Below are 922746 nucleotides of genomic sequence, written 5' to 3'. Positions count from 1 at the left end.
CAGTCGCGTACGGACCGGGCTGGGAGACGGTGACCGTGCCCGACCTCGGCAGCGGGGTCGTCTTCGTGGTGAGGGTGTGCGTGCCCCGGGCGAAGACCGCGACCAGGTCGAAGCTGGCGTCGACCTGCAGCGGGATTCGCGCGGAGGTCGATAGCTGGCGGCCGTTCACCCGCCACTCCTGGAACTGGTAGCCCCGGTTCGGGACGGCAGTGGCATTGACCGTTTCGCCGCTCATGTACGTGCTCTGCTGGGGCTGAAGCTGGATCTTGCCCGCGCCCGCCGGGCTCACGAGCGGGGTTACCTTGTACTGGTGCGGGACGGGGGCGAACTCGGCGACCAGCTGGCGGTCCTTCGTCATGGCCACCGCGAGCGGGGTGTGGCTGCCGATGGTCTTGCCGTCGAGCTTCCAGCCGGTGAAGGTGTAGCCGTCCGCCGGGCGGGCCGTGACACTCACCTGTGCGCCGTCGGCGTAGGGGCCTTGAGTGGCAGGGATCGCGGTGCCACCGCCACGCGGAGAGGTCTGCACGGAGAGGCTGAAGCGCTGCGCGGCCTTGGGTGGTGTGCGGTAGGCGGCCACGATGGGGGCGGTCTGACGGAGCACGGAAGCGTTGTCGTGCCGGGCGTCGCCCAGCGGCTCGCCTTCATTCTTGTTGATCGTGTTGGAGTACTGCGGGATCATGTGGCACTTCCAGTCGCACGCCGAACCGTAGGCCATGATCGTGTGGAACTTCTTGCTCGGCGTCACCCAGCCCCGGTTCGCCGGGTAGTGCGGATTCAGCGGCGCGTTCGCCTCGTTCTTGTCGTCGTGCTGCAGCGCGAGATTGTGGCCGATCTCGTGCGCCAGGGTGCCGTTGGAGGTCATCGTGGCGACGTCGGCGGCCGAGTAGATGGCTTCCGTGGTGTGCTTGGCATCGGGTGAGCCGGTGTAGCTGCCGATGCCGCCGGTGTACAGGCCGTGCGGATTGCTGGGCGAGGGCTTCGGCTTGGGCACGTCGGAAACGATCGTGACCAGGTCTGCGTACGTCTTCTCGCGTACGTCGCGGACCTGTCGTCCCAGTGCTGTGGTGCGCTGGGACATCTCCCGCCACATCGCCGCGGCGTCCTCGGAGCCGGTGAACCCCTTGGCTTCGAAGGTGTGGGCGAAGCTCACTCGGGCGTTGACGCCGCTGACCTCGAGGGCCCGGTTCATCTGTGCCTCGGCGACCGCGATGGCGGCCTTCATACCCAGTTCTCCGCCCTTCTTGGCTGCGGCGTTCGGGGTGTAGCCGACGGCGACGTCGATGTACGTCATGCCGTCCGGTTCAGCGCGGCGTCGTGTCCCGGCCGCGCGCGGGGCAGTGGTTTCCGGGTGGTCGAGGCGGTGGTGGGGCCGGTCGTCCCCCAGGTCGGGGAACGCGCGGGCGTCGATCTCCTCGACGGTGCTCACCCCGTCGGAGTCGGCGATGATCTCGTAGTCGAGGTCGCCCTGGTCCACGTGGCCCGACACATGGATGGGCCCGTCCGAGCAGACACCGGTCACTGCCAGGTCGACTCCGTGTGCGGGCGCGCCCCGGACATGCCCGGACCAGGTGAACAGGTCGGCCTTCGGGTCGTGCAGGACGTGTGAGGCGACAACGTCGACCGCCACATCGGGGAAGAGACGCAGCGTCCCCTCGTCAACGGCACCGTCGTCCTTCTCGCAGAGTTCGGCGAAGTCGTCCGCTGAGGTTTCCAAGGTGCCGGTGCGCAGTACCCAGGGCCGGTCGGGGTCGGGCCCTCTGGCACCCGCCAATACCGCTTCGGCGTCCGACAGTTCGGGTCCACCGGGCATTCCGGCAGACGCGGTTTGCGTCTGCGCAAGGCTCAGCGAGACAGCCATTGCCGTCGCCGCCGAGCAACTCGCGAGCCAGGCGCTTCGTTTCATCAGAGGGGCTCCTTGACACTGCCGCACACTCGCATGCAAGACGTTTTGTCTGTTGTGTGCGGATCGGGACAAGGATTACGCGAGACACTTGCACAGCGGCGCGGCTGCAGGGCCTGTCGCCTCAGATTCAGCCTGGCGAGCGGCGCCGGAATGGCCGTACAGGGCGGAAGCACAAGTCTGCCGCGGCCACACAACAGGGCTGGTGGCGGCCGAGCCAAGGGGGTGACTCGCGAAGGCTGAGGTGCCTTGTGCTGGGTGGGGAGCCGCTGACCTTGGCGACGACTCCGGTGGCCACGTCGCCGAGCTTCATGTTGCGGTTCTGGGAGGCGCGGCTGAGGATCTCGAAGGACCGATCGGCGGGACAGTGTTGCTGGGCCATGATGATGCCCAGGGCTTGGCCGATGACCGTGCGGGAAGCGAGGGCGGACTGCAAATCGTCGTTGAACTGGGTCTGTTCGGCGATTTTGATGGCAATGCCCAGATCACCTGCGGCGTAGCCGGCGAAAGCAGCAGCTTGGTCGCGGACTGGAATGGAGAAGCTGCCGATTTCGGGGGCGTAGAGGCTCATCACGCCGGTGGTGCGCTGGCCAGGCGGTGTCAGAGGCAAGGAGAGCGTGCTGCGTGAACCGTTCCGGGTTCGGTAGTGATCTCAGATGTCGGCTGTGATCTGGGGTTTCGTGGTTGCTTGGTAGTAGTTGGCTTCGTATTCGACGGGCGGGATGTGCCCGATCTCGCCGTGGAGTCGGCGGTGGTTGTACCAGTCGATCCATTCGGCGGTGGCGAGTTCGACGTGCGCCAGCGTCTTCCACGGCCGTTGCGACTTGATGACCTCGGTCTTGGACAGGCCGATGATCGACTCCATGAGCACATTGTCGTAGTCGTCACCGACCGAGCCGATAGACAACGCAATCTGGGCCGCGTCGAGGTGTTCGGCGAAGCGAAATGACGTGTATTGCAGCCCGGCGTTGGAGTGATGCACCAACTCGCCGGGAACGGGCGGCCGGCCATCTCGGTCGCGCTGCCACAGCCTCATGTCCGGTGCATCCAGGACGAGTTGAATCTACTTCGACATCGACGCGGACCAGCCGACGATGTGGCGCGAGAACGTATCAACAACGAAGGCGACATAGACCATGCCCGCCCAGGCGGCGACGTGCGTGAAGTCGACCACCCAGGTGCGGTTCGGCGCCGTAGCGACGAACCCGCGGTCCAGGCGGTCGGGGCCCTGGCCGCGGCCGGATCGGGCATCGTGGTGATCACCTTCTTGCCGCGGACGGCGCCGATGATGCCAATCTCGAGCATCAGGCGCTCGGTGGAGCAGCGGGCCACCTTCTGGCCCTGGCGGTTGAGCTGACTCCAGGCCTTCCTCGCACCGTAGCCACGGTAGTTGGCCTCGTAGACCTGCTTGATCTGTTCCTTGAGTTTCTCGTCCCGCACGGACCGAGGCGAGGGCGCCAACTGGCATTTCCTCAAGGCGAAGTAGGTGGCAGGGGCGATCTTGCAGCCGTGCTCGGTGAGCACGCGGCAGATTGTCGGCTCAACGCCACCGAAGCGGTCCCGGTGCTCGTCGATGAACGCTACGAGCGTGTGTGTGGCCGGTCGAACTCGGCCGTGAAGAAGCTCGCCGCGGCCTTCAAGATCTCTGACACCGACGGCCATCGCACCCTCCCCCGGTCGTCACCTACCTGGAGAGTCCCGCGATAGCCGTTCCACTCCCCACACCTCGCCCAACCAACCGTCCACAGGCAGAGAACAGGGATGAGAGCGTGTCGGCGACGCCTGAATTGTGGCTCAGTCCCTCTTTGTGTGGAGGGTGACGCTGGGTGAGTGGAGGTCAGGCCAGGAGGACTCGCTGGAGTTGAAGGCTGGCGCGTCCGTACATCTGGCGTTTGAGCATCCGGTTGTTGTGGCCTTCGACGACACCAGAGCTGTAGGGCAGGCTGAGCCCGGCGACCACGGCGTCGAGGTCCTGGCCGAGGCCGGTGATGAACGTATGCAGGGCGGGCAGATCGTCGTCTTGGACCCGGGCGATCCACTGCGGAAGGTGCTGTCCGTCTCGCTGGTTCATCAGCTCGGCGAAGGCCCGGACGTGGTGGGCGGTCCGCTCGAGGGCCGGGCAGCGGATCAGAATGGTCTTGAGATGCTCCGACTGCTCTGCCGTGAGGCTCGCGGGATGGCGAGTGATCCAGCTGGTCACGTTCCGCACTGACGGTGGCCTGCCGGGTTGTTGGTGAGGGAACGCGTCGCGCAGTCGACGGACGTACTTGCGGACAACAACGTCGCCACCTCCGAATCCTTGCTCACGGAGTTCCTCGAACAGGCGAGTACCGATGGTCTGGCCTTCGGCCCACCGCTGATGCAGGAACGGCTTGTAGGGGTCCAGGATGCTGGAGCGTCCGGTCCACTGTCCGACCAGCAGCTCATCAGGGCCAGCCGCGCGGGCGAGACGGCGCACGGTGTTGCGAGCAAGCCCCAGCCTGCGACCGATTGGACGCAGTCCCATCCCTTGGGCGAGCAGTGCGTGAACGGCAGAGTGCCACGGTGCGAAGTTCGCCTGCCCCGAACCCGCCACCTGGCCGGCCCCGGACGCCGTCCATACCTGCGCGGACGATCAGTACGGCGCGGTGACCGTTCGGCTATGGCATCGTCTGCATGCCAAGACCCAGCAGCACGACGGACACGGCAGCCGCGGCCCTCGCCCGATCATTCCCGGCACCCTGATCCAGCTCACCGTCGACCGGCTGCCTGGCCGGAGTAGGGCACCCAAGACCTTGTGGCTGTGGTGGACAGGACCCTCCGGGCACATGACCTGCGAACCAGCACTCACAGGGATAAAAGCGAAGCTGAGACCGGCCGACCTGGATGCCCTCAGCTTGAACGGTTCCGGCCAGCGCGTCCAGGCCCACTCCGGCGGGAACGTTGGTCCTCGGCATTCCGGCGTTTGCGCCCGTACCCGGGCCGGTCCCCGAGCCCGTCGGTCCTGAGTGTTGAACGGGTGGAGCCACTTGCGGACCCTCTCGTGGTGGCGGCTCAGCGCGTGCGCGATCACCGGAACGTTCCGTCCGTCCCAGGTCAGCACGATGATCCCGCCCGCAGCATCCAGTCAGTCCGCGCATGCCTCGCCCCGGCCCTCCTATGGACCTTGCCCTCCTCCGCCCCCTCCGACGTCGGACGGGCGACAGCAACCTCGGTACAGCAACTCGCCCCCGAGAAGCCTGAATCGGCGCCGGGCACCACGCCTACCACGCCAAACAGGAATCCAGCCGCAGCTTCCCTCTGCGCTAGCTGTCAAGGCCGTCACGGTCATCGCGAAGAATGGGCTCATCGGATGGTGATTCAAGGTGATAGGTAAGCGAATTCCTTGTATGGGCCCATCGGAGATGCCGGGGAATTGGTTTACGTCGGGTGGTACGGAGGGCTCAGTCGGTTGGGGTCACGAATTGGCTGTACCGGCAAATCGTGTGCGAGCGGCGGGATCTGTAGTCATCAGGTGTGGATGATCTCCAGTACGGGATCGGACATGGCTCAACTCCCTGCAGAGAGTGATGACCAGGCACATGCGTCGCCGGCAATGCGATACCCCGCGTGCAGTACGCAGCGGCGATGACTTTGACTGTGCAGTTGATTGACCTTCCCCTTGTCCGACGCTAACCCACTCGCGTAGAGCTAGATAACAGCAACTAGTGACACAAGAGAGATAAGCCGCGTGACCAGTGATAACTGTGATCATCTGTGGCCATCTGCACAACTCGCGGACCACCGCCGTCCCCAAGGAGGCCTGCCATGCACGTAAAAGAGCCAGACCGTTTCAGAGAATTGATGCGGCTGCAGAACTTCTCGCAACGCACGCTTGCTGCTCGGGCGAAGGTCTCTCAGGCCTTCATCTCTCTGCTGCTGCGAGGCAAGCGCGGTACCCGCGCCACGACCGCATGGCGCATTGCCCGCGCTCTGGGCGTACTCACCGACGAGTTGTTCGCCGGGGCGTCAGGGCCTCTGAGTGTCGTGGATTCAGGCCAGTCCGCAACCGCACCCACAGCCACGCCCTCCGTCAAGTCCTCGATGGCGTCCGCGCTGGAGACCTCCGCGTTGTCCAACCCCAGGAGACGCCGCGCCGCACCCAGAAGGGCGTCCCCCACCGCCCTTGTCGCGGCCTGACCTTGCCACCCCAGCCTCCGATAGGAGTCACCATGCCTGTCCAGCTGTCCTGCCGCGCACCGCAGCCGCGTATTGACGCCCCAGTGATGGCTCTCCATGCAGAGCGAGCAGCACATGCCGCACGAGCCTCAACCGGAACCTACGTTCTCTTCGGAACGTACAACACGGCACTGGCGAACCGAATCGTCGCGCGGGTCAAGTCGGGCGGCTACCCCGCCTTCTCTCAAGGCCTTTGGGATGCAACACGTCGCCGGGGTGAAGTCTGGATCATGTACGTCTGCTGAAGCCGACCCTGGTCCGACCTGCCCAAGACCCTGTAGGGCTTGCTGATTCGCGCCCGCAACTCTCCAAACGAAAGGCCCATTCATGAACGGCTTTCAGCCCTCTGAGCACCCTCCTAGAAGCCCTGTACCCGGCCCTGCGCACGCGCGCCGCCCCCACTGGAGCGTCCAGGTGCTGCGCATTGCCGCCGCAGCTCTGTGTGTTGTCGTTCTCTCCTTCTGCTCGGCACTGCTCGGAGCCCATTGGGACGCCCCCGAATCGGCGACCTCGGCAGGCATGGCAGGCCCTCAAGCGCTCGTACACTCCAACCGGGACTGGAGTGCCTCGATGAACACGGTCGGAAGCAATCAGGCCCAGCTGTCGAAGTTGCTGTGCAACCTTGCCCCCGAGGACGGGAACTGGACCGCGCACCTCTACAGCAACGCCCTCGCGCTTACCCGCATGCACCTCGGTGCTGGCACCTCGGAAGAGGATGCACGTCGCACCCATCGACTACTGGAAGGCGACTGTTGGTCGCGGCTTGGAGATTTCAGCCGCTTCATTTACACGCCAGATCGCACCTTTGCCGGCCCTGCCGCACGTAGTCCCGAGTCCGACACGGGGCGTCGGCCCCAGGGGGACCCCCTGCTCGGATCTGCGAACCGGGGTGACCAGAACACTTCGGATGCGCGCGGCGACGGCGTGGACCCTGGGGCGCGAAATGGTGCGAACCGTGCGACAAGAGTCCCGAGATGAAGCGCATGCTCCTCCCTGGGGGCCGAAGGCCTCAATGCGCCAGCGGGACTTCTTCAATCCCAATTCCCACTGAGCAGGAGCGTTCTTTCGAGTTCAGCGGGCTGGCGGGGCGTCAAGGACCGGTTCCGGGAGGGTGCGTCAACCATGGGTGCATCTACGGCAATGGCAGTAGGCACGGGCATTGGCCTGGGTGGCGGCTGCGCCAGCGCGACCAGGTCAGCGTGCCGACACCGCGATGCGGGGCCGACAACCGTCAGTTTGCGCCAGGTCTCCCCCACGGTGAGTGGGGCAGGCCGACGGTGTCGCTTCTGCCGCCCCCTCATTACCGTTTTCGATCGACGTGGTGACCCTGGACGCCAGGAGGCATGAGCGAGCAGCGCCAGGATGATGTGCCCGTACCAGCCCGGATAGCGCCGCACTTCGTGCTCGTCGAGGCCGAACTGGTCGTGGCCCTTGGCACTCTGGAAGCACTTCTCGATTGCCACGTGGAAACCGGCGACCGCCACCAGCTTCTCGACGGCGGTGCCGACGGCTACGTAAGTAATGGACGATATCGGTGGGCCTGACTCCGTGGTGTAAGCCGTGGGCAGTGCACGATGCGGGGAAGATCCTGCTGGATGTGGCCCTGCCGGTCGCGCTCGGCGGGGGCTGCCTGGCTGATGTGGGCATGCTGCGGCGAGCCGGCCGTGTTCGGCGCGGTGGCCTCCGATCCCATCGTCTCCCGCCTGGTCGATGCCCTCGCATCGGCCGGGCCGAGGGTCCTGGCGGCGATCCGCAGTGCACGGGCGCAAGTCCGTGAACATGTCTGGACGTTGGCCGGGATGGCGACTCCGGACGCGGGCGGGCAAGCGATCGTGGACATCGACGGCGTGCTCGTGCTAGCCCACTCCGAGAAGCAGGACGCCACCGCGACCTGGAAGAAGACCTTCGGGCACCACCCGCTGATGGCCTCGCTCGATCACGGAGCGGGCGGCAGCGACGACCCGGTCGCCACGCTGCTAGGGCCCCGGAACGCGTGCAGCGACACCGCTGCCGACCACATCACCACGACCCAACTTGCCCTGTTGGCTTTAACGCTGCCATCCGGCCCCACTTCTCCGGCTTGCGCTGGACCAGCACAAATCGGACAGGCATGGTTCCGGTCGCATTCGGACCCGCCACTCATCAGCCCTGTTGGCATCAACTGGGGCCCAGTGAAGCCGGAATCGAACGGTAGCTTGGGTCCGAGTCGGGCCGGAAGAGGTGGGGCCAACTGCACCGTTAAAGCCACCCTGTCCCAGCTGCCGAAGAAGTACCAGCGCGGACGCCAGACACTGATACGTACCGATTCCGGTGGTGGCACACACGACTTCGCGGTCTGGCTCGTTTAGCAGAGCCGGTGGCTGTCCTACTCGGTCGGGATGACCATCACCGACGCCATCCGTCAGGCCGTTCTGCGCGTTCCCGCCTCTGCTTGGACGGTGGCCGTCGAGCCGGGTCGGGAAATCTGTGACGGCGCCTGGGTCGCCGAGCTTGACTGCGACGTCCTCAAGGGCTGACCGAAGGGGATGCGGCTGATCGTCTGCAAGGAACGACCTTACTCTGGAGCCCGGTTGCGGTTTACCGACGCCGACGGACTACGCCTGGCCTGCTCCGTCACCAACACCACCGGCGAGAAGATCGAAGCCCTGGAACTGCGTCTCCGCCGACGCGCCCGTGCCGAAGACCGCATCCGAATCGCCCGCACCATCGGCCTGCGCAACCTGCCTCTCCACGACGCTGCCCAAAACCAGATCTGGCTGGAGATCATCCAGCTCGCGCTCGACCTGCTCGCCTGGATGCCCGGGAAGACCCGGCTCTGGGAGCCATGCCTACTACGGCTCCGCCTTTTCGCTGCCGCCGCCCAGCTCGTCACCACCGCCCGTCGCAGGCACCTCAGATTCGACCGGCACTGGCCCTGAACCGACGTCATCACCAGCGCCCTGGCCGAGCTGAATCCCCTCCCGACCCCCGACTGACCAACAGACCTCCGTCCCGACGAGAAGCACCGCCCCGCCGGAGCCGTGAAACCCGGCGCCCACCCAACGCGACAGCCGGGCGATCAGCGCGCCCGCACCCGGCACAACAAACAGAAACAGCTCACCAGTTGACCGACCCTGTTGGCGAAGTCCTGGCGCGTAGCGTTGTCGGCCCCCCGAGACAGGCTTCTCGGGGGCCGGTGTCGTGACAGGTTGGAGTCGACAATGTCGTTGCGGCCCAGGAGCGCGGGTGACGTGCCGTCGGAGACTGATCGAGTCGCGAAGGCTGCGTTCCCCAAGGGGAGTCTGGCGATGCGCGTCCGCGATGAGCTGGGGGATTTGTTCGCCGACGAGGAGTTCGCGGGCCTGTTCCCCATGCGAGGTCAGCCCGCCTGGTCACCGGCGAGGCTTGCTTTGGTATCGGTGCTGCAGTTCGTTGAAGGGCTGCCAGATCGCCGTGCGGCCGAGGCGGTGCGGGGGCGGATCGACTGGAAGTACGCCCTGAACCTGGAACTGACCGACCCTGGCTTCGATTTCTCGGTGTTGAGCGAGTTTCGGGCACGCCTGCTCGCCGGTGGACAGGAGGAGCGGCTGTTGCATGCCGTGATGGATGCCGCAGCTGCAGTGGGGTTGTCGCAGCACGGTGCCCAGGCTCGGACGGACTCCACTCATGTACTCGCCATGTTGCGGCTGCTCAACCGCCGGGAACTGGTGGGTGAAACACTGCGCGCGGCGCTGAACGCCTTGGCCGCGGCGGCGCCCGACTGGCTGGTGCACCGGGTTGAGGCGGAGTGGTTCGACCGTTGCTCCAAGCGCGTTGAGGAGTACCGCCTGTAGACGTCGTCCACAGAGCGTACGGCACTTGCCGAGACGATCGGTCGAGACGGGATACGGCTGTTGCGCGGTCTTCGCGCCGAAAGCTCCGGGGTGGCTGCGGCAGATCCGGGCTGTGGAGGTGCTGGGGCAAGTGTGGGTCCAGCAGTACCGCACCGACGGCAGCGGCCGCCTGCGGTGGCGGGGCCCCACGGAGCTCCCGCCGGCTGCGGTGCGGGTGGAATCGCCCTATGAGTTACAGGCACGGCGCAGCATCAAGCGCGAGACAGCGTGGCTCGGATACAACGTCCACCTCACCGAAACGTGCACGCGAACAACGCCGCACTGATCACTTAGGTGGTCACCACGCCGGCCACCGTTCAGGACATGGAGGTGACAGCAAGAATCCATGCCGACCTGGACAACCGCGGCCTCTTGCCTGCTGAACACCTCGTGGACACCGCCTGCATGGACGCCCAGCTAGTAGTCGCCGCCCGCGCGTACGGCACGGAGATGTTCGGCCCGGTTCGTACGGACACCACATGGCAGTCCGCCAACAACGGCTACACCGTTGATGACTTCAACATCGACTGGGAGCACCACCAGTTGACCTGCCCAAACGGACGCACCAGCCCACCCTGGCGGGAAACTCAACGCCGTGGTGACCCCATGATCCGCGTCCAGTTCTCCGCCCTGGACTGCATCCCATGCCCGCTTCGCTCACGGTGCACTCATTCAGCGCGCTACCGGCAGCTCACGTTGCTTCCCAAAGCCGAGCATGAGGCCCTGGGCCGCCTCCGCGAGGAACAGACCACGACCGCGCGGGAAGAACGCTACACCGTCGTTCACAACCCGTCCGGGAGTTGACCAAGGGAAGATCACCAACAGCATCCCGAATATGAGACAGGGCCGTTAAATTGACAGGCCCCGATCCGACACTCACACGGATGAAGGCCAAGCTAAAGGGTGATTCCGTGGTGGCGCAGCCAGGGAATGGGGTCGATGCCCGAGCCCAGGTATGGGGTGATGCGGATCTCGAAGTGCAGGTGCGGACCTGTGGAGTTACCGGAGTTGCCAGACAGTGCGATGGGCTGTCCGGCTGCGACGCGCTCGCCGGCTCGCGCGTGCAGCATGGACAGGTGCGCGTAGTGGGAGTAGTAGCCGTCTGCGTGTTGGATGAGCATCTGGTGGCCGAATCCGTCACCGCAGGATGCTGAGATCACGGTGCCTGCCCCCACGGCTCGTACCACCGTACCAACGGCTACTGCGAAATCCTGTCCGGTGTGTCGCCGTTTCCAATGAGGGCCAGCAGATGAATAGGGAGCGGACAGTCGATACGCAGCCACTGGTGCCACCCATGAACTCGGTGAACGACGCGCTGCGTGGGAAGGCTTCGCGTGGGCGCAGCCCTTTCCTGTGGACAGCAACGCCGCGTGGTCATCGAGCCTGGCTTGCTCGCGCTCGAGGCGGGTCAACAGTGCTTCAGCGCGTTGAAGTTGGGCCTCTACCGTACGTTTGGCGACTGCCTGACGTGTCCTAGTGGCGTTCAAGGCGTTCAGATTCCTCGCTGCGGCTAAGGGTTGTCCCGTAACGATCTTGGAGTCGGCGGAGGGCAGGGTTGGTCGCGGTGCCGCCCCTGCGCTTATCCGGCGAGGTTGAGGTTGTGCAGGCGGGCGATGCCGAGCATGGCGTGATGGACGCCGTCGCCTTTGAGACGGCAGTCGCGGAGGATCTTCCAGCTCTTCATGCGGGCGAAGGTGTGCTCGACGCGGGCGCGGACCTGTTTGTGGGCGTGGTTGTGTTCCTCTTTCCATGCAGGGAGTTCCTCGCCTTTGCGGCGGCGGTGCGGGATGACCAGTCCGGTGCCCTGGTAGCCGCCGTCGGCGATGGTCATGGTGTTGCCGACGGCGGCCTTGGCGCCGGATTCCTCCCAGCCGCGGGCGTCGTGCCGGTTGCCCGGCAGCGGCTGGCCGACCACGACGACCAGGCGGGTATCGGCGTCGATGACGACCTGATGGGCCGTGGAATAGCGATAGTTCTTCGACTGCTCGGCCACCGCATGATCGCGGGTGGGCACCAGCGTGCCGTCCACGATGAGCACGGCGTCCTTCGCGAACCGCTTCCTGGGCTGCAGCGCGAGAAGCGGGCCGAGATGGCCGATGATCCGGTCGGCCGCCGACTTCGAGACGCCGAACAGCGGGGCGAGTTGGCGCATCGTCAAGTTCGTGCGCCAGTACGCCGTCACGAGCAGCACCCGGTTCTCCAGCGTCAGGCCCCACGGCCGACCCCGCCGAACCGCGTCCGCACCCTCGCGCCGCAGCGCGGTCACCAACCTGCCGAAGCAGCGCGGGCTCAGCCCGGTGAAGGGGGTTATCCAGGACGGCTCGGACGCCGTGATCACACCAGCCACATCAAGATCATCACATCGTGACCAGGTGAAACTGGACGCGAAACCTCACTCCGTAAGGCGGAGGTCACCAGCCCAACTGTCGCAACGAACCCGGCCGGTGGCGAAGACGACCTCGAGTGCAATGCGGCCGGTCTTGGGCTCGAACTCTTCTCTCACCGCCAGGACGTCTTCCCCGAGGCGGGCGGCAAACGGCGTCCGATCACCAACCGGACCTACCTCGACGCGCCCCCAGCCGTCCATGTCGTATCCCTCGTGCGGGCTTGAGGGTTCCACGACCAGGCACCCGTCCGAGCCGGTGGTGATGTGCACGGAGCTGCCTTGGTCGTCGATCAGCCACACGTCCAGCGGATCTTCCGCTGCCTCGTCTGCGCTCCAATGCCACGCGGCGAAGACGCTCACCAGTCGCCGCCCGACCAGGGTTTCAGGACGTTCGCCGGGCCCGTGCAGCGGACACTGGGGCACCTTCTCGGACTCCACGCAACGACCGTACCGTCAGTCAACGTCCCAGCTCACATGGTTAAACGGGACAGCCCTTAGTTGCGCGGTTCGCAGTTTTGACACCTCAGCCCGCATCACGCGGTACGTGGCGAGGGCACTCCGTTCCCCGGACCGGATTAGCTGAAGGTTGTTGAGGAAGCCCTGTGGTGATGGCGCGAGCAGCAGCCGGACAGTGGGTCCGAGCACGCCGGTCTGGTACTGCTCTCTGGCCGTCGCGCCGATCCGCTGACGCAGTAGGGCGATTCGGGCGGTCCCACGAGCAGTGTCCTGGGCGAGGTGTCGGGATCTGGTGTGCTGCACGGCGGCCAGCCTGTCAGCCTTCTCGTATTGTGCAGTGGCGCGGGCTGCTGCCTCGTACAGAGCGTCGACGTCTCGTGCCGCTCGGCCGAGCCGATTGCGGGGGTCGTCTCTCTCATCCGCGAAGGCAGAGGAAGGACTGCAGAGCAGCAACGTAGCGGCGAGCGAGACCATCAGAGTGCGGGCCGACGGGCAGGACAGGAAACAAAGGGTCGCCATTCAAGCGATGATCGAGCCTGCCGCTGGTAGTTCCTCGCGGACACGCCACGTGTCGACATGATGGGATGTTTCTTCTTGAACTGGGGAAATCCCAGCTGTAGGTTTTGCCCCTATTTGTGGACATCTCTTAAGGGTCGGATCGTGGGATCCGAGTCGGAGGTGTCGTGGTGGGTGCAGTGCGGTTTTCGGAAGGGGTTAGGCGGGACGCGGTCGAACTGGTGGCCTCCACTGGCCGGTCGATCAACTCGGTGGCCAAGTACCTGAGGGGCAACACCGAGTCGCTGCGCAAGTGGGTGCGTGCGGCAGAGAGTTCCCAAGCTGATCGAAGGCGTCCGTCCCGACACCGGGAACGGAGGACCTCCTTCTTTTGCCTGCGACTGTTACCGCACCGTCCCCAACCTTGATGTCCTGAACGTCGCTCACATCATCCATGGCGCCTGGGGAGTTGAGGCACTCAACGGCTTCCTCACCGTCGTCTTCGCCGCTCGCGAACGGACCGGCGAGCCCGAGAACCGCGAGCCACGTAAGCACTCCCAGGTCCAGTGGGTCGTCGCCGACGCTATCCCCGAGGACTTCGTAGACACCACTGCCAGCGCCCTCCACCGCTACCTCAATGGTTATCTTGGGCTCCTGAATGACGTCAGGCATGTAAGGCAAGTAGGGTAGTTCTGTACTTGCCTTACTGGTATCCAAGGGGTGTTAGGCACGTTGGCTACGTCTGCTGTCTTGTACCGGCACTACCGGGCTGAGCGGGCCATATCGGGGGATGGCTCTACGCAGTGGGTCGTGGTCGACGAGTCTTTCGAGCTGCACTCCGAAGCGTGCGCGTGGTTGGCGGGACTCAAGGGTGGCGGCCGGGCCTACAACACCCAGCGCACGTACGCGGGCCGGATCGCCCTTTACCTGTCGCACTGCGCCGAGAACGGGGTCGACTGGACGCGGCCGAGCCTGGCCCAACTGATGGCGATGATGCGGTGGTTGGTAGACGAGCCGCTGCCGCCGAAGGGGCGCCGCCCGAACCTCGAGCCGCGCTTTCGTGACAAGGGCACGGCCAACAAGATCATGGGCTCGGTCGGGGAGTTCCTGACCTGGTCCGCGCTTCAGGGCTGGGTGCCGCAGACCGTGGTGAGTCAGCTCGTGCAGCCGAAGTTCCTGCACTATGCGCCATCCGGGTTCGATCCGGGCGAGGACGGCCAGCACCGCACGATCAAGGCCCGCAGGATCAAGTACCGCGTCGCGGTGCCGGGTTACGAGTGGCTGTCCGACGATCAGATCGAGAAGGTTCTCGACTGCACGACGCACGCCCGCGACCGTTTTCTGGTGGCTCTGCTGGCGGTCACCGGAATGCGCATCGGTGAGGGCCTGGGGCTGCGCCGCGAGGACATGCATTTCCTGCCCGATTCGACCTTGCTGGGCTGCCGCGTTGAGGGCCCGCATGTGCATGTGCGGCGGCGTCTGAACAGCAACAACGCGTATGCCAAGTCGCACTATCCGCGGTGGATTCCGGTGGAGGCTCAGACGGTGGAGTTGTACGCCGCCTACCGCTTTGAGCGCGATGCGGTGGAGGAGGCGGAGGGCTGCGACATGGTGTTCGTGAACCTGTTCCGTGCCCCGCTGGGCGAGCCGATGAAGTACCCGAGCACGTATGAGCTGTTCAAGCGGCTCGCAGCCCGCGCTGGCTTTCGTGCCCGGCCGCACATGCTGCGGCACTCGGCGATCACCCGGTGGCTTCGGTCAGGGGTGGACCGCGACGTGGCCCAGAACATGGCTGGGCACCAGTCGCCGTCGTCGATGGACCCCTACACACGCAACTGACCAGGACAAGCGCGACGCCGTGAAGCTGGTGGCCGCCAAGAGGAAGGAAGCCCGCACGTGACGGTGTCCGGCAATGTCGTCCCGCTCCACCAGGTACGGCGGGACGCCGGCCAGGCGGCGAGCGTTTTGCCGCCGAAGATCCTCACCGAGTGGACCGCGTGGCTGCAAGAGCGGATGGAACCGGGCTGGCGGGCGGGCGAATGGGACGGCGAGGCCCGCCTGTTCACCGGCGATGTCCATCACGCGGGCACGGCCGTCTACCGCTGCGATGTGGCTGCCTGCGACGCGCTCACCCGTATCCGGCGCGGGCTCTGCGCCAGCTGCGAGAAAGCCCACCGTGCGGGCGAGGTGGGGCTGAAGGAGTTCAAGGCCGCCCACGTACCCGACCGTAATCGGGTGATTTCCGGCGAGCGGGCCGAATGCCGTGTCGCCCGGTGCCCGCGGGATTCGCTCCTGTGGGGCCTGTGCAACGCGCACGGCTCGCTGCGGCAGAAGGATCTGCAGCGTGATTCCGGCTCCGAGCTCGAGGCATGGGTCGAGCGGCAGACGCCGTATCCGCCGTCGCCGTCCTGCCTCGTCGCGGGCTGCCGCTACGACGCTCGGGCCGCCTTCGGGCTGTGCGGCATACACCAGGGCCGCTGGAAGAAGGCCACCGCCCGAGGGCCGCGGTCCGCGCCGTCAGCTGTGTGGCTGGATCAGCAGGCGCCGTTCATGAACGTCCACCAGTTCTCCCTGGCCCCGCTGCATCCGGTGGCCCGTCTGGAGATGCTGTACGCGCTGCAGCAGCGTGACGAACGCGGCCAGAAGATCGACCCGGCAGCCGTGCGGCAGGCGGTCTCCCATCTCGCCGAGAAGACCGACTCGATCGCCACCGCGACACCTGCGCAGTTGCCGGCCGGAACGCAGGCGAACGTGGATGCCCTGATCCGCGAGACGCACCGCATCCTGCGCTTGGCATACGACCGCTTCGAGGGCGTCGACCCGACCAGCAGGGACGTGCTCGACCTGGCCGAACTCGGCGTCAAGAGCACGCGGGGAGGCACCACCCAGCGCTCGATCGGCCTGGACCTGACGAGGCTCCGCCAGCCCTGGCTGCGGCAGATCCTGGTCACCTGGATCGCCGAGACCAAGCCGAACACCACCGAGGTCCGGCGGGGCCTGCGGGTGTGCGAGGTCGTGGGCCGGGCCCTCGATCTGAGGCCCGGCGGCGGCATGGACCCGGCCAGGCTGGTGTTCGCCGACATGAACGCCGTGGTCGACACCTTCCGCGTGCTGCCCAAGCTGGACGGCAAGCCCATGTCGAGCAAGCAGCGCGGCACTCTGCTGTCGTTCTTCTTCAAGATCCTCGACTACAACCGGGCCGCGGGGCACCTGGACGGCATGTCCGCGAGCTTCGCGCGGCACTCCAGCCACGTCATCAAGGCCGAGGAGGTCGACGAGGACGATGTCGGCAAGGCCCTGCCCGAGTCCGTCATCGACCAACTCGACGACCACGCCGACCTCCTGGGTGAAGGGGTCACCCACGGGAAGATGACGCCCGCGCAGGTCCAGGCGATGTTCCGCGCGGTTTACGAGCTGCTGCGGGACACCGGACGGCGCCCGTACGAGATCGCCGAGCTGCGGACCGACTGCCTCGAATACGTCGGCGGTGAATGGCTGTTGGTCTGGGACAACCGCAAGGGCCGTCGCCTGAACCGGCGACTCGAGATCGAGCGTGACACCGTATCGACCGTCCGTACCTGGCTGGACGTGCGCGACACGCTCGACCTGCCCACGGGCAGCGAGGACTTCCTGTTCCCGCCTGCCGGGGGGAACGGCAAGCTCCGTCACCTGCTGCCCGAACAGATCTCGGCGATGATCCGCAAGTGGGCCGACAGCATCCCGGTCCTGCTGTCCGAGGAGTTCGGCCGGGACGGCAACCGGGTGCCGTTCGACCGCGGCTTGATCTACCCGTACGCGTTCCGGCACTCGTTCTGCCAGCGGTACGCGGACGCCGGGGTGCGGATCGAGGTGCTGCAGGAACTCATGGATCACAAATCGGCACAAACTACCCAGCGTTACTACCGGATCAGTCACAAGCGGAAGCGGGAGGCGGTCAACGTGATGCGCCTGCGTACCGTGGACCGCAGGGGCAGGTCCGCGCCGATGGCGTCGGCGACCGCATACGAGGCACGCTCGGTGGCGGTGCCGTTCGGCAACTGTACCGAACCGTCCAACGTCAAGGCGGGCGGGAAGGCATGCCCGATCCGCTTCCAGTGCGCCGCATGCCCCTTCTACCGGCCTGATCCGTCGTATCTGCCGGCCATCGAGGACCACGTCCGCAAGCTGAAGGCCGACAAGGAGACGGCGGTCATGATGGAAGTGGACGAGTTCGTCGTGAAGAACCTGGACGACCAGATCGCGGCGTTCAAGGGGACCGCCGCCACGATGCGCAAGCTGCTGGAGGCCATGGGCCCCGAAGAGCGCGGACAAGTCGAGGAGGCCTCGGCGGTCCTGCGCAAGGTGCGGGCCGCCCAGGGGCACGGCTCCGCCGTGCCCCTGGGCATGCCGGGCTTTCCCGGCCAACGCGACGGGAGCACGGCATGAGCAAGGAACCTCGCACCTCCGGCGACGTCCTGCGCCAGAGCCGGAAGAAGGACAGCCAGACCAAGCGAGCCAAGGTGCTGGCCACCCTGGATGCCATGAAGGCCGGGGGCGAGACAGTCAGCTTCAACTCCGTCGCCCGCACGGCCGGGGTGTCCAGGTGGCTCGTCTACGCCGAGGGCGTGCGCGAGCACGTCGAGGCCGCCATGAAGAGCCAGACCAAGTCCGAACGCCGCACCAAGCAGGCCGGCCGGGAGCCTTCCGCGGCGAGCCTGGCCACCGACCTGGCTCTGATCCGCGAGGAGAACAAGGCCCTGCGCGAGGAGCGTGACCGCCTCAAGAAGGCCATCCAGCGCTCGCTGGGCGCCCAGCTCGACCAGGCCGGGACCAAGGAGCTGACCGAGCGGGTCAACGAGCTCCTGACGGCTGTGGAACGGCTCGCTGTGGAACGCGACGAGATACGCGCCGACCGCGACGATCTCAAGGCCAGGCTCGCCGAGGCCGAGGACGATCTGGCCGCTGCCCGTGAAGCGGGCAAGCGGATGCTCAAGCAGATCAACCGCGTCTGAGGCGACGTGAAACAGAGTGCGGCCCGGTGGCATCAGCCGCCGGGCCGCAGGCACATCGTTGGCCAGGTCAACCGGACGCGGTTGAGGCCGACGTGGTGGGCGCCGATGCGGCCGGCGTCTCCACGGTCATCTCAGCGATCTGGGTCTCCAGTTCCGCGATCCGTTTCGCCAGACGCCGGTTGGTCCCCTCCGTCTGGACGACCTTCGTGCCCAGTCGCTCGACTCCGCTGATGGTCCGCATGCTGCCCTCAGCGGCCTGAGCCATCTGCCCGAAGGCTTCAGCGTCGATGCTGTTGGGATTGCTGGCCTCGAAGATGCAGGCACGGCGCATGTCGCTCATCTTGGTGACGGTCCTGCGGCAGGCAAGCAGCGCGTCCAGTGCGCCGTATTCGTCGCCCTGGCCGGACCGGTGGAAACGCGTCACCATTGCCCCGCGTCGAAGCGGGTCACGGGAGTACATGAACTGTTCCAGGCGGTCGCCGAGTTCGTGGGCGGCGATCCGGGCTTTGGGCACCGCCCGACGCAGGCGGCCGTCGGGGATGCCGGTACCTCTGGAGATGTCCGCGTAGGACAGTTCACGGCCGGGGTTGTGCTTCAGCCACAGCAGGACGTCGATGGCGTCCTGCACTCCCCGGGTGGGGGCGTCACTGTCGTGCTTGGGACTCACCGAAGCTTCTTCTCACTCTCGTCCAGGAACGCTTGCAAGGCGTCGTCGTTCAGCGCGGTATAGGGTCCGGCGGTCAGGTCACGGATGAAGGCGATGGCCGCTTCCGAGGCGGCACACAGGTCGGTGATGGCCCGGCTCCGCTCCCCGGTGAAGTGCACCTGGTGGCGCTGCAGCAGCGACAGCGCCCGCAGCGTGGCCAGGCGGACTTCGGTCATCTCGGTGAACACCTGCAGGGCCACGTCCGGCTCGGCCGCCTGCCTCGACGTGGCGAGGACCGCCCGCTGAACCGCCACGGCCTCCGCGTCCTGGGCCTGGCGGTCCGGGGATTCTTCCCCCCCGTCGTACTCGCGGTCGGCTTCCTCGGCCGCCTGTCTGGCGGCCGCATGGTCTTCGGTGTCCGCGCGTGCCTGACGCCGCTTGAACTCCGCAAGGGCTTCCTCGGCAGTGGTCCGGGCGGTTTCGTCGGCCAGGATCGCGGTCTTGAGTGCCTTCGGCTGCTGAGCCACATGGACCGCGGTAGTCGGGGAGATCCCCGCTCGTTCGGCCTCCTGCTCGATCGACTTCCGCCGCTCGCCGCTGTTCATCCGGGCTTCGTAACTGCGGTAGTAGCCATGCTCGCCGAAGAAGGGGGTCTCCTCCTCATCGGGCAGCTCTACCTCAAGCCCCGGGGTCAGCTTGTGGAACGCGGGAACGATGCCATCCGCGGTCGCACGCTTCCATGCCTCGTGGAAGGCCATGATCCGCTTGGCGGTACTTCCCGACCGGCGGGCGAATTCCCGAGCGCTGATGCGCCGGAAAGTGTTTCGGCCGAAACGCTTCGTGGACTCCTGTCCGAATCCAACCCCGTTGTTCTCGTCGGGCTCGACGCGGCGGGCGATCAGAAGGGCTCGGGCCCAGCCGCCCTTGCGGTCATGGGCGGCGAACTCCTCGATGTCAGCGTTGAGACGGTCCTCGCCGTCGTCCTCAGCCGGGTCCATCACACGCCCACCAGATCCGGGGTGGCGGCCTGCTGGCCGCCGGCGACGGTGGTCGCGTCGTCCTTGACCCTGACCCCGATCCACTTGACGAGGACTTCTGCAGTCCCGAGCGCTTGCATGCAGGCGGCCGTCTGGGCGTCGGTGAAGTCCAGGACGGTGGACGGCGGGTATCGGTGCATGAGGGCGGTGATCTGGTCGCTCAGCCGCACCAGTTCCCGGGCCAGGGCCTGGGACTTGCTCGGCTTGTCCCCATCGCGGTCGATGCGGCCCTCGCGGTCGCGGCGGCGCTTGTCGTCCATGACCCGTTTCACCGCGTCACGGAAGGCGTCGTCCTCTTCCACCAGTTCCCGCAGCACCTTGTCGCGCTCCAGGGGAGGCAACGAGCCCAGGTACTGGGCCACGTTCATGGTGCTGGCGGGGTCGGACAGATCCTGCAGCGTCGGCCCCAGACCCAGCGCACGGCGGTACGAAGCAGCGCTGATCCGGTCGGTGCCGGCCTCGCTCGCCTCCTGCAGCATCGAGCGCAGGGTGTTGTAGCCCTCGTCGTACGGCTTTCCGGAGGGAGCCAGACGGGCGCCTTCGCGAAGCGCGCTGTAGCTGACGTGGACACCGCTGTCGGCCACGACCTGCCTCACCGGAGGCGTGCACATGCGGGCGGTGTGCCGGTAGTCGCGGGCTGTGCGCGGGCTCAGGCTGATCTCGTCGCAGTACTGGTCCAAGGTGCCCTCGGGGCCGCCCGGGGCCGTGACGCCCAACAGCTTGTCGCCGATGCCGAGGCGGTTCTGGCAGCCCTCGTTCATCAGCCGCCGCCCTTCGCGCACGTCCTGGTCTGTGTAGCTCATACGGATGTCCCATCGCAGTCAGTTCGACGGCCGCGCAGTGTAATCAAATGAACGCGATGCGTTGACGCCTTAACTCGTCTTCAGTGGCGCCGAGTTGACGCATCGGGCCTTCCTGGTGCGGCTTCGCCGCACCAGGAAGGCAGGTCACTGACACCTGCACGAGGGACAGGCTTGCCCTTGTTTCCCCGCCTGGTGCCGGGCATCGGGAAGGTGGCCCGCCGGGACGCAGGCGCGTACTACCGTCGGTCCCCATGGACACTGAGCCCCCGTGCAGCGACAGCTCCGGCGACGACCGGGCTATCTACAATCATCACGGTCCGTGTGAGCGGCCAGGCGGCGCAGAGACTCCGCCGTGGCGCCGAGATCCGCAAGCGGCCCGTCGAGGAGATCGCGGCCAACTGCGTGAGCGATGAGATGCGACGGCCGGTGTACGACATGCTCTACCGCAGCGGCGACGACTACGCGGCCACTCAGGACGGGCTCGCCAAGCGCCTGGCGCTGATCGTGCGGGACCTGGGCGCCCTGCCCGCCTCGGCCGCCACCGAGGTCATCGCCCTGGCCGCGGCTGAGCAGGGCGGCCCGCTGCCCGACGAGTGGCGTGAGCGGGTGCTCGATCAGCTCGCCGAGATGTGGCAGGGCCGCACCACCGAGTTCGGCAAGCGGCCGGACGGCTCCGTCGGCCCGCTGGACGACGTCAAGGTCCACGCCCTCGTCACCCCCGCACAGTGGGACGCCCTGGGCCGCATCGGCGCCCCCGGCAGTCTCAACAGCGGAGCGCAGAAGGCCCTGGAGACGGGAATCAAGGCCCTGGACCGCTGAGGTCCCGCTACTCGGCCGTGTGGCCGGCCGGGGCGGCCGACGGTGATCTGGGAGTACGGCAGGTATCGCAACTGGCCTGCATCCAGGCCAGGTCGCCGTCAAGGCGGATGCGGCCCGGGCCGCCGCAGGTTTCGCAGGTGTGCTCGGAGGCGGTCTCGGCCGCGTCGGTCAGGGCGGTGGCCCGGTCGGCGAACTCTCCGTCGAACTCGCCGTCCTGGAAGCGGTCGCAGGCGGTGACGCGTAGGCCGCCGAACTTCGTGCCGAACGATTCGATGCGGTACTCGGCATCGAGCGCGAGCAGATCACGGTGGAGCTTTGCGAGCAGGGCCCCGCGCGTTGATGGAGTCGGCGAAGGGCGCAGACGAGACCAACACCGACTTCATCGACGGCTCGGTGGAGGTCCGAGCGAAACGCAAGAAACTGATCACGGAAGCAGGTGCCGAACTGTTCTGCCTGATGGACGAGTCGGCGCTGCGGAACGTGGTCGGCAATGCCGAGATCATGCGGGACCAGTACCGGCAGATCGCCGAGCTGGCCCGGCTCCCGAACGTGACCGTGCGGGTCATCCCCTTCTCGGCCCCCGCCTACCGGGTGACCTCGGGAGGCTTCACGGTCCTGGACTTCGACCGCAAGGACCTGCCCGGTCCGGTCGTGTCCATGAGCACCGTCTCCTCCGCGGTGCAGGTGGTGTCGAAGCCGAAGGTGGTCAAGCAGTTCGGCCGCCGTCTCGACTTCCTCGCCGGCGGGACTCTGCCCGACCACGAGACCCCGGCTCTACTGGAACGATTCGCACGAGAGGTCTGATCACCATCAACACGCACACCGACACCGGCCGCCCGTACGGCGAGTGGTTCAAGTCCTCATACAGCAGCGAGCAGGGCACCGAATGCGTTGAAACGTGCCCTCAGCCCGACACCGTCCACGTCCGCGACTCCAAGCAGAACACGGAAGGCGGCCCGCACCTCAGCTTCCCCCTGGCCGCCTGGACCTCGTTCACCAACCAGATCGCGGGCCGCCCCCGAGTTACCTTTTAGACGGCCCCGATGATCTTGGGGCTCCCGGCCTTCTGGCCCGGCATGACTATGTCCCCCTGTCGACCATGACCCGGGGGGTGTCACCGGGCCGGAAGGCGCCGGTAGATCGCTAATAGGGGCAAGAGCGCCGGTCAGCTGGCAACGCTCTTCGTAACGTGGTTGCCGAATGTCGGTGCCGTGCCTTGGCCGGGAACGCAAGACCCTCATCGGAGGAAGTACGTGATCGACACCCGCGACGTGGCCGTTTTCCTCGGCCTGGACGTCGGCAAGGGCGAACACCACGCCACCGGCCTCACCCCGGACGGCAAGAACGTGGTCGACAAGCCGCTGTCGAACAGCGAGCCGAAGATGCGGGCCATGCTCGGCAAGCTCACCAAGAAGTACGGCCGGATGCTCGTGGTGGTCGACCAGCCTGCCTCGATCGGGGCTCTGCCGCTGGCGGTTGCCCGCGATGCGGGCTGCGAGGTCGCCTATCTGCCGGGTCTGACGATGCGGCGGATTGCGGACCTCTATCCGGGCGAGGGCAAGACCGACGCCCGCGATGCGGCGATCATCGCGGACGCCGCCCGGACCATGCCGCACACGCTCCGCTCCATCGAGCTGACGGACGAGACCGTCGCGGAACTCCAGGACCGGAGCAAGGATCCTCATCGACGTCGGTGACGGAACCGCATTCCCCACCGCCGGACACCTCGCCGCCTACGCTGGGCTCGCCCCCGTCACCCGCAGATCCGGATCCTCGATCCGAGGCGAAAGCCCGTCCCGCCGAGGCAACAAGCACCTGAAACGGGCCTTCTTCCTCGCCGCGTTCGCCTCGCTCTCCGACCCGGCATCCAGGGCCTACTACGAACGGAAGAAAACCGAAGGGAAACGCCACAAGCAGGCCCTGATGTGTCTCGCCCGCCGCCGCGTCGACGTGCTCTTCGCGATGCTCCGCGACGGCACCTTCTTCCAATCCCACACCATCCCCCAAACCGCCTGAACTACGACAGAACAACCGCCCCGCCCCTTGACGAAAGAGATAGGGGCACCCCCCCCGGCGTAGGAGGGGCGCCCCGCTTCACCTTGACCCTATTCATCGCCAAACCGGCCGGGCCCAACACGGGCCCGGCCGCTTCATTTCAACCAGATGTGACCTGCAGAGCCCGTATCGCGTCCTCGAGCCGAGGGTGCCGCTCGGCGGCCGAGCCGGCCCGCCACAGCGGCCCGCCACGACTGGGCTCCGCGTAGACCATGCCGAGGAACCGGTCCCCGGCGTACGCGGCCCACGCCGGGCCATCGACATCAGCAGGTCTCACAAACTGCACTGCCTGTCCGTCGACATCTCGCGTGAACAGGTCCGCCCACCCGGTTGGCTCCGTGAGCGACACTGCCGCCCCCTCCCTGTACCCGCCTCGGACGATCGACGCCCACGGTATCGGCCGAGCTCTACGGATCGGTGATCGTGGACATCGACGGGGTGCTGGTGCTCGCGCACTCCGAGAAACAGGACGCCACCGCGACCTGGAAGAAGACCTTCGGCCATCACCCCCTGCTCGCCTTCGTCGACCACGGCCAGGACGGTTCCGGGGAGCCGGTGGCCGCCCTGTTGCGGCCGGGCAACGCGGGCTCCAACACCGCGAGCGACCACATCGAAGCCACCGGGCTCCCCTGGCCCAACTGCCCAAAGCCTCGCGGCGAGGGCGGCAGGCGCTGATCCGCACCGACTCCGCCGGCGGCACCCACGCCTTCCTTGACTGGCTCTCCAAGTCGGGCCGGTGGCTGTCGTATTCCGTTGGAATGACCATCACCGACGCCCTCCACCAGGCCGTGCTGAAGATCCCCAAGCGGGCGTGGACGCCGGCCTACGACGCGGGCGGCACCGAACGGCCCGGTGCCTGGGTCCCGGAGATCACCGACATGCCCGACCTGACCACCTGGCCCAAGGGGATGCGGCTGATCGTCCGCAAGGAACGGCCGCGCCCCGGCGCGCAGTTGCGTTTCACCGACCTCGACGGACTAGGGCTGACCTGCTTCGCCACCAACACCAAAGGCGGCCAGCTCGCCGAGTTGGAACTGCGTCACCGCCGGCGAGCCCGCTGCGAGGACCGCATCCGCAATGCCCGCGACACCGGCCTGCGCAACCTTCCCCTGCACGACACCGCGCAGAACCAGATCATCTGGCTCGAGATCGTCTCCCTCGCCCTCGACATCCTCGCCTGGATGCCGATGCTCGCCCTGACCGGCGACACCCGCCGCTGGGAACCCAAACGGCTCCGCCTGCGACTGTTCTCCGCCGCCGCGCAACTCGTGAACACCGGCCGCCGCCGCTGGCTCCGCCTGCCCACCCAATGGCCCTGGACCGACGTCATCACCCAGGCAATCGACCGGATCCAAGCCCTGCCGAACTCCGGCTGACCAGCCACTTCGATCATCCCGACAGACGCGAGAGCCGGGCCCTCAACCTGCCCCGACCCCGAAAGGACCGCACCACACAAACGCAGAGTCCCCATCAGCGAACTGACGAGGACTCATTAATGGTCAAGGCTAACACTCGCGCCCCACCCTGTCAATCTGATCGACTGGAGGGACCTTTGCCCCTGTTCAAAACAGGCCTTTTGGCCCGGGATTTTGACGCCCAAAAACCTGCATGCTTTGGACCTGCTTTGCGAAAGCTTGACCATATTTTATTGATTCAAGGGTCGGACAGAGCAGACGTGTGCCGAAATTCGAGAGCGCGCGACCCAGTAGCTACAGAAGGAGATGCCATGATCGCCATGGCTCCATATGCAAGGCGCGCAGCATTGGCGGTCCTTGCCAGCCTGATCGCAGCCGGCTCGGCTGTAAGTGAGGCCTCGGCCTTTACGGCATCGAGTTCACAGTCGTCGGCTTCACCTGCGGCAACCCAACAGGACTTCATTGGGATGCCGCTCCGAATCAAGCACAATGCGGACGGGCGAGTTCTCGACAAAATGCCTGATCGAGTCGCACTGCATGCCGGCCATGGCGGCGTCAACCAGCAGTGGACCCCTCTTGCCGCGCCTGGTGGCAGCGTGTTGCTCGAGGTCGAGGGTAGATGTCTCACTTATGACCAGGAACTAGATGGCACTGGCCGCTCGCTGCACCACGCTACTTGCGACAGTGGCGACGCCAAGCAGCAATGGAAGATCGCGAATGATAAAGACGGGAAGTTCCGCATCAAAAATGTCGCCCGGGGTGATAGCGAGTCACTAATGCTATGGAACGATGCCACCGGCCTCCTGGCGATGAGGAAAGATGCCGACTGGAAAGAGCATGTGTTTCAGTTCGATATTGATGTAACTCCCTCGCTTCCCGAGTTCGGCAAGAATCTGACGATGACGGCTATCCATAGCGGCAAGGTCGTAGATATGGCGCCGAACCCTCTCGGTGACAGCCGCAATGTAATTCAATTCGAAGCCACAGGCGGAGATAATCAGGCCTGGAAGGTAGAGCGCACCGGGAATGGAGTGCAGTTCAAGTCGAAGGAAAATGACGGCTGCATAAAGTATTTCAGTAACGCTTCTGATGTCTACGCAGGAACCTGCTCCGAATGGGGTCAATTCAAGTTGACATCCCTTGGGGGTGATACCTATACCGTGGAAAGCAACGACCAGACAGGCAGAGTGCTCACCGTTCCTGATAACAGCATGGCCAACGGAACCAAGCTCGAACTCTTGCCTAAGACCGGCGGAGCCAACCAGAAGTTCATGATCAAGGATCGCCCCACGATGTGGGAGTACTCACCCGGCGCGCGACTGGGGATCGAGGGGGCTCCGGGGGCGGATGGCACCTTTGAGTCGCTCATCTACAACGAGTCGGCCGAAACCTACGTGCGGAAGTCCTTCAATGAGAAGGAGCACGTCAATATCGACGCCCCGGACGAGATCGAGCCCGGGAAAGTCGGCATCTTGCAGGTTCGCTCCGACACACTGTTCACTGGGCCGGAGGGTTCGGTGACGTACCGGAGTAGCAGCGGCAAGGAGGTGAAGATCAACTGGAATCTTCCGACCGTGGGCTCCAACAAGTACACCGTCACGACCGCCAACGTTTCCGTCTCCGCCCGAGACCAGAACGACAACAGATTCCATGTGCCTGCAGGGCAGAGCCACTACGCCGAGGGAAGCTCCTTTGGCCCCAACAAGCATGTCTACACCGCTTTCACGATCAATGGTTCGCCGCTTGCTGGCGGCCCCAAGCCTCAACGCGGCGGTAAGTGCGAAGCCTATGCCAGCGCGGTCCACCCCGGATTCGACTGGAGCATCATCGCGGCCAACTTGAGCGACAAGCAGCGGGCCTGGCTCGAAGCACTGACCAACACAACAGACAAGATCGAGTGGGCTCCAAACGCACCCTGGTGGGCGTCCGCTGACGGACAGGCCGGCGCCGTGATCGGTGCAGCGATCGGTGGCATTATCGCTGGTTGCGACCCATGGACCTGATTTCTCTCCTGGAGCACGCACGGTCCTCGCCGGAATGCTGAGGTGCATGGCCGACGAGGGTAAGTTCGATCTTGCCGTGGTGGGGGCCGGCCCGGCCGGTGCCGTTGCCCTGCTCGCGCGCAGTGCGACAACGTTGATTCTTCCGATCGCGATCGCGCTAATTCAACTGCTCGGCTCTAAAGATCGACCCGACCTCCAGTCGGAGCTCAGCCTCGATCCACCGCGTGAATTCTGATCACGGGCATCGGGCGGGATTGGGGGTGTTTCTTCCAGGCACGGGCAGTGGTGATGGCCGGGTGGGCCGTCCGTCCGTGGTCAGTTGCAGGCGGGCCGGCCCTCGTTGTACGCGCCCCAGGCCGGCTCTTCGATGTCAGCAGGCCGGACAGATTCAGTCGGGTCCGTGAGAGCCCGGCTGCCCCTCCCCGTTCTCGCCACGACGATCGAGCACCTCCACGGTAGCCGCCGCGCAGGTCTCACTCATACATGCCTTACAGGCGCCCAACTTGCTGACCTGTGAAGACAGTTGACAGCACTACCTCAATGGTCGCGGACCAGAGGTGTCGCTCGACGGGTGGCACCGGTAAGTGCCCCTTCCCAATTCCGAGGAGGCCACTGTGAGCCACGGACTCTCCCCCGCCGCGCTGCGATGCCTGCAGGCTTTGGTCGCCGATGGCGACGGGGCCCTGTGGGTGGACGTGACCGATGTCGACCGAACAGCGACCAGCACGCAGGCGTGGGAGATACTGGAGGCGGGACCGGCCGTCTGCGGGTGCTCGTTGTATGGCGCTAATCAGCAGCCGCCGGAAGCGGAAGTAGGCGTCCCAGGCTGGACCGGGGGAGCGCGAACGGCCGTTGTCGGCGACGGCTAAGAAGTGCCCCTGGCCACACCCGTAAGGGTGTGGCCAGGGGCATCGATGGTGCTTAGTGCCTGACGGTCTTGAAGTCGTCAGGTGTGTAGATGTGCAGTGCGTCTACCCCGAAGCCGTGCCAGGCGGCGGGGTGGTGGGTGTCGGTCATCTTGACGGTGAGGGTGTGCATTCCGGCCGTGAGTTCGTGGGCTCCGAGGTTGACGGGTGCGGTGGTCACCTTGGGGCCGTAGGCGTCGAAGCGTGCGCCGACGGTCTTGCCGTCGATTGCGTAGGTGACGCCTCCGAACTCGGGCGCGCGGGTCGTGACCGCGTTGAATGAGTACGTAGCGTCCATGGGAACGGTGAAGGCGTAGTCGACCTCGTTCCCGATCTGGATGTGCCGGACTACTGACTGGTGGTCGCCGGACCAGGCGACGCCGCAGCAGTTGTACTGCATGGGGGCGTCGACGGGAGACTTGACCGCGGTGAGTTCGGACTCGTACGTGCCCAGCTCGGGCAGTACCTTGACGATGTCGACGCCGGCTTTGTGGCCGCTGGATGCGGCGTTCTTGCCGCTGATCGTGAAGGTCAGAGAGTGGGTGCCCTTGGTGAGTTCATGGACGTCCAGGGCGACAGGCTTGGTCGTGGTGACGGCGCTGTACCCGTCGAACCTCTCGCCGACCTCGGAACCGTCGAGCTTGTAGGAGACGGTGCCGTAGTCGGCGGCGACCGTCTGCTGAGTGCCCAGGGAGTACCAGCCGTCCTCGGGGACATCGAACTTGAGGGTGAAGTGGTCGCCGTTCTTGGTCGCGTCGAAGCGGGATTGGGCGCCGGCGGACCAGTGCATTCCGGGGTGGTCCTGCTGCCGGTGGACGGGTGCTGTGTGGTCGGGGGCAAGAGTCAGATGCTCGGCCTCCGGGTCTAGCTGTGGGGTGAGCTGGATGTAGTCGATGCCGGCCTGGTAGCTGGCGGAGGAGGCGTTCTTGCCCACGACCGTCATGGTCAGGCTGTGGTTGCCGGGTGCGAGGTCCAGGGCTCCGAGCTGGGTGAGGGCGCGCGGGGCGACCTTGGTGCCGTACTCGTCCAGGTTGCTGCCGACCTTCTTGCCGTCGACAGCGTACGAGACGATTCCGTAGGCGGGGGCGACAGTGTCCCGGACAGCGATGCCGTAGCGGCCGGTGGCTGGTACGTCGAAGTCCAGGGTGTACTTGCCACCCGTCGTGTGGTTGTCGAAGAGCACCTGGGCGCCGCCGGACCAGCTCACACCGCAGCAACTGTTGACCTGCTTGCGGACGGTGGCGCTGGCGTTCTTGGCGGGCAGCAGGCTCTCGGCTTCGATGTGCCGGGCCGTGTAGGAGAGCCCGGGCGCGATCTTGTTGTTGTCGAAGACGAAGCTCAGTTCCGAGACGGGCGACTGGTTCCCGGCTCCATCGATCGCGTACACCTTCAGCGTGTGCCGGAAGGTGTCCTCGAGATCGGCCGGAATGGCGACCTTCAGGGTGCCGTCGGGTTCGGCGTTGGTACGCATGGTGGGCTGGTCCTGGTCGAACCCGTAGCGGTAGGCGACGACATCCTTGTCCCCGTCCGGGGTGAACGCCATCTGGTGGAGCTTCTTGTCCTGCGTCAGTTGGGGCTTCTTCGGCGCGGTGGTGTCGACAGTGAAGTAGCAGGAGACCGTGAAGGCCGAAACGGCATGTCCGTCCTCGGCACGCACCGCCCAGCGATAGCTGCCATCCGGGATGGTCGCGGCCGGGACGTGATGGGAGGCGATCGAGCCGCTGGTCACCTCGATGGGCTGGTTGACGATGAGGACGTTGTCGCTGTTGCGGTGCATCTGGAAGCGACCCGTGACCTTGCCGCCGTCGGGATCGCTTACCTTCGCCTTCAGCGTGACCCCGGTCGCCTTGCCCAGCACGGCGTAGGGCGCCTTGGTGGTGCAGGGCATGGCCGGATCGGTGGCCATGTCCGTGGGAACGTTGGGGGGTGTGGTGTATTCGGTGCTGAAGGCCGGATTGTTGTCGAACTTCTTCCAGCCGTAGACGTCGGTCTCGCTGGTGGAGCGCATGCCGAAGGTGACGGTGTTCCACTTCTCCTTGACGACGTGGTCGCGGACAAAGTCGGTGATGTTGTATTCGATGCCACCGGCCGGACAGTCCTTGCTGCTCCAGCCCTTGGCGGTGTTGATGCTGCCGAGCTTCTGGCGCCAGGTGGGCTGCTTGTTCCAGGTGGTGGTGGAGGCAATCGCGTTGGTCCACCACAGTTCGACCGGTCGTGCGCTGCACGACCATGAGTACTTCAGGTCGATGCGGTAGGTCGACTTGATGACGGTCTTGCCGTGCAGGCCCTTGGCGTCCATCTGCCAGAAGCCGCGGCTGGTGCCTCCGGTCTCGTTCTCATGCCCAATGCGCATGATGTTCTTGAGCCCCATGGAGTCGGACTCGTTTTTGTCCCAGTACGTCGTGGTCGGGAACCGCTTGTCGACGCGGGCCCAGTGCTGTCGTCCGCCTGACCACCAGGGGTCGATGAAGACCGGGAAGTCGGTCTTCGGGGAGTGCAGCATCCCCTGATCCGGGGTGATCTCCAGGGCGTCCTCGGTGAGGCGGGTGCCCATGGTGGCGTGGGTGGCACTGTCGTCTGGGGAGAACGCCTTCGCCGATTCGACGTCGTTGGGCGATGTTGTCGGTGCGCCACCGTTCTGGGCGCGGGGGCTGTCCGGGCCGGAGGAGTCCCACATGCGGGGCGCCGGGGCGGCGAACACCTGGTTGCCTTGCGCATCGGTGATACCGAGGTTGCCCTGGGCGTCCTTGGTGACATCAAGGATGCCGGTGTCCATGGCGAATCGCAGCCGGTCGAGGGCGGGGTCCTGCGCTGCCTGCGGGGTATGCACGACCAGTACCTGGGACGCCCCGGACACGCCAGCACGGATCTTCAGGTCCACGTCCGGCAGGACATCTCGGTACGTCGCCGTGTCACCTTCGAGCTGAGGCTCGGGCAGCGGGGCCGGCCACCGAAGGGTCAGCTTTTCATCGCCTGAGCCGAGTTGCAGCACCGGTGCACTACCGCCGCCGGAAAAGGCCATGGCGCCGGGCACTGCCTTGGGGCCGACGGTGCCGTCCGCCCGCTTGGCCAGATCGGTGTCGATGGGGACCCAGCGGCCGGCCTTACGGACGCGCACCGGCAGCGAGTACTGCTCATGCGTGAAAGTGCCGGACGGGTTGGCGAACACCTGCGACGTTTCGGTCCGCTCCTTGAGCACCTCGACCCGGCGTCCGCTGGCGCGGGCCTTCGCCAGGGCCGTCGTCTCGGCGGAGACGGCCGCCTGGCCGCGGGGTTCCGGGGGGTGTGGCGTCTGATCGGCCAATGCCTCAGCGGATAGTGAGGCAACTCCGAGGCTGGCCGCGGTGGCCAGTGCGATGGCTCTCAGGAGCGGTCGGCTGTCGCGAGGGTTCGGTGGTCTGACGGTGGATGGCATAGCCGTCCCTCGGTCATGGGCGAGAGCCAGTACGCATGCGTCCGGCCGTCACCTAATCGATATCTGACGCCCTGTAGCTAACCGCTAAATGCCTCCAGAAGCTGCGATTTTCGGGCATAACGCGCACTCATTCGTTACTGAAGCCCTGTCCGGGTCGGGACCTTCGACCTCATTACTTTCCTTTTACCTTCTTTACGCTCCCTTGACGGCCCGTTTTGGGTCGACTGTTTCTGTCTGCAAACTGATAGGGAGCTGGTGTGCGTTCGTCGCCCTGGCGCCGGCAGCGGTTGTTCCGCGGCTCGAGTCCGAAAATGTCCCGCATAGCAAGGCGTCGCTGGATACGCGCTGTTGCTGTCGCGGTGTGTACGTTCTTCATGGTGGCCGCCTTTGAGCCGGTCGCGTTGGCCGCGAAGAAGGCGTTCAACCTGCGGGATACGCAGGATGAGAAGCTGGTCGACGGCAAGCCTGTCCCGACGAAGAAGTCGGATGTCAAGGACGATGTGCCGGGCAAGTCCTGGAAGCAGGCGCCGGATGTCACCTGGCCCAAGGCGGAGAAGAAGGCGGCCGAACTCGAGCAGCCCAAGACCCGCAGCGGCAAGAGCGGGGCTCAGAAGCTCACCGTCGGCGGCCTGCCCGTGACCGTCCAGCAGGTGGAGGCGCCGACTCCGGCTGCCGACCCCGCAAAGGACGGCAAGGCCAAGGACGACAAGGCCAAGGGTGCCGACGCCAAGAGTGCGGACGACGCCAAGGCCAAGGCGGAGCAGGCAGTCAAGAGCGGCGACGCCGAGGACGCAGACAGCGCTGCGAGCGACGATGCGGACGCAAAGGAAGAGGTTTCAGAGGAGCCGGCCGAGCCGGTTGCTCCGCAGCTGTCCGTAGCCGTCCAGAACCGTGACACCACCCGCAAGGCCGGTGTCGAGGGCATCCTGTTCACCGTCACCCCGGAGAAGCAGACCCGCGACGCGGGCCTGGGCAAGCTCGCGGTCGACGTGGACTACTCGGCGTTCAAGCACGCCTACGGTGGTGACTGGGCCAGCCGTCTGACCCTGGTGCAGCTCCCGGCCTGCGCGCTGAACACGCCGGACAAGGCCGAGTGCACCACCGGCACCCCGGTGGGCCAGTTCAAGCACGACGAGGTCAAGCACCGTCTGAGCGGCGAAGCGACGGCACTGGCACCCAAGGGTGCCAAGACCGCCGACGCGGACGCCTCGATGGTGTTCGCGGTGCGAGCCGGGGCATCCGGTTCAGGCGGTGACTACCAGGCGAGTTCGCTCTCCCCGTCCGGCTCGTGGACCGCGGGCGGCTCCTCCGGTGACTTCTCCTGGCAGTACCCGATCGAGACGCCCCCGACCCCCGGCGAACTCGACCCCGAACTGAACCTGGGCTACTCGGCGCAGAGCGTAGACGGCCGCACCGCCGCCACCAACAACCAGCCCGGCGCCGTTGGCGAAGGCTGGAGCCTGACCAACGGTGGCTTCATCGAGCGCGCGTACCAGAGCTGCACCGACGTGACCGGCTCGAACGCCCCCAAGAACTCCGGCGACATGTGCTACGCCAGCGAGAACGCCACGATGTCGCTAGACGGCCAGTCCACCGAGCTGGTCCGCGACGACGCGACCGGTGTGTGGAAGCCCGCCAACGACGACGGCTCCAAGATCGAGCTGCTCAAGGGCGCTGACAACGGCGACACCGACGGCAAGCACTGGAAGCTGACCACGGTCGACGGCACGCAGTACTTCTTCGGCCGCAACAAGCTGCCCGGCTACACGGACGGCAAGGAGCAGACCAACTCCACGCTGAACGTCCCGCTGTATGGCAAGGATGCCGGCAAGAAGCACGCCTGGCGCTGGCAGCTCGACCACGTCATCGACGCCAACGACAACGCGATGGTCTTCTACTACGGCAAGGAGACCAACCACTATGGCGCGCTGCTCAAGCCTGCCAAGGTCGCCTACGACCGGGCCGGCTACCTCAAGCGCATCGAGTACGGCCACCGGGCGGGCTCCGAGTACACGGCCAAGGCCCCGGCCCGCGTGAACGTCACGTCCGCCGAGCGGTGTATACCCTCCGCCGACTTCGACTGCTCCGAGTCCAAGTTCACCGAGGCCAACGCCAAGCGCTGGCCGGACGTGCCGTTCGACCAGTACTGCGCGCCCACAGCCAAGGACTGTGCGGGCAAGCACTCGCCGACCTTTTGGTCCACCAAGCGCACCGTGAAGATCGCCACCGACGTCCTGGACGCCGGCGCGTACAAGCCGGTCGACACCTGGGACTTCCGCCACGACTACCCGCACTCGGGTGACGGCACCCAGTCCGCCCTGTGGCTGTCGGGCATCACCCGCACCGGCCACACCGGTGGATCCGCCCAGAAGATGCCGGAGATCGCCTTCTCCGGCCAGCAGCTGGCCAACCGCGTCGACGGCGACGAGGGCATCGCCCCGTTCGTCCGCTACCGCATCAACGCCATCAACAACGAAACCGGCGGTGTCATCGGCATCGGCTACTCCGAGCGCATGTGCTCGGTGACCGCCAAGAAGCTGCCGACCGCGGACGACTCCAACGGGATGCGCTGCTACCCGGTGAACTGGTTCCCGTCCGGCCAGCCCGAGGGCCCCGACGGCAAGCCCAAGCCGTACAAGGACTACTTCCACAAGTACGTGGTCACCGAGGTCATCGAGAACGACCTGGTCGCCGGCAGCCCCGCCGAGATCACCAAGTACGAGTACGTCGGCGACGCGGCCTGGCACTACGACACGGCCGAGTTCACCAAGGCCAATCAGCGCACCTGGGGCAACTGGCGCGGATACGAGCGCGTGAAGACCCGCAGTGGCCAGGGCTCCGACAAGAAGTCCCTCTCCGAAGAGGTCTTCTTCCGAGGCATGCACGGCGACAAGCTCGCCAACGGCTCGACCCGCAGCGTTCAGATCGCTGACTCCGAGGGCAACAAGGTCACTGACCACGACCAGCTCGCAGGTAAGGCGCGCGAGACCAAGGAATACAACGGTGACGGTGGAGCGCTGATCGAGACCACTTCGCACACACCCTGGCACAAGGGCGCGACGGCGACCCGTAAACGACCCGGCACCACCGACCTGACCTCCTTCCAAGTCAACGAGGGAACCGAGCGCAACCGCACCCTCGGCGAGGGCGGGAAGTGGCGTGCCTCGCAGACCGAGTCCAAGTACGACGAGTACAACCTGCTGACCGAGGTCAACAAGCAGGGTGACGGAGTGCCGACGGCGTGCACGCGTACCGAGTACGCGCGTAACGGGGCCAAGCACCTGATGGACCTGACCTCCCGTCAGGAGACCGTCTCCGTGGCATGCGGTGCCTCGGTGGAGCGGCCGAAGCACGTCATCTCCGACGAGCGGACCGTCTACGACAACAAGACCTTCCGCGCGGCCCCCGACAAGGGCGATCCGACCCGTGTTGAGGAGCTCACTGGCTACTCCGGCGCCACGCCGCAGTACAAGGTCGCCGCGATCGAGAAGTTCGACTCCTTCGGCCGCACGGTCGAGAAGACCGATGGCCTGGGCGAGACCACCAAGACCGAGTACTCCCCGGCCACGGGCCAGATCCCGACCAAGGTCACCACGGTCAATCCGCTCGGCCACACCCAGACCACCGAGCACGAGCCCGGCCGTGACAACCCGGTCAAGGACACCGACGCCGACGGCAAGGTCACCGATCTGGCATACGACCCGATGGGCCGTCTGACCAAGGTGTTCCTGCCGGGTCAGGACAAGGCCAAGCCGAACACCGAGTACACCTACCTGATCCGCAAGGACGGCCCCTCGGCGGTCACGACCAAGACCTTGCAGGACGACGGCAGTTACACGGTTCTGAACGAGCTGTACGACGGCCTGCTGCGTCCGCGTCAGACCCAGGAGACCCGTGCCGACCTCGGCCAGACGAGCAGTGCCCGTGCCGGCCGTGTGGTCACCGAAACGGTGTACGACTCCCGCGGCCTGGTGGTGAAGGAGTCGGGCCCGTATCTGAACGGCACCAACCCGAACACGGAGCTGCTGGCGACCCCGGACAACCAGGTCATCCGGCAGACCGTCAACGAGTACGACGGTGCGGGGCGTGCCACGGCGCAGATCCTGTACAGCCTTGGCACAGAGGTATCCCGGTCCAAGGTGGAGCACAACGGCGATCGGACCACGGAGATCCCGCCGACTGGCGGCACCGTGAGCACCAAGATCACAGATGTGCTCGGACAGGTCGTTGAACTGCGCCAGTACAAGGGGCGAGAGGCCACCGGTGAATTCGACGCCACCAAGTACGAGTACAACGCGGGTGGCGAACTGGCCAAGGTCATCGGCCCGGATGGGGCCACGTGGACGTACGAGTACGACGAGCGCGGCCGCAAGGTGAAGGACAGCGACCCCGACCGGGGCGTCACCACCTACGCTTACGACGACAACGACCAGATCGTCGGTGTCACGGACGCGCGAGGTGAAACCCTCGCCTACGCCCACGACAAGCTCGGCCGCAAGACGGCCATGCACAAGGGATCGCTGGACGGCGAGAAGCTCGCTGAATGGAGCTACGACAGCCTCGCCAAGGGCGAACCCACCAAGTCCACCCGTTTCATCGACGGACAGGCATACACGACTGAGGTCACCGGCTACGACGACCAGGGTCGGCCCACTGGCTCGCAGATCAGCGTTCCCGGCAAGGAGGGCAAGCTCGCCGGCTCCTACGGGTTCGGTACCGAATACACCGCCACCGGTGAGCTCGCCTCACAGCAGCTCCCTGAGGCAGGTGGTTTGCCTTCTGAGAAGCTCACCTACAGCTACGGCAAGACCGGACAGCTCACGGGCCTGAAGGGCGAGACGAGCTATCTCTCGTCAATGAAGTACACCCCGTTCGGTGAACTGCAGCAGTACCAGCAGGGCACGAGCGGGCAGCGCATCGTCCGTACCAACACCTACGACGATGCCACCCGTTGGCTGAAGAAGTCCTACACGGATCGTGATGCACCGGATGGTGCCGAACCGTCGCTCAGCGCTGTCGACTACAGCCACGACCTCGCAGGCAACGTCACCAAGATCAGCGACCTGCAGGACGCCACGACGCGGGACACCCAGTGCTTCCGCCACGACTACCTGCAGCGCATGACCGATGCCTGGACCACCTCGGGCGAGGCGTGCTCGGGCCCCACGGGCGCGAGCGGTCCGCAGCCCTACTGGAAGTCGTATGCCTACGACAAGTCCGGTAGTAGGCTCAGCGAGACCGACCACCTGGCTGAAGGAGGCCCGCACACCCGCAAGTACGAGTACCCGGACGACAAGAGCAAGCACCCGCACGCTCTGACCGAAGTCTCGGCCAAGGCTGGCCAGACGGCTCCGGACACCTACGAGTACGACGCAACCGGCAACACCACTCGTCGTAACGCAGACGGCATTGACCAGAAGCTCGAGTGGGACGCCGAAGGCAACCTGACCAAGGTCACCGAGAACGGCCGCGTCACTGAGTACGTCTATGACGCCGAGGGCGAGCGCCTGCTGCGCAAGACCCCAGAAGGCACCACGCTGTACCTGGGCGGCACCGAGGTTCTGCTCGAGCAGACCACGCAGAAGCTGTCGGGCACCCGCTACTACCACCATGGTGAAAACGCGGTGGCCCAGCGTGACAGTGAAGGCGACGTCCAGTTCCTTGCAGCCGATCACCATGGCACGGCGTTCCTTGCCATCGGGGCCATTGGAGCGATGGGAGTGACTCGCCGCTCCCTCGACCCGTTCGGCGCGGATCGCAATGGGGCCTCTGTCAACTGGCCCGGCGGTAAGGGCTTCGTCGGCGGCACCATCGATGCCAGCACAGGACTGACACAACTCGGAGCCAGGGCGTACGAGGCTTCCACAGGGCGATTCCTGTCGGTGGATCCGATCATTGATCATCAGAAGCCTCAGCAACTTCACGGGTACGCCTACTCCAACAACAACCCAGCCACCTTCACCGACCCCGACGGTCTCTTCTTCAAGAAGCTCTTCAAGAAGGCCAAGAAGGCCGTAAAGAAGGTCGTCAAGAAGACCGTCAAGGTCGTCAAGAAGACGGTTAAGAAGGTAGTCAAGGAAGCCAAGAAGGTAGCCAAAAAGGTCGTCAAGGACGTCAAAAAAGCGGTCGCGGTGGCGAAGAAAGTAGTCAAAAAAGCCGTTACGAAATCCATCAAGGCCGTAGCGAAGGTGGCGAAGAAGACCGTCAAGGCGGCAAAGAACGTCGCCCGCGCGGTAGGGAAAAAGACAGGGCAAGCATTCTCAAGCGCGAAGAAGGCGGCGTCCGGTGCCAAGAACTGGGTCACTTCAGGAGACTGGAAGAAGACAGCTGCCAGCGCTGCCGGCAGCTTGGGGAAGATCAGCACTGGACTCGGCGTCGTGGCTTCGGTTGTCACCCCCTTCGCACCCCAGCTCGGGGCTGCGCTGGGAGCGGCATCTCTTGCGACGGGCGTAGCGAGCGCGGGTCTGTATGCGGCCACGGGCGATTGGAAGAGTGCTGGTACTGCCGCTGCAGGAGCTGCGCTTGCGGTAGCCGGCGGCGGCGCCGGTAAGGCGGTAGGCAGTACAATTGGAAAAATCGCCGGACCGAAGATCGGCAATGCCGTCGCCGGCGGAGTCCTCGGTGCGATGCCTGCCAAGGGTGCTGGACGTGCCTTCGTCGGCATGACTGGCAAGTCGTATTCCGCTGCATCGCAGAACATGGTTTCGGGTGCAGGGAAGATCGCGGCCGCTACCCCTGCGAATGTCTGGGGCATCACCACCACTGACTGGTGATTTCACCGGACGCCCCCGTTTGAAGCGCCGTTTCGGTGCAACCTGCGGCGCCTGATCCGAGGATCAGGCGCCGCAGGCCCCAGCCTGAGTAAGGAACAATGGATGAAGTTGGCTGAAATCCCGGTGATTTTGATGATTGCGATCACCGTGGCATGCATGGGAGGGTTTATTGCGGTATGGATGCCTCTAATGCCGAACCGCTCATACAGGCTGAAGGTGCTCATTGGATGCGGATTCGGCATACTGTTCCTGGTGGCATCATCGGCCATTAAGGACTTTAGCGTCCAAGTCGCTGCAGCGTATTACATCATGGCAATGCTGGCCCTCATTGGGGGCCCTTGGGGGAAGCGTCGCGAAATTGCCAAGATGATACGAGTGGAATCGAAGGGTGATAATTTCGATGATCCTCGGCTCGTTCGGAGAGTGGTTTTTCAAATCATTGCCGCAGGTGCAGTACCGTTCATTCTCCTCTCCGTGATCTTTACGGACTTTTAAATGAGGGGGGCCTCATGGAATGATGCAAAGGATTCCGGGAAAATGACTGATGTGCGGATGCGTAGAGAGTCCGCTATTGCTCTGGTCATGATCGTGGCCGGCGTTGGCGGCGCCATTGGGTCAGCTATCCGCGGCGATGGCGCTTTGATCCCGCTGGGCCTCTCTGCGCTGGCACTTTCGGGCTTGCTCAAATATGTGCGCCTGCGGACTTCGTGAGGGGTGCTCGCTCAGAGTCACACAAAAGCCCACCCAGTTAGGGCTTTGGGTGATTCCTGCCGGTCTACCCGGTGATCGGCAACGACCAGCCGCTCGCTGCATACCTCCTGCTGTGCGTGGAGCCATCAATGAGAATGCCCCTGAACGTGCATATCGATGTACCCAAGCGCACATGGCATGCCCCGGCGAAGCAACTCGGGCTACACGCCACAGCCGTCACTGACTTGGGGAAGATGACCCTCAGTCGAGGTCTCGCGGTCGACCCTGGGATCCAGGGTGTTGCCAACGGCTGGGAGCAGTGGACGTTCGCATCCTCCGGGAAAGTGGTGCTGGTTCTAGATGATGCCGTGATGCCCGGAGCTCCTCTGCTGAAGCGTGTGAAGCAGGGAATCCACGGCTCGGCTGACGGCGCCCCGTTCACCCTGACAGCGAAGGGCGCGATTCGTTCCAGTCAGCGCTCCGTGGAGTTCCGCTTCGCCGCGGCGGCCTTCCGCATCGGTAGCGAAGGCGGGCGTCTCACCGCGACCCGCTCGACTTCTTCGGGCCAGCTTCATGTCGCAACCCGAGCACGGGGCCTCTGGGTGACAGACAGCCTCGCCGAGACCGAAGTTGCGATGCTCGCAACCTTCGAACTCGCCGGCTTGGACCATTTCCTCGGGTCCCCACTGGTGGAGCTACTAAATCTTCGCCCTTGATCTCAGATCAGGGGGTAGCCGTGCAGCTGCTGCGGCCAAGTATGTGAGACTCACGCTCGATGCCGGCGGTGCGACCATGGGCTGGGCCGCCACCGGGGGGGGGCGTCAGATATCAGGTCCTCTCTTCAGGGAAATAAATGCGTCTGGACTCCATTCCTGTCTGGGTAATAGCGGTTGTGGCAGTCATCTGCACGGTGATTCTTCTCTCGATGTTGATCACCGCAATGCCGAACAAGGGGCAGAAGGTGCAGGTCTGCGTTGCGCCCATCCTTGCTTTCGTCTTTGCGATGGCTTCCGGATCGATGAAGGGCTGGTCCACTCAAGTGAGTCTGTCCTACTTCTCCTGCGCAATGGCCGCATTTACTTTGGGGATCGCGGGGCATCGAAAGGAGATCTACGAGAACGCCAAGGATCAGGCTGTGCATGGAGTCAGGAAGGGGAACAAGGGATCAACCTGGATTACTGTGCAGGTGATCGCTTCCCTTGCCGTTCTGTTTGGCCTGTGTTTCTACCTGTTTGAGGACTTCTGAATCCCGGGCAATCCGGTGGCTCGTTGACGTTGGACTGCATATCGGTTGCCCGGCGTCATAAAGTCCTGACCAGCTGAGGACTTTAGTCCTCTCCAGTTCGCGGTCGCTCCCTTTATGCTCGCTTTAGGTTAGACCTCGTGAGAGAGGGCTGAGGACACGATGGGTGAGCACATGCGCAGCAATGAGGAGAGCCGGGGGAGTTCCGAGGTGGCTACGCATCGGGCCGCACGGTCCTCACACCGCCGCAAGGTTTTGGTCGGCGCCGCCGCGGCATCTGCGCTCGCGCTGGCCGCCGGTGGTGCGTGGTTGCTGTTCGGCAGTGGTGAGGATGGCCCGAAGCCCAAGCCGCTGGTGCTGCCCGCAAACGTCTCGGGCACGCAGGGCACGGTTGTGACCCAGGGTAAGTTGGATGCTCAGCACACCATCCAGGTGTTCATGGACCCGCGCTGCCCGGCCTGCGCGTCCACCCAGAAGGTGCTCGGCAGGACTATCCGTGAGCTCGCCGACAAGGGCACGCACAAGGTCGAGTACCACTTTGTCGCGTTCACGGACAAGTCTCTCGGCGGCACCGGCTCCAAGCAGGCTCTCAACGCTCTGGGCGCCGCGGCCAACGAAAGTCCGGAGAAGTTCCTCGACTTCGTCACCGTGCTGTATGAGAACCAGCCGGCCGTCCCTCGTGACGACAAGTTCTCCTCGTCCGAGACCTTGTTGAGGCTCGCGGACAAGGTTGAAGGGTTGCGTACCCCGGCCTTCGAGAAGGCGGTCAATGAGCTGACGTATGAGCCGTGGGCGGAGAAGGCAACCAAGGTGTTCAAGGACGCCGGAGTCACTAGCACCCCCACGGTCCACCTGGACGGCCACCCGATTACAGTGCTCCAGCCCGGCGGCCAGCCTGTCCCGGTCAAGAACTTCACGCAGCAGGTGACCAAGAGCGCATGAGCATGCAGAAGCCTCCGACCTCTTGGACCAGATGGGCCCTGTGCTGGGCTGCTGTGCCCCTCTTTACCGTGGGCCTGGCTGCCGCGGTCCCCTTCGCATGGCTGTCCGGCCGTAGCGGCCGAGTGCAGTACGGATTGTGGGGCGGTGGCTACAGCCTGGCTGCGTTGGTACTGGCCTGGACCACGCCGGAGGGTGAGGAGCTCTACGTTCAGGACTGGTGCCTCATTGCCGTCGCGTTGGCAGCCACCGTGCACCTGGTCGCGGCCATCCTCAGGGAACCTCGCACCACCGCAGCGACTTCTGCCCCCGACTCGCCGTGGGCTGTAGAGCCCGGTGCCGCGCGACGCGTTGAGGCCAAGCGCATTCTGGCCCAACTTCCTGATGCGGCCAGGATGCTGGCGATCGGGCGCCCCGACCTCAAGGGCGTGTACGACGATGGAGGGCTGGTCGATGTGAACACTGTCAGTGCTTCCGTGCTCGTGCGCTACCTCGGATGGACGGAAGGCGAAGCCGCCCGCGTGATCGAGGCCCGTGCCGCCCAAGGCGGTTCCCTCCGCGACGCCCGCCACCTGATGACAGCGGCCAGTCTCTCGGAGGTGCGAGTGGTGCCCGTGCAGGAGCGGCTTGTTTTCTCGCCATGAATACGGCCGACGGCGATCGAGCCTGAATCTGCGGAGCCGTTCCGCGGGACTGGCCGATGCATGGGGGAAGTGGGAGGGCTGGGGAGTGGCGCGGCATCGGCTTCCTCCCGCACCATCTCGCGGTGGAGGGAAAGGATCTGGGCGCCAGACGCTTGCTGCCGTGCGGCGTTGGACGAGTAAGCCACGACGCAGGCTGGCCCCTCGGGATTTTGTGCCGAATTCGGGTCGGATGTTCTTTCCGTGCTATCTCGCCTTCATGCTCTGCGGAGGCGGCATCGGGATGCTGTTCACGCCGGGGCAGTCGTCCTGGCTGGGCGGATTGTTGGCTCTGCTCGGGGGCATCTCCTTGACGGTTGCGATCGCTCTCTATCTGCGACGTCCCGCCGGGCATGACTGACGCATTGATCAGGCGTCAGCGGCAGTCCAGTTCTCCATCGGCAAAGGCTCCATCAAGCCGGCTGCCTCAGGCGGGACTTACGTCCCCCCGTGGGGGACGTAAGTCCCTGGGGGTAGTTGATTGCACCCCTTTACGCTCGGCTTATCAGCGCGTGGTGTTCTGACAGATGCGATTACAACTGGCCGTCTCACCACGAGTGTTCGTTACTCGTTGGAGAAGAAGAGATGGATTGCCGTTCACCCCGCTGGCCGCGTCGAGGGCGCCACCGTGCCACAGGGCCGCAGAGGCAGCAGAATCTCTTGGCCCAGGCTGGAGCATCTCGTGCCCGAACCCTGGGAATCATTCGCCAGATGCTGTGCCTGGCGGTCCTGGCCGCGGCACTGACCACGGCTGGAGTGCAGGTACCCACCGCAGACGCCGAGGAGTCTGCTCCCGGACCGGGCAGTCCGCAAGCGCAGCCGCGGGGCGACGGCCGCCTCGAGCTGCCGGGGCTGACGACGGACCCGCCAGGGATGCAGGACGGCGAACTGCCCGACGGTGCGGCCGAGATACCGGGTACGGCCCTGGACGCCTACCAGGGGGCCGTGACCGCTGTGGCGGAGGCTCTGCCGGGCTGCAAGCTGCCGTGGGAGCTGGTCGCCAGCATAGGCCGGGTCGAGTCGGTGCACGCTTCGGGATATGGGCTGCGCGCCGACGGCACCACCGAGAAGCCGATTCGCGGGCCGCGCCTCGACGGCAACGGCTTCGCCCTGATCCGGGACACCGATGGCGGCAAGTGGGACGGGGACACCGAGTACGACCGGGCTGTCGGGCCCATGCAGTTCATCCCCTCCACCTGGGCCGAGTGGGGCGCCGACGGCAACGGCGACGGTGAGCGCAACCCCAACAACATCTATGACGCGGCCTTGGGCGCGGGCCTGTATCTCTGCGCCGGAGGCCGGGACTTGTCGAAGGACGAGGACCTGGACAAGGCAGTGCTTAGCTATAACCGCTCGCGGGAGTACGTCAATACGGTCCTGGGCTGGATGCGTACCTATCAAGGCGGCGTGCACGAGGTGCCCGACCCGTCGGCCACCGACGACTCCAGCAGTGAGACGCCGGCTCCCTCGCCTTCGACACAGACGGCGGGCCCGAGCGCGCCGCCCAGCTCACCGTCGAAACCGGCATCCCCGAGCAAGCCGCAAGCTCCGAACCAGCCCGGTACCCCGGATGGAACGGAGGGGGCGAACAGGCCATCGACGCCTCCCGCTGCCGTGGTCACACGGCTCGAACCGGTGGGTGACGGCTCCTTGGAGGCTGAGGCCGGAAGTACCTTCGCAGTCCGCCCTCAGGTGCGCGCATTGAAGAGCGACGGGACCGTAGTGGCGCACAAGCTAGTGATGTACGAGATAGCCGGGGCCACCGGTGCACGCTTCGACGGTGGACGCAGGCAGGTCACGGTCACTACCGACGGGCGAGGTATCGCCACTGCCCCACGCCTACGCGCGGGTGATCAGCCCGGTACGTTCACCATCCGGGCCAGCCTCGGGCAGCTCCCGGATGTGACCTTCGACGCCACCGTCCGCCCGCGCCCCACTCAGGTGGCAGACCAGCTGATACGGATCACGGACGAGCCGCTGCAAGCGCCGGCAGGCGGGTTGTTCGATGCGCCGCTGCACATCCTGGCCACTGCTGCGGGCAAGCCCGTCGCCGGCGTGCGAATCACTGCTTCCTTGGAGCCCGTCGAGGGCGGTCCGTTCTTCAAGGAAGAAGGCGCTGCGGGCCGGGCGGCGCACAGTGTCGTCCTGGACCCACCGGGTGCGGATGGCCAGGTGGCCGTTCCCGAGATTGCGGCAGGCGATCACCCCGGTACGTACACGCTCGTACTGACCACCCCGGAAGGTGTCCGGCTTGAGATCCCGCTGACCGTCACCGAAACCGTCCAGTAGGCCACATGGCACATCACAACTGCTCCGACGGCCTCCTGGGCAGTGCACCGGTGCCGCGACCGGCTGGACGCGGGCGCCACCGGCGGCCTGGACGCCCTCGCCTGCGTACGCGCCGAAGAACGAGCCGGCGTGGGAGGCCGTGGGCGTTGCTGGCACTCATTGCCACCGCATACCCGGTCACCGTGGCAGAGACCACCGGGCCGGCCATGGCCACCCCCGGCACGACCGCCGTCGCCGTCGCCGATGCCCGAACGGCCAAGGTCGGCGCGCTCTTCCGCGGCGGCCTGGAAGGCAAGCACTTCTGCACCGCCTCCGTGGTGGACAGCCCACGCCGGGACCTCATCGTCACAGCCGCACACTGCGTTGGCGATGACCATGAGGAGCTTGCCTTCGTGCCCGGCTATCACGACGGCCAAGCTCCGCATGGCATATGGGCGCTGGAAGCTGTTCATGTCAGTGGGGCGTGGTCCAAGGACAGTGATCCCGAGGCCGACCTGGCCTTCGTGCGCCTCGCGCCGCTCGAGGGCCGGGAGATCCAGGATGTCGTAGGAGCGGCGCCCCTGGGCAGGGAGGAGGACGCGGCCCCGGTGACGGTGGTCGGGTATCCCAACTCCAGGGAGGCCCCTCTCACATGTACCAACGTCATCGCAGCACATGGGGCGATGCATCGGCGTATCCACTGCCCGGCCTACTCCTCCGGCACCAGCGGCAGCCCTTGGCTCCATCCCACCGGGGCGATCGTCGGCATCCTCGGTGGCCATGAGGGCGGTGGCATCCTGCCGGACATCTCCTATGGCACGGTGCTCGACGACCGGGCCATGGAGCTCTACCAACGAGCGGTACAACAACGATGACTACTCGCGAAGTCGATGGCTATCGTCGTACGTTCGGCCCGGCGTCGGGGTGGACGTATAACGGCCCGTATAGCGTGTCGAACTACCTGTTTGCTGAGCGGACTTACTGCTCGACAGGCTGTCGCAGAGTCGTTGAACATCACCGCGGGTACCTGTGCCTCGGGCCCGGCAGTGGGCTTGAGCGCATCGACCACCGGGCCGAGCGCGCTGTACATACGCGTTGCCTCGGGCTTGTTGGGTCCCTTGAACCATGGTCGTACGCATCTCGTTCGAGATTTCGCAGGTACGCAACGAGGTCCGTTCCAGTGAGCTCGAAGGTGAAGATCTTGCCCTTTCGGCGCACCACGGTGACGTGATCGAGGTTTTCGTACGGCTTGGTAGCCTGCTAGAGGTCCTTCGTACAGATGATCCGGCACCGTGTGACGCCTGCCGCTTTCAGGAGACGCTGCTCACGCCCAGGCGGCATCTTCCCGCTGCCGCACCCGCTGAGAAGCGCGGCTCCGGCCACGGCGATCCCGACCACTGATGCCACTCTGGTGAACCTCATGCGGCGCTCAGTTCGGCCCGGCAGCGGTCGGCCTCGATCGGTGCGGCGAGCGTTTCGGCTGCGTAGCCGTTGCGAAGGGGCCGACCGAGGCCGGGACTGACCGTTCCGTTGCCCGGCCTGCTGATCCCGACTTCGCCGAGGATCCTGGTCATGAGCTTTCCGAGCTCCTGCGCGCGGATTCCGAGCGCAGCGGCGAGATCGGTGCTGTGCATCGCTCCGCCGGCCTTGACCAGTTCTCGTTGTGCGGGGAGCAGAGGGAACGGCACGCCATGCTCTGCATCAGCGTCTTGCTGGACCGGGACGCCCTGGGATTGGCCAGGCCGCGAAGGGCTTTCGGCCTCCGGCTCGTCGGTGCACAGACTGCTCTGGGGTGACGCGGTGGGGACTTTGTCAACGCGATGGAGGGTCCTCGCGGCCTGGATCATGACGAGTCGGACATAGCCCCCTGCACGAGCCAAGCGACAACTCGCGCAGCGTCGGCCTGAATCAAGCAGCCCGCCTCCAGGAGATCGCCCAGGCCGTCAGCCCAGACCGCGTGCTGACGTGCGTCAGCACGAGCCAGCTCGGTCCATGCCGTCTCACGCTGGTCCAGCCGTTGTTGGTACTCGTCCACGGAGAGGACCTTAGAGACCCCGTCGTCGTGCGCTCTCACGCCGATCGATACATCGTCTACGTCCGGAGTTGCCTGGTCAGACAGGGTGCGTGGGACCGCGTGATCCAGGCGATGACGAGGCATGGGGGTGCCATCCGCACGCGCACCGCCCCAGTGCCTGTCCGGTAGGTCGGTGAGACTCGTTGGACAGGCCCCAGGATGCAGTGCTCAGGCGGAGTGGCCCAGGAAGAAATTCGTCAGGGCTGAAGCGATGCCGGCCGGGTCCTTCTCCGGTCCGAAGTGGTCGAGTTTGGGGAAGACTGTGAGTTCGGAGTCGGGCAGGAGGTCGTGGAGGCGGGCGGCGGCGCGGCCGGGTCCGGTGGTCTTGATCTCCTTGCTTGCCATCAGCAGCACGGGCTGGGTGAGCTGGGCGTACTTGGGGAAGTCGTTGTCCCTGGCCGCGATTTCGGCGTGTTCGGGGATGGCGCCGGGCAGCAAGGTGTACTTCTGTAGCCGTTCTGGCTTCTTTGGCCAGCGGGATGATGAGGCGTAGTAGCCAGCGCGGAGCCTTGCCGCTGGTGGCGGGGTTGACGCCTTGGATGAACGTCAAGAACGCCTCGAGCGGCTTGCCAGCAGCGAGCTGGCGTCGGCACTCGTCGGCCCAGCCGATCGGGATCGAGCCGTCGATGGACACCCCGGGCTCGTAGACGGCCAGGCGCTCGAAGGGGGAACCGCCCAGCGCGGCCTCGAGGGTGGGGAAACCTCCAATGCTGTGGCCGAACACGAAGCGGGCGCCGGTGGCCGCGCGGACGGCTTCGATGTCCGCGCATTCGACGGCCGCGCCGTAGGCATCCCCCTGCGGACCGCTGGCTCCGCGCCCGCGGCGCTCGATGATGTGCACCGTGAACCGGTCGGCCAACACGGCGGCGAGCACGTCGAAGTCCGCCGCCAGTACCAGCACGCCGGGCACCACCACGAGCCCTGGCCCGGTTCCCACACTGCGGTAGCCGATGCTGGTGCCGTCGGCGGAGAGCACCTACCCGACCGCGACGTCCCGTTCCATGACACGGGTAACCATGCTGTCCCCTGCTCAAACGATCAACAGAAGAGCGAACAGTGCACGCCACCAGCGCAAACGGAATGATCTTTCCACCGTGCGGGAAGGCGGGGCACGCTGGTGAGACCCCTCCTGAGTGCCTGATCGACGCCAACTCGAAGCAGCAGGGTGGGTGTTGGCCGACCAGCGACTGACCGTGCCGTTCGTTCTACGGCCTGAGCCACAGACACAGGGCCGCCACGGTCACGGTGCCATGGAACACGTACGCCCTCTTGTCGAACCGGGTGGCCCCAGCCCGGAATCCCTACATCGCATTGTTGGTCCCACTCCGCCTCGTGCGCCGGTAGGTCTACTTGTCGAAACCCGTAGGGCGTCCACCCCTTGCTGCCGCGGCGCAGCCGGTTGCCCTTCTGGTTGGCCGGCTCCGGGATGGTGTGCTCATCTGCCGCCGGCGCAGGTAGCGCCGGTTGCGACGTGAGCTGTATGCCCGGTCGGCCCACAGCATGTCGGGCCGCGTGCGCGGGTGACCGCCGCCTGGCCCCGGAACCCGGATACATGCCAAGAGTTCGAGCAGCTGTGGCCCATCGCCCCACTGCCCTGGCGTCACCAAGACCGCGAGCGGCCGTGTGCCGCCCTCACTCGCAAGATGGATCTTCGTGGTGAACCCGCCGCGTGAGCGGCCCAGCGCCTCGTCAGCTCGGTGACGGACGGGACGAATGCGCCTGCCCTGAGTGCGCGGAGCGCGATGGCGTGCTCCTACAACGTGCTGATGAGCCCGGCAGACACTCGAGTCCGCCTCACCACGTAGGACACGGTCTTAAACAATCCAGGGGCAAACCCCAGCAATACCGCTGCCTGGTCGCTTCAGCGGGAGGATCGCCTTAGCTTGGGATCGTGAAGGATCTTCTGATCGCCTTGGCGAGTGTTACCGGCCTGATGGCGCTGATCAATTTCACCCAGATCTTTCTTGGGCATCAGCTGATCAAGCCGTCAGCCAGCCGGCGCTCCCCACCTCAGCTGCGGGCGGAATCAGCTGCTGCCGCGCTGCAGACGCCCTTTGCTGCTCTAGCATGTCTGCAGGTGCTCTGGGGACAGCTCCCTGGGCGCTTCTGCCTTCGATCGGAGCCTATTTGGCACTTCGGCGAATTCGCAAGTACTACGTGTCCCGGGGCTGGCCCCTTCACGGCTAGCTCGAATCCAATTCACATCCCCAGCGACCCAAGTACCGGATGTGGTCCAGAACTAATCCTGGCCGCCACAGACACCCTCCCGACCAACTGAAGTGTTCGACGTTTCCTTGGCGCACACGTGTCGCGATCTCAGTGCCTACTGACCGCACGAAGGGCTAACAAACTCTGCGGACCAATTCCTCCGCCTGCTGCCACGAGAATGACTCCGCCCCAGAAGCGCCCATGGCTCGGGGCCATGCTATCGCCACGGCCTGAACCAAGGGTGCACTTCGAATGGTGCACCATCGACTTCCAGTACGCCGTAGGGCAGTGGGGTCTCCACGGTCATGGAGACTGGAATGTTCCCCGGAATTTCGAAGGCGCCACTATCGTAGACGAACTCATAGATCGGCAAGGTCCCAACGCCCGCCTCGTCACGGATTTCCCACCGTCGCACATCAGAGAAGGCGAGATGGAATCGAAACCTCTCGCGCCCCTGCTGGATGAATCCGGGGACGATCAGTCTCCCTGCCTCCTCTCGAACTTCGTCTACGAGGATTCTCTGGTCGTGGAGTTCCAGCGTGAGCTGTTCCGCATCCACCTGCTTCCCAGTCATCTCCTCTTCCCTCTACCTCCGCGGAAGGGACGGTGGACATAAAAGCGTTTGCTGTGATCGGCACCCTTCCGGCCCCCGCGCATAGCCGTACGCCAGGTGCTGCACCCCGTGCAGCAACAGCGCGAGCAACGCCCCCGCAACCCCGGCACCCAACCCCACCAGCACGGTCACGACCCCGAACCGGACCGACCCCGCACCTCCGCGATCTTCAAGGTACACAGACCGCACTGTAGCCCAGAACGGGCAATTCGAACTCGGGGTCGCTCGGGAACGCTGAAGCGCCCCGCCCGGCAAAGCCGGACGGGGCGCTCGTGCGCAGGTAGACCGTGTGGGACTCGAACCCACAACCAATGGAGTGAAAGTCCTGGAGGGGGCCGTCCGGATCAGTCCGGGCGGTTCTTCTCTGTCCGGAGTTGCCTGGTCAGAGGGTGTACGCGGTACCACGTGACCTACGTCGTGACGGGGTTTGGGGCACCGTCCGCTCACGCAGCGCTCACGCATACGGTCACCCATCGACCCCATGCCGCCTGCCCGTTCACCGCACCTCGAGACCGGAATCCGTAGTTGTTTCGCTGCCGGTTCGCTACAGCGGGAGGATCGCCTTAGCTTGGGATCGTGAAGGCACTCTTGATTATCTTGGCGAGTGTTGCCGGCCTGATGGCACTGATCAATTTCATCCAGATCTTTCTTGGACATCAGCTGATCAAGCCGTCAGCCAGCCGGCGCTCCCCACCTCAGCTGCGGGCGGAATCGGCTGCTGCCGCGCTGCAGACGGCCTTCGCTGCTCTGGCGTTTCTGCAGGTGCTCTGGGGGCAGATCCCCTGGGCGCTTCTGCCTTCGACCGGGGCCTACTTGGCGCTTCGGCGAATTCGCAAGCATTACGTGTCTCGCGGCTGGTCCCCTCACGGCTAGCTCGAAACCGACTCAAGCAGGCTGAATCAGCATTGCCACCCGGCCGCCACCGACGCGCTCCCGACAGGCTGGATCCTTCGACACTTCCTTGAGCAGCGCGAATTGCGATGTCAGCGTCTACTGACCGCCCGCCAAATGAAAGGTGAAAAGCTCTGCAGACCAATTGCCCCGCCTGCCGCCATCAAGATGAGCCCACCCCAGCAGCGCCAATGACTCGGGTCCATGCTGTCGGATACCGAGGACGCTCCCAAATAGATGGTCACGATTGCAGTGAGAGCGTTCCACGGGTCCCGCTTGCGGGACTGCGCCGGCGGCTCGCTAGGCTCTCCAACCGCCCCTTCTGATGCTGCGCCTCCCAGAGGACGTGGCGTTGGCCTGCTGTGCTGGACGACAGCGGAGACACAGGCCGCCACCGTGACAACACCCGCACACAGCAGCGCCGCCTTCCACTTTCCATCGTTCATCGCTGCGGTGACGCCGGAGAGGACAGCCATCAGCGCGACGGAAGCCATGCGGGCGAGGATGGTCCTACTTTGCTGGTGGATGGAGTTCACACAACACCCTTCCTGTGGCTAGCGAACCGCTGGATTGGCCACATCAGCGTCGCCGATGTCCGGTGTGGCGGGTGTGTCCGCCGCTGTGGTGGCCCGAATAGTGGTGGCCACCGGAGTGGTGACTGATGTGCGCAGTCCCGTGATGAGAAGAGGTGTGGTGCCCAAGACCGCGCCCCCAGGACGTGTGGTGAATATATGCACGCCCCAGCTTTGAGCCCCATTTACGGATGTAGCGGATACCAGTGCTCCAGAACCTGTTTCGGGCGCTAACGAGTGACACGCCTCCGTCGCTGGTGGCGATCAGGTCGCCAGCGAGGTCCTGGAGGTGGCGGGTGACGCTCGTGTTCTTCTCGGCTCCCTTCAGGAGAATGTGAGCCCGCTTCGGCAATCAGGCTACGCATTTCAGAGTTGGGCCATTCGCTCGATCTTAGAGACATCTTCTTCTGGGGCACCGATCTCCCTCGCCCTTTCAAGCACAGCATGCAGCCGTCGCGCCGAAGCGCCATTCTCTGCCAAAAATTCCGCATAGCCGATGGGAGCCAAGACGTCCCCTGCATCCAAGGATGCCCGATAGTTCTGTTCGGCCTGTTCCTTCTCGCCTCTCAGTTCGTGATAGACGGCAAGGTTCAGATATGCGTCAGTGCAGCCATCTTCGATGGCATGGTGATATTGCTGAACCGCTTCTCCCTTGCGGCCCAATTCATTGAGATACAGCGCGTATTCCCAGTGTCCGGATGGCTCTCGATTGTCGATGGCAGCGAGGAAGCTCGATTCGGCATCCGCCTCCCTGCCCTCAAGTTCCGACAGGAAGATTCCGTACTTGACGTGCGCCTCTGGCAGGCCATCGGTGACAGCCTGGAGATAGCACTCCTCGGCAGCATCCAGCTGTTCCGATTCCTCGTAGTGAAGGGCCAGATCCAGGAGAGCGCTGACCTCGCCACTTGATACGGCACGTTGCCAGAATTGGATGGCAAGTTCACCGTTGCCGTCTTCGCTGAGGGCGCGGGCATAGTTCACCATAGCTTTCGTATCGCCAGCCTTGATTCCCTGGAGAAGGAACTTCTTCGCTTCTTCCTTTCTCCCGAGCGAGCCAAGGTGTACGGCATAGTTATTTGGAGCGTCCGGGTCATCCTGCTGGAGCGCCTTGAGGTACCAATGTTCTGCTTCCAGCCGGTATTCCAGGTGCTCTGCCAGGGTGTCGGCCAACTGGAGAGAGAACCCTGGCACGCCCAATTGCGCTTTCGGTAGCAGGATCTTCACTGCGTCCTGTGTATGTCCCATGTCCTCCAGTACGCCCGCGAGTGCCAACTCCGCACCTTCTTCTTGGTTCGCCAGAGCGGACCGGAGAACGGGTTCGGCCTCTTCGTACCGCCCCCAGGAGGCCAGGAAGGTTCCGTAGGCCCACTGGCTGCGGGGGATTTTGCGGGTGACTGCGTCGAGGAGGAGGTCCTGCGCGGCGTCGAAATCGTCCTCGTCGTTGCTCAGTCTCAAGGCCTGTTGGAGTGCAGGGTCTAGATCTTGCATGTCAGGCTCCCCAGTGGCTACTTGCGCTTGTTGCGGTTGGGCTTCCAGTCGTGTCTGCTTTGCTTTTTCCACCCTCCATGACGGTCACCCTTTTGGTGAACCTGCTTCGTCCGTCCCTTGCTTCCATTGCTGGTACTGGTGTGCTCCTTCTTTCCGTTCACGCGGCCCTGCTGTGACCAGTTCTTCTTCTTGGCGCCTCTGAGGACGATGTGGTGTGAGGCGGCGTGATGGGCGGCCGCGGACATGTGCGCGGCTTGTCGGCGGATGGCCTCTGCCATGGTGTGGGCGGAGCCGCTGAGGCCGAAGTCGTAGTGGTGGCTCGTGGTGGTGCCGGAGTCGCCGCCCCCGAGGTGGATGGGGTGATCGCGCAGGTAAGACGCGGCTGCGAAACCAGCGCCGATGGCTGCCGCCCCCAGGGCGTAGGCGGCCCAGGCTTCGCCGATGCACGCGTCCCAGAAGCACTTGCCGTCGAGGTCTGTTTCGTTGACCGGGTCCTGGTTGACGTAGTCGTAGGCGGTAGCGCTACCACCGGGGATGGGGTCCTTTTGCAGGAAGCGGCCGAGGGCGGGGTTGTAGAGGCGGGCGCCCATGAGGAGGTCGCCGGTGGGTGTCTGGGTGGAGCGTTGATAGGCGCCGAGCCAGCCGTAGCGGTGGGCGGTCTGGCCGTCGGTGGGCGCGCCGTATTCGTCATAGGTGCGCACTTGCGCCTGGTCGCCCGTGCCGAGGGTGAGAGTCGTATCTCCGTGCAGGTCGGAGAATTCGAGTTGGGTTTGCGCTCCGTCGTTGCTGGCGATCAGATCGCCGGCGAGGTCCTGGAGGTGGCGGGTGATGCTTCCTGAGGCTTGGTTGAGCGTCCAGGATGGGGCGTCGGCGTTGTCGTTGTAGTGGTTGACTTCGCTTTGGCCGTTGCCCCAGCTGTTGTTGTCCTTGGTCTGTGTCGTGGCCGTGTGGCGGCGCCCAAGGGGGTCGATGTCCCATGTGGTGCGCAGGGCGTTGGTCTGCTGCTGGCGGACGAGGTCGTTGGCGTAGAACGCGGTGGTGATGCCGGGTTGGGTTGTGGTGTTGCCGAATTCGTCGTAGGCGTAGCCCTTGTCGGCGAGCCGGTCGGCACTGTCGTAGGCGTGCTTCTGTGTAGCGCTGGGGCCTGCTGTGCAGTTGCCGTCGAGCGCGGTGTGGCTGTTCTTGGTCAGGCGGTTGCTGTTGTTGTCGAAGGTGTACTCGTGGGCGGTGCACCGTCCTACGGGATCCAGGTGTTCGCTGCGGACCAGGCGGCCGTCGGCGTCGTAGCGGTAGTGGCGAAGGCCAGTGACGTCGGATCCGTGGCTGGCCCACTGGGCGTGCGGACCGGGCAGTACGGTCTCAGCGGTGATGGTCTGCTGATCCGTCGTGCGCTGGTAACTGCGGCCTGTCGCGGTGCCGGTGGGGTCGGTGGTGTCGAGCGTAATGATGTTGCCGGGCAGTGTCTGCTCGGTCAGCGCTCCGTCGTCGTCGTAGCGTCCGGTGATGGTGCCGAACTTGTCCGCGGTCATGGAGGTGGCCAGGCCGCGGGGGTCTTTGGTGGTGTCGTAGGTGTAACTGGTGACGGAGGGCGCGCTGTTGGTGATGCGGGTGGGGCGATCGAGGCGGTCGTACTCTGTGTGCGTCACCGCTCCGTCGGCATCCGTGTAAGACACGGTGCGGCCCAGCACGTCGTATTCGGTGTGCACGCTCTTGCCGTCCGCACCGATGGCGGTGGCGCGGCCGGTGTGCGGGTCGTAGGTGAGGGTGCGTTTCCCGATCGGCGTGCCTGTATTGGCGGTGAGGGTGACGGTGTGAGGGCGTTCGGCTGCATCGTGGACGCTGACAGTGGTTCGGGTAGCGCCGTTCGCCGCTGCGACCTGCTTCACCGGGTGACCGTAGTAGTCGTACTCGCTGCTTACATCGGGCAGTTCCCGGTGGGCGCCGGCGTCTGCGGGGGCAGCGTGGCGGGTGCGGCAGGGCAAATCGGCCCATTCTGGGCGGCCGCTGCAGGATGTGGATCCGGTGGCGGTGTAATAGTCGGTGAGTGTGGTGCCGGCGTCCGTGCCGCCGGATTTGGGCATGGTCGACTGGATCGGCTTGCCCGCGGCGTCGTAGCTGGTGGTGCGGGTGATGGCCAGACCAGCGGGGTCGTGGACGGTCTTGGTGACCACACCCTTGGCCCAGTCGTAGGCCGTGGTGGCGGCGCGGGACTCGGCCATCTGCCCGGGATGGCCAGGCAGTTCCAGGCCGGAGGTCTCGGTGGTGGGCAGGTCCTTGACCGGCACTCCGGTGGTCGGTCGGCCTTGGTCGAAGGTGCGGTGCACCCAGTCGCGTGCCTCGACCACCATGTTGGCCTCGGCATAGACGCTCTTGGCGCTCTGGAAAGCGTGCGGAAGCAGCACGGCGTGCATGGGGCCGCGGCTGTCGATCTCGCGAAGTCCGTCCGCGCTGTAGGCGGAGGTGTGGGCGAGCTGGTGGGCTCGCTCGCTACTGGTGGTGGTCTTCGGGTTCAGGCCGAGTTCGATCAGGCGCTGCTGGTTGGCGGCGGAGGCACCCAGGGCCAGGGTGCGGTTGCCGGCGCTGAGTGAGTACACGGTGTTGCCGAACCGGTCGTAGCCGGTGGTGGTGAGGTGGCCTCCTGGTTCGAGGTAGTTGGTCTGACGCCCGGAGGCGTTGATGTAGGAGACGTCAGCGCGGTGGTAATCGGCCCGGCTCAGGTGGTCGCCGGCGTGGGAGGCGGGTGTCACGTCGGCCGGGAAGATTGCGGTGGCGTCAGTAGGGGCGTCGCTCTGCCCCCAGCCGCTGACCTTGGCGGGTGTCATCACCACGGGTGCGGAGGCTCCGTTGAGTGGGACGTTGTAGACGACCGAATCGACGGCGACGCCGTCGGTCTCGGTCTTCGACCCCGCCTTCAGGGCGGGCCTGGAGACCTTCAGCAGCATGCCCTCGCCGGCCGTGGAGGTTTCGGCTGCCCGTCCGTAGGTGAACGTGTAGGGCTGTTCACCCGGCGGGATGACGCCGGTGATGCGCTGTGCCGCGTCGTAGCGGTAGCCGGTCTTCAGCCGCGCGGTCAGACGCGGGTCCCAGGTGGAGTACAGCCGCTTGCTGACGCCGTAGGCGAACGCGGCAATCGCGGTGGGGGTCGATTTGGTGGCTCCGGGGGCGGTGGCCCACAGCCGGATTTGCTTCACCTGTCCGGTCATATCGCCCGTGTGCCCGGGGGTGGGGTCCGCGGTCGTGCTGGTGGCGTAGACGTACTCCAGGACGCGGCAGCCGCGCGTGGCAGGCGTCTTGGCACACACGCTCTGCTTCGCCGCTGAGGTGGGGGCGACGATGTACTTCGGGCGAGCGAGCGTGTGGTGGTTGACGATGACCGGCTCGTAGACCATCTCAGTGGTGGAGTCCTTCACCGGCCGCTCGCTGGTGGTCATCAGCCAGGTGGAAGCCTGAGGGCTGGCCTTCTTGAAGGTGGTCTTGATCCCGGCGGTGTCCGTGAGCGTGAAGGACCCCGACTCCGATCCGGTGAGAGTCAAGTCCTCCGACCCAACCTCGGGCTTCCAGCCATGGTCGGTCCTGGTGAAGTCGATTCCGTCACCGTCGGCGAACATGACCTGCACAGATGAACCGGAGGTCTTACGCACCGAGGTATAGGCGGCTCCAGTGGTTTCTGCAGCGCTGCCGGGCGCCCAGCCCGGCCCGAACACCTCTGCCAACCCGAGCTGGTTAGCCGTCACATGCCGCCGGGAAATCGCGGTGCGCTCCGCGCTCACCCCCCAGGCTGTGGCGTCGGTGGCGCTCAGCGTGTACGCGCCGGTGAGCAGGTTGACCGTGCCGGGGCCGATCTCGGACTGAGGAGCGGTGCCCGCATCCATGTCGAGCACGAGGTGATGCGGGTCGGAGAATGCTCCCTTGCCGCCGGTGAAGTGGGCCCGCACCTGAACCGATCCGTCCTCAACCAGGGTGTCGGCGACGGTCCAGGTCAGCGGCGCCGGATGCCCCTTGGCAGCCGCGATGGGCCAAGTCACCGCGCCGCCCGCAGCCGTGCGAACGTGCTTGGCCGGGATCGTCGCCCAGTGGTCCGTGGCAGCCCGCCGGTACTGGTACTCGACGTGCGTATGCTCGGCCTTGCCCTGCGCGTTCAGTGCGGCCCGGCGGGCAGTGCGCTCGCCTGCACCGGGTGAGAGCAGAGCTGCTCCGGGGCCTGCGTTGAAGACGTAGCCCACGGCCTTGGAGGGCACACCGGCCCGGTTGACGGCACGGACTTCAAGGGTGTGCTGACCGCCGGAGACGGCGATCGGCAGCTGTGAGGGCTCGTCCGGGTCGACCACGTGGGCGGTCCAGGGGCCGTCGTCGATGCGGTAGTCCACGGCGTAGGTGTCCGAAGTGACAGAGATCTTCCCCGCGTACAGGCCGTGCGCGTTGATCTTGCCGCCCCAGCCGTGGTGCGGAAAGTCCGTGGAGCTCACCTTCGGCAGCGGCGCGGCGGTGTGATAGACGTGGAAGGTGGAGCGGGCCGACCAGCCCGACCAGGCATGCCCGTCGAACGCCCGCATCCGAAAGCCGTACGTGCCGCCCTCCTTCAGCAAGCCGTGCGTGACGCTCCAGCGGGCCCGCTGTCCGGAAGCGACACCGTCCTGCTCGTGCGTGGTGAGCACCTTGTTGTTCGCATCGGCCAGTTCGAAAGCGACCTTCTGCAGCTTGCCGCCACTCCCGCTGGTCACAGTCCCCGAAACCTGCGGGGTCAGACTGCTCACCCACCGCCTTCCGATGGTGGTCCGCCCGGGCATGGCCAGCAGGTTGGTCGGCGGCTGCAACCCCGGGGTGAGAGTGACGACCAGTGTCGGCGGGTGCGCCCCATCAGCCGAGCTGAAGCGTTTCCAGCCCTTCGCGTCCGTCTCGTCCGTGGCCCGCAGCCCGATGCCCGCCGCGGCCGGCCCCTTGTTGGCCCACTGCTGCACCAGCGGTGTGACCTTCACCCCCGACCACCCACCGGGACAGTGCGCATCCCCGCCCTTGGTTTCCGTGGACGACGCGATCTTCTTGATCCACTTGGGCTGGCGCGTCCACCGTGTGTCCTCGTCCGCCAATCCGGACTCCCACACCTCCCACTCCCGTGGCTCGCACGTCCACGAGTGGTGGTTGAACAGCCGCAGCTCCGCCTCGATGATGTGCTTGCCATGGACCTGCCGAGTGGGGAACGACAGGAACGAACGTGCGATCTGCTTCGCGCCGTTGTTGCCGAGCTTCAGCTCCGGCGAGTCCGACTGGTCTTCCGTGTAGCCCTGCTCCACGAACGTGTCGAACGAAGGCCGCAGACTGATCCCAGGGTCGATGGTCACCGGGAACTTCGTACCGGGATCCTGCACATAGTCATCTGCCAGCCGGTAACCGATCTGCGCCGTGTCCCCTTCCTCATTGACTGACGACTGAACGTCCAACATGGCGGAATCCGTCGGCTCCTGGGACTGGGGATGCACCTGGGCATCCCAGCCCGTCGGCGCCCCGATCACGCCCAGCCGCCGGCTCTTCTCATCCGTCAGCAGATGCGAGCCGTCCGCCTGCTTCTCGATGCCGAGCCCATCGGCCCGCACCGTGACCCGGACCTCGTCGAGAGCCTGCGCCGCCTTACGGTCCCGGATGATCAGATAGTCCTCGAACCCGGTACGCGTCGCCTCCACCACCAGGTCCACACCCGGTCGCACCGACTTGTACGTCGCCCGCTGCCCGACAAGTTCCGGCTCCGGCAACGCACCCGGCCACTCCAGCGCGACCCTGTCGTCACCGTCCACCAGCGACGCCAGCCTGCTCGAGGTCCCCGATCCCTTGCCGGAGAGAACCAGCCCTCGAGGGTGCGCCACCGGCGCGACGGAGCCATCCGCTTGGCGACGCAGATTCAGATCCACGTCAACCCAGGCGTCACCGCGGCGAAGACGCACCGGACCAGACGCCTCCTCCACCTGCAGTCGACCATCCGGATACGCCCATACCGTGGAGGTCTCCGAACGCGCTGAAAGAGCCTCGATCCGCCGGTCCTGCAACCGAGCCGTCAACAACGCCGACGCCTCGTTCTCCGCCTCCGCAGGCCCCGACCGCTCCTGCCGTTCGGACGGCATCGAGGCTGGACGTGCCAGTGCAATCGCCCCGGACTCCCCCACAACCAGCGCCGCCTCCACCCCCATCACCAACGCCACAAACATGGCCAGGCGGGCCACCCGACGCCGCGGCCACACACGGGCACGCAACGAAAGCGACGGGAACGAAGACATGGCAGCGCCACCCTCAGCATCCATGGATCAAGGAAAGTCACATGACGCTAGAGCGATGCAGCAGTCGGTTCATATGATCAACACGCTTTCCGGTGTCGACTTCACCCATTTCGACCACGCCGGACCTGGTTCATCACCCTTCTCATGCGTGGGCTCAGCGGCCCGCACCCCCGCACGCCAAACGGCGGGCGGACCGGCCGGGACAGCCGGCGGGCCGATTCGGCAGAACCTTCGTGAGTGGGCACCGCACCAAGGTCGCAATGGGTCCTCAGCGAGCGCTGATGCCTTCGCCCCGTGCAGGCTGCGGAAGGCGAATTCCACGGCTCCTCGGTTGCGGTCCTTGGGCCGCAACCGGGGCGGAGCAACAGTGCGGCTCAGCCGCTGGCTGCGGCCAGCTCGTAGCGCACGCCCAGGGCCTTCAGCATCTGCTGCTGCTCCGCGGGTAGTTCGGCGTCCGAGACGACCAGGTCGAAGTCGGTGAGCGGGGCAAGGCGGTAGAGGGCCTGGCGGCCGAACTTGGTGTGGTCCACCAGCAGGACCTTGAAGCGCGCCGCGTCAAGCATGGCGCGCTTCACCACGATGTTCTCCTGATGCTGGAGGTAGCAGCTGCCGGCGTCCACGGCCGCCGTCGACATGAAGGCGATATCTGCACGCAGCGAACGCACGGCGTCCGCGGTCGTCGTGCCCCAGAAGGCGCTGAAGGACGGGTGGTAGACCCCGCCCAGGCCGATCACCCTGATGTCGCTGTCGTCGGCGAGGTCGTTGATGACCTGCAGCGAGTTGGTGATCACGGTGTACGCGCCACGCGAGGACAGAGCCTGGGCGAGCGGCCGTACGGTGCTGGAGTCGTCGATGATGACGGCCTGGCCCGGCTCACTGACCGAGAGCGCTGCGGCGCAGATCGCCTCCTTGGCCTCGACCATCTCGTTGCCGCGCCAGCGGGTGTTGGACTCGTAGAGGGCATTGGGCGCGGCAGTGGCACCGCCCCTCACCTTCCGGAGCCAGCCTTGCTGTTCGAGGGTGTCGAGGTCCCGGTGGACCGTCATCTGGCTGACGCCGAGGTCGCGTACGAGGTCGTCGATGCTCACCGAGCCCTCGGCGAGAACCCGGTCGGCGATCTTCTTGCGCCGGTCCTTGGGGTTGAGTTTCTCCGATTGCTCGAGCACGGCCTTGCTCCTGTTCGTCTACCGGACAAGTCTAGGCGTTGCCTTCCCCCACGCCGTGGGAAGGGGGAACGCGGGCGGCCCTTCACCCCCCACAGGGAAGAGCCGCCCGCGAGCTCATTGCTGGGGCAGCACGACCGCCTTCACCGCCGTCACGTCTCGCGCCCCCACCGTCAGCGCCTGCTCCGCCTCGGCCAGAGGGAACCTGTGCGTGACGAGTCGGTCCAGGTCGACCTGGCCGGACGCGACCAGGTCCAGTGCGGTGGGCCAGGTGTTGGCGTACCGATAGGTGCCGGTCAGCTCCAGCTCATAGCTCTGGATGCGTGCCACGGGCAACTCCATCGACCCCCCGCCCATGCCGACGAGCACCACCCGCCCGGCCCGCGCCACCTGCCTGATCGCCTCCGGCACGGCGGGCGCGTACCCGGAGCATTCAAGGAGCACATCCGGCGTGAACCCAGCGTCGGCCAGTGGCGTTCGGGCCACGTTCACGGTGTGTGTGGCCCCCAGCTCGCGGGCCAGCTCAAGGCGGAGCGCGTTGACATCGCTCACCACTACTTCCGACGCCCCGAACGCCCGCGCCACCTGCACGGACACCAAGCCGATCGGTCCTGCCCCGGTGATCAGCGCCCGGTCCCCCGGCGCGATCCGGGCCTTCTGCGCCGCCCATACGCCCACGGACAGTGGCTCGAGAAGGGCCGCGGCCTGGTCCGAGACCTGCTCGGGCACGACGTGCGCGAAGTCCTCATGCGCGAGGGCGTACTCGGCGAAGGCACCGGCGGCCTCGCCCGGGACCGCGAAGAAGTGCATCGAGAGGCACAGGTTGTAGCGGCCTTGACGGCACTCGCCGCAGCGCCCGCAGGGCGTGCCCGGCTCGATGGACACCCGCTCGCCGACGACGCGCCGTGTGACGTCCGCGCCCACCGCGACGATCACGCCGCTCGGCTCGTGGCCGAGCACCAGAGGGCCGTCGACGGTCCATTCGCCGAGCTTCCCCTCTTCGTAGAAGTGGACGTCGGAGCCGCAGGTGCCGACCGCCAGGATCTTCACCAGGAGCTGGCCCGGGCCCGGCTTGGGCACCGGCACCTCTTCGATGCGCAGCTCGCGCGGGCCGAACTGGACGGCGGCACGCATGGTGTCAGGAATATCGGTGTTGTCGTGCTTCATGAAAGTTCAGCCCTTCGTCCCGAGTGCGGTGCTGACGGAGGCGAGGAGCTCGGACCAGGCGTCCTGGAACCGTTCCACACCCTCCTTCTCCAGCTTTTGCACCACCTCGCCATAGGAGCTGCCTAGGTCGGCGAGGTCCGCGAGGTGCTGCGCGGACCTCTCGTACGCGTCGCTGACGGTGTCACCGGTGATGACCGCGTGGTCCGCGGTGGCGTCGAGGGTGGCCTCCGGCATGGTGTTGACCGTGTCGGGGGCGACGAGTCCGGTGACGTACATCGTGTCCTCGTACGCCGGGTTCTTGACGCCGGTCGAGGCCCACAGCGGCCGCTGCACATTGCCGCCCGCGGCCTGCAGCTCCATCCAGCGCTCGGTGTCGGTGGACTCCTCGTACGCCTGGTAGGCGAGCCGCGCGTTGGCCAGTCCGGCCCCTCCGCGCCGGGCCAGTGCCCCCAGCGTGCCCAGCCTTTCGAGCATGGGATCGATCTCCGCGTCGACCCGCGACACGAAGAAGGACGCCACGGATTCGATGGTGGACGTGTCGATCCCGGCGGCCAGCGCCCGCTCCAGACCTGCCTGGTAGGCGTCCAGTACGTGCCGGTAGCGGTCGAGCGAGAAGATCAGCGTGACATTGACGCAGATGCCCTTGCCGATGACTTCGGTGATCGCCGGCAGGCCCGCCTCGGTCGCCGGAATCTTGATCATCGCGTTGGGCCGGTCGACCAGCCACCACAGGTGCTCGGCTTCGGCGACCGTGGCCGCCGTGTCGTGCGCGAAGGCCGGGTCGACCTCGAGCGAGACCCGGCCGTCGCGGCCTTCGGAGGCGTCGAAGACAGGGCGCAGGACGTCGCAGGCGGCCCGCACGTCCGCCGCGGTGATCATGCGAACGGCCTCACCGGGGGTGGCACCGCGGGCGGCCAGCTGGGCCAACTCCCGTTGGTAGCCGTCCCCTTCCATGATCGCCTTGTGGAAGATCGACGGGTTCGTGGTGACCCCGGTGATGTGCTTCGTACGCATCAACTGCGCGAGGTTGCCTGACACGATCCGCGACCGGGACAGATCGTCGAGCCAGATCGAGACTCCCGCGTCTGCGAGCGCTTCCAGATTCTTCATCGCCGGGCACCCTGGAGAGCCGCGCGGGCCGCGTCGACGACGGCCTGTGCGGTGATGCCGTATTTCTCGTACAGATACCGGTAGTCGGCGGACTCTCCGTAGTGCTCCAGGCTCACCACTCTGCCTTCGCGCCCGGTGATCCGGTGCCAGCCCTGCGCGATGCCGGCCTCGACGACGACTCGCGTGGCCACGGCCTCGGGAAGGACCGACTCTTGGTAGTCAGCGGACTGCTCGTCGAACCACTCCAGGCACGGCATCGATACGACCCGGGTCGGGATGCCCTCGGCCTGCAGCACCTCCCGTGCCTGCAGGGCCAGTTGGACCTCGGAGCCGGTCCCGATCAGGATCACCCACGGCTCGCTGCTGGAGGCTTCGGCGAGTACGTAGCCGCCGCGCGCCGCGCTGCGGGTCGCTTCGGCGTCGTACACGGGAAGGTTCTGCCGCGACAGGGCGAGCCCGTGCGGGGCGTCGTGCCTGCGCAGCAGCTCCCGCCAGGCGGCGACGGTCTCGTTGGCGTCGGCCGGGCGGACTATGTTGAGCCCGGGTATCGCGCGCAGCGAGGCGAGGCGCTCGACGGGCTGGTGGGTGGCGCCGTCCTCGCCGAGGCCGATGGAGTCGTGTGTCCAGACGTAGGTCACCGGCAGCCGCATCAGGGCTGCCATCCGCACCGCCGGACGCATGTAGTCGGCGAAGACCAGGAACGTACCGCCGTGCACGCGGGTGTTGCCGTGCAGGGCGATGCCGTTCATGACGGCGCCCATGGCGTGCTCGCGGATGCCGTAGTGGAGGGTGCGGCCGTACGGGTCCGCGGTGGGCAGCGGATTGCCGGCGGGGAGGAACGAGGAGAACTCGTCGATGGTGGTGTTGGTGGACCCGGCGAGGTCGGCGGAGCCGCCCCACATCTCCGGGATCACCGGGCCGAGGGCCTTGAGCACCGCGCCCGATGCCTTGCGGGTGGCGATCTCCTGGCCCGGCTCGAAGACCGGCAGGGGCTGCTCCCAGTGCTCGGGCAGCTCACCCGCGCGGATCCGGTCGTACGCCGCCGCGCGCTCCGGGTTCACCGCACGCCAGGCGGCCAGGGCCTCGTGCCACTCGGCGTGCCGGACACGGCCGCGCTCGCCGATCCGCCGGGCGTGCGCGAGGACTTCGGGGTCGACCTGGAAAAACTGGTCGGGGTCGAAGCCCAGCAGCACCTTGGTCGCGGCCGCCTCCGCCGCGCCGAGCGGGGCGCCATGTGTGGCGGCGGTGCCCTTGGCGTGCGGGGCAGGCCAGGCGATCTCCGTGCGTACGGCCACGAGGGAGGGCCGATCGGTCTCACGGCGGGCGTCGACGAGGGCGGCGTACAGCGCCTCGATGTCGACGTTCCCGTCGGGCAGCTTGTCCACGCGGACGACATGCCAGCCGTACGCCTCGTGCCGCTTGAGCACGTCCTCACTGAAGGAGACCGCCTCGGTGTCGCCCTCGATGGTGATGCGGTTGTCGTCCCAGACCAGGACCAGGTTGCCCAGGCGCTGATGGCCCGCGAGCGAGGCGGCCTCCGCGGCGACGCCCTCCTCCAGGCAGCCGTCGCCGGTCAAGCACCAGATGGTGTGGTCGAACGGGGACTCCCCCTCCGGCGCGTCCGGGTCGAACAAGCCCCGCTCGTAACGGGCGGCCATCGCCATGCCCACCGCGTTAGCGATGCCCTGCCCGAGCGGCCCGGTGGTGGTCTCGACGCCCGGGGTGTGCCCGAGCTCCGGGTGCGCGGGGGTGCGGCTGCCCGCCTTGCGGAAGGCCTTGAGGTCGTCGATCTCCAGGCCGTAGCCCGACAGGAACAGCTGCGTGTAGAGGGTGAGGCTGGAGTGCCCCACGGACAGCACGAAGCGGTCCCGGCCCGCCCAGTCGCGATCGTTCGGGTCGTGCCGCATGAGCTTCTGCTGCAGGACGTACGCGACCGGGGCGAGGCCCATCGCGGCGCCCGGGTGGCCGTGGCCGGCGTGCTGCACGGCGTCCATGGCCAGGACGCGTGCGGTGTCGACGGCGCGGCTGTCGAGATCGGTCCAGTCGAGGACGTCGGGGGTGCTGCTCGTGGTGGTGATACTCACCCTGGATCAGGGCTCCTTCCCAGGGGCGTACGAAGAACTGACGGAGGCGTCAGAGGTGCTGTGGAAGCGTCAAGGCTGAGGAACCGCTGGACAATTGATGAACCGTCAGGCTTGAGAAATCCTCAGACAGCGTGCGGAACCGTCAGGCGGCGTGCAGGTGGCGGAACTCGACCCGCTTGATCTTCTCGACCTTGGGCGCGCTGCTGCCGCCCGCGAAGTCCGAGTCGAGCCAGTGGTCGAGGCAGACCAGGGCCATCTCGGTGCCCATGGTGCGGTTGCCGAAGCAGGCGATCTGCGCGTCATTGGACTTGCGGGCCCGCTCGGCGCTGTACGGGTCGGGGATCTGCGCGGCCCGGATGCCGGGCACCTTGTTGGCGGCGATCGCCATGCCGATGCCGGTGCCGCAGACGAGGATGCCGCGGTCGTAGCGGCCCTCGGCGACATACACGGCGACACGCTCAGCGACGTCCGGATAGTCCTCGTCCTCGCGGGCGCTCAGGTCGGCGATCTCGTGGCCGAGGCCTTCGAGGTGTGCGACCATGGCGTTCTTCATCACGATGCCGGCGTCGTCGCAGCCGATGGCGATGGTGGGCTTGGCCTTCATGTCTGTGGCTCGCGCATCCGCGGCGGTGTTCATGTCGCCTTCTCCTGCTGGATAGTTGCTATCTCTTCGATGACCTTGCGCAGGCCCGGCACGTCGTGAGCGAGGCGCCCGAGGAACAATCCGTCGACGGCGCCCGCGAGTTCGCGCCAGGTCCCGGGGCCGGCTGCACCCCCGTAGATCAGTCGACCCCGGACGGCATGGCGGCGCAGGCAGACACGGATGGCGGTGGCCATCTTCCGCACGTGCTCCGCGGGGGCGGGACGGTGGGCGCCGATGGCCCAGACGGGCTCATAGGCAATGACGACCTCGCTGTCGGGTTCGGCCCCGGCGAGCGCGGCCCGCACCTGGGTGAGGGTCTCCTCGATCGCAGTGGGCAGGTCCTCGCCCTGCCGCTCGCCCGCACAGATCACGGGGACGAGCCCGGCTCTGGTCACGGCGCGCACCTTGGCGGCGACGATCTCGTCGGTCTCGCCGAAGTGACGGCGCCGCTCGGCGTGCCCGATCTCGACGTACCGCGCGCCCAGCTCGGCGAGCATCGGCGCGGAGACCTCGCCGGTCCAGGGCCCCTGCTCGGCCCAGTGCACATCTTGGGCGCCGTACGCGATGGCGGTGGGGCCGAGCAGCTCCCGGGCATCGGCGAGGGCGGGAAAGGACGGGGCGACGAAGAGGTCGACGGGGCGCGGCAGCAGAGCGAGTTCCGCATCCAGCCCCGCCACCGCTGCGAGCCACTGCCGGGTCTCTGCGAGTCCGAAGTAGAGCTTGAGCGAGACGCCGACCAGCGGGCGGACCGCAGCCGTCGAACGCTCAGCCGACTTCTCGGAAATCACATCATTCATGATGGACAAGACGTAATCATATGAGAAGTTCTCAAGGCAAATCGTGACTTTCTCATTTCTGATGTTACGTTGACGAGGTCCCTGGAAGGGTTCCCGACAAGGTCCCACCGAGTATCAAGCGCCACGGAACAGAACTTTCGTACTCATTTCTCATGATGTGCCGCCCGTACCCTTTCTGTGATCATCACTGCGATCCGCACCATCGAGAGACCGGCCATGAAGAAGCTGATTAACACCCCCGATTTGGTCGTTCCCGACGCGCTGCGCGGCATGGCCACGGCCCATCCGGAGCTTTCTGTGGACGCCGAAGCCCAGATCGTCACGCGGGCCGGCGGAGCTGTGCCCGGAAAGGTCGGGGTCGTCTCGGGCGGCGGTGCTGGGCACGAACCGATGCAGGTCGGTTTCGTCGGTCGCGGCATGCTCGACGCGGCGGTCTCAGGACCGGTCTTCACCTCGCCGGTTCCCGACCGCATCCTGGAGGCGACCAGAGCAGGCGACAGCGGTGCGGGCGTCGTACACATCATCAGCAACTACACCGGTGATGTGCTCAACTTCCTGATGGCAGCGGAAGAGGCCGAAGACGAGGGCATCAAGAGTGCGCAGGTGATCGTCGCCGACGATGTGGCGGTCAAGGCCGACGGCACCAACGCCGGACGCCGCGGCACCGGCGCCGTCCTCCTGGTGGAGCGGCTCGCGGGCGCGCTCGCCGAGACCGGCGCCTCGCTCGCGGAGGTGGCCGCTCTTGGGCAGCGTACGAACGATATGTCCCGCTCGTACGGCGTCGCGCTCACCTCCTGCACCACCCCCGCCAAGGGCACCCCCAACTTCGAACTCGGCGCGAACGAGATCGAGCTGGGCATCGGCATCCACGGCGAGCCAGGGCGCGAGCGCCGCGCCGTCACCACCGCACGCGAGATCGTCGAGGCCATGGTCGGGGCGATCCTGGAAGACCTCCCCGAGGCAGCCGGCGCACCCGTCATCGCGCTGATCAATGGGCTCGGCGGAACCCCGCTGCAAGAGCTCTACATCATGCACGCCGAGCTCGAGTCGGCCCTTTCCCCGCGCGGCATCACCATCGCCCGCTCCCTTGTGGGCAACTACATCTCCAGCCTCGACATGGCCGGCTGCACGATCACACTGTGCCGTGCCGACGAGCAGATGCTCGCGCTGTGGGACTCCCCCATCCACACGCCCGCCCTGCGCTGGGCCTGCTGAATCCTTCCGCACGCACATACGCACGCACGCGCTTGCGCATCCTCGACGCCGGAGCCCCCATGCCCTTCGACCTGAACACCGCCTACTTCCGCCGCTGGCTGCACCGCACCGCACAGGTCGTCAACGAACAGAGCTCGCACTTCACCGACCTGGATGCCGCGATAGGTGATGCCGACCACGGTGCGAACCTGGATCGTGGCTTCACCGCTGCCGCGGCCGCAATCGCGAAGGACGAACCGGCCTGCCCCGGCGCCCTGTTGACGACCGTCGGCTCGGTGCTAACCAATACCGTGGGCGGGGCTTCGGGACCGCTGTTCGGCACGGTACTGCGCCGCATGGGCAAGAAGCTCGGCGAGGCGGAGACAGTCACCGCCGAGGCGCTGGGTGAGGCGCTGGCCGCCGCGCTCGCGAGTGTGCAGAGGCTCGGCGACGCGGTCCCCGGCGACAAGACCTTGGTGGACGCGCTGGCCCCCGCGGTGGCCGCGTATGCCACGGCGCTGGAGTCCGGCGCGAGGACCGAGGACGCGCTGAGGGCAGCCGCTGTCGCCGCACGCGAGGGCGCCGAGGCCACCGCCGCTCTCCAGGCCCGCCGCGGCCGTGCCAGCTACCTCGGCGAGCGCTCCATCGGCCATCCCGACCCGGGCGCCACCTCCACCGCGATCATCCTGACCGCACTGTACGAGGCCACCGACCGCGACGTGTGCAGCACATCCGCCCCTCAAGGCAGCGCCCGCGCCGAGGAGGCGTCTCTCGACCGGACAGCTCCGGACCGGGTGGGCATCGTCCTCGTCTCGCACAGCCGCGAAGTTGCCGCCGCCACAGCCGAGTTGGCCAAGGCCCTCACCGGCATGGACGACCCTGCGCCGATCGCCGCGGCAGGCGGGACCGAGGACGGCCGCATCGGCACCAGCGCCGAACTGGTCCGCCAGGCCCTGAAGGAGGTCGACGGCGGCAAGGGGGTCGCAGTCGTCTGCGACATGGGCAGCGCCGTGCTCACCCTGAAGGCACTCCTCGCCGAAGGCGGCCTTGCCGACGGCGTACGCATCGCCGACACCCCCTTCGTGGAAGGCGCCGTCGCGGCCCTCGTCACGGCCTCCGTCGGTGGAGACCTCGACATGGTGATCGCAGCGGCGGACGACGCCCGTGGCTACCGCAAGATGTGAGCTGCACTGACGCACCCGCACACCGGGCCCCAGCCTCTCCTTCCTGGACCGGTCACTGCCCGGCCCACAACCCCGATCATTTCCTCGCCAACAACTGGCACCCCCGGCAACGACCGTTCAGCCGTCGCTACGGTGGCCTGATGATCACTCCTGATGAGGGCGGATGACAGAACGAATCCCGCAGTCCGGGCATCCCGCCGACGCAGGCGACCCTCACATCGACGGAATGTTGGTGCGCCCGTACGTACGTGGACCGGCCGATCCCAATCCACACGTATCCGGTGCACCGGGTCCGCTGCCGATCCCGCCATCGCTGAGTCAGGAAGACACGGCGCGTGTCGCTGATCCGCTTGTCCCTGACACCTCCAGCGAGATGCGCGGACGGCGTGCGTCGCGTCCGTTGCCACGCTGGCGGGCACCTGCCCTGTGGGTGGCCGCCGCCGGGACGGCGACGACTTTCGTGCTGTGGGCACCCCCGGACAGCGATCAGCCGTCATCTGCCGTACCTCGCCCAGGGCTTGCCTCCCCCACGGAGCCGGAGCCACAGCCTCCGACCTCTGCCGATGCGTCCTCCGGAGTTCCCACTGGCCGGGCGTCGGCTCCCTCGGCCTCCCCCTCAGCCGATACACAGCGGACTCAGTCCGCCCGACCGAGCTCTACCCCTTCGCCGTCCGCGCCTCCTCCGGCCGACTCCGCGGGCATCCTGCGACCGGGGGCCAAGGGGCCTGCTGTGGCACGCCTGCAGAGCCTGCTGTACGACCAAGGCAAGACGTACCTCATCCAGGACGGCCACTATGACTCCGACACGGAACGAGCGGTTCACGAATACCAGCAGGAGAACGGGATCACCGGCGACCCTGCAGGTGCGTACGGGCCGGCCACCCAGGCCGCTCTCGATCCCACGAGCTGACCTGCCGCCCTCCGACGTGCCGATTGGGTGGTCCACTCGGGAGCTCCCAACCCGACTGTACGGATGAGCAGTTGGCGAGCCATACGAATAGATCAAGTTTCAGGCAGGCGGGTCCGCGACCAAGATCATCTGTGTCGGCCAAGCGCTCCCCGCGCTGGGTGAAGTTCCCCCTGAACACGGACAGCGGGGGTTACGCGGGGGGTGCTTCTATCTGTTCGGTCAAGGTCTGTGGACTTGGTCAGGCTGTTTGTTCGTGTCCGGGTTGATAGAGGGTGCGGTGCTTGAGCATGGCGTGCAGGACGTCGACGCGGCGGCGGGTGAGGCAGATGAGGGCTGCGTTGTGACGCTTCTTCTCGGCACGCTTCTTGTCGTAGTAGGCCCGCAATTCGGGACTGCTCAGCGAGGCGAACGAGGCGAGGAACAGGGCCCGTTTGAGCATTTTGTTGCCGCCGCGGGGTGGTCCTTCACCGCGGATGGAGGTTCCCGAGCGGTGTGTGGTGGGGGTCAGTCCTGCGTAGGAGGCCAGGCGGGCGGCGGTGGGGAACGCGCTGGCGTCGCCGACCTCGGCCAGGATGCGGGCGCCGGTCCTGACCGCGACCTCAGGCATGGAGGTCAGGACCTTCGCGAGAGGGTGGGCCTCCAGCAGGGCGGCGACGCGGGCTTCGAGCATTTCCCGGCGCTTGAGCAGCACCGCGAGGGACTCCGCCAGGCCGGAGACGATCTCGGCGGCCGAGGAGGTGCCGGGAACCTGCACGGTCTGCTCGGCCAGCATCGTGTTCGTAGAGAGCGGGCCTCACCCTCGAGCACACAACGCCTTCTCCTGAACTGGGGCTCTGTGCACCCAGCGCGCGACAAGATGTGCTCGGCCGTCTCACTCAATCCAGTCGACGCAGGGCATGTCGAGGCGAACGACCGACTTCGACGAGACGGGTAAACGGTGAGCCGTCGCAGCCGAATGTCGCTCCGTGTGCCGAATACAGTTCGCTACAGCGAGTACTTCAGACCCTACGCTGAACATCTGGTGGCCAACGCGCCCTCAACGCCCTTCACCGACCGAATGAGTAGGTGTACGGAGCGTCGGTTGCGGTGTTGATTCGAATATCCGCCGTGACGGTATGCGGCACCTCTTGGCTGGGGAAGCCGAATCGCAGCGTGACAGTCTCTCCGGGACTTACAGACACGACCTCCTGTTCCAGAGGGTCTTCGGGGCGCTCGATACGCTCAACCGGCTTCCCATCAACCTTCCATTCCACACGGGTTTCATTAACGAAGCGAGCCTTTTCCCCCGAATTGTGAATCTTCAGCTCGATTGCGTAGTTGATTCTCCCCGTGCCAGTCATGTCTGGCGTCGGCTTGAACTCCTTAGGTGCACTGGGGGTGATCTGGAGGCCATTCTCGAAAGTGACGGTATCCTTGCCGAAAGTCGCTGGATGCTGCCGCGAAACCGGGATTTGCTCGTCCCCCTGACGAATACGCGGGAGCCCAGCAGACACGTCCTCCGCCTTGTGCGACGGCCCGAGCGCGGCAATGGCCCACACGACGCCCGTAAGGACGGCTACCGCACATACGACCAGCGCCAAGTTCACTGCACTAAAGAGTCGTCGCCGCGGGGGGGTAGGGAAGACCGGGGGGTTGTTCCACTGCGGTTGCGGGCTCTCCATGAAGTAGCTCCGACGGTCGGGGGTTTGCTGTCAACTACAGGTCAGTTGTTCGTCGCACATAGAAACAGTGCATGCGGGGCCCCGCCTCTGAGGCCCCGGGCCTCAACTGTCATTTCTGAGCCATTGGAATTCCCCACCGAGATGTGAAGGTCCTACAGATGAATCCATGCGTGACGCAAACCTCCGCACGGAAGCGTTCCTCAATATCCGTCACGCGTTCTTCGGTTTCGATTCTCCCATTGTGCGAACGAATGCGGAGCTCTACGCGTTGGCGGTCCTGCCATCTGACGCTTTTGATGTCGGCGTGGAGGAAGTGGCTGACCGCGTACGAGTGGAGCTCTCTGAGCGGGCGGGGCCAGCCGTCGATAATGCTCTTGTGCCAGGGGAGCTCGTGCCATACGTGTCCAAGTGAGTGCCACTTGGGCGTATGGCTCGACGTGTGACGATGGCTCTGGGTGATGTGGTGCCCGGATCTGGTGTTGTGATGTCCGTAGCTACGAGCGGCGTGATGCGTGGCCCCGCGATGGGGCCGGAGACCGTTGAGGTCGAATTCATCGACGGGGTCTTGGTTGGAGTAGTCGTAGGCGTTGGCGGATCCCCCAGCCACCGGGTCGACTTGCAGGAAGCGACCGAGGGCGGGGTTATAGAGGCGGGCGCCCATGAGGATGTCGCCTGTGGGGGTCTGAGCGGAGCGTTGGTGAGCGCCGAGCCATCCGTAGCCCGCCGGTGACTGGCCCTCGGCGGGGATCCCGTATTCGTCAAAGGCTCGGACCTCTACGTGGCTGCCGTCGCTAACGGTGAGGGTAGTGTCACCGTGCAGGTCGGGGAGATTGAGCTGGATCTGTGTGCCGTCAACGGTGCCGATCAGCTCTCCGGAGAGATCCTCGACGTAGCGTGTGATGCCCCCAGACGTCTGATTGACAGTCCAGGCAGGACTGTCGCCATTGTTGTCGAAATGGTCCAGCTCGCTGGCGCCCTTATCCCAGGAGCCGTTCTCCTGTTTTGTCTGGGTAGTGGCCGTACGACGTCGGCTGAGGGGGTCGAGGTCCCACATGGTGCGCAGCGCGTTGGTCTGCTGCTGGTGGACGAGGTCGTCGACGAAGTAGGCGGTAGTGATCCCACCCGGCTGGGCTGTGATGTTGCCGAACTGGTCGTGGGCGAAGCCCTTGTCAGACAGTCGGTCGGCACTGTCGTAACTGTGCCTCTCGGTGCTGGTGGTGCCGCTGCCACACTTGCCGTCGAGGGCAGCATCGGTGGTCTTGGCCAGGCGATTGCTGTTGCTGTCGAACGCGTACCCATGGACCGTGCACGGGCCCGCCAGGTCGGCATATTCGCTGCGGGCGAGACGCCCGTCATTGTCGTACAGGTACCTGCGATGCCCAGTGTTACTGGAGATTTGGCTTGCCCATTGCGCGTGCGGACCGGGCAGCACGGCCTCCGAGGCGATGGTCTGCTGATCAGCGGTGCGCTGATAGCGCCGGGTGGTGGGGGTGCCGGCCGGGTCATATGTGTCAGTGGTGGTGATGCCGCCGGGGAAGGTCTGCTCGGTCAGCGCGCCATCGTCGTCATAGTGACCAGCGATGGTGCCGAACTTGTCCTCAGTTACGGAGGTGAGCAGGCCACGGGGGTCCTGATTGGTGTCGTAGGTGTAGCTGGCGGTGGAGGGAGCGCCGTTGGTAACCCGGGTGGGTCGGTCCAGTCGATCGTATTCCGTGCTGGTGACCGCGCCGTCCGCATCGGTGTACGAGACAGTGCGGCCGAGGGCGTCGTAGGCCATGTGCACGCTCTTGCCGTCCGCGCTCATGCCGGTGGGGCGGCCGGTTGCCTGGTCATAGGTGATGGTCCGAGCGCCGATAGCTGAACCCGTGCTGGCGGTCAGCGATGCCGTGCGGAGTCGCTCCGCTGCGTCGTACACGGACGTTGCGGTGCGGGTGGCGCCATTTGAGGTCGCGGTGTTCTTGACGGGGTTGCCGTAGTAGTCGTATTCACTGCGCATGTCGGGCAGTTCGCGGTTGGTGCCTGCATCCGCGGGTGCGGCATGCCTGCTGCGGCAGGGTAGGTCGGCCCATTCGGGGCGGCCGCCGCAGGAGGTCGAGTCGGCTGCGGTGTAGTAGTCCGTGAGTGTGGTGCCGGCGTCGGCACCGCCGGATTTAGGCATGGTGGACTGGATCGGTTTGCCGGCGTCGTCGTAGCTGGTGGTGTGGGTGATGGCCAGGCCGTCGGGGTCCTGGACGGTCTTGGTGATGGTGCCCTTGGTCCAGTCGTAGGCGGTGGTGCCGGTGCGGGTCTCTGCCATCTTCCCGGGATGGCCAGGCAATTCCAGGCCGGATGCCTGGGTTGTGGGCAGGTCCTTGACCTTCGCACCGGCGCTCGGCCGGCCCTCGTCGAAGGTGCGGTGGTTCCAGTCGCGGGCCTCGACCACCGTGTTGGCATCGGCGATGACGCTCTTGTCTGCGCCGTGGAAGGCGTGCGGCAGCAGGACGGCGTGGAGCGGGCCACGGGAGTCGAGTTCACGCAGGCCGTCGGCGCTGTAGGCGGAGGTGCGGGAGAGCTGCTGGGCGCGCTCGGCGCTGGTGGTGGTCTGTGGGTCCAGGCCGAGGTCGATCAGGCGTTGCTGATTGGCTGTGGAGGTGCCGAGGGCCAGGGTGCGGTTGCCGGCGCTCAGGCTGCGCACCGTGTTTCCGAAGTGGTCGTATTCGGTGGTGGTGAGGTGGCCACCGGGTTCGAGGTGGTTGGTCTGGCGTCCGGAGGCGTTGATGTAGGAGACGTCGGCGCGATGGTAGTCGGCCCGACTCAGTTGGGCGCCGTCGTGGGAAGCGGGTGATACGTCAGCGGGGAAGATCGCTGTGGCATCGGTGGGGGCGTCGCTCTGACCCCAGTTGCTGATCTTGGAGGGGGTCATCGCCACAGGTGCGGGTGGTCCGGTCAACGCGACGTTGTAGACGACCGATTCGGTCGCCGTGCCGTCGGTCTCGGTCTTCGATCCCGCCTTCAGGGCGGGCCGGGAGACCTTCAGTAGCATGCCCTCGCCTGCCGTGGAGGTTTCGGCTGCCCGTCCGTAGGTGAACGTGTAGGGCTGTTCACCCGGCGGGATGACGCCGGTGATGCGCTGTGCCGCGTCGTAGCGGTACACGGTCTTCAGCGCCGGGGTGATCCGCGGGTCCCACGCCTCGTACAGGCGCTTGCTGATGCCGTAGGCAAAGGCGGCGATGACAGTGGGGGTGGATTTGGTCGCGCCGGGGGCGGTGGCCCACAGCCGGATCTGTTTCACCTGGCCGGTCATGTCGCCGACGTGGCCGGGGGTGGGATCGGCGGTGGTGGCGGTTGCGTAGACGTACTCCAAGACCCGGCAGCCGCGGGTGGCCGGCGTCTTGGCGCAGACCTCCTCCTTGACTGCGGAGGTGGGGGCCACGATGTACTTCGGGCGAGCGAGCGTGTGGTGGTTGACGGTGACCGGTTCGTAGACCATCTCAGTGGTGGAGTTCTTCACCGGCCGTTCGCTGGTGGTCATCAGCCAGGTGGCGGCCTGAGGGCTGGCCTTCTTGAAGGTGGTCTTGATCCCGGCGGTGTCGGTGAGCGTGAAAGTGCCCGCCTCCGAGCCTGTGAGCGTCAGGTCCTCCGAGCCGACCTCGGGCTGCCAGCCGCTGTTGGTGCGGGTGAAGTGGATGCCGTCACCGTCAGCGAACATCACCTGCACCGAGGAACCGGAGGTCTTGCGTACTGAGGTGTAGGCGGCGCCGCTGGTTTCCGCGACGCTGCCGGCCGACCAGCCCGGTCCGAACACCTCCGCCAGCCCCAGATGGGCGGGGGTGACGTGGCGCCGGGAGACGGCAGTCCGCTCGGCGCTGACCCCCCAAGCTTGGGCGTCCGTCGCATTGAGGGTGTAGGCACCGGTGAGCAGATTGACCGTGCCGGGGCCGATCGCGGGCTGCGGGGCGGTGCCGGCGTCCAGGTCCAGCACCAGATGGTGCGGGTCAGAGAAGGCTTCCTTGCCGCCGGTGAAGTGGGCCCTCACCTGTACCGAGCCGTCCCCGCCCAGCGTGTCGGCCACCGTCCAGGTCAGCGCCGCCGGATGCCCCATCTTGGCCACGACCGGCCAGGTGACCGCGCCGCCGGTGGTGGTGCGCACATCCTTGGCCGGGATCGTCGTCCAGTGATCGGTCACCGCCCTCCGGTACTGGTATGCCACGTGCGTGTGCTCGTGCTTGCCCTGCGCGTTCAGAGCAGCCCGCCGGGCGGTGCGCTCGCCCGTTCCGGGGGAGATCAGTGCCGCGCCGGGGCCGGCGTAGAAGACGTAGTCGACAGCCTTGGAGGGCACACCGGCCCGGTTGACTGCGCGGATCTGCAGGGTGTGTTTTCCGCCGGAGACTGCGATGGACAGCTGCGAGGGCTCGTTGGGCGCCACCACATGTGCGGTCCATGAGCCGTCGTCGATGCGGTAGGACACCGCATAGGTATCCGCGGTGATGGAGAACTTCCCCGCGTACTGGCCGTGCGCATTGAGCTTGCCGCCCCAGCCGTTATGGGGAAAGTCGTGCGAGGCCACCTTCGGCAAAGGTGCGGGGGTGTTGTAGACATGGAAGGTGGAGCGCACCGACCAGCCCGACCAGACATGCCCGTCGAATGCTCGCATCCGGAAGCCGTAGGTGCCGCCCTCCTTCAACACGCCGTGCGTGACCGTCCAGCGGGCCTGCTGCCCGGAGGGGACGCCCTCCTGCTCGTGCGTGGTCAGCGCCTTGCTGTGTTCATCGGTCAGCTCGAAGGCGACCTTCTGCAGTTTGCCGCCGCTGCCGCTGGACACCGTCCCGGAAAGCTGCGGGGTCGCAGTGCTCACCCAGCGCCGGCCGATGGTGGTGCGGCCGGGTACCGCCAGCAGGTTCACCGGCGGCTGCAACCCCGAAGTCAGCGTGATGACCAGGGTGGGCGGGTGCGCGCCCTCGGCAGAACTGAACCGCTTCCAGCCCAGCGAATCCGCCTCGTCCGTGGCCCGCAGCCCGATACCCGCGGTTGCCGGCCCTTTGTCCGCCCACTGCTGCACCAGCGGAGTGACCTTCACACCCGCCCAGCCGCCCGGGCAGTGCGCGTCCCCACCCTTAGTCTCCGTCGAAGAGGCGATCTTCTTCAGCCACTTGGGCTGGTTGGTCCAGCGAGTGTCCTCATGGGGCACCCCCGACTCCCAGACCTCCCACTCCCGTGGTGTGCAGGACCACGAGTGGTGGTTGAACAGCCGCAGCTCCGCCTCGATGATGTGCTTGTTGCGCACCTGCTTGGTGGGGAAGGCCAGGAAGGAGCGGGCGATCTGCTTGGTGCCGTTGTTACCGAGCTTCAACTCCGGCGAATCCGACTGGTCCTGCGTGTAGCCCTGCTCCACGAAGGTGTCCAGCGACGGCCGCAGACTGATCCCCGGATCGATGGTCACCGGGAACTTCGTGTCCGTGTCCTGCACGTACGCATCCGCCAGTTGATAGCCGATCTGCGCCGTATCGCCGTCCTCGCTGACGGAGGAACGCACCTTCAACTCAGCGACATCCGTGGGGTCCTGTGACTGTGGCTGGACTTCCGCATCCCACCCCGTCGGCGTCTCAATCACGCCCAACTGCTGGTCCTTGGCATCTACGAGTACGTGCTCGCCGTCCGCCTGCTTCTTCACGTCCAAACCGTCGGCGCGGACCGTGAGCTGGACCTCGTCCAGGGCCCGGGCCGACTTGCGGTCATGGACGATCAGGAAATCCTCAAAGCCCGTACGGGTGGCCTCCACGACCAGGTCCACACCCGGCCGCACCGCCTTGTACGTCGCCCGTTGCCCCTCAAGTTCGGGCTCCGGCAACACCCCCGGCCACAACAAGGCCACCGACCCGTCGCCATCCACCAGCGACGCCAGCCTGCTCGACTTCCCGGAACCCGCACCGGACAGCACCAGACCTCGCGGATGCGCCCCCGGCGCCACGGAACCGTCCGCCTGCCGGCGCAGCGTCAAATCCACGTCCACCCAGGCATCGCCCCGACGAAAGCGCACCGGCCCAGACGCCTCCTCAAGCTGCAGCCGTCCGTCCGGATAAGCCCACTCCGTCGACGTCTCCGACCGCGCGGACAGCACCTCGATCCGCCGGTTCTGCAACCGAGCCGTCAGCTGCGCCGAAGCCTCGTTCTCCGCCTCCGCAGGACCCGTCGGCTCACTCCGCTCGGCCGCCGCCCCAGCAGGATGCGCCAGAGTAAACGCACCGGCGTCACCCACCACCAGCGCCGTCTCCAGACCCATCACCAACGCAACCGACATGGCCAGCCGGGCCACGCGACGTCGCGGCCACAAACGGGAACGCAACGACAGCGACGGAAACGAAAGCATGGCGACGCCACCCTCAAAGGAACCGGGAAGTCACAGAAAGTCACCATGAAGATACAGTCGAGCGGCGATCTATTTATCTGAGCAACGCGCGCCCCAGATCGAATCACCCATTTCGCGCACACGGGGCCACTTGCTACGGGCGCATATAGACCCGCCACCCGAGCCTCTCTCGATCCCCCGAGCTGACCAGCGCATCTCTCCAGGGCAGCTGACTCGCCTGATTCTGGGGCACCTACGACTACCTGCGGCCGCCGCAGGAGGGGACCTTGAGGCAGTGCCGCAACCACCGGCGCCCTCGAGGGAGATGGCGCTCCTCGGCCTAGTCAGCACCGTGCCCGGCGTGACCGAGACTCGCGAAGTCATCCAGATCGTGAAGCACCAGGACTCCAGCGAGCACAGCGTCGTCAACGACATCGCCCTGATCAAGCTCAAGGCGCCCATGCTCAACCTCACCGCTGTCAACCTGCCCACACAGGGTCAGAAGTTCACCGGCAAGGCAACCGTGGCCGGTTGGGGGACGCACTTCCGAGCCCACACCAAGGCCCACATTCCGCTACGGCCCGGCCGCCGGCCCGCTGCGCTACGTTTCCGTGTCGCTCGTCGCCGCCACCGACTGCAGGCGGCAGCACGGCGCCTCGATCCGGACCGGGACGACCTGCGCCGGTGACCCAAACGGCGGCAAGGACGCCTTGCATCCACCCCGACGAGATCACCTACCAGCGCCACGTGTCGGCGACGCCTGAATTGGGCCGTCGCCGACAGCCACGGTCACCTCCTGGGCGGTACTGCACAAGAAGAGCTGTGGGATGTCCAGCAACGGCAGCCACCGGGCCGTTGAGGGGCACTAGGTTCATAACAGCGCAGCCGCGCCCTCGTTTGCTGTCCGCGTCACTCGCTCTCCGGTGCGCGGCCGGTGATGAACGACAGAGGTCTGCGGTAGGTAGATCCCAGACCGGTCACCACCCCCGTGGTGGGACCGGGACCGTACTTGATCCGGCTGAAGTAGTTCTTCGGCACGAGTACGCGTTCGCCGACCCAAAGCGGCTTGTCACCTCGCCAGCGATACGCGTATCCGATGACCTCGCCCCCCACCTCCACCCCGCCACGGTAGGAGCACGACAGCACCGACCACACGCCAATCAATGTCAGTCATCTCCCTCACTGCCGCCCGCCTGACCAGGCCCGTTCCCGAGCACTGGCGCGAACCACAACCACCCATCCTCACCGCGCCGAAGTGCATCCGGCTGAGTGGACATCCCTTTCGCCTGCGGCCGCTCACCGAGACCGCCCTCTGACCCGTCCCGCTGGCAGCAACCACGAACAGCACGCCACCACCAGCCTCATGACCAGGCGCACCGGTCTCGAGCACGACACCAGACCCACCACCTGTTTTCGGCAAGGTATTTCGGAGCCGCCGGGGTATCGAGATCGGGAGCCACTTGTGCCCTTGAGAAAGACAAGTTGGATGGTCCCGCTTGGCGATTCGCCAGGAGAACGCCCCATCACCTGATCGAGTGACTCCCGGCAGTGTCCTCCGGAGTGCGCCGGGCGGCGGCCAGCACGTTCACCGGCGAGCATGTACCTATGACACTCGTCGATACGCTTGCCCGTGTGGATGTGGACCTTGCCGCTGGCCGGGTCCCCGTGGCGCGGCAGCGTTTGCAGGGCCTGGTGTCCTCCTTTCCGCGGGACCTCATGCTCAGGCGCCGTCGGGCAGAGGTCTACCGGCTGTGCGGGGACTTGGCGGAGGCCGGGCGGTGGATGTACCTCGACGCCGATCGTGACCCAGCGGAGACTGCCGCGTTCGAGGAGCGGTACAGCACGCCGCTCCGGCGGATGCGGGCGTTAGCCTGGCGCGAGCCCGAATCTCTCGCCGCCACCGCGTTCGCAACACAGCAGCTGGCAGCGGCGCGCAAGGCCGCCTCGGAGCATGCTGGCCGCCCTGTCGACTGGGACGACCTTCCCCTCGACCTCGATCACGATGACAAGCGAGAAACCAGCCGGGACACGTGGGCTGGACGCCTCGTCAGCCTCAGCATGGCCCTGATGGTGCTGGGGTTCTTCGCGGTCTGGGTGATCAGCTTCATCTCCTTCGTGCGTTGGCTCCCCTGGAAGTAGTCAAAAGGCCGCCAGCGACCCTGCCGTCACAGGCCTGAAATCACGAACCAAGAACATGCGGCCATTTGCCTCAACACCAAAAGCGACCTAACGAAGACCGGAGGCGCTTTAGGGTCCACCATCACCCCTGTCCACAGCAGGCATGACCACCACCGCGACCACTTCTGCACTCACCTGCCCGAACCTGCTCACCGCCGGCTCAGGCCCTCCCGTCCCACCTCGGCGCCCCCAGAGCCAAAACTCAGGTTCACAAGTAGCTTCTCAACACGGTGGGCGCGTCGGCGACTTAAACCTTCGACGACATCCCGAAGGACGGCAAGTACACGCTGAACATGCCCTACGGCATGCCCGGCAAGAAGATGTCCACCACGCTGTCCATCGACGGCACGGCGCAGGACCGCAAGCTGAACATGGACACCTTCGGTTACGGCCCGGAAAGCAACGGGGAAAAGGGCTGGACCAACACCAGGACCAACAGCTGGACCAACATCGTCCTCAACAAAGGCGCCAACACCATAAAGATCTCCTGCGAGCAGGGCGACAGCCGTGAAGTGAACCTCGACCAGGTGTCGTTGGTGAAGGGCTGGCGTTGAGGCACGGCTACCGCCGACGTACCGACCCGACCTACGGCAGGGTTGCGTTGCCTGCGGCGAACCCGCCGATCAGGGCGGCGGCTAGAGACAGCCACCGAAGGGGGCGCTCCGCCGCGCGGGTGTGCAGCAGAGCTGCGGCGGCCTGACCGGTCGCGGTCGGCAGTAGTACTCCAGCCAAGCCGAGGAAGAGCACCTCGAGCTCAGGCCGGGCGACCACCATGCCGCCCAGCACACCGGCCACAGCTGCCACCAGGCAACCGAACGGAAGTTGTTCGCCAAGGCGAGGCCAGGCGACGCGGTCGCGCCGCTCCTGGGCGGAGCGGCGCGACCGTGCCATGAGGTGGCCGCCAATGATGATCAGTTGCGCAAGCAGCACAAGCGTGAAGATCAGCAGATGCGTCCTCGGTTCGGTGGATGAAGAAGAGGCGTTTACAGGCTGATGACGCCCGCGACAGCTCCTCCCGCTATACACACGACCCAGCCGGCCAGCGGCCGCCACATGGTGGTGGCCGCGAGGGCTGCTTGGGCGGGGACGACCGTGCCGATAAACAGCACTGAGCTGACGGTGCCCCAGTCGGTACGCGCTCCGGTGACGGCCCATCCGATGGCTGCCGCAGCGAGGGCCACGGCGAGGTGGCTATAGCGGAAATCGGTCAGTTGGGGGTAGTCGCTGGGGCGCTCCAGGCGGCGGCGGACGATCCGATAGCGGATCATCAGGCCTATTTCTGCGAGCAGGACCGCCATCGCGATGACTTCGATGAACATCATGACGCCTCGGGGGTCAGAACTTGCAGGCGCTCTTGATCGGGCCGATGCCCAGGATCGTGGCGATCATATTGCGGAACTTGTTGGGGAGCTTGCGCTTCTTCTTCCACTGCATGATCAGCTTCGCGGTCTTCTTGAAACCGATCTTCTTCACCAGGCGAATGGCCACGGCGACCTTCGCGGACGACCCTCCAGGCGTCCACATCGCGACGAACGCCGCAACGGACGCGGCGCACTTGATGATCTTCTTGGTGGTCGACCACCAAGACGGGTCGATCACGATCGGGAACGCCGAGTTCGCATCGAATTCGACATGCTGAACGAGCTTGTTCCCTACCACCTTGTAACTGGTGGGGACATCATTGCCCTTGGCGTCCTTGGCCCACGGGGCCTCGAAGAATCCGGCGGCATCCTTGCTGTCATCGTCCGGAAGGATCGACACCGACCCGTCCTCTTCGTGGAACTTCGCGTGGAACCCTGCCGGAATCTGGATTCCGGTTTCGTAGTCGCGCGGGGCGCTGCTGTTCTTGAGGATGTTCAGCGTGCGGGAACCGCCGTCGACCGTGGGCTGCACGACCGTGTCCACCGGACCGGAGGATGTGTAGACCACATTCCCGCCGATCTGGGTGCCCTTGGTGGTGGCCTGGGGGACGGTGAGCCGGTAAGGCATGAACTCGTTCTTGATGTCCACCGGCTTGTTCTGGCCGTCCCACGGCACGCTGACCGTGTTCTCCTCTGTGGCCGCGATGGAGGCATAGGTGCCGTCCGAGGATGTGGCGGCCGTGATGTCGGCGGCCTCGGAGTACAGGTTCGCCAGCCCCAGGGCGTTTTCCGCGGCGGTCGGCTTCCACGCCGTGTCGACGTAGAACTTCACCGAGGGCGACCAGCCGGTCGCGTAGTGGGTGCCGTCGTAGGCGGTGGTGCGGAAGCTGTAGGTCTTGCCCGAGGTGAGCTTCCCGGTCGGAACCTTGATCGAGGCCGTGGTGTTGGCGTGCACGGACGGCGCGTTGATCGTGGTGACGACCTTGCCGGTGGCGTCATCGGTGATCTCGAAGGTGCCCTGAACGCTGTCGTCGGCGTTGCTGTCGGTCATCGACGCGCGCAGGGTCGGGGTGGTGGAGTTCACCTTGAAGATGCCGCCGGACGAGATGAACGGCGTGCCGGCCTGGAGGTTGGTGCCCGCACCGGGGCGGTAGTTGTGGGTGACTTCCAGCGTGGGGATCTTGCTCTGGTCCGTGGCGTTCGCGGAGTAGAACCGCTTCCAGGCGTAGGTGTCGGACTCGTTCGCCGCCTTCAGGGCCACCGAGCCGGTCTCGGCCTTCGCCGAGGACCAGGTCTGGGCGAGCTTGGTGATGTCGGCGTTCACCCAGCCCGGGTTGGTGCCGGGCTTGGTCTGGGTCGAGGTGGCCATCTTCTCCTTCATGGCCGGCTGCTTCGTCCAACGGGTGTCCTTGTTCGCGGGATCGGCCGCCCACACCTCCCAGCCGCGCGCCTCGGCGGACCATGAGTGGTAGTTCCACAGCTTCAGATTCGCCTTTGACACCAGGGCATCGGCGAACGGCGAGGTGCGGAAGGTGATGAAGGAGCGGGCGGTGCGCTTGGTGGTGCCAGCGGAGTCACCGGGCCAGCCGAGCTTCAGGTCCGTGCTGGCGGACTGATCGGTGGTGTCACCGCCCTGCACGAAGGTGTCGAACAGTACGTCCAGTACGTCGGCCGCCGGGTCGATCGTCACCGGGTACTGCGTCGAGGGGGCGCTCAGCCACGTGGTGTCAGGGGTGAGCGTGAGGGTGACGGTGTTGCCGGACTGGGCCACCTTCATGTCGACCCGGCGGCTGTTGGTGCGCTCCAGCGACTTCGGGTCCTGCTGGCTGTCCCACATGGTGGGTGCGGGCATCACCGCGGTCTTGTCGCCGGACGAGTCGGTGAAGGTGACGGACCCGTCCGGGTTCTGGGTGGCCTTGGTGCCCTCGGGGACAGTCATCGGCAGCACCATCGGTGCCCCGTCGGTCGGGGCCTTGTTCAGACGCAGGTACTGCTCGAATCCGGTGCGAGTGGCCTCCACGACCAGGTCCCCGCCGGGGACGGCACCCTTGTAGGTGGCGTGGTTCCCGTCCAGCTGCGGGGCCGGGAGGCCGCCCTTCCACTGCAGTGCGAGCTTGTCACGGCCCTGGCCGAGGGACACCAAGTCCCTTGCCTGTGAGGGGGCAGCCTTGGCGACTTCCTCGATGGACTTGGGGAGCGTCCCGCTGCCACCTGCCAGCTTCAGATGCTCCGGGTGCGCAATTGCCTCAACGCCACCGTTCTTCGCGCGCTTGAGGTCCAGGTCGATATCCACCCACTGACCGTTCTCGATCATCCGGATCGGACCGGCTGCCATCTCGGTGGTCAGGGTGCCATCGGGGTTGGCGTAGACGGTGTTGGTCTCGGTACGCATCTGCAGGACCTCGACCTTGCGGTCCTGGACCGCCGCAGCCGCCAGCGCCGCCTCGACAGATTCCGCTTCCTTGATCGGGTTGCCCGCGAAGGCCCTCAGGGCCTTCTCCAGCTCCGCCTCCTCCCGGGCTTCTTGCTCGTCGGCCGCCGTCGACTGGGTGTCCGCGACGGCAACGTGCGGGGTGGAGAGGAGGACCGCGCCGGCGGTCAGCATTGCTATGCCTGCGACCGCGATCGCGGAGGAGCGACTGGTGCTGTTCAAGTGCATAATCCCGAGGTTGTGCCACCTGACTCGACGTCAGAGTGGCGAAGGTCGAAACGGAGTGCTTCTGGCTTGAGTTACAGCATTGCCCGGTGCATGCGGCAAGGGGAGAGCGCAAGCGCCGGGCAGCAACTTTGCCAAATCTTGGCAGACGTGGCACTTGAGCGGAAGCGGCCTGTGGATACGGATTAAACTCAGGCCTTCAGTCCTGAACTAGGTCAATCACGCCTTTCCTGAGCGTTTTGACGCTTCATCGGGAAATTGTCTCGATCAGCACACTTCCCCCTCACCCTTCGGCCTCACCCCTCACGCAGCTCGAACCAGACCCGCTTGTCGACCGGCTCGGCCCCACCGATCCATGTCACGCCCCAGCGGTGGGCCAGGCCTTCGAGGAGGAGTAACCCTCTACCGCCCTCGGCGTCGGGCACAGCTGCACGGGCCCGGGTGTCAACGGCCATGTAGTTCTCCCCAGAGGCGGCCAGTAGTTCTCCCCACTGACGGCCAGTAGAAGTTCCCCAACGGCGGCCAGATATCTCCCCGCCCTCGGAGGGTGTGGGTCAGCTGAAGGGCTTCACTCCCTTTCCGGTGGTGGCCTCGGTGAACCTGAACGAGTCACCCTGAGTGACTGTGACGTGGGCATGGTGGAGTAGGCGGTCGACGGTCGCGGTGGCCAGGGTCTTGGGCATGATCTCGTCGAATCCAGACGGGTGGAGGTTGCTCGAAACCGCGATCGAGCGACGCTCATATGCGGCATCCACCAGTCGATAGAAGCCCTCGGCGGCATCCTCGGAGACGGGCAGCAGGCCGATGTCGTCGACGATGATCAGGTCTGAGCGGACGATCTTCGCGAGGGCCCGGGCGATGGAGTCGTCCGCGCGGTGCCGGCGGACCAGCATCCCCAGGTCCTCGATGGTGAACCAGGCGACGGTCAGGCCGGCTTCGACCGCGGTCTGCCCGAGAGCCTCGGTGAAGTGCGACTTTCCCGTTCCCGAGGGCCCGCAAATGCAGAAGTTCTCGCGGCGTCCGACCCATTCCAGGCTTCTCAGGGCGTCCTGAGTGGGCCTGGGTATGGAGGACTTGGACTCGTGCCAGTCGCCGAAGGTCTTGCCGGTGGGGAACCCGGCCCGCTTGCGGCGGGTGTGGAGATTGGCGCGGTCGCGACCGGCGGCTTCCTCGGCGAGAAGGACGCGGACGACCTCGGCGGGATCCCAGCGTTGCGCCTTCGCGGTGGGGATGATGTCGGTCAACGACCTGCGAATGTGCGGGAGTTTCAGCCGCTTGGTGAGCTCGATGGCCTCGGCGAGCGGGTCGCCGTTCGTGCCGAGAACGGTGCGGATCGGGGTGGCCATCAGAGGTGGTCGCTTTCGTCGTACTCGGCAAGATCAGGGGTGCTCGGTGCGGGGGCGCCGAGGGCGGACCAGGCGGAGGTGCCGGGCTGCAGCGAGTGGGTTTCGCTGCGGCGGACCGGCTCGGCCAGGCCGTGAACAGCCTGGTAGTCGAGGATCGAGAGAAGGTCCTTGTCCGCGAAGCGGGCAGTGACCGCGGCCGTGCCGAGGGCGCGGTCAACGTCCGCTATCGAGTAGAGCTTTGAGAGTGCGACGGCCTCGGCCATCTTCGCCTTGATCCGGCGAACCCCGGTCGCCCCGGCCTCGATGAGCCAGCTGGCAGCACCCGGGCCGAGCTGGAGGAACGCGGTCTCCTCGGCGGAGGTGGCCTTCGGGGTGCGGTCGCCTTCCTTGTCTTCGCGCGGCGGATAGTGGGCGTCGTCCAGGACCGGCGAGCCCGCTTGGCCGCGCGGATGCCGGGCAACCTCGCGGGCCGAGCCGTGCTCGTCGACGGCGGTGACGATCAGTTCGTCGCCGTGGAAGCGGGCCCAAACTCGGCTGTCGATCAGGTCGTGCGGGACCGAGTAGCGGACCGCTTCGACCGAGATTGTCGACTCCCAGGTGACTCGGCGGGTGGTGCCGAAGGTGGCGGTGAACGGCCGCCTGGGCAGCGGGTGAAGCCGCTGACGTTCCTCCGCGAGACGGTCGATGGGCTTGCTCCGAGTCGCGCGATGAGTGCGGGAATTGACCTCCTCGCAGAACGCTCGGCAGGCTGCTTCGAGCTCGCCGAAGGTCTTGTATTGCTCGCGCAGGTTCACGTCCTTCGGGACCAGATCGGCCTTCGCGATCTTCACCGTGGACTCGCTGCCGCCCTTGGTTTCCGGGTCCGCCGGCAGACACGTTCTGATCGTCGTGCCGTAGTGCCGGGCGACCTCGACAATCTCGGGATTGCGGACCGCGATCCCGGCAACGTGATCGGTGGTGACCGTCTTCTCGTTGTCCGTCAGAACGTAGGCCGGAACCCCGCCGAGCCTGCGGAAAGTGGCGTCCAGAGCCGCGGTGACCGTCGGCAGCGTCTTGTCCCAGATCGGAATGACCACCCGAAAACGGGACCAGGCCAGCCATGCGCAGAACAGCGTGGTCTTGCGGCCCTTGATCACCGGGCCGTCGCCGAAGTCATACTGAAGCCAGAGCCCCGGCTCGGTCACCCACGGCCGGTAGATCCGCCGCCGACCGGCCCTGAACTGGGCTTTCGCCTCGGCGACCGTGCGACGGGTGGTGCGTTCCCCGCCCGCGAAACCCATCGCGGTGATCCGCTTATGGACCACATCCGCACGGACCTTGCCCTGCGAACGGACCACCAGTTCCTCGATCTTCGGCAGATAGTCGTCGATCGCTCGCGTCCGGTGGCGGTGCTGGGCGGGGTTCTGCCCGGCGGCCCGCATCTTCACATAACGGGCCACCGTGTGGTGGTCGCACCCCGCCAACTCGGCCGCGGCGCGGTAACTCCCCGTGAGGTCGTAAGCCTCAAGGATTTCCATGATCTCCCTGCTGTTCTTCACCCGCTCGAGCGTCGCCGAGCAGGACCTGTCGGGGCGAGCGGGGAGAGAACTGGCCGTACGCGGGGAATCCCGTGGCCATCAGTGGGGCCTTAAATGGCCGCCTATGGGGACCTTTTCATGGCCGCCGTCACCCGGGGCTGGCCCCTGACGTCGGCGTCCGGGACCGCGATGAGTGTGCTCTCGGCCGCAATGTTCACTTCGAGATGGATGGCCAGGGCCGTTGTGTGTGGAGATTGACGTTCGTGACGACCTCAGAGGCCAAGAGCCGTGCTACTTCGACGAGTTCGGGATGTCCGGTCGCGTTCAGCAAGGCGGCAACCGTGTCACGGCATGCCTTCGGGCTGGTGCGGGAGTTACTGCTGGATTCCTCAAAGGCGGTGCTCGAAACGGCGTCGGAGGGTGCGTGTGGGTGGGGCTGGTCGGCCCCAGATCCAGGGTTTGGCAACGGGCGTTGAGCTGGGCGGTTGCCACGGTGGTGACCTCGGCGATGTCGTCAGGACCGCAGAAGGAGCGTCCGGCCAGCGCGGCCTTGCGGAAGATACGCCACCAGCCTTCCTGCAGGTTCAGCCAGCAGGCCCCGACCGGGATGAACGCGTGGAAGATCCTCGGATGGTCCTCGAGCCACTCGCGGGTGGACTTGCTGTCGTGGGAGGACAGGTTGTCGGTCACGATCCAGGTCGGCCCGGCCGGGTTGGCGTCCTCGATCTTCTGGAGGAACTGCTGGTAGTTGACGCTGTTGCGGGAGGAAGCGGTCGTGGTGATCTCGATGCCATCGCGCACCCGCAGCCCTCCGTAGACCCAGGTCTTCTCCGGGCCCCGGCTGTAGTCGAGCTCCGCCTTGATCCGGTGCCCGTCCGGTGACCAGCCGGGCGCGGGCGCAAAGGCGCGCGGGATGACCGGCCCCAGCTCGTCTGCGCATGTCACCGTGACGTCCGGCGGCGGCTCGGTGTAGGGGCCGACGATCCTCGTCCTTTTGGGGCGAACTCCGCATCGCGACTGCTGGTCCAGGTGCGGGTGCGGCGCCAGCGCACCCCCTCGGCCAGTAGTGTCGGCGAACCTGGGACCGCCCCACCTGGATGCCCTCGGCCCGGGCGATGGACACCAGGTGTCGGCGTCCAGGGTCCACTCCTCCGGCCCGGTCACATCGGCTGCCCACAACTCGTTGGACGGCTGGATCTCCAGTCGTCCGGGCGGGGTCAGCTTGACCAGCGCGATGATGCGGGAGCGTTCGTCCTCGGTGATCCGGCGTTCGCCTCCGCAGCCGGGCCGGTCGCCGAGTCCGTCCAGGCCCTGAGCGTTGAACCGGTTCAGCCACTTGCGGACCGTCTTGTGATGGCAGCCCAGCCGCACCGCGATCACCGGCACGCGCAGGCCATCCCAGCTCAACGCGATGATCCTCGCCCGCAGGATCCAATCGGCCGGCGCATGCCTCGCCCCAGCCAGCCTGCGGACCTTGCTCTCCTCCGCCACGTCCGAAGCCGGACGGGCCAACAACAACTTCGGCACAGCAACTCGCCCCCGAGCAGCCCGAATCAGCACCCCGCGCAACTACGCCTACCCCGCCAAAGAGGAATCCAGCACTACCTCGCCTTGGACCGCCACCGGACTTCTCTCGTTCTGACCCGGGTCCCGCCTCCGCGAGATCCGGGCGGCTTCGATCTCTGACAGATCAGTGGCTCCGATTGGCGGCACGCTGGGTGATCCGCCGCCGGGCGAACGAAGGCCGCCTGTGACGATGAGCAAGCCGACACTCCGCCGCCGTAGCTGATGGGGCATCAAAATCCGCTTGGCGGGTGATAGTTGGTTAAGCCTTCACCAAGCGCGACATATTTTCAGATCATGCGCGCCCTGCGAAATGAGTGACCACGGGGCGCTAATCACGATCTGAAAGGGCGCAATGTCCTCCACGACCGACGGGCCGACGCAAGAGCAGCAGAACCAACAAGGCGGAGCTCCGACGCACGCCCAGGTCCTGTCGGGAGGCGGGCGCCCGCGCCCGTGGAAGCCTAATCAGCTCCTCACCCCCGAGCGGCAGCGCCGCCGCACGCTCGCCGTTCGTGGCGCCCTCGCCGCCGGCGCGCTGAGTGTGGGCACGCTGGGCTGGTCGGTCGGCGAAGCGCTGACCTATCCCGGGGATGACAGCGTTGCGGCCCGGTTGGCGGGGTGGGCTCGTGAGCACCAGCTCGGTGTCGTGGTCGACGAGCTGGAGAACATGAAGTACGACCTCGACCCGCCCAAGGTCGGCGGATCCCTCTCCGGCGAGGCCCTGGCCCGGATGGGGGCCACCTCCTCCCCCGTGCCCGCGAAGAAGACGGACGTGACGCTGCGTGCGCCGATGCGGCCGCTGGTCACGCCGAAGCTGCACGGTGAAGGCGTGTGGCGGGTGCTCGCCACAGCCAAGGGCCGCCCCATCGTGCAGGGCACCTACGTGCGCCCGGACGCCGAGCACACCTCCTACCAGGCCGCGATCGCCTGGATGAGCGGCAAGCACACCCGATACCAGCTGCACCCCGGACTGCGTGAGCCGGGCGAGGAGTTCAAGACTGCGCCCACCATCGTCAAGACCAAGCGCACCCACCTGGTGGCCACCTGGAACGGCGGCTTCAAAATCACCGACGGAGGGTCCAACGGCGGCTTCCACCTCGACGGGAAGACCGTAGGCGACTTGCGCAAGGGCGCTGCCTCGGAGGTCTTCTACAAGGACGGCTCCTTCGACGTCGGCGTGTGGGGCAGGGACGCCAGGATGACCAAGGACGTGGTCGGGGTGCGTCAATGTCTGGAGCTCATGGTCGACAAAGGCAAGGTCGTCGAGGACATCGACGACGACTCCAAGTGGGGCGCCACCGACCAGAGCCGCATGTTCGTCGAACGCTCCGGCGTCGGCGTCACCGCCCAGGGCGACACCATCATGGTCGTCGGACAGGCCCTCTCGGCCCGCACCCTCGCCGAGCTCATGCAGCGCGCCGGAGCGGTGCGCGCCATGCCCCTCGACATGAACCGCGCCTGGCCCTCCTTCATGAGCTACAACGCCAAGCCCAACCCGAAGAACCCCAAGCCCACCAACATCCTCGACTTCGAGAACCCACCCACCCGCTACTACCACCAGGCCACCCGCGACTTCGTCGCCGTCTACGCCCGCTGAGAGGACCGCACACCGGCCTCCGGACACAGCCCCTCAGATAGAGCCGCCGGGGTGTGTCAGTGCCCCGGACACACCCGACGCGCCTTTCTGACCGTCCGTCATTGCCGAGCGCCGGTCTGGGTGGGCCGTATGGCCGCCACGGTCAGGCCTTCGAATTCGATCAAGATGCGGGCGTCTCGTCGCGGCCCGCGCTCTTCTCGGCGCCTGCTTCCACAACTGCGCACGCCCGGACGCGGCGACCGGTGAGGCGGCCAGCACCGCTACGCGGAGGAACTCGGCGACCTAGCCGTCGCCTACCTCCTCACACCGGACCGCCGGGACACCGCACGCACCTGAGAGAGTCCGTTCGCCACCGAGGAACTCCAAGGCCATGATCAATGCATAGTTATCACGCGGCATTGACGTGCAAATAGCAGCGGGTGTCGGCGTACTCGCCGAAGTGGCTCTGGCTAGATTTTCGTAGCCGGAGATCATCTCTGGGCGAGGGTCGCCCGGTCCGCATAGCGGGAACCACCTGACTGTGCCCTGTTGAACTGACGTCTCTGTTACCGCACTTAGCGAATGTGCTGGTGGTCTCAGTCGATTCTTCTGGCCCTGTACTGGTGGTCCTGGCCCGGACGAGGGCAGGTGCTCCGGCGGAATGTACGGGGTGCGGGACTTGGAGTGAGTGGTTCCACAGCCGCTACGAACGGCGCCTTGCTGATGCAGCTGTTGGTAGCCGCCAGGTCCGGATCGACCTGAGCGTGCGCCGTCTGTACTGCGAGAACCCAGCCTGCCCTAAAACGACCTTTGCCGAGCAGGTGCCGGGACTGACCGTCCGCTACCAGCGGCGCACGCCGCTACTGCAGCAGGTGGTCGAGGCAGTTGGGGTCCTGCTGGCGGGCCGTGGCGGGGCCCGGATGCTGCAGGTCATCCACGTCGCGCTCTCCCGGTGCACCGTGCTCGCCCAGCTGATGAGGGTGCCGCTGCCGCCGCTGGTCACGCCGCGGGTGCTCGGCGTGGACGACTTCGCGCTCTACGGCGACTCCTTCGGCACCCTCCTGGTCGATGCGACCACCCGTCTCCCGCTCACCCTCTGGGAAGGGCGGGACGCCGAACAACTCGGCCGATGGCTGCGCGAGCATCCCGGCGTCGAGGTCGCCTGCCGCGACGGCTCGCTCACCTATCGGCAGGGAATCACCTCCGGTGCTCCTCATGCTCTGCAGGTCAGCGACCGATTTCATCTCTGGCAGGGGCTGTCCCGGCAGGTCCAGAAGATCGCATCCGCCCACCACGGCTGTCTCTCCTCCGCAGTTGTGGAGCCGAAGCCGGCACCTGCTGAGGTGCCACCCGAACCTGCAGCAGACACTCCCGCCGACCGGCATGCCCAGCGGCTGTTCGAGGCCGTGCACGCACTCACCGACACAGGCCGCTCCTTCAGCAGCATGTCCCGCGAACTCGGCCTGGACCGAAAGACGGTACGCAAATACGCCCGAGCCAACACCTGGCAGGAAGTCGTGCGTCGGCCTCCCCGACGCACGACCGCCCTGGACCCGTACCTCGACTATCTGCAACAACGCTGGGACGAGGGCGAGCACAGCGCGACGATCCTCCACCAGGAACTCCTGACCAAGGGCTACTTGGGGCACTACCAGAGGGTCACAATGGCCGTCGCGCCCCTGCGCCTCGGCCTGCCGCTGGACGAGCCACGCGAACGGCCGCCCTCCCCGCGCGAAGCAACCCGCTGGATCATTACCGCCCCCGACCGACACACCCCGCACACCGCCCAGCGTCTGCACCGGCTCCTCAACCACTGCCCCGAACTCCAAGTCGCCCACCACCTGGTCCGCCAGTTCGCGGCCATGCTCGATACGCGCGACGCGGCCCTGTTGCCAGACTGGCTCGACCAGCTCACCGCCAGCGGAATTCCGCCCCTCGCGAGCATGGCGAAAGCCCTGCGCGAGGACCAGCACGCGGTCATCCAGGGGATCGCCACCCGCTACAACTCTGGCGTCAATGAAGGCCGCATCACCGACGTCAAACTCCAGAAACGCCTCATGGCGGGACGGGCCGGCGTCCCCCTCCTCCGTCACCGCGTCGTACTGATCGCCCACCTACGCCGCCGCTATGCGGACCGGGCGACCCTCGCCCAGAGATGATCTCCGGCTACGAAAATCTAGCCAGAGCCACTTCAACGAGTACGCCGACAGCGGGTCAGGGCGGGTGCGGGCAGGACCGGCGTCGCCACCACCCAAGGGTTCTTCGACCACGCCCCTCGCAGCGCCGTCTGGACCACCGCGGCGGAACAGCCGGGGACGACCCACCGCGGCCGCTCTGGCACCGTGTGCTGGAGCGCCCCCACAGCGACACGCCCGCAGAAGCCCGGGCAGCCGCGGGGGTGGTCGCGTCCGTCATAGCCTGATCGCGTACGCGCGGCGGCCAAGGCCACGGGGTCACGGGTGACGACAAAGGCAAAGCAACCTGCGGGGACCTCCCGCCGTACGGGCAGGCGCGGGTCAGCGGTGCCCCGCAGCCCGGCTCGAGGAGTCCATGGCAGACGAACGCCCTATGGATACAGACGACTGCGCCCGGGCCCTCATCCACACTTGTGAGGTCAAGGTCATAGTCGGCGAGGGCAAGGTGCTGGGTGAGCTGCTGCGGGGTGTCCACGCCGACTACTTCTCAGAGGATCCACCTCCGCTTCCCTTGGGTAAATTCGTGGATGACAGGGCCGTGAGCCTGGAGATTGCCCGCGCCCGGATGGGTCTGGAGGGGCTTAGACGGGGATCCTCCGAAGTACTGGTGACGGCGGTCCCGCAGCCTCTTCGCGATAGTGCCCCCGGGAGTGGTGTAGCCGGTACCGCGCATACTCGGAGCGGAATCGGACATCATGCCGGACGTGGAAGCCTGGGAAGACCCCGCCGAGCTACGCATCCAGCTGGATGTGGCACTGGAGGAGAACGCAGCACTGCGGGAGGAGAACCAGCGCCTGCGCGCCCTGCTGGGACCGGCCGCTCACGCGGTCCCCTGCTGGGACGATCCGTCCCGCGCGCTGCAGCTGCAGACGGCAGCGCATCCGGACACTGAGGTGGTGCCGGTGTCACCGTCCGGCCTGCCCCGCGCGGACGCACGCTCAACCGTGGAGGCGAAACTCGCCCTGTTCAAGGCTCTGTTCACGGGCCGCGCCGACGTGCACGCCCGCCGCTGGGTGTCCAGATCCGGCAACACCGGTTGGAGTCCGGCGGAGACCAAACGCCCCTGGCAACGACGTGCCGGGGAAGAGCGCGGGTTGCTGCCGCTGACCGACCGTGTCCTCATCGAGCACCTCAGCCGCCCCGAATCTGGCTCGGAAGACGTGCATATCGGGCTGTACCCGCTGCTCACTGACGACACCTGCCGGATTCTGGCCTGCGACTTCGACGACCAGGACTGGCGCGGCGACGCAGCCGCCTACCATCACGCCTGCCGAGCAGCCGGAGTCCCGGCGTACGCGGAGATCTCCCGGTCCGGCGAGGGCGCCCACGTATGGACGTTCTTCACCGAACCCGTCCCCGCCGGTCTCGCCCGGCAGTTGGGCGCCGCACTGCTGCGCGACGCCATCACGGCCCGCGAGCGGATGTCCCTGGCCAGCTTCGACCGATTCTTCCCCGCCCAGGACCTGCTGCCGACCAAGTCCTCCGGCAACGGCAGCTTCGGCAACCTGATCGCCCTGCCCCTCAACGGCACCTGCCGCGAGCGCGGCACCACCCTCTTCTGCGACCCGGCGACCTGGACGCCTTACTCCGACCAATTCGCTCACCTCTCCCAGATCCAGCGGCTGAGCAGAGGCGAGGTCGAGGCGCTGGTGGACACGCTGCAGCCGGTCGAGGTCGGCCCGCAGGCCACCCTCGAAGCGATGCCGCCGAAACCGCGACGTACCGCTCTCGGCAAGGCACCCGAGGAAGTCGAGGCTCGGCTGAGTGCCATGCTGGCCATCGCCACTCAGGGCCTGCCCGCCCCGCTCCTGGCGGCACTCAAGCACCTGGCGAGCCTGCACAACCCGGATTTCTACAAGAAGCAGAAGATGCGCTACTCGACGTTCGGAACACCCCGGTTCGTGATGTGCTTCGACGCGAGCGACCCCGACTGGCTGCGCATCCCCAGAGGACTGGCCGATCGAGCAGCCAACCTCATCACCGCGGCTGGCGGCACCCTGCGCGTCGACGACGCGCTGCCCACGCACGCGGCGATCAGTGCACGGTTCACCGGCGAGCTCACCCCGGTACAGGCCAAAGCCGTCGGCGTGATGACCGAGCACACCACCGGAGTTCTCGTGGCCCCGCCCGGACCGGCAAGACCGTGATGGCGTGCGCGCTCATCGCCCAGACCTCGCAACCGGCCGCGATCATCGTGAACAAGGCCGAGCTCCTCGCCCAGTGGCGCGAGCGCCTGGCCACTTTCCTCGACCTGGGCGAGCAGGAGGTCGGCTCGCTGGGCGGCGGCAAGGACCGCCGCGGCGCCGTGGTCGACCTGGTGATGTTGCAGTCCCTCGCCCACCGCGACGCCCCCGACCAACTGCTGGACGGATACGGCCTGGTGATCGTGGACGAGTGTCACGCGATCGGGGCGCCGGCCGCCGTGGCAGCGGTGAACAAGGCCGCCGTGCGACGCTGGGTGGGCCTGTCCGCCACGCCCTACCGCGCGGACCAGATGGACGCGCTCATCACCATGCATTGCGGCCCTATCCGCTACGAGATCGACGACCAAACCACCTTCACCAAGCACCTGATCGCCCATCCCACCGCCTTCACCACCGACGAGACCGGCGACGACGGCGTCTCTTTTCAGGCCCTGTACGGAGAACTTGCCGCCGACGAGGACCGAAACGCCCAGATCGCCGCGGACATCGCGGACGCCGTCCGCCGCGGCCGGCACAGCCTCGCCCTCAGCAACCGCATCGAACACCTCCACCGCCTCACCGACGCGCTCCACCGCCACGGCATCCACCCGATGCTCCTGCACGGACAGCTCGGCCAGGCCGAGCGCGCCGCAGTCCGTACCGCGCTCGACGCCGAAGACACCGGCCCGATTGTGCTCCTGGCCATCGACAAGGTTGCCGGCGAAGGCTTCGATGCGGCCCGCCTCGACTGCCTTTTCCTGACCAGCCCGTTCCGCTTCAAGGGTAAAAGCATCCAGCAAGTCGGCCGTGTTATGCGCGAATTGGAAACAGGGAAGACCGACGTCGAGGTCCACGACTACGTCGACGTGGACGTGTCTCGTCTGGAGAGCATGCATCATCATCGACGCCGCGTTCTGGCCCGCCGCGGCTTCACCATCCGCACCGCCACTGGGTCCTCCGCTGCCCAGGGACCGACCCCGACACCGCGCGACGGCCTCGTCCCCATCCAGAAGCCGCATCCGGGGAATCCGACCGTAGCTGAAGTCCGCTCGTGGGCCCGCGGCAACGGCCACACCGTCCCTGACCGAGGGCGCCTCCGTGCTGACATCTGGACCGCCTGGCACGCAGCCCACCCCACATGACACACCCAGAACGAACGTCACAGAACTAGCGGTGGTTTGTTAGACCGGGCGGTAGAGGTCAAGAGGTCTGCCGGTGGCGACGATGTCGAGCGGGGCCTGGAGCTCGGCGGGCGGGGGCCTGGTCGTCCAGGCTCGCCAGTAGCGTTGCAGCGTGGCCCAGGGCGTCAGCCAGCCACGGACGGCGCGGATGGCCTGGGGCCAACAGGCCGCCTGGGGCCGGTGGGGTGGCTGTGTGCCCCCTCTCTGGAGCGGGAGCCGACTCCGGTTCGCCGGCGGGTGGGTCGGGGGTGAACCAGGTGTTCCAGCAGAAGCTGAACGCGCAGTTGACCAGGGTCTGGTGGCGGCGGATGGCGATGTCGGAGCGGACCTGGAAGTCGGCCCAGCCGAGTTCGTCCTTGACCTGTTTGTAGCTCTGCTCGACCCAGTGCCGCAGCCCGTAGATCCGCACCACCTCGGTGAGATCGGCGGCCGCATGTGGGCTGTGGGCCTCACGGGGCGAGCCGGGCCTAGGCAGGTTGGTGGCCAAGTACCAGGTGGACGTCTCGGGCAGGGTGGCCGGGTCGGTGGTGGCCACCACCAGCCGGACCACGCCATTGGGTCCCCACCAGGTGGAGGTGCGTCCGTCGCGGAAGGCGCGGGTGATCGGCTGCCAGTCGCCGGGCTGGTGGGGGCTGTGCCAGGCCAGTTCACGGGCGGCGTCCACCGGCCGGAAGGCGTCCTTGTACTGCCAGGTGCCGTGGCCGCGTTTGAGGGCCATGACGAACGGCAGGTGAGCGTCCCCCAGCTCGGCGCGGAAACTATTGTGGTCGCCGTAGGCGCAGTCGGCGACGACCGCCCGGAACACCACGCCCGCCGTCTTCGCCGCGCGGGCCAGGGCGGCTCCGATCTGCAGCTTGGTACGGAAGGCCGGATCGTTCTTCCCGCCGGGGAAGTGGTGGGCGGGGGTGTAGGGCACCGCGTGCAGCGGGTAGTAGAGGCGCTCATCCGCCCAGCACGTGGTGACCGTGACCACGCCGCGGTCGATCTTCCCGACCGAGCCGAGGTACTGCTTGCCCACGTGCGCGGTCGCCTTCCCGTCCTTGCGGTCGCCCGAATCGTCGATCACCAGCACCCCGCCCGGATGCGGAGCGGTCGCCGGGCCAGCCAGCAGCAGCTGAAGCCGGCGGGCGTTGACCGCGTCCTGGTCCCAGGTCGACTCGGACAGGAAGAACTGCAGCCGCTGCACTGCCGCGTGCTGGGCTCCGATCACGGGTTCCGTACCGGCCAGGCAGGTCAGCGTCTTGTTCCGGTCCCGCGGCAGATGCAGCCCGGCCAGATACTCCCGAAAGCCCCGCCGCTGGGCCAAGGTTTCGAAGAGATCATCGAAACTCGCGGCGTACGCTTCCAGTGGACCCGGCGCAGGCGGACATGGCAGTCGCTTGGTCATCTCAAGCTCCACGGAGGCGAGTTGAAGCACTCACCTCCGGCGTACTGCCACCACGTCCCGCCGTCAACAAACCACCGCTAGCGCCATTCCCAGCGGATGCCGAAGATACCCGGCGGGTGGTCGGTGACGAGCATGTGAGCCGGCCGGCCGCGCTGGCAGATCAGCGGCATTGACGTGTTATCGGGCGCGCCGAGCCGGGGTGCGGCGAAGCTGAAGCACCGCACGGGAACGGCCTGCGGGTGGAACCGGACCCGGAGCAGATACTCCCGGGCCGGGTTACGGAACGCCCGGTAGTAGTAGTCCGGCGGCTCGCCGGTGGCCGGAAACTCGAACCGGTACTCAAGCAGGAACACGTCGCCGCGATCGAGCCGACAGTCCAGTAGCAGTTCGGCGACGGCGATCCCGGCCGCCGGGTCGGTGTGGCGCCGGCCGATTCGACAACTGTCGGCAGCAGCGATCTCGGGCACTGGCCCGTCCTCGGCGTGGAAGAATGCCACGCAGGCGTCGACTCCGTCGACCAGCGTGGTAACCACCTGGTGCACCTCGATCACCTGGTACCGGCCGGTGCCGTCGATGGTGGCCCGCTCGTGCACGCTGACCGCCCGGTACCGGTGCTCGTCGGCGTCGCGGACCTCGGCGAGGATGCCGTCCAACCGAGCGTGGTCGTCGAACAGCGCGTCGTAGCGCACCGAGCCCGGCACGTGCCCGAGCCAGCGGCCCCGGGGCCGACGCGGGCCGAGCAACCGGAGCAGCGAGTCGGCCGGCAGTTCCAGGAGCTGCTCCAGACCGCGCAGGGCCCGCAGCGAATCTGGTCGCTCGGGTCGGCTGCGCCCGGTCTGCCAGTTGCTCAAGCTCGAACCACTGATCCGCAGCCGGGCGGCGACCCGCTCCAGGCTCAGCCCGCTGTCGCGCAGCGCACACTGGACAGCCAGCTCGAACGGCCCGTCGCGCAGGATCCGGGCCAGCTCGGCGCTGCTTCGCGCCTGATCCTCGGCCATCCGCACCCCGTACGTTCCGCCACAGTTTTGCCACCCCTGCCACAGATTTGCCCGACGGCGTCCCGGCGCCGTTCCGCACTCCCGGGCCTGCCGCTTAGTGTCCACCACCCCATACGCACCCGTCGATAGGAAGCGGCATGTCCCGTCGCATCTTGCCCATCGTGCTCGCCGTCGTGCTCGGCCTGGGCTTGGCCACCCCGGCGCTGGCAAGCCCACAGACCGGCCTCGCCCCGTTGTACGCGACGGGAGCCGACGAGGTTCCCGGCCGCTACATCGTGGTCCTCAAACCAGGGACCGCGCTGGCCAGCCCGACCGCCACGGCCCGCGCCGCCGGCGGCAGAGTCCGCAAGGAATTCAACGCCGCGCTGCACGCGTTCAGCGCGGACCTGCCCGCCGCCGCCCTGGACAAGGTTCGCCGCGACCCGGCGGTGGCCTACGTGCAGGCCAACCGGATCCACCACCAGGAGGTACAGGCCGGCGGGACCCAGCCGGGCGCACCCTGGCACCTTGACCGGATCGACCAGCGCCAGCTCCCTCTGAGCGGCAGCTACACCTACCCGGACGACGCGGCCGGCGTCAACGTCTACGTACTCGATTCCGGGGTGCGGGCCACGCACACCGAGTTCGAGGGTGGCCGGGCCACCGGGGTATACACGTCGATCAACGACGGCAACGGCACCAACGACTGCGCCAACCACGGCACGTTCGTGTCCAGCCATATCGCCGGCAAGACCTACGGCGCGGCGAAGAAGGCCACCATCAAGGCCGTCCGCATCCTCCACTGCGACAACACCTCGTCCGCCGAGGAGGCTGTCGAGGGGATGAACTGGACGGCGGCCAACGCCGTGCTGCCGGCCGTGGCGAACATGAGCTACCAAAGCGACAACGGCATCACCGACCGGGTCCTGGACGACGCAGCCAAGGGCATGATCGACAAGGGCATCCTGCTGGTGCTGATAGCCGGCAACTTCAACAAGGGCGACTGCAACAACTCGCCGAAGGACCCACGGGCGATCATCATGGCCGCCTCGACGAAAACCGACGCCCGCAACACCGGCGCGAACGCGTCCAGCTACGGCTCATGCGTGACCGCGTTCGCGCCCGGCGCCGATGTGACCGGGGCCGGCAAGGACAGCGACACCGCGGCCCTGACCGGCTGGTACGGCACCTCGTTCGCGGCACCGCTCGCCTCCGCGACGGTGGCGCTCGCGGTCCAGAAGAACCCGGCGCTGACCATGGCCCAGGCCAAAGACCTCATCATCGCGAACTCCACCAAGGACGTACTGACCAACATCGGCACCGGCTCACCGAACCGGCTGCTGTTCGTCGGCTCCGGCTCCACACCGCCCGAGAGCTGCACCGGCCAGAAACTGCTCAACCCGGGCTTCGAGTCCGGCCCTGTGACGTGGACGACGACCCCCTCCGTGATCGACAACGGCACCAAGCAGCCGGCCCGCACCGGCTCCTACAAAGCCTGGCTGGACGGCTACGGCAGCACCCACACCGACACACTGTCGCAACCGGTGGCCATCCCGGCGGGCTGCAAGGCCACACTGAGCTTCTATCTGCACATCGACACCGCCGAGACCGGCACCAAGGCCTACGACAAGCTCACCGTGCAGGTCGGCTCGACGACCGTGGCGACCTACAGCAACCTGAATGCCGCCGCCGGATACACCCTGCGAAGCTTTGACGTGTCGTCCTTCGCCGGTCAGACCGTGACGGTCAAGTTCACCGGGTCGGAGGACTCATCACTGAAGTCGTCATTCGTCATCGACGACACCGCACTGACCCTCGGCTGACCGCGAACGGCCGCCGCCCCCGATGGAGACAGCGGCCGTTTCGACGGGACTAGGTCGTTTCTGATGGCTCTTGCTGGGTGGGTGGATCAGCGTTGGGGCTGGGCATGCGTGTCGTATGGTGCGACGCCATGAATTGACTGATGCGCAGTGGCGAGTGGTTGAGCCGTTGCTGCCGGTGAACGGCAGCCCTGGTGGGCAGTGGGCGAATCACCGCAGGGTGGTCAACGGAGTGCTGTACCGGGCCCGCACTGGGGTGCCGTGGCCCGATCTGCCCGAGCGATACGGGCCCTGGCAGACCGTGTATGAGCGGCATCGCCGCTGGTCGGCGGACGGAACCTGGCAGCGGATCCTGGCCGAGCTGCAGATCGAGGCCGATGCGTCCGACCCGGATGGGGCGCTGGCCCGCTCCGCGCAGAAGGGCGCTGAGTGGGCGGTGAACATCGACTCCACCTCGTGCCGGGCGCATCAGCATGCGGCGGGGGCCCGGCATCAGCCGCCGCGTGACTTCCCGCAAAAGGGGGCGGAGCGCGTGTGGAGGCAGATGGGCGTGAGGCGTTGGGGCGCTCGCGGGGCGGACTGACCTGCAAGGTCCATCTGCTGGCCGACGACCGGGCCCGCCCGCTGGTCTGGCAGACCTCGCCCGGCCAGCGGGGCGACAACCCCATGCTCGTCCCCGTGCTGGAGAGCCTGCGCATCAGGCGGAGCGGGCCGGGCCGCCCCCGCATCCGCCCAGACCGCCTGCGCGGTGACAAGGCGTACTCCAGCCGCGACACCCGCGCCTACCTGCGGCGTCGGCACATCAAGGCGACCATCGCCCAGCCCCGTGACCAGCGCGAGCGTCGCCGCCGGCAAGGCCGGGCGGGCGGCCGTCCCCCAGCCTTCGACAAGGACCAGTACCGCCACCGCAGCGCCGTCGAGCGATGCGTGAGCAAGTGGAAGCAGTTCCGTGCGGTCGCCAGCAGGTACGACAAACGCGACTACATCTTCAACGGCACCCTGACCGTCGCCGCCATCGCCATCTGGCTACACGACACCGTCCAAGAGCCATCAGAAACGGCCTAGTGCCGCATCAAGCAAGCGGACGCAGTTCCTGGAGATCTGCCGCTACCTGCGCACCCTCTACCCACCCGAGGTGCGGATCGCGATCGTGGCCGACAACTTCTCCCCGCACCTGACCACGAAGAGATGTCAGCGGGTCGGCACCTGTGCGACGAACAACGTCGAGATGGCCTACACCCCAACCAACAGCTCCTGGCTGAACCGCATCGAGGCCCAGTTCACGGCCCTGCGCTACGTCACTCTCGATGGCACGGACCACGCCGACCACAAGGAGCAGGGCAGCATGATCCGCCGCTACATCATCTAATGGCGAAACCACCATGCCGACGACCGGCGCCTACGCGCCGTCGTCGACAGGGCAAACGTTGCTTGATGCGGCACTAGATCATTCCCCGTAGAGGGTGGGCAGGTCGACGAGGAGGATGTCGTCACGGCGGTCGGCCAGGTCGATCAGGTCGGGGTAGAAGCCGTGCAGGGAGTACAGCGCCAGCGTGGCGCTGCCGGTGTCGTAGCCCTGGTCTGCGAGCAAGTCACGGATCCGCTCCAGTCGTTCGAGGTCCCCGGTTCCCCGGCGGGCGGCAGTCGCCTTGGCCTCCCCGATGAGCGCGATCTTCGCCCGAGGAGCCTGCGGGCGCTCGCCGGCGGCCAGCGCGATGACGTCGACCTCGTGCTTCGTACGGGCGGCCTGGTCGGCGACCTCGGTGGTGCCGACCGGGCCGGTCAGCCCGCCGGGCAGCAGGGTGTGGGCGTAGCGGCGGGTGAAGGTGCGGGCCAGGTCCTCGAAGTGCGGGCCGAGGATCTTGGAGTTGAAGGTCGGGGCGGCCTGCTGCCACACCTGCTCGGCGAAGCCCTGCTCCACAGCGGCGGCCTGGGGCAGGGTGATGAGCTGGTTGAAGCGGATGACGGGGTCGGCAAGCGTGATGACGGGATGGCGGGAGCGCAGGATGTCCTGCTCCCGTTGGATGTAGCCGGTGGATTCCAGCACCCCTAGGGGATGGGCGACAGCATTACGCGGCCGCTCCAGTGCCGCACCGATCTTGCTGGGGGTCGTGGCGCCCTGGGCGATCGCGGTGAGGATGTCGTAGTACAGCGTGTGCTGCGTGATCCGCGGGTCCTCGCGCAGCAGGTACTCGGTCTCGGTCCGCGAGTACACCGCGCGGCCCGGGTCGAGGAGCGTGTGGGCGAGCCAGGCGTCGAAGCCGTCGTCGGGGTGCGGACGGGCGGCCACCGGCCGGTAGCCCGGGGCACCGCCGAGCACCGCATGCACCTTCAGCGCGGTCAGCGGATCGATGATCTGCCAAAAGGCCCGGCTGTCGCGGTAGTCGAAAGCGCCGAGGCGCAGATCGACCACTGCCCGGCCCCGTAGCGGCTTCGCGCCCGACAACAGCTCGTGCATGACACTCATCGCGGAACCGCACAGCACCAACCGCGGCCCCGGGCCCGCACCGGCCCTCACGCCGCGCTGCCGCTCGTCGTACAACTGCTGGAGCAGCCCCGGGATCTCCGGCGAGTGCTGCAGCAGATACGGCAGCTCATCGATCACCAGCAGCGGGTGCGGCGAGCGGGCCGTCACATCAAGAGCGTTGGACAGCACATCACGCCAGTCCGTCAGACGCAGACTCCCCTGCCTCAAGCCGGCATGGGCGGCGACCGCATCACTGAACCTCTGGATCGCCGGCAGCCGCCCCTCTTCCCGGACGGCCGTGACATACAGGCCACCGACCTGCTCGGACAGCGCCTGCAGGAGATACGACTTCCCGTGCCGCCGACGCCCCGACACAATCCCCAGCCGCATCGCCGGATCCGGATCGGCGAGAAACTCCGCGAGCAGTACCCACTCCCGGTCCCGGTCAACTACATCCCCAGGCTTGGCCAGCAGACGATGCTCCATCACGCCTCCCACATACCAACTGCGACTGATTCCGTCTAAGTCTACTTCGACGAAATCAGTCGCACCAAGATTACCCCTGACTGCCACCGCAGCTCCATCACAGCAGGGCCTAGGAGATCAACCAGGAGACGACCCAACCGGGCAATCCCCCAAAACAACCCACCCACTGGTCGCGCAAGTCGATGGCCGACCACAGCGGCCTGTCGAAGTCCACCGTCGGCCGGATCTGGAGGAAGTTCCAGCTCAAGCCGCATCTGTCGGACACGTTCAAGCTGTCGACGGACCCGCTGTTCGTGGAGAAGGTCTACGACGACGTCGGCCTGTACTTCAACCCGCCCGAGGGCGCGGTGGTGCTCTCGGTGGACGAGAAGTCGCAGATCCAGGCCCTGGACCGGTCGCAGCCGGTGTTGCCGATAATGCCCGGTATGCCCGAGCGGCGCACGCATGACTACGTCCGCAACGGTCTGACCACCTTGTTCGCCGCATTCGACGTCGCCACCGGCGAGGTCATCAGTGCCCTGCACCGCCGACACCGGGCAGCGGAGTTCAAGAAGTTCCTGATCAGGATCGACAAGGAGGTCCCCGCACACCTGCAGGTCCACCTGATCGTGGACAACTACGGCACCCACAAGACCCCCGCGATCAGAGCATGGCCGGCCAAACACCCCCGGTTCCAGATGCACTTCACCCCGACCGGCTCCTCCTGGATCAACCAGGTCGAGCGGTGGTTCGATTTCCTGGCCGACCAGATGCTCCGCCGCGGCGCACACAAGAACGTCCAGGCCCTCGAAGCCGACATCCGGGCATGGATCAAGGACTGGAACGAAGACCCCAAGCCGTTCATCTGGACCAAGACGGCAGAAGAGATCCTCGACTCCCTCGCCCACTTCTGCCGACGGATCTCCGGCGCAGGACACTAGCGGGCTGGCCTCGATGGCCGCTCTACGCCCTCGGTGTCAGACCCGGCGACTACCTTCACTCCATGACAGACATGGATCGCCGCCGCCGGCGCCGCCGCAGGCTGCTCATCCTGGCGCTCCTCGCCACAGTAGGCGGCCTGGTGGTGCTCACCGCGCTCGACCAGCTTGGGAAGGACCGCGCGGGTATCATCGCCGCGTCCCTCAGCGTCGTGGCCGCCGCTGCCGCGTGGGAGGCAGCCGGCCGCGCGAGCGACACGGCCGAGGAAGCCCGAAGGACAGCGGAGATCATGGCTCGGATTGAGCGGGAGCGGTGGCCCGCCGAGTTCACCCCGAAGTTCGAGTTCACCCTGACCAAGGAAGGCGACCACGCCGCCAAGCTCCTCGTTCACCTCGCCCGGACGCTATCGGCCGCCTGGACTCCGCCACCGTCCGGGTCGGGAATGACGACTACGACCACACCCCGACCCAGCAGCGGCTGGGGTACACCGACCCGAACGGTCCCGCCCCGGAACAGATCGCCCGCGCAGGTCTGGGGCCATTCCGTCTCCGGCCCCGGATCAGCGCGGCCGACGAGCATGGTCGAGAGCTGACCTTTACCGATCTCCGGGTAGGTCGTGGCCAGCTTCTCGCGCTGGACCGGACGCATCCGGGGACCTGGATGCGGGGAAGGACGTACGACTCCTGGCAGCAGGAGTACGAGGGACGGCCCTTGCGTCCGCTCTTCACCTGTCGCCGGGGCAAGGAGACATGGGAGATCGCCCGGACCGTCGACAATCCGGACTGGCGCTCCGCCGGCCCCTCCGCGTCTTAGCTTTCCCCCCTCGGCGGATAGCGGCGGATTGTCGGTGCGGGACCCTACGCTTTAGCCATGCCCTCCTCCAAGCCTCTTGTCCAGCTGCGCCCCGCTGCTGCACTAATCAACGCGCGGATTCGCCGGCTCATGGAGGAGCCCGACCTCCCCATTACCGACGCACGCAGGAGTACCAGCGACTCCTGGTCGAGTGGGGCGAGGCGACACAGGCCGACCTGGTCAAGGCCGCGTGACGCACGCGCGCCCCGCCGACTGGGCGGGTCCTACTGAAGTTGAACTGGTGATGTTGGCGCCGAGTTGATCACCTTGGTGTGCCGGCCCGACCCCGCGAGTGGCACCAGCCCTCGTAGTCGCAGGACCCACGGGTACGAACCAGGGCTCGGGTGTGTGCCGTCCAGCTGCAGACCCAGGCTTCTCCGGTCGACGTTGACTCGTCGGTCAGCGCGCAGCCTCACTTCAGGCATCGTCCGGAAACGTGCGCACGGCGTTGCCCAGCTGTCAGCGCAGACAGCCGAGGAAGAACTGGCGGCGAGGGCACCACCCTTTGGCTGCCACGGTCACGAACAGCGAGACTCTGATCGCTACCCATGGCGCGCTCATCCGGGCACAGCGAGGCAGTTGCTGATGTCACGGTTGACCACCGGTTCGCTCCGGGGCCAAGGACTCAAAATCTCCAATGTCTACCCGGCCCCTCGGGCAGTCTGCGCATGCCCTCAGGTCAGCGCAGGCCATCTGTATCGTCGTACTCTTCGCCGACTGGAAGTGGCCGATGGTCATCCCTCGGGGTCTCGCTGTACATGACTGAGGAGACCGCCCCGTCGTATGCATCGTTAAGGCCGTTCCCGCTTGTGCCGAGCATGTGCTCCCAGTCAATTCCCATGCTTACGAGCCTATCTGCACTGCTCAAGGGCATCGGCGATGCGGGACACTGCGACCCTGCGGCTGAACAGCCGGGAACTACATCTGCTCGACGGATCTATGGGCCCGCGGTCAGCCGAAGGCCAACCAGGACAATGAGCTGCTCGACGCCGCAGTCACGCCATCCGAGCCGGCGCCATCGACCTGCGCTCCGCGCACGGTTCACCGGTGGGGCGCACTGGTGGCGGCCTCTACGACAGAAATGCCTGTGCGCGTCGACGGACGATCATGCGGCAGCCGTACGGGGACCAATTCGGCGCGCATGTCTCCGGCAGCGCCAGCCATACGGGGCTGATCAGCAGCGAGGACCCCGTCATACGCTCCCCGCCACGGGCGACGCACCTCATTCAAGGGACGCGCAGATCCAGAAGACCGGCGTGAGCGGCAACGCGCTGCACGCGATGCCACACAGGCGTATCGACGAGGCCCGGATAGATCTTCGGCATACGGCTTCCACAGTCTGCGAGCTGGTCATGTCACTCAGGCCAGGCGGAACGGCGCGAGCCCGACGAGACCATGCGGACCGGCCGGTGGCGGAAACCCGAGACGGTGAACGTCTACGACCGCGGGTTCAACCCGGCTGCCCGCAACAGCGTCATGCACCCGGGTCCGCGACTCCCCCGGCCGGCTTATTGCGGACACCACGCATTCGGGCGTCGAGAGCGGCCTGCGTCTCGGGCTCGAGTTCGCAGTCGCCAGCGGTTTCAGGGTTGACGTTCAGGGCGTGGGAGCGGAAGGCCTCGCGCTCGGCCGAGAGTTGCTGGATGGTCTGGGTGATCCGGTGGATCTTTTGGCGCAGCCTCTCCCATTCCTGCTCGGCGAGGACGAGCTCGGCGAGCTGATTCTGGATCTCTGCCTCGTTCTCGCGGGCGTAGTTGTCGCTGACCAGGGTGATCAATGGGACCCCGAGAGCCTCGGCAGCGGTGATCGCCTCGTCGAGCCTTACCGCGCGGGTCTGCTGCTCGATGCGCGTGATGGCGGTGGAGTCAACGTTCGTGCCGAGCAGTGCGGCCATACGGCGCGCCAGCTCCGCCTGGCTGATGCCGAGGCGTTCACGTTCTTGGCGAAGTCGGCGGGCGAAAAGGTCCCCGGGCAGTGGGTTCATGTCGTTTTGCCACTTCCTGGTCAAGATCACGATCGACGGGGTACACGAGGCTGCCGCCTCGAAATCGATCAGGCCGGCGCCGCAGCAGTGCTAGGGCCGCAGATTACACATCCCACACTGCGGATTCCACAGGAACCCACCACGGCCCTGCAACTCTGCGCAGCGATGCCGATTGACCTCGTTTCCGAGCATCTCTCGACCCTCCATTGATAGACCTTTCAATGCCTCTTCGATTCGTCATTCGAATGGGGTAGATTGACTGTGGTGGATGCACACGTATACGAGCCGACGAGAGGGGCAAGGCAGCGTGTCAGCCGATCACTCCGCCTTCTATCACTACCCGATCAGACGAGCGAGCTGCGCTTGTCGCCTTGCGACTCACTGTCATGTCACCGAATGACTCGAAAGGCGAGAGGGAAGAACCGTGACGAAGATCTACGAGTCAGCCGTCCTCACACAGGCCTCTCTGCTGAGTGCAGCCTGGGACCTGACCAGTTTTCTGCAGAACGCCAAGTTCCAGGTCCAGTTCTGGGGCGGCCTTCTGCTCATGCTGCTCGGTGCCGTCGGCCTGGTCTGGGGAGGCGTGCTCCTGATCAAGAAGCTGATGGCCAACCCGCAGTCCGCGGGGCAGCAACAGGGCTGGGGCACGATCGCGCTCCTCATTCTCGTCGGCGGAGCCCTGAGTACCGGCGGGTGGTCGCTGATCTGGACGGTCGGTTCCGGCGGACAGCAGACCATCACGGACCTCGGCGGCGGCACGGTGATCGCCCAAAGCGCCGATCCGTTCAACGGATTCCTGAGCGGTCCTCCCAAGTAGGACACAGCCGCAGAACGTGCACACGACCGGGGACAGAGGCGTCGAGCGAACCGGGTCGGTTGAGGTGCAAGACCTCCTCCGGCCCGGTTCGCCGTATCCGGGGTCCGCAGCGCGCTGCAGGCACGAAAGAGAGCAGAACATGGGGATCAAGGACAAGGCGCTGGCCTTCAGCAGGAAACTCAAACTCGACTCGCACCACGCAATCGAACGCTTCGGGGTGTTCTTCGGCGTCTTCGCGGTCACAGGCGCAATCGTGATCGGCGCATCGGCTGCGTCGGCGTACCAGGCGGGGCGTGACTCGCTGTCGCAGACGGCCCTGTACACCAGCGACTTCAAGACGTCGAAGACGAATCTCGACGGCACCGTCGACGGGATCTACACCAACGAGCGCGGCGACAAGGCGCTCGTGATGATGCACTTCAGTCCGACCGCTCAGATCTCGTACAACGCCGCGGACTACAGGGCGTTCCTGCTCGGGTCGGACACCTCACTGAACAGCGAGCCGGTCAGCACCAGCGGGATCAAGGGCTCCTTCTACGCCTTCGGTTCGACCGGCTACGTCGGGATTCTCCTCAACGCCGACCGGCCCTTCGACCGTCAGGTGCTGAACCTGACGGTCCGTGCGAATGCCGAACTCACCACGCCCGGAGCGGAGCAGGAGCACAGCAACGGCAAGCTGGCCGATGACGAGACCTTCTCCAAGTACGACCAGTGGCGGGTCTTCTTCAACCCCGGCGCATCCGAGGTGCAGAAGATCGCGGCTCTCGACGCCGCGGCCTTCGACCCTGCGCAGGCCTACTACGAGGTCGCGCTCAAGGGACGGGAGGCGGAGGCCAGGGATGCCCTGGACCGGAAGCTCGTCGAGATGCGCGCGAATCTGACGCAGATTCAGTCGTACACGTCCGACCTGCAGACGACGAAGATCGACGGCTTGTTCCTGCGTCCGCCGACCGTTCCGGTCTCGATTGCAGCCGACAAGATCACGGGTGTGCCCGCGGCCAAGGCCGAGGACGGTGTCTCGACGCTGGCGCTGCAGACCAAGCACGTCGTTCCGGGCGGCGTCGGCCTCAACTGGCGTGCGGGCAACGTCTACGACGGCTACCTCGACGCTCTGGTGCCGGCCGGTCAGAGTCACGCGCAGTTCTTCACCAAGAAGCGTGACGAGGGCTTGGATCCGACGAGCCAGCAAGTCTCGGACATGCGGTGGATCCTCTCGGACGGCAGCAGCCTCACCGAGGACTACCAATCCTCTGACGTGACGATGCGCCCTCTCATGAACATCATGAACAACCTTTCACAGGCGTATCAGAACTATTCCAGGAACAAGGCGCAGTACGAGTCTGATCTCTCGCTTGACCTGCTCCGACTGGATGTGAGTCTGCGGGACGTGCAGTCCAACAGCACCATTCGCGACGACAAGGGTTTCCTCACCACGCTCCATTGAGTGCGGCGAGGAAGTGACGCACTCCCGCTATCAGACATTGCCCCGGAAAGGAAAACGACATGGCCACCGGGAAACCGAATCGGAGTCCCAGGAAGGGGACGGCGAAGGAGCGGCCAAGCACGTCGGTGGGTCAGCGAGTGCCCCGGCAAAGTCGCGGAGCCAAGAGCCTCGGCTCCAAGGAGAGCGTCGAGAAGGAGGCGAAATGACGGGCAAGGCAGGCGTGCCCAAGCAGCTCCCTGGGCCGGGAACTGCCTCTTCCGGCGAAGCGGCCGGTGCCGCGAAGGCCGGGGCGAAGATCAAGCAGGGCATGAACGGCGTCGCCGGGAACATGGCCGGAGGTGCGGCCCAAAAGGCGGTCGGGGGAGACGGCAGCAGCGCGACCCGCCGTCACGCCGGGCGTTACGCGGGAGCTGCCGTCTCCGGTGCAGTGGCCGGCGCACAGGCCGGCGGGCTTCCGGGAGCCGCCGTCGGCGCAGCCAAGAACGTCGGCGTCGAGGGGGCCCAGGACGCGATCAAGGGCGTGTCCAAGATTACCGGGGGCGGCCCGGACGCCAAGCCGGCCGATCAGCGCGAGCTGGGTGCCGGCGGCACGGGATACAGGCACGGCGCGTCGAAGGATGACGAGGGCCTGGGCTCGAAGGCGGCCAAGGGTGCCACCGTCGGCGGTGGCGCGGCTGCTGCCCCGCCAGCCATGGGTGTGGTCATGGCCATGGCGTTGCTGAACTGGCTGAAGTCCATGTTCTTCGCGGCCATGGCGATGGCCGTCAACGCGGGGAAGCTGCTGTGGACGCTCATCGTCAACATCGTCAAGGCAGTTGGTCATGCGATCGCTGCGCCGTTCATGGCACTCGGCGGCCTCATAGCCAAGGGGGCCGGCGCGATCCTGGGTGTCACCGTCACGGCGACGATGACCCCTGTAGCGGCAGTGATATCGGGTGTGGTCGCGATGACCGCCACCGCGGCTCTGCTGGGCACCGTGGTGCCCGGCGTCCTCAACTCGACGGCGCTGACCGAGGGCGGCATCGGCGCGAACGGGACAGGGTGCGTCGTCAACGCGGGTGGTGCCGACGACGGTTCCGGGGCCGCCGTCTCTGCGGACGCGGAGAAGAACGCCAAGGAGATCTACTCGGTACTCAGCAACTGGGGGATGCCGAAGGAGAACATCGCAGGCGTCATCGGCAACTGGGCGCAGGAGTCCGGGATCGACCCGACGAGTGTGCAGAACTTCCCCACGGGGGCGTATGCCATGACCGCCAAGAAGGCCAGGGCCGCACAGAACACGAACAACGGCATCGGTCTCGGGCAGTGGACGTTCGGCCGCAACACGCTGCTGCGCCAGTACGCGAAGCGCAAGGGCGTCGACTGGTTCACGGTCAAGGCCCAGCTGGCCTTCATGGTCGATGGCGACAACCCGGGCGACGTCACGGTCTTCAAGGACATGCTCAAGGAGTCGCAGGGCTCGCCGCGTGCGGCGGCACTGCACTTCCACGAGAAGTGGGAGCGCTCCGCCGACGGGTCGGCGGGGCTCACCGCACGAGGCGACAACGCCGAGATGTGGTTCGGCAAGATGAGCGGCTGGTCGGCTGACAGCTCGTTCGTGGGCAGCGTCGAAAACATCGTCGGCGGGATCATCGAGAACGTCAGCAACGGGATCAACACAATCCTGGGCAACTGCACCTCCAGGAACGGCAGTTCCGTCACGCTGAAGGACGGCGGAATGACACAAGATCAGGCCCAGGCCCTGGTCGATCTTTTCAACAAGAAGGGCGACAAGTTCCTGGACGACCGGTACGGCCCGAACGGCGGGCCGGGCTCCTGCGACGGCAACCACGCCATGAACTGCGTGTCGTTCTCGACCTACTTCGTGAACAAGTACACGACGTTCCAGACCTACCCGTCCGGTGACGGCAAGGAGACGGCGTACTCGATCGCGAGGGAGACCGGCAAGCAGATGTCCTCGACTCCGACGGCATACTCGGTGGGCTCCGGACCGGGCTCCACCGCCGTCGGCCACACCCTCGTGGTGCTCGGCGTGCAGGGCGACAAGGTCATCGTCGGCGAGGCCGGCTACTGCGCTTACATGGGCCGGGTTCGCGTCGACAGCGCGGCACGCCTGGCGGACGAGGGCTGGAAGTTCGTGGACATGTCGGATTCGATGCTCCCCACCGACAAGGTCAAGAAGGCCTGATGCGCGGCGTCTGATCGGGGAGCGAGAAGCCGGGTGATCCGGGCACCGGCTTCTTCATGTCAAATACAGCCCCCTGCGTACCGACTCCGCTTCCCGAGCCTTTATCGAATGGATTCAGAGTCGGACTCGAATCCCTTTGCGGATAGACTTGAGTCGTTTACGAGAGCAACACGGAGTGAGGGGTGTGATCCGTGACGACAGCCCATGACGAGTCCGATATTGCGGTCCCCGGACAGGAGACCGGGCCGATGCCCGAGGCGAAGCCCGCGGCAGCGAAGACGCGCAGGAAGGTCACCGGAGCCGAGCTCGAAGAGTGCTTCGCGAGCTGGACAACGCGCCAGCGCGAACGAGTCCAGACACGCGGCCCGGAGGGCACCGCGCGCCTGGTCCGGCGCAGTCTGACGGCAGTGATGGGGGTCGGGATCCTCGCCCTGGTCGTCGCCACGGGCGTGGCAGGCGAGAGCTTCAAGGCGAGCACGGCGGACAACGAGGCTCGGATCGTCCAGCTCAAGGGGCAGCTGGACGATGCCCGGCCCACGCCTGTGAAGGAGGACGCCCGGGCACAGCTGTCCACGCTCGCCGAGGCTGCAGCCGCCGACGCGAAGAAGGTCGCGGCTGGGGAGCAGACCTTCGCCGCGCTCTACCACCAGGCCGGCGTCCAGCCCAGCCCGAACAACGGGACCCCTAACCAGGCCGCATTGGAGATCATCGAGCACCGCCGGGACATGGCAGCGCTGTTCAGCAAGGACTCCTTCCTGGTCAGCGACAAGGAGGCCTACAGCACCTCGTCACTGACGCCGTTCGATGCGACCACCGAGATCGATCCGCGCCACGCCTGGTACATCCGCTACGCCGGCCGGAGCGCAGCAGCCCCGAGCACGTACGCGTGGAAGGTCGAGACGGTGATGCCCAATCTGGGCGTGAAGGGAGGCTCGGGCGCGACGAACCAGGCGAAGGTCGTCTGGCTGTGCCGGGACACGAAGAGCGGCGAGGTGCTCACCTGGGCGAGTGCGCGCTATGTGCGCGACGGCGCGACGGGGGCCTTCGACCGCTTGATGCTCGTGGTGACCGCCGCCGGGGCTCGGCACGAGAACCCCGCGATCAAGATGCCGGCCGGGCCAGAGATCCCTGAGCTCGGCGGTGCGGGCACACAAAAGAAGGGCGGGACGCGATGACGGAGCAGACGGCAGCACCCGTGCGGCGGGGATTCTTCCGGCACAACCGCTCGGCCTTGGTGACGGCAGCGGTCCTCACGGTCGTCGCGGCGGCTTCCGGTGCGACCTGGAGCAGCCAGCATACGGCCCTGGGCAAGCAGGAAGCCCAGATCAAGGACATCGGGGAACAGGTGGCAGGTATCCGGAAGAAGAACGCCGAGCAGGTGAACGCGGACGTCATGGCGGCCCTGGGCGTCAGCCAAAGCCGGCTGAGCGCCGACGGTGAGCGCATCAAGTCGCTGCTCTCGACGGCCTTCACATGGGATTCGGGACAGAGCTACGAGGAGGCGCGCGAGAGCCTGAAAAGCCGGTTCGGCCTCACCGAGAACGAGACGTTCCTGAAGTCGTTCATGCCTGCCTCGAGGTTCAACGAGGACTCCCGTGGGCGGCGTTACTACTACATCGACACGGCCGGTCTGAACTCGGCCCTTGGCGCGGATCCGGACATCGAGGTCGTCGACGTCAAGGCGGGCATCTACAGCTACGCCGTCCTGGCCGACGTCGAGGCCACCTCCGACGCGGTGTCCCAGAACAAGGCGAGCAAAGCCAGTGTCACGGCGCACCGGCACGTGCTGCTCTTCGTCACGGTCGACGCCCAGGGCAAGGTCTCGAGACTCTCCGGCGTACCCGCGAGTGGCAATACCCGTCATTCCAAATGATACCCGCCCCCTTTTTGACTCATCCTGTCGATAGAGTCGTCCTGGTATTCGAGTGAAACGGCGAGTTGAGGGCCAATGGCATCGACACAGGCCAGCGAGTCGGGCGGTGGCGCAGTGCGCAAGACGCGCTTCGTCGCGACGTCCACACCCTCGCGAGAGGGCGCGGACACTCCTGAGCAGACCGACCCCGCTGGTGGACGGCGCAAGCGCAGCCTCGTGGCCGGGGTGAGCATGGGGGTGGGCGCACTGGTGTGCTTCGTGCTCTCCGCGGGGTTCTCCGGCGGTCACAGCGCGGTGAGCGATACGGCAGCACCGGAGATCTCCTCTCTGCAGGAGCAGATCAGGACCGCTGAGGCGAAGACGGCGGCGCTGCCGAAGGCCGACGACGCCGAGCGTGGTCTGGCCGCGGCCCTGACAGCCGCTGGTCAGGTCGCGAAGCTGCAGAACGACTACCGCTACCTGACGCCCCGTGTGGCGGCGGACGGCGGCACGCTCGACATGGCGACGCCCCAGTCGACACTGCGCAACCTCACCCCCTACTTCGCCCCCTCGGTGCACCAGCCAGACCTCGGGCCGTGGTACCTCCTCGCCAGTGACAAGGACGTGGCGGCAGGCGCCGGGATCCCGATGAGCTTCGACTCCGGCTTCAAGTGGGTCGCCCAGGTGCCCCACCTGGTCAACGACGACAGCACCATCACGGTGACCTGGCTGGCGATGGAGACCAGGACGGGTGCGGGTGAGAGGCCGGCGGTGCTGGCCTGGGCCCGCGCCGATTACGACCTGGTCCGCCGGGCGTTCGTGAACATCCAGACCGGCACGACGGCCACCGGCGAGGCCTTGAAGCAGGAGGTGAAGGCACCGTGAAGGAGGAGATCAGGGACACGCTGCGCCAGCGCGCCGGGAAGATCCTGCTCGGCGGCACCGGGGCGCTGCTCGTTCTCTCGGTGGCCACGCTCGGAGCCAGCCTGCTCAGCGACGGTCCTGCACCATCGGACACCCAGGCTGATTCGGTCGTCCAGAAGCTCGAAGGCAACCTCGCCAACGCCCAGGCCCAGCTCGCAACACGACACACCGCGCTGCTGGTTCAGCTGCCGGGCATGGACATCGAGCGGGTCAACCGTGACAGGACGACGGGCCGGTCCCTCCTGCTCAGCCTCACCGGCAGCTCGGCGTCGACCCGGACCGTCAAGGAGCAGCAGGCACTGCTCGACGCGCGCTACGGCTTCCTCGACCACCAGTCCCGGGTCCTCACCGAGTTCGTACCGCAGTGGATGACGGCAACCGGAGCCACGAAGGGCACCGGGCCGACGTACAGGCTCGCAGATCTGGACATCGATGTGAGCCGGGTGCAGGGCCAGAACTACTCCTACACGGGGATGGCCCGGCTCGACCCCGTCCACGTCGGAACGGATCAGAACAGCGCCGCCAAGAGCGAGTTCGCGGTCTTCACCTACTCCACCTCTCCCGACGGCACGGTGACGTCGCTGGACGCCTATCGGGCCTCCGACAAAACTCGCGGCACCCTCGCCGCCGCCAGCGGGGAACAGCCCTCCCCCAAGCCGGCCGGGTGAGCACAGCGCCCACCGCTTCAGCACGCATCCCACAAGACCCCGACGAGACGTAAGGACGCGAACATGCCGACCCAGACCCTGGAGAAGACCGAGACGACCGCCCCGACGAGCACGGCCGCGACAGCGAAGAAGACCACGGCGAAGCCCGTGAAGGAACACACGGATTCGAAGCTGCGCACCGGATGGCGGCGTCTGGCCCCGAAGAAGGAGACCGGCAGGTTCTCCGTCGCGCTGTGGGCGGGGTTCTTCCGGGTCATCGTCCTTCTCGCCGACTACCTGCTGGCGTTCATCACCGCCACGGTCGTCATCCCGCTGCTGGGCGCATGGCTGCACCAGCGCTCAGGTGCATCCCGGGGTGCACTCAGCGCGGACGGCACCATCGCCATGTGGCTGCTGCCGCTCCTCTTCCTGGTCGCACTGCTCGCCGCGGGCGAGTTCGTCGTGATGCGCCGCATGTGGCGCTGGGCAACGCGGATGACCGCGAAGATCCGGGACGCCCGGGGCGAGGCGACCGGGGCCGACGTCACACCGAAGTCCGCGACCAGGGCCAGCGACCGGAGCAAGACCAGCCGCAAGAGGAGCAAGTGATGCGCACCGCGGGACTGACGATGAACGACGTATGGGCCCACCGTGTCCTGCGTGAACGGGGAGTGGAGACGTACCGGCTGGAGGGGGTGGCCGCCGAGCTCGGTGTCATGGTCGAATCGCTCGACCTCAAGCACCGGGGCAAGGAGGAGAACTACCGGCCCTATCTGCACATGACGGGCGAGCTGCGCTCGGTCACCCCGGCCGCGGCCCTGCCGTTCGGTATCTCCCAGGTGACCTACTCCCCCGGCCAGGGCGAGAAGGTGGACGCCTTCTACGAGTTCGATGACCAGCAGTTGGTCGTGCTCGCCGGCAAGGGCTACTTCACGAGCGGCTTCACCGTGCCTGAGCAGATCACCGGGATCGAGTGGGAGCTGCCGGCCACCGCGGACATGCTCGTGCTCGCTCCGTCGGGAGCGCGGACGGAAGGTGATGTGCCCGTGGTCTTCACTCAGATCCACGGCATCGGGGGCCTGGAGATCGATATCGAGTCCAGCGGCTACGACCTCGCGGGCTACTTCGCCGACCACTCCAAGGACGGCGCCTCGCGGGCTGAGGCTGTGGTCGATGTGCGCGGGCTGAAGGCACGTGCGGACGCGATCAACTCGCTGTTCACCGAGGACGAGCTGGGCCTGGACACCGAGGCCCAGCAGGTCGTCGCAGTGCCCGCGCCTGATGCAGCGCCGGTTGCTGACGGTATGAGCGCGCGTCTGCGGCAGATCGAGGCGGATATCGCCGCTGAACGGGAGCAGTACCAGAGCGAGCGCGCGAGCACTGAGGGCACCACGGAGAACCTCTACAAACAACGCGTGGCACCGGCCTTGCAGACCGGCGAGGAGCAGGAGGAGCCGCTCGCTCCCCCGGTCCCGGCCCGTGAGGCGCAGCGCGACCCGTCACTGGATCTCTCGGAGCTGGAGGAGCAGGAGCAGGAGGCCCGGCCGCGTGAGGTCAAGCCCGCTCCCGATCTGGACGAACTCAAGCACCAGGTGACCCGGCGCGCAGCCGATCTGGCCTTCGGCGAGGACGGCGGACAGAGCCTGGGGTCTTGACGGACAGACCGGGCATGGCGAGCGCGGCCCCAGTTGCTGGCGAGCAGCAGCCGGGGCCGTAGTGCATCGGTACCGGGACAGGAAGGAGGGCGACGGTGGGATTGAAGCAGGACATCATCGTGGTCAACGAGTTCAGTGTGCCGCTGCCCGGCGGCAAGGGATCGCGCGGCGCGACGCCGGGCGACTACGTCACCCGGTACATGGCGCGCGAGCAGGCGACCGAGTCGCTGGCTCCGATCCAGCGCTTGCGCACTGACGACTTCATCATGCGCTACATGGCGCGAGAGTCGGCCGTCGAGCGCGCCGGTATTTCGCGGCGTGCGGCGAAGCATGAGATGCGCCAGGCCCAGGGGGCCGGTGGCGTGGCCTTCGGCTACGGCTCGGTCTCCCTCTCCGACGAGCAGCTGCGCGCGGCAGGCAAGGACATCCAGCAGCACTTCGAGAACGGCAAGACCGTCCTCAAGACGGTGCTGTCCTTCGACGAGGAGTACCTGCGCAAGCACAAGATCGTCGACGAGGACTTCCACTGTGAAGCCCGCGGCGACTACCGCGGCCACATCGACCAGATGAAGCTGCGCATGGCGGTGATGCACGGTCTGGAGCGGATGGGCTCGGGCACCAGCGGCTTCGACGACCTGCGCTACGTCGGGGTCATTCAGGTCGACACCGAGCATGTGCACTGCCACCTGGCCATGGTCGACGGCGGCCAGGGCCAGGTGACGAAGAACGGTACGCAGCGCGGCAAGCTTCTGGACCGGCACAAGTCCAGGCTCCGTCGCGGTGTTGACGCCTGGCTCGATGAGAAGCAGGCGGTGGCTCATATCTCCAGCGCCGTCGGTTACGAGCGGCGCAATGTCACCACCTTCATCAAGCGGTGGGCGCACGAGCGGATCCGCTCCGAGTCCCTGCCGCAGTTCCTGCTCGCCTGCCTGCCGGCAGAGCGCGCCTTGTGGCGCGCCGGTTCGGATGACGCCCGCATGCGCAAGGCGAACCAACTGGTGACCGAGCTCGTGATGGAGCAACTCGACCGTGCCGGGTCCCCGATGCCTCAGGCCATGGAACGCATCGTCGACTACGCCAACAAGCGCCGCGCGAAGGAGTCTTTGAGCACTAAGCAATGGCAGAAGCTGGTCGAGCAGGGGCGTACGCAGATCATGGAGCGCGCCGTCAACGGCGTCTACCAGATGCTGCGGTCCATGCCTGAGCCGGAGCTGTGGGTGCGCACGCCGATGCTCGAGGTCATGGGGATGGACTACCAGCAGATGGCGGTGCTCGCCGCGGACCGTCAGGGCGAAGACGAGAACGCCGAGGCCGACTTGGTCTCCTTCGGATTCCGGCTGCGCAGCTATGCCTCACGCCTGCGCCATCGCCGGGAGAAGGCCGCGGTCTACCGCGATCTCGTGCGCCAGTGGGAACAGGCCGAAAAGGCCGGGATCGCCGCCGAGGACTCGCGCCCCCTGTACGACTTCTACCGCTTCGAGGAGAACTACCACCGGCAGCTGATGAGCAAGTACCGGCACTTCCTGCCCTTCCTCGGGGACGCCGGCCAGTGGTACAAGCAGCAGCAGGACGTGGCGACCTACGGCCAGCGGCTGCTCTCGCTCATGGCGTTGCGCGCGGATGCCTCCCTTCAGCGGATGAAAGACCCCGAGGAAGCCGAGAACCTGGGCCGGACAATCTACGACCAGCCTGGCGGCCGGCTCCTGACTGAGGGCAAGCGTGGCCGGGCGGTGCTGGACGCGCGTATCCGGACGATGAAGCAGTCGTACGACCAGAAGGTGGACGGCCTGCGGGACGATCTCGCTTCCTTCGGCCTGGTGCTGCGCGTGGGATCGAACGCCGATGGCCAGGCCGGTACGCGGACCGACGCGGTCAGCACGGACTTCAACATCGCCACCGGTGCCGCGTTTGACTTCGACGCGGTCAAGGCCCTGGACCTGCACCACCTGGGATTCGACTTCGTCACCGACGTCGAGATCGGGCCGCAGACGCGCCAGGCCTTCGTCGAGACGGCCAGGGAACGCCGGCGGCTGCTGCTGGCGGCGATGGACTACCTGGACCAGTCCGGCCAGACCGCGGCAATTTCCGATCTGCCGGTGGACGATGTCGCGGCGATGGCACGGATCTCCCGGGAGCTGACGCCTCACCAGGCAGGCGAGGAACCCGGCACGCTCGTGCTGCGCTCCCGGATCGCGCAGCTGCGCGCCGAGCGCGAGCAGACCGAGCCGGTGCGGCGGTCCCAGGCTTCGTCGCTGGACGCCGGCCTCGCCATGCGGGTCCAGGCCCAGGTCGAGCAGGCTGTGACCACGGCGGACAACGCAACGGCATTCGACTCGCAGCCACACTCCTACTCAACTGACATACAGCGCGAGTCGAGAGACTAGTCACAAGCCTTGCCCAATACCCTATAGGAGTATTAGCGTGAAGGGCATTCGACAGGAGATCAGCATCCTGTCCGGACTATGCGACTGACGTGGCCGACTTGCCGGACGGCCGCCGGAACAAACAGAGGAAGAGACCATGGCAGTCCTCAAGGGCAAAGGCTCGATGACCGGAGTCAACCTCATCGCGAAGGTCTACAAGAACGGCGTCACCAAGGACGGCAAGTCCCAGTACGCCGACGTCCAGCTCGACGCCCGAGATCCGCGCGGCCCGGAGCAGACGAATCTGCACCTGAAGTCCGACCGGATCCAGGGCAAGGACGGCAAGGCCAGCTACAACAACGGCGCCCCATACTCCACCGGCCAGATGGAGGAGATCATCAAGGCCGCGGGCCCGAACACCGAGCCGATCCTGAACAGGGACGGCAACGAGGTCGGCACCGTCTACGGCTTCAAGGGCAACGTGATGCCCGCGACGCGCGGAACCGGCCTGGTGGTCAACACCAAGTCCGTCGAGGCCTCCGAGTTCAAGGTCGACGACAAGACACTGGACAACCAGTTCACATCCATGCGAGCCGCCCGCACGGCACGAGCAGCAACCAAGGAGACCCAGACTCCTACCCCTGAGGCTAAGCAGGAGCAGGCCGCCGAGGTCGACGAACCGGCAGTCGGCTGAGACCGAGACCGAGACAAGCCTCACCAGTAAGCGAGCCGCCAGCGACCGGAACACGGAACGAGAGGCCCCGGAATCCCATTCCGGGGCCTCTCGTGTTCCCATTTATCGACCTGTCGAATTCCATTGATGATAGGATTTTGACTGATTTTTCAGTTGAACCCTCAGTCCAGTCGAGAGGTCTTGCGCGGCATGTTTCACGAGGCACAGCTCGATGAGCGCTACCCCCTCCTGTCTAAGCTCTCGGAGCCGCTGAAGAAGGCCGAGCGCGACATCGTCGGCCGTGAGCACGAGACGATGCAGTTGCTGGCCTCCATGAGTCGGCCCGAGCTGTGCAATGCCCTCCTACTGGCCGAAGCGGGCAGCGGCAAGACGGCTCTGGTTCAGGCCACGATGCTGGTGGACGAGGACCGCCTCTACCTGGAGGTGGACCCGGCGCGCATGATCTCCGAGGCGGGCAACGCCGAGAACATGGCCGCGAAGCTCAAGGGCTTCTTCGACGAGGCCGAGGACTTCGTCAAGGACGAGAAGCACGAACTGGTGCTCTTCATCGACGAGTTCCACCAGATCATCCAGCTCTCCGACGCTGCCGTTGAGGCGATCAAGCCGGTCCTCGCGGCCTCGGGCACCCGAGGCATCAGGATCATCGCGGCGACGACCTACGAGGAGTTCCACAAGCACATCTCGCCGAACCAGCCGCTCGTCGAGCGCCTGCAGCGCATCAACCTCAACCCGCCGGACCAGGCGACGACCATCAAGATCCTGCAGGGCATGGCCGAACGGTACGGCGTGGCCGGCGAGTTCTACGACGACCACATCTTCCGGCAGATCTACGAGTACACCCAGCGCTACATGCCGGCCAGCGCCCAGCCGCGCAAGTCGATCCTCGTGCTTGACTCCATGGTCGGCTGGCACCGCCTGACGCACCGGCCGATGGACCGGGACCTCCTCTCGGACGTGCTCATGGAGTCTCTGAACGTGAACGTCGCCTTCCGGGTCGACGGCGCGAAGATCAAGCAGCAGCTGGACGCCAAGGTGTTCAGCCAGGACTGGGCGACAGGCGCGGTCGCGCGTCGCCTGCAGTTGTCGGTGGCGGACCTCAACGACAAGGGCAAGCCGATGGCGAGCCTGCTGTTCACGGGCTCGACGGGAACGGGGAAATTCTGCATCGACTCGACGCAGGTCCCTGTCTACTCGAGCGACGGCGAGACCACCTGGAAGCTGCACGGCGACCTGGTCCCGGGCGACAGAGTGTTCGGCCGCCACGGTCGCCCGGTCGAGGTGCTCGGACACTTCCCGCAGGGCATGCAGGACGTCTACCGGGTCACGCTCTGGGACGGCCGGATTCTCGACGTCGGAGGACCGCACTTGTGGACGGTCTACACAGCCAAGCAGCGGTCAAAGAAGCATGCGGGCCAGGACGTCGCGCCGATGGTCCTGAGCACGCGGGAAATGGTCGAGCGTGGGGTCGTGCGGACCTACCCCGGCGACTCCCGGGAGGATCTGAAGTTCTTCATCCCGGCGAACGGACCAGTGCATTGGCCGGAGCAGGACTTCGACGTCGATCCGTACGTCTTGGGTGTCCTCATCGGCAACGGGTGCCTCACCGAGACACAGCTGACGCTCTCGTCCGACGGGGACGACGCCGACCACACCGTGTGGACGGTGGGCGAATGGCTTGGCTCGCCGCCGAAGTCGTACGGACACAACTACAGCTGGGTCTTCCCGGTCGGCGTTGGCCCGGTGGAGGGCCGCCGCGATGCGCTGCACCAGACGAAGGACGTGCTGGCCTCGGTTCCCGGTCTGATCGGTGCGCGCTCGGCGGAGCGCCGTATCCCTAAGAAGTACAAACACGGATCGGTAGAGCAGCGGTGGGCGCTGGTGCGGGGCCTTTTCGACACTGACGGATCGATCGGCGGCTCGAACGGCCGCTTCAACGTCACGTACTCGACGTTCTCCAAGGCACTCGCAAAGGACCTCAGGGAGGTGCTGTTCTCGCTCGGCGTCTCGAACACGATCACATCGTGGATACGCACGAAGGAGGGCGGGCGCGAACGGACCGAGTACGGCGTGCACGTGAAGGCCGGCAACAAGGACAAGGCCCGGTTCTTCTCCCTCCCCCGCAAGCACGAGATCGCACTGCGGGCGGTCATCGAGACCTCGGGACGTCAGCGCGTGAAGAAGTTCGACATGGTCGGCATCGCGTCGATCCAGAAGCTGCCGGAGCAGCAGACCTCGTCGTGCATCTACGTCGACGACGAGGAACACCTCTACCAGGCCGGTCAGTTCGTGGTCACACACAACACCGAGCTCACGAAGCAATTGGCACGACTGCTGTTCGGTGACGACCAGCGCCACCTGATCCGGTTCGACATGACGGAGTACGCCGAAGACTCATCGTTCGCGGCGTTCCGTTCCGAGCTCACCAAGCGCGTGTGGGACATCTCCCACGCTGTGCTGCTTTTCGACGAGGTCGAGAAGGCCTCGCCGATGGTCACGCGCGTACTGCTGCAGGTTCTCGATGACGGCCGGCTCAACGACGACAACAACCGCGAGGTGAGCTTCCTCAACACCTACATCGTGCTGACGACGAACGCCGGCTCGGAGATCTACAAGGACATCGCGCGGTACGCGGCGGACGACACCGGGTCGGGCAAGCAACTACTGGAGTACGAGAAGCTCATCCGCCGGTCGATCTCCTCGACGACGGGCGACAACCGGTTTCCACCCGAGCTGCTGGGCCGTATCGACGCGATCGTGCCTTTCCAGCCGCTGTCGCTGTCCACGCAGCAAAAGATCGTGCGGAACAAGCTGCGCCAGATGGTGCAGGAGGTGTTCGTCAAGCACGACGTGCGGGTCGACGTCGATGCGAGGGTCCTGCAGTACCTCATCGAGGACAAGGGCGACACCGACTCTGACGCCGGCGGTGCACGTGCGGCTGTGGCGAAGCTGACCGACGAGGTCACCACCACGGTGGCGACCTTCCTCAACGAGCACCCCTCGGAACGACGGATCCGCATCGACGTCGTCGGCGACCTGGTCAGTGACGACAAGAACCTGCTGAGTTCCGACGCCCACGTCGAGATCAGCGCGGCGCGATGAGCCGCTCCAGGACGAAGGGAACCCATCGATTCACCAATCGACTCACCAGCAGGCGCCCCATTCACGCCCTATTGTTACCTATCTCGACAAGAGAGCGATAAGATACTCACATACCAGGCGAACTGTGTTCTGTTAGCGGAGGGGTCGAGCATCAATGGGCATTCTGAGTACCGCTGCGGGAAGCCATAGGAAGGAACGGAAGAAGAAGCCAGATGAGCTTCTGGCCTCCGTGGTGAGAGAGACGGCGATTCCGGCCGCGGTCGAGCTGCTGCGGTCAAACACGCGGTTCGTTTTTCCCAGCGGTACGGCCTGGGTGATGCTCGTGCTTGCAGCCGACTCGATCGGTGGCTTGAGCAAGCGGCACAGCCGGGACGAGGCGAAGGGCTCGATCATCGAGCTCATCAGCTCGGACCAGATCCGCACAGTGGCCACGGCGGAGATGCTCGAAGAGGAGGTCTTCGGCATCATCCCCACCGACGAGACTCTCGCGCGCATGGAGGAGTACTCGCTGCTCACCGGTGCCGCCTACGCCTGGGCCGTCGTGTGGCAGAAGGCCAGCGGCGACCTGCTCGTCGATCTGGTGAACGACGCGACCTTCGCGCAGGCGCGCTCTGTCTCTGCAGGTGCCACGAGCCTCGAAGAAGCCGTGGGCGAAAAGGCGTGGGAAGAGCACAGCGGCCTGGTCGCCGAGGCTGGAGCCACTGCCCCCACAGCCCACGGGCAGGACGAAGGGGACGCGATCTTCGACGAGATCCCCGGTGCCGAGAGAGCTGACGAGGACCTGTACGGCGAGCCGTTCTTCAGCGACATAGTCGGCGATGATGAAGGAGCGGACGCGCCCCTGTTCGACGAGGGCGCCGCAGGTATCGACGACGCGGGCACCGTCGCGGTCGAGTCGGAGCTGGACCACGACGGCGACGAGGTGGCGGTCTTCGAGGGTCTCGACGAGACCGACGCCGGCTACGACGTCGAGGAGGGCTATCAGGAGGCCGGCGACACGGTGCTGCTGGCCGATCAAGCGCAGGTGCGCGACGTCATCGCCCGCCGGTTCCTCTCCGAGGAGCTGGACCTGGACGTCCGGCTGGATGAGTTCAACGCGACCTTCGCCATCGGCGCGCCGGTCGTGCAGATCGCTGTGCCCGAGGGTGCGACAGAGTGGCTCGGGGACCAGGTCGGCCAGCTCAACCGGCAGGCCAACGCGGACCTGATGCAGCTCCGTTCCGCGCACGAGGATGAGCTGCGTGCGCTCTACGTCAATCTCATGTCGGCGCACACCGAGCAGGTGATCCGCGATGTGGCCACCGACCGCGCGGGCTCCCGGTACAGGCTGCTGAAGGATGCCGCCGAGGCCGAGCACCAGCAGCGGCAGGCGGAGAAGGAGGACAGGATCCGGGCCCGCCGGGCGGAGATCGCCCAGGAGTACGAGTCGCAGGCCTCCAAGGTGGCCCAGCAAGCGGCGCTCTCGGCGGAACTGCAGTACAAGGAGCGCAACCGATCGAGGATGGAGCGCGAGCAGAGCGACTCCGCCGCCGGGATCGAGCGGGGCATCGAGGACACCCACGCGCACAACCGGCAGGAGATCCTGCGGGTCCGGCGTTCGGACGCGGCGCTGAAGATGCAGACCGGGCAGACGCGGATCTTCGAGGTGCTGGCCGAGCGGCAGTCGCAGTACCTGGCGGCCGAGGAAGAGTGTCTGAACCAGTGGAAGTCCGAGATCCAGCGGATCGTCGACGACAACCGCAAGGCCGACATCGCCCAGTCCGAGACGCTGGCCGAGCACCTGCGGACCACGGACGAGGTCGGCGTCCTGCGCCGGGAGCAGCAGGACCTCCTGGAGTCGGTGCGCTCTGAGCACACCAGCCGGATCCGGCGGCTGGAGGAGGAGCTCGAATACAACCGCAAGGGCGCCATCATGCAGATGACGGCGCGGGACACCGAGTGGCAGCACAGCCTCGAACTGGAGAAGGAGCAGACCAACGCCCACATGGAGCGGGTCACCGACCTGCTCCAGCAACTGTCGACGATCGAGGGCTCCGTGGCCAGGCGGTATGAGGAGCGCCTGACGGAGATGCGGGCCAAGCAGGAATTCTTGGCCAACGAGCTGACGAAGTCCTCCGACATGCAGAAGAGCTCGGACAAGATCTTCGTCGTCATGATCGTCACGCTCTTGCTCCTGTTGGGTCTGGTCATCTTCATCGTCGGGGTGGTGGCCCGTTGAGCGGGCCGGTCATGACCGCCGGGGTGATCTGACGGCGCATGGGGTGCATTCCCCATGCGCCGTCGTCATCTGTGCAGGCAGGCGCACCGGACAGCAGGACAGCACAGCGAGCGATGCGTGGGAGTAAGGGATCACGATGACCACGAGCAGGCGGAAGGCAGCACGGCCGAAGGCGAGCAGCTGGGACAAGATCTCGGCGCGGGCGCCCAGCGAGACGCTGACGAACCGAGATGTGTACGACAACCAACAGCTGGACCGCAGCACGTTCCTGACCTTGAGGTCGACCAGACCGGGCATCATCGTTGCGGTGATCACCGGCGTGCTGGTGACCATCGTCGCCTGGGTCTTGTACTCGCTCATCGCCGCGGGGGTACTTGCGGCGGGCGCGTCCGTGGGTTCGGGCGTGCCCGGCAACGGCACCGGCAAGCCGAGCGCGTACTACGTCCAGGACACCACGACGGGTGCGGGCGGCTCGGTCGTGAAGTGCTACCGGCCCCTGGTCAAGGACGGCACCCCGGACGTGAAGGCGAAGTGCTACTCCAGTGCCGAGGCTGTTCCGGTCCCCAGCTGGTACACCGCGGCGAAGGACGCAAAGCCCGGCGCCGAGAGGCAGGCTGAGCCCAACAAGAGCGCAACGACCATCAGTGAGCAGCTGGCCGACGTCTCGGGGTTCAAGCTCTTCCTCACGCTCGGCTCGGGGCTGATGGTCGCCCTCATCATCGGCACGTGGTTCTCGCGGAGGGTCGCCGCGGCGAACCTGATGAACACCACGAGCGACATCAACCAGTACCAGAACGACCAGCACATCGCCCTGCCGGAAGAGATCCAGCAGAACTACGACTGGTTCCCCGACGCCGGCGCTCACTCGAGCGTGCAGGTCAGCTCGATGCTCAGCCACATGATGCTCAAGAAGAAGGGCCTGGGCACCGTCGAGGTCACCCAGCGCGCCGACAAGGACGTCATCGACGAGCAGGGGAACCTCGTCTACTACGCCGGCGAGGTCATGGACGACGACGAGGGTGACCCGCTGACGCAGACCCTGCCGATCATCGACGAGGACTTCGGCGACAAGCTGTTCGAGGCATCTGGTCTCCCCGATGACAAGGCCCTGCGGCAGAAGTACGACACGACGCTGATCCCGTACAACCCGGACGGCAAGAACCGGGACAAGCTCGGCTTCGGGTCGGACACGTACAAGACCGTCGCTGCCCTGATCAAGGAAGACTGGACGTTGCCGGCGTACGAGGTCCAGCGCCCGGCCGGGGCGTATGTGGTCGACACCGCACCGGTGAACACCATGGTGCTGGCCATCACCCGAGCCGGTAAGGGCCAGACGTACATCGAGCCGGTCATCGACATGTGGTCGCGGGAGAAGAAGCCCTCGAACATGGTCATCAACGACCCCAAGGGCGAGTTGCTGGTGAAGAACTACGTTCCCCTGGTCACACGCGGGTTCGAGCCGGTGCAGTTCAACCTGATCAACTCCATGAAGACCGACATCACAAACCCCCTGGGGCTGGCAGCCGACGCGGCGCGTGAGGGCAACTTCACCAAGTGCGCGCTGTACGTGGAGAACATCGCCGGGATCTTCTTTCCGCTCGACGGCGGCGAGGACCCGGTCTGGCCCAATGCCGCCAACAACGCCTTCAAGCGCGCGGCCTACGGACTCATCGACTTCTACCTGGAGGAGGAACGGGAGCTGCGCAGCGCCGCAGCCGTGCTGAACATGGACCCTGCACTGCTGGAGCAGAAGCTCGATGACCTCTGGGGCAAGGTCACGCTCTACAACTGCTACCAGCTCTTCGTGCAGATGACCTCGAAGAAGATCAAGAACCCCGAGGCCGAGCTGGAGAAGCGGGTCAAGGCCGGCGAGTTCGAGAACAACGAGGACGCCCTGGCCGAGGAACAGGAGAAGGCCGCGGCCCAGGCCTTCATGTGGGAGGGCAAGGCCGATCAGGACATGCTCAGCCTGTACTTCAACGCGAGCGAGGAACTGCCCCGCAACAACATGCGCACGCTGGTGGGCAATGCCCACAACGCGCTGCGCTCGATGGCCGGCGCGGAGAAGATGCTGGCCTCGGTGTACGGCATCGCGATCACCGCCATGTCGTTCTTCACCGACCCCACGATCTCGACGCTGACCTCGGGCAAGCCCTCGCAGAACACCGACCTGGCCGGCCTGAGCTTCCCCCGTCGCCTCGGCGTGCGCTTCGCACCGAACTACGTCAAACGCGACCACCTCGTCGGTCAGCAGGCCGTGTGGTCGGCGTACGCAGACCCGATGTTCACCGAGAACCTGGGTGAGGACTTCGAGCACGAGGAGATCGTCGGCCGCGAGGGCTGGGCCCGGTACAACTTCAAGGGCACATTCCCGAGCGACGAGGCCTGGCTCAAGCTGGAGCTGGTCAACCCGCAGACGAAGATGCTGGTGCGCACCTTCTACTTCAGCTTCACGAAGAACTACCAGGTCTCGCTCAACGGCCGGCACTACGTGGTCGAGCCGGTGACGGGCAAGAAGATTGTAAAGAACGGCGTGATACGTGAACTGAAGCCGGTACGTGAGGGTGACACCCGGGACGGGAAGATCATGTCCTTCCAGGTGGGGGACACGCTGTACCCGGACACGCGACTCGATTTCTCCGGCGGCGGCAACCCGGAGAAGGTCTCGTATCAGGCCCGGGCGTTCACGCAGACGCTGTCGCGCTACTCGGAGTCCCCCAAGGCCCTGTTCCTGGTGACTCCGCCTCACCTGATGAAGTACGCGAAGCTGATCCTGATCCTGGTCAAGCAGCTGTTCGACGTCAGCGCCGACCAGGCGTACATGACGAAGTCGGACCAGAAGCCGCTCTACCGCACGCGGTACATGCTCGACGAGCTCGGCAACCTGCAGTCGGAGGGCAAGGGCATCGACGGCTTCGAGACAATGCTCTCCATCGGCCTGGGCCAGGAGCAGCAGTTCACGCTCATCCTGCAAACCCTGCAGCAGCTGCGCGACGTCTACGGCGAGAGCGTCGACAAGATCGTGCAGGGAAACACGTCAAACATCGTCTTCTTGAAGTCCACGGACGATTCGATGATCGAGACGCTCGAGAAGATGAGCGGCAAGACGCACCGGTCGTACCGGGACAGCAAGCAGATCAGCCAGGATCTCGACAAGGTCATCGGAGGCAAGACCGAGGGCCGGGTCACCTACACGATGAGCACCAAGGAAGAGCCGCTGATCAGCTACAACGACATGGCCTTCCTCTCGCCGCGCAACTCGATCGTCTTTAGGGCCGGCGACGCGCCGATCTGGAACCGTAACCAGACGATCCTGCCGATGTCGCACCGGCTGCTGGGGAACACGATCAAGCACCCGGGGCACACGTACTCGCTGCAGACGATCCCGACGCTGTCCAGTGCCATGGACTTCGACGTACGGATGAACCAGCCGGACTTCGTGAAGATGCTGGACAAGCGCATGCGGCAGGCGGTCAAGGCCGCGGACGCCAAGGCGCAGTACAAGGAAATCTACGGCTACCAGGAGGTCGACATCGAGCGCCTGGACCCGGATGTCTACGCCGACGAGGTCATGGAGGTCATCACGACGATGACCACGGTCGACGAGGGCCAGGACCCAGGCTCTCCGGTAGTCGTCGACCCCGACGAGTACGAGGGGATGAGCATGTTCGACGAGGACCAGTTCATCGAGAACGTCGAAGTCGGGGTCGCGGTCGCCGAGCGCCAGGCGGTCAGCGCCGAGCGGCAGCGCCTGCTCTACGCCGAGGGGACGATCAGCAAGGAGATGCTGGTCAACCCCGACGGCTCGGCAAAGGTCAAGAGCCTGGACATCGAGATCGGCGAGGCCTACAAGTCGGCGCAGACCGAGCTGGAACAGGATCACGAGCACTTCGCGGTCGGCGGCGACGGCGAGCTGCGCAGCGCCGATGGGTCGCAGACGTACATCAGCCAGATCCGCTCGGACGCGTACGCCCATGCGGCTAAGCGGATCAACGGGCATGTGAACGACGCGGACTCGCGGGTGTTCGCGGAGCAGGACGTCACCGAGGAGGACTGGAAGTCGCTGGCGACGGTGAAGGTCCACTCGGCCTTCTACCAGTACCTGGCTTCGCTGCCGAGCTGGGAGGTGCTGGCCGACGGCCGGTTCGACCGGGCCATGGCCATCGAGATGAACGCGAAGTAGCCGGCGGCCACTTGGGGCCGGCGAAGATCACGACCAGTGCCGGGGCCGTCTCTCGACCAAGAGAGACTGTCCCGGCACTGGTCTTTCCGAATGAGCTCCGACCTCCTTTGAATAGGCAATGTATGCTCTATTCACACTTATGTAGCCCCGAGCTTCCACAGGAGGCTGATTAGCCATGAAGAAGGCACACGGACTGCGCAGGTACTTCTACGAGTACGTCTACTACAAGGCAGTCGAGCAGGCCCGCGATCAGACTGGACAGGTCATTCCGATCTCCCAGGCCAAGGCGATCCGCGCCCGGGTCGACGAGATCCTCGGCCAGCGGGGCACCGCGCTGGCCGATCCGCGCCTCGGCGTCACGGACTGCCTCACCGCCATCGACCGGGCATTCACGGACAAGGTGTCCGGCTACGAGCCGCAGTTCGGTGACCATTCCCCGCAGAACGAGCTCTACCAGCAGTCGCAGCAGGAGTTCACCCGCGCCACCGGCGTCGGCGCCCAGGCCGACCGAAAGTCGGCCCGGCTGCCGATCAGCCCCTACGACCCCGACTGGTCCGAACGCGCCACCGTGAAGCGCGCCGGGACCGCGCTGGTGTACCTGCCGGACGAGACGATCGCACGCGTGGCCGACGGCGAGGTGGAGACCCTGGCCGATCCCCGGCGCGGGAACATGGTGCTCTGGCGCATCGACGACGAAGGCAAGCCCTTCGAGGGCGGCCGAGCGATGACGAACGATGACGCCGCCGGGCTCACCGCCCTGATGGACAAGATGAGCCGGCAGGAGTACGACCAGGTCCGCGCGTGGGTCGTCGACGGCGGCCGGGATCCCCAGACGAACCGTGTCGACCGCAACCGCTTCATGTCCCAGCGCGCCGTGGCACGCTCGGCAGCACTACTCGAAGAGCTGAAGGCACAGGGCGTGTCCTACGCGGTGATGCGTGACCGCGAGCCCGGGCAGATCAAGGCGAAGATCGCCGGAACCGGCATGGAGATCCGGCTCACCGACACGCGCCAGGAGGAGTACGCCGGAGCCCGGATCTATGACAACGGCACCGTACTGCGCTACTCGACGAACTACCGGGTCCCCGGCGGCATGGCGATCCACTCCCCCTCGCCGGCCCAGGCCGTGTCGCTGCTGCGCTTCGCCCAGGGCCACCGCATCGAGCGCACGGATCTTGTGGGGCACGCCGTCGGCGAGACCGGCACGACGCACCAGGAGCGCGGCCGTGGCCGCACGGTGGTGGATGTACCCGACAGTTACCACGTCGACCGGGAGTCGATGTTCGTGGTCGGTGACTACGTGGCGCCCGGCGAGTCCGGTCCCCGGCCCGGGGCGAAGGTGATGCTGCGCCGGGACGCGAAGAACCGCTCCCTGCCGACCTTCTTCGTCGACGCCGAGCCCGCTGAGGCCTACGCCAAGGCCGCCGTCGAGAGCGCGCGGGAGAACCTGCAGGCCGCTCTCGGCGTCGAAGACCTGATCGCTCGCGCCGAGGCCGAGCTGGAGCGGACCGGCGGACAGCTGGATGCGATCGAGCCGCCGGAGTACTCGGCTGACTTTGAGGTCGCTGCGATCCAGCGCTCGTACTGGGACGTGCTCACCGGCGCGCACAGCGATCTGCTGCGCCCGGGGGCGACCGAGGACATGTACCGGGAACGGCTGGAGGAGATCGGCGAGTTGCAGGCCGGGGAGGTGCCCGAGATGGGCAACTTCGTCTACAGCGGCACCGCCGTCGAAAAGGTCCGCCAGCACGCTGAGGACGTCCCCTTCGAACTCATCGGAACCTGGGAGTCACAGCCCCACGACGTCGACGGCGAGTGGGTCGATCAGCGTTTCGACCCGGACCGGGTGGCGCGGTACATGACCAGCCCCACCGGGCAGTGGGCGAACCTCGACAACCTCGCCTCGGCGCTACGCCGTTGCCAGATCTCTCCCGACGAGATAATGGGCTCGACCTTCCAGACCACCCGGTTCAAGGACCGGCTCGTCCGCTTCGACGCCAAGCGCTCCGTGCCGATCGCCGATCACGAATCCGCGTTCATGCGGCGCATCGGGGCCACTGTGCGCGAGAGCATCGAGCGCAACGCGGCGACGGTCTCTGAGATCCTGCTCGACGAACAGGGCGTCATCCGCTGGAGTGGCGAGAAGGTGCGCCGTGACGGCAAGGGGGCTCCGGTCTCGGGTGAGATCGGCCAGGTCTTCGACGTCGGCGAGTACGGCGAGATCGCCACCGCCTTCGCCAGCGGGGAGAACGCTCTGGTCGTGCCGGGCTACGAGGCCACGATCACGGCCCAGACTCCGGGTGAGGCGCCGACCTCGGTTGAGGAACGCACGCGTCTGCGCGGCTACGAGCAGCTCATGCACGAGCGCATCCAGTACCAGATCGCCGGCGACCTCATCGCCGGGCGCAGCGAGGTTGGCGATCCTTCCTCGCTCAACGCGGTCTACTCGCAGCTGTACGGCACGAAGCACCCGGTCGACTTCATCGAGCGCGCCACCACGTACCGGCTCGACGAGTCCACCGGCGAGACAACCAAGCACCTGGACGAGTGGACGGCGGCGATCCTGCAGACCGAGGCGCGCCGTGTGCGCTACTCCAACGAGATCAAGGCAGGCTCGACGGTCTACGCCGAGTACCGGGCCCACCGCGACCGGACCGACCCGGCTGACGACAACCGCTTCGACGCCTGGCGGCTCACCGGCGGGCGGAACATGACGGTACTCACCGGCAAGGACCGCAACAACATCGCTGCGCCCAGCGGCTACTTCGACCCGGTGATGACCGGAGGCGCGACCAACCAGGGCATCGTGCGGTACCTGACCGCTCAGGCCCAGGTCGGCGCCGACGGCCGGATCGTGCCGGGCGACGAGAGCGTGGCCGGGCAGCGCGCGCCGCTCATGGCTCTTCCCGAGCTCGAGACTCTGCGGTACGACCCGTTCGACCGCCAGCAGATGACGGCCTCGACGATCATGCAGTCGTCTGAGGTCACCGCGCCGGCGAGGACGGCGCTGATGACCTTCGGCGGCTGGACGGCTGATGACCCGATCGTGGTGTCGAAGGAGTTCGCCGAGCGCCACCGCATCCGCGGGGCCGGCGGCCGGGAGCGCGATCTCGTGGTGGGTGACAAGATCGCGGATCTGCACGGCAACAAGGGCGTGATCTCGCTGATCGTCGACCGGGACATGCCGCAGCAGGACGCGCAGGAACAGGATGTCGTCGAAGAGGTCAACTGGTTCCGGTCCAACCCGGGCCTGGACGTGGCGATGAGCCCGTTCAGTCTGATCTCCCGGCGTAACGCGGGCTCGGCGCGCGAGCTGATGAACGGGAACGTCTTTGACCTGCGCTCCCCCAACGGAGAACTGCGGCCGGGTGCGCAGGGCGAGATGCGCTTCGTGGTCACGCATATGGCCGTCGACGAGAAGACGAAGATCTACGACGACGAGCAGGTGCGTGCCGGCAGGGGCCGTAAGGCCTCCTCGCAGCTGGCCTGGGCACTGCAGTCCCAGGACTGCCCGGCAATCATGCGCGAATTCTACGGCCACAACAGCGGGGCCGAGTCGAACCTGCGCGAGTACCTGTTGGTGACCGGTATGGACATGGAGGCTGACGGCACGCTGCGGGTGATTGGCCAGGCCGAGGACCTCGACGAGCGCCTTGAGCGCCGGTTCATCCCGATGCCCGAATTGCTGCGCACCCAGCCCCGCAAGGAGGGCCAGCTCCCGGGACTGAACACCACGGCGATGCGCAAGTCCTTCGGCGATCTCATCGGCGACCGCGGCGGCGACATGGAGATCCCGTTTCCGCTCACGTATCCGACCGGTGAGCAGACCGAGACGGTGAGCGCGAGCTCATGGAAGCTGCCGGTGATGTCCTCGCATCTGCGCAGCGGCCAGGAGTTCGAGGACGGGTCCTCCGTCACGCACGACTACACCCGCAGTTACCAGGACGTCTTCGTCGAGGCCTGCCGCTACCGCTACATGACCGAGCAGCTGGAGGGCCAGGGTCTGTCAGCGGAGAAGCGCGCCGAGGTGCGCCGCGGCATGAGCGAGTCGGTCTCGCGCGCTCAGCGTGCCTTCGAGGCGATCACGACCGACGTGCAGAACCGGGTACTCGCGGGCAAGAACAACATCTTCAAGACCGGGCTGATGGCCTCGCGGCTGACCGACTCGGCGACGATGGTGTGGACCGCGGACCCGCGCCTCGACGTCGACCAGGTGGCGCTCAGCTCGGTCAAGGCCGAGCAACTGGGGCTGGCCGAGGGCGACCACGCGCTGGTGTGGCGTGACCCGGTGCTCCGTGACGCCGGTGTGCGCTACATGCGGGTCGCGCTCGACGACCGGCTCACCGGCGCCGCGATCAACCCCGTGATGGACGCCTGCTTCGACGGCGACTTCGACGGCGACGCCGTCGCCGTGGTGAAGCTACACAGCGAGGCCGCCAAGGCGGAAGCCCTGGCGAAGCTCTCGGTGCCGGCCAACCTGCTGGACACCGGCGTGGTCAAGGGCGACGGCTCGCACCCGCTGGCCATGCAGGTCTCACTGGACACCCAGGTCGCGCTCTCCAAGGACGCCGCACTGGCCGACGAGCTGGAGAGCTCGCGCAGCGAGGCGAACCGGCTCAGACTGCAGGCGCTCACGGGCGCAGAATCGCCCGAGGACATCACGCTCGGCCAGCAGGTGGTGGCGGAGGAGCTGAGCGCGCTGTACCGCCAGGCGCAGCGCGGCGAGTTCGGCGCGGCACTGACGTTCTCGGATCGCGAGGCGCACCTGCAGAGCGTGCGCGAGGTCTGCGTCGAGACCGGCGCCAAGGGCAGCGAGAAGAAGCTCACCGACTACGCCCGGAACCTGGGCGATACGCAGGGCACGCCCGGCATCACGCAGGCCGACCAGGAAGCCTCGATGTTCGCCACCGCGATCAAGGCCCACGGCACCGGCCTGGGCGGCTCGTTCAGCCAGCGCGCCGTACGCGCACTGCGCGGTGAAGACCTCAAGGCCGTCCTGGAGGTCACCTACCCGGTGACCCAGTCGATCCTGCAGGCCAAGCACGACGCCGCCGAGGCCCGACACAAGTACGCGATGCTCCAGGGCCCCGGCCGCGAGCTCTGGAGGGGCCGCAGCATCGAGCACGTCGGACCCGGCCAGTGGCGCACGGCATTCCTCGACGGTGAGCCCGTCCAGGCCACGGCCGAGGAGTGGGAGAAGCAGTTCACCGAGTTCTACAAGTCCAAGGAGGGCTTCGGCGTCACGGTCAACCCGGACTACGTGGCACGTGTGGCCAGTTCGCTTAAGGACCCGAAAACCGGGCTCATCCGCAACCTCGAAGAGGACCCGTCGCTGGTCGGCACCGTGATGGACCGGATGGCCTACGGCGGTGACTTCGAGGCGCTCGTGCAGGCGGCCAAGAACCGCGAGAGCGTCTACGACGGCGAGAAGAACGAGCAGTTCGCGTCCTCGGGGACCCACAAGGCCCGCGCTGAGATGTCCCGGCAGCTCGATCAGCTGGGCTCCGCCCAGGCACACAGCCTGGACAACGCTGTGATTGCCGTCGATGACTCGGTGGTCAAGCGCGACGTGATCTCTCAGGACGCAGGGGCCTCCCGCACACGCGGCTCACATCGCCGCTCCGCGCATGCCGTGGGCGCGGGCGCGTCGCGCCCGCTCTACACCCCGAGCATCGAGATCGACCAGCCGCACGGCAACGACGACGACTACGGGCTGGGGCACTGAGATGGCACAGCACAAGGACCCGGGAACAGGCCCCGCGGGCCGCCGGCGCGCGACCAAGGAGCTTCCGGTGGATGACGATCGGCAGCAGGCCGACGAGCCGCAGGGCAACCCGCGCTTGGACAAGCCGATCGACGCCGAAGTGATCGACGAGCCAGGACATGAGGACGCAGACGGTTCACGCGCCTGGCGCGAACGGCTCCGGGACCGCGCCCGCGGGTTCTTCGGCGCGAAGACCCAGGAGCGGATGGCCGACCGCGAGCACGTGCACCGGATCGACGTCGACCGGGCCGAGGACCAGACCGAGAGCCTGGACCAGCGCGAGCAGCTGCTCAAACTCCGGGCGGAGACGCGGCTGGCCGGCGAGAAGTACATGGCCTCGCTGCGGGACTCGAAGCTGCTGGTGCCCGGCTTCAACGACGAGGAGCGGACGCAGGAGCTCGGCGTCATGCACCACGTCTACATGCAGATGATGATGCAGTCGTGTCTCAAGCCGCTCTCGCGCGGCGTGAATGCCAACTCGATCATCCAGGCCGCCGGCATGGTGATGACGATGCGAATGCTCGCCCCGGACTTCAAGAAGGAGATGGACAGCCACCTCCAGCCGCTCAAAGACAAGATCCAGGAGCGTATCGGCACCAGGGCCCGCGGCATGATCGCTTCTGCTGAGAGCGGCATCACGCACCGTCAGCGGATCTTCAGGGACGTACCGAGCGACGCCCGGCGCGAGCGCCTCATCGGCAGCACCGACCCGCGTGACCACCTGACGGAGAAATGGCGCAAGCGCTTCGACGCCATGCAGCACCGTGAGCGCGGCCACCGGGAAATGTTCACTCCGGATTCGGCAGCCATGACCGAAGTCGCGCTCACGGAGAACGCCTTCTGGAAGATGCGTGAGCCGGGCGTGGACGCCGGCCTGATCCGCGAGAGCTACCGAGCGATGCGTAAGCGGCTGCACGAGCAGATGCGTGAAGACGGCCTCGAGCGCCAGGATGTCGTTCAGCGCGCGCGAATGATCATCGGCGAGCGGATGGAGTACGAGCCCGAGCTGCGCACGATGTTCAACGGCGTGGCCCACGGCCGGATCGTCAAGGCCCCTGCGCACGAGGAACGGATCGCTGGCTCGGACAGAGTCCGCACGGTCTGGAGCGGGGAGTTCGACGACCAGCTGGGCCAGCGACTGCCCGAGGACGGGATGTTCACGCTGCGCCGGCCCATGGCCGCCGACGCCCACCAGATCCAGCTCGCCGAGACCATGAAGACCTCAATGCTCGACGCGATGGGCCGCGGCGACCAAGAGGGCTACGAAGGCAACATGCTTGGCTACCTGGTGGGCTTCGCGGCACAGAAGCAGGGCCTGGACACCAGCGGGCTGCCCGACATGCTCCAGCACCGCTTGGACCAGTCCGAGGTGATGATCGCGAGCATGGGCATCGACGGCCTGCCGCCCGAAGAGCAGCAGCGGGTCTACTCCAACGCCTACCTCGACGCACTGGAGGCAGTGAACGAGAAGTACCCCGATCTCGAGGCCGAGCTGAAGCGGAGCCTCGGGGAGAACTGGCAGCAGACGCTGCAGACGGCCGTCGACGACCCGGGCGCCTTCTTCGAGGAGCAGCGGCTCAGGCCACAGTCACGCTCGGCAGGGCCATCGGCCGAGCAGGAGGCAGGCCCGCAGAACGAAAGCCCGGACGCTGAGGCCGGTACAGAGGAACACCAGCCCGCCTGAGGGCGATCCGAGAACACGAACAAGGCGCAGGAGGACGGGTCATGAGCCAGGAACAGGATGAAGGACAGCAGATCAGGATCGGCTCGCGTTTCGCGCGGATGTTCGGCTATGTCACGCCGGAGGACAGGAGCCGTTGGGAGCAGCTGCGCGCGCAGAACAAACCGCACGTCAGCGCGGTCAAGCAGGCCGGGCAGGCGGCGCTGGGCTCGATGATGGAGTTCGGGGAGCGCAACATCGGCGCGAAGCTCGATGCGGCCCACCGCGTAGCGGCGCAGCGGCAGTTCGAGGAGTCCCACGACAAGGTCGTGAACCAGCACCGCGATCCAAACACGCGGAACATCATCGAGTCGGTCGACTACGAACCCAAGGACGACCGGGAGGAGATCGAGCCGGATCTGGAACTCTGACTGAATGGTTCACGACAAGCGTGGCAAGTGGCACTCAATAAGCCTTCTACTCCTTCTGCACTCGCGACTGTCTTCGATAGACTGATTCCCGAACAAAGCCGAGGCATGATGGACGACAGGACAAGGTGTGGGTATGGAGACGACGACGAATCCGCGTGTCAGTAAGCGCGAGTTCATCTCTCGGGTCGCGGCTCGCAGCGGGTTGCCGGCCCGAGTGGTGAACAACGTGTACGAGTCGCTGCTCAGTGAACTCACGGGCGCGGTCAGCTGCGGGGAGACCGTCGTGCTCACGAGCTTCGGCCGCTTCTACCGACAGGACCACAAGGGCCACAAGGTCCGCTTCGGCAAGAGCGACATCGACGACTACGTGGTGCTGAAGTTCTCTGCGTCGAGCAGTGTCAACCGTCGGCTCGGCGGCAACGAGGACGAGATGTCACCGGAGACCTACGGGATGAACAAGGATGCCGACGAGTTCGAGAATGTCATTGAGGAACGTGAGCTACGGGCCGCATCGTAGGCACTTGTGCTGTGACACCGATCTATGACCGCGTGCCATCGAGCCCGGCACTCCGCCGCTGCCGCACACCCAAGGAGCCGAGTATCAGCGACTTGTCCGCCCGCGCCGACCACAGCAGTACCCCGGACCCCCTGCGCAACGTGCACCTGCGGCTGGTCGCGGAGGAGTCGATACCCGAGGAAGCGCGAGGGCAGTTCAGCTACCTGCAACCGCTGGCCACAGACCTCATGGCGGGCATCGCCCTTGACATGCCCGACACCGTCCGTGTCCTCGATGACCGCGACGTGGCCCTCGTTGAGTGGGACACTCTCGCGGCTGCCGCACGTGCCAACTTGCTCAGCGCTCCGGTCAACTACGACACCGTCGATCTCCCCGATGGCGCAGTCCTCCACATCCTCGGGCACCCGGAGTCGGTGTTCGCGGCCAGTAAGGTGCTCGTCTTCGACGAAGCGGTGAAGGCCGCCGACGGCCCCGAGATACCGGACGAGGGCGTGCTGCTAGTCGTCCCGAACCGGCACAACTTGGTGTTCTGCCCGCTCAACGACAGACACGTGGCCGAGGCCGTCAACGCCTTGGCGCAGTTCGGGCAGGGCGCCTACGAGGATGGCCCCGGACGCCTCTCCCCCCGGGTGTTCTGGTGGCGCACCGGCACCCTGACATCGATCACGCACTTCGACCAGGAGAGTCGGACGATGAGCATCGCGCCGCCCGACGAACTCATGACGATCATGCGCCGCCTCGCCGGTGCCGCTCGCTGAGGTGTGCCCGCACACGTCGGCCGAGCGTGGGACCTGGGTGTGGTCCGCCGCGCTCTGCGCCGACGGAGTTCTGCGGTATCCATCTATTCCAGGTCGTCCAAGTCTGCGCATGTTGTCCGTCAAGGTCGATGGCCAGCAGAAAAAGAGAACCTCCGTGATGCACACAGGCATCGCGGAGGTTCTCTCTATGGCGGATGGGACGAGCCCAGCGGTGAGACTCAGCCGTCGGCGATGGCGAAGATCAGCACGAGCACGATGCCCGGGATGATGACCACGCCGGCCCCGGCAAAGAGGTGCTCCACCCCAGTGGCGAATTGTTCCAGCCCATGAAGTCGTTCCACAGGCCGGCGACGGTGCTCGCGATCGAGGTGAAGAAGCCGGTGACCCATCCGACGATGACCGCCAGACAGACGCCGCCGATCAGACCGCGGGCGATGACGGCGCGAGCGCTCTTGAACATGGCACCCCGTCCTACTTCCGCTCCTCGAAGAGTGAGTAGTACAGCCCGATGTGCGGGATGACGAGGGCAGCCAGCACAATCCACGCCCGGCGTGGGTCCTCGATCACCCAGCCGATGAAGTTCTTGACGGGCCCGACGTGGGCCAGTGCGGGAGCGAGTACTTCAGTGCGGAAGATGATGTGGTAGATGCCGTAGGCCATGCCAAGGGCCAACGCCAGTGCGATGCCGCGCCGTACGAAGAGGGCGGAACGAGAACTGATCCGCCGGCGGCGTCCCGTGGCTGCGCTGGACTGGGGTTCGGCATCAGGAGCAATCGCCTGAGTCTCTGGCTCATAGTCACGCATCGCCGCCATCCTGCAGTTATTGACTCGCCATTACCATCATTCCATGAGTAGGCAATCAATCATGAACGAGATCGCGTTCGACAGGTCAGTCAGGCTGGAGGTCGGGCTCGCTCGATGAAGGGGCGTCGAAGCCAGCAGTTGTGCGCTGCCGGGCCCGCGAAGGATCCGCGATCGGTTCGCGCTGAGCGCGCAGCTCGGCGAGGGTGAGTCCCGTGGGCCGGCCGAGGCGCTGCCCGGCGATTCGGTACACGTTGCTGTTTTGCCGAGCGCCGATAGCAACGATCTCGCGGCGGGTGATCCCGTCGGGACGGCTTGGCCGGATGTCCCGGGAGACGATCCGCAGCGGCGGCTTCTCATAGGGATCGGCTCCGACGTAGGTCGTGTCGCAGTCGGACAGGTCCGCGAAGTGGGGGTTGTGGTCGAGCGGCTTCGTAGGATGGCGACGCCCGTTCAGGCGATGCAGCATCACGATGGTCGCTTCGAGCAGCGCCTCCTCCCTTCCGTGCGGCTTCTTCAGGGCTCGCTGGTTGAGCTGCTGAAGGTCGGCGCGAGCTCCGGGACTGAGATGGACCTTGATCCGGAGGCTATTCGCCATCATCGAGCGCCTTGCGGATCAACACCTGCGCCGGCCCTCCGAGTTCGTCGCCGAGCTCGTCCAAGGTCATGCCTGGTTCACCGGAGGCGTCGGATTCCTGGATGCGGCGCCGCAGCTCGCCCTGGAATGCGCTCTCTTCGCGGATCGTGCCTGCATGGTCGTGCTTCAGCAGACGCACGAACGCCGCGAAGGGGACGATCGCGGCTTCGGGCTTGCTGTTGTCGCCGAAGAACAGCGGCTCGATCTGGCCGCGGCGAAAGAGGCTCAGCAGCGCACCGAGGTCCTCGTGCGTGATCTGATCGGTCGGGACGACATTGACGGAGAACTTCGGGAGCTCGGCATCGGGAGCGCCGTTGCGGTGACTGTTGTCATTGTTAGTCATAGATCCAGTCTAATCATTAGCGAATGACTTGTCATTGCCTCATATACGACGGTGCTCACCGAGTCGATAGAGGAGCTGAATGGAGGTTCGTACCGACCGTGAGAGACGGAACCGACGAGGAAAAGAAGGGGCCCGTGCCTCCGTTCCGCAGGGTGCGGAGCCAAGAGGCACGGGCCCGGATTGCTGGATGCGGCACAGAGGGCCCCGTCGTCGACCTGCCGGCCGACGGTGCCGCTACCCGGCGGAGGCTGAGCAGGGTCCCGGAGATGAACGGAACGCAGACGGCACCGAGCGCGAGGCCGGTGATCGCGGCTCGTTGAGGGCGAGTCGGTCCGCGGCCTCAACGGCGGCGCGCCGCGTGGCGGTTGCGGTCTGCCGATGCCCGTAGGCGGCGCCGGCGTTGCGGGTTGGGACAGCATCCGCCCCGGGTCCCGCGTTCGCATTCACCGCGGCATTCGAGCGGCCGGCGGTACGCATGGTGCGGATGCGTAGGCTGATGTCTGGCTATTTGCGCGGGGTAGCGGGCTCGGCTCTCCGGGCGGACGGGGCTCATGCGCCAGGTCCGAACAGGGTGCGGAACAGGCGGTCGCCGGCCTGTCTCATCGGCCGGTCGAGGAGGCACGGTCCGGCGACGCACAGCGGCACCGTGCACGCGGACGTCACCGGTCCCTCGGGATCGCGGCCGTGGTGAAGACGGAACGCGATCCGGTAGGCCGAGACGGTCGTCCCCTTCCAGGGGAGCACCGGGCTGCCGTGGGCAGGCCCGGTCCACAGGACGTGCCCGCCGTCGGTGAGCTGGAGCCGCTGCTGGAACGCCTCCTCCGCCGTGACGGCCGGCGCGATCTTCGTGCGGTCGTCGATGGCGGGGTTCTTGTCGAGGTACTTGCAACGGGCGCAGTATGCGGTGCCGTCCGGCTCGAACCGTCCGTGCTCGGCCCGCTCATGCCCGTACTTGCACCGGCCGGTGAGCGGGCCGGGGTGCAGCTTGGCGCGCGCTTCACGGCGGCCGGCTTCGTCGTCGTCATGTGCCGGCTCAACGCAGTGCTTGAGTCCGCATTCGGATTTGACCTGTCCGACCGGATCACGTCCGGTCCGGATCCGGAACGCGATTCCGGACGGCCTGTGACTCGTGGTGCCGATTCGCATGACGGGAGTGCCGCCCCGGCTGGCGCGCGGTCCGGTCCATTCGCGGTGGCCGCCCTCGACGGGCCGCGCGTACAACTGCCACTTCTCTTCGGCGGTGGGGTACTGCGGGACGTGGACGGGGATGCCGGACTCGTCGCGGATCCGCCGGATCCGGCCGCGGTCCGCTCGGAGTTCTGCGGCGATGGCGTTGACGGACTTGCCCTTTTGGAGGGCGGTGATGATCTGTTCGCGGGTGGCGTTCTGGTACACGGTATCCCTCCAGAGTTGTGTCCGGTGGGCGCAGGGAGGCCGGTGAGGGCTGTGACGACGGCGGCGTACACGATGACGTCCATTACGGCCGCTCACCGCCTGTAGCTCCGGCGGACCGTGCGGTCCTCGGTGCGGTGCTCGCACCGGTCGCCGTGGCGTGCCCCTCCTTGTCGAGGCTGGTGCTTCAGTCGGCTCTGCGGTGGAGAGCCGGGGAACTCGCACGCGACGGAGACCAGGCTCGCTATGTGCTGTGTTCCGTGCGGGGAGGCGAGGCAGGCCAGGCCCTTCGGACTGCACTCTCGTCGCCGTACTTGGGCCATGCCCGGGTCCAGTCGACGACGGGAGCGTGGACGAGCTGTCCGTCCTGGATGATCCAGTTGAAGCGGTCGGCCAGACTGTGCTTGCCGAACACGGCGAAATCGGCGTCGAACAGCTCATCGGGCACGGTGGGTTCAGGCATCGGTGGGCTCCTCTCGGCTGGTAGTGGGCCCCGGCAGCGCCGGGGCATCGAATGACGCGACTTCGATGGAGGACTCGGCACCCGTCAGCCGGACGACCTCCAGGACGTGGGCCTCGATGTCGGCGCGGGCCTGGGCGACGACCTGCTCGCCGGCTTTCACGAGCGAGTCGACGGTGAACTGGGCGTTGCCGCCCGCACCGGCGACGGCGTGCTCCAGTGCGTTGAGTGCCTCCTTGGTGGCCCTCACGCCCTTCTTCTCGTGGATTGCCTCGTGCAGTGCCGCCGTGGCGGCCTTGACATGGGCGTACATTCGGTCGGTGACCTCGCGGACCTCCCGCAGGTTCTCGGCGGTGCGGGGCTGATGCGGGATCTCGGGCACGAAGGTGTCGCGCTCGGTATGCCGGATGGTCACCGGCACGCCGCTGCCGAGACCCATGGAGGACACAAGCGAGCCCCACTGCGCGAGGCTCATCTCGATCTCCACGAGCTCCTGGCCTGGATGGACCCAGTCGTGGTTGAGGTCGCGTTTGCGCGTGGCCTGGCGGACGGACAGCGAGATGGTCTCGTTGTGGAGCAGGTCGGACTGGAACAGCGACCGGCCTGAACCACTTCTTCGCGTCACGACCGCGACGCCGAAGGCGGGGTGGATCTCACCACCGTGCTCCGCGTCGATCGCTGGGTCCTGGGTTGGACGGCGGCTCATGCTGGCACCGCCTCAGGGGCCTCAGCCTGCCAGGCCTGGCGCTCGCGGTAGAGCCGCACGGCCAGGTCGACGCCATAGCAGGTGAGCAGGAACTGGAAGTCGTAGCCGCGCAGGTCCCACTCCGCGGTGTCCTCGCCGAAGATCTCGCTCTGGTCTTGGAGCCGCTTGTGTGCCTCGGACTCGCTGTCGGCATCCGACTTCGCATCAGCGAGGATCTCAGCGGCGCGTTCGGCTGGGGACTTCCGCTCGATGGCGATATCGGCAAGTTCGTTCCAGTCGTGCTCCTTGGTGAGCCGATCAAACTTCCCGCCCGAAAGGTCGTCGGCGCTCCAGAGGCGGTCTATGGCAGCCGCGGCGGCGTCGCGGCACTGACGCGCGAGCGTCGTGTCGGTGCTCGGGTCGAAGTGCGTCGTTCTGGCCTCGGCCATCCAGTGTGTCCTCAGGAGCTCCAGCTGCGCTGCCTCGTCGAGCCGACGCAGGTTATGGAGCTGCTTTAGCAGCGTGAGTTGTCGCTCGTGGAATGTCTGCGCCTCGTCGCCGAGCTCCTCGTGCTCCGCCAGGTGCTCACACACCAGCTGCAGGAATACGTCAGCGTCGTACCTATTCACCTCGCGCGAACGGCCGCCGCAGAACTTCTGGGCCCAGTAGCGCACGTCGATGCTCGGCGCGCCGCCGGAATAGTGGTCGCGGTTCCGCTTGGAGATGTCGAAGAAGTCGATCATGTCTTCGAGGCGGGTGAACATGTAGCCGTCGGCGATGTCGCCAGAGGTGGTCAGGTGCCCCGGCCAGGTGGTGATGTCCCAGGACCACATGCGCGTGCCGGGCTTCTGGATCCGCAGATGGCGATAGAGATCGTCATCGTGGAGCATCATGAGCTGGTGCTCGGCGGTTTCGCGCAGGAACGCCGCATAGGCATGGGCGTAGGGGTTGGTCGGCTTGGTCATGATGAGTGTGCTGCGTTTTCTCTGACGTGTGGCGGGATGGTGGATGGCGGTACGTACGTCGGTCAGCAGCGCGCGGCGCGCAGCCAGGGGCATGGTCATGTCGAACCCTTCAAGGAAGTGGTGGGGCCGGGGCGGTGCGCCCCGGCCGAGAGGGTGGTCAAATACGGCGCAGCTCGGCGATCAGGGCCGCGTGCCGGTCCGGGTCGCGCGGTGACAGCGGGAAGGCGTGGCGCTCGCTGCGCTGGCCGGTGACGGGGTCGATCCGCACGGCGACGACCATGCCCACCGGTGCGCCGTCCAGCGGGCGGGGCTCGGTCACCTCGAACCGGTAGACCGCGCTTCCGATGAAGCGGGACCAGCCGCGTGGGGAGTTCGGCACCGGCTGCCGTCCACCGATGGGGAACAGCCCGAAGTCGACTGCGGCCAGCGTCAGGGCGTTGCGGGTGACGTACAGGGCGCGGTAGGCGACCGCCCGGCCTACAGCCGCGTCGAAGGCGTACTTCGCTGTGTACGGCAGCAGCAAGCGCAGCTCCCCGCCCCGCTTACGGTGGCGCCGCAGCGCCCGCAGGAACTCCTCCAGCAGCGTCACCCCGGCCTGGTAGGCGGCCATCCACGCCATCCGGTCGATGTCGCCCGGCATGGTGCTCTCGTGGCGGGTAATGCACCGGCCGACCATGTTGAGCAGCGCGGCGACGGCGGGATCGTCACCCGGGGGCATCTCGGTGCGTTCCACCCCCATGGCGTCCCACTCGTTCTCGAAGTCGTCGAGCACGCTGAACTCTTCACAGTCCACCGCGGCGCAGAGAGCACTGTCGGCGGCGTTCAGGGCATTGGCGCTCTGCTCCCCCAGCGCACCCATCGGGAAGTCGCACAGGGCCCGGGACAGATACAGCAACCCCTGATTGCTCATCCTCAACTCGACACCTCGAACCCGGCGTTGGGCAGCGGTGATCAGCGATCGCAGTTCGGTTCGGGTAGCAGTGGTCATGGCGGAACGTCCCTCCAGAAAGGCGGCAGATCGAACGGGGGCACGGTGCGCCCTGCGCACGGTCGTCACGAAGGCGGCCGAGGGCAGGGAGCAGCGGGCCGGCGCGGCCCCCGGGGCAGGCCTCACCCCGAGGGCCGGGCGGCGCATTACGCCTGGTTGCAGTCCGGGCAGATACCGGCGGGCTGCTCCTCGTGCTCGATGCACATGGACTGCCAGGTGTAGAACGGCTCGTCGGCCGGGGCGCCGTCCTCCTCGTTGATGCGGGCGCACTCGTTGGCGGCCGCGACCGCGCAGTTGTACGCGTCCACACACCCCTCGTCGCTGAACACCTCGACCTGTTGCGGGGAGGCGGCGAGCACGTCGGCATGACGAAGCCGGGGCCTCCGTGGAACGGAGACCCCGGCTTGTCGTACGGGGCTCAGCTGACCGGCACGCTCCACAAAGACTGTGTCATGGTCGTTGTGGTCCTAGTCCTTCAGTCGACGCGGGCGAGCCCGGCCCGGGCACTAGGCCGTTTCTGATGGCTCTTGGACGGTGTCGTGTAGCCAGATGGCGATGGCGGCGACGGTCAGGGTGCCGTTGAAGATGTAGTCGCGTTTGTCGTACCTGCTGGCGACCGCACGGAACTGCTTCCACTTGCTCACGCATCGCTCGACGGCGCTGCGGTGGCGGTACTGGTCCTTGTCGAAGGCTGGGGGACGGCCGCCCGCCCGGCCTTGCCGGCGGCGACGCTCGCGCTGGTCACGGGGCTGGGCGATGGTCGCCTTGATGTGCCGACGCCGCAGGTAGGCGCGGGTGTCGCGGCTGGAGTACGCCTTGTCACCGCGCAGGCGGTCTGGGCGGATGCGGGGGCGGCCCGGCCCGCTCCGCCTGATGCGCAGGCTCTCCAGCACGGGGACGAGCATGGGGTTGTCGCCCCGCTGGCCGGGCGAGGTCTGCCAGACCAGCGGGCGGGCCCGGTCGTCGGCCAGCAGATGGACCTTGCAGGTCAGTCCGCCCCGCGAGCGCCCCAACGCCTCACGCCCATCTGCCTCCACACGCGCTCCGCCCCCTTTTGCGGGAAGTCACGCGGCGGCTGATGCCGGGCCCCCGCCGCATGCTGATGCGCCCGGCACGAGGTGGAGTCGATGTTCACCGCCCACTCAGCGCCCTTCTGCGCGGAGCGGGCCAGCGCCCCATCCGGGTCGGACGCATCGGCCTCGATCTGCAGCTCGGCCAGGATCCGCTGCCAGGTTCCGTCCGCCGACCAGCGGCGATGCCGCTCATACACGGTCTGCCAGGGCCCGTATCGCTCGGGCAGATCGGGCCACGGCACCCCAGTGCGGGCCCGGTACAGCACTCCGTTGACCACCCTGCGGTGATTCGCCCACTGCCCACCAGGGCTGCCGTTCACCGGCAGCAACGGCTCAACCACTCGCCACTGCGCATCAGTCAATTCATGGCGTCGCACCATACGACACGCATGCCCAGCCCCAACGCTGATCCACCCACCCAGCAAGAGCCATCAGAAACGACCTAGGGGGCTTGTCAAGATCCTGGGTGCGTCACGCGGTGGCGCGATGGAGACAGCGGGCCAACTGCAGGACCTTCTTGGCACAGTCACAGCGGTCGAAGGACACGCGGCGAGCACCGGCCAATGTGCGGCCAGTACTTCGGCGACGTCCTGGCGTCGCCAGGAGCCGGCACAGAGCAGAAGGTGTGATGGTCACCATGGCGAATCCCCAGAAGAGACAGGCTTGTTCGGGCGATTCGGCATCAACTCTGCGGGCCGGTGCCCGGATTGTCGTCGGGAGGCTCCAGAACATCCGCCGCCGTGATGTCGCCCCGGATCAGCAGGAGGGTGACAGCGTGGGCCCGGTCATGCGTGCCGGTCTTCTTGTAGATGCGTTGCAGGTGGGTCTTGATCGTGTCCTCGGAGAGGCACAGGTCCGCGCCGATCTTCGCGTTGGACATGCCGCGCGCCGCGCGGACGATGACCTGTTTCTCGCGGCCGGTGAGCGGATGTGTCAGCGAGGGTGGGAGCATCCCCTGGTCGCGCAGGCATCCGAGCCTGCCCCGGTGGAAGGCCGCCTCCAGGTGGGGCATAACGGCCTTCAGGTAGGTGGCGGTGACGTTGCGCGGCGACAGCCAGGCCGCCCGCGTCTTCTCTGTGGCGTCGGCCAGTTCGTGGGTCAGTTCCTCGCACCAGGTCGGGGGGCACGTCTGGGCGGATTGGGCTGAAGGCATGTCAGCGCTCCTTGCGCTTACGGATCTTCGAGAAATGGTGGTCGCGCGTGAGCATCAGGTCGGCCTGGGCCCGACCCGCCTCGGGGCAGCGGATTGACCGCGCCGGACGCATGCGGCGGCGTTCAAGGGGTGGCGCCGTCCAGGCGGTGGACGCAGCGTTCGGGGACGACGGCGAATTCGCGGCGTCCGTCCAGGTCGAAGACACATGTGCAGCGGTTGGGCCACTGGGGGAGCGGCGGCATGAGCAGTAGGCCTTCGAAGTCGGCGTATCCGGGGGCTCCGATGATCTCGACTCGGGGGTATATGCGGTCGGTCATCGGGCGTTCTCCTGGCAGTTGTCGCAGTCGATTTCGTCGTTGAAGACGATCTGTTCGCCGGTTCCGGTGATCTCGTCTTCGGCTGTGTCGCCACAGTTGTCGCAGCGGTAGAAGGCTTGGGCATCAGTCAGTCGCATGGGCATTAGCTGGTCCACTTCGTGTGGGGGTCGAGGCGGTGGAACAGGGTGGTTGCCCAGAGGGTGAGAGTGGAGACTTCCTCTCGGGTGAGGTCGTCGTTCCAGCCGTCGAGGTTGTCGGTGCCGTTGCGGGCTATTTGGTCGCGGACCGTGGCGAGGGTTTGGGGGCCGGTGAGGTTCGGCAGCTGGCCGTCGAGGTAGTCGATGCCGGACCAGGCAAGCCACTGGATCAGTTGGCCGGGGGTCAGGTGGTGGCTGATGCGGATTTCGGTACGCACGGCGCCGTCGGGCTGACGGCGAAAGGGGAGACGCACGGGCGGCACTCCTGGTCGATGGTGTTGGCCGGGCCCCGGCAAGCCGCCAGCTCGAGAATCCGGGGCCCGGAGTGTGATGGTGTCGCCCGCCACTGAAAGTGGGCGGCGTATTCCATGTCGGCGGTGATCTGGGCGCGGGCTTCGGCGTGCGTGTACATCGGTGTCCTTATCGGACCAGATACCGATCAAGGCATGCGTGACGCCGTCCCGGACGGAGCGATGTGCGTCGGGTGGTCAGTACTTCTTGCGCCGGCGCGCGAGACGCCATCGGCAGAGGGGGCTCGGCACGCGATTGGATTTCCGTCGGTTGTGCCGGCGGCAGAGCAACTGGCCGTTCCACAGTTCAGTCGGCCCGCCACGGCTCCAGGGGTGTACGTGGTCCGCTTCGGAGCCGGGTGCCAGGCACCGGAACCAGAGGGGCGGCTTGTGCTCGCACCGGCCGTTCGCCTGGCGGATGAGCTGCTGCTTCTGGGACCAGCTGTAAACCCGGATGGGGTCCCGCCAGCGCCGTTTACGGCTGACGCCGATGGCGAGGCACAGGATGCCGAGCGCAGCGACGGCCAGGCAGGCGAGCAGCACAGTCGGATCTGGCTCCATGGCACTCAGGGCAGGTCGTTGCCGATGGAGATCAGCTCAGGCCCGGTCGGCCAGCACGGGGCCTCGGAGTCGATGACCGTGACGAGACGGGCCTTGCCGAGGCGAGAGTTGACCCCGCAGTCTGCTGCGCCGGGACCGAGATAAGAGACGATGCGGTACTTGGTCATGGTCGAAGCCTGCTTTCTGCGCAGGAACGCGTGAGCCGGACAGTGCACCGCCGAGGGGACCGGAGCGGCTCCCCGGCGGTTCGGATGGGTGTTTCCTCAGAAGTCGATGGAGTACTTCGGGGAACGGCGCAGGATCGCCGTGGCAGCACGGAGGTCCCTCTCGTCGCCGGGCGACCTGTCGTCCTCATCACGGAGGTCGGTGAGCGTGAAGGCACCATCCGGGAGCTGGTAGCCGTCCTCGGACGGGACGGCGTCGCGCATGCGGAACTGCAGCCCGGTGTCGGTGTCCCAGTCGTTGATGGTCTGCAGACTGTCGCTGTTGAACAGATCGACACGGCCATCGAAGACATCGGTGTCGCCGTTCTTCCAGGTGATGTGGGCCTCGATCCGCGAGCTGTCGTCCTCGCTGCGCTTGATGTTCAGGTCACCGATCACCTCAGCGAACGACTCGCCCAGGCGCAGCTCGAAGGCGATCGCCCGCAGGTGGTCGAAGTTGATGTCGTACTTCCGGGAGAAGTCGACGATCTCGGCCACCTGCTTCTCGGCTACTCCGGGCACCTGGTCGCGCAGGTAGGTGGCCACCGTCTCGGGCTCGGGGTAGGCAAAGCGCATGTGGTAGTGGAAGCGGCCTGGGCGGTTGAGCATGTAGTCGTTGACGTGGCGCAGTTCGTTGACCGACAGGACGTAGAGGCGCTTCGTCGTGCTCAGCCCGTCGAACAGACTCAGGAACTGATTCTGCGACCCGTCGTCCTCGTCGTTGGAGAAGATCTTCTCGAACTCGTCGAAGACGACGGCGACTTCGCCCAGTTCGTCCAGGAAGGCGGCCAGTCCCGGCGTGTTGTGCTGCACGAGCACAGTGGGCAGGTGGTGTTCCTCGCGCATCCGCTCGGCGAGCAGGCGGAGCATGAGGCTCTTGCCCATGCCCTTGTCGCCGGAGAGGATGACGCCGAGCGAACGGTCCATGGCGCAGTAGCCGGTGACGATCCGCTGTACGCGGGAGGCGTGGCTGCCGTAGACGGTCTCTTCGGTGGATGCCAGCGACTCCGTCTGGCGCAGGCTGTAGCCGGTCATCTGAGAGAAGGCGATCGTGTAGGTAGCCACGGGAAGATCAGCGAAAGTCTGCACGGAGTCCCCGTAGAGGCGGAACTCTCCGCCGGAGGCAACGATCGTGGTTGCGGGCATGAAGGCTCCTCGCTTTCGCGGGAGTTGAGTGGGTGAAGAAGGCGGCGGGGCGGCGGAGCAGCGACACTCAGCGGATCGGAAACCCGATGTTGCCCTGGGCTAATGAGGGGGTGCTCCGGGGAGTTGGGCGGCTCGGCGATGCGGCCCTGGCGGGCGCCGAGTGAGACGTCGACGAAGGTCTGGGAGCGACGGAAGAGACGGCTTCGCGTGAGGATGTGCGTTCCGCTGGAGAAGCAGCCTCTTCGGCCCGGACCTTGGCGTCGTCGTCGAGGTGTGCCGACTCTTTTCGCTGGGCCCGTTGTGGGCGTGCGGGGCGATGCTTGGCTCAGTGGGTCAGAAGCTCGTCGAGGAAGCTGTCGATGTCGACGAATTCAAACTCCCGGCCTGCGGGGACGGCCTCGAAGGTCTTGGCCAACCATGCCTCTACGGAAGCTGCCGGTCCTTCAAGGCGGGCGTATCCGTGGGTAGATTCCAGCTCGATGCTGAGGCAGCGGTCCTGGTGAGGGCCGATCGGAGTGATCTTCACGTCGCCGATACCGACGGGCTCAGAGAGGCCCTGGGCGAGCAGTTCCCGGGCGAACGTCCACTGGACCACATAGTCGGGCGTGACGTCGAAGGAGAAGTGCACCGCGTACGGGTCAGTGTTCTTGAAGTACAGCCGCACGGGGACGAATACACACGTGTCCGGGTCGACCACGAGCGTCATGCGGATCTTCAGTTCCATGCAGGGAAAGCCCATGGGCGGATTCCTGTTCTTCGGCGGAAAAGCTTGGTGGAAGCGGCGGCAACGCCCGGCGATACTCGAACATCACCGTCCCGCCGAGGCCGCTGTGCGTGTCGGACGACACTCAAGATGCCTATGTGGGCGGCGAGTTGCGGGCATGCTGTGTGCCGACAGATTCGGACACATGCCTGCAGGTTGGGAGCGTTCGTCGGCGGCGGCACTTTGCCGATGAGGAGGGCATGCGAAGGCCCTCCCGGAGATCTCTTGGCCGAGTCCGGGAGGGCCGTGACGCGCGCGGCCAGGCGCTGCTCGTCGGCGAGCACGATTTCGGGGATGCGCCCCGGCGCAGTGAAGAAGTGCTCGGCGAGCGTCTCGCCGGGGCCGTACTCGGTGATTACCGAGAAAAGCGTCTTGGGGGCCGTGCTCTTCTTCGTGGTGGCACTCGCATAGAGCTGGACGCCCCCAAGGAGGAACCAGCCGGGTACCTGGCCCAACTCGGCGTGGTAGCTGGTCCAGATCTCCCGGACGGGACGGCGGTCCAGGCTCTCGTCGAGCAGGACCACGTGCCCCGTCACCTCGATGCTGTTCCAGCGGGGCGCGGCAGCACCGTCCTGGAACCGCGTACGTGGGCGTCAAAGATTTTAGATTCCCGCGTTCTGCTTGGCGAACGCCAGTACGGCAGTGTCGTCGCCCTGGCTGCCGAGGCGGCCGGCCTTGTCGACCAGCGTGGCGGTCCAGCCGTCGATGAGGTTGCCCGCCGCGTCCCGGTTGATCTTTCCGCTGGCGATGATGTTGGCGGTTGCTCCGGCTCCGAGGGTCGGCATCAGCTCGTCGAGCAGTACGGCAGAGCCCTGGTTGCTGGCGTCGTAGACGTTGAGGGAGACGTTCTGAGCCTGGTCGAAGTTGGTTCCGAGCTTGTAGGCGAACACCGCCACTGCCCACTCGCTCACCCACGCGGGAAGGCTCGTCAGGTTGAGCGTGATCGTCTCGTCATCACCGTCGCCCTCGCCGGTCTGGTTGTCTCCGGAGTGGACCGCCGCGCCGTGCACTGGGTCCATGTTGTGGCCGATCACGATGCGCTTGGGCTCGCCGTCGCGGTAGAGGATCAGCGCCAAGTCGAGGTCAATGTCCTTCTGCCCACCGCCCAGGTTGATCTTGCCGCCGGTCTTGAGCGCGAGCTTGCGGGCGAAACCGGACTGCTTGGCGGTCTTTCGATCCCAAGCCGCGCCGAACACCAGCTTGGTCACGCCGTCGAGCGACGAGTCGACGCCCTTGCGGAAGTTGATGGTCATTGTTCGAACTCCTTCTTGAAAGTGGCCTTTTGCCGAACACGAAGGCCCCTGTTCTGATCATGACGATCTGGAACAGGGGCCTCGCTGCGTCTTTACTGCTCTTCCTCGCCGGGCGAGAATCCGTCCCTGCGGCATGGTGTGTGACGGCGGTTGGTCAGACGGCCGCGGTGACCGCGGAGCGGTCGTCGGCGCTGCCGGGAGCAGCGCTGTCGTTGTCATCCAGGAGGTCCGGATCGAGGCCGAGGGCGCGAGCGGCGTTCTTCTTGTCGCGCTCGGTCAGAGCCGTCACGATCTGCTCGTAACTGCTCTGGATCGGCGGGTTCCTCACGGTGCCGTAGCCGAGTACGTATTGGCTGTTCATGGCACGGGTGAAGGCGACGTAGAACATCCGCTTGACGTCTTGGGTCATCTTCGTGTCCTCCCTGTAGAGGACGACAGCGTTGTCGAATTCGAGACCCTTGGCGCCGTGGATCGTTGAAACGACCAGGTCGGCCTTGGACTCGAGGTTCTTCCGCTTACGTTCCTGGTTCTTCTGCTTGTTGATATTCAGCTTCTGCTGGTTCCGCTGAATCTCGAAGGAGAGCAGGTTGTCGCGCAGCCGGTCGAAGAACGCCTCACGTGTGAGCGTGCTCTGGTGGCAGAGCACGACCCAGCCGTTGATGGCCGTGCTGTTCTCGATCCACCACTCCGAGATCGTGCGCAGGATCGCCTTCTCGACGTTGGCGTTGGCAGCGTTCTTGGTCAGCTTGTCCATGTTGTCCTTGATCCCCTGGGAGACCACGAACGGGGCGCTGGCCGGTGGTGCCTGCAGGACGTCGTTCCAGAAGAGCTTGATGTACTTCGAGAAGATGTCCGTGGCGTAGACGCGATCGCTGACCAGAGAGGCGACCCGGCGATTCGGGTAGCGCTTTTCGAGTACGTCCTGGATCAAGGCCACCTCGCGGCGCGAGTAGGCCAGGAAGGCCACCTGCTCGCCTCGGTCCAGGCACTTGTCCACATAGTCGGGGATGACTGTGTTGCGTACGATCGCCTGCAGGTCCTGGGTGACGAACCCGGTGAGTCGGGCCACCTCTCGGTACTCCAGGGTGACCTTCTCCTGGAACGAGTCGGCCGTGGGCATGGCGAGCGAGTTCGCCTGCAGTTGGATGTTGGCGAACTGATTGGTCTCCAGTCCGCCAAGCACGACGTTCGCGAAATCCAGGATCTCCTGGTTGCTCCGGTAGTTCGTCGTGAGCTTGAAGGTCGCAAAGACCCCCGAGCCCTCCAGCGTATTGAGCGCGCGCGGGTTCGCCGAGCGGAACTCGTACAGCGTCTGCGAGGCGTCGCCGACGATGAACAGGGACTGAGCATGCTTGGTGATGTACTTCAGCACGTAGATGAACTCGAACACGCTATTGTCCTGCACCTCGTCGATGATGAGGTACTTCGACTGCACGTGGGCCGGCTCGGCCATGTCGTCGATCTTCTGGTAGCAGATGATGATCTGCAGCTCCAGCGACGTCTGCTCGATGCGGTCGAGCAGGGCGATCACCTCGTCGAAGTGGCCCTCAACGAAGGTGTTCAGCGCCGTGAACGCGCCGGTCCTGTTCTGGTCGACGTCCAGCAGGCGGTGGCGGAACATCGCCGCGAACTGGTTGTTCGGGTAGAAGATGTCGATCGAGTTGATGATCGTGTCAATTGCCGAGACCTTGTGCCTCGGGTGGTTCATCGAGTAGATGTCGATGATCATCTTGGCGATCGTCATCGAGCCGACAGCCGGATTCTTCTCCGTGATGTTGTCGGCGGCGGCGTTGGTGAACGAGAGCACCGTGATGTCCGAGGCGGGGACGCCGCAGGCTTCGAGGTACTTGATCCGTTCGAGGATCACCGTCGACTTGCCGGTGCCGGCTCCCGCCTGCGTCATCACCAGCGGCTCGTGCGTGGTGAGCGCGTCAAGCTGCTGCTTGGACAGGTGGGGCGGCAGATTCACCGGCGTGGCCGGGTGCGCAGGCACGATCAGCTGTGGCTTCATCTGCTCCAGATGGTCGAGCGTGTGGTTCATCAGCAGGCTGAGGTTCTGCTTCGACAGCTTCGCGGCTATCTGGCCCGCGAAGGTCGCCTCCACCTGCTTGTGGATCTGACGGTAGGCCTCCAGCGGGACGTTGTAGTTCTCCAGGTAGCGCAGCTGGACCGCGAGCATGTTCAGCTGCTTCTCCGTCGGGCTCGCGGGCATGTCCTGGATGTAGCGGCAGACCTCGTCGGCAATCGTCTCGGAGTCCCAGACCCGGGCCAGGCGCGTGATCCGCTCGTAGATCGAGTACTGGCGCATCCACTCGTCGAACTCATCGCCGAGGTTGGAGCCTGTCAGGCCGGTGGACGTGAGCACGTCCTGGACGTAGACACGGGCGTTCTCCAGCGGACTGGTGTCCCACTGCAGGAAGACGGCGGCGTTGCGGTTGCCGTAGCCCACCGAGCGCGAGACGGCAGTCGCGTACTCCTCCTCGGGCAGCCCCTTCTTGAAGAAGTACAGCTCCATCCGGTACTGGATGACGAGGTCGCGCGTGGACTTGCCGCCTGACTTGTCCTCGTACAAGACGAGAGCCTGCGGGGTCATGTCGAAGACGACATCCCAGTCGTCGAACTGGCTGGACGAAGTGTCCACAGCGAAGCGGTCGTCGGCGTGCGGGCCCGCCACGGTGAAGGACCCACCGGCGTTCAGGGCGCGGCGTGTGATCGGCGCGAGCGGGACCGGCGTCGTGGTGATGTCGTGCTGCGTCGAGCTCTGCTTGACCTCGATGTCAGTGGCCACGGCATAGGCGGTGTTGGTGGCAGTGTTGATCGGCAGCAGGGACTCGTTGAGCAGACCGATCTTCTTGCCGTTGCCGGTGAGCTTCGAGGAGAAGAACTTCGGGTCGACAGCCTTGTGGGCAACGGCAATGGCCGAGAGGTCGAGGTCATCAAGCAGAACAGGCATGTCGCTGCCCTTTCTTCAATGGGTCAGGATGCGGATTGAGAGAGAGCAAAATTCCTGTCGCCTAGCAATTGAGGCAAGGCACGGATAGCCGAATACCCGAAGGCGAACGAGAGGTGCAGCGGCAGGACTGGGGCATGGGCGCAGGTACGAACACGGGCGGGGCTCGTCAGCTGACGAGCCCCGCCCGTGTTCCTCTCAACCCACCCGTCAGGGGCCGTCAGGCCCCTGAATCCGGGGTATGTGGCGAAGCCACACCCCGGACACCGCGCGCTACCCAGGCGCGCGGTCGTTCATCAGCGGCAGCCCATCTCACTGCGAGGTCGAGTCCGAGCGCCGGTCAGAACCATCGACGGCAGCATCGCCGACATCGAGATCCCAGGGACAGGCCGCGACGAGGGATCCTTCGGAATCGACCTCGATCAGGCCGAGCATGAGGCCCAGTTCGCGGAGTTCATCGGTGCTCCGAACACGGGTGGTGAGGTTCGCTCGGGCCGCGGCGGAGAGTTCCATGGCTTGCTTTCGGTGCTCTTGGAGCAGGGGTTCGGGGAGCATGGTGGACATGGCTGTTCTCCCTTACTGGGGGGGGTGAGGACGCGGAGGGCGTAGAAGAACCGGGATTCAGCCCCGGATGCACAGCCGGGTGGAGAGGGCGCGGGCTGGTGACGCGACCGACGGCGTGACGATGCGAGGAATTGAACGCACCGTCGCTCAGGGCGAATTGGACGCCAAGCAGGTGGTCCTGAGCCGGGAGCGCTCGGCGCGGGGCTGATGACGGGGGCTGGGGCTAGGTTCGGTCGGGGATGATTCGTACGGTGCGGCGGGAGTCGGTGGCGCGGCCTCGAGGTCCGTTGGTGTGGGGCTTCACGCGGACGAGGACGGGTGTGCATTCGCCGCCCGCTTCGATGATCGCCCGGTGTTGGTGTGGGTTGGGGCAGCGGTTCTGCCATCGCTCGCCAACCTCCCAACGGAGTGTGTCCTCCTTCCACTTGGCTCCAGTGCTGTCGGTGGCGGTCGGGTGGGGCGAGGTGGCGGGAGTGTGGGCGGGCTCGTGGATGATGCGGATGGCCCGCTTGGGTGGGGTGGGGGTGGCGCCTTTGTTCTGGCGGCCGCGCGGTGGTGTGTTGTGGTCGGGGGTAGTGAGGTTGGGGACGTGCACCAGGTGCTCGCCGGCGTCGTCTGCGGTGTCCGGGGCGGGGGTGGGCGGTCGCAGGTCCCAGAAGGCGAGGAGGAGCGCCAAGACGGCTGCTGGGTCGGGGGCGCCGAACGGGGCGGGGTTGCTGTGTCTGCTGAGGATGTGTTGGTGGAGCGTGACGACGCTGTTGGGGCAGTAGAGGGTGCGGGGCAGTTTGGTGGTGGCGGCAAGGAGTGGTGGCAGGCGGGTGGGGATCAGTTGGGTGGTGGTGACGGTCTCGATGTCGAGGGTGAGGTCCCTGCCGGAGCCGGTCATGTGCCAGGCGAGGCCGTAGAGGGGGTGCAGGTCGTCAAGTTGGATGGGGGTGGGGAAGTAGACGAGTCCGTCCGGGACGAGGGCGGTGGCTTCGAGATTGGTGGCGTGGATGGGGGCGCCGGACAGGAAGGGATGGTTGATGAGGCGCTGGCCCATGCTGTGGGGGGCGACCAGGGTCTCGGGGGTGCGGTAGGCAGCGGCGTTGCGGGCGCAGAGGTTGAGGAAGTAGGGGATGCGGGCCTCGGTGAGGTCCTGGGATGAGGTCGTGTTGTACATGGTTTGCAGGAGGTCCATGCCGCGTGGCAGTTTGCGGACGGGTTTGCCCCAGATCTCGGCGAGTTGGGCGCGCATCCGTTCCGCGTGAAGTGCGCAGACTTCGTCGCTGGGTGGCGGGGCGGGTATCGGGGGCTGTGTGGTGGTGCGAGTCATCAGGGCTCCATGGGGGTTACAACCGAAGCCCCTGTGCTGGGCGGGGCCGGTGGGGTGTTGGCGGGGGTGCCGGAACCGTGGAGCACCTTGAGGTAAGGCGTGCAACAACCGGTGGGAGAGGATGGGTTGTTGCCGCGTGGGGTGGGGGGGTATGGGTACAACCCGCCCGGGTGGACGGCTCTGTGGGTGCAGCCGCCTCTGGACACCCCTACGGCCACTCAGGCAGCAGCTCTTCCTCGGGCTCTGGCTCCGCTATGCGTTTGACTTCGATTGAGAAGCACTTCGGCCTCCCGCCGCACAGGTCAATGGACGCCTCTGGTTTCAGCTCATCCACCTGCGACTCGATCCATTGTTTGACCGACTCGACGTGATGGACTCGACAGTCGCCGTGCGTACGGCAGCGCACGCTGATCGGGTCCAGCGCGCACGAGCCGGTTCCGAATTCCTCCATGCCGGAGATCACGACTCCGGGATGGTCGGTCAGGAACGAGACGACATATCCCGCGACGCCGTCCGGCCACTCGAACTCAGCCTTCTCAGCACTGAGTTGTCGGCTTGTGGCTATCCCTTTGACCGTGCGCCACTGTTCCCACGTGGTGGTGACGCTGAACATCCCAGCCTCCTTCAGGAATCGAGTAGATCGCGAAGATGCACCGGGCATGGCTCAGTGCACTCGTGATGCCGCTCTCAGCATTCGTGGCCGCTCGCGTGGCTTTTCCGAAGGCCGTCGGCGGTTTGGATGAGGGAGCTACGGCCCTCCCCCTTGACATGAAAGAAGGAGAGGGCCGCCCTCAGTCGTCCGACGGCGATGCCGAGGCTGTGCCGCCGGTCTGAGCGGCGAGCAGACAGTCCTCGATCCAGGAACGCACCGCCTTACGAGCCGGCCGCGCGCCCTGGGAGTCCACGTAGGTGGCCTCCTCGATGGCGCGCAGTTCGTCTTCGGGCATCGACACGGGCAGTGCCTGGGCCAGCCGCGGCTTGGCCTCGGTGATCCGTTCACGCTGCCGCTCGTAGTCGGCGGCCATGATCTGCCGGTAGGCCGGCCTGTCGATGGGGTTGAATCCCACGACCAGTGAGAACCGGCCCAGCAGCTCGGCGTCGAAGAACTGCTCCAGTGCCTTGTTGAGGCTCTGGTTCGAGATGGTCCTCGGGTTGTTGCCGAAGCCGATCATCTTGCCGTCGAGCGAATTACGGGCGGCGTTGGTCGTGCAGATGACCAGGGCCTTGGAGAAGTCCAGCATCCTGCCATGGGAGTCGCGGATGTAGCCTTCGTCGAACGCCGAGAGGAACAGGCGCTGCACGGCCTTGTCGGCCTTCTCGAACTCGTCGAGCAGGACAACCCGGTGAGGGTTGGACTCCAGCGTGTCGAACGGGAGCTCCTGGTTGGAGTCCGATCCGATGTAGCCGGGAGGTGCGCCGATGATCCTCGACGTCGACGATTCGCTGTGGAATTCGGTCATGTTGAGGATGATCGGCTCGGTGCCGGTCGTCTCTTCGGCGATGATCTTGACCGCTTCGGTCTTGCCCACGCCCGATGCCCCGGCGAACAGCCACGTCGTGGGTGTCTTCGTCGGGAACAAGTCGAGCTCCTCACGGGCCAGGCGGTCCGTGAGCGTGGTGAGCACGTCGTCCTGGCCCTGCAGGCGGCTGGTGAGCGTGGCGCTCAGCGCGGCGACGTCGAGGTCCTTGCGCTGGGCGTTTCCGGTCATCAGGCGCTTGGCCACATCGAGCACACGGGTGCTCGTCAGCGGCACCTGCGGGATGGACCGCAAGGTCTGCGCGAGTGCCGTGTCGCCGGCGTTCTCGGCCTGGACGATGAGCTTCTTCTGCTCCAGGACCCGGTCAGCCATCGCGCGGTCGAGCAGGGTGATGGCGTTGTCCGGCCGGTGCTGGCCGGCCCGGGAGTTTGCTTCGGCGATCTGCACCACCGAGGCCAGAACGTCGTCGGAGACCCCGATCTGGTGACGGTAGTGCGCCATCAGGCCGGGGCGGACCGTGGTCATCACGGCCAGCGTCTGTTCCTCACTCAGCTCGTCGACGATGAGCCGGGTGAAGCGGCGGGCGAAGGCCGGGTCCTCGTCGAAGGCCCGAGACTCGGTGCTGGTGGTCGCGCCGATGACGGACATGTCACCGCGGGCAAGGGCCGGCTTGAGGATCTGCGAGATCTTGCGGCCGACTGCGTCGCCATGGCTGCCGGACCCTCCGGTGATCTGGTGGATCTCGTCCATGAACAGGATGGCCTTGTTCTTGGGATCCGAGGCGAACTCGACGATCGCCTTGACCTTCTCCTCCAACGAACCGACGACGCCGGTCCCGGCGATGATGTTGGTGATGGGCAGCTCGTAGATCGTATGGTCCTTGAGCTGGTCCGGGATGAGGGCGTCACCGAGCGCGATGCGCCGCGCGATGTCCTCGACGATCTTCGTCTTGCCGACGCCGGCGGAACCGACCAACAGAGCGTTGGGCTTGGTCTTGCTGATGACCACCGAGAGGACCTGCCCGATGAGCGTGTCACGGAACATGGTCGGATCGGCGTTCTTGAACTTCTCGTTGTAGTCGACGAGGAGCTCCTTGACGTCGTCGGCGCTGCCACCGCTGGACGGCAGTCCCACGGACGGCACCTGCGGAGGGAAGCTGCCGCCACCGCCGTTGCCCTTGTCGTCGTCGGAGCCGCCGGGTGTGAAGTTGCTGAGACCCACCGGGTCCTCCTTCGGTGCGGGTCGCTCGGCGTGGTGGCGCGCTCGGTGGATGCGCCACGGTGTCCCCGAGCAGGGATATGAATGGGTGAGAGGGAAAACCAGGGGTCGTAAGGAGCGGCGCCGCGCAACCAACACCCCTGGCTGACACCGCTCTTGGCGGTTCTTGGCGGCAGCGGGATCAGACGACCATGCCGAGAAGCCTCTGCCGGATACTCGGGTCGATGTGCTTCATCGAGTCGGCGTAGCGCTTGGCCAGGTCCACCATGGTCGGCCAGTCCATGGCGGAGCACGGCGCGTAGTACAGGTTCTTCGGGTGGTCCTGACGCTTGGACGGCGGCGACCACTCGAAGTCGGTGATCATGAGGGAGAGCCTGCGCTGGCGCACCGGGCTGGCGTTGATGTACTGCCAGATCTGCATGTACTCGGTTCCGCCCGCGACTTTCGGGATCCTGCGGAACTCCTTCCAGATCTGAGCCGTCGACTTGTTCTCCGTACGCAGCATCACCTCCTGGGACAGGAGGTGGCTGAACGAGTTGAAGTACAGGTTGATGTTGAGCTTCTTGGCGATCCGGATGAGCATCATGACCGCCTCCTGGTAGTTCTCCTCGGAGATCGAACCGGAGGTGTCGATGTAGATGTGCAGGTCGGGCATGTACTGCACCGAGGTGATCCGGCCGGGCTTGTTGAAGTCGTCCGGGTTGCGGCGGTTGGCCTTGAGGAAGGTCGCCATCGTCGTGCGGAAGATATTCTGCGACTTGTTGACCTTGCCCATCCGGCGCAGCACACGGGTGATGTCCCTGAACAGGTCGAGCTTGCTCGGCGGCTGCTTGCGGAACGCCACCTGGGCGCTGCGGCTGCCAGGCTGGCCCGGTTGCTGCCTGGCTCCCAGGGCGGCGGCCCGGGCGGCGGCCCGTGGCAGCGACGTGAGCTTGGACAGCGACGTGTTCGAGACGACCTTCACCGGCGAAGCCAGCGACTGGTTGATGAGGTTCCACTCCCCCGTGATCTTCGCCGCGGTGGCTCGGGCGTGGGCCTCGACGTTGACCAGGACGAGGGCGCGCGGGCAGAACAGCTCCCCGGCCGTGAACGGCAGAACGCCGGTGTCCAGTGCGGTGTTTTGCTGGCCAGCCTGGGCCCGCCGCTGCTCGACGTAGTTCATGAGCATGTGCACGAGCACGCGGGCGAAGGAGTGCTCATCGTTGGCGTCAGCGTCGTCCTTGCGGACCAGCAGCGACTCGGTGAGGCCCTTGAGGGACAGGGCCGTGAAGTCATTGAGCAGCTTGGTGGTGGCCGCCGGCAAGGCACTGGCTATCGCCTGCGTCTGCTGGGACAGCCAGATCTTGAAGTCGTCGAAGGCGGCGGAGGACTGGAACCAGAACCCGAGAGTGTCGGGGTGGAAGGTGTAGGCGATCGAGGCGAAGAAGGCGCTCTCGTCACCGGTCCCGGCCAGCAGAGCCTTTGCGGCCGGGAGGACATCAGCCTGCGCGGTGTAGAGCACCCGCGGGGAGGGCGCGGGCATCTTGTTCTGCTGTCCGGCCTGGACGGCGAAGAGCTCGGCGACCGGCAGCGGTGTGCCCTGGTCGAAGTTGACCAGGGTCTGCCCGAGCAGCTCCTTGACGGTCTGCTCGCTGGCCGCGTTCAGCGTGTCGCCAAGGCAGCTCAGGACCAGATCCGGGATGTCCCCCGTCAGATCAGCGCCCTGGGCGTCGGTGATGCCCGCCGGGGTGTTGCGGTTCAACGGCTCCAGCAACGGGTCGATGAGGGTCTGCTGGATCGCCGGCATCGGGTCGTAATCACCGGTGCACGAGATGGTGTGCAGTGCGTCGAGTACGGCCGGCTTCTGGTTCGTGACGGTGATCGTCATGGATCGTGGTCTCCTTCTGAGGACAAGGCGTCGGCAAAGCGCCGCCGGTGGCGGGGAGTTGCAGCAAGGACTGCACTGCGGCAGTCCCCCACCACCGGTGAGCGAGCGATCAGAGGAAGGCCGAGAGGACCGGCTTGACATGGTTGACGATCGGAGTGTCGTTCCCCATGAAGGCCTCCAGGTTCTGACGGTCGATCTGCTGGCTGGTCACCATTTCGATGAGCGTGCGGGTGTGCCCCGGCTCGATCTGGGTCACGGCATGGGCCAGCTGCTCGATGAGGCGCGCGTTGTCCTGGCTCTCCTTGAGCGCGTACAGCAGCGACCCGGACTTCTCGTTGTCGGTCAGCGTCGCGACGACCGCGGCCATGTCGGTCACGGTCGCTGCGGCCTTCAGGCTCTGGTAGCAGTTCGGCTTCGGGACGTTCACGCGGTTCTGCGGTACGCCGCCGGCGTTGCTCGCCAGGTCCTGGGCGATGGTGGCCACGAGCTGCGTGGTGAACATGGTGTCGCCGACGTAGGCCTCGATGGCCTCGTTCAGCAGCGAGGTCTCGCGGTCACCGATCTGGATCGGGGTGGCCAGGTACTGCGCCAGCTGCTGCGGGTCGGCCGCGTTGAGCCACTTCGACAGGTTGTCGATGGTGCGCGGCGTGGTGAGCTGGTTCATTTCCTCGCCGCCGTCGAACAGATCGGCCATCGTGACGTTGCCGTTGTCATCGTCGTCCTGGCCGTCGGCCACGATGGCCTCAGGCGTCGACTTCTGGAAGATCAGTCCGGGGTACTGCGTGAGCACCGTCTTCACCCAGGGGTTCATGTTGTCGCCGAGGACGGACATGAGGGTGGCGGCGTCGGGCTCGACGTGGAAGATCGCGAAGCGGGACAGGCTCGCCTCGTCGAGCGAGGTGACGTTGCCCTTGTCGTTACCGGCCACGACGATACGGACGTTCTTGGGCAGCTCGACGTATCCCATGCGGCGCAGCGTGACCAGGGTCAGCGCGCCGGAGGTGACGTCGGAGGTGGTGCGGTTGATCTCGTCGAGGAAGAGGATCGGCCACTCACGCGGGTTCTTCTCGGCGTAGTCGATGCACTCCTGGATCACCTGGTGCGGGTAGAAGACCTGCTTGTAGCTCTGCGTGCCGTCGTCCTTGGTGTACGGCACCAGACGCGCGCCGGTGAGGTCGGCCTTGTCGGCGAGCTGGTTGCACGGCAGCGTGAAAGCCTGCGTGCCCATGGAGTAAGCCAGGTCCTCGACGAAACTGGACTTGCCGATGCCGGGTTCGCCCATGAGAGCGGGCGTCGCACCGACCTCGAGTGACTGCTTGATCAGGGTCGTCAGGGTGTCGTTGAACTTCATGTCGATGTCTTTCTGTCCGCGGGTGAGGAAGAGAGAAGGCGAAGGGACGCCAAAGGACGGCGCCGCGGCTCTTGGCGCCGCCGAGGCTGGATAGGCCGTGAACGGTCCTATGGCGCGGGCCGCGCCGTCAGAGCCCGGCGGAGACCCGCACTCCCGCCACGGGTGGCAATGGAGCCCCGCTGCCCATCGCCACCCGATCGCGCTCCGCGCGATCCAGCACTGCCCCCCGCCTGCTGTCGGCCCCGCCGCAGCACACATCACCCGCCCCACCCGCCGCCGGAAGCATCGGATGAACCAGGGGCAGATGCGACAGCGCACGGAGCGTCAGTTGTCCGACGAGGAACGGGCCTCTCGGTCGGCCACGAGTGCGGCCGCCCGGTCGAGGAGGAAGGGCCGGCCGTTGCGCCGTTCGCTGTGCTTGGGGCGCGCGGGGATGACGTCGAGCGCCGCCTTGTAGAGCAACCACGCGGCATCGCCCGGCGAGTACTCGACACCGAGAGCGCTGTAGGCGCGCAGTTGCGTCCGCATCCAGCCGTAGAGCGACGCGAGAAGCGAGAACTCCCAGCGGGACATGTCGTGGTTGAAGTCTCCGGGATCCCGGAGCTGACGGCGCGCACTGGCCAGGGTCTGCTCGACGATGGCCTGCGAGTACGGGATGTCGGGCATGTCCTCGGCGGTGTCGACAGCTGATGCTGAAGCGCCGGAGCTCTCGCGGGCGTTCACGGCCAGCTGCGCGTAGAGATCCTCGATGGAGGCGAAGGCCGGTGCGTCAGTTGCTGCGGTGAGGTGAGCGGCGATGCGATCGGGCACCGGCTGGCGCGTGAACGTCGACCAGTGGTCCAGGAGCAGCTCGTACCAGCCGTGTTCCTCACGCAGGACGCGCTTGCCGGCGGCCACGGGGAAGTCATGGAAGTTCTCCGGCAGCGGCATGACGAGATGAAAGCCCCGGCCGGACATCGACAGCTCCGAGTAGAGGATGCCCGGCAGCCGCAGCAGGTCCGTGGCCACAACCGGCGGGCAGTCGGCCTCAATGTCGAGGACGAGCAGACCGTCAGTCTGGGCTTGCAGATAAAAGGCGGTGTTCGCGGCGTTCGGAATCGCCACAGTGAGTTCGTCGAGGGTGAGCAGGCAAGTCTCGTCCAGAGCGAAGGCCCCGCGCAGCGGGCCGGCGTGCTGGCAACTGGAGGTGCAGCCGGCGAGCAGGTGCCGTACGTCGATCGGGGCCTTTCGCTTCTGCGGCTTGGCGGGATCGCCGGGGGCCTCTTCCCCGATCTGTCCGGAGATGGTCCACCGACAGGCACTGGCGAGAGTGCGGATCGCGCGGTTTCCGTAGAACTGTGAGAACCAGGCATGGGGGTCGGCTGGAGTCATCTTGGGACACACGCTTTCGATCAGAGGCGTCAGGAGAGGAGAGAAAGACAGGACCCCCGTACCGCACGGATGCGAGTACGGGGGTCTCATCGATGGCCAGCATGGATCAGCTTTGGTAGGTGATCCCCGCCTGCTGGGCCGAACCGGAGCCGTTCCAGGGGCCGGTGGCCATGGGAGAGCCGACGGCCGAACCGGCGTCCTTGAGAGAGGCGTTCTCGGCCTCCAGGCGCGCGAGCTTCTGCTCCAGGGGCTCCTGCTGGGCAGGATCCGGAGCAGCAGCGGCGACGGGCGCAGCCATGGCGCTCGCCGGGTCCTGAGCCTGCGCGGCCACGGCCGCAGGTGCGGATGCCGGCTGCGGGGCCGGGAAAGACAAGCCCTCCTCCACCTCGGTCGCCACCGCAACCCCGGCGGCCGGGGCAGCACTGGCAAGAGCGGCCTGAACGGGGCGCGGAGTGCCGTTCAGCACGATGCCACGCGCAGCCAGCTCAGCCTGGTCGACGCCGCCGGCGTTGTAGTAGCGCGGCGCCTCGTGAACGATTACCTGCTCGAGGGCCAGGCCGCGGTTGTTGAAGTTCTTCGGCTTGTAGGTGCGCAGCACGAGCGTGACGTCGAGGCCCTGCGCCAGCTCCCGGCCGGACTCGTCCTGGTCGTAGGTGCCGTCGCCCTTCGAAGAAGGGATCGCGATGACCGGCAGGGTGCTGCCCTTGGAGTCGATGGAGTAGTTGGACCCGGTTTCCGGCCGCTTCGGGGAGTCGTAGCAGCGCTCGGAGACGAACTTCTCTTCGAGGGTGGGGTTGTCCGGATCAGCGAACTGGACCTCGGCGTGAATGATCGTCGCAGTGGTGTGCGGCTTGCCGATGGGGTTCATGCCGTTCTGCGTCTTGCGCTGGTCACTCGCAACGAGCTCCGCGCCCTCGATGAGGCGGGCGAGGACGGCGAAGCCAAGCTTCCCGCGGATGAAGACGTTCTTGCCCTCAGTGATGTGGCTGGCGGAGACGGAGTAGTTGGCCATGGTGATGCGATTCCTTCGTTCGGTCTGACGGTCTGACTGTCGGGGGTTCGGGGGTTCGGGGGCGCATTGGCGGGCTATCGAGTGGCATTCAGACTGCGATTCGATCCCTTATATTATCAACTTAAACTCAGCTATGAGTAGAATGTCCGCGCCGTACCTGAATGGCAGTACGCGTTATTCAAAGAGGAGCTGGAGCAGGGATGACGGCTACGGTTCAGGGGAGGGCGGGGATGGCATGGAAGCCGTCGGCGCAGATGAGAGCATCTGCCGGGAGTCATGCCGGCCCGATGGGCTTCGGCAATGGACCCGTCATCACCGCTTGCGTCATGGCCGGCGGAGCGGTGCGCTTCGCCGGATGGGGCCTGGCGGAGCTCGCGACGTCCGACGGCGGCTTCATCCAGGCGCTGCAGGGCAATCACGCCCCGGTCGAGGCACCAGGGAATCCCGGCGAACAGAACGCCGGAGGCGGCAGCGCCCAGCAGCCGCGCGAGGGCGGCACGGGGAAGCTGGACAAGAGCAGGGCGAGTCAGGATCCGGCGTCCGGTCGCGGCGACGCGGACAAGACCAGCGGATCGGGTGCATCGGCCGAGGCGAAGCCCTACACCATCAAGCCAGGCGATACGCTCACCGCGATCTCGGGGACGACGGGGGTGCCGATCGGCATTCTGGCCGAGACGAACAAGATCCAGAATCCGGATCTCATCTATGCAGAGGCGTCGCTGCTCATCCCGCCGGTATGACGACCCAACAGGGCGGTACTGCCGCGTGCCGAGCCTGGTTCGATGCTCTGATCACTACGAGGCGGTCAGAGCATCGTCTTCTTTTCAGGCGTGGTCTCGCCGCAGTGGACACCGGCGCGGCCACTGCGGAACTTGACCGTGAGGTCACCATGCTCAGCGGTTGGCTCATAGTTGCCGTTCCGGGAAGTCGGTAGACGGTGTCGAGGACGAGCCGCGTGGCCTCGTAAGGTTCACCGCGAGGTGTCACCCGGGACCGGCGTGAGCCGGTCCACGACATGTCTCCCCGTACAGCACTCGGCCTGGGGCGACGCCCGGATCATCTGTGCTGATCCCCCCTGGTGGCGGAAAAGGCAGCGCAGCAACAGCGTCAGAGATCGGACGACCCCGTCGGCCAGGCTGCCGACGGGGTCGTCTGTTGTACGCGGCCGTGGTCTATCATGCCGCATCAGTGTCACCGGACTCACCCCGGCCAAACAGGAATCCGCGGACGTCACCGTTCTTCATCATGTCCTGCAGATGCGCCAGGAACACCGCGCGCTGCGTGGCCCGGCGATCGGCCAAGGGGTCGTACTCACGGAGCACATTCAGGTTGACGACCCAGCCGTTCTCACGGGAGATGGACTGCTCAAGCTGAGAGTGCGGAACGACGTCCATGTCAGTGAAGTCATGGTCGAACTCGGGCGCGATGTCGAGGTGTTGATGCGGCTCGTCGGTGTAGAGCGTGTCGACACCGACCCGCTGGCCAGCCTTGTCGAATGCCACGAGGAACACACGGTCTGCCCTGGTGGTGTTGTCGACGTGGACCGCTGCAACGTTCGCGTCACCGATGAAGCTCGTCTGCTCGAACCGTTCGTACACGCGGGCACGAGCCTCATGGCACCACATGATGCGCCTGGCTTCATTGAAACCTTTGAACTCGTCAGAGTTGGACGCTTCGGGGTGGGGGTGGATCATCGGTGCGCTCCTTCATATGCGGTGGCTCCAACCACCTTCCAGCGCCCGCCTCCTGGTGCGTGCAGCGGTTCACCGCCGCGGGCTTTGTCGGCTTCTCCGTGGGCAGTTTCGGCCTGAGCCTCAGACGAGGGTGAAGCCGACTCGTCCGGAGGCGAGAACGAGGACGTCCACCGGCGTCGCGGGTGCGCTCATCGGTCACACCGGGACTGCTCTTCATTGCATATGTGATTCACCCTCATGTTCCTCCGCGACTCAAGTGACCATAGTTTTCACTGGTGTTGGCGAGAATATCCAGCGTCCGGCAGTTCCGAACGGGTGACAGATGCACAAATGCTGACAGCAAATCTGTGACGGATGCACATCAAGGCGGATGTGTCCGTGTCCCGATGCACACCCGTGTGGCGCAGGCCCATCCCGGCAACCGCTCTCAGGCCGCACGGGACGCGGTGCGAGCGGGGCGTGCGTAGTCGGGCATGGGCAGTTCGGTGAGGATGTGCAGAGCCAAGGCGGCCTGGAATGCCCCGGTTCGGTTGCGGAACAACTGGGTCGGGATGACCTCTTCGCAGCGGCCGAGGTACTTGCGGATCGTGTTGGGGTGCAGGTCCAGGGCGCGGCTCAACGGTGGTCCGATCTTGCCGTCGGCGGCGACCCACTGTGTCAGGGTGCGCCGCAGTTCGCTGTCGAGTGGGGCGAGGAACTGTGCTGCCCAGGTACGGCAGGCTGGGGTGTCCAGCACGGCGTGCAGGGAGGGCGCGGGTCCGTCCGGTGGCGGGTCTGCCGGGAAGGTGACCAGTTCCAGCGCCAGGGCAAGGACCGCGCAGTCGCCGAGACTGCCGAGCTCGACGCCGAGGCGCGCGGCGGTGTCCCGGCGGTGGGCGATGGCCGTGTTGCGGTGGACCACGGGGCTCGCCATGCGGGCCGCCTCGCCCGGGCCGAAGGCCAGTGCGTTGCCCACCAGGCTCGCTACCGACTGGCGTTGGTCCGGCGGAAGGTCGAACAGGGGCCGCAGGAACTGCGCGGCCCACTGCCGGGCGTCGTCGGTGAGGACCTGCGTCAGCGACAGGGTGCCCGGCGCGGTGGCGGTGCGCCCGGGCAGGCTTCGGGCGGCGGCCAGGGCCCGCAGCGCCTCGCCGTACGCCCAGGCGGTGCGGGCGATGGGGACGGCGCGGGACTCGCTGAGCAGGCAGTTGCGCCACTGGGGGCTCTTGGTGAGCGTCTGCAGGGTGTGCAGGACGTGCTGCGTGTGGCCTACTTCAGGTATCGGAGCCACGATGATCAAATGGTCGACGTAGGCCGGGCACTTGATCACCAGGCACTGGTGCCCCAGCTCCCGGTGGCAGCGCGCCGCAAGCGCATCCCGGTCCCGGCGCGGCCCCTGCAGCAGGTAGATCTGCACGTGGGTGCAGGAGGCCAGTTCCTCGAGCAGGTACGCCGCGTCCTCCTGAGCGCGTTCGGTGCAGCTGTCCATCAGCTGCCGGAAGATGTTCATGCGCATGCGTTCGGCGAGCTGCTCACTGCGCCCGTGCTGTGCGTGCAGGGCGGCGAGGTGATGCTGCACACCAAGGGTGGCGGCCGCATGCTGCAGCAGCCGGGACTGGGACGCGTTGAACGCGCTGGGTCGGCGGGCGATGAGTACCGGGTGCGGCGCGGTGATGCCCGCGGCATGGAGCTGGATGTGTGCCGACTCGTCCTGGGCGCTGACCGGGCCGGGCCCCCCCGCGCGCAATCGCGCGACCAGGTCGTCGAGACCGCCGAGCCCGCTGTTGTCCGGACGGTTCCCGGCGCCGACAAGCGTGCCGTCGGGTTGGACCAGGACGGCGGTGCCCTGGACGCTGGCACCTGCGGCCGCGACGAGGTCACCGGCGGTGTCGGCGGGTCCGCTGGCGAAGTGCCGTACGGCGGTGAGCATCGCTTCGAGGTGCTCGGTGTCGACGTTCGCTTCCCGCTGGCATCGGTGACGCAACTGTTCCAGGAGCTCGATGGCTGCCTCACTGCGGGACAGGGCCAGCAGGGGCAGCCCAGCCTCGCGGGCGGCCCGCCTCAGCAGGGCCAGGACCTGAGGCTGCTTGTCGTGGTGCCCCGCGCGGGGCACCAGCAGGAGGGCTTCCGCGTCGAGCGCGGCCGCCGTGCGCAGCGCTGCAATTAGTGTGTCCGGATCGTGCATCCAGGCCGCGTCGGACGAGATGAGCAGCACGATCCCGGACAGGGACTCGCGGGTCGGGGGGTCCGGCAGAAAGAGGTCGGCCGGCCACATCCCGAGCACCTCCCTGTCCTTCTTGTCTGGGAGGTTGTGGTCGGCGAAGCACAGGGCCGGGCCTGCGAGTTGGGTCAGTGCGTCCACCGTCAGCATCACTACCCCCGTGTGATCGTGCGGTCGGGCCAGGACTGGCTGGCCACCGGGACGGCAGGCAGCAGTCCGGTGCTCGCCCGCACGGTCGGCATCCGGTGCCGATGGAAGATCGGTAGGGTCCGTGGTGGTGCGATCGGCCGGGGTTGGGTCGGCGTCCGTGCCCCTGGTGGCTGCGCACGATCCTGACGCCTACACGTTCGACTGTCAACGATCGTGAACACTCGATTCAGGATTGTGGACAGCGTCTGGCCGTGCCGCTCAATTGCGGCTAATCTCCGGGCAGTTCCTTGCCCGATCCAGGCCTGACCGAGGGAGAACCACTGGTGAGCGACGGGCGCACTCCCCTCACCATCACGCTCGAGCGCCTCGACGGGCTGCTCGGCGAGCTCGGCCTTGCCCGTGATGAGGTCCTCGACCTCGACGAACTCGCCTACAGGACCGGCGTTCACCCCCCAGACCTCACCGCCCTCCTTGAGCGTAGAGAGGTCGCCGACGAGGACGTGGGCGAGCGCGCACGCAAGCGGTTCAAGTTCCTTTACGAGACCCGCAGGACGGACAGCGGCGAGCTCTACGCCCAGGACTTCATCGCGCGGGAGATCGGCGTCAGTCGCGGCTGGATCAGCGCCCTCCTCCACCAGGGCAAGGAACCCAATATCCGGCACGCCGAGAGGCTGGAGCGCTTCTTCGACGTACCTTCCGGGTTCCTGGTGGCCCCGGCCCGCCAGGCCCTTGACCGCGAGCTGCGGCCGATTCTGGAGAACCTGATCAGCCGCCTGCCCGTGACCGGGGGACCGCTGGCCGCGGTCGCGGCCAAGCACGGCGTGCGGCACTACGCCCTGCGCCAGAAGATCGACCAGTTGCCCCCGCAGCAGATCTCGCTGCTGTCTGCGATCGTTGACACCATGCTCAAAGAGGACGGAGGCACGACGGACGGCTAGGTGGTCCAACGGAATTCGGACGCCCCTCCGTCGCTCTTGCGAATCGCCCTCAATGACCCGCTTGCCTGTGAACGCCCCTCCCTCATGTTGTTGCACATCAAAGGGCTGATCTGGCCAGTTCGGCGCCGAATGAGGGATCGTCCACTGGAGCAACGAGGAGCACACGCCGCCGCATTGTGGTCGAGAGCAGGGGGAACACTTTGATACCGCGTACGGCACTGCGAGCCTCCCGATGAGGGAGAGCGGCCTGTACATACCCGCGGCGCTGCTCACGCTGGCACTGATGATGAAGCTGCCGGCTCTCGTGAAGCGCCGCAGAGACCCCCAGTTGTGGTGGGTGTGCGTCCTGCTTCTCCTGGGGGCGAGTGTCTTCACCTTCGCTGCGCCGCCGACGATCCGCGCCGTCAACTCCGTGTCCGGTGTGTCCAATCTGGCCGCGCCGTTCGATTACTCGCTGATGACGGCCCTGAGCGCCGCGTGCTTCATTCTGCTGATCCGCTGGCACGGCGGCCCTGCACTGAGCGTGCGCCGCGCGACTGTGCTGTGCGTGTGGGTCTGTGCCGCCGTCATCACCGGCGTGTTCGTGCTGTTCTTCCTCGGCGACGCCCCGGTCGAGCAGGTGCAGGAGTTCGACACCTACTACGCGGCGGTGCCCTACCTCCGCGAAATGATCATCTTGTACCTGTTGGCCTCCGGTGCCGCGTTCTGCTGGATGGCCGCGCTCTGCCTGCGGTGGTCGAGGCAGGTGGACGGATGGCTGAAGGGTGCGCTGATCACCCTTGTCGTCGGCTACGGCATCACAACGGCGTATGCCGGGCTCAAACTGGCGGCTGTGGCTGCCCGGTGGGCCGACAGCGACTGGGACGACCTCAGCACCTATACCGCCCCCGGGGTGGCTGCGCTCGGCGGCTGTCTCGCCAGTGGCGGGTACCTGCTGCCGCTGGCCGGCCCGCGGGCCGTCGGCGCCTGGCACAGCTGGCGGACTTACCAGCTTTTGGGGCCCTTGGTGAAGGTGCTCAATTCCGCGCCCGCGCACGCTGCCCGGGCGGTCCCCCTGTCGCTGTGGGCCTCCCCCAGGTTGCGCCAGACCAGCCGCGAGACGGCGGTCCACGACGGGCTGTTGCGGGTGGGCCCGTTCCTGGACCGCGTGGTTCACGGCAAGGCCCGGGCTGCCGCACTGCGGGCAGGCCACGGCGACCGCGTCGCGGACATCATCGCCACCGCAGCAATGATCACTGCTGCGGTTCGGGCCGAGGGGTGCGCGGGGGCGGACGAGGCCGTCGCTGCCGCTGAGCCCGAGCCGGTGTTCCGCCCGAGCGACGAGGACCTGCTGGAGATCTCCCGCGCCATGAACTCAGCCATCCCGGCCGCCTATCGCACGGCAGCCGTCACAGAGAGACAACACGCATGAACATGTCCAGCCGGAACGCCAGCGGCCGTCGGGTCGTCATCATCGGTGGCGGCCTGACCGGGACGCTGGCCGCCGCGGTCCTCGCGGAGCACGCCGAGCAGGTCGTCGTCATCGAGCGGGACCCACTGCCCGAGGGACCGCTGCCCCGGCGCGGCATGCCCCAGGCGCAGCACGCCCACGTGATGTGGTCGGGGGGTGCGCGCGCCGTCGAGCGGATTTTGCCGGGCATCCTCGATGAGTGGATGGCCGCGGGTGCGCGGCGCATCCCGCTGCCGCAGGCCCTGGTCTCCATGACACCGCAGGGATGGTTCCGCCGCTGGCCCGTCGAGATGCAGTTCCTGATCTCCTGCAGCCGCGATCTGCTGGACTGGTGCATCCGCCGCCGCGTCCTGGAGTTGGGCAACGTCACGGTGCGCGAGCAGAGCACCGTGAGTGCGCTGATCGGTGATGCGGGCCAGGTGCGGGGGGTACGCCTGGCCACCGCCGGGCAGGACGCCGAGGACCTGCACGCTGATCTTGTCGTCGATGCGAGTGGGCGCGGCACCCGTGCGGTCAACTGGCTGGCGTACCTCGGGACCGGTCCGGTGCACGAGGAAGAGGTGGATTCGGGCGTCGCCTATGCGACCCGGATCTACAAGGCTCCCCCGGGCACCGACAACTACCCGCTGGTGAACGTCCAGCCCCTGGCCAACACCGGGCGGCCCGGCCAGGGCACCATCATCGCCCCCATCGAGGACGGCCGGTGGCTGGTGACGCTGTCCGGAACGCGCGGCGGCGAGCCCACCAGCAACCCCGATGAGTTCGAGGCCTTCGCCCGTGGTGCGCTGGGTGTACGGGATCCCATCGTCGGTGAGCTCATCGCGCACGCGGTGCCGGTCAGCGACCAGGTGCTGATGTCCCGCAGCACTCGTAACCGGCGCCGCTTCTACGAGAAGCTCCACACTCCGGACGGGTTCCTCGCGCTGGGCGATGCGGTGGCCACCTACAACCCGGTCTACGGGCACGGCATGTCGGTGGCAGCGCTGAGCGTGGTGGCCTTGAGTGAACAGCTGCGCGAGCACGGCCTGATGGCGCCCGGGCTGTCGCGCCGGGTGCAGCGTGCGGTGGTCGAGCCCACCGACATGGCCTGGCAGATGGCCACCGGGCAGGACGTCCTGTATCCGGGGGCCACCGGGACCCCGGCCACCGGCGCGGCCCGTGCGGTGCAGCGCTACATCGACCGTCTGACCCTGACGGCGACCGCGCGTCCGTACGCCACCGAGACGCTCCTGGAGGTGATGACGCTGTCTGCTCCGGCGACGAAGCTGTTCAACCCCACCGTGGCGTGGACGGTGCTGCGCGGACCCCGCCGTCCCTCGCTCAGCGTGCCCCCCTTGAGCCCCGCGGAAAAGGCGGCCGTTTCCGCCGGGCCGCTCGGCGACCGGCGAGGGCCGGATCGTGTTGCTTAGCGCCGTTTCTGTGGCTCTGGGAGGCCCACATTTTGCGGCAGGGGCTCAAATTGGTCTGGAGGTGATGCGTGGGATGACGCATCGTGGGGCAGTTAGGGAGGCCCGGCGCCCCAAAGAGGCGGCGCCTGGTCCGAGTTGGATCGCGACCGTGCGGAGTGAGTAGTGAGAACAGGGAAGCAGATGCGCAGTCTGCGCTCGGCACTGGTCGACAGCATCGTGCTGCCCGCCCCCGCCACCCCCAAGGCGCTGTTCGACTCTCTGTGCACGACGTTGAGTGAGCGCCGCGCCCGGCCCGTGCGCTGGCGTGCGGTGGTCTTTCCGCTGCGGACGGTGAGCGGGCTGTGGATGGGGCTGGAGGACCGTGACCTCATCGCGGTCGAGCGGAATGCGGATCCTCTCCTGCAGCTCATGATCTTCGGTCATGAGGTCTGGCACATGGAGGCCGGGCACTGCGGCGGCCATGGGGAGGGGGCGTCGATTGCCGCGCGGCTGCTCGCCGACGAGCCCGGGATGGGCGACGTGGCGGCAGCCTTGCGTGTTTCCGCCCGCACCGAGTTCGCCCGCGACGAGGAGATGGATGCCGAGATGTTCGGGCTGGAGCTGGGCACCGAACTGCGTGCCTGGCTGGCGCCCGTCGACGGACGGAGCAAGGACCTCGGCGAGCTCGCCGGCCGGATCGCCGCGTCCCTGAGCGGCCGGCGCCGGGGCTCCGGCTAGCCACGAGCGTCGTGTCTTCTTCCACCTCCGTTCCCGCGGGCTTTGGCGCCGCCCTTGCGGCGTCCTTGCCCACCGGGTCGTTTCCGGCTGCCAGCAGGCGGCCGGACCTTGACGTCAGGACCTGACATGCGCGGCCCGGACTACTACCTGCCGGCTCTGATCCTGTGGACCGGACTCGCCTTCAAAGTTCCTGCGTTGCGCCGCGATCGGCGCGAGCCGACCCTGCGCGCGGTGTGTGCCGTCCTGCTGCTGGCCGGCGCCGGGTTCGCGATCGGCGCCCCGCCCAGCATCGCCTTGATCAACAGGCTCACCGGGGTGCCGAACTTCGCCGCCCCGCTGACCTACTCGATCGTCACCGCGTACTCGGCTGCCTGCTTCATCCTGATGCTGCTGTGGCGCGGCGGTGAGGCGCCCCGGCTCCGCTCGCTGGTCCGCCGGTGGACCCTGGCCTACGCACTGGTGTGCGTGGCGCTGTGGGCGCTGTTCGCCGCCGGCCGGGCGCCCGTCGAGCAGCAGCGCAACTTCGACACGTACTACGCGCACACGCCGTTCATCCGCGAGATGATCGTGCTGTATCTGACCGCGCATGTGACCGCGGCGCTGGTCACCACCCTCCTGTGCTGGCGCTGGGCCCGACTTCTGCAGGGCTGGCAGCGCGCGGGCCTCATTGTCATCACCGCCGGCTGGCTCCTGAACCTGCTGTTCGGCGTCGTCAAGTCGACGGCGGTGGCGGCCCGTTGGGCGGACCAGGACTGGGACGCGATCAACACTTCGGTGGCTCCGATCATCGTGTCTCTGGCCGGAGCCCTGGTGGCGGCCGGTTACCTCCTGCCGGTGCTCGTGCCGACCGCGGTCGAAACGCTGCTCGGCTGGCGCACCTACCTGCAGCTCAACCCTCTCTGGCACGCACTGGCGGCCACGGAGAACTGGAGCACCTACCAGCCGCGGCTGTCGCGCCTGGCCTCGCCACGGATCCGTCTCGTCAGCCGTGAATCCTCCCTCCAGTACGGGCTGCTCCGGCTGGCCCCGTATGCCGACGAAGCCGTCCGAGAGGACGCGTACGACAGGGCCCGCGCCGCAGGTGCATCGGAGGTCGAGGCCAAGGCCGTCGGGACCGCGGCCATGGTCGTGGTGGCCGTCGACCGATTCGGTCGCGCCGTGGAGGACGAGGGCGATCCTGTTCTCGAACAACTCGCCTCGGACACCGCCCAGCTGGTGCGGATCGCGCGCGCGATCCGCACCTCTGCGGTGGTCACGCAGATCGTCAGTGAGTACATGCGTGCGCCAAGCAAACCGATCGCTGCCCCGCGCGGTGCGGCGGACTCCGGGGAACGGCTGACCTAGGTGTCGGGTGCCGCGCATCTATCGAGCAATTTCAAGTGTGCTTACGGCTGACTGAAAGTACACTTGCGATCCCGCTGGGCGACCTCATACGTTCCAGAGGTTCCCTTGCGCCCATCCAACCCCTGGGAGACCACCCGGTGAGCGACACCCGCGCCACACTCGCCGAGACCCTGCGGCAGATCAACACCCTGCTGGGCGCCTCGGCCCGGCAGCGTGAACAGGTGCTGAACGTCGCATCCTTGTCCCAGGAGACGGGCATCGCCGCCCCGACCATCCAGGCACTGCTCGACGGCCGCCGCGCACCGGACGAGGATTTCGACGAGCGGATGCGCGAACGTTTCATCAACCTGCGCACGACGCGCCTACGCGACGACGGCAAGCCGTACTCCTACGAGGAGATCGCCACCTCCTTCGGCAGAACGGGGGCAGCGCTGCGGGCCTTCGCGCGCGGCGACATCAAGTCGCTGCAGGCCGAGACGGCCGCGGGAATCGAGCAGTTCTACTTCGGCCGGGCCACCGCCTATCTCTCGAGCGACTCCGTCCAGGTCCTCGACGGCGCGCTGCAGAACGTCCTGCACCTGCTGCAACGGGAGTTGGACCCGCTGGCTGGCGTCATGGAGAAGCACGCCGTGCGCCACATGGCCCTGCGGCGCGCAGAAGGGCTGCCCGAGGCCCAGTGGAGGGTGGTCGAAGCCACCCTGAATGCGCTGCTCGACCAGGTCGAGGACGACCAGTGATCGGGCACGGCCCGGCTTGGCCCGCCCACCCTGCGACACGTATCCCGCCACACAGCGCGACGCCCCGTACCGGCTGCACCGGACGCAGGGGCGCCATATCCCAGAAAGCCGAGGAAGCACGGTGAAGCTCGACGGGAGCAAGCGGACAATGCGCCAGTTCAGCGAGAAGTTCGTCGCTGAGGTCGCCGAACTGGTGCGCCCCGTCGGCGATGCAGCGGACGACATCTTCACCGCGGTCGCCGCTGTGGCCAGCAGCCGGCGCGGTCGACCCGTGCACCTGCGCAAGGTCGCCTTCCCTCCGAGCGCGGTTAGCGGCGTGTGGCTCGACCTCGAGGACAAGGACATCATCGCCGTCCAGGAGAACACCGACCCGGAGCACCAGTGCGTCATCCTGGGCCACGAGCTGTGGCACATGTTCACCGAAGGCCACCACAAGCATGAGACCGGGACGGCGACGCGCGCACACAGCCCCGGCTCCCACCAGGTTCAGGAACTCGTCGACCTGCTGGTGACCCAGCTGCCGCGCGACGACAGCTCCCCCGGCCGCCTGCACGACGCGGTCCTGCATTACGCGACCCGCACCGACTTCGACCAGGACTGTGAACGCCAGGCAGAACGGTTCGGCCTGACGTTCGGCACCCATGTCACCGCGCTGCTCACCGAAACTGCCCTGCACGAAGCGGACGGACTGGCAGGCCGCATCGAGGCGTCCTTGGGCCACCGCGGCTTTTGGACCTGACATGCACGCAGCACCGATACGTCGCGCACCCCGTGCGCCGGCTCCTCATCTGACCGGAGAACCACCGCGTATGAGCCTGCACCAGCAGCTTCCTCACCCCCGCACCGGCCACGCCGGCACGCCATGCTGACGGACAACATCGCGTTCTACGTCGGCGCTGCGGCTCTGTTCGTCGCGTGCCTGGTCAAGGTGCCCTCGCTGCTCCGCTCTCCCCACGACGCCCTGCTGCGCTCGGCCTGCGCCCTGCTGTTCGTCGGCGGCTGCGACCTGCTCCTAGTCGCGCCGGACACGATCGCCACGATGAACCGGCTCACCGGCGTCACCAACTTCTCCGCTCCGCTGGTGTACATCATGCTCAGCGCCTTCTCCGGGGCCAGCGTGGTGCTCCTGGTGAACTGGCGTGGCGGGCAACCGGACCGGACACGGCGCACCTCCCGGACCTTCGTCACCGTCTACAGCCTCGTCATCGCGGCGATCGCCGGACTGTTCTGGGCCGGCAGCACTCCCCGCGAGGAGCTCGTCGATTTCGACACCGTCTACGCCACGACTCCCTACATCCGGGAAATGATCGTGCTGTACCTGGTGTCGCATGGTGTCGCCTCCACCATGGCGTCCTTGCTGTGCTGGCGCTGGGCCGTCGAAGTCCGCGGGACCTTCCGCGTCGGTCTGCGGATCCTCGGCACCGCCTACGTGCTGCATGTCATCTACGACGTGACGAAGATGCTCGCGGTGACCGCCCGCTGGTTCCACACCGACTGGGACGTCCTCAGCCGCGATGTGGCCCCCGTGGTGGCCGCCCCCTCGGCCGTCCTGGTCGGCACCGGATTCCTGCTGCCGCTGCTCAGCCGCCGCGTCTCCGACACCCTCGAAGCCATCCGCCACCTGCGGCTGTTGGCCCCGCTGGCCAGCGAACTGGGCACCGTCACCCACGACAGCGCCCACCACATCGCCATCTCCCGCTGGTCGCCGGCCGTCCGGCTGCGCCTGACTCAGCGCAAGACGTCCATCTCGGACGGCATCCTGCAGCTCAGCCCATACTTCGACGAAGAGATCCGCACCGCCGCGTTGAACGCCTCCCTGGCCCGCGGCGACAGCGAGGACCAGGCGCGCGCCGTCGCCGACGCCGCTGTGCTTGTCGCGGCCGCCGGCTCCCGCAGGGCTGACCCCGATGCCGCAGACGCAGCACCGCAGCCCGAGGTCCTGAGGGTGGGCGAGCGTGACCTGCTGCCCCTCGCCCAGGCCCTGTCCTCCCCCGTCGTCCACGCCATACGCCAGCGCACCCCCGCGCCTTAGCAGAGAGCAGCCGGACATGAGCAAGCTCCCTTCCACGCCCCTCGGGCACACCCGGGCGGTTGTCCTCGGCGGCGGACTGGCCGGCATGCTGGCCGCGGCCGCCCTGCGGCACGCCGTCGACCAGATCGACATCATCGAGCCACACGCCCTGCCCGACCAGGTCGCTCCCCGCACCGGCCTGCCCCAGGCGCGCCACGCCCACTCCCTCATGGAAGGCGGCGCGGAGGCCATCGATCAACTCCTGCCCGGAACCCTGGAGTTGCTGTGTGCTGCCGGCGCCAACCGGATCCCGCTGCCCACCGGCATGGTCGCCTTCTCCCCCGAGGGCTGGTACCGCCGCTGGCTCCGCGAAAGCCACTACGTCATCGCCGCCAGCCGCGACCTGATCGACCACACGGTGCGCCAACAGACCCTGAAGCACCCGGGCATCACCGTGCACACCGGACACCGCGCCGTCGCCCTGGTCGGCAGCCGCCGCAAGGTGACCGGCGTACGGGTGGAAGACCCCGCCCACCACACCCGGGTGATACCTGCGGACCTCATCATCGATGCCACCGGCCGCGCCAGCCGCACCCCGCTCTGGCTGAGCGACCTGGGCATCCCCCGCATCAAGCACGACAAGGTCGACTCAGGCCTCGCGTACGCCAGCCGCACCTTCCAGGCCCCCTCCCCCACCAAGGGCTGGCCCATCGTCACCGTGCAGGCCGACGCCCGCACCGAACCCGGCCAGGCCATCACCATCCTGCCCATCGAGAACGACCAATGGCTGGTGAGCCTGTCCGGCACCCGCAGCGGGCAGCCCACCTCCAACCCCGACGACTTCCTGCCCTTCGCCCGCGGGCTGCGCCACCCGGTGGCGGGCGAACTCCTCGCCCACGCCCGCCCGATATCCGACGTTGCCCTCACTCACAGCACCGCCAACTCCCGCTACTACTACGAGCGAGCTTCCGCCTGGCCAGACGGCCTGATCGTCCTCGGCGACGCGGTGGCCGCGTTCAACCCGGTGTATGGGCAGGGCATGTCGACGGCCGCCCTGGGGGCACTCGCCCTGCGCACCGCCGTCCAGCAGCACGGAGCACAGGCGACCGGTCTCGCCCGGCGGGTCCAACGCGCCATCGCCCGCCCGGTGAACACGGCATGGGCCCTGGCCGTGGGCCAGGACATCCACTTCCCCTGCACCACCGGCAAGACCCCCAACGCGGCCGACCGCATCGTCCAGGCCTATTCCCGCCGACTGTCCTACACCGCGACCGGCAACCTGCACGCCGCTATCGCTCTCACCGACGTCATCACCCTGCGCACATCGCCAGCCCGGCTGTTCCGCCCTGACGTGGTGTTGGCTGCGCTCCTCGGGCCCGGGCGCCCGCAGTTGACTGGGCCACAATTCAGTGCGAGTGAACGCCATGCCCTGCCGCATGCCGAGGGTGACCGCGCCGATTAGACGGGGAGGACGGCCGCTCGTGAGGTTCGCGATGTTCGCGTGGCACGTCCGTCCTCATGATCAGCGTACTGGCGACTCCGGCGACTCCGGCGCCTCCGACTCCTCATCGGCGGCGAGCGCGGCCCTGCCTGCGTCCATGGCGGCCTGAAGGTCGAGCCGGTACACCCCGTACCGCTTATCCACCGACGTGCACAGCGCGTGCCAGGTGCTGGCCGTGGCGTCGGTGAGGTTGGCAGGGATCGCCGACAGCATGTCGTCCGCCTCGGTCGCGATCGGCTTCTCAACGCCGTTCACGTTGTACGTACGCGACACGTGCCGCTCATCGTCGTTCGAGCCCTCATCGAGGCGGACCGAAGCTGCGCCGGGCCGGTACCGGGTAGTGACGTGCCCGATGTACGCGGCCGACAGCACCGCCACCGCATGCTCGTCCAGGCCCTCACACAACAACGCATCGATCACGGCGAGTTCGTCATCAGTGGACGTCTCGGCCTTCAGTGCCGCGCGCTCTTCCGCGCCCTTGCGCAGCGCTGCCGCCTCCGCCTCGGCCTTGGCCTCCGCATCGGCGGCGGCCTGCGCGGCCTCAGCTTCCCCAGGCCAGGTGTCTCCGGCGGACAGCCAGCGATACGGCCCGTTCCTCATGGCCGTGTGCTTCGTGTCGTTCTCCGGCTCAGTGACGGCGCCGATGCGTACGGCCTGAGACCACAGGCGGAATGCAGCCTCACCCTCATCGGTGAGACCGAACCCGCGCACACCAGGGGCGACGGCGTACACCTGCACGAACCCGGCCAGCCACAGACCCGCTGCACGCCTCTTGTTGATCTTCGCAGAAACGTCCGCCTTGTCAGAGGAGACGTCAAAGGCGGTGAACCCGTCGGCGGTCTCACGCACCTTGCCCTCACGCATCCAACCGAGAGCACGCCGCTGGCCCCGGCTGAAGTTCAGCGACTGGGCGGCGTCGATGTCATCGGGAGTCATGGTGTCGGCGTCCTGCGCGGCATGCCGGTCCAGGTGGAGGCGGGCCGCGTCGTCGGCCTCATCACGGGATGTGTACACGTACGCGGCGGAGATGTCGGCCACCGGGTCGCCGTACTTGTTGAGGGCCATGGAAACGGGGCCGTGCCGGTCGCACTCGGCTACCCACTTGGTCTCGCGGACGTTCAGCGCGACCGCCCGCGCGGGGGCCGGCGTGTTGTAGGCGTCTCCCGAGGCAGGGACGTCGGTAGCCCGCTCACGCCGCATACTCGCCATGTCGGTGTGTCCTTCCGTGTCGTTGTCGTGGTCCTGCTCAGTCCTGCTGTGCCCTGTTGTCGTTGTCGCCTGGAGGGAGGGCGGGGAAGTCCTCGATGCCCCGCCCTGCCAGGTCCCGGCACTCCCCGCACCGCCACTCCAGCGGCCAAACCCCCCGGCAGCACCGGCGCGGGGCGGTGCGCTCGGCTTGACGTCCTGCCTCACGGCGGGCCTCCCGGCGGTCCCGGATCCGCGCCCGCCTTATCAGGGCCTCGGTGCGCTTGCGGGTCTTCTCGGCCTCGACGGCCGCCTGCTCCGCGCCCTTGCGCGCGACGGCCCGGCGGCGGCGTTCCTCACCACCCCCGGGAAGCACCGGCAAGGCGTGCGCGTCCTGCCCGGCGTGGCTGTCCCACTGGCGGGCGCGGCGGGCCTTACGAACCGACGCCATGACGTCGGCCTCATCGCGCAGCACACCCGGCCCGGCAGCCTTGGCGAGCCTGAGTGCCTCGTGTCCGTCCTCCGTCGCTACGACCAGGCCCGAGGCGTGAAGCGCGAGGTATCCGCAGCGGGCGAGTAGCCACACCCGCTCACCCTTGACCCGCCGCCCTGTACGCCCGTCCGAGTCGACCGTGCAGAACCCGGAAGCGTCGGCTTTCAGGCCACCGGCGACGGCCAGCCGCACCGTGTCCACGAACGCGGCGCACCAGCCGAGAACGGCCATGGCCCGCGCGGCGTCGCTGTCCGGACCCTGCGAGCCAGCCGTGATCTGGGAGCCAGCTGCCAGCGCCAGCCGGGGGCGGGGGGCCGCCCCGAAGAGGGCGGCCGTCGTCTTGCTGCTCATCAGACCCTCCACCCAACGCGAGCGGAGTCTTCCCTGTTGGTCGACGTGTTGGAGCGGATCGAGCAAGGGTGGCTGCGTGCCGGGTTGGCGTAGGTATTGGGTGCCGAGGGCCTGTCCGACGATCTGGTCGAGCGACGTCGGCCGCATGCGGGCGGCCAGGGGCTGATGGGTGGTGGTTGGCACTGCTCAGCCCTCTTTCTCGGGGTTGTCGCTTTTCTTCCGGACGCGCCACTCGGCGACCCATTCGGGGGTGGCCGGCCCGGACGCGATACCAGCGCGTCCGGGCCGGTCTGCTGCGGTCACGGGGCGGACACGGAGGCGATGCTGTGGCCGGGGCACCAGATGCCGGGACGGTCGGCCCACTCGTGAGCGTCGTGATAGTCATCGTGGCCACACGGCCGCGTGCTGGTCTCGGGCTCCTCGGTCTCGGGCTCCCCGTCGGGGCCGGCGAGGTCTTTGCGGAGGACGGCGGCCTGTTCCTGGTCGAGCTCCAGCCAGTACGGCTCCCCGTCCGGCCCGGACAGCATCACGACCACGGAGTCGTCGTCGCCCCACTGGACGTCGTTGAGGCCCCAGCGGAGCGGGGTCGGGTTGTCAGCGTCGACAATGGCGGTGGGGTTTTCGGCGACGAGTCCGGCGGCGGTGGCCGACCGCAGCCAGCTGACGGCCTCGTTGGCGAGGAACTCGCGCATGCTGGTGTCGAGCTGCTCCCAGGGTTCGGCGAGGGTGGGGCCGTAGCCGTTGCGGTAGCGGGATTCGGCGAGTTGGGCGGCTCGGGAGTCGGTGGTGGTCATGTGTCTCCTCAGGTCGCGGTACGGGCGGCGATCAGCGCGGCAACGAGACGGGCGTGGGCTCGCTCACGGCGGGCGCACTGCTCGCGAAGGGTCCGACAGGCGGCGGTGAGACGGACTCGGCGCTGCTCGTTGCGGGCTGCCAGCCAGTCGTAGATAGTCGTCGAGTCGAACCGGATGACCTGTTCGGGCGTCAGGCTCAGGAGCCATGTGGTTCGGATCGCGTCCTGGTCATCCTCGTCGAGCTGCTGCTCGCGGATCGGGCTGGCCTGGTTGTGCACGGGGTCTCCTTGGTGTGCAGGCCGAACGGAACCGGATAGACGAGCGGAGAGTCACGTCAGTTGGCGGTCCAGGCCCAGTGCGGAGCGCAGCAGCTGGCGCAGCCCGCCGCGTCGGTCGTCAGCCGCTCGTCGTCGGCCATGTGGCTGACCTCGTCGAGGACGCCCTCCACCGCGGCCCGCAAGGTGTACTGCTCCCACCGCAGTCGCGCGTCTCCCCGGGCGGCGGTGAGCGTGCCCGTGCACTCGCGCTGGCGTTCGGGCGTTCCCTGCTCATAGCGAGGAGCGCAGCGTGATCGTCAACGTTCTTGGGCGGGTGGGGCCGGTGGGTGAAGGGGCTGCACGTTCCTGGGTGTCCGGCGCCGGACTTGCAGTCGAACGGGATCGGGCGGCTACGGCCCTTGCGGCAGACACGGGGGCTCATGGCGTGCGCCTACGGCAGCACGGCGCGGAGCCCGTTGGTGAGCAGGGCCACGGCCGCAGACAACTCGCGGGGCGTGGTCAGCGCGTCCATCTGAGCGGCAGCAGCCGAACGGCTCTGACCAGCAGCGGCATTGAGTGCCGCCTGAACGGCGTGGCGGACGGTTTCCGTGACGCACATCTGGACTTCGGTGTCCTCCAAGTCGGCAGCTGTGACCTGCCCGCGCCCCATGAGGCGGTTGGTCCTGGAGGCGACATCAAGGGTGGTGAGCGCGTCGTCGTCCGCCGTGGGGGCGAGAGCGGAGAGGTTCGCGCCGCCGAAGGCAGTACGGAAGCGTGACGGACAGTGGGTGTGAAGGTCCATGGCGAGCTCGGCGGCGAGGCCGCGGACGGCTACCAGACCGTAGGTGTTGGCCAGTTGCGTCATGAGTCCGAGCGCTGCGTGAAGATCCCCCTGCCTGAGGGCCATCAGGTAGGCGTCGGTGACGGTGCGTATGAGCTTCTCGGGAAGCGCGGTACTTGACACGGTGTTTTCCCTGTTCGGGTGTTCGGGTGGCTGGGCGTCGACGAACTCGCAGGTGATGGGGTTGTCCGAGTCGTGTCGGTCATGAGAGCGCTGCTCCCTTGAGCTTCATGTTGGATACGGCAGCTGGCTGGGGCCAGCAACGAAACTGCCGGTGGAGCTGGGCTGGTCGTTCCAGCACGGCCCCACCGGCAGGCGGGTGTTTCTTTGGGTCCCGAGCCGGCTGCGCCGGCCCAACGCTTGCGCTTCAAAGCGGGTCTTCGAACTACCCATCGTGGTCACTGAGGTCGATCACCACTGATTGGCCCGTCGCGGGGGCCGTCAGTAGTCCAGGAGCGGGCCGTAGTGGTGGTGGTGACCGTCGATGGCTTCCTGGATGTCGGCTTCGGTGAGGCCGCACGCCTCGGGCGAGAGCGTGCCGTCGTAGAAGTCGATGGCGATGTCCAGCAGCACGGCCAGCAGGTCCTTCAGGTCCCGGGGGGCCAGGGTCACGGTGTGGTGGGCGCTGCCGGGAAAGAGCTGCTCGGTGACGAGATGGGCCAGGCGGTGCCAGGCCGGATCCGGTCGGCCGAGGAGGTCGGCGCACAGGCGGCGGGCGATCGCGGTGGAGAGGGTGACGACCGGCGCGGCGAGCATGACGTTCGGCCGACAGCGGTAGGGGCCAACTGCGTGCTCCTTGGGTGTGGTCGGGCAGGACAGGACGTCGAGCGAGTCGAGCGCTCCTGCAGGAACTCGAATCCCGATCCCGGCTTGAACGACCAGGTGTCTTGCGTACATGGACGGCAGGAGCCAGGTCACGCCGTGTGTCAGACCTGCGTGGTGGTCCGCGTTGCCGGGGGGTTGGCACTCACGAACTGGAGGAACCAGTCGGGGATCTGCCCCAGCTCGGCGTGGTAGTGCGTCCATATCTCCCGGACGGGAAGCCGACGCAGGCGCCCGTCGGGTAGGACCATCTGACCGGTTACCTCAATGCTGTTCCAGCGGGGCGTGGCGTCGCCGTATTGAAACCAGCGGACGCGCAGCCTGACGGGCCGGACGGTCTCGCTGTCCTCGCCGTCCTCAACGGTGAAGTCCGGGCCGCACCGCCCCTGCCATACCTTTTCGTACGTCCGCTGCGGCGGCTTCGCCGTCATCGCGTCGTCGTACTGCACCACCTCGTCGAACCGCTCCACACGCAGCGAGGGTGTGAACTGGGCGAGTTCGGACGGCTGGTCGGTCGGCTGCTCCATGTGCTGCTTCCTTGTCTATGCCGAGCGGTCGGCCGCCCGGCGGGTACCGCTGGGGGGCCGGAAACGATGTCCTGGCCGTCTGGCCGACCTCCCCGTCTCCATTGCTCGCGCGTGGAGGACAGGAACGTAGGCGGTTACGTGGGTCCACCCCCGCTCCACGGCAAGGGCGGACCGGTGTGCGCCGTCGCGCAGGCCCTCGCCGGGCAGGACCACCACCGGCGGCACCTCGTGCGCGTCGGCGTCGAGCCCAGCTTCCAGGGGCGTGAACCGGTCCTCGGCGTCGTTGGCTTCCAGCTCCTCCCGCGTGTACAGGAGCCCGATCTCGTCGATCGGCACTCTCGCCCGGATCAGTTCGGTGTCGAGGTCGTCGTCCCCGTACAAGTCGAATCCGATGAGGTCGGCGGCCTCGCCGAGGGTGAGTGTCGTCCGCCAGGCTGCGCCCCACGTTGGTAGCTCAGCGGCATGGATGGTCTTCATACGTCGCCCCCTTCTGGTGTAGTGACTGCGCGGAGCATCTGCTCGGTGCGCGGTGTGGGGCCGCGCGGGTTCCCTATCCCGTCCCGGCGGGGCAGGGCCACCACTCGCGGGGAAGCGGTGAGTTGAGTGTTCCTGCGGGGATTCGAACCCCGATCTCCGGATCCGCAGTCCGGTGTTCTTTCCGTTGAGGAGCGAGCGCGCGTGTGGTGCGCGGTGGTGCGTACCCTCGGCGGGATTCACCCGCGGTCTCCCCCTTGAGAGGGGCGAGCGAGCCAACGGCGCGCCCTGCTTCATCGGCTCCCGAGGTTGCGGTCAACCCTCCTTGGGGTGTTCGTCAATCGGCTGAACGGTGTCCAGATCGACGACCTGGCCCACGCGAAGGGTGTTCAGTCCGCGCAGCATCGCGATTTCACGCTTGCGCTCCGCGATACCCGCTGGGCTCAGGGGCCGGCCGTCCTGCCTGAAGTCACCCTCTTCGAGCATCTGCTCCAGCGTGTTCTTCCACTGGTCGACCTGGTACTGCTTGATCTTCTGCGTGCGGGCCATGGGTCAGTCCCCCTAGAAGGGCGTGATGTGGCTTGGATGCTGTGCGTGATGGTGGAGTTAGGCGCGGGGGTTCAGTGCCATATGCCGGCGCAGGCTCTGCCCTGCGCCGGCGAGGACGTCAGTGACCTCCTTGGGAAACGTCACGTAGACGAAGTCGAGGGACGTCACCTTGTCGAACAGAAGCATCACGGCTTCGTGGCGCGGGATGCCACGGCTCATGAGGTAGAACAGCTCCTCTTCGTCGAGCACTGGCTGCCCTCCGAGCGAGTTGAGGGTCGCTTCGGGATCCGACGCGAGCTCCATCGGGCGGTCGGCGACGACGTACTCGTGCGGCCACAGGTGCAGGTCTCCCCAGGGCGTGGCGATGACCGCCTGCTTGGGGTACACCTTGGCGGCCTGCTTGCCGTGGCCGACGGTTATCGCGCCGGAGTTCAGCTGGTGCGGACGAGCACGCCACATCGACAGCTCGGGGACGCGGAACCTCGAGCGCAGCTCGGTCATCGGCTCCTCGACCACGATGATCCACGCGCCCTCCTCCGGGACGGCCTTGCCGTCCTGCTCGGGGAAGTACAGCGACGGCTCAGCGCCGATGGAGGCGGCGATGCTCCAGCCGTCGTCGGCGTGCTCCTCCATGGCGACGAGAGAGCGAATGTGCGGGGCGGCCTCGGTCAGAGAAGTCATGGGGTCCTGTCTGTCAACGTTCGTTGGTGCGGAGCAGCAGATCCGCGGGGAAGTCGCCGGCGCCGGGCGAGACAAGGGCGACGAGACCGTCGGTGCTGATCCTGACGATGGTGTCGGTGCGCCCGGCGATGCCATCGGTGATCGAGAGTGACCTCGCCGCGATGCGGTCCGCCGTCGCTCCTTCAGGGATCAGCACCGAGTCGCCGGCGCGCAGTGGACGGCCGAAGTAGTCGTGGACGGAGTCTGGTTCCGCGTCGGGGAGGGAGATCTTTTCGCACCCGGTGAGCTGTTCGACCACGGCCTGCGGGATGACCAGTGCTTCGCCGAAGGTCACCTGGGTCTCGTCGGTGCTGCCGACGTAGACGATCAGCGGTTCACCGTCGTCGGCGAGCCGGGTCACCCGGCCGATCGCCAGGGACGCGCAGGACTCGTAGCCCTTGCCGATGCCGGGCTCGGCGACGATGACGTAGTCACCGGGCTTGGGTCGGTCGGTGTTATGGAACATGTGTGGGCTCGATTTGGATGTGCGGGGCATCGATGCTCATGACGGGCCTCCTTCCGGATCTGCGAATTCCGTGATCCGATCGAGCAGACCACCGATGAGGCTCCAGAGCTCGTCGTCGTTCTCGTGCTCGGCCAGCCACTCGGCTGCCTGCACGAACTCGTCGTCTGCGCGGTCGCGCAAGGCGTCCGCGAGGGCCCGCGGTACTGCGTTGTCCCAGACAGCAGGCACAGCCCCGTCGACGATGTCGATGGCGCTGCGGACGTGTTGCTTGCGCTCAAGCAAGTCCGCGCGCTGGGTGCTGCGTTCCTCGAAGCGGGCGAGGTGCGCCGCGCAGCAACTGTCGAGCGGTCCGGGCTGCTCGGTGTCCCGGTAGGAGCTGAGGTACCGGTCCATCTCGGCGGATCTTTCGTACAACGCGTCGAGGAGGACGCTCTGCTGGCGTTCGGTCAGCTCGATGCTGATGGTGGGTTGAGTGGCCGTCATCGCGAAGCCTCTTTGTGGTCGGACGCCACGCCCTCGGCACAGAGCCTGACGAGCATGTCCATGCGGTGCCCGCCCCAGTGGACGGTCCGCTGACCCTCCAACTTGACGGTGATCACCGGGGTCTGCTGGTAGTCGAGCTTCTCAGTGACGTGGCGGTAGGTGTCTGGTTGGCGGCCGATGCGTGTCCCAGCTGGTGCCCTGAGGGGCCTCATCGGTGTCTTGCCCGGGGCATCGGCGATCAGCGTCGTCCTCCCGTCTGTCCGGTGGCTGCGACGCGTCATACTCGGTGCATCACCAGGACTCGGAAACGCCACTGACGAGACGTCGATGGGCAAGAAGGGAGCGGGCCGGGTGCACGAACACCCGGCCCGCTCCGGTATCGATCCCACACCCGGGTCGGCTATGCCGGCCCAGACCCCCGAGGCCGGCGCCCGTAGGGTGCGAAGCCGTGGGGGTCACGCTGTCATCCAACGGAACGTGACGCCAAGTGCTTGTTCCACCGGAGGGCGGTGATCTTCTTCATGAGGGAGTCCTCTTCTCGATCATGCATGTTCGGTGAGCGGTCGCCGCAGCGACGGCCCGGCTGTGGGATCACAACCGGGCCGTCGCTGAATGAGTGCAGGTCAGGCCCGCTCGGAGGCCCAGAGGTCGTTGAGGTCCTCGCGGATCTCTTCCTCCAGGGCGGCGAGAAGCGCCTGTTCGGCGTTGAAGTCCCCGGAGACGGCCTTGATGAGGTCGTCCTGGACCTGCTGCTTGCTGGCGAGCACCGAGGGCATCCGCTCGTCCTGCGTACCCTTGGCGATGAGCCGATGGACGGTCACCGGCTTCGTCTGGCCCGTACGGAAGAGCCGGCCGTTGGTCTGCAGGTAGTGCTCGAGCGAGAACGGCAGCGTGTACCAGATCAGCGTCGAGCCGCCGTGCTGCAGGTTCAGGCCGTGCCCCGCGGCGGCGGGGTGGAGCAGCATCACAGGGATCTGTTTGGCATTCCACCGGCGGACCATGTCGCGCGAGCCGTCGAAGGCCTGTACGTCGATGCCGGCCTTCCGGAGCCGCGTGAGCAGTTGCTCCTTGTCGGACTTGAAGTGATAGGCGATGAGCACGGGTTCGCCGCCGTTGTTCCGCACCAGGTACTCGGTCATCTCGATCTTCTTGTCGTGGATGACCTCGTACCGGCCCTTCGTGGCCGGGTCGTCAGGATCCGCGGTGTAGAGCGTGCCCGAGGCGAACTGCATCAGCTTGCTCGTCAACACCGCCTGGTTCGCGACAACGATCGATTCGACGCTCTGCGTCAGCTTCCCGTCATCAGCGGTGTAGGTCTGCACGATGTCCAGGACCAGGTCGCGCTTGAAGTCCTTGTAGGCCTGGAGCAGGTCCGGCGGGAGCGTGACATTGACGTTCTGGATGGTGAGCGCCGGGAGCTGCAGGTTCGTGTTCTGCGCGCTCATCACCAGGTGCGCGATGGCCTGATGGATCTCGGCCTCGGCGTTCGCCGTGGGGATCCACTTCGCGGGCGTCATGATGCCGGGCACCATCTTCGGCGTGAACCAGCGGTCGCGGTACGCGGTGATGTTCTGCCCCAGCGTCTGGCCCTGGTCGAGCAGGTAGACCTGGCTCCACAAGTCGTGGAGACCGTTCGGGCTGGGCGTTCCCGTGAGCTCGATGAGACGGTTCATGGCCGGCCGTACCGCCGCCAGGGCCTGGAAGCGCTGTGAGTCGTGCGACTTGAAACCCTGAGACTCGTCGATGATGACGGTCTGGAAGGGCCAGATGATGGTGTTCTGGCCGTTGATGTTCTGGACCGGCAGCTGGTCGACCAGACCGAAACGGCACTGAGCGCAGCCTGCGCCGGAACAGGTACGGCAGTCGTAGGCTTCCCACGTCACCAGGGCCGACTTGAGCAACTCCTGAACCCAGGCGCGGATTTTAGCCTTGGCGGGGACCCGCTTGTTCACGCTATTTGCTGCCAGAGCACGATACTCGTCGATCAGCTCGTCTCGGCCCAGCGGCCCCCGCGCCTGGAGCAGGCCCAGGATCGCCGTGGCCTCCGGTGAGATGGCCGGGGCAGGCACTGCGCCTGGCATCGGCGTGAGCAGCTTCGTCTCCTGGGAGGGCTGAGTCAGCAGCTCCTGGTTGATGAAGTACATCGTCGGCCGATCGGTGGCGACCTCCTGGAAGCGTTTCAGGCGCCTGGCCCTGGAGAGCTTCCTGTCGTTCTCGTCGACGATGAGCGACTTCGTCCGGATGGGGAAGCCCCACTTCTCGATCTCGTCGATCCAGGTGGAGCGGGCGATCGCCACGGGCGCGATGACGAGGATGTGGCCCATCGGGCGGACCGTCTGCAGAACACAGAGGGTCGTAAGTGTCTTGCCGGCCCCGATGTCGAGCCACGCGCCGGCGAAGGGGTGGTCAACGAGGAAGTTGTGGATCTGCTGCTGATGCGGCATCAGCGAGATCGGGGACGGAGCAGTAGCCGTAGTCATGTCGCTGGTCACCCCTTCTCTTCGAGCGAGTGGTCAGACATCTCATCTCGTTTGGTGTCAAGCGGATGCGGGTTGGGGGTGGGCGTGGTGGGCCCAGGCGGTTGCTTCGTCGTAGTGGGCAATCACGGCGGTCGTCGTGGTATGGCGCAAGCTGGTTAGACGGCGGGGCTGCTGCGGTCGGCACGGATCTCGTTGATGTGACGCGCGATGCGGTCGGGGACGGTCAGACCGAGCGCGCGGTATTCCTCGGCGCAGTAGCGGGCGAACTCGGCACCGTGAGCGTCTATGAGCCGACCGACAGCGATCTCCCCAGCGTGGTGGCGGAGCTCTTTCACGGTCGCGCCGGCTGCTGCGGCGATCTCCACATCCCGGCGCCGGTAGTCGTTCTTGCGGAACGCGTCTGCGTGGACCACAGCCCGGAGCCGACGGCATTCCTTGAGGCGTAGGTCGATCGTGTTGCGGTAGCTGACGGTTCGCTTGCGCCAGTTGTGGGCTTCGAGGCTCGTGTCGTGCTTGCGGTCCTTCAATTGCATGTTGACGTCGTCGATGAGTTGGCCAAGGTGACGCTTCCAGCGGCGCAGGTTGAGTTCGTGGCGCAGCACAGCACGGTCTGCGCGGGTGCCTTGGCTACGGAGGTCGGCGACGACGATCTCACGGAAGTCGATGTCGGGCAGGGACGCCACGTGCTCGACGTCGGCGCGGTCGGCTTCGTCTGCGGTGAGGGGTGCTTCGACGGTGTTCTTGGTGAGGTGCCACCAGGTGCAGACGCATTCGTAGGGTGCGAGTTGGAGGTTGGCGCGGATGCGGACGCGCCGGCTGGCGTTGACGGCGGCGGCTCGGGTTGCGAATCGGGACTTGGTCGGATGCGGGCAGTCGGTCATCGGTGGGACTCCTTCCGGCCGTTGAGGTCAGGCGGCGTCAGAGAAACATGTGGGGTGCGCCCACGGCGGCAGCGAGAAAGGCTCACGTTGATGCCAGGCGTTGGTGGCGGTATGGCCGTTGAAGATCAAACGCGGACGCGACCTGCCTTGCGAGCTCAAGGACGGTGCCGAAGTCGAACCGCGGGCGGCCGATGTCCTTGGTCTCGCACTGCGTCGCTGGGCCACGGCTTGGTACTTGCGTGTCATGGCGCTGCTATCTGTTGATCGGATGGAGACTTGAGGAGGTGCGCGATGAAGAGGTCGACGCTCGGCTTGTCGTCGACGACGTGAACCTCGGCCCCGTGGCGGCGAAGCTTGGCGTGCGTGAGCTGTTGCAGTTTCCGCAGCTGACCGCCGGGGCGCTTGACCTCGACGAACACGGTGCCGCCGGGGGCGACGACGACCCGGTCGGGCACTCCCCCGCGTGCCGGCGAGACGAATTTCAGGCACAGGAAACCGTGCTCCCGGCACTGGCCAAGGAGGTAGTCCTCGATGGTGCTCTCGCGCGTGCGAGCCATCAGCGCCGTGCCGTCCCGTCCGAAGAGGCCGTCGGCACGCCGTACTTCAGCTCACCGGGCTCGACGAGGCGGAAGCCCGTGGAGTGCTTGTGCATCCGGGAGACGCTGATGGTCGAGCGCCTCGTGCCGTAGTGGGCGCGGACTCGGGCCCTGCCGCTTTTGACGAACTCGATGACGACGCGGCGCTGGTTCTGCCGGGTGTCGAGGTCCTCCCAGATCTGGCCCCTGCGGACCAGGATGCCCTCGCGGGTTGTGTTCTTCTCCTGCTGGGCATGGGCGTCGCCGTCCTGGGTGGAGGTGTCGGTCGGCACGGCAACGGGCGCGAACTCCTTCAGGGACGATTCGACTTCGGCCGTCAGAAGTCGGATCTGACCGTCCTTGCCGAGTTCTGCGTACGCCATTATTTCTCCTTGTTTTTGGATCGCCAACCGGCAACCCAGTCAGGGATATGTACGGGGCACCACACGTCACCGTTTCGCTGAAAAAACCATCCAAGATTCTGGGCTCTCTGGTTGTCCCATCGACTACCCACCATGAAGAACTGTTCACATTGCTCGAATTTGCATTCCTTCTTCACGGAATAGGCGTTCATCGCCCCCCAACTCTCTTGTTTTGGCAAGCCGAACTCGCCTTCAATCTCAATTGAGACTCAAAATGTATGACTTGGGTGATGCAGGCGCTGATCAGGCGGCGTTCTTCCAGTTTTTGGTGAAGGTCTCGTCGAGCATCAGTGTGTAGATGTCGAGATCGAGCGCCCCGATGAACTGCTCGACTCGGGCGTCGGGCAGCGTGCGGAGGTCGTCGTTGACGACGATCACCGACCAGTGAGGGTCGATGCCATTGATCCGCCGGATCACGACGTCCTGGTCATCGGGCAGCAGCGTGAGGCCGTCGGAGGTGCTGGCCTCGCTGCGGTTCTTCGCCCACCCGTGGTGGCGCAGGATCTCCAGCGCGATCGGGTCACGTCGCATCCCGGCGCTGCCGGACTCGCGCCGCTTGTTCTGGCTGGCCGGGTTCACCTTCCATGCGCCGGCGTTGTGCAGGCTCACGGCACCATCGGTGCCGTCGTGGACGATGAAGACCCGGTTGACCATCTGCAGGGCCCGCGGGTTCACCAGCTGCGCATCGGCGTCCTCGTTGTCGTCACGGTCGGGCCTGGCGTTGACCGGGTCGGCAGCGAACGGGTAGGTGATCGATCCACGCGAGGCAGCGAGGACGTTCTGGAACAGCAGCAGCGTCCACACGGGATCGGCCGGGTCGATCGCCTCCTCGATCATCTTCCGGCCCAGCACGGGATCGAACGGCTCGGCGAGAGCCCCCTCTCCCCTGCTGGCGACGGTCTGCAGGTAGCGGGCCAGGGCGAAGTCGATCACGGCCGGGTGGGCCAGCGACTTCGTCGGGGTAGGACCCGCGTTGCAGGCCAATGTCCCGCCGGAGGCGGTGATGATCAGGCTGTCGGCGACGCTCCGGTTCTCACTGGGCGGCTCCAGCTCGAGCCGGTTGTTCGAGTCCTTGCTGATGAGGAACATCAGTTCCGGCTCGATGTCGATGCCGATGGCGGCCTGCTGCTCGGCGAGCACCCTGTTGTTGGTGGTCTCATCGAAGCCGTTCTCGCCGCCGACAACGGAGTAGAGGCCGTCGGTGTTCGTCGAGATGATCCGCGCGCCGGCCAGCGTCTGGGCCTGCCCGATCCGCCAGCTGAACAGCTGCCCGATGATCCGCATCGAGATGGTGCGGTTGTTCATGCGGATCGGGGTCCGGTGCGCGGCGTCAGCGGCTCCAGAGGCCGAGTTGAGGATCAGCTTCGTGCCGTTGCGCAAGGTCGTGAGCCGGGCTTTCTCTTCGGCGGAGATCCCAGGCTTCTTCATCTCGAAGCCCAGTCGCTCCTTCTCGAAGAAGATCGTCGTGTAGCGGTCCTCGCCCAGCTCAGGGTTGTAGAACGCCTTCATGTTGCGCAGCAGGTTCGGGTAGTAGCTCGTGAAGTCCTCGTGGACGACGAGCCCTGCCGAGGTCCGTGCGAACTTCGGGTGCAGTTTGGTGGACTTGTCGGCCTTCGCGGTGAACAACGCGGGTGCCTTCTTCGCCGGCTCATCGCGATAGACGGCCCTGACCGTCGAGGTGACGGCCAGGACTATCTTGCCGTCGAGCACGGTCCCGTCGGCCAGGCGCACGTGCATCGCCTCGGTGTCCGGGCGCTGAGTGGCCAGCAGCTGGGCCGGATCCGGCACTTGGGCCTGGGCACGCGCGAGTTGTCCGGCCTGGTCCGGGTCGTCCTTCTTCGGCTTGCGGTACTTCACCTTTTCCGGGTCTGAGCCCAGCAGCACGAGCCGCTTGTCGACGGCCGTTCCGTCGGGCAGTGCGAGCAGGTTGTGCTGGCGCTTGGCCTCGGCGACGAAGTCCTTCGCGTCCGGGTAGAAGTGCCTGGCGAGGCCGATCATGGCTGCCTGTTCCCGATGCTCGAAGAAGTCGGCGTCGAAGACTGCCATGTCCGCTTCCGCGCCGTGGATGCCACCTGTGCTGAACGTGACGAAGCAGGACGACGGGGAGGCGTCACGATGGAAGTAGGGCACGTTGTTCGGCGTCTTCAGCAGGTCACGCAAGGACTGGGCCGGGAGGCCGAACAGGTCGCGGTACTCCTCGGAGTCATTGAAGTTCCGCCCCTCGATCGAGCGGTAGTAGGCGACGACCTGCATGAACTGGCCGTGGGCCTTCGCCTGTTCAGGAGTCACGGCTGTGTTTCTGGCAGGGTCAGGGGCCACGTTCTCCTCGAAGAAGCGCACGCATTCGTCGAGCACGTTGACCTGGGAGATGCCCTGCTTCTCGGCCACCTCCTTGGCCGGATAGAGGAACGACACGGCCTCGATGTCGTGCAGCGAGGTGTACGGCGCGAGGATGCGGCCGACGAACTTCGCCGAGGACGAGTCGATGGTCAGGCGGTCCCGACGCACCGAGCCGTTCTTGGCGTAGACGGTCTCGGAGTACTGCGCCAGCAGGCCGGCCTTGAGGTCGAAGTTGCTGGCGTAGGCCGGGTGTTGGAAGAGCTGGGCCAGGCCGAGGCAGTCGGAAACGTTGTAGGCCAGCAGCTCGTAGAGATCCTCGATCGTGGCGATCGAGGTGCCGTGGCTGAGCTTTGCGGACTCCTTGATCTGGCGGCCGAGTATCCCTAGCAGGCGCTTGAGACTCACCTTGGTCTGCAGCTCGTTGAGACGGGCGACGTCCAGGTGCCGGCCCGAGTGCATCATGGCCCGCCGGATCTTGGCGGCCGGGCCATCCCAGCCGAGGTAGCGGGGCATGTACTCGATGTGCTCGTTGAACAGCTTGTCGTTGTGCTCGCGCATCTCGCGCGCGGTGGTCGGCTGGACGAGGCGACCGGAGTGCGGAGCCGGGAAGGTCTCCATCAGGTACAGCGCGAGCATGGTCATGTCGTAGTTCAGCGAGTTGTACCCGGCCAGGAACGGGTGCTTCAGCGGGTCGTACTCGGGATCCGTGTCGCAGACCGGGCGCAGGCTTGCCGGATAGGACGAGACCTCGCTGCGGTCGTTGACCTGGTCTGCGTTCGAGAGGCCCATCAGTTCGGCGAGGCGGAGGTTGCCCCGCTCGCCGCGCAGGTTCCACAACTGGACGCTCACCGCGGGCAGGCCCGGGTTGGAGCGCACCACGGCTTCATAGAGTGCCTGCGGGTCCACGGCATCGGAGAGCTGCTGGTCGTCGGCGAGGAAGAAGATCTCCAGGTCGTCGACGGCTTTGCCGGACCGCGGGGTGTAGGCGCACAGAGTGAAGACGTCCGCCAATGACTCGATGTCGTAGAAGGTAAAGAGCGACTTCGAGGCCGTGACGGGTTCTCGCTGTGTGGTCATGGTGGGGAATCTCCTTTCGTCGGTCCGCCGCTCACGGCCAGCACCTGGGGGGCGGGGAAGCACGCGTGTCCTCAGACGGAGTCGTTGGTGACCCGCTGCTCGCACGCGACGTCGGACATCGCCGTGGTCAGGCAGCCTTGAGCCAATTCGGGGTGCAGTTACGGCGGTTACGGGGTGCGTCGGTGACGTTGACGACGCGTCCGAGGATGGCTCGCATCACTGATCACAGTCCTCGGAAGTCATTTGTAGTGCGAGCGCACCGAATTTCACTGCGAAGTTCGCGACGGCTCGCTGCGTCAGTTCTTCAACGCTGCCGTATCCGGCCCGGCTTAGGCGCCTGAAGGTATCCAGGGTGCGCTCGTCAATCTCGATTTCGATTTTGCGCATTGCTCTCACGCTTTCGGTGGGCAGCGGCGGTTTATTCGACGGGTGCGTCAGTGGTGTCGCCCGCCGGGGCGGATGCGCCCGTCTGCCGGAGCAGTCCGCGGTAGTTGGCCTGCAGCGTCGGCTGGGACTTCTTCTTCGGGTCGCTGCCGGTGTAGCTCGGGTGCGACCACTTCTTCAGCTCGTACTCGGCGATGAGCACCTCGGGGTCGCTCATCATCCGGCCGGGCCGGATCTTGCGGTTCTTGTCCGGGCAGTGCCACAGGGCATCCGGCCGGACGATCGCCACAAGGTCAGTGATGAACTGCTTGTTGCTCACCGGCGAGCCCGACGGCGAGACGTCCGCGAACCAGGCCTTGTACAGGTCGTAGAGAAAGGTGAACGGTGCCAGGTCCCAGACCAGCCGCTCTCGGAACTCTTCCCAGAAGGCGCGCACGGGGTCGTTGACTTCCTTGTACTCGGCCAGGACCTCCTTGGTGGCCACCGGCTCGGAGAGCTGGTAGTAGTCACCTGGAGATGACGCGCCGGCGCGGTTGATCGCGTACCAGAAGACGTACTCCAGAACCTCGCGTCGCTGGAGGTAGTCGTCCTTGATGTACTTCTTCTCGGCTCCGGTGAAGCTCTTGGTGAAGGGCACGAAGAGCTGCCGGCGGTAGAACGACTCGGACTTGTCCTTCACACGCGGGAACTCGTTCAGGCACTGGACCATGAAGCCGAAGAACTGGTAGGCGATCGGCATCCGGTACTTGCGGTTGATCTGGATAACGTCGTTGGTCACGATCGCCTTCAGGTTGGCCGCCTTGTCGATGAAGGTACCGACATCGTTCTCGTCGACGATGATCGCGTTGGCGCGCACCAGCGGTTCGAGCGCGAAGTCCTTGCCGAAGTCCGAGAGCGGAATCGAGGTGTGCGCGCCGCTGCCGACGAGGTTGCGCATGAGCGCGCAGAGCGTGCCCTTACCGTTGTTGCCCTGCTCGGAGTAGAACCAGGCGGTCTTGCCCCAGCGCACGTGCGGCCGGATGATCGCGCCGATGATCTCCCAGATCAGGTCGGCGAGGCCCTCGTCACCGGGCCGGTCGAAGAGCTCTTCGATCCAGGCGACGACTTCCCAGTCCCCGTCCTTAGAGTGCGTGATGACCTGCTGCGGAGCGTCGTCCACGTAGTCGACGTCGTTCTTGGTCAGCAGCACGATGGCGGGGTCGAATGGGTACACCTGCTTGGGCTCGAAGTGGAAGTCCTTGCCGAAGATCGTGAGGTTCAGCGGCTCGGCACCGTAGAAGACGATGCCGTTGCGCGCGGCGATGAAGTCGCGGTTCGTGCTCTGGTGCCGACGCGGGCCGTCCTCCCGCAAAACGGCCAGGACCTCGGCGAACTCCTTGAGGGTCAGCTGGGTGTTGTACATGCGCGCCGTGGTGCGGATGTCGTCCTCGCTGGTGGTGTACGTCCCCCGCGCGCGGCCCGCGGCCTGGTACATCGCCAGCAGGTCGTACTCGCGGTCGGTGTCCTTGGCGTTGGGCGCGATCCGGATGACGTGGTGCAGGCGCAGGAGGATCTGCGCGACCTGCCAGTACGTCAGGTATCTCGGCAGGGGGTACTTCTCTGCGGCCGCGGCCGCCTTGAAATTCTCGGCCTTGACGACGCCGCCCACGATCGCCAGCAGCTCCTTCTCCAGTACGCGGGGCGCCGGAGGATCGGTCGGCTCGACCTGGTCGAGGTAGGCGGCGGTGACGTGGGTGACGATCTCGTTCTGCGGAGCCATGTCGTCGCGGTTCGCGAAGTACCCCATGACGCGGGCCAGGATGTCGGCGACGGGGTTGGTGCGCGGTTTGGCGTTGGAACCGGCGGCAGGTACGGACATGAGGGCATCAGGAGGCGTCATGCTGCTGCTTTCTCGATCGTGATCGAGTTCCTGCCGGCGATGTGTGGGAAGCCGGTTGGACTCGTAATCGAATGGAACGTGACCTTGACACTACGCCATTCGAATACCCTGTCGCAACGATTGAACCACTAGTCAACAAGGGAGTTGATCGAGGTCTCAAATAGCAAGCACTAGAGGACGGAAAGGTTGCCGGCAGGGACTGGAGAGAGCTCGGCCGCCACGGTCACGCCAAGCGCGTCGCGAGCCCTGCGGAGCCGCCGGCTTCTCGCACTCGACGACGCACCCGCGGGCGGCGTGAGCCGCCCGGCCCGTGGTCGGGGTCCGCGGGAGTTCTTCTGACCGGCCATGCCCGCCGCTACCAGAGCCTTGATGGACGCCCTCCAGGGGGATCCCGAGAGCCGCTCGCCCGCATACCCCCTAGAGGTCACCGAGTGCGTACCACTTGACGTGGTACACCTGTTTCCCCAGGTCAGAGCGGGAATTTCGGGAGTTCAAGAGCAAGATGTACCACGTGGCATTTTCTACGTGGTACAGGTGTTTGCCCAGGTCAGGCGGTGTTTACATACCCCCTGTACCACTTGTACCAGGAAATAGGGCCCAGTTACATGCGCGAGGGAGCAGGCTGGCGATCCGGGACCGGAGCCATCCGGATCACCCCCGAACACGTCCCCTATGTAAACGGTCAGAAAAACGCGGTACTCGTGGTACATCGACGGAAAACGCTGGCTGACCAGGCAAAACGCCGTACCACGCGGGTTATCCCACGTGGTACACCCGATACAGGAAAGAGCCTCGCGGACAGGCCTTTTCCCAGGTCAGGCAGGGTTTCAGGGGTGTACCACGTTAAGTGGTACACCCCTGGCGGCCCGGAAGCCCTCAACCCCCTGGCCGGCGACCCGGACTCCGAGGTCCGCGACTGGGCCACGACCGGGCTCGCGAGCACCCCCGCCTTGGCGACCAAGTCGAGGCGGACTTCCGCGCCGAGCCGCTGTGCAGCTCCCAGGCTGCGCGGCCGAGCCCCAGCCAGACTCTGGATGCAGCATGGAACATCCTTGGCCGCCCCAGGGCCCACAGGAGGCTCCTGGCGTGCCATCCGGTCGCGAGCCCGAACCCCGACCGAGTCGTTCACCCGTGAGATCCACTAGGGAGCGATAGACAATTGACTAGCATTCACGACCCATTGCGAGTGATGTGCGACAGCTGCTATTGTTGACGCCAGGTGATCAATGTTGCACTGGAACGTGGAACCAAAGAGGCCGGAGAGCATCCCCGTGGGAAGGGAGCTCTCCGGCCTCTTTGCATGTGCTGATGACTGCATGTGGTGGATGGCACGCATCACCCAAAAATGACCGCGCTGGGGGACTCGGAACTGCGGCTACGGGATCGCTCGTCTGATTCGACGACGTAGAGGATCTCGTAGGAAATCGTGGTGTTGAGGTTGAGTCGGTTCTTGCTCCGACTCTCCTCCATCGTGATCTTGCGGAAGCCGCGAACGGTCTCAGCGCGACCGAAGAACCGGCGCAGCCTCGAGTCCACGCGCTCGCGGGCCTGTTCGGCCGTGACGCCCATGTCGGAGACAACGAAGACATGCGTGTGACCGCGATCGAAGGAGGGCTTCTCACCAGTGTCGAGGTCCAGGCGGATCTTCGCACGGCTGATGTCGAGCGGGTCGGGACGGACGAGTTGTCCTTGTGAGTCGTACGTGCAGGTGCTGACGATGGCCATGGTGAGATCCTCTCCTTCCTGGCGAGTACGACTGAACAGCAATTTTCAGTCATACCCCCGGTGACCGGATCACCCCGGTCACCACGAGCATGCCCTCCGCCCGATGACCGGCGCCTGAAAGGCCGCCGGATCCTACGGGGAGGGCACCATCGATTTCCAGAACAGGCTGAGGGTCTCACTCATCGCATCGCGGACTCGCCTCCCCCACCCTGGACTGCGCCAGGTGCGGCCCCGCCGGCGACCCGCCGGTAGAGCCCCAAAGCACAACCAGCGAAGGCCAGATACAGGCACGCCGCGGAGACGGGGTTCGCCAAAGCGCCGAGCGCCTGCGCCGGAACGAGGGCCGCGGCGAGATTGAAGCCCAGGTGCAGGAGCACGCAGGGCCACAGCACGCGCGTGCGTTCGTAGACCAGGGCCAGGAGCACTGCCAGCGGCAGGGTCGAGGCGAACTGCACGGAGTTGCCGTGCACCAGGCCGAACATCACCGCGGTGACAAGCGTGGAGACGACGATGCTCACCCGCTTGCGCAGCAACGGGTAGATCAGCCCTCGGAACAGGGCCTCCTCCCCCACGGGGGCCGCGACCAGGGTGAGCAGCAGGGTCGCCAGGGCTCCGGCCGCGTGCCTGGTCTGGTTCGAGGCGTCGAAACCGGCGGATCCGACCGTGGCGTAGATCCACAAGGCCAGCGACTGGCCGGCAAGAAAGGCCAGGACCCCGCAGCCGAGGACAGTCCTCCCGAAGTGCGGGATTGCCGGCCTCGGCCGGAGCCCCGGCGCATGCGCGAGCCAACGGGTCCGCTGGATCCTCATCGAACCGACCAACACGACCACGAGCATGCCCAGGACGGTGGTCGCGACGGTCGGCTCCCCGACGAGGAGGACTGCGATGGCACCGAGACCGAGGTAGACCGCGACGGCGGCGAACGGCACGAGGACGCACCACCCGATGCTGAGCAGCCGCGAGGTGATCGGTGGAGTCGTCAAGGTCTCCTCCTCCGTGGGTCTCAAGCAGCCGTGGTGATCTGCTCGTTGATGACGGCCTGGACGCGGGTGTCACCGCGGAAGGTGTTCAGCTGCAGCGTCGCCGTGAAGCGCAGCGTCCCGAGCGCGGTGCGGCTGGCGCGCTGCACGAAGCCCTGAAGCATGTCGAACTTCTCCTCGGCGATGTTCCACCACAGGCAGGACAGGCCGGACCGGGTGACCAGACGCAGGTGCTGCGATTCGGATCCGATCCGGTCCACACGCAGGCCCAGAGGCTCGATAGCGATCTCGACGACCGGTGCGGTGAAGCCGTGCCCGAAGGGCTTGAGCCCCTCGGTCCGGCGCACCAGCTCGAACAACGGCTGCAGGTCTTCGAGGCCGGCGTCACAGTCGGCGTCCGGGCCGAGCACGAGGTCGCCGTTCGGGCCATCGGTACTGACGGCGAGCTGGGCGGCCTGGGTGGCTTCCCGCAGCACGGTGACGAGGTCGCCCAGCTTCTCGGCTTTCGCGACGCGGACACCGCAGGCCTGCTGGTGCCCGATGGCGCTGAGTCCGTCGTGTGGTTCCAGGCTGGTGATGATGTCGAACCAGCCCGGCGCGCGACCGGAGCCGCTGACGGAATCGCCGGGGCCGACGGGACGGTTGATGACGACGACCGGGTGCCCGTTGCTCTCCATCATCCGGTTGGCCAGCAGCCCGTACATGCCCGGGTAGGCGTCCGAGAAGTACACCCACGGGGCCAACGGCTGGTCCCCCGTGGCGATTTCTTCGATGTGTCCGATGACCAGCTGCTTGCGCAGCTCGTTGTTCTCGATCACCTGGTGGGCGGCCTTGAGCTTGACGTCAGCGCCGGCGGCCGTGAACACCGCGAAGCACGGCTCAAGCGGGGCCCCCGTACGCCGCGGGCTGTTCATCGCCGGGGCGAGGTAGAAGCCGAAGAAGCCCTCGTCGAGGTCGTCGACGTCTCGGATCTTGCCGATCTGCGCGAAGGCCTTGAGCACGATCGCGAAGCCCTCAAAGGCCCGGAGGAAGACCGGGTGGTGCGGCTCGGTGCGCAGCAGCTGCATCAGGATCGACTGCTCGATGTCGATGGCATCGGGGTCAGCGTCGAACCCACCCCAAGGATTGGGGATCGTCTTCGGCGCGGCGACGCGCAGCAGGCGGGCGATCGAGATGGCGTCGCGCACCAGCTGACGGTTCTCGTACAGCAGGGGCATGACATCGGAGACGGTGCCCAGGCCGGCGAACAGGCGCAGCAGGCGGATCTTCCAGAGCTTCTCGGGCTGGTGCACGCGGGTGTAGGCCTCGATCACCTGGTAGAGCACGTGGGCACCGCAGATCCCGGTGTGGGCGTAAGTCTCGTCGATCCGGCACGGGTCGACGGTGATGTCCGCAGTCGAGCCCGGCGCGAGCTCCTCGTGGTGATCGGTCACCAGTGTCGTCCAGCCCAGGGCGCGCGCGGCGGCGATACCGCGGCGGGAGTTCACTCCCCCGTCGCAGGTAAGCAGTACCCGGGTGTCGGGCCAGCTCGCGTGGATCTCGGCGATGTCCTCGGGCGTGAGTTCGTGGCCGCGGCGGTAGTCGGGCAGGTGCAGCTCGACGTCGAAGCCGAGCTCGGACAGGCCGGCGTAGCCGAGGACACCGGAGGAGATGCCGTCCATGTCGAAGTCGGGAGCAATGGTGATCTTCTTGCGCGTGGCCCGGGCGTCATGAAGGGCCTCGACCATCTCGGCCAGGTCCAGGAGCTCGTCGTGCTCGGCGGACTCGATCTCCTTCAGGTACTGATCCGACCACCCCCTGCGCCGGCACAGCAGCTCGAAGAGGTCAGTGCCCTCGTCGGTGAGCGAACGGTCATCGACGGTGTGGAGCATGGACATGACGGAGGCCTCTCGATCGGGGTCCTTGGCGGGTGGAAAACCGGGGTATGCAACACCCCTCCAGATTGCTGCGATTTTAGCAGCCCCATTCTCCACTTCTGCTGATTTAGCAGTCCCCCTTGGGTCTCATTCAGGCTCCCAATGGACACTTATCCCGAATGGCCGCGATAGACTTTCCAAGGTCCTTGCGCATCAGCTACTCTCGCTGGTATGGCCATTCGAAGCATTGTCGAGTCAGATCTCAGCGGTAAGCCGGATGCGGCTACCGTGACCTTCGGCTTGGGTGATACCTGGTACGAAGTCGACCTCACCGCCGAGGAGCAGAAGGACCTTGAGAAGGCGCTGAAGTCGTATCTGAAGGCCGGCCGGAAAGCCGGACAGTCGGCACCCAAGAAGCGAGTCGTGCCCGAGACGACTGCCGAGGAGCGCGAGCAGATCCGCGACTGGGCCAAGAAGAAGGGCCTCGAGTTCGCGGAACGGGGACGCATCCCGAAGAACGTCATGAAGGCCTATGACGAGGCACACGGCATCGATCGGAGCAAGTAGCGCTGACCTTGGTGTGCGCCTCCCGGTCCGCTCCTCCCCTCCGTCCCTGAAAGGCCCTGCAGCACACTGCAGGGCCTTTCGTGCGTCGTCAGAACGGCGGCAACGACGGATGGAGCACGGTGGCCGCCTCGATCCCCGCAGCTCGCGCGCGAGCTCTGCAGTGGATCGTGCCGTGCGAGAAGTGCCCCGGCGTATGCGGCATGAGCTGCTCCTGGTCTCGCTGCGGGCATCCGGACTTCCGGCAGAGGTCGAGGAAGGCCGTGCACAGTACCTGAGCCCCGGCTTCGCGGAAGACCTCGGCGGCGTCGACCATCTCCTGGTTGCGCTGGAAGCCGGCCCGCTTCCCATGAGCCGACCAGGCGGCGGGGAAGGTGCGGATCTCGAAGCCGGCGGCCCGCCACAGGCGCTCGGCCATGGCGTCGGCACCTTCGGGGCAGTGCCCGGAGAAGAGCACCGGCCGAGTGACGTTCTCGGGACCCCAGTCGCGCCAGGCGTCGTTGAACGTCTCCCGCATGCTCTTCTCGTCGTTCCAGCTGCGGGAGCCGGTGCCGAGGACGACATGCGAGAACGATTCTGGAATCATTTCAGCAATCATTCGGTCCTTCTCTCCTTGTGACTCGGCGGTGTGTCCAGCTCTGGGTCCGAGATCTGTGGGCACGATGTCCGGGACAGACATGGCGGCCTGTCGCTGACTCATGCCGACCGACTGGCACCCGGGCTCGATGACGGCCAGGTCTATTTCCCGGTGGAGCTCGACGCGGATGGTGCACATCCCGTCACCGCTGCGGAAGACGTGCACGGTGACGACCTCGCCGTTCTCGCCGGAGCACATCACCTCGGCGACGGCTTCGCTGTCCGCTTGCCACAACTTCGGCTCGTAGCGGGGCCAGTGTCGTAGGGCGAGATTTCGGGCTGGGACTGCGTCATGGCGGTGCCTCTTGGTGGGCTCGGATGCAGGTGGTGGCGAGCATCGAGTGCGGACTCGGGTGGGGTCCGCGTGATCGCGATGTTCGCCCCAGCTCCCGTGCCAGCTTTGCTGGCTGACGACTCGGAAGATCTTGCTGGCGTGATCTGCCGAATCGTCGCAACGGGTCATCGCTCCTTGTCGGCCCAGAGCCAGGCGCGCAGCGCCAGGCGATCCGCCACTGCTGCGCCCTTTGCTGCTGTCCACATCTGTGGACAACAGCAGCGGGGCAGTGGCGGGTTCTCGTCTCTCAAGCGCAGCGCTGGGCATAGCCGGAGGGAGCTCCAGCGACCGACGGACCGGCGAGCGCAGCGAGCGGTGGAACCCGTCGGCTATGCCGACTAACGCGTCCTCGGAGCGCAGCGGAGAGGGCGCGTTATCAGGTTCCCTTATGCCCTTGCTCCCTTGCCGTCCGTCTTCGCCGTTCCACGGCTGGAGCGTCAGCGGAAGCCTGGGACATCAGGCGAATCGGCTCGTACCCCTTGGACCCGTACCCCTCCCCTTCTTCCGCGCAGCGGGGGTACGGGTCGCGTCGCTTCGCCTGGTCATCGCGCCTTCTGGTGGTACGGCTGTTTTGCCGTCCGTGATACGGCCGTACCCCCGTGCTGATCCGTCCCTGTGAGGCACGAACGAGGGCGGGGGTACGGGTCTGCTCCTGGCGGGGCGCAGACCCGGTTCACCGCTCTGCTGCCGCAGGCGGCACAGCCTTCGCCGCGCAGCGGATCCGCCCTTTCGCGACGCAGTCGCTCCGGCTGTGACTGGCGCTTTACTCGACCGCTCGTTGCGGCGGCGCAGCCGTCATCGGCCTCGTCCGTCGCGTTGTGCCGGCTGCACACCTCGCTTCTCTCTGCTGCCGCGGAGCGCGCCGGCACTTCGTGCACCGCGTCCGAGGCGGGCGTTCCGTGCTGTGTCGACGACGCACGTTCCGGCCCCGGTCTGTGTCCCGTTTCGCGCTTGCGCGGCGAGCCCGGGGCAGTCCCTCGTGGACGCATCAGAAGAAGAGAGACCCGACTGCTGCGAGCAGCTGCCCCCCGGGTACAGCGAGCGGCTCCAGCGTCATCGGGTTGTTGTCCTCTTCCTCCAGGGGCTGCTTCCGCGGCATTTGCTGCGGAAGCACGTCATTCCTCGCACGCTTGAGCGTCGCCGAGCAGGACTGCCTGGGGCGAGTGGGGAGAAATCTTGGCCGTACGTGGGGCAGACCGTGGTCGGGTGGCCCGGGGGAATCGCACCCCCGGGCTCCCACAGATCCGTACGTGACAGTCTCCCGTCATACGGCTCTTGTCGCTCTGGTCACTTGACGGCCGGTTTCACCCAGATCCAGTGCGCGAAGTACCGAGGTCTCCGGGCTGCGGCTTGCGCCATCGCCCCACGGGCCTTTCGCAAGGTCCCCGATCTCCTGTACTTCTTCATGATCCACCGCAACAGATAGGTGTTGATGCGGTCGAGCACGGGCGTCAGCTCGGTGTGGTAGAAGGCCCCGTAGTAGGACATCCAGCCCCGCACGATCGGATTGATCATCCGTGCGAGGTCCGCCTCCGTGCTGTTGATGCGGCGGTGCAGTCGCCAAGACCGCACCGTCGCGCTCATCTTCTTCAGGGCGTCCCTGCTGACCGCGGGAAGGAAGGCAGTGAACACCACGCCGTCCTTCCGCTGAGCCGACCTCGGCCGGAAGGTGTACCCCAGGAACGTGAACGACACCTGCTCGAACGAGCCGCGCCGGTTGCTGTCCTTGCAGTACACGATCTTCGTCTTGTCCGGGTGCAACTCCAGCCCGACCTCGGCCATCCGCTCATGCAGTGCGGCCAGGACCTTTCGAGCCTGGGACGCGGTCGAGCAGTGCACCACCGCATCATCCGCATAGCGTTCGAAGGCGACTCCGGGGAACTCCCGGACCAGCCAGGTGTCGAACGCGTAGTGCATGAACAGGTTGGCGAGGACGGGCGAGACCGATGACCCCTGTGGGGTTCCCCGGTCTCTGGCCAGCAAGGACCCGTCGGGCAACTGCAGTTCGGCGGCCAGCCACCGCCGCACATACAGGACCACCCAGCGGGCGTCGGTGTGCGCCTCGACAGCCTTGATCACGAGGTCCCACCGCACGCTGTCGAAGAACTTCCGGATGTCCAGATCAATCACCCAGTCGTACTTCCAGCAGCGTCTGCGGCAGGATCCAACCGCGTCCAGGGCCGAACGATTGGGGCGATAGCCGTAAGAGTCAGGGTGGAACACAGGTTCCACCCGCTCCCCCAGGTGCGCGGCCACCACCGTCTGCGCGATCCGATCAGCGACAGTGGGGACCCCGAGCACACGCGTACCAGCGGCACCGTGCACCTTGGGAATCTCCACCGCCATCACCGGTGGTGGGAAGTACGTCCCGGAGGACATCCGGTTCCAGATCTTATAGAGGTTGCCCCGCAGATCCTTCTCGAACTCCTCAATGGACACCCCGTCCACCCCCGGTGCTCCCTGATTGCCCTTCACCTTGATCCAGGCGTCCCACACCTCCGACTGGGAGATGTCGAACGGCTTGCCAGATGCTTTCAGCTGGCCCATCAGGCTCCTCCCAGAGCTCTGGTTGACGAGACGAAACAGCCACGAGCGACCCGGCCCCTTCGCTCCACCCCCATTACAGGGGCTTCGGCACTACTACGAGCCGGTCCGCCGGCGCGCTCAGCCCGGTACTCGAAGTCCCTACGGGGCACTCCCGACTCGGGCACTCCCGGGTGACCGCGCTGCTGCACGCGGCCATGCCGAACACGCCTTCCCACGTTCCACACGAGAGCGGCAGACAGGTCTCACGTCACCTCTACGCCGGACGCCGCCCGGCCAGTCGACGGGCTCCCGCCGGGCTTATTCCGGGATCAAGAGCTTCATCCCGGTTTTGACGCCATCTGACTATTTTCGACGCCTCATCAGTGATCGTCTTCCCTGTCCCCACCTGACGCCATCACGGGCGCCTTTTCCCCCATCGCTCACCACGACGGTCTTCAGCCAACGCAGCATGAGGGCGGTTTGGAGCCTCCCCCCGCAGGGCGGCTCCGAAGGGCCAGACCTTCATCTCCCGTGCAGCACCACGAGATTGGTGCACTTCATCACCTACATGCCGTTCACCCTTCTCGTGTTCGTGGCACACGACCGTGGCCACAGATTGCGCTACCTGCGACCGCCTACGGGGACTTGCCAGCACCGGCCGACGGTTCACCGACGGCTGCACTGGTCTTGCTCCACCGGCGTTCCGTACAGCTGCGCCGCCGTGCATGGCGACGGGCTACGGCGTGGGGCACAGACAGGCTTTCCGACCCCATAGAACAGCAATGAAACAGCGTCTCCCTCACGCCTCCGAGATGACCCACCAGTACACGAATAAGACTCGGCGGGGACACCGATAAGACGCCGACTGATGCCAGTGTCCCCCTTGGCGTTCCGCGCGCGTCCTCACAGCGTCTCGCACGCGCCCCAACAGTGCCGCACCCGCGTCGCGTACAGAGCTTTCCGAGGACTCATCTGCGCAGGGATGCCCGGTGGCGTCCCTCAGGAGACATGATCGGGGCGCCACACGGACACCGCTCGTACTCCACTGCACTCCTTCTCGATCAGTGCCGATACCGCAGGTGTCGCGCGGGCGTCCCGGGTGAGCACTTGCCGCGTCGCAGGTGGGGCCCGTAGGCGCATGACACCGGAGGCGTGCGCGCGGCCGCCTGATGCGGGGCACTGCAGTGTCTCGCAGGCGCCCCCGTCGACACTCGACAGGGACACCACCGGCACTCGACTGGTGTATCGAATGAGGCTTGCATGGGACTCGATAGGAGCACTAGAGTGAAAGCTGATCGCGATTCACATTCGAGATGAAACGCGAAGGGCGGTGAGTCCACATGACAGAGCAAGAGACATTCGGCGAACGGCCGGATGAAGTGCAGGAGCGAGCGGCAGGGCGAGGTGAGCACAGTGGCGAATCAGCCGGGTGAGCCTCGGAAGGTCCGCTGGACTGTGCCCGCCGCCGACACCTCGGTGATCGAGTGGCTTGATCAGCAGGAGAACATCTCTCAGTCGCTGCGACTGCTCATTCGGGAGTCCATTCAGCGCGACGGATACACCGACGTCTACTACAAGCCCGTGGAGCAGTTGCCGCGTCGCGGCCGGCCGCCGCTGGAGAGCACCGAACAGCACGAGGACGACGAGGCCACAACCGATCGCCGTCCGGTTCAGCCGCAGCCCGTGGTCGCTGACCAGGCCGACACCGTCGTCGAGACCGCAGCACCAGCGCCGGTCGTCCGGCCCGGTCCGGTTCCCGCACCGGTGGAGACGGCCGAGGAGCCCAAGGTAATCGCCCCCGGCCCAGCGCCGGAGCCTCCGAAACAGGCGTCCATTGACGAAATCATGGCGAGTACTCGGAGCTGAGTGACGCGGTGAATTTCCCTTTTCCAGGCAGACGACACAGACACCGAGGGATCGAATTCATGAGCACAAGCACCACTGGCATCATCACTCTCACCGGCGGAATCGACGTCGGCAACGGCTATGTCAAGGGCGTCATCCAGAATACGAAGCTAGGCAGTTTCGACGAGATCGATCTGCCCAGCGCGGTGGTCTCGTCTTCCCGTACCTTGCCGAAGATGCCGCTCCCCGACTCGGATGCGGCCTCCGTACTGGCCGGCGACTTCTACAACCAGATCGACTGCTCGCTCACCACTCCCCTGGTGGCGGCGTCGGACCGCCGGATTTTCGGCCGGGCGGCGCTGAGTGTGCGCGGCTCGAAGTTCACCGAGTTCGAGGTACTGGGCAAGCACTCCAAGGCTGATCAGGAGCTGAGCAAGGTCTTGGTTTTGGGCGTCTTCGCCGCGAAGGCCCTGCGCGACTACGTCCTCGAGCACGGCTCGCTGCCCGATCACGAGCTGCGCGTGCAGGTGCGTGCCGGTCTGGCGCTGCCGATCTCCGAGTTCGTCGCGCGCCGTCACGCCTACGCCGCCGAGTTCATCGGTCTGCTGGGCAGCTCCGATTCCGCGGTGCATCTGGTGACGATTAAGAACTTCAGCACCCCGGTCTCGGTGCGTCTGCAGTTCGTCGACGTCCAGGTGATGGCCGAGGGTGCCTCCGCGCAGTTCGCCATCACCGACAAGGGTGAGCCGCTCGCCCAGGCGCTGCTGGACGATCTGCGCACTCGTGACGCGTCCTTGGTGGAGGGTGTCTCGGCGTCTGACCTGGTGGCGGTGCAGCACACCATCGGCGTCGACGTCGGCGAGGGCACCGTGAACTTTCCGGTGTTCACCGACGGGAGGTTCAACCCTGAGGCGGCTGCCACGCTCGACGAGGGCTACGGCACTGCGCTGATGAACGCCATGGAGCGCATGAGCGAGTCGGACGCCACGCTGCAGTTCTCCTCCCGCAAGCAGCTGGCGGACTTCCTCCACGCAGAGCCGTCCGTGCTGGTGAGGAACCGTCACCAACGTGCCGCCGGCTTCGTCGAGGACGAGGCCGGCTACCTGGTCGACGAGATCGTCTCCTCCTTCGGTGACGTCCTCTCTCAAGCCGGCGCAACGACCGAGGTCGTCTACGTCTACGGCGGTGGCTCGGGACCGATCAAGCATCTGCTGCACCCGGCGCTGCTGAAGGCCGCAGGCGACGTGCCCGTGCTCTACCTCGACTCGAGCTACTCGCGGCACCTGAACCGCGAGGGCCTGTACATCGCGGCGCGCCACGTCGAGCAGCAGTCCCTTGCCGCGAAGCCCGCGGGCAAGCGCGGCAAGGACGTGGCCTGACCCGTGAGCCGCTGGAGGACTCCTGTGGCGGACGGCATGGGCGAACAGAGCGGCAGGTGCGCGAGCCGCGATGAAGCCGATGTGCGCGAGGTCGGGTGGAAGAAGACCGCCCAGACCTATCAGAGCATCCCTGTCCGCTCCGAGCCGTAGGGAACGTCATGGTCAACCCGTTCGTCCCGCCCATCGACCTCAGCCACCTGCCGAACTACCGGCAGACCGACGTGCGTCCCCGCCGCGCGGTGTTTCTCGGCCGTGTCTCCACCAAGGACCGGCAGCTTCCCGCCTCCTCCATCCCGCGGCAGGTCGTCCTCGCCGCCGAACGCCTCGACCCGGGTGAAGAGTTCATCGCGCACTTCTGGGATGTCGAGTCCGGCATGTTGCCAACGCACTTGAGGGGCCTGGGACCACAGGAAATGTACGACGGGCTCGGCGTGCCGACGCCCCGGGACGGCGGCCTCCAGGACCTCGTGGACCGCGCCGAGCAGATGGGCGTCACGCACGTCCTGGCCGAGCGCTCCGACCGCGTGGCACGCGCCATGCTGACCAGCCTCACCGTGGAGCACGAACTGGAGCGCCTCGGGGCAGAGGTGATCTACGCCAACGAACCGACGGGCGGCACCGAGTCCGGCCGGCTGCGCACCCGCAGGTACGGGCAGGCCGAGGCGGAGATCTACCGGGCGACAATGATCGAGATGTCGATGGGCGGCCAGTACCAGCACGCGATCAACGGCTGGAACCACGGCTACCCGCCCTACCCCTATGTTGCGGTGGTCGACGAAGACGCCCCTGTGCGGGGGCAGGGCCGGTTCGGTGAGATGCGGCCGAAGAAGAAGCTCGTCCCGCACCCCGACGAGCGCCGGTTCGACGCCGCCCGGGAGCTGTGCCGCCTCCGGCGCGAGGAACACCTGAAGGGCACGGACATCGTCGCGATCCTCAAAGCAGAGCCCGACCGGTACCCGATCGAGGGCGAGTGGACCTACAACAGGGTCGAGGGTCTGGCCGCGAACCCGAAGCTGACCGGATATCAGGTGTACAACCGGCGGGCGAGCCGCACCGGCCGCGACGGCGCCTCCAAACTCAACCCCATTTCCCAGTGGGTGTGGTCGCCGAAGGCCGTGCACAAGCCGGTGGTGAGCCTGGAGGAGTGGATACAGGCCCAGGAGGTTACCGCGGGACTGCGCGCGGGCGTCGAAGGCGGACCGCTGCTGCGGATCCGTACCGCGGCCTCCCGGCTCGGGCTCACCTTCACCGCGGTCAGCAGCAACGCCACGCACACGCTGTACCGGATCGGGAAGCGGCAGATCGCCCTGCCCAACCCGGTGCCGGACACGCTCGTCCAGCAGGTCATCGAGGACATGGGGAGCGTGGAGTGAGCGAGATCATCATGGGCCATGCCCACCGGCGCGGCCGGACCTGGGTGACGTACCTCGTCGAGCACAGTGTGTACGCGCACGGGCGGACGCTGAAGGCGACGGAGGCGAACGCCGTAGAAGGGCTCGCACTCGTCGGCGTGAGGGCAGCGGTCACGCTCACCCCGGTGACACCGGAGCTGGAGATGCTCCGGGCCGCCGACGACACCCGCCAACAGGCCCTGCGTGCTGCGGTGTACTCCCTTGCCCTGCGACGTACCACGCTGCGCGATATCGCCCTGGCGACACGGGCACCGGCCTGGCTGGTGAAGCAGCTCCTCGCCGAGCAGACAGAGCAGGACGACGCACAGCCTCCTGCGGAATCAGCCACGACAGTTGAGGGCGCCGAATGACTCACGGATACCCGTACGGATTCCCGCGGCCCGCCGCTCAGGGTTCCTGGAATCTGCGCGTCTTTCCTTTACTTCCGGAGGGCCGCTGTGTCGTCCGGGCCTCAGAGGCTCCGGTCGTTGTGGTGCCGGGCGTATGAGCACCTACCGCGAGATCGTGAAGTTGCTGGCGGCGAACACCGGCGCGAAGCGGATGAGCGAAGTCTTCGACAACTTCGTCGAGATGGCGGCGCTGGCTCTGCGCAATGCCGTGGACGTCCGCAGGAGCGAGGTCTGGGAAGCACGCGAAGAGCAGTACCTCCAGATCGCCGGCAGCTATAGCCGAACAGAGCTGGGCCGCTTCGCGCGCGCCCTGGCGCTGGTGACCGGGGAGATGGAGCGCGATCCGTGCGACGTACTGGGCCGTCTTTACATGGAGTTGGAGCTCGGCAACGAGCGGCTCGGCCAGTACTACACGCCCTACGAGATCGCCCGGCTGATGGCCGAGCTGCAGATCGACTCGGTCGTCGAGCAGGTACAGCAGGACGGCTTCGCCCATGTGTACGAGCCCACCTGCGGCGCGGGCGCGTTCATCATCGCCTTGTCGGAGGCGATGCTCGATCACGGCCTGAATCCGCAGACGCAGCTGCACGTGACGGCAGAGGACATAGCACCGCAGGCCATGCACATGATCTATGTCCATCTGACGCTGCTGCACATTCCCGCGGTGGTGCGCCGTCGCGACGTCATCACGCTGGAGACGTTCGACGCGTGGCCCACTCCCGCCCATGTCCTGGGCAACTGGAGTCACCAGCTCAGGGTGGCCCGGGCGGTCGATGGATCACGGCGGATGGTCATCGCCCCGCCTCAGGAGACCGCCGGACAGCCCGCTGCCGCCCTGGAGGTGCAGCGATGACGCGATGACGATCACGCAAGAGCCAGTTTCCCTGTCGGCTCCACTTGCCGCGCCGACCGCAGCGGCGACCGGTGCTCGCCCACTGGGCGGTGCGCTTCACCCTTCCATTTTTACGCCCGGAAAGAGTTCAATATGACCTTTGGTCCCTCCAGTAACCCCTATGGTCCGCATTCTCCGCAAAGTCGCCGCGGCTATTCGCAGCAGGCGCCGCAGTACGGCTACCCGCATCAGCCGTACTGGGCGCATCCGTCAGCCGGAATACCCGGGGCGCCGGGGCCGGTGCTGCCGCCACTTGCCCATTGGGGGCAGCGCGTCGGGGCGTACCTGCTGGACATCGTGATCATCGCGGGACCGATGTATGCAGTCGGTGGCATCGGGATCGCGGTCAGCGATGACCCGGATGGTGAAGTCGTAGGAATTCTCTTCCTGATCGGGTTCCTCTACACCCTTGGAATGGCCATCTTCCAGCTCCGCCAAGAAGGAAAGACCGGCCAGACGATCGGGAAGAAGGTGCTCGGCATCAGCCTGCGCCGGGAGTTCGACGGCAGCACTCTCGGCTTCGGGATGGCCTTCGTGCGCAAGCTCGCCCACTTTCTGGACGGTCTCCCGTGCTACCTCGGCTGGTTCTGGCCTCTGTGGGACAGCAAGAGGCAGACCTTCGCCGACAAGGTGTGCAACACGGTCGTCATCAAGGTCGGCAAAGGCTGACACCCGAAAAGGCCGAACCCTGTGGTGCATCGGCGGCACGTGACCTTCCTGGTGCTCTAGGGTTGGCGCCTGCCCCGGCGCCGTTCTGGCGCCGGGTCTCGTGTTTGCTGGGCGGCTCGGTCTCGACGGCCGAAGGACCGTGCTTCGTCAGGTCTGGGTGGCTACGGTGGCCGGGTGCGGATGGATCGTGAGTACGCCGCGAATACGTTCGTCGTGATGACGATGGAGCTCTCCCGCGAGGCCAGCGGGTTCACCGTGGCCTCGGTGGCCGCGCTTGGCGTACGTGGTGACGGCTGGCAGCCCCAGTGGCGCGTCCACGCTCGGGTAGGCACCGCCCCGGAGGCTGCTTCGGGGGCGGACGCACAGATCGTCTGGGCAAGTTCGGCCGGCAGCGCCTTGGCCGCAGTCGAGCAGAAGATCACGACTGCTCCGCATGTCGCGGTGACCCGGCTCGGTGGGGGCAGCGTCGAGGCGGCCATGGTCCGGGCCGAGCGCGCATCGTGTCCGCGCTTGGCGTCGCTGACAATGTGGGACGCCCTTCGCCTGGCCCAGATTTCCTGCCCCGCGGTGACAGAGCCGTCGGAGAGCACGCTGGCGGCCGCGCTGCGCGTGCCGTATCCGAAGCGCGGGGCGCCTGTTACGCAGATGGTGTGGGCGCTGTCGCAGATGTGCCGTACGAGTATCGAGCAGGGTGTGATCGCGGGCCGGTGCTCCGGCCCAGTCCAGGAGCGCCTGTTCGACGAGTAGGACGGCTTCGGCGTGACCAGGTTTGCAGGTCGTCGGGCTGTCTCGTTTGGCTGAATGCCTGTCGTTGCCGGGCGCGCCCGAGGGGTGCGTCGGTAGGGTCCGCGAGTGCTCTCAAGTCTCAGGTTCGCACTCTTTTCTCAGCGACGTTTCCGGCTCCTGGCCTCAGCCCGATTTGTGTCGGTGCTGGGGAGTTCTTTTGGGCCGATCGCGGTCTCGTTCGGTGTCCTGCAGTTGCACGGGGGTTCGCCGGGCGCCTTGTCGCTGGTGTTGGCGTGCCAGGCCCTGCCGCAGCTGGTGTTCGTCCTGTGGGGCGGGGTCCTCGGTGACCGGGTCCGGTCCCGGTTCCGGCTGGTGGCGTGGACCGAGTCGGCGGCGGCGGTGATCTGGCTAGCCCTCGCGGTGCTGTTCGCCGTCGACGGGCCGATCGTGTGGATCGCCGTGCTGGCTGCGGCGGGCGGCGTGACGCGGGCCTTGTTCAATCCGGCGCTGGAAGGCGTGGTCGTCGATGTTGTCGAGAACAAGGCGGACCGGCAGGAGGCCAACGCGCTGCTGAAGGTCGCGGTGAACACCGCGAAGTTGCTGGGCATGATCCTGGCCGGTGTCGTGGTGAGCCTGGTGGGTCCGGCGGTGGCGCTGGCCCTGGACGCCGGTTCATTCGCCGCGTGCGCACTGCTGTTCACCGTCCTGGGCCGCAGCACGCCGGACCGGCCGGTGCGATACAAGACGTCGGCCTTCGCGGATCTGCAGGACGGGTGGCGGGAGTTCACCCGACATGAGTGGTTGTGGGTGACCACGGGTCAGTTGACCGTGGTGATGGCGGTGGTCAACTCGGTTGCCGGGCTGCTGGGTCCGATGATGGCCGTGCAGTACCTGGGCGGGGCGTGGGCATGGTCTCTGGTAGTGGTGGCGCAGGTTGTCGGGCAGATCGGCGGTGCCGGGTGGGCGGCGCGATTGCGTCCGGCGCGGCCGATGCTTTTGGCGACGGTGTGCACCGCCGGGGCGGCGCTGCCCGCGCTGCTGCTCGCCATGCGCGCTCCGCTGCCGGTGGTGCTGGCCGGGGCGCTCGCGTACGGCGTGCTGTTTGACGTGACGATGGTGATGTGGCGGACCTGCCTGCAGCAGGAGGTCCCCGACGATGCGATCTCCCGGGTCAGCTCCATCGACCTGCTGGGGTGCCTGGCCATCGCTCCCATCGGCCTGGCGGTCGTCGGCCCACTGGCCGCGGTCTTCGGGCCCGGCCATGTCGCGCTCGCTTCGGCGGTGCTGGTGGTCGCGGCGGTCGGGTGTGCGTTGCTGTCGCGCGATATCCGCACCCTGCCCGGCGGCGGGACGCCGCGCGGCACCACAGCGCAGGCGGCCGCAACCCCGGCCTGAGCATCTCGCAGCCCCTCAGCCCTGCTCGCCATGGGCGAGAAGGACGGCAACGGCGTGGCCGGTGCTGACGGGCAGCACCGAGGAGGCAAGCCATCCCGGGGCGATCACGGCGAGGCCCGGCTCGGCCTGCAGGGTCAGGGCCCGGCCCCAGGGCAGGCCCGGGACGGTTGCCAAATCGCAGCCGGCACGCGGGTCGTGGAGGCAGATCGCCCCGGAGCGGCTGTCGCCGCCTGGGCCTTCCACAGCCAGGTAGCACCAAGCCGACCATGCAGCGTTGCCGTACGTGAGCGGGATGCGGTGCCCGGCCGACCAGACCTGCACCCGCAGCCGCACGGTCCCGCGCGGGCCGGTATGGATCTGCAGGGCCAGGCCGTCGAAGACAGCGCTCGCCTGGGCGGAGTCGAGAACGGTCTCCGCCTCGAGATCCCGGCATCCACTCGCGGCCGACGTGCGCAGCTCGCGGCCGAGCAGCTGCTCGTCAAGGTCCGGGCTGATGGTGCCCAGCCACAGACGAGTTGGCCACGCTTTCTCGACCGTGTCGTTCGGCACCACGGGGGCGGGCAGCATGTCGTGGAGGGTCATCGTGCCGCCTCCATGGAGATGTTGAAGGCGATGCACAGTCGTGGTGTCTCGGAGTTGTGGGGTGCGACGCCGTGCCGCAGCCACGAGGGGAACGCGATCAGCAGTCCGGCGTGCGGGACCACGGCGTGCAGGGCGGCAACGTCAGCGGGTGCGGTCGCGGCCCGGGCGGGGCGCGGGTCGTGGAGTTCGAGCGCGCCGGTCGCTTCGGTCGCTTCGGTGGTGCGCAGGTAGTAGACGCCGGAGACGGCGCTGTCGTGGTGGGCGTGCACTTCGTGATACCCGCCAAGTTGGTAGTGGACGGCCCAGGCCTCGGCGCTCAGTCGCGTGTCGGGTCCGGCCTGGGTGACGGCGAGTGCGGCGTCACGGATCCAGCCGTTCAGGGCGGTGATGGCGGGCAGCGGCCAGGTCAGCAGATCGGAGGCGGACTTGCGGGCGTGCGCGGCACCGAGCGTGATCGAGGGATCGGCTGCCTCACGCGCCAGGATCTGATCGGCCAGGGCCTCAGTGTCCTCTCCGGTGGGGGTGGTGCGCAGGTAGATAGGGGTGGGCCACATGTCCTGGCCGGCGCCCCGGGCCTGCCAGCCTGCCTGTGTGTGCGTGGCCATCACCTGGCTCCGGTACGGGTGTAGACGGAGATGTGCTGCGTGGCTGAGGCGGTGATCGGTTGGCGGTGCCAGTCGGCGTACCGGTCAGTGAGGGTGAGACCGGCGGCGGTCGCGAGGAGGTCCAGCTCAGAGAGGTGGACATAGCGCATGACGACGGGCAGCAGCCGCATGCCCTGGGCGTCGAAGCGGAGCTCCTGGAACGTGAAGACCTGGGTGACCGGGTCGTGGGTGGTTGCCGACAGGCTGAGGTGGGTGTCGGTGAGGTCGCGGATGGCGAGCTGCTGGCGCCCGGCGAGCAGCCCGGGTGCGCGCGGGATGGTCGCCTCGATCACGAAGTGCCCGCCGGGCGCGAGGGCTTTGGCGGCCCGGGCGAGGCATTGGGCCTGGCGCTGCTGGGTCATGAGGAAGAAGAAGCTGGAGAAGGCCACGTAGATCAGCGCGAATTGCTGGTCGCCGGTGTCGAGTTCGGCCATGTCGCCGGTGTACGCCTCAATGGGGGCGTCGCCGCGGTTGGCTTCCAGTTCTTTGATCATGTCCGGGGAGGCGTCGATGCCGGTGACGGTGACCCCGTGGCGGGCCAGGGGCAGGGCGATGCGGCCGGTGCCGACGGCGAGTTCCAGCGCAGGCCCGGCGCCGGCGAGGGAGGCGAGGAAGTCGGCGGCGGGGGCGGGGTCGCGGTCGTGGTGTTCCGCGTCGTAGTGCGGCGCCCACTGGTTCCACAGCCGGGCCTGCTGGTCGAGGTACTCGTTCACGAGGAGGTCTCCCGAGTCGTCGACGGCTGCTGCCCGGTCCCAGGGGCGATCCTGGGACCGGGCAGCAGCCAGGTCCGTCAGTGGTCGGTCGCGGGGGCTTTGGTGGGGTCGAGGAAGATCTTCTGCGCGCGGATCGTCCCGGTGACTTCCTCGGTGCCGGTCAGGTCGCTGACGTTGCCTTCACCGTCGTCGATGCCGCCGCGGGTGAGCTCGATGGTGACCCTGGCGGACAGGGCCATATCTTCCTGGACAGCTCCCTCGTGCATCGCCGCGGCTCCGACGAGGCCTTTGGAGACCAGGCTCAGGACGTGCTCGATGTCGTCGTCGTTGAGTGTGATCCCGGCGATGTTCGCCCGTTCCTCGGGGGTGGTGAAGCGGGTCACTGCGGTGGGGTCCATGCCTGCCTCCCGGTCAGGGTGGGGGTGGATGGTGTGACCGTAGGCCCGGCGGGGACCACCCGCCCAGCAACAATTCCCCCTGGTACGGCGGGATATGGGGGCTTTTGACGGGCGGACGTGCAATTGCAGCGTGGCCGTCGCGTCTCCCGCTGCACGGGGCTTGCGGGGGACGCTCGGGACGTGCCCGGCGGCGGCCGGGCGGCCGACGGAACGGAAGGGCGCGCCCATGCCCGCATCGCGCACCGCACACCCGCTCATCGACACCGGCCCCGAAGCACAGCATCTGCTGGCCGCGTTTTACACCACTGCGCGCGCCGGCCACCTGGACCGGCTCGCTGGCGGCGGGGGGCCGCTCGGCTTCGACATCACCACCGCATGCCAACTCCACGTGCTGCTGTCCATGTTCGGCTGCGACGGGATCGTGGAGAGCGGCTGTCACCTCGGGGACACCACTGACTACCTGTCCCGGGCCTATCCCGCTCTGCCGGTGCGCAGCTGCGACCTGGACCCGGGCCGGGCGGCGTTCACCCGCCGCCGGCTCGCGGGACGCTCCAACGCCGAGGTCCGGTGCGGGGATTCAGCGCTCCTCCTGAAGGACTTGATGGCGGGCATGGAACGGCCGCTGGTGTTCCTGGACGCACACTGGAGTTCTGTCTGGCCGCTGCGCGCCGAACTGGGTGTGCTTGAGCAGCGTGCGGCAGTGGTGGTCGTCGACGACTTCGACATCGGGCACCCCCGGTTCGGCTTCGACTCGTACGAGGGCGTGGTGTGCGGGCCGCAGCTGGTCGCCAAGGCACTGCCCCACTTGGAGCGGATGTTTGTCGCCGACCCAGAGGCCGACTACCCGTTTCCGTGTCTGCAGACCGGGCGGCGCAGCGGAACCGGCATCCTGCTGCCCAACCTCGATGACACGCTGCTCGCCGGACACCCGTACTTCGCCGAGGTCCCGCTGCGCCCGCTCCCGGTGTTGCCGACCTGGACGTCGACGCCGTCGGCTGCGGCGGTGCGGTCATGCTGTTGAGCTCCAGCGTGCGCTCCTGCCCGGCTGCCGAGACGTACGCGCGGGCGTGGCCGGTGGCCCGCCGGCTCGGGGTGACACGGGTGACGGACGTGACGTGGCTGGACCGGATCGGCATCCCGGTGGCGGCCGCGGTCCGCCCCGAGGCCGCCCTGGTGGTGGTGACCGCAGGCAAAGGCCGTCACCGGGATGAAGCACGCACCGGCGCGCTGATGGAGGCCATCGAACAGGCCGTGGCCCAGCAGTGCGCCTCCACCACACCAGTGCGCTGGGCTTCGGCTCGCGAGGTCGCCGACGAGGGCGGCCCCCGCCTCGGTTCCTGGTGTCCGCGCCTCGAAGTTGCGATCGACGTTGATCGACCGCTGCCGTGGATCACGGTGGCGGATGCGGCCGGGGACGGGCGGGAGTTCGCCGCGCCCGCCGAACTTGTCCTCACCCCCTGCCCTACCGAGGCCACCACTGGATTGCTCGGGTCGACCACCACTGGGCTCGCCTCGGGCAACACCCGGACCGAAGCGGTACTTCACGGGCTGTGCGAGGTCCTGGAGCGCGATGTCACCTCGCTGATGAGCGTGGCCGACACCTCAGCCCTCGTCGCCCCCTCCACACTGCCCGCAGGCCCTGCCGAGCTGTACGCACGGATCCGCGCGGCCGGGCTCGGGGTGTGGCTGCGCTGGCTGCCCGCGCACGGCGGGCACTACATGGCCGCCCTGGTCGACGACCCGGACCGGGCCCATCCGCTGTACTGCAACGGCGGCTACGGGTTCCACCCGCTGCCCGAGATCGCCGCGGTGCGAGCCCTGTCGGAGGCCGCCCAGTCTCGTCTCACCTTCATCCAGGGCTCCCGGCACGACCTGCCTGAGCACTACGCCGCCTTCACCGTCATGCCGCCCCGGCAGCGCAACGACTTCCGGCGGCGGCTGCTCGACCGCTACGCCCGCCCGGCCCTAACCGCGGCCTTTCCTGCTGGTGTTGTCCGGGAGCCGGTGTCGTCGCAGGCGCTGCTCGACGGCTTGCTGGGTTCGACGGAGGCTGCGGGACTCGGGCCGGTCGGGGTTCATGACTTCCCGCCGCTGGCCGCGCCGTTGCACGTTGTGCGGGTGGTGGTCGCCGGTGCCGAGCACTTCACCCCCCATACCCGCCGGTTCGGGCCCCGCCTGGCGGCGCACGCACGGAGCACCCCATGAACCCCAACTCCCCCGGCCCGGATCCCTGTGTGGAGGTGTTCGTCGGGCCCACCGCCCACGGTCTGCCAGCTCGGCTACTCGGGCAGTGGCGTGTCCGTGTGCATCCGCCGGCCCGCCGCGGCAGCATCCACGCCCTTGTCACAGCAGGGCCGCCCGGGCGCATCGCCTTGGTCGACGGGCGGTACGACGACGTCCCGGCCGTCGGCCACCGTGAACTCCTCGACGCCCTCGCGGCCGGATGGCACGTCACGGGCCTGGGTTCGATCGGCGCGCTGCGCGCGGTCGAACTCCGCGGGTACGGGATGCACGGATACGGCCGAGCCTTCGAGTACTTGACCGCCACCGGGGCGCCCGATGACGAGGTCGCGTTGCTGCACGGCCCCGCACCCGACTACCGGCCGGTCTCCGAAGCCCTGGTTGATCTGAGGGCCTTCGCCGACCACCTGACCGTGGCCGGGGTCCTTGACGCGGACGAGGCCACCGCGGTGATCGTGGATCTGGGAGCGGTCTGGTTCGGGGAACGCACCCTGCCCGCCTTCTGCCAGTCGGTCGCCGATGTCGCCGGCTCCAGCGCGGCCGCGGCGGTCCGCGAACGGCTTCCCCTGCTGCCCCAACTGCGTATCAAGACTCGCGATCTGCGCGACTACCTCACGGAGCACCCATGGACACCACCACCGATGTCATCCCTGTCGTACCCCGGCACTGCGGCGGCTGGCCCTTCGTCGACCCCGGCCTCGACCGACAGCGCCTGCTGACGACCGTGGCGTGCCTGCGCCTGACCCGCCGCGACGGCCCACTTACTGCCCGCCCGGCACCAGCCCACCTCGCCGAAGTCCTCAACCCCGGGGAAGCGCTGCGTATCCGTGCCCTCGACCATCCCCGTTCGCTGCCCGGCGGCCCGCTAGCCCCCGAGCAGCAACAACAGGTGGACGAGGCAATGGAGTCGATCATCCGGGCTGAGCCGGGCTGGGCACCGCTCCTGTCCGCCCTTCCGGTCCGCTACGTGAGCATGCCGGCCGAGCGGCGCGGTATCAGCGCCTCCAGCTTCGCCTGGCCCCAACACGTCCTGCTCTCCGGGCGGGCCTTCGCCACCATGCCGGTCCTGGCCGAGCAGGTCCTCCACGAACACTTCCACCAGTGGCTCTACCTGTGCGAAGAGCTTGCCGCACTGCACCACGACGGCTGCACGGATCGCTTCACCCTGCCCTCGGGCACCGGGAACCGGAGCCCGGGCGAGGTCCTCGGCGCGACCCACGTGGCCACGGGGCTGCAGCGCCTGTGGCAGCACCTGGACGTCCCTCCGTCTGTCCGTACCCGACGGCTCGATGACTTGGCCGGCTATCTGAGCGGCTGCCGCGCCCTGCTGGACGAGATCCGCCCGTGCCTGACCGCGGACGGGCACGCCCTGGCCGAACGGCTGTTGGAGGCCTCCGCATGACCACGTCCGACGTACTCGACCACGCCGCCTTGTGGGAGACCCCGCTCTACACCCAGAACATCAACCCCGATCCACAGGTCAACGCTGCGCTGCGCGACCTGGTCATGGACCGCACCAGGACGGCACCCAATTCCGCGGTGGGCGTGCTGAACGCGGACAAGACCAGCTCGGATCTGCTGCGCTGGGACCACCCCGCGATCAGTCAGCTGCGCGGCTGGATCCTGGACGCCGCCGACGCCCTCAACGCGCACGCCGGCACCGGGCAGGACTCCGACGGCCAGGCGGCCGCGATGGTCGCCGAGGCCTGGGCGGTCGTCTACCGGCCTGAGGGCCTCCACATGCTCCACAGCCACCACGACGCCGCCTGGTCCGGCGTCTTCTACGTCTCCACCGGACGGATGGAGAAGGACACCGGGCTGCTGCAGTTCGTCGACCCGCGCCCCGCGGCCGCCGCCCGCGAACTCGACCGCAGCCCCCTGCACACCGTCACGCCGGTCCCCGGTCTGCTCGTCGCGTTCCCGGCCTGGCTGCGGCACTGGGTCACCCCCTATCAGGGCGACACCGAACGAATCGTGATCGCCTTCAACGTCGGCTTCCGCGATCCCGCTTGACCCGTCCGTCCCTTGCATCCGTACCGGGAGAGTCCATGCCCATCACCGGCCTGTGGCCGACCTCCGTACACATCGCCCAGCTCAACGCAGCAGGCCTGTCCCGCATCGCCGCCAACCCGGAACTCCTGCCCGACCTGCTGCCCACCGAGCATCCCGGGCACCGGCTTGGCTTCAAGAGCCACATCGAGCGGTGGGAGGGCGGATTCCATGCCGGGCTCCGCCACGGCAGCGGCACCTGGTGCACGCTCCTCGTACTTGAATCCCACCCCGAAGGCGCATCCCATCATTCGGGGGCGGTGATCGTCCATGATCCCCGGTCCGGCGCCGCCAACGTCGGTCTGCCCGGCCTCCCATGGGGTAGGCCGCTGACGCTGCCCACCCGCGTCGGGCTGCTCGCGGTGCTGCCGGGCTGGCTGGCCTGGCAGGTCGCTCCCGTCCGCGCTGACGAGCACCGGACGGTCCTCATCGCGGATTCCAGCTGACTTACCGGCCCGCCCGCCGAGCTCGCTGGTCAGGCCGCAACACGCAACGACCCACGTCCGGCGCGCTGCCAAAGCACCTCGAACTGTGCGGTGGCGCGCTCGTGGCTGTCCGGCCTCAGCCGCAGCTCACCGGAGGGGTGCTCTGCGCACGTCACGGTCATTTCGTTGTTCCCGAGGACGGCCTTAGAGAACGCGCCGAGTGCGTAGGACCGGGCCGCCTGGCGGGCGGGCAACACCCGAAGGTCTACCGCAGCTGCCTTGAGGTGGGCCCACTGCTCGCGCATCACCGAGGCGTCGCCGATCCGACCGTCATGCGCCAGCTCGCCGAGCAGAATCCGAACCGGAGCCTTCCGTGCACGGAAGAACCGCTGTTGGCGCAGGCTCAGCAGCCACAGCCGGCGGTCTGCCTCCTGCTCGCTCACCTCACCGAGTAGTTCCCGGGCGTAGCAGCGTGTGCGCAGGACGGCGGGGATGACGTGCGGGGCGTAGATGAAGGTCAGCCCGGCCGCCTCCACATCCAGGTAGTCGCGCAGCGCCGCATCGGCGACGTCCGCGAAGGAGTGATAGGTACCTCGGCCCTGCGCGGCCACAGCGCGGCTCAGCAACAACTCCCCCACATCATCGGAGGCTTCGTAGAGGTGGGCCAGTCGCTGAACGTCCTCGATGGCCGAGCGGTGGCATCCCGCCTCGATCCGGCACAGCTTGGAAACGCTGATGTACACGCGGTCCGCGACCGCCTTCTGGGTCAGGCCCCGGGACAGGCGCAGACGCTCGAGATGGGCTCCCAGCAGAAGGCGGGCGATCGTCGCGTTCGGCTGCAGTGCGCGGATCTCGGACACAGAGCCCTCCATGCCGTCGGCGGCCCCGGCCGGCCGCACGGGGGCGCTCTCGCCCGTGCGGCCTCTGGGCCTCCTTCATGACAGCGCCGCATCAAGAGCCCTGGAAAGATCTGGAAATGGGGCGTTGGTGGGACCTGCGGTGGTACTCAGGTGGTATCCAGCTGGGACCCGCCCAGCTCAGGGGGCATCGAGCAGCCTGAGAACGGTCTGATGGTAGATCGCATGGACCGTGGGGAGTTCGGCCAGGTGCGCACGCTCGTCGATGCCGTGCAGGCCCTCGTAAGGCACCCCGAAGCCGGCGGTCGTCGGGATCTCACCTTCACCGGCAAGGAGGTTGCCGATGTTCGACGGCCCGGCCACCTTGGACCGCACGGATACCCCAAGGGATGCGGCGGCCTGGATCAGGGCGGCCGCAGGCTGCTCGTCGGGCTGCAGTTGGAACGGCGGCCAGGACTCGACGATGTCGACGTCGATGTCCTGGGGCCCGGGCAGTTCCGCGTCGAGCTCGGCGATGGCCTTGCGGAGCAGGGTCTCGGCGTCCTGCGCGTCGAAGGATGGTGTCGTACGGATGTCGAGGTTGAGGTCGACACGGTCCGGGGAGACCGAGAATCCCTGTCCTCCGTGGAAGGCCGTCACCGATACCTTCGGCGGCAGCGGGAAGCCGCCCTGCTCCGGGGAGCCTGGCAGGTCGGCGGCGTCGAGGAGCTGGACCAGCCGCGCGGCCCGCGTGATGGCGCTCGTCACCTTGCGGCTGGAGCCGGAGTGGCCGGAGGGGGCATGCACCGCGATGGTCGCCCGCCACAAGCCGCGGCCGCCGACCACGACTTCGTCCATTCCGGGGTAGCCGATCATCACTCCGGCCGGATGGTGCGCTTGCGGGTCGCCGAGGTAGGCGCGAGCGCCCCCGAAGTGACCGGTGTGTTCGTCGACGTCCAGGAGGACCGCCAGCCCTCCGCGCAGGTCTGCGGCCTGCGCCTGCAGGTCGGCAGCGATGTGGCAGAACATCGAGGCAGCAAGCTTCGAGTCGGCTGACCCTCGGCCGAGCAACCAACCCTCCTGTACGTCACCGGACGTGGGCGAGAACGTCCATGCAGTGTCGTCGCCGAACGAGGCCGTATCCAAGCAGGCGTCCAAGGTCCACCAGGGCCCCGGCCGCCCTCCGGCGATCTCCACCAGGAGACCGACGAGTTGGTCGTCATCGTCGTACAGGCGCCGGTGTGGCACACCACGTCCAGCAAGCCAGTCCTCCAGCACGGTGAGCACCGGCCCGTACTCGTCGATGCCGCCACGGCTGGGCCGCCTGATCAGCTCCTGGGCCAGCTCAACCACGGATGCTGTTTGCTGGGTGGCGTGGGCCACCAGGTCTTCTGTCACGCTTCTCCTCGCCCCGGTCCACTGTGCCGAACTGGCAGTGCGCGTACGGCCTGCAGTGTCTCAACCGGCCGTGCAGAGGCAGACGCCTCCCGGCCATGCTGCACCAACCCCACCGCGGCCTCCCGCCCCAACAGCACCCCGCAGTCGAAGCCCTCGGAGCCATTCAGACTTGGCAGCGGCACGACGGCTGCGGACTCCGAGGCGACGAAGTGGCGCTCCATCGCAGCCTCCGGCTCCACGATGCCGATGTGTAAGGTCTTCACGCCGTTGCGCCGCTCGCTCGGGTCCCTTAACTCCAGCAGCCGCACCAGATGTTCGGACAGCGCCTGATGCCGAGGCGGCCCGTACAGCACACGAAAATGCAGCAGGTCCGGCTGCTGCGCCACGGCTGTCTCGATTGCAGCCAGATATGTCTTCTCCCGGCTCCGGGACCCGGTGACCACCAGATACTCGCGGGCCTCCGAGACCACGGTGAGCATCGCCTCAAGCAGGTCGGTGTACCGGGTCAGGACCCGTACCACCACCGCCGTGCCCGCCGCCTCCAGCACGCTGGCACTGTCCCGGCCGTCCTGATGCGCGAACAACACCTCGGTCGGCTCCCTGAACACCTGAGAGCAGGCACGGCGGTTCGGCAACCCGGTGCGCTTTCGGCCCGACTCCCAAGCGCTATAGAGGCTCGCATCCGCCGAGCCGCCAGCGATCTCGTTCACCGCGTCGGCAGCCTGCTTGAGCGTCCAATTGCGGGCAAGACGGGCTCGCCTGAGCCCTGAGCCCGGAGCTGCATCCCGCATCACAATTCCCCCAAGGTCAGTATGCGGCGGCCTCGGTCCGCCCAACCTTCCTGTACCCCCGAAGGATCCCTCAGCAAGCACGGCTCTATAGGCGGGAGGATGTCCTGTCCCGGCAGCATCGGCTAAAGCAGTCCCCCGCCGGGACACCTTCCAGTGTCCAACACCCGCACAGTGGCCGGCGGGACCCGGGCGCTCACGAAACGGGACCGCTGCCGAGTACGAGCACCGCCAGAAGTTGGAGAAGTAGAAGCACCGTCGGCCGCCGGCGAAAAAAAGAAGATCCCCGCGGAGCCATGCGCTCCGCGGGGATCTTCGGCGTTCAGGGTGGGTGTCAGGCACAGCGTTCGATGCGTGTGGCGCCCGAGTCGTCCTGAAACCCGGTGGCCAGGTCGTACCAGAACCCGCTGCCCAGTCGGACCAAGGTCCTTTCCTCCCGACCTCCCCAGCCGGGTATGGCGGGGACGTCGCGTCGGTCGAGGACTACGGCCGTGCAGACGGTCTTCCCGGTGTTCTCGTCGAGGCTGTTCTTGACGACGACCTTGTCGCCGACCTGAAGGTTTGCAAGATCATTCGTGTTGATGGTGCTGGTGCTCATGGCGCTGTGCTTCTTTCGGATCGGATCTGGACTGCGGTTTCAGTTCTGGGTCGCGCCCATGAGCGCCTTCTTCGCGCGGTGCTTCTCGGCAAGAGCCCGAAGGGCATGCAGGAGGATCCACCAGTACACGCCGCTGAAGGCCATGCTGATGATGATCGGCGTGTACCGACCGGTCATGACACAGAAAACTGCCGCCGGTGCGATGACGATCACGTTCGTCACGACCATGAGGGTGAGCAGGACCCGGCCGATCGTCTTGGCGGCGCGGTCGCGCCACGTCGAACCCGCGGTCCTGGTGGTGGCGTTCATGCGCTGGGTCCTTCCTCGATGATGTAGATCTTCTCTGCGACGTAGGCGTCGTTCTGCCCCTCGGCTGCGCTCTCGACTTCATGGGAGATCTGGCTGATCACGGGAATCAGCGTCAGCCGGTCGATCGGGTAGGCCGTGCGGATGGTGATCACGGCGGTGGTGACGCTGGCAGCAGACGGGAACCTCACGTCGTCGAGCTCCGCGTGTGCGCCACGGATGCTGTAGCTCGCCGCGATGGGCACCGTGTGCCGCGGCATCCCCGGCATCTGCTCTGAACGTGCGTGCAACGCGGCGCTCACTGCGCCATGAACATCAGCGAACTCGCTGGCGTGCAGGACCACCGGCGCAGCGTGCTCGTAGCCCGCCGCCACCTCGAAGGCGACCTTGGCGGCCTCGACGGCGTGCGTCGGACAGTGCGGTCCCGGGTAGACCTCGTCTCGCCCCGTCATCTCGGAGCACAGGTGGCAGTGCGCGGGCCCCAGGTCCGGAACGCAGTCGCAGCGCTTGTGCTCCGTCCGTCGGGGATCAGTGGGTTCGAGGGGCTGGCTCATGGCTGTACTCCTGGCGCTGGACGTGATCTTTCGAAGACCAGACCGGATCAGCTCCGCTGATCAGACAAAGAGAGACCCCTGCCCAGCGAGCATGATGCTCAGCAGGCGGGGGTCCTGCGGAGTTCAAGGAACCGGCGGGCGGCTGGCCGTTCGGATCGACCTGCACCAGGGGCGGGGGCGTTACGGCGCCGTCCTTGCGGCTCGGTGCACCCCGGCGTGGCGCACCGAGCTCGTCCTGCGAGAGCAGGCCAACAGCTCCGCCACCGCGGGTCGGCGCAGGCCGTGGGGGGGCTTGAACGAGGCGTGCACGTAAGTCTCCGTGCAGCAATCTGACTCAGTCCCAGTAGGCGGGGGCCAGGACCATCGCATGACGCAGGGTCAAGGGGCTAGGTTCTGCATGCTCTGGGCAGGTGCCTCCTTCAGGAATTCTCGGATCGGCATCCAGCGCGGCACATCAGGCTGCTCGCCGACAGCGTTAGGGTCGATGGGTTTGATGTGGTGATACGCCTTGCCCGGCAGCCAGAGGGCTACGCCGTCCTCGACCCCGATCAGGAGAGCCATGTAACCCATCTCCACAGCACTCTTGGAGATCCGCTCAGCGAAGGTGCTAAAACTGTCCACGAAAAGCCTGCCCTCGAGGTCACGGCCGAGCGGCTGGGGCTTCTCTCAAGGTCGAGTGGGGTCGTCCAGCCATAGCCAACCGTGTGCCCCCGGGCGCTCGCTCAGGCTGAGTACGGTGTCGACGATGTCCCAGCCGGGGAGGTCGGCGACGGTGGCGTGGCGCTCGGTCATGGAGTTCATCCTGTCCTACCGGGGTGAAAGGGAGCCAGCGAGATCAGGATGACCGCGGGCGCCCAAACTCGTCTTCATCAGCCGCATGCTTGTCCATCGCTGCAGAGGGCGCCGTGTGGTGATCAGGCTCGGCGTTCCCAGGAAAGGGAAGAGACGTTTCGAAGGCGGCCCCGCTACCCGCGCTGGCCTGCTGGAGCAGACCTTTGTTCAAGCCCCGCCGTGGGGGCGGGGTTCAGCGCAAGCCCATGCTGGCCTCGATCACGTCGCCCTCCGGCTGCTGGTCCTGCCAGCAGGGCTCGCACGGGTCGCTCTCGGAACACTCCAGGCGGGGCTGGCCGTTGGGGCACAGCTCACCGGCAGCCGCCCCTGCGGGCTGGGCGGGGGTTCCGCCGGTACGGCACTCGCACGTGTGGGCGCAGCGCTCACAGTCCTTGCAGACCTGGTGCGGACAGCAGCCGCAGGGGAGGAACCGGTTCGGCGGCAGAGTGCAGTGGTGCGAGGCCTCTGCGGCGGCGGCAGCCTCGGCGCCCTGGTTGATTGCGTCGCGGGTCTGTGCCGTCACGGCGTGGACGGTCCACGCGCTCCGGCCCACATCGGTGATCCTGTAGCCGTTCCCGTCTTCGGTGTACGCGGCGAGCCCGGACCTGACGAGGTCGCGGCAGGTGTTCAGCGTTCTGGTGCAGAATCCGCGGTAGGGCGCGCGGGCCAGGTCGCCGAGCACTGCCCATCGGTGCCTGGTCATCGGGTACCGAGTAGTGGTGGTCACGGTGATGTCAACGAACGTCTTTCCGGCGCGGTCGAGAGCAGTGGTCTGCACGGTGAATCCTCTCTTCTCTCAATGTGGATGTGTGGTACGCGTGTTGGACTCGCAGCCTGTCGCTCCGGGGCCGCGCTGCGCGGCTGTGCCGTCAGTAGCCCTTGCGGGCGGCGGCCTGCTCGGACGCTTCGGCGTCACGGGCGGGGACGGTGGCGAGGAGTTCTCCGGGGCTCGCGGCGCTGGCGAGGAACTTGGTACGGGCCTGGTCGGCGTACAGAGTCCACACGTCACCGCCCATCCGGGGTCGGTAGGAGAGCTGCCAGAACCGGCGGTTGGCATAGCAGATCCGCCAGGAGCGCGGGCTGGACGGGTGCGCGCTCACGCCGGCCGGAAGGTCCGGCAGTTCCGGCGCGGGACCGTACGCGCGGTCGATGTAGGCGCGGTGTTCGGCCGTCGCCTCGATGGCGACGCGCACCGTGTGCGGCCACCGGTGCCCTTTGGGCAGCATCGGCGCCCATTCCTTCCACTGTGCCTCACTGCTCGCGCTGTCGGTGTGCGGCGTCCAGGCCAGGCTGGGCACGTAGTTGAAGCCGAGCCGCGTCAGGTGCCACTCGGCGGCGGTCTTGAGTCCCTCTGTGTTCGCGCCGACGGTGATGGTGTCCAGGTAGATCCCTGCGGGGTCGTTCTCCCGCCCGGCCGCGCCTCTCTCCGTGAGCGGGATCATGTGGCGTTCCGCCGTGCTGCCCTCTGCGGTCATGAGCCGCAGCGTGGCGCCCCCGCCGGCGAGCGGGTACGCCATCCGGATTTCCGCGACGGTCGGCAGGGCGGCGAGTCGGCCCGCACGCATCCGCTCCAGCCGCTCGGTCATGGTTGCCAGCACCTGGGAACGCTCGCCGCCGGCGGGCGAAGGGGTGTCGAAGTTGTGGGACATGCGGGGTTCCTCCCGGAGGTTGCTGGCTGGTGGGTCTGAGTGCTCCCCGGCCCGATCAGACGGCAGCCGTCTGCGGCGGGAGCTGGTGCTCAGAACGGGGCGCCGTTGTAGGGGCGGACGAGGTAGAGGCGGTCGTCGTGTACGGCCAGGCGCTCACCCTCGCCCATCTCGAACGTGGAGACGTCGGCCCTGTGGCCGCAGCCGGTGGCGGTGCACACGTAGACCGGCCGGCCTTGGGTGTGCAGGCCGGGGACGGGTGTGTAGCCGCCCCAGCCGCATTGCGCGCACACCTGCGGGCCGAACTCCTCGGACCCGATCACCATTTCGCCGGTGTGCTTCTCGGCCGCCCGCTTTGCTTCCTTTTCTCGCCGGTCGCTGCACGTGGGGTCGCCGCACGGGCGGTGCCCGATCAGGCCGTCCGTGGACGCATGGCGGATCTCGATGAGGCCGTAGTCCTGGCACGAGCCGCACAGCGGCTCCGGGGCGTGCGGCTGTTCACCGTCCATGCACGCGGTCCTGTTGGACGAGTCGTACCAGGCACCCTGTCCGTCGGCCTCGATGTACTCGATTTCGTGGGCGCAGTGCAGACAGGTGCTGGTCTCGGCGATGGTGCTCATCTTCCGTGGTCCTCCCAGGAGTTGGGTCGCACGCCAGTCGGTCGGCCGGCGGGGGGACCTCCTGTCACGTGCCGCTGGTAGGCGTCCCAGACTTTGGCGGTGTCCAAGCTGGGGCCGGTGGTGTAGCCAGTGGGAGAGGATGCGTGCGCCCACGTGCCGTGTGCCGTGACGACTTCCCGGTATTCGGTGCGGCTGGCCGGGTGCGATGCGATGGTGACCCACTGCGCGCCGGCCAGGGACGGATAGGCCGCCAGGTGGGCGGCGACGGCCGATGCCATGGCGTCGGCGGCGGCCGTGGCGGCGATGTTGGCGGGCGTCTCGGTGAAGTCGCAGTGCACGTGACGGGTGTTGAAATCGTCGGTGATCACAGCGCTGATGCCGAACAGTCCGGCCAGTGGCACGTCGTAGCCGGACACGGCGGGGCGGTCGGTGTGGGAGTGCGCGTCGATCCACACGTTCGGCTGGCCTGGGGCGGTGGTCACTAGGGAGGCGCTGGGCAGGCAATGCCAGGGCTTGACCACGCGGAAGGTGACACCGTGCGCGGTCAGCGCGGCTTTGAGGATCGCGCCGGTGCGCTCGGCGGCGGCAGGGGATGTCTTGCTCAGGTCGTGGGGCCAGGAAGTCATGATGTACCTCTTACATCTTCAGGTCAGACGGGCTCGGAGGCCCAGGCCTGGATCGCTTCCGGGAAGAAGGCTCTGCCCTCCCAGGCGAGGTGCCAGGCTTGGCAGTAGTAGTCGAGCTTTTGGAGCTTCATCGCGGTCATCGCCGGCCGGTCGGGCTCGGCCGCAGCGTGCTTCTGCGGGAAGTACTCAGCAACGTCGAAGACGGATGTCTGAGACTGAGCGATGGTTCCGGCCTTCGTTCCGCTTCGGTCACCACCAGTGCCGGAACAGGTAGTCGCCGCGCGGCAGTTCGCCGCGGCGGATCAGATCGGCCAGGACTAGCCGTAGCGACGGCGAGAAGGCGCGATCGGCGAAGACCCGGTTCTCGAACACTACGTTTTCAAGGTCTTGCGTCGCCGGTGGGTTCGCTTCGACGGTGGCTGTGCTGATTTCGTCGGCGACGCGGATGCTCAGCCAGTAGACCAGCTCCGTCATGCCGGTCTTGAACGCGCTCTCGCCGGTGCGGGAGTCCCAGCCCAGGTAGATCTTGGCGTCGTCGAGGTCGCTGAGTGCCTGCAGGTAGTCCCCGTCGGAGGCGAGCTCGTAGAGCTTCACGCTGTCATTGCCGATGTGTTCGTCGTCCCGCTGGCATCCGCGCAGCGAGCTGTACGGCTTGCCGTAGACGCGCTCGGCGATGGCCTCGATCGCAATGTATCCGTTCCCGGCAGTCACATATTCAGCGTGTGGTTCCAGCATGTAGATGCTGCGGGGCGTGTATTCGGGCGCATCGGGCATGACGGGGCCTCCTATGTGCGGTTCGGTGATGGTTGTGGGGACGAGCCAGTGCGGCTCAGTGCTCGCCTCGCAGGAGGTCCGCCAGGGCCTGAGCATGTGCATCCCTGGCTTGTTCGACGGCGGCCTGCTCCTGGAGGGAGTGGATCGCCTCCCCCGCCTGGATGCGCTCGTCGACGGCGTCCATGGTGAGAATGACGGCAGCGAGTTCGAGCTGGGAGTCCGCCAAGCGACGCTTCAGCTCCGGGTGCCGCTCGGACATCACGCCCAGCCGGCGGACGGCGTCGATCTTCTGCTCTTCACTGACAGTGGACATACCCGAACTCGCTTTCTGTGGGGTGGCGTTCAGGGGCGTGGGGTCAGGCACAGAACGCAGCGCCACGAAGGCGAGGAGCCCCCGCACGGCGTGATCCCTGCGGGGGTGACGGTGCGGATGCGTTGCGCTCGTGGGTCAGACCTGGGCCGGCACCTCGGCGAGGTCGATCCTCTGGCCGCGGGCCAGCTCGGCGGCCGTGACGACGATGCGGTAGCCGCCGACCGGGTAGCTCGGGTGGTCGGAGAACACCACGGCGCAGGTCCAGGAGCCGGAGTGACGCTTGCGCGGCAGCGACTTCTCCTCGACGCCGTCGGGCAGGAGGTCCTCGCGGAATTCGATCGGCACCACGACGACGCGGTACGGCTGATCGGTGCGCGGCTGCTGCCAGGGCAGCTCGACGACCAGGTCCTTGGGCCAGCCTTCGATGGTCACGGGCAGGGTGGACAGGTAATGGTTGATCGAGCTCTTGGGGGCCTGGGCCAGCCGGGCCTGCTCCTGCTCTGCGGTCTCGATGAAGCCGATACGGCTGAGAAAGCTCATGGTGATCAGTACTCCTGCGTCAGTGGCTTGCGCTGGGCCCGGACCGCCGGCATGGGTTCGAAGAAGGCGAGCTCGTCGAGCTCACAGCGCACGCCGTGGATGCGTGCGGCCTCAAGGTCGGCGAGGTCCGGGTGTACGAGGTTGCCCGTCGTCAGCCAGTGGACGAACACCCCGGTGTCGTCAATGCGGTTCCGCGAATGCCCGACGATGATGCCGATGCTTCCGGGGACCGCGCCGAACTTGCACTCAAGGTAATCACTGGCCTCGGCGAGGGGCGCGTAGCTGCCGACGGCGGGCCAGACGCGTTGGCCGGGCCTGTCGCCGTGTTCCTTGGCCTTCGTTCCCCATCCGATCAGGTCCGGCAGGAGGAGCGCGAGCCCGATCGTCGCGAGGGCCGCGGCGAAGACGGTGAGGAGGATGGGTAGGCCGGGCATGGCCAGAAGCGTGTTCATCGGCGTGGTCTCCTTGGAGATGGCAGCGGAGGTGAGGAGGAAAACAGGGCGAAGAAGCCCCTGGTCAGCGCGTCTCGCTGTAGCCGCACTCGGAACACGTGTGCGTGACGTTCGCGGCCTTCTTGCTGCCGCAGATGCCGTAGTCGTTCGACTCCATGTCGATGGCGCAGTTCGGGCAGTTCATGGCTCGGCTCCTGACGTGACGAGGATGTTCTTCAACGTCAGATCCGGATCAGCTCCGCTGATCCCTTTGACCCCCGCTGCCTTCACGGGACGAGTAAGGCGAGCCATGAGGAAGAAAAAGCAGCACCCCGGCACAGCTGCTGCCCAAAGGCAGAGCGTGCACCGGGGTGCTGAGGAAGCCGGAGCCGCGGAGATCTCCAGGGAAGCGCCGCAGGGATCAGCTGCAGCACTCAGGAATTGAACCTGTTCCGTGGCCGGTCTGCACGGTGTGCCCACTGGCGCACGCCGAGGATCAGAAGGCGCACTGCGGATTCGAACCGCTCCGTACAGAAGTCCGTGGTGGGCCTGTTGGAGCAACTGCCTTACGGCTGACCGGAATTCCTCGAAGGTGACGCAACTGCTGGTGCCTGGCCTCGCAGGGTTGTTCAGGCGCCGCGCAGCGCCCCGGAGGGAGCAAGGGGCATGCCACTGATGGCGGGCACGGCCTTGGGTCCGCCGGTGAGGGCGTGCCCCTGCGGCATGGTCGTGCTGGCCTGCCAGTGCGAGACCCGCCCCTCCGTCGTGCGGGCCGGGTACACGTACCGTGCACCCTCCGCCGGCAACTTGGTGGTGTTCATGGAGTCCATTAGCGTCCCGGCGACCACCTCGCCGCACTCCGGCACGCATACGGCAGCCTCCTGCCACACACCCTTGCCGCTGTCCTCCTCCGCGGGCAGCGTCGTGTACACGAGGAGCCGCTGGCTCGGGGCCTCGGTCCACCACCGGCCGCTCAGCACGGTCCCAGCAGCCGGCTCCAGTCGGACGCCCACGATGCGGTCCGCCCGCACCCACTGGTCGCTGATCCGGACCCAGGTCGCGGCAAGTTGTGCTGACATGTCGTTACTCCTTGTGCGCGAACGTCGCCGGACGGACCCCTGGGGGACCGCCCGGCTGCGGTGAAGCGGCTGCGGCATTGTTGGCGTCGACCCGGCTCGTGGGGTGCGCTACTTGCCTCGCCTGCCGATGAGGTTGATACGGACTCGGGACTTGGGCACGCGCGGCCCTTCGTGTGGTGAGGGTGATGGGGGCCCGTTTTGTGAACTCGGCCAGGCCTGCCGGGAGGGGTGAAGTTCTACAGATCGTCAAGCGGTCGGAAAGGGCAGCTGCTCGTCCTGCACAGCACTGGCGTGCGCGACGGCCGGGGCGGCGGCTGCAACGGGAGCAGCCTGGGCCTGCAGGTTCTGGTTCTGGGCCTCGGCCTTGGTGACGCGCTCGGCCAGGCGGGCCTGGGTGGTGGCGCGGGACTCCAGGAAGGAGATGTTCTGGATCTCAAGCTTGACCTCGAAGACCTCGCCACCGGTCTTGGTGTAGCGGTTCAGGCGGGGCTCGTAGCTGAGGCCCACCAGGTCACCCTTGTGCACGTGGGCGAACGGCCCGATGCCCTGAGTCTCGGCACGGACGAAGGCCTCGAAGGGCAGCGCGTCGGAGATGCGGTTGCCCTGACGGTCGGTGTAGCCGCGGTCGACGAAGGCGGTGAGCATGACCTTCTTCGAGCCGTCCTTGTTCCCGAAGACCTTCGGGTCGTTCGCCAGGCGGCCGATGACGGATGCGGTGCTGTTCGGGTTCGACATGGCGGGTTCTCCTTGAATACAGCGCAGCGCCCGGATCGACGTCGTCGTCCGCGCGCAGTTGGGTGGGTTGTTGAGATGTTCAGTTGTCTGTCATGCCACCATCCGGATCAGCTTCGCTGATCAGATGATGTCCTCTTCCAGTGCTTCTTCCGAATCTGACGGCGGCCTCCGTAAGCTCCCCGGTGGCGGCCAAATACGGCGCATTTTGTGGCCTCGGGAATCCCCGCGTACGGCCACGGTTTCTCCCCGCTCGCCCCGAGTAGTCCCGCTCGGCGACGCTGGAGCGGGTGAAGAACAGCAGGGAGATCATGGAAATCCTTGAGGCGTACGACCTCACGGGGAGTTACCGTGCCGCGGCCGAGCTGGCCGGGTGCGACCACCACACGGTGGCCCGTTATGTGAAGATGCGGGCGGCCGGTCAGCATCCTGACCAGCGCCGTCACCGGGCGAGGGCGATCGACGACTTTCTGCCGAAGATCGAGGAACTGGTGGTCCGCTCGCAGGGCCGGATCCGCGCGGACGTGGTCCACAAGAGGATCGCCGCGATGGGCTTCACCGGCGGGGAACGCACCACCCGCCGCACGGTCGCCGAGGCAAAAGCCCAGTTCAGGGCCGGTCTTCGCAGGGTCTATCGGCCGTGGGTGACCGAGCCGGGGCTCTGGATTCAGTACGACTTCGGCGACGGGCCGGTGATCAAGGGCCGCAAGACCACACTGTTCTGCGCATGGGTGGCCTGGTCCCGTTTCCGCGTCGTCATCCCGATCTGGGACAAGACACTGCCGACGATCACAGCATGTCTGGACGCCACCTTCCGCAGGATCGGCGGGGTCCCGGCCTACGTCCTCACGGACAACGAGAAGACGGTCACGATCGACCACGTCGCCGGGATCGCGGTCCGCAACCCGGAGATCGTCGAGGTCGCGAGGCACTACGGCACGACGATTCGTACGTGCCTGCCGGCGGACCCGGAAACCAAGGGTGGCTCCGAGTCCACGGTGAAGATCGCGAAGGCCGATCTGGTGCCCCGGGACGTCAATCTGCGCGAGCAATACAAGACGTTCGGAGAGCTGGAAGCCGCCTGCCGGCAGTTCTGCGAAGAGGTCAACTCCCGCACCCACAAAGCGACTCGACGCAAACCGGTCGAGCGGCTCGCGGAGGAACAACAGCGTCTGCATCCGCTGCCGAGGCGGCCGTTCACCGCCGCGTTCGGCACCACCCGCCGGGTGACCTGGGAGTCGACGATCTCGGTCGACGCGGTCCGCTACTCGGTCCCGCACGAGCTGATCGACACCCGGGTCTGGGCCCGTTTCCACGGCGACGAGCTGATCGTCACCGCCGTCGACGAGACCGGCTCGGCCCACGAGGTCGCCCGCCACCCGCGCGGCGAGCCCGGCTCGCCGGTCCTGGAGGATGCCCACTACCCGCCGCGCGAGGACAAGGAAAGGGACCGCACTCCGAGGGCGACCTCCGCCGAGGAGGCTGCGTTCCTCCAGCTCGGGCCAGGTGCTGCGAGCTGGCTGGTCGAGGCCGGGGCGGCCGGGGTTCGCCGGATCAAGGCGAAGATGGCCGAGGCCGTCGCGCTCTCGAAGCTCTACTCGATAGCGGAAGTTGACCGGGCACTCGGCACCGCCGCGGTCACTTCCCGCTTCGCGGACAAGGACCTTTTGTCGATCCTCGACTACCAGGCCGTCCACGGGCTGACCGAGCCGGTCCGCCGCAGCGAGACCCACTCGCTGCAGCCCGGCACCTCGGCCTGGTCCGCCCTCGGCGCCACCGACCCGAGCACTCCTGATCTTTCCGAGTACGACGAAAGCGACCAGCTCTGATGGCCACCCCGATCCGCACCGTTCTAGGCACGAACGGCGACCCGCTCGCCGAGGCCATCGAGCTCACCAAGCGGCTCAAACTGCCACACATCCGCCGCTCGTTGACCGACATCATCCCCACCGCGAAGGCCCAACGCTGGGATCCCGCCGAGGTCGTCCGCGTCCTGCTGGCCGAGGAAGCAGCCGGCCGCGACCGCGCCAACCTGCACACTCGCCGCAAGCGGGCCGGGTTCCCCACCGGCAAGACCTTCGGCGACTGGCACGAGACCAAGTCGTCCATACCGCGGGCCACTCAGGATGCCCTCAAGAGTCTGGAATGGGTCGGCCGACGGGAGAATTTTTGTATCTGTGGACCGTCGGGGACGGGAAAGTCGCACTTCACCGAGGCCCTCGGGCAGACCGCGGTCGAAGCCGGCCTGACCGTCGCCTGGTTCACCATCGAGGACCTGGGAATGCTGGTCCGCCGGCACCGCGCGGACGACTCCATCGCCCGGGCCCTCGCGAAAATCGTCCGCTCAGACCTGATCATCGTCGACGACATCGGCCTGCTGCCCGTCTCCGAGGACGCCGCCGAGGGCTTCTACCGCCTGGTCGATGCCGCATATGAACGACGCTCGATCGCGGTTTCGAGCAACCTCCATCCGTCCGGATTCGACGAGATCATGCCCAAGACCCTGGCCACCGCGACCGTCGACCGGCTACTTCACCATGCTCACGTCACGGTCACTCAGGGTGATTCGTTTCGGTTCACCGAAGCCACGACCGGAAAGGGGGTGAAGCCCTTCAGCTAATCCACACCAACCGATGGCGGGGAATTTATCTGGCCGCGAGTGGGGCGATCACGCTTCCACCAGCGGGGATGCCCTGAGGCCGCCAGCGGGGACGATCGAGAGGCCATTGACACGAATCAGATGTGCTGATCGAATGCCTTGTCATTCCGAGTCCCGAATCGGCTTCGCCGATCAGACTCACGTTCTTCGCTGATCTACCGGCCACTCCCCCGACCTGGACCTCCGAGGTGATGCCCGGATGCCTCGCAGTCCGGCTTCTAACTGGCCTGTTCTGGCGGTATCAGGTCCATTGCGAAGACGATGAGAGCGCCTACGAGGAACGGCCCTGGGGCAATAAGGTGCGGGAGTCCTCACAGCGTCACCCGGTGGTCTCGCTCTTCTCTTGATGTGGATTGGGGACGCCCACGGGCGCGATCAGCTGATGCCTCCTCCGCTTTCGCATGCCCGTGGGCCTGGAGCACGAGCGATACGGCGGGTCGGCAGGTGGGGGATTCGAACCCACGAAGCGATCGCGCCCGTGGGCGAGGGGACGCTGATGCGTCTGCAGATCTGCTTCCGGATCGACTGCGTCGATCCAGTTCAGTCACTGACCGGAAGCTGTGTGCGATACAGCTCGCTGATCCGGGCAACGACCTCAGCCGGAACTCACGGCTACGCGCACATCGGTGATGTCGGCGATGTCTCGTGCGCAACAGGACTGGCCGGACACGGCAGGGCTCGTCGGCAGGTCAGGCGCCGCTGCCACGCAGCTGACCTATCCTCCGCGGTGGCGGCTTGCCCGCGAGGCGGTCCTCGGCGCCCCCGCAATACCGCTGGAGGGACACATTGAACTCGACCGCGGCTCCGTTACACCACGGTGGCCATGCACCATTCGGCCCTGCGTCGTTGATGGTGACGTCGGGTTTCTGCGCCCCTGCAGGTCCTTGCCGCTGGTGCGGACGGCCGCGGGTGAGGTTCGCTATGTACACGAGTGCGGCCGCCCGCGAACCTGAGCCTACGAGAAAGAAGGGAATGACCTGCGTCTGCGGTCCACTGGTGACGCGATGTAATGCTGATGAACCAGATTCTGCGGCACCTCCTAGAGTCGGTCCATGACGGCCAACGAGTTCATGGAGAAGCACAGCGAAGTGCTCAGCAAGACCTTGGACGGCTACCGAAGGCACCTCGTGAACGAGCCAACCAATACACGGGCTGCCACGATGCCCGACGTGCGCGACCAACTCCTGGCAGAAGCTGAGGCGATCACAGCCGCCCAGCAGGACCTCCGTCAATTCGAGCACGTTGCGCCAACGAGCTGACCCACCCGGCTCTAGACACCGAGGCGAAACGGAAGCCGTCGTACTCGACACAGGAGAAGGGGGCGAACGGGAGCCCCACAGCGCGCTCGAACCCCGCGATGACCACGGCCGTGGACTCGGTGATGTGACGCGGCCCTCTGCCTGGCGCATGCCCGGCGGTGGCCAATTCCCCTATGACGGCCATGAGTTCCGCGCGGAGGACACCCCACTCCGGGCCGCCACCGTTCTCGGTGGCGAAGAAGGCGTACGTCCACATGTCGTTGAGGCTGCGGTGCAAGTCGGACGCGGCTTCGCAGACAGGGGCGGCGGTGTAGGCGCCGAGGGTCATGCGGGCCTTGGTGGCGATGGCGTTCGGGGTGCGGGGGTAGGTGAGGCGGGGCATGGCATGTTCCTTTCTAGCGTGGTCGGTTGCTCTCCGGCCGAAGTGGAGCGGAGTGCACCGCGCGGGGTGCACCCCAGGGGTCTCAGGGCTGGGAGGGGCGCGGCTGGTGGGTCAGTGGTGGTGTTGGGGTGTGGGGTGGTGTGGTCCGAGCTCGGGTGGTGCGTTGTAGTCGACGTCGGGTTCGGGGGGTATGGGGTCGCCGTTCTCGATGTCGGTGCAGTAGCCATCGAACACTTCGGCGGGAGTAAGGGGTTCGGGGATTCCTGCGTGCAGGCGCCAGCCGTAGACGCGGTCGGGGGTGTTCGGGGTAGCGGTGCGGACGATGAGGGCTCCGGGCCGGGCGGCAAGGCCGAGAGCGAGGACGGTGGTGAATTCGAGGGCTTCGTTTTCGTCGAGCTGGACGACCCCGTGAGTCTCGGTGTCTGCCTGGAGGTCGGTGATCAGTGATTCCTGTGCTGCGCGGATGTGGCACACCAGGTGATGTTGGCCGGGGGTGGCGGTGTCGAGAATGCGGGTGAGGAGTGTCGTAGCGCGGGCGAACGCATCGCGGCCGAGGTCGGTGCCGCAGGAGGCGCAGTCGCCGAGTCGGGCCAGGAGGGTGGAGGAGTACTCCCAGGTGGCCTGGCGTGCTGCGCCGTTGATCAGGTCTGACAGGACGCCGGTCAGGGGTTCGCCATCGTAGAGGAGGGTCGGACCGATTGGGGCGGTCTCGGCGGTGAAGCGGCTGCGGCTGGCAGGGCTGTCGGGGTTGAGATGGGCCTGAGAGCAGTACGCGTCGTACTCCTGCGGGTCGAAGAGCGTGAGAGTGGTGTGCATGCCTTGGGCAGTACGGGTCTTGAGGAGGTCTTCGACGGCTGCCAGGTAGGTCGGGTAGTCGTCGAAGGCGAAGCTGGGGTAGCGCCGCATGGCGAGGAAGTCCTCCTCCTCGGCTAGGACGCCGAGGAGGCCGGGTACCTCGCGGCGCAGGATGCGTCGCAGTGATCGGGCGGGTTCGGGTGGCGCGGTGGCTGGGTTGAGTCCGTCACGAGGCTGCCTCTCCTGTCTCCTGGGTGCAAATGGTCATTGAGACTCCTCTCGGGCATAGCAAAAGCGGCCCACCCGAATCGGTGAGCCGCTGAGCTGCTGTGGTGTCCTTGGGTCTACCGCTCCTGTTGGCAGAGCCCGTTGTCGATCAGGTACTTCTTGTCGGCAGCGAGCTGCCGGATCTTCTCGGTATGGCTGGATCTGGTCCTGGCCCGTGCCGCGGCTGTGTCCGTGATGATCCTCATCGCGGACTGCCACTCTTCCGCACTGCCTTCTGTCTCGTGCGCCTGCTGTAGTCGTCCGATCAGGCGGTGGGACCGCACCAGATCCTGGGCCAAGTCGCTCGGTGCGGGAAGCGGCATGTGGTGGAGGCTGCTCCACGGCGCGGTGAGCAACTCCGCCGAGCTGACGACGACGGTCTTCACTCGCTCGTTCATCGTGGCCTCTCAGGGGAAGCAGGCTACGGACTCGTACGACTTCTCGGCCTCGACCCGAACGTTGTGTGCGAGCTGTCTATCGAACTGCACGTCCGTCAGCTTCGTCGTGCCGTCGGCTGCGGCCATGCCGACGTTCTCACTGACCTCCTCGACCGCGGTGAAGCGCTGCTCGCCGGCGTCAGGGTCCCAGCGAGAACACCGGACGGCGCCCTCCCACATCCGGATGCGGACCCACACCTTCTCGATGTTCCGAGTGGTGATCTTCTCGATGCCGACGATCCGCAGCATCTTCGCCAGGTGCTCCTGCACGTCGCTCACCGGTGCCCCTCCTGCTCGATGATCGCGGCCAGCGTCAGCTCGGCCCACTGCTTCTTGACGTTCTCTGCTCCGAGCCTGGAGTTCAGGTAGCCCTCGTGCGGGTTCGGCACGTTCTCGCGGATCGTCATGCTGCCGATACGCGAGCCGTCGCTGAGGCTGAACCGGCGGCCGTCGAACTCGGTGTACTCGCACGCCTCGGTCGACTCACAGTTGCAGACGCTCGTGATGCTGTCGGCGAAGATGCTGTTGGCCACAAACCTGTTCTCGTAGTGCTTCGTGGCGAGTTTGGCGCGGATCTCGCCGAACACCCACGGTGACGAGTTGTGTTGATCGGCGTGCTCCTCCAGGAGGACCACGTCCGTCTTGCGCTCCGCGGTCTCGTCCTGCCTCATGCCGCCGCGCGGGGCCCGGTAGTACCAGACCACTTCGACCGTTCGAGCCCTGCTCACTTCTCCTCTTCCTTCCAGCAGATACGCAAGATCTTGCCCGTGCTCACGCCGGTGCACGTGATGATGTGAACGGTCTCTCCGTTCGGCCCCTCAACGTCGAAGGTGCGGCGGAGGTAGCCGTCGTACGTGTCCTCGACGTAGGAGTTCCGGAACTGCCTCTCGGTGACGACGTGGGGGTAGCCACCCTCCGAGTACGGCTTGGCCATGAAGATCCGGCCGGCCGAAGCAAACCCTGGAATCGGCGCCCAGGTCTTGTCCCACGCTTGCCACGCCTGGTGGACGGGCTCGCCGTTCTCGTCGAGGCGTATACGGATCAGCGGGAACCCGGGCCAGCGCAGTCCGTCCACCCCGTGTTGGGCCACGCAGTCGTCGCACCAGGGGTAGCCGCCTGCGTAGACGTGGGAGGGGACGGCCAGACCGTTGCCGCACTTTGTGCAGTGGGTGTATTTCCCTGCTCGCGGTGCCTGTCCCTTGGATTTCGCGGTGCGCCGCAGTTCTACGGCGCGCGCACGGAAGTACTCGGCGTGTCTCATGGCGGGCTGCCATCCGCCAGTCGGGTTGGCTGCCAGGCGGCACTTTCGGGCCGCTGCAAGCTGCTCTCGCGCATACGCGATACACATGTTCGCGCGTTGCGCCTCGTTGTACCCCAATTCCCCTCCTCTATTGAATTCGCATAGCTGGGTGCCCCGTTCCGGGATCGGACCGGAACCGCACCCACGTTCACTGTGCGCACGGGACCACCTTCAGATTTCAGTTGTCCCCGGGGGCGGTACGAGTGGGATGTTCGTGCGGCTCGAAGCCCTCGATGATCTTGCTGTAGGGCTCGGTCCCTGTGTGGGCCTTGAGGCATGCCCACAGCCCGGTCTCCGGCGTATCTGCGCTGCCGACCGCGGAGTGCCGCACCCTCACCTCGTACCGGCCGTCGTCGCGCTGCTCGAGGTAGCCGATGCCCGCCCCAAGCCCTCGGGTGTTGAGGTCGACGAGGAAGTCTCCATCGTTGATCGGAACGAGGGAGACCAGCGCCCCGTGCTTCGGGAGCAGTTCGGGGTTGAGCGGGCGGGGCCTGTCGATGGGATTGGTGCGGTCGGACTGCTCGGGGGCCTTGAACCAGTACAGGAACTCGGCGGCCAGGCGCTCGTTGCCGAAGCCGTGCACCGCGCCCTGCCTACCGGTGAGGCCGGCGTGTTCGGCGACCCAGCCGGCCCCCTTGGTCTTGTAGGTGACGCCGAGGGCCTCGCCGGTGCTCTGCAGGGTCACGCGCAGGCGGTATTCGTTGTCGGGGTCGACCTGCTCGAATTCGAAGTGTGGTTGCATCCCTTGTTCTCCTACTCGTTGATGAGGGTCTGGAGCTTGACGCGGCTGATCGGGCCGAACGCGTCGCAGATGGCGCCGGTGGTCTCGGCCCACGGCCACAGGCCCGGGACGCGGAGGACTTCGCTGATCGCGCCCTCGGGGGTGTAGAGGATGATCAGCTCTCGGGCGGTGATGTTCGTGTGGCCGGGTGTCCAGGTGGCGAATGGTTCGGCCCCGGAGTCCGTCATCCGGCCGTGGAAGTAGAAGACGGCCTGGTCGTAGGGGTCGAGTTCAGGGTTGAGGATCTCCGGCTCGGGGCGGCCACGGTTGGGCAACTTCACCGCTCCGAACCGGCGGCCGAGCAGGTTGTGCCGTAGGCCGTACTCGCGGTCGCGGAACATGAAGTAGGCGCTGTGCTGCGCGTCGTCGGTGACCACCCGCCAGTCCTCGATGTGCATGTGGAGGTAGTCGACGGCGTAGTCCCACCAGAGGCGTGCGGATTTCGCGGCCCACACGTCGAGGGGGTCCTGGAAGGTTTCGCGCGGCTGGTGCAGCATGGTGATGAACTCCGGGCGGCCGGAGCAGCCGTTGGTCTGAAATCGGAACCACGTCGGGCTGCCGGTCGTGCCGCAGTCGAAGCACCGGGCTTCGTGGTCGGGGTCCTTGACCAGCCGGTGTCCTTCGATGATCTCGATGAACGCGCTCTCCGTCATGTGCACGTGCAGCGGCACGAGTCGGGCCTTGAGCGTGGGGCGCCGAGCAAAGGACTCGCCGCACGGCCTGCAGACGGGGTCCATGAACGGCTCTCGCGTGCCGGTCTCACCGTCGCGCATCGAGCCCAGGAGCATGTGGGTGGCCTCACCTGTACATGGGTCGTCGGCCGGAGAGATGGAGGAGGGGACGGTGGAACAGCGCATGACGCTCCTATGAGGGAAAGACCGTGGGCACGGCGGGAGTTGCGGCTGCCTCGGCGGATGCCTCGATGTCGTGCACCTCTGCGCACAGCTCACAGATGAACCCGCCAGGCACCTTGTACTTCCGGGTATTGGGAACGGGTCCTTGACCGTCGCCGAATGCGCTGGGGCATTCGCCGTTGGTGCAGTAGAAATGACTCTGAGGTTCGGGCTCGGGCCCGCCGTCCGGCCACTCGGGGCCGACGTAGACGCTGCAGGTCATGCGCCCGACTCACACCGAGGGGCGCCGATGAGGTCACCGTCGTGCCCGGTAAAGCCGCAGCGCCGGCACTTCCATACGAACGCCTTCTGCTCCTCGTCGTCGAACCAGGGAGCGGTTTCGCGGGTGTTGACCAGCCGATGGCCACGGAAGATCCTCAGACCGTCCTCGTCGCGCTTCTCGTAGGCGTCCACGCGCGGCATACGCACGCTCAAGTCGCCCGCCCGCCAGAACTCGAAATCGGCCAGCCACGCCGCGTAGGTGCCGGGATCACGCTCAGGCAGTTCGGCGGACAGCTGCTCGAAGTCGAGGCGGCGCTTCTCGGCCTCGCCCTCGGTCGTCGGCCGGAGATACTCGCCCATCGGGCCCTTGCCCTGCGGGCCGTAGTCCTTGATCGGAGCACCCGGCGTGGACTGGTATGCCGCGTGCTGGAGGTTGAGCATCAGCGTCTGCAACGTCGCGCGCATCAGTCCTCAACCTCCCCGTCCGCGAAAACCGCAATGGACAGGGCACCAATCCGCTGGAGGTGTTTGCCGAGCGATGTGGCGTGCTCCGCCAGGTGGTCGCCGGCCTCCTCCGATGCAATGTCGCCCTCGCGGACGCCGAGGAACTGGCCGTAAAAGCGGCCGTCGTAGTGCCGTTGACGCGTACGGTGCACGACCGTCCAGCCTTCGGGGCCAAGGGTGTTCTTCATGGCAGCTCCAGAACTGGGACGAGGTTGCCGACCCACACCAGGAGCGGTCTGCCGCCGGTTGCGGGTCGGCAGATGAGGTAGCCGGTGTTGTAGCCCTCGTCGCCGTATTCGTGATCGACTTGATGGAAGCCCAACACTGCGTAAATCAGGCCCCGTTGTCTGGCCAGCGCTCCCACCTGGATTCCGCATTCGGAGGTCCAGTGGTCGGCGGAGTAGTACGCCAGCCATGGGTCGCCGATATCTGCTGGCTGCATGTAGATTCCCTCGTGCCCGGGGTCTGCTACCAGGTTCGAGATGTCAGTAAGGACCTTGTCATCGGCGTCAATAATCTCGGCAATGTACGGGAACTTGACGCCTGCGCGAATTGCTGCTGCATCCTCGTCGAGGAATTCATGCAGCGGGTATGCGTCGGGCTCGTCGGGGTGCTGTATCCGGACGCGGATCCTAGGCTGCGCTGATTTCACGCGACTCCTTCGTGTCGTCAGTCTTGCCGGTCGGGTTCGGGTAATAGGACTGGAGTCTTTCGATCTTGGAGATGCGCCCCGGCCATGCCCCCACGTGTCGTAGGCAGTCGAGGTAGAGAGTGAGTGATGCCCAGCTCTCTCCTCGGTGGGCCTCCGTCATGTAGGCATTCCAGCGAGACAGGAGGTCCGAGCACTTCGTGGTAACCCAGCCGCTGTTGAAGTGAATTGTTCCACCGGGAAAGTAGACGTAGATCTTGCAGCCGCACGGAAGCAAGTACGTGCCTGTCGTTCTCTCGATGTGTTCGGCCTTGATGTGAGCCACGCGAGCTCTCCTCTCGACGTTGCGGATAACGCTGAGCACCGGGGCGGGAATCGAATCCGTCGAATACCGAATAGGGGGACGGCTTTCGCTGCTCGTCGGCCGGGCCGGCCATCAGGCCATGGGGCGGAACTTCTGCTGGCCTGTGACGGGGACCTGGTGGGTGTGGGGCACGTCCGCCGGCACATCGATGCCGCAGGTGGAGCAGGTGAACAGGTGTTTCTCCCACGGCTGTTGGCAGTAGAAGCACCAGTCGCCGTCATAGGCCGGAGTGGGCATGAGCACCGTCGACCGCCCGTTCGGGGTGAGGCGTACGGTGTCGTAGCCGTGGGGGTGCAGTGCCGCGGCCTGGCGGACGTTGTCCTCGTCGATGAACTCCGGGTGCGAGAGGCCCCATTCGCGCAGCGTCTGCGCGACGGTGCGGGCCAGGGTATGCGGCAGCTCGTACGAGTCCCGCACGTACCGGGTCAGCGCTGTATGCGTCGGAGACTTCTCCCCGAGCACCAGCCGCTTGCCGCAGTTGTCCCCGGTGCACCGCTCGTCGGAGATGCTGCCGGTCTCCCCGTCCGGAAGCTCGGTCAGCTTGGTCTCGCACTGCTGCTCCGTAACCGCCTTCGGAAAGTCGTCGGAGTCGTAGGAGCGCTCGTCATCGAAGTCAATCTTGAGGTTCTGTGCTGCGCGGCGGATCGCATCCTCGTGCGGCTTGCCGTTCTGCACCTTGATGCCGTTCGCGCGCAGCGCCTTCTTCGTGCAGCTCGGACACAGGTTCTCGGCCTGGTAGGTGTAGCCGACCACTCCACCGATCATGTTCAGCCCTCCTGCTTCTCGGTGCTGAACTTGATCCACGAGCCCTGGAAGGAGCCGAACTCCGCGCCGTCCTCGATGCGCATCAATCCGCGCGTCCCGGCGACGAGCCAGCCCACGTGCCGGGTGCCGTGCTCTTCGGTCGTCCCGACCAGGCGGTGATAGCCGATCAACTTTCCGAGCTTGGTTATCTGGGCTTCCTTCAGCAGCAGGGCCTCGTCGACCGCAGGGAAGACATCGCGTTCCAGGTGCTCTCGGATCGCCCTCAGCAGCGGGCCCATGGAGTCGTACGAGGGCTCCGGCGTCTCGAACCCGCATGCGCACATACCGGCCCAGCCCTCGTACGAGGGCAGCCTGTCGAACCGGTGAACGCCGGTCTCGGTGCCGCCCACGATCAGCTGCTTCTTGGTCTCCCGGGCGTACTGCGCACCGGGAAGGTCGTCATCCATGCCCAGCTCGGGAATTTTCGGCATTTCAGGCAGCCACCTTTTCGACGTTGTAGGTGTAGGGCTTGTTCGTGGTCGAGTCGGTGTAGATCCCGGCCTCGCCCCATGTGATCGGCGCCGAGAACTCCCGGCCGTCCTTGAAGAGCGGAGTGCCGCGTTCGAGGACCTTGGCTTCGAGGGTCTTCTCCGCGACGCGCAGGTGCATACAGACCTCAGACCAGGGCATCGTCATCTGGACTCGGTCGCCGATCTCCAGGTCGATTCGGTCCCACTCCACTGTTCCTCCCTCATAGCTGCCGAGATGCGACAGCCTTGGGCGCGACATTGCTGATGCGCTCTGGACTGTCGTTGGTTCAGCCGCCGGTTGTGATGCGCGCGCTGCCTGCATGCGTGACGAATAGCTGCCGGGAAATCAGGTCTCCACATTCACGGGCCTTCATCCGGTGGCGGGGTCGTTCTTTACGGGTTCGCGCCTTCATGTGACGCACACAGCGTTAAGCGCCGGGATCCAACTCGTCGGAGTTGAGGCGCGGTTCGAGTTCTATGTACCGGGCTGCGGTGTCGGCCCATTGGCCTGGGTGCTGGTACCGCTGGAGCGTGGGGAAGAACAACGGGCCCGCATCAGTTGTCGGGCACAACGATGCCGTCCGGATACACGGTGTGCGGTCGGCCGGCGAACCCGCTCACGTCCTGCGAGACACGGCCGCGCCACTCGAAGCCCGGCTGCTCCTTCGGCAGCCACCGCAGATACGCCACTGCGCTCGCCCTGAACGCGTACGGCCGCCCGGACCATCCGGTCGCCTGGACCTGGAACGCCGGTTTCCAGTTCTCCCACTGGCCACTTGAGCCGACGGGGCGCCGCTGCTGCTGCATGCGGAAGACGCTTTGGCCGTCGCGAGCGTCGGCCTCACCGACCTTCCAGCACACCATCCGGTCAAAGCTCTCCCCGAAGAGACCCTTCGGATTGATGCAGGCGCAGCCGGTCTGCCAGTGCTGGCCATGATCGTCAACGAGTCGGGATTCACTTCGGACATCACGCGGTCGCACACCGAGGATCAGGTAGTGCGTCGTCGACTCCGGTATGGATCCGGTCGCGGCGCGGCGGTACACCAGCTCATCGCCCTTGACCTGAATCGACATGCCCATTTCGGCCCGGCTGATAGGGCGTTTCCCATCCCATTCGTACGGAAGTCCTGGTCGACCCATGAAGTTCCCTTCTCTACGCCAGAGCGTCGGCAGACCGACACCAGTGGCGGCCCGAGCCGAAGCAAGAGCAGTCACGGCGAGCAGGCCTCCACAGAACGAGACGAAGAAGCCCACGAGCGGCCGCCCAGCAGGGGGCCACCCGTAGCCGACACGCACACGACGTGTCACAGCGCCCTCCGGATCAACTCCGTTGATCCCCGAGAGCCGAACAGTCCCGCAGGCGCCCTGTGCGCCCGAGCCCTGCCCGGTATGCCCTCAGCGACCTACTCACAGTCGACTGCCACTCAATAAGTGTTTCGATAAGATACCCTCAAAGGCCAGTCGATTCAATCAGACTAGGCGGCAACAAGAGAGGTGAAGTGAGGAGCGATGGCGACCTGGATGACGAGTAAGGCCACGCCTGCGGGTGCAGCACTGGCCGTGGCCGCGGGCGTGCTGCTCGCCGGATGCTCCAGCAGCGACGGCCGCACGACCCAGGCGCCGTCTGCGCCCAGTCCGACCACGAGCCCCGTCAGGGTCACCGACAAGGACCTCGACAAGGCCCTGGACAAGCTCGTCTTCCAGGGCGCCAGGAGTCCCAGGAAGGACGGCGGGGCTTGCCTGCTCAGCGCGGCGCGCAAGGCGGGAATGCCGCAGGAGGCGCTGGCCTACATCGTCAAGACGGACAGCGACGACACGGGTGGAGTCATCGGCGGACTGAACAAGGTGAGCGAGGACGGCGCCGTGCTCCTGGCCTCGCGGTCGCTGCGCGAGAACTTCGACGCGTGCGTCGACAAGGCTGTACTTCCGGACGGCAGCAGGGCCAAGCCTCAGCGCTATGCGCCGCCGAAGGGAGCCGCGAAACCTGCAGCTGGCAAGCCGAATCTGAGGCCGGCTTACCCAGTCCGCGCGGATCAGCCGGTCAGCTCGCCCCTCGAGCTGACCAAGGGCCTGGTCTCCATGTTCTCCTCCTACGCCCGAGACGAGGGCCAGAAGAAGACCTACACGGCAGCCGGCCAGTGCCTGTCGGCCTTAGCGTACGACGCGGGCTTCAGCCAGGAAGCGCTGCACTTCTTCGCCAGTGGCGCGCCCCTCGGCACCGGGTCGATCGTCGAGTACTTGCCGAACGACAAAGACAAGGCGATCTGGCAGTCGCCGAAGTTCGTCCAGGGCCTCGTCGACTGCACGACGAATGCGACGCCGACATCCACACCCAGCCTCTGAGTCGGCGTCCATCAGGCCAGGCGAGGGTAGCCGCATGGTCCGCAACAGGTATCCCCGACCGAAAGGAAGGGGATCGGGCAGGTCCATCTGCTCCGCGATGTCCCGCCAGGGGCACCAACTGAGCGCAACTGCGACTCTGCCGGCATTCAACCAAGCGCACAAAGACCACAGATGGGCTATCCAGTAACGCTGATAAGCCGCCTCTTCAGGCCAGTAAAGCAAGCCAAGGAGACAGCGCTCATGACCGCCATGCAGGACCTGGAGAAGACGACACAGTCCGTGCCCGGCACGAAGAAGAAGCCGCCGGGCCCGACGCAGAGCGGCAGCAGTGGGCGCCATGGCATGTTCATCCGGCTGGATCCGGACGACAAGCAGCGCGCGCAGTACTGGGCTGACAAACGCGGATTCTCCTCGGTGAACGAGTACGTGGCCGAGGCAGTGGTCGAGAAGATCCGGCGCGAGAACCTCGACTACGAACTGCCGACCCTGGAGATCGCTCGGCTCAACGAGCTTGTCGACCAGGTCGCGGCACTGGCGACGAACGCGGCGAACCTCGAACGCGTCGTCACCACAGGCTTTGACTCCCTCATCGGGCTCACCCGCGGTGACAACTACCTCCTGGATGCCGAGGACGGCGAGCTCGGATGAGCCAGGACTTCGCGGAGATGCTGGAGGCGGCCACACCCACCGCCGAGGTGATGGATGTGGACACATCCTTCCTCGACGCCTACCGGCGCGGCGGGCGCGAGGAACTCAAGCGCGTCCAGGACCAGACGGCGCAGCCTGAGCCTGCGGTGGCAACGCCCGAGCCGGAGGCGCAGCTCGATGAGGCTGGCGACGTCGACTCCCCACTCGAGGCTGAAGATCTGCAGGCCGGTCCGGGTGATGACGCCGAAGCAGATCGCCTGGACCTGGAGCCGGACCGCGAGCCCGACGCCGGCGACTCCGAGCGGGCCGGCGGATCCAGTCAGCGCGGTGGTGCCGGCGGTGGACAGAACAGCGCTGACGGGGTGCTCCCGGGCGGTGTGCCGGCGGGCCCTGCGGCTGATGTTGTTCCGGTCCCCGGGGCACAACCGGACGTCGCGGGCGCCGCTACAGCCGAAGTCACTGCCCATGACGTCGTCGCCGCACCGGATGAACCCGAGCATGTAGGGCTCGGATCGCTGCAGCTCACCGATCATCAGGACGCCGCGCAGAGTGCGGCCTCGAAGGGCGGATCAGACAGCTCAGCCGAGACCGCCGTGCTCCCCCACTCGGGCTTCCGGCTCAGCGGCGGGCAGAGCCAGCCGCACATCAAGGCGCTGCCCGAGAGCATCATGAACGCACTGCGGGAGCAGCTGCGAGCAGCCGCAGTCCGCGAGTTGGGCGTGAGCGACAGCGCCGCTCGGGAGTTCAGCCGGCGGCTGAGTCAGGGAACTCTGGTGACGGCGTTCCTGCTGGCTCAGCTCGACCTGAGCCTTGACGCCGATCCTGCCACCGAGCGCGCCGTCGAACTGTTCCGCTCCCGCGACCCGCTGCTGGGCAGCGTGGTGGCGCGCCTGGCGAACATCGAGGCCGGTGAACGCGAGCGGGACGGACTGCTGCGCAAGCTACGCGACGAGCTGGGCGAGGTTCGCCAGACCAGCGCGGTGGTCGAGCAGGCGCTGGCGTACTCCATCGCCGACCGCACGGAGAACTTCCTGCGGGGCTCGCACAACCTCCACGACGCGCCGGTCACGCACAAGGAGGCGCTCTACTTCCGGGACAAGGCCCGGGAAGCGACCAGGAAGCAGATGAAACTTGAACGCGAGCAGGAAGGACGGCCTATTCGGTGAGACACAGGTGGCCGAGCCGGACGACGAGGCGAAGGGCGTAGTCGTACTGATCTCACTGACCGTGGACATCTCCGGCACGCTGCGCGGCGGTTCGGGGCGCCCCTGTCATCGGTCGAGCAGCATGCCGCCAGCAGTTCGCTTCACGCCCGCACAACCACTCAACACCCTTTCCGTCGCCATTCAGACTCTCATTCAAGCCTCCTTTCCGAGTAGACTCACACTCGCTTTCAAGTCAACGGCAAGAGGGAGTCGGCATGGTCGCGATCGTGGTTGCAGAGAAGCCGAGCGCAGCGAGGAACATGGCCAGCGCCCTCGGCGGGACGAAGGGCAGCCACAAGGGCACGGCGTACGAAGTGGCGACCCTGCGGGGCCATCTCTATGAGTTCGCCCAGCCTCATGCGATGGTGGACTCCTCGCTCGCGGACGCCTATCAGAAGTGGGATCTGGGCAACCTGCCGTGGAACCCGCGGGATCTTTCGTGGAAGCGTGAGCCGCAGAAGAACGTCTCAGACGTCATCAAGGCTCTGCGGGCGGCGCTCGGCCGCGGCGACGAAATCGTCATCGCCACGGACCTGGATCCGTCCGGCGAGGGCGATCTGCTCTTCTGGGAGGCAATCGACGAACTCGGCTTCCACGGCAAGAAGTTCAGCCGTATGGAGTTCACCGATGAGTCGAAGGCTTCGCTCCAGAAGGCCTTCGAGCAGCGCCGGCCCGTGAAGTCCATGCAGGACGAGGGTGATTACCGCAAGGCGATGTACCGCTCGCAGTGGGACTTCCTCTCCATGCAGTTCACCCGTATCGCCACGGCGATGGGCCGCCAGTCCGGCCAGGACCTCGTGCTGCGCCAGGGACGGCTGAAGTCGGCGATGGTCTCTCTCGTCGGCGATCAGCAGAAGGCTTATGACGCGTACGTCAAGAAGCCGTTCTTCCAGAACCGCTTCCGCGACGAGAACGACGTCATGTACACGAACCCTGATGAGCCACGGTTCGACCAGAAGGGCCAGGTGCCGCAGCAGTACGGCCCCTCCCCTGCCGTCCTGGACAGCAAGGCGGGCAAGAAGACCCCGCCGCCGAAGCTGCTCGACCTCGCCTCCCTGTCTTCGATGCTCGTCGGCAAGGGCGTGAAGGCGAACCTGACGCTCTCGACGTACCAGAAGATGTACGAGGACCAGGTCGTCTCGTATCCGCGCACGGAGGACAAGACGATCACGCCGGAGCAGTTCAATGATCTCGCCCCGCTGGTCGACAAGATCGCCGCCGTGGCCGGCGTCGACGCCGGGCTTCTGACACGCCGTCAGCCCCGGTCGACGCACGTGAAGTCTCAGGGTGCGCATGGCGCGAATCGTCCGGGGCCGAAGGTGCCCTCCTCGCTGGACGAGGTCGAGCACAAGTACGGCAAGGCCGGACGGCGCATTTACGAGATGCTCGCGAAGAACTACCTGGCCATGCTCGCCGAGGACTACCTCTACGAGCAGCAGAAGGGCCACGTGGAGAAGTACCCGGACTTCATGGGCATCGCCAATGTGCCCAAGAGCCCTGGCTGGCGCGCCGTGTTCGATCCCGACGCCGGCGACGACACAGCCGAGGGCGATGAGAACGAGTCCGGCAAGGGCCTGGGCCGGGCAGCAGAGCCGTTCACCTTCGAGGGCGCGAACAAGCGCCCCGAGCATCCGACGATGAAGTGGCTGATGAAGCAGCTGGAAAAGCGCGACGTGGGCACGGGCGCGACCCGCACCTCGACGTATTCCGAGGTCACCAACAGCCGGGCGAAGTACCCGCTGCTGACGGAGAAGGGCCGGAAACTCAGGCTGGCACAGGCCGGCGAGATGAGCTGGCGGCTCCTGCCGGGCACGCGCATCGGCGACCTCACGCTCACCGAGAAGGTCTACGCCGACATGCGCGACATCGCCGCCGGGACGGCGACGGCCGAGGAGCGCCTGGCCGTCGTCGCCGACTGGGTCCGTGAGGACATCGCGACGATGACGCAGAACGCCGCGTCCATGCGCGCCGAGTTGGGCCTGAAGGAGGAGATGGTCACTGCGCGCGCCGAGGGTGTGTGGCAGGCCGCTCCGGGCGGCCCGAAGAAGGTCGCCTTCAAAAGGATCTGGTCGGGCCACGAGTTCAGTGACAGCGAGGTGGCGAAGCTGCTGGCGGGCGAGACGATCGCCTTCGGGGCCACGAACAAGGCGGGCAAGCCCTACACAGCCACCGGAGCGCTCGGTGTCGGCGACTACAAGGGCCGCAAGTTCGTCGGGTTCCAGCTGGAGGTGCCTGACAAGCCGACGAAGTGGTCCGGCCGGACGTTCACGCCAACGGAGGTCACGGCGCTCCTGGCGGGCCAGTCACTGGAGATCGACGACTTCGTCAGCGCAAGGACCGGTAAGACCTTCGGTTGCAAGGTCAGCTGGGACGCGAAGGCCAAGAAGACCGTTCCCGACTTCGGTTCCGGCGACGAGCCGCCGAGGTCCTGGTGCCAGGTGACCTTCACCGATGCGCAGCGCAAGGACCTGGCAGCCGGCAAGACCATCCAGGGCACGGGGTTCGTCTCGGCAAAGGGCAAGACCTTTGACGCGAAGGTCGCATGGAAGGAAGAGGGCGGTAAGAAGAAGATCGTGCCCTCGTTCGGCTGACGCCCAGCTAGCCCGTGCCGCAGGAGCCAAGAAGATCTTGACTAGGCGGGCCTGCCCGTCGCCACCCAGAGGCGACGTTACCCCAAGGCATGCAGTTGAAGATGACCGCGGGGCCGGTAGGCCTCTTCGAGTCATGCGCAGGCAAGCCCCGACGTGATGCTGACCCACGAGACATCGCCGGTCCCGCGGTTGCGGCGGCTCGGCGACGACCGTAACTGACAGCCCGGCGACTCGACGTGCGCACGCTCTCGCCGACCACGAACCGGCCAGATCACGTTATTCACTGGGCGCTTTGATCACACCGTACAGGCGCTTTCGGCGTTCGATCCGGCCAAGGAGATGCCGCGCATCGCCAGGCTCCGTCACTTCCGGCACTCGGAGCAGGCGGCGCGCGATGAAGTGCCCGCCCGCCAGGAGATCTTCGAGGGGGACGGTCACGAGGGGACGGCGAGGCGGTTGCGAGGGCCTGCGGCATGGCTGCTCTGCCAGCCGTTCAGACGGCACCCGATGGCCCGGAGTCGCCAGCCCAAGCCATCCAGCATCCGATTCGAGCACCTTTCGCTACGATTCGAATAGCCTATCTAAGTTAGGATGTCATCTACACGCCTCTCAGGTATGAGGACTTTTCGATAGACCAGGCAATGGCCATTGCGGTTGCAGGGGGAGATGAGAGATCCATGGCGAAACTGTCCTACAAGGTGCCGAGTTCGCTGAACAGGAGCTTCCTCGACTACGAGATCACGCTGAGCAAGGGCGGCTGGGCGGCCAGGCCCTCCCCGATCAAGCAGCTGCTCTTCTTCGGCGGCGGCATCCTCGCCCTGCTGTGGTTCAGCACGTCGACGTTCGTCGCGAGTTCGGGACCGGTGGCCATCACGTTCTTCATTCTCTGGGGACTGGCGGCGATTGCCTACTTCGGCGGACTGGTGAAGACGAAGGAGCTGCGCATCATGCGCGTCCCGGCCCTCCTGGCTTACCTGCCACGGAAGGCCCGTCACGTTCTTACGCGCCGCAGCTCGAACCCCACGGACTTCAACTCGATCGCCGGCGTCGACGGGATCGACGAGGACGGGCTGATCCGCTTCTCCGACGGCGGCAAAGGCCGGGTCTACCTGGTCGTCGGTTCGGCGAGCTATCTGCTCTTCGACGAGGACCGGGTCAGGATCCTCGACCGGGTCGACTCCTTCTGGCGCAAAGTCGAGACGGCCTGCGAGCACTGCTTCATCACGACGAAGGAGCCGCAGCGGGTCTACCACCAGGTGGCGAACCTGGAACGGCGCAACCAGGCCCTGCAGGTCCGCGACCCCGATCTGATCGAGCTGCAGAACGAGCAATACGACATTCTCGCGCAGCACGTGGGCGGGAAGTTCACCTCGATCCACCAGTACCTGCTGCTGAAGGGCAAGAACGCCGGCGCACTGCGCAAGGGGCACCAGGTCCTCCAGGCCGAGGTCGGCGGCTCGGCTCTGATGATCAAGGAAGCCGCGATGCTCGACCGCGAGGAGTCCATGCCGATGCTCAGGGTCTTCTACCAGGGCATCGACGACGAACTGCTCAAACTCGAGGCGTCGCTGAACTGACCAGCGCCAGGCCGGCCACCACGACGAGCAACGAACGAAGGACACCATGGCGCTGATGACAAAAGTCCGGGCACAGCTCGGCATTCCGGGGAAGAAGCCTGACGAGACGAACGACACCGCGGAGCCTGTGGTCAATGATCCGCGCGCGGACGGTGCTGCTCAGGATGAGGGCACACCGGACGCTGCGCCGACGGACGGCGCAGCCGATGAGTTCGCCGGGCCGAAGCAGAACTGGCGGCAGCGGCGCCGGGAGGTGAAGCACCTCCAGGGCACGTTCGACGCCTACCCTCACCTGCTCGCGCTGAAGGCGAAGGAGAAGTACCTCTTCCGCTCCGACTACTTCGAGGTCGACAGCTCGGTCGCCTGCGTCCTGGCGTACTTCCACGACGACGCCGCGCACGACAACTTCGGGGCTTTCTGGGGCATCGACCGGATCCCGGACGGCCTGGACGAGCGGGTCACCGCCGTCGTGCTCGAGCAGGTCAAGCGGATGGATGAGAAGTGGATCGACTCGTACATCAAGCAGTCGGAGAAGCTGGACCGGCTGGATGCGAGCGAGCAGGAGGAGACGGGCACGACCTCCTCCAAGCGCAAAGCCGCGAAGATCTCCGGTGACCTCGGGATCACGATCAGCGAGATCCAGGACGGTGCGGGCTACCTCTCGGTGCACAACCGGCTCTTCCTCAAGGCCCCCGATCTGGCGGCCCTGGACGACACGATCGACCGGGTCACGCGTCTGTACATCGACCGGTTCGGCACGCTGAAGGCTGCGCCCTACGCCGGCGAGCAGCGCCAGGAGCTCTCGGGCCTGTGGAAGAACAACGAGAAGAAGAAGGGCAAGGGCTTCCACTTCACCTCGACCGAGCTGGCGGGCTCATACTCGCTGGTGACCAATGGCCTCAACGACCGCGGCGGCGAGTATGTCGGCTACATGGTCGGCGACGTCAACAACAGCGCCGTGCTCATGGACGTCAACGCCTACGACCACCACGCGATCGTCGCCGATGCCACGCTCAGCGAGTACCTCGACCGCCAGCGGGTGGCCAACATGTGGTGCTCAAAGATCTCTCAGGCGGCGCTGCTGAACAACGGCCAGGTCGTCCACCTCATCCTCGACGGAGCGAACCTCGACAAGCTCGGTCCGAAGTTCGAGCGGCTCACCGCGCGCGTGGACCTGAATCAGGGCGATGTGAACATGTTCGAGATGTTCGGCGAACAGGAGGACGAACTGACTGTCTTCTCCGCCCAGATGGAGAAGCTCAAGCTGATGTTCGAGCAGCTCTACGAGACCAGCGACGGAGCGATCGGCTCGATCATCCGCAGCGCCCTCGAAGACACGGTGACCGACTTCTATGTCGAGCAGGGCATGTGGCGGCACAACGCCAAGGAGCAGCGTCACCGCCTGCGGGTGGTGAACATCCCGCACACCCAGGTGCCGCGTCTTCAGATGTTCGTCTCTTACCTGGCAACCGCGCACAAGGCGCTGCTGAACTCGAGCAAGACCGACCCGGACCAATTGCGCGCCTACAACGTGCTCAGGGGCATCGCCAACGCGATGCTGAGCACCAACGGCGACCTATTCAACAACCACACGGCCTCGGCCGTGGACGGGGTCCGTGATTCGCTGCGTGTGGTCTATGACTTCTCACGGCTCATGCGCCGCGGCAAGGGCGTGGCGATGGCACAGCTGGTGAACATCGTCGGCTTCGCCGTCGGCAAGCTAGGGCTCGGCGACACGGTGATCATCCACGGCGCCGAGCACATCGACGACCGGGTGAAGAAGTACATCAAAGACCAGTTCGACCACATGCACGAGCGCGGCGGCCGGGTGGTCTACAGCTACAACGACGTCGACAGGATGCTGGCCGACAGCGACTTCAACACGTTCGACGCCGCGGACTACACGCTCTTCGGCCCGATGCGCGACGCCGCGGTGGCGGAATACCAGAAGCAGCTACACCAGCGGATTCCACCGGATCTCGCCCAGCTCATCACGACCAAGGGCGAGAACCTCACGTACCTGCGCCGGGGCGTCTCCAACGTGGTCTTCCACCTGGACCTGGCACTGGGGATCAACCCCTACCGCGAGGCCCAGCGCAGGCAGGTCCGATTGGAGGCGGTCAGGGCCGAGCATGCGGCGCGGATGGACGCGATCATGCACGACAAGCCGGCGCCGGGCGCGAACCTCACCAGCGTCCGCAAGCACAGCGAGGGCGGCGACGGCGAGACCGAGGCAGGTCAGAGCGACGAGGGCAAGCGCCGCGACGGCAAGATGAGCCTGCGCCAGCCCAAGGACAGCGTCAGGCGTCCGACCAAGAAGCCCAAGCGGAAGAAGCTGATCAAGGCATGAGCGAGGTCGGTACTGGTACGGAGGCGAGGAGCAGGGGAACGACGATGAGCGGGATGATCACGTCGGTGGCTCGGCTGCGAGCCTGGGCCGGCCAGGGCGGTGGCGCAGCCCGCCAGGGCAGGCTCGCGCGCGGGCTCGCCCTCGTGCTCCTGACCGCGCTGTTCGTGTCGGTCCTCATCACGGCGACCTCTTCGCCTGCGTCCGCGGAAGACGGCTGGGCTGATCTCGCTGCTCAGAAGGAGCGCGACAACTACAGCCTCTACCAGCTGGCTTCGAATGCGAGCTCGTACTTCAGCGAGAAGAACTCGCCGTCGAACGACGACGGCATGCACGAGAACTGGAAGCCGGTCACGAGCAGTCCTGCTTCGGGCGGTTCCATGCTCGGCTACACCGACCCGGAGTTCAGCCTGGGCAACATCGTGGGATGGTTCTTCGCCGAGGTCTCAGGATCCTCACAGACCGTCACATACAAGACCCTGGCGGCGAAAGACGACAAGGGCAAGGCGAAGTACTCGGGCATGCTCGACTACGCGCACTTCGGGGCGGCGAACGCTGACCTCGGCCTGGACACGATGTCCTCGGGCATCGGCGGACAGATCGTGAGCGTGATCGGAGGCTCCGTCATCTGGGTCTTCTACGCCCTGGCGCTGGCGGTCGGCACGCTGTTCTACGTCATTATCCAGTTCCTAAAACTCATCAACCCCTTCACGTGGTTCTACCAGGCGGTCAGCGCGGTCAATCCGACCTTCGCCGACGGGATGACGGGAGGTGACACCGGAGGCGGCGCGCTCGCAGGCCTCCAGGACTGGATCAGCGGCTGGTACGGCCTGCTCGTCGACATCTCCTGGCAAGCGCTCGTGCCGGTCTTCATCGGCGTCCTGCTCATCGGCCTGGTCATGTTCAAGAAGATGGACCGCGGTTCGGCGATCAAGAAGCTCATCGTGCGCGTCGTCTTCATCGGCGTCGGCCTGCCGCTCGTCGGCTCGATGTACACCGGCGTGCTCGGCAAGTTCGACAACTCGGTTCTAGGCCAGCACGCGGGTCCGACGCGCGTCGTGCTGAGCACGTACGTCGACTTCGAGGCATGGATGATGAACGACCGCCTCGGGATCCCCGACCAGGCCACCGTCGCCTGGAAAGGCGACCAGGCGAGCTCCGAGGCGATGATGTCGGTGCGCACGAGCGCACTCGCGATCAACAAGCAGTCCCACGGAGCGACGTTCAACGGCATCGCCATCGGCACGAAGGCCGACGACGCCGAGTCGGCCTGGAAGGACGGCACGGTCGCCGTCGACACCGACGCGTCCGATGACTTCAAGGCGGTGTTCTCGACCTTCGGAATCATCGGCAAGTACATCGGCAGCAACGAGATCGCAGCCTCCGACTTCGAGTCGGGGATCAAGAGCTCGATCACGCAACTGAACGAGGACGCTGACACCAAGAAGAGCTGGTTCGTGGACAAGGGCAGTTACGGCGACGTAGAGAAGTTCGGAGAGGAGGACGGTCCCAAGCCGGTGGATCACCCGGTGATCTCGACCGACAGCACGGGTCTGGCTTCCTCCCGTCCCGGGAAGAACTCGACGGTCTTCACTACGACCGGGACGAAGAGCAACTGCGGCTTCACGGTGGGCAAGACGCCCTCCTCGTGCAACCTGTCTCCTCTGGCGGCGTACAACTACCTCAACACCGGGTTCGGCCCCAGCTCGCTGAACATGTACAGCTCGAACAACGCCACGTCCGGGTTCACCCGCGAGAGCCACATGGCCGTCAGCCAGGTGGGCACCGGCCCGGCGAAGTTCATGTACTGGTCCAACGCCGTAACGGTCCTGGGCTCCATCGTCCTGCTCGGCTTCTGGTACGCAGTCGGCATGCTGGCCGGCTCGGTCAAGCGGATCTTCAGCCTCGTAGCGGCCGTGCCGTTCGCGACATTGGGCGCGATGGCCGCGATCGCCAAGGTGATCGTCTACTCCATGGCGCTGATCCTGGAGGTCCTCGTCACGCTGTTCATCTACCAGTTCGTCTCGGAGTTCCTGATCTCGGTCCCGGACATCATGGCCGGGCCCTTGTCGAGCTTCATGAGCCCGGACGGCCTTTGGGGCAGCGCTGTGCTCGGCGGGACCATTGTCGTGATCCTGACGCTCATCTCGTCGCTGCTGATCATGGGCATCACCTTCGCTCTGCTGCGGGTCCGCAAGACGGTGCTGCAGGCGATGGACGAGGTGGTCACCAAGCTCGTGGACAAGTTCCTGGAGACCAACACTGCGCCGACGCCGGACAAGGGCGGGCTGATGCCTGCTCTGGCCGCAGGTGCAGGGGCCGGCGCGGGTATGGCCATGGGCAACAAGCTCGCAGGCGGGTTCAACCGCAAGATCAGCGGCCCGGCGTCTCCGAGCACGGGCAAGCCTGCGGGCAAGACGGCGTCGACGAACGCCGGCGGTACAAACGGTGACACCACGGCGCTGGCTTCTGGCAAGCAGGCGCTGGCCCTGGAGGGCGGCGACGAGGGCGGCCCGGGCGATCCGAACAGCCCGGCACTGTCCGGCGGTCCTGGTGGCGGTGGCTCCGGTGGCGGTCCTGCTGGTGCTCTGGGCACGTCCGGGCAGGGCGGCGTTCTCGGCGACAAGGGCGGTCCGCTGCAACTGACCGGCGGCGGAGCGGGCAGCTCATACTCGGACAAGCAGACGGCACAGAATCTGAGCACCCAGGGCGGCCTGTCGAATCTCGGGTACACCTCGGACGGCAACAGGGTCATCCCCGGCGAGGTTCTCGCCTCGTCCACGAAGCCGCCAAACGCTCGTGGCGGCGCTGGTTCTGTCCCGACCAGCGGACGCCATAAGGCCGTCACGGGTCAGACGGGCTCGGCGCAGTCCGGCACAAGTGCCCCGAGCCAGCAGAGTTCCTCGGGCGGAAATCAGCCGACCGCATCGCGGCACTCCAGCGGTGGAGCTCAGGCGTCGACGCCGCGGGCTCAGGCTCCCCGTCCACGTTCCCGTCCCCGTCCGCTCCGGGTTGCCGATCGAGCCCCTCAGAGCATGGAGACTCCGGAGCCGCAGCAACGGCCGGGCGGTGGTCTTCGCCGGGGCCGACGCGAGAAGCCGCAGGACTGACAGAGCGAGCGTGGAGGACTGACGCACCCGGTGAGGGCGACCATTGCGACAGTCCTCACCGGGTGCGGAGTCTTGTACACGGCAGGAGGAGGAGAGGTAAGCACATGAGGATCGGAGCGAGGCTTCGCGGCGAGTTCCCACGCGGGTGGTGGCGCTCGACGCGATGGTGGATCACCGGGACCCGCGACCTGGCACTGAGCACTGCGGCGGCCGTGGCCACCGTGGTGTTCGCCGGCGAGATGATGCGCGCTGTACGGCATCGCGACGAGCCGCGGACCCTTGCCCGCCCGTCTGGCACGTTCGAGAGATACACGGCCAGTCTCTTGATCAACAGCGCAGGCTTGGTCGCTCTGCTCATCATGACGATCGAGGACGGTCTACTCGTGGTGCTAACGGCGTTGCTGACTGGGTGGTGTCTGCTCAACATCGTCATCAGTGCCACGGTGTTGGTCGTGGTGGCCCAGTCGAGGATCCGGCAGCCGGCAGCATGGGCTAAGCTTGATTTCGTAGAGCAGCACGCACCGAGGTACGGCCGGCCGCCGGAGACGATTGAGGAGTACCGGGCGCAGCAGCTCCAGGATGTGGCATCCGGGAAGATCCGAAGTTCTCCACGGTGATGCCGGGGGACGGCCTGCTGTCCGTGCAGGCCGCCCTTCCGGGTGAGCGGGGCGAGTGCGCCTGTCACCGTCCCAGCTGCGGGGCCGTGGGCGTCCTCGAGCCATCGTTCGGGCCGCCCGCTAACCTGCCCGACTCGACCAACGCGGCCCGCTGTTCGATCAGATGCCGGGCGATCGTGAGCCTGAAGTCGACACTGCCCGACTCCTCGTAATGCACGGTGAGTTCCTCCGCTACGGTCCGGCCCACCCCACCGGCGACATAGTCTCCACGCCGTTCGTGTTCATGGGCTCGATCGCGGCAGCCTCGCTGTCCTGGAGCAGCTGCGTGCCCTTGAGCCGGCCGTCGTCAGCGGCCACGGGCCGATCACCGGCGCCGAGGTCATCAACGAGAACCTGGCGTACCTGCGCTGGGTCGACCAGCTGGCGGCCGACGGGATCGCCGCCGGACGGACCCCGCTGGAGACGGCTCAGCGCGCCGACCTCGGACCGTTCCAGGAGCTCCCAGAGACGGAACGGATTGTCGGCAACCTGCACCGGGCCTACGCCGAGCATGATGGGCAGCTCTTGGGTGTCCATCTACCGATCGGCGGGCCTCTCACCGACTTGATTGCCTTCAACAAAGGTCGGCCACTGCCCTGCACCTTGCAAGGCTTCGCATGTGGCGGACCGGCGGATGCTGTCACCAGAGAGTCTTCGGGCGTCACCAGCGGTAGGCTGCGATCACCCTTGGGTGCAGCAGTACGAGAACGGTCCGGTTCCCCCCTCATACGGCGTGGGGGGAACCGGACCGTCGTCGTCGGTGAGATCAGATGTCGAAGTTCCCTGCGCGTACGTTGCCGATGAAGGCGGCGAATGAGGCAGGGGGCAGCATGAGAGCCGGGCCGGTCGGGTGCTTCGAATCGCGGACAGCGATGCCCTCGTGCGACTCGATCACGTCGGCGACCTCGACGCATTGGCCAGCTTCACCGCCGCTGTACGACGACTTGCGCCATTTGGCTCCAGGCAGGTCTGTAGCCATGAAGGTCTTGTTCACTTGAGCTTTCCTTCCAGGTACTTGCTGATGAGATCCCGTGACTTCTTCTCGGGAAGTGCAGCGTCGGCGGACGCCTTGAAGACGCGTTCCATGAAGTGGATCTCGTCCGCTTCTTCGCTGTGCGTGCCGCCCATGGGGTTGTCCACGCTGACGACCGGTACCCAAGGGTGCCGGAACGAGAGCACAGTCATCGCCCCATTTGATCCGTGCCAGCAGTGGGCGGTGAGCGGCAGGATCTGGATAGTGATGTTGGGGAGGTCCGTGAGGTCGAGCAGCTTGCGCAGCTGCTCGCGCATGATGGCGGGGCCCGCCTCGAACTGGGCGAGGAAGGCCGACTCCGGCACGAGTGCCTGCAGTTCGACGGGGTTCTCTGTACGCGTCAGGATCTCCTGACGCGCGAGACGGACCGAGACGAACATCTCGACGGCATCCGGCTTAATCGACACAGGAGTCCTGCCGAGCAGTTCCCGCACGTAGCCCGGCGTTTGGAACAGCCCAGGGATCACCACTGGGTGATAGGTGCGGATCTTGCTCGCGCGTGCTTCGAGCTGCACGAAGTCGATGAGAGATTCGCTCACCCTGTCCTCGTAAGCCTTCCACCAGCCGTAGCCTCCGCCCGCCGGCTCCTCAGCAACTTTGGCCACCTCGTCGATGCCGTCGGGGTCATCGATGCCGAGCTTCCCGCAGAACGTTCGTACGTCGTCACCTGCGATTCGGTACAGGCCACGCTCGATCCGGCTGAGTTTCGTCGTGTCCCATCCCATCAGCTTCGCGGCGTCACCAGACCTCATATCGCCGCGCCAGCGCCGGAGTTGGGCGCCAACACGTCGTCTCATGACGGTCGGCGTCGCGCGCTTCTGAGTCATGGGCGCAGTGTCGCACGTCGTCGACGCGTCGGACCATGGGGATACCCGTTCGGTCTTTTCGCGGATTCTTACATCGCTGTTGCGATCTGACCGCCAAAAGGAGCAAGCTAATCGCGGCAGGGGATGTGACTGCGCATCAAGTCACACCCATGCCATCACTCTGTGTGGTGGCGTAACTGCTGGAACGCGGTCGGCGGCCCCGGCCGAAACGGCCCGTCCGCGTCCCGTCAGGGCGGAGCCACGAGCCCTCATCGACGGAGAAATAGATGCGCGCGAGTACCAGCCGACCGGACACCTCGTGGATGGACGCCGAGAACGAGTGGGAACGCCAGCGATGCCCCAACCCGGCCTTACGGCCAGGCCTCGGTTCTCAAGGCCTGTACCTGCAGCAGTTACGGGTGTCCTACAACCGGCACTGGCGAGACACCCTCCCGAGCCCGAACCGGCGCCAAACCCGTTACGTGGCCTACGCGTTGAACAACTCTGGTGGGGTCGCCGACGATGATCTGAGCGTCGTACGCAGGCACGTCGAATCCGTCAACGGTGTCGTCGCTTACGAACTCACCGACACCTGCGCTGCGCCCCTCAATAGACGCTCCGGGTGGGCCGAAGCGGCCCGCCTGCTCTCCCTCGGGTTCGTTGACGGGATCGCCGCCGTCGACCGCAGCGCGATCAGCCTGCACGACGTCGAGTACGAGGGTGTCGTGAACTGGATCGGCCACCGCCCCGCGCTTCTGGCACTGGCTACCCCCGAGGGCGCTACTTGAAGGGCTCCGGCCCGCCCGCGGAATCCGGCCACTGACGAGTACGCCGAGCCTGTCGTGTCCGCTCCGCACCCCTCTCCGACCCCCTCGCCGAAAGGTCCGTCGTGAATGCCGTCGAGCAGCCCGCAGGACCGGGCCCTTCGCCGCGGTCTGCCGGGCGGCCGAAGACCATTCCCTGGATGGCAGCGTGGAGCGGGGAAGCTCCCATCGAAGGACCAGTCGCCCTGCGGGCCCCGGCTCAGGGTGGCGGCATCCAGTACGAAGACGAACTCCCGTCCGACCGTGGTATGCACGGCGAACTTCTGCACCGTGGGCGCCGCCCCGCTCCCCAGGGCAAGAGGGGCAAGCCGCAGTACGGCAAGACCAACCTGAACCGGCAGCGCCGCGCCATGAGGAAGCTGCTCTGCCACATCGGCGGCGGCCCCGCAGACCGCAATGAGCTCGGCGTGCTGTGGCTCCTGGATAACACGGTGGCCAACTGTGAGGAGGGCTGGCCGGAAAACGAGATCACCGTCCACCCGCCGGTCTGCCTGCCCTGCGCGGCCAAGGCCGTGGATGAGTGTCCCGAACTTGAGAAGAACGGTGTCACCGCGGTCCGGGTCCGCGACCCGCGCTCCTACGGCGTGCACGGCAGCCTCTACGCCCTCGATGACACAGCACCCTGGTCACCGTTCCCCATCGAGCTGGAGAGCACGCTCACCGTCGCGTACGACGATCCCCGGCTCAAGTGGATGCAGGTCGGACAGTCGGCCCTCTACCTCGTCGGGTGCACCGTCGTGGACCTGCAAGCCGAGCTTCAGGCGGCCGGCCTGCGATGACCGCCTCCCGAGAACACGAAGCTGCCCCAACTCCCCATCCAAGGACCGTGATGTGCACCCACCAGCCTGCCTGTCCGACGGCAGACTCCCCCGGCCGTGACGCCGCCCACGCAATAGCGCATAAGTTCGAGCAGGGCTGGGTGCTTTTGTGCAACGGCGTCCTGTTCTTCGCGGACACCGGGGAGTTGCTGCCCAACGGGCAGGTCATCGCCCCGCGCCGCACGAGTTGGGCCGGGGCGCCGGTGTGACGGCGCTCGACGTAGTGACGTCCCTCTACCTTCGCCAGCTGCGCCAGAACCTACACATGACCCAGGACATGGCGACGACGCGTGCGATCTCCGGCCATCACGAGTCGATGCTCAGCCAGATCGAGGCCGGCACAACCCCCCTGGAACCGTCCGTCGCCCGGGCACTCCTACTCACCTACGGGCTCGGCGCGCGATCCGTGGAAGGGTTCCTGACTCTGCTTGCACGCGCGCAGGACGAGGGGCACTCGGTCTTCGACGACGGCCCTGGCGCGGGGCATCGGCTCGCCCTGTGCGTACGCCATGCCCGCGGGATGCGGATCTTCAGCGCCTTTGCCGTCCCGCAGCTGCTGCGAACCCGGGCGTACGCGCAAGCCGTACTCGCCAACCCCCTGGGCGATGACGCCTGGCCGCCCGCGGTAATGATCGCGCCGCTGTCGGCCGTGGACGGCCGCAAGATCACAGTCGTGCTGGAGGAAGCTGTTCTCCGGCGGCCGTACGGCGGGGCCGCCGCGATGGCGGACCAGCTCGCGCGCCTGCAGCACGCGGCCCGCAGTGGGATCGCCCGAATCCTGGTCGTGCCCTTCGCCGCAGGGATCGCCCCAGTCATCCACGGCACCTTGTACGAACTCGACCTGGGAGATAGGGAGTTGTTCGCCAACGAGGGCCTGTACGTGCGCTATGCCAGCGGCTCGAACCACGGCCGCACCTGCGCCCTTCACCTCGACCGCGTCGAGGCCGCGGCGCTCCCGCCCCAGCAGAGCCTTGAACTCATCGAGGCCGCACGCCGCCAGTACACAGACCACCCCGCTGATGGGGTGCACGGCCCGGAGCTGCTCGACAGGCACAGCCCCGGGACAGCGGGGAAGGGCGGCCTTCCCTCCCCGACTGCCCTTCCCCGCTGAACCACCACCAGCACGCCACCCGCCACACGCGTTCCTGACCGGAGAGTTCATGCCTCCCTTATTGCGCACACGCCACAGCTGGCAGCTGGGCTTCGGCGTCACACCCTGGCCCGAGCGACCGCCGGGCCCACTTGATTTTGTCCGAGTCCGCATCAGACTCGGCATGGCCGCGATCGAAGACATGATCGACACCAGCGACCAGGTCGGGCCGCTGCTGTGCTGCTCCCTGCACCTTTGCCTGATCGTGCCGGTGAAAGGCGGCACCGCAGACGTATGGAAAGCCGCGCACTCCGAGTGCGAGGCCGGACCCGCGCCGCGGTGCACGACACAGCACCTGGATTCGCGGTGCCCCAACCGGTTCTGGGCTACCCCGTCGGCCGAAGTCGCCAGTGACCTTACCGATGCCGCGGCGCTGCACCACCGACTCAGCCTGATGCGCACCCGGATGCGGGACGCGGACCGCCACTCACTGGGTGCACGCGCCGGAGAACTGTGCCATGACTGACCACCGCCGTCCGACGCAACTGCGCCGTCGATCCTTGGCGTCGGCACCGTTGGCCCAGGCTTCGCTGCGCGGGCTCACCCTTCGGCCGACGCTGGCGACGGGGGCTCTGGCCAGCCTCGCCTGGGCCGCACATCACGCTGCGCACGCTCCTCTCGCCGTGACCGTCTCCGGTACGGCCCTCGCGTGGTGCGGGCTTGTGTGGCACAGCGTTCGTCGTGCCGATGCCGCCTTCAGGGGCACCCGCGGGCACCTGGAGTATCTGGTGCAGGCCGTCGCGGGCCTGCGCACCTCCGTCGCGGCGGCCGTGGAGCGTGTGGAGCAGGGGGACCTGCCCGGCGCGGCAGCCCCGGCATTTGCTGGTGAACTCCCTGCTGACCCGGCCCTGGCCATCGAGCAATTGCTGTTCGTCGTACGCGGTGAGCTGGACCATGCGATCCGCCGTGCGGCGCAGGTCCAGCAGCAGAACATGCTCGGTGAGCGAGCACAGACAGAGCTGCTGCGGACCATCGCGCAGCGGCAAAGCGCCTTGGTGAGCCGGACCCTGGAGGCCCTGGACAAAGCGGAGGCCAGGATCGAGGATCCCGACACCCTCCACGACCTCTTCCGTATCGACAATCTGGTGACGCGGCTCAGGAGGTCGACTGAGAACATCGCGATCTTGGGCGGGCAGGGCGTTCCCGGTCGTCCCCGCGAGCCCTTGCTGGTCTTTACCGTGCTGCGTCGGGCGGTTGAGGAGATCGAAGGGTACGACCGCGTTCGAGTCGCGCCAGCCCCTGACAAGCTGTCCTTCCCCGGGCACGTGGGCCCCAGCGTGGTGCATCTCCTGGCCGAACTCCTCGAGAACGCGGCCCAGTTCTCCGACTCGCGCACCTTGGTGCGGCTGGCCGCGGCCGAGGAGCAAGGAGGCGGCCTGGTGATCTCCGTCCAAGACCAGGGCGTGTCGATGGAGCCCGCGCAGCTCCACCAGCTGAACCAGCAACTGGCCGCGCCGCACACCGTGGACGTCTACGCCCGCCTCAAGGCGGGCCGCATCGGCCTGGTGGTCACCGGGCAGCTCGCACAGCGGTTCGGGATCCGGGTCGAGTTGTACGCAAACACCAAAGGTCGCGGGGTGAACGCGTTCGTGCTCGTCCCCCGGACCGCCTTGCTGACCACTCCCCTGCCGGCAGAGGTTGCGCCCGCGCCGACCGCCTGGCCTCCGCACCAGGGCCGCTCCGAACTGGCAGCCCACCTCGACCACGTCCCACCGGCGCCGGCGGCCCAGGCGGCGCACCTGCTAGCGGGGGACGCTCCTGAGGGGCGCCCACACAAGGCCGAAGTTCCAACCGTGGGACGCAGCCCGCTTCCCCGGCGCCCGGCCTCTGCTGCCCCCAGTCAGGCATCAGGGCCTCCCGTGGCTGCGCCCGGATCAAGCAAGGGCCCCACGCCAGGGCTCTTTGCCGACTTCCGTGCGGGATCCCGCACGGAGCCGTCTGGCGGGGCCTAGCAGTGACGTCCCCTACTTCTCACCTGGAGATTTCCATGTCACAGCACACCACCGAGTTGAGCGTCCTGGGCCAGATGCTGGCCGACTTCGGCGAGCGTATCCCTGGGGTGACCGGCTCCGTCCTGGTGACGGCCGACGGCCTGGTCCACGAGTACGCCGGGATCGAGGAGATCGACGCGGACCGGCTGGCCGCGGGGGTCAGCGGGATCGCGGCCCTGGTGAAGGGGATCTTCCAGGGCATGCCGGGCCAGGTGCAGCAGACCGTCATGGAACACGACGGCGGCAGCCTGTTCATCATGCGGGCGGACGGGCCGGAGCAGGTCCGAAACATGGTCGGAGCAGTGCTTGCCGTGCGCACCAACCCGACGGCGGATGCATCCCTGGTCGGCTACGAGATGCTGCAGTGGATCGACCGGATGCGCACGCACCTACACAACCCTGTCCGCAGCACGGAGAGCCCCTCTGCACCCGGCGCGCCGCGGCCGGTCCAGTGACGTGGTCGGACCCCACCATGACGCTCCAGCCGTGGCGGACGGCTCGAAGCTGCGCCCCTACACGCTCACCGGCGGACGCACGCACGCCGACTACGCCCTGCAGCTGGACACACTGCTGGCCGCCCGGCCATCGCCGGCTGAGGTCGACCTCGGGCCGGAGGGCGAGCGGATCCGCCTGCTGTGCGCGACCCCACAGGCGGTCGCCGATCTCGCCGCGTGCCTGGGCCAGCCCATCCAGGTCGCCAAGATCCTCGCCAGCGACCTGCTCCACGCCCAAGCCCTCGTCATCGCCGACTACGACGTCGGCCTGCGCCCCGACCGACAACTCCTGGAGGATGTCCTTGCCGGCCTACGCAAGATCTGAGGCCACACCCCCACGCGTCCACAAGGCCAAGATCGTTGTGGCCGGTGGGTTCGGCACCGGCAAGACGACCTTGGTCGGCGCGGTCAGCGAGGTCAAGCCCCTGCTCACCGAGGCTCCGATGACGCAAGCCAGCGAAAGCGTCGACGCCTTGTCCGGGGTGGAGTCCAAGACCACTACGACCGTGGCCATGGACTTCGGAAGGATCACCCTCCCCACGCCGGGAGCCGCCCCGGACATCGTGCTGATGCTGTTCGGCACCCCAGGGCAGGACCGATTCCATCACATCTGGAACGACCTCTCCCACCGCGCAGTCGGCGCCGTTGTGCTGGTCGACACACGACGCCTGACCGACGCCTTCGGCATCGTGGCCTACTTCGAAGGCCAGCAACTGCCCTTCCTCGTCGCGGTGAACTTGTTCGACAACGCTCCCCGCTACCTGCTCGACGAAGTCCGTGAGGCCCTGCGCCTGGACGCGAGCGTGCCAGTCATCGCCTGTGATGCCCGCGACCGTCAGTCCGTCCTCAACGTCCTCACCAGCCTTGTCCGCCATGCCCTCATCCGACTGCCTGCCTCCCCGCACCCCGTCCTCGGAGTCCGCCGATGATCCCCGCCCGTGGTACCCCAGCCGCCGACGCCCGTCTCCACTTGCTGAAGCAGTTCCGTCTGGACTGCATAGACCCGCAGCTGGACGCGTTGGCAACGGAGTTGGCGATCGAGGCCGGCACTCCGTACGCGATGGTCAACGCCTTCAACCCGGCCACCGGCCGGCAAGAGTTCGTCGGACTCTCGGCACCACCAGGCAACGGGCTTCCACAGGTGGAGCGCTGGTTGCCCCCTGACTGGGGCTATTGCCCCGAGGTTGACCACTTCCCTGTTGAATTAGCGTGTTGAAGCTGATCAAGAGGGGTGTCTCGTCGGGTGAGTTGGCGTGTGTTCTGGGTGCCAAATGACGCGGTACGACGTGGTGTGCGGAAGTCCGTGCTGGAGGGGTGGGAGGACCTCCCGTCTCGCGAGGATGCGGTGGGGGTACGGGCTGGCGATCCGATTTTCTTGTCTCCGGATTTCCGGGTGGATCCGCTGCTGTCTCTGTACGTGCAGTCGCGTCCTTTCAGCGGGTACACGGTCGAGACGAAGCGGAACTACACAACGGATATCGCCCTGTTGTTGACCGCGCTGTGGTCCCGAGGGAAGACGTGGCTCGAGGCGACGTCGAAGGATCTGGAGAATTACGAGGACTGGCGCCGTTTCGCTTCGGCGAACCCGGACCGTATTGGCGGCTCGAAGTGGGACCGGGAACTGTCCGCAATCATGAGTTTGTACTCGTGGGCGAAGAAGGCGGGCTATCTCACGCGCAATCCGGTCCTCATGAAGCAGGTGCTCGGGCGGAACGGGGAGAGCCTGCTGGTCCCCGAGCAGAGGGCGGATGACGCCCGACCGAGCAACGTGCACTGGCTGACGCCGAGGACCTGGCGCCGCTGGATCGACGTCGGGCTTCGCGGCCATACCCGTGAGGGGGCGCCGGAGCCGGGCTGGGTGGGCCGGCTGGAGGACCGCAACGTGGCTTTTGCTCGGACGTTAGTCTCCTCGGGCCTGCGGCTGGGCGAGGGCAGCTCTCTGCTGACGTTCGAGGTTCCGAAACGACGGCTGGGCGGCGGCCGTTACTACCGCGGCCAAGTCGCCGCCGAGGTGACTCGGTCGAAGAAGCAACGCACGTATTACGTCTCCTCCGAGGCGATTGGGGACGTGGAGTCGTACGTCGCGTCGTCGCGGGCCTGGGCGGTGCGGAAGGCTCAGAAGGCCGGCCGTTATGACCGTCTGCCCGAGATGCGGATGCTGTTGGAGGTGACCCGGGGGCTGAAGCCGAAGGTCCGTTGGTGCGATCGGAACGGTGTGATCGGGGAACGGGAACTCAACCTGCTGACTTGGCAGGAGAGGACGCTGCTGTTCGAGGACAGGTCGAATGGTCCTGAGCCGTTATGGCTCTGGTTGAACGAGCGCGGGCTGCCGTTCGAGCCGTCGTCGTGGGAGAGCGTCTTCCGCACGGCGAACGAACGCTGCGAGCGAGTACTCACCCCGCCCGAGCACCTGCGGAAGGACCCGCACCAGGTCTTCGCGCCCTACGCGACCCCGCACGCCGCCCGGCATTCTTTTGCCCTGTTCATGCTGGTTGTTCTGAACCATCTGCTGGATCAGCGCTACGGACTGACTCCGGAGGAACGCCGGGATTTCCGTCTGCTCTACGGCGATCCGTGGTTCATGGTCCAGAATTTGCTGGGTCACGCCTCGCGGGACACGACGGTCAAGCATTACCTCGCGCCCGTCGCGGATCTGCAACTGCGGGCGATGCTGGCCACGGCCGAGGATCGCATCGAGGCGCCGATGCCCGAGCTGGATGCCGTCTTCGCCCGCATCGCCCGGGAGTCGGAGGGCATCCAGGACATCGACGACCGCATGCAGCCCGCCACAGGCGGTGCCGCATGAGCCCGCGCGGACGCCGGGCGTCCTTGCCGCCGGCCGACCACGTCCGCCCCGAGCCGCTGAGCTCCAACGGCCTGGTCGTGCACCACTACAACAGGGAACAACGCGTTAAGGAGTACGACTTCACTACTCTGCCGGTCGCCGAGCCGATGCAGCGCTCACTCGCGATGTTGTTCGCCGCACAGTGCACGCCCCATCGGTGGCGGTCGCACGGCTCGTCGAAGATGTATTGGCGCCAGCTGACGCTGTTCTCGTCGTTTCTGGCCAAGCAGGATCAACCTCCTGGTGACCTCGACGAACTCACCGGCGCCTTGGTGAACCGATGGTGGCAGAGCCTGTCGAAGACTGCCGGAGGCTGCAACACCTTCGACTACACCGCCCGCCTACTGCGCGGTGACGACCGGTTGCAGTCAGGGCCGGTGGCCGACGCCCTGGCCAGGCGGGTCCCGCGGCCGAAGAGTCAGACACAGTCATACGCCGAGGCGGAGTTCGACCAGATCAGGACGGCGGCCCGGCGGATGTTCCGGGCTGCACTGTTGCGGATCGACGAGAACGCTCGTCATCTCGACCGGTGGCACCGGGGAGATTTCCCCCGAACCAGCCAGGACTGGATGGTCGGCGAAGCCCTGGAGCACATCGCTCGCACGGCAGATGTCCCGCGATACGTCCGCGGAGGCGACAAGAAGCGGGAGCCCCTGGCCTATTACCGGAGGATCCTGGGTGGTGGCCGGGCCGAGAACACGTGGCAGCGGCTGTTTTTGTCGCGGATGGAGGCGACCGCGCTCGGCATCCTCTTGCTGGCCGAGTACGGCTGGAACCTCTCCACCATCGACCGGGCCAACGTGCCTCAGGCTCTGCCGGATCAAGGCGAGGACGGCCATCCCACCTATCGGATTCCGGTGGAAAAGCGGCGTCGTGGTGCTGGCAACTACTTCGAGACCAGGAACGTCACCGACGACGGCGCCGACTCCCGCGGGCGTCTGGTCACGCAGGCCCTTCAGGCCACCCGGTTCGCCCGCGCCGCAGTCGAGAAGCTCGCCCCCGGCACCGACCTCTTGGTCGTCTGGCGCTCGAACCGGCCCGACCGCGACCGCGAGAATAGGGACCGGCATCCCTCAATCGATGTGTTTTCCTTCGGGCTGTCTCACGACGATGCCCAGGAATGGGCCCAGCAACTGGGCTTCACGGGCTCGCCGTTCCAGCGGGGGCGGCGGACGGTTGTTGCGGTCGATCGGCGCGAGCCCACCCAACACAATCAGGACACCCATGACCGCTCATACGCGCTCGTCGACAAGCGCGTCCAGGCCGACGCGATCGAGGTCATCGCGAGCGGGGCCGAGGACGCCGCAGCTCGAGCCCGCACAGCGGTGCTGCTCGCCCAGCTGACCGACGCGCCGGACCCCGAGCACACGGAGACCGCCACGGCGGACTGCTCTGACTTCGACCACGGTCCCTACCCGGCACCGGACGGGGGCTGCGGCGCCTCCTTCCTGATGTGTCTGGGCTGCGAAAACGCGAGCGTTCACCCGGGGCATCACCCCCGCCTGACCCACCTGCACCACGCACTCGGCAACCTCCGCTCGGTTCTGCCCACTCGCACCTGGGCGAAGGACTGGGGCGATGCTCACGCTCAGCTAGATGACCTGAAGGTCAAGCTCGGCGACGGGACGTGGGAACAGGGTCTTGCCCGCGTCACGGACGCCGACCGTGACCTCATCGACCTGTTGCTGAACGGAAGCCTCGACACGTGACCACCGCACCTGAGGTTGACCCTTATTGCCTCGCCCTGCCCACGCCCGCCACGCTCGTGGTTCCCGGACACCGCGTCGTTGCTGTTCATGCTCATCTCAACAACCAGTACGCGGATCCGGTCTGGTCCTTGGCCCCGCTCACCGACAAGCCGAGCGCGACCAAGACCACGATCCTTTGGAGCAACTGCCCTCCGGTCTTCCAGGACGAGATACGACTGATCGCCTGGACCATGATCAACGGCCAGCTCAGACCCACATACGTCAAAGAACGAGGCAACCGGTTCCGCTCCCGCCTCGGCGGCGAGCGCACCGCCGAGACGGTGCGCGACTGGTCGCACTTCGCGACATGGCTGACCAAGCGGGACATCACTTCCCTCGCGTCCTGCAACACCACGGTGCTGCAGGAGTACGCCCTGCACCTGAACGAGAAGTACTCCCGCCGGGACCGCGTCGAACGCATCCTGGGCGCCTTGACGCGGCTCTGGGCCTTCGGTGAGCTCTCCGCCCGTCCCACCGGCATCGCCCGGCCGCCCTGGGACGAGTTGGGAGTGGACGATTACCTCCCGGCCGCGACCTCCACCGGCGGGGAAAACAGCGTCGAGCCCATCGCCGAACAGACCATGGGCCCTCTGCTTGTCTGGGCAATCCGCATGATCGACGACTTCTCGGCGGACATCCTTGCCGCCTGGAATGAAGTCCAGCGGCTGCGGGACATCGCCCGCACCAGCCGCGCGACACCAGAAGGGCGAGCCGCCCTGGCCGCCTTCTTGACCCCGCTGCTTGCTGCCGACGCCCCCTTGCCCAGTTCCCTGAACAATGGCCAGCCGGGCCTCGCCCGTCACTACATCGGCGGCCTCACCGGCGCTTCCAAGAACGTCATCGACCAGTTCGTCCGGAAGCACGACCTGATCGCCGCAGTCCACCGCCGACCGGGCCGCTGCCCACTGGCCACGCCCGTGACCGGCCGCATCAACGGCAGCCCTTGGCGGAAGGAGATCGACTTCAGTGAGGGCGCGAGCCTGATGCGGCACCTTGGAACAGCCGCTTTCGTGGCCCTGTCGTATTTGACTGGAATGCGGCCCGATGAAGTTCTCGGGCTGCGGGCCGGCTGCTGCCCCGACCCCGCCCCGGGCCCTGACGGGACGGTCGGTCGGCACTTGATCCGCGGCCACGAATACAAGACCGCGACTGACGAGGACGGCAATCACGCTCCCTCCGGCGCCGAACGCGAAGTGCCCTGGGTCGCGATCACTCCAGTCGTCAACGCCATCCGCGTCCTGGAGCAGATGGTCCCCGCGGGCCACCTGTTGTTTGACCACCAGGCTCACGACCTGCTCGCATCTCGCGCGGGCACCGGCTCTCTGAAGTCCGATGCCCTCCGCACCCGGATCGAGGACTTCATCGTCTGGGCAAACGAGGAGGCAACCACCCACGGCGTGATCCACGAGGTCATCCCGCCCGACCCTCACGGCAACATCGGCATGGAGCGTTTCCGGCGGTCCCTCGCCTGGCACATCGCCCGCCGACCGAACGGCCTGGTCGCTCTCGCGATTCAATATGGGCACCTGCGGACGACCTTGGTCTCAGAGGGGTACGCATCCCGCAGCCGCGGCGGCATCCACGAACTGGTCGACATGGCGACGGTCCTGGCCGTCGCCGACACCGTTGCCGAACTCCACGACGCCCTCGAAGCCGGTGAAGGCGTCTCCGGGCCTGCGGCCCGGAGGGCCATCAGAACTGCCGCTCAGGCGCCGCGATTTGCCGGAACCACAATCAACGCGATCACTGCCCGTCGTCTCCTGGAGAACGACAGCGAGATGATCCACGACAATCCGCAAGCCCTCCTGCTCTGCCACTACCGGCGCGAACAGGCCCTATGCCACCGCGATGACGTCAAGGACACCCCCAGCCTGGACCACTGTGTTCCCGGCTGCGGGAACATCGTCCGCACCGATCAGCACGTCGCCCGGATCCGCGAGCGAGCCGATGCGCTCGACAACCGTGCCGCCAGCACCCCCCAGCCAGTTGGCGACCGGCTGCGAGTCAACGCCACCAAACTCCGGGCCATCGCCGACCACCACGACCGCACCCGCGTCACACTTCAGGAAGCCTCATGACTCCCGCCCTCGATGAACGCGACCGCATCCGCGACGCCATGGAGCGCATCCTCGCCGGAACCCCGCAGGCATCCAACGGAGCCCTCACCATCGTTGCCCTTGCCCAGGAAGCCGGCGTCCCTAGAAATGCCCTCACCCAACGGCACCTCGACCTGAAGAACGAGTTCTACGAACACGTCAAAGAACGCGGAGCGACACCGGACGTCGAGGCCCGCCTTCGCCAGAAGATAGTGAAACTCAAAGAGACGATCTCCAACAAGAACAAGGAACTCGATCAACTACGAGCCGACGTCCCGGCACTCATCCGAGTCGTCAACCAGCTCACCCTGGAGAATCAAGAACTCCGCGAGACACTCATGGACTCCCGCTCGAATGTCGTCCCGATCCAGCGCAGGCAATTCCGCACGGACGAGTGACAGCGCGGCTCACAGATCTCCGGGGCGGGGCACCTCCGGCGCCCCCCCCCCGACCGCGAACAGCCGGGCCCTCCGGGCCCTGAAGATCTCAACACGCTGACTTGACAGGGATGCCCACCGCACCACGGCCCTGGTCCTGCCCACCGTGTACGTCATGCCCCGCTTCGCGGTGAATCCGGTCGTCGACAAACTCGGAATACAAACCTACGCAGGGGCTCCCCTCATCTACGAGAGCCCCGACGGACGCGGCAGCGACGTCTTCGGCACCGTCTGCTTCGTCGGGCTGGACGTCAGAGACAAGTCCACGGGCCAGGCCTCGCGGACCCTGATCAAGAAGTACCGCGACCGCGTGCTGCAGCTCGTCTGCGACCGCGCCCACCTGCGGCTCCCGTAGTCATCGCCTCGCCGACAACACCCCCGGGTGTTCCAACAGATGGGGAAATTCAGTGTCCGAGTTGTTCCTGACCGACAGCCACCTGCAGCTCCGTGACGAGGTGCGTACGTTCGCCGAGGAGGTTGTCGCACCCCAAGTCGCGGACATGGAGGCCAGCCAGGACATCGAGTACGAACTGGCCCGCCAGATCGCCCGGCGCGGCTGGGTCGGCGCCACCATCGGCAAGAAGCACGGCGGGATGGCCGCCGGCCACCTCGCCAAGACCCTCATCATCTCGGAGCTCTCCCGGGTCAGTGCCGCGATGGGCGCGATGGTGCAGGCCTCCCAGCTCGGCACGGCGAAGATTCTCCATTTCGGGAGCCACGAGCAGAAGGACACCTTGCTGCCGCGGATCGCCGCCGGAATGTGCCTGCCCACGATCGCGGTCACCGAGGAAGGATCTGGCAGCCACGTCCTCGGCATGCAGATGACCGCCGAACGCGACGGTGACTCTTACGTCCTCAACGGTTCCAAGGTGTTCGTCGGCAACAGCCACATCGGCGATTTGCACGGCGTCGTGGCCCGGACCGGCGAAGGCTCCCGAGGACTGACAGCGTTCCTGGTCGAGTCCGAGCGGCCAGGGCTCACCCTGCCCGAGCACCGCCGGACGCTAGGCTTGCACGGATTCAGCTTCGGCGAGCTGCAGTTTGCCGACTGCCGGATTCCCGCGTCCAGCCGGCTCGGTGATGAAGGCCAGGGCGTGGAGGTCGCCTACTCCTCGAGCGTCCTGTACGGGCGCGCGAACCTGACCGCCGTCGCGCTCGGTATCCATGAGGCGATCCTGGAGCAGACCACTCGCTTCACGGAAGACCGGATCCGCTACGGCCAGGCCCTGCATCAACTGCCCACCATCAAGCTGAAGGTCGGGCAGATCCAGTCACGCCTTATGACAGCCCGCCTCGCCGCGTACCACGCCGCTCACCTCCTCGACGCAGGCGAGCCCTGCGACGCCGATTTGATGAATGCCAAGCTCATCAACACGGAATCCGCCCTCGATTCCGCCCGCGCCGCCATGGAAATCCACGCGGCGGCCGGCCTGATGACCGACAGCCCGCTGGAGCGCTACCTGCGCGACGCCTTCCACATCTTCGCGCCCGCCGGCACCTCCGACATCCAACTGTTACGCCTGGCCGAGGTCGCCCTCGGCCAGGCCAAGAGCCCGTGGTCGCAACGCCTGTCCGCCGCCAAAACCCCTGCTCTCACCTGACCTTGTGGAGATCCACGTGCACGATCGCGTTCCTCCACGGCTCGGCCGTGCCCGGAAACCCATCCGTCCCCGTCCGCCGTGAAGGGGCTCAAGCCCCCGACCTGGCCGATGTCAGGGAAGCGCGGCACGCGCCGCGCTTCCCTGACATCGGCCACCCCTCAAAGTCGTTGTTGCCGGTAGATGGAGCGAACACGCTGTGCTGATGGATGTCAGGGAACACGAGGAGACCACCCGGCCGCGCACCCCGCAGTTCCGGGTCACGCTGAACTCCCGCTGTGGCAGGTTCTGCTTCTTTTGCCGTCCCTCCCGGGAGGCGGTCGCCACCACGAAGAACACCGAACTGCACCCCGTCCAGCTCCTGGCCGTCGCCCACGAGGTCCGGGCCCAGGGCGTCGACAGCATCAAGCTGACCGGCGGGGACCCAGCTCTGTACGGGCGCGATAACCGTCTTCGGCGCCGCCAACTGCCAAGTCCGCTACAGCAAACACCCGCGTACCGGATTTTCCCGCCACGTGGACGCAACCTCCAACCGCACACCGTGCAACCGCGAGGTCGTCGACTACGTGGTGGCCTGGCGTGAGGGACAAGGACACCGCGTGGTCGCCATCCGGCCCGGTGGCGGTGCCGATCTGTTCGACGGGAACTTCGTGCTGCGAGCCAGGCACCCCTGGTCCGGGGACATCCGGCTCGGCGCACCCGTTGAGATCACCCAGTTCGCTGGGCGGGACGCACAGGGTCTGGAGTCGGGTATCTCGCTGGGGCCGAGCGTCGCCGATGCCGCCGCCGGCCGCACGCGGGCCTACGACGCCTGCCTGGGCGCCTCGCCGTTCCGCGACGAGCGATTTGCCCGGACCCTGGTCGGCCTGCAGGGGAGGGAATTAGTGCTCCAGGTCCTCGACGGCGCCCCCAAGACGCAGTTCTTCCGTGGCGCCACCCCGCAAGAGACCGCCATGGCCTGTGCGGCCGCCGGATTCGACCCGGCCGGCATGTACCACCCCGACGGCGGGGCCTCGTCCAAGATTGCCTACCTCGATCGCGCCACTGCTCGGGTGGTCGGCAGCATGCACTACCTCCAGTGGCCCACCAGTAAGGCCGGGCCCTTCCGCTGGAAGGGGCTGGACGGGCGGGTCCTTCGCAGCGCCCTCGTACTGAGGGCCCACTCACACCAGGAGCGCCGGTGACATACGTACTGATTGTCGTGGCCCATCCCGACGACGCCGAGATCGCCATGGGCATGCGCATCCGTGCGTACGCCGACGCCGGGGCGCGCATCCGCGTCCACTGCCTGAGCACGGGCACACCGGGTCCAACCGGGGCGGCGGAGCGGCCTGAGGAGTGCCGGGCCGCCGCGGCTGTCCTGGGTGTCGACGCCTACACCTTCGCCGACATCCCAGACAACCAGTTCGTGGAACGCCGAGTGGAGATCAACGCCGGTCTGTTCGAGGTATTCGCCGAAGGACGGCCAGACATCGTCTACACCCACTTCCCCGACGACCAGCACCTCGACCACAGCATCACCGCACAGGAGGTCACGACGGTCGCCCTGCGCGAAGCAAACGACCTCTGCTACCTCCGCTCCCCCTACAGTGTCGGCTTCGAACCCAACAAGGTATTCGTCGGCACCAAGAAGCTGCTGCAAGCCAAGGACGCCGCCCTGAAGTGTTTCGCCTCGCAGTCCCAACTCGACATGGACGCCTTTTTGATAATGGCCGCAGTCGCCCACCGCCAGTACGTCCACCACAGGGTGGTAGAGCGCTTCCCACCAGGATCGGAATACACCGAGCTCTTCCGCACGGCGAGGCAGATCGAGTTCGCGGGCCGAGAGGACCTCCCCATCGCCCGGCAGCCCGCCGCCTGTCCGCCACGTACTCAGGAGCAGCAGCCATGATCGTCTGGTTGAACGGCGCATTCGGTGGTGGGAAGACGACGACGGCCGCCCTGCTCCGTGCACGGTGTGACGGCAGTGTCATCGCCGACCCCGAAAGCATCGGCGATCTCCTGCGCACCACTTTGAATCAGCACCCCTCACGTAGGCGGGACTACCAGGACTACCGCATGTGGCGGGTCCTGGTCGCTGCCCTGTGCCTGGAGCTCGACCGATACACGCACGGCGGCCCGGTGATCGTGCCGATGACGCTGCTGCGCCAGGACTACGCCACGGACATCTTCCAGCAGCTGGAAACGGCGGACATCGAAGTGCGCCACCTGCTGCTGCACGCCGACTCCGCGACCATCGCCGACCGCATCAGGTCCAGCATGGAGTTCCCCGGAAGCGAGGAGAAGAGCGAGCAGGTCCGCCAGTTCCGGCGCAGGAAGCTACCTGACTATGTGCAGGCCTACGGTGCCTGGCTCCATGGGGGCGCCGAGGTCATCGACACCTCGGGCCTTAACCCCGATCAAGTTAGCGCGCGGGCCCTCGACTTGCTGCGGTCTTCGTGAGCGGCGTGGAGGCCGGTGGGATAGCCCCCTCAGGTGTTTACCAGCCGCGCCTCGGCGCAGGGACCAGCAGGACTGGGGCATCCCGCGCACCCCGGCATCGGCCCCGGTCTGCCCTTCTCGACACGCCATCGAGCACGGCGTGCTACCCGCACGCGTGACACTGGACACCGAGAGGGCGTGCGCACGCTTCAACGGCCACCTGCCCACCCACAATTACCGTATTTGTAGCCCCGCAACGGGGTTGCCGGCCTTCGGAGATAGACGACGTTGGACAAGCAACGCTTGAGCGCCCGACGGGCTTCAGCCGGCGTCTTACCTTCGGCGATCTTGCGCCGGTAGTAGTCCTGGCCGCGGCCGCCGTCACGGATCTGGCAGATAGCGATGATGTGAAGTGCGCTGTTCAGAGCCCCGTTTCGTTACTGGCCACCTCGGCGGATCCGCACTCTGATGGTGCAGTTGGACGTGATGTCCACGGGGTTCTGCGCTACCTGCGTGGTGCGGCAATCAGCTGCGTTGGTTGCAGTCCTTGGCCATCAATGCCTTCGCCTGGTCGCTGTCGGCGGGGACAAGCTGAACCTGGTCGATCGAGTAGGTGAAGGTGTACCCGAGTGTGATCATGCTGTCCGACATCGAGATCGAGCCGGATCCCGGGTCAGTGCCTGTCTGGTCGGAGCCGTTGACGTCGTCCCAGAGCACACTGGTCCGGCCGTTGTTGATCGTGCCGGTCGAGAGGACCTGGTACTGGCCCTTGCCGGTCTTACCAGCCTTGACGATCGAGCCGTGCTTGATGTCGTCGAGGGCCGTCGTGGTCAACTGGCACTGCTGGTCGCCAGCGGTGACGTCGATGTACGTGATCTTGTGGCCGTCGACGGCTGCAATGCCGCCGTGGGCCCCGTCGGTGATGGAGATGTAGGCACCGTCGAAGCTGGAAGCCTGGCTGCTGCTGGGGCTCTGTGAGGAAGCAGCATCGCTGCTCCCGCCGCAGGCGGTGAGCATGAACGCGCCCCCGGCCAGGGCCGCGGTGGACACGACAATTTTGGTCCGCGTCGCAGGCGCGGTCCTGGTGGTCTTCATGGCGTTCCTCCTTCGTTCGTTCTGGATGGTCGGTCGGGTTCAGCTCTGCGGAGGTTGGGTCGGTGGCATCTGCGGGATTGCAGACGCCTGACGCGACGACAGCCGTGTTGCAGATTGCTATACCAGATGTACCGCCTAGCAACAGAAGGCCAGTCAAAGTCGCCTATGGATAGGGCCTTTGACTGGCCAGGACTCAGGCGTCAGGCCTCTTCTCGGAGATTGCTGAGCCGATGCTCAGTCAGCGCCAGCGCAACCTCGGACTGATTGAGCGCATGCTCGCCGTCCTGGATGCGCCACTGCAGGCGCTGCACAGGCGGGGCGTCAGCTTCTTGGAGCGCCAGGTCGCCGAGCTCGCGCAGCTCCGCGTACGCAGCCTGTAGCTGCTCCTCATGATGTGCCGACCGGACTCTGATGCGGGCGAGGCGTTCTTTCCACCAGTCCACCCGCGACTCGCGGTCGAGCGTGGTCTTCCCTTCGAGCCAGGCGCGGAGCTCGAACTGGTCGACGTCGCCGGGGAGACCCGTAGCAAGGGGCCCCTCAGGCTCCGGCATGTCGATGGGAATGTGCGACAGCAGCACCGCGGGGGTCGTGTCGAGCGCGTAGGCGATCGCGACGAGGTCGTCGACGGTCACGGGGCGAGCGCATCGCTCCATCTCCGCAAGGGCGTCGGCCGGGGTCGGGTGATCGAGCATCCGGAGCACATAGGCCAGCTCGTCGATGGTCAGCTCGCGCAGCTGGCGGTAGTGGGTGATGGCGTCGGACACAGCAAGGGACGTGGGAAGGGGCGACGGCATGCGTCGATCATAGGCGCGCTCGGCGCGGCCCCCAGGCGGGTTGCCACATAGTCCTGAGCCGTCGCCACATAGACGCACGGCAGATTCCGGAAGTCGTAGCCTCCGCGCCCCCTCAGGCCGAGGGCGGGTGCGGCAAGAGGCGCAGCTTGGCGAAGAGGCTCAGGTCGGTCTTGCAGTCGCAGCCAGTTCTGCACATGTCCCATGCAGCGGCACTCATTGAGTCGCAGTCAACTTCCTATTGAATAGAAGGCTGACTCATGATTCGATAGGATGGCAATAGGCGCTCGGTTCACTCTATACAAGGCGGGCAATCATGTTCGGGGACGACTCTTCCGCTGATTGCGACGCGGTCGTGACCGAGCACGCCTCCTCGCCGAATCGAGTGCGGGTCTCCACCGCCGCATCTCGCGCCGTCTCGTTTCGCCCGATTCCCATGGAGGCCATTCAGGTTGGAGCCGCTGTCGCTGCATCCATCGCCTTGCGGCGCGGCGCCACGACGACAACTCAGGCCTCGGTCGCATGCCGGAGGAAGGCCGCATAGAACCGCCGGCGTCTCGCCCCGTCACCCATGTCCCCACCCCATGAATTGAAGGGATCCCATGCGACTTCGTGCTCCCGCTCGACTTGCCACCACGGCCACGCTTGCCCTGTCGGTGACCGCCGGCGTAGTCGCGACCGCCCCCGCCGCGCACGCAGTCGGCGAGCACTCCAAGTGCACGGTGAACTGGAGCAACGGGGAATCCAGCACGGTCCGCAAGAACGGCTGGAACCTACGAAGCGGCCCCGGCACCGGATACACCAGCCGCGGGTATCTCTTCCGCGGCGACCCGGTGAAGCTCCTCTGCTCGAGGGGCAGTTGGGAATACGTACAGCTGTCGAAGACGTCGAAGAGCGGCCTGCCCCCGGGTACCAGGGGCTGGGCCCACCGCAGCGGCCTCGGCGGCCTCGCCTGAGCCCCACCCGCGTCCCGGGCGCACGACCCGCGCCACGCCAGCCCCCGGACTAAGACCGCGTCACGGCCGCCAAGTACGCGCCAGATCCCGTGCATCTGCGCCACGCGCGCCACTCGCGCGCTCTGGAGCCGCCAGCTCACAGCTGGCCGCGCACCCTTTCACCTCCACCTGAAGGAGCACCATGCTCGCCTTCAAGCGCACCGCCGCTGCCGCCCTGATCACCACCCTGGCTGTAGTGGGAGCCACATTCGTCACCACCACCACGGCCTCCGCCGCGTCCAGCTGGAAGTGCGAAGACAACTCGCATGAAATCGACGACAACAACTACGACGGCCCGTGGCCCGACAACTGGGACGTCACGGTCAACACGTGCATCAAGCGGAGTGGGTCGTATGTGTACGTGAAGTCCCACGTCTCGTGGGATGGCCCGACATACGGGCAGGTCGACGACTCGGGGATCTTCGATTCGGCGCACTTGACGCTGCGGATCCGAAACAGCAAGCGCCACAAGACCTTGACGTACTACGGCATCGAGCGGGCGTTGGAGAACTCGAACTCGAACGCGAATTACAACGGGTCGTACGACACCCGGACTTACAAGTGGAGGGCCGGCAGCTACCGGACGCATGTGGCTCCCACGCTGTACCTGAACTGGAACAACGACGGTGATGGCGACCGGGGGCAGGGCTTCGCCTGGACGAAGAAGGTCTAGCCGTCGCGGAGCGTCAGCGATGCCCGGGCCTCGCTAATGCTGCCCCGGCCGTGGCGTACTCGCCAGGCCCGTGACGGCTCCCGACGACTCCGCAACGCCGATCCCCTGCGCGCTGCGCGGCCCGCTTGCCGAGCCACCAACTGCCCCATCTCCCCTTGCCCTGACAGGAGTGCACGCTGTGCGCCTTCGTCCCGCCCTGATCCGGACCGCGCCCGTCGCGGTCGCCCTCGCTGCCGCCGCTGTCACCCTGGCTCCAACCCCGGCGCAGGCCGCAGCCCCTGAATGCAAGACAACTAAGCGCGAGCCTCCGCTGCCGAACAAGCCGGATGTCGACCTCAAGGTGCGCATCTGCGTACGCCTGGACCAGGCGAGCTCCGGCTATCGCTGGTACGAGGCGTACGTGGACCGCGTCGACTGGGACGGCACCTCCTTCTACACCGGCGGCAAGCGCTTCAACAGTTTGCGGATCAAGGTCCGCCTGGAGCACAACAACGACTCCAAGGACTCGGCCACCGAGAACGTCACCAGCGACGTCAACGGCTCCGAAGCGGACTACCGCAAGGCGTTCGCCGACAAGGCGAGCGTTCGCACCCGGTCGAAGCAGTGGACCGCGGACGGAGTCATCTCCTTCGACGCGGCCAACGACGGCCGCGGCACCCAGACACGCCAGCTGACCGGCACCAAGTCCGTCACCTGACCCGGGTCTGCGCCCCGAGCTCCGCCCCCTGCCCCGCCCTGATCGTCGTCGGCTCACGAGCCCTCGGCGCGAGTTCCTCAATGCCCTGAAACGAACCAACTCACCTGGAGATTCTGTGATCGACATCAGGAGAAAAATCGTCCAGCGCACGGCCATCGTCGCGGCCACGCTGGCCATGGGCGCCTCGGCCTCCCTCGTCTCGGCCCCCTCCGTCATGGCGTCGCCCGCGAGCGTCACGGCGATGCCGTGCAAGCCCGGGAAGTACTACCAGGTCTACCGCGGCGCCGGCGTGAACATCCGCTCCGGGCCGAGCACCAGCCATCGCAGCCTCGGCCACCTCTACAAGAACGACTGGGGTAAGAAGGTCGACAGTAAGCGCGGCTGGATCAAGCTGAAGCTCGGCAAGCGCTCCAAGTCCGGGCTGCCCAAGGGCACCACCGGTTGGGTCGCCTCGACGTACCTCTCGGACTGCGTGCCGACGCAGACCAGTTGAGCAGCCGCCGATGCCCCGTTGAGCGCGCGGCGCCGACCGGGCTCGCCGCATCTGCCACCGGTCAGCACCCGCTGATCCCCCGTCCGGACGGATCATCCCCCGCCCGGACGGTCCCGGCCCAAGGACAAGGCTTGTCGTCCCTGTGACAAGCCCGGCCGCGCTCGACCTGGTTCTCGAGCGCTTCCTTGGCCAGTGAGGAGGCGCCGCCATCCCCGGCGGCGCCTCCTCTCCCCCGCTTCCCCATCCCCCTTGCCCGGCGCCCGGGACCCGTCAGACGCCGAGACCACACCGCTGAAGGCCCGTGACCTCTCCCTGGAGCGCCTGTGTCCACCACCGTCTTGCGCGTGACCGAATCGGCCCCTGTCCCCAGAGCGCCCCGCTGGCCTCCGGCGATCTGGGCGCTGCTCGGCGGCACATTCGTGGTACGCGCCCTTGGCTACAGCTACCCCTTCATGGCCTACCACCTGGCCGAGATCCACTTCAGCACGCAGAGCATCGGCCAGATCCTGGCGACCTTCGGCGCAGGCTGGCTGGCTGGACAACTGCTGTGCGGCTGGCTGGCCGACCGGATCGGGCGTCGCTCGACGCTCGTTGCGGCCATGCTGCTGGCCGCACTCGTACTTCCCCTGCTGGCCGCGGCCCGGGCACCGATCGCCGTCTACGGCGGAGCCTTTGTCGTCGGGCTCGTCTACGACGCCCCCCGGCCAGTGGTCTCCGCCGCCATCGCAGACCTCATCACCGAGCCTGCACGACGCGCCAAGATCAACGCCGCCCGCCACTTCGTCATCAACGTAGGCGCCGCACTCACCGGTTGCGTGGGCGGCCTCCTCGTGAAGCCGGTCGGCATGACCACCCTGTTCTGGGCCAACTCGGCTGCCTGCGTGACGTTTTGCGCTATCGCCCTGCGATACCTGGATCGAGAACAGTGCCGGGAAACGGCTGCACGGGGACGTGGGTGGGGCCGGGCGGCGCTGAGGGACGGCCGGCTGTGGCTGCTGTCGCTGTCGAGCCTGGCCACCTTGACCTGCGCGGCCGCCCTCTTCTCTGCGTTGCCGATGTTGATGTCCGAGGACGGCCTGGACGCCTCGGCCTACGGGCTGACGCAAGTGGCCAACGCGCTCACGGTCGTTGTGGCCACCCCGCTGATGGCGCCCTGGTTGAGCCGACGGGCCGACACCGGAGCCCCCATGGTCCGACTGCTGGCGCTCAGCGCGGTGCTGCTCGGGGTGGGCATGGGCAGTGCCGCACTCGCCAGCACCACTCTCGAGTACAGCCTCGCGGTCATGCTCGCCGTCCCCGGCGAGATCATCTTCTTCGTTTGCGCGGACAACATCCTCAACCTCATCGCCCCCGCCAGCGCGCGCGGCATCTATCACGGCGCCTGGGGCACCACCCTGGCCGGCGCCGTGATCGTGGCCCCCGCCATGACCGCCTGGGCGCTGGGGCACGGCGGCAAGTCCCTGGCCGCCGCCTCGATCTTCACGGCGGGCCTGCTGGGCGCGGCCCTGTGCCTGCCGCTGGCCGCGTTGCTGCATCGCTGGTCGGCGCCGCCCGCACTCCCGGCGAGTCCCGCGGCCTGGAAGCCGAAGGGGGCGGACCTGTGACCACCCTGGCGGGACCAGCGCGTCCCCACGATATGGCCGGAGCCACCATCCCAGACGTCGCCCGTGCGACAGGGTCCGGGCCGGTCGCGGCTGTCCGGTACCGCGAGGTGCTGCGTGTTCCGTACGCATCCCGGCAGCTGGCCGGGACGCTCATTGGCCGCCTGCCCACCGCGATGGCTCCGCTGGCGATCCTCCTCGGCGCCGCCAAAGAGGCCGGCCACGGGTCAGCCGCCGGACTTACCGCGATCTTCCTGCTTTCCAACGCAGTTGGCGGCCCGGTGAGCGCCCGCTTCGTCGACCGCTTCGGGCAGACGGGCACGCTCGTCACCGGTGCCGCCCTCAGCGGCGTCGCCTTCATCTCACTGGCCGTCGGGCCGTGGCACATGGGGTGGGTGCTCGTGGCGGTCTCGGTCGCCGGAGCGGCCCGGCCGCCCCTGGACGCGGCGCTTCGGGCGTTGTGGGGAACGGGGCCAATGATGCCCACCCGCGGTCATCGGCGAGTGGCCCTGTCGTTGGATTCGGCGACCCAGGAACTGATCTATGTCGTCGGCCCGCTGTTGGTGGCTGCCCTCACCATGGCGGCCTCGGTTTCCGGGGCGCTGCTGGTAACCGCCGCGCTCGGCCTGGCGGGCACCGCCATGGTGGTGAGCACGCCGCCTTCCCGTTCCTGGGCGGGCAAGTCCCGCCCCACCCGAAGGGGTTGGCTCGGCCCGCTCCATTCCCCGCGCCTGCGGGTGTTGTACCTGGCCATGGTGGGAGTCGGGTTCCCTATGGGTGCACTCACACCTCTGGCAATGGAGGCGGCCGACCGCTTCGCCGCCCCGGCGCTGTCCGGAGGACTCCCGGCGGTGCTGTCCGTAGGCGCGGCCCTCGGCGGCCTCGCCTACGGCTGGCGGGTGTGGCCAGGCAGTACGGACCGGCACCTGCTCGTGCTGTCCCTCGCCTTCACCCTCGGCTGGCTCCCGCTGGCTGCAGCGGGCAGCTCCACGACCGCCTTGGCCGCGATCGTTCTGCCCGGCCTGGCCATGGCCCCACTGCTCGCCGGCGCATTCGTCGAGACCAGCTCGTACGCCCCGCCCGGACATGTCACCGAGGCGCATGCGCTGTTGGTGGCTGCCCTCGACGTGGGGTGCGCGCTGGGCGCCGCCGTCGCCGGACTCCTCCCGACCATGGCGCTGCTGCCTGCCGGCGCGACCGCGGCCTGCCTCGTCCTCGTCACCGGCGGCCGCCGGCCCGCGGCCGACGCCCCCTCCCGCCCACCGGTGGCTGAGCCCGCCCTTTCAAAGGAGCTCCTTACGTGAGCCCGTTCCAGCTGACCCGCACCTTGCCCGAGGACGCCACCGACACCGCGCTGCGCGCCGACGTCCTCAACGGACTGCCCCAGAGCCTGAAGACGCTGCCGCCCAAGTGGTTCTACGACGCCCGGGGCAGCGCGCTCTTCGAGCAGATCACCGCCCTGGACGAGTACTACCCGACGCGCGCCGAGCGGGAGATCCTGCTGGCCCGTGCCGACGAGATCGCCTCGGTCACCGGGGCGCGGACCCTGATCGAGCTGGGCTCCGGCTCATCGGACAAGACCCGCCACCTGCTGGATGAACTGCCGGACCTCGACATGTACGTGCCGGTCGACGTCAGCGAGAGCGCCCTGGTACAGGCCGGGCGGGCACTGGCCGCTGAGCGTCCGGCGCTGCGGGTGCACGGACAGATCGTCGACTTCACCACCGGGCTGCTGCTGCCCCCTACACAAGGCCCGCGGCTGGTCGCGTTCCTCGGCGGCACGCTCGGCAACCTGCTTCCTGCGGAGCGGGCGGTATTCCTCAGCTCCGTACGGGAGTTTCTGGAGCCTGGAGACGCGCTGCTGCTCGGCGTGGACCTCGTCAAGGACGAGTCGGTGCTCCTGGCGGCGTACGACGACGCGGCCGGGGTGACGGCGGAATTCAACAAGAACGTGCTGAGCGTCATCAACCGCGAACTCGGCGCGGACTTCAACACCGACGCCTTCGTGCATGTCGCCTGGTGGGATGCGACGAACGAGTGGATCGAGATGCGGCTGCGGTCCCGCAAGGCCCAGACCGTGAAGGTCCCTGTCCTCGATCTCGCGGTGGACTTCGCGGCCGGCGAGGAGATGCGCACCGAGATCTCCGCCAAGTTCCGGCCGTCCGGATTGGCAGCCGAACTAGCGGCCGTGGATCTCCAGTTGGAGCACTGGTGGACCGACTCCCTTCAGCGCTACGGCCTTGCCCTCGCAACACCGGTCACCGCGCATCCCCGTCCCTCCCGGTCCTCAGCCGCCGGCAGCGAGCTGCCATGAGCCACTCCAGCCTGCACCTCGCAACCAAGGACGGTGCCGCCATGCCTCCCGCCGCCATTACGAAAGGCACGCACATGAACAGCACCGACATGACGTCCACACGGCCCACGGCCCGGCGGACCCGACGGCTTGGAATCGCGGCCGCGACGATGGCCATGGGAGCGGCCGCCACCCTGATGGCCGCGCCGTCCGCGAGCGCGGTCGGCTCCTCGGCCTGCAATGCGGGTGGCGCCATCGGGAACTGGAAGACGATCAAAAGCAACGTCAACCTCCGCAACGGGCCGGGCACCGGCTACTACTCCAAGGGCCAGCTCGCCAAGGGCACGGTGATCAACATGAAGTGCACCTGGCTCAGCAAGGACGGCAAGAAGTACTGGTACTACGGCAAGGTCCGCACCGGCTACCACAAGGGCGCCTGGGGCTGGATCTCCTGGAAGTACGCGGCCATCGCCTGACCTCCGCCCGGCGAGCGGACCGCCCTCGGGCCCAGGGGCATCCCACGAGACCGCGCCAGCAGCGTCATTGCCCCCGGGTCGGCATGCCCGCCTCCCGCCACTTCAACAGCAGCCACCCGGCCCGCCGCCACTCCGGGCGCGCCGGGCCACGCCCCCGAGGGGCGCTCGCACGCCCCTTCCCCGACCAACGTGAACGGAAGTCTGCCCATGAACGTGCCCGGCCCCGGCCGAAGCTCCAGCAGGACGAGCCGCGACCTGCACCCTTACGGCCTCAACACACGGCAGGAGCAGCCCACTTGGACCGATGAGCCTGGGCCGCTGCTGGTGGTGCTGGGCGCCGGGAGCCGCATCTGGCGCGGCTACACCCTCGAGCACATCGCTGCACGCCACCCTGTCGCCCTGCTTGATGCCAAGCCGCCGCAGTGGGCCCGCGACCTGGCCGACACCACGCTCAGCGTCGACCTTGCCGACCGCGCCGCCGTGACCAGGGCCGTGCGCATGCTCGCCGACGGCCGAGGAGTTGCCGGAGTCCTCACCTACGCGGAGAACCACGTCGAGCTCGCCGCGCAGCTGGCCGAACAGTTCATGCTCCCCGGCAACACCCCCGCCGCCGTTGCCGCCTGCCGCGACAAATACCTCACCCGTTCCCTGCTCGCCGCCGCGGGCGTTCCCTCCGCCCGCTCGTACCTGGTGACGAGCGCAGAGACCGCCGTCGAATACGCCGTACTGCTCGACGGACCAGTCGTCATCAAGCCGCGCTCCCTGGCCGGCAGCGCCGGCGTCCACCGCGCCGACACCCCCGAGCAGGTCCGCGCCGCCTTCGAATCGGCCAAGTCAGCGGGACTGTTCGGCATCGAGCACACCGGAACCCCCGGCGTGCTGGTCGAGGAGTATCTGGACGGACCCGAGATCAGCGTCGAGTGCGTCGTCCTGGGCCACGGCACCGTCCACATCGCGGCGGTCACCCGCAAGTACCTCGTCAGCGAACCCGCGTTCCTGGAGAGCGGCCACCTCGTCGACGCCACCGACCCCCTCCTGGCCGACCCGCAGATCCGTGACGTCGCCCGGGCCGCTCTGACCGCAGTCGGCATCACCAGCGGCGTCATGCACGTCGAGATGCGCCTCACCGGGCAGGGCCCCCGCCTCATCGAGATCAACGCCCGCCTGGGCGGCGACCTCATCCCGCACCTGGTCCACCTGGCGACGGGCCTGAACCTCCCGCAGATCACCGCCGACCTCGCCATGGGCGCCGACCCCGAACTGGTCCCCAGCCAGAGCCAGTCCGCCGCCGTCGAACTCTTCTACCCGCCCGTCGCCGGCCAGATCACGACCATGACCACCCGCATGACGGCGGCCTGGCTCGACCGGTTCACCTGGACCGCAGACCCCGGCGACCACGTCACCTCCGGAGACCACGCCACCGTGCGCGACCGCATCGCCCTGGCCGTCGTCACCGGTCCCGACCCGGACACCTGCCTCCAACGCCTGCGTCAGGTCGAAGATCGCAACCGCATCCACATCCAGCCCGCCATCACCACCACCGCCTGCGTCGCCTGACTCTGAGCCCCACCCGATCACGTCCCAGGAGCATCACGCCATGGCCCTCGCCGCCCCCGCCCCCACGGCGGCCCCGCCCGCGCACCGCAGCGGGACGGCCGCCGTCATCAGCCCTGCCGGCGCCGGCGACCTGTACCTGCCCGCGCTGGCCCGGCACGGCTGGAACACCGTGGCGGTCAGCACGCCTACCGCCCGCCCGCCCGCCGACACCGACGGCTACCTCAGGCACCTCACCCACCGCGGCGGCCTGCGCCGCACCGCCGCCCGCCTCGCTCACCTTGGCGTCCAGGCCGTCATCGCCGGATCACCGGCCGGCGCCGAACTCGCCGACCGCCTCGCCGACCGCCTCCACCTGCCTGGCAACGCCCCGGAGAGCGCCTACATCCGCCGCGACACCGGCTTCACCACCGCCGCGCTCCTCGACTCGGGCATCACCGCCCCGCGCAGTATCCGCACCTCCCGCCTGGCCAACGCCCTGAAATGGGCCGCCTTCACTCAAGTGACCGGACTCGTCCTCCAGCACCCCAACCCTGACCACCCACACCCGGCGCGCTACTGCCGCACCCCCGACGACATCGCCTACGCCTGGGCCCACCTCCGGCACTCCACCAACCAGCCACTCGTGCTGCGCGAACACCTCACCGGCACCCAGTACCGCATCCACACCCTGACCGGCCCCGGCCCCGACGGCAGCCCCGAGCACTCCATCAGCGCGATCTGGTCCGAGATCCGCACCCCCGACCAACAGGTCGTCCGCACCGACCTGCTGAGCCGGCACGGGCTGCTCGCCCGTGCCCTCGCCCTCTACACGATGCGCGCGCTCACCGCCCTGGGCGTGCACTACGGCCCCGCCGACGCCACGGTCACCTTCATCCTCGACCGCGGACCAGCCCTGCTGTCCCTGCGCACCAGCCCCCACGCCGACTTCGCCTCCGACGTACTGCGCCGGGCCACCGGCCACGACCCCATCCGGGACACCGCCCTGCTGCTCACCGCCGGCCAACGCTACGAAGCCCCGCCGCAGCGACGCGCCCACGTCACGAAGGTCGCACTCCTGCCGCGACGCGACGGAGCGCTCGACCCCGCGCTCCTGCGCACCATCACCACCCTGCCGACCGTGGCCGCCACCACCGACCTCCACGCCAACACCCCAGTCCGCGCCGGCCAGATCGCCGGTCGGCTCCTCTTGGTCGCGAACGACAGCCGGGCGATCAACCAGGACCACCAGGTGATCAGGGCCTCCGAGAGCATCGGCCTCTACGGGAGCCCTCCATGACACCACCAGCCATGACGCCTCGCATCGAGCCCGCCAGCTCGAGTACCGCGGCCGCCCGCACCCCCCGTGAAGCAACCCTCAGGAGGAAACAAGTGCCCTCTCGCCGTACCCCAGTCCGCTCCGCGCAGTCCCGACGGCTGCAGCGCCTCGCGCTGGTCACCATCGCCGTGGGCACCGCGGCCGCCGTTGCCGCCTGCGGACCCGTCAACGAAGACACACAGGCCAGCGACCAGGGAAACAAGCCCAGTGCCACCGCCAGCCCTGCCCCGAAGGGAGCCGTGAGCGAGGCCCAAGCCAGCAAGATCCTCGACCGGTACGTGTCGGTCAACAACCGTGCGAACAAGGCGCGGGACGCGAAACTCCTCGGCACGGTCGAAGGCGGGCAGGTCTACGAGCAGAGCAAGGCCGACTACACCGAGCTCAAGACCGGGACGGCCGAGGAGCGTCAGAAGTATGGGAAGCCGTTCTACTACCAGCAGCGCCGCTACTACATACCCGCGGGTGCGGACTGGTTCGCCGCGCGGGCCGTCGCGAAAGGCCTCAGCAAGGGCAGCAGCCCTTCAGCGCTGCTGATATTCGACCAGGTCGACGGTTCCTGGAAGCTCGTGGCGGCGGTCCGCACCGAAGACCTCCCTCAAATCGACACGAGCCGCAGCGGCCTGGCCACAGAAGTCTCCGCCACCCACACCTCGGGGACCCTCGCCCCGGACAGCGTCCGGCACGCATTCGAGGACCTCTTCGTCACGGGCGGCAAGCAGACCGGCTCCAAGCTTTCCCACACCACGGCGGTCGCCAAGAGCGCCCTCAAGATCCACCGTGACCGCAACAGCGGGAAGAACTCCCGCTTCGCGACCACGACCTACGCCGAGATCGAGCCGCGCTTCACCCGCACGTACTCCCTGAGGCTGAAGGGCGGCGGGGCACTGACCGTGTCTCCCACCGCCCACAAGAGCACGTACGAACTCAAGCCCGAACACGCGATGGACTACGACATCAGTCCCAACACGGACGAGTCGGTCTTCAACCCCCTTCCGCGTGACGCGGTCGTCAACACCTACGAGGGCATGCTCATCGCCCGCCTGCCCGAGTCCGGCACGGCATCGGTGATCGGCCGCGAGTACCGGATGGTGGACTCGCAGTGAGCATGCGCTTCGAGATGCCCGCCCTCCCCGAGCACGAGACAGCGGCGCTGAGGGTCGAGCGAGACCGTGCACTGTGCGTCTTCCTGCACAAACGCCTGGCGGAGGTCGCGGCCCATGGCTGCGGCGCAGAGATCAAGGCTTTGGCCGGCATCGAGGACGCCCTCGCCGAGTTCGAGACCCGGCACGCGCCCCTCCGGGACCCCTCCGGCTACTTCGGCGGCCAGATGGATGCACTCGGCTGGGTCCTTCGGTGTGTGGCATTCAGCACCTTTTCCCGACACCCCGAGTTCCAGGACGGCTTCCGCCCCGACGCGACTGTCACACCACCCATCGACGTGAAGGCACACCGATGACTCAGCAGCCCTATCCCAGCTACCCGGCCGCCCAAGGCGGAGCACCCTACGGAACAAATGCCGGATACCCAGGACCGCACGCCGGCTGGCCCGCTCCCGCCCCGGGAATCGGCCCGTGGCCCCCCGCACCCGCTCTGGGGTGCACGGTGTGCGGCGCCCAGAGCTTCACGCACACCGTCGTCCGGGCCCACCAAGGCCTCCTCTTCTTCATGCGGTTCATCAAGGTGGACGAGGCGCTGTGCCGGACTTGCGGCATCGAAATGATCCGGACGGCGACGACCCAGACGCTGTGGCAGGGCTGGTGGAGCCCGCTCTCGCTGCTCCTCTTCGCGCCCTTCGCCCTCCTGTCCAACCTCGTCTCCTACCGGAAGGTCCGAGCCCTGCCTCCCCCGGAGCCGGGCTACGGACAACAGGCTCTGGACGAAGGCAGGCCGGTCCACAAGCGCCCCCTCGCATACGTCGGCGTGCTGCCCGTGCTTTGGCTCGTGTGGTTCGTCCACGGCATGGCCACCCAGTCGATCTGACCGGCGGCTCCACCGATCCGGACGACGCCCAAGGGAGACAAGCAGATGACGTATCCGCGGTACGGCCGACGCCGGCGTCCTGCTCGCAGCAGGCGGCGCACTGCTCATCTTCCACAGAGCGAGCCACGTCTGCCCATGTGTCAAGTCCGCGGCGCCGCAGCACACCGCGCCCATCCCTACGGCACCAACCCAGAACCTACCCGGCCCATCCTCAAGTAGGGGGCGCAGGCGGCCAGCTCGGTCTTCCACAGCCTTAGCCGCGCGTCGTTCGACCCGCCGGCATCTGCGGTGATCAGCAGCCGCCGAGCCTGCGGATAGGCAGAGCTCCCGACCTGGGTCCACCAGCCACGGATCGAGGCGACCGCGAATGCTCCGGTGTACGCCCCGATCCCCACGTTCACCCAGCCGGTGTTCGTCGCCAGGTCGTAGACCCCGTAGGGCGCCGCCTTGCCGAGCTCCCGATCGGGGAAGTCATGCACGGACACTTCCTCCCGGCGTCCGGCGGGGGCCTACTCGGCGCCGCCGTTGGCAAAGTTCCCGATCAGCTCCTTCTTGCAGTCCACGCTGATCGCCGGATCCCCGGCAGCGGTGAACGCCGTCATCTGCTCGTTGATGTACCTGAACTCTGCGTCCCGGTCGGGATGTTGCCTACCCTCCATGGTCTTGACGTTGCCCCGCAGCGAGTACCCCTCAGCCTTGAGCAACCCGGCCACTGTCCGCGCCGAATCCGGATGACCGCCCTCGGTCAGTGCCCCAGCCAGGTGCGCAGTCGACTTGGTCGTCCAGCACAACGGCGACATCGGATCCCCCGGGTCTCGGGATCGACCAGCTCCCGCTGGGCCGGCGTCAGCCCGGCATCGAGATCGGTCACCGCCGGGCGGCCACCACCGGGCCCGCGCATCCGGCCGTCCGGCGCCACAATCGCGACACCGGAAACACCCAGCTCAGCAGCCTCCGACCCCAACCACAACCGTCGTTGCCGCTCGTCCAGAAACGGGCGGATCCTCGTGAATCGCGAAGCGATCTCGCCCTCAGTCAGCACCCTGCGGGCTTACCACAAGTCAGCAGGGGACTTCTCGGACATCACCACGCAGTTCTCGCGCGAGCCCTAGGTCGTTTCTGATGGCTCTTGCTGGGTGGGTGGATCAGCGTTGGGGCTGGGCATGCGTGTCGTATGGTGCGACGCCATGAATTGACTGATGCGCAGTGGCGAGTGGTTGAGCCGTTGCTGCCGGTGAACGGCAGCCCTGGTGGGCAGTGGGCGAATCACCGCAGGGTGGTCAACGGAGTGCTGTACCGGGCCCGCACTGGGGTGCCGTGGCCCGATCTGCCCGAGCGATACGGGCCCTGGCAGACCGTGTATGAGCGGCATCGCCGCTGGTCGGCGGACGGAACCTGGCAGCGGATCCTGGCCGAGCTGCAGATCGAGGCCGATGCGTCCGACCCGGATGGGGCGCTGGCCCGCTCCGCGCAGAAGGGCGCTGAGTGGGCGGTGAACATCGACTCCACCTCGTGCCGGGCGCATCAGCATGCGGCGGGGGCCCGGCATCAGCCGCCGCGTGACTTCCCGCAAAAGGGGGCGGAGCGCGTGTGGAGGCAGATGGGCGTGAGGCGTTGGGGCGCTCGCGGGGCGGACTGACCTGCAAGGTCCATCTGCTGGCCGACGACCGGGCCCGCCCGCTGGTCTGGCAGACCTCGCCCGGCCAGCGGGGCGACAACCCCATGCTCGTCCCCGTGCTGGAGAGCCTGCGCATCAGGCGGAGCGGGCCGGGCCGCCCCCGCATCCGCCCAGACCGCCTGCGCGGTGACAAGGCGTACTCCAGCCGCGACACCCGCGCCTACCTGCGGCGTCGGCACATCAAGGCGACCATCGCCCAGCCCCGTGACCAGCGCGAGCGTCGCCGCCGGCAAGGCCGGGCGGGCGGCCGTCCCCCAGCCTTCGACAAGGACCAGTACCGCCACCGCAGCGCCGTCGAGCGATGCGTGAGCAAGTGGAAGCAGTTCCGTGCGGTCGCCAGCAGGTACGACAAACGCGACTACATCTTCAACGGCACCCTGACCGTCGCCGCCATCGCCATCTGGCTACACGACACCGTCCAAGAGCCATCAGAAACGGCCTAAGGCTGGGGCCGCCAGTCGGCTCCAGTTCCTGACCAACGCGCGCACAGGATGCGATCACACAGGACCCAAGGGTCTATTCCACGGTGCGGCGTGCCCACCAGCGTGCGACCGAGGCTCACGTACATGGCCAGCTACAGACATTCAGGAGCTAAGGGATTCAACAAGAGGACGATAGCGCTCGACTGCGTGATTAAGTAGCGACTTATCTCAAGCACAGGAAGACTTGATTGACGAGTTGATACGCCAGTCACTAGGCTTTCAGAGTGAGCTTCGATAGGCGAACTGGAGCGCCACCCATGAGGACTTGACACACACCAGGAACCGACTCGACATCATCGCTGCAGCACAGCGTCGGCAGTGCCGCAGCCGCAAGGCGCACTCCGCGCTGACACGCAAGGACCAGCCGTCTGCGAGTTCGTACAAGTTCCTGCGCTCGCTTCATGTCCGGGTGCCTACCAGCTGACGAAGCACCCAACCAGCCCGAGACGGAAGAGAGGTGCCATGACTAGTCCGGAGGCAAACTGCACCGGCGCCGACCGCAAGGCCATAATCGAGGCAGCCATTCAGGCCCTTGAGCAGGGCGAGGTGATGCTCACCCCACGGGAAGCGGCCCGCGCCATCGGCTGCGGCGAGAGGTGGCTTCGAGATGGGGCCAACCATCGCGGCTTCCCTCACCACCGCTTCGGCAAATTCCTGCGGTTCAGCCTCCAGGACTGCCGCGAAATCCGGGAGATTCACCGTGAGATGTCCCGGCCGTCGGCGCTGGCCAAGGCCCGCCGCCGCAAAACCACTACACGTAAGTCCACTGGCAGCGGCCCGGCTACGCCAGCCACCGTCCGGTTCAAGCCCGCCGCGTGAGGTGATCCCTAAGGGTATGCCGCGACCGGCAGCCTCACCCCGACTGGCTTCTCCCAGACGAAGGAGCGCATAGGCCGGCTCGCTCCGCCGGACCCGTGCTGACGTGAGAGAACTCCCGGACCAGGGCGGGTTTTCCCATGCCCGGCAACCTGCTCGTCACCCCAACGCGGCTTCCGTGACGCACCAAGTGATGGTGTGTCCGTTGCGGACGGTCCGAGTCATGGAGGTATCCCGGCCGTTCCACGCCAGGATCCGGGCCGCGCCCAAGGGGTGCATGCCTGATCCCCGCAGTCCCACACGCCGCAACACATCTGCCTTATTCAACTGCCGAACCCTGCCCCTACCGCCCCGAAAGAGAGACACCTGATGCCCTACATCGAGTGGCGCGGCAACTTCTGCCGCGTCCGCTGGAAGACCGGCCGCATCAAGCCGAACGGGAAGCCCGAGTACGACAGCCAGGGTGGCTTCACCGACGAGGAGGTCGCCTACGAGTACGGACTGGACCGGGAATCCGACGTTCGCAACGCGCGCTATATCAGCCGCCGCGACGGAAGCATCCTCATGTCCACCTACTGCCCCAAGTGGCTGAGGACGCAGGACGTCGGGCACCTGCGATGGCGAACGATCGACGGCATCCTGCGCAACCACATCGTGCCCTTCTGGGGCGAGACCTCCGTGGGCGACATCAAGGCCTCCGACTACCGCGCATGGAGTCTCCATTTGGACGCCCAGCCCGGTGTCGGTAACGCGTACGCCAGAGAGATTCGGCTCGTGTTCAGCATGATCATGGACGATGCGGTCGATGACAGCCTACGGGCCGAATCGCCGGTGAAGAAGAAGTCCCGACGCGGCAAGTACACGAAGAAGCCCCGGGAGAAGAAGCAGGACATGCAGATAAGGGAGGTGCACCAACTCGCCCTCAATGCACTTACCTTCTGGGGCTTCGCCGGTTATGTCTTTTTCCTGACGATGCCCTTCACGGTCATGCGGCCTGCCGAGCTCTACGCTCTGCGCCGCGAGTTCTGCCACCCGAACTGGCCGGCCTCAGACCCCGACCTTGAGCGGCGGAAAGAAGCCCTGGAGCGCTACGGGCCAACGGCACTGCCCGCGCTCCGCGTCCAGTGGCAGTTCCAACGCGAGTTCGGCAAGGGACCGGTGAAGCTCTTCCCGCCAAAGTACGAGTCCCATCGAAATCTCTCCCTCCCCGGATTCCTTGCGGAACTGCACACGGCGCTCCTCGCCAGCCATGATCACGAGTATCTGTTCCCGGCCATTGGCGGCGGGTTGCTGGCCAACGCAAACTTCAGCTACTACTACTGGCAGCCGGTCTCGCGCGGTCGACCGGCCTCCGAGGAGTTCAAGAGGGTTCGCCTGGGCCAGCCCCAGCTGGTCACCTCCCGCCGCCCCCTTCCGGAGGTCTCTGCGACCGCGTACGCCGGGAAGCGGCTGTACCTGCTTCGTCACGGCGGCAAGGAGTGGTTGGACGAAGATCGACACAGTCGCATCGCCGTTGAGACCCGCATGGGCCACGAGGTCGCCGGCGTGGAAGGTCTCTACTCGCACGTTACCCTGACCATGGAGCAGGAGATTGCCGATTCGCTGCAAACCAGGTGGCTGCGCTTCGTGGCCAGCGAGGGAGAACACTGGAAGGTGCCATCTCCCACTGCTCTCCCATTCGATCTTGAAGAGTGGTGGAAACAGCAGGTCGAAGCCGCTCAGGACCTCGACGCATGAACTGGTTCATGAAGTTCATCACGACCAAGTCGTTCATGCCGTTCGTGTACTACCGCATCCTGCTCGGCATCGTGTTGTTCGCGCTGGTGGGGACGGACGCGCTGAGCCCGCACGCGGGGGAATCGGCGGGCTGAGGGGGGCGAATCACCGGCCGCGGACAGCCCGAGCCGTCGACGCTCAGGCCGGCGGCCATGACCGACCTTCTGCGGGTACAGAACGGCGGCAGCGTGGTGGACCGGTTCCGCGTGTTTCCCACCAGCAGTCCGACCTCGTGGAGCGAAGACCACGTCCCCTTCGAGGACTTGATGGGCATCGGCGTATGTGAGGGGACGATCTCGCTGCTCGACACCCCGTACCCGGTCAAGGAGTGGCAGCTGCCCTCGCCTCTCGCGCTCCTGTCCGGCGACGGGCACTTCTGGATCGCACTGGACCACCGGATGTACGGCCCCGACCGCGAGCCCACGGTCACCTGGTTCGACACCGACGACGGCAGCGAACTCGCCCTGGCCGCAGACTTCCGCGCATTCGTCGAAGGCCTCACCGACAGCCGGCGGTTCGACGACCCGTTCGACGGCGACACCGCACCCGCCTGACAGCAATACTGTGCGCATGCTGCTCCCGCCCGCCCGCGAGAAGGCCGAACTGCTCGAAGTCGTCCGCATCACCGACCCGGCGCGGCACATCAGGTCGGCGGACCTGACGGGCGATGTCACCGCGATCTGGAACGCGGCTCAGGCCGAGCAGACCCTGGCACTGATCGGCGAGCTGCCGGAGAGCGAACTGCACCGCTGCTTCTTCCCGGGCTGGGGCGTCCGCGCGCACAGCTCCACCGATCTGCTGTTCAAGATCGCCTTCTGCTTCCGCTGCCATGGTGCCCGCCTGTGGGGAGCAGCCGTTTCCCACGGGCAGGACGGCATCCACAGCTTCGACCCGGACAGCCCTGCAGCCGTCGAACTGCTGCGCCGCTTCCGCGACTCGGCTTCGGGCCGGGAGTAGCTGCTTCCGTGTACGCCCAGGAGATCGTGTACACCCAGGAGATTGGGGAACGCGGCGGATCCGAGGTCAGCGCACCGGGAAGCCGTAGGAGTAGCCCTGCTCCTTGAGTCGGGGAAGGAGTCGGCGCAGGGCCTCGACGGTCTGGGCGCGGTCGCCGCCCGCGTCGTGGAAGAGGAGGGTCGGCCCGCCCGGGAGCTCGCGCTCGACCGTGGCGACGATGGCGTCCGCGCCCGGACGCTCGAAGTCCTTGGAGTCGACGTTCCAGCCCAGCGGGCGCATGCCCCGGGAAGCGGCGAGTTTGCGGCTGTAGGGGGTGAACGCCCCACCGGGCGCCCGGTAGTACATCGGCCGGACGCCGCCGGACGCCTTGGTGATCATGCGTTCGGCGTCGAGTATCTGCTGCGACTGGTAGCGCTGGGACTGCTTGTCCATGGCCGTGTTGTGCGACACCGAGTGGTTGCACAGTCGGTGCCCGGCCGCGACCACCTTCTTCACGAGGTCCGGGTGGGCCTGCGCCTGCGTCCCCACCATGCAGAACGTGGCCTTCACCTCGTACTCCCGCAACAGGTCGAGCACTTGAGGGGTCCACACGGGGTCGGGGCCGTCGTCAATGGTGATGTTGAGACCGCGCGCCCCCGCCTCCGAGGCGTGCGCGATGGTCGCCGCTACCGGCTTCACGCGCGGCGCCTTCGGCTTGGGGGACGCGTCGCCCCCGGTACCGGCCTGCGCGCTCCACACCGAGGCGCCGGTGGCAAGCAGCGTCACTCCGAGCGCTGCCCCGACGACCTTGCCGTACCAACCCCGCCCACCGCCGTGCCGCGCCATGTCCGCCCCATTTCACTGCAGTTCCTCGCCGATCCCCTGGCCACTTTGCGACCAACTGTCAGGACGAGACAGAGCCGCCGACGGATCCGCCTGTTACCGATCAAGGACAATTCCGGGAGAGAGCACGGACAACTCCCCGCGAGCGGCGGCCGGAACGTACCGATTCGCCCGGCCCCCGACCTCTCGGACCGTTGCTCGGCACGCCCATGACCTGCGATGATCCACGACCCGCCCACGACCACGACGGAGAGGCCAGACATGCGATCCTTGCGGCCGGGCAGGCTCGGCAGCACGTCCGGCCGGAGCAGGACACGCCGGCGCATGTCGCTGCTCGCCGCCCTGGGCATCGCTGCCATCTCCGTGACGGGGTGCGGTGGTTCGGCCGATGCGAGTGCGGGACTGCCGGTGCGGTTGGTCAACGAATCGGCAAGGGACGCTCACGTGGTCGGTTGTCCCGGGTACGGGAAAGCGCGGTGTCGTGGTCATCGGGAATGACGACACCTCGGGCGGCGGCTCCTACTTCGGGTGGGACGAGGAGCGCGCATGGCCTGTGACGTACAAGGTCGTCGTCCGGGGAGTGGAGTCGACCTGCCCGTTCATCGACCCCGAGCCGGCCAAGTCGGAAGGCCCGGACGCCATCGGCACTCGCGACATCGTCTACGTGGTGGACAAGACCGGGAAGTGCGTCGCGGGCCCACCGAGCATGGACGACCTCTGACACCTGCCGTACGCGAGTCGCCGTACGCGAAGTTCAGCGGGAGCCGGGACGCGAGGCGGCCAGGGTCTCCCGCAGGACGGAGTACGGCGGGTCGGCGATGAGGTAGAAGTGGTTGCCGGGGACGCCGACCTGCTGGACCGGCTCCGTGCTCAGCGCGCTCCACGGACGGAGGTCCGCGTCGTCGTCCTGGTCGCCGACGATGGTGGTGACCGGACACGTGAGCACCGGCTCGGGCGTCATGTCGTAGTGGTGGAACATGATGCCGTCGGCCATCAGATACGGCATGACGATCTCCTGGAAGATCGGGTCGGCCGCCATCTCCGCGTCCGTACCGCCCATCCTGACCAGGTCTTCGAGGAGTTGGTCGGGGTCCTCCTCCGGCCCGTCGAGGTCAGGCAGCGGGGCGTCCCGGGAGCCCGAGGCGAAGAGGTGGGCGAGGTGAATGCCCCGGTGTTGCAGCGCGCGCGCCGTCTCCAGGGCGATCGGAGCGCCCAGGCTGTGCCCGAAGAAGGCAAGCGGCAGATCCGCCAGCGGTTCCAGCGCGTCCGCGATGCCGGCGGCGAGCTGCACGAGGTCGTGCGGAGGTTCCTCGTCGAACCGGTCGGCGCGCCCCGGGTACTGGACGGCGTACACCTCCGCCTCCGGCAGCGACTGTCCCCAGCCCCGGTAGAAGGCGGCCGAACCCCCGGCGTGCGGGAAGCACACCAGACGGATGCGCGCGTCGGGGCGCGCGGTGTCGCACGCGAGCCAGCGTGAGGTGTCCGTGGTCACTGGCCTGCTCCTCTGCGGGCGCGCTGCTGGCGAAGTCTGGCGGTACGGGCTCTTCGGGCGGCCTCGGCGGAACCGGTCGGCCCCGCCTCCTCTCCCTGCTCACGACTGGCCCGGATGAGCGCGGCCTGCGCCGACACGGTGGTCTCCTGGAACAGGGCGACGATCGTCGGCCGCATCCCGCAGTGCCGCTCCAGTGCTTCCTGCAACTGGAACATGGCCAGCGAATGGCCCCCGAAGTCAAAGAAGTTGACGTCCAGCGGCACCGTGGCCACGCCGAGCACTTCCGCCCAGGCGGCCGCCACCTGGGCGGTGAGCGGCTCGCCCGAGACGGGCGCGGCATCGGACCGGGCGGCGGCGGCAGCCGGCTCCGCGGCGAGCGTCCGCAGCAGCGCGCGGTCGAGTTTGCCGTTGAGGTTGCGCGGCAGCTCCGGCAGCACCCGCAGTTCGCCGGGCACCATCACCGGGGGCAGCTTCTCCGCGAGGGCGCGGCGCAGTGCGAGCGGGTCCGCGTCCTGCGCGGAGGCGACGAAGCCGATCAGGCCCGTCCCCTGTGCGTCGGGCAGCACGACCGCGTCCTGGACGCCGTCGAGCAGGCACAGGGTCGACTCGACCGCACCGAGCTCCACGCGGTGGCCGCGGACCTTGATCTGGTCGTCCTTGCGGCCGATGAAGTCGAGCCGGTCCCCGTCGGTCCAGCGCACGATGTCGCCGGTCCGGTACATGCGTGCGCCCGGCTCGTCGGCGAACGGGTCGGCGAGGAAGACCGCCGCCGTGGCCTCGTGGCGGCCGAAGTAGCCGCGGGCCACCCCGGCCCCGCCGATGAACAACTCGCCCTCCACGCCCGGCTGTACGGGCCGCAGCTCGCCGTCGAGTACGTAGAGGCGGGCGCCCGGGACCGCGCCGCCGATGCTGACCGGTCCGGTGCCGGTGAAGCGGTGGAAGGCGGCCCATACGGTCGCCTCGGTGGGGCCGTACTCGTTGACCAGGTCGACCACCGAGGAGTGCACCGCGAAGTGCCGGTCGGCCAGCGTCTGCGGCAGGGCCTCGCCCGCCACGATCACCTGGCGCAGCGAGGCCAGCGGGGACGTACCGGCGCGTTCGGCGGCGTCGAGCAGCAGCCCGTACAGGGTGGGCACGCAGAGGGTGCGGTCCACGCGATGGCGGCTGACGAGGGCCACCAGCGCTTCGGCGTCGCGCAGTTCGTCCGCGGTCGCCACGACGAGGCAGCCGCCCGCGTGGAGCGTCCCCCAAATGCCGGCGACCGATGAGTCGAAGGCGAGCGGGGAGAGCAGAAGGAAGGTCGGGGTCCCCGGGTAGACCATGAGGCGTGCCCGCGTCGACGCGGCGAGGTTGCGGTGCTCGACGATGACGCCCTTGGGCTCGCCCGTACTGCCCGAGGTGTAGATGAGGTAGGCCGGGTCCGCCGGGCCGGCCGTGGCGGCGAAGGACCCGTCGCCGGGGCCGGAGTTGGCATTGTTCTCGGCTGCGACTGCGGCTGCGGCTGCGTCTTCGGAGTCGGCGTCGGTGAGCCCGGCGTTCGGTTCCTCGGCGGGGAGGTTCGCGACCGTCACGACGGGCACCTGGGATCCGGCCGTACGAGGCTGGGTGTGCGCCGTCGTCACGACGGCCTTCACCTGCGCGTCGTAGAGGATCGTGGCGAGCCGGGCGTCCGGCTGGGCCAGGTCGATGGGCACGTAGGCGGCGCCCGCGCCCAGGATGCCGAGCACGGACGCGATCATCGCGGCGGAGGGCTCGGCGAGGAGGGCGACCCGGTCTCCGACGCCGACCCCGGCTGCGGCGAGGCGGTGGGACAACTGCCGGGCCCAGGCGATCAGTTCGCCGTAGGTGACGGCGGTGTCGCCGCACCGCACGGCGACCACCTCGGGGCGGTCCAGGGCCAGTCGGGCCACCGCTTCGTGTGCGGGAACGAAGGGTATTTGTGGCAGTGGTTCACCGGCTGCCGAGGCAATCGCCAACATGAAGAAGAACTCCCAAAGCTATCAGCGGTATCCCTGCGGCCTGTTCGCAGTTTATGCGCTTCGGCGGGGCCGATTACCGCTATGCAAACGAACTCTGCTGTGTGAGTCCGTCAATTGCTCGGTCCGGATTAAGGAATGGGAATGTGCGGCCTCTGCTGTTACGCGTGGCCGCTCCCCGGCTGCGATCATAGGAGGGCGGATTAGACGATGCAATGGACTTGTACGAGGCGGTAGTTGGCCGAATCAGCTTTCGTCGCGGACTCGGCGGACCACTTCGATATGCCCGCTCAGCGTCCGGCGGGCCAGCATCTCGCGCACCGGAACACGGATCCCGAAGTCGCTGTTCACCTTGCGGATGAGCCTCGTGATGAGCAGGGAGTCGCCGCCCTGCGCGAAGAAGTCGGCGTCCGCCGGGACCTTGTCGTGGCCGAGGAGCTCCGCCCAAATCCGGGTCACCCCCTCCGCCGGGTCCGGCGGGGCGGGGCTCTCGGGTGCCGCCTGCTCGGGCGGCGCAGTGGGGGCCGGAGTGCGGCGCGGCTCCGTCGCGGGTGGGCCGAGCTCTTCCGGGGCACGCACTTCCCGGGCAAGGGCTTCCGGTGCCACCGAGGAAGGTCCGGCGAAGGGGTAGCCGGGCAGCCTGGCCCTGCGCCCGTCGCCGGTCAGGCCGTCCAGCGCGACCGGCTGGCCCAGGGTCCACAGGGCTCCGACGCCACTCAGGGCCGCGGACCCCGGGGCGTCCTTGACCTGGTCCAGGGCGATGGCGGGGATACCCGCCGCCTCCGCCATGGGTGAGAGGGGCCGCCCGGGACCGATCTCCACGGCCAGGGCGCCCGGCACATGGCCGGCCAGCGCGTCGAGGGCGTCGCCGAACAGCACCGACCGCCGGACCTGCGTGACGAACATGTCGCGCGGGAATGCGGTTCCGGCCGGGGCGACCTGTCCGGAGACGTTGAGCGCGATGGGCAGGGTCGACGGCCGGAGCGCGACCCGTGCCATCGCCTCGGTGAGCACGGGCAGCGCGGGCTCGATCAGCCGCGAGTGGCCCGCGTGGCTGTAGCGCAGCCGGCGTACGAAGAAGGTGTCGCCGAGGCGCCGCAGGTATTCGTCCACCTCGTCGACGGGGCCGCCGAGGACGCAGGAGTCCGGGCCGTTGACCGCGGCCACGTCGAGCTTGAGTCCCCACTCCTCGGCGAGGGCGAGGGCCTGCTTCACGTCCGTCCCGATGGCCAGCATCGCGCCTTCGGGGCAGTCCTGCATGGCCTTGCCGCGCGCCGTGATGAAGGCGGCCGCGTCCGCGAGGCTGAAGACTCCGGCGACGGCGGCCGCGGTGATCTCGCCGGAGCTGTGTCCGCAGACAGCGGCCGGCCGGAGCCCCAGGTCCTGGAGCGCGGTCGCCGCCGCGTGGCCGACCGCGAAGAGGGCCGGCTGCGCCAGTGCGGGCCGGTTCAGCTCGTCGGCCGGGAAGTCCGGGTCGTACAGCGCCTGCCGGATCCGCTCCGCCTGCGGGGCGGCGAAGGCCGCCAGGCACTGGTCGAGCGCCCGCCGGAACCCGGGCAGAGCGGTGAACGACTCGGCCATGCCCGGGCGTTGGGTGCCCCCGCCGGGGAAGAGGAAGACCACCGGGGCGGGGCCCGTCACCGGCGCGGCACCCCGGACCACGCCGGACCGCGCGGCGAGGCGCTCGGCGACCTCGGCACTCGTCCGGCCGGTGACCACGAGGCGTTCACCCAGGGCGAGTCGACCGCCCGCCAGGGTGCCGCAGACCTCGCCGAGGTCCGGGTCGTGGGCCTTGAGGTGGGTGGCCAGCTCGTCGGCCATGCGGTCGAGCGCCGCGGGCTCCGCCGCGGAGAGCAGGACCAGACGCTCACGCGGGGCCTGCGTCCCTTGGGCGCCGGGTTGCCGCGGGGCCTCCGATCCGGAGACGAGCGTGGCCGGCGGCCCGACGGCGAGCGTGACCGGTTCACGTACGGCCTGCGCCCCCTGAGCGCCTGGTTCACGCGGGGCCTCCGCCCCCGAGACGAGCGTGGCCGGCGATCCGGCGGCGAGCACGACTGGTTCACGTACGGACTGCGTCTCGAAGGCGGCCGGTACGCGCGGGGCCTGCGTCTTCAACGCAGCCGCCCCGCCCGGGCCCCGGGCCTCCGGAGCAGCCGACTCGCGCCCCGGCGCCTGCTCGATCACGACGTGCGCATTGGTGCCGCCGATCCCGAACGCGCTCACCCCGGCACGCCGCGGCAGCTCCCCCTGCCAGGGCGTGGCCTCGGTGGGTATGTACAGCGGCCAGTTCTCGGATTCCAACAGCGGATTGCGCTCGGCGAACCCCGCGACGGGCGGGATCATGCCGCTGCGCACCACGAGCAGTGCCCGGATCAACGCGGCGACTCCCGCGGCGGCGTCCAGGTGGCCGACGTTGGCCTTCAACGCGCCCACCGCCACGCTGCCCGGCCGGGCCCCGGCCCTGCGCAGGGCGGTGCCGGCCGCCGCCCACTCGATCGGGTCGCCGATCCGGGTGCCGGTGCCGTGGGCCTCGAGATAGCCGATGGACCCGCCGTCGACCTCGGCGGCGCTCAGCGCGGCGTCGATGACACGTTCCTGCCCGGCGGAGGACGGGGCGTAGTAACCCGCCTTCGTGTTCCCGTCGTTGTTGATCGCGGAGCCCAGGATGACCCCGTACGGCTCGGGGTCGTCCCCGGTGACGTCCGAGAGGCGGCGCAGCACCACGGCGCCCGCACCGGATCCGGCGATCACCCCGTCCGCGTCCCGGTCGAAGGCCCGGCAGGCACCCGCCGCGGACAGCACGCCGCCCGGCGTGTGCAGATAGCCCACCTGGGGATAGCCCAGCCCGGCCCCCACCACGAGGGCCTGGTCGCAGTCGCCGCTGAGCAGGGCCTGCACCGCCAGGTGGACGGCCACCAGCGAGGAGGAGCAGGCCGTCTGGACGGCGAACGCCGGTCCGTTCAGGCCGAGTTTGTACGCGACGCGGCTCGCCATGAAGTCCGGCTCGGTGCCGTGGATCACGTCGTCGAGGAGCCCGGGGTCGAGGTGTCCGCCACGGACCATGGCGCGCATGTAGCCGCTGCCCGTCATGGACGCGTAGACGCTGGTCACCGCCGTGTCCTCGCGGGGCGCGACCCCGGCGTCCGCCAGCGCGTTCCAGGCCACCTCCAGCATCCAGCGATGCTGCGGGTCCATCAGCTCGGCCTCGCGCCTGCGGATCTGGAAGAAGTCGTGGTCGAAGCGGTCCCAGTCGTCGAGATGGCCGCGTACGGGCACGTAGTCGGGGTCGGCGGCCAGCGCGGCGGGCACTCCGGCGGCGAGCAGTTCCTGCTGCGTGTACCGCTTGCTGTGCACGCTCCCCCGGAGCTGGGAATCCCACCAGGCGTCGATGTCACGAGGGCCGGGGAACCGCGCCGCCATGCCGGTGACCGCGATGTCCAAGGAACGATCCCGACTCGTCACAACGTCCCCCGTCATCCCGTGGGAAAACGGATATTCCATCCGAGTTCCCTCCGAAGTCGCGCTGATGGCGCGTGAATTGAACGGCCGTCGGTGGTTCCTCGGACCGCTCTGGGATCATTACACAACTCGCCGACCGGCGAACGAGGTGCGGTCCGTCTTCGCATTCGCGACGAAAGGCTGCTCAACTCCCTTCAGGGAAAAGAAGACTGGCAGGAATCGGTACGGCATGGCACCGTCGTAAGCTCCTGATGTGGTGCTCCAAACCCCTCATTGCTCGAAACCTCTCCAAACCTCTCCAATCCCGGATTCCGAAGGGAGTCGACGTGCTGCAGTCGAATACCGCGTGGGCCGCAGAACTTGCTGGGGATTCACCGGGAGAAGGACTGCATGACGTCTTCGCAGGACACGCCCGCGCGCACCCGCGGCACATGGCCCTGGTGGCCCCGGACGCACGGATTTCCTACGGCGAATTGGACGCCCGCGCCGAGGAATTGGCCCGCCGGCTTGCCGCCGCGGGCGTCGCGCAGGGGCACCTCGTGCCGATTCTGCTGCCGCGCTCCGTCGACATGGTCGTCACGCTCCTTGCCGTCCTCAAGCTCGGGGCCGCCTACGCGCTGCTCGACGCGGACTGGCCGCCCAGCCGCCTCCAGGCGGTGGTCGACCAGCTCCGGCCGCCGCTCGTCGTCGCCCGGCCGGGCGTGGTGGCCGAGTTGTCCGCGCCGCTGTGGACACCGGCCGACGGCATGACGGGAGCAGAACCCGCCCGCCCCTCAGGCCCCGCCCGCTCCTCAGACCTTGCACGACCCGAGGTCGCCGTACGCGGCTCCGACGCCTGCTCGGTGTTCTTCACCTCGGGCACCACGGGTCGGCCCAAGGGGGTGGTCACCCCGCACCGGGCGACGGCGCGGCTCTTCCGGGAGGGCACCTTCGCGCGTTTCGACCGGGACACGGTCATCCCCCTTGCGGCGGCGCTGCCTTGGGACGCGTTCTCCCTCGAACTCTGGGGTGCGCTGTACAACGGCGGCACCGGCGTCCTGATCGACGAGCCGTTCCTGACGGCCGAGGCCCTGCGCGCGATGGTCGCCGGCCAGGGGGCGAACACGGCGTGGCTGACCAGCAGCCTGTTCAACCTGATCGTCGATGAGGACCTGGCGGCGATGGACGGCCTGACCCAGGTCGTCATCGGCGGCGAGCGCCTGTCCGCCCGGCACGTCGCCCGCTTCGTCGACCGGTTCCCCGACACGGCCCTGCTCAACGGCTACGGCCCCGTCGAGAGCACGGTGTTCGCCACCACGCACCGCATCACCGCCGCGGACTGCACCCGGGACGGCGGCATCCCGCTGGGCCGCCCGGTGCCCGGCACCGCCGTCTTCGTCCTGCTGGGCGACCGCCCCTGCGCGCCCGGGGAGCCGGGAGAGATCTGCGTCGCGGGCGACGGCCTGGCCCACGGCTACCTCGGCGAACCTGCCCTCACCGCCGAGAAGTTCACCCATGTCGACATCGACGGCGAGCAGGTCCGGCTGTACCGCACCGGGGACCTCGGCACCCGGGACGACCAGGGCGTCATCGAGTACCGCGGGCGGATCGACCGGCAGGTGAAGATCCGCGGCAACCGCGTCGAACCGGCCGAGGTGGAGCGGCAGATCGAGCACCTGCTCCCGTACGTGGCCGACTGCCGCGTGGTGCCCCGCTGGAACGAACGTGGCAACGTCCACGAGCTGGTGGCCTTCTGCCTGCCGAGCGGGACGGACGACATGCCGCCGGGCGTACCGGCGATCGCATCACCGGGCGTACCGGCGATCACACCACCCGCCGTACCGGCGATGACGCCACCGGACGAACCCGAGATCCTGGCGATCCTCAGCCGCCATCTGCCCGCCTACCAACGCCCCGCCGCCGTCGTCTTCGTCGACTCCTTCCCGCTGACCGGCACCGGCAAGCTGGACGACCGCGCCCTGCTGGTACGCGTACCCGAGGCGCCTGCCGAGAACGAGCAGGGCCCCGTCGAAGACCCGCTCGTCCGCCTGGTCGCCGAGGAGTTCGCCGCCGTACTGGGCACCCGTTCCGTCCCACCGCACGCCTCCTTCTTCGAGCTGGGCGGCACCTCGCTGGGTGCCGCCCGGGCGTGCACACGGATCGGCAAGCGTGCGGGCCGGCCCGTACCGCTGTCGATCCTGTACGAGTACGCGTCGGCCCAACATCTCGGAGAATGGCTGCAGTTGGCGCGTACCGCGACTGCCGAGCAACCGGCGAGCGGCGAAGTCCCGCTGACCCCCATGGAGTTGGTCTTCCTCACCCGCCACCTGACGGCGCCGCACGACCGGTCCGGATACTGCCTGATGACGTGGCAGCTGGACGGGCCGCTCGACCAGGACGCCCTGGAGTCGGCCGTCGCCGCCGTGCACGAGCGGCACGAGGTGCTGCGTACGGCCTTCCAGGTGGATCCCCGGCCGCACGCCGAGGTGACCGACATCCCCGCCCCGCCCCTGGAACTCCTGGACGCCCGACCGACGGTGGACGACGCGGTCGACGCGATGCGGCAGCTCTTCGACGAGCCGCTCGAACCGCTGGACGCCGACGTGTGGCGCACCGCGCTGGTGCCGGTGTCCGACACCGGCAACTGGCTGTTCGGGCTGTTGGTGCACCACATCGCCTTCGACGGCCGGTCGGAATCCGTCCTGGCGCGTGACCTCTCCGACGCCTACGCCGGACGTGAACCGCGCCCCGCCCCGCCGACCCTGGCCGAACGGGCCCGGCTGACGACGGCGGCCACCGCCACGACGGACGCGGCAGGGCGAACGGAGGGCATACGCAGGGAACGCATACGGGACGAGCTCCAGGACGTACCCGAGATCAATTGGCCCGAACGGCCCGACCCCCGGGAATCCGGGACCGCGCACCTCGACGCGACCGTCCCCACGGCCATGACGGCGCGCCTCGACGCGCAGGCCGCGGCACTCGGCGTGAGCCGCTTCGTGGTGCTCCTGTCGGCCTGGGCGGACACCCTGGCCGAGGTCTGCGGACAGCGGGACTTCGCGGTGGGCGTGCCCGTCGCCGAACGCACGGTCCCGGAGCTTGAGCAGAGCATCGGCTGCCTGATCAACATGGTGCCGGTGCGCCTGCGCGGCAACGCGGTGGGCGGCGGCGAGGACGGCATCCGGGAGACCGGCCGGCTGGTTCACCAGGCCTTCGGCCGCAGCGACGTCCCCTTCACCGACATCGCCCGAGCCGTCGCACCGGCCACGTCCGGGCGGCCGCCGGTGTTCCAGTCCCTCTTCGCCCTCCAGGACAACCCGCCGCCCCGGCTCGACCTGCCCGGCGTCACCGCCACGCATCTGCGTCAGCCGTACGCAGCCCTTCCCCTGGAGCTGCACCTGGAGGTGTGGCCGGACGAGGACGGCGCGCTGGACGCGGTGCTCTCGTACCGGCGGGCCGCCGTCACCGCGGCCACCGCACTGACCCTGCTCAAGGGTTTCCATGACCGAATCGCCCTGATCGCAGCGGGAGTTGCGCCGTGACCGTCTCCACCTACACCCCTGCCGACCTCGTCGACCCGGACCTGCACGCCTCCGGGGAGGTGCACCGGCTCTGGCGCTGGATGCGGGAGCACGCCCCGGTCCACTGGCACGAGCCCGGCGCCCTGCCGGGCTTCTGGTCCCTCACCCGGTACGAGGACGTCCGGCACGCGTACCAGAACCCCGGCGTCTTCAGCTCGGCGCACGGCGTCCTGCTGCGGCCGACGGAGCTGGGCGAGGACCCCGGCAGCGGCCTGACCATGGCCCTGACCGATCCGCCCCGGCACCGCGCCCTGCGCGGGCAGGTGGCCGACCGGTTCACCGAGCGGTGCGCCCGTTCCCTGGCGGACGAGATGCGCGCCGAGATCCACCAAGTCGTCCTGCGTGCGGTGGAGTTGGGCACCTGTGACGTCGTTCACGACATCGGAGCCCGGCTCTCCAGCTACAACATCTCCCGACTGCTCGGCGTACCGCCCGAGGACCGCGAGCAGCTGCTGACGTGGAGCACCGAGGCGTTCGAGTCCGGCAAGCCCCTCACCAGCCACGTGCCGCTGATGCGCTACTTCATCGACATGATGTACGCGCGGATGGAGACGCCGGCCGACGACGCGATGGGCATGTTCGTCAACAACGAGGTGCAGGGTGACCTGCTGACCGAGACGGAGATCCTGCTCGGCGTCGAGAACCTCGTCGGAGCGTCGGAGAACGCGGGGCTGTCGATGGCCTCGGGAGTCCTCGCCCTCGCCGAACACCCGGAGCAATGGCAGCGGTTGGCGCGGGAGCGGGACGGCGACTTCGTCAGGACCGCGGCGGAGGAGGTGCTGCGCTGGACGAGCAGCGCCACCCACAGCATGCGAACAGCCGTACAGGACACGGTCATCGGGGATCAGCGCATCGCCGCCGGGGACCGGGTCGTGCTGTGGATTCCCTCGGCCAACCGGGACGGGTCGGTGTTCACCGAACCCGACCGCTTCGACCTCGGCCGGCAGCCCAATCGCCATCTGGCGCTGGGCACCGGCGAGCACGTCTGCATCGGGAGCACCATGGCCCGCCACCAGATGCGGATGCTCCTGGAGACACTGGCGGAGCTGGTCACCGTGGTCGAACCGGCCGGAGCCGCGGAGCCGTTGCGCTCGATCACGGTGAACGGCCCGGCACACGCCCCGGTGCGCCTGGTCGCCCGCTGAGTCAGGCCTTCGCGCTCTCCGTCGGCGCGGGCGCGACCTGCTCCGGGATCCGCTTGCTCTGCGCCCAACGTACGGCGAAGGGCGCGGCCAGGCCCGTCAGCGCGAACAGGGCGCCCAGGACGTACCAGCCGGGACGCCCCCAGGTGATGCACAGCGAGATGAGCAGCGCCGGTCCCAGCGCGTCGGCCAGCCCCGCGCCCAGGCCGAACACGCCCAGGTACTGGCCGGTGGCGTGCCGCGGGGCGAGCGCGAAGGACACCTCGAACCCCGCGGCGGAGTACCAGAGTTCACCGATCGTATGGATCACGGCAGCGGTGAGGAGCAGTGCCGCGGCGGCCCACCCCGGGACGCCCGCGGCCAGCGAAATCAACGCGCAGGACACGAAGAAGGCCACGCCCGCCCGGCGGTAGGCGCCGCCGCCGGCCGTCGGGGAGTCGATGGTGCGGCTCGCTCGCACCTGGAAGGCGATGACGATGAAGGTGCTGGTGAGGATCGTGCCCGAGATCAGCCAGTGCGGGGCGGCGGTGGCACCGACGAGCCACAGCGGGATGCCCACGGTGAGCACCTTGAACTGGACGGCCATCATGCCGTCGAGGGCGGTGAGCACCAGGTAGGGGCGGTCACGCACGGCGGTCCAGCGAGGGCCGGCGACGGCGGGGACCGGTGCGACCGAGGGCAGGAGCAACAGGATCGAGGCAGCGACCACGAAGGCCACCGCATTGCCGATGACCATGAGTTGATACGCGGTGAGCGAGCCGACCTGGACCACCCAGCCCGCAAGCACGGCACCGAGGGAGATGCCCAGGTTGGTCACCGCACGCAGATACGCCCGGAACTCCTGCGGCCGGTCCCCTCCGTAGTGCCTGATGAGCGGGGAGCGCGCGGCCACTGAGGCCGTCCTCGCCCCGGCGGCCGCGCAGACCGCGAGCACGAACGGCCAGAAGCTGTCCGCCAGTACGAACCCGGCCGTGGCCAGCGCCTGGACGGCAAGGGTCGCCGCATAGACACCGCGCGCCCCGTACCGGTCCGCCAGATGCCCGACGGTGACCCCCAGGGTCAGCGCGACGATCCCGGCCACGCCGAGCCCGAGTCCCACCTGCTTCGCCGAGAGGTGCACCGCCTGGGTGAAATACAGCACGCCGGCCGTCAGATAGAGGCCGTAGCCGATGGTGTAGACGAAGTTCACGGCCGCGAGGACCCGTTGCGGGGCGCTGTCCGGTATCAGGCGGGGCATGCAGGAAACTCCACGTCACGGGTGGGAGGCAAGTGCCGCAAGCTTGTTGTGCGCCACGTCCAATATCAAGAGCGGCGGATAGCGAGAGCGGCGGACCGCAGCAGACCTCCCACGGCCCGTCGCTACGATCATGGCCATGACGGCACCAGAACCGACCATCGTCGCGACCTCCGGCGGACACCGCCTCGGGGCTCGCACCCGGGTGCAGTTCGACTCCCTGGTGCATCACGCGGTCGACCTCTCCGGTGTGCACGGCCGACGCCCCCGGATCATGTACGTCGGTACGGCCATCGGGGACGCCGAACACTTCGCGTCGCGCATGACCGAGGCCGCGCGGGTCGCGGGGTTCGACCTGACGCCGTTGCACCTGTTCCCCATGCCCAACGTGGAGGACGTCGAGGGCGCCGTGCTGGAGCACGACGTCGTCTGGGTCATGGGCGGCTCGGTGGTCAATCTCCTCGCGGTGTGGCGGGCGCACGGCCTGGACGCCATCATGCGCCGCGCCTGGCAGGCCGGGGTCGTGCTCAGCGGGGTCAGCGCCGGATCGATCTGCTGGTTCGAGGGCGGCGCGACCGACTCGTTCGGGCCCGAGCTGCGCCCCGTCACCAACGGCCTCGGCCTCCTGCCGTACGCCAACGGCGTGCACTACGACTCGGACGCGGGCCGGCGCCCGCTGATCCACCGCCTGGTCGCGGACGGCACCGTCCCGACGGCGCACTGCACGGACGACGGAGTGGGCCTCGTCTACCGGGGCACGGAGCTGGTCGAAGCGGTCACGGAACTGCCGGGCAAGGGCGCGTACGTGGTCCGCCCCGAGGGCGACAGCGCGGTGGAAGAGCGCATCGAGCCGCGGCGCCTGCCCTCCTCCTCACCCTGATCCGGCGCACCACCGCATGAACCGCACGGACCGCGGGCGGGGTCATCACCGCCGCTCCAGCTGCAACTTCAGCCCCTCAGGCATCAGCGTGAGCCGTTCCACGACCCGCAGCCGGTAGTCCGGCTCGGGCCGCAGGTCGTACCGGCGCAGCAGCAGCCCCAGCACCAACGTCGCTTCGTGCAGGGCGAATTGGCGGCCGATGCAGGCGCGGGCGCCGGTGCCGAACGGCTTGAAGACGTGGCCGGGCCGGGCACGTACGGCCGCGGGCGCGAACCGGTCCGGGTCGAAGGTCTCGGGCCGCTCGCCCCAGGCAGCCGGGTCGCGGTGCAGCATCGCGGTGAGGACCAGCGCCCAGGCGCCGCGCCGCATCGGGTGGACGCCGCCGAGCGTGGTGTCCTGCCGGGCCTCGCGGGCGAACGCGGGGGCGGTGGGCCACAGGCGCATCGCCTCGTCCAGGATCCGGCGTACGTAGCGGAGCTTGGCGACCTGTTCGTACGCGGGCTCCGCCACGTCGCCCCAGATCTGGTCCACCTCCGCCTGGGCGCGGGCCAGGATCTCGGGGTGCTGCGCCAGGTAGTGGAGGGCGAACGACAGGGCGCCCGAGGTGGTTTCGTGGCCGGCGACCAGGAAGGTGATGACCTGGCGGCGGATGTTCTGCACGGACAGGCGCTCCCCGGTGTCGGGGTGGGCGACCTCCAGCATCCGGTCGAGCAGGTCCCCCGAGCCCGGCTCGCGCGCGCTGCGGCGGGCCGAAATCACCGCGTCCACCGTCTCGTTGAGGTACGCCGTATCGGCGGCGTTGCGCCGCTCGGCGCCGCGAAGGAGCAGCGGGGCGAGCACCGGCGGCACGACGTTGCGACGCTGGGCGTGCGAGAGCGTGCCGATCATCGCCCTGACGAAGGGGTGCGGCCGCTCCCGCTCGAAGGAGCCGAAGTCATGGCCGAAGCCGGTGCGCGAGATCGTCTCCAGGGTCAGCTTCGTCATGTCGCCCGGCACGTCCACGGCGTCGCCCGCCGCCTCCCGCGCGTCCCAGCGGCTCATCAGCTGCCCGGCCACCTCCAGCATCAGCTGGTGGTAGCCGGCCATCGCGTCCCGGCTGAACCCCGGCGCCAGAATGTCGTGCGCCAGCTGCCAGTTGGGCTCGTGGTTGTACGCCGTGAACAGTCCGTCGCCCGCGACCGGCCGCAGATTGGCCACGCCCAGACCGACGTGCTTGGCGAACCGCGCCTCGTCGGCCAGCTCGGCCGCCAGATCCGCGCCCCAGACGAAGACGATCTCCTTGCCGAATCCCTTGCGCCGGAAGATCGGGCCGAGGGTCCGGGCGATCACCATCGAATCCTGCACCGGCGTACGGACGTTGGCGCCGATCACGTCACCGATCAGCGGGATGCGGCGCGGCGGATGCGGGATGCGCCCGAGCTCCGGCCAGCCGAGCTCCGCACTGCGGAATCCGCGCGGCTGCGGCGCACCGCCCGGGCCGGCCCCCGGACTCCCCTCGCCCGCCGCACTCCCCGCCGGCTGCGTCAACTGCGCCATCCGAGCCATCTCCCTTGTGCCGCAGGGCCGTTGGGCCTTGTTGTACGTGGATTCAATAGCGCCTCCCAGTGTGCTGCCGCTATTGAATCCACGTCAAGTAAGGTGCTGCCATGGCCGCGAAGGAGCGTGAGGCGCAGGGCGGGGCGGCACACACCCGCACGCGCCGCCGGCTGAGTACCGACGAGCGCCGGGAGCAACTGCTGACGGTGGGGGCGCGGCTCTTCGCGCAGAATCCGTACGACGACGTGTGGATCGAGCAGGTCGCCGAGATCGCCGGTGTCTCCCGCGGGCTGCTCTACCACTACTACCCGACCAAGCGGGACTTCTTCACCGCCGTGATCGAGCGCGAGAGCAGACGCATGCTGCGCCTGACCGCGGCCGCCCCCGGTGTCCCGGTCCTGGAGCAACTCGGCACCGGCCTCGACACGTTCCTCGACTACGTGGCGACCCACGCCGAGGGCTTCCGGGCCTTCCACCGCGCCGAGGCCGCGGGCGACCCGACCGTGCGCCGCGTCTACAAGGAGGGCCTGGCCGCCCAGGAACGCCAGATCCTCGCCGCCCTCGCCGCCGACCCGCAGACCGCGGGCGCCACCCAGGACCTGCCCACCCTCCGCCTGGCCGTCCGCGGCTGGCTGGCCTTCCTCGTCGCGGTCTGCCTGGAGTGGCTGGAGGAACCGGGGCTCGCCCGCGAAGAAGTGCGCGACCTGTGCGCGCGGGCGCTGCTCGGGGCGATCACGGTCTGAGGAGAGCGCGGACCGAGGTTCCGCGCGTGCCGGAGAAGGCCGACACTGCCCTGGTGAACTGTGCGGCCCCGCAGGCACTTTGGAGTCATGGAACTCATGGTCTCGGTCAAGGACGGCGAAGTATGGGCGGACGACTCGGGCGGGAGCGGTCTGCCACTGGTCCTGCTGCACCCCGGAATCGGTGACTCCACCATCTGGGACAAGCTCCTGCCGCACCTCGTACAGAACCACCGGGTGATCCAGTACGACGCACGCGGCTTCGGCCGCTCCCCTGCACCCGCCGCCCCGTACTCCCAAGCCGCGGACTTGGCCGCCGTCCTCGACCACTTCGAGCTCGCCCGCGCGGTCCTGGTGGGCACCAGCATGGGTGGCGCCACCGCGCTGAGCCTGGCCGTGGGCGACCCGGGCAGGGTGGCTGGGCTCGCCCTGTTCTGTCCCGGGGTCACCGGATACGAAGGGCTGGCCGCACCGGAGTTCATGGCCCAGGTGGAGGCCTTCGCCAAGAGCGGCGACATGGACGGTCTCCTTGCGCTGTGCCTGCGCACCTGGGGCGCGGCCGGTACCGGCGACGACCCCGAGGCCGTCGCCCAGCTGCGCGGGGCACTGCCGAGCTGGTTCACCACCCACCCGCATCAGGTCCCGGACCCGCCCGCCTTCGACCGGCTCGGCGAGCTGGCGGTCCCGTGCCTGCTGGCCCTCGGCGAGCAGGACCAGCCCGAGGTGGTCCGCTGCAACGAGGAGATGGCCGCGCAGATCCCGGGCTGCCGCCTGGTGCGGATGCCGGGCTGCGACCACCTGCCGACCCTGCGCGCTCCGGAGGCGGTGGCCCAGCTGATCCTCGAGCTGTGCGAGGGCGTGCGCTGAGGTCCCGCCCGACGGCGGGCGCCGGCCGCCCGCCGTCGGCGTGGGCCGGACCGTACGCGATGATGTGCGCATGATCAGACCCGTGCGTATCGCTGTGCTGCTCGCGCTGCCGTTGGTCCTCGCCGCGTGCGGCAGCGAGGTCGCCGGCGGCTCCGGTGACTCCGGCAGCTCCGGCGGCTCGGCTGAGCAGGCCGCGGACCGTGGGGAGCTCGAAGCCCGCGCGCAGGCGATCCAGGTGGCGATCGAGAACGTGTACGTGACCGAGGTGCCCGACTTCACCGTGGCCGAGCAGTCCGTGGGCGTCATCGGGGACGACGGCTTCTCGGCCACCTACGTACGCCGGGACCCGGCCGCCCAGATCCAGCTGTCGGTCGACCGCGGCACCGTCGACGCCACGACCTGCCCGGGCTTCGGCGGCAGGGCGGCGGCCGGGCAGGCCACCTGCGAGAAGGACGGCAAGGGCTGGTACAGCAGCGGCAGCGGCCGGCACGCCTACCTGATCCCGGTGACGGGCCGCCTGCTGAGGCTGAGCGCGGACCGGGCCGCCGTCGAGCGGGACGCCCTGCGCCGAGCCGCCGAGCAGGCCCACCCGGCGAGCGACGCCGAACTCACCGACGTACTCCCTCCGTTGCCCGAGAACGCCCCGACCGCTCCGGTGGAACGCGGCGACCTGCCCCCGGAGGGCGACGGGGCACCCGACAACGGCGTGGGCGTCGGCGGCTGAGCCACCCGCCGAGCCCCCGGCCTAGGGCGTGTCCGGCGGATCTTCGTGGAAGAGCCCGCGGCGTCTGGTGCGTGCTCTCGGCGTGCGCCCGGATCGCCCTCGTACTGGACGTACTTGGGTGATTCGGGCGTGCGGCGAGCGGGGGCACCCCCGGCCGGAGGCTGGGGGCGCGTGCCAGGCGTCGTGGGCCCGCGAAGATCCGCCGGACACGCCCTAGTCCGCGCGCCCCGTCGCCGCCACGGTCACCCCGAGCCCGATCATCGCGAGCCCCCCGGCCCCGCCCACCATGCCGAGCCGCCGCGGCGACCGGGCGAACCAGCCGCGTGCCGTGGCCGCGGCCAGGCCCCACACGCTGTCGGAGGCCAGCGCGATCGCGTTGAAGACCAGGCCGAGCAGCAGCATCTGCAGCATCACGTGTCCCTGCTCACGGTCGACGAACTGGGGCAGCACCGCGGCGAAGAACACCATGGTCTTGGGGTTGGCCACGCCGACCAGGAACCCTTCCCCCAGCGTGCGCAGACCGCCCCGCGCGACCGAGTCCGGGTCGGCGAACGCGGCCTGCAGCGCACCCCGTCGGCGTACGGCCTTGACCCCGAGGTACACCAGATACGCGGCGCCGACCAGCTTCAGCAGCGTAAAGACGAGGACCGAACGCTCCACGACGGCCCCGACGCCGAGCGCCACGGCAAGGACGAGGACGTACGCCCCGAGGGTGTTCCCCACCACGGTCATCAGCGCGGCCCGGCGGCCCTGCGCCAGCGCCCGGCCGACCACGAAGATCACGCTCGGGCCGGGGATCACGATCAGGAGGAAGGACATCGCCGCGAAGGCGAGCAAGCGATCGGTGGAGATCATGAGGTGCTGCCGTCCGTAGGCTTCATGCGCCGCAGCGTATAGATCGGCCTTTCGGCCGACACCTGGTTTTCCCGTGCCCTTGTACGCTCCATGAAGTGCGGAGCGAGAACATCACCACGACCCTGAGGGCACGTACCCGGCCGCTGGTCTTCGGCGCCCTCGGGCTGCTCGGGCTCTGCCTCCTCATCTGGATCGACAGCTGGGCCGACGCGCGCCTGGCCAACTTTTTCGTCGTGCTCTGGGCATCGGGCGGCGTCGCCGTGCTGGTCGGCGGGATCATCGTGCAGTGCCAGAGCATCCGGCAGGACCGCGTCCCCCGACCAGGACGGTGACATGAGCCACGCACCCCACCCCGCCCACCTCGCCGACGACACCCGCTACGCCTCCATGCCGTACGAGCGCTGCGGCCGCAGCGGTGTGCTGCTCCCCCGGTTCGCGCTCGGGCTGTGGCACAACTTCGGCGACGGCGACCCCCTGGAGCGCCAGCGCGCCGTGCTGCGGCGGGCCTTCGATCTCGGGATCACGCACTTCGATCTGGCCAACAACTACGGCGTTCCGTACGGCAGCGCCGAGGCCAACTTCGGCCGGCACTTCCGCGCCGACTTCCGGCCGTACCGTGACGAGCTGTTCCTCGCCACCAAGGCGGGCAACGAGATGTGGCCGGGCCCGTACGGCGAGGGGGGCTCGCGCAAGCATCTCCTGGCGAGCCTGGACCAGTCGCTCGCGCGCATGGGTGTCGAGTACGTCGACGTGTACTACTCGCACCGGCCCGACCCGGACACTCCGCTCGAGGAGACGATGGGCGCGCTGGCCACGGCGGTGCGCCAGGGCAAGGCGCTGTACGCGGGGTTGTCGAACTACAGCCCCGGGCAGACCGTCGAGGCGGCCGCCCTGCTGGCCGACCTGGGTGTGCCGCTGCTGCTCAACCAGCACCCGTACTCGCTGCTGAAGCGGCAGGTCGAGGGCGGGCTGCTGGCCGCCTCCGAGCGTTCCGGGGCAGGCCTCGTCGTCTTCTCGCCGCTCGCGCAGGGGCAGCTCACCGATCGCTATCTGCACGGCATTCCGGCCGATTCCCGCATGGCCACCTCGCGGTTCCTCTCCTCCACCGCGCTCACCGACGAGCGGCTCGTGCTGCTGCGCGCCCTCGACGAACTGGCGCGTGGCCGCGGCCAGTCGCTGGCCCAGCTGGCGCTCGGCTGGCTGCTGCGCGAGCCGCGGGTGACCTCGGTGCTGGTCGGCGCGAGCAGCGTGCGCCAGCTGGAGCAGAACCTCAGCGCGCTGGACTCCCCCGCGTTCGGCGCGGACGAACTCGCGGAGATCGACCGGCTGTCGCTCGCGGCGGGCATCGAACTCCCCGGCCGCGCCTGAGGGTCCCGTTCGAGTCTGATCGCTGCACGGCTCTTGGCTGTGCGCCCACAGGCGGCAACACTGACCCGATGACACAGCGCGTGGACCTTGCGACCGTGATGGACCAGCTGGCCATCGACGCTTTGATCACCGACTACGCGGGCGCCGTGGACGACAGTGACTGGACCGCCTACCAGGCCCTGTTCAGCCCGGACGGCCGCGCCGACTACAGCTCGGCCGGCGGCATCGAGGGCGGCGCCCGCGAGGTCGCCGACTGGCTCGCCGAGACCTTGCAGATGTTCCCGATGCGCCAGCACCTGATAGTGAACCGGAAGATCCGCTTCGAGATCGTCGACGGGAACGTCGGGGACACCGCCCAGGTCCGCGCCGACTACTACAACCCCATGCGCATGGACCCCCAGGGCGCCGACCCCGACTTCGAGTGCGGCGGCAGGTACACCTTCTCCGTCCTGCGCACCCGGGTCGGCTGGCGGGTCACCCGGGTCGTGGTCCAGGAGAAGTGGCGCCGCATGAGCGGCCAGCTCGCCGGGGGCTGACCCGGGGCCGCCGCAGGAGAAGTGGCGCCGCATGAGCGGCCAGCTCGCCGGGGGCTGACCCGGGGCCGCCGCCCCGGCCCGACGCGCCCTGTCGGAGATCGCGAACGAAGCGCACACTGGCCGTGTACGGACCGAGCGTCGTCTGGGGCATGGGAGGCGCGGCATGGGCCCAACCGAAGACGACGGGGCCGAAGGGGCCGGCAAGCGGAGCCGGGCCGGGGCGCGGCTCGCCTCCCCCTGGTGGCGCGGCACGGCCGCCCTGCTCGCCGGGGCGCTGCCCGCCCTGGCCTTCCCCGAGCCGTCCTGGTGGTGGTTCGCGTACGTGGCCCTCGTGCCCTGGCTGCTGCTCGCCAGGTCGGCCCCCACCGGGCGCCGCGCGGCCCTCGACGGCTGGCTCGGCGGCCTCGGGTTCATGCTCGCGGCGCACCACTGGCTGCTGCCGAGCCTGCACGTCTTCACCGTCGTGATCGCCGCGCTGCTCGGTCTGCTCTGGGCGCCCTGGGGCTGGCTGGTCCGGCATCAGCTCGGGGAGCCGTCACGGGCCGGTGCCGCGGCCGCCCTGCTGGTGATCCCCGCCGCCTGGCTGATGGTCGAACTGGTCCGTTCCTGGGAGGGGTTGGGCGGCCCCTGGGGGCTGCTCGGATCGAGTCAGTGGCAGGTCACGCCCGCCCTGCGGGCCGCGTCGATCGGTGGTGTCTGGCTGGTCAGCCTGCTGATCGTGGCGGTGAACACGGGCCTCGCCGTACTGATCGCGATCCCTTCGGCCCGGGTCCCCGCGGCCGCCGGGGTCGTCGCCACGGCCGTCGTCACCGGGGCGATCTGGATCTGGGCCCCGACCCCGCACCGTGAGGGCCGGGCCCGTATCGCCGTCGTGCAGCCCGGCGTCGTGGACGGCATCGGCGGCGCTGACCGGCGCTTCGCCCTGCAGGAGGCGCTGACCCGCACCCTGGCCGGCCGGCACCCGGACCTCGTGGTGTGGGGCGAGTCCAGCGTCGGCGACGACCTGGCCGAGCGGCCCGAGCTCGCGCGGCGCCTGGCCCGGCTGTCCCGGGACGTGGGCGCCGAGATCCTGGTGAACGTGGACGCACGCCGCTCCGACCGGCCCGGCATCTACAAGTCGTCGGTCCTGATCGGCCCGGACGGACCGACCGGCGACCGCTACGACAAGATGCGTCTGGTCCCCTTCGGCGAGTACATTCCGGCCCGCGCCCTGCTCGGCTGGGCCACGTCCGTGGGCAAGGCGGCGGGCGAGGACCGCGTGCGCGGCACCCGGCCGGTGGTGATGCCGGTCGCGGGCGGCCTGAAGATCGGCCCGCTGGTCTGCTTCGAGTCGGCGTTCCCCGACATGAGCCGCCATCTCACCCGCGAGGGCGCCCACTTGCTGCTCGCCCAGTCCTCGACCTCGACGTTCCAGGGCAGTTGGGCCCCCGAGCAGCACGCGTCCCTCGCCGCGATCCGGGCCGCCGAGAACGGCCGCCCGATGGTGCACGCCACCCTCACCGGCGAATCCGCGGTCTTCGGGCCCGGTGGGGAACGCATCGGCGAACCCCTGCGCACCGACGAGAGCGCGGCCGCGGTCTACGACGTCCCGCTCGCCACCGGTCTGACGCCCTTCGCCCGGCTCGGCGCCTGGCCGGTGTACGGGGCGCTCGCCGTCCTCGCCGTGCTGTGCGCGGTCGAGGGCCTGCGCGCGCTCAGGCGCCCTGCCCGGCGCTCTCCAGAGCTCGCTCAAGGACCCGCTCGCACAGCTCATGGGTCGCCAGCGCGTCCCGGGCGCTGAGCACCTTGCCCGCGCGTACGGCGTCGAGGAAGGCGTGCACCACCTGCTCGATGCCGCGCTGCCTGGCCACCGAGACCCAGTCACCGCGGCGGCGCACGCTCGGCTGGCCCTTGTGGTCGACGATCTCGGCGAGGTTGCGGACCTCGCGCTTGGTGTCCTGCCCGGACACCTCGAGGATCTCCTCGGTGGAGCCGGAGAGCCGGTTCATGATGCCGAGCGCGGTGAATCCGTCCCCGCCCAGCTGCAGCACGACGTGGTGCATCAGGCCGTCCTTGATCCGCGCCCGCACCCCGATGTCGTCGATCGGCCCCGGCGCCAGGAAGCGCAGGGTGTCGACCACGTGGATGAAGTCGTCCAGGATCAGCGAGCGCGGGTCCTCAGGCAGCCCGACCCGGTTCTTCTGCAGCACGATCAGCTCGCGCGGGTGCTCGACGCACTGCGCGTAGCCGGGCGCGAACCGCCGGTTGAAGCCGACGGCGAGGCTGACGTTCCGTTCCTCGGCGAGCTCCACGAGGCGCTCGGCGTCGGCGAGTTCGTACGCGATCGGCTTGTCCACGTACGTCGCCACACCGGCCTCGACCAGCCGCGTGACGATCTCCGGATGGACGGCGGTCGGCGCGTGCACGAACGCGGCGTCGAGGCCCTGGGCGAGCAGCGCGTCGAGATCGGTGTGGCACTGCGCTTCGGGGATGTGATGCGTGGCCGCGACCTGGGCGAGGGTGGCCGGGGTGCGGGTCTGCAGATGCAGCTCGACGCCCGGGATCGTGGTGAGGACCGGCAGATAGGCCTTCTGTGCGATGTCGCCGAGCCCGATACAGCCGATCTTCACGCGCTTCTCCTTGCCTCCGGGACCCCGGCGCTCACGCCTGGCGGCCGGACCCCACCTGTCCTGTCTGTCCTGTCGTTGCAGCATACGTGGCCTGCGGGGGCCGCCAGTCGATGACGGATTCCATCGACTTGATCATGAAATTCGGACCGAGACGGGAGACGGAGGCGATGAAGGCGTTGCGGACGGCGCCGAGCGCGGCGTTGTCCAGCATCTCCAACTTGGCGGTGCGTACGGCCTGTTTGACGATCGCGCCGGTGCGCGGGAGGCGTTCCTCCGTGTACGTCGCCAGGTCGAGGTCCGCGGCCGAGCGGGCGTGATGGGCGAGGACGACGGCGTCCTCGATGGCCTGGTTGCCGCCCTGGCCGAGGGTCGGCGGCATGGCGTGCGCGGCGTCGCCGAGCAGGGCGGTGCGGCCGTGGTGGTAGGCGGGCAGCGGCTCTGCCATGTGCCGGACGTCGTTGCGCAGGATCTTCGCCGGGTCGGCGGCCTCGATGATCGCCGGGATCGGGTCGTGCCAGCCGGCGTAGAGGCGAGCGAGCTCGGCCCGCTCGTCGTCGTGGGCACGGCCGCCCTCGGGGGTGACGGCGGCGGCGTACGCGTAGATACGGCCGCCCTTGAGCGGGTGCGTGCCCCAGATGCGGCCGCGGCCCCAGCTCTCGTGCGGCTCGAAGGAGAGATCGGGGGCGTCGAGCACGATGCGCCAGGCGGTGAAGCCGGAGTAGACGGGCCCCGGGTGGTCGGGGAAGAGCACTTTGCGCACGCCCGAGTTGATGCCGTCGGCGCCGATCACGAGGTCGGCCTCGAGCTCTTCGCCACCGGTGCTGACGACGGCTCGGCGGTCGGCGCCGCCCGGGTCCACGAGACGGGCCGCGGCGGAGGTGCGCAGGCAGCCGGCCGGGAGGGCGGAGGTGAGGATGTCGACGAGTTCGGCCCGGTGGACCGCGATGAGTGAACCGCCGAACCTCGCCTGGATCGCCGCGGTGCTGGTGCGGGCCAGCCAGCGACCGCGCGCGGTGCGCATTCCGCCGTCGCCGGCCCAGCCGGCGAGGTCCCTGACCCGGTCGCCGAGGCCTATGACGTCCAGTGCGCGCTGGGAGTTGGGGGCGAGGCCGATGCCGGCGCCGACCGGTTCGAGGGAGGCGGCGCGCTCCAGGACGGTGACGCTCCAGCCCTGCTGGTGAAGTGCCACGGCCGCGGTGAGGCCGCCGATTCCGCCGCCGATGACGATTGCGTGTGACATGACTTCTCCCTCGAACTACAGGTGTAGTGGCGATGTCTCGACCGTACTACAGATGTAGTGCGGGCGGGTAGGGTGTTCCTCATGGCCGTACGCATCTCCGGCGCCGCCCGCGCCGAACTCATCGCCGACACCGCCCTGGCACTGCTCACCGAGCGCGGCATGCGAGGGCTGACGCACCGGGCCGTCGACGAGCTCGCCGAGCTGCCCCAGGGGTCCACGTCGAACCACGCGCGCACCCGGCTCGCCCTCCTGGAGGCGGCGGTGCGCCGCCAGGCGGAGCGGGAGGCGCGGGTCCTCACCCCGCAGGAGATGCCCGACCCGGCGGGCGGCCTGGAGTCGCTGGCCGAGGGGCTCGCGGTGGCGCTGCACCGGTCCGTGGCCGAGGAGCGGGACCTGGTGGTCTCGCGCTATGAACTGGCCCTGGAGGCGACGCGCAGGCCGGAGTTGCGGGCCTATTACGACCGGGCCGGCGCCCAGTTCCGGGAGCCGCTGACCGCGCTGCTGCGGGCGGCGGGCTCGAAGGACCCCGAGCGGCACACGCTGTCCCTCGTGGCCTGGTGCGACGGCCTGATGTTCTCGTGCGCGGCGGGCTCGTTCCACGCGACGACGCCGACCGTGGAGGAGCTGCGGCTGGGGCTCTTGGAGTTGTTGCGGGGGATGCTGGGGGACTAGGGCGTGTCTTCAAACTCCCGTCGTCGCCCGAAGGGCGGCCTTGCGGCGTCTGGTGCGTGCTCTCGGCGTGCCGGGTGGAAGTCCTCGTACTGGACGCACTTGGGCTTTCGCCCGGTGCGGCGAGCGTGCGCCCGCTGCGGCAGCAGCTGATGTCACTGCGGCGTCGCGGGGCAGGCGGGAGTTTGAAGACAGGCCCTAGGGCCGCTCTCCCCGCCGGGGCGGCGGCCGGGCGTCACCCGTGTGGGGCAACGTGCGCTCGTCCGCACCCCCAAAGCCCTTGTGACACAGCAGAGTTGCGCGGGTGCATCGAACGACGACCTCTGTGGCTCTGCTCATCACGGTGGCGGCCTCTGCCGCCGTCTCCGGCTGCGTCTCCGTGCGGGCGCCGGCCTCGCCGGATCACCGCGCTCCCGCGGCCGCTTCCTCGCCGAACGGCGCGCCGCGCGCCCAGCGCGAGGCGGAGCCGCAGATCGTGCAGGCCCCGGCCCGGGAGGCGCTGGAGCTGATCGAGCCGGCCGGGGACGGGCGGGTGCGGGAGGAGCAGGTGCGGGAGGAGCGCACCACGGCTTCCTCGCCCGCGAAGGGGCGCGCCCCGTACGGCGCGGGAACGCGCGGGGCCGAAGGGCGCGGCGAACACGGGGCCGGAGCGCGCGGCGACGTCACATCCAAGGGCAACAACGGGGCCGACGGCGGCAGCAGGGCCACGGGCGGCACCGGCTCGGGCCACGCAAGCCCCGGCTCCCGCCCCGCCCGACCCCCGTCGGCCGCGCCCGCCGCCGGCCCCGATGTCTGCGGCCTGGGCGAGCAGTACGGCGACTGGGACCCGAACAGCCCGCAGGCCCGCATCTGCCGTGACACCTACGGGAGTTGAGCCCACGGGAGTTGAGCCGACGGCGGCCGGCGAGGTCTCCCCGCCACGACGGCCCGTGCCCTACCCCAGCTCGCCCTCCAGCCGGGTGATCGCCGCCCTGATCCCGTCCCCGTACGCGTCGTCGCCCAGCGCCCCGATCGCGGCCCGCGCCTGCCTCAGGTGCTCCCGCCCCTCGTCCCTGCGGTCCAGCTTCACGTAGTCCGCCGCGAGGTTGAGGTGCAGTGACGGGTAGAAGCCGCGGACCGCGAGCGACTGGTGGTGTTCCTCCACCCGCTCGTCGGTCAGCACCTCCGCCGCGGTCAGCGCCCGCAGGTCCCAGGCCAGTTCGTCCGCGGGATCGTCCTGTGCGTCCGCCATGAAGTGCGCCAGCGTGCAGCGGTGCAGCGGGTCCCCGGTCTCGCCGATCTCCGCCCACAGGTCGAGGTAGCGGTCCCTGGCCTCTTCCCGGTCGCCGGCGTGGAGCAGCATGGTGACCTGCCCGATCCTGGTCATGACCGCGTCCCCCGCCGCCTGTTCCTGCTGCTCCGCCACTGCGTCCTCCATGTCGGTCGACCACGCCCGTCGGGCTGTTCCGTCAACCAGGTTCGTCAGACCATCGCCGATCACTGATGACGCTAGCTGGCAGCACTGACAATCGCGGGCAGGCGCGGGCCCACACCCGGGGCCCGCCCGGCCGTTCGGCCCCTGGGGCGCGTGTCGGAAGTCCCTCCTGCCCCGCGACGCCCGGCACGCCCCCACTGCCTCAAGAGCGTGGGAGGTGCCCCCGCTCGCCGCACCGGCCGAAAGCCCCAGTACGTCCGGTCCATCGACGGGGCCTTCCGGCCGGCACGCCGAGAGCACGCACCGCGGACACCAGCTTCCCCCAAGCGCTCGGCTTCGCTCGAGCAGGGAGGTGCCCCCCTCGCAGCGGGCGCAAGGCCCGCCCTCCGGGCGGACGACGGGACTTCCGACTCACGCCCTAGGCGTCGGTCTCGGCCAGATTCGGGATCCGCCAGTCGATCGCCAGGTGCCCTTGCGCGGCGACCGCCTCATTGATCTGGGTGAAGGGCTGCGAGCCGAACCACTTCTTCGCGGACAGCGGCGAGGGGTGCGCGCCCTTCACCACCGCGTGCCGCTCGGCGTCGATCAGCGGGAGCTTCTTCTGCGCGTAGTTGCCCCACAGCACGAACACCGCCGGGTCCGGGCGCTCGGCCACCGCGCGGATCACCGCGTCCGTGAACTTCTCCCAGCCCTTGCCCTTGTGCGAGTTGGCCTCGCCGGAGCGGACCGTGAGCACCGCGTTGAGCAGCAGGACGCCCTGCCGGGCCCAGGGCATCAGATAGCCGTTGTCCGGGATCGGGGTACCGAGCTCGGCCTGCATCTCCTTGTAGATGTTCCGCAGCGACGGCGGGGTCTTCACGCCCGGCTGCACGGAGAAGCACAGACCGTGTCCCTGGCCCTCGCCGTGGTACGGGTCCTGCCCGAGGACCAGCACCTTCACCTGGTCGAACGGCGTGGCGTCGAGCGCGGCGAAGACCTCTTCGCGGGGCGGGAAGACGGGCCCGTTCGCGCGCTCCTGCTCGACGAACTCGGTGAGCTCCTTGAAGTAGGGCTTGTCCAGTTCCTCGCCGAGCACCTCGCGCCAGGACTCGGGGATCAGCGCTGAGTAGGTCGGGTCCGTCACGTCAACAACCTCCGGTGTGCGGTCACTTCTCGACCACAGAACTTACCTTCGGCCACTGACAGCGCCGCGCCCGGCCGGGGTCGTGCAACCCCGGCCGAAGCCGCGTACTACCAGCTGGTCTTCCGTTGCAGCTCCCACATCATCATGATCGTCGACGGGTCGAGGGCCCGCTCACCGCCCGCGATCTCCTCGCTGGCCGCCACGTACTGCTTGCCCTGCCACAGCGGCAGCAGCCGCGCGTCCTTCACGAGGATCTCCTGGGCCTGCCTGAACGCCGGGATGACGTTGGCCCGCTTGGCCTCCTGCCTGGACTGGGGCAGCAGCTCGTTGACGATCTTCGGGAGGTTGTACGGCGTGCCGAGCACGTTGTGCTCGCCGACGAAGGGCGCGATGAAGTTGTCCGGGTCCGGGAAGTCGGGGAACCAGCCACGGCCGAACACCGGGTACTCGCCCTTGGCGTACTCGCCCTGGTACACCTTCCACGTGGAGCGGCTCTTCAGCGTGATGTCGAAGAGCTTGGACTTCTCGAGCTGGCGCTTGATCTCCTCGAACTCCGGGCGCGTGACCGAGCCGTACCGGTCGGTCGTGTACCAGAGCGTCAGCGGCACCTTCTGGTTGATGCCCGCCTCAGTAAGGATCTTCTTGGCCTTGGCCGCGTTCGGCTTGCCGAAGGTGTCGAAGAAGCCGGTGGTGTGGCTGGCGACGCCCGCCGGGACCATCGAGTACAGCGGCTCGACGGTGTCCTTGTAGACGTTGTGCGCGATCGCCCCGCGGTCGACGACCTGCGCGACGGCCTTGCGGACGGCCGGGTTCTTCGTCCAGGTGTCCTCGGGGTTGAACACGAGATACCGGATCTCCATGCCCGCGCCCTCGACCAGTTGCAGCCCGGCCTCGGGGTCGTGGGTCCTGAGATCGACGATGTCCTGGGCGCCGAGACCACGGAACGTCACATCGATCTGCTTCGCCTTCAGGGCGTCGACCATGCCGGCCGAGTCCTGGAAGTAGCGGATCGTGACGGCGCTGTTCTTGCGGTCGGCGGGCCCCTTGTAGTTCTCGTTCTTGACGAGCACGGCCTCGAGCGGGCGGGCGTCCTTGTCGTCGGACACCTTGTAGTCGTCGAGGGCGTAAGGCCCGGAACCGGTGAGCTCCGTGCCCGTACGCAGCTTGTCGGCCGGGTACTCGGCCGGATCGACGATCGACATGGCGGGTGTCGCGAGCACGAACGGGAAGGTCGCGTCCGCCTTCGTGAGGTGGAAGGTCACCTCACGGTCGCCCTTCACCTCGACGTTCTCGAGGTTGGAGATCATCGTCCCCGGCAGGCCGGGAGGCGCGTCCGGAGCATTGGCGATCTTCTTGGTCCGGTCGAAGGTGTGCTTGACGGCCTTGGCGTCGAGCGCGTCGCCGTCCGAGAAGGTCAGACCGTCACGGATCTTGCACGTGTACGTCTTGTTGGTGTTGTCCTCGAACCGGCAGCTCTCCGCCGCCTCGGGCTCCGGCATGGTGCTGCCGGTCGGGAAGCTCATCAGGGTCTGGAAGACGTTCCGGTACAGCTCCCAGGAGCCGTCCCAGGCCCCGGCGGGGTCGAGCGTGCTCGGCGCACTGGTGGTCCCGACGACGATGACGTCCTCGCCGTCGGCCCCACCGGAGGGCAGCAGTCCGCATCCAGCAAGGAGGGATACGGACGCAAGTGCCGCAGCGGCCCGCAGACATCGGGTCCGGTTGAACACGCGCACGCTCCTCGATCGGCCTTGCCAAGGGGTTGGCAGACCTTACCGCAGTGCCCCGCCGGTCCAACCCCTAGGATCGGCAGGGCACTTGATGTGCGGGAACGTCTCCTACGGGAGACTTGCGCGGGGTTCGTCACCGACGCCCGTATTGGTCCTGCGGCGCGCAGCGGATCAGCCGACGCCCGCGTTCAGGAAGATGCCGCCGTCCACGACGAGCGTCTGCCCCGTGATCCAGTCGGACTGCGCGGAGGTCAGGAACGCGGCCGCGCCCCCGATGTCCTCCGGCACGCCGAGCCGGCCCAGCGGGTACGCCGCTGCCGCCTCCTCCTCGCGGCCCTCGTACAGCGCAGCCGCGAACTTGGTCTTGACGACCGCGGGCGCGATGGAGTTGACCCGCACCTTCGGCGCGAACTCGTGGGCGAGCTGCACGGTGAGGTTGATCATCGCCGCCTTGCTCATGCCGTAGGCGCCGATGAACGGCGAGGGCGAGACGCCCGCGACCGAGGCGATGTTGACGATCGCGCCGCCGTTCTCGGACTGCCAGGCCCGCCAGGTCTGCTGGGCGAAGCCGAGCGCCGAGATCACATTGGTCTCGTACACCTTGCGCGCCACATTGAGGTCGAGGTCGGCCATCGGCCCGAACACCGGGTTCGTACCGGCGTTGTTGACCAGGAAGTCGACCCGTCCGAAGGCCTCCATCGCGCGCTCCACGGCGACGGCCTGGTGTGCCTCGTCGTGCGCCTTGCCGGCCACGCCGATGACCCGGTCGGCGCCGAGCTTCTCGACGGCCTCCTTGAGCGCGTCCTCGTTGCGGCCGGTGATGCACACCCGGTCGCCGCGGGCCACCAGGGCCTCGGCGATGCCGTATCCGATGCCGCGGCTCGCGCCCGTGACGAGCGCGGCCTTCCCGCTGTCCTGCACCGTCATGTCCCTTGTCCTTAGCGTTCGTTGAGGGGTGGTCGTCGGGGCGTCAGTTGAGCGGGCCGCCGGCGACGTACATGACCTGCCCGGAGACGAAGCCCGCCGCGTCGCCGGTGAAGAAGGCGATGGCGTTGGCGATGTCCTCCGGCCGGCCGACGCGCTGCACCGGGATCTGGGAGGCGGCCGCGACCTGGAAGTCCTCGAAGCCCATGCCGACGCGTTCGGCGGTGGCCTTGGTCATCTCGGTGACGATGAAGCCGGGGGCGACCGAGTTGGCGGTGACGCCGAACTTGCCGAGCTCCTTGGCGAGGGTCTTGGTGAAGCCCTGCAGACCGGCCTTGGCGGCGGCGTAGTTGACCTGGCCGCGGTTGCCGAGCGCGGAGGACGAGGAGAGGTTGACGATGCGGCCGAAGCCCGCGTCGACCATGTGCTTCTGGCAGGCCTTGGACATCAGGAAGGCGCCGCGCAGGTGCACGTTCATGACCGTGTCCCAGTCCAGGGCGCTCATCTTGAACAGCAGGTTGTCGCGGAGCACGCCCGCATTGTTGACGAGGATCGTGGGCGCGCCGAGCTCGGCGGCGATGCGCGCGACGGCCGCCTCGACCTGCGCCTCGTCGGACACGTCGCAACCCACCGCGAGGGCCTTGCCGCCGGCCGCGGTGATGGTCTCGACGGTGTCCTTGCAGGCGGCCTCGTCGAGGTCGATGACGGCCACGGCGCGGCCCTCGGCGGCCAGGCGTACGGCGGTCGCGGCGCCGATGCCTCGTGCGGCGCCCGTCACGACGGCTACCCGCTGCTCGGTGGTGGACATGCTGGTTCTCCTCGCCCTTTGGATTGCGGCCCCGGCGGTACGCCCTCAGGTGAGCGACCGCTTAGTACCCTCAGCAGACGAGACGCTAGAAGCCCTGGCACCCGGTGTCAACGGCCCACCGGATCCCAGGGCTTCCACAAGCCTTCAGCAGCGCCTGTTCAGCGCACAAGCAGGTCGAGCAGCCGCTCGACCTCGGCCTCCGGATCCAGGGTGAGCCCGGTGTGCACCGGGCCGGGCTGGACCACGGTCGAGCGGGGTGCGATCAGCCATCTGAAGCGCCGCCCGGCGTCGTCCCGGGCCGCCTGCCCGGCCGCCTCGCCGCCGTGGCAGACGCCCTCGACGGCCCGCAGCGCGGCGCGTACGCCCACGACGTCCGCGTCCGGGTCCAGGGCGCGGAGCTTGCCCTCGTCCAGGTGCGTACGGGCGGCCACGAAGGTCTTGTTGCGGCAGTAGACCAGCACGCCGGCGTTGAACATTTCCCCGCGCTCCACGCGCGGGACGACGCGCAGCACCGCGTACTCGAAGACGTCGCGCTCAGTCACTGGCCGTCCTCGCTGTGCGTGCGGTCGTTCTTGGTGGGGTGCGGCCAGGCGGGGAGGTGGTCGGTGAGCCAGCCGGGCGCCTTCTGCGGCTTGCGCTCGGTAAGGGGCGCCAGGCTGATCCGCTCGACGAGACCCTGCACGCGCGCGTGCAGCACATCGACGTACGCGCGGCGCAGCTCGTCGGGGTGCTCGAAGCCGGGCTCGTCGACCAGCCACTCGTCGGGCACGTCGGCGGCGACCGAGGCGAGCAGTTCCTCGGTGACCTGGGGCGCGAGCGCGTCGTGGGCGGCTGCGACGTCCGGGGCGAACCGCGCGAGCACGTGGTCGGAGGCGTCGTAGGGCTTGGCCGCCGAGGCCCCGGCCGTCTTCCAGTTGTGGTGCCAGATCATGCTGGCGCCGTGGTCGATGAGCCAGGGCTCGCCGTGCCAGACCAGCATGTTGGGGTTTCGCCAGGACCGGTCGACGTTGTTGATCAGCGCGTCGAACCACACGACCTGCCCGGCCTCACCCGCCGCCACCTCGTAGGCGAGGGGGTCGAAGCCGATCGACCCCGGCAGGTAGTCCATCCCGAGGTTCAGCCCGCCGCTCGCCTTGAGCAGTTCCTGCACCTCCTCGTCGGGCTCCGAGAGCCCGATCACGGGGTCCAGCTGGATCTGCACGAGTTCGGGAACGCGCAGACCGAGCCGGCGCCCGAGCTGCCCGCAGATGACCTCGGCGACCAGGGTCTTGCGGCCCTGTCCGGCTCCGGTGAACTTCATGACGTACGTGCCCAAGTCGGACGCCTCGACCAAACCGGGCAAAGATCCACCCTCTCGCAGGGGTGTGACATAGCGGGTAGCAGTTACTTCCGTGAGCATTTTCCCAGGCTATACGGCCGACAGAGCCCGGTAACCCGAGGTACGCCCCGGGAGTTGCCAGCCACCTCACAAGTGGCCAGGCGTTGACACTGGGGAGTATCTGGGGAGTTTCGCCACCAGAACCACGAGTTCCGCCTGCGCGGCGAGGTCCAGACGCCGCTGGAGGTGATCCGCTCGGCAACGTCGACCGCGGCGGAGTTGCTGAACCTGACCGGGGAGATCGGGACATTGGCCGTGGGCGCGCACGCGGACCTACTGGTGGTGGACGGAGATCCGTTGGCGGACCTCGGGGTTCTGGCGGAGCCGAAACACTTCCGCCACATCATCCAGGGCGGTGCGGTGGTTTCCGGGACCTGACGCCGGAGGAAACCGGGCACCCCCCTTCACCCGGCGCTGCCCTCGACCGGTCCGCCCTGCGGCTGCTGGGGCAGGCCCGCCCCGACTCGCACGGCGATCTCACGCAGCCAGATGTGCGCGGCGTCGTGCGTATGCACGGGATGCCACCACATCGCTTCCTGCAGGGGCACGGCCTCGTAGGGAGGTTCCACGACGCGGACGGGGGCGATCGGTGCGAGCAGGCGGGCGAGCCGTGCCTGGACCATGGCGATCCGCCGGGTGCCGGCCACGAGCAGCGGCAGCAGCTGGAAACTGTCGACGGACACCTCCACACGCGGCTCCACCCCGAGCATCCCGAGCTGGCGGACGGCCGGTGCGTCGTACGTCCGCTGGTAGGTGACCCACGGCAGGTCCGCCAGGTCCTCCCTGGTGAGCCGGTCCGCGACGGACGGGTGGTCATCAGCGATCACGAAGACCCACCGGTCGTCGTAAAGGTCGGTGGCGGGGAAGTCGCTGATCACGCCGTGCGGCATGAGCAGTCCATCGACGGTGCTGAGCAGGGTCGTGGTGTCGTCGACCACGGTGGGCGGTGTCTGGGTGAAGCGCAGCCGGACGCCGGGGGCCACTTCGTGGACGACGCGGGCGAGTTCGGCGCCGAAGACGGCGACGGCGTAGTCGGAGGCCACCAGCTTGAACTCCCGGCTCTCATGTGCCGGGTCGAACGTGGCCTGGCTGGCGAAGAGCCTCTCGATGACGTCGTAGGCGGTGGAGGTGCGTTCGAGCAGGACCTGCCCGAGCGCGGTGCGTTCGTAGTGGCCGCCGACCCGGGAGAGCAGGTCGTCGTCGAAGTGCCGGCGCAGCCGGGACAGCGCGGCGCTCATGGCGGGCTGGCTCAGTCCGACGCGCTGCCCGGCACGGGTGACGTTGCGCTCCTCCAGCAGGGCCCGCAACGCGACGACAAGGTTGAGGTCCAGACGGGCCAGATTCACGGGCTTTCCCTTGCTGTACGGCGTCGGACAGCGCTGACCAGCAAACATCTGGCAGATGGATGGACGCTATCCATACAATCGATTTCCCTGATCCTCGGTGGCGGGTCCAGATTAGTCCCACCGCAATCAGGAGGACATGCCCGTGAAACCCGCTCCCCCATCCGCGCCCTTCGCCGGCCCCTTCGCCCTCGCGACGCTCTCGGCCCCGGACGGCCCGACGTTCCCCGCCCTGGTCACGGCCGACGAGCACGTCGTCGACCTGCGCGACGCCCTCGGCGAGGAGCAGTTGACCGTCCGCCGCCTCCTGGAGGACTGGCCGGCGGTACTGCCCCGACTGCGGGCCCTGGCCGACGACGGTTCCGTAGAACGCAGGCCGCTGGCGCAGTTCCGGGCGCACGCGCCGGTCGAACCGCGGCAGGTGTTCCAATCGGGTGCCAACTACCGGCAGCACGTGATCGATCTGCACGTCGCCCACCGCGCGCCCGGTGACGACCGGCCGGAGGACGAGCGGCGCGCGGAGGCCGCCGAGATCATGGACCGGCGGGCGAAGGAAGATCTGCCGTACGTGTTCATCGGTCTGCCGAGCGCGATCACCGGCCCGTACGACGACGTCGTACTCCCCGGGTGGGCCGAAAAGCCGGACTGGGAGCTGGAGTTGGCGGCGGTGATCGGCCGCCCGGCGCACCGGATCTCCGTCGACGAGGCGCTGGAGTACGTCTCCGGGTACACGATCGCCAACGATCTGACCGACCGCGCGACCGTCTTCCGACGCGACATGCCGCAGATCGGCACCGACTGGCTGCGCAGCAAGAACGCGCCCGGTTTCACCCCACTCGGCCCGTGGATCGTGCCCACCGAGTCGATCGCCGACCCCGACGACCTGCGCCTGGTCCTGAAACTGAACGGCGAGACCATGCAGGACGAGTCCACCAAGGACATGATCTTCAACGTGGCGCGCATGGTGTCGTACGCGTCGCAGAGCGCCCGACTCCTACCGGGCGACGTGGTGTTGACCGGATCCCCCGCCGGCAACGGTATGCACTGGGGCCGGCTGCTGCGCGACGGCGACGTGATGGACGGCTCCATCACCGGGCTCGGCGCCCAGCGCACCCGCTGCGTAGCAGAGGTGGCGTCGTGACAGCTCCCGACCGGACCGACCCGGAGGGTGCGATCGCCGGGGCCGCCAAGGCGTACTCGAACTGGGGGCGTTGGGGCGAGGACGACCGGCTCGGCACCCTCAACTTCCTCGACGAGGCCAAGCGACGCGAAGGCGCCGCGCTGGTACGGCGGGGCGTCAGTTTCTCCCTCTCGCAGAGCTTCGACATGGACGGGCCGCAGAAGGGCTGGCGCCGCCGTACCAACCCCGTACACACGATGCTCGACACGGGCACCGACGCGGCCCTCGGCAACCAGGGCTTCCCGCACGGCCTGGGCGGCGCGGACGACGTGATCGCGATGCCGCTGCAGTGCTCCACGCAGTGGGACGGGCTCGGCCACATCTTCGACCACGGCAAGGCGTGGAACGGACGCCCGGCGGAGCAGGTCGTCACCTCCGACGGCGACCTCGTCACCGGCATAGAACACATGGCCCCGTACGTCGCCGGGCGCGGCGTCCTTCTCGACGTGGGCCAAGTGGTGGGCCTGGACGGCGAGTTGCCGGACGGTTTCGCGATCACCGAGGAGCATCTGACCGCGACCGCCGAGGCGCACGGCATACCAGTCGGCCGCGGCGACATCATCCTCGTGCGCACGGGACGGCTCGCGCGGGCCCGGCGCGAGGGCTGGGGCGAGTACGCGGGCGGCCCCGCACCCGGCCTCTCCTTCACCACCGCTGGCTGGCTGCACCGCACCGAGATCGCCGCGATCGCCACCGACACCTGGGGCTTCGAGGTCCGCCCGAACGAGTTCGAGCACGCCTTCCAGCCACTGCACCAGGTCGCCATCCCCAACATGGGCCTGCTCATCGGCGAGATGTGGGACCTGGACGCGCTGGCCGCCGACTGCGCGGCCGACGGCCAGTTCGACTTCTGGCTGACCGCCGCTCCGCTGCCGATCACCGGTGCGGTCGGTTCGCCCGTCAGCCCCATCGCCGTCAAGTAGTACTCGGCCTCCCTGAGGGACAAAGGAGTTCCCCGTATGAGCACAGCCCGCACGGTTCTCGTCATCGGCGGTGGCGCGGCCGGCAACGCCGCGACGATTCTGCTGCGCCGCGCCGGGATCGCGGTCGATCTGATCGAGGCCAAGGACGACTGGAACGCCACCGCCGGGTCCGGCATCACCCTCCAGGGCAACGCCCTGCGCGTGCTGCGCGAACTCGGCGTGTGGGAACAGGTGGAGAAGTCCGGGTACGGCTTCGCCGCGGTCGGCATCACCGCCCCCGACGGCACCGTCCTGCATGTCGCCGAGGACCTGCGCACCGGCGGCGACGACCTGCCCGCCACCGTCGGCATGCAGCGCCCCCAACTCCAGCGCATCCTCATCGACGCGGTCCGCACCAGCGGGGCGACCGTCCGCCTCGGTGTCCGGGCCACCTCACTGGAGCAGTCCGCCGACGGTACCGGCGTCACCGTCGCCTTCGACGACGGCAGCCAGGGCCGCTACGACCTGGTGATCGCCGCCGACGGTCTCGGCTCCGCCACCCGCGCGGCCATCGGCATCACGGACGAACCGGAACCCACCGGCATGGCCATCTGGCGGATCGCCGCACCCCGCCCGGCCGGAGTGACCCGCACTGACCTCGCCTACGGCGGCCCCGCCTACATCGCCGGCTACTGCCCGACCAGCGTGAGCACGCTCTACGCGTACGTCGTCGAGGCCAACCGCGACCGTGCCTCCATCCCCACCACGTCCTACGCCGACGAGATGCGTGCCCTGGCACAGCACTACGGCGGCCACTGGGCCGAGATCACCGCGCACATCACCGACCCGACGCAGGTCAACTACACCTGGTTCGACCGGATGCTGATCGAGGGCTCCTGGCACCGCGGCCGTGTCGTCCTCGTCGGCGATGCGGCGCACTGCTGCCCGCCCACCCTCGCCCAGGGCGCGGCCCTGTCGATGGAGGATGCCTGGGTCCTCGCCGAGATGCTGACCGCCGCCGACGCCTGGGACGACGCCCTGTTCCAGGCGTACTACGAGCGGCGGATCCACCGCGTACGTCCCGTCGTCGAAGCGTCCGTGCAGATCGGCCAGTGGCAGCTCGACGGAGTCCGCGACGCTGACATACCCGGGCTGATGGGCCGCACCATGACCATGCTGCGGGAGCTGCCGTGACGACCCCGCCCACCGTCGACGTGCACGCCCACGTCCTGCTGCCCCAGATCGAGGCACTGGTGGACGGAATGCCGGGCCACGCCGAGGCCAAGGCCCTGGAGGCCCGCCGCAACGGCCCGGACGCTCTGAAGGTCAACGGCCCGATGATCGGCGAACGCATCGCCCGGCTCACCGATCCGACCGTCCGCCTCGCAGTGATGGACGCCCAGGGTGTGGACATCCAGCTGGTCAGCCCCTCCCCTTCGCATTACCACTACTGGGCCGACGAGAAGACGGCCGAGAGGGTGTACCGGCTGGCCAACACGGCGACAGCAGCGCACTGTTCGGCCGCCCCCGACCGGCTGCTCGGACTCGGTCTCGTACCGCTGCAGCACCCCGAACAGGCGGTGCACGCGCTCGACCACGCCCTTGAGCAGGACCTGTCCGGGGTGGAGATCTCCAGCCACGCACCGGGGCGCGAACTGTCCGACCCCGCCTACGAACCGCTGTGGGCACGGGCCCAAGAGACCGGGGCGATCGTCTTCCTGCACCCCTTCGGCTGCACGCTCGATGCACGCCTCGACCGGTGGTACCTGTCCAACTCCGTCGGCCAGCCCACCGAGAACGCCGTCGCCCTGTCCCACCTGATCTTCTCCGGCGTCCTGGACCGCCACCCCGACCTGAAGATCATCGCGGCGCACGGCGGCGGCTACCTTCCCACCCACATCGGCCGCGCCGACCACGCCTGGACGACCCGCTCCGACGCCGGGTCCGGCTGCGCCCACCTGCCCAGCAGCTACCTCAAGCGTCTCTACTTCGATTCGCTGGTCCACGACCCCTACGTGCTGCGGGAGTTGGTGCGCGTCGCGGGTGCCGATCGGGTGCTGCTCGGCTCCGACTTCCCCTTCGACATGGGCACCGACGACCCGCTCGGTGCCCTGCGCACCGCCCGCCTGTCCCACGCCGACTTCGACGCGGTGCGCGGCGGCAACGCGGCCGCCCTCCTCCGGAAGGACTGATCCCCATGAACGGACGTCTGCTCACCCACCTGCGGCACGTCGACCTCGCCGTGCCCGACTACGACAAGCAGCTCGACTTCTACTCCGGCGTCTGGGGCCTGACCAAGGTCGCCGAGGACTCCGGTCTCTCCTTCCTGGCCGCCGAGGGCTCCCCCGAGCAGTACGTCGTACGGCTGCGCCAAGCCGACGAGAAGCGCCTCGACCTCGTCTCGTACGGGGCGGCCTCAGCGAAGGACGTGGACACGCTCGCGGAGCAACTCCTCGCGGGCAACGTGCAGTTGATCTCGCAGCCCGGGAAGGTCGACACCCCCGGCGGCGGCTACGGTTTCCGCTTCTTCGACGTCGACGGCCGCACCATCGAGGTCTCCGCCGACGTCGAGGTCAGGCAGCACCGCAAGATCGAGGAGAAGGAGGCCATCCCGGTCAAGCTCTCCCACGTCGTCCTCAACTCCCCCGACCTGAACCGGACCCGGGAGTGGTACGAGCGCCACCTCGGCTTCGCACTCTCCGACACACTCTCCTCACCCCACATGGGCGAGGTCATGCACTTTATGCGGATCAGCAACCAGCACCACTCGATGGCCATCGCCAAGGGCCCGCACACCGCCCTGCACCACATTTCCTTCGAGATGCGCGGCATCGACGAGTACATGCGCGGCTCGGGCCGCGTGCTGCGCGCCGGGTTCAAGAAGGTCTGGGGCCCTGGCCGGCACATGGCTGGCGACAACACCTTCACGTACTTCCTCGACCCGCACGGCAACACCGTCGAGTACACCACCGAGCTGGAATGCCTGGACGAGGACACCTGGCACCCGCACGTCTACGACTTCTCCAAGCCCGAGGTCACTGATCAGTGGGGTACGGCGAACGCGATGAACGAGATCGTCGCCAAGGAGTCCTTCAACGACCCCGACCGCGGCGTGTTCGTCGCTCCGCCGGTCTGATCCCACCCCGAGTTCCGGGGGCGCGGCGGCCGTGTCCATGCCCTGACTCACCTCCGCGCCCCGGCCCCTCCTCGCGCCAGGAGTCCTCATGCGATTCGCCACCTACGTACACCAGCACCGCACCCGCGTCGCCGTCGTCGAGGAGGACGGCACGCTCTACCCGCTGCCCGGCATCGCTTCTCTCACCGAGCTGATCCGCTCCGGCGGCGGCCTGCCCGCCCTCCTCGAAGCGGGCGCCGCCGCGCTCGACGTACCGCCGGGGCCGCATGTCTCCCAGGTGCGGCTGCTGCCCCCACTCCAGCCGTCCTCCGTACGGGACTTCGTCACCTTCGAGGAACACGTCGAAGGCGTACGCAAGGCCGTGGACGGCGTCGCCGGAGTGCCCGAGCAGTGGTACGCGGCGCCCACCTTCTACTTCACCAACCCGCACGCGACGTTCGGCCCACACGACGACGTCCCCGTGCCCCCGGGCTCCACCGCCCTCGACTACGAACTCGAAGTCGCCGCCGTCATCGGCCGCGAGGGCGGCGACCTCACGCCCGAGCAGGCCCGCGACCACATCATCGGCTACACGATCTTCAACGACTGGTCCGCGCGCGACCTCCAGTCTGCCGAGATGAAGGTCGGCCTCGGCCCCTGCAAGGGAAAAGACACCGCCACCACCCTCGGCCCCTATCTCGTCACGCCCGACGAACTGGAGCCGTACCGCGACGCCGAGGGCTTCCTGCGCCTCGCCCTCACCGCCTCCGTGAACGGGCAGGTCATCGGCAAGGACCTGCTCTCCAACATGAGCTGGACCTTCGAGGAGATGATCGCCTACGCCTCCCGCGGCACCCGCGTCGTCCCCGGCGACGTCCTGGGCTCCGGCACCTGCGGCAACGGCGGCTGCCTGGCCGAACTGTGGGGCCTGCGCGGCAAACAGACCCCACCGCCGCTGAAACCCGGCGACACCGTCACCCTCACCGTCGAAGGCATCGGCACGGTCTCCAACACCGTGGTCACCGGCGCCGCCCCGGTCGTCCTGCCCACCGGCCGGCGCCGCTCCCGGGAACGGCCGTGAGCGACCTGCGCCCCAAGCGGCTTCTCGGCAAGGTCGTGGTCGTCACCGGCGCGGCCCGCGGTCAGGGCGCCGCCGAAGCCGAGGCGCTCACCCAAGAGGGCGCCCGCGTCATCGCCACCGACGTCATCAAGGCCACGGGCATCCGCCCCCTCGACGTCACCGAAGAGGCACAGTGGGCCCAACTCGCCGCCGAGCTTAGGGAGTCCTGCGGACAGATCCACGGCCTGGTCAACAACGCGGGCATCACCTGGCGCGCCCGCCTCGACGAGGTCCGGGCCGCCGACTTCGCCCGCGTGCACGCCGTCAACGTCACCGGCCCCCTCCTCGGCATCCAGCACCTCACCCCGCTGATGCCACCCGGCGCCTCCATCGTTAACGTCGGCTCGTCCGCCGCGCTCACCGCCCACTACCCGGTCGCGTACACGTCCAGCAAATGGGCGCTGCGCGGCCTGTCGAAGGCCGCCGCGCTCGAACTCGGGCCGCGCGGCATCCGCGTCAACACCATCCACCCCGGCTTCATCGAGACGGAGATGACCGCGTCGGCCGCCCCCGCCTTCCGCGAGAGCAACCTCCGCGAGACCCCGCTCGGCCGCACCGGCACAGTCGACGAGATCACCCCGCTCGTCACGTTCCTGCTCTCCGACGACGCCTCCTTCATCACCGGCGCCGAGATCCCCGTCGACGGCGGCTACACCGCCCACGGCGGCGCCAAGTCGATCTCCGACGCCCTGCGCACGCAAGCCGGATCGTAAAGAGGGCGGATGGCGAACCCGCCCTCGTCGCCAACAAACATCGGTGAAGCCGGGGCATCGCACCATCGCCCCTGTATCGGGCAGATGAAGGAGCGCAACGCACTCCACACGGTGTAGCAGTAACAGCCTCAAAAGTAGGTCGAACATGTTCACCGGAACTACAAAAGGGCAGGTCAGATGCCCTTCCCGAATGGCTCTAGAACAGCAACACACTCAACATGCGATGCCATCGGAAGTACATGGACCCGATAGCGAACCGCCCGCTCTGCACTTCACAGTCCACGCCGATGTTCCGATCCGTAAGGGCTCCAGCCCCGCAGGTGTGGCTTGAGCTCGTCTGGCGTCGGTTCTCTCGGAGTCGGTATCTCCGGTAGCCGGTTCAAAGGGTCGATCGACTGCGTGAATTCACGTGCCCATTCAAGCCAGCGGCCGGCCGATTCCAGAGCCGACTCGTCCGCGGTGCCGCACAATTGGGCAAGGCAACGCTCGAGAGCATCACAGTAGGCACCAAGCACGGCGGCCTCCTGCCAGCGTCCGGCCTGATCGCGCAACAGCACGCCGAGTTGATCCCGGACGGCTCTCTTCTTCGCCTCCTCCATAGCCGCCTGCCACCGAGCCTCACGCGCCGCCCTTGCCTCCTTATCGTGCTCCAATCGCTGAGCCTCCTCCAGGGCTCGGGCCTCGACCTCGCCGAGAATGACCCCCAACGCGTCCTCAAGTACCCGGGCCTTCCGATCTCGCCAACGACCCGGGCGAACTGACCGACCGTGGTCAAGTTCGATGACGAGACGCTCGGAGCGCTCCGGATTGGTGGACTGCGGGAACTCCTGCCTGACGGTGACCGTGCACGTGAAGCCGTCGACAACTACCTCCACACCGCCCTCGCGCCACGAGTAGTAGGACGAAACCCGCTTCACCACATACCCTCGCCGCACCGCTTCCGCCGCCAACCCCTGCAGCATCAGGAGCGTCCGGCGGCGGAGTGCAGACGGCATCACCAGCTGATCCTTGTTGCCCCGTATCGCAGCCACGGCCGGGTGAATCGAACTCAGTCGCGTCGGGACCGGGACCATCGATGAGGTGTCTGACGGCTGCTGACTCCTTGAGTTGGGATGCGCGCCATCAGCAAGGTAGAACACCCAGCCACGCGCCCCGAGCCGGGCCTTCTCGATGCGCCTGCCTGGCGGTTCCAGACCATGCCGCTTCGCGTAATCGACGACGCGCCGCCACTCCGCGACTTCGTCATCATCAGGGTCGGCCAGGCGCACACGCCCGTCGTCAACCAGACGCTGTACCAATTCCTGCGCCTTCGCCCGCCGGGCACGAGCAATTGGACGCTCACCGTGAGGCGTCGGACCGCGTTTGCCCCGCCCACCTGCTTTCACCGATGCCGGCGGCCCAGCTGACACCTCGTGAACGTCAACCCTCTCGAACGCTGGATCCTCGGGGTGGTGGCCTTGTTGGAGGTAGAACCGGCCTGCCTCGGTGACCTCCGCGCGGCCGGACCCGCCGCCTCTGGCGAGCATCAGAAGCCCCCGATCGCGTAGGGCATAGGCCGAGCGCCAATCTCCGGGCGCCCAGGCTCCAGGTCTTTCTCCGGCCTCGACGCGTCCGAGAAGTGCGCGCTGCCGTTCATTCAGGGCCGACCACCGGTGCACGACACCCAGTATGGCCCGCCGCTGCGGGAGGGCAGGCGGGCGGCGACAATTCGGGAGCGGCGGCAGTAGATCCAAGAACTTCAGGACGCCAGGGAGAGCATGCTGGAGTGCGCCCGTCGGCTCAGCATGAGGCCGAACACCGTCAAACGCTATGCCGCGCCGACCGCCTGGTCCGCTACATCAACTCAGTCGTATCGAAGGCGACCACGCCGTCTTGTCCCGCGCGCGGTCACCCAACTGCTGACCGCCTACCCCATCCGCCTCGACGAAGCCCAGCAGGCCCTCATCGCCCAACCAACCGGCGCCTGACGCCAGATGACGGCCATCGCCACCCAGTTCGGCAGCCTCCCGGGCCTGCGCATCCCCGTCGAGGGCAATGACCTGCACCTCACCGGCTGGATCACCGAAACCCGCGCCGCCGACCTGCCATTGCCGCGCCCCTCCGTCAACGGCCTGAATTTCGCCTGGAAGAGCAAAATTCCTCGTCCTGGCCGGGAGGGAAGGCCGAGGCGGGGCCGGGGAGTTGGATCCCACCTGCGCGCGGCGGCTCCACACGGTGCGGGCCACCGAACCAGGTACTTTCCCGGCGACGGCGTGACTCGAGCCGCGAGTGGGCGGAAGCGCGGTCCGTGCAGGTTCCAGCCGATGGCCAGGCCGGCAGATGAACGCTACTGGGGGTGATTGGCCGCGAGGTCGTTGAGGGCGCCGTTGACGACATACCAGGCGACGTTGAGGGTGTCGCGGTCCGGCCTGTGGTCCTCGCGGAACTCGCGGTGGGGATGGACAAAGTTGCGATAGTCGCGCAGCGTATGGCTGAAGCTGGTGACGTCCGCGTCGATCCATCGTGCGCGCGAGCAGATGTCGATCAGCTCCCCGAGGTTGATGCGTTTGAGGTCCCGCTGACTCAGCAGTGAAGCGTCGCGTTCTTGGACGACCGTGAGGAGAACACCTTCAAGCAGTGAGCCGAGCATGATGACGGCGGCGATGTGAGCACCATTGGCGAAGCACGTCCGGGCTTCGTCCAGGCGATGTTGCAGCAGCTGTGCCATACCCCCGTCGGTGATGATGTCGGCCATCGTGGCCTTCAGTTCGACGGGGGCCTGCTCTCCCGGGTGTCCGAGCGAGGGATCGCAGACCACCAGACGGGGACGGCCGCCGGGGTTCTCCAGGCGCCGGCCCTCATGGACGAGAAAGGCGTTGACCGCTTGGAGGACCTTGGCCAGTTGGTGAGGCTCCTCGTAGTACTCGCGGGCATCGGCCAAGCGCAGGAGAACCTGCTCCATCGCGGTGCTGTCGGCACGGCGTTCGGTGAGCCGATCCAGGGTCCACTGACTGCGGGACTCGCCGTCGAAGTCGAGGACATCGAGCCAGCCCGCATTCGCGAAGAAGCGGATCAGATCGCGAACACCGCGGTAGTAGAGGTGGTCGTCGCCGCAGATGACACGGGCTAGTTCTTTGAGCGTGTTGGTATCCAGGGCAAGAGTGTCGTTGCCCGATGCAAAGGTCATGCGCTCTCCTCCAGGTCCTCTGGGCTGCCGCCTGTGTCATGGCTGGAAACATTGCTCAGCTCAATGGCGTCATCGCTGCGGTCGTCGCGTGGCGAAGCGCTGCGGGAAACGGACGATTGCTCGCCAGTGCCAGCGTGACTAACGTCGTCGCTGCCAAGCACGTCGTCCTCGGCGCTTTCCTCGATGTCGGGGAGGTTGAGGGGGTTCCACGCGGGCATGTCCTGGCGCTCCGTCGTCGCAGGCGCGTATTGGGCGGGATGTATCTCCAGGCGATTCAGTTCGTCCCACAGCCCAGCGAGTGCCTCCTCCGAGTCGAAGCGGAACTCACTTTCGGGGATGCGGTAGAACTGCCAGCCCACCCTGCGTAGTTCACGGTCGCGCTGGTGATCGCGTTCGATCTGTTCACGCGTGGTGTCGTGGAAATAGGCGCCGTCGCACTCCACGGCAAGCCGTCCGCGGGCGCCGACGACGACCAGGTCGATCTTCTTGGTGCCCGCCGGGAATTGCGGTAGGACGTGATATCCGAGGGCCTTGAGGCGCAGGTAGACCTGTTGTTCGAACAACGACTGGAACGGTGCCTGTACGACATCGGCAGACACGAACCCGATGTCGTGTACGGCAGCGAGCGCTGCAGGCGGGTTGTGCATGTAGGTGATCAGGTTCAGGCGGATGTCTTTAGGCTTGAGGCGGTCAACCGGTACCGAATGGAACAGCCACATCTGATCTTGGGCGCGGCTGGCGGCGACGTTGTAAGCCTGTTGTTCGCTGCGGGCACCGCCAGCGATCCTTTTGGGGTCGGTGACCACCATGGACAGCAGGATCACGTGGCGCTCGTCGCCCTGGAATGAGGCGGCGTTACCTACCTGGATACGGTGCCGTTGACGCACGGCCGGAGCGATCCGCTGTTCGATCAGCACCTGAATATGCTTGATTTGGCCGAACCCTTGCAGGACGATCACGCCGATCGTCTTGTCGCGGTAGATCTCGTCCTCGGTGAGGCGCTCAAGGATGTCCACGACGGCTTCTGCTTCCATCGGGTTGTGGATGCGACTCTCGTGGCCGACCGTCGCCGCATCCTCGACGTAGGTGACACGCAGAGGATCCAGCCGTTCACCCCCGTACTGGCGAAGTGGCAGCAAAGAGTGGTCGTAGAAGGTTCCCGACGACCAGTTGATGATCTCCGGGACGCAGCGGAAGTGTTCATCCAGGCGGATGACTTCAGGGAAGAACGAGGTGAGCAGGCCGTAGAGGTTGGTGTGCGGCATGTACAGCTCGCGGACACCGGAAGGCATGTCATGTAGATAGGCGGCGAGTTTGTCCCGGATGGCCTGGTGGCGGCCGAAGCCGGTGGATGGGGGTGAGCACTGCTTGTCGTCTCCAACGACGATGACGCGCGGCGCGAGCCACAGCAGGAACAGAGCATCCATGCTGGCCTGACTAGCTTCGTCGACGATGACGACATCGAAGCTGTTACGGCCGGTCTGCACCATTTCGGCGACATCCGCGATGGGCATGACCCAGGCCGGGACGGCGCCCTGAGCAACCCGCATGCGTTCCTTCGCGGCGGCGCGCAGCCGGTCGGCGCTGCGGCCTGTACCGCGGCCGAGGTTGGACATGTGAGTCTGGTACATCTGCAAAGCCGACCGCTGCTCGGGGGTCATGTTCCTCAGACAGTGCAAACGGCCCCAGGTCGCAGCGAGTTCACCGGTGATCTCCTCCAGCAGGGCTTCTTGCTCGCCGAGTTCCTTGTCCAGACGCTGCTCCAGGCCGGGCGTGCGGCGAACGGCGACGAACTGCGCGGCACGTGCCCATGCCCAGGCGCGCTCCATCTGGGCCAGCTGCACGTCCCATTGCGGGTCATGGGCTTGTTCCAGCAGGCGGGCAGCGAGCACCGGGTGGGGGGTGCGGATCTGCTCGAGCAGATGGCGACAGCGCCGTCCGCGCGCATCCCGTTGGTGAGCGGCGTGCAGGTCGTCGACGGCCTTGATGTAGGCGGCGGAGTCCTGTTCGCGTAGCGCAGCCGCGAGGGCTCGCGCCTCTGGGGCCGGCGCTTGTCCGGCCTCGGTAGCGGTCAGGTGCTGATCCCAAAAGACGAGCTGGGCAAGGGCGTCGTCAGCGGCACGCCGGTGGGCCAGTGCGCCCGCCGCGTGGGTGAGGATCTGCCAGGCGGGGCGTGTGGTCAAAGCAAACCTGACGCCCTGGCCGACGAGGAGCTGGTCGATGCTTTCCCTCGCCTGAGCAAAAGCGGAAATGTGCTGCAACTGCGTCTGACGGTGGGCCAATTCCGCGAGGAGCACCTCCAGGTCTCCCTCGGGCAGGGGCGCGTTCACCTGCTGCCAGCGCACCGCAACGACGTCCAATGCGATGTGGGCGCGCAGATATGCCAGGACGTGGATCAGATCATCAGTGGTGCGCGGACTCTGCCCGTCGATGCTGCACAGGGTCAGGAGGTCGTTGGCGTTCTTCTGTGCGCGTGAAGCGAGCGACATCATCCGCTCGCGCACCCGTGGTTGGCCCTTGGCCTGCAGATGCTCGAGGAGGTCCTGCCCGAAGGTGACCATGCGCCCGGCCAGCGGCATGTCAAGGTCGTCGGGCAGGTGTACGCGCCGCATTCCGACCGAGTCGAGTGCGTGGCGCGCTTGGGTGATGTAGTCGGCGGTGTCCTCAACGCGCTTCCACAGCTGCGTCTGGGCCCGTGCCAGACGCTGGGTCAGCGCATGGGTCTCCCACCAGGTGTCCTCCCAACGGGCCGCGTCGGCGGGAAGGCCCAGGTGGTGCAGCGCGATCGCCGCGTTGTCCAGGTGCCGTGTGATGTCATCGGTCAGCGAGCGGTCCAGGCTGGCGAGGATGTCGCGCAGCTGCACGGTCTGTTCATCCAGGCCGTCGGATATCAGGCGGCTCGCGGCGAACGTCTCTTCGACCAGATCAGAGGCCGGCACCTCCTCGACGGCGGGCAAGGCACCGCCTGTCCGGGGTTCGCCGGCGCCCTCGCGCAACAACACCAACAGTTCCTGGGCCTGCTGCGCGGACAGCGGCGGCTGTTCGGGCGCATTCTCGGCCGGGGCACCGATCCACTCCAGTGACGGCCGGTGGTCCTGGACTTGCTGCACGATCTTGGCCAGGGTGCCGTCGTAACCGGGTGCCACGCCTTGGTGGCGGTACTCCTGCTCGCGTACGGACAACAGCTGGTCGGTGAGCGTGCCGATGCGGCCCCGGATGTCGAGGCGACGCTTGGTCAAACGGTTGATCTCCGCCTGCAGAGTCTCAGCATCCGTGCTCGCCACCTGCGTGGTCAGCGCTGTCACGGTTCGCTCCAACTCGCTGATGCCGCTCTCACTGCGGGTGGAGCTGAGCAGCAGCACACACAAGTCCCGCACGGGTTTCGGAAGTTTGTCGCGCAACACAGCAAGCGGCTGGTCACGGGCGCTGGTGACCAGGACGCGCTGACCCTCCGCGAGCAGAGCCGACACCAGGTTGGCGATCGTGTGCGTCTTGCCCGTGCCCGGCGGGCCCTGCACAACCACGCCGGTGTCCTTCTGCAGCCGGCGCAGCACCCTGCGCTGCTGCTCGTTCGTCTTGCCCGGGAAGAGTGGATCATCGCGAAAGAGCGGGGCCTGGCCCACGCCGTGACCGTCCCATGCCGCGCGTTCCTCGGCGCTGAGACCGTCCAAGACCATCTGGGCCAGGCCGAGGGGTGCGTACTCCTCCGCTGCAATGGTCTCCGCGATCTTGCCGTACAAGCGGAGCAGGGCGTTCAGATTCCGCGGCCGCATCACCAATGCAGGCGCATACGTCACCCGCGACACGGGCTCGTCCGACTCAGGCGGCTGCCATCGGGCGCTGAAGGCGATCCGATGCTGATACGCGCGGTCTTGCCACTTGGACAGCAACTCGACCGTGTCCGGGTCCAGTGGGTGCACGGCACTGGCGGCGATGTCATCCCCCAGGACTGCGGACTGCTCGCGGATCCAGCCGTCCCCCGAGTCCAGGAAGTCCTGGTCCTCCAAGCGCATTGCCCCTTCCGCGGACAGCCGCACCGTCACCTCGGCAGTACCGCGGTGCACTGATGTCTCGACGCGCTGGACGAGCAGATGCCGGTGCACCACGTCCTGCCCCGGCTTGTTCCACGTCAGCAAGCCCACGGCCAGAACCAGTTCGACCCGGTCATCCTCCAGCGCAAGCCGCTGATGCCAGGCATAGACCATGTCATACAGGGCACGCAGCGACTGCTCACGGCGCTCTTTCGCCGCCCAAGCCCGCCAACGGTCCAGCCACGGTCCGTACGCGCGCAGGACCTCAACCGCCTCATCACGGGAAATGACGGCCGGCTCATCGTCCCGGGCCTGGCCTGCAGGTACCGGCAGCCTGCTGTGCGCTGGCCCCTCGTCAGCCAGCGGCGGATCATCCGCGTCGGGGTTCAGGCACACCAGCGGATCTACCCAACCCTCAAGGAGCTCCGGAAGATCCGGTGGCGGCTCCTGCGGAACGTGCTTGAGCTGCAAAAGCACGCCGTCTTCACGAGCACCGGGCTTTCGGATCTGGTCGGGCAGATCCGAAAGCCACAGCCGTTCACGGCCACGACTACGGTCATCCCGCTGGCGCTGATGACTGCTACGCACCATCTCCTGCAGAAAGTTCACCAGCCCTGTGGTCCTCGTCAGGACATCTGGATCTGCAGCATGGCGACGCAAGGCGTTCATCGTTTCCCCTCCGCGTGGTGACGAACGCTCCAGGATGAGGTAGCAGCCTGCAAATGCGCCCGAGCTTCACGCAGGATGACCGAATTTCGACTGCACGTTGTAGCCGTCCGGTCCCTAAAAGTCACCCACCCTGCCGGAGGCTTACGCGGACCGGCGATATCCAGAGGCGCACACGGAAGGGTCGCCCTGGACCCGCCGGTCGAGATCACGGGTCCGGGGCGACCGCATCAAGGAGAACCTGCAGCTCGAACAGCGAGGCTTGTCGGTACGGGCCAGCCTCCACTGCTGAGGATGGGGCCGGGGCAGGCCAGGAGTCGACGACGCGTAAGGCCCTGGCTCCCGCATACCCCCTGGCGATCACCCAGCGTGCTGACAACAGCAGGGGACTGCGCCGCCTCGCCCCTGGTAGCGGCGGCTTTCGCTGGGGAGGATCTGGGGAGTTTGCGCCCCCTCTGGGGAGCGCGTGGGGAGGATCCGCTGCATAACGCTGCACGAACATGAACCGCCCTGAAAGACGCATCCCTGCAGATCAGCCATGGCGCAGGCGGCATTTCCGCAGGTCAGCGCCCCCAGCTGGACGACTTCATGACGTACGTGCCCAAGTCGGATGCTTCGACCAAACCGGGCAAAGATCCACCCTCTCGCAGGGGTGTGACATAGCGGGTAGCAGTTACTTCCGTGAGCATTTTCCCAGGCTATACGGCCGACAGAGCCCGGTAACCCGAGGTACGCCCCGGGAATTGCCTACCGCCTCACAAGGGGACAGGCGTTGACAATGGGGAGTATCTGGGGAGTTTCAGCCGAGGTCGCCCGTGACGTCAGGGCGGCACGGGGCCCGGGCACGGAGCTGACCTCTTCGCTACACCTGACCCTCTCCCACCCCAAGAAGGTGGGACAACGGTCGGACCAGACGCCTCAGACGATCCACTCCACCTTCGAGCGAGCATTGCCCTACGCCGTGCTGTGAGTCAACGCCCGGCACTGTCTCCTGTCAACGAACCGATATCCGCCGGGAGTTCTGGACGGGCAGCCGAGGCCGTTGGGTCGAACGGAGCCTCGGCGGGGGCTTCGCTCCGCACGGTCGCTGGTAGGACCTTGTCCTCCCACCAGGACAGGCCCATCACGGTACCGAGTAGAACGAAGGGGACCAGAAGGACAAGCGCGTACATGCGTATCGCCTGCTGTCGAGAAGCGTGCGATGGGGCGGTCAGCGTGTTGCTGCCCGCACGGGGCGCATGGAGGCTGGGCCGGACGGCGTGGCGACGGCGAGGAGGCACGTGCGGGACGCGGTGGGGTTCCGGGGCCGATGCGCAGGGTGCGCTCCCGTGCGGGGCGCGATAGCTGCTCGGCGCTGCCGGGGGCCGGGGCGGCATCGTGGAGATTAGCCGCTGCCGTTTTTGCCGGACAGGTGCCAAGTGGCCATCTACGCCGGAAGGTAAGCGTTGACGTCGGACGGTATCTGGAACCTTTGGGCAGGACTACGCTGTGGAGTGAAGCCCCGGCCCCCGGCAGCGATGACCATTCCCCGAGCTCTCGCCTTCTTCCGGTTCTCGGCTTCGCCTGAGCGGAGGAGATCCCGCTGAGCAGGGACTCTCTCGCTTCGGGAGGCCCGCCGTGATCCTGTTGTTCGCCGTCGTCGTCATGATCCTGTTCGCCTTGGGCTTCCTCGATGCCCTGTGGTGGCTGGCCGCGGCCGTGCTGATCTTCGGGTACCTCTACTTCGGCCTGGGCGGCGCCGGCAGACGGCACCGTGGCGGTGATTCCGAGTACGGGCAGTACCGGGACGACCGCGATCACGAGGAACGATTCGACCGCCGCTACCGGCGCCAGCGCCGAGGTCGCTGGATGCGCCAGGACCGCCGCGACCGACAACAGCACGGATAGGCAGGCGTCATGAACCGGACGGTCAGGACACGAGAAGAGCGATGGGCGTTGAAAGCCGACGTGGTCTGGGGGCATGTGGACCTGGCGCCCGCCATCGTCATGCTCCGGGCGGAGAACGACACTCTGCGGCGAGCCCTGGCCAGCCACGTGGTGATCGACCAGGCGCGCGGCATGGTGATGGCGCTGGCTCCGTGCTCCCGCGGTGAGGCCAGGAGCCTGCTGGTTGACATGGCACGGCAGTGCGATCTCAAACTCCGCGAAGTCGCCGTCGGCCTGGTGGCCACCTCCGACGGATACCCGCTGCCCACACAGCTGGACGTGGCGCTGCGCCGTGCGCTGCGGCGTCTTCACGCGGCAGAGCGCCGATGACCCCCCGCACCGCCCGCAGGCCAAACCTCCATCGGGGCAGGTCATGATCAAGACAGCTGATGTCCGCGAGTGGCGCGACCGCAAGGTCGTGGACCGCGAAGGGCACAAGATCGGTGTTCTCGAAGCGGTCTATGTGGACACCACCACCGACGAGCCCGCCATGGCCACCGTGCGGACCGGGCTGCCGACCCGGCACCGGCTGCTCTTCGTCCCGCTCGACGAGGCGACCGCAGGCCCCGACTATCTGAAGGTTCCCTACGCCAAGTCCCTGGTGGGCAAGGCGCCTTCGATCGGCACGGACGACATCCTGCCCGCCGGGCAAGAGGCAGCGATCTTCCAGCACTACGGCCTGGCCTATCAGCCCGGCGCGGCGGGAGAGCGGCAACTTGCCCGCCGCTGAACCGTTCGGCCCGGGCCACCATGACTTGCGTTGCGAGGTACGCAGCATGCATCAGGCGATCGCACCCCATGAAGTCCAGCGGGCCTCGGCACATGTACCGGCGCCGGGGACGGCCGCCCTGCTCACGGAAGTCGTCGAACTGCGCGCCGCGAAGGATCAGTTGAGTCGGGCCCTGGCCAGCCGCTCCGTGATCGACCAGGCGCGCGGCATGGTGACGGTCCTGGCGCCGTGTTCCACTGAGCGGGCCTGGGGCCTGCTGGTGGACGTCTCGCAGCACTGCAACGTCAAACTCCGGGACGTGGCAGAGGCCCTGGTCGCCACGGCCGAGGGCGAGCCGCTCCCCGAACAGATCCGGCGCGAGCTGCGCCGGGCGCTGCGGCGCCTCCACGCGGCCGACCGGGCATGAGGGTTGACGGCTTCAAGAAGCGGCACCGGGAGCTGTTGTTCCAACTCGCCGGTGCCTTCGTCCGCCGCCGGCTGTCGAACGCCCCTGTCGGGTTGCCCGCCTCGCGGATCGCAAACCCTCACCGACGGCTGAGGAAGGGCCCGGACGGCTCGCCACCGACGATACCGGAGCCGGGGCTGTCGGCGGCCTCGCCGCGGTGGTAGTCGACAGGCATGCCGAAGATGTCTTCCGATGCCGCGGACCGTTCGTCTCCTGTGATCCGGCTGCGCCGTGCGATCCGTGATTCGCCGGCCGGGCGGGGCTGGAGGCGGAGTGGCGACGTCGAACTGGGGCCTCGGGCCCTGGGGTTCGCGGCGCTGGGATTCCTTGCTCTGGTGCCGCTGCTGATCGTTGTTTCCGCGACCGCTCCGGAGCGTGGGCGGGGGTTCGCGACGTGGCTGGGGGACGGGCTCGGTGTGTCGATCGCCGCCCGGGAACACATCCGGCAGTTGTTCTCCCGGCCCGGGCAGGTGCTGCAGACCACGACCGCGTTCGGTCTCGCCGCCCTGGCCGTCTTCGGGCTGTCCTTCGCAGCGGTGATGCAGACCGGCTACGAGAAGGTCTGGGAGCTGGCCTCGGCCCGCTGGTACGCGCGGTGGCGGCAGGTGCTGTGGCTCGCCGTACTCATCGGCTTCCTCTACCTGTCGGCCACCACCACCCTGTGGCGCCACTCGGAGGTCGGAACACTGGCCGCGATGCTGAGCACCGTCCTGTTCTTCTGGTGGTCGCAACGGATCCTCCTCGGCGGTCGGATCGCATGGCATGCCCTGCTGCCCGGCGCGGTGGCCACGGCACTCGGGCTTCTCGGCCTGCGGGTCTTCTCCCGCCTCGTGTTCTCGCCGTTGATCGCCTCCAGCGTCGTTACGTACGGCCCCTTCGGAACCGTCCTGGTGATCCAGTCCTGGCTGGTCGGCGTGGGTGTCGTCGTCTTCGGCGGGGCGCTTGCCGGTCGTGTGCTGCATGAGGAACTGCCCCGCTTGGCCCATGCCGTGCGGCAGCGGACGCAGAGACGAACCTGATGCCGGCACAACGTGGACCTCCCCGATCCGCGACTGATCCGTGGCTTTCGGGCAACTCACCTGGACATGGCCGAGAAGGCGTCCCGTACGCCGCGCGACGAGACCAAGTTGGAACAGGCCGACCGCAACTACGGTGAACCGCTCCAGGAGTTGCGGATCATCCAGACCGGGGTCCAATTCCTGTTCGCCTTCCTGCTGACCCTGGCCTTCACACCCCCGCTTCGCCACCCTCGACACCCCCCAGCGTGCCGTATACATCACCACGCTGCTGCTCGCCGTGCTCGCGGCGGACCTGTTCACCACGCCGGCCGCGCTGCACCGCACGCTGTTCCAGCGCGGGGCCAAGCCCGAGATCGTACGGACCTCCTCGCGCCTGGCCGGGGCTGGCATGAGCGTGCTGATGCTGGCCATGACCGGTTCTGTGCTGCTCGTCGTCGACGTCGTGCTCGGCCGGGTCGAGGGAGCGGTCGCGGGGAGTGCGACGGTGCTGGTGTGCGGCGGGCTGTGGGGGCTGCTGCCGCAGCTCGTCAGAAGGCACGCCGCGCGAGCCGCGGCCCGGGCAGCCTGCTCCCCGGCAGTAGACCCAGGCCGAGAAGTGCCGCGGGTCCCCTAGTGACGCCGAGCGCATCGAACTGGCGGCCAGGGGAACTCGTGGACGGCGGGCATGTACTCGCACCCACCGTTGGGGGAGGACATCGTGGCGTCATCTCAAGCACGCGGGAAGCGGCGGACCGCAGGCGCCGCAACCCGGCGCTCCGCGGAGGATCAGACGCTGTCCGCCGCAGGGCGGGCGGGGTTCGCGGCGCGCGGCGTCGTGTACGTCCTCATCGGCGCCCTGGCCGTACAGATGGCCGTGGGCACCGGCGGGAAGTCGGCAGACCGGCAGGGCGCGCTGGCGAAGATCGCCGAGCAGCCCTTCGGGAAGATCATGCTGTGGGTGCTGGCCGTGGGCTTCGGCTCCATGGCGCTGTGGCGAGCCTCCCGAGCGGTCCTGGCCAGGGGCCCGCACCGGAAGACTCCCTCGCGGCTCCTCGACGGTGGCCGGGCGCTGTTCTACGGATTCATCTGCTGGGCCACCGCCATCTACGCCGCAGGCGGCGGGCAGGGCTCCAGTGGCAACGCCAAGTCGAAGGACTGGACAGCCTCCGTGCTGAAACTCGCCTACGGCCAGGTGCTGGTCGCCGCCGGGGGATGCCTCCTGATCGGTATCGGCGTGGTGCTCGCGGCACGGGCGGCGATGCGTAAATTCCTGCGACAGCTCGACACCACCGCCATGTCCCCCCGCACGCAACAGATCGTCACCGGCCTTGGTATCGGCGGTGGTGTGGCCCGCGGCATCGTGTTCGCAGCGGCCGGCATCTTCATCCTGATCGCAGCCATCCAGTTCGACGCCGACGAGGCCAAAGGCGTCGACGCCACACTCCGCAGCTTCACCCAGACCCCGATCGGGCCGTGGCTGCTCGTCGCCGTCGCGATCGGACTGATCCTCTTCGGCGTCTTCTCCTTCGCCTCCGCGCGCTGGCGCCGCCTGTGAAAACATCCCTCAACCAGCTTGGGGTGCACAGATCCGGACCGGCTCCGTGGCCCGGCCTGTCGAAGGCACGAAGTCACTAGGGCGCCGGCAGGTACACGGTCAGCGCACGCGGCGACTTGTCGAGGATGAGAGTGCCGGCGCTTGGGCTGACTTCCCCGTCGCGGGTGTAGTCCCCCATCGGTCCCACTGCGTCGATACGCAGCCGGGTCGCGGTGGTGGCCTGGTAAACGCGGGACCGGGCGAGGGTTCCGGTGAGGAACGCGGTGATCAGCCGGGTGCGGGCGAAGGGGTGCCTGCCGTCGACGATGCGGATGTCGAGCAGTCCGTCGTCGAGGCTGCGGCGGTAGGAGGGGGCGAAACCGGCCGGTTCGTAGCGGCTGTTGCCGGCAAAGAGCAGCCATAGTCGGCGGCGTTGCCCGTCAATGTTGACTTCGTTGGGTGCGCCGTCGGCGAGGACGCGCAGGAGGCCCGTGCAGAGTGCGGGCCACTTGCCGAGGCGTGCCTCGCGGGCTTCGCGGGCCCGGACGAGTTCGGCGTAGACGCCGATGCTGAAGGTGTTGAGGAAGTACATGCCGGGGCCGTCGCCGGTGACCCGGCCGAGGTCGACGGCTCCGCCGCAGCCCGCCTCCACGGCATCCGCGGTGGACTTGAGCGTCGGCAGCCCGAGATCGGTGGCGAAGTGGTTGAGGGTGCCGCCGGGGAACACGGCCAGCGGCAGTCCGCTCTCGGCGGCCAGGACCGCCGCCGCGTTGACCGTCCCGTCGCCGCCGACCACACCGAGCGCACCACCCTCCTGGGCGAGCACGTCCTTGGCGGCCTGGCCGAGCACCAGATGCAGATCGACGCCACTGTCACAGACTCGTATCTCCGCCTGCGGCAAGAGAGTTCGCAGTTCGGCCTCTGCCGGGGTGTCGCCGCCCGCGCCGTTGTTGACGACTGCGATCAGCCCGCGTCCTGCGGGGAGCGCGGGCACGGGGACGTTCGGCCGGGCGGCGTCGGCGGGCTGGTCCACGTGCAGCGGCCACCAGCGACAGGTGGCCACCGCCATGCCGATTCCGACCGCGACGCCTTCGATGACGGCGGCCGGCGAGCGAGGGCCGATGCGGGCAGCGGCTATTGCGGCGGCGAGGGGGGTGAGAGCGGCTCCCGGCCAGGGCGACTCCAGCACCGCGGCGGTCACGAAAGCAGCGGCAGCGGCCGAGTGCCCGCAGGGGGGCGCCTTCGTGAGGTACTGCTCGGAACTCGGTCGGCCCGACATCGACCTGGCGGTGATGGCAGCGGCGGCGGAGGCCAAGGCCAGTGAGCCGGTACCGCGCAGGGCGGCGCGACGTGCACGGGGGTTGCCGGAGGCGGCCATGGCGGCCGCACCGGTCAGCCACGGTAGCCAGGGGTGGGTCGAGACTATCTGTGCGACGTGCCGTGTGCCGGGTACGCGGAGGTCTCTCATGCCCGCCGGGTACCCGCCACGACGACGAACACGCGGTCGGCCGTCCGCCTGCTGTGCTCTCGGAGGTGCTGCCGGGTGCAGGCGTCCAGCTGTCATGCGGATGCCGTACGAGACCTCCGCCGGGCCGTTCCGTTTGGTGCCGCCGGCCGCGGCTACCCGACTGTGCACAGCCCGACGTGCGGGCTCATCCACCGGAAGGCACACCATGTCCACCGGTTTCCTCATCGCCCTGCTCGTGGTGGTGGTCCTCATCGCCGGTCTGCTGGCCGTCAAGTTCCTCGTGGGCAAGGGCGCGAGCGGACTGCGCCGCCGCTTCGGCCCCGAGTACGAGCGCACCGTGGCCCAGTACGACGGCGACACCACAGCGGCCAAGAAGGACCTCGACGGCCGGATCCACCGCCACGGCAACCTGAAGATCCACCCTTTGACGGCCGAGGCATACGACCAGTACGCCGCCGAATGGTCCTACGCCCAGGAGGAGTTCGTCGACGACCCCGCCAAGGCGGCGGCCCATGCCGACGGGATCCTCAGCGGGCTCGCCCGCGAGCACGGCTTCCCAGCCGACCCGTACCGGGAGCAGCTCGCCGCTCTCTCGGTGCACCACCCGCAGCACCTGGAGAGCTACCGCCGCCTGCACGCGGCCGTCCACCGCACTGACAAAGGCCAGGCCAATACGGAGGAGCTGCGCGAACTTTTCGTGCACGCCCGCGCCTTCTACGACGACCTTGCCGGCGAGCGGCCCGGGGACCCGGACACCCATCACGACGCGGATACAGACGACAGCGACGAGCCCGAGCGGCGCCCCTGGGGGACGCTGCGGCGCCGCGACACCAGCCGAGGGAGCACACCGTGACCGAGCCCCAGCAACCCGAGCCCCCGCAGTTCGCGCGCAGGCCCGATCCTCAGGAACCCATGTCCATGTCGGAGCCCCGGCAGCCCACTCCCGCCGCGGAGCCCGGCACGGCACTCCCGCCGGGGGAGTGCGACAAGCTGCAACTGCGCCTCCATCACGCCGTCAACGGCTTCGTGGACGCACCACGGCCCGCGGTCGAGGAAGCCGACGCGCTGCTCGGTGAACTCATCGCCAAGGTCGGCCAGATCCTCGGCGAGCGCCACGCCATGATGCGCGAGTCCTGGCAAGACGCGACCGGCGATTCCGTCACCGAGGACCTGCGTACCGCACTGCGCGAATACCGCAGCCTCGCCGAACGACTCCTGCGCCTCTGATCCGGGTCCACCCCGCGTCCGAGGAGTCCACCTGGCCCGCGGAGGATATGGCGCAGCCCGTTTGAGTGCGCCACACGGGGGAACTCGCCCGTCGTGCTTCAGACCGGAGGCACGCCCGTGGGAGCAGCTGACGCTGCTCCCCAGCGCGCCGCGGTCCACACGCTCCCACGGTGAGGGACACCACCGACCGGGGAGACACGTGCCCATGACGTACACACCCGCGCAGAGCACCCGCGGCGCACGACGCACCCACCCCCACGACGACAGCCCGGACACCACCGCCGCGTTCGCCCGTATCGCCGCCCTGCCCGACGGCCCGGAGAAGTCCGCGCTGCAGCAGGAGGTGGTGTGTGTCTGGATGCCGATGGCCGTACGCCTCGCCCGCCGGTACCAGCATCGAGGCGAATCCTTCGAAGACCTCGTCCAAGTCGCCCACCTGGGCCTGGTCAAGGCGGTCTCCCGCTTCGACCCGGAGCGCGGTGCCGCATTTCCAAGCTTTGCCATACCGACGATCCTCGGCGCAATGAAACGGCACTTCCGGGACGGCCTCTGGGGGGTCCATGTGCCGCGACACGTACAGGAGTTACGCATGAAGGTCAGGGCCGCGAGCGGGGAAATGGGCTGCTCGCTCGACTCCCGAGGGCCCACGATCCAGGAGATCGCCGCGTACACGGGCCTGACCGAGGCCGAGGTGCGCCTTGGACAAGGGGCTCTGGAGAGCTTCGCCCTGCTGTCACTGGATGCGGGGCCCGTCTTCTCCGCGGATGGCCGTACCTTGGCCGACACTCTTGGTGATGTCGAGCCCGGCTTCGACTGGATCGTCAACCGTGAAGCCCTTCGGCCGCTGCTGAAGGCGCTGCCCGAACGCGAACAGAAGATCCTCTACCTGAGGTTCTTCCGCGAGATGACACAGCGCAGCATCGCCGAGCAGTTCGGCATCTCCCAGATGCACGTCTCCCGCCTGATCAGCGGCACTTGTGCGCGCCTGCGTGACCAAGTGATGGCCGAGACCGACGGGCTGCAGAAGGCTTCCTGATGTCAGCCCGAGTACGAGGGCAGGCAGGACCCGGCATCCCGGGTTCGCCACACCACGAAGACCGAGACGCTCTCCGTCGCGGGGCCAGGTTCACTGTCGGCGGCCGTCCAGGCGGCGGGGGTCGGGCCAGTGCACATCGGTGGCCCAGCCGAGTCGTTCGAAGAGGCGGATGGCGGCGGCGGTCGGGTCGAGCTGGCCGCGGTCGACGCCATGCCGGGCGCAAGTGGGCTCGGCATGGTGGAGGTTGTGCCAACTCTCGCCGAACGAGAGGAGCGCCAAGGGCCAGAGATTGGTCGCGCGGTCGTGGCGGCGGGTGCGGAAGGGGCGTTCGCCGATCATGTGGCACAGCGAGTTCACGCTCCACGTCACATGCTGGAGCAAAGCGACCCGGACAAGTCCCGCCCACAGAAGGGCGGTCAGCGCATCGTGCAGGGTGCCGCCGATGGCCCAGCCGATCGCGAACGGCAGAGCCAGGGAGATCACGCACAGGGCAGGGAATGCACGCGCGAGGGCGCGCGTGGAGCGGTCGGCGAGCAGGTCGGGCGCATAACGGTCGGCCGGGCTGGAGTCGCCGGCGAACAGCCAGCCGACGTGGGCATGGACCAGGCCGCGGAACTGACCTCGCACGCCGGTGCCGTAGCGGAACGGCGAGTGCGGGTCGCCCGGCCGGTCGGTGAAGGCATGGTGGCGGCGGTGGGTGGCCACCCAGCCGATCACATCTCCCTGAAAGCTCATGGACCCGGCCACGCCAAGCAGGAGGCGCAGCGCGGGGGCGGCGGTAAAGCTCCGGTGGGTCAACAGCCGGTGAAAGCCCACCGTGATGCCCAGACCGGTCAAGACATAGAAGACGACGGCCAGTACGACGTCGACAGGACCGAGCACATTGCCCCACAGCACCCATCCGGCCAGCACCACCGCCAGGAAGGGGAAGGCCACGATGACGGCGGTCGCCGCCAGCTGCCATCGCGCGCCCGGCGTGCGGAGCAACGGCGCCGTACGGGGAAAGGGCGATGTCCCGTCGTATGCGGGCCTCGGCGGCACCGGCCGGATCTCGGGTTCTGCGTGCAGGGACATCCTGGACTCCTCGACTCGTAGCAAAGACGACGCGGCCGAGCTCCAGGGCTGCTCACCATGACAAGGTTGCGATCACTCTGCTGCTTGGCGCGGCGACGGGGCTATGCCGTGAATGCCGGGGAGAGCGTGGTCGCCGCCGTGGAACGGGTGGAGGGCGGGGAGCTGTCGCAGTGGACGTCTCCCTCAGCGCCGGCGTCCACGGCCTCGGCCCCGGGCAGCCCATCCGGACCCGACACCGCCCGAGTGCAGCGCGAGGAGGGCAAGTCCGACGAGCATGAGACTGGTCGGACTGAAGATCGCCTCGGTCGACGTCTCGGTGACGTGAATGATGAAGGCGATGACGAAGAGCACAGCCGCTGCGAATGCGAGCATCTACCTACTCCTGCCAGGGGGGCGATGCGCCCCAACCCACTGGCGAGGTCTGCGTCGCTGTCGGCCGAGTTCCCCCGTATCAGGCAGTCATTCGGGCGCTCCCAGGTTTCAATTCGGCCATCGGGGCGAGTCGTTGGCTATGGCCAGACGCTACGGCGGAAACCCCGCGGGGACGGCTATCCTCCTCATCGCGGACATCGCAGCACTGATCCTGATCCTCTGGATCGCCCTCTTCCTCCTCGACGCGAACACCGCCAACAGCGCGGTGGACTGGATCCACGACGCGGCGAACTGGCTCTCAGGCTGGTCGCGCAACCTGTTCACCATCGAGTCCGACAACTGGCGCACCGTGGTCAACTACGGCCTGCCCGCACTCGTTTACCTCCTGATCGGCCACGCAGTCGCCGGACGCGTCAACCGGGCCTGACGCCCACTTCGTCCTCGCGCCACCGATCCCTGACACATTCGGCCAAGCGACGGTGTTCAGTCGTCCAGGCCGGCGAGGGGTTCGGAGTCGTCGATGAACGCTCGGGCCACATCGGACAGGCGCCGGTTGTGTGCCCGGGCGTAGCCGCGCAGCGCGCTGAAGGCTTGTTCCATGTCGATGTTCTGGCGTTCGGCGAGTTTGCCCTTGGCCTGCTCGATCAGTACGCGGCTGTTGAGCGCGTTCTGGAGCTGTTCGTTGAGGATGGTGCTGCGATGGGTGGAGCGTTGCTGCAGCAAGCTGATCGTGGCGACGTCGGCCAGGGCCTGGGCGATGGAAGCCTCGAGCGGGTCGAAGGGACCCGGGGCGGCGCGGAAGAGATTGAGGGCGCCGACGACCTCGTCCCGCAGGCGCATCGGCACGGCCTGGACCGCGTAGAACCCGCACAGGTCTGCTGCCTCGGTGAACCGCGGCCACCGCTCGGTCTGCGTGCTCAAGTCCGCCACGGTCACCGGCACGCCGCTGTGGAAGCACTCCAGGCAGGGGCCTTCGTTGCTTTGGATCTGGAAGAGTTCCAGGAGGCGTACCTGCTCGTCGGAGGCGGCCATGACGCGCAGTTCACCGTTGTGGTCGGCAAGCAGGACGCCGGCGGCGGTGACGTCGAGCATGCCCACGCACCGGTCGGTCAACAGGCGCAGGAAGTCGATCAGGTCGAAGTCGGCGACCAGGTTGTCGGCCAGTTCGACGAAGGTTTCGGCCAGCAGCTGCTCATTCATCGGTCACACCCTCGATCGACTCTAGTACGGCCCCCACAAGGCGGAAAGTGCAGCGCAGCGTCTTCGCCGGACCGCGCGAGGTTGTCAGCCATCGTCATCGCCCGGGTCCGTGTCATCAGTGAGGTGAAGCCTGTGGGCCACCACATCGGCGGCGACATCGGAGAGACGGAGCTCGTGGGCGAACGCGTAAGCACGCAACCGGATGAAGGCTTCCTCGATGCCGATGTCGAGCTGGACCATGAGCGCGCCGGTGGCCTGGTCGATTTCGGCCCGGTATCCGCCCAGATCCTCAGTGTCTTCGTGCGCGGTGCCCGTGGTGGGGGGTGCTCCTGTCGCGTCGATCTGCGTGCCGAGCAGGACGAGGGTGGCCGTGTCGGCGAAGGCCAGGGCATCGGCCAATTCCTCCACGTCCAGCGTGCCGGGCACGTCGGCGTACAGATCGAGGACTCCTGGGCTGATCGCACCGATCTGCAGGGGGAAGGCGAAGACCGCGCGCGCCCCGGCCTCCAGGGCCGCATTGGCAAACACCGACCAGCAGTCTTGCAGTTCAGCCGCGCGTAGATCTGGGGTCAGGACGGCGCGCTGATGGGTGAAGGCATCCACGCAGGGCCCCTCGCCGAGAGTGAGCTGTAGTTCCTCCAACTGCTCACTGATGTCGTCGGTGCTGCACAGGGGATAGCTCGCCGCACTCTTGGACATCGCGGACACCCCGGCTCCGCTGACCGGCAACGCGACCACCGCTGCCGTGCACACGTCCATCACGCCGACCCGTCCACCTCGCTGGGCCGCCTGTTCGGCGACCAGCAACTGGATCCGGACCGACCGGCCGTTGGACCTCATCCGGGCCACCGGGTCCAGGCATGGTGGGCAAGCCCCTCCAGCCTCTGGGTCGTCCGTTCCCCGACGGGCAGCACCAGCACCCGGAACACCGTGGGACCGGCAGGACGCCAGATGTCGCCGAGGTCCCGCCATCCCCAGGACCGTATGGAATCGAGAGCAGGACGATCTCCCTGAGCCACCAGGGTGACGCCCAACGACGCCTGGTGATCGGCAAGTATCCGCTCCTGTAGACGGCCGGCCACCTCCAACTCCTGTGCATGTGGGCGGACCAGGAGATGGGTGACCGCGAACACACCGCCGGACTCGGTGAGTTGCTCGACGCTGAGCGGCAGTGCGCCGTCGAAGCCAAGCCACCAGGAGCCGTCCCTGCGGACCGGATATCCGAACGCGCACCCGGCCAGGTCCACCGTCTCCGCGATCACCATGGCGAACCCCGGCCGCCGGGCATCGCCACTGAGACAGCTCAGGAATTCGAGGCGGCTGCGACTGCGGAAGGACTCGCTGGGAGGTGCCGCACAGGACTCCTCGTACAGGTCGGCGAGGTCCTCCCGCATGTCTTCTGCCAGCCAGCGGTTCACCCGACGTACACGCACTCCGCCCTTGGCGGGAGATCCCTCGCTGCCGGGCTTTCGTGACAGCCCTCGACCGGGCCGGGCCTTCACAGCACACCGCCCGAGGCGGCAGGCGCGACGGGGGCGAGGCGGCGCAGCGTCTCGAAGCACGGCACGGGCAGCGTTGCCGACATGGGTGCGGGAACGGGGTTTGGCAGGAGAGCCGTTGCCGGGGTGGGCGCAGGGCTTGAGAGGAGGAAGGTGCAGCGGGCGAGGGTGATCATCCGGGTCAGCATGGGTGGCGGGTAGTGCAGCTGGAGCGAGCCGCCGGCCGTGCTGATCTGCTGAGCCGTCTCGATGAAGGCGTTGAGGCCGGTGCAGTCGCAGAAGATGACGGGGGTGAGGTCGATGTCGAATGTGCGGATGCCGTCGCGCAGACATCGCTCCAGCGTCTCGCGCAGCAGGGGTACGGACTCCAGGTCGATCTCACCGGACAGGGTGATCAGGGCCCGGGTGTTCCGGTCGTGCCGGTAGACGTTCAATTGCGGTAACGCCATGGCGCCTCGGTTCGCAAGACCCGCCGGGCAGTTGCAGCACGACGGAGCCGGGGTTCTCGGGCACCGGGCGTGCTCTCGGCGGGGTGTAGGTACGGCGGAGGCAGGTGGAAGGCCGGTCCAGTAGAAGAGGAACCCGCCAGTCCCCCAGGGGGATGCGTCAGGTGAGGGGACGAGCAATCCGCTACCCGCAGCCATCCGTTGGAGCAACAACGAGCCGCCGGGGTCTGGGACGTCCACCGCTGAGCATAGTCCCCGTAACGTCCCGACGGGGTGGCCAGAAGTCGAGTACGCCGGGGTGCCGAAAAGGAATGTGGCGCCGTGCGCGCATATTCGGTGTCCAGCAAGGAACTTGGACCTGCAGGGCGAAACACGGCCGTCGGCGGCCACCCGGGTACGCCAGGCAGTGGAGCGCCCCAGGAGGTGGCTTCCGATGACGGAGCCGAACAGTTCCACCCTGCAGAAAGCCAAGCCTGATGAGTCCGGCACCGGCAGGGGCACGATCCTGCCGGCCGCATCTGAGCTGCAAGGCAAGACGACCATCGCGGACGGAGTCGTGGAGAAGATTGCTGGGATTGCCGCGCGGGAGGTTCCAGGAATTCACTCCCTGGGCGGCGGATTCACCCGCACCATCGGCGCGATGCGCGACCGGGTCCCCGGCGGACGCGCGAGCGTGGGACGCGGCGTCAAGGTCGAAGTCGGCGAGAAGCAGACCGCCATCGACCTTCAGGTCGTCGTGGAATACGGGATCAGCATCACCGACATCGCCGCAGAGGTCCGCGAGAACGTGATCGGCGCGGTGGAACGGATGACGGGCCTGGAAGTCGTCGAGGTGAACATCGCGGTCAACGACGTGCACCTGCCGGACGACGACGAGCCGGACGACGGCGTGAGCCGGGTCGAGTAGCTCCATTCACGCCGACGCACACGCGCGACCACTGGGCGGCGGTCGCGTGTCGCGGGCTCGTCGCTCGAGGTCGAAAAAGACGCGCTGCCGGTGGCTTCGCCCCAACCGCATGGGGACCCGCGCCCCGGAGAACCAAAGATGGCGGCGTCATATATCCGCCTGGCGATCACCCACCGTACTGACAACAGGCAGGGGTTTTCGCCTCGTCTCCGCTGGTAGCGTCGCCTTTTGCTGGGGAGGATCTGGGGAGTTTCCACCCCTCCGGGGGAGCGCGTGGGGAGAATCAGCTGCATGAACCAGCACGAACGTGAATCGCCCTGAAAGATGCATCCGCGCAGATCAGCCATGGTTTTGGCGGCATCTCCGCAGGTCAGCGCCCCCAGCTGGACGACTACATGACGTACGTTCCGAGATCGTCGGCCTCGACGATGCCGGGGAGCGAGCCGCCCTCACGCAAGGGCGTGACATAGCGCGTCGCTGTGACTTCGGTGAGCATCGCCCCAGGTTACTGCCGGGGCAGGGGGTGTTCGATCGGCCGGCGATCTGCCTACATTGCCGCGATGGAATCGTCTGCGCCCATCGATCGCTTTCCTCTTCAGTTCGCCCGCACCCGCCGGTTCTCGCTCGGCACTCCGCGTGCCTTCACGGTCTCGCCCGACGGGGAGCGGGTGCTCTTCCTGCGCAGCACCGGGGGCGAGGACCCGGTGAGCCGCCTGTGGGAGTACGACGTCGTCTCCGGCGAGGAGCGCATGCTGGCCGACCCGTCGGCGCTCGGCGGGAACGGCCCGGTCCCGGAGGCCGAGCGCATCCGGCGCGAGCGGGCGCGCGAGTTCTCCGACGGCGTGGTCGGGTATGCCGTCGACCGCCACGCGCGCGTGGTCGCGTTCGCGCTGGGCGGCGCGCTGTGGGTGCTGCCCGCGGACGGGCCGGGCCCGGTCCGGGTCCCCACCGCGGGGCCGGTGGTCGACCCCCGCCCCTCCCCGGACGGCTCGCTGGTCGCGTACGTCACGGGCGGTGCGCTGCACGTCGTACGCGTCGACGGCACGGACGACCGGCTGCTCGCGGCGCCGGAGGCGGACGACGTGACGTACGGCCTGAGCGACCACACGGCCGCCGAGTCCCTGGGCCGCCCCCGGGCCCATTGGTGGGCGCCGGACGGCAGCGCCCTGCTGGTCGCCCGCGTGGACACGTCCCCGGTGCGGCGCTGGTACCTCTCCGACCCGGCACATCCCGAGCGGGCGCCCCGCGCGATCCGCTTCCCGGCGGCCGGCACCGCCAACTCCCGTACCAGCCTGCACATCCTCGGCCTCGACGGCTCCCGCACCGACGTACGCATGCCCGAGGAGCCCGCCGCCGGGACCCACCCCGAAGGGGTCTGGACCGACCCCGCCTTCGAGTACGTCACCACCGCGGCCTGGGACGGACACGGCCCGCTGATCTCCCTGCAGACCCGCGACCAGCGCTCCGCCTGCACCTTCGCCGTCGATCCCGCCACCGGCGGCTGCGAACTCCTGCACCACCAGCGCGACTTGGCGTGGGCGGACCAGCTCCCCGGCACTCCGGCCCGCACGGCGGCGGGCGCGCTGATCGTCCCCTGGAGCGAGGGCGACTCCCGCGGGCTGCGCGTGGGCGAGGCCCGCACACCGCACGGACTGCAGGTCGGTGAGGTGCTGTCCGTCGCCGGGGACCGCGTCGTGTTCACCGCGAGCGAGGAGCCGACCGAGGTCCATTCGTGGTCGTACGCTCCCGACGAGGGCTTCGTCCGGATCAGCGAGGAGCCCGGCGTGCACTTCGCCGAGCCCGGCGGACCCACCCTCGTCCTGGACAGCCTCACCTTCGAAGGGCGGCAGGTCCGGGTCCGGCGTGACGGCAAGGCGACCGGACAGATCGCCGTACGCACCCAAGAACCTCTGGTCAAGGCCGCGCCCCTGCATCTCAGGCTCGGGGAGCGGGAGTTGCGCAGCGCCCTGTACCTGCCCACCGGGTACGCACCGGGCAGCGGGCGGCTTCCGGTGCTGCTCGATCCGTACGCCGGGCCCGGGCACCGGGTGGTGCTGCGCGGGCGGACCTGGAGCGCGACGGTGTCGCAGTGGTTCGCCGACCAGGGCTTCGCGGTCCTGGTGACCGACGGGCGGGGCACTCCCGGGCGCGGCAGGGACTGGGAAACGTCCATCCACGGCGACACGTTGGGGCCGGTCCTCGAGGACCAGGTGGACGCCCTGCACGCCGCCGCTGAGCGGTGTCCCGACCTCGACCTGGAGCGGGTCGCCATCCGCGGCTGGTCCTTCGGCGGCTTCCTCGCGGCGGGCGCGGTGCTGCACCGGCCGGACGTCTTCCACGCCGCCGTCGCGGGCGCCCCGCCCACCGACCAGCGCCTGTACGACACCTTCTGGAAGGAGCGGTTCCTCGGCCATCCCGATGTCACCCCGGAGCACTACGACCGCTGCTCGCTCGTGCCGTACGCGGACCGGCTGACCCGGCCGCTGCTCCTGATCCAAGGGCTCGCCGACGACAACGTGGTGCCGGCCCACACGTTCCGCTTCTCCGCCGCGCTGCTCGCGGCCGGGCGCCCGCACCAGGTGCTGCCGCTGGCCACGGCCACGCACGCGGCGAACGGGGAAGGTGTGGCCGATGCGCTGTTGCTGCACCAACTGGACTTCCTGAAGACTGCGTTGAACCTCTGAAAACGTTGAGGATTTGAACATCTCCGATGCGCCACCCGTACGACACAGCAGACGAAGCAAGCGCCTGAACCGTCAAGGGGAGAGCAGCATGACCGTTTCACAGGAGTCGGCACCGACGGCCGCGCAGGAACCGGCGCCGCCGGAGCGCGGGCCCCGGCCCTCCCGGCGCACCGTCGTCGCGGCGGCGGGCGCCGTCGGACTCGCGGCCGCCCTCGTGGCGTGCGGCGACTCCGAGGAACCGAAGGCCGGAACCGCGCCCACCGGCGGCGCCAAGGGCGAGCTCGCCAAGACCTCGGACATCCCGGAGGGCGGCGGCAAGGTGTTCAAGGACCAGGGCGTCGTGGTCACCCAGCCGTCCGCCGGCGAGTTCAAGGCGTTCTCCGCCGAGTGCACCCACAAGGGCTGCCCGGTCAAGGATGTCGCCGACGGCACCATCAACTGCGTCTGTCACGGCAGCAAGTACGACGTCGCCGACGGCAGCGTGAAGGACGGCCCGGCACCCCGGCCACTGCCCGCCGCCAAGATCACCGTCACCGGGGACTCCATCCAGCTCGCGTGACGCGTTGCCGGCTCGCCCGGCTCATCGCCGGCTCGCGTGATGCGTTCCGGGCCCACGCCGCGCCGGCCATGGGCTCGCGCGGCGCGCTCAGGCCCGGGCGGCCCGGCGCGGGTGCTTCCAGGCGGTGAGCACATCGTCGCTGGTCAGCACGGTGGCGACCAGCGAGAGCGTGTTCCGGACCAGCACCGGGGTGTAGTCGGCGGGCACCCCGGCGATGGCATCCGCCGGTACGACGGCCGTGTAGCCGAGATTCACCGCGTCGAACACGGCGTTGGGTACGGCCACATTGGACGAGACCCCGGTGACGATCAGGGTGCGGCAGCCGAGGTTGCGAAGGAGCGCGTCGACGTCCGTGCCGGCGATGGGCGAGACGCCGTGCAGCCGGCGCACCACGAGGTCCTCCTCCGCGACCTCGATGGGCGGCGCAATCCGTACCGCCTTGGTACCGGACAGCTGCTGCACGGGCAGCCGCGCGGCGGCCTTGAAGAGCCGCGCGTTGTGGTTGGCGCCGCGTCCGTCGGGCCGCCGCTCGGCCACCGCGTGCAGCACCTGTACGCCCGCGGTGTGCGCGGCCGCGACGAGGCGGGCGACATTGCCGAGGGCCCCCGACTCGCGGGCCACCGCGGCAAGTTCGGGGAGCGCGCTCTCCGTGCCGACGACGCCCTGCTGGCACTCGACGGTGAGCAGCACGGTGGTGGCGGGGTCGAGGAGTTCGGCGAGGGCTTCGGTCGACGGCATGGGTCCCCCTGGCGAGTAGGCGGCACGCGGACGAGTGGACGGCGCGTGGGCAACGGGTGGCACGCGAGATCCGCGCGAGGGTAACCCCCATTGCGTACCGGCGGAAGAGACCGCATTCTTTTCTGACGCACAGTCAGAACCTGGTTCGCGCCGGGCCGTCGCCGTACGTCGCCACAAGGGGAGAGCATGTCCGTCACACAGCGCAGGGGCCGCAAGATCATGATGACGCCCGACGAACTGGACGCCTTCCTCACCGAACAGCGCACCTGCCGGGTCGCCACGATCTCGGCCGACGGCGCCCCGCACGCGAGCACGCTGTGGTTCACCTGGGACGGCAGCTCGCTGTGGCTGTACTCGATCACGCGCAGCAAGCGCTGGGCCGATCTGCGCCGGGACCAGCGGATCGCGGTGGTGATCGACTCCGGCGAGGAGTACGGCGAGCTGCGCGGCGTGGAGCTCTCGGGGACGGTGGAGTTCGTGGGCGAGGCCCCGCGCACCGGGGAGCCGTGCCCCGAACTCGAGGAACCGGAGCGGGTGTTCGCGCGCAAGAACTTCGGGATGGACACCATGCCGCACGACGGCCGGCACGCCTGGGCCCGTCTGACGCCGGACTCGATCGCCTCGTGGGACTTCCGCAAGCTCACGGTGCTCCGCTAGGGCTTGGCTCACGGATCACTGCTCCGTCAGGGCTTGCCTCACGGTTCACTCCGCCGTGAGGGCTCGCCCTCACGGATCACCCCCTGGGCAGATCTCCATCCCCCACGAGTGCCCCCGCGCCCCGCAACGCGTCGACCGCCGCCCGGATCGAGGGCCGGCGGTCGGCGTCCGCGCGCCACACCACGTACACATGACGCTTCATGCTCTGCCGCACCCGCACCACGCTGACCGCCGGCGGCAGCACCCCCCGCCCGAGTCGCGGCGTGACGCAGACGCCGAGACCGGCGGCCACCAGGGCGAGTTGGGTGTGGTGCTCCTCCGCGTAGTGGCAGATGCGCGGCTCGATGTCCTTGGCCCGCAGCGTGTACATCAGCCAGCTCTGGCAGTACGCGCCCTCCGGCCAGGAAATCCAGTCGTCGTCGGCGAGTTCCTCGAGGTCGATCTCCGCGCGCCCCGCGAGCGGGTGCCCGGCGGGCAGCATCACATCCGCCGGGTCGTCGAGCAGCGAGGCCTTGGCGACGCCTTCCGACACGGGCAGCGGCTTGTCGTACCAGTCGAGCACGACGGCCAGGTCCAGATCGCCCCGGAGCACGGCCCGGACGCCGTCCTCGGGCTCCAACTCCTGGGAGCGCACGCGCAGTCCGGGATGCCCGGCACGCAGGGCGGCGAGCGCGACGGGGAACAGGCCGCGCGCCGCCGTGGGGAACGCGCCGATCCGCAGCTCGCCGACGGCCTGGCCGCGCTGCGCCTCCAGGTCGGACTGGGCCAGCTCGACCTGCGACAGGATCCGCTCCGCGTGCTCGGCGAGGAGCCGGCCCGCGTCGGTGAGCCGCACCCCGCGGCCGTTCTTGGCGAGCAGCTGCTGGCCGACTTCGCGCTCCAGCTTGGTCATCTGCTGGGACACGGCCGAGGTCGTCACGTGCAGGCCGGCGGCGGCACCGCTGACCGAGCCGTGCCGGGCCAGGGCGTCGAGGGTGCGCAGGCGCTCCAGGTTCAACATGTAAGCAATGCTAAGCGATCCCTCGTAATTAATCTCGCTTGTTCTACGAAATGGACTGCGCCATCGTTGGGGTCATGACCACGCCAGTCGCCGCCCCCGCACCCTCCTCCACGGCCTCCGCATCCACCCCGACCGCACCCCCGGCGTCGGAGCCGGCGCCGCGCCGCACCTCCCTGGACTGGCGGATCCGCTTCGCGGTCCTCTCCCTGATCTGGGGCTTCAGCTTTCTGCTCATCAAGGTCGGCACGCACGGCTTCGCACCGTTCCAAGTCACCTTCGGGCGGCTGCTGTTCGGCACGGCGGTACTGGCCGTGGCGCTCCTGGTCAAGCGGGACCGGCTGCCTCGGGGAGTGCGCACCTGGGGGCATCTGACGGTCGCGGCGTTCCTGCTGAACGCGCTGCCGTTCTCGCTGTTCGCGTACGCGGAGCTGACGATTCCGTCCGCGCTCGCCGGGATCTGCAACGCCACGTCGCCGCTGTGGGGCATGGCGCTGTCGATGGTCGCGCTGTCCGAGGACCGGCCCACCCGGCGCCGCGTCGCGGGGCTCGGGCTCGGGTTCATCGGCGTGCTGACGGTGCTCGGCGCCTGGCAGGGCTTCCACGGCCTGGACTTCGGTGGCACGGCCATGGCCCTGCTGGCCTCGCTGAGCTACCCGATCGGCTGGATCTACGTCCGCCGCACGCTGGCCGGCACCTCGAACTCCCACCTCTCCATGATGAGCGGCCAGCTGCTGGTCGCGACGGTCCAACTGGCGGTGGTGACCCCGCTGTTCACCTCGATGCCCACCCGGATCCCGGTCGTGCCCCTGCTCGCCGTGCTCGCTCTCGGCGCCCTGGGCACCGGCCTTGGACTGCTGTTGCAGTACGGCCTGGTGGCGGAGGTCGGGCCGACGACCGGCCAGATGGTCACGTACTTCATCCCGGTGATCGCCACGGCGGCGGGCGCGGCCGTGCTCGGCGAGGCGCTGACCTGGTCGATGCCGGTGGGCGCGCTGATCGTCATCGCGGGGGCCGCACTGTCCCAGTCGAAGGCGCGCTCCCGGACCTGAGAGCAAATCGACGGCACGCGCGGGTGCACAACGCACACACGCGCGTGGCTGCGGCCGCGTTGAGCTCAGCCCTCACACATACCGGCGCCCGGCCCCGGGCCCCACCGCAGCCGCGACGGCATCGGCCAGCGGCTGCATGTCGTCAACTCCCAGCAGGGACACGGTGATCCGCACCCCGGGTGGCGCGCTCATCCGGAACCGCGCCCCCGGCACCACCGCCCACCCCGCGTGCAGCAGCCGCGACACGGCCCCCGTCTCGTCGGGCACGGGCACCCACACATTGAGCCCGCTGCGTCCGTACGCCGCGATCCCGCGCTCCGCGAGCGCCCCGATCAGGGCGTCCCGGCGCTTGCCGTACTCCCCCGCGACCGCGCGCGGATCCACCGCCCCCGACGACCACAGATGCACCACCGCGTCCTGCAGCAGCCGGCTCACCCACCCCGGCCCGAGGCGCTGCCTGCCGCCCACCCGGTCGAGGGTGAGGGCGTCGCCCGTGAGCACGGCGAGCCGCAGGTCCGGCCCGTACGCCTTGGCGACCGAGCGCACGAAGGCCCAGCGGTCCCGCCCCTCGGCCAGGGGATGCAGCACCTGGTCGACGATGCCGTGCCCGTGGTCGTCCTCGATGAGCAGCACTTCCGGATGGGCGGCGAGGACGGAACGCAGGGCACGCGCCCGCGCGCCGCTCACCGCGGCCCCGGTCGGGTTCTGCGCGCGGTCGGTGACGATCAGGGCCCGCGCCCCGTCGCGCAGCACCCGCTCGACGTCGTCGGCCAGCGGCCCCTCGTCGTCGACGCCGACCGGGACGGGCCGCAGCCCGACGGCCGAGATCAGGTCGAGGAGGCTGCCGAAGCCCGGGTCCTCGACGGCGACGGCATCGCCCGGCTTGAGATGGGCGGCGAGGACGCGCTCGATGGCGTCAAGGGCCCCCGAGGTCACGGCGATCGGCCCGTCGGGGACGCCCTCCGCGTCGAAGGCGGCACGGGCGAGACGGGCCAACTCGGGGGCCACCGCGGCCTCCCCGTACTGCACGGGGCTCTCGTCGCTCCGCTCGGCCGCCGCGGTGAGCGCCGCGATCAGCGAGGGCAGCAGCGCGGGATCCGGGTTGCCCTTCGACACATCCCGCACACCTGCGGGAACGTCCACCCGGATGTGCTCCCGGGCGGTGCTGGCGGGCCGTGGCCGTACCCGGCTGCCGCGCCGTCCCGCCGTCTCGATCACCCCGCGCTCGCGCAGGGTGCGATAGGCGGCCGCGACCGTATTCGGATTGATCCCGAGCTCCGTCGCCAACTCCCGCATGGGCGGCAACAGTTGCCCGGGTTCCAGGTCTCCGCGGCCGACCGCGCCCTCGACACTGGCGGCAATCTCTGCTGCGCGCCGCCCTGCGATCCGATACTCTCCTAGCACAAAATTGAGTATGCACTAGTGCAATGGAGTTCGCAATGACCGCGGCGCAGGACACCCACGCGACCCCCGAGGGCCAGGACGCCTACCCCGTCACGGACCGGAACGTCCCGGCCCGCTACCGGGACCGCGCCACGTACGACCGCGAGTCGGTGCACGCGATTCTCGACGCGGCCTACCTCTGCCACCTCGGGTTCATACGCGACGGCGCCCCCGTGGTCCTGCCGACGCTGTACGGCCGCGTCGGAGAGCGCCTGTATGTGCACGGCTCCACGGGCTCCCGCCCGATGCGCGCGGCGGGCATGGCGGACCCCGGGCTCAAGGTGTGTCTGACCGTCACGCACATGGACGGTCTCGTGCTTGCCAGGTCCGCGTTCAACCACTCGATCAACTTCCGCTCGGTGGTGGTCCAGGGCGTCGCCCACACGGTGACGGACCGCGACGAGAAGCGCATGGCCCTGGACGCCCTGGTCGAGCACGTGGTGGCCGGCCGCTCGAAGGACTCGCGGCCCGCCAACGCCAAGGAGCTGGCCGCCACCGCCGTGCTGCGCCTGGACCTGACCGACGTTTCGGCGAAGATCCGCGACGACGACGCGGACGACGACCCGGAGGACTTGGACCTCCCGCACTGGGCGGGCGTCGTCCCGGTGACCCACGGCTACACCGCCCCGGTGCCCGCCGCGGACCTCGCCCCGGGCATCGAACTCCCGGACTACCTCAAGGCCTTGTGATGCTCATCCACCCCTGGGACGCCCCGCAGGACGACGCCGAGTGGCAGCACTGGCTCGCCGCCCACGACTTCGGCCAGCTCGCGGTGAACGGCCTGGACGGCGCACCCCCGCACGTCCAGCCGCTGCACTTCGCGTACGTCGCCGGGCACGGCGGCGCGTACGGGGAGGTGCTGACCCACCTGGCCCGCCCCAACCCGCTCTGGGCGGCAGTGGAGACGAACCCCGAGGTGCTGCTCAGCGTGGTGGACGACTACGCCTTCGTGCCGGGGCCGTGGCAGGCACCGCCGGACGGTCCGTCCGCACACGGCGTGCCGACCAGCTTCTACGCGGCGGTCCAACTGCGCTGCACCGCCCATCTCGTGGACGATCCGGCGGCCAAGGCCGAACTCCTCAACCGCCAGGTCGGCCACTTCCAGCCGGAGGGCGGCACCGCCCCGGCCGCCTTGGGCGAGGCGCCGCACGGCCGGCTGCTCGCCGGCATCCGGGGGCTGCGGCTCGAAGTCACCGACGTACGCGCGAAGTTCAAGTACGCGACGCACAAGCCGCAAGAGATCCAGGACCGGATCGCCGAGGGCCTGGCCGCCCGGGGCGGCGCACTGGACCTGGCCGCGGGGCGACAGCAGCAGCGCCACAGGGACGCGGCAAGCGCGACCTGACAGCACCCCGCGCGCGAGGCACGCGCGCGTGAAGCCACATGGGCCACTACGCGCGCGTGCAGGGCGATTGAGCAGTCGACGGGTGGCCGTCCTCAGCCGGGGACGGCCACCCGTCGCGTTCCGCGCCCTCAGCCGAGCAGGGCCCGCCGCCGTGCCGCCGCCGCGTCCCGCGTCTCGGCCACGGCGAGTCCGGCGACCGCCGCGAGCATGAGCAGCGTCCCCGCCACGGTGGCCACGGTGAGCCGCTCCCCCAGGACCGTCACGGCGATGACCGCCGCGCTCACCGGTTCGAGCAGCATGATCACGGACACGGTGGCGGACCGTACGGCCGCCGCTCCGGCGAAGTAGAGGGCGTACGCGAGGGCCGTCGGCACGGCGGCGACGTACACCAACAGCCATAGCACGAGCCCCACTTGCTCGGTGTGCGGCAGCAGCCCCTCGGCCATGCCCAGCGGCAGCAGGCAGACGGCGGCGACCCCGAAGGTCCACACGGTGGTGGCGTACGCGTCGGCGCCCGCGCCGTCACGTCCCCACCATCGGGTCAGCAGCGTCATCAGCGCATACCCGGCCGCGGAGAGCAGCGCGAGGACGACACCCGTCGGCCGCACCGACGCACCGTCGTCCCCCAGGACCAGGACGGCAAGACCGGCAAGCGCCCCGACGACCGCGGCAAGACCGCCCCGCCCCAGCCGCTCGCCCAGCGCGAGCCGCGCCCCGAGCGCGATGAGCACGGGCCCGGCGCCCAGCGTGACGACGGTGCCGACCGCGAGCCCCGTCAGCTGCACGGCGGCGAAGTAGGCGGTCTGGAAGACGGCGAGCGCGACTCCGAGGACGACGACGCGACCCACTCGTACGCGCCCGCCCACGGCCCGCCGCCGGCGCAGCGCGCCCACGGCGAGCAGCAGGGCGAGACCGCCCGCGCACCGCCAGAAGGACAGGGACAGGGGCCCGAGGTCACTGGCGCTGAACACCAGGGAGGCGGCCGCACCGGCGGTGCCCCAGGCGGCGCCGGCGACGATCAGATAGAGCAGGCCGCGCCCGACGGACAGGACGGGCAGGGCAGTTGACTCCGATGAGCCATGGCTGGACAACACATTCGACGCGTTCGACACGTGACTTCTCCGCGGATGACAGGAATGGATGACTGTCGTCTGCGGGCAGCCGGAACCCGCTCGGGTACTGCCCGAGCCCGGTCTGCGTAGGTGTGGCCGCCCGCGTTACGCGGCAGGAGGCGGAAGCACGAGTGCGTGGGAATGCATGATCACGATCCTATGCGGTGGGCCGGGCGGCGGACAACGTGTCATTCACCGCATCGCCCTCGCCCCGAAGCGCACCCTCGGCCGCCACGGTGCCATCCGGCTCCGGCCCGGAAGCGATCGGTCCTGAAGCGACCGGCTCGGAGGGCGACTTGCCCGGCGTCGCGGACTGCGCGATCAGCGCGCCCAGCAACACCAGGCCGCCGCCCACGATCTGGGGCGCCGCGAGATGTTCGCCGAGCATGATCCAGGCCAGCACGGTGGCCACGACCGCTTCGAGGCAGGACACCACCGAGGCGACCTGCGGCGAGAGCCTGCGCACGGAGAAGACGCCGGTGCCGTACGCGAGAACGGTCGCGATGAGCACGATCCAGCCGAGCAGCAGCAGCCCCGCGACCTCGGTGCCGTCCATGCTCGCGGTGCCCGTGAGCACGGACCATTCCATGCCCCAGGGCCGGGCGATGACGGTCAGGACGACGGTGCCGATGAGGAGTCCGTACGAGATGACCCCGAGCGGATTCGGCGCCTCGGCCCCCGCATCGCCGTCATGGTCGCCCAGGATGAAGTAACCGGCCTGGCAGACGGCCGCGCCGAGGCCGAGCAGCACCCCGATCGCGTCGAAGCTCAGCCCGGACCACACCTCGACCACCGAGGCGAGCCCGCCCACCGCGAGGACGACACCGACCGCGGCGGCCCCCGAGACCCTGCGTCGCTGCACGAACCGGATCCAGCCGAGCACCAGGGCGGGCCCGAAGTACTCGATGAGCAGGGCGACGCCCACCGGGATGCGGGAGATCGCGGCGAAGTAGCAAGCCTGCACACCGGCGACGGCGAAGAGCCCGAACCCGACGAGCAACGCGGGCCTGTCCACCACCAGTCGGCGATGGCGCCAGGCGAACGGCAGCATCACAAGGGCGGCACCCGCGACCCTGAGCCACACGACATGCAGCGGGTCGAGCCCCGCCTCGATCAGCGGCTTGGCCGCGACACCGGAACCACCGAAGGCGAGAGCCGACACCAGGGCAAGCCCCAGCCCGAACCCGCGCGTCGTCTTTACCGGATTCCCCTGAATCCCCTGAGCCTTGGACACCGCCACATCATGCCAGCCACCGTCATGACCGTCACCCCCGATACCCCTGACATCTCACCCCCCGAGACGCAACCCGCACCGCCTCACGAACCCAGCATCCTCAACCCGCCCGACACATCCCCTCAGCCCGTCCGGCGCTTCCCTTCAGCCCGTCCGGCGTTTGAGGACAATCTTTTGAAGCCGGCGGCAGCCTTACGGGAAGGGGCGGGGAGGGGAAAAATCAGCCCCTCCGGCCAGGAGCGGGGGCCCGGGGGCAGCGCCCCCGCGACCTCAACCACACCCGACCCACACCCTCCGAGCCCGACCTGCAGCAACCCGCAACACAGCTAGCCCGCGATCCCGCGCACAACATCCCCCGCCTCAACCCCACCCCGTCGAAGCACCTCAACCGCCCGACACTCCCCATCCCTCACAAGCGCCGCCAAAAGATCAAGCCCCGACGCCCGCACATCCCCCCGCCCCCGCGCAAGCAAAAGCGCCGCCGACATCGCGGAAGCCGCCGCAGGCGACCACCCGGCCGCCTCCCGCACGACGGGCACCGCACCGGAATCCTCGACGGTGCCCTGCCACCTCAACCCGTAGCCGATGCTGCGCTGCACGAGATACCCGAGCAACCGGGCCACTTGGTCGCCGCCGCCCACGCGACTGAAGACGTCCCGCACCGCGGGCTCGTACTCGAGAAGGGAGTGCAGCAGGTGCGCGGTGTCGATCTGCCCGTCCCCACCACGCACCGCCCGCCTGCGCGCACCGGCGACCACCGCGGCCAGCTCGGCACTGAGCTGCGCGTCAGGTTCGGGGTGGTCTTGACCGGTTCGTGCGCTCGGCCGGGTGGAACTCTGCACATCCCCCACCCCATCAGCATCCGGGGCCGGAAACATCCCCGCCGGGAAGCATTCGGGCGTCCCACGCAGGTTGGGCATTCATGTACGAGTTCTCCTCCTTACGGATGAGATCGCGCCGATCCGAACCGAGGGGCGCGCGCCGCCTTGCTTCGCTCCCCCTGCGCAACCACGACACCCATGGCGCTCGTCCCACCGGACACCCGAGCAATCCGTACGCAAGGCCCGCACCCGGGTCCAACACCCGTACCCGGACAACGCCCACACCCGGGCCCCGCACGCCGCCCGCCTGCCCGAAGGACCACGACCCATGCCGCCCGGACCGCCTCGCACCGCCCGCCCGGCGGCGCGACCTGCCCGGACTCGCGAGGAATACGACTGCTGGCTGGTCTCCCTGCCCGCCATCGACGGCAAGCAATATGTGTACCGCGTCTACGCGCCGGCCGACGCCCTGCTCGCGGACCTGTTCTGGGAGGCGTGGCACTGCCACGACGAGGCCCGGTTCCCGCGCGCCTCCGACCTCTTCGACGCGGCGGTCATACGCCGCATCGGCCCCGCACACCAACCCTGAGCCGCAGCTCCACAATTCCTGACGGGTCGTCAGTCTTGTAACTTCCGGGCCCCACGACTACGTTCCGCGACACCGTAGCTGCGCGGACGCCGCAGCGCCCGACGAGAAGGGGTGGTCGCATGGCCGAAGTGAGCGCGGAAGCACGCATCGAGGCGCCCGCCGAGAAGGTCTGGTCAAAGCTCACGGACCTCTCCCTGTACGGCGAGTGGAGCACCACCCACACCGGGTTCCCCAAGGGCGCCCCCACTTCGCTGGAAAAGGGCGGCACCTTCGAGGAGAACATGAAGCTGATGGGCTTCCCCGCGGAGGTCACCTGGACCGTGGAGGAGCTGGAGACGAACAGTACGTTCGCCATTCGTGGCAAGGGCCCGATGGGGGTCAACGTCGGCACCAAGTACACGCTGATCGCCGACGGCGAGGCGACCACGCTGCGCATCGACGGCGAGTTCACCGGCGCGGCCGTGTCCCTGATGGCAGGCAAGCTGAAGGACTCGGCGACGGCCGCCCTGAACGAGTCGCTGCGCAAGTTCAACGGCCTGATGGGCTGACGAACGACCTTTGGCCTACGCACCCACCCCGGGTCGCACATGACGACGGCGCCCCGCGTGCATCACGCGGGGCGCCGTCGCGTCCTCGTCGGTCGGCCCGGGCGCGGCCCGGCCGGCCTCAGTCCTCATCGGCGAGGATCAGATACAGCTTCTTGCGGGCGTCGTTGACGACCGTGAGCGCCTTCTGGCGCTGCTCGGTCGAGCCGGTCTTCCAGACCTGGCCGAACGCCTCCATCAGGCCGAAGCCGGCCTGCCGGATCTCGTTGGCCGTCTCCCAGTCGATGCCGCGACCGGCGTCCTCCCAGGGCGCGTCCGGGCCTTCGTCGGCCGCGGTGCGGCCGGCGTCGGTGAGTGCGAACAGCTTCTTGCCGCCCTCGCTCTCACTGGTGATCAGGCCCTCGTCCTCCAGGAGCTGCAGGGTCGGGTAGACCGATCCCGGGCTGGGCTTCCACGCCCCGCCGCTGCGCTCGGCGATCTCCTGGATCATCTCGTAGCCGTGCATCGGCCGGTCCTTCAGCAGGGCGAGGATCGACGCGCGTACGTCGCCCCGTCGCGCCCTGCCGCGACCGCCGCCGCGACCACGTCCGCCCCAGGGGCCGCCGCCGGGTCCGCCGAAGCCGGGCCCGAAGGGACCGAAGGCGCCGCGACGCCCCTCGAAGTCGCCCCGCTCGCCTCGGCCGCGCGGGCCGGGACCGCCGGGTCCACGACGTCCAAAACCATGCTCGTGTTCGTGTCCATGGGTGCGCATGGCAACCACGTCCTCTCAGTGTTGTCATTGATTGATGGAAGTTCTATCGCGGTCGATCTTTGACCGTTCGCGATGGCTCAACGATATATCGGAACTGTTCGGCTGGCAACCCCCGACCGACAGCCCGCCCCACAGCCCGCCCCGAAGAGAACCGGGCCAGATATCCGAAATTGGCCTTGGCCTGCGCCTTCGCAGTCGACCTACCGTCGGTGACATGCGGATCCGAATCGTCGACGCCTTCACCGACCGCCCCTTCGCCGGCAACCCGGCCGGGGTCGTACTCCTCGACACCTTCCCTGCGGACAGCTGGCTCCAGCAGGTGGCGACCGAGGTCAACCACGCCGAGACCGCCTTCGCCCACCCGCTCCCCGCTGGCGGCGAGGCCGACTGGGCGCTGCGCTGGTTCACCCCGGCAACCGAGGTGGACCTCTGCGGCCACGCCACGCTGGCCACCGCGCACATCCTCAGATCCACGGGCGCGGCCCGCGGCACCATCCGCTTCGCCACCCGCGCGGCCGGAATCCTCACCGCGACCGCGAACGAGGACGGCTCGATCACCCTCGACTTCCCGACCGCCCCGCTCACCGAGGTCGAGATCCCCGCAGGCGTGGCCGAGGCGCTCGGTGCCGAGCCGGTGGCGACGTACGACACGGGACCGCACTGCGGCGACCTGCTGATCGAACTCGCCGACGAGAAGACGGTCCGCGCCCTCACCCCCGACCACAAGGCCCTGGTCCAGCACTCCGAACGGGGCATCATCGCCACCGCCCGCGCCGAAGACCCCACGCGCGGCTACGACTTCGTGTCCCGGGGCTTCTTCCCCCGGGTCGGCATCGACGAGGACCCGGTCACCGGCAGCGCCCACACCGCGCTCGCCCCGTACTGGTCCCCGCGCCTGGGCAGCGACGACCTGACCGGCCTGCAGGCCTCGGCCCGCACGGGCCTCGTCGGCACGTCATTGCGCGGCGAACGCACCTTGCTCACCGGCCACGCCGTCACCACCGTCGACGGCGAGCTGCTGGCCTGACCCCTCCCGCGCGGGGCAACGGCGCAGGACAACCGCGCATGACAAAGGGGGCGTACGAGAATCCCGTACGCCCCCACAGTCGTTCCACGCCGCGGCAGCCGCCCAGCCGCCACCGCACCGCCTCACGCGGTCGGGAGCCACCCCACCTTCCCGGCAAGCAGCGCGTACCCGACGAACGCCCCGATGTCGAGCAGCGCATGGGCCACCACCAGCGGCCCGACCCGGCCCCAACGCCGGTACAGGAAGACGAAGACGACGCCCATCACCATGTTCCCGATGAACCCGCCGATGCCCTGATACAGGTGGTAAGAGCCACGCAGCACGGAGCTCCCCGCCATCGCCGCCATCGGCGACCACCCCAACTGGTCGAGCCGGCGCAGCAGATACCCGACGACGATGACTTCCTCGACCACCGAGTTCTGCACGGCAGACAGCACGAGGACAGGGAACTTCCACCACACGTCGGGCAACGCCTCCGGCACCACCGTGAGGTTGAACCCCAGCGCCCGGGCCGCCAGATAGAACGCGATCCCGGTGCTCCCGATGCCCGCCGCGATCAGCGTCCCGCGCCCCAGGTCGGGCCACGGCCGGGTCCGGTCGAAGCCGATCGAGCGCAGCCCGGCGCCCTCCCGTACGAGCAGGTGGGCCACGAGCGCGACGGGGACCAAAGCGGTCGTAATGCCGAACAATTGCCAGGCAAGATCAAGCCACGGACGGCCCGGCGCGGCCGACGCGTTGAGGGTCGCCGCCTGATCCTTCAGACCACCGGGTTTGGTGAGGGAACCGACAAAGCTGATCAGCGCGGACACCCCGCTCGCACCGAGCGAAACGGCCAGAACGAGCAGCGTCTCGTCCCGGAAGATCCGCCGTGAGAGCCGCTCACCAGAGAAAGATTCAGCCACTTGCCCGCCTTTGCCCGCACACCTGCGCTCAGTTGTTCAATCGCGCCTCATCGCCATCCTCCCCCCGCTAGGGTCTCGAATGCAGGTACGAAGATCTTGCGCGACAAGCCGAGGGGGACAGTACGCCACAAAGCGGCGTACACCCCCTTTTCCTTGTTTCTCTTGACTTGCTCATCTGGGGAGGGGCACTACCGCCATGGGACGTCACAACATGCCCGACCGGCACGCGACAGACGGGTCGCGGCCGAGCCCGCGGGCACGCCGCCGGACTGTGGCCATCGCGACGGTCCTCGTACTCGGCGTCGCGACCGGCACGGCCGTCGCCGTCCGCAGCGGCCTCCTCGCCTTCGAATCCGGCTGCGGCAAGGACGCGGTGCGCATCGACGTGGTCGCCTCGCCGGACATGGCCCCGGCGCTGAAGTCCGCCGCGGACTACACACACGACGAGGACGTCACGTCCGACGGCCGCTGTCTGGATGTACGCGTCACCGCACGCGAGGCGTTCAAGGTCGCCGACTCCCTGCGCTCGGGCGGCGGCGCGTCCGAGTACGAGGTGTGGGTGCCGGACTCCGACCTGTGGGTGGACCGCGCCGGCCTGGGCGGCGGCGACGTACCGGTCACGTCCGTCGGCAACATCGCCTCCAGCCCGGTCACGATGGGCATGATCCCCTCCGCCGCCAAGTCCCTCGGCTGGCCGGACAAGAAGTACACCTGGGCCGAGTTGACGGCCGCGGCCACCTCCAAGGACAAGCTCCGCCTGGGCGCCGCCGACCCGGCGCGCAGCGCCTCCGGCCTGCTCGCCCTGACGAGCATCGCCGCCTCCGCCGAGCAGGCCGGCGGCAAGGGCGCCGAAACCCAGGTGGCGGCGACGGCCGAGATGCTGGCGCAGCGCACCTCGGACAGCGACGCACAGGCCCTGGAGACGCTGGCCCGCGACGACTCCGGCACGGAGCAGGGCAATCCGCGCCGCAACCAGGCCCTGGTCGTGTCGGAACAGGCGGCCTTCACCCACAACGCGCAGGCAGGCAAGGACGGCAGCCTCGAGCTCTTCTACCCCAAGGACGGCGCACCGCAGCTCGACTACCCCTTCGCCCTGGTCGACGAGGTCAGGCTGAGCACGGACGAGAGCCGGGCCGCGCTGCGCTTCATGACGTTGCTCGGTGAGGATGCGGGCCAGCAGATCCTGCGCAAGCACGGCTTTCGCACCGGCAGCCACGAGCCGTCCGACCAGCTGATCTCGGCGGCCGGCGGACGTGAGCCGCAGCCCTTCGCCTCGGCGTCGGCCGAGGCTCCGTCGCCCAAACAGCTCGACGAGACCCTCGGCATGTGGACGATCACCGTGCAGAGCGCGCGGCTCTCCGTCGTCGTCGACGTCTCGGGCTCCATGGGCCAGACGGTGCCCGGACGCGGCCAGTCCCGCCTCCAAGTCACCAAGTCCTCGCTGATAGCGGCGCTCGGCCGCTTCACGGACGAGGACGAGGTGGGCCTGTGGCGGTTCTCCACCAAGCTCGACGGCAATCGCGACTACCGCGAGATGGCGCCCACCAAGCGTCTCGGCGACCGGGTGGGAGGCGAGTCCCAGCGTGCGCGCCTGACCAATGAGTTCGGCAAGCTGGAGCCGGTCGTCGGCGGGGCGACGGGCCTGTACGACACCACGCTCGCCGCGTACAAGCAGGCCCAGTCCTCCTACGTGAAGGGCAAGTTCAACTCCCTGGTCATCCTCACCGACGGCGCCAACGACGATCCGGGATCGATCTCGCGCAGCGCGCTCGTGGCCCAGCTGAAGACGCTGTCCGACCCGAACCGCCCGGTCCCGATCATCGCGATCGCGGTGGGCCCGGACTCGGACAAGGAAGAGGTCAAGCAGCTGGCCAAGGCGACCGGAGGCTCGGGCCAGCAGATCGACGACCCGGCCCAGATCCAGGCCGTCATTCTGAAGGCCATCATGGCGGCCGGCCAGAGCTGACGGCCCGTCCGGGCATGGCGGGCAGCCCGGGCAGCCCGGGCAGTGCGCTCACCTCGACTGCACGACTCCGTCCGGCACCAGCCCCACCGGCCACAGATGCACCGGTTCTCCCGTGTGCATCAGTTCGCAGTAACGCCGCGTGGTGGCCGCAAGGGCGACATCGCGCTCGAGGCCGCCGTCCAGCGCCTGGTGATAGGTCGCCACCTGCCACGAGGCCCCGTTCTTCTTGCGTCGGCACCGCCCCTCGATCACCCCGAGGAAGTGGTCACGGTCGGCGGGCTCGACACCCCAGGCGTCGAGCCCCGCCGCGGCCAGCGGCAGCAGTTCCTCGCGCACGAGATCGACCGCGGGCCTGCGCGCCGTGCCGCCGAACCGCCCCGGACGCGGCCACTCCAGCTCCGCCTCGATGCCGTACCGGCACGCCTCGTCGAAGTTGGCGGCGGCAGCGCCGAAGGGCAGCCGGGTCCACACCGGCCGGCTCTCCTCGGCGAGCGCCCGCACCAGGCCGTAGTAGAAGGCCGCGTTGGCGATCACATCGGTCACCGAGGGCCCGGCGGGCAGCACCCGGTTCTCCACGCGCAGATGCGGTACGCCGTCCGCGATGCCGTACACCGGCCGGTTCCAGCGGTAGACGGTGCCGTTGTGCAGCACCAGCTCCGCGAGGCGCGGCACCCCGCCCTCGTCGAGGACCCGCAGCGAGTCCTCGTCGTCGCAAATGGGCAGCAGCGGCGGGAAGTAGCGGAGGTTCTCCTCGAAGAGGTCGTACGCGGAAGTGATCCAGCGCTCCCCGAACCAGGTGCGCGGCCGCACCCCCTGCGCCTGCAGCTCGGGCGGGCGCGTATCGGTGGACTGCAGGAACAGCGGCGGCCGCGACTCGCGCCACAGCTCGTGCCCGAACAGGAAGGGCGCGTTGGCCCCCACCGCGATCTGCACGGCGGCCACGGCCTGCGCCGCGTTCCAGACATCGGCGAACCGGCCGGGAGTGACCTGCAGATGAAGCTGCACGGAGGTGCAGGCCGCCTCGGGCGCTATCGACGCGGAGGTGCAGATCAGCCGCTCCACACCCTCGATGTCGAGCGCGAAATCCTCGCCGCGTGCGGCCACGATCTGATCGTTGAGAAGGGTGTAGCGGTCGACTGCGGAAAGATTTCCGGAGACGAGATCCTGCCGCGCCAGGGTCGGCAGAATCCCGATCATCACGATCCCGGCGGCCACCTCGTTCGCTTTTCGATGGGCATAGTTGAGGCCGGTGCGCAGCTCCTCGGCCAGCTGATCGAAAACGCGACCGGACAGTCGGTGCGGGGCTATGTTCACTTCCAGGTTGAACATTCCGAGTTCGGTCTGGAAATCATGGCTCGCGATCCGCTCGAGAACTTCCGCATTCATCATTCTCGGCATCCCGTCCGGCCCCGCAAGATTCAGTTCTATCTCCAGCCCCATCAGATTCTTGGGCCGGTCGAACCGCTGCTCCTCCAGGAGACGCCGCAGCCCCGCCAGGCACTGCTGCAGCTTCCTGCGGTACCGCTGCCGATCGGACAGGTCGAACCCACCTGCCACGACCTTCTCCCCCATCGAAGTGTCCCTCCTCGATTGGGCAGCCCGCTTCGGCCGCTGTGTCACCGGGGATGATGCCCAGGCAATGTGATCGATAACGCCCCGCACCTGCCCACTCACGAGTACGCTCAACCCCATTGCCGCCAGGCACATTCACGCGGCATGCGGCACCCCGCAGATGCACTCGAGATGGCGACTGGTTTAAACGCCGACGAGAATCGGCCGACCCCGCCGAAAACAAAGCACGAGGTCATACGGGCTGGCCCACGGAAAATCGGGAGAAACCCCGCATCTCCAAGTCCGAATACCGCCTTGCCGGCAATATCCCGGACAGCTAGACGAAACACTGCCTGAACACACGTCGTATAAACTCCGCGAACGAGGCAGAGAGTTGGCGTTCGCGGAGTATGCCCCCGCCCCTCTGACCCCTAGAGCAGACAGCGCCGTCCGCCCTGCCCACGATCGCCCCGCTCCACCCAGCCTGTCGAAGTGAGAGGCACCCACCATGCCGCTGCATGTCCCCCCGGCTCCCGCGCCCGCCCTGCGCAGCGTCCTCGCGGCACTCGGTTCTCCCACCGCCGTGCGCGAGGCCCGCACCCCGTCCCTGCGCAACGCCCAGGGACCCGTAAGCCCCGAACTCCCGCTGCCCGTGCACGTACTGGACCGGATCACTCCACTCGACGTCCCGCCACGGACCAGGCTCGCCGGCTGGCGCTTCCTCATCCGCAGCGGCGACCGCGCGGTGGCCGCGGGCGACACGATGCTGACCCCGGACGGCTGGGCCTTCTCGCACTTCTTCGAGGGTCCGTACGTCGCCGCCACCGAACGCGCCCTGCGCCAGGCGGAGACGATCCCCAGGCACTACCAGCCCCGCCTACTCTCCGTCCCTGAGCTGTACATGCTCACCCTGTGGCTGCACGGCGACACCGGCGCCGACGGCGGCGAGGGCACCCTTCAGCCCTCGGACCTGCTGGTACCCCTCGCCCCCGCCCCGCCCGGGATCGCCGCGCACCTGCCGCACCGTGCGGCCGACCTCCTTCCGGTCCTGACCCACCGGCTGGCTCCGGTCCCCCTCCTCGGTTCACCCGCCTGAGCGCTCTACTCCCACGTGCCCCGCGGCCCGCCCCGGCCGCGGGGCACCGTGCTGCCAAGGGCCGGCCACGTACGAGTGAAGGACCATCCGGACTAGCCCCATCCGGCCACCCCGAACCACCCGTCTGGGCAGTCGAGTTGGACTGAACCGTCCGCACGGGTGACGCGTCCTTACCGGGTGAAGCGAGCTGCCGGGAAATCCCTGCGGATTGGCGCCCGTAGGGCAACACTGGGAGCGCACCGACTGATACGGGGGGCGGTCATGAACACCGCATCGAGCCGCAGGACACTCACCACAACGCAGCGAAAGAAATCATCCATGTGCCAGCACCAGCCACCATGCCCCACAGCCGACTCCGCCGACCGGGAGGCAGCGCTCCTCATCGCGCACCACCCGGAGCAGGGCTGGAGCCTTCTGTGCAACGGCGTCCTGTTCTTCGAGGACACCGGTGAGCTGCTGCCGGACGGGCAGATCATCGCCCCGCACCGGCCGCTGGGCACCGAATCGGTGGTACGCGCGGCGTAAGCCACGCCTGTACGAGAAGGGCCGGCCCGGAGAAATCTCCGAACCGGCCCTGACGTATGCCCGGGGACACGTCCCCGCAGGGCCCGTCAGTTCTCGTACGCATCCAGGGGCGGGCAGGAGCAGACCAGGTTCCGGTCGCCGTACGCCTGGTCGATGCGGCGCACCGGCGGCCAGTACTTGTCGGCCGCGACCACTCCGGCCGGGAACACGGCCTCCTGACGCGTGTAGGCGTGCTCCCACTCGCCGCCGAGCACGGCCGCGGTGTGCGGCGCGTTGCGCAGCGGGTTGTCGTCCGCGGGCCACACGCCCGAGCCGACCTTCTCGATCTCGCCGCGAATGGCGATCATCGCCTCGCAGAAGCGGTCCAGCTCGATCAGGTCCTCGCTCTCGGTCGGCTCGATCATCAGCGTCCCGGCCACCGGGAAGGACATGGTCGGCGCGTGGAAGCCGTAGTCGATGAGCCGCTTGGCGATGTCGTCGACGGTGACGCCGGTCGCCTTGGTGAGCGGCCGCAGATCGATGATGCTCTCGTGCGCGACGAGCCCGCCGGGCCCGGTGTAGAGCACCGGGTAGTGCGGCTCGAGCCGCTTGGCGATGTAGTTGGCACCGAGCACGGCGACCTGGGTGGCGCGCTTGAGCCCCTCACCACCCATGAGACGTACGTACGCCCACGAGATCGGCAGGATTCCCGCCGAGCCCCACGGAGCCGCGGAGATCGGCCCGACACCCGTCTCCGGGCCGGCGGCGGGCTGCAGCGGGTGGTTGGGCAGGTACGGCGCCAGGTGCTCGCGCACACCGACCGGACCGACACCGGGACCGCCGCCGCCGTGCGGGATGCAGAAGGTCTTGTGCAGGTTCAGATGCGAGACGTCGCCGCCGAAGTGCCCCGGCTTGGCAAGTCCCACAAGGGCGTTGAGGTTGGCGCCGTCCACGTAGACCTGACCGCCGGCCTCGTGCACCTGGGCGCAGATGTCGGCGACGTGCTCCTCGAACACACCGTGCGTCGAGGGGTACGTGATCATCAGCACGGCCAGCTCGTCGCGGTGCTTCTCGATCTTGGCGCGCAGGTCGTCGTAGGAGATCTCGCCGTCGTCGGCGGTCTTGACCACGACGACCTTCATGCCGGCCATCACGGCGCTCGCGGCGTTGGTGCCGTGCGCGGAGGACGGGATGAGGCAGATGGTGCGCTGGGTGTCGCCGTTGGCCCGGTGGTAGCCGCGTACGGCGAGCAGACCGGCGAGCTCGCCCTGCGAGCCGGCGTTGGGCTGCAGCGACACCTTGTCGTACCCGGTGACCGTCGCGAGCTGCTCCTCCAGCTCACGGATGAGCGTGAGGTAGCCCTGGGCCTGGTCGGCGGGCGCGAAGGGGTGCAGGCCGCCGAACTCGGGCCAGGTGACGGCCTCCATCTCGGTGGTGGCGTTGAGCTTCATCGTGCAGGAGCCGAGCGGGATCATGCCCCGGTCGAGCGCGTAGTCACGGTCGGAGAGGCGCCGCAGGTAGCGCAGCATCGCGGTCTCGGAGCGGTACTGGTGGAAGACCGGGTGCGTCAGGAACTCGTCGCCGCGCAGCAGGCCCTCGGGCAGCGTCTCGTCGGTGCTCGCGTCGAGCGCCTCGATGTCGGCCTCGGTCCCGAAGGCGGCCCAGACTGCGGCCAGTTGGGTACGCGTGGTGGTCTCGTCACAGGAGACAGAGACGTGGTCGGCGTCGATCAGGTGCAGGTTGACCCCGCCCTCACGGGCGGCGGCGACGACCTCGGCGGCCCGCTCCGGCACCCGGGCGGTCAGGGTGTCGAAGTAGTTGCCGTGCACGATCTCGACGCCACCGGCCTTGAGCCCCTCGGCGAGGATCGCGGCGTAACGGTGGGTGCGGCGCGCGATGTCCTTGAGGCCCTCGGGCCCGTGGTACACGGCGTACATGCCGGCCATGACGGCGAGCAGCACCTGGGCGGTACAGATGTTGCTGGTGGCCTTCTCCCGGCGGATGTGCTGCTCGCGGGTCTGCAGCGCCAGGCGGTACGCCTTGTTGCCGTCGGCGTCGACGGAGACCCCGACGAGGCGCCCCGGCAGGCTGCGCGCGAACTTCTCACGGACGGCCATGTAACCGGCGTGCGGTCCACCGAAGCCCATCGGCACACCGAAGCGCTGCGAGGTACCGACGGCGATGTCCGCGCCGAGCTCGCCGGGCGAGGTGAGCAGGGTCAGCGCGAGCAGATCGGCGGAGACGGTGACGATCGCACCGAGCTCGTGGGCCTGCTCGATGAGGGGCTTCAGATCGCGCACGGCGCCCGAGGCACCGGGGTACTGCAGCAGCACGCCGAAGACGCCGCGCTCGGCGATCTCGGTCGGAATGCCGGCGGACAGGTCCGCGACGACGACCTCGACGCCGGTCGGCTCGGCACGCGTCTCGATCACGGCGATGGTCTGCGGCAGGGCGTCGGCGTCGATCAGGAAGACACCGCCCTTGACCTTGCCGACGCGGCGGGCGAGCGCCATGGCCTCGGCGGCCGCGGTGCCCTCGTCGAGCAGCGAGGCACCCGAGGTGGGCAGCCCAGTCAGGTCGGCGACCACGGTCTGGAAGTTGAGCAGCGCCTCGAGGCGGCCCTGCGAGATCTCCGGCTGGTACGGCGTGTAGGCCGTGTACCAGGCCGGGTTCTCCATGACGTTGCGCAGGATCACCGGCGGCGTGAAGGTGCCGTAGTAACCGAGGCCGATCATCGGGGCCAGGACCTGGTTGCGGTCCGCGAACGCGCGCAGCTCGGCGAGGACTTCGGCCTCGGTGCGCTCCGCGGGCAGTCCGAGGGCCTCGGCGCTCTTGATCACATCCGGGACCGCGGCCGCGGTCAGCTCGTCGAGCGAGCCGTACCCGACCTGGGCGAGCATCTTGGCGCGCGCCTCGGCATCGGGGCCGATGTGGCGCTGCTCGAAGGGGATGCCACGCTCCAGCTGGGCGAGCGGAATGCGGTTGGCGGTCATGAGTGAGGCCTCCTGGTCGATGCGACCTGCGAGGGGTACCACGGCGCGGGTACCCGGACGGCCTCCCCCTCTGTCATCTCAACCTGAGAGTTTCGCCGGCCCGCCAGGCAAAACCAGGCATGCCGACTTGCACCGTCGGTGAGGAGGGGATTCGAACATTCCGCCCGATGCCCGCCCTGCTTTCCAGAGTGACCTCGCCCGCGCGGTACAGGGGCCTGAGAGATTCCGGGGAGGAGTTGCTCCTTCGGCGCCCCCGGTGATGGCCGGGGAACTCTCCCGCACGGGGTCAGCAGCTGCGAGCCAGCCTACCGTGTGCCCACCTACCTGCGAGGACCACCCGGACAGCGGATCAACCTTCGAGTGGCCGTCACCCAGAATGTGCTCTTTTGTAGGGGATACGGATGGTGTGACGTGTTGGAGGGACCGTGCAGACCGATATCGATCCCCGCAGCTTGATCGGACGCAAGGCGTACGACCGCAAGGGCACCAAACTCGGCACGGTCGACGAGGTCTACCTCGACGATGCCACCGGCACCCCGGAGTGGGCGGCGATACGCACGGGCCTGTTCAGCAGGGACGCCTTTGTCCCCCTGGAGCCCAGCGAACTGGTCGAGGGAACACTGCGTGTCCCGTTCGAACGCGCCCTCATCAAGGACGCCCCCGACTTCGGCGTCGGCCGCCACCTCTCCCCCGAGCAGGAACTGCAGCTCTACCACCACTACGGCCTCGACGTCGCCGCCCCCGCCGAGACCCCGCCGGACCGCGACTTCGGGCGCATCGCCGGCTCCGAGGAAGCCTGACTCCCCGCTCACACGCCCGCGAGGGGGCTGCTGGGGACTCACCCCCGCAACGCCCACCCCGGCGCCGCACGCCGTCGAAGGTCAAGCCCCGGTACGCGCCTTCTCGACCACGTCCGGCACGGCGACCAACGGCAGCGGCTCGGCCGGCTCCAGCTCAGGATCATCGGTCCTGAAGGTCCGCACCCGCCCGGGCACCGACCCCGGCGTCTCGAACCGCACCGTGACCCGCCCCAGCCCGCTTCCCTGCACCCACCCGTGCCCGAACTCGCCGTGCCGCACATCGTGCCCGGCATGCCAGCGCCGCTCCGCGGGACCCGCCTCCGGCTCAGCGGAGCCCTTCCCCACGTCGTCCCGCTGCGTGTCCTCGGCCGACGTCCCACCCCCGCGCATCCCGTTCTCCTCGTCCCCCTGGACCATGAGCCCGGACTGCACCTGAGCCTGCGCGAACAGATCCTCCTGGGTGTAGTCCGCGAGCCCGCTGACCCCGACCCCGAGCAGCCGCACCCCGCCCGTGGTGTCCACTGACTCCAGGAGCCGAGCCGCCGCCTCCCGCACCACGGCAGGGTCGTCCGTCGGCCCGCGCAGCGTCTCCGACCGGGTCAGCGTCGAGAAGTCGTACCGCCTGACCTTCAGCACCACGGTCCGCCCGGACCGCTCCGCGGCCCGCAACCGCTGCACACACCGCTCCGCGAGCCGCGCCACCTCGAGCCTGACCCGCACCCGGTCGTGGATGTCCACGTCGAAGGTGTCCTCGACCGAGACGGACTTGGTGTCCCGCTCGGCCACCACGGGCCGCTCGTCGTGCGCCAGCGCCATCGCGTACAGATGCCCGCCGTGCGCCTTCCCGAGCAGCCGTACGAGCTCGTCCTGGCCCGCCCCGGCGATCTCCTCGATCGTCGTGATCCCGGCCCGCCGCAGATGGTCCCCGGTCGCAGGACCGACGCCCGGCAGCGTACGCACCGACATCGGCCCGAGCAGTGCCCGCTCGGTGCCCGGCTCGATCAGCCGCAGCCCGTCGGGCTTGGCCTCCTCCGAAGCGATCTTCGCCAGCATCTTGGACGCGGCAAGTCCGACCGACCCGGTCAACCCCGTCACGACCCGTATGTCCGCCCGCAGCCGCTCCCCCACCGCCCGCGCCGAGGCCTCGTCCCAGGCCACGTCCCCGGCCTCCAGGTCGACGAAGGCCTCATCCAGACTCAGCGGCTCGACCAGCGGCGACAGCTCCCGCAGCAACGTCATGACCTGCTCACTGATCTCGCGGTACAGCCCGAAGCGCGGCACCAGATAGGCGGCATTCGGTGCCAGCCGCCGCGCCTGCCCCATGGGCATCGCCGAATGCACCCCGAACCGACGCGCTTCGTACGAGGCCGTCGCGACCACCCCACGCGGCCCGAGCCCACCCACGACCACGGCTTTTCCGCGCAGGCTGGGCTTGGCTGCCTGCTCCGCGGAGGCGAAGAAGGCATCCATGTCCAGATGCAGAATCGTGGGCGCCGATCTCACAAGACCGATGCTGCCCTACGCCACTGACAATGCCGCCGCTCGCGCGCTCACCCGGCGCGGTTGCGCCGCCGCGCCAGCTCGTCGGCGGGGTTGTGGCCGACCAGCGTCTCCCCGGTGTCCACACGCTCGCCATGGAGCTGCGACAGGGCCGCTTCCACGTCCCGCCACACCACGCCCACCGCGATCCCGAAGATCCCCTGACCGCCCTGGAGCAGGTCGACGACCTCGTCGGGCGAGGTGCACTCGTACACGGTCGCGCCGTCGCTCATGAGCGTCAGCCGCTCCAGGTCGGCGAATCCGCGGTCCCGGAGGTGCTGGACCGTGGTGCGGATGTTCTGGAGCGACACCCCGGTGTCCAGGAACCGCTTCACGATCTTCAGAACGACCACGTCGCGGAAGCTGTAGAGCCGCTGGCTCCCCGACCCGTACGCGGGCCGGACGCTGGGCTCCACCAATCCGGTGCGCGCCCAGTAGTCGAGCTGACGATAGGTGATCCCGGCGGCGGCGCACGCCGTCGGTCCCCGGTAACCGATCTCCTCGGACACCGCACCGTCGCTGCCCTGCACCACCGCAGGCAGCTTCGGAGCGTGACCGGCCGCATTGCCATGGAGCGGATACGGACCGCCCACCCCCAGACTCCGTCCGGGGCCCCCTGCCGTGCCGTCGCCGCTGCTTCTCACGCCGACCTCCGTCCTTGACCTGCCTTCTCGACGGTAGGCAGTACCCAGGAGCACGTCAACGAACGCCACGCTCGGCACACCGAGTGATAATCACCCTGAGAGTGGTTTCCCGTGCCCTACCGCGGGGAAAGGCTAGCCGAATGGTCCGACAGGCCCGTTTGAGCCGAGATGCTCACTGGCTGTTGGTACCGAAGTCCTCGGGCGAGATCTGGTCGAGGAACTCGCGGAATTTCTCCACCTCGTCCTCCTGCTCGTCCGGGATCGCGATGCCCGCATCGTCGAGCACCCCGTCACTGCCGTAGATGGGGGTTCCCGTGCGCAGGGCCAGCGCTATGGCGTCGGAGGGCCGGGCGCTGACCTCGACCCCGCTGGCGAAGACCAGCTCCGCGTAGAACACGCCTTCACGCAGGTCCGTGATCCGCACTTCGGTGAGCTCCTGGCCCACGGCCTCCAGCACGTCCTTGAACAGGTCGTGCGTCAGCGGCCTGGCTGGTGCCATGCCCTGCTGTGCGAAGGCGATCGCGGTCGCCTCCCCTGGTCCGATCCAGATGGGGAGGTATCGATCGCCTCCCACTTCACGCAGGAGCACGATCGGTTGGTTGGAGGGCATTTCGACCCGGACACCGACAACGTCGAGCTCATTCACACAGCAACCCTAGGACCTGCGCGGCAGGTTTGGGTAGTCGGGTACCCGCTGAGTGCCTACGGGCGTACCCTGAGCGCCGCCTGCACAAGAGCGGCATGCAGCCGTCCCGTGAGTCCGGCAAGCTCCTGGGCCCGCGCCTCGGCACGGGTCCTGGTCTGCGGATTGCGGTGCCGGCGCAGCGGCGCGAGCACCTGATCGACCAGACCCGCCTCGCGCTCGGCCGATGCCTTGATCCCACGAAGATGGCGCGGTTCGATGCCGAATCTTCCGAGCTCCGCCACGAGTTTGGCGATCTGCACGGCCTCGATGTCGTAACCGTCCTCGACCGTGGGAGCGATGAGCCCGTACGACTCCCATTCGTCGAGTGCTTCCTCGCCGACCTGGGCCGCCGCCAGGAGCTCCGCACGACCGACCCGGGCGGCGGTCCGCGCCTCGGCCTCGGCCGCCTCGCCGGAGTCATCCAGAGTCGCGCGCTGCTGTTCCGCGGGCAGCGGCGGCGCCTGCTCACCGCGCTCCAGGGCGTCGAGGTGCTCCCGGATCACCTTCAGCGGCAGATAGTGGTCACGTTGCATCCTCAGCACCTGAGCGAGCCGCTCTACGTCCTCAGGGCTGAACTTCCGGTACCCGGACGGTGTGCGTTCCGGCTCGACCAGGCCCTCGGCCTCCAGGAAGCGAATCTTGGAGATCGTGACCTCGGGGAATTCATCACGCAGCAGTGCGAGCACCGTGCCGATGCTCACCTGACGGCCGTCCGCGGTGGCGGTGCCGTTTCCGGCACCGCCCCTCGGTTCTTGAAGCATGGACCTTCCCTGGCGGGTCAGATGCCCCGCTGGCTCGCGTAGAAGACCAGCCGGTACTTGCCGATCTGGACCTCGTCACCGTTCGACAGGGCGACCGAGTCGATGCGCTCCCGGTTGACGTACGTACCGTTGAGGCTGCCCACATCGGCCACCGTGAAGTGTCCGTCCGCACCGCGGCGGAACTCCACGTGACGACGCGAAACGGTCACGTCGTCCAGGAAGATGTCACTCTGCGGATGACGCCCGGCCGTGGTCAGCTCGCCGTCCAACAGGAAGCGGCTGCCCGAGTTCGGCCCGCGACGCACCACAAGGAGCGCGGAACCCATCGGCAGCGCGTCGACGGCCGCCTGGGCCTCCGGCGACAGCGCCGGCGACTGGGTCTGCCCGGTCACCTCCGCGTCATAGGCCTCGAGGCCCGAGATGGAGATGGTCGAGGTCGTTTCCGACGGCCGCTCGGGCATGGCGCCCGCCCGCAGCGGTGCCCCACAGTTGGAACAGAACCGGCTGGCCTCGGCGTTGCGGTGCCCGCACCTCGTACACACCGGCATGGACGGATCCTCCTGCCGCGGCTGCCCCGCGGGGGCATTGGACGCGTACGGATCGGAGGGAAACTCTCCACCCGTACTTGAGGTTGATGGTTCTCCGAAACCTATGCGGCCGGAAGCGGCAGGGTCAACAGAAGACGCGCCCTGTCCGCCCGAAATGTCACCACCGGGACCGCCGACCTGGTCGCGGAAGAGCGGCCGCTCGCCACTCTGCCCCTCGGCGTCCCCATGCCGCGGAGCGCGGTGCCGGGCGGTGGCGTTGCCACCCTCCTGGCGCGCGCTCTTGCCGAACAACTTCTGAAACAACTTCACGGGCGATTCCCCTTGACCGAAACAGACCCGCCCGTGGGGCAGGACGAACCGTGACTGCACACACCGGCACACGCAGCAAACACAGACATCCTCACAACGTCCGCATCCACCGGACAGTTTCCACCACGCACCACACTTCTGATGCGCCGACCCCCCGCAACCTCTCGTCCTTGCACAACAGCCCTCATCCGCCCCCGCCTCACTGGGAAGACGACTGAGCGTAGTCAGGACGATTCGCCCGTCGCAAGGCATCTACGACGATCTTCTCACCACGCGTCACGGACACTGTGGCCTGCTCCTTCTCCAGCGTCTGCACCACCCCGCCAGGGATGTTGAGCGCCGGCTCCAGGTCCTGCGGCTTGCCGATCACCTTGAAGGTGTAGGGCGAACTGATCTTGCGTCCGTCCACCCTCACCCCACCGTCCGCGTCCTCGAGGTAGGTGTTGGCCACGACCCGGACATCATCGACCTGAATCGCCTCGGCACCGGCGGCGCGCAGCTCCTGGATCGCGTCGAGCAGCATGTCCGCCTCGACCGCTCCCTTGCCGTCGGTGATCGTCAGCGTGATCCCCGGCCCTTGGGCCGCCACCGTCCCTGCGAGCACACCGAGTTGCCGCTCCTTCTCGACCGTCTGCTTGCGCGCCTCCTCGGCCTGGTCCGAGCTGTTCTCCAACTCGGTCCGCTGGTCGTCGAGGCGCTGCTTCTCGTCTTCAAGACGCTGCGTACGGTCATCCAGTTCATCGAGGATGCGCACAAGATCTTCCTGCCGCGCGCCGCGCAGCGCACTGCTGTCGCTGTTGGAGCGCACCTGGATGGCCAGGCCGAGCCCCAGTACGAACAGCAGGAGCGCCACGATCAGTTGGGCACGCGACACCCTGGGCGGCCACAGACTCTTGAACAGCCGCTGCCGACCCGTGACCCGCTCCTCGCCCGCCTCCGACTGCTCGGCGGCCTCGGGCATCTCAGCGGCCTCGGGCGTCTGATCGTCCTGCGCCGGCGTTTCGTCGCTACTCATCGGCCTCACGCCCGGAAGACATGCCGGCGGATCGCGGCGGCGTTGGAGAAGATCCGGATGCCGAGCACCACCACCACACCCGTGGACAACTGGGCACCGACGCCCAACTTGTCTCCCAGGAACACGATGAGAGCCGCAACCACCACATTGGACAGGAACGACACCACGAAGACCTTGTCGTCGAAGATGCCGTCAAGCATCGCCCGCAAGCCTCCGAACACCGCGTCGAGTGCTGCCACGACGGCGATCGGAAGATACGGCTCGACCACCGCGGGAACCTCCGGCCGGACGAACAGTCCGACCACCACTCCCACGATGAGGCCCAGTACGGCGATCACGATGTGCCCTTCCCTGCTTTCGGCTCTGCGGTGCGAACGATCAGGCTCGGCGCGGCAGGCAACTGCATGTCGCCCTCGACGGAAATGCCCGTCCTGATCCCGAAGTTCTCCTGCAGCGCATGCAGGTACTGCCCGTCGGCGCTGTCCTGGAACGTGGTGCTCAACTTCTGACCGTCCCCCACCGCAAGGACCGTATAGGGCGGCACCAAGGGCTTGTTGTCGACCAGTATGGCGTCACCCGCCGCCCTGATCGCGGACAGCGCGGTCAGCCGCTGTCCGTTGATGGCGATGGCCTCCGCACCGGACTGCCAAAGCCCGTTGACGACTTGCTGCATGTCCCGGTCGCGCACCCGGCCGTTGTCGGAGAAGCCCGAACTCTCGCGGGGTCCACCGCCACCCGACTCGGTCTCCTTGGCGTCGTTGACCACCAGCTTCACACCGGGGCCGTGCACCTCCGTCGCTCCCGAGAGCAGTGCCACCAACTCCCCCTGGTCGCCCCCGTGCTCCTCGAGCGCCGCACGCTGGCGCCGCCCGACGTCGTCACGCAGCGCGTCGATGTCGTCCTCGAGCTTGTCGGCCGCGGCCGTCTCCCGCTCGATCCGGTCGATCAGCTCCTGGCGCTCCTTGGCAACCACCGGTGCCGATATCCGCGCCTGCGCCGCTCCCACGGTCACGACCAGCGCGGCAAGCACCAGACCGGCCGCCAGACCGAGCTTGGCCCGCAGGGTCCGCGGAAGTCCGCCCTCCCCCAGCGCATCCTTGCGTGCGGCTGCCTCGGCATAGCCGTCGTCGAGGCTGTGGTCCATCACATTGGTGAGCAGCGACATCGAAGCGTCCGGGCGCGCGGGGCGCGAGTCGGTGCTCCGTACGGGGGGCTGCTGCGGCATGCCGCACATCGTCGCACGTCGGGGGCCATACCTCCGAATGGCCGCACCGGCGTGCCGAACAGCGGGCCCCGAGGCCGCTGTCCGGCACGCCGCGAACTCAGTGTCCGGCGCTGTCCACGACCACCGACCACTCGTCCAGCAAAGCCTGCGCCGACGCATCGTCCGGCCCCTCGGCCCACAAATGCGTCACGGCCTCGGCCGGGTCCGGCAAAACCATCACCCAACGCCCATCGGCCTCGACGACCCGCACACCGTCGGTCGTGTCGACGGACCGCTCCCCGGCAGCTTCCACCACCCGCCGCATGACCAGGCCCTTCACAGCCCACGGCGTCGCCAGATCCCGACGCAGCACATGCGCCCGTGGAATCCGCGCGTCGATCTGGCTCAGCGTGAGCTGAGTCCGTGCGACCAGCCCAATGAGCCGAACAAAAGCGGCACTTCCATCGAATACGCTGCTGAACTCGGGAATGATGAACCCGCCACGCCCGTCCCCACCGAAGATGGTCGCCTCGTCACGCCCCACCCGAGTCAGATCGTCCGGCGACGTAGTCGTCCACTCCACCTGCGTACCGTGGTACGCGGCCACCTGCTCGGCAATCCGCGTCGTGGTCACCGGCAACGCCACCCGCCCACTGCGCCGCTCGGCGGCGACCAGATCGAGCAATACGAGCAGGGCCCGGTCGTCCTCGACGATCCGCCCCTTCTCATCGACCAGCGACAGCCGCTCGCCCACCGGGTCGAACCGCACCCCGAACGCCGCGCGCGCAGACGCCACGATCTCCCCGAGGCGCACCAGCCCGGACCGCCGTGTATCAGCGGTCTCCGTGGGCCTCGATTCATCCAGCCCAGGGTTGATGGTCAGCGCATCAACTCCCAGACGCCCCAGCAGACTGGGCAGCACCAGCCCCGCGCTGCCGTGCGAGGCATCCACCACCACCTTGAGCCCGGAGTCCGAGATCCCGGTGGTATCGACATTCCGCAGCAGCGACCCCGTGTAGGAGTCGTAGACGCTGGACGGAAAATGCAGATCCCCGATCTCCCCGGGGAACGCCCGCCGGTACTCCTGACGCGCATACACCCGGTCCAGCTTGCGCTGCCCGCCCTGCGAGAGATCCGCCCCACGCTCGTCGAAGAACATGATGTCGACGGAGTCGGGCACCCCCGTCGTCGTCCGGATCATGATCCCGCCGGCACTACCCCGCGCCGTCTGCTGCCGGGCCACCGGCAGCGGTACGTTCTCAAGATCGCGTACGTCGATGGCGCTGGCCTGCAACGCCGAGATCACCGCCCGCTTCAGCGCCCGCGCACCACGGGAGTGGTCACGCGCGGTGGTGACGGTGGACCCCTTCTTGAGCGTCGTCGCGTAGGCCCCCGCCAATCGCACAGCGAGCTCGGGCGTGATCTCGACGTTCAGAATGCCGGACACCCCACGCGCACCGAAGAGATGCGCCTGCCCGCGAGACTCCCAGATGACAGAGGTGTTGACGAAGGCGCCGGCCTCGATGGTCTTGAAGGGATAGACGCGTACGTTCCCTTGAACGATCGATTCTTCACCCACGAGGCACTCGTCACCGATGACGGCACCGTCCTCAATACGGGCGGCCCTCATGATGTCCGTGTTCTTGCCTACGACACACCCGCGCAGGTTGCTGTGCGGACCGATGTAGACGTTGTCGTGGACCACTGCCTTGTGTAGAAATGCCCCGCTCTTGACGACGACATTGGACCCCACGACGGTGTGCTCGCGAATCTCGACGCCGGCCTCGATCTTCGCGTAGTCACCGACGTACAACGGCCCACGCAGCACAGCATCAGGGTGCACTTCCGCACCTTCTGCAACCCACACACCGGGCGAGATCTCGAAGCCGTCGATGTCGACGTCTACCTTGCCCTCGAGCACATCGGCCTGAGCCTTCACATAGCTCTCGTGCGTGCCGACGTCTTCCCAGTAGCCCTCGGCCACATATCCATAGACCGGCTTCCCCTCTTTCATCAGCTGAGGGAACACGTCGCCCGACCAGTCGACAGGGACATCCGGCTCGACATAGTCGAACACCTCGGGCTCCATCACATAGATGCCCGTGTTGACCGTGTCCGAGAAGACCTGGCCCCAGGTCGGCTTTTCGAGGAACCGCTCGACCTTGCCCTCTTCATCGACGATGGTGATGCCGAACTCAAGAGGATTGGGCACACGCGTCAGACATACCGTGACGAGCGCACCCTTCTCCTTGTGGAAATTGATGAGCTCGGTGAGATCGAAGTCGGTCAGGGCATCACCGGAGATCACGAGGAACGCGTCGTCTTTGAGTGCTTCCTCCGCGTTCTTCACGCTGCCGGCAGTGCCGAGTGGCTTCTCCTCATTGGCATAGGTGAGTTCCATCCCGAGCTCTTCGCCGTCACCGAAATAGTTCCTCACCAACGAGGCCAGGAACTGGACGGTCACAACGGTCTCAGTAAGCCCATGCCGCTTGAGCAGCCGCAGCACATGCTCCATGATCGGCCGATTGGCCACGGGAAGGAGCGGCTTGGGCATGCTCGAGGTCATAGGGCGAAGGCGCGTGCCTTCGCCTCCGGCCATCACGACGGCCTTCATGTCGGAAGCGTCCTCCTTGAAGAGACGACTGTCTTGCCGACTTTGCCCGTCCAGACAGGCCCGCTCAGATCAGGTGCGGACCACCAGCCGCTCTACGGCCGCCGAATCGGCAGGTTCAATCGGCCTTGGCGTCCGCCTTGACGAGTCGGCGGACCTGAACCACGTAGAGGATCCCTGCCCACCAGTAGAGCGTTGTACCCCATCCGGCGAACGCCCATCCGAAAATAGCAGCGGGTGTCGAGATCCACCAAGATGCGTCACTGAGAAGGAGCAGGGGGAACGCGTACATCAGGTTGAAGGTCGCGGCTTTGCCGAGGAAGTTCACCTGCGGCGGCGGATACCCATGACGCCTGAGGATGCCCACCATCACCAGGAGCAGTAGTTCACGGGCCAGCAGTAGAGCCGTCAACCAGACAGGCAGAATCTCCCGCCAGGTCAGGCCGACCAACGTGGAGAGGATGTACAGCCGGTCCGCGGCGGGATCGAGCAGCCGGCCGAGGTTGCTGATCTGGTTCCAACGGCGGGCCAGCTTGCCGTCGAGATAGTCGCTGATCCCACTCAGCATCAGCACGAGCAGCGCCCAGCCGTCACTGTTGGCGTCGGGGCCTTCGAACACCGGCCTGAGGATCAACCACAGGAAAAGGGGCACGCCAACGAGGCGCGCCATGCTGAGGATGTTCGGGATGGTGAGGACCCGATCAGTCTGAACTCGGGTCTCCTGGACCTCCACCCGGGGGCCTCCTGTGGGAACGTGCCAACGATGCCCCATGACTTTACCCTCCGTGCCGACGTTCCGGTACACAGGGGGCGTCCAAGTGTCCAGCCCTTACCCCTAAACGCAGGAAACCCCCGCACCATAGGTGCGGGGGTTTCCCTTTCATCTAAATTTAGTTCGGCGGCGTCCTACTCTCCCACAGGGTCCCCCCTGCAGTACCATCGGCGCTGTGAGGCTTAGCTTCCGGGTTCGGAATGTAACCGGGCGTTTCCCTCACGCTATGACCACCGAAACACTTTGAAATTTTGAACCGATGCCTCAACCCCCCATGGCCTTAGGGGGGAGGCGTGTTGTTCGTTATTTCAGAACTAACACAGTGGACGCGAGCAACTGAGGACAAGCCCTCGGCCTATTAGTACCAGTCAGCTCCACCCCTTACAGGGCTTCCACATCTGGCCTATCAACCCAGTCGTCTACTGGGAGCCTTAACCAATCAAGTTGGTGGGAATACTCATCTTGAAGCAGGCTTCCCGCTTAGATGCTTTCAGCGGTTATCCTTTCCGAACGTAGCCAACCAGCCATGCCCTTGGCAGGACAACTGGCACACCAGAGGTTCGTCCGTCCCGGTCCTCTCGTACTAGGGACAGCCCTTCTCAATATTCCTACGCGCACAGCGGATAGGGACCGAACTGTCTCACGACGTTCTAAACCCAGCTCGCGTACCGCTTTAATGGGCGAACAGCCCAACCCTTGGGACCGACTCCAGCCCCAGGATGCGACGAGCCGACATCGAGGTGCCAAACCATCCCGTCGATATGGACTCTTGGGGAAGATCAGCCTGTTATCCCCGGGGTACCTTTTATCCGTTGAGCGACGGCGCTTCCACAAGCCACCGCCGGATCACTAGTCCCGACTTTCGTCCCTGCTCGACCCGTCGGTCTCACAGTCAAGCTCCCTTGTGCACTTACACTCAACACCTGATTGCCAACCAGGCTGAGGGAACCTTTGGGCGCCTCCGTTACTCTTTGGGAGGCAACCGCCCCAGTTAAACTACCCATCAGACACTGTCCCTGATCCGGATCACGGACCCAGGTTAGACATCCAGCACGACCAGAGTGGTATTTCAACGACGACTCCCCCTGAACTGGCGTCCAAGGTTCAAAGTCTCCCACCTATCCTACACAAGCCGAACCGAACACCAATATCAAACTGTAGTAAAGGTCCCGGGGTCTTTCCGTCCTGCTGCGCGAAACGAGCATCTTTACTCGTAGTGCAATTTCACCGGGCCTATGGTTGAGACAGTCGAGAAGTCGTTACGCCATTCGTGCAGGTCGGAACTTACCCGACAAGGAATTTCGCTACCTTAGGATGGTTATAGTTACCACCGCCGTTTACTGGCGCTTAAGTTCTCAGCTTCGCACACCCGAAAGTGCACTAACCGGTCCCCTTAACGTTCCAGCACCGGGCAGGCGTCAGTCCGTATACATCGCCTTACGGCTTCGCACGGACCTGTGTTTTTAGTAAACAGTCGCTTCTCGCTGGTCTCTGCGGCCACCCCCAGCTCAGGAAGCAAGTTCCTTCACCAGTGATGGCCCCCCTTCTCCCGAAGTTACGGGGGCATTTTGCCGAGTTCCTTAACCATAGTTCACCCGAACGCCTCGGTATTCTCTACCTGACCACCTGAGTCGGTTTAGGGTACGGGCCGCCATGAAACTCGCTAGAGGCTTTTCTCGACAGCATAGGATCATCCACTTCACCACAATCGGCTCGGCATCAGGTCTCACCCTTATATGTCATCCGGATTTGCCTAGATGACGGGCTACACCCTTACCCCGGGACTACCACCGCCCGGGCTGGACTACCTTCCTGCGTCACCCCATCGCTTACCTACTACAAGTCTGGTTCGTCGGCTCCACCACTTTCCTTTCCCCGAAGGGTCCGGAACGGCTTCACGGACTTAGCATCGCCTGATTCAGTATTGGGCGTTTCAAAGCGGGTACCGGAATATCAACCGGTTGTCCATCGACTACGCCTGTCGGCCTCGCCTTAGGTCCCGACTTACCCTGGGCAGATCAGCTTGACCCAGGAACCCTTAGTCAATCGGCGCACACGTTTCTCACGTGTGTATCGCTACTCATGCCTGCATTCTCACTCGTGAACCGTCCACAACTCGCTTCCGCGGCTGCTTCACCCGGCACACGACGCTCCCCTACCCATCCCAGCGGGCGTTGGCCCTATTGCTGGAATGACACGACTTCGGCGGTACGCTTGAGCCCCGCTACATTGTCGGCGCGGAATCACTAGACCAGTGAGCTATTACGCACTCTTTCAAGGGTGGCTGCTTCTAAGCCAACCTCCTGGTTGTCTCTGCGACTCCACATCCTTTCCCACTTAGCGTACGCTTAGGGGCCTTAGTCGATGCTCTGGGCTGTTTCCCTCTCGACCATGGAGCTTATCCCCCACAGTCTCACTGCCACGCTCTCACTTACCGGCATTCGGAGTTTGGCTAAGGTCAGTAACCCGGTAGGGCCCATCGCCTATCCAGTGCTCTACCTCCGGCAAGAAACACGTGACGCTGCACCTAAATGCATTTCGGGGAGAACCAGCTATCACGGAGTTTGATTGGCCTTTCACCCCTAACCACAGGTCATCCCCCAGGTTTTCAACCCTGGTGGGTTCGGTCCTCCACGACCTCTTACAGCCGCTTCAACCTGCCCATGGCTAGATCACTCCGCTTCGGGTCTAGAGCGTGCAACTCAATCGCCCTATTCGGACTCGCTTTCGCTACGGCTTCCCCACACGGGTTAACCTCGCTACACACCGCTAACTCGCAGGCTCATTCTTCAAAAGGCACGCAGTCACGACTGACAGCACAAGTGCTGCCAGCGACGCTCCCACGGCTTGTAGGCACACGGTTTCAGGTACTATTTCACTCCGCTCCCGCGGTACTTTTCACCATTCCCTCACGGTACTATCCGCTATCGGTCACCAGGGAATATTTAGGCTTAGCGGGTGGTCCCGCCAGATTCACACGGGATTTCTCGGGCCCCGTGCTACTTGGGTGTCTCTCAAACGAGCCGTTGACGTTTCGACTACGGGGGTCTTACCCTCTACGCCGGACCTTTCGCATGTCCTTCGTCTACATCAACGGTTTCTGACTCGTCTCACAGCCGGCAGACTGTGAAAGAGAGATCCCACAACCCCGCATGCGCAACCCCTGCCGGGTCTCACACGCATACGGTTTGGCCTCATCCGGTTTCGCTCGCCACTACTCCCGGAATCACGGTTGTTTTCTCTTCCTGAGGGTACTGAGATGTTTCACTTCCCCTCGTTCCCTCCACATGCCCTATGTGTTCAGGCATGGGTGACAGTCCATGACGACTGCCGGGTTTCCCCATTCGGAAACCCCCGGATCAAAGTCTGGTTGACGACTCCCCGGGGACTATCGTGGCCTCCCACGTCCTTCATCGGTTCCTGGTGCCAAGGCATCCACCGTGCGCCCTTAAAAACTTGGCCACAGATGCTCGCGTCCACTGTGTAGTTCTCAAACAACGACCAACCACCCGTCACACACCACTTACGCGGTGCTTCACCGGGGCCGGCACTGAAGACAGCCATACGGCCGTTACTTCAGATACCCAACAGCGTGCCCGACACTCCTTGCCTGTTCCTCTCGCTTTCCACGCCGAAGCAGTACTTGCGACCAGAGCAGGTCAAGTGTGCCGAATAATCAACGTTCCACCCATGAGCAACCACCGTCGAACGTGTGCCGACGTAATGGCCCTGGACCACCAAGCAAGCTTGGCGGCCTAGATGCTCCTTAGAAAGGAGGTGATCCAGCCGCACCTTCCGGTACGGCTACCTTGTTACGACTTCGTCCCAATCGCCAGTCCCACCTTCGACAGCTCCCTCCCACAAGGGGTTGGGCCACCGGCTTCGGGTGTTACCGACTTTCGTGACGTGACGGGCGGTGTGTACAAGGCCCGGGAACGTATTCACCGCAGCAATGCTGATCTGCGATTACTAGCAACTCCGACTTCATGGGGTCGAGTTGCAGACCCCAATCCGAACTGAGACCGGCTTTTTGAGATTCGCTCCACCTTGCGGTTTCGCAGCTCATTGTACCGGCCATTGTAGCACGTGTGCAGCCCAAGACATAAGGGGCATGATGACTTGACGTCGTCCCCACCTTCCTCCGAGTTGACCCCGGCGGTCTCCTGTGAGTCCCCATCACCCCGAAGGGCATGCTGGCAACACAGGACAAGGGTTGCGCTCGTTGCGGGACTTAACCCAACATCTCACGACACGAGCTGACGACAGCCATGCACCACCTGTATACCGACCACAAGGGGGGCACTATCTCTAATGCTTTCCGGTATATGTCAAGCCTTGGTAAGGTTCTTCGCGTTGCGTCGAATTAAGCCACATGCTCCGCTGCTTGTGCGGGCCCCCGTCAATTCCTTTGAGTTTTAGCCTTGCGGCCGTACTCCCCAGGCGGGGAACTTAATGCGTTAGCTGCGGCACCGACGACGTGGAATGTCGCCAACACCTAGTTCCCACCGTTTACGGCGTGGACTACCAGGGTATCTAATCCTGTTCGCTCCCCACGCTTTCGCTCCTCAGCGTCAGTAATGGCCCAGAGATCCGCCTTCGCCACCGGTGTTCCTCCTGATATCTGCGCATTTCACCGCTACACCAGGAATTCCGATCTCCCCTACCACACTCTAGCTAGCCCGTATCGAATGCAGAACCGGGGTTAAGCCCCGGTCTTTCACACCCGACGTGACAAGCCGCCTACGAGCTCTTTACGCCCAATAATTCCGGACAACGCTTGCGCCCTACGTATTACCGCGGCTGCTGGCACGTAGTTAGCCGGCGCTTCTTCTGCAGGTACCGTCACTTTCGCTTCTTCCCTGCTGAAAGAGGTTTACAACCCGAAGGCCGTCATCCCTCACGCGGCGTCGCTGCATCAGGCTTTCGCCCATTGTGCAATATTCCCCACTGCTGCCTCCCGTAGGAGTCTGGGCCGTGTCTCAGTCCCAGTGTGGCCGGTCGCCCTCTCAGGCCGGCTACCCGTCGTCGCCTTGGTGAGCCATTACCTCACCAACAAGCTGATAGGCCGCGGGCTCATCCTTCACCGCCGGAGCTTTTAACTCCCTGCCAGGAGGCAAGGAGTGTTATCCGGTATTAGACCCCGTTTCCAGGGCTTGTCCCAGAGTGAAGGGCAGATTGCCCACGTGTTACTCACCCGTTCGCCACTAATCCACCCCGAAGGGCTTCATCGTTCGACTTGCATGTGTTAAGCACGCCGCCAGCGTTCGTCCTGAGCCAGGATCAAACTCTCCGTGAATGTTTTCCCGTAATCGGGATGACACCACGAGAGCGGAACAACCAGGAGGAATAGTCCCGGTCGTTCACAGCGTCCTCGCTGTGTTTGCCTACCAACCGGTGTAGATCGGCAGGACTTTTTCAAAGGAACCTCATCCCCAGCCAAGATTGGCCGTGGACGGGGTATCAACATATCTGGCGTTGATTTTTGGCACGCTGTTGAGTTCTCAAGGAACGGACGCTTCCTTTGTACTCACCCTCTCGGGCTTTCCTCCGGGCGCTTCCCTTCGGTCTTGCCTTTCCGACTCTATCAGACGCTTTCGGGCCTGATTTCCTCGGTGCTTTTCAGGGATTCGCTTTCGCGCTTTCCCTTTCCAGCGGTGCTGACTCTATCAGGCCATTTCCGTCTCCCTGACCAAGTCTCTGCGAACATGCAGAACCCAGATCCGGAGATAGGATCGATCTGATGGATGCCGCCGAGACCTCGCGCTAGTGCGCCGTGCGGTCTCAGGCAGGAGTACGACAGTACATGCCGTGCGGAGCGGACGCAAATCGTTTGTGGTGCGTCGCTACGTCTGTCAACTGGGACCAGTTGTGCGGAACCGGGACTTCTTATGACTTACCCTTCTGAACAGTGCGTCGTCCAGGACAGGCAGTGACGGCGCTTATGACTCTCCACCCCCTGGGAGGCTCCCCATGACGACCGTGACGGCCCCACTCCCCGGACGTGCCATCGGGCTCACTGCTGTGCCCGACCCGGTGTTCTCCGGAGCGATGGTTGGTCCCGGTACGGCAATTGATCCCGCGCGTGAGCCTTCGGAAGCCGTTGCTCCCGTCGCCGGCATCGTTGTCTCGCTTCACCCGCATGCCTATGTCGTCGTAGACGACCAGGGGCACGGTGTGCTGACGCACCTTGGTATCGACACCGTTCAGCTCAACGGCGAGGGCTTCGAGCTGCTCGTCAACAAGGGTGACACCGTGCAGCGCGGCCAGGCCGTGATCCGGTGGGACCCCGCTGCCGTCGAGGCGGCCGGGAAGTCCCCGGTGTGCCCGATCGTGGCGCTCGAGGCCACGGCCGAGGCCCTGTCCGGCGTCGTCGAGGACGGCGACGTGAGGGCGGGCGACGAGCTCTTCAGCTGGCAGTGACGTCAGCGCCGCATTGGGCGGCGGCAGGTACGACTTCCATCGCGGCGGCATGGTCCGTCGCATCTATCGGAGACGGGTAAATGGAGACAACGCTGCGAGGCGTCGGCGTGAGCCACGGTGTGGCGATCGGCGAGGTTCGGCACATGGGGACGGCGGTCTTGGAGCCGCCGGCCAAGCAGATTCCCGCGGAGGAGGCTGAGCGCGAACAGGGGCGTGCTCGCCAGGCCGTGGAAGCTGTGGCGGCAGACCTGATTGCGCGCGGCAATCTGGCTGGTGGCGAGGCTCAGCACGTGCTCGAGGCCCAGGCGATGATCGCTCAGGACCCGGAGCTCATGGCTGATGTGGACCGTCGGGTCGCTGTCGGCAGCACCGCTGAGCGCGGTATCTACGACGCGTTCTCGCACTATCGCGAGCTGCTGGCCGGTGCCGGTGAGTACATGGCCGGGCGCGTTGCCGACCTCGATGACGTGCGGAACCGGATCGTGGCGCGGCTGCTCGGTGTGCCGATGCCCGGTGTGCCGGACAGCGACGAGCCGTACGTGCTGATCGCGCGGGATCTTGCCCCCGCCGACACGGCGCTGCTCGACCCCGCGCTCGTCCTCGGGTTCGTGACCGAGGAAGGCGGGCCGACCAGCCACAGCGCGATTCTCGCGCGAGCGCTGGGGGTGCCTGCTGTGGTGGCGCTGCCCGGTGCCGGTGAGATCGCCGAGGGCACCGTGGTCGCGGTGGACGGCAGTACCGGTGACATCTATGTGGACCCGAGTGCCGAGAAGCGTGCCGAGCTGGCCAAGGCCGCGGAGGAGCGCAAGGCTGCGCTCTCCGCGTCGTCCGGGCCCGGTGCGACCTCCGACGGTCACAAGGTGCCGCTGCTCGCCAACGTGGGTGGTCCCGGCGACGTGCCGGCCGCCGTCGAGGCGGGTGCCGAGGGCGTCGGTCTGTTCCGTACGGAGTTCCTCTTCCTGGACGACAGCAAGCAGGCGCCGTCTGAGGAGAAGCAGATCGAGTCGTACCGCAAGGTGCTCGAGGCCTTCCCCGAGGGCCGGGTCGTCGTGCGTGCGCTGGATGCCGGTGCCGACAAGCCGCTGGACTTCCTGACGCCCGCCGATGAGCCGAACCCGGCGCTCGGCGTGCGTGGGCTGCGCTCGCTGCTCGAGCACCCCGAGGTCATGCGTACGCAGCTGACCGCGCTGGCCAAGGCCGCCGAGGGGCTGCCGGTCTATCTCGAGGTCATGGCCCCGATGGTGGCCGACCGGATCGATGCCAAGGCGTTCGCCGATGCCTGCCGTGAGGCAGGGCTGAAGGCGAAGTTCGGCGCGATGGTGGAGATTCCGTCCGCCGCGCTGCGTGCTCGTTCGATCCTGCAGGAGGTCGAGTTCCTGTCTCTCGGGACCAACGACCTGGCCCAGTACACCTTTGCCGCCGACCGTCAGGTCGGTGCGGTGTCGCGGCTGCAGGACCCGTGGCAGCCGGCGCTGCTCGACCTGGTGGCGATGTCCGCCGACGCCGCCAAGGCCGAGGGCAAGAGCTGTGGCGTGTGCGGTGAGGCCGCGTCCGACCCGCTGCTCGCCTGTGTGCTGACCGGTCTTGGTATCACCTCCCTGTCCATGGGTGCGGCGTCGATTCCGTACGTACGGGCCACGCTGGCCAAGTACACGCTCGCCCAGTGCGAGCGTGCCGCCGCCGCGGCGCGTGCTGCGGACACCGCCGACGAGGCGCGGGCGGCCGCGCAGGCGGTGCTGTCCGGCGAGTGAGCCGAGCTGTTCCCGAGGGGCGTTCCACCCGTGTGGTGGGACGCCCCTCGGGCGTTTCAGTGCCGGTGGTCCTCCTCGTCCGGGCCGAGGTCGGGTGGGGTGCAGTACTCGACGCCGGGCTCGGGTGAGACCAGGTCGCCGGTCTGGCTGTCGGTGCAGTAGGCGTCGAAGACTTCGGCTGCCGTCAAGGCGTCCAGTCGGTCGCCGGTGAGTCGCCAGCCGTAGACCGTGTCCGGGGCGTCGGGTCGGTTCGTGCGCAGGACCATGCCGCCGGGGCGGGAGGTGGCGATGCCGGCTGCGAGGACCGTCGTGAACTCCAGGGCCTCGGTCTCGTCCAGTTGCACACGTCCCGGTGCGGAACTGTCGACGTGCAGGGCCGCGAGGAGGGCTTCGGAGTCGATGGAGATGCTGCACACGAGGTGGTGGCTGCCCTCGGCGGCGGCGTCGAGCACCCGGCTGAGCAGATGTGCGGCGCGGGCGAAGGCGGCTCTGCCGATGTCCTCGCCGCAGTCCGCGCATGCTCCGATGCCGGCGAGGAGGGTCTGGGCGTACTCCCACGTGGACTGTCGGACGGCTTCGTCGATGAGGTCGGGGACGAGGGCGCTCAGGGGTCGGCCGTCGTAGGGGACGGTCGGGCCGTCGGCCGCGAGTTGGGCGGTGTAGCGGGCGCGGACGGCCGGGGTGTCCGGGTCGAGGGCGAGGTCGGTGCAGAACTCCGCGTAGTCCTCCGGGTCGAAGAGCGCGACTGTCGTGTGGCGGCCCTCGGCGGCGAGGGATCTGAGGAGGCCTTCGACCTCGTGCAGATAGGCGGTGTGGTCGTCGAATGTGAAGGTGCGGTAGCGGCGCATCGCCGTGAAGTCCTCGGAGTCGGCCAACAGGCCGATGGTTCCGGCGACTTCACGGCGCAGGACGCGTCGCATGGTGGTCGGTTTGGTGCGCGCCATCGTTCCCCCTGTGCAGCACGGTTGATCAGTGCTCACTCAGCGTAGGGGGAGGTACTGACAACGTGACGTCAGGAGCGTTCGCGGGCGATCTCGGCGTAGAAGCGCAGCAGTTCGAGGTTGTCGACCGAGCCCGGGTTCACGGCCTTCTCCAGCGGGGTGCCCTGCAGGAGGCGCTTGACCGGGACCTCGATGCGCTTGCCGGTGAGGGTGTGCGGGACGCCGGGGGCCTCGATGATCTCGTCGGGGACGTGGCGTGGGGAGAGTTGTTCGCGGATCGCCTGCTTGATGCGGGTGCGCAGGGCGTCGTCGAGGACCGCGCCGGGGGCGAGGTGGACGAACAGGGGCATCCAGTAGCCGCCGTCGGGTTGTTCGATGCCGATGACGAGGGATTCGCGGATTTCGGGGAGGCGTTCGACGGCCTCGTAGATGTCGGCCGAGCCCATGCGCACGCCCTGGCGGTTGAGCGTGGAGTCCGAGCGTCCGTGGATGACGACGGAGCCGCGTGAGGTGAGGGTGATCCAGTCGCCGTGCCGCCAGACGCCGGGGTAGGTGTCGAAGTAGCTGTCGTGGTAGCGGGCGCCGTCGGGGTCGTTCCAGAAGTGGATCGGCATGGACGGCATGGGGTTGGTGACGACGAGCTCGCCGACCTCGTCGGTGAGGGGCTTGCCCTGGGGGTCCCAGGACTGGAGGTCGGTGCCGAGGCAGGGGGCCTGGAGTTCACCGACGTACACCGGAAGCGTCGGGACGGCTCCGGCGAAGCAGGAGCAGACGTCGGTGCCGCCGCTGACCGAGGCGATCCAGAGGTCGTCGCGGACCTCGTCGTGCAGCCAGCGGAAGCCGTCGGGCGGGAGCGGAGAGCCGGTGGTGGCCACGCACTGGATGCGGGAGAGGTCGAAGTCCCGCGCGGGGTGCACGTCGGCCTTGCGGCAGGCCATGACGTACGCGGCGGAGGTGCCGAAGAGGGTGGCGCCGGTGCGTTCGGCGATGCGCCACTGGGCGCCGGTGTCCGGGTAGCCGGGGCTGCCGTCGTACAGGATCACGGTGGTGCCCGTGAGGAGGCCGGAGACGAGGAAGTTCCACATCATCCAGCCGGTGGAGGTGTACCAGAAGAAGCGGTCCTCGGGCCCCAGGTCGCAGTGCAGGCCGAGCTGTTTGAAGTGCTCCAGGAGGATGCCGCCCTGCGACTGCACGATGGCCTTGGGCAGGCCGGTGGTGCCGGAGGAGTAGAGGACCCACAGGGGGTGGTCGAAGGGCACCTGCTCGAAGACCGGGTCGGTGGCGGAGGACGTGAGGGCGGACCACTCCAGGGCGCCTTCGGGAGCCTCCGTACCGAGGAGCGGGATGTGGACCACCGCGCGCAGGGTGGGGAGTTCGGCGCGGAGTTCGGCGACGGTGTCGCGGCGGTCGTGTTCCTTTCCGCCGTAGCGGTAGCCGTCGACGGTGAAGAGGACGACCGGCTCGACCTGCTGGAAGCGGTCCAGGACGCTGCGGGCGCCGAAGTCGGGGGCGCAGGAGGTCCAGACGGCGCCGACGGCGGCGGTGGCGAGGAGGGCGACGACGGACTGGGGGATGTTGGGGAGGTAGCCGCTGACGCGGTCGCCGGGGCGGACGCCGAGCGTGCGGAGCTCGGCGGCGAGGGAGCCGACCTGGTTGCGGAGCTCTGACCAGGTGACGGGCTGTGGCTCCTGGGACTCGTCGACGTACAGGAGGGCCGGCTCGTCGGGGCGGTCGGCCGCGGTGCGCAGGGCGTGCTCGGCGTAGTTGACGGTGGCGCCCTGGAACCATTGGGTGCCCGGCATGGAGCGGTCGCCGAGGACGTGCTCGTACGGGCTGGAGAAGCGGATGTCGAACCAGGCGACGACCGCTTCCCAGAAGGTGTCGAGCTCGGTCACGGACCAGCGGTGCAGGGCCTCGTAGCCGCCGTCGGCGGGGGCGCCGTACCGCTCGGCCGCCCAGGCCTGGAAGCGGGTGATCTGCGCGGCGGCGATGCGGGCGTCGTCGGGCTGCCACAGGGGCTGCGGTGCGGCGGTGGACACGGGGCGGCTCCCAAGCTGTACGCGGTGTGTGCGTCGCCGCGCGCACGTGCGGGGGTGTGCGCGTGACGTGGCTGGAAGGGACGATGCCACGTGATCGACTTCCGCACCAGGGTGGGCCTCACATGGTCCGGGTCGTGAAGATGTGGGCCGGGCACGGGTGAACGGCAGTTGAACGCCCTACGCGCGCGTGCCGTGCAGTGGCAGGGTGAGCTGCATGGACGGTCGTGACCTGGTGCGTTCGGTGAAGGTGGTTAAGGCCGTGAAGGCGATCGGCGTGATCGGAGCGGCTCAGGGGCTGCGGACCGTGCGTTCGGCATGGCGCAGGCGGCGGGCGGACTCGGCGGGGCTGCCCGCGCGGGGTGCCGAACGGGCCCGTGTGCCGGGGCCGGTGACGGGGGTCGAGCCGGGGCCCGGCGGTGGAGTGGTGCGCTTCGCGCAGTCCGAGCTGCGGGTGTCGGTCACCGGGGGCGGTGCGGTGTTCTGGGGCTGGGACGGGGCCGGGCCCGCGCCCTCCTACGCGCTGGTCGACCAGAGTCCCGAGCCCGATCCGCGGGCCGAGCTGGAGCCGGACAAGGACGGCGGCTGGCGGGTGGTGTCCGAGCGGGTGATGGTCGTGATCTCGCGGCACGGCGCGGTGGAGGTGTGTACGCCCGGTGGTGTGATGCTGCGGCGCGAACTGCCGCCGCGCTGGTGGGAGCCGGTCGGCGGGGGTCCCGCGAGGTGGGTGCAGCGGTCCGAAGTGGCCTCTGACGCGCGGTTCTTCGGGCTCGGTGGGCGGGCGCGGGGGCCGAGGCTGCGGGACGGCGAGTACCGGTTGTGGAACACCGATCCGGGCGGTTCCTTCGAGCCCGGGGACGACCCGCTGTACATCACCATGCCGGTGCAGCTGGTAGTGGCCGACGCGGGCACCCATCTGGTGTTCCACGACAACACCTGGGACGGGACGGTGACGCTGCGCGAGGGCGAGGAGGGTGCCGGGTCGGGGCACGACCGGGCGGGCGGCAGCGAGCTGCGGATGGACGGCGGGCCGCTGCGGTGCTGGGTCGTGGTGGGGACTCCTCCGCGCGTGCTGCAGGCCTGGACGGCGCTGACGGGGGCGCCGGCGGTGCCGCCCGCGTGGGCGCTCGGTCACCATCACGCGCGGTGGGGATTCGGCAGCGAGAAGGAGGTCCGGCGGATCGTCGCCGGCTACAAGGAGCGTGAACTGCCGCTGGATGCGGTGCATCTGGACATCGATCACTACGACGACCACCAGGTGTTCACCGTCGATCGCCAGGCCTATCCGGCGCTGCCGCGGCTGGCGGCCGATCTGGGCGAGGACGGAGTGCGCCTCGTGTCGATCGTCGATCCTGCGGTCAAGGGTGAGCAGGGCAATGCTGTGTATGACTCCGGGCGGGCGGTCGACGCGTTCGTGCGGGATGCGCGCGGGCGGCAGGTGCGGGGCGTGGTGTGGCCCGGGGAGTCCGTCTATCCGGACTTCACCGCGGCGAAGGTGCGCACGTGGTGGGGCGGGCTGTACGAGGAGCGGCTCGGGCAGGGCTTCGCCGGGTTCTGGCACGACATGAACGAGCCGGTGTCGTTCGCGGCCTTCGGGGAGCCGACGCTGCCCCGTTCCGCGCGGCACGATCTGGAAGGGCGCGGGGGTGATCATCGCGAGGCGCACAACGTGTACGGGCTGTGCATGGCGCGGGCCGGGTACGAGGGGGTGCGCCGGCTGCGCCCCGACGAGCGGCCCTTTCAGTTCTCGCGCTCCGGGTGGGCCGGGATGCAGCGCTACGGCGGGACCTGGTCCGGTGACGTGGCGACCGGCTGGCCGGGCCTGCGGGCCTCGCTGGCGCTGGTGATGGGGCTCGGGCTGTGCGGGGTGCCGTACTCGGGGCCCGATGTGGGCGGGTTCGACGGGAGTCCGTCGCCCGAGCTGTATCTGCGCTGGTTCCAACTGGGCGCCTACTTGCCGCTGTTCCGCACCCATGCCTCGCTGCGGGCCGGGCGCAGGGAGCCGTGGGAGTTCGGCCCCGAAGTGCTCGAGCACGCGCGCGTGGCGCTCGACGAGCGGCGCCGGCTGGGGCCGTATCTGATGACGCTGGCCCATCTGGCGCACCGGACCGGCGCCCCGTACGTACGTCCCCTGTGGTGGTGCGCGCCGGAGGACCGGGCGCTGCGGGACTGCGAGGACGCCTTCCTGTTGGGCGATGCGCTTCTGGTGGCCCCGGTCCTGGAGCGTGGCTCCGACCGGCGGGCGGTGCGGCTGCCTCGGGGGCGCTGGTACGACACGGTGACGGGGCAGGCGTACGAGGGTCCTGGGCAGGTCCTGTTGGATGCGCCGCTGTCCCGCATTCCGGTGCTCGCCCGCGCGGGGGCCGTACTGCCGGTGCGGGGTGCGGACGGCGGGGTCGAGCTGGAGGTGTGGGCGCCCGCGCGGGGGCGTACCGGCTCGGGGCTCGTGGTGCGGGACGGCGGGGACGGGTGGGAGGTGCCGCCCGTCGAGCGGTACACCTCGCGGTGGCACGAGGGCCGGGTCGTGGTCGAGCGGGACCAGGAAGGGGCGGAAGGCGTGGCCGTCGGGGTCGAGGTGCCGGTGGCCGTGCGCGGGCTCGGTGCGTGAAGGGCAGCGGTGCGTGAGGGGCGTTACCGCGGGCTCGGTGCGTGAGGGGCGTTGTCAGTGGGTCCGCCTAGGCTCGGCCGCATGAACAGCACCACGCCCAGCGCACTGATCGGCACGGTCATCCGGCGTGCCACGGCCGCCGACGCCGAGACCCTGACCTCCCTCATGCTCAAGTCGAGCGCATATCAGGGGCAGTACGCCTCGATCCTGGAGGGCTACGCGGTCACGGCCGAGTACATGGCCCGGCATCTGGTCTTCGTCGCGGCGGACGGTGCCGGGCGGGTGCTCGGCTTCTACTCGCTGGTGTGCGAGCCGGCGGAGCTGGACCTGGCGTTCGTGGCCGACGACGCGCAAGGGCTGGGAGTCGGGCGGCAGTTGGTGGAGCACATGCTCGGCGAGGCGCGGGCCGCCGGCCTCGACGGGGTGCGCGTGGTGTCGCATCCCCCGTCGGAGGAGTTCTACCGGCGGCTCGGCGCGCGGCGGACCGGCACGGTGCCGCCTGCTCCGCCGAAGGTCGACTGGGTGCGGCCCGAGTTGTGGTTCAGCGTCTGAGGGACGGCGTACGCACTGCGGTTCAGCGCGCGACGTTCGCGTACCGGCCTGCGAACCACTGACGTACGGCGATCGTGTGCAGGGGGAAGCCGAGCTGCCCGGGCGCGCGCAGGACGTGCCAGCCGTCGGTCTCGGCGGTCGGCGTGGGCGGGGGCAACTCCCCCGCCGTGCGCGGTGGGAGGAGGCCGAAGAGGAGCAGGTGGCCGTCGGGCGAGCTGAGGGCGTCGGCGAGGCGGACGTCGCCCATGGCGGCCTCGATGCCGGTCTCCTCGTGCAGTTCGCGGACGACCGCGCGGCGCCAGTCCTCACGGTGGTCGACGAACCCGCCGGGCAGGGCGACGGCGCCGCGGGCGGGGGCGATGGTTCGGGTGATGACGACCAGGCCGACGCCCTCCGCCGTGCCGGGGCTGTCCGCTCCGGTGCCATCCGCCCCGGAGACGTCCTTTCCGGTGCCGTACGCGACGGGCAGCAGCGCGACGGCCACCGGCAGGGGGTTGCGGTAGGCCACGTCGCCGCAGGCCTGGCAGGTGCGGGGCCAGCCGGTCGCGTCCCCGTAGGGCGCGCCGCAGGTCGAGCAGTGGGAGTGCTTGTGGTGCGCAGAGGGCGTCGCAGGCGTCAAGGACACGCGCGGACCGTATCCGATCTCCCTTCCCCGGCGGGCGGTTGACTGGTAGACCCAGCGGCCATGAGACGACTCACCGCCGCACTGCGGACCCTCGCCGTCACGGCCGCCACCCTGCTCGCCGTCGGTGTCGCGCCCGCGCCTGCCGCCCAGGCGAAGCCGGAGCCCAAAGCGCCCAAGGAGTTCGTGGCGCTCAGGGATGTGGACCCGACGATCATCCAGGAGATGCGCTACACCACGGTGCACAACTTCGTGGGCGAGACCGTCGACGGCTACCGCAAGCCGATGTGCATCCTGACCGAGCCGGCCGCGAAGGCCCTGCGCGGTGCGCAGCGCAAGCTGCTGCGGAAGGGCTATTCGCTGAAGGTGTACGACTGTTACCGGCCGCAGCGGGCCGTCGATCACTTCGTGCGCTGGGCGGAGGATCTCCAGGACGAGCGGATGAAGCAGGAGTTCTATCCCCTTGTCGACAAGTCCAGGTTGTTCGAGGACGGTTACATCGCCGCGAAGTCCGGGCACAGCCGTGGTTCGACCGTCGATCTGACCGTGGTAAAGCTGCCGGCGGCGCCCACGCGGCCGTACGTGCCGGGTGAGCCCCTGGTCCCCTGCTACGCGCCGCAGAGCGAGCGGTTCCCGGACAACTCCCTCGACATGGGTACCGGGTTCGACTGCTTCGACACGCTGTCGCACACCGACGACCCGCGGATCGGCGGCGTCCAGCGTGCCAACCGTGACCTGCTGCGCAATGCGCTGACCGAGGTCGGGTTCGTCAATCTGCCCGAGGAGTGGTGGCATTTCACGCACAAGCCCGAGCTGTTCCCCGACACCTTCTTCGACTTTCCGGTGGCGCGACGGTCCCTGACCGGGAAGTAGGGAGAGGTAGAGAAGTGACACAAGGGTGAGGGCGGCCGGGACCACCCCCGTGGGTCCCGGCCGCCCTCACCCTTACGCTGACGCAACTGGGCCGTATCCGGTTCTCCGTTGACGCATTACGGTTTCGTTCATGGAGCGGACTTTCGATTCATTCGAGGAATTCTGGCCCTACTACGTCGCGATGCACTCCAAGGCCGCGACCCGCTGGGTCCATCTCACCGGCACCCTGACCGGTCTCGCCGTCACCGTCTACGGCCTGGCGCGCGGGCGCAAGCGCTATGCCGCCGCACTGCCGTTGATCGGGTACGGCACGGCCTGGCCCGCGCACTTCTTCATCGAGAAGAACAACCCGGCGACCTTCGGGCATCCGGCCTGGTCGCTGCGCGGCGACATCCAGATGATCAAGATGATGCTGGCCGGGCGCGACAGCGAGCTGGCCGAGATCGCCGGGAAGTGGCTCGCCGAGAACCGGTGAACCCCCGGCCTGTCGACTGCGGCCCCTCCATGGCACACTTCTGACGTTCCGTCAGATCCAGTGCCGGGGAGGGGCCTTGTCGCGTAAGCGGACACCAGTGGTGGCCGATTGGTTCACCGAGGAGACGGGGGAAGGGGCCGATTTCCGGCTGCTCGGCACGCGGTGTGCCGACTGCGGGTCCGTCTTCTTCCCCCGCGAGGATACCTTCTGCCGCAACCCGGGATGCGCGGGCAGCGAGCTCGCCGAGGTCCCGCTGTCGCGCAGCGGCCGCGTCTGGTCGTACACCGACGGGCGCTATCGGCCGCCCTCGCCCTACGTCTCCGACCCGGACCAGGAGTGGGAGCCGTACGCCCTGGTCGCGGTGGAGCTCGAGGCCGAGCGCATGGTCGTGCTCGGTCAGGGAGCCCCCGGCGTCACGACGGCGGACCTCGCGGTCGGCATGGAGGTCGAGCTCGTCCCCGGTGTGCTCAACGAGGATGCCGAGACCACCTGGACGACCTGGCACTGGAAGCCGGTGAGTGAGTGATGGCCCAGAAAGTGCAGGACGTGGCGGTCCTCGGTGCGGCGATGCACCCCTGGGGCAAATGGGGGCGCAGTTTCGTCGAGTACGGCACCAAGGCGGCCCGTGCCGCGCTGGCCGACGCCGCGGTGGACTGGCGCGACGTGCAGTCGATCGTCGGGGCGGACACGGTGCGCGGCGGCTACCCGGGCTACGTCGCGGGCGCCACCTTCGCCAAGGCGCTCGGCTGGCAGGGCGCGCGGGTCACCAGCGTGTACGCGGCCTGTGCCTCCGGGGCGCAGGCCATCAACACCGCGCGTACGCAGATCCTTTCGGGACTCGCGGACGTGGTGCTCGTGGTGGGCGCGGACGCGGCGCCCAAGGGGTTCTTCCGGCCCGCGGGCGGCGATCGCGCCGACGATCCGGACTGGCTGCGCTTCCGGGTGCTCGGGGCCACCAACCCGGCGTACTTCGGGCTGTACGCGCGGCGGCGGATGGCGCTGCACGGCGACACCCTGGAGGACTTCGCGCAGGTCAAGGTGAAGAACGCGGCGGCCGGGGCGCTCAACCCCAACGCCCGCTACCGCAAGACGGTCACCCCGGACGAAGTCGCGGCCTCCGCGGTCGTGGCCGACCCGCTGCGGCTGCTCGACATCTGTGCGACCTCGGACGGCGCGGCCGCCCTGGTGCTGTCCAGCATGGACTTCGCGCGCCGGCACGGAGCGGCGGACCCGGTGCGGATCCGGGCCGTTTCGACCGTCACGCCGACCTATCCGCAGACCGTGCTCGACCTGCCGGACATCGCCACGGACTCGGCGGTCGCCGTGGAGCCTTCTGGGCGTACGTTCCGCTCGTCGATCGCGCACGCGGCGTACGAGGAGGCCGGGATCGGCCCCGAGGAGCTGTCACTTGCCGAGGTGTACGACCTGTCGACCGCGCTTGAGCTGCAGTGGTACGAGGACCTCGGGCTGTGCGGCGAGGGCGAGGGCGCCAAGCTGCTGCGCGAGGGGGCCACGGCGCTCGGCGGGCGGATCCCGGTCAACGGCAGTGGCGGGCTCGCGTCCTTCGGTGAGGCGGTGCCGGCCCAGGCCATTGCCCAAGTGTGCGAGCTGACCTGGCAGTTGCGCGGCACCGCGGGCGAACGGCAGGTGGCGGGGGCCCGGGTGGGGATCACCGCGAACCAGGGGCTGTTCGGGCACGGGTCGTCGGTCATCGCCGTACGGTGAGGGCCCACGCGGCAACGTAGAGGCGACCCCGACGTGGGAGCGTAGGGCCGAATTTCACTCGGCGTGATCGCCCGGGAAGTCTCCGTGAACAGCGCATGAACTGGGCCCCGGCGCCTGTCGCCGGGGCCATCATGCTGCCGTGCCTGCCTGGACGGACTCTCTCCGCTTCGCCTTCCAACCGGTCGTCAATCTGACGACCGGGACCGTGGCAGCGCTGGAGATACTCGCCCGTCCCGAGCACGGCGACATCCTCGCCGAGGCCCGGCGCGACCCCGAACTCGACGGCGCGCTCGCGGCGTTCGCGGTGCGGTCGGCCGCCCGGCAGGAGACGCTGCTGCCCCTGCACGTGAACGTCCACGCGGGAACTGCCGCCGATCTGGGCGGACTTGCCGCGCTGCGGGACGCGGTGAAGGAGGCGGGGCGACTGCCGTGGGAGGTGACCGTCGATCTCGGCCCGCCGTTCACCCACGTACCGCATCGAGCGCTTCTTGAAGCCGTCGAGGCGCTGCGGGGCGAGGGGTTCCGGATCTGTGCGGACGGGGTCGGGGACGGGGATCTGCCGCTCAGGCTCCTGGTGGATCTCGCGCCGGAGCTGGTCAAGCTCGATGCCTCGCTGCTGACGCGGCTGCCCGCCGTGCACGCGATGCGGGCGCTGTGCGAGCAGGCGGGGGCGCTGCTCTGCGTGGAGGGCGTGGAGACCGAGCGGGAGTGTGCGGCGGCGCGGGTGGCCGGGGCGCAGCTGGCCCAGGGGGATCTGTTCGCGCCGCCGGCGCGGCGGCCCGTGGTCGATGTGTACGTTCCCGCGTCCGATGCCGCGCGGACTTCCGCCTCCCGGTCGGGGCCCGCGGTGCGGCAGTTCGTCCGGCCGGCGGCGCTGCTCCCGGTGGGGGCCTCGGCCGGGCAGGTGCGGGATCTGCTCATGGGGCCCGCCGAGGTGTCGGGGGTGCTGCTCATCGATGCGGCGGGGGTGCCGGTGCGGGCGGTGGACCGGGACCGGTTTCTGCTGTCGCTGTCGGGGCGTTACGGGCATGCGCTGTACGCCGACCGGCCCGCGGCGAAGCTCGCCGACGGTCCGCGTACGGTCGGCGTCGATGCCACCGCGTGGGAGGTGCTCGACGTGCTGGCCGACGGGGAGCGCAGCCGTACGGGCGACGACGTGGCCGTCGTGGACCGGGACGGGCGGTGCGTGGGGGTGGTGCGGCTCGCCGATCTGGTGCGGGCGCTGGCCGAGAGCCGGGTGGAGGAGGCGGCCGGGCTCAATCCGCTGACCAGGCTGCCCGGTTCGGACGCGATCACCGGTGAGGTCGACCAATGGATCGCCGAGGGGCGGCACTTCGCGCTCAGCTGGCTGGACGTCGACCGGTTCAAGCAGGTCAACGACGTGGCGGGGTTCGCGGCCGGCGACGAGCTGATCCGGGGCGTGGGCGAGGCCCTGCGGCGGGCGGCGTCCGGGGTGACGCGGGTCGGGCACATCGGGGGCGACGACTTCCTGGTGCTCGCGGAGCCGGCGGGGCTCGATCCGCTGGCCGGGGCGGTGCTTGACGCTCCGTGGTCGGCGGGCGGGCGCCCGGTCAGTCTGTCGCTGGCCACGGTGGACTGTCCGCCGGGCAGTGTCAGTGATCACCGGCAGGCCGCGGCGTGGCTCGCGCCGCTCAAGCAGGCCGCGAAATCGCTGCCCGGGGACAGCTGGGTGCTGGGGCGCGCGGGGATGCCGGGCCACCAGATCAGGCGTGGTTCCGGGGGCGCGCCGGCCGGTGCCGGGTGTGGTGCGGCGGGGCACGGCACCGGTTAACCGGTGCCGTCCGCGACCTTGACGCTCCATCACCAGCGGTGAACACTTCCGGGTGTCAGTCGGCATCGCCGCATCTCAGCACCTCGCGGCAGCACGCCGCTCAGGGTCCCTGCCTGCGCCAGGACTTGGCAGTATTCCGGTCAGCGGGCCATCCCCCACGGGCGATTCGGCTGCGACGGCACGCTCGTCACGGACGCCGGGCGGGGTACGGGAGACCCCTGCCTCAGGCCGACGTAGCCATGGAACGCACCCTGCACGGAGGACCGGGGCGCAGAGCCTCGGGCGAGGGCCTAGGAGCCGCCATGAGCAATGGGGACATTTTCGTCGGTGAGCTGATCGGCACCGCCATTCTGATTCTGTTCGGCGCCGGCGTGTGCGCCGCCGTCACTCTCAACTTCTCGAAGGCGAAAGCCGCCGGGTGGGTCGTCATCGCCTTCGGCTGGGGCTTCGGCGTGCTGGCTGGCGCCTACACCGCCGCGCCGCTGTCCGGCGGGCACCTCAACCCGGCGGTGACGGTCGGCGTCGCCGTGGACACCGGGGAATGGAGCAAGGTACCGCTCTACATCCTGGGCCAGATGGTGGGCGCCATCCTCGGTGCCGTGCTGGCCTGGCTGGTCTACTACGCGCAGTTCCAGGCCAACAAGGACACGGAGACCGCGCTGCCCACCCTCGGCATCTTCTCCACCGGTCCGGAGATCCGGAACCCGGTGGCCAACCTGATGACCGAGGTCATCGCGACGATCGGGCTCGTCCTGCCGATCCTGGCCTTCGGCAAGAACGACGGCATCAGCATCGGCCAGATCCAGGGCCAGGACGCCGGAATCTACGGCTCCGGCATCTCCATCCTGCTGGTCTCGCTACTCGTCGTCGGCATCGGCCTCTCGCTCGGCGGACCCACGGGCTACGCCATCAACCCGGCCCGCGACCTGGGCCCGCGCATCGCCCACGCCCTGCTGCCCATCCCCAACAAGGGCGGTTCCGACTGGGGTTACGCCTATGTGCCGGTGGTCGGACCGCTCGTCGGCGGCCTCCTGGCGGGCCTCATCTTCAACGCAGCCTTCTGACGAGCCCGTTCCCGTCGCCCGCTGCCACGGCTTGCGGGCGACGCCTTCGGACGCAGCCTTCTGACAAGGGGTAGCACCATGCCGGATCAGAAATACGTCGCAGCCATCGACCAGGGCACCACCTCGAGCCGTTGCATCATCTTCAACCAGGACGGCGCGATCGTCGCCGTCGACCAGCGTGAGCACCGCCAGATCTTCCCGAAGCCGGGCTGGGTGGAGCACGACGCCACCGAGATCTGGTCCAAGGTGCAGGCCGTCGTCGCCGGCGCCCTCGCCAAGGCGGGCCTGCGCGCCGAGCAGCTCAGCGCGCTCGGCATCACCAACCAGCGGGAGACGACGGTCCTTTGGGACCGCGCCACCGGCAAGCCCGTGCACAACGCGATCGTCTGGCAGGACACCCGCACCGCCGCCCTCTGCAACGAGCTGGGCGGCACGGACGGCCAGGACCGCTTCCGCGACGCCACCGGTCTGCCGCTGGCCAGCTACTTCTCCGGGCCCAAGGCGGCCTGGCTCCTGGACAACGTGCCGGGCCTGCGCAGCCGCGCCGAGCGGGGCGAGATCGCCTTCGGCACCATCGACTCGTGGCTGATCTGGAACCTCACGGGCGGCACCCAGGGCGGCGTCCACGTCACGGACGTCACCAACGCGGGCCGCACCATGCTGATGAACCTCGAGACCCTGCAATGGGACCAGTCGATCCTGTCGGCCATGAACGTCCCCGAGGCGGTCCTGCCGGAGATCAAGTCCTCGGCCGAGGTGTACGGCAACGCGGTCGGCCAGCTCTCCGGGGTGCCGGTCGCCTCGGCGCTCGGCGACCAGCAGGCCGCGATCTTCGGGCAGGCCTGCTACGACACCGGCCAGGCGAAGAACACGTACGGCACCGGCAGCTTCCTGCTCCTCAACACCGGCAACCGTCCGGTGCCCTCGAAGAACGGGCTGCTCACCACCATGGGCTACCAGATCGGCGGCGAGGCCCCGGTCTACTGCCTGGAGGGCTCCATAGCGATCACCGGCGCTCTGGTGCAGTGGTTCCGCGACCAGCTCGGGATCATCCGCAGCGCCGACGAGATCGAGCCACTGGCGGCGAGCGTCGAGGACAACGGCGGGGCGTACATCGTCCCCGCGTTCTCCGGCCTGTTCGCGCCGTACTGGCGCTCGGACGCCCGCGGTGTCATCACCGGTCTGACGCGGTACGTCACCAAGGCGCACCTCGCCCGCGCGGTGCTGGAGGCGACCAGCTGGCAGACGCGCGAAGTCGTCGACGCCATGTACCAGGACTCGGGCGTGCACATCACGACGCTCAAGGTCGACGGCGGCATGACCAAGAACAATCTGCTGATGCAGCACCAGGCGGATGTCCTCGGCGTGCCGGTGGTCCGGCCGAAGGTGTCCGAGACGACGTGTCTGGGTGCGGCGTACGCGGCCGGGCTCGCGACCGGCGTGTGGAACGACACCGACGAGCTGAAGACCCACTGGCAGCGGGACGCCGAATGGTCGCCGCAGATGGGACAGGCGGAGCAGGAGCGCGAGTACCACAACTGGCGCAAGGCGGTGGAGAAGAGCTTCGGCTGGCAGGAGGACGGCGACTGACCTTCGTCCCGCCCGAGAGCTGCGGCCCGTACCCCGGTCGGCGGGGGTACGGGCCGTTGCCGTACCTCAGGAAGGTCAGCCGGTGGTCGCAGGCTCGCGGGCGGCCGCGGCCGTGGCCATCGCGTGCTGGACCACCGTGATGAGGACCGACTTGACGGACTCGCGCTCCCGCGCGTCGCACAGCATCACCGGCACGTCCTCGTCCAGGTCGAGCGCCTGGCGCACGGTGGCCTCGGGGTAACGGTCGGCCCCGTCGAAGCAGTTGACCGCGATCATGAAGGGGATGCCGCGCCGCTCGAAGTAGTCGACGCCTGCGAAGCAGTCCTCGAGCCGCCGGGTGTCGGCGAGGACCACGGCGCCGAGGGCGCCTTGTGCCAACTCGTCCCACAGGAACCAGAAGCGGTCCTGTCCCGGCGTGCCGAAGAGGTACAGCACCAGGTCCTCGCGCAGGGTGATCCGCCCGAAGTCCATGGCCACGGTGGTGGTGTTCTTGGCCTCGACGCCGTGGAGATCGTCGACGGGCCTCCCTGCCTCGCTGAGCGTCTCCTCGGTGCGCAGTGGCTTGATCTCGCTGACCGCGCCGACGAGCGTCGTCTTGCCGACGCCGAAGCCGCCGGCCACCAGGATCTTGAGGGTGACCGGTTCGACGGGTGCCTTACGGCGTCCAGCGCGCCCGAGGACCATGGCTCTCCACTCCTGGTTCACCGCTCTGTGGTGCGGATGTGTGTACGGAACACCTGTGTGACGTGCGGGAGTTCCGGAGAGACTCTAGCGGCGGCGAGATTCCGCTTCACTCGGGGTGGCCGATGTGGCCGGATCGGTTCCCTGGCTCCGGGACGCGCGGCCGTAGCCGCCGCCTCCGGGTGTCTCGATGACGAGTACGTCGCCGGGGCCGAGCTCCACGGAATCGCTGCCGTCGAGTCGTACGACGGTGCCGTCCGTACGCTCCACACGGTTGGCCCCGAGGGCCCCGGGCAGGCCGCCTGCCATGCCGTAGGGCGCGACCCTGCGGTGCCCGGACAGGGTCGACACGGTCATCGCCTCCAGGAAGCGGATGCGGCGCACCGCGCCGTCGCCGCCGGGCCAGCGGCCCGCTCCCCCGCTGTGGGCGCGTACCTCGAACTCCTCGAGGAGCACGGGCAGTCGCCACTCCAGGATCTCGGGGTCGGTGAGACGGGAGTTGGTCATGTGGGTCTGCACGACGGGCGCCCCGGGAAAGCCGTCGCCCGCGCCGGAGCCGGAGGCCACGGTCTCGTAGTACTGGAAGCGGTCGTTGCCGAAGGTGACGTTGTTCATCGTGCCCGAGCCCTCCGCCTGGACCTTCAGGGCGCCGTAGATCGCGCCCGTGATGGCCTGCGACGTCTCCACGTTGCCGGCGACGACGGCCGCGGGTGGTGCGGGCGCGAGCATGCACCCGCGCGGGACGACGATCTTCAGGGGGCGCAGGCAGCCGTCGTTGAGCGGGATGTCGTCGGCGACGAGGGTGCGGAAGACGTACAGGACGGCCGCGTTCACCACGGCGTAGGGGGCGTTGAAGTTGCCGGGGAGCTGCGCGGACGTGCCGGTGAAGTCGATCGTGGCGCTGCGGGTGGCGCGGTCGACCGTGACGCGGACCTTGATGGTGGCGCCCAGATCGGTCTCGTAGGCGTACTCGCCGTCGTCGAGGGCGTCGATGACGCGGCGTACCGCGTCCTCGGCGTTGTCCTGGACGTGCTTCATGTACGCCTGGACGACGTCGAGCCCGAAGTGGCCGATCATCTTGCCGACCTCCTCGACGCCCTTGGCGTTGGCGGCGATCTGGGCGCGCAGATCGGCGAGGTTGGTGGCCGGGTTGCGGGACGGGAAGGGCGCCTCCGTAAGGAGGTCGTACGTCTCCTGCTCGCGGAAGCGGCCGCCTTCGGTGAGCAGCCAGTTGTCGAAGAGGATGCCCTCCTCGTCGATGGTGCGGCTGTGCGCGGGCATGGAGCCGGGCGCGATGCCGCCGATCTCCGCGTGGTGGCCGCGGGAGGCGACGTAGAAGAGGATTCGGGTGCCGTCGGCGTCGAAGACGGGCGTGATCACGGTGACATCGGGGAGGTGGGTGCCGCCGTGGTAGGGGTCGTTGACGGCGTACGCGTCCCCTGGGCGCATGGTCGAGGCGCGGCGGTCGATGACCTCCTTGACGCTGGTGCCCATCGAGCCCAGGTGGACGGGGATGTGGGGCGCGTTGGCGACCAGGTTGCCGTCCGGGTCGAAGAGGGCGCAGGAGAAGTCGAGGCGTTCCTTGATGTTGACCGACTGGGCGGTGGACTCCAGGCGGGCGCCCATCTGTTCGGCGATCGACATGAAGAGGTTGTTGAAGACCTCCAGGAGGACCGGGTCGGCCGTCGTGTCCGCCTCGGGGCCGGTGGGGGCCTCGGTGCGGTGCATGATCAGGTGGCCCTCGTCGTTCATGGCCGCCTGCCAGCCGTCGTCGACGACCGTGGTGGCGTTCGCCTCGGTGATCACGGCAGGGCCGTCGATCCGCTCGCGCGGGGGCAGTTCCTCGCGCCGGTGCAGGGGTACGTCGTGCCAGGTGCCGCCCGTGTGCAACCGCGCGTGCTGCGATCGCTCCCCACGCGCGCGTAGTTGCCGAAGTCCGGTCAGGTCGGGCGGGTCGGTGACACCCGTCGCCTCGATGGAGAGGGCTTCGACGACGATCGGGCGGTCGAGCGCGAAGGAGTACGTGGCCCGGTGGTGCTCCTCGAACTCCTCGGCCATCGTCTTCGGGTCAGTGAGGGCCACGGTGAGGGCGGTGTCGGTGCCGTCGTAACGGAGTTGGGCGCGGCGGGCGATCTCGATGCGGTCCTCGGGCACGTCCTCGGCGAGGAGTTCGGCGCGGGCCGCCTCCTCCAGGGCGTCGGCGGTCTCCTGGACGCGGGGCATGGACGCCGGTTCCAGGGGCGCCTCGACGGACTGCTCGCGCATGGCCGTCGTATCGGCGAGACCGATGCCGAGCGCGGACAGGACGCCCGCCATGGGCGGGACGAGGACGGTACGGATGCCCAGCGAGTCGGCGACCGCGCAGGCGTGCTGGCCGCCCGCGCCGCCGAAGGTGGTGAGCGCGTAGCGGGTGACGTCGTGGCCCTTCTGGACCGAGATGCGCTTGATCGCGCCCGCGATGTTGGCCACGGCGACGCGCAGATAGCCCTCGGCGACCTGCTCGGGGGTGCGGTCGTCGCCGGTGCTCTCGCGGATCTCGGCGGCGAGGGCGGTGAAGCGGCCGCGTACGAGGGCGTCGTCCAGGGGCTGGTCGCCGTCCGGGCCGAACACCCGGGGGAAATAGGCGGGTTGGATGCGGCCGAGCATCACATTGGCGTCCGTGACGGTGAGCGGGCCGCCGCCCCGGTAGCAGGCGGGCCCGGGCGCCGCGCCCGCCGAGTCGGGGCCGACCCGGTAGCGGCTGCCGTCGAAGTGCAGGACGGAGCCGCCGCCCGCTGCGACCGTGTGGATGTCCAGCATGGGAGCGCGCAGCCGGACGCCCGCGATCTGTGTGGTGAAGACCCGTTCGTACTCTCCCGCGAAGTGCGAGACGTCCGTGGAGGTGCCGCCCATGTCGAAGCCGATGACCTTGTCGAAGCCCGCGCGCTGCGACATGCGCGCCATGCCGACGATCCCGCCGGCCGGGCCGGACAGGATGGCGTCCTTGCCGCGGAACTGGTTCGCCTCGGCCAGGCCGCCGTTGGACTGCATGAACATCAGCCGTACGCCGTGGAGTTGGCCGGCGACCTGGTGCACATAGCGGCGCAGAACGGGTGAGAGGTAGGCGTCCACGACCGCCGTGTCGCCGCGCGGGACCAGCTTCATCAGCGGGCTGACCTCGCTGGAGAGGGAGATCTGCGGGAAGCCGGTGCGGGCGGCGAGCCTGCCGATGGCCTGCTCGTGGCCGGGGTGCAGATGGCTGTGCATGCAGACCACGGCGAGGGCCCGGATCCCGTCGTCGTACACGCTCTTGAGCTCCGCGGCGAGGCTGTCGAGGTCGGGCGGGGTGAGGACCGTGCCGTCGGCGGCGAGGCGTTCGTCGACCTCGATGACGCGCTCGTAGAGGAGTTCGGGGAGGACGATCTCGCGGGCGAAGATGTGCGGGCGGTTCTGGTACGCGATGCGCAGGGCGTCCCGGAAGCCGCGGGTGATCACGAGGGCGGTGCGTTCGCCCTTGCGTTCCAGGAGGGCGTTGGTGGCGACCGTGGTGCCCATGCGGACTGCGTCGATCCGGGCGTCCTCGATCGTGCCCGGTCCGGGTGCGCCGCTCGGTCCGGGTGCGCCGCTCAGGAGTTCGCGGATGCCCGCCACGGCGGAGTCGCGGTAGCGGGAGGGGTTTTCGGACAGGAGCTTGTGGGTGACGAGGCGGCCGTCCGGGCGGCGGGCCACCACGTCCGTGAACGTACCGCCGCGGTCGATCCAGAACTGCCAGCCGGGTGTGGTCCGCGCGTCTGTCCCTGTCACGGGGATCTCCTGCTCGCAGGCGGTCGCCGGGCGGTCCGGGCGCCGCTGCTCAGAGCGCGCGCAGACCGCTGATCACATCGCGCAGGATACTCTCGTCCGGCAGTTCCGCCGGGGGGACGGGGCGGGTGACGTGCACCAGTTCGTCGGCCACGAGATCGCCGATGAGCACCCGGACGACCCCGATGGGCAGGTCGAGCTCCGAGGCCAGTTCGGCGACGGACTGCGGGGCGCTGCGGCACAGTTCGACTATGTCGACGTGCTCGGGCGCGAGGGTCTGGTCCGCCTCCGGGTCGTCGGCGTGCGTCTGGGCGACGACCACCGCGATCAGGTCGAGGCGGTGCTGGCCCGCGCTGGTCGTGCGGCCGCGCGTCATGGCGTACGGGCGCACCACCGGTCCGGCGTCGTCGTCGAACCAGTGGGCCCCGTTGCCGGATATCCCGGTCTGGCCGGCGGCATCCTCAGCAGTCATGCCATTTCACTACCCTCCGGCGGGCAGATCGGTGCGCGGAGCGGTGGCCAGATGTGCGCCGACCCGCTTGACCAGCAAGGTCATTTCGTAGGCGACCAGGCCGACGTCCGAGTCCGCGTCGGAGAGCACCGCCAGGCAGCTGCCGTCACCGGCCGCCGTGACGAACAGGAAGGCGTCGTCGAGCTCGACGACGGTCTGCCGGACCCGGCCCGCGTCGAAGTGCCGGCCGACGCCCTTGGCAAGGCTGTGGAAGCCGGAGGCCACGGCGGCCAGGTGCTCGCTGTCCTCACGGCTCAGGTTCTGCGAGAGGCCGGTGGGCAGGCCGTCGCCGGAGAGCACCACCGCCTTGCGGATGCTGGCCACGCGCGAGACCAGGTCGTCGAGCAGCCAGTTCAGCTCGCCGGTGGTGCGGCCTGCGGTTCCTGGGGTGGTGTGTGGTGCGGTCATCGACCGTCCCCCTCCGGTGTGGTGCGGTGTGGTGCTGTGATTTCTTCGGCCGGTTCGGCTGGCTCGGCTTCGTCGGCCTGTTCAGCTTCGTCGGCCTGTTCAGCTTGTGCGGCTGATTCGGCTTCCGTGGCTGATGCGGCTGCTTCGGCGTCTGCGGTTTCGGCCGGGGCGGCGCCAGGGTCGGTGGCGTCGGAATCTGCTGTGGTGGCGTCGGGAGCAGGGCTCGCGAAGGGGCCGTCGGAAGCGGGCGGGGCCTCCGGTGCGGGAGCGGCATGCGGGAGCGTGTCCGCCGGGCCCGTGTCGGCCAGGTCTGTGTCCGCCGGGCCCGTGCCCGCCAGGCTCGTGTCGGCCAGGCCCATGTCCGCCGAGGCGGTGGCCGTGTCCGTCGACGGCGAGGTCTCGCCGTTGTCCCTGCGACCGCGCTGCCAGCCGCGCTGCAGCGAGGCCATCCGGCTGCGCACCTCGTCCGCGTCACGCTCCTCGGGAGCCTGCGCGCGCACCGGCTCGCGCTCCTGCGCGTCCTTCAACTGCGGGGCCAGGCTGGCCTGGCGGACCCGGCGGGGCAGGTTCGCGGTCGGCACGTCGATGCCGCGATCCGCCGCAGCGGCCGTCCGGTCCGGCGAGTCGCCCCGCGTGAAGTCCGCCGTGGTGGCGGCCTGCGAGGTCGGTACGGGGTCCACGGCGGGCCCGGCTTCCGAGGCGGGCGAGCGGCCGGGCGCGGGCTCGCCGGGCTCGGCTGCCGGGCGGGGCCGGGTCTGCGGTACGGGCCTGCCGTGCGAGCTCACGAGCTTGGGCGTCCGGCTGCGGCGGGGCAGCGGCACCGGTCCGGAGCCGCTGCCGGCGCCGCCCGGCTCCGGCCCCGTGCCGACGGAACGTACGGGACCTCCGGGGCGCCCCAACGGCTCCAGCCGTCCGGCGCGATCCGGCCGGGCCGACTCACCCTCCGCCCCGACCGCGTCGCGGGCCTGCTGGTGCTCGCCGCGCGGTCCGGTGCCCTCGGGCATGTGCCGGCGCGGTCGGAACAGGCCGCCGCGCTCGCTGTCGGCGTCGTCGAGGTCGCCCAGATCGTCCAGTCCGGCGAGCCTGCTCACGCCGCGCCCCGTGGTGACCGGCGCCTCCAGCTCGACCGGCCCGTCCAGGACGGACGCCGCAAGCCCCGGCAGGGCGACCGGCACCTGCGACAGCTGCGCCGCCTTCTCGCCCGCCACCTCGCGCCCGCGCGGGTCGACGACGCCGTCGAGCCGCAGGCCCGCGCCGTCCGTGTCCGGGGCCTCGGTGAGCAGGGCGTCGGGGATGAAGACGACCGCGGTGGTACCGCCGTACGGCGACGGCTGCAGGGAGACCCGGACGTTCTGCCGCTGGGCCAGCCGGCTGACCACGAACAAGCCGAGCCGGTCGGTGTCGGACAGCTCGAACTCGGGCGTCTCCGCGAGCCGCAGATTGGCGTCGAGCAGCGCCTCCGCCGTCATGCCGAGGCCCCGGTCGTGGATCTCCAGGGTGAAGCCGTTGGCGACCCGCTCGCCGTGCACCTGCACCGCGGTGTGCGGGGGCGAGAACACCGTGGCGTTCTCCAGGAGTTCGGCCGCGAGGTGGGTGAGGTCGGCGACGGCGGGCCCGGTGACGGCGATGCGGGGCAGCCGGCGGACCTCGATGCGCTCGTAGTCCTCGACCTCGGCGACCGCGGCCCGTACGACGTCCATCAGCTGGACGGGCTTGCGCCACTGCCGGGACGGGGAGGCGCCGGAGAGGATCACCAGGCCCTCCGCGTGCCGCCGCATGCGGGTGGTGAGGTGGTCCAGGCGGAACAGGTCCGCGAGCTCCTCGGTGTCCTCGGTGCGGCGCTCCATGGTGTCGAGGAGCGTGAGCTGCTTGTGCAGCAGGACCTGGCTGCGCCGGGCGAGGTTGACGAAGACCTCGGAGACGCCGCGCCGCATGCCGGCCTGCTTCACGGCGGCCTCGACGGCGGCCCGTTGCAGGGTGTTGAGGGCCTGGCCGACCTGGCCCATCTCGTCCTTGTCGTACTCGAGGCGGGGTGCCTCGGTCTCGACGTCGACCTGCTCGCCGGCCGCGAGGCGGCGCATCACGCTGGGCAGCCGGACCCCGGAGACCTCGTGGGCGTCCTTGCGCAGCCGGGTCAGGTCACGGACCAGGCCGCGTCCGATGCGTACCGACAGACCCAGCGAGAAGAGCAGGGCGAACAGGCCGAGGATGCCCGCTCCGGCCGCCTTGAGGAGGACGCCGATGGCGTGCGGCTGGACCCGATCCTGATAGCGGTCGCCCGCGGCTGTGCTGAGTTCGGCGAGGTCGTCCAGGACATCGGTCGCCGCCTTGTCCCAGCGTGCCGGGGTGATGCCGCGCGGCTTGCCCGGCTCGGACTCCAGGACTCTCTCCTCGGCCTGGAGCAGCGGGGTGGTGGCGGGGCTGCGCAGATAGCGCTGGTAGCGGTCGCGCTCGTCCGTCGGCAGGACTTCGAGGCTGATGTCGACGCGGAGCTGGCGCTGGGCCACGAGGGCGGAGGCGAGCCGCAGTTGCTCGATGTCGAAGTTGTCGGACACCAGGGCGGCGCCGACCAGCGCGTCCTCGCGGGAGAGCAGCTCGCGGGCGCGGGCGAGGCCGACCAGGGCGCGGCCCTGCTTGTCCATCTCCACGTCGTCCAGGCCGTGCAGGGTCAGCAGGAAGCTGTAGCAGGGGTCGATCAGGTCGCTGTAGTGGTCCAGGGTCCGCGCGGCCGTGATCGCCTTGGGGCCCGCATCGACCGACTGGCGCAGCGAATCGACCTCGCCGAGCCCTTCGATGATCGAGTCGAGCTTGGCCGCCGAGTCACCGGTCAACTCGTCCCGGACGTCCGGGTCTTCGGCATTGGCGCGGATGTGGTCCACCAGTTCATCGGTGGCGGCGCGCTGGGTGCGGAGTTTGTCGGGTACGTCGGAGGCGCGTGGGTCGGCCAGGTAGGTGACGCTCTGGCGGCGTTCCTCCTGAATGAGCCGGACCAGGTCCTCGATCGGATAGCCGACCTCTTCGACGATGAAGGACACGTCGAGCAATTGGTCCGCCTCGCGCCAGGTGAAGGCGGTGGCAACGCCCCAAATGGCGGTCAGGGAAAGCAGCGGCACCAGGAGCAACGCCACGATCTTCCGGCGGATGGACTTCCCGCGAAAGCGCATGGCCTCCCCCAGCTCACCCCCCGTGACCGGGGGTACGTCAATAAACGGCGTGAGCCTACTACTGCCACATGAGCAACTCGAAGGCACGTCCGGTCATCTCCGGTCACTTTTCGGCCGAAGCATGCAAGGCTCGTCATGAGTTGTCCCCTCTTAATCGGAGATTGCCGCCTCGTATGTGGCACAGGCCACGGAGCGCCATCTCGCCATGCGGCGGGTCCAGTTGGCCGGAATTCGTCGATACGGGCGCACGATGTGGGAGATCAGGCCTCTTCGGGGAATCCGAAGGGGGCAATGGAGGGTGAATACAGGCCCTCTTGCGGCGAATCCGGCGAATGGGCGCGGGCCGATGCGTGCGGGCGCGCGCAGGCGTGTGCAGGTGCGTGCACGTGCGTACTTACGGCCGGAATCCCACCCGCACCCTTGGGTCGCCGGGAATCTTTCGGTCGCTCCATTCGTCCTGCCAGTACGGCAGTTGTCGGCCGGTATGGCAGTTGGGCGCAGTTGAGCGGGGAATAAACCGGCGCAAGCCGGGCAGTCACTGAGGAGTCGGGCGCGAGCGCACCGGGGGCGGTCGGCTGTGAGGCGGCGGGGAGTGACTTGGTGATGGTGTCGGCAGAGCAGCATGTGCCGTCAGTGGGGCAGCGAGGTCCCGCGGCGGAGCCACGGGACCGGGAGCGGCAGTTGTGGGTCGAGGAACCCGCTCTTCGGCGGCGGCTGCCCGACCCGGTGCGTACGGCCGCGGTCCGAGCGGTGATCATCGTGGCGCTGACCATGATCCAGGCGATGGTGGCGTTCCTGTCCACCCTGGCCGGGTCGTGGCTCGCCTTCCCCATGGTCCTCAGCAGCGTGGCCAGCACGGTCGTGGCCACCTGGGGCGTGCTCGACGTGTGGGTCACCCGGCAGGTGTGGAACCAACGGCACGGCGTGGTGTCGATGCCGAGCAGCACGGCGCGCGGGCTCCGCAAGGAGCGCCGCAGGGCCCGCCGCGCGGCCCGGGCCACGGCTCGGGCGCGGCCAGCTCCCGGCGGGCACCTTTCGCAAGCCTGATCACTGGCCCGATCACGGGCCCGATCGGGGTCCGGTCACAGGCTTGCGGCTGCCGCCTGCGACACCCCCATGTCCGCCTCCCCCGCCCGCAGTTCCCTGCGTACGCGCATGAAGGGCCGGGGCCGGTCCACCGCGAGCACCGCGGTCGTACGGCCCGCGCGCTCATAGCGGGCGAGGAGGCTGCCCTCGGCCGGGGAGCCCTCGGCGATGCGGACGCCGTCGCCGGGTCGGCGGCGGCCCGCGAACTGGATGCGGGCTCCGTACTGGTCCGACCAGAAGTACGGCACACCACGCACGGCCTCGACGGTACGGCCGGCCAGGAGGTTGCGTACGGCCACGGCGGGCTGCTCGGTGGCGCTGGTCCAGTGCTCGGCACGCTCCCCGCCGACCCTCGCCACATCGCCGACGGCGACGACGTTCGCCAGTGCGGTGACACAGCCCGCATCGCAGGCGACGCCCCGGTCCAGGTCCGGTGCGGCGAGCGGGGAGTCCTGCAGCCAGGCCGTGTTCGGCGCGGCCCCGATGCCCACGACGACCAGGTCGGCGGGCAGCCGGGCCCCGTCCGCGAGTTCCACGGAAGTGACCTCGCGCGGGCCGTGCAGCGCCGCCACGCCGGTGCCGCAGCGCAGGCGGACCCCACGCCGCTCGTGCAGCCCGGCGCAGAACTCGGCCATGTCGGGGCCCAGTTGGGGCAGCAGCGGCAGCCGCGCCGCCTCGACCACGGTCACCTCATGGCCGAGCGCGGCGCACGAGGAGGCGGTCTCGGCCCCGATGAAGCCGCCGCCGATCACCACGATCCGGCGGGCGCCTTCATGCAGTCGGTCCCGCAGGGCGCGGGCGTCGTCGAGCGTGCGCAGCAGGTGTACGCCGCCGAGGGGCGGGCCCGGCAGCGGCCGGGCACGGGCCCCGGTGGCGATGACCACGCCGTCCGTGTGGACGGTACGCCCGTCGGCCAGGACGACGTCCCGCGCGCGGGCGTCCAGACCGCGGGCGGGGACGCCGAGAAGCCACTCGGCAGCGAGGTCGGCGAGCTCCTCCGGGTCGCACAGGGCCACCTGTTCCTCGTCGGGCGGGCCCGTGAGGTAGCTCTTCGACAGCGGCGGACGGTCGTACGGCAGCCGGCCCTCCGCGCCGATCACGACGAGCCGGCCGTCGAACCCCTGCGCGCGCAGGGCCCGCACCGCGTACAGGCCCGCGAGCGAGGCGCCCACCACGGTGACCGTTCTCATGCGGCGCTGCCCTCCTCGGCGGCCGGGCGGACGCAGATCATGCCGTCGATCACGGCCACCTGGTGGGTGCGTACGGGCCGGCGGGCGGGCAGGCAGGTCGGCTGCCCCGTGCGAAGGTCGAATGAGGCGGCGTGCAGCGGGCATTCGACCTGACAGTCCTCCAGCCAGCCTTCGGACAGCGAGGCGTCCTGATGGGTGCAGGTGTCGTCGATGGCGTACAGCTCGCCGTCGGCGTTGAACACGGCGATCGGCGGTGCGGTGTCGAGGCGGACGGATTCGCCTTCGGGGAGGTCTTCAAGACGGCAGACGGGTATCACAGGCCCCCCTGTGTCAGAACGGGATGTGTCAGTACGGGATCACGACAGTGTCAGTACGGGATTCACGAAAGGACGGGATGCACGACCGTTCGGTAACATCGTGTTGCGTATGACGCGTCAACGCGCGCTGTACGCAACAGAATCCGGGCGGGAGGCGAGCCGCGTCAAGCGCTTCCCGGCAATGCGTCCCGGACCGGCCCCTGAGGCGGTGGGAACTGACCTATGACTGGCAAGAGCGACAGCAACGGCAACACCCGCAACAACGGCAGCTCCGTACAGTCCGTGGACCGCGCGGTGAGCGTCCTCGAAATCCTCGCCGAGCTGGGCGAAGCGGGCGTCACGGAGATCGCCGACGCGCTGGAGGTGCACCGCTCGACGGCGTTCCGGCTGCTCGGCGTGCTGGAGAACCGCGGCCTGGTGGGGCAGGCCCAGGATCGCGGAAAGTACTTTCTGGGCGCGGGAGTTCTGCGTCTGGCCGGGGCGGCCGCGGTGCGCCTGGACATATCCCAGGAGGGTGCCCCGGTCTGCCGGGAGCTCGCCGACGAGCTGGGCGAGACGGTGAACATCGCGGTCCTGGACGACGATGCCGCGGTCAACATCATGCAGGCGCGCGGGCCGTCCGCCGTCACCGCGCAGAACTGGCTGGGCCGGCGCACCCCGCTGCACGCCACCTCCAGCGGCAAGGTCCTGCTCGCCCATCTGCCGACCACCCTGCGCGAGGGCCTGCTCGCGCGCAGCCTGCCCCGCTTCACCGAGCACACGGTGACCGGCTCCGCGGCCCTGCGCACCGAGCTGAAGTCTGTCACGGAGCTCGGATACGCCCAGGCCAGAGAGGAGTTGGAGGTGGGCCTGACGGCCGTGGCGGCGCCGGTGCGGGCGCACGACGGCAAGGTCATCGGGGCCATCAGCGTCTCGGGGCCGGTGTACCGGCTGACCGAGGACCGGCTCGACCAGCTGTCCGAGCGGGCGGTGGTGGTCGCCGGGGACCTCTCGCGGCGGATGGGGTACGGATTCTGACGGATCGTCGAGGACGCGGGGACGCACGACGCCGGGCACGTTCCGGCGGAGCACCGGATGGACGGATTCCGGCCAGGGCGGTGCGCCTTTTACCCAGGCTTAACCCGGCGTCCCCGACGGCCTCTTGACGGCCTGGCACCGCCGTTCCCACTATGTCTCTCATCGCGCAACACGGCGTGTAGTGCGCAACACCCGATGGTTCGCAACACCCGATGGTTCGCAGCACCCGATGGTTCGCCGCACCCGTAGGTGCCCGACGGCCGTAGGCTCGCAGCGTCCGTAGGTTCGCCATTCTCGAAGGGGGTGGGCATTGTGTCGTACGAGGTCCGCGGTGTCGTAGCGGCCAAGAAGGGTGCGCCGGTCGAGGTGCAGACGATCGTCGTCCCCGACCCGGGCCCCGGCGAGGTCCTGGTGGACGTGCAGGCCTGCGGGGTCTGCCACACCGATCTGCACTACCGCGAGGGCGCGATCAACGACGAGTTCCCGTTCCTGCTCGGCCATGAGGCGGCCGGCACGATCGCGGCCGTCGGCGAGGGAGTCACCGACCTCGCACCCGGCGACTACGTGGTGCTCGCCTGGCGCGCCCCCTGCGGTCGCTGTCGTTCGTGTCGCCGCGGCCGCCCCTGGTACTGCTTCGACTCGCTCAACGCCACCCAGCCCATGACCCTCCTGGACGGCACCCCGCTCTCCCCCGCCCTCGGCATCGGCGCCTTCGCCGAGAAGACCCTGGTCGCGGCCGGCCAGGCCGTGAAGGTCGACCCGGCGGCCCGCCCCGAGGCGGCCGGCCTCATCGGCTGTGGCGTGATGGCCGGCTACGGCGCGGCGGTGAACACCGGCGGGGTCTCCCGCGGCGACACGGTCGCCGTCATCGGCTGCGGCGGCGTCGGCAACGCCGCGATCGCGGGAGCCTCCCTCGCCGGCGCCCGCCGGGTCATCGCCATCGACATCGACAACGCCAAGCTGGCGGGCGCCGAGCGCTTCGGCGCCACCCACACCGTCAACTCGCGCGGCACCGACCCGATCGAGGCGGTGCGCGAGCTGACCGGCGGCTTCGGGGTCGACGTCGCGATCGACGCGGTCGGCCGCCCGGAGACGTACAAGCAGGCCTTCTACATGCGCGACCACGCCGGGATCATGGTCCAAGTCGGCGTTCCTGACCCCGAGATGAAGATCGAGATCCCGCTGATCGACGTCTTCTCGCGCGGCGGCGCCGTCAAGTCGTCCTGGTACGGGGACTGTCTGCCGACCCGCGACTTCCCCATCCTCATCGACCAGTACCTGAGCGGCCGCCTCGACCTCGGCGGCTTCGTCTCGGAGACGATCGCGCTCGAGCAGGTGGAGCAGGCGTTCACGAAGATGCACCACGGCCAGGTGCTCCGCTCGGTGGTCGTCCTGTGACGACGGCGGGCCGGGCGCGCATCGAACGCGTCGTCACCTCGGGGACGTTCAGCCTCGACGGCGAGACTTTCGACGTCGACAACAACGTCTGGCTGATCGGTGACGACGAGGAGGTGCTGATCGTGGATGCGGCGCATGACGCGCACGCCATCCATCAGGCCGTGGGCGGCCGCGGGGTCACCGCGATCGTGTGCACGCACGGCCACGACGACCACATCGGCGCGGCGGCCGAGCTGGCCGCCCTGACCGGGGCGCCCGTCCTGCTGCACCCGCAGGATCTGCAGCTGTGGACCGCGGTCCACCCGGACCGCAAGCCGGACGGCGAACTCGCCGACGGACAACGGCTGTACGTCGCCGGGATCGAGGTCCAGGTGATCCATACGCCCGGCCACACCTGGGGCAGCTGCTCCCTCCATGTGCCCTTCCTCAACACGGTCTGCACCGGCGACACCCTGTTCCACGGCGGCCCCGGCGCCACCGGCCGCTCCTTCTCGGACCGCCCCACCCTCGTGACGTCCGTGCGCGGACGCCTCCTGACGCTGCCCGCGGACACCGTCGTCCGCACCGGGCACGGCGAGGACACCACCATCGGCGCCGAGCGCGCCAACGTGCCGACCTCGTAAGGCAAGACGCGCCAACGTGCCGACCGCATAAGGCAATACGCCTCATACACGCATACGCCACTTGCTCCCCACCAGCACGAGGAGGGGTATGTCCAGCACGCCTGAAAACACCGCAGGTCCCCGGGTGGTCGTCATCGGTGCCGGCATCGTCGGCTGCTCCCTCGCCGACGAGCTCACCGCCCGCGGCTGGACCGATGTCACGGTCCTGGAGCAGGGTCCGCTCCCGGCCCCCGGCGGTTCCACGTCCCACGCCCCCGGCCTCGTCTTCCAGACCAATCCGTCGAAGACGCTGACCGAGTTCGCCGCGTACACCGTCGAGAAGTTCGTCGGGCTCGGCGCCTTCCGGCAGGTGGGCGGCCTGGAGCTGGCCACCACCCCCGAGCGCTGGGCCGATCTGCACCGCAGGGCGGGGCTCGCCGCGTCCTGGGGCGTACGGGGCGAGCTGATCACCGCGGCGCGCTGCAAGGAGCTGTGGCCGTTGCTCGACGAGTCCCGGGTGCTCGGCGGATTCCTCACCCCGGACGACGGGCTCGCGCGAGCCGTGGAAGCCTCCCGAGCCCAGATCGAGCGGGCCAGCGGGCGGGGCGCCCGCTTCCTCGACCGGCACACCGTGACCGGCATCGAGCAGTCGGACGGCCGTGTCACCGGCGTCGTCACCGACCGCGGCACCTTCCCGGCCGACCACGTGGTCTCCGCGGCCGGATTCTGGGGCCCGGTGATCGGCCGGATGGCCGGGGTCGACGTGCCGCTGCTCCCCCTCGCCCACCAGTACGCGAAGACTTCGCCCCTGCCCCAACTCCCCGCCGGTGACGGGGAGGCGTCCCGCCCGATCCTCCGGTTCCAGGACCGCGACCTGTACTTCCGCGAGCACCACGACCGCCTCGGCATCGGCTCGTACGCCCACCGGCCCCTGCCGGTCGACCCGTTCGCCGTGCCCGCCTACGACGACGCACCGGTCATGCCGACGCGAATGCCTTCGGCGGCTCCCTTCACGCCGGAGGACTTCGCACCGAGCTGGGAAGACTGCGCCTGGCTGATGCCGGATCTCGCCCGGGCCGACGTCGACGAGGGCTTCAACGGCGTCTTCTCCTTCACTCCGGATGGCATGCCGGTCCTCGGCGAATCCCGTGACCTGCGCGGATTCTGGCTCGCGGAGGCGGTGTGGGTGACGCACTCGGCGGGCGTCGCGCGGGCCGTCGCCGAGTGGATGACCACCGGGGACCCCGGCATCGACCTCCACGAGTGCGACCTCACCCGCTTCGAGGACGCCCAGCGCTCTCCCGCCTACATCGCCGAGCGGGGCGCACAGCAGTTCATCGAGGTGTACGACGTCATCCATCCCCTGCAACCGATGGACCGGCCCCGCCCCCTGCGGGTCAGCCCCTTCCACGCGCGCCAGGCCGAGCTCGGCGCGTACAGCCTCGAAGGCGGCGGCTGGGAGCGCCCGCACTGGTTCGAGGCCAACGCCCCGCTGACCGCCGGGCTCGAACTGCCGGACCGGGACGCCTGGTCGGCCCGCCACTGGTCGCCGATCGCCGCCGCCGAGGCGAAGGCCACGCGGGAGCGGGTCGCCCTGTACGACATGACGCCGCTGCGGCGCCTGGAGGTCAGCGGGCCGGGCTCGCTCGGCTTCCTGCAGTACATGACGTCCAACAACCTGGCGAAGAAGCCGGGTTCGGTGACGTACACCCTGCTGCTCGACGAGCGCGGAGGCATACGTTCCGACCTGACCGTCGCCCGGCTCGGCAAGGACCGCTTCCAGGTGGGCGCCAACTCGCCCACCGACCTGGACCGGCTCCTGCGGCACGCGCCCGAGGACGTGCAGGTACGCGACATCACGGCGGGGACCTGCTGCGTCGGCGTATGGGGGCCGCTGGCAAGGGAGTTGGTGCAGCCGCTGACGCGCGACGACTTCTCGCACGCCGGGTTCGGGTACTTCCGGGCCAAGGAGACATACATCGGTCATGTGCCGGTCACCGCTCTGCGGCTGTCGTACGTGGGTGAGCTGGGCTGGGAGCTCTACACGAGCGCCGATCTGGGGCTGCGGCTCTGGGACACGCTGTGGCAGGCGGGGCAGGAGCTCGGGGTGGTCGCGGCCGGGCGGTCGGCGTTCAACAGTCTGCGCCTGGAGAAGGGCTATCGGGCCTGGGGCCAGGACATGACGAGTGAACACACGCCGTTCGAGGCGGGTGTCGGGTTCGCCGTGCGGAAGGACAAGGGCGACTTCCTCGGCCGGGACGCGCTCGTCGAACTGGGCGAACCGGTGCGGAAGTTGACCGCCCTGACGCTCGACGATCCGGCCGCCGTGGTGCTCGGCAAGGAGCCCGTGTACGTCGGTGGGACCCCTTCCGGATACGTCACCAGCGCCGCGTACGGCTACACGCTCGGCCGGTGCGTCGCCTACGCCTGGCTGCCCGCGCTGCCCTCCGGTACCGGCGTACACATCGAGTACTTCGGCGAGAAGGTGCCTGCGACGGTCGCCGATGAGCCGCTGTTCGACCCCAAGATGACCCGCATCCGGCGATAGGGAGGCCTCATGGCGGCGACGTATGACGTGATCGTGCTCGGGCTCGGCGGCATGGGCAGCGCGGCCGTGGACCAGCTGGCGGCCCGTGGCGTGCGGGTGCTCGGGCTGGAGAAGTTCGGGCCGGTGCACAGCCGGGGGTCCAGCCACGGCGGATCGCGGGTGACACGGCAGTCGTACTTCGAGGACCCCGCGTATGTGCCGCTGCTACTTCGGTCGTTCGAGCTGTACGAGCGGCTGCAGGAGGACACCGGACGACAGGTCGCCACGCTCTGCGGGGGCCTGATGCTCGGGCGGCCCGACAGCCGCACGGTCGCGGGCTCCCTGAAGTCGGCCACCCAGTGGGACCTGCCGCACGAGATGCTGGACGCGCGGGAGATCAGGCGGCGCTTTCCGACCCTGACCCCGGGCGACGAGGACGTGGCGCTCTTCGAGCGGCGTGCCGGGCTCGTACGTCCGGAGAGCACGGTCGCGGCGCAGCTGCAGCTCGCGACCCAGGCCGGGGCCGAGCTGCACTTCGAGGAACCGGTGACCCGGTGGGAGCCGTACCGGGACGGAGTGCGGGTGCACACGGCCGAAGACACGTACACCGCCGGGCAGTTGGTGATCTGCCCGGGAGCCTGGGCGCCGCAGCTGCTCGACGACCTCGGGGTTCCGTTCAGCATCGAGCGGCAGATCATGTACTGGTTCCAGCCGGCGGGCGGCGTCGACCCCTACCTGCCGGAGCGGCATCCCATCTACATCTGGGAGGACACCGAGGGCGTCCAGATCTACGGCTTCCCGGCCATCGACGGGCCGGACGGCGGCGCCAAGGTCGCCTTCTTCCGCAAGGGCAGCATCTGCACCCCGGAGACCATCGACCGGACCGTGTACGACCACGAGGTCGATGCCATGGCGGCCCAGTCCGCGCGGCTCCTTCCCACGCTGCCGGGCTCCTTCCTGACCGCGTCGACCTGTATGTACTCGACCACGCCCGACGAGCACTTCGTGATCGCGCGCCATCCGGCGCATCCCTCGTCGGTGACCGTGGCCTGCGGGTTCTCCGGGCACGGCTTCAAGTTCGTGCCGGTGGTCGGCGAGATCCTCGCCGATCTGGCGATCGAGGGCACCACCGCGCACCCCATCGAGCTGTTCGACCCGAGCCGGCTGAGCGCCGCGCCCGTCTGAGAGGCAGTCGCTCATGACGACCCAGCACATACCGGGGACGGCCGCACCCCTTCCGGGTACGGCTGACCCTCTTCCGGGGACCGCCGGACACACCGGGGCTCCCGCCCAGGCGCCCGACCCGAGCCTGATCGCCACACTGCCGGGGCACTTCTACACCGATCCGGGGATCTTCCGGCAGGAGCAGGACCGGATCTTCGAATCGCTCTGGTTCTGCGCCGTACGCTGCGACGACCTCGCCAAGCCGGGCGCGTTCCGGACCGTGCAGATCGGCCGTGAGTCGGTGGTCGTCACCCGCAACCGGCACGGCGAACTGCGGGCCTTCCTCAACATCTGCCGGCACCGCGGCGCCCGGCTGTGCGTCGAGGCGGCGGGCGAGGTGCGGCGCAGTCTGCAGTGCCCGTACCACGCGTGGACGTACGACCTGGACGGCAAGCTGATCGCCGCGCCCAACCTGACGAGCATGGCGGACGTGGACCGCCGCGCGTACGGGCTGCGCCCGGTCCAGCTGCGCGAATGGCTGGGCTATGCCTGGCTCTGTCTGGCCGACGAACCGCCGTCGTTCGAGGACACGGTGATCGGCGCGGCCGTGGAGCGGCTGGGCGATGTCGCGTCCCTCGACCGCTATCGCACGACGGATCTGGCGCTCGGCAAGCGCATCACGTACGACGTGAAGGCCAACTGGAAGCTGATCGTCGAGAACTTCATGGAGTGCTATCACTGCGCGACCATCCATCCCGAACTCACCGATGTGCTCCCGGAGTTCGCGGACGGCTTTGCCGCGCAGTACTTCGTGGGCCACGGCGCGGCGTTCGGCGAGGGGGTCAAGGGCTTCACCGTCGACGGCAGTGCCGGGTTCGGGCGCCTCGACGGCCTCCTCGACGAGCAGGACCGCCGCTACTACGCGATCACCGTGAAGCCGACGGTGTTCGTGAACCTGGTGCCGGACCATGTGATCCTGCACCGGATGTTCCCGCTGTCCGAGGACCGCACGGTCGTCGAGTGCGACTGGCTGTACGCCCCCGAAGTTCTGGCCTCCGGGGTCGACCTGTCGCGGTCCGTAGAGCTCTTCCACCGGGTGAACGTGCAGGACTTCGAGGCCTGCGAGCGCACCCAGCCCGCGATGAGCTCCAGGGCCTACCGGCAGGGCGGGGTGCTCGTGCCGTCCGAGCACCACATCGGCGGATTCCACCGATGGGTGACCGAACGGCTCTCGCTCACGTCGTAGCCGGCGAGGGGGCGGGGTCGGAGGCGGGTCCGGGGACGGAGGTCGCGGCGGGCCGCTTGAACATGCGGGTCGCCGTGATCTCGCCGTGCACCGTCTCGCCGTCCGGGTGCTCCTGCGGCAGTCCGGGGCGCAGGTGCTCCTCGACGCTGATGTACTTCAGGCCCGCCCTGAGGTCCGCGTCGTTCCTGAGCCGGATGACCAGCGGGAACTCGGCGAGCGCCGTGGTGTCGAACAGCCCCGTCGTGTAGAGGAGTTGGACGCCGAGGGCGTCGGCGACGGCCCGCTGGAGTTCCAGCAGATACGTGGCGTTGGCGCGCCCGATCGGGTTGTCGAGGAACAGCGTGCCCGCGTGCCGGTGCTTGTCGCGGCCCCGGTCGTTGGACCGCAGCGCCGCCATCGTGCAGTACAGGGCGATGGCAGCGGTGAGCAGCTGGCCGCCGGAGAAGACGTCGCCCATCTGCCCGACCGGGACCCGCTCGGCGCGCAGCACGGCGTCCGGCTTCAGGATCTCGACGGCGATGCCCTTGGGTTCGAGGGCGGCCTGGACTCCCCGCAACAGCAAGGACATTCCGTCCCGCTTCATGTCGGAATTCTTCTTCAGGGCCGCCTTGGTGGCCTCGTCCACGACCACGCCGAGCCGCTCGGCGAGCGTCGCCTGGTCGGGCTCCTCGAAGCGGATCCGCAGGAACTCCTGGCCCGACCACTCGCCGAGCCCCTCCGGAAGACGGGAGAGCCGCTGCGCCGACCTGAGCGTGGCGAGCGCCGATTCGACCAGGCCGCGCAGCCGGTCGACGATGCTGTCCCGGTTGCGCTCCAGCTGCTCCAACTCGTCGGTGAGCACGCGCAGTCGGGGCGCGAAGGCCTCCGCCCACTTCTTGGCGTGCTCGGGCAGCGCGGACGCGGGCAGTTCGCGGATCTGCTGGCGGGCCGGGGTGCGCACCTGCTCGTAGCGCGTGGAGTTGGCATGCCGTACGAGGACGTCACTGGCCTCGCGCACCGCCGCCTCGGCCGTGCTGAGCTCGGCGGCGCAGCCCCGCAGGGAGCGGCGGGTCTCGGCGGCGGACTGCCGGGCCTCCTCCAGGGAGCCGGGGTAGGGCTCGGGCTCCTCGGTCGCCGCTGCCTCGTCGCCGGAGTGGTGGTCCCTGAGCAGGTCGCGCAGGAGGGCCGCGGTCTCGTCGAAGCCGCCCGCGCCGTCGTCTGCGGTGCGGTGGGCGTGCAGGAGTTCGGCGTGCGCCTCGCGGGCCACACCGAGCGCCTCCGTACGGGAGTTGAGCTCGGTGGTGGCGGTGCGCAGGAGCGTCTGGGCGTGCTCGGCGTCCGTGGGCACGAGCTCCTCGGGGAGCTCGGTGTGCGCCTCGCCGTCCTCGGGGGCGTGCCGCTCGGCCTCGCCACGCAGTCGGCCGAGCTGCTCGCTGGCGGTGGACGCCCGGGTCTCCAGCATCTGCACCAGGGACTCGGCGCGGGCCGCGGCGGCCTGCCGGGACGGGCCGTCGGCGCCGTCCGGCCCTTCCAGGAGCTGGGCGGCGCGCGTGCGCACCTTGTTGCTGAGCCGGTCCAGTTCGGTGAGCGCGGCGCTGTCGTCGCTCTCGGCCCGGGCCTGCTCGGCCCGCAGGTCGGCGCCGACGCCGACCTTCTCGTAGAGCTGGGACGCGGCGCGGTAGGCCTCGCGCAGGGCGGGCAGCGGGGTCTTCTTCGGAGCGTCGGCCTCCGGGGAGTCCGGGGCCTCTTCCGGTACGTCGTCGGGGGCGCCGGCGACCTCCGCGCGTTCGGCGCGCAGGGCGCGCGACGTACGCCGGGCGTCGTCCGCGGCACGCTGGGCGGCGCGGCGGTCCTCGTCGGCGGCGCGGGCCCGGTCCAGGCAGGCGGTCGCCCTGGCCTCCGACTCGACCGCGTCGTCGGCGAGTTCGCGCAGTTTGACCTGCCAGCCGGCCCGTTCCCTGAGCCGGAAGGCGAGGCCGGCCAGGGCGTCGGCGACGCGGCGGGCGCGCTGGGCGGCGTCCTGGCGCTCGTCGCGCACGCGGGCGGCGTCGGCGGCTGCCTCGTCGGCCTCCGCGCGGGCGGTGCGGGCCTCGGTGAGCTCGGCCTCGGCCTCCTCGGCGAACTCGCGGGCCGCACCGGCGGCTCGGGCGAGTTCGGCGAGGCGCCCGGCGGGGCAGCCGGTGCGCCAGGAGCTGAGGCGGGCGGCGAGCTCGCGGTCCTTCGCGAGGCGGGCGGCGAGGGCCCGGATCTCCTCGTCGCGCCGGGTGGCGCGGGTGCGCAGGGCTTGGCGCTCCTCGTCGGCGGCGTGCTCGTCGTGCATGGCCGGGTTCGGCGGGACCAGGAACACGTCCGTGTCGCCGCCCGCTTCGGCGGCCGGGGCCGGGGCGATGAGTGCGGCGGCCGTGCCGACGGCCACGGTCGAGCGGGGCAGCAGGGCGGCGCCGGTCAGCACCTCGCGGGCGCGGGCGTGCGTGGCGGGGTCGGTGATGACGACGCCGTCGACGAGCTCGGGCCGGGCGGCGAGCACACGCGCGTGGTCGGCGGGGTCGACGGCCTGGGCGAGGTAGCGCCAGCCGGGCAGGGCGGGGATGCCGTGCTCGCCGAGGTATTCGACGGTGGCCAGGACGTCCGGGCCGGGCGGGAGCAGTCCGCCGTCGCCGAGGGCGCCGAGGATGCGGGAGTCGTCCGCTGCCGCCGTGCGCAGGTCGAACAGCTGGCGCTCGGCGGTGTTGACGCCCTGCTCCAGAACCTCCCGCAGCTCGTCCGCGAAGCGGTCCAACTCCTCGCCGGTGAGGGGGGTTTCGGAGGCGGGTCGCAGCGGCGGGGTCACGGGGCCGTCGGATTCCGAGCGGGCGGATTCCGTGCGGACGGTACGCGGCTGGGGCACGGCCCCGGCTCCCCCGTCGCCCGCCCTGTCCGCCGTGCCCGGCAGGCTGAGCAGATCCGCGAGACGCTGTTCGGCGGCAAGGGCCTCGGCGGTGCGGTTCTCCGCCGTGTAGGCGGCATCCGCGGCATCCGCGGCGTCGGCCGCGCGGGCCGCGGTGAGTTCGGCGCGGGCCTGGGTCGCGGCGGCTTCCCTGGCGCGGTCGGCCGTCGCGCGCGAGGCGTCACGGGCCGTGTCCCAGGCGGCGACCGCGGTCTTCTCGGCGTCGCTGGCGGCAAGGGCGGCGCGGGCCGGGTCGGCGTCGGGTGCGGTGTCGTCGAGCCAGCCCGCGCGGACGGCCTCGGTGGTCTCCTGCTCGACCTCGGCCAGACGCTGCTTGAGGTGGCCGACCTCGCTGCGGGCGCGCTGGGCGTCGGTGGCGGCGATGGTGGCGTCGTGGTGCGCGGCCTCGCCGACCTCCTGGAGGGCGGCGGAGCGCTCCTCCTCCTCGTTGGCGAGCCGCTCGCCGTCCTCGGCGGCCGTGTGCAGGGCGCGTACCAGGTCGGCGGCGGCCTCGGCGCGGGCGGCGAGCGCGGGGGCCGCGTCCCGCTCGGCCTCGCGGATGGCGACGGCCACGCGCGCGGAGCGGTCGGCGGCGGCACGGTGCCTGAGCACGGCCTCGGCGGCCTGCCAGGCGGAGTGCAGGGTGCGGGCGTCGGCGAGCTCGCGCTTCTGGGCGGCGGCGGCCTTCTCGGCGGCGGACAGCGCCAACGAGGCGTTGCGGTAGGCGAGTTCGGCGGCGATCAGGGCGCTGCGGCCGCGGGACTGCTCGGCCTCGGTGACGGTGTGCGCGGCGGCGGTGACCTGCTGGGCGAGATCGGCGGCGCGGCCGCGCTCCTGGACGGCGCGGGCGGACAGGCGACGGGCCAGGCCCCGGGTGCGCCGCTCGGCGGCCGCGTGCACGTCACGCGCGCGTGCCCTGGTCTCGGTGCCCTCGACGATGCGGGTGAGCAGGTCGACCGAGCCTGCGGTGAAGTCGCGTTCGGCGATCAGCTCGGCGCGTCGGCCCAGCTTGTTCCCGAAGCCGCCCACCAGGTCGGCGAGCCCGTCGGTGTCCCTGGTATCGGTGACCGCGCGAAGGAGCAGATCGGTGAAGTCGGAGTCCTTCTTGACGGCGAAGAGGCCGGCGGCCTCGCCTTCGTCGGCGTTCATCTCGCGCTGGTAACGGAAGAGTTCGGGGTCGAGGCCCAGGTCGCCGAGGTGTTCGTTCCAGCGGTCGTGGATCTCTTCCCAGTGCACTTCGAGGTGCGGGTACGCCTTGACCGCGTCGGTCAGTGCGTCCCGGAAGCCCTTCATGGTGCGGCGCCGGCCCTGCGCCCCGGAGGCGCCCTCGGCGACGGGACGTACGGCCGTGGACTCGGCGACCGGCAGGTTGTCCAGGCTCAGCCCCGGGCCGGGCTGGAAGGAGTACCAGGCCTCGGCGAACTTCCGCGGGTCGTTGGAGACCTGTCGCCCGCGCCACTCGCTGACCTTGCCGACGACGACGCACTCGCCGGTGAGGGTGTGCTGCCACTCCAGGGCCACATGCCCGCAGTCGTCCGCGAGCAGGAACTTGCGCAGCACACCGGAGCTGGCGCCACCGAGGGTGTTGCGGTGGCCCGGCAGCATCACGGAGAAGATCAGCTTGAGCAGGACGGACTTACCGCCGCCGTTCTCCAGGAAGAGGACCCCCGCAGGGGCGGGGCGGCGCGGCGGGCCGGTCGGCTCGTCCGCGAAGAACTCCGCCTGGGTGGGCGCGGGTTCGGGCACGGCGCTGCCCACTCCACGCAGGTCGAGCACGGTGTCGGCGTAGCGCGCACCGGCGGGGCCGATGGAGTAGAGGCGGATCCGGGACAGCTCGTACATGGCGGCGGACTCTCGTCGTGTGTCTGAAGTCGGCAGGAAGTCTGGGCGGGGCGGCGGGCGTTCAGGCCCGGTCGGCGGCGTCGGCGTGGAAGGGAAGTCCGGCGCCCGCGACGAGTTCCAGATCCTCCCCGTCCGTGGCGGGCACCAGGCTGGCGCTGCCGTCGCTCACCGGCACGATGCCGAGTTCGAGCAGTTCGGCCATGGCGGCGCTGCCCGCCATGTCGCGGACCTGCAGCTGGTAGCGCGCGGTGGTGCGGTACGTCCCCCCGGCGTCGTCCCCCGTGCGCTGCAGGAAACCGGAGTCGGTGAGGAAGGCGACGGCCTTGGCGACGATGCCGGTGGTCGACCCGGCGAGGCGGCGGGCGTCCTTGGTGGCGCCGGTGGAGCTGCGCCGCGCCCAGATCCGCCAGCCCGCTTCGAGGCCGGGGGCATCGCTGGCCGGGTCGGTGTTCTCGCCCTGCTCGTCGGCGCGCTCCTCCAGCCGGTGACAGGCCTGGCGCACAAAGGCATCGACGCCGTTGACGGTGACCCGCCCGATGTACCCGTCGTCGGCGAGGTCCTCGGGCCGCGGGAACGCCATGGCCGCGACCGCGAGATGGGCGAGGCCGTGCAGAAACCGGTCGGCGGAGTCGGAGGCGGCCCGCCGCGCGTAGTCGCCCATGCGGACGGCGAACACCGAGTCCTCGGCGGCGGTCACCGCCATGCCCGCACGGGGCGAGACCTCAAGCACGACCAGCCCGAGCCCGGTCGCCACGGCATCCGCGAGCCGCGCGAACGGCGGATCCTCGCGATACCGCCTGAGCAGATCGGCGTACTCGACGTCCCGCGCGGGCTGCAGTTTCGGCTGCAGCCCGAAGGCGACGAGCCGCGCGGCGTCGGCGGCGTCGGCGGGGGTGATGGCCGCGGGTGCGGAGCGGGCTTCGGGCTCACTCCACGCGGTGCCGTCTGCGTGGTGGTCACTCACGGGCGCTGCTCCTTGATCACGTTCATCTTCATGTTCGGGCCGATATCCAGCCCGTCCGGCGTTTGAGGACCCGCCCGAAGGGCGGGCGGCGTCGCAGACTTTCGGGAAGGGGCGGGGTGGGGAAGAAGAATTCTCACGCCGCCTCCGACCGATCCGCAGCCATCCCTATGGCATCCAGCAAAGCCGTCCCCACGATCAAGTCGGCCCCGCCGAACTCCGGATCATCCAGCTCAACCCCGTCATCCACGGCGAACAAGAGCTTCGACTCCCCTTGCCGGTACGCAGTGCCAACGGGCGGACTGGCCGCATGCACTGCCAACAGCGCCACCAGATAAGGAAGTTCGGGATCGAGGCGCCGAGCCTCGGCCAACAGCCCCGACAACCGCCGCGGAGCGTCATGCTCCAGATCGAGCAGCTCCATCGCGGAGGCAAGCTGCTCCTCACTGAACCGACTGTCGTCAGGCGTGGCGATCAGATCGGGCTCGGGCATCTCCACCCCCAGGTGCTCGCGCTCCATGGGCGGCGTGAGCAGCATGTCGACCAGATCCCCGACCCGCACGGACGCGGGCGTCCGAAGCCCCGTCCCGCGCGCGAAGAACGCGTCGGTGACCCGGATCCCCTGCTCCACGGGCAGCGGAAGCACGGGCGCGACGAGCTGCCCGTACAGATCGAGCCCGGCGCGCGCGGAGGGCGCGGCGAAGGCCTGCCGGTCCTGCTCGGCACGGAACAGCGGCCCCGCTTCGAGGAGTCGGGACTGCAGCTGCGTATGGCGTCGGATGCAGTCCTTCACGATGTCGACGAGCTCTGCCGCGCGCCGCTTGTGCTCGGGGTCCTCGGCCTCGTCCCGCGCCTTGCGAATGTTGGTCAGGATCGCGTTCTCGTGCCGGTACCGGTCGGCGACATGGTCCAGCGCCTCGGCGATCATGTCCGGCACGGCTTCCAGCCAGTCCACCGCGCGAACGTTGCGCCGCGTGGCGTCCAGGGCCCGGCGCAGCGTCTCCGAGTACTGCACGGTCCGGTACCGGGCCTGCTCGGCGGCGAGCTGGGCGTCGGCGAGCCGGCCGCGGCTGATCAGCACCTCGAGCTTGACCTCGGCCGCGATCTGCGCGCTGGTGACGTCGGTGTCGAGGGCGCCGACGAGCACGTTGACGGCCTCATCCGTCGTACGCAGATAGACACCGCCCCCGTAGCCGGGCACCTCTTCGATCAGCTTGAAGTCGTAGTCACGGCGCACGTAGGCCCCGTCCGGCGAGAACGTGCCGTACACCGCGCGGAAGCCGCGGTCCACGCTGCCGACGTTGATCAGGTTCTCCAGGACCCAGCGCGCCACCCGCTCGTGCTCGGCGACGGGCCGCTGCGGCGCCTGGGCCGCGATGCGCGGGATGAGCCTCGTCACTATCTGTTCGTGGTCGGCGCCCGTGTCGAAATCCATGTTCAGCGTGACGAGGTCGATGGCGGAGAGCGCGACCTCCGCCATCGCGTACACCGAGTACTCGCCCGCGAGGTTGGCCTTGCGCACGTCGAGGTCGTGCAGCGGCGCCGTGCAGGCGAGCGCGCGCAGGCGCCGGGCCAGGCCTTCGTCGGCGGCCGGGCCCGGGGCCGGAGAGGGGCCGGTTTTGGCCGGGGCAGGTGCAGTCACGACGGAAAGATTAGGCGCTCCCACTGACAACGGCCGAAACGACGCAGATCAGACGGGGCTCGGCCCAGTGCTCAGGCGCCGCTCAGGTGCTGCGCGTACGCCTCGATCACACGCTGCCTGGAGTCGTCCAGGTACTGGGCGAGGAGCCGCCCGGCCCCGGCCCGGTCGCCGGCCTGCAGGGCTTCGAGGAGCTCCTGGTTCCGGCCGAGGTAGGGCTGGTGCAGGGTGTGCGGGTCGTCGACCAGGTGGAAGGCGAGGCGCAGCTCGGCGAAGACGCTGCGCATGAGTTCGTCGGTGCGCACGCTGCCCGCGAGGGCCACCAGCTCCCGGTGGAAGTGGATGTTGGCGGTGCCGACGCCCTTCCAGTCGTGGGCGCGGGCCGCCCGCCTGCCCTCGGCGACGGCCGCCGCGAGCCGGGCGAGGTCGTACGGCGGCCTGCCGAGGCCACGGACGACGGCGCACTCGACGAGCAGTCGGGTGCGGTAGATGTCCTCGACGTCCGCCACGGCCAGCTTGCGCACGAAGACGCCGCGGTTGAGCTCGTGCACGAGGAGTCGCTCGTGCGTGAGCAGCCGGAAGGCTTCCCGCAGTGTGTTGCGCGACACCTTCAGCGCGCCCCCGATGGCGGCTTCGGAAAGCTGCTCCCCCGGTTCGAAATATCCGTCGGCGAGCCGATTGCGCAGGATGTCCGCCACGCGTTCCGCCGTGCTGGTGCGGCCGAGAAGTGCACGGTCGTCGACCAGTTCGCTCATGCCCGAATTCAAGCGCAGATACAAGAACGAAACAACAGGGGTATTGAGGGATCGTTCAACAATCCTCTACCTTGTCGAGCAACCCGCACGAACTCTCAAGCACCCTCCTCCCACTCCTGCGAGGTGCACGATGAGTACGACCCCTCCGCCCGAGTCCGAGTCGGCGGTGGCCCCGGCCCCGCCCGAACCCGCCTCCCCCGACGGCCCGTTCGCCTGGTTCCGTGCACTGGGCCCGCAGGGGCGGCGCGCCTTCGGTGGCGCGTTCGGCGGCTACGGCCTGGACTCCTACGACTACTTCACACTGCCCTTGACCATGGTGGCGATCGCCGCCTACTTCGGGCTCGACAGCGGCCAGACCGGCCTGCTCACCACGGTCACGCTGGTGGTCTCGGCCGTCGGCGGGGCGCTCGCCGGCATCCTCGCCGACCGCGTCGGCCGGGTGAAGGCTCTGATCATCACGGTGAGCACCTACGCCGTCTTCACCGTCGCGTGCGGCTTCGCACCCAACTACGAGACCCTGCTACTCTTCCGCGCCCTGCAGGGCCTCGGTTTCGGCGGCGAATGGGCGGTCGGCGCGATCCTGGTCGCCGAGTACGCCTCGGCCAAGCACCGCGGCCGCACCCTCGGCGGCGTCCAGAGCGCGTGGGCGGTCGGCTGGGGTCTCGCGGTCATCGTCTACACGCTGACCTTCGAGTTCGTCGACCCGGACACCGCCTGGCGCGTGATGTTCTGGACCGGTGCGCTGCCGGCGCTTCTCGTCATCTACGTACGCCGTCATGTCAGCGACGCCCCCGAGGCGGCCGAAGTGCGCCGCAAGAGCGCCGAGAAGGCCCCGCTCATGGGCTCGTTGGCGGCGATCTTCAAGCCCGGCACGGCCCGTGTCACGCTCTTCGCGGTGCTGCTCTCGACGGGCGTCCAGGGCGGCTACTACACGCTCGCCACCTGGGTTCCGACGTACCTCAAGACCGAGCGCGGCCTCACCGTCGTCGGCACCGGCGGCTATCTGTCCGTACTGATATCCGGCGCCTTCCTCGGCTATCTCACCGGCGGCGTGCTCACCGACCGGCTCGGCCGCAAGAACAACATCGCCCTGTTCGCCTTCCTGTCGGCGCTCTGCATCCTTGCCTTCTCACAGATACCGAAGGGCGACAACGGCCTTCTCCTCGTGGTCAGTTTCCCGCTCGGCTTCTGTATGTCGGCGATTTTCAGCGGCTTCGGCTCGTTCCTCAGCGAGCTGTATCCGACGGCGATACGCGGCACGGGGCAGGGCTTCACGTACAACACCGGCCGTGGCATCGGGGCGGTCTTCCCGACCCTGGTCGGCTTCCTCGCGGACAGCTGGGGTGTCGGCGGCGCCCTGATCTTCGGCGCCCTCGCCTACGGCATCGCCGTGATCGCCCTCTTCGGACTGCCGGAGACCCGTGGAAAGGAGCTGCTGTGAGCCGTACGCGCCTCAAGAGCGCTCCCCCGGGCCGCGCCGAGTACCGCAGCCCGGCCGAAGCCCGGGCGGCCTTCCGCGCGGGTGCCACGGGCACCACGGCGGGCCTGCTCCCCGGACACACCCAGGCCAACCTGATCGCGGTACCCGCGGACTGGGCGTACGACATGCTGCTGTTCTGCCAGCGCAACCCCAAGGCCTGCCCGGTACTTGACGTCACCGACGCCGGATCCTGGACGACACCGCTCGCCCCGGGCGCCGATCTGCGCACCGATATTCCCGGCTACCGGGTCTGGGAACACGGCGAACTCGTCGCCGAACCCACCGACACGCGCGCGTACTGGCGCGACGACCTGGTCGCCTTCCTGATCGGCTGCAGCTTCACCTTCGAGGCGGCGCTCCTCGACGCCGGGGTGCCGATGCGCCACCTGGAACAGGGCCGCAATGTCGCCATGTACGTCACCGATCGGCGCTGCCGCAGCGCGGGACGGCTGCAAGGGCAGTTGGTGGTGTCGATGCGCCCGGTGCCGCCTGACCGGCTCGCGGCCGCGATCGAGGAGTCGGCGCTGCTGCCCGCGATGCACGGCAGCCCGGTGCACTGCGGCGACCCGGCCGGGCTCGGCATCCGGGACCTCGACCGGCCGGACTTCGGCGACCGCGTGGACGCGCAGCCGGGCGACATCCCGGTGTTCTGGGCCTGCGGCGTGACCCCGCAGGCGGCGGTGATGGCGTCCGGGCCGCCGTTCGCGCTCACCCACGCGCCCGGCCAGATGCTGATCACCGATGCCCGCGACGAGCGCTATCGCGTGGCCTGACCCCGCAACGCACAGCCCACGGCCGACAGTCGACAACGGACAGCCGACAACCGGCACCCCGCAACCACAGAAGGACGCACCTACGCACATGACCCGGGTTCTGATCGATCTCAACGCCGACCTCGGCGAGGGCTTCGGCCGCTGGCAGCTGACCGACGACGAGCAGCTGCTCTCGGTCGTCACCAGCGCCAATGTGGCCTGCGGCTTCCACGCCGGGGACGCCGCGACCATGCGGCGGGTCTGCGAGATGGCCGCCGCGCGCGGGGTGCGGATCGGCGCCCAGGTCTCGTACCGGGATCTGGCCGGCTTCGGGCGGCGGGCGATGGATGTGCCCGCCGCCGAACTGACCGCCGAAGTGGCCTACCAGATCGGCGCGTTGGAGGTCTTCGCGCGAGCCGCCGGCACGCGCGTGTCGTACGTCAAGCCGCACGGCGCGCTCTACAACCGGGTGGTGCACGACGAGGAGCAGGCGGCGGCGGTGGTCGACGGCGTCCTGCTGGCAGGCGGCGACCTGCCGCTGCTCGGCCTGCCCGGCGCGCGGCTGCTCGAGGTCGCGGCGAAGGCCGGACTACCGGTCGTGGGCGAGGCGTTCGCCGACCGCGCGTACACCGACGCGGGCACGCTGGTGCCGCGCACCGAGGAGGGCTCCATGATCACGGAGCCGGACGCGGTCGTGGAGCGCTCGGTCGGCCTGGCCCGCCGGGGCCGGGTCACTTCGCACGGCGGGCGGCAGGTGGACGTGCGCGCCCGCTCGCTGTGCCTGCACGGCGACACCCCGGGCGCGGTGGACCTGGCCCGGCGGGTCCGCGCCCGCCTGGAGGCGGCCGGCGTCGGCGTGGCGGCCTTCGTATGAGCACTCAGACGGCCGCCGCGATGCGGACCCTGGAGGTCGGCTCCCGCGCGCTGCTCGTCGAGTTCGACAGCCCGACCGAGGCACAGGCCCTGCACGCGGAGCTGCTGCGCCGCCGCGCGGACGGCGAACTGCCCGCAGTACGGGAGATCGTGCCCGCGGCCCGCACAGTCCTGCTCGACGGCCTGGACGACCCGCGCGGGCTGGCCGCCCGGATGCGCTCCTGGAGGATCCCGCCGCTGTCCACGCGCGCGGGGGACGCGATCGAGATTCCGGTGCGGTACGACGGGCCGGATCTGGCGGAGGTCGCGCAGCTGTGGGGCGTCCCGGTGGGGCAGGTGCCGCGGATCCACTCCGAGGCCGAATTCCGCGTCGCCTTCTGCGGGTTCGCACCCGGCTTCGGCTATCTGACGGGGCTGGCGGAGCGGTACGCCGTGCCGCGCCGGGCTACGCCGCGCACCTCCGTACCCGCCGGATCGGTCGCCCTCGCGGGCTCCTACACGGGCGTGTACCCGCGTTCGTCCCCCGGCGGCTGGCAGCTCATCGGCACCACTCAGGCGGCGCTCTGGGACCACGCGCGCGTGCCCGCGGCTCTGCTGTCGCCGGGCAGCCGGGTGCGTTTCGTGCCGGTGGAGGGGCGATGACGGACCGGGCTCTCTGCGTCGTGCGGGCGGGCGCGCTCACCACCGTGCAGGACGAGGGCCGCCCCGGCCACGCCCTCCTGGGCGTGCCCCGCTCCGGCGCACTCGACGCGCCCGCGAGCCGCCTGGCCAACCGCCTCGTCGGCAATCCGGCCGATGCCGCGACCCTGGAGACCACCCTCAATGGCTGCGCCCTGCGGTCGCGTTGCGCCGTGACGGTGGCGGTGACCGGCGCGCCGTGCGCGGTGACGGTCGACGGTCGTCCGGCCGCTTGGGGGGCGCCGGTACGGGTGCCGGCGGGGGCGCGCCTCGAGGTGGGTCCCGCTGTTCGCGGCGTACGTTCCTACGTCGGCGTCGCGGGCGGGATCGCGGTCGAACCGGTGCTCGGCAGCCGCGCCACCGATCTGCTCTCGGGCCTCGGCCCGGCCCCGCTCACGGACGGCACCGTGCTGCCCCTGGGCGCGGAAACCGGCGTCCACGCGCGCGTGGACACGGCCCCGCAGCCGGGCCCGCCCGCCGCACTGGTGCTGCGCATCCTGCCGGGACCGCGCGCTGACTGGTTCACGCCCGCCGCCCTGCGCACGCTCAGCACGCGCGCGTACCGCGTGTCCACGGCCTCCAACCGCATCGGCCTGCGCACCGAAGGCCCCCCGCTGGAGCGCGCCGTCCCCGGCGAACTCCCCAGCGAGGGCATGGTCCTGGGCGCGGTCCAGGTACCGCCGGACGGCCGCCCCGTGGTGTTCCTGGCCGACCATCCGACGACCGGGGGCTACCCGGTGGTGGCCGTGGTCGAGGAGACCGACCTGGCATCGGCGGCCCAGGCGCCGCCCGGGACACCTCTGCGCTTCGTCCCGGTCGGACGCCGGGGGGTGAGCGGGGCGGCGGCCCGGCCCGCTCCGGGCCCGCTCGGTCGACTGTCCGCCGCCCCCGGTCAGCACAGCAACACCACCTAGCCCCCGCCACTCGAGCCCCGAATCCGGCGCCCCAACCCTCAAGCCACGTCGACCACTTGAGCCACACCCGTCGACAGCCCGGCCAGCGCCGCCGACACCGCCTGCGCCGCGCGCAGGTCCAGCCGGGCACTGGTGCCCCGGGCCAGGTGCCGCAGCTCCTGTGCCGCGAGCCCGAGCAGCTGCGGCAGCAGATCCGTGCAGCGCCGTGCCACCCAGCCGGTACCTGCCGTCGCCAGCCACAGCACACCGGCCGACCGGGTCGGGGGCGGCTGCTCCGGCGTCAACGAGGGTGGCGCGCCCAACTCGCGCCCCGTGGCGGCGAGTCCGGCATGGAAGCGGGCGGCCAGGAAGCGATGCCCCCGCTCCCCCGGATGCAGCCGGTCCGCGCTCCACATGGCCCGGTCGGCCACCCAGTCGCCCTCCGCGACATGCACATGCACCGCTCCGTAGCGCTCCGACAGCGCATGCACCACCGCGTTCACCCCGCGCTGGCGCCGGGCCAGCGGACGGCCCAGAGCGGCCGGCAGGCCGAGCATGGTGCCCGGGTCGGGCAGGCACGCGGTGAGCAGCACCGCGCCCCGCGCCGTGCAGCGCGCGTACACCTCGTCGAGGCGGGCGGCGACGGCGTGGAGGTCGAAGGTGCAGCGCAGGGTGTCGTTGACGCCGACCACCACGGACACCACATCGGGCCGGAAGGCGAGCGCGGCGGGCAGTTGACGGTCCAGCACGTCGTGCGACTGGGCCCCGCTGACCGCGAAGTTGCGGAATTCCACGGGTACTTCGCCCGGGCCGAGCCCCGCGGCGAGCAGGGCGGCCCAGCCGCGCCACGCCTCACCCACGGGATCCCCGACCCCTTCGGTGAGCGAGTCCCCGAGCGCGGCGAACCGCACCGGACGGGTCGCGCTCATGCCGCGCCCTCCCGCCTCGGCCGGGCGCTGTCGGCACGTACCGACAGACCGCCGTGCACCACCGGCGGCCCGTGCAACCCATGCACCACGGGCACCTCGTGCGCCGCCAAGAAGCCGGCCACCGCCGCTTCCCAGCCAAAACACTCCGCACGCGCGCGTGCCGCATCCCGCCGCACCCGCTCGGGCTGCGCGAGGAGCCCCTCGACCGCGTCCGCGAAGCCCGGCCCGGAGTCGCCCGCCACACCCCCGGCGGCGCCCAGAATCTCGGGCAGGGCGGAGGACCCGCTGGCCACCACCGGCGTCCCGCAGGCCAGGGCCTCCAGTGCCGCGAGCCCGAACGTCTCCGCGGGCCCCGGCGCCAGGCACACATCGGCCGTGGCCTGCAATGCGCCGAGCCGGGCTCGATCGCCCACGTGGCCGAGGAAGTTCACCGCCAACCCACGCGCGCGTGCCCGCTGTTCGAGGCGACCCCTCAGCGGCCCGTCCCCGACGACGACCAGCCGGGCCCGCACCCCGCGCTCCCGCAGCACGGCCACCACGTCCAGCGCCGTACCGGGCCGCTTCTCCACGGACAGCCGCGAACAGAGCACCAGCAAGACCTCGCCACGGCCCGCGTACCGAGCCCGCAGCCCCGCATCCCGCAAGCCCGGATGACTGCGTACGAGATCGACACCCAAGGGCGCCCGCACCACGTTGCGCGCCCCGATGCGGACGAACTCCCTGGCCGCCCACTCCGTGGTGCACAGGACACGTGAATAGGCATGGGCGGTACGGGAGTTCAGCGCGTCCGCGGCCCGGCGGGCCGCGCCCGTGGGCAGGCCCCAGGTGCGGAGCACGCCGTCCGCGGTCTCGTGGGACACCATCACGGAGGGCACCCTGGCGCGCCGCGCCCACTCGCCGGTCCAGCGCAGCGTGGTGCGGTCGGAGACCTCCAGGCGGTCGGGCGCGAGGCGCTCCAGAATTCCTGCCAGAGCCCGCCGGTCGGCCAGCACGCGGTAGCCACCGGTCCCCGGCAGCAGCGGCCCCGGCAGCGTGATCACCCGCCCCTGCCCGGTGTGCCGGTCCGATGCCCGCTCCCCCGGCACGATCAGCACCGGCTCGTGCCCCGCCGCCAGATACCCGGCACCCAGCTCCCGCAGCGCCGTACGCAGCCCGCCCGAGGCCGGGGCGACGAAGTTCGCCATGCGCACGATCCGCAGCCCGGACTTCACGAGAACACCCATGCCGCCCTCACCTCCCGCACACCGGGGACCTCGACGCAGTGCTCGACCAACAGATCCCCCACCGCCCACCGGACCCGCCCCACCTCAACGGCCCGCGGCCCGGCCCTCCCATCAGCCCTCATGCCGCCGTCACCTCCCGCGCGTCCAGAACCTCCACGCAGTACGCGATCAGCCGATCCCCCCACCGCTCGCCGATCCCCCACCGCTCGCCGGTTCCGCCCCGCCACAACTGCCGGCAGCCCGGTCGTCGCATCAGCCCTCACCACCCGCGCCGCAAGGACATCGCCGTAATGCTCAATCCGCCGACCCCTCAGCGCCGGCCAGGCCCGCCCCGCCTCAGAGACGCGCAGCCCGGACTGCACGGAAGCCCTCATGCCGCCCTCACCACCCGCGCGTCCAGAACCTCCGCATAGTGCTCGATCAGCTGATCCCCCACGGCCTCCCAGGTCCGGCCGAGCACCGCGGCCCGCCCGGCCCGCCCGTACGCGGCCCGCAGCTGCGGATCCGCCGCGAGTGCCCACACCGCATCGCGTACGGCGGCCGCATCCCCCGGTGGGACGAGCAGCCCGGTCCGGCCCGGCGCGACGAGGTCGAGCGGGCCGCCCGCGGCAGGTGCCACCACGGGCACCCCGCTGGCCATGGCCTCCTGCACGGTCTGGCAGAAGGTCTCGTAGGGCCCGGTGTGCACGAAGAGGTCGAGCGAGGCGAAGATCCGGGCGAGCTCGGAGCCGGTGCGCCGGCCGAGGAAGACCGCGCCCGGCAACTGCCCGCGCAGCGCGGCCTCGCTCGGCCCGTCGCCGACGATCACCACGCGTACGCCGTCCAACGAGCAGGCCCCGGCGAGCAGTTCGACCCGCTTCTCCGGGGCGAGCCGCCCCACGTAGCCGACGACGAGCTCGCCGTCGGGCGCGACCTCCCGGCGCAGCGCCTCATCCCGACACGAGGGCCGGAAGCGGACGGCGTCCACGCCACGGGGCCACAGGCTGAGCCGGGGCACCCCGTGCGCGGCCAGGTCGCGCAGCGCGGCCGTCGACGGAGCGAGGGTGCGATCGGCGGCCCGGTGCACGCCCCGGATGCGGCGCCAGGCGGCGGCCTCACCCGCACCCACGTACGTACGGGCGTATCCCGCGAGATCCGTCTGGTAGACGGCGACGGCCGGAATGCCGAGCCGCGCGGCAGCCGTCATGCCGCGCACGCCGAGGATGAAGGGGCTTGCCAGATGGACGAGTTCGGCCCGGTGCGCGCTCAGCGCGGCGGCCACCCGGCGGCTCGGCAGTGCCACCCGCACCTGTGGATAGCCGGGCAGCGGCAGCGAGGGGATGCGGACCACGGGACAGGGTCCGGCGGTGTGTTCCTCGGCTCCGGCGGCCATGGCCGGAGCGATGACGAGGGGGTCATGACCGCGCCTGACCAGGTGGCGGGCGGTCTGCACGGCGCAGTGCGCCACGCCGTTGACGTCGGGCGGGAAGGATTCGGTGACGATGGCAACACGCATACCCGTGTTGTCGTCGGCCGCGGCGTGGCCGCGTCAACGTCGATCTTTCCTGGCGAGGAACGTCCCATGAGCGTTCCGGGCCCCTGGCGGGCCCGGCAGCCATCGGGCGGTGGTCCGCTTCCTGAACTGCGCCCGACCAGCAGGGTCCGGCCCCTTTCCGGGGCACTTCAGCGGCTCAGGCGTCGGGCCCGATCCGGCTGCGTACCGCGGTCTGCACCTCGTCCTCCTCGGCCGGATCGGCGGCCAGGCGGCGGAGTTGGTCGACCACGCGGGCATCACCGGTCTCGGCGTGCCGTGCGGCGACCTCGCGGGTGGACTCCTCGCAGTCCCACAGGCATTCGACGGCGAAGCCTGCGGCGAACGAGGGGTCGGTGACGGCCAGGGCGCGTGCGGCGCGGCCCCGCAGGTGCGAGGAGCCGGTCTCGCGGTAGACGTGGCGCAGGACGGGCGCGGCGATGCAGATGCCGAGCCGGCCGGTGCCGTCGACCAGGGTCCACAGGGTGGGGGCGTCGGCGCCTTCGCCTCGTACCGCCTCGCGCAGTGCGGCGAGGACGAGCGTGGCGTCCTGGGCGCCGCCCCGGCAGGCGAGTACCCGGCCGGCCGCGGCGCCGAGCGCGTCGGGTCGGTGCACCCAACTCCGGGCGCGGTCCACGGCGTTGTCGCCCTGCATCCGCTCGAAGGCGTCGACGGCGGCGTCCACGACAGCCGAGGTGCCGTCCGAGACGGCCGTCTCGATCAGATCCAGTACGTCGGGATCCTCGGTGTCGGCGAGGTAGCGCAATGCCGTGCTGCGGGCGCCGTCGAGTCCGTTGCGGGCGGTCTCGATGATCTCGGGCCGGTTGCGGGGGCCGGCGACGGCGGCCAGGCAGCGGGCGGCGGGCACGTGCATCCCGGCGCCGCGCTCGACGGCCTCCTCGGCCCAGTCGAAGACCGCGCGGACGCTCCACCCGGGTCGTGGCCCGGTAGGTCGCATCTGCCGCTGCCACTGGTCGAAGGAGCCCTGCTCCTTCGCCGACCGTACGCGGGTGGCGACGGCCTCGCGCGGATCGTCGGCCCACAGCCGCCAGGGCCTGGGCTCGAAGGCGTCGCGCACGGCCGCGGCGAGCTCGGTCTCGCCCTCGGGGGTACGGGGGAATCTGGCAAGGACGGGTTCGGCGAGGGCCCGCAGGCCCGAGTCGCCGTCGCGCAGGGCGAGTTCGTCGAGGGCCCAGGCCCAGTTGCTGCCCGTGGCGGCGTACCGGCGAAGGAGCGCCAGGGCGTCACCGCGGCCGTAGGCGGCGAGGTGGCCGAGGACCGCGAGCGCGAGGCCCGTGCGTGACTCCTCGGTGTCGAGCACGTCCTCGGCGTCGAACAGGTGACGTTCGATCTCCTCGATGCCGCCGTGCAGATCGAGGTAGAGCCGTGCGTAGTACAGCGAGCGGTTCTCCACCTGCCAGTCGTGGCGGGGGTCGTTCAGCACACAGTGGTTCAGGGCGGCGAGGGCCTCGGCACGAGGCGCGGTGAGCGCGTGCAGTGTGCCGTCGCCCCGCCCCCGCTGGAGCAGGCCGAGCAGCGTGCCGCTGGGCGCTATGACGGTGTCGAACATGGAATGAGCCTCACATCAAGCTGTCGACGCAACAGGGGGGATCGCGATTACCTGCCGGCGCAACAACACGTGCGGCTGCCCGTCGTCTCTTGCTTGTTGCCACTCATCTTTCGCTGCCTCTCGTCGGGGGCCCGAGCGGGCCGTTCACGGTCCGCGTGCTGCGGCATCTGCCCAGCGGTCGTGTCCGTGAATCACGTCGTCATGATGACCCAGCCGTTCCGGCCACCGCGACCAGATTTCCGGCGCCCCCCGCGCCCGGCCTTCACCTGCCCCCCCGTGCGGCGCCTCAGTGGGCTCCGAAGAGCTCCAGGAGCTCGGCCTTCTGGAACATCCGGGCCGTGTCCACCGCCGACGGCGTTCCCGCGGCCGGGTCGGCGCCACCGGCGAGCAGGGCCTTGATCACGGCGTCCTCGCCCTTGAAGACGGCACCGGCGAGCGGGGTCTGCCCCCGGTCGTTGGCGCGGTTGGCGTCCGCGCCGCGCTCCAGGAGGGCACCGACCGCCGCGGCATGGCCGTGGTAGGCGGCGAGCATGACAAGCGTGTCGCCCTTGTCGTTGGTGAGATCCACCGGCACGCCCGCGTCGACGTACGCGGCAAGCGCCTCGGTCTCGCCCTGCCGCGCCAGATCGAAGATCTTCGTGGCGAGCTCCACGACCTCCGGATCGGGTGCTTCAGTCATCGGCAGGTCCCACCTTTCTTGGTTCTCTCGGGGCGTATGTCATGCGTACGTGCTGCTCACAGGCTTGCCGACCGGTGTCGGCCGTAAGAGTGAATCGCCAGAGTACTGCCCGCCCGAGCACATGACGGGAGACGACCGAGGCAAAGATCACCTCTGGCACGTTTTCCCCTTCGCAGATGGCTCAACCACCCTCGACCAGTCGGGCGAAACTTCCCGAAATTCACCCAGTTGCACCTTTTATCTTATGGATACATGCTGTGAGCCTGGAAGAACTCATGGTGACTGTCCCCCCGCTACCAGGAGAACCCTCATGATTCTGTCCATCTCGGGCGTCGTGCTGCTCGGAATCATCGTCTTCCTCTTCTTCCGGAAAGACGGACTCAAGGCCTCGCACGCGCTGGTCTGCGCACTGTTCGGGTTCTACCTCGCGGGCACGGCCATCGCCCCGAGCATCAAGGCGGGCGGCGCGAGCCTGGCCAGCCTCCTCGGCGGAATCAAGTTCTAGGAGAACGTGTGGCCAGGCGACCACTCCCTCGCATTCTGACCAGCGGCAGCGCATCGATCGCCCGAGGCAGGGCCTCGATCACGCGCAGCCGGGAGCTGGCGCGTACGGCCGCCGACAGCGCCACCGATGTCCTCCACCCGCTGATCACGATCACACGCGGACTGCGCCGCCTCGCCGGAGCCGGGCGGCGCAAGTGGACCGAGACCCCCAAGGACCGGCGCGGTCCACTGCTGTTCCTGGTGGCCTCGTGCGTCCTCGTCGTGGCGCTCATCCCGTACGGTCCGATCCTCGCGCTCGTCTCCCTCATGGGGGCGGCCGCGTGGAAGGGCCGTGACGTCCGCGAAGAGGAGCCGACGGGTCCCGACGAGGCGCAGACGGCACGGCTGCAGGCGCTCTACGAGGCGCTCGTGCCCTACTTCTCGGTGGCCGAGGACCCGAGCCCGCTCTACGCCCACGGCGGCGAGTGGGACAAGGCCTTCGGCGACTTCGCGTTCGACGGGAACGGCCGCATCACCAGCCTGGTGCTGCGCTACCCGGCCTACTTCACCGATGGCGAGGCCTCGTCCCGGGCCCGCATCGAGCAGCTGCTGCACGCCAAGTCGGGGCGGGGGCGCGAATACCACTTCGCGTGGGACGAGGAGGGCAACCAGCTCTCCGTCACCGTCCTGCCCCCGCTGCCCACGGACATCGCCGCCCAGCGGTTCGTGACGTCCCCCGGCGAGACCGTGCTCGGCTTCACCGACGGGACCGCCGTGCAGCGCACGCTGCCGGTGGCCGACGGCGACGACCGGCGCGATGTGCCGCCGGTGGTCTGGCGCACCGGGATCCGCTCCACCGAGCCTCATCTGCTGGTCGTGGGCCAGCCGGGCAGCGGCACCACGACTCTGATGCGCTCTATCGCCCTGCAGGCCCTGCAGCACGGCGATCTGCTGATCGTCGAGGGCAGCGGAACGGGTGAGTACGCCTGCCTGACCGGCCGCAGCGGCGTCCTCGCCGTCGAGTGCGGACTGGCCGGGGCGCTCGCCAGCCTGGAATGGGCGGCGCACGAGACCGAGCGCCGGCTGATCGCGGCCAACCGGGCCCGGCAGGCGGGCCAGGCGCCGCCGGAGGACACCCGGCGTCCGCTGTGGATCCTCCTCGACCGCCCGAGCGCGCTCGGCCACCTGGCCGCGGCGGACGGGCGCAGCGATCCGCAGGCGCTGCTGCAGGTGCCGCTGCGGCACGGCAGGGCGGCCAATGTGACCGTCGTGGTGGCCGAGCAGTTCGACAGCGTGGACGCGCTCAGCGATGCGGTACGTCAGCACACCCGCGCGCGCGTGGTGCTCGGCCCCGCCTCCCCGGCGCACGTCCAGGCCGTGCTCGGCATCGAGCCGCACACGACGCCCACGCCCGAGGTGCCGCCGGGCCGGGGCTACGCCCGCCTGGGCACGGGTCCGGCGCTCCGGCTGCAGGTCCCGGCCACGCCCGACCCGTTCGACGACGCGACCAGCGAGGCCCACCGGCAGGCGGTCCTGGAACTGCTGCCGCCGCACAGCGGGCCGGTGGCGGATGCGGAGCCCGCGGTGGTGGCCGCGGAGGGCTGAGCGAATCCGTCGGCCGGTCCGGGGTGTCCGAGGACCCCCCCGGACCGGCCGCTTCACGTCACGTCACGCCACGAACGTCCGCGGCTCGGCACCCGTCCCCGCCCCGGACACCACCAGCCGGGCAGCGGCCGCGAGCCGCGACGCCGCCTCGTCGGCCAGCGGCCCGCCCACCGTGAACGGCAGCCGCACATACCCCTCGAAGGCCCCGTCCACCCCGAACCGCGGCCCCGAGGGCACCCGCACCCCGACCCGCTCCCCCACCTCGGCAAGGCGCGACCCTGACAGCCCGCCCGCGCGCACCCACAGCGTCAGGCCGCCGCCGGGCACCTCGAACTCCCAGTCGGGCAGCTCCCGGCGCACCGCGGCGACCAGCGCGTCCCGGTTCTCCCTGGCCTGGATCCGCCGAAGGTCGACCGCGGCCTGCCAACCCCCCGTACTGAACAGCCAGTTGACCGCGAGCTGCTCCACGACGGGCGTACCCAGGTCCGCGTACGCGCGCGCCGCAACCAGCGACCGGACCACGTCGGGAGCCGCCCGCACCCAGCCGATGCGCATCCCCGCCCAGAAGGCCTTGCTCACCGAGCCGACCGTGATGACCGTGGAACCCGCCGGGTCGAAGGAACAGACGGGGCGCGGCAGTTCGAGCCCGGGATCGAGCCACATCTCGGACATCGTCTCGTCGACGATGAGCACCGTGCCCGCCCCGCGCGCCGCGTCCACGAGCTGGCGGCGCTGGTCGTCGTCCGGCAGCGCCCCGGTCGGGTTGTGGAAGTCGGCGACGACATAGGCCAGTCGGGGCGCCGCGTCCCGCAGCACCTGCCGCCAGCGGTCCAACTCCCAGCCGCTCAGCCCCTCCGCCATGGCCACGGGCACAAGGCGGGCGCCGGCCGCGCGCATGAGCTGGAGGATGTTGGCGTACGAAGGCGACTCGACGGCGATCCGCTCACCGCGCCCCGCGAACAGATGACAGATGGCGTCGATCGCGCCCATGGCCCCGGTGGTGACCATGATCTGCTCGGGCATCGTCGGAATGCCGCGCTCCGTGTACCGGTCGGCGATCATCTGGCGCAGCGCGGGCAGCCCGGCCGGGTAGTCGCCGTGCGTGTGGGCGTACGGCGGCAGCTCCTCGAGGGCGCCCTGCACGGCCCGGGTGAGCCAGGGCTCGGGGGCGGGCAGGGCGGCACAGCCGAGGTCGATCATGGAGCCGAGCGACTCGGGCGGCAGCGGTTCGAGGCCCCGCGCGGGCAGCGGATTTCCGGCCGGGACGGCGGTCCAACTCCCGGCTCCCCTGCGCGACTCCAGGAACCCCTCGCCGCGCAGCGCCTCGTACGCGGCGGCCACCGTCGTCCGGCTCACCGTGAGCGCCTGCGCGAGCTCGCGCTCGGCGGGCAGCCTCGCGGCGACCGGGACACGGCCCTCGAGGACGAGGAGCCGGATGCCGTCGGCGAGGGCCCGGTAGGCGGGCGGGCGGCGGGTGCCCGGGCCCGCGGGACGGTCTTCCTGTGACTTGATGAGTCGGGCAAGCTGGGTGGAGCCCACCGCAGAAGTCCACTGCGCCATGTCGACCAGTCCACCTTCCTCAAATTGGCCATGGTTGGCCACACATTCCAAGCCACAGAGTGGCATGGGTCGGGCCACTCACACCATCAGGGGGCACACCTTGTCCGCATCCGGGACCGCAACAGGGGCCACACCGACCCCGCCGCGCTCACGGCTCACCCGTCGTCTGCTGCAGCTGTACATCGGTCTGGCCCTGTACGGCGCGAGCTCGGCGCTGCTCGTACGTTCCGGCCTCGGCCTGGAGCCGTGGAACGTGCTGCACCAGGGGATCGCCGAGCGGACCGGGATGACCATCGGCGTTGTCTCGATCTTCGTCGGGGCTGCGGTCCTGCTCCTGTGGATTCCGCTGCGCCAGCGGCCCGGCCTCGGCACGGTCTCCAACGTCTTCGTGGTCGGCATCGCGATGGACGGCACGCTCGCGCTCGTTCCGGACGCACACGGTCTGGGGCTGCGCATCCCCCTCGTGGTCGGCGGCATCCTCCTCAACGGCGTCGCCACGGGCCTCTACATCTCCGCCCGTTTCGGCCCCGGCCCCCGGGACGGCCTGATGACCGGCCTGCACCAGGTCACCGGCCGCTCGATCCGGCTGATGCGCACCGCGATCGAGGTCGCGGTGGTGGCCACGGGCTTCGTACTCGGCGGCACCGTCGGCATCGGCACGGTCGCGTACGCGCTCGCCATCGGGCCGCTCGCCCAGCTCTTCCTACGGATGTTCGCCATCCCCTCGGCGGACGGCCGCAGCACCGTGGTCGCCGCCTCGCCACCGAAGCGGGCGATACTGCGGCGGTGAGCCCGCGCATACGCCACCCCTATCTGGACCACCCCGGACCGCTCGCCTTCGCCCATCGCGGCGGGGCGGCCGACGGCCTGGAGAACACCGCGGCCGCCTTCCGGCGCGCGGTCGACTCCGGCTACCGCTATCTGGAGACCGATGTGCACGCCACGGCCGACGGCCGGCTCGTGGCGTTCCACGACGCGACCCTCGACCGCGTGACGGACGCCGGCGGCCGCATCGCCGACCTGAAGTGGAGCGACGTGCGCCACGCGCGCGTGGCGGGCAGTGAGCCCATGCCGCTCTTCGAGGACCTCCTGGAGGCCTTCCCCGAGGCCCGCTGGAATGTCGACGTCAAGGCCGAGCCCGCCCTTCACCCCCTGCTCGACCTGATCCGCCGCACCGGCGCCTGGGACCGCGTGTGCGTCGGCTCGTTCTCCGAGGCCCGCGTCGCCCGGGCCCAGCGCCTGGCCGGTCCGCGCCTGGCGACCTCGTTCGGCACCCGGGGCGTCGTGGGCCTGCGGCTGCGCTCGTACGGCATCCCGGCCGCCCTGCGCCGCTCCGCCGTGGCCGCCCAGGTGCCGGAGAGCCAGTCGGGCATCCGCGTCGTCGACCACCGCTTCGTGAAGACCGCGCACGCCCTGGGTCTGCAGGTGCACGTCTGGACGGTCAACGACCGCGAGCGGATGGCCGCCCTCCTCGACCTCGGGGTGGATGGCATCATGACCGATCATCTCGGCACTCTGATCGAGGTGTTGAAGGAGCGCGGCGCCTGGGACTGACCCCGGTACCGGGGCGCTCGGGTCACGGGGACGGCAAGGGGACACGGGTGGGCGCGGACACCGTGGGGGCGACGGCTGAGGAAGGCGTCGCCGAACGGCGGCGGGAGCAGCGGGGCTGGTACGTCTACGACTGGGCCTGCTCGGTCTATTCGACGAGCGTGCTCACGGTGTTCCTCGGGCCCTATCTGACGTCGGTCGCCAAGGCGGCCGCCGACGCCGACGGCTTCGTGCACCCCCTGGGCATCCCGGTCCGCGCAGGCTCCTTCTTCGCGTACTCCGTGTCGGCGTCCGTGATCCTGTCGATCTTCGTGATGCCGCTGGCGGGTGCGCTCGCGGACCGCACGGGCCGCAAGAAGCCGCTGCTCGGAACGGCCGCCTACGTGGGCGCCGCCGCGACGGCCGGGATGTTCTTCCTGAGCGGCGACCGCTATCTGCTCGGCGGATTGCTGCTGATCGTCGCCAATGCCTCGCTCGCGGTCTCGATGGTGCTCTACAACTCCTTCCTGCCACAGATCGCCGAACCCGAGGAGCGCGACGCCGTCTCCTCGCGGGGCTGGGCCTTCGGCTACGCGGCCGGCGCCCTGGTCCTCGTACTGAATCTGGTGCTCTATTCGGCCCATGACAGCTTCGGCCTGTCCGAGGCGGCGGCGGTACGCATCTGTCTCGCCTCGGCCGGCGTGTGGTGGGGCGCCTTCACCCTGGTGCCGCTGCGCCGTTTGCGGGACCGCCGAGTGGCCGCGCACGAGGACGCCGCTCCGGTCGGCAGCGGGTGGCGGCAACTGATGACGACCCTGCGGGACATGCGCCGGCATCCCCTCACGCTGGCGTTCCTGCTGGCCTACCTCGTCTACAACGACGGCGTACAGACGGTGATCTCGCAGGCTTCGATCTACGGCTCGGAGGAACTGGGCCTGGAGCAGACCACGCTCATCGTCGCGGTGCTCCTCGTGCAGCTGCTCGCCGTGGCCGGGGCGCTCGGCATGGGACGACTCGCCCGGGTGTACGGCGCCAAGCGCACAATTCTCGGCTCGCTCGTGGCATGGACGCTGACGATCGGCGCGGGTTACTTCCTGCCCGCCGGGGCACCCGTGTGGTTCTTCGTCCTGGCCGCCGGGATCGGCATCGTCCTCGGCGGCACGCAGGCGCTCTCGCGCTCGCTGTTCTCGCATCTGGTGCCGCAGGGCAAGGAGGCCGAGTACTTCTCGGCGTACGAGATGAGTGACCGGGGCATGAGCTGGCTGGGCCCGTTGATCTTCGGTCTCACGTACCAGCTGACCGGCAGTTACCGGGACGCGATCGTGTCGCTTGTGGTCTTCTTCGTCCTGGGATTCCTGCTCCTGGCACGGGTCCCGGTACGGCGAGCGGTGCAGGCCGCGGGCAATCCCGTGCCGGACCGGATTTAGCCCCGGAAGGCAAAGGCCGGTAGTGTACGCCTTTGGCCTGCCAGGCGGAGCGTTACTGCACGTTAAAGAAGGCGAATCGCTGGGTGACATCTGCTTGCCAGATGTGACAAAGCGGGCGCTGGTGGGTACAACAAGGGGCGGCTACGACGGCGAGCATTACCCGTAACGGGAATCTTTCACGCCGACCGGACGTTGACCGGATGACGACGACAGCGACACCTGTCCTGTGGGCGACAAGCCCGGGAGGCACGATTCATGAGTGAGCGAGCTCTACGCGGCACGCGCCTCGTGGTGACCAGCTACGAGACCGACCGCGGCATCGACTTGGCTCCGCGCCAGGCCGTGGAGTACGCATGCGAGAAGGGCCATCGCTTTGAGATGCCCTTCTCGGTGGAGGCGGAAATCCCGCCGGAGTGGGAGTGCAAGGTCTGCGGGGCCCAGGCACTTCTCGTTGACGGCGATGGTCCCGAAGAGAAGAAGGGCAAGCCCGCGCGTACGCACTGGGACATGCTCATGGAGCGACGCACTCGCGAGGAGCTGGAGGAGGTCCTGGCCGAACGCCTGGCCGTCCTGCGCTCCGGTGCCATGAACATCGCGGTGCATCCGCGCGATACGCGCAAGAAGTCCGCGTAAGCCTGGCCGGCGACGGCGAGGTCTCAGCAACTGCCGGAGGGCGGTCCACACCTGGTGTGGGCCGCCCTCCGGCAGTTTTGCGTTCGCCTCGCGTTCGTAGTGGGGCTGGTCCCGGCGTTCGTAGTGGGGCCGGACCCGCGTCACGACACGGGGCTCCGCCCCGGCCCCCGCTCCTCAAACGCCGGAGGGGCTGATTTTTGCCGGACCTGCGGATGTGCCCCGGAAGGCGGCAGATCCAACCCAGAGGGGGAGGCGAGATTCCCGGGCGGACGGAGCCAGAGAACCAGCTTGACCGCTTACGGCGTCAGCGGCGGGCGCGGGCCCGGCTCCTGACGGGGCTGTGTGGCGTCCTCGCGGATGACCTCGCCCTGGACGACCTTGCCGTCCGGGCGGTGGATGCGCGCCTGCTGGAAGGCGTTCTCGAAGCTCCCCGGGGTCGCTGTGCTGAGCTTGCGCTCGAAGGTGCGCTGCGAGTACTTCCCGACCACCTTGCGGACCGGCGGCAGCAGGCAAAGCAGGCCGAGCGCGTCGGAGATCAGGCCCGGCAGCATCAGGAGCAGACCGCCGAGCATCGTCAGCCCGTTCCCGGTGCCCCGCTCGGGGGCCGTGGGCGGGACGCCGCTCTGTGCCTGCTGGAGCTGCTCGCTCAGGGTCTTGAAGGCCCGGCGGCCGGCCCGCTTGATGACCACGCTGCCCAGCACCACGCCCGCGAGGAGCAGCAGGAACACGGTCAGCCCGCCCGCGGCCGAGGCGACCACGGTCAGCAGCCAGATCTCCAGCACCAGCCAGGCGGCGATGCCGAGCGGCAGGAACGTACGCAGGCGGGAGCGCCGGGCCGGGCGGGCGTTCGGCGGCGGGGTTCCGGTCGTCATGACCCCAGTGTGCCGCGTAGGGCATCCGTGCGGCGTAAGGGGGTGATCATTTCGGGGGGCCGCCGGTGGGATCAGCGAGCGGGCTTCTTGTTGAGGGCGCGGCTCACGCGGCCCACGCGCTCCGTGACGCCCCAGGCGGTGACCCGCCACAGCGCCTCGACCAGGATGTCCTTGCTCATCTTGGAGTCGCCGTGCTCGCGCTCGACGAAGGTGATGGGCACCTCGACCACGTGGAAGCCGGCCTTGATCGCGCGCCGGGCCAGGTCGACCTGGAAGCAGTAGCCCTGCGAGGCGACCTGGTCGAGCCCGAGGCCCTGCAGGGTCTCCTTGCGGAACGCCCGGTAGCCGCCGGTGACGTCGCGCAGCGGGACGTCCAGGAGGGTCCGCGAGTAGAGGCTGCCGCCGCGGGAGATGAACTCGCGCGACTTGGGCCAGTTCACGACCCGTCCGCCGGGCACCCAGCGCGAGCCGAGCACCAGGTCGGCGCCCTTCAGCGCGGTGAGCAGCCGGGGCAGCTCCTCCGGCTGGTGGGAGCCGTCGGCGTCCATCTCGACGAGTACGCCGTAGCCGTTGTCGATGCCCCACTGGAAGCCCGCGAGGTAGGCGGCCCCAAGGCCCTCCTTGCCCCTGCGGTGCAACACGTGGACCTGGTCGTCCTCGGCCGCCAGCTCGTCGGCGAGCTTGCCGGTGCCGTCGGGGCTGTTGTCGTCCGCCACAAGGATGTGCGCCTCGGGCACCGCGGCCCGGACACGCCCGACGATCGGCTTGATGTTCTCCGCCTCGTTATAGGTCGGAATGATCACCAAAGCTGTGCCGAGCGGGCCGTACTGCCGCTCCCCGCCGTCCTTCACTGCTGCCCCTTAAGTCCGTACGCAGAGGGTCCACCATAGTGGGAGCGCCCTCGGGAGCAGCAGCTCCGGGGGTGGGGGTGTCGAAAGAGGCGGGCAGCCGCACGGAAATGCGCGTCGCGCGAAGTGCTGCGGATCGGGGCCCGGTGCCCTTCGGGCCGACCTGGGGCCCGCTGGCTGCGGGTCGACCGAAAGCCGTTGTCTACTGAGCGTCCGGGCCCCACCCGGGTCCCACCCGCCGGCCGGCGCGATCTGCCATGGTCCCCGAGCACGGGCGCTGGACCTGGCTCCCAGTGGTGGTGCGCCGGTGCGGCGCCCCACCCCCATGGCCCAGCGGTGTTCGACGGCTGCGTGCAGGTTCTCCGGTCGGACGTCCTGTGGTGGACCCGGCCGAACCTACCGGCCGCGGTCCGCCGTCTGTCAACAGTCGCCCGGCCTGCGGCGTTTTGCTCAATCAGCAGGTCAACGCGGAGGAAAACGCAGGTCGCGGATCAGCCCGGGACGTCAGCCCCGGGCGTCACGCCACTCTTCCGGATCACTCGTCCGGCCGTACGAAGACCGTCTGCCCGAACACCACGGTGCGCAGGCAGACCGGGAGTTGGCCGCCCGGGGTGAGGTCCGGCAGGCCCGGCGTCCCCGAGCGGGGGTCCGTGGACCAGCGGGCCACGCGGTCGTCGGGGGCCTGCACCACCAGCTCGTCCGCGCGCCACACCGCATAGTCCGCAGGCGCGCCCGGCACCAGGATGCCGGCGTCGTCACGGCCGACCACGCGCCAGCCGCCGCGCGTGTGGGCGGTGAACGCCGCGCGTACGGAGATCCGGTGCTCCGGCGTGTGGTGGAAGGCGGCCGCCCTGACGGTGCCCCACGGGTCGAGGGGGGTGACGGGGCTGTCCGAGCCGAAGGCCAGCGGAACGCCCGAACGCAGCATCACCGCAAAGGGGTTGAGGGTCCGGGCACGTTCGGCGCCGAGCCGCTCGGCGTACATGCCGTCCTCGCCGCCCCACAGGGCGTCGAAGGCCGGCTGGACGGATGCAGTGAGGCCGAGCTCCGCGAAGGCCGCGATGGTCTCGGGGGTGAGCATCTCGGCGTGCTCGACGCGGTGCCGGGCGGCGCGGACGCGGGGCAGGCTGACCTTCTCGGCGGCGGCGCGGACGCCCTCGACGACGGCGGTGACGGCCGCGTCGCCGATCGCGTGGAAGCCGGCCTGGAGGCCCGCCTCGGTGCACGCGACGACGTGCGCGGTGACCGCGTCGGCGTCGAGGTAGGCGGTGCCGGTGTGCGGCGCGTCGTCGTACGACTCGTGCAGGCACGCCGTGTGCGAGCCGAGCGCGCCGTCGACGAAGAGGTCGCCCGCCGCGCCCAGGGCGCCCAGTTCGCGGATGCGGTCGGCGTCGGCGGCGCTCGTGACCTGCTCGGCCCAGTAGCCGACGACGCGCGGGCCCGGCTCCTCGGCGGCAAGCCGGAGCAGCCCGGTGAGGTCGTCCTCGCTGGAGATGTCGGGGCCCGCGCACTCGTGCACCGAGCCGATCCCGAGGGATGCGGCGTGCCGCAGCGCGGTGCGCTGGGCGGCGTCGCGCTGGGCCCCGCTGACGGAGCCGTGGGCGGCGGCACGTACCGCGTGGTGGGCGTCCTGGGTGAGCGGTGCGTCGCCCTCCCAGCCGGCCTTGTCCGTGATGCCCGGGACCTGGTCGAGCAGGGCCGTGGTGACCACGGCGGAGTGCACGTCGATCCGGGTCAGGTAGAGCGGGCGGCCCTGGGCCGCCTCGTCCAGCTCGGCCCGCGACGGGGGCCGCCGCTCGGGCCAGCGCGCGGCGTCCCAGCCGTGGCCGAGGAGGACCTTGTCCGTCGGGTGGGCGGCGGCGTGGGCGCGTACGAGCGCAAGAGCCTCGTCGAGGGTGCGGGCGCCCGACAGGTCGAGGCCGGTGAGGGCGAGGCCGGTCGCCGTGGTGTGGACGTGGGCGTCGGTGAACGCCGGGGTGACCAGGGCCCCTTGGAGGTCGACGACCTCGTCGACGCCGTCCGAGAAGGCATCGGCGGCGCCTTCGGAGCCGACCCAGGCGACGTGGCCGCGCTCGACGACCATCGCGGTGGCGAAGGGGTCGGCCGGGCTGTGGATGTCTCCGCCGCGCAGCAGGACCGTGCGGTGGTCCGGCTCGGGAGGTGACGAAGGTGCGGAGGGGGTGACGCGCTGACTCATGGGGACCAGTCTGGCGCCTTCGCGGCACCGGTCCGTCCCTGGGGTCAGACCTGGGGCGGGCGCGCCTCGTACGGCGTGGACAGGACGACCGTCGTGCGGGTGGAGACGCCGGCCAGCGAGCGCAGCCTGGCGAGGAGGTCCTCCAGCTCCAGGGGCGTGGCGACGCGGACCTTGAGGATGTAGTTCTCGTCCCCGGCCACGCTGTGACACGCCTCGATCTCCGGCACTCCGGCGAGGCGTTCGGCGATGTCGTCGGGGGCGCTCGGGTCGAAGGGCTTCACCGAGATGAAGGCCGTCAGGGGCAGGCCGACGGCCTCGGGGTCGACGACCGCGGCATAGCCGCGGATGACGCCCCGCTGTTCGAGCCGGCGCACCCGCTGGTGCACGGCCGACGTGGACAGGCCCGTGGCCTTGCCCAGGTCGGTGTAGCTCATCCGCCCGTCCTTGACGAGCAGCTGCACGATCTGACGGTCGAGCTCCTCCATATGGCAGAACCTACAGGGCCGTGATCCCCGCGGACACCCGGGATCCGTACGGGCGAAGGTCCTTGGCGTCCCGGCGCAGCGGGGTCGAACGGCCGTTGTCCCGCTCTGGGGGTGATCGGACCATGTTGTACGGGCCCGGATCGACGGGCGGTACGGATGCCGGGAACGGCCGAACTGTGGGAACTCGAGGAAGCCGATGACCAAGCAGCGTGTGGCCCTGATCGCCATCGTCGCCCTATTCGTGGCGTGCGTGGGCTTCATCGCGTTCTGCGCGGAGCAGTACGCGGCCGTCGCCGGCGGCATCTGACCTCGGACGAGGCGCATCCGGCGGGCCCGCTCCGGGGTGGATCTTGGGTGGGTCTGTCGGCATCTGCAAGCAGCATGTGACGAACACCACAGGGCTGTTTCGGTGTGGGGCCGAACTGAGTGATTACCTCTGTGGCGTGGCGGGAAATGCTTGCTGTGGTCGAGGCCGCAGCGCCTTGTCGGCCCACCTGAGGGGGAGATCCCATGCAGAGTCTTAAGCGCCCCGGTCGCTCCGGTCGAAGTCGGCAGCACACCGCGGAGAACGCGGTCGAGCCCGAGTCGGAGGGCGTCGAACCCGGCGCATCCGCGGACGACGAGCTCGACGCGTACGACACCTTTGAGATGTACCGGGTGATCTGCCCGGACTGCGCTCAGCCCATCGCCCTTCTGGCGGACGAGGAAGTGCTGCCCGAGCACGCCAAGTGCCCCACTCCGTGGAACCCGTTCGGCCTGCAGGTGTGCTCCGGCACCGGCCGCCTCGCGGACGACGCGGAGCCCGCGGACGAGACGATGGAAGTCCAGGAGCAGGACACCGCCCTGCTGTTGACGCTCCCTCAGGGACTCGACTGGCGGACCCAGCCCTTCTCGCACGTGGGCGGTCCGGGCTCGCGCCCCATCAAGGTCACGCAGATGCGCCGCGCGGCCTGACGGCCGGCGGCGCACCCGACTGCGTACTTCAGCTCCGGCTCAACTCCAGTAGCTGCCCTGCACCATGGCCGCCAGCGAGGCGTGGTGCAGGATCAGCTTGTCCGGATCCTCCGGGACCGCGACCTCACCGAAGTGCACCTGCCGGTAGGCGACGCGCAGCATGACGACGGCGTGCCGCAGTGCGGCGTACAGCGTGTAGAAGTCCATGTCGCGCGGGGTGTGCCCGGTCAGTTCGGCATACCTGCGCTCGATGTCGTCGCGGCGCAGGAAGTCCGGCAGCCCCTCCTGGCCGAAGCTGACGGTCAAGTCCTGGAAGAAGCGGTGCAGATAGATCGTCCAGCCGAGGTCGACCTCGCGCGGGGCGAGTGCCGCCATCTCCCAGTCGAGGACGGCGGCCGGTTCGAAGCCGTCGTAGATGATGTTGCCGATCCGGGCGTCGCCCCAGTTGAGGACCGCCTCACCCTCGTCGTCGGGCCAGACCTCCTCCAGCCGGTCGAAGGCGGTCTCGATCAGAGGTGAGGCCGGGAGGTCCTTCACCACCCAGGCGTAGTAGGCCCGTTGGGCCGCGACATGACGGCGCAGCGTGCTGCCCTCACCGGGCAGGGCGAGGAAGTCGGCCTCGGTGACGGGGAATTGGTCGTGCAGCGCGGCGAGGACGCGGATGCTGGCCTCCTGCAGTCCGGCGCGTTCCTCGTCGCTCGCGGAGTGCAGCCAGTTGCCCTCGTAGGTGTACGGCATGACGTCGGGCGGCACGCGCCCGTCGACGCGCTCCATCACGAAGAAGGGCGCCCCGAGCGGGCCGGGGTCCTGCTCCAGCCAGCGCACCCGGGGCACCGGCAGGTCGGTGTGCTCGGCGACCAGGCTCATGGTGCGGTACTGCCGGTCCAGGTCGTAGACCGGGAAGATCGTGTACGCCGCCGGGTCGGCGGCGACCCGCAACGCGCAGGCCCGCAGCGGTGGTTCGGGGTGCTCGATGTCGAAGAGCAGGGTCTCGCTGGACATGCCGTTGGACTCGGGGACGGTGACTCCGGTGACCTTCGCGCCGGGCAGCCTGCCGTCGAGCCAGGCCGTGAGGCGCTGGGCGAGCTCCTCCGGGTCGCGGGTGGTGGTGCGGGGGCGGGGTGCCGTGGCCATGGTCGGACTCCTCTCAGGAACGCGGGCTCAGGGGGCGACCGAGTCGAAGCCGGTGAACCCGCTGGGGTCGTGCCGGCCGAAGCTGCCGTGCTCGAAGATGCCGTAGCCGATCCGCCCGTCGAGGGTGAACCGGGCGGCGTGGTCGATCACGCCGTACGCGGCCATCGGATGGGCCGACGGATCGGAGAGGTCGTAGCTGCGCCGGTCGCTCCAGCCGCGCCCCTTCCAGGTGCCGTGCTGCCAGTCGTCGGAGGGCGGATAGCCCGCGCCCACCGCGAGCGGGGACGAGGTGAGGACCTCGACGCCCAGCTCCAGGGGCTTGCGGTCGCGGTCGGTGAGGTGGATGACGGCGCGCTCGGGGTGGCGGCTGCCGGAGCGGTAGGCGATGTCGGCCTGGGGCCAGCCCAGTTGGACGTCGCGTTCCCCGTTGCGTACGAGCAGCGCCTCATTCAGCGTGCGGTGGCCGTCCGCGTCCTCCTGGACGATCACCATGACGAAGCGGTCGTCGAAGCGCATCGGCACCCAGAGCCAGTGGAAGCCCTCGGTCCGGTGCTCCTCAGCGCCGCGCCCGCCCTCCTCGCCGGGGATGGGCCGCACGCCCCAGCTGCGGTCGCGGGTGCCGGTCCACTCGCCGCGGGCGACGGGTATCTCCTCGCCGCCGATGCGGATGACGCCCTCGACGCTGCCGGCCTGTACGAAGCGGCGGCCTTCGAGGGTGAGGCGGTCGCCCTTGTGCTGCACGTGGTGCGGCTCCCAGGCGGCCGGGAAGTCGGCGCTCCAAGTGATGTCGTACGAGAGCGAGTCGGGCCCGTCGGCCTCGCAACTCAGGCGCAGTCGCTTGAGCGGTTCCTCGACGGTGATCTTCAGCGGGCCGACCGCGAGGTTCATGCGGTCCTCACCGAGGGCGTCCGAGGCGCGTACGGCATGGAGCGTGTCGCCCCTGCGCAAGGTGGCGTAGGCGTCGATCACCCCCATGTTGGGGTAGACCCCGAGGCCGAGGATGAGCAGGGCCCGGCCCTCGTGGTCGAAGAGGTGGAAGATGCACCGGTCGTAGGCGTTGCGGTCACCGGTGGCGACGTACTTCATCGACAGCGGGACCTGGTGGACCGGGTACTCGTCGAGCGGGACCGGGCGGTCGTCGGACACAGCAAACCCTCCCTGGACGCACAGTGGTTGGCGTCGCACGGAGGAGTACGCGGGCGTACCGGCCCCCCGGGCGGCGGAGTTGACGGTACGTCAGATCTCCGCCGGGAGGCCATACTCGTGTCACCGGTGGCTGCACACGGTCACGCGGTGAACTGATGGGCGAATCGGGCGGGCGGTGACTCGCCGCCCATACGCGGCGTTTGCCGGGCATGACCACCTTGCACGAGGCCATCGGCCGGCGCCGGCGCACCCTCTATGTCCCCACCCCCGGAGAATCGGTTCAGCAGGCGCCTGCCAGGCACGACGCGGGGCCGGACACCCGGCCCTCCGATCCGCCCATCTACCGGGATCTGCTGCACCTGTGGGCGAGCAGGGGCAAGACCCTGCCGGGGCGCCGCGACCCGGAGTGGGCCAGGCTCACGGCGCCCACCGTGCGGACGGGACAGTTCGGCTCGACCATCCCGTTCAACCTGCCGCAGGGGCAGTTCAGTGCGAGCCAGGGGCACTTCAGCGCGAGTCGGGACCCGCTAGGTGACGTGCGATGACCATGCGCTGGATCTGATTGGTGCCCTCGACGATCTGCAGCACCTTGGCCTCGCGCATGTAGCGCTCCACGGGGAAGTCCAGCGTGTAGCCGTACCCGCCGAGCACCTGGACGGCGTCGATGGTCACCTGCATCGCGAGGTCCGTGCAGAACAGCTTGGCCATCGCCGCCTGGCGGGAGAACGGGCGGCCCGCGTCGCGCAGCCGGGCCGCCGCGAGGTACAGCGCACGGCCCGCCTCGATCTGGGTGGCCATGTCGGCCAGCATGAAGCGCAGGCCCTGGAAGTCGGCGATGGGGCGGCCGAACTGCTGTCGCTCGGTGGCGTACGCCAGCGCCTCGTTCAGCGCCGCCTGGGCCACGCCGATCGCGCAGGCCGCGATGCCGAGCCGGCCCGAGTCGAGGGCGGACAGGGCGATGGCGAAGCCCTGGCCCTCCTCGCCGATGCGCCGGGCGCCCTGGACGCGGACGCCGTCGAAGTGCAGCTGGGCGGTGGGCGAGCCCTTCATGCCCATCTTCTTCTCGGGGGCCGCGGCGTTCAGCCCCTCGGCGTCGCCGGGCACGAGGAAGGCGGAGATGCCGCGGGCGCCCTCGCCGCCGGTGCGGGCCAGGACCGTGTAGAAGTCGGCCAGGCCGCCGTGCGTGATCCAGGCCTTGGTGCCGGTGATCACCCAGCTGTCGTCGTCCCGCACGGCCTTCGTGCGCAACGAGGCCGCGTCGGAGCCGGAGGCGGGCTCGGAGAGGCAGTACGCGCCGAGCAGTCCGCCGCCGAGCATCGCGGGCAGATGCTCCGCCTGCTGCTCCTTGGTGCCGTAACCGGCGAGGGCGTGGCAGGCCAGTGAGTGCACGCTGACGCCGAGGCCCACGGTGAGGCGGGCGGCGGCGAGCTCTTCGAGCACCTGGAGGTAGACCTCGTAGGGCTGGTCACCGCCGCCGAACTCGGAGTCGTACGGCAATCCGAGCAGGCCGGACTCCGAGAGCAGCGTGAAGACTTCGCGCGGGAAGTGCCCGGCGTCCTCCTCCTCGGCCGCCTTGGGCGCGATCTCGGCCTTGACGAGCTCACGCACGAGCGCGAACAGGTCTCTGGCCTCCTCGGTGGGCAGCTGACGTTCCACCGGCTGGTGCGGCGCGCGGTCTGGCATGGCGGGCGCTCTCCTCCTGTCGGGCACTGCGGCGGACGCGGAGGGGTATGGCGCCGTCGCCGTCGGACTGCTCGGCCGAGGTCGCCTTTCCGGGTCACGGAACCGGGCTGACCAGCGGCTGTGCGCTGTGAGTATGCCCGATCCAGGACCTCTCGTCACCGGTTCACGAGCGTTAACTCGATTACTTTTCGAGGTCGGCCGGACCGCCCCTCCAGACGCGCGGCCCAGGTCTTCAAATTGGTCCGAACCATTGACCGCACTGGTCTAGTCCTTCTACTGTTCCGGCCAACGCCTTACCCCGTTCATGTCAAACCCCCCACGCACGTCCTCAGCGCAAGGTCGAACAGCACTTCCCCCTCTCCCTCCCCCACGAGGAGACACGATGCTCAGACCGCACCGCCCGCGCCTCAGGGCGCTCCTGACCGCCGCGTGTTGCGCCGTGCTCGGCGCCGGACTGCTCGCCGGAGCAGGCACCGCGGGTGCCGCCGACCGGTCCCAGTCCCCCACCGCCGAGGCGGCCGCCGGCTCCAAGGTGATCGGCTACTTCACCGAATGGGGCGTCTACGACCGGAACTACCACGTCAAGAACATCGAGACGTCCGGTTCCGCAGCCAAGCTCACGCACATCAACTACGCCTTCGGCAACGTCCAGGGCGGCAAGTGCACGATGGGCGACTCCTACGCCGCGACCGACAAGGCCTATGACGCGAGCGGCAGCGTCGACGGCGCTGCCGACACCTGGGACCAGCCGCTGCGCGGCAACTTCAACCAGCTGCGCAAGCTCAAGAAGCTCCATCCGAACCTGAAGGTCCTGTGGTCCTTCGGCGGCTGGACCTGGTCGGGCGGCTTCACCGAGGCCGCCAAGGACCCGGCCGGCTTCGCCAAGTCCTGCCGCGCGCTGGTCGAGGACCCGAAGTGGGCCGATGTCTTCGACGGCATCGACATCGACTGGGAGTACCCGAACGACTGCGGGCTCTCCTGCGACACCAGCGGCAGGGACGCCTTCAAGAACGTGATGTCGGCGATGCGCACGGAGTTCGGCGGCGACCTGGTCACCGCGGCCATCACCGCCGACGCCTCGGACGGCGGCAAGATGGACTCGACGGACTACGCGGGCGCCGCCCAGTACGTCGACTGGTACAACCCGATGACGTACGACTTCTTCGGCGCGTGGGCGGCGCAGGGCCCGACGGCCCCGCACTCCCCGCTGAAGTCCTACGACGGCATCCCGCAGCAGGGCTTCAACTCCGATGCCACGATCACCAAGCTCAAGGGCCTCGGCATCCCGCCGGCGAAGCTGCTGCTCGGCATCGGCTTCTACGGCCGGGGCTGGACGGGCGTCACGCAGAAGGAGCCGGGCTCCGCCGCCACGGGTCCGGCCGCGGGCAAGTACGAGCAGGGCATCGACGACTACAAGGAACTCAAGTCGAAGTGCCCCGCGAACGGCACGGTGGCCGGGACCGCGTACGCCCACTGCGGCACCAACTGGTGGAGCTACGACACCCCGGAGACCATCGCCGGGAAGATGGGCTACAAGAACGAGCAGGGTCTCGGCGGCACGTTCTTCTGGGAGCTCAGCGGCGACACGGCGAACGGTGAGCTGATCAACGCGATCAACTGAGCGCACGGGCAGAGCACTTGGGGCGGGGAGCCGACCGGTTCCCCGCCCCTCTCGCGCGACCTCAGGCGGGCTCCGGCGAGGGGCATTCGGGGACGAACTCCTCGATGGTGTCCAGGGTCCTGCGCAGCGTGCGTACGAGCAGGTCGCGCACCGTGTCACGGTCCGGGTCGCCGTCGTGCCCCAGCCAGTCGAGCGTGATGGCCTCCACGCTGCTGAGCCAGCCGATCAGCGCGAGCCTGGCCAGACGGGGTATCCGCCGGTGGCCGTACGCACCCTCGGCGATGGCCCCGATCAGCTCCTCGCGCACCGCGTCCCGGATCGCCATGACCTGCGAGTCGAAGCCGACGCCGCCGGTCACGATGGTGCGGTACGCGGCCTGATGGTGCTCGGCGTAGCGCAGATAGCCGTCGATCGTGCGATGCACCCGCTCCGCGCGCGGCAGCTCGGTGTCGCTGCCGGCGCGGGCGACCAGCTCGGCCACCGACTCCTCGACGATCGCGAGGTAGTAGCCGCGCTTGGACTTGAAGTAGTAGTAGATCAGCCCTTTGGCCACACCTGCCTGCTTGGCGATGTCGTCCATGGACAACGCGTCATAGGAGGTGTCGGCGAACAACTTCCGGCCGATGGCGATGAGTTCGGCGCGCCGCACCTGGGAACGTTCGGTGCTTCCGCGCTGTTGACTAATATTCAAATTGCGCCCTAGTCTCCAACTGCCACGGGATTTCCGCAGTATGGCAGAACGCCCGCCACCTGCGCCGATGAGTCCCGTCGGAGCTCCACCACGCACTCCCCCTTACGCACGTGGACGACGTACGGGAGGAACCAGTGAGCGAAGCGGGACAGACGCGCGAAGCGGGAAGCACGCGCGCAGCGAAACGGCCGGCGGCCGTGGGGAGAACCAACTGGAAGAAGACCGCGGTCGTCATGATGCCCGCGGTGCTCGCGGTCGGCGCGATGGCCTCGGTGATGGCCGAGGGGGCGCTTGCCGCCTCGTTCGCGGTCTCCGGCACCAGCTTTCAGGTGTCGTCGGGGAAGCTGTCCAGCCAGGGCCTGTCGTCGTTCGTGCAGACGGACCGGTCGGTCGACGGCAAGGGCCACCCGGTGGCGCTGCTCGGGATCGGCGACGCCACCCTGTCCGACATCTGCCAGGCCGCGGAGGTCAAGACCCCGCTCGGCACAGTGGTGTTCAAGCTGACGGCGGGCGGTGAGGCGGGCAACGTGACGGCCAGCAACCTCATCATCGACGGCGAGGACCTGGTGGGCGACGCCCGCTTCGGGACCGCGCAGATCGGCCGGGACGCCTCGACGCTGGACGAGGTCGAGGGCGTCAAGGGCGAGGCCGGGAAGTTCGGGCTGCAGGCCGGGGACATCGAGGTGGCCGGCGTACGCTCCCACGCCTGGTCGGCGACCGGCGGGAACTTCCGGCTCAAGGGCATGAAGCTCGACGTCAGCCTGGACGGCAAGAAGTGCTTCTGAACTTCCGCTCCGGCGATCCCGAGGTCGGGGGCGGCTGGCTGGACCGGCGGCTGCCGGCGCCGGATCAGCGCCGGGTGCTGCGCAGATGGCGCCGGACCCGGCCGTTCTGGGGCGGGCTGCTGCTGATCCTGGGCGGGGCCGAGCTGCTGCTCATCCCGCTGTCGCCGCTGACGGTCCTGGTGAGTCTCGGGCTCGGCGGGATCGCGGCGATCGGGATCGGGCTCGCACTGATCGTGGCCGGTGTCTTCCTCTGGCTGATGCCGCAGGCCCGGCACTACGTGAGCATCAACGCCCTTATTCTGTCGGTGCTTTCGTTCGCCGCGACCAATCTGGGCGGCTTCCTGGTGGGCATGCTGCTCGGCATCGCGGGCAGTGCGATGGGGTTCGGCTGGACTCCGGTGCCCGAGGGCGAGGAGGACGCGGCGAAGCGGCCTTCGGTCCGCGACGGGCAGGGCACGCGGACGCTCGGGGTGCTGCTGCCGGTGATCCTGCTCGCGGCGGTCTTCGGGCCGGGTGTGGGACGGGCCGAGGCGGCTCCGGCCGGCTCGATCATCGCGCCCGACACCCCGCCGTCCGTGACGACCACGCTCTTCGCGCCGGAGGGCTTCTCGTTCTCCGAGGTGCGCGAAATCCCCACCTCCAAGGGCCCGTTGAAGGTCATGGTGCTGCGCATGAAGGCGGCCTCGCTGACGGACTACCGGCTCAAGACGCGGGACGGGCGCGACGAACTCGCCCTGGGCGCCGACACCTTGGAGCTCAGCGGCGATGTGACGCTCTATCTCACCAAGTTCACCGGCTGCATCGAGGGTCTGCTGTGTGTGACGTTCACGCCGGACAAGCTGCCGGTGCCGCCGGTGATCCCGCCGTTCGTCTTCATGACGGACGTCAAGGCCGAGCAGGCGCTGGTCACTTCGGATCTGATCGTGGCCGGCGGGCTGACCCTGGGGGCGTCATGAGCTCGGACCCCAGGGGCGTCATGGGCAAGGGCCGTAAGACCGGGCGGGGGCTGCTGTGATCCAGATTCAGGCCGCGCTGTTCTGGGCGTACGCCGCCGGAGCGACGTTCGCGCTGGCGGCCGGGCGGCAGCTGCAGATCTGGGAGCGGCTGAGCGTGGGCGAGGGCCCGCGCACCCGCAGCCGGGTCGCCAACCCCTACCGCACGCTGACCCTTCTGTTCGCCACCGTCCTGATGGTGCCGACCGGCATCTTCATGCTGTGGCAGAACCCTTCCTGGGCGACCATGCAGGTGGCCGACGGACCGGGCGGGATCTGGGCGGGCTGGGTGCTCTTCTACGCGGGCGGGATCCCGATCGGCGCCCTCCTCGGCTTCGAGGTGGCGCAGATGCTGGTCCTGGTCGGCGCGGGCTACTGGGCGTATCTGCAGTGCGTGGGCGGCTATTTCCTGCTGTTCGGCGCGCTGATCCACGGCTGGGACGGCAGCGGCTACGAGCGGTTCTTCTCCACCAGCGACGAGGACTTCGCCAACTGGCCCAAGGACACCATCGTCAACAACGTCCTGGACTTCCTGACCTCCGGGACCTTCCTTGCGCTGCTGCTCTTCGGCGCCGGGGTCATCGGCACGATGCTCGTCACCGAGATCGGCTGGCTGCTCGAAGGCTGGTCGCTGCCGGGCGCCGACGAGGACCGCAAGGTGCCCCGCATCGTGGCGATCGCCATCGCGGCGGCGGGCGTCTACGGACTGCCGTTCGTCGGCGCGCTCACCGCGAGCGTGCTGATGCGGCTGCTCGGCGGCTGGCTGGGCCTGCTCGTCTTCGCCGCGCTCGCCGGTTTCGTACTGCTGTCGAAACGGTCACCGGTGCGCTGGCTGTACGGCCTGGTGGGCATTCCGGACCGGCACTGGACGGCGTCCGGGGACGTGATCGAGGACGGTCAGGAAGTTACGGCAGGCCCGCCCGCGTAACGGGGGTTACAACAGGCCCGCCTGCGTAACGGGTGTCAGAGCAGACCCGCCTGCGTGACGAACATCGCGAGGACGACCACCAGGGTCCAGCCGAGCACGTGCTCCAGGATCTTCGGGCCGACGTCCTTGGGGCCGCCGGTGCGCGCCTTGGCGTACTCGGCGACTTCGGCAGGGCTCTTCGCGGTGGTGGCATGCATGGCTGTCTCGCTCACGGTGGTCCGGCAGTGGTGTCCCCCCACTGGCGTCATACCTGTTCACCATGCCAGCAAGGCCATGCCCCGGGGTAGAGACGTTGGTCACCACCCCGGGGGCCACAAGCCGAGCTCAGCGCACCCCGACGGCCGCCAGGGCCTTGCGCTGCGCGGTGTTCGGGCGGGCCGGGAAGTACAGGTAGCAGACGCCGCCTGTGCCGGAGACCACCTTGCCGGTCGCGTTGTAGCGCTTGGTGCGGAGCCAGATGTTCTCCCACTCGCGCCGCTTGTAGACCCGGCGCACCGCGTCGTTGCTGGGCGAGGCGGGGTCGTTGGCGATCACGTCGCCGTCCGCCGTGAAGCCGATCACGGTCATCAGGTGGCCCGCGGTGCCGTAGCCGGCGCCGGTGAGCTCCTCCTTCAGGAACGACTGTGACGTTATGGCCGGGATGCCGGCCGCGATCAGCCGCTCCAGGTCGGTGAGCGAGCCGAGGCGGGTGACGACGCCCTGCATGTCCTTGTACGTCGCCGCGTAGGCGGCGTTGAACGGCCAGTTGCCGCAGCCGTTGTACTGGTAGTCGAAGGTGTAGCGGGCCGCGTGGCAGACCTGCGGGTCGGCGAAGTCGGGGTTCACCCAGGCCAGGTCCTCGGCGGTGGGCTTACGGCCCCAGTACTCGATGATCATCTGCGAGGAGGTGGGGCTGCACCAGGCCTCGCCGCCGTTGTCGTACTCCGGGTACTGGCCGACGTGGACGTTCTGCGAGTAGCGCGGGACCTTCAGCTCCTTGGCCAGGTGCGGCGTGGAGGCGGGCACCGTGAAGCGGTCGGGGACGTCCGAGCCCATCGCGCCCAGGCGCCACACGGTGGGCGAGGCCTTGCTGCCCGGCTTGCGGTAGAGGGTCAGGCGCAGCTGGTACGAGACCAGGCGCAGGCCCGTCGCCGGGTCGTCGATGGCGAAGGTGTCGGTCCAGATCGTGCTCTTGTCGTCGGTCTGGTCGTCGACCGAGGTCCGCTTGATGTCGGTGTCCTTGGCCGCCCAGCGCCCCATCACGTACCAGGGGGTCCTGGTCCCGTCGCTGTACGTTCCCTGCAGTTCGACCAGGATCCAGGTGCCGTCCGGGGTGCGGGCGTTCCAGGACGCGATGACCTCGGTGGAGGGCACCGCGAGCTTGTGGGTGGGCCCGGTCCAGGTGGCGTACTCCCAGGTCGCGGTCTGCCCGGTGTGCGGGTCGGTGTAGTCGGTGCGGCCCGCGGGGGCGGCGATGGCCAGGCCGGGGCGGGCGCCGGCGACTGCCCGGGTGCCCTTGGCGGTGCCGGAGCGCCAGTCGTTGTACGAGGTCCAGAAGCGGTTGTCCACGAGTCGGCCGCTCCCGGCCGGGGCGCCGGCCGGGGCGCTGCCGGGCGCCGGTGAACTTCCGGGCGCGGCGGCTGCGGGCGACGCGGCGCCGGCTGCGGCCGCCGCGAGGGCCACGGTGAGCAGGGTTCTGCGGGACGGGCTGGGTGTGGAGCTGGTCATGGGCGGAGCCCCCAGAGGTCGTGTCCGGACGGGGCGAGCATGCGGCGAAGCGGTCCGCCGCAGGCGGCAGGTGCACGTCAGTGGGGCAACTATTGCCGGTCACGGCGGACTTCTGCCAGCACTTGGGGTCGCGTCCTCGCACCAATATTGGCGTGGACCACTGGCTTAGGCTGGCCGTGATGAACGAGGACACCCCGCGGATGGACGAGCTCACCCCGCGCCCCACCCCGCTCCCCCGTCTCGCCGCCGAGCTGCGCGCGCTGCCGCCCTCCTGCGGCCCGGTCCGGCTCGTCGCCGTCGACGGGCACGCGGGCTCCGGGAAGTCCACCTTCGCCGCCCGGCTCGCCGAGGCGTTCGACGGGGCGCCGGTGCTGCACCTGGACGACTTCGCCACCCACGACGAGCTCTTCGCCTGGACGGGGCGGCTGCACCGGCAGGTGATCGAGCCCTTCTCCCGCGGGCGGGCGGCGCGGTGTGCCGCGTACGACTGGGAGCTGCGGCGGTTCGGCGCCGAGCGCACGGTCGAGGCCGCGCCCGTCGTCCTGGTGGAAGGGGTGGGGGCCGGGCGGCGGGAGCTGCGGCCGTGGCTGGCGCGGCTGCTCTGGATGGATCTGCCGGCCGAGGCGTCCTGGGCGCGGGGCAGGCATCGGGACGGGCCCGCCCAGAGCGAGTTCTGGGACGGCTGGGAATCGGCGGAGCGTCGACACTTCGCCGAAGACCCTTCGAAGCCCTTTGCCGACTCTTTGGTGCGGCAGTGCCCGGAGGGTTTCAGGGTGCTCCCGGGACAGGATGAAACGCCGAATGGGGCGGAAGCCGTCACTCCGCGTGACGACCCGTCGGCGATGCGCTGAGACGGCGGAAAACCGCTTCCGAGAGTCCCTCAACTCGGCTTGACCCGGGGGTCGTACAGGACTTACGTTCTGAATGTGCGGTCCTTCGGGATCGCCCGCAGACGCGAAGCCCCCGATTGTTCCCCCGTGATCGGGGGCTTCGTTCTGCCCTTTGTCCGTTTTAGCGGCGCTCACCGACGCGCTTCGCTCACCCTCGGTGACGACTCAAGTCCCGTTCTCCGCTTGCCGAACCTCGATGATCCATGGCGCGGCACCCTTCGGTCGACGGCCCCCTCGCAGGTACGATGCCTCTCGGTGCGACCTTCATCACTGATTAGGGGCGGCATCGGATCAACTCCCTTCTGTGGCAAGACGGTTGGGCAGTTCGACGGATCGGCAGTTCGGCGAACGCCGCCGGCGGGCACTCGCCCGGCGGCACACCACGGGGGCACGGTTTGTGGGGGACGTGATGGACTTCGGCACGCAGGGCTCGTCGGCCCCGGCCGACCTCGCCTGGCTGCGGGGCGTCGATGCCTACACCATGGGCGCCTATCCGCAGGCCGAGGAGGAGTTCAGGGCCGCGGTGCGGATGGACCCGGGCATGGCCGACGGCTGGCTGGGGCTGCACGCGCTGCGCATCGACACGACGACGGCGCTGTTACGGATGTACCGGCACCGGGACCGCTTCGGGGAGCAGCGTGCCCGGCACCGACGCACGCTCAACTCCTGGTACTGGCTGGGCTGGTGGGTGCAGCCCGTCCTGGAGTCGCCGCGCGACCTGCTCCTCGCGCACGCCTCGCACTGGCTCGACGGACGGCACGTACCGGAGCTGGACCGGGCGCTTGCGGGGCTGCCGCCGGTGGACGCGGATCCGCAGGTGCGGTTCCTGCACGCCTGCCGCTCCTATCTGGTCAAGGACTGGGATCAGCTCGTACGGCACACCGATCCGCTGATCGACGACGCCGTGCTCGGCATCGAGGCGGGGCTCTTCGGCGGGATGGCGCGGGTGCGCCTGGAGATGTTCGGACAGGCCGAGCCGCTGCTCTCGGCCGCGCTGATGCGCTGCCGCAGCGAGCAGCCGCAGCGCAAGGAGCTTCGCTACTGGCTGGCCCGCGCGCACGAGGGCACCGGGCGCAGCGCGGCCGCGCTGCCGCTGTACCGGGCCGTGCACCGGGTCGACCCCGCCTTCATGGATACGTCGGCGCGGCTCGCGGCGATCGCCGAGTACGACGGCGCCGAGGGCTTCGACGAGGCCGCCGACCTCGCCTCCGTGTCGCTGACCGGGGTCGGCCAGGACCTGGCGGACTGCCAAGAGGCGGTCGACGGGGTGTACGGCGGCGGCGATGTGAAGCTCGGCACCGAGCCGGATCCGGCCACGGGCGCGGCGCCCGCCGAGACCGAGACCGTCCGCGAGAAGGCGATCCTCCCGGTCCAGGCGGGCCCGCCCGTGCTGCCCGCCGGGTCCGCGGATCCGGCACTGTTGCAGGAGGCGCTGTCCGAGCTGGAGCGGATGGTGGGGCTCGAGCCGGTCAAGCGGCAGGTCAAGGCGCTCTCCGCGCAGCTGCGGATGGCGCGCCTGCGGGCGGGGCAGGGGCTGCCGGTGCAGCCGCCGAAACGGCACTTCGTCTTCTCCGGGCCGTCCGGGACGGGCAAGACGACCGTGGCACGGATCCTCGGGCGGGTGTTCTACGCGCTGGGACTCTTGGGCGGGGACCATCTGGTCGAGGCCCAACGGGCCGATCTGGTCGGCGAGTTCCTCGGGCAGACCGCGGTCAAGGCGAACGAGCTGATCGACTCCGCGATCGGCGGTGTGCTGTTCGTCGACGAGGCGTACGCGCTCTCCAACTCCGGTTACAGCAAGGGCGATGCGTACGGCGACGAGGCGCTGCAGGTGTTGCTGAAGCGGGCCGAGGACAACCGGGACCACCTCGTGGTGATCCTGGCCGGCTATCCGGAGGGCATGGACCGGCTCCTCGCCGCCAACCCCGGGTTGAGCTCGCGCTTCACGACCCGGGTGGACTTTCCCTCGTACCGGCCGTTGGAGCTCACCTCGATAGGGGAGGTCCTTGCCGGGGAGAACGGGGACGTGTGGGACGAGGAGGCGCTCGACGAGCTCCGCTCGATCAGTGGGCACGTCGTCGATCAGGGGTGGATCGATGAGCTGGGGAACGGACGGTTCCTTCGTACGCTGTACGAGAAGAGCTGTGCTTACCGGGACTTGCGGTTGTCCGGGTATCCCGGGGCACCCGGGCGGGACGATCTGGCCACGCTTCGGCTGGCCGACCTGATGCAGGCCTATGGCGAGGTGCTGTCGGGGCGGGGGCCTCGGGGATCTGCTGGGCTTTAGATTTTCCCCTACCCGCCCCTTCCCGAAATTCTGCGAAGCCTTCCGCCCTTCGGGCGGTGTCCTCAAACGCCGGACGGGCTGATTCATGCCGGCGGCAGCCTTAAGGGAAGGGGCGGGGAGGGGGAAAATCTCTACCCCGCCAAAGCCTCCTCCGGCGCCTCAGTCCGAGGCTCCGCCAAGCGTGGCAAGGGGCCCGGTGAGCGGTGAGCGGGGTCGCGGACCTCGCCGACCAGGAGTTCCAGGACGTCCTCCAGGGCCACCAGGCCGAGCACCTTCCCCGAGGCGTCCGCCACCTGCGCAAGGTGCGTGGCCGCGCGGCGCATCACCGTCAGGGCGTCGTCCAGGGGGAGCTCCGCGCGCAGCGTGGCCATGGGGCGCCAGATCTGCTGGGGGACCGCGCGGTCGTCCTCCTCCAGGTCGAGGACGTCCTTGACGTGGAGGTAGCCCATGAAGGCCCCGCTGTCCGCGCACACCGGGAAGCGGGAGTAGCCGGTCCGCACCGTGAGCTCCTCGATGCGGCGCGGCGTGACCGAGGGGTCGACCGTGACCAGCGAGGCACGGGTGAGGAGGACGTCCGTGACCGGGCGGGAGCCCAGCTCCAGGGCGTCCTCCAGGCGTTCCTGCGCCTCCGGTTCGAGGAGCCCGGCCTGCCCGGAGTCCTCGACCAGGCGCCCCAGTTGGGCGCTGGTGAAGACGGCCTCGACCTCGTCCTTGGGCTCGACCCTGAAGAGCCGCAGGATCACCCGCGCGCAGGCGCCGAGGGCCACGGTCACCGGGCGGCACAGCCGGGCGAAGGCGACCAGGCCGGGGCTGAGCCACAGCGAGGTCTTCTCGGGCGCGGCCATCGCCAGGTTCTTCGGGACCATCTCGCCGATGACGAGGTGGAGGAAGACGACGGCCGCGAGGGCGATCACATAGCCGAGCGGGTGGATCAGCCCAGTCGGCACGTGTGCCGCGTGGAAGACCGGTTCGAGCAGGTGCGCCACCGTCGGTTCGGCGACCGCGCCCAGCGTCAACGAGCAGACCGTGATGCCGAATTGGGCCGCGGCCATCATCTGCGGCAGATGCTCCAGGCCGTACAGCACCCGGCGCGCGCGTGCCGACTGTGCGGCGAGCGGTTCGATCTGGCTGCGGCGCACCGAGACCAGCGCGAACTCGGCGCCCACGAAGAAGCCGTTGGCCAGGACGAGGAGGAAGGCGAAGAGGAGTTGCAGGAGGCTCATCGGACGGCCTCCACGGCCTGTCGGTCGAGGGTGGCGTCGGTCCGGGCCGGCGCGGCGGGCACGGTCCTGACGAGGCGGACCCGCTCGGCCCGGTAGTGCCCGACCTGGCGCACCGCCAGTTTCCAGCCCGGCAGTTCGGCCCGGTCGCCGGGCGCGGGGATGCGGCCGAGCAGATCGGCGACGAGCCCGGCCACGGTTTCGTACGGCCCCTCGGGGACCTCGAGCCCTATGCGCAGCAGCGTGTCCACGCGGCAGCTGCCGTCGGCCTCCCATGCGGGCCGGCCGTCCTCGGCCGGTGCGACGGCGAGCTCGGGTAGATCGTCCTTGTCGTGCTCGTCGCGCACCTCGCCGACGAGTTCCTCGACGATGTCCTCCAAGGTCACGACGCCCGCCGTGCCGCCGTACTCGTCCACGACGACGGCGATGGGCTGCTCGCTGCGCAGGAGTTCGAGCAGCGGCTGCACGGGAAGCGTCTCGGGCACCATCAGCGGGGGCAGTGCGATCCGGCCCACGGGCGTGCGGTGCCGTTCCGGTCCGCGTACCGCCAGGGCGTCCTTCAGGTGCACCATGCCGACGATTTCGTCGATGCGCTCCCGGTAGACGGGGAAGCGGGACAGGCCCGTGGCGCGGGTCAGGTTCACGACGTCCGCGGCGGTCGCCGAGGACTGCAGCGAACTGACCTTCACGCGCGGTGTCATGACGTGCTGCGCGGTGAGCTCGGCGAGGGAGAGGGTGCGGACGAAAAGGTCCGCGGTGTCCGCCTCCAGGGTGCCCGCCTGCGCCGAGTGCCGGGCCAGGGAGACCAGTTCGCCCGGGGTGCGGGCGGAGTCCATCTCCTCGGTGGGCTCGACGCCGAGGGCACGTACGAGACGGTTGGCGACGGCGTTCAGCGCGGCGATGACCGGCCGGAAGAGCCGCGAGAAGAGGTGCTGGGGGCCCGCGACGAAGCGGGCGACCTGCAACGGGTGGGAGATCGCCCAGTTCTTGGGCACGAGCTCGCCGATCACCATCTGCACCGCAGAGGCGAGCAGCATGCCGACGATCACGGCGACGCCGGAGACCGCTCCCTCGGGTATGCCGACGGCCGTGAAGGGACCGGCGAGCAGCCGCGCGAGGGCGGGCTCGGCGAGCATGCCGACCACCAGCGAGGTGATGGTGATGCCCAGCTGGGTCCCGGAGAGCTGGAAGGACAGCTCACGCAGCGACTTGACGACGGTGCGGGCCCGCTTGTCGCCCTCGGCCGCGGCGCGCTCGGCGTCCGGGCGCTCGACGGTGACGAGGCCGAACTCGGCCGCGACGAAGAAGCCGTTGGCCAGGATCAGCAGGAAGGCTGCCGCGAGGAGCAGAAGTGGAATGATCATGCCGCCGCCTCCGGTGAGGGGGCGGCGCAGGTACTACCGGACTGTCCGTCCATTGCCGGAGAGGGTCACTCCTCGGGTAGCAGGTACCCCGGGCGGGTCGGGGGCGGGCCCGAGCGGGGTCGGGCACCCCTTGGGTGCCCTCGTCTCCAGATTAATCACGAACGGGGCCGCTGTGTCAGTGCTCCCCGCCGGGTTCTGCGTCAGTGCGCGCCGCGGTCGCGCAGCACTGCGCGCCGCAGCCCGGCATCAGTGCTCGCCGCGGTGACGCATCAGTGCTCGCCGCCGCTGCCGTGTGCTTCCGCGAGCGCGCGCAGGGCGCGTGCGTCGCTGATGGCGCGCTGCTTGGCGATGCCGGGCTGGATGCCCATGGCGGCCAGGCTGGTGCCGTCGGTGAGGTTGAGGAACACCCACGGGTCGCCCGGACGGAGGTTGACCTGGACGATCTCCGCCCAGGCCAGGCGCCGCCGGCTGGTGAGGTTCACGACCGTGACGCCCGCGTCGTCGGCGACGACCTTGGGCCGGGAGAGCAGCACGAGCACGCCGAAGAGCAGCGCGCCGGTGAAGATGAAGCTGATCCGCTCCCCCGGGCTGAGCGTCTCCAGGATGAGTGCGACACCGGAGATGACGACGAACATGACGACGCCGACGGTGAGCAGGACGGCGCGCGTCCGGTTCGGCCGGAAGGTGACGGGCAGGGCAGGGAGGTCAGACATGACGTGTCCTGAATATCCGGGATCGATCGCCGGTCAGAGGCGGCAGGCGTGGATGGCCGTGGTCAGGATGGCCCGCGCGCCGAGGGCGTACAGGTCGTCCATGATCCGCTGGGCGTCCTTGGCGGGGACCATGGCGCGCACGGCGACCCAGCCCTCGTTGTGCAGCGGCGAGATGGTCGGCGACTCGAGGCCCGGGGTGAGGGCGACGGCCTGCTCCAGGTGCTCGGCACGGCAGTCGTAGTCCATCATCACGTACGTCCGCGCGACCAGGACGCCCTGCAGACGGCGCAGGAACTGCTGCACCTTCGGGTCCGCGGCGTCCCCGGCTGCCACGCCCTTGCGCCGGATGACGACGGCCTCCGACTTCATGATCGGGTCGCCGAAGACCTCCAGGCCCGCGTTGCGCAGCGAGGTGCCGGTCTCGACGACGTCCGCGATGACCTGGGCGACGCCCAGCTCGATGGCGGTCTCGACGGCGCCGTCCAGGTGCACGACGGCGGCGTCGACGCCCTGCTCGGCGAGGTGCTTGGCGACGATGCCCTCGTACGACGTGGCGATCGTCTTGCCCGCCAGGTCCTCGATGCCCTTGACGGTGCCGGGCTTCGCGGCGAAGCGGAAGGTGGAGCGGGCGAAGCCGAGCGGCAGGATCGGCTCGGCGTTGGCGCCGGAGTCGATCAGCAGGTCCTCGCCGGTGATGCCGATGTCGAGCTTGCCCGCGGACACGTAGATCGCGATGTCCTTGGGGCGGAGGTAGAAGAACTCCACCTCGTTGGCCGGGTCGACGAGGACGAGCTCCTTGGACTCCTTGCGCTGCTGGTAGCCGGCCTCATGGAGCATCGCCGACGCAGGTCCGGAGAGTGAACCCTTGTTGGGGACGGCGATGCGCAGCATGAGGTCAGCTTCCTTAGTTCGTACGTACGTTGGGGAGTCGGGCGCCTGCGGGTGTCGGCTCAGAGATGGGCGTACACGTCGTCGAGGGAGATGCCGCGGGCGACCATCATCACCTGTACGTGGTACAGGAGCTGGGAGATCTCCTCGGCGGCGGCTTCCTTGCCCTCGTACTCGGCGGCCATCCAGACCTCGGCGGCCTCTTCGACGACCTTCTTGCCGATCGCATGGACACCCTTGCCCACCAGCTCGGCGGTGCGCGAGGTGGTGGGATCGCCGTTTTCGGCCTTGTGCTGGAGCTCGGTGAAGAGCTCCTCGAACGTCTTCTTGGACATGATGCCGCTCACTCTACGCGTCGATCCGGTCCCACTCAGCGCCAGGGCTCGGAGACGGTGCGCAGGATGGTCGCGGTGGCGACGGCCGCGGTGACCGCTTCGTGGCCCTTGTCCTCGGTGGAGCCCTCGATGCCGGCGCGGTCCAGGGCCTGCTCCTCGGTGTCGCAGGTCAGCACGCCGAAGCCGATGGGGACGCCGGTGTCGACGGAGACCTGGGTGAGGCCGCCCGTCACGCCCTGGCAGACGTACTCGAAGTGCGGGGTGCCGCCGCGGATGACGACGCCGAGGGCGACGATCGCGTCGTAGCCGCGGCCCGCGAGGACCTTGGCGACGACCGGGAGCTCGAAGCTGCCGGGGACGCGCAGGACGGTCGGCTCGTCGATGCCGAGCTCGTGCAGGGCGCGCAGGGCGCCGTCGACGAGGCCGTCCATGACCTTCTCGTGCCACTGGGCCGCGATCACCGCGACCCGCAGGTCGCCGCAGTTCTTCACGCTCAGTACGGGTGCGCCCTTGCCGCTCACGTGCTCTCTCCTCAGTAGTTCTGTGAAGTGTTCTGAAGTTACGGGTTCAGGGGTGGTTCAGCTGGTGGCGTCGAGCCAGGGCAGGTCGTGCCCCATCCGGTCCCGCTTGGTGCGCAGGTACCGCAGATTGTGCTCGCCCGCCCCGGCCGGCATGGGCTCGCGGCCGTTCACCGTCAGTCCGTGTTCCACGAGGGCCTCGGACTTGTCGGGGTTGTTGGTGAGCAGTCGTACGCTGCTGACGCCGAGGTCGACGAGGATCTGGGCGCCGGCCGCGTAGTCCCGGGCGTCGGCGGGCAGGCCGAGCTCGAGGTTGGCGTCGAGGGTGTCGCGGCCGCGCTCCTGGAGCTCGTACGCGCGCAGCTTGGACAGGAGCCCGATGCCGCGTCCCTCGTGACCGCGCAGGTAGACGACGACGCCGCGACCCGCGTCCTGGATGCGTTCCATGGAGGCGGTCAGCTGAGGGCCGCAGTCGCAGCGCAGCGAGTGGAAGACGTCGCCGGTCAGGCACTCGGAGTGCATCCGGACCAGGACGTCCTCGCCGTCGCCGATCTCGCCGTGGACGAGGGCGACATGCTCGACCCCGTCAGTGGCGGAGCGGTAGCCGTACGCGGTGAACTCCCCGTAGGCGGTGGGGAGTTGGACGGCGGCTTCGCGGCGGACGGTGGGCTCGGCGGTGCGGCGGTAGGCGATCAGGTCCTCGATGGAGATGATCGTCAGGCCGTGCTTGCGGGCGAAGGGGATCAGCTCGGGCAGGCGGAGCATCTTGCCGTCCTCGCCGGCGATCTCGACGATCGCTCCGGCGGGACGGAGGCCCGCGAGGCGGGCCAGGTCGACGGCGGCCTCGGTGTGGCCGTCGCGGGCCAGGACGCCGCCGGGGCGGGCGCGCAGCGGGAAGATGTGGCCGGGGCGGACGAAGTCGGCCGGGCCGGTCTTGCCGCTCGCGAGGAGCTGCAGGGTGGTGGCGCGGTCGGCCGCCGAGATGCCGGTGGTGACGCCGTGCGCGCCGGACGCGTCGACGGAGACCGTGAAGGCGGTCTTCATGGACTCGGTGTTGTCGGCGACCATCTGCGGCAGTTCGAGCCGGTCCAGCTCGTCGCCCTCCATGGGCGCGCAGATCAGGCCGCGGCACTCGCTCATCATGAAGGCGACGATCTCGGGGGTGGCCTTCTCCGCGGCGATGACGAGGTCGCCCTCGTTCTCGCGGTTCTCGTCGTCCACGACGACGACCGGGCGGCCCGCCGCGATGTCGGAGATGGCCTGCTCGATGGGGTCGAGGGCCAGGTCCTCGGCGTTGTCGGTGCTGTACCAAACCGGGGCAGTGGTCATGCCGGGGCTCCTTCCAAAGCGGGCTGCTGTGCGGCGGCGGCGCGGGAGCGCAGCCACCAGTCGCGCATGCCCCACAGGACGAGCGCGCCGTAGATGACGTAGACGAATCCGGAGAAGGCGTAGCCGTTGGCGAAGTTCAGCGGGACGCCGACCAGGTCGACGAGGAGCCAGGCGAACCAGAACTCGACCATGCCGCGGGCCTGGGCGTACATCGCGACGATCGTGCCGACGAATATGTACGCGTCCGGCCAGGGGTCCCAGGACAGCGACGGGTAGGCCTTGAAGAGCATCGCCACGGCGACGGTGCCGGCGGCCGCGGCCGCGAGCATCAGCCCGCGCTCCTTCCAGGTGGCGAAGCGCACGGCGAGCGTGCCGTCCTGGGCCTGCTTCCTGCCGCGGGTCCAGGCGAGCCAGCCGCCGGCCGCGACGACCATGACGACGACCTGCTTGCCCGCACTGCCGGACAGGTGACCGGCAGCGAAGGCCGCGAAGAGGATCAGGCCGGAGACGAACTGGGCCGGCCAGGTCCAGATCGAGCGCTTCCAGCCCAGGGCCAGCGCGACGAGACCGATCGTGTTGCCGATCATGTCGGACCACTTGATGTGCTGGTCGAAGGCCGTGAAGGCCTCGGAGTTCAGCCAGTCGAGTGCGCTCACTTGGTGTCCCCCGGGGTGTTCGCGCCGAGCAGCCGCTCGACGTACTTGGCGATGATGTCCACTTCGAGGTTCACCGGGTCGCCGGACTGCTTGATGCCGAGCGTGGTGAGCGCGAGGGTGGTCGGGATGAGGCTGATGGTGAAGTAGTCGGCGGCCGCTTCGACCACGGTGAGGCTGACGCCGTCGACCGTGATGGAGCCCTTCTCGACGACGTACCGCGAAAGCTCCGCGGGCAGCGAGACCTTGACGATCTCCCAGTTCTCGGAGGGCGTGCGGTCGATGATGGTGCCGGTGCCGTCCACGTGCCCCTGCACGATGTGGCCGCCGAGGCGGGCGCCGAGGGCGGTGGGGCGCTCCAGGTTGACCCGGGAGCCCGCTTCGAGGGCGCCGAGGCTGGAGCGCTTGAGGGTCTCCTCCATCACGTCGGCGGTGAACCAGTCGTCGCCGTACTCGACGACGGTCAGGCAGACGCCGTTGACCGCGATGGAGTCGCCGTGCGCGGCGGCCTCGGTGACGACCTTGCCGCGCAGGCGGAAGCGACAGGAGTCACCGAGCTGCTCGACGGCGGTGACCTCACCCAGTTCTTCGACGATTCCGGTGAACACGGTCAGCTCTCCTTGTGCGCAGGGGTGTTGGGGACGGCGGTGATGCGGATGTCGGGGCCGATGCGTACGGTCTCGGTCACTTCGAGGCGCAACGCGTCGGTGATGGTGGTGATTCCGGCGTCGGCGAGGGCGGCGGGGCCCGCGCCGAGGAGTACGGGGGCGAGGTAGCCGACCACCCGGTCGACGGCTCCGGCGGCGATGAAGGCGCCGGCGAGGGTGGGGCCACCTTCGAGGAGGACGGAGCGGACGCCGTAGTGGTGCAACTCGGCCAGCAGGGCCGGGATGTTGATGCCTCGGCCGTCCTTGGCGCGCGGCAGGCTCCAGAACAGACCCGCCCCCGTCTCGGAGAAGAACTCGGGGCCCACATCTTCGGCCACGACCACCACCGTTTCGGCGGTGTCGTCAAGCACGCGCGCGCCGGGGCGCACCCAGTGGGCCTCCGTGTCGACGACCACCCGCAGCGGCTGCGCCGCGCCTTCGATCCCGCGCACGGCAAGGTGTGGATCGTCAGCACGCATCGTGCCCGAGCCGACCACGACCGCGTCCGCCTCGGCCCGCAGCCGGTGGACGTCGGCCCGCGACTCGGCCGAGGAGATCCAGCGGCTGGTGCGGTCGGCGGCGGCGATGCGGCCGTCGAGGGTGGCGGCGTACTTCCAAGTGACGTACGGGCGGCCGGTCTTGAGGGAGGTGAGCCAGGCGATGTTGCCTGCCCGCGCCTCGTCCTCCAGAAGCCCGCCTGCTACGTCGATCCCGGCCGCACCCAGTGTCTGTGCGCCGCCGGTCGCGGTGGGGTTGGGGTCGGCCACGGCGTAGACGACGCGGGCGATGCCTGCCTCGATGAGGGCCTGCGCGCAGGGGCCGGTGCGGCCGGTGTGGTTGCAGGGTTCGAGGGTGACGAGGGCGGTGCCGCCGCGGGCCTTGTCACCGGCCGCGCGCAGGGCGTGGACCTCGGCGTGCGGGCCGCCGGCGCGCTCGTGGAAGCCCTCGCCCACGACCGAGCCGTGCGCGTCGAGGATGACGCAGCCGACGACCGGGTTGGGGCTTGTACCGCCGAGACCGAGCGCTGAAAGCGCGAGCGCGCGACGCATGGCGTCGAGCTCTGCGGCTGCGGTGGGGGCCACCGGGTCCTCCTGCCTCATAGGGCACGGACTCCGGGGCCTGTCGATGACGACAGAAGTGAACGGACGTAGAGCACTCGGTGATCGGCAACGCCGGACGGCGGTCGTCCACTGATCGCGGACAAACCGTCGGCGGCGTACACGAAAATTGATCGTGCTCGTCCGCCGCGCACTGCCTCCCATCCGGACTTTCACCGTCGGTCCAGGAATTTCACCTGGTCAACCGGTCACTGGAGGTGACCGGGTCGCGGACTGTAACCGCCGGTTCGGAATTACACCGACCCCGGAGTGCGCTGCTTTTGGTACACGGTCAGTGTGCCACGCCTGATCGTCGGCCATGCGGGTGACCGTCTGTGGGCTGGCTCACAGCGGGTTCGCGTTTCACTTCACGGACCGCCGGACGGTACCTCGGCATTGGTCCATACCTATTGACGCTCTGGTCTAGTCCTTTTATGGTCTGCGTCACCTCCGAGGAGTCGGCCGTCCGGTGTGCGCACGCCGGGGGCCCTGCCCTGTTCGTCGTGCGACACCGAGCCTCCCCAGGAGGAACCGACGTGCACTCCCCCACCCGCGCCAGAGCCATGCTGCTCGGCGCCGGCGCAGCGGTCGCCGGACTGCTCCTGAGCGCCCTGACCGCGACCTCCTCGCAGGCCGCCGAGGACGATTCCTGCCGGCCCGACGGGCTGTACAAGACGCCCGGCGTGGCCGTCCCCTACTGCTCCGTCTACGACTCGGCGGGCCGCGAGAAGATGGGCGACGACCACCAGCGTCGTGTCATCGGCTATTTCACCGGCTGGCGCACCGGGAAGAACGGCGAGCCCGCCTATCTCGCCTCGGACATTCCGTGGGACAAGGTCACCCACATCAACTACGCCTTCGGTCACATCGGCTCCGACAACAAGCTCTCGGTCGGCGCGGACGGCGAGAAGAATGCCGCGACCGGCATGACCTGGCCGGGCGTAGCGGGCGCGGAAATGGACCCGGCGTTGCCGTACAAGGGTCATTTCAATCTGCTCAATAAATTCAAGAAGCAGCACCCGAACGTCAAGACCCTTATTTCGGTGGGTGGTTGGGCCGAGACCGGCGGCTACTTCGACGACGACGGCAAGCGGGTGAACTCCGGCGGCTTCTACTCGATGGCCACCAACGCGGACGGCTCGGTGAACCAAGCGGGCATCGACACGTTCGCCGACTCCGCCGTCGCGTTCATCAAGAAGTACGGCTTCAACGGCGTCGACATCGACTACGAGTACCCGACGACCATGAAGGACGCGGGCCATCCGCTCGACTGGTCGCTCGCGAACGGCCGCCGGGCCGGGCTTGTCAAGGGCTATGCGGCGCTGACGAAGTCGCTGCGCGAGAAGCTGGACAAGGCGGGTGCCGCCGACGGCAAGCACTACATGCTGACCGTGGCCGCGCCCTCTTCCGGCTATCTGCTGCGCGGCATGGAGACCTTCCAGATGCAGAAGTATCTGGACTACGTCAACATCATGTCCTACGACCTGCACGGCGCATGGAACGAATACGTCGGGCCGAATGCCTCGCTCTACGACGACGGCAAGGACTCCGAACTCGCCGCCGCGGGCGTGTATTCCACCTCGCAGTACGGCGGCATCGGGTATTTGAACACCGACTGGGCCTACCACTACTTCCGGGGCTCCATGCCCGCCGGACGTATCAACATCGGACTCCCTTATTACACAAGGGGATTCAAGAATGTGACGGGCGGTACGGACGGGCTGTGGGGCAAGGCTTCGAGCACGACGTGCCCGGCCGGGTCCGGGCTCACCAAGTGCGGTGACGGTGCCGTGGGCATCGACAACCTGTGGCACGACAAGGACGACAACGGCAAGGAATCCCCGGCCGGTTCCAACCCGATGTGGCACGCCAAGAACCTGGAGAAGGGCGTCGTCGGCGACTACGTGACGAAGTACGGCTTCCCCGCCGACACCAAGCTGACCGGCACCTACGTCAGGAAGTACGACTCGACGCTGGTCGCGCCCTGGCTGTGGAACGCCGAGAAGAAGGTGTTCCTGTCCACCGAGGACGAGCAGTCGGTCGCCGCCAAGGCCGACTACGTGGTCGACCAGGGCGTCGGCGGCGCCATGATCTGGGAGCTCGCGGGCGACTACGACTGGAACGCCGGCAAGGGCCAGTACGAGATGGGCGACACGCTCACCACGACGATGTACGACAAGTTCAAGTCGGCCTCCCCGTACGGCGCCAAGCGCTCCACGATCGATCTGCCGGGTGAGGCGCTCGACATCGACGTCAGCTTCGGTCAGTTCCCGCTCGGCGACTCCAACTACCCGATCAGCCCCAAGCTGAAGATCACCAACAACACGAAGGCGACGCTGCCGGGCGGCACGGAGTTCCAGTTCGACTACGGGACCTCGGCGCCGAACAACGCCAAGGATCAGTCGGGCTTCGGCACGACGATCATCCGCAGCGACCACACCGGCTCCAACGCCGGTGGCCTGAAGGGCACTTACCACCGGGCCTCGCTGAAGCTGCCGGCCTGGCAGACCCTGGCTCCGGGGGCCTCGGTCGAGCTGGACTTCGTGTACTACCTGCCGGTGTCCACGCCGTCCAACTGGACGGTGAGCTTCGGTGGGAAGACGTACGGGCTCGCGGGCGATCTGACCCGTGGGGCGACCGTGGTGGAGCCGGGGTCGGGCACGGGCTCGCCCTCCCCGTCGGGGTCCGCATCACCGTCCCCGTCCCCGTCGGGCGGTACGGGGGCCTGCACGGCCACGGCCTGGAGCGCGAGCTCCGAGTACGGCGGCGGGGCGCTCGTGTCGCACAAGTCGCACACCTGGAAGGCCCAGTGGTGGACGAAGGGCGAGGAGCCCGGCACCACCGGGGAGTGGGGCGTCTGGCGGGACCAGGGGGCCTGCTGACACCGCGCTCACCCTGACGACCCGGCGGCGGGATGCCCAGCCCTTGCCCCGCCGCCGGGTCTCCCTGCCCGGCCCGGCGGTCTCGCCGCCCGGCCCGGCGGTCTCGCCGCCCGGCCCGGCGGGAAACGGATTCCCGGTGGATGTCACATTTCCCGGGGCTCATCCGGTCTTCACTGGTGACAGGACTGTCGACAGGCCGGCGAACGACCCAGGAGAACAGCGATGAGCACGATTCTTGTCACCGGTGGCACCGGAACCCTCGGCAAGCCGCTGGTGCGGCGGCTGCGGGACGCGGGGCACGAGGTCCGCGTGCTGAGCCGGCACTCGGACACCCACCCCGTGGACCTGCTCACCGGCGCGGGGCTCGACCGGGCCACCGCGGGGGCCGAGGTGATCGTGCACTGCGCCAGCAGCCCCACGGGCGGGGACGACAAGGCCGTACGGAATCTGATCGAGGCCGCCCGCACGGCCGGGGTGCGGCACCTGGTGTACATCTCGATCGTCGGCGTCGACGTCGTGCCGCTCGGCTACTACAAGGCGAAGCTGCGGGTGGAGCGACGACTCGAGGAGTCGGGGCTCGGCTTCACGATCCTGCGGACGACCCAGTTCCACGATCTGGCGCTCACCTTGGCGGGGGCGCTGGCGAAGCTGCCGGTGGCGCTGGTCCCTTCGGGCGTACGTCTGCAGCCGATCGCCACCGATGAAGTGGCCGCCCGGCTGGCCGAGTTGGCGCAGGCGGAGCCCGCCGGGCGCGTGGCCGACATGGGCGGGCCCGAGGTGTTCGAGCTCCGGGACCTGGTGGCGGCGCGGCTGCGGGCCGGCGGGAAGCGCCGGCCGATCGTGAACGTACGCCTCGCGGGCAAGACGTACGCGGGGTTCCGGGCGGGCGGGAATCTGACGCCGGAACGGGCCGTGGGGAAGGGGACGTTCGGGGAGTTCCTTGCGGAGCGCGCCGGAAGCAAGGCGGGCAGCGGCGCCTGACGCGCCGGCCGGGTCAGCGCCCCGGGCCGAACAGCTCGTCCTGCGCCGAGTCCCGCGCCACGAGCAGCGCCCCGCGCAGCACCGCCGCCCCACCGAGCGTGCCCGCCCGTACGTCGGTGGCCAGCGGCGACATGGCCGCGAGGCGCGCCTCGACCCGGGCGGCGAGCGGCGCCCCGCCGGCCCGGCCGACCTCGCCCCCGAGCACCACACAGCCCGGGTCCAGGACGGCGGCAACGGACGCGGCGCCGAGGGCGAGCCGGTCGGCCAGGATGTCCAGGAAGGCGGCCCGCGCCTTCACCTCGGCCTCGTCGCGCGCACGGGCCGCACCGGCTTCGTCGCCCGCGCCCGCCTCGGCCACCTCACCGGCCTCGATGACCTCAACCGCCTCGCGTACAACAGTCGCAGCGCCCAACTCCCCCTCCTTGCCCGCCGCGAACAGCCCGTGCTCCGCCGCGAGTTCGGTGATGGCATGCGAGCCGACCAGCGAGTGGAAGCCCCCCTCGCAGCCCGTCGCCGAAGGCAGCCCCACCGTGCCCGGCACCGGCAGGAAGCCGATCTCGCCGGTGCCGCCCGAGGCGCCGCGGCGCAGGCTGCCGTCGAGGACGACCGCCGCGCCGACCCCGCTGCCGAGCCAGAGCAGGACGAAGGTCTCCCGGTCGCGGGCGGCGCCGTCGCGCTGTTCGGCGACGGCGGCGAGGTTCGTCTCGTTCTCCACCAACACCCGGGCGGGCAAGCGCTGTTGAAGGGTGCCGATGAGGCGCCGATGCCAGGCGGGCAGTCCGGAGGAGTCGCGCAGTTCGCCGGTGGCGGGGTCGATCAGGCCGGGCGCGCCGATCCCGACGCTGTGCAGCCGTACCGCCCCGGCCTCGCGCGCGGTGCGCTCCAGGAACGCCACGGCCCGCCCGTCGGCGGATTCGGCGCCGATGCCCTCCTCGACGGGCAGCCAGTCCTCCGCGAGGACCGCGCCGACCAGGTCCGTGACGACGACCCGGACCCCGTGCGTACGCACGTCGAGGGCGGCGAGGTGCGCGCGGTCCGCGACGATCCCGTACAGACGTGCGTTGGGCCCGCGCCGCTGCGCCCCCGCCTCCCCGACGACCGTGATGAGTCCCGCGTCCTGCAACCGTTCCACGAGGTCGGCGACCGAGGGCCGGGAGAGTCCGGTCAGCTCCTTGAGCCGGCCTGCCGTCAGTGCGCCCTCGCGCTGCAGCAGGCGCAGGGCGAGGCGGTCGTTGATGGCGCGCGCGGTACTCGGCGATGCGGGTGGCATACCGGGGATCCTTCCAGGCGGGCGGCGGGGCCGGGTACAGGGGCTCCGGGCCGGGCGGCGAGCCCCGGTCGCGGCAACCCACTATTTATCAGGCAGGGTTCCTGATAGTTTACGCTGCGAAGCTTGGGAACGTACCGCCGGGGAGGGCATTCGTGGGTGAAGTCATAGGCAGGACACGGGAGTTGAGGCGTGCGCGGATTGCCGTCGCCGCCGTCTTCTGTGTGCACGGGTCCGTGACCGGATCCTTCGCGACCCGGGTGCCCTGGATCCAGGACCACGCGGGGGTGAGCGCGGGCCAGCTCGGCCTCGCCCTGGCGTTCCCGGCGATCGGCGCCTCGGTCGCGATGCCGCTCGCGAGCGCGATCAGCCATCGCTTCGGGTCGCGCGGCGCCCTGCGCGGCCTGCTCGCCCTGTGGACGCTGGCGCTCACGCTGCCCTCGCTGGCCCCCAATCTCCTCACGCTGTGCGCGGTGCTCTTCGTGTACGGGGCGACCGCGGGCCCCTCCGACGTCGTCATGAACGCGATCGGGGTCGAGGTCGAGAACCGGCTCGGCCGCTCGATCATGTCCGGCCTGCACGGCATGTGGAGCGTGGGCGCCCTGATCGGCTCGGCGGGCGGCACGCTCGCCGCGCACCTGGGCTCCGATGCCCGGCTGCACCACCTCCTGGCCTCGGCCGTCCTCACGGTGCTCGGCCTGCTCGCCTGCCGGGGCGTCCTGGACATCCACAGCGAACCGGAGGCCGAACCCCCGCCGCGCTTCGCGCTGCCGCCCAAGTCGGCCCTGGTCATCGGCATGGTGGGGTTCTGTGCGGTGTTCGCCGAGGGGGCGAGCCTGGACTGGTCGGCCGTGTATCTGCGGGACATCCTCGACACCTCGCCGGGCGTCGCGGCCGCCTCCACCACGGCGTTCGCGCTGACCATGGCGGTGGCGCGGCTCGCCGGGGACAAGGTGGTCGACCGGTTCGGGTCGGTGCGGACCGTGCGGGTGGGCGGGGGCCTGGCCACGGCGGGCGGGCTGCTTGTCGTGTTCGCCGGGCATCCGGTGGTCGCGATGGCGGGGTTCGGCCTGGTCGGGCTCGGCATCGCGGTGGTGGTGCCGCTGGCCTTCGCGGCGGCGGGGCGCAGTGGGCCCAATCCCAGTCAGGCCATCGCGGGCGTCGCGACGATCACGTACACCTCGGGGCTCATCGCACCCTCGGCGATCGGCGGGATCGCGGACGCCACCTCGCTCGTGGTCTCGTTCGGCCTGGTGACCGCGCTGGCCTTCGGACTGCTGCTGTGCGCGGGGGTGCTGCGTACGGCGGGAGGCACCCGGCCGAACGAGAAGGCACCGGCCGGCCAGGCGGGGGCCCCGGCGCAGCCCTAGGGCCTGTCTTCAAACTCCCGTCTGCCTCGCGACGCCTGGCACGCTCCCCCAAGCTCTTCGAGCAGGGGGGACCCCCTCTCGCCGCACCGGGCGAAAGCCCAAGTACGTCCGGTCCGTCGACGGGGCCTTCCACCCGGCACGCCGAGAGCACGCACCAGACGCCGCAAGGCCGCCCTTCGGGCGACGACGGGAGTTTGAAGACAGGCCCTAGGGCCCTTCTGGCAGACCTCCGGCAGAAGGGCCCCGGCCCGGCCTTGACCAGGGCGGCCCTTTCAGCAACGTACGACCGCGGGTCAAGCCTTTTCGCCCGTGGCGGCCGGTGCCGCCACGGGCTTGGCCGTGCCCGCCGTGCGCGTCCGGCGGGTGGGCAGGCAGGCGATCGCGCCGATCACCACTGCGGTGAGCGGGATGGCCATCCCGGCCCGGACGGAATCCGCGTGCCCGGCCAGTGCGGCACCGGTGTCGGCCGGGTCCGGGAGCCTGCTCTGCAGGAACAGGCCGACCACGGCGACCCCGAGGACGGCCCCCAACTGTCGGACGGTGCTCAGCACTCCGGAGGCCGCGCCCGCCAGTTGGGGTCGCACCCCGCGCATCGCCACCGTAGCCATCGGGGAGATGAGCAGTCCGTTGCCGCATCCGATCACGACGAGCGGCGGCACGAAGGCCCACCAGTCGGCGCCCGTGTCCATCACCGGAAGGGCCAGGGCCATCCCCGCGGCGGTGAGGCCGAAGCCGGCGAGCAGGATGTGCTTGCCGTCGAAGCGGTCCGAGAACCGCCCGGAGAACGGGGCGAGGACGGTGGAGATCACCGCGGCCGGGGCGAGGGCGAGGCCCGCCTCCAGCGCCGAGAAGCCCAGGACGGACTGGAAGAACATGGTCAGCAGCAGCATCAGCGCGATGACGCCGAGCGAGACCGAGGCAGCGACCACGTTCATGGCCGTGTAGTCGCGGTCGCGGAACAGTGCGAACGGCACCAGGGGCTCCTGGTCCTGCCGCCGGCGCTCGTGCCGCAGGAACCAGTACGCGATCCCCGCGGACAGCATCAGCAGGGCGATGATCCAGGGCGCCCAGTCGAAGCGCTGCCCCTCCATCAGCGCGAAGGTCAGGCAGAACAGCCCGCCGAAGGCGAGGGCGATGCCTCCGACGTCGAGGCGGTGCCGTCGGCTGTTGCGGGGATCGGGCACGGCCAGCTGGGTCAGGACGAGCGCGGCGAGACCCACGGGTACGTTCACCATGAAGATCCACTGCCAGCCCCGGGCCGTCACGAGGAGACCGCCGAGCGAAGGTCCGGCGACGGCGGCGATGCCGCCGACCGCACCCCATATGCCCATCGCGGCACCGCGCCGTTCGGCCGGGAAGATCACCACGATCATGGCCATGGTCTGGGGCAGCAACAGCCCCGCGCCCAGACCCTGCAGGGCCCGGGCGGCGATCAGCTCGGCCGGGTTGCCCGCCAGGCCGCAGGCCAGGCTGAACACGGTGAACACGGCGATCCCCGCGGTGAAGAGCCGCCGGGGCCCGTACAGATCGCCCAGCCGTCCCGCGGCGATCAGCACCACCGCGACCACCAGGACGTAGGAGTTGACCGCCCAGAGCACATCGGACAGCGGCGCGTCGAAGTCCTCGACGATGTCCGGGACGGCGATGTTGACGATGGAGATGTCGAGCATCGTCAGGAAGAACCCCAGCGCGAGGACCACCAGGCTGACCCAGGGGTTGCCGCGCCATCCGCCGGGCGCCGGGGGGCCTTGCGAGGTCGCCGTGGGACCTTGCGGAGCTGTCGGGGGGCCGTGCGGACCCGTCGCGGAGCTCACTCGTCTCTCCACACCGTCGGGGGGACCTTGTTCGTGCGGTCCACTCTGTCCACCTGTCCCACGCGGCGTGCTCCGATCGCTCCGGGATAGCGGCTGTCGACCGCGGCGAGGTGGATGAACCCCGCGGTGAGGTGGGCCCGCACCGCATCGGGGTCCGCGTCACCCGCGTACTGCAGAGTCAGCGCGGACGCCGACCGCAGGGAGTCATTGCTCCGGGTCAGCACCAGCTGGGCCTCCTCGACACCCGCCAACTCCCGGGCGTGGGCGAGCACTTCGCCGACGCTGAACAGCGCGCTGCGCAGGCTGACCGAGTCGTCCGCCCGGCCGAGCACCCGCAGCGCGTCGGGGCGCCCGCAGCGGCAGGCGGCGGGGCCGATCCGGTCGCCGAGCCGGTAGCGGACCGCGGGCACGGTCCAGCCGTCGCCGCGTCTGGTCAACAGGGCGCCCTTGTCCTCCAGTTCAAGGACCTGATCGGGCATCAGATGGAGCACTTCGAAGTCGCACTCCGGTGTCGCGGTGGCCATGACGTACGTCTCCACCGAGCCGTAGTTGCCCCAGTACCCGGCATCGGGAAAGGCCTTGAGCATGGTGTGGTGCTTGGCGTCGGTCCAGGGCTCGGCCATCCAGATCACCACGTCGACCGGGAGGCTCGCCCCTGCCCGCAGCACGCCCTCGGCGAAGTCCGCGAGGGCGGTCGGGGTGCCGGCCAGGGCGTTCAGGCCGACCTCCTCGAACATCGGCAGCCAGCGCCCCACGTCCTCGGGGGCGAAGGGCCCGGACGGCATCACCGTGCAGTCGCTGCGCTCGCTCAGCGTCTGCATGTAGTAGTGGGAGGCCCACATCCGGCCGGGGTTGAAGAGGTTGAGCAGTACGTGGTCGGGGGTGAGCGGCCGCCACTCGGTCAGCAGTCGTCCGACCGCCTGGCCGTACGGCACATAGGTGAGCTTCGGCCGGCCCGTGGTGCCCCCGCTGGACATCAGTGCGGCGCCCTTGCCCCTTGCCGCGGCGCGCGTGACGGCCAGGATCTCGGCGGGGCCGGTCACCGGCAGGTCCTCGAGCCGGGCGGCACCCGGCGGCACCGGCGCACCGCCCCGGTGCTGCAGACCCTGCGCCTGGGCGAGGACGTCCGCCCAGGCCAACTGCCCGATCCTGGCTGCGACCGCGCCCATCAGGCGGCGCTTTCCCGCTGCTCGACCCACCGGGCGTGCGCGGCGACGTACGCCCGGAACCGGTCCTCGATCACCCGGCGTTGGATCTTGGCGACCTCCTCGTCCGGGGCGTAGCCGACCGCGCCGTCGGGCTCCACCTCGGACAGCCAGAACTGCGTTCCGTCCCACAGGAAGTCGGCCGCGAAGTAGGGCATGGGCAGCTGCTTCGCGAGGTAGGCGAGGGCGTCGGTCAGTTCGGGCGGCACGGGCACGTAGTCGAAGGTGCCGCCGTTGGCCGTGTTCGCGGTGAGCGCGGCGCCCTGGGGGATGCGGCGCAGCACCGTGTGCGGCTTGCCGTCGATGACGTACACCCGGAAGTCGTCGACGCCCTCGCCGAGATAGGGCTGGACGGCAAGCGCGGTGTCGGCGCCGCCGGCGAGGCCGATGAGCCCGCGCAGCTCGTGCATGCTGTGCGCAAGGCAGACGCCCGTGCCCATGCCCCAGTAGGCGGGCTTCACCAGGAGCGGGAACTCCAGGTTCGCCACGGCCGGCGCCCAGTGGCCGCTCGGGGCGTCCCGGCCGGCGCCTATCCGCACGGTCGGCACCCGGGGTACCGGGCAGTCCCGCAGGTACAGCATCGTCGCCATCTTGTCGGTGGTGATGTACGAGTACTTGGGGTGGATCGGCAGGTAGAACCCGGCCTGTTCCAGGATGGAGTAGGCGAAGAGCTGGTTGCAGACCTCCTGGACCTGGTGCGGCAGCGACCACAGGGAGGTGACGAGGATGGTGTCCTCGGGCGTGATCCGCTCGCCGTCGAGGAAGATCCTCGGCTCCCCGTCCCCGATCGCCTCGACGGTGATCGCCTCGGCCTTGTGGAGCGACATGCGCAGGCCGACGTCGGCGGCGATCCCGGTGTACTTCGTCCAGACGGCGTTGTCCTCGGCGGTCCGCTGGCGCAGCGTGCCGCGGTCGGGGTAGATCCAGCACAGCCGCTTGGCCTGGTGCCCGGCGGGGTCGGTCATGGCCGCTTTCACCTTCCGCTTCCGTCCGTGTGGTTCGGGTGGCTCGGGTGGCTCGGGTGGCTCGCATGACTCGCGTGGTTCGTGTGGTTCGCGCGGTCTTCGTGGCTCAACTGGCTTGCGGGGCTTGCTTCGAATGTCCGGATGGCGGTGGCGAACCGCTCGGGTTCCTCGAGGAAGCAGAGGTGCCCCGCCGTCTCGATGACTTCGAGGCGGGCCACCGGGAACGCCTCGGCCAGCCAGGCGCCGACCTCGGGCGGGTAGACCGCGCTCCGGCCGCCGTGCACGAGCAGGGTCGGCAGGGTGAGCGCCCCGACCCGCTCCCGCCAGTCCTGGGCGAGCGCGTCCGCGAGCAGACTGCGCAGTGCCGCCGGGTCGCAGGAGGCGCTGTGGGCGAGGAGTTCGGCGACGAGTCCGGGGGCGGGCTCACTGCCGGTGGCGAAGGAGCCGTGGATCAGGTTCGTCAGGAATCCGGCGGGATCCTGGATGGCCGAGGCCACCAGGTCCTGGCCGCCCTTGCGGTCCAGGGAACCGAAAGCCGCGTACTCCCACCCGTCTTCGTCGATCAGCCGGGGCGACTGGTCGACGGAGACCAGGCGCCGGACCCCGTCCGCGCCGAACCGCTCCAGGTAGGTCCAGGCGAGGGTGGCCCCCAACGACCAGCCCACCAGTGTGAGTTGATCGAGGCCGAGGCCATGAATCACCCCGCGCAGCTGTACGGCGGCGCTCTGCAGGGTGGGCTCTCCCCTGCCGCGCGGGGTGCGGCCGTGGCCGGGCAGGTCCACGGTGACGACGGTGTGGTCACGGCTCAGGTCGGCGACCGCCCGGTCGAAGAAGGCAGCGGTGGCCCCGAGGCCCGGAATCATCAGTACGGCGGGCCCCTCGCCGTGGCGTTCGTAGTGCATCAACGGGCCCCCGCCAGTGCGAACCGCGCGCGCAACTGCGGCTTGTCGATCTTGCCCACGGGGGTGTGCGGTATCGCGTCGACCAGGTGCATCGTCGCGTCCAGTCCGTGCTCGGCGAGTACGTCCCGGGCCGCCTTGAGGACCGTCTCCGGATCGGCTTCCGGTCCGGGGCACAGGGCGAGCACCACGCGGTTGAGGTAGGCGCCGGGCTCGACGGGCAGCGTGGCCGCCTCCGTCCCCGGGCAGGCCTCGGCGATCTCCGCGTCCACGGCCGGGGCCAACACCGGGCCCTTCGGGCCGGCGAGGGCCTCGTCGACCCGGCCGAGTATCCGGAACGCGCCGCCCGGCAGCCGCTCCGCGACATCGCCGGTCCAGAACTCCCCGTCGCGGAACGTGCGGGCCTGTGCCCCCGGGACGTGTGGATAGCCCTCGCTGGTGCAGTCGGAGCGCAGCACCAACTCGCCTGTTTCCGAGCTCTGTTCGGTCAGCGGCTCGATGCGTGCGCCGACCTCGCGCACCGCGGTCATGGCGAGGCGGGTCTGCACCTCGTCCGCCATGTTGCCCAGGGCAAGGCCGAATTCGGTGGATCCGTAGATCTGGCGGATACGGATCCCGAGGACGTCGTCCGCCTCCCGCACGGTGGCGGGGCCGAGGTAGGCGCCGCCGCACAGCGGCCGGCGCAGCGCGGAGAGATCCACCCGGCCGTGTGCGCGGGCGGTCGCGATCAGCTGGGTGTAGTGCGCGGGCAGCGCGCTCATCACGGTGACCCGCTCGGCGGCCAGCCGCGCCAGGTGTGCGGCGGGCGGCGCCTCGGGGTCGGCGAGGACCAGGCGTGCCCCGCTCAGCAGCGCGGCGAAGACATGCAGGTCCGTGGCGTGGGCGACGTCCAGGGGGTGGCGGCAGTAGTAGACGTCGGCGGCGGTCATGCCGGTGTCGGCGAGCCAGCGGCGCCGTTCGGTGACGAACTTGTCCTGGCGCCAGGCCATCATCTTGGGGAAGCCGGTGGAGCCGGAGGTCCACAACAGCCGGAAGACAGCAGTGCGTTCGCTCTCCTGCGAGGCGGAGGAGGCGGAGGCCGCCGTGCCGCTGCCGGGTGCGTCGACCGTCATGCTCCCCGGCGCATCGCCCTGCGCGAGCCGCCGCCCGGCATCCGCGCGGCATAGCTCGTCAAGGCCCACCACGGGAAGCGACCCTTCCGGTACGTGATGGGGGCGTTCCGCGACGAGCAGGACCGGCTCGGCCTGGCGCACCGCGCGGGCCGACTCCTCCTCGCTGAAGTCCCGCATCAACGGTACGTACCGCGCGCGCAGCCGGGCGACCGCGAGGATCAGCGCCACGTAGCAGGCGCTGTTGGGCAGCGCGAAGGCCACCGCGTCCCCCGCGCGCACCCCGCGGGCGTCGAGCGCGCCGGCCAGCCGGTCGGCGAGCACGATGAGCTCGCCGTAGCCGACCGGGGTGCCGTCCACGTCCTGGATCGCGCACACTTCGGACCGCTGCCGCGCAATCTCCCGTACGCCGTCGTACAGTTCGGCGCTCATGCGGCGGCCCAGGCCGCGTAGGTCCCGAACCGCCAGTCCTTGGCCAGACAGTCGACCTGGGCGAATCCGGCCTGGCGCAGCCACGCCAACTGGGCCTCCAGGTCGGCACAGATGTCGAGCTTCATCCGCTCCCGGCCCGCGGCCCATTCGTGGGCGGGGCACTCGGACCGCAGGACGTGCGCCTCGTGCAGCTGGTCGTAGATCGCCTCGACGGCGTCGTCCGGCCCGGCCAGCTGCTCGACGTTGACGAAGATCCCGCCGGGCACCAGGACTTCGCGGATGCGCCGGAACAGGTCCTGCTTCGCCACGTGTTCGAGGTGGTGGATGGCCAGGCCGGAGACCACGGCGTGGAACGGGCCCTCGGGCAGCGGGTCGAGCAGGTCGGCGACCAGCGAGGTGACCCGGTCGTTTCCGGCGAATCTCTGGTGTGCCTTCTCCAGCATCACCGGCGAGTGGTCGAGGAGGGTCAGTTCGGCCTGGGGAAGGCGGCGCAGGACCGCACCGCCGAGCAGTCCGGTGCCGGCGCCCAGGTCGAGAATGCGGGCTCGGGCGGGCACGGTGCCGACGACCGCGTGCACGGCGCTGTCGTAGATCAGGTCGAACGACGGAATCAGGTTGCGCCGCATCGCGTCGAACGTCTCGGCATTCCAGATTTCCGCTGTGCCGGCCCCAGTTGTGCCGGTCCCAGTTGTGCCGGTCCCAGTTTCGCCAGTCGCAACTGTCCCGGTCCCAGTCGCGCCGGTCTCAGGCGTGCCGGTCCCCATGGTGCTGGTCCCAGTGGTCATGTCGTGGCTCCGCATCGTCAGCTGAAAGATTCGTCACGGTCTTTCGTCCACCGACCCCGCAGCGATCCGCTCGGCCACCACCTCGGCCGGTGCGGCGGCGAACTCCCGGCCCATGACGGCGTAATGGCCGGAGCCTTCCAGCACGCGCGGGCGCCGCCACGCCCTCGATCACCTCGTCGCGCGGCACGAGCCCGGTAGATCCTGGCCAGGTCATCCGGTGCTGCGACGGCCAGGCGGAATGCCAACGGGTACCGCGCGCATGGACAATCAGAAGTCTGGCGCGCACCCCATGTGAGCCACTTGAATGTGCCTTGAACGCCCCCACTGCCTCCCCTCGGGGCGCAGGATCCTCAGCCCGAAGCGCGGACGTCGTTGTCGTACTCGCTGGTGCCGCCGTCGAGGAGGGGCGACTGATGGGTGCCGGCGGCCTTCGAGAGCCAGCGCAGGGCGTGATAGCCGGTGACCACGATCAGGGTGCCCAGGGCGATGCCGCTCAGCTCGAAGTTGTCGCTGAACTTCAGCGACACGCCACCGATGCCGATGATGACTCCCGCCGCGGCCGGAACCAGATTGAGCGGCTGGGTGAAGTCCACCTTGTTCCGGACCCAGATCTGGGCGCCGAGCAGGCCGATCATGCCGTAAAGGATCACGGTGATGCCCCCGAGCACGCCGCCGGGGATCGCCGCGACCAGTGCGCCGATCTTCGGGCACAGGCCGAACAGCAACGCGAAGCACGCCGCGGCCCAGTAGGCCGCCGTCGAGTACACACGGGTCGCCGCCATGACGCCGATGTTCTCGGCATACGTGGTGGTCGCCGGTCCGCCGACGGCGGTGGAGAGCATCGTGGCGGTTCCGTCGGCGGCGATGGCCGTGCCCATCTTGTCGTCGAGGACCTCGCCGGTCATCTCGCCCACGGCCTTCACATGGCCGGCGTTCTCCGCGATCAGCGCCACGAGCACGGGCAGCGCCACGAGGATCGCCGAGGCCGAGAAGTTCGGGGCGTGGAAGCTCGGGAAGCCGATCCAGTCGGCCTTGGCGACACCGCTGAAGTCGATGCGCCAGTGGTCCGTCACCTTGCCCGAGCCGTCAGCCGAGTGGATCTTCCCCGCCGTGCGGTCGAGGACCCACGACAGGACGTACCCGAAGACAAGACCCAGGAAGATCGCGACACGCGCCCAGAACCCGCGCAGCACCACCAGGGCAAGCCCGGTGAAGAACATCGTGGCCAGCGCCGTCCACTGGTCCTGCGGCCAGTACGTGCCCGCCGTGACAGGGGCGAGGTTGAAGCCGATCAGCATCACCACCGCGCCGGTCACCGCAGGCGGCAGTACCGCGTGGATGACCTTGCCGCCGACGATCTGGATGATGATGCCGCAGACCGCGAGGGCCGCTCCGACGACGAGCAGGGCGCCGGTCAGCGTGCCCGCGTCCCCGCCCTGACCTGCGATGACCGCCGCGACACCGACGAACGAGAGCGAGGAGCCGAGATAGCTCGGAATGCGGCCCCGCGTCATCAGCAGGAACAGGATGGTGGCGACACCCGAGGCCATGAGCGCGAGGTTCGGGTCCAGGCCCATCAGCACCGGAGCGACGAAGCACGCGCCGATCATCGAGACGACGTGCTGCGCGCCGAGGCCGGCCGTGCGCCCCCAGGTCAGCCGCTCGTCCGGCTTGACGACCTCGCCCGGCGCCAGGTGCTTGCCATCTCCGTGCAGCTTCCACCCGAAGCCGGCCATGTCCACTCTCCGATCACCCTCGCCCTGCACGCCGCAGGGCCAGGTGATTAAAGTCGATCACCACTTCGGGCACAAACCGAGCCCAGAGGGGCCGAGTGAATGAATGATTCCGGCAGGCGAGTGGGGGGCCGGGCCGCTGCCCACGCCCCTCGCGAGAGGGCTCAGCCCCCGGTCACCAAGTCATAGGCGTAGCCCGGCGTGAAAGTCCCCGGGGCGCCCTTGCAGCCGTCGGACTCGCCGGGCAGCTTCACCCACAGGTAGGCGTCGATGCGCGCCTCGCCGGTACGCAGCGTCGGCGGGCGGCCGATCTTGCGGCCGTCCGGGTCGCACCACTCGCCGGCTGCCGGGGCGCCGTTGCCGTTGCGGCTGGTGTCGATCACTGCGCCCAGGCCGGAGGGGCCGCCGAGGGCGGTGAGCACCGCGCGGGAGTACGCCACCTCGTCGCCGGTGCGGTGGAAGTTGGAGACGTTGGTGAAGATCCCGTCCGACGAACTCGCCGACGCCGCCCCGGCCTTGCGCAGCGCCGATGCCTGGGTGGCGGCCGGGTTCCAGCCCGAGTGTCCGGCGTCGTAGTACACCTTCGCCCGCGGGTTCGCGGACTTCAGGGCGCGTCCCGCGCGGGCCAGCGAGGCGAAGCGGTCGGCGCGGTCGCCGGCCGAGAGGCAGTCGGACTGGGCTATCGAGTCCGGTTCGAGGATCACGATCACCTCGCGGGAGCCGAGGCCCGCCGCGAACCTGTCGATCCAGCCGTCGTACGCCGCCAGGTCGGGCGCGCCTCCCTCGGAGGCCCCGCCGCAGTCCCGGCCGGGTATCGCGTACGCCACGAGCACGGGGACCCGCGTGCCCGCGGCCGAAGTGACCGCGCGTACCCGCGAGGTGATCGTGTCCGGTTCGTAGTCGGCGAACCACACGGCGGCGGGCCGCTCCGCGATGCGCTGCTCGATGAGCGGGCGGCGCGGATCGTCGCGGTTGGCGCGGACCCAGTCGAGCACCTGGGAGTCGGTGTGCCGGTACAGCGAGGTGCTCACCGGCGGCGCGCCCGTCTTCGTCGGCTTGCTCTCCGGCTCCTTCGAAGAGGCCTTGGGCGAGGGCGACTTGGTGGTCTGCGACGGCGAGGGTGCGGGCGAGGGGGACGCTGTGGGCACCGCGGGCAGCGGGTTCATGGTCGGCGACTGCGATTCCTTGGGCGCCGCCTCGCCGTGCTCGTTGCCGCCCTGTACGGCCGACACCATGCCGGCCGTCGTCCCCACCGCGACCACGACCGACGCGGCCGCGGCCATGGCGTGCCTGACGGCCGTCCGCCTGCGCTCGCGGCGCTCGGCGCGACGCTCGGCACGACGCTCGGCACGACGCTGCGCGCGTAAGCCTGACACGGTGCGCTTCCCCCCACGGATGCTGTCAACTGCGGTACCCCTGCCCGACCGTTCCCCCGTTTCGGGGAAGCTCCCGGCCCGGCGGACCCCGTGCAAGGCTAGGCCTGGGACGCTGCGTGCATGGCGCAGTCGGGGCAGCTCGCAGGCAGCACGGTCAGCACGTACGAGGTCGACACGGTGCTCGCGCGGATGCGCGCGCTCGGCGCGAGCTGGCCGCGGACGGATGGTGTGGCCGTCTTCAACCAGGTCTATCTGACCGTCACCGAAGAGGTCGACCGCTCCCTGGACGGCGGCGCGTTCCGGGACGTCAGAGCGGCCGCCGCGCTGGACGTCCGGTTCGCCGAGCGTTATCTGTCCGCGGTCGACGCGGCGGCGAGCGGGCGCCGGCCCGCCGCCTGCTGGCGCCCGGTGTTCCAGTACCGGCGCCATCCCGGCGTACGCCCGCTGCAGTTCGCGCTGGCGGGCATCAATGCGCACATCGGGCACGATCTCGCCCTGGCCGTCGTGGACACGTGTCGTACGCTCGGCTGCGAACCCGTCGAGCTTGAGGGCGAGTTCGACCGCGTGGGCGATCTCCTCGTTTCGCTGGAGGAGCGCATCCGCGAAGATCTGATGCCGGGCCCCGACCTGTTGCAGGTCGCCGATCCCCTGACCCATCTGCTCGGCTCGTGGAGCCTGGAGCGGGCCCGGGACGCGGCCTGGTCGGCGGCGCGGGTCCTGTGGGGGCTGCGGGAACTTCCTGAGCTCGCCGAGGAGTTCAGGGAGCGGATGGACGCGGGGGTCGGCCTGGTCGGACGGTGCCTGCTGACGCCCTGGCGCTGAGCGGAGCCCCTGGCACACCACCCGCCCCTGGCGTCGGGCGTCCGCTTCGCCTTGGCTGTAGGCCAGTTGGTGCCCGCACCCGTCCGGAACCGGACCACCCCAGGAGGCCACGTATGGCGATCAAGCTCGGACTTTCCCTCCCCCAGATGAAGCAGTACGACATCGGCCGCGACATCCCCGCGATCGCACGGGCCGCCGAGGACATCGGCTACGAAAGCGTGTGGGTCTTCGAGCGCGTGCTCTTCCCGACGCCCGCGACCCAGGGCCTGTACGGCATCGAGGGCCTGCCCTGGCCGGAGCAGTACCGCTCGGTGGCCGAGCCGCTGGTGTCCCTGACGCTGGCCGCCGCCGCGACCGAGCGGGTCCGGCTCGGCACGAGCGTGCTCGTCGCCCCGCTGCACGTCCCGTTCGAGCTGGCCCGCTCGCTGGCCACCCTGGACGCGGCGAGCCACGGGCGGGTGGTGGCGGGGCTCGGCAGCGGCTGGTCGCTCGACGAGTACGCGGCCCAGTCGCCGACGCCGTTCGCCGAGCGCGGCGCCGTCCTCGACGAGGTGCTGGACGTCTGCCAGGCGGTCTGGGGCCCGGACCCGGTCTCGTACGAAGGCAGGTTGACCACGATCGCGCCCTCCGAGGTCGGCCCCAAGCCGGCCCGCCCGATCCCGGTGCTGCTCCCCGCGAACAGCCCGCGCGCGGCCCGCCGCCTGGTGGACCGGGCGGACGGCTGGATGCCCGGGGCGATGGGCGCCGAGCAGCTCGCGCAGGGCTGGTCCGGACTGCAGCAGCTGGCCGCCGAGCGCGGTCGTACACGGCCCATCGAGGTCAGCGTACGGATCAACGCGCGGTACACCGAGAAGCCGTACGACGGCGGCGACCGCCAGCCCTTCCAGGGCAGCGCCGAGCAGCTGGCTCAGGACCTGGCGGCGCACGCCGAGCGGGTGCCGGGCGAGTACTTCTTCGATCTGCAGGGCCAGGCGCGGGACGCCCAGGAGCTGAAGGACGTCGCCGCCGCGGTGTTCTCGGCGGTGCGGGCGGCCGGGATCTGACCCCCGGCCACCCCTGACCGACGGACCGGTCAGTCCTCGGGCAGCTCCACCGGCGCGATCTCGTCGTAGACGTCGCCGGGCCCGGGGTTGGCCGCGTCGGTCGCCCCGCCGAACTGGTGCATGACGCCCCACACGGCGTTCAGCGCGGTCTGCACGGCGCCCTCGGCCCAGCCGGCCGTCCAGGAGATGTCGTCGCCCGCGAGGAAGAGCCCGCGCTTGTCCTCGGGCAGGCGGTCCTGCATGAAGTGCGTGAACAGGCGGCGCTGGTAGCGGTAGTGGCCCGGCAGGTTGGCCTTGAAGGCGCCCATGAAGTAGGGCTCGTTCTCCCAGGACACGGTGACCGGGTTGCCGATGATGTGGCGGCGGATGTCGACCTTCGGGTAGATCTCGCCGAGCGACTTGAGCATGACCTCCATACGCTCGTTCGCCGACAGGGGCAGCCACTTGAGGCTGTCGTCGCACCACGTGTAGGAGAGGCAGATGACGGCGGGCTTGTCCGGGCCGTCGTCCAGGAGGTAAGTGCCGCGCGTCATACGGTCGGTGAGGGTCATCGACATGACGTCGCGGCCGGTCTCTTCGTCCTTGTCGAGCCAGAACGGCCGGTCGACCGGGACGAAAAGCTTGCTGGACTCCATGTAGTGGGTCCGCTCCATCGCCGTCCAGTGGTCGATCGGGAAGAGCGAGTCGTCGCAGGCGATCTTGGAGAGCAGCATCCAGGACTGGGCGGTGAAGATCGCCGCCTGGTAGGTGCGGATGTCGCCGGAGGCGTCCGTGACGGTGATGCGGTTCCCGGCGGTGCGGTGCAGCCGGGTCACGGCGGGCTTGGGCTCGCCGCCCTCGTGCAGCGACTTCAGGGAGGTGCCGAGCGCCCAGTGCACGATCTTCTGCGGCTCGCGCTCCCACATCCGCAGCGGCAGCTGCTGGGAGCCGCCGACGATGCCGCGGTGGTGGTCGTCCGCCTCGGTGTAGACGACGCGCAGGATCTCCAGGATGGAGTTCGGGAAGTCGGTGTCCCAGCCGCCGGTGCCGAAGCCGACCTGGCCGAATATCTCGCGGTGCCTGAAGGACTTGAAGGCCTCGGACTCGCAGAGGAAGCCGTAGAAGGTCTGGTTGTCGAGCTTCTCGACGAGCTTCGACCAGATCTCCCGGATCTTCGGCACGTCGCGCTCGCGCAGGGCGCGATTCATGTCGGAGAAGTCGGCGCCCTCCTCCAGGCAGGCGTTCCACGCGTTCATCACGTCGCGGTAGACCTGCGGCAGGTCGTCGACGGTGGTGGCGTAGTGCGACTCGCCCTTGAGGTCGACGACCGTCGAAGGGGTGGACTCCGCAAGGGGGTTGGGGAACGGCTTGGTCTCCAGGCCCACCAGGTCGATGTAGTGCTGCAGCGCCGTGGACGAGGGCGGGAAGCGCATCGCGCCCATCTCGGCGGTCAGCTCGGGGTCGCACCCGTCGAAGCCGACCGTGCGCAGCCGGCCGCCGATCTGGTCGGCCTCGTAGACGACGGGCTTGAAGCCCATCTTCATCAGTTCGTACGCCGCCACGATGCCCGAGAGCCCGCCGCCGATGACCGCGACCTCGGTGCCGTGCTCGGTCGCGGGTATCTGACCGAGGCCCGCCGGGTTCGCCAGGAAGTCGTCGTACGCGTACGGGAAGTCCGGACCGAACATGGTGATCGGCGGCTGCGCGTCGGTGTGCGGGACGGCGGTGGGCACCGTGGACGTCATGAGGGCGGACTCCTTGCAGGTACGGCAGAAAGAGAAGGGGGAGGAAGCGGGGAGGCTCAGACGAGGGAGGAGTACAGGCCGGGCCTGCGGTCCCGCAGATACGGGTTGGTCTCGCGGGACCGGGCGAGGAACGCCGGGTCGACGTCCGCGAGGACGAGCTCTTCGTCGCGGCCGGCCCGGGCCTTCGCGATGCCGTCGGGCCCGGCCAGGGTGGACAGGCCGACGAACTCGAACTCGCCCTCGGGGCCGGTGCGGTTGACGTACGCGACGTACATCTGGTTCTCGAAGGCCCGGACCGGGATGACCGCCTCGGCGACGAACTGGAAGGGGTGCATCTGCGCGGTCGGCACCAGGAGGAGGTCGGTGCCGGCCAGGGCGTGCGCCCGTACGTTCTCCGGGAACTCCACGTCGTAGCAGATCATGATGCCGACGCTCAGGCCGCCGACCTCGACCTGCACGACGGGCTGGTCGCCGGGCGTGAACTGCTCGCGCTCGAAGCCGCCGAAGAGGTGCGTCTTGCGGTAGTTGGCGAGCGAGGTGCCGTCGGGGCCGATCAGCTGGGCCGAGTTGTAGACCTGCTCGCCGTCGCGCTCCGGGTAGCCGTAGAGCACGTGCAGGCCGTGGTGGCGGGCGGCGATCTCGCCGATGGCCCGGGCGCTCGGCCCGTCGGCGGGCTCGGCGAGGCGCTGCACGTCGTCGCCGATCGCGTACCCGGTCAGGAACATCTCGGGGCAGACGAGCACCCCGGCGCCCGCCGCGGCGGCACGGGTCGCGGCCGCGTCCAGGATCTCCAGATTCCGGGCGACGTCACCGGGTCGTCCGGAGCTCTGGAGCAGGGCGGTGCGCAGCGGGGGCATGGGCAGACCTCGACGGTACGAAAGGGGTGTGCGGGGACGCTTTGACGGTACGGGCCCGCGTGGCAGCGGGACAAGGCGCGACCGTTGCGCCTGGACGGGCGATCCATTGCGCGTCGGGGTGCGGGGGCGGCGATTCGTTGCGCGGGGGCATCGCCCCTGGTCCGGCGGGGCCCCGAGCCCTGGGGCTGACGGCGTTTCCCCCGTGCGGCGGAGGCCGTGACCGGTCCGTGGGACGACGTGCCGAAGGGGCTGTTCGCGAGACGGTGATGTCGCCCGGGAGGTCCGGGTGAACGGCCCGAACACGGAGGATTCCCGTGCGTCGTACAGCTCTCACTCGTACTCGTGTCGCTGCCCTCGGAGCCGCACTGCTGATCACCGCCGGGACCGCGGGTGCCGCCGTCGCCCACGGGGGTGGGGACGGCGGCACCCGCACCGAGGCACGGGAGGCGGCCGCGCTCACCGGGACGGCCAAGTTGTACCGGGCCACCACGGAGGATGTGACCTTCACCTTCGACGCCCACCTGGCCGCGAAGAACAACATGCGCCCGGACAAGGCGACGGGCACCTTCAGGTTCGTCCACCTCGACAAGCCCGGCGGCAAGGGCGGCTGGGCCGAGGGGCGCATCGACTGCCTGGTGACCGGCGGCAAGGTGGCGACGGCGACCGGCATCATCGAGCGGACGAGTCCGGGCCTGATGGCCGGCGCCAAGGGCGGCCGGGTCGGCTTCTCCGTGCACGACCTGGGCAAGCACGACCGGCTGGGCTACAGCTGGGCCGCAAGCGAGACCGGTGGGCCCGACGGGACGAAGAACCTGACGAAGTGCAACAGCGCCGCCCCGTTCGAGCAGGTCAAGCGCGGCACCGGCGACTTCCACGTCGTGCCGTGGAAGCTCGAGTATCCGACTGGCGACGTCAACTAGGCCGGGGCCCTCGAAACCGCGCCGGGCCCCGAAACTAGGCCGGCGCCCCCGACGAGAACCGTCGCATCAACGGCGACAGCACCAGCACCGACTTGGTGCGCTCCACGAACGGCTCCCCCGCGATGCGCTCGAGCACCCGCTCGAAGTGGCGCATGTCGGAGGCGAAGACCTGGACGATCGCGTCCGCCTCACCGGTGACGGTCGAGGCGGCCGCGACCTCCTGGTAGCGCTCGAGGCCCTTCTTGATGGCCTCGGGCGAGGTGTTGCTCCTGCAGTAGATCTCGATGAACCCCTCGGTCTCCCAGCCGAGCGCCGCCGGGTCCACCCGGACGGTGAAGCCGGTGATGGCCCCGGTGGCGCGCAGCCGGTCGACGCGGCGCTTCACCGCGGGGGCGGAGAGCCCCACCAGCTGGCCGATGTCGGCGTAGGAGCGGCGGGCGTCCTCGGCGAGGGCGTGCACGATGCGTTCGTCGAGATCGTTCAGCACTGCGGGCGGTTCACTTCTCTACTTCAGGCAGCTTCCGTGGAAGCGGGAGCTGCGACTGCCAGACGGGAGCGGCGCATGCCGTAACCGAAGTAGAACACGAGGCCGACGGCCATCCAGACACCGAAGACGATCCAGGTGATGGAGTCGAGGCTGAACATGTTGTACGCGCAGAAGCAGAAGCCGAGCACCGGGAAGAGCCAGCCCAGCGGCACCCGGAAGGTGCGCGGCATGTCCGGGCGGGTCCGGCGCAGCACGATCACGGCGATGTTGACCAGGGCGAAGGCGAAGAGCGTGCCGATGCTGGTGGCGTCGACGAGCTTGCCGAGCGGGATGACCGAGGCGAGCACACCGCAGAAGAGCGACACGATGACGGTGTTCACGCGGGGCGTGCCGGTCTTGGGGCTGACCTTGCCGAAGACCCGCGGGACCAGACCGTCGCGGGACATGGCGAACAGGACGCGCGTCTGGCCGTACAGCACGGTGAGCACGACGCTCGCGATGGAGATGACCGCACCGGCGGCGAGCAGCGTGCCCCAGAAGGACTGGCCGCTGACGTCGTTCATGATCTGGGCGAGCGGGGCCTTGGAGCCCTCGAACTTCGTCCAGTTCCAGGCGCCGACGGCGACGGCCGCGACGAGGACGTACAGCGCGGTGACGATGATCAGCGACAGCATGATCGCGCGCGGCAGGTCGCGCTGCGGGTTCTTGGCCTCCTCACCGGCGGTGGAGGCGGCGTCGAAGCCGATGTAGGAGAAGAACAGCGAGGCACCGGCGGCGCTGACGCCCGCCATGCCGAGCGGCATGAAGTCGGCGTAGTTGCCGGACTTGAAGCCCATGAAGCCGATGGCGCAGAACAGGATCAGGGCGGCCATCTTCACCACGACCATGATCGTGTTGGCGCGCGCCGACTCCTTGGCGCCGCCGAGCAGGAAGACCATGGCGAGCAGCACGACGATCAGGCCGGGCAGGTTGATGATGCCCGCGCCCTCGCCGGGCGCCGCGGAGAGCGCCTCCGGGATGGTGACGCCTATCGTCCCGTCGAGCAGTTCGTTGAGGTACTCGCCCCAGCCGACGGCCACGGCCGCGACGGACACGCCGTACTCGAGGACCAGGCACCAGCCGCAGACCCAGGCGACGAGCTCGCCCATCGTTGCGTACGCGTACGAGTACGAGGAGCCCGCGACCGGGATGGTTCCGGCCAACTCGGCGTACGAGAGCGCCGAGAAGAGGGCGGTGAGCCCGGCGAGCACGAAGGCCAGGGTCACGGCCGGACCGGCCTCGGGGACGCTGTCGCCGAGCACCACGAAGATGCCGGTGCCGAGCGTCGCACCGATGCTGATCATGGTCAGCTGCCACATGGAGAGCGAGCGGCGAAGGGACCCGCCCTCACCCTGTCCACCCTCGGCGACCAGCACGTCTACGGGCTTGCGGCGCATCAGCCGACCGACTGTGGTCGGCCGTCGAGGGGCGGTCTTCGGCGGGGCGGCGCCTTGGTCGAGCACGCGGTTGGCTCCTTCATCGCTGCGGGGCGAGGTCATCGCTGGGAGGCGAAGACGGGCACCACGGCGGCCCTTTCGGACGAGGGCGCCGAGCAGGCGGTCCCCGTCTCGAGTTGTTACAGCGCCAGACCTTACGGCGATCTTGTTCACTTGCGTAATGCAGCAACCTTGCGTCTGGCGACAAGATCGTTGCGTACCCCTTGGAAATACGGGAGTTCGTTGCGCACCACCTTTCGATCGCTGCACGAACGTGACCATTGACACATCACGGACCATGCCGCATCCTCCTCGCCGCCCATGCGGAGCACCTTTCGAAATATCGAAACCCGAGCATCAGGAGGCGGCGGATGGACCTCGACGTCCTGTACGAGATCGACGTGCCCAAGCCCTGGAACGGCCCGCACCCGCACGGCCAGCGCGCGGCCGAACAGCGCGCCTACCGCGAGGCGGTGGAGCAGATCCGGCTCGCCGACCGGGTGGGCTTCCGCACGGTGTGGGCGGTCGAGCACCACTTTCGCGAGGGCCGTTCGCACTGCCCCGCGCCGGAGGTGCTGCTCGGCCATCTCGCCGCGCTCACCGAGCGGATCAGGCTCGGCTTCGGCGTGACCCTGACCCCCTTCGGCTTCACACCGCCGCAGCGGATAGCCGAGAAGGTGGCAGCGGTGGACGTACTCTCCGGGGGCCGGGTGGAGTGGGGCACGGGCCGTTCAACTCCCATGGAACAGACGGCCTTCGGGGTCGACCGCGACCAGTCCCGCGCGGACTGGCGCGAGGCGATCGAGATCGTCACGGGCATGTGGCGCGAGGAGTACTTCGCGTACTCCTCGCCACGCTTCACGTTCCCGCGCCGGATGGTGACGCCGAAGCCGGTCCAGGACCCGCACCCGCCGGCCTGGATGGCGGCGACCTCCGCCGGATCCGCCGAGGTGGCGGGGGCGAGCGGCCTCGGGCTGCTGTCCTTCTCGATCATGCAGCCGCTGGAGAAGATGGCGCAGCAGGTCGCGGCGTACCGCGCAGCCGCCCGAACCCCTGAGCCGATCACCGACGTGGCGACGAACCGCGTCAGCGCGTACACCCTCGTCCACGCCGCCGAGAAGCCCTCGCTGCGCGTCTGGGACTCGGTCGCCTGGTGGTACAGCAACCTCGCCCAGTTCACCCTCGACTGGGAACTCCCGCACCTGTCGCCCGCCGAGCGTGAGCGGACGTTCCCCTTCCTGAACCCGATCCTCGAAGGGAACGTTCCGGTACGGGAGTTCAACGACGGGGACATGATCCTGATCGGCGACGCCGAGACGATCGTCCGCAAGGCCAAGCACTACGCGGACCTCGGCGTGGACCAGCTGATCTGCTACGTCCAGTGGGGCTATCTGGAACACCAGGAGATCCTCAGGACCATCGAGATCCTGGGCAAGGAAGTCATCCCCGAGCTGGCCGCGTACACCCCTCGGCGGCCGGCATGACCCTCGACGACACCCCCGTCCCCGACTACCCGTCCCTCTCCCGCCTCGACGGCCGCGGCTTCGTCCTGCTCGGCGCCGGCAACGGCATCGGCCGCCAGACGGCGCACGCGCTCACCGCGGCGGGCGCGCGCGTGCTCTGCGTGGACGTCGACAAGGAGCGCGCGGAGGCGGTGGCGACCGAGACAGGCTCTCTGGCGTACGTCACCGACGTCACGCGGCGAGAGTCGGTACGGTCCCTCTTCGCGGACGCCGCACGGGAGTTGGGCGCCGTGAACGGCGTGGTCGACATCGTCGGCATGGCCCGGTACGCGGGCCTGTCCGAGCTGGACGACGAGGCCTGGCACTGGCACTTCGACATCGTCCTGCGCCATGCCTGGCTCGCCGTGCAGTACGGGGCCGAGGCGGTGGCCGCGTCCGGTGGGGGCCCGCTGGCGTTCGTGGCATCGGTGTCGGGGCTGACGGGCGCGCCGCAGCACGCGGCGTACGGGGCGGCGAAGGCGGGGCTCGTGTCGCTCGTCCGGTCGGCGGCTGTGGAGTACGGCGGGCGCGGGGTGCGGGTCAACGCGGTGGCACCGGGCGTGGTCTGGACGCCGCGGGTGGCGGGCCTGCTCGGCGACGAGGGCAGGCGCCGCAATGCGGAGAACGCACCGCTCGGGCGGGTCGCCGAGACCTCCGACATCGCCTCGGCCCTGCTGTTCCTCGCCACACCGCTTTCGTCGTACGTGACCGGGCAGACGCTCGTCGTGGACGGCGGGGTCGGCGTGAAGTTCCCCTATCCGACGATCGGGGGCCCGCGATGAGCACTTCCGTGAACGAGTTGCTGCGCGGGGTCGGCTGGTGCCAGGACGGCCGGGTGCTGCGCGCGGACCCGGCGGACCGGGACCGGCTGCCGGGCGACACCTGGGAGCGGGCGACCGTACCGGCCGGGGTACGCCTGGAGTTCGTGGCACGCGGGGCACGGGCGGTGGAGATCGAGTACGCCGCCTCGGAGCCGCTGCCCGCCGATGCCTACCGCCGGCTTACGCCCGCCTTCACGTTGCTTCGGGGCTCGGAGGTGATCGCGGAGTGCGGGGCGGAGCCGACGGGGAGGCGCGTGGTGCGCCTCGAACTTCCGGCTGGGGGCGATGCGTTGGGGGTGGCGGCGGAGGGGGTGCGCCCTGCGGGCGGCGGGGCCTGTGCCCCGGGGGCCCCGGGCGGGCCGGGCCGGACGGTTGGTCCGGCTGGCCGGGACCCGGGTGGTGCTGTCCTGGGCGGCCCTGACCCCGATGGCCGCGCCCTCGGCGGCCCTGACCAAGGGGGCCGCGTCCCGGGCAGCCCAGCCCCGGGCGGTCTCGTCGCCCCGGCCGGACCCGAGGCCGTGTTCACCCTTCACCTGCCCGAGGTCCTTCGCCCCGTCCTGTACGAAGTCCGGCCCCTCGGCGGCACCTTGTCGCCCGCACCGGCCCGCCCCCGCTGGCTCGTGTACGGCGACTCCATCTCCGAGGGCTGGACGGCCTCCCGGCCCCATCTGGCCTGGCCGGCCGTCGCGGGGCGGGCGCTCGGGCTCGACACGGTCAACCTCGGGTACGCGGGCGCGGCACGCGGCGAGCTCGCATCGGCCCAGCAGGTGGCGGGGCTGCCCGGCGATCTGATCACCCTCGCCTTCGGCACCAACTGCTGGAGCCGGACGCCCTGTTCGGCACCTCTGCTGTACGAGACGACTCGCGCATTCCTCACCCTCGTACGCCAATCCCACCCGGACACCCCGCTCCTGGTCCTCTCCCCCGTCGTGCGCCCGGACGCGGAGGACAGCCCGAACGCGCTGGGCGCCACGCTGTCGGACCTCCGCGAGGCCATGGAGCGGGCGACCAACGACGCAAGGGCGGCCGACAAGCACCTGGCCCTCCTGCCCGGCGGCCCGCTCCTCGGCGCCGAGCACCTGGCGGACGGCGTCCACCCGGACGACGCCGGTCACGCACGGATGGCCGCGGCGGTCACCTCGGCCGTACGCGGCGCCTTCGGCCCGCCCGGCGGTTGATCAGCCCGTCCAGCGTTCGGCGGACAGGGGATCCAGGTCGCGCGCGCCCGGCCCCTGCCCGTCGCTCAGCCCGTCAGTTTCAGCATCGCCGCCTCGTCCGCGCTGCCCGGCTCGGCCTGGTAGACGACGAGCCGCTGGCCGCCGGAGCGGGCCAGCGGCATCACCTCGTACGTCAGGGTCATCCCGCCGACCTGCGGGTGCGCGAAGGTCTTGGTTCCCCCCTCGCGCTCACTGACGTCGTAGCGCTCCCAAATGCGGGCGAACTCCGGTGACTTGATGAGGAGTTCACCGACGAGGGCGGTCAGCTCGGCGGCGTCGGGGTCGACGCCGCTGACGGCCCGCAGATGGGCGACGGACTTGGCGACGGTCTCCTCCCAGGGCTGGTAGAGCGTGCGGCCCACCGGGTGGAGGAAGAGATAGCGGGGGATGTTGCGCTGCTCGGGCGGCCAGTCCCACAGGCCGGGGAGAAGCGCGCGGCCCGCCGGGTTGGCGGCCAGGACGTAGCTGTAGCGGCTGGCGACGTACCCGGGCATCGGGCTGACCGCGTCCAGCATGCGCAGAACGGACGGGCGGACCGTGCGGTCGTCGGCGGACCGGGGTTCGGTGAGGCGTCCCGAGGCGAGCTCGGCGAGCTCGTGGAGGCGTTCGTGGGCGTCGCCGGTCAGCCGCAGGACGCGGGCGATGGCGTCGAGGACGGCCGGGGAGGGGTTCGTTTCGCGGCCGCGCTCCAGGCGCGTGTAGTAGTCGACGCTGACGCCCGACATGGTGGCCAGCTCCTCGCGGCGCAGGCCGGGGGTGCGGCGGATGCCGCCGCCCGCGGGCAGACCGGCCTCCTGCGGGGAGACCAGGCCGCGCCTGGCCCGTAGATACCGGCCGAGTTCCGTACCGCTGCCGCTGCCACCGCCACTGCTGCTCATCGGACCAGTGTCCCCCACACGCATTTGTGCTGGGGGGCCGTGCCACACCCAGGAACGCGGCGCCCCGGTGAGCCGCGGTCTGCCGCGCTTCGCGGGGGCGGCGGACAGTGGTCACCGGATGCGGGCGGCCCGGCCGCCGCGGACCCAGGGGGCGCACGACGCCGGACCGCGGCCGCGACGACCGGGGCCGCCTGCACCTCGCTCGTCCAAGGACGTGGTGTGCCGGAGGTTCCGGCGCCGCGCCGACTGCGGGCCGCACGGCCGGACCGAGGCCGTCGGCGCGGAGCGGCGCCGTACACCACCGCGACGGACCTGCTCCCGCCTGCCCGTCCGCCGACTGCCCGGAGGTCCCACCGCCATGACGTCCACCATCAGCCCACCGCAGGTGACCACCCCGGTCCGCCCGGCCAGCCCACTGCCCACCCTCCTCGCCTCCCTCCTCGGTTTCACCGTCATCACCATCGACGTCTCCGCGGTCAACATCGCGCTCCCGTCGATCGGTTCGAGCCTGCACAGCGGCATGACCGGCCTGCAGTGGGTGGTCGACGCGTACACCCTGATGTTCGCCGCCCTGATGGTCTCGGCCGGCGCCCTCGCCGACCGGGCGGGCGCCCGCCGCGCCTACGCCTGGGGCGTCGCCCTCTTCACCCTCGCCTCCCTGCTCTGCGCCCTTGCCCCCGGCATCGGGACGCTGGTCGCGGCCCGCGTTCTGCAGGGTGCGTCCGCCGCGATCGTGATGCCGGCCTCGCTCTCCCTGATCCGCCAGGCGTACGACGACCCGCGTGCCCGCGGCCGTGCCCTCGCGATGTGGGCGGCGGGCGGTTCGGTGACTCTCGCGATCGGCCCGGTGATCGGCGGCCTGCTCACCGAGTCGTACGGCTGGCGCGCGGTCTTCCTCCTCAACCTCCCGGTCGGCCTCGCGATCCTTGCCCTGCTCCGCCGAACCCCCCGCTCCCCGCGCCGCCCCGCGCCCTTCGACGTGGGCGGACAGCTGACGGCCGTACTCGCTCTCGCGAGCCTCGCCTTCGCCGTCATCGAGGGCGGCGCGCAGGGCTGGACCAGCACCCCCGTGCTCACCGCACTCGCCGTCGCGCTCCTCTCCGGCCTGGCATTCCACCGCATGGAGTCCCGGCACCGCGCCCCGATGGTGCCGCTCGAGCTGCTCCGCTCCCGCCCGGTGGCCGCCTCCCTCGCGGTCGGCTTCACGGTCAACGCCTGCTTCTACGGCGGGATCTTCCTCCTCGGCCTGTACTGCCAGCAGCTCCTCGGCCTGTCCGCGACCGCTACCGGCCTGGTGTTCATGCCGATGGCCGTCCTGGTCACCGCCATGAACTTCCTCTCCCCCCGCCTGACCGAGCGCATCGGCCACCGTCCGGTGATCGTCGGCGGACAGCTGGTCTTCGTCCTGTCGATGCTGGCCCTGCTCCCGCTCTCCGCGACCACCCCGATCTGGCTGCTCCTCGTCCTCCTCATCCCGCTCAGCACGGGCGGCGCGATCCTCGTCCCCGCCCTGACCGGCCTGCTCATGAACAGCGTCCCGGCCGAGCGCACCGGAACCGCGTCCGGCGTGTTCAACGCCGTGCGCCAGACGGGCGGCGCGCTGGCCGTGGCCCTCTTCGGCGCGCTGATCGCCCAGGACGGGACCGACTTCTCACTGGCCGGCCTGCGGACGGGCCTGATCACGGTGGCCGCGCTGCTGCTCGTCACGGCCGCGCTGTCCCGGTGGCTGCTCCCGAAGCGGTGAGGTACGCGAATCGCCCCTCGGTGATCACCGAGGGGCGATTCGCGTACCCAGAACCGGGACTCGGCGCCCCGGCCCGCCGACAGGGGCGGCGCGCTCCTCACCCGGCCGTCCCGACCGGCGGCCGCCCGCCGCCGATCTCCTCACCCAAAACCCCCGCCACGGCGCCGAGTTGCTCCGCAAGTCCGACGAGGCGCTCCCCTGTCAGCTCGGGCAGCCCGGTCGCGGTGAGCGCGAGGGCGACCGTCCCGTGCTGGTCGAAGACGGGCGCGGAGAGGGTCGCGAGCCGGTACCGCTCGCCCGGCTCGACGGCGAGCAGCTCATAATCCTCACCGAGGGACGCCACCAACTCGGCTACCCGTGACCGCAGTTGAGAATCACGAGGCCGGTCCGACAGCCGGGCCAGCGCCTCGCCGAGCGCGGTCCGGGCGGGCGTGTCACGGTTCGCGGACCAGCCCCGGCCGCGTACCGCCGCCATGGCCGCGTCCAGATGTTCCGGCAGCACCACCCCGGCCGCCGTCCGGTCCAGCCACCGCCGGATCTCCCCCGACCCCGCCCCCGACCAGGCGAGGAACACCTGCCCCAGCGGCGGAAGCAGCGGCAGCCGCTGCCCCGCCCACACCTCGGGCGGCCGCCCCGCGGCCCGCCCCTCCACGGCAAGGACCACGATGCTGTCCCCGGCGACCGTGCTCACGACGCACGCGATCCCCGACTCGGCGGCGAGGGCCCGCAGTTCAGCGCGCGCCCGGTCGACGACACGATGCCGGGTCAGCGCCGCATGCCCCACGGCGACGAGGGACATGCCGAGCCCGTACGTCTTGCGCCGTGGATGACGTACGAGATACCCGGCATCGACGAGCGCCTGCAGAACAGACAGCAGCGACGCGAGATTGACGTCGAGCGCCTCGCTCAACTCGCTGAGCGAATACGACTGTTCGGGGTGCGCGGCGAAGTGGTCGAGCACGGCGACTGCGCGGCCTGCGGCGAGGGCTGGACGTACCACGGCCCTGATCGTACGGAGACGATCAGGGCCGTGGAAGGGATAAACCCGGCCCCTCCGGCGTTTGAGGAGCGGGGGTCCGGGGGCGGAGCCCCCGCGCCACGCGCCGGCCGACGCCCACCGTCAAGCGATCGCCGGCCAGGCACTAGCTCCAGCTGGCGTGCAGCGGCTTGCCCTCGGCGTAACCGGCGGCCGACTGGATGCCGACGACGGCCTTCTCCTCGAACTCCGCGAGGGAGCCCGCACCGGCGTAGGTGCAGGAGGAGCGGACGCCCGCGATGATCGAGTCGACCAGATCCTCGACGCCCGGACGGGCCGGGTCGAGGTACATCCGCGAGGTGGAGATGCCCTCCTCGAAGAGCGCCTTGCGGGCACGGTCGTACGAGGACTCCTCGGAGGTCCGGTTGCGGACGGCGCGCGCGGACGCCATGCCGAAGGACTCCTTGTACGCGCGCCCCTTGGCGTCCTGCTGCAGGTCGCCCGGGGACTCGTAGGTACCGGCGAACCACGAACCGATCATGACGTTCGACGCACCGGCCGCAAGCGCCATCGCGACGTCGCGCGGGTGCCGGACGCCGCCGTCGGCCCAGACGTGCTTGCCGTACTTCTTGGCCTCGGCCGCGCACTCCAGGACCGCGGAGAACTGCGGGCGGCCCACACCGGTCATCATGCGGGTGGTGCACATGGCGCCGGGGCCCACACCGACCTTGATGATGTCCGCGCCGGCCTCGATGAGGTCCTTGACGCCCTCGGCGGCGACGATGTTGCCCGCGACGATCGGAACCTGCGGGTCCAGGCCGCGGACGGCCTTGATCGCGGCGATCATCGACTCCTGGTGGCCGTGCGCGGTGTCCACCACGATGGTGTCGGCGCCGGCGTCCAGGAGCTGCTTGGCCTTGCCCGCCACGTCGCCGTTGATGCCGACAGCGGCGGCGATGCGCAGCTTGCCGTCGGCGTCGACGGCCGGGGTGTAGAGGGTCGCGCGCAGGGCGCCCTTGCGGGTCAGGATGCCGACGAGCTTGCCGTCCTTGTCGACGGCGGGGGCGACCTTGCGGTGCCCGGCGTCGAGCTTGTTGAACGCCTCGCGCGGGTCGATGTCGGCGTCGATGAGCAGGAGCTCCTTCGACATGACCTCGGAGAGCTGGGTGAAGCGGTCCACACCGGTCAGGTCGGACTCGGTGACGACGCCGACCGGCCTGCCGTCCGCGTCCACCACGACACCGGCGCCGTGCGCCCGCTTGGGCAGCAGCGACAGCGCGTCGGCGACGGTCTGGGACGGGGCCAGGATGATCGGGGTGTCCAGGACCAGGTGACGGGTCTTGACCCAGGAGATGACCTCGGTGACGACCTCGATCGGGATGTCCTGCGGGATGACCACGAGGCCACCGCGACGGGCGACGGTCTCGGCCATGCGGCGGCCGGCGATCGCGGTCATGTTCGCCACGACCAGCGGGATCGTGGTGCCCGTCCCGTCGGGGGCGGACAGGTCCACGCCCTGCCGGGAGCCGACGGCGGAGCGGCTCGGCACCATGAACACATCGTCGTACGTGAGGTCGTACGGCGGCTTGATGTCATTGAGGAAACGCACGTGCAGAACATCCAGTCGTTCGGAGGTGACCCTCGGGCAGGTCAGCCGAGGAAACGCACGTACTTCATTGTCCCATGCCGCCGGGATTGCGCCGCCCGGACGGATCGTCCAGGTGTTGCCCCTGCCCGCTCGTCCGATCCTCCAAGGGAGGGCCATCCGATCCTCCAAGGAAGGGCTAGCGGCCGCCGCCCCGCCGCACCTGGGCCGCCTTGCGCGCCTCCGCGAGCTTGCGGGCCTCGCCGGACTTGCGGGACTTGCCGCCGCCCTTGCCGCCGGTGCCGCCGCTTCCGCCACCGCTGCCGCCGGTTCCACGGGTGGCGTCCTTGCTGGTGCCCAGGCCGCGGAAGGGGAGGTTCGTGTTCTTCGGCTTGGGTGCGGCCGCGCTGTCGAGCGGCTTGCCGGACGGGGCCTTGGCCCCGGTGATCCGGCTCAGTTCCGCCTCGCCCGAACGCACCTTGGTGGTCGTCGCCTCGATGCCGGCCTCGGCCAGCACGGTCGTCATCTCACGGCGTTGCCCGGACAGCACCAGCGTGACGACGCGGCCGGACTCACCGGCCCGGGCGGTGCGGCCGGCGCGGTGCAGATAGTCCTTGGGGTCGGTGGGCGGGTCGACGTTGACCACGAGGTCGAGGTCGTCGACGTGCAGGCCGCGGGCCGCGACATTGGTCGCGACCAGAGCGGTGATCTGGCCGTTCTTGAACTGGCTGAGGGTCTTGCTGCGCTGCGGCTGGGACTTGCCGCTGTGCAGGGCCGAGGCGTGCACCCCGTGGGCGCGCAGATGCTTGGTGAGCAGGTCGACCGAGTGCTTGGTGTCCAGGAAAAGGAGTACGCGGCCGTCGCGCGCGGCGATCTCCGTGGTCACCGCGTACCGGTCGGGGCCGTGGACGACCAGGACGTGGTGTTCCATCGTCGTGACGGCGCCCGCGGACGGGTCGACCTCGTGCACGGTCGGGTCGTGCAGGTACTGGCTGACCAGGGAGTCGACGTCGCGGTCCAGGGTGGCCGAGAACAGCATGCGCTGGCCGTCGGGGTGCACCTGGTCGAGCGCCTCGGTGACCTGCGGCAGGAAGCCCATGTCGCACATCTGGTCGGCCTCGTCGAGGACCGTGATCCGCACCCGGCCAAGCTTGCAGGCCTTGCGCTCGATGAGGTCGTGCAGCCGGCCGGGCGTGGCCACGACGACCTCGGCGCCGTCGCGCAGCGCCGCGACCTGCCGGCCGATCGAGATGCCGCCGACGACCGTGGCCATCCGCAGCCGCAGGGCTTCGGCGTACGGGGTGAGCGCCTCGGTGACCTGCTGGGCCAGCTCGCGGGTGGGCACCAGGACCAGGGCGAGCGGCTGCTTGGCCTCCGCCCGCCGGCCCGCGGTGCGAGTCAGGAGTGCGAGGCCGAAGGCGAGCGTCTTGCCCGAGCCGGTGCGTCCGCGGCCCAGGACGTCGCGGCCCGCGAGGGCGCTGGGCAGGGTGGCCGCCTGGATCGGGAAGGGCTTGGTCACGCCGAGTTCGGTGAGCTTCTGCAGCACCTCGGACGGGAGGTCCAGGTCGGCGAAGGAGTCGACCGGGTTCGGGGAAGTGACCGGGGAGTTGACCGGGGGGTTGTCCATGGAGCGCCTTCCGCATGGGGAACGTAGCGAACCGGACGTGCGGAATCCCCAGCAATCACGACCGTGCAAACGTGTGAGGCTAACACGGGGGCGGGCACGGGCCCCGTTTCACCCGTCCCCCGAGCAGCAGCGCGGCGAGGCCACCTGCAGCGAGCGGCGTCAGCCCGGGCAGCCTGTGCCACCACTTCGGCAGCTTCGACGGGCTCGCGGCCGCCCTGTACACGAGGCCGAGGCGGCGAGGTTCGCGGCCGTCGTCGCGTGGCTGCGGCGCCCCGCGTCGAGGCCGGTGACGCGCCCGCGCACAAGTGGCGAATTCTTCCGGAGAGTTGATCCATTTCCGCTTCACCGGCGGCACACTGGACGCCACAGCGATCGGGGCGGCAGCGGGGAGCGGGGGCGCACGTGAGGAAGCCGTACACCGACAGCGTGGCGCTCGCCCTGGGCCTGGCCCGGCTCGAGGCACGCGCCGGGCGTGCGGACCGGGTCGAGCCCGAACACCTGCTGCTCGGCCTGGCCAAGCTGTGCCGCGACGACCTCGCCGAGGTGCTCGGCACCAGCAGCCTGAGCCCGACGCGCCGCGACGCGGTCCGGGCGAACGTCAAGGCCCTGCGGCGCCGCTTCGCCCTGGCCAAGGTGGACCCGGTGGTCTTCCGCCGCCGGCTGCGCGCCGCCCTCGCGGCCGACGGCACGCCGGCCGCACCCGCCCCGGCCGCCGTGCCGCAGCGGAGCCGGGCGGCGCGGCGGGCGTTCACCCGGGCCGAGGAGCTGGCCGCGAACGGTCCGACGGGGGCGGTCGATCTGCTGCGCGCGATCCTCGAACTGCCGCTTCCCACGGCGGCACAGGTGCTGCGCGAGCTGGGCGTCGAGGATCCCGGCGCCGCGTTCTTCCCCTCCGCTCCTCCTCAGAAGGAGCGTCCGGATCCGGGCGTACGCCCCCACGCATCGGGCGTACGTCACCACGAAGCACCCCCCTCGGAGCCGGGCCCGGCCCCACGGCAGCCCGCCGCCCCACCCGGTCCGGAGCCGCTACCGACCCCCGCCCTCGACAAGTACGGCCGCGACCTGACCCGGCTCGCCCGCGCCGGCAAGCTGCCCGAACTGGTCGGCCGCCGCGAGGAGTTGCGCACCCTGGCCCGCGTCCTGGTCCGCCGCCGCAAGGCCAACGCGGTCCTCGTCGGGCACGCCGGAGTCGGCAAGACCAACATCGTGGAGGGCCTGGCCGCGCGTCTGACCGAGCCGGGGGCACCCGCCGAGCTGGCCGGGGCCCGGGTGGTGGAGCTGTCCATGGCGGCACTGCTCGCCGGGGCGAAGTACCGGGGAGAGTTCGAGGAGCGCCTGGAGGAGGTGCTCGCCGAGGCACGCCGGGCGCCGGAGCTGATCGTGTTCATCGACGAGCTGCACACCGTGCTCGGCGCCGGCGGCAAGGGCGCCAGTGACGCCGCGAACATCCTCAAACCCGCCCTGGCCCGGGGCGACTTGAGATGCATCGGGGCGACGACACCGGGCGAGTACCGACGCGACATCGAGTCGGACCCGGCCCTGCAGCGCCGCTTCGAGGTGATCTGGGTCGACGAGCCGTCCCGGGACGAGGCGGTGGCGATCCTGGAGCGGCTGCGCGAGGCGATGGCCGCACACCACGGAGTGGAGATCGACGCGGACGTGCCGGCCGCGGCCGTCGATCTGGCCGTACGGCATCTGCCCGAACTCCGGCTGCCCGACAAGGCGATCGACATGCTCGACCAGGCGTGCGCGGCAGCCCGCATCGCGACGCTCAGCCCCGGCCCGGTGCTGCGCGCCGCCGTCCGGGTGCGGCACTCCGACATCGCCGCGGCCGTCGCCGCCCGGGCCCGGCTGCCGATCGAGCGGATCGCGGCGGGCGAGGCACAGCGACTGCTCGGCATGGAGGAGCGGCTGCGGCAGCGGGTCATCGGCCAGGACCACGCCGTGGAGGTCGTCGCCGACGCGGTGCGCACCGCGCGGAGCGGGCTCGGCGACCCGCGCCGGCCCGTCGGGGTGTTCCTGTTCGCCGGGCCGACCGGCACCGGAAAGACCGAACTGGCCAAGGCGCTCGCGGAGTTCCTCTTCGACGACGAGCGACGGCTGATCCGTATCGACATGTCCGAGTACAAGGAACGCCACTCGCTGTCCCGGCTGCTCGGCGCGCCGCCCGGCTACCTCGGGCACGACCGCGAGGGTCAGCTCAGCGGGCCGCTGCGGGACCATCCGCACAGCGTGGTGCTCTTCGACGAGGTGGAGAAGGCGCATCCGGAGGTCCTGGACCTCTTTCTGCAGATCTTCGACGAGGGGCAGTTGACCGACTCCCGGGGCCGGCGCGTCTCCTTCACCGAGTCGGTCGTCATCCTCACGTCCAACCTCGGGGCGCGGCAGGCCCCGGAGCCCGCCGGGCGGCCGGCCCCCCTCGGCTTCGCCCCACCGGACCGGGCCGGCTCCCCCAGCGCCTCCGACCCCTCGAACGCCGCCGACCGGATCCACGCCGCGCTGGCCCGGGAGCTGCGGCCCGAACTCCTGGGCCGCATCGGGCAGATCGTCGTCTTCGAGCCGCTGGACGGGGCGGCACTGCGCCGCATCCTCGACAAGCTGCTCGACGGGGTACGGGCCCGCCTCGTGGACCGCGCCCTCTCGCTGGAGCCCACCGAGGCCGCGTACGACCTGCTCCTCAGCGGCGCCGTCGGGGCCCGCTCGGGCGTCCGTGCGCTGGAGCAGGCGGTCGAGCAGCAGCTCGTCCGGCCACTGGGGCGCGCCCTGCTCGCCGGGCGGTTCGCCGACGGCACGACGGTGCGGGTCGATGCGATGGACGGCGCCCTCGACTTCTCCGGATCCGACGCCGTCAGTGCCATCCGACCCCAGCCGTGAAAGGCAGCCACCGCACCATGACGCCCCAGGCCACCGTCACCCTGTCCCTCGTCAAGGGGCGGCTCGACCCGGCGCAGTACGTGTTCGACGAGCGCACCACCTGTGTCCTCGGCCGCAGCAAGGACTGCTCGCCGCGCCTGCCCAACGACGAGCACCACGACACGGTCTCGCGCCACCACTGTCTGCTCGACATCAACCCGCCGGACATCCGCATCCGCGACTTCGGCAGCATGAACGGCACGTTCGTCAACGGCAGGAAGATCGGCCAGCGCGAGAAGGGCCAGACGCCCGAGGAGGGCGCCGCCGTCCAGTACCCCGAGCACGATCTGGCCGACGGCGACGAGATCCGGCTCGGGGACACGGTGTTGCGGGTCGGCATCCGGGCGCCCCGCACGCTGACGCTCGCCCACTGCGCGAAGTGCGGGCGCGAGGTGGGCCCCGAGATGACCGGCCGGACCGGTGAATTCCTGTGCGCCGACTGCCGGTCGGAGCCGGACGCCGTGGCCCGGCTGCTGCTCGACCTGGCTCGCAGCGGGCGCCGCCCCGAGCTGGCCCCGATAGCCGGCTACGAGGTGCTGAGGGAGCTCGGCCGGGGCGGGATGGGCGCGGTCTATCTGGCCCGGGACGGATCGAGCGGCCGGCAGGTCGCGTTGAAGGTGATGCTGCCGAAGGTCGCGGCCAACGCCGACGCACGGGCCCGCTTCCTGCGCGAGGCCGAGCTCACCGGGGCACTGCGGCACCCGAACATCGCCACTCTGTACGACTCCGGATTCGCCGACGGCACCTTCTACTTCACCACCGAGTACTGCACCGGCGGCAGCCTGGACCGCCTGCTGCAGCGCAGGCGCGGCCGGCTGGCCGAGGGCGAGGCCGTCCGGATCGCCGTACAGGTCCTCGAAGGCCTGGAACACGCCCACGGCCAGAGCGTGGTGCACCGCGATCTGACCCCCTCCAACATCCTGCTGCAGGACGACCCCGACGGCTCCACGACGGCCAAGGTCGCCGACTTCGGCATCGCCAAGGCCTTCGACCAGGCCGGTCTCAGCGGGCTGACCCGCACCGGATCGACCGCGGGCAAGCCGCACTTCATGCCCCGCCTGCAAGTCGTCAACTTCAAGAAGGCCCCGCCCGCCGTGGACGTGTGGGCCCTCGCGGCCTGTCTCTACCACGCGCTGACCGGCCACACTCCGCGCGACTTCCCGCGCAGCAAGGACCCGTGGCAGGTCGTCCTGCAGTCGCCGCCGGTGCCGATCCGCCGACGCGAGCCGGGCATCGGGCGCGAGCTGGCCGACGTCGTCGACCGGGCGCTGACCGAGCAGCCCGCGATCGGCTTCGAGAGCGCGGGCGAGCTGCGCCGCGCACTGCTGCCGTACGCGGACTGACCGAGGCGGGTCACGTGCCGGACGCACCAGACGTGGCGTACCGGACACACCGACACTTACGTACAGCACGTATCGGAAAGGGAGTTGGGCCGTGGCCGACTGGCAGATCGGTGAGGTGATCGACGGCCGGTACCGGGTCACCAAGGTGCACGAGCAGGGCGCCATGGGCCTGGTCCATCGGGTCCGGCACCTGGAGTGGGACACCGACCTGGCGGTCAAGAGCCCGCGCGCCGACGTCTTCCAGGACGCGGCCGGGCGGGCGCGGTTCGTCGCCGAGGCCGAGGCGTGGGTGTCGCTCGGGCTGCATCCGCACATCTGCGGCTGCTTCTACGTCCGCACGATGGACGACGTGCCACGGGTCTTCGCGGAGTACGTCGACGGGGGCAGCCTGCGCGACCGGATCGTGGACCGACGGCTGTACGAGGGCGGACCGCGCCCGGCCCTGGCCCGCATCCTCGACCTCGCGGTGCAGTCGGCACGCGGGCTGGAACACGCGCACCGCATGGGCCTGGTGCACCAGGACGTGAAGCCCGCCAACATCCTGGTCGGTGACGGCATCGCCAAGGTCACCGACTTCGGCCTGGCCCGGGCCGGCGCGGGCCTGCCCGGTGTGACGCTGCCCCAAGGGCCTTCCGGGGCAAGCCTGTTGGTGACGAACGGCGGCCTGACCCCGGCCTATGCGTCGCCGGAGCAGGCGATGGGGCGGCCGGTGGGGCGGCGCAGCGACCTCTACAGTCTCGCCGTGTCCGTCCTGGAGATGTTCGTCGGCGAGATCACCTGGGCCGCGGGGTCGATCGCCGGGGAGGCACTTGCCGGCCTGCGCGAGGACGGCGAGTGCGCGGTGCCGCTGCCCGGGCCCGTCGCCGACCTGCTGGCCCGCTGTCTGGCCGTGGACCCGGCCGACCGGCCGGGCTCGATGACGGAGCTCGCCACCGAACTCGCCGAGCTGTACGGGCAGTTGACCGGCACCCCCTATCCACGACAAGCCCCGGCCGCCGCCGAGCTGCGCGCCGACGAGCTCAACAACCGGGCCCTGTCCCTGCTGGACCTGGGCCGGACGGAGGAGGCCGAGGCCGCGTTCGCGCGGGCCTCGGCCGCCGATCCGCACCATCCGGCGACCGCGTACAACGCGGGGCTGCTGCGCTGGCGGCGCGGCGAACTCGTCGACGAGCAGCTGACCGCCGCCCTGGAGGCGGCACAGGCCTCCGCCCGCGACACGGTGTCCGCCCGCCACCTGCTGGCTCAGGTCCACCTGGAGCGCGGCGACCTGGACGCGGCTCGCGCGCTCCTCGACGAGGCCGGGCGGGAGCGGCCCGGCGACCCTGACATCGAGCGGGCACTGGCCACAGCTCGGGCGGACCGGGCGGACCGGGCGGGCGACGCCCGGATTCTCGGCAGCCGGGAGACTCCCTGGCAGACGTACCCGTCCTCGCGCATGACGGACCGGGACCGGCTCAGCAAGGCGATCCACCTGCGCATCGGCGCGGACGGCGCCTCGGTGCTCTCCGGCAGCTGGGACGGCACCGTACGACTGTGGGACGTGGCGACCGGGAGGTGCCTGCGCACGATCCAGGCGCACGAGAAGCCGGTGCGCTCGGTGGACCTGAGCCGGGACGGGCGGGTCGCCGTGTCCATGGGGCTCGACCATGCCCTGCGCTTCTGGGACCTGGCCGACGGCACCGCGCTGCACGAGTTCGAGGTCGCCCCCACACCGCGCGGCGGGGTCGAGCTGTCACCGGTGCGCCTGACGCCCGGCGGACGGGCCGTGCTGGGCGGGACGGCCACGGGAGACGTGGTGGGACTGCACCCGGGCGGGGCCACGCTGAAGGCCACCAACTCGTCGGGACGTACCGATGAGCCGGTGTCCGCGCTCGAAGTGAGCCCGGACGGCCGCCACGCCCTGGCCGGCGGAACCATGGGCACCCTGCAACTGGTGGACCTGGCCGCCGGCACGTCACGCCAACTGAGCGGTGGGGCACGGGAGTTCACCTGGTCCCTGTGCTTCAGCACCGACGGCCGCCGCGCGCTCAGCGGGCACAGCCGCTCGATCCAGCTGTGGGACCTGGAGTCCGGCCGGTGCCTGCGCACGCTCAACGGCGCCTTCCACGGGGCCGACTCGCTGGCGATGAGCGCGGACGGCCGCTACGCCCTGGTCGGCGGGCAGGACTTCACCGTCCGCTTCTGGGACCTGACCACGGGCCGCTGCGTGCGCACCTTCCGGGGGCATCGTGGGCCGGTGAGCGCGGTGTGGCTCTCGCCCGACGGGCGCCACGGCATCTCCGCCGCGCAGGACAACACGGTCCGGGGCTGGGAGCTGCCCGGCCGCTACGTGGCACCGCCCCAGCTCAGCCGACCGCTCCCGCCGACCGAGCTGAACGTGCTCGGCCGGCAGGTGGACACCCTGGTCGCCGAGGCCGAACAGGCCCTGGCGGACGGCGAGGTGGCGCAGGCCCTCGACCTGCTGGGCCGGGCCCGCGCGCTGCCCGGCCATGAGCGTTCGCCCCAAGTCCTGGCTTCCTGGCGGCGCCTGGACCTGCGGACCACCCGGGTGGGGCTGCGCTCGGGCTGGCTCGCCCGCGAACTGACCGGGCACACCGCCTACGTCACCCGCCTCGACCTGTCGTCCGACGGCCGGCTCGCCGCGTCCGCGAGCGCCGACCGCACGGTACGGCTCTGGGACGTCGAAAGCGGGCGCTGCACCGGCGTGCTGGAGGGCCACGACCACCTCGTGGAGGAGATCAGCCTGAGCCCGGACGGCCGGCGCCTGCTGTCCCTGGGCCGTGACCGCACGGCCCGCCTGTGGGACGTCGCCACCGCCACCTGCCTGCGGGTGCTCGACGAGGGAGCGTACGGCTCCTCGGTCCGCCTCCTCCCGGACGGCCGCCGCGCCCTGATCGGCGGCCAGGGACGCCGGCTGCGGCTGTGGGACCTGGACGAGGACCGTCAGGTCAGCTCCTTGGAGGGCTTCGACCTCTCGATCAACGCGGTGTGGACCTCCGCCGACGGCCGCCTCGCCGCCACCGGCGGGGACGACAGGACGGTCATGCTCTGGGACCTCGACAGCGGTCAGTGCCTGCGCACCTTGACCGGGCACACGCGCGCGGTGATGTCGGTGTGGCTGAGCCCGGACGGCCGCCACGTCCTGTCCGGCGGCGACCACCGTGAGCGCGCCGTCCGCCTGTGGGACACCGCGACCGGCAGCTGCCTCCAGGTCTTCGAGAGCTACACGTCCTTGGGCGCCCGGCTCACCGCGGACGGCCGCTTCGCGGTGTGCGACAAGTCGGGCGCCGTCGAGCTGTGGGACGTCACCACCGGGCGGAGTGCGCTGCACCTCGACCAGAAGGGCGGCCAGGGCCTCTCGGGCGTCGTCCCGACGCCCGACGGACGGTATGTGCTCGCCGGGGACTTCGACGGCACCGTACGGGTGTGGGAGCTCGACTGGGAGCTCGCGCTCGACGACGACCCCCGCTGAGGCCGAACGGGCCGGGGCTCACTCCAGCGAGGCGCTCTCCAGGACCAGGTCGGCCTCCGGCTGCTTCCCCTCCCGGGCCGCCATCCCGATGCCGAGCAGGAAGGCCGAGCGCTCGTCGTCCACCGAGACGAGGGTGAACCGGAGCCGAGCCGAACGGCCGTCCTGGTCCCGCACGTCGAGGGCCACGGTGTGCGCGGGGCGGCCGCTCACCTTCACCGCCCGCGACTCGTCGAGCGAGGGGCGGCTGTCCGGGAAGAAGAACTCCGCGTTCGACCGCGCCGCGCGCTCCGCCTGCAGCCGCAGCTCCGACGCGGATTCGGCCGGCGGACCGGCCTTCCCCGCGAGGACTGCGCCCTCATCTCCCTTGCCCTGCCGCGCGATCGAGGAGGTGAAGGCATCGATCAGATCGCCCTTGTCGCTGCGCTTCCAGCCCTCGGGTATCGCGTACGAGATCCCGCTCGCCCGGTCCGTGACCCGCGGCCGCCCGGCCAGGGCGGAGCCGTCCTCGTCACGGGTCAGCCACCACGCACCGGCGGCGCCCGCCGCCAGCACGAGAACGAGCGCCGACACGGCGACGACAAGGGCCTTGCGACGCCTGCGCGTCGGCGGGGGCGGAGGCGGAGGCGGAGGCGCGGGGTGGCCGAGGCCGACGGGCGGGTACGGCGGCGGACCGGGCTGCGTGGGCATCTGCGGACCGGGCTGCATGGGCGTCGTCATGTCCCCCAGCATTCCGGCGACTTGAGCCCCCGCCCTGAGCACCCCTACTCAGCCGGGTACTCAGATCACCTCCGCACCCGCCACTCCCCTAAGCCCGTCCCGGCGCTCCCACCAGATACTTGGCCAGCCGCTTCTCCAGCCCCTCCCGGCACTCCGGCCACTCCGCTGCGATCACCGAATACATCGCCGAGTCCCGCAACTGCCCCTCCTCACCCACCACTCGCGAGTCGGCCCAGTTGCGCAGTACGCCCTCGAAGCGGGCGCCCAGCTTCTCGATCGCGGCGCGGGAGCGGGCGTTGCGGGCGTCGGTCTGGAGGTCGACGCGGGCCGCGCCCCAGTTCTCGAAGGCGTTCCGGAACAGCAGCAGCTTGGACTCCGCGTTGATCCCGGTGCCCTGGGCGGAGGGAGCGAGCCAGGTGTACCCGAGCTCGACGGCACGCAGTCGAGCTCCGTCGGTCGTCGGCCGGGGGGTGCAGAAGGACGTGACCCCGACCGCCCACCCCGTGGCCCCTGCCACCTGTGCGTAGGGGGCGAGCTGCCCCTCCGCCGCACGCGCCAGATGTGCCTCGATGTACGGACCGACCTCGGCGGCCCGGGGCACGCGGGTGTAGCCGTACGAACTCCGGTTCTCCTCCGCCGCCTCGGCCAGCTCCGGCGCATGACGCGCGGCCAGGGGCTCCAGGCGTACGAGTTCGCCCTCCAGCACCGGTCCCACAAGCCTGAACCCCATGAACGGCCACTCCCACCCCTAGACGATGTCGATCACCGAACCTAGAGGCGCACGGCCACCGGTGTCACTCGGTTTCCGCCGCCCCCGAAGGGCTCGGCCCCTGGCCGAGGGCCAGCAGGACCTGCAGCTCCGTTTCGCCGCCCCGCCAGTGCGCCACCGCGTCCGCGAAAACCTCCTGCGCGATGTCCCAGTCCCGGGGTGCCGCGTCCGCATAGCCCTGCCATCCGGTCACCACGAGGAGCCGCCCGCGGGCGGGCGCCGCCCAGGAGAGATCGGTGAGGCAGTCGGCGAGCGCGTCCCAGTTCCGGCCGAAGTAGTCGGGCAGATCGAGTACGCGGGCACAACGGTCCATGAACGCGGCCTTGTCCCCGACCCCGTCGAGGTCCAGGACCACCGCGCGCCAGCCGATGGCGCGCACGGCGGCGAGTACGGGGGCGAGCGCGGTCGCCGGACCGGCCGGGCCGAGAGTCATCGCAGGACCGCCTTGAACGTCTTGTAGTGGTCGTCCGTGTAGTAGAACTCGCCGCCCTTGCCGGTCACGATGCGGCGGGCACCCCGGTCCCGCTCGCGGGGCGTGCGCACGGTGTACTCGCGGTAGTAGCCACGCTTCTGCCCGGGCAGTACGCGCTCGTAGTTGCCGAAGGTCGAGCCGTCCTTGTCGTACCGGAAGGGCCCGCCCTCGTCGATGAGCCGCAGCATCTCGCGGGCTTCGGCCGGCAGCTGGTCCTGAGCGATCGTGGCCATGCCCTTGGCCCAGCCGGGGGCGTTCGCGGCGGCGGTGGCCGAGGGGGTGCTGCCCGGCTTGTCGCTCTTGGCCGAACACCCGACGAGCAGGCCGGTGACCAGCAGCGCGACGCAGGCCAGCAGGGTGGCGGACAGGCGCAGGCACCGGCGGAACATGTGATCGATGCTGCCACAGATCCCCGCCGGCCGACGGTCGGGCACATCCAGGCACAGTCCGGGTACGCCAGGCGCGGTCGGGCAAATTCAGCGGTCGGCAAAAATCAGCCCCTCCGGCGCTTGAGGAGCGGGGTCCGGGGCGGAGCCCCGTGGCCCCCAGGTGGCAGACCAACCTTCGCATCGCCCCCTCACCCCCTGCGCCCGCACAGGCACTGCGCCACCATGAATCCATGCTTCTCGTCGACGTCGCCCGCACTTCGCAGAAGATCGCCGCCACCACGGCCCGCTCGAAGAAGACCGCCCTGCTCGCCGACCTGTTCCGCGAGATGACCCCGGCCGAGGCCCCGCTGGTCGTCAGCTACCTGTCCGGCCGCCTCCCCCAGCGCAAGATCGGCGTGGGCTGGACGGCCTTCAAGGAACCCCCGCCCCCGGCCGGCCGGGCCACCCTCACCGTGGCGGGCCTGCACGACACGTTCGACCGGATCGCGGCCGTCGCCGGCAAGGGCGCCCAGGCCGAGCGCAAGCGCCTGGTCCAGGAGCTGCTGGCCGCGGCCACCGAGGACGAGCTGCGCCTGATCTTCGGCCTGGTCGGCGGCGAGCTGCGGCAGGGCGCCCTGGACGCGCTGGCGGCCGAGGGCCTCGCGGCCGCCGTCGGGGCCGAGCCCGCCGCGGTGCGCCGGGCGGTGATGCTGGCCGGGCGCCTCGACGTCGTCGCACAGGCGCTGATGGCCGAGGGCGTGGCCGCCCTCGACGCCTTCCGGCTCGATGTCGGCCGCCCCGTCCAGCCGATGCTCGCGAAGACCGCCAAGGACGTGGACGAGGCCCTGGACCTGCTCGGCCCCTGCGTCGTCGAGGAGAAGCTGGACGGCATCCGGGTGCAGGTGCACCGGGACGGCGAGAGTGTCCGGATCTTCACCAGGACCCTGGACGAGATCACGCTACGGTTGCCCGAAGTGGTCGCCGCGGCAAAGGAGTTGGCGTCCGACCGGGTCGTACTGGACGGTGAGGTGATCGCCCTGGACACGGCGGGACGGCCGCGCCCCTTCCAGGACATCGCGGGCCGAGTGGGCTCCAAACTGGACGTCGAGGGAGCCCGGGCCGCGCTCCCTCTCTTCCCGGTCTTCTTCGACCTGCTCGCCGTGGACGGGCGCGACCTGCTCGACCTGCCCGCCCGCGACCGGCACGCCGAACTGGCCCGCATCGCGCCCGAGCCACGCAGGGTCCGCCGCCAGCTCGTCGACGACCCCGACGACGTACAACAGCGGGAATCCGCCCGGCAGTTCGCAGCCCGCACGCTGGAGCGCGGCCACGAGGGCGTCGTCGTCAAGGCCCTCGACTCGCCCTACAGCGCGGGCCGCCGGGGCGCGTCCTGGCTGAAGGTGAAGCCCGTACACACCCTCGACCTGGTCGTGCTCGCCGCGGAGTGGGGACACGGGCGGCGCACCGGAAAGCTGTCCAATCTCCACCTGGGGGCGCGCCGTTCGGACGGCACGTTCGCCATGCTGGGCAAGACCTTCAAGGGCCTCACGGACGCGGTCCTGGCCTGGCAGACCGGGAAACTCCAAGAACTGCGGACGGACGACGACGGCTGGGTGGTGCACGTACGCCCCGAACTGGTCGTGGAGATCGCCTTCGACGGCGTACAGCGCTCGCCCCGCTACCCGGAGGGCGTGACCCTGCGGTTCGCGCGCGTGGTGCGCTACCGCGAGGACAAGACGGCGGACGAGGCCGACACGGTCGAGACGGTCCTGGGCCTCCTTCCGCCGACAGCACGAGCAGGGGAGGAACCATGACCACACCCACCCATCCGCCGGAACCGGGCCGGATCGCCGAACTGAGGGCCCGGGGCGTGCACGGCGTGGCCCTGACCTGGGTCGACAACGCGGGCCTGACTCGCGTCAAGGCCGTCCCCCTCGACCGCCTCCCGGCGGCCGCCGAGCGGGGCGTCGGCATGTCCCCCGTCTTCGACATCTACCTGGTCGACGACTCCCTCACCGCGAGCCGCGACACGGGCGGCCCGGACGGCGACCTCCGCCTCGTCCCCGACCTCGGGCGCCTCACCACCCTTGCCGGGCAGCCGGGTTGGGCCTGGGCGCCGGTCGACCGCTTCGAGCAGGACGGCCGCCCCTACCCGGGCTGCCAGCGACACTTCGCACGCCGGATGACGGCGCGGGCCGCCGAGCACGGCATCGAGCTGCGCATGGGGTTCGAGACCGAGTGGGTGGTGACCCGGGACGGACGGTTCGCCTGCTCAGGACCCGCGTACGGCATGACGCGCCTGGTCGAACTGTCCGCCTACGCCGACGACTTGCTCACCGCGTTCGCCGCACAGGGCGTGACCGTCCTGCAGCTTCATCCCGAGTACGCCCCCGGACAGTTCGAGATCTCGATCGCGCCGTCCGACCCGGTCACGGCCGCCGACGAGGCGGTCCTGGTACGCGAGACGATCCGCGCGGTGTCCCTGCGGCACGGCCTGACTCCTGCCTTCGGCCCGGTCCACGACCCGGACGGCGTCGGCAACGGCCGCCATCTGCATCTGAGCCTCTGGCGGGACGGGCGCAACCTGTGCGCGGGCGGCACCGGACCGTTCGGCATGACGGCAGCGGCCGAAGCGTTCCTGGCCGGCATCCTGTCCGCGCTCCCCGAACTCCTCGCGGTCGGCGCCCCCTCGCCCGCGAGCTATCTGCGCCTCCAACCCTCCCGCTGGGCAGGCGTGTTCCAGTGCTGGGGCCTGGAGAACCGCGAGGCCCCGCTCCGCTTCATCACGGGCGCACCGGACGACCCGACGGCGGCGAACGCGGAGGTCAAGTGCTTCGACCCGGCGGCCAACCCCTACCTGCTCGTGGGCGCGGTGATCACAGCAGGCCTGACCGGCCTCACCGCCCAGCAGACCTTGCCACCACCGATCACCGGCGACCCGGCGCCCCAACACCAGCCCCGACTCCCCACCTCACTCCCCGAGTCCCTCACCCACTTCGAACGCTCGACACAGCTGCGCACCGCGATGGGCGACATGCTCTTCGAGGCATTCGCAGCGGTGCGGTCAGCCGAGGCAAAGCTGTTCGACGGCACATCACCGGAGGCCTTGGCGGCGGCCACACGGGAGCGCTACTGATGCCTTCAGCCTGTCCGCTGCCCTCCCCTTCAGCCCGTCCGCTTCCCTTCTCTTCAGCCCGTCCGCTTCCCTCATCAGCCCGTCCGGCGTTTGAGGACAGAGGCCGAAGGCCGATCCGGGGTCTAGGGGCGAAGCCCCAGTCGTCGAAGACTTACGGGAAGGGGCGGGGAGGGGAAAAATGCACCCACAAACACACCCGCACCTGATCGACCACCACTGCCACGGCATCCTCCGCACACCCCATCCCCGCCCCACCTTCGAGGCATTCCTCACGGAGTCCCACGCCCCAGCAGCCGCAGGCACCACCTTCTTCGACACCCAACTCGGCTTCGCCGTACGCCGCGTATGCCCACCCCTCCTGGACCTGGACCCACACGCCCCACCGGAGGTCTACCTGGCCCGCCGCCACGAACTGGGCCAAGACGAAACGGCCCGCCGCCTGCTCGGCGCGGCAGGAATCACCGAGTACCTGGTCGACACCGGCCTCCCCGGCAACCTGACCACACCCCAGGACCTGGCCACCCTCAGCGGCAGCCCAGCAACCGCCCGCGAGGTCGTAAGACTGGAATCCCTGGCCCAGAAAGCCGCCGACGAGGCAAAGGACGCGCAGTCCTTCCTGGCCACACTCGCCACCACGATCCAAGCGGCAGCGCACCACGCCGCCGCCTTCAAATCCATCGCCGCCTACCGCCACGGCCTACGCCTGGACCCGGACCCACCGACCGAAGCCGAAACTCACCGAGCGGCAGCCGCATGGCTGAAGGAACGAACCCACGGCGCCCGCCTGCACGACCCGACCCTGCTGCGCCACCTGCTCTGGTCGGCCGTCGCGACCGGCCTGCCGCTCCAGCTGCACACCGGCTTCGGCGACCCCGACCTGCGCCTGCGCGACGCCGACCCGCTGCTCCTGACCGACTTCATCCGCGCGGCGGCCCCCACCCCGCTGATCCTGCTGCACGGCTACCCGTACCACCGCGGCGCCGGCTACCTCGCCCACGTACATCCGCATGTGTACGCCGACTTGGGGCTCGCCCTGACCCACACCGGGGCCCGCGCCGAGGCCGTACTGGCCGAGTTCCTGGAACTCACGCCGTTCGGCAAGCTGCTGTTCTCGACGGACGCCTACGGGCTGCCCGAGCTGTACGTCGTCGGGGCGCAGCTCTACCGCGAGGCGCTGGACGCCCTGCTCACCCGCTGGGTGGATTCCGGCGCCTGGTCGGCGGCCGACGCCGAGCGGGTGGCCCACCTGATCGGCGCCGGCAATGCCCGCAGGGTCTACTCGTCCTCGGGTCCGTCGGGGTCCGCCCGCTCCAGCGCGGGACGCGGGGCCGATCCGGCGGACAGCAGATAGTCGGCCGCCGCGGTGTCGGTGACCAGGCTGGTCACCAGGCCCGAGCGGAGGACCGCGTCGATCGCGGACGCCTTGCGCCGCCCGCCCGCGATGGCCACGACCTCCGGGATCCGGCGCAGCCGGTCGGCCTCGACCGTGATGCACCGCTCTCCCAGGTCGCGCCCGACCCTGCGGCCCTCGGCGTCGAAGAGGTGCGCGGACATCTCGGCGGCGACGCCGAGCGAGGCGTAGTGCGCCCGCTCCTCGTCGCTGAGCATGTCGTGCACCGTGGAGATCCCCGGCTCCCAGGAGCCGATGGACACGGCGGCGACCGTCACCTTGTCGAAGTACTCGAAGGCGCGGGCGATCCCGGTCTGGTTGCGCAGCGCGGCGGCGGTGGCCGGGTCGGGAAGCAGCATCGGCGCGTAGATCGGGTGCGCCTCGCCGCCGGAGACCTGGGCGGCCCGCCGGACGGCCTCGACGGAGCCGCGCTCGGCGGTCCCCGCGTCGTAGACGCCGGTGAGCTGCACGACCGTGCACGGGGGCAGGCGGTCCAGGGCGGCCGCCATGTGGATGGTGGAGCGGCCCCAGGCGAGACCGAGGACATCGCCCTCGGTGACGAGCTCCCCGAGCAGGTCGGCGGCGACCTCGCCGAGGTTCTCCGGGTCGGGCGACTCGTCGGCGGACTCGGCCGCGGCCGAGGGCGACTCGACGACGACCGCGTGCCGCAGGCCGTAGCGGGCCCTGAGGCGGTCGGAGCGTTCGGCGTCCAGCTCGGCCGGGACCCGGATCTCGATGCGTACGAGATCTCGCTCGAGCGCTGTCTCCAGGACCCGCGCGACCTTGAAGCGGCTGACGCCGAACTCCTCCGCGATCTGGATCTTGGACTTGCCCTCGAGATAGAAGCGGCGGGCCATGGCCGCCGCCTGCACCAGCTCCGCGGGTCCCATCCGCAGGGCTGGCCGACCCTGCGACATGCCAGTCACGGCGATCTCCTCACTGCTGTTCACACGCTTTATCGAGGCGAGCCACTGGGCGACTCGCCGTTCATCCTCGCAGATCCGGCGGGGCTTGATCAGTCCTGCTGGGCCGGGTCATGTGCCTGGCCGCGCTGTGTTCATCTCCATGTGGCACTCAGGACGCACACGCGACTACGCAGCGCACTCGAGCCCGCTCAGTGGCGGCAGGCCCAGGCGGCGTTCCCCGTCGTGGCCTCGGCCTTCTCGCGCAAAGCGCGCACGGCGGCGGCCGGGTCGTCCTTGCCGTACACCGCGGAGCCCGCGACGAAGACGTCCGCGCCGGCCTCGGCGCAGCGCTCGATGGTCGAGTCCGCGACGCCGCCGTCGACCTGCAGCCACAGTTCAAGTCCGTGCTTGGAGATCAGCTCACGGGTCCGGCGGATCTTCGGCAGCATGATGTCCAGGAAGGCCTGCCCGCCGAAGCCCGGCTCGACCGTCATGATCAGCAGCATGTCGAGCTCGGGGAGCAGATCCTCGTACGGCTCGATCGGCGTCGCCGGCTTCAGCGCCATGGACGCCCGGGCGCCCTTGGCCCGGATCTCGCGCGCCAGACGCACGGGGGCGGCGGCGGCCTCGGCGTGGAAGGTGACGGAACCGGCCCCCGCTTCGACGTACTGCGGTGCCCACCGATCGGGGTCCTCGATCATCAGGTGGCAGTCCAGCGGCGTGTCCGTCGCCCGGCTCAGGGACTCTACGATCGGCACCCCGAGCGTCAGGTTGGGCACGAAGTGGTTGTCCATCACGTCGACATGCAGCCAGTCGGCGCCTTCGACGGCCTTGGCCTCGTCGGCCAGGCGCGCGAAGTCGGCGGACAGGATGCTGGGGTTGATCTGAACTGCCATGCCCCAAGCCTGCCATGCCCGGCGACCGTTACCCGCCACGGTGCCCGCCGAGGGCGTCCGAGGTCCGTCCCGCACGGTCCGAACGCTCCCCGGATCATGACTTGTCGTGCCATTCTGTCGACCTGCCGGGCGAAGGCACTCTGGGGGGCGTCATGCCGGACGCGCAGAAGGACGGGGCGGATCAGCGACGGGGCGTCGCGTGGCTGGTGTGCGGGCCGCGCACCAAGTGGGTGGTGCTTGCCCTGTGGATCCTGGTGATCCTGGGAGCCGCCCCGCTGGCCCAGAAGCTCACCGACGCGCAGGACAACCAGTCCTCGTCGTGGCTGCCGAGCAGCGCCGAATCGACCAAAGTCCTCAAGGAGTCCGAGGACTTCCGGCCCGAGTCGATTCCCGCGGTCGTCGTCTACGCCCGTGACAGCGGCCTCACCTCGGCCGACCGGGCCCGGATCGACGAGGACGTCGCGGCCCTCAAGAAGCTGGCGGAGCACAACGTCCTGGGCTCCAGGACCCAGGGCCCGCTCCTCGACGACAAGGCCTCCCCGAAAGCCGCCCAGCTCTTCGTGCCGATCCTGATGGACGAGAACGGCTGGAAGGAGCTCACCAAGGCCGTCGACGCCATCAGGGACGAAACGGGCGGCAGCGAGGGCGGGTTGGCGGTCCACATCACCGGACCCGGCGGCACCAGCGCCGACTTCTCCGAGGCCTTCGAGGGCCTCGACACGACGCTGCTGTTCTCCGCGCTCGGTGTGGTCGTCGTGATGCTCCTGATCACCTATCGCAGCCCCACGCTGCTGCTTGTCCCGATCATCGGCGTGGTCGGCGCGCTGACGACGGCGCAGGCGCTGATCTATCTGTTCGCCGAGCACGCCGATCTGACGGTCAACGGGCAGAGCCAGGGCATCTTGACGGTCCTCGTCTTCGGCGCGGGCACGGACTACGCCCTGCTCCTCGTCGCCCGCTACAAGGAGGAGCTCCGCCGCCACGAGGACCGGCACGAGGCCATGGCCCTCGCGCTGCACCGGGCCGGACCGGCCGTCCTGGCCAGCGGCGCCACCGTGGTGGTCAGCATGCTCGTCCTGATGGCCGCGGAGATGAACTCGACCGCGGGCCTCGGCCCGGTCGCCGCGATCGGCGTGAGCATCGCACTGCTTGCCATGCTGACGCTGTTCCCGGCCCTCCTGGTGATCCTCGGCCGCTGGATCTTCTGGCCGCTGCACCCCGACTTCGGCTCGGCCGAACCCACCGTGCAGGGATTCTGGGCCCGCATGGGGCAGCGCATCTCGCACCGTCCGCGCGCAGTGTGGGCGGCGACCGCGCTGGTCCTGGCCGCGCTGGCACTGGGCCTGACTCAGCTGCGTACGGAGGGAATCAGCAACGCGGACGCGTTCACCGAACGCCCCGACTCGATCATCGGCCAGGAGGTCCAGGCCAAGTACTTCCCGGCGGGCAGCGGCGACCCGCTGGTCATCGTCACCGATGCGGGCAGCGCGGACGCGGTCGCACGGGCCGTCGGTGCCACCCGCGGCGTCGAGCGGGGTTCCGTGGCACCGGCGCAGGGCAGCAAACCCGCCTACGAAGGCCGTGCCCTGCTCGAAGCGACCATGACCGATCCGAGCGACAGCCCGGCGGCCCGCAAGACCGTGGAGCGCGTACGGGACGCGGTGCACGACGTGCCGGACGCTGATGCGAGGGTCGGCGGCGGCACCGCCACGTTGCTCGACATGGAGACCGCGACCACGCACGACAACTTCCTGATCATCCCGCTGGTGCTGATCGTGGTCCTGCTGATCCTGATCCTGCTGCTGCGCGCCCTGGTCGCTCCGCTGCTGCTGATCGCGACGGTGGTGCTGTCGTTCGCGACGGCGCTCGGCCTGAGCGCGCTCGCCTTCCGCCATCTCTTCGACTTCGCGGGCGAGTCCACCGACTTCCCGCTGTTCGTCTTCGTGTTCCTGGTGGCGCTGGGCATCGACTACAACATCTTTCTGTCGACGCGGATCCGCGAGGAGGCGGGCCGCCAGGGCACCCGCCCCGGCGTCCTCACCGGCCTGGCCGCCACCGGCGCGGTGATCACCTCGGCGGGCCTGGTCCTCGCGGGCACCTTCGCGGTGCTCGGCACCCTGCCGATGGTCGCGTTCGCCGAGCTGGGCTTCGCGGTCGCGCTCGGCATTCTGCTCGACACCTTCGTCGTACGGTCCATCCTGGTGACCTCGCTGTTCCTGGACGTGGGCGCCAAGGTGTGGTGGCCGCACCGGCTCTCGCGGGAGGACGGCCGCGGCGCCGAGGAGCCGGCCGAGCTGCCCTGACGGTCGTGCTCAGCTGCCCTGGAGGATGGTGGTGCAGAGCAGGGTGGCACCGTCGTCGACGACCCAGGCCCAGTACCGGGTCTGATCGCCCTGCACCCGTCGGCAGAGGCTCGCGTCGGTGCCCTTGGACGTGTTGTAGACGCCGGTGATGTGCATGATCTGGTTGTACGGGACGGGCACCTTGTGGTTCCGGTCGCAGTTCGTGGCGGTCAGCGAGCCCAGCGAGATCGAGTCGCCCGACTGCTCGCCGAGCATGCAGTAGTTCGCGTGGTAGATGCGGCTGAGGCAGAGCTTGCGGGTGTCGCCGCCGGTGCTGACGGAGGTGTAGCTCCAGGAGCCCTTCCCGGTCCCGCCGGCGCAACTGCCGGCGTTGGTGCCGGTGACCTTGACGAGCGCCTGGTCGCTGCCGCAGGACACGGCGCCGGGCGGGACCTCGGTGCTCCACTCGATGACTCCGGAGCCGCCGTCGCCGGTGTCGTAGACCGTGAGGCAGTCGCCGGGCGAGACCCGCTTGAAGGCCAGCTCGGTGGCGTCCGCAGCGGGCGTCGGACTCTCCGACGGCTCCGCTTCCTCCTCGGTGGTCTCGTCGTCGGTCGTCTCGCCGGATCCCGCGTTGTCGCCGGAGGTGCCCGTCGTGCTGCCGCTGCTGCTCGAACCGCCGGAGCCACCACTGCCGGAGCTGAGCCCGGAGGTCGTGGAACCGGTGCCACCACTGCTGTACGTACCGCTCGACGAGCCGCTCTGCGAGCCCGCGGACGACCCGCCCGCCTCCTTCGCGTCCCACGGCTTCCACACGAGGAGAACGATCGCGAGCACCACGAGGACGGACCCCACGACGCCGGACGAGGCCTTGGACCCCGACGTACGGGTGGGCGTGGGCGGCGAGATGACCACGGGCGGCACCTCCCGCTCACGCCGTTCCCGCTCTTCCCGCTCGCGCCGTTCCCGCTCCCTGCGCCGCCGAAGCAGCCGCTCCTGCTCGGCCTGCTCCCGCCGCTCCGCGCCCTCGCGCTCCCGCCGTTCCCTCTCCTCCCGCTCCCGGGCCTGCGCCTGCGCCGCCTGCCGGGCCTCTTCCTCCCGGCGGGCCCGCGCACGCCGCGCCCGCTCCACGGTGTCCACGTCGGTGGGCCCGAGCCCGCGCAGCAGCGCCGTGAGCTCGTCCCCGGTCGCCGCGGGGCCGCCCTCCTGCAGGGCCCGCCCGTAGTCCGCGTACTCCTCGATCAGCCCCCGCCAGGCCGTCGGCAACCGGCGCGCCCCACGGCGCAGGGTGGTCGTCCGGCTGACGCCATCTCTCAACTGGCCCAGCACGGCGCCGAGTTCGGGCCGCTCCCCCGGCTCGGCGGCAAGGCAGCCACGGATCAGCGGTCCGAGCTCCTCGGGCAGTCCGGTCAGATCGACTTCACCGCGCTGTACGAGCGTGAGGAGGCGGATCGGCTCGTCGGCGTCGGCGTACGGCACCCGCCCGACCGCCAGATAGAAGAGCGTGGCGCCGAGCGAGTAGACGTCCGACGCCTCAGTGGACTGCTCGGCACGCGCCTGCTCGGGCGAGGTGAAGGCGACGGTGCCGAGGGTCAGCGACGTACGGGTGATGTCGTACGCGTGCGAGATGCCGAAGTCGATCAGCCGCGGCCCGTCCAGCGGCAGCAGGATGTTCTGGGGTTTGACGTCCCGGTGGACGATGCCCTCGCCGTGCAGCACCGAGAGCGCCTGCACGACGCCCGCCCCGATCCAGCACACCGCGGGCGGACCCAACTCCCCCTGGTCGCGCACGAGATCGGACAGCGCGGGCGCGGGAATGTACTCGATCGCCATCCACGGCCGCGCGGCCTCGGGGTCGGCGTCGATCACCCGTGCCGTGCGCGGCGACTGCACCCGCTTCGCCAGCTCGACCTCACGGGCGAACCGCCGCCGCCCGGACTCACCGACGACGCCCTCGGCGAGCAGCGTCTTGACGGCGACTAGCGCCCCGTCGACGGTCGCCGCGCCCGCCGTGGCCCTGGCCAGGTAGATCCGCCCCATGCCCCCGGTGGTGAGCCGTCCGAGCAGCTCGTAGGGGCCGAGCCGTCGCGGATCCTCGACGTCCAGCGGCTTGATTCTCATGACGGCCATGCGGTGCCACCCTCCCCGTGCTCCCCGCCCAGCACCACCGGTCAACCAGTGTCACGGCAGGGGGAGTTGAGCGCCAGTGGGTGGCGCGTACACGCGAAGGGGGCGACCGCAGGGAACGCTCAGGCGGTGCGTCGCAGCAGCGCCAGATACATCGCGTCGGTTCCGTGCAGATGCGGCCACAGCTGTACGTCGGGTCCGTCGCCGAGCGCCGGTACGTCGCCCATGTACGGCCGGGCGTCGATGAGTTCGGCCCCGCCGTGCTTCTTCAGCACGTCGTCCACGACCACGCGGGTCTCGGCCAGGTGCGGCGAGCAGGTCGCGTAGCCGACGACTCCGCCGACCCGGACCGCCTTCAGCGCCTCGGTGAGCAGGGCGCGCTGCAGCGGCCCGAAGCCTTCGAGGTCGTCGGGGCGGCGCCGCCAGCGGGCCTCGGGACGGCGGCGCAGGGCGCCGAGTCCGGTGCAGGGCACGTCCATCAGGACGCGGTCGAAGCTGCCGGGCTGCCAGGGCGGGCGGGTGCCGTCGGCGGCGATGACCTGGTACGGGCCGGGGTTGCCGGCGAGCGCCTGGGCGACGAGGCGGGCGCGGTGGGGCTGCTTCTCGGACGCGAGCAGCATGGCACCGCGCTGACTGGCCAGACCGGCCAGCATCGCCGCCTTGCCGCCGGGACCGGCGCAGCCGTCGAGCCAGCGCTTGTCGGCCCCTTCCACGGGCGCATCGGCGAGGGCGAGCGCGACCAGCTGGCTGCCCTCGTCCTGCACTCCGGCCCGGCCCTCGCGCACCACGTCGAGGGCGCCGGGCTCGCCGCCCTCGGTGAGCCGGACGGCATACGGCGACCAGCGGCCGGGCAGCCCCGTCTCCTCGCCGACCACGTCGAGCAGTTCGTCCCCGGTGATCCGGCCGGGCCGGGCGACGAGCGTGACCTCGGGCCGCTCGTTGTCGGCCTCCAGCAGGTCCTCGATGCCCGCGCGGCCGCCACCCAGGGAGTCCCACAGCGCCGACACGATCCACCGCGGATGCGAGTGCACGACCGCCAGGTGGTCCTCGGGGTCCTCGTCGTAGGGCGGTGCGACCTTCTCCACCCATCCATCAAGATCATCAGCGGCGATCTTGCGCAGCACGGCGTTGACGAACTTGGCCCGCCCGTCCCCGAGCACACAGCGTGCGAGCTCGACACTGGCCGACACGGCGGCATGCGTGGGAATCCGCGTCCCCAGCAACTGGTGTGCGCCCAGGCTCAGTACGTCGAGCACGGGCGGGTCGACCTCACGCAGCGGCCGGTCCACACACCGCGAAATGATGGCGTCGTACGTTCCCTGCCGGCGCAGCGTCCCGTAGACGAGCTCCGTCGCGAGGGCCGCGTCCCGGCTGTCGAAGTCACCCTTCTCGCGGGCCTTGCGCAGCAGGGGCGGCAGCACGAGGTTCGCGTACGCGTCCCGCTCGTCGACCGCCCGCAACGCCTGGAACGCGAGGATCCGCACGGGGTCCTTCTGCGGCCGACGATGGGGCCTGCCGGGCTTGCCGCCTGGCTTACGGGGACGACTGGGCTGCTGCTCGCTCACGAAAAGGTGCTCCGGCTCTGGATTGGAAATCCTCCCAAGCCTACGTCGCCCCACCCACCGCGCACGCCCGGACCACCAGGGCCCGGCTTCTCGTGAACAGGGGTGTCCACCAGCGGACCGGCGTACTCGCGCAGACGGTGCCCCGCACTGCTACGCCTCCCCCGCCCTGCGAGCACCCCGCCCGCCGCGACTGCCGCCCTCCCCTCCCCATACCCCGCGTGCAGTCGTGCCGCAGCGCGTCCCCTCCCATACCCTGTGGGCAAGTCGTGCCGCAGGGCGTCCCCTCCCATACCCTGCGGGCAGTCGTGCCGCAGGGCGGCACGGGTGGGCGCAGGCGAAGGTGCCGCACGCCGTGAAAGCAGGGGCCCGGGGGCCGGCCCCGAGCAAGCCCCGGTGCCGGAGCACCAGAACAACCCCCGCCGGGCACCGAGTGCCGAGACCTAGCCCCCCACAACCTCGCCGGCGGCGATCCGAACCCCGCGAGCCCAATCCGCGGCCCGCATCGGCTTCTTCCCCTGCGGCTGCACCCACAACAACTCAACGGCATGGGACCCGGTCCCGACGTACACATTGTTCTTGCCCACATCCAGCGCCCCGGGCGCAAGATCGGCACGATCGGCGACCAGCTGCACGGCAATCAATTTCAGCCGCTCCCCGCGGAAAGTGGTCCACGCCCCGGGCGCCGGGGTACAACCCCGGACCACCCGATCCACCCGCATCGCAGGCGCGGCCCACGACACCTGCGCATCCTCGACATTGATCTTCGGCGCGAGCGACACCCCGTCCACCGGCTGCGGCACCGCCTTGAGCGTGCCGTCCTCGATCCCGTCCATGGTCGCCGCGAGCAGCCCGGACCCCGCGAAGGCCAGCCGGGTCAGCAGATCACCGCTCGTGTCGGTCGGCCGCACCTGCTCGGTCACGGTGCCGTACACGGGCCCGGAGTCGAGCCCCTCCTCGATGAGGAACGTCGAGGCGCCCGTGATCTCGTCCCCGGCCATGATCGCGTGCTGCACCGGCGCGGCCCCCCGCCAGGCGGGCAGCAGCGAGAAGTGCAGGTTGACCCACCCGCGTACCGGCACATCCAGCGCCACGCGCGGGAGCAGCGCGCCGTACGCCACGACGGGACAGCAGTCGGGCCCGATCTCCCGCAGTCGCGCCAAGAAGTCCTCGTCCCGCGGCCGGCGCGGCTTGAGCACCTCGATCCCGGCCTCCTCGGCGCGCTGCGCGACCGGGCTCGCGACCAGCCGACGGCCGCGCCCGGCGGGCGCGTCGGGCCGGGTCACGACGGCGGCGACCTCGTGCCGGTCGGAGGCGATCAGGGCGTCCAGGGCGGGAACGGCGACCTCGGGGGTGCCTGCGAAGACCAGCTTCATAGGTGGGCGACTGCCTCTCGGGCGGGGACGTGACGAGCAGCGCACCAGTCTATGGGCCCGTACCCGAGAGGCCACCGCCGCAGTGACGTACGCCTGCTCGACTCCCGTACCCCGGGGCGCACGATCGGCCGCGCGCCCTGCGCATATGCCCTTACGCCCCTGCACCGTGACCACAACCACCGCTGGCGCGTTGGTCAAGAAAGAGTTGACCGAAACGGGCCGCTGACGGCGGCCCCTGCTATTGCCCCACCCATTTGCCCCATCCTTTATATCGCCGGTTCGAGAGGCTTGTTCATGGCCGACCACGCAACCCACGACGCTCAGGCAAGGGCCAGCCTGCACCTGTTGGTGCGGGACATCGAGCGGGTCCGCCGGCAGGTGGACGCCCTGCGCACGCTCACTGCCCAGCTGGGCAACGTCTACCGGCCGCGCCGCTCCGGGCCCTCCACGGGCTTCGTCGTGTACGGGCGCGCTCCCGCCCCGACCGTCCGTCTCGCCCAGGAGCTCCGGGACAGCGTCGAGACGCTGGTCACGGCCGCGGTGGACTTCGACCGTTCGCTGGGCTTCTCGTGGGACGCGGTGGGCTCGGCCCTGGGCGTCACCAAGCAGGCGGTCCATCGCAGGTATGGCGCCCGCCGGGCGACCACCCAGGCCGCCGCCGAGGCGGAGCGCGCGACGGAGACCACCCCGAGCACCCGCCCGGTCCCCGTCGGCTCGACCCTGCCGACGGTCCCCGCGGCCCGGGCGATGCCCACCCAGCCGACCGCAGGCAGCCCCGTTCTGCGCGACAGCCCCGTCCTGCGCGACGAGGCCCGCCCCGGCGCCTTCCCCGGCCCGCGCAACGGCTGACCCCCGGCAGCAGCACGCCGACGCTGCTGCCGCGGGCCTGCCCCGGGCTGCGCATGCCCCCGCCCAATCCCCCAGGGCGGGGGCATCCGCATGCTCGGCACCGACCGAGCCAATCAATCAGGGCTCACCCACGCTTCTTCAGACCCGCCCGCGCCTCTACAGCCCGCCCGCGCTTCTTCGGACCGTCCACGCTTTCTTCGGACTGTCCGCGCCTCTTCGGACTGTCCGCGCCTCTTCAGCCCGTCCGCGCCTCTTCAGACCACTCGCGCCTCTACAGCCCGCCCGCACCTCTTCAGCCCGTCCGCACCTCTTCAGCCCGTCCGGCGTTTGAGGACAATCTTTGAAGCCGGCGGCAGCCTTACGGGAAGGGGCGGGGTGGGGAACCAAAAAACCCGATCCCCCACCTTTCGCCGACTCCCGAGCTCAACCCACCCGCGCCCCCAGCCCCACTCACCCAATATCCGGCGGATCCACCCGAACCCGAACCGCTTCCCCCTCGGCCCGAGAGCCCCGCGCCATCCGCCCCGCCTGCGCCACCTTCAGCGCCGCCGCAAGCACCGCACCACCCCCGCGCGGAACGCGGATCAGCGCCCGCTCCCAGAGCTCGCCCGGCGGCGGCCCACCCACCCGACGGGCCCTCCCCGGCTCGGTCACCGGCAGCGGCACGGGCCCCAACACCTGGGCGTCCGCGGGCATTTCGAGTTCGGCCAGGAACTCCGCCACGGCCTCGGGGCGCCCCGAAACCGCCGCCATCCGCGACACCGGCGGGAACCCCAGCTCCGCCCGCTCGGCGAGCTCCCGGACCGCATGCCCCACCGGATCCCAGCGCACCAGCGCCTGCACGGGCCGCAGCGTCGGCTCCGCCACGACCACGACCGTCCCGCCCGCGCCCTGGGGACGTACCAGCGAGGCAGCCGCGATCCAGCGCCGCAACGCGTCCTCGCCCGCCCGCAGATCGGGCCGGCCCACCATCGCCCAGCCGTCGAGCAGCAGCGCGGCCGCGTAGCCGCCCTCGGCGACCGGCTCGGCGCCGGGCGTCGACACCACGAGGGCGGGCGCGTCCGGCACGGTGTCCAGGATCTGCTCACGCCCCGACGTACGCACCGGAACAGCCGGGAACGCCCGCCCCAGCTCCTCCGCCGTACGCCGCGCTCCCACGACCTGGGCCCGCAGCTTGAAGCCCCCGCACTCGGCGCAGTGCCACTCGCCCTCCGGCCGCCCGCACCAGCCACAGTGCAGCGGCCCGGCATCGCGCGCCTCCAGCGGCCCGGAACAGTGCCGGCAGCGCGCGGGCTCGCGGCACCGGTCGCAGGCCAGCCGCGGAACGTACCCACGGCGCGGCACCTGCACGAGCACCGGCCCGTGCTTGAGTCCTTCCCGCACGACCTGCCAGGCCAGCGTGGGCAGCCGCGCGGCCCGCGCGGCCTCGTCCCGCGCCAGATCGGTGTCGCCGACGGTACGCACCAGCGGTACGGCCCCCCGCAGCTGATCCCGGTCGGCGTCCAGCGGCAACGCCCAGCCACTGTCGACCAGCTGAGCGGCCTCCACCGTGCAGCTCCAACTGCCAAGCAGGAAAGCGCACTTGTCGAGCGCGGCCCGCAACAACAGCACATCGCGTGCGTGCGGCTGCGGTGCGTGCAGCTCGCTGTGGCTGCCGTCCCCGTCGTCCCAGATGGCGACGAGACCAAGATTCTGTACGGGTGCGAACATCGCGGCCCGCGTCCCCACCACGGCCTTCACCGACCCGCGCCGCACCGCGAGCCACTCCCGGTACCGCTTCTCGGGCCCCGCGTCGGCGGTGAGCAACGCATGCCGCCCCACGCCGAGGACCGCACTGAGCGCGGCATCGACCCGGGCGGCGACCCGCCCGTCCGGCACGACCACCAGCGCGCCCCGCCCGGAGGCGAGCGTCGCGGCGACGGCCCGCGCCAGCTCATCGGCCCACTCCGGCCCCGGCAGCGCATTCCACACGGCACGCGGCGCCCCACCCTCGGCGAGCGCCTGCACAAAGGCGGGCCCCCGCCCATACCTGGCCCAGGTCCCCGCCTCGGGCACCGGCGGCGCGGGCAGCGGCTCCGGCGAGGGCTTGCCCTCGGCCCGCCCGTTCCGCGGAGGTATGGCCAGCTGCAGGACATCGGCCAGGCTTCCGGCATAGCGATCGGCCACGGCCCGCGTCAGCCCGAGCAGTTCGGGGCTCAACACCCGCTCGGGCGACACCACCTGGGCGAGCGCGGCCAGCGGCCCCGAGTAGTCCGACTCGGCAAGCCGCTCGACGAGGAACCCGTCAATGAGCCCACCGCCCTCGCGCCGCCCGCCCCGCACCTGATGCCGCCCGGCCCCGAACCGCACCCGCACCCGCACACCCGGCTGGGCCTCCGCGTCGAGCTCCTCGGGAACCGCGTAGTCGAAGTACCGGTCGAGATGCAGCACGCCCTTGTCCACGAGCACCCGCGCGACCGGCAACTCCTTGGCCAGCGCGGCCCCCCGCCAGGTCCGCGGCTTGGCCCGCGGCACATTGGCCTTGCGCACACTCTCCCGAATGAGCGCAAGCTGCTCGGGCGGCGCGACAGACTCCTGCGCGTCACCGTCCGGCTGTCCGTTCTCGCTGCTCACAGCCAAATTCCTACCAGACGACACTGACACCGGTACGCGCCCGAGATCCAATCGGCCACGGATGCGCCAGAGGCGCAAGGGTTTGCCTTGGGCCGCTCGGCCACGCCGGTCCCCCAAGACCGGCGGCGGGATTCGAACCCGCGGGGGACGTCAGTCCCCGAACCAGAAGTATCCGCCGCCTTCGCACCGGGCGCTCCGGTGTCAGGTTCTCCCGAGTTCAGGGCGGCAACGGAACTGGCCAGAGGCCGGACAATTTCCACGCGCGTCACGAGGACGCGCTCCATCGAAGTAACCGTGGCCTGCGCACCGGGAGATCAACACTGTAGACCCGAACTCCCGCACGCCGCCAAGCAATTGTCCGGGCACGACTGCGGCCCCGGACCACCAGGTCCAGGGCCGCAGCGGCAGAACTCAGAACTCAGAATCCGAAACCAGAACTCGCTTACAGACCGGCGGCCTTGCGCAGCGCGTCCACGCGGTCGGTGCGCTCCCAGGTGAAGTCCGGGATCGCACGGCCGAAGTGGCCGTACGCGGCGGTCTGGGCGTAGATCGGGCGGAGCAGGTCGAGGTCGCGGATGATCGCTGCCGGGCGGAGGTCGAAGACCTCGGCGATGGCGTGCTCGATCTTGTCCACGTCGACCGTGGCGGTGCCGAAGGTCTCCACGAACAGGCCGACGGGCTCGGCCTTGCCGATCGCGTAGGCGACCTGGACCTCGCAGCGCGAGGCGAGACCCGCGGCGACGACGTTCTTCGCGACCCAGCGCATCGCGTAGGCGGCCGAGCGGTCGACCTTGGACGGGTCCTTGCCGGAGAAGGCGCCGCCGCCGTGGCGGGCCATGCCGCCGTAGGTGTCGATGATGATCTTTCGGCCGGTCAGGCCGGCGTCGCCCATCGGGCCGCCGATCTCGAAGCGGCCGGTCGGGTTGACCAGCAGGCGGTAGCCCTCGGTCTCCAACTTGATGCCGTCGTCCAGGAGCGCCTTGAGCTCGGGCTCGACGACGAACTCGCGGATGTCGGGCGCGAGCAGCGACTCCAGGTCGATGTCGCTCGCGTGCTGCGAGGAGACGACGACCGTGTCGAGGCGGACGGCCTTGTCGCCGTCGTACTCGATGGTGACCTGGGTCTTGCCGTCGGGGCGCAGGTAGGGGATGGTCCCGTTCTTGCGCACGTCGGACAGGCGCTTGGAAAGCTTGTGCGCCAGGTGGATCGGGAGCGGCATCAGCTCGGGCGTCTCGTCCGACGCGTACCCGAACATCAGGCCCTGGTCGCCCGCGCCCTGCTTGTCGAGCTCGTCCTCGTCGCCCTCGACCCGCTTCTCGTACGCGGTGTCGACGCCCTGCGCGATGTCCGGGGACTGCGCGCCGATGGACACCGAGACGCCACAGGAGGCGCCGTCGAAGCCCTTCTTCGAGGAGTCGTAGCCGATCTCGAGGATCTTGTCGCGCACCAGCTGCGCGATCGGCGCGTACGCCTTGGTCGTGACCTCGCCGGCCACGTGCACCAGGCCGGTGGTGATCAGCGTTTCCACGGCGACCCGGGAAGTCGGGTCCTCCCGCAGAAGCGCATCGAGGATGGTGTCGCTGATCTGGTCAGCGATCTTGTCGGGGTGACCCTCGGTCACAGACTCCGAGGTGAAGAGACGACGGGACACAACGCTCCCTGGGGTTGCAGCGGCTGCTGGCTGATCATTGGCGGACCGGCCGAGAGCTGCGCTCGGCGTCGGTCCTCGACCAGTTTATCGGTCGCCTCCGTCAGCTGGACCACATGTCTCGCTACTTGGGAGGCTGTGACCTGCAGCACCGCGTCTCAGCGGTACGACGATCGCCCTCCCCCGGGTCCCACTCGCCCGATTTTCCCGGGTTTGGGGCACCCGGAGGAGCGAATATCGCCTTCACTCGGGGGAGGGGCCGCCGCGTCAGCCGAGGCGGCCGGCCACCAAATCCCACACGGTGTCCGCCAAGGCTTCCTTGGGTCCGTGCGGAACGGGCGTCTCGGAGCCGTCCGCGCCGAGCACCACGGCCTCGTTCTCCTCGGACCCGAAGGTCTTGCGCTCCCCCACCTCGTTCACCACGAGCAGGTCGCAGCCCTTGCGCTCGAGCTTGCTCCGGCCGTTCGCCAGTACGTCGTCGGTCTCGGCGGCGAAGCCGACGACGACCTGGCCGGGGCGGGCGCGGTCGGCGGAGATCTCGGCCAGGATGTCCGGGTTGCGGACGAGCACGATCGGCTCCGGCTCCTTGCCGTCCTTCTTCTTGATCTTTCCTGTCGCGTACGTTTCCGGGCGGAAGTCCGCCACGGCCGCGGCCATGACCACGGCATCCGCGTCCGAGGCTGCCTTGAGCACCGCCTCGCGCAGTTGCACGGCGGTCCCCACGTGCACGATGTCGACGCCGGCCGGATCGGGCAGGGCGGTCGTGTTCGCCGCGAGGAGCGTGACGCGGGCGCCGCGGGCCGCGGCGGTGCGGGCGAGGGCGTAGCCCTGCTTGCCGGAGGAGCGGTTGCCGAGGAAGCGGACCGGGTCGAGGGGCTCGCGGGTGCCGCCCGCGCTGATGACGACGTGCCGCCCGGCGAGGTCCGGCTCGGCGTGGCCGCGGGCCAGCACGCGGCGGCAGACCTCGAAGATCTCGCCGGGGTCGGGCAGCCGGCCCTTGCCGGTGTCGACGCCGGTGAGGCGGCCGACGGCGGGCTCGATGACGACCGCGCCCCGGCGGCGCAGCGTGGCGACGTTCTCCTGAGTAGCCGGGTGCTCCCACATCTCGGTGTGCATGGCGGGTGCGAAGACGACGGGACAGCGCGCGGTCAGGAGCGTATTGGTGAGCAGGTCGTCGGCGAGGCCGTGCGCGGCCTTGGCGAGCATGTCGGCGGTGGCGGGCGCGACGACCACGAGGTCGGCGCCCTGGCCGATGCGTACGTGCGGAACCTCGTGGACGTCGGACCAGACCTCGGTCGAGACGGGGTGCCCGGAGAGCGCGGACCAGGTCGCGGCGCCGACGAAGTGGAGGGCGGAATCGGTGGGCACCACTCGCACGTCGTGCCCCGACTCGGTCAGCCGGCGCAGCAGCTCGCACGCCTTGTAGGCGGCGATCCCGCCGCTGACCCCCAGCACGACCTTGGGCTTGCCCACGATGTCTCCCCTGCTTTCGGCGCCGCAGCGGCCCTGCAACGGCCCTGCATGCGCAACGTACGTTCCCATGACACACCACAGGCCCGGCAGTCGCTCTGCCGGGCCTGGATGGGAATACTGGAAAATCTCAAACGACTACTGAGCCGGGCCCTCAATGGCTTCCGAGGTCAGCAGACCCGCGTTGATCTCGCGAAGGGCGATCGAGAGCGGCTTCTCGTGGACGTGGGTGTCCACCAGCGGACCGACGTACTCGAGGAGACCCTCACCGAGCTGCGAGTAGTACGCGTTGATCTGGCGGGCACGCTTGGCCGCGTAGATCACCAGGCTGTACTTCGAGTCGGTGGCTTCGAGAAGCTCGTCGATCGGCGGGTTGATGATGCCCTCGGGCGCAGTGATGGAAGAGGACACGCTCTACCTTCCGAAGAATGGAAAAAATCAGACGACGTCGACCGGACAGTGGGTCAGCGTCGATCACACAACATTCATCAAGGCTAGCAGCTCACGAGCTACGTCCTCGACGGAGGTATTGACCAGGGTCGTATCGAACTCCGCCTCGGCGGCAAGTTCGACGCGGGCGGCCTCGAGGCGGCGCTCGATGACCTCGGGCGCCTCGGTCCCGCGGCCGGTGAGCCGGCGGACCAGCTCGTCCCAGCTGGGTGGGGCCAGGAAGACCAGCTGGGCCTCGGGCATCGACTGACGGACGAGCCGGGCACCCTGGAGATCGATCTCCAGGAGCACGGGTTCGCCGTTGTCCAGCCGCTCCAGGACGGCGTTGCGCGGGGTCCCGTAGCGGTTGCCCGCGAACTCCGCCCACTCCAGCAGGTCGCCGTTGGCGATCAGCTTGTCCATCTCTTCGTCGCTGACGAAGAAGTACTGGACGCCGTGCCGCTCGCCCGGCCGCGGCTTGCGGGTGGTGGCGGACACCGAGAGCCAGACCTCGGGGTGTTCCTTGCGCATATGAGCGACGACCGTGCTCTTGCCGACCCCAGAGGGGCCGGAGAGCACGGTCAGCCGCGGACGTTCACTCATGCAGCGATTATTCCAGCTTCCCGGGAGTGCCCGAGACGTCAGGCGGCGCCGCCGCCGAACTCGCGCTCCAAGGAGGCGATCTGGTTGGACCCGAGGCCGCGAACACGGCGGCTCTCGGAGATTCCGAGACGCTCCATGATCTGCTTGGCGCGGACCTTGCCCACGCCGGGAAGCGACTCGAGGAGGGCGGAGACCTTCATCTTGCCGATGACGTCGTTCTCCTGGCCCTGCTTGATGACCTCGTGGAGCGAGGCGCCGGAGTGCTTGAGTCGATTCTTGACCTCGGCCCGCTCCCGGCGAGCCGCGGCGGCCTTTTCGAGCGCGGCTGCGCGCTGTTCAGGGGTAAGGGGCGGAAGAGCCACGCCTACGTCACCTCGGTTGTCGAACTGTCGGATACGGACCGGTGAGGAACCTATTCGCCCCACACCAGGTGAGCAACGAGCGACGCGCTTGCCCGTGCACTCTCGACGGAGACTAGCGGCCAGGGCCGCTCCAGTCAGCGAGAACAGCGGAAAAGTCCTGGTCAGCCTCTGCTGAACTATACATATCCGGCATAACGCCCCGGATTTGGGTCTCCGAAGGGCGTTCGACGGCGACAAATCGACGTCAGGAAGTCGCGCGGGAAGCCTCAACTGGGCATGTGCGCACGACCCACGGCGTCCTTGAACGAGCCGATGGAGTGCTCGGCGAGGGCGTTTCGGAGTTCTTCGAGTACGCGTACGGGGGCCGAGGGGTCGTTGAAGATCGCTGTGCCCACCGCGACTCCGGAGGCTCCGGCAAGGACGAATTCGAACGCGTCGCGGCCCGTCGCGATGCCGCCCATCCCGAGGATCGGGACCTCGCGGACGGAGCCCGCGCGCATGGCTGCGTACACCTGGTGGACGCAGCGCACGGCGACGGGACGTACGGCCGGTCCGGACAGACCGCCCGTGGTGCCCGCGAGGGCGGGGCGCAGGGTGTCGGTGTCGATGACCATGCCGAGCAGCGTGTTGATCATCGAGAGGCCGTCGGCGCCCGCCTCCGTGCAGGCCGCCGCGATGTCGGCAATGGAGGTCACATCAGGAGTGAGCTTGGCGTAGACGGGCAGCTCGGGGTCGGCGGCGGCGCGCACGGCCTTGACCGTCTCGTACGACGACGTGGGATCGCAGGCGAAGACGAGGCCGCGGTTGGCCACGTTGGGGCAGGAGATGTTGGCCTCGATGCCCACGACGCCCGGCTGTCCCTTGAGGCGGGCGGCGGCCTCGGCGAACTCCTCGGTGCGCTCCCCCGCGATCGAGACGAGGACGCGGGCGCCGCGCTCGGCGAGCCAGGGCAGCTCTTGCTCGACGAAGTGGTCGATGCCGGAACCCTGCAGGCCGATGGAGTTGAGCATGCCGCTGGGGGTCTCGGCCATGCGCGGGGTGGCCCGGCCTGAACGGGCGTACGGCATGATCGTCTTGGTCGTGATCGTGCCGAGCTCGGCGAGCGGGACGAAGCGGTCGAGCTCGCGGCCGTAGCCCGCGCAGCCGGAAGCGGTGCTGATCGGGTTGGGCAGGGTCACGGTGGCGCCGAGCGGGGCCGACATGTCGACTTCGTGGGGCTGGATCATCGCGTCGGCTCCTTCGCGGTGTGCGGGGTCATGGCGGCGGCGCCTTCGACGTCGGGCGGCAGCGTTCCGGCGTCGTCCCAGCGGACTTTCGTACCGTCGAAGACCGGCCCGGATGTGCAGGAGCGAAGGAACCGGGTGACCCCGTCCTCGTCCCTGACCGGCAGCACGCAGGTCATGCAGACGCCGATCCCACAGGCCATGGCCTCCTCGACGGCGGTGTGGCTGCGGGCACCGGCAGCAGTGGCGATGTCGGTGACCGCGCGCAGCATGCCCATGGGGCCGCAGGAGTGCACCTCGGTGGCGCCGAGGACGTCGATCATCCCGGGGAGCGGGTCGGTGACCAGTCCCCTTTCGCCGTACGTTCCGTCGTCGGTGACGACTGCGACGTGCGGGGTGAGCGCCCGGGCGAGCTCGACCCCGAAGAGCCGGTCCTCGCTCGCGGCGCCCAGTACGAAGCCGACCCGGCCGCCGCGCTCCAGGATCTGCTCGGCGAGCGCGAACATCGGGGCGCTGCCGTAGCCGCCGGCGACGAGGACGGCGTTCGTCGGGCCTTCGGGGAGCGGGAAGGGGGTGCCGAGCGGGGCGATGAGGTCGACGGTGTCGCCCACGTGGTGGGCGGCCAGCGCCTTCGTCCCCTTGCCGTGCTCGGCGAAGACCAGCTCGATGGTGCCCTGGTCGGGGTCGGCGCGGTGGATGGAGAAGGCGCGGCGCAGCAGCATGGCGGAGTTGCGGCCGCCGATCGCGAGGGCGGCGAAGTGCCCGGGGGCGACGTCGCGGGCCGCCTCACCGGCGCGGAGCACCAGGTGGTGGTAGGCGCCGACGGGGTCGAGGGCGAGGATCTCGGCTCGCGTTTGCACGGGGCGCTGGGCGCTGGGCCGGGGCGGCACGGGGTCTCCCTGAGCGTGGTCGGATCCCCCCGATCCATGATCGACCACCAGGGGCCGCCCCGCCTGGGCGCCAAGGGCCTGGGCGGCCCGGGCCAAGGTCCCGAAAGGGCTGAGTTTTCCCCACCCCGCCCCTTCCCGTAAGACTGCCGTCGGCTTCAAAGACTGTCCTCAAACGCCGGACGGGCTGATTCATGGTTGATGAATCAGCCCGTCCGGCGTTTGAGGACAGAGGCCGAAGGCCGATCCGGGGTCCGGGGCGAAGCCCCGAAGCCGTCCGCAGGACTTTCGGGAAGGGGCGGGGTGGGGAAGAGTCTCTAAGCCCCAGCCACAGCGGACCGGATCTCCTCCGCGAACTGCTCCGCAGAAGCCCGAAGCGCCGCAACATCCGGCCCGTGCCGCAGCACCCCCCGGCTCACATTGGGAACGACGTTCCCGACAACCGATCCGAACACCGAAGGAAGGTCCGCAGGCGTAGCCCCCTGCGCCCCGATCCCCGGCGCCAGCAACGGCCCGTTGATGTCCAGGTCGTACGACGACAGATCACCGAGCGTCGCGCCCACAACGGCCCCGAAGGAACCCATGGGCGACGCCCCGGCGTTCTCGGAGGCCAGATGCGCCAGCATCGTCGCCCCCACCGACCGCCCGTCCGAGCGCACCGCGTGCTGCACCTCGGAACCCTCGGGGTTGGACGTGAGCGCCAGCACGAACAGCCCCGCCCCGCTCTCCCGAGCCAGCTCGACCGCAGGCCGAAGCGATCCGTACCCCAGGTACGGAGACACGGTCAGCGCGTCCGAGAACAGCGGGGAGTCCTTGCTCAGGAAGGACTCCGCGTACGCGGCCATGGTCGAGCCGATGTCGCCCCGCTTGGCGTCCATCACGATCAGCGCCCCGGCGGCCCGCGCCTCCTCGACCGACTTCTCGAGCACCGCGACACCCCGCGACCCGAACCGCTCGAAGAACGCCGACTGCGGCTTGAGCACGGCGACCCGGTCGGCCAGCGCCTCGACGACCGTGCGCGAGAAGCGCTCCAGGCCGTCGATCGTGTCGGGCAGGCCCCAGGAGTCGAGCAGTGCGGCGTGCGGGTCGATGCCGACACAGAGGGGCCCGCGCTCGTCCATGGCCGCACGCAGCCGGGCGCCAAAGGGGTCCAGAGTCATGCTGCTGCCTTCTTCCTGTCCGCGTCGGAGACGCCCGCGCCGACCGCCTCGGCCAGCGTGGCGTACGGGCTGTTGTTCAGGCGGGCCGCGAGGCCCTTGTGCATGGCGCGCATCCAGAAGGGGCCCTCGTAGATGAAGGCGCTGTAGCCCTGCACCAGGGTGGCGCCCGCGAGGATCCGCTGCCAGGCGTCCTCGGCGTTCTCGATGCCGCCGACGCCCACCAGGGTGATGTCGTCGCCCACGCGCGCGTAGAGGCGACGGAGGACCTCCAGGGAGCGCTCCTTCAGGGGCGCGCCCGACAGTCCACCGGTCTCCGCGGTCAGCGCGGCGTCCGACTTCAGGCCCTCGCGCCCGATCGTGGTGTTGGTGGCGATGATGCCGTCCAGGCCGAGTTCGACGGCCAGGTCGGCCACCGCGTCGACGTCCTCGTCGGCGAGGTCCGGCGCGATCTTGACGAGCAGCGGGACGCGGCGCCCCTCGACACTGGCGTCGGCCGCCTCGCGTACCGCCGAGAGCAGCGGCCGCAGGTGGTCCACGGCCTGCAGGTTCCTGAGCCCCGGGGTGTTCGGGGAGGACACGTTCACGACGAGGTAGTCGGCGTGCCGGGCGAGCCGCTCGGTCGACTGCACGTAGTCGCCGGCCGCTTCCTCCTCCGGCACGACCTTCGTCTTGCCGATGTTGACGCCGACGGTCGTCCTGAAGACCTCACGACGGGCGGCGAGGCGTTCGGCGACCGCCGCCGAGCCCTCGTTGTTGAAGCCCATGCGGTTGATCAGCGCACGGTCCGGGACGAGCCGGAAGAGCCGCTTCTTGGGGTTGCCGGGCTGCGCCTCGCCGGTGACGGTGCCGATCTCGATGTGGTCGAAGCCGAGCATCGTCATGCCGTCGATCGCGACCGCGTTCTTGTCGAAACCGGCCGCGAGCCCCACGGGTCCGTGCATGCGCAGCCCGAACGCCTCGGTGCGCAGCTCCTTGTAGCGGGGCGCGAGGGCGGCGGCAACGAACGTACGCAGCACGGGAGTCCGGGCCGCGAGCCGGATCCAGCGGAAGGCCAGGTAGTGGGCCTGCTCCGGGTCCATCCGCTTGAAGACCAGGTTGAAGAAGAGTTTGTACATGAGAGGAGTCCTCGGTCGGGCGTCGGGCCTTGCCGCAGCTACCAGCAGGCCTCATGAAGAGGGGGACACCGTTTCCGGTGTCCCCCTCCTGGGCTGCTAGTCGCGGGCCGCGGTCAGCTGCTCGGCATGTTCCTGCAGGGAACGTACGCCCACATCACCGCCGTTGAGCGCGTCGATGCCCTGGACGGCGGCGGCGAGCGCCTGCACCGTCGTCAGGCACGGCACGCTGCGCGCCACGGCGGCCGTACGGATCTCGTAGCCGTCGAGGCGGCCGCCGGTGCCGTACGGGGTGTTGACGATGAGGTCGACCTCGCCGTCGTGGATGAGCTGGACGATGGTCTTCTCGCCGTTCGGGCCTTCGCCCTCGCTGAGCTTGCGCACGATGGTGGCGTTGATGCCGTTGCGGCGCAGGACCTCTGCGGTACCGGAGGTGGCCATCAACTCGAAGCCGTGGGCGACGAGTTCACGCGCCGGGAAGATCATCGAGCGCTTGTCCCGGTTGGCGACCGAGATGAACGCGCGTCCCTTGGTGGGCAGCGGGCCGTACGCACCGGCCTGCGACTTGGCGTACGCCGTGCCGAAGACCGAGTCGATGCCCATGACCTCGCCGGTGGAGCGCATCTCCGGGCCGAGGACCGTGTCGACGCCGCGGCCGTGGATGTCGCGGAAGCGCGACCACGGCATGACGGCCTCCTTGACGGAGATCGGCGCGTCCATGGGGAGCGTGCCGCCGTCGCCCTGCTTGGGCAGCAGGCCTTCCTCGCGCAGCTCGGCGATGGTCGCACCCAGGGAGATCCTGGCGGCGGCCTTCGCCAGCGGCACCGCGGTCGCCTTCGAGGTGAAGGGGACGGTGCGCGAGGCGCGCGGGTTCGCCTCAAGGACGTACAGAATGTCGCCGGCCATCGCGAACTGGATGTTGATCAGTCCGCGTACGCCAACACCCTTGGCGATGCCTTCAGTTGAGGCCCGCAGCCGCTTGATGTCGTAGCCACCGAGCGTGATCGGGGGCAGCGCGCACGCCGAGTCGCCGGAGTGGATGCCGGCCTCCTCGATGTGCTCCATGACGCCGCCGAGGTAGAGCTCCTTGCCGTCGTAGAGCGCGTCGACGTCGATCTCGATCGCGTCGTCGAGGAAGCGGTCGACGAGGACCGGCCGCGAGGGGCTGATCTCGGTGGACTCCTCGATGTACGTGGCGAGGCGGGCCTCGTCGTACACGATCTCCATGCCGCGGCCGCCGAGGACGTACGACGGGCGTACGAGGACGGGGTAGCCGATCTCGTCGGCGATGGCCTTGGCCTGGGCGAACGTGGTCGCGGTGCCGTGCTTCGGCGCGGGCAGCCCGGCCTCGGCGAGGACGCGGCCGAAGGCGCCGCGGTCCTCGGCGGCGTGGATGGCCTCGGGCGAGGTGCCCACAACCGGAACGCCGTTGTCCTTGAGCGCCTGCGACAGACCCAGCGGGGTCTGGCCGCCGAGCTGCACGATGACACCGGCGAGCGGGCCCGCCTGCTGCTCGGCGTGCACGATCTCGAGGACGTCCTCGAGCGTGAGCGGCTCGAAGTAGAGGCGGTCCGAGGTGTCGTAGTCCGTGGAGACGGTCTCAGGGTTGCAGTTGACCATCACGGTCTCGTAGCCCGCGTCGCTGAGCGCGAAGGAGGCGTGGACGCAGGAGTAGTCGAACTCGATGCCCTGGCCGATGCGGTTCGGGCCGGAGCCCAGGATGATCACCGCGGGCTTGGTGCGCTTGGCGACCTCGTTCTCCTCGTCGTACGAGGAGTAGAAGTACGGGGTCTTGGCGGCGAATTCGGCGGCGCAGGTGTCGACCGTCTTGTAGACCGGGCGGACCCCGAGCGCGTGCCGGACCTCGCGCACGACGTCCTCGCGCAGGCCGCGGATCTCGGCGATCTGGGCGTCGGAGAAGCCGTGGCGCTTGGCCTCCATAAGGAGGTCGGCGTCCAGGCGCTCGGCGGCGGCGAGCTCGTCGGCGACTTCCTTGATGAGGAAGAGCTGGTCGACGAACCAGGGGTCGATCTTCGTGTACTCGAAGATCTCCTCCTGGGTGGCGCCTGCGCGGATCGCGTTCATGACGATGTTGATGCGCCCGTCGGTCGGGCGGACCGAGAGCTCGAGGAGCTCCTTCTTGTCGCCGACCGGGCCGACGAAGGAGAACTGCGAGCCCTTCTTCTCCAGCGAGCGCAGCGCCTTCTGGAAGGCCTCGGTGAAGTTGCGGCCGATCGCCATGGCCTCGCCCACCGACTTCATGGTGGTGGTGAGGGTGGAGTCTGCGGACGGGAACTTCTCGAAGGCGAACCGCGGGGCCTTGACCACGACGTAGTCGAGGGTCGGCTCGAAGGACGCCGGGGTCTTCTCGGTGATGTCGTTCGGGATCTCGTCCAACGTGTAGCCGACGGCCAGCTTCGCGGCGATCTTGGCGATCGGGAAGCCGGTCGCCTTGGAGGCGAGAGCCGAGGAACGCGACACACGCGGGTTCATCTCGATCACGATGACGCGGCCGTCGACCGGGTCGATCGCGAACTGGATGTTGCAGCCGCCGGTGTCGACGCCGACCTCGCGGATGATCGCGATACCGACGTCACGCAGCCGCTGGTACTCGCGGTCGGTGAGCGTCATGGCGGGCGCGACGGTGATCGAGTCGCCGGTGTGCACGCCCATCGGGTCGAAGTTCTCGATGGAACAGACGACCACGACGTTGTCGTTCTTGTCGCGCATCAGCTCCAGCTCGTACTCCTTCCAGCCGAGGATGGACTCCTCCAGGAGCACCTCGGTGGTCGGCGAGAGCGTGAGGCCCTGACCGGCGATGCGGCGCAGCTCCTCCTCGTCGTGCGCGAAGCCGGAGCCGGCGCCGCCCATGGTGAAGGAGGGGCGGACGACGACGGGGTAGCCGCCGAGCTCCTCGACGCCCTTGAGGACGTCGTCCATGGAGTGGCAGATGTACGAGCGGGCGGACTCGCCGTGCCCGATCTTCTTGTTGACCTCTTCGACGACGCCCTTGAAGAGCTCGCGGTCCTCGCCCTTGTTGATGGCCTCGACGTTGGCGCCGATGAGCTCGACGTTGTACTTCTCAAGCACACCCTGCTCGTGCATGGAGATCGCGGTGTTGAGCGCGGTCTGGCCACCGAGGGTGGGGAGCAGCGCGTCGGGGCGCTCCTTGGCGATGATCTTCTCGACGAACTCGGGGGTGATCGGCTCGACGTACGTGGCGTCGGCGATCTCCGGGTCGGTCATGATCGTGGCCGGGTTGGAGTTGACCAGGATGACGCGCAGGCCCTCGGCCTTGAGCACGCGGCAGGCCTGGGTGCCGGAGTAGTCGAACTCGGCGGCCTGGCCGATGACGATCGGGCCGGAGCCGATGACCAGGACGGACTGGATATCGGTGCGCTTAGGCACGCTCGGCCTCCATGAGGTCTACGAAGCGGTCGAAGAGGTACGCGGCGTCGTGCGGGCCCGCGGCCGCCTCGGGGTGGTACTGGACGCTGAACGCCGGCTGGTCGAGGAGCTGAAGCCCCTCCACCACCTGGTCGTTGAGGCATACGTGAGAGACCTCGGCCCGCCCGAAGGGGGTGTCCGAGACCTTGTCGAGGGGCGCGTCGACGGCGAAGCCGTGGTTGTGCGCGGTGACCTCGACCTTGCCGGTGGTGCGGTCCTGCACCGGCTGGTTGATGCCGCGGTGGCCGTACTTCAGCTTGTAGGTGCCGAAGCCGAGCGCGCGCCCCAGGATCTGGTTGCCGAAGCAGATGCCGAACAGCGGCGTCTTGCGCTCGAGCACGCCCTGCATGACGGAGACGGGACCGTCGGCGGTGGCCGGGTCACCGGGACCGTTGGAGAAGAACACACCGTCGGGGTTCACGGCGTACACGTCCTCGACCGTGGCGGTCGCGGGCAGCACGTGCACCTCGATGCCGCGCTCGGCCATGCGGTGCGGGGTCATGCCCTTGATGCCGAGGTCCACGGCCGCGACCGTGAACTTCTTGGTGCCGATCGCGGGGACGACGTACGTCTCCTTGGTGGCGACCTCGGCGGACAGGTTGGCGCCCTTCATCTGCGGGGCTTCCTTGACCCGGGCGAGCAGCGACGCGTCGTCCGCGACCTTCTCGCCGGAGAAGATGCCGACGCGCATGGCGCCGCGCTCGCGCAGGTGCCGGGTCAGGGCGCGGGTGTCGACGCCGGAGATGCCGACGACGCCCTGCTTGACGAGCTCCTCGTCCAGCGAACGCTGGGAGCGCCAGTTGGACGGGACGCGGGCGGGGTCGCGTACGACATAACCCGCGACCCAGATCTGGCCCGACTCGGGGTCCTCGTCGTTGACGCCGGTGTTGCCGACGTGCGGCGCGGTCATCACGACGACCTGGCGGTGGTACGACGGGTCGGTGAGGGTCTCCTGGTAGCCGGTCATGCCGGTGGAGAACACGGCCTCGCCGAAGGTCTCCCCCACGGCCCCGTAGGCGCGGCCGCGGAAGATCCGGCCGTCCTCCAGGACGAGTACGGCGGGAGCAGCTTTCTTTTGAGAAGCGGATCCCCTTGTGGAGGTCGTCATCGTGCGGCGCCTTCCGTCGTTTCGGTGTTGATGATCATGGAGTTGATGGCTTCGACCCAGGCCGCGTGCTCGGCGGCGTGGTCGGAGCGGAAACCGGAGTCGATCAGCTTGTCGCCGTGCGCCCAGGTGACGACGAGCAGACCGCCCTCGGCGAGGACCTTGCCCGCGATGCCCTTGTCGAGGCGGGCCTCGCGCAGCGCCGCCGCCGGGACGAAGAAGTCGTCCGCTCCGGGGCGTACGACCGCGAGCCCTGCGTCGGTGAGCGTCAGCTCGGCCCTGCTGCGGGTGCCGAGACCGTGGGCCACGATCCGGTCGAGCCACTGCCCGGCCGTGGTGGACCCGTGGTACCGGCCGCTCAGCTCAAGTTTCGCCGGGCCCGGCTCGGACGGCACGGCGGGAAGCTCGGGCAGGTCGCCCTGGAGCGATCCGCGCCACTTCCAGCCCTGCCGCATCAGCCAGTACACGAACACGACGAAGACGACGAGCCCGATGCCCCAGGCAGCGCGCGCCGGCCAGTCCGTGACCTCCTGGGACTTCTCCCCGGCGGCCGTGTTGACCAGCAGCGATGTGCCGATAGTGCTGAAAGGTGTGCTCACGCCAGCTTCCCGTCGATGACCGTTGCCCGGCCCCGCAGGAAGGTGTGGGTGACGCGCCCCGGCAGCTCACGGCCCTCGAAGGGGGTGTTGCGGCTGCGGGAGGCGAAGCCCGCGGGGTCCACGGACCCACGGTATGCCGGATCGACCAGCGTGAGGTTGGCGGGCTCACCTGCCGAGACGGGACGGCCGTGGCCCTCCAGGCGGCCGATCTTCGCCGGGTTGACCGACATGCGCTGGGCGACGCCCGCCCAGTCGAGCAGCCCGGAGTCGACCATCGTGTGCTGGACCACGGACAGCGCGGTCTCCAGGCCGACCATGCCCATGGCGGCGGCGGCCCACTCGCAGTCCTTGTCCTCGTGCGGGTGCGGGGCGTGGTCGGTGGCGACGATGTCGATCGTGCCGTCGGCCAGCGCCTCGCGCAGCGCCATCACGTCGGTCTCGGTGCGCAGCGGCGGGTTCACCTTGTAGACCGGGTCGTACGAGCGGACCAGCTCGTCGGTGAGCAGGAGGTGGTGCGGCGTGACCTCGGCGGTCACATCGATGCCGCGGGACTTCGCCCAGCGGACGATCTCCACCGAACCTGCGGTCGACAGATGGCAGATGTGCACGCGGGAGCCGACGTGCTCGGCGAGCAGCACGTCGCGGGCGATGATCGACTCCTCGGCGACGGCCGGCCAGCCACCCAGGCCCAGCTCGGCGGAGACGATGCCCTCGTTCATCTGGGCGCCCTCGGTGAGGCGGGGCTCCTGCGCGTGCTGGGCGACGACACCGTCGAAGGCCTTCACGTACTCGAGCGCGCGCCGCATCATCACGGCGTCGTCCACGCACTTGCCGTCGTCGGAGAAGACCATGACGCCGGCCGCGGACTCGTGCATCGCGCCGAGCTCGGCGAGCTGCTTGCCCTCGAGCCCGACGGTCACGGCGCCGATGGGCTGCACGTCGCAGTAGCCCGACTCGCGGCCGAGGCGCCAGACCTGCTCGACGACGCCCGCGGTGTCGGCGACGGGGAAGGTGTTGGCCATGGCGTGCACGGCGGTCCAGCCGCCCTTGGCGGCGGCCTTGGTGCCGGTCAGGACGGTCTCGGAGTCCTCACGGCCGGGCTCGCGCAGGTGGGTGTGCAGGTCGACGAGGCCCGGCAGGAGCACCTGGCCCTCGGCCTCGACGACGGTCGCGCCCTCGGCACTCAGGCCCGTACCGACGGCCTCGATGGTCTCGCCGTCGATCAGGACGTCCTGCGGCTCGCCACCCAGGACCTTCGCGCCACGGATAAGGATCTTGCTCATGGTTACTTGTTCTCCGAATCGATGGGCCGGGCGTGGGTGACGGCGGGCTCGTTGCCGCCGAGAAGCAGATAGAGGACCGCCATGCGCGTGTGGACGCCGTTGGCGACCTGCTCGATGGCGGTGCAGCGCTTGGAGTCGGCGACCTCGGCGGTGATCTCCATGCCGCGGACCATCGGGCCGGGGTGCATCACGATGGCGTGCTCGGGCATCTTCGCCATGCGGTCGCCGTCGAGGCCGTAGCGGCGCGAGTACTCGCGCTCGGTCGGGAAGAACGCGGCGTTCATCCGCTCGCGCTGCACCCGCAGCATCATCACGGCGTCGCTCTTGGGCAGCGTGCTGTCCAGGTCGTACGACACCTCGCACGGCCAGCTCTCGACGCCGACCGGCACCAGAGTGGGCGGCGCGACCAGCGTGACCTCGGCGCCGAGGGTGTGCAGCAGGTCCACGTTGGAGCGGGCGACCCGGCCGTGCAGGATGTCGCCGACGATCGTGATCCGCTTGCCCGCGAGGTCCTTGCCCAGGCCCGCGTCCCGGCCGACGAGCCGGCGGCGCATCGTGAAGGCGTCGAGCAGTGCCTGGGTGGGGTGCTGGTGGGTGCCGTCGCCGGCGTTGATCACTGCGGCGTCGATCCAGCCGGAGTTGGCCAGGCGGAACGGTGCACCTGAGGCGCCGTGCCGGATGACGACGGCGTCGACGCCCATCGCCTCCAGGGTCTGCGCGGTGTCCTTGAGCGACTCGCCCTTGGAGACGGACGAGCCCTTGGCGGCGAAGTTGATGACGTCCGCGGACAGCCGCTTCTCGGCGGCCTCGAAGGAGATCCGGGTGCGGGTCGAGTCCTCGAAGAAGAGGTTCACGACCGTACGTCCCCGAAGGGCGGGCAGCTTCTTGATCGGCCGGTCCGCTACCCGGGCCATCTCCTCGGCGGTGTCGAGGATCAGGACGGCGTCGTCGCGGGTGAGGTCGGCGGCCGAGATGAGGTGACGCATCATCTGTGTGGCTCCATGCGGTGCGGTGTCTTTTAAAGAACCGGAAGTTTCGGGCATGCGAGCGCGCAGCGGCGCTCTCGGGGGTCGTAAGACCGAGTGCTACTGCTCGCCGGCCGGTGCGGTCGGCTTGTCGCCGAGCAGCACGGTGTCGCGACCGTCCTCCTCGGCGAGCTGGACCTTGACCGTCTCCCGCAGCGACGTGGGGAGGTTCTTGCCGACGTAGTCGGCACGGATGGGGAGTTCACGGTGTCCGCGGTCCACCAGGACCGCGAGCTGCACGGCGCGCGGACGCCCGATGTCGTTCAGGGCGTCGAGGGCGGCGCGGATGGTGCGACCCGAGAAGAGCACGTCGTCGACGAGGACGACCAGGCGTCCGTCGATGCCTTCGCCGGGGATGTCGGTACGGGCCAGCGCACGCGGCGGGTGCATCCGCAGATCGTCGCGGTACATGGTGATGTCGAGGGACCCGACCGGGATCTTGCGACCGGTGATTTCCTCGAGCTTGGCGGCGAGCCGCCGGCCGAGAAATACGCCGCGGGTCGGAATGCCGAGAAGCACCACATCGTCGGCGCCCTTGGCGCGTTCGACGATTTCGTGTGCGATACGGGTCAATACCCGCGCGATGTCGGGGGCCTCGAGAACGGGCCGGGCGACACCGGATTCAGCTGCTGAAGCGTCCATACGAAACGGACCTCCTTCTCCGCCTCACGGGACGGACCTTAAAGGACGTCGAGATTGCGCCACCTACGGTACCAGCAAACGGCAACGCCGCAGATCACCCCCCTCGTAAGGGGCGGTACGGACCATTCGGCTTGACGCATCCAAGTAACGCTGCGTAACCTCACAGTGAGTTACCAGTCTGCGTCCGGGGAGCTATATGTCCAGCGAATACGCCAAACAGCTCGGGGCCAAGCTTCGGGCCATCCGCACCCAGCAGGGCCTTTCCCTCCACGGTGTCGAGGAGAAGTCCCAGGGACGCTGGAAGGCGGTCGTGGTCGGTTCGTACGAGCGCGGCGACCGTGCGGTCACCGTGCAGCGCCTCGCCGAGCTGGCCGATTTCTACGGCGTCCCGGTGCAGGAGCTGCTGCCCGGCACCACGCCCGGCGGTGCCGCCGAGCCGCCGCCGAAGCTCGTCCTGGACCTTGAGCGCCTTGCCCACGTCCCGCAGGAGAAGGCCGGCCCGCTGCAGCGGTACGCCGCCACGATCCAGTCCCAGCGCGGCGACTACAACGGCAAGGTGCTGTCGATCCGCCAGGACGACCTGCGCACCCTCGCCGTCATCTACGACCAGTCGCCCTCGGTCCTCACCGAGCAGCTGATCAGCTGGGGCGTCCTGGACGCGGACGCGCGCCGCGCGGTCGCCCACGAAGAGGCCTGACGCCGCTTCAGCAGAAACGTGCCGCCGGGGTGGCCGGAACCGAATCGGTTCCGGCCACCCCGGCGGCTTTTGCGTGCGCCGCGCGAGGCGGCCTTCTGCGCCCCGCACGAGGCGCGTGGGGCGGATGAGGCGCGCATACGTCGACGGGCCCGCCACACACGCGTGTGGCGGGCCCGTCGACGCGAGCAGCGGGCTGCTAGGCCTCGTCCCTCCGAAGGGTGGGCTTGAGGTCCTTGAAACGGCCCAGGAGGCCGTTGACGAAGGCCGGCGAGTCGTCCGTGGAGAACTCCTTGGCGAGCTGTACCGCCTCGTCGAGGACGACCGCGTCGGGCGTCCCGTCGACCCAGATCAGCTCGTACGCACCGAGCCGCAGGATGTTCCGGTCGACGACCGGCATGCGGTCGAGCGTCCAGTCCACGGCGTACTGCGAGATCAGCTCGTCGATGCGGGACGCCTTGGGGGCGTACCCCTCGACCAGCTCCATCGTGTACTCGCTGACCGGCGGCTGGCGCGTGTCGGTCCGCGAGTGCCGGATCCAGTCGGCCAGCACGGTGACGACGTCGGTGCCGCGCTGGTCGGCCTCGAAGAGGATCTGGAAGGCGCGCTTGCGGGCCGTATTGCGAGCAGCCACGGTTAGCTGTTCACCCGGCCGAGGTAGCTGCTGTCACGGGTGTCGACCTTGATCTTCTCGCCCGTGGTGATGAAGAGCGGGACCTGGATCTGGTGGCCGGTCTCCAGAGTGGCGGGCTTGGTGCCGCCGGTGGAGCGGTCGCCCTGGACGCCCGGCTCGGTCTCCTGGACGACGAGCTCGACGGAGGCGGACAGCTCCACGAAGAGCACCTCGCCCTCGTGCTGCGCGACGGAGGCGGTGAAGCCCTCGATCAGGAAGTTCGCGGCGTCGCCGACAGCCTTGCGGTCGACCATGAGCTGGTCGTAGGTCTCCATGTCCATGAAGACGAAGTAGTCGCCGTCCATGTAGGAGAACTGCATGTCGCGCTTGTCGATCGTGGCCGTCTCGACCTTGACGCCGGCGTTGAAGGTCTTGTCGACCACCTTGCCGGAGAGCACGTTCTTGAGCTTGGTGCGCACGAAGGCCGGGCCCTTGCCGGGCTTGACGTGCTGGAACTCGACGACGGACCACAGCTGGCCCCCGTCGAGCTTGAGCACAAGGCCGTTCTTGAGGTCGTTCGTGGAAGCCACGGTTGCGGATCTCCTGGACTGAAACTGGTGGGACCTAGGGTGCGCACCCCAGCGGGCTAGAGCGCGAGCAGCTCCTTGGTCGTAATGGTGAGTAGCTCGGGTCCGCCGTCCGCCTCGGGGCGTACGACGAGCGTGTCATCGATCCGGACGCCGCCCCGGCCCGGGAGGTGGACCCCCGGTTCGACGGTGACCGGCACACAAGCGTCCAGTTTACCCATGGCCGCGGGCGCCAACTGCGGGTCCTCCTCGATTTCGAGTCCCACACCGTGTCCGGTGGCGGCCGGGAGCCCGTCGGAGTAGCCGCCGGCGTCCAGGACTTGGCGGGCAGCGCGGTCCACTTCGCGGTACTCGACGCCAGGTGCGAGGGCCTCCCGGCCGGCCCGCTGAGCGGCGAAGACCAGGTCGTACAGCTCGATCTGCCAGTCCGCCGGGGTGGTCCCGATGACGAAGGTCCGGCCGATCTCGCAGCGGTAGCCCCGGTAGGAGGCGCCCAGGCAGACGGAGAGAAAATCGCCCTCCTCCACCCTGCGATCGGAGGGACGGTGACCTCTGCGGCCCGAGTTGAGGCCGGTGCCGACCGAGGTGGGGAAGGCCGGGCCGTCCGCGCCGTGGTCGACGAGGCGGCGCTCCAGCTCCAGGGCGAGGTGGCGTTCGGTGCGGCCGACCAGGATGGATTCGAGGAGCTCGCCGAGCGCCTGGTCGGCGATCTCGGCGGCGATCCGCAGCGAGGAGATCTCCTCGTCGTCCTTGACCACGCGCAGCTGCTCCACCGCACAGCCGAGGTCCGCGAAGCGCAGCCGGGGCGCGACGGAACCGAGGGCGCGGTGCCGGGCCACGGTCAGGTGGTGCTCCTCGACGGCGAGGGAGTCGGCCCCCTGGCCCGATGCGAGGTCCGCGGCGGCCACGGCGGCATCACCGCCCGGGGTCCCCAGGACCTGCAGCCGCAGCGCCTCGTCGGGGCGGCCCTCGGTGGGCTCCCCGGTGGGCGGGCTGCCGCACAGCAGGATGTCCTCGCCCGGCCCCAGCAGGAGCACGGCTCCCTGGGGCGCCGCGCCCGCGAGATAGCGGACGTTGGCGGGGCGGGAGACCACCGCGGCCGCGCTGCCGCCGGTCGTGCACTGCTCTCTGAGCCGCTCACGGCGTGCCGCGTAGACCTCTGACATGACCCGAGCGTATGAGCTGCCGCTCGGAGGTGGCTGGTTGTACGCGTCCGACTGGGGGTGGCACTCATGTCTGCCCGCAGGGTGGGGCTACCAGCTCGGCGGGCTCGCGATCGACCTGGCCAGTACGTCGTCCAGGACTCGCGCCGTCGTAGGCACGTCATAGCTCGAGTTGTCGATGATCGGCAGCCCCGACCCGTACCACCCGGCCATCCGGCCATGGATGCGAGCCACTTCCTCGTTCGTCAGCCGACGATTCCCGCTGCGCTGCGCATTGCGCTCCAGGACGATCTCCAGGCCGGGCAGCAGCACGACGGGCAGCAGACCGGGCCCCACGTGCCGCTTCCAGCCGCCGAGGCCGACCACCGGGCGGTCCGGGAAGACCGCGTCGTCGAGGATGCAGGAGATGCCGTTGGCCAGGAAGTTCCGCGCCGCGAAGCCGCAGGTGCGGCGGGCCAGCCGGTACTGCGCCTCGGAGTGGTCGTTCCAGCCGGACTGCGGGTCGGCGAAGCCGGAGCGCACCCACTCGCGTACGTCATCCAGGCTGATGTGCGCCGTGGGGACCTGGCGGTGCTCCGCCCAGTACTTGGCCACGGAGGTCTTGCCGGCGCCGGCGGGGCCGATGAGCAGCACCGCGAGCGTGGTCGCGCCGGTGTCGCCCTGCGTGGAACCCTGCGGCAGCTGAGGCACCGCGACCGGAGCGCCCGACGGGAGCCTGATGTGGCCCGTGGTGTCGGGCGAGGGGGGCACCGGGGCATGCGGGGGCGGGGGTGCCTGGGCGGGCCGGGGCGCCGGGCCGTTGAAGCCGGGAGCGGGCGGCGGGCCCGCGGCGGGCGCGGGTCGGCCAGGGTGCGGCCCCGCGGCGCCCGGATGGGGTGCGGGTCCGGGGTGATGTGCGGCCGGGGACCAGCCGGTGGCCGGTCCGTGCCCCGGCTGATGGGGCGGCGGCAGCGGATTCCCCACTGCGTGCTGCATCCGGTGCCACTCCGTCTCGTACAGGCAACTGGCGCTGGTAGCGCGGAACTCGGCGAACAGGTCCGGCGATCAGGTCCTTTACCGAACGGTACCGTCCCCGGCCGCCGTTGTGTGAACGGCCGGGGACGGACACAAGTGCCCGGTCAGGCAGAAACCTCGCCATAAGCGGCAAGCAGAACGGCCGGGTCGGGGCCTTCCATGACCACCGGCTTGCCCAGTCCGTCCAGGACGATGAAGCGCAGCAGGTCGCCCCGCGACTTCTTGTCGACCTTCATCGTCTCGAGCAGCTTGGGCCACTGGTCTCCCCGGTAGGTCAGCGGCAGGCCGACCGATTCGAGGACCGTGCGGTGCCGGTCGGCGGTCGCCTCGTCCAACCGACCGGCCAGGCGGCCGAGTTCGGCGGCGAAGACCATGCCGACGGAGACGGCAGCACCGTGCCGCCACTTGTAGCGCTCGTTCTTCTCGATGGCGTGGGCGAGCGTGTGACCGTAGTTGAGGATCTCGCGCAGGCCCGATTCCTTCAGGTCGCTGGAGACGACCTCGGCCTTGACCCGGATCGAGCGCTCGATCAGCTCGGCGGTATGCGGACCGGCCGGCGTACGTGCCGCCGCGGGGTCCGCCTCGATCAGATCCAGGATCACCGGGTCGGCGATGAAGCCGGCCTTGATGATCTCCGCGAGGCCGGACACGTAGTCGTTCACGCCCAGCGAACCGAGGGCGGACAGGTCGCACAGCACGCCGGCCGGCGGGTGGAAAGCGCCGACGAGGTTCTTGCCCTCGGCGGTGTTGATGCCGGTCTTGCCGCCGACCGCCGCGTCCACCATCGCGAGGACGGTCGTCGGCACGGCGATCCAGCGCACACCGCGCAGCCAGGTCGCGGCCACGAAGCCCGCGAGGTCGGTGGTGGCGCCGCCGCCGACACCGACCACGACATCGGTGCGCGTGAAGCCGGACTGGCCGAGCGCCTTCCAGCAGTACGCCGCCACCTCGGCGGTCTTGGCCTCTTCGGCGTTCGGCACCTGGATGGCGACGGCCTCGTAGCCCTGCTCGGCCAGGTCGGCCCGGATCGCGTCACCGGTCTCGGCCAGCGCCTCGGGGTGGATCACCGCGACGCGCTTGGCCTTGGCGCCGATCAGCCCGCCGAGCTCGCCGAGGAGCGAGTGTCCGACCAGGACCTCGTACGGATCACTGCCCGCGCTCCCGCCGACCTGGATCCGGGTGGGTGCCTGCTCCGTCATGCTTCCTTCAACTCCAGTGCGTCGAGGACCGCTTGGGCGACCTCTTCGGGGGTGCGTCCGTCCGTGGCGACGACCACGCGGGCCACGTCGGTGTACAGATGGCGGCGCGCCTCCATCAGCTCGCGCCACTGCTTGCGCGGGTTGGCGACGGTGAGCAGCGGGCGCGCGACGTTCAGGCCGGTGCGCTTGACCGCCTCGTCCACGTCCATCGAGAGATAGACGACCGGGTGCGCGCCGAGCAGCTCCCGCGTACCGGCGTCGAGGATCGCCCCGCCGCCGAGGGCCAGCACTCCGTCGTGCCCGGCGACGGCGGTGCGTACCGCCGCGCGCTCCAGCTCACGGAAGTGGGGCTCGCCCTCCTCGATGAAGATGTCCGAGATCTCCCGGCCCTGGCCCGCCACGATGTCCGCGTCGGTGTCCCGGAAACCGCAGCCCAGACGCGCGGCGAGCAGCTCGCCGACCGTCGACTTGCCGACGCCCATGGGCCCGACGAGGACGATCCGCGGACCCGCCGAGGGACCGGTCATCGGATGTGGAGGTTGTCGAGGTACGACTGCACGTTGCGCCGGGTCTCCGGCACGCTGTCGCCGCCGAACTTCTCGACGAGCGCGTCCGCGAGGACCAGCGCGACCATCGCCTCCGCGACGATGCCGGCCGCCGGGACCGCACACACGTCGGAGCGCTGGTGGTGGGCCTGCGTGGCCTCACCCGTGGCGACGTCGACCGTGGCGAGCGCGCGCGGGACGGTCGCGATGGGCTTCATCGCTGCGCGTACGCGCAGCAGTTCACCGGTGGTCAGACCGCCCTCGGTGCCGCCCGAGCGGCCCGTGGAACGCCGGATGCCGTCCTCGGTGCGGACGATCTCGTCGTGCGCCTTGGAACCGGGCACCCGCGCCAGGTCGAAGCCGTCGCCGACCTCGACACCCTTGATCGCCTGGATGCCCATGAGGGCGGCGGCGAGGCGGGCGTCCAGGCGCCGGTCCCAGTGCACGTGCGAGCCCAGGCCCACCGGCACTCCGTACGCGAGGACCTCGACCACACCACCGAGGGTGTCGCCGTCCTTGTGGGCCTGGTCGATCTCCGCGACCATCGCCTTCGAGGCGTCGGCGTCCAGGCAGCGCACCGGGTCCGCGTCCAGCTTCTCCACGTCGCCGGGCTTCGGGTACACGCCGTACGGGGCCTTGGCCGCGGCCAGCTCCACCACGTGCGACACGATCTCGATGCCCGCGGCTTCCTTCAGGAAGGAACGGGCCACCGCGCCGAGCGCCACCCGGGCCGCCGTCTCCCGGGCGCTGGCGCGCTCCAGGATCGGCCGGGCCTCGTCGAAGCCGTACTTCTGCATGCCCGCGAGGTCCGCGTGACCGGGGCGGGGCCGGGTCAGCGGGGCGTTGCGGGCCATCGTGGCGAGCTCGGCCGGGTCGACCGGGTCGGCCGCCATGACCTTCTCCCACTTGGGCCACTCGGTGTTGCCCACCATGACCGCTACCGGAGAGCCCATCGACAGACCGTGCCGGACGCCACCGAGGAAGGTGATCTCGTCCTGCTCGAACTTCATCCGCGCACCGCGGCCATAGCCGAGACGACGCCGCGCCAGATGATCTGCCACCAGCTCGGTGGTGATCGGGACGCCGGCGGGCAGACCCTCCAGGGTCGCCACCAGTGCGGGTCCGTGGGACTCCCCCGCGGTCAGCCAACGCAACCTGCTCAACGGTGCTCCTCTGCTCGCGCCTGGTGCTGCGATCTCGACGGCGCGACCGGGTGCGCGACCCTGGCCCGCCTGCCTAAATACTCCCATGCCGCAGCGGGCGGCCAGGGCGCTGGTCCAGCAGGCGGGACGCCCTCGACCGAGCCCTGGTCAATCCTGTGCCTGCTGACGCGGCTGCGGCTGCCCGTTGGCAGGATCCTGCCGCGGGGCGTACTTCCCGAGGTGGTCCGCACCCTGCCCCTGGCCGTACCGGGCGGCGGCGTGCATCGGCTGCCCATTGCGGGCGGCCCGGCGAAGGTCGAGCCTCCGCTTGATCTTCACGACCCACGACGCCACGACGGCGAGCAGGACGAGGGCGATGAAGGTGATCTGGATCCACTCGGGCAGAAACCCGAGCAGACCGTCGAAGACCTTGCTGCCGACCGAGGCCTGCGGCAGACCTGTGTCCATGAATGCACTCCCCCCACTGGAATGTGAACGGAGCGGATCCTGACGGGCCTCAGCGCGCGGCCAGCGCCCGCTCCCCCGCCTTGCGCATGGCGTCCAGCGGAGCCTTCGGCCGGCCCGTCATCTGCTGCACCTGCAGCACCGCCTGATGCACCAGCAGGTCGAGCCCGCTGACCACCGCGCCGCCGAACATCGACCAGCGTGCGGCGAGCTCCGTGGGCCACGGCTCGTACAGCACGTCGAAGAGCGTCCCGGGCCGCTCGGGCACGTGCTTCGCCAGGTCGTCCGTGGTGCCGGCCGGCGTGGTCGCGATGACGAGCGGCGCACTCAACGCCTGCTCCGCATCAGCCCAGTCGGCCGTGCGCACCTCCACGTCGAGCCGCTCGCCCCACTGCCGCATCTCGTCGGCGCGCGCCTCGCTGCGTACGTACGCGACGATCTCGCCGGAACAGATCCGGGACAGCGCGGCCAGCGCGGACGACGCGGTCGCGCCGGCGCCCAGGACGGCCGCGGACTCGACCTGCTCGATGCCCCGCTCGCGCAGCGCGGCCACGATGCCGGGGATGTCGGTGTTGTCACCGCTGCGCCGACCGTCCGGCCCGAAGACGACCGTGTTCACCGCCTCGACCGACGCGGCCGTCTCGCTGACCTCGTCGAGCAGCGGAATCACCGCACGCTTGAGCGGCATGGTCAGCGAGAGCCCCGCCCACTCCGAACCGAGCCCTTCGAGGAAGCCGGGCAGCGCCGCCTCGTCGACCTCGAAACGGTCGTACGTCCAGCCGTCCAGGCCCAGCTCGCCGTACGCGGCGCGATGGAGCACCGGGGACAGCGAGTGGGCGATCGGGGAGCCGAGGACGGCCGCTTTGCGCGGTGCACCGCTCACTGGTTCTTCTTCTGTTCGTCGAGGTACTTCTGACGATTGCGCTCGTGCTGCGCGTTCGTCTCGGCGAAGAGCGTCTCGTTCGCGTTGATCGAGACGAAGTAGTACCACTTGCCCTTGGCCGGGCTGAGCGCCGCCTCAAAGGCTTCCTTGCCCGGGTTGCTGATCGGCCCGGGCGGCAGACCGTAGATCTTGTACGTGTTGTACGGATCCTTGATCTTGCGCAGTTCGTCGACGGAACCGGTGGCCAGCTTGGACTCGCCCTTGAGGTAGTTGACCGTGGAGTCGAAGTCGAGGAGGCCGGCGGTCTCCGCGTTGCCCGGCACCATGCGGTTGTACACGACCCGCGCGATCTTCTCGTAGTCGCTCTTGTTGTTGCCCTCGGACTGCACGAGGCTGGCGACCGTCAGGAGCTGAAGGGGGTCCTTCACCTTGAGTTCCTTGGCCTTGCCCTCGAGGTTGTATCCCGAGTACGCCTGCTTGGCGTCGTCGACCATCTTCTTGAGGATGTCCTCGGTCTTCATGCCCTTGGCGACCGGGTAGCTGCCCGGGTAGAGGAAGCCCTCGAGCGGGTCCTTCACATCCTTGTGCGGGTTCTTCGCCCACTCCGGAAGGCCGAGTTCCTTCCAATGTTCCTTGACGTACTTCCTGGTGGAGCCCTTGGGCTGCTCGAGGCGCTTGTCGATCTGCTCGTAGACCTGGTTGTTGCGCCAACCCGGGTTGACCATGAGGTTGTTGCGGCTCTTCGGGTCGAGCATCATCGTCACGGCGGCTTCGCCGGACATCTCCGTGTTGAGGAGATAGACGCCTGCCTGGATCGACAGCCCCTTGGGGTCCTTCGCCTGGGCGTTGACGAACGCGTCCGCACTCTTGACGACGCCCTTCTCCTCGAGCAGGGAACCGATCTGGGAGCCGCCCGCACCCTTGGGGATCTCGACCGAGACCTGCTTGTCGGCGTTGCCGTTGCCCTCGTAGTCCGCGGCCGAACCGAACCGGTCTTGGTAGAACTGGTAGCCGAAGTAGCCGACGCCACCGAGGCCGCCGGCGAAGACCAGCGTCACCACCAGGCAGGCGCAGCCGCTGCGGCGCTTCTTGCCGCCCCGGCCGCGGCGTTCACTGCGGCCTCGACCACGGCCGCGACCGCCGCGCGGCGGCTCGTCGTCGTAGTCGTCGTCCTCGTCGTCCCGGCCGCTCGCGAAGAACGCGTGCTCGCCCTGATCGGGACCCGGGTCCCAGTCGGGGTTCTCGCGGGGCGCCTCGCGGCGGCGGCCCGGGGGCTGCGGCGGCGGGTAGGCGTCAGGGGTGTTGTACGGGTCGGGGCGCTCGGCGTCGTACGCGGCGGGCTGGCCGCCGTACGGATCCGGGCCCGCGCCGTACGCCGGCTGCTGGCCGGTGTCCCAGCCGCCGTTGTAGTCGTGCTGCGGGTAGCCACCCTGCTGCTGACCGCCATGCTGCGGGTACCCACCCTGCTGGCCGTCATGCTGCGGGTAGCCACCCTGCTGCTGGCCACCGTACGACTGCTGCGGGTGCGGCTGTTGAGGCTGCTGCGGATAGTACTGCGGCTGGCCCCCGTACGGACTTTGGCCGCTCGCGGCCTGCTGTCCTCCCCATCCCTGGTCCCCGAACAACGGGTCCTCGGGATGCCACGGTTCGGAGCCGTGGCCCCGGCCATACTCAGTCATCGATCCCCTACGAGCCGCGAGGCGGCAGCCGCTGAGCACCTACGGCAGGGCAGCCGGTCCGCCTCTTCTGCTGTGCGGCAGCTGTTCGAACGCCACCGCATCGCGCGGAACGTTACCGTATCGCGATCAGATGACCACTTCGACGCCCTCGCCCGGAGCCTTGCCTGACGCCCGTTCGGACTCCAGAGCGTTCTGAAGGATCACCACAGCGGCAGCCTGGTCGATGACGGATCGGCCCTTTTTGGACTTCACGCCCGAAGCGCGAAGGCTCTGACTGGCCGTCACTGTGGTCATCCTCTCGTCCACGAGCCTCACCGGAACGGGTGCGATGCCACGCGCCATCTCCGCTGCGAAAGCACGCACCTTGACGGCGGCCGGGCCCTCGCCCCCGTTGAGGGAGCGAGGGAGTCCGACGACGACCTCGATGGGTTCGTACTCGTCAACGAGCTGCTTGAGCCGCCGGTGGGCGGCCGGGACGTCGCGTCCCGGCACGGTCTCCACCGGAGTGGCGAGGATCCCGTCGGGGTCGCACGAGGCGACCCCGATCCGGGCGTCCCCGACGTCGATCGCGAGACGGCGCCCGCGACGGGCCAGCGAAGACATCAGGCGGTCTCGCCGACCAGGCGCTCGACTGCGGCCACGGCGTCGCCGATGGCCTCCGGGTTCTGGCCGCCGCCCTGGGCGACGTCCGGCTTGCCGCCGCCACCGCCGCCGAGGGTCTTGGCCGCGGTGCGGACCAGGTCGCCGGCCTTGAGGCCGCGCTCGCGGGCCGCCTCGTTGGTGGCGATCACGGTGAGCGGGCGGCCGCCCGCGGTGGTGAAGAGGGCGACCACGGCCGGGCGGTCGCCCGGGATGCGGCCGCGGACGTCGAGGACCAGCTTGCGCAGGTCGTCGGCGCCGGTGCCGTCCGGCACCTGACCGGTGACCAGCGCGACACCGCGTACGTCCTGAGCGCTCGAAGCGAGACCGGCGGCGGCCTGCAGGACCTTCTCCGCGCGGAACTTCTCGATCTCCTTCTCGGCGTCCTTCAGCTTGCCGAGCATCGCGGAGATCTTCTCGGGCAGCTCCTCGGGACGTCCCTTGACCAGCTCCTGGAGCTGGGCGACGACCGTGTGCTCCTTGGCGAGGAAGTTGTACGCGTCCACGCCGACCAGCGCTTCGATGCGGCGTACGCCGGAGCCGATGGAGGATTCGCCGAGCAGCTTGACCAGGCCGAGCTGGGCGGTGTTGTGGACGTGGGTGCCGCCGCACAGCTCCTTGGAGAAGTCGCCGATGGTGACGACGCGGACCCGCTCGCCGTACTTCTCGCCGAACTCGGCGATGGCGCCCTGCTTCTTGGCCTCGTCGATCGACATGACCTCGGCCTGGACGTCGAGTTCACGGGTGAGGACTTCGTTGATCTTCTGCTCGACGTCCGTCATCACGGCCGTGGGGACGGCGGACGGCGAACCGAAGTCGAAGCGGAAGCGGCCGGGCTGGTTCTCGGAACCGGCCTGGGCGGCCTGCGGGCCGAGCGCGTCGCGCAGCGCCTGGTGCGTGAGGTGCGTGGCGGAGTGGGCGCGGGCGATGGCGCGGCGGCGGGTGATGTCGATGGTGGCCTGCGCGGGAGCGCCCAGGGTCACCTCGCCGACCTGGACCGTGCCCTTGTGGACGTAGACGCCGGGGACCGGCTTCTGGCAGTCGCGGACCTCGACGACGGCGCCGGAGTGCAGCTTGATGCGGCCGGTGTCGCCGATCTGGCCGCCGCCCTCGGCGTAGAACGGGGTGCGGTCGAGGACGATCTCGACCTCGTCGCCCTCGGTGGCGGCGGGCGAGGGCACGCCGTTGACGAGGATGCCGACGACCTTGGACTCGCCCTCGGTGGAGGTGTAGCCGATGAAGTCGGTGGCGCCGGCGTTGTCGGCGATCTCTCGGTAGCCGGACATGTCGGCGTGGCCGGTCTTCTTGGCCTTGGCGTCCGCCTTGGCCTTGTCCCGCTGCTCCTGCATCAGGCGCTTGAAGCCGTCCTGGTCCACGGACAGGCCCTGCTCGGCGGCCATTTCGAGGGTCAGGTCGATCGGGAAGCCCCACGTGTCGTGGAGCAGGAACGCCTTGTCGCCGGCGAGGACCTTGCCGCCGCCGGCCTTGGTCTCGGTGATGGCGGTGTCGAGGATGTTGGTGCCGCCCTTGAGGGCCTTGAGGAAGGCGGCCTCTTCGGCGATCGCGACGGTCTCGATGCGCTTGCGCTCGGTGAGGAGCTCCGGGTACTGCTGGCCCATCGTCTTGATGACCACGTCGATGAGGTCGGCGACAACCGTGCCGGTGGCGCCCATCAGACGCATGTTGCGGATCGCGCGGCGCATGATGCGGCGCAGCACGTAGCCGCGGCCCTCGTTGCCGGGGGTGACGCCGTCGCCGATGAGCATGACGGACGTACGGATGTGGTCGGCGACCACGCGCATCGAGACGTCGGAGTCGTGCTTGTCGCCGTAGCGGACACCGGTCAGTTCGGTGGCCTTGTCCATGACGACTTGCAGGGTGTCGGTCTCGTACATGTTCTGTACGCCCTGCAGGATCATCGCGAGGCGCTCGAGGCCGAGGCCGGTGTCGATGTTCTTCGAGGGCAGGTCGCCGAGGATCGGGAAGTCTTCCTTCCCGTCGCCGGCGCCGCGCTCGAACTGCATGAAGACCAGGTTCCAGATCTCCACGTAGCGCTCGTCGTTGACCGCCGGGCCGCCCTCTTCGCCGAACTCGGGGCCGCGGTCGTAGTTGATCTCGGAGCAGGGGCCGCAGGGTCCGGGGACGCCCATGGACCAGAAGTTGTCCTTCTTGCCCAGGCGCTGGATGCGCTCGGCGGGGACGCCGATGACGTCACGCCAGATCGTCTCGGCCTCGTCGTCGTCGAGGTAGACGGTGATCCAGAGCTTCTCCGGCTCCAGGCCGTAGCCGCCGTCCGCCACGGAGCTGGTGAGCAGCTCCCAGGCGTACTTGATGGCGCCTTCCTTGAAGTAGTCGCCGAAGGAGAAGTTGCCGCACATCTGGAAGAAGGTGCCGTGCCGGGTGGTCTTGCCGACCTCTTCGATGTCCGGCGTGCGCACGCACTTCTGCACGCTGGTGGCGCGCGGGGCGGGCGGCTTCGTCTCGCCGAGGAAGTACGGCTTGAAGGGGACCATGCCGGCGTTGACGAGCAGCAGAGTCGGGTCGTCCGCGATGAGCGACGCCGAAGGGACGACGGTGTGCCCGCGCTCCTCGAAGAAGCTCAGCCAGCGGCGGCGGATTTCAGCCGACTCCATCAGTGGTCCTCATTCCGGTTGTACGAGTACTTCGCGTTGTTGGGCTTGCTGTGGTGGTTCTCGATGGCCGCGAGCCTTCGCTGCGGCGGGAGTTCGGGCGGGCCCTGGTCGTTCAGGCCGAGCGCGTCGTTGAGTTCGTCCTCGCGCTGGGACATTCCGTCGCGGACGTCGAAGGCGAAGTCCTTGAGCTTGTGCCCTGCCTCGATCGCCTTGTTGGCGGCCTGGGCCGCGAGGCTCTCGGGAGTCAGCTGCTTGAGCTTGCGGTTGACCTTGGTGGTGGCCCATACGCCGGCGGCTGCGCCCGCGGTGAACCAGAACGTACGGCGGAACATCGCTGCGTCAGTCCTTCTTCCGGTTCCCGCGCTTCCCGGGGGCACCGCGGCGCGCGGACGGCACCGTCCGGCCCACGATCACGGTACGCCTCGGCGCCTTGGGCGGCATGTCGTCGGCGTCCGGCGCCGCCTTGCGGCTGATCGCGCGGCGTACGCCGTACCCGAACGCGGCGACCTTGACCAGCGGGCCGCCGAAGGTGGAGGCGACGGTGGTGGAGAGCGCGGACGCGTTGGAGGTGACTTCCTGGACGTCCGTCGCGATGGCGTCGACCCGGTCGAGCTGGGTCTGTGCGGAGCGGACCGTGGCGGATGCGTCTGCGAGGAGCGGGACGGCCTGTTCGGTCACGTCCGCCACCAGCTTGGTGGTCGCCTTGAGCGTCTGGGCCAGCCTCACCAGGGCGACGGCGAGGAAGGAGACCAGGATCGCCCAGAAGACGGCCACCAGGATCCCGGCCACCTCTCCACCGGTCACGCTGCACCGCTCTCTGCTCGTTCGGGCTTGCTTCAAGTCTTCTGGATAAGTAGTGCCCCGACCCTATCGCGCCGGGCCTCGGACTCCGTACCGCATTCCCGTCCCCGGCGGGGGCAGTTGCCCGATGCGATTGTACGGAGCGCATGCGGATCAGTACGCTCCGTTCTTCATGCGACGCTCTCAGCGCTCCGAGCCCGGCGAACCTGCCGACTTCGACGACCATCGCCCTCGCCCCGAGGGCAATCTCCCTGCCGAATTGAACGCCTTTGTCGGGCGTGCGGCCGAACTTGCCGAGGTCGAGGGGCTGCTGGCCGAGGCACGCCTGGTGACGCTGGTGGGCGTCGGCGGTGTCGGCAAGTCACGGCTCGCGCTGCGGGCGGCGGCAACCGGGCAGCGGAGCTTCCGGGACGGCGCCTGGCTGCTCGAACTGTCGGCGGTACGCGATCCGGGACTGGTGGCGTACGCCCTCGTCGAGGCTCTCGACCTCACGGACCACACGGGGCGGGCGCCACGCGAGGTGCTGCTCGAACAGCTCGCCGGGCGCCAACTCCTGTTGGTCCTGGACGGGTTCGAGCATCTGGTGGACACGTGCGCCCCGCTGGTGCGGGAGCTGCTGCGGAGCTGTCCCGGTCTTCGGGTGCTCGCCGCGGGCCGGCGTCCGCTGACGGTCGAGGGCGAGCGGACACTCACCCTCGGCCCGCTGCCCGCGTCGGACGCGGCCCGCCTTCTCACGGAGCGGGCGGCGGCGGGGTCGTCCGGCTTCGCCCTCGGCGCCGCGAACGAGGCGGACGTCCTGGAGGTGTGCGAGCGCCTGGACGGGATTCCGCTCGCCGTGGAGCTCGCGGCGGGTCGGCTCGGCGCGCTCTCGCCGGCCCAGCTCCTGGCCCGGCTCGACGACAGGTTCCGGCTGCTCACCGGGGGCAGCCGCGGGGCGTTGCCGCGGCATCAGACGCTGCGTACCGCCATCGGCTGGAGCCATGAGCTGTGCCGGCCGGCGGAGCGGCTGCTGTGGGCGCGACTCTCGGTGTTCTCCGGGCAGTTCGACCTGGAGGCGGCCGAGTATGTGTGCGGCGGGCACGGCATCGATGCCGAGGACGTGCTCGATGTGCTCGGCGCGCTCATCGAGCAGTCCGTCGTGGTCCGCGAGGACGCGGCGGCCGGGGCCCGCTACCGGATGCTGGACACGGTGCGGGCGTACGGCCAGGAATGGCTGGAGGCGGCGGGCGACGGCGCCCGGATGCGCAGGCGGCACCGCGACTGGTACATGGGCCTGGCCACGTGGTGCGAGCTGGACTGGTTCTCGCCGCGGCAGGCCGAGGTCGCGGCGCGCGTCGAGAGCGAGCTGCCCAATCTGCGGCTCGCCCTGGAGTACTGCCTGACCGAGCCGGACGAGGCGCATCTGGGCCAGTATCTGGCGGGCACGCTGTGGTTCTACTGGGTCGGCTGCGGCCGGCTCTCGGAGGGGCGGCACTGGCTGGACCGCAGCGTCGAGCTGGACGGCGACAGCGATGAGGCCGACGAGTACACGGAGTCGCGGCTGAAGGCCCTGTGGGTGCTCGGCTATGTGGCGATCCTGCAGGGCGACACGGTGGGCGCGCTCGCGGCGCTGCAGGAGTGCCGGGACGAGGCCGACCGGACGGGAAACGCGGTGGCGGCGGCGTACGCCGTGCATCGCACCGGGTGTCTGGCGCTGGTCTCGGACGACATGGAGCGCGCCGAGCAGCACCTTCGCGATGCGCTCGCCCGCTATCGGGAGGTGGGCGAGCTCAACAGCAATGTGCTGATGGGGCAGGTGGAGCTCGCCATGTCCCTGGTGTTCCAGGGGGACTTGGTGAGCGCGCTCGCGCTGTGCGAGGAGGTCGACGAGATCTGCTCGGAGCACGGGGAGAGCTGGACCCGGGCCTATGCGCTGTACGTCCTGGCGTACGCGGCGTGGACGCGCGGCGAGCACGGGCGGGCCAGGGAGCTGCTGCGTGAGTGCATCGCGATCGACCACGCCTTCCACGACCTGGTGGGTCTGGTCCTGTCGATCGAGCTGCTCGCCCTGGTGACCGCGAGCGAGGGCGATCCGGCGGAGGCGGCGGTGCTGCAGGGGGCGGCGTCCCCGGTGTGGGAGTCGGTCGGGCTGCCGCTGTTCGGCTCGGGGTACTTCAGTGCCCCGCGCGCCCTGTGCGAGCAGCAGGCCGGGGAGCTGCTCGGCCGCGAACGCTATGAGAAGTGCGTACAGGAGGGTCGCCGGCTGACGCTCGACGAGGCCGTGGACCGTGCGCTGGCGGTACGCGTGCGTCGGCACACCGCCCCCGGTCCGGGGCGCATCGCACCCCCGAGGCCCGCCCCGGAGGGCGCGGACATGCGAAAGCCCGCCGGCTCCCCCACCAAGAACGGCGGGGAAGCGGCGGGCTGACGCGGAGGGCTACGCCTCGATCGGCCGGTGGGGCCTGATCAGCGGGCGTAGTACTCGACGACGAGCTGCTCGTCGCAGATGACCGGGATTTCCTTGCGGTTCGGGTCACGGTCCAGGCGGAAGGCCAGGGCCTTCAGGTTCACCTGGAGGTAGCGCGGGGTCTCGCCGTCCGTGTCGTAGCCACCCTCGCGGGCAACCTGGAAGGGGTGCTTCTCGCGGCTGCGCTCGCGCACGGTGACGACGTCGTCGGGACGGACACGGAAGGAAGGCTTGTCGACCTTCTTGCCGTTGACCTCCATGTGGCCGTGGACGACCATCTGGCGGGCCTGGTAGATGGTGCGGGCGACGCCCGAACGCAGGACCAGAGCGTCGAGGCGGCGCTCGAGCTCGATGATCAGGGCCTCACCGGTCTTGCCCTGGACCTTGCTGGCGCGCTCGTAGGCACGGACCAGCTGCTTCTCCGAGATGTCGTACTGAGCGCGGAGACGCTGCTTCTCGAGCAGACGGACCTTGTAGTCCGAGTTCTGCTTGCGGCCACGGCCGTGCTCGCCCGGCGGGTAGGGGCGGGCCTCGAAGTACTTGACAGCCTTCGGCGTCAGCGCAATACCGAGCGCACGCGACTTCTTGACCTTGGGACGCGACTGGTTAGGCACGTTCTCCAGACCTCCGTAGTAGGTTAGGTAAGGTTCACCTTAGTTAGGGAGATCGCATGTCTCGCCGTGGAACAACCACACACGTCACGGACAGCACAGAGACCGACGCCGACTCAAGGGGCATCGATATGACGGAGGTCCGATCAGATCGTGGTCAGCCGCGTCCCAGCGGGCTTGAAAACACTCGGATGCCGTCAGCAGCCGAACGCACACGAACTCTCGTACAGAGTACATGCTCCGGAGTGCTCCTCGTCCCGGGCCTGGAGGGCACCCGCCCCGAGCACCTGATGGCCGACGAGCGGGCGGTGGGCCCGGACGGCGACGTGTTTCTGGTGCTGCCCGCCGATTCCCCGGTGGTGCGGGCCGCGACGCACGCCCAGGACGACGAGCTGTCCGCCGTGCTGGAGATCACAGATGTCGCACCGGTCTCCGTCCCCCAGCGTATCCGGGGCCGCGCCTGGATCTCGGGCTGGTTGACCCGGCTGCCGGGGATGGCCCAGCCGGGGCGGATGATGCTGCGGCTGGAGGTGGGCGAGGCCTCGGTCGACGACCTGTGGGGGGCCTCGACGGTGGAGCCCGAGGACTTCGCGCGGGCTCATGCGGATCCGCTGCACGCACAGGAGACGGAGCTGCTCCAGCATCTGCACGCGGTGCACGGCGAGCACGTCCAGCTCCTTGGCGGGCTGCTCGGTGAGCGGGCGGCGGAGCTTGCCGAGGGCGGGGCGGTGCCGCTGGCGCTCGACCGGTTCGGGCTGCGGGTGCGGTTCAGGGCGGCCCGGACGGGCGGCGTCTTCGATGCGCGCTTCGACTTCCCGGAGCCGGTGCGGGATGTGGTGGAGTTGCGGCGGGCGATGCATCAGCTCTTCGAGGCCGCGGCGCACTGAACTGCCCCGGGCAGGGCGTCACTTGGGGCAGGCGGCGAGCAGGTCCTGCAGGGCGAGCTTCTCGGGTGCCGTGACCGTCAGCTTGTACTTGGCTTTGATGCCGGTCCAGCGGCGCCCGTACTCGCACCAGTACTCCTTGCGCGGCTTCCACTTGTCGGGCGTCTGGCTGCTCTTGAGCTCATTGGTCGCCTTGTCGACGGCCAGCAGTACGTCGAGGTCGTTGGCGTAGTTGAGGCGCTGCTGCGGAGTCCAGGCCCAGGCGCCGGCCCGCCAGGCGGCGCCGAGGGCGACGATGTGGTCGGTCTCGATCTGTGAGGCGCGGCGGTAGTAGTAGGGGATCTCCTTGCCCGTGTACGGGTCGTGCAGCATCCCGGAGATCACGACGCAGGCGTTGCGGTCGCCCTCGCGCATGTCCTTCAAGTCGCGTCTGAGCACGTCGTCGCGGGTGTCGCAGCCGTTGCGGCCGCCGGGTACGCCGTCGACCTCGTCGGACCAGGTCTCACCGAATTCCGCCCGCTTGTACGTCTCCCAGTTCTTGCCCCAGGCGACCTGCAGCTTGGCCAGTTGGTCGCGGGCCGCGGCTGGGCTGGGCGGGAAGCCCTTGCTCGCCAGGGTGGGCGAGGGAGAGGGGGTCGGGCTCGGCTTGGGCTGCGGGGTCGGCTTGGTGCCGGGGGGCGGCTTGGTGGCGCCGGGCGGCAGGCTGAAACGGGCGTCGGCGCGCTCTTGCTGGAGCGGGGTGCAGGCCGCTGCCGCGAGGGTGACCACCATGAGCAGGGCTGCGGTGACTCCGGCCGCTCTTGCTCCCATGGGCCGAGCCTAGGTGCGGGGCGAGGGTCCCGCTCGGCAGATGCGCCCCGCAGGGGCGCCCCGCAGGGGCGCGGGGAACTGCGCGACCAGCCCCCACCGGCCCGCAGCCGACCAACAGACCTCTCAGGGCCTAGGGCCTGTCTTCAAACTCCCGTCGTCGCCCGAAGGGCGGCCCCGCGGCGTCTGGTGCGTGCTCTCGGCGTGCCGGGTGGAAGCCCTCGTACTGGACGTACTTGGTCTTTCGCCCGGTGCGGCGAGCGTGCGCCCGCTGCGGCAGCAGCTGATGTCACTGCGGCGTCGCGGGGCAGGCGGGAGTTTGAAGACAGGCCCTAGCGCTCATCGCCCTGAGCATCCGACACCGGCTTCGCACTGCGCCCCTCGCCCGCAAGGCGTTCCCTCACCCTGTCCGCCACGTCGGCGTACCGCGCCTCGGCCCCGTACCGCGTGGGTTGGTAGTACCGCTTGCCATGGATCGTGTCCGGCGCATACTGCTGGGCCGCGATCCCGCCCGGCACATCGTGCGGATAGACATACCCCTGCGCATGCCCCAGCTTGGCCGCACCCTTGTAGTGCCCATCCCGCAGGTGCGGTGGCACCGGCCCCGCATGCCCCTTGCGTACGTCCTCCAGTGCAGCGCCGATCGCCATCGTGGCCGAGTTCGACTTGGGGGCGAGCGCCAGCGCGATCGTGGCGTGGCTGAGGGTGAGTGCGGCCTCCGGGAAGCCGATGAGGGCGACCGCCTGGGCGGCGGCGACCGCGGTGGGCAGTGCCGTCGGGTCGGCGAGGCCAATGTCCTCGCTGGCCGAGATCATCAGGCGGCGCGCGATGAAACGGGGGTCCTCGCCCGCCTCGATCATGCGGGCCAGATAGTGCAGCGCCGCGTCCACGTCCGAGCCGCGGATCGACTTGATGAGGGCGCTCGCCACGTCGTAGTGCTGGTCGCCGTCCCGGTCGTACTTCACCGCCGCACGGTCGACCGACTCCTCCAGGGTCTGCAGGCTGATCTCCTGCTCCCCCTTGGCGAGGGCCGATCCCGCGCCCGCCTCCAGGGCGGTGAGCGCACGGCGGGCGTCGCCGCCGGCGATCCGCAGCAGGTGCGCCTCGGCGTCCTCGGGCAGGGTGACCGCGCCGCCCAGCCCGCGCTCGTCGGTCAGTGCCCGCTGGAGCAGTCCGCGCAGGTCGTCGTCCGTGAGCGATTCGAGGGTGAGCAGCAGGGAGCGGGAGAGGAGCGGCGAGATGATCGAGAAGTACGGGTTCTCGGTCGTGGCCGCGATGAGCGTCACCCAGCGGTTCTCGACCGCGGGCAGCAGGGAGTCCTGCTGGGCCTTGCTGAAGCGGTGGATCTCGTCGAGGAAGAGGACGGTCTCCTTGCCGTGCCCGCCCATCGCGCGGCGGGCGCCGTCGATGACGGCCCTGACCTCCTTGACGCCCGCGGTGATCGCGGAGAGCTCGACGAAGCGTTTGTTCGTGGCCTTGGAGACCACGTACGCAAGGGTCGTCTTGCCGATGCCGGGCGGGCCCCAGAGCAGTACCGAGGACGGTCCGGCCGGGCCTCCCTCGCCCTCGCCGACGAGGCGGCGCAGCGGTGAGCCCGGCTTCAACAGGTGCTGCTGGCCCACGACTTCGTCCAGGGTGCGCGGGCGCATCCGGACCGCGAGCGGGCTGCTCGCCGGGTCCTTCTCCTGCCGTGCTTCGGCCGCTGCGGTAAAGAGGTCGGGCTCCACGTCCAGAACCCTATGTCACCCCACTGACAACGCCCCGACCACCGAAGAACCCGCAGGTCAGCAGCTAGTGGGGCGATGCTCAGCTGGTCCAGAACTCCCACCAGCGGGTCAGGATCAGCATGCCGATGATCCCGATGTGCAGCACCGGCAGGACCCAGGTGAACTCGTCGAAGAAGCCACGCAGCCAGCCGGGCGCGGCCAGCAGACCGTTACGGACATTGTGCGAGGTCACGTACCAGAACATGATGATCGTGGCGACCCACGCCAGGCAGCACCACAGGCACAGCGAGTTGATGTTGTAAAGCGACTGGTACATCAGCCAGGTGCAGAACCCGACGCCGAACAACATCCCCGCGTTCAGCGTCAGCCAGTACCAGCGCGGGAAGCGGGCCCGGCCGAGCAGGCTCATTCCGACGCCGATCACGATCGCGTAGGTGACCAGGCCCAGCATCGGGTTGGGGAATCCGAAGACCTCGGCCTGCTCGGACTTCATGATGTTGCCGCAGGACACGATGGGGTTGAGGCTGCAGCCCGGCGTGTAGCTCGGGTCCTCGAGCAACTTGATCTTGTCGAGGGTGATGACCCATGCGGCGAGCAGTCCGGCCGCGCCGGTGATCACCAGCAGGATCGCGAGCGCCCGGCTGCCGCCGACGCTCCGCGGGACGCCGGTCTCCTCGTTGTCGGTGGAGACGTCGTTCGCTGTGGTCGTCTTGCTCATCACGCCGATCCATCGCTTCTGTTGGCCTGCGGGGCAGGGTCATTGTGCCGCACGCGCGTGTGTGTCCACCGTTCGATGGACATAAGGAGGTACGGCCGACGGTCCCGGAACGTCTCATTCGGCCAGAGCCTCTAGGCATGACCACACACACGACAGACGCGGAACTCGCGGTCGACGTCAGCGGATTGCGCAAGCGGTACGGCGACGTGATCGCCGTCGATGGCATCGATCTGGCCATCCGGCCCGGCGAGGTCTTCGGCATCCTCGGGCCGAACGGCGCGGGCAAGTCCACCACGGTGGAGATCCTGCAGGGCAACCGGACGCGCGACGCGGGCGAGGTCACCGTGCTCGGTGCCGACCCCGCCGCGGCGACCCGCGACTGGCGCTCGCGCGTGGGGATCGTCTGGCAGGACGAGTCGGCGCCCGCCGAGTTGACCGTACGAGAGACGGTGCGGCATTTCGCCCGCTATTACCCGAAGCCTCGTGACCCGGAGAGCGTCATCGACCTGGTGGGCCTCGGGACGAAGGCCGGCAGCCGGGTCAAGGCACTCTCCGGCGGTCAGCGGCGACGCCTCGATGTGGCACTCGGTGTGATCGGCGGCCCCGAGCTGCTGCTCCTGGACGAGCCGACGACCGGTTTCGACCCGGCGGCCAGGCGGCAGTTCTGGGAGCTGATCCGGATGCTGGCCGCCGAGGGCACCACCATCGTGCTCACCACGCACTATCTGGAGGAGGCCGAGGCCCTCGCCCAGCGCCTCGCGGTGATCGCGGCAGGCCGCGTGGTGGCCGAGGGCGAGCCCGCCGAACTGCGCCACCGCTTCGGCACGGAGGCCACCGTCGAGTGGACCGAGCACGACGGGGCCCGGCGCAGCGAGCGCACCGCGACCCCGACCCGCACGGTCGCCGAGCTGACGGGGCGCTTCGACGGCGAGATCCCCGGCCTGCGCATCGGCCGCCCCACTCTGGAGGACGTCTACCTGCGGCTCACGGGGCAGCTCGACGACGTACACGTACCGGAAGATCAGGCAGATCAGCCGCTGGAGACCACCGGAGCGGAGAGCGCGCGATGACCACGACGACCACGGACGTACGCTCCCCCGCCCGCGCCACCGACCGGCGCCTGCCCGGTGCCTGGAGCATCGGGCTGCAGCGTGGCGCCCTGGAGCTGAAGCAGTTCTTCCGGCTGCGTGAGCAGGTGGTCTTCACCTTCGCCTTCCCCGTCGTCTTCCTGTTCCTGTTCGCGTCGATCTTCAAGGACGATGTGCGGGGCGCGGGCATCACCGCCTCTCAGCTGTACGTTCCCGCGATGATGGCCGCCGGCATCATGTCGACCAGCTTCCAGTCGCTCGGCATCTCCATCGCCATCGAGCGCGACGAGAAGGTGCTGCGCCGGCTGCGCGGCACTCCGATGCCGCCCGCGGCGTACTTCCTGGGCAAGCTCTGGCTCGTGCTGGTCACGGGGCTCGCGGAGACCGCGGTCCTGCTGCTCGTCGGCACCACGCTCTACGACGTGGACCTGCCCGGCGGTCCGGAGAAGTGGCTGACCTTCGGGTGGGTCTTCCTGCTCGGGCTCACCGGCTGTGCGCTGCTCGGCATCGCGATCAGCTCCGTGCCGAAGTCCGGCCGGAGCGCCACCTCGGTGGTCGTCCTGCCCTTCCTGGTGCTGCAGTTCATCTCCGGGGTGTACATCGCCATCGACACCATTCCGGACTGGATGCTCAACATCGGCGCGCTGTTCCCGCTGAAGTGGATGTGCCAGGGGCTGCGCGGGGTGTTCCTGCCGGAGTCGGCGAACGTCCTGGAGCAGGCGGGGAGTTGGGAGTACGGCCGCATCGCCCTGGTGCTGGGGGCCTGGTGCGTCGGAGGATTGGTGCTGTGTCTGCTGACCTTCCGGTGGAAGAACCGGCGCGACGGATGAGCGAACCCTCCGGACCGCGCGACTCCGATGTGTACAGCCGGGTGTGGCGCGGCTGGGACGCCTACTTCGCGACGGTGTGGCTGGGCACCGTGGTGTTCGTGCTCGGCGGGATGTCGGTCGCTCCGCTCGCGGTGCGGATCACGGCCTGTGCGGTGTTCACGCTCCTGGTGCCCTGGTATCTGTGGGCCGGGCGGCCGGTCCTGCTCTCCCTGGGGGAGGACCGCCGCCTGGCGGCGCGCTACATGGCGGTCGCCGTCCTGATCTTCGTGCCGGCCACCGTGCTGGCGCCGGAGACCCGGCTGGCCTCCTTCGCCCTGATCCCACAGTGCTTCATGGCCCTGCACGACCGCCGGGCGCTGGTCGCGGCCGCCGTCGTCAATGTCCTGCCCGTCGTGGGCTGGGCCGTGATGTGGCGGCCCGAGGGCACCCTCCTGTTCTTCAACTGCGTCTCCGCAGCGGTCACGCTCGTTTTCTCGATGGTGTTCGGTCTCTGGATCATGCGGATCATCGGGCAGAGCGAGGAACGGGCCGCGCTGATCGCCGAGTTGGACGCCAGCCGGGAGGAGAACGCCCGCCTGTCCGCCGAGCGCGGGGCGCTGGCCGAGCGGGAGCGGATGTCCCGCGAGATCCACGACACCCTCGCGCAGGGCTTCACCAGCGTGCTCATGCTGATCCAGGCCGTGGACGCCGAGCTGGAACACGACGCCGCGGGGGCGCGACGCCACCTGGACCTCATGGCCCGGACGGCCCGGCACAACCTCGCCGAGGCCCGCGCCCTGGTCGCCGGCCGGGCCCCCGCCGACCTGGACGGCGGCTCACTGCCCGACGCGCTGCGCAGACTGGGCGCACGGCACGACGCCCAGGTCGACATCACCGGCGAGGCCCGGCCGCTGCCGCCCGGCGTCGAGGTGGTGGCGCTGCGCGCCTGCCAGGAGGCGCTGGCCAACGTGCGCAAGCACGCCGGGTCCGGCGCCGGGGTGTGGGTCCGGCTGGCGTACACGGAGGGCTCGGTGACGCTCCGCGTGCGGGACTCGGGCCGCGGCTTCGACCTGGGGCTGCCGCAGCAGGGCTTCGGGCTGCCGGGGCTGCGGACGCGGGCCGCCGAGGTCGGGGGCACGGCCGAAGTGCTCGGGGCACCCGGCGAAGGGGTCACCGTCGTCGTTCAACTACCCTTGCCCGCCACCGCCGTTGAGGGGAGCCGCGCGTGATCCGCGTCCTGCTGGCCGACGACCATCCCGTCGTACGCGAGGGCCTGCGCGCCATGCTCACCGCCGAGCCCGACCTGCAGGTCGTCGCCGAGGCGGCCAACGGCCCGCAGGCCGAGGCGCTGAGCGTCGAACTGCGCCCCGACATCGTCCTGATGGACCTGCGCATGCCGGGCGGCGACGGCGTCGACTCGATCGAGCGGATGGCCGCGGCGGGGCTGCCCTGCCGGGTGATCGTCCTGACGACGTACGAGACCGACCGGGACATCCTGCGAGCCGTCGAGGCGGGCGCGGCGGGCTATCTGCTCAAGGACCTGGCCCGCGGCGAACTGGCCCAGGCGGTACGGGCCGCCGCGCGCGGCGAGACCGTCCTGGCCCCGTCGGTCGCGGCCCGCCTGGTCGACCAGCTGCGCACCCGGCCGGAGCGGCCGCGCCTGTCGGAGCGGGAGACGGCGGTGCTCCGCCTGGTCGCCGAGGGCTGCACGAACGCGGACATCGGGCGGCGCCTCTACATCGGCGAGTCCACGGTGAAGACCCATCTGCTGCGCGCCTTCGGCAAGTTGGGCGTGGACGACCGGACGGCGGCGGTGACGAGCGCGATGCGGCACGGGCTGCTGGACTGAGACATCCGTTGGACCGCGACACCCTCGGCATGCCGAGGGGGCCCGGACCATGTCGGTCCGGGCCCCCTCGGTGACGTACGGCAGAACTCCGCGACGTACGGAAAGACTGACGTCAGGCGAGCTTCGCCGTCAGCTTCGCGACCACCGCGTCCAGCGCCACGGCCTCCTGCTCGCCGGACTCCATGTCCTTGAGCTGGACGACGCCCTCGGCGAGGTCGCGCTCGCCGGCGACGAGGGTGAAGCGAGCGCCGCTGCGGTTGGCGTTCTTCATGGCGCCCTTGAGTCCCTTGCCCCCGAAGGAGAAGTCGCTCGCGACCCCGGCCTTGCGCAGCTCGGTGACGACGCCGAAGAGCACGCGCCGCGCCTCCTCGCCGAGCGGCACCGCGAACACGCTGGTGGCCGACGGGATGTCGAGCTCGACACCCTCCGCCTCCAGCGCCAGGACCGTACGGTCCACGCCGAGCGCCCAGCCGACGGACGGCAGCGAGGGGCCGCCGATCATCTCGGACAGACCGTCGTAGCGGCCGCCGCCGCCCACCGCGGACTGCGAGCCGAGACCGTCGTGCACGAACTCGAAGGTGGTGCGGGTGTAGTAGTCCAGGCCGCGCACCAGCTTCGGGTCGTCCTCGAAGGCGACGCCCGCCGCCGTGATCAGCTCGCGCACCTCCTTGTGGTACTCCTTGCACGCCTCGCACAGGTAGTCCTGCAGCAGCGGGGCACCCACGAGCTGCTTCTGGACGTCGGCCCGCTTGTCGTCGAGGACCCGCAGCGGGTTGATCTCGGCGCGGCGCAGCGTCTCCTCGTCCAGGTCGAGCCCGCGCAGGAAGTCCTGCAGCGCGGTCCGGTAGACGGGGCGGCACTCCTGGTCGCCCAGCGAGTTGAGCAGGATGCGGAAGTTCCGCAGGCCGAGCGTGCGGTACGCCTGGTCCGCCAGGATGATCAACTCGGCGTCAAGGGCCGGGTCCTCGGCACCGATGGCCTCGGCGCCGACCTGGGAGAAGTGCCTGTAGCGGCCCTTCTGGGGGCGCTCGTAGCGGTAGTACGAGCCGGAGTACCAGAGCTTGACGGGGAGGTTGCCCGCCTTGTGCAGGTTGGCCTCGAGGGCCGCGCGCAGCACGGAGGCCGTGCCTTCGGGGCGCAGGGCGAGCTTGTCGCCGCCCTTGGTCTCGAAGGCGTACATCTCCTTGGTGACGATGTCGGTGGACTCGCCGACACCGCGCGCGAAGAGCTCGACGTTCTCGAAGCCGGGGGTCTCGATGTAGCCGTACCCGGAGTTGCGCAGGGGCGCCGCGATGGTCTCCCGTACGGCGAGGAACTTGGCGCTGTCCGGCGGGATCAGGTCGTAGGTGCCCTTGGGGGCCTGAAAAGTGCTCACGAAAATCTCTCGTCACATTCCTCGTCGGGGAGCCTGCTGGTGTGCAGCTCCCTGGCCGGCGGCCACCTGCCGCAGGTACGGGTTGGTGGCGCGCTCCTGGCCGATGGTCGTCTGGGGGCCGTGGCCGGACAGCACCACGGTCGAGTCGTCGAGCGGCAGGCACACGCGGGCCAGCGACTCGAGGATCTCGGCGTGGGAGCCGCCGGGCAGATCGGTGCGTCCGATGGAGCCGGCGAAGAGCAGATCGCCCGAGAAGAAGACCGACGGGATGTCGGCCGCCTCGGGCATCTGGAAGGTCACCGACCCCTTGGTATGCCCGGGCGCGTGCGCGACGGAGAAGTCGAGCCCGGCCAGGCTCAGCTTCGCGCCGTCGGTCAGCTCCTTGACGTCGTCCGGCTCCCCCACGGTCAGCTCGCCCATCAGCGGCATCCCGATGGAGCGGCCGAGGGCCTTCTCCGGGTCGCTCATCATGTACCGGTCGTCGGGGTGGATCCAGGCCGGTACGTCATGGGCTCCGCACACCGGGACGACCGAGGCCACATGGTCGATGTGGCCATGGGTGAGAACGACGGCGACGGGCTTGAGCCGATGCTTCTTGAGTGCTTCCTCGACGCCCTCGGTGGCCTGGTGGCCAGGATCGATGATCACGCACTCCTCACCTGCGGCCGGGGCGACCAGATAACAGTTGGTCCCCCAGGCCCCTGCAGGGAACCCGGCAATGAGCACGTTCGTCCTTAAATGTGGTCCGGCGGGAGATTGCCGCAGCTCGGAAGCCTGCAACAGCCAAAGCCTACCGGCGCGGCTCGTCACACAGCGAACCCATATACGGTACGGGGCGAGCCCAGCAAACTCGGTCGGACACGATCACGAGACGTTCGGTCGGACACGATCACAAGACGTACGAGGAGTAGACCGGTGGTCACGAACGATCAGCGGCGGCGGCAGCTCGCCCGGGAGAAGTTCGCGCGGCAGCAGCAGCGGCGGGAATCCGCGCGCCACAAGGCCCGTCGGCGCAACGCAGTGATCGCCGCGTCCGTCGCCGCGGTCCTGGCCCTGAGCGGCGTGGCCCTGGCCACCGACGCCTTCAAGGGCGACGGCAAGAAGGACACCGACGCCGCCGCGTCGCCCAGCCCCTCCCCCTCGGTCAAGGACCCGTGCGCGAAGCCGGCCGAGGGCAAGGTCAAGGAGCTGAGCTACAAGAAGGAGCCCGAGCTCAGCATCGACAAGTCGGCGAAGTACGCGATGGAGCTCGACACCACCTGCGGAAAGATCGGCATCGACCTCAAGGCGGATGCCGCGCCGCACACGGTGAACTCGTTCAACTTCCTTGTGAACAAGGGCTACCTGGACCACACCAAGTGCCACCGCCTCACCACCGAGGGCATCTACGTCCTGCAGTGCGGCGATCCCAAGGGCACCGGTACGGGCGGGCCCGGGTACACGATCCCGGACGAGAACCTCAAGGACAAAAGCCTCAAGGGCAACATCTACCCGGCGGGCACGGTCGCCATGGCGAACCAGTACAACGCCCAGGAGGGCAAGGGCCGCAACACCGGCGGCAGCCAGTTCTTCCTCGTCTACCAGGACAGTCAGCTGCCGCCCGACTACACACCGTTCGGCACCATCTCCGAATCGGGCATGAAGGTCCTGAAGAAGATCGCGGGAGCCGGCGCCGCGGCACCGGACCCGACCACCGGCAACACCGCGCCGAACGCGACGGCGGTCATCAACAAGGCGACCGTACGCAAGTCCTGAGCGCCGGCCGGGCAAGTTGGCTCGCGCTGGATGCGGACAGCCGCCCTGCGCTTCGCCTATGTTGGCGTTGTGCAGGGCGCCTGTCGGTTGCCCGATCAGAAAACTGTGGACGATGCCCCGGGGCCGACCCCTCGCGCAGGCATCATGTGGAGGAGGCGCTGTGAGCAGCGACCCGTGGGGCCGCGTCGACGAGACGGGGACCGTGTACGTGCGTGCGGCCGACGGAACCGAGCGTGAAGTCGGTTCCTGGCAGGCCGGCAGTCCTGATGAGGCCCTCGCCTACTTCAAGCGCAAGTACGACGGCCTGGTCGTTGAGATCGGCCTCCTCGAGCGCCGGGTGCAGACGACGGATCTGTCCGCCAAGGACGCGACGGTGGCCATCGACCACCTGCGCGAGCAGGTCACCGAGGCGCACGCGGTCGGCGACCTGGACGCGCTCGGCAAGCGGCTCGACAAGCTCGTCGAGAAGGTCGAGTCCCGTCGCGAGGAGCGCAAGGCCCAGAAGGCCAAGCAGACCGACGACGCCCGGCACTCCAAGGAGGCGCTGGTCGTCGAGGCCGAGGAGCTGGCCCAGAGCGAGCAGTGGCGCTCCGCGGGCGAGCGCCTTCGGGCGCTGGTGGACACCTGGAAGGGTCTGCCGCGCCTGGACCGCAAGTCGGACGACGAGCTGTGGCACCGCTTCTCGCACGCCCGGTCCGCCTTCTCCAAGCGCCGCAAGGCGCACTTCGCCTCGCTGGACGCGCAGCGCGAGGACGCCCGCAAGGCCAAGGAGAAGCTGGTCGCCGAGGCCGAGTCGCTGTCGAACTCGCAGGACTGGGGCCCGACGGCCGCCCGTTACCGCGAGCTGATGACCGAGTGGAAGGCCGTGGGCCGCGCCCAGCGCGAGCACGAGGACGACCTGTGGAACCGCTTCCGCGGCGCCCAGGACGTCTTCTTCACGGCCCGCAGCTCGGTGTTCGCCGAGCGGGACGCGGAGCAGGGCGAGAATCTGAAGCTCAAGGAGGAGCTGGCCGACGAGGCCGAGAAGCTCCTGCCGATCACCGACCTGAAGGCGGCTCGTGCCGCGTTCCGCGCGATCAACGAGCGGTGGGAGGCCATCGGCCACGTGCCGCGCGATGCCCGCCCCAAGGTCGAGGGCCGGATGCACACGGTGGAGCGGGCCCTGCAGGAGTCCGAGGAGTCCGAGTGGCGCCGTACGAACCCTGAGGCGCGGGCCCGTGCCGCGGGGCTCACCGGTCAGCTGCAGGCGGCCGTGGACAAGCTCACCGGCCAGATCGAGCAGGCTCGCGCGCAGGGCAACAACTCCAAGGCGGACAAGCTCCAGCGGGAGCTCGACGGCCGTCAGGCGCTGCTGGACCAGGCGCTGAAGGGCCTGGAGGAGTTCGGGGGCTGACCCTGGAACCCGGTACATGTGAGAGGGGCTCCCGTACGCAACGTACGGGAGCCCCTCTTACGTGTGTCTGCTGCTAGGGCCTGCGCGCCGAGGTCACCCGGTACACGTCGTACACGCCCTCCACGCCCCGTACCGCCTTGAGCACGTGCCCCAGGTGCTTGGGGTCGCCCATCTCGAAGGTGAAGCGTGAGGTGGCCACCCGGTCGCGGGAGGTCTGGACGGCCGCCGACAGGATGTTGACGTGCTGGTCGGAGAGGATCCGCGTGACGTCCGACAGGAGCCGGGAGCGGTCCAGGGCCTCGACCTGGATGGCGACCAGGAAGACCGAGGACTGGGTGGGCGCCCACTCGACCTCGAGCATCCGCTCGGGCTGCTGCGACAGCGCGTCCACGTTGACGCAGTCCGCGCGGTGCACCGAGACGCCGGCGCCGCGCGTGACGAACCCGACGATGGGGTCGCCGGGCACGGGCGTGCAGCAGCGGGCCAGCTTGACCCACACGTCGTCGACGCCCTTGACCATGACGCCCGGATCGGCGTTGGAGCGGCGCTTGTTGCGGCGGCTGCTGACCGGCGGTGAGGTCTCGGCGAGGTCCTCGTTCGCGGCGTCCTCGCCGCCGAGGGCCTGGACGAGCTTCTGCACCACGTTCTGCGCGGCGACATGGCCCTCGCCGATGGCCGCGTACAGCGAGGAGATGTCCGGGTAGCGCATCTCGTGCGCGAGGGTGACCAGCGAGTCCCCGGTGAGGATCCGCTGGATCGGCAGGTTCTGCTTGCGCATGGCGCGGACGATGGCGTCCTTGCCCTGCTCGATCGCCTCGTCGCGGCGCTCCTTGGAGAACCAGGCGCGGATCTTGTTCCTGGCCCGCGGCGACTTGACGAAGCCCAGCCAGTCGCGGGACGGGCCCGCGCCGGCCGCCTTGGAGGTGAAGACCTCCACCAAGTCCCCGTTGTCCAGGGTGGATTCGAGCGGCACGAGCCGCCCGTTGACCCGTGCTCCTATGGTCCGGTGGCCGACCTCGGTGTGGACGGCGTACGAGAAGTCGACGGGTGTCGCTCCGGCCGGGAGCGCTATGACGTCGCCCTTGGGGGTGAAGACGAAGACCTCGTTGCGCGACAGGTCGAAGCGCAGGGACTCGAGGAATTCGCTCGGGTCCTCGGTCTCCTTCTGCCAGTCGAGGAGTTGGCGCAGCCACGCCATGTCGTTGAGGTGGTCGTCCTTGCCGGCCTTCTTCGGTACGTCGGTACGCACCTTGGAGGCGCCGGCGGACGGCTCCTGCTTGTACTTCCAGTGCGCGGCGATGCCGTACTCGGCGCGGCGGTGCATGTCGAACGTACGGATCTGCAGCTCGACAGGCTTGCCGTTGGGGCCGATCACCGTCGTGTGCAACGACTGGTACATGTTGAACTTGGGCATCGCGATGTAGTCCTTGAACCGGCCGGGGACCGGATTCCATCGCGCGTGCACCGTGCCGAGGGCCGCGTAGCAATCGCGCACCGTGTCGACAAGTACCCGAATACCCACCAGGTCGTAGATCTCCGCGAAGTCACGGCCGCGGACGATCATCTTCTGGTAGACGCTGTAGTAGTGCTTCGGCCGTCCGGTGACGGTGGCCTTGATGCGGGCGGCGCGCAGGTCGGCCTGTACCTCGTCGGTCACTATGGCCAGGTACTCGTCGCGCTTGGGGGCCCGCTCGGCGACGAGGCGCACGATCTCGTCGTACATCTTGGGGTAGAGGATCGCGAAGGCGAGGTCCTCCAGCTCCCACTTGATGGTGTTCATGCCCAGGCGGTGGGCCAGGGGCGCGTAGATCTCGAGGGTCTCGCGGGCCTTCTTCTCCTGCTTCTCCCGCTTGAGGTAACGCATGGTGCGCATGTTGTGCAGGCGGTCGGCGAGCTTGATGACCAGGACGCGCGGGTCCTTGGCCATGGCGACGACCATCTTGCGCACGGTCTCGGCCTGTGCGGCCTCGCCGAACTTGACCTTGTCGAGCTTGGTGACGCCGTCGACGAGCAGGGCGACCTGGTCGCCGAAGTCGCGCTTGAGGGTGTCGAGGCCGTACTCGGTGTCCTCGACGGTGTCGTGCAGGAGCCCCGCCATCAGCGTGGCCGGATCCATGCCCAGCTCGGCGAGGATCGTCGTCACGGCGAGCGGGTGCGTGATGTACGGGTCGCCGCTCTTGCGCTTCTGGCCGCGGTGCCAGCGCTCGGCGACCTGGTAGGCGCGCTCGATCTGGCGGAGCGTCGAGGTCTCGATCTTGGGGTCGTTGCTGCGCACTATCCGCAGCAGGGGCTCGAGGACCGGGTTGTACGGGTTGGAGCGCTGCACGCCGAGGCGGGCGAGGCGGGCCCGGACGCGGTTCGAGGAGCCGCCGGAGCGCTCGGTCCTGCCGGGGGTCGTCGGGCGCATCGCGGGCGCGGAGGAGACCGAGGACGCCGTGGAGCCGGTCCGCTCGGGCTTCTGCTGGGGGCGCGCCGGCTCCGCCGACGGCTCAGTGGTCGGCTTCGGGGCCGCCTGGTCGCTCTTCGCGGGCGTGGCAGCGGGCGCCGCGGCCTGTCCGGCCTGCTGGTCGGGCTTGGCCTTGGCGGCGATGGGCTGACGGGCCTCGTCTGGCAAGAGCGCTCCTCATGCAGGTTCCGGCTCCCCCGATCAGGTCCGGAAAGCCCATGGTATCGAGCCATGCGGCCGGGCTCGCGCGGTGGCGGGAGAGAGCGGGGAAAACGCAGGTGCCACCGGGTCGGCGGGGACACCTCGAGTCACCGTACGTATCGCTATTCGACGGTACGCGACGTGACGGTATTCCGGCGGTCGGGCTCCGTGTGCGATCGGCGGCCCGGGCTCCGTACCCCGAGCGGTGCCCGCGTACGCGAACGGGCGCCCCGGGAGGTGAATCCCAGGACGCCCGTTCTATGGCATCGCCTGTCCGACCGGAGCCGGATCAGCGGGCTCAGATGGTGATCAGCGCCTCCAACGGCGCCCCGGACAGGGCGCCTTGGAGCCTTTCACGGCCGCCGAGGAAGCCCAGCTCCATCAGCACCGCCACGCCGGCGGTCTCGGCCCCTGCTCGCCGGATGAGCTCCAGCGAGGCGCCGGCCGTGCCGCCGGTGGCGAGGACGTCGTCGATGACCATGACGCGGTCGCCCGCGGCCAGGTCCTCGGCGTGCACCTCGATCTCGGCGGAGCCGTACTCCAGGTCGTACGTCTGCGACAGGGTCGCTCCGGGGAGCTTGCCCGCCTTGCGGACCGGGATGAACCCGAGGCCCGCGCGCACCGCGACCGGCGCGGCCAGGATGAAGCCGCGCGCCTCCAGGCCGACGACCTTGGTGGCGCCGTGCCGGACGCAGAGCTCGGCGAGCGCGTCCGTGAGGGCCGAGAAGGCCTCCGGGTCGGCCAGCAGGGGCGTGATGTCCTTGAACATCACGCCGGGCTGCGGGTAGTCCGGAACGTCCCGGATGCGGCTGAGCAGCAGCTCCTTGACCGCGGTCATCGGCGCTTGCCCGAGGGACGGCCTCGGCCGCGGCCACGGGACTGCGGCTGGGTGCGGCGCTGGCCTACGACGGAGCCCGCGCCGGCGGTCTCTCCGTCCTCGTCGTCCTCGACCGTGTCCTGCGGCTCGTCCTTCTCGAACGACGTCTGCCCGCCCTCGGCGGAGTCGCCCTTGGCTGCGGCCGCCGCGCGCTTGGTGAGAATCCGCTTCTTCAGCGCCTTCATCTGCGGCTCGCGTTCCTTGAGGTCGGCGACCAGCGGAGTGGCGATGAAGATCGAGGAGTACGCACCGGCGGCGAGGCCGACGAACAGCGACAGCGAGATGTCGTTCAGCATGCCCGCGCCGAGCACACCGCCACCGATGAACAGCAGGCCCGCCACCGGAAGCAGCGCCACGACCGTGGTGTTGATGGACCGCACCAGGGTGCTGTTGATCGAGCGGTTGGCGACTTCGCTGTACGTCCAGCGGGTCTGCTTGGTGATGTCCTTCGCCTGCTCCTTGAGCGAGTCGAAGACCACGACCGTGTCGTACAGCGAGTAACCGAGGATGGTGAGCAGACCGATCACGGTGCCCGGCGTGACCTCGAAGCCCACCAGCGCGTACACACCGACCGTGATGGTGATGTCGTGGATCAGCGCGACCAGGGCCGCGATCGCCATCCGCCACTCGAACGCGATGGCCAGGTAGATCACGCAGAGGACGAGGAAGACCGCGAGGCCCGTCCACGCCTTCTTGGCGATCTGCTCGCCCCAACTGGGGCCGACCTTCTCGGCGTTGATGTCCTTGACGTCGACCTTGAACTCGTCGGCGAGCTTCTCCGAGACCTTGTCGGCCTGGGTCGGGCTGATGCCGCCGATCTGGATGCGCAGGCCGTCCTTGCCCACCTTCTGGACGATGGCCTCGTGGCCGGTGACGTCCTTGGCCACGTCACGGGCCTGGTCGGCCGTCGCCGTCGTCTTCGGGATGGTGTAGACGGCACCGCCCTTGAACTCGATGCCCATGTTGAGGCCCTGCACCGCCAGGGCCACGATGGCCGTGATGGTGATCAGGATCGAGACGCCGTACCACATCTTCCGCTTGCCGATGAAGTCGTAGCCGACTTCGCCGCGGTAGAGCCTGGCGCCGAGGTTGCCGAGCTTCGACATCTCACGCCTCCTTCGGGTGGTCGACGGGAGCGGTGGCGCGGCGGGATCGTCGCAGCGGGGGCTTGGCGCCCAGACGCTTCGGATCGAGACCGGACCACTTGTGGCCGTTCGCGAAGAATTTCTTGCGCGCCAGGATCGTCATCAGCGGCTTGGTGAAGAGGAACACCACGACGACGTCGAGCAGCGTGGTCAGGCCGAGCGTGAACGCGAAGCCCTGCACCTTGCCGACGGTCACGATGTAGAGCACTGCGGCGGCCAGGAACGACACGAAGTCGGAGACCAGGATGGTGCGCCGGGCACGCGGCCAGGCCCGCTCGACCGCGGGGCGCAGGGTGCGGCCCTCGCGTACCTCGTCACGTACGCGTTCGAAGTACACGATGAACGAGTCGGCGGTGATACCGATCGCCACGATCGCACCACAGACGGCCGGCAGGTTCAGCGCGAAGCCGATGGCCGGGCCGAGCAGGGTCATCAGGGCGTACGTCAGGACCGCGGAGGCGAGCAGGCTCAGGAGCGCGATGAGCGACAGGCCCCGGTAGTAGAGCACCAGGTAGATGATGACCAGCGCCAGGCCGATCGCGCCGGCGATGAGACCGGCTTCCAGCTGGTCGCCGCCCATGGCCGCGGTGACGGTCTGGACGCTCTGCACGTCGAAGGAGAGCGGCAGGGCGCCGAAGGACAGGATGTTGGCCAGGTCGTCCGCGGACTGCTGGGTGAAGCTGCCGGAGATCTCCGCGTTGGCGTCCAGCGTGGTGCTCACGCTGGGGGCCGAGACGACGTCACCGTCGAGGACGATGCCGAACTGGTTCATCGGCGGCGACTGCGTCTTGAGCTTGGTGGTGATGTCCGAGAACTTCTTGGCACCGCCATCGCTGAACTTCAGCGTGACGATCCAGATCCCGCGCTGCTGGTCGAAGACGGCCTTGGACTGCGTGACGTCCTTGCCCTCGACCGCGGCCGGGCCGAGGATGTACTTCAGCCAGGTCTTGCCGTCCGAGCTCTTGCCACAGGCGACCATCGGGTCTTCGGGCTTGGCGTTCTCGCTGACCTTGGTGCGGGTCTTCTCGTTCGAGCAGTCGAGCGCCGCGAAGTCCTTGTTCAGCTTGTCGGCCGCCGCGGACGCCGAGGGGTCGGGCTTCGGGGTCTCCGAGGCCTTCGGGTCCTTCTCGTCCTTCAGGCCGTCGGTGACGGCGCGGCCCTGCGGAGTGGCGCTCGCCGACGGATCGGTCGCCTTCTCCCCGGAACCCTCGTCCTTCTTGCCGTCGTCCTTCTTGCCGTCGTCCTTGCCGCTGTCCTTGTCCTTGCCGGACTCGGACGGGCTGGGCGAGGGGTCCGGCGACTTCGCGCCGACCTCTTGCTTCAGGACGGGGCGGAAGTACAGCTGGGCGGTGGAGCCGACCTGTTCCCGGGCCTGCTTCTCGTTCGTGCCCTTGGGGATGTTGACGACGATGTTGTCGTCGCCCTGGGTCTGGACCTCGGCCTCGGACACACCAAGACCGTTGACACGGCGCTCGATGATGTTGACCGCGGTGTCCATGTTGGCCTTGTTGACCGCATTCGGCTTGCCTGGCTGAGACTTCGCCTGGAGCGTGATGCTCGTGCCGCCGGCGAGGTCGATGCCAAGTCGCGGCGTGGTGTGACCGGAGAGGAACATCCCCCCGGTGAGCGCCACCATGACGATCAGGATGAAGGCCAGGGATCGTCCCGGCCTGCCCTGGCCACCCTGCGGCCGGCCCTTCTTAGGTGCTGCCACCTTCTCGTTTCTCCCTGTCCTACCGTCCGGAACCCATTACGCGCCGTGGACGGCCATGAAGTGGTGTCGAGAAACCGGGCGAAGCCAGCACGCCCCGAGGGCCGTGGCACGCGCTCTCGCGCGCGGCCACGGCCCTGGGTCGTGACTACTTCGCGTCGGCCTCGCCGTCGGTCTTCTTCGGCGCTGCGTCGGCTGCGTCGTCCGCGGACTTGGCCGCGTCGTCCCCGGCGTCGGCCGAGTCCGCGTCCTTCTTGCCGAAGTCGACGGGGGCGTCACCGGAGTCGGCGGCGGGCTCGTCGGTCTCGGTCAGCGAGGAGGCGTCGTCCGGAACCACGTCGTCGACCTTCGGGTCGGCGTCGATGCCGTGCACGAGACGGTTGTACTCCTCGTCGTCGAGGACGGCACCCACCGCGTTCTTCGCGTAGATGGCGTGCACGCCCGGGGCGACCTCGAGGGTGACCGTGTCGTCACTCATCTCCTTGACGACCGCGTACATGCCCCCGATCGTGCGGACGCCGGTGCCGGGCTGCATCTCGTTGCGCATCTGCGCCGCCGCCTGCTGCTTCTTCTTGGCGGAGCGGGTCATCAGGAACATGGCCCCGATGAGCACGATGAAGGGGAGGAGAGCTACGGGATTCACGGGACGAGTTTCCTTCGCACGACCGCGCTGGTGAGCGGCCTGATCTTTGGGGGTTGGGCACGCTGCCCGAAAGGCAGCGTCGGCGGAGTCTAAGCGAGTCCGCACCTAAGGAACAACGCCCAGCATGGCACCGCAGTTCCTGGCCGGGCGAGCGTCCGCGCCGTCACGCCCCGAACAGGTCCTGTTGTCCGGTTCCGCCGCTTCCGTGCGCCTGGGGCGGCACGAGACCCAGGTGCGCCCAGGCGGCGGGTGTGGCCACCCGCCCGCGCGGGGTGCGGGCGAGGAGGCCCTCGCGTACCAGGAAGGGCTCCGCCACCTCCTCCACCGTCTCGCGCTCCTCCCCCACCGCGACGGACAGGGTGGACAGGCCGACGGGGCCGCCGCCGAACAGCTTCAGGAGGGCCTGAAGAACGGCCCGGTCCAGACGGTCGAGGCCGCGGGCGTCCACCTCGTACACCTTGAGTGCGGCGGCCGCGATCTCCTGGTTGACGAGGCCGTCGGCCTTGACCTGGGCGTAGTCGCGGACACGGCGCAGGAGGCGGTTGGCGATGCGGGGTGTACCACGGGAGCGGCCGGCGATCTCGGCGGCGCCGTCGGTGTCGATCGTGACGTCGAGCAGGTCGGCGGAGCGGTGGATGACGCGCTCCAGCTCGGCGGGCTCGTAGAACTCCATGTGCGCGGTGAAGCCGAAGCGGTCGCGCAGCGGCGGCGGCAGCAGGCCCGCGCGGGTGGTGGCGCCGACCAGGGTGAAGGGCGGCAGCTCCAGCGGGATGGCGGTGGCGCCGGGGCCCTTGCCGACGATGACGTCGACGCGGAAGTCCTCCATCGCCATGTAGAGCATTTCCTCGGCGGGCCGCGACATCCGGTGGATCTCGTCGAGGAAGAGGACCTCGCCCTCCTGGAGGGAGGACAGGATCGCGGCCAGGTCGCCGGCGTGCTGGATCGCCGGGCCGGACGTGATCCGGATCGGGGCCTCCATCTCGGCCGCGATGATCATCGAGAGGGTGGTCTTGCCGAGGCCGGGGGCGCCGGAGAGCAGCACGTGGTCGGCGGTGGCGCCGCGCTGGCGGGCCGCCTTGAGGACGAGGTCGAGCTGCTCGCGCACCCGCTCCTGGCCGACGAATTCGGCCAGCGACTTGGGGCGCAGGGCGGCCTCTACAGCCTGGTCCTCGCCGTCCGCTGCGCCTCCGACGAGCCGGCCGTCGGTGGCGGCGTCGGTCGGCGGTGCGGTGTCGTCCCAGTTCACGGTGGCGTGCCTCGCGTTGATCGTCGGGCGGGTCGGTCAGGGGTCGGGCGGGGCGTGCTCAGCGGGTGCGGTTGAGGGTCTGCAACGCGGCCTTCAGGAGCTGGCCCACCTGCGGGGTGCCCTCGGCGGCCTCGGCCTGCGGGGCGACGGCGGTGACCGCTTCGTCGGCCTCGCGCGTCGCGTACCCGAGCCCGATGAGGGCGGCGTGCATCTGGTCGCGCCAGCCCTGGGTGACGGGCGCGCCGATCGCGGGACCGGTGCCGAGGGGCTCGCCCAGCCGGTCCTTGAGCTCGATGAGGAGCTTCTGGGCACCCTTCTTGCCGATGCCGGACACGGACGTGAGCGCCTTCTCGTCGGCGGTGGCCACGGCCCGGCGCAGCGCGTCCGGGCTGTGCACGGCGAGCATGGCCTGGGCAAGGCGGGGCCCCACCCCGGACGCGGTCTGCAGCAGCTCGAAGGTCTGGCGCTCGTCGTCGTCCACGAAGCCGTACAGCGTGAGCGAGTCCTCGCGTACGACAAGAGAGGTGGCGAGCTTGGCCTGCTGGCCGATGCGCAGCCCGGACAGCGTGTTCGGCGAGCACTGGACGGCCATGCCGATGCCGCCGACCTCGACCACCGCCGAGTCCGGGGCGAGGGCGGCGATGGGGCCGCTGACGAAGGCGATCATGCGGTACGGCCTTTCGATGCGTGGGCTGCGTGCAGCGCTACGGCTTGCTGGAGTCTGTTCTGCGCGGGCGCGCGCCAGATGTGACAGATGGCGAGTGCCAGGGCGTCGGCGGCGTCGGCCGGCTTGGGCGGTGCGTCGAGGCGGAGCAACCGGGTCACCATGGCGCCCACTTGCGCCTTGTCGGCGCGGCCGCTGCCGGTGACGGCGGCCTTGACCTCGCTGGGGGTGTGCAGGGCGACGGGGATCCCGCGGCGTGCGGCGCAGAGCATGGCGACCGCGCTGGCCTGGGCGGTGCCCATGACCGTGCTGACGTTGTGCTGGCTGAACACCCGCTCCACGGCGAGGACTTCGGGCTTGTGCTCGTCGAGCCACTGCTCGATGCCCTGCTCGATGGCAACGAGGCGGTGGCCCAACTCGGCGTCCTTCGGGGTGCGTACGACGCCGACGCCGCGCATGGTCAGCGGCCGTCCCGCGACGCCCTCGACGACGCCGACGCCGCACCGGGTCAGCCCCGGGTCCACGCCCAGTACGCGCACGCCCTCTCCCCCAACTTCGATCGCCAGTTATCGAATGTGCAGGCTATCGGCTGGCACTGACAAAGCGGCGGGCCGGTGGGGGTGTGTCCCCACCGGCCCGCCGTCGTGCGCTGTCGGGCTTACGCGTCGACCTTCTCCATGACCTCGTCCGAGACATCGAAGTTGGCGAAGACGTTCTGCACGTCGTCGCTGTCCTCGAGGGCGTCGATCAGCTTGAAGATCTTGCGCGCGCCCTCTTCGTCGAGCTCGACCTGCATGGTCGGCACGAAGTTGGCCTCGGCCGAGTCGTAGTCGATGCCGGCGTCCTGGAGCGCGGTGCGGACCGCGACCATGTCGGTGGCCTCGCTGAGCACCTCGAAGGTGTCACCGAGGTCGTTGACCTCCTCGGCACCCGCGTCGAGCACCGCGCCGAGGACGTCGTCCTCGGTCTGCTCGCCCTTGGGGACGATCACGACACCCTTGCGGTTGAACAGGTACGAGACGGAGCCCGGGTCGGCCATCGATCCGCCGTTGCGCGTCATGGCGACGCGGACGTCGGAGGCGGCGCGGTTGCGGTTGTCGGTGAGGCACTCGATGAGCACCGCGACGCCGTTGGGACCGTAGCCCTCGTACATGATCGTCTCGTAGTCGGCGCCACCGGCCTCGAGGCCGGCACCGCGCTTGACGGCGGAGTCGATGTTCTTGTTCGGGACCGAGCTCTTCTTGGCCTTCTGGATGGCGTCGAAGAGGGTCGGGTTACCCGTGGGGTCGGCGCCGCCGGTCCGCGCCGCGACCTCGATATTCTTGATCATCTTCGCGAAGAGCTTGCCGCGCTTGGCGTCGATCACGGCCTTCTTGTGCTTCGTCGTAGCCCATTTAGAGTGGCCGGACATCTGCCTGTCTCCTTCGCGTAACCAATTCTGCGTCGTTCGCCAGAGATCCTACCGGGATCCCGTCACCGGGCGGCGCGCACCATCTTCACGAACAGCTCGTGGACCCGGTGGTCGCCCGTGAGTTCAGGGTGGAACGAGGTGGCGAGGGCGTTGCCCTGGCGCACCGCGACGATGTGTCCGCCGTGCTCGGCGAGCACCTCGGCCGTGGCGCCCACGGACTCGACCCAGGGCGCCCGGATGAAGACGCCCTCGACGGGGCCCACGCCCGAGACCTCGACGGTCGCCTCGAACGACTCGTTCTGCCGCCCGAAGGCATTGCGCCGCACGATCATGTCGATGCCGCCGAAGGTCTCCTGGCCCGAGCGCGGGTCGAGGATCTTGTCGGCGAGCATGATCAGGCCCGCGCAGGACCCGTAGACGGGCATACCGGCGTGGATACGCTCGCGCAGGGGCTCCATCAGGCCGAAGAGCGTGGCCAGCTTGGAGATGGTCGTGGACTCGCCGCCCGGGATGACCAGGCCGTCTACCTCGGCAAGTTCCTCGAGCCGCCGGACCGGCCTGGCCACGGCGTCCGCCGCGGCCAGGGCGATCAGGTGCTCCCGTACGTCGCCCTGGAGAGCCAGGACTCCGATCACAGGTGCGTCAGTCATCGGTGCTTACCAGCCACGGTTCGCGTAGCGCTCGGTCTCGGGCAGGGTGTCGCAGTTGATGCCGACCATGGCCTCGCCCAGGTTGCGGGAGGCGTCCGCGATGATCTTCGGGTCGTCGAAGAAGGTGGTGGCCTTCACGATGGCCGCGGCGCGCTTGGCCGGGTCGCCGGACTTGAAGATGCCGGAGCCGACGAAGACGCCCTCGGCGCCGAGCTGACGCATCAGGGCGGCGTCGGCGGGGGTGGCGACGCCACCGGCGGAGAACAGGACGACCGGGAGCTTGCCGAGCTCGGCGACCTCCTTGACCAACTCGTACGGGGCGCGCAGGTCCTTGGCCGCGGCGTACAGCTCGTTGTTGTCGAAGCCGCGCAGGCGGGCGATCTCGTTCTTGATCTGGCGCATGTGGCGGACGGCCTCGACGACGTTGCCGGTGCCGGCCTCGCCCTTCGAGCGGATCATGGCCGCGCCCTCGGCGATGCGGCGCAGGGCCTCGCCCAGGTTGGTGGCGCCACACACGAAGGGGGTGGTGAAGGCGAACTTGTCGCTGTGGTTGACCTCGTCGGCCGGGGTCAGGACCTCGGACTCGTCGATGTAGTCGACGCCGAGGGACTGGAGGATCTGGGCCTCGACGAAGTGGCCGATGCGGGACTTGGCCATGACCGGGATCGAGACGGCCTCGATGATCTCTTCGATCATGTTCGGGTCGGACATGCGAGCCACGCCGCCGTCCTTGCGGATGTCGGCCGGGACCCGCTCCAGGGCCATGACGGCCACGGCGCCCGCGTCCTCAGCGATCTTCGCCTGCTCGGCGTTGACCACGTCCATGATCACGCCGCCCTTGAGCTGCTCGGCCATGCCGCGCTTCACGCGCGCGGTGCCGGTCGCGGTGGGCTCGGCGGGGGTGGTGTTGGAGAGCGTGCTGGACACGGGTGACCTCACTGGAGTGAAGAAGGATGCCTACGTTCCTCAGCCAACTCCTGCGACCAGTCCACATCAAGGGCCAATGGTGAGGCGGTGGATCATTTTTGCCGGGCGAAGGATCGAAACCGCAGCTCAGGGCCGTGGCGGCTAGGTTCCCGGGCGGTCCGCCAGCGCCGCAGGCGGCTCGTCGTCCATCTCGAAGGCCATCGGGAACGGTGCATGCCCGGCCAACCGGAACCACCTGACCTTGCGGTGCCGGCGCAGCGCTCGCGCGGCGCGCACCGCGTCGTTGTGGAAGCGCCGGGCCATCGGCACCCGACGCACCGCCTGCGCCAGCTCGCTCGCGGCCTCCTCGCCGCCCGGTGCCTCGCGCACCGCCTCGACCTGGTCCTGCTCGGCGAACACGGCCCGCAGGGCCTGGCTCAACTCGCTCTCCGCGACTTCGCGCTGCTCCTCCTCGGCCTGCCGAGCGGCGTGCGCGGCCTCGTACAGGACGATCGACGCCGCCGGATCGAGCACCCCGGAGGTGGCCAGCTCCTGGGCGACCGAGGCGCGGCGCAGCAGTTGGGCGTCGAGGGCGGCGCGGGCGGCGTCCATGCGCGAGTGCAGCCGGTCGAGCCGTCCTGCGGTCCAGCTCAGGTAGAGGCCGATCGCGAAGAGGGCTACCGCGATCCAGATCAAAGTGGAGGTCACGGGCGGCAAGGCTAGTCGAGCCGGAACACCACGGAACACGCGTCCCACGACTCGGCGCGGGCGGGAGGGCCGAGCCGGTCACCTGGGCAGGGACGACGGCGTACGGCCCGATGCACTCCTCGGGCGTGTACGGGTCCCGGTCGGCGGGCGCGGCCGACTGCCGAAGCCGCCCGGACCGGCAGCTCCTCCTTCGCCCCGAACAGCGTGACGTCGTCGTGCGGCGCCGCAGACCTGCGGCCCGTGTCCGACAGCTCAGTCCCGCATGTCAGTCCCGCATGTCAGTCCCGCATGTCAGTCCCGCATGCGCGCGAACCGCGCCCGCAGCCCCGGCCGTTCGTCGGCCGCCACCGCCGCGGCCCCGTCCGTCACCGTCTCGTACACCGACAGGATGTCCGCGCCGACCGTCGACCAGTCGAAGCGCCGCACGTGCGCGCTGCCCCGCTCGCTCAGCTCGGCGCGTCGTCCGGGGTCGCCCAGAAGGCGCACCGCCGCGTCCGCCAGCGCGTCCGCGTCCTCGTTGGCGAACAGTTCGCCGGCCGCGCCCTGGTCCAGGACCTGGGCGAACGCGTCGAGGTCGGAGGCGAGCACGGGCGCGCCCGCGGACAGCGCCTCGACCAGGATGATGCCGAAGCTCTCGCCGCCGGTGTTGGGGGCGACGTACACATCGACGCTGCGCAGCAGCCGCGCCTTGTCCTCGTCGCTGACCATGCCGAGGAACTCCACCTGGGAGCGCATCTCCTTGGGCAGGGACGCGACGGCCTCCTCCTCGTCGCCGCGGCCGGCCACCAGGAGCCGGGTGCCGGGGCGTTCGGCGAGGATCTTCGGAAGGGCCTTCATCAGGACGGGCAGTCCCTTGCGGGGCTCGTCGATGCGGCCGATGAAGCCGATGGTGCGGTCGTCGCCCTTGGCCTGCCAGTCCGGGTTGGCCTCGGCCTTGGCGAAGAAGTCGACGTCGACGCCGTTCGGGATGGTGACCGCGTCGCCGCCGAGGTGCTCGACCAGGGTGCGACGGGCGTACTCGCTGACCGCGATGCGCGCGCTGATCTTCTCCAGGGCGGGCTGCAGGATCGGATACGCGGCGATCATGGCCCGCGACCGCGGCGTGGAGGTGTGGAAGGTCGCGACGATCGGCCCCTGGGCGGCCCAGCAGGTGAGCAGGCCTAGCGACGGGGAGGCCGGTTCGTGGATGTGCACCACGTCGAAGGTGCCGTCGTGCAGCCAGCGGCGTACGCGGGCCGCCGAGAGGAAGCCGAAGCTGAGGCGGGCGACCGAGCCGTTGTACGGCACCGGAACGGCGCGGCCCGCGGAGACGACGTACGGCGGAAGCGGAGTGTCGTCGTCGGCCGGAGCGAGCACGGAGACGTGGTGGCCGAGGCGGATGAGGTGCTCGGCGAGGTCGCGGATGTGGAACTGGACGCCGCCCGGCACGTCCCAGGAGTACGGGCAGACGATGCCGATCCTCACGACGGGTCCTTCTCGGGGCCGGGAGCCTTGGCAGGGTCCAGGTCGGCGAGCCACAAGCGCTGCAGCATGTGCCAGTCCTCCGGGTGGTCGGCGATCCCCGTGGCGAAGGCGTCGGCCAGCGCCTGCGTCATGACAGACGTCTTTTCGGCGCGGGTACCTGTTTCTGGCATGTCGACGGGCGGATGGATCCGGCCCTTCATGATCGGCGTCTCGTCGTACCAGAGCGTGACGGGCAGCAGGATCGCCCCGGTCTGCTGCGCGAGCAGCGCGGGCCCGGCCGGCATCCGCGCGGTGTCGCCGAAGAACTTCACCTCGACGCCCGCAGCGGACAGATCACGGTCGGCGACCAGACAGACCAGGCCGCCGTCGCGCAGCCGCCGCGCGAGCGTGCCGAAGGCGCTGCCCCCGGTGTGCGGCAGGACCTCCATCCCGAGGCTCTCGCGGTAGGCGACGAACCGGTCGTACAGCGACTCGGGGTCGAGCTTCTCGGCGACCGTGGTGAACGGCGTCTCCAGCTTGGTGGTCACCCAGGCGCCAGCCAGGTCCCAGTTGGCCAGGTGCGGCAGGGCGAGGACGACGCCCTTGGGCGAGGCGAGGGCGTCGGTCAGGTAGTGCTCGTCCTTGCAGTCGAAGCCGCCCCGCATGCGGTCCTTGCTCCAGGACGGCAGCCGGAACGACTCCATCCAGTAGCGCATGTACGAGCGCATCCCGGCCTTGGACAGCTCGGCGAGCCGCTCCGGGCTCGCATCGGGCACCACGCGCGCGTAGTTGGCCTCGAGGCGCTGGATGCCCTTGCCGCGCTTCTTCCACGCGATGTCGGCGATGGTCCGGCCGAGCCTGACCGCGACCGGCTCGGGGAGCTTCTTGACGGTGCTCCACCCCAGGGCGTACGCCCCGTCGACGAGCTTGTCCTTCACACCGCTTCACTCCCCTGTGCCGCGGCGGCGTCGGCCTCCGCGGACTCCCTGCGCACGGTCACCACACGCTGGGCCAGCGTCACCAGGCTGCCCACGGCCACGATCCACAGCGCGATCGGCAACAGTACGTCGATACCGGGTACCCCGAACTTGTGCAGCCCCGCGAGGCCCGCGGCGACCAGCGAGATCACCAGCCGCTCGGCGCGCTCCACCAGGCCGTTGACCGCGACGGGCAGGCCGATGGCCTCGCCGCGCGCCTTGGTGTAGGAGACCACCTGGCCGCTGGCCAGACAGAAGATCGCGACCGCACAAAGGATGTTGTCGTCGCCCTGGCCCGCGTACCAGAGCGCGAAGCCGCCGAAGATCGCGCCGTCCGCGACCCGGTCGAGCGTCGAGTCCAGGAAGGCGCCCCAGCGGCTGGAGATCCCGGCCTGTCGCGCCATGTTCCCGTCGACGAGGTCGGAGAAGACGAAGAGCGTGATGACGATCGTGCCCCAGAAGAACTCTCCCCTGGGGAAGAAGACCAGTGCACCCGCCATCACACCGGCCGTGCCGATCAGCGTGACCGCGTCGGGGCTGACCCCGCGTCGGAGCAGGAACGCGGCGAACGGTGTGAGGACACGCGTGAAGAATGCACGCGCGTACTTGTTCAGCATGGCCTTCGAGCCTCTTCCCAAGGGGGGTGGCGTGCCGTGCGGCCCCTTCGGCCACCGGCTGGCCCATCGTAGTCACGGACCGGCGCACTCCACCTCGCGAGCCCCCGCAGCGCACGCCAGGATCCCCCGCCGCGTGCGATCGCGTACGACGTATGGACGCACCGTGACGCGAGTGGAAAGCTCGAAAGCACCGCGGGCGTCGCCGGAGCCGCCACCACACGCGGATTCTCGCGTGTCCGCGCCCTCTCACCTCACCGTGCAACGAAATCGGGAGTCATCCCATCGGGAGGCACAGAATGGGCGACAAGGCAGGTGCACATCCCGGAGCCGCCGGCAGGGCAGCTACGGCCGACCATCCGCAGTCCGTACGGAATGTGGTGCTGGTCGGCCACTCCGGATCGGGCAAGACGACCTTGGTGGAGGCCCTCGCACTGACCGCGGGGGCGGTGAACCGGGCGGGCCGCGTGGAGGACGGCGGCACCGTCTCCGACTACGACGAGATCGAGCATCGCCAGCAACGCTCGGTCCAGCTGTCCCTCGTCCCCGTCGAGTGGGACGGCATCAAGATCAATATTCTGGACACTCCCGGATACGCCGATTTCGTCGGGGAGTTGAGGGCCGGTCTGCGAGCCGCGGACGCGGCCCTTTTCGTCGTCTCGGCCGCGGAGCGCGCCGAGGGCATCGGCGGGGCGACCCGCATGGTGTGGGACGAGTGCGCGGCGGTCGGGATGCCGCGGGCCATCGTCATCACCCATCTCGAAGCGGCCCGGGCCGACTTCGACCAGATGACGCGGACCTGCGCCGAGGCCTTCGGGGGCGACGACCCGGACGCCGTACTGCCGCTGTATCTGCCGCTGCACGGCGAGCAGGGGCCCGACGGGCACGCGCCCGTGTCGGGGCTCATGGGACTGCTCTCCCAGCGGGTGTACGACTACTCGTCGGGCGAGCGGAAGGCGTCCGAGCCGGGCGAGGACCAGCTGCCGCTGATCGAGGAGGCACGCAACCGGCTGATCGAGGGGATCATCGCGGAGAGCGAGGACGAGTCCCTCATGGACCGCTATCTGGGCGGCGAGGAGATCGACTTCAGCACGCTCGTCGAGGACCTGGAGCGGGCCGTCGCACGTGGCATCTTCCACCCGGTGCTCGCCGCCGCACCCGCCGCCGAGGGCGCCAAGCAGGGCCTGGGCACCGTCGAGCTCCTCGAGCTGATCATCGGCGGGTTCCCGACGCCGCTCGAGCGGGAGGCGCCGACGGTCACCACGCCGCAGGGCAAGCCGCGGCCGGGCGTCGGCTGCGATCCGCAGGGCCCGCTGGTCGCGGAGGTCGTCAAGACGTCCTCCGACCCGTACGTGGGCCGGGTCTCGCTGGTACGCGTCTTCTCCGGCACCCTGCACCCGGACGAGACGGTGCACGTCTCGGGGCACGGGCTCGCCGACCGCGGGCACGAGGACCACGACGTCGACGAGCGCATCGGCGCGCTGTCCTCCCCGTTCGGCAAGCAGCAGCGCGCCCTCACGCAGGTCATCGCGGGAGACCTCGCCTGTGTGGCCAAGCTCAGCCGCGCGGAGACGGGCGACACGCTCTCGGCCAAGGACGACCCGCTCCTGATGGAGCCCTGGAGCATGCCGGATCCGCTCCTCCCGCTCGCCATCCAGGCGCACAGCAAGCCGGACGAGGACAAGCTCTCGCAGGGCCTGTCCCGGCTGGTCGCCGAGGATCCGACGATGCGCCTGGAACAGAACCAGGACACGCACCAGGTCGTCCTGTGGTGCCTGGGCGAGGCCCATGCGGACGTCGCCCTGGAGCGGCTGCGCAGCCGGTACGGGGTCCAGGTGGACGTCGTGCCGCACAGGGTCTCCCTGCGGGAGACGTTCAGCGCGAAGGCGGGTGGACGCGGCCGGCATGTGAAGCAGTCCGGCGGCCACGGCCAGTACGCGATCTGCGAGATCGAGGTGGAGCCGCTGCCCGGCGGGTCCGGCATCGAGTTCGTCGACAAGGTCATCGGCGGCGCGGTGCCGCGGCAGTTCATCCCGTCGGTCGAGAAGGGGGTACGCGCCCAGGCCGCGCGCGGTGTCGCGGCGGGCAATCCCATAGTCGACGTACGGATCACGCTGCTCGACGGGAAGGCGCACTCCGTCGACTCGTCGGACGCCGCGTTCCAGACGGCGGGCGCGCTCGCGCTGCGGGAGGCGGCGGCGGAGGCGACGATCCATCTGCTGGAGCCGGTCGCCGAATTGCAGGTCCTGGTCGGCGACGACTACGTCGGTTCGGTGATGAGCGATCTGTCCGGCCGGCGCGGCCGGGTGGTCGGCACCGAGCAGTCGCCGGGCGGGCGCACGCTGGTGCGGGCCGAGGTTCCGGAGATCGAGATCGGCCGGTACGCGGTGGATCTTCGCTCGCTGTCGCACGGCACGGGACGGTTCAGCCGGGCGTACGCACGTCATGAGCCCATGCCCGCGCAGTTGGCGTCGAGGATCCGCGAAGAGGCGGAGAAGCACGGCTAGTTGAGGCAGCCGATGAGGCGTCGATCCGACGCCGATCGGCTGCCGATGGGGCGCTGATCGGGCCAAGAAGCCCCGCTCCGGGGCGACCCGCCGCCCGCCCGGCCCGTGCCGGGCGGGCGGCATTCCGTCATGCGGCTGAAGCATGTCAGTGGGCCCGGATACATTTGATGATCTGCAGCCTGGTGCGGCCAAGAGGTCTGCCGGGTAAGGAAGTCGGGAAAGGCCGCTGCAGCGGCGTTGCGGCGATGGGGGCAGCAGTGGCGGACGATGTCTTCGATTTCAGGCCCGGGGCGCAGGTGCCGCTCTCCGGCGGCGCGGGCGAGACGGCGGCGACGCATGCCCTGGCCTCGGCCGCGTACCGGGACAGCGACATCGACGAGATACTCAAGGCCAACAGCGAGTGGCACAAGTCCGAGGTGAAGAAGGGCAAGTTGTCGCTCTTCAAGCCCGACCTGGGCGAGGCCTTCTCGCGGTCCGTGCAGGTGCGGATGCTCGGCGGGGCCCGCAAGCCGCTGATCCAGTCCTTCGGCACCGAACCGCAGGCCGTCGTCGAGCACTGTCTGGCCGCCACCCGCATCCGCAAGGAGCGCGACACCCGGCTGACCCTGGTGACCGGGGTGTTCGGCGTGCTGTTCCTGCCGGGCCTGCTGTTCTGGCTGCTCGTCTTCCAGGCCAGGCGCTGGATAGGCGACATGAAGGACAAGCGGCAGCAGGCGCTGATCACGGCGGTCGTGGTCGCCGCGATCGGCGTGGGCGTCGTGCTGTTGATCAAACTTCCGGTCCGGGGGCTGCTCGGGATCTATCTGCGAGCGATGTTCCTGGCCCCGATCATCGGCTGGTTCATCGCCAAGGAGATCTGCGAGCGCACCGCCAAGGATCTGCGGGCCCGTTGGGACAGCCTCCTCGCCGGTGGTGGCATCGGCGCGAAGATCCCGGAGGCCGTGCCCGGCAGCCCCGGCGAGACGGCGGCCGAGCGGCTGCGCCAGGGCCTGGCCCGGCTCACCGCCGAGCAGCAGTCCAACTCCGTGTTCTACGCGGGGCCCAAGGGCATATTGGGCATGGGCACCCGCTGGGGCAGCTGGCAGCTGGCCGAGGACCTGGAGCCGCGCGAGGGCATGGCGGAGATCCACCCGTTCCGCAGCTGGGACGTCATACGCGCGGTGCACGACCAGCTCCGCATGCTGGAGCGCGGCCCGCTGCACACCGGCGGCTTCCCCACGCCTTCCATACGCCACTGGGTGGTCTCCCCCGTGGGGGAGAACGCGAAGGAGGTCGCCCGCCCCAAGGGCGCCGACGTGGAGTCCTTCCAGATCAAGGGCCACGAGATACAGCGCATCTGCAACGAGCAGCAGTTCGGCAGCGGCGACCGGCACTACCTGGGCGTGCAGTTCCGGCTCTGGGACGGCCAGTTGATCATCACGATGCTGATCACGGTCACGGTGCTGCACCACACCCTGCGCATCGAGGTCACCGGCCATGCGCTGGGTCCGGTGAACCCGCTGTTCACGACCAAGCCCAAGCCCAAGGTCAAGGAGGTCCCCAAGACCATCAAGTTCTGGGAGACCCGCGAGGCCAAGCTGCCGCTGATCGAGGCGCAGGACGTGGTGCGCCTCGCGGCCCGCGCGCCCTTCACCTGGTATCCGCCGATCCTGGACTTCCTGGGCGGCAAGCTGGTGCTGCCCGAGCCGTTCGGGCTGCGGCACGCGTGGGCCGACAAGCCGTGGCGGCACCGCTTCATGGCGGACGACGCGCTGCGCGCGGCCACTCCGGTCCTGCGCGTGGTGCACGCCTCGGCCATGAAGGTGCTCGAGGAGAACGGCGTGGACACCGCCAAGTTCGGCAACCGCTCGCTCATCCTCAGCGGTCTGGTGCAGGACCCCACGCCGAGGAAGGCGGACGTCTACGACGCGTAGTTGCTGCGCAGGCCGGCAGGTGTCCTCTGCAGGCGCAGGCAGGCTGGTGCGGCGCCGGCTCGTAGTGCGTCATCTGCAGGCCGGTGGGGGCTGGGCGCGCAGTTCCCCGCGCCCCTGCGGGGCGCTCCCCTCAGCGGGCCCGATCAGGAGCTACGCCACCGGCCAGGCGTCCGCCAGCATCTTGCGGGTGTCCGCGAGGAGTTGGGGCAGCACCTTGGTGTGGCCGACGACCGGCATGAAGTTGGTGTCGCCGCCCCAGCGCGGCACGATGTGCTGGTGCAGATGCGCGGCGATGCCGGCGCCGGCCACCGTGCCCTGGTTCATGCCGATGTTGAAGCCGTGGGCGCCGGACGCCGTCCGCAGCGCGGACATCGCCTGCTTGGTGAGCTCGCCGAGCTCAATGGTCTCGGGGCCGGTCAGCTCGGTGTAGTCCGCGACATGGCGGTAGGGCACGACCATCAGGTGGCCGCCGTTGTACGGGTACAGGTTGAGCACCGCGTACACGTGCTGCCCGCGCGCGATGACCAGGCCGTCCTCGTCGGACATGGCCGGGATGGAGCAGAAGGGACAGCCGTCGTCGGCCCCGGGACCGCTGGGCTTGTTCTCCCCTTGGATGTACGCCATCCGGTGCGGGGTCCACAGGCGCTGGAACGCGTCCTGCGTCCCCACTCCGATCTGCTGCTCCGGCTCAATCGTCATGTTGAGCAGCATATGACTTCACCTCGCCCGACCATGCAAAGGCCCCCGAGGTGAACACCTCGGGGGCCAGTGCTTACGAATTCGCTCAGACCTGAGCGCGGTCCTCGACGACCTTCGCGATCTTCGCGAGGGCGTCGTCGACCGGAATGCCGTTCTCCTGCGAACCGTCGCGGTAGCGGAAGGAGACGGCGCCGGCCGCCATGTCCTCGTCGCCCGCGATGATCATGAACGGCACCTTCTGCTTCTGCGCGTTCCGGATCTTCTTCTGCATACGGTCCGAGGAGGCGTCCACCTCGACCCGCAGGCCCTGCTTCTTCGCCTTGGCGGCGAACTCCTGCAGGTAGGGGATGTGCGCGTCACCGATCGGGATGCCGGTGGCCTGCACGGGGGCGAGCCAGGCCGGGAAGGCGCCCGCGTAGTGCTCGAGCAGCACCGCGAAGAAGCGCTCGATGGAACCGAAGAGCGCACGGTGGATCATGACCGGCTGCTGCTTGGAGCCGTCCGACGCGGTGTACTCCAGGCCGAACCGCTCGGGCTGGTTGAAGTCGACCTGGATGGTCGACATCTGCCAGGACCGCCCGATCGCGTCCTTGGCCTGCACCGAGATCTTCGGCCCGTAGAACGCGGCGCCGCCCGGGTCCGGCACCAGCGGAAGGTTCTGCTTCTCGGCCGCCTGGCGCAGCGCCTCGGTGGCCTCCTCCCAGACCTCGTCGGAGCCGATGAACTTGTCCGACTCCGGGTCGCGGGTGGACAGCTCCAGCTCGAAGTCGTCCAGGCCGTAGTCGCGCAGCAGGTCGAGCACGAAGGTCAGGAGCGAGTCGAGCTCCTGCGGCATCTGCTCCTTGGTGCAGTAGATGTGCGAGTCGTCCTGGGTGAAGCCGCGGGCCCGGGTCAGACCGTGCACCACGCCCGACTTCTCGTACCGGTACACCGTGCCGAACTCGAAGAGCCGCAGCGGCAGTTCACGGTAGGAGCGGCCGCGCGCCTTGAAGATCAGGTTGTGCATGGGGCAGTTCATCGCCTTGAGGCGGTAGTTCTGCCCGTCGAACTCCAGGGGAGGGAACATGCCCTCGCCGTAGTGCGGCAGGTGCCCCGAGGTCACGAAGAGCTCTTCCTTCGTGATGTGCGGGGTGTTCACGAACTCGTAGTCCGCGTCCTCGTGCTTCTGGCGCGAGTACGCCTCCATCTCCCGCCGGACGATGCCGCCCTTGGGGTGGAAGACCGCGAGACCCGAGCCCAGCTCCTCCGGAATGGAGAACAGGTCGAGCTCGGCACCGAGCTTGCGGTGGTCGCGCTTCTCGGCCTCGACCAGGAACTCGAGGTGCGCCTTGAGCTCCTCCTTGGTCGGCCAGGCGGTGCCGTAGATGCGCTGCAGCATGGGGTTCTTCTCGCTGCCGCGCCAGTACGCGCCGCCCGAGCGCATCAGCTTGAACGCCGGGATGTTCCGGGTGGTGGGCAGGTGCGGGCCTCGGCAGAGGTCCTTCCAGCACAGTTCGCCGGTCTTGGCGTCGAGGTTGTCGTAGATGGTCAGCTCGCCGGCGCCGACCTCCGCGTCCGCGCCGTCGGCGGCCTGGGCGGCGTTGCCCTTGAGGCCGATGAGCTCCAGCTTGTACGGCTCGTCGGCCAGCTCGACCCGGGCGTCGTCGTCGGTGGTGACACGGCGCGAGAAGCGCTGCCCGCGCTTCTGGATCTCCTGCATCTTCTTCTCGACGGCCTTGAGGTCCTCCGGGGTGAAGGGCTTCTCGACGTCGAAGTCGTAGTAGAACCCGTCCCGCACCGGCGGGCCGATGCCCAGCTTCGCCTCGGGGAACAGCTCCTGCACGGCCTGCGCCATCACATGCGCGGTGGAGTGGCGCAGGATGTTGAGACCGTCTTCCGACGAAATCTCGACGGGCTCCACCTCCTCGCCGTCCCGCACCTCGTACGCGAGGTCCTTCAGCTCGCCCGCGATGCGCGCGGCGACGATGGTGCGCTCGCCGGCGAAGAGCTCGGCTGCCGTAGTCCCCGTCGTCACCACGCGCTCTTCCCGCTCGGAATCGCGATGGATGATCACACGGACGTCTGACACCGGTCTCTCCTGCCTGAAGGTGAATGCGTCGCCTCACACGTGCGCACGCAGGAGGAATCGTACCGAGCCGACCACGCCGTTCGCGAAACGGTTAACCGGGGCCCTACTCGCAGCTCCCGTCCTCCCCGCTGCAGGCCTCCTCGAAGAAGTCCAGGTTGTCCTGCAACGACTTCATCATCCGGTCCCGCTCCGCCTCGTCCACCTGCACCGGCATCACCTCGGACGCCCCCGTCAGCCGCCGGAACCCGCCCCTGCTCTCCAAGCGCCCGTACACCCGGATCGGCAGCCCGACCAGATGCGCACTGCCCGCTATCCGGTACGCCTCCTCGTCGAGGGTCATCCGTACGTGCGGCACATCCGCCCCGGCGATGACCCGCATCCGCACCGCCCCGCTCCCCCGCGGCCCCTGCCGGCGCATCCGCACCACGGTTCCGGTCAGCCGTACCGGCATCGAGGGCTCCGAGTGCCGGTAGCGCGCGCTCGCCTCGCGCAGCACCGCAAGGTCGCCCGCCGAGAACTCGACCACCTCGGGCCGCGGCGCACACCCCTCGGGCACCCCCGCCGCCGGCGCCCAGGCCACCTCGACGCGGGCCCCCTCGGTCCCGCGCACCAGGGCGACAAGGGCCTCGATCAGCTCATGGCTCACCCCCGCCTCGACCGCCGAGTCGAAGGCGTCCATCCCGCCGGTCGCCCGCTGGTAGTCGACCGCCTCCCGGGCCGCGTACAGCGCCTGCGAGAGCCGCACCACCAGCGGCCGCCCGCCCTCCACCGGCACGAAGGCGGTCAGATGCCGCCCGTTCGGCGCGGGGCCCACCAGCACGTTCGCCAGGGCCGCCGCGGCGGGACGCCGATGCCGTGCCCCGTAGTACCCGGCCCGCCCGCGCACCGCGAGCGCCCCGGCGAGCAGCATCTGACGTACGGCGGAGCGCAGCTGTTCCTCCACGGTCCACGCCGCCGCCCCCGCGGGCCCCTGCGGCACATCGCGCTCCCAGCGGATCTCGTCGCTGGGCACGGCGAGGCCCACCAACACCTCGCGCGCGGACGGCGCCGCACTGCGGGACAGGGCGAGCAGCGCCTCGCCGAGCAGGTCGTCGCTGTCGGGGAAGGCGCGGCTCTCCGGCACCAGCAGGCTGGTGCCGATCGCCCCGCCGGGCGGCGTCCAGCGCGCATAGCGCCCGGCCGCGCCGCCGCGCCGCCGCCAGCCGTGCCGGTCGAGCAGCGCGCCGAGGACGGCGGGGTCTACCCGCGTAGGTTCAGGGCTCACGGCGGCCCAGGAGGAGGCGTCCTCCACCGGGTGCGGCCGCAGGGGTTCGTCGATCGGGCGGTGCTGCATCAGGGTCTCCCTCCCGTCCCGACGCGCGTCATGATCTCGCAGAGCGCCCGGTCGTCGAAGATCCGGGCGGTCGACATCCGCACGGTGGTCCGGTGCCGTCCCCGCACCGGGTGTCCGGCCAGGTTGGTCCAGTAGCAGCAGTGCCGCAGATCGAGCCGGTCGTGACTCGCGCGCAGCCAGTCGTCCGGCGACCGCGGCACCAGCATCACGACCAGGATCTTGTGCACCGAGACCGGAGTCCGGGCCAGCTTCACCAGATGCGCGTTGTCCAGCGTGAAGGAGAAGGCGGGCCCCGGGGGGTTCGGCGGTATCTGGTAGGTGCACTTGAGCTGCACTTTCACGGTGACTTCGTCGTCGACCGTGTGCCCGGAAGCGCTGTGGCTGACGTGCCAGTCGATGCCGTTGTCCGGAAAGGGCTGCGAGAGCGAACATCCCGCCGCGGCCGCCACGGCATGCAGATATCCCACCTGAAGGGTCTCCATACAGGCGGTGGTGGCGAGTGTGCCGCGCAGCGGTGCGATCCGCTCGGGCAGCAGCCCACCCTGTTCGGGCTGCGCGAGCGCCATGGCGAACAAGCCTTCCGGGCTTGGCAATTCCTCGTACGTGACGGAATGCGATCGATGATTCCCCGCGACGGCCCGCCCAACTCGACGTCCCGTCACCTGTGTTGTCACCGGTCGGCGTAGTGCGCAAACGGCCCGGGTATCACCAGCTGGGGCAGGGGATCGAAGTTCATCTGCCGGTAGTGAACGAGGAGTTGCATCACCATGACCAGCTGGTACGAGGGACCCCTGGCCGCATTCGATACCGAGACCACCGGCGTGGACGTCGAGCACGACCGCATCGTGTCCGCCGCGATCATCGTCCAGGACTGCACGGGCGGCCGGCCGCGCGTCAGCCGCTGGCTGGTGAATCCGGGCATTCCGGTGCCGGCCGGGGCCACCGAGATCCATGGCCTGACGGACGACCACCTGCAGCGCAACGGCCGCTGGCCGGCTCCCGTGGTGGAGGAGATAGGCAGGGAACTGGCCGATCTCAGCGCCACCGGCCGGCCGCTCGTCATCATGAACGCGCCGTTCGATCTGACGCTCCTGGACCGCGAGTTGCGCCGCCACCGTGCCTCGTCGCTCGCGAACTACCTGGAGAACCATCCGCTGTGCGTGGTGGATCCGCGCGTCCTCGACAAGCACCTGGACCGCTACCGCAAGGGCCGTCGCACCCTGACGGATCTGTGCGAGCACTACGGCGTGGAGCTGACCGGCGCACATGACGCGGCCGCCGACGCCCAGGCGTCGCTCGATCTCGTACGGGCCATCGGGCGTCGTTTCGCGTCCCGCCTGGACCGGCTGACCCCGGCCGAGCTGCACACGCTGCAGGCGGTGTGGCACGCGGCCCAGGCGCGGGGCCTGCAGGCGTGGTTCGCCCGCAGCGGCACCCCCGAGGCGGTCGACCCGGCGTGGCCGCTGCGGCCCGACCTGCCGGCGGCGGCCTGACCCGTCCACGTACGCGCAGCGACCGACGTGGACGTACGCGCGCACAAAAAAAGCCGGTCCGTCAGTGACGGACCGGCCTTTCCCAGGTGGGCGATACTGGGTTCGAACCAGTGACCCCTTCGGTGTGAACGAAGTGCTCTCCCACTGAGCTAATCGCCCGGGAACGCACCGAACAATACAGGTCCCGGCGGCTTTCCTTCAAACCCGATTCAAACGCCGTTCAGGCCCGGTGCAGGTACCGGAGCAGGCCACGCCTCCCGCTGCGCATCATCAGCGCGTGGTTGAGCAGGAACACCGGCCGCCCGGGCACGGCGAGGCGTCGCATCAGCGGGCGCCGCACGTCCACCTCCTGCTCGTACACGGCACGCGCACCGCCGTTGAAGGCGCCGATCGTCCAGCGCGCCCAGCCGTCGAGATCGCCGGTGGCCGCCACTTCCAGCACCCCCGCCGCCGGATCGTGCACCTGCTCCCGGACGGTCACGACCAAGTCGTAGGGCAGGAAGGAGCGGATGCGGACGAAGCCGCTGCGCTCGTCGTGGCGCGCGGTCTCGCGGACCTGCGGCCACCACGACGGATAGTCCTCGACGCGTTCGAGGGCGGCGAAGACGGCGTCCGGGTTCGCGGGCAGGTCCCAGACACTGCGGAAGCGGTAGTGGCACCAGTCCATGGTCGTCAGTGTGCCGGGTCGCACCGGTACTCAGGCCGATCTGAGTAGGCCGGCTCATGTCCGGCGGCATGACCGGGACCACACTCGGCAGCATGACGACCTTCCCGCCACCGGCCGAGGAACTCCGGATCCTCGACCACGAGCTGGCCCGACTCGACGCCCGCCGCGCCCAGTTGCTCCACCGCCGGGCCTGGCTGCTCGGCGCGCTGCGGGCACAGGCCGCCGGTCCCACCCCGCCGCGTCCGCCGTTCGCCGCTCCCCCGCACGCACAGCCCACGCCGGGCACGCCGCCCAACGTGCAGAACGTGCTGCTCACGCTCGGCGGAATCCTGCTGACGATCGCCGCGATCGCGTTCACGGTGGTCAGCTGGGGCCACTTGGGGATCGGCGGCCGTTCGGCGGTGCTCGGCGCGGTGACGGTTGCCGCGCTCGGTGTCCCGGCGCTGCTGCTGCGCCGCGGCCTGCGGTCGACGGCGGAGACGGTTGCCGCGCTCGGCCTCGCGCTGATGGTCCTCGACGCGTACGCGCTCCACCGCGTGGCACTTCCTGAGGCCGACGCCGTGGGCTACGCGGCGGCGGCATCCGCCGTCCTGGCCGGCCTGTGGGTTGCGTACGGCCTGGTCATGAGCGATCTGCGGCTGCCGCTACCGGTGGCCGTCGCAGCGGCTCAACTTCCGCTCCTCCTGTGGGGCCTGGCGGACGGCGCGGGTCCGCGCACGCTGATCGCCGTGCTGCTGGTCACGGCCGCCGGGGACACCTTCGTCGCGCTGTGGGCGCGGCCGCTGCCGGTGCGCGTCGTGGCGTTCGCCGGTGCCGTGGCCCTGGGCGGCTGGGGCACGGCGAGCGCGGCGGGTCTCTCCGTCACGGCGCAGGGGCCGGACGCCGCGGCGCGGGCCGGGGTGCTGCTGTTGCTTGCCACCGCGATCGCGCTGCACGCGGCCTGGCGGGCCGGTCGTGCCGACTTGTCGACCTGGTGCGGCGCGCTGGCCGGCCTCTCCGGTGTGGCGGCGGTCGGCGGCGTACTGCGGACGGTCCTCGACCCGTCATGGCTCGTCCCCGGCTATCTCCTGTGCGGCATCGCGGTGTTGGCCCTGGCCCTCACCGCACTGCCGCGTCCGCTTCGCCCCGGCCTGGTCTGCGCCGCGGGTGCGGTGACGGGCGCGGCACTGCTGTGGGCGCTGCCCACGGCCGCCATGTCCCTGCTGGAACCGACCACTTGGCTCGGCCAGGTCTGGTCCGGCTCCCCGGAACTCACGCACGCCGAGGTGGCGGGCGTCCCCGGCCTCGCGGTCCCGGTCACCCTGCTCACCGTCGCGGGCACCCTGCTCGCCGCACACCGCCTGATCCCACCGGGCCCGGCCTGGCGCACACCGGCCGCCTGCGGGGCGCTGGCCCTGCTCTGGTCGTCCGCGACCACGCTGCCCGCGTCCCTCCAACTCCCGTACGCGGCCGGGCTGTCCCTCCACCTGACGCTCGCCGCGCTCGCCCTCGCGGCAGCCGTCCGGCTGTCCGGCACTGCCCAGTCCGGCACCGCGCTGGCCTGCGGCCTGGCATCCACGCTGACCGCGTCCTGCCTCGCCCTCGCCACCCGCCCGGCGACCTTCGCGGTGTTCGGCGTCCTGCTGGCCGCGTACGCGGGAGCCGCATGGCTGTACGCCGAGGGCGCACGCCGCGCCGTACCGGCCTGCGTCGCCGTGGGCTACGCCACCGCGCTCGCCGTGGCGGTGCCCGCGGCCCTCGAACTCCCGGCCCACGGGATCGCGTTGACCGTCCTGGCGGTCCCCGCCGCGACGGCCCTGCTCGGCGCGCGCCTGACGGGCCGCGCCGCGGGCCTGCCGGTCGAGCTGTCCGGCGCCGCGGCCGCGGCGCTCGCCATCGGTCTCGCGGGCCTCGACGCCCCGATGCTCGCCCTGGTCCTGGCCCTGGTCGGGGTCATCGCGGCGGGAACGGCCCTGCGCCCCGAGCGGCGCCAGGTCATGTACGTCTCCGGCGCCCTGTTCGTGGCCGCCTCCTGGGTCCGGCTCGCGGCCTGGGACATCGGCAGCCCGGAGGCGTACACCCTCCCCGTGACCGTCCCCGCCCTGTTCATCGGCGCACTGCGCAGGCGCCGGGCCCCGGAGACCTCCTCCTGGACGGCCTACGCCCCAGGGCTCGCGGCAACGCTCCTGCCGAGCTTGCTCGCCGCCTGGGGCGACACGCACTGGCTCCGTCCGCTCCTGCTGGGCGCGGCCGCCCTGCTGCTCACGCTGGCCGGGTCCCACCACCGGCTGCAGGCCCCGCTGGCGCTCGGCTCCGCGGTGCTCGCCCTGGACGCGCTGCACGAGCTGGCGCCGTACGTGGTGCAGGTGGTCGGGGCGCTGCCGCGGTGGCTGCCGATGGCGCTGGCCGGCCTGTTGCTGCTCGCCGTGGGGGCGACGTACGAGCAGCGTCTGCGCGATGCCCGCAGGATGCGGGACGTGCTGGGGCGCATGCACTGAGCCGTCGTATCGCCCTCAACGCCGGACCCGGAAACGACGAAGGTCCGTGAGACTCGGAGTCTCACGGACCTTCGCTTCAGGGTGGGCGATACTGGGTTCGAACCAGTGACCCCTTCGGTGTGAACGAAGTGCTCTCCCACTGAGCTAATCGCCCCTGCGGCACGGAGAACATTACCGCATGTCAGTGGGTGCCCCCGACCAGCCTCCCCCAGGTCAGCCGCCCATCGGCCGACGTGTCTCGACGAGTCGTCACTCGTCGATCTTCCACGGCATCACGATGCCGAACTTCCACACGTAGACACCGACCAGAGCGGCGACGATCACCAGACCGATGGTGGTCAGGATGATGTTCCGGCGGCGCACCCGCGGATCCAGGGCCCGCTGCGTCGCCTCGGTCACCTTGCGCTTGGTCCAGCGCAGCACCAGCTGCGCCCAGACGAACTCGGTCGCCCAGATCGCCATGCCACCGAAGATCACGAGCCAGCCCGGCCCCGGCAACGGCAGCATGACGATGCCCGCGCCCACCACCGCGAAGCCGACTATGAAGACGCCGACCTGCCAGCTCAGGTGGAGGGCCCTGCGCGCCTGGATGAACTCCGGCGCCCGCGAACCGAGCTCCGCATCGACCTTCTCGATCTTCGTTTCCGATTCCGACGGCTCAGCCGCTGCGACGGCCTCATTCCGCTCGTCACTCCCCGTATTCATACGGCCTGACATTACCGGAGAGAAACGGTTCACCGGAATGGACGCACGCCCAAAGCGCACAGTCGGCCGTATGAGCGACATAAACTCCCCCAAATCCCTCAGAGGGGTTTACAACGGCACCGTAGGTGGCATGTCGATTTCGCCGACGTGCGAATCCCCGAGCGCACACTGAGCGAAAGGCCCTGGCGCTTATGAACACCACGGTCAGCTGCGAGCTGCACCTGCGCCTCGTTGTGTCGAGCGAGTCCTCACTGCCTGTACCCGCAGGACTGCGGTATGACACGGCCGATCCCTATGCCGTGCACGCAACCTTCCACACCGGAGCGGAGGAGACCGTCGAGTGGGTTTTCGCCCGCGATCTCCTCGCCGAAGGCCTGCACCGGCCTACCGGCACCGGTGACGTCCGTGTCTGGCCGTCCCGCAGTCACGGTCAGGGCGTCGTATGCATCGCCCTGAGCTCCCCGGAGGGCGAAGCCCTGCTCGAAGCCCCGGCGCGGGCCCTGGAGTCCTTCCTGAAGCGGACGGACGCCGCCGTGCCACCCGGCACCGAGCACCGTCACTTCGACCTCGATACGGAGCTGTCGCACATCCTGGCCGAAAGCTGAGCGAGGTCGGCCGACCCGAGAACAGCCCGACGCCGTCCGACTCGGGGCGACGGCGCGGGCCATGACAGCGGCTCAATGAGCGCTGGAGAACGGCACAACAACTGCTGGACCAATCGCATACAGTCACCGGCGCCGTCGCCGCAGGGTCCATTCTGCGGGGACGGCGCCGGTGCGTGCGCGGGGCGAGCGGCTAGCATCGGGCCCCAGAGGCGGGCGCAGGCCCGCCGGGCGAACGCCCGACCGACCGTCGTCCGGCCAGGGAGCAAATCGTGCTGATCACCCATGACACCCGGTGCGCGCTGGACGCCGTGGTCGATCTGGTGAACTCCGCGGCGGACGCCGACAAGGCGGACGGCCTTGCCGACGTCGCGGGTCTGCGGGAGTTCGTGCTGCGGAACGACATCAGCGACGTGGGCGTGCTGTCGGAGCACGACCTGCCGGCGGTGCGCCGGGTGCGCGGGCTGTTCGCCGAAGTCTTCGCGGCCGCGGAGCCGCGGGCGGCCGCACAGTTGATCAATGAGCTGGTGGCGGCGGCCGGCACGACACCGCGGCTCACCGATCACGACGGCTACGACTGGCATGTGCACTACTTCGCACCGGGCGCCTCCGTCGCGGACCACCTGGCGGCCGACTGCGGAATGGCGCTGGCCTTCTTCGTGGTCGCCGGTGAGCAGGAGCGGCTGCGGCGGTGTGAGGCGCCGGACTGCCGGCGGGCCTTCGTCGATCTCTCGCGCAATCGCTCCCGGCGCTACTGCGACAGCCGGACCTGCGGAAACCGGCTGCACGTGGCGGCCTACCGGGCCCGCCGCAAGGAAGCCACACGCTGATCCTGCCCCGTCCCGAGAGCAGGGCACGGGTTGGGCACGCAATGCACGGGATTCAGCGAACTCCCGCCGATAGTGGGCGTGTTGGTCGCTGGCGATGGCCCGGCTGCGTCATCATCGCCCCGAGATGCAGGACACTTCACCGGGGCAGGCCCCCGCACCCACGGCCGCGCCCACCACGCCCACGACGCCCGAACCGCGCGGCTGCCTCTTCGCGCTCTCCCAACCACCCCTGATGATCTTCCTCGGGGTGATCGGCTGTCTGCTGCTCGCGGCAGCCGTGCACGATCTTCTGCTGCTGTGAGCGGGACCTTGCCGACCTGCCCTCGTACCGGGGCGGCCTAGATTCCGTGCTTCTTCAGGATGGCTTCGATGTCGGAAAAGTCCTCCGAGGGCGCGGCTGCCTTCGGCCTTGCCGCCGTCGGCGAGGGCGAGCGGCCCGCGCCCAAGGACGGCGCGGACGCGGTAGGGGCGACCGCCTCGCGCTGAGCCGCCCGGGCCTCCTTGCGCTCCTTGCGGGTGCCGCCCGTGCGTCGCTCCACGGCCCGACTGGTCATGAAGAGCACCCAAGCGATCCCGAGCACTCCGAAGCCCACCCAGGTGCTGGGCTTGAAGACCAGGTCCGTGACCCACTCGACCACGCCCGTCATGACGAGACCGACCGGGACGAGGGAGTACGCCGCGATGCGCGTCGCGGCCAAGAAGCGCTTGCGGTAGGCGGTGATCGCGGCGATGCCCAGGCCCGCCGCGGACACAGCGGAACAGACGGTCTCGGCAAGCATCCGGTCCTCCAGCGGTGGGGTGCCTCGGGGAATACGTCCCTTCCATCCTGCACCGTCCGGGCGGCCCGCGGCCACGATCCGGTGCGACCTCAGGGAGAAGTCCGGGTTCGGCTCCTCCCCAGGTCCGGGTTGGGACCGGGCCCCGGCGGCTGGGAGACTGGGCCCATGAGCGACTCCACCCCCTCAGGCCCTGCCCGCCCCGTCGTCCTCGACATCTGGTGCGAGCTCCAGTGCCCCGACTGCCGCACCGCCCTGGACGACGTACGCGCGCTGCGCGCCCGGTACGGCGACCGGATCGAGCCGCGGCTGCGGCACTTCCCCCTCGAGAAGCACAAGCACTCCTTCGCCGCCGCACAGGCCGCAGAGGAGGCCGCCGAGCAGGGGCAGGGCTGGCCGTTCGTGGAGGCCGTGCTCGGGCGCGTGGAAGAACTCGACAAGCAGGGCGAGCCGTTCCTGGTCGATACGGCCCGCGCGCTCGGCCTGGACGCCGAGGAGTTCGACACCGCCCTGATCGACGGCCGGCACATCCTGATCGTGGACGCCGACCACGCCGAGGGCAAGGCGATCGGCGTCACCGGCACGCCGACCTACGTCATCGACGGCGAGCGCCTTGACGGCGGCAAGAGCCAGGACGGTCTGCGCGAGCGCATCGAGCAGATCGCGGACCGGCTGCTCGCCGAACAGGGCTGAGCTCAGGACTTCAGGAAGCCCGGCGCTTCAGAGCAGCGACTTGTACAGGAAGTACGTCACCGGCCGGTAGCCGAGCGACTCGTACAGGCGCAGCGCCGGAGTGTTCCCGGCGAAGACGTTGAGGCCGATCCGGTCCGCGCCCCCCGTGCGGGCCTCGGTCTCGGCGAGGAGCATCAGGGTGCGGCCGTGGCCCCGGCCCCGGTGTTCCTCGCCGACGAGCACGTCGTACACGTACGCACCGTCGTCCCGCATCGACACCCACAGCGTGCCCACGGCCGCGCCGGCGTGCTCGAGGACACGGAACACGACTCCCGGCGTCCGCAGCCCGTTGGGCAGTGAACTCGCATGGTCCGCCTCGGACTTGGCGTGCGCCTCGGCCTCCGGGACGCCTCGCTCGATCCAGTCCTGGGCGTACGCGACCTTCCCTTGTGCCAGCCAGGTCGCGTACTCCGGCTCGGTCATCGGCCGTCCCACGCTGCCCGGAGGCAGGGACGGCGGCCGCTCGCCGAGGGGCTTGGCCATGTGGCGGTTGCGCTCGACGTAGCCGAGCGCCGTGCCGAGGGACAGCGCGGCCGTGGCGTCCGCGGGCACGGCCACTTCGACCCGCTTGCAGCCCCAGCCGCGCAGGACCTCCTCGGCGGCGAGCGCGGCGACGGTCCCCCGGCCGCGCCTGCGGTCGGGCTCGTCGATGGCCAGCGTGCGGATCTGGCCGACCGTCGGGCCGAACACGGGATGCGTGGCGAGCACGGTGGTGCCGACGGGGCGGCTGTTCACGCACACCTGGTAGGGGCGGGAGCGCACCTCGCCCGCTTCGCGCTGTATCGGCCCGGTCGGCCGCAGGGTCGTCGTCATCACGGGCTTTCTACCCGCTGCGGGGCGTCCCGTCATCCTGATTGGGGGCCCGGAAGCACGGGTTACGGGTCGATGTCCGCGGCGGCACGCTCCTCGAAGGTCCGCATGGCCTTCGTGGTGACCGGGCCGGGCGTGCCCGGCAGTTCGCGGGAGTCGACGCGGTGCACGGGCTGGATGTCGCGCAGCGAGGACGTCACGAAGACCTCTTCGGCGCGGTCGAGCACGTCGAGCGGCAGGTCCGTCTCGTGGGCGCCCGTCCATTCCACGGTGAGCGCGCGGGTGATGCCCGCGAGGCAGCCGGAGGCGAGCGGCGGCGTGTGCAGTTCGCCGTCGAGCACGACGAAGACGTTGGAGCCCGTGCCCTCGCACAGCTGCCCCACGGTGTTGCCGAACAGGGCCTCACTGGCGCCCCGTTCGCGGGCACGGGCGAGCGCGACGACGTTCTCCGCGTACGACGTGGTCTTGAGGCCGGCGATCGCGCTGCGCTCGTTGCGCGTCCAGGGCACGGTGATCACGGCCGTGCTGTCCGGCCGCCGCGTCGCCTCGCCGAGCGCGACGATCAGCGTGGGCGGCGCCTCGCCGCGGTCCGAGCCGAGCGGCGAGAGGCCGCCGGTGAGGGTGATGCGCAGGCGGCCGTACGCGAGCGGGTTGGCCTCGAGCACGGCGGCGCAGGCCCGGCGGATCTCGTCCAGGTCCGGTTCGGGCAGGCCGAGGCCGCGCGCCGAGCGGGTCAGACGGTCGAGGTGGCGGGTGAGCGCGAAGGGGCTGCCGTCGACCGCCTTGAGCGTCTCGAAGAGCCCGTCACCCACCGTCAGGCCGTGGTCGAAGACGGAGACCCGGGCCGCGTCCTCGTCCCGCAGCCCGCCATTGAGCCAGATCTTCACGTGCCGTTCCCTCTCGTCGGGTCGTACGTCCCCGACGCTACCGCGAGCAGCCGGGCCGCCTTGAGCTCGGTCTCCTGCCACTCCCGCTCGGGGTCCGAGCCCCAGGTGATGCCCGCGCCGGTGCCGAACCGCAAGGCGCCCGCGTCCCGGTCGATCCAGAACGTACGAATGCCCACGGCCAGCTCCGCAGCCCCCCGGTCCGCGTCGACCCAGCCGATGCCGCCGCAGTACGGACCGCGCGGCGCCGTCTCCAGCGCCTCGATGATCCTGAGCGCGCTGGACTTAGGGGCGCCGGTGACGGACCCGGGCGGGAACGTCGCGGCAAGGAGTTCGGGCCAGCCGGCGCCGTCGGCGAGCTCGCCGCGCACCGTGGACACGAGGTGGACCAGGCCGGGGTGCTTCTCCACCACGCAGAGGTCGGGCACGGTCACGGATCCGGTGGCGCAGACCCGGCCGAGGTCGTTGCGGACCAGGTCCACGATCATCACGTTCTCGGCGTGGTCCTTGTCCAGGAGATCCGCCTCGGTCCGCCCGGTCCCCTTGATCGGCCCCGACTCGACGACCCGCCCGTCGCGGCGGAGGAACAGCTCCGGCGAGGCCGTGGCGATCTCCACGCCGTGGCCCGGCAGCCGGATGGTCCCCGCGTAGGGAGCGGGGTTGCCGCGGGCGAGCAGCGCCGTCAGGGCGTCCACGTCGGCGCCTTCGCCGATGGGCGCGGACAGCACCCGGCAGAGGTTGGCCTGGTAGACCTCGCCGGCCGCGATGTGCTCGCGGATCCGTCGTACGCCCGAGGTGTACGCGGTGTGGTCGAGCGATGTCGTCCAGTCATGCTGCGCAGGTCCGCGCCACTGCCCGGGCGTGGGCTCGGGAACCGGGGCCTTGCGTACGTCGCCGAAGCGGGCGCAGACGAGGCGGCCCTCGAAGTCCGCCGTGACCGCCCAGAAGCCGGTGGAGTCCAGGGCGGCGGGATCGCTGGTGACATCGCACAGATCGGTGGCGACGAGGCCGCCGAAGCGCGCCATGGGAGCTAGGTCGTGCACGGCTGTGAGTCTATGGCCGGTGTCAGGAGGCCGCCCTGGGCCGGTGTCAGCTCAGCACGCTGCGTAAACGCGTTTTTGTGCTGGCCCCGGAATCCGCTAGAGTTCAACACGTCGCCGGGACGCGGAAGCGGGCCGGACGGACAAGCGGACGTAGCTCAGTTGGTAGAGCGCAACCTTGCCAAGGTTGAGGTCGCCAGTTCGAACCTGGTCGTCCGCTCAGGATGTGGGGGATCTTCCCGAACCCCTACGCTCCTGGTGGAGTGGCCGAGAGGCGAGGCAACGGCCTGCAAAGCCGTCTACACGGGTTCAAATCCCGTCTCCACCTCCAAGCGCGATTAGCTCAGCGGGAGAGCGCTTCCCTGACACGGAAGAGGTCACTGGTTCAATCCCAGTATCGCGCACGCAAGACAACTGAAGATCTGGTCCGCAAGGATCCCCGCGCGATTAGCTCAGCGGGAGAGCGCTTCCCTGACACGGAAGAGGTCACTGGTTCAATCCCAGTATCGCGCACGCAGTTCGCACCACCGCAGTACCGGAGTTCGCACTTCGATCCCCGCGCGATTAGCTCAGCGGGAGAGCGCTTCCCTGACACGGAAGAGGTCACTGGTTCAATCCCAGTATCGCGCACCAGCACTGAAGCCCCCGGCCTTTCGGCCGGGGGCTTCTGCGTGCTCAGGCGAGCGGCTCAGGAGGAGAAAAGCATCCGGCCGAAGCTCTTCTGCCGGTGGCCGTGGCCATAGTGGCCGCCGCCGTGCTGCGGCGAGCCCCAGGCGGGGGCCGGGGCGGCCGGGTAGGCCTGCGGGGCCGGGGCGGCAGGGTACGCCTGCGGGCCGGGCGGCGGCGGGGCCTGCTGCTGCCACTGCCCCTCGAGCCGGGTCAGCGACTCGAGCTCGCCGTAGTCCAGGAATATCCCTCGGCAGCCGCTGCACTGCTCGATCTGGACGCCGTTGCGGTTGTACGTCTGCATCGGTGCTCGGCACTTGGGACACTGCATCTTCGGCTCAACTCCTCGCCGGTCGGTACGCCTTCACCGGGATCTGTGCCCGGCTTCGTTCCCTCGCACCCTACTTGGGGGCACCGGGCGCCAACTGCGGTGGGAGTGCCGCAATACGGTCACAGGCGTGCACCACGGCCAGCTCCACGTCGTCCAGCTCACGGGACTCGGCCCGGGACTTGGCGATCGCGAGGGCCGCGGTCTGTACGGTCAGCGCCTGCGCGGCGGTGTCGAGGGCCGGCCAGGGGTCCCCGTCGGCGGGCACCGCGGGGCCGCCGGCCGCGCGGTACGCGCCGAGGAAGCGGGTCCAGGCGTCCGGGTCGAGGAGGCCCGCCGCGTACCAGGCGGCGGGGCGGGCCAGGTCCCAGGCCGGGGCGCCGAGGCCCAGGTCGTCCACGTCGATCAGGAGCCAGGCTCCGCCGGGGGTCGGGTGGCGAACCAGCTGGCCCAGGTGGAGGTCGCCGTGGCACAGGGTGGTGGCGTGCGGCATCGGGGCCTCGGCGCGGGCCCAGGCCGGCAGCGTCGACCAGGCCCCCTCGACGGGGGCGGCGGCGGGGTGCGGGCCCGCCTTGCGCATGCGCGCGACGGCGAGGGCCGCCTTGACGGGGCCGCGCATCTGCGGGACGGGGCCGGGGAGTTGGGCGGTGGGCGTGCGGTGCAGTCGGGCCAGGAGGGTGGCGGCCTGCTCCCAGGGGGCCTCGTCGGGTGCCTCGGGGTCGACGGGGGTGCCGTGCGGCCAGAACGAGACGGCGCGGCCGTGCAGTTCCGCCCCCGGGATCGCGAGCGGAGGCAGCAGGATGCCCGCCAGGGCGGGGTGCGCGGCGACCGCCGTACGCACAGCCAGCTCCGACCGGTCCGCGTCGGGGGCGTGCGCCTTGGCGACGATGTCCCCGTGCCGGACGACGGTGCCGTCGTGCCGGTCGGCGAGGACGGTGGCGCCCGCGCAGTCGCAGGACTTCGCCCCGCGATGCACCACGCCCCGGGCACTCGCGCTGAGTCCCTCCAGGACCGTCGTGGTCACGGCTCCCCCTGCGGTCGTACGTCACTGAAACTCCCGCTGAGCCTACCGTCGGGGCCAATTCAGCCCGTCCGGCGTTTGAGGACAGAGGCCGAAGGCCGATTCGGGGGTCCGGGGCCGGAGCCCCCGTTGCGCTCCGGTGGGCGAACCCCACCTGACGGCGGGGCCAGGACATGGCAATGCCCGCGCAGCGAAACCGCTGCGCGGGCATTTCTTGCCGTCCGCCGCACCCCCGTCCCCACGGGGTTTCATGGCCGGATGTCCCCGCCCGGACCGCTCTTCCGGGCCTGGGGTCGCCGCTCAGCGCCCCAGCATCACGCCCACGGACGACGCTTGTGCGACCACCGCGTCCCAGCCGCCGAAGACGACCACGAGCAGAGCCGCCAGGGGAAGAACCATGATCGTCGCCACCAGTGGGTGTCGCCGGGTGCCGGACGGGCGGCCGCCGAACGCGGCGTATGCCTTGCGTCCCTGCGTGCGGATCATCGTCCGCGATGCCGTGTCGGCCATGGTCCCTCTCCTGTCGTGTTGGCAAGCGGCGGGTGTCTGACCTCGGGGGACGAGTGCTGCACCCGCCGCTTGACTTCAAATCTAGGGGTCGGCGGCTCCCCCGGCGTCATGCCTTCGTACTGAATGCCGGGCCTCCCGCAGGATGACCCCCACCCCTATGACGTACTCCCCTGGGTGGAGAGGAAGACCTAGGTCTTGGGGTCTTCCCGGAGGGGTCGCTGTGCTGCGACCTCAGAAGCGTCCTCCCGCGGCACCGGTTGCTCCACCAGCGCGAGCACCCGGGTCGCCATGAACCGTGCCGTGCGCACCACGGAGCCACTGCGGGTGACTTCGCTCACTTCGACCACCCCCCTGCGCACCGCCGTCTCCACCCGGCGGCCCGCCCTGCTTGCCACCACCTCGTACGTACGCGTCGTGTCACCTGCGTCCACGACTATCTCCACGCGGTCACCCTTCATGAACCCAATCCCCCTTCTACGGCGGACCGTTGAGGACCCCAACACCCTCAAAAGCCCTGCGTCCCCGGTCTTCTGACCACTCTTCAATTCTCCCACCCGGCACTGACAATCGATCGGCCGCCGAAGGCGCGGCCTATGCACGCGCACGAGCACGGAAACGTAAGCTGTGGCTCGTCAATCGGTCAGGGCAACAGGGCGACAGGAAACGGGATGGCGATGATGCGGCTCCGGCGCGAGGACCCGCGTGTCGTCGGCTCGTTCAGGCTGCACAGACGGCTGGGCGCCGGTGGTATGGGCGTGGTCTATCTGGGCTCCGACCGGCGCGGGCAGCGGGTCGCGCTCAAAGTGATCCGGCCGGATCTGGCGGAGGATCAGGAGTTCCGGTCGCGGTTCGCCCGTGAGGTGTCGGCCGCGCGCAGGATTCGCGGCGGATGCACCGCCCGGCTCGTCGCCGCCGATCTCGAGGCGGACCGGCCGTGGTTCGCGACGCAATACGTTCCCGGGCCCTCGCTGCACGACAAGGTGGCGGAGGAAGGCCCGTTGACCGCGGCCGAGGTGGCGGCGGTCGGCTCGGCGCTCTCCGAAGGACTGGTCGCCGTGCACGAGGCCGGTGTCGTACACCGTGACCTGAAGCCGTCGAACATCCTTCTGTCGCCCAAGGGTCCGCGCATCATCGACTTCGGCATCGCCTGGGCGACCGGTGCCAGCACGCTCACGCACGTGGGCACGGCGGTCGGCTCACCCGGCTTCCTCGCGCCGGAGCAGGTGCGGGGCGCGGCGGTCACTCCCGCCACGGATGTGTTCTCGCTGGGGGCGACGCTCGCGTACGCCGCGATGGGTGACTCGCCCTTCGGGCACGGCAGTTCCGAGGTCATGCTCTATCGCGTGGTGCACGAGGAGGCGCAGCTGCACGGGGTGCCGGACGCGCTGGCGCCGCTGGTGCGGGCCTGCCTGGCGAAGACGCCCGAGGACCGGCCCAGCACCCTTCAACTCTCCCAGCGGCTCAAGGAGATCGCGGCCAGGGAGGCGCAGGGCCTGACCGACGCCCGGCCGCCCGCGCCCCGCCGCGAGCAGCCGCAGGAGCGGAACACCGAGCGCTCCGACGACTACGCGGCGCAGCGCACCCGGCGGGCCCAGTCGCCCACTCCGCCGCCGTCCCGCCCCAGTGCCTCAGGTACGTCCCGCCCCAGCGCCTCGCGCCCCGGGCAGCGCCCGCCGGCGCCCAGGAACACCGGCCGCTCGGGCAGCCGTCCCGCGCCGCGCTCCACCAACGGCCGCCCTGCTCCGCGTACGACCGGTACCGGGCGGCGCATCCCTGCCAATCCGCGGCTATTGCGGCAGCGGCTGATCGTCTTCGTCGTGGTGACGCTGCTCGTGGCGCTGGGGATCGCGGCGGCGCAGGGCTGCCAGGGACCGGCGAAGGGGCTCGGGCGGCTGACCTCGGGGCAGGGAGTGCACGAGGTGTCCGGCTCCGGCGAGCCCGGCAACGTATCCGGATGAACGTATCCGAACAGCGGTGTACGCGGCCGGGCCACGGGCCGCTTCAGGACTGCGGTCGGCCTGCCGTCACCGCGTAGAACGCGACCGCTGCCGCGGCACCCACATTGAGCGAGTCGACGCCGTGCGCCATCGGGATGCGCACCCATTCGTCGGCGGCGACCAGCGCCTGCGTGGACAGGCCGTCGCCCTCCGCGCCGAGCATCAGGGCCACCCGGTCCATGCGGTGCGGGGCCATCTCGTCGAGGGTCGAGGCCTTCTCGTCCGGGGTGAGGGCGAGCAGTTTGAAGCCCGCCTCGCGGACCGTCTCCAGGCTCTTGGGCCAGGATTCGAGACGCGCGTACGGGACGGAGAAGACCGCGCCCATGGAGACCTTCACCGAGCGGCGGTAGAGCGGGTCGGCGCAGTCCGGGGAGAGCAGGACCGCGTCCATGCCGAGGGCGGCTGCGGAGCGGAAGATCGCGCCGATGTTGGTGTGGTCGTTGACCGATTCCATGACCACGACCCGGCGGGCCGTGGTGAGGAGGTCGTCGGCCGAGGGCAGCGGCTTGCGCTGCATGGAGGCGAGCGCGCCCCGGTGCACGTGGTAGCCGGTGACCTTCTCGGCCAGGTCCGGGCTGACCGCGTACACGGGGGCGGGGAGCTCGTCGATGACGTCCCGCATCACGTCGACCCACTTGGCCGAGAGCAGCATGGAACGCATCTCGTAACCGGCGTCCTTGGCGCGTCTGATCACCTTCTCGCCCTCGGCGATGAAGAGTCCTTCGGCGGGTTCGCGCTTGCGTCGCAGTTCTACGTCGGTCAGGCCGGTGTAGTCGCGCAGGCGCGGGTCGTCGGGGTCGTCGACAGTGATGAGATCAGCCACAGGGTGATACTGCCTTGTCCTGGGTGCGGTGCCAACGGCTCGGCGGGGATTGAGTTACCGCTGGTTACGGAGGTGCGGGCGGGGGTCAGGCCGTGGCTTCGGGGTCGGCCTGCGAGGTGGGGCCCACTTCCACCACGTCGCCGATGACGATCACCGCCGGGGGGCGGACCTCTTCCTTCGTGACGGTTTCGGCGACCGTGGCGAGGGTGGCATCGACGCGGCGCTGGGTCGCGGTGGTGCCTTCCTGGACGAGGGCGACCGGGGTGTCGGGGCTCTTGCCGCCCTCGATGAGCTTGGCGGCGATCGCGCCGATCTTGTCGACACCCATCAGGACGACGAGCGTGCCGCGGCCCTTGGCGAGGGCCGACCAGTCGACGAGGGAGCGTTCGTCGTCGGGGGCCACGTGACCGCTGACGACCGTGAACTCGTGGGCCACGCCTCGGTGCGTGACCGGGATGCCTGCGGCGCCCGGCACGCTGATCGAGCTGGAGATGCCGGGCACGACCGTGCAGGGGATGCCCGCCTCGGCGAGCGCCTGGGCCTCCTCCATGCCGCGGCCGAAGACGAACGGGTCGCCGCCCTTGAGGCGGACCACCGACTTGCCCGCCTTGGCGTGCTCGATCAGGGCGTTGTTGATCGCTTCCTGGGCCATGAAGCGGCCGTACGGGATCTTCGCGGCATCGATCACCTCGACGTGCGGCGGGAGTTCGGCGAGCAGGTCGCGCGGGCCGAGGCGGTCGGCGATGACCACGTCGGCCTCGGCGAGCAGGCGGCGGCCGCGGACGGTGATCAGGTCGGGGTCGCCGGGGCCGCCGCCGACCAGGGCGACGCCGGGGTTGCGGGTGCGGTGGTGCGGGGCGACCAGCGTGCCGTCGCGCAGGCCCTCGACGACCGCGTCGCGGATGGCGGCGGTGCGGCGGGGGTCGCGGCCTCGCACGTCCGTGGTGAGGACGGCGACGGTTACCCCCTCGCTGTGGCCGGTTGCCGGGGTGAGGGCGGTTGCCGCGTCGGCGTCGTCGGAGCGGACGCACCAGACGCGGTGCGCCTCCGCTTCCGCGCTGGCCGCCTCGTTGGCCTCGTGGTCGCTGGTCGCGATCAGGGCGTACCAGGCCTGGCCCAGGTCCCCTTGGGCGTACGCCCGCTTCTCCCAGCGGATCTCGCCGGTGTCCGCCATCGCCTCGACCGAGGGTGTCGCCGTCGGGGAGATCATCGTGATGTCGGCGCCCGCTGCGATCAGTGCCGGGAGGCGGCGCTGGGCCACCTGGCCGCCGCCGAGGACTACTACGCGGCGGCCGGTGAGGCGGAGGCCTACGGGGTACGCGGGGTGCTGGGCCATGAGCGGGGCTCCTCGTGCGGGAGGCGTGCGCCGCTGCGGCGGTGGAGCGGCTCTTTGACGTGGGGCTTTGGGGTGTTGTGGTGCGGGTACAGGGTACGGCGCGGGGTGGGGATCTTTCCCCACCCCGCCCCTTCCCGAAAGTCCTGCGGACGGCCTGGGGCTTCGCCCCCAGACCTCCGGATCGGCCTTCGGCCTCTGTCCTCAGACGCCGGACGGGCTGATTTGGCAGCCCTACTTCTCGGTGACGCCCGCCGAGTCGAACGTCGCCACCTCGTGCATCGCCCTCGCCGCCGACTGCACCACCGGAAGCGCGAGCAGCGCGCCCGTGCCCTCGCCGAGGCGGAGGTCCAGGTCGACCAGAGGGCGCAGGCCCAGCTTGTTCAGGGCTGCGACGTGGCCCGGCTCCGCGCTGCGGTGGCCCGCGATGCAGGCCGCGAGGACCTCCGGGGCGATGGCGCGGGCGACCAGGGCCGCCGCGCCGGCGCTGACGCCGTCCAGGATGACCGGGGTGCGCAGGGAGGCGCCGCCGAGCAACAGGCCGACCAGGGCGGCGTGTTCGAGGCCGCCGATCGCCGCGAGGACGCCGATGGGGTCGGCCGGGTCGGGCTGGTGCAGGTCCAGGGCGCGGCGTACGACGTCGGTCTTGCGGGCCAGCGTCTCGTCGTTGATGCCCGTGCCGCGGCCGGTCACCTCGGCCGGGTCGGCGCCCGTGAAGACCGAGATCAGGGCGGCGGACGCGGTGGTGTTCGCGATGCCCATCTCGCCGGTGAGCAGCGCCTTGTTGCCCGCCGCGACCAGGTCGCGCGCGGTGTCGATGCCGACCTCGATGGCTGCCTTGACCTCCTCGCGGGTGAGCGCGGGGCCGGTCGTCATGTCGGCGGTGCCCGCGCGGACCTTGCGGGGCAGCAGGCCCGGCGTGGCCGGGAGGTCGGAGGCCACGCCCACGTCGATCACGCAGACCTCGGCGCCGACCTGGTTGGCGAAGGCGTTGCAGACCGCGCCGCCGCCGAGGAAGTTGGCGACCATCTGGCCGGTGACCTCCTGCGGCCAGGGCGTGACGCCCTGGGCGTGCACGCCGTGGTCGCCCGCGAAGATCGCCACTGCGGCGGGCTCCGGGATCGGGGGCGGGCACATCCGGGAGAGGCCGGACAGCTGCGCGGAAATGATCTCCAGCATGCCGAGCGCACCGGCCGGCTTGGTCATGCGCTTCTGGCGCTCCCAGGCCTCACCGAGCGCCTTGGCGTCCAGCGGGCGGATGTTGGAGACCGTCTCGGCGAGCAGGTCGTGCGGGTCCTCGCCGGGCAGCGCGCGGCGGCCGTACGTCTCCTCGTGGACGACCCACGACAGCGGGCGGCGCTTGGACCAGCCGGCCGACATCAGTTCGGGCTCGTCCGGGAACTCGTCGACGTAGCCGACGCAGAGGTAGGCGACCACTTCGAGGTGGTCGGGGAGGTCGAGGGTGCGGACCATTTCGCGCTCGTCGAAGAACGACACCCAGCCGACGCCCAGGCCCTCGGCGCGGGCCGCGAGCCAGAGGTTCTCGACGGCGAGCGCGGAGGAATACGGGGCCATCTGCGGCTGCGTGTGCCGGCCGAGGGTGTGCCGGCCGCCGCGGGTCGGGTCCGCCGTCACCACGATGTTCACCGGGGTGTCGAGGATGGCCTCGATCTTCAGTTCCTTGAACTGCTTGGCGCGGCCCTTGGGCAGCGACTTGGCGTACGCATCGCGCTGGCGCATGGCCAGTTCGTGCATCGTGCGCCGGGTCTCGGCCGAGCGGATGACCACGAAGTCCCAGGGCTGCGAGTGCCCCACGGACGGCGCCGTGTGGGCCGCCTCCAGGACGCGGAGCAGCACCTCGTGCGGGATGGGGTCGCTGCGGAAGCCGTTGCGGATGTCGCGGCGCTCACGCATCACGCGCAGCACGGCTTCGCGCTCGGCCTCGTCGTAACCGGGGGCGGGGCTGCCTGCGGATTCGGGCGTCTCGGAGGAGGGGGTGACGGTGCTGATGGGGGTGGTGCCTTCGGTGGTCTCGGGGTCTTCGGCGGTGTCGGTCGTGGCGGTGGGCCCGGTCGCGGCGATGGGGTCGGTCGCGGCCGTGGGGTCGGTGGCCTCGAAGGTTTCGGGCTCATCGCTCTCGCCCTCGGCGACGGGCTCGATGTGCGCGGGCTCCGGCTCGGCCTCGGCCTCGTCGGCGATCTGCGCGGGCTCGCCGCCGTCCCGGGGCGCGGGCACGGTGGCGGCCGGTTCGTCGCTCTGCTCGATCGGCTGTACGGGCTGGTCAGTCGCCGGTACGGGATCGGGCGCGGCCTCGTCCGCCGCTTCGGCCTGCACTGCGGCTTCGGGGGCGAGCAGGGTGCCGGACGCGGGGGTGGTCTGCGCCGCCTCGGGCTCCGGGGCCGGGTCGGCCGCGGGGACCGGCTCCGGCGCCTCGGCGGGACCCTCCTCGGGGGTGGCGGCCGCGGCCAGGCGCAGGGCGTGCGGAGGTGTCGGGGCGAGGTGCGGCGTCGACGGCACCGTGCCCTCGACCGGCACGAACTGGCCCATCGGCTGCGGGTCCTGCGCTTCGAGGGCCGGGGCCGGGAACGCCTCGGCGGGGGGCACGGACAGCGGGATCGGCTCGGCGAAGGCGTCGGCGTCGACCTCAGCTTCCGCTTCGGCCGGTCGGGGGCCCTCGGGCTGCGGCGCGCCCGTGAGGAGGGGCTGCTGCGGGGTGCCGAGGTCCTCGGGGAGGCCGGGGAACCGGGGGCCTCCGTGCGAGGCGTCCGGGACGAGCGGCTGCGCGGCGTCCTGGTCCTGCGCACCGGACGGGACCTGCTCGGGCTCCGGTGACTGCGGCACGTAGGACGCCTCGACCGGGGTGTGCCCCGAGGTGTCCGGCGCGAGCACCAAGTGAGGCGCGGGCTCCGGGTACTGAGAGACAGGTGTGGCGTCCGGGGCGGGTGTGGCCAGCGCGACGTCGGGGACGTGCGGGGCCTGCGGGACCCCTGGGACGACCGTTTCTGCAGCCGGGACCATGGAGCCGGGCGCGGACTGCTGCGAGGGCTGAGATGCCTGCGGCGACTGCGGTGTCCACGGGGTGGCGCCCTGCGGCGGGATCTCGCCGAGCTGCGGTCCGGGCAGTCCGGCGCTGTCGTCGCGCGGGATGTCCAGGTATTCGGGGCCGGTGGTGGGCGGACCGGGCCTGCGCATCGGGATCGGGGTCGGCGGAGTGCCCGCGGGGCCACGGTCGGCCAGCGAACGGACCGGGCTCGCGGCGACACCGGACGCCGGCGGGCCCATGTGCAGGGGGCGCCTGGCCGGAGTGATGCCGGGCTGCTGAACGGCCTGCGCGGGGGTGACGTGCGGGGCGGGCGACGGGCCCGGGACGCGGACGCCGCCGAGGTCGACCGATCCGCTGTCACGGCCTGCGGCCTCGTGCGGTCCCGGCTCGAGCGGGCCGTGCCCGAGGACAGCCGAGGACGCCGACGCGGCGTGCTGTGCGGCGGCGTCGTACTGCATCGCCTGCACCGGCTCCGGAGCGGACTGCGCCGAGGGGTCGTAGGAGAAACTCGAAGACGCAATCGGCGCCACCGGTGACTGCATGACCGGCTGCCCCGGTGCGGCGAAGCCCTGCTGCCCGACCACCTGGCCGGGCAGGAGCGGCTGGCCGTCGGTCCAGGCGCCCTGGGCGCCCGGCATGAGGAGGAGGTCGTCGTCATCGGCGGGCGTGCCCGCCGGGTCGGAGAAGGTGTACGCACCCGGGGCGGGAAGGCCCGGCTGCTCCACCGTGCCCGCGTCCTGAGGCAGTCCCTCACCCGGGACTTGGCCGGTGTCGGTCATGCGTACCCCTCGCCCATCGGTCGTGCTCTCCTTCGGCCGGCTCGCCCGGGGCGGCACGTCGACAACCCGCCCACCCCATGGACAAGAACGAGCGCGCGTGCCGCGCGGCACGGAACCGACTGTCGACAATGCGCCAAAACGTCAAAACCATTGTCTCGGCCGGACCACCGCCGTGGTGGAAGATCCGCCACGGCCCGCTGTGGACTGCGCCACGTCGCGCGTCCTCCGATCCCTGCCGTACCACACACACCCCAAACCGGGCGTGTTTTCCGGACATTGACGTACGAAGCGACGAACGCCCGGGAGCAGTACAACGATCGGCCAGCTTACCGCCCGCCGTGGCGCCGCAAGGTCATGGGGCCCGAAACGGCCCGCCCGTCGCCCGGCCACCACCCCTCATCGAGGCGCTTCGCGCCGCCCCTGCAGATCTGCGGTGATGAGAAATGCCACGGCGCGCTCCCGTTCCGTCCACGCGCGCGTGTCGAGTTCCACGGTCTGCAACAGGGCGCATTCGACGGCGTATCCGTGCTCGGTCAGGTCGCGGCCGATCAGCTCGGCCTCGTCGCGGGTCGAGGCGTGCGTCACGATGCGCTCGGGCCTGCGGTCCGCGACGGCCGAGACGACCGCGGCGCCGCCGAGCCCGACCCGTACGACGTCGGGTTCGGGCAGGTCTTCGAGTACGTGCGGGGCGGTGCCCCGCAGGATCTCCAGCTGGACGCCGAAGCGGTTGGCGGTGCTCGCGGTGCGCTCGCAGGCGGCCGGGTCGCGGTCGACGGCGATCACGGCCGCGCCGGACCGGGCCGCCTCGGTGGCGAAGGCGCCGCTGCCGCAGCCGATGTCCCAGACCAGGTCGCCCACGCGGGGGCCCAGGTGGGCGAGTTGGGCGGCGCGCAGCCGGTTGTTCTCGCCCTCGCCGAGCTCGCCGCCGTACGCCGCGGCGGGCAGGGCCCAGCCCCGGGGGCGACTGCCTGCGGGGTCGCGGCCCGCGATCCAGCCGGTGTCCTGGGTGACCGGGCCGCCGATGACGATGACTACGTTCGGGTCGCGCCAACTGTGGTCAGCGGCCTTGTCGGAGGTGAGGACGGTGACGCGTTCGCGGTCGGTGCCGAGTTCCTCGCAGATCACGAAGGTGCGGTGGACGTTGCCGAGGAGGAGGGCCAGTTCGGCGGGCCCGGCTCCCGGTGACGTGAGCACGGCGACCTTGGTGTGGGCGCGGCAGACGTTGACCGCGCGGCGCAGCGTGCGGCGGTGGGCCACGACGATCTGGGCGTCGTCCCAGGGCATTCCGGCGCGGGCGAAGGCCTGGGCGACGGCGGAGACGGCCGGGACGACTTCGACCTCGAGGCCGTGTTCGGGGGCGCGGAGGATGCGTACGACTCCGAAGAAGCCCGGGTCGCCGTCGGCCAGGACGACGGCCGTGCCGCGGTGTCCGGCGATGCGGCGGGCGGCGAGGGAGACGCTGCCGAGCCTGATCCGCTCGGCGCCGGCCGGGACCTCGGGGAGCGTCAGGTGGTGGGCCGCCCCGGCGACGAGCGTCGCGGCGCCGAGGGCGGAGCGGGCCGCCGCGGTCAGGGGTGAGCCGTCCCAGCCGATCACCGTGACGCGGTCGGCCATCGTCGTCAGTCTCCCGGGGGTTCTCGCAGGTAGTCGGTGGGGTCAGGGCCCGGCGCTGCGGGCATCTGGAGCGTACCTGGTGGAACGGAGAAGGGGCCGAGGGGTTCCCCACGGACGGCCCGGCGGCCGTGGGGCGCCGAGCGGTCGCGGAGTTCCCGGCGCCCGGGAGTGCAGAGCGGTCAGTTCCACTCGGAGAACGCGGTGTATCCGGACGCCTCGGCGAGCTCGTCGGCGACGCCTTCCAGGTCCTCGGGGAGCAGGCTCCACAGGATGAGGTCGGTGCGCTGGTCGGTCAGGGTGCCGTCCTCGGACCTGGTGCGCGCTATGAAGGCGTTGCGCAGGACTCCCTCGCTGATGCAGCCGATCTTCTGGGCGACCTGCTGGGAGGCGGTGTTGCCCGCGGCCGTGCGCAGCTCGATGCGCTCCAGGCGCTGTTCGCGGAAGAGCCACTGGGCCGTGGCGAGCGCGGCCTCGGAGGCATAGCCCTCGCCGCGGGCCCAGGGCGCGATGATGTAGGAGATCTCGGTGGCACCGAGGCGCCAGTTGGTGTTGGTCAGTTGGACGATGCCGACCAGGCGCTGGGTGAGGAACTCGGTGACGGCGAGGTCGAGGCCGCGGCCCGCGATGCGCTCGGTGGGCGCGTACTCGTTGATCCAGCCGAGCGCGGCGGTCTCGGTGTAGGGCTGGGGCACGGCGGTCCAGGCGGCGACCATCTCGTCGTTCATCATCTCGGCGAAGGCAGGGGCGTCCGCGTCTTCCAGCGGGCGCAGCACAAGGCGCTCCGTGCTGATGGAGATGTCCGGGAACATCCGGTCGGCCTTCGTCATCGCACTGCTCCGTCACTACAGGCTGCTGAAGTGCTCAGCATGCAGCATGACGAGACACAACTGCACCACGGGGCCCGCACCTTGGCAGGTGCGGGCCCCGTGGTAAGCGGCGCGTTGTGTGACGTACCGTCAGGAAGCGGTGGCCGTCAGGAAGCGGTGGCCGTCAGGACCGAGCCCTGGTACTTCTCCTCGATGAACTTCTTCACCTCGGGCGAAGTCAGCAGCTTGGCCAGCTTCTTGACGCGCGGATCGCTCTCGTCGCCCTTCTTGACGGCGAGAACGTTCACATACGGGTTGTCCTTGGCCGATTCCAGAAGGATGGCATCCTTCTTGGGGCTGAGGCCCGCGTCGAGCGCGTAGTTGTTGTTGATGACCGCGGCGTCCGCGTCCTCGAGGGAGCGCGGCAACTGGGCCGGGTCGAGCTCCGAGAAGGTGAGCTTCTTGGGGTTCGACGCGATGTCCGCGGGGGTCGCGGTCTGCCCGGCGTCCTTCTTGAGCTCGATGACGCCCTCGGAGGCGAGCAGTTGGAGCGCCCGGGCCTCGTTGGTGGCGTCGTTCGGGACCGCGACGGTGGCTCCGGCCGGAAGCTTCGTCACGTCCTTGACGCCCTTGGAGTACACGCCCATCGGGGGCAGGTACGCGCCGGTCACCGGCACCAGGTCTCCGTTCTTGGACTTGTTGAAGTCGTCCAGGAACGGCTGGTGCTGGTACAGGTTGGCGTCGAGGGAGCCCTCCTGGAGCGAGGTGTTCGGCAGGACGTAGTCCGTGAACTCCTTGATCTCCAGGTCGAGGCCCTCCTTCTCGGCGAGGTCCTTCTGGATGTACGCGAGGACCTCGCCGGCGGGGACGGCGGTGGCGCCGACGACGAGCGCGCCGTCCTTGCCACCGCTACCGCTGCCCTTGTCGGCGCCGCACCCGGTGGCCGCAAGGGCCAGGCCGAGTGCCGCGGCGACGGCGGGTATCGCCGACTTCACTGACTTGCGCATGTGCGCCCCTCCCCTGCTTGTCCGCGGCTCTTAGAACGCCGGGAGGACGGCGCCGTCGAACTCGTCGTCGATGTACTTCTTGACCTCGGGCGAGTTCAGGAGCTTGATGAGCTTCTTGACCCGCGGGTCGTTCTCCTGGCCCTTCTTGACGACCAGGATGTTGGCGTACGGGTTGCCCTTGGCCGCTTCCTTGATCAGGGCGTCCTTGGCGGGGCTGAGCTTGGCCTCGACGGCGTAGTTGCCGTTGATCACCGCGGCGTCGACGTCGGGCAGGGCGCGCGGGACGGTTGCCGCCTCGACCTCCTTGAACTGGATGTTCTTGGGGTTCTCGGCGATGTCCTTGGGGGTGGCGTCCAGGCCCGCGTCGGCCTTGAGCTTGATGATGCCGTTGGCGTCGAGGAGCTTGAGGGCGCGGCCCTCGTTGGTGGTGTCGTTCGGCACGGCGACGGTGGCGCCGCTCTTCAGCTCGTCGATCGTCTTGAGCTTCTGCGAGTAGAGGCCGAGCGGCTCCAGCTCCACGTCGCCGACCGACACCAGGTTCGTGCCGTTCTTCTTGTTGAAGTCGTCGAGGTAGGGCTTGTGCTGGAAGAAGTTGGCGCCGACCTCGCCCTGGTCGGTCGCGGTGTTCGGCAGGACGTAGTCCGTGAACTCCTTGACCTGCAGGTCGAGCCCGTCCTTCTTCGCCAGGTTGTCCTTGACGTAGTTCAGGATCTTGGCGTGCGGCGTGGGGCTCGCGGCGACGATCAGCGGACCGTCGGCCGAGGCGGAGCCCGAGCCGGACTTCTCCGAGCCGCAGGCGGTCAGGCCGAGCGTGAGCGCTCCGGCGGCGAGGACAGCGGCGGTGATCTTGGCAGTGTTACGCACGAAAAGTGCCTTTCTCCATGATGGTGCTGGTGGTGCGACCCCGCAGACGGATGTGCGGGGGCGGGTCAGGAAGTCTTGGGGCGGGGTCGGGTCAGGACGTCTTGGTGAGTTCGGGTTCGGCGGCGGCCGCCGGCGCCGGGACGGGCGCATTGCGCAGGAAGCGCAGCTTGGGGACGGTCGAGCCACGCCCGCGGCGGGACAGGGAGCGGGCCGCGTAGTCACCTGCGAACTGGATGACGGAGATGATCACCGCGAGAATAGCGACGGTTATCCACATCAGGTCGGATTCGAAACGCTGGTATCCGTAGCGGAAGGCGATGTCACCCAGACCGCCCGCACCGAGCGCGCCGGCCATGGCCGAATAGCCGATGAGCGCGACGATCGTGGTGGTGGCGCCCGAGATCAGCGACGGCAGGGACTCGGGGACGAGGACCTTGCGCACGATGGCCCAGGTGTTGCCGCCCATCGACTGCACGGCCTCGACGAGGCCGTGGTCGACCTCGCGTACGGACGTCTCGACGAGCCGCGCGAAGAACGGGATGGCGCCGACGGCGAGCGGCACGATGGCGGCCTCGCGGCCGATGGTGGTGCCGACGATCGAGCGCGTGAAGCCCATGAGCGCGACCATCAGGATGATGAAGGGCATCGACCGCGTGATGTTCACGACCTGGCCGATGACCTTGTTCACCAGTGTGTTCTGCAGCAGCCCGCCGCGGTCCGTGAGGACGAGCAGCACGCCGAGCGGAAGCCCGCCGACGACGGCGATGACGGTCGCCCAGCCCACCATGTAGAGCGTGTCCCAGAAGCCCTGCTCCAGCAGCGGCTGCATCTCCGACCAGGTCACTTGGCGACACCTTCCTTGACGAGCTCCTTGGCGAGCGCGGGCTCGGGCACGACCGACTCGCGTCCGGCCACGTCCACCTGGAGGCCCTGCTCGCGCAGGAAGCCGATCGGCACGACGTTGTCCTCGAAGCGGCCGGGCAGCTCGATGCGCATGCGGCCGACCTGCTTGCCCGCGACGGTGTCCATCGCGGCGCCGAGGATCGAGATGTCGATGTTGTACGTACGCGACAGCTGGGAGATGACCGGCTGGGTGGCGGCCTCGCCGTGGAAGGTGACGTCGACGACGGTGCGGTCCTCGCCGGTGGCGTCGCCGCTGACCGGGAAGAGCGCGGCGGCGAGCTGGGAGCCGGGGGTGGCGAGGAGCTCGTTCACGGTGCCGGACTCGATGATCTGTCCGCGCTCCATGAGGGCGGCCGAGTCGCAGACCGACTTCACGACGTCCATCTCGTGCGTGATCAGCAGGACGGTCAGGCCGAGCTGCCGGTTGAGGTCGCGCAGGAGCTGCAGGATCGAGCGCGTGGTCTCCGGGTCGAGGGCGCTGGTGGCCTCGTCGGAGAGCAGCACCTTGGGGTCGCCGGCCAGCGCGCGGGCGATGCCGACGCGCTGCTTCTGGCCGCCGGAGAGCTGGCTCGGGTAGTTCTTCGCCTTGTCGGCGAGGCCGACCAGGTCGAGCAGTTCGAGCGCCTTGCGGGAGCGCTCGCGGCGGGTGACGCCGAGGATCTCCAGGGGCAGCTCGACGTTGTCCTGCACGGTGCGCGAGGACAGCAGGTTGAAGTGCTGGAAGACCATGCCGATGCGGCTGCGGGCCTCGCGCAGCTCCTTGCCGGCGCGGGGGCCGCGGCCGGCGAGGGCGGTGAGGTCGACGCCGTCCACCGTCACGGTGCCCGAGGTGGGGCGCTCGAGGAGGTTGACGCAGCGGATGAGCGAGGACTTGCCGGCGCCTGACTGGCCGATGACGCCGTACACCTCGCCCTCGCGCACCTGCAGATCGACGCCGTCGAGGGCAGTTACTTCACGACCGCGTGAGCGGTAGACCTTGGTCAGGCCGGAAGTGGTGATCACTGGGGTTTCCGTCACTGTCGAGTGCGCGGCGCGAAGTGGGCGCCGGGCACGGGGCATTCATCTTCGGAAATCCGGGCACGGTTCTCGCACTGTGGTCGGAACGAGGGGTTCCGGAGAAAGAACATGGCGTGCGCGGGGCAGGCTCGGTCCGGGTGCTTTCCAGCAGGCCGGAGGCGGGCTCAGCGGTCTCGCTTCGGGGCGCGGGACGGTGGTGCGGGGGCCCTCAGAAGGCGCACATTCGACACATACAACGAGCACCGGGCGTCATCATCGCCTCGGTCGCAAGGGTGCGGCTGCTCGTCGTGGTCATGGACCAAGTAAAGCAGACAGGCATACGAGCCGATCGAGGGTGTCCGAATAGCGGACGCTCACTCCTCGCGATACGGACACGCGCGTCGGGCGCTCAGCCCTCGACGGTGATCTCCACGCCACCGGCCGTGGCCTGCGCGGACACGGCCGACAGGTCGCGCACGACATGGTCCGCGACGAGCTCGTGGGCCTCGTGCGTTGTGGTCAACGCCACGGTTGTCATGCCGGCCGCACGGCCCGAGGCGAGCCCCGCGGGAGCGTCCTCGAAGACCACGCAGCGGGCCGGATCGACGCCCAGGCGCTCGGCCGCGAGCAGGAACGGCTCCGGGTCGGGCTTGCCGCGCGTGATGTCGCCGGCGGCGATCATGACGGGGAAGTCGACGCCGATCTCGTGCAGCCGGGCCTCGGCGAGCGGCCGGGTCGCGGAGGTGACGACGGCCCAGCGGTCGCTCGGCAGCGAGCCGAGGAGCTCCTTGGTCCCGGGCAGGACGACCACACCGCCCGGTACGTCCTCCACCTCGAGCTGCTCGATGCGGGCGAGGGCCTCGGGAATGCGGTCCGCGGGCAGCAGGTCCGCGATGATCTCGACGGCGGGGCGGCCGTGCAGCTCGACCCGCTCGAAGTCCTCCTTGGTGATTCCGTACTCCTCGGCCCAGCGCGTCCAGCAGCGGAACACCGACTCCATGGAGGAGATGAGGGTGCCGTCGTTGTCGAACAGGAGGGCTTCGGCCTGGATCTTCATGGCATCGACCCTACGTGCGTACCAGGGGGCGCGCGCATCGGGTCTTTCGTCCCGTATTAGTGTTCGCGGCATGCTTGACGCCCTCACGATCGCGACAGGAGCAGCCGCGCTCGTACTCGCCGCCTGGTGCGGTTTCGCCGCCTACCGGGACCAGCCGACCAAGGACTGGCACTTCATCGGCATGGCCGTGGTGACCTTCCTGGCCCTGGTCCAACTGGTCGTGGGCGTCGTGCGGTTGGCGCAGGGCGACAAGCCCGAGCAGGGCACGACGATCTTCGTGGCGTATCTGATCGGCTCGGCCGCGTGCATCCCGGCGGCGGGCTTCCTGTCGCTGGCCGAGCGCACTCGCTGGGGTTCGGTGACGGTCGCCGCGGGCGCGCTGGTGCTTGCCGTCCTCGAGGTGCGGCTCTATGACATCTGGGGAGGCTGAGATGGCACAGCAGGACGCCGCCGGGGCGAAGCGCACCCGGCTGATCAGCGGGCCCGGAATCCTTCTGGTCTGGCTGTACGGAGTGATGGTGGTCGGCGCCGTGTCGCGCTCCGCGTACCAGATCGCCACGGACTTCGAGCGGGCGCCGCTCGCGTACTCGCTGTCCGCCGTGGCGGGTCTGGTCTACGGCTTCATCACGTACACGCTGGTGCGTGGCGGCGAGAAGGCCCGCAGGGCGGCGCTGGCGTGCTGCGCCGCCGAGCTGGTGGGTGTCCTGGTCGTCGGTGCCTGGACACTGGCCGATCCCTCCGCCTTCCCGGACGCCACGGTCTGGTCGGACTTCGGGATGGGCTATCTGTTCATCCCCGTGCTGCTGCCGCTGACCGCGCTGTACTGGCTGCGGAAGGCCGGGACTCAGGCGCTCGCCGCGTAGGCGGCGGGCTCCGCGTCCTTGGCCAGGGTGACCAGGGTCAGGCGGCCGCTGACCTGCTCGCTCCTGACCGGCAGATAGCCGTGCTTGCGATAGAGGATCAGGTTGCTCTCGCTGCGGTGGCCGGTGAACAGCTGGTAGTGCTTCACCGCGCCTGCCGTGCCGAGCTTCTCCTCTATCGCGTGCAGCAGCCGGCCGCCGAGGCCGTGCCGCTGCATCCGTGGGTGCACGATCAGCTTGTTGATCCGTGCGGTGCCGTCGCCGTCCACGGCCCCGCGCACCGACGCCACCACCTCGTCGCCGAGCCTGGCCACGAGGACGCAACCGCTGGTCAGCTCCGCCTTGATGGATTCGAGTGACTGGGTGAGCGGCTCGATCGAGTAGTCGCCGTACAGTTCCGCCTCGCTCTGGTAGCAGAGGAACTGCAGTTTCAGGATCTGCTCGGCGTCCTGCTCGGTCGCCGCAGAGATGGTCACGCTCATGCCCATGTGTGCATGCCTCTCGCTCACCTGTCCACCGGTTGCCTTTCCCGCACCTTTCCCCGCACCGCCCGAAAAGACACCGCGGGAGCGGCAACCTCCGCCGCGAGCATTCTGCGCAGGCATCCCAGGCATCGGGAACGTTCCGGCCCCAAGCTCCCCTGTGAGATACCCAACTCCCCTGCGATTTCCCGGTAGGTCAGGTCCTCGGGGGACAACAGCGCAGCCATGAGGCGGGGGCAGCGTCCGGGCAGCCGGCGCACGGCCGCCCGGACGGTGCGGCGCCGCTCGGCGCGCAGGGCGAGGCGTTCGGGGCCGGTGTCCGCGTCGGCCGCGGGCTCGGCCACGTACGGGAGTTCACTGCGGTGCGTACGCCGGACCCGGCGGGCCTCGGCGCGCACCGAGCGGCGCAGCCACCCGGCCGGGTCGGCGGGTGGCCCCTCGACGTCGAGCTGCTCCAACAGCCGCAGCCACACCGCCTGTTCGAGGTCGTCCGGGTCGATGCCCGGCGCGATCGCCTCCGCGGCGGCCTCGGCCGCGAGGAGGGGGCGCAGGGTCAGGAGCAGCTCGCGGTCGTCCGCGTACGTCGTCTTCGCACTCGTCGTCATGCCCGGCGGGACGAGCGGTGCGACCCGGGAGGTTGCCGTGCGGGGCGTAGTTCACCCCGGCTGGTGATCCGGACGTGGCGCGGGTGACGGTGCGACGCCGGGGAACCGGGTGGCGCAGGCGACACCGATGAGGGCAACTCCCGCGAGCAGCACGGACGTCGGGCCCATCATGGCGGCGAAGTCCCCGCGGGCCACGAGCATGGCGGCCGCGGCGACGCCGAGCGTGGGGCCGATGTTCATCGCGGTCTGCTGGAGCCCGCCGGCCACCCCGGCCTCGGCCACGGAGGCATGGCGGACGATCACGGCGGTCGCGGTGACCATGACCGCCCCGAAGCCGGCGCCCACGAGCAGGAAGCCACCGCCGATCCCCACGGCGGACGCTCCCCGGTCCAACTGCGCGAAGAGCAGGATGCCGCAGCCGATCAGGCCGGCCCCGGCGCCGGACACGCGGCGTGCGCCGAAGCGGCGCTGCAGCACGATGCAGACAGGGGCGCCGACCACCATCATCACGGCCAGCGGCAGCACGCGCAGCCCGCTCTGCAGCGGGTCGAGCCGCAGCACGTCCTGCAGGAAGTACGTGGCCACGAAGAGCGTGCCGAACATCGCCGCCGACGCCGAGACCAGCATCCCGAGCGCCGGGACGACCGGTCCCGAGCGCAGAACTCCCGGCGCCAGGAGGGGGTTTGCCGTACGCAGCTCGTGCCGGGCGAAGGCGCCCCCCGCGGCGATCACGACGAGCAGCCCGACCACGGTGGTCGGCGTCCAGCCGGACTCGGGCAGTGCGACGAGGGTGTGGACCAGGCAGGCCAGCGTCGCGGCGAGCAGGAAGGCCCCGGGCAGATCGAGGCCTCGCCCACGCTCCCTCGGGGGCTCCGGGACGCGCACCACCAGTGCCAGTACGCCGACGGCGAGCGCGGGCAGCACATTGAGGAAGAACACCGCCCGCCAGCCCCAGTGCGCCGCGAGCACCCCGCCGACGATGGGCCCGGCCGCGGCCGCCGCCCCGATCGCGCTGGTCCGCACGGCGATGGGCATGCCGAGCCGGTCGGGCGGATACGCGGCACGCAGCATGCCGAGTGTCGCCGGTTGCAGGAGCGCGCCGAAGACGCCCTGGGCGATGCGCAGGGCGATCACCCAGCCGATGCCGGAGGCCAGCCCGATGCCGGCCGAGGTCGCGCCGAAGCCGAGGATGCCCAGCGCGAAGATCCGCTGGTGGCCGTACCGGTCGCCGAGTCGTCCGGCGAAGACGAGCAGGCTCGCCACGGCGATGAGGTAGCCGGTGCTGGTCCACTGGACCTGAGCGAAGGAGGCGTCCAGGTCGCGCTGCAGCAAGGGCTGCACGATGGTCAGGACCGTGCCGTCCAGGGCGACGATCACGGCGCCGGTGATGCTGCCGGCGAGGGTCAGACACTGCAGGCGCGAGCCGCCGCGCGGGGCACGTATGCCGCTCATGCGGTGTCCGGGCCGAGGTGGGCGTCGAGGGCGGCATCGAGCAGCGGCCCGAAGTCCTCGGCGCCGGAAGCGAGTTGAAGGCTGCGGGATGCCCACAGCTGGGCGATGCCGTGCAGGTTGGCCCAGAGCGCGGCGGCGGCGACCTCGGGCGCGGTGCCGGAGCCCGGCCTGGCCTGCGCCACCAGGTCCACCAGGACCCCGAACAGCGGCAGGCTGCTCTCGCGCAGGCCCAGCCGATTGCTCTCCAGGAGGTCGTGCCGGAACATCAGCTCGAACATGCCGCGGTGGGCGAGCGAGAAGTCGAGATAGGCACGGCCGAGCGCGGCGAGCTGTGCGCGCGGGCCGGCCTCGGGACCGTCGGCCAGGGTGGCACCGACGGTCTCGGCCAGCTCCGCGAAGCCCTGCCCGGCGATGGCGGACAGCAGCTCGACGTGGGTGGGGAAATAGCGGCGCGGGGCTCCGTGCGAGACCCCGGCCCTGCGGGCGATCTCCCGCAGGGTCAGGGCCTGGATCCCGTCACTGGCCAGCAGTTCCACGCCGACGGCGACCAGCCGGGCGCGCAGGCCCGCGTCTTCTTGGACAGCACTCATAGACACTGTCTACCAGGATGGGTAGACAGTGTCTACTCGGTGCGGCCAGTGTCCACTCGGCGCGGTCCGCAGGCTCAGCCCTTGAAGTCCGCGGCCGCGAGCAGCGCCGTGTCCGCGTTGTCGGAGAAGATCCCGTCGATCCCCGTGTCGAACCAGACCTTGAAGGCGCCGAAGGCGTCCCCGTACGCGTTCGGGTCGGTGCCCCGGCGGAACTCCAGCGGCAGGAAGCTGTTCTCGTTGCGCATCGTGTACGGGTGCAGGATCAGGTCCGCCGCGTGCGCGTCCGGCACCAGCGTGGTCGGCTGCGTCAGCTTCCCCGCCGCGTCACGCGGAATGATCAGGTCGAGGGTCGGGCCGATGCCCTGCGCGTACGAGGCGATCCAGCGCAGCCCCTCGGGCTTGACCAGATCGGCGACGGTGCGGGGGTCGCCCGCCTCCACGAAGTCCCAGGGCCGGGAGTTCGCGGTGGACAGCAGCACCACCCGCGGGGCGTCGACGAGCTTTGCCAGCTTCTGGATGCTGCTCGGCTCGAAGGACTGGAGGAAGGTCGCCGAGTTCTTCTTGTGCCGGCCGTACCGGCGCAGCAGCTTGGCCAGGGGCTCCTCCAGGCCGAGGCCCAGCTTGCGGAAGTAGGTGGGGTGCTTGGTCTCGACGTGCAGCCAGACCCGCTTTCCGCGCTTCTTGCCCTCCTTTTCGGCCCAGCGCAGGACCTCCTCGAAGGTGGGCACGTCCCAGCGGCCGTCGTAGAGGGTGTTGCGCTGCCGGGTGCCGGGGATGCGCTCCTTGGCGCGCAGGGTCTTCAGCTCGGCGAGCGTGAAGTCCTCGGTGAACCAGCCCGTGAGCGAGACCCCGTCGACGGACTTGGTGGCCTTGCGGTCCGCGAACTCCGGGTGCGCGGACACATCCGTGGTCGCGGTGATGTCGTTCTCGTGACGGCATACGAGATGCCCGTCCTTGGTCGGCACCAGGTCCTGCTCGATGACATGGGCGCCCATGTCGAGTGCCAGCTGGTACGAACCCAGGGTGTGCTCGGGCCGGTAGCCACTGGCGCCGCGGTGCCCGATGACGGTGGGTACCGGCAGGTCGCGGTAGCCGCCGTGGTCGCCGCCGCCGTTGCGTTCGTCGGCTCTCGCCGTGCCGGTCAGGGCCAGGGTCGAGGCGCCCGCGCCGAGGACCGCTGCCCCCAGCACGGCGCGCCGCCCGAGCCCGTTGCCCGGCTGCTCCTTCTTGCTGCTGCCCTGTGCCATCGGGTTCCCTCCGCCGAGATGTACCTGTCAAAGCGAGTGCCCGATGCTAGGGCGCTGTACGTGTCGTACGGGAGCCCCTGGCACCAATGGAGGACCAACACAGCGCAAATGCACGTCAACACTGCGTATCCATGTGATGAACCCGATGTGCAATCCGCACGGGGCCGCGAGTATCGTCCTCACCTGCTAAGACTTCACCCCCCACCCTTGACACCGGAGGACTAGTTGTCCCGCTTTGCGTTCATCAAGGCAGTGCTCGGCCCGGTCCTGCGCCTGATGTTCCGACCGCGGATCGAGGGAGCGGAGAACATCCCGGGCACCGGGCCCGTGATCCTCGCCGGCAATCACCTGACGTTCATCGACTCGATGATCATGCCTCTGTCGCTCAAGCGGCAGGTCTTCTTCATCGGCAAGGACGAGTACGTCACGGGCAAGGGGATCAAGGGCCGGGTCATGGCCTGGTTCTTCACGGGCACCGGGATGATCCCGGTCGACCGTGACGGCGGTCGCGGCGGTGTCGCGGCGCTGATGACCGGGCGCCGGATCCTGGAGGAGGGCAAGGTCTTCTCCATCTACCCGGAGGGCACGCGGTCGCCCGACGGGCGGCTCTACCGCGGGCGTACGGGGATCGCGCGGCTCACGTTGATGACCGGGGCGCCGGTCGTGCCGTTCGCCATCATCGGGACGGACAAGATCCAGCCTGGTGGGGCCGGAGTGCCGCGGCCGGGCAAGGTGACCGTGCGGTTCGGCGAGCCGATGGAGTTCTCGCGGTACGAGGGCATGGACCGGGATCGCTATGTGCTGCGTGCCGTGACCGACTCGGTGATGTCCGAGGTGCTGGCCCTGTCCGGGCAGGAGTACGTCGACATGTACGCGACCAAGGCCAAGGCCGCGTAATTTTTCCCCACCCCGCCCCTTCCCGAAATCCTCCGGAGGGCGGGGTGGGCCGAGGTCCCGGGGGCTGCGCCCCCACCCCGCCCCTTCAGGAAGGGGCGGGGTGGGGGATGAATCAGCCCCCAATGATCGCCCGCGCAGCGTCCACCGCGTCGCCGATCGGGATCGCGAAGCCGATTCCTATCGAGCCGCCGTTGCCCTTGCCGTCGCCGTCCTCGTCGAGTTGGGCGATGGCCGTGTTGATGCCGATCACCCTGCCCTCCGCGTCCACCAGCGGGCCGCCCGAGTTGCCGGGGTTGATGGAGGCGTCGGTCTGCAGGGCCTGTTGGCTCTCGTCCTCGCCGAGTCCCACCTTGCGGTCCACTCCGCTGACGATGCCCGAGGTGACCGTTCCGGCGAGGCCGAGCGGCGAGCCGATCGCCAGGACCGTGTCGCCGACGGCGGGCTTGTCCGTCGACTTCGTCGCGAGCTTCGCCGGGATCAGGCCGCGCGCGGTCTCCGCGTCCAGGACCGCCACATCGCGCGCCGGATCGGTGCCGAGCACCCGCGCGGCGATCCTGCGCCCGTCCTGAAGGACGATGAACGCCCGCGAACTGCCGTCCACCACATGCGCGTTGGTCAGGACGCGCCCCTGCTCGTCGAAGACGAACCCCGAGCCCCGGCCGTCCTCCGTCTCGACGGACACCACACTGGGCAGCACCTGTGCGGCCACCTCGTCAAGGCCGGCCGGCTTGGACGGCGGCTTCGTCGGTGACGCCGACTGCGTGGGCGAGCGGCCGGGCGCCACGGGGTCCTTGTCGCCGAGCGCGCCGGCCGCGTACCCCGCCCCGGCCCCGGCGAGCAGTGCGGCGAGCACCGCCGCGAGCAGGGGGCGCGGAGTCCGGGGCGGGCGGGGCGGCTTGGGCGGCGGGGCCGCGTAGGTCGGCCCCGGATACTCGGGAACGTACGGCTGCGGCTCGGGAGCGTACGACGACTGCTGTGGCAACTGCCGAGTCGGCGGCGGGTAACCGTACGACTGCGGAGGCGGCCGGTGCGCGTGTGGCGGGGGTGGTGACGCGGGCCCGTCGTGGCCCGGCGGAAGGGGCCGGTCGGGCGGCGGGACGGGACCGTACATCTCGCCGTAGGTCTCGCCGAAGCCGGGAACTCGGTTGTCGGGCACGGTCGTTCCTCCTCGTGGGAGTTATTCCCCGAATGCCGCGCATGAGCCGTCCGAAGACAAGGACGACAGGGCCCGGCGGAGGGTTCTCACCCACTTGTGCCCGAAAGTTCCGAAGCGTCAGAGTTCCGTACGTCCGTCAGTGATGCGCGATCCCGTCCTCCAGCTTCTGCCCGCGCAGCAGGAACCAGGCCGTGATCGCCGTGGCGAACAGCACGGCCGCGGCCACCCCCGCCGCCGTCTCGAAGCCGCTGGTGAAGGCGTCCTGCGCCGCGGAGAGCAGCGCCGAACCCTGCTCCTGGGGAAGGTCCTTGGAGGCCTCGACGGCCCCGCCGAGCGAGTCTCGGGCCGCCGAGGCGGTGCCCGCGTCGACCCCGTCGGGCACGGTGAAGCCGCGGTAGATGCCCGTCACGACGGACCCGAGCAGCGCGATGCCGAGCGCGGCACCCAGCTCGTACGCCGTCTCGGAGACGGCGGAGGCCGCGCCCGCCTGCTCCTTGGGGACGGCGGTGAGGATGACGTCCGCGGTGACGGTGAACGCGAGCCCGGCGCCCGCGCCGCCGACGAAGAGCGCGAGGCACATCATCAGGGCCGGGGTGCTCGCGTCGAGCAGCGTGCAGGTGGCGAGCGCGAGGCCGATGGCCGCGAGTCCGCCGGACACGGCGAGCCGTACGGAGGCCCGGCGGGCGATCACTCCGGCGCACAGGCCCGTGGCCACCGCGCCCACCGCGGCGGGCAGTTCGATGAGGCCGGCGCCCAACGGCGAGCGCATCTGCACCAGTTGCAGGAACTGCGAGAGGAAGAAGACCAGGCCCGACAGGCCGAGGATGGTCAGCAGGTCGGCGAGGACTGCGCCCGAGAAGCCCCGGTGGTGGAAGAGCCGCATGTCGAGCAGCGGCGAGGCGAGCGTCAACTGCCGCCTGGCGAACCAGATCAGACAGGACACGCCGAGCACCGCCGCCACCGCGATGTCCCAGCGGAAGCCGTGCACCGCCGCCTCCTTGACGGCGTACACCACGGCGACCATCCCGATGAGGGAAAGCAGGACGCTGAGCAGGTCCCAGGGCCCCGGGGCGGGGTCGCGCGACTCCGGCAGGAGCTTGATGCCGACGACGACCAGGATCGCCATCACGGGCAGGTTGATCAGGAAGACCGAGCCCCACCAGAAGTTCTCCAGGAGCATGCCGCCGACCAGGGGGCCGACCGCCGCGCCGGCCGAGGCGGCGGCGCCCCAGATGCCGATGGCGACGCTGCGTTCCTTGGGGTCGTGGAAGATGTTGCGGATCAGCGCGAGGGTCGACGGCATCAGCGTCGCGCCCGCCACACCGAGCAGGGCCCGCGCGACGATCATCATCTCCGGGCTGGTGGCGTACGCGTTGAGCACCGAGACGCCGCCGAACGCGACCGCGCCCACGAGCAGCAGCTTCTTGCGGCCGATGCGGTCGCCGAGGCTGCCCATGGAGACGAGCAGGCCCGCGATGACGAACGAGTAGACGTCGCCGATCCAGAGCAGCTGCGTACCGGACGGCTTGAGGTCCTCGCTGAGGAAGGGGGTCGCGAGGCCGAGCACGGTCGCGTCGACGGCGACCAGGAGGACGGCCAGGACGAGTACGCCGAGGGCGAGCCAGCGGCCCCTCTGGAGTCCGGCGGAATCGGCCTCGGCGGACTGCTGCTCGGTGCTTGTCACTTCTCCACGCTCCGTCGGGCGCCGCCGAGCAGCAACTCGGCGACCATGTACTGGAAGTCCTTGGCGGCGAGCCGCCCGTCCTGCACGGCCCAGGCCCCGGAGCCGATCAGGCCGTACAGGGCCTCGGTCAGCCAGGCCGGGCTGAGGTCGATCCGGAACTCGCCGGCCTCCTGGCCGCGCCGGAAGAGAGCCGAGACCCGGTCGTCGATCCGCGACCAGCCCTGATGCATCTCGTCGCCCTCGAACAGCTGGTTCTCGGTGACGAGGAAGGCCAGGAAGCCGGCGACCGGCTCGGCCTGCGCCACGAGCCGTCGCACGGCGTCGACGGCAGGCCCCTCGTTGAGCCGGGCCGCGTCGAGGGCGGCCTCCAACTGCCGTATCCCGAGCTCCTCCAGCGCCCGTACGAGCGCATCCCGCCCCGCGAAGTGGCGATGCAGGGTGGCCCGGCTGATTCCGGCCGCCCGCGCCACCTCGTCCATCGTGGCAGTGGCCTTGCGGGTGAGGAGGGAGGCCGCGGAGCGCAGCACTTGCTCTCGGTCGACTGACATGAGACGACTATAACTTGATTGAGACAATGCCGTCTCAGTCAGTACGTTGATGAGTCACCACCGGGTACGCAAAAGGGGCTCGGCCACCATGAAGATGGCCAAGCCCCTCAAAAGGTTCCGCGTCCTCCCGGGCGGCCTACTTCTTCGCGTCCGCCCAGCCCCGCTGCACCGCCAAGTCGGCCTTCACCTCGGCCAGTTGGACGGCCACGGCCGACGGGGCCGTACCGCCACGGCCGCTGCGCGAGGCCAGCGCGCCCGGCACGTTCAGGACGGTCCGCACCTCGGGCGTGAGGTGCTCGGAGATCTTGGCGAACTGGTCGTCGGTGAGGTCGTCGAGCTCCTTGCCCTCGGCCTCTGCGACCTTGACGCACTCCCCCGCGACCTCGTGCGCGACCCGGAACGGGACGCCCTGCTTGACCAGCCACTCCGCGATGTCGGTGGCGAGCGAGAAGCCGGCCGGGGCCAGCTCCTCCATGCGCTCGCGGTGCACGGTGAGCGTGGCCATCATCCCGGTGAAGGCGGGCAGCAGGACCTCCAGCTGGTCGCAGGAGTCGAAGACCGGCTCCTTGTCCTCCTGGAGATCGCGGTTGTACGCGAGCGGGAGGGCCTTGAGCGTCGCCATCAGGCCGGTCAGATTGCCGATGAGGCGGCCGGACTTGCCGCGGGCGAGCTCGGCGATGTCCGGGTTCTTCTTCTGCGGCATGATCGAGGAGCCGGTGGAGAAGGCGTCGTGCAGGGTGACGAAGGAGAACTCCTTCGTGTTCCAGATGATGATTTCCTCGGCGATCCGGGAGAGGTTCACGCCGATCATCGCGGTGATGAAGGCGAACTCCGCGACGAAATCGCGCGAGGCCGTGCCGTCGATGGAGTTGCCCACGCTGCCGCGCTCGAAGCCGAGGTCCGCGGCGACGGCCTCCGGGTCGAGGCCGAGCGAGGAACCGGCGAGCGCACCCGAGCCGTAGGGTGACACGGCGGTCCGCTCGTCCCACTGCCGCAGGCGTTCGGCGTCCCGGGACAGGGACTGGACGTGCGCCAGGACGTGGTGGGCGAAGAGGACCGGCTGGGCGTGCTGGAGGTGTGTACGGCCCGGCATCGCGACGTCCGGGTGGGCCTCGGCGAGGCCGACAAGGGCCTCCTGGAGGTCGGCGATCAGGCCGCCGATGATCCGCGCGTGGTCCCGCAGGTACATCCGGAACAGGGTCGCCACCTGGTCGTTCCGCGACCGGCCGGCGCGCAGCTTGCCGCCGAGGTCGGGGCCGAGGCGTTCGAGGAGTCCCCGCTCGAGGGCGGTGTGCACGTCCTCGTCGGCGATGGTGCCGGTGAACGCGCCGCTCGCCACGTCCGCGTCGAGCTGGTCGAGCCCGGCGATCATGCGCTGCAGCTCGTCGGCCGTGAGCAGCCCGGCCTTGTTCAGCACGCGCGCGTGGGCGCGGGAACCGGCGATGTCGTACGGGGCGAGCCGCCAGTCGAAGTGGACGGACGCCGACAGCTTGGCGAGGGCCTCGGCGGGCCCGTCGGCGAAACGGGCGCCCCAGAGCCGGACGTCACCGCTGTTGTTGCTGCTCACTGCTGTGCTCCTCAAGGCTACGGGTGTGCGGCCGCCTCCCCACCCACGGACGAGGAGGCGGTGTGAACGCTACTGCTCAGGCCAGGTCGCGGCGGGCCGCGATCTTCGACGACAGGCTGTGGATGTCGATGAAGCCGCGGGCGGCGGACTGGTCGAAGGTGTCGCCGGTGTCGTACGTGGCCAGGTTGAAGTCGTAGAGCGACTGGGGCGACTTCCGGCCGGTGACGACGGCGCGGCCGCCGTGCAGGGTCATCCGGATGTCGCCGGTGACGTGCTCGTTGGCCTGGCTGATGAAGCCGTCGAGGGCCCGCTTGAGCGGGGAGAACCACTGGCCGTCGTAGACGAGTTCGCCCCAGCGCTGCTCGATCTGGCGCTTGTAGCGGGCGAGTTCGCGCTCGACGGTGACGTTCTCGAGTTCCTGGTGGGCGGTGATCAGTGCGATCGCGCCCGGGGCCTCGTAGATCTCGCGGGACTTGATGCCCACCAGCCGGTCCTCGACGATGTCGATGCGGCCGATGCCCTGGGCGCCGGCCCGTTCGTTCAGCTGCTGGATGGCCTGGAGGACGGTGACGGCCTTGCCGTCGACGGCGACCGGGACGCCCTGCTCGAAGGAGACGACGACCTCGTCGGCCTCTCGCGGGGTCGCCGGGTTCTCGGTGTACTCGTAGACGTCCTCGACGGGCGCGTTCCAGATGTCCTCCAGGAAGCCGGTCTCGACGGCGCGTCCGAAGACGTTCTGGTCGATCGAGTACGGCGACTTCTTGGTGGTGGCGATCGGCAGGCCCTTGTCCTCGCAGAAGGCGATGGCCTTGTCCCGGGTCATGGCGTAGTCGCGGACCGGGGCGATGCACTTCAGGTCGGGGCCGAGGGCGGCGATGCCGGCCTCGAACCGCACCTGGTCGTTGCCCTTGCCGGTGCAGCCGTGGGCGACGATGCCGGCGTCGTGCTTCTGGGCGGCGGCCACCAGGTGCTTGACGATGGTCGGCCGGGACAGGGCGGAGACCAGCGGATAGCGGTCCATGTAGAGGGCGTTGGCCTTGATCGCCGGGAGGCAGTACTCGTCGGCGAACTCGTCCTTGGCGTCGGCGACTTCGGCCTCCACCGCACCGCAGGCGAGGGCGCGCTTGCGGATGACGTCCAGGTCCTCGCCGCCCTGGCCGACGTCCACGGCGACCGCGATGACCTCGGCACCCGTCTCCTCGGCGATCCAGCCGATGGCGACGGAGGTGTCCAGGCCGCCCGAGTAGGCGAGTACGACGCGCTCGGTCACGGGGTCCTCCTTGCGGGCTCTCGGTGCGGTCACGGTGCAATCACTGTCATGCATGAGTATGCATTCCACTGCATGATTCGTCAATCGAGGATTCGCCTCATGGGTCCACGTCGCGGATTTACTTAGACACGCAAACGATCTCCGTGATAATCCTTAGGCATGGGAAAGACTTACGACCGCATCGACGGCCGCCTGCGCACCTTCATAGAGGCCCAGCCGATGTTCTTCACCGCGACCGCCCCGCTCTCCGGCGACGGCACGGTCAACCTCTCCCCGAAGGGCCTGACCGGCTCGTTCGCCGTCATCGACGAGCTGAGCGTGGCCTATCTCGACTTCGCGGGCAGCAACGCCGAGACCATCGCCCACCTCCGCGAGAACGGCCGCATCACGCTGATGTGGTGCGCCTTCCAGGGCCCGCCGAACATCGTTCGGGTGCACGGCCGCGGCGAGCCCGTGTTCCGGGACGACCCCCGCTTCGCCGAACTGCTCAAGCACTTCCCGGACATCGACCCCAGCCCGCACGGACTGCGCGCGATCATCGTCGTGTCGGCCGACCTCGTCCGCGACACCTGTGGATACAACGTCCCGGTCATGACGTACGACGAGGACCGCGACCTGCACGGCAAGTTCTTCGGCCGCAAGGACGACGCCTCGCTGAGCGAGTACTTCACCAAGAAGGAGCACATCGCGCAGAGCATCGACGGCCTGGCGGGACTGCCGCTCCCGCTGCCGCCCAGTAGCGTCTGAGCAACCGTCCCTCTCCCTCGGGGGTTGCCATGGCCGTCGCACCGGCCGCTTCAGCCGTACGTGCCGGTCTCGCCCTCGCTTCGGTCCTGCTGGTCACGGGTGCCGCGCACGGTGCGCCGCCGCTGCCGGAGCGGATGGCGGACACGGGCGGCGGCAGCCAGCTGATCACCGCGGTGGCACCGCGGGCCGGGTCCACCACCGGGACGCTGACCTGGTGGGACCGGCGCGGTGGGCGGTGGGTGCGGGTGGGGAGCGCGCCGGCCCGGTTCGGTTCGAAGGGGCTGGTCGAGGGGGCCTCGCGCAAGCAGGGCACGAACACCACTCCGGCGGGGCTGTACGACCTGCCGTACGCGTTCGGCGTCAAGGCCGCGCCGGGCGGGACTTCGGCGGCGTACCGGCGTGTGCGGCAGAACTCCTGGTGGTGCCAGGACAACCGGTCGCGGGCCTACAACCGATGGGCCGAGCCGCTGCCCGCCGACTGCCGCAAGAAGGAGTCCGAGCATCTTGTCGACTTCGGCAGGCAGTACGCGTACGCCCTCGTCATCGGCTTCAACTACGCGCGCCCGGTGCACGGCCGGGGCGCGGGGATCTTTCTGCACGTCAACGGGCGTGGGGCGACGGCCGGTTGTGTCTCGGTGTCCGGCGACGCGATGCGCCGGATCCTGACGTGGGCGAAGCCGGAGCGGGCGCCGCACATCGCGATCGGCACCCGGTCGGGGCCGATCGCGATCACGCGCTACTAGCGAGCGTTTTGGGCGAGCCGCAGCAGATGGTCCGCCAGGGCCTGCCCGCCGCTCGGTTCACGGCTGATCAGCATCAGCGTGTCGTCGCCGGCGATCGTGCCGAGGATGTCGTGCAGTTCGGCCTGGTCGATCGCCGAGGCCAGGAACTGCGCGGCGCCCGGCGGGGTGCGCAGGACGACGAGGTTGGCGGAGGCCTCCGCCGAGATCAGCAGCTCGGCGGCGAGCCGCCGCATCCGCTCCTCCTTCGCCGACTCGCCCAGCGGTGCGCGCGGGGTGCGGAAACCGCCCTCGCTCGGGACCGCGTAGATCAGGTCGCCGTCGTTGTTGCGGATCTTCACCGCGTTCAGCTCGTCCAGGTCCCGCGACAGCGTCGCCTGCGTGACGGACAGGCCGTCGTCCGCGAGCAGCTTCGCCAACTGGCTCTGGGAGCGCACCGGTTGCCGGTTGAGGATGTCCACGATCCGGCGGTGGCGGGCGGTGCGGGTCTGCGGTACGGCGGGTCCGCCCTGCTCTGCGCCGTGCTCGTTGTCCTGCAGACTCATCGTCGTCTCATTCTCCGGATCATGCTCCGGATCGTCCGTCCCCGTGGGCCGCGAGGGCCTTGTCCAGCACGCCGGGCAGGGCCTGGAGGAACGTGTCCACGTCCGCGTCGCCGATGGTCAGCGCCGGCATCAGCCGGATGACATCGGGCGCGGGCGCGTTCACCAGGAAGCCGGCGTCCTGAGCCGCCTGCTGCACCTGGGGCGCCAGCGGCTCGGTGAGCACGATACCCAGCAGCAGCCCCGCACCACGGACATGGCCGACCAGGGAATGGCCGGAACCTTCAATTCCGTTGCGGAGCTTCTCGCTCTGCCGCTTCACGTTGTCGAGGAGTCCGTCGGCGGCGATGGTGTCCAGGACCGCCACACCGGCCGCGCAGGCGACGGGGTTGCCGCCGAACGTGGTGCCGTGCTGGCCGGGCGAGAGCAGGTCGGCCGCCTTGCCGAAGGCCGCGACCGCGCCGATGGGCAGGCCGCCGCCGAGTCCCTTGGCGAGGGTGACCAGATCGGGCTCGACGCCCTCGTGGGCCTGGTACTCGAACCAGTGCCCGGTCCGGCCGATGCCGGTCTGCACCTCGTCGAGGACGAGCAACGTGCCGGTGGCGGCGGTGATCTCGCGGGCCGCCTTGAGGTAGCCGGGCGGCGGCACGACGACGCCGCTCTCGCCCTGGATGGGCTCGATGAGGACGAACGCCGTGTCCTCGGTGACCGCCGCGCGCAGTGCCTCGACGTCGCCGAACGGTACGTGCGTGACATCGCCGGGCAGCGGCTTGAAGGGCTCCTGCTTGGCGGGCTGTCCGGTGAGCGCGAGGGCGCCCATGGTGCGGCCGTGGAAGCCGCCCTCGGTCGCCACCATGTGGGAACGCCCGGTCAGCCGCCCGATCTTGAAGGCGGCCTCGACCGCCTCCGTACCGGAGTTGCAGAAGAAGACCTTGCCGGGCCGTCCGAAGTGGTGGAGCAGCCGCTCTGCGAGCGTGACAGTCGGCTCGGCGATGAAGAAGTTGGAGACCTGGCCGAGGGTCGCCACCTGGTCGCTGACCGCGCGGACCACCGCGGGATGGGCGTGGCCGAGGGCGTTGACCGCGATGCCGCCGACGAAGTCGAGGTATTCGTTGCCGTCGGCGTCCCAGACCCGGACGCCCTCGCCGCGGACCAGGGACATCTTCGGCGTCCCGTAGTTGTTCATCAGCGAGTGCTGCCACCGCTCGGCGAACTGTGCGTTGCTCATGCTTCCCCCTCCGCGTCGGGCACGACCATCGTGCCGATTCCTTCATCCGTGAAGATCTCCAGCAGGATCGAGTGCTGGACCCGGCCGTCGATGACGCGGGCGGTCGTCACGCCGTTGCGTACCGCGTGCAGACAGCCCTCCATCTTCGGCACCATGCCGCTGGCCAGCTCGGGCAGCAGCTTCTCCAGCTCGGTCGCGGTGATCTTGCTGATCACGTCGTCACTGTTCGGCCAGTCCTCGTAGAGGCCTTCGACGTCCGTGAGGACCATCAGCGTTTCGGCGTCCAGCGCCGCAGCGAGTGCCGCAGCCGCCGTATCAGCATTGACGTTGTAGACATGTCCGTCGTCCTGGGAGCGGGCAATGGAAGAGATCACCGGGATACGGCCGTCGGCGAGCAGCGCCTCGATGGCCCCGGTGTCGATGGCGGTGATCTCGCCGACCCTGCCGATGTCGACCAACTCGCCGTCGATCGTCGGCTTGTGCTGGGTCGCGGTGATGGTGTGCGCGTCCTCGCCGGTCAGGCCGACCGCGAGGGGGCCGTGCTGGTTGAGCAGGCCGACCAGCTCGCGTTGGACCTGGCCCGCGAGGACCATGCGTACGACGTCCATGGCGTCCTCGGTCGTGACGCGCAGACCGGCCTTGAACTCGCTCACGATCCCGTGCCGGTCGAGGGCCTTGCTGATCTGCGGGCCGCCCCCGTGCACCACGACGGGCTTGAGGCCGGCGTGGTGCAGGAAGACGACGTCCTGGGCGAAGGCGGCCTTGAGCTCCTCGTCGATCATGGCGTTGCCGCCGAACTTGATGACGACGGTCTTGCCCTGATGACGGGTCAGCCAGGGCAGCGCCTCGATGAGGATCTGCGCCTTGGGCAGTGCGGTGTGCTTGCGGGTGCTCATGAGGTGATGGGTCCTCGGGTGGTCACTCGGACCAGCGCGTCGTCAGGACGAGTAGGCGCTGTTCTCGTGGACGTAGTCGGCGGTCAGGTCGTTGGCCCAGATCACGACGGGCTCGGCGGAGCCGGCCGCGAGGTCTGCGGTGATCTTGACTTCCCGGTAGCGCATGTCGACGAGGTCGCGGTCCTCGCCGACCGAGCCGTTCTTGCAGACCCAGACGCCGTTGATGGCGACGTTCAACTGGTCCGGGTCGAAGGCCGCCTTGGTGGTGCCGATCGCGGAGAGGACCCGTCCCCAGTTGGGGTCCTCGCCGTGGAGGGCGCACTTGAGCAGGTTGTTGCGGGCGATGGACCGGCCGACCTCCACGCCGTCGGCCTCGCTCGCCGCGTTGATGACCTCGATCCGGATGTCCTTGCTGGCGCCCTCGGCGTCGCCGATCAGCTGGCGGGCCAGGTCGTCGCAGACTTCGCGTACGGCCTCGGCGAACTCCTCGTACTCCGGGGTGACTTCGGAGGCACCGGAGGCGAGCAGGAGCACGGTGTCGTTGGTCGACATGCAGCCGTCGGAGTCGACCCGGTCGAAGGTGAGCCGGGTGGCGTCGCGCAGGGCCTTGTCGAGTACGTCGCTTTCGAGGGCGGCGTCCGTCGTCAGGACCACGAGCATGGTGGCGAGGCCGGGGGCGAGCATGCCCGCGCCCTTGGCCATGCCGCCGACGGTCCAGCCGTCCTTCGTCACGACCGACGTCTTGTGCACGGAGTCGGTGGTCTTGATGGCGATGGCGGCCTTCTCGCCGCCGTGCTCGGAGAGCTGGGCGGCGGCCGTCTCCACGCCCGGGAGCAGCTTGTCCATGGGCAGCGTGACGCCGATGAGACCGGTCGACGCGACGGCGATTTCCCCCGCGTTCTGACCCAGCACCTCGGCGACCTTCTCGGCCGTGGCGTGTGTGTCCTGGAAGCCCTTGGGTCCCGTACAGGCGTTGGCGCCACCGGAGTTGAGGACGACGGCGGAGACCTGACCACCCTTGATGACCTGCTCGGACCACAGGACGGGGGCGGCCTTCACACGGTTGGAGGTGAAGACGCCCGCGGCGGCGAGGCTCGGGCCGTTGTTGACCACGAGGGCCAGGTCCGGGTTGCCGTTCTCCTTGATGCCCGCGGCGATGCCACAGGCGCTGAACCCCTTGGCGGCGGTGACGCTCATGGCGCGACTCCGATCGTGGAAAGCCCGGTGGTCTCGTCCAGACCGAGGGCGATGTTCATGGACTGCACCGCGCCGCCGGCGGTGCCCTTCGTCAAGTTGTCGATCGCGCTGATGGCGATGATCCGGTGGGCGGCCTCGTCGAAGGCGACCTGGATCTGCACGGCGTTGGAGCCGTAGACCGAGGCCGTCGCGGGCCACTGCCCTTCGGGCAGCAGGTGCACGAACGGCTCGTCGGCGTAGGCCTTCTCATAGGCGGTACGTACATCCTGCGCCGTGACGCCCGGCTTCGCCTTGGCGGAGCAGGTGGCGAGGATGCCGCGGGCCATCGGGGCGAGGGTCGGCGTGAAGGACACGGTGACCCGCTCGCCGGCGGCCGCGCCGAGGTTCTGCATCATCTCGGGGGTGTGCCGGTGGCCGCCGCCCACGCCGTACGGGGACATCGAGCCCATGACCTCGGAGCCGAGCAGATGCGGCTTGAGGGCCTTGCCCGCGCCCGACGTACCGGTGGCGGCGACGATCACCGCTTCGGGCTCGGCGAGCTCGGCGACGTACGCCGGAACGAGCGCGAGCGAGACCGCCGTCGGATAGCAGCCGGGCACGGCGACCCGCTTCGACCCGGCGAGCGCGGTGCGCGCGTCCGGCAGCTCGGGCAGGCCGTAGGGCCAGCTTCCGGCGTGCGTGGAGCCGTAGAACTTCTCCCAGTCCCCCGCGTCCTTGAGCCGGAAGTCGGCGCCCATGTCGACGACGAGGACATCCGGGCCGAGCTGCTCGGCGACCGCGGCGGACTGGCCGTGCGGCAGGGCCAGGAAGACCACGTCATGGCCGGCGAGGACGTCGGCGGTGGTCGGCTCCAGGATGCGGTCGGCGAGCGGCAGCAGGTGCGGCTGCAGCGCACCGAGGCGCTGCCCGGCGTTGGAGTTGCCGGTCAGGGCGCCGATCTCGACGTCCGGGTGCGCGAGGAGCAGGCGGAGCAGTTCCCCGCCCGCGTATCCGCTCGCTCCTGCGACTGCTGCTCGTACTGCCATCGGACCCTCCTAGTCGATGGCATGACTATACGTAGCGATGCAGGGTTATGCAAAGCGTTTCGGATGGCGGGCGATCAGGGCGAGCGGGCCGCCGGACGCTTGGCCCTCGGCCCTTGGCGCCTGACGCTTGGCGCCAGGGCCGCGCGCATGAGTTGGCGAATTCGCGCCCCGATGGCCGAAGTTGAGTGCTTCAGTTGGATCTCGTAAGGAATTTGACCGCATTGACGCCACCGATCGCATACCTGGCGCCATTAATGGCTCGCCATGGCGCCACCCATGTGCCATAATGGAGACACGAAGACGGCGGCGCCGGACACGGCGTACGAATCACGAGGAGCTCATCACCATGGCCATCACCCTGACCGACCAGGAAAAGATCACCCTGCGGACCGCCGCGTACGGCGCCGTCACGCTCCTTGCCGCCGCTGACGCCGCAGGCTCCCCCCACAAGATCGCCACGCAGGGCTCCATCGCACTGGCCACCGCGACCGGCCCGGTCGGGCACATACTCGCCGAGCGGACGAAGATCGAGAACCTGGACGGCAAGTCCACGGCCGACATCGCCGACCGTGTGCTGCCGGCCCTGACCGAGACCGTGGGCGTACTCAAGAAGCAGGACCCGGCCGAGGCCGACAACTTCCGCAGCATCCTCACCGTCGCCATCGAGTCGGCCACCCAGAACCGCAAGGGCCAGCCCAGCCCGACCGTGGCCGAGATGACCCGCAAGATCAACGAGGCCCTCGACGCCGGCTGATCGACGCCGTCTCGCCGACACCTCTTGCCATGCGCGAGGCCGGACAGAACCCGAGTTCTGTCCGGCCTCGCGCATGGGCGGTACGTGCTCAGGCGGTGGCTGCGCCGAACCACTTGGGCAGCGCGTCGAGCAGCTCCTGCTGGTCGTCGCCGGCCCACGCCACATAACCGTCCGGCCGCAACAGCACGGCGGGCACGTCCAGTTCCTCGCTCACGTCCACGACGTGGTCGACGCGGTCCGCCCAGCCCGCCACCGAGAGCCGGCCGGTCTGGTCGAGCAGCAGGCCGCGGCCCTCGTGCATCCGCTCGTAGAGGCGGCCCTGCTTCAGCTCCACGTCCCGTATCCGGCGGCCGAGCAGTTCATGGCCCTCGCCGAAGTCGTAGCTGACCCCGATCGCAGTGATCATCTCGGTCACGTACCGGTTCACCTCCTCGAAGTCCATGAGCTTCGAGAACAGCTCGCGCAGCGCGGTCGGGCCCGGCTCGGAGCCGAGCAGCGTGATCTGTGCGCGGGTGTTGTCGATGACGCGGGCGCCCACCGGGTGCCGTTCGGCGTGGTAGGTGTCGAGGAGCTCCTCCGGCGCCCAGCCGTGCACCGCGGCGGCCAGCTTCCAGCCGAGGTTGAACGCGTCCTGCACACCGAGGTTGAGCCCCTGCCCGCCGGTCGGCGGGTGGATGTGCGCCGCGTCGCCGGCCAGGAACGCCCGGCCGACCCGGTAGCGCTCGGCCTGCCGGGTGGCGTCGCCGAACCGGGACAGCCAGCGCGGCGAGTGCACGCCGAAGTCGGTGCCCGCGAACGCGTGCAGCTGCTTCTTGAAGTCGTCGAGGGTCGGCTCGGTCGCCCGGTCCTCGGCCACACCGTCGGCGGGCACGACAACACGCCACACGCCGCCCTTGCCGGAGTCGGACGGGGCCAGGCCGAACCGCAGCTGGGTCTTGTGGACTTCCGCGGTGGCCGCGGTGATCGTCGCCTGATCCGCGGTCACCTCCATCTCGCCGAGCAGCGTCTCGACCGTGGCGGCCTCGCCGGGGAAGTCGACGCCGAGCAGCTTGCGCACCGCGCTGCGGCCGCCGTCGCATCCGACGAGGTAGCGCGAGCGCAATTGCGTGCCGTCCGCCAGCTCGACGCTCACTCCGTCGTCGTCCTGGCTCAGGGCGACCACCGTGGAGCCGCGCCGGATCTCGGTGTCGAGTTCGAGGGCACGCTCGTTGAGGATCTTCTCGGTGAGCGGCTGCGGAGTGGCGACGCCGAACGGGTGCGCCGTGTCGAGGCGTTCGGGCCACGGCTTCGCGATGCCGCCGAAGAGACCGCCGACCGAGAACTTCTCGCTGACCGCGAGGAACCGGTCGAGCAGACCCCGCTGATCCATCATCTCGACGCTGCGTGCGTGCAGACCCTGCCCGCGGGACTGCGAGGTCGGCTCGGTCAACTTCTCCAGCACGACCACGTTCACGTCGTGCAGTCGCAACTCGGCGGCCAGCATCAAGCCGGTCGGCCCGCCGCCAACCACGATCACGTCAATCATCAAGAGTGTCCATTTCCGCAGGTCCTGGCGTTGAGTTGACCATTCTGCGGTACGCCCTGGGCCTTGCCGCAAGCCCCCTGGTGCGCTATAAGTTGAGAGTGGCAAGGAGCGAGTTTCCTCCTTGCCTTTTCTCTTGGGTCTTCAGAACTTCCCGGCGATCAGGGCGACCAGCAGGCCGATCAGGACGGCCGCCGTCATCGCAGCAACGGAGTACGCGGCCCGCAGCGCCTTCCGCATGCTCGCCGGCCGCTCCTCGCGCCACCCCAACTCCTCGGCCACGCCCCGGATCAGCCGATGCCCGTCGGCCGACGAGAAGGTGTACCACTCGGTCCCGCCCACCGCGCGGTGTCGGGTCCTGTACACGCTGCGCCCGACGGACTTGTGCACGCTCTTCCGTCTGCCGCCCGGCCAGTACTCGGTCGTCAGCACCACGTCCGTGATCGTGAAGACCCGCTCGGCCGCCGCGAGTTCGACGCGGTACGTCCACACCGTGCTGGTACGCCCCGGCTCTTGGACATCGATGGTCAGATCGAATCCGCTCGCCGTGAGGGCCATCCGGTACTGCGTCCCCGCGACCGCGTCCCGCACCCGCGCGCGCAGCTCCTCGAATTCCCCCATGGCTCCCATGGCCTCACACGCCAATGCCCGGCGCGGGCCGCCCGGTGAGCAGGGCCCGCATCATGGGCTCCGGCAACGCCGGGTTGGCGGCGGCATGTTCGCTCAGTTCGTCGTCGCCCAGGAGCACGGTCAACCGGCCCTCCGGCAGCCGGGGATGGCGGGCCGCGCCAGCGCGGACGGCCGGGTCCGGGTCGCGGGTGAGGCGGTCTGCGGTCTCCGGTGCGAGGTCGGGGTCGAGCAGGGCGAGGCGCCGTTCGTCGGGTGCCTCGGCGTCGGCGAAGCGGGGGCCCAGGCCCTTGACGGGGAAACTCGGGTGCTCAAGGAGGAGATCGCGGGGCCCGCCCCGCTGCTCCAGGTAGCAGCGCAGCAGCAAGTCCGGCGGGGGCTCGGGGTGGTTGTGGGCGAGCAGGAGCCGTACGCCCGGGTCGTCGTCCCGCGCGAGCAGGGCGACGAGCTCGACGGGGAGCGCCGGATCGCGGGCGGCGCGGCGGCGCAGCAGCGGGTGGCGGGAGCGGGCGTGGGCAGCGGATGCCGCCGGGTCGGGGACGGCTCGGGCGTGGTGCTCGCAGGGCCCGAACTCCTGGTCGGTGTCGACCTCGTAGGCGATCGACGCGCGCTCGACCTCGCTCAGTTCGGGCCGCAGGGAGACAGCGGTCCGCACGTGCGGATCCGGGTCACGGGCAAGGGTCGTCACGTGTACGGGGTCGAGGTCGGCGCGGCGGGCGAGCTCCAGCCTGACCTTGCGGTCGGGGTGCGCGACCAGGCCCGCCACGACGTCGGGCGGAGTGCTGTGGTTGTGGGCGAGCACCCACGGGTGCTCGGGGTCGGGGTCGCTCAGCAGCCAGTCGACGACGCGCGGCGAGAGCCGTCGGTTCACCAGGATGTGCGTCGACCAGTGACGGCGGGGTGGCGGCAGCGGACCGAGGGCGCGCTCATTGGCCTCGGCATCATCGGGCGCCAGCACTTCCTGCACGCGCTCCCGCACGCCGGGGTCCGGGTCGCTGCGGAGTGCCGCCCGTTGGTCCTCGGACAGGAACGTCCACACGTTGACGGCCATCCCTCGCACCGAGGCCAGGGCATGGTCGGCGTACGAAAGTTGGAATGCGAAGGGGATCTGCCGGGAGGCAAGCAGCTCGCTCACACATTCGTTGTCGTACGTCGTCAGCATCCGGTCGATCACCCGGTCGGGCAGCGGCCGGACGGGCCTCGTCCGGTCCGGGCGGCCGGCGAGGCGGGCCCGGACGAGCCAGTCGGGATCGTCGACGAGCCGTCCGCGCACCTCTGGGTCGACGAACGGGTTGCGGGCCAGGGCGGCCCGTACGCCGCTCCGTGGATGCCCCACGATCGCGGCGATCACCGCCTCCGGGAAGGCCTCGCGGCGTCCGGCGAGCGCGGGCCACGTGCTCTCGTACTCCGGTTCAAGGAGCCGCAACAGCAGGTCTGCCGGGGCGGCGGAGTTGATGGCAAGGCCGTCAAGCAGCGCGGTCATTCCTCGTCCTCGTCCGGCTCCCGGAAGGGGACCGGATCGGCCACCCACCCCGCCGTCAGTACCAGGCGCGAGGCGCGATGGACGGTCAGGAAGCCGAAGGGGCGGTCGAAGGCGGCCTCGATGCGGCGGACGGTGTACCGGGGCGGCGGTGGCATGCTGCCGGGCGCGGCACAGACCACCGACAGGGTGGCCGCCTCGAAGCCCTTGGCGTCGAACATCGCGAGACCCGCCTGGGCGGCCGAACCTATCGCCAAGGGCTCAGGGCCGATCCCCGGGAAGTGCCCACGGGAGGTGTCCATGGCTGTCGCGAGGCCGAACCGGGCGGGGTCCGCCAGCAGGTCGTGGGCCGCCTCGACACGGAACGGGACGGTGCGGACGACGAGTTCGGGCTCGGGAGTGCGGCTGCGCTCGTCGGTCACTCGCAGCCCCGGGCCCGGCTCGCCGGTGGGCAGCCGGTCGCCCGGGATCACTGCGTCGGTACCGGAGAGTGTGCGGATGCCGCGCCCCAGCACCTGACCAGGCGTCATGTCCGGTGCGCCCAGGACGAGATGGACGTCGATGCCCGCGTCACCGAGCACCTTGAGCACCGTCAGTGGCCCGTCCGGAGTGTGCGCCACACCCACCCGGTCGAGGAGCGAGGTGGTGCGGCCGAGGCCGAGGAGGTACCGCCCCTGCCAGGGCCCCTCGGCGGGGACCAGCTCCGTCTCGTGGAAGGGCTGTAGCCAGCGGGTCCGTACCGCCTGTGCCGCGGCCAGCACGAGTTCGGTCGCCTCGTCGATGGCGACGGGCATGCTGCGGATCAAGCCACCGGTGTGCTCCTCGGCCCAGCTGTCGAGGCGCTTGCGGTCGGCCACCGGGTCGCCGCTGAACGTGCCGTGGGTCCCTGCGGGCAGCCCGGCGGTCCAGGCGGTGTGCAGCGGCAGCGTGCCCTTGGTCCAGAGCCCGAGCGCGGTGCTCACGCCCGGGACCGATGCCACCGCTTCGAGGTATCCGCGGGTGGCTGCGGCGGCCTCGTCTGCCGACAGCCCGATCGCGTCCGACAGTTCGGCCCGCGCCGGACCGTCGGCCACGTCCGCGAGGAGGGCGAGGAGCGGCCAGAGACTCGTGGCGGACAGGACGGTCCCACCGTCCACCGGCCCGGTCGTGGCCCACCGTTCGGTGAGCCGGTTCATCGCGCGTACGGAATCTGCTGCCGGCTGCATTGCGTCCCCCTGGTCCCCGCCCCGATCAGCCGTCACTATGCCTTGCGGCCGGCCCTCGCGGCCACGTCCTTTGCCGCCACCCCTCACATCGGCAGAGAGCGCAGCCTGACGGGTCCGGCGGGCCAGGCCGCGTCCTCGTGCAGCGGCCTCACCATCGTGTGCAGCGGCATCGTCACCACGCGGTCCTCCGGCTGTTCCACCCGTACGTCGCCGTCGAGCGCCTGAAATCCAAGGCGCCGGTACAGCGCCACGAGCGGCGGCCGGCAGAACAGCAGCGCATGCCGTGGCCCCATGGTGCGGGCGTGCGCCAGGGCGGCCTCGACGACGCTTCGGGCCAGGCCCCGGCCGCGTACGTCCGCAGCGACCGCCACCCCGCCGACCCCCACGACCTCGGTCGCGGACCCGCCGACGGATATCGGCAGCCGGCGCAGGCCCGCGTGGGCGATCAGGCGACCGTCGCGGGCCCTGATGCCGAAGTGCTCCTCCTTCGGCAGCCAGGTCAGGCCGGTCCCGGCGACCTCGAAGGGGTCGGGGCCGGCGCCGAGGATCTCGGCCAGGTCCGTCTGCGTATAGGCCGGAAGGCGGACGGGAGTTGGGGCGGTCGCAGCGTGGTCCTCAGTCATCTCCGCATGATCTTCTACGTCCCCGCCGCCCGCCAAACGCGACCACGTCCCCGCCACCCGTCACCCGCGACTACGTCCCCGCCGCCCGCCAAACACGACAGCCGCGCCCCTCGTGCGAAGGGGCGCGGCCGGGTGCCTGCGAGGAGGGTCAGGCCTGGACGAACTGCCAGAACTGGAGCGGGCTGCCGTGGAAGGGCTCGTTGAAGAGCTGTGTCCCCTCCTTGGGCTCGGGCAGGCTGATCACGCCGTCCTGGTACGGGAACGCGATCCGGAACTGACCCTCACCGACCGGCTCGATCGACCAGGGCAGCGGAGACGGCTGGGCGGCGATCCGCGGCGGGTAGATACGGAGGAACCCGAGGCCGAGGAAGGCCTCGCCGCTCACCGAGCTCTTGATGATGAACTCATTGACGTCGTTGATCGTCGTGATCTTCCACTTCTGGCTGGGCTCCTTGGTGAGCGGGAGCGCGACGATCGGGGTGTTCGGCTCGGAGCTGGCGTGGAACAGGTCGATGTACAGGTCGGTCATCGGGTTCTTGATCAGGTATTCGCCGTCGGGCAGCAGAGCCATGAGAACTCCAGGTGAGATGGAGAGAGACGGTGTACGGGGACCGTGCTCGCCGAGCCCAAGAGGCCGGGGCCTTCGGCTCGGGCGGTCTCACCCTAGGAGTCACAGATCAGCCCAGTAACGGGCGTTTCAGGTCTACTCAGGAGCATTCAACATGGCTGGGAAGTAAGGGGAGTTGAGGCACAAATCACGCCGGTTTCAACGCGGACATGGCCGACAGGCCACGCACCCGGCGCTGAGGCCCACGCCGGCTGTCAAGGGCCGTCCCCGGGACCGCGTTCGCGCGTCGGCCACCACCCGCCCGGGCCCCACGACCAAAACCGCCCCGGCCGGGTGAGCCCGGCCGGGGCGGTGAAGGTGAGCGGGGTGGGTCAGGCGAGCGTGGCGAGCGCCTGGTTCCAGGTGGTGGACGGGCGCATGACGGCCTTCGCCTTCTCCACGTCGGGCTGGTAGTAGCCGCCGATGTCGGCCGGCTTGCCCTGCACCGCGAGGAGCTCGTCGACGATCGTCTGCTCCTGCTCGGTGAGCGTCTTGGCGAGCGGCGCGAAGGCCTCCGCGAGCTGGGCGTCGTCGGTCTGCTTGGCCAGCTCCTGGGCCCAGTACAGGGACAGGAAGAAGTGGCTGCCGCGGTTGTCGATGCCGCCGACGCGACGGGTCGGCGACTTGTCCTCGTTGAGGAAGGTCGCCGTCGCGCGGTCCAGGGTGTCGGCGAGGACCTGGGCGCGGGCGTTGCCCGTGGTGGTCGCCAGGTGCTCGAAGCTGGCCGCGAGCGCGAAGAACTCGCCCAGGCTGTCCCAGCGCAGGTAGTTCTCCTTGACCAGCTGCTGGACGTGCTTGGGGGCGGAGCCGCCGGCGCCCGTCTCGAAGAGGCCGCCGCCGTTCATCAGCGGGACCACGGAGAGCATCTTGGCGCTGGTGCCCAGCTCCAGGATCGGGAACAGGTCGGTGAGGTAGTCACGCAGCACGTTGCCGGTCACGGAGATGGTGTCCTCGCCGCGGCGGATGCGCTCCAGCGAGAACTTCGTCGCCTCGACCGGGGACAGGATCTTGATCTCCAGGCCCTCGGTGTCGTGCTCCGGCAGGTACGCGTTGACCTTCTCGATGAGCTGCGCGTCGTGCGCGCGGGTCTCGTCGAGCCAGAACACGGCCGGGGAGCCGGTGGCGCGGGCGCGGGTGACGGCCAGCTTGACCCAGTCGCGGATCGGGGCGTCCTTGGCCTGGCAGGCGCGGAAGATGTCGCCCTCGGCGACCTCCTGCTCCAGGACGACGTTGCCCGCGGCGTCGACGAGGCGGACGGTGCCGGGACCGTCGATCTCGAAGGTCTTGTCGTGGCTGCCGTACTCCTCGGCCTTCTGCGCCATCAGGCCGACGTTCGGCACGGAGCCCATGGTCGACGGGTCGAAGGCGCCGTTGGCGCGGCAGTCGTCGAGGACGACCTGGTAGACGCCGGAGTACGAGGAGTCCGGGAGCACCGCGAGGGTGTCGGCCTCCTGGCCGTCCGGGCCCCACATGTGGCCGGAGGTGCGGATCATGGCCGGCATCGAGGCGTCGACGATGACGTCGGACGGCACGTGCAGGTTGGTGATGCCCTTGTCGGAGTCGACCATCGCGAGCTCGGGACCCGCGGCGATCTCGGCGTCGAAGGACGCCTTGATCTCGGCGCCCTCGGGCAGGGCGTCCAGGCCCTTGAGGATGCCGCCGAGGCCGTCGTTCGGGGAGAGACCCGCGCCCGCGAGGACCTTGCCGTACTTCTCGAAGGTCTTCGGGAAGAAGGCGCGTACGACATGACCGAAGACGATCGGGTCGGAGACCTTCATCATCGTGGCCTTGAGGTGCACGGAGAACAGCACGCCCTCGGCCTTGGCGCGGGCGACCTGCTCGCTGAGGAAGGTGCGCAGGGCGGCGGCGCGCATGACGGACGCGTCGACGACCTCGCCCGCCAGGACCGGCACGGACTCGCGCAGGACGGTGGTGGAGCCGTCCTTGCCGACGAGCTCGATGCGCAGGGCGCCGTCCTCGGCGATGGTGGTGGACTTCTCGGTGGAGCGGAAGTCGTTCTCGCCCATCGTCGCGACGTTCGTCTTGGACTCGGGGGTCCAGGCGCCCATGCGGTGCGGGTGGGTCTTGGCGTAGTTCTTGACCGACGCGGGGGCGCGGCGGTCGGAGTTGCCCTCGCGCAGCACCGGGTTGACGGCGCTGCCCTTGACCTTGTCGTAACGGGCGCGGACGTCGCGCTCGGCGTCGGTCTTCGGGTCGTCCGGGTAGTCGGGCAGCGCGTAGCCCTGGCCCTGCAGCTCGGCGACGGCGGCCTTCAGCTGCGGGATGGAGGCCGAGACGTTCGGCAGCTTGATGATGTTGGCCTCGGGCGTCTTGGCCAGCTCGCCCAGCTCCGCGAGCGCGTCGTCGATGCGCCTGCTCTCCTCGAGGAACTCCGGGAAGAGAGCGATGATGCGGCCCGCGAGGGAGATGTCACGGGTCTCCACACCCACGCCGGCCTGGGCGGCATACGCCTGGACCACGGGCAGGAACGAGTGCGTCGCCAAGGCGGGCGCCTCGTCAGTGTGGGTGTAGATGATGGTCGAGTCAGTCACCGGGTGCTCCGCTCCACGTCCGTCTGTAACATTTCTCGACATCAAGATACCTCGTTCGAAGAGCTCTCCGGACAGGGGCCCGTGGTTCGTTCTCCGGATGCCCGCCGACTGCTCCCGCGGCGGGTCTCCGGATACTCCCGTGGACGTACGGAAGGTGTCTTCGGCGGTACGACGCTTCGGCGGGCCCTCGCCGGGATGCTGATCGGCATGGACCTGACCGAACGGACTCCGGCACGAGCGACATCCGGGACGACCTGGCCCCGGGCGGCCGCGGCGTGGTGGCGTGCGGCACACCCCGGCGAGCGGCTCAGCTGTGCGGTCGGGGTCCTGCTGATCGTCTCCGGCCTCTTCCACCTGCTGGTCTTCGCGGTGGACGGCGGGCCGTGGACGGGACCGGTCTCGTGGCGGAAGCCGGTCACCTTCGGGCTCTCCTTCGGTCTGACGCTGATCGCGACCGCCTGGGTGACCTCGTATCTGCGGATGAGTGCGCGCACTCGCGCCGTGCTGCTCGTCCTCTTCGCCGCGGACTGTGTGCTCGAGGTGGGCGGCATCACGCTGCAGGCGTGGCGCGGTGTGCCCTCGCACCTCAACATGGAGAGCGCCCTCAACTCCACGGTGTCCATGGCCCTGGCGGTCGGCGGCGGCCTCCTGGTGGTGCTGCTCTCGGCCTTCGCGGTGATCTCGTTCCGGCGCAGGCCGCAGGGCCCGGCGGGGATGCCGCTCGCGCTGCGGGCCGGGTTCGCGATCCTCCTGGTGGGGCTCGCTTCGGGGGCCGCGATGATCGCGCGGGGCGTGACGCTGACGAAGACGGGGCACCAGGCGGACGCGTACGCCTCCACCGCCTTCCTCAAGCCGCTGCACGGGGTGAGCCTGCATGCGGTCCTTGTCCTGCCCGCGCTGGCCTGGCTGCTGACCTTCACGCCGTGGGGCGAGCGGACCCGGCTGCGGATCGTGCAGGGGGCGGTGGGCTGCTATCTGGTGGCCGTGCTCGCGGCCGGGGCTTGGGGCGTGGTGACGTACTGACGCACCTCGAAGACGAAAAAGGCCTCGCCGACTCCCTGCGGCGAGGCCTCTACGGCACGTGCTCAGACCCCGCCGTCAAGGCGCAGGCTCCACCGCCCGGCCTGGCCCGTGACGGAGACGGCCGACAGCGGGCGGACGTCGATGTTCCAGTACGTCGCCGGGGGAGCCTTGAGCGCGTAGACGAGCGCGGCCCGTACGACGCCGGGCTCGGCCACTGCGACGATCCGGCCCCCGTCGTCGGCCGGCCGGGTGTCGAGCCACCGGCCGACGCGCGAGATGAACGCGAGCAGCGACTCCCCGCCGTGCGGCGCGAGGCGCGGATTGCCGAGCCAGGCCTCGACCGCGGCCGGTTCGCGAGCCGTCACATCGGCCAGGGTCAGACCGCGCCAGCGGCCCATGTCGCAGTCGCTCAGGGCGGGTTGGGCCATGGGCGCGAAGCCCAGGGCGTCGCCGGTGGCGCGGCTGCGCGGGGTGGGTGAGCAGTAGCGCAGTTCGGCGGCGCCGAGCGGCACCAGGGCGTGCGAGGCCCGCTGCACCTCGTGCCAGCCGGCCTGGTCGAGGGGCCGGTCGTCGTCGAACCGCTCGGCGAGCATGGAGGAGCTGCGAGCGGCGGCTATGAGGGTGACCCGAACGTGCATGCGGCGATCGTGAAGGGAGAGGCTGCGCAGGTCAAGGGGTGACTTTGTGAAGCCTGCCGCCTCTTGCCCGGCTATTGGAAGCCGAGCGCCATCCACTTGTCCGGATCCTCGAGCACCTCGAAGCCGATCTTCTCGTAGACCCCGTGCGCGTCTCCGGTCGCCAGCAGGATGCGCCGCAGCCCGTACGGCTCCAGCTCGTCCCGGACCGCCTCGACCAGCGCGGTGCCGAGCCCCTTGCCGCGCGCCGAACGGTCGACGTAGACATCACAGAGCCAGGCGAAGGTGGCCCGGTCCGTGACGACTCGGGCATACGCCACCTGCTCGCCCGAAACCGGGTCGTACGCCCCGAAGTTGAGCGAGCCCGCGAGGGCGGCGTCCTGCTTGGCGCGGCTGCGGCCGAGGGCCCAGTACGCGTCGGTGGACAGCCAGTGGTGGATGCGGGCCGGGTCGAGGCGGTCGGGGTCGGCGGAGATCACGTAGTCGCTCATGGGGCGAGGCTCGCAGCTGCCGGGCGGCCGAGTCGAACCGATTTCACCGGTCGTGACGAAGGCGACTTCCCGGCGAAGCCCTTCAGCGCAGCACTTCGTCGCACGCCTTCCGCAGCCTGCGCACGCCCTCCCCGATCTCCGCCTCCCCCGCGAGCCCGGCGAAGCTGACCCGGACGTGCCCCGCGGTCGGCTCGGCCGCGAAGTACGGCCGTCCCGGGGTGATGGCGACGCCCGCGCGCAGAGCCGCCGAGACCAGGGCCCGCTCGTCCGCCACGTCCGGGAGGCGCAGCCACAGGTGGTACCCGCCGGACGGGATGTGGGGCAGGGCGAGTTCGGGGATGTCACGCAGCAGGGCCGAGGTGAGGGCCTCGCGGCGGGCGCGCAACTCCCCCGCGACGGTGCGCAGATGGCGGTTCCACGCGGGCGATCCGACCAGTTCGAGGGCCGCTTCCTGCAGCGGCCGTGACACGAAGAACTGGTCGACGACCTGGATCGCGCGCAGCCGCTCCAGGACCGGGCCGCGGGCCACCAGGGCGCACACCCGGAAGCTGGGCGAGGTCGCCTTGGTGAGCGAGCAGACATGGACGACCGTGCCGTCCGGGTCGTCGGCGATGAGCGGGGCGGGCAGCGGTCCCGCGTCGTCGTGGGCGAGGCGGCGCACGAAGTCGTCCTCGAGGACGAAGGCGCCGAACTCCCTTGCCGTACGCAGGATTTCGGGGCGCCGGGCGACCGAGAGCACGGCTCCCGTCGGGTTCTGGAACAGCGGCTGGCAGACGAACACCCGGGCGCCGGTCGCCTTGAAGGCGGCGGCGAGCAGCTCCGGGCGTACCCCGTCGGTGTCCACCGGCACCGGCACGGGCCGCAGTCCGGCCGCCCGCGCGATCGCCAGCATGCCCGGATAGGTCGGCGACTCCACCAGGACCGGCGCCCCCGGCGGGGCGAGCGCCCGCAGCGCCGTGGTCAGCGCCGACTGGCCGCCCGACGAGATCAGCACCTCGGACGCGGTGATCGCACCGCCGCAGCCCCGCGCGAACCACTCCCGCAGTTCGGGCAGCCCTTCGGTGGGCGGCCGCCCCCACGCTCCGGGCCGCCGTCCCGCGCGGGCCAGTGCGGCGGCCATCGCGCGCTCGGGCTGCAAAGTGGGGTGCAGATAGCCGCCGTTGAACTCGATCACCCCGGCGGCCGGCACCGCCAGGCTGACCAGGACCCCGGAGGCGTCGACCGCGCGCGGCACCAGCTCGGCCGCGCTGTCCGCGCTGAGTGCGACCTCCTGCCAGGACGTGTCCCCGGCCTCCGGTACGGTCGCCCGGGCCTCGGCCCGGAAGGCGCCGGCGCCCGGCCGGGTCACCACCAGGCCCTCGGCGGCCAGTTGCGCCAGGGCCCGGGTCACCGTCACGGGGCTCACCCGGAATCGCTCGACGAGGGCCCGACTGGACGGCAGCTTCCCACCTGGCGAGTAGCGGTTCAGTTCCGCTCGCAGGAGTTCTGCCAAGTCACCCACGCTGCTACGCTGTTGCATGACAGCACAGGATAGCGCTACTCGCCCTAGCACGATAGCGGTTGCCCCCACGGCCCAGCCCACCGCCCGACCCGCCGGCGCCACCCAGGCCGCGGGCACCCTGCAGGCCATGCTCGGCGTGATCGCGTTCTCGCTCACCTTCCCCGGCACCGCCTGGGGCCTGGAGGGCTTCGGCCCCTGGTCCCTGGTCTCCCTGCGCCTGTTGCTCGCCGCCGTCATCGCGGGCGGCTGTCTGCTCGCGCTGCGCATCCCGCTGCCCGACCGGCGGCACCGGGCCGGGCTCGCGGTGGTCGCGGCCGGGGTGGTGCTCGGCTTCCCGATGCTGACGACCCTCGCCCTGCAGACGTCGACGACCTCGCACGCGGCCGTCGTGGTCGGCTTGTTGCCGCTGACCACCGCGGCCCTCTCGGCGCTGCGCACCGGGGCGCGCCCCTCGCGCGCCTTCTGGGTGGCCGCGTCCGCCGGGGCCGGCGCGGTCATCGCCTTCACGATCTCGCAGAGCGGCGGCGCGCTGTCCAAGGCCGACCTCTATCTCTTCGCGGCGCTCCTGGTGTGCGCGGCGGGCTACACCGAGGGCGGGCGGCTCGCCAAGGTGATGCCGGGCTGGCAGGTGATCGGCTGGGCCCTGGTGCTGTGTCTGCCGCTCTCCGCCGTCGGGGCCGTCCTCGCGCTGCAGGTCGAGCCCGCGCAGCTCACCGGGCACAGCGTGGTGGGGGTGCTCTGGCTGGCGGTGGGGTCGCAGTTCGTCGGCCTGGTCGTCTGGTACCGGGGCATGGCTTCCATCGGCATTCCCAAGGCCAGCCAACTGCAGCTCGCCCAGCCCCTGTTGACCCTGGTCTGGTCGGTGGGGCTGCTCGGCGAGGAGCTGCCGGTGGCGGCGCCGCTGACCGCCGCCGCCGTACTGGTCTGCATCGCGGTCACTCAGCGCTCACGGAGCTGAGCCCACCGGGCCCGGGCCGTGGGCTCCGGCAGCGGACCCTGCCTGCACCCACTGGGCCGGACTGCGAGGGTCCCAACCGCCCCCACCCGCCGTACACTTGCCGCCACGGATCGCTACCCCGGATCAGTCGAGGAGGCCACTCCCGATGCAGGCAAGTGTGGGCGACACGCTCCTGGTGCACGGCCGGATCGTCGGGCAGCACGATCGGGTCGCGGAGATCGTGGAGGTACTGGGCGACAACGGCGCTCCCCCGTACCGGGTCCGCTTCGAGGACGGGCACGAGGCCCTGATGTCACCGGGCCCCGACACCGTCGTACGGCGTCACCACGAGGAAGCCTAGGACCAGGAGGCACAGGGCCAGAAGGTGCAGAACCTCAGGGCCTGCCCGCCGGATCGTCCTGATAGTGGTCGGCCACGACCCGGGCCATCGCCCCGAACGGATCGGTCGCCACCTCACGCCCCGAGAAGTACGCATGCCCGCGCACCTGCGGCAGTTCCTTGGCCAGCGTGAGGTGCCGGGAGAGCTCGGCCGGGTCCTGCCAGGGCGCGGGCTGGGCCGGGTCGCCCGCCTTGTACAGGGCCTCGCCGAGGTAGAGGCGGACCCGGGTGCCGCGTACGACATCGGCCCACCAGGGGGCGAGCTTCGCGTAGTCGGCGACCTCGAAGCCGATGTTCCAGTACAGCTGCGGCACCACGTAGTCGATCCAGTTCCGCTTGATCCACATGCGGACGTCGGCGTGCAGATCGTCATAGGTCTGGACGCCCGCAGCCGTGTCCGAGCCCAGCGGGTCGGACGCGCGGTTGCGCCAGACCCCGAACGGGCTGATCCCGAACCGCACCCCCTTGCGGACCTGCGGGATGCGCGTCGCCATCTGCCGCACCAGCTGGTCGGTGTTGTGCCGCCGCCAGGCCGCACGGTCCGGGAAGCCCTGCCCGTGGCGGGCGAACGCGGCGTCGTCGTCGAAGACCTGCCCGGCCACCGGATAGGGGTAGAAGTAGTCGTCCCAGTGGACCGCGTCGATCGGGTAGCGCCGGACCGCGTCGAGCATCGCGTCCTGGACGAAGCGCCGGACCTCGGGCAGACCGGGGTTGTAGTAGAGCTTCCCGCCGTACGGCACCACCCAGTCCGGGTGCAGCCGCGCGGGGTGGGTGGGCGCGAGGCGCGTCGGGTCGGTGTGGCCGGCGACGCGGTAGGGGTTGAACCAGGCGTGCAGTTCGAGGCCGCGCTTGTGGGCCTCCGCGACGGCGGTGCCGAGCGGGTCCCAGCCGGGGTGCTGGCCCTGGACGCCGGTGAGGTACGCCGACCAGGGCTCGAAGGTCGAGGGCCACAGGGCGTCGGCGGTGGGGCGGACCTGGAGGATGACGGTGTTCAGGCGGCGCGCCACGGCGGTGTCGAGCAGGGCGATGAGCTGGGCGCGCTGCTCGCTCGCGGGCAGGCCCGGCTTGCTCGGCCAGTCCCGGTTGGCGACGCTCGCCACCCACATCCCGCGGAAGTCCGGCCTGCGTCGCTTCCCGGCCAGGTCGACGGACTCCGCTGCCGCGTCCCCGGCGAGCGTGATCCCCGAGAGCGCCGCGACGGCCACTGCCCCGAAAACTCTGCGCGTCATACGCACGGTATGCCTCCCCCTGCCCGTGATGTCCTGCGATAACGGACACAGCATGACGCCCCGCCCCGTCATGCACCAGGAGGCGCGGAGTACCGTCTGGTAGCAAGGGCAGGCTCCGGAACCGTACGGACCTGCCTTTCAGCAAGCGGGGGTCCTGCCGGACCGAAAGATCAGCGAAAGGCACGATGTGACCGACATCGAACGCGTCGGAGTGGTGGGCTGTGGCCAGATGGGCGCGGGTATCGCAGAGGTCTGCGCCCGTTCCGGACTGGACGTCAAGGTGGCCGAGACCACCGGCGAGGCCCTGGAGATCGGCCGTACCCGGCTGTACAACTCCCTCTCCAAGGCGGCCGAGCGCGGCAAGATCACGGAGGAGGAGCGCGACGAGACCCTGTCCCGTCTGAGCTTCACCACCGACCTCGGGGAGTTCGCCGACCGGGACCTCGTCATCGAGGCCGTCGTCGAGAACGAGCAGGTCAAGACCGAGATCTTCCAGGTACTCGATCAGGTGGTGACCCGGCAGGACGCGATCCTCGCCTCCAACACCTCCTCCATCCCGCTGGTGAAGCTGGCCGTCGCGACCTCGCGGCCCGACCAGGTCATCGGCATCCACTTCTTCAACCCGGCCCCCGTGCAGAAGCTGGTGGAGCTGATCCCGGCGCTGACCACGTCGGAGGGCACCCTCAGCCGCGCCCAGGCCATGGTGGAGAAGATCCTCGGCAAGCACGCGATCCGCGCCCAGGACCGTTCGGGCTTCGTGGTGAACGCGCTGCTCATCCCGTATCTGCTCTCCGCGATCCGGATGTTCGAGTCGGGCATCGCCTCCCGCGAGGACATCGACAACGGCATGGAGCTGGGCTGCGCCCACCCGATGGGGCCGCTGAAGCTCGCGGACCTGATCGGTCTGGACACCGTGCACTCGGTGGCCGACTCGATGTACGCCGAGTACAAGGAGCCGCTGTACGCCGCTCCCCCGCTCCTCCAGCGCATGGTGGACGCGGGCCGGCTGGGCCGGAAGTCGGGCTCGGGCTTCTACACGTACTGAGAATCCGGTACGCGTACTGACGACCCCGGTCCGCGTACTGAAAAATCTGCGAACGTACGGGTATCGAGTGATCCTGTGCGTCAGCCGCTTCAGTAAGCGATTTCGGCCACTCTCCGTATCGATCCAGCCAGAACCGGCCGGTTTCACCGGGCCCGGCGCCGCTTTTCGGGCGCCGGGCCCGTCGCGTTCACACCGGGGTGTGACCGCTGGACTCGCATATGCCCCACGCACACGCTGCCGTCCCCCCGACCTGGGGGAGTTGACTGACCGTGCGCATAAGGGTGTGGCACGAGTGAGCGCCACGCGCGACCTGCCGTGACTGGAAAGGAGTGGAACTCGTGACCACCGACCCGGAGCTTCCCGTGGTCCTGGAGGAACACGCAGAGTTGCGACGCACCGTCGAAGTCGGCCTGGCCCAGGTCGACGGCAGGCTGGCGCTCGTCACGCAGCGAGTTGATCAGAGCACCAAGGACACGGAGGACCTGTGCACACGGGTCGCGGCCCTCGAGCACAGCCGCTGGCCCCTGCCCACCATCGCCGCCCTTGCGGCCATCGGCGCGCTCGTGGTGGCGATCTGGCAGGCCACCGGCCACTAGGTGAAGCGGCCACTCGCGCCACCTAGCCCACCTGTCCCAACTCCGCCTGCCCCAGCCTCAGATGGTGCAGGAGCAGCAGCGCCGCCGCCATGTTGGCGGCCGGGACCTCGCCGCGGCACACCATGTCGGGGACGAGCTTGAGGGGAACCCACTCGCGCCGGTCGGACTCGAAGTCGTCCTCGGGGTAGCCGATGTACGTCCCCTCGTCGGCCCAGTAGATGTGGTGCTTGGCGTCGGTCAGCCCATTGGACGGCTCGACGCTCATCAGATGCCGCAGCGGTCCCGGCCGCCAGCCGGTCTCCTCCTCCAGCTCACGGGCGGCGGCGACGGCTATCTCCTCGCCGTCGTCGACCACACCCGCCGGCAGCTCCCAGCCCCAGCTGTTGGTGATGAAGCGGTGCCGCCAGAGCAGCAGGACCTCATTGGCCTCGTTGACCACCGTGGCCACGGCGACCGGCCGGAGCCTGATCAGAAAGTGATCGAGATGCCGTCCGTCGGGCAGCTCGACATCCGCCAAGTTGACCTGGAACCAGCGGTTTCCATACACATTTTGTTCGCTTAGTTTCGTCCACTGCACGGTTCTGCCACCTTCCGCCGAGATAGATGGCAATATCGCAGCAGCGGGGCGAGGTCACAGCGGTACGCGCAGCGCTCCGTCGATGAGCGCGGCTGCCTCGGCCGTGCCCGAGCAGCCGTTGCGTACGAGATGTTCACGTACGGCGCGGAGCCGGTCGCGAAGCCGCTGGGATTCCATCCCCCGTGCCTGTTCGGCCATTTCGACGGCAGTGGCCACCGCCCGATCGGCCTCCCCCTGACGCAGTTCGACCTGGCTGAGGATGGCGAGCCGGTGCACCCGGCCCCGGTCGTGCGCCGGGGTGTCCACCGCCGTGGCCGCATGCTTCCGCGCGGCCACCAGATCGCCGAGACTCAACAGCGCTTCCGCCACTTGTACGTTGACGAGTCCGGGCTGCACATACCCGGTCTCGTCCGGCTCATGGCTGCGGTGGATCCGGTCGGCCGCGGACTCGGCCCGCCGGATGCAGGACAGCGCGCTGCTGCCGTCCCCGAGATGCGCGTACGCCTTGGCCTGCATCGCGTACAGGTCGGCGGCGAGCGCGGGCGTGATGTGCCGGCCCGCGGCGCGCAGCGCGGCCTCCGCGAAGGCGACGGCCTGCCGGTGCTCGCGCATGAACAGCGACTGATTGACGAGCAGGGCTATGACGTAGGCGCCAAGTCCCCGGTCCCCACTGGCCTTTGCCAGGCGCAGCGCCTGGTGGAAGTAGCGCTGGGCGAGGCCGTGCGCATCCGAGTCGTAGGCGCAGATTCCGGCCACGGCGACCAACCCGCCGGTCGCCCGGTGCAGTTGGCGTCCGGTGGCATCGGTGTAGCAGCCGCGCAGGAGGGGCGCTGCTTCGGTGTTGAGGAAGCCGACGATGCGTACGCGGGTCGCGACGCCGCCCGTCTTGCGGTACATCTGCTCGTAGTGCGCCCGGGCCGAACGCAGCATGTCGATGTCCGACATGCTGACCCGGTGCCGTCCGCCGCGCGAGACGTCCACGTCCTCCGGGGGGTTCTCCCACTCCCACACCGGCATCACGGCGGGGGTTCCGGTCACGGCGGGGGCGCCCAGGATGTGGGGGCGCTGCTGCTCGTCGGAGCGCCACAGCGCGGTGGCCCGCTCGACGAAGCCGGACAGGGTGGAGCCGCCGCCACCGGGCTGGCCCGCGGGCTGTCCCGGTACGCCGAGGCCGATGTCGTCGAGGGTGACGGAGCGCTGCAGCCGCCCGGCGAGCACCTCGCAGATCAGGTCGGGCACCTGGCCGCGCGGCCGCTGGCCCTTCAACCAGCGGGCTACGGCCGTGTGTTCGTACCGTAACTCGAGGGCTCTCGCCTTCCCCGCCTGGTTGACGTGCGCGGCCAGACCGGCATGGGAGATGCCGGCCTCGTCCAGGATGGCGTCGAGCAAGGTGTTGGGCTGCATTTCGCCCTCCGGTGGCTCGGTGCCGCCCAGCCTAATGGAGCTCTCTTCACACGGGGTGTGAACGGAGTGCCCTCATCCGACGCCCACACGCACTGCCGCGCCGGGCGACGAATCGGTTCACTGTCTGCATCCGGCTCCCCTGGGCTGGATCTTCTGGCCTCGCCAGAGGCGGCCGGGCCGCCGGCTCCCCCTCGTACAGTGCGGCGGTCCAACTCGCGCCGTCCACCCGGCTGCCTGCCGAACTCCGTGGCCGGGTGGAGGGCGCCGGCCGGGCAGAATTCAGCCCGTCCGGCGTTTGAGGACCGGGGGCCGGGGCGGAGCCCCGTGACGTGAGCGGGACGGACCTCACGTAGCAGTTCGGGCCCGCCGCACCACGCTCGGCTCACTCGGCTGCTGCGGCACCCGGCGCCGGTCGTTGCGCAGCACCAGCAACGCCACATCATCAGAGAGGCGGCCCCCGGTATGCCGGAGCAGCTCCGCGTGGACCATGCCGATGACCGACTCCGGTGCCACCGGCGCCCTGCGTACCGCCTCGGCCAGCGCCTTGTGGAGCGGGAAGAACTGTCCTTCGCCGTTGCGGGCGTCCTCGACGCCGTCCGTGTGCAGGAACAGCGATTCGCCGGGGCGCAGCCGGCCGCAGTTCCGCGACGGCAGTTCGGCGGGCAGCGGGAAGGCGCCGAGCGGCGGCAGCGGGTCGCCGCCCGCGAGCCGGGAGACCCGGCGGCCGAGGCGGTACGGCCAGGGATGGCCGCAGTTGAGCGCGCGCATCTCGCCGTCCGGGCGGATCTCCAGGAGCAGTACGGTGACGAACTCCTCGGCGAGCGGGCTGTCCGGATCGGTGCCGCAGGACGCCGGGTGCTCGGAGCGGGAACGTTCACGCAGATGCCGCTGCATCGCGCGCTCCAACCTCCTTAGCACACCGCAGAGTTCGACCTCGTCGTGCGCGGCCTCGCGGAAGCTGCCGAGGACGGCGGCGACGGTGCCGATCGCGGCGAGCCCGTGCCCGCGCACGTCCCCCATGACGACGCGCACGCCGTGGTCGGTGGCGACGGCCTCGTACAGATCGCCGCCGACGGCCGCACCGCGGTGCGCGGAGAGCTGGCCCGCGGCGATCGCGAGCCCGTCCAGGCGAGGCGGCAGCGGGCGGAGCAACACGCGCTGGGCGGCGCCCGCGACCTCGCGGATCTGGGCCAGTTCCTGGAGCAGGGCCCGGCGGACGCCCAGTATCAGACCGGTGCCGACCGCGAAGAAGACCGCGCTGGTGGCGATCCGTGCTCCCAGGCTGTTCTGCTGGGCGAGCGGGCAGGCGAGTTTGTACGTGATCGCGACGCCGCCCCACAGCGTGGGCAGGGCAAGCGTGAACGCACGCTTGACGCGTGAGGTGTCCGTGCGCCCGGCGTGGTCGCCGTGCCCTGTCCAGAAGTCTTGGAGCCCCTCTCGGAAGGGAGTCCAGGACTTCTTGATGCGGATCATGCCGATGGCCTCCCTAAGGCCTGTTCCAGCGCGCAGGCCGGCCCCTACGGCCGTGCCGATTCTGTCGATGACCTGAACCAGCCGGGCCATAGAGCCCGCACTTCTCACTCGAACGAGTGAGGGGCGCACTTGGTTGTCCAAGTGCGCCCCTCACCAGGGACTTTGCGCTTGCGCGCCGCGCCGTCTCAGCGCCGGGTGGTGCTACGCGCCGCGCAGCACCGCGCCGGTGATCTCGGCCGTCTTGGCAACTGCCGCGTCACGGGCGGCAGTTGCCTCCTCGACGGTCAGCGTGCGGTCCGGCGCCCGGAACCGCAGCGCGAAGGCCAGGGACTTCTTGCCCTCGCCGACCTGGTCGCCGGTGTAGACGTCGAACAGGCGGATGGACTCGAGGAGTTCACCCGCACCGCCCTTGAGGAAGTGCTCGACCGCGGCGGCCGGGATCCCCTCGTCGACGACGAGCGCGACGTCCTGCGTGGCCACCGGGAAGGTGGAGATCCTGGGCGCCTGCAGCACGCCGTCGCCAGCCCGCTCCAGGAGGTCCAGGTCGAGTTCCATCGCGCTGGTCCGGGCCGGCAGGCCCATCGCCTTGACGACGCGGGGGTGCAGCTCGCCCGCGTGCCCGGCGAGGGTCTTCACCCCGTCGATCACGACGGACAGCTCGGCGCACCGGCCCGGGTGCCAGGGGCCGTACTGACCGTTGTCCACCATGAGGTCGACCCCGGCCTCGCCGGCCACGGTACGGGCCGCCTGTACGGCGTCCGCCCAGTCGGCCGGACGGCCCTTGCCCCACCAGCCGGCCTGTTCGCGGGCGCCCGCGAGGACGACCGCGACGTGCCGCGGCTGGACCGGGAGGGCGTCGCTGAGCTTGCCGAGCTCCTCGTCGGTCGGGCGCCGGTCGACGGGGAGGCGGACCGCGGCGGTCTTGCTCTCGGCCGGCTGGAAGACCAGACCGGTCTCGAAGAGCGCCAGGTCGTGGCTGCCCCGGCCGTCGTTGCGCCGCAGCGCGGACAGCAGACCCGGCAGGAGCGTCGTACGAAGAGCGGGCTCCTCGTCCGACAGCGGGTTGACCAGCTTGACGACGCGGCGGGCCGGGTCGTCCTTGTCGAGCTGGAGCTGGTCGAAGACCTGCTCGCCGATGAACGGGTAGTTCAGCGCCTCGACGTACCCGGCACCGGCCAGCGCACGGCCGATGCGGCGGTGCGTGCGCTGCCGCTCGGTGAGGCCCAGGCCCGCGGGGGGCTTGGGCAGCGTCGAGGGCAGGTTCTCGTAGCCCTCGAGCCGGATGACCTCTTCGGCCAGGTCGTTCGGGTCGGTCAGGTCGGGGCGCCAGGACGGCACGGTGACCGTGAGGTCGTCCTGCCCGTAGACGTCACAGCCGACCTCCTGGAGGCGGCGTACGACCGTCTCGCGGCCGTAGTCGACGCCCGCCACCTTGTCCGGGTGGTTGGCCGGGATGGTGATGGTGTGCGGCGCGGAGGGCGCGATGACCTCGGTGACGCCAGCCTCGGCGGTGCCGCCCGCGAGCAGCACGAGCAGGTCGACGGTCCGCTGAGCGGCAGCCGAAGCGGCCTGCGGGTCGACGCCGCGCTCGAAGCGCTTGGACGCCTCGGACGCCAGCTTGTGCCGCCGCGCGGTGCGCGCGATGGACAGCTGGTCGAAGTGCGCGGCCTCGATGACGACTTCGGTGGTGCCCCTGACCTCGCCGGTCTCGGGGTCCGTCTCGGAGTCGGCGATCTCGGTGTTGGCGCCGCCCATGACGCCCGCGAGGCCGATCGGGCCGCGGTCGTCGGTGATGACCAGGTCCTCGGCGTCGAGGACGCGCTTGGTGCCGTCGAGCGTCGTGAACTTCTCGCCCGCCTCGGCCCTGCGCACACCGATCGCACCCTGGATGCGGGAGCGGTCGTACGCGTGCAGCGGCTGGCCGAGCTCCAGCATCACGTAGTTCGTGACGTCCACGGCGAGCGAGATCGGGCGCATCCCGGCCTTCTGCAGCCGGCGCTGCAGCCAGATCGGGGAGCGCGCCTCCGGCGCGAGACCGACGACGGTGCGCGCGGTGAAGCGGTCGCAGCCGTGCGGGTCGCTGATCTGCACGGAGTAGCCGTACGAGTTGGGCGCGGGCACGTCGAGCAGCGCGGGGTCGCGCAGCGAGATGCCGTACGCGGTGGCGGCCTCGCGGGCCACGCCGCGCATGGACAGGCAGTAGCCGCGGTCGGGCGTGACGGCGATGTCCAGGACCTCGTCGACCAGCTCCAGGAGCTTGATCGCGTCGGTGCCGACCTCGTGCTCGGGCGGCAGCACGATGATGCCGCCAGAGCCGTCGTCACCCATGCCCAGCTCGTCGCCGGAGCAGATCATGCCGTGCGAGGTCTTGCCGTACGTCTTGCGCGCGGCGATCTTGAAGCCGCCGGGCAGCTCGGCTCCGGGCAGCACCACGACGACCTTGTCGCCGACCGCGAAGTTCCGCGCGCCGCAGACGATCTCCTGGGGCTCACCGGTGCCGTTGGCCTGACCGACGTCGACGGTGCAGAAGCGGATGGGCTTCTTGAACTCGGTCAGCTCCTCGATGGTGAGGACCTTGCCGACGACCAGGGGGCCCTGGATGTCGGCGCCGAGCTTCTCGACGGTCTCGACCTCGAGGCCCACGGCCACGAGCTTCTCCTGTACGTCCCGGCCGGTCTGAGTCGCCGGCAGGTCGACGTACTCCCGCAGCCAGGAAAGCGGGACCCGCATCAGATCTCCATCCCGAACGGCCGGGTGAACCGGACGTCACCCTCGACCATGTCTCGCATGTCTTCGACGTTGTGGCGGAACATCAGCATCCGCTCGATGCCGAACCCGAAGGCGAATCCGCTGTACTTCTGCGGGTCCACGCCGCACGCGATCAGCACGCGCGGGTTGACCATGCCGCAGCCGCCCAGCTCGATCCAGCCCTCGCTGCCACAGGTGCGGCAGGCCTTGTCGGGGTTGCCGATCGACTCGCCACGGCAGACGTAGCAGACCATGTCCATCTCGGCGGACGGCTCGGTGAACGGGAAGTAGTTCGGACGCAGCCGGGTCTTCATGTCCGGGCCGAAGAGCGCCTGGACCATGTGGTCGAGGGTGCCCTTCAGGTCCGCCATGGTCAGGCCCTCGTCGATGGCGAGGAGCTCGATCTGGTGGAAGACCGGGGTGTGCGTCGCGTCCAGCTCGTCGGTCCGGTACACACGGCCGGGGCAGACGATGTAGACGGGCGGCTCCCGGTCGAGCAGCGCGCGGGCCTGCACCGGAGAGGTGTGGGTGCGCAGCACGACACCGGACTCGTCGCCGGAGGTGGCCTTTCCCTCGGGGGAGGTTCCCTCGACGAAGAAGGTGTCCTGCATCTGCCGGGCCGGGTGGTCGGGCACGAAGTTCAGGGCGTCGAAGTTGAACCACTCCGCCTCGACCTCGGGGCCCTCCGCGATCTCGTATCCCATGGACACGAAGACGTCCGCGACGCGCTCCATCATGGTCGTCAGCGGGTGCCGGGCGCCGGCCGGGACGCGGTCGTACGGCAGCGTGACGTCCACCGCCTCCTCGACCAGGACCCGGGCGTCACGTTCGGCCTCGAGCTCGGCCTGACGGGCCGCGAGGGCCTTGCTGACCACGCCGCGCGCCATGCCGACGCGCTTGCCGGCCTCGGCCTTGGCCTGCGGGGGCAGGGCGCCGATCTCACGGTTGGCGAGAGCCATCGGCGAGGTGCCACCGGTGTGCGCGGTCTTGGCCTGAGCGAGCTCGTCGAGGTCCGCGGCGGCCGCGAAGGCGGCGAGCGCCTCGGCCTGCATGCGCTCGATCTCTTCCGGTTTCAAGGCCTCGACCTCGACCGGGTCGTACGACTTATTAGGTGCCGACATCTCTTCCCGTGCTTCCGATTGGCTGGCTGGGGGTCCCCGCGACAAGACAACGCGGACACAAACGCGCCAATGGTCGAGTCTAACGGGGTGTGGGAATACGAATGTGCCCGTGGGCAGCTGAGCGGGCGCCCGTGGGGGTTTTCCGGCCGGGACCGATCAGTCCTTGAGATATGCCGGGGCCGCCACGGGCAACGTAAATCGGAACTCGGCGCCACCGGCCGGGCCGCGACCGACGGTGATCGTCCCGCCGTGCACCTCGACGATGCCCTTGACGATGTACAGGCCGAGGCCGGTCCCGCCGCGCTTGCTCCCCCGCCAGAAGCGGGTGAAGACACGGCCCATCGACTCCTCGGGGATGCCGGGGCCCTCGTCGCTCACGGTGACTGCCGTTCCTTCCGCCTGGTGGGGACCCCGCGGCTGGTGCTCGAGGTCGGGGCCCTTGGGGGGCGTCGCTGCCGCCACCTCAATGGTGACGGTCCCCTCGCCGTGCCGCACGGCATTTTCCAGGAGGTTGCTGAGCACCTGGTCGATCTTGTCCGGGTCCGCCCAGAGATCGGGCAGCGGCTGCTCGATCCGTACGAGGAAGCGGTCGGGCGACTGCCCGGCGGCCACGTGCGCCTGGATGTGCCGGCCGACGGCCGCCCCGATGTCGACGGGCTGGCGACGCACTTCGAGGCGCCCCGAGTCGATGCGGGAGATGTCGAGGAGTTCGGCGATGAGCCGGGTGACCCGGTCGGCGTCGGCGTCGACGGTCTCCAGCATCAGCTTCTTCTGGTCGTCCGTGAACCGCTCCCACTTGGCGAGCAGGGTCGCCGTGAAGCCCTTGACGGAGGTGAGCGGCGAGCGCAGTTCATGGGCGACGGTCGCGATGAGCTCCGCGTGGCTTCTCTCGGTACGCCGACGGGCTTCGGTGTCCCGCAGACAGACGACGAGACGGCGTACGGGCCCGGTCGGCCGGGTGCGCACGTAGCGCGCCGAGACCAGGACCTCGCGCCCGCCCGGAAGCAACAGATTGCGCTCGGGCTGGCCCTTGCGCGTGGCCAGACCGCCGTAGGGATCGGTCAGCCGCCACCAGCGGCGCCCCTCCAGGTCCTCCAGCGGCAGGGCCCGCTCCAGCGGAGCGCCCATCGCGTCCCGCACGGGCACTGCGGTGATCCGGGCCGCGGCGGCGTTGAAGGCGATGACCCGGCCGGACTCGTCCGCGACGACCAGGCCGTCCGGCAGGTCGTCCGGGTCTATGCCGAGTTCGCCGAGGTCGGTGAGGTCACTGCGGTCAGCACGGGGCGCGGGGGGACGCGGAGCGGAACTGCGCGCTCCCCTGGGCCTGCTGGTGCCGACACTCATCCCCGTACCCCACCTCTCGACGTGTGCAGTGGGCCCCCGAGCCCGTCAGACTACTAGCTGAGGGTTACGGAACAGACCCCCTCAGGGCGTAGAGATACCTGCCCGCTGTGCACGAGCTGAGGCATACAGGCACACAGCGGCGGCCGTGGCCAGGTTGAGGCTTTCGGCCTTCCCGTGGATGGGCACGCGCACCACCGCGTCCGCGAGTGCGCGGGTCTCCTCCGGCAGGCCCCACGCCTCGTTGCCGAAGACCCAGGCGGTGGGGGTGCCCATGGTGCCCTTGTCGAGCTCGGCGTCGAGGTCGTCCTCGCCCGCGCCGTCGGCGGCCAGAACCCGAACTCCCGCCTCCCGCAAGCCTCGTACGGCCTCTTCGACGGGAACGCCGACGGCGACCGGCAGATGGAAGTGCGAACCGACCGACGCCCGTACGGCCTTGGGGTTGTAGAGGTCGACGGACGCGTCCGTGAGGATCACGGCGTCGGCGCCCGCGGCGTCGGCGCAGCGCAGCACCGTGCCGGCGTTCCCGGGGTCGCGGACGTGCGCGAGGACGGCGACCAGCTTGGGCTTCGCGGCGAGGATCTCGGCGAAGGGCGAGTCGATGAAACGGCAGACCCCGACCATGCCCTGCGGGGTGACGGTCGTCGAGATGTCGGCGATCACGCTCTCGTCGGCGAGGTGCACCCGTGCTCCCGCGTCGTGCGCGCCGCCGATGATGTCGGCGTATCGCTCCGCCGCCTCGGGGGTCGCGAACAGCTCGACCAGCGTGGCCTCGCCGCCGAATCTGTGCCCGGCCGCTTCCCGTACGGCCTGAGGACCTTCCGCGAGGAACAGTCGCTCCTTGGTACGGAAGTTCCGCTTGGCCAGCCGCCGGGCGGCGCTTACGCGCGACGAGCGGGGAGAGATCAACTCAGGCACGGCACCCATGAAACCAACCTCGGGGGAAATCGCCCCTGAAAGGGGCGCGGGGAACTGCGCGACCAGCCACGAACGACCCGCGGACGGCGAACAACAGACGACGGCAGACGAGTATCCGAACACGGACCCGGGCCCGAACATGAAGGGACCCGCGGGCCACGAGGGCCTGCGGGTCCGTTCGGGTCCAGCTCAACGCACCGATCAGGCAGCAGCCTTGGGCGCGTTGACGTCGGCCGGAAGCGCCTTCTGGGCAACCTCGACCAGCGCGGCGAACGCGTTGGAGTCGTTGACGGCCAGCTCGGCGAGGATCTTGCGGTCCACCTCGATGTTGGCGGCCTTCAGACCCTGGATGAGGCGGTTGTACGTCATGCCGTTCTCGCGGGCAGCGGCGTTGATGCGCTGGATCCACAGCTGACGGAAGTCGCCCTTGCGCTTCTTGCGGTCGTTGTAGTTGTAGACCAGGGAGTGGGTGACCTGCTCCTTGGCCTTGCGGTACAGACGCGAACGCTGACCGCGGTAGCCCTTGGCGGCCTCGAGGATCGCCCTGCGCTTCTTGTGGGCGTTTACTGCCCGCTTGACGCGTGCCACTTGTTAACTCCTTGTAGCGGGGCCGTGGTGGGAATCACACGGCCCGATGTCGAATAGGTCCCGGTCCTGGCGTCCGGCCCCCGTTGCCGGGGGCCGCGACGTCACTTGCCGAGAAGCTTCTTGATCTTCTTGGCGTCGGCCGGGGCCACCTCGACCGTGCCGGTCAGCGAGCGGGTCTTCTTGGACGACTTGTGCTCGAGCAGGTGGCGCTTGCCGGCGCGCTCACGGAGCACCTTGCCGGAGCCGGTGATCTTGAAGCGCTTGCTGGCACCGCTGTGCGTCTTGTTCTTCGGCATAGCGCCGTTCTCTCCTCGTCAGTGGCGCTCCCCCGGTCGGAACCGGATGGCGGGAACGTCAGTTGCTATCGATTGTCATCCAAGGCATGCGCCCCGGATCAGGCCTCGGCGTTTTCCTCGGCAGGCGCCTCGGCGGCGACTTCCTCGGCGGGCGCTTCAGCGGCGACGTCCTCGACGGACTCCTCCGCGGCACGGTCCCGGCGGCTTTCGACCGCGACACCGGCTGCTTCCACCTTGCGCGCGGCCTGGGCCTCGCGAGCCTCGGCCATGGCCTCGGTCTTCTTCTTGTGCGGGCCGAGAACCATGATCATGTTTCGGCCGTCCTGCTTCGGGTTCGACTCGATGAACCCAAGCTCCTCGACGTCCGAAGCAAGACGCTGGAGCAGTCGGAAGCCCAGCTCCGGGCGGGACTGCTCACGACCACGGAACATGATCGTGATCTTGACCTTGTCACCCTGCTTGAGGAACCGGACGACGTGACCCTTCTTGGTGTCATAGTCGTGCGGGTCGATCTTCGGCCGGAGCTTCATCTCCTTGATGACCGTGTGCGCCTGGTTCTTGCGCGCCTCACGGGCCTTCATGGCCGACTCGTACTTGAACTTGCCGTAGTCCATGAGCTTGCAGACGGGCGGACGGGCGTTCGCCGCCACCTCGACCAGGTCGAGGTCGTACTCCTGAGCAAGCTCAAGGGCCTTGGCAAGCGGAACAATCCCGACCTGCTCGCCGCTGGGACCGACAAGTCGCACTTCGGGAACGCGAATCCGGTCGTTGATGCGGGGCTCGGCGCTGATGGATCCTCCTCGGTAGCACCACGCGGCGGTCTGGCGGACTGCCGCGTAACGTCTCTTTTCGTGAGACCAACCGCGCCGGCGCACAAAAAATGCCCCGGACGATCACAGACGGGGCTCCATCACTACCGGAGCACCGCCGCGACGAACGCGGGGCGCAGAAAGACAGCCGCTACGCATGACGCGGGCCGTCTGACCGGTGACCCGCCGCCTTTCCAGGCGGCCAGGTGGGAGATCGGAGCCTCCACTTGTGGGCCGGGCCGCATTTTTACGTGCGTGTCCGGCCGGTCGTTACACAAGGTTAGCAGGTCCCCGGTGTAGGGGCTAACCGCCCGGAGCCGTCGGGCTCCGGGCTCTGCGGCGGGCTCAGCCGAAGACCGGACCCGTGTACTTCTCGCCCGGGCCCTGCCCCGGCTCGTCCGCCACCAGGGACGCCTCGCGGAAGGCGAGCTGCAGCGACTTCAGGCCGTCACGCAGCGGAGCCGCGTGGAAGGAGCTGATCTCCGTGGCGCTCGCGTCGAGGAGGCCGGCCAGCGCGTGGATCAGCTTGCGGGCCTCGTCGAGGTCCTTGTGCTGGTCGCCTTCCTCGGTGAGGCCGGCCTTGACGGCGGCGGCGCTCATCAGGTTCACCGCCACCGTCACGATCACCTCGACCGCGGGGACCTCCGCGATGTCGCGGGTCATCTCGTCGAAGTCGGGGTTCTGGGCGGTGGGGGTCGTGTCAGTCATGTCCACACCTTAAGTGCGCGCCGCGGGTCGTCCGGCCAGGGGTTCCTGCCGTACCAGCAGTACGCGGACGGGTCAGGGCTTCATGCCCGTACGTAGACGGGCTCGCCCGGCGGCGTCGCCTCGGCCGGGAGGAGCGCGAGGTCGAGGCCGCGCACCAGGCGGGCCCGCAGCGTCTCGTCGGCGGCAAGGGCCTCGGCCACGCGCCGGGCGGCCTGCGCCGGAACCGCGTCCGGGCCGAGCACCAGGGCGAGGGTGCCGTCCGCACGGCCCGGGCCGAGGTGGGCGCGGAGCACCGTGGGCTCGGCGGCGACCGCGGCGCGCACGGCATCGGTGACGGCGGGGTCGGCCAGGGGGTCGGTGGAGGTGCGGCCCTCCGCGAGCGCGAGCAGGGCGGGCCGGGACAGCTCGTACGCGACCGGTCCTGCCAAGTCGAGGACGATCGTGTCGGCCTTCTCGTGGACGGCGGCGCGCACGGCCTGCTGCATCGGGACGGCGACGGGGCGCGCGGCCGGGTCCCACAGGGCGAGGGCGTCGGTGGAGGTGAAGGCGGGGAGCGCGGTGCGGTCGCCGGCCTTGAGGGTGGGCACCGCCATGTCACTGGTCTTCTCGCGGCGCAGGCCGTTCTCGTCGACCTCGACCTCACCGAGGACGGCCACCACCGGGACCAGGAGACGGGCGCCGGGCAGGGCCGCGAGGATCTCGGCCTCGGTCTCCGGCGTGCGCTGCCCGGCCCAGGCCGCGAGGGCCGCGCTCAGGCGCGGGTCCGCGGAGCCGTCGTCGTCGGAGAAACCGGAGTCGGGAATGTTCTTGTTCGCCACGTTCACCGACCCTACCTGGGGCGCCGTACGCCCCGGCCCGAGCGGTCCGCCGGGGTCCGGCTCAGGGCTGGTCGCGCCGGTCCCGCCAGAGGCGACCGCGCCACAGGGCCACCGCCGCCACCAGGAAGACCGCGCCGACGCTGCCCGCCAGAGGGCCCACCCATGCGGCGGGGCCGTCGTCGCCCCGGTCCGCGTCGGGGCCCGAGCCGAAGTACTCCTTCTCGTAACCTGCCTTCCGCAGGCCGGACTTGACCTTGCCGCCCGCCTCGATCGCCGCGGCCGGGTCCACCAGGCCGTAGCCGAAGGAGTCGTTGCGGCCGCCGGCGGGGGCGTCGCGGGCGGTGTCCTCGAGGAGCTGCTTGATCTCGGCGGGGCCCAGGTCGGGATGCGCGGCGCGGACGAGCGCGGCGGCGCCGGAGACCATCGCGGAGGCGGCGCTGGTGCCCCAGCCTCGGTAGTACTCGCGATCCGGGTCGGCGATCATGATCTCGTGGCCGGGGGCGCTCACCGTGGCGTACCAGCGCCGGGTGGAGAAGTCGGCCCGCTCGCCCTGCTGGTTGATGGCGGTCACCGCGATGACGCCGGGGTACGCCGCCGGGTAGGAGACGTGGTCGCCCTTGAGGCCGCCGTTGCCGGCCGAGGCCACGACGACGACGCCCTTCTTCAGCGCGTACTGGACGGCGGCGTCCTCGGACGGCTCGGGGTGGGCGGACTCGCTGTCGTCGCCGAGCGACATGTTGATGACGTCGGCGCCGTGGTCGGCGGCCCAGCGGATGCCGTCGGCGAGCGCGCTGCCGCGGGTGGCGCGGGCCTTCTTGCGGTCCTTGTCGCCGTCCTCGAGGATCACCCGGACCGGCAGGACCTTGGCCTTGGGCGCGATGCCGAGTACGCCGTCGCCGTTGCCCTTCCCATGGCCGTGGCCCGCGATGATGCCGGCCATCGCGGTGCCGTGCCGGGCCCAGGCGTCGTCGCCGCGGCGGGCGCCGAAGCCGACCATGTCCTTGCCGGTGAGGACGTTGCCCTTGAGGTCGGGGTGGGTCGCGTCCACGCCGGTGTCCAGGACGGCGACGGTGATGTCCTCGCCCCGGGTGGTGCGCCAGGCCTCGGTGGTGTGCATGGCGTCGAGGGCCCACTGCTGGGCGCGGATCGAGTCGGCGTGCGCCGACGTCGACGGCAGCAGGGCGAGCGCGGTCGCGGCGAGCAGCGCGGCCGGCCCGCGCAGGCGCCGGGCTCCGGTGGTCATGAGGACTCCTTCGACGCCGCCGTCGCACTCTTGCGCAGCTTGCGCTCCACCTGGTCGGCCAGGCCCTGGGCCTCGTGGCCGAGGCCCGACTGGGCGGCGGCGCTGGTGGCGCCCGTGACCATGGCCTGCGCGGCGGGCTCCGGCTCGTCCACGGTGCGGCCGTCGGCGAAGCCGGAGACCGCGAAGACGACGACGGGCGCGTCCGTGAGGACGGACACGGACCAGGACGCGCGCTGCTTGTTCCCGAAGTGTTCGGCGACGGTGCCCTTGGCGGCGTACGTCCGGGGCATCAGGTCGTCGCGCTTGTCCAGGCCGTCCTCGGCGAAGCGGGTGCGCAGCGCGCCCATGGACTCGGCGTCCGCGCTGGTGAACAGCAGGCCGACGGTGGTGACATGGCTGCGGGTGGCGTCCGTGTAGGTGGCGCGCAGGACGCGTTGGCAGCCGACCGGGCGAAGTGCCTTGCGCAGCAAGGGGTCGAAGACGTCGGTGCAGCCGCTGTCGGGGGCGACGGCGATGCGTGTCCACTGCCGGTCTGCGCCGCCGGGTCCGGCCCGATCGCCCTTGATGACGGGCGGGAAGAGGGTGTCGACGGGTTCGTTGTGCCAACTGCCGCCCGCCGTCTGGAAGACGGACCTGGCGTTGGCCGGGTCGTCGGCGTCGCCGGTGAGCCAACTCCCGGTCACCGCACCGCTGATGAGGCCGAGACCGAGGACGACGCAGGCGGCGACCGCCGCGATGCGGGGTCTGGTACGCGGACCGACGGGGCGCAGCTGGGTCGTGCTGTCGTCGAACGTCAGGGGTCGCCCGAACACGATCGGCTTGCCGGCGCCCGGCCGCGGCGTGAGATCGACCGCGCCCACGGCACGGCGCCGGGTGGGCGCGGGCCTGGCCGGCGGGGGTACCCGGAGCGGACGCGGCGGGGTCTCCGGCGGGAGGGCTCCGAGGCCGCTGCCGAGGGTGGTCCGCGCACCGGGCGCGGGCGGGACGGGCCGCAGCCGCGTGGTGGTCTCGGCGGGCGCCTCGCCGGGCAGGCCCGCGCCCTGCGGCGGGGTTCCGGTGTCCGTCTGCGCAGGTGGGGCGTCCGGCATGCGCGGCGGCGTCGCGGGCCGGGGCGGGGTGCCGTGGGCCGGTGCGTTGCCGGCGGGCGGAGTCCGGGGCGCTCTCGACGGCCGGGCGTCGGGCGAGGTGCCGGGCCGGGGGCCGCGCGGCTGGGCGTGCCGGCCCGGGGTGGCTGGACCGGGCTCCCGGCCCGGGGCGGAACGGCTGGGCGGGACCGGCGCGCTGCGCTGCTGCGGCGCGGGCCGGGCGGGGGGCATCGGGTGCGCCCCTGTCCTCCCCTGGGCGGGCGGAGCGGGACGAACCGGAACTGCTCCTGCTCCTGCTCCTGCTCCTGGGACCTTCAGGCCGGTCTGCGTCGGCGGGCTCGTAGGCCGCGGCGGCACGCGGGGCGGAAGTGGCGACGCCTCGGGCGGCAGCTCACCCTCCAGGACACCGGCGCTCGCCCCGGCGGGCTCGGCGGACGGTACGGGCGGCTCGTCCGGCAGGCGCGAGGCGGGGTTCGGCGGAGGCGGTGCGGAGGGACGCGGCGGAACGGATGCGCGCTGCGCTTCGGTGCTCATCCACCCCCCGTTCCTGAGCCTGCTCCGTACCACGGGCCTCGCGCGACGGCTTCGCGATCACCTTTGCGGACAGGCCCGTTCCTTCCTTGCGTGCGCGTCACTCTACGGGCTTGTGCAGGTCGGACGGGAACCAGTCCCGCACCGTCGGGCGATCTGTCCGGATCATCCCCCTACCCTTGGGTAATCGCGTCTGGCAGGCTTCGGCCATGACAGCCCGAGCAGCCGACCGCGCCCGCTACGACCGGGCCACCGCCCACCTCGACGCGCCCGTCGCGATCGTCGATCTCGACGCCTTCGACGCGAACGCCGACGATCTCGTCCGCCGGTCCGCCGGGAAGCCGATCCGGGTGGCGTCGAAGTCCGTACGCTGCCGGGCGCTGCTCGAACGGGTCCTGGCGCGCGACGGGTTCGCGGGCATCATGTCGTTCACGCTGGACGAGTCGCTGTGGCTGGCCCGCTCGGGCTTCGAGGACGTCCTGCTCGCCTACCCGTCCGCGGACCGTGCCGGTTTCGCCGAGCTGACCGCCGACCCCAAGCTCGCCGCCGCGGTGACCGTGATGGTCGACGACCCGGCGCAGCTCCAGCTCATCGACGACGCCCGGGACGGCGGCCGCGAGGAGGTCCGGGTCTGCCTGGAGCTGGACACCGCGCTGAAGCTGCTCGGCGGGCGCATCCGCATCGGGGCGCGCCGTTCGCCGCTGCACTCTCCCGCCCAAGTCGCGGACCTGGCGCGCTCGGTGGCGCGCAGGCCCGGCTTCCGGCTCGTGGGGATCATGGCGTACGAGGGTCACGTGGCCGGTGTCGGCGACGCCCTCGCGGGACGTCCGGTGCGCTCGCGCGCGATCCGCCTGATGCAGTCCGCGGCCCGCCGTGAACTGGCCGCGCGCCGGGCCGAGGTGGTGCGCGCGGTACGGGCGGTCGCGCCGGACCTCGAGTTCGTCAACGGCGGCGGCACGGGCAGTGTGCAGCACACTGCCGCCGAGGACGCGGTCACCGAGATCGCGGCCGGCTCCGGCCTGTACCTGCCGCGCCTCTTCGACAACTACACGTCGTTCAGCGGCCGTCCGGCGGCCCTCTTCGCCCAGCCGGTGGTGCGCAGGCCGGGCGTCGGCGTGGTGACGGTGCTCGGCGGCGGCTACCCCGCGTCGGGGGCGGCGGGACCGGACCGGCTGCCGGTGCCGTATCTGCCCGAGGGACTCGCGTACGACCCGCAGGAGGGCCCCGGCGAGGTGCAGACCCCGCTGCTCGGCGCGCCCGCCGACGATCTGCTGCTCGGCGACAAGGTGTGGTTCCGGCACGCGAAGGCCGGCGAGATGTGCGAGCGGTTCGACACCCTGCAGCTCATCGAGGGCGACCGGGTGACGGCGACCGTGCCCACGTATCGCGGCGAAGGGCGCACGTTCCTCTAGGGCGTGTCCGGCGGATCTTCGCGGAAGAGCCCGCGGCGTCTGGTGCGTGCTCTCGGCGTGCGCCCGGATCGCCCTCGTACTGGACGTACTTGGGTGATTCGGGCGTGCGGCGAGAGTGCGTGCCAGGCGTCGTGGGCCCGCGAAGATCCGCCGGACAGGCCCTAGCCCTACGGGCTGTGGCGAGCCTCAGCGGCTCGCCTTGATGCCCGCCGTGATCTCGTCCATCTTGTCGAGCGGCGGCCCGTCCGGACCGGCGTCGAAGGCGAAGCGCACCACGACCATGGTGCTGCCCTGCGGCGACGGGAAGGCCAGGGACTGGGCGTAACCGCCGGGCCCGTCCGCCGTCTTGACCTGCCAGCGCACGAAATACCCGGAGGTGCCCGCCACCTTGACCGGGCCGGCGTCGACCTGCTTGTGCGACTTCATGCCGTTGAAGGGCCTGCGGCCGATGTAGTCACGGTCGAACGCCTCGCCCGCGGCCTTGGAGATGTCCGTCTCGGCGACCTCCTTCGCGGTGTCGCCGTCGCTCTCGGTGGCGGTGCGCGTGGTGACCGTGCCGCGGTAGCAGAACGAGCCCTCGCCGGGGCAGTCGTAGTAGCCGTCGACGGTCATGGCCAGCTCCTTGCCCACCTTCAGCTCGGGCTCGCCCCAACCGTCGGGGATGGGCAGGGTGATGCCGTTGAGCTGGTCGTCCAGGACCTTGGGGTCGCCCTGCGGCTTGGCGTCCTCGGACGCGGACGGCGAGGCCGAAGTCGACGGCCCGGCCGACGTGCTGCTGCTCTCCCCGCCTGCCTCGGGGCCGGTGCCGCCGCCGTCCTTGCCGAGGACGACGACGCCCGTGACGATCGCCGCGACCAGGACGACCCCCGCCACGGCGGGCGCGAGGACCTTCGCCAGGCCGCGGGAGCCGCCCGGCTCGACGGGCCCGGCGGGCGCGGGCTGCGGGTAGTGCTGCGGCGCCTGCGCCTGGGCCTGCTGCGGGGACCGGCTGTGCTCGGTCCACGTGGTGCCGTCCCACCAGCGTTCGAGGGACGGCACCGACGGGTCCGGGTACCAGCCGGGTGGGGTCGACATGCTCATCGGGCCACCCTAGGCGGTCGCATTCGGCTCAGTACACCGAGTCCCGCTGGTCGGGCACCACGCTGCCGTCAGCGCGCCGGACCGGCGCCGCGGTGCCGTCGGGCTCGGTGTACCCGGTGCTGGCGCACGGGTACGGGTCGGCCTTCTGCTTCTTCGGCTGGAGGAACATCGGGTTGACGATCCAGCGGCCGTCGCTGTTGTCGTACGCGCGGCACATCAGCTCGTTCTTGTTGCGGTTCAGGACAAGGCGCAGGGCGGTGGCATCGCGTAGGAAGGTGATGTCGGTGTCGGAGTCGCCGGCCGCGAACACCTGTCGTTTGCCTGCGGGTTGGAGCTTCTCGGCGGCGGGCCCCTCGACTCCGAAGATCTCCTGGTTGATCCAGCAACGCTTCCCGTCGATGTACGTGATCATCGCGTCGTCGCCGTCCTCGACCGTGCCGCAGCCCTGGAGGTGCTCGGTGAGCCGGCCGTGCGCGGTGACGTTGCGGATGCCGATGGCGTGCGAGGCCTTGATGCCGACGCCGCGCGCCCAGACGTCGACGACGGGCTCGGGCGAGGCGGAGGCGATCCATACGTCGAAGCCGGCCTTCTTCAACGTACGGATGAGGTCGCGCTGTTGGTCGTAGTAGCGCACCCAGCCGGTCACCTTGCCGGTGCCGACCTGCTGCTCCGCGCCGATCGGGGCGGCCAGGTTCTCTTGCCTGGCCTGTGCCGCGAATCCCTTGACCTGCGTCGGGGTCCAGCCCTGCAGGAGCTGGGCGAGCCAGGCGTACTGGGGCTCCATGCGGCGGTGGTCGAAGCCTGCGAAGGCCGTCTCGCCGGTGGTGGTCTCGCCTTCGGCGTAGACGGCGAGGATTTCGTCGGCGCAGGGCACGTCCGTGCTGGTGGGCAGGGTGCGTGCGGCCTGGGCACAGGCCTTGCCCAGGGCGTCGGCGGCTTCCGCGGTGAGGTAGCGGCTGGTGCGCTTCCAGTCGCCTGCGGGTGGGGTGCGGAGCTTGTCGTTGCGGAGCAGCCAGTACATCGTGGCGTCGCCGACGTCATTCTTGATGACGGTGTTGTCCCAGTCGAAGACGGCCACGGGCTTGCCGCCCTTGCGCGGGGTCTTGCCGCACTTGCCGTACTCGGCTATCAGCTCGTCGAGTTGGGCCTTGTTCTTGCCGTACCAGCCCTGGTCGATGGTGAGTGTGGGGCACGGGTCGTCCGGCTTGGCGTCGGCTGCCTGGGCCGTGGCGAGGATGCCTGCGGCGAAGGCGAGCGCGGTGGCTGCGGCGAGCCAGTAACGCTTGGGTCTCATGGGGTTCTCCTAATGATTTGTCCCCCACCCCGCCCCTTCCCGTAAGGCTGCGCCGCCTTCCGCCCTGCGGGCGGTGTCCTCAAACGCCGGACGGGCTGATTCATCAGCCATGAATCAGCCCGTCCGGCGTTTGAGGACATCAGTGACCGTCGTTGAAGCCGGCGGCAGCCTTTCGGGAAGGGGCGGGGTGGGGAATGAATGGACCTAGACCGGCGTGACGTACGCGCCCGCGATGCCGCCGTCCACCAGGAAGTCCGTCGCATTCACGAACGAGGAGTCGTCGCTCGCCAGGAAAGCTACGGCAGCGGCGATCTCGTCCGCCTCGGCGAACCGTCCGACCGGAATGTGGACCAGGCGCCGAGCGGCACGCTCAGGGTCCTTCGCGAAGAGTTCCTGCAGGAGCGGGGTGTTGACCGGCCCCGGGCACAACGCGTTGACCCGGATGCCCTCGCGGGCGAACTGCACGCCCAGCTCACGCGACATCGCGAGCACCCCGCCCTTGGACGCCGTGTACGAGATCTGAGAGGTCGCCGCACCCATCCGCGCCACGAACGACGCCGTGTTGATGATGGAGCCCCGCCCCTGCGAGCGCATGTAGGGGATGGCCGCCTTGCAGCACAGGTACACAGACGTGAGGTTGACCTCCTGGACGCGCTTCCACGCCTCCAGGCCCGTCTCCAGGATGGAGTCGTCGTCGGGCGGCGAGATGCCCGCGTTGTTGAAGGCGATGTCGACGCTGCCGTAGGTGTCGTACGCGGTCTTGAAGAGCGCCTCGACCTGCTCCTGGTCGGTGACGTCGACCTTCACGAAGGTGCCGCCGACCTCCTCCGCGGCCGCCTTGCCCGCGGTGTCGTCGATGTCGCCGCAGACGACGTTCGCGCCCTCGGAGGCGAGGCGTCGCGCGGTGGCCAGGCCGATGCCGCTGCCGGCTCCGGTGATGACGGCGGTGCGGCCGACGAGGCGGCGGCAAACGTTCTGTTCGGTCATGACTGGCTCAGGCCTCCGTGCTGATGAAGACGTTCTTGGTTTCGGTGAAGGCGGCGAGGGCGTCGGGGCCGAGCTCACGGCCCAGACCCGACTGCTTGTAGCCGCCGAAGGGGGTCCAATAGCGCACGCTGGAGTGCGAGTTGACGGACAGGTTGCCCGCCGCCACCGCACCCGAGACGCGCAGCGCACGGCCGACGTCACGGGTCCAGATGGAGCCCGAGAGGCCGTACGGGGTCGCGTTGGCCAGGCGTACCGCGTCCTCCTCGTCCCGGAAGGGCAGCAGCACCGCGACCGGGCCGAAGATCTCCTCGACCGCCGCGGGGCTGTCCGGCGCCTCGCCGGTGAGCACGGTCGGCGGGAACCAGAAGCCGGGTCCGTCCGGGGCTTCGCCCCGGATGGCGGGGGCGTCGTCCGGCACGAACTCGCGTACCCGGTCGAGCTGTTGGCGGGAGATGAGCGGGCCCATCTGGGTCTTCTCGTCCGCCGGGTCGCCCACGACGACCGCGCGCACCGCCTCGGCGAGGAGCGCGCTGTACTCCTCGTACACCGATTCCTGTACGAGGATCCGGGTGCGGGCGCAGCAGTCCTGCCCGGAGTTGTCGAGGAAGGCGAACGGGTCGGCGGCCTTCACCAGATCCGCGTCGGCGAAGACGACGTTCGGGCTCTTGCCGCCGAGCTCCAGGGTGACGGGCTTGACCTGCGCGGCGCAGCGCTCCATCACCTCACGCCCGGTGCGGGTCGAACCGGTGAAGACGACCTTCGCGACGGACGGGTGGTCGACCAGGGCGCGGCCCGCGACGCTCCCGAGCCCCGGGAGGACCTGGAAGAGATGCTCGGGAAGCCCTGCCTCCAGGGCGAGTTCGGCCAGCCGGAGCGCGGTGAGCGGGGTCGTCTCGGCCGGCTTCAGGACGACCGCGTTGCCCGCGGCGAGTGCGGGCGCGAAGCCCCAGGCCGCGATGGGCATCGGGAAGTTCCAGGGGGCGATCACACCGACCACGCCGAGGGGTTCCCGGAAGGTGACGTTCCAGCCGCCCGGGACCGGGATCTGCGCGCCGTTGATGCGTTCGGCTCCCCCGGCCGCGTACAGCAGGAGATCCCGTACGTTGCCGACCTCCCAGCGGGCATTGCCGATGAGGTGTCCGGCCTCGCGGACTTCCAGCGCGGCCAGTTCCTCGACGTGGGCGTCGACCGTGTCGGCGAAGCGGCGCAGGAGCCGGGCCCGGTCGGCGGGGGCCGTGCGCGCCCAGGTCTCCTGGACGGCGACGGCCCGCGCCACCGCCCGGTCGACCTCGCCCGCGTCGGCGGCGGGAACGGTCGCGACGACCTCCTCGGTCGCCGGGTTCAGTACCTTGAGCAAAGCGTTCCTCACATGCGTTCGAAGGAGCGGCGGAGCTCCCAGTCGGTCACCGCGGCGTCGAAGGCGTCCAGTTCGACCCGCGCCATGTTGCGGTAGTGCGCGACCACTTCGGCACCGAAGGCGGCCTTGGCGATGGGGCTGTTCTCCCAGAGCTCGGCGGCCTCGCGCAGGGTGGTGGGGACGTGCTCGTACTCGGCGGTGTAGGCGTTGCCCTCGCAGACCTCGGGGAGTTCGAGCTTGTGCTCTATGCCGTACAGGCCCGCGGCCACCAGACCCGCGACCGCGAGGTGCGGGTTGACGTCGCCGCCGGGGAGCCGGTTCTCGAAGCGCATCGAGCGGCCGTGGCCGACGACGCGCAGCGAACAGGTCCGGTTGTCGTAGCCCCAGGCGACGGCGGTCGGGGCGAAGGAGCCGGGCTGGAACCGCTTGTACGAGTTGATGTTGGGGGCGTAGAGGAGCGAGAAGTCCCTGAGCGCCGCCAGTTGTCCGGCGAGGAAGTGCCGCATCACCGGGGACATGCCGCCCGGGTCGTCGTGCGAGCCCGCCATGACGTTGGTGCCGTCGGCGTCGGCGAGCGAGAGGTGGATGTGGCAGGAGTTGCCCTCGCGCTCGTTGTACTTCGCCATGAAGGTGAGCGAGACGCCCTCCTGGGCGGCGATCTCCTTGGAGCCCGTCTTGTAGATGGCGTGCTGGTCGCAGGTGACGAGGGCCTCGTCGTACTTGAAGGCGATCTCGTGCTGGCCGGGGTTGCACTCGCCCTTGGCGGACTCGACGGTGAGGCCGGCGGCGCCCATCTCGTTGCGGATGCGGCGCAGCAGGGGCTCGATGCGGCCGGTGCCGAGGACGGAGTAGTCGATGTTGTACTGGTTGGCCGGGATCAGATCGCGGTAGTTGCGGTCCCAGGCCTCCTCGTACGAGTCCTTGAACACGATGAACTCGAGCTCGGTCCCCACCATCGCCGCGTAGCCGAGCTCGGCGAGGCGCTCCAGTTGGCGGCGCAGGATCTGCCGGGGCGCGGCGACCACGGGTGAGCCGTCGTTCCAGGCGAGGTCCGCGATCAGCATCGCGGTGCCCTCGTTCCAGGGGACGCGGCGCAGCGTGGTCAGGTCGGGGCGCATGGCGAAGTCGCCGTAGCCGCGGTCCCAGCTGGACATCTCGTAGCCGTCGACGGTGTTCATGTCGGCGTCCACGGCGAGCAGGTAGTTGCAGCCCTCGGTGCCGTGCTCGAGGACCTCGTCGAGGAAGAACGGGGCGGCGAACCGCTTGCCCTGCAACCGCCCCTGCATGTCGGGGAAGGCCAGGACGACTGTGTCGATCTCACCGCTCGCGACGAGGGCACGCAGCTCCTCGACGCCCAGCGGGGCTGTGCGGTCTGCCACGGGGAATCCTCCTAAGGCGGTCCGGAGGCCATAAGGTATTGCCGCAGACCATTCCTTGGGAAGGGGGAATCGCGGCATGGCGACAGTTGAGGGTGTCGAAGGTTCCGGCGACGTCGGCCGTCTGACGCAGGTGCTGCGCCCCGTGCGCGCCGGGAACGGCTTCGAGGAGGCCCTGGAACAGATCCTCCAGGTGGTGCGGCTCGGCCTGGTGCCGGCCGGTGAACGGCTGCCCGCGGAGCGGGAGTTGGCGGAGCAGCTGGGCATCAGCCGGGTGACGCTGCGCGAAGTGCTCAAGGTGCTGCAGGACCAGGGTCTGGTGGAGAGCAGGCGCGGCCGGTACGGCGGAACGTTCGTGCGCGTACGGGCCGAGGTGCCCGGCGAGGACGAGTTGCGGCGCCGCCTCGAAGGGGTGGATCTGGAGGACGTGCTGCGCTTCCGCGACGTGCTCGAAGGCGGCGCGGCCGAACTGTGCGCGGCCCAGGGCCTCGACTCCGACCAGCAGGAACGCCTCCTCGCGGCGCTCGCCGCGACCCAGGACGCACCGCTCGGCGACTACCGCCGCCGGGACACGCTGTTCCATCTCACGCTCGCGGAACTGGCCGGTTCCCCGACACTGACCTCGCAGTACGCGGCCGTCCGGGCCAAGGTGAACGACCTGCTCGACTGCATCCCGCTGCTCGTACGCAACTTGGAGCACTCCCAGCAACAGCACGCCGCGCTCGTCGACGCCGTCCTGGAGGGCGACCCGGACGCGGCACGGGCGGCGATGCGGGAGCACTGCGCGGGGACGGCGGCGCTGCTGCGGGGATTCCTGGCATAGCCCGGCATCCCCGGCTCGCAACCGGTGGCCGTAACTCGAAAGTAACGCACGGGTCTTGCCTTACCGCCGCCCGCACCGCAAAGGTATGGCTCCATTCCATTGAACCGTCGGCTGACGCGGGAGCCCCTGCCATGACGCAAGCACGACCGGAAAGCAGCAAGCCCGGCGGACCACCCGGCGGCCCCGGGGACGACTATCTGGAGAAGCGCGCGCTGCGGCGCGGCAGTGCGGGCTGGCTGCTGCTCACGGGCCTCGGCGTCGCGTATGTCGTCTCCGGCGACTTCTCCGGCTGGAACTTCGGCCTGAAGGAGGGCGGTTTCGGCGGGCTCGCGATCGCGACCGTCCTCATGGGCGTCATGTACGTCTGCATGGTCTTCTCGCTCGCCGAGCTGTCCTCGATCCTGCCCACGGCGGGCGGCGGCTACGGCTTCGCACGGCGCGCGCTCGGCCCCTGGGGCGGCTTCCTCACCGGCACCGCGATCCTCATCGAGTACGTCCTCGCGCCCGCCGCGATCTCCATCTTCATCGGCGGCTACGTCGAATCGCTCGGCCTGTTCGGCCTGACATCGGGCTGGCCGGTCTATCTCGTCTGCTTCGTCCTCTTCATCGGCATCCACCTGTGGGGCGTCGGCGAGGCGCTGCGCTTCAGCTTCCTCGTGACGGGCATCGCGGTGGCGGCGCTGCTCATCTTCGCGGTCGGCGCGGTCACCGAGTTCGACGCTTCCTCACTCAACGACATCAAGGTCGACACCGGCGCATTCGGCTCCAATTCCTGGCTGCCGTACGGGGTATTGGGCATCTGGGCGGCGTTCCCGTTCGGCATGTGGTTCTTCCTCGGCGTCGAGGGGGTGCCGCTCGCGGCCGAGGAGACCCGGGATCCGGTCCGTACGCTGCCCAAGGCGATCCGCTGGTCCATGGCGATCCTCGTGGTGCTCGCGGTGCTGACCCTCTTCATCTCGGCCGGCGCGCGCGGCTCCGAGGCCATCAAGGCGGCGGACAACCCGCTGGTCGAGGCGCTGCAGCCGGACGGCAAGGCGACGGGCCTCAGCCGCGTCATCAACTACGCCGGGCTCGCAGGCCTGGTGGCCTCGTTCTTCTCCCTCATCTTCGCCGGTTCGCGCCAGCTGTTCGCGCTCTCCCGGGCGGGCTACCTCCCCCGCTTCCTCTCCCTGACCAGCCGCCGCAAGGCGCCCTACCTGGGCCTCATCGTGCCCGGCGCCATCGGTTTCGCGCTCGCCGCGTCGACCGGTGACGGGGCGCTCATGCTGAACGTCGCGGTCTTCGGCGCGACCATTTCGTACGCCCTGATGTCCCTGTCACACATCGTGCTGCGCCGCCGCGAACCGGGCCTGGAGCGGCCGTACCGTACTCCGGGCGGCATCATCACTTCCTCGATCGCGCTGGTCCTGGCGTGCTCGGCGCTGGTGGCGACCTTCCTGGTCGACGTGAAGGCCGCCGTCATCGCGCTGTGCGTGTACGTGGTGGCGATCGCCTACTTCGGGTTCTACAGCCGCAAGCACTTGGTGGCGAAGGCACCGGAGGAGGAGTTCGCGGCACTCGCCGCGGCCGAGGCAGAGCTGGAACGCAACTAACCCCGGTAAGGAGCAGCACGTGGTGGGCAGGCCGCTGATCGGTGTCAGTACGTACCTCGAATCCGAGGTCGGCTGGGGCGTGTGGCGGCTGCCCGCCGCGCTGCTTCCGGCCGGGTATCCCCGGCTCGTGCAGGCGGCGGGGGGCATCGCGGCCATGCTGCCGCCGGACGATCCGTCGTACGCCGCGTCGGTGGTCGCCCGCCTCGACGCCGTGGTCGTCGCGGGCGGTCCGGATGTCGAGCCGGTACGGTACGACGCCGCGCCCGACCCGCGCACCGGGCCGCCGGCGCGCGAACGCGACACCTGGGAACTCGCCCTGATCCGGGCGGCGTTGGAGTCGGGCACCCCGCTGCTCGGCATCTGCCGCGGCATGCAGCTCCTCAACGTCGCGCTCGGCGGCACCCTGGTCCAGCACCTCGACGGCCACATCGGCCCGGACGGCCAGAAGGGCGCCTTCGGCGCCCACCCGGTCAAGCCGGTGCCCGGCACCCGCTACGCCTCGATCGTCCCGTCCGAGGACACCGTGCCGACCTACCACCACCAAGCCGTCGACCGACTCGGCGAGGGCCTGGCGGCGTGCGCGTACGCCGCGGACGGCACGGTGGAGGCAATCGAACTCCCCGGCGACGACTGGGTGTTGGGCGTGCAGTGGCATCCGGAGATGGGCCAGGACCTACGGGTCATGCAAGCGCTGGTCCGAGCCGCTTCCTGAGCCAGTCGAGGGCGGTCACGCCCTGGGCGCCCTGAAAGGCCCGCACGGTCGGCAGGCCCGGCGGTGCGGGCTGCCGGGACTGCCGTACGAAGTAGCCGGCCAGCGCGGCCAGGGTCACCGTCACGGCATCCGGGTCCGCTCCTTCGGCCAGCGGGTGCACGGCGAACAGGGCCTCCGGGTCGGGGCCGCCCTGGGCGCGCACGCACGGCAGCATCGCGAGCAGGTCGAACCAGGGCGTCGCCCGCATGGCATGCGGCCAGTCCACGAAGACGACGCGGCCGTCGTCGGTGAGCAGCATGTTGTCGGCCCGCAGATCGCCGTGCGCCAGGGTGTCCCCGGCCGTCGCGTCCGGCCAGCCGGCGGCGAGTTCGGCCAGCGCCGGCAGGTTGCGGCGGGTCCAGGGGTCGAGCCCGGCTCCGTCGTCCCCGGCGTCGAGCATGCGCTGCCAGCCGCCGAACGCCCCGGCGAGACGCTCAACTGCGTGCGGGGCGGGCAATGGCGACGGGGTGAGCGCCCGCCCGAGCCCGGCCACCGCATCGAGCACTCTGCGCAACTCATCACTCTGCCAAGGCATTTGAGGCTGGCGACCCGCCACGTCCTCGAAGGCGAGGGCGACCCAGGTGCCGTCGTCGTGACTGCCGAGGAACGCCGGGGCGGGAACGCTCTCCGGCAGCGCGGCGGCGTTGCGGGCCTCGGCGCGGTGCATGTGCGGGCTCTGCGCGTTGGCCTCGGCGCTCACCGCCTTGACGAAGACCCGCCGCCCGTCCGCGAGCCGCAGCCGCGCCGCGACGCCGGGCGAGAATCCGCCGCTCTGCGTGACCGCTTCCACGACGGGCGCGCCGACCAACTCGACGACGGCGTCCCTGACAGAGGCGGGAAGGTCCTCCCACGGGGCGCGTGCGCCGGTCGCGGGCGGGATCACCTGGGCCGGTGTCTCGGGGCTGGGGCGGGGTCGGGGCATGCCCCGATCCTGCACGCGCGCGTACGGTGTGGGCCACCGGTTTCCCGAGGGCAGGAAGGGCGGACGCGGCATGGCCGAGCTGCGCGCGGCACGCGAAGGTGATCACGGGGCGATCGTCGGCCGCGTACAGGAGTGGTGGGGTGACTCGCGGACTCCGGACGAGGCGCGGGCGCTGTCGCTGCTGCTGCCCCGGCTGTTCCTGCAGTGCTTCGCGGGCACCAGTCTGGTCCTCGAAGGCGAACGCGGGCCGGACGGGGCGCGGATCGAGGCCTTCCTGGTCGGGTTCCACTCGGCCGACCGGGCGGACGAGGCGTACATCCACTTCGTGGGCGTGGATCCCGCCCTGCGCGGGCAGGGGGTGGGGCGGCGGCTGTACGGCGCGTTCTTCGCGCGGGCGGCCGCGGCGGGACGGACCCGGGTGCGGGCGATCACGTCGCCGGGGAATGCGGGGTCGATCGCCTTCCACCGGTCCCTGGGGTTCCTCCTGGAGCCGGGCGACCGCGAGGCCGACGGCGTACCGGTGCACAGCGACCACGACGGGCCGGGTGAGGACCGCGTCTGCTTCCGCAAGGAGCTGACCTGCTGAAACCCGGCTCATGAACCCCGCCCATAAACCCCGTTTATGACCTCATAAACGAGTCTCCCGTGGTGCGGGCGGTGCAACGGAGAGACCTTTGAGTCATGGCCTCCACCCACGCGCACACCCCCGCACGCATCAAGCTGCAGACCCTCGAGGACCGGGCCTCCGCCGCCGCCATGTCCGTGCGGCACCTGGGCCCCAACTGGTACGCCTCCGTCATGGGCACGGCGATCATCGCGAACGCCGGTGCCACGCTCCCGGTGCACGTTCCGGGGCTGCGTACCGCGTGCACGGTGGTCTGGGCCCTGTCGGGGCTGATGCTCCTCGCCCTGCTCTCGGCGCGGGCCGTGCACTGGGTGCGCCACCGCGACCAGGCCAAGGCGCATCTGGACGACCCGGCCGTCGCCCCGTTCTACGGCTGTCTGTCGATGGCCCTGCTCGCGGTCGGTGCCGGCACCATGCTCGTGGGCCAGGACTGGATCGGGCTGCGCGCGGCGATCGCCGTGGACGCCGTGCTCTTCACCGCGGGCACCCTGGTGGGTCTGGTCGCCGCCGTCGCGATCCCGTACCTGATGGTCGTGAAGCACGAGGTCAAACCCGGTGACGCCTCCCCCGTGTGGCTGCTTCCGGTGGTCGCCCCGATGGTGTCCGCCGCCGTCGGTCCCCTGCTCGTCCCCCACCTTCCCGCCGGGCAGTGGCAGCAGACCATGGTGCTCGCGTGCGTCGCGATGTTCGGTCTGAGCCTGATGGCGACCCTGGTGATGCTGCCGCTGATCTTCGCCCGTCTGGTCACCGGTCCCGCGCTGCCGCTCCCCCTCACCCCCACCCTGTTCCTGGTCCTCGGCCCCCTGGGTCAGTCGACCACCGCGGCCAACAAGTTCGCCGACGTCGCCCCCACCGCGATCCAGGCCCCCTACGCCCAGAGCTTCACCGCCTTCGCGGTGCTCTACGGGGTGCCGGTGATGGGCTTCGCCCTGATGTGGCTCGCCCTCGCGGGTGCGATGGTGCGCCGGGCGCGGAAGAACGGCATGGGCTTCGCGATGACCTGGTGGGCGTTCACCTTCCCCGTCGGCACCTGCGTCACGGGCGCGGAGGGGCTGGCCGCGCACACCGGTCTCGTGGCCTTCAAGTGGCTGGCGGTCGCGCTGTTCGTGTTCCTGGTCGGGGCCTGGGCGGTGGCGGGCGTGCAGACGCTGCGCGGGCTGGTCAGCGGACGGTTGCTCGCGGCGCCCGCGCCCGCACCTCGCTGAGCCGGCTCCGGCTCCGGCTCACCCCAGCGCCGCGCCGAGCACCTGGGGCGCCTGCGCCAACGACGGCCCGTACCACGTCAGATGGCGCCCGCTCAGCAACGCGCAGCGCACCCCGGGAAAGGCCTCCGGGCCGTCGTCCACGGTGAAGCGGTAGGGCTCGTCGGGCAGCACGACCAGATCCGGGCCGGCCGCCCGCAGCTCGTCCAGGGCGATGCGCGGATACCGCTCGGGATGCGACGCGTATACGTTGTCCACGCCGAGCCGCGCCAGCAGATCGCCCGCGAAGGTGTCGCGGCCGAGCACCATCCAGGGCTTGCGCCAGATCGGCACGATCGCCTGCCGACGCGCTGCCGGGGGCGGGGCCGGAAGGTCCCGCCAGGCCGCCTCGGCCTCGGCCAGCCACTGCGGACGGGCGAGCCGGCAGCCGCGTACGAGAACGCGCTCCAGTTCGCGGAAGGCGTCCGGCAGCGTCCGGATCTCGGTGACCAGGACGTCCAGGCCGGCGGCGCGCAGCGCGGCGAGGTCGGGTTCCCGGTTCTCCTCCTCGTTGGCGATCACCAGATCGGGGGCGAGGGCGATGATGCGGGCGACGTCGGGGTTCTTGGTGCCACCTACACGGGGGACGTCGAGCTCCGCCGGATGGCTGCACCAGTCGGTGACCCCGGCGAGGAGGTCGGGCGCACTGGCCGCCACCGCCTCGGTGAGCGACGGGACCAGCGAGACGACCTTCACTCCGGCTCGGCCTTGATGTGCTCGGCGACCGCCACGATCAGCACGCGGGTGTCGGGCACGGCGGCCCGCCAGCGGTGGCGCACTCCGCCGGACAGGAACAGCGAGTCGCCACGCGCCAGGCGGTAGGCGGTGCCGTCCGCCTCGACCTCGACGGCGCCTTCGGCGACGTACATCAACTCGTCGTTGCGGTGCTGGAATTCACGGCCCGAGTCGTGGTCGCCGAGGAACTCCAGGGCGTGCAGCTGGTGCTGGCCCTTGATGAGGTTCCTGGTGCCCGGCGGGTTGTCCGAGTGGTCGGCGCGCACCACCTCGACGATACGCTCGGCGTCCGCGGCGGAGAGCAGCTCGACGGCGGTGGTGCCGAGGGCGTCGGCCACGCGCTCCAGGGAGTTGCTGCTGGGCCGCGCGCGTTCGTTCTCGATCTGGCTCAGGAAGGGCACGGACAGGCCGCTGCGCCCGGAGACCGCGGCGAGCGTCAGGCTCAGCGCCCGGCGGCGGCGCCGGATGGCCACGCCGACCCGGACGGATTCCTTGTCGTCCATGCTCAGGTCCCCCCTTATGTGCGTGCCGTTGCGATGAGTGTTGTCTGCACCCTACGCAAGGCGGGGCGTCCGCGCCCTGTCAACTGCTCTGCTGCCCGATTGCCCGATCGGGGCAGCCGGTGAACGTGAATCGGAGCAAAGTCCTGTGCGGATGGGTCCGAACGCGACCTAGCCGCGCAACGTGCGCCAGTACAAGAGCTGCCCCGCCTCGCCCGGTGCCGAACCCTCGCTGGGCACGAACACGCTCATGAGCAGGGCGGGTTGGCCGTCCGGTGCGGCGATGAGGGTGGCGGACGGGTTGGCGAAGGCCTGGCTGCCGCCGTGGGTGCGGATGCCGAGGCGGTCGGCGGTGCCGTGCTCGGCGTCGTACACATAGGTGCGCCAGGTGCCGAAGTCGCCGCGCCGGCCCTGGCCCTCGATGAGGAGCAGATCGCTCCCGTCCAGGCGGACCGGATCGCGGCCACCTATGTTGCCGGTGTTGCCGTGGACCAGCAGGGCGCGGTCGAGGGCATGGTCGGGAGCGGCCTGCCAGGTCCTGAAGTCGGTGAGCGTGGCGCGGAGTTGGCGGTCGCGGACGCAGCCGTCCTTGTAGTGGCCGGTGAGCTCGACGGTCCCGTCGTGGACCGCTGTCACGGTGGGGGTGCCCTCGGCGCAGCGCGAGAGGGTGCGGGGCGCGTCGTACGCGCGGGTGGCACGGCCCGCGAGGAGGGCGTCGAGGTCGCGGTAGCCGCGTACGGCTATGTGGTTGTTCGGGTCCTTCTCGTACGCGAGCACATAGCCGCCGCCCGGCTCGCGGGCCAGGGACGCCTGGTGGGTGCCGGGGCCGAAGTCGTGGCGGCGGGTCCAGTGCAGCAGGTCGTCGGAGGTGGCGACGGCCGCGTGGAAGCGTCCGTCGGCGAGGAGCGAGTGGTAGACCGCGAGATAGCTGCCGTCCGGCGCCTGCGTGATCTTCGCGGCGTCCATGGTGCGGCCGGTGTCGTCGGCCGCCGCGTAGAGGTGTCCGTCGGCCTCTCGTACGTCCCCGGCGAGTGCGGCGACGCGGGCCGCCACGGAGGGGGCCGCTTCGGCGCTGCCGATCGGGCCGAGGGCGAGCAGCAGGGCGAGGACGAGCGTGGCCGCGGCGCCTTGGCGCGCGGGCCGTGGCTGAGCAGACACAGACCGTATTTCCGAAGAGCAAGGAGCGGGGCGACATCACGCGAGGAGCGGGCGCGGGGACGCAAGGGGGGCTCTGTCGAGCGTAAGGAAGAGGTGAAGGGATCCGGAAAGGACTGAGGGGTGGGCTTCACCACAGGTCGAAGGACCTGCGGGTGAAGCCCACCCCTCAAAGGGTGTCGACCGGGATCAGCCGGTGACCGGCGCGATCTTGTCGATCACATCCGGGTTGGCGTCCATCCAACGCCGCGCGGACTCCTTCTCCTTGCCCGCACCGCCCTTCTGGACCTCCACCTCGAGCGAGGCCAGCTGCTCCTCGGTGAGCTTGAAGTTCTTCAGCCAGCCGTTGAACTCCGGGAAGTCCTTGGCGAAGTCCTTCTTGCCCACCGTGTGGATCAGGTCGCCCTTGCCCCAGGCGCCCTTGTCGTCCTTGAGCTTCTTCAGGTCGTACTTGCCGTACGCCCAGTGCGGCGACCAGAGCGTCACCACGACCGGCTCCTTCTTCTGGATCGAGCGGTCGAGCTCGGCCAGCATCGAGGAGGTGGACGAGGAGACGACCTCGTACTCGCCGTCCAGGCCGTACTCCTTGAGGACCTTCTCGTTCAGGGTCTTCATCATTCCGGCACTGGCCTCAATGCCGATGATCTTGCCCTTGAACTGCTTGCCCTTGCCCTTGAGGTCGGCGAGGGAGTTGATGTCCTTCATGTACGAGGGCACCGTGAGTTCGAGCGAGGTCGGCCCGTACCAGGAGCCCACATCGGTGAGCTGGTCCTTGTACTGGTCCCAGTACTCCTTGTGCGTGTTCGGCAGCCAGGAGTCGAACTGGACGTCCATCTGGCCCTGGGCGAGCGCCGTGTAGAGCGGGCCCGGGTCGAGCTGCTTGACGTTGGGCTTGTAGCCGCGGTCCTCCAGGATGTTGTCCCAGAGGTAGGTCGTGGCGATGGCTTCGTCCCACGGGAAGTACCCGAGGTTCACGGCCTTGCCCGCGTCCTTGCCCTGCTTCTTGGCGCCGCCGGGGACCGGGGCGAGCTTGTCGGCAAGGCCAGGGTTCTTCTTGAGCCAGGCGCGGACGCCGTCCTGCTCCTTGCCCTCGCCGGCCGCCTTGATCTCGTTCTCCAGGCTGGTCAGCTGCTTCTCGTCGAGCTTGAAGTCCTTCAGCCACTTCGCGACGGTCGGGTCCTTCTTGGAGAAGCCCTTGTGCGCGACGGTGTGGATCTGCTCGCCCTTGCCCCAGGCACCCTTCGGGTCCTTGAGCTTCTTCAGGTCGTTCTTGCCGTAGACCCAGTGCGGGGACCAGAGCGTGACGACGACCGGTTCCTTCTTGGCGATCGACTTGTTCAGCTCGGCGAGCATTGAGGAGGTGCTGGACGAGACGACCTTGTACTCGCCCTCCAGGCCGTACTCCTTGAGGACCTTCTCGTTGAGGGTCTTCATCATTCCGGCGCCGGACTCAATGCCGATGATCTTGCCGTTGAACTCCTTGCCCCTGCCCTTGAGGTCGGCCAGGGAGTCGATGCCCTTGACGTACGAGGGCACCGTCAGCTCGAGGGAGGTCGGCCCGTACCAGGAGCCGAGGTCCTCGAGGTCGGCGGCGTTCTTGTCCCAGTAGTCCTTGTGCGTGGTGGGCAGCCAGGAGTCGGTCTGGAAGTCGATGTCGCCGCGGGCCACGCCGGAGTAGAGCGGGCCGGGGTCGAGCTGCTTGACGTCGGTGGTGTAGCCGCGCTGCTCCAGGAGCTCCTTCCAGAGGTACGTGGACGCGATGCCCTCGTCCCACGGGATGTAGCCCATGTTGATCTGCTTGCCCTTGCCGACGTCGGTGCCGGCGGCGGCGCTGCTGTCGTTGGACTGCGCGAAGTTCATGCCGCCCGCGATCAGCGCGAGGACCACCACGCCGACGCCCGCGACGGCGGTGGCCGGCTTGTAGTGCAGGAACTTCAGGCGCCCGGCGGCGGCCGCGGCCTTGGCGGCGGCGCGCCGGCCCAGCGGGGAGACCCGCAGGTTGAGGGCGCCGGTCATGCGGTCCAGGTACATGGCAAGGATGACCACGGCGATACCGCTCTCGGCGGCGAGGCCGACCTTGAGCTGGGTGATCGCGGAGTAGACCTGCTCACCGAGGCCGCCGGCGCCGGCCATGCCGCCGATGACGACCATGGAGAGCGCGAGCATGATGACCTGGTTGACGCCCGCCATGATGGTGGGCAGCGCGAGCGGCAGCTGCAGCTTCATCAGGGTGTGCCGCGGGGTGGTGCCGAACGCCTCGGCGGCCTCGACCAGTTCACCGTCGACCTGACGGATGCCGAGCTCGGTCATGCGCACGCCGGGCGGCATCGCGAAGACGATGGTGGCGATGATGCCGGGCGTGACGCCGACGCCGAAGAACATGACGCCGGGGATCAGGTACACGAACGCCGGCATGGTCTGCATGACGTCCAGGACGGGACGTACGACGGAGGAGACGCGCTTGCTCCGCGCGGCCCAGATGCCGAGCGGCACCGCGATCACCAGCGTGATCACCGCGGCGACCGTGACCAGCGACAGCGTGGCCATCGCCTGGTCCCACAGCTCGAGCGAGTCGATCAGGGCGAAGCCCACGAAGGCCAGCACGCCGGGGAGCAATCCGCGCAGCCAGACGGCGACGACCGCGAAGATGCCCGCGATCAGGAGCGGGTGACCGCTGCTGAGCACGGCGTCGACGGCGTCGTACATGCCGCTGAGCACCGAGTTGATGACGTCGAACAGCCAGTTGAGGTGGTTCTGGAGCCACTTGACCCCGGTCTCCACCCAGGAGCCGAATTCGATCCTAGGCATCGGTCTTCACCGCCTCGGCGTCGCTGCGCTGGGCCGGGACGGCGTCCTCCGGGGAGGCGTCGGTCTCTGCCTGTACGTCGCTGTCGTCGAGCTGCGCCTCGTCGGAGAGGGCCGCGAGCATGCTGTCGCGCTGGACGACGCCGATCAGGTCGCCGCCCTCGTCGGTGACGGCGATCTCGGCGACGCCGTCCTCGGCGAACGACGCGAACAGGTCGACCACCGGGGTCTCGGCGGTGACGGAGGCGGGTTCCTCGCCGTCCTTGGTGGTGTCCAGCTCGTCGCCGGCCGCCTTCTCCATGATCGAGCCGGCGGTGAGCACCCGGGCGCGGTCGACGTCCTCGACGAAGCGGCGCACGTAGTCATTGGCCGGGCGGACGAGGATGTCCTCGCCGGTGCCGGTCTGGACGATGCGGCCGTCGCGCATGACGGCGATCTGGTCGCCCAGGCGCATGGCCTCGTTGAGGTCGTGGGTGATGAAGACGATGGTCTTCTTCAGGGTCTTCTGCAGTTCGAGGAGCTGGTCCTGCATGTCGCGGCGGATCAGCGGGTCGAGCGCGCTGAAGGACTCGTCCATGAGGAGCAGGTCGGCGTCGGTGGCGAGCGCGCGGGCCAGGCCCACGCGCTGCTGCATGCCGCCGGACAGCTCGTCGGGCCAGGACTTCTCCCAGCCCTTGAGGCCGCACAGCTCCAGGGCCTCGGTGGCCCGCTTCAGGCGCTCGGCCTTGGGCACGCCCTGGACCTCGAGGCCGTAGGCGGCGTTCTCGAGGACGCTGCGGTGCGGGAAGAGCGCGAAGTGCTGGAAGACCATGCTGATCTTCTTGGAGCGGACCTCGCGCAGGTCACGGGCGCTGAGGTGGGTGATGTCCTCACCGTCGAACAGAACGCGGCCCGCGGTCGGCTCGAGGAGCCCGTTGAGCATGCGCAGGAGCGTCGACTTTCCGGAGCCGGACAGACCCATGACGACGAAGATCTCACCTGGCTCCACGGTGAACGAGGCGTCGATCACCGCGGCCGTGGTGCCTTCGGCGCGCAGCTCGTCGCGGTCGGCGCCGCCTTCGAGCTTGCGTACCGCGTCATCGGGTCGTCTGCCGAACACCTTGTACAGGTGCTCCGCCTGGAGCCTGGACATAGAACCTCTCGGGTTGGACGTGCAACGGCCCGCCTCCCCCGCCGGCGGGCCGTGGAGTGACACGGGTTCGGCCCGTTTGCCCGCGTTCGTACTGCTTCGGGCTCACTCCAGTCCGCCACCTTTCCAGATTTACCCGGAACAAGCGAAAAAGTGTTCTAGTTCACAATGGGCCGCACATCTTCCCAATACGCGGCGTTTACACCGCTGTCGAGCTCTGTCAGTGCGGTGCGGCATGATGCCGGGTGTGACGCAGCAAACTCGACGGCTCATGCTTCTGGACACCGCCTCCCTCTACTACCGGGCCTATTTCGGGGTCCCGGACTCGATCAAGGGACCGGACGGCACACCGATCAACGCGGTGCGCGGTCTGCTCGACTTCATCGACCGCCTGGTGAAGGACCACCGGCCGGACGAACTGGTGGCCTGCTGGGACAACGACTGGCGCCCCCAGTGGCGGGTGGACCTGATCCCCTCGTACAAGGCGCACCGGGTCGCCGAGGAGGTCGAGGACGGACCGGACGCGGAGGAGACGCCGGACACGCTCTCGCCTCAGGTGCCGATCATCGAGGACGTCCTGGACGCGCTCGGCATCGCCCGCATCGGGGCGGACGGCTACGAGGCGGACGACGTCATCGGCACGCTCACGCACCAGGCCCGCGGCCCGGTCGACATCGTCACCGGCGACCGGGACCTCTACCAGCTGGTCGACGACAAGCGCGGCATCCGCATCCTCTACCCCCTCAAGGGCGTGGCCTCCCTGCAGCTCACGGACGAGGCGTGGCTGCGGGAGAAGTACGCGGTGGACGGGCCCGGCTATGTGGACCTGGCCCTGCTGCGCGGCGACCCGAGCGACGGGCTGCCGGGCGTGCCGGGCATCGGCGAGAAGACGGCGGCCAAGCTGCTGGACCAGTACGGCGATCTGGCCGGGATCATGGCGGCGGTCGACGACCCCGGGTCGAAGCTGACGCCGTCGCAGCGCCGACGGCTCGACGAGTCACGGGCGTACGTCGCCGTGGCACCGAAGGTCGTCCGGGTCGCCACCGATGTACCGGTGCCGGACGTCGACTTCGCCCTCCCCCACGAGCCGTTGGACCCGGCGGCAGTCGAGGAGCTGGCGGCGCGGTGGGGTCTTGGCGGATCGCTGAAGCGGCTGCTGACCACCCTGCAGGGCTGAGGCAGCGACTCCCCGTCGGATCCGCGCAGGCTCGCGGCCAACTCGAGATCCGCTCCAGATCCGCTCAAGGTCTCTGTCAATTCTCTGTCAGCTTCCTGCCGGACCGGGCCTCCGGCCTCCATACTTCACCTACGAAGTGTTAGCTTAGGTATACCTAAGTACGCCGTGGTCAGGGGAGGCCCCAGTGGCAGAACGTCCGGCTCGCAAGGCACCGCAGATGTATGTCGCCCAGGTGATCCGCACCGAACGGCTCACCCCGCACATGCAGCGCGTGGTGCTCGGCGGCGAGGGCCTTGCCGAGTTCAGCGCGGGCAGCTGCACGGACCACTACATCAAGCTGCTGTTCCCGGCCGAGGGCGTGACCTACCCGGAGCCGTTCGACATCCAGCAGATCCGTGCCGACTTCCCGCGCGACCAGTGGCCCGTGACGCGTACGTACACGGTGCGCGGCTGGGACCCCGAACTGCGCGAACTGGCCGTCGACTTCGTGGTGCACGGCGACGCGGGCCTGGCCGGTCCGTGGGCCGCCGCGGTGCAGCCGGGCGAGACGGTCCGCTTCCTCGGCCCGGGCGGCGGTTACGCCCCCGAGGCCGACGCCGACTGGCATCTCCTGGCCGGCGACGAGAGCGCCCTGCCCGCGATCGCGGCCTCGCTGGAGCGGCTCCCGGCCGGCGCGAAGGCACACGCCTTCGTGGAGGTCGAGGGCCTTGAGGAGGAGCAGAAGGTCACCTCGCCGGACGGCGTGGGCATCGTCTATCTGCACCGCGGCGACCGCCCGGTGGGCGAGGCCCTGTTGGAGGCCGTGCGCGGCCTGGACTTCCCGGCGGGCGACGTGCAGGCCTTCGTGCACGGCGAGGCGGGCTTCGTGAAACAGCTGCGCCACCACCTGCGGATCGAGCGCGAGATCCCGCGCGAGCGCCTGTCGATCTCCGGCTACTGGCGGCTCGGCCACAACGAGGACGGCTGGCAGTCGTCCAAGCGTGAGTGGAACGCCCAGGTGGAGGCGGAGCAGGAGGCGTCCCCCGCCGCATAGCGCGAGGAGGCGGCCACCCTTTCCGGGCGGCCGCCTCCTACGGCTGCGTACGGTCGACTCCGCAGCGGTTACACCGACTTCTGGTACGAGCGGAACGTCCGGGTCGACAGCCACACCGAGGCGACCGTCAGGGCGAGCAGCCCGCCGCCCCGGCTGAGCACATCGCCCCAGGCCGGGCTGTCGGACATGGCCGAACGGCCCGCGACCATCGCCCAGTTGACCGGGTTCCAGTCGGCTATCGCCTGCATCCAGCCGGGCATCTGCGCCGGCGCCATGAACGCGGACGACAGGAAGGTCAGCGGCAGCATCAGGAACGTATTGATGCCGATGATCGACTCGCGCTGGCGCACCAGCATGCCCATGGCGTTGGACAGTGCCCCGAAGATCGCGCCGAGGAGCACCGAGGCGACGATCAGGATCGCCAACCCGCCGATGCCGCCCGGGTAGTCGGCACCGCCGAGCTTGCCGAGCAGCACGATGATCACGGACTGCAGGGCAGTGCTGACGCCGTTCTGCACGACGTTCGCGTTCATCAGTGCGCCCCGGCTGACGGGCGTGGTGAGGAAGCGGTTGAGGGTGCCGCGCTCGATCTCCTCCAGCGTGCCCATCCCGGCCCACATCGAGGAGTTGAGCGCGCTCATCACGACGATGCCCGGCACCAGGTAGTCCAGATACGTGGTGGTCCCGAAGCCGCCGAGCTCGACGACCTTCTTGAAGAGGTTGCCGAACAGGAACAGCCAGATCGCGGGCTGGATGAGCATCATCACGAGGTACGCGGGCTGCCGGACGACCGCCATCAGCTGGCGCTGCGTCAAGTACCAGTTCTGCGCGAGGACATGGGCCTTGTGCGGCGCGCGCCCCGCTGTCTCCTGCTGCGTCGTGAGTACGTCGCCACTCATCGGGCACCTCCGGCGGTGGCGAGCTCGGCACTGTCGAAGGAGTCGGCCGCTTCGGCCTCGGCGAACCGGCGTCCCGCATAGCGCAGATAGACGTCGTCGAGCGAGGGCCGGGCCACGGTGGCCGCGGCGACCTGGACGCCGGCCCGCTCCAGGGCCCCGAGCAGCGCGGGCACGGCGGCCGCGCCGTCCTGCGCCCGGACGCTGATCCGGCGCCCGTCGAGCTGCACCTCGTACACACCGGGCAGCTCGTTCAAGGCGTCCTCGAGGAGGGTGCGGCCGGCCTCGCCGACGGACCCCCGCAGCTCCAAGTGGACGGCGTCTCCCCGCAGTTCACCCTTCAGGGCATCCGGGGTTCCCTCGACGACGACACGGCCGCGGTCGACGATAGCGATGCGTTCGGCGAGCCGGTCGGCCTCTTCGAGGTAGTGGGTGGTGAGCAGGATGGTGAGCCCCTCGTCCCCGGCGAGCCGGGCGATCTCGTCCCACATGGCGGTACGCGCCTCGGGGTCGAGCCCGGTCGTCGGCTCGTCGAGGAACAGCACCTCGGGCCGGTGGACGAGGCCGAGCGCCACGTCGAGGCGGCGCTGCATCCCGCCGGAGTAGCCCTTGACCTGCCTCTTCGCGGCATCAACCAGGTCGAAGCGGTCGAGCAGTTCGTCGACGCGGCGGGTCAGCTCCCGGCCGCGCAGGCCGTACAGCCTGCCCTGCAGCGTGAGGTTCTCAGCTCCGGTGGCGACGGGGTCGGCCCCGGACTTCTGGGCCACGACGCCGATGGCGCGGCGCACCCGGTCGGGGTGGCGCAGGGCGTCGTGCCCGGCGACGGTGGCGGTGCCGCTGTCGGGCCGGGCCAGGGTGGTGAGGATCTTGACGGTGGTGGACTTGCCGGCGCCGTTCGGGCCGAGCAGGCCGAAGACCGTGCCGGGCTCGACGGTGAGGGACATGCCGCTGAGCGCGGTGACATCCCCGGGATAGGTCTTGATCAGGTCGCGTGCCTCGACTGCGGGCGCCTGTGCGGCGCGCGTCGCGGGCGCGACGGAACTCGTGCGTGAGCTCATGACGGTGCTCTCCTGTGAGCGGGGGTGATCGGTCATCGGTGATGCCGAACCGTCCTCGCGCGAGAGCGCCGGGCTATCCTTGGTGTGCCGCACCTCGATCGCCTGGCCCTGCTTCACCGCGGGTCCGGTCCGGGGTTCGAAGACCCTGGCGGGGCTGTTCCAGCAGCACCGCCGGGGTCTTTCTTGTGCCTCTGGCTACATTTCGGGATCCACGCCTTCTTCAGGTCCTTCCAAGTCGCCTTCCAAGTCCCTGAATTCCGGCGGGACTTCCCCGGTCTCATGGAAGGTGCGCCACCCCTGCACGCCGTCGAGCGTGCCGTCCTCGACCTCCTTGAGGAAGCCGCGGACCCAGGCGATCTCCGCGTCCAGCATGTGCAGCTGGTGCTCGACCTCCACGAGGAAGAGCCGTGGCAGCGTCTCGAGCAGCTTCTCGAGCCCACCGCGCCCACGGGCCGCCTGCACTTCCAGCGCGGACAGCCGCTCGGTGAGCAGCCGGACCACCTCGTCGGGGTGGATGACCCCCATGTCCGCGAGCGCCGTCCCGAAGATCGGGTACTCGCGGGCCGGCACGGCCAGCAGGTCGGACAGCCACTCGACCATCTCCTGCCGGCCGGCGTCGGTGATCCCGTACAGGGTGCGCTCCGGCCGGTTGCCCTGCCGCTGCACGCCTGTGACCTCGACGAAGCCATGCTTTTCGAGGTTCTGCACGACGGTGTAGAGCGAGCCGTAATTGATCTTCGTGCTCGCGTCCTTGCCGCGACTGCGCAGGGTCTGCGCGATCTCGTACGGATGCATCGGCTTCTCGGTGAGCTGCACCAGCACGGTCAGGGCCAGCGGGTTGCCCAGCTTGCGCCGCTTGGCCGCCATCGAGCTCACCTCACTTCGTATCCGAATATCCGTAGACGAACATATCGCGAGATCGCGCGAGACGTCAATACACGATGTATCGCGAATATCGAGGGCGGCGGGAGGGCAGGGCAACCCGTGGCGCGCTCAGGTCAGCCGTCAGCCGCCAGCCCGTGAGGTCGTGAGGTCGTGACCTCGTCAGCCCGCCCCCGCCCCGTGAGCCCCGTACAGCGCCATGAACACCGACTCGGCCTCGAATCCCAACCTCCGCCAGTAGTCCTGGACTTCGGGCGCTCCGATGCAGGCGTACACCCCTATCGAGCGCACCCCGGACCGCCACAGATGGGCGACGGCCGCCCTGGCCAGGCTCTGCCCGATGCCACGGCCACGCCACTCGGGCACCACGTACAGGCACTCGATCTCGCCCTCCGGCGGCGGGAGCAGCCCGTCGCCCTGGTCGATCGTGCCGCTCGTGTATCCGACGATGCGTCCGGCCTCGCCGCATGCGTCCTCGATGCGTCCGCCGGCGCGTCCCTCGACTGCCACGAGGCAGAACGCCAGGTGGTGCCAGGCACAGGACGCGAGCATGCGGCCGATGCGCTCCTCGCCTCCGGGCGGCAGCGGTCCGCCGTCCGGCATCTCCTGCGCCATGCGGTTCCAGAGCGCGGCCACCTCGGGCCCCTCGTGCTCCTCGATCCGCCTGATCCGCGCGGGTGTTGTGGTCATTTCCGGTCTCCTCGGTCCCGACTCCGGTGGCGCGTACGCGCTTTTCAGCAGTGCGTACGTCCTTCGCTGCGGCGGTTCACCGAGCGGGAGGCGCCCTGGAGCGGGGCCGACCGGTGGGCTGCTGTCAGAGTCAACCGGGCATGTTCCTACGCTAGCCGGATGGAGCGCATGGAACGAGTGGTCGGAACCGTCGTCGGTTCGGCGGTCGGCGACGCCCTGGGAGCACCCTTCGAGTTCGGCCTCGCCGGGGACTATTCACAGCGATTCCCGGACGGGGCGGGCGAGATGTGCGGGTGAGTGGCGGCTGGGGGCTGGGAGTCCCCCACCCCGCCCTTTCCCGAGATTCTGCGAAGCCTTCCGCCCTTCGGCGGTGTCCTCAAACGCCGGACGGGCTGATGAAATCAGCCCGTCCGGCGTTTGAGGACAATCCTTTGAAGCCGGCAGCAGCCTTTCGGGAAGGGGCGGGGTGGGGAAAGTCCGTGCAGGGTGGAGACGGAGCGCCATGGGCGTACCACTCGAGGGGCAAACGAACAGCTCCGCGCCACCGAACATCGCTTCGGACGGGACCGCGGTCCTCCATGGGCTGGGGCCGGGCCCCGCTGAACCGCAGGATCCCCTGACCCTGACCACCGCGGCGGCAGCGCTGCCCGAGGCCCCCTCTCACCGGGCACGCCGGGCCACCTTCGCAGAGACGTCGCACCTGGACCACGCGACAGACTTCAACGGCGCGGTCTGGCCCTGCCTAGGCTCCGCCCTCTGGGCGCTGCGTACGACACGTACGTACGAGGAAGCCCTCTCCGCCGCCATCGACCTGGGCGGCGACACGGACACCGTGGCCGCGGTGACCGGCGGCCTCGCCGGCGCGGTCCACGGTGCCGGCGCGATCCCCGCTCGCTGGACGGAGCCCTTGCACCTGCCTCTGCCCGGCTTCGGCGACCGGGTACTGCGACACGCGGAACTGACCGCCCTGGCCAGGGCGCTGGCAGCGGCCGACCCGGACGCATCCGGGTCCTGATCGCCGCCCGGGGGCACTTCGCGCCTCGCATTCAGGTCGACCTGGGCAGGCACGCCACCCCAAGCCTCGTACCCTTGACCCCGATGCCCCGACGCAAGCCCCGGATCCCGCCCTCTCCCCTGCCGCAGCGGCAGGGGATCGATCCCGTACACCTCAAGCTCCCGCTCGACGGCGACTGGGCGACCGTGGGTGATCATCTTCGGGACCGGCTGTCGGTGCCCGCGGAGGTCCTCGAGGCGATGCTGCTCGGCGGCGAGATCGTCACGGCGGACGGGTCGCCGGTGGCGCCGGACACGCCCTACGCGCCCGGCGCCCACCTGTGGTTCCACCGGGAACTGCGGCCCGAGGTGCCCGTGCCGTTCGCGATCGACGTCGTGTACCGGGACGAGCATCTGCTGGTCGTCGACAAGCCGCACTTCCTCGCCACCATGCCCCGCGGCAGCCACGTCGCCGAGACCGCGCTGGCCCGGCTGCGGCGGGATCTCGGCATCCCCGAACTGGGGCCCGCACACCGGCTCGACCGGCTCACTGCCGGACTGGTGATGTTCACGGTGCGACGCACCGATCGTGGCGCGTATCAGTCGCTGTTCAGCGACCGGCGGGTGCACAAGGAGTACGAGGCGGTGGCGGCGTACGAGCCGACGCTCGCCCTCCCCGTCACCGTATGCAGCCGCATCGAGAAGGTACGCGGTGTGATCGCCGCGTACGAGATCCCCGGCGAGCCGAACAGCGAGAGCCGCGTCGAGCTCGTCGAGCACCGCGCCGGGCTCGGCCGCTACCGTCTGCTCCCCCGCACCGGCCGCACCCACCAGCTGCGCGTGCACATGAATGCCCTGGGCGTCCCGATCCTCGGCGACCCCGTCTACCCCGACGTCGCCGACCCCGCACCCGACGACTTCTCCCGGCCGCTCCAACTCCTCGCCCGTTCCCTGGAGTTCAGGGACCCGGTCACCGGCATCGAGCACCGTTTCGCCAGCCGGCGCACTCTGCAGGCCTGGTCGTCGTACGAGCAGTGGGCGGGCCCCACGGCCGCCTGAAGCCGGCCGGGCGGGCCCCCAAGGCCTCCTGGCGCCGACTCCGCTCAGGCGAGGGGCGGCAGTTCCGTCTCGCGCACGGCAACGCCCTCACGCACGGCAACGCCCTCGCCGCCCACGGCCCGGCACTCGCAGTCGGACACCCCCGCGATCCGCAGCGCCGCCTCCGCCGTGGCCTGCGCAAAGGCCTCGACGGGGCGCTCCGGGTCCGAACGGTGGATGAGGATGACGCCCTCGATCAGACCGAAGACCAGGTCGGTACGGAGGGCCAGGCCGCCCGGATCGAGGCGGGCACCCGTCTCCGTGCGGGCGATCAACTGGCCATACTTCCCCTTGAGTTCCCCCCTGATCCGACGGTACCCGGCAAACCGCTCCGCCCGCACCTCGGGCAGCAGATACAGCGCCCCGAGGTTGTGCACCCCTCCGCACAGCAGCTCCACGTCCGACCTGCACAGCTCCCGAAGGCGCCGCTCGGCCGGTTCCGTGTCCCGCTCGAGCAGCCGGCGGGCCAGCGTGAGCGAGGGCGTGACCGTGGACTCCAGGAGCTCCGCGAGAAGGTCCTCCTTGCCCGCCACGTAGTGGTACATGGTCGCCTGGCGCATGCCCGCACGCTCGGCAACCGCCCGCGTGGTGGTCGCGGCATAGCCCCGGGTGGTGAACAACTCGGCTGCCGCGTCGAGGAGTTCGGCACGCGGTGTCAGACCACGGTCGGGCCGCTGCTCGGCGCGCGGTCTGCCGACCCTTCTTCGGGTGGTGCCCATGGGGCCGATGGTGGCATGCGTGCATGAGCGAGGGTCGGTAATCGGCCGCGCTCCGGCGGCTGTTGACGCATGGGGCGGGCGCCTGTTCCACTGGGCCCATGCGTCCTCAGCTGCGCCTGGTCACCCGCGACCACATCGACTTCGGTCGTGTGTGGTCGGCGGCGTGTTGCCTCTGACGTCTTCACCCTCACCTCTCCACCCCTTACGTCAGATCACCGCAGCAGTCTCATGACCGCTTCACCAAGCGAGGTCGCACCATGCCCGTAGAGTTCCTCGGCATCGCCGCAACCAACGACGGCTCCGAAGTCACCGCCCGCTCCGGTGTCTCCTTCGACAAGGAGTACACGCTCAAGCTCGCCCGGGCCCACGAGGAGTACGGCTGGGACCGGGTCCTGTTCGCGTACGGCTCCGGCTCCCCCGACCCGTCCCCGGCCGCCGCCTACATCGCGGCCCGCACCGAACAGCTGCAGATCCTGGTCGCCCACCGCCCGAACGTCTCGTACCCCACCTTCGCCGCGAAGACCTTCGCCACCCTGGACCGGATCAGCGACGGCCGCCTCGCCGTCCACTTCATCACCGGGGGCAACGACCACGAGCAGCAGCGCGAGGGCGACTTCCTCACCAAGGACGAGCGCTACGCCCGTACCCGTGAAGCCATCCAGATCATCAAGAAGGCCTGGACGAGCCACGACCCCTTCGACCACGAGGGCACCCACTACCGCTTCCACGACTTCGTGAGCGACACCTTCCCCGTCCAACAGCCGCACCCGCGCGTCTCGTTCGGCGGTTCATCGCCCGCCGCGTACGCCGCCGGCGGCGCGGAGGCCGACATCTACTGCCTGTGGGGCGAGCCGCTGGCGGAAACGGCCCAGCAGATCGAGTCGGTCAAGGCCGCGGCACGGGCGGCGGGCCGCACCGACGTGCCGAAGATCCAGGTCGCGTTCCGCCCGATCATCGCGCCCACCGAGGACCTGGCCTGGGAGAAGGCCTACCGCACCCTGGAACGGATCCGGGCCCGCAAGGCCGGCACCCCGCTCAGCCGCCGCCACCCGCTCACGAACCCCGAGAACTCCGGCTCGCAGCGCCTCCTCTCGGTCGCCGCACGCGGCGACCGGCACGACCGCGCCCTGTGGACGCCGACCGCGGCGGAGACCGGCGGGGCCGGCAACTCCACGGCCCTGGTGGGCACTCCGGAGACGGTCGCGCAGGCCCTGCTCGACTACTACGACCTTGGCGTCGAGATCCTCTCGGCACGCGGCTACGACCTCCTCGACGATGCGATCGACTTCGGCCGGTACGTGATCCCGATCGTGCGGGAAGAGGTCGCCAAGAGGGACGCGGCGAAGCCGGCCGCAGCGTAGGGCGCGAGCGCCGCGGACCGGGGGGCCCGCGGCGCCCCTGCCACGAAACCTGCCGGCCGGGGGCCCTCCCCATTACCGTTCCGGTAGCCCCGCAACGAGGTTGCCGGCCTTCGGAGTTGGCATGGCTACCTTCCCTTGTCCAGTGCGGTCACTTGACCCAGCGCGCTACCAGCCGGACAACCCGATCGATCTCCGGATCGAAGCCCAACACCGGATGCCCGTAGTCCCCCTCTGGATCCATCAGGACCGGCTTGCCAAGCCGCCGCCCAATCGCCCGTAGAAGCCCACAGAACTCGTCGAGCCGTTCCTGGCCCATCGGGTCACTCACGTCGACATCGAAGTCGATCTCGTCCGTCGCATGAAAACGAAACAAGCGAGCCCGTTCGGCGACGGCCACACCCACAGCCGGCAGCCGTCGCCGCCACGCGGCCGGGACAGCACCTCCCTGGAGCGAGGAAGCGGCATGGCGACATCACCAACCAGATATTGGTGCTTCCAAGCCGCTCTCAACTACGAGATCAAGGACCGCCTGCCAGTCCTCCACCGAAGTTCCGGGCACCCGCACATCCGGAAGCGACCCCGTCAGATCGGGGTCGAAGAAGCACTCGACGTCAGCCCACAGAAGATCCGGCACTCATCCATCCTCCATGGAACTCAGCCGCAGCACAGCCCGATTCCCTTGACCAAAGTCATAGGGCCCCCACCCCCATCTCCATCCCCGCGGAGCCCTGCCCGGGCACGAAGACCTGCCAAGGCACGAACCTCGCCCAGACAAGTCCCACCCCGCCTACCGCCCCCGCACCGTCCCCAGCACATCCCGGTCCGGCTGCAGCGTCAGCGTGGGCACCGGTCGTATCTCCCCCGGGTCCACCTCCAGCTCGAACCTCCGCGCCAGCACGGCCAGGACCAGCACCGCCTCGACCATGGCGAAGCGTGCGCCCAGGCAGACCCGGGGTCCGCCACCGAACGGGAACCACGCGTACTCAGGTATGTCGTCGCCGGTGTCCGGGTCCCACCGCTCGGGCCGGAACTCCTCCGGGTCCGGGTACCAGCGAGGATCCCGCTGAGTGGCCCACTGGCTGCTCCACACCCGGGTCCCCGCCGGTATCGGCACGCCGCCGACCGTGCTGCCCTCCTTGGCCTGGCCGGTGAGCAGCCAGATCGTCGGATACAGGCGCAACGTCTCCTTCACCACCGCCTGGGTGTAGGGCAGTTGTCCGTAGTCGTCGAAGCCCGGCTCACGCTCACCCAGCACCCGGTCCAGCTCCGCGCCCAGCGCCGCACGCACCCGGGGGTTGCGGGACAGCAGGTACCAGGCCCATACCAGGGCGCTGCTGGTCGTCTCATGGCCCCCTATGTACAGCGTGACCGTCTCGTCGCGGATCTCCTTGTCCGAGAGCCGGGTGCCCGCCTCGTCCCGCGCCTCCAGCAACCGGCTGAGCAGATCGGGGCGTTCGGAGTCGCCGCCTCGGTGCGCGGCCACGACCCGGGAGACCTCGGCATCGATGACCTTGACGGCCTTCTTGATCCGGGCCCGCCCGGGGGTGGGCACCCAGTCGGGCAGCAGCCCGCCGATCCCCCTGAACTCCGCCCCTATTTCCCGCTGCGCCACATCCATGGCCCGGCCGATCGCCTCGGCGTCGGCCTCGCTGTCGGTGCCGAAGATCGTGCGTACCGCTATCCGCTGGGTCAGGGCGGACATCTCCCGCTTGATGTCGACCCGTTGGCCGTCGGACCAGCGGTCCGCGAGCTCCACGGCGCAGCCCGCCATCGTGGCCGCGTACGACCGCACCTGCTTGGGTCGCACGGAGGGCTGCACGAGCGAACGCTTACGCCGCCAGTCCGCCCCCTTGGCGACGACCACGCCATTGCCGAGGAGCGTACGGAAGGAAATTCCCAGGTCGTTGCGGTCGAAGCCGGCCTCCGCCTCCGTCAGCAACTCTCCTATGCAGTCCGGATCGGCCAGGAAAACACAGCGCTTCCCGCCGAACCGCCAGCTCACCATGTCCCCGCGCTCACGCAGCAGGGTGAAAAAGGCAAGTGGGTCCTTCCCGAACTGCGGCAGGTTCCCCAGCATCGGCACTCCGCGCGGTCCCGGCACCACCGCATGCCGCCGCGGCCGCACTCCCGCGCCGACGTCCCCGCCCACCTCGGTGTCCATCGCCGAACTCCCCTCCCCGGTGGCGCCGTTCACCTCGTGCGCCGCGTGTGACCCCATGGAACCCGACGGGTCCGACACTCCGCCACCCCTGTGGACAACACCCTGTGGATAACCCTCGCCGTGGACACCTCAAGGTGGCGAGAAGCGCGCCGACATGGCGATGCGCCGCTCCCGTACGAACAGGAACGGCGCACCACAACAAACCCGACGGAGTCGGCCGGGCCGACGACCGCCTACCCCACCGACGAGTAGGCCACCACGCCTCGCAGCAACGCATCGACCGCCTTGCGCGCGTTCTTCCCGACGGTGCTGCCCTCCTTCGGCGCGGCCGCCGAAATCTGGCCGAGCACGTCGATGACCTGCTTGCACCAGCGCACGAAGTCGCCCGCCGGCATCTCGGCCTCGCGCAACACCTCGTCCAGGCCCTTGTCGGAGGCCCACATGTACGCGGCCCAGGCGAAGCCCAGATCGGGCTCGCGCTGCCCGACGCCCTCCGCCTGGTTGATCTTGAACTCCTCCTCCAGGGCGTCGAGCCGGCCCCAGATCCGCACCATCTCGCCCAGCGCGGCCTTCGCCGCGCCGGACGGCAGCTTGGGCGCGAGCGCGTCGTCGCTGACCCGGGCCTCGTACACCAACGCCGAGACGCAGGCGGCCAGTTCGGCCGGGTTGAGGCCTTCCCAGACGCCGTCCCGCAGGCATTCGCTGGCCAGCAGGTCCAGCTCGCCGTAGAGCCGGGCGAGCCGCTTGCCGTGTTCGGTGACCTCGTTGTCCCGCAGATAGTCCATCTCGCTGAGCAGGGCGACGATGCGGTCGAAGGTGCGGGCGATGGTGTTCGTACGCCCCTCGATGCGCCGTTCCAACTGCTTGGTGTCGCGCATCAGGCGGTGGTAGCGCTCGGCCCAGCGGGCGTGGTCCTCGCGCTCGTCACAGCCGTGGCAGGGGTGGGCCCGCAGCTCGGTGCGCAGCCGCGCGATCTCACGGTCGTCGGCAGCGGCGGCGCGCCCGCGCTTGTGCTTCTCGGGCCGCACGTGCCCTGCCTTGGTACGAAGCGCCGACGCGAGGTCCCGACGGGACTGCGGGGAGCGGGCGTTGAAGGACTTGGGGATCCGCATCCGGTCCAACGCCTCGACCGGAACCGGGAAGTCCATCGCCGCGAGCCGCTTGACCTGCCGCTCGGCGGTGAGCACCAGCGGACGCGGCCCGTCCACCTGCTCGAAGCCACGGTGCCCGTTGGACCGACCGGCAGGAAGCCCGGGATCGAGCACGAGGGCGAGCCCCGCGAACTTCCCGGTCGGCACATGAATGACGTCGCCGGGCTTGAGCTTCTCCAGGGCGGCCGCCGCCGCGGCCCGGCGCTGCGAGGCGCCCTGCTTGGCCAGGTCGGTCTCGCGGTCCTTGAGCTCGCGGCGCAGAGCTGCGTACTCGTCGAAGTCGCCCAAGTGGCAGGTCATGGACTCCTTGTAGCCCTCCAGCCCCTCTTCGTTCTTCTGCACCTGCCGGGAGATCCCGACGACCGACTTGTCGGCCTGGAACTGTGCGAAGGACGTCTCGAGCAGTTCGCGCGAGCGGTGCCGGCCGAACTGCTCGACCAGGTTCACGGCCATGTTGTACGAGGGCCGGAAGCTGGACCGCAGCGGATAGGTCCGGGTGCCCGCGAGGCCGGCGAGCGCCTCGGGGTTCATGCCGCGCTGCCAGAGCACGACAGCATGCCCCTCGACATCGATGCCCCGGCGCCCGGCACGCCCGGTCAGCTGGGTGTATTCACCGGGCGTGATGTCGGCGTGCTGCTCGCCGTTCCACTTGACGAGCTTTTCCAACACCACCGAACGCGCGGGCATGTTGATGCCGAGCGCAAGCGTCTCGGTGGCGAACACGGCCTTGACGAGGCCGCGTACGAACAGTTCCTCCACGACCTCCTTGAAGGTCGGCAGCATGCCCGCGTGGTGCGCGGCGATGCCTCGCTCCAGGGCCTCCAGCCACTCGAAGTACCCCAGAACATGCAGGTCTTCGTCCGGGATGGACGCCGTGCGCTCCTCGACGATCTCGCGTACCCGCCGACGCCCGTCCTCGTCGTTCAGCCGAAGTCCCGCGTACAGGCACTGCTGTACGGCGGCCTCGCACGCGGCGCGGCTGAAGATGAAGGTGATGGCCGGAAGGAGTCCCTCGTTGTCGAGGCGCTCGATGACTTCGGGCCGGCCCGGCGTCCAGATCTTCGATCTCTGGCGGCGCTCGCGCTCGCGGTCGGCCTCGCGCATGTTCCGTCCGCGTCGCCGGTCACGGTACGAGGGACGGCTGTCCTCCATCCGAGCCATCCGCGTCAGATCGGGATTGACCTCACGCTTCTTGGACCCCGACTCCTCCTCGAAGAGGTCGTACATCCGGCGTCCGGCGAGCACATGCTGGAACAGCGGGACCGGCCGGTGCTCGGACACGATGACGTCCGTGTCGCCGCGGACCGTGTCCAGCCAGTCGCCGAACTCCTCGGCGTTGGACACCGTGGCCGAAAGCGACACCAGGGTCACCGATTCCGGGAGGTGAATGATCACTTCCTCCCAGACGGCGCCACGGAAGCGGTCGGAGAGGTAGTGCACCTCGTCCATCACCACATAGCCGAGGCCGAGCAGCGACTGCGAGCCCGAATACAGCATGTTCCGCAGCACCTCGGTGGTCATGACGACCACCGGCGCATCGGAGTTGACGCTGTTGTCCCCCGTCAGCAGGCCGACCTTGTCCGCGCCGTAACGCCGCGACAGATCCGCGAACTTCTGGTTGGAGAGCGCCTTGATGGGCGTGGTGTAGAAGCACTTCTTGCCCTGGAGCAGGGCCAGGTGCACGGCGAATTCGCCGACGATCGTCTTGCCGGAACCGGTCGGGGCCGCGACGAGCACGCCCTTGCCCGCCTCCAGCGACTGACATGCCTCGATCTGGAACGGGTCGAGACCGAAGTCGTACATCTCGCGGAATGATGCGAGCGCGGTGGCCTGCTCGGCAGCCCGCTTGCGTGCTGCCGCGTACCGCTCGGCCGGGGAGAGGTCCTCTGTCATCTTGTTCTTGAGCCTACCCGCCGACACTGACACTGGTCGCGATCTTTGTTGACGGGACAAGCACCTGCAGCACCAGGGGGCGCGCAGCACCGCAGCGAGCTACGCGGTGAGCACCCTTACCGCCCCCGGCACACATTCGGCGCTCAGCGGCAACGGTCCGAGCGGTTCCCCGTCCGCGTATCCGGTGATTCCGGCCGCCTCGATGCTGATCTTCGCGGCCCGGTGGACGGTGACCTTCGGGTGGTCCACGTGGGAGCCCTTGTACACGCGCGGGAAGACTTTGAGCAGCGTCGCGCGCGTGCAGTCACCGACGACCGTGACGTCGAAGAGCCCGTCGTCGAGCTCGGCGCCCGGGCAGATCCGCATGCCGCCGCCGTACGAGGATCCGTTGCCGACCGCGATCAGGGTGGCGTCGACGTCCTGGACGGGCCCGTCATCGAGTCTGATCCGGTACGGAATGGGCTTGAAGGCGGCGAGTTCGGCGACCATCGCGAGGTCGTACTTGAAGCGGCCGCTGGGCCAGCGCATCCGGTTGCCCCGGTCGTTCACGCGCGAGTCGAAGCCGGAGGCGAGCACGGTGCCGAACCACTTGCCGCCGACCCGCCCCAGGTCCACCTCGCGGATGGTGCCGCCCTTGAGAGCCTCGGCCGCCAATCGGCCGGCCGCTTCCGGGCTGCGTATGGGCAGATCGAGGGCGCGCGCGAAGTCGTTCCCGGTGCCGACGGCGATCACCCCGAGCGGGGTCCGGGTCCCCGCGACGGCCTGCAGGGCGAGGTTCGCCATGCCGTCGCCACCGACCGCGATCAGCGCCCCGGTGCCGCCGGCGACCGCCTCCTTGGCGCGGCGCAGCGCGTCGTCCGCGTCGGTGCCGAGCACGGTGCGTACGGAGAATCCGGCGTCCCGCAACGCCGAAGCGGCCGGCTGCGCCGCGTGGGCGCCCCGGCCGCGGCCCGCGGTGGGATTGACGAAGAGGGTGATCTCGCTGGTCACGGGGCGGACCCTACAAGGTCGCTCCGAGCCGTCCTAGCTCGGGGACGGGGTCAGGTGATGTCGTCGTAGCCGTTCATCCGCCGGTCCTGCTCCGTGGTGGCCTGCTCGGGCAGGGCACCGGAGGCGGAGACCGGCTCGATGTCACCGACGCCCTCGGGCGTGAGGTCGAGGTCGGAGGCCTCGTCGTCGTCCAGGCCCGCGTCGGGGTCGCCGCGGCGCCTGCGCGCGTCATTGGCGAGCGAGATCCCGACCGCGATGAAGTACAGGACGCACAGCGGGCCGGCGAGCAGCAGCATCGAGAGCGGATCGCCGCCCGGGGTGGCGATCGCGGCAAACCCGGTGAGGCCGATGACCATGCCTCGCCACCAGCCGAGCATGCGCTTGCCGGGGAAGACACCGGCCATGTTGAGGCCGACCAGGAACAGGGGCAGCTCGAAGGCGACGCCGAAGACGATCACCATGCGGGTGACCAGGTCGAGGTAGGCGTCCAGCTCGATCTGGTTCTGCACGTTCACCGGGCTGAACCCGAGCATGATCTCCGCGGTCTGCGGAATGATCGCGTACGCGACCCAGGCGCCGCCCACGAACAGCGGGGCGCCGACCGCCACGAAGGCGTAGGCGTACTTCCGCTCGTGGGAGTGCAGGCCGGGAGCCACGAAAGCCCACAGCTGGTACAGCCAGACCGGCGTCGCCACCAGCACACCGCTCATCAGCGCGACCTTGAGCGCGATGGTGAAGGGCGACAGCAGGGTGTCGGTCTTGATGATGGCGCAGGGCCTGCCGCTGGCCGTGAGTTTCGCGCCGTCCGGGCAGCCGACCGAGTCGAGGAGTGGCCGCAGAAGGAAGTCGAAGATTTGCTTCTGGTAGAAGGCAGCGACGATCGTCACCACGACGATCGCCAGAACCGCCTTCATCAGGCGGTTGCGCAGCTCCCGAAGGTGCTCGCCCAGAGGCATCCGGCCCTCTGGATCCTTCGACTTCGACTGCTTGCTACGGCGGGCAGACTTGAGCAACCCACGTTCCTTCGTCTCGTGCGGCAGCCGTCAGTGGCCGTCAGTGAATCCTGTCAGCTCTGGGTGGACTGGTTCGGAGCCGGCGCCGGCTCCGCGGCCGGACGGGAGCTCTGCACATCGCCGGGCGCGGCCTGGATCGTCCGCGGGGCGGCCTGCTGCTGAGCGGTCTGGTCGGTGGCGTTCGGCGTGGTGGTCGGGTCCTCGCCGTCCTTCTTCATCGCCTTGGCCTCGCTCTTGAGGATGCGGGCGGACTTGCCGAGCGAACGGGCCATGTCGGGAAGCTTCTTGGCACCGAACAGCAACAGGATGACAGCGATGATCAGAACGATCTCGAGAGGCTTCAGATTGCCGATCATGTGCTACTTCCTTCTCACTGAGGCAGTTGGGGTGGTGCCGCCAGTCCGCCGGACTGGTGTCCGACCACTTCACTGGCAGCGATCGTAACCCGCAGGGGTGAACGCTGGGCAATGCCTGTGCATACTCCCCGTTGCGGCCCCCACCTCAATTGTTGGGGCCACGCCCAGCAGCGTACCCGCCCGGCCTGTGATGAAGGAGGGCGCGCCCCCTCTATCTCATGTCCCGTCCGGCGCGGGCGACGTCGCCCGCGGCGCGCTCCAGGTCTTCGGCCGCCTTGTTGATCTGACCTGCGGTGTCGGCGACTTGGCGGCCCAGGCGCTGCACCTCGATGAAGACGCGCACCGCGAGGACTCCCAGCACAGCAATCCCACAGAATCCCACAGCGATCGCGAGCATCGGCCAGAACATGCGCGTCAGCCTAGACGGTGGAGTGCAGCCGCAGCGTCCGCACCCCGCCACCGGTGAGGAGTTCGACGATGCGCTCACCTGCCGGCTTGCGGACGGAGGCGTCGCACTCGGGGCAGGTGAAGGAGTAGAAGGTGGTACGGCGGCTGCCGCCGATCGCCAAGCGCAGTGCGCCCGCAGCGAGTTCGAAGCGGGCCCGGCAGTCGGGGCAGGCGGCCTTGAAGACGACGGGTGTCACTGCCGTGGGGCCTGAAACCGGGATCATTCCGGGCGTTAGCGAAGTAATGGATACACCCGACATTCCAGATGCATCAGACACGCGTGACGCGTCAGACGTTGACGTACCGGACAAAACCGACATCCTCAAGCTCCTTACTCCTGCCCGTCGTACGCGGCGAGGGCCTCGCGTGCCGCCTGCTGAGCGCTGTCCGCGAGCGCGCGCGGAGAGACGATCTTCCCGTCCCGGCCGAGCCGCAGCGCGAGCCGGCGCAGCGACGTGGGGTCCGGTGTGCGCAGCGTGATCCGCAGGCCGCCGTCGGCCAGCTCGTCCGCGCTGTCGTGCGGGTAGTACTCGGCGACCCAGCGCCCGCCGGGCCCGACCTCGATGACGACCTCCGGGTCGTCGGCGGAGGGCTGGACCAGGCCCTCTGAAAGGTCGCGCAGTTCGATCTCGGGCGGCGCCGCGGGTGCGTCCAGGATGCGGATCTCCGCGACCCGGTCGAGCCGGAAGGTGCGCCGCGCCTCGGAGAGGCGGCACCACGCCTCCATGTACGTATGACCGACCGCGAAGAGCCGGATCGGGTCGACCTCGCGCTCGGTGAGCTCGTCGCGGGCGGGCGAGTAGTAGCGCAGCCAGAGCCTGCGACGCTCGGAGATCGCGCGGTCCACCTCGGCGAAGACTCCGCCCTCGGACTCGAAGGTCACCGAGAGCCGGTCGCTGGCCCCCGCCACCTCCCCCGCGGCGGCCTCCAGCTTGGCGGTGGCCCGCACCAGCGCCTGCCGGTCGCTCTCCCGAAGGCCCGGCAGGGTGGCGACGGCACGCGCGGCCACGAGCAGCGCGGTGGCCTCGTCGGCGGCGAGCCGCAGCGGCTCGGCGACGTCGTCCGGGTTGTGCCACCAGATCCGGTCGCCGTCGGTGTCGATGTCGAGCAGATCACCGCCGCGGAAGCTGGTCCCGCACAGCGGCAGCACGTCCAAGTCGGAGATCAGCTCGTCCTCGGTGACCCCGAAGGCACGCGCCACATCGCCCACGCGCGCGCCGGGGCGCTCACGCAGATAGGTCACCAGGGACAGCATCCGGCGGGTCTGGTCGATCGCGTTCGTGGCCATTTTCTTGTACGTCTCCCCGTCAGCCCTTGGCCACGGCGCGCAGCCGGTCCACCACATCGGCCCGCAGCTCCGCGGGTTCCAGCACCACCACGTCGGGCCCGAACTCCACGAGCCAGGCATCGAGGCCATGACCGTACGGGATCTCCAACTCGTCCCAGCCTTCGCCCAGTTCGCGCACCGCCGTGGCCTTGGCGCGCAGCGGGTAGCCGGAGCCCGAGCGCAGCTTGATCAGGGCGGAGCGGTCGGCGATGTCCCCGGCCCAGCCCGCGACGGTCTCGCGGACCGTCACCACATCGGGCACGGGCGCGGTGAACTTGGCTGCACGCGAGCGGACCTTGCCGGTGATCCGGGAAAGCCGGAACACACGCTCGGCGCCCCGGTCACGGTCCCAGCCCGCCAGATACCAGTGGCCGCGCCAGCACTCCAGGGCCCAGGGCTCCACCTGCCGGGTCTCGGGGCGTGCGGCGGTCGCCTTGCGGTAGTCGAAGACGACGGGGCGGCGGTCGCGACAGGCCAGCATCAACGGCTCGAAGGCCGCCTCGTGCACGGGGATGCGGGGCTCCAGAGCGCTGTGCGCCTCGGCGGGCTCGGCATCCTCCGGCATCCCGGCGGCGCGCAGCTTCTGCAGTGCGCCGCTGGCCGCTCCCGCGAGCCGGGCCTGCTGCCAGACCTTGGCGGCGAGGCCCAGGGCGGCCGCCTCCTCGGCGTCGAGGGTCACGGGCGGCAGGCGGTTGCTGTCCCGGCGGGCGAGATAACCGATGTCCCCCTCGAGGTTCTCGACCGTCTCGATGACCAGGCCGAGTTCGCGCAGATCGTCCTTGTCGCGCTCGAACATCCGGTTGAAGCTGTCCTCGGAGTTCGCTTCCAGATATGCCTCGATGGAGCCCCGCAGCTCGCGCTTGCTGAGCGGCCGCCTCGTCCCGAGCAGGCACAGCGCCAGATTCATCAACCGCTCGGCCTTGGCAATCGCCATCGACGCTCTCTCCACCCTCCCGGAAGTGCTGCTCTACGACCGTCGACCGTACCGTCCCCGGGTGTCGTGGCAAAAGCCGAGGGCCCATGCCAGCAGGCATGGGCCCTCGAACTGTTCGCTTCTGGTCAGGCTCTGATCAGACCGAGACCAGGTCGCAGACGAAGATCAGCGTCTCGCCGGGCGCGATCTTGCCACCGGCTCCGCGGTCGCCGTACGCCAGGTGCGGCGGGATGACCAGCTGGCGGCGGCCGCCGACCTTCATGCCCTGCACACCCTTGTCCCAGCCCGCGATGACCTGACCCGCACCCAGCGTGAAGGGCAGCGGGGTGCCACGGTTCCAGCTCGCGTCGAACTCCTCACCGGTGGAGAAGGACACGCCCACATAGTGGACCTGGACGTTGTCGCCCGCCTTCGCCTCGGGGCCGTCGCCCTCCCAGAGGTCCTTGATCTCGAGGTCGGCCGGGGGCTCGCCGCCGGGGAAGTCGACCTCGGGCTTGTCGATGCTCACGTCAATTGCTCCTGCTTCTACGAAATGGGCAACCCGGACAGTCTTACACCCCACAAGGCAGTCCCTGCCCGGGGTCTCCCACCTCGAACGTCAGACCTTGGCCAGGATGTCCACGGAGAACACCAGCGTGGAGTTCTTCGGGATGCCCTGCTGCTCCTTGTCGCCGAAGGCGTAGGCCGGCGGGGCCACGATCAGCACGCGGCTGCCGACCTTCTTGCCGGCGAGGCCTTCCTTCAGCCCCTTGAAGGTGAGCTGCCCGATCGGGAAGTTCGCGGGCTTGCCACCCTGCTTGTAGGTGCTGTCGAACTCCTTGCCGTCCTTCCAGACGGACGCGACATAGTTCGCGATGACGGTGTCGGAGTCCTTGACGACGTCGCCCTTGCCCTCGATCACATAGTTCGAGACGAGCTTCTTCGGCGGGTCCGACTTCGTCGGGATGGTCAGCGACGGGGCCTTGCCGTCGAGGTTCGTACCGACCTTCGGCAGGTCGATGTTGTCCTGCGACACCTCGGAGCCCGAGGCGGCCTTCGGGACGGTGGTCGACTTCACGATGTCGACGACGAAGACCAGCGTGGCGTTCGGCTTGATGTCACCCTGGCCCTGGGCGCCGTAGCCGAGCTCCGGCGGGATGCCGATCTCGACGCGGCTGCCGACCTTCTGGCCGACCAGACCCTGGTCCCAGCCCTTGATGACCTGGCCGGCGCCGAGGGTCACGTCGAAGGGCTGCTTGCGGTCGAAGCTGTTGTCGAAGGGCTTGTCCGAGTCCCAGGCCTGACCCAGGTAATTGACCTGGACCGCGTCGCCCTCCTTGGTCTTCTCACCCTTGCCCTCGCTGAGGACATCGACCTTCAGCTTCTTGACCGGGTCGCCCTTGCCCTTGGCCAGGGTCGGCTTCTCGCCGAACTTGGCACCCGCGGTGATCGCGGGCAGACCGGAGTTCGACGTCGAGGCGGAGTCGGAGGCGGAATCGGAGCCCTTGTCGTCACCGCAGGCCGCTGTCGAAAGCAGCAGGAGCGGAATGACGACAAGGCCGGCAAGTCGGCGCACGTGTTCCTCAGATCTCAGACGGCACATTAGTTCCACGACACTCTAGGGCGTGCCAAGGGCCCCGCACGAGGAACGTGCGGGGCCCTTGGCGTGTTCCACCACTCACGGCGGAACGCCGATTACATCCCTGCGATCAGCTTCTCCACCCGGTCGTCCACCGACCGGAACGGGTCCTTGCACAGCACCGTCCGCTGCGCCTGGTCATTGAGCTTGAGGTGCACCCAGTCCACCGTGAAGTCACGGCGCTGCTCCTGGGCCCGCCGGATGAAGTCGCCGCGCAGCCGCGCACGCGTCGTCTGCGGCGGCACCGACTTGCCTTCGAAGATCTTCAAGTCGTTGCAGATACGGGCTGTCTGGCCCTTCTTCTCCAGCAGGTAGTACAGGCCCCGACGACGGTGGATGTCGTGGTAGGCGAGGTCTATCTGCGCGACCCGGGGGTTGGACATGGTCATGTTGTGCTTGGCGCGGTACCGCTCGATGAGCTGGTACTTCATGACCCAGTCGATCTCGGTGCCGATGCGGTCGAGATCCTCCGACTCGATCGAGTCCAGCGTGCGGCCCCAGAGCTCCAGGACCTGCTCGACCGTGCCGGTACGAATCCCGCGCCGCTCGACGAAATCGACGGCCTTCTCGTAGTACTCGCGCTGCACCTCGAGCGCCGAGGCCTCCCGGCCACTGGCCAGGCGCACCTTGCGGCGGCCCGTGATGTCGTGGCTGACCTCGCGGATCGCCCGGATCGGGTTCTCCAGGGTCAGGTCCCGCATCACGGTGCCCGCCTCGATCATGCGCAGCACCAGGTCGGTCGCGCCGACCTTCAACAGCATCGTCGTCTCGGACATGTTCGAGTCGCCCACGATGACGTGCAGCCTGCGGTAACGCTCGGCGTCCGCGTGCGGCTCGTCGCGGGTGTTGATGATCGGCCGGGAACGGGTGGTGGCAGAGCTGACGCCCTCCCAGATGTGCTCGGCACGCTGGCTCACGCAGTACACCGCACCGCGCGGCGTCTGCAGCACCTTGCCGGCGCCGCACAGCAGCTGCCGGGTGACGAGGAACGGAATGAGAATGTCCGCCAACCGCGAGAACTCTCCATGCCGGGCCACCAGATAGTTCTCGTGACAACCGTAGGAGTTTCCCGCCGAGTCGGTGTTGTTCTTGAAGAGATAGACGTCGCCCGCGATTCCCTCCTCGTGCAGGCGGCGTTCGGCGTCGACGAGCAGGCCTTCGAGAATGCGCTCGCCCGCTTTGTCGTGGGTGACCAGCTCGGTCACGTTGTCGCATTCGGGAGTTGCGTATTCCGGATGCGATCCCACGTCTAGGTAGAGACGGGCGCCGTTCCGCAGGAAGACGTTGCTACTGCGGCCCCATGACACAACACGGCGGAAGAGGTAGCGCGCCACTTCGTCAGGTGACAGACGGCGCTGTCCCCTGAACGTGCACGTGACGCCGTACTCGTTCTCCAGCCCGAAAATGCGGCGGTCCATGACTGAACATTACGCCTGATGGCCTGTGCTGAAACCGGGTTCGACAGCACCGTTTCGATCACTTTCCGACGAGCTGGTGATATCGGTGGTGCGCCCGGGACCTGCGAGGACCCTCCGCGTGGCCAGCAACACCAGCAGCGCGGCGCCCCCACCAGCACACGCCACGCCGAAGCCCAGCGGTGCGCCGCCCGCCTCTACGGCCGGACCGACCACCGCAGTTCCCACCGCGGAGCCCACACCGAAGGTCGTCACCACCCAGGAGAACGCCTCCGTCACCGTGCCCACGGGAGCGTGCCGGTCCACCACGACGAAGCCGCACGCGAGGGTCGGCGCCAGGAAGACACCCGCGACGACCATCAGGAACGTCATCGCGACCGCGCCGGGCACGATCAGCAGCGGCAGATAGCCCAACGCGAGGAGCGCCACCAGAACACGCAGTCGCAGCTCGGGAGTTCCCGGCCACTGCCGCGCGCCATAACCCACACCACCGACCAACGCGCCCAGACCGAGCGCCGCCATCAGCAGGCCGTAGACGAGGTCGCCGCCGTTGCCGTCCGCGTACACCACCGCCGCCACCGTGATCGAGTTGATGGCGAGCCCCACGAAGAAGAACGACCCGAGCAGCGCGAGCAGCCCCGGCGAGCGCAGCGCCCCGAGCCAATGCGCCTCACGTGGCGCGGACCGCCAGTCCCGCGACGGCCGCGACACCACGACCGACAACGCCCCCAGCACACCCATCGCGTTGATGACGAGCAGCCCGGAAGCCTCGGACCACAGCGCGACGATGCCCGTCACCAGGAGCGGCCCGACGGTGAACATCACCTCCTGCGCCACCGCGTCCATCGCATACGCGGCATGCACCTGGTCCTCGCGGCGCAGAATCTTCGGCCACAGGGCCCGCAGCCCGCCCTCCAGCGGCGGCGTCAGCAGACCCGCCACCAGCACGGCCGCGTACGCCAGGGGCAGCGCGTCGATCCCCACCAACGAGAATGCCGCCATGCCGAGCGCCGACACCACGGACGCGGGCAGCATCACCCGGGGCTGTCCGTAAAGATCGGCTGCGCGGCCGAGCAGCGGCTGACCGACCGCCATGGCCAGGCCGTACACCGCGGTGAGCACACCGGCCAGGGTGTAACTGCCGCCCTCCGCACGGACGAAGAGCACGATCGCGATCGCCGCCGTCGCGTTGGGCAGCCGGCCCACCAGTGTCCCCGTGAGCAGTCGCGCCGCATGCGGTGTCCGCAACAGCTCCGCGTATCCCGCAGCCATGACCGGCCCCTCTCCCCACCATCGAGGTGTTACGTATAACTTCCGGGGTTATACGTATCATGACGGGAGTCCAAAGGTCCATCCACAGGCCGCACCACCACAGGTCCGCCAGCCCCACCCGCCCAGCCCAGCAAGGAGCCGCCGTGCCCCGCCCCACGAGCAAGGACGTGGCCCGAGCCGCAGGCGTCTCCCAGGCCGCCGTCTCCCTCGTCCTCGGCGAGAAATGGCAGGGCCGCGTCGCCCCCACCACCGCCGACCGGGTCCGCGACGCCGCCCGCCAACTCGGCTACCGCCCCAACCTCGCCGCCCGCAACCTCCGCCTGGGCAGGACCAGAACCGCCCTCTTCGTCGTCCCCGCCCTCACCAACGACTTCTTCGCCCGCGTCTACACCGGCGCCGCCCGCACCGCCGCCGAACACGACTTCGGCGTCGTCCTCTACCTCTCCCCCGAAGGCATCGGCCCCGCCAAGGACCCCTTCGCCTCCGCCCGCGCCGCCCTCGACGGCGTCATCGCCTCCTCCATGGCAGCAGACGCACTCACCACGATCCGCGGCACCGACCTGCCCCTCGTCATGCTCGACAGCGACCCGGCCGACCCCACCGCCGCCGCCCACGTCAACGTCGACCTCGCAGACGGCATGCGCCAAGTGACGGAGCACCTGCTCACCCTCGGACACCGCGACTTCCTCCACCTGGCCGCCGACGTGGACTCCTGGACGTTCCAGGTACGCGCCCGAGCCATCGCCGACGCCTTGCGCGAGGCACCCGGCGCCACGCTGCGCACCGCCCCCGCACCCCTGTCCGTCCCCGGCGCCCTCGAAGCCACCCTGCACGCCCTCGGCACCGCCCCCAGGCCCACCGCACTCATCTGCGACGACGACATCATCGCGGCCGGCGCCTGCAAAGCCGCCAGACGCCTCGGCCTGCGCATCCCCGAAGACATCTCCGTCACCGGCTTCGACGACCTCACCCTCGCCACCGCCGTCGACCCCGAACTCACCACCCTGCACCTGCCCGCCGAACAAGTCGGCGAACGCGGCATGCACGCCCTGCTCGCCGTACTCGACAACCAAGCACCGGACAGCGCCGCCCTCCCCGTAGAACTGGTCGTACGCGGCTCCACAGCGCCACCACGCACCCGCTGACCGCACCACCCAAGCCCGGGGCCTTCGGCCTCAACGCAGCGCGCCCCGCACCGTACGAGACGGCGCGGGGCGCGAACACTGCCAGAGCGAGTGAGGCTACTCGTCGTCGGAGTTCTCCTCGGAGTCCGACGGAACCTCCGTCGGCGTACCGGCCGCACCGTCCGCCTCCAGCAGACGCGACAGCTGACGGCCGACAATGCGCTTGAACTTCCGCTGCTGCGGGCGGGTCCGGTCCAGAACCGCCACCTCCAGGCGCTCCGCGGGGATCTCCCGCTCACCGCCGTTCGGCTCCCGCGACAACGCCTGCACAGCCAGCTTCAACGCCTCGGCAAGGCTCATGCCGTCCTGATGACGCTGATCCAGATAGGTGCTGATCTGCTCGGCATTACCGCCGACCGCCACCGAACCGTGCTCATCGACGATCGAACCGTCATGCGGCAGACGGTAGATCTGATCGCCCTCCGCCGTGTCACCGACCTCGGCAACGACCAACTCCACCTCATACGGCTTCTCAGCCGCACTGGAGAAGATCGTGCCCAACGTCTGCGCATACACGTTGGCCAGACCACGAGCCGTCACATCGTCACGGTCATAGGTATAACCACGAAGATCCGCGTAACGGACGCCGCCGATACGCAAGTTCTCGTACTCGTTGTACTTACCGGCGGCCGCGAAGCCGATCCGGTCATAGATCTCGCTGAACTTGTGCAGCGCACGGGACGGGTTCTCGCCGACGAACACGATGCCATCGGCGAACTGCAGCACAACAAGGCTGCGACCACGGGCGATGCCCTTACGGGCGTACTCCGCCCGGTCGGCCATGGCCTGCTGGGGTGAGACATAGAACGGCGTCGACACCGGCTATCCGTCCCTTTCTGTCAGTGGCGAGTACATTCCGGATTCCGCTTCCGCTCGGCTCGTCAGAGCAGCGCGGCACGCGGGCCGTCGGGCTGCTCGAGACGCCGCTCCAGGATCTGGCGCGCGATCTCCGAGCCCTCATCGTCCGACAGCCTCCGGAAGCCCTCGTCGGTGATGACGGTGACAATCGGGTAGATACGGCGGGCCACATCAGGACCACCCGTGGCCGAATCGTCGTCCGCCGCGTCATACAGCGCCTGGACGACCAGCGTGGTGGCCTGCTCCTCCGTCAGATCGTCGCGGTACAGCTTCTTCATCGCACCGCGCGCGAAGATCGAGCCGGAGCCCGTCGACGCGTAACCGTGCTCCTCGGAACGGCCGCCCGTGACGTCGTACGAGAAGATCCGCCCCCGCTCACGATCCACGTCGTACCCCGCGAACAGCGGCACCACGGCAAGGCCCTGCATGGCCATCCCGAGGTTCGAACGGATCATCGTCGACAGGCGGTTGGCCTTGCCCTCCAACGAGAGCGTCGTCCCCTCGACCTTCTCGAAATGCTCCAACTCCAGCTGGAACAGCTTGACCATCTCAACAGCCAGACCGGCGGTGCCGGCGATACCGACGGCCGAGTACTCGTCCGCCGGGAAGACCTTCTCGATGTCGCGCTGAGCGATCATGTTCCCCATGGTCGCCCGCCGGTCACCGGCAAGCACCACACCACCGGGGAACGTGACCCCGACGATCGTCGTACCGTGCGGCGCCTCGATCGCGCCCTTCAGGGGCGGGAGTTGGCGATTGCCCGGCAGGACGTCCGGCGAGTGCTCGGACAGGAAGTCCATGAAGGACGACGACCCAGGCGTCAGGAAGGCAGCTGGTAGACGCCCGGTGCTACGAGGATTGGCTTCCACGAGTTTCCTTCCAGGTAAGCGGTGGCTCGGCGGGTCTTGTCGGGGTCATCCCCCAACTTGCCGATACCTGAATTGCAGTTGAAGCACAGTACGCCTCGGACCTTACCCGTCTCGTGGCAATGATCCACATGCACGGCGGGAGCTTCGAGGCAGATCACGCAGAGGCCCTTCTGGGCTGCAATCATCTCGTCGCGTTCGGCTTCGGTGATGCCGTATTGGCGCTTGAGGTGGCCCGCACGACCTTCGATGGCTCGACAGGCTTTGCAGCGAGTGGACAAGCCATCGGAGGCCGTATTGTTGCGGTCCCATTCGGCATGAGGCTTGATCTCCCCACACCTGCGGCAATACTTGTGGCCGGTCGGAGCTGCCACCTTGGGGCGAACGTTCTTGCCCTTCGCCTTCTGACGCTCCTGGTGATACTCGGCAGTGCACTCTCTGCAGTAGACCTGCAGTCCGTCACGCAGGGATCGATTCGCAGCGAACGCCTCGCGCGGCTTGCGCTCTTGGCATCTCGCACACCGCTTGAGAGCCTCCGACAAGACCCCTCCCCTACGCCCGCAACCTTAGATTCGAAGGTGAAATCACTCTCCACCCTTCTGAACGAAGGAGCGCACGAAGTCCTCCGCGTTCTCCTCCAAGACGTCGTCAATCTCGTCCAAAACCGAGTCGACGTCGTCGCTCAGCTTCTCCTGCCGCTCCTTGAGGTCCTCGGTAGCTTGCGTGTCCTCCGCAACCTCCTCGACTTCCTCCGTAGAACGCGTCGCCTTCTGCTGTCCGCCGCCGGTGTCCTTGGTCGCCATGTGACTCACCCCGCTCGGTGTCGACGTTCTTGATCAGACCCTACGCCCAGGGTCCGACATTGGCCCCGTACTTACTCAACGTCCGGGGCTCACCCCAGTGATTCCCCACCGGGACTCTTTCAGCCGCCGGAAAGCACCCGCACCAGGTCTTCCGCGGTCCGGCACCTGTCCAGGAGCTCTTTCACGTGATTACGCGTTCCGCGAAGCGGTTCCAGGGTTGGGACCCGCTGGAGCGAATCGCGGCCCGGGAGGTCGAAGATCACCGAGTCCCAGGAGGCTGCGGCCACGTCGTCCGCGTACTGCTCGAGGCAGCGCCCGCGGAAGTACGCGCGGGTGTCCTCGGGCGGCTTGGTCTCGGCCCGCTCGACGTCGGTCTCGTCCAGGAGCCGCTTCATCTTGCCGCGTGCCACGAGGCGGTTGTAGAGGCCCTTCTCGGGGCGTACGTCGGCGTATTGGAGGTCTACGAGGTGGAGGCGTGCGGCGTCCCAGTCGAGGTTGTCGCGGCGTCGGTAGCCCTCCATGAGTTCGCGTTTGGCGACCCAGTCGAGTTCGCCGGAGAGGCTCATGGGGTCGGTCTCGAGCCGGCCGAGTACGTCTTCCCAGCGGGCCAGGACGTCCTTGGTCTGGTCGTCGGCGTCGGAGCCGAAGCGTTCCTCGACGTATTTGCGGGCGAGCTCGTAGTACTCCATCTGGAGCTGTACGGCGGTCAAGGTGCGGCCGCTGCGCAGCGTGACCAGGCGTTGCAGTGTGGGGTCGTGGGAGACCTGGTGGAGGGTGCGTACGGGCTGGTCGACGGCGAGGTCCACGGCGATGAAGTTGTCCTCGATCATCGAGAGAACGAGAGCCGTGGTTCCCAGCTTCAGGTAGGTCGAGATCTCTGAGAGGTTCGCGTCGCCGATGATGACGTGCAGGCGGCGGTATTTCTCCGCGTCGGCGTGCGGCTCGTCCCTCGTGTTGATGATGGGCCGCTTGAGGGTGGTTTCGAGGCCGACTTCGACTTCGAAGTAGTCGGCGCGCTGGCTGAGCTGGAAGCCGTGTTCGTGGCCGTCCTGGCCGATGCCGACGCGGCCTGCGCCGGTGACGACTTGGCGGGAGACGAAGAACGGCGTGAGGTGGCGCACGATGTCTGAGAAGGGGGTTTCCCGCTTCATCAGGTAGTTCTCGTGGGTGCCGTAGGAGGCGCCTTTGTTGTCGGTGTTGTTCTTGTAGAGGTGGATGGGCTGGGCGCCCGGCAGTTGTGCGGCTCGTTCGGCTGCTTCGGCCATGATGCGTTCGCCGGCTTTGTCCCAGAGCACGGCGTCCCAGGGGTTGGTGATTTCTGGGGAGCTGTATTCGGGGTGTGCGTGGTCGACGTACAGCCGTGCACCGTTGGTGAGGATCACGTTGGCGAGGCCGATGTCCTCGTCGGTGAGCTGGCTGGAGTCGGCGGCCTCGCGGGCGAGGTCGAAGCCTCGCGCGTCGCGCAGCGGGTTCTCCTCCTCGAAGTCCCAGCGGGCGCGGCGCGCCCGGTGCATCGCCGCCGCGTAGGCGTTGACGATCTGGGACGAGGTGAGCATGGCATTGGCGTTGGGGTGGCCGGGGACGGAGATTCCGTACTCGGTCTCGATGCCCATTACTCGCCGTACGGTCATGCGGCCCTCCTTGCCCGGCGGCGCTCCCGTTCGGGTGCGGCGCTCAAGTACCGCTGGTTCTCCGGTGCGTGTGCGGTGCCCGTCCCCGCACTGCGCGACTCGGCGGTACCGAAGAGCCTAGAACGCCTTTGCGCTGGTGGGGAGATCAATTCAGTCATTGCTGTGGCTTGGGTTGTTGCTTGGTTGTTGCCTGAAAAACAGTCGGCTGCGGGTACCCGCGTTGGGCACCCGCAGCCGGCCTGCCATTTACAGGTACTGACCGGTGTTGGCCACCGTGTCGATGGAGCGTCCGGTGTCTGCGCCCTGCTTTCCGGTGACGAGGGTGCGGATGTAGACGATCCGCTCGCCCTTCTTGCCGGAGATGCGGGCCCAGTCGTCGGGGTTGGTGGTGTTGGGCAGGTCTTCGTTCTCCTTGAACTCGTCCACGCAGGCCTGGAGGAGGTGGGAGACGCGAAGGCCCTTCTGGTTGGCCTCGAGGAAGTCCTTGATGGCTGCCTTCTTGGCGCGTCCGACGATGTTTTCGATCATTGCGCCGGAGTTGAAGTCCTTGAAGTAGAGGACTTCCTTGTCGCCGTTGGCGTACGTGACTTCGAGGAAGCGGTTTTCCTCGGATTCGGCGTACATCTGCTCGACGGCGGTTTGGATCATGCCTTCGACGGTGGCGGATCGGTCGCCGCCGTGTTCGGTCAGGTCGTCTCCGTGGAGCGGGAGGCGTTGGGTGAGGTATTTGGCGAAGATGTCCTTGGCCGCTTGGGCGTCCGGGCGTTCGATCTTGATTTTTACGTCGAGTCGTCCGGGTCGCAGGATGGCGGGGTCGATCATGTCCTCGCGGTTGGAGGCGCCGATCACGACCACGTTTTCCAGGCCTTCCACGCCGTCGATCTCGGCGAGGAGCTGCGGGACGATGGTGTTCTCCACGTCCGAGCTGACGCCGGATCCGCGGGTGCGGAAGAGGGATTCCATCTCGTCGAAGAAGACGATGACGGGGGTGCCCTCGCTGGCCTTCTCCCTGGCACGTTGGAAGACGAGGCGGATTTGCCGCTCGGTCTCACCGACGTACTTGTTGAGGAGTTCGGGTCCCTTGATGTTGAGGAAGAAGCTCTTGCCCTGGGCTTGTCCGGTGACTTCGGCGACCTTCTTGGCAAGGGAGTTGGCGACTGCCTTGGCGATGAGGGTCTTTCCGCAGCCGGGGGGGCCGTAGAGCAGGACGCCCTTGGGGGGCCGGAGTTCGTGCTCCTTGAAGAGGTCTGGGTAGAGGTAGGGGAGCTCGACTGCGTCGCGGATCATTTCGATCTGGTTGCCCAGGCCGCCGATCTGCTCGTAGCCGATGTCCGGGACCTCTTCCAGGACCAGCTCTTCGACTTCGCTCTTGGGTACGACTTCGTAGACGTAGCCGGATCGGGGTTCGAGCAGGAGGGCGTCGCCGGGGCGGATGACGACGTCGAGGAGGGGTTCGGCGAGCCGTACCACTCGTTCTTCGTCGGTGTGCCCCTGCACAAGGGCGCGTTCGCCGTCCTCGAGGATTTCCTTGAGGGTGACGATGTCGCCGACGCTCTCGTACTCCATGGCCTCGACCACGTTGAGCGCTTCGTTGAGCATGAGTTCCTGGCCGCGTCGGAGCTCTTCGAGCTCGACGCTGGGGCTGACGTTCACCCGGAGCTTGCGGCCCCCGGTGAAGATGTCAGCGGTGCCGTCCTCGTTCGCCGTGAGGAAGACACCGAAGCCTGCCGGCGGCTGTGCGAGCCGGTCGACTTCTTCCTTGAGGGCCACGATCTGGTCGCGGGCCTCACGGAGTGTGTTCGCGAGTCGTTCGTTCTGCGCGGACACTCCGGCCAGGTTGGTCTGCAGCTCGACGATCCGCTCTTCGAGAATCCTCGTATGCCGCGGAGAGTCGGCGAGCTTGCGTCGCAGGACGGCGATCTCCTGCTCGAGATAGGCAATCTGTCCGGCAGGGTCATCGGACCCTCGACCCGGGCGGATGCCGCGGTTCATGTCGTCGTCGTGGGCTGCCACGGTCCTCACCTCCTCCAAGGGGAGCTGGACGCTTCCTGACCCTACCTGGGCAGGTGGGGATTGAAACCCCTAGATCACAAAGACGTCTGGGGCGTGTCCGATCTTCACCCTTGCGTACTCCCTCACGCCAGGTAAATACCCACCGAACAACATCGGAAAGCGAGCGGTTGTATCGTCGAAGTGTTCAACACCCGTCAGGCGTGGCCCGACTTGCACTGTGTTGGACGGCTCGACGTGAGGAATGGCAGGGGAAATGACGGTGCAGCAGGAGGCTCCGGCCGAGGACGCAGTCGTGGCCGGTGAGGATCTGGAAGTCTGGATCGACCAGGACCTCTGCACTGGTGACGGCATCTGTGTGCAGTACGCGCCGGAGGTCTTCGAGCTGGACATCGACGGTCTGGCCTATGTGAAGAGCGCCGACGACGAGCTGCTGCAGGCGCCGGGTGCCACAACGCGCGTACCTCTACCGCTCCTCAAGGATGTCGCCGACTCCGCCAAGGAGTGCCCGGGTGACTGCATTCACGTACGTCGCGTATCGGACACGGTCGAGGTCTACGGACCCGACGCAGAGTAGTCGGATCTTACGGAGCGTTACAGGCAAGGGGCCCTCGGTCCGCCGCGGAGTGCGGCGGGCCGAGGCCCTTTGTCGGTCGTACGGTCAGACGCTGCGGGCGGCGGAGGAGGACTGTTCGGAGCGTACGAACGTCCCGTCCTGCCACTGCCACTTGGCCTTGTCCTGCTTGTCGGGGCAGCAGCGGGGGACGTCGGGTGAGGAGTAGCCGAGGAGGGTGGCGCGGACCGCTCCGTCGCGTACGGCGAAGTCGGTGACGCTGAGGCGTTCCTTGGGGTCGACCAGGGTGGCGACGACCCGGGGCTTGCCGGCGGGGGGCTTGGTGATGACGTAGATCCCGCTGGGCGGGGTGCCGGAGCCGGCGGTGCAGCGGACCACGGCGACGGTTTCGGCCTGGCCGTCTCCGTCCAGGTCTCCAGTGGCCTTCTTCTGGATCTCCGGTTTGCTGCGACCGCAGTTCATGGGGAAGGTGACGGTGTTCGGGTCGGGTGCGGTGGCCGCGCTGACCGGGGGGCCCGGCCGGGCGGCCGCGGTGGCCGCTTCCGGCTGCAGGACCGAGGAGCCGGCGATGACGGCGGCGACGGCTGCGGCGGTGGCGAGCCAGTGGACGGGGCGGGTGTGGGTGTGGGCGAGTTCCGGGACGGCGGGGTGCTGCACTAGGAGTGTCTCCTGTGAGGGCTGTGCCGGTGGGGGTGTCCAGCATGGTGCCATACGTCACAGTGAGGTGGAACGCCGGGGTCCGGGGTGTTGTGGTGCAACGTGATGACGCCGCCGCTGAGTTCCGTACGGTCGTACGGAACTCAGCGGCGGCGTCGTTGTGTTGAGGGGGTCAGGCGCTGGGGGTGCCGCCGTCGGCGTTCGGGCCCGTGTAGTCGTCGCCGTAGGCGCCCTTGGAGGGGCGGCGGCGGCGCATGGGCGGCTCGACGCCGTCCGCGAGGCGGCGGGCGGTGACGAGGAAGCCGGTGTGGCCGATCATCCGGTGGTCGGGGCGGACCGCGAGGCCCTCCACGTGCCAGTTGCGGATCATCGACTCCCACGGCTGCGGCTCGGCGAAGCAGCCGATCTCGCGGATGGACTCGACGGTGCGGGCGAGCTGTGTCGTGGTGGCGACGTAGCAGCACAGGATGCCGCCGGGGACGAGCGCCTTGGAGACGGCCTCCAGGCACTCCCACGGGGCGAGCATGTCGAGGATGACGCGGTCGACGTCCGTGTCGGACAGGTTGTCCTGGAGGTCGCCGACGGTGAGCTGCCAGGCGGGGTGCGGGCCGCCGAAGTAGCGCTCCACGTTCTGCGTGGCGATCTCGGCGAAGTCCTCGCGGCGCTCGTAGGAGTGCAGCATGCCGTGGTCGCCGATGGCGCGCAGCAGGAAGCTGCTGAGCGAGCCGGAGCCGACTCCCGCTTCCACGACGCGGGCGCCGGGGAAGATGTCGGCGAAGGCCAGGATCTGCCCCGCGTCCTTGGGGTAGACCACGGCGGCACCGCGGGGCATGGACAGGACGTAGTCGGGGAGCAGGGGGCGCAGCGCGAGATAGGCGACGTTCCCCGTGGTGCGGACAACGCTTCCCTCGGGGGAGCCGATCAGTTCGTCGTGCGGGAAGGAACCCTTGTGGGTGTGGAAATTCTTCCCGGCCTCGAGCGTGAACGTGTAGTGGCGGCCCTTGGGGTCGGTCAGCTGAACCTGGTCCCCGACCTTGAAGGGCCCGCGCCTGCGGGCGGCACCGGTCGGTTCGGACATGTGACCAGAGTACCGGGCCACCGCCGCGCGGCCGACCACGAGCGGTGGCGCGCGGGGGTTGGTCAGTTCTGCCTGGCCATGGCCCTGACGAAGGCGCGCTCCACGTCGGCGGTGGAGAGTACGCCGTAGATCTCGCCGGTCTCCTCGACGACGAGGTACTCGGTGGCGGGGGCCGCGCGCAGGGTGTCGAGGAGTTCCTCGCCGGCGAGTTCGGCGGAGACCCGCATGCCGTCGGTGAGGTCCTGGGCGAGGCCGCTGACGGCTTGCCAGGGGCGGCGGTGTTCGGGGACGCCGGCGATGGCGGCTTCGCGGACGATCGCGGTCGGGTCGCCGTGGCCGTCGACGACGACGAGGGCGCGGGCCCCTGCCTCGTTGGCCCGGCGCAGTGCTTCGGAGAGCGGGGTGTGCGACTCGACGGGGACGGCGCGGCGGGTGAGGGTGCGGGCGCGCAGCTGTGGGAGGTGTTCGCGCAGGCGGGCCATGCGCAGGCTGTTGCCGGCGCCGGTCCAGATGATGGCGGCGAGGATCGCGGCGAGCAGCGCGTCCATGACGGTGTCCATGCCGACGGAGTCGGCAGCGCCGTCGCCGAGGGCGCCGGACTGGGTGAGCAGGGGCAGTCCGATGAGGACGGCGACGGCGAGGGCGCGGCCGACCCAGGCGGCGGCGATGGTGCCGCTCATGGGCTTGCCGGTGATCTTCCAGACGACGGCGCGGAGCATGCGGCCGCCGTCGAGGGGGAGGCCGGGCAGGAGGTTGAAGGCGGCGACGATCAGGTTGGAGATCATCAGGCCGGCGAGGAGGACGCCGGGGACGGTGCCGGGTTCGACGGCCTGCATGCCGGCGTAGAAGACGCCCGCGAGGACGAGGGAGAGGAGCGGGCCGACGAACGCGAGGGTGAATTCGCGTCCCGGGGTCTCCGATTCCTTCTCGATCTCCGATACGCCGCCGAAGAACTGCAGCTGGATGCGGCGGACCGGGAGCTTGTAGCGGAGCGCGACGACCGTGTGGGCGAGTTCGTGGACGAGGACGGAGGCGTAGAAGGCGACGGCGAAGAAGAGGGAGACGAGGTAGCGGGCGGCGCCGAGCTCGGGCAGTACGCGGTCGAGCTGGCCGCCGAAGACCCAGGTGATGAGGGCGGCGACGAGGAACCAGCTGGGGGCGACGTAGACGGGTACGCCGAAGGGGCGGCCCATGAGCAGTCCGCCGCCGGGTTCACGGCCGCGTGCGGGCTTGCCGCTGCCCGGGCCGGGGGTGGTGCCGCCGGTGCCGGTGGGCTTGGCCTGGGCGAACTCGCGGTTGGGGTGCAGGTCCACAGGGGTGGACGGCGTCGTCGGTGGTGCGGCGGCGGGGGGCTGCGGGGCGGGAGGCCGTGAGGCCTGGGGGGCGCTCCGGGTCTCGCCCGGTCGGTCGTCGGCGGGCTTCCGGTCGCTGCCGTCTTCGTCGGCCGGTTTGTCGTCGGTACGCGCCTGCTGGGGCGGCCCGTCGCTGTGTTGCCGGTCCGCGTGGGAGTCGGCGAGAGGCTGCGCGGGCCCGGCCTCGGGGAGCTGCGCCGTAGACCCGTCGTCGGGATGCTTCGGCGTGGGGCCGTCGTCCGTGAGCTGCCGGGTGTGCTCGCCGTCGTCCGGGCCGGCGGCTCGTGCGGGCTGCGGGGTCTGCTGCGCGTCGGTGTTCTGCGGGTCGGGCTGGTGCACGGTGGCGGGCTCCTCGCCGGGCTGGTCCTGCGAGGGCCGGTCGTCGGTGGGCGGCCGGGTCGGCTCGTCCCCGAGCGGGCGGTGACCGGCCGGCTCGTGCGGGCGTTCCGGGTCCTCGGCGCGCGGCGATGCGCTCTTTCCGGTGGTCGGGTCCGCGCTTCCGGTATCGGGGGCCGGTCCCCCGCTGCCGGAGTGCGGCCGCCCGCTCTCGCCGCTTTCGTCCACTGTGTCCCCTCAGTTAACTCGTGCGCAGCGTCTCTCGCCGCCGTGTCACGCGATGTCACGATCATGCAGGGCGAGAGGGTCCGACGTCGATGGTATGCGGACGTTGTCAGTCGTGGGCCGTAGGGTCTTCTCCATGGAAAACAGCACCGCTGCTGCCGCGACGGCCGCACGCCCGGCGTCGCTCTCGCCTTCGCGGGCAAGCGACTTCATGCAGTGCCCGCTGCTGTACCGCTTCCGGGTCATCGACAAGCTGCCCGAGAAGCCGAGCGAGGCGGCGACACGCGGCACGCTGGTGCACGCGGTGCTCGAGCGGCTCTTCGACGCGCCGGCCGAGGAGCGCACCGCGCCGCGCGCGAAGGCGCTGATCCCCGGCCAGTGGGACCGGTTGCGGGAGGCGAAGCCGGAGCTCGCGGAGCTGTTCGCCGACACCGACGAGGAGGCCGCCGGGCAGCGCATGGCCACGTGGCTGACGCAGGCCGAGGGTCTGGTGGAGCGGTGGTTCACGCTCGAGGACCCGACCCGCCTGGAGCCCGCCGAGCGGGAGTTGTTCGTGGAGGCCCAGCTGGAGTCGGGCCTGAAGCTGCGCGGCATCATCGACCGGGTGGACGTGGCCCCGACCGGCGAGGTCCGCATCGTCGACTACAAGACGGGCAAGGCTCCCCGGCCCGAGTACTCCGAGGGCGCGCTTTTCCAGATGAAGTTCTACGCCCTGGTGGTGTGGCGCCTGAAGGGCGTGGTGCCCCGTCGGCTGCAGCTGGTGTATCTGGGCAGCGGTGACGTGATCACGTACGACCCGCAGATCCCCGACCTCGAGCGCGTCGAGCGCAAGCTGCACGCGCTGTGGGACGCGATCAAGGAGGCGACCGAGACGGGCGAGTGGCGGCCGCGTCCCACCAAGCTCTGCGGCTGGTGCGACCACCAGGCGGTATGCCCGGAATTCGGTGGCACTCCCCCGCCGTATCCGCTTCCGGTCAGGGCGCCCGAGTCCGGCAGTGACGGTCAGGGCAGAATGGGGCCGATTGAGCAGGCTGGCCCTACCCAAGGAGTTTGACGTGGCGATCCGCGTCCTGCTGGTCGACGACCAGCCGCTGCTGCGCACCGGTTTCCGGATGATCCTGGAGGCCGAGCAGGACCTGGCGGTCGTCGGCGAGGCCGGGGACGGTCTGCAGGCGCTCGATCAGGTCCGTGCCCTGCAGCCCGATGTGGTCCTGATGGACATCCGTATGCCGCGGATGGACGGCGTCGAGGCGACCCGGCAGATCACCGGTCCCGGGCGGGACGGCCCGGCCAAGGTCCTGGTGCTGACCACGTTCGACCTGGACGAGTATGTCGTCGAGGCGCTGAAGGCGGGGGCCAGCGGCTTCCTGCTGAAGGACGCGCCGGCGCATGAGCTGGTGCAGGCGATCAGGGTGGTGGCGGCCGGTGAGGCGATGCTGGCGCCGAGCATCACGCGCCGGCTGCTCGACAAGTACGCGGACCATCTGCCGTCGGGCGACGAGCCGGTGCCCGACACGTTGAACACGCTGACCGAGCGTGAGGTCGAGGTGCTCAAGCTGGTGGCGCGCGGGCTGTCCAATGCGGAGATCGCCGCGGATCTGTTCGTGAGCGAGACGACGGTCAAGACCCATGTGGGGCACGTCCTCACCAAGCTGGGGCTGCGTGACCGCGTGCAGGCCGCGGTGTACGCGTACGAGAGCGGGCTGGTCCGCCCCGGCGCGCAGTAGGCCGCAGGGACTCAGTACGGGAACGGGCCGCCCCCGGGAAGGGGGCGGCCCGTCGTGCGTCCGGGGTGCCGGATCGGCTGTGCGTCCGGGGTGCCGGGTCAGCTCTTCGCGATCTCCCAGAAGCGGAAGACCGTGGAGGCGTCGAGGCACCACTCGATGCCGGAGATCTGCTCGCCGACCACCGCGTACTGCTTGGCCTGCCAGAGCGGGACGACGGGCAGCTCCTCGGCCACCTTGTCCTGGAGCTTGCCGAACTGGTCCTCGGTGGCGCCGCGTTCACTGAGTGCGGAGGTGCCGGGGATGATCTGCTCGGTGATCGTCTTGTTGACGTAGTTGTTGAGCAGGACGTTGCCCTTGCCGAAGAACGGCTGGGTGAAGTTGTCGGGGTCCGGGTAGTCCGGCACCCAGCCCTTCACGTAGACGCCGTACTTGCCGGCCTTGATGTCCTTCTCGTACTGCTCGATCGGGACCGTTTTGACGTCGGCGGCGAAGAGGCCGCTGGCGTTGAGCTGCTTGGCCATCTCCTCGAACTCCTGGACCGTGGTGGGCCCGTAGCGGGCCGGGGTCGCCCAGAGGGTGAGCTTCACCTTGTCCTGGATGCCCTCGTCGCGCAGGGCCTTGACGGCCTTGTCGCGCTGGGGACGGGGGCCGTACGTGTCGAAGAAGGCCGTGTTGTGGCCGGTGATGCCGCTCGGGACGATCGAGTAGAGCGGCGTGGCCGTGCCCTTGAGGACCTTGTTGACCAGGGCGTCCCGGTCCAGGAGGTAGGCGATGGCCTTGCGCACGCCGAGTTTGCCGACGACAGGGTCCTTCATGTTGAACACCAGGTGCTGCACCTGGGCGCTGGAGCCCTCGACGGCCTCGGCCTTGGTCTCGTCGGATCCGCCCTTGTCGATGTCCGCGATGTCGGCGGCGGCCAGGCCTCGGTAGGCGATGTCGATCTCGCCGCCCAGGAGGGCTTCCTTCAGCTTGTTGCGGTCGTCGTGGAAGAACTTCAGGGTCATCGTGTCGTTCTTGGGCCTTGCGGTGCCCTTGTACTTCGGGTTGACCTTGAAGACCGACTCGTTCTCGCCGAAGGATTCCAGGGTGTAGACACCGGAGCCGGCGGCCTTGTTGTCGGTACGCAGCCGGTCGAAGTCGTACTCCCGGTGGTCCACGATCGAGCCGGCACCCGAGGCGATCTTGCTGGGGAAGGTGGCGTCGGGCACCTTCAGCTTGAAGACCACGGTCTTGGCGTCGGGCGTCTCGATGTGGTCGATCGAGGAGAGCATGACGGCCGGGCCGTCGTCGGCCTTGATGTTCTTGACGCGGTCGAAGGAGAACTTCACGTCCTTCGAGGTGAGCGAATGGCCGTTGCTGAAGGTCAGTCCGTCCCGCAGCGTGCACTTGAAGACCTTGGCCCCGGAGCCTTCGAAGGCGCAGCCCTTGGCGGCTTCCGGCTGCGGTTCGGTGCCGCCCTTGGGGAAGCTGAGCAGGGACTGGAAGACGTTGTTGAAGAGGAGCCAGGAGCCGGGGTCGTAGCCGGAGGCGGGGTCGGTGGCGAGGACGTCGTCGGACATCCCCATGACCGGTCCGTCCACGTCTTCCGCGGAGGTGCCCGTCTCGGTGCCGCAGCCGGTGAGGAGTCCGGCGGCGAGTCCTGCCGCGAGCAGTGGGGCAGGCCACTGCGTACGCATGTTCACTTATGTTCCTTGTCGTTCTTTTGGTGCTTTATGAGGGGGGTTGCGGAGGCCTCGAAAGGGAGGGAGGCGTGCGCAGGGCCGGGCTCGCGGGGTGTGCTGCGGGTCAGCCCTTCATGCCGCGGGCAAGCTCCCAGAGCTGCAGGTTGGAGGAGGCGTTGAAGGCCCACTCGACGCCGGTGATGTCGTCGCGGGCGGCGACGTATTCCTTGCCCTGCCACAGCGGGAGGACCGGCACGTCCTTCGCCACGATGTCCTGGATCCGCTCGAGGCTGTCGGACGCCGCGATGCGGTCCGCCTCGCGGCGGGACTGCGGGATCAGCTCGTCACGGATCTCGCTGTTCGTGTACGGCGAGTTGAGGAAGTTGCCCTCGTCGAGGAAGGGCGCGATGAAGTTGTCGGCGTCCGGGAAGTCGGGGAACCAGCCCATCCCGTAGACGGCGTACTCGCCCTTGAGCTCCGTGGGGCGGAAGTCCCCCCACGGGGTGCCCTTGATCTTGACGTCGAACAGGCCGCTGTCGTTCAGCTGCTTCTGCAGCAGCTCGAACTCCCTCTTGGTGCCCTCGCCGTAGTGATCGGTGGTGTAGTTCAGCGTCAGCTTGACCGGGGTGGTGATGCTGGCCTTGGTCAGGATCCCCTTGGCCTTGGTCACGCTGGGCTCGCCGTACTCGTTGCGGAACGAGTTGGTGTGCCCGGCGATGGTGGACGGGACCAGCGAGTACAGCGGCTCGGCGGCCGCGCCGTACACCTGGGAGATGATCGCGCCGCGGTCCACGAGCTGCGCCATCGCCTGACGGACGGCCTTGTTCTTGACCACCGGGGCGTCGGTCTCGAAGCCGAGGTAGCGGATGCCGAGGCCGGGCATCTCCACGAGGTCGATGGAGTCGTCGGCGTCGGCCGTGAGCTGCTTGATCTGCTGCGTCTCCAGCGTGCGGGCCATCATGTCGATGTCGCCGCTCTTGAGGGCCTTGCCCATCTGGTCGGCCGTGCCGAAGGGGCGCAGCTCGACCGTCTCGGTCTTGCCCGTCAAGTGGCCCTTGTAGTGCGGGTTCTTGGTGAAGACGGCCTTGACGAGCTTGTTGTCCTTGACCTCGGCCTCGAGCGAGTAGGGACCGGAGCCGTCGACCTGGAAGCCGTCGCGGAGCTTCGTCTTGTCGTACATGTCGGGGTTGACGATGCCGGCGGCCGGGGTCGCCAGCTTGTGCGGGAAGGTGGCGTCCGACGTCTTCAGGTGGAAGATGACGTGCTTGCCCATGACTTCGACGTTCTCGACGTTGGCGATGAGGCCCGCCACACCGCTGCTGAGCTTCTTGGGCGCGAGCAGCTTGTGGATCTTGAGTACCCGCTCGATGGAGAACTTGACGTCCGCGGGCGTGACCTTGTCGCCGTTGGAGAACGCCAGGTCGTCGCGGAGCTCGCAGTCGTAGCGCTGGTTGCCGGTGTCGGTGAACTTGCAGCTCTCCGCGGCCTCCGGCACGGGCTCGCCGGCGCCGCCGCGCGGTGCGCGCATCAGCGTCTGGACGGTCTGCCGCAGGATGTTCCAGGAGCCGGCGTCATAGGCGTACGCAGGGTCGAAGGGGGCCGGTGCCGCCTTCGAGGCCGTGAACCCGTCGGTGGTGCCCACGACGATCGCCCCGTCGCTCCCGTCGCCGCTCCCGGAGCCGCCGCAGGCGGCGAGCACCGGAGCAAGCAGACCAATCACAGCCGGCAACACCAAAGTCTTGCGGTTCATGCTCGAGGTTCTCCAACGTTCGATCCCGGAGCCCGGCGACGGGGTGTGTGCGCGGCACGGGAGTTATGACGATGTTCTCGCGACGACATTAGTCCGAGGGGCCAGGAGAACTGGAGGCGCCCGGAGTTGAGCGGTAATCACGCAGCGACAGCGGATGCGGACTCACCGATATCCGAACAGCGGAAGGATTCCGGCACTGTTCAATGAATCGGGACACAAGGGCGCCACGCAGCCCCCGAACGGCAGGGGCGGACCACATGATCAACCCCATGTCGACGGCTCATCGCGTGAGAAACGTCACAAGGTCAACTCGGTTGAACGACAGGGGAATTCACGCCTCCACAAGGTCACGGAAAATACCTGAGCAAACGCTCAGCGTTTCCTTGCATTCGGCAGGGCACGCTCGGTGCGCGGTTCAGTGCATTCCAGTAATCAGCTTCCGAAGAAAGGGAAGGTCTACTTCTTCGAGCGAGGAGACGACCGTACGACCGTCGGCAGGGGCGATCGGCGCCACCGAAGGCACCGCCACCACCCGGCAGCCGGCGGCCTCGGCCGCGGCCACGCCGGTGGCGGTGTCCTCGATGACGGCGCATCTGGCCGGGTCCGCGCCGAGCCCGGCCGCCGCGAGGAGGTACGGGGCGGGGTGCGGCTTGGTCCGCTCCACCTCGTCGCCCGCGATGGTCAGGTGGAAGTGCTGCGAGCCGAGCGAGTCGAGGATGCGGTCGATGATGCGCCGGTGCGAGGCGGATACCAGGGCCGTGGGCACGCGGTGCGCGGCGAGCTCGGCGAGCAGGCGCTCGGCGCCCGGCATGAGGGGCAGGGCGCGGCTGATGCGGTCCTCGAAGCCGTCGTTGAGCAGGTCGGTCAGCTCGGGCAGCGTGATGTCGGCGCCGGTGGCCTCGATGAGGAAGCCGGCGCTGCGGGTCATCGGGCCGCCGACCACGACATGGCGCCAGGAGTCGTCGAGGGTGTGGCCGAGCCCTGCGAACACCTCCACCTCGGCGTCCCACCAGAAGCCCTCGGTGTCCACGAGGGTGCCGTCCATGTCGAGCAGGACGGCCTGAAGGGCGGCGCCTTCGGCCGTCCGGGTTCCGACTGCGGGGACCGTACTGGTCATCCGGACACCTCCATGAGGGACGAGAAGGCCGGCCGCCTTCTCCCGCGGGGGTTCCCGCCAGAAAAGCCGACCGGCCTGCACTGGACCGACCAGTGTACGTCTCGTCCTGCGATCGCGCGCTCGAGTATCGGCGTGCCTCCGCTCGGGCGTGAGCTCGCCTCCACTGGAGGGGGAGGGCACGCGTCCGCCGGAGTGTCAGCGGGCGTTGAAGTACTTGGCCTCGGGGTGGTGGATGACGATGGCGTCGGTGGACTGCTCGGGGTGGAGCTGGAACTCCTCGGAGAGCTGGACGCCGATGCGTTCCGGCTCGAGCAGCTCGGCGATCTTCGCCCGGTCCTCAAGGTCGGGGCAGGCGCCGTAGCCGAGCGAGAAGCGGGCACCGCGGTACTTGAGCGAGAACATGTCCTCCATCGCGGAGGGGTCCTCGCCCGCGAAGCCGAGCTCGCTGCGGACGCGGGCGTGCCAGTACTCGGCGAGGGCCTCGGCCAACTGGACGGACAGGCCGTGCAGTTCGAGGTAGTCGCGGTAGGAGTTGGATTCGAAGAGCTCGGCGGTGGCTTCGCCGATGCGGTTGCCGACGGTGACGACCTGCAGGCCGACCACGTCGGTCTCGCCGGACTCTTCCGGGCGGAAGAAGTCCGCCAGACACAGGTGCCGGCCGCGGCGCTGGCGCGGGAAGGTGAAGCGGGTGCGCTCGTTGCCCTGCTCGTCGAGGATGATCAGGTCCTCGCCCTTGGACACGCACGGGAAGTAGCCGTAGACCACGGCCGCTTCCAGCATGTTCTTGGTGTGCAGCTCGTCCAGCCAGCCGCGCAGGTGCGGACGCCCCTCGGTCTCGACGAGTTCTTCGTACGTCGGCCCGTCGCCCTTACGCGCCTGCTTGAGGCCCCACTGGCCCTTGAACAAGGCACCCTCGTCCAGCCAGGACGCGTACTCCTTGAGCTGGATGCCCTTGATGACGCGGGTGCCCCAGAAGGGAGGTTCGGGGATGGGGTTGTCGACGGTGACGTCGGAGCGGGCGGGCCCCTGCTGCTCGTCGACCTCCAGAACCGCCGTGTGCTCCTTCTTCGCGACCCGGCGCTGCTTGAGTTCGGGCAGGGTCGCGCCGGGCACGCCGCGCTTGACCGCGATCAGGGCGTCCATCAGACGCAGACCCTCGAACGCGTCGCGGGCGTAGCGGACTTCGCCCTCGTAGATTTCGTGGAGGTCCTGCTCGACGTAGGCGCGGGTGAGGGCGGCGCCGCCGAGGATGACGGGGAAGTCGGCGGCCAGCTTGCGCTGGTTGAGCTCCTGAAGGTTCTCCTTCATGATCACCGTGGACTTCACCAGCAGACCGGACATGCCGATCACATCCGCACGGTGCTCCTCGGCCGCCTCCAGGATCGCCGAGACCGGCTGCTTGATCCCGAGGTTGACCACGTTGTAGCCGTTGTTGGACAGGATGATGTCGACCAGGTTCTTGCCGATGTCGTGGACGTCACCGCGGACCGTGGCGAGGACGATGGTGCCCTTGCCCTCCGCGTCCGACTTCTCCATGTGCGGTTCGAGGTGGGCGACGGCGGTCTTCATCACCTCGGCCGACTGCAGCACGAAGGGGAGCTGCATCTGGCCGGAGCCGAAGAGTTCACCAACAACCTTCATGCCCTCCAGGAGGGTGTTGTTGACGATGTCCAGGGCCGGCGTGCTGGTGAGGGCCTCGTCGAGGTCGGCCTCCAGACCCTTCTTCTCGCCGTCGATGATCCTGCGCTGCAGGCGCTCCTCCAGCGGCAGGGCGAGAAGTTCCTCGGCCTTGCCCGCCTTCATCGACTTCATCGTGGCACCCTCGAACAGCGCCATCAGCTTCTGCAGCGGGTCATAACCCTCCGCACGCCGGTCATAGATCAAGTCGAGCGCCGTCTTGACCTGCTCGTCGTCGAACCGGGCGATCGGCAGGATCTTGCTCGCGTGCACGATCGCCGAATCCAGCCCCGCCTTCACACACTCGTCCAGGAAGACCGAGTTGAGCAGCACCCGAGCGGCCGGATTCAACCCGAAGGAAATGTTCGACAGGCCGAGCGTGGTCTGGACGTCCGGACGCCGCCGCTTCAGCTCACGGATCGCCTCGATGGTGGCGATGCCGTCCTTGCGGGATTCTTCCTGGCCGGTGCAGATGGTGAAGGTCAGGGTGTCGATGAGGATGTCCGACTCGTGGATGCCCCAGTTGCCGGTCAGGTCCTCGATCAGACGCTCGGCGATGGCGACCTTGTGCTCGACGGTGCGGGCCTGACCCTCCTCGTCGATGGTCAGGGCGATCAGGGCGGCGCCGTGCTCCTGGGCCAGCTTGGTGACCTTGGTGAAGCGGGATTCGGGGCCGTCGCCGTCCTCGTAGTTGACGGAGTTGATGACCGCACGGCCGCCCAACTTCTCCAATCCCGCCTGGATTACCGGGAGTTCGGTGGAGTCCAGCACGATCGGCAGGGTGGAGGCGGTGGCGAACCGACCGGCGAGCTCCGCCATGTCCGCGACACCGTCCCGGCCGACGTAGTCGACGCACAGGTCGAGCATGTGCGCGCCCTCACGGATCTGATCGCGCGCCATCTCCACACAGTCGTCCCAACGGGCCTCCAGCATCGCCTCACGGAACTTCTTCGACCCGTTCGCGTTCGTCCGCTCACCGATCGCCATGTACGCCGTGTCCTGCCGGAACGGCACCGTCTGGTAGAGCGAGGCGGCGCCCGGCTCGGGGCGCGGCTCGCGCTCGCCCGGGGCCAGGCCGTTGACGCGCTCGACCACCGCGCGCAGGTGGGCCGGCGTCGTACCGCAACAGCCGCCCACCAGGGACAGACCGTAGCCGCGGACGAAGTTCTCCTGGGCGTCCGCCAGGCCCTCGGCGTCCAGCGGGAAGTGCGCGCCGTCCTTGGTCAGGATGGGCAGGCCCGCGTTCGGCATGCACAGCAGGGGGATGCGGGAGTGCTTGGCGAGATAGCGCAGGTGCTCGCTCATCTCGTCCGGGCCGGTGGAGCAGTTGAGGCCGATCATGTCGATGCCCAGCGGCTCCAGGGCCGTCAGGGCGGCGCCGATCTCCGAGCCGAGCAGCATCGTGCCGGTCGTCTCGAAGGCCAGTGAACACACCAGGGGCAGGTCGGCGCCGGTGGCCTCCATCGCCCGCCGGGCACCCAGGATCGAGGCCTTGGTCTGCAGCAGGTCCTGGGTGGTCTCGACGATCAGCGCGTCCGCGCCGCCCGCGATGAGCCCCTCGGCATTCGCCTGGAAGCCGTCGCGCAGCACCGTGTAGGGGGCGTGGCCGAGCGTCGGCAGCTTGGTGCCGGGGCCGATCGAGCCGAGCACCCACCGCTGGCGGCCGTCCTTGGCGCCGAACTCGTCGGCGACCTCGCGGGCGATCCGCGCGCCGGACTCGGAGAGCTCGAAGGCGCGCTCGGCGACCTCGTACTCGCCGAGGGCCGCGTGGTTGGCGCCGAACGTGTTGGTCTCCACACAGTCCACGCCGACCGCGAAGTACTCCTCGTGCACCGAGCGCACGATGTCCGGCCGGGTGACGTTCAGGATCTCGTTACAGCCCTCGAGCTGCTGGAAGTCGTCGAGGGTGGGTTCCTGTGCCTGGAGCATCGTGCCCATCGCCCCGTCGGCGACCACCACCCGGGTGGCAAGTGCCTCACGGAGGGCTTCGATGCGGGTCCGGCTGTCGGCGGAAGGGGTCGGCTGCGAGGCCATGGATGTGCTCCCTGGAGTGCGACGGCTGTCGGCTTTGCGCCTCCGGCAGGAGGCGCACGGCAGCCAGGGTAGCCGGGACGAAGGTCCTCATGTGAAGGGCGTCCAGCGTGCGGACGCGGCCGTACGGACCGGGATCATGGGCCCCCGCGGCGGCCGCGTACGGAAAAGAGTGTCCTCATGCGTTAGGACAAGGTCGGCATGGGCCGATAGTGTTCAGCATTGCCGAACAGCACTGGAGTGGAGGAGGAGCCGACGCCATGGCGAAGAACATTCAGTCGCTCGAGCGGGCGGCGGCCATGCTGCGACTGCTCGCGGGCGGCGAGCGGCGCCTCGGGCTCTCCGACATCGCCTCCAGCCTCGGGCTCGCCAAGGGCACGGCGCACGGCATCCTGCGCACCCTGCAGCACGAAGGGTTCGTCGAACAGGACGAGGCCTCGGGGCGCTATCAGCTCGGCGCCGAACTGCTGCGGCTCGGCAACAGCTATCTGGACGTGCACGAGCTGCGCGCCCGCGCCCTGGTCTGGACGGACGACCTGGCGCGCTCCAGCGGGGAGAGCGTCTATCTCGGCGTCCTGCACCAGCAGGGCGTCCTGATCGTGCACCACGTCTTCCGGCCCGACGACAGCCGGCAGGTCCTCGAGGTCGGCGCGATGCACCCGCTGCACTCGACGGCGCTCGGCAAGGTGATCTCGGCGTTCGACCCGGTGGCCCACAGCGAGGGCATGGACACCGAGCGCAAGGACTTCACGCCCCGCACCGTCACGGCGCTGGGCGACTTCGAGGACGTACTCGATCTGACGCGTGCCCGCGGCTGGGGCTCGGACGTCGAGGAGACCTGGGACGGCGTGGCCTCGGTTGCCGCGCCCATCCACGACCGGCGGCGGATGCCGGTCGGGGCCGTCGGCATCACGGGGGCGGTGGAGCGCGTCTGCAAGGACGGGGAGCTCCGCTCCGACCTGGTCGCCGCGGTGCGCGACTGCGCCCGTGCGGTCTCCCGGGATCTGGGCGCCGGGCGCTTCTGAGCCCCTCTCCCCCGAGGCCCTGCCGGCCCGGGAGCGGCTGCATTTCATCACTGCGCGTACGTGCCGCGTGCGGGACCCGTCACGAGGTTCGGGTAACGATCGCGATACCCGTCACACAAGTCTTGACGTCGAGTTAACCCGGAAGCAAAACTGCCGTTCAGCGGTCGGCATTGTCGAACACCTACCGGCAATACGGGGTAAGGTGTGGCAAGCGCGGATCGAGCAAACGGCCCTCCCACGAGGGCGCGGACCACCGGCTTGAGTTGGTTCGCCATCCCCTGGACGAAGGACAAAGGAGTCGCGGGTGTCCAGCTCCGACATCTTCATCGGCGAGACCATCGGTACCGCCGTGCTCATCCTGCTCGGCGGTGGCGTGTGCGCCGCCGTCACGCTCAAGAGCTCCAAGGCGCGCAACGCCGGCTGGCTCGCGATCACCTTCGGGTGGGGCTTCGCCGTGCTGACCGGCGCCTACCTGGCGGGCGGCGTCTCCGGCGCTCACCTGAACCCGGCGGTCACCATCGGCCTCGCGATCAAGGGTGGCGAAGGCGGCACCCAGTGGAGCGACGTACCGCTCTACCTGGTCTCGCAGCTGCTCGGCGCGATGATCGGTGCCGTACTGGTCTGGATCACGTACTACGGCCAGTTCCACGCGCACCTCACGGACCGCGAGATAGTGGGCGGCCCCGGCGCGCAGGACACGATCAAGGCCGTCAAGACGGATGAGCCCGGCCCCGTGCTCGGCATCTTCTCGACCGCCCCGGAGATCCGGAACGTCGCACAGAACCTCGCCACCGAGATCATCGCCACGGTCGTGCTCGTCCTGGCGATCCTCACCCAGGGCCTGAACAACGAGGGCAACGGCATCGGCGTCCTCGGCGCCCTGGTCACCGCGCTGGTCGTCGTCGGCATCGGCCTCTCGCTCGGCGGCCCGACCGGGTACGCGATCAACCCGGTCCGTGACCTCGGCCCGCGCATCGTGCACGCGCTGCTTCCGCTGCCCAACAAGGGCGGCTCCGACTGGTCCTACTCCTGGATCCCGGTCGTCGGCCCGCTCATCGGCGGCGCCATCGCGGGCGGTATCTACAACATCGCCTTCGCCTGAGCCGATCGCCTGCCGACCCTGATGATCCGCTGATCACTTGCCGATCACAGCAGCAGACGCACCGAAGCATCGCCGCACAGAGACTTCATGGAGCACACAGTGACCGACGCACACACCGCCGGACCCTTCATCGCCGCGATCGACCAGGGCACCACCTCGTCCCGCTGCATCGTCTTCGACCGTGACGGTCGCATCGTCGCCGTCGACCAGCGCGAGCACGAGCAGATCTTCCCCAAGCCGGGCTGGGTCGAGCACGACGCCAAGGAGATCTGGGCCAACGTCGAGAGCGTCGTCGCCGGCGCCGTCTCCAAGGCCGGGATCACCTCCGCCGACGTCAAGGCGATCGGCATCACCAACCAGCGTGAGACCACGCTGATGTGGGACAAGAACACGGGCGAGCCGGTCCACAACGCCATCGTCTGGCAGGACACCCGCACCGACGCGCTCTGCAAGGAGCTCGGCCGCAACGTCGGCCAGGACCGCTTCCGCCGCGAGACCGGCCTGCCGCTGGCCTCGTACTTCTCGGGCCCGAAGGTCCGCTGGCTGCTCGACAACGTCGAGGGCCTGCGCGAGCGCGCCGAGGCCGGCGACATCCTCTTCGGCACCATGGACTCCTGGGTCATCTGGAACCTCACCGGTGGCGTGGACGGCGGTGTGCACGTCACGGACGTCACCAACGCCTCGCGCACCATGCTGATGAACCTGCACGACATGGCCTGGGACGAGCGCATCGTCCAGTCGATGGACATCCCGGCGGCCGTGCTGCCCGAGATCCGCTCCTCCGCCGAGGTGTACGGCGCCGCCAAGAGCGGCATCCTCGCCGGCGTCCCGGTCGCCTCGGCGCTCGGTGACCAGCAGGCCGCGCTGTTCGGCCAGACCTGTTTCGCCGAGGGCGAGGCCAAGTCGACGTACGGCACCGGCACGTTCATGCTGATGAACACCGGTGACAAGCCCGTCAACTCGTACAACGGCCTGCTCACGACGGTCGGTTACCAGATCGGTGACCAGAAGCCGGTCTACGCCCTCGAGGGTTCCATCGCCGTCACCGGTTCGCTGGTGCAGTGGATGCGCGACCAGATGGGCCTCATCAAGCACGCCGCCGAGATCGAGACCCTCGCGTCCTCGGTCGAGGACAACGGCGGCGCGTACTTCGTGCCGGCCTTCTCCGGTCTGTTCGCCCCGTACTGGCGCTCCGACGCCCGCGGTGTGATCGCCGGTCTCACCCGGTACGTCACCAAGGCGCACATCGCGCGCGCCGTCCTGGAGGCCACGGCCTGGCAGACCCGTGAGATCACCGACGCCATGACGAAGGACTCCGGCGTCGAGCTCACGGCCCTCAAGGTCGACGGCGGCATGACCTCCAACAACCTGCTGATGCAGACCCTCTCGGACTTCCTGGACGCCCCTGTGGTGCGCCCGATGGTCGCCGAGACCACCTGCCTCGGCGCCGCCTACGCCGCCGGTCTCGCCGTCGGCTTCTGGACCAACACCGATGACCTGCGCGCCAATTGGCGCCGGGCCGCGGAGTGGACCCCCCGCATGGACGCGGACACCCGCGACCGTGAGTACAAGAGCTGGCTCAAGGCCGTCGAGCGGACCATGGGCTGGATCGAGGACGACGAGGCCTGACGACTCCGGTCGCATCGGTCGAGAACTGTCGAGGAGCAATCGCCATGAGCACCACCACCCTGCAGAGCATTCCCGCCCTCGGAATGCATCCGGCAGGCGGCTCCAACCCGAGCCGCGCCGAGACCCGGGAGCAGCTGAACAAGGCTACGTACGACCTCCTGGTGATCGGTGGCGGCATCCTGGGCATCTCCACTGCCTGGCATGCCGCACAGTCCGGGCTGCGGGTGGCCCTGGTGGACGCCGGTGACTTCGCCGGCGCCACCTCCTCCGCCTCCTCCAAGCTCCTCCACGGCGGTCTGCGCTATCTGCAGACCGGCGCGGTGAAGCTGGTCGCGGAGAACCACTTCGAGCGGCGTGCGGTGTCACGTCAGGTGGCACCGCACCTCGCCAACCCGCTCACGTTCTACCTCCCCGTGTACAAGGGCGGCCCGCACGGCGCCGCGAAGCTGGGTGCCGGCGTCTTCGCCTACTCGGCCCTGTCCGCCTTCGGCGACGGCGTCGGTCACCTGCTCTCCCCCGCCAAGGCCGCGGCGGACGTACCGGAACTGCGTACGGACAATCTGAAGGCCGTTGCGGTGTACGGCGACGACCAGATGAACGACTCCCGCATGGCCCTGATGACGGTCCGCGCGGCCGTCGAGGCAGGCGCGGTCGTGCTCAACCACGCCGAGGTCACCGGGCTGCGCTTCACCCAGGGCCGGGTCACGGGCGCGGACCTCAAGGACCGTACGGACGGCACGGAGTTCGGCGTGTCGGCCCGTCTGGTGCTCAACGCCACCGGCCCGTGGGTGGACCACCTGCGCAAGCTGGAGGACCCGAACTCGGCGCCCTCCATCCGCCTCTCCAAGGGCGCGCACCTGGTGCTCAAGCGGACCTCGCCGTGGAAGGCCGCGCTGGCCACGCCGATCGACAAGTACCGCATCACCTTCGCCCTCCCCTGGGAGGACATGCTGCTTCTCGGCACGACCGACGAGGAGTACGAGGGCGACCCGGCAGACGTGCGCGTCACGGAGGCGGACACGGCGCAGATCCTGGACGAGGCCGCGTTCTCGATCCGCGACCAGCAGCTGTCCCGCGATCTGATCACGTACTCCTTCGCGGGTCTGCGCGTCCTGCCCGGCGGTCCGGGCGGCACCGCGAAGGCCAAGCGCGAGACGGTCGTCACCGAGGGCCGTGGCGGCATGCTGTCGGTCGCGGGCGGCAAGTGGACGACCTTCCGCCACATCGGCCGTACGGTCATGAACAAGCTCGCGGAGCTGCCCGGGCACCCGCTCGGCGAGGACATGCAGCCGATCTCGGCGCTGCCCAAGAAGCTGCCGCTGCCGGGTATCGCCAACCCGCAGGCGGTCGCGCACCGGCTGCTCATCGACGGTCCGGCGCCCGGCCCGCGGATGGCCGCCGACACGGCCAAGCACCTGGCCACGCACTACGGTTCGCTGTCCTTCGACATCGCCCGCCTGGCGAACGAGAACCCGGAGCTCGCCGAGCGCGTCCACCCGGACGCCCCGGAGATCTGGGCGCAGGTCGTGTACGCGCGCGACCACGAGTGGGCCGAGACGGCGGACGACGTGCTGCGCCGGCGCACGACGCTGACGATCCGCGGTCTGGCCACGGACGAGGTGACCAAGAAGGTTCAGGGGCTGCTTGACGACAAGTAGTCACTGATCACGGGGGAGTTGTAAGGGGCGTCCGCCATTGCGGGCGCCCCTTACGCATCTCCTGTACGCCGCCTCGCACGTCCTCTTGTACGCCGCCGGGGCGCGTGCCACACCGCGTACATACGGGTGCAATACGCCGCGGGGACAGTTGAGCCATGAAGTTTCAAGTGCTCTCGATCATCGGCCATGCCCCGCATCCCCTGACCGGCGAACTGCCCACCGCTGCCGACCGTTTGGCGGAGGTGATCGAGGTCGGGGTCGCGGCGGAACGGCTCGGCTTCGACGCCTACGCGATCGGCGAGCGGCACGCCGGCGCCTTCCTGTCCTCCAGCCCGACCGTGATTCTGGGCGCTCTGGCGGCCCGCACCCGGCGGATCAAGCTGCTCACCGGCGTCACCGTCGTCGCGATCCTGGACCCGGTGCGGGTCGCCGAGGACTACGCGACGCTCGACCAGATCTCCCGCGGCCGGATCGAGCTCGTCATCGGCAAGGGCGCGGAGGCCGGCCACTTCGACCTCTTCGGCCTCGACGAGGAGCGGCAGTGGGATCTGCAGAGGGAGAAGTACGAGCTCCTGCGCAGGCTGTGGAGCGAGGAGAACGTCGACTGGGAGGGCGAGTTCCGGGCACCGCTGAAGGACGTGACGACGGTGCCGCGGCCGTACGCAGGTCTCCCCCGCGTGTGGCACGGCTCGGCGACCTCCCTCAACTCGCCCGAGCTGGCGGCCAAGCACGGCGATCCCCTGTTCACCGCCAATGCCATTCAGCCGCGCGCGGCCTACGCCAAGCTGATCGACCACTATCGCGAGCGGTTCGAGGCGTACGGCCATGATCCGGCGCGGGCCCATGTGGCGGCCGGTTCGGGCGGGTTGCTGATCGCCGGCACGGCGGAGCAGGCCGTCACCCGCTACAAGGACCTGTACGAGGCCCGCGTACGCCAGAGCTTCAAGCCGCACCTCGCGGGCAAGGCGGGCTACAACACGCCCTTCCGCACCATCGAGGACGCCATCGCGGACGGTCCCCAACTGATCGGCAGCGCGCAGCAGATCATCGACAAGATCCTCGGCTATCACGAGGTGTACCGGCATGATCTGCAGTCGGTGAGTGTCGACGGTTTCGGGCTGCCGGCGGGCGAACAGGTGGAGCTGCTGCAGCGGTTCGCCGAGGAGATCGCTCCGGTGGTACGACGGGAGGCGCCGACCACGCTGTGGGAGTGAGGCCCACCGCGTACACTGCATCATCAGCGATTCATCGGATGTCTGCTCGGGGCGAGGACTGCGTCCTGGGCGAAGTCAGCGAGGTCACCATGGCTGTCACCGACGAGGCGATCGAGAAGATCAAGGGAATGATCGTCTCCGGCGCGCTGCGGCCGGGTGACCGGCTGCCCAAGGAGAGCGAACTCGCCGCCGAACTGGGGCTGTCCCGCAACTCGCTGCGCGAGGCGGTGCGTGCCCTGTCGCTGATCCGCATTCTCGATGTGCGCCAGGGCGACGGCACGTACGTCACGAGCCTGGACCCCCAACTCCTCCTCGAAGCGCTCAGCTTCGTCGTCGACTTCCACCGCGACGACACGGTCCTGGAGTTCCTGGCGGTACGCCGCATCCTCGAGCCCGCCGCCACGGCGATCGCCAGCGCCCAGATCGGCACGGCCGAACTGGACGCGCTCAGCGAGCAGTTGGACGCCCTCGGCCCCGCTCCCTCGGTGGAGGAGCTGGTTGCCTGCGACCTGGAGTTTCACCGCGGCATCGTGCAGGCCTCCGGGAACTCCGTGCTCTGCTCCCTGCTCGACGGCCTCTCCGGGCCGACCACGCGGGCCCGGATCTGGCGCGGGCTCACCCAGGAGGACGCGGTCAGCCGGACGCTGCACGAGCACCGGATGATCCTCGGGGCGCTGCGGGACCGGGACGCGGAGGCGGCGCGGTCGTGGGCGACGGTGCACATCGCGAGCGTGGAGCAGTGGCTGCGGGCGAGCCTCTAGGGCCTCGTTCAGTCCTGCCAGGACCTCGTTCAGTCCTGCTTCTCGCCGCTCGCGAACCGCGAGATGACCAGCGCGACGATGATGATCGCCCCGTTGAGGAACTGGTTCCACAGCGCGGGCACCCCGCCGAGCGTCATCACGTTCACCACGAGCTGCAGCGTCAGGACACCGGTGAGCGCGCCGAACAGTGTCCCCCGGCCGCCCTTCAGGCTGATGCCGCCGATGACCGCGGCCGCGAACACCTGGAAGATCCAGCCGTTGCCCTGGGACGCGGCCACCGAGCCGTAGTGCCCGGTGTAGAGGATCCCGGCGAGGGCGGCGAGGAGGCCGCCGGTGGCGAGGACGGTCCAGGTGATCCGGTCGACCCGGATGCCCGCGGCGCGCGCCGCCTCCGGGTTGCCGCCGATCGCGTACAGGGCGCGGCCGTGCCGCAGCCAGGCGAGCGCCGCGCCGCCGGCGGCGAACAGGGCCAGGCAGATCCACACCGATGCGGGGACGCCGAACCAGTCGGCCTTGCCCAAGTACCGGAAGGATTCCGGGACATCGGTGAGGGACTTCCCTTCGGTGATGCCGATGTGCAGGCCGCGCAGCATGGTGAGCGTGCCGAGGGTGGCGATGAACCCGTTGACGCGGAGCCTCAGCATCAGGAAGCCGTTGGCGGTGCCGATAAGCGCTCCGGCCAGCAGGCAGACCGGAATCGCCGTCCACACAGGCAGCCAGCCGAGCCCCGCGAAGCGGCCGCCCTCGACCGGCAGGACCAGCCACATGGCGAGCACGGGCGCGACCCCGATGGTCGACTCCAGGGAGAGGTCCATGCGGCCGCAGATGAGGATCAGGGCCTGGCCTAGCACGAGGAGGCTGAGCTCGCTGGACTGCTGCACCACGTTGATGAGGTTGGTGGAGGTCAGGAAGACCGGCGAGACGATGTAGCCGATCACCAGGAGGACGAGGATCACGGGGACCAGGGAGAAGTCGCTCCACCGGACGTGCTCCAGGCGCTGTCGCAGACCCGCGCGGGTGCGCGATTTCACTTCGCCGACGGCAGTGGTGCGCATCGTCCCGGTCACTGCGGACTCCCCTCCGTGACGTCTTCCGTGCCTGCCTCCGTGACGCCCTCCATGGCGGCCACCAGCTCCCGGTCCGTCCACCGGGAGTCGTAGCGCGCGACCACCCGCCCGTGGAAGAGCGCGAGCACCCGGTCGCACACCCGCAGGTCGTCCAGCTCGTCGGAGACGATCACCGCGGCGCTGCCCGAGTCCGCGACCGAGCGCACCACCCCGAGCAGGGCGTCCTTGGACCGCACGTCGACCCCGGCGGTGGGCCGCAGGGCCACCAGGACGGCCGGGTGGCGGGCCAGCGCGCGGGCCACGACCACCTTTTGCTGGTTGCCGCCGGAGAGCCCGGAGACGGGCTGCTCCGGGCCCCGGGTCTTGATGTCGAGCGAGGCGATCATCGCGGCGGCGAACTGCCGCGTACGCGAGGGCAGGACGGCGCCCCAGGGGCCCAGCTGGTCCGCCACGGTGAGCGTGGCGTTCTCGGCGACGGAGCGGGCGAGGACGAGGCCCTGGCGGTGCCGGTCCTCCGGGATGTAGCCGATCCCCGCGTCGAGGGCGTGCGGCACGCTCCCGGGGCGGACCGCCTTGCCCCGTACGACGACGCGCCCCGCCGTGGGCGCGCGCATGCCGGCCAGGACCTCGCCGAGCGCGATGTTGCCGCTGGCCGCGGCGCCGGCGAGGCCGAGCACCTCACCGGGGCGTACGGCGAGGGTGAGCGGCTCGAACTCGCCTGCCAGAGTGAGGCCTTCGGTACGCAGCAGGGGGACGTCCTGGACCTGGGCGCCGCCGTGGCCGCGTACCGGCAACGCCGCCGAGGAAGCGCCGGTCGCGTGCTCGTCGCCCGTCATGGCCGCCACAAGCTCCGCCTTGGGCAGTCCGGCGACCGGCGCGGTGAGGACCGGGCGGGCGTCGCGGTAGACGGTGACCGTCGTGCACAGCTCGTACACCTCCTGCAGGTGGTGCGAGATGTACAGGAACGCGACGCCCTGCGCCTGCAGTTCGCGCAGGCGGGCGAAGAGGCGCTGGATGCCGCGGGCGTCCAGCTGGGCGGTCGGCTCGTCCAGGATGATCAGCCGGGCGCCGAAGGACAGGGCGCGGGCGATCTCCACGAACTGCCGCTGTTCCACGGCGAGGTCCTTGGCCCGGGCGCCGGGGTCGACGTCGACTCCGTAGGCGGCGAGCAGGGCACGCGCGCGTGCCCGCAATCGCGACCAATGGATGCGCTTTTCGCCGGGCTCGAAGCGGTTGAGGAAGAGGTTCTCGGCGACGGTCAGTTCGGGCACGACCATCGATTTCTGGTACACGCAGGCCACCTTGGACTGCCAGGCGGCCGTCTCTCCGAAGGGCGGTGCCGGTTCGCCGTCGAAGAGCACCGTGCCCGCGTCCGGCGGGTGCAGGCCGGTCAGGACGTGCACGAGCGTCGACTTGCCCGCGCCGTTGCGTCCGACGAGCGCGTGCGACTCCCCCGCGGCGACCGTCAGACGGGCGTCGTCGAGCGCCAGGGTCGGCCCGAAGCGCTTGACGACGCCCTCTGCGCGCACGGCCGGGGGCCGGTCGGCAGCAGTGCCCTGCATGACTACTTCTCCAGCTGGTTGGCCCACAGCTTCGGGTCGTCCACGTTGTCCTTGGTGACGAGGGGCGCGGGCAGCTGGTCCTCGTACCCATTCGGGATCTTGATGATCGTCGAGTCGTGGTCCGTCGGCCCGGCCTTGACCTTCTCGCCCGCCATGGCCTTCTTCGCCCAGTACAGCGCGTACTTGGCGTACAGGTCGGCCGGCTGCGAGACCGTGGCGTCGATCTTCCCGGCGCGGATGGCGTCGAGCTCCTGGGGGATGCCGTCGTTGGAGATGATCGAGATGTGCCCCTTGGTGCCCGGCGGCTTGAGCAGCTTCTTGCGCTCCAGGAGGGCGAGGGTCGGCTCCAGGAAGACGCCGCCCGCCTGCATGTAGATGCCGTTCAGGTCGGGGTGCGCGGCCAGGGTGGACTGCAGCTTGGCGGAGGCGACCTCGCCCTTCCAGTCGGTGGCCAGCTCGAAGACCTTGATGCCCGGGTAGTTCTCGGTCATGCACTGCTTGAACGCCTCGGAGCGGTCCCGGCCGTTGATGGACGACAGATCGCCCTGGAACTCGGCGACCTTGCCCTTGCCCTTGCCCTTGAGCTGCTCGCCGAGGAACTTGCAGGCCTTTTCGCCGTACGCGCGGTTGTCGGCGCGTACCACCATGTAGACCTTGCCGGCGTCGGGCCGGGTGTCGACGCTGACGGCCGGAATGTCCTTCTCCTCAAGGAGGTTGAGCGTTTCCTTGACGGCGCCGGTGTCCTGCGGGGCCATGATGACGGCCTTGGCGCCCTGGTCGGTGAAGGTCTGTACGTTGGCGGCGAGCTTGCCGATGTCGTTGAGGGAGTTGGTGAGCGGCAGGGAGTCGAGGTCGCCGTCCTTGACGCCCTTCTTCACATAGTCCTGGTAGGAGTTCCAGAAGTCGCTGTCGTTGCGCGGCATGTCGATGCCGACCTTGCCGCCGCCCGAGCCGGGATCGCTCTCCCGGTTGCAGCCGGCGAGCGCGGTCGCCGCAAGGAGTACGGCGCAGGCCACCGTCGAGGTCGTACGCATCCTCGTACGTGCTGTCAGGCGCGTCGTCGTACGCAGTCTCATGAGGCCCTCCCGTTGGCCCTGGCCCGCCACACGGGCCCGTCCGGATAGCGGTGAGCGGCGATCGACTCGGGCCGCATCCGGGCCGAGAAGCCCGGCGCGCCCGGCGCCCGGTAGCGCCCCGACTCGACGACCGCGGGATCGGTGAAGTGCTCATGCAGATGGTCGACGTACTCGATGACCCGGCCGTCCCTGCTGCCCGAGACCGCCACGAAGTCGAACATGGCGAGGTGCTGGACGAGTTCGCACAGGCCGACGCCGCCCGCGTGCGGGCAGACCGGGACGCCGTACTTGGCGGCGAGCAGCAGGATCGCGATGTTCTCGTTGACGCCCGCGACCCGGGCCGCGTCGATCTGGACGAAGTCGACGGCGCCCGCCTGAAGCAGCTGCTTGAAGACGACGCGGTTGGCGACGTGCTCGCCGGTGGCGACCTTGACCGGCTGCCCGGCGCGTACGGCGGCATGGCCGAGTACGTCGTCGGGGCTGGTCGGCTCCTCGATCCAGTAGGGCTCGAACGGCGCGAGGGCCGCCATCCAGCGGACCGCCTCGGCCACGTCCCAGCGCTGGTTGGCGTCCACCGCGATGCGCACGGCGGGGCCCACGGCGGCGCGGGCCAGCCCGAGGCGCCGTACGTCGTCGCCGAGGTCGACGCCCACCTTCAGCTTGATCTGGGTGAAGCCGTCGGACACCGCCTGCTTGGCGAGCCGGACCAGCTTGGCGTCGTCGTAGCCCAGCCAGCCTGCCGAGGTGTGGTACGCGGGGTAGCCCTCGGCGCGCAGCAGGGCCGCCCGCTCGGCGCGGCCCGGCTCGGCGGCGTACAGGATGGCCAGGGCCTCGTCCGGCGTGAGCGCGTCGGACAGATAGCGGAAGTCGACCAGCGAGACGAGCTCCTCGGGGCTCATCGCCGACAGGAACTCCCACACGGGCCGGCCGGCCCGCTTGGCGGCCAGGTCCCAGGCGGCGTTCACCACCGCCCCGGCCGCCATGTGCATGACCCCCTTCTCGGGGCCGAGCCAGCGCAGCTGGGAGTCGTGGGTGAGGTCGTGGTGCAGGCTCGCCAGGTCCTCGGCGGTGCGGGGGGCCGCGCGCCCGGTGACGTACGGCGAGAGCGCCTGGATCGCGGCGGCGACGACCTCGTTGCCGCGGCCGATGGTGAAGCAGAAGCCGTGGCCCTCGGCGCCGGTGTCCGTGCGCAGCACCACGTACGCGGCCGAATAGTCGGGGTCGGGATTCATGGCGTCGGAGCCGTCGAGCTGCTCGGAGGTGGGGAAACGGATGTCGTGGACCTCGAAGCCGCTGACGGTCTCGCTCATGGGCGCCCCCGTTGACTGTCCTCACGGCCGCGCCTGACTGCCTGTGGCGGGGCGGCGGTGACATCGGACCTTTCCCGGTCGTCCGATGTATAGCGCCGGACACGGTCAACGTCCAGAGCTGTCACGGAAGTTGAAGGGGCACAGCTCGGATGAATGCAGGCGCAAGTCCGGACCTGACCGTCGGCTCCCGTGACGACGGCGCGTATTCACCCCCTGGGGCAAGGGGCGTGCACAGGGGCTGCGGAGGGGCCCCGCGGACGCCGTAAGGTTGGGGCGTACGCGAGAGCACGTCGGAAGGAGGCGTGGGTGATCGAGCTCGAGGGTGTTCCCGAGCTGGTCGACCCGGTCATGGTGGCCGCGTTCGAGGGCTGGAACGACGCCGGCGACGCCGCCTCCACCGCGGTCGCGCACCTGGACAAGGAGTGGAAGGGCGAGGTGTTCGCGGCGCTGGACGCCGAGGACTACTACGACTTCCAGGTCAACCGTCCCACGGTGTGGCTGGACGGCGGGGTGCGCAAGATCACCTGGCCGACGACGAGGCTCTCCGTGGTCAGGGTCGGCGGTGACAAGCCGCGCGACCTGGTCCTTGTGCGCGGCATCGAGCCGTCCATGCGCTGGCGCTCGTTCTGCAACGAGCTGCTCGGCTTCGCCCATGAGCTGGGCGTCGAGCTGGTCGTGGTCCTGGGCGCGCTGCTCGGCGACACCCCGCACACCCGGCCGGTGCCGGTCAGCGGCGTCACCTCGGACCCGGATCTGGCCCGCACGATGAACCTGGAGGAGACGCGGTACGAGGGGCCCACGGGCATCGTCGGCGTGCTCCAGGAGGCCTGCACCCACGCCGGCGTACCGGCGGTGTCGCTGTGGGCGGCGGTGCCGCACTACGTGTCGCAGCCGCCGAACCCGAAGGCGACGCTGGCCCTGATCAACCGCCTCGAGGACCTGATCGACCTGCGCATCCCGCTGGGCGAGCTGCCCGAGGACGCGCGGGCCTGGCAGCTGGGCGTGGATCAGCTGGCCGCCGAGGACAGCGAGGTCGCGGAGTACGTACAGACGCTGGAGGAGGCCCGGGACACCGCCGAGCTGCCCGAGGCGTCCGGCGAGGCGATCGCCCGCGAATTCGAGCGGTACCTGCGGCGCCGCGACGGCGGTCCGGGGCCGGGCCAGGGGCCGGGTTCCGGGCCCGGGCACGCGACAGACGGCAGCGACGCGTCGTATCTGCGCGACAGCACGGGCGACCGCCCACGGCCGCTGAAGCCGCAGCTGCCGGAGGCGGATGCGCCGGACGCCGCGGACGGGCCTTCGACGGGGGCGGGGCCGGAGCCGGCCGAGGCGGAGAGCGCGGCCAAGCCGCCGACCGGCGGGGCGGGCGACGACGCGCCTCAGGACGGCGGGGACAGCAAGGCCAAGCCGCCTACAGGCGACGTCGACGTCGAGCCCGAAGGCGACGGCCCCACGCCGTCGGAGTAGTCGGAGTAGGCAGCACCGCAAGACAGGTCGGGCCCCGCTCAGCGGGGCCCGACCTTTGCGTTCACACCGGGTGCGTCCCACCCGACGTACACACGCAGCGCTGAGGCACGCACACCCGATGCCGTGACGCACCCACCTGATGCCTCACACCTGCCGCACCGCCACCGCCTCGTACGTGGTCGTCGGCCCCGGCTCCGACACGTCGAAGCGTGCGTTGGGCAGATAGATCCGGTCGCCCCACGCGGCGGCCGTGGTGGGGATCCGGAAGCGCTCGGGGTCGGTGATCCGGGTGATCGCCCGGCCCCGCGTGCCCGCCCGGTCCAGGGCGAACACGTCGATGGCGTTCTGCTGCTGCTGGACGACGTACAGCGTGCGCCCGAGCAGCAGCATCCCGTCGCCGTTGGGCAGCTTGGCGCCGCCGAGGTCGACCTTGCGGGCCGCACCGGTGCGCGGGTCGACCCGCATCAGCGAGCCGCCGTCCGCGAAGGCGTTGACCAGGAGCAGCGCCCTGCCGTCCGGGGTCCGCTCGATGCCGTTCGACGTGAAGTCGGGGCCCTGCGCCCAGTCGCCGGTCAGGGGCACCGTACGTACGTCGCCGGGCCTGCCCCGCTCGTCGAGGGCGAGGCGGTACATCTGGGGCTTGAAGGAGTCGGTGAACCACGCGGCGCCGTGCGCGAAGATCACGTCGTTGACGAAGGTGCCCTCCGAGCCGACCGTGGCCAGCGTGCGCAGCGCGCCGCTGCGCGGGTCGGCGATCCGCAGCTCGCGGCTGGGCCCGCCGCACAGGAAGAGCCGGCCGCTGGAGTGCAGCTTCAAGCCGATCACCGGATGCTCGGGGCCGAGCCCCTTGACGACGACCCGGCCCTCGCCCGTGGCCAGGCTCGCCCCGTAGATGTCGCCGTTCGCTATCGAGCCGAAGTAGGCAACCGGCCTCGACCCGATGGTGATGCCTTCGGGCTGGAAGCCGTTCGGCAACGGGAACCCGGCAGGCCAGCGTCCGCCCTTGCCGCCCGCCCCGGCGGCGCCTGCCGCCTCCGAGGCCTGTGCGGTGGAACCGAGTTGGCCCCACAGGGCCGCGCCACCGAGTGCGGCACCCGCGCCTAACAGCCTTCGACGCCCAAACGCACGATCCTCGGAACCCATGTCGCGTCCTTCCGCCAATACGGGTCAACAGTCGCTCACACCCCACCACATGACCTGCGTCCGCGCAGCACTTGGCCGACAGACATCGCGACATCGGTTTTCGGCCGGATTGCACGAGGTTGCCCTGGGTTCCCCATTCAACTTCCTTTCAAACCCTGTTGGCCGGACGGGGGGTGGACGAGATGCCCGAGCGGTAGCAGGGTGTGCCCCGAAGGCGCGGAGCACGGCCGATGCGGAGCACGGGCAAGCCGAGGAAATCCAGCAGGACACATCCGAGGGGAGCGCGAACCGATGACCGACCAGGTAGAACCGGCCCAGGGCCCGGGAGCCGCCGGACCAGGACCTGACGGAGCGGGATTCACCTACCGAGGCGCCGAGCAGGAACTCATCGTCGTCGCACGGCCCGAGGCCCGGCTGCGCGCCGAGGCCAGGGGCGTACGCTCGGCCGCCGGGGCGGACGTCTCCGCCCTGAACATGTTCCTGACCGACGAACAGCTCGGCCTGGAGCCCTTGTTCGGCAATGAGGAGCGGCTGCAGTCGGCGGTGCCCACGTCGCAGATGCGCGAACAGGGGCCCGACCTCGCACTGTTCTACCGGGTACGCGGCGGCGAGAGCCGCGCCCAGGAGCTGCGCTCCCGCATGGCCGCGCTGCCGGAGATCGAGACGGCGTACGTGAAGCCGGGTGCCGTGCCCGCGTCGTTCGGCTCGGCCGGGCAGAGCGCCGCCGACGACAGCCAGCGCCAGAAGGAGGGCGCGACGCCCGACTTCACCGGCCGGCAGGGCTACTTGCGTCCGGCGCCCGAGGGCGTGGACGCGCACTGGGCCTGGCAGCGGGCCGGCGGCTCCGGCGAGGGCGTGACCGTGATCGACGTCGAGGGCGCCTGGCAGTTGCGCCACGAGGACCTCGCGGCGAAGCTCGCCGGCGTGGTGATCGGGACGCCGCTGCAGGACCTGGCGTGGCGCAACCACGGCACCGCCGTGCTCGGCGTGATCGGTGGCGACCGCAATGAGAAGGGCATCACCGGCATCGCCCCCGAGGCGGTCACCGCCGCGGCGTCGTTCCAGGGCATCGGCTCGGCGGCGGCGATCCACGCCGCGGCGGACCGCCTTTCGCCCGGTGACATCGTGCTGATCGAACTGCACCGGCCGGGGCCGAAGTTCGACTTCGAGGCGCGGGACGACCAGAAGGGCTACATAGCCCTGGAGTGGTGGCCGGACGACTATGCCGCGATCCGCTTCGCCACGGCCAAGGGCGTCCTGGTCGTCGAGGCCGCGGGCAATGGCGCCCAGTCCCTGGACGACGCGGTGTACGAGCGCCGCCCCGCCGAGTTCCCCGAGTGGTGGCGCAACCCCTTCAACCCGTCGAACCAGCCGTCCGGCGCGATCCTGGTGGGCGCGGGCGCACCGCCGCCCGGCACCCACGGCCGCGACCACGGCCCGGACCGCTCGCGGCTCGCGTTCTCCAACTACGGGGCCCGCCTGGACGCCCAGGGCTGGGGCCGCGAGACCACCACGACCGGCGGCTCCTGGAACCAGCCCGGCGATCTGCAGGGCGGCGCCGAGGAGATCGCCTGGTACACCGACACCTTCTCGGGCACCTCGTCGGCCTCGCCGGTGGTGGTCGGCGCCCTGGCCTGTCTGCAGGGCATGCTGAAGGCGGCGGGCACTCAGCCGATGACGCCGGAGCGCGCTCGCGAGGTCCTGCGGACCACGGGCTCCGAGCAGCAGCACGCGCCGGGCCGGCCCGCATCGCAGCGCATCGGCAACCGCCCCGACATCAGGGCCGCGGTCACCCGTCTGGTGCCGTCCGCGGTGGGCCAGGGGCAGGCCGAGCGCTACTGGGACGAACTGGTCCCCTATCCCCGTGAACTCCCGCCGCGCCTGCGCCTGTTCGTGGCCGGCGCGTGGCGGAACCTGAACGACCCGTCCCCCGAGATCCGTCAGGCGGTGCATTCCGCATTCGCCGGGGGCCGGCCGGACGTACGTGTCTGGTTCTCCGACGACGAGGTCGTGGGCCTGGTCGTCACCGGCTGAACCGGCTGAACCGGCACCTTCGTAAGGATCGCAGTGAATCAATCAGTGAGGGAAGGTGGCACCCGCATGAGCACCACCCCGCAGATGAGCCAGCAGAGCCAGCAGATCCCCCAGCAGCAGGGCCAGCAGCAGTACGGCCAGGGCCAGTTCGGCATGGGCCAGCAGGGCCAGCAGGGCCCGAGCACCGCCCCGCCGCAGCAGCAGGGCTTCGGCCGGCAGCAGTTCGGGCAACCGCAGTTCGGCCAGCCTCAGCAGCAGCTCGGCCAGCAGCAACAGTTCGGGCAGCCGCAGCAGCAGTTCGGCCAGCCCATGTACGGTCAGCAGCTGTACGGCCAGTCGCAGCAGCCCGGCCAACAGCAGTACGGCCAGCAGCAGTTGCCGCCGCAGCTCCAGCAGCAGCTCCAGCAGCTCGGCCAGCAGCAGCCCATCCAGCAGCTGCTGCAGCAGATGGGCGGCGCCGGCGCGGAGGCCATCCAGAGCGGTGTCGCCACGCGCTACTGGGACGTCGTCGACGCCCTGCCCGGCCAGCCGCCGATTCTGTTCCTGCTTGCCGACAGCATCTGGCGTGAGCTGCACAACCCGAGCCAGGTCGTGCAGGACGTGGTCCAGCGTGCGTTCATCGCCGGCCACCAGGTGATCGTGTTCTTCGACAGCGCGACGCCCAACGAGATCCAGGCGATCGTGGTCAACAAGTAGGGCTCACGCACAAAAGGCGCCGGACGAGCTGGTCTCGTCCGGCGCCTTACGCGTGTGCTCCTACAGGGCAACACCGAGCAGTGCGTCGACAGCACGCGACACCACGCCGGGCGCCCCTTCCTGCGTACCGCCGTCCGACTCCTGCAGCGCGGCCCACCGGTCGACGGCCGCGAGCGCGGCCGGCGCGTCCAGGTCGTTCGCCAGGGCCTCGCGGATCTCCTCGACGAGGGCGTCGGCGGAGGGTCCGTCGGGCCGGGAGACCGCGGCCCGCCAGCGTCCGAGCCGCTCGAGGGCGTCCTCGAGGACCTGGTCGGTCCACTCCCAGTCGGACCGGTAGTGGTGCGCGAGCAGCGCGAGCCGGATCGCGGCCGGGTCGACGCCGTCGTGCCGCAGTTTCGAGACGAAGACCAGGTTGCCCTTGGACTTCGACATCTTCGCGCCGTCCAGGGCGACCATGCCCGCGTGGACGTAGGCCTGCGCGAAGGGGTGCTCCCCGGTCATGACCTGGGCGTGCGAGGCGCCCATCTCGTGGTGCGGGAACGCCAGGTCGGATCCGCCGCCCTGGATGTCGAAGCCCATCCCGAGGTGCTCGAGCGCGATCGCGACGCACTCGATGTGCCAGCCGGGCCGGCCGCGGCCCAGGCTCGCGCCGTCCCAGCTCGGCTCGCCCTCGCGGGCGGCCATCCAGAGCATCGGGTCGAGCGGGTTCTTCTTGCCCGGACGCTCCGGGTCACCCCCGCGCTCGGCCGACAGGACCTTCATGGCGGCGGCATCGAGCCCGGAGACCTCACCGAAGTGGGCATCGGACTCGACGGAGAAGTAGATGTCACCTTCGAGCTCGTACGCGGCCCCCATGTCCCGCAGCCGTTCCACCAGCGGGATGATCCCGGGTATCGCCTCGACGGCGCCGATGTAGTGCTTGGGGGGCAGCATCCGCAGGGCTGTCATGTCCTCGCGGAAGAGTGCGGTCTCGCGCTCGGCGAGCCCGGTCCAGTCGAGGCCGTCGCGGAGGGCGCGCTCCAGGAGCGGGTCGTCCACGTCGGTCACGTTCTGCACGTAGTGGATCTGCCGCTTGGTGTCGAGCCACACGCGCTGCACGAGGTCGAACGCGTTGTAGGTCGCCGCGTGACCCATGTGGGTCGCGTCGTACGGCGTGATGCCGCAGACATAGATTCGGGCGACGGGACCGGGGTCAAGGGCGATGAGCCCACCGGTCGCGGAGTCGTGGATCGTGAGGTCGCGGCCCTTGCCAGGCAGGGCGGGGACCTCGGAAGCGGGCCAGGCATGCATGTCTTGAGCGTAACCGGACGGATGTTCCGTACACGATCCGGGCCGGATCTCTTGGCCGAATCGGCCGTCTTGCGCGCTCGCCGCCCGCATGCGTACCGGGTCGGGCCCGACCCTGAGGGCTCCGCCCCAGCCCTCCTGTCGGCCTGCGGCCTCGTCCTGAAGCGCCGGACGGGCTGATTCATCAGCCCGTCCGGCGCTTGAGGACATCAGTAACAGCACCCCCACCCACCCAGGCGACGCAGTCTTTCGGGAAGGGGCGGGGAGGGGAGAAACCCTCTAGACCGGCGGCCACGGAATGGCCGGCCACTCCCCCGACGGCTTCGGATGCACTCCGGACGCCAGCAGCCCCGCCACCCGCTCCCGCAGGGCCTCCACCTCGGCAGAGGTGATCAGCGAGCCCAGCTGCTCAGCAAGGGCGCAGCCCTCGCCCAGACCTTCGTCAAGCCGCGAAAGAACAGCCACCGCCTCGCCCGGCAAGGGCTCCCCCGCCCACCCCCACAAGAGCGTCCGCAGCTTGTCCTCGACGTTGAAAGTCACCCCGTGATCGATCGCGTACAGCCGCCCGCCAGGGCCCGTCAGTAGATGCCCGCCCTTGCGATCCGCGTTGTTGATCACCGCATCGAGCACGGCCAGCCGCCGCAGCCGCGCATCATCGGCATGCACGAGCAGGGCTGTGCGCCCCTCTCCGACCTCGGCGAACCCGATCGCCTTCCACCCGTCCTCGGGCGTCTCTCCGTCCACGAGGGCAAGCAGCTCGGGCTCCGCCGCATCGGCGTCCCCCTCGATCCACAGTTGGCACATGCCCTCGCCGTAGGGCCCGTCCCGCAGCACGGTCGGCGGCACCAGACCCCACCCGGTCGCCTCGGAGACCTCGTACGCGGCCACCTCGCGCTGCGCGAGGGTACCGTCGGGGAAGTCCCACAGGGGCCGCTCGCCGGCGACCGGCTTGTAGACGCAGTCGGCCTGCTCGCCCTCGTACGCGACGGTGCACAGCAGGACCGCGTTGGACGCCTCGCGGATCTGGCCGCGCACGGTGAGCTCACCGTGGGTGAGCAGCTCGACGGCGCCGGCGCTCACGCCCCGCGGCGGTATCCGTTCTGGCGCGGGCATACGTGTCCTTCCGGGTCGAGCGGCAGGCTGCACAGGGGGCACGGCGGGCGTCCGGCGTTCACCACGTCCAGGGCGCGCTTGGCGAAGGCCCTGGCCTGTGCTCCGGACAGGCGTACGCGGAGCATCGGAGGGCCGTTCTCGTCGTCCTGGAGCAGCCGCTCCTCGGCCTCGGCGAGGTCGTCCTCGTCCTCCGCGTCCAGCTCCACCAGGGCCTGCGCCTCGACGATCATGCGCTGCTCGTCGCCGTCCCAGGCCAGCGCCATGGTCCCGACGCGGAACTCCTCCTCGACGGGGGCGTCGAGCGGGGCGCTGTCGGAGATCTCGGTGGGTGCGACGGCGGGCACCGGCGCGTTGCCTCCGCTGCGGCGAACGACCTCGTCGAGGAGCTCGTCCATCCGCTCGGCGAGCGCGGCCACCTGGGTCTTCTCCAGGGCCACGCTGGTGACACGGCCCGCGGCCGAGGCCTGCAGGAAGAACGTACGGCGTCCGGGAAGCCCGACCGTGCCGGCCACGAAGCGCTCCGGCGGGTCATAGAGGAACACCTGGCGGGACACGTCCTTGCCTCTCCCTCGGTATCGGGTACTGCGTAATCAGCGCTGTAACTTCGGCGCTGTAACTACAGCTGCGACTACAGCCGTCTGCATCAGGTGACCGCTGCGGTCGTCAACGTGGGCTCACCCTACTGCGGCCGACGATCACGGCGCCCCCGCGGCACCGCCCACGGTGGCGTCGCCCGACTGCTCCGCGGTGCCGTTGTCGCGCGGGGCGAGGGACCCGAAGTCGCCGGTGTCGCCGAGGCGTACGAGGAAGGGACGCAGTCGGGTGTAGCGGATCGCGGTGACCGAGCAGGGCTCCACGGAGATGCGCTGGAACAGGTCCAGATGGAGCCCCAGGGCGTCTGCGACAAGGGACTTGATGATGTCGCCGTGCGAACACATCGCGTAGACGGCGTCGGAGCCGAAATCGCGCTCCACGCGCGCGTTCCACTCACGCACCGCCTCGGCCGCGCGGGCCTGCATGGCCCGCATGGACTCACCGCCCGGGAAGGCGGCAGCCGACGGGTGCTGCTGTACGACCTCCATCAGCGGGTCGTCCGCGAGCTCGGCGAGCTTGCGGCCGGACCAGTCGCCGTAGTGGCACTCGCCGATCCGTTCGTCGGTGTGCAGCTCGAGGCCGGGGCGGGCGGCGAGCAGCGGCGCGAGGGTCTCCCGGCAGCGCTGCAGCGGGCTGCTGACGACGGTGGCGAGCGGCAGCGCGGCGAGGCGCTGCGGCAGGGCGGCGGCCTGGGCGCTGCCGCGCTCGTCCAGGGCCACTGAGGGAGTCCAGCCGGCGAGCACGCCCGCGGTGTTGGCGGTCGACCGTCCGTGCCGGACAAGGATCAGCGTGGGCATGACCGCCAGCCTAGGCGGCCTCGCCGCCCGGGGTGCGCCCGGCCCCGGATCACGGAAGAATGCGCGCCGTGATCGTCGACTGTGCCATCTACCGGGACGGGCGCCGCACAAAGGGCCCGGACGACTTCTCCGACGCGCTGGATGAGGCGCGGGCCACCGGTGACGCCTTCTTGTGGCTGGGGCTGCACGAGCCGGGGGAAGCGGAGTTCGCGCTCGTCAGCGAGGAGTTCGGGCTCCATCCACTGGCTGTCGAGGACGCCCTGAAGGCACACCAACGGCCGAAGCTCGAGGTGTACGACGACTCCCTGTTCATGGTCCTCAAGCCGATCGTGTACGACGACGCGCAGGACCTCATCACGTCCGGGGAGTTGATGCTCTTCGTCGGGGACTCCTTCGTGGTGAGCGTGCGCCACGGCGAGGGAGCGCCGCTGGCGGCGGTGCGCAAGCGGCTCGAGGACCAGCCGGACGTGCTCAAGCACGGCCCGACGGCGGTCCTGTACGCGGTGTGCGACGCCGTCGTCGACCACTACACGGAGGTGGCCGGCGAGCTCCATCTGGACTTGGAGGCACTGGAGGAGGAGGTCTTCGACCCGGCCGGCACGGACACCAAGACGCTCGCGGCCCGCATCTACAACTTCAAGCGCCAGATCCTCGAATTCCGCCGTGCCACCGTGCCGTTGGCCCTGCCCATGTCCCGTCTGGCAGGCGCCGGGGTGCCCTTCGTGCACGAGCACTCCCAGCTCTTCTTCCGTGACGTCAACGACCACCTCACCCGCGCCAACGAGGGCGTGGAGGGCCTGGACCGGCTGTGCTCGGACATCCTGGCGGCCCATCTGGCACAGACGGGCGTGCGGCAGAACGACGACATGCGGAAGATCTCCGCGTGGGCGGCCATGGCGGCCGTGCCCACGATGATCGCCGGTGTGTACGGCATGAACTTCGACTTCATGCCCGAGCTGCACCACGTCTGGGGCTATCCCTCGGCGGTGATCCTGATGGTCCTGGCCGTCGTCGGCCTGTACCGCCTGTTCAAGCGCCGCGGCTGGCTCTGACGCCGAACTGCCCGCCGCCTCAGGCGAATTCGGCCGCCGACGTCGCGGGCCCGCCCAGCGCATCGCGGCGCTGTGGCATCTCCAGGGACACCATCCGCCGCCAGCCGCCGGCTCTTTCGTACGCGTACACCCCGTGGATCCCCGCGGCGAGGACCCGCGCCTTCGCCTTGGGCCAGCCCAGGATGCGCCCCATGTGGTCCATCACGGCGAGGCTGACGTCGCGGTAGATGCGGATCTCGGCCATCGCGCACTCGCGCAGGATGCGCTGGATGTCACGGCCGTGCCCGGCGCGCGCGAACCGCAGGAGCTCTTCGTGGCAGTACGCGAGGTGGTTGTCCTCGTCGTTGGAGATCATCTTGACCGCGCGGCCGAGGTCCGGGTGGTCGGCGAAGTGCTTGCGCAGGAGGTCCATCTGCTCGGAGGCGCGCTGTTCGGTGACCCTGCTGTGCGCGAGGTAGGTGATGATGTCCTGCTCGCCGAGCGGCTGTTCGCTCGTGAGCTGCTCATGGGCGAGGCCGATGCCGTGCTTCTCCAGGAGCATGGTGTAGTCGGTCTCGTGCGGGACCTCGCACGGCGTGAGGCCGCGCTTCTTCAGGAGGGCGTTGAAGATCCGCCCGTGCTTGTCCTCGTCCGCGCCGTGCCGGGCGATCTTGGGCGCGAGCGCCCGCTGGCTCTCGGGGACGAGGGCCGCGATCCGGCCGTTCTCCCAGCCGCCCTGCGTCTCGCCGCTCGCCGCGATGGAGCAGAAGAGCCGGAAGGACTCGTCGTTGTCGAGGATCTCCTCGAAAAGACTCTTGGCCGAAAGCATCACTGCCACCTCCATGCAGGGGTCCACAGATCCGATCGACGGGGCTCTGCAAAGAAAGAGTCAAATGCGGCGCGAGGTGCGAGGCAACAGATGCGTCGGACAACTCGGCCGAAAGACGTACGGCGGGCGCCCGGCGGCCGCGCGGAGATGAGGGCGACGGCCGCGTAACCGACCGGTGCGTGAAGCGTTGTTACGGGTGACGGCCGTGGCGGGGAAGACCCCCCGAGCCCCCACCACGGCCGCAGAAACCAATCACCGCTCGTTACGCCAGTCCGGCGCGCTCCAAGGCCTCCGTGCCCGCGCGCAGCGAGGCCAGGCGCTCGTCGAGGGTGAAGCCCGCCGGGGCCAGGGTGAGCGTGGTGACGCCGGCCGCCGCGTAGGCCTGCATCCGGTCGGCGATGCGGTCCACGGAGCCGAGCAGCGTCGTCGAGTCGATGAGCTGCTGCGGCACGGCCGCGGCGGCGCCCTCCTTGTCGCCGGCCAGGTACTTGTCCTGGATCTCGGCGGCCTCCTTCTCGTAACCCATGCGCCCGGCAAGCTGGTTGTAGAAGTTCTGCTTGCGGCTGCCCATGCCACCCACGTACAGCGCGGTGTACGGCCGGAACATGTCGGCCAATGCGCTGACGTCCTTGTCAGCGCCCAGTGCGAGCGGCACCGTCGGACACACGTCGAAGCCGTCCATGGTCAGGCCGGCCTTCTCCCGGCCCGCCCGCAGCGGCTTGATCGCGGTCTCCTCCAGGTGCTCGGCCGCCGGGAAGATCAGCAGCGCGCCCTCGGCGATCTCACCGGTCTGCTCGAGGTTCTTCGGGCCGATCGCGGCGATGTAGACGGGAATGTGCTCCCGCGCGGGGTGCACGGTCAGCTTGATCGGCTTGCCCGGGCCGCCCGGCAGCGGCAGGGTCCAGTGCTCACCCTCGTACGAGAGTCGCTCACGGCTCATCGCCCGGCGCACGATCTCGACGTACTCCCGCGTGCGCGACAGCGGCTTGTCGAACTTCACGCCGTACCAGCCCTCGGAGACCTGCGGCCCCGAGACGCCGAGGCCGAGGCGGAAGCGGCCGCCGGACAGCGAGTCGAGGGTCGCCGCGGTCATGGCGGTCATCGCGGGCTGCCGAGCCGGGATCTGGAAGATCGCCGAGCCGATGTCGATGCGCTCGGTCTGCGAAGCGACCCAGGCGAGCACGGTGGCGGCGTCCGAGCCGTACGCCTCCGCGGCCCAGCAGACCGAGTAGCCGAGCTTGTCGGCCTCCTTGGCGACGGCGAGATTGTCCGCGTCCATCCCGGCGCCCCAGTAGCCGAGGTTGATCCCGAGTCGCATCCGCCGATCCCCTTACTGAGCAGTAACGTCCTTGTTGCCCGGACTCTAGCGCGCAGGTGTGCGAGATGTCAGGGGAGGTTGTCCACAGGGCGGCACGGGTTCGTTGTGTGACCAGTAATCTCAGCGCCCATGGAGCAGAGGCATCTCGGCCGTACCGGCCTGCGTGTGTCCCGGATCGGACTCGGCACCCTCACCTGGGGGCGCGACACCGACGAGCACGACGCCGCCGACCAGTTGAAGGTCTTCTGGGAGGCCGGCGGCACCCTCGTCGACACGGCGGACGTGTACGGCGGCGGGGATGCCGAGTACGTTCTCGGCCAGCTCATCGAGGGCCTCGTCCCGCGCCGCGATCTGGTCATCGCGACCAAGGCGGGCAGCGTGCCCGACCCGGACCGGCGCTTCGACGGCTCGCGCGGCCATCTGCTCAGCGCGCTCGACGCCTCACTGCAGCGGCTCGGCACGGACTACGTCGACCTCTGGCAGGTGCACGCGTACGACGCCGCCACACCCATCGAGGAGACCCTCCAGGCCCTCGATCTCGCGGTCAGCAGCGGCCGGGCCCGCTATGCGGGGGTGTCCAACTTCTGCGGCTGGCAGCTGGCGAAGGCGGCGACCTGGCAGCTGGCCGCGCCCGGGGTACGCACCCGTCTGGCCAGTACGCAGATGGAGTACTCGCTGCTCCAGCGCGGCATCGAGCGCGAGGTGCTGCCCGCCGCCCTCGACCTGGGCGTGGGCCTGCTGCCGTCGTCGCCGCTCGGCCGCGGGGTGCTGACCGGCAAGTACCGGCACTCCACGCCGGCCGGCTCGCGCGGAGCCTCCGACCACATGGCGCCCTTCGTCGCGCCCTACCTCGACGAGGCGGCGAGCCGGATCGTGGACGCCGTCGCCACGGCCGCGGACGGGCTCGCGGCGACGCCGCTCCAGGTGGCCCTCGCCTGGGTGCGGGACAGACCCGGAGTGGCCGCCCCGATCGTCGGCGCGCGCAACGCGCAGCAGCTCACGGCGGCATTGTCAGTGGAGGCCCTTAGTCTTCCTGACGAGATCTGCCGTGCGCTCGACGATGTGTCGGCGCCCGTGCACCGCTATCCCGATCAGGACTGGAGCACCCTGTGAGTACGGAGCCCGCCGCCGCGGAGGAGACCGAGGCGCCCCCTGCCCTCCCCGAGGCTGCCGATGCGTCCGGGGACACCGATCAGGGCGCGGAAGACCTGACCGACACCGGCGAGGACCCGACCGAGGGTGACGCCACGGCCGACGGCGAAACCACGACCGGCGATGAAGCCGAGGCCGACGAGACCGGCACCGAGGCCACCGCGGAAGCCGCCGCACAGCTCAGCGAGTCCGAGGCCGAACTGGCCGCGCAGCGCGAGCTCCGGGAGCGCATCGAGCAGCGCAAGGCCGAGAAGGACGGGCCGATCGCGGCCGGCGGCAAGCTGAGCGGCACCGCGGCCGATCTGCTCGCGGCGGTCCGCGCCGTGGAGAGCGGCGAGAAGCCCACCACCCGTGTGTTCAGCGATCCCGTGCCCGAGCCGCGCCGGGCCGCTCCCGCGCCGCGCCCCGCGCCCGCGCTCCAGCAGGCCACGCCGGCGGGTGGGCCCCTGCCGCCCGCCACGGAGGTCGTCGAGGCAGTACGCACCGTGCTGGCCGAGGGCGGCGCCCCCGCGACGCTGGCCGGGCCGGCCGCGTCGGCGCTCGGCGAGGCGGCGGACACTCAACTGCGGGACGACCCGTGGCAGTTGCTCAGGCTGCCCGGCGTACGCCCCGAGCAGGCCGACGGATTCGCCCGCGCCCTGCTGGGCGACGACTGCCGTCCCGATGACGAGCGACGGGGCTGCGCGCTCACCGTGTGGCTGCTCGAGCAGGCCGCACTCGCCGGGCACACGGCACTCGACTCGGACGTCCTGAAGTCCGCGCTCGGGCAGCGCTCCGTACCGGACCCGGAAGCGGCGGTGCAGAGCGCGATCGCCGAGGGGGACGTGCTGATCTTCCAGGACGCCCTGGACGGCCCCGCCCCGGTCCCTGCCCCGGCCGCCACGCCATCCGACGCCTCCGGCGACTCCGGCGACTCCGGCGACGAGGAAGCGGAGACCGAGCAGCCGGTGCGCATTCTGGTCGGCCTGGAGCGTTACGCCCTCGCCGAGGAGAGCCTGGCCGACGGGCTGGCCCGGGTCGTCAACTCCCTGGCGAAGGAGGAGAGTTCAGGCCCCGCCGACTGGGAGTCCGCCGCGTCCGGCGCGAAGGGCTCGACCGCGGAGCTGATCGGCGCGGTCGCGGCCCACGGCCTCGTGCTGCACACCGGCGGTGAGGCAGCCAGGGCCGAACCCGTCGCCCTCGCCACCGCGGCCACGGAGCTCGGCCTGCGCGTCTGCGTCGCCACCCACACCGCACACTCCCGGAGCGCCCTCACGGAGCAGTTGGGCTCCGCCGCGACCACCGTGGCCGGCCTCCTGGCCGGGGCCGAGGGACCGGGGCGGGACGCCGAAGGCGCGCTTGCCCTCGACCTCCTCGTGGTGCTCGACGCGCCCCAACTGGACGTGGAAACCGCGGCGATGCTCGTCGAATCGCTCCCCGACGGCGCCCGCCTGGTGCTCAGCGGCGACCCGGGCGTGCTGTGGTCGGCGGGCCCCGGTCGCGTCTTCGCCGACCTGCTCGCCGCCCGTGCCTGCCCGCACATCGTCTCGCGCACCCCGGACCCGGGCCCGCTGGGCGAGCTGGTCTCCGGCATCGGCATCGGCGAGCTGAACCAGGTGGACGCGCCCGGCAAGGAGATCGTCATCGTCCCGGTACGGGACGCGGGCGAGGCCGTGCACCGCACGGTTCAGCTGGTCGCGGACTCGATCCCGCGCGCGATCGACGTACCGGCCCACCAGACGCAGGTGATCGCGCCGGGCCATGGCGGCGCCGCGGGCACCCGCGCGCTCAACGCGGCCCTGAAGGAACGCCTCAACCCGGGCCCCGGCCGCTTCGGCGGCTTCGACCCCGACGACCGCGTGGCCTACTCCCCCACACCGGGCCGCGCCCAGCCGGGCCGAGTGGTCGGCGCGGACGCCGAGGGCCTGCGCCTCGACTGCGAGGGCACACCCGTGGTCGTACCGAAGGAGCGCGTCGAGCAGACGGTCCGGCACGGCTGGGCGCTCACCGCGCACCAGGCCGCAGGCCGGCGCTGGCCCGCGGCGGTCGTGGTCCTGCCGGGTGATGCGGCGGGCGCCCTCAACCGCCCCTGGATCTACACGGCGTTCAGCCGCGGCGAGCGCCACCTCTCCGTGGTCCACGGCGTGGAGGGCGCACTGGCTCGCGCGGTCACCGAGACCCCCGCGAAGCCCCGCACCACACGCCTGCAGACCCTGCTGCAGGCCCAGGTGCCCTCGGCGACAGTCTGAGTACGGAACAAGGCCAGACCTCGACCGAGGTCTGGCCTTGTTCGGGGACCGGTCCCACGATCAGTGCTCGACGTCGACCAGCTCGTCGTCGTCCGCCTCGTCATCGAGCTCGTCGTCCGGCTCCTCGTCGAAGACCGCGCTCACATCGAACCGGCAGACGATCCGCTGCGGATCGGCCTGCTCGAAGGGCGAGTCCAGCCACTCCCCGGGGTCGGCCGGCTCGTCGATCGCCGTGACCCAGAGCGTCGAGTCGCCCTCCTCCAGGCCGAACTCCTTGTGCCGCGAGGCGATTTCATCGGGCTCGAACTCCCCGAAGAGCACTCCCAGCGCGGCATGCACGCTGCTGCCCACCACACCCGCGGCCGACGCCTCGCCCGCCTCCGTGTCGGCGTCCAGGTCGGCGACCCGCTGCGACTGGGCGAGCAGCCGCTGTGGCTCCACCACCGAGTAGTCCCGGCGGATCAGCACGCTCAGCGCGTTCGGCTCGTCCGGCCCGCTGTAGGGCGGCAGCGTGTCCTCGGCGCCGGGGATCTCGAAGGGCGTGACCTCGTCGTAGGCGTCGTAGAGCAGTTCGTCGTACGCCTCGGCGGCCGCGGCGAGCTCGTTGAACGCTTCGTAGACGTCCGGGTCGTCCTCGCCCGACCGTCCCTCGACGGCCGCAAGGTGGGCGTCGAGAGCGGCCTTGACCGCCTCGGCGGCGGCGCGTACCTCGGCAGCGGTGGGCTGCGCAGCATCAGACATAGTGCAGACGCTATCCGTACCTGGGCGTTGCCCGCACAATAGATGCGATGCCGGAATACGAATTTGTCGACGTGTACGTACCGCGCGGGGTCTCCCGCAAGGAAGCGACTCGTCTCCTCACGGACCATGCAGAGTACGGACACTGGGAGTTGGACCGACTGAGCCTGCGCCGGGACGGCAGCCGCAGGGTGCGGCTGCGCCGCCGGATCATTCGCCAGGTGCGCGCCACATGGTGACAGGCGTCGCACGCCTTGCGCAGTGCGCACAAATACGGAGTGGGCCCCGCGAAAGCGGGGCCCACTCCGTTGTCATGCCTTACGCGGCCTGACGCGACCTGCGGTAGAGCACCGCACCCGCGAGCAGCAGACCGGCGCTCGCCGGAACGGCGATGCCGATCGGCAAGTCGCTGCCCGTGTGGGCGAGCTGCTCGGAGCCCTTGGGCGGGGTGACGATCTGCGTCCCCGGCTCATTGGGATTCGTCGGCTCGTCCGGGCTGGACGGGTTGTCCGGAGTATCCGGGTTGTTCGGATTCCCGGGCTCGTTCGGCTCGTTCGGCTCGTCCGGCTCCTGCGGTTCCTGCGGCTCGCCGGGGTGGTCGTTGCCGGGAGGCTTGACCGGGCCCGATTCGTTGCTGCAGGCGTTGCCCGAGGTGGCGTTGCCGAGGCCGACGATGCTGACGCTGTTCCCGCAGGCGTTCACGGGGACGTCGACCGGCAGCTGCACATGGTTGCCGGACGCGACGCCGGGTGAGTCCTTGGCGCTGCCCTCGGCCGTGGCTCCGCCGCCGGACGGCTTGTGCTTGCCGCCCGTGCCGTTGTCGGAGTCGTTGGCGCAGCTGTTGCCGGCCGCGGGGTTGAGCAGTCCGATCACGTTCACGGTGTTGCCGCAGAGGTTGATCGGCACGTCGACCGGGAGCTGGATCGTGTTGCCCGAGGCGACGCCGGGTGAGTCCGACGTCTTGCCGTTGGCGCCCGAGTCGGCGTGTGCGTAGCCACCGGTGACGGCGAGCACGCCGCTGGCGGCCGCCACCGTGATCAGGCCTTTACGCGTGACCTGTCGCATGGTTGTTCCCTGCCTTTGACCTTCCGGAGTGCGCACGAGCCTCCTGACGCGTGCGCCGAATGCCCAGCGGCCCCGGAGTGCATGGCTCGCACTCCGGGGCCGACGGACTCAGACCCTCATGGGGTGAGGCACAACGTCACGCGTTGGTGCAGGTGTTGCCGAAGGTGGGGTTCAGCAGCCCGATCACGGTGACCGTGTTTCCACACGCGTTCACCGGGATGTGGATGGGCGCCTGAACAACGTTGCCCGAGAGCACGCCGGGAGACTTCACGGCGGCACCCTGGGCACCGGCGTCGGCAGCAGCGATACCCGCACCCGCGAGCACGAGACCACCAGTGGCAGCCGCAGCAGCGACGACCTTCTTGATCATTATTCCTCCTTGTTGGCAATGCAGTCCCAGCCGCGGACTGCACCACCTGTAACGAGGAGGGAGTAATCGGGCTACGAGCCTATGGTTCCTTTCACTCTTTTCAGTCAAGTACGCACGCGCTGCCGATTATTGGAGTTTCGTTTCAGCAGGTCATGCGGGTACGAACCCGGCGTTCCCGCTGGTCAGGAGGCGTCGATGAACCGGTCGAGCACACGGACACCGAACTTCAGACCGTCCACCGGCACTCGCTCGTCCACGCCGTGGAACATCCCGGCGAAGTCGAGCTCGGGCGGCAGCTGGAGCGGCGCGAAGCCGAAGCAGCGGATGCCCAGGTCGTCGAAGTGCTTGGCGTCGGTGCCGCCGGAGAGCATGTACGGGATGGCGCGGGCGATCGGGTCCTCCGCCCTGAGCGCGGTCTGCATCGCGTCCACGAGCTTGCCGTCGAAGTCCGTCTCGAGCGCCTTGTCCAGGTGCGAGCCGGCCTCGTCGATCTTCACCCGGGGCCCGAGCACACGGGCCAGGTCGGCGTGGAACTCCTCCTCGTGCCCGGGCAGGAACCGGCCGTCGATGCGGGCGCTGGCCTGGCCGGGGATGACGTTCACCTTGTAGCCCGCGTCGAGCATCGTCGGCGCCGCCGAGTTCTTGAGCGTGGCGCCGATCATCTTGGCGATGCCGCCGAGCTTGGCCAGCGTCTCGTCCATGTTCTCCGGGTCGAGCTCGGTGCCGAGGGCGTCGGAGAGCTCGTCGAGGAAGGAACGTACGGTCTTCGTCACCCGCACCGGCCACTCGTGCCGCCCGAGCCGCCCGACCGCCTCGCACAGCTCGGTGATCGCGTTGTCCTTGTTGGTCATGGACCCGTGCCCGGCCGTGCCCTCGACCGTGACCCGCATCCAGTGCATGCCCTTCTGGGCGGTCTCCACGAGATACAGCCGCAGGTTCTCGTTCACGGTGAACGAGAACCCGCCGACCTCACCGATCGCCTCGGTCACGCCCTCGAAGAGACCGGGATGCTTGTCGACGAGATGCCGGGCGCCGTACGTCCCCCCGGCCTCCTCATCCGCGAGGAAGGCCAGCACGATGTCGCGCGGGGGCTTGCGGCCGCTGCGCATCCGGTCCCGCACGACCGCGAGGGTCATCGCGTCCATGTCCTTCATGTCGACCGCGCCACGGCCCCAGACACAGCCGTCCGCGATCTCGCCCGAGAACGGGTGGTGCGTCCAGTCCTGCGCGTTGGCCGGCACCACGTCGGTGTGGCCGTGGATGAGCAGCGCCGGCCTGCTCGGGTCCTCGCCCTCGATCCGCGCCACGGTCGAGGCCCGCCCCTGGTGGGACTCGATGATCTGCGGCTCGAGGCCGACCTCCGCGAGCTTCTCCGCGACGTACTCCGCGGCCTTGCGCTCGCCCGGACCCGAGTGGTCGCCGTAGTTGCTGGTGTCGATCCGGATCAGTTCGCGACAGAGGTCGACGACCTCGTCCTCGCCAGAGACTGCCTTGGTGGTGCTCGGCCCGCTCACGCTGATTCCTCCCGCTGTCGCTCCTGGTGGTCCCTCTCATCCTCCCGCGCCATCCCCTCCGCGCCCAAGGCAGGTCCGCGCCGTCATGCGGCGTTCACACAGGTGAGGGGGTGTGATCAGGGAGGTCCGATTGTTTGCTATGGTTTTCCACGTCGCCGCGGGAATCCGCGGGTCACCGGTCCGGGTGGCGGAATGGCAGACGCGCTAGCTTGAGGTGCTAGTGCCCTTTATCGGGCGTGGGGGTTCAAGTCCCCCCTCGGACACAAGCAGTAGACACAGAGGGTGTCGGCCGAATCGGCCGACACCCTCTGTGTTTGTCGTGTGCGGGGCCCGTCGCGGCTCATCGTGTGCGGGCCCGTCGCGTCAGGGCGTCACGGACAGGACCAGCTTGCCGGTGGTGCGGCCCGTCTCGCCGAGTTCATGTGCCCTGGCCGCCTCCGCCAGCGGGACGACCTCCTCGATCTCGACCCGCAGTTGGCCGCTGTCGACCAGGGACGCGATCTGTCGCAGTCCCTCCTGGTCGGGTTCGACGAGCATGAACACGGCGTGTGCGTCCGCGGCGTGCGCCTCTTCGGCGGGGACGGCGTCGTCCGGCGAGGAGAGGGTGATCAAGGTGCCGCCCGGGCGCAGGGTACGCAGGGAGCGTGGTCCGTAGGTGCCGCCGACGGTGTCGAGGGCGACGTCGATGTCCTTCAGTTGGTGTGCGAAGTCCTGCCGGGTGTAGTCGATGAGTTCGTCGGCGCCCAGGCCGCGCAGGAAGGCGTGCTTGGCCTCGCGGGCGGTGCCGATGACGTACGCGCCACGGGACTTGGCGATCTGCACGGCCAGGTGGCCGACGCCTCCCGCGGCGGCGTGGATCAGCACGCGCTGTCCCGGTCGGACGTCGGCCGTGTCGACCAGGGCCTGCCAGGCGGTCAGGGCAGCGAGCGGGAGCGCCGCCGCGTGGACGTGGTCGAGGGCGGCCGGGCGGTGCGCGAAGTGTCGGGCCGGGGCGGTGACGTACTCGGCGTAGGCGCCCGCGGGGTGCGGGAAGCGGGGCATGCCGAACACCTCGTCGCCCGGCTTGAAGACGGTGACGCCCTGGCCGACGGCAGCGACCACTCCACAGACGTCGAAGCCCAGGGTGAACGGGGGCTGCGCGCCGTCGGCGAAGACGCCTCTGGCGCGGGTCTTCCAGTCGGACGGGTTGACGCCTGCCGCGTGCACACGGACCAGGATCTCGGTCCGGCCCGGGACCGGGCGCTCGGTCTCGACGAGTTCGAGGACTTCGGGTCCGCCCGGGCGGACCTGGGTGATGGCCCGCATGGTCGCGGGGAGGGGAGGGAGCGGGGGAAGAGTGAGGGCGGCGTCGGGCATGGTGGGGCACTTCCTTGCGGCGATGAGGGTTGTTTGTGCTGGTCAACGGACCGCTTCTCGGGCACGGCCCACTCTGTCCGGCGCCCGGAAGCCCTGGTAGTGGCCTGATGGTCAAGGTCTGAAAGGATCGGGCCATGCACTCGGTGGGAGTTCTGGCCCTGGACGGCGTCGTGCCCTTTGAGTTGGGCATTCCGGCCCGGATCTTCGGTGCCGCGCGCGACGCGGACGGGGATCCGCTCTACTCCGTGGCGACGTGCAGCCTGGACGGTGGGCCGGTGCGGGCCGAGGCCGACTACGACCTGGTGGTCGGCCATGACGCGTCACTGCTCGCGCGCGTGGACACCGTGGTCGTCCCGCCCTCGCATCGCGTGGGCATCGCCATTCGCGAGGAGGGCCGGCTGCCCGAGGCGGTGCGGGACGCGTTGGCAGGTGTACGGCCCGGGACCCGCATGGTGGCGATCTGTACGGGCTCCTACGTGCTGGCCGCGGCCGGACTGCTCGACCATCGGCGGGCGACCACGCACTGGCGTGAAACCGAGGCGCTGCAACGGCTGTTCGGCAAGGTGCGGGTCGATCCCGATGTGTTGTTCGTCGATGACGGTGACGTGCTGACTTCGGCCGGTGTGGCAGCCGGGGTCGATCTGTGTCTGCATCTCGTACGTCGCGACCATGGCAGCGACGTCGCCAACGAGGTGGGCCGGTCCTGCATCGTGCCGCCGTGGCGCGACGGCGGGCAGGCCCAGTACATCCGGCGTCCCGTACCCCCGCCGTCGGCCGGCGGCACCTCGCCCACCCGCGCCTGGATTCTGGAGCGCCTCGCCGAACCCGTCACGCTCGCCGACATGGCCGCACACGCCCAGGTCAGCCTGCGGACCTTCACCCGGCGGTTCCGGGACGAGGTCGGCACCAGCCCCGGGGTGTGGCTGGTGCAGCAGCGGGTGGAGCGGGCCCGGCACCTCCTGGAGACCACGGACTGGCCCGTCGACCTCGTCGCGCACCGCGCGGGCTTCGGCACCGGCACCTCGCTGCGCCAGCATCTGCAGGCCGCGATCGGCGTCTCCCCCGCGGCGTACCGGCGCACCTTCCGCGCCACCGCCTGAACCCTGAACCGGCGCCCTGGATCAGCGCGGCTCGATGCGGAAGTCGAAGGCCGCCGTGCCCGGGTCGAGGGTGGTGGCACCGCCGTCGACGGTCAGGGTCGCGCCGTTCACGAAGGACGCGGCGGGCGAGAGGAGCCAGGTGATGGCCTCCGCCACCTCCTGCGGGTCGCCGGGGCGGCGGGTGGGGTTGAGGCGGGTGGCTTCCTCGTACGCGGCCTCCTTGTCGGGCAGTTGGGACTGTTCGGCGAAGCGGGTCATGCGGCGGTCGGCCATCTCGGTGCGGATCCAGCTGGGGCACACGGTGTTGGCGCGCAGACCCTGGGGGCCGTAGTCCACGGTGAGGGAGCGGCACAGCTGCAGGAGCGCCGCCTTGGAGGTGGCGTAGGCCGCGCTCCCCGGTCCGGAGACCAGGGCGGACGCCGAGGCGACCGCCACGACCGAGCCGCGGGCCGCCAGCAGGTGCGGCAGGGCGGCGCGCAGCAGCAGGAACGGGCCGGTCAGGTTGGTGCGCAGGACCAACTCCCAGTCGTCGAGGGATATCTCGCCGACTCCCCCGCCGCGCCCCACCCCTGCGTTGAGGACGAGCCCGTCGAGGCGTCCGTACGCGGCGACGGTCGCCTCGATGAGAGCGCGTACGTCGTCGGGGTCGGTGGTGTCCGAGGGGTGGGCCAGGGCTCCGGTCTCCTCCGCGACGCGGCGCAGCGGTTCGGGGCGGCGGCCGGAGATCACGACCTGGTGGCCCTCCTTGCGGAGCAGTCGCGCGGTGGCCGCGCCGATGCCCGTGCCGCCACCGGTGACGAGGACAACTCGCTGATCGGACATGGGTGTTCGGCCTCCAGGGGTGCGGGACAGCGTGGGGAACCAGGCCTACGAATGATCGTACGGACACCCACTGACAACGCACGCGCCGCCGGGGGCACCGCCCCCGGCCTGCACAATGGCCGTATGTCTCGTCGTACGACCGAACCGACCTCGCCCTGCCCGTGCGGGCTGCCCGCCACCTATGCGCAGTGCTGCGGAAGGCTGCACTCCGGGCAGGCCGCCGCCGCGACGCCCGAAGGGCTGATGCGGTCGCGCTATGCCGCGTTCGCCGTCGAGGACGAGGCGTATCTGCTGCGCACCTGGCATCCGCGGACGCGGCCGCCGGGGATCGGCTTCGACGGCGGGATGCGCTGGACCGGCCTGGAGATTCTCGGCACCGGTGAGGGAAGCGCCTTTCACCGCACGGGCACGGTGACGTTCCGGGCGCGCTACACCGAGGGCGGGCGGCCGGGGTCGCTGCACGAGCACAGCCGGTTCGAGCGGGTGGACGGGGCGTGGGTGTACGTCGACGGGGACATCGGGGAGTAGCGGCGATTTCCGCGTAAGCGACCAGGACATCCCCCTGAGGGGCCAGGTCGCGTGACTCGGTAGGCTCGGGCCATATGAGTGGTTCCATACCCAAGTCGGGCGATAGCGACCCGAGTCAGGTGGCCGAGGCGAAGGCGCGGGCGGCGCGGCTGCTGCTGGCGTTCCGGCACGGCAATCAGCTGGCGTACGACGCGGAGATCGCCGCGGTCGAGGGCGCGCGGGACGGGGACGCGGACGCCGTCTCGGATCTTGTCTCGGCGCTGTGCTGGATCGCCAACGAGGGCGTACGCAAGGCCTATCTGCCCGAGGCGGGCGACCAGGTGCTGCGGCACTTCGCGCGCCGCACGCCGTACGGGGAGCGCGATGTGCTCACCGAGGAGGGTGCCGGGCCCGATGCCGCGCAGTTCCTGGAGGCGGTGGCGGCCGGGGATGTCGAGGTGGTGCGGGAGTTGGTGCGTACGACGCCCGACACGACGTTCCTGCTCGGCAAGCTCACGCTCGCCCTCGGGATGCTGCTGCCGGACGTGCCGGTGGGACGGCTCGAGGAAGTTCTGGGCGCACTGCGGCGCGCGGCCCCGGCGAACCGATAGCTGATCGGTTCGCCGGGGCCGCGCGGTGGTGCCAGGTGGTGTTACGTGGTGCCGGCCGGTCAGACCCCGGCCGGGGCCGGCTCGCGCTCCTGCGGGGCAGGGGCTTGGCCGTCGTCGTCCCCGTCGAGCTGCTTGTGCAGCTTCTCGCCCTCGACGTCCACGTTGGGAAGGACGCGATCGAGCCACTTCGGCAGCCACCAGGCCTTGTTGCCGAGCAGGGCGAGGACCGCGGGCACGACGGCCATGCGGACCACGAAGGCGTCGAAGAGGACCGCGATCGCGAGGCCGAAGCCCATCATCTTGACCATGTCGTTCGTCTCCAGGATGAAGCCGGAGAACACGCTGATCATGATGATCGCCGCTGCCGCGACGACCCGGCCGCCGAGGGTGAAGCCCGTGGTGATGGCCTCGGCGGGCGAGGCGCCCTGCACATAGGCCTCGCGCATCCGCGTCACCAGGAACACCTCGTAGTCCATGGCCAGACCGAAGACCACACCGATCATGAAGATCGGCATCATCGACATGATCGGTCCCGGCTGCTCGACGCCGAAGATGTCGGCGAGCCAGCCCCACTGGAAGACCGCGACGACTGCGCCGAGCGCGGCGAGGACCGAGAGAAGGAAGCCGAGGGCGGCCTTCAGCGGGACCAGGACCGAGCGGAACACCAGCATCAGCAGGATGAACGCCAGACCGACGATCAGGGCGAGATACGGCAGCAGGGCGTCGTTGAGCGTCTGCGAGAAGTCGATGTTCAGGGCGGTGGTGCCGGTGACCAGCATGGCGGCGCCGGTCTCGGCCTTGATGTCACCGGACAGGTCCCGCAGGTCGTGGACCAGGGTCTCGGTGGCCGGGTCGGCGGGCGCCGTCTTCGGCATCACGGTGATGGTGGCGGTGTCGCCGGCCTTGTTGAACACGGCCGGGCTGACGGCAGCGACCTCGCTCTGGTCGTCGATCTTCTTGCCGACCGCCTCGGCGGCGGCCTTCGGATCGTCCGTGCCCTTGGCGTCGACGACGACGTTCAGCGGACCGTTGAAACCGGCACCGAAGGAGTCCGACAGGATGTCGTAGGCCTTGCGCTGCGTGGAGTCGGGCGCGGAGCTGCCCTCGTCGGGCAGACCGAGCTCGAGGCTGGAGACCGGCACGGCGATGATGCCGAGGCCGAGCACCGCGGTGATCAGCACGGCCACCGGGCGGCGCAGCACGAACTGGGCCCAGCGGGTGCCGAGCTTGGGCTTGCCGGCGTTCTTCGGCGCGGTGCCGTTCTTGCGGGCCTTGCGGTCCTTGCGGCTCAGCGCGAACCTGCCGATGATGCCGAGCAGCGCCGGGGTGAGGGTCAGCGCGATCATCACGGCGACAGCGACGGTGGCCGCGGCGGCCAGGCCCATCTTCGTGAGGATCGGGATGTTGACGACCGAGAGGCCAGCGAGGGCGACGATCACGGTCAGACCGGCGAACACCACGGCGGAACCGGCGGTTCCGACAGCACGGCCCGCGGCCTCGTCGGGTGCACGGCCCTCGGCGATCTCGGCCCGGAAGCGGGCGATGATGAACAGCGCGTAGTCGATGGCGACCGCGAGGCCGATCATCGAGGCGAGCGTGCCCGTGGTGGCGGACAGGCCGAGGGCGGAGCCGAGTGCCGCGATGGCTGAGGTGCCGATACCGACACCGATGATCGCGGAGATCAGCGGCATGCCGGCCGCGATCAGCGAGCCGAAGGTGAGGACCAGGACGACGAGCGCGACGCCCATGCCGATCATCTCGGCGGTGCCGCCCATCTCGGGCTCCGCCATGAGGGCGTCGCCGCCGGTCTCGATGGTGTAGCCGTCGCTGCGGGCGTCGTCGGTGGCCTTGGTGAGCGCGTCACGGGCCTTGTCGGTCAGCTCCTGGGCGTTGACCTTGTACGACACGGAGGCGTACGCGGTCGAGCCGTCCTTGCTGACGGCATTGGCCTCGAAGGGGTTGGCGACCTCCTTGACCTGCGGGTTGTCGCCGAGGTCGGCGAGCAGATCCTTGACGTGCGCCTTGCCGGCGGCGTCGGTGAGCTTCTCGCCCTCGGGGGCCTTGATCACCACACGGGCCGTGGCACCGTCGGAGGCCTGGCCCGGGAAGCGCTCGGCCAGCAGGTCGAAGGCCTTCTGCGACTCGGTGCCGGGCATGGAGAAGGAGTCTTCGGGCGCGGCGGGCGCGACAGATGCGGCGCCGCCGATGCCCACGATTATGGCCACCCAGAGCAGGGCGACCAGGCCGCGGCGCCGGAACGCGCCTCGGCCGAGCCGGTAAAGGAATGTAGCCACCTGGAACCAAGCTTCCATAGGAGAAATAGGCAGGACGAAGCCCCGGCAGGAGTTGGATCCAGGGGATAGCCGGGGAGTGCCCTTCCATGTTCCAGGCGCACAGCCGCGATCTGATCCTGCCCAGTGACTGGACCGACGTACTGCGTCTGGTGTAGTGCGCGGCGCTTATGTCACCGATAGGCGTACGTCCGCGAAGATGCATGTAAGCGCCATACGTCGGAGGCTCGAATTCCGCCGTACGCCCATCGGTGACCTGGCTCACATCGCAGGTCAGGGGCTACGTGAGCCACTCAGCCGCTGAGACCCTTCAGGCCCAGCTCGGCATGATCTTGTCGTGGATCAGGCGGAGCTGGGTGTCCACATCGGCGACCCCTTCGAGGTCGCGACCGGTGAAGGCGTGCACGAGGCTGCGGTCGGTGATCGCGCAGATCATGTGGTTGACGCCGCTGGGCTCGATGTCGCGGCGGATCTTCTCCAGGCACTCCTCGGGGGTGCCGGAGACGGAGAGCTTCTCGGCGACCTCCGGCGAGGTGAGCTCGATGCCGCGGGCCAGATCGCCGGCGCCGATCGCGTCGATCACGGGCTTGAGTTCGGCGGGGTCGACGCCGTTGCGGCGCAGCTGCTCCTCGGGCATCGACGAGGCGTAGATGCCGACCATGGAGCGGGCGGCCTCTTTGGCCTTCGCGGAGTCGGGGCCGGTGGCGAAGACGACCCAGGCGCCGATGTCGAGGTCCCGGTAGTTCTTGCCGGCCCGCTCGGCGCCGATGCGGATGTGCTCGACCGCGTAGTCGTACGCCTCCTTCGTGTAGCTCAGCGCGTGGTGGCAGCCGTCCGACAACTCCCCGGCCGCCTCGAAGGACTTGGGGCCGCGCATCGCACCCAGCTTGAGCGGCAGGTGGTCCTGGACGGGGCGGGCGAAGGTGAACAGGCCGTCGTACGTGAAGAATTCACCGTCGTATGTGATCGCGCCGTCGTCCAGGAGGGTGCGGACCACGTGCAGGGCCTCCTTGGTGCGGGACAGCGGCTTCTGGCGGGTCCAGTCCATGCCGTACTGGGCGAGGAGGCCGAAGTTGCCGCTGGACAGGACGCCTTCGGCGCGGCCGTCGGAGAGCTCGTCGAGGGTGGCGAGGGCCTGGGCTATCAGCGTCGGCTCACGCAGGACCACCGAGGAGAGGCTGGGGCCGAAGCGGATGTTGTGGGTCTCGCGGGCCGCCGCGGCGAAGAGCAGCCACATGTCCTTGTGCCAGGTCTCGTCGGCGGCGTAGCAGGCGTGGAAGCCGAGCTCGTCGGCGAGCCTGATCGAGGCGAGGGACTCGGTGAGCGGGTAGTCGGGCAGCATGACATAGCTGAACTTCACGAGTCAGGCCTTTCTGGTGCTGTCCCCGCCGTGCGGGGCGGCGCCCCCTGCGCCGCGTCCCGAGCCTGTGTCATGTGCTTGTGCGGGCCCAAGGGCCTTCCCGGCCACCCTGACCTGATCCGGCATCATGGGCGTGACGTGCGGTTTTGCGAGGAAGAGGGTGTGGAGCGGTGGCTGACGGCCGGGTCTTGGTGGTCATGGGCGTGACCGGGACGGGGAAGTCCACGGTGGGGCGGCTCATCGCTTCCCGGCTGGGTGTGGCGTATGCGGAGGGGGATTCCCTCCACTCCCCGCAGAACGTGGCGAAGATGGCGTCCGGGACTCCGCTTACCGATGAGGATCGGTGGCCTTGGCTTGATCGGGTCGGGGAATGGTGTGCGGCCGCTTCACGGGAGGGGGTGGGCGGGGTGATCAGTTGCTCTGCTCTGAAGCGGGTGTATCGGGATCGGTTGCGCTCGGCTGCGCCGGGGCTTGTGTTTGTGCATCTGGCCGGGTCGCGGGAGTTGATCGGGGCTCGGCAGGAGGCTCGGGTCGGGCACTTCATGCCCGGCTCGCTGGTGGATTCGCAGTTTGCGACGCTGGAGCCGTTGGGTTCGGATGAGGTGGGGGTTGTGGTGGATGTCGCGCCGGCGCCGGAGGAGATTGTGGCCGTAGTGGTCGGCGCTCTGCGGGACGTTTGATTTTCCCCTCCCCGCCCCTTCCCGAAAGTCCTGCGGACAGCCTGGGGCTCCGCCCCTAGACCCCCGGATCGGCCTTCGGCCTCTGTCCTCAAACGCCGGACGGGCTGGTTGGTTCAGGGCCGCCACAGCGGGTGTTCCCGGTCTGCCCAGGAACGGTCCACCTGCCCCGTTCGCATGCCGCGCCGCGCCTCCGGCGACCCCAGCGCCATGCCGATGTGGCCCGCCAGGACCACCGCGATCGCCAGCGCCAGCCAGTCGTGGACGAAGGTCGAGCCCGTGCGCCAGGACAAGGGGGCGACGTGGGTGAACCACATGAGCAGACCCGTGGCCAGCATCACCAGGGTCGCGCCGGCCAGCCAGGACGCGTACGACTTCTGTCCTGCGTTGAACTTCCCCGCGGGACGCGGCCCTTGGTCGCGGCGCAGGGCCGAGCGGAGCCACACGCGGTCGTGCGGGCCGAAGCGGTTGAGGCGGCGGAGGTCGGCGCGGAAGGCGCGGGAGGCGAGGCCGAGGAGGAAGGGTGCGGGCAGGAGCAGGCCCGACCACTCGTGGACCGTGACCACGAAGTAGCGGCGGCCCACCAGTTGGGCGAGTTGCGGGACGTACAGGCAGGCGGCCGAGAACAGGCAGGTCAGCATCAGGGCTGCCGTCGTGCGGTGCACCCAGCGTTCCGCACGGCTGAACCTCCGCACGCGCGGCCGCACTTCAGACGGTGGGGTTGTCGTCGCGGCCGTTGGACCGGCCGACCCAGGCATCGACGTCATAGCCTCGCTCCTCCCAGTAGCCGGGCCGCACCTCGGAGGTGAGGGTGATCCCGGAGAGCCACTTCGCCGACTTGTAGAAGTACATGGGCGCGACATAGAGGCGCGCGGGGCCGCCGTGGTCGTGGCCGAGCGGCTTGTCCTGCATGCGCAGGGCCACCAACACGTCCTTGCGGCGCGCTTGTTGGAGGGTGAGGCTTTCGCTGTACGTACCGTCGAAGCAGGTGAAGCGGACCGCTCGGGCAGTGGAACGCACACCGGCGGCGTCCAGGAGTGCGGACAGGCGTACGCCCTCGAAAGGCGTGTCCGGGACCCGCCAGCCGGTGACGCACTGGACGTCGCGGACGATCCGGGTCTGGGGCAGCGCCCGCAGGTCGGCCAGGGTGTAGGCGCCGGGGCGGTCGACCAGGCCGTCGACGGTGAGGCGATAGGTGTCCGCGTTCTTGCGCGGGACGGATGCCGCGACCGAGTAGTACCGGAAGCCGCCGCCCGCGGGGAGGACGTCGGTGAGGCCCGTGGGGTCCTTCTTGGCCACGGCCTCGACGCCTCGCTGGAGGATCGGGGCCGCGGCCACTCCCGCGGCTCCGAGGCCGAGCATGCCGAGGATCAGGCGGCGGCCGACAGGGGTGCCCCGGGTGTCTTCGGAAGCACCTTCGGAAGCGTCTTCGGGTGGTGCGGGGTCGGGCGGTGGTGAGGTCACGTTCCGATTCGAGCACTTGGGGCCTGACTCGGCCAGGGGCCGCGAGGGGACGTCAGACTTTCGTCATCCCGCGCGGGTCACGGTTTTCGTCTCGTGGGACCCGCGCGGGTCACGGTTTTCACCACGTGGGACCCGCGCGGGTTCCGAACTACGCTCTGCCGCATGACTCTCCCGTCCGACCTGCCGCCCTTCGAGCTCGCCTTCCCCGGGCCGCTGCGCGACCGTCTGGTGGCCGCGGTGCTCTCCGGCGCGAAGACCTCGACCACCGGACTGCTCGCCGCGTACGAGGCGGAGAAGGAACCGCTGCCCCGCGCGGGTGAGCGATTCGCGCTCATCGACTCCGCCGGCCGTCCGGTCGCGGTCGTCGAGACGACCGAGGTGCGGGTGCTGCCCCTCGCCGAGGTCGGCCTGCGGCACGCCGTGGACGAGGGCGAAGGTCATACGACTGTGGCCCAATGGCGCGCGGTGCACGAGGAGTTCTGGCACGGGGCGGAGTTGCGGGAGGTCCTCGGCGATCCGGCGTTCACGGTCGGCGACGACACCCCGGTCGTCGCCGAACGCTTCCGCGTCACCGAACGCCTTGCCTGAGCCCGGATGAGCCCGGAGGGTCAGCCGACCGCCTTCGCCGCCGCCCGGCCCGCCGCGCGCCCCGAGAAGATGCAGCCGCCGAGGAAGGTGCCCTCCAGCGAGCGGTAGCCGTGCACACCGCCGCCGCCGAAGCCCGCCGCCTCCCCGGCCGCGTACATGCCGGGAAGCGGCTCGCCGCCGTCGGCGAGGACTCGCGAGGTCAGGTCCGTCTCCAGGCCGCCGAGGCTCTTGCGGGTGAGGATGTTGAGCCGGACCGCGATCAGCGGGCCCGCCTTCGGGTCGAGGATGCGGTGCGGGGCGGCCGTGCGGATGAGCTTGTCGCCGAGGAACTTGCGGGAGCCGCGCATCGCGGTGATCTGCAGGTCCTTGGTGAAGGGGTTGGCGATCTCCCGGTCGCGCGCGGTGATCTCGCGGCGCAGCTCGGCCTCGTCGATGAGGGGCTCCTTGGTGAGCGCGTTCATGCGGCGGACCAGGGAGGTGAGGTCGTTCTCGACGATGAAGTCGTTGCCGTTGTCCATGAACGCCTTGACCGGGCCGGGGACATCGGCTCGCGCGCGGTCGATGACGCCGCGTACGGACTTGCCGGTCAGGTCGGGGTTCTGCTCGGAGCCGGAGAGCGTGAACTCCTTGCCGATGATGCGCTGGTTGAGCACGAACCAGGTGTAGTCGTGCCCGGAGTGCATGATGTGGTCGAGTGTGCCGAGCGTGTCGAAGCCGGGGAACAGCGGGACCGGCAGGCGCTTGCCGCGGGCGTCCAGCCAGAGGGAGGACGGGCCGGGCAGGATGCGGATGCCGTGCTTGTTCCAGATGGGGTTCCAGTTCTCGATGCCCTCGGTGTAGTGCCACATCCGGTCGCCGTTGATGAGGCGGCCGCCCGCCTCCCCCGCGATGCCGAGCATCAGGCCGTCGACGTGTGCGGGGACGCCGGAGAGCATCTTCTCCGGCGGAGTGCCCAGTCGCTCGGGCCAGTTGGCGCGTACGAGATCGTGGTTGCCGCCGATGCCGCCCGAAGTGACGATCACCGCCTGGGCCTTGAGCTCGAAGGCGCCGGTGACGGCGCGGGAGCTGCCCTGGCCGCGCTCGATCGAGGACGGTTCGAGGATTTCGCCGGTGACGGTGTCGAGGGTCCCGTCGGTGCGGGTGAGGCCGGTGACGCGGTGCCGGAACTTCAGCTGGACCAGGCCGCGCGCGACGCCCTCGCGGACCCGGCGCTCGAAGGGGGCGACCAGGCCGGGCCCGGTTCCCCAGGTGATGTGGAAGCGCGGCACCGAGTTGCCGTGCCCGGTGGCGTCGTATCCGCCGCGCTCGGCCCAGCCGACGACCGGGAAGAACCTGACTCCCTGGCCGTACAGCCAGGACCGCTTCTCACCGGCCGCGAAGTCGACGTACGCCTCGGCCCACTTGCGCGGCCAGTGGTCCTCCTCGCGGTCGAAGGCGGCCGTGCCCATCCAGTCCTGGAGGGCGAGCTCCTTGGTGTCCTTAATCCGCAGCCGGCGCTGTTCGGGCGAGTCGACGAAGAAGAGGCCGCCGAAGGACCAGTGCGCCTGGCCGCCGATCGACTGCTCGGGTTCCTGGTCGAGCAGGATCACCTTGCGGCCCGCGTCCACGAGTTCCGCGGTGGCCACCAGTCCGGCGAGGCCGGCCCCGATCACGATCACATCAGCGTCGTACGCCATGGTCATCCGTCCTGTCGGGGCCCGAGGCGCTTCGGAAGCGCCCCAGGCCCGGGGGCTGCTGCCGAAGCTACTGGTGAGTCTGCATCTTCGGGACCCGGCGGCGGTGCGTCAACCTTCCGGTGGGGCGGGCGCAGTGAAGATCGGGTTCAGGGGGCGTGCGCCCGGGCGCCTGGCGTGAGTTCGGCCACGCGCGCCAGGGACCGTCCGCCTCCGGGCAGCCGGGCCCCGCTCGCCGACCTGCACGCCCACGCGCGGCCAGCCTCGCGCCCCGCCGGGCGGTCGGCCCGTACGGCGGCCGCCAAGAGGCGATCAAGAAGGCGGCTCGCTATGGTCGGTCAAGTCCCCTTCGCCCGACCGGTCTTGAGGTCTGCCACGTGACCGTGCTCGTCTTCGTCCTCGCCGTGGGCGCGGCCTGCTGCCTCGGCCTCGGCTTCGTCCTCCAGCAGAGCGCCGCCCGGCACGCGCCTCTGGACGACTTCCTCTCCCCCCGGCTGCTCCTGGACCTGGTCCGGGTGCCGCGCTGGCTCGCGGGCATCGGACTCGGCGCCTGCGGGATGGCGCTCGGCGCGCTGGCGCTCGGCCGGGGCGAGGTGTCCCTGGTCGAGCCGCTGCTCGCGACGAACCTGCTGTTCGCCATGGCGCTGTCGCGCAGGCTGACCCGACAGGCGCTCGGACGGCAGGGCTGGGGCGGGCTGCTGCTGCTCGCGGGCGGTGTCACGGCCTTCATCGTGGCCGGTGAACCGCACGGCGGACGCAGCGGGGCACATCCGTTGCGGCACTGGCTGATCGTGGGCGTGGTGGTGGGTGCGGCGCTGCTGCTCACGGTGGTGGCGAGACGGTTGCGGCTGAGTGCGGGGCCCACGCTGCTCGGGCTCGCTGCCGGGCTGCTCTACGGGTTGCAGGACGCGTTCACGCGGATCACCGGGCAGCGGCTGACGGCGGACGGCTGGTTCGCGCTGGTGTCGTCGTGGCAGCCGTACGCGGTGCTCGCGCTCGGCGTCACCGGCCTTGTGCTCGTGCAGAGCGCCTTCGAGATGGCCCCGCTGCGCAGCTCCCTGCCCGCCCTGACCGCCGCGCAGCCGCTGGCCGGGATCGTCTGCGGGGTCGGCTTCCTGGGCGACCGGCTGCGCACCGACACGGTGGCCCTGACCTGGGAGGCGGCGGGCCTTGCGGCGATCGTGGCCGGCATCGTGCTGCTCGGCCGGCATCCGGCGATGCCCACCGGGTGCGGTCCGCGCGAGCGGGTCGTTGTCAGTGGTGCCTGGTTGGATGAGGCGCATGAGCACACCGGACTCGACGAACGACGCCCACGCCCCTGAGGGGCCGGGCGAGGGGCTGAACGCCGACGAAATCCTGGACATCGTCGACGAGCAGGACCGCGTCATCGGCCAGTCGCCCCGCGGTGAGGCCTACCGCCTGGGGCTGCGCCACCGGTGCGCCTTCATCCTCGCCCGGGACGGCGAGGGCCGGATATTCGTGCACCGCAGGACGGCCCACAAGCTGGTCTTCCCGTCGCTGTACGACATGTTCGTGGGCGGCGTGGTGGGGACCGGCGAGAGCTACGACACGGCGGCGCTGCGCGAGGCCGAGGAGGAGCTGGGGGTGAGCGGACTCCCGCAGCCCACGCCCCTGTTCAAGTTCCTGTACGAGGCGGACGGGCAGGGCTGGTGGTCGTACGTCTACGAGGTGCGCTGCGACCTCCCCGTCGAGCCTCAGGTGGCGGAGGTCGCCTGGCACGGGTTCCTCACGGAGGCGGAGCTGGAGCGGCGGCTCGGCGAGTGGGAGTGGACGCCGGACGGGCTGGCGGCGTACGAGCGGCTGAAGCTGTTCCGGGAGGATCCTGCGGGCTGAGCCGGACCTGCCGATCGCTACGGTGCGCCGCCCCGGGGCCCCGCTCCTCGAACGCCTCAGGAGCTGGATGTGGGTAGGGTGCGGGCCGTGATCGGGTTCCTTGAGTCGCTGCGCCTCTGGTTGGCGCCCCGCCGCATCCGCGAGGAGGGCGACACCCCCGACTATCGGTTCTCGCTCGCCAACGAGCGCACCTTCCTCGCCTGGGTGCGGACCGCGCTCGCCCTGGTGGGCGGCGGCTTCGCCGTGGATCAGTTTCTGCCCGATCTGCGCTGGGGCTGGCGGGCGGGGCTCGCGATCGCGCTGCTCGCGGTCGGCGCCCTGTGCTCGCTGCGGGCCGTGAACCACTGGGTGCGCTGCGAGTTGGCCATGCGGCGGGGCGAGGACCTGCCGGTGTCGCGCTTTCCGGCGCTGCTCAGTCTGGCCGTGGGCGTGGTCGCGTTGATCATGGTGGTCGTGGTGGTGTTCGGCTGGGCCGATGGCGGCTGAGCCGGTGGTCGCGCGGGATCCGGGGCTGCAGCCGGAGCGGACCCGCCTGGCCTGGCGGCGTACGACGCTGTCGTGCACAGTGGCGGCGGTACTCGCGGGCAAGCAGGCGCTGCGGCACGGGGCCGGCCCGCTGGGACTGCTCGGTGCGGCGCTCTCGTTGCTGCTCTGGCTGGCGTTCCTGCTCCTCGCCCACCACCGGATCAGCGCCCTTTCGGTGCCCCGGCCGCGCACCATGACGCTGCGGACGGCCACGGGCGTCGTGGGCTGCACGATCGGGCTCGCGGTGTTCGCCGTGGCGGTGGTGGGGTGAGCGGGCGGGGCCGGGCCGGCGGTTGAGCATGCGGGGCCCGCTCAGCAGTTGAGCCGGCGGCGTCGGCCCGGCGGTCGCGCGGGCGGTCAGCCCCGTATCGCCCCGGCGAGGGCGCGCACCTCGCGGTCGGCGAAGCCCGGTTCGCGGGCCATCAGGCGCACGAGCTCGTCGCGGACTTCGTGGGTGCGGCCGGCGGCCACCAGGGCCTTGGCCCGGTTGAGGGCAGGCGCCACCTTCGCGTGCCGCTCCACCACGGGAGCCTCGATGTCATGCCACAGCCAGTGCGGGAACGACCGGGTCAGCTTCGGCTCGTGGTCGGCCATGACGCCCCACATCCCGGAATCGATGGACACGTTGACGACGTGTCCGGCGGGCAGGCTGCGCACCCAGGCCTCGGACTGCTGCCAACGCTCGTGCTTCGGGCTCGGTTTGCCGCGACTGGTCACCCCGACGTAGCGCAGCTTGCGGCGGATCACCGGCCAGGGCTCGCGGCTTTCCTCGATCCAGGCGGCGAGATTGCGGTGCAGCGTGCTGAAGCTGCGGCCCCAGAAGACCACGTCCACCAGGGCGATGGGCCGCTTGCGGCGGGCCAGCGCGGACGGCTCCAGGCCCACGGCCGCCAGATGCTCCCGGAAACGGCGCCGCACGGCGGGCGTCCATGCCTCGTCGTCGAGGCACGACACGGGCAGCCGGTGCAGCCGTCCCGGCCAGGAGGCGTATTCGAGGGCGCCGGTCAGCAGGTCGTACATGCCGTCCAGGGAACGGCCGAGGAAGCAGAGGTCGGCGCCGCCCGCGCGGGCAAGGACCTTGGCGGTGCAGGCGGTGAGTTCATCGACGTACCACTCGCCCGGCGTCCCGTCGTCGGCACGGGCGGGCGGTTCGGGCAGTACTCCGGTCCGGTCGGGCCGCCCACCTCCGTAGGAGGAGAGCGTCCACCGGTACGGCTGGGGCGGCGTCGGCGACGTAGACATGACAGCAACTCCAGCACTCGCAGCACCTCCTGGTCACACGATTTTCGAGCGCCACTCCCCAAAAATATGGGCATTTCGGACTAGCTTGAGGTGGTCAGTCCCCAGCACCCCCGAAGGTGAGCAGCATGACCACCCTCCACCAGGAGCACCCCACCCACGAGCACGCCCACGGCCCGGCGTGCGGTCACCCCGAGGTGCCGCACGGCGACCACGTGGACTACGCGCACGACGGGCATCTGCACCGGCAGCACTCCGGGCACTGGGACGAGTGCGAGCCGAGCGCGCACGTCGCGCACGACGGGCACGCGCACGAGCACGGCGCGGACTGCGGGCACGAGGCCGTCCCGCACGGCGACCACGTCGACTACGTGCACGACGGACACCGGCACGCCGAGCACGACGGGCACTGGGACGACCACTAACTCGCCCCGCACACCCTCGACTTCCCCCGAATCCACCCCGACTGGCAAGATCTGACGCGGTAGTCAGGACCACAAGTCAGAACCACAGGTCAGGACAAGGATTTCGGGGGAACGTCATGTCCGCTGCAGAGCCGTACGCCACCGAACTCGCGCCCGGCGTGCACGCCTACGTCCAGCCCGACGGCGGCTGGTGCCTGAACAACGCGGGCTTCGTCAGCGACGGGCCGAAGACCCTGCTCATCGACACCGCCGCCACCGAGCGCCGCACCCACGCACTGCGCGAGGCGTTGCTGGCCACGGGCGCCGCGCCGCCCGGCATCGTCGTGAACACGCATCACCACGGGGACCACACCTACGGCAACGCGGTGTTCGCGCCGCAAGCGACGATCGTGTCGCACGAGAGCTGCCGCCGCGAGGTGCTCGACGCCGGCCTCCAGCTCCATCTCCTGTGGCCCCAGACCGACTTCGGCGACATCCGCACCAAGGCCGCCGACCTCACGTACACCGACCGCCTCACCCTGCACACCGGCGACATCGAGACGCAGGTGATCCACCCCGGCGGCGTCGCGCACACGACCGGCGACTCGGTGGTGTGGCTGCCCGAGCAGCGCATCCTGTTCACCGGCGACCTGATCTTCGAGGGCGGTACGCCGTTCCTCCTGATGGGCTCGGTCAGCGGCTCGCTGCGCGCCCTCGACCTGCTGCGCGAGCTGGACGCCCGCGTGGTCGTGCCCGGCCACGGCCCGGTGACCGACCCGTCCGCGTACGACCGCACGGAGCGCTATCTCCGCTTCGTCGCGGACACCGCCCAGGAGGCGCACGCCGCGGGCCGCACTCCACTGGAGGCGGCGCAGGCCACCGATCTGGGCGAGTTCGGCAAGTGGCAGGAGAGCGAGCGGTTCGTGGCGAACCTGCATCGGGCGTACGCGGAGCTGGACGGGCGGCCCGAGGGGGTGCGGCTCGACGCGGCCCAGGCGTTCGGGGACATGGCGGTGATGAACGGCGGGGAGATGGTGGCCTGCCACGCCTGACCTCCGGCTCCGGCTCCCGCTCCCGCTCCCGCTCGACGGTTCGAGGGTTCGAGGGCCCGACCGCCGATTCCGGCTGATTCCGCCTGCGGAGGGGGCGAGAATCCGATCACTTTCCGTTCCCGCACTGGACGGCATACCGACTGGTCGGCATCATACTTCTCAGTGACCGACACGAGGAGCGAAGTATGAGCTCAGAGCAGCCCCCGGGTCTCGACCTGGACCGTTTGCGCGGCCATCTCGACGCCGAGCGGCCCGGTCTGGTGCGCGGGCCGCTCGAGGCCCGGCTGATCCAGGGCGGGCGGTCGAACCTGACGTACGCCGTGACCGACGGGGTCTCCCGCTGGGTGGTGCGGCGCCCGCCGCTGGGGCACGTCCTGGCCACGGCGCACGACATGAAGCGCGAGCACCGCGTGATCAGCTCCCTGCGCGACACGGCGGTGCCGGTGCCGACCACGGTGCTCCTTTGCGAGGACGAGTCGGTGATCGGGTCGCCGTTCTACGTCATGGAGTTCGTGGACGGCACCCCGTACCGCACCGCCCAGGAGCTCGACGCGATCGGCCCCGAGCGCACCCGTGACGCCTGCCTCAACCTCGTGGACACGCTGGTCGACCTGCACGCGGTCGACCCGGCGGCGGTCGGCCTCGGCGACTTCGGCCGGCCCGAGGGCTTCCTGGACCGGCAACTTCAGCGCTGGGGCAAGCAGTTGGACGCCTCGCGCAACCGCGAGCTCGCCGGGATCGACGAGCTGCACGCGGCACTCGGCCGTTCCCTGCCGCAGTCCCCCGCGCCGACCGTCGTGCACGGCGACTACCGGCTCGACAACGTCCTGATCGGCGACGACGACCGCATCCGGGCCGTCCTCGACTGGGAGATGTCGACGCTCGGCGATCCGCTGACCGACCTCGGCCTGATCGTGATGTACAGCGCCAAGCTGGAGATCCCGAACTCGCCTATCAGCACGACCGCTTCGGCCCCCGGCCACCCCTCACCTCAGGAGCTGATCGAGCGGTACGCGGCCCGCTCGGGCCGGGACGTCTCGGCCGTCTCCTGGTACACGGCGTTCGCCTGGTTCAAGCTCGCCGTGATCCTCGAGGGCATCCACTACCGCTACACGCTCGGCCAGACGGTCGGCCCCGGCTTCGACCACATCGGCGAGCTCGTCCCCGTCTTCATCGACCACGGTCTGACCACCCTCCAGGAAGGCTGACCCCCGCTCATGGACTTCGCTTTCGACGCACGTACCGAAGAACTGCGCACCAAGCTCCTGGCCTTCATGGACGAGTACGTCTATCCGGCGCAGGCCGTGATGCACGAGCAGCACGCCCTCCTCGACTCGCCCTGGGACACCCCGCAGATCGTCGAGGACCTCAAGGCGGAGGCGCGCCGGCAGGGGCTGTGGAACCTCTTCCTGCCCGATGCCGAGCACGGCGCGGGGCTGACGAACCTGCAGTACGCGCCGCTCGCCGAAATCACCGGGCGCGCCCCGCAGTTGGCGCCGACCGCACTGAACTGTGCGGCGCCGGACACCGGGAACATGGAGGTCCTCGCCCAGTTCGGCAACGAGCAGCAGCAGAAGCAGTGGCTGGAGCCGCTGCTCGCGGGCGAGATCCGGTCGGCGTTCGCCATGACCGAACCCGAGGTCGCCTCGTCGGACGCGACGAACATCGAGACCCGGATCGAGCGCGAAGGTGACGAGTACGTCATCACCGGCCGCAAGTGGTATATCTCCGGCGCGATGAACCCGCACTGCAAGATCTTCATCGTGATGGGCAAGACCGACCCGGACGGCGCCGATGTGCGCCGTCAGCAGTCGATGGTGCTGGTGCCTCGGGACACCCCGGGTCTCACCGTGAAGCGCGCGATGACCGTGTACGGGTACGAGGACCACTGGCACGGCGGGCACGCGGAGGTCGTCTTCGACCAGGTCAGGGTGCCGGTGACCAACCTGATCGGCGAGGAGGGCGGCGGCTTCGCCATCGCCCAGGCGAGGCTCGGTCCGGGCCGGATCCATCACTGCATGCGGCTGATCGGCATGGCGGAGCGGGCCATCGAGCTGATGTGCAGGCGAGCGGTGTCGCGTACGGCCTTCGGCAAGTCCCTCGCCCAGCAGGGCGTCGTGCAGACGTGGATCGCGGATGCCCGGGTGGCGGTGGAGCAGCTGCGGCTCCTCGTCCTGAAGACCGCCTGGCTGATGGACACCGTCGGCAACAGGGGCGCGCACACCGAGATCCAGGCCATCAAGATCGCTACGCCGCGTACGGTCGTCGACATCATCGACCGTGCGGTGCAGCTGCACGGTGCGGGTGGGGTGAGCCAGGACTTCCCGCTGGCCGAACTGTGGGCGGGGGCGCGGACGCTGAAGCTGGCGGACGGTCCTGACGAGGTGCATCAGCGGTCGCTGGCGCGGCGGGAGATCAAGCAGTACCTCTGACCGGCGAGCGGTACCGCTTCGCCCGGCGAGCAGTACAGCGGCATCGCTGAGCCCGCCGAGCTGCATCGCTGAGCCCGGCGAGCAGCGCCGCTGAGCCCGGCAGCAGTACCTCTGACCGGCCTTTCGGGACTTAGGGCCCGTCTTCCTGGCGACTCAAGCCCGGGGAGACGGGCCCTTCGCCGTGCGGGTGTGCTCCGGCGGCCTGCGTAACGTTGGAAGGTCGTCGAGTGAAAGTGTCCCCTCTGCCATGTCCAGCGCCCTGCTTGAAGCACCCTCTTCCTGCGCTGCGGCCCGCGCCGAAGCGCCCGCCGCGGCTCCCGCTCCGGCCGTCGTGGCCGCGCCCGCGCCGAAGCTCGGCAACCCCGGCCCGCTCGGTCTCGCGGCCTTCGCGACGACCACGTTCGTGCTCAGCATGTTCAACTCGGGGCTGATCTCGAATGCGGCGCTCAGCGCCGTCGTGCTGCCGCTCGCCCTGTTCTACGGCGGGCTCGCGCAGTTCGTCGCCGGTCTCTTCGAGTTCCGCCGCGGCAACACCTTCGCCACCACCGCGTTCGTCTCGTACGGCGCGTTCTGGATGGCCTTCGCGGGTTACGTGAAGTTCGTCGTGCCCGGCCTGCCCGCGGCCGACGCCCACCTCGCGACCGGGCTCTTCCTGATCGCCTGGTTCGTCTTCACGCTGTACATGACCGTGGCCGCCATGAAGCTGGACCTCGCGCACCGAATCGTCTTCGTCTCGCTGACCCTTACGTTCCTGTTCCTCGCGCTTGGCGACCTGACGCAGACCACCGCGCTCGGCCACATCGGCGGCTGGCTCGGCCTGATCTGTGCGGTGGCCGCCTGGTACACCTCGTTCGCGGTCGTCACCAACGAGACCTGGGGCCGCAAGGCGCTGCCGCTCGGCTGATCGCTCGCGTCGAAGGCCCGGACCCCATGGGGGGTCCGGGCCTTTCTCGCGGGTCTACGGGCGCAGCGCCCGAAGGAGCAGGTCCGCCAGGTGGTCGGCCAGTTCCTCGGGCGTGAGCGGCCCGTCGGGCCGGTACCACGTCGACAGGTGGTGGACGGAGCCGAAGTGGTAGTCCACCACCAGGTCGGCCGGCGTCGCGGTGGAGAAGACGCCGGTCTTCTGGCCCTCCTCGATCAGCGCGCGGAACCGCTCGTGATAGCGGCGGCGCTCGGCGCGCACCTGCTTGTTCTTCTCCGGGCTCAGGTGGTGCATGGAGCGGAAGAAGATCGACGCGTCGTCGAGGTGGTCGATGGTGGTGACCACGACGTCCGCTGCCGCGTCCCGCAGCCGCTTTTCGACCGGGTCGTCCCCGCCCGCGACCGCGTCGAGGCGCTCCTGCTGAACGCGCAGCACGCGCGCGTAGACCTCGTGCAGCAGGTCTTCCTTGGAGCCGAAGTAGTGGTACAGGGCCCCCTTGGTGACGCCTGCCGCCTCGACGATCTCCTGCACCGAGGTGCGGTCGTAGCCCTGCTCGGCGAAGAGCCGGGTGGCGGTGGCCAGGAGTCGCTGCGGGACGGGCGTGCTGTCCGGCTCCGTTGCTTTGGCTTGCGCTGCTCTGGCCACTGCCGCCACCTTCCTTTCGTACAGACGCTTCGTGCAACCGCTTCGCACAAACGCTTACTGGGAACGCAGTTCCCGCCGGAGGATCTTCCCACTCGTGGTCTTCGGCAGTTCCGGCAGGACCTCGACCTCCCGCGGGTACTTGTACGCGGCAAGGCGTTCCTTGCAGTACGCGCCGAGCTCGCCCGGCTCCACGGTCGTGCCCGGCCGGAGGCTGACGTAGGCCTTCACGGACTCGCCCCGATAGGTGTCGGGCACGCCCACGACGGCGGCCTCGCGGACGGCGGGGTGGGTGTAGAGGACGTCCTCGACCTCGCGCGGCCAGACCTTGAACCCGGACGCGTTGATCATGTCCTTCTTGCGGTCGACGACATACAGCCAGCCGCCGCTGTCCATGAATCCGATGTCGCCGGTACGCAGTTCACCGCCGGGAAAGCCCTCTTCGGTGGCCTCGGGGCGGCGCCAGTAGCCGGGCACGACCTGGGGGCCGCTGACCGCGATCTCGCCCTGCTCGCCGAAGGGCACGTCCTGGCCCTTCTCGTCGATGATCCGGACGACCGTCTCGGGGCCGGGCACGCCGACCGAGAGGGTGCCGGACACCGGGTCGACGGGCGCCTCGTGCTCCGGGGGCACGGAGGCGCAGGGCGCGGTGCACTCGGTGAGGCCGTAGCCGTTGCGGATGTACGGGCCGAAGCCCGCCCGGAACTTCTCCACCAGGGCCGGCGGCAGGGGCGCGCCGCCCGACGAGATGAGCTGGAACGACGCGAAGTGGTCGCGGGTGACCGCCGGGTGGGCCGCGAGCGCCATGAAGGCGGTGGACGGGCCGACGGTGTAGGCGGGCCGGTGCTCGGCGAAGGCGTCCAGGACGACGCCCGCGTCGAAGCGGTAGGCGAGGACGAGGGTGCCGGCGTTGCCCAGGCAGGTGGCGAGCTGGCAGACCATGCCGGTGATGTGGAACAGGGGCGCGAGCGCGAAGTAGGTGGCGCCCTCGGCGAGGGGGTGGCCGGTGCGCTGGCGTTCCGCGTTGTAGGTGATGTTGCCCTGAAGGTTCATGGCGCCCTTGGGCTGCCCGCTGGTGCCCGAGGTGTAGCTGATCAACGCGACGTCCTCGGCGGACAGTTCGCGGTCCTCGGGGGCGGGCACGCGCGCGTGGGCGAGAGTCAGCAGGTCATCGGCGTCGTCGGCTTGCGGGAGCCGCTCGAAACCGAGCACCCGCGCGTCGTTGCGGGTCTGCAGATCCAGTTCGCAGGCCGTGACGACGATCCGTACCGGCGAATCCTGTGCCGCCTCGCGCAGATGGCTCTCCCAGGCGCGGTCGGAGCAGATCAGCGCGGTCACTTCGGCGTCGTGCAGGACGTGCCGGACCTCGCCCGCCTTGTACATGGGGTTGACCGGCACGACGGTGGCGCCGGCCTTCCAGGCGCCGAGCAGGGCCAGCACGAAGTGCGGGGAGTTCTGCAGCATGATCGCGACACGGTCGCCCTTGCCGAGGCCGCGGGCGGCGAGGTGGCCGGCCACGGAGTCGGAGAGCGCGTCGGTCTCGGCGTAGGTGAGGCGGCCGTCGAAGTAGGCGAGCGCGGTGTGCTCGGGGGCCCGGGCGACGGACGCGCGGAAGGCGTGCACGACGGACGGGGGCGGGGTGACCTTGGTGCGCTGGGCTGCGCTCAGGCGGCCGAGCCAGGGCTTGTCGGCGTAACGGAGACCCGTCGTCACTGCTGTGCGCCCTCCCACTTCTGCTGGATGTGGTTCATATTCTCCAGCCAGCGGTCGGGGGTGGCCGCACGGGCCTGGTAGTACGCGGCCACCTCGGGGTGCGGCAGGATCAGGAAGCGGTCCTCCGCGATCCCGGCGAAGAGCGCGTCGGCGACGTCCTCCGGCTCGATCGCGGTCGGCGCGAGCACCAGGTCTCCGGCCGAGCCCGCGGCGGTCAGCATGTCGGTGCGCACGCCCTGCGGGCAGATCGCGTGGACCTTGAGGCCGCGGTGCCGGTAGGTGAGCGAGAGCCACTCGGCGAAGGCGTACGCGCCGTGCTTGGTGACGCTGTACGGCGCGGCGCCGACCATGGTGAGCAGCCCGGCCGCGGAGACCGTGGAGACGAAGCGGCCCTCGCCGCGCTCAAGCCAGGCGGGCAGCAGCGCGTGCGCGGCACGCACGTGGGCCATCACATTGACGTCCCAGGCGGCGGCCCAGACCTGCTCGTCGGCGGCTTCGGTGCCGCCCGAGGCGAGGCCGGCGTTGGCGCAGTAGATGTCGACGGTGCCGCCGAGCGCGTCGCGCGCGTGCTCGACGATTTCGGAGGCGTCGCCGGGGACCGCGATGCCGCCGAACTCCTCGGCGACGGACTTGGCCTTGGCCGGATCGATGTCGTTGACCACGACCCGGGCGCCCTCGGCCGCGAAGCGGCGGGCCAGCGCGGCGCCGATGCCGCCGCCCGCTCCGGTGACGACAACTGCCTTGTCCTGCACGGTGTCCTGCGCGGTGTCCACCATCAGTCTCCATCGACGTGAGCTGCGACGTGATCTACCACTTGATCTACGACCTGCCATCGCAGACTAACCAGTCGGTATGGAGCGGGGGAAGGGGTTGACCGGGCCGTTCGTGTCCGGTTCGTTCCCCGGCGGCGGACTGCGCGCTAGCGTGCGTGGGCATGACAGCCGCCCCGGCCGACCACGGAGGTCACCGCATGAATCTGTCCAGACGGATCCTGCTCACCGCGACCACGGGCGCACTCGCCACGACCGCGGCCGCCGCCTCCCCGGCGGCAGCCGACGCGGGTGGCGGCGCGACCGTCGGAGCGGGGGCCGGGCGCAAGCTGCGTACGGGATTCGAGCGCCTGGTCGCGGACGGGTACGGACTGCTCGACGGGCAGCGGGTCGGCATCGTCACCAACCCGACCGGGGTGACCAGGGACGTCCGCCACATCGTCGATGTCATGCACGCCGACGACCGGGTCGACCTGGTCGCCGTCTTCGGACCCGAGCACGGCTTCCGCGGCACGGCCCAGGCGGGCGGCTCCGAGGGGCGCTACGACGACCCGGCCACCGGACTTCCCGTCTACGACACGTACTTGAAGAGCGGGCAGGCCCTCGCCGACATCTTCACCGCCTCACGCGTCGACACGGTGGTGTTCGACATCCAGGACGCGGGCGCCCGCTTCTACACGTACATCTGGACGCTGTACGACTGCATGGTCGCGGCGCGCCTCGCGGGCAAGCGGTTCGTGGTGCTCGACCGGCCGAATCCGGTGACGGGGCGGGGCGCGTACGGGCCGGTGCTGCACAAGGAGTTCGCGACCTTCGTGGGGCGCGAGCCGATCTCGCAGGCGCACGGGATGACCGTGGCGGAGCTGGCGCGGCTGTTCAACAAGGAGTTCCTGGAACAGCCCGTCGAGCTGGAGACCGTGCTGATGTCCGGGTGGCGCAGGTCCGAGTTCTACGATGCGTGGGGCCTGCCCTGGGTGCCGCCGAGCCCCAACATGCCGACGCCGGAGACCGCTCTCGTCTACTCGGGGACATGTCTCTTCGAGGGCACCAACCTGTCGGAGGGGCGGGGCACGACGCGGCCGTTCGAGCTGCTCGGCGCGGAGGGCATCGACCGTAAGTGGGCCGCCGCGGCCAATGAGTTGGACCTTCCCGGGGTGGATTTCCGGGAGGCGTACTTCGCGCCCACGTTCTCGAAGTTCCAGGGCAAGACCATCGGCGGGGTGCAGCTGCATGTGCACGACCGGGAGAGGTTCGACCCGGTGCGGACGGGTGTCGCGCTCCTGGTGACGGCGAAGAAGGCGTGGAGCGGCTTCGCCTGGCGGCCCGACAACTGGATCGACAAGCTCACCGGGTCCACGCAGGTCCGCACCATGATCGACGCGGGCGCGGGTGCCGACGAGGTGGTCGCCGGGTGGCAGGACGAGCTGGCGGCGTTCCGGGGTGTGCGGCGGAAGTATCTGGCGTATCGGTGAGGCTCGGGGACTCGGCGTACCGGTGAGGCGCGAATACTCGGCGTACCGGTGGACTGTCAGTAGTGCAGGCACCCCTGTGCAGAGGGGAGTTGGCGCTATCGCGGACGGACACGCACGGCGCGACGCTTGATCCATGCACTCGGACACCCGAACTCCGCACACTTCCGTACGTCACTACCGCTTACCCCTGCTCCTCGCGCTCGCCCTGGTCGCGGCCGCTCTCGCCTCCCTCGTGGGGGCGGGGCCGGCCCCGGCCGCGGCGCGGTCGACGGGCACGGACGACCCCGCGATACAGGCCCTGGCGCGGGCCGCGCGCCCGCTCGACTCGACCGAACCCGGTGCGCCCGCGCGCGATCTGCTCCCCCTGGACCGGATGATCGGCTCCGCGAAGATCGTCGGAGTGGGCGAGGCCACGCACAACTCCCGCGAGTTCTTCCGCATGAAGCACCGGCTCTTCCAGCACCTCGTCGAGGAGAAGGGCTTCACGATGTTCGCCCTGGAGGCGAACTGGAGCGCCGGGCTGCGGCTCAACGACTATGTGCTGCACGGAAAGGGAAACCCGAAGCAGATCATGCGGGAGGAGTTCCAGGAGTCGTATCTCATCTGGAACGTCCGCGAATACCTCGACCTCGTCACCTGGATGCGGTCGTACAACATCGAGCACCCCGACCCCGCCGATCAGGTGCAGTTCATGGGCGACGACATGGCGTACGCCGGGCCCGCCCTCTTCGACTCCGTCCTGGAGTACGTCGGCGCCCATCACCCGCGCCTCAAGCCCGAGTTCGAGCGCCTGTACCGGGCCTCGCGGCCGACCACCGGGGTGCGCGACTGGATCAAGGCCTACATGGTCCGGCCACTGCCCGAGCGCCGGCGGATGGCGGCGGATGTGCAGCGCGCCTTCGAGCTGCTCGAGCGACAGGGCCCCGGCGCCGATCGCGAGCAGTACGCCTGGGTGCTGCAGCACGCGCGGGTCATCGCCCAGGTCGGCAAGGAGTTCGGCTACGACTTCTTCGACGAGAAGCAGCTGGCCGAGGCCATGCTGCACCGCGACCGGTCCATGGCCGCCAACACCCTGTGGTGGCAGCGGCAGACAGGGCACCGGATGCTGCTGTCCGCCCACAACGGCCATGTGGGGTTCGAGACCAGCAACCCCAAGCAGTATCCGAAGCTGCAGGGCCAGTTCCTGCGGGAGCAGGCCGGCACCGACTACCGCAGCATCGGATTCACCTTCGGGCAGGGCTCGTTCAACGCTCTCGATCTGAACGATCCCGAGGAACACATACGTGAGTTCAGCGTCGGGGCGCCCGCGCCCGGCAGCAACGAGCACACCCTGGAACAGGTGCGGCGCGGAGACTACTACCTCGACCTGCGCCGGGTGTCCCCCGCCGCCCGCACCTGGCTGAGCGGCTTCCGGCCGACGTGGTCGATAGGCAACGCCTGGCCGGACCAGCCGCAGCCGGTGCGCCTCGGCACCTCGTACGACGTCCTGGTCCATCTGCACCGGATCACGGCAGCCGACCGCCTCTGACCCATCGCTCTCAAGGGGCGCAGCCTGCTTGCGCCGCGCCACTGGCCAACCCCCCTACTCCGCAGGACGATGCCCGCAGATCGGACACCGGCCTGAGGGGGGATGGTCATGGCGGATGTGGGCGTCAGGCCGTACTGGGAGCTGACTTTCGACGCGGACGGAGACCCGAACCCGGCCCAGCGCGACAGGCTGATCGCGCAGGCGCACGAGCGTGGCGTGACGGATCTGCTGGTGTTCGCGCACGGCTGGAACAACGACCGCTCGATCGCCACCGAGCTGTACCGGAGGTTCTTCGCGCCCTTCCCCGGCCTCGCGCCGGGCGTCAAGCTCGGCTACGTGGGGGTGCTGTGGCCGGCGATGCGGTTCTCGGACGAGCCGATCCCCGACTTCGACCCGGCCGTCCTCGGCGCCATGGCCGCAGTGGCGGAAGGAGCATCGGAGGCGGAAGCGGAGGCGGAGGCGGAGGCGGAATCGGAGCTGCCGGAGCCGGCCGAAATGTTCCCCGGCTCCACGGACACGCTCGGGCGACTGCAACAACTCCTGGACGAGCAACCGGAGTCCGAGGAGGCCCTCGGCGAGTTCGGCGGCCTGGTACGGCGGCTGTACGACGAGCAGACGACGGGACACCCGGAGGGGTTCGAGGCCGACACGGAGGAGGGGGCGCAGGGGGACAGGCCCGCGATGCTGACCGAGGACGTCACGGCCGTCTGCGAGGCCTTCGCCGAGGCGTCGTACGGGCCGCTGCCGGAGTCGGTGCGGCCGCTCGGGATGCTGCGGATCTGGAGCGGCGCCAAGGAGCTGCTGCGGCAGACCGCGTACTACGTGATGAAGCGACGGGCGGGCACGGTCGGCCAGTTGGGGCTCGGGGCGGTGCTCGGGCTGCTCGCGCAGCGGGCGCCGCAGGTACGGGTGCACCTGATCGGGCACAGCTTCGGCGGACGGCTGGTGTCGTATGCGTTGCGGGGGCTGCCGGACAAGGCGCACAACGTGAAGTCGGTGACGCTGCTCCAAGGGGCGTTCTCGCACTATGCGTTCGCGCCGCGGCTTCCGCATCAGCAGAGCAAGAGCGGTGCGCTGCGCGGCTGGCAGGAGCGGGTGGACGGTCCGGTGGTGTGCTGCTTCTCGAAGCACGACTTGGCGCTGCAGGTCATGTATCCGCTGGCCTCGCGGATGGCCAGGGACTCGTCGAGTCTGCTCGGCTTCGACCGCAGATGGGGTGCCATGGGCTTCGACGGGGTCCAGGCCCTGGACGGCACCGTCAGGTTGACGTTGAGGGAGGCGCTGCGCGGACCGATTCCCGCGGTCGGCTGTGTGAACGTGGACGCCGCCGAGGTGGTGCACAGGGGCGGCCCGCCGATCGGCGCCCACAGCGACATCTGCCACAAGGAGCTGGCGCGGTTGGTGATTTCGGCGGGCCGCATCGAGTGATCGGCGGGGGCACGGCGCCGCCCCCGCCCGTGCTCACCTGTGCGTGGGGAACTCCACGACCTGCTGGTACGTCGGCCGGTTCTGCCACTGGATCGGCTGGGGGGGGTGATGCCGCCGACCGCCCGGTGGATGATCGTGTCCGAGCACCACTGGTCGCCCGCCTTGCAGGTCCCGTCGCCCGGGTAGACCTCGGTGGCGGGCTTGGCGGCGGGCTTGGCGGCGGGCTGTACGAGCGTGGCCAGGAGGGTGTCTCGGCAGGCGTCGAGCTTGCCGTCGCCGCAGAACGCCTTGCCCAGCTTGCCCTTCACGGGCCGGCCGAGCACGGCCCGCAGGTCCTTGTCCGCGTAGCCCCACCAGCCGTACTGGAAGGCGGAGCCCGCATGGGCACCGGTGGGGCCGTGGCCCGCCGAGGGTGACTCGTCCGTCGGGAGCTGCCCGGTGAGCGCGGCGTAGCCGGACGACAGGGCGTCGTAGGGGCCCAACTGGTCGTCGCTGTGCGCCGGTTTGGTGCCGAAGAGGCGGTGGCCGAGGATCTCCGCCAGGGTGGCGCTGCCGTTCGCGCCGGGCGGCAGGATGTCGGCGCACTGGTTGCCGCAGTGGTCCACGCGGTCCGTCGCGGGGGCCGGATCGGCCGCGGCGGCCCCGGGCGCGGGGGCGATCAGGCCCGCCGTGAGGGCCGCCGCCGCGATCAGCACACCGGCGCCTCTGCGCGCGGCGCGCCGTCGGCGACTGTGCCGCTACGGGTGGGGGGGACGGGGGATGCGCCATCGCATGCGGGCTCCTCGTGAAGCTCCCGGAGTTCGGTGAGCCGGAGGTTACCGGCGGTACACGACGGCCTGAAGATGAACATGCGTCACCTTCGCCGAATCACCACACACGCACGCCCCACACGTACGCCACCTGGCCCCCCGGGGACCGCCGGTCGAGGCCGGGCCGAAATTGGATGGAGCCGGATCGCCTCGGGATACGTCTATTCGCCGACGTCTGTTCCTCGACGCCGATACACGAGCGACGGAGGTGCGAAGCGATGGCCGGTTTTCGAAGCCTCGCGAGACAGGTGCGGGATTCCCGCAACGACTTGGCGCTGCGGCGGTATTCGCTGCGTAAGTGCCTGGAACGGTTCGCCCCCTACGGACACCGGGCGACCTGGGACCACTTGTGCACGCGGGCCGGTTTCGGCCCCGAGGACCGGTCCCCCGACCCGGCGCGCCTGACGGCCGCGCTGGAGGAGCTGGAAGAGGCGCGAGCGGTGTGGCTCGCGTACGAGACCGAGTTCGCCGAGCGGCGCAAGCGGGAGAAGCACGACGGGCTGCGCCGGCCCGGCAGCGTGGACGACTGGCACCGGCTCACCTGGGGCGGGCACGGCGTCGCCTGGTGCGACGACCCGCGGATCCACCCCGACGGGCCACTGGCCGACGTACTGCGCAATCTGATCAGGGCACTTGAGCAGGCACCCGCGGGCACCTGCCCGGTCTGCACGTCCACCGACATCATCTGGAAGCAGGGTCTGGCGCACGAGCCGTCCGCAGGGCCGGTCTGCACGGGCTGCGGAATCGTGGTGCCACAGCCCGTTCTCGCGCCCTCGGCACTGGCGCAGGCGCACCGGGAGCGGGCAAGGACGCTCGTTTCGGTGTGAGGTCCGGACGGCCGGGGGTGCGCCGACGGTGCCGCACCCCCGTGTGCGTACGACCGCGAAAGCCGCTCAGGGCGTGTGCACATCCGTATGGATCGCCAGCTTGAACTGGGCGTGCACCAGGGGTGCCGCGACCTTCGCGTCGCCCCGGCCGCGCGCCGAGATCTTGAAGCCGAGCGGGGTGCCCTTGTGCACGAACATCTGCCAGACGTAGGAGCGGTACTGCCCGCCGCCGGTGGGCGCCGAGTCCGAGGTGGCCGTCGAGTCGTATCCGGCGCCGAGCGGATCACGCACGAACCGCGTCCGGTACTCGGTCGGCGAGGAGTGCGGCTCCCAGAAGGCCAGCGCGGTGAGCACGCCCCAGCCGTCGTGGCTCGGCCAGATGAGCCCCGAGCGCGCGTCGGGGAACTTCGAGGGCGTGCCGCCGCCGTGCGCCGGGTCGTGCATGTGCCACGGGTCGTACGACTCCTGGCCCGCCACGTACGGAAAGCGCACCAAGTGGTAGCCGTCGCCGTCGTACTTGATCTTCTGCTGGCCCGCGTCCGCGGCGTTCCACAGCAACGAGCAGATGACGAGTCCCACAGGCCTCCTCCTAGGATCGGGTGCATGCTTCAGGTCTGTCTGAACGGCGCCCGCGACGCGGCCGACGGCGGCGCGGTGCCGCTGTCCCCGGGGGCTCTTGCCGAGTCCGCGGCGGGTGCGGTCGCCGCCGGTGCCGTCGATGTCCATGTGCACCCCAAGTCCCCCTGTGGACATGACACATTGTCCCCGCGTGCGGTCGCCTCCACCCTTGAAGCGGTACGTTCCCTCGTCACGGTTCCGGTCGGGGTGACCACCGGCGCCTGGGCCGAGCCGGACCCCGCGAGCCGGATCGAGCGGGTCCGGTCCTGGACCGTGCTGCCCGACCACGCCTCGGTGAACTGGCACGAGCCGGGCGCCGAGGAGCTGGCGGCGGTGCTGCTCGAGCGGGGCGTCGGCATCGAGGCGGGCATCTGGTCGGGCACGGACGGGGCCGAGCGGTTTCTGCGCTCGCCGCTGGCGCCCAGGGTGCTCAGGGTCCTCGCCGAAGTCACCGACCACGAGCCGGCTGCGGCCGAGGAGGCCGCGCACGCGCTGCTCGCGCGGCTCGGGGTCGCGCATGGCCGCCCGGTACTGCTGCACGGCGAGGAGGGCGGGGCCTGGCCGGTGCTGCGCCTGGCGGGGCGGCTCGGGCTCGCGACGCGCATCGGGCTCGAGGACACGCTGCTGCTGCCGGACGGGGAACGGGCGGCGGACAACGCGGAGTTGGTGGCGGCGGCGCTTGCGGGACCCTGAGCGAAGGGTGGCTGCGGCGCTCGCGGGGCCCTGAGCGAAGGGTGGCTGCCGCGCTCCCGGCATCGTGAACCGGCCCTTGAAATTCGGTGGCCGAAAACCGGTCGGGCCTGGACAGTTGGGGGCGATGAAACCCAACTGACGCATTACCGATCCGCTTTCGGGAGCCCCGCCATGTCGACGCTGCGCGTCACCGCCGAAGTGCTGACCATCCATGAGCACCCCAACGCCGACGCGCTGGAACTGGCCCAGGTGGGCCTGTACCGCGCCGTCGTCGCCAAGGGCGCCTACCGCACCGGCGACGCGGCGCTCTACATCCCGGAGCAGTCCGTGCTCCCCGCGGAGCTCATCGACGAACTGGGCCTGACCGGCCGCCTCGCGGGCTCCAGGTCCGACCGGGTCAAGGCCGTCCGGCTGCGCGGCGAGCTGTCGCAGGGCATCGTCTGCCGCCCCGGGGCGCTCGCGGGGACCGACCTGGCCGAGGCCGCCGCCGAGGGCACCGACTTCGCGGAGCGGCTCGGCATCGTCAAGTGCGTGCCGCCGATCCCGCCCACCATGAACGGCGACGTCGAGTCGGCGCCCGACCTGTTGCCCTGGGTCGACATCGAGAACATCCAGCGCTACCCGGACATCTTCCGGCCGGGCGAGCCCGTCGTGCTCACCGAGAAGCTGCACGGATCGGCCTGCCTGCTCACGTACTTCGCCGAGGACGGCAGGGTCCAGGTGTCGTCCAAGGGCTTCGGCGCGAAGGGCCTCGCACTCCAGGAGGACCCGCGCAATCTGTACTGGCGCGCCGTGCTCGGGCATGACGCCCCGGCGGTCGCGGCCAAGCTCGCCGAGCGGCTCGGGGCACGCCGGGTCGGACTGTTCGGCGAGGTCTACGGCGCCGGCGTACAGGACCTGACGTACGGGGCGGACGGGCGGCGCGAGACGCTCGGCTATGCCGTGTTCGACGTGTCGGCGGAGATCGACGGACAGGTCCGCTGGCTGGACCCGGCCGCCGTCCTGGACGGCGAACTCCCGCTGGTACCAAGGCTGTTCGAGGGCGCGTACGACGCCGAGCAGGTCCTGGAACTGGCATCGGGGCGCGAGACCGTGTCGGGGCGCGCGCTGCACCTGCGGGAGGGCGTCGTCATCCGGCCGGCCGCCGAGCGGTACAGCCCGGTGACCGGCGGCCGTGCGATCGCGAAGGCGGTCAGCGCCGCCTATCTGACCCGCAAGGGCGGCACCGAGTACGAGTGAGCGCGGCCCCGGCCAAGGCACTCAAGGCCACCCGGCCGACGGTCTCAGGTCCGCTTCTCCGCGAGCAGGCGCGAGCCTGTCAGCTTCTCGCCGAAGACGTCGTCCGGGTTGGACAGGACGCAGGTCTCCATCGAGAGACAGCCGCAGCCGATGCAGTCCGTCAGATGGTCGCGCAGCCGGCCGAGCTGCTTGATGCGCTCGTCGAGCTCCGAGCGCCACGTCTCCGAGAGCCGCGCCCAGTCGGCGCGGTTGGGCGTGCGCTCCTCGGGGAGCTCGGCGAGCGCGTCCCGGATGGTGGCGAGCGGGATGCCGACGCGCTGCGCCGCGCGCACGAACGCGACCCGGCGCAGCGCGTCCCTGCCGTAGCGGCGCTGGTTGCCGGCCGTACGGCGGCTGCTGATCAGGCCCTTGGACTCGTAGAAGTGCAGGGCGGAGACGGCGGCGCCGCTGCGCGCGGACAGCTGGCCGACGGTGAGTTCATGGACCTTCTCGGGAATCTGCGGCACGCGCTCGACCCTACGTCCCCGCACATTCGTTGACACGGTGTCCCTCGGCAACCATGCTGAGCAAGCGCTTAGAAACGTCGCGAACGCAGTACGCCGCGAACTCAGCACAGTGCCCCGGGAGGCAACGGACATGGCAGAGCCAAGGATCTTCACGTCGGCCGAGGAGCTGCGGGCAGCAGTCGGCGAGCAGCTCGGCGCGGGCGACTGGCTGGAGATCGACCAGAAGCGGATCGACCTCTTCGCGGACGCCACCGGCGATCACCAGTGGATCCACGTCGACGCGGAGAAGGCGGCCGCGGGGCCGTTCGGCACGACCATCGCGCACGGCTATCTGACGCTGTCGCTGCTGCCGACCCTGGTGCCGCAGATCATGCGCGTCGAGAACGTGAGGATGGGCATCAACTACGGCACCAACAAGGTGCGCTTCCCCTCCCCCGTGCCGGTCGGCTCGCGGCTGCGCGCCACCGGGGTGATCAAGGAGGTCACCGAGACGAAGGACGGCGGGGTGCAGCTCACGACGGCCGTCACGATCGAGCGCGAGGACGGCGACAAGCCCGCGTGCGTGGCGGAGTCGGTGTCCCGCTTCTACTTCTGAGCCGGCCCTCTTCGTACGGGGCCTACTTCTTGGCCCCCACCATGCGCAGGACGAGGTCGGCGTAGCTCTCGCCGACCTCTTCCGGCGTGCGGCGGCCCGCGGTGTTGAACCAACGGGCCACGTCGATGCAGAGCGAGAGGACGGCGAGAGTGGTGCCGGGCACGTCAGGCACCACGAACTCGCCCGATTCGACACCGTCGTTGAGGATGCGGCGCACGGCCGCGTCGCACTGCCGGCGCAGCTGGACCGCCTCGGCGCGGTGCTCCTCGCCGAGCGCGTCCAGCTCGTACTGGACGACCCGCGCCGTGGTGTGGTGCCCGGCGTGCCACACGACGAAGGAACGTACGGCCTGAGCCAGCCGGTCGGCGGCGCTGCCCGGCCCGTCGGCGGCGGACGACAGGATGCGCAGGGCCTTCTCGTGGCCGATCGTGCTGATCCGGTGGAGCAGCTCTTCCTTGGTCTTGTAGTGGATGTAGAGCGCGGCCGGGCTCATGCCGGCGCGGCCGGCGATGTCCCGCGTCGTCGTCGCGTGATAACCGCGCTCGGCGAAGGCCTCCACCGCGGCGACGAGCAGCCGCCGGGCCGCGTCAGGCGCGACCTCGCCCCATGGCTGGTCCTCGTCGATCTCCTGAGCCGCGCTCATGGCTGCGCCCCTTCCACTGTCCGAGCGAACACCATACCCCTGCGGGTGAGCAAGCGCTTAGGGGGACGGCTCAGAGTCCCTTGAAGGGGTCGGACACCCGCGCCGCCTCCTGCTTGTCCCTGATCACCTTGGCCAGGTTGAAGGCGGAGGTGGTGAGGTAGAGCATCCCGATCCCCAGGAAGGCCCGCACCCAGACATCGACGTCCATCTTGAAGACGGCCAGGGCGACGGCCCCGGCCGAGATGGCGAAGGAGGCGACGGCCATTCCGTAGTAGGCCTGAGTGTTCTGCGGCTTGCTCGATGCGTCTGTCATGTGGATCAGCGTCCCGGCCCGGGGCCTCTTGAGCCATCCGTACGGATACTCAGCCGCGTACTCAGAAAGCCGAAACCCCCGTCAGCGCACGGCCGATGACCAGCTTCTGGATCTGGCTGGTGCCCTCGTAGAGGGTCATCACGCGGGCGTCCCGCAGCAGCTTGCCCGCCGGGTACTCGTCGATGTAGCCGTAGCCGCCGAACACCTGCAGCGCGTTGTTCGCGGCGCGCACCGCGGCCTCCGACGCGAACAGCTTCGCCTTCGACGACTCGGTCGCGAAGGGCTGCCCGCGGTCGATGAGGTCGGCGACGCGCCAGGTCAGCAGGCGGGCGGCGTCCACGTCGACCGCGATGTCGCTGATCAGCTCCTGGACGAGCTGGTGCCGGGCGATGGGCTTGCCGAACTGCTCGCGCTCGCCGGCGTACCGCACGGCGGCGTCGAGGGCGGCCTGCGCGATGCCGACACAGCCCGCCGCGACCGACATCCGCCCCTTGGCGAGCGCGGACATGGCGACCGAGAAACCCTTGCCCTCGGGCGCCATCATCGCGCTCGCGGACACCCGTACGTCCTGAAGGACCAGCTCCGCGGTGGCCTGGCCGCGCAGGCCGAGCTTGCCGTGGATGGTGCGTCGGGTGAGGCCCGGGGTGTCGGTGGGGATGAGGAATGCGGAGATGCCCTTGTGGCCGGGGGCGTCGTTGGTGCGGGCGAAGAGGAGGCACACATCGGCCCAAGTGCCGTTCGTGATGAACATCTTGGTGCCGTTGACGACGTACGAGTCCCCGTCGCGCACCGCCCTGGTGGTGAGGTTGCCCGCGTCGGAGCCGGTGCCGGGTTCGGTGAGGCCGAAGCAGCCGACGAGCTCGCCGGAGGTGAGGCCGGGCAGCCACCGCTGCTTCTGCTCCTCGTTCCCCCAGGCCGCGACGGTCTTGGCGACGAGGCCGAGCGAGACGGAGACGATGCCGCGCACGGAGGAGTCGCCGCGGCCGAGCTCCTCGGTGACCAGGCAGTACGCGAGGTGGTCGCCGCCCGATCCGCCGTACTGCTCGTCGATGGTGAGGCCAAGGAACCCGACCTCGCCGAGCTTCTTCACCATGGCGCGATCGACGTTCTCGGCGCGGTCCCACTCGATGACGTGCGGGGTGATCTCGCGCGCCACGAAGTCCTCGGCGAGCTGTCGGACGGCTGTCTGTTCCTCGCTGAGTTCCAGGTTCACCGCGCGCGCTCCCACCTGCTCGAGACTTTTAATTACCACTGCTAGTTTTAGCTGGGCAGGGCCTACTATGAGCCGCATGGCCCGACCGCGCAAGCCCCTCCTCAGCAGAGATCGCATCGTCATGGCGGCGCGTGAACTCGTGGACGCTGAGGGCCTCGCGGCCGTCTCCACGCGGCGGCTCGCGGCCGAGCTGGGGGTGAGCGGGCCCTCCCTGTACAACCACTTCCGCACGAAGGACCAGATCCTGGAGGCGGTCGCGGACTCGGTGAGTGCGCAGGTCGACCTGTCGATGTTCGAGGACGGCCGCGACGGCCGCGACGGCCGCTTCGACGGGCAGGACTGGCGGACCGCGTTGCACGACTGGGCCGTGTCCTACCGCGGCGCCCTCACCGAGCACCCCAACATCGTGCCGGTGCTCGCACAGGGACCGGGACGCCGGCCGGCCGGACTGCGGCTCGCCGACGCGGTGTTCGGCGCGATGACGGCGGCGGGCTGGCCCGCGGCCCAGGCCACCTCCATCGGTGCGCTGATGCGGTACTTCATCATGGGCTCGGCACTCGGGTCGTTCGCGGGCGGATTCGTGGACGACGAGGCCGCGTACGACCCTGCGGACTATCCGCACCTCGGGCAGGCGCATCTGCTCGCGGAGCGGCAGGAGAAGATCGACGAGCGGGCCTTCGAGGCGGGGCTCAAGGCGCTCCTCGACGGGCTGGAACTGCAGTACGCGGCGCTGCGGGCCACTGCCAACTGATCCGTGCGAGCCGTGCGAGCCGTGCGAGCCTGCGCCAACTGATCTGTCCGGGACGCCTGTTGGCCCGACCTGCCGGCCCACCTCTTGGCCGGCCGACAATTCGGTGGGCGCCGAAGTGTCGTGACCATAGGGTTTCGGCCATGAGCAACCCCTCGCCCTCCGCGCCCCCCGTCGACTCCCACCCAGCACCCGACTCCGGGACCGCTTCCCGCCGTGCCGGAACCCTCGCCCTGGCCGCCGCGGCCGTCACGGTGGTGCTGTGGGCCTCCGCCTTCGTGTCGATCCGCAGCGCGGGCGAGGCCTACTCGCCCGGCGCGCTCGCGCTCGGGCGACTGCTCTCGGGGGCCCTCGCGCTCGGTGTGGTGCTGCTGATACGCCGCGAGGGGCTGCCCCCGCGGGCCGCCTGGCCGGGGATCGTGGTGTCCGGGCTGCTGTGGTTCGGCGTCTACATGGTGGTGCTCAACTGGGGCGAGCAGAAGGTCGACGCGGGCACGGCGGCGCTCGTCGTGAACGTCGGGCCGCTGGTGATGGCGCTGCTCGCGGGGTGGCTGCTCAAGGAGGGTCTGCCGAAGCGGCTGCTCGCCGGGATGGCGGTGTCCTTCGCCGGGGCGGCGGTGGTCGGCCTGTCCATGTCCGGTTCGGGCAACGCGTCGCTGCTCGGGGTGTTCCTGTGTCTGCTCGCGGCGGTGTCGTACGCGGGTGGGGTCGTTGCCCAGAAGCCGGCGCTGCGGCATGCGTCGCCGTTGCAGGCGACGACGTTCGGGTGCGCGATCGGGGCGGTGGGGTGTCTGCCGTTCGCGGGGGTGTTGGTGGACGAGGTGGGGCGGGCGCCGGTGTCTGCGACGCTGAACATGGTGTATCTCGGGCTGTTTCCGACTGCCCTTGCGTTTACGACGTGGGCGTACGCCCTTGCCCGGACCACTGCCGGGAAAATGGGGGCCACGACTTATGCCGTGCCGGCTCTGGTTGTGCTGATGTCCTGGGTCGCGCTTGATGAGGTGCCGGGGTGGGTGACGCTCGGGGGTGGGGCGTTGTGCCTGGCGGGGGTGGCGGTTTCGCGGGGGCGGTCTCGGGGCTGATTTATCCCCTCCCCGCCCCTTCCCGAAATCCTGCGGAGCCTTCCGCCCTCCGGGCGGTGTCCTCAAACGCCGGACGGGCTGACACAGTCAGCCCGTCCGGCGCTTGAGGACATGGAACTACCCGAACACCACCAGCGCCCGACCACCCTTCCCCGCCACCATGTTCTCGAAGGCCCCCGGAATCCCCTCCAACCCGATCCGCTCGGTGACGAGTTGGCTCAGGTCGAGGCGGCCCGCACGGATGTGCTCCGCCAGGACCGGCAGGTCGCGGGACGGGTCGCTGTTGCCGTAGACGCAGCCGGAGAGGGTCCGGCCCCAGTGGAAGAGTTCCAGGGCGTTGAAGGTGACCTGCTGGTCCTTGCCGCCGATCCCGACGACCGTCGTGCGGCCGCCGCGGCGGGTGGACTCCCAGGCGGTACGGATCGTCGCGGCCCGGCCCACGCATTCGATCGCCACGTCCGCCCCCTGCCCGGCCGTGAGCTTGCGGATGTCCTTCGCCGTGGTGTCGGACGCGACGACGTAGTCGGTGGCTCCGGCCGCGCGGGCCAGGTCCTCCTTCTCCGGCGACACGTCGACCGCGATGATCGGTCCTGCGCCCGCGATCCGGGCCGACTGGAGCGTGGCCAGGCCGACCCCGCCGACGCCGAAGACCACGACGGACTCGCCGGAGCGGACCCGCGCCGAGTGGTGCACGGCGCCGTATCCGGTGAGGACCGCGCAACCGAGGAGCGCGGCGTCGGTGAGGGGGACGCCGTCCGGGACCGGCAGGACGCAGTTCGCCGCGACCACGGTCTCCTCGGCGAAGGCCGCGACGTTCAGGCCGGGGTGGAGCTCGGTGCCGTCGGGCCGGTGCGCGTAGACCGAGGCGGCACCGGTGAGGGCCTGGGAGCAGAGCCAGACCTCGCCGATCGAGCAGTGGTGGCAACTCCCGCAGGACGGCGCCCAGTTGAGGACAACCCCGTCGCCGGGGGCTACATGGGTGACGCCCTCGCCGACATCGACGACCGTGCCCGCGCCCTCGTGGCCGAGGACGCAGGGCGTGGGTACCCGCATGGTGCCGTTGGTCAGGGACAGGTCGGAGTGGCAGACCCCGGCCGCCGCGAGGCGGACGCGGACCTGGCCGGGGCCGGGTGCGGGCAGGTCGATCTCGGCGATCTCCAGGGCGGAGCCGACGGCGGGCAGGATGGCGGCGCGGACCACGGTGACTTACTCCAGGGAAGAGGTGCGGTACAAGAGGTGAACTGGGCTCAGAACTGCAGCGACTTCGTGTGCAGATACTCCGCGAAGCCGTGCGCGCCGAGCTCCCGGCCCACGCCCGACTTCTTGTAGCCGCCGAACGGGGCGAGCGGGTTGAAGCTGCCGCCGTTGATGTCGACCTGCCCGGTGTCCATCCGGCGGGCGAAGGCCACGGCCTCCTCCTCGGTGCCTGCCCAGACGGCGCCGGCGAGGCCGTAGACGGTGCCGTTGGCGATCGCCAAGGCCTCGTCCTCGTCCGCGTACTTGATGATCGACAGGACCGGGCCGAAGATCTCCTCCTGGGCGATGGTCATGTCGGGGGTCACCTCCGCGAAGACGGTGGGGGTGATGAAGTAGCCCTTTTCGCGCGGGGATTCGGGACCGCCCGCCACGATCTTGGCGCCCTCGGCGATGCCCTTCTCGATGTAGCCGCGTACGCGCGCCTGCTGCTTGGCGTTGACGACGGGGCCGATGCGGTCGCCGTACTTGGCGGCGGCGGCCGAGGCGAGCTGGACCGCGTCGTCGTACTGGTCGGCGTGGACCAGCATCCGGGTCCAGGCGCTGCAGGTCTGGCCGGAGTTGTTCATGACGTTGGCCACGCCGACGTTGACGGCCTTGGCGAGGTCCGCGCTCGGCAGGATGACGTTGGCGGACTTGCCGCCGAGCTCCAGGGCGACCGGCTTGATCGCGGCGCCGGCGGTCGCGCCGATCTGCTGACCGACGGCGGTCGACCCGGTGAAGGAGACCAGGTCCACGCCCTCGTGCTCGGCGAGCGCCTGGCCCGCGACCGGGCCGAGGCCGGTGACGAGGTTGAACACGCCCGCGGGGAAGCCCACTTCGTGCACGGCCTCGGCGAAGAGCTGGGCCACGAGGGGGGTGTCCTCGGCCGGCTTGAGGACGACCGTGCAGCCTGCCGCGAGCGCCGGGGCGACCTTGGCGACGACCTGGTGCAGGGGGTAGTTCCAGGGGGTGATGGCGCCGACCACGCCGACCGGTTCGAGCAGCACCCGGGAGTTGCCGATGCGCTCCTCGAAGGTGAAGGAGGCGGCCAGTTCGGCGTACGAGCCGGCCACCGCGATCGGCACGCCCGCGTGCACGAACTGGGCGAACTGTTCCGGCGAGCCGAGCTCGGCGGTCACGGTGCGGGCGATCTCGTCCTTGCGGGCGACCAGTTGGTCGCGCAGGGCGGCGATCAGCGCGGCCCGTTCGGCGGGCGGGGTCGCGGCCCAGCCCGGGAACGCCGCGCGCGCGGCACGTACGGCAGCGTCGATGTCCTCGGCGGTGCCGGCCGGCACCTGGGCGATCACCTGCTCGTCGACCGGATTGACGACCGCGATCGTGTCCGTGCCCGCGGCAGGGCGCCATGCGCCGCCGATGTACATCCCGTCGTGTGCCGTCATCGCCATCCTCCTGGAGTTCGTCGTGCCCGACTAAACTAGCGCTGTTAGTTTTTTGGCGCCAGGGGGGTCCGTGCCGCCGGCGAGACCTTCTCCGGCGTCCCCGACTCCCGCATCCCCGAGGCCTTCTCCGGCATGGCCGAAGAGTGGTGGTTCTCGATGACCCAGGCGCCCTTTACCCGCTTGTACACGAAGGTGTAGCGAGCATCCACCGTCTCGACCGCGCCGGTCTTCGGGTCGGTCAGGGTGAAGCGGTACGTTCCCGCGTCGACGGCGTGGCGTGCGTCCAGGACGTCGACCACGGACTTGGTGATCGTGGCCTCGGGGTCCTTCCGCAGGAAGTGCTCGAAGTAGTCGACGATCCCGGCCCGGTCGGTACGGACCTCGTTGGACAGGGTCGGTATGAGGACGCCGTCGGCCGCGTAGCGGTCGGCGACCCGCTCCGGATCACCGGTGTCCAGGGCCGCCGCCCACTGCTTGAACAGGGCGCGTATTCGGGCCTCGCTCGGCTTTCCGGCGGGCCGTTCGACGGCGGCGGCCCGTGTGCGGTCGGTGGCCCGTGTGCGGTCGGCGGCCCGTGCTTGATCAGGGACCGCCACGGTCCGGTCGGGGATCGCCGCGGCCCGGTCGGGGGCCGCCGCGAGGGCGGTCACCCCGGCGCCGGTGGCGAGCAGGGCGGCGGTGGCGACGAATGCGACGGCTCGGCCGCGGTGCCGGCGGGTCATCGGCTCAACTCCACTTTGGTCGGCTGCAAGATCACCCGACCCTTGCGCACCGCGCCCGCCCGGCGGTAGGGCGTGCCGCGCACCTTGGCTGGATCCCCTCGCCAACTCCCCCCGAAATGCAGGGACATTGCGGCGCCATGACAGACTCATGACAAAGCCCCAACTCCCTTGTTCTACGCCCGTAGCGCGGCCAGTCTGCTGATCACGACGGGAACGGAACACACCGCTCCCGACCGTGTGCGCAATCACGCGTGCACCCCCCACTGTTGTGCCGCCCACCCCCGGGCGTGCCGCCTAAGAGGAGGACTCCCTCGTAATGGCCATGCAGCGCAGCAAGAAGACCGTGATCGCCGCCGCGATCTCGACCGCCACCGTCGCCGCTCTCGTCGGTGGGCTCACCGCCCTCCCCGCCCAGGCCGCCCCCGCCGAGGCCACCGTGCTCGGGGCGGGCTCCGCCACCGCGGTCAAGGGCAGCTACCTCGTCACCCTGAAGCAGGGCGGCTCGGGCCTCAAGGCCGCCTCGGCGCAGGGGAAGGAGCTGATATCCGAGCACGGCGGCACGGTCCGCAAGACCTTCAAGTCCGCCCTGAACGGCTACGAGGCCGGCAGCCTCACCGCGCAGGAAGCGAGGAGACTCGCCGCCGATCCGGCGGTCGCCTCGGTGGAGCAGAACCAGCGGGTCCGGTCGGACGCGACCCAGTCCAACGCCCCCTGGGGCCTGGACCGGATCGACCAGGCGAACCTGCCGCTGTCCAGCACGTACACCTACCCGGACAGCGCGGGTTCGGGCGTGACGGCGTACGTCATCGACACCGGCGTACGCATCTCGCACGCCGAGATCAGCGGGCGCGCGGTGAACGGCTACGACGCCGTCGACGGCGACACCACCGCCCAGGACGGCAACGGCCACGGCACCCATGTGGCCACCACCATCGCGGGCAAGACCTACGGCGTGGCCAAGAAGGCCAAGATCGTGGCGGTCCGGGTCCTGGACAACAACGGCTCAGGCACCACCGCGGGCGTCATCGCGGGCATCGACTGGGTGACGAGCAACCACGCGGCGGGCGCCCCCGCCGTCGCCAACCTGTCGCTGGGCGGCGGGGTCTCCACGACGCTGGACAACGCGGTGAAGCGGTCCATCGCGGACGGCGTGAGCTACGCGGTCGCGGCGGGCAACTCCGGCGCCAACGCCTCCTCGTCCTCCCCCGCCCGGGTCGCCGAGGCCATCACGGTCGGCGCCACCAGCAACACGGACGCCAAGGCCAGCTGGTCCAACTACGGCTCGGTCCTGGACATCTTCGCGCCGGGCGTCTCGATCACGGCGGGCTGGAACACCAGCGACTCCGCGACGAACACCATCTCCGGTACGTCGATGGCCACCCCGCACGTCGCCGGTGCGGCGGCGATCTACCTCGCGGGCCACACCTCGGCCACTCCGGCGCAGGTCGCCACGGCCCTGGTGAACGGGTCCACGCCGAACAAGGTGACCAGCCCGGGCTCGGGTTCGCCGAACCGGCTGCTGAAGATCGTCTCGTAGCGTTCCCGCAGGACCGCTCATGAGTCCCCCGGAGGCTGCCGGCGCCTCCGGGGGACTTCCCTGTCCGCCCGCGGTCCGCCCCCGGCCCGCCCCCGTTCCGTCGTCGCCGGAACCAGTAATTCGCCAGTAACGGCGCCCTCCTACGTTCGGGCCACCCCCGCCCCGCACCCTGGAGGAGCCAACCCCATGCCCCTGCCCCGATCGCCCCGGCGCGGCCGCGCCGCATGGGCGGCGTCCGCCGCCGTGGTCACCGCGGCCGCCCTCCTGATGGGCTCGGCCCCGCCCGGCGCCACGGCCGACGACCCCGCCCGCGCGTCTGCCGCTGCCTCTGCCCAGGTCGACTCCGCCGTCCTCGACACCGTGGAGAGCGGCAAGGACGCGACCTTCTTCGTCGTCCTCAAGGACCAGGCCGACCTGTCCGGCGCCCGGCGGAAGGGCGGCCACGCGGCGAAGGCCAAGGCGGCCTTCAAGGAGCTGCGGGCCGAGGCCACGCGCAGCCAGCGGCCGCTGCAGTCCTTCCTGGACAAGGAGAAGGTCGGCTACGAGTCCTTCTGGATCGCCAACACCCTGAAGGTGACCGGCGACGAGAAGCTCGTCGAGCAGCTGGCCAAGCGCTCGGACGTGGCGAGCATCCGCAAGGAGCGCCGCTACACCCTTGAGGAGCCGAAGACGCAGGCTGCGGTCGCGTCGGCCGCCGAGCCCGAGTGGGGCGTCAAGGACATCAAGGCCGACCAGGTGTGGTCGCAGTACAAGGACACGGGCGAGGGCATCGTCGTCGCCAACGTCGACTCCGGTGTGCAGTACGACCACCCGGACCTGGTGGCGAACTACCGGGGCAATCTGGGCGACGGCACCTTCAGCCACGACTACAACTTCTACGACCCGACCGGCCAGTGCACCGGCGGCGTCCCCTGTGACAACAACGGTCACGGCACCCACACCATGGGTACCATCGCCGGCGCGAACGGCATCGGTGTCGCCCCTGGTGTGAAGTGGATCGCCGCCAAGGGCTGCGAGGCCAGGGAGTGCTCCGACACCTCGCTGCTCGCGAGCGGCCAGTGGATCCTCGCCCCGACCGACGGCAAGGGTCAGAATCCGCGGCCCGAGCTGGCCCCCGACATCGTCAACAACTCCTGGGGCAGCAGCGGCGCCAGCTCGTTCTACGAGGACATCGTCAAGGCCTGGAACGCCGCCGGGATCTTCGAGTCCTTCTCGGCGGGCAACGACGGCGACGGCACGACCTGCTCCACCGGCGGCTCCCCCGCCGCCCAGCCGGACACCTATGCGGTGGGCGCGTACGACGTCAACGGGAAGATCGCGAACTTCTCCGGGTTCGGCCCGTCGCCCGTGGACAGCGGGGTGAAGCCGAACATCGCCGCGCCCGGCGTCAACGTCCGCTCGGCCTGGCCGGGCAATGCCTACAAGGCCATATCCGGTACGTCGATGGCCTCGCCGCACGTCGCCGGTTCGGCGGCGCTGCTCTGGTCCGCGGCGCCGTCCCTGATCGGGAAGATCGACGCGACCCGGGCGCTCCTGAACGACGCCGCCCGCGACGTGGACGACACCCACTGCGGGGGCACCGCCGACTTCAACAACGTATGGGGTGAAGGGAAGTTGGACATCCTCGGGTCGGTCGCAGACGCGCCGCGCGCGGGTGCCGCGATCGTCACGGGCACGGTGACCGACAAGGCCACCGGGAAGCCGGTCGCCGGTGTCTCGGTGGCTGCGGCCGGGCCGACCACGCGGACCGTGCTGACGGCCGCCGACGGTACGTACCGGCTGGTGCTCAACGCGGGGACGTACACGCTGACCACCAGCGGCTACGGCTGGCAGAGCGTGGCGGAGAAGGATGTCGTGCTCGAAGCCGGCCAGTCCGCCGCGCGTCCCGTCGCGCTCAGCGCGGCCGCCACGCACGCGGTCTCGGGGACGGTCCTCGACGTGGCGGGCAAGCCGCTGAAGGGCGCCTCGGTGAGGTTCACGGACGCGCCGCTCGACGCGGTGACCACCGATGCGTCGGGGGCCTTCAAGTTCCCGTCCGTGGCGGAGGGTTCGTACACGCTGACCGCGACGCCGACCGCCCCGGTCCTCTGCAACGGCGTCTACAGCGGCAAGGTCTCCGTCGACGGCGACGAGGCCGTGCGGGCCGCGCTGCCCGCCCGCACCGACGGTGCGACGTACCAGTGCACCCCGGCGACGTACGGCTGGATCGGCGGGGCCACGAAGGTCGCGCTGTCCGGTGACGAGAACGCGAAGGCCGTCGAGCTGCCCTTCCCGGTGGACTTCTACGGCGTCAAGTACACCAAGGCGTACGCCACTTCGAACGGCCTGCTCAACTTCCTGGAGCCGCGCCTCGGCGACTACGCCAACACCGCGCTGCCCGCCACCGCCAAGCCCAACGGCGTGATCGCGGCCTTCTGGGACGACCTCACGCTCGACTCCAGGTCGACGGTGAAGACCGCCGTGACCGGGAGCGCGGGCAGCCGGAAGTTCGCCGTGGTGTGGACCGACGCGGCGTTCGCCTCGGCGACCGGCACCCGCGTCTCGTTCGAGATCGTCTTCGAGGAGGCGAGCGGGGCGATCGTCCTGCAGTACCAGGGCATCGGGTCGACCGCCCTCGAAACGGGCGCCAAGGCGACCGTCGGAGTCGAGGACCAGGCGGGCACGTTCGGCCTGGGCTACTCCGTCAACGAGGCCGTGATCGGTGACAAGACCGCCGTCCGCTTCTCCCGGAAGGGCTGAACTCCCATGAGCAGCAAGCACACCAGCAAGCGGGTGAGCCGGAACGGCCTGCGGCTCGCCTCCGCGCTCGTCGCGGCCGGGCTCGCCCTGACCGCCCTGCCGGGCGCGGCCCTCGCGGACGACGGCGGACCGCTCACCCTCACCGAGGAGCAGGCCGAGCGGCTCGGCGAGCAGCTGAGCGTGGACCCGTACGAAGGTGCCGCCGAGGCCCCTGAGCCGAAGGCCGGTAACTCCCTCCAGGAGACCGGCACCGCATCGGGGCTCACGCCCACCCGGGCCGGCGGCTTCGAGACGGTACGCGGACTCGCCGACACCGTGCCGCTCGCCGGGACGGGCGGCGGGTACGCCGTGGTGCACGCGCTCGGCAACATCAGCCGGGTCGACGCCGAGGGCAACACCGTCTGGCAGCGCGACAACTACTCGCTGCACGACGAATGGCAGGTCACCAACACCCGCCCCTGGCAGCCGAATCCGTATCCGGCGCGCATCACCATGGGCTACAGCCCGCTCGCCCCGTCCTCCACCGGCAACGGCAAGGGCTACGCGACCGGCGACCTGACCGGCGACGGCACGGCCGACCTCGTCTTCACGGCCGACGTCGGCACCCTGCCGTACCGCCCGTTCAAGGCCCCCGGCACCACCCTGTCCACCGGCACCTTCGTGACCGTCCTCGACGGGAAGACCGGCACCACGCTGTGGAGCCAGATCTTCGCCGGCGGCTACCAGATCGCCCTCGTCGACAAGACCCTGGTGGTCGCCGACTCCCCCGGCGTCAACACCAGTTCACCGAAGGAGGCCACCACCACACTGCAGGCCTTCACCTTCGCCTCCTCCGGGGGCAAGCTCACCGCCACCAAGGCCTGGTCGTACGACACCGGGGAGCGGGCCGCCCGCTGGGGCGCGCTGAAGGACATCGGCGGCGGGCAGATCGCCGCGGGCTGGAACAAGAAGGTCGGCACGACGATCGAGGGCCACGCGCTGGTCATCGACGCGGCCGACGGGTCGAAGAAGTGGCAGCACGACGGATCGCTCTACCCGCGGCAGTTCGCGTACGACGCCGCGCGCGGGCGGCTGCTCGCCGTCGAGCAGGCCGACTACACGGTGGGCGTGCGCTACGAACTGGCCGCGTACGACCCGAAGACCGGAGCGCGCACCACCCTCGACGAGCGGGTCAACGCGGCTCCCCTCGCGCTGCTGCCCGGCGATCTGACCGGTGACCGCAAGGCGGAGTACGCGGTCAGCGAGGCGACGCTCGACGACAACGGCTTCCTCAACGCCACCACGGTCCGGGCCCTGGACGGCGGCGACGGCTCCACCGAGCTGTGGTCGCACACGGTCAAGCGCGACGAGGAGGACCACCGGGACGGGCCGGTGGCGTTCGGGCTGAAGATCGCGGACCGGCAGCTTCTGGTGTCCTCGTACACGAAGGAGATCAAGGGCGCGGCGGGCTTCGACGCGCTTCGCTCCGGGGCGCTGACCGCCTACAACGGCCGGGACGGCGAGGTGCGTTGGGAGAAGCGCGGCCCGGTCGCCTCGACGAGCAACGCGCAGGTGTTCCGCGCGGATGACGAGACGTACGTACGGACCGTCGACGGCGACCAGAACGTCCGCGAGTACCGGGTGGCCGGTGGCCGTGAGAGCGGCAAGGTCCCGCTGACCGGTGATCTGACGGAGGCTCGGAGCACGGATCTCAACGGGGACGGCGTCAAGGACGTCATCACGGGCGGCGAATCGCACGGCCTGTGGGCCTACGACGGCGCGTCGCTGCTCAAGGGCAAGCGCAAGCAGCTGTGGAAGGCCATCCTGCCGGGCAGTGTGCACCGCCTGGAGCTCGCCGACACCGACGGCGACCGCAAGCCGGAGGTACTTGTCGCCGCCGAGACCGAGGCGCTGGTCGTCAACGCCCGTACCGGCCGGATCAAGGAACGCATCGACGGGCACGGGCAGTTCGTGTGGTCGGTGGCCGGTGCGGACCTGGACGGCGACCGGGACGCGGAGGTGCTCGTGCCGACCGACAAGGTGCGCGCGTATCGCGGCAGCGGCTCGCGGCTGTGGGAGTACGCGGGCCCGCAGGGCGTCGTCTTCTCCGACGTCACGGTGTCCGAGGGCACGGTGCACGTCGCGTACAACAGCGTGGGCGCCCTGGACGTCGAGTCGGCCGCCGTCGGCGGGGTCGCGCTCAAGGCCCGCGACGGCAAGGTGAAGTGGAAGGCGGAGCCGAAGGCCGCGGACGGCGGGAGCGTGGTGGCGGCGCAGCTCGCGAACTCCACGTTCGCCTCGTCGGAGATTCCGTACGCGGACGGGCACGCGGTCGTCTACACGTGGATCGTCCGGGATGCCGCGGGCAAGGACCTGTCCGAGCGGGTGGAGATCCGGGACGGGCGCACGGGCGAGGTGGTGAAGGCGGCCGAGCACGGCGGGCCCTTCGTGCACGGCAGCTACTTCACCGGCGAGGAAGGCCTGATCGAGGCCCGCGCGGTGACGTACTCGACGTTCCGCAAGGGCGGCGAGGTGACCGAGGTGAACACGCTGCCACTGGTCACGTCGGGGCAGTTCGTGCGCGGGCCCGGCGGGCAGCGGCTGCTGCTCGGTGCGGTGCAGGGCGGGATCTATCTGTACGATCCCGCGATCCTGTCCGGCGAGGTGAACTACCCCGACCAGCTCGCCAAGATCAGCGCGTACGAGTGCGGCGCGAACTACGCGTCCGACCTGGACGCTGACGGCGTGGACGAGGTGGTGCTGCTCAATCCGGACGACCGGGGCGACGACCAGGTGATCGAGCTGTCGGGTGGGCGGGTGCGCGGGTCTTCGCAGCCGGTGCACGGGCTTGCGGTGGTGAAGCTGGGTTCCTCGTGACCGTCTCGCCCGTCATGACGCCCGGCTCCTCCTGAGCTCCCCCTGAGCTCCCCCTGAGACCGGGCCGGGTCCCCCGCCCGGCCCGTTGGCCGACCCCCGTGTGCTTCCCTGGCGCCGGGGGTCGGCCGTATGCCCGGCCCCGCTCGGCCGCATGTCCGGCCCGGATGGATGGCGGTTACAGTGCTCGCCTGATGGACGACGCGAGCCCGCCGCACCGAGCCGCCGCCGGCCCGAGCCCCGGCGGGACGCCGCCACTGCTCCGCGTGCACCTTTTCGGCGGTTTTCGGGTGGAGCGCGAGGGTGGGGCGCCGCTCGCCGACAAGTGGCCGAGGCCGAGCGCCCGGGCCCTGGTAAAACTCCTCGCGGTCTCCCCCGGGCATGCGCTGCACCGGGAGCAGGCCATGGAGATCTGCTGGCCGGACGCCGATCCGGGGGCGGCGCTCGGCAGTCTGCGGGTCGCGCTGCACGCCGCCCGGCGGGCGATCGAGCCCGAGCTGGCGCCGCGTGCCGCGTCCTCGTACCTGACCGGCGAGGGAGCGCTGCTCCGGCTCGACCCGGCGGCGGTGTGGATCGACGCCGACCATGCGGAGGGGCTTGCGGGGAAGGCCCTCGCGGGCGGCGGGGCCGCCGAACTGGCCGCAGCACTGGACGCTTTCACCGGTGAGCTGCTGCCCGAGGACCGGTACGCCGCCTGGGCCGAGCCACGCCGGGAGCGGCTAGGGGCGCTGCGCGAGCGGGTGCTCCTGGGCCTGGCCGGGGCGCGGCTCACCGAAGGCGATCCGGAGGCGGCCGCGGCCGCCGCGGAGCAGGTCCTGGTGGTGAGCCCCGCCGAGGAGCAGGCCCATCAGGTGCTGATCGAGGCGTATGCGCGGCAGGGGCTGCGGCGGCGGGCGGTGCGCCAGTACCACCTGTGCCGGGAAGCCCTGGACGCGGAGTTCGGGGTGCGCCCGGGGCCCGCGACGGAGCGGCTGCACCAGGCGGCGCTCGCCGCCTCCGCCCCGGCCGTGCGGACCGCGCCTCCGGTGCTGCCCGCGGCGCTGCGGACGGCGGCTGCGACGCCGCTGCGAGGTCGCGACAGCGAGCTCGCCTCGCTGCTCGCGCCGGACGCGCCGCCCGTCCAACTCCTCACCGGGGAGGCCGGGTTGGGCAAGACCCGCCTTGCCGGTGAGGCCGCGCGGCGGGCCGCGGCCGGTGGGGCGGCGGTGCTGTGGGGCGCGGGACATGACGCGGAGGGGCACACCCCGTACGGCCCGTTCGCCGAGGCCCTGGACGGCTGGCTGGCGGACCGCCCGGCGGCCGAGCGGGCCCGGGCCGGCGCGGAGTACCCCGAACTCGCCGCACTGCTCCCCTCCCTCGGCCGGGTCCGCACCACGCCGGACCGCAGCCCCGAGGAGGAGCGTGACCGCCTGTTCCGGGCGACGGCGGGCCTCCTTGCCGAACTGGCGGCGCAGCAGCCGGTGTTCCTGGTTCTCGACGACCTGCACGCGGCGGACGCCGGATCCTTCCAGCTCCTGAGCCACCTGGCACGGCGAGCGGCGGACACGGGCGCCCGATGCCGGTTCGCGGTGACCTACCGCGAGGAGGAACTCGGCGCCACGGACACGCGGCGGGCGGGGCTCGCGGCGCTGGAACGGCAGGGGCTGGCGCGGAGGATCGGGTTGGGGCGGCTCGATCGTGCGGCCTGCCTGGCGGTGGCGGAGGACGCCTGGAGGGGTGCGGGGCCGGGGGATGGCGAGGCCTTCTGCGGTGGGGCCTTCGGTGGTGACGGGGCGCCCAGCACGGAGGCGGGCCGGACGACGAACGCCCCGGACACCGAGCCGACGAAGCAGGGGCGCCGAACCGGCACGACGCCGGGCAAGCCGGAGACCGGCACGGCAGCTGGCCGCACGGACACCGGCGCAGCGACTGGCGGCACCGAGACGCACCCGGCGGCCACCAGCCCGGACGCCGAGACGACGCGACACCGACCCCGGGCCCGCGCGCATGCCGGTCCGCCGGACTCCAGCCCTGCCACGGCACCGGCACCGGCACCGGCCCATAATCTCGCCCGGGTCTGGGACCTCTCCCTCGGCAACCCCCTCTTCGCCATCGAGCTCGCCCGCGTCCTCGGCGACGGCACCCCCGCCGAGGAGCTCGGGGCGCCCGAAGGGGTGCGGCAGTTGGTCGGGGAACGGTTCGCCCGGCTGGGTGCGGCGGCGCGGCGGATGGTGGAGGTCGTGGCCGTCGCGGGCGGCGAGGCGCCGCTCGGGGAGGTGCTCGACGTGGCCGCGCGCGGGCTGCATCCGCCGCTCGGGCAGGCCGAGGCCGCCGAGGCCCTGGACACCGCCGTCGCCGCCTCACTCATCGCCGAGCGTGAGGTCGTCATCGGCGGCCGGCCCGCACCGGGGCTCGCCTTCCGGCACCCGCTGGTCCGGCTCACCTGCTACGAACAGCTCTCCGGCATCCGCCGCCGCCAGCTGCACTCCGCCTTCGCCGAGGCCGTCCTGCGGCTCCGCCCGGCCGCCGTGGACGCGCTCGCCTCACACTTCGCCCGCGCCGACGACCCCCGCGCGGCCGAGTATCTGCGCCGGGCCGCCGAGCGTGCCGCCGCCCTGTACGCCAACGACACCGCCGACCGCTACTACCGCGACCTGGTCGCCCGCCTGGACGTGGACGCCGCCCGCGCCCGCCTCGCACACAGCCAAGTGCTCCGCCGCATGGGCCACTTCGCCGAGGCCACGACCGTGCTGCGCAAGGCCCTCGCGGAGTTCGAGCTGCGCGGCGAGCGCGACGACGAGGTCCTCGCGGCGGCCCAGCTGGCGGAGACCCTGGTCAAGTCGCGCACACCAGAGCTGGGCGGCGAGGTCCTGCGCAACTACGCGCCGCGCGCGGACACCGCCCCGCAGCCCGCCGCCGCGCACCATGTGGCGCAATCCGTGGTGCACTTTGTTCTCGGCAGGTACGAGGACGCGTACGAGTCCGCGCGGCGGGCCCAGGACTCCGCAGGCCGAGTGACGGGCGCGCCCGGCCAGGGACTTGTGGCCCGCGCCCTCGCCATGCAGGCCAGCTCGCTCGGCCTCGCGGGAAGGTTCGCCGAGGCGCGCGCGGCCGCCGATCAGGCGCTGGCCCCGGCGGAGGCGTACGGCGATCCCACCCTGCTCACCAGCGTCCTTTCCATCCTCCGCGAGAACGCCCGGCGCGGCGGCCGGCTCCATGAGGCCATCGCGATGGGCCGCCGCGCCCTCGATCTCGCCGAGCAGTCCGGCGATCCGACGGCGGCGGCCTTCGAGCGGGCCAACCTGGCCGAACTGCACCTCCTGGTAGAGGAGTTCGACGAGGCCGGGACGCTCGCCGAGGCGGCCGTGCACGGCGCCGAGTCGGACGGCGAGTGGTGCCTGCCCTACGCCCTTGCCGCGCTGGCCCGGGTCCGGATGCGTACCGACGAAGGCGACGCGGCGGCCCTGCTCGCCCGCGCCGAACAGGCCGCCACCGACCGGGGCGACCGCCAGGCCCGCCACGAGGTCCGCACCGCCCGCGCCGAACTCGCCCTGCGTCAGGGGCGGCCCGCCGAAGTCGCCGACCTGGTGGACGCGCACAGCGCCCCGCTCCTCGCGGCCTGGGCGCACGCCCTCGCCGGACGGCACGCGATGGCCCGTGAGCTCGCCGAGACCGAGGCCGCCCTTGCCGAAGCAGCGGGCGAGCGGGTCGCCGAGGTCGAGCTGCGCGTCGTACGGGCCCTCGCCCTGGCGGGGCTCGGCGAGCACGAGGCAGCCCGGGCGGGCTTCGCCGAGGCGGCGACGCTGGCGGCCGGGCTGCCCTATCCGGCGGGCGTCAGCCGAGTGGCGCAGGTCCGCGACATGACGTGAGGCGGGACAGGTACAGCGATCGCTCGCCTCCCCGCCCCGCCCCGCCCAACTTACCCACGCATACGTCTACTTGAGCGTGTACGCATCGATCACCGTCTGCTCGACGGAGTTCCCCGCCTTGTCCCAGGCCTTGGTCCGCAGCGAGACCCGGCCGGACTCCGGATGGTCGGCCTCGACCTCGAAGCCGCCGCGCTCACGGTCGACGTCGGCCGCCTGCCAGGTCGTGCCACCGTCGTAGGAGACGGAGACCTCGGCGCCCGCTATCGGACTGGTGAGCGTGGCACCGTTCTGCGCACGGACCTTCAGGCCGAAGTCGAACTCCCGGCCGCCGCGCACCTTTCCGTAGCCGTCCGTGTCGAGGTCGTACGCGGGCACGAGCAGCGGAAGGACGGCTTCCGTGTCGGCGTGCGCCGACTTGAACGTCCAGGCGGTCGTGGTGCGGGTCGAGCGCTTCCAGAAGCGGTCGCGGTCACGCCGTACGTCGAACGTGAGGCGGTACTCGGCCCGCTCCGGGACCATCGGCAGCTCCGTGCCGACGAACTGCGCCTTCTCCAGGACCAGTTCGCCGTCGCGGTGGAACGACCACTTGGTGACGTCCCCCGTGCCGAGGCGGCCGAAGTGCGTCGGATCGGAGTCGCCGAACTCCCTCAGGTACACCCGCATCTTGTCGGCCGTCGTCCGCAGCGCGGGCGTACCGGCAAGGCGGTACAGCTCGTTGGCCTCGTTGTTCGGGCCGAGCACGCCCCGGTACCAGTCCTCGGCGCGCCGGGTGCCGCCCTTGTACGTGATGCCGGTGCTGTAGAAGCGGGTCCGGTCGGCCAGCGCGACCTCGTGCGACCAGCGCACGTCGCCCGCCGTCACCCACTCCTCGCGCCGGGTCGGAGCGGCGACCACACGGTCGGACTCCAGGAGGCTCAGGACACGGCCGAGGCTGCCCGTGCGGGACTCGTTGAGGTTCTGGTCCTGCCCCGCGGGCGCGTAGTAGCGGGTGTCGAGCCGGGCCAGGTCCTTCGGGCCCTGCCGGTAGCGGGTGCGGTCGGTGCCGGAGTCCTTGCCGCCGGTGACCAGGTCGTACACGAAGGGACTGGTGGCGACCCCACGGAGCCGCAGCACCGTGCCGGGGGCGCGCAGCTTGGCGCCCTCCGCCCGGGTGAGGGTGAAGGTCGGGACAGTCGGTCGGGTGGCGTCGTCGATCGCGAAGAGGCCGGGCCCGGTGGAGGCGATGGCGATCGCCTTCGCGCCCGCCTTGGACAGGGCGTTCAACCGGGCCGCGTAGGGTCCGCCGAAGTCGTCGACCAGGGCGAGCTTGCCCGTCAGGTCGAGCCCGGTCAGGTCCGAGGCGTCGCCGACCGGCACCACTTCGAGGCTGTGTCTGCCGTCCAGGCGCGGCCCGTTGTCCAGGTAGACCGGGTCCAGGGCGGGCCCGTCCTCGACGCGTGCGGTCAGGTCGTCCTCGTACCGCATGAAGCGCGCCATCCACTCGAAGCGCGCGGCCTCGGACTTCATGGGCGTGATGTACAGGTCGTCGATCCACTCCTGGTTGATGTGGTGCATCGCCGTGAAGTAGCCACCCACCTGCGAGGTCACGCTGTACCCGATGCGCATCCCGCGGGTCTCGGACTTCCGCTCGGCGGTGATGTCCACCTTGCGGGCGGTGCGCGCGTCGATCGGGACGGTCGTCGGTCCGGAGACCGTGACCTCGGGGTCGCCCGCGAGGATCCGCTCGCGCGGGATGCCCGAGTCCGGGTCGAGGCCCACGACGCTCGCGAAGACGGCGTACGTGCCCGGGGTGACCCGCAGCGACACCTCGGCCTCGCCGTCCGCGTACGCGTCGAAGCGCTCGTTGGTGGTGAGGTTGATCGCGCGGATGTCGGCCCGCACGTTCTCGGTGCCGCCGTCGCGGCCGGTGACCGGCAGGGACAGCTTGAAGTAGGCCTTGTCCTTGACGAACGCACCCGGCGTGCGGACGGTCACACCGTCGCCGGTGGCCACCACCGCGCCCTGATAGCGGCCCGCCTCGGCCACGGCGGGGTCGAGGCTGAGCGTGGTGCTCGCCTCGCCGCCCGCCGGGACGGTCAGTGTCTTGTCGGCGAGCGTGAACAACCCCTCGGGACCATCGAATTCGGCCTTCAGGGCGAGCGTGAGGTCCTTGGTGCCGGTGTTGCGGTACTTCACGGTGCGGACGACCGGGTCCTTCGTCTCGCTGGAGATCATGTCGTACGAGAGCGAGGCGGGCGACGCGAGAACCTGTTGCCCGGCCGCCTGCGGGACCTGGATGCGGCCGCCGCCCTGCTGGTAGACCGTCGTACCGGAGATCGGCTTCGCCGAGCCGACCAGAGCCGCCTTGAGCTGCTCCCCGGTCCAGTCGGGGTGGGCCTGCGCGACGATCGCCGCGGCGCCCGCGACATGCGGGGTGGCCATCGAAGTGCCGGACGCCTTGGTGTACTTGGCGTCGACCGGCGTGCCCATGGTGGTCCCGGCGGCACGGGCGGCGACGATGCCCACGCCGGGCGCGGTGACCTCGGGCTTCAGGCCGCCGTTCGGGAGCGGGCCACGGCTGGAGAAGGAGGCCAGGGCGTCGTTCTTGTCGACGGCGCCCACGGTGAGCGCGGTGGCCGCGGCGCCGGGCGAGCCGACGGTGTTGTCCTGCGGGCCCGTGTTGCCCGCGGCGATCACGAACAGCGCACCGGAGGACGCGGAGAGCCGGTCCACGGCCTGGCTGAGCGGGTCGGTGCCGTCCGAGGGATCCTGCGAGCCGAGGCTCATGCTGACGACCTTGGCACCGGACGCGGCGGCCCACTCCATGCCCGCGAGGACACCCGAAGTGGCGCCGCTGCCCTTGTTGTTGAGGACCTTGCCGATGTAGAGGTCGGCGCCCGGGGCGACGCCCTTCTTGGTGCCGTTCCCCGCCACGGTGGCGGCGACGTGCGTGCCGTGACCGTGCCGGTCGGCGACGCTCGCGTCCTCGGTGAAGTTCTTGCTCTGCTTGACCTTCCCGGCGACATCGGGATGCGTGGCGTCGATGCCGGTGTCCAGGACGGCCACCGCGACCCCCTTGCCGTCGTGGCCCGCGGCCCACGCCTCGGGGGCGCCGATCTGCGGGACGCTCTGGTCGAGGGAGGCCTTGACCGGCTTGTCGAGCCACAACTTGTCGATGCCGTCGGCCAGTTGACCGCCGCGCCGGGTGGCGTCGGCCCAGAAGGCGTCGGCCTCGTCCTTGTCCGCACTCAGGGCCACGGCATTGATGCTCTTCAGCGTGAGCCGCCGCTCCGCGCCCTCCGGCGCGGGGACCGGCTTGTCCTTGCCGTAGGCGGCGATCAGCGGGGTCGCGTCGCGGCGTGCGTCGTCGTATCCGTACGCGATCAGCTTGGTGACGTTGAACAGGTCGGGGTCGAGACGGCCCGCCGCGAGCAGGGGCACGGCCCGCTCGGGGACGACGTGCAGTTCCCCGTCGACGTACTCCTCGGTGAGGTTCGCCGCCCGGACGCCGTCCTCGGGGGTGACCGTCGCCGTCGTACGGCCGTCTGCGTCGGCGGAGACGGTGAGGTGCTCACCGGTGATGAGCGTGAGGGACTTCGCCGGGCGCGCCTGGGCCGCGGTGGGCGACGGTGGCGGTGGCGGTTCGGCGAGGGCGGGCTGCGCGGCCAGGCCCGCGGTGGTGACCGCGAGGACGGTGCACACGGCGGCCGACGCGAGGCCGGTTCGGCGTCGCGGCATGGAGCCTCCAGGTGAAGAGGTCGGGCAGGGAGTACCCGCACCCTGCGGCACCGGTGACAGCAGGGGATAGAGTTGACGCTGACGTGTCTGCGACACGTCGCGCCTACGTCACGGGGGTGACGAAACCACCTGGGGTGGGGGCATTGATCAACCAGCAGAAATCACCGGAAACGGCAGCGGAGTCGGCCCAAGCAGGGCTCTACACGCATGCGTTGGACTCGGTCGCGGCGGCCGAGGCGGCACTCTCTGCCGTGCACGGACGGCTCACCTCGCTCGCGGCCGGCGGCGCGAACCAGGGCCTGCCCGGCGGGCTCGCCGAGGTCATTCAGGGCGAGACCGCCCAACGCGACTGCATCGACCGACTGCAGCGGGAAGCGCACCGCGAAGTCCTGATGTTCGTACGTCCGCCGTACGTCTCGACCGGCAACCCGGTGGAGGAAGAGCGCCTCGCCGCCGATGTCACCTATCGCGCCCTGTACGAGAGCAGCGCACTGGAGGATCCGGACGTCCTGTCGATGCCCCGCTTCATCGCGCACGGCGAGCAGGCAAGGGCGGTGCCCCGCCTGCCGGTCAAGCTGATGATCGTCGACCGCACGCACGCCGCGATCCCGCTCGCCTCCGAGCAGACCGACTTCGTCTCGGGCGGCCTGCTGCTCCTGCACCGCTCGATCCTCCTCGACGCGATGGTCGAGCTGTTCGAGAGCCACTGGATGCGCGGCACCCCGCTGCTGATCGGCGCGGGCGGACAGGTCGAGGAGCCCAGCGAGGGTCCTGGGGCGGGCATGCCGGACACCGAGCTCCTTTCGCTGCTCCTGTCCGGGCTGCCGGACAAGGCGGTGGCCAGTCAACTGGACATCTCGCTGCGCACGTTGCAGCGCCGCATCCGAACGTTGATGGCCCTCACCGGCACCTCGACGCGCACCCAGCTGGCCTGGTACGCGGCACACAAGGACTGGGCCTGAACGTCCTTTCCCGGCACCTCCTGAGCCGCCCGGTAATTCCCCAGTAACGGCGGCTTCCTAGGCTCACGGCCACTGCCCGGCGTCGCCTCGCCAGTAATTCATCCCCCGTGACGGGGGCGGCGCCGGGCAGCTCCAGTCACGTACTACTGGGGCGTGACCTTGAGGGTCGTGCCCTTCACCTCACCGTTGCCGTCGCCGTAGGTGACCTGGCCGAAGTACGTCCGGCCGGGCTCCAGGGCGGGCCAGCTCACGGTCGCCGTGGCGTCCTTGCCTGGGATCACCGGGTCGGGCGTCAGCTTCAGGGTGCCGGTGCCCGGTGGGTCCGGGACGGTGGCCGTGGTGAGCGTGTAGTCGATGTCGGCCGCGCTGCCGGACTTGAAGGCCCAGACGTACGCGGTGTACGTACCCGGCGCCGGACGGTGCAGCGTCCAGGTCGAGCCCGTCGGGTGGTTGGGAACGGCCAGGTTGCCGACGGTCCGACCCGCCTCGTCCTTGATGTACACGGACACCTGTTGCCCCGTGCCCGCCTTGAACTCGGCGCTGGCGAACTGGACGGCCGCGAGCCGGTCGCCCTCGTGCACCGTGAAGTTGACCTTCTGCGCGAGCGGGCTCGCCGGATCGAAGATCTGGCCGCCCGCGCCGGTCGCCCGGCCCTGGCGCTCCTCCCCCGCGGTCAGCCCGGCGAGCTTCGCGGTCAGGTCGGCGAAGCCGCTGCGGACCTTGAGATCGAGCTTGCCTTCGGCCGCAGGGGCGGTCGCCTTCGCGTCGGCGGTCAGACCGATCGGCTTGACGGCGATGGGCATGCGCACGGTGTGCCGGGAGCCCTTCAGGGTGAGCCAACCGCTGCTGAACTGGTCGTACTTGGCCTTGCCGTGGCTCATCGTGACCGTGATGGTCTGCAACCGCCCGGGCAGGACGGTGAACCGCTTCGGGGATGCCTTGACGGTCAGGTCACCGGCAGCCGCGGTGACGTCGTACGTCTCCGGCAGCTTGCTCACGTTATTTACCGTCCGCGTCGTGGTCTCCGTGCCGATCAGTGACTTGTCGTGGATCGAGGGCGAGTTGACGTGGTGGCCGTCCGGGTCGGCGACCCACTTCGCCCAGTCCGTGTCGGTCGAGTCCAGGACAAGTCCCGGGTCGAGCGCCCGCTTCGGCTTGGCGAGGCCCGCGCCCTGCGCGAAGGGCGAGGTGGTGCCCTCGGTGTCGCCGGCCGTGGTCATCAGGGCCGACTTGATCTCCATCGGGGACCAGCGGGGATGGGCCTGCTTGAGCAGCGCGGCGAGGCCCGCGACGTGCGGGGCGGCCATGGAGGTGCCGGACTTGGCGTCGTACGTACGCCCGTCGTTGGCCGGCGGGACCGCGGCCAGGACATCCGTTCCGGGGGCGGTGAGGTCGGGCTTGAGCTGGGTGCCGCTCACCCGTCCCGGGCCCTGGGAGGAGAAGTCCGAGACGCTCGGGTAGCTGATGGTGCTGGTGCCGCCGCCGGTGATCGAGGCGGTCGCGGCGGACCCGGCGGACTTCAGGTACGCGGCGATCGGTGCGGAGGTGACGCCGGTGTGGAAGAACGCCGAGGGGAGGCCGTAGATCGTGTTCGACCTGTAGTAGTAGCCGCTCCAGAGGATCACCCCGACCGCGCCCTTGCCGGTGAGCTCCTTGGTGAGCTCGGTGGGCGGGGTGCCGCGGAACCGGCAGTAGACGATCTTCCCCTTGACCTTCTCCGGATCGAGCGAGCCGGTGAGGCAGTCCTCGGCCGAGCGAGTGGGGGTGTCCGGGAGCCCGGCCAGGGCGGCGTCCACGACCGGCGCCGAGGGCAGGTCGGGGTGGTCCCACGAATAGCCGGTGTACGACTGCCCGTTGCCCAGGGTCACCTTGGCCTCGTGCGGGGCGTAGGTGCCGGAGGCGACGGTGGTCACCCAGGGCCAGGGGTTGCCCACCGTGCGCTCGGCGGCACTGTTGCCCGCCGACGCGGCGACGAAGACGCCCGCCTTGGCGGCATTGCGGAAGGCCTCGCCGATCGGCGAGACGGTCTCGGTGTCGCCGAAGGGCTCGCCCGCCGAGTAGTTGATGACGTCGACGCCGTCCAGGACGGCCCGGTCGATGGCCGCGATGATGTCCTCGTCGTAGCCGCTGCCGTTGAAGAACGCCTTGTACGCAGCGATCCGGGCAGCCGGGGCGACTCCGGAGGCGGTGCCGTAGTCGTGTCCCTCTATGACCATCTTCGGGCCGTGATTCCCGGCGGCGGTCGAAGCGGTGTGCGTGCCATGGGAGTTGTCGTCGCGGGCGGACGGGTAGGCGCCCTCCGGGAGCTTGCCGTCGTTATCCGCGAGGTACGCCTTGTTGAAGGCGCGGGCGCCGATCAGCTTGGAGTTGCACAGCCCCTCGGGCCAGTCCTCGGTGAGCTCGCAGGTGCCGTGCCAGTCCTTGACCGGCTTCTTGAGGGGTGGCGCGGCGACGGACTTCGACTCGGGCCAGATCCCGGAGTCGACGACCCCGATGACGACGCCCTCCCCCGCACCGTCGATGCCGCCGGAGGGTGTGTACTCCTGGGTGCCGCCGAGCTGGTTCCACACGCCGGTACGTCCCGTCAGACCGAGCGTGTCGGCGGGGCTGACCTCGTCCAGCTTCTGCTTGCCCAGCCGGGTGACGCGCTTGACGGACGAGTCGGCCCTGAGGGCGGCGACCTGCCCGGAGTCGAGGCGGGCGGCGAAGCCGTCGAGGGTCGCGGTGTAGCGGGTACGTATCCGTACGCCGTGCCGGTCCGCCACCTCGCCCTGTTCCTGGACGAGTTGGGCCCGGTACTCCTTGACGTCCGCGCTGTCCGTGGCGAGGTTCTCGCCCTCGGCGGGGCGGGTGCCGGGGTGGACGGCGGCGGGCGCGGCGTCCAGTTCGACCAGGTAACTGCCTGCGCCGGACGGCTCGTTGGCGGTGGCCGGCGCGGAGGGGAAGCTCAGGACGGCGGACACCGCGGCGGTGGCCGCGATCAGGGCCGGCAGTCGGCGTCTCCATATGGGGGGATGCACTGAAGGGTTCTCCCTGGGGCGTAGGACGGACGGTCCAGGGAGTCTCACTGCGGGGTTCGCCCGCCCTCAACGCACCTTGGGTGGCGAGAGCGCGTCATGTCCGACCCCCGCCACGGAGCCGCCGCCCGGCTCCTCCCCCTTGCTGCCGGTACGCCCGTCCCGCACGCCCAACCCGGCCGCCGCGAGCAGCAGTGCGCCGAGCATCACGAAGGGCGCCGCGGTGCCCGCGACCCCGGCGACCAGTCCCGCCGAGGCGGGCGCGGCGACCTGCCCGAGGCGGTTGCCGGTCAGGCGCAGGGCGAGTGCGGTGGAGCGGGCGTCGGCCGGGGCGGCCTGTACGACGGTCGTCATGGACAGTGGCTGCCCGACCCCGAGGCAGAAGCCGAGCACCGCGAGCATCACGGCAAGTCCCCACACCGGCACCGGCAGCGCGATCCCCGCGCAGAGCAGGGCGGCAAGGAGACAGGTGACGGCGAGCAGGGCCGTGCGGCCGAGGAGGCGGATCATCGGGGTCATCACCAGGCGGCAGGCGATGGTGGCGGCCGCCCGCAGGCTCAGGAGCAGGCCGACCGTGGTGGGGGCGATGCCCCGGTGTTCGCCGATCACCGGCAGGTAGGCGGTGAGGATGTCGGTGGCGGAGAGCACGGCGAGGCTGATGAAGATGCCGCCGGGCACGCCTCGGGTGCGCAGGATGCGGTGGACGGGCACCTTGTCGCCACGTGCCGGACGCGAACCCGGCGACGTACGCCGTTCGATGCGCCACAGGGAGACGAAGGAGAAGGCCGCGACACCGGCGGACACCACGAGGGCGAGGGCGCTGCTGCGGCCCATGTCGCCGCCGATCAGCAGGCCCGCCGCGACCGGGCCGATCAGCTGGCCGAGGGAGGCGCCGATGGTGAAGTGGCCGAAGTTTCGGTCCTGTTCGGCGGGGGCGGACTGGCGGGCCACGATCGACTGGGAGCCGATGACGAAGCAGAGGTGGCCGAGGCCCATCACGCCGCTCCAGGCGGCCATCGCGGCAAGGGAGTTCGCGAGCCCGCTCAGCGCGCAGCCGCCCGCGATCAGCACCACACCGATCGGCAGCAGCGGCGCACAGCGGCCGTGGTCCGTGCGGCGGCCGAGCGGTACGGCGGCGAACAGCGGCAGGAGCGCGTACACGCCCGCGATCACGCCGATCGCGCGCTCGTCCGCGCCGAGTGACAGGGCCCGGTAGGAGACGGCGGGCCGCGCCATCGACACCGCCGCCTGCGCGAAGCTGAAGGCGATGACGAGACGGAGCAGCCAGCCCCTGCCACCGGGCCCTGGTCGGTCGTAGGTCATTTCTTCCGTACGTCCCTCAGATGATGCCGAAGAGGATTCCCGCGGCGAGTACCACGAGCGAGGTGAGGGCGGCCCACTTCACGGTGAAGCGGGTGTGGTCGCCGAACTCGACCTTGGCCATGCCGACCAGGACGTACACGGCCGGGACCAGTGGGCTGGACATGTGCAGGGCCTGGCCGACGAGCGAGGCGCGGGCGATCTCCAGCGAGGAGACGCCGTGGGCGGCGCCGGCCTCGGCGAGGACCGGCAGGACGCCGAAGTAGAAGCCGTCGTTCGACATGAAGTAGGTGAGCGGCAGGCTCAACAGGCCGGTGACCAGGGCCATGTGCGGGCCCATGCCCTCCGGGATGGCGTCGACCAGCCACTTGGCCATGGAGTCGACCATGCCGGTGCCGGTGAGGACTCCGGTGAAGACGGCGGCGGCGAAGACCATGCCGGCGACGTTCAGGACGTTGTCCGCGTGGGCGGCGATGCGGGCCTTCTGGTCGGGCATGTGCGGGAAGTTGACCGTCAGGGCGAGCGCGGCGCCGAGCAGGAAGAGCACCGGGATGGGCAGGAGCTCCATGATCATGGCGGTGAGCAGGGCGACGGTGAGGCCCGCGTTGAACCAGTAGAGCTTGGGGCGCAGGGTGGCTCGGTTGGGGTCGAGGCCCTGGAAGCCCTCGTCCTCGTCCTCGTTCTCGCCGTCGTTCTCGTTCTCGTTCTCGTCGGCTGCGTCATCCGCGTCCGTGCCCGAACCGGCGCCGCCGACGGCCTTGTTCGTACGCTCCTTGCCCGCGTCCTTGCCGGAACCGCCGGCCCCGACCAGGACGGTCTCCGACTCGGTCTCGTCCGCCTCCGTAAGGAGTACGTCGTCGAGGGTGAGGGTGCCCAGGCGCTTGCGCTCCCGGCGGCCGAGGGCGTACGCGAGGATGAAGACGGCGACCAGGCCCATGGCGAGCGCGGGGATCATCGGCACGAAGATGTCGCCGGCGTCCAGCTTGAGCGCGGTGGCGGCGCGGGCGGTGGGGCCGCCCCAGGGCAGGGTGTTCATGACGCCGTTGGCCGTGGCGGCGACACCGGTCATCACGACCAGGCTCATCTTCAGGCGCTTGTACAACGGGTACATCGCCGAGACGGTGATCATGAAGGTGGTGGAGCCGTCGCCGTCGAGCGACACGATCGCGGCGAGCACGGCGGTGCCGACGACGATGCGCAGCGGGTCCGCCTTGCAGAACTTCAGGATGCCTCGGACGATCGGGTCGAAGAGACCGACGTCGATCATCACGCCGAAGTAGACGATGGCGAACATCAGCATCGCCGCGGTCGGGGCGAGGTTGCCCACGCCTTCGAGGACGTAGTCCCCGAGCTGTGCGCCCTTCCCGACGAAGACACAGAAGAGTGCGGGGATCAGCACCAGTGCCGCGATCGGCGACATCTTCTTCATCATGATCAGGACCAAGAAGGTCGCAATCATGGCGAAGCCGAGGATTGTCAGCATGTGGAGTACCTAACGTTCACCCTTGAACTCCCACCAGGGCTGGCGGTTCGATGACGTTAGGTCGCGCGAACTGGCGTTAACAAGATGTTGACGTGCGAGCAATAAGCGCAAAACTCCAGGTCACAGAGTTATGTCAGCGCAGAGAGCTGAACCGGCACTCCGTTGAGCACAGCCGTGCCCGACAGGGGGTCGAGCCGGGAGCCGTCGAGTAGCTGGTTCACGTTCACCCCCGGGGTGGCCTCGGCGAGGGACATCCGGGTCCCGGGGCGGTTGTGGCCCCAGCCGTGCGGGAGGCTCACCACTCCGGTGCGTACCGCGTCGGTGATCTCCACGGGAGCCTCCACCTCTCCCCCGTCGCCCTTGATACGGACGGCCGCTCCGTCGGCGAGGCCGAGACGGGTGGCGTCCTCGGGGTGGATCTGCAGGGTGCAGCGGTTGGAGCCGCCCTGCAGGGTGCGGATGTTGTGCATCCAGCTGTTGTTGGAGCGCAGGTGGCGGCGGCCCACCAGGACCAGGCTGTCCGCGTCGCGGTCCAGGGACCGGGCGAGGCGCGGCAGGTCGGCGGCGATGGGCTCGGGCAGCAGCTCGATGCGGCCGCTGCGGGTCTTGAGGAGCTGGGGGATGCGGGGCTCCAGGGGGCCCAGGTCGATGCCGTGCGGGTGGGCGAGGACCTTGTCGAGGCAGAGGCCGTCGGGGTTGGCGCCGAAGCCGTCGCCGTACGGGCCGAGGCGGAGCATCATGTCGAGGCGGCGCTCGGGTCCGGTGTCGCCGGTCAGCTGCTCGGCGAGCTCCTTGGGGTCGCGGCCGTGCACGCGCGCGTGCTCGTCGTCGACCGCCTTGCCGAGGCTGCGCTCGATGACCATGGCGTCGACCGTCTCGGGGGCGAGGCCGTGCATGCCGGTGGCGGCCAGGATCAGCCGGGCGAGGATCTCGCTCTCGTCGAGCCTGCCGTCCTCGAGGGGGACGGCGGGGCGGCTGTAGCGGACCTGGTTGCGTACGGCGAGGGCGTTGAAGGCGAAGTCGAAGTGCGCGCTCTGGGCGGGCGGCGGCGGGGGCAGGACCACGTGCGCGTGGCGGGCGGTTTCGTTCAGGTAGGGGTCGACGCTGACCATGAAGTCGAGGCTCGCCAGGGCCTTGTCGAGGCGGTCGCCGTCCGGGGCGGAGAGCACGGGGTTGGCGGCGATCACGATGGCCGCGCGGATCCGGCCCTCGCCCGGGGTGTCGATCTCCTCGGCGAGCGCGGCGCACGGCAGCTCGCCCTTGGCCTCGGGATGGCCGCCGACCCTGCTGCGCCAGCGGCCGAGCGCGAAACCGCGGCCGGGAGCGGCCGGGCGGGGTGCCTTGTCGGTGGCGGAGAGCGGGAAGAGGGCGCCGCCGGGGCGGTCGAGGTTGCCGGTGAGGATGTTCAGGACGTCGACGAGCCAGTTGGTCAGCGTGCCGAACTCGACGGTGGAGCTGCCGACCCTGCCGTACACGGCGGCCGTGGGGGCGGCGGCGAGCTCGCGGGCCAGCGCCCGGATGTCCTCGACGGAAACGTCGCACGCGCGCGTGACGTCCTCCGGGCTGAACCCGGCCACCGCCTCACGGACTTGGGACACCCCCTCGACGTACGACTCGAGACTCCCGAGCGCGACGAGCCCTTCCTCGAAGAGGACATGGGCGACGGCGGCGAGGAGCAGGCCGTCCGTGCCGGGGCGGACCGCGAGGTGCCGGTCGGCGAGCTGGGCGGTGCGGGTGCGGCGCGGGTCGATGACGGTGAGGGTGCCGCCGCGCTTCTTCAGCGCCTTGAGCTTGCCCGGGAAGTCGCCCGCCGTGGCCAGACTGCCGTTGGAATCCAGGGGGTTGGCGCCGATGAGCAGGAGGTGGTCGGTGCGGTCGAGGTCGGGCACCGGGATCGCGAAGGCGTCGCCGAAGAGCAGTCCGCTGGAGACGTGCTTGGGCATCTGGTCGAGGGTGCTCGCGGTGAACAGGTTGCGGACGCCGAGGCTCTGGAGCAGCACGGGCGGGTAGAGGGCGCCGGCCATGGTGTGGACGTTCGGGTTGCCGAGGACCACGCCGAGGGCGCCTGGCCCGTGCTCCTCGATCAGCGGCCGCAGCCCCTGCGCCACGGCGTCGAACGCCTCGTCCCAGCTCGCCTCTTGGAGCTCGCCGTCCTTGCGGACGAGGGGCCTGGTCAGGCGGTCGGGGTCGGCGTCGAGCTCGCCGAAGGAGGCGCCCTTGGGGCAGATGAAGCCGTGACTGAAGACGTCGTCGCGGTCGCCGCGCGCGCCGGTGACCCTGGTCCCCTCGATGGTGAGCGTCAGCCCGCAGGTGGCCTCGCAGAGCGGGCAGACGCGCAGGGCGGTGCGAGTGCTTTCGGACATGGGAGCCCTCCCGGGGCGATGGCACGCGGGCACTGAGGCGAGCATACCGACCGGTATGCACGGCGGGGAGGGGTCGGCAGGGGGCAGCTCGTGGGTGCGGTTCGACAAGTGAGGGGAAACGGGCAGGCAAATCGGGGCAATTGGGGTGCCAGGTTGCCCCATTCCCCCCACACGGCCTTCGGGGTTCAGTCCAGGGACTGGGCCAGGTAGGCGTGGAGGAGGGTGCGGGTCTCCGCGATCAGGTCCGGGTCGCCCGACGGGGCCGTACGGAAGGCCAGTTGCAGCAGTGCGTCGGCGGCCTCGATGGCGACCAGGACCGAGCGGCCCAGCCTCGCGTCGAGCGGGCGGCCCAGATGGGCGCTGAGCAGCTCGCCGATCCGGCCCGCGACCTGGTGGTTGGCGTCGGCTCCGTCGGTCACGGGGACGCCGAAGTCGACCAGGGCGAAGCCGGGGACGCTGCGCTTCATGGCCAGGTACTCGTCGAGGGCGGCGTCGATGGCGGCGCGCCAGTCGTCGTGCGCCAGCTCCTCGATGCGGGCCGTGATGCGCTGGGCGAACTGGTCGAGGTTGCGGTGGGCGAGGGCGTCGGCCATCGCGCGCTTGTTGCTGAAGAAGCGGTAGACGGAGCCGATCGGCACGCCCGCGCGGTCCGCCACCGCGCGCGTGCTCAGGCCCTCGTAGCCGACCTCGTCGAGGAGGGCGGCGCAGGCGTCGAGGATGCGGGTGAGGCGTTCGGCGCTGCGCTGCTGGACGGGCTCGCGGCGGAGGTTGGGGCGGGGGTTCGGACCGGGACTGGGGCTGGGGCTCGGGCTGGGGCTGGGGCTCGGAGTGGGGCGGGGCACGGGGTCCATCATGCGGCATGCCTCCGGTTCGGGGGCGGGATCGGCTTCCGGCGGGCTGCGGGAGCTGCCGGACCTACGCGAGAAGCAGGATCAGCCCGCCCACGGTGTACGCGACCATCAGGCAGAGCAGCGGCAGTTGCCCCGCCACGGCCCGGCCGGGCGGGAAGAGGCGGACCGAGCGGTCGTGGGCGGCGACCACGCCCAGGACGTGCCCGGTCACGATGGCGAGGACCTGCAGGGTGGCGAGGCCGCCCGGGTCGAGCGGGGGCTCGGGCGCGACGGCGTTGTCAGTGCCGAATGCCACCATGACGGTGCGTGGTCCTTCCGTCACGAGGAGCGTGAAGTAGTGGGCGACGAGATAGCCGAGTGCGATCGGCACGAGTGAGTGGGCGAACGCCGTGAGCGGGTGCGGCAGTTGCCCGGAGATGGCGCGCGCGGCGCCCGCGCACAGGCAGTACAGGGCGGCGACGAGCGCGATGGCGCCGAGCAGGCCGAGGGTGGCCGTGGTGGTGCGGCCGAGCGCCGAGGTCTGGACGGTGTTGATCCACGAGGGGGCGTCGGAGAAGCCGTCGTAGGCGGTGGAGCCGAGCATGACGCAGACGGTGGCGACGAGGCCGGGGGCGGGCTCGGTCGCGTCGAGGCCGTGCAGGGGGTTGCGCAGGACCAGGGCGTGTGTCGGAAGTCCCTCCGTCCGCCCGGAGGGCGGGCCCTGCGCCCGCTGCGGAGCAGCTGGTGTCTGCAGTCGGTGCGTGCTCTCGGCGTGCCGGCCGGAAGTCCCCGTCGACGGACCGGACGTACTTGGGCTTTCCGCCGGTGCGGCGAGAGGGGGTCCCCCCTGCTCGAAGAGCTTGGGGGCGCGTGCCGGGCGTCGCGGGGCAGGAGGGACTTCCGACACACGCCCTGGCCGGCCGTCGATGCGGCGGCCGAACGGCGAGAGGCGGGCGAGCAGGGTCGAGTACGCCTCGAAGGCGTCGCCCCGGGCGAACCAGCGGTCGCCGTGGCGGGCGGCTCCGGCGAGTTGGGCGGCGGTGTAGGCGGCGAGGAAGGTCAGGAGGGTGGTGGTCGACGCGGGCTCGGGGGCGGCGAGTTCCAGCCAGGTGAAGGCGAGCAGGCCGGCTGCGGCCGGCCACATTCCCAGGCGTGGCGGCAGCGGGCGGCCGGCTTTCGGGTCGCGGCGGGCGGCGCGGCAGAGCAGGGCGTGGACGGTGCGCAGGGGGTTGAGGAGTCGCCATACGGGGCCGAGGAGGAGCGACGCGGGGACCAGGCCCACCCAGAACAGGACGTAGACGGCGCCGGGGGCCGGGTTGCGGTCCGGGTCGTCCGGGCCGAGGAGCAGGTGCAGGACGACGAACAGCGCGGCAGCCAGGCCGAGTCCGCGCAGCGCGGTCCGGGTGACACGGGCGTCGGCGAGTCGCTGCAGGGCGGCGGGCAGGGCCAGGCCCGAGCGGTCGGCGCGGAACCGGGAGGTGGACCAGAGCAGGCCGAGGGCGAGGAAGGAGATGAAGAGGGCGGCGAAGGCGCCGGCGAAGGCGTAGAAGGGGGAGATCGGCAGGTCGTGCTGGGAGCCGACTCCGTGGGCGAGTTGGAGGGAGCCGGGGCCGGGGATGTCGGTCTGGTGGACGAGTTCGTGGGCCAGTTGCCGCAGGCCGGGGGCGTGGCCCAGGTCGCCGTGCGGCCCGTACGTCGCGAGCACCGAGGTCGGTCCCGTCACCGGACCGCGAGCTGGGTGAGGACGAGGCCCGAGCCATGGGTCTCGACCTCGAACAGGCCCGTGCGGTCGGCGGTGAAGGTCAGCGTCGCGGCCTTGCCTGCGGGGAGCTCGACCTCCTTGTCGTAGCCGTGCACGTGGAGGGTGTCGGCCTGGTCGCTGGTCACCTTCAGGCGGACCCGTTCGCCGCGCTTCAACTCGACGCGGCCGGGCGGGGGTTGGACCTTGCCGTCGGCGATGCCTATCTCGACGGTGCGGGCCTCGCCACCGCCCTCGTCACCGCCGCCACCGCTGTCGCCGCTGTCGCCGCTGTCGCCGCCGGGGTGCGCGTGCCCCGACCCTCCGCTCGCGGCGGTGAGGCGAGCCGTGTCCTCGACCGCCTTGCCGGCGACGGCCCACACCGTGTGGTCGTCGGCGTACAGCCGGGCGGTGAGCTTGTGCGTGCCGCGCGGGACGGCGCTGCCCGGGAGGTGGAACCAGGTGCCGTAGACCCGGGCGATCTTGCGGTCGTCCAGGTACAGATGGGCGTGCCCGCGCCCCGGCAGGGCCGCGCCGCCCACGCTGTCCGGGGTGAAGCGGAAGTTGCGCACGGTCAGGCGGAGGTTCCAGCCGTCCTCCGAGTCGGGGCGCACGGCGAGCGTCACCTCGGGTGCGCCCTCCTGGTCGACCTGCCGGAAGCGGTGGCCGCCGTCGTCCTTCGTGCTGAGTAGCTTGCCCACCGGTCCCGAGGCCTGCTCATGGCTGGTGCCCGGCTTGTGGTGGGTGGTGGCCCGGCCACCACAGGCGCCGAGCGTGCCGAGGACGAGGACCGCTGCGGCCAGGGCCGCGACGGGGCGCACCAGGTGGGCGGCGGTGCGCGGGGCGTCGGCCGGGAATGAGGTCTCCCCTCGGGGAAGGGTGGGCCTGACGATCACGCGGTGACTCCCTCGGCCGGGGCGAACGATGACACGAAGGCGGCCCGGGTGTCCGCCACCCGATCCGAACGATCAGGACCCTCCTCGGCCCGGCCCGGCCGCACCGCAGCCGCAGCCGCAGCCGCAGCCGCAGCCGGGGAACGCATCGGCAGGGCAATCACGCCATGACCCCCTCGGCCGGGGCGAACAGTGACACGAACACGGCCCCGGCGTCCGCCGCCGGACCCGAACGAACGGAACCCACCCCGGCCCCGCCCGGCCGCACCGCAGCCGGGGAACACATGCGCAGGGCAATCACGCCATGACCCCCTCGGCCGAGGCGTGCGGCGGTTCCGGTTCGGTGTCGGTGTCCGCGTCCGTTTGCGGCCGGTCGGCGGTCGTGTCGGACCGGCCCGCTGCCGCGATCACCGCCCACAACACCCAGACCACGCCGAGCAGTCCACGGATCCAGGCCGGGCCCAGTGGGATCCAGGGGATCAGCAGGACCGCCTTGTCGAAGGCGTCGAGCAGGGTGAGGCCGCCGAGGGCGAGCGTCGTCCAGCCGAACACGGGCCGGGCGCCGCGCAGGGCGAGGCCGAGCCCGATCCACCAGGCCGCCAGGAGGAGCAGGGCGAGGGCGGGGACGTACGACGAGGCGAGTCCCATGGTCGAGCCCGCCACATCGAGGACGAGCCCCACCAGGCCGAGCGCCGAGGCCACCGTCGCGAGCCGGTCGTGGCGCAGGCGGCGCCACCACAGCACTCCGCCGACCAGGGCGAGGACCGCCGCGATCGCCAGCGCGATCTGGGTCTCGATGCGCTCGATGCCGCGTGCTCCGTACCAGTCGCAGCCCGCGGGCAGCCGGCGTTCCTGCACGTTGTAGTCGGCGCAGACGAGGAGTTGGGCGAGCTTGACCGGCTCACCGGCGAGCCGGTCGGAGCCGCCCGAGACGTCACCCCGCTTGGCTCCGCACTCCGGCAGCGTGCGCGGCGAGGAGGCCCCCGCGTCGCCCTGCCAGCAGTTGCCGCCGCCCTGCCCGTCCCACCACACGTCGGCGCCGTTGGGCCGGGAGCGGCCCTTCTTGTCCTCGCCGAGGACGTTGGCGGCGTAACGGTTGTGGTGCGAGGTGTCGGCCTGCTTGGACCAGGCCTCCTCGCCGCGGATGAAGGCGGGCACGGCGCTCAGGAAGAAGGCGGCGCGGTCCTGGCCGTACACCCAGTTGTGCTCGTAGAGGTTCCAGTTGCCGCCTGCCGTGATGATGCCCGTGCCGGGTGGCATGGAGATCTGCGGGCAGACCACGCCCCGCTCGTAGCCGCGTTCGACGGGCGGCTTGGCGCAGGTGCCGTCGGCGACGTACTTGTAGTAGTCGGCGTTGTTGTCGTGGATGAGGTTGCGCTCGAACTTGGCGTGGTTCTGCGGCAGTCCGGGGTGGCCGGGGAAGGCGGAGTCCATGGAGGCGCCGCCCATGTTGTGGTCGAACTCGTTGTCGTGGACCCACACGGAGTCGCCCGCCGTGCCGGAGTAGCCGACCATGTTGTGGTGGCTGCGGCAGCCGGTGATCTCGATGGAGTGGCGCGGCACGTCGTAGCCGCGGCCGTTGTTGATGTCGGAGGCGCTGCCGGGGTAGATGCCGGAGTCGCCGTTGCCGTAGGACTCGCAGTTCTTGTAGAGGCCGTGGTCGCTGGCGAAGGTGAGGAAGCCGTACTCGTCGTTCCAGCGGGTCAGCACGTCGTCGATGACGAAGCCGTCGCCGGCGAGGACGTACAGGGAGTTGAAGGTGGTGCGCTGGGCGGTGAAGTTCCTGAAGTAGATGCCGTCGGATTCGTCCGCCCGGATCCCGTTCAGCTTCTGGTACTTGGCGTCGATGATGACGTCCGTACGGGTCGCGCCGGTGCCCTCGATCTGCAGGTTCTTCTTGCCGAGGATGGCGACCAGGTTCTGGTTGCGCGGGCACTTCTTCTGCTGGGCGTACGACAGGATCTGGTAACCCAGCGCGGACTTGGGCGCCTTGAGGCGTGCGCACTCGCCCGTCGGTTTCGGCTGGGAGGGCTCCTCCTCGTAGAGGCCGGGCAGGATCGCGATGTTCATGCCGGGCTTGTCGACCGCGTCGACGGCCTGCTGCAGATGCCGGTAGCCCTTGTCCTGGCAGCGGTCGAAGAGCTTGAGGTTCCGTTTGCGCAGGGCGTCCGGGAATCCGGCGGTCCGGCGCTCGAAGTCGGCCCGGTCGGCCTTGCAGACCAGGAGGTCCGGCTCGCCCTCGCGGTACTGAGGCACGCTGCCGGAGCCGTCGGGGAATGTGACGGGCCGCTCCTCATGGGCGAGGGCCGCCGGAGCGGCGACGAGGAGCGTGGCGGCGAGCGCCACGAGCGCGGTGAGGAACCTGCGGGTCCAGGACATGCGCGTGAGAGTAGAGCAATGTTCATCTTTTGTGAGCCCCCCTGGACGACCAACTTTCGGGAGCTCCTCCGTGCGACCGAGTCCTGGGCCCCTACGGGCGACCGAGTTCGGCGCAGGCCGGTTCGCCGCCCCCGTAACCCCGGGTGATCCCATCCGTTGACGGGCGCCCGCTGGAATCCTACGGTTGTACATAGGATTCCAGGATTCCTACGGCACCCCGGGAGCAGTCACGATGAGCGGCACCACGAGCGGCGCGGCGCAGCAGGGCAGCGAGCAGGCGCGCAAGACGGCGGAGGGGCTCAGCCACCTCTCCGGATTCGGCAACGAGCACAGCTCGGAAGCCGTGCCGGGCGCCCTGCCGCACGGCCGGAACTCGCCGCAGCGCGCACCCCTCGGCCTGTACGCGGAGCAGCTGAGCGGCTCCGCGTTCACCGAGCCCCGCGCGCACAACCGCCGGTCCTGGCTGTACCGGATCCGCCCGTCGGCCGCGCACCCGAAGTTCGTCCGCGCGGACAACGGCACGCTGCGCACGGCCCCCTTCACCGAGGCGGTGCCCGACCCGAACCGCCTTCGCTGGAACCCGCTGCCCGCTCCCGCCGCGGGGACCGACTTCCTGGCCGGCCTGTGGACCCTCGGTGGCAACGGCGACGCGACCCAGCGCACCGGCATGGCCGTGCACCTCTACCACGCCAACTCCTCCATGGAGCGGCGGGTGTTCAGCGACGCGGACGGCGAGCTCCTCGTGGTGCCGGAGCAGGGCGGTCTGCTGATCCGCACCGAACTGGGCCTGTTGCATGCCGAGCCGGGCCATGTGGCGCTGATCCCCCGTGGGGTGCGTTTCCGTGTGGAGCTGCTCGAAGCCACCGCCCGTGGCTATGTGTGCGAGAACTACGGGGCGCCCTTCCAGCTCCCCGACCTCGGCCCGATCGGCGCCAACGGCCTGGCGAACGCCCGCGACTTCCAGGCCCCGGTGGCGGCGTACGAGGACGTGGAGGGCCCCTTCGAGGTGATCAACAAGTTCTGCGGCAACCTCTGGAAGGCGACCTACGACCACTCACCGCTCGACGTGGTGGCCTGGCACGGCAACCATGTGCCGTACGTCTACGACCTGAGCCGCTTCAACGTGCTCGGCACCATCAGCTACGACCACCCGGACCCCTCGATCTTCACCGTGCTGACCTCCCCGTCCGACACCCCGGGGCTCGCGGGCGTCGACTTCGTGGTCTTCGCGCCGCGCTGGCTGGTCGGCGAGGACACCTTCCGGCCGCCGTACTTCCACCGGAACGTGATGAGCGAGTACATGGGCCTGATCGAGGGCGCCTACGACGCCAAGGCCGAGGGCTTCGTCCCGGGCGGCGGCTCGCTGCACAACATGATGTCGGCGCACGGCCCCGACCGGGAGACCTTCGAGCGGGCGAGCGCCGCCGAGTTGAAGCCGCAGAAGATCGACGACGGCCTCGCGTTCATGTTCGAGACGCGCTGGCCGCTGACGCTCGCCCCGCAGGCGGCCGAGGCGGACCACCTGCAGCAGGGGTACGACGACGTGTGGCAGGGTCTGGAGCGCCACTTTCGGTCATAACCTGTGGCTGATCCAGCCACTGAAGCGTCCAAGAGTCCGCAAGGACTGAGCAGTTCGGAGAAGTCGTGACCGCGTTTGCCCCGGACTCGATCGTCCTGAACCGCAAACTGCCCCTGTGGTACCAGGTCTCGCAGTCCCTGCGCGCCTCGATCCTCGGCCGGACGCCCGACGCCCCGCTGCGGCTGCCCACCGAGGAGCAGCTCGCGGTGCACTACGGCGTGAGCGTGCTGACCATGCGCCAGGCGCTCAAGGAGCTCGAGGACGAGGGCCTGATCAGCCGGCACCGCAGACGCGGCACGTTCATCGAGCCGAGCGCCCGGCGGGGCACCCCCGTGCGGCTGCTCGGCTCGGTGGACGCGATCGTCGCCCAGCAGTCGGGCATGCGCACCGAGATCCTGGACCACGGCAGCGGGCCCGTGCCGACGGATCTCGCCGAGTACTTCCCGGACTGCCCCGACGTGGCGACGTACCACCGGCTGCGCAGCGACGAGAAGACCGGCGAGCCGACGAACCACGCACGCAACTACATACGCCCCGAGCTCGCCGCCCGCATCGACCCCGGCGATCTGGCGCGCTGGCCCATGACCAAGGTGCTGCGTGACGTGGTCGGCGTACACATCAGCCGGATCACCGACACCGTCGAGGCCCGCCTCGCCGACCCGGAGACGGCCAAGCTGCTCCAAGTCCCGCTGCTCAGCCCGATCCTGCACTACACGGGCATCAGCTACGGCGAGGACGGCCGGCCGCTCGACGTGGCCCGGATCCACTACCGCGGGGACCGCTTCTCCTTCTCGGTGACGCTGGACGCCCAGAGTCCGCACTGACCCCGAGACGGCCGACCCGCGGATCATCTAGCCCTCCCATGAGTACGATGCTGGGCGTGACGCACGATGACGCGCCGCTGCTCGCGGACCTGATGCCGTGGTCGGTCGCACCCGTGCGGCTCGGCCGTTCCTGGCCGATGGCGCCGGACGCGGCATCGCTGAGGGCGCGTTGGGACGCACTGCTCCGCGCCGAGGGCGCGGCCCGCGAGGAGCTGCTGCGGCCGAGCAGGTCGCGCACCCTGCAGAGCTCGGTCGCCCAACTCCCCGGCCAACGCAGTGGAACGGGCCGCCTCGCCCGTGAGTCGGGCCCCTGCCCCGAGCCGGTGCGGGTGCTGCACGGGCCCTTCGACGAGCAGTGGCTGATACCCGACCACCGTCTGATCGACGCCGCCCGCCCCGAGCTGTGGCGGGTAGCGGACCCGCACCAGCTGTTCCTCGTCGAGCCGGGCCAGGTGCCCGGGTCCACCGGCCCCGCCCTCGTCGCCACCGGGCTGCTGCCGGGGGGCACCTCCCGGACGGAGTCTGGGGGCGGGCGCTCCCCCGCGGGCCGGCCGGGGCGGATCCGGCCCCTGTACCGGCGGCTCGACGGCGTCGAGCCGAATCTGGCCCCGGGACTGCTCGACCTCCTCGGCGAGCGGTACGGCACCGAGGTGAGCGCCGAGCAGTTCCTCACGTGGACGCTGGCCACGGCCCGGCAGACGCCCGCAGGCTGCCGGGTGCCGCTGCCAGTCGACCCCGAACTGTGGGCGCACGGCGTCGAGTTGGGCCATCGCCTCCTCTGGCTCCAGCTGCGGTCCGGCGAGCGCCCGAAGCTCCCGGGCGGGCGCCGCCCCTATGTGCGCGCCACACTCCCCGCACGGCCCACGGAGTTGCTGTACGACCGCGAGGAGGAGACCCTGCAGATCGGCGAGGGCCGCATCTCGCCCGTGCCGCCCGGCGCCTGGGACTTCCACGTGAGCGGGGTGCGGGTGCTCGAAGCGTGGTTCGAGCGGCGTACGCACCCCGGGGAGCCAGGCACGCTCGACGCGATCCGGCCCGCTTCCTGGCCCCAGGCCTGGACTTCCGAGCTCCTTGAGCTGATCACCGTGCTGGCACTTCTTGCCGAACTCCGGCCCCGGCAGGAGGAGTTGGGAAACGCCCTCGACAAGCAGCTCGGCACGGCGGAGTTGCGCAAGGCGGGCGTGCTTCCGGTACCGGAGACGGCCCGGCGGCCGGCCTCGGTGCTCGACCACCACGAGGAGGGCCCGGACGGGCAGTTCGCCCTGCTCTAGGAGCGGGACCCGTCCCGGTGCAGCCGCCCCCGAGCCACCAGCTCCAGCACCACCGCGACCGCCACCGCCTGCACCGCGAGCAGCGCGACCAGGACGAACAGCTGGACCGCGCCCGCCTGCACCGGCGAGGCCCCGCCGAGCAGCATCCCCACGAAGGCGCCGGGCAGCGTCACCAGGCCCACGGTCCGGGTCTGGTCGAGGCCCGGCAGGAGGGCGTCGGAGGCTGCGGGGCGGGCGACTTCGAGGCGGGCCTCCGCGTCGGTCAGGCCGAGGGCGAGCCCCGCCTCCACCTCGCCGCGCCGGGTGTGCAGCTCGTCGAGGGCGCGCCGTCCCGCGAGCACGGTCACGGTGAGCGCCCCGCCGATCAGGATGCCGGTGACGGGGATGAGGGTGATGCCCTTGACGGGGACGAGCCCGGTGAGCAACAGCGCGGCGACCACGGGTGCGACCCCCGCGGCGATCGGCAGGGCCGCCCACCACCAGGTGGAGTTGGGGGTGATGCGGCGTCCGGCGGTGCGCACGGCGACGGCGTACATCAGGAGCAGGAAGCCGAGCAGCGCCGGGACGTGCCGGACGACCCAGCCGATGAGCAGGGAGACGGCGGCGAGTTGCAGCGCGGCCCGCACCCCGGCGACCGCGATCTCCCGGGCCCGTCCGCGCCCCGCGTCCGGCGCGAGCCGCGCGAAGGCCGCCACCGCGACGGCGACCACGAGGAGGACGGCGAGGACCGCCCCCAGCGTGACGTTGACGGGCAACAGCGCGGAGGCGGCGAGCGCAGGCAGGGGCACGCGGCAACCCTAGACAGACGGGACCCGCCTCAACGCAGGCAGTCCCGGCAAGACCGCCACGAGGCACGACCGGCTACCGCCCGCCCCCGAACGAATCGACCACCCGCCGAAGCATCCGCTCGAACGACTCCTCCGCGTCCCCGGGCGGCGGCCCCTGCGTGAACAGTGCCGCGAGCCGCGGGTACTCCCCCGCCGCCAGGGCGCGGGCCATGTACGCCCCGCGCACGGCCTGTTCCTGCTCCTCGGACCACGGCAGGGCGCGGCTCCGCTCGGCCATGGCGAACTCGTTGACGACGTACGTCATCACCGAGCCGTTGACCATCGCGATGAGCTCCATCTTCGTCCCGGCCGGCGCGTCCAGGCCGTCCAGGACGGTCAGGCAGTGCTCCAGGAACCGCAGCGTGCGGGGACTGGAGGCGTACGCGGCCGTCATCAGGCGGGGCAGCCAGGGGTGGCGGTGCATGAGCGCGCGGGCCTGCCGGCCGAGCGCCATCATGTCGGCGCGCCAGTCCCCGGTGGGCTGTCCCGCGAAGTCGTACTCGGCGCTGACGGCGTCGACCATCAGCTCGTACAGGTCCTCTTTGCGCGGCACGTAGTTGTAGAGCGACATGGTGCCGCAGCCCAGGTCGGCCGCCACGCGTCGCATGGAGACCGCGTCGATGCCGCCCGCGTCCGCGATGCGCACCGCCGTGGCCGCGATGTCGGCCCGGCTGTACGCGGGTTTCGGGCCACGCCCGGTGCGCTCGGGGCGCGCCCAGATCACTTCGGGTTCGGCCGCTCGGCCCGCCATTGATCATCACCTCGCCGACCATCCTCGCGCATGCCCGCACCACGGCTGCTACGTACAGCGTACGTAGTTATGTTACCGTCGATCACATGACTACTACGTACGCTGTACTTAGTGAGGGTCTGGAGAAGCGCTTCGGCGACGTGCACGCCCTGCGTGGCCTCGACCTCGCCGTCCCCGAGGGCACGGTCTGCGGGCTGCTCGGGCCGAACGGCGCGGGCAAGTCGACGGCGGTCCGGGTCCTGACGACGCTCCTCGCACCCGATGGCGGCCACGCGCGCGTGGCCGGACACGATCTCGCAGGGGAGCCGGGTGAGGTGCGCCGGCACATCGGGGTCACCGGGCAGTACGCCTCGGTCGACGGCGATCTGACCGGTGCCGAGAACCTGCGCCTCTTCGCCAGGATCCTGCGTGCGCCACGCGCGCGCGGCGATGAACTCCTCGAACGCTTCGAGCTGACGGACGCCGCGCACCGCCCGGCCCGCACCTACTCGGGCGGCATGCGCCGTCGGCTCGATCTCGCCGCGAGCCTGATCACCCGGCCCCGGGTGCTCTTCCTGGACGAGCCGACGACCGGGCTCGACCCGGGCAGCAGGGGCCGGATCTGGGACTCCGTAAGGGAGTTGGCGGCCGAGGGCACCACCGTCGTGCTGACCACCCAGTACCTGGAGGAGGCCGATCAGCTCGCCGACGACATCGTGCTGATCGACGAGGGCCGCGCCGCCCACCGCGGCACCCCCACCGCCCTCAAGGCGACGATCGGCAACTACGCCGAGGTGGTCGTCGCCCCCGACGCCGCCCCCGAGGCCCTGCACGCCGCGGCGGTCGTCCTCGACCAGCTGACCGGCAGCGAGCCGGTCCTCGACGCCGAACGCCGCACCGCCGGCGCGGTCGCCCCGGACCCGGCCCTCACCCTGCCCCGCCTGGTCCGCGAACTCGACGCGGCGGGCGTCCCGTTGGCCGACGCCAGCCTGCGCCCGCCCACCCTCGACGAGGTGTTCCTCCGCCTCACCGGCCGCAAGGAGATCGCCGCATGAGCACCCTCAGCCACGTGACGTACGACGCGAGCGCGGTCCTCGGCCGCCATCTGCAGCGCATCCGGCACGCCCCGGCCATCGCGGTCATGACCCAGACGATGCCGATCGTCTTCCTGCTCTTCTTCGGCTACGTCTTCGGCAGTGCGCTCGCCATGCCCGGCGCCGACTACCGTGCCTTCCTGGTCCCCGGCCTCCTGGTGGCCACGGCGGCGAACGGCATCATGACGGGGATGTTCACCGCCGCCCAGGACTCCCACCGCGGCGTGATGGACCGCTTCCGTACGCTGCCGATGAGCCGGTCCGCCGTGCCGCTCGGGCAGGCCGCCGCCGATCTCCTGACGACGGCCGTCGGGCTTGTTCCGCTGCTTCTCGTCGGGCTCGCGATGGGCTGGCGCATTGAGGGCTCGGCGCTTCAAGCGGTGGGCGCCTTCGGCCTGTTGCTGCTCTTCCGGTTCGCGACGACGTGGATCGGGATCCTGCTCGGCCTCGCCTCGCGGAGCGAGGAGGCTGCCGGCCAACTGGGCGGCGCGACCTTCATGCTGCCGCTGCTCTCCAACGCGTACATCCCGACCGGCAACCTCCCGGGGTGGCTGCGTACGGTCGCCGAGTGGAATCCGATCAGCGCCGTCACGACGGCGGCGCGCGACCTCTTCGGCAACGCGCCGGTCCCCGAGGGCGCCGCCTGGCCGGTGGCGCACCCCGTCGCCGGGTCGCTGCTGTGGTGTGCGCTGCTGATCGCGGTGTTCCTGCCGCTCGCCGTCCGGCGGTACGCGAACACCGGACGGTGAGCGGGGAACGTACGACCTCCGTAAGGAGGCGCTACTTCTGCGGGGCCAACTCCGGTCCGAGCGAGGCGAACTTCTCCTGGGAGACGACCCGCTTCGGGGGCCAGGTGATGTTCCTCGGCGGCCACTTCTGGCCGGTCTTCTTCAGGAACCAGGCGGGCGGCTCGTACATCGGCGGTTCATAGCCGTCCGGGAGCGCGGTCTTCCACTCCACGTCCTTCGTACGTTCCGCGAACTCGTCCTTGACCGCCTTCAGCCGCTCGGGCTGGGTGAGCAGGTCCATGGCGGTCGCCGCGAGGTACTTGGCGGCGGCGACCACGGCCGCCTGGCCGGGTGCCGCGGCGGCGCAGGCGGCGGTGGACCAGGTGTGCATCTTGGTGCCGATCGGGGCGAGGGCCGCGCCCATCGAGACGGTCGGGACGTTCCAGCTGATGTCGGCGACGTCGGTCGAACCGCCGCCCAGAAACACCGGGTTGGGCGGGGTCAGGTCGCCGATCTTGTCGTGCATCCCCTTGGCCGGCAGGCCGAGCGACTCCTGCAGCTCCTTCGCCAACTGGTGTGCCTCGTCGGCGAATTGGGGCGGGCCGATCTGTCGCATGTTCTCGTGCAGCAGCTCGGCGAAGGCCTTGGCGGGCAGCTGATTCCAGCAGGCCGAGGTGATGCGATGCCGGACCTTGGTCTGACTCGCCTTGGCCGCCGCCTCCGAGACGGCGATCACCTTGTCGAGCAGGACCTGGACGCGGGCGGGGCTGCCCTCGCGCACGTAGTACGAGATCTCGGCTATCTCCGGTGTCACGTTGGGGATGTCGCCGCCGTTGTTGATGACCCAGTGCAGGCGGCCGGACGGCGCCAGGTTCTCCTCGCGCAGGAACTCCGACATGGTCGCCATCATCACGGCCGCGTCCAGGGCGGACTTGTTGCCGAGCGGGGTGCCGCCGTGGCCCGCGACGCCGAGGAAGGTGAAGGTGACCGCGGTCATCGCGGTGGTGGAGCCCCAGCCGGTGGCGTTGGCGGTGGAGGGATGCCAGTCGAGGAAGGCGTCGAGGCCCTCGTACACACCCTTGGCGACCGCGTACGTCTTGCCGATGAGGGTCTCCTCGGCGGTGGAGCCGAAGAACTTCACGGTGACCGGCAGCTTGTGCCGCTCGGCGGACCGGGCGACGGCGGCGGCCGCCGCTGCGGCGGCCGTGCCGAGCGCGCTGTGACCGCAGCCGTGGCCGGGCCCGTAGCCCGGCGCGAACGGGTCGTGGACGTAGACGAGCGGGTCGTGGTGGCCGACGCCCTTCTTCTGCGAGAGGCCGGGCAGCGCGTCGTACTCGCCGCTGAAGCCGAGCGCGGGACCGCCCTTGCCCTGGGTGAAGGTGGCGGTGAACGCGGTCGGGAAGCCGGCGGTGCCGAACTCGACCTTGAATCCGGCCCGTTCGAGGAATTCCGCCTCGGCGAGGGAGGACTTCCACTCGCGCAGGGAGAGTTCGGCGTTCTCCCAGATCTCGGCGTTCAGGCCGGTGATGCGGCCCTTGTGCGCGTCGATCCAGTCGAGCGCACTGCCCTTGGCGGGGCTGTCCTCGGCGAGTCCGGTGGGGGCCTCGTACGCGGCGGGTGTCTCGTCGGCGGCCGCGGCCATCGCGGGATCGGCCTCGGCGGTCGTGACGGCGGCGGTCACGCCGGCCGCGCCGAGCAGCTGCATGATGCGGCGGCGGCTGAGCACGGGCGTGCCGGGCGCCGCCTCGTGCTCGTGCTGGTCGTGCAGGTCACACACGTGGGCCTCCGGGGGTGAGGTGGTGCAACTGCCGGATGAGAGGTAGGTGTAGCTACCAAGCGATCAGCACCCTGGCCCCAGAAGGTTGCTTCGTCAACATCTAAGGATGACAACGGTGTTACGCAGGGTTCAGGATCTTGCCCATGCAGACACGCACCGCCGCCCGCCGGCCGCTCCCCCTCGAAGGCATCACGGTCGTCGCCGTCGAGCAGGCCGTTGCCGCTCCCTTCGCCACCCGCCAGCTCGCCGACCAGGGCGCCCGCGTCATCAAGGTCGAACGCCCGGACGGTGGTGACTTCGCGCGCGGCTACGACACGGCGGCGCACGGTCTCGCCTCGCACTTCGTGTGGGCGAACCGCGGCAAGGAGTCCCTGGCGGTGGACCTGAAGGACCCTCGGGGTCTGGAGGCGGTACGTCGCCTCGTCGCGGACGCCGACGTGTTCGTGCAGAACCTGGCGCAGGGCGCGGCGGCCCGGCTCGGCCTGGACGCGGCGACGCTGTGCGCCCGGCATCCGCGGCTGGTCGCGGTCGACATCTCGGGGTACGGCGCGGGCGGGCCGTACGCCGACAAGCGGGCGTACGACATGCTCGTGCAGTGCGAGGCGGGCCTGGTGTCGGTGACGGGGACCCCGGAACAACCGGTGAAGGCAGGCATTCCGGCGGCCGACATCGCGGCGGCGATGTACGCGTACTCGGGGGTGCTCGCGGCGCTCCTTCGGCGGGGGACGACGGGGCTCGGCGGGCCGGTCGAGGTGTCGATGCTGGAGTCGCTCGCGGAGTGGATGGGGCATCCGCTGAATCTCGCGATGCACGGGGGTGAGCCGCCGGCGCGCACGGGTCTGGCGCACGCGGTCATCGCGCCCTATGACGCGTACGGGACGGCGGACGGGGCCCGGGTGCTGCTTTCGGTGCAGAACGACCGCGAGTGGCAGCGGCTTTCTGAACTCGTGCTCGGGCGGCCGGGGTTGGCGGATGATCCGGCGTTCGCGACGAACGCGGCGCGGACCGCGCGTCGGGAGCGTACGGACGCACTGGTCGCGAAGGCGCTCGGCGAACTGACGGCGGACGAGGCGATGGCGCGGCTCGACGCGGCGGGCATCGCGTGTGCGCGGCTGCGGGATGTGCGGGAGGTCGCGGCGCATCCGCAGTTGGCGGCGCGCGGCCGGTGGCGGGAGGTGGGTTCGCCGGCGGGTCCGCTGCGGGCGCTGCTGCCGCCGGTGACCTGGGTGGGCGGGGCCGAGGCGGCGATGGGGGACGTGCCCGCGCTCGGCGAGCACACCGAGGTGCTGCTGCGTGCCGTGGGGATGACGGACGCGGAGATCGCAGCGATGCATCAAGACGGTGTGATCGCCTGAGCACGGAACGTAACGCGTGGTACTGACAGTTGGGGAGGGCCCGCGAACCGCGGGCCTTCCTGACGTCTGGCCTTGCGGCCTTCTGCCGAGTCGCTCGGGGCGGCCGGTTCAGCGGCTGCCGAAGAGCGAGCGGGTCAGCCGTCGCAAAGGCGCGAACAGCGAGACCCGCCGCACGCGGGCACCGGGGCCCGTGCGCTCGTGCGCGCGGTCACGCGAGGTGAGCTCGCGCATCAGCAACGTCGCTTCGGCCGACTCGCGCTGCGGGACGACAGGGCCGCCCAGCACCGACAGATGACGGTCGAGGCGCGAGCTGGTCGCGCTGCTCCCACACGTGATCGCAGGGACCCGCGCCCTGCTGCGCACTGTTATCTGTTCCATGTCACTCCCCACCCGTACGAGGGCACCCGGCCCTGGGCAGGTTAACCCTATCGCCCTCTCATGACACTCGTGTATCCCGGTCACGGGATTCACCTCCCTCGTAAGGATGTTGACGATTACTCTCCGAATACGCCTGATTCCAGGGCGAGTTGGACAGTGGGTGTTCGAGTGGGCCGTACGGATCCGCCAGCGGGTTCGTACGTGACTGCCAGTCGCGTGGCCCGGCGGTCCAGGCCCTCGGCCACCACGGGCGTGTCGCCGTCCAGGAGCCCGAGCGAGCGGGGGTTCCCGGCGCCCATCAGCCACAGTTGCGGTACGCGGCCGGCGGGTGCGGGGCCGAGTCCCGTGACGGTGATCACTGCCAGGTCGAGTTCCGGTGAGGCAACCACGCCGATGGTGCGGCCCCTCGCGTCGCGGTCGCCGGTGGCGCGGGCGTCGGGGGCCGCGAGCACCTGGGCCACCTCCCGGGCGGCGGCGCGTTGCTCGTCGAGGCGGTCCTGGGTGTCGAGGAGACGTACGCCGAGGAGCACCGCGGCCACGAGGGCGAGCGCCGCGGCGGCCGCGGCCACGGGGCCGGGAGCGAACCGGCGGGCACGCGCGCGTGCCGGCTCTTTCGCCAGAGGCGCCCGCGACCGGGGCACCTTTGACCCGGACTCCGTCGTTCGAACCGCCGCTGCTTTCCGGGGTCGTTCCTGCTCGGTGACGCGCACCTCGCCGAGCACGCGCTCCCGCAGTGCCGCGGGCGCCCCCACCGTGACGGCCGCGGCGAGCCGCACCGTGTCGTCGGTGAAGGCACGCAGTTCGGCGGCGCACGGTGGGCAGCGTCGCAGATGCCGCTCGAAGCGGCGCAGTTCCCGGGGGCCGAGCGCGTACAGGGCGTACGGCACCACCAGCGAATGCCGGTCGCGGCCGGGCAGCCCGGGGATCATGCCGCACCCGCCCGGTCCAGGCAGCCGCGCAGCCGCTGCAGTCCGTCCCGCATCCGGGTCTTGACCGTGCCGAGCGGGACGGCGAGGCGCTCGGCCACCTCGCGGTAGGTGTAGCCGTCGTAGTAGGCGAGGGTCACCGACTGGCGCTGCAGGGCGGTGAGGCGGTCCAGGCAGCGGCGCACCCACTCGCGTTCCAGGCCCTCCTCGACCGCCTCCGCGACCTCGTCGAAGGCGGTGACGTGGGAGCGCCGGCCGACCCGCAGCTCGCGTTCGCTCGCGGCCCGTGCCGAGCGGACCCGGTCGACCGCCCTGCGGTGGGCGAGGGTGAGGATCCAGCCCAGCGCGCTGCCCCGCTCGGGGTCGAAGCGTCCGGCGCCCCGCCACAGTTCGAGCAGCACCTCCTGGGTGACCTCCTCCGACTGTGCGGGGTCGCGCAGGACTCGGCGTACGAGCCCGTACACCGGCCCCGACACCAGCCCGTAGAGCTCTTCGAACGCCTGCTGGTCGCCCTCCGCCACCAGCGGTAACAGCTTTTCCGCCTCCACCCTGTCCCCCCATCCGCCGCCTGTGTCCGTCACCGGGTCATTCGCACCGGGCCCGGAACTGGATGGGATCCGGGGGCAATCCGCCGCGGCCGCCGCCGCGAATGGCATGGCATCAGGACCCCGTGGGGCCCGGTCTGGACCCCACGGGAACGGGAGCGACACAGCGACATCAGGACGGACGCGATGACATCAACAGCCAGGAGCAGGCGGGGGCGGGGGCCAGGACGCAGGGGTCTCGCCGCGCTGGTCTGCGGCGCTCTGGCCGCTGGGGGGCTCGCGGCCGCGGGCACCGCAGCACTCCAACCGGGCGCGGCCGGCGCCTCCAGCCACCGGGAGGCCCCGCTCATCTCGGGGCAGCCGCAGTACGACACCACGGACGTGTACGCGTTCGTGAGCCCGGACCGGCCGGACACGACGACCCTCGTCGCCAACTGGATCCCCTTCGAGGAGCCGGCCGGCGGCCCGACCTTCTATCCCTTCGCCGAGGACGCGCAGTACGACATCCACGTCGACAGCGACGGCAACGCGCAGGGCGATCTGCTCTACCGGTGGACCTTCGACACGAAGACCAAGAACGGCAACACCTTCCTCTACAACACCGGCCCGGTGACGTCGCTCGACGACCCGGACCTCAATGTGACGCAGACGTACGACATCGACGTACTGAAGCTGAAGGACCAGAAGGTCGTCTCGACCACGAAGCTCGCCGACGACCTGCCGGTCGCGCCTTCGAATGTCGGCAAGGCGTCGATGCCCGACTACAAGAAGCTGCGGGATCAGGCGGTACGCAAGGTCAGCGGCGGCTCGACCTCCTATGCCGGGCAGGCCGACGACCCGTTCTTCGCGGACCTGCGGGTCTTCGACTACGCGTACGGCGGCGATCTGTCCGAGGTCGGCCGGGACACCCTCAAGGGCTACAACGTGAACACGGTCGCCCTGCAGATACCGACGGCGCAGATACGTCAGTCGGCGAAGCAGCCGATCGTGTCGGTGTGGTCGACGACGCAGCGCAAGAACGCGAGCGGCAAGTGGACACAGGTGTCCCGGCTCGCGAACGCACTGGTCAACGAGGTCGTCGTGCCGATGAAGGACAAGGACAAGTTCAACGCGTCCTCGCCCTGGAACGACGCCGACTTCCTGCCGTACGTCACCAAGCCGGAGCTGCCCAAGCTCCTCGAGGCCATCTACAAGATCAAGGCCCCGGCGGAGCCCCGGGGCGACCTGGTGTCGGTGTTCCTGACCGGGGTGAAGGGCCTCAACCAGCCGCCGAACGTGAAGCCCGCGGAGGCGCTGCGACTCAACACGTCGATTCCGCCTTCGAGTTCGCCGAAGCGGCTCGGGGTGCTCGACGGGGACAACGCCGGATATCCGAACGGGCGCAGGCTCTCCGACGACGTGCTGGACATCTCGCTGCAGGTCGTCGAGGGCGAGCTGACCGGGGCGAAGAACGACCTCGGTGACGCGGTCGACGCCAATGACATGGCGTTCGGCAAGAGCTTCCCGTATGTGGCGCTGCCCACGTCCGGGTCGCGCGGTCCGCTGGCCGGGAGCAACGGGCAGGGCGCCGCGATGCCCCGCAACGCGCTCAACGGCGGTGTGACACCGGCCGGTTCGGCCGGTGACGGCGACTCGACGCTGCTGATGGCGTCGGCGGCCGCGGGTGGCGCCGGGGTGCTGCTCGTCGGGCTCGGTCTGACGTGGTGGCGGATGCGGCGGCGGTCGTCCGCCGGGCCGGTGCTGTGACCGGTGCAGTGACCGGTGCTGTGACCGGTGCTGTGACGGCTGGTGCGCTCTCTTGAACCGGCCCTCGTGAACTGGCGCGGCCCGCGCGCGTTGTCCTCCCCCGCGCGGGCCGCGCCCTCCATGTGTCCCCCTACCCACTTGTCCCGTATGAGGAGAGGAACTTCAAATGGTCCGGCTACAGGGGCGTTCGGCGGTCGCCGTCGTCGCGCTGGCGCTCGCACTGACCGCGGGGGCGGTTGCGATCGGCGGCGAGGACGAGGCACCGCGGGTCACGACGCAGGCGCCGGCGCCGGCCGCCGATCCGGCGGGGCTCGGCGGGGCGGACCTGACGCGGGCGGTGGCCGCGCTGCAGGGGCGGTTGCGGGACCGGCCGAAGGACTTCGCGGCGTGGGCGCAGCTCGGCACGGCCTACGTCGAGCAGGCCCGTACGCTCGGCGATCCGTCGCGCTATCCGCAGGCCGAGCGCGCGCTGGACCGCTCGCTCGCACTGCGCCCGGCCGGCAATGACGCGGGGCTCGCCGGGCGGGCCGCGCTGGCCGCCGCCCGGCACGACTTCGCGGGGGCGCTGCGCTCGGCGCGGCAGGCGCTCGCGGTGAACGCGTACAACGAGCGCGCGCTCGCCCTGCGGATCGACGCCCTGGTCGAACTCGGCCGCTACGACGAGGCGTTGAAGGCGGCCCGGGACGCGGACGGGCGCCGGCCCGGGATCCCCGTCTTCACGCGCTTCGCCTACGTCCTCGAACTGCGCGGCGACGCGAAGGGTGCCCGGCGGGTGCTGAAGCTGGCGCTCGGCTCGGCCATGGGCCGTGGGGATCGCGCGTACGTGGCGACGGAGCTGGGCCAACTCGCCTTCCGCCACGGCGAGTTCGGACAGGCGCTGCGCTGGTACGGGCAGGCGCTCGGGGCCGACCCGGAGCATCTGCTCGCCCTGCAGGGGCGGGCCGCGGCGCTGGCCGCGCAGGGTGCGGGCGAGCGCGCGGTGCGGGAGCTGGAGTCGGTCGTACGTCGCTTCCCGCTGCCGGGGCCGCTGGTGGCACTCGGCGAGCTGTACGAGGCGCGCGGGCAGCGGGAGCGGGCACGGGAGCAGTACGCGCTGATCGCCGACTGGACCGGGCTGGCCCGGGCGGTCGGGGTCAACACGGACCTGGACACCGCTCTCGCCCTGGCCGACCACGGCGACGAGCGGGCCGCACTGACCGCGGCCCGCGCCGAGTGGTCACGCCGCCGCACGCTCCACACGGCGGACGCGCTGGCCTGGGCCCTGCACGCCGACGGACAGGACGAGGAGGCCCTTCGGTACGCCCGCCGCGCGACCGGCACCGCCTTCCGGGATGCGGCGTTCCTCTACCACTTGGGGGTCATCGAGCACGCCGTGGGCGACAGGGCGGCAGCTCGCCGGTCGCTGTCTGAGGCGTTGGAGTTGAACCCGGGGTTCTCCCCGACGGGGGCACGGGCGGCACGGGCTCTGCTGGATGCGGCCGGGGGTGCGAGGTGAGCCGGGGATACGGGGTGAGCCGGGGGTTCGAGGTGAACCGGGGGTTCGAGGTGAGCAAGACCCCGCACACTGCCACGCGCCGCCCGCGCAGCTCGTTCGGGCCCAGGGGCACCTCGCTCAGGCGCTCGCCCATCCGGGGCGCCGAGCTTCGGCCCGAAATGCCCGCGCGCGGGACGGGGCCCGTTCGGCTCGGCCCCCGCCCACCCCGACGCGCCTCCGGCTCACGCCGGATCCGGCGCCGCCTGCTCGCCTGCCTCGTGCTCGTCCTCGCAGGCGTCACCGCCCTGGTGCTCCTGCCCGTGCAGCGCGCGTCCGCGCACCCGCTCGGCAACTTCACCGTCAGTCGTTACGACGGGCTCGTCGCCTCGCCCGGGCGGCTTCGGGTCGAGCATGTCGAGGACCTCGCGGAGATCCCGGCTCGGCAGGCCCGTCCGGCCATCGACCGGGCGGGGAGGGGGAGTTGGGCCCGTGCGCGGTGTGCGGATGCGGCGGGCGGGATGCGGGTCACCGTCGACGGGCGGGCCGCTCGGGTCCGGCTCGACTCGAGTCGCGCCCTGACCCGGCCGGGGCAGGCGGGCCTGAGCACGCTTCGGGTGGAGTGCCGGCTCAGCGCCGCGCTGCCCGCGGGTCGTGGCTCGGCGGTGCGGTTCGACGCGGGGGACGACGGGCCCGGCTGGCGCGAGATCACCGCCCAGGGCGACCGGATGACCCTGGCCGCGTCCGACGTACCGAAGCGGTCGGTGTCCGGCAGGCTCACGACGTACCCCCAACGCCTGTTGTCCTCCCCGCCCCACCGCACGTCGGCCGCCCTCCGGCTCACCCCCGGCGGCCCCTCCCTGGCCGCGGAGCGCCCCGAGTCCCCCGCCGCCTCCGTGCTCCCCCGCGGCGCCGACCGCTGGACGCAGGCCCTGACCGGCCTGGTCGCCCGGCACGACCTCACCGTCGGCGTGGCCGCGCTCGCGCTCGCCACCGCGCTGCTGCTCGGGGCGCTGCACGCGCTGGCCCCCGGTCACGGCAAGACCCTGATGGCGGCGACCGCCGCGGCCGGGGGCCGCAGTTCGCTGCGGGACGTCCTCGCGCTCGGCGCCTCCGTCACGGTGACGCACACGCTGGGCGTCCTCGTCCTCGGGGCCGTCGTCACGGCCGGTTCGGCCGCGACGCCTTCGGTGGTCGCCTGGCTCGGCCTGGCGAGCGGGGCGCTGGTGACGCTGGCCGGGGTCGCCCTGGTCCGCAGGGCCTGGGGGCTGCGGAGGGCCGGCGCGCACGGCCACCACGGGCACGGACACACGCATGACCACGGGCACGGACACACGCACCACCACGGCCTCGCGCACGACCACGAGCACCTCCACCCCAAACCGCGCCTCCGCGACCCCCTCCTCCTCGGCCTCGCCGGCGGTCTCGTCCCCAGCCCCTCCGCCGTCGTCGTGCTCGTCGGCGCGGCCGCCCTGGGCCAGGCCTGGTTCGGGTTCCTGCTCGTCCTCGCCTACGGGGCCGGCCTGGCCCTGACGCTCACCCTCGCCGGGCTCACCGTCGTGCGGGTCGGCGGGCGTGCGGCCCGCCTCCTCGACGCGCGCCGGGCCGGGCGCGGTCGGGCGGCGGTGCTCGCGCGGCGGGCCCTGCCGCTCGGAACGGCCTGCGTGGTCGTGGCACTTGGGTGTGGATTGGTACTCAAGGGGGCGGCAACGGCGCTCGGTTGAGATACTTTTGTGCGGAATGCTGTAGATGGGGGGCGCCCGTGAGTGACGTGCCAGGCACAGCAGGCCACGGCCACGGGCCGGGCGACGGACGGTTGATCGCGGGCCGCTACCGCCTCCTCGACCGGCTCGGCGAGGGCGGCATGGGCACGGTCTGGCGCGCCCGCGACGAGGTGCTCAAGCGCGAGGTCGCCGTGAAAGAGGTGCGCGCCCCGGCCGGTCTTCCCAGACCCGACGTGGAGCGGCTGTACGCGCGACTGGAGCGCGAGGCCTGGGCCGCCGCCCGGGTGTCGCACCGCAGCGTGGTCACCGTCTATGACGTGGCGACCGAGGGGGACCGCCCCTGGATCGTGATGGAGCTGGTCCGCGGGCTCTCCCTGTCCGAAGTCCTGGACGCCGAGGGTACGTTGACGCCGCAGCGCACCGCGCACATCGGGGCCGAGGTGCTCGCCGCCCTGCGCAGCGCCCATGACGTGGGCGTGCTGCACCGCGACGTCAAACCCGGGAACGTACTCCTGTCGAACGACGGCCGGATCGTCCTGACCGACTTCGGCATCGCCATGGTCGAGGGCAGCTCGGCCCTCACCATGACCGGCGAGGTGGTCGGCTCGCCCGAATTCCTGGCCCCGGAGCGGGCGTTGGGCCGCACCCCGGGACCGGAATCCGATCTGTGGTCGCTGGGGGTGCTCCTTTACGCGGCGGTCGAAGGGTATTCGCCGTTCCGTCAGGACACCCCGCTCTCCACGCTCCGCGCGGTCGTCGACGAGGAGTTGCCGCCGCCGCGGCGCGCGGGCCCGCTGGCGCCGGTGATCGCCGGTCTGCTGCGCAAGGACCCCGCCGAGCGGATGTCCGCGGAGCAGGCGGAGCGCGACCTGCGGCTCGTGGGCGCGGGCGGCACCCCGCGCGCCGACACGGCCCAGGCCGCCGCGTATCTGCCGACGGCCGCGGCGGAGCGGCCCACCCCGCCGACCCCGATCCCCGCCACCGCGCCCAGCCCTTCCTTCGGGCCGGCCACCACCACGCAGACCACGACCGCCCGGCCCCGACGCGCGGCGTTCGCGCTGATCGCAGGGCTGGCCGCACTCGCGCTCGCCCTCGGCGGGCTCACGTACGCCCTCGTCAACCGCGACGACGGCGGGGGCTCCGGCGGCGGCTCGAACGGCGGGAGCGGCAACGGCGGTTCGGACTCCGGCGGCTCCGGCGGCTCGAACGGTTCGAGCGACAGCCCGAGCGGCGCGGACGACGGCGGCTCGCAGAGCACCGGGGACAACGGCGGCGGGGACGACGGCGGCAAGAACGGCGGCAACGGCGGTGCGACGACGCCCCCGCCCCAGTCCGTCAAGGTCACCGTCAGCGGCGCGAGCACCGACTACACCGGCACCTGCCCGCCGACCGAGTACCCGGCCTTCACGGCGTCCATCACGGTGGGCCGGGTGCCGGTCGCCGTCGAGTACCGCTGGGTGACGGCGCACGGCGAGCCCTCGGACCCAGACTGGAAGGCCTTGGACTTCGCCGAGGGCGGCGGCAAGACCCAGGAGGTGAACCATACGGAGGCCGGGTACGAAGCGAACGGGACCGTCGAGAACGAGATGGGCGTGGAGGTCCGCAAGCCGCTCGCGGCGACCTCCAACTCCGTTGCGTACACCGTGGTGTGCGAGGAGGAGCCCCCGACGGACGGAGGCTCCTACACGCCGGACGTCGAAGCGCAGGCAGTACTTACACGGCGCCGCTGAAGGTCGGCAGATAGCCGCCCGACTGGCCCGCCGCGGTGGGGTGGTAGGACTCGCCGATGTTGCCCCAGTTCACGCTGTGCAGCCAGGCGGAGCCGGAGCAGATCTCATGGCCGGTGAAGGCCGGGACGACGCCGGCGAAGGTGAAGCCGTGGTCGGCGACGCGCTTGGCGGTGGCGGCGTTCAGATAGTCGGCGGCACCGTTTATGGCCGTCCGCTCATTCTCGGAGAGGCCGAGGGTGCAGCTTCCGTTCAGTTTGTAGAAGCGGGGGTAACCGAGCACCACGACATGGGCGTTGGGGGCCTTGGAGCTGATCGCCGAGTACGTCTTGTCGAGGTTGCCGGGCAGGGTGGTGTCGACGTAGCGCTTGGCTTCGTTGACGCGGGCGATGCAGGAACTCTCGGACTGCAGGACACAGGTGGTCATGACGTCGGCGAACCCGGCGTCATTGCCGCCGATGGAGATCGAGACGAGTGTGGTCGAGGAACTCAGCGGGCCCAGCTGGTTGTTCACCACATCGCCCGTACGCGCGCCCGAGCAGGCGGTGAAGGAGAAGGCGGCGGGTGCGTGGGCGTTCTTCCAGAGGACGGGATAGGCCTTGGTGGAGCGCTTGCAGTCGCCGCTTCCGCTGTCGTAACTGCCGGCCCCGACACCCGAGGAGTAAGAGTCGCCGAGGGCCACATAGTTGATGGCTGCCGCCTGTTCGGCGGACTTCGCCGGTCCCGCCCCGATGAGGGCGAAGCCGGCGGCCAGGAGGAGTGAGGATGCATATGCCGTAATACGGGACAGTCTCATGGAACCTCCCTTGGCAGGATCTCTGCCTCACCTTTGGTAACACGTACTACCCGACGGTAGGGAGTGTCCATGCCAAGAAGGTTCCGCACAGAAAGCTTCACTTACGTGGGGTTTGACTCGCGTAGACACACGGAACGGACGGCACTGCGATCAAGCTCCGCTCCGTGTCGAACAGGTGACTCAGCGTCAAAAATCCCACCCTGCACACAGGTTCCACGTCTTGACGCGCCGTAACGGCTTGCGCGACATTGAAGCCCGGCATCCGGCGCGCTGGGGGGCAAAGTCGCCAATGCAGACCATCAGTGAAAACTCATCAGCAACGGACAGATCGGGGCGGGGGCCGCGGGGAGCGTTCGGCGCGCACCCCGGGGACGGGATGCTGCCGTTGCTCGCCGGCGCGGCGGTCGCCGTCGCCGCCGTCGGGGCGGTGCTCGCACTCGCCGATCTCGAGTCGCCGCTGCGCGGACCGTTCGCCCTCTTCTTCCTGATCGCCGCCCCGACGGGCGCACTTGCCACCGTTTTGCGCGGGTTGGAACCGTGGGGGCGCGTAGTGGCGTCCGTAGCAGGAGGAGTCACCGTCAACCTGCTGGTGGCTCAAGGAATGTTGGCCACGCACACGTGGTCGATCCGCGGGGGCACCGCGGCAGTGGGCGCCCTCAGTCTCCTCATCGCTCTCCTCACACTGGCAAGACGCCCGGACCGCGCGCGACAGGCGGGCGCTTCGGGCACAGCGAGAAGTGGGACCTCCTGAAGTGGACATCAGCGTGTACCGCCCAGGTGAGTTGACGGCCGCCGACCGGGCGGCCTGGACTGCGATGCAGTCGAAGGCGCACCTGAACGGCGCTCCGGAGCTGGCCAACCCCTTCCTGTCCCCCGAGTTCACCCTCGCCGTCGGCCGCTGCCGGCGCGGAGTGCGGATCGCCGTGGTACGCGAAGGGGGCGAGCCCGCGGCCTTCTTCCCGTTCCAGAGATCCGCCACCGGCGTCGGCCGGGCCGTGGGACTCGGCGTCTCCGACTGCCAGGGCCTGGTGCACGGACCGGATTTCGACTGGGACGCACGCGAGCTGCTCGAGGCGTGCGGGCTCGCGGTCTGGGACTTCGACCATCTGGTGCAGGGGCAGGACCCGTTCGAGGCGTGGGCCGCCGGCACCTACCCGTCCCCCGTGATGGACATCGACCAGGGGTACGCGGCCTATCTGGCCCAACTGCGCACGCGGTCCCCGAAGTTCACCCGGACGACGCTGGCCAAGGAACGCAAGCTCGGCCGCGAGGCCGGCCCCGTGCGCTATGTGCACGACGAGCGCGACCCGCGGGCGCTGCGCACCCTGATGGCGTGGAAGTCGGCCCAGTACCGCCGGACCGGTCGCAGTGACCGCTTCGCGCACGCCTGGATCAGCCGGCTCATGGCGCAGCTCTTCCACACCCGCGGCGACTCCTTCGGCGGACTGCTCTCGGTGCTCTACGCGGGCGACGTGCCGGTCGCCGCGCACTTCGGGCTGCGCTCCGAGCGGATCCTCGCCTGCTGGTTCCCGGCCTACGATCCCGCGTACGCCAAGTACTCCCCCGGACTGATCCTGCATTTGAAGATGGCCGAGGCGGCCGCCGCGGACGGCATCGCCTATTTGGATCTCGGCCGGGGACAGAAGGAATACAAGGATTCCCTGAAGACACGGGAACTCACCGTGTCCGACGGGTGGGTGACCCGCCGTCACCCGGTGGCGTTGGGACATCGGGCGCACCGCGCTCCGGTCCGCGCCCTGCGGAACACCGTGCTGCGCCGGCCCGAGTTGTTCGAGCCGGCGGATCGACTGCTGAAACGGATCGGAAAGATCCGTTCCAGCTGATCAGGAAAAAGCAAAAGGTCGGCCACGGAACAGCGGGTTCCAAACGGTCCCCGCGAAAGTCAGGCCAAAAACAGACTGGGACATTTCAACAACATTGTGAGGCCTGGTTCCAGGTCTTGCCATAGGGTCCCATTCCTCAATATCGTCGTACATCCACCCGCATCGGTCCATCACGCAGTTCGGCTCGGGGGAGGGCTCGGAGCCGCGATGGATACCGGGGCGGGGCGCGGTAGGGGGGTGCCGTGCTCGGTGAAAGCACATTGCCGAAGCGCGCGCCGCGCGGCCAGATATGCCAGCTCACCCGGCATGCACGGAGATCAATTCCGCCATGCCTCAGGTGAAAACCCTCCTTTCGAACCGGAAACTCATCCGGGCCGCCCGGGGGCGGGCGGTCCACCGGACGAGAGGGATCAGACTCATGAGCTCTTTTGTGCGCCCGGCGGTACCGGGCCAAGATCCGTTAATCCTCCAGACCGTCACTTCGGCCAATGGCCACACCGAAGAGACAACAAAGGTCACGGCCCTGATACCGGCCGCGCCGGCCCACTACAGAGCGATCTCCTCTCACTTGGCAATAGCACCGCCGGTGAGCGTGGTGATCCCTGCGATGAATGAGGCGGAGAATCTTCCGTACGTCTTCAAGACCCTGCCCGACTGGATCCACGAAGTGGTTCTTGTCGACGGCAATTCCACCGATGACACGGTCGCGGTCGCCCGTGAACTGCGACCGGACGTCAAGGTCGTCGAGCAGCGCGGCAAGGGCAAGGGGGATGCCCTGATCACCGGCTTCGCCGCCTGCACGGGCGACATCATCGTCATGGTCGACGCGGACGGCTCCGCGGACGGCGACGAGATCGTCAGCTATGTCTCCGCACTCGTCTCGGGCGCCGACTTCGCCAAGGGCTCCCGCTTCGCCAACGGCGGCGGCACGGACGACATGACCCCGATCCGCAAGCTGGGCAACTGGGCGCTGTGCGCGGTCGTGAACGCCAAGTTCGGCGCCCGCTACACCGACCTGTGCTACGGCTACAACGCCTTCTGGCGGCACTGCCTGGACAAGATCGACCTCGACTGCACGGGCTTCGAGGTGGAGACCCTGATGAACATCCGGGTCGTCAAGGCCGGCCTGAAGGTCCAGGAGATTCCCAGCCACGAGTACAACCGCATCCACGGCGCCAGCAATCTGCGGGCGGTCCGGGACGGACTGCGGGTCCTCAGGGTGATCCTCAAGGAGCGCTCCAACCGCCGCGAGCTGCGCAGCCATCCGCACTCTCCGGGTCTCAACGTCAGGCGAGGAGAGGCGTCTTGACCGTACGGGACGCGCAGGCGGGCGCCGCGGGCACGGGCGGCGACCTGGCGGGGGGCATCTCCGTGGTGATCTGCGTGTACACCGAGGACCGCTGGGAGGACATCCTCGCGGCGGTCGCCTCGGTGCGCGCGCAGTCCCGGCCGGCCCTCGAGACGCTGCTGGTCGTCGACCACAACCGGGCGCTGCTCGACCGGCTGACCAAGGAGTACAAGGAACTGCGCACAGAGGTCCGGGTGCTCGCGAACGCGGGCCCCCGCGGCCTGTCCGCGGGCCGCAACACCGGCATCGCCGCGTCGCACGGCGAGGTCATCGCCTTCCTGGACGACGACGCGGTCGCCGAGCGGGACTGGCTGCGCCACTTCGCCGCCGGGTACGCGGACCCGCGGGTCATGGCGGTCGGCGGGCGCACCATGCCGATCTGGGCCTCGGGCCGCCGCCCCGACTGGTTCCCCGAGGAGTTCGACTGGGTCGTCGGCTGTACGTACAAGGGCCTGCCGCAGGGGAAGGTGCGGGTCCGCAACGTCCTGGGCGGCAACGCCTCCTTCCGTCGCGAGGCCTTCGACGCGGCGGGCGGCTTCGCGACGGGCATCGGCCGCGACGGCGACAAGCGCCCGCTCGGCTGCGAGGAGACCGAGCTGTGCATCCGGCTGACCCGGGCCAGGCCGGACGCGATCCTGCTGATCGACGACCGGGCGGTCATCCACCACCGGGTGCCGGGCGTGCGCGAGCACTTCCGCTACTTCCGTACGCGTACGTACGCGGAGGGGTTGTCGAAGGCGCTCGTGGCCAAAAGCGTGGGCGCCGACAAGGGACTCGAGTCCGAGCGCCGCTACACCACCCGGGTGCTGCCCGCAGGGGTGGCCCGGGGGGTGCGGGACGCGCTCCTTCGGCGGCCCGGGGGCGCCGGCCGGGCGGGCGCGATCGTGGCCGGAGTGACGGCCGCGGCGGGCGGGTACGTTCTGGGGAGCCTCCGCGCCCGCCGGGGCGGCACGGTCTTCCGGGTCGCGCCGATCACGCCCCCGGAGCGGGCGAACGGCGCGGGGCCGGCAGGGCCGGTGGAAGGGGCCGTCGCATGAAGTGCCGGACAGCACATGGGTGTTGTGGGGCCGGGCAAGCGTGTTGTGGGGCCGGGGGGCGGCCATGAGCAGCCAGCCCGTGCCCGTCCTGATGTACCACGCCGTCGCGCACACACCGGCGCTCGCGACGCGTGAACTGTCCGTCGCCCCCGAGGCGTTCGCCGACCAGATGGGCGTCCTGGCCGAGCGGGGCTTCACCCCGCTCTCCACGGCGCAGCTCGCGGCCGTCTGGCGGCGCGGCGGCCCGCTGCCGCGCAAGCCGGTCCTGATCACCTTCGACGACGGGTACGAGGGCGTGCACGGCCACGCCCTGCCGGTGCTCGCCAAGCACGGCTTCGCGGCCACGCTGTTCGTCTCCACGGGCTGGATCAGGGGCTCGTACGACACCGGGGGCGCCCTCGACACCATGCTGGACTGGAAGCAGGTCAAGGCCCTGGCCGCGGCCGGCGTCGAGATCGGAGGGCACAGCCACACCCATCCGCAGCTCGACCAACTCGGCGACGACGCCCTGTGGTTCGAGCTCCTGCGCTGCAAGGAGATCGTCGCCGACGAGCTCGGAGCGCGGCCCGAGTCGTTCGCGTACCCCTATGGCTACTCCAGCCGCCGGGTCCGCCGAGCGGTGCACGACGTCGGCTTCGCCCAGGCGCTCGCGGTCGGCAACCACCTGGCGCGGCGACAGCAAGGCCCGTACGCGCTGCGGCGCCTGACCGTGCGCCGGGCCACCACGCCCGACGAATTCACCCGCATCGTGGAGGACACGACGGGCCGCGCCGTCGCCCGCACCTTCGCCAGGGACCGCGCCCTCACCAAGGGGTACGCCGTGGTCCGAAGAGCCCGACAGGCCCGCCGGAAGGCAACCCGTTCCCGTGTCTGACACGACCACCGCCCAGGCGAGAAGCACCGTGGACCAGGCGACCGAAGAGCAGGAGAAGCAGCAGCCGTCCGGCCTCAGGCGCCGGCTGCCGGGAAACGGCAACGGCGGCAGTCCGCTGTTCCGCAACGCCTATGCGCTGATGCTGAACACGGGCATCTCCGGCGTGCTCGGCCTGGGCTTCTGGCTGGCCGCCGCGCACTACTACTCGGCCGACGCGGTCGGGCAGGGCTCGGCGGCCATCGCCGCGATGAAGCTGCTCGCGGGGCTTGCCGCGCTGACCCTGATGGGGGCGCTCGCACGGTTCATCCCCATCGCCGGGGCGAGCACCGGACGGTTCATCTTCCGTACGTACGCGGGTAGTTCGCTGGCGGTCGCGCTGGCCGCCGCGGTGTTCCTGTTCACGCTCGACCTGTGGGGAGGCTCGTACAGCTTCCTGCACGGGACGCTCAACGGCATCGGCTTCCTTCTCGCCGTGGTCGCCTGGTCGCTGCTCACGCTGCAGGACGGGGTGCTGACGGGGCTGCGCAACGCCCTGTGGGTGCCGGTCGGGAACACCGTCTTCTCGATCGTCAAGCTGGTGCTCCTGGTCGCCTTCGCCGCCGCCATCCCGACCGCCGGGGTCTTCGTCTCCTGGGTCGCGGCGATCGCCGTGTCCGTGGTGCCGCTCGGCTGGCTGGTGTTCCGGCGCCTGGTGCCCCGGCACGTGGCGGCGACCGCGGACCGGGCGGCGCCGCCCACGCTGCGCGAGCTGGGCCGCTTCCTGGCCGGTGACTACACGGGGTCGCTGTTCTCGCTCGCCGTGGTCTATCTGGTGCCGGTGCTCATCGCCTCACAGGTGAGCTCGGCCGACAACGCGTACTTCTACATCGCGACGACCATAGGCGGCACCGTCAATCTGCTCGCCATCAACATGGGCGCCTCACTGACCGTGGAGGGCGCGCACGACCCGGCGCAGCTCGCCGCGAACTGCCGGGCCGCGCTGCGCCGGATGGCCCGGCTCATGGTGCCCATCTGCACCCTGATGTTCCTGGGGGCGCCGCTGATCCTGCGGGTGTTCGGGAGCGACTACGCGGACGCGGCCACTCCGCTGCTGCGCTGGTTCGCGGTCGGCGCGTTGCTGCGCGTCGTCATAGAGACGTACTTCGCGGTGCTGCGCGCCCAGAGCCGTACCGCCCCGCTCGCCTATCTGCAGGGCGTGCTGTGCGCCTTGGTGATCGGCCTGACCCTGGTGCTGCTCCCCCGGATGGGGCTGACCGGCGCCGGTGTCGCCGAGATCGCCTCGCTCGCGGTGGTCGCCTCGGTCGCCGGGTTCCAGATGTGGCGCCTCGTGCGCACCGCGCCGCCGGCCGAGAGGCGCCGTCCGGCCGTCGCCCCGGACGGCGACCTGGCCGACCTCGGCACCGAGGAGCCGGACGAGGCCGCCGCACGGCCCGCCAAGGACCCTGGCCAGCGGCCGACTTGGGCGCTGCGGGCCGCGCTCGACTCGGACACCATGCAGCTCGGCATCCCGCTGGACTTCGACCACATGGAGCGCAGGCCGGACGTACGCCCCGGACCGGGCACACCGGCGGCCGGGACGCCGACCTTGAATCTGCAGCCCGACGACCGGGGCGGGCGTCGGGAGCGAGAAGACCACCGCGAACGAAGCGATCACCGCGCGCGAGGCGACCACCAGGCGCAAGAGCACCGGCGCGAGCGAGGCGACCACCGACAGCAGGGGAACCCCGGCGACCGACACGACCACCGGCAGCAAGCAGACCACCACGAGCCGGACGATCACCGGCAGCAGACAGACCGCCGCGAGCCAGACGATCGCGGCCCTTCCGACCGGAAGCCGCCCCGCGAGGTCCCGCACCAACCGCCGCGTGAGGGGGACGAGATGGACCACCGCCCGACCTGGGCCCTGAAGGTTCCGCCCGCCCCGCCCGGCAGGCAGCCCGCGTCGACGCCCGTGCCCGGCCCGTCCCAGGAGGCGAGCCAGGAGCCCGAACCGGCGCCGAGAGACGCCGAAGCGGCGGGAGCGTCCGAGGCGGCACACGAGAGCTCGGCAGCCGCGGGGGCGCACGAAAGCTCCGCCCTCGCCGCGCACGGAGGCTCCGCCGTGGCGGCGCACGAAAGCTCGGCCCTCGCCGCCCGCGAGAGCTCCGCCCTCGCCGGACCGGGCGGCCCGCAGGCCCGCGGTACGGCGGGCGCACCGCCTCCCCCACAGCACGCGCCATGGCCCGCCGCCCCTCCCCCCGGCCCGTCCGATCCGTCGCCCGACCCGGACGAGGGCACCCCCGTGAAGCCCGCGTACGGCGTGATCGCCCTGCTCATCACGGCGCTCACGCTGTTCTGGGTGCCCGTGCTCAAACTGCGCGAGGCCGACCTGGACGAGATGGGCGGGCTCGGCCTCATCTCCGTACTGCCACCCGTGACGCTGATCGGCGCCGCGCTCCTGGTCGTCACCTTCGCCTCGCTGCTCTGGCACGACCGCCCGCACCGGCTGCTGCTCGCGGCGGCGCTGATCGCGACGCTGTTCTCGCTGCACGCGCTGCCCGCGGTGATCGAGGCAGAGCCGCGGTTCGCGACGGCCTGGCAGCACCTCGGGTTCATGGAGTACATCGACCGCACCGGCTCGTCCGTGCCCGAACTGGACGCGCGCTGGAGCTGGCCCGGCTTCTTCGCGGTGGCCACCTTCGCCGCCGAGGCCTGCGGCGTCACCGACCTCACCGGCCTGATCCGCTGGTGGCCGCTGGCCATGCAACTGCTCTATCTGGCACCGATGTTCCTGCTCGTACGGTCCATGCGGGCGAGCTGGCGGGCCAAGTGGGCCGGGGTCTGGATCTTCGTCCTGAGCGGTTGGGTGGGCCAGGACTACTTCTCGCCGCAGGGCTTCACGTACCTCCTCTACATCGCCTTCGTGGCGATCCTCCTGGTGTGGTTCCGGGCGCCCCGCATGCTGGCGGCCAGGCGCAGGCCCGGCGAGGCCGAAGTCCTGCCGTCCACGCGCGGCCAGCGGGCGACCCTGCTGCTGATACTGGTCGCCCTGTTCGCGGCGACGGTCCCGGCCCACCAGCTCACGCCCTTCGTGATGCTCGGGGTCCTTTCCGTCCTCGTCCTCATGGGCCGCTCCGAGCTGCGCGGCCTGCCGATCCTGTTCACGGTCCTGGTGACCGTGTGGGTCGGATTCCTCGCCGAGCCCTACTGGAAGGGCCACTTCGAGGACCTGTTCGGCGGGGTCGGCGGGGTCGGCGGCAATGTCACCTCGTCGGTCGGCGGCCGCATCGAGGGCGGCAGCTCCACGCATCAACTCGTGCTGTACGTACGGGTGTTGCTCGCCGGTGCGGTCATGGCCCTGGCCTGCTGGGGCTGGTGGCGGCGACGCAACCACAAGTACGCCGAACGCTCCCTGCTCGTGCTCACCTTCGTGCCGTTCCTCGGCTTCGGAATGCAGTCGTACGGCGGCGAGATGGCCCTGCGGGTCTTCATGTTCGCCCTGCCGGGCGCGGCACTCCTGGCCGGCCTCGCCCTCTTCCCGCGCACCGGCCGCACGGCCCAGGAGCGCGACAAGGACAAGGTCAGCCTGGCCCCGCTGGCGGCGCTGCTCGCGGGCCTGCTCCTGGTCGGCGGGTTCCTCGTGGCGCGCTGGGGCAATGAGCCCTTCGAGCGGATCAGACCGGGCGAGGTCGCCGCGATGGAGTACGTCTACGACCACGACGAGCCGACCGTACGGCTGCTGTGGATGAGCAACGACACGGTCGACAACGTCACGCCCGCGCTGCCCTGGGGCAAGCAGGACATGGAGAAGGTCGAGTACATGCCGACGCTCGCGCCGGCCGATCCGGTCCTGGTCGGCAGCCTGGTCAAGGCCCTCAAGAAGGCCGGTCCGCAGTCGTACCTGATCATCAACAAGAGCCAGTCGGTGTATCTGACGATGGACGCCGGCTACCCGAAGAACTGGGACACCCGGCTGATCCGCAACCTCGACAACAGGCCCGAGCTGAAGAAGGTCTACGCGAACTCCGACGCCACGCTCTACGCCCTCACCAAGCGTCCGGACGGGCCGGTGGCCAAGGCCCATCCGGGCCCGATCGGGCCGCTCGTCACGTGGACGCCGTGGTCGGTGGTGGGCGCGCTCGCGGCCCTCGCACTGATCGCGCTCCTCGCGGCGCGTGAGGTGGTGCGGGTGGCGGTGCGGCCCAGCGTGCGGCAGTTGCAGTGGCTGCAGAGCACGTACTGGTTCTCGCTGCCGCTGCTCGCGGTACTGCTCGCCTCGCTGGTGCAGCGCTTCATGACGATGGCTTAGCGGCTTCGCTCTCAGGTGAAGTGGCTCAGCGCTCGAGCCACTTCACCCCGTATCCCGGCATCGTGAAGCGCTTCCCGTCGATCTTCGCGTCGATCTCCCGGTCCAGGGTGTTCACCACGAGGACCGCCTTGTCGTCCGCCAGGACCCGTACGTTCGGCACGTCGTCGGCGGCAATGGCGACCTTCTCGTACTCCGTGCCAGGACCGAACTCCTTGCCGAAGCGCGCGACCAGGCCCAGCATGGGCAACTCGCTGCCGCCGTCCGCCAGTTCGGTCGAGCGCCAGAGGCAGCCCGCGCACTTGGTGCCCTTCTTCTGCGGGTTCCAGTAGAAGCCCGTCGTGGCCCCGCCCTTGGCCATCGCCATCATCCCGGAGGCCTGCACGGCCAGCCGGTGCGGCTCGGTCCAGCCGTCGCGGTCGTCGTCGTCATCACCGGGCTCGACGTAGTACTCGGCCCACCACAGGGGCAGGCCCCCGCTCTTCTCGCGCACCCACTTGCCGACCGCGGTCAGCTTGTCGGTGGCCTTGAACTCGTCGGGGACCAGCTCGTCGTCGACCGTGTAGCTGGACCCGTCGACGACCACGAAATCCGCGCCCGCCTTCTTCTCGTTCCAGTACTCGAAGGCATCGAGAACCCGCTGGTCGGCGCTCCCCCACGGACCCTTGAGCTCGTTCGAAGCGCCCTCGTCCTGACGGGGGTTGAGGCTGTCCATGACCAGGTACGGGCCGCCCACCTGGATGTCCTCGTCGACCTTCTTGAGCTCCTTGTAGACCAGGTTGTAGAGCTCGGTGTACCCCTCGTAGTCCCAGCGGCCCTCGGCGGAGTTCCAGAATCCCTTGAACTCGTTCCACACGACGAAGTGACGTACGTCCGGATAGCGCTTGGCGACGACGGCCGCCAGCTTCGCGAAGTCCTTGTAGTGGGCGCGGACCGGGGCGACCTCGATCTGGTCCCACCGGATCTTGTCCTTGCCCGCCTCGCCGCCCTTCATCCAGTCCGGGGCGCAGCACAGCGTCACCACGGGGGTGCCGCCGGACGCGCGGATGAAGTCGATGCGCCGGTCCATCGCCTCGAAGTCGTACGCGCCCGGGGAGGGTTCGGGGTTGTCCGAGCCCCAGCCCATGAGGTGCTGGAGCTGCGGCATCGGCGTCGCGGAGAGCAGCTTCCCGGCTCGCTCGATCGCGGGCTGCTCACCCTCGTCCGCGCTGTTCTTCGTGTGGGTGAAGCCCCAGCCGAGCTCCGGGTCCGGCTTCCCGGCCGGCACCGACGGGGTGCCGTGCGGCTTGGCGCCGTCCGGGGTCGTGCCTTCCGTGGAACCCTTGCCGTCAGGAAGCGTGCTCAAGGTCAGCACCAGGGCCAGAGCGGCCACACCCACACCAAGGAGGGCGGTGAGCCGCCACCGCCTTGCCCCCGAATTCCACCCATGACGTCCCATCAAGGGCAAGGGTATCCAGGCGGGTTGACGGAACGACATACTCCGTTGCCACAGCTCCGTAACGGACATCCTGCTCACGGCCCCCGGCCCGGACCCGCCCGGGAGCCGCCGGGAAGTCCTCGGCAAGGCGTTCGGAAGCCATCCGGGGCCTCGGCCGCGACCCGGCCACCCCGGTCGGCGCATACTGCGGAAATGCGGTGCAAGAAGGTCCTTCGTGCCGGATCATGGACGGCATGCCAGCTGACCCCCAGGCCGCTCTGCCGATCCGGCTCAACGTCGACGACGGCGACTCCCCGTCGGACGTCGTCGACGCGCTCTTCCTCGGCCGCTTCGCGACGGGCGAGCAGCCGTTCGCGCACAGCTCCTCGATCGACCGCGTGAAGTCCGGCGCGACCCTGCTGCCGCCGGGCGCCTCGATTCTGCGCGCGGCCAAGGACGACGACCGCAGCGCGACCCTCGCCGAGGGCGACGGCTGGACCCTGCTGATCTCCCGCTGGAACCGCGGCGCGGACGTCACGGTCACCGCGGTCACCGCCGAGCTCGCCGAGAAGGTGGTCAAGCAGTCCACGGACGGCGCGACGGACGAGCCCGAACCGCAGCCGGACAACGTGACGATGGGCTTCTGGTACGTCTCCCCGAGGCGCGGCCCGCACCGCACCACCCGCCAGATCAGCGCCGGTACTTGGGAAGAGGTCCGCGCGAACTACACGGAGCCGGTGGCCGACGCGCTCGACTCCCTGATGAAGACGACCCCCGAGGACATCGCGGGCCGCCTCCTTCTCCTGCACGGCCCGCCCGGGACGGGAAAGACGTCGGCGCTGCGCACGCTGGCCCGTTCCTGGCGGGACTGGTGCCAGGTCGACTGCGTCCTCGACCCCGAGCGGCTCTTTACGGATGTCGGCTATCTGATGGACATCGCGATCGGCGAGGACGACGGCTCGGCGAAGGGCCGCTGGCGCCTGCTCCTCCTGGAGGACTGCGACGAACTGATCCGCGGCGAGGCCAAGCACACGGCGGGCCAGGCCCTCTCGCGCCTCCTGAACCTGACGGACGGCCTCCTCGGCCAGGGCCGGAACGTCCTGGTGGGCGTGACGACGAACGAGGACCTGGAGCGCCTGCACCCCGCAGTCGTCCGCCCCGGCCGCTGCCTGGCCCGGATCGAGGTCGGCTCCCTGACCAGGAGCGAGGCGACGAGCTGGCTGGGCAGCGAGGAGGGAGTCGGCCGCGACGGCGCGACCCTGGCGGAGCTGTTCGCGCTGCGGCGGGGGACGAGCCCGACTTCTGTCCCGGACCAGCGGGGTGGGGGGTCCGACGCGGGGCTGTACCTCTAGGGGGGCGGCGGGAGGCTCCGGGGGGGGCGGCGGTCGGGGGCGGGGCGGCAGGGGCGGGGGCGGGGCGGGGAGGCAGCCAGGGGCGGGGCGGCGACGGCCGGGGGCGAGGGCGGCGGCCGGAGCGAGAGCGGGGCGGCCGGGGCGAGAGCGGCCGGGCGGGGCGAGAGCGGCCGGGCGGGGCGAGAGCGGCCGGGCGGGGCGAGGGCGGCGACCGGCCGGGGCCCGGCAGCCGGCAAGCACCGGTAAGTGGGGGAAAACGGGCGCGAAATTCCGGCAAAACGGGCGGATTTCTGCCCCCTTTCCCCCACTTGACCCTCGACTCGACGGGGCGCCGCGTCGGGCTAGGCCGCCTGTAGCGCCAGCGTCGGGGAGAGGCGGGCGGCCCTGGCCGCCGGGTAGAGGCCCGCGATCGTGCCGATCGCCAGCGTCGCGCCGAAGCCGCCGCCGACCGCCCAGGGCGGGACCACCCACGGCATGCCGCCCGAGGACGCGTAGACGGCGGTCGCTGCCGCGCCCAGGGCGACGCCGGCCAGCCCGCCGAGTCCCGAGAGCAGCAGCGACTCGGCCACGAACTGGACCCGGATCTGGCCCTTCGTCGCCCCGAGCGAGCGGCGCAGCCCGATCTCATGACGGCGCTCCAGGACCGAGATGATCATGGTGTTGGCGACGCCCACGCCGCCGACGAGCAGCGCGATCCCGCCGAGTCCGAGCAGCAGCGTGCTGAACGCGCCCTCCGTCGCCGCCTTCGCCTGCAGCGCGGCGGACGGATCGGTGACCGCCACGCCCTGCGGGTTCTGGGGGTTGACGGTCGACGCGAGCAGCTCACGTACGTCGTCGACCGTGCCGTCGGCGGAACGCTCGTAGACCGAGGTCGGGTGTCCGTCGAAGCCGAGGTACTCCTCCGCGGCGTCCCAGCCGACCAGCGCCGAGCGCTCGATCTCGGGAGCGAGCGGCAGCGGGTCGAGGATGCCGGTGACCGTGAAGTGGCGCCCACCGATGAACACTTGCTGCCCCGGCTCGGTGATACCCAGGCGTTGCGCCGTGATGTGGCCGAGGACGACGGCCGGGTAGCGCCCGGTGGCATCGTTCAGCCAGGAGCCGCTGCGCATCGTGCCGCGCAGCGTTTCGAGGAGCTTGCCCCGGGCCGCCTTGACGGCGATTCCGTTGGTCTCGCCCTCGTCGACCTTCTCGCTGCGCCGCGCCGAGTGCTCCACGTCGCCGGTGGCGCCGACCTGCTCGACGCCCTTGACCCGGCCGACCATGCCGGGCGCGGCCTTCGGCAGCTTGGTGTCCTGCCCGGAGAACATTTCCTCGCCGGGCGTGACGACCAGCATGTTCGTGCCCAACGCGTCGAGTTTGCGCAGGAGTTGGGCCTGGCTGGAGGCGGAGATGCCGACCACCGCGATCATCGTGGCGATCCCGATGGCAATCCCCAGGGAGGAGAGCACCACGCGCATGGGGCGCGAGCGCAGTCCGGCGACGCCGACGTGCAGCACGTCGCGGGGGCCGAGGCGGGCCGGGGAGAGCTTCCGCCGCTTCATGACGCCACCCACCTTGTGCCGTCGGGCGTTTGTACGTTGCCCACGTGGCCTGCGTTCCCCGCGTGGCCTGCGTTCCCCGCGTGGCCTGCGTTGCCCTCGTCGGCCACGACCCGCCCGTCCCTGATCCGCACCTGGCGCGGCAGCCGGGCCGCGATCTCCGTGTCATGGGTGATCACGGCGATGGTCGCCCCGTCCCGGTTGAGGTCGTGCAGGAGCTCCATCACCGCCTCCCCCGACGCCGAGTCGAGGGCCCCGGTCGGCTCGTCGGCGAGCAGCAGGTCCGGCTCGCCGACCACCGCACGGGCGATCGCGACCCGTTGCTTCTGCCCGCCGGACAGCTCGTGCGGGCGGTGCTTCATGCGGTCCCCGAGGCCGACCCGGTCGAGCGCCTCGGCCGCGCGCCTGCGCCGTTCGGTCCGGGACAGGCCGGAGTAGAGCAGGCCCTCCGCCACGTTGTCCTGCGCGCTGATGCCGGAGACCAGGTGGAAGGACTGGAAGACGAAGCCGATGTGCTGGGAGCGGAGCGCGGACAGCGCCCGGTCGGAGAGGCGGGAGATGTCGTGCCCCGCGATGGCGACCGACCCGGCGGTCGGCCGGTCCAGGGTGCCGACGATGTGCAGCAGCGTCGACTTCCCGGAGCCCGACGGGCCGACGATGCCGAGGAGTTCGCCCTCCGCGACGGTGAGGTCGACGCCGCGCAGGGCCGCGACCCCACCCGCGTACTCCTTGGTGACGCCGTGGAGTTCGACGACGGTGCGGACGGGCGGGGGCACTGCGGCCGTACGGACGGGCGGGGGCGCGGCGGCCGGTTCAGTGGCCGGCTCCGGCTCAAGGGTGCTCATACCTTCGGCACCCCGACCTTCATGCCTTCGGCCAACCCGCCGCCGCTGACCTCGACCCGGCCCTCGCCGAACATGCCGAGCTCGACCTTCACCTCGCGCACCTTGCGACCGGAGCCGCCGGCGCCCTCGACGACCTGGACGCCGAAGCCGCCGCCGGGCAGCGCGAGCAGGGCGTTGACCGGCACGGACAGGACGTCCTTCCGGGTCTCGCCGATGAGCTCGACGGTCACCGGGGACTGGTCGGGGCCCTTGGCCTCGGCGGGGTCGTCGAAGGCGACCGTGACCTTGATCTTGGGCGTCTGGTCCTGACCACCGCCGCCCTGCTCGCCCTGGTCCCCCTTCGCGGTCCTGCCGACCGAGGAGACCTTGCCCTTCGCGGTGCCGCCGCCGGGCAGTTGGACGGTGACCTTCGTCCCCTTCTTGGCGATGCCCGCCTCGCTGACGTCCAGCTTGAAGGTGACCACGCGCTCGGACCCGGTGACGGTGAGGACGGGCTTGCCCGGGGCGAGTTCGTCGCCCGTCGCGGCCGTCGTCTCCTGCACCCGCAGCGGGCCGGGGGCGAAGGCGATGTCCTCCTTGCCGACCCGCCCGGTCCGCTCGGCCTCGTGGTCCTTCTGCCACCGTTTCACCGCGGCGGCCGTGCCCGACGTGAACTCGTCGTCCATGGCGAGACCCGCGCCGTACCCGAGGGCCCGCAGGTTCTGCTTCAACTGCCGTACGTCGTCGCCCTCGTCGCCGAGTTTCATCGTGCGGTAGACCGGCGAGGTGCCGTACAGCAGGCGGACCGCCTTGCCGTTGACCTCGTAGAGGCGCTCGCCCCGCTCAAGGGTGTCCCCCTCCCCCGCGATCTTGGTGAGGGTGCCGGGCGTCCCCGCGTTGATCTTGCGTTCCCTGGCGTGGCCCAGCGTGCCGTCGGCCTGGACGGAGTTGCTCAGGTCGCCCTCGACGACCGGGACGGTGTCCGGCGGGAGGCCCTCGTTCTGCTGCCGGTCGCCCTTGCCGTCGGCCGCCGACTGCGCGGTCACCGCGAAGCCGCCGCCCGCCACGGCCACGACGAGGGCCGTCGAGGCGAGGATCCACTTCTTGCGTGCCATCTGCGGACCGCCGCCTCAGCCGTTGGTCTGCGAGCAGAGCTTGTTGGCCTTCTCGAACTTCTTCTCCTGGCCCTTGGGTATCTTCATCGCCTCGCCCATGGCGGTGCCGCCGTCGAGCTTCGGGTCCTTCATGTCGATGCCGTTCTTGCGCATGCACTGCGCGAACTTGATCATCTTGTCCTTGTCGGCCTGCGTCAGGGAGCCGCCGCCCTTGCGGCCGGTGCCGCTGCCCCCGCACTTCTTCAGGGCCTCCTGGAACTTCTTCGGGTCGGTGCCCTCGCCGAGAGTGAGGCCGCGCGGATCCTGGCCCGGCTCGGGGTCGGGCATGTCGATGCCCTGCTTGCGCAGGCACTGGCGGAACTTGAGGGCGTCGTCGGCGCTCTTGCCGTTGTCGCCGGCCGCGTTGTTCTGACCGCCGCTGCCGCCCGCCCCGTCCTCGCTGTTGTCGTCGGACGCCTGGGAGCAGGCGGTCGCGAGCAGCATCAGACCGGTGCAGCCGGTCATGACGGCCAGCTGCAGGGGGCGCTTCAGCATCAATGACATAGGGGGTATTGAGGACATCACGGACTCCTTGCCGAGATCGGTACCGGCGGTGCCGGCCGGGGGGCGAGCGTGGCAAGGGAGGCGGTTTCGTCGCTCTAACAGCTTCCGCTTACAACGACGAAATGTGGGGCTCGGGTAAACAGGGCGGATGCGAGTTCTGGTGGTGGAGGACGAGGCGTTCCTCGCCGAGATGATTGCCGACGGGCTGCGCCGCGACGCCCTCGCCGTGGATGTGGCGGCCGACGGCCTGGAGGCGCTGCGCAAGCTGCAGCTCGGCGAGTACGACGTGCTCGTCCTCGACCGCGATCTGCCCGGTCTGCACGGCGACGAGGTGTGCCGGCAGGTCGTGCGCCGGCGGCTGCTCACCCGGGTCCTGATGCTCACCGCGTCCGGCACGGTCCGCGACCGCGTGGACGGCCTCGGGCTCGGCGCCGACGACTACCTCACCAAGCCCTTCGCGTACGACGAGCTCCTCGCCCGGGTCCTCGCCCTCGGGCGGCGCGTACGCCCGGCGCTGCCCCCGCTGCTCGAACGCGGCGGCATCGTCCTGGACACCGCACGCCGGCAGGCCGCGCGCGACGGCCGCCGACTCGCCCTGTCCCGCAAGGAGTTCGCCGTCCTGGAGACGCTGATGCGCGCGGACGGCGCCGTCGTCGGGCACGACGATCTGATCGAGCAGGTCTGGGAGGAGGACACCAGTTACCGCACCAACGCGGTCCGGGTCACCCTCAGCAAGCTCCGTACGAAACTGGGCGAGCCGCAGGTGGTGCGGACGGTTCCGGGCGAGGGCTATCGCATGGCCGATGTCGGCGTGGACCGCTGATGGCCTGCGCTCACCTGCCGACCCCCGTTCCGGCCCGTCGCGGACTGCTGCGGCGGGCCCTGCTGCCGGGCAGCGAGCGGGTGCGGCTGACGTTGGTGTACGGGGCGCTGCTGCTGCTCTGCGGGGGCGGGCTCGTCGCGCTGGTCTATGGCCTCGTACGGGAGAGTCTGTACGAGAGGATCAGTGGAGCGGTCGCCCGTTGGGCCCCGGCGCAGCGTCTCGAAGATCTCCCCGAGGGAGCCCCGACCCCGTCGCCGAGCCCCGCGGAGACGGTGTCGCCGCCCCCGTGGCTCGACTGCGCGAAGCGCTCGGACTGCAGGGTCACCCGCAGCAGCCTCTCGGACGCCGTGGAACAGGCCACCCTGAACCGGCTGCTCACGGTGTCCTTGCTGGCGCTCGCCCTGTTCGCGGTGGTGTCGCTCGTGCTCGCCTGGTGGCTGGCCGGGCGGGTGCTGCGTCCGGTCGGCGTGATCGCCGAGACGGCCCGCCGGCTGTCCGGAGAGAACCTGCACCGGCGCATCGCCCTGGCCGGGCCGCCGGGCGAACTGAAGCGCCTGGCCGACACCTTCGACGAGATGCTGGACCGGATCGAGCAACTGGTCTGCGCCCAGCAGCGGTTCGCCGCGAACGCCGCGCACGAGCTGCGCACTCCGCTGGCCGTGCAGCGGGCGGCGGCGGAGATCGGCCTCGCGGACCCGGACCCGGCGAAGGTGGCCCGCATCAGGGGCAAGCTGCTGGAGGTGGCCGACGACAGCGAGCGCCTGATCGAGGGGCTGTTGCTGCTCTCGGCCGCGGACCAGGGTGTGGAGAAGGCCGAGCCGGTCGACCTGGGGCGGACGGTCGAGGAGGCGGTGGCGGGGCTCGCGGCGCAGGCCCGGCGGCACGAGGTGACGGTGTCGGTGGACGCCGCGCCCGTGCCGGTGACCGGCGATCCGGTGCTTCTGCACCACCTGGTGGAAAACCTTGTGGCCAACGCCGTACGCCACAACGTGCCGGGGCCGGGCGGCACGGTCACGGTGACCACGGACGCCACCGGCCTGACCGTCTGCAACACCGGCCCACCCGTCCCGCCGGACGTCGTCCCCCAGCTCTTCGAGCCGTTCCGCCGCCTGAAGGAACGCGAACACCGGCCGGGCTCGGGGGCAGGCCTGGGCCTGTCCATCGTGGCGTCGATCGCGCGGGCCCACGACTGGACGGTCACAGCGGAGGCGAACGAGGGCGAAGGCGGAGGCCTGACGGTCCGGGTGGAGTTCTAGCTTCTAGGAGTACGCCGCCCGCACCGCGTCCTCGACCGCCGCGAGCGCCGCGGCCCGGTCCAGGCCCAACCGCCTGGCCTGCTCCGCGTATTCGGCGGCCGCGGTGGCGGCCTTGCGCTCGGCCGCGTCACCGGCGGCGGCGATGAACGTGCCGTTCCGGCCCCGCGTCTCGATCACCCCGTCCGCTTCCAGGGCGCGGTACGCCTTCGCCACGGTATTGGCGGCAAGCCCCAACTCCTCGGCAAGCCCCCGCACGGTCGGCAGCTTGTACCCCACGGGCAGCTTCCCGCCCCGGGCCTGCTCGGAAATCTGAACGCGCACCTGCTCGAAGGGCGCGACGGCGGCATCGTGGTGGATGCGGAGCTTCAAGGTCACGGATCCGACCCTATCCATCCTGTCCGCTCCCTCCATCCCGTCCGCTTCCCTCCATCCCGTCCGCTTCCCTTCAGCCCGTCCGCTTCCCTTCAGCCCGTCCGCTTCCCTTCAGCCCGTCCGCTTCCCTTCAGCCCGTCCGCTTCCCTTCAGCCCGTCCGCTTCCCTTCAGCCCGTCCGCTTCCCTTCAGCCCGTCCGCTTCCCTTCAGCCCGTCCGCTTCCCTTCAGCCCGTCCGGCGTTTGAGGACACCGCCCGCAGGGCGGAAGGCGTCGCAGACCTACGGGAAGGGGCGGGGCGGGGAGAAAACAAGAAGACGCCCCACCCCACCCCCACGTACCGTCCCCGACATGACTGTGCTCGTCCGCGACCTCGACCCCCACGACCCCCGCGACACCGAACACTTCGCCCAAGTCCGAAGGGCCGCCGTCCCCTTCATGCTCTGCACCGCAGAATCCGTCGCCTTCGACACGGCACACGCCCACCCCGAGGCCCAGTACCGCCCCCTGGTCGCCGAGACGCCGGCCGGCGAGATCATCGGCACCGCCCAGACGGGTCTCGTCCACGACAGCCCGCTGCCGGGCCAGGGCTCGCTCAACGTCTACGTACATCCGGAGCATCGCGGCCTCGGCGCCGGCTCGGAGATCGTCAGGTTCGCCGAGCAGCGCCTCGCGAAGGCCGGGGCGACGGCCGTCTACTCCTGGGTCCTCGACGAGCCCGCGTACCGCGCCTTCGCCGAGCGGCGCGGCTACCGGGCCAGCAGGCCCGCGCACTTCCTCCGCCTGGACCTGGCGAACGGCACCCTGCCCCCACTGGCAGAGCTTCCGCCGGGCGTCGAGCTGCGCCCGGCCGCGGACTTCGCGGACGACCCGCGCACGCTGTTCGCGCTGGACGCGGAGACCGTGGCGGACGAACCGAGCGACGTACCGACCGAGTTCACGGACTACGAGCACTGGCTGTCCGAGACCTGGCGGCACCCGCTGACCAGCCATGATCTGACCATGGTCGCCCTGGTGGACGGCGTACCCGCGGCCTTCACCCTGGCCCGCACGGACGGCGGCAGCCGCTACGCGTCCGGCATGACCGGCACTGCCCGCGCCTTCCGCGGCCGGGGCCTCGCCAAGCTCGCCAAGAACGCCTCGCTGCACCGCGCCCGCGCCACCGGGCACACGGAGGCGTTCACCGGGAACGACGCGGCCAACGAACCGATGCTGGCGATCAACAATTGGTTCGGCTACAAGATCAGCGCAACGGAGGTAAGGCATGTCCACGAGCTCTGAGGTCGTCTTCACGCAGGGCACGACGATCGACGTCGTCCTCGTCAAGGCGGGCCGTACGAAGATCCGTTACCCGGCGACGGTCGTACGCGACGACGGCACCCGCACCACCGTCCGCGCGCCCTGGGCCGCCGCGCACACGCGTGACTTCGGCTTCGTCCGCTTCGAGCCGGGCGACGTCTTCACCGAGCACTTCTGGCGCGACCGCTACTACGCGGTGAAGGAGGTCCGCGCGTCCGACGGCTCCCTCAAGGGCTGGTACTGCGACGTGACCAGGCCGGCCGGCACCGCGGACGGCGAGCTGGTCGTCGAGGACCTGGACCTCGACCTGTGGGTCTCGGCGGACGGCGCGCAGATCCTGCGCCTCGACGAGGACGAGTTCGCGGACAGCGGCCTGGCCGAGCGCGACCCGGAGGCCGCGGCCGAGGCGGTGCGCGCCCTGGACGAGCTCGAGCTCCTTGCCAAGCTGGGCAAGTTCGTCGCCCTGCTCGACTGACGGCACGCGACCTTCTCGACCGACGGCACCCGGCACCGGACACCTGCACCACAGGGCCCGCCGCCCTATGTCCGTAAGTGACAGGGAATCGTCATTGCGGCCATGGCGGACCCCGGCGACGATGGATCCATGCCCAGCACCCACCGCGTCGTGATCGCGGTCTTCCCCGATGTCGACCTCCTCGACGTCACCGGCCCGGCCGAGGTCTTCGCCCTGGCCAACCGGGAGACCGCGGGCCGCGCCGGCTACCAGGTCCGCCTCGCCGGACCGGTCGCCGGCGAGGTGCGGACGTCGGCGGGGGTGCGGCTGCTGACCGATCTGTCCTTCGACGAGGTCGGCGGCGACGTGGACACCATGCTGGTGCCCGGCGCCGTCGACATGACCGAGGCCGGCCCGGTCGCCCGCATCGACGACGATGTCGTGGCGTGGGTGAAGGCGGCCGCCCCACGGGCCCGGCGGGTGGCGTCGGTGTGCGTGGGCGCACACCTGCTCGCGGCGGCCGGGCTCCTGGACGGCAAGACGGCGACCACCCACTGGTCGACCGCCGCCCAGCTGGCCGCCGAGCACCCGGCCGTCACGGTCGACCCGGACCCGATCTTCGTACGCACCGACCGGGGCCGGCTGTGGACCGGGGCCGGGATCAGCGCGTGCCTCGATCTGGCCCTGGCACTGGTGGCCGAGGACCAGGGCGAGGAGGTAGCCCTGGCCGTGGCCCGGCAGCTGGTGATGTACCTCAAACGGCAGGGCGGCCAGAGCCAGTTCTCGGTGCCGCTCAGCAGTCCGGCCTCCGAGCGCCGCGACATCGACGAACTGCGGCTGTTCATCGCCGATCACCTCACCGAGGACCTGTCGGCGGAGGCGCTGGCGGCCCGGATGTGTCTGAGCGAGCGCCACTTCGCCCGCGTCTTCAAACAGGAGACGGGCGCCGGCCCCGGCGCGTACGTGGAGGCCGCCCGGGTCGAAGTGGCCCGGCGTCTCCTGGAGACGACCGACAGCCCGCTCGACCAGGTCGCGGCCACGGCGGGGCTCGGCTCGGTGGAAACCCTGCACCGCGCGTTCAAGCGACAGCTCGCCACGACGCCCGCGGCCTACCGGCGCCGCTTCCGCACCCGGACCGCCTGACCTTCACCGCGCACCACTCACCGCGCACCACTCAGCGCTCAGCGCTCACCACTCGACCACTCACCACGCGGGCAAGCCCGACGGCTTCGCCATGCCCGATTCCATCAACTCCTTTACGCCCCAACCTCCTTGTGAAAGGCACACCATGAGCACCATTCAGTCCTCCCAGCCCCAGCCCTCCAAGACCCTGCGCGAAGTCAGCGGTCTGGACAGCACCCCGGCCCGGCTCAGCGAGTCGATCCTGATCATGATCGACTTCCAGAACACCTACCGCAGCGGCGTCATGGCCCTGGACGGCGCCGAGGAGGCCGTCGCGGCGGGCGCCCGCCTGCTGGCCCGGGCCCGCGCCGCCGGCACCCCGGTCGTCCACATCGTCAACGACGCCGGCGAGGGCACCCCGTACGACATCCGCACCCCCCTCGGCGCCATCAGCGACGAGGTCGCCCCGGTGGACGGCGAGGCGGTCGTGGTGAAGCAGTTCCCCAACGCCTTCCACCTCACCGACCTGGAGAAGACCCTGACCGACCTGGGCGCCGCGGCGGGCAGCGGCAAGGACCTGGTCCTGGCCGGCTTCATCACGCACATCTGCGTCAGCCACACCGCTCAGGGCGCCTTCCACCTCGGCTACCGCCCCACGGTCGTCGCCGAGGCCACCGCCACCCGCGCCCTGGCCGCCCCGGACGGCACGGTCCTGCCCTCCGCCACCCTCCAGACCGCGGCCCTGACCACGATCACCGACGTCTTCGGCATGGTCGTCCCCACGGTGGACGCCCTGCCCGCCTGACCCCTGTCACTCCTGTCACCCCCGCGCGGCCGGGCCCTGCCCGGCCGCGCGGCGCCATGCCCTGAATGGGCCCTCCCCGAGTCATCATCCGAAGATCGTGACATGCGTCACTGACAGTGCCCGGATCTCGCTCCGTTCCAGGCCCGCTCAAGGTTCGCTCGAGCCGCGCGGCCCGTGACCCATCCCACGTGTGACGTGCGAGTGTGCGAAACCCCCTGGCGCCGACCAGGCCCGATGAGTACCGTCACGGCAACCTCGTGGACAGTCGCACGGCCCACCGGGCTCAAACGCGGCCACGCCCACGGCGAACAACGATCGGTGCGCGCATACGTCGGGCACCGATGAGGAATATCCCGTCCAAGGGTCTGCATTGAGGAAGCCGAGCAACGCGAGCGCCGAACCACTGCATCCCAACGGACAGGCAAGGGCAGCGAAGGAGGCCGTCATGCGTCGCGTGACCGTGCAGAAGCCCGTCAGGAAGTCGAGCACGACCCAGCGCCTGCGCGAGGAGCGCGAGTCCGCTCCCCGCGAGCGCCCCGAGGTGCGCCGGGACATAGCCAAGACCTGGTGGCCGGACGGCTGAGCGCGCGCCGCGTCAGGGTCGGGCCAGCCGCTTCCGGTAGTGGATGCGGTCGTACGGCCCGTCGACGCGGCGCTCCACGACCTCGTAGCCGAACCGCGGATAGATCTGCTGGTTCTCCCACATCTTGGCGTTCGTGAGGAGCCGTACCTCGGGCAGCCCGAGTGCGCGCGCGTGCGCCTCGACGAATTCAAGGAGCACGCGGCCCACCCCGCGCCCGTGGGCGTCGGGGTGGACCGCGATGGACTCCAGGTACAGATGGTCCTCGTGCGGGACGAGGACGAGCAGCCCGATCACCGGATCCCCGGTGACGTACACCCGCCCCGCCGCCACGTCCGCCGCGTGATCGGCGTCCATCGGCACGGGCCGCAGCCCGATCCGCTCGATGTAGTGCGCGTACGCCGCGTCGGTCACTGCCTGCACGGCGGGTACGTCGGCGGCCTCGGCAAGCCTGATGTCATGGGTGTCCTCGGTCATGTGAGCACGTTAGCGACGCTGCGGGGCCGGGCACTTGGGCCGCGATGGCACAGTGCGCCGGCCCCTTCCGCCGCTGCGGCACAGTGACTCAGCCGCGCCGCCGCACCAGCTTCTTCAGCAGCGGCCAGGCGAGGAGCAGCGCGATCACGGCGTAAACGGTCACCGAGAAGGGCGTGTTGACCAGGCCCGAGACACTGCCGTCGCTGATCTGCAGGGCGCGGCGCAGCTGCTGCTCGGCGGCCGGGCCGAGGATCACGCCGATGACCGCGGGCAGGACGGGCAGTCCGTACCGTCGCATCCCGAACCCCAGCAGGCCGATGACCAGCAGGATCACCAGGTCGAGGGCCTCGCCCCCGACGGCGTACGCGCCCACGGCGGCGAAGAACATGATGCCCGCGTACAGATAGGGCCGCGGGATCTTGAGGAGCTTCGCCCAGACCGGTGCGAGCGGCAGGTTCAGCGCGAGGAGCAGCACCATCCCGACGAACAGCGAGGCGATCAGGCCCCACACCAACTCCGGCTCGCGGTCGAAGAGGAGCGGCCCGGGCTGGATGCCGTACTGCTGGAAGGCGGCGAGCATCACGGCCGCGACGGCGGTGGTGGGCAGGCCGAGTGTCAGCATCGACACGAGAGTTCCGGCGGCGGAAGCGGAGGCCGCGGACTCGGGTCCGGCGACGCCCTCGATGGCGCCCTTGCCGAACTCGTCCTTGTGCTTGGACAGGCGCTTCTCGGTGACGTACGACAGGAAGGTCGGGATCTCCGCGCCACCGGCCGGAATCGCCCCGAACGGGAACCCGATGAGCGGCCCGCGCAGCCACGACTTCCAGGTGCGCCTGACGTCCGCCCTGCCGAGCCAGGGCCGGCCGACCGGGATCGCGTCGCCGGACGTGCGCCGCAGATGGGCGGCCACCCACAGGGCCTCGCCGATCGCGAAGAGCCCGACCGCGACGATCACCACGTCGATGCCGTCGGCGAGTTGGAGCGAGCCGAAGGTGAGGCGCTGCTGGCCGGTCATCTGGTCGAGGCCGACCAGACCGATCGTCAGGCCGATCAACAGGGATGCCAGGCCGCGGATGCGGGACGAGCCGAGCACCGACGTCACCGCGATGAACGCGAGGACCATGATGGCGAAGTAGTCCGGCGCACCGATGTCCACCGCCAGGTCGGCGATGGTCGGCGCCAGGACGACGAGCAGGATCGTGCCGATCATGCCGCCCGCGAAGTGCCCGATGGCGGCGGCCGCGAGGGCCTGCGCGCCACGGCCCGACTTGGCCATCGGGTGGCCTTCCATCGCGGCGACGACGGCCGCGCTCTCCCCCGGGGTGTTGAGGAGGATGGAGGTCGTGGAGCCGCCGAACATGGCGCCGTAGTAGATGCCGGCGAACATGATGAACGCGCCGGTCGGTTCGAGTCCGTACGTCACCGGGAGCAGCAGCGCCACGGCCATCGCGGGGCCGATGCCGGGCAGTACGCCGATGGCCGTGCCGAGCAGGACGCCTATCGCGGCCCACAGGAGGTTGATGGGGGTGAGGGCGGTGCCGAAGCCGTCCATCAGGGAGTTGAGGGCGTTCATGTCACAGCACTCCCATCAGGGGGCCGCCGGGCAGCGGGACCCCGAGCAGATTGTTGAAGAGGGCGTACGTCGCGACCGAGAGGACGGCGGCGATCAGCGGGTCGCGGTCGGGGCGGCGACTGCCGAGGGCGAAGGCCGCGCCCCAGAAGAGCAGGGCGCCCGCGACGGGGAAGCCGACCGGTTCGATGAGGACGGCGGCGCCCAGGAAGACTCCGGCGAGCAGCAACACCGTGCGCCAGTCGGCGGGTTCGGCGAGGTCGATGTCCTCGCCGCCCTCGGCCTCGCCGCGGCCGCCGCGCAGCACGTCGACCGCGAGCAGCAGGGCGATGACGAGCAGCCCGATGCCGACCACGACCGGGACGGTCTTGGGGCCGATGGGGCCGCGCTGGGAGATGTCGACGTCCATGGTGAGCGCGTCGGTGAGGACGAGTGCGCCGAGCGCCAACAGCATGACGCAGACGCCGAGTTCGGAGTGCTCGCGCAACCACGACTTGCGGGGTCGGTCGTCCTGCGGGGATTCGGTGGTGGCGCTCACGGCCCCTTCTCCTTCGGTGCTCACAGCCCCAGCTCCTTCAGTACGGACACCACGCGCTTGTCCTCCTTGTCGAGGAAGGCGCCGAACTTGTCGCCGGTGAGGAAGGCGTCGTCCCAGCCGTTCTTGTCGAGGGACCTCTTCCACTCGGGCGAGTCATGGAGCTTGCGTACGAGGCCGGTGAGCTTGTCGCGCTGGGCGTCGGAGAGTCCGGGCGGGGCCACGATGCCGCGCCAGTTGGTGAAGTTGACGTCGTAGCCGGACTCCATGAGCGTCGGCCCGTCCAGGCCCTTCACCCGCTCGGGACCGGTGACGGCGAGCAGCCGGAGCTCGCCGGACTTGATCTGGTCGAGGTATTCGCCGACGCCTGAGACGCCGAAGGCGACCTTGTTGCCGAGGATCGAGGCGAGGAGCTCGCCGCCGCCGTCGAAGGGGATGTAGTTGACGTCCTTCGGCGCGATGCCGGCCGCGCGTGCCATCAGCATCGGGGCGAGGTGGTCGGGGCCGCCGGGCGAGGAGCCGCCGCCGACGGGCAGCTTGCCGGGGTTCTTCTTCCAGGCCTCGACGAGGTCGTCGATGGTCTTGTACGGCGAGTCCTTGGCGACGACCACGACGTCCTGCTCCTGGGTGAGCCGGGCGATCGGGGTGGTGTCGGCGAGGGTCTTCGGCGAGTGGTTGGAGCGCGCGGCGCCGACCACTCCGAGGCCCATGGACATCGCGAGCTTGCCGTTGCCGTGCTCGCCGACGAGACGGGTCAGGCCGACCGTGCCGCCGGCGCCGGGCAGGTTGTAGACCTCGATGCCGTGGGTGAGTCCGGCGTCCTCGGCGTCCTTGGCCGCGGTGCGGGCGGTGATGTCGTAGCCGCCGCCCGGGGTGTTGGGGACCATGAGGCGCAGGCCGGGGATCTGGGTGCCGGTGTCGGCGCCGCTGCCGCTCGTGAGCAGGGGCGGGGCCCCGAGTACGAGCAGCGCGGCGCCGAGCAGGGCGAGGGGTGTGCGCAGGCGCACGGGTGCCACCACCTGTCGGAACGTAGAAGAACGTGGGAGAAGGAGCTCGTGGGGGAGAGCTGTGAGGTGGCCCACATGTTGCCTGCGCGTTAACAAGCTGTCTCTCTTCCGCAAGCAACGGACGTTGTGGTCGTTGTGGTCGCGTACTTAGCCTGACGCGGTGACGAAGGTGCTGGTCGTGGACGACGACTTCATGGTGGCGAAGCTGCACAGCCGGTACGTGGCCGCCCTGGAGGGGTTCTCGGTGGTCGGGGTCGCGCACAGCGGCGCCGAGGCGCTGCGTGCGGCGGAGCAGTTGCGGCCCGACATCGCCCTGCTCGATGTGTATATGCCGGACATGGACGGCATCAGCGTGCTGCGGGAGCTGCGCGCGGCCGAGGAGCGCGATCCGGGGCGGACCCCGGTGGACGCCCTGTTCATCACGGCTGCCCGGGAGGCGGAGGTGGTGCGCTCGGCGCTGCGGGCCGGGGCGCTGCACTATCTGATCAAGCCCTTCAACCAGGCGGCCCTGCAGGAGCAGTTGAGGCACGTGGCGGCTCTGCGCAGCCGGCTCGACTCCCTCGACGAGGCCCGGCAGGAGGACGTCGACCAGATCTTCGGGACCCGGCCGCCGGGGTCGCGCGAACTGCCCAAGGGGCTCGCGGCGCACACCGGGGAGCTGGTCGAGCGGGTGCTGCGGACCCATCCGGGCGGCCTGTCCGCCACCGAGTGCGCCGAGGCGGGGGCGCTGTCACGGGTGAGCGCGCGCCGGTACCTGGAGTTCTTCGCGGACACCGGACGGGTCGAGGTCACGCTCAGGTACGGGGGTACGGGGCGGCCGGAGCGGCGTTATCGGTGGGTCGGCTGAAGCACCGGCTGAAAGATCGCCACTTCCGGAATCCGACATTCGGGGCGCGCTCTTAATCATCTCTGAGCCGATCCTTAAAGGGAGCCTAAGGATCGGCTCCACCCCGCCTCAGCAGGCGATTCCACGGTTTCGAGGGGCTAGTTTTCTGATCGCCGGGACGGGTTCGAACCGTCGGTGCCGCGCTTCATCGGGGGGCAGCACCGCAGGTTCGTACCCGTCTCGTATCCCCCAGTTATGCACCGTGTTCAAGGAGATCCCCCATGACTGCTCGCCGCATCGCGACCGTCGCCACCGTCGGTATCGCCCCGCTCGCCCTCACCGCGCTGGCCATATCCCCGGCCTCCGCGCACGGCTCGATGACGGACCCGGTGAGCCGTGTCTCCGCCTGCTACGCGGAGGGCCCGGAGTCCCCCGACTCGGCCGCCTGCAAGGCCGCGGTCGCCGCCTCCGGCGTGCAGGCCTTCTACGACTGGAACGGCGTGAACATCGCCAACGCCGCGGGCAAGTCGAAGGAGATCATCCCCGACGGCAAGCTCTGCTCCGCCGGCAACGACAAGTACAAGGGCCTCGACCTGCCGCGCGCCGACTGGCCGTCCTCCAAGCTGGCGTCCGGCAGCCACACCTTCCGCTACAAGGGCACCGCCCCGCACAAGGGTTCCTTCGAGCTGTACATCACCAAGGACAGCTACGACCCGAGCAAGCCGCTCAAGTGGTCGGACCTGGAGTCGAAGCCCTTCGCGAACGTCACCGACCCGAAGATGGAGAACGGTGACTACGTCTTCGACGGCAAGATCCCGGCCAAGAAGGGCCGCCACCTGATCTACTCGATCTGGCAGCGCTCGGACTCCCCGGAGGCCTTCTACACCTGCTCCGACGTCGTCTTCGGCGCGGACAACGGCGGATCCGCGGGCGGCGGTTCGACCTCGGACGAGGAGACCACCCCGGCGCCCGAGGCCTCCGCGCCCAGCGAGGAGCAGATCAAGGACGGCGAGGGCAACTCCTCCGTCGAGCACCACGGCCACGGCGACAACAACGCCGACACGGGCGCCGACGCCTCCGCCGCCGCGCCCGAGGACAACGCCCCCGAGGTGAACGGCGCCGCCGGCAAGCCCGCCGCCGCGGGCGAGGACCTCGCCGAGACCGGTGGCGACAGCAACACCCCGTACATCGCGATCGGTGGCGCCGCCGCCCTCGCGATCGGCGCCGCGGCCATGTTCGGCTCGGTCCGCCGCCGCGCGGTCGCCGGTGGCCGGCACAGCCGCTGAACGGCACGTGTCGCCAGGCTGATCCGCAGCCGCAGCTCTCGCTGCCGCCAGATCGGCACCGGTAGATACCGGTAGATACAGATAGACCTGTACGGCACCCAGACTCCGGTGGTCCCCACGGGACATGGGAACCACCGGATGCCGTACACCACGACCGCGCCGCCGCTCCTCCCCTTCACCTCGGGAGCGGTGGCGCGGTCGTACGCTCACGGGGTGTCCGCATTCCGTGTGTCCCGCAGCACCCGACTGTCCGTCCAGGAGGCCTGGCTACGGGTCACCGACTGGCCCCTGCACGCCGCTCGGGTCCCGCTGACGCAGACGGTCGTACTGACCGATCCGCCGGCCCGCGTGGGCACCCGCTTCGTGGCCCGCACGGCACTGGGCCGGTTCGGCTTCGACGACCCGATGGAGGTCACGGTCTGGGAGCCGCCCGGGCCGGGGTCCGCCTCCGGTCACTGCCGGCTGGTCAAGACCGGTTCGGCGCTGACGGGTTGGGCCGAGATTTCCGTACGTCCCCGGGGTGCGGGGTCGTACGTGGAGTGGCGCGAGGACCTGCGCATCGCGAAGCTCCCGCGCCTCGCCGACCCGGTGACCGCGGTCGCGGGCCGGGTCGTCTTCGGCCTGGCCCTGCGCGGGCTGCTGCGTACGCCATGACTCACTTCGACGGCGTCACGAGGCCCAACTCGTAGGCGATGATGACCAGTTGTACGCGGTCCCGGGCGTCCAGCTTGGTGAAGAGCCGCGCCACATGGGCCTTGGCGGTGGCCACGCTGATGCACAGCTCGGCGGCGATCTCCGCGTTGGCGAGGCCCCGCCCGACGAGGGTGAGGACCTCGCGCTCCCGTGCGGTGACGCCCGCGACGGGCCGGGGCGCGGGACCGGGCTCGGGGCGGCCCGCGAACTCCGCGATGAGCCGGCGGGTGACGCTCGGCGCGATCAGGCCGTCGCCCGCGGCGACCACCCGGATCGCGCCCAGGATGTCGTCCATGGCCATGTCCTTGACGAGGAATCCGCTGGCCCCGGCGCGCAGCGCGCCGTACACGTAATCGTCGTCGTCGAACGTGGTGAGCACGAGCACCCGCGTCGGGCCGGCCCCCTCGGTGATGAGCCGGGTCGCCTCGATGCCGTCCATGCCGGGCATGCGGATGTCCATCACCGCGACATCGGGGGCGAGTTCACGCACGAGCCGAACGGCTTCCGCCCCACTGCCGGCCTCGCCCACGATCCTCAGATCGGGATGATCGGCGATGAGCACGCGCAGCCCGGCGCGGACCAGGGGCTGGTCGTCGACCAGGACCACGTCGACGGGGCGCTCGGGTCGTTCGCTCATCGGGTCTCCTCCGGCACGGGAAGCCGGGCCGCCACCCGGAAGCCGCCCTCCGGGCGGGGGCCCGCGGTCAGGGCACCGCCCAGGAGCCCGGCGCGCTCGCGCATCCCGATGATCCCGTATCCGGCACCGGGCAGCACCGGCCCCGTCCCGTCGTCGACGATCTCGATGGACAAGGCTTCCTCCTGCGCCGGACCGGCATCCCCCGGATACTCGACCACCACCCTGCAGCCCGTCACCCCCGCATGCCGCACCACATTGGTCACCGCCTCCTGGATGATCCGGAACGCGGACAGCTCGACCTCCGCGGGCAGCGCCCGCCGCTCCCCCCGCCACTCCACATCGACCCGCACCCCGGCGTCCCGCACCGTCTCGGCCAGCCGGTCCACGTCGGCAAGTCCCGGTGCCGGGGCGACCGGGGCCGCCCCCTTGCCCTCGTCCGACTGCCGGAGGGCGACCAGCATCCGGCGCAGCCCCGCAAGGGTCTCGCGGCTGGTGGTCTCGATGGCGGACAGCGCGTTCCGCGCCTCGGCGGGCTGGGTCTCGATGACGCGGCTGCCGACCCCGGCCTGGATGGCGATGACCCCGATGCTGTGCGCGACCATGTCGTGCAACTCCCGGGCGATCCGCAGCCGTTCGGCGGTGACGGCCTGGAGCGCGGCCTGCGCCCGCAGCGTCTCGGCGTGCCGGCTGCGCTCGTACACCGAGAAGCCGATCAGCCAGGCGGTGGCGAGGGCCAGGACGAGGGAGAGCGCGGTGGAGGCGAAGACGTCGGAGCCGGAGCGGTAGTAAGCGGTGGAGAGGATCTGCACCACGAGCGCCATGACTCCGGCGGTGACGGCGGTACGCCGGGGCCGGGTCGCCGCGATCCAGCCGACGGCGATGTCGACCACCACGGCCTGCAGATACCCGATCTGCCAGCCCTGGCCCTGCCCTCGGGCCGGCCAAGGAGCCTCCGGTTCGGTCACCAGGGTCACCACGGCGAACGAACCGGCCAGCATCAGCACCAGGGCCGGCAGCGGCCGGTACCGCAGGAGCGCGAACGGCAGCACCGCGGTCAGGGCCGCCGGGACGAGCCGGATCCCGGTCAGCTCCTGCTGCTCGCTCAGCGCGGCGAAGTACAGCGCGAAGGGGTAGGCGAGCGCCCCGCACCAGGCCAGGAGCTCCCCGGTGGCGGGTCTCGAGAAGCGCGTGGGTCCCGAGAAGCGCGGGGGCCACAGCGGGGGCCGCGGCGCGGCGGGCGGGGCGTTCATGACGGTGATCCTATTTCCGGCCCCGCCCCCTGACATCGGCCCACGGGCGTACGCCCCCGGGCTATGGCCGCGCCCCCGAATGTGATCGCCGGCCCGATGCCGCGGCCACCCGTGCCCCGGCAGCGTAGAGCCGTGATTGAAGCCAACGACCTCACCAAACGCTACGGCGACACGACTGCCGTGAACGCCCTGACCTTTACCGTGCGCCCCGGTCGCGTCACCGGATTCCTCGGCCCGAACGGCGCGGGCAAGACCACGACGCTGCGGATGCTGCTCGGCCTGAACCGGCCCACGAGCGGCACCATCACGATCGACGGCCACCCCTTCCGCGACCTCCCCCGGGGCCTGCGCCGGGTCGGGGCGCTGCTCGACGCCCATGACGTGCACGGCGGCCGCACCGCCCGCGCCCACCTGGCGGCGCTGGCCCGCAGCAACGGCATCCCGCGCGGCCGGGCGGACGAGGTCCTTGAGGAGGTGGGTCTCGCCCAGGTGGCGAGGCGCCGCGTCGGCGGCTTCTCGCTCGGCATGAAGCAGCGCCTCGGCATCGCGACCGCACTGCTCGGCGACCCTCCGGTGC

The 922746-nt window shown here is 69.5% G+C and carries 813 protein-coding genes, 8 tRNA genes, 3 rRNA genes, 21 pseudogenes and 3 riboswitches (2 of these 848 cut by a window edge); of the genes and pseudogenes, 359 read left to right on the top strand and 486 right to left on the bottom strand.

What is annotated here, in order from left to right; translation table 11 throughout:
- The 6 genes and pseudogenes from OG430_RS42145 to OG430_RS42125 all read right to left on the bottom strand — a co-directional run.
- A protein-coding gene (locus tag OG430_RS42145; protein ID WP_327357954.1) for an InlB B-repeat-containing protein crosses the window boundary here: on the bottom strand, nt 1-1903 show its 5' portion. The gene continues 521 nt to the left of window position 1, outside the view; 1903 of the gene's 2424 nt are visible here — the first part of the coding sequence; its start codon is at nt 1901-1903; its stop codon lies off the left edge, out of view.
- Between the two features lie 127 nt (nt 1904-2030).
- Nucleotides 2031-2471 carry an ANTAR domain-containing protein gene (locus tag OG430_RS42140; RefSeq protein WP_327357953.1) on the bottom strand — a complete coding sequence of 147 codons (441 nt, stop codon included), beginning with the start codon at nt 2469-2471 and terminating at the stop codon, nt 2031-2033.
- 81 nt (nt 2472-2552) lie between these two features.
- Nucleotides 2553-2936 carry an integrase core domain-containing protein gene (locus OG430_RS42135; protein ID WP_327357952.1) on the bottom strand — a complete coding sequence of 128 codons (384 nt, stop codon included), beginning with the start codon at nt 2934-2936 and terminating at the stop codon, nt 2553-2555.
- Nucleotides 2937-2963: 27 nt separating this feature from the next.
- Entirely contained in the window at nt 2964-3038 is a 75-nt protein-coding gene (locus tag OG430_RS49595) for a hypothetical protein (protein WP_442816766.1), read from the bottom strand.
- Between the two features lie 137 nt (nt 3039-3175).
- A pseudogene (locus OG430_RS49590) lies at nt 3176-3562 on the bottom strand (IS3 family transposase); the annotation flags it as partial.
- 175 nt (nt 3563-3737) lie between these two features.
- On the bottom strand, nt 3738-4475 hold the full coding sequence (locus OG430_RS42125) for a transposase (RefSeq protein ID WP_327357950.1): 738 nt from the start codon (nt 4473-4475) through the stop codon (nt 3738-3740).
- A gap of 1211 nt (nt 4476-5686) precedes the next feature.
- Between OG430_RS42125 and OG430_RS49585 the strand changes: the two genes are divergently transcribed.
- The 6 genes and pseudogenes from OG430_RS49585 (at nt 5687) to OG430_RS42100 (ending at nt 10752) form a co-directional block, all read left to right on the top strand.
- Nucleotides 5687-6058, top strand: coding sequence for a helix-turn-helix domain-containing protein (locus OG430_RS49585; RefSeq protein ID WP_442816653.1), 372 nt, complete (start codon nt 5687-5689; stop codon nt 6056-6058).
- 1382 nt (nt 6059-7440) lie between these two features.
- Nucleotides 7441-7641, top strand: a complete 201-nt coding sequence (locus OG430_RS49580) for a hypothetical protein (protein ID WP_442816652.1) — start codon at nt 7441-7443, stop codon at nt 7639-7641.
- A pseudogene (locus OG430_RS42115) lies at nt 7626-8136 on the top strand (transposase); the annotation flags it as partial. The gene OG430_RS49580 and the pseudogene OG430_RS42115, both read left to right, overlap by 16 nt.
- 210 nt (nt 8137-8346) lie before the next feature.
- Nucleotides 8347-9015 (top strand): annotated as a pseudogene (locus OG430_RS42110) (transposase); the annotation flags it as partial.
- Nucleotides 9016-9384: 369 nt separating this feature from the next.
- Nucleotides 9385-9909 carry a transposase gene (locus OG430_RS42105; RefSeq protein ID WP_327357949.1) on the top strand — a complete coding sequence of 175 codons (525 nt, stop codon included), beginning with the start codon at nt 9385-9387 and terminating at the stop codon, nt 9907-9909.
- Nucleotides 9910-10242: 333 nt separating this feature from the next.
- Nucleotides 10243-10752, top strand: a complete 510-nt coding sequence (locus tag OG430_RS42100; RefSeq protein ID WP_327357948.1) for a transposase — start codon at nt 10243-10245, stop codon at nt 10750-10752.
- 92 nt (nt 10753-10844) lie between these two features.
- Here OG430_RS42100 and OG430_RS42095 read toward each other — a convergent pair whose 3' ends face one another.
- The 3 genes from OG430_RS42095 to OG430_RS42085 form a co-directional block, all read right to left on the bottom strand.
- Entirely contained in the window at nt 10845-11231 is a 387-nt protein-coding gene (locus tag OG430_RS42095) for a M23 family metallopeptidase (RefSeq protein WP_327359450.1), read from the bottom strand.
- Between the two features lie 296 nt (nt 11232-11527).
- Nucleotides 11528-12295, bottom strand: a complete 768-nt coding sequence (locus tag OG430_RS42090) for a transposase (RefSeq protein WP_327357947.1) — start codon at nt 12293-12295, stop codon at nt 11528-11530.
- A gap of 45 nt (nt 12296-12340) precedes the next feature.
- Complete coding sequence (locus tag OG430_RS42085; protein ID WP_327357946.1) at nt 12341-12772, bottom strand: hypothetical protein; 432 nt, start codon at nt 12770-12772, stop codon at nt 12341-12343.
- Nucleotides 12773-13473: 701 nt separating this feature from the next.
- On the opposite strand from OG430_RS42085, the gene OG430_RS49575 reads away from it, so the two are divergent.
- The 5 genes and pseudogenes from OG430_RS49575 to OG430_RS42065 all read left to right on the top strand — a co-directional run bounded on the left by OG430_RS49575 (nt 13474) and on the right by OG430_RS42065 (nt 18276).
- Entirely contained in the window at nt 13474-13713 is a 240-nt protein-coding gene (locus tag OG430_RS49575; RefSeq protein WP_442816651.1) for a transposase, read from the top strand.
- Nucleotides 13714-13717: 4 nt separating this feature from the next.
- Nucleotides 13718-13975 (top strand): annotated as a pseudogene (locus tag OG430_RS42080) (NUDIX domain-containing protein); the annotation flags it as partial.
- 165 nt (nt 13976-14140) lie between these two features.
- Nucleotides 14141-15185: pseudogene (locus OG430_RS42075) on the top strand (tyrosine-type recombinase/integrase).
- Nucleotides 15182-17710, top strand: coding sequence for a tyrosine-type recombinase/integrase (locus OG430_RS42070; protein WP_327357944.1), 2529 nt, complete (start codon nt 15182-15184; stop codon nt 17708-17710). Before OG430_RS42075 ends, OG430_RS42070 begins: the two are co-directional and overlap by 4 nt.
- Nucleotides 17707-18276 carry a DUF6262 family protein gene (locus tag OG430_RS42065; protein ID WP_327357943.1) on the top strand — a complete coding sequence of 190 codons (570 nt, stop codon included), beginning with the start codon at nt 17707-17709 and terminating at the stop codon, nt 18274-18276. The genes OG430_RS42070 and OG430_RS42065 overlap by 4 nt, the downstream gene beginning before the upstream one ends.
- Nucleotides 18277-18343: 67 nt before the next feature.
- Here the strand turns inward: OG430_RS42065 and OG430_RS42060 are convergent, their stop codons facing one another.
- Genes OG430_RS42060 through OG430_RS42050 form a run of 3 tightly spaced genes read right to left on the bottom strand, consistent with a single transcriptional unit; the run spans nt 18344 to nt 20762 of the window.
- Nucleotides 18344-18904: a hypothetical protein gene (locus OG430_RS42060; protein WP_327357942.1), complete on the bottom strand. Its 561-nt coding sequence runs from the start codon at nt 18902-18904 to the stop codon at nt 18344-18346.
- Between the two features lie 35 nt (nt 18905-18939).
- Nucleotides 18940-19920, bottom strand: a complete 981-nt coding sequence (locus OG430_RS42055) for a hypothetical protein (protein WP_327357941.1) — start codon at nt 19918-19920, stop codon at nt 18940-18942.
- Nucleotides 19920-20762, bottom strand: coding sequence for a hypothetical protein (locus tag OG430_RS42050; protein WP_327357940.1), 843 nt, complete (start codon nt 20760-20762; stop codon nt 19920-19922). Before OG430_RS42050 ends, OG430_RS42055 begins: the two co-directional genes overlap by 1 nt.
- A 321-nt stretch (nt 20763-21083) precedes the next feature.
- Between OG430_RS42050 and OG430_RS42045 the strand changes: the two genes are divergently transcribed.
- The 4 genes and pseudogenes from OG430_RS42045 to OG430_RS42030 all read left to right on the top strand — a co-directional run bounded on the left by OG430_RS42045 (nt 21084) and on the right by OG430_RS42030 (nt 23597).
- Nucleotides 21084-21581 carry a hypothetical protein gene (locus tag OG430_RS42045; protein WP_327357939.1) on the top strand — a complete coding sequence of 166 codons (498 nt, stop codon included), beginning with the start codon at nt 21084-21086 and terminating at the stop codon, nt 21579-21581.
- Between the two features lie 315 nt (nt 21582-21896).
- Entirely contained in the window at nt 21897-22385 is a 489-nt protein-coding gene (locus OG430_RS42040; RefSeq protein ID WP_327357938.1) for a DUF5753 domain-containing protein, read from the top strand.
- Nucleotides 22367-22615, top strand: a complete 249-nt coding sequence (locus OG430_RS42035) for a DUF397 domain-containing protein (RefSeq protein ID WP_327359449.1) — start codon at nt 22367-22369, stop codon at nt 22613-22615. Before OG430_RS42040 ends, OG430_RS42035 begins: the two co-directional genes overlap by 19 nt.
- A gap of 219 nt (nt 22616-22834) precedes the next feature.
- Nucleotides 22835-23597, top strand: a pseudogene (locus OG430_RS42030) (IS110 family transposase).
- 139 nt (nt 23598-23736) lie between these two features.
- On the opposite strand, the gene OG430_RS42025 reads toward OG430_RS42030, so the two are convergent.
- Nucleotides 23737-23913, bottom strand: coding sequence for a hypothetical protein (locus tag OG430_RS42025; protein ID WP_327357937.1), 177 nt, complete (start codon nt 23911-23913; stop codon nt 23737-23739).
- A 134-nt stretch (nt 23914-24047) separates the two neighbouring features.
- Between OG430_RS42025 and OG430_RS42015 the strand changes: the two are divergent.
- The 3 genes and pseudogenes from OG430_RS42015 to OG430_RS42005 form a co-directional block, all read left to right on the top strand.
- A pseudogene (locus OG430_RS42015) lies at nt 24048-25012 on the top strand (IS1380 family transposase); the annotation flags it as partial.
- A 350-nt stretch (nt 25013-25362) separates the two neighbouring features.
- Complete coding sequence (locus OG430_RS42010) at nt 25363-27054, top strand: RICIN domain-containing protein (protein ID WP_327357936.1); 1692 nt, start codon at nt 25363-25365, stop codon at nt 27052-27054.
- Nucleotides 27055-27100: 46 nt separating this feature from the next.
- On the top strand, nt 27101-27289 hold the full coding sequence (locus tag OG430_RS42005) for a hypothetical protein (protein ID WP_327357935.1): 189 nt from the start codon (nt 27101-27103) through the stop codon (nt 27287-27289).
- Nucleotides 27290-27975: 686 nt separating this feature from the next.
- Here OG430_RS42005 and OG430_RS42000 read toward each other — a convergent pair.
- The gene (locus OG430_RS42000; RefSeq protein WP_327357934.1) at nt 27976-31263 is read right to left on the bottom strand and encodes a hypothetical protein; all 3288 of its coding nucleotides are present in this window, start codon (nt 31261-31263) and stop codon (nt 27976-27978) included.
- A 422-nt stretch (nt 31264-31685) separates the two neighbouring features.
- Between OG430_RS42000 and OG430_RS41995 the strand changes: the two genes are divergently transcribed.
- The 10 genes from OG430_RS41995 (at nt 31686) to OG430_RS41950 (ending at nt 45368) form a co-directional block, all read left to right on the top strand.
- Entirely contained in the window at nt 31686-38147 is a 6462-nt protein-coding gene (locus OG430_RS41995) for an RHS repeat-associated core domain-containing protein (RefSeq protein ID WP_327357933.1), read from the top strand.
- 102 nt (nt 38148-38249) lie between these two features.
- On the top strand, nt 38250-38642 hold the full coding sequence (locus tag OG430_RS41990) for a hypothetical protein (RefSeq protein ID WP_327357932.1): 393 nt from the start codon (nt 38250-38252) through the stop codon (nt 38640-38642).
- 42 nt (nt 38643-38684) lie between these two features.
- Nucleotides 38685-38858, top strand: a complete 174-nt coding sequence (locus OG430_RS41985; RefSeq protein WP_327357931.1) for a hypothetical protein — start codon at nt 38685-38687, stop codon at nt 38856-38858.
- A gap of 71 nt (nt 38859-38929) precedes the next feature.
- Nucleotides 38930-39553 carry a hypothetical protein gene (locus tag OG430_RS41980; protein ID WP_327357930.1) on the top strand — a complete coding sequence of 208 codons (624 nt, stop codon included), beginning with the start codon at nt 38930-38932 and terminating at the stop codon, nt 39551-39553.
- A gap of 137 nt (nt 39554-39690) precedes the next feature.
- Nucleotides 39691-40083 (top strand): hypothetical protein, encoded by a 393-nt coding sequence (locus tag OG430_RS41975; RefSeq protein ID WP_327357929.1) that lies wholly within the window; start codon nt 39691-39693, stop codon nt 40081-40083.
- 171 nt (nt 40084-40254) lie between these two features.
- The gene (locus OG430_RS41970) at nt 40255-41022 is read left to right on the top strand and encodes a DsbA family protein (protein WP_327357928.1); all 768 of its coding nucleotides are present in this window, start codon (nt 40255-40257) and stop codon (nt 41020-41022) included.
- On the top strand, nt 41019-41663 hold the full coding sequence (locus OG430_RS41965) for a hypothetical protein (RefSeq protein WP_327357927.1): 645 nt from the start codon (nt 41019-41021) through the stop codon (nt 41661-41663). The genes OG430_RS41970 and OG430_RS41965 overlap by 4 nt, the downstream gene beginning before the upstream one ends.
- Nucleotides 41664-42410: 747 nt before the next feature.
- The gene (locus tag OG430_RS41960; RefSeq protein WP_327357926.1) at nt 42411-43988 is read left to right on the top strand and encodes a lytic transglycosylase domain-containing protein; all 1578 of its coding nucleotides are present in this window, start codon (nt 42411-42413) and stop codon (nt 43986-43988) included.
- Between the two features lie 182 nt (nt 43989-44170).
- Nucleotides 44171-44842 (top strand): trypsin-like serine peptidase, encoded by a 672-nt coding sequence (locus tag OG430_RS41955; RefSeq protein WP_327357925.1) that lies wholly within the window; start codon nt 44171-44173, stop codon nt 44840-44842.
- Nucleotides 44843-45092: 250 nt separating this feature from the next.
- Nucleotides 45093-45368 (top strand): hypothetical protein, encoded by a 276-nt coding sequence (locus OG430_RS41950; protein ID WP_327357924.1) that lies wholly within the window; start codon nt 45093-45095, stop codon nt 45366-45368.
- Between the two features lie 17 nt (nt 45369-45385).
- On the opposite strand, the gene OG430_RS41945 is transcribed toward OG430_RS41950, so the two are convergent.
- The 5 genes and pseudogenes from OG430_RS41945 to OG430_RS41925 form a co-directional block, all read right to left on the bottom strand.
- A complete protein-coding gene (locus OG430_RS41945) occupies nt 45386-45655 on the bottom strand; it encodes a hypothetical protein (protein ID WP_327357923.1) in 270 nt (89 codons plus the stop codon).
- Nucleotides 45656-46209: 554 nt separating this feature from the next.
- Nucleotides 46210-46479 (bottom strand): alpha/beta fold hydrolase, encoded by a 270-nt coding sequence (locus OG430_RS41940; RefSeq protein WP_327357922.1) that lies wholly within the window; start codon nt 46477-46479, stop codon nt 46210-46212.
- 64 nt (nt 46480-46543) lie between these two features.
- A pseudogene (locus OG430_RS49570) lies at nt 46544-46903 on the bottom strand (alpha/beta fold hydrolase); the annotation flags it as partial.
- A gap of 343 nt (nt 46904-47246) precedes the next feature.
- Nucleotides 47247-47831 (bottom strand): annotated as a pseudogene (locus OG430_RS41930) (IS5 family transposase); the annotation flags it as partial.
- Between the two features lie 635 nt (nt 47832-48466).
- Nucleotides 48467-48823 carry a hypothetical protein gene (locus OG430_RS41925; protein WP_327357920.1) on the bottom strand — a complete coding sequence of 119 codons (357 nt, stop codon included), beginning with the start codon at nt 48821-48823 and terminating at the stop codon, nt 48467-48469.
- 615 nt (nt 48824-49438) lie between these two features.
- Here OG430_RS41925 and OG430_RS41920 point away from each other — a divergent pair.
- The gene (locus tag OG430_RS41920) at nt 49439-49735 is read left to right on the top strand and encodes a hypothetical protein (protein WP_327357919.1); all 297 of its coding nucleotides are present in this window, start codon (nt 49439-49441) and stop codon (nt 49733-49735) included.
- A gap of 956 nt (nt 49736-50691) precedes the next feature.
- Here the strand turns inward: OG430_RS41920 and OG430_RS41915 are convergent.
- The 8 genes from OG430_RS41915 to OG430_RS41880 form a co-directional block, all read right to left on the bottom strand.
- Nucleotides 50692-51813, bottom strand: a complete 1122-nt coding sequence (locus OG430_RS41915) for a tetratricopeptide repeat protein (protein WP_327357918.1) — start codon at nt 51811-51813, stop codon at nt 50692-50694.
- A gap of 17 nt (nt 51814-51830) precedes the next feature.
- On the bottom strand, nt 51831-57602 hold the full coding sequence (locus OG430_RS41910) for a DNRLRE domain-containing protein (RefSeq protein WP_327357917.1): 5772 nt from the start codon (nt 57600-57602) through the stop codon (nt 51831-51833).
- 851 nt (nt 57603-58453) lie between these two features.
- Nucleotides 58454-59245, bottom strand: coding sequence for a DeoR/GlpR family DNA-binding transcription regulator (locus OG430_RS41905; RefSeq protein WP_327357916.1), 792 nt, complete (start codon nt 59243-59245; stop codon nt 58454-58456).
- 114 nt (nt 59246-59359) lie between these two features.
- The gene (locus OG430_RS41900; protein WP_327357915.1) at nt 59360-60409 is read right to left on the bottom strand and encodes an NAD(P)-dependent alcohol dehydrogenase; all 1050 of its coding nucleotides are present in this window, start codon (nt 60407-60409) and stop codon (nt 59360-59362) included.
- A 6-nt stretch (nt 60410-60415) separates the two neighbouring features.
- Nucleotides 60416-61519 (bottom strand): transaldolase, encoded by a 1104-nt coding sequence (gene tal, locus OG430_RS41895; RefSeq protein WP_327357914.1) that lies wholly within the window; start codon nt 61517-61519, stop codon nt 60416-60418.
- Nucleotides 61516-63603, bottom strand: coding sequence for a transketolase (gene tkt, locus OG430_RS41890; protein WP_442816650.1), 2088 nt, complete (start codon nt 63601-63603; stop codon nt 61516-61518). The genes tal and tkt overlap by 4 nt, the downstream gene beginning before the upstream one ends.
- 142 nt (nt 63604-63745) lie before the next feature.
- Nucleotides 63746-64240: a ribose 5-phosphate isomerase B gene (rpiB, locus tag OG430_RS41885; protein WP_327357913.1), complete on the bottom strand. Its 495-nt coding sequence runs from the start codon at nt 64238-64240 to the stop codon at nt 63746-63748.
- Nucleotides 64237-65043, bottom strand: coding sequence for a triose-phosphate isomerase family protein (locus tag OG430_RS41880; protein ID WP_327359445.1), 807 nt, complete (start codon nt 65041-65043; stop codon nt 64237-64239). Before OG430_RS41880 ends, rpiB begins: the two co-directional genes overlap by 4 nt.
- Nucleotides 65044-65259: 216 nt before the next feature.
- On the opposite strand from OG430_RS41880, the gene dhaK reads away from it, so the two are divergent.
- From dhaK to OG430_RS41865, 3 genes are all read left to right on the top strand, one after another.
- Nucleotides 65260-66258 (top strand): dihydroxyacetone kinase subunit DhaK, encoded by a 999-nt coding sequence (dhaK, locus tag OG430_RS41875; protein WP_327357912.1) that lies wholly within the window; start codon nt 65260-65262, stop codon nt 66256-66258.
- 59 nt (nt 66259-66317) lie between these two features.
- Nucleotides 66318-67421: a dihydroxyacetone kinase subunit DhaL gene (gene dhaL, locus OG430_RS41870; protein WP_327357911.1), complete on the top strand. Its 1104-nt coding sequence runs from the start codon at nt 66318-66320 to the stop codon at nt 67419-67421.
- 730 nt (nt 67422-68151) lie between these two features.
- Entirely contained in the window at nt 68152-68331 is a 180-nt protein-coding gene (locus tag OG430_RS41865; RefSeq protein ID WP_327357909.1) for a peptidoglycan-binding domain-containing protein, read from the top strand.
- Between the two features lie 238 nt (nt 68332-68569).
- Here OG430_RS41865 and OG430_RS41860 read toward each other — a convergent pair.
- The 3 genes and pseudogenes from OG430_RS41860 to OG430_RS41850 all read right to left on the bottom strand — a co-directional run.
- A pseudogene (locus tag OG430_RS41860) lies at nt 68570-69100 on the bottom strand (transposase); the annotation flags it as partial.
- 277 nt (nt 69101-69377) lie between these two features.
- A complete protein-coding gene (locus OG430_RS41855) occupies nt 69378-69917 on the bottom strand; it encodes a hypothetical protein (protein WP_327357908.1) in 540 nt (179 codons plus the stop codon).
- A 184-nt stretch (nt 69918-70101) separates the two neighbouring features.
- Nucleotides 70102-76284, bottom strand: coding sequence for a DNRLRE domain-containing protein (locus tag OG430_RS41850; RefSeq protein WP_327357907.1), 6183 nt, complete (start codon nt 76282-76284; stop codon nt 70102-70104).
- Nucleotides 76285-76678: 394 nt separating this feature from the next.
- Here OG430_RS41850 and OG430_RS41845 point away from each other — a divergent pair, with 394 nt between their 5' ends.
- A complete protein-coding gene (locus OG430_RS41845) occupies nt 76679-77005 on the top strand; it encodes a trypsin-like serine protease (protein ID WP_327357906.1) in 327 nt (108 codons plus the stop codon).
- 221 nt (nt 77006-77226) lie between these two features.
- On the opposite strand, the gene OG430_RS41840 is transcribed toward OG430_RS41845, so the two are convergent.
- On the bottom strand, nt 77227-77436 hold the full coding sequence (locus OG430_RS41840) for a hypothetical protein (protein ID WP_327357905.1): 210 nt from the start codon (nt 77434-77436) through the stop codon (nt 77227-77229).
- A gap of 486 nt (nt 77437-77922) precedes the next feature.
- On the opposite strand from OG430_RS41840, the gene OG430_RS41835 reads away from it, so the two are divergent.
- Both OG430_RS41835 and OG430_RS41830 read left to right on the top strand, forming a co-directional pair.
- Nucleotides 77923-78456, top strand: a complete 534-nt coding sequence (locus tag OG430_RS41835; RefSeq protein WP_327357904.1) for a DUF6584 family protein — start codon at nt 77923-77925, stop codon at nt 78454-78456.
- A 332-nt stretch (nt 78457-78788) separates the two neighbouring features.
- Nucleotides 78789-79049 carry a hypothetical protein gene (locus tag OG430_RS41830; protein ID WP_327357903.1) on the top strand — a complete coding sequence of 87 codons (261 nt, stop codon included), beginning with the start codon at nt 78789-78791 and terminating at the stop codon, nt 79047-79049.
- Nucleotides 79050-79080: 31 nt separating this feature from the next.
- On the opposite strand, the gene OG430_RS41825 is transcribed toward OG430_RS41830, so the two are convergent.
- The 7 genes from OG430_RS41825 to OG430_RS41795 all read right to left on the bottom strand — a co-directional run bounded on the left by OG430_RS41825 (nt 79081) and on the right by OG430_RS41795 (nt 86782).
- Nucleotides 79081-79299 carry a hypothetical protein gene (locus tag OG430_RS41825; RefSeq protein WP_327357902.1) on the bottom strand — a complete coding sequence of 73 codons (219 nt, stop codon included), beginning with the start codon at nt 79297-79299 and terminating at the stop codon, nt 79081-79083.
- A 179-nt stretch (nt 79300-79478) separates the two neighbouring features.
- Nucleotides 79479-79817: a hypothetical protein gene (locus OG430_RS41820; RefSeq protein ID WP_327357901.1), complete on the bottom strand. Its 339-nt coding sequence runs from the start codon at nt 79815-79817 to the stop codon at nt 79479-79481.
- A 13-nt stretch (nt 79818-79830) separates the two neighbouring features.
- Complete coding sequence (locus OG430_RS41815) at nt 79831-82515, bottom strand: DNRLRE domain-containing protein (protein WP_327357900.1); 2685 nt, start codon at nt 82513-82515, stop codon at nt 79831-79833.
- 293 nt (nt 82516-82808) lie between these two features.
- Nucleotides 82809-82967 carry a hypothetical protein gene (locus OG430_RS41810; RefSeq protein ID WP_327357899.1) on the bottom strand — a complete coding sequence of 53 codons (159 nt, stop codon included), beginning with the start codon at nt 82965-82967 and terminating at the stop codon, nt 82809-82811.
- Between the two features lie 99 nt (nt 82968-83066).
- Nucleotides 83067-83858 (bottom strand): IS21-like element helper ATPase IstB, encoded by a 792-nt coding sequence (istB, locus tag OG430_RS41805; protein ID WP_327350378.1) that lies wholly within the window; start codon nt 83856-83858, stop codon nt 83067-83069.
- Nucleotides 83858-85396, bottom strand: a complete 1539-nt coding sequence (gene istA, locus OG430_RS41800; protein ID WP_327357898.1) for an IS21 family transposase — start codon at nt 85394-85396, stop codon at nt 83858-83860. Before istA (OG430_RS41800) ends, istB (OG430_RS41805) begins: the two co-directional genes overlap by 1 nt.
- A gap of 303 nt (nt 85397-85699) precedes the next feature.
- Nucleotides 85700-86782: a transposase gene (locus OG430_RS41795; protein ID WP_327357897.1), complete on the bottom strand. Its 1083-nt coding sequence runs from the start codon at nt 86780-86782 to the stop codon at nt 85700-85702.
- Between the two features lie 511 nt (nt 86783-87293).
- On the opposite strand from OG430_RS41795, the gene OG430_RS41790 reads away from it, so the two are divergent.
- The 4 genes from OG430_RS41790 to OG430_RS41775 all read left to right on the top strand — a co-directional run bounded on the left by OG430_RS41790 (nt 87294) and on the right by OG430_RS41775 (nt 94037).
- Nucleotides 87294-88538 (top strand): phosphodiester glycosidase family protein, encoded by a 1245-nt coding sequence (locus OG430_RS41790; RefSeq protein WP_327357896.1) that lies wholly within the window; start codon nt 87294-87296, stop codon nt 88536-88538.
- A 563-nt stretch (nt 88539-89101) separates the two neighbouring features.
- The gene (locus OG430_RS41785) at nt 89102-90676 is read left to right on the top strand and encodes an ISL3 family transposase (protein ID WP_327357895.1); all 1575 of its coding nucleotides are present in this window, start codon (nt 89102-89104) and stop codon (nt 90674-90676) included.
- Between the two features lie 740 nt (nt 90677-91416).
- The gene (locus OG430_RS41780) at nt 91417-92859 is read left to right on the top strand and encodes a TOTE conflict system archaeo-eukaryotic primase domain-containing protein (protein WP_327357894.1); all 1443 of its coding nucleotides are present in this window, start codon (nt 91417-91419) and stop codon (nt 92857-92859) included.
- Complete coding sequence (locus OG430_RS41775; RefSeq protein ID WP_327357893.1) at nt 92859-94037, top strand: DEAD/DEAH box helicase family protein; 1179 nt, start codon at nt 92859-92861, stop codon at nt 94035-94037. The genes OG430_RS41780 and OG430_RS41775 overlap by 1 nt, the downstream gene beginning before the upstream one ends.
- A gap of 58 nt (nt 94038-94095) precedes the next feature.
- Here the strand turns inward: OG430_RS41775 and OG430_RS41770 are convergent, their stop codons facing one another.
- Both OG430_RS41770 and OG430_RS41765 read right to left on the bottom strand, forming a co-directional pair.
- Nucleotides 94096-95463, bottom strand: coding sequence for an IS701 family transposase (locus OG430_RS41770; protein WP_442816649.1), 1368 nt, complete (start codon nt 95461-95463; stop codon nt 94096-94098).
- Between the two features lie 77 nt (nt 95464-95540).
- Complete coding sequence (locus OG430_RS41765; protein WP_327357891.1) at nt 95541-96461, bottom strand: helix-turn-helix domain-containing protein; 921 nt, start codon at nt 96459-96461, stop codon at nt 95541-95543.
- A 137-nt stretch (nt 96462-96598) separates the two neighbouring features.
- On the opposite strand from OG430_RS41765, the gene OG430_RS41760 reads away from it, so the two are divergent.
- The 3 genes and pseudogenes from OG430_RS41760 to OG430_RS41750 form a co-directional block, all read left to right on the top strand.
- On the top strand, nt 96599-98263 hold the full coding sequence (locus tag OG430_RS41760) for a S8 family serine peptidase (protein ID WP_327357890.1): 1665 nt from the start codon (nt 96599-96601) through the stop codon (nt 98261-98263).
- Nucleotides 98264-98378: 115 nt separating this feature from the next.
- Nucleotides 98379-99325 (top strand): IS5 family transposase gene (locus tag OG430_RS41755; protein ID WP_442816646.1). Its coding sequence is split into 2 segments (ribosomal slippage): nt 98379-98765 and nt 98768-99325, totalling 945 coding nucleotides; the frame shifts between segments, so codons are not numbered across the junction.
- A 13-nt stretch (nt 99326-99338) separates the two neighbouring features.
- Nucleotides 99339-99695: pseudogene (locus OG430_RS41750) on the top strand (IS630 family transposase); the annotation flags it as partial.
- A 12-nt stretch (nt 99696-99707) separates the two neighbouring features.
- Here the strand turns inward: OG430_RS41750 and OG430_RS41745 are convergent.
- Nucleotides 99708-101213, bottom strand: coding sequence for an AAA family ATPase (locus OG430_RS41745; protein WP_327357889.1), 1506 nt, complete (start codon nt 101211-101213; stop codon nt 99708-99710).
- Nucleotides 101214-101362: 149 nt separating this feature from the next.
- Here OG430_RS41745 and OG430_RS41740 point away from each other — a divergent pair.
- Nucleotides 101363-102133, top strand: a pseudogene (locus tag OG430_RS41740) (IS630 family transposase); the annotation flags it as partial.
- A gap of 62 nt (nt 102134-102195) precedes the next feature.
- A complete protein-coding gene (locus tag OG430_RS41735; RefSeq protein WP_327357888.1) occupies nt 102196-102723 on the top strand; it encodes a hypothetical protein in 528 nt (175 codons plus the stop codon).
- Nucleotides 102724-104457: 1734 nt separating this feature from the next.
- Here the strand turns inward: OG430_RS41735 and OG430_RS41730 are convergent.
- A complete protein-coding gene (locus OG430_RS41730; RefSeq protein WP_327357887.1) occupies nt 104458-104991 on the bottom strand; it encodes a helix-turn-helix domain-containing protein in 534 nt (177 codons plus the stop codon).
- Nucleotides 104992-105391: 400 nt separating this feature from the next.
- Here OG430_RS41730 and OG430_RS41725 point away from each other — a divergent pair, with 400 nt between their 5' ends.
- The 19 genes from OG430_RS41725 (at nt 105392) to OG430_RS41635 (ending at nt 136181) form a co-directional block, all read left to right on the top strand.
- Nucleotides 105392-105784 (top strand): hypothetical protein, encoded by a 393-nt coding sequence (locus OG430_RS41725; protein ID WP_327357886.1) that lies wholly within the window; start codon nt 105392-105394, stop codon nt 105782-105784.
- A 139-nt stretch (nt 105785-105923) separates the two neighbouring features.
- A complete protein-coding gene (locus OG430_RS41720; RefSeq protein WP_327357885.1) occupies nt 105924-107228 on the top strand; it encodes a hypothetical protein in 1305 nt (434 codons plus the stop codon).
- Between the two features lie 202 nt (nt 107229-107430).
- Nucleotides 107431-109416, top strand: coding sequence for a phage tail tip lysozyme (locus OG430_RS41715; RefSeq protein WP_327357884.1), 1986 nt, complete (start codon nt 107431-107433; stop codon nt 109414-109416).
- A 191-nt stretch (nt 109417-109607) separates the two neighbouring features.
- The gene (locus OG430_RS41710; protein ID WP_327357883.1) at nt 109608-110591 is read left to right on the top strand and encodes a hypothetical protein; all 984 of its coding nucleotides are present in this window, start codon (nt 109608-109610) and stop codon (nt 110589-110591) included.
- Nucleotides 110588-111289 carry a hypothetical protein gene (locus tag OG430_RS41705; protein WP_327357882.1) on the top strand — a complete coding sequence of 234 codons (702 nt, stop codon included), beginning with the start codon at nt 110588-110590 and terminating at the stop codon, nt 111287-111289. The genes OG430_RS41710 and OG430_RS41705 overlap by 4 nt, the downstream gene beginning before the upstream one ends.
- A gap of 75 nt (nt 111290-111364) precedes the next feature.
- Nucleotides 111365-112153, top strand: a complete 789-nt coding sequence (locus tag OG430_RS41700) for a hypothetical protein (RefSeq protein WP_327357881.1) — start codon at nt 111365-111367, stop codon at nt 112151-112153.
- Nucleotides 112150-112860: a hypothetical protein gene (locus OG430_RS41695; protein ID WP_327357880.1), complete on the top strand. Its 711-nt coding sequence runs from the start codon at nt 112150-112152 to the stop codon at nt 112858-112860. Before OG430_RS41700 ends, OG430_RS41695 begins: the two co-directional genes overlap by 4 nt.
- A gap of 63 nt (nt 112861-112923) precedes the next feature.
- Entirely contained in the window at nt 112924-113448 is a 525-nt protein-coding gene (locus OG430_RS41690; protein ID WP_327357879.1) for a hypothetical protein, read from the top strand.
- Nucleotides 113448-114494 carry a hypothetical protein gene (locus OG430_RS41685; RefSeq protein WP_327357878.1) on the top strand — a complete coding sequence of 349 codons (1047 nt, stop codon included), beginning with the start codon at nt 113448-113450 and terminating at the stop codon, nt 114492-114494. The genes OG430_RS41690 and OG430_RS41685 overlap by 1 nt, the downstream gene beginning before the upstream one ends.
- 95 nt (nt 114495-114589) lie before the next feature.
- The gene (gene mobL, locus OG430_RS41680) at nt 114590-116878 is read left to right on the top strand and encodes a relaxase MobL (protein WP_327357877.1); all 2289 of its coding nucleotides are present in this window, start codon (nt 114590-114592) and stop codon (nt 116876-116878) included.
- 136 nt (nt 116879-117014) lie between these two features.
- Entirely contained in the window at nt 117015-117551 is a 537-nt protein-coding gene (locus tag OG430_RS41675) for a hypothetical protein (protein ID WP_327357876.1), read from the top strand.
- A gap of 189 nt (nt 117552-117740) precedes the next feature.
- The gene (locus OG430_RS41670) at nt 117741-120650 is read left to right on the top strand and encodes an AAA family ATPase (protein WP_327357875.1); all 2910 of its coding nucleotides are present in this window, start codon (nt 117741-117743) and stop codon (nt 120648-120650) included.
- 316 nt (nt 120651-120966) lie between these two features.
- On the top strand, nt 120967-122868 hold the full coding sequence (locus tag OG430_RS41665; RefSeq protein ID WP_327357874.1) for a hypothetical protein: 1902 nt from the start codon (nt 120967-120969) through the stop codon (nt 122866-122868).
- Between the two features lie 136 nt (nt 122869-123004).
- A complete protein-coding gene (locus tag OG430_RS41660; RefSeq protein WP_327357873.1) occupies nt 123005-127051 on the top strand; it encodes a type IV secretory system conjugative DNA transfer family protein in 4047 nt (1348 codons plus the stop codon).
- Nucleotides 127052-127226: 175 nt separating this feature from the next.
- A complete protein-coding gene (locus OG430_RS41655; RefSeq protein ID WP_327357872.1) occupies nt 127227-132776 on the top strand; it encodes a hypothetical protein in 5550 nt (1849 codons plus the stop codon).
- A gap of 67 nt (nt 132777-132843) precedes the next feature.
- Complete coding sequence (locus OG430_RS41650) at nt 132844-134499, top strand: hypothetical protein (protein ID WP_327357871.1); 1656 nt, start codon at nt 132844-132846, stop codon at nt 134497-134499.
- A gap of 41 nt (nt 134500-134540) precedes the next feature.
- The gene (locus OG430_RS41645; protein WP_327357870.1) at nt 134541-134906 is read left to right on the top strand and encodes a hypothetical protein; all 366 of its coding nucleotides are present in this window, start codon (nt 134541-134543) and stop codon (nt 134904-134906) included.
- Between the two features lie 133 nt (nt 134907-135039).
- Entirely contained in the window at nt 135040-135423 is a 384-nt protein-coding gene (locus OG430_RS41640; RefSeq protein WP_327357869.1) for an HU family DNA-binding protein, read from the top strand.
- A gap of 92 nt (nt 135424-135515) precedes the next feature.
- The gene (locus OG430_RS41635; protein WP_327357868.1) at nt 135516-136181 is read left to right on the top strand and encodes a hypothetical protein; all 666 of its coding nucleotides are present in this window, start codon (nt 135516-135518) and stop codon (nt 136179-136181) included.
- Between the two features lie 241 nt (nt 136182-136422).
- Here the strand turns inward: OG430_RS41635 and OG430_RS41630 are convergent, their stop codons facing one another.
- The 30 genes from OG430_RS41630 to OG430_RS41485 all read right to left on the bottom strand — a co-directional run bounded on the left by OG430_RS41630 (nt 136423) and on the right by OG430_RS41485 (nt 162534).
- On the bottom strand, nt 136423-136641 hold the full coding sequence (locus OG430_RS41630) for a hypothetical protein (protein ID WP_327357867.1): 219 nt from the start codon (nt 136639-136641) through the stop codon (nt 136423-136425).
- Nucleotides 136642-136652: 11 nt separating this feature from the next.
- Nucleotides 136653-136985 (bottom strand): hypothetical protein, encoded by a 333-nt coding sequence (locus tag OG430_RS41625; protein WP_327357866.1) that lies wholly within the window; start codon nt 136983-136985, stop codon nt 136653-136655.
- 85 nt (nt 136986-137070) lie between these two features.
- Entirely contained in the window at nt 137071-137580 is a 510-nt protein-coding gene (locus OG430_RS41620) for a hypothetical protein (protein ID WP_327357865.1), read from the bottom strand.
- Nucleotides 137570-137962 carry a hypothetical protein gene (locus OG430_RS41615; protein WP_327357864.1) on the bottom strand — a complete coding sequence of 131 codons (393 nt, stop codon included), beginning with the start codon at nt 137960-137962 and terminating at the stop codon, nt 137570-137572. The genes OG430_RS41620 and OG430_RS41615 overlap by 11 nt, the downstream gene beginning before the upstream one ends.
- 549 nt (nt 137963-138511) lie before the next feature.
- Nucleotides 138512-139357 (bottom strand): hypothetical protein, encoded by an 846-nt coding sequence (locus OG430_RS41610; protein WP_327357863.1) that lies wholly within the window; start codon nt 139355-139357, stop codon nt 138512-138514.
- 241 nt (nt 139358-139598) lie between these two features.
- Nucleotides 139599-139817 carry a hypothetical protein gene (locus OG430_RS41605; RefSeq protein ID WP_327357862.1) on the bottom strand — a complete coding sequence of 73 codons (219 nt, stop codon included), beginning with the start codon at nt 139815-139817 and terminating at the stop codon, nt 139599-139601.
- The gene (locus OG430_RS41600) at nt 139810-140520 is read right to left on the bottom strand and encodes a hypothetical protein (RefSeq protein ID WP_327357861.1); all 711 of its coding nucleotides are present in this window, start codon (nt 140518-140520) and stop codon (nt 139810-139812) included. The genes OG430_RS41605 and OG430_RS41600 overlap by 8 nt, the downstream gene beginning before the upstream one ends.
- Nucleotides 140517-141563: a hypothetical protein gene (locus tag OG430_RS41595; protein WP_327357860.1), complete on the bottom strand. Its 1047-nt coding sequence runs from the start codon at nt 141561-141563 to the stop codon at nt 140517-140519. Before OG430_RS41595 ends, OG430_RS41600 begins: the two co-directional genes overlap by 4 nt.
- A gap of 58 nt (nt 141564-141621) precedes the next feature.
- Nucleotides 141622-142374 carry a hypothetical protein gene (locus OG430_RS41590; protein WP_327357859.1) on the bottom strand — a complete coding sequence of 251 codons (753 nt, stop codon included), beginning with the start codon at nt 142372-142374 and terminating at the stop codon, nt 141622-141624.
- 224 nt (nt 142375-142598) lie between these two features.
- Nucleotides 142599-142811 carry a hypothetical protein gene (locus tag OG430_RS41585; RefSeq protein ID WP_327357858.1) on the bottom strand — a complete coding sequence of 71 codons (213 nt, stop codon included), beginning with the start codon at nt 142809-142811 and terminating at the stop codon, nt 142599-142601.
- A gap of 147 nt (nt 142812-142958) precedes the next feature.
- Nucleotides 142959-143905, bottom strand: a protein-coding gene (locus OG430_RS41580) for an IS5 family transposase (RefSeq protein ID WP_442816646.1) whose coding sequence is annotated in 2 segments (ribosomal slippage) — nt 142959-143516 and nt 143519-143905 — 945 coding nt in all. Because the reading frame shifts where the segments join, the coding sequence is not laid out codon by codon here.
- A 302-nt stretch (nt 143906-144207) separates the two neighbouring features.
- Nucleotides 144208-144678, bottom strand: coding sequence for a response regulator transcription factor (locus OG430_RS41575; protein WP_327357857.1), 471 nt, complete (start codon nt 144676-144678; stop codon nt 144208-144210).
- A gap of 122 nt (nt 144679-144800) precedes the next feature.
- On the bottom strand, nt 144801-144995 hold the full coding sequence (locus OG430_RS41570; RefSeq protein ID WP_327357856.1) for a hypothetical protein: 195 nt from the start codon (nt 144993-144995) through the stop codon (nt 144801-144803).
- The gene (locus OG430_RS41565) at nt 144992-145132 is read right to left on the bottom strand and encodes a hypothetical protein (RefSeq protein WP_327357855.1); all 141 of its coding nucleotides are present in this window, start codon (nt 145130-145132) and stop codon (nt 144992-144994) included. The genes OG430_RS41570 and OG430_RS41565 overlap by 4 nt, the downstream gene beginning before the upstream one ends.
- 5 nt (nt 145133-145137) lie before the next feature.
- Nucleotides 145138-145446, bottom strand: a complete 309-nt coding sequence (locus tag OG430_RS41560; protein WP_327357854.1) for a hypothetical protein — start codon at nt 145444-145446, stop codon at nt 145138-145140.
- A gap of 234 nt (nt 145447-145680) precedes the next feature.
- Nucleotides 145681-146043 (bottom strand): HNH endonuclease, encoded by a 363-nt coding sequence (locus OG430_RS41555; RefSeq protein WP_327357853.1) that lies wholly within the window; start codon nt 146041-146043, stop codon nt 145681-145683.
- Between the two features lie 5 nt (nt 146044-146048).
- A complete protein-coding gene (locus OG430_RS41550; RefSeq protein WP_327357852.1) occupies nt 146049-146210 on the bottom strand; it encodes a hypothetical protein in 162 nt (53 codons plus the stop codon).
- 96 nt (nt 146211-146306) lie between these two features.
- Nucleotides 146307-147392 (bottom strand): AAA family ATPase, encoded by a 1086-nt coding sequence (locus OG430_RS41545; protein WP_327357851.1) that lies wholly within the window; start codon nt 147390-147392, stop codon nt 146307-146309.
- 325 nt (nt 147393-147717) lie between these two features.
- A complete protein-coding gene (locus tag OG430_RS41540) occupies nt 147718-148116 on the bottom strand; it encodes an SsgA family sporulation/cell division regulator (protein ID WP_327357850.1) in 399 nt (132 codons plus the stop codon).
- Entirely contained in the window at nt 148107-148679 is a 573-nt protein-coding gene (locus OG430_RS41535) for a hypothetical protein (RefSeq protein WP_327357849.1), read from the bottom strand. The genes OG430_RS41540 and OG430_RS41535 overlap by 10 nt, the downstream gene beginning before the upstream one ends.
- 78 nt (nt 148680-148757) lie before the next feature.
- Nucleotides 148758-149408, bottom strand: a complete 651-nt coding sequence (locus tag OG430_RS41530) for a TerD family protein (protein ID WP_327357848.1) — start codon at nt 149406-149408, stop codon at nt 148758-148760.
- Between the two features lie 154 nt (nt 149409-149562).
- On the bottom strand, nt 149563-152361 hold the full coding sequence (locus OG430_RS41525; RefSeq protein ID WP_327357847.1) for an ATP-dependent helicase: 2799 nt from the start codon (nt 152359-152361) through the stop codon (nt 149563-149565).
- A gap of 309 nt (nt 152362-152670) precedes the next feature.
- Nucleotides 152671-152922 (bottom strand): hypothetical protein, encoded by a 252-nt coding sequence (locus OG430_RS41520; RefSeq protein WP_327357846.1) that lies wholly within the window; start codon nt 152920-152922, stop codon nt 152671-152673.
- Nucleotides 152923-153145: 223 nt separating this feature from the next.
- Nucleotides 153146-154237 (bottom strand): hypothetical protein, encoded by a 1092-nt coding sequence (locus OG430_RS41515; protein ID WP_327357845.1) that lies wholly within the window; start codon nt 154235-154237, stop codon nt 153146-153148.
- 208 nt (nt 154238-154445) lie between these two features.
- On the bottom strand, nt 154446-154850 hold the full coding sequence (locus OG430_RS41510; protein ID WP_327357844.1) for a hypothetical protein: 405 nt from the start codon (nt 154848-154850) through the stop codon (nt 154446-154448).
- Nucleotides 154851-155028: 178 nt separating this feature from the next.
- Entirely contained in the window at nt 155029-156936 is a 1908-nt protein-coding gene (locus tag OG430_RS41505; protein WP_327357843.1) for an AAA family ATPase, read from the bottom strand.
- Between the two features lie 178 nt (nt 156937-157114).
- The gene (locus OG430_RS41500; RefSeq protein ID WP_327357842.1) at nt 157115-158800 is read right to left on the bottom strand and encodes a hypothetical protein; all 1686 of its coding nucleotides are present in this window, start codon (nt 158798-158800) and stop codon (nt 157115-157117) included.
- A gap of 109 nt (nt 158801-158909) precedes the next feature.
- Nucleotides 158910-160151, bottom strand: coding sequence for a MoxR family ATPase (locus OG430_RS41495; RefSeq protein WP_327357841.1), 1242 nt, complete (start codon nt 160149-160151; stop codon nt 158910-158912).
- 324 nt (nt 160152-160475) lie between these two features.
- Nucleotides 160476-161522, bottom strand: a complete 1047-nt coding sequence (locus tag OG430_RS41490; RefSeq protein WP_327357840.1) for a hypothetical protein — start codon at nt 161520-161522, stop codon at nt 160476-160478.
- A gap of 106 nt (nt 161523-161628) precedes the next feature.
- Nucleotides 161629-162534 carry a hypothetical protein gene (locus tag OG430_RS41485; protein ID WP_327357839.1) on the bottom strand — a complete coding sequence of 302 codons (906 nt, stop codon included), beginning with the start codon at nt 162532-162534 and terminating at the stop codon, nt 161629-161631.
- Nucleotides 162535-162764: 230 nt separating this feature from the next.
- Between OG430_RS41485 and OG430_RS41480 the strand changes: the two genes are divergently transcribed.
- The gene (locus OG430_RS41480; protein ID WP_327357838.1) at nt 162765-163274 is read left to right on the top strand and encodes a LysM peptidoglycan-binding domain-containing protein; all 510 of its coding nucleotides are present in this window, start codon (nt 162765-162767) and stop codon (nt 163272-163274) included.
- Nucleotides 163275-163709: 435 nt separating this feature from the next.
- On the opposite strand, the gene OG430_RS41475 is transcribed toward OG430_RS41480, so the two are convergent.
- Both OG430_RS41475 and OG430_RS41470 read right to left on the bottom strand, forming a co-directional pair.
- Nucleotides 163710-164228: a hypothetical protein gene (locus OG430_RS41475; protein WP_327357837.1), complete on the bottom strand. Its 519-nt coding sequence runs from the start codon at nt 164226-164228 to the stop codon at nt 163710-163712.
- A 427-nt stretch (nt 164229-164655) separates the two neighbouring features.
- Nucleotides 164656-166578 (bottom strand): hypothetical protein, encoded by a 1923-nt coding sequence (locus OG430_RS41470; protein WP_327357836.1) that lies wholly within the window; start codon nt 166576-166578, stop codon nt 164656-164658.
- A gap of 323 nt (nt 166579-166901) precedes the next feature.
- Here OG430_RS41470 and OG430_RS41465 point away from each other — a divergent pair, with 323 nt between their 5' ends.
- From OG430_RS41465 to OG430_RS41425, 9 genes are all read left to right on the top strand, one after another.
- Nucleotides 166902-167516 carry a hypothetical protein gene (locus OG430_RS41465; RefSeq protein WP_327357835.1) on the top strand — a complete coding sequence of 205 codons (615 nt, stop codon included), beginning with the start codon at nt 166902-166904 and terminating at the stop codon, nt 167514-167516.
- A 232-nt stretch (nt 167517-167748) separates the two neighbouring features.
- Complete coding sequence (locus tag OG430_RS41460) at nt 167749-168927, top strand: MAB_1171c family putative transporter (RefSeq protein ID WP_327357834.1); 1179 nt, start codon at nt 167749-167751, stop codon at nt 168925-168927.
- A complete protein-coding gene (locus OG430_RS41455; protein ID WP_327357833.1) occupies nt 168924-170375 on the top strand; it encodes an NAD(P)/FAD-dependent oxidoreductase in 1452 nt (483 codons plus the stop codon). The genes OG430_RS41460 and OG430_RS41455 overlap by 4 nt, the downstream gene beginning before the upstream one ends.
- Before the next feature lie 180 nt (nt 170376-170555).
- A complete protein-coding gene (locus tag OG430_RS41450) occupies nt 170556-171092 on the top strand; it encodes a toxin-antitoxin system, toxin component (RefSeq protein WP_327357831.1) in 537 nt (178 codons plus the stop codon).
- A 126-nt stretch (nt 171093-171218) separates the two neighbouring features.
- Nucleotides 171219-172436 (top strand): MAB_1171c family putative transporter, encoded by a 1218-nt coding sequence (locus tag OG430_RS41445; protein ID WP_327357830.1) that lies wholly within the window; start codon nt 171219-171221, stop codon nt 172434-172436.
- Nucleotides 172437-172573: 137 nt separating this feature from the next.
- On the top strand, nt 172574-173173 hold the full coding sequence (locus OG430_RS41440) for a hypothetical protein (RefSeq protein ID WP_327357829.1): 600 nt from the start codon (nt 172574-172576) through the stop codon (nt 173171-173173).
- Nucleotides 173174-173294: 121 nt separating this feature from the next.
- Entirely contained in the window at nt 173295-173912 is a 618-nt protein-coding gene (locus OG430_RS41435) for a toxin-antitoxin system, toxin component (protein ID WP_327357828.1), read from the top strand.
- A gap of 123 nt (nt 173913-174035) precedes the next feature.
- On the top strand, nt 174036-175205 hold the full coding sequence (locus OG430_RS41430; RefSeq protein WP_327357827.1) for an MAB_1171c family putative transporter: 1170 nt from the start codon (nt 174036-174038) through the stop codon (nt 175203-175205).
- A gap of 16 nt (nt 175206-175221) precedes the next feature.
- On the top strand, nt 175222-176646 hold the full coding sequence (locus OG430_RS41425) for an NAD(P)/FAD-dependent oxidoreductase (protein WP_327357826.1): 1425 nt from the start codon (nt 175222-175224) through the stop codon (nt 176644-176646).
- A 60-nt stretch (nt 176647-176706) separates the two neighbouring features.
- Here OG430_RS41425 and OG430_RS41420 read toward each other — a convergent pair whose 3' ends face one another.
- From OG430_RS41420 to OG430_RS41305, 24 genes are all read right to left on the bottom strand, one after another.
- A complete protein-coding gene (locus OG430_RS41420; protein ID WP_327357825.1) occupies nt 176707-177894 on the bottom strand; it encodes a hypothetical protein in 1188 nt (395 codons plus the stop codon).
- Nucleotides 177895-177931: 37 nt separating this feature from the next.
- The gene (locus OG430_RS41415; RefSeq protein WP_327357824.1) at nt 177932-178897 is read right to left on the bottom strand and encodes a hypothetical protein; all 966 of its coding nucleotides are present in this window, start codon (nt 178895-178897) and stop codon (nt 177932-177934) included.
- 116 nt (nt 178898-179013) lie between these two features.
- Complete coding sequence (locus OG430_RS41410; protein ID WP_327357823.1) at nt 179014-179508, bottom strand: hypothetical protein; 495 nt, start codon at nt 179506-179508, stop codon at nt 179014-179016.
- A gap of 8 nt (nt 179509-179516) precedes the next feature.
- On the bottom strand, nt 179517-179786 hold the full coding sequence (locus OG430_RS41405) for a hypothetical protein (protein WP_327357822.1): 270 nt from the start codon (nt 179784-179786) through the stop codon (nt 179517-179519).
- Nucleotides 179787-179842: 56 nt separating this feature from the next.
- Nucleotides 179843-179968, bottom strand: coding sequence for a hypothetical protein (locus OG430_RS41400; RefSeq protein WP_327357821.1), 126 nt, complete (start codon nt 179966-179968; stop codon nt 179843-179845).
- 248 nt (nt 179969-180216) lie between these two features.
- The gene (locus tag OG430_RS41395; protein WP_327357820.1) at nt 180217-180729 is read right to left on the bottom strand and encodes a hypothetical protein; all 513 of its coding nucleotides are present in this window, start codon (nt 180727-180729) and stop codon (nt 180217-180219) included.
- A gap of 318 nt (nt 180730-181047) precedes the next feature.
- A complete protein-coding gene (locus OG430_RS41390) occupies nt 181048-181503 on the bottom strand; it encodes a hypothetical protein (RefSeq protein ID WP_327357819.1) in 456 nt (151 codons plus the stop codon).
- A 29-nt stretch (nt 181504-181532) separates the two neighbouring features.
- Entirely contained in the window at nt 181533-181955 is a 423-nt protein-coding gene (locus tag OG430_RS41385; protein ID WP_327357818.1) for a hypothetical protein, read from the bottom strand.
- 15 nt (nt 181956-181970) lie between these two features.
- Entirely contained in the window at nt 181971-182432 is a 462-nt protein-coding gene (locus tag OG430_RS41380; protein ID WP_327357817.1) for a hypothetical protein, read from the bottom strand.
- A 312-nt stretch (nt 182433-182744) separates the two neighbouring features.
- A complete protein-coding gene (locus OG430_RS41375; protein ID WP_327357816.1) occupies nt 182745-182978 on the bottom strand; it encodes a hypothetical protein in 234 nt (77 codons plus the stop codon).
- A gap of 57 nt (nt 182979-183035) precedes the next feature.
- The gene (locus OG430_RS41370) at nt 183036-183659 is read right to left on the bottom strand and encodes a hypothetical protein (RefSeq protein ID WP_327357815.1); all 624 of its coding nucleotides are present in this window, start codon (nt 183657-183659) and stop codon (nt 183036-183038) included.
- 13 nt (nt 183660-183672) lie between these two features.
- On the bottom strand, nt 183673-184164 hold the full coding sequence (locus OG430_RS41365; protein WP_327357814.1) for a hypothetical protein: 492 nt from the start codon (nt 184162-184164) through the stop codon (nt 183673-183675).
- Between the two features lie 36 nt (nt 184165-184200).
- Nucleotides 184201-184647, bottom strand: coding sequence for a hypothetical protein (locus OG430_RS41360; RefSeq protein WP_327357813.1), 447 nt, complete (start codon nt 184645-184647; stop codon nt 184201-184203).
- Entirely contained in the window at nt 184644-184859 is a 216-nt protein-coding gene (locus OG430_RS41355) for a hypothetical protein (RefSeq protein WP_327357812.1), read from the bottom strand. Before OG430_RS41355 ends, OG430_RS41360 begins: the two co-directional genes overlap by 4 nt.
- Before the next feature lie 411 nt (nt 184860-185270).
- Entirely contained in the window at nt 185271-187127 is a 1857-nt protein-coding gene (locus tag OG430_RS41350) for a DEAD/DEAH box helicase (RefSeq protein WP_327357811.1), read from the bottom strand.
- Nucleotides 187128-187282: 155 nt separating this feature from the next.
- A complete protein-coding gene (locus tag OG430_RS41345; protein WP_327357810.1) occupies nt 187283-188008 on the bottom strand; it encodes a hypothetical protein in 726 nt (241 codons plus the stop codon).
- Between the two features lie 242 nt (nt 188009-188250).
- Entirely contained in the window at nt 188251-188565 is a 315-nt protein-coding gene (locus tag OG430_RS41340; RefSeq protein ID WP_327357809.1) for a VRR-NUC domain-containing protein, read from the bottom strand.
- Nucleotides 188565-188966: a hypothetical protein gene (locus tag OG430_RS41335; RefSeq protein WP_327357808.1), complete on the bottom strand. Its 402-nt coding sequence runs from the start codon at nt 188964-188966 to the stop codon at nt 188565-188567. Before OG430_RS41335 ends, OG430_RS41340 begins: the two co-directional genes overlap by 1 nt.
- Before the next feature lie 282 nt (nt 188967-189248).
- Nucleotides 189249-192422, bottom strand: a complete 3174-nt coding sequence (locus tag OG430_RS41330; RefSeq protein WP_327357807.1) for a hypothetical protein — start codon at nt 192420-192422, stop codon at nt 189249-189251.
- Nucleotides 192423-192638: 216 nt separating this feature from the next.
- Entirely contained in the window at nt 192639-192809 is a 171-nt protein-coding gene (locus tag OG430_RS41325) for a hypothetical protein (protein ID WP_327357806.1), read from the bottom strand.
- 31 nt (nt 192810-192840) lie between these two features.
- A complete protein-coding gene (locus OG430_RS41320) occupies nt 192841-194664 on the bottom strand; it encodes a DNA primase family protein (protein WP_327357805.1) in 1824 nt (607 codons plus the stop codon).
- Between the two features lie 1356 nt (nt 194665-196020).
- Nucleotides 196021-196410, bottom strand: coding sequence for a hypothetical protein (locus OG430_RS41315; RefSeq protein WP_327357804.1), 390 nt, complete (start codon nt 196408-196410; stop codon nt 196021-196023).
- Between the two features lie 179 nt (nt 196411-196589).
- Nucleotides 196590-197393, bottom strand: coding sequence for a CPBP family intramembrane glutamic endopeptidase (locus OG430_RS41310; protein ID WP_327357803.1), 804 nt, complete (start codon nt 197391-197393; stop codon nt 196590-196592).
- 20 nt (nt 197394-197413) lie between these two features.
- Nucleotides 197414-199267 (bottom strand): DHH family phosphoesterase, encoded by a 1854-nt coding sequence (locus OG430_RS41305; protein WP_327357802.1) that lies wholly within the window; start codon nt 199265-199267, stop codon nt 197414-197416.
- A gap of 210 nt (nt 199268-199477) precedes the next feature.
- Between OG430_RS41305 and OG430_RS41300 the strand changes: the two genes are divergently transcribed.
- Nucleotides 199478-199813, top strand: a complete 336-nt coding sequence (locus tag OG430_RS41300; RefSeq protein WP_327357801.1) for a histone-like nucleoid-structuring protein Lsr2 — start codon at nt 199478-199480, stop codon at nt 199811-199813.
- An 88-nt stretch (nt 199814-199901) separates the two neighbouring features.
- Here the strand turns inward: OG430_RS41300 and OG430_RS41295 are convergent, their stop codons facing one another.
- Together OG430_RS41295 and ltrA are read right to left on the bottom strand one after the other, a co-directional pair.
- Nucleotides 199902-200681: an SLOG family protein gene (locus OG430_RS41295; protein WP_327357800.1), complete on the bottom strand. Its 780-nt coding sequence runs from the start codon at nt 200679-200681 to the stop codon at nt 199902-199904.
- A 1386-nt stretch (nt 200682-202067) separates the two neighbouring features.
- Nucleotides 202068-203327: a group II intron reverse transcriptase/maturase gene (gene ltrA, locus OG430_RS41290; protein ID WP_327357799.1), complete on the bottom strand. Its 1260-nt coding sequence runs from the start codon at nt 203325-203327 to the stop codon at nt 202068-202070.
- 1434 nt (nt 203328-204761) lie between these two features.
- Here ltrA and OG430_RS41285 point away from each other — a divergent pair.
- The 9 genes from OG430_RS41285 (at nt 204762) to OG430_RS41245 (ending at nt 212013) form a co-directional block, all read left to right on the top strand.
- Nucleotides 204762-205172, top strand: a complete 411-nt coding sequence (locus OG430_RS41285) for a hypothetical protein (RefSeq protein WP_327357798.1) — start codon at nt 204762-204764, stop codon at nt 205170-205172.
- A 59-nt stretch (nt 205173-205231) separates the two neighbouring features.
- A complete protein-coding gene (locus tag OG430_RS41280) occupies nt 205232-206530 on the top strand; it encodes a ParM/StbA family protein (protein ID WP_327357797.1) in 1299 nt (432 codons plus the stop codon).
- A gap of 3 nt (nt 206531-206533) precedes the next feature.
- Nucleotides 206534-206680 (top strand): hypothetical protein, encoded by a 147-nt coding sequence (locus tag OG430_RS41275; protein ID WP_327357796.1) that lies wholly within the window; start codon nt 206534-206536, stop codon nt 206678-206680.
- Nucleotides 206681-206688: 8 nt separating this feature from the next.
- Nucleotides 206689-207903: a recombinase family protein gene (locus OG430_RS41270; RefSeq protein ID WP_327357795.1), complete on the top strand. Its 1215-nt coding sequence runs from the start codon at nt 206689-206691 to the stop codon at nt 207901-207903.
- Nucleotides 207900-208292, top strand: a complete 393-nt coding sequence (locus OG430_RS41265; RefSeq protein ID WP_327357794.1) for a hypothetical protein — start codon at nt 207900-207902, stop codon at nt 208290-208292. Before OG430_RS41270 ends, OG430_RS41265 begins: the two co-directional genes overlap by 4 nt.
- 133 nt (nt 208293-208425) lie before the next feature.
- Nucleotides 208426-209184: an N-6 DNA methylase gene (locus OG430_RS41260; protein ID WP_327357793.1), complete on the top strand. Its 759-nt coding sequence runs from the start codon at nt 208426-208428 to the stop codon at nt 209182-209184.
- A 132-nt stretch (nt 209185-209316) separates the two neighbouring features.
- Nucleotides 209317-209892 carry an RDD family protein gene (locus tag OG430_RS41255; protein WP_327357792.1) on the top strand — a complete coding sequence of 192 codons (576 nt, stop codon included), beginning with the start codon at nt 209317-209319 and terminating at the stop codon, nt 209890-209892.
- A 174-nt stretch (nt 209893-210066) separates the two neighbouring features.
- Complete coding sequence (locus tag OG430_RS41250; RefSeq protein WP_327357791.1) at nt 210067-210639, top strand: hypothetical protein; 573 nt, start codon at nt 210067-210069, stop codon at nt 210637-210639.
- 105 nt (nt 210640-210744) lie between these two features.
- The gene (locus OG430_RS41245) at nt 210745-212013 is read left to right on the top strand and encodes an MFS transporter (protein ID WP_327357790.1); all 1269 of its coding nucleotides are present in this window, start codon (nt 210745-210747) and stop codon (nt 212011-212013) included.
- Between the two features lie 15 nt (nt 212014-212028).
- Here OG430_RS41245 and OG430_RS41240 read toward each other — a convergent pair whose 3' ends face one another.
- The 4 genes from OG430_RS41240 to OG430_RS41225 all read right to left on the bottom strand — a co-directional run bounded on the left by OG430_RS41240 (nt 212029) and on the right by OG430_RS41225 (nt 214350).
- A complete protein-coding gene (locus OG430_RS41240) occupies nt 212029-212595 on the bottom strand; it encodes a hypothetical protein (RefSeq protein ID WP_327357789.1) in 567 nt (188 codons plus the stop codon).
- Nucleotides 212592-213200, bottom strand: coding sequence for a TIGR02466 family protein (locus tag OG430_RS41235; protein ID WP_327357788.1), 609 nt, complete (start codon nt 213198-213200; stop codon nt 212592-212594). Before OG430_RS41235 ends, OG430_RS41240 begins: the two co-directional genes overlap by 4 nt.
- Nucleotides 213200-213952, bottom strand: a complete 753-nt coding sequence (locus OG430_RS41230; protein WP_327357787.1) for a class I SAM-dependent DNA methyltransferase — start codon at nt 213950-213952, stop codon at nt 213200-213202. The genes OG430_RS41235 and OG430_RS41230 overlap by 1 nt, the downstream gene beginning before the upstream one ends.
- Before the next feature lie 77 nt (nt 213953-214029).
- Nucleotides 214030-214350, bottom strand: a complete 321-nt coding sequence (locus tag OG430_RS41225) for a hypothetical protein (protein ID WP_327357786.1) — start codon at nt 214348-214350, stop codon at nt 214030-214032.
- A 226-nt stretch (nt 214351-214576) separates the two neighbouring features.
- On the opposite strand from OG430_RS41225, the gene OG430_RS41220 reads away from it, so the two are divergent.
- From OG430_RS41220 to OG430_RS41195, 6 genes are read left to right on the top strand one after another with little or no spacing between them, the layout of a single operon-like run.
- A complete protein-coding gene (locus tag OG430_RS41220; RefSeq protein ID WP_327357785.1) occupies nt 214577-215371 on the top strand; it encodes a hypothetical protein in 795 nt (264 codons plus the stop codon).
- Nucleotides 215362-216555 carry a YcaO-like family protein gene (locus tag OG430_RS41215; protein WP_327357784.1) on the top strand — a complete coding sequence of 398 codons (1194 nt, stop codon included), beginning with the start codon at nt 215362-215364 and terminating at the stop codon, nt 216553-216555. Before OG430_RS41220 ends, OG430_RS41215 begins: the two co-directional genes overlap by 10 nt.
- Nucleotides 216552-217310, top strand: a complete 759-nt coding sequence (locus OG430_RS41210) for a TfuA-like protein (RefSeq protein ID WP_327357783.1) — start codon at nt 216552-216554, stop codon at nt 217308-217310. Before OG430_RS41215 ends, OG430_RS41210 begins: the two co-directional genes overlap by 4 nt.
- On the top strand, nt 217217-217993 hold the full coding sequence (locus OG430_RS41205) for an aKG-HExxH-type peptide beta-hydroxylase (RefSeq protein WP_327357782.1): 777 nt from the start codon (nt 217217-217219) through the stop codon (nt 217991-217993). The genes OG430_RS41210 and OG430_RS41205 overlap by 94 nt, the downstream gene beginning before the upstream one ends.
- A complete protein-coding gene (locus OG430_RS41200) occupies nt 217990-218604 on the top strand; it encodes a TIGR02466 family protein (protein ID WP_327357781.1) in 615 nt (204 codons plus the stop codon). The genes OG430_RS41205 and OG430_RS41200 overlap by 4 nt, the downstream gene beginning before the upstream one ends.
- Before the next feature lie 35 nt (nt 218605-218639).
- The gene (locus tag OG430_RS41195; protein ID WP_327357780.1) at nt 218640-219086 is read left to right on the top strand and encodes a hypothetical protein; all 447 of its coding nucleotides are present in this window, start codon (nt 218640-218642) and stop codon (nt 219084-219086) included.
- 29 nt (nt 219087-219115) lie between these two features.
- Here the strand turns inward: OG430_RS41195 and OG430_RS41190 are convergent, their stop codons facing one another.
- The 18 genes from OG430_RS41190 to OG430_RS41105 all read right to left on the bottom strand — a co-directional run bounded on the left by OG430_RS41190 (nt 219116) and on the right by OG430_RS41105 (nt 231140).
- On the bottom strand, nt 219116-219925 hold the full coding sequence (locus OG430_RS41190) for a Scr1 family TA system antitoxin-like transcriptional regulator (RefSeq protein WP_327357779.1): 810 nt from the start codon (nt 219923-219925) through the stop codon (nt 219116-219118).
- 177 nt (nt 219926-220102) lie between these two features.
- A complete protein-coding gene (locus OG430_RS41185) occupies nt 220103-221299 on the bottom strand; it encodes a M20 family metallopeptidase (RefSeq protein ID WP_327357778.1) in 1197 nt (398 codons plus the stop codon).
- Entirely contained in the window at nt 221296-222009 is a 714-nt protein-coding gene (locus OG430_RS41180; RefSeq protein WP_327357777.1) for an XRE family transcriptional regulator, read from the bottom strand. Before OG430_RS41180 ends, OG430_RS41185 begins: the two co-directional genes overlap by 4 nt.
- A gap of 412 nt (nt 222010-222421) precedes the next feature.
- The gene (locus tag OG430_RS41175) at nt 222422-222685 is read right to left on the bottom strand and encodes a hypothetical protein (protein ID WP_327357776.1); all 264 of its coding nucleotides are present in this window, start codon (nt 222683-222685) and stop codon (nt 222422-222424) included.
- 39 nt (nt 222686-222724) lie between these two features.
- A complete protein-coding gene (locus OG430_RS41170; protein WP_327357775.1) occupies nt 222725-222994 on the bottom strand; it encodes a hypothetical protein in 270 nt (89 codons plus the stop codon).
- Nucleotides 222991-223545, bottom strand: coding sequence for a hypothetical protein (locus OG430_RS41165; protein ID WP_327357774.1), 555 nt, complete (start codon nt 223543-223545; stop codon nt 222991-222993). The genes OG430_RS41170 and OG430_RS41165 overlap by 4 nt, the downstream gene beginning before the upstream one ends.
- 378 nt (nt 223546-223923) lie before the next feature.
- Nucleotides 223924-224106: a hypothetical protein gene (locus tag OG430_RS41160; RefSeq protein ID WP_327357773.1), complete on the bottom strand. Its 183-nt coding sequence runs from the start codon at nt 224104-224106 to the stop codon at nt 223924-223926.
- A 105-nt stretch (nt 224107-224211) separates the two neighbouring features.
- Nucleotides 224212-224337, bottom strand: coding sequence for a hypothetical protein (locus tag OG430_RS41155; protein WP_327357772.1), 126 nt, complete (start codon nt 224335-224337; stop codon nt 224212-224214).
- Between the two features lie 232 nt (nt 224338-224569).
- Entirely contained in the window at nt 224570-225154 is a 585-nt protein-coding gene (locus OG430_RS41150; protein ID WP_327357771.1) for a hypothetical protein, read from the bottom strand.
- Between the two features lie 91 nt (nt 225155-225245).
- On the bottom strand, nt 225246-226025 hold the full coding sequence (locus tag OG430_RS41145; RefSeq protein WP_327357770.1) for a hypothetical protein: 780 nt from the start codon (nt 226023-226025) through the stop codon (nt 225246-225248).
- An 89-nt stretch (nt 226026-226114) separates the two neighbouring features.
- Nucleotides 226115-226642, bottom strand: a complete 528-nt coding sequence (locus tag OG430_RS41140) for a hypothetical protein (RefSeq protein WP_327357769.1) — start codon at nt 226640-226642, stop codon at nt 226115-226117.
- A complete protein-coding gene (locus OG430_RS41135; protein ID WP_327357768.1) occupies nt 226639-227268 on the bottom strand; it encodes a hypothetical protein in 630 nt (209 codons plus the stop codon). The genes OG430_RS41140 and OG430_RS41135 overlap by 4 nt, the downstream gene beginning before the upstream one ends.
- A gap of 249 nt (nt 227269-227517) precedes the next feature.
- Nucleotides 227518-228042, bottom strand: a complete 525-nt coding sequence (locus OG430_RS41130; RefSeq protein ID WP_327357767.1) for a hypothetical protein — start codon at nt 228040-228042, stop codon at nt 227518-227520.
- Nucleotides 228043-228097: 55 nt separating this feature from the next.
- Nucleotides 228098-228355, bottom strand: coding sequence for a hypothetical protein (locus OG430_RS41125; RefSeq protein WP_327357766.1), 258 nt, complete (start codon nt 228353-228355; stop codon nt 228098-228100).
- Nucleotides 228356-228490: 135 nt separating this feature from the next.
- A complete protein-coding gene (locus tag OG430_RS41120; RefSeq protein WP_327357765.1) occupies nt 228491-228895 on the bottom strand; it encodes a hypothetical protein in 405 nt (134 codons plus the stop codon).
- A 5-nt stretch (nt 228896-228900) separates the two neighbouring features.
- A complete protein-coding gene (locus OG430_RS41115) occupies nt 228901-229347 on the bottom strand; it encodes a hypothetical protein (protein WP_327357764.1) in 447 nt (148 codons plus the stop codon).
- 608 nt (nt 229348-229955) lie between these two features.
- On the bottom strand, nt 229956-230405 hold the full coding sequence (locus OG430_RS41110) for a hypothetical protein (protein ID WP_327357763.1): 450 nt from the start codon (nt 230403-230405) through the stop codon (nt 229956-229958).
- Between the two features lie 246 nt (nt 230406-230651).
- Entirely contained in the window at nt 230652-231140 is a 489-nt protein-coding gene (locus OG430_RS41105; RefSeq protein WP_327357762.1) for a hypothetical protein, read from the bottom strand.
- A 287-nt stretch (nt 231141-231427) separates the two neighbouring features.
- On the opposite strand from OG430_RS41105, the gene istA (OG430_RS41100) reads away from it, so the two are divergent.
- Both istA (OG430_RS41100) and istB (OG430_RS41095) read left to right on the top strand, forming a co-directional pair.
- Nucleotides 231428-232966 carry an IS21 family transposase gene (gene istA / locus OG430_RS41100; RefSeq protein WP_327357761.1) on the top strand — a complete coding sequence of 513 codons (1539 nt, stop codon included), beginning with the start codon at nt 231428-231430 and terminating at the stop codon, nt 232964-232966.
- A complete protein-coding gene (istB, locus tag OG430_RS41095; RefSeq protein ID WP_327357760.1) occupies nt 232966-233757 on the top strand; it encodes an IS21-like element helper ATPase IstB in 792 nt (263 codons plus the stop codon). The genes istA (OG430_RS41100) and istB (OG430_RS41095) overlap by 1 nt, the downstream gene beginning before the upstream one ends.
- Nucleotides 233758-234999: 1242 nt before the next feature.
- On the opposite strand, the gene OG430_RS41090 is transcribed toward istB (OG430_RS41095), so the two are convergent.
- The 17 genes from OG430_RS41090 to OG430_RS41010 all read right to left on the bottom strand — a co-directional run bounded on the left by OG430_RS41090 (nt 235000) and on the right by OG430_RS41010 (nt 243997).
- Complete coding sequence (locus OG430_RS41090) at nt 235000-235437, bottom strand: hypothetical protein (protein WP_327357759.1); 438 nt, start codon at nt 235435-235437, stop codon at nt 235000-235002.
- Between the two features lie 111 nt (nt 235438-235548).
- On the bottom strand, nt 235549-236343 hold the full coding sequence (locus tag OG430_RS41085; RefSeq protein ID WP_327357758.1) for a hypothetical protein: 795 nt from the start codon (nt 236341-236343) through the stop codon (nt 235549-235551).
- A 233-nt stretch (nt 236344-236576) separates the two neighbouring features.
- Complete coding sequence (locus OG430_RS41080; RefSeq protein WP_327357757.1) at nt 236577-236897, bottom strand: hypothetical protein; 321 nt, start codon at nt 236895-236897, stop codon at nt 236577-236579.
- Nucleotides 236898-236906: 9 nt separating this feature from the next.
- Nucleotides 236907-237215, bottom strand: coding sequence for a hypothetical protein (locus OG430_RS41075; protein WP_327357756.1), 309 nt, complete (start codon nt 237213-237215; stop codon nt 236907-236909).
- Entirely contained in the window at nt 237212-237664 is a 453-nt protein-coding gene (locus OG430_RS41070; protein WP_327357755.1) for a hypothetical protein, read from the bottom strand. The genes OG430_RS41075 and OG430_RS41070 overlap by 4 nt, the downstream gene beginning before the upstream one ends.
- The gene (locus tag OG430_RS41065) at nt 237661-238197 is read right to left on the bottom strand and encodes a hypothetical protein (protein WP_327357754.1); all 537 of its coding nucleotides are present in this window, start codon (nt 238195-238197) and stop codon (nt 237661-237663) included. Before OG430_RS41065 ends, OG430_RS41070 begins: the two co-directional genes overlap by 4 nt.
- 217 nt (nt 238198-238414) lie before the next feature.
- Nucleotides 238415-238978: a hypothetical protein gene (locus OG430_RS41060; RefSeq protein ID WP_327357753.1), complete on the bottom strand. Its 564-nt coding sequence runs from the start codon at nt 238976-238978 to the stop codon at nt 238415-238417.
- An 11-nt stretch (nt 238979-238989) separates the two neighbouring features.
- Entirely contained in the window at nt 238990-239874 is an 885-nt protein-coding gene (locus tag OG430_RS41055) for a hypothetical protein (protein ID WP_327357752.1), read from the bottom strand.
- Between the two features lie 7 nt (nt 239875-239881).
- Nucleotides 239882-240133 (bottom strand): hypothetical protein, encoded by a 252-nt coding sequence (locus tag OG430_RS41050; protein ID WP_327357751.1) that lies wholly within the window; start codon nt 240131-240133, stop codon nt 239882-239884.
- The gene (locus OG430_RS41045; RefSeq protein ID WP_327357750.1) at nt 240130-240597 is read right to left on the bottom strand and encodes a hypothetical protein; all 468 of its coding nucleotides are present in this window, start codon (nt 240595-240597) and stop codon (nt 240130-240132) included. Before OG430_RS41045 ends, OG430_RS41050 begins: the two co-directional genes overlap by 4 nt.
- Nucleotides 240597-240824 carry a hypothetical protein gene (locus tag OG430_RS41040; RefSeq protein WP_327357749.1) on the bottom strand — a complete coding sequence of 76 codons (228 nt, stop codon included), beginning with the start codon at nt 240822-240824 and terminating at the stop codon, nt 240597-240599. The genes OG430_RS41045 and OG430_RS41040 overlap by 1 nt, the downstream gene beginning before the upstream one ends.
- Entirely contained in the window at nt 240821-241288 is a 468-nt protein-coding gene (locus tag OG430_RS41035; protein WP_327357748.1) for a hypothetical protein, read from the bottom strand. Before OG430_RS41035 ends, OG430_RS41040 begins: the two co-directional genes overlap by 4 nt.
- Complete coding sequence (locus OG430_RS41030; protein WP_327357747.1) at nt 241269-241610, bottom strand: hypothetical protein; 342 nt, start codon at nt 241608-241610, stop codon at nt 241269-241271. Before OG430_RS41030 ends, OG430_RS41035 begins: the two co-directional genes overlap by 20 nt.
- Nucleotides 241611-241721: 111 nt before the next feature.
- Nucleotides 241722-242414 (bottom strand): hypothetical protein, encoded by a 693-nt coding sequence (locus OG430_RS41025; RefSeq protein WP_327357746.1) that lies wholly within the window; start codon nt 242412-242414, stop codon nt 241722-241724.
- A 2-nt stretch (nt 242415-242416) separates the two neighbouring features.
- Nucleotides 242417-242884, bottom strand: a complete 468-nt coding sequence (locus tag OG430_RS41020) for a hypothetical protein (RefSeq protein ID WP_327357745.1) — start codon at nt 242882-242884, stop codon at nt 242417-242419.
- 1 nt (nt 242885) lies between these two features.
- Nucleotides 242886-243134, bottom strand: a complete 249-nt coding sequence (locus OG430_RS41015) for a hypothetical protein (protein ID WP_327357744.1) — start codon at nt 243132-243134, stop codon at nt 242886-242888.
- Nucleotides 243135-243478: 344 nt separating this feature from the next.
- The gene (locus tag OG430_RS41010; RefSeq protein ID WP_327357743.1) at nt 243479-243997 is read right to left on the bottom strand and encodes a hypothetical protein; all 519 of its coding nucleotides are present in this window, start codon (nt 243995-243997) and stop codon (nt 243479-243481) included.
- A gap of 435 nt (nt 243998-244432) precedes the next feature.
- On the opposite strand from OG430_RS41010, the gene OG430_RS41005 reads away from it, so the two are divergent.
- The 8 genes from OG430_RS41005 to OG430_RS40970 all read left to right on the top strand — a co-directional run bounded on the left by OG430_RS41005 (nt 244433) and on the right by OG430_RS40970 (nt 257361).
- The gene (locus tag OG430_RS41005; RefSeq protein ID WP_327357742.1) at nt 244433-245266 is read left to right on the top strand and encodes a hypothetical protein; all 834 of its coding nucleotides are present in this window, start codon (nt 244433-244435) and stop codon (nt 245264-245266) included.
- 240 nt (nt 245267-245506) lie between these two features.
- Entirely contained in the window at nt 245507-245914 is a 408-nt protein-coding gene (locus tag OG430_RS41000; protein WP_327357741.1) for a hypothetical protein, read from the top strand.
- A gap of 17 nt (nt 245915-245931) precedes the next feature.
- Entirely contained in the window at nt 245932-247080 is a 1149-nt protein-coding gene (locus tag OG430_RS40995; protein ID WP_327357740.1) for a hypothetical protein, read from the top strand.
- 254 nt (nt 247081-247334) lie between these two features.
- Nucleotides 247335-249710: a DNA topoisomerase gene (locus OG430_RS40990; protein ID WP_327357739.1), complete on the top strand. Its 2376-nt coding sequence runs from the start codon at nt 247335-247337 to the stop codon at nt 249708-249710.
- Between the two features lie 677 nt (nt 249711-250387).
- Nucleotides 250388-251287: a hypothetical protein gene (locus tag OG430_RS40985; protein WP_327357738.1), complete on the top strand. Its 900-nt coding sequence runs from the start codon at nt 250388-250390 to the stop codon at nt 251285-251287.
- Nucleotides 251288-251342: 55 nt separating this feature from the next.
- Nucleotides 251343-253637: a hypothetical protein gene (locus OG430_RS40980; protein ID WP_327357737.1), complete on the top strand. Its 2295-nt coding sequence runs from the start codon at nt 251343-251345 to the stop codon at nt 253635-253637.
- Between the two features lie 44 nt (nt 253638-253681).
- Nucleotides 253682-256744, top strand: coding sequence for a hypothetical protein (locus tag OG430_RS40975; RefSeq protein ID WP_327357736.1), 3063 nt, complete (start codon nt 253682-253684; stop codon nt 256742-256744).
- A gap of 104 nt (nt 256745-256848) precedes the next feature.
- Nucleotides 256849-257361: a hypothetical protein gene (locus OG430_RS40970; RefSeq protein WP_327357735.1), complete on the top strand. Its 513-nt coding sequence runs from the start codon at nt 256849-256851 to the stop codon at nt 257359-257361.
- A 231-nt stretch (nt 257362-257592) separates the two neighbouring features.
- Here the strand turns inward: OG430_RS40970 and OG430_RS40965 are convergent, their stop codons facing one another.
- The 3 genes from OG430_RS40965 to OG430_RS40955 all read right to left on the bottom strand — a co-directional run bounded on the left by OG430_RS40965 (nt 257593) and on the right by OG430_RS40955 (nt 259260).
- On the bottom strand, nt 257593-257937 hold the full coding sequence (locus OG430_RS40965) for a hypothetical protein (RefSeq protein WP_327357734.1): 345 nt from the start codon (nt 257935-257937) through the stop codon (nt 257593-257595).
- A 229-nt stretch (nt 257938-258166) separates the two neighbouring features.
- Nucleotides 258167-258394, bottom strand: coding sequence for a DUF397 domain-containing protein (locus tag OG430_RS40960; RefSeq protein ID WP_442816648.1), 228 nt, complete (start codon nt 258392-258394; stop codon nt 258167-258169).
- Entirely contained in the window at nt 258391-259260 is an 870-nt protein-coding gene (locus OG430_RS40955) for a helix-turn-helix domain-containing protein (protein ID WP_327357733.1), read from the bottom strand. The genes OG430_RS40960 and OG430_RS40955 overlap by 4 nt, the downstream gene beginning before the upstream one ends.
- A 266-nt stretch (nt 259261-259526) precedes the next feature.
- On the opposite strand from OG430_RS40955, the gene OG430_RS40950 reads away from it, so the two are divergent.
- The 19 genes from OG430_RS40950 (at nt 259527) to OG430_RS40860 (ending at nt 275682) form a co-directional block, all read left to right on the top strand.
- Nucleotides 259527-260027: a hypothetical protein gene (locus OG430_RS40950; protein ID WP_327357732.1), complete on the top strand. Its 501-nt coding sequence runs from the start codon at nt 259527-259529 to the stop codon at nt 260025-260027.
- A 176-nt stretch (nt 260028-260203) separates the two neighbouring features.
- Complete coding sequence (locus tag OG430_RS40945) at nt 260204-260842, top strand: hypothetical protein (protein ID WP_327357731.1); 639 nt, start codon at nt 260204-260206, stop codon at nt 260840-260842.
- A gap of 50 nt (nt 260843-260892) precedes the next feature.
- A complete protein-coding gene (locus tag OG430_RS40940) occupies nt 260893-261090 on the top strand; it encodes a DUF5999 family protein (RefSeq protein ID WP_327357730.1) in 198 nt (65 codons plus the stop codon).
- A gap of 56 nt (nt 261091-261146) precedes the next feature.
- Complete coding sequence (locus tag OG430_RS40935) at nt 261147-261992, top strand: Scr1 family TA system antitoxin-like transcriptional regulator (RefSeq protein WP_327357729.1); 846 nt, start codon at nt 261147-261149, stop codon at nt 261990-261992.
- Between the two features lie 163 nt (nt 261993-262155).
- The gene (locus tag OG430_RS40930; protein ID WP_327357728.1) at nt 262156-262497 is read left to right on the top strand and encodes a hypothetical protein; all 342 of its coding nucleotides are present in this window, start codon (nt 262156-262158) and stop codon (nt 262495-262497) included.
- Nucleotides 262490-263983 carry a sensor histidine kinase gene (locus OG430_RS40925; protein WP_327357727.1) on the top strand — a complete coding sequence of 498 codons (1494 nt, stop codon included), beginning with the start codon at nt 262490-262492 and terminating at the stop codon, nt 263981-263983. The genes OG430_RS40930 and OG430_RS40925 overlap by 8 nt, the downstream gene beginning before the upstream one ends.
- A gap of 35 nt (nt 263984-264018) precedes the next feature.
- Nucleotides 264019-264477, top strand: a complete 459-nt coding sequence (locus OG430_RS40920; RefSeq protein ID WP_327357726.1) for a roadblock/LC7 domain-containing protein — start codon at nt 264019-264021, stop codon at nt 264475-264477.
- A 31-nt stretch (nt 264478-264508) separates the two neighbouring features.
- On the top strand, nt 264509-264841 hold the full coding sequence (locus OG430_RS40915; protein WP_327357725.1) for a DUF742 domain-containing protein: 333 nt from the start codon (nt 264509-264511) through the stop codon (nt 264839-264841).
- Nucleotides 264819-265445: a GTP-binding protein gene (locus OG430_RS40910; protein WP_327357724.1), complete on the top strand. Its 627-nt coding sequence runs from the start codon at nt 264819-264821 to the stop codon at nt 265443-265445. Before OG430_RS40915 ends, OG430_RS40910 begins: the two co-directional genes overlap by 23 nt.
- 41 nt (nt 265446-265486) lie before the next feature.
- Nucleotides 265487-265732 (top strand): hypothetical protein, encoded by a 246-nt coding sequence (locus OG430_RS40905; RefSeq protein WP_327357723.1) that lies wholly within the window; start codon nt 265487-265489, stop codon nt 265730-265732.
- A 177-nt stretch (nt 265733-265909) separates the two neighbouring features.
- Complete coding sequence (locus OG430_RS40900; protein WP_327353140.1) at nt 265910-267322, top strand: site-specific integrase; 1413 nt, start codon at nt 265910-265912, stop codon at nt 267320-267322.
- Nucleotides 267319-269070: a hypothetical protein gene (locus OG430_RS40895; protein WP_327353141.1), complete on the top strand. Its 1752-nt coding sequence runs from the start codon at nt 267319-267321 to the stop codon at nt 269068-269070. Before OG430_RS40900 ends, OG430_RS40895 begins: the two co-directional genes overlap by 4 nt.
- Entirely contained in the window at nt 269067-271187 is a 2121-nt protein-coding gene (locus OG430_RS40890) for an integrase (RefSeq protein WP_327353142.1), read from the top strand. Before OG430_RS40895 ends, OG430_RS40890 begins: the two co-directional genes overlap by 4 nt.
- Complete coding sequence (locus OG430_RS40885; protein WP_327353143.1) at nt 271184-271603, top strand: hypothetical protein; 420 nt, start codon at nt 271184-271186, stop codon at nt 271601-271603. The genes OG430_RS40890 and OG430_RS40885 overlap by 4 nt, the downstream gene beginning before the upstream one ends.
- A gap of 154 nt (nt 271604-271757) precedes the next feature.
- A complete protein-coding gene (locus OG430_RS40880; protein WP_442816647.1) occupies nt 271758-271997 on the top strand; it encodes a hypothetical protein in 240 nt (79 codons plus the stop codon).
- A gap of 52 nt (nt 271998-272049) precedes the next feature.
- A complete protein-coding gene (locus tag OG430_RS40875) occupies nt 272050-273243 on the top strand; it encodes an acyl-CoA dehydrogenase family protein (protein WP_327357722.1) in 1194 nt (397 codons plus the stop codon).
- Between the two features lie 512 nt (nt 273244-273755).
- The gene (locus tag OG430_RS40870; RefSeq protein WP_327357721.1) at nt 273756-274424 is read left to right on the top strand and encodes a hypothetical protein; all 669 of its coding nucleotides are present in this window, start codon (nt 273756-273758) and stop codon (nt 274422-274424) included.
- Nucleotides 274421-275131 (top strand): PIG-L deacetylase family protein, encoded by a 711-nt coding sequence (locus tag OG430_RS40865; protein WP_327357720.1) that lies wholly within the window; start codon nt 274421-274423, stop codon nt 275129-275131. The genes OG430_RS40870 and OG430_RS40865 overlap by 4 nt, the downstream gene beginning before the upstream one ends.
- The gene (locus tag OG430_RS40860) at nt 275128-275682 is read left to right on the top strand and encodes an AAA family ATPase (RefSeq protein ID WP_327357719.1); all 555 of its coding nucleotides are present in this window, start codon (nt 275128-275130) and stop codon (nt 275680-275682) included. Before OG430_RS40865 ends, OG430_RS40860 begins: the two co-directional genes overlap by 4 nt.
- Nucleotides 275683-276186: 504 nt before the next feature.
- Here OG430_RS40860 and OG430_RS40855 read toward each other — a convergent pair.
- The gene (locus OG430_RS40855; protein WP_327357718.1) at nt 276187-276756 is read right to left on the bottom strand and encodes a hypothetical protein; all 570 of its coding nucleotides are present in this window, start codon (nt 276754-276756) and stop codon (nt 276187-276189) included.
- A 200-nt stretch (nt 276757-276956) separates the two neighbouring features.
- Entirely contained in the window at nt 276957-277550 is a 594-nt protein-coding gene (locus OG430_RS40850; protein ID WP_327357717.1) for a DNA-binding protein, read from the bottom strand.
- 599 nt (nt 277551-278149) lie between these two features.
- Here OG430_RS40850 and OG430_RS40845 point away from each other — a divergent pair.
- The 13 genes from OG430_RS40845 to OG430_RS40785 all read left to right on the top strand — a co-directional run bounded on the left by OG430_RS40845 (nt 278150) and on the right by OG430_RS40785 (nt 289627).
- The gene (locus tag OG430_RS40845) at nt 278150-278503 is read left to right on the top strand and encodes an SH3 domain-containing protein (protein ID WP_327357716.1); all 354 of its coding nucleotides are present in this window, start codon (nt 278150-278152) and stop codon (nt 278501-278503) included.
- A 181-nt stretch (nt 278504-278684) separates the two neighbouring features.
- The gene (locus tag OG430_RS40840) at nt 278685-279215 is read left to right on the top strand and encodes a hypothetical protein (protein ID WP_327357715.1); all 531 of its coding nucleotides are present in this window, start codon (nt 278685-278687) and stop codon (nt 279213-279215) included.
- A gap of 178 nt (nt 279216-279393) precedes the next feature.
- Nucleotides 279394-279912, top strand: coding sequence for a hypothetical protein (locus OG430_RS40835; RefSeq protein WP_327357714.1), 519 nt, complete (start codon nt 279394-279396; stop codon nt 279910-279912).
- 115 nt (nt 279913-280027) lie between these two features.
- Nucleotides 280028-280405, top strand: coding sequence for an SH3 domain-containing protein (locus OG430_RS40830; RefSeq protein WP_327357713.1), 378 nt, complete (start codon nt 280028-280030; stop codon nt 280403-280405).
- A gap of 323 nt (nt 280406-280728) precedes the next feature.
- Nucleotides 280729-282009, top strand: coding sequence for an MFS transporter (locus OG430_RS40825; protein ID WP_327357712.1), 1281 nt, complete (start codon nt 280729-280731; stop codon nt 282007-282009).
- Between the two features lie 107 nt (nt 282010-282116).
- Nucleotides 282117-283310 (top strand): MFS transporter, encoded by a 1194-nt coding sequence (locus tag OG430_RS40820; RefSeq protein WP_327357711.1) that lies wholly within the window; start codon nt 282117-282119, stop codon nt 283308-283310.
- Nucleotides 283307-284320 (top strand): L-histidine N(alpha)-methyltransferase, encoded by a 1014-nt coding sequence (gene egtD / locus OG430_RS40815; RefSeq protein ID WP_327357710.1) that lies wholly within the window; start codon nt 283307-283309, stop codon nt 284318-284320. The genes OG430_RS40820 and egtD overlap by 4 nt, the downstream gene beginning before the upstream one ends.
- Nucleotides 284321-284394: 74 nt before the next feature.
- On the top strand, nt 284395-284775 hold the full coding sequence (locus OG430_RS40810) for an SH3 domain-containing protein (protein ID WP_327357709.1): 381 nt from the start codon (nt 284395-284397) through the stop codon (nt 284773-284775).
- Between the two features lie 207 nt (nt 284776-284982).
- The gene (locus OG430_RS40805) at nt 284983-286332 is read left to right on the top strand and encodes an ATP-grasp domain-containing protein (RefSeq protein ID WP_327357708.1); all 1350 of its coding nucleotides are present in this window, start codon (nt 284983-284985) and stop codon (nt 286330-286332) included.
- A gap of 40 nt (nt 286333-286372) precedes the next feature.
- Nucleotides 286373-287608, top strand: coding sequence for a glutathione synthetase (locus OG430_RS40800; protein ID WP_327357707.1), 1236 nt, complete (start codon nt 286373-286375; stop codon nt 287606-287608).
- Nucleotides 287609-287700: 92 nt separating this feature from the next.
- Nucleotides 287701-288750, top strand: a complete 1050-nt coding sequence (locus OG430_RS40795; protein ID WP_327357706.1) for a hypothetical protein — start codon at nt 287701-287703, stop codon at nt 288748-288750.
- Nucleotides 288747-289103 (top strand): hypothetical protein, encoded by a 357-nt coding sequence (locus tag OG430_RS40790; RefSeq protein ID WP_327357705.1) that lies wholly within the window; start codon nt 288747-288749, stop codon nt 289101-289103. The genes OG430_RS40795 and OG430_RS40790 overlap by 4 nt, the downstream gene beginning before the upstream one ends.
- A gap of 146 nt (nt 289104-289249) precedes the next feature.
- Nucleotides 289250-289627 carry a hypothetical protein gene (locus OG430_RS40785; RefSeq protein WP_327357704.1) on the top strand — a complete coding sequence of 126 codons (378 nt, stop codon included), beginning with the start codon at nt 289250-289252 and terminating at the stop codon, nt 289625-289627.
- A 233-nt stretch (nt 289628-289860) separates the two neighbouring features.
- Here the strand turns inward: OG430_RS40785 and OG430_RS40780 are convergent.
- A pseudogene (locus OG430_RS40780) lies at nt 289861-290669 on the bottom strand (ISAzo13 family transposase); the annotation flags it as partial.
- A gap of 132 nt (nt 290670-290801) precedes the next feature.
- On the opposite strand from OG430_RS40780, the gene OG430_RS40775 reads away from it, so the two are divergent.
- The 6 genes and pseudogenes from OG430_RS40775 to OG430_RS40750 all read left to right on the top strand — a co-directional run bounded on the left by OG430_RS40775 (nt 290802) and on the right by OG430_RS40750 (nt 295336).
- Nucleotides 290802-291748, top strand: a protein-coding gene (locus OG430_RS40775; protein ID WP_442816646.1) for an IS5 family transposase whose coding sequence is annotated in 2 segments (ribosomal slippage) — nt 290802-291188 and nt 291191-291748 — 945 coding nt in all. Because the reading frame shifts where the segments join, the coding sequence is not laid out codon by codon here.
- A gap of 501 nt (nt 291749-292249) precedes the next feature.
- Complete coding sequence (locus OG430_RS40770) at nt 292250-292606, top strand: hypothetical protein (protein WP_327357703.1); 357 nt, start codon at nt 292250-292252, stop codon at nt 292604-292606.
- 366 nt (nt 292607-292972) lie between these two features.
- Entirely contained in the window at nt 292973-294340 is a 1368-nt protein-coding gene (locus OG430_RS40765) for an integrase (RefSeq protein ID WP_327357702.1), read from the top strand.
- Between the two features lie 2 nt (nt 294341-294342).
- Nucleotides 294343-294474: pseudogene (locus OG430_RS40760) on the top strand (undecaprenyl-diphosphatase); the annotation flags it as partial.
- A gap of 57 nt (nt 294475-294531) precedes the next feature.
- Complete coding sequence (locus OG430_RS40755; RefSeq protein WP_327357701.1) at nt 294532-294933, top strand: SMI1/KNR4 family protein; 402 nt, start codon at nt 294532-294534, stop codon at nt 294931-294933.
- Nucleotides 294934-294949: 16 nt separating this feature from the next.
- Nucleotides 294950-295336 carry a hypothetical protein gene (locus OG430_RS40750; RefSeq protein ID WP_327357700.1) on the top strand — a complete coding sequence of 129 codons (387 nt, stop codon included), beginning with the start codon at nt 294950-294952 and terminating at the stop codon, nt 295334-295336.
- A gap of 66 nt (nt 295337-295402) precedes the next feature.
- Here OG430_RS40750 and OG430_RS40745 read toward each other — a convergent pair whose 3' ends face one another.
- Nucleotides 295403-296161, bottom strand: a complete 759-nt coding sequence (locus tag OG430_RS40745) for a polysaccharide deacetylase family protein (RefSeq protein ID WP_327357699.1) — start codon at nt 296159-296161, stop codon at nt 295403-295405.
- A gap of 478 nt (nt 296162-296639) precedes the next feature.
- Between OG430_RS40745 and OG430_RS40740 the strand changes: the two genes are divergently transcribed.
- Nucleotides 296640-296879, top strand: a complete 240-nt coding sequence (locus OG430_RS40740; protein ID WP_327357698.1) for a hypothetical protein — start codon at nt 296640-296642, stop codon at nt 296877-296879.
- A gap of 33 nt (nt 296880-296912) precedes the next feature.
- On the opposite strand, the gene OG430_RS40735 is transcribed toward OG430_RS40740, so the two are convergent.
- The 3 genes from OG430_RS40735 to OG430_RS40725 all read right to left on the bottom strand — a co-directional run bounded on the left by OG430_RS40735 (nt 296913) and on the right by OG430_RS40725 (nt 303067).
- Nucleotides 296913-297650: a thioesterase II family protein gene (locus OG430_RS40735; protein WP_327357697.1), complete on the bottom strand. Its 738-nt coding sequence runs from the start codon at nt 297648-297650 to the stop codon at nt 296913-296915.
- Nucleotides 297647-299560, bottom strand: a complete 1914-nt coding sequence (locus tag OG430_RS40730) for a non-ribosomal peptide synthetase (RefSeq protein WP_327357696.1) — start codon at nt 299558-299560, stop codon at nt 297647-297649. Before OG430_RS40730 ends, OG430_RS40735 begins: the two co-directional genes overlap by 4 nt.
- Before the next feature lie 312 nt (nt 299561-299872).
- Nucleotides 299873-303067 carry a type I polyketide synthase gene (locus OG430_RS40725; RefSeq protein ID WP_327357695.1) on the bottom strand — a complete coding sequence of 1065 codons (3195 nt, stop codon included), beginning with the start codon at nt 303065-303067 and terminating at the stop codon, nt 299873-299875.
- Between the two features lie 344 nt (nt 303068-303411).
- Here OG430_RS40725 and OG430_RS40720 point away from each other — a divergent pair, with 344 nt between their 5' ends.
- Together OG430_RS40720 and OG430_RS40715 are read left to right on the top strand one after the other, a co-directional pair.
- Nucleotides 303412-306606: an amino acid adenylation domain-containing protein gene (locus tag OG430_RS40720; RefSeq protein WP_327357694.1), complete on the top strand. Its 3195-nt coding sequence runs from the start codon at nt 303412-303414 to the stop codon at nt 306604-306606.
- Nucleotides 306603-307790 carry a cytochrome P450 gene (locus OG430_RS40715; RefSeq protein WP_327357693.1) on the top strand — a complete coding sequence of 396 codons (1188 nt, stop codon included), beginning with the start codon at nt 306603-306605 and terminating at the stop codon, nt 307788-307790. The genes OG430_RS40720 and OG430_RS40715 overlap by 4 nt, the downstream gene beginning before the upstream one ends.
- 1 nt (nt 307791) lies before the next feature.
- On the opposite strand, the gene OG430_RS40710 is transcribed toward OG430_RS40715, so the two are convergent.
- The gene (locus OG430_RS40710) at nt 307792-309024 is read right to left on the bottom strand and encodes an MFS transporter (RefSeq protein WP_327357692.1); all 1233 of its coding nucleotides are present in this window, start codon (nt 309022-309024) and stop codon (nt 307792-307794) included.
- Nucleotides 309025-309160: 136 nt separating this feature from the next.
- Between OG430_RS40710 and OG430_RS40705 the strand changes: the two genes are divergently transcribed.
- The gene (locus OG430_RS40705) at nt 309161-309901 is read left to right on the top strand and encodes a peptidase E (protein WP_327357691.1); all 741 of its coding nucleotides are present in this window, start codon (nt 309161-309163) and stop codon (nt 309899-309901) included.
- A gap of 45 nt (nt 309902-309946) precedes the next feature.
- Here the strand turns inward: OG430_RS40705 and OG430_RS40700 are convergent, their stop codons facing one another.
- Nucleotides 309947-311437: a cytochrome P450 gene (locus OG430_RS40700; protein ID WP_327357690.1), complete on the bottom strand. Its 1491-nt coding sequence runs from the start codon at nt 311435-311437 to the stop codon at nt 309947-309949.
- A gap of 110 nt (nt 311438-311547) precedes the next feature.
- Here OG430_RS40700 and OG430_RS40695 point away from each other — a divergent pair, with 110 nt between their 5' ends.
- From OG430_RS40695 to OG430_RS40685, 3 genes are all read left to right on the top strand, one after another.
- Nucleotides 311548-312180, top strand: coding sequence for a TetR/AcrR family transcriptional regulator (locus tag OG430_RS40695; RefSeq protein WP_327357689.1), 633 nt, complete (start codon nt 311548-311550; stop codon nt 312178-312180).
- Between the two features lie 87 nt (nt 312181-312267).
- Nucleotides 312268-313044, top strand: coding sequence for an alpha/beta fold hydrolase (locus OG430_RS40690; protein ID WP_327357688.1), 777 nt, complete (start codon nt 312268-312270; stop codon nt 313042-313044).
- Between the two features lie 70 nt (nt 313045-313114).
- Nucleotides 313115-313768 (top strand): hypothetical protein, encoded by a 654-nt coding sequence (locus OG430_RS40685; protein ID WP_327357687.1) that lies wholly within the window; start codon nt 313115-313117, stop codon nt 313766-313768.
- A gap of 213 nt (nt 313769-313981) precedes the next feature.
- Here OG430_RS40685 and OG430_RS40680 read toward each other — a convergent pair whose 3' ends face one another.
- Entirely contained in the window at nt 313982-314623 is a 642-nt protein-coding gene (locus OG430_RS40680; protein WP_327357686.1) for a LysE family translocator, read from the bottom strand.
- Between the two features lie 95 nt (nt 314624-314718).
- Here OG430_RS40680 and OG430_RS40675 point away from each other — a divergent pair, with 95 nt between their 5' ends.
- The 4 genes from OG430_RS40675 (at nt 314719) to lnt (ending at nt 318307) form a co-directional block, all read left to right on the top strand.
- Nucleotides 314719-314955, top strand: coding sequence for a hypothetical protein (locus tag OG430_RS40675; RefSeq protein WP_327357685.1), 237 nt, complete (start codon nt 314719-314721; stop codon nt 314953-314955).
- Between the two features lies 1 nt (nt 314956).
- Complete coding sequence (locus OG430_RS40670) at nt 314957-315991, top strand: aldo/keto reductase (RefSeq protein WP_327357684.1); 1035 nt, start codon at nt 314957-314959, stop codon at nt 315989-315991.
- Nucleotides 315992-316059: 68 nt separating this feature from the next.
- On the top strand, nt 316060-316527 hold the full coding sequence (locus tag OG430_RS40665) for a nuclear transport factor 2 family protein (protein WP_327357683.1): 468 nt from the start codon (nt 316060-316062) through the stop codon (nt 316525-316527).
- A gap of 163 nt (nt 316528-316690) precedes the next feature.
- Nucleotides 316691-318307 carry an apolipoprotein N-acyltransferase gene (gene lnt / locus OG430_RS40660; RefSeq protein WP_327357682.1) on the top strand — a complete coding sequence of 539 codons (1617 nt, stop codon included), beginning with the start codon at nt 316691-316693 and terminating at the stop codon, nt 318305-318307.
- On the opposite strand, the gene OG430_RS40655 is transcribed toward lnt, so the two are convergent.
- Nucleotides 318222-319136, bottom strand: a complete 915-nt coding sequence (locus OG430_RS40655; RefSeq protein WP_327357681.1) for a Gfo/Idh/MocA family protein — start codon at nt 319134-319136, stop codon at nt 318222-318224. The genes lnt and OG430_RS40655 overlap by 86 nt on opposite strands.
- A 31-nt stretch (nt 319137-319167) precedes the next feature.
- Nucleotides 319168-320376 (bottom strand): FAD-dependent monooxygenase, encoded by a 1209-nt coding sequence (locus tag OG430_RS40650; RefSeq protein WP_327357680.1) that lies wholly within the window; start codon nt 320374-320376, stop codon nt 319168-319170.
- Nucleotides 320377-320457: 81 nt separating this feature from the next.
- Here OG430_RS40650 and OG430_RS40645 point away from each other — a divergent pair, with 81 nt between their 5' ends.
- Together OG430_RS40645 and OG430_RS40640 are read left to right on the top strand one after the other, a co-directional pair.
- On the top strand, nt 320458-321048 hold the full coding sequence (locus OG430_RS40645; RefSeq protein ID WP_327357679.1) for a TetR/AcrR family transcriptional regulator: 591 nt from the start codon (nt 320458-320460) through the stop codon (nt 321046-321048).
- 322 nt (nt 321049-321370) lie between these two features.
- Nucleotides 321371-321919 (top strand): hypothetical protein, encoded by a 549-nt coding sequence (locus tag OG430_RS40640; RefSeq protein WP_327357678.1) that lies wholly within the window; start codon nt 321371-321373, stop codon nt 321917-321919.
- Nucleotides 321920-321979: 60 nt separating this feature from the next.
- On the opposite strand, the gene OG430_RS40635 is transcribed toward OG430_RS40640, so the two are convergent.
- The 7 genes from OG430_RS40635 to OG430_RS40605 form a co-directional block, all read right to left on the bottom strand.
- Complete coding sequence (locus OG430_RS40635) at nt 321980-322462, bottom strand: hypothetical protein (RefSeq protein ID WP_442816645.1); 483 nt, start codon at nt 322460-322462, stop codon at nt 321980-321982.
- 415 nt (nt 322463-322877) lie between these two features.
- The gene (locus tag OG430_RS40630) at nt 322878-323582 is read right to left on the bottom strand and encodes a uracil-DNA glycosylase (RefSeq protein WP_327357676.1); all 705 of its coding nucleotides are present in this window, start codon (nt 323580-323582) and stop codon (nt 322878-322880) included.
- A gap of 107 nt (nt 323583-323689) precedes the next feature.
- Entirely contained in the window at nt 323690-325309 is a 1620-nt protein-coding gene (locus OG430_RS40625) for an ABC transporter substrate-binding protein (RefSeq protein ID WP_327357675.1), read from the bottom strand.
- A 171-nt stretch (nt 325310-325480) separates the two neighbouring features.
- Nucleotides 325481-326236, bottom strand: a complete 756-nt coding sequence (locus OG430_RS40620) for an SDR family oxidoreductase (protein ID WP_327357674.1) — start codon at nt 326234-326236, stop codon at nt 325481-325483.
- Nucleotides 326237-326279: 43 nt separating this feature from the next.
- Complete coding sequence (gene fabG / locus OG430_RS40615; protein WP_327357673.1) at nt 326280-327041, bottom strand: 3-oxoacyl-ACP reductase FabG; 762 nt, start codon at nt 327039-327041, stop codon at nt 326280-326282.
- Between the two features lie 158 nt (nt 327042-327199).
- Nucleotides 327200-327583, bottom strand: coding sequence for a DUF3037 domain-containing protein (locus OG430_RS40610; RefSeq protein WP_327357672.1), 384 nt, complete (start codon nt 327581-327583; stop codon nt 327200-327202).
- On the bottom strand, nt 327580-328440 hold the full coding sequence (locus OG430_RS40605) for a HipA family kinase (protein ID WP_327357671.1): 861 nt from the start codon (nt 328438-328440) through the stop codon (nt 327580-327582). Before OG430_RS40605 ends, OG430_RS40610 begins: the two co-directional genes overlap by 4 nt.
- A 123-nt stretch (nt 328441-328563) precedes the next feature.
- Between OG430_RS40605 and OG430_RS40600 the strand changes: the two are divergent.
- Nucleotides 328564-328797: pseudogene (locus OG430_RS40600) on the top strand (amidohydrolase family protein); the annotation flags it as partial.
- A 26-nt stretch (nt 328798-328823) separates the two neighbouring features.
- Here OG430_RS40600 and OG430_RS40595 read toward each other — a convergent pair.
- Nucleotides 328824-329765, bottom strand: a complete 942-nt coding sequence (locus OG430_RS40595) for a LysR family transcriptional regulator (protein WP_327357670.1) — start codon at nt 329763-329765, stop codon at nt 328824-328826.
- A 136-nt stretch (nt 329766-329901) separates the two neighbouring features.
- Between OG430_RS40595 and OG430_RS40590 the strand changes: the two genes are divergently transcribed.
- From OG430_RS40590 to OG430_RS40560, 7 genes are all read left to right on the top strand, one after another.
- Nucleotides 329902-330903 (top strand): fumarylacetoacetate hydrolase family protein, encoded by a 1002-nt coding sequence (locus tag OG430_RS40590; protein WP_327357669.1) that lies wholly within the window; start codon nt 329902-329904, stop codon nt 330901-330903.
- Complete coding sequence (locus OG430_RS40585; RefSeq protein WP_327357668.1) at nt 330900-331865, top strand: cyclase family protein; 966 nt, start codon at nt 330900-330902, stop codon at nt 331863-331865. The genes OG430_RS40590 and OG430_RS40585 overlap by 4 nt, the downstream gene beginning before the upstream one ends.
- A 36-nt stretch (nt 331866-331901) precedes the next feature.
- Nucleotides 331902-333038 carry an FAD-dependent oxidoreductase gene (locus OG430_RS40580; RefSeq protein ID WP_327357667.1) on the top strand — a complete coding sequence of 379 codons (1137 nt, stop codon included), beginning with the start codon at nt 331902-331904 and terminating at the stop codon, nt 333036-333038.
- Nucleotides 333035-334036, top strand: coding sequence for an amidohydrolase family protein (locus OG430_RS40575; protein WP_327357666.1), 1002 nt, complete (start codon nt 333035-333037; stop codon nt 334034-334036). The genes OG430_RS40580 and OG430_RS40575 overlap by 4 nt, the downstream gene beginning before the upstream one ends.
- Nucleotides 334037-334041: 5 nt before the next feature.
- Nucleotides 334042-334980, top strand: coding sequence for a VOC family protein (locus tag OG430_RS40570; protein ID WP_327357665.1), 939 nt, complete (start codon nt 334042-334044; stop codon nt 334978-334980).
- 88 nt (nt 334981-335068) lie between these two features.
- Complete coding sequence (locus OG430_RS40565) at nt 335069-336040, top strand: fumarylacetoacetate hydrolase family protein (protein WP_327357664.1); 972 nt, start codon at nt 335069-335071, stop codon at nt 336038-336040.
- Nucleotides 336037-336792: an SDR family NAD(P)-dependent oxidoreductase gene (locus OG430_RS40560; protein WP_327357663.1), complete on the top strand. Its 756-nt coding sequence runs from the start codon at nt 336037-336039 to the stop codon at nt 336790-336792. Before OG430_RS40565 ends, OG430_RS40560 begins: the two co-directional genes overlap by 4 nt.
- 272 nt (nt 336793-337064) lie before the next feature.
- On the opposite strand, the gene OG430_RS40555 is transcribed toward OG430_RS40560, so the two are convergent.
- Nucleotides 337065-338060: a hypothetical protein gene (locus tag OG430_RS40555; RefSeq protein WP_327357662.1), complete on the bottom strand. Its 996-nt coding sequence runs from the start codon at nt 338058-338060 to the stop codon at nt 337065-337067.
- Between the two features lie 516 nt (nt 338061-338576).
- Between OG430_RS40555 and OG430_RS40550 the strand changes: the two genes are divergently transcribed.
- Complete coding sequence (locus tag OG430_RS40550) at nt 338577-338759, top strand: hypothetical protein (RefSeq protein ID WP_327357661.1); 183 nt, start codon at nt 338577-338579, stop codon at nt 338757-338759.
- A gap of 359 nt (nt 338760-339118) precedes the next feature.
- Here OG430_RS40550 and OG430_RS40545 read toward each other — a convergent pair whose 3' ends face one another.
- The 3 genes and pseudogenes from OG430_RS40545 to OG430_RS49565 all read right to left on the bottom strand — a co-directional run.
- Complete coding sequence (locus OG430_RS40545; protein ID WP_327357660.1) at nt 339119-339958, bottom strand: hypothetical protein; 840 nt, start codon at nt 339956-339958, stop codon at nt 339119-339121.
- The gene (locus OG430_RS40540) at nt 339955-344598 is read right to left on the bottom strand and encodes an AAA domain-containing protein (protein ID WP_327357659.1); all 4644 of its coding nucleotides are present in this window, start codon (nt 344596-344598) and stop codon (nt 339955-339957) included. Before OG430_RS40540 ends, OG430_RS40545 begins: the two co-directional genes overlap by 4 nt.
- 623 nt (nt 344599-345221) lie before the next feature.
- Nucleotides 345222-345344 (bottom strand): annotated as a pseudogene (locus OG430_RS49565) (HipA family kinase); the annotation flags it as partial.
- 928 nt (nt 345345-346272) lie between these two features.
- Here OG430_RS49565 and OG430_RS40535 point away from each other — a divergent pair.
- The 7 genes and pseudogenes from OG430_RS40535 (at nt 346273) to OG430_RS40505 (ending at nt 350309) form a co-directional block, all read left to right on the top strand.
- Entirely contained in the window at nt 346273-346542 is a 270-nt protein-coding gene (locus tag OG430_RS40535) for a hypothetical protein (RefSeq protein ID WP_327357658.1), read from the top strand.
- A 9-nt stretch (nt 346543-346551) separates the two neighbouring features.
- Nucleotides 346552-346911 carry an ANTAR domain-containing protein gene (locus tag OG430_RS40530; protein WP_327357657.1) on the top strand — a complete coding sequence of 120 codons (360 nt, stop codon included), beginning with the start codon at nt 346552-346554 and terminating at the stop codon, nt 346909-346911.
- Nucleotides 346912-346954: 43 nt separating this feature from the next.
- A complete protein-coding gene (locus OG430_RS40525; RefSeq protein ID WP_327357656.1) occupies nt 346955-347311 on the top strand; it encodes a PRC-barrel domain-containing protein in 357 nt (118 codons plus the stop codon).
- Between the two features lie 46 nt (nt 347312-347357).
- Nucleotides 347358-347717 carry an ANTAR domain-containing protein gene (locus OG430_RS40520; protein ID WP_327357655.1) on the top strand — a complete coding sequence of 120 codons (360 nt, stop codon included), beginning with the start codon at nt 347358-347360 and terminating at the stop codon, nt 347715-347717.
- A gap of 221 nt (nt 347718-347938) precedes the next feature.
- Entirely contained in the window at nt 347939-348775 is an 837-nt protein-coding gene (locus tag OG430_RS40515; RefSeq protein ID WP_327357654.1) for a ribonuclease BN, read from the top strand.
- 66 nt (nt 348776-348841) lie between these two features.
- Nucleotides 348842-349388 (top strand): annotated as a pseudogene (locus tag OG430_RS40510) (DUF6328 family protein).
- Between the two features lie 81 nt (nt 349389-349469).
- A complete protein-coding gene (locus OG430_RS40505; protein WP_442816765.1) occupies nt 349470-350309 on the top strand; it encodes a DUF1206 domain-containing protein in 840 nt (279 codons plus the stop codon).
- Nucleotides 350310-350385: 76 nt separating this feature from the next.
- Here OG430_RS40505 and OG430_RS40500 read toward each other — a convergent pair whose 3' ends face one another.
- Complete coding sequence (locus OG430_RS40500; protein WP_327357652.1) at nt 350386-351756, bottom strand: diacylglycerol/lipid kinase family protein; 1371 nt, start codon at nt 351754-351756, stop codon at nt 350386-350388.
- A gap of 205 nt (nt 351757-351961) precedes the next feature.
- On the opposite strand from OG430_RS40500, the gene OG430_RS40495 reads away from it, so the two are divergent.
- The 3 genes from OG430_RS40495 to OG430_RS40485 all read left to right on the top strand — a co-directional run bounded on the left by OG430_RS40495 (nt 351962) and on the right by OG430_RS40485 (nt 354019).
- Complete coding sequence (locus OG430_RS40495; RefSeq protein WP_327357651.1) at nt 351962-352609, top strand: hypothetical protein; 648 nt, start codon at nt 351962-351964, stop codon at nt 352607-352609.
- Nucleotides 352606-352983 carry a hypothetical protein gene (locus tag OG430_RS40490; protein ID WP_327357650.1) on the top strand — a complete coding sequence of 126 codons (378 nt, stop codon included), beginning with the start codon at nt 352606-352608 and terminating at the stop codon, nt 352981-352983. The genes OG430_RS40495 and OG430_RS40490 overlap by 4 nt, the downstream gene beginning before the upstream one ends.
- 205 nt (nt 352984-353188) lie before the next feature.
- Nucleotides 353189-354019: a SigB/SigF/SigG family RNA polymerase sigma factor gene (locus OG430_RS40485; protein WP_327357649.1), complete on the top strand. Its 831-nt coding sequence runs from the start codon at nt 353189-353191 to the stop codon at nt 354017-354019.
- A gap of 90 nt (nt 354020-354109) precedes the next feature.
- On the opposite strand, the gene OG430_RS40480 is transcribed toward OG430_RS40485, so the two are convergent.
- Together OG430_RS40480 and OG430_RS40475 are read right to left on the bottom strand one after the other, a co-directional pair.
- On the bottom strand, nt 354110-355093 hold the full coding sequence (locus OG430_RS40480; protein WP_327357647.1) for an acyl-CoA desaturase: 984 nt from the start codon (nt 355091-355093) through the stop codon (nt 354110-354112).
- 183 nt (nt 355094-355276) lie between these two features.
- A complete protein-coding gene (locus OG430_RS40475) occupies nt 355277-355465 on the bottom strand; it encodes a hypothetical protein (protein ID WP_327357646.1) in 189 nt (62 codons plus the stop codon).
- A gap of 139 nt (nt 355466-355604) precedes the next feature.
- Between OG430_RS40475 and OG430_RS40470 the strand changes: the two genes are divergently transcribed.
- Nucleotides 355605-355892, top strand: coding sequence for a hypothetical protein (locus OG430_RS40470; protein ID WP_327357645.1), 288 nt, complete (start codon nt 355605-355607; stop codon nt 355890-355892).
- A gap of 56 nt (nt 355893-355948) precedes the next feature.
- Here the strand turns inward: OG430_RS40470 and OG430_RS40465 are convergent, their stop codons facing one another.
- From OG430_RS40465 to OG430_RS40450, 4 genes are all read right to left on the bottom strand, one after another.
- Nucleotides 355949-356665, bottom strand: a complete 717-nt coding sequence (locus OG430_RS40465) for a GAF and ANTAR domain-containing protein (RefSeq protein WP_327357644.1) — start codon at nt 356663-356665, stop codon at nt 355949-355951.
- 84 nt (nt 356666-356749) lie between these two features.
- On the bottom strand, nt 356750-357472 hold the full coding sequence (locus tag OG430_RS40460; RefSeq protein WP_327357643.1) for a GAF and ANTAR domain-containing protein: 723 nt from the start codon (nt 357470-357472) through the stop codon (nt 356750-356752).
- Nucleotides 357473-357501: 29 nt separating this feature from the next.
- On the bottom strand, nt 357502-358059 hold the full coding sequence (locus OG430_RS40455) for a hypothetical protein (protein ID WP_327357642.1): 558 nt from the start codon (nt 358057-358059) through the stop codon (nt 357502-357504).
- 104 nt (nt 358060-358163) lie between these two features.
- Complete coding sequence (locus OG430_RS40450; protein ID WP_327357641.1) at nt 358164-358613, bottom strand: STAS domain-containing protein; 450 nt, start codon at nt 358611-358613, stop codon at nt 358164-358166.
- A 430-nt stretch (nt 358614-359043) separates the two neighbouring features.
- Here OG430_RS40450 and OG430_RS40445 point away from each other — a divergent pair, with 430 nt between their 5' ends.
- Entirely contained in the window at nt 359044-359517 is a 474-nt protein-coding gene (locus tag OG430_RS40445; protein WP_327359443.1) for an Asp23/Gls24 family envelope stress response protein, read from the top strand.
- A gap of 394 nt (nt 359518-359911) precedes the next feature.
- Here the strand turns inward: OG430_RS40445 and OG430_RS49560 are convergent.
- Nucleotides 359912-360013 (bottom strand): annotated as a pseudogene (locus OG430_RS49560) (HipA family kinase); the annotation flags it as partial.
- A 64-nt stretch (nt 360014-360077) separates the two neighbouring features.
- Here OG430_RS49560 and OG430_RS40440 point away from each other — a divergent pair.
- Together OG430_RS40440 and OG430_RS40435 are read left to right on the top strand one after the other, a co-directional pair.
- Nucleotides 360078-362201 carry a prolyl oligopeptidase family serine peptidase gene (locus OG430_RS40440; RefSeq protein ID WP_327357640.1) on the top strand — a complete coding sequence of 708 codons (2124 nt, stop codon included), beginning with the start codon at nt 360078-360080 and terminating at the stop codon, nt 362199-362201.
- 88 nt (nt 362202-362289) lie between these two features.
- Complete coding sequence (locus OG430_RS40435) at nt 362290-362760, top strand: Rieske (2Fe-2S) protein (RefSeq protein WP_327357639.1); 471 nt, start codon at nt 362290-362292, stop codon at nt 362758-362760.
- An 87-nt stretch (nt 362761-362847) separates the two neighbouring features.
- Here the strand turns inward: OG430_RS40435 and OG430_RS40430 are convergent, their stop codons facing one another.
- Entirely contained in the window at nt 362848-363498 is a 651-nt protein-coding gene (locus OG430_RS40430; protein ID WP_327357638.1) for an isochorismatase family protein, read from the bottom strand.
- 186 nt (nt 363499-363684) lie between these two features.
- Here OG430_RS40430 and OG430_RS40425 point away from each other — a divergent pair, with 186 nt between their 5' ends.
- On the top strand, nt 363685-364155 hold the full coding sequence (locus OG430_RS40425) for a pyridoxamine 5'-phosphate oxidase family protein (protein WP_327357637.1): 471 nt from the start codon (nt 363685-363687) through the stop codon (nt 364153-364155).
- 76 nt (nt 364156-364231) lie between these two features.
- On the opposite strand, the gene OG430_RS40420 is transcribed toward OG430_RS40425, so the two are convergent.
- A complete protein-coding gene (locus OG430_RS40420; protein WP_327357636.1) occupies nt 364232-365155 on the bottom strand; it encodes a LysR family transcriptional regulator in 924 nt (307 codons plus the stop codon).
- A 38-nt stretch (nt 365156-365193) separates the two neighbouring features.
- Here OG430_RS40420 and OG430_RS40415 point away from each other — a divergent pair, with 38 nt between their 5' ends.
- The gene (locus OG430_RS40415; protein WP_327357635.1) at nt 365194-366204 is read left to right on the top strand and encodes a DMT family transporter; all 1011 of its coding nucleotides are present in this window, start codon (nt 365194-365196) and stop codon (nt 366202-366204) included.
- A 72-nt stretch (nt 366205-366276) separates the two neighbouring features.
- On the opposite strand, the gene OG430_RS40410 is transcribed toward OG430_RS40415, so the two are convergent.
- Nucleotides 366277-367608, bottom strand: coding sequence for an aminotransferase class I/II-fold pyridoxal phosphate-dependent enzyme (locus tag OG430_RS40410; RefSeq protein ID WP_327357634.1), 1332 nt, complete (start codon nt 367606-367608; stop codon nt 366277-366279).
- Between the two features lie 35 nt (nt 367609-367643).
- Between OG430_RS40410 and OG430_RS40405 the strand changes: the two genes are divergently transcribed.
- Together OG430_RS40405 and OG430_RS40400 are read left to right on the top strand one after the other, a co-directional pair.
- Nucleotides 367644-368336 (top strand): pyridoxamine 5'-phosphate oxidase family protein, encoded by a 693-nt coding sequence (locus tag OG430_RS40405; protein WP_327357633.1) that lies wholly within the window; start codon nt 367644-367646, stop codon nt 368334-368336.
- Nucleotides 368336-368992 carry an FMN-binding negative transcriptional regulator gene (locus OG430_RS40400; RefSeq protein WP_327357632.1) on the top strand — a complete coding sequence of 219 codons (657 nt, stop codon included), beginning with the start codon at nt 368336-368338 and terminating at the stop codon, nt 368990-368992. Before OG430_RS40405 ends, OG430_RS40400 begins: the two co-directional genes overlap by 1 nt.
- A 128-nt stretch (nt 368993-369120) precedes the next feature.
- On the opposite strand, the gene OG430_RS40395 is transcribed toward OG430_RS40400, so the two are convergent.
- From OG430_RS40395 to OG430_RS40385, 3 genes are all read right to left on the bottom strand, one after another.
- Nucleotides 369121-370083, bottom strand: a complete 963-nt coding sequence (locus tag OG430_RS40395) for a DMT family transporter (RefSeq protein WP_327359442.1) — start codon at nt 370081-370083, stop codon at nt 369121-369123.
- 178 nt (nt 370084-370261) lie between these two features.
- Nucleotides 370262-371338: an EamA family transporter gene (locus OG430_RS40390; RefSeq protein ID WP_327357631.1), complete on the bottom strand. Its 1077-nt coding sequence runs from the start codon at nt 371336-371338 to the stop codon at nt 370262-370264.
- 326 nt (nt 371339-371664) lie between these two features.
- Entirely contained in the window at nt 371665-372180 is a 516-nt protein-coding gene (locus OG430_RS40385; protein ID WP_327357630.1) for a Clp protease N-terminal domain-containing protein, read from the bottom strand.
- A 382-nt stretch (nt 372181-372562) separates the two neighbouring features.
- Here OG430_RS40385 and OG430_RS40380 point away from each other — a divergent pair, with 382 nt between their 5' ends.
- Together OG430_RS40380 and OG430_RS40375 are read left to right on the top strand one after the other, a co-directional pair.
- Nucleotides 372563-372748 carry a hypothetical protein gene (locus tag OG430_RS40380; RefSeq protein WP_327359441.1) on the top strand — a complete coding sequence of 62 codons (186 nt, stop codon included), beginning with the start codon at nt 372563-372565 and terminating at the stop codon, nt 372746-372748.
- A gap of 119 nt (nt 372749-372867) precedes the next feature.
- Nucleotides 372868-373296 (top strand): type II toxin-antitoxin system Rv0910 family toxin, encoded by a 429-nt coding sequence (locus OG430_RS40375; RefSeq protein ID WP_327357629.1) that lies wholly within the window; start codon nt 372868-372870, stop codon nt 373294-373296.
- A gap of 118 nt (nt 373297-373414) precedes the next feature.
- Here OG430_RS40375 and OG430_RS40370 read toward each other — a convergent pair whose 3' ends face one another.
- The gene (locus OG430_RS40370; RefSeq protein ID WP_327357628.1) at nt 373415-374044 is read right to left on the bottom strand and encodes a PadR family transcriptional regulator; all 630 of its coding nucleotides are present in this window, start codon (nt 374042-374044) and stop codon (nt 373415-373417) included.
- Between the two features lie 214 nt (nt 374045-374258).
- On the opposite strand from OG430_RS40370, the gene OG430_RS40365 reads away from it, so the two are divergent.
- The gene (locus tag OG430_RS40365; protein WP_327357626.1) at nt 374259-375071 is read left to right on the top strand and encodes a PhzF family phenazine biosynthesis protein; all 813 of its coding nucleotides are present in this window, start codon (nt 374259-374261) and stop codon (nt 375069-375071) included.
- 122 nt (nt 375072-375193) lie between these two features.
- On the opposite strand, the gene OG430_RS40360 is transcribed toward OG430_RS40365, so the two are convergent.
- A complete protein-coding gene (locus tag OG430_RS40360; protein ID WP_327357625.1) occupies nt 375194-375973 on the bottom strand; it encodes a CPBP family intramembrane glutamic endopeptidase in 780 nt (259 codons plus the stop codon).
- Between the two features lie 196 nt (nt 375974-376169).
- Here OG430_RS40360 and OG430_RS40355 point away from each other — a divergent pair, with 196 nt between their 5' ends.
- Nucleotides 376170-377939, top strand: a complete 1770-nt coding sequence (locus OG430_RS40355; RefSeq protein WP_327357624.1) for a substrate-binding and VWA domain-containing protein — start codon at nt 376170-376172, stop codon at nt 377937-377939.
- A gap of 48 nt (nt 377940-377987) precedes the next feature.
- Here the strand turns inward: OG430_RS40355 and OG430_RS40350 are convergent, their stop codons facing one another.
- Complete coding sequence (locus tag OG430_RS40350; RefSeq protein WP_327357623.1) at nt 377988-379511, bottom strand: glutamate--cysteine ligase; 1524 nt, start codon at nt 379509-379511, stop codon at nt 377988-377990.
- Between the two features lie 487 nt (nt 379512-379998).
- Here OG430_RS40350 and OG430_RS40345 point away from each other — a divergent pair, with 487 nt between their 5' ends.
- Complete coding sequence (locus OG430_RS40345; protein ID WP_327357622.1) at nt 379999-380586, top strand: hypothetical protein; 588 nt, start codon at nt 379999-380001, stop codon at nt 380584-380586.
- A gap of 318 nt (nt 380587-380904) precedes the next feature.
- Nucleotides 380905-381111, top strand: a complete 207-nt coding sequence (locus OG430_RS40340; RefSeq protein WP_327357621.1) for a DUF5999 family protein — start codon at nt 380905-380907, stop codon at nt 381109-381111.
- 86 nt (nt 381112-381197) lie between these two features.
- Here the strand turns inward: OG430_RS40340 and gcvP are convergent, their stop codons facing one another.
- Nucleotides 381198-384083, bottom strand: coding sequence for an aminomethyl-transferring glycine dehydrogenase (gene gcvP, locus OG430_RS40335; protein WP_327357620.1), 2886 nt, complete (start codon nt 384081-384083; stop codon nt 381198-381200).
- Nucleotides 384084-384143: 60 nt separating this feature from the next.
- A riboswitch (glycine riboswitch) is annotated at nt 384144-384276 on the bottom strand.
- A riboswitch (glycine riboswitch) is annotated at nt 384277-384372 on the bottom strand. It abuts the riboswitch before it with no gap.
- 136 nt (nt 384373-384508) lie between these two features.
- Between gcvP and OG430_RS40330 the strand changes: the two genes are divergently transcribed.
- Nucleotides 384509-384883: a PRC-barrel domain-containing protein gene (locus tag OG430_RS40330; protein ID WP_327357619.1), complete on the top strand. Its 375-nt coding sequence runs from the start codon at nt 384509-384511 to the stop codon at nt 384881-384883.
- An 81-nt stretch (nt 384884-384964) separates the two neighbouring features.
- Here the strand turns inward: OG430_RS40330 and OG430_RS40325 are convergent, their stop codons facing one another.
- The 13 genes from OG430_RS40325 to OG430_RS40265 form a co-directional block, all read right to left on the bottom strand.
- The gene (locus OG430_RS40325) at nt 384965-386386 is read right to left on the bottom strand and encodes a DNA polymerase IV (RefSeq protein WP_327357618.1); all 1422 of its coding nucleotides are present in this window, start codon (nt 386384-386386) and stop codon (nt 384965-384967) included.
- Between the two features lie 47 nt (nt 386387-386433).
- On the bottom strand, nt 386434-387066 hold the full coding sequence (locus OG430_RS40320; protein WP_327357617.1) for a MerR family transcriptional regulator: 633 nt from the start codon (nt 387064-387066) through the stop codon (nt 386434-386436).
- Between the two features lie 172 nt (nt 387067-387238).
- Nucleotides 387239-387712, bottom strand: a complete 474-nt coding sequence (locus tag OG430_RS40315) for a bifunctional nuclease family protein (protein ID WP_006123076.1) — start codon at nt 387710-387712, stop codon at nt 387239-387241.
- Nucleotides 387713-387768: 56 nt separating this feature from the next.
- Complete coding sequence (ftsR, locus tag OG430_RS40310; protein ID WP_327357616.1) at nt 387769-388512, bottom strand: transcriptional regulator FtsR; 744 nt, start codon at nt 388510-388512, stop codon at nt 387769-387771.
- A 17-nt stretch (nt 388513-388529) separates the two neighbouring features.
- Nucleotides 388530-389486 carry an FHA domain-containing protein gene (locus tag OG430_RS40305; protein WP_327359440.1) on the bottom strand — a complete coding sequence of 319 codons (957 nt, stop codon included), beginning with the start codon at nt 389484-389486 and terminating at the stop codon, nt 388530-388532.
- An 82-nt stretch (nt 389487-389568) separates the two neighbouring features.
- Nucleotides 389569-390330 carry a DUF881 domain-containing protein gene (locus OG430_RS40300; RefSeq protein WP_327359439.1) on the bottom strand — a complete coding sequence of 254 codons (762 nt, stop codon included), beginning with the start codon at nt 390328-390330 and terminating at the stop codon, nt 389569-389571.
- A gap of 59 nt (nt 390331-390389) precedes the next feature.
- A complete protein-coding gene (locus tag OG430_RS40295) occupies nt 390390-390722 on the bottom strand; it encodes a small basic family protein (RefSeq protein ID WP_251412303.1) in 333 nt (110 codons plus the stop codon).
- A complete protein-coding gene (locus OG430_RS40290; RefSeq protein WP_327357615.1) occupies nt 390719-391618 on the bottom strand; it encodes a DUF881 domain-containing protein in 900 nt (299 codons plus the stop codon). Before OG430_RS40290 ends, OG430_RS40295 begins: the two co-directional genes overlap by 4 nt.
- Nucleotides 391619-391706: 88 nt before the next feature.
- Nucleotides 391707-394202 (bottom strand): mannose-1-phosphate guanyltransferase, encoded by a 2496-nt coding sequence (locus OG430_RS40285; protein ID WP_327357614.1) that lies wholly within the window; start codon nt 394200-394202, stop codon nt 391707-391709.
- A gap of 115 nt (nt 394203-394317) precedes the next feature.
- Nucleotides 394318-394932 carry a CDP-alcohol phosphatidyltransferase family protein gene (locus OG430_RS40280; protein ID WP_327357613.1) on the bottom strand — a complete coding sequence of 205 codons (615 nt, stop codon included), beginning with the start codon at nt 394930-394932 and terminating at the stop codon, nt 394318-394320.
- A 160-nt stretch (nt 394933-395092) separates the two neighbouring features.
- Nucleotides 395093-395209: ribosomal RNA gene (rrf, locus tag OG430_RS40275) — 5S ribosomal RNA — on the bottom strand.
- A gap of 100 nt (nt 395210-395309) precedes the next feature.
- Nucleotides 395310-398433 (bottom strand): 23S ribosomal RNA (locus OG430_RS40270).
- Between the two features lie 308 nt (nt 398434-398741).
- A 16S ribosomal RNA gene (locus tag OG430_RS40265) occupies nt 398742-400267 on the bottom strand.
- Together the 16S, 23S and 5S rRNA genes form the textbook arrangement of a ribosomal RNA operon.
- Before the next feature lie 674 nt (nt 400268-400941).
- On the opposite strand from OG430_RS40265, the gene OG430_RS40260 reads away from it, so the two are divergent.
- Both OG430_RS40260 and ptsP read left to right on the top strand, forming a co-directional pair.
- Nucleotides 400942-401391: a PTS sugar transporter subunit IIA gene (locus tag OG430_RS40260; protein ID WP_327357612.1), complete on the top strand. Its 450-nt coding sequence runs from the start codon at nt 400942-400944 to the stop codon at nt 401389-401391.
- 80 nt (nt 401392-401471) lie between these two features.
- Nucleotides 401472-403142 (top strand): phosphoenolpyruvate--protein phosphotransferase, encoded by a 1671-nt coding sequence (gene ptsP / locus OG430_RS40255; protein WP_327357611.1) that lies wholly within the window; start codon nt 401472-401474, stop codon nt 403140-403142.
- Between the two features lie 56 nt (nt 403143-403198).
- On the opposite strand, the gene OG430_RS40250 is transcribed toward ptsP, so the two are convergent.
- Together OG430_RS40250 and OG430_RS40245 are read right to left on the bottom strand one after the other, a co-directional pair.
- Nucleotides 403199-404086: a hypothetical protein gene (locus tag OG430_RS40250; protein ID WP_327357610.1), complete on the bottom strand. Its 888-nt coding sequence runs from the start codon at nt 404084-404086 to the stop codon at nt 403199-403201.
- A 68-nt stretch (nt 404087-404154) separates the two neighbouring features.
- Nucleotides 404155-406122: an acetoacetate--CoA ligase gene (locus OG430_RS40245; RefSeq protein ID WP_327357609.1), complete on the bottom strand. Its 1968-nt coding sequence runs from the start codon at nt 406120-406122 to the stop codon at nt 404155-404157.
- A gap of 214 nt (nt 406123-406336) precedes the next feature.
- Between OG430_RS40245 and OG430_RS40240 the strand changes: the two genes are divergently transcribed.
- On the top strand, nt 406337-408727 hold the full coding sequence (locus OG430_RS40240) for a glycoside hydrolase family 31 protein (protein ID WP_327357608.1): 2391 nt from the start codon (nt 406337-406339) through the stop codon (nt 408725-408727).
- An 81-nt stretch (nt 408728-408808) separates the two neighbouring features.
- Nucleotides 408809-409279 carry a GNAT family N-acetyltransferase gene (locus OG430_RS40235; RefSeq protein ID WP_327357607.1) on the top strand — a complete coding sequence of 157 codons (471 nt, stop codon included), beginning with the start codon at nt 408809-408811 and terminating at the stop codon, nt 409277-409279.
- Nucleotides 409280-409301: 22 nt separating this feature from the next.
- Here the strand turns inward: OG430_RS40235 and OG430_RS40230 are convergent, their stop codons facing one another.
- Nucleotides 409302-409904, bottom strand: a complete 603-nt coding sequence (locus OG430_RS40230; RefSeq protein WP_327357606.1) for an NUDIX domain-containing protein — start codon at nt 409902-409904, stop codon at nt 409302-409304.
- Nucleotides 409905-409964: 60 nt separating this feature from the next.
- On the opposite strand from OG430_RS40230, the gene OG430_RS40225 reads away from it, so the two are divergent.
- The 7 genes from OG430_RS40225 to glpK (OG430_RS40195) all read left to right on the top strand — a co-directional run bounded on the left by OG430_RS40225 (nt 409965) and on the right by glpK (OG430_RS40195) (nt 417420).
- Nucleotides 409965-410774 carry a M15 family metallopeptidase gene (locus tag OG430_RS40225; RefSeq protein WP_327357605.1) on the top strand — a complete coding sequence of 270 codons (810 nt, stop codon included), beginning with the start codon at nt 409965-409967 and terminating at the stop codon, nt 410772-410774.
- A gap of 130 nt (nt 410775-410904) precedes the next feature.
- The gene (locus OG430_RS40220) at nt 410905-411249 is read left to right on the top strand and encodes a DUF962 domain-containing protein (RefSeq protein ID WP_327357604.1); all 345 of its coding nucleotides are present in this window, start codon (nt 410905-410907) and stop codon (nt 411247-411249) included.
- A gap of 97 nt (nt 411250-411346) precedes the next feature.
- Nucleotides 411347-411775 carry a Zn-ribbon domain-containing OB-fold protein gene (locus tag OG430_RS40215; protein WP_327359438.1) on the top strand — a complete coding sequence of 143 codons (429 nt, stop codon included), beginning with the start codon at nt 411347-411349 and terminating at the stop codon, nt 411773-411775.
- Entirely contained in the window at nt 411775-412974 is a 1200-nt protein-coding gene (locus tag OG430_RS40210; RefSeq protein WP_327357603.1) for a lipid-transfer protein, read from the top strand. Before OG430_RS40215 ends, OG430_RS40210 begins: the two co-directional genes overlap by 1 nt.
- Nucleotides 412975-413113: 139 nt before the next feature.
- Nucleotides 413114-414766, top strand: a complete 1653-nt coding sequence (locus OG430_RS40205) for a GGDEF domain-containing protein (RefSeq protein ID WP_327357602.1) — start codon at nt 413114-413116, stop codon at nt 414764-414766.
- Nucleotides 414767-415068: 302 nt separating this feature from the next.
- Entirely contained in the window at nt 415069-415830 is a 762-nt protein-coding gene (locus OG430_RS40200) for an MIP/aquaporin family protein (protein WP_327357601.1), read from the top strand.
- Between the two features lie 78 nt (nt 415831-415908).
- A complete protein-coding gene (gene glpK / locus OG430_RS40195; protein WP_327357600.1) occupies nt 415909-417420 on the top strand; it encodes a glycerol kinase GlpK in 1512 nt (503 codons plus the stop codon).
- Nucleotides 417421-417495: 75 nt separating this feature from the next.
- Here the strand turns inward: glpK (OG430_RS40195) and OG430_RS40190 are convergent, their stop codons facing one another.
- The 5 genes from OG430_RS40190 to OG430_RS40170 form a co-directional block, all read right to left on the bottom strand.
- Entirely contained in the window at nt 417496-418104 is a 609-nt protein-coding gene (locus OG430_RS40190) for a GTP-binding protein (protein ID WP_327357599.1), read from the bottom strand.
- Nucleotides 418105-418188: 84 nt separating this feature from the next.
- Nucleotides 418189-421884 carry a hydantoinase B/oxoprolinase family protein gene (locus tag OG430_RS40185; protein ID WP_327357598.1) on the bottom strand — a complete coding sequence of 1232 codons (3696 nt, stop codon included), beginning with the start codon at nt 421882-421884 and terminating at the stop codon, nt 418189-418191.
- 49 nt (nt 421885-421933) lie between these two features.
- The gene (locus OG430_RS40180; RefSeq protein WP_327357597.1) at nt 421934-422353 is read right to left on the bottom strand and encodes a DUF742 domain-containing protein; all 420 of its coding nucleotides are present in this window, start codon (nt 422351-422353) and stop codon (nt 421934-421936) included.
- Between the two features lie 9 nt (nt 422354-422362).
- Nucleotides 422363-422800 (bottom strand): roadblock/LC7 domain-containing protein, encoded by a 438-nt coding sequence (locus OG430_RS40175; RefSeq protein ID WP_327357596.1) that lies wholly within the window; start codon nt 422798-422800, stop codon nt 422363-422365.
- Nucleotides 422797-425964, bottom strand: a complete 3168-nt coding sequence (locus OG430_RS40170) for a sensor histidine kinase (protein ID WP_327357595.1) — start codon at nt 425962-425964, stop codon at nt 422797-422799. The genes OG430_RS40175 and OG430_RS40170 overlap by 4 nt, the downstream gene beginning before the upstream one ends.
- 603 nt (nt 425965-426567) lie before the next feature.
- Here OG430_RS40170 and OG430_RS40165 point away from each other — a divergent pair.
- Nucleotides 426568-427011 carry a hypothetical protein gene (locus OG430_RS40165; RefSeq protein ID WP_327357594.1) on the top strand — a complete coding sequence of 148 codons (444 nt, stop codon included), beginning with the start codon at nt 426568-426570 and terminating at the stop codon, nt 427009-427011.
- A 35-nt stretch (nt 427012-427046) separates the two neighbouring features.
- Here the strand turns inward: OG430_RS40165 and OG430_RS40160 are convergent, their stop codons facing one another.
- Both OG430_RS40160 and OG430_RS40155 read right to left on the bottom strand, forming a co-directional pair.
- A complete protein-coding gene (locus OG430_RS40160) occupies nt 427047-428240 on the bottom strand; it encodes an NAD(P)/FAD-dependent oxidoreductase (RefSeq protein ID WP_327357593.1) in 1194 nt (397 codons plus the stop codon).
- A complete protein-coding gene (locus OG430_RS40155) occupies nt 428237-428557 on the bottom strand; it encodes a bifunctional 3-phenylpropionate/cinnamic acid dioxygenase ferredoxin subunit (protein ID WP_327357592.1) in 321 nt (106 codons plus the stop codon). Before OG430_RS40155 ends, OG430_RS40160 begins: the two co-directional genes overlap by 4 nt.
- 222 nt (nt 428558-428779) lie before the next feature.
- On the opposite strand from OG430_RS40155, the gene OG430_RS40150 reads away from it, so the two are divergent.
- From OG430_RS40150 to OG430_RS40125, 6 genes are all read left to right on the top strand, one after another.
- A complete protein-coding gene (locus OG430_RS40150) occupies nt 428780-429574 on the top strand; it encodes an IclR family transcriptional regulator (RefSeq protein ID WP_327357591.1) in 795 nt (264 codons plus the stop codon).
- Between the two features lie 312 nt (nt 429575-429886).
- Nucleotides 429887-430972, top strand: coding sequence for an S-(hydroxymethyl)mycothiol dehydrogenase (locus OG430_RS40145; RefSeq protein WP_327357590.1), 1086 nt, complete (start codon nt 429887-429889; stop codon nt 430970-430972).
- Nucleotides 430969-431595, top strand: coding sequence for an MBL fold metallo-hydrolase (locus OG430_RS40140; RefSeq protein ID WP_327357589.1), 627 nt, complete (start codon nt 430969-430971; stop codon nt 431593-431595). Before OG430_RS40145 ends, OG430_RS40140 begins: the two co-directional genes overlap by 4 nt.
- Nucleotides 431596-431683: 88 nt before the next feature.
- The gene (locus tag OG430_RS40135; protein WP_327357588.1) at nt 431684-434122 is read left to right on the top strand and encodes a GcvT family protein; all 2439 of its coding nucleotides are present in this window, start codon (nt 431684-431686) and stop codon (nt 434120-434122) included.
- A 9-nt stretch (nt 434123-434131) separates the two neighbouring features.
- Nucleotides 434132-435286 carry an N-methyl-L-tryptophan oxidase gene (gene solA / locus OG430_RS40130; RefSeq protein ID WP_327357587.1) on the top strand — a complete coding sequence of 385 codons (1155 nt, stop codon included), beginning with the start codon at nt 434132-434134 and terminating at the stop codon, nt 435284-435286.
- 13 nt (nt 435287-435299) lie between these two features.
- Nucleotides 435300-436511 (top strand): aromatic ring-hydroxylating oxygenase subunit alpha, encoded by a 1212-nt coding sequence (locus OG430_RS40125; RefSeq protein WP_327357586.1) that lies wholly within the window; start codon nt 435300-435302, stop codon nt 436509-436511.
- On the opposite strand, the gene OG430_RS40120 is transcribed toward OG430_RS40125, so the two are convergent.
- The 4 genes from OG430_RS40120 to OG430_RS40105 all read right to left on the bottom strand — a co-directional run bounded on the left by OG430_RS40120 (nt 436501) and on the right by OG430_RS40105 (nt 444613).
- Nucleotides 436501-441258: a hypothetical protein gene (locus tag OG430_RS40120; protein WP_327357585.1), complete on the bottom strand. Its 4758-nt coding sequence runs from the start codon at nt 441256-441258 to the stop codon at nt 436501-436503. The genes OG430_RS40125 and OG430_RS40120 overlap by 11 nt on opposite strands.
- Nucleotides 441259-441319: 61 nt before the next feature.
- Nucleotides 441320-442222 carry a hypothetical protein gene (locus OG430_RS40115; RefSeq protein WP_327357584.1) on the bottom strand — a complete coding sequence of 301 codons (903 nt, stop codon included), beginning with the start codon at nt 442220-442222 and terminating at the stop codon, nt 441320-441322.
- 133 nt (nt 442223-442355) lie between these two features.
- Nucleotides 442356-443861 carry a hypothetical protein gene (locus OG430_RS40110; protein ID WP_327357583.1) on the bottom strand — a complete coding sequence of 502 codons (1506 nt, stop codon included), beginning with the start codon at nt 443859-443861 and terminating at the stop codon, nt 442356-442358.
- 71 nt (nt 443862-443932) lie between these two features.
- Nucleotides 443933-444613, bottom strand: coding sequence for a GntR family transcriptional regulator (locus OG430_RS40105; protein WP_442816644.1), 681 nt, complete (start codon nt 444611-444613; stop codon nt 443933-443935).
- A 130-nt stretch (nt 444614-444743) separates the two neighbouring features.
- Here OG430_RS40105 and OG430_RS40100 point away from each other — a divergent pair, with 130 nt between their 5' ends.
- The 5 genes from OG430_RS40100 to OG430_RS40080 all read left to right on the top strand — a co-directional run bounded on the left by OG430_RS40100 (nt 444744) and on the right by OG430_RS40080 (nt 449310).
- The gene (locus OG430_RS40100; RefSeq protein ID WP_327357581.1) at nt 444744-446054 is read left to right on the top strand and encodes an MFS transporter; all 1311 of its coding nucleotides are present in this window, start codon (nt 444744-444746) and stop codon (nt 446052-446054) included.
- A complete protein-coding gene (locus OG430_RS40095; RefSeq protein ID WP_327357580.1) occupies nt 446051-446866 on the top strand; it encodes a putative hydro-lyase in 816 nt (271 codons plus the stop codon). Before OG430_RS40100 ends, OG430_RS40095 begins: the two co-directional genes overlap by 4 nt.
- Before the next feature lie 88 nt (nt 446867-446954).
- Nucleotides 446955-447719, top strand: coding sequence for a LamB/YcsF family protein (locus OG430_RS40090; protein ID WP_327357579.1), 765 nt, complete (start codon nt 446955-446957; stop codon nt 447717-447719).
- 20 nt (nt 447720-447739) lie between these two features.
- On the top strand, nt 447740-448360 hold the full coding sequence (gene pxpB, locus OG430_RS40085) for a 5-oxoprolinase subunit PxpB (protein WP_327359437.1): 621 nt from the start codon (nt 447740-447742) through the stop codon (nt 448358-448360).
- On the top strand, nt 448357-449310 hold the full coding sequence (locus OG430_RS40080; protein WP_327357578.1) for a biotin-dependent carboxyltransferase family protein: 954 nt from the start codon (nt 448357-448359) through the stop codon (nt 449308-449310). Before pxpB ends, OG430_RS40080 begins: the two co-directional genes overlap by 4 nt.
- 38 nt (nt 449311-449348) lie before the next feature.
- Here the strand turns inward: OG430_RS40080 and OG430_RS40075 are convergent, their stop codons facing one another.
- The 5 genes from OG430_RS40075 to OG430_RS40055 form a co-directional block, all read right to left on the bottom strand.
- The gene (locus OG430_RS40075) at nt 449349-450218 is read right to left on the bottom strand and encodes an SGNH/GDSL hydrolase family protein (protein ID WP_327357577.1); all 870 of its coding nucleotides are present in this window, start codon (nt 450216-450218) and stop codon (nt 449349-449351) included.
- On the bottom strand, nt 450215-451441 hold the full coding sequence (locus tag OG430_RS40070; RefSeq protein WP_327357576.1) for a glycosyltransferase: 1227 nt from the start codon (nt 451439-451441) through the stop codon (nt 450215-450217). Before OG430_RS40070 ends, OG430_RS40075 begins: the two co-directional genes overlap by 4 nt.
- Nucleotides 451442-451811: 370 nt before the next feature.
- Complete coding sequence (locus OG430_RS40065) at nt 451812-452936, bottom strand: glycosyltransferase family 4 protein (protein WP_327357575.1); 1125 nt, start codon at nt 452934-452936, stop codon at nt 451812-451814.
- Between the two features lie 175 nt (nt 452937-453111).
- Nucleotides 453112-454521 (bottom strand): HEAT repeat domain-containing protein, encoded by a 1410-nt coding sequence (locus OG430_RS40060; protein ID WP_327357574.1) that lies wholly within the window; start codon nt 454519-454521, stop codon nt 453112-453114.
- Nucleotides 454522-454807: 286 nt separating this feature from the next.
- On the bottom strand, nt 454808-455200 hold the full coding sequence (locus OG430_RS40055; protein WP_327357573.1) for an ankyrin repeat domain-containing protein: 393 nt from the start codon (nt 455198-455200) through the stop codon (nt 454808-454810).
- Between the two features lie 310 nt (nt 455201-455510).
- On the opposite strand from OG430_RS40055, the gene OG430_RS40050 reads away from it, so the two are divergent.
- Both OG430_RS40050 and OG430_RS40045 read left to right on the top strand, forming a co-directional pair.
- Complete coding sequence (locus tag OG430_RS40050; RefSeq protein WP_018534760.1) at nt 455511-455705, top strand: hypothetical protein; 195 nt, start codon at nt 455511-455513, stop codon at nt 455703-455705.
- Between the two features lie 8 nt (nt 455706-455713).
- On the top strand, nt 455714-457288 hold the full coding sequence (locus OG430_RS40045) for a hypothetical protein (protein WP_327357572.1): 1575 nt from the start codon (nt 455714-455716) through the stop codon (nt 457286-457288).
- Between the two features lie 63 nt (nt 457289-457351).
- Here OG430_RS40045 and OG430_RS40040 read toward each other — a convergent pair whose 3' ends face one another.
- A complete protein-coding gene (locus OG430_RS40040) occupies nt 457352-458848 on the bottom strand; it encodes an SCO1417 family MocR-like transcription factor (protein ID WP_327357571.1) in 1497 nt (498 codons plus the stop codon).
- 64 nt (nt 458849-458912) lie between these two features.
- Here OG430_RS40040 and yczE point away from each other — a divergent pair, with 64 nt between their 5' ends.
- From yczE to OG430_RS40020, 4 genes are all read left to right on the top strand, one after another.
- On the top strand, nt 458913-459638 hold the full coding sequence (yczE, locus tag OG430_RS40035; RefSeq protein ID WP_327357570.1) for a membrane protein YczE: 726 nt from the start codon (nt 458913-458915) through the stop codon (nt 459636-459638).
- Nucleotides 459635-460402: a glycerophosphodiester phosphodiesterase gene (locus OG430_RS40030; RefSeq protein ID WP_327357569.1), complete on the top strand. Its 768-nt coding sequence runs from the start codon at nt 459635-459637 to the stop codon at nt 460400-460402. Before yczE ends, OG430_RS40030 begins: the two co-directional genes overlap by 4 nt.
- 47 nt (nt 460403-460449) lie before the next feature.
- Nucleotides 460450-461805, top strand: a complete 1356-nt coding sequence (locus OG430_RS40025; RefSeq protein ID WP_327357568.1) for an MFS transporter — start codon at nt 460450-460452, stop codon at nt 461803-461805.
- A 255-nt stretch (nt 461806-462060) separates the two neighbouring features.
- A complete protein-coding gene (locus OG430_RS40020) occupies nt 462061-462438 on the top strand; it encodes an RNA polymerase-binding protein RbpA (protein WP_327357567.1) in 378 nt (125 codons plus the stop codon).
- Between the two features lie 296 nt (nt 462439-462734).
- Here OG430_RS40020 and fxsA read toward each other — a convergent pair whose 3' ends face one another.
- The 4 genes from fxsA to OG430_RS40000 all read right to left on the bottom strand — a co-directional run bounded on the left by fxsA (nt 462735) and on the right by OG430_RS40000 (nt 466840).
- Nucleotides 462735-463310 (bottom strand): FxsA family membrane protein, encoded by a 576-nt coding sequence (fxsA, locus tag OG430_RS40015; RefSeq protein WP_327357566.1) that lies wholly within the window; start codon nt 463308-463310, stop codon nt 462735-462737.
- A gap of 71 nt (nt 463311-463381) precedes the next feature.
- The gene (locus OG430_RS40010) at nt 463382-464161 is read right to left on the bottom strand and encodes a polyprenol monophosphomannose synthase (RefSeq protein WP_327357565.1); all 780 of its coding nucleotides are present in this window, start codon (nt 464159-464161) and stop codon (nt 463382-463384) included.
- A 532-nt stretch (nt 464162-464693) separates the two neighbouring features.
- Nucleotides 464694-466355 (bottom strand): amidohydrolase, encoded by a 1662-nt coding sequence (locus tag OG430_RS40005; protein WP_327357564.1) that lies wholly within the window; start codon nt 466353-466355, stop codon nt 464694-464696.
- 44 nt (nt 466356-466399) lie between these two features.
- Entirely contained in the window at nt 466400-466840 is a 441-nt protein-coding gene (locus OG430_RS40000) for an Lrp/AsnC family transcriptional regulator (RefSeq protein WP_327357563.1), read from the bottom strand.
- A 510-nt stretch (nt 466841-467350) separates the two neighbouring features.
- Here OG430_RS40000 and OG430_RS39995 point away from each other — a divergent pair.
- Nucleotides 467351-467794 carry a hypothetical protein gene (locus OG430_RS39995; protein WP_327357562.1) on the top strand — a complete coding sequence of 148 codons (444 nt, stop codon included), beginning with the start codon at nt 467351-467353 and terminating at the stop codon, nt 467792-467794.
- A 39-nt stretch (nt 467795-467833) separates the two neighbouring features.
- Here the strand turns inward: OG430_RS39995 and OG430_RS39990 are convergent, their stop codons facing one another.
- Together OG430_RS39990 and OG430_RS39985 are read right to left on the bottom strand one after the other, a co-directional pair.
- Nucleotides 467834-468928 carry a phosphotransferase family protein gene (locus tag OG430_RS39990; protein WP_327357561.1) on the bottom strand — a complete coding sequence of 365 codons (1095 nt, stop codon included), beginning with the start codon at nt 468926-468928 and terminating at the stop codon, nt 467834-467836.
- Between the two features lie 27 nt (nt 468929-468955).
- A complete protein-coding gene (locus OG430_RS39985) occupies nt 468956-470074 on the bottom strand; it encodes a hypothetical protein (RefSeq protein ID WP_327357560.1) in 1119 nt (372 codons plus the stop codon).
- A 209-nt stretch (nt 470075-470283) separates the two neighbouring features.
- On the opposite strand from OG430_RS39985, the gene OG430_RS39980 reads away from it, so the two are divergent.
- Entirely contained in the window at nt 470284-470619 is a 336-nt protein-coding gene (locus tag OG430_RS39980; protein WP_327357559.1) for a hypothetical protein, read from the top strand.
- On the opposite strand, the gene OG430_RS39975 is transcribed toward OG430_RS39980, so the two are convergent.
- Entirely contained in the window at nt 470582-471757 is a 1176-nt protein-coding gene (locus OG430_RS39975; RefSeq protein ID WP_327357558.1) for an acyl-CoA dehydrogenase family protein, read from the bottom strand. The two genes, OG430_RS39980 and OG430_RS39975, sit on opposite strands and share 38 nt — an antisense overlap.
- Nucleotides 471758-472139: 382 nt before the next feature.
- Here OG430_RS39975 and OG430_RS39970 point away from each other — a divergent pair, with 382 nt between their 5' ends.
- The gene (locus OG430_RS39970) at nt 472140-473378 is read left to right on the top strand and encodes a glycoside hydrolase family 18 protein (RefSeq protein WP_327357557.1); all 1239 of its coding nucleotides are present in this window, start codon (nt 472140-472142) and stop codon (nt 473376-473378) included.
- A gap of 61 nt (nt 473379-473439) precedes the next feature.
- Here OG430_RS39970 and OG430_RS39965 read toward each other — a convergent pair whose 3' ends face one another.
- Entirely contained in the window at nt 473440-474069 is a 630-nt protein-coding gene (locus OG430_RS39965; RefSeq protein WP_442816643.1) for a TetR/AcrR family transcriptional regulator, read from the bottom strand.
- Between the two features lie 236 nt (nt 474070-474305).
- Here OG430_RS39965 and OG430_RS39960 point away from each other — a divergent pair, with 236 nt between their 5' ends.
- The 3 genes from OG430_RS39960 to OG430_RS39950 are packed head-to-tail and all read left to right on the top strand — an operon-like array spanning nt 474306 to nt 476774.
- Entirely contained in the window at nt 474306-474854 is a 549-nt protein-coding gene (locus OG430_RS39960; RefSeq protein WP_327359436.1) for a DUF6230 family protein, read from the top strand.
- On the top strand, nt 474845-475810 hold the full coding sequence (locus OG430_RS39955; protein ID WP_327357555.1) for a DUF6114 domain-containing protein: 966 nt from the start codon (nt 474845-474847) through the stop codon (nt 475808-475810). The genes OG430_RS39960 and OG430_RS39955 overlap by 10 nt, the downstream gene beginning before the upstream one ends.
- A 55-nt stretch (nt 475811-475865) precedes the next feature.
- Nucleotides 475866-476774 carry a hypothetical protein gene (locus OG430_RS39950; protein ID WP_327357554.1) on the top strand — a complete coding sequence of 303 codons (909 nt, stop codon included), beginning with the start codon at nt 475866-475868 and terminating at the stop codon, nt 476772-476774.
- A 35-nt stretch (nt 476775-476809) separates the two neighbouring features.
- Here the strand turns inward: OG430_RS39950 and OG430_RS39945 are convergent, their stop codons facing one another.
- Nucleotides 476810-476971: an SCO1431 family membrane protein gene (locus OG430_RS39945; RefSeq protein WP_327357553.1), complete on the bottom strand. Its 162-nt coding sequence runs from the start codon at nt 476969-476971 to the stop codon at nt 476810-476812.
- A 127-nt stretch (nt 476972-477098) separates the two neighbouring features.
- Complete coding sequence (locus tag OG430_RS39940) at nt 477099-478481, bottom strand: peptidase C39 family protein (protein WP_327357552.1); 1383 nt, start codon at nt 478479-478481, stop codon at nt 477099-477101.
- 179 nt (nt 478482-478660) lie between these two features.
- Between OG430_RS39940 and OG430_RS39935 the strand changes: the two genes are divergently transcribed.
- Together OG430_RS39935 and OG430_RS39930 are read left to right on the top strand one after the other, a co-directional pair.
- A complete protein-coding gene (locus OG430_RS39935) occupies nt 478661-479332 on the top strand; it encodes a uridine kinase family protein (protein ID WP_442816642.1) in 672 nt (223 codons plus the stop codon).
- 448 nt (nt 479333-479780) lie between these two features.
- On the top strand, nt 479781-481658 hold the full coding sequence (locus OG430_RS39930; RefSeq protein ID WP_327357551.1) for an AAA family ATPase: 1878 nt from the start codon (nt 479781-479783) through the stop codon (nt 481656-481658).
- Nucleotides 481659-481789: 131 nt separating this feature from the next.
- On the opposite strand, the gene OG430_RS39925 is transcribed toward OG430_RS39930, so the two are convergent.
- The 10 genes from OG430_RS39925 to ribD form a co-directional block, all read right to left on the bottom strand.
- A complete protein-coding gene (locus OG430_RS39925; RefSeq protein ID WP_327357550.1) occupies nt 481790-482881 on the bottom strand; it encodes a hemolysin family protein in 1092 nt (363 codons plus the stop codon).
- Nucleotides 482878-484242 (bottom strand): hemolysin family protein, encoded by a 1365-nt coding sequence (locus OG430_RS39920; RefSeq protein ID WP_327357549.1) that lies wholly within the window; start codon nt 484240-484242, stop codon nt 482878-482880. Before OG430_RS39920 ends, OG430_RS39925 begins: the two co-directional genes overlap by 4 nt.
- A 269-nt stretch (nt 484243-484511) precedes the next feature.
- Nucleotides 484512-484955, bottom strand: a complete 444-nt coding sequence (locus OG430_RS39915) for a PH domain-containing protein (protein WP_327357548.1) — start codon at nt 484953-484955, stop codon at nt 484512-484514.
- A 33-nt stretch (nt 484956-484988) separates the two neighbouring features.
- Nucleotides 484989-485846, bottom strand: a complete 858-nt coding sequence (hisG, locus tag OG430_RS39910) for an ATP phosphoribosyltransferase (protein WP_327357547.1) — start codon at nt 485844-485846, stop codon at nt 484989-484991.
- A gap of 59 nt (nt 485847-485905) precedes the next feature.
- Nucleotides 485906-486178: a phosphoribosyl-ATP diphosphatase gene (locus tag OG430_RS39905; protein WP_327357546.1), complete on the bottom strand. Its 273-nt coding sequence runs from the start codon at nt 486176-486178 to the stop codon at nt 485906-485908.
- A gap of 35 nt (nt 486179-486213) precedes the next feature.
- Nucleotides 486214-486699, bottom strand: coding sequence for a 6,7-dimethyl-8-ribityllumazine synthase (ribH, locus tag OG430_RS39900; RefSeq protein ID WP_327357545.1), 486 nt, complete (start codon nt 486697-486699; stop codon nt 486214-486216).
- 57 nt (nt 486700-486756) lie between these two features.
- Complete coding sequence (locus tag OG430_RS39895) at nt 486757-488025, bottom strand: bifunctional 3,4-dihydroxy-2-butanone-4-phosphate synthase/GTP cyclohydrolase II (RefSeq protein ID WP_327357544.1); 1269 nt, start codon at nt 488023-488025, stop codon at nt 486757-486759.
- Nucleotides 488022-488681, bottom strand: a complete 660-nt coding sequence (locus OG430_RS39890; RefSeq protein ID WP_327357543.1) for a nicotinamide mononucleotide transporter family protein — start codon at nt 488679-488681, stop codon at nt 488022-488024. The genes OG430_RS39895 and OG430_RS39890 overlap by 4 nt, the downstream gene beginning before the upstream one ends.
- Nucleotides 488678-489286 carry a riboflavin synthase gene (locus OG430_RS39885; RefSeq protein ID WP_327357542.1) on the bottom strand — a complete coding sequence of 203 codons (609 nt, stop codon included), beginning with the start codon at nt 489284-489286 and terminating at the stop codon, nt 488678-488680. Before OG430_RS39885 ends, OG430_RS39890 begins: the two co-directional genes overlap by 4 nt.
- 2 nt (nt 489287-489288) lie before the next feature.
- Nucleotides 489289-490425, bottom strand: a complete 1137-nt coding sequence (ribD, locus tag OG430_RS39880; protein WP_327357541.1) for a bifunctional diaminohydroxyphosphoribosylaminopyrimidine deaminase/5-amino-6-(5-phosphoribosylamino)uracil reductase RibD — start codon at nt 490423-490425, stop codon at nt 489289-489291.
- Between the two features lie 144 nt (nt 490426-490569).
- Nucleotides 490570-490700, bottom strand: a riboswitch (FMN riboswitch).
- 258 nt (nt 490701-490958) lie between these two features.
- Between ribD and OG430_RS39875 the strand changes: the two genes are divergently transcribed.
- Nucleotides 490959-493304 carry a chitinase C-terminal domain-containing protein gene (locus OG430_RS39875; protein ID WP_327357540.1) on the top strand — a complete coding sequence of 782 codons (2346 nt, stop codon included), beginning with the start codon at nt 490959-490961 and terminating at the stop codon, nt 493302-493304.
- Between the two features lie 222 nt (nt 493305-493526).
- Nucleotides 493527-494285 carry an SDR family oxidoreductase gene (locus tag OG430_RS39870; protein ID WP_327357539.1) on the top strand — a complete coding sequence of 253 codons (759 nt, stop codon included), beginning with the start codon at nt 493527-493529 and terminating at the stop codon, nt 494283-494285.
- 13 nt (nt 494286-494298) lie between these two features.
- Here OG430_RS39870 and OG430_RS39865 read toward each other — a convergent pair whose 3' ends face one another.
- Nucleotides 494299-495555 carry an ROK family transcriptional regulator gene (locus tag OG430_RS39865; protein WP_327357538.1) on the bottom strand — a complete coding sequence of 419 codons (1257 nt, stop codon included), beginning with the start codon at nt 495553-495555 and terminating at the stop codon, nt 494299-494301.
- A gap of 152 nt (nt 495556-495707) precedes the next feature.
- Between OG430_RS39865 and OG430_RS39860 the strand changes: the two genes are divergently transcribed.
- Nucleotides 495708-496922: an MFS transporter gene (locus tag OG430_RS39860; protein WP_327357537.1), complete on the top strand. Its 1215-nt coding sequence runs from the start codon at nt 495708-495710 to the stop codon at nt 496920-496922.
- Between the two features lie 293 nt (nt 496923-497215).
- Here the strand turns inward: OG430_RS39860 and OG430_RS39855 are convergent, their stop codons facing one another.
- From OG430_RS39855 to OG430_RS39820, 8 genes are all read right to left on the bottom strand, one after another.
- Nucleotides 497216-498736: a DHA2 family efflux MFS transporter permease subunit gene (locus tag OG430_RS39855; protein WP_327357536.1), complete on the bottom strand. Its 1521-nt coding sequence runs from the start codon at nt 498734-498736 to the stop codon at nt 497216-497218.
- Nucleotides 498733-499905, bottom strand: a complete 1173-nt coding sequence (locus OG430_RS39850; protein WP_327357535.1) for an AMP-binding protein — start codon at nt 499903-499905, stop codon at nt 498733-498735. The genes OG430_RS39855 and OG430_RS39850 overlap by 4 nt, the downstream gene beginning before the upstream one ends.
- Nucleotides 499905-500906, bottom strand: coding sequence for an ATP-grasp domain-containing protein (locus OG430_RS39845; protein ID WP_327357534.1), 1002 nt, complete (start codon nt 500904-500906; stop codon nt 499905-499907). The genes OG430_RS39850 and OG430_RS39845 overlap by 1 nt, the downstream gene beginning before the upstream one ends.
- An 8-nt stretch (nt 500907-500914) precedes the next feature.
- Nucleotides 500915-501808 (bottom strand): alpha/beta fold hydrolase, encoded by an 894-nt coding sequence (locus tag OG430_RS39840; RefSeq protein ID WP_327357533.1) that lies wholly within the window; start codon nt 501806-501808, stop codon nt 500915-500917.
- Nucleotides 501808-503346 carry a class I adenylate-forming enzyme family protein gene (locus OG430_RS39835; RefSeq protein ID WP_327357532.1) on the bottom strand — a complete coding sequence of 513 codons (1539 nt, stop codon included), beginning with the start codon at nt 503344-503346 and terminating at the stop codon, nt 501808-501810. The genes OG430_RS39840 and OG430_RS39835 overlap by 1 nt, the downstream gene beginning before the upstream one ends.
- On the bottom strand, nt 503343-503972 hold the full coding sequence (locus OG430_RS39830; protein ID WP_327357531.1) for a class I SAM-dependent methyltransferase: 630 nt from the start codon (nt 503970-503972) through the stop codon (nt 503343-503345). The genes OG430_RS39835 and OG430_RS39830 overlap by 4 nt, the downstream gene beginning before the upstream one ends.
- A gap of 509 nt (nt 503973-504481) precedes the next feature.
- The gene (locus tag OG430_RS39825) at nt 504482-505867 is read right to left on the bottom strand and encodes a uracil-xanthine permease family protein (protein WP_327357530.1); all 1386 of its coding nucleotides are present in this window, start codon (nt 505865-505867) and stop codon (nt 504482-504484) included.
- A gap of 161 nt (nt 505868-506028) precedes the next feature.
- Entirely contained in the window at nt 506029-507147 is a 1119-nt protein-coding gene (locus tag OG430_RS39820) for a glycoside hydrolase family 6 protein (RefSeq protein ID WP_327359434.1), read from the bottom strand.
- A gap of 213 nt (nt 507148-507360) precedes the next feature.
- On the opposite strand from OG430_RS39820, the gene OG430_RS39815 reads away from it, so the two are divergent.
- Together OG430_RS39815 and OG430_RS39810 are read left to right on the top strand one after the other, a co-directional pair.
- Nucleotides 507361-508062, top strand: a complete 702-nt coding sequence (locus tag OG430_RS39815; RefSeq protein WP_327357529.1) for a DUF5995 family protein — start codon at nt 507361-507363, stop codon at nt 508060-508062.
- Between the two features lie 113 nt (nt 508063-508175).
- Nucleotides 508176-509105: an LLM class F420-dependent oxidoreductase gene (locus OG430_RS39810; protein WP_327357528.1), complete on the top strand. Its 930-nt coding sequence runs from the start codon at nt 508176-508178 to the stop codon at nt 509103-509105.
- A 29-nt stretch (nt 509106-509134) separates the two neighbouring features.
- Here the strand turns inward: OG430_RS39810 and OG430_RS39805 are convergent, their stop codons facing one another.
- Nucleotides 509135-510829, bottom strand: coding sequence for a flavin monoamine oxidase family protein (locus OG430_RS39805; RefSeq protein ID WP_327357527.1), 1695 nt, complete (start codon nt 510827-510829; stop codon nt 509135-509137).
- Nucleotides 510830-510885: 56 nt separating this feature from the next.
- On the bottom strand, nt 510886-511686 hold the full coding sequence (locus OG430_RS39800; RefSeq protein WP_327357526.1) for a carbon-nitrogen hydrolase family protein: 801 nt from the start codon (nt 511684-511686) through the stop codon (nt 510886-510888).
- A 314-nt stretch (nt 511687-512000) separates the two neighbouring features.
- On the opposite strand from OG430_RS39800, the gene OG430_RS39795 reads away from it, so the two are divergent.
- Nucleotides 512001-512606 (top strand): Repetin, encoded by a 606-nt coding sequence (locus OG430_RS39795; protein ID WP_327357525.1) that lies wholly within the window; start codon nt 512001-512003, stop codon nt 512604-512606.
- Between the two features lie 34 nt (nt 512607-512640).
- Here the strand turns inward: OG430_RS39795 and OG430_RS39790 are convergent, their stop codons facing one another.
- Both OG430_RS39790 and OG430_RS39785 read right to left on the bottom strand, forming a co-directional pair.
- Complete coding sequence (locus OG430_RS39790) at nt 512641-513093, bottom strand: Lrp/AsnC family transcriptional regulator (RefSeq protein WP_327357524.1); 453 nt, start codon at nt 513091-513093, stop codon at nt 512641-512643.
- Nucleotides 513094-513116: 23 nt separating this feature from the next.
- Nucleotides 513117-514595: an amino acid permease gene (locus tag OG430_RS39785; protein WP_327357523.1), complete on the bottom strand. Its 1479-nt coding sequence runs from the start codon at nt 514593-514595 to the stop codon at nt 513117-513119.
- Nucleotides 514596-514939: 344 nt separating this feature from the next.
- Here OG430_RS39785 and OG430_RS39780 point away from each other — a divergent pair, with 344 nt between their 5' ends.
- From OG430_RS39780 to OG430_RS39770, 3 genes are read left to right on the top strand one after another with little or no spacing between them, the layout of a single operon-like run.
- Nucleotides 514940-516052: an LLM class flavin-dependent oxidoreductase gene (locus OG430_RS39780; protein WP_327357522.1), complete on the top strand. Its 1113-nt coding sequence runs from the start codon at nt 514940-514942 to the stop codon at nt 516050-516052.
- The gene (locus OG430_RS39775; protein WP_327357521.1) at nt 516049-516852 is read left to right on the top strand and encodes an SDR family NAD(P)-dependent oxidoreductase; all 804 of its coding nucleotides are present in this window, start codon (nt 516049-516051) and stop codon (nt 516850-516852) included. Before OG430_RS39780 ends, OG430_RS39775 begins: the two co-directional genes overlap by 4 nt.
- On the top strand, nt 516849-518069 hold the full coding sequence (locus OG430_RS39770) for a GDSL-type esterase/lipase family protein (protein WP_327357520.1): 1221 nt from the start codon (nt 516849-516851) through the stop codon (nt 518067-518069). The genes OG430_RS39775 and OG430_RS39770 overlap by 4 nt, the downstream gene beginning before the upstream one ends.
- A 65-nt stretch (nt 518070-518134) precedes the next feature.
- Here the strand turns inward: OG430_RS39770 and OG430_RS39765 are convergent, their stop codons facing one another.
- Nucleotides 518135-518986: a helix-turn-helix domain-containing protein gene (locus OG430_RS39765; RefSeq protein ID WP_327357519.1), complete on the bottom strand. Its 852-nt coding sequence runs from the start codon at nt 518984-518986 to the stop codon at nt 518135-518137.
- A 358-nt stretch (nt 518987-519344) separates the two neighbouring features.
- Here OG430_RS39765 and OG430_RS39760 point away from each other — a divergent pair, with 358 nt between their 5' ends.
- Nucleotides 519345-520730, top strand: coding sequence for an MFS transporter (locus OG430_RS39760; protein WP_327357518.1), 1386 nt, complete (start codon nt 519345-519347; stop codon nt 520728-520730).
- Nucleotides 520731-520827: 97 nt separating this feature from the next.
- Here the strand turns inward: OG430_RS39760 and OG430_RS39755 are convergent, their stop codons facing one another.
- The 3 genes from OG430_RS39755 to OG430_RS39745 all read right to left on the bottom strand — a co-directional run bounded on the left by OG430_RS39755 (nt 520828) and on the right by OG430_RS39745 (nt 524918).
- Entirely contained in the window at nt 520828-521730 is a 903-nt protein-coding gene (locus OG430_RS39755; RefSeq protein WP_327357517.1) for an IclR family transcriptional regulator domain-containing protein, read from the bottom strand.
- A gap of 142 nt (nt 521731-521872) precedes the next feature.
- Entirely contained in the window at nt 521873-523321 is a 1449-nt protein-coding gene (locus tag OG430_RS39750; protein ID WP_442816764.1) for a GuaB1 family IMP dehydrogenase-related protein, read from the bottom strand.
- Nucleotides 523322-523490: 169 nt separating this feature from the next.
- Nucleotides 523491-524918, bottom strand: coding sequence for a DEAD/DEAH box helicase (locus tag OG430_RS39745; RefSeq protein ID WP_327357516.1), 1428 nt, complete (start codon nt 524916-524918; stop codon nt 523491-523493).
- A 146-nt stretch (nt 524919-525064) separates the two neighbouring features.
- Here OG430_RS39745 and OG430_RS39740 point away from each other — a divergent pair.
- From OG430_RS39740 to OG430_RS39725, 4 genes and pseudogenes are all read left to right on the top strand, one after another.
- Nucleotides 525065-525145 (top strand): annotated as a pseudogene (locus tag OG430_RS39740) (TetR/AcrR family transcriptional regulator); the annotation flags it as partial.
- 175 nt (nt 525146-525320) lie between these two features.
- Complete coding sequence (locus tag OG430_RS39735) at nt 525321-527792, top strand: ATP-dependent Clp protease ATP-binding subunit (protein ID WP_327357515.1); 2472 nt, start codon at nt 525321-525323, stop codon at nt 527790-527792.
- A 17-nt stretch (nt 527793-527809) separates the two neighbouring features.
- A complete protein-coding gene (locus OG430_RS39730; RefSeq protein WP_327357514.1) occupies nt 527810-529174 on the top strand; it encodes a protein kinase domain-containing protein in 1365 nt (454 codons plus the stop codon).
- Between the two features lie 91 nt (nt 529175-529265).
- Nucleotides 529266-532646: a protein kinase domain-containing protein gene (locus tag OG430_RS39725; protein WP_327357513.1), complete on the top strand. Its 3381-nt coding sequence runs from the start codon at nt 529266-529268 to the stop codon at nt 532644-532646.
- 18 nt (nt 532647-532664) lie between these two features.
- On the opposite strand, the gene OG430_RS39720 is transcribed toward OG430_RS39725, so the two are convergent.
- The 4 genes from OG430_RS39720 to OG430_RS39705 form a co-directional block, all read right to left on the bottom strand.
- A complete protein-coding gene (locus tag OG430_RS39720) occupies nt 532665-533363 on the bottom strand; it encodes a hypothetical protein (RefSeq protein WP_327357512.1) in 699 nt (232 codons plus the stop codon).
- Between the two features lie 88 nt (nt 533364-533451).
- Nucleotides 533452-534093 (bottom strand): GNAT family N-acetyltransferase, encoded by a 642-nt coding sequence (locus OG430_RS39715; protein ID WP_327357511.1) that lies wholly within the window; start codon nt 534091-534093, stop codon nt 533452-533454.
- Nucleotides 534094-534157: 64 nt separating this feature from the next.
- Nucleotides 534158-534565, bottom strand: coding sequence for a barstar family protein (locus OG430_RS39710; protein ID WP_327357510.1), 408 nt, complete (start codon nt 534563-534565; stop codon nt 534158-534160).
- Nucleotides 534562-534993, bottom strand: a complete 432-nt coding sequence (locus OG430_RS39705) for a ribonuclease domain-containing protein (protein ID WP_327357509.1) — start codon at nt 534991-534993, stop codon at nt 534562-534564. Before OG430_RS39705 ends, OG430_RS39710 begins: the two co-directional genes overlap by 4 nt.
- 230 nt (nt 534994-535223) lie before the next feature.
- On the opposite strand from OG430_RS39705, the gene OG430_RS39700 reads away from it, so the two are divergent.
- The 3 genes from OG430_RS39700 (at nt 535224) to OG430_RS39690 (ending at nt 539459) form a co-directional block, all read left to right on the top strand.
- On the top strand, nt 535224-536786 hold the full coding sequence (locus tag OG430_RS39700; RefSeq protein WP_327357508.1) for an ATP-dependent DNA ligase: 1563 nt from the start codon (nt 535224-535226) through the stop codon (nt 536784-536786).
- On the top strand, nt 536783-538108 hold the full coding sequence (locus tag OG430_RS39695) for a glutamine synthetase family protein (protein WP_327357507.1): 1326 nt from the start codon (nt 536783-536785) through the stop codon (nt 538106-538108). Before OG430_RS39700 ends, OG430_RS39695 begins: the two co-directional genes overlap by 4 nt.
- 178 nt (nt 538109-538286) lie before the next feature.
- Nucleotides 538287-539459, top strand: coding sequence for an amidohydrolase family protein (locus OG430_RS39690; protein ID WP_327357506.1), 1173 nt, complete (start codon nt 538287-538289; stop codon nt 539457-539459).
- On the opposite strand, the gene OG430_RS39685 is transcribed toward OG430_RS39690, so the two are convergent.
- A complete protein-coding gene (locus OG430_RS39685; protein WP_327357505.1) occupies nt 539384-540448 on the bottom strand; it encodes a sugar-binding transcriptional regulator in 1065 nt (354 codons plus the stop codon). The genes OG430_RS39690 and OG430_RS39685 overlap by 76 nt on opposite strands.
- A gap of 164 nt (nt 540449-540612) precedes the next feature.
- Nucleotides 540613-541299, bottom strand: coding sequence for a ribulose-phosphate 3-epimerase (gene rpe / locus OG430_RS39680; protein ID WP_327357504.1), 687 nt, complete (start codon nt 541297-541299; stop codon nt 540613-540615).
- Between the two features lie 152 nt (nt 541300-541451).
- Here rpe and OG430_RS39675 point away from each other — a divergent pair, with 152 nt between their 5' ends.
- Nucleotides 541452-543602 (top strand): MMPL family transporter, encoded by a 2151-nt coding sequence (locus OG430_RS39675; RefSeq protein ID WP_327357503.1) that lies wholly within the window; start codon nt 541452-541454, stop codon nt 543600-543602.
- Nucleotides 543603-543611: 9 nt separating this feature from the next.
- On the opposite strand, the gene OG430_RS39670 is transcribed toward OG430_RS39675, so the two are convergent.
- The 3 genes from OG430_RS39670 to fmt all read right to left on the bottom strand — a co-directional run bounded on the left by OG430_RS39670 (nt 543612) and on the right by fmt (nt 548646).
- The gene (locus OG430_RS39670) at nt 543612-545711 is read right to left on the bottom strand and encodes a serine/threonine-protein kinase (RefSeq protein ID WP_327357502.1); all 2100 of its coding nucleotides are present in this window, start codon (nt 545709-545711) and stop codon (nt 543612-543614) included.
- A 119-nt stretch (nt 545712-545830) separates the two neighbouring features.
- Nucleotides 545831-547273, bottom strand: a complete 1443-nt coding sequence (locus OG430_RS39665; protein WP_327357501.1) for an RsmB/NOP family class I SAM-dependent RNA methyltransferase — start codon at nt 547271-547273, stop codon at nt 545831-545833.
- A gap of 440 nt (nt 547274-547713) precedes the next feature.
- On the bottom strand, nt 547714-548646 hold the full coding sequence (gene fmt, locus OG430_RS39660; RefSeq protein ID WP_327357500.1) for a methionyl-tRNA formyltransferase: 933 nt from the start codon (nt 548644-548646) through the stop codon (nt 547714-547716).
- 294 nt (nt 548647-548940) lie between these two features.
- On the opposite strand from fmt, the gene OG430_RS39655 reads away from it, so the two are divergent.
- Nucleotides 548941-549495 carry a hypothetical protein gene (locus OG430_RS39655; protein WP_327357499.1) on the top strand — a complete coding sequence of 185 codons (555 nt, stop codon included), beginning with the start codon at nt 548941-548943 and terminating at the stop codon, nt 549493-549495.
- 450 nt (nt 549496-549945) lie between these two features.
- On the opposite strand, the gene OG430_RS39650 is transcribed toward OG430_RS39655, so the two are convergent.
- The 16 genes from OG430_RS39650 to pyrR form a co-directional block, all read right to left on the bottom strand.
- Complete coding sequence (locus tag OG430_RS39650) at nt 549946-552108, bottom strand: primosomal protein N' (protein ID WP_327357498.1); 2163 nt, start codon at nt 552106-552108, stop codon at nt 549946-549948.
- Nucleotides 552109-552550: 442 nt separating this feature from the next.
- Nucleotides 552551-553759: a methionine adenosyltransferase gene (gene metK, locus OG430_RS39645; protein WP_327357497.1), complete on the bottom strand. Its 1209-nt coding sequence runs from the start codon at nt 553757-553759 to the stop codon at nt 552551-552553.
- A 264-nt stretch (nt 553760-554023) separates the two neighbouring features.
- Nucleotides 554024-555229, bottom strand: coding sequence for a bifunctional phosphopantothenoylcysteine decarboxylase/phosphopantothenate--cysteine ligase CoaBC (gene coaBC, locus OG430_RS39640; protein ID WP_327357496.1), 1206 nt, complete (start codon nt 555227-555229; stop codon nt 554024-554026).
- A 135-nt stretch (nt 555230-555364) separates the two neighbouring features.
- Entirely contained in the window at nt 555365-555637 is a 273-nt protein-coding gene (gene rpoZ / locus OG430_RS39635) for a DNA-directed RNA polymerase subunit omega (RefSeq protein ID WP_005319902.1), read from the bottom strand.
- A gap of 63 nt (nt 555638-555700) precedes the next feature.
- Nucleotides 555701-556258: a guanylate kinase gene (gmk, locus tag OG430_RS39630; RefSeq protein ID WP_327357495.1), complete on the bottom strand. Its 558-nt coding sequence runs from the start codon at nt 556256-556258 to the stop codon at nt 555701-555703.
- Between the two features lie 38 nt (nt 556259-556296).
- Nucleotides 556297-556620, bottom strand: coding sequence for an integration host factor (locus tag OG430_RS39625; protein WP_005319887.1), 324 nt, complete (start codon nt 556618-556620; stop codon nt 556297-556299).
- Between the two features lie 266 nt (nt 556621-556886).
- Nucleotides 556887-557846: a dihydroorotate dehydrogenase gene (locus OG430_RS39620; protein ID WP_327357494.1), complete on the bottom strand. Its 960-nt coding sequence runs from the start codon at nt 557844-557846 to the stop codon at nt 556887-556889.
- Nucleotides 557843-558733: a dihydroorotate dehydrogenase electron transfer subunit gene (locus OG430_RS39615; RefSeq protein WP_327357493.1), complete on the bottom strand. Its 891-nt coding sequence runs from the start codon at nt 558731-558733 to the stop codon at nt 557843-557845. The genes OG430_RS39620 and OG430_RS39615 overlap by 4 nt, the downstream gene beginning before the upstream one ends.
- A gap of 314 nt (nt 558734-559047) precedes the next feature.
- Nucleotides 559048-559890, bottom strand: coding sequence for an orotidine-5'-phosphate decarboxylase (gene pyrF / locus OG430_RS39610; protein WP_327357492.1), 843 nt, complete (start codon nt 559888-559890; stop codon nt 559048-559050).
- On the bottom strand, nt 559887-561005 hold the full coding sequence (locus OG430_RS39605) for a quinone-dependent dihydroorotate dehydrogenase (protein WP_327357491.1): 1119 nt from the start codon (nt 561003-561005) through the stop codon (nt 559887-559889). Before OG430_RS39605 ends, pyrF begins: the two co-directional genes overlap by 4 nt.
- 96 nt (nt 561006-561101) lie before the next feature.
- A complete protein-coding gene (carB, locus tag OG430_RS39600) occupies nt 561102-564410 on the bottom strand; it encodes a carbamoyl-phosphate synthase large subunit (RefSeq protein ID WP_327357490.1) in 3309 nt (1102 codons plus the stop codon).
- Nucleotides 564403-565557: a glutamine-hydrolyzing carbamoyl-phosphate synthase small subunit gene (carA, locus tag OG430_RS39595; RefSeq protein WP_327357489.1), complete on the bottom strand. Its 1155-nt coding sequence runs from the start codon at nt 565555-565557 to the stop codon at nt 564403-564405. The genes carB and carA overlap by 8 nt, the downstream gene beginning before the upstream one ends.
- Nucleotides 565554-566153, bottom strand: a complete 600-nt coding sequence (locus OG430_RS39590) for a PH-like domain-containing protein (protein ID WP_327357488.1) — start codon at nt 566151-566153, stop codon at nt 565554-565556. The genes carA and OG430_RS39590 overlap by 4 nt, the downstream gene beginning before the upstream one ends.
- Nucleotides 566150-567436 carry a dihydroorotase gene (locus OG430_RS39585; RefSeq protein WP_327357487.1) on the bottom strand — a complete coding sequence of 429 codons (1287 nt, stop codon included), beginning with the start codon at nt 567434-567436 and terminating at the stop codon, nt 566150-566152. The genes OG430_RS39590 and OG430_RS39585 overlap by 4 nt, the downstream gene beginning before the upstream one ends.
- A gap of 2 nt (nt 567437-567438) precedes the next feature.
- Entirely contained in the window at nt 567439-568425 is a 987-nt protein-coding gene (locus OG430_RS39580; RefSeq protein ID WP_327357486.1) for an aspartate carbamoyltransferase catalytic subunit, read from the bottom strand.
- A gap of 96 nt (nt 568426-568521) precedes the next feature.
- Complete coding sequence (pyrR, locus tag OG430_RS39575) at nt 568522-569103, bottom strand: bifunctional pyr operon transcriptional regulator/uracil phosphoribosyltransferase PyrR (protein WP_327357485.1); 582 nt, start codon at nt 569101-569103, stop codon at nt 568522-568524.
- A gap of 196 nt (nt 569104-569299) precedes the next feature.
- Between pyrR and bldD the strand changes: the two genes are divergently transcribed.
- On the top strand, nt 569300-569800 hold the full coding sequence (gene bldD, locus OG430_RS39570; RefSeq protein ID WP_093608484.1) for a transcriptional regulator BldD: 501 nt from the start codon (nt 569300-569302) through the stop codon (nt 569798-569800).
- A 196-nt stretch (nt 569801-569996) separates the two neighbouring features.
- On the opposite strand, the gene nusB is transcribed toward bldD, so the two are convergent.
- The 14 genes from nusB to OG430_RS39500 all read right to left on the bottom strand — a co-directional run bounded on the left by nusB (nt 569997) and on the right by OG430_RS39500 (nt 583163).
- A complete protein-coding gene (nusB, locus tag OG430_RS39565) occupies nt 569997-570431 on the bottom strand; it encodes a transcription antitermination factor NusB (RefSeq protein WP_327357484.1) in 435 nt (144 codons plus the stop codon).
- A 2-nt stretch (nt 570432-570433) separates the two neighbouring features.
- A complete protein-coding gene (efp, locus tag OG430_RS39560) occupies nt 570434-571000 on the bottom strand; it encodes an elongation factor P (protein WP_327357483.1) in 567 nt (188 codons plus the stop codon).
- A gap of 56 nt (nt 571001-571056) precedes the next feature.
- Nucleotides 571057-572163, bottom strand: coding sequence for an aminopeptidase P family protein (locus OG430_RS39555; RefSeq protein ID WP_327357482.1), 1107 nt, complete (start codon nt 572161-572163; stop codon nt 571057-571059).
- A gap of 87 nt (nt 572164-572250) precedes the next feature.
- Nucleotides 572251-573135 carry a Pro-rich N-terminal domain-containing protein gene (locus OG430_RS39550; protein WP_327357481.1) on the bottom strand — a complete coding sequence of 295 codons (885 nt, stop codon included), beginning with the start codon at nt 573133-573135 and terminating at the stop codon, nt 572251-572253.
- Between the two features lie 143 nt (nt 573136-573278).
- Nucleotides 573279-574373 (bottom strand): 3-dehydroquinate synthase, encoded by a 1095-nt coding sequence (aroB, locus tag OG430_RS39545; protein WP_327357480.1) that lies wholly within the window; start codon nt 574371-574373, stop codon nt 573279-573281.
- Complete coding sequence (locus OG430_RS39540; protein WP_327357479.1) at nt 574370-574900, bottom strand: shikimate kinase; 531 nt, start codon at nt 574898-574900, stop codon at nt 574370-574372. Before OG430_RS39540 ends, aroB begins: the two co-directional genes overlap by 4 nt.
- On the bottom strand, nt 574897-576081 hold the full coding sequence (aroC, locus tag OG430_RS39535; RefSeq protein ID WP_327357478.1) for a chorismate synthase: 1185 nt from the start codon (nt 576079-576081) through the stop codon (nt 574897-574899). Before aroC ends, OG430_RS39540 begins: the two co-directional genes overlap by 4 nt.
- 147 nt (nt 576082-576228) lie before the next feature.
- A complete protein-coding gene (locus OG430_RS39530) occupies nt 576229-576528 on the bottom strand; it encodes a hypothetical protein (RefSeq protein WP_327357477.1) in 300 nt (99 codons plus the stop codon).
- A 49-nt stretch (nt 576529-576577) separates the two neighbouring features.
- Nucleotides 576578-577408, bottom strand: a complete 831-nt coding sequence (locus OG430_RS39525; RefSeq protein WP_327357476.1) for a shikimate dehydrogenase — start codon at nt 577406-577408, stop codon at nt 576578-576580.
- Complete coding sequence (mltG, locus tag OG430_RS39520) at nt 577405-579087, bottom strand: endolytic transglycosylase MltG (protein ID WP_327357475.1); 1683 nt, start codon at nt 579085-579087, stop codon at nt 577405-577407. The genes OG430_RS39525 and mltG overlap by 4 nt, the downstream gene beginning before the upstream one ends.
- Nucleotides 579088-579213: 126 nt before the next feature.
- Nucleotides 579214-579690 (bottom strand): Holliday junction resolvase RuvX, encoded by a 477-nt coding sequence (gene ruvX / locus OG430_RS39515; RefSeq protein ID WP_327357474.1) that lies wholly within the window; start codon nt 579688-579690, stop codon nt 579214-579216.
- Nucleotides 579690-582359, bottom strand: a complete 2670-nt coding sequence (gene alaS, locus OG430_RS39510; protein WP_327357473.1) for an alanine--tRNA ligase — start codon at nt 582357-582359, stop codon at nt 579690-579692. Before alaS ends, ruvX begins: the two co-directional genes overlap by 1 nt.
- Nucleotides 582359-582691 (bottom strand): DUF6167 family protein, encoded by a 333-nt coding sequence (locus tag OG430_RS39505; protein ID WP_327357472.1) that lies wholly within the window; start codon nt 582689-582691, stop codon nt 582359-582361. Before OG430_RS39505 ends, alaS begins: the two co-directional genes overlap by 1 nt.
- Nucleotides 582692-582698: 7 nt before the next feature.
- Nucleotides 582699-583163 (bottom strand): DUF948 domain-containing protein, encoded by a 465-nt coding sequence (locus OG430_RS39500; RefSeq protein WP_327357471.1) that lies wholly within the window; start codon nt 583161-583163, stop codon nt 582699-582701.
- Nucleotides 583164-583332: 169 nt separating this feature from the next.
- On the opposite strand from OG430_RS39500, the gene OG430_RS39495 reads away from it, so the two are divergent.
- Nucleotides 583333-585567, top strand: coding sequence for an ATP-binding protein (locus OG430_RS39495; protein WP_327357470.1), 2235 nt, complete (start codon nt 583333-583335; stop codon nt 585565-585567).
- Nucleotides 585568-585605: 38 nt separating this feature from the next.
- On the opposite strand, the gene rpsD is transcribed toward OG430_RS39495, so the two are convergent.
- Entirely contained in the window at nt 585606-586220 is a 615-nt protein-coding gene (gene rpsD, locus OG430_RS39490; protein ID WP_327357469.1) for a 30S ribosomal protein S4, read from the bottom strand.
- A 188-nt stretch (nt 586221-586408) separates the two neighbouring features.
- Here rpsD and OG430_RS39485 point away from each other — a divergent pair, with 188 nt between their 5' ends.
- Entirely contained in the window at nt 586409-587104 is a 696-nt protein-coding gene (locus OG430_RS39485) for a DUF2470 domain-containing protein (RefSeq protein ID WP_327357468.1), read from the top strand.
- Nucleotides 587105-587122: 18 nt separating this feature from the next.
- Here OG430_RS39485 and OG430_RS39480 read toward each other — a convergent pair whose 3' ends face one another.
- The 3 genes from OG430_RS39480 to OG430_RS39470 all read right to left on the bottom strand — a co-directional run bounded on the left by OG430_RS39480 (nt 587123) and on the right by OG430_RS39470 (nt 590353).
- Entirely contained in the window at nt 587123-587911 is a 789-nt protein-coding gene (locus tag OG430_RS39480; protein ID WP_327357467.1) for an HNH endonuclease family protein, read from the bottom strand.
- 329 nt (nt 587912-588240) lie between these two features.
- Nucleotides 588241-589635, bottom strand: a complete 1395-nt coding sequence (locus tag OG430_RS39475) for a replication-associated recombination protein A (protein WP_327357466.1) — start codon at nt 589633-589635, stop codon at nt 588241-588243.
- Nucleotides 589636-589714: 79 nt separating this feature from the next.
- Nucleotides 589715-590353 carry a vitamin K epoxide reductase family protein gene (locus tag OG430_RS39470; protein WP_327357465.1) on the bottom strand — a complete coding sequence of 213 codons (639 nt, stop codon included), beginning with the start codon at nt 590351-590353 and terminating at the stop codon, nt 589715-589717.
- Nucleotides 590354-590490: 137 nt separating this feature from the next.
- Between OG430_RS39470 and OG430_RS39465 the strand changes: the two genes are divergently transcribed.
- Genes OG430_RS39465 through OG430_RS39450 form a run of 4 tightly spaced genes read left to right on the top strand, consistent with a single transcriptional unit; the run spans nt 590491 to nt 594099 of the window.
- Nucleotides 590491-591423, top strand: coding sequence for an ABC transporter ATP-binding protein (locus tag OG430_RS39465; RefSeq protein WP_327357464.1), 933 nt, complete (start codon nt 590491-590493; stop codon nt 591421-591423).
- The gene (locus OG430_RS39460) at nt 591420-592271 is read left to right on the top strand and encodes an ABC transporter permease (protein ID WP_327357463.1); all 852 of its coding nucleotides are present in this window, start codon (nt 591420-591422) and stop codon (nt 592269-592271) included. Before OG430_RS39465 ends, OG430_RS39460 begins: the two co-directional genes overlap by 4 nt.
- Nucleotides 592268-593479, top strand: coding sequence for a sensor histidine kinase (locus OG430_RS39455; RefSeq protein WP_327357462.1), 1212 nt, complete (start codon nt 592268-592270; stop codon nt 593477-593479). Before OG430_RS39460 ends, OG430_RS39455 begins: the two co-directional genes overlap by 4 nt.
- Nucleotides 593476-594099, top strand: coding sequence for a response regulator transcription factor (locus tag OG430_RS39450; RefSeq protein ID WP_327357461.1), 624 nt, complete (start codon nt 593476-593478; stop codon nt 594097-594099). The genes OG430_RS39455 and OG430_RS39450 overlap by 4 nt, the downstream gene beginning before the upstream one ends.
- A gap of 112 nt (nt 594100-594211) precedes the next feature.
- Here the strand turns inward: OG430_RS39450 and hisS are convergent, their stop codons facing one another.
- On the bottom strand, nt 594212-595474 hold the full coding sequence (gene hisS, locus OG430_RS39445; RefSeq protein ID WP_327357460.1) for a histidine--tRNA ligase: 1263 nt from the start codon (nt 595472-595474) through the stop codon (nt 594212-594214).
- Between the two features lie 12 nt (nt 595475-595486).
- On the bottom strand, nt 595487-596200 hold the full coding sequence (locus tag OG430_RS39440; RefSeq protein ID WP_327357459.1) for an MBL fold metallo-hydrolase: 714 nt from the start codon (nt 596198-596200) through the stop codon (nt 595487-595489).
- 189 nt (nt 596201-596389) lie between these two features.
- Here OG430_RS39440 and OG430_RS39435 point away from each other — a divergent pair, with 189 nt between their 5' ends.
- Both OG430_RS39435 and OG430_RS39430 read left to right on the top strand, forming a co-directional pair.
- A complete protein-coding gene (locus tag OG430_RS39435) occupies nt 596390-597229 on the top strand; it encodes a peptidylprolyl isomerase (RefSeq protein ID WP_327357458.1) in 840 nt (279 codons plus the stop codon).
- A 160-nt stretch (nt 597230-597389) separates the two neighbouring features.
- On the top strand, nt 597390-598622 hold the full coding sequence (locus OG430_RS39430) for a DUF349 domain-containing protein (RefSeq protein WP_327357457.1): 1233 nt from the start codon (nt 597390-597392) through the stop codon (nt 598620-598622).
- 73 nt (nt 598623-598695) lie between these two features.
- Here the strand turns inward: OG430_RS39430 and OG430_RS39425 are convergent, their stop codons facing one another.
- The 15 genes from OG430_RS39425 to pgsA form a co-directional block, all read right to left on the bottom strand.
- Complete coding sequence (locus tag OG430_RS39425) at nt 598696-601236, bottom strand: RelA/SpoT family protein (RefSeq protein ID WP_327357456.1); 2541 nt, start codon at nt 601234-601236, stop codon at nt 598696-598698.
- A gap of 331 nt (nt 601237-601567) precedes the next feature.
- The gene (locus OG430_RS39420) at nt 601568-602107 is read right to left on the bottom strand and encodes an adenine phosphoribosyltransferase (protein WP_327357455.1); all 540 of its coding nucleotides are present in this window, start codon (nt 602105-602107) and stop codon (nt 601568-601570) included.
- Nucleotides 602104-603252: a protein translocase subunit SecF gene (gene secF / locus OG430_RS39415; protein ID WP_327357454.1), complete on the bottom strand. Its 1149-nt coding sequence runs from the start codon at nt 603250-603252 to the stop codon at nt 602104-602106. Before secF ends, OG430_RS39420 begins: the two co-directional genes overlap by 4 nt.
- A gap of 1 nt (nt 603253) precedes the next feature.
- The gene (secD, locus tag OG430_RS39410) at nt 603254-605005 is read right to left on the bottom strand and encodes a protein translocase subunit SecD (protein WP_327357453.1); all 1752 of its coding nucleotides are present in this window, start codon (nt 605003-605005) and stop codon (nt 603254-603256) included.
- 145 nt (nt 605006-605150) lie between these two features.
- On the bottom strand, nt 605151-605645 hold the full coding sequence (gene yajC / locus OG430_RS39405) for a preprotein translocase subunit YajC (RefSeq protein WP_327357452.1): 495 nt from the start codon (nt 605643-605645) through the stop codon (nt 605151-605153).
- 163 nt (nt 605646-605808) lie between these two features.
- Nucleotides 605809-606891: a Holliday junction branch migration DNA helicase RuvB gene (gene ruvB, locus OG430_RS39400; protein WP_327357451.1), complete on the bottom strand. Its 1083-nt coding sequence runs from the start codon at nt 606889-606891 to the stop codon at nt 605809-605811.
- 58 nt (nt 606892-606949) lie between these two features.
- The gene (ruvA, locus tag OG430_RS39395) at nt 606950-607558 is read right to left on the bottom strand and encodes a Holliday junction branch migration protein RuvA (protein WP_327357450.1); all 609 of its coding nucleotides are present in this window, start codon (nt 607556-607558) and stop codon (nt 606950-606952) included.
- Entirely contained in the window at nt 607555-608094 is a 540-nt protein-coding gene (gene ruvC, locus OG430_RS39390) for a crossover junction endodeoxyribonuclease RuvC (protein ID WP_327357449.1), read from the bottom strand. The genes ruvA and ruvC overlap by 4 nt, the downstream gene beginning before the upstream one ends.
- A 119-nt stretch (nt 608095-608213) precedes the next feature.
- Nucleotides 608214-608966, bottom strand: a complete 753-nt coding sequence (locus tag OG430_RS39385) for a YebC/PmpR family DNA-binding transcriptional regulator (RefSeq protein WP_327357448.1) — start codon at nt 608964-608966, stop codon at nt 608214-608216.
- A 62-nt stretch (nt 608967-609028) separates the two neighbouring features.
- Nucleotides 609029-609616: a pyridoxal 5'-phosphate synthase glutaminase subunit PdxT gene (gene pdxT, locus OG430_RS39380; RefSeq protein ID WP_327357447.1), complete on the bottom strand. Its 588-nt coding sequence runs from the start codon at nt 609614-609616 to the stop codon at nt 609029-609031.
- Nucleotides 609617-609622: 6 nt separating this feature from the next.
- Nucleotides 609623-610543, bottom strand: coding sequence for a pyridoxal 5'-phosphate synthase lyase subunit PdxS (gene pdxS, locus OG430_RS39375; RefSeq protein ID WP_327357446.1), 921 nt, complete (start codon nt 610541-610543; stop codon nt 609623-609625).
- 141 nt (nt 610544-610684) lie between these two features.
- Nucleotides 610685-611230 carry a hypothetical protein gene (locus OG430_RS39370; protein WP_327357445.1) on the bottom strand — a complete coding sequence of 182 codons (546 nt, stop codon included), beginning with the start codon at nt 611228-611230 and terminating at the stop codon, nt 610685-610687.
- A gap of 291 nt (nt 611231-611521) precedes the next feature.
- The gene (locus tag OG430_RS39365) at nt 611522-612694 is read right to left on the bottom strand and encodes a glycosyltransferase family 4 protein (protein WP_327357444.1); all 1173 of its coding nucleotides are present in this window, start codon (nt 612692-612694) and stop codon (nt 611522-611524) included.
- Nucleotides 612691-613611, bottom strand: a complete 921-nt coding sequence (locus OG430_RS39360; protein ID WP_327357443.1) for a phosphatidylinositol mannoside acyltransferase — start codon at nt 613609-613611, stop codon at nt 612691-612693. The genes OG430_RS39365 and OG430_RS39360 overlap by 4 nt, the downstream gene beginning before the upstream one ends.
- Nucleotides 613608-614267 carry a phosphatidylinositol phosphate synthase gene (gene pgsA, locus OG430_RS39355; RefSeq protein WP_327357442.1) on the bottom strand — a complete coding sequence of 220 codons (660 nt, stop codon included), beginning with the start codon at nt 614265-614267 and terminating at the stop codon, nt 613608-613610. The genes OG430_RS39360 and pgsA overlap by 4 nt, the downstream gene beginning before the upstream one ends.
- Nucleotides 614268-614563: 296 nt before the next feature.
- On the opposite strand from pgsA, the gene OG430_RS39350 reads away from it, so the two are divergent.
- Both OG430_RS39350 and OG430_RS39345 read left to right on the top strand, forming a co-directional pair.
- Nucleotides 614564-616771 (top strand): elongation factor G-like protein EF-G2, encoded by a 2208-nt coding sequence (locus OG430_RS39350; protein WP_327357441.1) that lies wholly within the window; start codon nt 614564-614566, stop codon nt 616769-616771.
- Nucleotides 616772-617016: 245 nt separating this feature from the next.
- Complete coding sequence (locus OG430_RS39345; protein WP_327357440.1) at nt 617017-618684, top strand: hypothetical protein; 1668 nt, start codon at nt 617017-617019, stop codon at nt 618682-618684.
- A 150-nt stretch (nt 618685-618834) separates the two neighbouring features.
- Here the strand turns inward: OG430_RS39345 and OG430_RS39340 are convergent, their stop codons facing one another.
- The 4 genes from OG430_RS39340 to OG430_RS39325 all read right to left on the bottom strand — a co-directional run bounded on the left by OG430_RS39340 (nt 618835) and on the right by OG430_RS39325 (nt 623350).
- Nucleotides 618835-619395, bottom strand: coding sequence for an HIT family protein (locus OG430_RS39340; protein ID WP_327357438.1), 561 nt, complete (start codon nt 619393-619395; stop codon nt 618835-618837).
- 73 nt (nt 619396-619468) lie between these two features.
- Nucleotides 619469-621451 (bottom strand): threonine--tRNA ligase, encoded by a 1983-nt coding sequence (thrS, locus tag OG430_RS39335; protein WP_327357437.1) that lies wholly within the window; start codon nt 621449-621451, stop codon nt 619469-619471.
- 103 nt (nt 621452-621554) lie between these two features.
- Nucleotides 621555-622784 carry a hypothetical protein gene (locus OG430_RS39330; RefSeq protein WP_327357436.1) on the bottom strand — a complete coding sequence of 410 codons (1230 nt, stop codon included), beginning with the start codon at nt 622782-622784 and terminating at the stop codon, nt 621555-621557.
- Nucleotides 622784-623350, bottom strand: coding sequence for a DUF4365 domain-containing protein (locus OG430_RS39325; protein WP_327357435.1), 567 nt, complete (start codon nt 623348-623350; stop codon nt 622784-622786). The genes OG430_RS39330 and OG430_RS39325 overlap by 1 nt, the downstream gene beginning before the upstream one ends.
- 201 nt (nt 623351-623551) lie before the next feature.
- On the opposite strand from OG430_RS39325, the gene OG430_RS39320 reads away from it, so the two are divergent.
- Nucleotides 623552-624277 (top strand): 3'-5' exonuclease, encoded by a 726-nt coding sequence (locus OG430_RS39320; protein ID WP_327357434.1) that lies wholly within the window; start codon nt 623552-623554, stop codon nt 624275-624277.
- A gap of 87 nt (nt 624278-624364) precedes the next feature.
- Here OG430_RS39320 and OG430_RS39315 read toward each other — a convergent pair.
- Nucleotides 624365-624436 (bottom strand) — tRNA-Val (locus OG430_RS39315).
- A gap of 61 nt (nt 624437-624497) precedes the next feature.
- A complete protein-coding gene (locus OG430_RS39310; RefSeq protein WP_327357433.1) occupies nt 624498-624944 on the bottom strand; it encodes an SRPBCC family protein in 447 nt (148 codons plus the stop codon).
- A 92-nt stretch (nt 624945-625036) separates the two neighbouring features.
- On the opposite strand from OG430_RS39310, the gene OG430_RS39305 reads away from it, so the two are divergent.
- On the top strand, nt 625037-627421 hold the full coding sequence (locus tag OG430_RS39305) for an SCO7613 C-terminal domain-containing membrane protein (protein WP_327357432.1): 2385 nt from the start codon (nt 625037-625039) through the stop codon (nt 627419-627421).
- Between the two features lie 82 nt (nt 627422-627503).
- Here the strand turns inward: OG430_RS39305 and OG430_RS39300 are convergent.
- Nucleotides 627504-627575, bottom strand: a tRNA-Val gene (locus tag OG430_RS39300).
- Nucleotides 627576-627670: 95 nt separating this feature from the next.
- Nucleotides 627671-628126, bottom strand: coding sequence for a TIGR02611 family protein (locus OG430_RS39295; protein ID WP_327357431.1), 456 nt, complete (start codon nt 628124-628126; stop codon nt 627671-627673).
- A gap of 191 nt (nt 628127-628317) precedes the next feature.
- On the opposite strand from OG430_RS39295, the gene OG430_RS39290 reads away from it, so the two are divergent.
- From OG430_RS39290 to OG430_RS39280, 3 genes are all read left to right on the top strand, one after another.
- Nucleotides 628318-628731, top strand: coding sequence for an SsgA family sporulation/cell division regulator (locus tag OG430_RS39290; protein ID WP_003959770.1), 414 nt, complete (start codon nt 628318-628320; stop codon nt 628729-628731).
- Nucleotides 628732-629000: 269 nt separating this feature from the next.
- Nucleotides 629001-629558, top strand: coding sequence for a CGNR zinc finger domain-containing protein (locus tag OG430_RS39285; RefSeq protein ID WP_327357430.1), 558 nt, complete (start codon nt 629001-629003; stop codon nt 629556-629558).
- A gap of 124 nt (nt 629559-629682) precedes the next feature.
- A complete protein-coding gene (locus tag OG430_RS39280) occupies nt 629683-629859 on the top strand; it encodes a hypothetical protein (protein WP_327357429.1) in 177 nt (58 codons plus the stop codon).
- A 37-nt stretch (nt 629860-629896) separates the two neighbouring features.
- On the opposite strand, the gene OG430_RS39275 is transcribed toward OG430_RS39280, so the two are convergent.
- Nucleotides 629897-630337 carry a hypothetical protein gene (locus OG430_RS39275; RefSeq protein WP_327357428.1) on the bottom strand — a complete coding sequence of 147 codons (441 nt, stop codon included), beginning with the start codon at nt 630335-630337 and terminating at the stop codon, nt 629897-629899.
- Nucleotides 630338-630502: 165 nt separating this feature from the next.
- Between OG430_RS39275 and OG430_RS39270 the strand changes: the two genes are divergently transcribed.
- Nucleotides 630503-631027 (top strand): DsbA family protein, encoded by a 525-nt coding sequence (locus OG430_RS39270; RefSeq protein ID WP_327357427.1) that lies wholly within the window; start codon nt 630503-630505, stop codon nt 631025-631027.
- 27 nt (nt 631028-631054) lie between these two features.
- Here OG430_RS39270 and OG430_RS39265 read toward each other — a convergent pair whose 3' ends face one another.
- The 3 genes from OG430_RS39265 to OG430_RS39255 form a co-directional block, all read right to left on the bottom strand.
- Nucleotides 631055-631879: a GNAT family N-acetyltransferase gene (locus OG430_RS39265; protein ID WP_327357426.1), complete on the bottom strand. Its 825-nt coding sequence runs from the start codon at nt 631877-631879 to the stop codon at nt 631055-631057.
- A 62-nt stretch (nt 631880-631941) separates the two neighbouring features.
- Nucleotides 631942-632763 (bottom strand): aminotransferase class IV, encoded by an 822-nt coding sequence (locus OG430_RS39260; RefSeq protein ID WP_327357425.1) that lies wholly within the window; start codon nt 632761-632763, stop codon nt 631942-631944.
- On the bottom strand, nt 632760-633803 hold the full coding sequence (locus OG430_RS39255) for a chorismate-binding protein (protein WP_327357424.1): 1044 nt from the start codon (nt 633801-633803) through the stop codon (nt 632760-632762). Before OG430_RS39255 ends, OG430_RS39260 begins: the two co-directional genes overlap by 4 nt.
- A 144-nt stretch (nt 633804-633947) precedes the next feature.
- Here OG430_RS39255 and OG430_RS39250 point away from each other — a divergent pair.
- The 5 genes from OG430_RS39250 to OG430_RS39230 all read left to right on the top strand — a co-directional run bounded on the left by OG430_RS39250 (nt 633948) and on the right by OG430_RS39230 (nt 634433).
- A tRNA-Gly gene (locus tag OG430_RS39250) sits at nt 633948-634020 on the top strand.
- Between the two features lie 37 nt (nt 634021-634057).
- A tRNA-Cys gene (locus tag OG430_RS39245) sits at nt 634058-634131 on the top strand.
- A gap of 1 nt (nt 634132) precedes the next feature.
- A tRNA-Val gene (locus OG430_RS39240) sits at nt 634133-634204 on the top strand.
- A gap of 37 nt (nt 634205-634241) precedes the next feature.
- Nucleotides 634242-634313: transfer RNA gene (locus tag OG430_RS39235), tRNA-Val, on the top strand.
- Between the two features lie 45 nt (nt 634314-634358).
- Nucleotides 634359-634433: transfer RNA gene (locus tag OG430_RS39230), tRNA-Val, on the top strand.
- 55 nt (nt 634434-634488) lie between these two features.
- On the opposite strand, the gene OG430_RS39225 is transcribed toward OG430_RS39230, so the two are convergent.
- The 4 genes from OG430_RS39225 to OG430_RS39210 form a co-directional block, all read right to left on the bottom strand.
- Nucleotides 634489-634797 (bottom strand): TFIIB-type zinc ribbon-containing protein, encoded by a 309-nt coding sequence (locus tag OG430_RS39225; protein ID WP_327357423.1) that lies wholly within the window; start codon nt 634795-634797, stop codon nt 634489-634491.
- Between the two features lie 70 nt (nt 634798-634867).
- Nucleotides 634868-635818: a phosphotransferase family protein gene (locus tag OG430_RS39220; protein WP_442816641.1), complete on the bottom strand. Its 951-nt coding sequence runs from the start codon at nt 635816-635818 to the stop codon at nt 634868-634870.
- 297 nt (nt 635819-636115) lie between these two features.
- Nucleotides 636116-636325 carry a hypothetical protein gene (locus OG430_RS39215; protein WP_327357422.1) on the bottom strand — a complete coding sequence of 70 codons (210 nt, stop codon included), beginning with the start codon at nt 636323-636325 and terminating at the stop codon, nt 636116-636118.
- Between the two features lie 188 nt (nt 636326-636513).
- On the bottom strand, nt 636514-636783 hold the full coding sequence (locus tag OG430_RS39210; RefSeq protein WP_327357421.1) for a hypothetical protein: 270 nt from the start codon (nt 636781-636783) through the stop codon (nt 636514-636516).
- A gap of 210 nt (nt 636784-636993) precedes the next feature.
- On the opposite strand from OG430_RS39210, the gene OG430_RS39205 reads away from it, so the two are divergent.
- Nucleotides 636994-638283: a serine/threonine-protein kinase gene (locus OG430_RS39205; protein ID WP_327357420.1), complete on the top strand. Its 1290-nt coding sequence runs from the start codon at nt 636994-636996 to the stop codon at nt 638281-638283.
- A 43-nt stretch (nt 638284-638326) separates the two neighbouring features.
- Here OG430_RS39205 and OG430_RS39200 read toward each other — a convergent pair whose 3' ends face one another.
- The 10 genes from OG430_RS39200 to OG430_RS39155 all read right to left on the bottom strand — a co-directional run bounded on the left by OG430_RS39200 (nt 638327) and on the right by OG430_RS39155 (nt 651547).
- Nucleotides 638327-639145, bottom strand: coding sequence for a TrmH family RNA methyltransferase (locus tag OG430_RS39200; RefSeq protein ID WP_327357419.1), 819 nt, complete (start codon nt 639143-639145; stop codon nt 638327-638329).
- A gap of 85 nt (nt 639146-639230) precedes the next feature.
- Complete coding sequence (gene cobA, locus OG430_RS39195; RefSeq protein ID WP_327357418.1) at nt 639231-640481, bottom strand: uroporphyrinogen-III C-methyltransferase; 1251 nt, start codon at nt 640479-640481, stop codon at nt 639231-639233.
- A 231-nt stretch (nt 640482-640712) separates the two neighbouring features.
- A complete protein-coding gene (gene cobT / locus OG430_RS39190; protein ID WP_327357417.1) occupies nt 640713-644300 on the bottom strand; it encodes a nicotinate-nucleotide--dimethylbenzimidazole phosphoribosyltransferase in 3588 nt (1195 codons plus the stop codon).
- Between the two features lie 396 nt (nt 644301-644696).
- Nucleotides 644697-645914 (bottom strand): precorrin-6y C5,15-methyltransferase (decarboxylating) subunit CbiE, encoded by a 1218-nt coding sequence (cbiE, locus tag OG430_RS39185; RefSeq protein WP_327357416.1) that lies wholly within the window; start codon nt 645912-645914, stop codon nt 644697-644699.
- Between the two features lie 179 nt (nt 645915-646093).
- Nucleotides 646094-646741, bottom strand: a complete 648-nt coding sequence (locus OG430_RS39180) for a GNAT family N-acetyltransferase (protein WP_327357415.1) — start codon at nt 646739-646741, stop codon at nt 646094-646096.
- Between the two features lie 146 nt (nt 646742-646887).
- Nucleotides 646888-647727, bottom strand: coding sequence for a MetQ/NlpA family ABC transporter substrate-binding protein (locus tag OG430_RS39175; protein WP_327357414.1), 840 nt, complete (start codon nt 647725-647727; stop codon nt 646888-646890).
- A gap of 30 nt (nt 647728-647757) precedes the next feature.
- Nucleotides 647758-648591, bottom strand: coding sequence for a MetQ/NlpA family ABC transporter substrate-binding protein (locus tag OG430_RS39170; RefSeq protein WP_327357413.1), 834 nt, complete (start codon nt 648589-648591; stop codon nt 647758-647760).
- Between the two features lie 91 nt (nt 648592-648682).
- Nucleotides 648683-649435, bottom strand: coding sequence for a methionine ABC transporter permease (locus tag OG430_RS39165; protein ID WP_327357412.1), 753 nt, complete (start codon nt 649433-649435; stop codon nt 648683-648685).
- On the bottom strand, nt 649432-650496 hold the full coding sequence (locus tag OG430_RS39160; protein WP_327357411.1) for a methionine ABC transporter ATP-binding protein: 1065 nt from the start codon (nt 650494-650496) through the stop codon (nt 649432-649434). Before OG430_RS39160 ends, OG430_RS39165 begins: the two co-directional genes overlap by 4 nt.
- A 403-nt stretch (nt 650497-650899) precedes the next feature.
- Nucleotides 650900-651547 carry an HAD family hydrolase gene (locus tag OG430_RS39155; protein WP_327357410.1) on the bottom strand — a complete coding sequence of 216 codons (648 nt, stop codon included), beginning with the start codon at nt 651545-651547 and terminating at the stop codon, nt 650900-650902.
- Between the two features lie 70 nt (nt 651548-651617).
- Here OG430_RS39155 and OG430_RS39150 point away from each other — a divergent pair, with 70 nt between their 5' ends.
- Both OG430_RS39150 and OG430_RS39145 read left to right on the top strand, forming a co-directional pair.
- Nucleotides 651618-651977, top strand: coding sequence for a hypothetical protein (locus OG430_RS39150; protein ID WP_327357409.1), 360 nt, complete (start codon nt 651618-651620; stop codon nt 651975-651977).
- Complete coding sequence (locus OG430_RS39145; RefSeq protein WP_327357408.1) at nt 651958-652410, top strand: hypothetical protein; 453 nt, start codon at nt 651958-651960, stop codon at nt 652408-652410. The genes OG430_RS39150 and OG430_RS39145 overlap by 20 nt, the downstream gene beginning before the upstream one ends.
- Here the strand turns inward: OG430_RS39145 and OG430_RS39140 are convergent.
- The 5 genes from OG430_RS39140 to OG430_RS39120 form a co-directional block, all read right to left on the bottom strand.
- Nucleotides 652392-652895, bottom strand: coding sequence for a GNAT family N-acetyltransferase (locus OG430_RS39140; RefSeq protein ID WP_327359430.1), 504 nt, complete (start codon nt 652893-652895; stop codon nt 652392-652394). The genes OG430_RS39145 and OG430_RS39140 overlap by 19 nt on opposite strands.
- 17 nt (nt 652896-652912) lie before the next feature.
- The gene (locus OG430_RS39135) at nt 652913-653494 is read right to left on the bottom strand and encodes an RNA polymerase sigma factor (RefSeq protein WP_327357407.1); all 582 of its coding nucleotides are present in this window, start codon (nt 653492-653494) and stop codon (nt 652913-652915) included.
- Between the two features lie 51 nt (nt 653495-653545).
- A complete protein-coding gene (locus OG430_RS39130) occupies nt 653546-654946 on the bottom strand; it encodes an MFS transporter (protein WP_327357406.1) in 1401 nt (466 codons plus the stop codon).
- Nucleotides 654943-655536, bottom strand: a complete 594-nt coding sequence (locus OG430_RS39125) for a TetR/AcrR family transcriptional regulator (RefSeq protein WP_327357405.1) — start codon at nt 655534-655536, stop codon at nt 654943-654945. The genes OG430_RS39130 and OG430_RS39125 overlap by 4 nt, the downstream gene beginning before the upstream one ends.
- A 74-nt stretch (nt 655537-655610) precedes the next feature.
- Nucleotides 655611-656783 carry a glycerophosphodiester phosphodiesterase gene (locus tag OG430_RS39120; RefSeq protein WP_327357404.1) on the bottom strand — a complete coding sequence of 391 codons (1173 nt, stop codon included), beginning with the start codon at nt 656781-656783 and terminating at the stop codon, nt 655611-655613.
- Nucleotides 656784-657008: 225 nt separating this feature from the next.
- On the opposite strand from OG430_RS39120, the gene OG430_RS39115 reads away from it, so the two are divergent.
- Entirely contained in the window at nt 657009-657680 is a 672-nt protein-coding gene (locus tag OG430_RS39115) for a lysophospholipid acyltransferase family protein (RefSeq protein ID WP_327357403.1), read from the top strand.
- A 112-nt stretch (nt 657681-657792) separates the two neighbouring features.
- Here OG430_RS39115 and OG430_RS39110 read toward each other — a convergent pair whose 3' ends face one another.
- The 5 genes from OG430_RS39110 to OG430_RS39090 all read right to left on the bottom strand — a co-directional run bounded on the left by OG430_RS39110 (nt 657793) and on the right by OG430_RS39090 (nt 663905).
- On the bottom strand, nt 657793-658836 hold the full coding sequence (locus OG430_RS39110) for a S1C family serine protease (RefSeq protein WP_327357402.1): 1044 nt from the start codon (nt 658834-658836) through the stop codon (nt 657793-657795).
- 136 nt (nt 658837-658972) lie between these two features.
- On the bottom strand, nt 658973-660520 hold the full coding sequence (locus OG430_RS39105) for an MFS transporter (RefSeq protein WP_327357401.1): 1548 nt from the start codon (nt 660518-660520) through the stop codon (nt 658973-658975).
- Nucleotides 660517-661068, bottom strand: coding sequence for a TetR/AcrR family transcriptional regulator (locus OG430_RS39100; protein ID WP_327357400.1), 552 nt, complete (start codon nt 661066-661068; stop codon nt 660517-660519). The genes OG430_RS39105 and OG430_RS39100 overlap by 4 nt, the downstream gene beginning before the upstream one ends.
- A 136-nt stretch (nt 661069-661204) precedes the next feature.
- Nucleotides 661205-662635, bottom strand: coding sequence for an argininosuccinate lyase (argH, locus tag OG430_RS39095; RefSeq protein ID WP_327357399.1), 1431 nt, complete (start codon nt 662633-662635; stop codon nt 661205-661207).
- A 76-nt stretch (nt 662636-662711) separates the two neighbouring features.
- Nucleotides 662712-663905 carry an argininosuccinate synthase gene (locus OG430_RS39090; protein ID WP_327357398.1) on the bottom strand — a complete coding sequence of 398 codons (1194 nt, stop codon included), beginning with the start codon at nt 663903-663905 and terminating at the stop codon, nt 662712-662714.
- A 159-nt stretch (nt 663906-664064) separates the two neighbouring features.
- Here OG430_RS39090 and OG430_RS39085 point away from each other — a divergent pair, with 159 nt between their 5' ends.
- Both OG430_RS39085 and OG430_RS39080 read left to right on the top strand, forming a co-directional pair.
- A complete protein-coding gene (locus OG430_RS39085) occupies nt 664065-664652 on the top strand; it encodes a pyridoxamine 5'-phosphate oxidase family protein (RefSeq protein WP_327357397.1) in 588 nt (195 codons plus the stop codon).
- A gap of 29 nt (nt 664653-664681) precedes the next feature.
- Nucleotides 664682-665395 (top strand): L,D-transpeptidase family protein, encoded by a 714-nt coding sequence (locus tag OG430_RS39080; RefSeq protein ID WP_327357396.1) that lies wholly within the window; start codon nt 664682-664684, stop codon nt 665393-665395.
- Here the strand turns inward: OG430_RS39080 and OG430_RS39075 are convergent.
- The 5 genes from OG430_RS39075 to argC are packed head-to-tail and all read right to left on the bottom strand — an operon-like array spanning nt 665392 to nt 670280.
- On the bottom strand, nt 665392-665937 hold the full coding sequence (locus OG430_RS39075; protein WP_327357395.1) for an arginine repressor: 546 nt from the start codon (nt 665935-665937) through the stop codon (nt 665392-665394). The two genes, OG430_RS39080 and OG430_RS39075, sit on opposite strands and share 4 nt — an antisense overlap.
- A 19-nt stretch (nt 665938-665956) precedes the next feature.
- Complete coding sequence (locus tag OG430_RS39070; protein ID WP_327357394.1) at nt 665957-667162, bottom strand: acetylornithine transaminase; 1206 nt, start codon at nt 667160-667162, stop codon at nt 665957-665959.
- Nucleotides 667159-668058 (bottom strand): acetylglutamate kinase, encoded by a 900-nt coding sequence (argB, locus tag OG430_RS39065; protein ID WP_327357393.1) that lies wholly within the window; start codon nt 668056-668058, stop codon nt 667159-667161. The genes OG430_RS39070 and argB overlap by 4 nt, the downstream gene beginning before the upstream one ends.
- A 42-nt stretch (nt 668059-668100) precedes the next feature.
- Entirely contained in the window at nt 668101-669255 is a 1155-nt protein-coding gene (gene argJ / locus OG430_RS39060) for a bifunctional glutamate N-acetyltransferase/amino-acid acetyltransferase ArgJ (RefSeq protein WP_327357392.1), read from the bottom strand.
- A complete protein-coding gene (gene argC, locus OG430_RS39055; protein ID WP_327357391.1) occupies nt 669252-670280 on the bottom strand; it encodes an N-acetyl-gamma-glutamyl-phosphate reductase in 1029 nt (342 codons plus the stop codon). The genes argJ and argC overlap by 4 nt, the downstream gene beginning before the upstream one ends.
- Nucleotides 670281-670626: 346 nt before the next feature.
- Here argC and OG430_RS39050 point away from each other — a divergent pair, with 346 nt between their 5' ends.
- A complete protein-coding gene (locus OG430_RS39050; RefSeq protein WP_327357390.1) occupies nt 670627-671034 on the top strand; it encodes a hypothetical protein in 408 nt (135 codons plus the stop codon).
- An 88-nt stretch (nt 671035-671122) separates the two neighbouring features.
- Here OG430_RS39050 and rox read toward each other — a convergent pair whose 3' ends face one another.
- The 7 genes from rox to OG430_RS39015 all read right to left on the bottom strand — a co-directional run bounded on the left by rox (nt 671123) and on the right by OG430_RS39015 (nt 679650).
- Nucleotides 671123-672559 carry a rifampin monooxygenase gene (gene rox, locus OG430_RS39045; RefSeq protein ID WP_327357389.1) on the bottom strand — a complete coding sequence of 479 codons (1437 nt, stop codon included), beginning with the start codon at nt 672557-672559 and terminating at the stop codon, nt 671123-671125.
- Nucleotides 672560-672700: 141 nt separating this feature from the next.
- Nucleotides 672701-673177, bottom strand: coding sequence for a hypothetical protein (locus tag OG430_RS39040; RefSeq protein ID WP_327357388.1), 477 nt, complete (start codon nt 673175-673177; stop codon nt 672701-672703).
- Between the two features lie 13 nt (nt 673178-673190).
- Nucleotides 673191-674666 carry a translation initiation factor 2 gene (locus OG430_RS39035; RefSeq protein ID WP_327357387.1) on the bottom strand — a complete coding sequence of 492 codons (1476 nt, stop codon included), beginning with the start codon at nt 674664-674666 and terminating at the stop codon, nt 673191-673193.
- Complete coding sequence (locus OG430_RS39030; RefSeq protein ID WP_327357386.1) at nt 674663-675868, bottom strand: serpin family protein; 1206 nt, start codon at nt 675866-675868, stop codon at nt 674663-674665. The genes OG430_RS39035 and OG430_RS39030 overlap by 4 nt, the downstream gene beginning before the upstream one ends.
- A gap of 83 nt (nt 675869-675951) precedes the next feature.
- Nucleotides 675952-676491: a GNAT family N-acetyltransferase gene (locus tag OG430_RS39025; protein ID WP_327357385.1), complete on the bottom strand. Its 540-nt coding sequence runs from the start codon at nt 676489-676491 to the stop codon at nt 675952-675954.
- Nucleotides 676492-676639: 148 nt separating this feature from the next.
- A complete protein-coding gene (locus OG430_RS39020; protein ID WP_327357384.1) occupies nt 676640-677062 on the bottom strand; it encodes a hypothetical protein in 423 nt (140 codons plus the stop codon).
- A gap of 368 nt (nt 677063-677430) precedes the next feature.
- Nucleotides 677431-679650, bottom strand: coding sequence for an NADP-dependent isocitrate dehydrogenase (locus tag OG430_RS39015; protein ID WP_327357382.1), 2220 nt, complete (start codon nt 679648-679650; stop codon nt 677431-677433).
- A gap of 81 nt (nt 679651-679731) precedes the next feature.
- On the opposite strand from OG430_RS39015, the gene OG430_RS39010 reads away from it, so the two are divergent.
- Nucleotides 679732-680673 (top strand): hypothetical protein, encoded by a 942-nt coding sequence (locus tag OG430_RS39010; RefSeq protein WP_327357381.1) that lies wholly within the window; start codon nt 679732-679734, stop codon nt 680671-680673.
- 62 nt (nt 680674-680735) lie between these two features.
- Here the strand turns inward: OG430_RS39010 and OG430_RS39005 are convergent, their stop codons facing one another.
- From OG430_RS39005 to OG430_RS38995, 3 genes are all read right to left on the bottom strand, one after another.
- Nucleotides 680736-681311, bottom strand: coding sequence for a histidine phosphatase family protein (locus tag OG430_RS39005; protein WP_327357380.1), 576 nt, complete (start codon nt 681309-681311; stop codon nt 680736-680738).
- Nucleotides 681312-681382: 71 nt separating this feature from the next.
- A complete protein-coding gene (locus tag OG430_RS39000; RefSeq protein ID WP_327357379.1) occupies nt 681383-681799 on the bottom strand; it encodes a GNAT family N-acetyltransferase in 417 nt (138 codons plus the stop codon).
- A gap of 82 nt (nt 681800-681881) precedes the next feature.
- The gene (locus tag OG430_RS38995) at nt 681882-683318 is read right to left on the bottom strand and encodes an aminotransferase-like domain-containing protein (protein ID WP_327357378.1); all 1437 of its coding nucleotides are present in this window, start codon (nt 683316-683318) and stop codon (nt 681882-681884) included.
- On the opposite strand from OG430_RS38995, the gene OG430_RS38990 reads away from it, so the two are divergent.
- Both OG430_RS38990 and OG430_RS38985 read left to right on the top strand, forming a co-directional pair.
- The gene (locus OG430_RS38990) at nt 683317-684258 is read left to right on the top strand and encodes a DMT family transporter (protein ID WP_327357377.1); all 942 of its coding nucleotides are present in this window, start codon (nt 683317-683319) and stop codon (nt 684256-684258) included. The genes OG430_RS38995 and OG430_RS38990 overlap by 2 nt on opposite strands.
- A gap of 145 nt (nt 684259-684403) precedes the next feature.
- Entirely contained in the window at nt 684404-684598 is a 195-nt protein-coding gene (locus tag OG430_RS38985; RefSeq protein ID WP_327357376.1) for a DUF1918 domain-containing protein, read from the top strand.
- Nucleotides 684599-684632: 34 nt separating this feature from the next.
- Here OG430_RS38985 and OG430_RS38980 read toward each other — a convergent pair whose 3' ends face one another.
- A complete protein-coding gene (locus OG430_RS38980; RefSeq protein ID WP_327357375.1) occupies nt 684633-685865 on the bottom strand; it encodes a glycoside hydrolase family 10 protein in 1233 nt (410 codons plus the stop codon).
- Between the two features lie 187 nt (nt 685866-686052).
- Here OG430_RS38980 and OG430_RS38975 point away from each other — a divergent pair, with 187 nt between their 5' ends.
- Nucleotides 686053-686910 carry a 3-hydroxybutyryl-CoA dehydrogenase gene (locus OG430_RS38975; RefSeq protein WP_327357374.1) on the top strand — a complete coding sequence of 286 codons (858 nt, stop codon included), beginning with the start codon at nt 686053-686055 and terminating at the stop codon, nt 686908-686910.
- A 338-nt stretch (nt 686911-687248) separates the two neighbouring features.
- Nucleotides 687249-687506 (top strand): hypothetical protein, encoded by a 258-nt coding sequence (locus OG430_RS38970; protein WP_327357373.1) that lies wholly within the window; start codon nt 687249-687251, stop codon nt 687504-687506.
- 22 nt (nt 687507-687528) lie between these two features.
- Here the strand turns inward: OG430_RS38970 and OG430_RS38965 are convergent, their stop codons facing one another.
- From OG430_RS38965 to OG430_RS38900, 14 genes are all read right to left on the bottom strand, one after another.
- Complete coding sequence (locus OG430_RS38965; protein ID WP_327357372.1) at nt 687529-688083, bottom strand: NUDIX hydrolase; 555 nt, start codon at nt 688081-688083, stop codon at nt 687529-687531.
- Between the two features lie 54 nt (nt 688084-688137).
- Nucleotides 688138-689487: a transcriptional regulator gene (locus OG430_RS38960; RefSeq protein ID WP_327357371.1), complete on the bottom strand. Its 1350-nt coding sequence runs from the start codon at nt 689485-689487 to the stop codon at nt 688138-688140.
- A 345-nt stretch (nt 689488-689832) separates the two neighbouring features.
- Nucleotides 689833-690828, bottom strand: coding sequence for a PP2C family protein-serine/threonine phosphatase (locus OG430_RS38955; protein WP_327359429.1), 996 nt, complete (start codon nt 690826-690828; stop codon nt 689833-689835).
- A 333-nt stretch (nt 690829-691161) separates the two neighbouring features.
- Nucleotides 691162-693690, bottom strand: a complete 2529-nt coding sequence (gene pheT / locus OG430_RS38950; RefSeq protein ID WP_327357370.1) for a phenylalanine--tRNA ligase subunit beta — start codon at nt 693688-693690, stop codon at nt 691162-691164.
- Entirely contained in the window at nt 693690-694829 is a 1140-nt protein-coding gene (pheS, locus tag OG430_RS38945) for a phenylalanine--tRNA ligase subunit alpha (RefSeq protein WP_327357369.1), read from the bottom strand. The genes pheT and pheS overlap by 1 nt, the downstream gene beginning before the upstream one ends.
- 156 nt (nt 694830-694985) lie before the next feature.
- The gene (locus tag OG430_RS38940; protein ID WP_327357368.1) at nt 694986-696173 is read right to left on the bottom strand and encodes a sensor histidine kinase; all 1188 of its coding nucleotides are present in this window, start codon (nt 696171-696173) and stop codon (nt 694986-694988) included.
- An 81-nt stretch (nt 696174-696254) separates the two neighbouring features.
- Nucleotides 696255-697097 carry a TrmH family RNA methyltransferase gene (locus OG430_RS38935; RefSeq protein WP_327357367.1) on the bottom strand — a complete coding sequence of 281 codons (843 nt, stop codon included), beginning with the start codon at nt 697095-697097 and terminating at the stop codon, nt 696255-696257.
- Nucleotides 697098-697289: 192 nt separating this feature from the next.
- Nucleotides 697290-697676, bottom strand: a complete 387-nt coding sequence (rplT, locus tag OG430_RS38930) for a 50S ribosomal protein L20 (RefSeq protein ID WP_327357366.1) — start codon at nt 697674-697676, stop codon at nt 697290-697292.
- A 101-nt stretch (nt 697677-697777) separates the two neighbouring features.
- Complete coding sequence (gene rpmI / locus OG430_RS38925) at nt 697778-697972, bottom strand: 50S ribosomal protein L35 (protein ID WP_327357365.1); 195 nt, start codon at nt 697970-697972, stop codon at nt 697778-697780.
- A gap of 98 nt (nt 697973-698070) precedes the next feature.
- On the bottom strand, nt 698071-698763 hold the full coding sequence (infC, locus tag OG430_RS38920) for a translation initiation factor IF-3 (RefSeq protein ID WP_327359428.1): 693 nt from the start codon (nt 698761-698763) through the stop codon (nt 698071-698073).
- A gap of 363 nt (nt 698764-699126) precedes the next feature.
- The gene (locus OG430_RS38915) at nt 699127-699489 is read right to left on the bottom strand and encodes a DUF1844 domain-containing protein (protein WP_327357364.1); all 363 of its coding nucleotides are present in this window, start codon (nt 699487-699489) and stop codon (nt 699127-699129) included.
- A gap of 80 nt (nt 699490-699569) precedes the next feature.
- A complete protein-coding gene (locus OG430_RS38910; protein ID WP_327357363.1) occupies nt 699570-700307 on the bottom strand; it encodes an SseB family protein in 738 nt (245 codons plus the stop codon).
- A gap of 61 nt (nt 700308-700368) precedes the next feature.
- Entirely contained in the window at nt 700369-701550 is a 1182-nt protein-coding gene (gene mycP, locus OG430_RS38905; RefSeq protein ID WP_327357362.1) for a type VII secretion-associated serine protease mycosin, read from the bottom strand.
- On the bottom strand, nt 701547-702866 hold the full coding sequence (locus tag OG430_RS38900) for a hypothetical protein (protein ID WP_327357361.1): 1320 nt from the start codon (nt 702864-702866) through the stop codon (nt 701547-701549). Before OG430_RS38900 ends, mycP begins: the two co-directional genes overlap by 4 nt.
- Before the next feature lie 509 nt (nt 702867-703375).
- Between OG430_RS38900 and OG430_RS38895 the strand changes: the two genes are divergently transcribed.
- Nucleotides 703376-704578, top strand: coding sequence for an amino acid deaminase/aldolase (locus OG430_RS38895; RefSeq protein ID WP_327357360.1), 1203 nt, complete (start codon nt 703376-703378; stop codon nt 704576-704578).
- Nucleotides 704579-704764: 186 nt separating this feature from the next.
- Here OG430_RS38895 and OG430_RS38890 read toward each other — a convergent pair whose 3' ends face one another.
- The 5 genes from OG430_RS38890 to OG430_RS38870 form a co-directional block, all read right to left on the bottom strand.
- Entirely contained in the window at nt 704765-705658 is an 894-nt protein-coding gene (locus OG430_RS38890) for a DUF2510 domain-containing protein (protein ID WP_327357359.1), read from the bottom strand.
- A gap of 28 nt (nt 705659-705686) precedes the next feature.
- The gene (locus tag OG430_RS38885; protein ID WP_327357358.1) at nt 705687-706952 is read right to left on the bottom strand and encodes an HAD family hydrolase; all 1266 of its coding nucleotides are present in this window, start codon (nt 706950-706952) and stop codon (nt 705687-705689) included.
- Between the two features lie 204 nt (nt 706953-707156).
- The gene (locus OG430_RS38880) at nt 707157-707939 is read right to left on the bottom strand and encodes a 3-oxoacyl-ACP reductase (protein WP_327357357.1); all 783 of its coding nucleotides are present in this window, start codon (nt 707937-707939) and stop codon (nt 707157-707159) included.
- 7 nt (nt 707940-707946) lie between these two features.
- Nucleotides 707947-709296 (bottom strand): aldehyde dehydrogenase family protein, encoded by a 1350-nt coding sequence (locus OG430_RS38875; protein ID WP_327357356.1) that lies wholly within the window; start codon nt 709294-709296, stop codon nt 707947-707949.
- 8 nt (nt 709297-709304) lie between these two features.
- Entirely contained in the window at nt 709305-710675 is a 1371-nt protein-coding gene (locus OG430_RS38870; protein WP_327357355.1) for a glutamine synthetase family protein, read from the bottom strand.
- A 76-nt stretch (nt 710676-710751) separates the two neighbouring features.
- Between OG430_RS38870 and OG430_RS38865 the strand changes: the two genes are divergently transcribed.
- The 3 genes from OG430_RS38865 (at nt 710752) to OG430_RS38855 (ending at nt 713799) form a co-directional block, all read left to right on the top strand.
- On the top strand, nt 710752-711495 hold the full coding sequence (locus tag OG430_RS38865; RefSeq protein ID WP_327357354.1) for a FadR/GntR family transcriptional regulator: 744 nt from the start codon (nt 710752-710754) through the stop codon (nt 711493-711495).
- Between the two features lie 131 nt (nt 711496-711626).
- A complete protein-coding gene (gene eat, locus OG430_RS38860; RefSeq protein WP_327357353.1) occupies nt 711627-713087 on the top strand; it encodes an ethanolamine permease in 1461 nt (486 codons plus the stop codon).
- 19 nt (nt 713088-713106) lie between these two features.
- Nucleotides 713107-713799: a gamma-glutamyl-gamma-aminobutyrate hydrolase family protein gene (locus tag OG430_RS38855; RefSeq protein WP_327357352.1), complete on the top strand. Its 693-nt coding sequence runs from the start codon at nt 713107-713109 to the stop codon at nt 713797-713799.
- On the opposite strand, the gene OG430_RS38850 is transcribed toward OG430_RS38855, so the two are convergent.
- Nucleotides 713768-714760: an aminoglycoside phosphotransferase family protein gene (locus tag OG430_RS38850; protein ID WP_327357351.1), complete on the bottom strand. Its 993-nt coding sequence runs from the start codon at nt 714758-714760 to the stop codon at nt 713768-713770. The genes OG430_RS38855 and OG430_RS38850 overlap by 32 nt on opposite strands.
- A gap of 70 nt (nt 714761-714830) precedes the next feature.
- Here OG430_RS38850 and OG430_RS38845 point away from each other — a divergent pair, with 70 nt between their 5' ends.
- Both OG430_RS38845 and OG430_RS38840 read left to right on the top strand, forming a co-directional pair.
- Nucleotides 714831-715346, top strand: a complete 516-nt coding sequence (locus OG430_RS38845; RefSeq protein WP_327357350.1) for a GNAT family N-acetyltransferase — start codon at nt 714831-714833, stop codon at nt 715344-715346.
- 170 nt (nt 715347-715516) lie between these two features.
- The gene (locus OG430_RS38840) at nt 715517-716590 is read left to right on the top strand and encodes a TDT family transporter (RefSeq protein ID WP_327359427.1); all 1074 of its coding nucleotides are present in this window, start codon (nt 715517-715519) and stop codon (nt 716588-716590) included.
- Nucleotides 716591-716608: 18 nt separating this feature from the next.
- On the opposite strand, the gene OG430_RS38835 is transcribed toward OG430_RS38840, so the two are convergent.
- From OG430_RS38835 to OG430_RS38815, 5 genes are all read right to left on the bottom strand, one after another.
- On the bottom strand, nt 716609-717322 hold the full coding sequence (locus OG430_RS38835) for a helical backbone metal receptor (RefSeq protein ID WP_327357349.1): 714 nt from the start codon (nt 717320-717322) through the stop codon (nt 716609-716611).
- Nucleotides 717319-717864: a helix-turn-helix domain-containing protein gene (locus OG430_RS38830; RefSeq protein WP_327357347.1), complete on the bottom strand. Its 546-nt coding sequence runs from the start codon at nt 717862-717864 to the stop codon at nt 717319-717321. Before OG430_RS38830 ends, OG430_RS38835 begins: the two co-directional genes overlap by 4 nt.
- Nucleotides 717865-718032: 168 nt before the next feature.
- A complete protein-coding gene (locus OG430_RS38825; protein WP_327357345.1) occupies nt 718033-719019 on the bottom strand; it encodes a hypothetical protein in 987 nt (328 codons plus the stop codon).
- Between the two features lie 186 nt (nt 719020-719205).
- Nucleotides 719206-721824: an ABC transporter permease/substrate binding protein gene (locus OG430_RS38820; RefSeq protein WP_327357344.1), complete on the bottom strand. Its 2619-nt coding sequence runs from the start codon at nt 721822-721824 to the stop codon at nt 719206-719208.
- A complete protein-coding gene (locus OG430_RS38815) occupies nt 721817-722953 on the bottom strand; it encodes a quaternary amine ABC transporter ATP-binding protein (RefSeq protein WP_327357343.1) in 1137 nt (378 codons plus the stop codon). The genes OG430_RS38820 and OG430_RS38815 overlap by 8 nt, the downstream gene beginning before the upstream one ends.
- A 268-nt stretch (nt 722954-723221) precedes the next feature.
- On the opposite strand from OG430_RS38815, the gene OG430_RS38810 reads away from it, so the two are divergent.
- Both OG430_RS38810 and OG430_RS38805 read left to right on the top strand, forming a co-directional pair.
- Entirely contained in the window at nt 723222-724127 is a 906-nt protein-coding gene (locus tag OG430_RS38810) for a 5'-3' exonuclease (RefSeq protein ID WP_327357342.1), read from the top strand.
- 184 nt (nt 724128-724311) lie between these two features.
- Nucleotides 724312-725160 (top strand): siderophore-interacting protein, encoded by an 849-nt coding sequence (locus tag OG430_RS38805; protein WP_327357341.1) that lies wholly within the window; start codon nt 724312-724314, stop codon nt 725158-725160.
- A 68-nt stretch (nt 725161-725228) separates the two neighbouring features.
- Here OG430_RS38805 and OG430_RS38800 read toward each other — a convergent pair whose 3' ends face one another.
- From OG430_RS38800 to OG430_RS38785, 4 genes are all read right to left on the bottom strand, one after another.
- Nucleotides 725229-726059 (bottom strand): ABC transporter permease, encoded by an 831-nt coding sequence (locus OG430_RS38800; protein ID WP_327357340.1) that lies wholly within the window; start codon nt 726057-726059, stop codon nt 725229-725231.
- The gene (locus OG430_RS38795; RefSeq protein WP_327357339.1) at nt 726056-727114 is read right to left on the bottom strand and encodes an ATP-binding cassette domain-containing protein; all 1059 of its coding nucleotides are present in this window, start codon (nt 727112-727114) and stop codon (nt 726056-726058) included. Before OG430_RS38795 ends, OG430_RS38800 begins: the two co-directional genes overlap by 4 nt.
- Before the next feature lie 195 nt (nt 727115-727309).
- Entirely contained in the window at nt 727310-727981 is a 672-nt protein-coding gene (locus OG430_RS38790) for a PadR family transcriptional regulator (RefSeq protein ID WP_327357338.1), read from the bottom strand.
- A gap of 177 nt (nt 727982-728158) precedes the next feature.
- Complete coding sequence (locus tag OG430_RS38785; protein ID WP_327357337.1) at nt 728159-728686, bottom strand: GNAT family N-acetyltransferase; 528 nt, start codon at nt 728684-728686, stop codon at nt 728159-728161.
- A gap of 159 nt (nt 728687-728845) precedes the next feature.
- Between OG430_RS38785 and OG430_RS38780 the strand changes: the two genes are divergently transcribed.
- The 3 genes from OG430_RS38780 to OG430_RS38770 all read left to right on the top strand — a co-directional run bounded on the left by OG430_RS38780 (nt 728846) and on the right by OG430_RS38770 (nt 730738).
- Nucleotides 728846-728983, top strand: a complete 138-nt coding sequence (locus OG430_RS38780; RefSeq protein ID WP_442816640.1) for a hypothetical protein — start codon at nt 728846-728848, stop codon at nt 728981-728983.
- A gap of 205 nt (nt 728984-729188) precedes the next feature.
- Entirely contained in the window at nt 729189-729701 is a 513-nt protein-coding gene (locus OG430_RS38775; RefSeq protein WP_442816639.1) for an ADP-ribosylglycohydrolase family protein, read from the top strand.
- A gap of 83 nt (nt 729702-729784) precedes the next feature.
- Nucleotides 729785-730738, top strand: a complete 954-nt coding sequence (locus OG430_RS38770; RefSeq protein ID WP_327357336.1) for an RluA family pseudouridine synthase — start codon at nt 729785-729787, stop codon at nt 730736-730738.
- A gap of 44 nt (nt 730739-730782) precedes the next feature.
- Here OG430_RS38770 and OG430_RS38765 read toward each other — a convergent pair whose 3' ends face one another.
- Nucleotides 730783-731496 (bottom strand): TetR/AcrR family transcriptional regulator, encoded by a 714-nt coding sequence (locus OG430_RS38765; RefSeq protein ID WP_327357335.1) that lies wholly within the window; start codon nt 731494-731496, stop codon nt 730783-730785.
- A gap of 257 nt (nt 731497-731753) precedes the next feature.
- Here OG430_RS38765 and OG430_RS38760 point away from each other — a divergent pair, with 257 nt between their 5' ends.
- The gene (locus OG430_RS38760; protein WP_327357334.1) at nt 731754-732857 is read left to right on the top strand and encodes an LLM class flavin-dependent oxidoreductase; all 1104 of its coding nucleotides are present in this window, start codon (nt 731754-731756) and stop codon (nt 732855-732857) included.
- Nucleotides 732858-733005: 148 nt separating this feature from the next.
- Here OG430_RS38760 and OG430_RS38755 read toward each other — a convergent pair.
- The 14 genes and pseudogenes from OG430_RS38755 to OG430_RS38690 all read right to left on the bottom strand — a co-directional run bounded on the left by OG430_RS38755 (nt 733006) and on the right by OG430_RS38690 (nt 747434).
- A pseudogene (locus OG430_RS38755) lies at nt 733006-733491 on the bottom strand (hypothetical protein).
- A gap of 153 nt (nt 733492-733644) precedes the next feature.
- Nucleotides 733645-735018, bottom strand: a complete 1374-nt coding sequence (locus OG430_RS38750) for a cytochrome P450 (protein WP_327359426.1) — start codon at nt 735016-735018, stop codon at nt 733645-733647.
- A gap of 233 nt (nt 735019-735251) precedes the next feature.
- On the bottom strand, nt 735252-738062 hold the full coding sequence (locus tag OG430_RS38745; protein ID WP_327357333.1) for a DEAD/DEAH box helicase: 2811 nt from the start codon (nt 738060-738062) through the stop codon (nt 735252-735254).
- A gap of 99 nt (nt 738063-738161) precedes the next feature.
- Nucleotides 738162-739052: a diacylglycerol kinase gene (locus tag OG430_RS38740; RefSeq protein WP_327357332.1), complete on the bottom strand. Its 891-nt coding sequence runs from the start codon at nt 739050-739052 to the stop codon at nt 738162-738164.
- A gap of 50 nt (nt 739053-739102) precedes the next feature.
- Nucleotides 739103-740065, bottom strand: a complete 963-nt coding sequence (gene tatC, locus OG430_RS38735) for a twin-arginine translocase subunit TatC (RefSeq protein ID WP_327357331.1) — start codon at nt 740063-740065, stop codon at nt 739103-739105.
- Between the two features lie 53 nt (nt 740066-740118).
- Entirely contained in the window at nt 740119-740421 is a 303-nt protein-coding gene (tatA, locus tag OG430_RS38730) for a Sec-independent protein translocase subunit TatA (protein WP_327357330.1), read from the bottom strand.
- 211 nt (nt 740422-740632) lie between these two features.
- Nucleotides 740633-740830 carry a hypothetical protein gene (locus tag OG430_RS38725; RefSeq protein WP_327357329.1) on the bottom strand — a complete coding sequence of 66 codons (198 nt, stop codon included), beginning with the start codon at nt 740828-740830 and terminating at the stop codon, nt 740633-740635.
- Between the two features lie 10 nt (nt 740831-740840).
- Nucleotides 740841-741092, bottom strand: a complete 252-nt coding sequence (locus OG430_RS38720) for a hypothetical protein (protein WP_327357328.1) — start codon at nt 741090-741092, stop codon at nt 740841-740843.
- Nucleotides 741093-741199: 107 nt separating this feature from the next.
- On the bottom strand, nt 741200-742156 hold the full coding sequence (locus OG430_RS38715; protein WP_327357327.1) for a helix-turn-helix transcriptional regulator: 957 nt from the start codon (nt 742154-742156) through the stop codon (nt 741200-741202).
- 19 nt (nt 742157-742175) lie between these two features.
- Entirely contained in the window at nt 742176-743129 is a 954-nt protein-coding gene (locus tag OG430_RS38710) for a helix-turn-helix transcriptional regulator (protein WP_327357326.1), read from the bottom strand.
- A gap of 136 nt (nt 743130-743265) precedes the next feature.
- Nucleotides 743266-743637, bottom strand: coding sequence for an FKBP-type peptidyl-prolyl cis-trans isomerase (locus OG430_RS38705; RefSeq protein ID WP_327357325.1), 372 nt, complete (start codon nt 743635-743637; stop codon nt 743266-743268).
- Nucleotides 743638-743727: 90 nt separating this feature from the next.
- A complete protein-coding gene (locus tag OG430_RS38700) occupies nt 743728-744684 on the bottom strand; it encodes an FKBP-type peptidyl-prolyl cis-trans isomerase (protein WP_327357324.1) in 957 nt (318 codons plus the stop codon).
- A gap of 119 nt (nt 744685-744803) precedes the next feature.
- A complete protein-coding gene (gene pafA / locus OG430_RS38695) occupies nt 744804-746165 on the bottom strand; it encodes a Pup--protein ligase (protein ID WP_327357323.1) in 1362 nt (453 codons plus the stop codon).
- Between the two features lie 9 nt (nt 746166-746174).
- Entirely contained in the window at nt 746175-747434 is a 1260-nt protein-coding gene (locus tag OG430_RS38690) for an MFS transporter (RefSeq protein WP_327357322.1), read from the bottom strand.
- 59 nt (nt 747435-747493) lie between these two features.
- Here OG430_RS38690 and OG430_RS38685 point away from each other — a divergent pair, with 59 nt between their 5' ends.
- Complete coding sequence (locus tag OG430_RS38685; protein WP_442816638.1) at nt 747494-748579, top strand: LacI family DNA-binding transcriptional regulator; 1086 nt, start codon at nt 747494-747496, stop codon at nt 748577-748579.
- Between the two features lie 96 nt (nt 748580-748675).
- Here OG430_RS38685 and prcA read toward each other — a convergent pair whose 3' ends face one another.
- The 6 genes from prcA to arc all read right to left on the bottom strand — a co-directional run bounded on the left by prcA (nt 748676) and on the right by arc (nt 754789).
- Nucleotides 748676-749437, bottom strand: coding sequence for a proteasome subunit alpha (gene prcA, locus OG430_RS38680; RefSeq protein WP_327357320.1), 762 nt, complete (start codon nt 749435-749437; stop codon nt 748676-748678).
- 62 nt (nt 749438-749499) lie between these two features.
- The gene (gene prcB, locus OG430_RS38675; protein WP_327357319.1) at nt 749500-750345 is read right to left on the bottom strand and encodes a proteasome subunit beta; all 846 of its coding nucleotides are present in this window, start codon (nt 750343-750345) and stop codon (nt 749500-749502) included.
- Nucleotides 750297-750884, bottom strand: coding sequence for an endonuclease domain-containing protein (locus OG430_RS38670; protein WP_327357318.1), 588 nt, complete (start codon nt 750882-750884; stop codon nt 750297-750299). The genes prcB and OG430_RS38670 overlap by 49 nt, the downstream gene beginning before the upstream one ends.
- Nucleotides 750885-750926: 42 nt before the next feature.
- Complete coding sequence (locus OG430_RS38665) at nt 750927-751145, bottom strand: ubiquitin-like protein Pup (RefSeq protein ID WP_327357317.1); 219 nt, start codon at nt 751143-751145, stop codon at nt 750927-750929.
- A gap of 119 nt (nt 751146-751264) precedes the next feature.
- The gene (dop, locus tag OG430_RS38660; RefSeq protein WP_442816637.1) at nt 751265-752776 is read right to left on the bottom strand and encodes a depupylase/deamidase Dop; all 1512 of its coding nucleotides are present in this window, start codon (nt 752774-752776) and stop codon (nt 751265-751267) included.
- 246 nt (nt 752777-753022) lie between these two features.
- On the bottom strand, nt 753023-754789 hold the full coding sequence (gene arc / locus OG430_RS38655; protein ID WP_327357316.1) for a proteasome ATPase: 1767 nt from the start codon (nt 754787-754789) through the stop codon (nt 753023-753025).
- A 253-nt stretch (nt 754790-755042) separates the two neighbouring features.
- On the opposite strand from arc, the gene OG430_RS38650 reads away from it, so the two are divergent.
- Complete coding sequence (locus OG430_RS38650; RefSeq protein WP_327357315.1) at nt 755043-755363, top strand: ferredoxin; 321 nt, start codon at nt 755043-755045, stop codon at nt 755361-755363.
- Between the two features lie 84 nt (nt 755364-755447).
- Here the strand turns inward: OG430_RS38650 and OG430_RS38645 are convergent, their stop codons facing one another.
- The 3 genes from OG430_RS38645 to OG430_RS38635 all read right to left on the bottom strand — a co-directional run bounded on the left by OG430_RS38645 (nt 755448) and on the right by OG430_RS38635 (nt 759011).
- A complete protein-coding gene (locus tag OG430_RS38645) occupies nt 755448-756017 on the bottom strand; it encodes a hypothetical protein (RefSeq protein WP_327357314.1) in 570 nt (189 codons plus the stop codon).
- A gap of 172 nt (nt 756018-756189) precedes the next feature.
- On the bottom strand, nt 756190-757095 hold the full coding sequence (locus OG430_RS38640; RefSeq protein ID WP_327357313.1) for a tRNA (adenine-N1)-methyltransferase: 906 nt from the start codon (nt 757093-757095) through the stop codon (nt 756190-756192).
- A 62-nt stretch (nt 757096-757157) separates the two neighbouring features.
- Nucleotides 757158-759011, bottom strand: coding sequence for a site-2 protease family protein (locus tag OG430_RS38635; RefSeq protein ID WP_327357312.1), 1854 nt, complete (start codon nt 759009-759011; stop codon nt 757158-757160).
- 133 nt (nt 759012-759144) lie between these two features.
- Between OG430_RS38635 and OG430_RS38630 the strand changes: the two genes are divergently transcribed.
- Together OG430_RS38630 and OG430_RS38625 are read left to right on the top strand one after the other, a co-directional pair.
- Nucleotides 759145-760062 carry a RecB family exonuclease gene (locus tag OG430_RS38630; protein WP_327357311.1) on the top strand — a complete coding sequence of 306 codons (918 nt, stop codon included), beginning with the start codon at nt 759145-759147 and terminating at the stop codon, nt 760060-760062.
- A gap of 1 nt (nt 760063) precedes the next feature.
- Entirely contained in the window at nt 760064-760735 is a 672-nt protein-coding gene (locus tag OG430_RS38625) for a response regulator transcription factor (protein WP_327357310.1), read from the top strand.
- A gap of 98 nt (nt 760736-760833) precedes the next feature.
- On the opposite strand, the gene OG430_RS38620 is transcribed toward OG430_RS38625, so the two are convergent.
- The 4 genes from OG430_RS38620 to metH form a co-directional block, all read right to left on the bottom strand.
- Nucleotides 760834-762417 carry an ABC transporter substrate-binding protein gene (locus OG430_RS38620; RefSeq protein WP_442816636.1) on the bottom strand — a complete coding sequence of 528 codons (1584 nt, stop codon included), beginning with the start codon at nt 762415-762417 and terminating at the stop codon, nt 760834-760836.
- A 103-nt stretch (nt 762418-762520) separates the two neighbouring features.
- Nucleotides 762521-764146: an ABC transporter substrate-binding protein gene (locus tag OG430_RS38615; RefSeq protein ID WP_327357309.1), complete on the bottom strand. Its 1626-nt coding sequence runs from the start codon at nt 764144-764146 to the stop codon at nt 762521-762523.
- 415 nt (nt 764147-764561) lie between these two features.
- On the bottom strand, nt 764562-765263 hold the full coding sequence (locus OG430_RS38610; protein ID WP_327357308.1) for an HAD family hydrolase: 702 nt from the start codon (nt 765261-765263) through the stop codon (nt 764562-764564).
- Nucleotides 765264-765458: 195 nt separating this feature from the next.
- Nucleotides 765459-768974: a methionine synthase gene (gene metH / locus OG430_RS38605; RefSeq protein ID WP_327357307.1), complete on the bottom strand. Its 3516-nt coding sequence runs from the start codon at nt 768972-768974 to the stop codon at nt 765459-765461.
- A 257-nt stretch (nt 768975-769231) separates the two neighbouring features.
- Here metH and OG430_RS38600 point away from each other — a divergent pair, with 257 nt between their 5' ends.
- The 6 genes from OG430_RS38600 to OG430_RS38575 all read left to right on the top strand — a co-directional run bounded on the left by OG430_RS38600 (nt 769232) and on the right by OG430_RS38575 (nt 776360).
- Nucleotides 769232-769996, top strand: a complete 765-nt coding sequence (locus OG430_RS38600) for an IclR family transcriptional regulator (protein ID WP_327357306.1) — start codon at nt 769232-769234, stop codon at nt 769994-769996.
- A 304-nt stretch (nt 769997-770300) separates the two neighbouring features.
- The gene (locus OG430_RS38595; RefSeq protein WP_327357305.1) at nt 770301-771098 is read left to right on the top strand and encodes an MIP/aquaporin family protein; all 798 of its coding nucleotides are present in this window, start codon (nt 770301-770303) and stop codon (nt 771096-771098) included.
- A 99-nt stretch (nt 771099-771197) separates the two neighbouring features.
- Nucleotides 771198-772727: a glycerol kinase GlpK gene (gene glpK, locus OG430_RS38590; protein WP_327359423.1), complete on the top strand. Its 1530-nt coding sequence runs from the start codon at nt 771198-771200 to the stop codon at nt 772725-772727.
- 44 nt (nt 772728-772771) lie between these two features.
- Entirely contained in the window at nt 772772-774385 is a 1614-nt protein-coding gene (locus OG430_RS38585; protein WP_327357304.1) for a glycerol-3-phosphate dehydrogenase/oxidase, read from the top strand.
- Between the two features lie 155 nt (nt 774386-774540).
- Nucleotides 774541-775599, top strand: a complete 1059-nt coding sequence (locus tag OG430_RS38580; RefSeq protein ID WP_327357303.1) for an LLM class flavin-dependent oxidoreductase — start codon at nt 774541-774543, stop codon at nt 775597-775599.
- A gap of 89 nt (nt 775600-775688) precedes the next feature.
- Nucleotides 775689-776360: a FadR/GntR family transcriptional regulator gene (locus tag OG430_RS38575; RefSeq protein ID WP_327359422.1), complete on the top strand. Its 672-nt coding sequence runs from the start codon at nt 775689-775691 to the stop codon at nt 776358-776360.
- Nucleotides 776361-776389: 29 nt separating this feature from the next.
- Here the strand turns inward: OG430_RS38575 and OG430_RS38570 are convergent, their stop codons facing one another.
- The 4 genes from OG430_RS38570 to OG430_RS38555 are packed head-to-tail and all read right to left on the bottom strand — an operon-like array spanning nt 776390 to nt 781375.
- On the bottom strand, nt 776390-777415 hold the full coding sequence (locus OG430_RS38570) for an ABC transporter permease (RefSeq protein WP_327359421.1): 1026 nt from the start codon (nt 777413-777415) through the stop codon (nt 776390-776392).
- 8 nt (nt 777416-777423) lie between these two features.
- Nucleotides 777424-778989 (bottom strand): sugar ABC transporter ATP-binding protein, encoded by a 1566-nt coding sequence (locus tag OG430_RS38565; protein WP_327357302.1) that lies wholly within the window; start codon nt 778987-778989, stop codon nt 777424-777426.
- A gap of 2 nt (nt 778990-778991) precedes the next feature.
- Complete coding sequence (locus OG430_RS38560) at nt 778992-780065, bottom strand: sugar ABC transporter substrate-binding protein (RefSeq protein ID WP_327357301.1); 1074 nt, start codon at nt 780063-780065, stop codon at nt 778992-778994.
- Nucleotides 780062-781375, bottom strand: coding sequence for an enolase C-terminal domain-like protein (locus OG430_RS38555; RefSeq protein WP_327357300.1), 1314 nt, complete (start codon nt 781373-781375; stop codon nt 780062-780064). Before OG430_RS38555 ends, OG430_RS38560 begins: the two co-directional genes overlap by 4 nt.
- 306 nt (nt 781376-781681) lie before the next feature.
- Between OG430_RS38555 and OG430_RS38550 the strand changes: the two genes are divergently transcribed.
- Nucleotides 781682-782842: a PAC2 family protein gene (locus OG430_RS38550; RefSeq protein ID WP_327357299.1), complete on the top strand. Its 1161-nt coding sequence runs from the start codon at nt 781682-781684 to the stop codon at nt 782840-782842.
- Between the two features lie 144 nt (nt 782843-782986).
- Here the strand turns inward: OG430_RS38550 and OG430_RS38545 are convergent, their stop codons facing one another.
- A complete protein-coding gene (locus tag OG430_RS38545; RefSeq protein ID WP_327357298.1) occupies nt 782987-783985 on the bottom strand; it encodes an SMP-30/gluconolactonase/LRE family protein in 999 nt (332 codons plus the stop codon).
- A gap of 291 nt (nt 783986-784276) precedes the next feature.
- Between OG430_RS38545 and OG430_RS38540 the strand changes: the two genes are divergently transcribed.
- Both OG430_RS38540 and OG430_RS38535 read left to right on the top strand, forming a co-directional pair.
- Nucleotides 784277-786019, top strand: a complete 1743-nt coding sequence (locus tag OG430_RS38540) for a S8 family peptidase (RefSeq protein ID WP_327357297.1) — start codon at nt 784277-784279, stop codon at nt 786017-786019.
- A gap of 66 nt (nt 786020-786085) precedes the next feature.
- A complete protein-coding gene (locus tag OG430_RS38535) occupies nt 786086-786715 on the top strand; it encodes a hypothetical protein (protein WP_327357296.1) in 630 nt (209 codons plus the stop codon).
- 60 nt (nt 786716-786775) lie between these two features.
- Here OG430_RS38535 and mshC read toward each other — a convergent pair whose 3' ends face one another.
- From mshC to OG430_RS38515, 4 genes are all read right to left on the bottom strand, one after another.
- On the bottom strand, nt 786776-788005 hold the full coding sequence (gene mshC, locus OG430_RS38530; RefSeq protein ID WP_327357295.1) for a cysteine--1-D-myo-inosityl 2-amino-2-deoxy-alpha-D-glucopyranoside ligase: 1230 nt from the start codon (nt 788003-788005) through the stop codon (nt 786776-786778).
- Between the two features lie 276 nt (nt 788006-788281).
- The gene (locus OG430_RS38525) at nt 788282-789115 is read right to left on the bottom strand and encodes an SCO1664 family protein (RefSeq protein WP_327357294.1); all 834 of its coding nucleotides are present in this window, start codon (nt 789113-789115) and stop codon (nt 788282-788284) included.
- Nucleotides 789079-789669 carry a DUF3090 domain-containing protein gene (locus OG430_RS38520; RefSeq protein WP_327357293.1) on the bottom strand — a complete coding sequence of 197 codons (591 nt, stop codon included), beginning with the start codon at nt 789667-789669 and terminating at the stop codon, nt 789079-789081. Before OG430_RS38520 ends, OG430_RS38525 begins: the two co-directional genes overlap by 37 nt.
- A 141-nt stretch (nt 789670-789810) precedes the next feature.
- Nucleotides 789811-790506 carry a histidine phosphatase family protein gene (locus OG430_RS38515; protein WP_327357292.1) on the bottom strand — a complete coding sequence of 232 codons (696 nt, stop codon included), beginning with the start codon at nt 790504-790506 and terminating at the stop codon, nt 789811-789813.
- A gap of 59 nt (nt 790507-790565) precedes the next feature.
- Between OG430_RS38515 and corA the strand changes: the two genes are divergently transcribed.
- Nucleotides 790566-791558 carry a magnesium/cobalt transporter CorA gene (gene corA / locus OG430_RS38510; protein ID WP_327357291.1) on the top strand — a complete coding sequence of 331 codons (993 nt, stop codon included), beginning with the start codon at nt 790566-790568 and terminating at the stop codon, nt 791556-791558.
- Nucleotides 791559-791577: 19 nt separating this feature from the next.
- Here the strand turns inward: corA and OG430_RS38505 are convergent, their stop codons facing one another.
- Together OG430_RS38505 and OG430_RS38500 are read right to left on the bottom strand one after the other, a co-directional pair.
- The gene (locus OG430_RS38505; RefSeq protein ID WP_327357290.1) at nt 791578-792366 is read right to left on the bottom strand and encodes a ferritin-like domain-containing protein; all 789 of its coding nucleotides are present in this window, start codon (nt 792364-792366) and stop codon (nt 791578-791580) included.
- Between the two features lie 262 nt (nt 792367-792628).
- Nucleotides 792629-793684 carry an LLM class F420-dependent oxidoreductase gene (locus tag OG430_RS38500; RefSeq protein ID WP_327357289.1) on the bottom strand — a complete coding sequence of 352 codons (1056 nt, stop codon included), beginning with the start codon at nt 793682-793684 and terminating at the stop codon, nt 792629-792631.
- 129 nt (nt 793685-793813) lie between these two features.
- Between OG430_RS38500 and OG430_RS38495 the strand changes: the two genes are divergently transcribed.
- Nucleotides 793814-794797, top strand: coding sequence for an aldo/keto reductase (locus OG430_RS38495; protein ID WP_327357288.1), 984 nt, complete (start codon nt 793814-793816; stop codon nt 794795-794797).
- Nucleotides 794794-797064 carry an AAA family ATPase gene (locus OG430_RS38490; protein ID WP_327357287.1) on the top strand — a complete coding sequence of 757 codons (2271 nt, stop codon included), beginning with the start codon at nt 794794-794796 and terminating at the stop codon, nt 797062-797064. The genes OG430_RS38495 and OG430_RS38490 overlap by 4 nt, the downstream gene beginning before the upstream one ends.
- 60 nt (nt 797065-797124) lie before the next feature.
- On the opposite strand, the gene OG430_RS38485 is transcribed toward OG430_RS38490, so the two are convergent.
- Entirely contained in the window at nt 797125-797805 is a 681-nt protein-coding gene (locus OG430_RS38485) for a hypothetical protein (RefSeq protein WP_327357286.1), read from the bottom strand.
- A gap of 47 nt (nt 797806-797852) precedes the next feature.
- Here OG430_RS38485 and OG430_RS38480 point away from each other — a divergent pair, with 47 nt between their 5' ends.
- On the top strand, nt 797853-798041 hold the full coding sequence (locus tag OG430_RS38480) for a DUF5703 family protein (RefSeq protein ID WP_018535088.1): 189 nt from the start codon (nt 797853-797855) through the stop codon (nt 798039-798041).
- A gap of 79 nt (nt 798042-798120) precedes the next feature.
- On the opposite strand, the gene OG430_RS38475 is transcribed toward OG430_RS38480, so the two are convergent.
- The 3 genes from OG430_RS38475 to OG430_RS38465 all read right to left on the bottom strand — a co-directional run bounded on the left by OG430_RS38475 (nt 798121) and on the right by OG430_RS38465 (nt 800751).
- A complete protein-coding gene (locus OG430_RS38475; RefSeq protein ID WP_327357285.1) occupies nt 798121-798867 on the bottom strand; it encodes a chaplin in 747 nt (248 codons plus the stop codon).
- 136 nt (nt 798868-799003) lie between these two features.
- Entirely contained in the window at nt 799004-799237 is a 234-nt protein-coding gene (locus tag OG430_RS38470) for a chaplin (protein WP_327357284.1), read from the bottom strand.
- 182 nt (nt 799238-799419) lie between these two features.
- Nucleotides 799420-800751, bottom strand: coding sequence for a M20/M25/M40 family metallo-hydrolase (locus tag OG430_RS38465; RefSeq protein WP_327357283.1), 1332 nt, complete (start codon nt 800749-800751; stop codon nt 799420-799422).
- 178 nt (nt 800752-800929) lie between these two features.
- On the opposite strand from OG430_RS38465, the gene OG430_RS38460 reads away from it, so the two are divergent.
- Nucleotides 800930-801014 (top strand) — tRNA-Leu (locus OG430_RS38460).
- A 100-nt stretch (nt 801015-801114) separates the two neighbouring features.
- On the opposite strand, the gene OG430_RS38455 is transcribed toward OG430_RS38460, so the two are convergent.
- Complete coding sequence (locus OG430_RS38455) at nt 801115-802107, bottom strand: NADP-dependent oxidoreductase (protein WP_327357282.1); 993 nt, start codon at nt 802105-802107, stop codon at nt 801115-801117.
- A 134-nt stretch (nt 802108-802241) separates the two neighbouring features.
- Here OG430_RS38455 and OG430_RS38450 point away from each other — a divergent pair, with 134 nt between their 5' ends.
- A complete protein-coding gene (locus tag OG430_RS38450) occupies nt 802242-803207 on the top strand; it encodes a GlxA family transcriptional regulator (RefSeq protein ID WP_327357281.1) in 966 nt (321 codons plus the stop codon).
- Nucleotides 803208-803228: 21 nt separating this feature from the next.
- Here OG430_RS38450 and OG430_RS38445 read toward each other — a convergent pair whose 3' ends face one another.
- A complete protein-coding gene (locus OG430_RS38445) occupies nt 803229-804029 on the bottom strand; it encodes an SDR family NAD(P)-dependent oxidoreductase (RefSeq protein ID WP_327357280.1) in 801 nt (266 codons plus the stop codon).
- Nucleotides 804030-804152: 123 nt separating this feature from the next.
- On the opposite strand from OG430_RS38445, the gene OG430_RS38440 reads away from it, so the two are divergent.
- Both OG430_RS38440 and OG430_RS38435 read left to right on the top strand, forming a co-directional pair.
- Nucleotides 804153-804557 carry a YchJ family protein gene (locus tag OG430_RS38440; RefSeq protein WP_327357279.1) on the top strand — a complete coding sequence of 135 codons (405 nt, stop codon included), beginning with the start codon at nt 804153-804155 and terminating at the stop codon, nt 804555-804557.
- 74 nt (nt 804558-804631) lie between these two features.
- Nucleotides 804632-805147: a hypothetical protein gene (locus OG430_RS38435; protein ID WP_327357278.1), complete on the top strand. Its 516-nt coding sequence runs from the start codon at nt 804632-804634 to the stop codon at nt 805145-805147.
- A gap of 59 nt (nt 805148-805206) precedes the next feature.
- On the opposite strand, the gene OG430_RS38430 is transcribed toward OG430_RS38435, so the two are convergent.
- Both OG430_RS38430 and OG430_RS38425 read right to left on the bottom strand, forming a co-directional pair.
- Nucleotides 805207-807441, bottom strand: a complete 2235-nt coding sequence (locus tag OG430_RS38430) for an MMPL family transporter (RefSeq protein ID WP_327357277.1) — start codon at nt 807439-807441, stop codon at nt 805207-805209.
- Between the two features lie 307 nt (nt 807442-807748).
- A complete protein-coding gene (locus tag OG430_RS38425) occupies nt 807749-808798 on the bottom strand; it encodes an LLM class flavin-dependent oxidoreductase (protein ID WP_327357276.1) in 1050 nt (349 codons plus the stop codon).
- A 197-nt stretch (nt 808799-808995) separates the two neighbouring features.
- Between OG430_RS38425 and OG430_RS38420 the strand changes: the two genes are divergently transcribed.
- Nucleotides 808996-809478 carry a gluconokinase gene (locus OG430_RS38420; RefSeq protein WP_442816763.1) on the top strand — a complete coding sequence of 161 codons (483 nt, stop codon included), beginning with the start codon at nt 808996-808998 and terminating at the stop codon, nt 809476-809478.
- Nucleotides 809479-809591: 113 nt separating this feature from the next.
- Here the strand turns inward: OG430_RS38420 and OG430_RS38415 are convergent, their stop codons facing one another.
- Complete coding sequence (locus OG430_RS38415) at nt 809592-810233, bottom strand: cytochrome b/b6 domain-containing protein (RefSeq protein ID WP_442816762.1); 642 nt, start codon at nt 810231-810233, stop codon at nt 809592-809594.
- Entirely contained in the window at nt 810184-810837 is a 654-nt protein-coding gene (locus OG430_RS38410) for a molybdopterin-dependent oxidoreductase (RefSeq protein WP_327359420.1), read from the bottom strand. The genes OG430_RS38415 and OG430_RS38410 overlap by 50 nt, the downstream gene beginning before the upstream one ends.
- Nucleotides 810838-811101: 264 nt before the next feature.
- On the opposite strand from OG430_RS38410, the gene OG430_RS38405 reads away from it, so the two are divergent.
- Nucleotides 811102-811527 carry an ASCH domain-containing protein gene (locus OG430_RS38405; protein WP_327357273.1) on the top strand — a complete coding sequence of 142 codons (426 nt, stop codon included), beginning with the start codon at nt 811102-811104 and terminating at the stop codon, nt 811525-811527.
- Between the two features lie 20 nt (nt 811528-811547).
- Here the strand turns inward: OG430_RS38405 and OG430_RS38400 are convergent, their stop codons facing one another.
- Nucleotides 811548-813203 (bottom strand): FAD-binding dehydrogenase, encoded by a 1656-nt coding sequence (locus OG430_RS38400; RefSeq protein WP_327357272.1) that lies wholly within the window; start codon nt 813201-813203, stop codon nt 811548-811550.
- 374 nt (nt 813204-813577) lie between these two features.
- Here OG430_RS38400 and OG430_RS38395 point away from each other — a divergent pair, with 374 nt between their 5' ends.
- From OG430_RS38395 to OG430_RS38380, 4 genes are all read left to right on the top strand, one after another.
- Nucleotides 813578-814522, top strand: a complete 945-nt coding sequence (locus OG430_RS38395; RefSeq protein ID WP_327357271.1) for a DMT family transporter — start codon at nt 813578-813580, stop codon at nt 814520-814522.
- Nucleotides 814482-815054 (top strand): NUDIX hydrolase, encoded by a 573-nt coding sequence (locus OG430_RS38390; RefSeq protein ID WP_327357270.1) that lies wholly within the window; start codon nt 814482-814484, stop codon nt 815052-815054. The genes OG430_RS38395 and OG430_RS38390 overlap by 41 nt, the downstream gene beginning before the upstream one ends.
- 87 nt (nt 815055-815141) lie before the next feature.
- Nucleotides 815142-815540 carry a YidH family protein gene (locus tag OG430_RS38385; protein ID WP_327357269.1) on the top strand — a complete coding sequence of 133 codons (399 nt, stop codon included), beginning with the start codon at nt 815142-815144 and terminating at the stop codon, nt 815538-815540.
- The gene (locus OG430_RS38380) at nt 815530-815850 is read left to right on the top strand and encodes a DUF202 domain-containing protein (protein ID WP_327357268.1); all 321 of its coding nucleotides are present in this window, start codon (nt 815530-815532) and stop codon (nt 815848-815850) included. The genes OG430_RS38385 and OG430_RS38380 overlap by 11 nt, the downstream gene beginning before the upstream one ends.
- A gap of 86 nt (nt 815851-815936) precedes the next feature.
- On the opposite strand, the gene OG430_RS38375 is transcribed toward OG430_RS38380, so the two are convergent.
- Complete coding sequence (locus OG430_RS38375) at nt 815937-816821, bottom strand: hypothetical protein (protein ID WP_327357267.1); 885 nt, start codon at nt 816819-816821, stop codon at nt 815937-815939.
- Nucleotides 816822-816946: 125 nt separating this feature from the next.
- Here OG430_RS38375 and OG430_RS38370 point away from each other — a divergent pair, with 125 nt between their 5' ends.
- The 5 genes from OG430_RS38370 (at nt 816947) to OG430_RS38350 (ending at nt 821610) form a co-directional block, all read left to right on the top strand.
- Nucleotides 816947-817243, top strand: a complete 297-nt coding sequence (locus OG430_RS38370; protein ID WP_327357266.1) for a hypothetical protein — start codon at nt 816947-816949, stop codon at nt 817241-817243.
- A gap of 116 nt (nt 817244-817359) precedes the next feature.
- Entirely contained in the window at nt 817360-818274 is a 915-nt protein-coding gene (locus OG430_RS38365; protein ID WP_327357265.1) for an MBL fold metallo-hydrolase, read from the top strand.
- A 185-nt stretch (nt 818275-818459) separates the two neighbouring features.
- Nucleotides 818460-819482, top strand: a complete 1023-nt coding sequence (locus tag OG430_RS38360) for a phosphotransferase family protein (protein ID WP_327357264.1) — start codon at nt 818460-818462, stop codon at nt 819480-819482.
- A 9-nt stretch (nt 819483-819491) separates the two neighbouring features.
- Complete coding sequence (locus tag OG430_RS38355; protein ID WP_327357263.1) at nt 819492-820706, top strand: acyl-CoA dehydrogenase family protein; 1215 nt, start codon at nt 819492-819494, stop codon at nt 820704-820706.
- A 247-nt stretch (nt 820707-820953) separates the two neighbouring features.
- Complete coding sequence (locus OG430_RS38350; RefSeq protein WP_327357262.1) at nt 820954-821610, top strand: acetate uptake transporter; 657 nt, start codon at nt 820954-820956, stop codon at nt 821608-821610.
- Nucleotides 821611-821664: 54 nt separating this feature from the next.
- Here OG430_RS38350 and OG430_RS38345 read toward each other — a convergent pair whose 3' ends face one another.
- From OG430_RS38345 to OG430_RS38335, 3 genes are read right to left on the bottom strand one after another with little or no spacing between them, the layout of a single operon-like run.
- A complete protein-coding gene (locus OG430_RS38345) occupies nt 821665-822273 on the bottom strand; it encodes a TetR/AcrR family transcriptional regulator (RefSeq protein WP_327357261.1) in 609 nt (202 codons plus the stop codon).
- A gap of 54 nt (nt 822274-822327) precedes the next feature.
- Nucleotides 822328-823983, bottom strand: coding sequence for a class I adenylate-forming enzyme family protein (locus OG430_RS38340; RefSeq protein ID WP_327357260.1), 1656 nt, complete (start codon nt 823981-823983; stop codon nt 822328-822330).
- The gene (locus tag OG430_RS38335; protein ID WP_327357259.1) at nt 823980-824759 is read right to left on the bottom strand and encodes an SDR family oxidoreductase; all 780 of its coding nucleotides are present in this window, start codon (nt 824757-824759) and stop codon (nt 823980-823982) included. The genes OG430_RS38340 and OG430_RS38335 overlap by 4 nt, the downstream gene beginning before the upstream one ends.
- 194 nt (nt 824760-824953) lie before the next feature.
- On the opposite strand from OG430_RS38335, the gene OG430_RS38330 reads away from it, so the two are divergent.
- The 3 genes from OG430_RS38330 to OG430_RS38320 all read left to right on the top strand — a co-directional run bounded on the left by OG430_RS38330 (nt 824954) and on the right by OG430_RS38320 (nt 829181).
- Complete coding sequence (locus OG430_RS38330) at nt 824954-826225, top strand: exo-beta-N-acetylmuramidase NamZ family protein (protein ID WP_327357258.1); 1272 nt, start codon at nt 824954-824956, stop codon at nt 826223-826225.
- A gap of 133 nt (nt 826226-826358) precedes the next feature.
- Nucleotides 826359-827753: an erythromycin esterase family protein gene (locus tag OG430_RS38325; protein WP_327357257.1), complete on the top strand. Its 1395-nt coding sequence runs from the start codon at nt 826359-826361 to the stop codon at nt 827751-827753.
- Nucleotides 827754-827855: 102 nt separating this feature from the next.
- Nucleotides 827856-829181, top strand: a complete 1326-nt coding sequence (locus OG430_RS38320; RefSeq protein ID WP_442816635.1) for a serine-threonine protein kinase — start codon at nt 827856-827858, stop codon at nt 829179-829181.
- Nucleotides 829182-829214: 33 nt separating this feature from the next.
- Here the strand turns inward: OG430_RS38320 and OG430_RS38315 are convergent.
- Nucleotides 829215-829633, bottom strand: a pseudogene (locus OG430_RS38315) (penicillin acylase family protein); the annotation flags it as partial.
- Nucleotides 829634-830208: 575 nt separating this feature from the next.
- Between OG430_RS38315 and OG430_RS38310 the strand changes: the two are divergent.
- Nucleotides 830209-830817 carry a hypothetical protein gene (locus tag OG430_RS38310; RefSeq protein WP_327357255.1) on the top strand — a complete coding sequence of 203 codons (609 nt, stop codon included), beginning with the start codon at nt 830209-830211 and terminating at the stop codon, nt 830815-830817.
- A gap of 66 nt (nt 830818-830883) precedes the next feature.
- Here OG430_RS38310 and OG430_RS38305 read toward each other — a convergent pair whose 3' ends face one another.
- Nucleotides 830884-831396, bottom strand: coding sequence for a hypothetical protein (locus tag OG430_RS38305; RefSeq protein WP_327357254.1), 513 nt, complete (start codon nt 831394-831396; stop codon nt 830884-830886).
- A gap of 24 nt (nt 831397-831420) precedes the next feature.
- Between OG430_RS38305 and OG430_RS38300 the strand changes: the two genes are divergently transcribed.
- Together OG430_RS38300 and OG430_RS38295 are read left to right on the top strand one after the other, a co-directional pair.
- Nucleotides 831421-832128 (top strand): 3-keto-5-aminohexanoate cleavage protein, encoded by a 708-nt coding sequence (locus OG430_RS38300; RefSeq protein WP_327357253.1) that lies wholly within the window; start codon nt 831421-831423, stop codon nt 832126-832128.
- A 171-nt stretch (nt 832129-832299) separates the two neighbouring features.
- On the top strand, nt 832300-833367 hold the full coding sequence (locus tag OG430_RS38295) for an RNA ligase (ATP) (protein WP_327357252.1): 1068 nt from the start codon (nt 832300-832302) through the stop codon (nt 833365-833367).
- Between the two features lie 44 nt (nt 833368-833411).
- On the opposite strand, the gene soxR is transcribed toward OG430_RS38295, so the two are convergent.
- Nucleotides 833412-833873 carry a redox-sensitive transcriptional activator SoxR gene (gene soxR / locus OG430_RS38290; protein WP_327357251.1) on the bottom strand — a complete coding sequence of 154 codons (462 nt, stop codon included), beginning with the start codon at nt 833871-833873 and terminating at the stop codon, nt 833412-833414.
- A gap of 130 nt (nt 833874-834003) precedes the next feature.
- Between soxR and OG430_RS38285 the strand changes: the two genes are divergently transcribed.
- Complete coding sequence (locus OG430_RS38285) at nt 834004-834468, top strand: MaoC family dehydratase (protein ID WP_327357250.1); 465 nt, start codon at nt 834004-834006, stop codon at nt 834466-834468.
- Between the two features lie 22 nt (nt 834469-834490).
- Here the strand turns inward: OG430_RS38285 and OG430_RS38280 are convergent, their stop codons facing one another.
- From OG430_RS38280 to OG430_RS38270, 3 genes are all read right to left on the bottom strand, one after another.
- Nucleotides 834491-835111 (bottom strand): TetR/AcrR family transcriptional regulator, encoded by a 621-nt coding sequence (locus OG430_RS38280; protein ID WP_327357249.1) that lies wholly within the window; start codon nt 835109-835111, stop codon nt 834491-834493.
- Between the two features lie 70 nt (nt 835112-835181).
- Complete coding sequence (locus OG430_RS38275) at nt 835182-835424, bottom strand: YiaA/YiaB family inner membrane protein (protein WP_327357248.1); 243 nt, start codon at nt 835422-835424, stop codon at nt 835182-835184.
- Nucleotides 835425-835485: 61 nt separating this feature from the next.
- Nucleotides 835486-836637 carry an acyl-CoA dehydrogenase family protein gene (locus OG430_RS38270; RefSeq protein ID WP_327357247.1) on the bottom strand — a complete coding sequence of 384 codons (1152 nt, stop codon included), beginning with the start codon at nt 836635-836637 and terminating at the stop codon, nt 835486-835488.
- 76 nt (nt 836638-836713) lie between these two features.
- Between OG430_RS38270 and OG430_RS38265 the strand changes: the two genes are divergently transcribed.
- Nucleotides 836714-837388 (top strand): TetR/AcrR family transcriptional regulator, encoded by a 675-nt coding sequence (locus tag OG430_RS38265; RefSeq protein WP_327357246.1) that lies wholly within the window; start codon nt 836714-836716, stop codon nt 837386-837388.
- A 140-nt stretch (nt 837389-837528) separates the two neighbouring features.
- Complete coding sequence (locus OG430_RS38260; protein WP_327357245.1) at nt 837529-838467, top strand: DMT family transporter; 939 nt, start codon at nt 837529-837531, stop codon at nt 838465-838467.
- A gap of 117 nt (nt 838468-838584) precedes the next feature.
- On the opposite strand, the gene OG430_RS38255 is transcribed toward OG430_RS38260, so the two are convergent.
- The 3 genes from OG430_RS38255 to OG430_RS38245 are packed head-to-tail and all read right to left on the bottom strand — an operon-like array spanning nt 838585 to nt 841825.
- A complete protein-coding gene (locus tag OG430_RS38255; protein ID WP_327357244.1) occupies nt 838585-839667 on the bottom strand; it encodes a Zn-dependent alcohol dehydrogenase in 1083 nt (360 codons plus the stop codon).
- A gap of 47 nt (nt 839668-839714) precedes the next feature.
- Nucleotides 839715-841103: an aldehyde dehydrogenase family protein gene (locus OG430_RS38250; protein WP_327357243.1), complete on the bottom strand. Its 1389-nt coding sequence runs from the start codon at nt 841101-841103 to the stop codon at nt 839715-839717.
- A 44-nt stretch (nt 841104-841147) separates the two neighbouring features.
- Nucleotides 841148-841825 carry an SgcJ/EcaC family oxidoreductase gene (locus tag OG430_RS38245; RefSeq protein WP_327357242.1) on the bottom strand — a complete coding sequence of 226 codons (678 nt, stop codon included), beginning with the start codon at nt 841823-841825 and terminating at the stop codon, nt 841148-841150.
- Between the two features lie 316 nt (nt 841826-842141).
- On the opposite strand from OG430_RS38245, the gene OG430_RS38240 reads away from it, so the two are divergent.
- The 4 genes from OG430_RS38240 (at nt 842142) to OG430_RS38225 (ending at nt 852802) form a co-directional block, all read left to right on the top strand.
- Complete coding sequence (locus tag OG430_RS38240) at nt 842142-843362, top strand: S8 family peptidase (protein WP_327357241.1); 1221 nt, start codon at nt 842142-842144, stop codon at nt 843360-843362.
- 186 nt (nt 843363-843548) lie between these two features.
- Nucleotides 843549-846101: a S8 family serine peptidase gene (locus OG430_RS38235; RefSeq protein ID WP_327357240.1), complete on the top strand. Its 2553-nt coding sequence runs from the start codon at nt 843549-843551 to the stop codon at nt 846099-846101.
- Nucleotides 846102-846107: 6 nt separating this feature from the next.
- Complete coding sequence (locus tag OG430_RS38230; RefSeq protein ID WP_327357239.1) at nt 846108-848957, top strand: VCBS repeat-containing protein; 2850 nt, start codon at nt 846108-846110, stop codon at nt 848955-848957.
- Nucleotides 848958-849148: 191 nt separating this feature from the next.
- Nucleotides 849149-852802, top strand: coding sequence for an AAA family ATPase (locus OG430_RS38225; RefSeq protein WP_327357238.1), 3654 nt, complete (start codon nt 849149-849151; stop codon nt 852800-852802).
- Between the two features lie 66 nt (nt 852803-852868).
- Here OG430_RS38225 and OG430_RS38220 read toward each other — a convergent pair whose 3' ends face one another.
- A complete protein-coding gene (locus tag OG430_RS38220; RefSeq protein WP_327357237.1) occupies nt 852869-856519 on the bottom strand; it encodes a S8 family serine peptidase in 3651 nt (1216 codons plus the stop codon).
- Between the two features lie 83 nt (nt 856520-856602).
- Between OG430_RS38220 and OG430_RS38215 the strand changes: the two genes are divergently transcribed.
- On the top strand, nt 856603-857481 hold the full coding sequence (locus OG430_RS38215) for a hypothetical protein (RefSeq protein WP_327357236.1): 879 nt from the start codon (nt 856603-856605) through the stop codon (nt 857479-857481).
- Nucleotides 857482-857624: 143 nt separating this feature from the next.
- Here OG430_RS38215 and OG430_RS38210 read toward each other — a convergent pair whose 3' ends face one another.
- The 8 genes from OG430_RS38210 to OG430_RS38175 form a co-directional block, all read right to left on the bottom strand.
- On the bottom strand, nt 857625-860501 hold the full coding sequence (locus OG430_RS38210; RefSeq protein ID WP_327357235.1) for a S8 family serine peptidase: 2877 nt from the start codon (nt 860499-860501) through the stop codon (nt 857625-857627).
- Between the two features lie 66 nt (nt 860502-860567).
- Entirely contained in the window at nt 860568-861821 is a 1254-nt protein-coding gene (locus OG430_RS38205; RefSeq protein ID WP_327357234.1) for an MFS transporter, read from the bottom strand.
- A gap of 16 nt (nt 861822-861837) precedes the next feature.
- Nucleotides 861838-863301, bottom strand: coding sequence for a CitMHS family transporter (locus OG430_RS38200; RefSeq protein WP_327357233.1), 1464 nt, complete (start codon nt 863299-863301; stop codon nt 861838-861840).
- Between the two features lie 128 nt (nt 863302-863429).
- Nucleotides 863430-865664: a molybdopterin oxidoreductase family protein gene (locus tag OG430_RS38195; protein ID WP_327357232.1), complete on the bottom strand. Its 2235-nt coding sequence runs from the start codon at nt 865662-865664 to the stop codon at nt 863430-863432.
- A 185-nt stretch (nt 865665-865849) separates the two neighbouring features.
- The gene (locus OG430_RS38190) at nt 865850-866515 is read right to left on the bottom strand and encodes a TetR/AcrR family transcriptional regulator (RefSeq protein WP_442816761.1); all 666 of its coding nucleotides are present in this window, start codon (nt 866513-866515) and stop codon (nt 865850-865852) included.
- Nucleotides 866516-866579: 64 nt separating this feature from the next.
- A complete protein-coding gene (locus tag OG430_RS38185) occupies nt 866580-868142 on the bottom strand; it encodes a hypothetical protein (RefSeq protein WP_442816760.1) in 1563 nt (520 codons plus the stop codon).
- Between the two features lie 71 nt (nt 868143-868213).
- Nucleotides 868214-869053: a hypothetical protein gene (locus tag OG430_RS38180; protein WP_442816759.1), complete on the bottom strand. Its 840-nt coding sequence runs from the start codon at nt 869051-869053 to the stop codon at nt 868214-868216.
- Nucleotides 869054-869422: 369 nt separating this feature from the next.
- Nucleotides 869423-871504: a right-handed parallel beta-helix repeat-containing protein gene (locus OG430_RS38175; protein ID WP_327357230.1), complete on the bottom strand. Its 2082-nt coding sequence runs from the start codon at nt 871502-871504 to the stop codon at nt 869423-869425.
- A gap of 232 nt (nt 871505-871736) precedes the next feature.
- Here OG430_RS38175 and hmgA point away from each other — a divergent pair, with 232 nt between their 5' ends.
- The 3 genes from hmgA (at nt 871737) to OG430_RS38160 (ending at nt 875178) form a co-directional block, all read left to right on the top strand.
- Nucleotides 871737-873083, top strand: a complete 1347-nt coding sequence (gene hmgA, locus OG430_RS38170) for a homogentisate 1,2-dioxygenase (RefSeq protein WP_327357229.1) — start codon at nt 871737-871739, stop codon at nt 873081-873083.
- Between the two features lie 65 nt (nt 873084-873148).
- Nucleotides 873149-873907: a GntR family transcriptional regulator gene (locus OG430_RS38165; RefSeq protein WP_327357228.1), complete on the top strand. Its 759-nt coding sequence runs from the start codon at nt 873149-873151 to the stop codon at nt 873905-873907.
- A 47-nt stretch (nt 873908-873954) separates the two neighbouring features.
- Entirely contained in the window at nt 873955-875178 is a 1224-nt protein-coding gene (locus OG430_RS38160) for a type ISP restriction/modification enzyme (RefSeq protein ID WP_327359416.1), read from the top strand.
- Here the strand turns inward: OG430_RS38160 and OG430_RS38155 are convergent.
- A complete protein-coding gene (locus OG430_RS38155) occupies nt 875175-875966 on the bottom strand; it encodes an ABC transporter permease (protein WP_327357226.1) in 792 nt (263 codons plus the stop codon). The two genes, OG430_RS38160 and OG430_RS38155, sit on opposite strands and share 4 nt — an antisense overlap.
- Before the next feature lie 73 nt (nt 875967-876039).
- On the bottom strand, nt 876040-876756 hold the full coding sequence (locus tag OG430_RS38150; RefSeq protein WP_327357225.1) for a TetR/AcrR family transcriptional regulator: 717 nt from the start codon (nt 876754-876756) through the stop codon (nt 876040-876042).
- An 86-nt stretch (nt 876757-876842) separates the two neighbouring features.
- Between OG430_RS38150 and OG430_RS38145 the strand changes: the two genes are divergently transcribed.
- Together OG430_RS38145 and OG430_RS38140 are read left to right on the top strand one after the other, a co-directional pair.
- Nucleotides 876843-877790 (top strand): ATP-binding cassette domain-containing protein, encoded by a 948-nt coding sequence (locus OG430_RS38145; protein ID WP_327357224.1) that lies wholly within the window; start codon nt 876843-876845, stop codon nt 877788-877790.
- Nucleotides 877787-878578 (top strand): ABC transporter permease, encoded by a 792-nt coding sequence (locus OG430_RS38140; protein WP_327357223.1) that lies wholly within the window; start codon nt 877787-877789, stop codon nt 878576-878578. The genes OG430_RS38145 and OG430_RS38140 overlap by 4 nt, the downstream gene beginning before the upstream one ends.
- 31 nt (nt 878579-878609) lie before the next feature.
- On the opposite strand, the gene OG430_RS38135 is transcribed toward OG430_RS38140, so the two are convergent.
- Nucleotides 878610-880334, bottom strand: coding sequence for an amidohydrolase (locus OG430_RS38135; RefSeq protein WP_327357222.1), 1725 nt, complete (start codon nt 880332-880334; stop codon nt 878610-878612).
- Between the two features lie 143 nt (nt 880335-880477).
- Between OG430_RS38135 and OG430_RS38130 the strand changes: the two genes are divergently transcribed.
- A complete protein-coding gene (locus OG430_RS38130) occupies nt 880478-881689 on the top strand; it encodes a CaiB/BaiF CoA transferase family protein (RefSeq protein WP_327357221.1) in 1212 nt (403 codons plus the stop codon).
- A gap of 108 nt (nt 881690-881797) precedes the next feature.
- Here the strand turns inward: OG430_RS38130 and OG430_RS38125 are convergent, their stop codons facing one another.
- The 3 genes from OG430_RS38125 to OG430_RS38115 form a co-directional block, all read right to left on the bottom strand.
- A complete protein-coding gene (locus OG430_RS38125; protein ID WP_327357220.1) occupies nt 881798-882067 on the bottom strand; it encodes a hypothetical protein in 270 nt (89 codons plus the stop codon).
- 116 nt (nt 882068-882183) lie between these two features.
- Nucleotides 882184-882996, bottom strand: a complete 813-nt coding sequence (locus tag OG430_RS38120) for an anti-sigma factor (RefSeq protein ID WP_327357219.1) — start codon at nt 882994-882996, stop codon at nt 882184-882186.
- Nucleotides 882993-883541, bottom strand: coding sequence for a sigma-70 family RNA polymerase sigma factor (locus OG430_RS38115; RefSeq protein WP_327357218.1), 549 nt, complete (start codon nt 883539-883541; stop codon nt 882993-882995). The genes OG430_RS38120 and OG430_RS38115 overlap by 4 nt, the downstream gene beginning before the upstream one ends.
- A 183-nt stretch (nt 883542-883724) precedes the next feature.
- Here OG430_RS38115 and OG430_RS38110 point away from each other — a divergent pair, with 183 nt between their 5' ends.
- From OG430_RS38110 to OG430_RS38095, 4 genes are all read left to right on the top strand, one after another.
- A complete protein-coding gene (locus OG430_RS38110; protein WP_327357217.1) occupies nt 883725-885284 on the top strand; it encodes a DUF4331 domain-containing protein in 1560 nt (519 codons plus the stop codon).
- 166 nt (nt 885285-885450) lie between these two features.
- A complete protein-coding gene (locus OG430_RS38105; RefSeq protein WP_327357216.1) occupies nt 885451-886779 on the top strand; it encodes a tetratricopeptide repeat protein in 1329 nt (442 codons plus the stop codon).
- Nucleotides 886780-886937: 158 nt separating this feature from the next.
- Nucleotides 886938-888479, top strand: a complete 1542-nt coding sequence (locus OG430_RS38100) for a nickel transporter (protein ID WP_442816758.1) — start codon at nt 886938-886940, stop codon at nt 888477-888479.
- A gap of 140 nt (nt 888480-888619) precedes the next feature.
- Nucleotides 888620-890209 carry a serine/threonine-protein kinase gene (locus OG430_RS38095; protein ID WP_327359415.1) on the top strand — a complete coding sequence of 530 codons (1590 nt, stop codon included), beginning with the start codon at nt 888620-888622 and terminating at the stop codon, nt 890207-890209.
- On the opposite strand, the gene OG430_RS38090 is transcribed toward OG430_RS38095, so the two are convergent.
- Nucleotides 890193-891002 (bottom strand): SGNH/GDSL hydrolase family protein, encoded by an 810-nt coding sequence (locus OG430_RS38090; RefSeq protein ID WP_327357214.1) that lies wholly within the window; start codon nt 891000-891002, stop codon nt 890193-890195. The two genes, OG430_RS38095 and OG430_RS38090, sit on opposite strands and share 17 nt — an antisense overlap.
- Nucleotides 891003-891754: 752 nt before the next feature.
- Between OG430_RS38090 and OG430_RS38085 the strand changes: the two genes are divergently transcribed.
- The 5 genes from OG430_RS38085 (at nt 891755) to OG430_RS38065 (ending at nt 900393) form a co-directional block, all read left to right on the top strand.
- Nucleotides 891755-892846: a GNAT family N-acetyltransferase gene (locus OG430_RS38085; RefSeq protein ID WP_327357213.1), complete on the top strand. Its 1092-nt coding sequence runs from the start codon at nt 891755-891757 to the stop codon at nt 892844-892846.
- A gap of 418 nt (nt 892847-893264) precedes the next feature.
- The gene (locus OG430_RS38080; RefSeq protein WP_327357212.1) at nt 893265-894155 is read left to right on the top strand and encodes a glycosyltransferase family 2 protein; all 891 of its coding nucleotides are present in this window, start codon (nt 893265-893267) and stop codon (nt 894153-894155) included.
- A gap of 44 nt (nt 894156-894199) precedes the next feature.
- Nucleotides 894200-895231: a glycosyltransferase family 2 protein gene (locus tag OG430_RS38075; RefSeq protein WP_327359414.1), complete on the top strand. Its 1032-nt coding sequence runs from the start codon at nt 894200-894202 to the stop codon at nt 895229-895231.
- A 64-nt stretch (nt 895232-895295) separates the two neighbouring features.
- Complete coding sequence (locus OG430_RS38070; RefSeq protein ID WP_327357211.1) at nt 895296-896105, top strand: polysaccharide deacetylase family protein; 810 nt, start codon at nt 895296-895298, stop codon at nt 896103-896105.
- Nucleotides 896098-900393 carry a lipopolysaccharide biosynthesis protein gene (locus OG430_RS38065; protein WP_442816634.1) on the top strand — a complete coding sequence of 1432 codons (4296 nt, stop codon included), beginning with the start codon at nt 896098-896100 and terminating at the stop codon, nt 900391-900393. The genes OG430_RS38070 and OG430_RS38065 overlap by 8 nt, the downstream gene beginning before the upstream one ends.
- A gap of 25 nt (nt 900394-900418) precedes the next feature.
- Here the strand turns inward: OG430_RS38065 and OG430_RS38060 are convergent, their stop codons facing one another.
- Entirely contained in the window at nt 900419-901828 is a 1410-nt protein-coding gene (locus tag OG430_RS38060) for a GH39 family glycosyl hydrolase (protein WP_327357210.1), read from the bottom strand.
- A 233-nt stretch (nt 901829-902061) separates the two neighbouring features.
- On the opposite strand from OG430_RS38060, the gene OG430_RS38055 reads away from it, so the two are divergent.
- Complete coding sequence (locus OG430_RS38055) at nt 902062-903159, top strand: DUF5925 domain-containing protein (protein WP_442816633.1); 1098 nt, start codon at nt 902062-902064, stop codon at nt 903157-903159.
- A gap of 341 nt (nt 903160-903500) precedes the next feature.
- Here the strand turns inward: OG430_RS38055 and OG430_RS38050 are convergent, their stop codons facing one another.
- The 4 genes from OG430_RS38050 to OG430_RS38035 are packed head-to-tail and all read right to left on the bottom strand — an operon-like array spanning nt 903501 to nt 907197.
- Complete coding sequence (locus OG430_RS38050; protein WP_327357208.1) at nt 903501-904700, bottom strand: ABC transporter permease; 1200 nt, start codon at nt 904698-904700, stop codon at nt 903501-903503.
- Nucleotides 904697-905542: an ABC transporter ATP-binding protein gene (locus OG430_RS38045; RefSeq protein ID WP_327357207.1), complete on the bottom strand. Its 846-nt coding sequence runs from the start codon at nt 905540-905542 to the stop codon at nt 904697-904699. Before OG430_RS38045 ends, OG430_RS38050 begins: the two co-directional genes overlap by 4 nt.
- A complete protein-coding gene (locus OG430_RS38040; protein WP_327357206.1) occupies nt 905539-906636 on the bottom strand; it encodes an efflux RND transporter periplasmic adaptor subunit in 1098 nt (365 codons plus the stop codon). Before OG430_RS38040 ends, OG430_RS38045 begins: the two co-directional genes overlap by 4 nt.
- Before the next feature lie 15 nt (nt 906637-906651).
- On the bottom strand, nt 906652-907197 hold the full coding sequence (locus OG430_RS38035) for a hypothetical protein (RefSeq protein WP_327357205.1): 546 nt from the start codon (nt 907195-907197) through the stop codon (nt 906652-906654).
- Between the two features lie 130 nt (nt 907198-907327).
- Between OG430_RS38035 and OG430_RS38030 the strand changes: the two genes are divergently transcribed.
- Nucleotides 907328-908002 (top strand): response regulator transcription factor, encoded by a 675-nt coding sequence (locus OG430_RS38030; protein WP_327357204.1) that lies wholly within the window; start codon nt 907328-907330, stop codon nt 908000-908002.
- On the top strand, nt 908002-909258 hold the full coding sequence (locus OG430_RS38025) for a sensor histidine kinase (RefSeq protein WP_327357203.1): 1257 nt from the start codon (nt 908002-908004) through the stop codon (nt 909256-909258). Before OG430_RS38030 ends, OG430_RS38025 begins: the two co-directional genes overlap by 1 nt.
- 3 nt (nt 909259-909261) lie before the next feature.
- On the opposite strand, the gene OG430_RS38020 is transcribed toward OG430_RS38025, so the two are convergent.
- On the bottom strand, nt 909262-909651 hold the full coding sequence (locus tag OG430_RS38020; RefSeq protein ID WP_442816632.1) for a GntR family transcriptional regulator: 390 nt from the start codon (nt 909649-909651) through the stop codon (nt 909262-909264).
- Between the two features lie 328 nt (nt 909652-909979).
- Between OG430_RS38020 and OG430_RS38015 the strand changes: the two genes are divergently transcribed.
- From OG430_RS38015 to OG430_RS37995, 5 genes are all read left to right on the top strand, one after another.
- Nucleotides 909980-910909, top strand: coding sequence for a GNAT family N-acetyltransferase (locus tag OG430_RS38015; protein WP_327357201.1), 930 nt, complete (start codon nt 909980-909982; stop codon nt 910907-910909).
- Nucleotides 910893-911402: a DUF402 domain-containing protein gene (locus OG430_RS38010; protein WP_327357200.1), complete on the top strand. Its 510-nt coding sequence runs from the start codon at nt 910893-910895 to the stop codon at nt 911400-911402. Before OG430_RS38015 ends, OG430_RS38010 begins: the two co-directional genes overlap by 17 nt.
- A 129-nt stretch (nt 911403-911531) precedes the next feature.
- Nucleotides 911532-912524 (top strand): GlxA family transcriptional regulator, encoded by a 993-nt coding sequence (locus OG430_RS38005; RefSeq protein WP_327357199.1) that lies wholly within the window; start codon nt 911532-911534, stop codon nt 912522-912524.
- A 145-nt stretch (nt 912525-912669) separates the two neighbouring features.
- The gene (locus OG430_RS38000) at nt 912670-913308 is read left to right on the top strand and encodes an isochorismatase family protein (protein ID WP_327357198.1); all 639 of its coding nucleotides are present in this window, start codon (nt 912670-912672) and stop codon (nt 913306-913308) included.
- 445 nt (nt 913309-913753) lie between these two features.
- Entirely contained in the window at nt 913754-913891 is a 138-nt protein-coding gene (locus tag OG430_RS37995) for a hypothetical protein (RefSeq protein WP_327357197.1), read from the top strand.
- 12 nt (nt 913892-913903) lie between these two features.
- On the opposite strand, the gene OG430_RS37990 is transcribed toward OG430_RS37995, so the two are convergent.
- The 4 genes from OG430_RS37990 to OG430_RS37975 form a co-directional block, all read right to left on the bottom strand.
- The gene (locus tag OG430_RS37990; RefSeq protein ID WP_327357196.1) at nt 913904-914365 is read right to left on the bottom strand and encodes a GNAT family N-acetyltransferase; all 462 of its coding nucleotides are present in this window, start codon (nt 914363-914365) and stop codon (nt 913904-913906) included.
- Between the two features lie 88 nt (nt 914366-914453).
- Nucleotides 914454-915938 (bottom strand): tripartite tricarboxylate transporter permease, encoded by a 1485-nt coding sequence (locus tag OG430_RS37985; RefSeq protein ID WP_327357195.1) that lies wholly within the window; start codon nt 915936-915938, stop codon nt 914454-914456.
- 1 nt (nt 915939) lies between these two features.
- The gene (locus OG430_RS37980; RefSeq protein ID WP_327357194.1) at nt 915940-916473 is read right to left on the bottom strand and encodes a tripartite tricarboxylate transporter TctB family protein; all 534 of its coding nucleotides are present in this window, start codon (nt 916471-916473) and stop codon (nt 915940-915942) included.
- Between the two features lie 20 nt (nt 916474-916493).
- Nucleotides 916494-917477, bottom strand: coding sequence for a Bug family tripartite tricarboxylate transporter substrate binding protein (locus OG430_RS37975; RefSeq protein ID WP_327359412.1), 984 nt, complete (start codon nt 917475-917477; stop codon nt 916494-916496).
- A gap of 160 nt (nt 917478-917637) precedes the next feature.
- On the opposite strand from OG430_RS37975, the gene OG430_RS37970 reads away from it, so the two are divergent.
- The 3 genes from OG430_RS37970 (at nt 917638) to OG430_RS37960 (ending at nt 920243) form a co-directional block, all read left to right on the top strand.
- Nucleotides 917638-918324, top strand: a complete 687-nt coding sequence (locus OG430_RS37970; protein ID WP_327357193.1) for a response regulator — start codon at nt 917638-917640, stop codon at nt 918322-918324.
- 260 nt (nt 918325-918584) lie between these two features.
- Nucleotides 918585-919589 carry a lytic polysaccharide monooxygenase auxiliary activity family 9 protein gene (locus tag OG430_RS37965; RefSeq protein ID WP_327357192.1) on the top strand — a complete coding sequence of 335 codons (1005 nt, stop codon included), beginning with the start codon at nt 918585-918587 and terminating at the stop codon, nt 919587-919589.
- Nucleotides 919590-919802: 213 nt separating this feature from the next.
- Nucleotides 919803-920243 carry an SRPBCC family protein gene (locus OG430_RS37960; protein WP_327357191.1) on the top strand — a complete coding sequence of 147 codons (441 nt, stop codon included), beginning with the start codon at nt 919803-919805 and terminating at the stop codon, nt 920241-920243.
- A 1-nt stretch (nt 920244) separates the two neighbouring features.
- Here the strand turns inward: OG430_RS37960 and OG430_RS37955 are convergent, their stop codons facing one another.
- Together OG430_RS37955 and OG430_RS37950 are read right to left on the bottom strand one after the other, a co-directional pair.
- Nucleotides 920245-920919, bottom strand: a complete 675-nt coding sequence (locus OG430_RS37955; protein ID WP_327357190.1) for a response regulator transcription factor — start codon at nt 920917-920919, stop codon at nt 920245-920247.
- Nucleotides 920916-922169 (bottom strand): sensor histidine kinase, encoded by a 1254-nt coding sequence (locus OG430_RS37950; protein WP_327357189.1) that lies wholly within the window; start codon nt 922167-922169, stop codon nt 920916-920918. The genes OG430_RS37955 and OG430_RS37950 overlap by 4 nt, the downstream gene beginning before the upstream one ends.
- Before the next feature lie 132 nt (nt 922170-922301).
- Between OG430_RS37950 and OG430_RS37945 the strand changes: the two genes are divergently transcribed.
- On the top strand, nt 922302-922746 hold the start of the coding sequence (locus OG430_RS37945; RefSeq protein WP_327357188.1) for an ABC transporter ATP-binding protein. The gene runs 467 nt beyond the window's last position; the window shows 445 of its 912 coding nt (coding positions 1-445); its start codon is at nt 922302-922304; the stop codon falls past the right edge of the window.

Source organism: Streptomyces sp. NBC_01304, assembly GCF_035975855.1.
In the GTDB taxonomy this organism is placed as follows: domain Bacteria; phylum Actinomycetota; class Actinomycetes; order Streptomycetales; family Streptomycetaceae; genus Streptomyces.
Note: the sequence above shows the minus strand (reverse complement) of the source record. Positions and strands in the feature narration are given on the sequence as shown.

Excerpts from the sequence above, each read along its gene's own strand:
- OG430_RS42140 (WP_327357953.1), bottom strand. The coding sequence starts at position 2,471 with ATGAGCCTCTACGCCCCCGAAATCGGCAGCTTCTCCATTCCAGTCCGC.
- OG430_RS42135 (WP_327357952.1), bottom strand. The coding sequence starts at position 2,936 with ATGAGGCTGTGGCAGCGCGACCGAGATGGCCGGCCGCCCGTTCCCGGC.
- OG430_RS49585 (WP_442816653.1), top strand. The coding sequence starts at position 5,687 with ATGCACGTAAAAGAGCCAGACCGTTTCAGAGAATTGATGCGGCTGCAG.
- OG430_RS49580 (WP_442816652.1), top strand. The coding sequence starts at position 7,441 with ATGAGCGAGCAGCGCCAGGATGATGTGCCCGTACCAGCCCGGATAGCG.
- OG430_RS42105 (WP_327357949.1), top strand. The coding sequence starts at position 9,385 with ATGCGCGTCCGCGATGAGCTGGGGGATTTGTTCGCCGACGAGGAGTTC.
- OG430_RS42065 (WP_327357943.1), top strand. The coding sequence starts at position 17,707 with ATGAGCAAGGAACCTCGCACCTCCGGCGACGTCCTGCGCCAGAGCCGG.
- OG430_RS42055 (WP_327357941.1), bottom strand. The coding sequence starts at position 19,920 with ATGGACCCGGCTGAGGACGACGGCGAGGACCGTCTCAACGCTGACATC.
- OG430_RS42050 (WP_327357940.1), bottom strand. The coding sequence starts at position 20,762 with ATGAGCTACACAGACCAGGACGTGCGCGAAGGGCGGCGGCTGATGAAC.
- OG430_RS42010 (WP_327357936.1), top strand. The coding sequence starts at position 25,363 with ATGATCGCCATGGCTCCATATGCAAGGCGCGCAGCATTGGCGGTCCTT.
- OG430_RS42005 (WP_327357935.1), top strand. The coding sequence starts at position 27,101 with ATGGCCGACGAGGGTAAGTTCGATCTTGCCGTGGTGGGGGCCGGCCCG.
- OG430_RS41995 (WP_327357933.1), top strand. The coding sequence starts at position 31,686 with ATGTCCCGCATAGCAAGGCGTCGCTGGATACGCGCTGTTGCTGTCGCG.
- OG430_RS41990 (WP_327357932.1), top strand. The coding sequence starts at position 38,250 with ATGAAGTTGGCTGAAATCCCGGTGATTTTGATGATTGCGATCACCGTG.
- OG430_RS41985 (WP_327357931.1), top strand. The coding sequence starts at position 38,685 with ATGACTGATGTGCGGATGCGTAGAGAGTCCGCTATTGCTCTGGTCATG.
- OG430_RS41975 (WP_327357929.1), top strand. The coding sequence starts at position 39,691 with ATGCGTCTGGACTCCATTCCTGTCTGGGTAATAGCGGTTGTGGCAGTC.
- OG430_RS41970 (WP_327357928.1), top strand. The coding sequence starts at position 40,255 with ATGCGCAGCAATGAGGAGAGCCGGGGGAGTTCCGAGGTGGCTACGCAT.
- OG430_RS41965 (WP_327357927.1), top strand. The coding sequence starts at position 41,019 with ATGAGCATGCAGAAGCCTCCGACCTCTTGGACCAGATGGGCCCTGTGC.
- OG430_RS41960 (WP_327357926.1), top strand. The coding sequence starts at position 42,411 with ATGCTGTGCCTGGCGGTCCTGGCCGCGGCACTGACCACGGCTGGAGTG.
- OG430_RS41950 (WP_327357924.1), top strand. The coding sequence starts at position 45,093 with ATGGTCGTACGCATCTCGTTCGAGATTTCGCAGGTACGCAACGAGGTC.
- OG430_RS41925 (WP_327357920.1), bottom strand. The coding sequence starts at position 48,823 with ATGACTGGGAAGCAGGTGGATGCGGAACAGCTCACGCTGGAACTCCAC.
- OG430_RS41915 (WP_327357918.1), bottom strand. The coding sequence starts at position 51,813 with ATGCAAGATCTAGACCCTGCACTCCAACAGGCCTTGAGACTGAGCAAC.
- OG430_RS41900 (WP_327357915.1), bottom strand. The coding sequence starts at position 60,409 with ATGAAGCACGACAACACCGATATTCCTGACACCATGCGTGCCGCCGTC.
- tal (WP_327357914.1), bottom strand. The coding sequence starts at position 61,519 with ATGAAGAATCTGGAAGCGCTCGCAGACGCGGGAGTCTCGATCTGGCTC.
- rpiB (WP_327357913.1), bottom strand. The coding sequence starts at position 64,240 with ATGAACACCGCCGCGGATGCGCGAGCCACAGACATGAAGGCCAAGCCC.
- OG430_RS41880 (WP_327359445.1), bottom strand. The coding sequence starts at position 65,043 with ATGAATGATGTGATTTCCGAGAAGTCGGCTGAGCGTTCGACGGCTGCG.
- dhaK (WP_327357912.1), top strand. The coding sequence starts at position 65,260 with ATGAAGAAGCTGATTAACACCCCCGATTTGGTCGTTCCCGACGCGCTG.
- dhaL (WP_327357911.1), top strand. The coding sequence starts at position 66,318 with ATGCCCTTCGACCTGAACACCGCCTACTTCCGCCGCTGGCTGCACCGC.
- OG430_RS41835 (WP_327357904.1), top strand. The coding sequence starts at position 77,923 with ATGACACTCGTCGATACGCTTGCCCGTGTGGATGTGGACCTTGCCGCT.
- OG430_RS41830 (WP_327357903.1), top strand. The coding sequence starts at position 78,789 with ATGCCCTACGGCATGCCCGGCAAGAAGATGTCCACCACGCTGTCCATC.
- OG430_RS41820 (WP_327357901.1), bottom strand. The coding sequence starts at position 79,817 with ATGATGTTCATCGAAGTCATCGCGATGGCGGTCCTGCTCGCAGAAATA.
- OG430_RS41815 (WP_327357900.1), bottom strand. The coding sequence starts at position 82,515 with ATGCACTTGAACAGCACCAGTCGCTCCTCCGCGATCGCGGTCGCAGGC.
- OG430_RS41810 (WP_327357899.1), bottom strand. The coding sequence starts at position 82,967 with ATGGCCGTTGACACCCGGGCCCGTGCAGCTGTGCCCGACGCCGAGGGC.
- istB (WP_327350378.1), bottom strand. The coding sequence starts at position 83,858 with ATGGCCACCCCGATCCGCACCGTTCTCGGCACGAACGGCGACCCGCTC.
- OG430_RS41790 (WP_327357896.1), top strand. The coding sequence starts at position 87,294 with ATGTCCTCCACGACCGACGGGCCGACGCAAGAGCAGCAGAACCAACAA.
- OG430_RS41775 (WP_327357893.1), top strand. The coding sequence starts at position 92,859 with ATGGCGTGCGCGCTCATCGCCCAGACCTCGCAACCGGCCGCGATCATC.
- OG430_RS41770 (WP_442816649.1), bottom strand. The coding sequence starts at position 95,463 with ATGACCAAGCGACTGCCATGTCCGCCTGCGCCGGGTCCACTGGAAGCG.
- OG430_RS41765 (WP_327357891.1), bottom strand. The coding sequence starts at position 96,461 with ATGGCCGAGGATCAGGCGCGAAGCAGCGCCGAGCTGGCCCGGATCCTG.
- OG430_RS41760 (WP_327357890.1), top strand. The coding sequence starts at position 96,599 with ATGTCCCGTCGCATCTTGCCCATCGTGCTCGCCGTCGTGCTCGGCCTG.
- OG430_RS41745 (WP_327357889.1), bottom strand. The coding sequence starts at position 101,213 with ATGGAGCATCGTCTGCTGGCCAAGCCTGGGGATGTAGTTGACCGGGAC.
- OG430_RS41735 (WP_327357888.1), top strand. The coding sequence starts at position 102,196 with ATGACAGACATGGATCGCCGCCGCCGGCGCCGCCGCAGGCTGCTCATC.
- OG430_RS41720 (WP_327357885.1), top strand. The coding sequence starts at position 105,924 with ATGGGGATCAAGGACAAGGCGCTGGCCTTCAGCAGGAAACTCAAACTC.
- OG430_RS41715 (WP_327357884.1), top strand. The coding sequence starts at position 107,431 with ATGACGGGCAAGGCAGGCGTGCCCAAGCAGCTCCCTGGGCCGGGAACT.
- OG430_RS41705 (WP_327357882.1), top strand. The coding sequence starts at position 110,588 with ATGACGGAGCAGACGGCAGCACCCGTGCGGCGGGGATTCTTCCGGCAC.
- OG430_RS41700 (WP_327357881.1), top strand. The coding sequence starts at position 111,365 with ATGGCATCGACACAGGCCAGCGAGTCGGGCGGTGGCGCAGTGCGCAAG.
- OG430_RS41690 (WP_327357879.1), top strand. The coding sequence starts at position 112,924 with ATGCCGACCCAGACCCTGGAGAAGACCGAGACGACCGCCCCGACGAGC.
- OG430_RS41685 (WP_327357878.1), top strand. The coding sequence starts at position 113,448 with ATGCGCACCGCGGGACTGACGATGAACGACGTATGGGCCCACCGTGTC.
- OG430_RS41675 (WP_327357876.1), top strand. The coding sequence starts at position 117,015 with ATGGCAGTCCTCAAGGGCAAAGGCTCGATGACCGGAGTCAACCTCATC.
- OG430_RS41670 (WP_327357875.1), top strand. The coding sequence starts at position 117,741 with ATGTTTCACGAGGCACAGCTCGATGAGCGCTACCCCCTCCTGTCTAAG.
- OG430_RS41665 (WP_327357874.1), top strand. The coding sequence starts at position 120,967 with ATGCTCGTGCTTGCAGCCGACTCGATCGGTGGCTTGAGCAAGCGGCAC.
- OG430_RS41660 (WP_327357873.1), top strand. The coding sequence starts at position 123,005 with ATGACCACGAGCAGGCGGAAGGCAGCACGGCCGAAGGCGAGCAGCTGG.
- OG430_RS41655 (WP_327357872.1), top strand. The coding sequence starts at position 127,227 with ATGAAGAAGGCACACGGACTGCGCAGGTACTTCTACGAGTACGTCTAC.
- OG430_RS41645 (WP_327357870.1), top strand. The coding sequence starts at position 134,541 with ATGAGCCAGGAACAGGATGAAGGACAGCAGATCAGGATCGGCTCGCGT.
- OG430_RS41640 (WP_327357869.1), top strand. The coding sequence starts at position 135,040 with ATGGAGACGACGACGAATCCGCGTGTCAGTAAGCGCGAGTTCATCTCT.
- OG430_RS41630 (WP_327357867.1), bottom strand. The coding sequence starts at position 136,641 with ATGTTCAAGAGCGCTCGCGCCGTCATCGCCCGCGGTCTGATCGGCGGC.
- OG430_RS41625 (WP_327357866.1), bottom strand. The coding sequence starts at position 136,985 with ATGCGTGACTATGAGCCAGAGACTCAGGCGATTGCTCCTGATGCCGAA.
- OG430_RS41620 (WP_327357865.1), bottom strand. The coding sequence starts at position 137,580 with ATGGCGAATAGCCTCCGGATCAAGGTCCATCTCAGTCCCGGAGCTCGC.
- OG430_RS41615 (WP_327357864.1), bottom strand. The coding sequence starts at position 137,962 with ATGACTAACAATGACAACAGTCACCGCAACGGCGCTCCCGATGCCGAG.
- OG430_RS41605 (WP_327357862.1), bottom strand. The coding sequence starts at position 139,817 with ATGCCTGAACCCACCGTGCCCGATGAGCTGTTCGACGCCGATTTCGCC.
- OG430_RS41600 (WP_327357861.1), bottom strand. The coding sequence starts at position 140,520 with ATGAGCCGCCGTCCAACCCAGGACCCAGCGATCGACGCGGAGCACGGT.
- OG430_RS41595 (WP_327357860.1), bottom strand. The coding sequence starts at position 141,563 with ATGACCATGCCCCTGGCTGCGCGCCGCGCGCTGCTGACCGACGTACGT.
- OG430_RS41590 (WP_327357859.1), bottom strand. The coding sequence starts at position 142,374 with ATGAGCAATCAGGGGTTGCTGTATCTGTCCCGGGCCCTGTGCGACTTC.
- OG430_RS41575 (WP_327357857.1), bottom strand. The coding sequence starts at position 144,678 with ATGCCTTCAGCCCAATCCGCCCAGACGTGCCCCCCGACCTGGTGCGAG.
- OG430_RS41570 (WP_327357856.1), bottom strand. The coding sequence starts at position 144,995 with ATGACCGACCGCATATACCCCCGAGTCGAGATCATCGGAGCCCCCGGA.
- OG430_RS41565 (WP_327357855.1), bottom strand. The coding sequence starts at position 145,132 with ATGCGACTGACTGATGCCCAAGCCTTCTACCGCTGCGACAACTGTGGC.
- OG430_RS41555 (WP_327357853.1), bottom strand. The coding sequence starts at position 146,043 with ATGGAGCCAGATCCGACTGTGCTGCTCGCCTGCCTGGCCGTCGCTGCG.
- OG430_RS41550 (WP_327357852.1), bottom strand. The coding sequence starts at position 146,210 with ATGACCAAGTACCGCATCGTCTCTTATCTCGGTCCCGGCGCAGCAGAC.
- OG430_RS41545 (WP_327357851.1), bottom strand. The coding sequence starts at position 147,392 with ATGCCCGCAACCACGATCGTTGCCTCCGGCGGAGAGTTCCGCCTCTAC.
- OG430_RS41540 (WP_327357850.1), bottom strand. The coding sequence starts at position 148,116 with ATGGAACTGAAGATCCGCATGACGCTCGTGGTCGACCCGGACACGTGT.
- OG430_RS41530 (WP_327357848.1), bottom strand. The coding sequence starts at position 149,408 with ATGACCATCAACTTCCGCAAGGGCGTCGACTCGTCGCTCGACGGCGTG.
- OG430_RS41525 (WP_327357847.1), bottom strand. The coding sequence starts at position 152,361 with ATGCCTGTTCTGCTTGATGACCTCGACCTCTCGGCCATTGCCGTTGCC.
- OG430_RS41520 (WP_327357846.1), bottom strand. The coding sequence starts at position 152,922 with ATGTCCACCATGCTCCCCGAACCCCTGCTCCAAGAGCACCGAAAGCAA.
- OG430_RS41515 (WP_327357845.1), bottom strand. The coding sequence starts at position 154,237 with ATGACTCGCACCACCACACAGCCCCCGATACCCGCCCCGCCACCCAGC.
- OG430_RS41510 (WP_327357844.1), bottom strand. The coding sequence starts at position 154,850 with ATGTTCAGCGTCACCACCACGTGGGAACAGTGGCGCACGGTCAAAGGG.
- OG430_RS41500 (WP_327357842.1), bottom strand. The coding sequence starts at position 158,800 with ATGACGATCACCGTCACGAACCAGAAGCCGGCCGTACTCGACGCACTG.
- OG430_RS41495 (WP_327357841.1), bottom strand. The coding sequence starts at position 160,151 with ATGAAGTTCAACGACACCCTGACGACCCTGATCAAGCAGTCACTCGAG.
- OG430_RS41490 (WP_327357840.1), bottom strand. The coding sequence starts at position 161,522 with ATGACTCCAGCCGACCCCCATGCCTGGTTCTCACAGTTCTACGGAAAC.
- OG430_RS41485 (WP_327357839.1), bottom strand. The coding sequence starts at position 162,534 with ATGGCCAACTACTCCGTCTCCGCCAGCCACATCACTGAGGGCAAGAAC.
- OG430_RS41480 (WP_327357838.1), top strand. The coding sequence starts at position 162,765 with ATGGCATGGAAGCCGTCGGCGCAGATGAGAGCATCTGCCGGGAGTCAT.
- OG430_RS41475 (WP_327357837.1), bottom strand. The coding sequence starts at position 164,228 with ATGATCCACCCCCACCCCGAAGCGTCCAACTCTGACGAGTTCAAAGGT.
- OG430_RS41470 (WP_327357836.1), bottom strand. The coding sequence starts at position 166,578 with ATGCTGACGGTGGACGCACTGACCCAACTCGCAGGCCCGGCCCTGTGC.
- OG430_RS41460 (WP_327357834.1), top strand. The coding sequence starts at position 167,749 with ATGAGGGAGAGCGGCCTGTACATACCCGCGGCGCTGCTCACGCTGGCA.
- OG430_RS41455 (WP_327357833.1), top strand. The coding sequence starts at position 168,924 with ATGAACATGTCCAGCCGGAACGCCAGCGGCCGTCGGGTCGTCATCATC.
- OG430_RS41450 (WP_327357831.1), top strand. The coding sequence starts at position 170,556 with ATGCGCAGTCTGCGCTCGGCACTGGTCGACAGCATCGTGCTGCCCGCC.
- OG430_RS41445 (WP_327357830.1), top strand. The coding sequence starts at position 171,219 with ATGCGCGGCCCGGACTACTACCTGCCGGCTCTGATCCTGTGGACCGGA.
- OG430_RS41430 (WP_327357827.1), top strand. The coding sequence starts at position 174,036 with ATGCTGACGGACAACATCGCGTTCTACGTCGGCGCTGCGGCTCTGTTC.
- OG430_RS41425 (WP_327357826.1), top strand. The coding sequence starts at position 175,222 with ATGAGCAAGCTCCCTTCCACGCCCCTCGGGCACACCCGGGCGGTTGTC.
- OG430_RS41420 (WP_327357825.1), bottom strand. The coding sequence starts at position 177,894 with ATGGCGAGTATGCGGCGTGAGCGGGCTACCGACGTCCCTGCCTCGGGA.
- OG430_RS41410 (WP_327357823.1), bottom strand. The coding sequence starts at position 179,508 with ATGACCACCACCGACTCCCGAGCCGCCCAACTCGCCGAATCCCGCTAC.
- OG430_RS41390 (WP_327357819.1), bottom strand. The coding sequence starts at position 181,503 with ATGTACGCAAGACACCTGGTCGTTCAAGCCGGGATCGGGATTCGAGTT.
- OG430_RS41385 (WP_327357818.1), bottom strand. The coding sequence starts at position 181,955 with ATGGAGCAGCCGACCGACCAGCCGTCCGAACTCGCCCAGTTCACACCC.
- OG430_RS41380 (WP_327357817.1), bottom strand. The coding sequence starts at position 182,432 with ATGAAGACCATCCATGCCGCTGAGCTACCAACGTGGGGCGCAGCCTGG.
- OG430_RS41375 (WP_327357816.1), bottom strand. The coding sequence starts at position 182,978 with ATGGCCCGCACGCAGAAGATCAAGCAGTACCAGGTCGACCAGTGGAAG.
- OG430_RS41370 (WP_327357815.1), bottom strand. The coding sequence starts at position 183,659 with ATGACTTCTCTGACCGAGGCCGCCCCGCACATTCGCTCTCTCGTCGCC.
- OG430_RS41365 (WP_327357814.1), bottom strand. The coding sequence starts at position 184,164 with ATGTTCCATAACACCGACCGACCCAAGCCCGGTGACTACGTCATCGTC.
- OG430_RS41360 (WP_327357813.1), bottom strand. The coding sequence starts at position 184,647 with ATGACGGCCACTCAACCCACCATCAGCATCGAGCTGACCGAACGCCAG.
- OG430_RS41355 (WP_327357812.1), bottom strand. The coding sequence starts at position 184,859 with ATGAGGCCCCTCAGGGCACCAGCTGGGACACGCATCGGCCGCCAACCA.
- OG430_RS41350 (WP_327357811.1), bottom strand. The coding sequence starts at position 187,127 with ATGACTACGGCTACTGCTCCGTCCCCGATCTCGCTGATGCCGCATCAG.
- OG430_RS41345 (WP_327357810.1), bottom strand. The coding sequence starts at position 188,008 with ATGACCGACTGCCCGCATCCGACCAAGTCCCGATTCGCAACCCGAGCC.
- OG430_RS41340 (WP_327357809.1), bottom strand. The coding sequence starts at position 188,565 with ATGGCTCGCACGCGCGAGAGCACCATCGAGGACTACCTCCTTGGCCAG.
- OG430_RS41335 (WP_327357808.1), bottom strand. The coding sequence starts at position 188,966 with ATGGCGTACGCAGAACTCGGCAAGGACGGTCAGATCCGACTTCTGACG.
- OG430_RS41330 (WP_327357807.1), bottom strand. The coding sequence starts at position 192,422 with ATGACCACACAGCGAGAACCCGTCACGGCCTCGAAGTCGCTCTTTACC.
- OG430_RS41325 (WP_327357806.1), bottom strand. The coding sequence starts at position 192,809 with ATGCGCAAAATCGAAATCGAGATTGACGAGCGCACCCTGGATACCTTC.
- OG430_RS41320 (WP_327357805.1), bottom strand. The coding sequence starts at position 194,664 with ATGTCCGTACCTGCCGCCGGTTCCAACGCCAAACCGCGCACCAACCCC.
- OG430_RS41315 (WP_327357804.1), bottom strand. The coding sequence starts at position 196,410 with ATGGCCATCGTCAGCACCTGCACGTACGACTCACAAGGACAACTCGTC.
- OG430_RS41305 (WP_327357802.1), bottom strand. The coding sequence starts at position 199,267 with ATGTCCATGCTCCACACCGTCGATGACCGTTCGCTCACCGACGAGGGC.
- OG430_RS41300 (WP_327357801.1), top strand. The coding sequence starts at position 199,478 with ATGGCCATTCGAAGCATTGTCGAGTCAGATCTCAGCGGTAAGCCGGAT.
- ltrA (WP_327357799.1), bottom strand. The coding sequence starts at position 203,327 with ATGGGCCAGCTGAAAGCATCTGGCAAGCCGTTCGACATCTCCCAGTCG.
- OG430_RS41280 (WP_327357797.1), top strand. The coding sequence starts at position 205,232 with ATGAGCACAAGCACCACTGGCATCATCACTCTCACCGGCGGAATCGAC.
- OG430_RS41270 (WP_327357795.1), top strand. The coding sequence starts at position 206,689 with ATGGTCAACCCGTTCGTCCCGCCCATCGACCTCAGCCACCTGCCGAAC.
- OG430_RS41260 (WP_327357793.1), top strand. The coding sequence starts at position 208,426 with ATGAGCACCTACCGCGAGATCGTGAAGTTGCTGGCGGCGAACACCGGC.
- OG430_RS41255 (WP_327357792.1), top strand. The coding sequence starts at position 209,317 with ATGACCTTTGGTCCCTCCAGTAACCCCTATGGTCCGCATTCTCCGCAA.
- OG430_RS41240 (WP_327357789.1), bottom strand. The coding sequence starts at position 212,595 with ATGACCCTCCACGACATGCTGCCCGCCCCCGTGGTGCCGAACGACACG.
- OG430_RS41235 (WP_327357788.1), bottom strand. The coding sequence starts at position 213,200 with ATGGCCACGCACACACAGGCAGGCTGGCAGGCCCGGGGCGCCGGCCAG.
- OG430_RS41225 (WP_327357786.1), bottom strand. The coding sequence starts at position 214,350 with ATGGACCCCACCGCAGTGACCCGCTTCACCACCCCCGAGGAACGGGCG.
- OG430_RS41220 (WP_327357785.1), top strand. The coding sequence starts at position 214,577 with ATGCCCGCATCGCGCACCGCACACCCGCTCATCGACACCGGCCCCGAA.
- OG430_RS41215 (WP_327357784.1), top strand. The coding sequence starts at position 215,362 with ATGCTGTTGAGCTCCAGCGTGCGCTCCTGCCCGGCTGCCGAGACGTAC.
- OG430_RS41210 (WP_327357783.1), top strand. The coding sequence starts at position 216,552 with ATGAACCCCAACTCCCCCGGCCCGGATCCCTGTGTGGAGGTGTTCGTC.
- OG430_RS41205 (WP_327357782.1), top strand. The coding sequence starts at position 217,217 with ATGGACACCACCACCGATGTCATCCCTGTCGTACCCCGGCACTGCGGC.
- OG430_RS41200 (WP_327357781.1), top strand. The coding sequence starts at position 217,990 with ATGACCACGTCCGACGTACTCGACCACGCCGCCTTGTGGGAGACCCCG.
- OG430_RS41195 (WP_327357780.1), top strand. The coding sequence starts at position 218,640 with ATGCCCATCACCGGCCTGTGGCCGACCTCCGTACACATCGCCCAGCTC.
- OG430_RS41175 (WP_327357776.1), bottom strand. The coding sequence starts at position 222,685 with ATGAGCACCAGCACCATCAACACGAATGATCTTGCAAACCTTCAGGTC.
- OG430_RS41170 (WP_327357775.1), bottom strand. The coding sequence starts at position 222,994 with ATGAACGCCACCACCAGGACCGCGGGTTCGACGTGGCGCGACCGCGCC.
- OG430_RS41165 (WP_327357774.1), bottom strand. The coding sequence starts at position 223,545 with ATGAGCCAGCCCCTCGAACCCACTGATCCCCGACGGACGGAGCACAAG.
- OG430_RS41160 (WP_327357773.1), bottom strand. The coding sequence starts at position 224,106 with ATGGCTCTCCTGATCGGGGTCGAGGACGGCGTAGCCCTCTGGCTGCCG.
- OG430_RS41155 (WP_327357772.1), bottom strand. The coding sequence starts at position 224,337 with ATGACCGAGCGCCACGCCACCGTCGCCGACCTCCCCGGCTGGGACATC.
- OG430_RS41145 (WP_327357770.1), bottom strand. The coding sequence starts at position 226,025 with ATGTCCCACAACTTCGACACCCCTTCGCCCGCCGGCGGCGAGCGTTCC.
- OG430_RS41140 (WP_327357769.1), bottom strand. The coding sequence starts at position 226,642 with ATGAGCACCATCGCCGAGACCAGCACCTGTCTGCACTGCGCCCACGAA.
- OG430_RS41135 (WP_327357768.1), bottom strand. The coding sequence starts at position 227,268 with ATGACTTCCTGGCCCCACGACCTGAGCAAGACATCCCCTGCCGCCGCC.
- OG430_RS41130 (WP_327357767.1), bottom strand. The coding sequence starts at position 228,042 with ATGCCCGATGCGCCCGAATACACGCCCCGCAGCATCTACATGCTGGAA.
- OG430_RS41125 (WP_327357766.1), bottom strand. The coding sequence starts at position 228,355 with ATGTCCACTGTCAGTGAAGAGCAGAAGATCGACGCCGTCCGCCGGCTG.
- OG430_RS41120 (WP_327357765.1), bottom strand. The coding sequence starts at position 228,895 with ATGAGCTTTCTCAGCCGTATCGGCTTCATCGAGACCGCAGAGCAGGAG.
- OG430_RS41115 (WP_327357764.1), bottom strand. The coding sequence starts at position 229,347 with ATGAACACGCTTCTGGCCATGCCCGGCCTACCCATCCTCCTCACCGTC.
- OG430_RS41110 (WP_327357763.1), bottom strand. The coding sequence starts at position 230,405 with ATGTCAGCACAACTTGCCGCGACCTGGGTCCGGATCAGCGACCAGTGG.
- OG430_RS41105 (WP_327357762.1), bottom strand. The coding sequence starts at position 231,140 with ATGTCGAACCCGAACAGCACCGCATCCGTCATCGGCCGCCTGGCGAAC.
- istB (WP_327357760.1), top strand. The coding sequence starts at position 232,966 with ATGGCCACCCCGATCCGCACCGTTCTAGGCACGAACGGCGACCCGCTC.
- OG430_RS41090 (WP_327357759.1), bottom strand. The coding sequence starts at position 235,437 with ATGCCCCGCCTCACCTACCCCCGCACCCCGAACGCCATCGCCACCAAG.
- OG430_RS41085 (WP_327357758.1), bottom strand. The coding sequence starts at position 236,343 with ATGCGGCGCTACCCCAGCTTCGCCTTCGACGACTACCCGACCTACCTG.
- OG430_RS41080 (WP_327357757.1), bottom strand. The coding sequence starts at position 236,897 with ATGAACGAGCGAGTGAAGACCGTCGTCGTCAGCTCGGCGGAGTTGCTC.
- OG430_RS41065 (WP_327357754.1), bottom strand. The coding sequence starts at position 238,197 with ATGAGACACGCCGAGTACTTCCGTGCGCGCGCCGTAGAACTGCGGCGC.
- OG430_RS41060 (WP_327357753.1), bottom strand. The coding sequence starts at position 238,978 with ATGCAACCACACTTCGAATTCGAGCAGGTCGACCCCGACAACGAATAC.
- OG430_RS41055 (WP_327357752.1), bottom strand. The coding sequence starts at position 239,874 with ATGCGCTGTTCCACCGTCCCCTCCTCCATCTCTCCGGCCGACGACCCA.
- OG430_RS41050 (WP_327357751.1), bottom strand. The coding sequence starts at position 240,133 with ATGACCTGCAGCGTCTACGTCGGCCCCGAGTGGCCGGACGGCGGGCCC.
- OG430_RS41045 (WP_327357750.1), bottom strand. The coding sequence starts at position 240,597 with ATGCGCGCGACGTTGCAGACGCTGATGCTCAACCTCCAGCACGCGGCA.
- OG430_RS41040 (WP_327357749.1), bottom strand. The coding sequence starts at position 240,824 with ATGAAGAACACCCTTGGCCCCGAAGGCTGGACGGTCGTGCACCGTACG.
- OG430_RS41025 (WP_327357746.1), bottom strand. The coding sequence starts at position 242,414 with ATGATCGGTGGAGTGGTCGGCTACACCTACCAGGCCGAGAACCTGTGT.
- OG430_RS41020 (WP_327357745.1), bottom strand. The coding sequence starts at position 242,884 with ATGCCGAAAATTCCCGAGCTGGGCATGGATGACGACCTTCCCGGTGCG.
- OG430_RS41010 (WP_327357743.1), bottom strand. The coding sequence starts at position 243,997 with ATGTCGATTCAGGTCAAGGGCGATGAGCTGGTGTACCGCCGCGCCGCG.
- OG430_RS41005 (WP_327357742.1), top strand. The coding sequence starts at position 244,433 with ATGGCGACCTGGATGACGAGTAAGGCCACGCCTGCGGGTGCAGCACTG.
- OG430_RS41000 (WP_327357741.1), top strand. The coding sequence starts at position 245,507 with ATGACCGCCATGCAGGACCTGGAGAAGACGACACAGTCCGTGCCCGGC.
- OG430_RS40995 (WP_327357740.1), top strand. The coding sequence starts at position 245,932 with ATGCTGGAGGCGGCCACACCCACCGCCGAGGTGATGGATGTGGACACA.
- OG430_RS40990 (WP_327357739.1), top strand. The coding sequence starts at position 247,335 with ATGGTCGCGATCGTGGTTGCAGAGAAGCCGAGCGCAGCGAGGAACATG.
- OG430_RS40985 (WP_327357738.1), top strand. The coding sequence starts at position 250,388 with ATGGCGAAACTGTCCTACAAGGTGCCGAGTTCGCTGAACAGGAGCTTC.
- OG430_RS40980 (WP_327357737.1), top strand. The coding sequence starts at position 251,343 with ATGACAAAAGTCCGGGCACAGCTCGGCATTCCGGGGAAGAAGCCTGAC.
- OG430_RS40975 (WP_327357736.1), top strand. The coding sequence starts at position 253,682 with ATGAGCGGGATGATCACGTCGGTGGCTCGGCTGCGAGCCTGGGCCGGC.
- OG430_RS40970 (WP_327357735.1), top strand. The coding sequence starts at position 256,849 with ATGAGGATCGGAGCGAGGCTTCGCGGCGAGTTCCCACGCGGGTGGTGG.
- OG430_RS40965 (WP_327357734.1), bottom strand. The coding sequence starts at position 257,937 with ATGGACACCCAAGAGCTGCCCATCATGCTCGGCGTAGGCCCGGTGCAG.
- OG430_RS40955 (WP_327357733.1), bottom strand. The coding sequence starts at position 259,260 with ATGACTCAGAAGCGCGCGACGCCGACCGTCATGAGACGACGTGTTGGC.
- OG430_RS40950 (WP_327357732.1), top strand. The coding sequence starts at position 259,527 with ATGCGCGCGAGTACCAGCCGACCGGACACCTCGTGGATGGACGCCGAG.
- OG430_RS40945 (WP_327357731.1), top strand. The coding sequence starts at position 260,204 with ATGGCAGCGTGGAGCGGGGAAGCTCCCATCGAAGGACCAGTCGCCCTG.
- OG430_RS40940 (WP_327357730.1), top strand. The coding sequence starts at position 260,893 with ATGTGCACCCACCAGCCTGCCTGTCCGACGGCAGACTCCCCCGGCCGT.
- OG430_RS40935 (WP_327357729.1), top strand. The coding sequence starts at position 261,147 with ATGACCCAGGACATGGCGACGACGCGTGCGATCTCCGGCCATCACGAG.
- OG430_RS40930 (WP_327357728.1), top strand. The coding sequence starts at position 262,156 with ATGGCCGCGATCGAAGACATGATCGACACCAGCGACCAGGTCGGGCCG.
- OG430_RS40925 (WP_327357727.1), top strand. The coding sequence starts at position 262,490 with ATGACTGACCACCGCCGTCCGACGCAACTGCGCCGTCGATCCTTGGCG.
- OG430_RS40920 (WP_327357726.1), top strand. The coding sequence starts at position 264,019 with ATGTCACAGCACACCACCGAGTTGAGCGTCCTGGGCCAGATGCTGGCC.
- OG430_RS40895 (WP_327353141.1), top strand. The coding sequence starts at position 267,319 with ATGAGCCCGCGCGGACGCCGGGCGTCCTTGCCGCCGGCCGACCACGTC.
- OG430_RS40885 (WP_327353143.1), top strand. The coding sequence starts at position 271,184 with ATGACTCCCGCCCTCGATGAACGCGACCGCATCCGCGACGCCATGGAG.
- OG430_RS40880 (WP_442816647.1), top strand. The coding sequence starts at position 271,758 with ATGCCCCGCTTCGCGGTGAATCCGGTCGTCGACAAACTCGGAATACAA.
- OG430_RS40860 (WP_327357719.1), top strand. The coding sequence starts at position 275,128 with ATGATCGTCTGGTTGAACGGCGCATTCGGTGGTGGGAAGACGACGACG.
- OG430_RS40855 (WP_327357718.1), bottom strand. The coding sequence starts at position 276,756 with ATGAAGACCACCAGGACCGCGCCTGCGACGCGGACCAAAATTGTCGTG.
- OG430_RS40850 (WP_327357717.1), bottom strand. The coding sequence starts at position 277,550 with ATGCCGTCGCCCCTTCCCACGTCCCTTGCTGTGTCCGACGCCATCACC.
- OG430_RS40845 (WP_327357716.1), top strand. The coding sequence starts at position 278,150 with ATGCGACTTCGTGCTCCCGCTCGACTTGCCACCACGGCCACGCTTGCC.
- OG430_RS40840 (WP_327357715.1), top strand. The coding sequence starts at position 278,685 with ATGCTCGCCTTCAAGCGCACCGCCGCTGCCGCCCTGATCACCACCCTG.
- OG430_RS40810 (WP_327357709.1), top strand. The coding sequence starts at position 284,395 with ATGAACAGCACCGACATGACGTCCACACGGCCCACGGCCCGGCGGACC.
- OG430_RS40805 (WP_327357708.1), top strand. The coding sequence starts at position 284,983 with ATGAACGTGCCCGGCCCCGGCCGAAGCTCCAGCAGGACGAGCCGCGAC.
- OG430_RS40800 (WP_327357707.1), top strand. The coding sequence starts at position 286,373 with ATGGCCCTCGCCGCCCCCGCCCCCACGGCGGCCCCGCCCGCGCACCGC.
- OG430_RS40770 (WP_327357703.1), top strand. The coding sequence starts at position 292,250 with ATGACTAGTCCGGAGGCAAACTGCACCGGCGCCGACCGCAAGGCCATA.
- OG430_RS40765 (WP_327357702.1), top strand. The coding sequence starts at position 292,973 with ATGCCCTACATCGAGTGGCGCGGCAACTTCTGCCGCGTCCGCTGGAAG.
- OG430_RS40755 (WP_327357701.1), top strand. The coding sequence starts at position 294,532 with ATGACCGACCTTCTGCGGGTACAGAACGGCGGCAGCGTGGTGGACCGG.
- OG430_RS40750 (WP_327357700.1), top strand. The coding sequence starts at position 294,950 with ATGCTGCTCCCGCCCGCCCGCGAGAAGGCCGAACTGCTCGAAGTCGTC.
- OG430_RS40745 (WP_327357699.1), bottom strand. The coding sequence starts at position 296,161 with ATGGCGCGGCACGGCGGTGGGCGGGGTTGGTACGGCAAGGTCGTCGGG.
- OG430_RS40710 (WP_327357692.1), bottom strand. The coding sequence starts at position 309,024 with ATGCCCCGCCTGATACCGGACAGCGCCCCGCAACGGGTCCTCGCGGCC.
- OG430_RS40705 (WP_327357691.1), top strand. The coding sequence starts at position 309,161 with ATGACGGCACCAGAACCGACCATCGTCGCGACCTCCGGCGGACACCGC.
- OG430_RS40700 (WP_327357690.1), bottom strand. The coding sequence starts at position 311,437 with ATGGCGCAGTTGACGCAGCCGGCGGGGAGTGCGGCGGGCGAGGGGAGT.
- OG430_RS40695 (WP_327357689.1), top strand. The coding sequence starts at position 311,548 with ATGGCCGCGAAGGAGCGTGAGGCGCAGGGCGGGGCGGCACACACCCGC.
- OG430_RS40690 (WP_327357688.1), top strand. The coding sequence starts at position 312,268 with ATGGAACTCATGGTCTCGGTCAAGGACGGCGAAGTATGGGCGGACGAC.
- OG430_RS40685 (WP_327357687.1), top strand. The coding sequence starts at position 313,115 with ATGATCAGACCCGTGCGTATCGCTGTGCTGCTCGCGCTGCCGTTGGTC.
- OG430_RS40680 (WP_327357686.1), bottom strand. The coding sequence starts at position 314,623 with ATGATCTCCACCGATCGCTTGCTCGCCTTCGCGGCGATGTCCTTCCTC.
- OG430_RS40670 (WP_327357684.1), top strand. The coding sequence starts at position 314,957 with ATGAGCCACGCACCCCACCCCGCCCACCTCGCCGACGACACCCGCTAC.
- OG430_RS40665 (WP_327357683.1), top strand. The coding sequence starts at position 316,060 with ATGACACAGCGCGTGGACCTTGCGACCGTGATGGACCAGCTGGCCATC.
- lnt (WP_327357682.1), top strand. The coding sequence starts at position 316,691 with ATGGGCCCAACCGAAGACGACGGGGCCGAAGGGGCCGGCAAGCGGAGC.
- OG430_RS40650 (WP_327357680.1), bottom strand. The coding sequence starts at position 320,376 with ATGTCACACGCAATCGTCATCGGCGGCGGAATCGGCGGCCTCACCGCG.
- OG430_RS40645 (WP_327357679.1), top strand. The coding sequence starts at position 320,458 with ATGGCCGTACGCATCTCCGGCGCCGCCCGCGCCGAACTCATCGCCGAC.
- OG430_RS40635 (WP_442816645.1), bottom strand. The coding sequence starts at position 322,462 with ATGGAGGACGCAGTGGCGGAGCAGCAGGAACAGGCGGCGGGGGACGCG.
- OG430_RS40620 (WP_327357674.1), bottom strand. The coding sequence starts at position 326,236 with ATGACGGTGCAGGACAGCGGGAAGGCCGCGCTCGTCACGGGCGCGAGC.
- fabG (WP_327357673.1), bottom strand. The coding sequence starts at position 327,041 with ATGTCCACCACCGAGCAGCGGGTAGCCGTCGTGACGGGCGCCGCACGA.
- OG430_RS40605 (WP_327357671.1), bottom strand. The coding sequence starts at position 328,440 with ATGCTCACGGAAGTAACTGCTACCCGCTATGTCACACCCCTGCGAGAG.
- OG430_RS40590 (WP_327357669.1), top strand. The coding sequence starts at position 329,902 with ATGCCCGTGAAACCCGCTCCCCCATCCGCGCCCTTCGCCGGCCCCTTC.
- OG430_RS40580 (WP_327357667.1), top strand. The coding sequence starts at position 331,902 with ATGAGCACAGCCCGCACGGTTCTCGTCATCGGCGGTGGCGCGGCCGGC.
- OG430_RS40570 (WP_327357665.1), top strand. The coding sequence starts at position 334,042 with ATGAACGGACGTCTGCTCACCCACCTGCGGCACGTCGACCTCGCCGTG.
- OG430_RS40565 (WP_327357664.1), top strand. The coding sequence starts at position 335,069 with ATGCGATTCGCCACCTACGTACACCAGCACCGCACCCGCGTCGCCGTC.
- OG430_RS40550 (WP_327357661.1), top strand. The coding sequence starts at position 338,577 with ATGAGGCCGAACACCGTCAAACGCTATGCCGCGCCGACCGCCTGGTCC.
- OG430_RS40545 (WP_327357660.1), bottom strand. The coding sequence starts at position 339,958 with ATGACCTTTGCATCGGGCAACGACACTCTTGCCCTGGATACCAACACG.
- OG430_RS40530 (WP_327357657.1), top strand. The coding sequence starts at position 346,552 with ATGAACCGGACGGTCAGGACACGAGAAGAGCGATGGGCGTTGAAAGCC.
- OG430_RS40525 (WP_327357656.1), top strand. The coding sequence starts at position 346,955 with ATGATCAAGACAGCTGATGTCCGCGAGTGGCGCGACCGCAAGGTCGTG.
- OG430_RS40520 (WP_327357655.1), top strand. The coding sequence starts at position 347,358 with ATGCATCAGGCGATCGCACCCCATGAAGTCCAGCGGGCCTCGGCACAT.
- OG430_RS40515 (WP_327357654.1), top strand. The coding sequence starts at position 347,939 with ATGTCTTCCGATGCCGCGGACCGTTCGTCTCCTGTGATCCGGCTGCGC.
- OG430_RS40500 (WP_327357652.1), bottom strand. The coding sequence starts at position 351,756 with ATGAGAGACCTCCGCGTACCCGGCACACGGCACGTCGCACAGATAGTC.
- OG430_RS40495 (WP_327357651.1), top strand. The coding sequence starts at position 351,962 with ATGTCCACCGGTTTCCTCATCGCCCTGCTCGTGGTGGTGGTCCTCATC.
- OG430_RS40485 (WP_327357649.1), top strand. The coding sequence starts at position 353,189 with ATGACGTACACACCCGCGCAGAGCACCCGCGGCGCACGACGCACCCAC.
- OG430_RS40480 (WP_327357647.1), bottom strand. The coding sequence starts at position 355,093 with ATGTCCCTGCACGCAGAACCCGAGATCCGGCCGGTGCCGCCGAGGCCC.
- OG430_RS40475 (WP_327357646.1), bottom strand. The coding sequence starts at position 355,465 with ATGCTCGCATTCGCAGCGGCTGTGCTCTTCGTCATCGCCTTCATCATT.
- OG430_RS40470 (WP_327357645.1), top strand. The coding sequence starts at position 355,605 with ATGGCCAGACGCTACGGCGGAAACCCCGCGGGGACGGCTATCCTCCTC.
- OG430_RS40465 (WP_327357644.1), bottom strand. The coding sequence starts at position 356,665 with ATGAATGAGCAGCTGCTGGCCGAAACCTTCGTCGAACTGGCCGACAAC.
- OG430_RS40455 (WP_327357642.1), bottom strand. The coding sequence starts at position 358,059 with ATGCGGGAGGACCTCGCCGACCTGTACGAGGAGTCCTGTGCGGCACCT.
- OG430_RS40450 (WP_327357641.1), bottom strand. The coding sequence starts at position 358,613 with ATGGCGTTACCGCAATTGAACGTCTACCGGCACGACCGGAACACCCGG.
- OG430_RS40445 (WP_327359443.1), top strand. The coding sequence starts at position 359,044 with ATGACGGAGCCGAACAGTTCCACCCTGCAGAAAGCCAAGCCTGATGAG.
- OG430_RS40440 (WP_327357640.1), top strand. The coding sequence starts at position 360,078 with ATGGAATCGTCTGCGCCCATCGATCGCTTTCCTCTTCAGTTCGCCCGC.
- OG430_RS40435 (WP_327357639.1), top strand. The coding sequence starts at position 362,290 with ATGACCGTTTCACAGGAGTCGGCACCGACGGCCGCGCAGGAACCGGCG.
- OG430_RS40430 (WP_327357638.1), bottom strand. The coding sequence starts at position 363,498 with ATGCCGTCGACCGAAGCCCTCGCCGAACTCCTCGACCCCGCCACCACC.
- OG430_RS40425 (WP_327357637.1), top strand. The coding sequence starts at position 363,685 with ATGTCCGTCACACAGCGCAGGGGCCGCAAGATCATGATGACGCCCGAC.
- OG430_RS40420 (WP_327357636.1), bottom strand. The coding sequence starts at position 365,155 with ATGTTGAACCTGGAGCGCCTGCGCACCCTCGACGCCCTGGCCCGGCAC.
- OG430_RS40405 (WP_327357633.1), top strand. The coding sequence starts at position 367,644 with ATGACCGCGGCGCAGGACACCCACGCGACCCCCGAGGGCCAGGACGCC.
- OG430_RS40400 (WP_327357632.1), top strand. The coding sequence starts at position 368,336 with ATGCTCATCCACCCCTGGGACGCCCCGCAGGACGACGCCGAGTGGCAG.
- OG430_RS40375 (WP_327357629.1), top strand. The coding sequence starts at position 372,868 with ATGGCCGAAGTGAGCGCGGAAGCACGCATCGAGGCGCCCGCCGAGAAG.
- OG430_RS40370 (WP_327357628.1), bottom strand. The coding sequence starts at position 374,044 with ATGCGCACCCATGGACACGAACACGAGCATGGTTTTGGACGTCGTGGA.
- OG430_RS40365 (WP_327357626.1), top strand. The coding sequence starts at position 374,259 with ATGCGGATCCGAATCGTCGACGCCTTCACCGACCGCCCCTTCGCCGGC.
- OG430_RS40355 (WP_327357624.1), top strand. The coding sequence starts at position 376,170 with ATGGGACGTCACAACATGCCCGACCGGCACGCGACAGACGGGTCGCGG.
- OG430_RS40350 (WP_327357623.1), bottom strand. The coding sequence starts at position 379,511 with ATGGGGGAGAAGGTCGTGGCAGGTGGGTTCGACCTGTCCGATCGGCAG.
- OG430_RS40345 (WP_327357622.1), top strand. The coding sequence starts at position 379,999 with ATGCCGCTGCATGTCCCCCCGGCTCCCGCGCCCGCCCTGCGCAGCGTC.
- OG430_RS40340 (WP_327357621.1), top strand. The coding sequence starts at position 380,905 with ATGTGCCAGCACCAGCCACCATGCCCCACAGCCGACTCCGCCGACCGG.
- gcvP (WP_327357620.1), bottom strand. The coding sequence starts at position 384,083 with ATGACCGCCAACCGCATTCCGCTCGCCCAGCTGGAGCGTGGCATCCCC.
- ftsR (WP_327357616.1), bottom strand. The coding sequence starts at position 388,512 with ATGCTTCAAGAACCGAGGGGCGGTGCCGGAAACGGCACCGCCACCGCG.
- OG430_RS40300 (WP_327359439.1), bottom strand. The coding sequence starts at position 390,330 with ATGCCCGAGGCCGCCGAGCAGTCGGAGGCGGGCGAGGAGCGGGTCACG.
- OG430_RS40290 (WP_327357615.1), bottom strand. The coding sequence starts at position 391,618 with ATGTGCGGCATGCCGCAGCAGCCCCCCGTACGGAGCACCGACTCGCGC.
- OG430_RS40285 (WP_327357614.1), bottom strand. The coding sequence starts at position 394,202 with ATGAAGGCCGTCGTGATGGCCGGAGGCGAAGGCACGCGCCTTCGCCCT.
- OG430_RS40260 (WP_327357612.1), top strand. The coding sequence starts at position 400,942 with ATGACGACCGTGACGGCCCCACTCCCCGGACGTGCCATCGGGCTCACT.
- ptsP (WP_327357611.1), top strand. The coding sequence starts at position 401,472 with ATGGAGACAACGCTGCGAGGCGTCGGCGTGAGCCACGGTGTGGCGATC.
- OG430_RS40250 (WP_327357610.1), bottom strand. The coding sequence starts at position 404,086 with ATGGCGCGCACCAAACCGACCACCATGCGACGCGTCCTGCGCCGTGAA.
- OG430_RS40240 (WP_327357608.1), top strand. The coding sequence starts at position 406,337 with ATGGACGGTCGTGACCTGGTGCGTTCGGTGAAGGTGGTTAAGGCCGTG.
- OG430_RS40235 (WP_327357607.1), top strand. The coding sequence starts at position 408,809 with ATGAACAGCACCACGCCCAGCGCACTGATCGGCACGGTCATCCGGCGT.
- OG430_RS40225 (WP_327357605.1), top strand. The coding sequence starts at position 409,965 with ATGAGACGACTCACCGCCGCACTGCGGACCCTCGCCGTCACGGCCGCC.
- OG430_RS40220 (WP_327357604.1), top strand. The coding sequence starts at position 410,905 with ATGGAGCGGACTTTCGATTCATTCGAGGAATTCTGGCCCTACTACGTC.
- OG430_RS40210 (WP_327357603.1), top strand. The coding sequence starts at position 411,775 with ATGGCCCAGAAAGTGCAGGACGTGGCGGTCCTCGGTGCGGCGATGCAC.
- OG430_RS40200 (WP_327357601.1), top strand. The coding sequence starts at position 415,069 with ATGAGCAATGGGGACATTTTCGTCGGTGAGCTGATCGGCACCGCCATT.
- glpK (WP_327357600.1), top strand. The coding sequence starts at position 415,909 with ATGCCGGATCAGAAATACGTCGCAGCCATCGACCAGGGCACCACCTCG.
- OG430_RS40190 (WP_327357599.1), bottom strand. The coding sequence starts at position 418,104 with ATGGTCCTCGGGCGCGCTGGACGCCGTAAGGCACCCGTCGAACCGGTC.
- OG430_RS40180 (WP_327357597.1), bottom strand. The coding sequence starts at position 422,353 with ATGACTGCTGAGGATGCCGCCGGCCAGACCGGGATATCCGGCAACGGG.
- OG430_RS40175 (WP_327357596.1), bottom strand. The coding sequence starts at position 422,800 with ATGACCGCACCACACACCACCCCAGGAACCGCAGGCCGCACCACCGGC.
- OG430_RS40170 (WP_327357595.1), bottom strand. The coding sequence starts at position 425,964 with ATGCGCTTTCGCGGGAAGTCCATCCGCCGGAAGATCGTGGCGTTGCTC.
- OG430_RS40165 (WP_327357594.1), top strand. The coding sequence starts at position 426,568 with ATGGTGTCGGCAGAGCAGCATGTGCCGTCAGTGGGGCAGCGAGGTCCC.
- OG430_RS40160 (WP_327357593.1), bottom strand. The coding sequence starts at position 428,240 with ATGAGAACGGTCACCGTGGTGGGCGCCTCGCTCGCGGGCCTGTACGCG.
- OG430_RS40150 (WP_327357591.1), top strand. The coding sequence starts at position 428,780 with ATGACTGGCAAGAGCGACAGCAACGGCAACACCCGCAACAACGGCAGC.
- OG430_RS40135 (WP_327357588.1), top strand. The coding sequence starts at position 431,684 with ATGTCCAGCACGCCTGAAAACACCGCAGGTCCCCGGGTGGTCGTCATC.
- solA (WP_327357587.1), top strand. The coding sequence starts at position 434,132 with ATGGCGGCGACGTATGACGTGATCGTGCTCGGGCTCGGCGGCATGGGC.
- OG430_RS40125 (WP_327357586.1), top strand. The coding sequence starts at position 435,300 with ATGACGACCCAGCACATACCGGGGACGGCCGCACCCCTTCCGGGTACG.
- OG430_RS40120 (WP_327357585.1), bottom strand. The coding sequence starts at position 441,258 with ATGTACGAGCTGTCCCGGATCCGCCTCTACTCCATCGGCCCCGCCGGT.
- OG430_RS40105 (WP_442816644.1), bottom strand. The coding sequence starts at position 444,613 with ATGAGCGAACTGGTCGACGACCGTGCACTTCTCGGCCGCACCAGCACG.
- OG430_RS40100 (WP_327357581.1), top strand. The coding sequence starts at position 444,744 with ATGAGTACGACCCCTCCGCCCGAGTCCGAGTCGGCGGTGGCCCCGGCC.
- OG430_RS40090 (WP_327357579.1), top strand. The coding sequence starts at position 446,955 with ATGACCCGGGTTCTGATCGATCTCAACGCCGACCTCGGCGAGGGCTTC.
- pxpB (WP_327359437.1), top strand. The coding sequence starts at position 447,740 with ATGCGGACCCTGGAGGTCGGCTCCCGCGCGCTGCTCGTCGAGTTCGAC.
- OG430_RS40080 (WP_327357578.1), top strand. The coding sequence starts at position 448,357 with ATGACGGACCGGGCTCTCTGCGTCGTGCGGGCGGGCGCGCTCACCACC.
- OG430_RS40075 (WP_327357577.1), bottom strand. The coding sequence starts at position 450,218 with ATGAGCGCGACCCGTCCGGTGCGGTTCGCCGCGCTCGGGGACTCGCTC.
- OG430_RS40070 (WP_327357576.1), bottom strand. The coding sequence starts at position 451,441 with ATGGGTGTTCTCGTGAAGTCCGGGCTGCGGATCGTGCGCATGGCGAAC.
- OG430_RS40065 (WP_327357575.1), bottom strand. The coding sequence starts at position 452,936 with ATGCGTGTTGCCATCGTCACCGAATCCTTCCCGCCCGACGTCAACGGC.
- OG430_RS40060 (WP_327357574.1), bottom strand. The coding sequence starts at position 454,521 with ATGTTCGACACCGTCATAGCGCCCAGCGGCACGCTGCTCGGCCTGCTC.
- OG430_RS40055 (WP_327357573.1), bottom strand. The coding sequence starts at position 455,200 with ATGACTGAAGCACCCGATCCGGAGGTCGTGGAGCTCGCCACGAAGATC.
- OG430_RS40050 (WP_018534760.1), top strand. The coding sequence starts at position 455,511 with ATGATTCTGTCCATCTCGGGCGTCGTGCTGCTCGGAATCATCGTCTTC.
- OG430_RS40040 (WP_327357571.1), bottom strand. The coding sequence starts at position 458,848 with ATGGCGCAGTGGACTTCTGCGGTGGGCTCCACCCAGCTTGCCCGACTC.
- yczE (WP_327357570.1), top strand. The coding sequence starts at position 458,913 with ATGGGTCGGGCCACTCACACCATCAGGGGGCACACCTTGTCCGCATCC.
- OG430_RS40020 (WP_327357567.1), top strand. The coding sequence starts at position 462,061 with ATGAGTGAGCGAGCTCTACGCGGCACGCGCCTCGTGGTGACCAGCTAC.
- fxsA (WP_327357566.1), bottom strand. The coding sequence starts at position 463,310 with ATGACGACCGGAACCCCGCCGCCGAACGCCCGCCCGGCCCGGCGCTCC.
- OG430_RS40005 (WP_327357564.1), bottom strand. The coding sequence starts at position 466,355 with ATGAGTCAGCGCGTCACCCCCTCCGCACCTTCGTCACCTCCCGAGCCG.
- OG430_RS40000 (WP_327357563.1), bottom strand. The coding sequence starts at position 466,840 with ATGGAGGAGCTCGACCGTCAGATCGTGCAGCTGCTCGTCAAGGACGGG.
- OG430_RS39995 (WP_327357562.1), top strand. The coding sequence starts at position 467,351 with ATGCAGAGTCTTAAGCGCCCCGGTCGCTCCGGTCGAAGTCGGCAGCAC.
- OG430_RS39990 (WP_327357561.1), bottom strand. The coding sequence starts at position 468,928 with ATGGCCACGGCACCCCGCCCCCGCACCACCACCCGCGACCCGGAGGAG.
- OG430_RS39980 (WP_327357559.1), top strand. The coding sequence starts at position 470,284 with ATGACCACCTTGCACGAGGCCATCGGCCGGCGCCGGCGCACCCTCTAT.
- OG430_RS39975 (WP_327357558.1), bottom strand. The coding sequence starts at position 471,757 with ATGCCAGACCGCGCGCCGCACCAGCCGGTGGAACGTCAGCTGCCCACC.
- OG430_RS39970 (WP_327357557.1), top strand. The coding sequence starts at position 472,140 with ATGCTCAGACCGCACCGCCCGCGCCTCAGGGCGCTCCTGACCGCCGCG.
- OG430_RS39960 (WP_327359436.1), top strand. The coding sequence starts at position 474,306 with ATGCCCGCGGTGCTCGCGGTCGGCGCGATGGCCTCGGTGATGGCCGAG.
- OG430_RS39945 (WP_327357553.1), bottom strand. The coding sequence starts at position 476,971 with ATGCATGCCACCACCGCGAAGAGCCCTGCCGAAGTCGCCGAGTACGCC.
- OG430_RS39940 (WP_327357552.1), bottom strand. The coding sequence starts at position 478,481 with ATGACCAGCTCCACACCCAGCCCGTCCCGCAGAACCCTGCTCACCGTG.
- OG430_RS39935 (WP_442816642.1), top strand. The coding sequence starts at position 478,661 with ATGAACGAGGACACCCCGCGGATGGACGAGCTCACCCCGCGCCCCACC.
- OG430_RS39930 (WP_327357551.1), top strand. The coding sequence starts at position 479,781 with ATGGACTTCGGCACGCAGGGCTCGTCGGCCCCGGCCGACCTCGCCTGG.
- OG430_RS39925 (WP_327357550.1), bottom strand. The coding sequence starts at position 482,881 with ATGAGCCTCCTGCAACTCCTCTTCGCCTTCCTCCTCGTCCTGGCCAAC.
- OG430_RS39920 (WP_327357549.1), bottom strand. The coding sequence starts at position 484,242 with ATGATCATTCCACTTCTGCTCCTCGCGGCAGCCTTCCTGCTGATCCTG.
- OG430_RS39915 (WP_327357548.1), bottom strand. The coding sequence starts at position 484,955 with ATGTCTGACCTCCCTGCCCTGCCCGTCACCTTCCGGCCGAACCGGACG.
- hisG (WP_327357547.1), bottom strand. The coding sequence starts at position 485,846 with ATGCTGCGCATCGCCGTCCCCAACAAGGGTTCACTCTCCGGACCTGCG.
- OG430_RS39905 (WP_327357546.1), bottom strand. The coding sequence starts at position 486,178 with ATGTCCAAGAAGACGTTCGAGGAGCTCTTCACCGAGCTCCAGCACAAG.
- OG430_RS39895 (WP_327357544.1), bottom strand. The coding sequence starts at position 488,025 with ATGACCACTGCCCCGGTTTGGTACAGCACCGACAACGCCGAGGACCTG.
- ribD (WP_327357541.1), bottom strand. The coding sequence starts at position 490,425 with ATGAGGCAGGAGGACCCGGTGGCCCCCACCGCAGCCGCAGAGCTCGAC.
- OG430_RS39870 (WP_327357539.1), top strand. The coding sequence starts at position 493,527 with ATGAGCACGATTCTTGTCACCGGTGGCACCGGAACCCTCGGCAAGCCG.
- OG430_RS39865 (WP_327357538.1), bottom strand. The coding sequence starts at position 495,555 with ATGCCACCCGCATCGCCGAGTACCGCGCGCGCCATCAACGACCGCCTC.
- OG430_RS39850 (WP_327357535.1), bottom strand. The coding sequence starts at position 499,905 with ATGGGCGCGGTCGCAGCCAGGATCGGGCAGTTGGCCTGGGCGGACGTC.
- OG430_RS39845 (WP_327357534.1), bottom strand. The coding sequence starts at position 500,906 with ATGACCGACCCCGCCGGGCACCAGGCCAAGCGGCTGTGCTGGATCTAC.
- OG430_RS39840 (WP_327357533.1), bottom strand. The coding sequence starts at position 501,808 with ATGCACTACGAACGCCACGGCGAGGGGCCCGCCGTACTGATGATTCCG.
- OG430_RS39835 (WP_327357532.1), bottom strand. The coding sequence starts at position 503,346 with ATGAGCGCCGAACTGTACGACGGCGTACGGGAGATTGCGCGGCAGCGG.
- OG430_RS39830 (WP_327357531.1), bottom strand. The coding sequence starts at position 503,972 with ATGCGGCGCAACCTGATTCCGTCGTTCGACCTGATCTACGACAGCGCC.
- OG430_RS39825 (WP_327357530.1), bottom strand. The coding sequence starts at position 505,867 with ATGGCCGGCTTCGGGTGGAAGCTGCACGGAGATGGCAAGCACCTGGCG.
- OG430_RS39820 (WP_327359434.1), bottom strand. The coding sequence starts at position 507,147 with ATGGCCGCGGCCGCGTCGGTCGTGGTCGCGGTGGGGACGACGGCCGGC.
- OG430_RS39815 (WP_327357529.1), top strand. The coding sequence starts at position 507,361 with ATGGCGCAGTCGGGGCAGCTCGCAGGCAGCACGGTCAGCACGTACGAG.
- OG430_RS39810 (WP_327357528.1), top strand. The coding sequence starts at position 508,176 with ATGGCGATCAAGCTCGGACTTTCCCTCCCCCAGATGAAGCAGTACGAC.
- OG430_RS39805 (WP_327357527.1), bottom strand. The coding sequence starts at position 510,829 with ATGACGTCCACGGTGCCCACCGCCGTCCCGCACACCGACGCGCAGCCG.
- OG430_RS39800 (WP_327357526.1), bottom strand. The coding sequence starts at position 511,686 with ATGCCCCCGCTGCGCACCGCCCTGCTCCAGAGCTCCGGACGACCCGGT.
- OG430_RS39780 (WP_327357522.1), top strand. The coding sequence starts at position 514,940 with ATGGACCTCGACGTCCTGTACGAGATCGACGTGCCCAAGCCCTGGAAC.
- OG430_RS39775 (WP_327357521.1), top strand. The coding sequence starts at position 516,049 with ATGACCCTCGACGACACCCCCGTCCCCGACTACCCGTCCCTCTCCCGC.
- OG430_RS39770 (WP_327357520.1), top strand. The coding sequence starts at position 516,849 with ATGAGCACTTCCGTGAACGAGTTGCTGCGCGGGGTCGGCTGGTGCCAG.
- OG430_RS39765 (WP_327357519.1), bottom strand. The coding sequence starts at position 518,986 with ATGAGCAGCAGTGGCGGTGGCAGCGGCAGCGGTACGGAACTCGGCCGG.
- OG430_RS39760 (WP_327357518.1), top strand. The coding sequence starts at position 519,345 with ATGACGTCCACCATCAGCCCACCGCAGGTGACCACCCCGGTCCGCCCG.
- OG430_RS39745 (WP_327357516.1), bottom strand. The coding sequence starts at position 524,918 with ATGGACAACCCCCCGGTCAACTCCCCGGTCACTTCCCCGAACCCGGTC.
- OG430_RS39730 (WP_327357514.1), top strand. The coding sequence starts at position 527,810 with ATGACGCCCCAGGCCACCGTCACCCTGTCCCTCGTCAAGGGGCGGCTC.
- OG430_RS39720 (WP_327357512.1), bottom strand. The coding sequence starts at position 533,363 with ATGACGACGCCCATGCAGCCCGGTCCGCAGATGCCCACGCAGCCCGGT.
- OG430_RS39715 (WP_327357511.1), bottom strand. The coding sequence starts at position 534,093 with ATGGGGTTCAGGCTTGTGGGACCGGTGCTGGAGGGCGAACTCGTACGC.
- OG430_RS39710 (WP_327357510.1), bottom strand. The coding sequence starts at position 534,565 with ATGACTCTCGGCCCGGCCGGTCCGGCGACCGCGCTCGCCCCCGTACTC.
- OG430_RS39705 (WP_327357509.1), bottom strand. The coding sequence starts at position 534,993 with ATGTTCCGCCGGTGCCTGCGCCTGTCCGCCACCCTGCTGGCCTGCGTC.
- OG430_RS39700 (WP_327357508.1), top strand. The coding sequence starts at position 535,224 with ATGCTTCTCGTCGACGTCGCCCGCACTTCGCAGAAGATCGCCGCCACC.
- OG430_RS39695 (WP_327357507.1), top strand. The coding sequence starts at position 536,783 with ATGACCACACCCACCCATCCGCCGGAACCGGGCCGGATCGCCGAACTG.
- OG430_RS39690 (WP_327357506.1), top strand. The coding sequence starts at position 538,287 with ATGCACCCACAAACACACCCGCACCTGATCGACCACCACTGCCACGGC.
- rpe (WP_327357504.1), bottom strand. The coding sequence starts at position 541,299 with ATGGCAGTTCAGATCAACCCCAGCATCCTGTCCGCCGACTTCGCGCGC.
- OG430_RS39675 (WP_327357503.1), top strand. The coding sequence starts at position 541,452 with ATGCCGGACGCGCAGAAGGACGGGGCGGATCAGCGACGGGGCGTCGCG.
- OG430_RS39670 (WP_327357502.1), bottom strand. The coding sequence starts at position 545,711 with ATGGCCGTCATGAGAATCAAGCCGCTGGACGTCGAGGATCCGCGACGG.
- fmt (WP_327357500.1), bottom strand. The coding sequence starts at position 548,646 with ATGAAGCTGGTCTTCGCAGGCACCCCCGAGGTCGCCGTTCCCGCCCTG.
- OG430_RS39655 (WP_327357499.1), top strand. The coding sequence starts at position 548,941 with ATGGCCGACCACGCAACCCACGACGCTCAGGCAAGGGCCAGCCTGCAC.
- gmk (WP_327357495.1), bottom strand. The coding sequence starts at position 556,258 with ATGAGTGAACGTCCGCGGCTGACCGTGCTCTCCGGCCCCTCTGGGGTC.
- OG430_RS39620 (WP_327357494.1), bottom strand. The coding sequence starts at position 557,846 with ATGATCCAGCCCCACGAAGTCGACATGTCGGCCCCGCTCGGCGCCACC.
- pyrF (WP_327357492.1), bottom strand. The coding sequence starts at position 559,890 with ATGACTCTGGACCCCTTTGGCGCCCGGCTGCGTGCGGCCATGGACGAG.
- OG430_RS39605 (WP_327357491.1), bottom strand. The coding sequence starts at position 561,005 with ATGTACAAACTCTTCTTCAACCTGGTCTTCAAGCGGATGGACCCGGAG.
- carA (WP_327357489.1), bottom strand. The coding sequence starts at position 565,557 with ATGACGACCTCCACAAGGGGATCCGCTTCTCAAAAGAAAGCTGCTCCC.
- OG430_RS39585 (WP_327357487.1), bottom strand. The coding sequence starts at position 567,436 with ATGAGCAAGATCCTTATCCGTGGCGCGAAGGTCCTGGGTGGCGAGCCG.
- OG430_RS39580 (WP_327357486.1), bottom strand. The coding sequence starts at position 568,425 with ATGATGCGTCACCTCATCTCGGCCGCCGACCTCACCCGCGACGACGCC.
- pyrR (WP_327357485.1), bottom strand. The coding sequence starts at position 569,103 with ATGGACGCTTCAGCAGCTGAATCCGGTGTCGCCCGGCCCGTTCTCGAG.
- bldD (WP_093608484.1), top strand. The coding sequence starts at position 569,300 with ATGTCCAGCGAATACGCCAAACAGCTCGGGGCCAAGCTTCGGGCCATC.
- OG430_RS39555 (WP_327357482.1), bottom strand. The coding sequence starts at position 572,163 with ATGTCAGAGGTCTACGCGGCACGCCGTGAGCGGCTCAGAGAGCAGTGC.
- OG430_RS39550 (WP_327357481.1), bottom strand. The coding sequence starts at position 573,135 with ATGCAGCACGCAGTGGGGAATCCGCTGCCGCCGCCCCATCAGCCGGGG.
- aroB (WP_327357480.1), bottom strand. The coding sequence starts at position 574,373 with ATGACGGAGCAGGCACCCACCCGGATCCAGGTCGGCGGGAGCGCGGGC.
- OG430_RS39540 (WP_327357479.1), bottom strand. The coding sequence starts at position 574,900 with ATGACCGGTCCCTCGGCGGGTCCGCGGATCGTCCTCGTCGGGCCCATG.
- OG430_RS39530 (WP_327357477.1), bottom strand. The coding sequence starts at position 576,528 with ATGGACACAGGTCTGCCGCAGGCCTCGGTCGGCAGCAAGGTCTTCGAC.
- mltG (WP_327357475.1), bottom strand. The coding sequence starts at position 579,087 with ATGACTGAGTATGGCCGGGGCCACGGCTCCGAACCGTGGCATCCCGAG.
- ruvX (WP_327357474.1), bottom strand. The coding sequence starts at position 579,690 with ATGTCTTCGCTGGCCCGTCGCGGGCGCCGTCTCGCGATCGACGTCGGG.
- alaS (WP_327357473.1), bottom strand. The coding sequence starts at position 582,359 with ATGGAGTCGGCTGAAATCCGCCGCCGCTGGCTGAGCTTCTTCGAGGAG.
- OG430_RS39505 (WP_327357472.1), bottom strand. The coding sequence starts at position 582,691 with ATGTTCCGCCGTACGTTCTGGTTCACCGCGGGCGCAGCCGCCGGCGTA.
- OG430_RS39495 (WP_327357470.1), top strand. The coding sequence starts at position 583,333 with ATGCGACGCTCTCAGCGCTCCGAGCCCGGCGAACCTGCCGACTTCGAC.
- OG430_RS39485 (WP_327357468.1), top strand. The coding sequence starts at position 586,409 with ATGCCGTCAGCAGCCGAACGCACACGAACTCTCGTACAGAGTACATGC.
- OG430_RS39480 (WP_327357467.1), bottom strand. The coding sequence starts at position 587,911 with ATGGGAGCAAGAGCGGCCGGAGTCACCGCAGCCCTGCTCATGGTGGTC.
- OG430_RS39470 (WP_327357465.1), bottom strand. The coding sequence starts at position 590,353 with ATGAGCAAGACGACCACAGCGAACGACGTCTCCACCGACAACGAGGAG.
- OG430_RS39465 (WP_327357464.1), top strand. The coding sequence starts at position 590,491 with ATGACCACACACACGACAGACGCGGAACTCGCGGTCGACGTCAGCGGA.
- OG430_RS39460 (WP_327357463.1), top strand. The coding sequence starts at position 591,420 with ATGACCACGACGACCACGGACGTACGCTCCCCCGCCCGCGCCACCGAC.
- OG430_RS39455 (WP_327357462.1), top strand. The coding sequence starts at position 592,268 with ATGAGCGAACCCTCCGGACCGCGCGACTCCGATGTGTACAGCCGGGTG.
- OG430_RS39420 (WP_327357455.1), bottom strand. The coding sequence starts at position 602,107 with ATGACCGCGGTCAAGGAGCTGCTGCTCAGCCGCATCCGGGACGTTCCG.
- secF (WP_327357454.1), bottom strand. The coding sequence starts at position 603,252 with ATGTCGAAGCTCGGCAACCTCGGCGCCAGGCTCTACCGCGGCGAAGTC.
- ruvA (WP_327357450.1), bottom strand. The coding sequence starts at position 607,558 with ATGATCGCCTTCGTCAGCGGCCCCATCGCCGCCCTCGCCCCGGACTCG.
- OG430_RS39385 (WP_327357448.1), bottom strand. The coding sequence starts at position 608,966 with ATGTCCGGCCACTCTAAATGGGCTACGACGAAGCACAAGAAGGCCGTG.
- pdxT (WP_327357447.1), bottom strand. The coding sequence starts at position 609,616 with ATGACTGACGCACCTGTGATCGGAGTCCTGGCTCTCCAGGGCGACGTA.
- pgsA (WP_327357442.1), bottom strand. The coding sequence starts at position 614,267 with ATGCTGAACAAGTACGCGCGTGCATTCTTCACGCGTGTCCTCACACCG.
- OG430_RS39350 (WP_327357441.1), top strand. The coding sequence starts at position 614,564 with ATGGGCGACAAGGCAGGTGCACATCCCGGAGCCGCCGGCAGGGCAGCT.
- OG430_RS39345 (WP_327357440.1), top strand. The coding sequence starts at position 617,017 with ATGGGGGCAGCAGTGGCGGACGATGTCTTCGATTTCAGGCCCGGGGCG.
- OG430_RS39340 (WP_327357438.1), bottom strand. The coding sequence starts at position 619,395 with ATGCTGCTCAACATGACGATTGAGCCGGAGCAGCAGATCGGAGTGGGG.
- OG430_RS39330 (WP_327357436.1), bottom strand. The coding sequence starts at position 622,784 with ATGCAGCACCGCCCGATCGACGAACCCCTGCGGCCGCACCCGGTGGAG.
- OG430_RS39325 (WP_327357435.1), bottom strand. The coding sequence starts at position 623,350 with ATGGCGCTCGCGCAGCCCGAACAGGGTGGGCTGCTGCCCGAGCGGATC.
- OG430_RS39320 (WP_327357434.1), top strand. The coding sequence starts at position 623,552 with ATGACCAGCTGGTACGAGGGACCCCTGGCCGCATTCGATACCGAGACC.
- OG430_RS39310 (WP_327357433.1), bottom strand. The coding sequence starts at position 624,944 with ATGGACTGGTGCCACTACCGCTTCCGCAGTGTCTGGGACCTGCCCGCG.
- OG430_RS39305 (WP_327357432.1), top strand. The coding sequence starts at position 625,037 with ATGACGACCTTCCCGCCACCGGCCGAGGAACTCCGGATCCTCGACCAC.
- OG430_RS39295 (WP_327357431.1), bottom strand. The coding sequence starts at position 628,126 with ATGAATACGGGGAGTGACGAGCGGAATGAGGCCGTCGCAGCGGCTGAG.
- OG430_RS39290 (WP_003959770.1), top strand. The coding sequence starts at position 628,318 with ATGAACACCACGGTCAGCTGCGAGCTGCACCTGCGCCTCGTTGTGTCG.
- OG430_RS39280 (WP_327357429.1), top strand. The coding sequence starts at position 629,683 with ATGCAGGACACTTCACCGGGGCAGGCCCCCGCACCCACGGCCGCGCCC.
- OG430_RS39275 (WP_327357428.1), bottom strand. The coding sequence starts at position 630,337 with ATGCTTGCCGAGACCGTCTGTTCCGCTGTGTCCGCGGCGGGCCTGGGC.
- OG430_RS39270 (WP_327357427.1), top strand. The coding sequence starts at position 630,503 with ATGAGCGACTCCACCCCCTCAGGCCCTGCCCGCCCCGTCGTCCTCGAC.
- OG430_RS39265 (WP_327357426.1), bottom strand. The coding sequence starts at position 631,879 with ATGACGACGACCCTGCGGCCGACCGGGCCGATACAGCGCGAAGCGGGC.
- OG430_RS39225 (WP_327357423.1), bottom strand. The coding sequence starts at position 634,797 with ATGCAGTGTCCCAAGTGCCGAGCACCGATGCAGACGTACAACCGCAAC.
- OG430_RS39215 (WP_327357422.1), bottom strand. The coding sequence starts at position 636,325 with ATGGCCGACACGGCATCGCGGACGATGATCCGCACGCAGGGACGCAAG.
- OG430_RS39210 (WP_327357421.1), bottom strand. The coding sequence starts at position 636,783 with ATGAAGGGTGACCGCGTGGAGATAGTCGTGGACGCAGGTGACACGACG.
- OG430_RS39205 (WP_327357420.1), top strand. The coding sequence starts at position 636,994 with ATGGCGATGATGCGGCTCCGGCGCGAGGACCCGCGTGTCGTCGGCTCG.
- cobA (WP_327357418.1), bottom strand. The coding sequence starts at position 640,481 with ATGGCCCAGCACCCCGCGTACCCCGTAGGCCTCCGCCTCACCGGCCGC.
- cobT (WP_327357417.1), bottom strand. The coding sequence starts at position 644,300 with ATGACCGACACCGGCCAAGTCCCGGGTGAGGGACTGCCTCAGGACGCG.
- cbiE (WP_327357416.1), bottom strand. The coding sequence starts at position 645,914 with ATGGCCGACCGCGTCACGGTGATCGGCTGGGACGGCTCACCCCTGACC.
- OG430_RS39180 (WP_327357415.1), bottom strand. The coding sequence starts at position 646,741 with ATGACGAAGGCCGACCGGATGTTCCCGGACATCTCCATCAGCACGGAG.
- OG430_RS39175 (WP_327357414.1), bottom strand. The coding sequence starts at position 647,727 with ATGCGCAAGTCAGTGAAGTCGGCGATACCCGCCGTCGCCGCGGCACTC.
- OG430_RS39155 (WP_327357410.1), bottom strand. The coding sequence starts at position 651,547 with ATGAAGATCCAGGCCGAAGCCCTCCTGTTCGACAACGACGGCACCCTC.
- OG430_RS39150 (WP_327357409.1), top strand. The coding sequence starts at position 651,618 with ATGCTTGACGCCCTCACGATCGCGACAGGAGCAGCCGCGCTCGTACTC.
- OG430_RS39145 (WP_327357408.1), top strand. The coding sequence starts at position 651,958 with ATGACATCTGGGGAGGCTGAGATGGCACAGCAGGACGCCGCCGGGGCG.
- OG430_RS39140 (WP_327359430.1), bottom strand. The coding sequence starts at position 652,895 with ATGGGCATGAGCGTGACCATCTCTGCGGCGACCGAGCAGGACGCCGAG.
- OG430_RS39135 (WP_327357407.1), bottom strand. The coding sequence starts at position 653,494 with ATGACGACGAGTGCGAAGACGACGTACGCGGACGACCGCGAGCTGCTC.
- OG430_RS39130 (WP_327357406.1), bottom strand. The coding sequence starts at position 654,946 with ATGAGCGGCATACGTGCCCCGCGCGGCGGCTCGCGCCTGCAGTGTCTG.
- OG430_RS39125 (WP_327357405.1), bottom strand. The coding sequence starts at position 655,536 with ATGAGTGCTGTCCAAGAAGACGCGGGCCTGCGCGCCCGGCTGGTCGCC.
- OG430_RS39120 (WP_327357404.1), bottom strand. The coding sequence starts at position 656,783 with ATGGCACAGGGCAGCAGCAAGAAGGAGCAGCCGGGCAACGGGCTCGGG.
- OG430_RS39100 (WP_327357400.1), bottom strand. The coding sequence starts at position 661,068 with ATGTCAGTCGACCGAGAGCAAGTGCTGCGCTCCGCGGCCTCCCTCCTC.
- OG430_RS39085 (WP_327357397.1), top strand. The coding sequence starts at position 664,065 with ATGGGAAAGACTTACGACCGCATCGACGGCCGCCTGCGCACCTTCATA.
- OG430_RS39080 (WP_327357396.1), top strand. The coding sequence starts at position 664,682 with ATGGCCGTCGCACCGGCCGCTTCAGCCGTACGTGCCGGTCTCGCCCTC.
- OG430_RS39075 (WP_327357395.1), bottom strand. The coding sequence starts at position 665,937 with ATGAGTCTGCAGGACAACGAGCACGGCGCAGAGCAGGGCGGACCCGCC.
- OG430_RS39070 (WP_327357394.1), bottom strand. The coding sequence starts at position 667,162 with ATGAGCAACGCACAGTTCGCCGAGCGGTGGCAGCACTCGCTGATGAAC.
- argB (WP_327357393.1), bottom strand. The coding sequence starts at position 668,058 with ATGAGCACCCGCAAGCACACCGCACTGCCCAAGGCGCAGATCCTCATC.
- argJ (WP_327357392.1), bottom strand. The coding sequence starts at position 669,255 with ATGAGCGTCACCGCCGCCAAGGGGTTCAGCGCCTGTGGCATCGCCGCG.
- argC (WP_327357391.1), bottom strand. The coding sequence starts at position 670,280 with ATGGCAGTACGAGCAGCAGTCGCAGGAGCGAGCGGATACGCGGGCGGG.
- OG430_RS39050 (WP_327357390.1), top strand. The coding sequence starts at position 670,627 with ATGGCCATCACCCTGACCGACCAGGAAAAGATCACCCTGCGGACCGCC.
- rox (WP_327357389.1), bottom strand. The coding sequence starts at position 672,559 with ATGATTGACGTGATCGTGGTTGGCGGCGGGCCGACCGGCTTGATGCTG.
- OG430_RS39040 (WP_327357388.1), bottom strand. The coding sequence starts at position 673,177 with ATGGGGGAATTCGAGGAGCTGCGCGCGCGGGTGCGGGACGCGGTCGCG.
- OG430_RS39035 (WP_327357387.1), bottom strand. The coding sequence starts at position 674,666 with ATGACCGCGCTGCTTGACGGCCTTGCCATCAACTCCGCCGCCCCGGCA.
- OG430_RS39030 (WP_327357386.1), bottom strand. The coding sequence starts at position 675,868 with ATGCAGCCGGCAGCAGATTCCGTACGCGCGATGAACCGGCTCACCGAA.
- OG430_RS39025 (WP_327357385.1), bottom strand. The coding sequence starts at position 676,491 with ATGACTGAGGACCACGCTGCGACCGCCCCAACTCCCGTCCGCCTTCCG.
- OG430_RS39020 (WP_327357384.1), bottom strand. The coding sequence starts at position 677,062 with ATGGCTCTGCTGCCCGACGGCGAATACCTGATCAAGAACCCGATGACC.
- OG430_RS39005 (WP_327357380.1), bottom strand. The coding sequence starts at position 681,311 with ATGCACGTTCGGGTCACCCTCATAGCCGCCGCTCGCAGCTCCTCCATG.
- OG430_RS39000 (WP_327357379.1), bottom strand. The coding sequence starts at position 681,799 with ATGAGCGACTACGTGATCTCCGCCGACCCCGACCGCCTCGACCCGGCC.
- OG430_RS38990 (WP_327357377.1), top strand. The coding sequence starts at position 683,317 with ATGACAGCACAGGATAGCGCTACTCGCCCTAGCACGATAGCGGTTGCC.
- OG430_RS38995 (WP_327357378.1), bottom strand. The coding sequence starts at position 683,318 with ATGCAACAGCGTAGCAGCGTGGGTGACTTGGCAGAACTCCTGCGAGCG.
- OG430_RS38985 (WP_327357376.1), top strand. The coding sequence starts at position 684,404 with ATGCAGGCAAGTGTGGGCGACACGCTCCTGGTGCACGGCCGGATCGTC.
- OG430_RS38980 (WP_327357375.1), bottom strand. The coding sequence starts at position 685,865 with ATGACGCGCAGAGTTTTCGGGGCAGTGGCCGTCGCGGCGCTCTCGGGG.
- OG430_RS38960 (WP_327357371.1), bottom strand. The coding sequence starts at position 689,487 with ATGCAGCCCAACACCTTGCTCGACGCCATCCTGGACGAGGCCGGCATC.
- pheT (WP_327357370.1), bottom strand. The coding sequence starts at position 693,690 with ATGCGGGTCCCGCTTTCCTGGCTGCGGGAGTACGTCGACCTGCCGGCG.
- pheS (WP_327357369.1), bottom strand. The coding sequence starts at position 694,829 with ATGTCGGCACCTAATAAGTCGTACGACCCGGTCGAGGTCGAGGCCTTG.
- OG430_RS38940 (WP_327357368.1), bottom strand. The coding sequence starts at position 696,173 with ATGAGTGTCGGCACCAGCAGGCCCAGGGGAGCGCGCAGTTCCGCTCCG.
- OG430_RS38935 (WP_327357367.1), bottom strand. The coding sequence starts at position 697,097 with ATGGGTGCCGTGCCTGAGTTGATCTCTCCCCGCTCGTCGCGCGTAAGC.
- rpmI (WP_327357365.1), bottom strand. The coding sequence starts at position 697,972 with ATGCCGAAGAACAAGACGCACAGCGGTGCCAGCAAGCGCTTCAAGATC.
- OG430_RS38915 (WP_327357364.1), bottom strand. The coding sequence starts at position 699,489 with ATGACTGACACGACCCCCACCGCCCAGAACCCCGACTTCGACGAGATG.
- mycP (WP_327357362.1), bottom strand. The coding sequence starts at position 701,550 with ATGACCACCGGAGCCCGGCGCCTGCGCGGGCCGGCCGCGCTGCTCGCC.
- OG430_RS38900 (WP_327357361.1), bottom strand. The coding sequence starts at position 702,866 with ATGCCCCCCGCCCGGCCCGCGCCGCAGCAGCGCAGCGCGCCGGTCCCG.
- OG430_RS38895 (WP_327357360.1), top strand. The coding sequence starts at position 703,376 with ATGACAGCCCGAGCAGCCGACCGCGCCCGCTACGACCGGGCCACCGCC.
- OG430_RS38890 (WP_327357359.1), bottom strand. The coding sequence starts at position 705,658 with ATGAGCATGTCGACCCCACCCGGCTGGTACCCGGACCCGTCGGTGCCG.
- OG430_RS38885 (WP_327357358.1), bottom strand. The coding sequence starts at position 706,952 with ATGAGACCCAAGCGTTACTGGCTCGCCGCAGCCACCGCGCTCGCCTTC.
- OG430_RS38880 (WP_327357357.1), bottom strand. The coding sequence starts at position 707,939 with ATGACCGAACAGAACGTTTGCCGCCGCCTCGTCGGCCGCACCGCCGTC.
- OG430_RS38865 (WP_327357354.1), top strand. The coding sequence starts at position 710,752 with ATGGCGACAGTTGAGGGTGTCGAAGGTTCCGGCGACGTCGGCCGTCTG.
- eat (WP_327357353.1), top strand. The coding sequence starts at position 711,627 with ATGACGCAAGCACGACCGGAAAGCAGCAAGCCCGGCGGACCACCCGGC.
- OG430_RS38850 (WP_327357351.1), bottom strand. The coding sequence starts at position 714,760 with ATGCCCCGACCCCGCCCCAGCCCCGAGACACCGGCCCAGGTGATCCCG.
- OG430_RS38845 (WP_327357350.1), top strand. The coding sequence starts at position 714,831 with ATGGCCGAGCTGCGCGCGGCACGCGAAGGTGATCACGGGGCGATCGTC.
- OG430_RS38840 (WP_327359427.1), top strand. The coding sequence starts at position 715,517 with ATGTCCGTGCGGCACCTGGGCCCCAACTGGTACGCCTCCGTCATGGGC.
- OG430_RS38830 (WP_327357347.1), bottom strand. The coding sequence starts at position 717,864 with ATGGACGACAAGGAATCCGTCCGGGTCGGCGTGGCCATCCGGCGCCGC.
- OG430_RS38820 (WP_327357344.1), bottom strand. The coding sequence starts at position 721,824 with ATGCCTAGGATCGAATTCGGCTCCTGGGTGGAGACCGGGGTCAAGTGG.
- OG430_RS38815 (WP_327357343.1), bottom strand. The coding sequence starts at position 722,953 with ATGTCCAGGCTCCAGGCGGAGCACCTGTACAAGGTGTTCGGCAGACGA.
- OG430_RS38810 (WP_327357342.1), top strand. The coding sequence starts at position 723,222 with ATGCTTCTGGACACCGCCTCCCTCTACTACCGGGCCTATTTCGGGGTC.
- OG430_RS38800 (WP_327357340.1), bottom strand. The coding sequence starts at position 726,059 with ATGAGTGGCGACGTACTCACGACGCAGCAGGAGACAGCGGGGCGCGCG.
- OG430_RS38795 (WP_327357339.1), bottom strand. The coding sequence starts at position 727,114 with ATGAGCTCACGCACGAGTTCCGTCGCGCCCGCGACGCGCGCCGCACAG.
- OG430_RS38790 (WP_327357338.1), bottom strand. The coding sequence starts at position 727,981 with ATGGCGGCCAAGCGGCGCAAGCTGGGCAACCCGCTGGCCCTGACCGTG.
- OG430_RS38785 (WP_327357337.1), bottom strand. The coding sequence starts at position 728,686 with ATGACCACAACACCCGCGCGGATCAGGCGGATCGAGGAGCACGAGGGG.
- OG430_RS38780 (WP_442816640.1), top strand. The coding sequence starts at position 728,846 with ATGGAGCGCATGGAACGAGTGGTCGGAACCGTCGTCGGTTCGGCGGTC.
- OG430_RS38775 (WP_442816639.1), top strand. The coding sequence starts at position 729,189 with ATGGGCGTACCACTCGAGGGGCAAACGAACAGCTCCGCGCCACCGAAC.
- OG430_RS38770 (WP_327357336.1), top strand. The coding sequence starts at position 729,785 with ATGCCCCGACGCAAGCCCCGGATCCCGCCCTCTCCCCTGCCGCAGCGG.
- OG430_RS38765 (WP_327357335.1), bottom strand. The coding sequence starts at position 731,496 with ATGGGCACCACCCGAAGAAGGGTCGGCAGACCGCGCGCCGAGCAGCGG.
- OG430_RS38760 (WP_327357334.1), top strand. The coding sequence starts at position 731,754 with ATGCCCGTAGAGTTCCTCGGCATCGCCGCAACCAACGACGGCTCCGAA.
- OG430_RS38750 (WP_327359426.1), bottom strand. The coding sequence starts at position 735,018 with ATGGACACCGAGGTGGGCGGGGACGTCGGCGCGGGAGTGCGGCCGCGG.
- OG430_RS38745 (WP_327357333.1), bottom strand. The coding sequence starts at position 738,062 with ATGACAGAGGACCTCTCCCCGGCCGAGCGGTACGCGGCAGCACGCAAG.
- tatA (WP_327357330.1), bottom strand. The coding sequence starts at position 740,421 with ATGATCGGCAATCTGAAGCCTCTCGAGATCGTTCTGATCATCGCTGTC.
- OG430_RS38725 (WP_327357329.1), bottom strand. The coding sequence starts at position 740,830 with ATGTTCTGGCCGATGCTCGCGATCGCTGTGGGATTCTGTGGGATTGCT.
- OG430_RS38720 (WP_327357328.1), bottom strand. The coding sequence starts at position 741,092 with ATGATCCCGGTTTCAGGCCCCACGGCAGTGACACCCGTCGTCTTCAAG.
- OG430_RS38715 (WP_327357327.1), bottom strand. The coding sequence starts at position 742,156 with ATGGCCACGAACGCGATCGACCAGACCCGCCGGATGCTGTCCCTGGTG.
- OG430_RS38710 (WP_327357326.1), bottom strand. The coding sequence starts at position 743,129 with ATGGCGATTGCCAAGGCCGAGCGGTTGATGAATCTGGCGCTGTGCCTG.
- pafA (WP_327357323.1), bottom strand. The coding sequence starts at position 746,165 with ATGGACCGCCGCATTTTCGGGCTGGAGAACGAGTACGGCGTCACGTGC.
- OG430_RS38690 (WP_327357322.1), bottom strand. The coding sequence starts at position 747,434 with ATGGCTGCGGGATACGCGGAGCTGTTGCGGACACCGCATGCGGCGCGA.
- OG430_RS38685 (WP_442816638.1), top strand. The coding sequence starts at position 747,494 with ATGACGGGAGTCCAAAGGTCCATCCACAGGCCGCACCACCACAGGTCC.
- OG430_RS38665 (WP_327357317.1), bottom strand. The coding sequence starts at position 751,145 with ATGGCGACCAAGGACACCGGCGGCGGACAGCAGAAGGCGACGCGTTCT.
- dop (WP_442816637.1), bottom strand. The coding sequence starts at position 752,776 with ATGACCGTACGGCGAGTAATGGGCATCGAGACCGAGTACGGAATCTCC.
- OG430_RS38650 (WP_327357315.1), top strand. The coding sequence starts at position 755,043 with ATGACGGTGCAGCAGGAGGCTCCGGCCGAGGACGCAGTCGTGGCCGGT.
- OG430_RS38640 (WP_327357313.1), bottom strand. The coding sequence starts at position 757,095 with ATGTCCGAACCGACCGGTGCCGCCCGCAGGCGCGGGCCCTTCAAGGTC.
- OG430_RS38630 (WP_327357311.1), top strand. The coding sequence starts at position 759,145 with ATGGAAAACAGCACCGCTGCTGCCGCGACGGCCGCACGCCCGGCGTCG.
- OG430_RS38615 (WP_327357309.1), bottom strand. The coding sequence starts at position 764,146 with ATGAACCGCAAGACTTTGGTGTTGCCGGCTGTGATTGGTCTGCTTGCT.
- OG430_RS38610 (WP_327357308.1), bottom strand. The coding sequence starts at position 765,263 with ATGACCAGTACGGTCCCCGCAGTCGGAACCCGGACGGCCGAAGGCGCC.
- metH (WP_327357307.1), bottom strand. The coding sequence starts at position 768,974 with ATGGCCTCGCAGCCGACCCCTTCCGCCGACAGCCGGACCCGCATCGAA.
- OG430_RS38600 (WP_327357306.1), top strand. The coding sequence starts at position 769,232 with ATGGCGAAGAACATTCAGTCGCTCGAGCGGGCGGCGGCCATGCTGCGA.
- OG430_RS38585 (WP_327357304.1), top strand. The coding sequence starts at position 772,772 with ATGAGCACCACCACCCTGCAGAGCATTCCCGCCCTCGGAATGCATCCG.
- OG430_RS38580 (WP_327357303.1), top strand. The coding sequence starts at position 774,541 with ATGAAGTTTCAAGTGCTCTCGATCATCGGCCATGCCCCGCATCCCCTG.
- OG430_RS38575 (WP_327359422.1), top strand. The coding sequence starts at position 775,689 with ATGGCTGTCACCGACGAGGCGATCGAGAAGATCAAGGGAATGATCGTC.
- OG430_RS38570 (WP_327359421.1), bottom strand. The coding sequence starts at position 777,415 with ATGCGCACCACTGCCGTCGGCGAAGTGAAATCGCGCACCCGCGCGGGT.
- OG430_RS38565 (WP_327357302.1), bottom strand. The coding sequence starts at position 778,989 with ATGCAGGGCACTGCTGCCGACCGGCCCCCGGCCGTGCGCGCAGAGGGC.
- OG430_RS38560 (WP_327357301.1), bottom strand. The coding sequence starts at position 780,065 with ATGAGACTGCGTACGACGACGCGCCTGACAGCACGTACGAGGATGCGT.
- OG430_RS38555 (WP_327357300.1), bottom strand. The coding sequence starts at position 781,375 with ATGAGCGAGACCGTCAGCGGCTTCGAGGTCCACGACATCCGTTTCCCC.
- OG430_RS38545 (WP_327357298.1), bottom strand. The coding sequence starts at position 783,985 with ATGGGTTCCGAGGATCGTGCGTTTGGGCGTCGAAGGCTGTTAGGCGCG.
- OG430_RS38540 (WP_327357297.1), top strand. The coding sequence starts at position 784,277 with ATGACCGACCAGGTAGAACCGGCCCAGGGCCCGGGAGCCGCCGGACCA.
- OG430_RS38535 (WP_327357296.1), top strand. The coding sequence starts at position 786,086 with ATGAGCACCACCCCGCAGATGAGCCAGCAGAGCCAGCAGATCCCCCAG.
- mshC (WP_327357295.1), bottom strand. The coding sequence starts at position 788,005 with ATGCATGCCTGGCCCGCTTCCGAGGTCCCCGCCCTGCCTGGCAAGGGC.
- OG430_RS38525 (WP_327357294.1), bottom strand. The coding sequence starts at position 789,115 with ATGCCCGCGCCAGAACGGATACCGCCGCGGGGCGTGAGCGCCGGCGCC.
- OG430_RS38515 (WP_327357292.1), bottom strand. The coding sequence starts at position 790,506 with ATGCCCACGCTGATCCTTGTCCGGCACGGACGGTCGACCGCCAACACC.
- corA (WP_327357291.1), top strand. The coding sequence starts at position 790,566 with ATGCGCGCCGTGATCGTCGACTGTGCCATCTACCGGGACGGGCGCCGC.
- OG430_RS38505 (WP_327357290.1), bottom strand. The coding sequence starts at position 792,366 with ATGCTTTCGGCCAAGAGTCTTTTCGAGGAGATCCTCGACAACGACGAG.
- OG430_RS38500 (WP_327357289.1), bottom strand. The coding sequence starts at position 793,684 with ATGCGACTCGGGATCAACCTCGGCTACTGGGGCGCCGGGATGGACGCG.
- OG430_RS38495 (WP_327357288.1), top strand. The coding sequence starts at position 793,814 with ATGGAGCAGAGGCATCTCGGCCGTACCGGCCTGCGTGTGTCCCGGATC.
- OG430_RS38485 (WP_327357286.1), bottom strand. The coding sequence starts at position 797,805 with ATGTCTGATGCTGCGCAGCCCACCGCTGCCGAGGTACGCGCCGCCGCC.
- OG430_RS38480 (WP_018535088.1), top strand. The coding sequence starts at position 797,853 with ATGCCGGAATACGAATTTGTCGACGTGTACGTACCGCGCGGGGTCTCC.
- OG430_RS38475 (WP_327357285.1), bottom strand. The coding sequence starts at position 798,867 with ATGCGACAGGTCACGCGTAAAGGCCTGATCACGGTGGCGGCCGCCAGC.
- OG430_RS38470 (WP_327357284.1), bottom strand. The coding sequence starts at position 799,237 with ATGATCAAGAAGGTCGTCGCTGCTGCGGCTGCCACTGGTGGTCTCGTG.
- OG430_RS38455 (WP_327357282.1), bottom strand. The coding sequence starts at position 802,107 with ATGCCCGACGCCGCCCTCACTCTTCCCCCGCTCCCTCCCCTCCCCGCG.
- OG430_RS38450 (WP_327357281.1), top strand. The coding sequence starts at position 802,242 with ATGCACTCGGTGGGAGTTCTGGCCCTGGACGGCGTCGTGCCCTTTGAG.
- OG430_RS38445 (WP_327357280.1), bottom strand. The coding sequence starts at position 804,029 with ATGTCCGATCAGCGAGTTGTCCTCGTCACCGGTGGCGGCACGGGCATC.
- OG430_RS38440 (WP_327357279.1), top strand. The coding sequence starts at position 804,153 with ATGTCTCGTCGTACGACCGAACCGACCTCGCCCTGCCCGTGCGGGCTG.
- OG430_RS38435 (WP_327357278.1), top strand. The coding sequence starts at position 804,632 with ATGAGTGGTTCCATACCCAAGTCGGGCGATAGCGACCCGAGTCAGGTG.
- OG430_RS38420 (WP_442816763.1), top strand. The coding sequence starts at position 808,996 with ATGGGCGTGACCGGGACGGGGAAGTCCACGGTGGGGCGGCTCATCGCT.
- OG430_RS38415 (WP_442816762.1), bottom strand. The coding sequence starts at position 810,233 with ATGCCTGGGTCGGCCGGTCCAACGGCCGCGACGACAACCCCACCGTCT.
- OG430_RS38410 (WP_327359420.1), bottom strand. The coding sequence starts at position 810,837 with ATGCTCGGCCTCGGAGCCGCGGGAGTGGCCGCGGCCCCGATCCTCCAG.
- OG430_RS38405 (WP_327357273.1), top strand. The coding sequence starts at position 811,102 with ATGACTCTCCCGTCCGACCTGCCGCCCTTCGAGCTCGCCTTCCCCGGG.
- OG430_RS38400 (WP_327357272.1), bottom strand. The coding sequence starts at position 813,203 with ATGGCGTACGACGCTGATGTGATCGTGATCGGGGCCGGCCTCGCCGGA.
- OG430_RS38390 (WP_327357270.1), top strand. The coding sequence starts at position 814,482 with ATGAGCACACCGGACTCGACGAACGACGCCCACGCCCCTGAGGGGCCG.
- OG430_RS38380 (WP_327357268.1), top strand. The coding sequence starts at position 815,530 with ATGGCGGCTGAGCCGGTGGTCGCGCGGGATCCGGGGCTGCAGCCGGAG.
- OG430_RS38375 (WP_327357267.1), bottom strand. The coding sequence starts at position 816,821 with ATGTCTACGTCGCCGACGCCGCCCCAGCCGTACCGGTGGACGCTCTCC.
- OG430_RS38370 (WP_327357266.1), top strand. The coding sequence starts at position 816,947 with ATGACCACCCTCCACCAGGAGCACCCCACCCACGAGCACGCCCACGGC.
- OG430_RS38365 (WP_327357265.1), top strand. The coding sequence starts at position 817,360 with ATGTCCGCTGCAGAGCCGTACGCCACCGAACTCGCGCCCGGCGTGCAC.
- OG430_RS38360 (WP_327357264.1), top strand. The coding sequence starts at position 818,460 with ATGAGCTCAGAGCAGCCCCCGGGTCTCGACCTGGACCGTTTGCGCGGC.
- OG430_RS38355 (WP_327357263.1), top strand. The coding sequence starts at position 819,492 with ATGGACTTCGCTTTCGACGCACGTACCGAAGAACTGCGCACCAAGCTC.
- OG430_RS38350 (WP_327357262.1), top strand. The coding sequence starts at position 820,954 with ATGTCCAGCGCCCTGCTTGAAGCACCCTCTTCCTGCGCTGCGGCCCGC.
- OG430_RS38335 (WP_327357259.1), bottom strand. The coding sequence starts at position 824,759 with ATGGTGGACACCGCGCAGGACACCGTGCAGGACAAGGCAGTTGTCGTC.
- OG430_RS38330 (WP_327357258.1), top strand. The coding sequence starts at position 824,954 with ATGAATCTGTCCAGACGGATCCTGCTCACCGCGACCACGGGCGCACTC.
- OG430_RS38325 (WP_327357257.1), top strand. The coding sequence starts at position 826,359 with ATGCACTCGGACACCCGAACTCCGCACACTTCCGTACGTCACTACCGC.
- OG430_RS38320 (WP_442816635.1), top strand. The coding sequence starts at position 827,856 with ATGGTCATGGCGGATGTGGGCGTCAGGCCGTACTGGGAGCTGACTTTC.
- OG430_RS38310 (WP_327357255.1), top strand. The coding sequence starts at position 830,209 with ATGGCCGGTTTTCGAAGCCTCGCGAGACAGGTGCGGGATTCCCGCAAC.
- OG430_RS38300 (WP_327357253.1), top strand. The coding sequence starts at position 831,421 with ATGCTTCAGGTCTGTCTGAACGGCGCCCGCGACGCGGCCGACGGCGGC.
- OG430_RS38295 (WP_327357252.1), top strand. The coding sequence starts at position 832,300 with ATGTCGACGCTGCGCGTCACCGCCGAAGTGCTGACCATCCATGAGCAC.
- OG430_RS38285 (WP_327357250.1), top strand. The coding sequence starts at position 834,004 with ATGGCAGAGCCAAGGATCTTCACGTCGGCCGAGGAGCTGCGGGCAGCA.
- OG430_RS38280 (WP_327357249.1), bottom strand. The coding sequence starts at position 835,111 with ATGAGCGCGGCTCAGGAGATCGACGAGGACCAGCCATGGGGCGAGGTC.
- OG430_RS38275 (WP_327357248.1), bottom strand. The coding sequence starts at position 835,424 with ATGACAGACGCATCGAGCAAGCCGCAGAACACTCAGGCCTACTACGGA.
- OG430_RS38265 (WP_327357246.1), top strand. The coding sequence starts at position 836,714 with ATGGCCCGACCGCGCAAGCCCCTCCTCAGCAGAGATCGCATCGTCATG.
- OG430_RS38260 (WP_327357245.1), top strand. The coding sequence starts at position 837,529 with ATGAGCAACCCCTCGCCCTCCGCGCCCCCCGTCGACTCCCACCCAGCA.
- OG430_RS38250 (WP_327357243.1), bottom strand. The coding sequence starts at position 841,103 with ATGACGGCACACGACGGGATGTACATCGGCGGCGCATGGCGCCCTGCC.
- OG430_RS38245 (WP_327357242.1), bottom strand. The coding sequence starts at position 841,825 with ATGACCCGCCGGCACCGCGGCCGAGCCGTCGCATTCGTCGCCACCGCC.
- OG430_RS38240 (WP_327357241.1), top strand. The coding sequence starts at position 842,142 with ATGGCCATGCAGCGCAGCAAGAAGACCGTGATCGCCGCCGCGATCTCG.
- OG430_RS38235 (WP_327357240.1), top strand. The coding sequence starts at position 843,549 with ATGCCCCTGCCCCGATCGCCCCGGCGCGGCCGCGCCGCATGGGCGGCG.
- OG430_RS38230 (WP_327357239.1), top strand. The coding sequence starts at position 846,108 with ATGAGCAGCAAGCACACCAGCAAGCGGGTGAGCCGGAACGGCCTGCGG.
- OG430_RS38225 (WP_327357238.1), top strand. The coding sequence starts at position 849,149 with ATGGACGACGCGAGCCCGCCGCACCGAGCCGCCGCCGGCCCGAGCCCC.
- OG430_RS38220 (WP_327357237.1), bottom strand. The coding sequence starts at position 856,519 with ATGCCGCGACGCCGAACCGGCCTCGCGTCGGCCGCCGTGTGCACCGTC.
- OG430_RS38205 (WP_327357234.1), bottom strand. The coding sequence starts at position 861,821 with ATGACCTACGACCGACCAGGGCCCGGTGGCAGGGGCTGGCTGCTCCGT.
- OG430_RS38200 (WP_327357233.1), bottom strand. The coding sequence starts at position 863,301 with ATGCTGACAATCCTCGGCTTCGCCATGATTGCGACCTTCTTGGTCCTG.
- OG430_RS38195 (WP_327357232.1), bottom strand. The coding sequence starts at position 865,664 with ATGTCCGAAAGCACTCGCACCGCCCTGCGCGTCTGCCCGCTCTGCGAG.
- OG430_RS38190 (WP_442816761.1), bottom strand. The coding sequence starts at position 866,515 with ATGGACCCCGTGCCCCGCCCCACTCCGAGCCCCAGCCCCAGCCCGAGC.
- OG430_RS38175 (WP_327357230.1), bottom strand. The coding sequence starts at position 871,504 with ATGTCCTGGACCCGCAGGTTCCTCACCGCGCTCGTGGCGCTCGCCGCC.
- hmgA (WP_327357229.1), top strand. The coding sequence starts at position 871,737 with ATGAGCGGCACCACGAGCGGCGCGGCGCAGCAGGGCAGCGAGCAGGCG.
- OG430_RS38160 (WP_327359416.1), top strand. The coding sequence starts at position 873,955 with ATGCTGGGCGTGACGCACGATGACGCGCCGCTGCTCGCGGACCTGATG.
- OG430_RS38150 (WP_327357225.1), bottom strand. The coding sequence starts at position 876,756 with ATGGCGGGCCGAGCGGCCGAACCCGAAGTGATCTGGGCGCGCCCCGAG.
- OG430_RS38145 (WP_327357224.1), top strand. The coding sequence starts at position 876,843 with ATGACTACTACGTACGCTGTACTTAGTGAGGGTCTGGAGAAGCGCTTC.
- OG430_RS38140 (WP_327357223.1), top strand. The coding sequence starts at position 877,787 with ATGAGCACCCTCAGCCACGTGACGTACGACGCGAGCGCGGTCCTCGGC.
- OG430_RS38130 (WP_327357221.1), top strand. The coding sequence starts at position 880,478 with ATGCAGACACGCACCGCCGCCCGCCGGCCGCTCCCCCTCGAAGGCATC.
- OG430_RS38125 (WP_327357220.1), bottom strand. The coding sequence starts at position 882,067 with ATGGAACAGATAACAGTGCGCAGCAGGGCGCGGGTCCCTGCGATCACG.
- OG430_RS38120 (WP_327357219.1), bottom strand. The coding sequence starts at position 882,996 with ATGATCCCCGGGCTGCCCGGCCGCGACCGGCATTCGCTGGTGGTGCCG.
- OG430_RS38110 (WP_327357217.1), top strand. The coding sequence starts at position 883,725 with ATGACATCAACAGCCAGGAGCAGGCGGGGGCGGGGGCCAGGACGCAGG.
- OG430_RS38105 (WP_327357216.1), top strand. The coding sequence starts at position 885,451 with ATGGTCCGGCTACAGGGGCGTTCGGCGGTCGCCGTCGTCGCGCTGGCG.
- OG430_RS38100 (WP_442816758.1), top strand. The coding sequence starts at position 886,938 with ATGCCCGCGCGCGGGACGGGGCCCGTTCGGCTCGGCCCCCGCCCACCC.
- OG430_RS38095 (WP_327359415.1), top strand. The coding sequence starts at position 888,620 with ATGGGCACGGTCTGGCGCGCCCGCGACGAGGTGCTCAAGCGCGAGGTC.
- OG430_RS38090 (WP_327357214.1), bottom strand. The coding sequence starts at position 891,002 with ATGAGACTGTCCCGTATTACGGCATATGCATCCTCACTCCTCCTGGCC.
- OG430_RS38080 (WP_327357212.1), top strand. The coding sequence starts at position 893,265 with ATGAGCTCTTTTGTGCGCCCGGCGGTACCGGGCCAAGATCCGTTAATC.
- OG430_RS38070 (WP_327357211.1), top strand. The coding sequence starts at position 895,296 with ATGAGCAGCCAGCCCGTGCCCGTCCTGATGTACCACGCCGTCGCGCAC.
- OG430_RS38060 (WP_327357210.1), bottom strand. The coding sequence starts at position 901,828 with ATGGGACGTCATGGGTGGAATTCGGGGGCAAGGCGGTGGCGGCTCACC.
- OG430_RS38055 (WP_442816633.1), top strand. The coding sequence starts at position 902,062 with ATGCCAGCTGACCCCCAGGCCGCTCTGCCGATCCGGCTCAACGTCGAC.
- OG430_RS38050 (WP_327357208.1), bottom strand. The coding sequence starts at position 904,700 with ATGAAGCGGCGGAAGCTCTCCCCGGCCCGCCTCGGCCCCCGCGACGTG.
- OG430_RS38045 (WP_327357207.1), bottom strand. The coding sequence starts at position 905,542 with ATGAGCACCCTTGAGCCGGAGCCGGCCACTGAACCGGCCGCCGCGCCC.
- OG430_RS38040 (WP_327357206.1), bottom strand. The coding sequence starts at position 906,636 with ATGGCACGCAAGAAGTGGATCCTCGCCTCGACGGCCCTCGTCGTGGCC.
- OG430_RS38035 (WP_327357205.1), bottom strand. The coding sequence starts at position 907,197 with ATGTCCTCAATACCCCCTATGTCATTGATGCTGAAGCGCCCCCTGCAG.
- OG430_RS38030 (WP_327357204.1), top strand. The coding sequence starts at position 907,328 with ATGCGAGTTCTGGTGGTGGAGGACGAGGCGTTCCTCGCCGAGATGATT.
- OG430_RS38025 (WP_327357203.1), top strand. The coding sequence starts at position 908,002 with ATGGCCTGCGCTCACCTGCCGACCCCCGTTCCGGCCCGTCGCGGACTG.
- OG430_RS38020 (WP_442816632.1), bottom strand. The coding sequence starts at position 909,651 with ATGGATAGGGTCGGATCCGTGACCTTGAAGCTCCGCATCCACCACGAT.
- OG430_RS38015 (WP_327357201.1), top strand. The coding sequence starts at position 909,980 with ATGACTGTGCTCGTCCGCGACCTCGACCCCCACGACCCCCGCGACACC.
- OG430_RS38010 (WP_327357200.1), top strand. The coding sequence starts at position 910,893 with ATGTCCACGAGCTCTGAGGTCGTCTTCACGCAGGGCACGACGATCGAC.
- OG430_RS38005 (WP_327357199.1), top strand. The coding sequence starts at position 911,532 with ATGCCCAGCACCCACCGCGTCGTGATCGCGGTCTTCCCCGATGTCGAC.
- OG430_RS38000 (WP_327357198.1), top strand. The coding sequence starts at position 912,670 with ATGAGCACCATTCAGTCCTCCCAGCCCCAGCCCTCCAAGACCCTGCGC.
- OG430_RS37995 (WP_327357197.1), top strand. The coding sequence starts at position 913,754 with ATGCGTCGCGTGACCGTGCAGAAGCCCGTCAGGAAGTCGAGCACGACC.
- OG430_RS37990 (WP_327357196.1), bottom strand. The coding sequence starts at position 914,365 with ATGACCGAGGACACCCATGACATCAGGCTTGCCGAGGCCGCCGACGTA.
- OG430_RS37985 (WP_327357195.1), bottom strand. The coding sequence starts at position 915,938 with ATGAACGCCCTCAACTCCCTGATGGACGGCTTCGGCACCGCCCTCACC.
- OG430_RS37965 (WP_327357192.1), top strand. The coding sequence starts at position 918,585 with ATGACTGCTCGCCGCATCGCGACCGTCGCCACCGTCGGTATCGCCCCG.
- OG430_RS37955 (WP_327357190.1), bottom strand. The coding sequence starts at position 920,919 with ATGAGCGAACGACCCGAGCGCCCCGTCGACGTGGTCCTGGTCGACGAC.
- OG430_RS37950 (WP_327357189.1), bottom strand. The coding sequence starts at position 922,169 with ATGAACGCCCCGCCCGCCGCGCCGCGGCCCCCGCTGTGGCCCCCGCGC.